This is a genomic window from Streptomyces tatrensis (genome assembly GCF_049310065.1).
Classification (GTDB): domain Bacteria; phylum Actinomycetota; class Actinomycetes; order Streptomycetales; family Streptomycetaceae; genus Streptomyces.
This window is the reverse complement of the sequence record NZ_JBMDLB010000011.1, coordinates 909,276-1,812,793: the sequence shown is the minus strand read 5'-3', so window position 1 is coordinate 1,812,793 and position 903,518 is coordinate 909,276. Positions and strand designations below refer to the sequence as shown.

Annotated in this window: 787 protein-coding genes, 2 tRNA genes, 3 rRNA genes, 32 pseudogenes and 2 riboswitches (2 of these 826 cut by a window edge); of the genes and pseudogenes, 428 read left to right on the top strand and 396 right to left on the bottom strand. The window is 71.7% G+C overall.

The window, feature by feature from the left end:
• The 3 genes from ACODT5_RS23885 to ACODT5_RS23875 form a co-directional block, all read left to right on the top strand.
• On the top strand, positions 1 to 49 hold the 3' end of the coding sequence (locus ACODT5_RS23885) for a HEAT repeat domain-containing protein (RefSeq protein WP_422521330.1). Its footprint begins 1,349 nt before the window's first position; the window shows 49 of its 1,398 coding nt (coding positions 1,350–1,398); the start codon falls outside the window, past its left edge; the stop codon is at positions 47 to 49.
• Positions 50 to 407: 358 nt separating this feature from the next.
• Complete coding sequence (locus ACODT5_RS23880) at positions 408 to 1,163, top strand: hypothetical protein (RefSeq protein ID WP_422521329.1); 756 nt, start codon at positions 408 to 410, stop codon at positions 1,161 to 1,163.
• A complete protein-coding gene (locus ACODT5_RS23875; RefSeq protein ID WP_422521328.1) occupies positions 1,160 to 1,684 on the top strand; it encodes a hypothetical protein in 525 nt (174 codons plus the stop codon). The genes ACODT5_RS23880 and ACODT5_RS23875 overlap by 4 nt, the downstream gene beginning before the upstream one ends.
• A 79-nt stretch (positions 1,685 to 1,763) precedes the next feature.
• On the opposite strand, the gene ACODT5_RS23870 is transcribed toward ACODT5_RS23875, so the two are convergent.
• The 5 genes from ACODT5_RS23870 to ACODT5_RS23850 form a co-directional block, all read right to left on the bottom strand.
• The gene (locus tag ACODT5_RS23870) at positions 1,764 to 2,444 is read right to left on the bottom strand and encodes a hypothetical protein (RefSeq protein WP_422521327.1); all 681 of its coding nucleotides are present in this window, start codon (positions 2,442 to 2,444) and stop codon (positions 1,764 to 1,766) included.
• Positions 2,441 to 3,025 (bottom strand): RNA polymerase sigma factor, encoded by a 585-nt coding sequence (locus ACODT5_RS23865; protein WP_422521326.1) that lies wholly within the window; start codon positions 3,023 to 3,025, stop codon positions 2,441 to 2,443. The genes ACODT5_RS23870 and ACODT5_RS23865 overlap by 4 nt, the downstream gene beginning before the upstream one ends.
• Before the next feature lie 111 nt (positions 3,026 to 3,136).
• On the bottom strand, positions 3,137 to 4,006 hold the full coding sequence (locus ACODT5_RS23860) for a 5-oxoprolinase subunit C family protein (RefSeq protein ID WP_422521325.1): 870 nt from the start codon (positions 4,004 to 4,006) through the stop codon (positions 3,137 to 3,139).
• Positions 4,003 to 4,629: a 5-oxoprolinase subunit B family protein gene (locus ACODT5_RS23855; protein WP_422521324.1), complete on the bottom strand. Its 627-nt coding sequence runs from the start codon at positions 4,627 to 4,629 to the stop codon at positions 4,003 to 4,005. The genes ACODT5_RS23860 and ACODT5_RS23855 overlap by 4 nt, the downstream gene beginning before the upstream one ends.
• The gene (locus tag ACODT5_RS23850; RefSeq protein ID WP_422521323.1) at positions 4,626 to 5,426 is read right to left on the bottom strand and encodes a LamB/YcsF family protein; all 801 of its coding nucleotides are present in this window, start codon (positions 5,424 to 5,426) and stop codon (positions 4,626 to 4,628) included. The genes ACODT5_RS23855 and ACODT5_RS23850 overlap by 4 nt, the downstream gene beginning before the upstream one ends.
• Positions 5,427 to 5,564: 138 nt before the next feature.
• On the opposite strand from ACODT5_RS23850, the gene ACODT5_RS23845 reads away from it, so the two are divergent.
• The 3 genes from ACODT5_RS23845 to ACODT5_RS23835 all read left to right on the top strand — a co-directional run bounded on the left by ACODT5_RS23845 (position 5,565) and on the right by ACODT5_RS23835 (position 13,378).
• Positions 5,565 to 7,070, top strand: a complete 1,506-nt coding sequence (locus ACODT5_RS23845) for a hypothetical protein (protein WP_422521322.1) — start codon at positions 5,565 to 5,567, stop codon at positions 7,068 to 7,070.
• 532 nt (positions 7,071 to 7,602) lie between these two features.
• Positions 7,603 to 8,526, top strand: a complete 924-nt coding sequence (locus ACODT5_RS23840) for a hypothetical protein (protein ID WP_422521321.1) — start codon at positions 7,603 to 7,605, stop codon at positions 8,524 to 8,526.
• 73 nt (positions 8,527 to 8,599) lie between these two features.
• Entirely contained in the window at positions 8,600 to 13,378 is a 4,779-nt protein-coding gene (locus ACODT5_RS23835; RefSeq protein WP_422521320.1) for a hypothetical protein, read from the top strand.
• A 45-nt stretch (positions 13,379 to 13,423) separates the two neighbouring features.
• On the opposite strand, the gene ACODT5_RS23830 is transcribed toward ACODT5_RS23835, so the two are convergent.
• Positions 13,424 to 13,888 carry a hypothetical protein gene (locus tag ACODT5_RS23830; protein WP_422521319.1) on the bottom strand — a complete coding sequence of 155 codons (465 nt, stop codon included), beginning with the start codon at positions 13,886 to 13,888 and terminating at the stop codon, positions 13,424 to 13,426.
• Positions 13,889 to 14,246: 358 nt separating this feature from the next.
• Here ACODT5_RS23830 and ACODT5_RS23825 point away from each other — a divergent pair, with 358 nt between their 5' ends.
• Genes ACODT5_RS23825 through ACODT5_RS23810 form a run of 4 tightly spaced genes read left to right on the top strand, consistent with a single transcriptional unit; the run spans position 14,247 to position 18,891 of the window.
• Positions 14,247 to 17,360, top strand: a complete 3,114-nt coding sequence (locus ACODT5_RS23825; protein ID WP_422521318.1) for a sensor histidine kinase — start codon at positions 14,247 to 14,249, stop codon at positions 17,358 to 17,360.
• A complete protein-coding gene (locus ACODT5_RS23820) occupies positions 17,357 to 17,794 on the top strand; it encodes a roadblock/LC7 domain-containing protein (RefSeq protein ID WP_243341589.1) in 438 nt (145 codons plus the stop codon). Before ACODT5_RS23825 ends, ACODT5_RS23820 begins: the two co-directional genes overlap by 4 nt.
• 10 nt (positions 17,795 to 17,804) lie before the next feature.
• Positions 17,805 to 18,272 carry a DUF742 domain-containing protein gene (locus tag ACODT5_RS23815; protein WP_422521317.1) on the top strand — a complete coding sequence of 156 codons (468 nt, stop codon included), beginning with the start codon at positions 17,805 to 17,807 and terminating at the stop codon, positions 18,270 to 18,272.
• On the top strand, positions 18,253 to 18,891 hold the full coding sequence (locus ACODT5_RS23810; protein ID WP_385379556.1) for a GTP-binding protein: 639 nt from the start codon (positions 18,253 to 18,255) through the stop codon (positions 18,889 to 18,891). Before ACODT5_RS23815 ends, ACODT5_RS23810 begins: the two co-directional genes overlap by 20 nt.
• A gap of 207 nt (positions 18,892 to 19,098) precedes the next feature.
• Here ACODT5_RS23810 and ACODT5_RS23805 read toward each other — a convergent pair whose 3' ends face one another.
• The 4 genes from ACODT5_RS23805 to ACODT5_RS23790 are packed head-to-tail and all read right to left on the bottom strand — an operon-like array spanning position 19,099 to position 21,934.
• Positions 19,099 to 20,298, bottom strand: a complete 1,200-nt coding sequence (locus ACODT5_RS23805; protein ID WP_422521316.1) for a lipid-transfer protein — start codon at positions 20,296 to 20,298, stop codon at positions 19,099 to 19,101.
• A complete protein-coding gene (locus ACODT5_RS23800) occupies positions 20,295 to 20,756 on the bottom strand; it encodes a Zn-ribbon domain-containing OB-fold protein (RefSeq protein WP_422521315.1) in 462 nt (153 codons plus the stop codon). Before ACODT5_RS23800 ends, ACODT5_RS23805 begins: the two co-directional genes overlap by 4 nt.
• Before the next feature lie 52 nt (positions 20,757 to 20,808).
• The gene (locus ACODT5_RS23795; RefSeq protein WP_422521314.1) at positions 20,809 to 21,189 is read right to left on the bottom strand and encodes an Mpo1-like protein; all 381 of its coding nucleotides are present in this window, start codon (positions 21,187 to 21,189) and stop codon (positions 20,809 to 20,811) included.
• A 13-nt stretch (positions 21,190 to 21,202) separates the two neighbouring features.
• Positions 21,203 to 21,934, bottom strand: coding sequence for a M15 family metallopeptidase (locus ACODT5_RS23790; protein WP_422521313.1), 732 nt, complete (start codon positions 21,932 to 21,934; stop codon positions 21,203 to 21,205).
• 647 nt (positions 21,935 to 22,581) lie between these two features.
• Here ACODT5_RS23790 and ACODT5_RS23785 point away from each other — a divergent pair.
• The gene (locus tag ACODT5_RS23785; RefSeq protein ID WP_422521312.1) at positions 22,582 to 23,100 is read left to right on the top strand and encodes an NUDIX domain-containing protein; all 519 of its coding nucleotides are present in this window, start codon (positions 22,582 to 22,584) and stop codon (positions 23,098 to 23,100) included.
• A gap of 32 nt (positions 23,101 to 23,132) precedes the next feature.
• Here ACODT5_RS23785 and ACODT5_RS23780 read toward each other — a convergent pair whose 3' ends face one another.
• Complete coding sequence (locus tag ACODT5_RS23780) at positions 23,133 to 25,043, bottom strand: glycoside hydrolase family 31 protein (RefSeq protein ID WP_422525013.1); 1,911 nt, start codon at positions 25,041 to 25,043, stop codon at positions 23,133 to 23,135.
• Between the two features lie 237 nt (positions 25,044 to 25,280).
• Positions 25,281 to 25,856, bottom strand: a pseudogene (locus ACODT5_RS23775) (glycosyl hydrolase); the annotation flags it as partial.
• Positions 25,857 to 26,104: 248 nt separating this feature from the next.
• Here ACODT5_RS23775 and ACODT5_RS23770 point away from each other — a divergent pair.
• Positions 26,105 to 28,084 carry an acetoacetate--CoA ligase gene (locus tag ACODT5_RS23770; protein WP_422521311.1) on the top strand — a complete coding sequence of 660 codons (1,980 nt, stop codon included), beginning with the start codon at positions 26,105 to 26,107 and terminating at the stop codon, positions 28,082 to 28,084.
• A 70-nt stretch (positions 28,085 to 28,154) separates the two neighbouring features.
• Positions 28,155 to 29,072, top strand: a complete 918-nt coding sequence (locus tag ACODT5_RS23765) for a hypothetical protein (protein ID WP_422521310.1) — start codon at positions 28,155 to 28,157, stop codon at positions 29,070 to 29,072.
• A gap of 105 nt (positions 29,073 to 29,177) precedes the next feature.
• Here the strand turns inward: ACODT5_RS23765 and ptsP are convergent, their stop codons facing one another.
• Both ptsP and ACODT5_RS23755 read right to left on the bottom strand, forming a co-directional pair.
• Entirely contained in the window at positions 29,178 to 30,848 is a 1,671-nt protein-coding gene (ptsP, locus tag ACODT5_RS23760; protein ID WP_422521309.1) for a phosphoenolpyruvate--protein phosphotransferase, read from the bottom strand.
• Positions 30,849 to 30,922: 74 nt separating this feature from the next.
• Positions 30,923 to 31,372 (bottom strand): PTS sugar transporter subunit IIA, encoded by a 450-nt coding sequence (locus ACODT5_RS23755; RefSeq protein ID WP_422521308.1) that lies wholly within the window; start codon positions 31,370 to 31,372, stop codon positions 30,923 to 30,925.
• Between the two features lie 751 nt (positions 31,373 to 32,123).
• Here ACODT5_RS23755 and ACODT5_RS23750 point away from each other — a divergent pair.
• From ACODT5_RS23750 to ACODT5_RS23690, 13 genes are all read left to right on the top strand, one after another.
• Positions 32,124 to 33,648 (top strand): 16S ribosomal RNA (locus ACODT5_RS23750).
• A 283-nt stretch (positions 33,649 to 33,931) separates the two neighbouring features.
• Positions 33,932 to 37,055 (top strand): 23S ribosomal RNA (locus ACODT5_RS23745).
• Positions 37,056 to 37,129: 74 nt separating this feature from the next.
• Positions 37,130 to 37,247, top strand: a 5S ribosomal RNA gene (gene rrf / locus ACODT5_RS23740).
• Together the 16S, 23S and 5S rRNA genes form the textbook arrangement of a ribosomal RNA operon.
• Positions 37,248 to 37,377: 130 nt before the next feature.
• On the top strand, positions 37,378 to 37,968 hold the full coding sequence (clsA, locus tag ACODT5_RS23735) for a cardiolipin synthase ClsA (RefSeq protein ID WP_422521307.1): 591 nt from the start codon (positions 37,378 to 37,380) through the stop codon (positions 37,966 to 37,968).
• A gap of 99 nt (positions 37,969 to 38,067) precedes the next feature.
• On the top strand, positions 38,068 to 40,563 hold the full coding sequence (locus ACODT5_RS23730) for a sugar phosphate nucleotidyltransferase (RefSeq protein WP_422521306.1): 2,496 nt from the start codon (positions 38,068 to 38,070) through the stop codon (positions 40,561 to 40,563).
• Between the two features lie 133 nt (positions 40,564 to 40,696).
• Complete coding sequence (locus ACODT5_RS23725; protein WP_422521305.1) at positions 40,697 to 41,599, top strand: DUF881 domain-containing protein; 903 nt, start codon at positions 40,697 to 40,699, stop codon at positions 41,597 to 41,599.
• Positions 41,596 to 41,928 (top strand): small basic family protein, encoded by a 333-nt coding sequence (locus ACODT5_RS23720; protein WP_112452698.1) that lies wholly within the window; start codon positions 41,596 to 41,598, stop codon positions 41,926 to 41,928. Before ACODT5_RS23725 ends, ACODT5_RS23720 begins: the two co-directional genes overlap by 4 nt.
• A 5-nt stretch (positions 41,929 to 41,933) precedes the next feature.
• Entirely contained in the window at positions 41,934 to 42,827 is an 894-nt protein-coding gene (locus ACODT5_RS23715; RefSeq protein ID WP_422521304.1) for a DUF881 domain-containing protein, read from the top strand.
• A gap of 483 nt (positions 42,828 to 43,310) precedes the next feature.
• The gene (locus ACODT5_RS23710; RefSeq protein WP_274547808.1) at positions 43,311 to 43,850 is read left to right on the top strand and encodes an FHA domain-containing protein; all 540 of its coding nucleotides are present in this window, start codon (positions 43,311 to 43,313) and stop codon (positions 43,848 to 43,850) included.
• A gap of 19 nt (positions 43,851 to 43,869) precedes the next feature.
• Positions 43,870 to 44,643, top strand: coding sequence for a transcriptional regulator FtsR (ftsR, locus tag ACODT5_RS23705; RefSeq protein WP_422521303.1), 774 nt, complete (start codon positions 43,870 to 43,872; stop codon positions 44,641 to 44,643).
• Between the two features lie 119 nt (positions 44,644 to 44,762).
• Positions 44,763 to 45,236: a bifunctional nuclease family protein gene (locus ACODT5_RS23700; protein WP_030009777.1), complete on the top strand. Its 474-nt coding sequence runs from the start codon at positions 44,763 to 44,765 to the stop codon at positions 45,234 to 45,236.
• A 180-nt stretch (positions 45,237 to 45,416) separates the two neighbouring features.
• Complete coding sequence (locus tag ACODT5_RS23695) at positions 45,417 to 46,073, top strand: MerR family transcriptional regulator (protein WP_422521302.1); 657 nt, start codon at positions 45,417 to 45,419, stop codon at positions 46,071 to 46,073.
• A 114-nt stretch (positions 46,074 to 46,187) separates the two neighbouring features.
• Positions 46,188 to 47,939 carry a DNA polymerase IV gene (locus ACODT5_RS23690; protein WP_422521301.1) on the top strand — a complete coding sequence of 584 codons (1,752 nt, stop codon included), beginning with the start codon at positions 46,188 to 46,190 and terminating at the stop codon, positions 47,937 to 47,939.
• Between the two features lie 573 nt (positions 47,940 to 48,512).
• Here the strand turns inward: ACODT5_RS23690 and ACODT5_RS23685 are convergent.
• Positions 48,513 to 48,878 (bottom strand): PRC-barrel domain-containing protein, encoded by a 366-nt coding sequence (locus tag ACODT5_RS23685; protein WP_422521300.1) that lies wholly within the window; start codon positions 48,876 to 48,878, stop codon positions 48,513 to 48,515.
• Between the two features lie 119 nt (positions 48,879 to 48,997).
• A riboswitch (glycine riboswitch) is annotated at positions 48,998 to 49,096 on the top strand.
• A 198-nt stretch (positions 49,097 to 49,294) separates the two neighbouring features.
• On the opposite strand from ACODT5_RS23685, the gene gcvP reads away from it, so the two are divergent.
• Entirely contained in the window at positions 49,295 to 52,180 is a 2,886-nt protein-coding gene (gene gcvP, locus ACODT5_RS23680) for an aminomethyl-transferring glycine dehydrogenase (protein ID WP_422521299.1), read from the top strand.
• 97 nt (positions 52,181 to 52,277) lie between these two features.
• Here gcvP and ACODT5_RS23675 read toward each other — a convergent pair whose 3' ends face one another.
• Positions 52,278 to 52,484, bottom strand: coding sequence for a DUF5999 family protein (locus ACODT5_RS23675; RefSeq protein WP_422521298.1), 207 nt, complete (start codon positions 52,482 to 52,484; stop codon positions 52,278 to 52,280).
• A gap of 270 nt (positions 52,485 to 52,754) precedes the next feature.
• Positions 52,755 to 53,375: a hypothetical protein gene (locus tag ACODT5_RS23670; protein ID WP_422521297.1), complete on the bottom strand. Its 621-nt coding sequence runs from the start codon at positions 53,373 to 53,375 to the stop codon at positions 52,755 to 52,757.
• A gap of 513 nt (positions 53,376 to 53,888) precedes the next feature.
• Between ACODT5_RS23670 and ACODT5_RS23665 the strand changes: the two genes are divergently transcribed.
• Together ACODT5_RS23665 and ACODT5_RS23660 are read left to right on the top strand one after the other, a co-directional pair.
• A complete protein-coding gene (locus ACODT5_RS23665; RefSeq protein WP_422521296.1) occupies positions 53,889 to 55,424 on the top strand; it encodes a glutamate-cysteine ligase family protein in 1,536 nt (511 codons plus the stop codon).
• A 224-nt stretch (positions 55,425 to 55,648) separates the two neighbouring features.
• The gene (locus tag ACODT5_RS23660; RefSeq protein WP_385376136.1) at positions 55,649 to 56,392 is read left to right on the top strand and encodes a CPBP family intramembrane glutamic endopeptidase; all 744 of its coding nucleotides are present in this window, start codon (positions 55,649 to 55,651) and stop codon (positions 56,390 to 56,392) included.
• A gap of 61 nt (positions 56,393 to 56,453) precedes the next feature.
• On the opposite strand, the gene ACODT5_RS23655 is transcribed toward ACODT5_RS23660, so the two are convergent.
• The 8 genes from ACODT5_RS23655 to ACODT5_RS23620 form a co-directional block, all read right to left on the bottom strand.
• Complete coding sequence (locus tag ACODT5_RS23655) at positions 56,454 to 57,272, bottom strand: PhzF family phenazine biosynthesis protein (RefSeq protein WP_422521295.1); 819 nt, start codon at positions 57,270 to 57,272, stop codon at positions 56,454 to 56,456.
• Positions 57,273 to 57,350: 78 nt separating this feature from the next.
• A complete protein-coding gene (locus tag ACODT5_RS23650; RefSeq protein WP_422521294.1) occupies positions 57,351 to 57,860 on the bottom strand; it encodes a DUF2199 domain-containing protein in 510 nt (169 codons plus the stop codon).
• Between the two features lie 114 nt (positions 57,861 to 57,974).
• A complete protein-coding gene (locus tag ACODT5_RS23645) occupies positions 57,975 to 58,823 on the bottom strand; it encodes a hypothetical protein (RefSeq protein ID WP_422521293.1) in 849 nt (282 codons plus the stop codon).
• Positions 58,824 to 58,977: 154 nt separating this feature from the next.
• The gene (locus tag ACODT5_RS23640; protein WP_422517714.1) at positions 58,978 to 59,907 is read right to left on the bottom strand and encodes a hypothetical protein; all 930 of its coding nucleotides are present in this window, start codon (positions 59,905 to 59,907) and stop codon (positions 58,978 to 58,980) included.
• 308 nt (positions 59,908 to 60,215) lie between these two features.
• A complete protein-coding gene (locus ACODT5_RS23635) occupies positions 60,216 to 61,262 on the bottom strand; it encodes an ATP-binding protein (RefSeq protein WP_422517715.1) in 1,047 nt (348 codons plus the stop codon).
• Positions 61,259 to 62,788, bottom strand: coding sequence for a Mu transposase C-terminal domain-containing protein (locus tag ACODT5_RS23630; RefSeq protein ID WP_422517743.1), 1,530 nt, complete (start codon positions 62,786 to 62,788; stop codon positions 61,259 to 61,261). Before ACODT5_RS23630 ends, ACODT5_RS23635 begins: the two co-directional genes overlap by 4 nt.
• 356 nt (positions 62,789 to 63,144) lie before the next feature.
• On the bottom strand, positions 63,145 to 63,897 hold the full coding sequence (locus ACODT5_RS23625) for a TnsA-like heteromeric transposase endonuclease subunit (protein ID WP_422517716.1): 753 nt from the start codon (positions 63,895 to 63,897) through the stop codon (positions 63,145 to 63,147).
• A gap of 271 nt (positions 63,898 to 64,168) precedes the next feature.
• Positions 64,169 to 65,269, bottom strand: coding sequence for a phage tail sheath family protein (locus ACODT5_RS23620; protein WP_422521292.1), 1,101 nt, complete (start codon positions 65,267 to 65,269; stop codon positions 64,169 to 64,171).
• Positions 65,270 to 65,599: 330 nt separating this feature from the next.
• Here ACODT5_RS23620 and ACODT5_RS23615 point away from each other — a divergent pair, with 330 nt between their 5' ends.
• Positions 65,600 to 66,220 carry a PadR family transcriptional regulator gene (locus ACODT5_RS23615; RefSeq protein WP_422521291.1) on the top strand — a complete coding sequence of 207 codons (621 nt, stop codon included), beginning with the start codon at positions 65,600 to 65,602 and terminating at the stop codon, positions 66,218 to 66,220.
• A gap of 143 nt (positions 66,221 to 66,363) precedes the next feature.
• On the opposite strand, the gene ACODT5_RS23610 is transcribed toward ACODT5_RS23615, so the two are convergent.
• Positions 66,364 to 66,792, bottom strand: a complete 429-nt coding sequence (locus tag ACODT5_RS23610; RefSeq protein WP_385375984.1) for a type II toxin-antitoxin system Rv0910 family toxin — start codon at positions 66,790 to 66,792, stop codon at positions 66,364 to 66,366.
• A 192-nt stretch (positions 66,793 to 66,984) separates the two neighbouring features.
• Here ACODT5_RS23610 and ACODT5_RS23605 point away from each other — a divergent pair, with 192 nt between their 5' ends.
• On the top strand, positions 66,985 to 67,944 hold the full coding sequence (locus ACODT5_RS23605) for an EamA family transporter (protein WP_422521290.1): 960 nt from the start codon (positions 66,985 to 66,987) through the stop codon (positions 67,942 to 67,944).
• A gap of 165 nt (positions 67,945 to 68,109) precedes the next feature.
• Positions 68,110 to 69,249, top strand: coding sequence for a DMT family transporter (locus tag ACODT5_RS23600; protein WP_422521289.1), 1,140 nt, complete (start codon positions 68,110 to 68,112; stop codon positions 69,247 to 69,249).
• Here ACODT5_RS23600 and ACODT5_RS23595 read toward each other — a convergent pair.
• Positions 69,236 to 69,967, bottom strand: a complete 732-nt coding sequence (locus tag ACODT5_RS23595) for a pyridoxamine 5'-phosphate oxidase family protein (RefSeq protein ID WP_422521288.1) — start codon at positions 69,965 to 69,967, stop codon at positions 69,236 to 69,238. The two genes, ACODT5_RS23600 and ACODT5_RS23595, sit on opposite strands and share 14 nt — an antisense overlap.
• A 35-nt stretch (positions 69,968 to 70,002) precedes the next feature.
• On the opposite strand from ACODT5_RS23595, the gene ACODT5_RS23590 reads away from it, so the two are divergent.
• Positions 70,003 to 71,334 carry an aminotransferase class I/II-fold pyridoxal phosphate-dependent enzyme gene (locus tag ACODT5_RS23590; protein WP_422521287.1) on the top strand — a complete coding sequence of 444 codons (1,332 nt, stop codon included), beginning with the start codon at positions 70,003 to 70,005 and terminating at the stop codon, positions 71,332 to 71,334.
• A 55-nt stretch (positions 71,335 to 71,389) separates the two neighbouring features.
• Here ACODT5_RS23590 and ACODT5_RS23585 read toward each other — a convergent pair whose 3' ends face one another.
• Positions 71,390 to 72,367, bottom strand: a complete 978-nt coding sequence (locus ACODT5_RS23585; RefSeq protein ID WP_422521286.1) for a DMT family transporter — start codon at positions 72,365 to 72,367, stop codon at positions 71,390 to 71,392.
• A 74-nt stretch (positions 72,368 to 72,441) separates the two neighbouring features.
• On the opposite strand from ACODT5_RS23585, the gene ACODT5_RS23580 reads away from it, so the two are divergent.
• On the top strand, positions 72,442 to 73,371 hold the full coding sequence (locus ACODT5_RS23580) for a LysR family transcriptional regulator (RefSeq protein WP_422521285.1): 930 nt from the start codon (positions 72,442 to 72,444) through the stop codon (positions 73,369 to 73,371).
• A 15-nt stretch (positions 73,372 to 73,386) separates the two neighbouring features.
• Here the strand turns inward: ACODT5_RS23580 and ACODT5_RS23575 are convergent, their stop codons facing one another.
• Positions 73,387 to 73,869, bottom strand: coding sequence for a pyridoxamine 5'-phosphate oxidase family protein (locus ACODT5_RS23575; protein WP_422525012.1), 483 nt, complete (start codon positions 73,867 to 73,869; stop codon positions 73,387 to 73,389).
• A gap of 109 nt (positions 73,870 to 73,978) precedes the next feature.
• Between ACODT5_RS23575 and ACODT5_RS23570 the strand changes: the two genes are divergently transcribed.
• The 10 genes from ACODT5_RS23570 to ACODT5_RS23525 all read left to right on the top strand — a co-directional run bounded on the left by ACODT5_RS23570 (position 73,979) and on the right by ACODT5_RS23525 (position 81,416).
• The gene (locus ACODT5_RS23570; RefSeq protein WP_422521284.1) at positions 73,979 to 74,593 is read left to right on the top strand and encodes a cysteine hydrolase family protein; all 615 of its coding nucleotides are present in this window, start codon (positions 73,979 to 73,981) and stop codon (positions 74,591 to 74,593) included.
• Positions 74,594 to 74,767: an MMPL family transporter gene (locus ACODT5_RS23565; RefSeq protein ID WP_422521283.1), complete on the top strand. Its 174-nt coding sequence runs from the start codon at positions 74,594 to 74,596 to the stop codon at positions 74,765 to 74,767.
• 125 nt (positions 74,768 to 74,892) lie between these two features.
• A complete protein-coding gene (locus ACODT5_RS23560; RefSeq protein WP_422521282.1) occupies positions 74,893 to 75,270 on the top strand; it encodes a hypothetical protein in 378 nt (125 codons plus the stop codon).
• Positions 75,271 to 75,297: 27 nt separating this feature from the next.
• The gene (locus ACODT5_RS23555; RefSeq protein ID WP_422521281.1) at positions 75,298 to 76,137 is read left to right on the top strand and encodes a HipA family kinase; all 840 of its coding nucleotides are present in this window, start codon (positions 75,298 to 75,300) and stop codon (positions 76,135 to 76,137) included.
• Positions 76,134 to 76,517, top strand: a complete 384-nt coding sequence (locus ACODT5_RS23550; protein WP_422521280.1) for a DUF3037 domain-containing protein — start codon at positions 76,134 to 76,136, stop codon at positions 76,515 to 76,517. Before ACODT5_RS23555 ends, ACODT5_RS23550 begins: the two co-directional genes overlap by 4 nt.
• Before the next feature lie 156 nt (positions 76,518 to 76,673).
• Positions 76,674 to 77,435 carry a 3-oxoacyl-ACP reductase FabG gene (fabG, locus tag ACODT5_RS23545; RefSeq protein WP_243339669.1) on the top strand — a complete coding sequence of 254 codons (762 nt, stop codon included), beginning with the start codon at positions 76,674 to 76,676 and terminating at the stop codon, positions 77,433 to 77,435.
• Between the two features lie 20 nt (positions 77,436 to 77,455).
• Positions 77,456 to 78,217 (top strand): SDR family oxidoreductase, encoded by a 762-nt coding sequence (locus tag ACODT5_RS23540; RefSeq protein WP_422521279.1) that lies wholly within the window; start codon positions 77,456 to 77,458, stop codon positions 78,215 to 78,217.
• Between the two features lie 152 nt (positions 78,218 to 78,369).
• The gene (locus ACODT5_RS23535) at positions 78,370 to 79,953 is read left to right on the top strand and encodes an ABC transporter substrate-binding protein (protein WP_422521278.1); all 1,584 of its coding nucleotides are present in this window, start codon (positions 78,370 to 78,372) and stop codon (positions 79,951 to 79,953) included.
• 197 nt (positions 79,954 to 80,150) lie between these two features.
• Positions 80,151 to 80,819 carry a uracil-DNA glycosylase gene (locus tag ACODT5_RS23530; RefSeq protein WP_422525011.1) on the top strand — a complete coding sequence of 223 codons (669 nt, stop codon included), beginning with the start codon at positions 80,151 to 80,153 and terminating at the stop codon, positions 80,817 to 80,819.
• A gap of 96 nt (positions 80,820 to 80,915) precedes the next feature.
• On the top strand, positions 80,916 to 81,416 hold the full coding sequence (locus tag ACODT5_RS23525) for a hypothetical protein (RefSeq protein WP_422521277.1): 501 nt from the start codon (positions 80,916 to 80,918) through the stop codon (positions 81,414 to 81,416).
• A gap of 68 nt (positions 81,417 to 81,484) precedes the next feature.
• On the opposite strand, the gene ACODT5_RS23520 is transcribed toward ACODT5_RS23525, so the two are convergent.
• Together ACODT5_RS23520 and ACODT5_RS23515 are read right to left on the bottom strand one after the other, a co-directional pair.
• Positions 81,485 to 82,063 carry a hypothetical protein gene (locus ACODT5_RS23520; RefSeq protein WP_422521276.1) on the bottom strand — a complete coding sequence of 193 codons (579 nt, stop codon included), beginning with the start codon at positions 82,061 to 82,063 and terminating at the stop codon, positions 81,485 to 81,487.
• Positions 82,064 to 82,135: 72 nt separating this feature from the next.
• Entirely contained in the window at positions 82,136 to 82,660 is a 525-nt protein-coding gene (locus ACODT5_RS23515) for a DinB family protein (RefSeq protein ID WP_422521275.1), read from the bottom strand.
• Positions 82,661 to 82,742: 82 nt separating this feature from the next.
• Here ACODT5_RS23515 and ACODT5_RS23510 point away from each other — a divergent pair, with 82 nt between their 5' ends.
• Positions 82,743 to 83,648: a Gfo/Idh/MocA family protein gene (locus tag ACODT5_RS23510; protein ID WP_422521274.1), complete on the top strand. Its 906-nt coding sequence runs from the start codon at positions 82,743 to 82,745 to the stop codon at positions 83,646 to 83,648.
• A gap of 184 nt (positions 83,649 to 83,832) precedes the next feature.
• On the opposite strand, the gene lnt (ACODT5_RS23505) is transcribed toward ACODT5_RS23510, so the two are convergent.
• The 5 genes from lnt (ACODT5_RS23505) to ACODT5_RS23485 all read right to left on the bottom strand — a co-directional run bounded on the left by lnt (ACODT5_RS23505) (position 83,833) and on the right by ACODT5_RS23485 (position 87,958).
• Positions 83,833 to 85,398: an apolipoprotein N-acyltransferase gene (lnt, locus tag ACODT5_RS23505; protein WP_422521273.1), complete on the bottom strand. Its 1,566-nt coding sequence runs from the start codon at positions 85,396 to 85,398 to the stop codon at positions 83,833 to 83,835.
• Positions 85,399 to 85,453: 55 nt separating this feature from the next.
• Positions 85,454 to 85,933 carry a nuclear transport factor 2 family protein gene (locus tag ACODT5_RS23500; protein ID WP_385376034.1) on the bottom strand — a complete coding sequence of 160 codons (480 nt, stop codon included), beginning with the start codon at positions 85,931 to 85,933 and terminating at the stop codon, positions 85,454 to 85,456.
• Between the two features lie 69 nt (positions 85,934 to 86,002).
• The gene (locus tag ACODT5_RS23495) at positions 86,003 to 86,179 is read right to left on the bottom strand and encodes a hypothetical protein (protein ID WP_243339660.1); all 177 of its coding nucleotides are present in this window, start codon (positions 86,177 to 86,179) and stop codon (positions 86,003 to 86,005) included.
• Positions 86,180 to 86,293: 114 nt separating this feature from the next.
• Positions 86,294 to 87,172: an undecaprenyl-diphosphate phosphatase gene (locus ACODT5_RS23490; RefSeq protein WP_422521272.1), complete on the bottom strand. Its 879-nt coding sequence runs from the start codon at positions 87,170 to 87,172 to the stop codon at positions 86,294 to 86,296.
• 48 nt (positions 87,173 to 87,220) lie between these two features.
• The gene (locus tag ACODT5_RS23485) at positions 87,221 to 87,958 is read right to left on the bottom strand and encodes a TVP38/TMEM64 family protein (protein WP_422521271.1); all 738 of its coding nucleotides are present in this window, start codon (positions 87,956 to 87,958) and stop codon (positions 87,221 to 87,223) included.
• Between the two features lie 49 nt (positions 87,959 to 88,007).
• Here ACODT5_RS23485 and ACODT5_RS23480 point away from each other — a divergent pair, with 49 nt between their 5' ends.
• The 4 genes from ACODT5_RS23480 to ACODT5_RS23465 all read left to right on the top strand — a co-directional run bounded on the left by ACODT5_RS23480 (position 88,008) and on the right by ACODT5_RS23465 (position 92,002).
• Positions 88,008 to 88,748 carry a DNA alkylation repair protein gene (locus ACODT5_RS23480; protein WP_422521270.1) on the top strand — a complete coding sequence of 247 codons (741 nt, stop codon included), beginning with the start codon at positions 88,008 to 88,010 and terminating at the stop codon, positions 88,746 to 88,748.
• Between the two features lie 250 nt (positions 88,749 to 88,998).
• The gene (tuf, locus tag ACODT5_RS23475; RefSeq protein WP_422521269.1) at positions 88,999 to 90,177 is read left to right on the top strand and encodes an elongation factor Tu; all 1,179 of its coding nucleotides are present in this window, start codon (positions 88,999 to 89,001) and stop codon (positions 90,175 to 90,177) included.
• Between the two features lie 84 nt (positions 90,178 to 90,261).
• Positions 90,262 to 91,143 (top strand): patatin-like phospholipase family protein, encoded by an 882-nt coding sequence (locus tag ACODT5_RS23470; RefSeq protein ID WP_422521268.1) that lies wholly within the window; start codon positions 90,262 to 90,264, stop codon positions 91,141 to 91,143.
• 67 nt (positions 91,144 to 91,210) lie between these two features.
• Positions 91,211 to 92,002 carry a spermidine synthase gene (locus ACODT5_RS23465; RefSeq protein WP_422525010.1) on the top strand — a complete coding sequence of 264 codons (792 nt, stop codon included), beginning with the start codon at positions 91,211 to 91,213 and terminating at the stop codon, positions 92,000 to 92,002.
• A gap of 111 nt (positions 92,003 to 92,113) precedes the next feature.
• Here ACODT5_RS23465 and ACODT5_RS23460 read toward each other — a convergent pair whose 3' ends face one another.
• The gene (locus ACODT5_RS23460; RefSeq protein WP_422521267.1) at positions 92,114 to 93,427 is read right to left on the bottom strand and encodes an MFS transporter; all 1,314 of its coding nucleotides are present in this window, start codon (positions 93,425 to 93,427) and stop codon (positions 92,114 to 92,116) included.
• 70 nt (positions 93,428 to 93,497) lie between these two features.
• Positions 93,498 to 94,559, bottom strand: a complete 1,062-nt coding sequence (locus ACODT5_RS23455) for a DUF8017 domain-containing protein (protein ID WP_422521266.1) — start codon at positions 94,557 to 94,559, stop codon at positions 93,498 to 93,500.
• A gap of 95 nt (positions 94,560 to 94,654) precedes the next feature.
• Between ACODT5_RS23455 and ACODT5_RS23450 the strand changes: the two genes are divergently transcribed.
• The 4 genes from ACODT5_RS23450 to ACODT5_RS23435 all read left to right on the top strand — a co-directional run bounded on the left by ACODT5_RS23450 (position 94,655) and on the right by ACODT5_RS23435 (position 99,140).
• On the top strand, positions 94,655 to 95,107 hold the full coding sequence (locus ACODT5_RS23450; protein ID WP_422521265.1) for a DUF4442 domain-containing protein: 453 nt from the start codon (positions 94,655 to 94,657) through the stop codon (positions 95,105 to 95,107).
• Positions 95,108 to 95,367: 260 nt separating this feature from the next.
• Positions 95,368 to 95,520 carry a DUF2191 domain-containing protein gene (locus ACODT5_RS23445; RefSeq protein ID WP_422525009.1) on the top strand — a complete coding sequence of 51 codons (153 nt, stop codon included), beginning with the start codon at positions 95,368 to 95,370 and terminating at the stop codon, positions 95,518 to 95,520.
• 331 nt (positions 95,521 to 95,851) lie between these two features.
• Positions 95,852 to 98,386 carry a glycoside hydrolase family 3 protein gene (locus tag ACODT5_RS23440; protein WP_422521264.1) on the top strand — a complete coding sequence of 845 codons (2,535 nt, stop codon included), beginning with the start codon at positions 95,852 to 95,854 and terminating at the stop codon, positions 98,384 to 98,386.
• Between the two features lie 61 nt (positions 98,387 to 98,447).
• Positions 98,448 to 99,140, top strand: coding sequence for a DedA family protein (locus tag ACODT5_RS23435; RefSeq protein ID WP_422521263.1), 693 nt, complete (start codon positions 98,448 to 98,450; stop codon positions 99,138 to 99,140).
• 57 nt (positions 99,141 to 99,197) lie between these two features.
• Here the strand turns inward: ACODT5_RS23435 and ACODT5_RS23430 are convergent, their stop codons facing one another.
• The gene (locus ACODT5_RS23430; RefSeq protein WP_422521262.1) at positions 99,198 to 99,743 is read right to left on the bottom strand and encodes a gamma carbonic anhydrase family protein; all 546 of its coding nucleotides are present in this window, start codon (positions 99,741 to 99,743) and stop codon (positions 99,198 to 99,200) included.
• A 126-nt stretch (positions 99,744 to 99,869) separates the two neighbouring features.
• On the opposite strand from ACODT5_RS23430, the gene ACODT5_RS23425 reads away from it, so the two are divergent.
• On the top strand, positions 99,870 to 100,637 hold the full coding sequence (locus ACODT5_RS23425; RefSeq protein ID WP_422521261.1) for an acyltransferase: 768 nt from the start codon (positions 99,870 to 99,872) through the stop codon (positions 100,635 to 100,637).
• A gap of 9 nt (positions 100,638 to 100,646) precedes the next feature.
• Here ACODT5_RS23425 and ACODT5_RS23420 read toward each other — a convergent pair whose 3' ends face one another.
• Positions 100,647 to 101,102 (bottom strand): hypothetical protein, encoded by a 456-nt coding sequence (locus tag ACODT5_RS23420; protein ID WP_422521260.1) that lies wholly within the window; start codon positions 101,100 to 101,102, stop codon positions 100,647 to 100,649.
• Between the two features lie 194 nt (positions 101,103 to 101,296).
• On the opposite strand from ACODT5_RS23420, the gene ACODT5_RS23415 reads away from it, so the two are divergent.
• Positions 101,297 to 102,280, top strand: a complete 984-nt coding sequence (locus ACODT5_RS23415; protein WP_422518729.1) for an IS481 family transposase — start codon at positions 101,297 to 101,299, stop codon at positions 102,278 to 102,280.
• Here ACODT5_RS23415 and ACODT5_RS23410 read toward each other — a convergent pair.
• Positions 102,277 to 103,146 carry an EamA family transporter gene (locus ACODT5_RS23410; RefSeq protein ID WP_422521259.1) on the bottom strand — a complete coding sequence of 290 codons (870 nt, stop codon included), beginning with the start codon at positions 103,144 to 103,146 and terminating at the stop codon, positions 102,277 to 102,279. The genes ACODT5_RS23415 and ACODT5_RS23410 overlap by 4 nt on opposite strands.
• 115 nt (positions 103,147 to 103,261) lie before the next feature.
• Between ACODT5_RS23410 and ACODT5_RS23405 the strand changes: the two genes are divergently transcribed.
• Positions 103,262 to 103,855: a helix-turn-helix domain-containing protein gene (locus tag ACODT5_RS23405; RefSeq protein ID WP_422521258.1), complete on the top strand. Its 594-nt coding sequence runs from the start codon at positions 103,262 to 103,264 to the stop codon at positions 103,853 to 103,855.
• A 37-nt stretch (positions 103,856 to 103,892) separates the two neighbouring features.
• Here the strand turns inward: ACODT5_RS23405 and ACODT5_RS23400 are convergent, their stop codons facing one another.
• Together ACODT5_RS23400 and ACODT5_RS23395 are read right to left on the bottom strand one after the other, a co-directional pair.
• Positions 103,893 to 104,732, bottom strand: coding sequence for an HAD family hydrolase (locus ACODT5_RS23400; RefSeq protein ID WP_422521257.1), 840 nt, complete (start codon positions 104,730 to 104,732; stop codon positions 103,893 to 103,895).
• Between the two features lie 144 nt (positions 104,733 to 104,876).
• Positions 104,877 to 105,281 (bottom strand): CoA-binding protein, encoded by a 405-nt coding sequence (locus ACODT5_RS23395; protein ID WP_422521256.1) that lies wholly within the window; start codon positions 105,279 to 105,281, stop codon positions 104,877 to 104,879.
• Positions 105,282 to 105,397: 116 nt separating this feature from the next.
• Between ACODT5_RS23395 and ACODT5_RS23390 the strand changes: the two genes are divergently transcribed.
• Entirely contained in the window at positions 105,398 to 106,024 is a 627-nt protein-coding gene (locus ACODT5_RS23390; protein WP_422521255.1) for a YigZ family protein, read from the top strand.
• A 27-nt stretch (positions 106,025 to 106,051) separates the two neighbouring features.
• Here ACODT5_RS23390 and ACODT5_RS23385 read toward each other — a convergent pair whose 3' ends face one another.
• The gene (locus tag ACODT5_RS23385; protein WP_422521254.1) at positions 106,052 to 107,260 is read right to left on the bottom strand and encodes an NAD(P)/FAD-dependent oxidoreductase; all 1,209 of its coding nucleotides are present in this window, start codon (positions 107,258 to 107,260) and stop codon (positions 106,052 to 106,054) included.
• Between the two features lie 610 nt (positions 107,261 to 107,870).
• On the bottom strand, positions 107,871 to 108,455 hold the full coding sequence (locus tag ACODT5_RS23380; protein ID WP_422521253.1) for a TetR/AcrR family transcriptional regulator: 585 nt from the start codon (positions 108,453 to 108,455) through the stop codon (positions 107,871 to 107,873).
• Positions 108,456 to 108,532: 77 nt separating this feature from the next.
• Between ACODT5_RS23380 and ACODT5_RS23375 the strand changes: the two genes are divergently transcribed.
• From ACODT5_RS23375 to ACODT5_RS23355, 5 genes are all read left to right on the top strand, one after another.
• The gene (locus ACODT5_RS23375) at positions 108,533 to 108,949 is read left to right on the top strand and encodes a VOC family protein (RefSeq protein WP_422517274.1); all 417 of its coding nucleotides are present in this window, start codon (positions 108,533 to 108,535) and stop codon (positions 108,947 to 108,949) included.
• Positions 108,950 to 109,082: 133 nt separating this feature from the next.
• Positions 109,083 to 110,246: an IS630 family transposase gene (locus tag ACODT5_RS23370; protein ID WP_422517275.1), complete on the top strand. Its 1,164-nt coding sequence runs from the start codon at positions 109,083 to 109,085 to the stop codon at positions 110,244 to 110,246.
• A 427-nt stretch (positions 110,247 to 110,673) separates the two neighbouring features.
• The gene (locus tag ACODT5_RS23365; protein WP_422521252.1) at positions 110,674 to 111,015 is read left to right on the top strand and encodes a hypothetical protein; all 342 of its coding nucleotides are present in this window, start codon (positions 110,674 to 110,676) and stop codon (positions 111,013 to 111,015) included.
• A gap of 30 nt (positions 111,016 to 111,045) precedes the next feature.
• On the top strand, positions 111,046 to 112,029 hold the full coding sequence (locus tag ACODT5_RS23360; protein WP_422521251.1) for an Rv1681 family radical SAM protein: 984 nt from the start codon (positions 111,046 to 111,048) through the stop codon (positions 112,027 to 112,029).
• A gap of 146 nt (positions 112,030 to 112,175) precedes the next feature.
• Positions 112,176 to 112,721 (top strand): MFS transporter, encoded by a 546-nt coding sequence (locus ACODT5_RS23355; protein WP_422521250.1) that lies wholly within the window; start codon positions 112,176 to 112,178, stop codon positions 112,719 to 112,721.
• Positions 112,722 to 113,539: 818 nt separating this feature from the next.
• Here ACODT5_RS23355 and ACODT5_RS23350 read toward each other — a convergent pair.
• On the bottom strand, positions 113,540 to 115,804 hold the full coding sequence (locus ACODT5_RS23350; RefSeq protein WP_422521249.1) for a Dyp-type peroxidase: 2,265 nt from the start codon (positions 115,802 to 115,804) through the stop codon (positions 113,540 to 113,542).
• A 331-nt stretch (positions 115,805 to 116,135) separates the two neighbouring features.
• Between ACODT5_RS23350 and ACODT5_RS23345 the strand changes: the two genes are divergently transcribed.
• The 4 genes from ACODT5_RS23345 (at position 116,136) to ACODT5_RS23330 (ending at position 122,930) form a co-directional block, all read left to right on the top strand.
• On the top strand, positions 116,136 to 118,112 hold the full coding sequence (locus ACODT5_RS23345) for a galactose oxidase early set domain-containing protein (protein ID WP_422521248.1): 1,977 nt from the start codon (positions 116,136 to 116,138) through the stop codon (positions 118,110 to 118,112).
• Between the two features lie 146 nt (positions 118,113 to 118,258).
• On the top strand, positions 118,259 to 118,399 hold the full coding sequence (locus ACODT5_RS23340) for a hypothetical protein (protein ID WP_422525275.1): 141 nt from the start codon (positions 118,259 to 118,261) through the stop codon (positions 118,397 to 118,399).
• A gap of 350 nt (positions 118,400 to 118,749) precedes the next feature.
• Positions 118,750 to 119,922, top strand: coding sequence for an exonuclease SbcCD subunit D (locus ACODT5_RS23335; RefSeq protein ID WP_422521247.1), 1,173 nt, complete (start codon positions 118,750 to 118,752; stop codon positions 119,920 to 119,922).
• The gene (locus tag ACODT5_RS23330) at positions 119,919 to 122,930 is read left to right on the top strand and encodes an AAA family ATPase (protein WP_422521246.1); all 3,012 of its coding nucleotides are present in this window, start codon (positions 119,919 to 119,921) and stop codon (positions 122,928 to 122,930) included. The genes ACODT5_RS23335 and ACODT5_RS23330 overlap by 4 nt, the downstream gene beginning before the upstream one ends.
• Positions 122,931 to 123,035: 105 nt before the next feature.
• Here the strand turns inward: ACODT5_RS23330 and ACODT5_RS23325 are convergent, their stop codons facing one another.
• Positions 123,036 to 124,754, bottom strand: a complete 1,719-nt coding sequence (locus ACODT5_RS23325; RefSeq protein WP_422521245.1) for a DUF885 domain-containing protein — start codon at positions 124,752 to 124,754, stop codon at positions 123,036 to 123,038.
• A gap of 147 nt (positions 124,755 to 124,901) precedes the next feature.
• On the opposite strand from ACODT5_RS23325, the pseudogene ACODT5_RS23320 reads away from it, so the two are divergent.
• A pseudogene (locus tag ACODT5_RS23320) lies at positions 124,902 to 125,030 on the top strand (PLP-dependent transferase); the annotation flags it as partial.
• Between the two features lie 35 nt (positions 125,031 to 125,065).
• Here ACODT5_RS23320 and ACODT5_RS23315 read toward each other — a convergent pair.
• From ACODT5_RS23315 to ACODT5_RS23305, 3 genes are all read right to left on the bottom strand, one after another.
• Positions 125,066 to 126,520, bottom strand: a complete 1,455-nt coding sequence (locus ACODT5_RS23315; RefSeq protein ID WP_422521244.1) for a GNAT family N-acetyltransferase — start codon at positions 126,518 to 126,520, stop codon at positions 125,066 to 125,068.
• 228 nt (positions 126,521 to 126,748) lie between these two features.
• Positions 126,749 to 128,347 carry an alkaline phosphatase D family protein gene (locus ACODT5_RS23310; RefSeq protein ID WP_422521243.1) on the bottom strand — a complete coding sequence of 533 codons (1,599 nt, stop codon included), beginning with the start codon at positions 128,345 to 128,347 and terminating at the stop codon, positions 126,749 to 126,751.
• Positions 128,348 to 128,484: 137 nt separating this feature from the next.
• Positions 128,485 to 129,324 (bottom strand): alpha/beta fold hydrolase, encoded by an 840-nt coding sequence (locus ACODT5_RS23305; protein WP_422521242.1) that lies wholly within the window; start codon positions 129,322 to 129,324, stop codon positions 128,485 to 128,487.
• Between the two features lie 485 nt (positions 129,325 to 129,809).
• Here ACODT5_RS23305 and ACODT5_RS23300 point away from each other — a divergent pair, with 485 nt between their 5' ends.
• Positions 129,810 to 130,568 (top strand): GntR family transcriptional regulator, encoded by a 759-nt coding sequence (locus ACODT5_RS23300; protein ID WP_422521241.1) that lies wholly within the window; start codon positions 129,810 to 129,812, stop codon positions 130,566 to 130,568.
• A 341-nt stretch (positions 130,569 to 130,909) separates the two neighbouring features.
• Here the strand turns inward: ACODT5_RS23300 and ACODT5_RS23295 are convergent, their stop codons facing one another.
• The 3 genes from ACODT5_RS23295 to ACODT5_RS23285 form a co-directional block, all read right to left on the bottom strand.
• Positions 130,910 to 132,064, bottom strand: a complete 1,155-nt coding sequence (locus ACODT5_RS23295) for an ROK family transcriptional regulator (protein WP_422521240.1) — start codon at positions 132,062 to 132,064, stop codon at positions 130,910 to 130,912.
• 120 nt (positions 132,065 to 132,184) lie between these two features.
• Positions 132,185 to 132,835, bottom strand: coding sequence for a response regulator (locus ACODT5_RS23290; RefSeq protein WP_243339633.1), 651 nt, complete (start codon positions 132,833 to 132,835; stop codon positions 132,185 to 132,187).
• Between the two features lie 4 nt (positions 132,836 to 132,839).
• A complete protein-coding gene (locus ACODT5_RS23285; protein ID WP_422521239.1) occupies positions 132,840 to 134,036 on the bottom strand; it encodes a sensor histidine kinase in 1,197 nt (398 codons plus the stop codon).
• Positions 134,037 to 134,144: 108 nt separating this feature from the next.
• Between ACODT5_RS23285 and ACODT5_RS23280 the strand changes: the two genes are divergently transcribed.
• Both ACODT5_RS23280 and ACODT5_RS23275 read left to right on the top strand, forming a co-directional pair.
• The gene (locus ACODT5_RS23280; protein WP_422521238.1) at positions 134,145 to 135,056 is read left to right on the top strand and encodes an ABC transporter ATP-binding protein; all 912 of its coding nucleotides are present in this window, start codon (positions 134,145 to 134,147) and stop codon (positions 135,054 to 135,056) included.
• A 26-nt stretch (positions 135,057 to 135,082) separates the two neighbouring features.
• Positions 135,083 to 135,832 carry an ABC transporter permease gene (locus ACODT5_RS23275; protein ID WP_422521237.1) on the top strand — a complete coding sequence of 250 codons (750 nt, stop codon included), beginning with the start codon at positions 135,083 to 135,085 and terminating at the stop codon, positions 135,830 to 135,832.
• Between the two features lie 37 nt (positions 135,833 to 135,869).
• Here ACODT5_RS23275 and ACODT5_RS23270 read toward each other — a convergent pair whose 3' ends face one another.
• On the bottom strand, positions 135,870 to 136,520 hold the full coding sequence (locus tag ACODT5_RS23270; RefSeq protein WP_422525008.1) for an HAD family hydrolase: 651 nt from the start codon (positions 136,518 to 136,520) through the stop codon (positions 135,870 to 135,872).
• Between the two features lie 46 nt (positions 136,521 to 136,566).
• Positions 136,567 to 136,755 (bottom strand): annotated as a pseudogene (locus tag ACODT5_RS23265) (mismatch-specific DNA-glycosylase); the annotation flags it as partial.
• A gap of 20 nt (positions 136,756 to 136,775) precedes the next feature.
• Here ACODT5_RS23265 and ACODT5_RS23260 point away from each other — a divergent pair.
• The 4 genes from ACODT5_RS23260 (at position 136,776) to ACODT5_RS23245 (ending at position 141,101) form a co-directional block, all read left to right on the top strand.
• The gene (locus ACODT5_RS23260; RefSeq protein WP_422521236.1) at positions 136,776 to 138,359 is read left to right on the top strand and encodes a recombinase family protein; all 1,584 of its coding nucleotides are present in this window, start codon (positions 136,776 to 136,778) and stop codon (positions 138,357 to 138,359) included.
• 1,158 nt (positions 138,360 to 139,517) lie between these two features.
• Positions 139,518 to 139,589, top strand: a tRNA-Pro gene (locus ACODT5_RS23255).
• A 55-nt stretch (positions 139,590 to 139,644) separates the two neighbouring features.
• Entirely contained in the window at positions 139,645 to 140,931 is a 1,287-nt protein-coding gene (locus ACODT5_RS23250) for a hypothetical protein (protein WP_422521235.1), read from the top strand.
• The gene (locus tag ACODT5_RS23245) at positions 140,928 to 141,101 is read left to right on the top strand and encodes a hypothetical protein (protein ID WP_422521234.1); all 174 of its coding nucleotides are present in this window, start codon (positions 140,928 to 140,930) and stop codon (positions 141,099 to 141,101) included. Before ACODT5_RS23250 ends, ACODT5_RS23245 begins: the two co-directional genes overlap by 4 nt.
• A gap of 6 nt (positions 141,102 to 141,107) precedes the next feature.
• On the opposite strand, the gene ACODT5_RS23240 is transcribed toward ACODT5_RS23245, so the two are convergent.
• Positions 141,108 to 141,368, bottom strand: coding sequence for a hypothetical protein (locus ACODT5_RS23240; RefSeq protein ID WP_422521233.1), 261 nt, complete (start codon positions 141,366 to 141,368; stop codon positions 141,108 to 141,110).
• A 330-nt stretch (positions 141,369 to 141,698) separates the two neighbouring features.
• Between ACODT5_RS23240 and ACODT5_RS23235 the strand changes: the two genes are divergently transcribed.
• The 3 genes from ACODT5_RS23235 to ACODT5_RS23225 all read left to right on the top strand — a co-directional run bounded on the left by ACODT5_RS23235 (position 141,699) and on the right by ACODT5_RS23225 (position 143,823).
• Positions 141,699 to 141,956 carry a hypothetical protein gene (locus ACODT5_RS23235; protein WP_422521232.1) on the top strand — a complete coding sequence of 86 codons (258 nt, stop codon included), beginning with the start codon at positions 141,699 to 141,701 and terminating at the stop codon, positions 141,954 to 141,956.
• A 476-nt stretch (positions 141,957 to 142,432) separates the two neighbouring features.
• A complete protein-coding gene (locus ACODT5_RS23230; RefSeq protein WP_422521231.1) occupies positions 142,433 to 142,840 on the top strand; it encodes a hypothetical protein in 408 nt (135 codons plus the stop codon).
• 518 nt (positions 142,841 to 143,358) lie between these two features.
• Positions 143,359 to 143,823, top strand: coding sequence for a phage terminase small subunit (locus ACODT5_RS23225; protein ID WP_479685666.1), 465 nt, complete (start codon positions 143,359 to 143,361; stop codon positions 143,821 to 143,823).
• Positions 143,824 to 143,842: 19 nt separating this feature from the next.
• Here the strand turns inward: ACODT5_RS23225 and ACODT5_RS23220 are convergent, their stop codons facing one another.
• From ACODT5_RS23220 to ACODT5_RS23205, 4 genes are all read right to left on the bottom strand, one after another.
• Positions 143,843 to 144,070 (bottom strand): hypothetical protein, encoded by a 228-nt coding sequence (locus ACODT5_RS23220; RefSeq protein WP_422521229.1) that lies wholly within the window; start codon positions 144,068 to 144,070, stop codon positions 143,843 to 143,845.
• Positions 144,067 to 144,306 carry a hypothetical protein gene (locus tag ACODT5_RS23215; protein ID WP_422521228.1) on the bottom strand — a complete coding sequence of 80 codons (240 nt, stop codon included), beginning with the start codon at positions 144,304 to 144,306 and terminating at the stop codon, positions 144,067 to 144,069. Before ACODT5_RS23215 ends, ACODT5_RS23220 begins: the two co-directional genes overlap by 4 nt.
• Before the next feature lie 111 nt (positions 144,307 to 144,417).
• Positions 144,418 to 144,630, bottom strand: coding sequence for a DUF397 domain-containing protein (locus ACODT5_RS23210; RefSeq protein ID WP_422521227.1), 213 nt, complete (start codon positions 144,628 to 144,630; stop codon positions 144,418 to 144,420).
• Complete coding sequence (locus ACODT5_RS23205; RefSeq protein WP_422521226.1) at positions 144,627 to 145,481, bottom strand: helix-turn-helix domain-containing protein; 855 nt, start codon at positions 145,479 to 145,481, stop codon at positions 144,627 to 144,629. The genes ACODT5_RS23210 and ACODT5_RS23205 overlap by 4 nt, the downstream gene beginning before the upstream one ends.
• A 190-nt stretch (positions 145,482 to 145,671) precedes the next feature.
• Between ACODT5_RS23205 and ACODT5_RS23200 the strand changes: the two genes are divergently transcribed.
• The 6 genes from ACODT5_RS23200 to ACODT5_RS23175 all read left to right on the top strand — a co-directional run bounded on the left by ACODT5_RS23200 (position 145,672) and on the right by ACODT5_RS23175 (position 149,636).
• Positions 145,672 to 145,872, top strand: coding sequence for a hypothetical protein (locus tag ACODT5_RS23200; RefSeq protein WP_422521225.1), 201 nt, complete (start codon positions 145,672 to 145,674; stop codon positions 145,870 to 145,872).
• 331 nt (positions 145,873 to 146,203) lie between these two features.
• Entirely contained in the window at positions 146,204 to 146,503 is a 300-nt protein-coding gene (gene tgmA / locus ACODT5_RS23195; RefSeq protein WP_422521224.1) for a putative ATP-grasp-modified RiPP, read from the top strand.
• Positions 146,500 to 147,453, top strand: coding sequence for an ATP-grasp ribosomal peptide maturase (tgmB, locus tag ACODT5_RS23190; protein WP_422521223.1), 954 nt, complete (start codon positions 146,500 to 146,502; stop codon positions 147,451 to 147,453). The genes tgmA and tgmB overlap by 4 nt, the downstream gene beginning before the upstream one ends.
• Entirely contained in the window at positions 147,450 to 148,580 is a 1,131-nt protein-coding gene (gene tgmC / locus ACODT5_RS23185) for an ATP-grasp peptide maturase system methyltransferase (RefSeq protein ID WP_422521222.1), read from the top strand. Before tgmB ends, tgmC begins: the two co-directional genes overlap by 4 nt.
• Positions 148,581 to 148,893: 313 nt before the next feature.
• Positions 148,894 to 149,046 (top strand): hypothetical protein, encoded by a 153-nt coding sequence (locus tag ACODT5_RS23180; protein WP_422521221.1) that lies wholly within the window; start codon positions 148,894 to 148,896, stop codon positions 149,044 to 149,046.
• A gap of 344 nt (positions 149,047 to 149,390) precedes the next feature.
• Positions 149,391 to 149,636 (top strand): hypothetical protein, encoded by a 246-nt coding sequence (locus tag ACODT5_RS23175; RefSeq protein ID WP_422521220.1) that lies wholly within the window; start codon positions 149,391 to 149,393, stop codon positions 149,634 to 149,636.
• Positions 149,637 to 149,653: 17 nt separating this feature from the next.
• On the opposite strand, the gene ACODT5_RS23170 is transcribed toward ACODT5_RS23175, so the two are convergent.
• The 6 genes and pseudogenes from ACODT5_RS23170 to ACODT5_RS23145 all read right to left on the bottom strand — a co-directional run bounded on the left by ACODT5_RS23170 (position 149,654) and on the right by ACODT5_RS23145 (position 154,996).
• Positions 149,654 to 149,800, bottom strand: coding sequence for an HNH endonuclease (locus ACODT5_RS23170; protein WP_422525007.1), 147 nt, complete (start codon positions 149,798 to 149,800; stop codon positions 149,654 to 149,656).
• Between the two features lie 31 nt (positions 149,801 to 149,831).
• Positions 149,832 to 150,224: pseudogene (locus ACODT5_RS23165) on the bottom strand (mismatch-specific DNA-glycosylase); the annotation flags it as partial.
• Positions 150,221 to 151,654 (bottom strand): adenylosuccinate lyase, encoded by a 1,434-nt coding sequence (purB, locus tag ACODT5_RS23160; protein ID WP_422521219.1) that lies wholly within the window; start codon positions 151,652 to 151,654, stop codon positions 150,221 to 150,223. The pseudogene ACODT5_RS23165 and the gene purB, both read right to left, overlap by 4 nt.
• 120 nt (positions 151,655 to 151,774) lie before the next feature.
• The gene (locus tag ACODT5_RS23155) at positions 151,775 to 152,566 is read right to left on the bottom strand and encodes an SGNH/GDSL hydrolase family protein (protein WP_422521218.1); all 792 of its coding nucleotides are present in this window, start codon (positions 152,564 to 152,566) and stop codon (positions 151,775 to 151,777) included.
• A 73-nt stretch (positions 152,567 to 152,639) separates the two neighbouring features.
• A complete protein-coding gene (locus ACODT5_RS23150) occupies positions 152,640 to 153,659 on the bottom strand; it encodes a hemolysin family protein (protein ID WP_422521217.1) in 1,020 nt (339 codons plus the stop codon).
• Positions 153,656 to 154,996, bottom strand: a complete 1,341-nt coding sequence (locus tag ACODT5_RS23145; protein WP_422521216.1) for a hemolysin family protein — start codon at positions 154,994 to 154,996, stop codon at positions 153,656 to 153,658. Before ACODT5_RS23145 ends, ACODT5_RS23150 begins: the two co-directional genes overlap by 4 nt.
• Before the next feature lie 373 nt (positions 154,997 to 155,369).
• On the opposite strand from ACODT5_RS23145, the gene ACODT5_RS23140 reads away from it, so the two are divergent.
• Together ACODT5_RS23140 and ACODT5_RS23135 are read left to right on the top strand one after the other, a co-directional pair.
• Entirely contained in the window at positions 155,370 to 155,801 is a 432-nt protein-coding gene (locus tag ACODT5_RS23140; protein ID WP_422521215.1) for a GNAT family N-acetyltransferase, read from the top strand.
• Positions 155,798 to 156,430 carry a hypothetical protein gene (locus tag ACODT5_RS23135; RefSeq protein ID WP_422521214.1) on the top strand — a complete coding sequence of 211 codons (633 nt, stop codon included), beginning with the start codon at positions 155,798 to 155,800 and terminating at the stop codon, positions 156,428 to 156,430. The genes ACODT5_RS23140 and ACODT5_RS23135 overlap by 4 nt, the downstream gene beginning before the upstream one ends.
• A 91-nt stretch (positions 156,431 to 156,521) precedes the next feature.
• On the opposite strand, the gene ACODT5_RS23130 is transcribed toward ACODT5_RS23135, so the two are convergent.
• From ACODT5_RS23130 to bioB, 4 genes are all read right to left on the bottom strand, one after another.
• A complete protein-coding gene (locus tag ACODT5_RS23130; RefSeq protein ID WP_422521213.1) occupies positions 156,522 to 157,388 on the bottom strand; it encodes a DMT family transporter in 867 nt (288 codons plus the stop codon).
• A 135-nt stretch (positions 157,389 to 157,523) separates the two neighbouring features.
• Positions 157,524 to 158,225, bottom strand: coding sequence for a dethiobiotin synthase (gene bioD, locus ACODT5_RS23125; RefSeq protein WP_422521212.1), 702 nt, complete (start codon positions 158,223 to 158,225; stop codon positions 157,524 to 157,526).
• Position 158,226: 1 nt separating this feature from the next.
• Positions 158,227 to 159,558, bottom strand: coding sequence for an adenosylmethionine--8-amino-7-oxononanoate transaminase (locus tag ACODT5_RS23120; RefSeq protein WP_422521211.1), 1,332 nt, complete (start codon positions 159,556 to 159,558; stop codon positions 158,227 to 158,229).
• A complete protein-coding gene (gene bioB / locus ACODT5_RS23115; protein ID WP_422521210.1) occupies positions 159,551 to 160,852 on the bottom strand; it encodes a biotin synthase BioB in 1,302 nt (433 codons plus the stop codon). Before bioB ends, ACODT5_RS23120 begins: the two co-directional genes overlap by 8 nt.
• A 157-nt stretch (positions 160,853 to 161,009) precedes the next feature.
• Here bioB and ACODT5_RS23110 point away from each other — a divergent pair, with 157 nt between their 5' ends.
• A complete protein-coding gene (locus ACODT5_RS23110) occupies positions 161,010 to 162,185 on the top strand; it encodes an 8-amino-7-oxononanoate synthase (RefSeq protein WP_422521209.1) in 1,176 nt (391 codons plus the stop codon).
• An 82-nt stretch (positions 162,186 to 162,267) separates the two neighbouring features.
• Here ACODT5_RS23110 and ACODT5_RS23105 read toward each other — a convergent pair whose 3' ends face one another.
• On the bottom strand, positions 162,268 to 162,489 hold the full coding sequence (locus ACODT5_RS23105; RefSeq protein ID WP_422521208.1) for a DUF397 domain-containing protein: 222 nt from the start codon (positions 162,487 to 162,489) through the stop codon (positions 162,268 to 162,270).
• Between the two features lie 12 nt (positions 162,490 to 162,501).
• Positions 162,502 to 163,389 carry a helix-turn-helix domain-containing protein gene (locus ACODT5_RS23100; RefSeq protein ID WP_422521207.1) on the bottom strand — a complete coding sequence of 296 codons (888 nt, stop codon included), beginning with the start codon at positions 163,387 to 163,389 and terminating at the stop codon, positions 162,502 to 162,504.
• 197 nt (positions 163,390 to 163,586) lie between these two features.
• Between ACODT5_RS23100 and ACODT5_RS23095 the strand changes: the two genes are divergently transcribed.
• Positions 163,587 to 164,039: an ATP-binding protein gene (locus ACODT5_RS23095; RefSeq protein ID WP_422521206.1), complete on the top strand. Its 453-nt coding sequence runs from the start codon at positions 163,587 to 163,589 to the stop codon at positions 164,037 to 164,039.
• Positions 164,040 to 164,059: 20 nt separating this feature from the next.
• Here ACODT5_RS23095 and ACODT5_RS23090 read toward each other — a convergent pair whose 3' ends face one another.
• The gene (locus ACODT5_RS23090; protein WP_422521205.1) at positions 164,060 to 164,449 is read right to left on the bottom strand and encodes a VOC family protein; all 390 of its coding nucleotides are present in this window, start codon (positions 164,447 to 164,449) and stop codon (positions 164,060 to 164,062) included.
• Between the two features lie 304 nt (positions 164,450 to 164,753).
• Here ACODT5_RS23090 and ACODT5_RS23085 point away from each other — a divergent pair, with 304 nt between their 5' ends.
• The 7 genes from ACODT5_RS23085 (at position 164,754) to ACODT5_RS23055 (ending at position 171,356) form a co-directional block, all read left to right on the top strand.
• Positions 164,754 to 165,074 (top strand): urease subunit gamma, encoded by a 321-nt coding sequence (locus tag ACODT5_RS23085; protein ID WP_385371993.1) that lies wholly within the window; start codon positions 164,754 to 164,756, stop codon positions 165,072 to 165,074.
• Positions 165,071 to 165,382: an urease subunit beta gene (locus ACODT5_RS23080; protein WP_422521204.1), complete on the top strand. Its 312-nt coding sequence runs from the start codon at positions 165,071 to 165,073 to the stop codon at positions 165,380 to 165,382. Before ACODT5_RS23085 ends, ACODT5_RS23080 begins: the two co-directional genes overlap by 4 nt.
• Positions 165,375 to 167,096, top strand: coding sequence for an urease subunit alpha (locus ACODT5_RS23075; protein ID WP_422521203.1), 1,722 nt, complete (start codon positions 165,375 to 165,377; stop codon positions 167,094 to 167,096). The genes ACODT5_RS23080 and ACODT5_RS23075 overlap by 8 nt, the downstream gene beginning before the upstream one ends.
• Before the next feature lie 43 nt (positions 167,097 to 167,139).
• A complete protein-coding gene (locus ACODT5_RS23070; protein WP_422521202.1) occupies positions 167,140 to 167,814 on the top strand; it encodes an urease accessory protein UreF in 675 nt (224 codons plus the stop codon).
• A gap of 101 nt (positions 167,815 to 167,915) precedes the next feature.
• Entirely contained in the window at positions 167,916 to 168,620 is a 705-nt protein-coding gene (gene ureG / locus ACODT5_RS23065) for an urease accessory protein UreG (protein WP_422521201.1), read from the top strand.
• 11 nt (positions 168,621 to 168,631) lie between these two features.
• On the top strand, positions 168,632 to 169,432 hold the full coding sequence (locus ACODT5_RS23060; protein ID WP_422525006.1) for an urease accessory protein UreD: 801 nt from the start codon (positions 168,632 to 168,634) through the stop codon (positions 169,430 to 169,432).
• Positions 169,433 to 169,667: 235 nt separating this feature from the next.
• On the top strand, positions 169,668 to 171,356 hold the full coding sequence (locus ACODT5_RS23055) for an alpha/beta hydrolase (protein ID WP_422521200.1): 1,689 nt from the start codon (positions 169,668 to 169,670) through the stop codon (positions 171,354 to 171,356).
• Positions 171,357 to 171,398: 42 nt separating this feature from the next.
• On the opposite strand, the gene ACODT5_RS23050 is transcribed toward ACODT5_RS23055, so the two are convergent.
• From ACODT5_RS23050 to ACODT5_RS23025, 6 genes are all read right to left on the bottom strand, one after another.
• Positions 171,399 to 172,109, bottom strand: coding sequence for a lysophospholipid acyltransferase family protein (locus ACODT5_RS23050; protein ID WP_422521199.1), 711 nt, complete (start codon positions 172,107 to 172,109; stop codon positions 171,399 to 171,401).
• 100 nt (positions 172,110 to 172,209) lie between these two features.
• The gene (locus ACODT5_RS23045; RefSeq protein ID WP_422525274.1) at positions 172,210 to 172,338 is read right to left on the bottom strand and encodes a hypothetical protein; all 129 of its coding nucleotides are present in this window, start codon (positions 172,336 to 172,338) and stop codon (positions 172,210 to 172,212) included.
• 62 nt (positions 172,339 to 172,400) lie between these two features.
• Complete coding sequence (locus ACODT5_RS23040; RefSeq protein WP_422525005.1) at positions 172,401 to 173,339, bottom strand: cytochrome c oxidase assembly protein; 939 nt, start codon at positions 173,337 to 173,339, stop codon at positions 172,401 to 172,403.
• Positions 173,340 to 173,472: 133 nt separating this feature from the next.
• Positions 173,473 to 174,501 carry a 6-phosphofructokinase gene (locus ACODT5_RS23035; protein ID WP_385371798.1) on the bottom strand — a complete coding sequence of 343 codons (1,029 nt, stop codon included), beginning with the start codon at positions 174,499 to 174,501 and terminating at the stop codon, positions 173,473 to 173,475.
• A gap of 191 nt (positions 174,502 to 174,692) precedes the next feature.
• On the bottom strand, positions 174,693 to 175,421 hold the full coding sequence (locus ACODT5_RS23030; RefSeq protein ID WP_422521198.1) for a type 1 glutamine amidotransferase: 729 nt from the start codon (positions 175,419 to 175,421) through the stop codon (positions 174,693 to 174,695).
• A 19-nt stretch (positions 175,422 to 175,440) separates the two neighbouring features.
• Entirely contained in the window at positions 175,441 to 176,679 is a 1,239-nt protein-coding gene (locus ACODT5_RS23025; RefSeq protein WP_422521197.1) for a Mur ligase family protein, read from the bottom strand.
• Positions 176,680 to 176,802: 123 nt separating this feature from the next.
• Here ACODT5_RS23025 and def point away from each other — a divergent pair, with 123 nt between their 5' ends.
• Entirely contained in the window at positions 176,803 to 177,357 is a 555-nt protein-coding gene (def, locus tag ACODT5_RS23020) for a peptide deformylase (RefSeq protein ID WP_422521196.1), read from the top strand.
• Positions 177,358 to 177,592: 235 nt separating this feature from the next.
• On the opposite strand, the gene ACODT5_RS23015 is transcribed toward def, so the two are convergent.
• On the bottom strand, positions 177,593 to 178,237 hold the full coding sequence (locus ACODT5_RS23015) for a TetR/AcrR family transcriptional regulator (protein ID WP_422521195.1): 645 nt from the start codon (positions 178,235 to 178,237) through the stop codon (positions 177,593 to 177,595).
• A 199-nt stretch (positions 178,238 to 178,436) separates the two neighbouring features.
• Between ACODT5_RS23015 and ACODT5_RS23010 the strand changes: the two genes are divergently transcribed.
• Positions 178,437 to 179,666, top strand: coding sequence for an acyl-CoA dehydrogenase family protein (locus tag ACODT5_RS23010; protein WP_422521194.1), 1,230 nt, complete (start codon positions 178,437 to 178,439; stop codon positions 179,664 to 179,666).
• A 76-nt stretch (positions 179,667 to 179,742) separates the two neighbouring features.
• Here the strand turns inward: ACODT5_RS23010 and ACODT5_RS23005 are convergent, their stop codons facing one another.
• Complete coding sequence (locus ACODT5_RS23005; protein ID WP_422521193.1) at positions 179,743 to 180,180, bottom strand: SRPBCC family protein; 438 nt, start codon at positions 180,178 to 180,180, stop codon at positions 179,743 to 179,745.
• Positions 180,181 to 180,335: 155 nt separating this feature from the next.
• Here ACODT5_RS23005 and ACODT5_RS23000 point away from each other — a divergent pair, with 155 nt between their 5' ends.
• A complete protein-coding gene (locus ACODT5_RS23000; protein WP_243341733.1) occupies positions 180,336 to 180,521 on the top strand; it encodes a DUF5999 family protein in 186 nt (61 codons plus the stop codon).
• Positions 180,522 to 180,697: 176 nt separating this feature from the next.
• On the opposite strand, the gene ACODT5_RS22995 is transcribed toward ACODT5_RS23000, so the two are convergent.
• Together ACODT5_RS22995 and ACODT5_RS22990 are read right to left on the bottom strand one after the other, a co-directional pair.
• The gene (locus ACODT5_RS22995; RefSeq protein WP_422521192.1) at positions 180,698 to 182,719 is read right to left on the bottom strand and encodes an ATP-binding protein; all 2,022 of its coding nucleotides are present in this window, start codon (positions 182,717 to 182,719) and stop codon (positions 180,698 to 180,700) included.
• 201 nt (positions 182,720 to 182,920) lie between these two features.
• Entirely contained in the window at positions 182,921 to 183,928 is a 1,008-nt protein-coding gene (locus ACODT5_RS22990; RefSeq protein WP_422521191.1) for a fibronectin type III domain-containing protein, read from the bottom strand.
• Between the two features lie 251 nt (positions 183,929 to 184,179).
• Here ACODT5_RS22990 and ACODT5_RS22985 point away from each other — a divergent pair, with 251 nt between their 5' ends.
• Positions 184,180 to 185,781, top strand: coding sequence for an ABC transporter substrate-binding protein (locus ACODT5_RS22985; RefSeq protein ID WP_422521190.1), 1,602 nt, complete (start codon positions 184,180 to 184,182; stop codon positions 185,779 to 185,781).
• Positions 185,782 to 185,793: 12 nt separating this feature from the next.
• Here the strand turns inward: ACODT5_RS22985 and ACODT5_RS22980 are convergent, their stop codons facing one another.
• On the bottom strand, positions 185,794 to 187,017 hold the full coding sequence (locus ACODT5_RS22980; protein ID WP_422521189.1) for an RNA-guided endonuclease InsQ/TnpB family protein: 1,224 nt from the start codon (positions 187,015 to 187,017) through the stop codon (positions 185,794 to 185,796).
• A gap of 179 nt (positions 187,018 to 187,196) precedes the next feature.
• Here ACODT5_RS22980 and ACODT5_RS22975 point away from each other — a divergent pair, with 179 nt between their 5' ends.
• The 6 genes from ACODT5_RS22975 to ACODT5_RS22950 all read left to right on the top strand — a co-directional run bounded on the left by ACODT5_RS22975 (position 187,197) and on the right by ACODT5_RS22950 (position 192,952).
• On the top strand, positions 187,197 to 188,162 hold the full coding sequence (locus ACODT5_RS22975; protein WP_422521188.1) for an ABC transporter permease: 966 nt from the start codon (positions 187,197 to 187,199) through the stop codon (positions 188,160 to 188,162).
• Positions 188,155 to 189,084 (top strand): ABC transporter permease, encoded by a 930-nt coding sequence (locus ACODT5_RS22970; RefSeq protein WP_422521187.1) that lies wholly within the window; start codon positions 188,155 to 188,157, stop codon positions 189,082 to 189,084. The genes ACODT5_RS22975 and ACODT5_RS22970 overlap by 8 nt, the downstream gene beginning before the upstream one ends.
• A 286-nt stretch (positions 189,085 to 189,370) precedes the next feature.
• On the top strand, positions 189,371 to 190,261 hold the full coding sequence (locus tag ACODT5_RS22965) for an ABC transporter ATP-binding protein (RefSeq protein ID WP_422525004.1): 891 nt from the start codon (positions 189,371 to 189,373) through the stop codon (positions 190,259 to 190,261).
• Entirely contained in the window at positions 190,254 to 190,913 is a 660-nt protein-coding gene (locus ACODT5_RS22960; protein WP_422521186.1) for an ABC transporter ATP-binding protein, read from the top strand. The genes ACODT5_RS22965 and ACODT5_RS22960 overlap by 8 nt, the downstream gene beginning before the upstream one ends.
• Positions 190,914 to 191,013: 100 nt before the next feature.
• The gene (locus ACODT5_RS22955) at positions 191,014 to 191,208 is read left to right on the top strand and encodes a hypothetical protein (RefSeq protein ID WP_385371760.1); all 195 of its coding nucleotides are present in this window, start codon (positions 191,014 to 191,016) and stop codon (positions 191,206 to 191,208) included.
• Between the two features lie 175 nt (positions 191,209 to 191,383).
• Positions 191,384 to 192,952 carry a hypothetical protein gene (locus ACODT5_RS22950; protein ID WP_422521185.1) on the top strand — a complete coding sequence of 523 codons (1,569 nt, stop codon included), beginning with the start codon at positions 191,384 to 191,386 and terminating at the stop codon, positions 192,950 to 192,952.
• A gap of 63 nt (positions 192,953 to 193,015) precedes the next feature.
• Here ACODT5_RS22950 and ACODT5_RS22945 read toward each other — a convergent pair whose 3' ends face one another.
• Positions 193,016 to 194,143 (bottom strand): PP2C family protein-serine/threonine phosphatase, encoded by a 1,128-nt coding sequence (locus tag ACODT5_RS22945; RefSeq protein WP_422521184.1) that lies wholly within the window; start codon positions 194,141 to 194,143, stop codon positions 193,016 to 193,018.
• 96 nt (positions 194,144 to 194,239) lie between these two features.
• Entirely contained in the window at positions 194,240 to 197,725 is a 3,486-nt protein-coding gene (locus ACODT5_RS22940; RefSeq protein WP_422525003.1) for a M28 family peptidase, read from the bottom strand.
• 203 nt (positions 197,726 to 197,928) lie between these two features.
• Here ACODT5_RS22940 and ACODT5_RS22935 point away from each other — a divergent pair, with 203 nt between their 5' ends.
• The 3 genes from ACODT5_RS22935 to ACODT5_RS22925 all read left to right on the top strand — a co-directional run bounded on the left by ACODT5_RS22935 (position 197,929) and on the right by ACODT5_RS22925 (position 201,382).
• Positions 197,929 to 198,888, top strand: a complete 960-nt coding sequence (locus ACODT5_RS22935; RefSeq protein WP_422521183.1) for a LysR family transcriptional regulator — start codon at positions 197,929 to 197,931, stop codon at positions 198,886 to 198,888.
• A 128-nt stretch (positions 198,889 to 199,016) separates the two neighbouring features.
• Positions 199,017 to 200,417: a sulfatase family protein gene (locus ACODT5_RS22930; protein ID WP_422521182.1), complete on the top strand. Its 1,401-nt coding sequence runs from the start codon at positions 199,017 to 199,019 to the stop codon at positions 200,415 to 200,417.
• Between the two features lie 80 nt (positions 200,418 to 200,497).
• Positions 200,498 to 201,382, top strand: a complete 885-nt coding sequence (locus ACODT5_RS22925; protein ID WP_422521181.1) for a formylglycine-generating enzyme family protein — start codon at positions 200,498 to 200,500, stop codon at positions 201,380 to 201,382.
• Between the two features lie 7 nt (positions 201,383 to 201,389).
• Here ACODT5_RS22925 and ACODT5_RS22920 read toward each other — a convergent pair whose 3' ends face one another.
• The 3 genes from ACODT5_RS22920 to ACODT5_RS22910 all read right to left on the bottom strand — a co-directional run bounded on the left by ACODT5_RS22920 (position 201,390) and on the right by ACODT5_RS22910 (position 205,190).
• The gene (locus ACODT5_RS22920; RefSeq protein WP_422521180.1) at positions 201,390 to 201,986 is read right to left on the bottom strand and encodes a TetR/AcrR family transcriptional regulator; all 597 of its coding nucleotides are present in this window, start codon (positions 201,984 to 201,986) and stop codon (positions 201,390 to 201,392) included.
• An 81-nt stretch (positions 201,987 to 202,067) separates the two neighbouring features.
• Positions 202,068 to 204,056 carry a galactose-binding domain-containing protein gene (locus ACODT5_RS22915; protein WP_422525002.1) on the bottom strand — a complete coding sequence of 663 codons (1,989 nt, stop codon included), beginning with the start codon at positions 204,054 to 204,056 and terminating at the stop codon, positions 202,068 to 202,070.
• A 291-nt stretch (positions 204,057 to 204,347) separates the two neighbouring features.
• The gene (locus tag ACODT5_RS22910) at positions 204,348 to 205,190 is read right to left on the bottom strand and encodes a helix-turn-helix domain-containing protein (protein ID WP_422521179.1); all 843 of its coding nucleotides are present in this window, start codon (positions 205,188 to 205,190) and stop codon (positions 204,348 to 204,350) included.
• Between the two features lie 49 nt (positions 205,191 to 205,239).
• Here ACODT5_RS22910 and ACODT5_RS22905 point away from each other — a divergent pair, with 49 nt between their 5' ends.
• The 12 genes from ACODT5_RS22905 to ACODT5_RS22850 all read left to right on the top strand — a co-directional run bounded on the left by ACODT5_RS22905 (position 205,240) and on the right by ACODT5_RS22850 (position 221,100).
• Positions 205,240 to 205,710, top strand: coding sequence for a DUF2000 family protein (locus tag ACODT5_RS22905; protein ID WP_422521178.1), 471 nt, complete (start codon positions 205,240 to 205,242; stop codon positions 205,708 to 205,710).
• A 662-nt stretch (positions 205,711 to 206,372) separates the two neighbouring features.
• The gene (locus ACODT5_RS22900; RefSeq protein WP_422521177.1) at positions 206,373 to 206,891 is read left to right on the top strand and encodes a hypothetical protein; all 519 of its coding nucleotides are present in this window, start codon (positions 206,373 to 206,375) and stop codon (positions 206,889 to 206,891) included.
• Positions 206,888 to 207,910: a phosphate ABC transporter permease subunit PstC gene (pstC, locus tag ACODT5_RS22895; RefSeq protein WP_422521176.1), complete on the top strand. Its 1,023-nt coding sequence runs from the start codon at positions 206,888 to 206,890 to the stop codon at positions 207,908 to 207,910. The genes ACODT5_RS22900 and pstC overlap by 4 nt, the downstream gene beginning before the upstream one ends.
• Complete coding sequence (pstA, locus tag ACODT5_RS22890; protein ID WP_422521175.1) at positions 207,907 to 209,217, top strand: phosphate ABC transporter permease PstA; 1,311 nt, start codon at positions 207,907 to 207,909, stop codon at positions 209,215 to 209,217. The genes pstC and pstA overlap by 4 nt, the downstream gene beginning before the upstream one ends.
• Positions 209,218 to 209,284: 67 nt before the next feature.
• Entirely contained in the window at positions 209,285 to 211,081 is a 1,797-nt protein-coding gene (pstS, locus tag ACODT5_RS22885; protein ID WP_422521174.1) for a phosphate ABC transporter substrate-binding protein PstS, read from the top strand.
• The gene (locus ACODT5_RS22880) at positions 211,081 to 213,816 is read left to right on the top strand and encodes a hypothetical protein (protein ID WP_422521173.1); all 2,736 of its coding nucleotides are present in this window, start codon (positions 211,081 to 211,083) and stop codon (positions 213,814 to 213,816) included. Before pstS ends, ACODT5_RS22880 begins: the two co-directional genes overlap by 1 nt.
• Positions 213,817 to 213,963: 147 nt before the next feature.
• The gene (locus ACODT5_RS22875; RefSeq protein WP_422521172.1) at positions 213,964 to 214,959 is read left to right on the top strand and encodes a hypothetical protein; all 996 of its coding nucleotides are present in this window, start codon (positions 213,964 to 213,966) and stop codon (positions 214,957 to 214,959) included.
• 50 nt (positions 214,960 to 215,009) lie between these two features.
• On the top strand, positions 215,010 to 216,584 hold the full coding sequence (locus tag ACODT5_RS22870) for an Ig-like domain repeat protein (protein ID WP_422521171.1): 1,575 nt from the start codon (positions 215,010 to 215,012) through the stop codon (positions 216,582 to 216,584).
• A 111-nt stretch (positions 216,585 to 216,695) separates the two neighbouring features.
• A complete protein-coding gene (locus ACODT5_RS22865; RefSeq protein WP_422521170.1) occupies positions 216,696 to 218,699 on the top strand; it encodes a WxL protein peptidoglycan domain-containing protein in 2,004 nt (667 codons plus the stop codon).
• 85 nt (positions 218,700 to 218,784) lie between these two features.
• Positions 218,785 to 219,684 carry a sortase gene (locus tag ACODT5_RS22860; protein WP_422521169.1) on the top strand — a complete coding sequence of 300 codons (900 nt, stop codon included), beginning with the start codon at positions 218,785 to 218,787 and terminating at the stop codon, positions 219,682 to 219,684.
• 11 nt (positions 219,685 to 219,695) lie between these two features.
• Positions 219,696 to 220,514: a phosphate ABC transporter ATP-binding protein gene (locus ACODT5_RS22855; RefSeq protein WP_422521168.1), complete on the top strand. Its 819-nt coding sequence runs from the start codon at positions 219,696 to 219,698 to the stop codon at positions 220,512 to 220,514.
• 43 nt (positions 220,515 to 220,557) lie between these two features.
• The gene (locus tag ACODT5_RS22850; RefSeq protein ID WP_422521167.1) at positions 220,558 to 221,100 is read left to right on the top strand and encodes an NADPH-dependent FMN reductase; all 543 of its coding nucleotides are present in this window, start codon (positions 220,558 to 220,560) and stop codon (positions 221,098 to 221,100) included.
• Between the two features lie 229 nt (positions 221,101 to 221,329).
• On the opposite strand, the gene ACODT5_RS22845 is transcribed toward ACODT5_RS22850, so the two are convergent.
• From ACODT5_RS22845 to ACODT5_RS22835, 3 genes are all read right to left on the bottom strand, one after another.
• A complete protein-coding gene (locus ACODT5_RS22845; protein WP_422521166.1) occupies positions 221,330 to 222,283 on the bottom strand; it encodes a hypothetical protein in 954 nt (317 codons plus the stop codon).
• 88 nt (positions 222,284 to 222,371) lie between these two features.
• A complete protein-coding gene (locus ACODT5_RS22840; protein ID WP_422521165.1) occupies positions 222,372 to 224,357 on the bottom strand; it encodes a sigma-70 family RNA polymerase sigma factor in 1,986 nt (661 codons plus the stop codon).
• A gap of 3 nt (positions 224,358 to 224,360) precedes the next feature.
• A complete protein-coding gene (locus ACODT5_RS22835; RefSeq protein ID WP_422521164.1) occupies positions 224,361 to 224,684 on the bottom strand; it encodes a YciI family protein in 324 nt (107 codons plus the stop codon).
• A 165-nt stretch (positions 224,685 to 224,849) separates the two neighbouring features.
• On the opposite strand from ACODT5_RS22835, the gene ACODT5_RS22830 reads away from it, so the two are divergent.
• From ACODT5_RS22830 to ACODT5_RS22810, 5 genes are all read left to right on the top strand, one after another.
• Positions 224,850 to 225,536: a DUF998 domain-containing protein gene (locus ACODT5_RS22830; protein ID WP_422521163.1), complete on the top strand. Its 687-nt coding sequence runs from the start codon at positions 224,850 to 224,852 to the stop codon at positions 225,534 to 225,536.
• Positions 225,537 to 225,736: 200 nt separating this feature from the next.
• Complete coding sequence (locus ACODT5_RS22825; RefSeq protein ID WP_422521162.1) at positions 225,737 to 226,333, top strand: hypothetical protein; 597 nt, start codon at positions 225,737 to 225,739, stop codon at positions 226,331 to 226,333.
• A 128-nt stretch (positions 226,334 to 226,461) separates the two neighbouring features.
• Entirely contained in the window at positions 226,462 to 226,947 is a 486-nt protein-coding gene (locus tag ACODT5_RS22820; RefSeq protein WP_422521161.1) for a hypothetical protein, read from the top strand.
• Between the two features lie 89 nt (positions 226,948 to 227,036).
• Entirely contained in the window at positions 227,037 to 227,591 is a 555-nt protein-coding gene (locus tag ACODT5_RS22815) for a hypothetical protein (RefSeq protein WP_422521160.1), read from the top strand.
• 108 nt (positions 227,592 to 227,699) lie between these two features.
• Complete coding sequence (locus ACODT5_RS22810) at positions 227,700 to 228,704, top strand: serine/threonine-protein kinase (RefSeq protein ID WP_422521159.1); 1,005 nt, start codon at positions 227,700 to 227,702, stop codon at positions 228,702 to 228,704.
• On the opposite strand, the gene ACODT5_RS22805 is transcribed toward ACODT5_RS22810, so the two are convergent.
• The 6 genes from ACODT5_RS22805 to ACODT5_RS22780 form a co-directional block, all read right to left on the bottom strand.
• Positions 228,673 to 228,912, bottom strand: a complete 240-nt coding sequence (locus ACODT5_RS22805; protein WP_422521158.1) for a response regulator transcription factor — start codon at positions 228,910 to 228,912, stop codon at positions 228,673 to 228,675. The genes ACODT5_RS22810 and ACODT5_RS22805 overlap by 32 nt on opposite strands.
• 213 nt (positions 228,913 to 229,125) lie before the next feature.
• Positions 229,126 to 231,603 (bottom strand): SpoIIE family protein phosphatase, encoded by a 2,478-nt coding sequence (locus tag ACODT5_RS22800; protein ID WP_422521157.1) that lies wholly within the window; start codon positions 231,601 to 231,603, stop codon positions 229,126 to 229,128.
• 82 nt (positions 231,604 to 231,685) lie between these two features.
• Positions 231,686 to 232,339 (bottom strand): 4'-phosphopantetheinyl transferase family protein, encoded by a 654-nt coding sequence (locus ACODT5_RS22795; RefSeq protein ID WP_422521156.1) that lies wholly within the window; start codon positions 232,337 to 232,339, stop codon positions 231,686 to 231,688.
• Positions 232,340 to 232,363: 24 nt separating this feature from the next.
• Positions 232,364 to 235,378, bottom strand: coding sequence for a type I polyketide synthase (locus ACODT5_RS22790; protein ID WP_422521155.1), 3,015 nt, complete (start codon positions 235,376 to 235,378; stop codon positions 232,364 to 232,366).
• Between the two features lie 145 nt (positions 235,379 to 235,523).
• Positions 235,524 to 237,149: a D-alanyl-D-alanine carboxypeptidase/D-alanyl-D-alanine endopeptidase gene (gene dacB / locus ACODT5_RS22785; RefSeq protein WP_422521154.1), complete on the bottom strand. Its 1,626-nt coding sequence runs from the start codon at positions 237,147 to 237,149 to the stop codon at positions 235,524 to 235,526.
• A gap of 253 nt (positions 237,150 to 237,402) precedes the next feature.
• Positions 237,403 to 239,082 (bottom strand): carbohydrate binding domain-containing protein, encoded by a 1,680-nt coding sequence (locus ACODT5_RS22780; protein ID WP_422521153.1) that lies wholly within the window; start codon positions 239,080 to 239,082, stop codon positions 237,403 to 237,405.
• A 294-nt stretch (positions 239,083 to 239,376) separates the two neighbouring features.
• On the opposite strand from ACODT5_RS22780, the gene ACODT5_RS22775 reads away from it, so the two are divergent.
• The 4 genes from ACODT5_RS22775 (at position 239,377) to ACODT5_RS22760 (ending at position 247,082) form a co-directional block, all read left to right on the top strand.
• Positions 239,377 to 240,333 (top strand): GlxA family transcriptional regulator, encoded by a 957-nt coding sequence (locus ACODT5_RS22775; RefSeq protein WP_422521152.1) that lies wholly within the window; start codon positions 239,377 to 239,379, stop codon positions 240,331 to 240,333.
• Positions 240,334 to 240,484: 151 nt separating this feature from the next.
• A complete protein-coding gene (gap, locus tag ACODT5_RS22770) occupies positions 240,485 to 241,483 on the top strand; it encodes a type I glyceraldehyde-3-phosphate dehydrogenase (RefSeq protein ID WP_385384175.1) in 999 nt (332 codons plus the stop codon).
• Between the two features lie 218 nt (positions 241,484 to 241,701).
• Positions 241,702 to 245,670 (top strand): Pls/PosA family non-ribosomal peptide synthetase, encoded by a 3,969-nt coding sequence (locus tag ACODT5_RS22765; protein WP_422521151.1) that lies wholly within the window; start codon positions 241,702 to 241,704, stop codon positions 245,668 to 245,670.
• Between the two features lie 74 nt (positions 245,671 to 245,744).
• Positions 245,745 to 247,082, top strand: a complete 1,338-nt coding sequence (locus tag ACODT5_RS22760) for a M1 family metallopeptidase (protein WP_422521150.1) — start codon at positions 245,745 to 245,747, stop codon at positions 247,080 to 247,082.
• Positions 247,083 to 247,091: 9 nt separating this feature from the next.
• On the opposite strand, the gene ACODT5_RS22755 is transcribed toward ACODT5_RS22760, so the two are convergent.
• The 5 genes from ACODT5_RS22755 to ACODT5_RS22735 form a co-directional block, all read right to left on the bottom strand.
• Positions 247,092 to 247,448 (bottom strand): magnesium transporter CorA family protein, encoded by a 357-nt coding sequence (locus ACODT5_RS22755; RefSeq protein ID WP_422521149.1) that lies wholly within the window; start codon positions 247,446 to 247,448, stop codon positions 247,092 to 247,094.
• A gap of 578 nt (positions 247,449 to 248,026) precedes the next feature.
• Positions 248,027 to 248,530, bottom strand: coding sequence for a hypothetical protein (locus tag ACODT5_RS22750; protein ID WP_422521148.1), 504 nt, complete (start codon positions 248,528 to 248,530; stop codon positions 248,027 to 248,029).
• Positions 248,521 to 248,952 (bottom strand): hypothetical protein, encoded by a 432-nt coding sequence (locus ACODT5_RS22745; RefSeq protein ID WP_422521147.1) that lies wholly within the window; start codon positions 248,950 to 248,952, stop codon positions 248,521 to 248,523. Before ACODT5_RS22745 ends, ACODT5_RS22750 begins: the two co-directional genes overlap by 10 nt.
• A gap of 48 nt (positions 248,953 to 249,000) precedes the next feature.
• A complete protein-coding gene (locus ACODT5_RS22740; RefSeq protein WP_422521146.1) occupies positions 249,001 to 250,737 on the bottom strand; it encodes a SulP family inorganic anion transporter in 1,737 nt (578 codons plus the stop codon).
• A gap of 136 nt (positions 250,738 to 250,873) precedes the next feature.
• Positions 250,874 to 251,365, bottom strand: a complete 492-nt coding sequence (locus tag ACODT5_RS22735) for a DUF1269 domain-containing protein (RefSeq protein WP_422521145.1) — start codon at positions 251,363 to 251,365, stop codon at positions 250,874 to 250,876.
• Between the two features lie 216 nt (positions 251,366 to 251,581).
• Between ACODT5_RS22735 and ACODT5_RS22730 the strand changes: the two genes are divergently transcribed.
• The 3 genes from ACODT5_RS22730 (at position 251,582) to ACODT5_RS22720 (ending at position 254,202) form a co-directional block, all read left to right on the top strand.
• Positions 251,582 to 252,049: a DUF7144 family membrane protein gene (locus ACODT5_RS22730; protein WP_422521144.1), complete on the top strand. Its 468-nt coding sequence runs from the start codon at positions 251,582 to 251,584 to the stop codon at positions 252,047 to 252,049.
• Positions 252,050 to 252,135: 86 nt separating this feature from the next.
• Positions 252,136 to 253,449: a DUF1254 domain-containing protein gene (locus tag ACODT5_RS22725; RefSeq protein WP_422521143.1), complete on the top strand. Its 1,314-nt coding sequence runs from the start codon at positions 252,136 to 252,138 to the stop codon at positions 253,447 to 253,449.
• Between the two features lie 75 nt (positions 253,450 to 253,524).
• A complete protein-coding gene (locus ACODT5_RS22720) occupies positions 253,525 to 254,202 on the top strand; it encodes a GAP family protein (protein ID WP_422521142.1) in 678 nt (225 codons plus the stop codon).
• Positions 254,203 to 254,284: 82 nt separating this feature from the next.
• On the opposite strand, the gene ACODT5_RS22715 is transcribed toward ACODT5_RS22720, so the two are convergent.
• Positions 254,285 to 255,841 (bottom strand): aldehyde dehydrogenase family protein, encoded by a 1,557-nt coding sequence (locus tag ACODT5_RS22715; RefSeq protein WP_422521141.1) that lies wholly within the window; start codon positions 255,839 to 255,841, stop codon positions 254,285 to 254,287.
• A gap of 278 nt (positions 255,842 to 256,119) precedes the next feature.
• Between ACODT5_RS22715 and ACODT5_RS22710 the strand changes: the two genes are divergently transcribed.
• From ACODT5_RS22710 to ACODT5_RS22700, 3 genes are all read left to right on the top strand, one after another.
• The gene (locus ACODT5_RS22710; protein ID WP_422521140.1) at positions 256,120 to 257,463 is read left to right on the top strand and encodes an OFA family MFS transporter; all 1,344 of its coding nucleotides are present in this window, start codon (positions 256,120 to 256,122) and stop codon (positions 257,461 to 257,463) included.
• 119 nt (positions 257,464 to 257,582) lie between these two features.
• The gene (gene frc / locus ACODT5_RS22705) at positions 257,583 to 258,815 is read left to right on the top strand and encodes a formyl-CoA transferase (protein ID WP_422525001.1); all 1,233 of its coding nucleotides are present in this window, start codon (positions 257,583 to 257,585) and stop codon (positions 258,813 to 258,815) included.
• Positions 258,816 to 258,818: 3 nt separating this feature from the next.
• A complete protein-coding gene (locus ACODT5_RS22700; RefSeq protein ID WP_422521139.1) occupies positions 258,819 to 259,343 on the top strand; it encodes a beta-class carbonic anhydrase in 525 nt (174 codons plus the stop codon).
• Positions 259,344 to 259,385: 42 nt separating this feature from the next.
• On the opposite strand, the gene ACODT5_RS22695 is transcribed toward ACODT5_RS22700, so the two are convergent.
• On the bottom strand, positions 259,386 to 260,075 hold the full coding sequence (locus ACODT5_RS22695) for a GntR family transcriptional regulator (protein WP_422521138.1): 690 nt from the start codon (positions 260,073 to 260,075) through the stop codon (positions 259,386 to 259,388).
• A gap of 238 nt (positions 260,076 to 260,313) precedes the next feature.
• Between ACODT5_RS22695 and ACODT5_RS22690 the strand changes: the two genes are divergently transcribed.
• The 5 genes from ACODT5_RS22690 (at position 260,314) to ACODT5_RS22670 (ending at position 266,481) form a co-directional block, all read left to right on the top strand.
• Complete coding sequence (locus ACODT5_RS22690; RefSeq protein ID WP_422521137.1) at positions 260,314 to 260,772, top strand: NAD(P)H-dependent oxidoreductase subunit E; 459 nt, start codon at positions 260,314 to 260,316, stop codon at positions 260,770 to 260,772.
• Entirely contained in the window at positions 260,769 to 262,400 is a 1,632-nt protein-coding gene (locus tag ACODT5_RS22685; protein WP_422521136.1) for a formate dehydrogenase beta subunit, read from the top strand. The genes ACODT5_RS22690 and ACODT5_RS22685 overlap by 4 nt, the downstream gene beginning before the upstream one ends.
• Positions 262,397 to 265,228, top strand: a complete 2,832-nt coding sequence (fdhF, locus tag ACODT5_RS22680) for a formate dehydrogenase subunit alpha (protein WP_422521135.1) — start codon at positions 262,397 to 262,399, stop codon at positions 265,226 to 265,228. Before ACODT5_RS22685 ends, fdhF begins: the two co-directional genes overlap by 4 nt.
• A 31-nt stretch (positions 265,229 to 265,259) precedes the next feature.
• The gene (locus ACODT5_RS22675; protein WP_422521134.1) at positions 265,260 to 265,442 is read left to right on the top strand and encodes a formate dehydrogenase subunit delta; all 183 of its coding nucleotides are present in this window, start codon (positions 265,260 to 265,262) and stop codon (positions 265,440 to 265,442) included.
• A gap of 103 nt (positions 265,443 to 265,545) precedes the next feature.
• Positions 265,546 to 266,481: a LysR family transcriptional regulator gene (locus tag ACODT5_RS22670; protein ID WP_422525000.1), complete on the top strand. Its 936-nt coding sequence runs from the start codon at positions 265,546 to 265,548 to the stop codon at positions 266,479 to 266,481.
• A 50-nt stretch (positions 266,482 to 266,531) separates the two neighbouring features.
• Here the strand turns inward: ACODT5_RS22670 and ACODT5_RS22665 are convergent, their stop codons facing one another.
• Positions 266,532 to 268,136 (bottom strand): FadD7 family fatty acid--CoA ligase, encoded by a 1,605-nt coding sequence (locus tag ACODT5_RS22665; RefSeq protein ID WP_422521133.1) that lies wholly within the window; start codon positions 268,134 to 268,136, stop codon positions 266,532 to 266,534.
• Between the two features lie 265 nt (positions 268,137 to 268,401).
• Here ACODT5_RS22665 and oxc point away from each other — a divergent pair, with 265 nt between their 5' ends.
• Both oxc and frc (ACODT5_RS22655) read left to right on the top strand, forming a co-directional pair.
• On the top strand, positions 268,402 to 270,153 hold the full coding sequence (gene oxc, locus ACODT5_RS22660; RefSeq protein WP_422521132.1) for an oxalyl-CoA decarboxylase: 1,752 nt from the start codon (positions 268,402 to 268,404) through the stop codon (positions 270,151 to 270,153).
• 14 nt (positions 270,154 to 270,167) lie between these two features.
• Positions 270,168 to 271,445, top strand: coding sequence for a formyl-CoA transferase (gene frc / locus ACODT5_RS22655; RefSeq protein ID WP_422521131.1), 1,278 nt, complete (start codon positions 270,168 to 270,170; stop codon positions 271,443 to 271,445).
• Positions 271,446 to 271,519: 74 nt separating this feature from the next.
• Here the strand turns inward: frc (ACODT5_RS22655) and ACODT5_RS22650 are convergent, their stop codons facing one another.
• The 3 genes from ACODT5_RS22650 to ACODT5_RS22640 all read right to left on the bottom strand — a co-directional run bounded on the left by ACODT5_RS22650 (position 271,520) and on the right by ACODT5_RS22640 (position 273,899).
• A complete protein-coding gene (locus ACODT5_RS22650; RefSeq protein WP_422521130.1) occupies positions 271,520 to 271,972 on the bottom strand; it encodes a PAS domain-containing protein in 453 nt (150 codons plus the stop codon).
• Between the two features lie 104 nt (positions 271,973 to 272,076).
• Positions 272,077 to 272,925, bottom strand: coding sequence for a formate dehydrogenase accessory sulfurtransferase FdhD (fdhD, locus tag ACODT5_RS22645; RefSeq protein ID WP_422521129.1), 849 nt, complete (start codon positions 272,923 to 272,925; stop codon positions 272,077 to 272,079).
• A gap of 5 nt (positions 272,926 to 272,930) precedes the next feature.
• Positions 272,931 to 273,899, bottom strand: a complete 969-nt coding sequence (locus tag ACODT5_RS22640; protein WP_422521128.1) for a 2-dehydropantoate 2-reductase — start codon at positions 273,897 to 273,899, stop codon at positions 272,931 to 272,933.
• Positions 273,900 to 274,125: 226 nt separating this feature from the next.
• Here ACODT5_RS22640 and ACODT5_RS22635 point away from each other — a divergent pair, with 226 nt between their 5' ends.
• A complete protein-coding gene (locus tag ACODT5_RS22635; protein ID WP_422524999.1) occupies positions 274,126 to 274,800 on the top strand; it encodes a GntR family transcriptional regulator in 675 nt (224 codons plus the stop codon).
• A 21-nt stretch (positions 274,801 to 274,821) separates the two neighbouring features.
• Here ACODT5_RS22635 and ACODT5_RS22630 read toward each other — a convergent pair whose 3' ends face one another.
• Both ACODT5_RS22630 and rpmF read right to left on the bottom strand, forming a co-directional pair.
• Positions 274,822 to 275,934, bottom strand: a complete 1,113-nt coding sequence (locus ACODT5_RS22630) for a CobW family GTP-binding protein (protein ID WP_422524998.1) — start codon at positions 275,932 to 275,934, stop codon at positions 274,822 to 274,824.
• Between the two features lie 84 nt (positions 275,935 to 276,018).
• On the bottom strand, positions 276,019 to 276,189 hold the full coding sequence (rpmF, locus tag ACODT5_RS22625; RefSeq protein ID WP_422521127.1) for a 50S ribosomal protein L32: 171 nt from the start codon (positions 276,187 to 276,189) through the stop codon (positions 276,019 to 276,021).
• A gap of 185 nt (positions 276,190 to 276,374) precedes the next feature.
• Positions 276,375 to 276,600, top strand: a riboswitch (cobalamin riboswitch).
• A gap of 170 nt (positions 276,601 to 276,770) precedes the next feature.
• Here rpmF and metE point away from each other — a divergent pair.
• Positions 276,771 to 279,122, top strand: coding sequence for a 5-methyltetrahydropteroyltriglutamate--homocysteine S-methyltransferase (metE, locus tag ACODT5_RS22620; RefSeq protein ID WP_422521126.1), 2,352 nt, complete (start codon positions 276,771 to 276,773; stop codon positions 279,120 to 279,122).
• A 99-nt stretch (positions 279,123 to 279,221) separates the two neighbouring features.
• Here metE and ACODT5_RS22615 read toward each other — a convergent pair whose 3' ends face one another.
• The 3 genes from ACODT5_RS22615 to ACODT5_RS22605 all read right to left on the bottom strand — a co-directional run bounded on the left by ACODT5_RS22615 (position 279,222) and on the right by ACODT5_RS22605 (position 281,986).
• A complete protein-coding gene (locus ACODT5_RS22615) occupies positions 279,222 to 279,347 on the bottom strand; it encodes a hypothetical protein (protein ID WP_422521125.1) in 126 nt (41 codons plus the stop codon).
• Between the two features lie 89 nt (positions 279,348 to 279,436).
• Positions 279,437 to 280,573: a threonine/serine exporter family protein gene (locus ACODT5_RS22610; protein ID WP_422521124.1), complete on the bottom strand. Its 1,137-nt coding sequence runs from the start codon at positions 280,571 to 280,573 to the stop codon at positions 279,437 to 279,439.
• A 135-nt stretch (positions 280,574 to 280,708) separates the two neighbouring features.
• Complete coding sequence (locus ACODT5_RS22605) at positions 280,709 to 281,986, bottom strand: DUF2254 family protein (protein ID WP_422521123.1); 1,278 nt, start codon at positions 281,984 to 281,986, stop codon at positions 280,709 to 280,711.
• Between the two features lie 227 nt (positions 281,987 to 282,213).
• Here ACODT5_RS22605 and ACODT5_RS22600 point away from each other — a divergent pair, with 227 nt between their 5' ends.
• Entirely contained in the window at positions 282,214 to 282,744 is a 531-nt protein-coding gene (locus ACODT5_RS22600; protein WP_422521122.1) for a hypothetical protein, read from the top strand.
• Between the two features lie 112 nt (positions 282,745 to 282,856).
• Positions 282,857 to 283,588, top strand: coding sequence for a hypothetical protein (locus ACODT5_RS22595; protein ID WP_422521121.1), 732 nt, complete (start codon positions 282,857 to 282,859; stop codon positions 283,586 to 283,588).
• A 19-nt stretch (positions 283,589 to 283,607) separates the two neighbouring features.
• Here the strand turns inward: ACODT5_RS22595 and ACODT5_RS22590 are convergent, their stop codons facing one another.
• Entirely contained in the window at positions 283,608 to 286,259 is a 2,652-nt protein-coding gene (locus ACODT5_RS22590; protein WP_422521120.1) for an AMP-binding protein, read from the bottom strand.
• Positions 286,260 to 286,475: 216 nt separating this feature from the next.
• Between ACODT5_RS22590 and ACODT5_RS22585 the strand changes: the two genes are divergently transcribed.
• The 4 genes from ACODT5_RS22585 to ACODT5_RS22570 all read left to right on the top strand — a co-directional run bounded on the left by ACODT5_RS22585 (position 286,476) and on the right by ACODT5_RS22570 (position 290,512).
• Entirely contained in the window at positions 286,476 to 287,495 is a 1,020-nt protein-coding gene (locus ACODT5_RS22585; protein WP_422521119.1) for an iron ABC transporter substrate-binding protein, read from the top strand.
• A 6-nt stretch (positions 287,496 to 287,501) separates the two neighbouring features.
• Positions 287,502 to 289,097 carry an ABC transporter permease gene (locus ACODT5_RS22580; protein ID WP_422521118.1) on the top strand — a complete coding sequence of 532 codons (1,596 nt, stop codon included), beginning with the start codon at positions 287,502 to 287,504 and terminating at the stop codon, positions 289,095 to 289,097.
• Positions 289,094 to 290,197 (top strand): ABC transporter ATP-binding protein, encoded by a 1,104-nt coding sequence (locus ACODT5_RS22575; RefSeq protein WP_422521117.1) that lies wholly within the window; start codon positions 289,094 to 289,096, stop codon positions 290,195 to 290,197. Before ACODT5_RS22580 ends, ACODT5_RS22575 begins: the two co-directional genes overlap by 4 nt.
• 186 nt (positions 290,198 to 290,383) lie before the next feature.
• Positions 290,384 to 290,512: a hypothetical protein gene (locus tag ACODT5_RS22570; protein ID WP_422521116.1), complete on the top strand. Its 129-nt coding sequence runs from the start codon at positions 290,384 to 290,386 to the stop codon at positions 290,510 to 290,512.
• A gap of 15 nt (positions 290,513 to 290,527) precedes the next feature.
• Here the strand turns inward: ACODT5_RS22570 and ACODT5_RS22565 are convergent, their stop codons facing one another.
• On the bottom strand, positions 290,528 to 291,031 hold the full coding sequence (locus ACODT5_RS22565; RefSeq protein ID WP_422521115.1) for a COX15/CtaA family protein: 504 nt from the start codon (positions 291,029 to 291,031) through the stop codon (positions 290,528 to 290,530).
• A gap of 197 nt (positions 291,032 to 291,228) precedes the next feature.
• Here ACODT5_RS22565 and ACODT5_RS22560 point away from each other — a divergent pair, with 197 nt between their 5' ends.
• Positions 291,229 to 292,266 (top strand): PP2C family protein-serine/threonine phosphatase, encoded by a 1,038-nt coding sequence (locus ACODT5_RS22560; protein WP_422521114.1) that lies wholly within the window; start codon positions 291,229 to 291,231, stop codon positions 292,264 to 292,266.
• An 11-nt stretch (positions 292,267 to 292,277) separates the two neighbouring features.
• On the opposite strand, the gene ACODT5_RS22555 is transcribed toward ACODT5_RS22560, so the two are convergent.
• From ACODT5_RS22555 to ACODT5_RS22530, 6 genes are all read right to left on the bottom strand, one after another.
• Positions 292,278 to 293,033, bottom strand: coding sequence for an MBL fold metallo-hydrolase (locus tag ACODT5_RS22555; protein ID WP_422521113.1), 756 nt, complete (start codon positions 293,031 to 293,033; stop codon positions 292,278 to 292,280).
• Between the two features lie 131 nt (positions 293,034 to 293,164).
• Positions 293,165 to 294,142 carry a GlxA family transcriptional regulator gene (locus ACODT5_RS22550; RefSeq protein ID WP_422521112.1) on the bottom strand — a complete coding sequence of 326 codons (978 nt, stop codon included), beginning with the start codon at positions 294,140 to 294,142 and terminating at the stop codon, positions 293,165 to 293,167.
• A gap of 48 nt (positions 294,143 to 294,190) precedes the next feature.
• Positions 294,191 to 294,811: a TIGR03086 family metal-binding protein gene (locus tag ACODT5_RS22545; RefSeq protein WP_422521111.1), complete on the bottom strand. Its 621-nt coding sequence runs from the start codon at positions 294,809 to 294,811 to the stop codon at positions 294,191 to 294,193.
• A gap of 198 nt (positions 294,812 to 295,009) precedes the next feature.
• Complete coding sequence (locus ACODT5_RS22540; protein WP_422521110.1) at positions 295,010 to 297,097, bottom strand: calcium-binding protein; 2,088 nt, start codon at positions 297,095 to 297,097, stop codon at positions 295,010 to 295,012.
• Positions 297,098 to 297,292: 195 nt separating this feature from the next.
• Positions 297,293 to 297,670: an FKBP-type peptidyl-prolyl cis-trans isomerase gene (locus ACODT5_RS22535; RefSeq protein ID WP_422521109.1), complete on the bottom strand. Its 378-nt coding sequence runs from the start codon at positions 297,668 to 297,670 to the stop codon at positions 297,293 to 297,295.
• Positions 297,671 to 297,722: 52 nt separating this feature from the next.
• Positions 297,723 to 299,150 carry a short-chain fatty acyl-CoA regulator family protein gene (locus ACODT5_RS22530; protein WP_422521108.1) on the bottom strand — a complete coding sequence of 476 codons (1,428 nt, stop codon included), beginning with the start codon at positions 299,148 to 299,150 and terminating at the stop codon, positions 297,723 to 297,725.
• A gap of 380 nt (positions 299,151 to 299,530) precedes the next feature.
• Between ACODT5_RS22530 and aceA the strand changes: the two genes are divergently transcribed.
• From aceA to ACODT5_RS22515, 3 genes are all read left to right on the top strand, one after another.
• Positions 299,531 to 300,838: an isocitrate lyase gene (aceA, locus tag ACODT5_RS22525; RefSeq protein ID WP_422521107.1), complete on the top strand. Its 1,308-nt coding sequence runs from the start codon at positions 299,531 to 299,533 to the stop codon at positions 300,836 to 300,838.
• A gap of 148 nt (positions 300,839 to 300,986) precedes the next feature.
• Positions 300,987 to 302,591: a malate synthase A gene (gene aceB, locus ACODT5_RS22520; protein ID WP_422521106.1), complete on the top strand. Its 1,605-nt coding sequence runs from the start codon at positions 300,987 to 300,989 to the stop codon at positions 302,589 to 302,591.
• The gene (locus ACODT5_RS22515) at positions 302,588 to 303,508 is read left to right on the top strand and encodes a 3-hydroxybutyryl-CoA dehydrogenase (protein WP_422521105.1); all 921 of its coding nucleotides are present in this window, start codon (positions 302,588 to 302,590) and stop codon (positions 303,506 to 303,508) included. The genes aceB and ACODT5_RS22515 overlap by 4 nt, the downstream gene beginning before the upstream one ends.
• Before the next feature lie 111 nt (positions 303,509 to 303,619).
• Here ACODT5_RS22515 and ACODT5_RS22510 read toward each other — a convergent pair whose 3' ends face one another.
• Positions 303,620 to 304,156, bottom strand: a complete 537-nt coding sequence (locus ACODT5_RS22510; RefSeq protein ID WP_422521104.1) for a SixA phosphatase family protein — start codon at positions 304,154 to 304,156, stop codon at positions 303,620 to 303,622.
• A 199-nt stretch (positions 304,157 to 304,355) separates the two neighbouring features.
• Between ACODT5_RS22510 and ACODT5_RS22505 the strand changes: the two genes are divergently transcribed.
• The gene (locus ACODT5_RS22505; RefSeq protein WP_422521103.1) at positions 304,356 to 304,841 is read left to right on the top strand and encodes a VOC family protein; all 486 of its coding nucleotides are present in this window, start codon (positions 304,356 to 304,358) and stop codon (positions 304,839 to 304,841) included.
• A gap of 110 nt (positions 304,842 to 304,951) precedes the next feature.
• On the opposite strand, the gene ACODT5_RS22500 is transcribed toward ACODT5_RS22505, so the two are convergent.
• Positions 304,952 to 305,683, bottom strand: a complete 732-nt coding sequence (locus ACODT5_RS22500; RefSeq protein WP_422521102.1) for an SDR family NAD(P)-dependent oxidoreductase — start codon at positions 305,681 to 305,683, stop codon at positions 304,952 to 304,954.
• Positions 305,684 to 305,777: 94 nt separating this feature from the next.
• Here ACODT5_RS22500 and ACODT5_RS22495 point away from each other — a divergent pair, with 94 nt between their 5' ends.
• Positions 305,778 to 306,626 carry a LysR family transcriptional regulator gene (locus tag ACODT5_RS22495; RefSeq protein WP_422521101.1) on the top strand — a complete coding sequence of 283 codons (849 nt, stop codon included), beginning with the start codon at positions 305,778 to 305,780 and terminating at the stop codon, positions 306,624 to 306,626.
• Between the two features lie 74 nt (positions 306,627 to 306,700).
• Here ACODT5_RS22495 and ACODT5_RS22490 read toward each other — a convergent pair whose 3' ends face one another.
• Entirely contained in the window at positions 306,701 to 307,360 is a 660-nt protein-coding gene (locus tag ACODT5_RS22490; protein WP_422521100.1) for an NADPH-dependent F420 reductase, read from the bottom strand.
• Positions 307,361 to 307,436: 76 nt separating this feature from the next.
• Here ACODT5_RS22490 and ACODT5_RS22485 point away from each other — a divergent pair, with 76 nt between their 5' ends.
• Positions 307,437 to 307,832, top strand: coding sequence for a winged helix-turn-helix transcriptional regulator (locus ACODT5_RS22485; RefSeq protein ID WP_422521099.1), 396 nt, complete (start codon positions 307,437 to 307,439; stop codon positions 307,830 to 307,832).
• Between the two features lie 434 nt (positions 307,833 to 308,266).
• Positions 308,267 to 308,838 (top strand): annotated as a pseudogene (locus tag ACODT5_RS22480) (IS5 family transposase); the annotation flags it as partial.
• A gap of 409 nt (positions 308,839 to 309,247) precedes the next feature.
• On the opposite strand, the gene ACODT5_RS22475 reads toward ACODT5_RS22480, so the two are convergent.
• The 5 genes and pseudogenes from ACODT5_RS22475 to ACODT5_RS22455 all read right to left on the bottom strand — a co-directional run bounded on the left by ACODT5_RS22475 (position 309,248) and on the right by ACODT5_RS22455 (position 314,235).
• On the bottom strand, positions 309,248 to 312,076 hold the full coding sequence (locus tag ACODT5_RS22475) for a hypothetical protein (protein ID WP_422521098.1): 2,829 nt from the start codon (positions 312,074 to 312,076) through the stop codon (positions 309,248 to 309,250).
• Positions 312,069 to 312,443, bottom strand: a complete 375-nt coding sequence (locus ACODT5_RS22470) for an STAS domain-containing protein (RefSeq protein ID WP_422524997.1) — start codon at positions 312,441 to 312,443, stop codon at positions 312,069 to 312,071. Before ACODT5_RS22470 ends, ACODT5_RS22475 begins: the two co-directional genes overlap by 8 nt.
• A 90-nt stretch (positions 312,444 to 312,533) precedes the next feature.
• Positions 312,534 to 312,851 (bottom strand): annotated as a pseudogene (locus tag ACODT5_RS22465) (STAS domain-containing protein); the annotation flags it as partial.
• Between the two features lie 340 nt (positions 312,852 to 313,191).
• Positions 313,192 to 313,560: an STAS domain-containing protein gene (locus ACODT5_RS22460; protein ID WP_422524996.1), complete on the bottom strand. Its 369-nt coding sequence runs from the start codon at positions 313,558 to 313,560 to the stop codon at positions 313,192 to 313,194.
• Between the two features lie 93 nt (positions 313,561 to 313,653).
• Complete coding sequence (locus tag ACODT5_RS22455; protein WP_422521097.1) at positions 313,654 to 314,235, bottom strand: hypothetical protein; 582 nt, start codon at positions 314,233 to 314,235, stop codon at positions 313,654 to 313,656.
• 555 nt (positions 314,236 to 314,790) lie between these two features.
• Here ACODT5_RS22455 and ACODT5_RS22450 point away from each other — a divergent pair.
• The 3 genes from ACODT5_RS22450 (at position 314,791) to ACODT5_RS22440 (ending at position 317,162) form a co-directional block, all read left to right on the top strand.
• A complete protein-coding gene (locus ACODT5_RS22450) occupies positions 314,791 to 315,198 on the top strand; it encodes a hypothetical protein (protein ID WP_422521096.1) in 408 nt (135 codons plus the stop codon).
• The gene (locus tag ACODT5_RS22445; protein ID WP_422521095.1) at positions 315,165 to 316,904 is read left to right on the top strand and encodes an amino acid transporter; all 1,740 of its coding nucleotides are present in this window, start codon (positions 315,165 to 315,167) and stop codon (positions 316,902 to 316,904) included. The genes ACODT5_RS22450 and ACODT5_RS22445 overlap by 34 nt, the downstream gene beginning before the upstream one ends.
• A gap of 84 nt (positions 316,905 to 316,988) precedes the next feature.
• Entirely contained in the window at positions 316,989 to 317,162 is a 174-nt protein-coding gene (locus tag ACODT5_RS22440) for a hypothetical protein (protein ID WP_422521094.1), read from the top strand.
• Between the two features lie 494 nt (positions 317,163 to 317,656).
• Here ACODT5_RS22440 and ACODT5_RS22435 read toward each other — a convergent pair whose 3' ends face one another.
• Positions 317,657 to 318,442, bottom strand: coding sequence for an alpha/beta fold hydrolase (locus tag ACODT5_RS22435; protein ID WP_422524995.1), 786 nt, complete (start codon positions 318,440 to 318,442; stop codon positions 317,657 to 317,659).
• 140 nt (positions 318,443 to 318,582) lie between these two features.
• Between ACODT5_RS22435 and ACODT5_RS22430 the strand changes: the two genes are divergently transcribed.
• Complete coding sequence (locus ACODT5_RS22430) at positions 318,583 to 319,032, top strand: ABC transporter permease (RefSeq protein ID WP_422521093.1); 450 nt, start codon at positions 318,583 to 318,585, stop codon at positions 319,030 to 319,032.
• A 339-nt stretch (positions 319,033 to 319,371) separates the two neighbouring features.
• On the opposite strand, the gene ACODT5_RS22425 is transcribed toward ACODT5_RS22430, so the two are convergent.
• The 4 genes from ACODT5_RS22425 to ACODT5_RS22410 all read right to left on the bottom strand — a co-directional run bounded on the left by ACODT5_RS22425 (position 319,372) and on the right by ACODT5_RS22410 (position 320,832).
• A complete protein-coding gene (locus ACODT5_RS22425) occupies positions 319,372 to 319,644 on the bottom strand; it encodes a hypothetical protein (RefSeq protein ID WP_422521092.1) in 273 nt (90 codons plus the stop codon).
• A gap of 48 nt (positions 319,645 to 319,692) precedes the next feature.
• The gene (locus ACODT5_RS22420) at positions 319,693 to 319,959 is read right to left on the bottom strand and encodes a hypothetical protein (protein WP_422521091.1); all 267 of its coding nucleotides are present in this window, start codon (positions 319,957 to 319,959) and stop codon (positions 319,693 to 319,695) included.
• A 94-nt stretch (positions 319,960 to 320,053) separates the two neighbouring features.
• Entirely contained in the window at positions 320,054 to 320,242 is a 189-nt protein-coding gene (locus ACODT5_RS22415; RefSeq protein WP_422521090.1) for a hypothetical protein, read from the bottom strand.
• Between the two features lie 5 nt (positions 320,243 to 320,247).
• Positions 320,248 to 320,832 carry a DUF5994 family protein gene (locus ACODT5_RS22410; protein WP_422521089.1) on the bottom strand — a complete coding sequence of 195 codons (585 nt, stop codon included), beginning with the start codon at positions 320,830 to 320,832 and terminating at the stop codon, positions 320,248 to 320,250.
• 457 nt (positions 320,833 to 321,289) lie between these two features.
• Between ACODT5_RS22410 and ACODT5_RS22405 the strand changes: the two are divergent.
• A pseudogene (locus ACODT5_RS22405) lies at positions 321,290 to 323,368 on the top strand (SpoIIE family protein phosphatase).
• A gap of 121 nt (positions 323,369 to 323,489) precedes the next feature.
• Here ACODT5_RS22405 and ACODT5_RS22400 read toward each other — a convergent pair.
• Both ACODT5_RS22400 and ACODT5_RS22395 read right to left on the bottom strand, forming a co-directional pair.
• Entirely contained in the window at positions 323,490 to 323,627 is a 138-nt protein-coding gene (locus ACODT5_RS22400) for a hypothetical protein (RefSeq protein ID WP_422521088.1), read from the bottom strand.
• A gap of 445 nt (positions 323,628 to 324,072) precedes the next feature.
• Positions 324,073 to 324,723, bottom strand: coding sequence for a MerR family transcriptional regulator (locus ACODT5_RS22395; RefSeq protein ID WP_422521087.1), 651 nt, complete (start codon positions 324,721 to 324,723; stop codon positions 324,073 to 324,075).
• Positions 324,724 to 324,729: 6 nt separating this feature from the next.
• Here ACODT5_RS22395 and ACODT5_RS22390 point away from each other — a divergent pair, with 6 nt between their 5' ends.
• The 4 genes from ACODT5_RS22390 to ACODT5_RS22375 all read left to right on the top strand — a co-directional run bounded on the left by ACODT5_RS22390 (position 324,730) and on the right by ACODT5_RS22375 (position 327,812).
• Positions 324,730 to 325,011 carry a hypothetical protein gene (locus ACODT5_RS22390; RefSeq protein WP_422521086.1) on the top strand — a complete coding sequence of 94 codons (282 nt, stop codon included), beginning with the start codon at positions 324,730 to 324,732 and terminating at the stop codon, positions 325,009 to 325,011.
• Positions 325,012 to 325,751: 740 nt separating this feature from the next.
• Positions 325,752 to 326,507 carry a hypothetical protein gene (locus tag ACODT5_RS22385; protein ID WP_422521085.1) on the top strand — a complete coding sequence of 252 codons (756 nt, stop codon included), beginning with the start codon at positions 325,752 to 325,754 and terminating at the stop codon, positions 326,505 to 326,507.
• Between the two features lie 322 nt (positions 326,508 to 326,829).
• Positions 326,830 to 327,468 carry a TetR/AcrR family transcriptional regulator gene (locus ACODT5_RS22380; protein WP_422521084.1) on the top strand — a complete coding sequence of 213 codons (639 nt, stop codon included), beginning with the start codon at positions 326,830 to 326,832 and terminating at the stop codon, positions 327,466 to 327,468.
• Positions 327,465 to 327,812, top strand: coding sequence for a nuclear transport factor 2 family protein (locus tag ACODT5_RS22375; RefSeq protein ID WP_422521083.1), 348 nt, complete (start codon positions 327,465 to 327,467; stop codon positions 327,810 to 327,812). The genes ACODT5_RS22380 and ACODT5_RS22375 overlap by 4 nt, the downstream gene beginning before the upstream one ends.
• A gap of 214 nt (positions 327,813 to 328,026) precedes the next feature.
• On the opposite strand, the pseudogene ACODT5_RS22370 reads toward ACODT5_RS22375, so the two are convergent.
• The 4 genes and pseudogenes from ACODT5_RS22370 to ACODT5_RS22355 all read right to left on the bottom strand — a co-directional run.
• Positions 328,027 to 328,482, bottom strand: a pseudogene (locus ACODT5_RS22370) (siderophore-interacting protein); the annotation flags it as partial.
• A 329-nt stretch (positions 328,483 to 328,811) separates the two neighbouring features.
• A complete protein-coding gene (locus tag ACODT5_RS22365) occupies positions 328,812 to 329,198 on the bottom strand; it encodes a VOC family protein (RefSeq protein WP_422521082.1) in 387 nt (128 codons plus the stop codon).
• Positions 329,199 to 329,203: 5 nt separating this feature from the next.
• A complete protein-coding gene (locus ACODT5_RS22360) occupies positions 329,204 to 330,160 on the bottom strand; it encodes a nucleoside hydrolase (RefSeq protein ID WP_422521081.1) in 957 nt (318 codons plus the stop codon).
• A gap of 118 nt (positions 330,161 to 330,278) precedes the next feature.
• Positions 330,279 to 331,568: a phosphoribosyltransferase family protein gene (locus ACODT5_RS22355; protein ID WP_422521080.1), complete on the bottom strand. Its 1,290-nt coding sequence runs from the start codon at positions 331,566 to 331,568 to the stop codon at positions 330,279 to 330,281.
• Here ACODT5_RS22355 and ACODT5_RS22350 point away from each other — a divergent pair.
• Together ACODT5_RS22350 and qcrB are read left to right on the top strand one after the other, a co-directional pair.
• Positions 331,567 to 332,478 carry an HAD-IIA family hydrolase gene (locus ACODT5_RS22350; protein WP_422521079.1) on the top strand — a complete coding sequence of 304 codons (912 nt, stop codon included), beginning with the start codon at positions 331,567 to 331,569 and terminating at the stop codon, positions 332,476 to 332,478. The two genes, ACODT5_RS22355 and ACODT5_RS22350, sit on opposite strands and share 2 nt — an antisense overlap.
• 95 nt (positions 332,479 to 332,573) lie before the next feature.
• The gene (gene qcrB / locus ACODT5_RS22345) at positions 332,574 to 334,238 is read left to right on the top strand and encodes a cytochrome bc1 complex cytochrome b subunit (protein ID WP_422521078.1); all 1,665 of its coding nucleotides are present in this window, start codon (positions 332,574 to 332,576) and stop codon (positions 334,236 to 334,238) included.
• A gap of 14 nt (positions 334,239 to 334,252) precedes the next feature.
• On the opposite strand, the gene ctaF is transcribed toward qcrB, so the two are convergent.
• From ctaF to ACODT5_RS22330, 3 genes are all read right to left on the bottom strand, one after another.
• A complete protein-coding gene (gene ctaF / locus ACODT5_RS22340; protein WP_422521077.1) occupies positions 334,253 to 334,642 on the bottom strand; it encodes an aa3-type cytochrome oxidase subunit IV in 390 nt (129 codons plus the stop codon).
• Complete coding sequence (gene ctaD / locus ACODT5_RS22335; RefSeq protein ID WP_479685673.1) at positions 334,632 to 336,212, bottom strand: aa3-type cytochrome oxidase subunit I; 1,581 nt, start codon at positions 336,210 to 336,212, stop codon at positions 334,632 to 334,634. The genes ctaF and ctaD overlap by 11 nt, the downstream gene beginning before the upstream one ends.
• A gap of 263 nt (positions 336,213 to 336,475) precedes the next feature.
• Positions 336,476 to 336,820: a hypothetical protein gene (locus ACODT5_RS22330; RefSeq protein WP_422521075.1), complete on the bottom strand. Its 345-nt coding sequence runs from the start codon at positions 336,818 to 336,820 to the stop codon at positions 336,476 to 336,478.
• A gap of 175 nt (positions 336,821 to 336,995) precedes the next feature.
• Between ACODT5_RS22330 and ACODT5_RS22325 the strand changes: the two genes are divergently transcribed.
• From ACODT5_RS22325 to ACODT5_RS22315, 3 genes are all read left to right on the top strand, one after another.
• A complete protein-coding gene (locus tag ACODT5_RS22325) occupies positions 336,996 to 337,514 on the top strand; it encodes a COG4315 family predicted lipoprotein (RefSeq protein WP_422521074.1) in 519 nt (172 codons plus the stop codon).
• Positions 337,515 to 337,520: 6 nt separating this feature from the next.
• Positions 337,521 to 338,075 carry a DUF6529 family protein gene (locus ACODT5_RS22320; protein ID WP_422521073.1) on the top strand — a complete coding sequence of 185 codons (555 nt, stop codon included), beginning with the start codon at positions 337,521 to 337,523 and terminating at the stop codon, positions 338,073 to 338,075.
• A gap of 283 nt (positions 338,076 to 338,358) precedes the next feature.
• Positions 338,359 to 338,432, top strand: a tRNA-Met gene (locus ACODT5_RS22315).
• A gap of 222 nt (positions 338,433 to 338,654) precedes the next feature.
• Here ACODT5_RS22315 and ACODT5_RS22310 read toward each other — a convergent pair.
• Together ACODT5_RS22310 and ACODT5_RS22305 are read right to left on the bottom strand one after the other, a co-directional pair.
• A complete protein-coding gene (locus ACODT5_RS22310) occupies positions 338,655 to 339,785 on the bottom strand; it encodes a site-2 protease family protein (protein WP_422521072.1) in 1,131 nt (376 codons plus the stop codon).
• Between the two features lie 586 nt (positions 339,786 to 340,371).
• Positions 340,372 to 340,932, bottom strand: coding sequence for a hypothetical protein (locus ACODT5_RS22305; protein ID WP_422521071.1), 561 nt, complete (start codon positions 340,930 to 340,932; stop codon positions 340,372 to 340,374).
• A gap of 362 nt (positions 340,933 to 341,294) precedes the next feature.
• Between ACODT5_RS22305 and ACODT5_RS22300 the strand changes: the two genes are divergently transcribed.
• Positions 341,295 to 341,420, top strand: a complete 126-nt coding sequence (locus ACODT5_RS22300) for a hypothetical protein (protein ID WP_422521070.1) — start codon at positions 341,295 to 341,297, stop codon at positions 341,418 to 341,420.
• A gap of 258 nt (positions 341,421 to 341,678) precedes the next feature.
• On the opposite strand, the pseudogene ACODT5_RS22295 reads toward ACODT5_RS22300, so the two are convergent.
• Positions 341,679 to 341,828: pseudogene (locus ACODT5_RS22295) on the bottom strand (thioredoxin-disulfide reductase); the annotation flags it as partial.
• A gap of 7 nt (positions 341,829 to 341,835) precedes the next feature.
• Between ACODT5_RS22295 and ACODT5_RS22290 the strand changes: the two are divergent.
• The 15 genes and pseudogenes from ACODT5_RS22290 to ACODT5_RS22220 form a co-directional block, all read left to right on the top strand.
• A pseudogene (locus tag ACODT5_RS22290) lies at positions 341,836 to 342,350 on the top strand (cation efflux transmembrane domain-containing protein); the annotation flags it as partial.
• Positions 342,320 to 342,643 carry a hypothetical protein gene (locus ACODT5_RS22285; protein WP_422525273.1) on the top strand — a complete coding sequence of 108 codons (324 nt, stop codon included), beginning with the start codon at positions 342,320 to 342,322 and terminating at the stop codon, positions 342,641 to 342,643. The pseudogene ACODT5_RS22290 and the gene ACODT5_RS22285, both read left to right, overlap by 31 nt.
• 203 nt (positions 342,644 to 342,846) lie before the next feature.
• A complete protein-coding gene (locus ACODT5_RS22280) occupies positions 342,847 to 344,280 on the top strand; it encodes an MFS transporter (RefSeq protein WP_422521069.1) in 1,434 nt (477 codons plus the stop codon).
• Positions 344,281 to 344,409: 129 nt separating this feature from the next.
• A complete protein-coding gene (locus ACODT5_RS22275) occupies positions 344,410 to 345,600 on the top strand; it encodes a trans-sulfuration enzyme family protein (RefSeq protein ID WP_422521068.1) in 1,191 nt (396 codons plus the stop codon).
• Positions 345,601 to 345,671: 71 nt separating this feature from the next.
• Positions 345,672 to 346,187: a MaoC family dehydratase gene (locus tag ACODT5_RS22270; RefSeq protein ID WP_422521067.1), complete on the top strand. Its 516-nt coding sequence runs from the start codon at positions 345,672 to 345,674 to the stop codon at positions 346,185 to 346,187.
• 76 nt (positions 346,188 to 346,263) lie between these two features.
• Positions 346,264 to 347,103, top strand: coding sequence for a class I SAM-dependent methyltransferase (locus tag ACODT5_RS22265; protein ID WP_422521066.1), 840 nt, complete (start codon positions 346,264 to 346,266; stop codon positions 347,101 to 347,103).
• Positions 347,100 to 348,146: a class I SAM-dependent methyltransferase gene (locus ACODT5_RS22260; protein ID WP_422521065.1), complete on the top strand. Its 1,047-nt coding sequence runs from the start codon at positions 347,100 to 347,102 to the stop codon at positions 348,144 to 348,146. Before ACODT5_RS22265 ends, ACODT5_RS22260 begins: the two co-directional genes overlap by 4 nt.
• Positions 348,147 to 348,188: 42 nt before the next feature.
• Entirely contained in the window at positions 348,189 to 349,082 is an 894-nt protein-coding gene (locus tag ACODT5_RS22255) for a diiron oxygenase (protein ID WP_422521064.1), read from the top strand.
• A gap of 34 nt (positions 349,083 to 349,116) precedes the next feature.
• Positions 349,117 to 349,977, top strand: coding sequence for a class-II aminoacyl-tRNA synthetase family protein (locus ACODT5_RS22250; protein ID WP_422521063.1), 861 nt, complete (start codon positions 349,117 to 349,119; stop codon positions 349,975 to 349,977).
• Between the two features lie 58 nt (positions 349,978 to 350,035).
• The gene (gene acpS, locus ACODT5_RS22245; RefSeq protein WP_422521062.1) at positions 350,036 to 350,758 is read left to right on the top strand and encodes a holo-ACP synthase; all 723 of its coding nucleotides are present in this window, start codon (positions 350,036 to 350,038) and stop codon (positions 350,756 to 350,758) included.
• Complete coding sequence (metK, locus tag ACODT5_RS22240; protein WP_422521061.1) at positions 350,755 to 351,969, top strand: methionine adenosyltransferase; 1,215 nt, start codon at positions 350,755 to 350,757, stop codon at positions 351,967 to 351,969. Before acpS ends, metK begins: the two co-directional genes overlap by 4 nt.
• Position 351,970: 1 nt before the next feature.
• On the top strand, positions 351,971 to 352,954 hold the full coding sequence (locus ACODT5_RS22235; protein WP_422521060.1) for a carbohydrate kinase family protein: 984 nt from the start codon (positions 351,971 to 351,973) through the stop codon (positions 352,952 to 352,954).
• Positions 352,951 to 356,406, top strand: coding sequence for a methionine synthase (gene metH, locus ACODT5_RS22230; RefSeq protein ID WP_422521059.1), 3,456 nt, complete (start codon positions 352,951 to 352,953; stop codon positions 356,404 to 356,406). Before ACODT5_RS22235 ends, metH begins: the two co-directional genes overlap by 4 nt.
• Before the next feature lie 57 nt (positions 356,407 to 356,463).
• Positions 356,464 to 357,870, top strand: a complete 1,407-nt coding sequence (gene ahcY, locus ACODT5_RS22225) for an adenosylhomocysteinase (RefSeq protein ID WP_422521058.1) — start codon at positions 356,464 to 356,466, stop codon at positions 357,868 to 357,870.
• A 5-nt stretch (positions 357,871 to 357,875) separates the two neighbouring features.
• Complete coding sequence (locus ACODT5_RS22220) at positions 357,876 to 358,541, top strand: maleylpyruvate isomerase family mycothiol-dependent enzyme (RefSeq protein WP_422521057.1); 666 nt, start codon at positions 357,876 to 357,878, stop codon at positions 358,539 to 358,541.
• Between the two features lie 48 nt (positions 358,542 to 358,589).
• Here ACODT5_RS22220 and ACODT5_RS22215 read toward each other — a convergent pair whose 3' ends face one another.
• Complete coding sequence (locus tag ACODT5_RS22215; RefSeq protein WP_266903811.1) at positions 358,590 to 359,333, bottom strand: PIG-L deacetylase family protein; 744 nt, start codon at positions 359,331 to 359,333, stop codon at positions 358,590 to 358,592.
• Positions 359,334 to 359,450: 117 nt separating this feature from the next.
• Between ACODT5_RS22215 and asnB the strand changes: the two genes are divergently transcribed.
• From asnB to ACODT5_RS22185, 6 genes are all read left to right on the top strand, one after another.
• A complete protein-coding gene (asnB, locus tag ACODT5_RS22210) occupies positions 359,451 to 361,277 on the top strand; it encodes an asparagine synthase (glutamine-hydrolyzing) (RefSeq protein WP_422521056.1) in 1,827 nt (608 codons plus the stop codon).
• A gap of 16 nt (positions 361,278 to 361,293) precedes the next feature.
• Positions 361,294 to 362,202 carry a PrpF domain-containing protein gene (locus ACODT5_RS22205; protein WP_422521055.1) on the top strand — a complete coding sequence of 303 codons (909 nt, stop codon included), beginning with the start codon at positions 361,294 to 361,296 and terminating at the stop codon, positions 362,200 to 362,202.
• A 131-nt stretch (positions 362,203 to 362,333) separates the two neighbouring features.
• Positions 362,334 to 363,071: an SDR family oxidoreductase gene (locus tag ACODT5_RS22200; protein ID WP_422521054.1), complete on the top strand. Its 738-nt coding sequence runs from the start codon at positions 362,334 to 362,336 to the stop codon at positions 363,069 to 363,071.
• Entirely contained in the window at positions 363,031 to 364,680 is a 1,650-nt protein-coding gene (locus ACODT5_RS22195; RefSeq protein WP_422521053.1) for a class I tRNA ligase family protein, read from the top strand. Before ACODT5_RS22200 ends, ACODT5_RS22195 begins: the two co-directional genes overlap by 41 nt.
• A 146-nt stretch (positions 364,681 to 364,826) precedes the next feature.
• Entirely contained in the window at positions 364,827 to 366,125 is a 1,299-nt protein-coding gene (mshA, locus tag ACODT5_RS22190) for a D-inositol-3-phosphate glycosyltransferase (protein ID WP_422524994.1), read from the top strand.
• Between the two features lie 230 nt (positions 366,126 to 366,355).
• Positions 366,356 to 366,682: a hypothetical protein gene (locus ACODT5_RS22185; RefSeq protein ID WP_422521052.1), complete on the top strand. Its 327-nt coding sequence runs from the start codon at positions 366,356 to 366,358 to the stop codon at positions 366,680 to 366,682.
• A gap of 115 nt (positions 366,683 to 366,797) precedes the next feature.
• Here the strand turns inward: ACODT5_RS22185 and ACODT5_RS22180 are convergent, their stop codons facing one another.
• The 10 genes from ACODT5_RS22180 to ACODT5_RS22135 form a co-directional block, all read right to left on the bottom strand.
• Positions 366,798 to 367,850: a helix-turn-helix transcriptional regulator gene (locus tag ACODT5_RS22180; RefSeq protein ID WP_422521051.1), complete on the bottom strand. Its 1,053-nt coding sequence runs from the start codon at positions 367,848 to 367,850 to the stop codon at positions 366,798 to 366,800.
• Positions 367,851 to 367,943: 93 nt separating this feature from the next.
• Positions 367,944 to 368,945 carry a helix-turn-helix transcriptional regulator gene (locus ACODT5_RS22175; protein ID WP_422521050.1) on the bottom strand — a complete coding sequence of 334 codons (1,002 nt, stop codon included), beginning with the start codon at positions 368,943 to 368,945 and terminating at the stop codon, positions 367,944 to 367,946.
• Between the two features lie 54 nt (positions 368,946 to 368,999).
• The gene (locus ACODT5_RS22170) at positions 369,000 to 369,380 is read right to left on the bottom strand and encodes a Fur family transcriptional regulator (RefSeq protein ID WP_422524993.1); all 381 of its coding nucleotides are present in this window, start codon (positions 369,378 to 369,380) and stop codon (positions 369,000 to 369,002) included.
• Positions 369,381 to 369,555: 175 nt separating this feature from the next.
• Positions 369,556 to 370,413, bottom strand: a complete 858-nt coding sequence (locus ACODT5_RS22165; protein WP_422521049.1) for a class I SAM-dependent methyltransferase — start codon at positions 370,411 to 370,413, stop codon at positions 369,556 to 369,558.
• 221 nt (positions 370,414 to 370,634) lie between these two features.
• Positions 370,635 to 371,048: a GNAT family N-acetyltransferase gene (locus ACODT5_RS22160; RefSeq protein WP_422521048.1), complete on the bottom strand. Its 414-nt coding sequence runs from the start codon at positions 371,046 to 371,048 to the stop codon at positions 370,635 to 370,637.
• Positions 371,049 to 371,245: 197 nt separating this feature from the next.
• Positions 371,246 to 372,157 (bottom strand): M56 family metallopeptidase, encoded by a 912-nt coding sequence (locus ACODT5_RS22155; protein WP_422521047.1) that lies wholly within the window; start codon positions 372,155 to 372,157, stop codon positions 371,246 to 371,248.
• Positions 372,154 to 372,543 (bottom strand): BlaI/MecI/CopY family transcriptional regulator, encoded by a 390-nt coding sequence (locus tag ACODT5_RS22150; protein WP_422521046.1) that lies wholly within the window; start codon positions 372,541 to 372,543, stop codon positions 372,154 to 372,156. The genes ACODT5_RS22155 and ACODT5_RS22150 overlap by 4 nt, the downstream gene beginning before the upstream one ends.
• Before the next feature lie 169 nt (positions 372,544 to 372,712).
• Entirely contained in the window at positions 372,713 to 372,994 is a 282-nt protein-coding gene (locus ACODT5_RS22145; RefSeq protein WP_327304080.1) for a metal-sensitive transcriptional regulator, read from the bottom strand.
• Positions 372,995 to 373,004: 10 nt separating this feature from the next.
• Positions 373,005 to 375,263 (bottom strand): heavy metal translocating P-type ATPase, encoded by a 2,259-nt coding sequence (locus ACODT5_RS22140; RefSeq protein ID WP_422521045.1) that lies wholly within the window; start codon positions 375,261 to 375,263, stop codon positions 373,005 to 373,007.
• Between the two features lie 94 nt (positions 375,264 to 375,357).
• Positions 375,358 to 375,648 carry a heavy-metal-associated domain-containing protein gene (locus ACODT5_RS22135; protein ID WP_422521044.1) on the bottom strand — a complete coding sequence of 97 codons (291 nt, stop codon included), beginning with the start codon at positions 375,646 to 375,648 and terminating at the stop codon, positions 375,358 to 375,360.
• Between the two features lie 175 nt (positions 375,649 to 375,823).
• Here ACODT5_RS22135 and ACODT5_RS22130 point away from each other — a divergent pair, with 175 nt between their 5' ends.
• The gene (locus ACODT5_RS22130) at positions 375,824 to 376,771 is read left to right on the top strand and encodes a hypothetical protein (RefSeq protein WP_422521043.1); all 948 of its coding nucleotides are present in this window, start codon (positions 375,824 to 375,826) and stop codon (positions 376,769 to 376,771) included.
• Positions 376,772 to 377,033: 262 nt separating this feature from the next.
• A complete protein-coding gene (locus ACODT5_RS22125) occupies positions 377,034 to 377,315 on the top strand; it encodes a metal-sensitive transcriptional regulator (protein ID WP_266903795.1) in 282 nt (93 codons plus the stop codon).
• Positions 377,316 to 377,320: 5 nt separating this feature from the next.
• Here ACODT5_RS22125 and ACODT5_RS22120 read toward each other — a convergent pair whose 3' ends face one another.
• Positions 377,321 to 378,175, bottom strand: a complete 855-nt coding sequence (locus ACODT5_RS22120; protein WP_422521042.1) for a class I SAM-dependent methyltransferase — start codon at positions 378,173 to 378,175, stop codon at positions 377,321 to 377,323.
• A gap of 116 nt (positions 378,176 to 378,291) precedes the next feature.
• Here ACODT5_RS22120 and ACODT5_RS22115 point away from each other — a divergent pair, with 116 nt between their 5' ends.
• On the top strand, positions 378,292 to 378,900 hold the full coding sequence (locus ACODT5_RS22115; RefSeq protein WP_422524992.1) for a TetR family transcriptional regulator: 609 nt from the start codon (positions 378,292 to 378,294) through the stop codon (positions 378,898 to 378,900).
• Between the two features lie 9 nt (positions 378,901 to 378,909).
• Here the strand turns inward: ACODT5_RS22115 and ACODT5_RS22110 are convergent, their stop codons facing one another.
• Together ACODT5_RS22110 and ACODT5_RS22105 are read right to left on the bottom strand one after the other, a co-directional pair.
• A complete protein-coding gene (locus ACODT5_RS22110) occupies positions 378,910 to 379,206 on the bottom strand; it encodes a hypothetical protein (RefSeq protein WP_422521041.1) in 297 nt (98 codons plus the stop codon).
• 107 nt (positions 379,207 to 379,313) lie between these two features.
• Positions 379,314 to 379,571 (bottom strand): annotated as a pseudogene (locus ACODT5_RS22105) (transporter); the annotation flags it as partial.
• 437 nt (positions 379,572 to 380,008) lie between these two features.
• On the opposite strand from ACODT5_RS22105, the gene ACODT5_RS22100 reads away from it, so the two are divergent.
• Positions 380,009 to 381,259 (top strand): serine/threonine-protein kinase, encoded by a 1,251-nt coding sequence (locus ACODT5_RS22100; RefSeq protein WP_422521040.1) that lies wholly within the window; start codon positions 380,009 to 380,011, stop codon positions 381,257 to 381,259.
• Between the two features lie 474 nt (positions 381,260 to 381,733).
• On the opposite strand, the gene ACODT5_RS22095 is transcribed toward ACODT5_RS22100, so the two are convergent.
• Together ACODT5_RS22095 and ACODT5_RS22090 are read right to left on the bottom strand one after the other, a co-directional pair.
• Positions 381,734 to 382,393, bottom strand: coding sequence for a hypothetical protein (locus ACODT5_RS22095; protein ID WP_422521039.1), 660 nt, complete (start codon positions 382,391 to 382,393; stop codon positions 381,734 to 381,736).
• Positions 382,394 to 383,371: 978 nt separating this feature from the next.
• Positions 383,372 to 384,037, bottom strand: coding sequence for a TetR/AcrR family transcriptional regulator (locus ACODT5_RS22090; RefSeq protein WP_422521038.1), 666 nt, complete (start codon positions 384,035 to 384,037; stop codon positions 383,372 to 383,374).
• A 117-nt stretch (positions 384,038 to 384,154) separates the two neighbouring features.
• Here ACODT5_RS22090 and ACODT5_RS22085 point away from each other — a divergent pair, with 117 nt between their 5' ends.
• Positions 384,155 to 384,295, top strand: coding sequence for a hypothetical protein (locus ACODT5_RS22085; RefSeq protein WP_422521037.1), 141 nt, complete (start codon positions 384,155 to 384,157; stop codon positions 384,293 to 384,295).
• Entirely contained in the window at positions 384,295 to 384,849 is a 555-nt protein-coding gene (locus ACODT5_RS22080) for a hypothetical protein (protein ID WP_422521036.1), read from the top strand. The genes ACODT5_RS22085 and ACODT5_RS22080 overlap by 1 nt, the downstream gene beginning before the upstream one ends.
• A gap of 442 nt (positions 384,850 to 385,291) precedes the next feature.
• On the opposite strand, the gene ACODT5_RS22075 is transcribed toward ACODT5_RS22080, so the two are convergent.
• Complete coding sequence (locus ACODT5_RS22075) at positions 385,292 to 386,017, bottom strand: hypothetical protein (protein WP_422521035.1); 726 nt, start codon at positions 386,015 to 386,017, stop codon at positions 385,292 to 385,294.
• 963 nt (positions 386,018 to 386,980) lie between these two features.
• Between ACODT5_RS22075 and ACODT5_RS22070 the strand changes: the two genes are divergently transcribed.
• Positions 386,981 to 387,757 carry a tyrosinase family protein gene (locus tag ACODT5_RS22070; RefSeq protein ID WP_422524991.1) on the top strand — a complete coding sequence of 259 codons (777 nt, stop codon included), beginning with the start codon at positions 386,981 to 386,983 and terminating at the stop codon, positions 387,755 to 387,757.
• Between the two features lie 294 nt (positions 387,758 to 388,051).
• Here ACODT5_RS22070 and ACODT5_RS22065 read toward each other — a convergent pair whose 3' ends face one another.
• From ACODT5_RS22065 to ACODT5_RS22040, 6 genes are all read right to left on the bottom strand, one after another.
• Positions 388,052 to 388,210 (bottom strand): hypothetical protein, encoded by a 159-nt coding sequence (locus tag ACODT5_RS22065; protein ID WP_422521034.1) that lies wholly within the window; start codon positions 388,208 to 388,210, stop codon positions 388,052 to 388,054.
• A gap of 143 nt (positions 388,211 to 388,353) precedes the next feature.
• Positions 388,354 to 388,728 (bottom strand): SbtR family transcriptional regulator, encoded by a 375-nt coding sequence (locus ACODT5_RS22060; RefSeq protein ID WP_422521033.1) that lies wholly within the window; start codon positions 388,726 to 388,728, stop codon positions 388,354 to 388,356.
• 259 nt (positions 388,729 to 388,987) lie between these two features.
• Positions 388,988 to 389,650, bottom strand: a complete 663-nt coding sequence (locus tag ACODT5_RS22055) for a hypothetical protein (RefSeq protein WP_422521032.1) — start codon at positions 389,648 to 389,650, stop codon at positions 388,988 to 388,990.
• A gap of 87 nt (positions 389,651 to 389,737) precedes the next feature.
• Positions 389,738 to 390,166: a DUF6153 family protein gene (locus ACODT5_RS22050; RefSeq protein WP_422521031.1), complete on the bottom strand. Its 429-nt coding sequence runs from the start codon at positions 390,164 to 390,166 to the stop codon at positions 389,738 to 389,740.
• Positions 390,167 to 390,782: 616 nt separating this feature from the next.
• Complete coding sequence (locus ACODT5_RS22045) at positions 390,783 to 392,828, bottom strand: SpoIIE family protein phosphatase (protein ID WP_422521030.1); 2,046 nt, start codon at positions 392,826 to 392,828, stop codon at positions 390,783 to 390,785.
• A 101-nt stretch (positions 392,829 to 392,929) separates the two neighbouring features.
• A complete protein-coding gene (locus ACODT5_RS22040) occupies positions 392,930 to 393,139 on the bottom strand; it encodes a hypothetical protein (protein WP_422521029.1) in 210 nt (69 codons plus the stop codon).
• A 333-nt stretch (positions 393,140 to 393,472) separates the two neighbouring features.
• Here ACODT5_RS22040 and ACODT5_RS22035 point away from each other — a divergent pair, with 333 nt between their 5' ends.
• From ACODT5_RS22035 to ACODT5_RS22020, 4 genes and pseudogenes are all read left to right on the top strand, one after another.
• Positions 393,473 to 393,757, top strand: coding sequence for a hypothetical protein (locus ACODT5_RS22035; RefSeq protein WP_422521028.1), 285 nt, complete (start codon positions 393,473 to 393,475; stop codon positions 393,755 to 393,757).
• Positions 393,758 to 394,001: 244 nt separating this feature from the next.
• A complete protein-coding gene (locus tag ACODT5_RS22030) occupies positions 394,002 to 395,039 on the top strand; it encodes a C40 family peptidase (RefSeq protein ID WP_422521027.1) in 1,038 nt (345 codons plus the stop codon).
• A 133-nt stretch (positions 395,040 to 395,172) separates the two neighbouring features.
• Complete coding sequence (locus ACODT5_RS22025) at positions 395,173 to 395,841, top strand: TVP38/TMEM64 family protein (RefSeq protein WP_422521026.1); 669 nt, start codon at positions 395,173 to 395,175, stop codon at positions 395,839 to 395,841.
• A 242-nt stretch (positions 395,842 to 396,083) separates the two neighbouring features.
• Positions 396,084 to 397,680: pseudogene (locus ACODT5_RS22020) on the top strand (multicopper oxidase family protein).
• Between the two features lie 86 nt (positions 397,681 to 397,766).
• Here the strand turns inward: ACODT5_RS22020 and ACODT5_RS22015 are convergent.
• The 12 genes and pseudogenes from ACODT5_RS22015 to ACODT5_RS21960 form a co-directional block, all read right to left on the bottom strand.
• Positions 397,767 to 398,168, bottom strand: coding sequence for a cupredoxin domain-containing protein (locus ACODT5_RS22015; RefSeq protein ID WP_422521025.1), 402 nt, complete (start codon positions 398,166 to 398,168; stop codon positions 397,767 to 397,769).
• A gap of 228 nt (positions 398,169 to 398,396) precedes the next feature.
• Positions 398,397 to 399,815, bottom strand: a complete 1,419-nt coding sequence (locus tag ACODT5_RS22010; protein WP_422521024.1) for an NADH-quinone oxidoreductase subunit N — start codon at positions 399,813 to 399,815, stop codon at positions 398,397 to 398,399.
• Entirely contained in the window at positions 399,812 to 401,317 is a 1,506-nt protein-coding gene (locus tag ACODT5_RS22005; RefSeq protein ID WP_422521023.1) for a complex I subunit 4 family protein, read from the bottom strand. The genes ACODT5_RS22010 and ACODT5_RS22005 overlap by 4 nt, the downstream gene beginning before the upstream one ends.
• A gap of 4 nt (positions 401,318 to 401,321) precedes the next feature.
• A complete protein-coding gene (locus ACODT5_RS22000) occupies positions 401,322 to 403,169 on the bottom strand; it encodes an NADH-quinone oxidoreductase subunit 5 family protein (protein WP_422521022.1) in 1,848 nt (615 codons plus the stop codon).
• Entirely contained in the window at positions 403,166 to 403,471 is a 306-nt protein-coding gene (locus ACODT5_RS21995) for an NADH-quinone oxidoreductase subunit NuoK (RefSeq protein ID WP_422521021.1), read from the bottom strand. The genes ACODT5_RS22000 and ACODT5_RS21995 overlap by 4 nt, the downstream gene beginning before the upstream one ends.
• A complete protein-coding gene (locus ACODT5_RS21990; RefSeq protein WP_422521020.1) occupies positions 403,468 to 404,028 on the bottom strand; it encodes an NADH-quinone oxidoreductase subunit J in 561 nt (186 codons plus the stop codon). Before ACODT5_RS21990 ends, ACODT5_RS21995 begins: the two co-directional genes overlap by 4 nt.
• 13 nt (positions 404,029 to 404,041) lie before the next feature.
• Positions 404,042 to 404,947 (bottom strand): NADH-quinone oxidoreductase subunit H, encoded by a 906-nt coding sequence (locus tag ACODT5_RS21985; RefSeq protein ID WP_422521019.1) that lies wholly within the window; start codon positions 404,945 to 404,947, stop codon positions 404,042 to 404,044.
• Entirely contained in the window at positions 404,940 to 406,289 is a 1,350-nt protein-coding gene (locus ACODT5_RS21980) for a hypothetical protein (protein ID WP_422521018.1), read from the bottom strand. Before ACODT5_RS21980 ends, ACODT5_RS21985 begins: the two co-directional genes overlap by 8 nt.
• Positions 406,280 to 406,636, bottom strand: coding sequence for an NADH-quinone oxidoreductase subunit A (locus ACODT5_RS21975; RefSeq protein ID WP_422521017.1), 357 nt, complete (start codon positions 406,634 to 406,636; stop codon positions 406,280 to 406,282). The genes ACODT5_RS21980 and ACODT5_RS21975 overlap by 10 nt, the downstream gene beginning before the upstream one ends.
• A gap of 269 nt (positions 406,637 to 406,905) precedes the next feature.
• Positions 406,906 to 407,361: a hypothetical protein gene (locus ACODT5_RS21970; RefSeq protein WP_422521016.1), complete on the bottom strand. Its 456-nt coding sequence runs from the start codon at positions 407,359 to 407,361 to the stop codon at positions 406,906 to 406,908.
• A 159-nt stretch (positions 407,362 to 407,520) separates the two neighbouring features.
• Positions 407,521 to 407,874 (bottom strand): annotated as a pseudogene (locus tag ACODT5_RS21965) (hypothetical protein); the annotation flags it as partial.
• A 60-nt stretch (positions 407,875 to 407,934) separates the two neighbouring features.
• Positions 407,935 to 408,186: pseudogene (locus ACODT5_RS21960) on the bottom strand (serine hydrolase); the annotation flags it as partial.
• 253 nt (positions 408,187 to 408,439) lie between these two features.
• Here ACODT5_RS21960 and ACODT5_RS21955 point away from each other — a divergent pair.
• Positions 408,440 to 409,291 carry an MBL fold metallo-hydrolase gene (locus ACODT5_RS21955; protein ID WP_422521015.1) on the top strand — a complete coding sequence of 284 codons (852 nt, stop codon included), beginning with the start codon at positions 408,440 to 408,442 and terminating at the stop codon, positions 409,289 to 409,291.
• 248 nt (positions 409,292 to 409,539) lie between these two features.
• On the opposite strand, the gene ACODT5_RS21950 is transcribed toward ACODT5_RS21955, so the two are convergent.
• The 3 genes from ACODT5_RS21950 to ACODT5_RS21940 form a co-directional block, all read right to left on the bottom strand.
• Positions 409,540 to 410,400 (bottom strand): F510_1955 family glycosylhydrolase, encoded by an 861-nt coding sequence (locus ACODT5_RS21950; RefSeq protein ID WP_422521014.1) that lies wholly within the window; start codon positions 410,398 to 410,400, stop codon positions 409,540 to 409,542.
• Between the two features lie 145 nt (positions 410,401 to 410,545).
• A complete protein-coding gene (locus ACODT5_RS21945) occupies positions 410,546 to 411,454 on the bottom strand; it encodes a M56 family metallopeptidase (RefSeq protein WP_422521013.1) in 909 nt (302 codons plus the stop codon).
• Positions 411,451 to 411,822: a BlaI/MecI/CopY family transcriptional regulator gene (locus ACODT5_RS21940; RefSeq protein ID WP_422521012.1), complete on the bottom strand. Its 372-nt coding sequence runs from the start codon at positions 411,820 to 411,822 to the stop codon at positions 411,451 to 411,453. The genes ACODT5_RS21945 and ACODT5_RS21940 overlap by 4 nt, the downstream gene beginning before the upstream one ends.
• A gap of 132 nt (positions 411,823 to 411,954) precedes the next feature.
• Between ACODT5_RS21940 and ACODT5_RS21935 the strand changes: the two genes are divergently transcribed.
• On the top strand, positions 411,955 to 412,362 hold the full coding sequence (locus tag ACODT5_RS21935) for a DUF6153 family protein (RefSeq protein ID WP_422521011.1): 408 nt from the start codon (positions 411,955 to 411,957) through the stop codon (positions 412,360 to 412,362).
• Between the two features lie 87 nt (positions 412,363 to 412,449).
• Positions 412,450 to 413,079, top strand: a complete 630-nt coding sequence (locus ACODT5_RS21930) for a DUF305 domain-containing protein (protein WP_422521010.1) — start codon at positions 412,450 to 412,452, stop codon at positions 413,077 to 413,079.
• 63 nt (positions 413,080 to 413,142) lie between these two features.
• On the opposite strand, the gene ACODT5_RS21925 is transcribed toward ACODT5_RS21930, so the two are convergent.
• The 4 genes and pseudogenes from ACODT5_RS21925 to ACODT5_RS21910 all read right to left on the bottom strand — a co-directional run.
• Positions 413,143 to 414,369 carry a DUF1015 family protein gene (locus ACODT5_RS21925; protein ID WP_422521009.1) on the bottom strand — a complete coding sequence of 409 codons (1,227 nt, stop codon included), beginning with the start codon at positions 414,367 to 414,369 and terminating at the stop codon, positions 413,143 to 413,145.
• Between the two features lie 85 nt (positions 414,370 to 414,454).
• Complete coding sequence (locus ACODT5_RS21920; protein ID WP_422521008.1) at positions 414,455 to 415,759, bottom strand: MFS transporter; 1,305 nt, start codon at positions 415,757 to 415,759, stop codon at positions 414,455 to 414,457.
• Positions 415,756 to 416,886, bottom strand: a complete 1,131-nt coding sequence (locus ACODT5_RS21915) for a PLP-dependent cysteine synthase family protein (RefSeq protein WP_422521007.1) — start codon at positions 416,884 to 416,886, stop codon at positions 415,756 to 415,758. The genes ACODT5_RS21920 and ACODT5_RS21915 overlap by 4 nt, the downstream gene beginning before the upstream one ends.
• 1,428 nt (positions 416,887 to 418,314) lie before the next feature.
• Positions 418,315 to 418,956, bottom strand: a pseudogene (locus ACODT5_RS21910) (HAD-IC family P-type ATPase); the annotation flags it as partial.
• A 613-nt stretch (positions 418,957 to 419,569) separates the two neighbouring features.
• Between ACODT5_RS21910 and ACODT5_RS21905 the strand changes: the two are divergent.
• Entirely contained in the window at positions 419,570 to 420,730 is a 1,161-nt protein-coding gene (locus ACODT5_RS21905; protein WP_422521006.1) for a sulfite exporter TauE/SafE family protein, read from the top strand.
• Positions 420,730 to 421,011, top strand: a complete 282-nt coding sequence (locus ACODT5_RS21900) for a heavy-metal-associated domain-containing protein (RefSeq protein WP_422521005.1) — start codon at positions 420,730 to 420,732, stop codon at positions 421,009 to 421,011. The genes ACODT5_RS21905 and ACODT5_RS21900 overlap by 1 nt, the downstream gene beginning before the upstream one ends.
• A 77-nt stretch (positions 421,012 to 421,088) precedes the next feature.
• On the opposite strand, the gene ACODT5_RS21895 is transcribed toward ACODT5_RS21900, so the two are convergent.
• Together ACODT5_RS21895 and ACODT5_RS21890 are read right to left on the bottom strand one after the other, a co-directional pair.
• Complete coding sequence (locus tag ACODT5_RS21895) at positions 421,089 to 421,280, bottom strand: 2Fe-2S iron-sulfur cluster-binding protein (RefSeq protein ID WP_422521004.1); 192 nt, start codon at positions 421,278 to 421,280, stop codon at positions 421,089 to 421,091.
• 156 nt (positions 421,281 to 421,436) lie between these two features.
• Positions 421,437 to 421,971: pseudogene (locus tag ACODT5_RS21890) on the bottom strand (MFS transporter); the annotation flags it as partial.
• Here ACODT5_RS21890 and ACODT5_RS21885 point away from each other — a divergent pair.
• Both ACODT5_RS21885 and ACODT5_RS21880 read left to right on the top strand, forming a co-directional pair.
• Complete coding sequence (locus ACODT5_RS21885) at positions 421,972 to 422,346, top strand: ArsR/SmtB family transcription factor (RefSeq protein ID WP_422521003.1); 375 nt, start codon at positions 421,972 to 421,974, stop codon at positions 422,344 to 422,346.
• Positions 422,343 to 422,837: a GNAT family N-acetyltransferase gene (locus tag ACODT5_RS21880; protein ID WP_422521002.1), complete on the top strand. Its 495-nt coding sequence runs from the start codon at positions 422,343 to 422,345 to the stop codon at positions 422,835 to 422,837. Before ACODT5_RS21885 ends, ACODT5_RS21880 begins: the two co-directional genes overlap by 4 nt.
• Here the strand turns inward: ACODT5_RS21880 and ACODT5_RS21875 are convergent.
• Both ACODT5_RS21875 and ACODT5_RS21870 read right to left on the bottom strand, forming a co-directional pair.
• Positions 422,830 to 423,378, bottom strand: coding sequence for a DinB family protein (locus ACODT5_RS21875; RefSeq protein WP_422521001.1), 549 nt, complete (start codon positions 423,376 to 423,378; stop codon positions 422,830 to 422,832). The two genes, ACODT5_RS21880 and ACODT5_RS21875, sit on opposite strands and share 8 nt — an antisense overlap.
• Positions 423,379 to 423,468: 90 nt before the next feature.
• Positions 423,469 to 424,452, bottom strand: coding sequence for an alkylmercury lyase family protein (locus ACODT5_RS21870; RefSeq protein ID WP_422521000.1), 984 nt, complete (start codon positions 424,450 to 424,452; stop codon positions 423,469 to 423,471).
• Positions 424,453 to 424,535: 83 nt separating this feature from the next.
• Here ACODT5_RS21870 and ACODT5_RS21865 point away from each other — a divergent pair, with 83 nt between their 5' ends.
• Complete coding sequence (locus ACODT5_RS21865; RefSeq protein WP_422520999.1) at positions 424,536 to 424,934, top strand: heavy metal-responsive transcriptional regulator; 399 nt, start codon at positions 424,536 to 424,538, stop codon at positions 424,932 to 424,934.
• 24 nt (positions 424,935 to 424,958) lie between these two features.
• On the opposite strand, the gene ACODT5_RS21860 is transcribed toward ACODT5_RS21865, so the two are convergent.
• On the bottom strand, positions 424,959 to 425,312 hold the full coding sequence (locus tag ACODT5_RS21860; protein ID WP_422520998.1) for a TSUP family transporter: 354 nt from the start codon (positions 425,310 to 425,312) through the stop codon (positions 424,959 to 424,961).
• On the opposite strand from ACODT5_RS21860, the gene ACODT5_RS21855 reads away from it, so the two are divergent.
• Both ACODT5_RS21855 and ACODT5_RS21850 read left to right on the top strand, forming a co-directional pair.
• Entirely contained in the window at positions 425,293 to 425,487 is a 195-nt protein-coding gene (locus ACODT5_RS21855; RefSeq protein WP_422520997.1) for a class I SAM-dependent methyltransferase, read from the top strand. The genes ACODT5_RS21860 and ACODT5_RS21855 overlap by 20 nt on opposite strands.
• Before the next feature lie 42 nt (positions 425,488 to 425,529).
• Positions 425,530 to 425,715, top strand: coding sequence for a hypothetical protein (locus ACODT5_RS21850; protein WP_422520996.1), 186 nt, complete (start codon positions 425,530 to 425,532; stop codon positions 425,713 to 425,715).
• 61 nt (positions 425,716 to 425,776) lie between these two features.
• Here ACODT5_RS21850 and ACODT5_RS21845 read toward each other — a convergent pair whose 3' ends face one another.
• Both ACODT5_RS21845 and ACODT5_RS21840 read right to left on the bottom strand, forming a co-directional pair.
• On the bottom strand, positions 425,777 to 427,999 hold the full coding sequence (locus ACODT5_RS21845; RefSeq protein ID WP_422520995.1) for a heavy metal translocating P-type ATPase: 2,223 nt from the start codon (positions 427,997 to 427,999) through the stop codon (positions 425,777 to 425,779).
• 20 nt (positions 428,000 to 428,019) lie between these two features.
• Positions 428,020 to 428,730, bottom strand: coding sequence for a tRNA-dependent cyclodipeptide synthase (locus ACODT5_RS21840; protein ID WP_422520994.1), 711 nt, complete (start codon positions 428,728 to 428,730; stop codon positions 428,020 to 428,022).
• Between the two features lie 76 nt (positions 428,731 to 428,806).
• Here ACODT5_RS21840 and ACODT5_RS21835 point away from each other — a divergent pair, with 76 nt between their 5' ends.
• Positions 428,807 to 429,232, top strand: coding sequence for a heavy metal-responsive transcriptional regulator (locus ACODT5_RS21835; protein ID WP_422520993.1), 426 nt, complete (start codon positions 428,807 to 428,809; stop codon positions 429,230 to 429,232).
• 115 nt (positions 429,233 to 429,347) lie between these two features.
• Here the strand turns inward: ACODT5_RS21835 and ACODT5_RS21830 are convergent, their stop codons facing one another.
• Together ACODT5_RS21830 and ACODT5_RS21825 are read right to left on the bottom strand one after the other, a co-directional pair.
• On the bottom strand, positions 429,348 to 430,535 hold the full coding sequence (locus ACODT5_RS21830; protein WP_422520992.1) for a cysteine desulfurase family protein: 1,188 nt from the start codon (positions 430,533 to 430,535) through the stop codon (positions 429,348 to 429,350).
• Entirely contained in the window at positions 430,532 to 431,206 is a 675-nt protein-coding gene (locus ACODT5_RS21825; protein WP_422520991.1) for an ArsR/SmtB family transcription factor, read from the bottom strand. The genes ACODT5_RS21830 and ACODT5_RS21825 overlap by 4 nt, the downstream gene beginning before the upstream one ends.
• A 115-nt stretch (positions 431,207 to 431,321) precedes the next feature.
• Between ACODT5_RS21825 and ACODT5_RS21820 the strand changes: the two genes are divergently transcribed.
• The 4 genes and pseudogenes from ACODT5_RS21820 (at position 431,322) to ACODT5_RS21805 (ending at position 437,512) form a co-directional block, all read left to right on the top strand.
• Positions 431,322 to 432,686, top strand: a complete 1,365-nt coding sequence (locus ACODT5_RS21820) for an MBL fold metallo-hydrolase (RefSeq protein WP_422520990.1) — start codon at positions 431,322 to 431,324, stop codon at positions 432,684 to 432,686.
• The gene (locus ACODT5_RS21815; protein ID WP_422520989.1) at positions 432,683 to 433,987 is read left to right on the top strand and encodes an MFS transporter; all 1,305 of its coding nucleotides are present in this window, start codon (positions 432,683 to 432,685) and stop codon (positions 433,985 to 433,987) included. Before ACODT5_RS21820 ends, ACODT5_RS21815 begins: the two co-directional genes overlap by 4 nt.
• 232 nt (positions 433,988 to 434,219) lie before the next feature.
• A pseudogene (locus tag ACODT5_RS21810) lies at positions 434,220 to 435,077 on the top strand (HAD-IC family P-type ATPase); the annotation flags it as partial.
• 320 nt (positions 435,078 to 435,397) lie between these two features.
• The gene (locus ACODT5_RS21805) at positions 435,398 to 437,512 is read left to right on the top strand and encodes a SpoIIE family protein phosphatase (RefSeq protein ID WP_422520988.1); all 2,115 of its coding nucleotides are present in this window, start codon (positions 435,398 to 435,400) and stop codon (positions 437,510 to 437,512) included.
• Positions 437,513 to 437,894: 382 nt separating this feature from the next.
• On the opposite strand, the gene ACODT5_RS21800 is transcribed toward ACODT5_RS21805, so the two are convergent.
• Positions 437,895 to 438,929 (bottom strand): amidinotransferase, encoded by a 1,035-nt coding sequence (locus tag ACODT5_RS21800; RefSeq protein WP_422520987.1) that lies wholly within the window; start codon positions 438,927 to 438,929, stop codon positions 437,895 to 437,897.
• A gap of 380 nt (positions 438,930 to 439,309) precedes the next feature.
• Between ACODT5_RS21800 and ACODT5_RS21795 the strand changes: the two genes are divergently transcribed.
• Positions 439,310 to 439,678, top strand: coding sequence for a VOC family protein (locus ACODT5_RS21795; RefSeq protein WP_422520986.1), 369 nt, complete (start codon positions 439,310 to 439,312; stop codon positions 439,676 to 439,678).
• A gap of 120 nt (positions 439,679 to 439,798) precedes the next feature.
• Here ACODT5_RS21795 and ACODT5_RS21790 read toward each other — a convergent pair whose 3' ends face one another.
• Positions 439,799 to 440,236 (bottom strand): hypothetical protein, encoded by a 438-nt coding sequence (locus ACODT5_RS21790; RefSeq protein ID WP_422524990.1) that lies wholly within the window; start codon positions 440,234 to 440,236, stop codon positions 439,799 to 439,801.
• A gap of 36 nt (positions 440,237 to 440,272) precedes the next feature.
• Here ACODT5_RS21790 and ACODT5_RS21785 point away from each other — a divergent pair.
• Together ACODT5_RS21785 and ACODT5_RS21780 are read left to right on the top strand one after the other, a co-directional pair.
• Positions 440,273 to 440,689, top strand: a pseudogene (locus tag ACODT5_RS21785) (HAD-IC family P-type ATPase); the annotation flags it as partial.
• Between the two features lie 62 nt (positions 440,690 to 440,751).
• A complete protein-coding gene (locus ACODT5_RS21780; RefSeq protein WP_422518394.1) occupies positions 440,752 to 441,585 on the top strand; it encodes a DUF2182 domain-containing protein in 834 nt (277 codons plus the stop codon).
• Between the two features lie 94 nt (positions 441,586 to 441,679).
• On the opposite strand, the gene ACODT5_RS21775 is transcribed toward ACODT5_RS21780, so the two are convergent.
• The 4 genes and pseudogenes from ACODT5_RS21775 to ACODT5_RS21760 all read right to left on the bottom strand — a co-directional run bounded on the left by ACODT5_RS21775 (position 441,680) and on the right by ACODT5_RS21760 (position 444,530).
• Positions 441,680 to 442,300 (bottom strand): DUF1326 domain-containing protein, encoded by a 621-nt coding sequence (locus ACODT5_RS21775; RefSeq protein ID WP_422518395.1) that lies wholly within the window; start codon positions 442,298 to 442,300, stop codon positions 441,680 to 441,682.
• 259 nt (positions 442,301 to 442,559) lie between these two features.
• Positions 442,560 to 443,207 carry a DUF305 domain-containing protein gene (locus ACODT5_RS21770; protein ID WP_422520985.1) on the bottom strand — a complete coding sequence of 216 codons (648 nt, stop codon included), beginning with the start codon at positions 443,205 to 443,207 and terminating at the stop codon, positions 442,560 to 442,562.
• A gap of 78 nt (positions 443,208 to 443,285) precedes the next feature.
• Positions 443,286 to 443,444, bottom strand: a pseudogene (locus tag ACODT5_RS21765) (DUF6153 family protein); the annotation flags it as partial.
• A gap of 78 nt (positions 443,445 to 443,522) precedes the next feature.
• A complete protein-coding gene (locus ACODT5_RS21760) occupies positions 443,523 to 444,530 on the bottom strand; it encodes a phytase (protein ID WP_422520984.1) in 1,008 nt (335 codons plus the stop codon).
• An 871-nt stretch (positions 444,531 to 445,401) separates the two neighbouring features.
• Here ACODT5_RS21760 and ACODT5_RS21755 point away from each other — a divergent pair.
• The 4 genes from ACODT5_RS21755 to ACODT5_RS21740 all read left to right on the top strand — a co-directional run bounded on the left by ACODT5_RS21755 (position 445,402) and on the right by ACODT5_RS21740 (position 447,950).
• Entirely contained in the window at positions 445,402 to 446,103 is a 702-nt protein-coding gene (locus ACODT5_RS21755) for a hypothetical protein (RefSeq protein WP_422520983.1), read from the top strand.
• 265 nt (positions 446,104 to 446,368) lie between these two features.
• Positions 446,369 to 446,566 carry a helix-turn-helix transcriptional regulator gene (locus tag ACODT5_RS21750; protein ID WP_422524989.1) on the top strand — a complete coding sequence of 66 codons (198 nt, stop codon included), beginning with the start codon at positions 446,369 to 446,371 and terminating at the stop codon, positions 446,564 to 446,566.
• A complete protein-coding gene (locus tag ACODT5_RS21745) occupies positions 446,490 to 446,795 on the top strand; it encodes a hypothetical protein (RefSeq protein WP_422525272.1) in 306 nt (101 codons plus the stop codon). The genes ACODT5_RS21750 and ACODT5_RS21745 overlap by 77 nt, the downstream gene beginning before the upstream one ends.
• Positions 446,796 to 446,801: 6 nt before the next feature.
• Complete coding sequence (locus ACODT5_RS21740) at positions 446,802 to 447,950, top strand: tyrosine-type recombinase/integrase (protein WP_422520982.1); 1,149 nt, start codon at positions 446,802 to 446,804, stop codon at positions 447,948 to 447,950.
• 171 nt (positions 447,951 to 448,121) lie between these two features.
• On the opposite strand, the gene exaC is transcribed toward ACODT5_RS21740, so the two are convergent.
• From exaC to ACODT5_RS21720, 4 genes are all read right to left on the bottom strand, one after another.
• The gene (exaC, locus tag ACODT5_RS21735; RefSeq protein WP_422520981.1) at positions 448,122 to 449,645 is read right to left on the bottom strand and encodes an acetaldehyde dehydrogenase ExaC; all 1,524 of its coding nucleotides are present in this window, start codon (positions 449,643 to 449,645) and stop codon (positions 448,122 to 448,124) included.
• A 56-nt stretch (positions 449,646 to 449,701) separates the two neighbouring features.
• Positions 449,702 to 451,075 (bottom strand): GAF domain-containing protein, encoded by a 1,374-nt coding sequence (locus ACODT5_RS21730; protein WP_422520980.1) that lies wholly within the window; start codon positions 451,073 to 451,075, stop codon positions 449,702 to 449,704.
• Positions 451,076 to 451,380: 305 nt separating this feature from the next.
• Positions 451,381 to 452,733, bottom strand: coding sequence for an SWIM zinc finger family protein (locus ACODT5_RS21725; RefSeq protein ID WP_422520979.1), 1,353 nt, complete (start codon positions 452,731 to 452,733; stop codon positions 451,381 to 451,383).
• 5 nt (positions 452,734 to 452,738) lie between these two features.
• Positions 452,739 to 455,738, bottom strand: coding sequence for a DEAD/DEAH box helicase (locus tag ACODT5_RS21720; protein ID WP_422520978.1), 3,000 nt, complete (start codon positions 455,736 to 455,738; stop codon positions 452,739 to 452,741).
• A gap of 224 nt (positions 455,739 to 455,962) precedes the next feature.
• On the opposite strand from ACODT5_RS21720, the gene ACODT5_RS21715 reads away from it, so the two are divergent.
• Both ACODT5_RS21715 and ACODT5_RS21710 read left to right on the top strand, forming a co-directional pair.
• The gene (locus tag ACODT5_RS21715) at positions 455,963 to 456,145 is read left to right on the top strand and encodes a hypothetical protein (RefSeq protein ID WP_356511238.1); all 183 of its coding nucleotides are present in this window, start codon (positions 455,963 to 455,965) and stop codon (positions 456,143 to 456,145) included.
• A gap of 20 nt (positions 456,146 to 456,165) precedes the next feature.
• Positions 456,166 to 456,747 (top strand): MOSC domain-containing protein, encoded by a 582-nt coding sequence (locus ACODT5_RS21710; protein WP_422520977.1) that lies wholly within the window; start codon positions 456,166 to 456,168, stop codon positions 456,745 to 456,747.
• A 128-nt stretch (positions 456,748 to 456,875) separates the two neighbouring features.
• Here the strand turns inward: ACODT5_RS21710 and ACODT5_RS21705 are convergent, their stop codons facing one another.
• The 4 genes from ACODT5_RS21705 to ACODT5_RS21690 form a co-directional block, all read right to left on the bottom strand.
• Positions 456,876 to 457,262 carry a hypothetical protein gene (locus ACODT5_RS21705; protein ID WP_422520976.1) on the bottom strand — a complete coding sequence of 129 codons (387 nt, stop codon included), beginning with the start codon at positions 457,260 to 457,262 and terminating at the stop codon, positions 456,876 to 456,878.
• A 143-nt stretch (positions 457,263 to 457,405) separates the two neighbouring features.
• Positions 457,406 to 457,885, bottom strand: coding sequence for an SAM-dependent methyltransferase (locus tag ACODT5_RS21700; RefSeq protein WP_422520975.1), 480 nt, complete (start codon positions 457,883 to 457,885; stop codon positions 457,406 to 457,408).
• 145 nt (positions 457,886 to 458,030) lie between these two features.
• Positions 458,031 to 458,819 (bottom strand): hypothetical protein, encoded by a 789-nt coding sequence (locus ACODT5_RS21695; RefSeq protein WP_422520974.1) that lies wholly within the window; start codon positions 458,817 to 458,819, stop codon positions 458,031 to 458,033.
• Between the two features lie 503 nt (positions 458,820 to 459,322).
• The gene (locus ACODT5_RS21690) at positions 459,323 to 460,006 is read right to left on the bottom strand and encodes a methyltransferase domain-containing protein (protein WP_422520973.1); all 684 of its coding nucleotides are present in this window, start codon (positions 460,004 to 460,006) and stop codon (positions 459,323 to 459,325) included.
• Positions 460,007 to 460,173: 167 nt separating this feature from the next.
• Between ACODT5_RS21690 and ACODT5_RS21685 the strand changes: the two genes are divergently transcribed.
• From ACODT5_RS21685 to ACODT5_RS21665, 5 genes are all read left to right on the top strand, one after another.
• A complete protein-coding gene (locus ACODT5_RS21685) occupies positions 460,174 to 460,971 on the top strand; it encodes an MHYT domain-containing protein (RefSeq protein WP_422520972.1) in 798 nt (265 codons plus the stop codon).
• A gap of 79 nt (positions 460,972 to 461,050) precedes the next feature.
• A complete protein-coding gene (locus tag ACODT5_RS21680) occupies positions 461,051 to 463,738 on the top strand; it encodes a sensor histidine kinase (RefSeq protein ID WP_422520971.1) in 2,688 nt (895 codons plus the stop codon).
• Entirely contained in the window at positions 463,738 to 464,181 is a 444-nt protein-coding gene (locus ACODT5_RS21675) for a roadblock/LC7 domain-containing protein (protein WP_422524988.1), read from the top strand. The genes ACODT5_RS21680 and ACODT5_RS21675 overlap by 1 nt, the downstream gene beginning before the upstream one ends.
• A gap of 71 nt (positions 464,182 to 464,252) precedes the next feature.
• Positions 464,253 to 464,579, top strand: a complete 327-nt coding sequence (locus ACODT5_RS21670) for a DUF742 domain-containing protein (protein WP_254381858.1) — start codon at positions 464,253 to 464,255, stop codon at positions 464,577 to 464,579.
• Positions 464,579 to 465,217, top strand: a complete 639-nt coding sequence (locus tag ACODT5_RS21665; protein ID WP_422524987.1) for a GTP-binding protein — start codon at positions 464,579 to 464,581, stop codon at positions 465,215 to 465,217. Before ACODT5_RS21670 ends, ACODT5_RS21665 begins: the two co-directional genes overlap by 1 nt.
• A 76-nt stretch (positions 465,218 to 465,293) precedes the next feature.
• Here the strand turns inward: ACODT5_RS21665 and ACODT5_RS21660 are convergent, their stop codons facing one another.
• On the bottom strand, positions 465,294 to 465,722 hold the full coding sequence (locus ACODT5_RS21660; protein WP_422520970.1) for a PPOX class F420-dependent oxidoreductase: 429 nt from the start codon (positions 465,720 to 465,722) through the stop codon (positions 465,294 to 465,296).
• 105 nt (positions 465,723 to 465,827) lie between these two features.
• Between ACODT5_RS21660 and ACODT5_RS21655 the strand changes: the two genes are divergently transcribed.
• Both ACODT5_RS21655 and ACODT5_RS21650 read left to right on the top strand, forming a co-directional pair.
• Positions 465,828 to 466,226, top strand: a complete 399-nt coding sequence (locus ACODT5_RS21655) for a roadblock/LC7 domain-containing protein (RefSeq protein ID WP_243340556.1) — start codon at positions 465,828 to 465,830, stop codon at positions 466,224 to 466,226.
• A gap of 112 nt (positions 466,227 to 466,338) precedes the next feature.
• Positions 466,339 to 467,247, top strand: coding sequence for a DUF6397 family protein (locus ACODT5_RS21650; RefSeq protein WP_422520969.1), 909 nt, complete (start codon positions 466,339 to 466,341; stop codon positions 467,245 to 467,247).
• Here the strand turns inward: ACODT5_RS21650 and ACODT5_RS21645 are convergent.
• From ACODT5_RS21645 to ACODT5_RS21635, 3 genes are all read right to left on the bottom strand, one after another.
• Positions 467,211 to 467,621 (bottom strand): YchJ family protein, encoded by a 411-nt coding sequence (locus tag ACODT5_RS21645; RefSeq protein ID WP_422520968.1) that lies wholly within the window; start codon positions 467,619 to 467,621, stop codon positions 467,211 to 467,213. The two genes, ACODT5_RS21650 and ACODT5_RS21645, sit on opposite strands and share 37 nt — an antisense overlap.
• 33 nt (positions 467,622 to 467,654) lie before the next feature.
• Entirely contained in the window at positions 467,655 to 468,554 is a 900-nt protein-coding gene (locus ACODT5_RS21640; protein WP_422520967.1) for an acyl-CoA thioesterase, read from the bottom strand.
• Between the two features lie 106 nt (positions 468,555 to 468,660).
• Positions 468,661 to 471,183 carry a DEAD/DEAH box helicase gene (locus ACODT5_RS21635; RefSeq protein WP_422520966.1) on the bottom strand — a complete coding sequence of 841 codons (2,523 nt, stop codon included), beginning with the start codon at positions 471,181 to 471,183 and terminating at the stop codon, positions 468,661 to 468,663.
• A gap of 145 nt (positions 471,184 to 471,328) precedes the next feature.
• Here ACODT5_RS21635 and ACODT5_RS21630 point away from each other — a divergent pair, with 145 nt between their 5' ends.
• Positions 471,329 to 472,120, top strand: a complete 792-nt coding sequence (locus ACODT5_RS21630) for a metal-dependent hydrolase (protein ID WP_422520965.1) — start codon at positions 471,329 to 471,331, stop codon at positions 472,118 to 472,120.
• A 69-nt stretch (positions 472,121 to 472,189) separates the two neighbouring features.
• Positions 472,190 to 472,885: a hypothetical protein gene (locus ACODT5_RS21625; protein ID WP_422520964.1), complete on the top strand. Its 696-nt coding sequence runs from the start codon at positions 472,190 to 472,192 to the stop codon at positions 472,883 to 472,885.
• Between the two features lie 31 nt (positions 472,886 to 472,916).
• On the opposite strand, the gene ACODT5_RS21620 is transcribed toward ACODT5_RS21625, so the two are convergent.
• From ACODT5_RS21620 to ACODT5_RS21605, 4 genes are all read right to left on the bottom strand, one after another.
• Positions 472,917 to 474,698 (bottom strand): ABC transporter ATP-binding protein, encoded by a 1,782-nt coding sequence (locus tag ACODT5_RS21620; RefSeq protein WP_422520963.1) that lies wholly within the window; start codon positions 474,696 to 474,698, stop codon positions 472,917 to 472,919.
• Positions 474,695 to 476,566 carry an ABC transporter transmembrane domain-containing protein gene (locus tag ACODT5_RS21615; RefSeq protein ID WP_422520962.1) on the bottom strand — a complete coding sequence of 624 codons (1,872 nt, stop codon included), beginning with the start codon at positions 476,564 to 476,566 and terminating at the stop codon, positions 474,695 to 474,697. Before ACODT5_RS21615 ends, ACODT5_RS21620 begins: the two co-directional genes overlap by 4 nt.
• Before the next feature lie 136 nt (positions 476,567 to 476,702).
• Positions 476,703 to 479,639, bottom strand: coding sequence for an FAD-binding and (Fe-S)-binding domain-containing protein (locus tag ACODT5_RS21610; RefSeq protein ID WP_422520961.1), 2,937 nt, complete (start codon positions 479,637 to 479,639; stop codon positions 476,703 to 476,705).
• A gap of 84 nt (positions 479,640 to 479,723) precedes the next feature.
• A complete protein-coding gene (locus ACODT5_RS21605) occupies positions 479,724 to 480,239 on the bottom strand; it encodes a MarR family winged helix-turn-helix transcriptional regulator (RefSeq protein ID WP_422520960.1) in 516 nt (171 codons plus the stop codon).
• A 107-nt stretch (positions 480,240 to 480,346) separates the two neighbouring features.
• Here ACODT5_RS21605 and ACODT5_RS21600 point away from each other — a divergent pair, with 107 nt between their 5' ends.
• Both ACODT5_RS21600 and mltG read left to right on the top strand, forming a co-directional pair.
• Complete coding sequence (locus ACODT5_RS21600) at positions 480,347 to 482,299, top strand: ABC transporter ATP-binding protein (RefSeq protein ID WP_422520959.1); 1,953 nt, start codon at positions 480,347 to 480,349, stop codon at positions 482,297 to 482,299.
• Positions 482,300 to 482,363: 64 nt separating this feature from the next.
• Positions 482,364 to 483,203 carry an endolytic transglycosylase MltG gene (gene mltG, locus ACODT5_RS21595; RefSeq protein WP_422520958.1) on the top strand — a complete coding sequence of 280 codons (840 nt, stop codon included), beginning with the start codon at positions 482,364 to 482,366 and terminating at the stop codon, positions 483,201 to 483,203.
• Positions 483,204 to 483,218: 15 nt separating this feature from the next.
• On the opposite strand, the gene ACODT5_RS21590 is transcribed toward mltG, so the two are convergent.
• The 13 genes and pseudogenes from ACODT5_RS21590 to ACODT5_RS21530 form a co-directional block, all read right to left on the bottom strand.
• On the bottom strand, positions 483,219 to 484,301 hold the full coding sequence (locus ACODT5_RS21590; RefSeq protein ID WP_422520957.1) for an NAD(P)-binding domain-containing protein: 1,083 nt from the start codon (positions 484,299 to 484,301) through the stop codon (positions 483,219 to 483,221).
• 77 nt (positions 484,302 to 484,378) lie between these two features.
• A pseudogene (locus tag ACODT5_RS21585) lies at positions 484,379 to 485,466 on the bottom strand (LLM class flavin-dependent oxidoreductase); the annotation flags it as partial.
• Positions 485,466 to 486,506 carry an ABC transporter substrate-binding protein gene (locus tag ACODT5_RS21580; RefSeq protein WP_422520956.1) on the bottom strand — a complete coding sequence of 347 codons (1,041 nt, stop codon included), beginning with the start codon at positions 486,504 to 486,506 and terminating at the stop codon, positions 485,466 to 485,468. The gene ACODT5_RS21580 and the pseudogene ACODT5_RS21585, both read right to left, overlap by 1 nt.
• Positions 486,507 to 486,571: 65 nt before the next feature.
• Positions 486,572 to 487,351: an ABC transporter ATP-binding protein gene (locus ACODT5_RS21575; RefSeq protein WP_422520955.1), complete on the bottom strand. Its 780-nt coding sequence runs from the start codon at positions 487,349 to 487,351 to the stop codon at positions 486,572 to 486,574.
• Complete coding sequence (locus ACODT5_RS21570; RefSeq protein ID WP_422520954.1) at positions 487,324 to 488,199, bottom strand: ABC transporter permease; 876 nt, start codon at positions 488,197 to 488,199, stop codon at positions 487,324 to 487,326. The genes ACODT5_RS21575 and ACODT5_RS21570 overlap by 28 nt, the downstream gene beginning before the upstream one ends.
• A gap of 267 nt (positions 488,200 to 488,466) precedes the next feature.
• Positions 488,467 to 488,550, bottom strand: coding sequence for a putative leader peptide (locus ACODT5_RS21565; RefSeq protein ID WP_351303160.1), 84 nt, complete (start codon positions 488,548 to 488,550; stop codon positions 488,467 to 488,469).
• A 166-nt stretch (positions 488,551 to 488,716) separates the two neighbouring features.
• A complete protein-coding gene (locus tag ACODT5_RS21560) occupies positions 488,717 to 490,078 on the bottom strand; it encodes a cytochrome P450 (RefSeq protein WP_422520953.1) in 1,362 nt (453 codons plus the stop codon).
• Positions 490,079 to 490,140: 62 nt separating this feature from the next.
• Positions 490,141 to 490,818, bottom strand: coding sequence for an HAD family hydrolase (locus ACODT5_RS21555; RefSeq protein WP_422520952.1), 678 nt, complete (start codon positions 490,816 to 490,818; stop codon positions 490,141 to 490,143).
• Between the two features lie 68 nt (positions 490,819 to 490,886).
• The gene (locus tag ACODT5_RS21550) at positions 490,887 to 491,366 is read right to left on the bottom strand and encodes an Lrp/AsnC family transcriptional regulator (RefSeq protein ID WP_385373440.1); all 480 of its coding nucleotides are present in this window, start codon (positions 491,364 to 491,366) and stop codon (positions 490,887 to 490,889) included.
• Positions 491,367 to 491,392: 26 nt separating this feature from the next.
• Positions 491,393 to 492,140 (bottom strand): annotated as a pseudogene (locus tag ACODT5_RS21545) (DUF1295 domain-containing protein).
• 56 nt (positions 492,141 to 492,196) lie between these two features.
• Positions 492,197 to 493,450: a class I SAM-dependent methyltransferase gene (locus ACODT5_RS21540; protein WP_422520951.1), complete on the bottom strand. Its 1,254-nt coding sequence runs from the start codon at positions 493,448 to 493,450 to the stop codon at positions 492,197 to 492,199.
• Positions 493,447 to 494,280, bottom strand: a complete 834-nt coding sequence (locus ACODT5_RS21535) for a DUF1365 domain-containing protein (RefSeq protein WP_422524986.1) — start codon at positions 494,278 to 494,280, stop codon at positions 493,447 to 493,449. The genes ACODT5_RS21540 and ACODT5_RS21535 overlap by 4 nt, the downstream gene beginning before the upstream one ends.
• An 86-nt stretch (positions 494,281 to 494,366) precedes the next feature.
• Positions 494,367 to 495,686: an NAD(P)/FAD-dependent oxidoreductase gene (locus tag ACODT5_RS21530; RefSeq protein WP_422520950.1), complete on the bottom strand. Its 1,320-nt coding sequence runs from the start codon at positions 495,684 to 495,686 to the stop codon at positions 494,367 to 494,369.
• Between the two features lie 178 nt (positions 495,687 to 495,864).
• Here ACODT5_RS21530 and ACODT5_RS21525 point away from each other — a divergent pair, with 178 nt between their 5' ends.
• The 4 genes from ACODT5_RS21525 to ACODT5_RS21510 all read left to right on the top strand — a co-directional run bounded on the left by ACODT5_RS21525 (position 495,865) and on the right by ACODT5_RS21510 (position 500,599).
• Entirely contained in the window at positions 495,865 to 497,382 is a 1,518-nt protein-coding gene (locus tag ACODT5_RS21525; RefSeq protein ID WP_422520949.1) for an SDR family oxidoreductase, read from the top strand.
• Positions 497,379 to 497,942 carry a putative immunity protein gene (locus ACODT5_RS21520; RefSeq protein ID WP_422520948.1) on the top strand — a complete coding sequence of 188 codons (564 nt, stop codon included), beginning with the start codon at positions 497,379 to 497,381 and terminating at the stop codon, positions 497,940 to 497,942. The genes ACODT5_RS21525 and ACODT5_RS21520 overlap by 4 nt, the downstream gene beginning before the upstream one ends.
• A 147-nt stretch (positions 497,943 to 498,089) precedes the next feature.
• A complete protein-coding gene (locus tag ACODT5_RS21515; protein WP_422520947.1) occupies positions 498,090 to 499,472 on the top strand; it encodes a cryptochrome/photolyase family protein in 1,383 nt (460 codons plus the stop codon).
• A gap of 35 nt (positions 499,473 to 499,507) precedes the next feature.
• Positions 499,508 to 500,599: a MerR family transcriptional regulator gene (locus tag ACODT5_RS21510; RefSeq protein ID WP_422520946.1), complete on the top strand. Its 1,092-nt coding sequence runs from the start codon at positions 499,508 to 499,510 to the stop codon at positions 500,597 to 500,599.
• On the opposite strand, the gene ACODT5_RS21505 is transcribed toward ACODT5_RS21510, so the two are convergent.
• The gene (locus ACODT5_RS21505; RefSeq protein ID WP_422520945.1) at positions 500,529 to 501,116 is read right to left on the bottom strand and encodes an RNA polymerase sigma factor; all 588 of its coding nucleotides are present in this window, start codon (positions 501,114 to 501,116) and stop codon (positions 500,529 to 500,531) included. The genes ACODT5_RS21510 and ACODT5_RS21505 overlap by 71 nt on opposite strands.
• A 143-nt stretch (positions 501,117 to 501,259) precedes the next feature.
• Between ACODT5_RS21505 and ACODT5_RS21500 the strand changes: the two genes are divergently transcribed.
• The 4 genes from ACODT5_RS21500 to ACODT5_RS21485 all read left to right on the top strand — a co-directional run bounded on the left by ACODT5_RS21500 (position 501,260) and on the right by ACODT5_RS21485 (position 505,889).
• Positions 501,260 to 501,937, top strand: coding sequence for a histidine phosphatase family protein (locus ACODT5_RS21500; protein ID WP_422520944.1), 678 nt, complete (start codon positions 501,260 to 501,262; stop codon positions 501,935 to 501,937).
• Between the two features lie 82 nt (positions 501,938 to 502,019).
• Positions 502,020 to 503,603: an APC family permease gene (locus ACODT5_RS21495; RefSeq protein WP_422520943.1), complete on the top strand. Its 1,584-nt coding sequence runs from the start codon at positions 502,020 to 502,022 to the stop codon at positions 503,601 to 503,603.
• Between the two features lie 67 nt (positions 503,604 to 503,670).
• Entirely contained in the window at positions 503,671 to 504,099 is a 429-nt protein-coding gene (locus ACODT5_RS21490) for a universal stress protein (RefSeq protein WP_422520942.1), read from the top strand.
• Positions 504,100 to 504,377: 278 nt separating this feature from the next.
• Positions 504,378 to 505,889 carry an FUSC family protein gene (locus ACODT5_RS21485; RefSeq protein ID WP_422524985.1) on the top strand — a complete coding sequence of 504 codons (1,512 nt, stop codon included), beginning with the start codon at positions 504,378 to 504,380 and terminating at the stop codon, positions 505,887 to 505,889.
• Here the strand turns inward: ACODT5_RS21485 and ACODT5_RS21480 are convergent.
• Entirely contained in the window at positions 505,863 to 506,888 is a 1,026-nt protein-coding gene (locus ACODT5_RS21480) for a LuxR C-terminal-related transcriptional regulator (protein WP_422520941.1), read from the bottom strand. The two genes, ACODT5_RS21485 and ACODT5_RS21480, sit on opposite strands and share 27 nt — an antisense overlap.
• A 136-nt stretch (positions 506,889 to 507,024) precedes the next feature.
• On the opposite strand from ACODT5_RS21480, the gene ACODT5_RS21475 reads away from it, so the two are divergent.
• From ACODT5_RS21475 to ACODT5_RS21465, 3 genes are all read left to right on the top strand, one after another.
• Entirely contained in the window at positions 507,025 to 507,309 is a 285-nt protein-coding gene (locus tag ACODT5_RS21475) for a hypothetical protein (RefSeq protein ID WP_422520940.1), read from the top strand.
• Between the two features lie 292 nt (positions 507,310 to 507,601).
• Entirely contained in the window at positions 507,602 to 508,750 is a 1,149-nt protein-coding gene (locus ACODT5_RS21470; RefSeq protein WP_422520939.1) for a nitric oxide synthase oxygenase, read from the top strand.
• A 55-nt stretch (positions 508,751 to 508,805) separates the two neighbouring features.
• Complete coding sequence (locus ACODT5_RS21465) at positions 508,806 to 509,894, top strand: lactonase family protein (RefSeq protein ID WP_422520938.1); 1,089 nt, start codon at positions 508,806 to 508,808, stop codon at positions 509,892 to 509,894.
• A gap of 119 nt (positions 509,895 to 510,013) precedes the next feature.
• On the opposite strand, the gene ACODT5_RS21460 is transcribed toward ACODT5_RS21465, so the two are convergent.
• Positions 510,014 to 510,928: a sirohydrochlorin chelatase gene (locus tag ACODT5_RS21460; RefSeq protein WP_422520937.1), complete on the bottom strand. Its 915-nt coding sequence runs from the start codon at positions 510,926 to 510,928 to the stop codon at positions 510,014 to 510,016.
• Between the two features lie 239 nt (positions 510,929 to 511,167).
• On the opposite strand from ACODT5_RS21460, the gene ACODT5_RS21455 reads away from it, so the two are divergent.
• Both ACODT5_RS21455 and ACODT5_RS21450 read left to right on the top strand, forming a co-directional pair.
• Positions 511,168 to 511,845: a uracil-DNA glycosylase gene (locus ACODT5_RS21455; RefSeq protein ID WP_422520936.1), complete on the top strand. Its 678-nt coding sequence runs from the start codon at positions 511,168 to 511,170 to the stop codon at positions 511,843 to 511,845.
• A gap of 376 nt (positions 511,846 to 512,221) precedes the next feature.
• Complete coding sequence (locus ACODT5_RS21450) at positions 512,222 to 513,973, top strand: glycoside hydrolase family 35 protein (RefSeq protein ID WP_422520935.1); 1,752 nt, start codon at positions 512,222 to 512,224, stop codon at positions 513,971 to 513,973.
• Between the two features lie 62 nt (positions 513,974 to 514,035).
• Here ACODT5_RS21450 and ACODT5_RS21445 read toward each other — a convergent pair whose 3' ends face one another.
• Complete coding sequence (locus ACODT5_RS21445; protein WP_422520934.1) at positions 514,036 to 516,471, bottom strand: RICIN domain-containing protein; 2,436 nt, start codon at positions 516,469 to 516,471, stop codon at positions 514,036 to 514,038.
• 178 nt (positions 516,472 to 516,649) lie between these two features.
• Positions 516,650 to 518,086, bottom strand: coding sequence for an RICIN domain-containing protein (locus tag ACODT5_RS21440; protein WP_422520933.1), 1,437 nt, complete (start codon positions 518,084 to 518,086; stop codon positions 516,650 to 516,652).
• A gap of 370 nt (positions 518,087 to 518,456) precedes the next feature.
• On the opposite strand from ACODT5_RS21440, the gene ACODT5_RS21435 reads away from it, so the two are divergent.
• The 7 genes from ACODT5_RS21435 (at position 518,457) to ACODT5_RS21405 (ending at position 527,373) form a co-directional block, all read left to right on the top strand.
• Positions 518,457 to 519,440: a LacI family DNA-binding transcriptional regulator gene (locus tag ACODT5_RS21435; protein WP_422520932.1), complete on the top strand. Its 984-nt coding sequence runs from the start codon at positions 518,457 to 518,459 to the stop codon at positions 519,438 to 519,440.
• A gap of 457 nt (positions 519,441 to 519,897) precedes the next feature.
• Positions 519,898 to 520,824, top strand: a complete 927-nt coding sequence (locus ACODT5_RS21430) for a carbohydrate ABC transporter permease (RefSeq protein WP_422520931.1) — start codon at positions 519,898 to 519,900, stop codon at positions 520,822 to 520,824.
• A 4-nt stretch (positions 520,825 to 520,828) separates the two neighbouring features.
• Positions 520,829 to 521,782 (top strand): carbohydrate ABC transporter permease, encoded by a 954-nt coding sequence (locus ACODT5_RS21425; RefSeq protein WP_422520930.1) that lies wholly within the window; start codon positions 520,829 to 520,831, stop codon positions 521,780 to 521,782.
• An 83-nt stretch (positions 521,783 to 521,865) separates the two neighbouring features.
• Complete coding sequence (locus ACODT5_RS21420) at positions 521,866 to 523,200, top strand: ABC transporter substrate-binding protein (protein ID WP_422520929.1); 1,335 nt, start codon at positions 521,866 to 521,868, stop codon at positions 523,198 to 523,200.
• Between the two features lie 396 nt (positions 523,201 to 523,596).
• The gene (locus tag ACODT5_RS21415) at positions 523,597 to 524,640 is read left to right on the top strand and encodes a substrate-binding domain-containing protein (protein ID WP_422520928.1); all 1,044 of its coding nucleotides are present in this window, start codon (positions 523,597 to 523,599) and stop codon (positions 524,638 to 524,640) included.
• A 103-nt stretch (positions 524,641 to 524,743) separates the two neighbouring features.
• Positions 524,744 to 526,336 carry a sugar ABC transporter ATP-binding protein gene (locus ACODT5_RS21410; protein ID WP_422520927.1) on the top strand — a complete coding sequence of 531 codons (1,593 nt, stop codon included), beginning with the start codon at positions 524,744 to 524,746 and terminating at the stop codon, positions 526,334 to 526,336.
• A complete protein-coding gene (locus tag ACODT5_RS21405; RefSeq protein ID WP_422520926.1) occupies positions 526,333 to 527,373 on the top strand; it encodes an ABC transporter permease in 1,041 nt (346 codons plus the stop codon). The genes ACODT5_RS21410 and ACODT5_RS21405 overlap by 4 nt, the downstream gene beginning before the upstream one ends.
• A 96-nt stretch (positions 527,374 to 527,469) precedes the next feature.
• Here ACODT5_RS21405 and dgoD read toward each other — a convergent pair whose 3' ends face one another.
• The 5 genes from dgoD to ACODT5_RS21380 form a co-directional block, all read right to left on the bottom strand.
• A complete protein-coding gene (gene dgoD / locus ACODT5_RS21400; RefSeq protein WP_422520925.1) occupies positions 527,470 to 528,615 on the bottom strand; it encodes a galactonate dehydratase in 1,146 nt (381 codons plus the stop codon).
• Positions 528,612 to 529,364, bottom strand: a complete 753-nt coding sequence (locus ACODT5_RS21395) for an SDR family NAD(P)-dependent oxidoreductase (protein ID WP_422520924.1) — start codon at positions 529,362 to 529,364, stop codon at positions 528,612 to 528,614. Before ACODT5_RS21395 ends, dgoD begins: the two co-directional genes overlap by 4 nt.
• Positions 529,365 to 529,427: 63 nt before the next feature.
• Positions 529,428 to 530,369, bottom strand: coding sequence for a sugar kinase (locus tag ACODT5_RS21390; RefSeq protein ID WP_422520923.1), 942 nt, complete (start codon positions 530,367 to 530,369; stop codon positions 529,428 to 529,430).
• Positions 530,366 to 530,992 (bottom strand): bifunctional 4-hydroxy-2-oxoglutarate aldolase/2-dehydro-3-deoxy-phosphogluconate aldolase, encoded by a 627-nt coding sequence (locus tag ACODT5_RS21385; protein ID WP_422520922.1) that lies wholly within the window; start codon positions 530,990 to 530,992, stop codon positions 530,366 to 530,368. The genes ACODT5_RS21390 and ACODT5_RS21385 overlap by 4 nt, the downstream gene beginning before the upstream one ends.
• On the bottom strand, positions 530,989 to 531,945 hold the full coding sequence (locus ACODT5_RS21380; RefSeq protein WP_422520921.1) for an SMP-30/gluconolactonase/LRE family protein: 957 nt from the start codon (positions 531,943 to 531,945) through the stop codon (positions 530,989 to 530,991). Before ACODT5_RS21380 ends, ACODT5_RS21385 begins: the two co-directional genes overlap by 4 nt.
• Before the next feature lie 158 nt (positions 531,946 to 532,103).
• Here ACODT5_RS21380 and ACODT5_RS21375 point away from each other — a divergent pair, with 158 nt between their 5' ends.
• A complete protein-coding gene (locus tag ACODT5_RS21375) occupies positions 532,104 to 533,378 on the top strand; it encodes an ROK family protein (RefSeq protein WP_422520920.1) in 1,275 nt (424 codons plus the stop codon).
• Between the two features lie 252 nt (positions 533,379 to 533,630).
• Positions 533,631 to 535,247, top strand: coding sequence for a vWA domain-containing protein (locus tag ACODT5_RS21370; protein ID WP_422520919.1), 1,617 nt, complete (start codon positions 533,631 to 533,633; stop codon positions 535,245 to 535,247).
• A 39-nt stretch (positions 535,248 to 535,286) separates the two neighbouring features.
• On the opposite strand, the gene ACODT5_RS21365 is transcribed toward ACODT5_RS21370, so the two are convergent.
• Positions 535,287 to 536,378 (bottom strand): WD40/YVTN/BNR-like repeat-containing protein, encoded by a 1,092-nt coding sequence (locus ACODT5_RS21365; RefSeq protein ID WP_422520918.1) that lies wholly within the window; start codon positions 536,376 to 536,378, stop codon positions 535,287 to 535,289.
• A gap of 203 nt (positions 536,379 to 536,581) precedes the next feature.
• On the opposite strand from ACODT5_RS21365, the gene ACODT5_RS21360 reads away from it, so the two are divergent.
• Positions 536,582 to 537,682: an NADH:flavin oxidoreductase/NADH oxidase gene (locus ACODT5_RS21360; protein WP_422520917.1), complete on the top strand. Its 1,101-nt coding sequence runs from the start codon at positions 536,582 to 536,584 to the stop codon at positions 537,680 to 537,682.
• A 149-nt stretch (positions 537,683 to 537,831) separates the two neighbouring features.
• A complete protein-coding gene (locus tag ACODT5_RS21355; protein WP_327251373.1) occupies positions 537,832 to 538,179 on the top strand; it encodes an ArsR/SmtB family transcription factor in 348 nt (115 codons plus the stop codon).
• A 50-nt stretch (positions 538,180 to 538,229) separates the two neighbouring features.
• Here ACODT5_RS21355 and ACODT5_RS21350 read toward each other — a convergent pair whose 3' ends face one another.
• Positions 538,230 to 539,585 carry an FAD-dependent oxidoreductase gene (locus ACODT5_RS21350; protein WP_422520916.1) on the bottom strand — a complete coding sequence of 452 codons (1,356 nt, stop codon included), beginning with the start codon at positions 539,583 to 539,585 and terminating at the stop codon, positions 538,230 to 538,232.
• A 52-nt stretch (positions 539,586 to 539,637) separates the two neighbouring features.
• Positions 539,638 to 540,294 carry a DUF305 domain-containing protein gene (locus tag ACODT5_RS21345; protein WP_422520915.1) on the bottom strand — a complete coding sequence of 219 codons (657 nt, stop codon included), beginning with the start codon at positions 540,292 to 540,294 and terminating at the stop codon, positions 539,638 to 539,640.
• A gap of 76 nt (positions 540,295 to 540,370) precedes the next feature.
• Between ACODT5_RS21345 and ACODT5_RS21340 the strand changes: the two genes are divergently transcribed.
• Entirely contained in the window at positions 540,371 to 541,858 is a 1,488-nt protein-coding gene (locus ACODT5_RS21340) for an LVIVD repeat-containing protein (RefSeq protein ID WP_422520914.1), read from the top strand.
• On the opposite strand, the gene ACODT5_RS21335 is transcribed toward ACODT5_RS21340, so the two are convergent.
• The 4 genes from ACODT5_RS21335 to ACODT5_RS21320 all read right to left on the bottom strand — a co-directional run bounded on the left by ACODT5_RS21335 (position 541,855) and on the right by ACODT5_RS21320 (position 544,934).
• Positions 541,855 to 542,484, bottom strand: a complete 630-nt coding sequence (locus tag ACODT5_RS21335) for a TetR/AcrR family transcriptional regulator (protein ID WP_422520913.1) — start codon at positions 542,482 to 542,484, stop codon at positions 541,855 to 541,857. The two genes, ACODT5_RS21340 and ACODT5_RS21335, sit on opposite strands and share 4 nt — an antisense overlap.
• A gap of 37 nt (positions 542,485 to 542,521) precedes the next feature.
• A complete protein-coding gene (locus tag ACODT5_RS21330) occupies positions 542,522 to 543,244 on the bottom strand; it encodes a phosphatase PAP2 family protein (protein ID WP_422520912.1) in 723 nt (240 codons plus the stop codon).
• 72 nt (positions 543,245 to 543,316) lie between these two features.
• Positions 543,317 to 544,255, bottom strand: coding sequence for a M56 family metallopeptidase (locus ACODT5_RS21325; protein ID WP_422520911.1), 939 nt, complete (start codon positions 544,253 to 544,255; stop codon positions 543,317 to 543,319).
• Between the two features lie 88 nt (positions 544,256 to 544,343).
• Positions 544,344 to 544,934 (bottom strand): DUF5134 domain-containing protein, encoded by a 591-nt coding sequence (locus ACODT5_RS21320; protein WP_422520910.1) that lies wholly within the window; start codon positions 544,932 to 544,934, stop codon positions 544,344 to 544,346.
• A gap of 134 nt (positions 544,935 to 545,068) precedes the next feature.
• Here ACODT5_RS21320 and ACODT5_RS21315 point away from each other — a divergent pair, with 134 nt between their 5' ends.
• Positions 545,069 to 545,608 carry a GNAT family N-acetyltransferase gene (locus ACODT5_RS21315; protein ID WP_422520909.1) on the top strand — a complete coding sequence of 180 codons (540 nt, stop codon included), beginning with the start codon at positions 545,069 to 545,071 and terminating at the stop codon, positions 545,606 to 545,608.
• Positions 545,609 to 545,649: 41 nt separating this feature from the next.
• Here ACODT5_RS21315 and ACODT5_RS21310 read toward each other — a convergent pair whose 3' ends face one another.
• Together ACODT5_RS21310 and ACODT5_RS21305 are read right to left on the bottom strand one after the other, a co-directional pair.
• Positions 545,650 to 546,342 (bottom strand): glycerophosphodiester phosphodiesterase, encoded by a 693-nt coding sequence (locus ACODT5_RS21310; protein ID WP_422520908.1) that lies wholly within the window; start codon positions 546,340 to 546,342, stop codon positions 545,650 to 545,652.
• Positions 546,343 to 546,535: 193 nt separating this feature from the next.
• Positions 546,536 to 547,150, bottom strand: coding sequence for a PadR family transcriptional regulator (locus ACODT5_RS21305; protein ID WP_422520907.1), 615 nt, complete (start codon positions 547,148 to 547,150; stop codon positions 546,536 to 546,538).
• A gap of 49 nt (positions 547,151 to 547,199) precedes the next feature.
• Here ACODT5_RS21305 and ACODT5_RS21300 point away from each other — a divergent pair, with 49 nt between their 5' ends.
• The 7 genes from ACODT5_RS21300 (at position 547,200) to ACODT5_RS21270 (ending at position 553,377) form a co-directional block, all read left to right on the top strand.
• The gene (locus tag ACODT5_RS21300) at positions 547,200 to 548,327 is read left to right on the top strand and encodes an LLM class flavin-dependent oxidoreductase (RefSeq protein ID WP_422520906.1); all 1,128 of its coding nucleotides are present in this window, start codon (positions 547,200 to 547,202) and stop codon (positions 548,325 to 548,327) included.
• Between the two features lie 12 nt (positions 548,328 to 548,339).
• The gene (locus ACODT5_RS21295; RefSeq protein WP_422520905.1) at positions 548,340 to 548,726 is read left to right on the top strand and encodes a hypothetical protein; all 387 of its coding nucleotides are present in this window, start codon (positions 548,340 to 548,342) and stop codon (positions 548,724 to 548,726) included.
• A gap of 97 nt (positions 548,727 to 548,823) precedes the next feature.
• The gene (locus ACODT5_RS21290; RefSeq protein WP_422520904.1) at positions 548,824 to 549,306 is read left to right on the top strand and encodes an alpha/beta hydrolase fold domain-containing protein; all 483 of its coding nucleotides are present in this window, start codon (positions 548,824 to 548,826) and stop codon (positions 549,304 to 549,306) included.
• A gap of 81 nt (positions 549,307 to 549,387) precedes the next feature.
• Positions 549,388 to 550,803 carry a DUF6421 family protein gene (locus ACODT5_RS21285; protein WP_422520903.1) on the top strand — a complete coding sequence of 472 codons (1,416 nt, stop codon included), beginning with the start codon at positions 549,388 to 549,390 and terminating at the stop codon, positions 550,801 to 550,803.
• A 26-nt stretch (positions 550,804 to 550,829) separates the two neighbouring features.
• Positions 550,830 to 551,597: an SDR family NAD(P)-dependent oxidoreductase gene (locus tag ACODT5_RS21280; protein WP_422520902.1), complete on the top strand. Its 768-nt coding sequence runs from the start codon at positions 550,830 to 550,832 to the stop codon at positions 551,595 to 551,597.
• Entirely contained in the window at positions 551,594 to 552,697 is a 1,104-nt protein-coding gene (locus tag ACODT5_RS21275) for a threonine aldolase family protein (protein WP_422520901.1), read from the top strand. Before ACODT5_RS21280 ends, ACODT5_RS21275 begins: the two co-directional genes overlap by 4 nt.
• Before the next feature lie 80 nt (positions 552,698 to 552,777).
• Complete coding sequence (locus ACODT5_RS21270) at positions 552,778 to 553,377, top strand: transglutaminase-like domain-containing protein (protein ID WP_422520900.1); 600 nt, start codon at positions 552,778 to 552,780, stop codon at positions 553,375 to 553,377.
• Here ACODT5_RS21270 and ACODT5_RS21265 read toward each other — a convergent pair.
• Entirely contained in the window at positions 553,313 to 554,575 is a 1,263-nt protein-coding gene (locus ACODT5_RS21265; protein WP_422520899.1) for an MFS transporter, read from the bottom strand. The genes ACODT5_RS21270 and ACODT5_RS21265 overlap by 65 nt on opposite strands.
• A 235-nt stretch (positions 554,576 to 554,810) precedes the next feature.
• Here ACODT5_RS21265 and ACODT5_RS21260 point away from each other — a divergent pair, with 235 nt between their 5' ends.
• Positions 554,811 to 556,019 (top strand): alginate lyase family protein, encoded by a 1,209-nt coding sequence (locus tag ACODT5_RS21260; protein WP_422520898.1) that lies wholly within the window; start codon positions 554,811 to 554,813, stop codon positions 556,017 to 556,019.
• Positions 556,020 to 556,120: 101 nt separating this feature from the next.
• Here ACODT5_RS21260 and ACODT5_RS21255 read toward each other — a convergent pair whose 3' ends face one another.
• Positions 556,121 to 556,843, bottom strand: a complete 723-nt coding sequence (locus ACODT5_RS21255; RefSeq protein WP_422520897.1) for a lysophospholipid acyltransferase family protein — start codon at positions 556,841 to 556,843, stop codon at positions 556,121 to 556,123.
• A gap of 195 nt (positions 556,844 to 557,038) precedes the next feature.
• Between ACODT5_RS21255 and ACODT5_RS21250 the strand changes: the two genes are divergently transcribed.
• The 5 genes from ACODT5_RS21250 to ACODT5_RS21230 all read left to right on the top strand — a co-directional run bounded on the left by ACODT5_RS21250 (position 557,039) and on the right by ACODT5_RS21230 (position 561,708).
• Positions 557,039 to 557,455, top strand: a complete 417-nt coding sequence (locus ACODT5_RS21250) for a thioredoxin family protein (RefSeq protein WP_422520896.1) — start codon at positions 557,039 to 557,041, stop codon at positions 557,453 to 557,455.
• A 186-nt stretch (positions 557,456 to 557,641) separates the two neighbouring features.
• Positions 557,642 to 558,187: a flavin reductase family protein gene (locus ACODT5_RS21245; protein WP_422520895.1), complete on the top strand. Its 546-nt coding sequence runs from the start codon at positions 557,642 to 557,644 to the stop codon at positions 558,185 to 558,187.
• 200 nt (positions 558,188 to 558,387) lie between these two features.
• A complete protein-coding gene (locus tag ACODT5_RS21240) occupies positions 558,388 to 559,173 on the top strand; it encodes an electron transfer flavoprotein subunit beta/FixA family protein (protein WP_243342015.1) in 786 nt (261 codons plus the stop codon).
• 90 nt (positions 559,174 to 559,263) lie between these two features.
• Positions 559,264 to 560,226: an electron transfer flavoprotein subunit alpha/FixB family protein gene (locus ACODT5_RS21235; RefSeq protein WP_422520894.1), complete on the top strand. Its 963-nt coding sequence runs from the start codon at positions 559,264 to 559,266 to the stop codon at positions 560,224 to 560,226.
• A 183-nt stretch (positions 560,227 to 560,409) separates the two neighbouring features.
• A complete protein-coding gene (locus ACODT5_RS21230; RefSeq protein WP_422520893.1) occupies positions 560,410 to 561,708 on the top strand; it encodes a DUF6986 family protein in 1,299 nt (432 codons plus the stop codon).
• 70 nt (positions 561,709 to 561,778) lie between these two features.
• On the opposite strand, the gene ACODT5_RS21225 is transcribed toward ACODT5_RS21230, so the two are convergent.
• Complete coding sequence (locus tag ACODT5_RS21225; protein ID WP_422524984.1) at positions 561,779 to 562,765, bottom strand: LacI family DNA-binding transcriptional regulator; 987 nt, start codon at positions 562,763 to 562,765, stop codon at positions 561,779 to 561,781.
• A gap of 208 nt (positions 562,766 to 562,973) precedes the next feature.
• Here ACODT5_RS21225 and ACODT5_RS21220 point away from each other — a divergent pair, with 208 nt between their 5' ends.
• Positions 562,974 to 564,014: an NUDIX hydrolase gene (locus ACODT5_RS21220; RefSeq protein ID WP_422520892.1), complete on the top strand. Its 1,041-nt coding sequence runs from the start codon at positions 562,974 to 562,976 to the stop codon at positions 564,012 to 564,014.
• 48 nt (positions 564,015 to 564,062) lie between these two features.
• On the opposite strand, the gene ACODT5_RS21215 is transcribed toward ACODT5_RS21220, so the two are convergent.
• Together ACODT5_RS21215 and ACODT5_RS21210 are read right to left on the bottom strand one after the other, a co-directional pair.
• Positions 564,063 to 564,785 carry an MBL fold metallo-hydrolase gene (locus ACODT5_RS21215; protein ID WP_422520891.1) on the bottom strand — a complete coding sequence of 241 codons (723 nt, stop codon included), beginning with the start codon at positions 564,783 to 564,785 and terminating at the stop codon, positions 564,063 to 564,065.
• A 109-nt stretch (positions 564,786 to 564,894) separates the two neighbouring features.
• Complete coding sequence (locus ACODT5_RS21210) at positions 564,895 to 566,259, bottom strand: dipeptidase (protein ID WP_422520890.1); 1,365 nt, start codon at positions 566,257 to 566,259, stop codon at positions 564,895 to 564,897.
• Between the two features lie 203 nt (positions 566,260 to 566,462).
• Between ACODT5_RS21210 and ACODT5_RS21205 the strand changes: the two genes are divergently transcribed.
• Positions 566,463 to 567,938, top strand: coding sequence for a geranylgeranyl reductase family protein (locus tag ACODT5_RS21205; protein ID WP_422520889.1), 1,476 nt, complete (start codon positions 566,463 to 566,465; stop codon positions 567,936 to 567,938).
• A gap of 458 nt (positions 567,939 to 568,396) precedes the next feature.
• Here the strand turns inward: ACODT5_RS21205 and ACODT5_RS21200 are convergent, their stop codons facing one another.
• Positions 568,397 to 568,855 carry a nitroreductase/quinone reductase family protein gene (locus ACODT5_RS21200; protein WP_422520888.1) on the bottom strand — a complete coding sequence of 153 codons (459 nt, stop codon included), beginning with the start codon at positions 568,853 to 568,855 and terminating at the stop codon, positions 568,397 to 568,399.
• A gap of 147 nt (positions 568,856 to 569,002) precedes the next feature.
• Between ACODT5_RS21200 and ACODT5_RS21195 the strand changes: the two genes are divergently transcribed.
• Positions 569,003 to 569,701, top strand: coding sequence for a TetR/AcrR family transcriptional regulator (locus tag ACODT5_RS21195; protein ID WP_422520887.1), 699 nt, complete (start codon positions 569,003 to 569,005; stop codon positions 569,699 to 569,701).
• 274 nt (positions 569,702 to 569,975) lie between these two features.
• Positions 569,976 to 570,953, top strand: a complete 978-nt coding sequence (locus ACODT5_RS21190; protein ID WP_422520886.1) for a spherulation-specific family 4 protein — start codon at positions 569,976 to 569,978, stop codon at positions 570,951 to 570,953.
• Here ACODT5_RS21190 and ACODT5_RS21185 read toward each other — a convergent pair.
• The 3 genes from ACODT5_RS21185 to ACODT5_RS21175 all read right to left on the bottom strand — a co-directional run bounded on the left by ACODT5_RS21185 (position 570,939) and on the right by ACODT5_RS21175 (position 572,471).
• The gene (locus tag ACODT5_RS21185) at positions 570,939 to 571,367 is read right to left on the bottom strand and encodes a VOC family protein (RefSeq protein ID WP_422520885.1); all 429 of its coding nucleotides are present in this window, start codon (positions 571,365 to 571,367) and stop codon (positions 570,939 to 570,941) included. The genes ACODT5_RS21190 and ACODT5_RS21185 overlap by 15 nt on opposite strands.
• 10 nt (positions 571,368 to 571,377) lie before the next feature.
• Positions 571,378 to 571,647 (bottom strand): DUF6332 family protein, encoded by a 270-nt coding sequence (locus tag ACODT5_RS21180; protein WP_422520884.1) that lies wholly within the window; start codon positions 571,645 to 571,647, stop codon positions 571,378 to 571,380.
• Between the two features lie 77 nt (positions 571,648 to 571,724).
• Complete coding sequence (locus ACODT5_RS21175) at positions 571,725 to 572,471, bottom strand: maleylpyruvate isomerase family mycothiol-dependent enzyme (protein ID WP_422520883.1); 747 nt, start codon at positions 572,469 to 572,471, stop codon at positions 571,725 to 571,727.
• Between the two features lie 147 nt (positions 572,472 to 572,618).
• Here ACODT5_RS21175 and ACODT5_RS21170 point away from each other — a divergent pair, with 147 nt between their 5' ends.
• Entirely contained in the window at positions 572,619 to 573,302 is a 684-nt protein-coding gene (locus ACODT5_RS21170; protein WP_422520882.1) for an alpha-ketoglutarate-dependent dioxygenase AlkB family protein, read from the top strand.
• A 43-nt stretch (positions 573,303 to 573,345) separates the two neighbouring features.
• Complete coding sequence (locus ACODT5_RS21165; RefSeq protein ID WP_422520881.1) at positions 573,346 to 574,782, top strand: ROK family protein; 1,437 nt, start codon at positions 573,346 to 573,348, stop codon at positions 574,780 to 574,782.
• A 130-nt stretch (positions 574,783 to 574,912) separates the two neighbouring features.
• Here the strand turns inward: ACODT5_RS21165 and ACODT5_RS21160 are convergent, their stop codons facing one another.
• Positions 574,913 to 575,533: an ATP-binding protein gene (locus tag ACODT5_RS21160; protein WP_422520880.1), complete on the bottom strand. Its 621-nt coding sequence runs from the start codon at positions 575,531 to 575,533 to the stop codon at positions 574,913 to 574,915.
• A 238-nt stretch (positions 575,534 to 575,771) separates the two neighbouring features.
• On the opposite strand from ACODT5_RS21160, the gene cds1 reads away from it, so the two are divergent.
• From cds1 to ACODT5_RS21145, 3 genes are all read left to right on the top strand, one after another.
• Positions 575,772 to 576,899 (top strand): L-cysteine desulfhydrase Cds1, encoded by a 1,128-nt coding sequence (cds1, locus tag ACODT5_RS21155; RefSeq protein ID WP_422520879.1) that lies wholly within the window; start codon positions 575,772 to 575,774, stop codon positions 576,897 to 576,899.
• A gap of 236 nt (positions 576,900 to 577,135) precedes the next feature.
• On the top strand, positions 577,136 to 577,693 hold the full coding sequence (locus ACODT5_RS21150) for a hypothetical protein (RefSeq protein WP_422520878.1): 558 nt from the start codon (positions 577,136 to 577,138) through the stop codon (positions 577,691 to 577,693).
• A 96-nt stretch (positions 577,694 to 577,789) separates the two neighbouring features.
• Positions 577,790 to 578,566 carry a hypothetical protein gene (locus ACODT5_RS21145; RefSeq protein ID WP_422520877.1) on the top strand — a complete coding sequence of 259 codons (777 nt, stop codon included), beginning with the start codon at positions 577,790 to 577,792 and terminating at the stop codon, positions 578,564 to 578,566.
• Positions 578,567 to 578,658: 92 nt separating this feature from the next.
• Here ACODT5_RS21145 and ACODT5_RS21140 read toward each other — a convergent pair.
• Positions 578,659 to 579,123: pseudogene (locus ACODT5_RS21140) on the bottom strand (SRPBCC family protein); the annotation flags it as partial.
• Positions 579,124 to 579,271: 148 nt separating this feature from the next.
• On the opposite strand from ACODT5_RS21140, the gene ACODT5_RS21135 reads away from it, so the two are divergent.
• Complete coding sequence (locus ACODT5_RS21135) at positions 579,272 to 579,808, top strand: GNAT family N-acetyltransferase (protein ID WP_422520876.1); 537 nt, start codon at positions 579,272 to 579,274, stop codon at positions 579,806 to 579,808.
• A 31-nt stretch (positions 579,809 to 579,839) separates the two neighbouring features.
• Here the strand turns inward: ACODT5_RS21135 and ACODT5_RS21130 are convergent, their stop codons facing one another.
• From ACODT5_RS21130 to ACODT5_RS21110, 5 genes are all read right to left on the bottom strand, one after another.
• Positions 579,840 to 582,317, bottom strand: a complete 2,478-nt coding sequence (locus tag ACODT5_RS21130) for a right-handed parallel beta-helix repeat-containing protein (protein ID WP_422520875.1) — start codon at positions 582,315 to 582,317, stop codon at positions 579,840 to 579,842.
• Between the two features lie 129 nt (positions 582,318 to 582,446).
• Positions 582,447 to 583,058: an Rv1733c family protein gene (locus tag ACODT5_RS21125; RefSeq protein ID WP_422520874.1), complete on the bottom strand. Its 612-nt coding sequence runs from the start codon at positions 583,056 to 583,058 to the stop codon at positions 582,447 to 582,449.
• A gap of 235 nt (positions 583,059 to 583,293) precedes the next feature.
• The gene (locus ACODT5_RS21120) at positions 583,294 to 584,118 is read right to left on the bottom strand and encodes an MOSC domain-containing protein (RefSeq protein ID WP_422520873.1); all 825 of its coding nucleotides are present in this window, start codon (positions 584,116 to 584,118) and stop codon (positions 583,294 to 583,296) included.
• 72 nt (positions 584,119 to 584,190) lie between these two features.
• Positions 584,191 to 584,775: a DUF6643 family protein gene (locus ACODT5_RS21115; RefSeq protein ID WP_422520872.1), complete on the bottom strand. Its 585-nt coding sequence runs from the start codon at positions 584,773 to 584,775 to the stop codon at positions 584,191 to 584,193.
• A 257-nt stretch (positions 584,776 to 585,032) separates the two neighbouring features.
• Positions 585,033 to 586,337 (bottom strand): glycosyltransferase, encoded by a 1,305-nt coding sequence (locus tag ACODT5_RS21110; RefSeq protein ID WP_422520871.1) that lies wholly within the window; start codon positions 586,335 to 586,337, stop codon positions 585,033 to 585,035.
• Between the two features lie 540 nt (positions 586,338 to 586,877).
• Between ACODT5_RS21110 and ACODT5_RS21105 the strand changes: the two genes are divergently transcribed.
• Entirely contained in the window at positions 586,878 to 587,696 is an 819-nt protein-coding gene (locus ACODT5_RS21105) for a glutamate racemase (protein WP_422520870.1), read from the top strand.
• Positions 587,697 to 587,756: 60 nt separating this feature from the next.
• Here the strand turns inward: ACODT5_RS21105 and ACODT5_RS21100 are convergent, their stop codons facing one another.
• Together ACODT5_RS21100 and ACODT5_RS21095 are read right to left on the bottom strand one after the other, a co-directional pair.
• Positions 587,757 to 588,731: an ADP-ribosylglycohydrolase family protein gene (locus ACODT5_RS21100; RefSeq protein WP_422520869.1), complete on the bottom strand. Its 975-nt coding sequence runs from the start codon at positions 588,729 to 588,731 to the stop codon at positions 587,757 to 587,759.
• On the bottom strand, positions 588,728 to 589,207 hold the full coding sequence (locus tag ACODT5_RS21095; RefSeq protein WP_422520868.1) for a VOC family protein: 480 nt from the start codon (positions 589,205 to 589,207) through the stop codon (positions 588,728 to 588,730). Before ACODT5_RS21095 ends, ACODT5_RS21100 begins: the two co-directional genes overlap by 4 nt.
• Positions 589,208 to 589,288: 81 nt before the next feature.
• Here ACODT5_RS21095 and ACODT5_RS21090 point away from each other — a divergent pair, with 81 nt between their 5' ends.
• The 3 genes from ACODT5_RS21090 (at position 589,289) to ACODT5_RS21080 (ending at position 592,007) form a co-directional block, all read left to right on the top strand.
• On the top strand, positions 589,289 to 589,804 hold the full coding sequence (locus tag ACODT5_RS21090) for a hypothetical protein (RefSeq protein WP_422520867.1): 516 nt from the start codon (positions 589,289 to 589,291) through the stop codon (positions 589,802 to 589,804).
• A gap of 136 nt (positions 589,805 to 589,940) precedes the next feature.
• Positions 589,941 to 591,503, top strand: a complete 1,563-nt coding sequence (lnt, locus tag ACODT5_RS21085; protein WP_422520866.1) for an apolipoprotein N-acyltransferase — start codon at positions 589,941 to 589,943, stop codon at positions 591,501 to 591,503.
• A gap of 9 nt (positions 591,504 to 591,512) precedes the next feature.
• Positions 591,513 to 592,007 (top strand): NUDIX hydrolase, encoded by a 495-nt coding sequence (locus ACODT5_RS21080; RefSeq protein ID WP_422520865.1) that lies wholly within the window; start codon positions 591,513 to 591,515, stop codon positions 592,005 to 592,007.
• A 49-nt stretch (positions 592,008 to 592,056) separates the two neighbouring features.
• Here ACODT5_RS21080 and ACODT5_RS21075 read toward each other — a convergent pair whose 3' ends face one another.
• Complete coding sequence (locus ACODT5_RS21075) at positions 592,057 to 592,857, bottom strand: trypsin-like serine peptidase (protein WP_422520864.1); 801 nt, start codon at positions 592,855 to 592,857, stop codon at positions 592,057 to 592,059.
• A 244-nt stretch (positions 592,858 to 593,101) separates the two neighbouring features.
• On the opposite strand from ACODT5_RS21075, the gene ACODT5_RS21070 reads away from it, so the two are divergent.
• A complete protein-coding gene (locus ACODT5_RS21070; RefSeq protein WP_422520863.1) occupies positions 593,102 to 593,689 on the top strand; it encodes a hypothetical protein in 588 nt (195 codons plus the stop codon).
• Here the strand turns inward: ACODT5_RS21070 and ACODT5_RS21065 are convergent.
• On the bottom strand, positions 593,625 to 595,121 hold the full coding sequence (locus ACODT5_RS21065; protein WP_422520862.1) for a glycosyltransferase family 39 protein: 1,497 nt from the start codon (positions 595,119 to 595,121) through the stop codon (positions 593,625 to 593,627). The genes ACODT5_RS21070 and ACODT5_RS21065 overlap by 65 nt on opposite strands.
• Positions 595,122 to 595,316: 195 nt before the next feature.
• Between ACODT5_RS21065 and ACODT5_RS21060 the strand changes: the two genes are divergently transcribed.
• Together ACODT5_RS21060 and ACODT5_RS21055 are read left to right on the top strand one after the other, a co-directional pair.
• A complete protein-coding gene (locus ACODT5_RS21060) occupies positions 595,317 to 596,606 on the top strand; it encodes an ATP-binding protein (protein ID WP_422520861.1) in 1,290 nt (429 codons plus the stop codon).
• A 345-nt stretch (positions 596,607 to 596,951) separates the two neighbouring features.
• Positions 596,952 to 597,296, top strand: coding sequence for a DUF6191 domain-containing protein (locus ACODT5_RS21055; protein ID WP_422520860.1), 345 nt, complete (start codon positions 596,952 to 596,954; stop codon positions 597,294 to 597,296).
• Here ACODT5_RS21055 and ACODT5_RS21050 read toward each other — a convergent pair.
• The 5 genes from ACODT5_RS21050 to ACODT5_RS21030 all read right to left on the bottom strand — a co-directional run bounded on the left by ACODT5_RS21050 (position 597,274) and on the right by ACODT5_RS21030 (position 602,577).
• Positions 597,274 to 597,954: a hypothetical protein gene (locus ACODT5_RS21050; protein WP_422520859.1), complete on the bottom strand. Its 681-nt coding sequence runs from the start codon at positions 597,952 to 597,954 to the stop codon at positions 597,274 to 597,276. The genes ACODT5_RS21055 and ACODT5_RS21050 overlap by 23 nt on opposite strands.
• A complete protein-coding gene (locus ACODT5_RS21045; protein ID WP_422520858.1) occupies positions 597,951 to 599,582 on the bottom strand; it encodes a serine/threonine-protein kinase in 1,632 nt (543 codons plus the stop codon). Before ACODT5_RS21045 ends, ACODT5_RS21050 begins: the two co-directional genes overlap by 4 nt.
• Before the next feature lie 112 nt (positions 599,583 to 599,694).
• Complete coding sequence (locus tag ACODT5_RS21040; protein WP_422520857.1) at positions 599,695 to 600,951, bottom strand: Tm-1-like ATP-binding domain-containing protein; 1,257 nt, start codon at positions 600,949 to 600,951, stop codon at positions 599,695 to 599,697.
• 48 nt (positions 600,952 to 600,999) lie between these two features.
• Complete coding sequence (locus tag ACODT5_RS21035) at positions 601,000 to 601,494, bottom strand: NUDIX hydrolase (protein ID WP_422520856.1); 495 nt, start codon at positions 601,492 to 601,494, stop codon at positions 601,000 to 601,002.
• Between the two features lie 30 nt (positions 601,495 to 601,524).
• Positions 601,525 to 602,577: a cation diffusion facilitator family transporter gene (locus tag ACODT5_RS21030; RefSeq protein ID WP_422520855.1), complete on the bottom strand. Its 1,053-nt coding sequence runs from the start codon at positions 602,575 to 602,577 to the stop codon at positions 601,525 to 601,527.
• Between the two features lie 169 nt (positions 602,578 to 602,746).
• On the opposite strand from ACODT5_RS21030, the gene ACODT5_RS21025 reads away from it, so the two are divergent.
• The 3 genes from ACODT5_RS21025 to ACODT5_RS21015 are packed head-to-tail and all read left to right on the top strand — an operon-like array spanning position 602,747 to position 606,731.
• Positions 602,747 to 605,095, top strand: coding sequence for an ABC transporter ATP-binding protein/permease (locus ACODT5_RS21025; protein WP_422520854.1), 2,349 nt, complete (start codon positions 602,747 to 602,749; stop codon positions 605,093 to 605,095).
• 5 nt (positions 605,096 to 605,100) lie between these two features.
• Positions 605,101 to 605,745: a hypothetical protein gene (locus ACODT5_RS21020; RefSeq protein WP_422520853.1), complete on the top strand. Its 645-nt coding sequence runs from the start codon at positions 605,101 to 605,103 to the stop codon at positions 605,743 to 605,745.
• On the top strand, positions 605,745 to 606,731 hold the full coding sequence (locus ACODT5_RS21015) for a serine/threonine-protein kinase (RefSeq protein WP_422520852.1): 987 nt from the start codon (positions 605,745 to 605,747) through the stop codon (positions 606,729 to 606,731). The genes ACODT5_RS21020 and ACODT5_RS21015 overlap by 1 nt, the downstream gene beginning before the upstream one ends.
• Here ACODT5_RS21015 and ACODT5_RS21010 read toward each other — a convergent pair.
• From ACODT5_RS21010 to ACODT5_RS21000, 3 genes are read right to left on the bottom strand one after another with little or no spacing between them, the layout of a single operon-like run.
• The gene (locus ACODT5_RS21010; RefSeq protein ID WP_422520851.1) at positions 606,728 to 607,237 is read right to left on the bottom strand and encodes a GNAT family N-acetyltransferase; all 510 of its coding nucleotides are present in this window, start codon (positions 607,235 to 607,237) and stop codon (positions 606,728 to 606,730) included. The two genes, ACODT5_RS21015 and ACODT5_RS21010, sit on opposite strands and share 4 nt — an antisense overlap.
• A 58-nt stretch (positions 607,238 to 607,295) precedes the next feature.
• Positions 607,296 to 607,685, bottom strand: a complete 390-nt coding sequence (locus tag ACODT5_RS21005; RefSeq protein ID WP_422520850.1) for a hypothetical protein — start codon at positions 607,683 to 607,685, stop codon at positions 607,296 to 607,298.
• A gap of 54 nt (positions 607,686 to 607,739) precedes the next feature.
• Positions 607,740 to 609,014, bottom strand: coding sequence for a streptophobe family protein (locus tag ACODT5_RS21000; RefSeq protein WP_422520849.1), 1,275 nt, complete (start codon positions 609,012 to 609,014; stop codon positions 607,740 to 607,742).
• 375 nt (positions 609,015 to 609,389) lie between these two features.
• On the opposite strand from ACODT5_RS21000, the pseudogene ACODT5_RS20995 reads away from it, so the two are divergent.
• The 7 genes and pseudogenes from ACODT5_RS20995 to ACODT5_RS20965 all read left to right on the top strand — a co-directional run.
• Positions 609,390 to 610,643: pseudogene (locus ACODT5_RS20995) on the top strand (DUF6777 domain-containing protein); the annotation flags it as partial.
• Positions 610,644 to 611,146: 503 nt separating this feature from the next.
• A complete protein-coding gene (locus tag ACODT5_RS20990) occupies positions 611,147 to 611,983 on the top strand; it encodes an alpha/beta fold hydrolase (protein ID WP_422520848.1) in 837 nt (278 codons plus the stop codon).
• A gap of 4 nt (positions 611,984 to 611,987) precedes the next feature.
• Positions 611,988 to 612,833 (top strand): helix-turn-helix domain-containing protein, encoded by an 846-nt coding sequence (locus tag ACODT5_RS20985; protein WP_422520847.1) that lies wholly within the window; start codon positions 611,988 to 611,990, stop codon positions 612,831 to 612,833.
• Between the two features lie 52 nt (positions 612,834 to 612,885).
• Positions 612,886 to 613,119: pseudogene (locus tag ACODT5_RS20980) on the top strand (barstar family protein); the annotation flags it as partial.
• A 250-nt stretch (positions 613,120 to 613,369) separates the two neighbouring features.
• Positions 613,370 to 613,666 carry a hypothetical protein gene (locus ACODT5_RS20975; protein WP_422525271.1) on the top strand — a complete coding sequence of 99 codons (297 nt, stop codon included), beginning with the start codon at positions 613,370 to 613,372 and terminating at the stop codon, positions 613,664 to 613,666.
• 106 nt (positions 613,667 to 613,772) lie between these two features.
• Positions 613,773 to 614,390 carry a GNAT family N-acetyltransferase gene (locus tag ACODT5_RS20970; RefSeq protein WP_422520846.1) on the top strand — a complete coding sequence of 206 codons (618 nt, stop codon included), beginning with the start codon at positions 613,773 to 613,775 and terminating at the stop codon, positions 614,388 to 614,390.
• A gap of 108 nt (positions 614,391 to 614,498) precedes the next feature.
• Positions 614,499 to 614,864 (top strand): nuclear transport factor 2 family protein, encoded by a 366-nt coding sequence (locus ACODT5_RS20965; RefSeq protein ID WP_422520845.1) that lies wholly within the window; start codon positions 614,499 to 614,501, stop codon positions 614,862 to 614,864.
• Between the two features lie 365 nt (positions 614,865 to 615,229).
• On the opposite strand, the gene ACODT5_RS20960 is transcribed toward ACODT5_RS20965, so the two are convergent.
• Complete coding sequence (locus ACODT5_RS20960) at positions 615,230 to 616,183, bottom strand: C40 family peptidase (RefSeq protein WP_422520844.1); 954 nt, start codon at positions 616,181 to 616,183, stop codon at positions 615,230 to 615,232.
• A 29-nt stretch (positions 616,184 to 616,212) separates the two neighbouring features.
• Complete coding sequence (locus ACODT5_RS20955) at positions 616,213 to 617,097, bottom strand: SPFH domain-containing protein (RefSeq protein ID WP_422520843.1); 885 nt, start codon at positions 617,095 to 617,097, stop codon at positions 616,213 to 616,215.
• A 2,075-nt stretch (positions 617,098 to 619,172) separates the two neighbouring features.
• On the opposite strand from ACODT5_RS20955, the gene ACODT5_RS20950 reads away from it, so the two are divergent.
• From ACODT5_RS20950 to ACODT5_RS20935, 4 genes are all read left to right on the top strand, one after another.
• Positions 619,173 to 621,290 (top strand): SpoIIE family protein phosphatase, encoded by a 2,118-nt coding sequence (locus ACODT5_RS20950; RefSeq protein ID WP_422524983.1) that lies wholly within the window; start codon positions 619,173 to 619,175, stop codon positions 621,288 to 621,290.
• Positions 621,291 to 621,409: 119 nt separating this feature from the next.
• Positions 621,410 to 624,877 (top strand): phosphodiester glycosidase family protein, encoded by a 3,468-nt coding sequence (locus ACODT5_RS20945; RefSeq protein ID WP_422520842.1) that lies wholly within the window; start codon positions 621,410 to 621,412, stop codon positions 624,875 to 624,877.
• 55 nt (positions 624,878 to 624,932) lie between these two features.
• Positions 624,933 to 625,379, top strand: a complete 447-nt coding sequence (locus tag ACODT5_RS20940) for a VOC family protein (RefSeq protein ID WP_422520841.1) — start codon at positions 624,933 to 624,935, stop codon at positions 625,377 to 625,379.
• Between the two features lie 134 nt (positions 625,380 to 625,513).
• The gene (locus ACODT5_RS20935; protein WP_422520840.1) at positions 625,514 to 627,919 is read left to right on the top strand and encodes an ATP-binding cassette domain-containing protein; all 2,406 of its coding nucleotides are present in this window, start codon (positions 625,514 to 625,516) and stop codon (positions 627,917 to 627,919) included.
• Between the two features lie 15 nt (positions 627,920 to 627,934).
• On the opposite strand, the gene ACODT5_RS20930 is transcribed toward ACODT5_RS20935, so the two are convergent.
• The 3 genes from ACODT5_RS20930 to ACODT5_RS20920 all read right to left on the bottom strand — a co-directional run bounded on the left by ACODT5_RS20930 (position 627,935) and on the right by ACODT5_RS20920 (position 631,514).
• The gene (locus tag ACODT5_RS20930) at positions 627,935 to 629,935 is read right to left on the bottom strand and encodes an ABC transporter permease (protein WP_422520839.1); all 2,001 of its coding nucleotides are present in this window, start codon (positions 629,933 to 629,935) and stop codon (positions 627,935 to 627,937) included.
• Positions 629,936 to 630,088: 153 nt separating this feature from the next.
• Positions 630,089 to 630,907 carry a molybdate ABC transporter substrate-binding protein gene (gene modA, locus ACODT5_RS20925; protein WP_422520838.1) on the bottom strand — a complete coding sequence of 273 codons (819 nt, stop codon included), beginning with the start codon at positions 630,905 to 630,907 and terminating at the stop codon, positions 630,089 to 630,091.
• Positions 630,908 to 631,118: 211 nt separating this feature from the next.
• Positions 631,119 to 631,514 (bottom strand): TOBE domain-containing protein, encoded by a 396-nt coding sequence (locus tag ACODT5_RS20920; protein ID WP_422520837.1) that lies wholly within the window; start codon positions 631,512 to 631,514, stop codon positions 631,119 to 631,121.
• Positions 631,515 to 631,663: 149 nt separating this feature from the next.
• Here ACODT5_RS20920 and ACODT5_RS20915 point away from each other — a divergent pair, with 149 nt between their 5' ends.
• The 4 genes from ACODT5_RS20915 (at position 631,664) to ACODT5_RS20900 (ending at position 636,549) form a co-directional block, all read left to right on the top strand.
• Positions 631,664 to 632,065: an RNA-binding S4 domain-containing protein gene (locus ACODT5_RS20915; RefSeq protein WP_422520836.1), complete on the top strand. Its 402-nt coding sequence runs from the start codon at positions 631,664 to 631,666 to the stop codon at positions 632,063 to 632,065.
• Between the two features lie 84 nt (positions 632,066 to 632,149).
• Complete coding sequence (locus ACODT5_RS20910; RefSeq protein ID WP_422520835.1) at positions 632,150 to 632,485, top strand: VOC family protein; 336 nt, start codon at positions 632,150 to 632,152, stop codon at positions 632,483 to 632,485.
• Between the two features lie 256 nt (positions 632,486 to 632,741).
• The gene (locus tag ACODT5_RS20905; protein ID WP_422520834.1) at positions 632,742 to 635,813 is read left to right on the top strand and encodes a carbohydrate binding domain-containing protein; all 3,072 of its coding nucleotides are present in this window, start codon (positions 632,742 to 632,744) and stop codon (positions 635,811 to 635,813) included.
• A gap of 109 nt (positions 635,814 to 635,922) precedes the next feature.
• Entirely contained in the window at positions 635,923 to 636,549 is a 627-nt protein-coding gene (locus ACODT5_RS20900; RefSeq protein ID WP_422520833.1) for an alpha-ketoglutarate-dependent dioxygenase AlkB, read from the top strand.
• A gap of 54 nt (positions 636,550 to 636,603) precedes the next feature.
• Here the strand turns inward: ACODT5_RS20900 and ACODT5_RS20895 are convergent, their stop codons facing one another.
• On the bottom strand, positions 636,604 to 636,900 hold the full coding sequence (locus ACODT5_RS20895; RefSeq protein WP_422520832.1) for a YkvA family protein: 297 nt from the start codon (positions 636,898 to 636,900) through the stop codon (positions 636,604 to 636,606).
• Complete coding sequence (locus ACODT5_RS20890; RefSeq protein WP_422520831.1) at positions 636,900 to 637,364, bottom strand: MarR family winged helix-turn-helix transcriptional regulator; 465 nt, start codon at positions 637,362 to 637,364, stop codon at positions 636,900 to 636,902. Before ACODT5_RS20890 ends, ACODT5_RS20895 begins: the two co-directional genes overlap by 1 nt.
• 147 nt (positions 637,365 to 637,511) lie before the next feature.
• On the opposite strand from ACODT5_RS20890, the gene ACODT5_RS20885 reads away from it, so the two are divergent.
• Both ACODT5_RS20885 and ACODT5_RS20880 read left to right on the top strand, forming a co-directional pair.
• Positions 637,512 to 638,087 carry a DoxX family protein gene (locus ACODT5_RS20885; RefSeq protein WP_422524982.1) on the top strand — a complete coding sequence of 192 codons (576 nt, stop codon included), beginning with the start codon at positions 637,512 to 637,514 and terminating at the stop codon, positions 638,085 to 638,087.
• Positions 638,088 to 638,173: 86 nt separating this feature from the next.
• Positions 638,174 to 639,988: a glycoside hydrolase family 15 protein gene (locus ACODT5_RS20880; RefSeq protein WP_422520830.1), complete on the top strand. Its 1,815-nt coding sequence runs from the start codon at positions 638,174 to 638,176 to the stop codon at positions 639,986 to 639,988.
• 10 nt (positions 639,989 to 639,998) lie between these two features.
• Here ACODT5_RS20880 and ACODT5_RS20875 read toward each other — a convergent pair whose 3' ends face one another.
• The 3 genes from ACODT5_RS20875 to ACODT5_RS20865 are packed head-to-tail and all read right to left on the bottom strand — an operon-like array spanning position 639,999 to position 642,693.
• Entirely contained in the window at positions 639,999 to 640,817 is an 819-nt protein-coding gene (locus ACODT5_RS20875) for an ABC transporter ATP-binding protein (protein WP_422520829.1), read from the bottom strand.
• Positions 640,804 to 641,847 (bottom strand): taurine ABC transporter substrate-binding protein, encoded by a 1,044-nt coding sequence (locus tag ACODT5_RS20870; RefSeq protein ID WP_422520828.1) that lies wholly within the window; start codon positions 641,845 to 641,847, stop codon positions 640,804 to 640,806. The genes ACODT5_RS20875 and ACODT5_RS20870 overlap by 14 nt, the downstream gene beginning before the upstream one ends.
• A 57-nt stretch (positions 641,848 to 641,904) precedes the next feature.
• Entirely contained in the window at positions 641,905 to 642,693 is a 789-nt protein-coding gene (locus ACODT5_RS20865; protein ID WP_422524981.1) for an ABC transporter permease, read from the bottom strand.
• A 152-nt stretch (positions 642,694 to 642,845) separates the two neighbouring features.
• Between ACODT5_RS20865 and ACODT5_RS20860 the strand changes: the two genes are divergently transcribed.
• Positions 642,846 to 644,126, top strand: a complete 1,281-nt coding sequence (locus tag ACODT5_RS20860; protein ID WP_422520827.1) for an RNA-guided endonuclease InsQ/TnpB family protein — start codon at positions 642,846 to 642,848, stop codon at positions 644,124 to 644,126.
• A 167-nt stretch (positions 644,127 to 644,293) separates the two neighbouring features.
• Here the strand turns inward: ACODT5_RS20860 and ACODT5_RS20855 are convergent, their stop codons facing one another.
• The 10 genes and pseudogenes from ACODT5_RS20855 to dhaK form a co-directional block, all read right to left on the bottom strand.
• Positions 644,294 to 644,830, bottom strand: a complete 537-nt coding sequence (locus ACODT5_RS20855) for a rhodanese-like domain-containing protein (RefSeq protein WP_422520826.1) — start codon at positions 644,828 to 644,830, stop codon at positions 644,294 to 644,296.
• Positions 644,831 to 645,188: 358 nt separating this feature from the next.
• A complete protein-coding gene (locus ACODT5_RS20850) occupies positions 645,189 to 646,619 on the bottom strand; it encodes an APC family permease (protein ID WP_422520825.1) in 1,431 nt (476 codons plus the stop codon).
• 285 nt (positions 646,620 to 646,904) lie between these two features.
• Positions 646,905 to 647,750 carry an STM4011 family radical SAM protein gene (locus tag ACODT5_RS20845; protein ID WP_422520824.1) on the bottom strand — a complete coding sequence of 282 codons (846 nt, stop codon included), beginning with the start codon at positions 647,748 to 647,750 and terminating at the stop codon, positions 646,905 to 646,907.
• Between the two features lie 89 nt (positions 647,751 to 647,839).
• Complete coding sequence (locus ACODT5_RS20840; protein WP_422520823.1) at positions 647,840 to 649,168, bottom strand: STM4012 family radical SAM protein; 1,329 nt, start codon at positions 649,166 to 649,168, stop codon at positions 647,840 to 647,842.
• Between the two features lie 8 nt (positions 649,169 to 649,176).
• Positions 649,177 to 649,995 carry an STM4013/SEN3800 family hydrolase gene (locus tag ACODT5_RS20835; RefSeq protein WP_422524980.1) on the bottom strand — a complete coding sequence of 273 codons (819 nt, stop codon included), beginning with the start codon at positions 649,993 to 649,995 and terminating at the stop codon, positions 649,177 to 649,179.
• Between the two features lies 1 nt (position 649,996).
• Entirely contained in the window at positions 649,997 to 651,139 is a 1,143-nt protein-coding gene (locus tag ACODT5_RS20830; protein ID WP_422520822.1) for an STM4014 family protein, read from the bottom strand.
• Positions 651,136 to 652,086, bottom strand: coding sequence for an STM4015 family protein (locus ACODT5_RS20825; RefSeq protein WP_422520821.1), 951 nt, complete (start codon positions 652,084 to 652,086; stop codon positions 651,136 to 651,138). The genes ACODT5_RS20830 and ACODT5_RS20825 overlap by 4 nt, the downstream gene beginning before the upstream one ends.
• A gap of 232 nt (positions 652,087 to 652,318) precedes the next feature.
• A complete protein-coding gene (locus tag ACODT5_RS20820) occupies positions 652,319 to 652,705 on the bottom strand; it encodes a PTS-dependent dihydroxyacetone kinase phosphotransferase subunit DhaM (RefSeq protein WP_422524979.1) in 387 nt (128 codons plus the stop codon).
• 111 nt (positions 652,706 to 652,816) lie between these two features.
• Positions 652,817 to 653,440 (bottom strand): annotated as a pseudogene (dhaL, locus tag ACODT5_RS20815) (dihydroxyacetone kinase subunit DhaL); the annotation flags it as partial.
• 139 nt (positions 653,441 to 653,579) lie between these two features.
• Positions 653,580 to 654,587: a dihydroxyacetone kinase subunit DhaK gene (gene dhaK, locus ACODT5_RS20810; RefSeq protein ID WP_422520820.1), complete on the bottom strand. Its 1,008-nt coding sequence runs from the start codon at positions 654,585 to 654,587 to the stop codon at positions 653,580 to 653,582.
• A gap of 313 nt (positions 654,588 to 654,900) precedes the next feature.
• Between dhaK and ACODT5_RS20805 the strand changes: the two genes are divergently transcribed.
• Entirely contained in the window at positions 654,901 to 656,013 is a 1,113-nt protein-coding gene (locus ACODT5_RS20805) for a glycerol dehydrogenase (protein ID WP_422520819.1), read from the top strand.
• Positions 656,014 to 656,056: 43 nt separating this feature from the next.
• Here the strand turns inward: ACODT5_RS20805 and ACODT5_RS20800 are convergent, their stop codons facing one another.
• Positions 656,057 to 658,396 (bottom strand): SpoIIE family protein phosphatase, encoded by a 2,340-nt coding sequence (locus tag ACODT5_RS20800; RefSeq protein ID WP_422520818.1) that lies wholly within the window; start codon positions 658,394 to 658,396, stop codon positions 656,057 to 656,059.
• A gap of 150 nt (positions 658,397 to 658,546) precedes the next feature.
• On the opposite strand from ACODT5_RS20800, the gene ACODT5_RS20795 reads away from it, so the two are divergent.
• The 4 genes from ACODT5_RS20795 (at position 658,547) to ACODT5_RS20780 (ending at position 661,913) form a co-directional block, all read left to right on the top strand.
• On the top strand, positions 658,547 to 658,957 hold the full coding sequence (locus ACODT5_RS20795; RefSeq protein WP_422520817.1) for a methylglyoxal synthase: 411 nt from the start codon (positions 658,547 to 658,549) through the stop codon (positions 658,955 to 658,957).
• A 216-nt stretch (positions 658,958 to 659,173) separates the two neighbouring features.
• Positions 659,174 to 659,401 carry a FeoA family protein gene (locus ACODT5_RS20790; protein ID WP_250739058.1) on the top strand — a complete coding sequence of 76 codons (228 nt, stop codon included), beginning with the start codon at positions 659,174 to 659,176 and terminating at the stop codon, positions 659,399 to 659,401.
• A complete protein-coding gene (gene feoB / locus ACODT5_RS20785) occupies positions 659,398 to 661,572 on the top strand; it encodes a ferrous iron transport protein B (RefSeq protein WP_422520816.1) in 2,175 nt (724 codons plus the stop codon). The genes ACODT5_RS20790 and feoB overlap by 4 nt, the downstream gene beginning before the upstream one ends.
• Entirely contained in the window at positions 661,569 to 661,913 is a 345-nt protein-coding gene (locus tag ACODT5_RS20780) for a helix-turn-helix domain-containing protein (RefSeq protein WP_422520815.1), read from the top strand. The genes feoB and ACODT5_RS20780 overlap by 4 nt, the downstream gene beginning before the upstream one ends.
• Positions 661,914 to 661,953: 40 nt before the next feature.
• Here ACODT5_RS20780 and ACODT5_RS20775 read toward each other — a convergent pair whose 3' ends face one another.
• Entirely contained in the window at positions 661,954 to 662,715 is a 762-nt protein-coding gene (locus ACODT5_RS20775; protein WP_422520814.1) for a hypothetical protein, read from the bottom strand.
• A 505-nt stretch (positions 662,716 to 663,220) separates the two neighbouring features.
• On the opposite strand from ACODT5_RS20775, the gene ACODT5_RS20770 reads away from it, so the two are divergent.
• The gene (locus ACODT5_RS20770; RefSeq protein ID WP_422520813.1) at positions 663,221 to 663,757 is read left to right on the top strand and encodes a hypothetical protein; all 537 of its coding nucleotides are present in this window, start codon (positions 663,221 to 663,223) and stop codon (positions 663,755 to 663,757) included.
• Positions 663,758 to 663,813: 56 nt separating this feature from the next.
• Here the strand turns inward: ACODT5_RS20770 and ACODT5_RS20765 are convergent, their stop codons facing one another.
• Positions 663,814 to 665,298, bottom strand: a complete 1,485-nt coding sequence (locus tag ACODT5_RS20765; RefSeq protein ID WP_422520812.1) for a recombinase family protein — start codon at positions 665,296 to 665,298, stop codon at positions 663,814 to 663,816.
• 61 nt (positions 665,299 to 665,359) lie between these two features.
• Between ACODT5_RS20765 and ACODT5_RS20760 the strand changes: the two genes are divergently transcribed.
• The gene (locus tag ACODT5_RS20760) at positions 665,360 to 666,076 is read left to right on the top strand and encodes a class I SAM-dependent methyltransferase (protein WP_422520811.1); all 717 of its coding nucleotides are present in this window, start codon (positions 665,360 to 665,362) and stop codon (positions 666,074 to 666,076) included.
• Positions 666,077 to 666,176: 100 nt separating this feature from the next.
• Here ACODT5_RS20760 and ACODT5_RS20755 read toward each other — a convergent pair whose 3' ends face one another.
• Positions 666,177 to 667,088, bottom strand: a complete 912-nt coding sequence (locus ACODT5_RS20755; RefSeq protein WP_422520810.1) for an alpha/beta hydrolase fold domain-containing protein — start codon at positions 667,086 to 667,088, stop codon at positions 666,177 to 666,179.
• A gap of 205 nt (positions 667,089 to 667,293) precedes the next feature.
• On the opposite strand from ACODT5_RS20755, the gene tdh reads away from it, so the two are divergent.
• The 3 genes from tdh (at position 667,294) to ACODT5_RS20740 (ending at position 671,047) form a co-directional block, all read left to right on the top strand.
• Positions 667,294 to 668,325, top strand: coding sequence for an L-threonine 3-dehydrogenase (gene tdh / locus ACODT5_RS20750; protein WP_422520809.1), 1,032 nt, complete (start codon positions 667,294 to 667,296; stop codon positions 668,323 to 668,325).
• A gap of 167 nt (positions 668,326 to 668,492) precedes the next feature.
• Positions 668,493 to 669,701, top strand: coding sequence for a glycine C-acetyltransferase (locus tag ACODT5_RS20745; RefSeq protein WP_422520808.1), 1,209 nt, complete (start codon positions 668,493 to 668,495; stop codon positions 669,699 to 669,701).
• Between the two features lie 431 nt (positions 669,702 to 670,132).
• On the top strand, positions 670,133 to 671,047 hold the full coding sequence (locus ACODT5_RS20740; protein WP_422520807.1) for a LysR family transcriptional regulator: 915 nt from the start codon (positions 670,133 to 670,135) through the stop codon (positions 671,045 to 671,047).
• A gap of 38 nt (positions 671,048 to 671,085) precedes the next feature.
• Here the strand turns inward: ACODT5_RS20740 and ACODT5_RS20735 are convergent, their stop codons facing one another.
• Together ACODT5_RS20735 and ACODT5_RS20730 are read right to left on the bottom strand one after the other, a co-directional pair.
• Positions 671,086 to 671,856, bottom strand: coding sequence for an MBL fold metallo-hydrolase (locus ACODT5_RS20735; RefSeq protein ID WP_422520806.1), 771 nt, complete (start codon positions 671,854 to 671,856; stop codon positions 671,086 to 671,088).
• An 89-nt stretch (positions 671,857 to 671,945) separates the two neighbouring features.
• The gene (locus ACODT5_RS20730) at positions 671,946 to 672,725 is read right to left on the bottom strand and encodes a DeoR/GlpR family DNA-binding transcription regulator (RefSeq protein ID WP_385378764.1); all 780 of its coding nucleotides are present in this window, start codon (positions 672,723 to 672,725) and stop codon (positions 671,946 to 671,948) included.
• Between the two features lie 244 nt (positions 672,726 to 672,969).
• Here ACODT5_RS20730 and ACODT5_RS20725 point away from each other — a divergent pair, with 244 nt between their 5' ends.
• From ACODT5_RS20725 to ACODT5_RS20660, 14 genes are all read left to right on the top strand, one after another.
• On the top strand, positions 672,970 to 673,872 hold the full coding sequence (locus ACODT5_RS20725; protein WP_422520805.1) for an SIS domain-containing protein: 903 nt from the start codon (positions 672,970 to 672,972) through the stop codon (positions 673,870 to 673,872).
• Complete coding sequence (locus ACODT5_RS20720) at positions 673,869 to 674,705, top strand: class II fructose-bisphosphate aldolase (RefSeq protein WP_422520804.1); 837 nt, start codon at positions 673,869 to 673,871, stop codon at positions 674,703 to 674,705. Before ACODT5_RS20725 ends, ACODT5_RS20720 begins: the two co-directional genes overlap by 4 nt.
• Before the next feature lie 26 nt (positions 674,706 to 674,731).
• Positions 674,732 to 675,253 (top strand): hypothetical protein, encoded by a 522-nt coding sequence (locus ACODT5_RS20715; RefSeq protein ID WP_422520803.1) that lies wholly within the window; start codon positions 674,732 to 674,734, stop codon positions 675,251 to 675,253.
• Positions 675,254 to 675,518: 265 nt separating this feature from the next.
• Positions 675,519 to 676,709, top strand: a complete 1,191-nt coding sequence (locus tag ACODT5_RS20710; protein ID WP_422520802.1) for an acyl-CoA dehydrogenase family protein — start codon at positions 675,519 to 675,521, stop codon at positions 676,707 to 676,709.
• 198 nt (positions 676,710 to 676,907) lie between these two features.
• Positions 676,908 to 677,168: an acyl carrier protein gene (locus ACODT5_RS20705; protein WP_422520801.1), complete on the top strand. Its 261-nt coding sequence runs from the start codon at positions 676,908 to 676,910 to the stop codon at positions 677,166 to 677,168.
• Positions 677,169 to 677,187: 19 nt separating this feature from the next.
• The gene (locus ACODT5_RS20700; protein ID WP_422520800.1) at positions 677,188 to 678,324 is read left to right on the top strand and encodes a 3-oxoacyl-[acyl-carrier-protein] synthase III C-terminal domain-containing protein; all 1,137 of its coding nucleotides are present in this window, start codon (positions 677,188 to 677,190) and stop codon (positions 678,322 to 678,324) included.
• 4 nt (positions 678,325 to 678,328) lie between these two features.
• Positions 678,329 to 679,345 (top strand): flavodoxin family protein, encoded by a 1,017-nt coding sequence (locus tag ACODT5_RS20695; RefSeq protein WP_422520799.1) that lies wholly within the window; start codon positions 678,329 to 678,331, stop codon positions 679,343 to 679,345.
• A complete protein-coding gene (locus tag ACODT5_RS20690; RefSeq protein ID WP_422520798.1) occupies positions 679,342 to 681,051 on the top strand; it encodes an FAD-dependent monooxygenase in 1,710 nt (569 codons plus the stop codon). The genes ACODT5_RS20695 and ACODT5_RS20690 overlap by 4 nt, the downstream gene beginning before the upstream one ends.
• The gene (locus ACODT5_RS20685) at positions 681,048 to 681,527 is read left to right on the top strand and encodes an SCP2 sterol-binding domain-containing protein (RefSeq protein WP_422520797.1); all 480 of its coding nucleotides are present in this window, start codon (positions 681,048 to 681,050) and stop codon (positions 681,525 to 681,527) included. The genes ACODT5_RS20690 and ACODT5_RS20685 overlap by 4 nt, the downstream gene beginning before the upstream one ends.
• On the top strand, positions 681,524 to 682,774 hold the full coding sequence (gene fabF, locus ACODT5_RS20680; protein ID WP_422520796.1) for a beta-ketoacyl-ACP synthase II: 1,251 nt from the start codon (positions 681,524 to 681,526) through the stop codon (positions 682,772 to 682,774). The genes ACODT5_RS20685 and fabF overlap by 4 nt, the downstream gene beginning before the upstream one ends.
• Before the next feature lie 151 nt (positions 682,775 to 682,925).
• Positions 682,926 to 684,347: a cytochrome P450 gene (locus ACODT5_RS20675; protein ID WP_422520795.1), complete on the top strand. Its 1,422-nt coding sequence runs from the start codon at positions 682,926 to 682,928 to the stop codon at positions 684,345 to 684,347.
• Positions 684,348 to 684,403: 56 nt separating this feature from the next.
• Positions 684,404 to 684,673: an acyl carrier protein gene (locus ACODT5_RS20670; protein WP_422520794.1), complete on the top strand. Its 270-nt coding sequence runs from the start codon at positions 684,404 to 684,406 to the stop codon at positions 684,671 to 684,673.
• Positions 684,674 to 684,782: 109 nt separating this feature from the next.
• Positions 684,783 to 685,529: a 3-oxoacyl-ACP reductase FabG gene (gene fabG, locus ACODT5_RS20665; protein WP_422520793.1), complete on the top strand. Its 747-nt coding sequence runs from the start codon at positions 684,783 to 684,785 to the stop codon at positions 685,527 to 685,529.
• Positions 685,530 to 685,598: 69 nt separating this feature from the next.
• The gene (locus ACODT5_RS20660) at positions 685,599 to 686,660 is read left to right on the top strand and encodes an LLM class F420-dependent oxidoreductase (protein ID WP_422520792.1); all 1,062 of its coding nucleotides are present in this window, start codon (positions 685,599 to 685,601) and stop codon (positions 686,658 to 686,660) included.
• A 50-nt stretch (positions 686,661 to 686,710) separates the two neighbouring features.
• On the opposite strand, the gene ACODT5_RS20655 is transcribed toward ACODT5_RS20660, so the two are convergent.
• The gene (locus tag ACODT5_RS20655) at positions 686,711 to 687,451 is read right to left on the bottom strand and encodes an SDR family oxidoreductase (RefSeq protein WP_422520791.1); all 741 of its coding nucleotides are present in this window, start codon (positions 687,449 to 687,451) and stop codon (positions 686,711 to 686,713) included.
• A 194-nt stretch (positions 687,452 to 687,645) separates the two neighbouring features.
• On the opposite strand from ACODT5_RS20655, the gene ACODT5_RS20650 reads away from it, so the two are divergent.
• From ACODT5_RS20650 to ACODT5_RS20640, 3 genes are read left to right on the top strand one after another with little or no spacing between them, the layout of a single operon-like run.
• Positions 687,646 to 688,554 carry an oxygenase MpaB family protein gene (locus ACODT5_RS20650; RefSeq protein WP_422520790.1) on the top strand — a complete coding sequence of 303 codons (909 nt, stop codon included), beginning with the start codon at positions 687,646 to 687,648 and terminating at the stop codon, positions 688,552 to 688,554.
• 34 nt (positions 688,555 to 688,588) lie between these two features.
• A complete protein-coding gene (locus tag ACODT5_RS20645) occupies positions 688,589 to 690,727 on the top strand; it encodes a serine/threonine-protein kinase (RefSeq protein WP_422520789.1) in 2,139 nt (712 codons plus the stop codon).
• Positions 690,724 to 692,286, top strand: a complete 1,563-nt coding sequence (locus ACODT5_RS20640) for a phytoene desaturase family protein (RefSeq protein WP_422520788.1) — start codon at positions 690,724 to 690,726, stop codon at positions 692,284 to 692,286. Before ACODT5_RS20645 ends, ACODT5_RS20640 begins: the two co-directional genes overlap by 4 nt.
• Before the next feature lie 30 nt (positions 692,287 to 692,316).
• On the opposite strand, the gene ACODT5_RS20635 is transcribed toward ACODT5_RS20640, so the two are convergent.
• Together ACODT5_RS20635 and ACODT5_RS20630 are read right to left on the bottom strand one after the other, a co-directional pair.
• Positions 692,317 to 692,760 carry a nitroreductase family deazaflavin-dependent oxidoreductase gene (locus ACODT5_RS20635; RefSeq protein WP_422520787.1) on the bottom strand — a complete coding sequence of 148 codons (444 nt, stop codon included), beginning with the start codon at positions 692,758 to 692,760 and terminating at the stop codon, positions 692,317 to 692,319.
• Positions 692,761 to 692,841: 81 nt separating this feature from the next.
• Complete coding sequence (locus ACODT5_RS20630; protein ID WP_422520786.1) at positions 692,842 to 693,990, bottom strand: FAD-dependent monooxygenase; 1,149 nt, start codon at positions 693,988 to 693,990, stop codon at positions 692,842 to 692,844.
• A gap of 78 nt (positions 693,991 to 694,068) precedes the next feature.
• Between ACODT5_RS20630 and ACODT5_RS20625 the strand changes: the two genes are divergently transcribed.
• Positions 694,069 to 694,689 carry a TetR/AcrR family transcriptional regulator gene (locus tag ACODT5_RS20625; protein WP_422520785.1) on the top strand — a complete coding sequence of 207 codons (621 nt, stop codon included), beginning with the start codon at positions 694,069 to 694,071 and terminating at the stop codon, positions 694,687 to 694,689.
• A gap of 37 nt (positions 694,690 to 694,726) precedes the next feature.
• Here ACODT5_RS20625 and ACODT5_RS20620 read toward each other — a convergent pair whose 3' ends face one another.
• Positions 694,727 to 695,395, bottom strand: a complete 669-nt coding sequence (locus ACODT5_RS20620; protein ID WP_422520784.1) for a LysE family translocator — start codon at positions 695,393 to 695,395, stop codon at positions 694,727 to 694,729.
• A 25-nt stretch (positions 695,396 to 695,420) separates the two neighbouring features.
• Between ACODT5_RS20620 and ACODT5_RS20615 the strand changes: the two genes are divergently transcribed.
• Positions 695,421 to 695,945, top strand: a complete 525-nt coding sequence (locus ACODT5_RS20615) for a CGNR zinc finger domain-containing protein (protein ID WP_422520783.1) — start codon at positions 695,421 to 695,423, stop codon at positions 695,943 to 695,945.
• A gap of 56 nt (positions 695,946 to 696,001) precedes the next feature.
• Here ACODT5_RS20615 and ACODT5_RS20610 read toward each other — a convergent pair whose 3' ends face one another.
• Positions 696,002 to 697,984 carry a serine hydrolase domain-containing protein gene (locus ACODT5_RS20610; protein ID WP_422520782.1) on the bottom strand — a complete coding sequence of 661 codons (1,983 nt, stop codon included), beginning with the start codon at positions 697,982 to 697,984 and terminating at the stop codon, positions 696,002 to 696,004.
• Between the two features lie 168 nt (positions 697,985 to 698,152).
• Between ACODT5_RS20610 and ACODT5_RS20605 the strand changes: the two genes are divergently transcribed.
• The 3 genes from ACODT5_RS20605 to ACODT5_RS20595 all read left to right on the top strand — a co-directional run bounded on the left by ACODT5_RS20605 (position 698,153) and on the right by ACODT5_RS20595 (position 702,109).
• Positions 698,153 to 699,259 carry a nitronate monooxygenase gene (locus ACODT5_RS20605; RefSeq protein ID WP_266911426.1) on the top strand — a complete coding sequence of 369 codons (1,107 nt, stop codon included), beginning with the start codon at positions 698,153 to 698,155 and terminating at the stop codon, positions 699,257 to 699,259.
• A 20-nt stretch (positions 699,260 to 699,279) separates the two neighbouring features.
• Complete coding sequence (locus tag ACODT5_RS20600) at positions 699,280 to 700,833, top strand: acyl-CoA synthetase (protein WP_385378692.1); 1,554 nt, start codon at positions 699,280 to 699,282, stop codon at positions 700,831 to 700,833.
• A gap of 136 nt (positions 700,834 to 700,969) precedes the next feature.
• Positions 700,970 to 702,109, top strand: a complete 1,140-nt coding sequence (locus ACODT5_RS20595; protein ID WP_422520781.1) for a calcium:cation antiporter — start codon at positions 700,970 to 700,972, stop codon at positions 702,107 to 702,109.
• A 58-nt stretch (positions 702,110 to 702,167) separates the two neighbouring features.
• On the opposite strand, the gene ACODT5_RS20590 is transcribed toward ACODT5_RS20595, so the two are convergent.
• On the bottom strand, positions 702,168 to 704,627 hold the full coding sequence (locus ACODT5_RS20590; RefSeq protein ID WP_422520780.1) for a penicillin acylase family protein: 2,460 nt from the start codon (positions 704,625 to 704,627) through the stop codon (positions 702,168 to 702,170).
• A gap of 191 nt (positions 704,628 to 704,818) precedes the next feature.
• Between ACODT5_RS20590 and ACODT5_RS20585 the strand changes: the two genes are divergently transcribed.
• Positions 704,819 to 706,357: a fatty acyl-CoA synthetase gene (locus tag ACODT5_RS20585; RefSeq protein WP_422520779.1), complete on the top strand. Its 1,539-nt coding sequence runs from the start codon at positions 704,819 to 704,821 to the stop codon at positions 706,355 to 706,357.
• Between the two features lie 27 nt (positions 706,358 to 706,384).
• The gene (locus ACODT5_RS20580; protein WP_422520778.1) at positions 706,385 to 706,816 is read left to right on the top strand and encodes an ankyrin repeat domain-containing protein; all 432 of its coding nucleotides are present in this window, start codon (positions 706,385 to 706,387) and stop codon (positions 706,814 to 706,816) included.
• A 5-nt stretch (positions 706,817 to 706,821) separates the two neighbouring features.
• Here the strand turns inward: ACODT5_RS20580 and ACODT5_RS20575 are convergent, their stop codons facing one another.
• Both ACODT5_RS20575 and paaK read right to left on the bottom strand, forming a co-directional pair.
• Complete coding sequence (locus ACODT5_RS20575) at positions 706,822 to 707,652, bottom strand: YhjD/YihY/BrkB family envelope integrity protein (protein WP_422520777.1); 831 nt, start codon at positions 707,650 to 707,652, stop codon at positions 706,822 to 706,824.
• A 204-nt stretch (positions 707,653 to 707,856) separates the two neighbouring features.
• Entirely contained in the window at positions 707,857 to 709,167 is a 1,311-nt protein-coding gene (gene paaK / locus ACODT5_RS20570; protein WP_422520776.1) for a phenylacetate--CoA ligase PaaK, read from the bottom strand.
• A gap of 108 nt (positions 709,168 to 709,275) precedes the next feature.
• Here paaK and ACODT5_RS20565 point away from each other — a divergent pair, with 108 nt between their 5' ends.
• A complete protein-coding gene (locus ACODT5_RS20565) occupies positions 709,276 to 710,166 on the top strand; it encodes an alpha/beta fold hydrolase (protein WP_422520775.1) in 891 nt (296 codons plus the stop codon).
• 138 nt (positions 710,167 to 710,304) lie between these two features.
• Here the strand turns inward: ACODT5_RS20565 and ACODT5_RS20560 are convergent, their stop codons facing one another.
• Positions 710,305 to 711,966 carry an acyl-CoA synthetase gene (locus ACODT5_RS20560; RefSeq protein ID WP_422520774.1) on the bottom strand — a complete coding sequence of 554 codons (1,662 nt, stop codon included), beginning with the start codon at positions 711,964 to 711,966 and terminating at the stop codon, positions 710,305 to 710,307.
• A gap of 174 nt (positions 711,967 to 712,140) precedes the next feature.
• Here ACODT5_RS20560 and ACODT5_RS20555 point away from each other — a divergent pair, with 174 nt between their 5' ends.
• The 9 genes from ACODT5_RS20555 (at position 712,141) to ACODT5_RS20515 (ending at position 721,918) form a co-directional block, all read left to right on the top strand.
• Positions 712,141 to 712,941, top strand: coding sequence for a crotonase/enoyl-CoA hydratase family protein (locus ACODT5_RS20555; protein ID WP_422520773.1), 801 nt, complete (start codon positions 712,141 to 712,143; stop codon positions 712,939 to 712,941).
• A 523-nt stretch (positions 712,942 to 713,464) separates the two neighbouring features.
• The gene (locus ACODT5_RS20550; RefSeq protein ID WP_422520772.1) at positions 713,465 to 714,439 is read left to right on the top strand and encodes a Zn-ribbon domain-containing OB-fold protein; all 975 of its coding nucleotides are present in this window, start codon (positions 713,465 to 713,467) and stop codon (positions 714,437 to 714,439) included.
• Positions 714,439 to 715,497 (top strand): thiolase domain-containing protein, encoded by a 1,059-nt coding sequence (locus ACODT5_RS20545; protein WP_422520771.1) that lies wholly within the window; start codon positions 714,439 to 714,441, stop codon positions 715,495 to 715,497. Before ACODT5_RS20550 ends, ACODT5_RS20545 begins: the two co-directional genes overlap by 1 nt.
• Entirely contained in the window at positions 715,494 to 716,669 is a 1,176-nt protein-coding gene (locus ACODT5_RS20540; protein WP_266911458.1) for a thiolase domain-containing protein, read from the top strand. The genes ACODT5_RS20545 and ACODT5_RS20540 overlap by 4 nt, the downstream gene beginning before the upstream one ends.
• Positions 716,670 to 716,810: 141 nt before the next feature.
• Positions 716,811 to 717,038: a DUF397 domain-containing protein gene (locus ACODT5_RS20535; RefSeq protein ID WP_375949687.1), complete on the top strand. Its 228-nt coding sequence runs from the start codon at positions 716,811 to 716,813 to the stop codon at positions 717,036 to 717,038.
• A 131-nt stretch (positions 717,039 to 717,169) separates the two neighbouring features.
• On the top strand, positions 717,170 to 717,640 hold the full coding sequence (locus ACODT5_RS20530) for a hypothetical protein (RefSeq protein ID WP_422520770.1): 471 nt from the start codon (positions 717,170 to 717,172) through the stop codon (positions 717,638 to 717,640).
• A 71-nt stretch (positions 717,641 to 717,711) separates the two neighbouring features.
• Complete coding sequence (locus tag ACODT5_RS20525; protein ID WP_266911464.1) at positions 717,712 to 718,128, top strand: ACT domain-containing protein; 417 nt, start codon at positions 717,712 to 717,714, stop codon at positions 718,126 to 718,128.
• Positions 718,129 to 718,253: 125 nt separating this feature from the next.
• A complete protein-coding gene (locus ACODT5_RS20520; protein ID WP_422520769.1) occupies positions 718,254 to 720,968 on the top strand; it encodes an ATP-binding protein in 2,715 nt (904 codons plus the stop codon).
• 449 nt (positions 720,969 to 721,417) lie between these two features.
• The gene (locus ACODT5_RS20515) at positions 721,418 to 721,918 is read left to right on the top strand and encodes a hypothetical protein (protein ID WP_266911468.1); all 501 of its coding nucleotides are present in this window, start codon (positions 721,418 to 721,420) and stop codon (positions 721,916 to 721,918) included.
• A 35-nt stretch (positions 721,919 to 721,953) separates the two neighbouring features.
• On the opposite strand, the gene kstD is transcribed toward ACODT5_RS20515, so the two are convergent.
• Complete coding sequence (gene kstD / locus ACODT5_RS20510) at positions 721,954 to 723,750, bottom strand: 3-oxosteroid 1-dehydrogenase (protein ID WP_422520768.1); 1,797 nt, start codon at positions 723,748 to 723,750, stop codon at positions 721,954 to 721,956.
• A gap of 449 nt (positions 723,751 to 724,199) precedes the next feature.
• Between kstD and ACODT5_RS20505 the strand changes: the two genes are divergently transcribed.
• The gene (locus tag ACODT5_RS20505) at positions 724,200 to 725,372 is read left to right on the top strand and encodes an acyltransferase family protein (RefSeq protein ID WP_422520767.1); all 1,173 of its coding nucleotides are present in this window, start codon (positions 724,200 to 724,202) and stop codon (positions 725,370 to 725,372) included.
• Between the two features lie 19 nt (positions 725,373 to 725,391).
• Here the strand turns inward: ACODT5_RS20505 and ACODT5_RS20500 are convergent, their stop codons facing one another.
• Both ACODT5_RS20500 and ACODT5_RS20495 read right to left on the bottom strand, forming a co-directional pair.
• A complete protein-coding gene (locus ACODT5_RS20500) occupies positions 725,392 to 726,285 on the bottom strand; it encodes an IS982 family transposase (RefSeq protein WP_422520560.1) in 894 nt (297 codons plus the stop codon).
• Positions 726,286 to 726,415: 130 nt separating this feature from the next.
• Positions 726,416 to 727,540: an aminoglycoside phosphotransferase family protein gene (locus ACODT5_RS20495; protein ID WP_422520766.1), complete on the bottom strand. Its 1,125-nt coding sequence runs from the start codon at positions 727,538 to 727,540 to the stop codon at positions 726,416 to 726,418.
• Between the two features lie 230 nt (positions 727,541 to 727,770).
• Between ACODT5_RS20495 and ACODT5_RS20490 the strand changes: the two genes are divergently transcribed.
• On the top strand, positions 727,771 to 729,252 hold the full coding sequence (locus ACODT5_RS20490; protein ID WP_422520765.1) for a DNA-binding protein NsdB: 1,482 nt from the start codon (positions 727,771 to 727,773) through the stop codon (positions 729,250 to 729,252).
• Positions 729,253 to 729,341: 89 nt separating this feature from the next.
• On the opposite strand, the gene ACODT5_RS20485 is transcribed toward ACODT5_RS20490, so the two are convergent.
• Positions 729,342 to 730,769, bottom strand: coding sequence for a PP2C family protein-serine/threonine phosphatase (locus ACODT5_RS20485; RefSeq protein ID WP_422520764.1), 1,428 nt, complete (start codon positions 730,767 to 730,769; stop codon positions 729,342 to 729,344).
• A gap of 255 nt (positions 730,770 to 731,024) precedes the next feature.
• Positions 731,025 to 731,273 (bottom strand): SCO4226 family nickel-binding protein, encoded by a 249-nt coding sequence (locus tag ACODT5_RS20480; RefSeq protein ID WP_422520763.1) that lies wholly within the window; start codon positions 731,271 to 731,273, stop codon positions 731,025 to 731,027.
• A 349-nt stretch (positions 731,274 to 731,622) separates the two neighbouring features.
• Here ACODT5_RS20480 and ACODT5_RS20475 point away from each other — a divergent pair, with 349 nt between their 5' ends.
• From ACODT5_RS20475 to ACODT5_RS20465, 3 genes are all read left to right on the top strand, one after another.
• Positions 731,623 to 733,857: a xanthine dehydrogenase family protein molybdopterin-binding subunit gene (locus ACODT5_RS20475; protein ID WP_422520762.1), complete on the top strand. Its 2,235-nt coding sequence runs from the start codon at positions 731,623 to 731,625 to the stop codon at positions 733,855 to 733,857.
• Between the two features lie 24 nt (positions 733,858 to 733,881).
• Positions 733,882 to 734,337: a (2Fe-2S)-binding protein gene (locus ACODT5_RS20470; RefSeq protein WP_327251219.1), complete on the top strand. Its 456-nt coding sequence runs from the start codon at positions 733,882 to 733,884 to the stop codon at positions 734,335 to 734,337.
• A gap of 97 nt (positions 734,338 to 734,434) precedes the next feature.
• Positions 734,435 to 736,411 (top strand): APC family permease, encoded by a 1,977-nt coding sequence (locus tag ACODT5_RS20465; protein ID WP_422520761.1) that lies wholly within the window; start codon positions 734,435 to 734,437, stop codon positions 736,409 to 736,411.
• On the opposite strand, the gene ACODT5_RS20460 is transcribed toward ACODT5_RS20465, so the two are convergent.
• The gene (locus ACODT5_RS20460) at positions 736,293 to 737,552 is read right to left on the bottom strand and encodes a PucR family transcriptional regulator (RefSeq protein WP_422520760.1); all 1,260 of its coding nucleotides are present in this window, start codon (positions 737,550 to 737,552) and stop codon (positions 736,293 to 736,295) included. The two genes, ACODT5_RS20465 and ACODT5_RS20460, sit on opposite strands and share 119 nt — an antisense overlap.
• 156 nt (positions 737,553 to 737,708) lie before the next feature.
• Here ACODT5_RS20460 and ACODT5_RS20455 point away from each other — a divergent pair, with 156 nt between their 5' ends.
• A complete protein-coding gene (locus ACODT5_RS20455) occupies positions 737,709 to 738,272 on the top strand; it encodes a TetR/AcrR family transcriptional regulator (RefSeq protein ID WP_422520759.1) in 564 nt (187 codons plus the stop codon).
• A 101-nt stretch (positions 738,273 to 738,373) separates the two neighbouring features.
• On the top strand, positions 738,374 to 739,018 hold the full coding sequence (locus ACODT5_RS20450; RefSeq protein ID WP_422520758.1) for a DUF6461 domain-containing protein: 645 nt from the start codon (positions 738,374 to 738,376) through the stop codon (positions 739,016 to 739,018).
• Between the two features lie 13 nt (positions 739,019 to 739,031).
• Here ACODT5_RS20450 and ACODT5_RS20445 read toward each other — a convergent pair whose 3' ends face one another.
• Positions 739,032 to 740,384 (bottom strand): M48 family metallopeptidase, encoded by a 1,353-nt coding sequence (locus ACODT5_RS20445; protein WP_422520757.1) that lies wholly within the window; start codon positions 740,382 to 740,384, stop codon positions 739,032 to 739,034.
• A 132-nt stretch (positions 740,385 to 740,516) separates the two neighbouring features.
• Between ACODT5_RS20445 and ACODT5_RS20440 the strand changes: the two genes are divergently transcribed.
• Positions 740,517 to 741,470, top strand: coding sequence for a DUF4304 domain-containing protein (locus ACODT5_RS20440; protein WP_422520756.1), 954 nt, complete (start codon positions 740,517 to 740,519; stop codon positions 741,468 to 741,470).
• 46 nt (positions 741,471 to 741,516) lie between these two features.
• On the opposite strand, the gene ACODT5_RS20435 is transcribed toward ACODT5_RS20440, so the two are convergent.
• Positions 741,517 to 742,413 carry a LysR family transcriptional regulator gene (locus ACODT5_RS20435; RefSeq protein WP_422520755.1) on the bottom strand — a complete coding sequence of 299 codons (897 nt, stop codon included), beginning with the start codon at positions 742,411 to 742,413 and terminating at the stop codon, positions 741,517 to 741,519.
• Positions 742,414 to 742,516: 103 nt separating this feature from the next.
• Here ACODT5_RS20435 and ACODT5_RS20430 point away from each other — a divergent pair.
• The 7 genes and pseudogenes from ACODT5_RS20430 to ACODT5_RS20400 all read left to right on the top strand — a co-directional run.
• Positions 742,517 to 742,804, top strand: a pseudogene (locus ACODT5_RS20430) (helix-turn-helix domain-containing protein); the annotation flags it as partial.
• A 191-nt stretch (positions 742,805 to 742,995) separates the two neighbouring features.
• Positions 742,996 to 743,394: a roadblock/LC7 domain-containing protein gene (locus tag ACODT5_RS20425; protein WP_422520754.1), complete on the top strand. Its 399-nt coding sequence runs from the start codon at positions 742,996 to 742,998 to the stop codon at positions 743,392 to 743,394.
• Entirely contained in the window at positions 743,391 to 744,170 is a 780-nt protein-coding gene (locus ACODT5_RS20420) for a transcriptional regulator (protein WP_422520753.1), read from the top strand. Before ACODT5_RS20425 ends, ACODT5_RS20420 begins: the two co-directional genes overlap by 4 nt.
• 71 nt (positions 744,171 to 744,241) lie before the next feature.
• Positions 744,242 to 744,664: a roadblock/LC7 domain-containing protein gene (locus ACODT5_RS20415; protein WP_422520752.1), complete on the top strand. Its 423-nt coding sequence runs from the start codon at positions 744,242 to 744,244 to the stop codon at positions 744,662 to 744,664.
• Between the two features lie 93 nt (positions 744,665 to 744,757).
• The gene (locus tag ACODT5_RS20410; protein WP_422520751.1) at positions 744,758 to 745,132 is read left to right on the top strand and encodes a hypothetical protein; all 375 of its coding nucleotides are present in this window, start codon (positions 744,758 to 744,760) and stop codon (positions 745,130 to 745,132) included.
• 162 nt (positions 745,133 to 745,294) lie between these two features.
• Positions 745,295 to 748,858 carry a bifunctional glycosyltransferase/CDP-glycerol:glycerophosphate glycerophosphotransferase gene (locus ACODT5_RS20405; RefSeq protein WP_422520750.1) on the top strand — a complete coding sequence of 1,188 codons (3,564 nt, stop codon included), beginning with the start codon at positions 745,295 to 745,297 and terminating at the stop codon, positions 748,856 to 748,858.
• 134 nt (positions 748,859 to 748,992) lie between these two features.
• Positions 748,993 to 749,475, top strand: coding sequence for a VOC family protein (locus tag ACODT5_RS20400; RefSeq protein WP_422520749.1), 483 nt, complete (start codon positions 748,993 to 748,995; stop codon positions 749,473 to 749,475).
• 77 nt (positions 749,476 to 749,552) lie between these two features.
• Here the strand turns inward: ACODT5_RS20400 and ACODT5_RS20395 are convergent, their stop codons facing one another.
• Positions 749,553 to 750,293, bottom strand: a complete 741-nt coding sequence (locus ACODT5_RS20395) for an SIR2 family NAD-dependent protein deacylase (protein WP_422520748.1) — start codon at positions 750,291 to 750,293, stop codon at positions 749,553 to 749,555.
• A 162-nt stretch (positions 750,294 to 750,455) separates the two neighbouring features.
• Here ACODT5_RS20395 and ACODT5_RS20390 point away from each other — a divergent pair, with 162 nt between their 5' ends.
• Both ACODT5_RS20390 and ACODT5_RS20385 read left to right on the top strand, forming a co-directional pair.
• Positions 750,456 to 751,334 carry an ATP-grasp domain-containing protein gene (locus ACODT5_RS20390; protein WP_422520747.1) on the top strand — a complete coding sequence of 293 codons (879 nt, stop codon included), beginning with the start codon at positions 750,456 to 750,458 and terminating at the stop codon, positions 751,332 to 751,334.
• Between the two features lie 62 nt (positions 751,335 to 751,396).
• Entirely contained in the window at positions 751,397 to 752,257 is an 861-nt protein-coding gene (locus ACODT5_RS20385) for a GNAT family N-acetyltransferase (RefSeq protein ID WP_422524978.1), read from the top strand.
• 18 nt (positions 752,258 to 752,275) lie between these two features.
• Here the strand turns inward: ACODT5_RS20385 and ACODT5_RS20380 are convergent, their stop codons facing one another.
• The 4 genes from ACODT5_RS20380 to ACODT5_RS20365 all read right to left on the bottom strand — a co-directional run bounded on the left by ACODT5_RS20380 (position 752,276) and on the right by ACODT5_RS20365 (position 754,724).
• On the bottom strand, positions 752,276 to 752,725 hold the full coding sequence (locus tag ACODT5_RS20380; RefSeq protein WP_422520746.1) for a subtilase-type protease inhibitor: 450 nt from the start codon (positions 752,723 to 752,725) through the stop codon (positions 752,276 to 752,278).
• 186 nt (positions 752,726 to 752,911) lie between these two features.
• The gene (locus ACODT5_RS20375) at positions 752,912 to 753,370 is read right to left on the bottom strand and encodes a cyclic nucleotide-binding domain-containing protein (RefSeq protein ID WP_422520745.1); all 459 of its coding nucleotides are present in this window, start codon (positions 753,368 to 753,370) and stop codon (positions 752,912 to 752,914) included.
• A gap of 143 nt (positions 753,371 to 753,513) precedes the next feature.
• Positions 753,514 to 753,816, bottom strand: coding sequence for a hypothetical protein (locus tag ACODT5_RS20370; RefSeq protein WP_422520744.1), 303 nt, complete (start codon positions 753,814 to 753,816; stop codon positions 753,514 to 753,516).
• 206 nt (positions 753,817 to 754,022) lie between these two features.
• The gene (locus tag ACODT5_RS20365; RefSeq protein ID WP_422520743.1) at positions 754,023 to 754,724 is read right to left on the bottom strand and encodes a maleylpyruvate isomerase family mycothiol-dependent enzyme; all 702 of its coding nucleotides are present in this window, start codon (positions 754,722 to 754,724) and stop codon (positions 754,023 to 754,025) included.
• 82 nt (positions 754,725 to 754,806) lie between these two features.
• Here ACODT5_RS20365 and ACODT5_RS20360 point away from each other — a divergent pair, with 82 nt between their 5' ends.
• Complete coding sequence (locus tag ACODT5_RS20360; protein WP_422520742.1) at positions 754,807 to 755,250, top strand: MarR family winged helix-turn-helix transcriptional regulator; 444 nt, start codon at positions 754,807 to 754,809, stop codon at positions 755,248 to 755,250.
• Between the two features lie 207 nt (positions 755,251 to 755,457).
• Positions 755,458 to 758,190, top strand: a complete 2,733-nt coding sequence (locus ACODT5_RS20355; protein ID WP_422520741.1) for a DNRLRE domain-containing protein — start codon at positions 755,458 to 755,460, stop codon at positions 758,188 to 758,190.
• 128 nt (positions 758,191 to 758,318) lie between these two features.
• On the opposite strand, the gene ACODT5_RS20350 is transcribed toward ACODT5_RS20355, so the two are convergent.
• The gene (locus ACODT5_RS20350; protein WP_422520740.1) at positions 758,319 to 758,786 is read right to left on the bottom strand and encodes a DUF3224 domain-containing protein; all 468 of its coding nucleotides are present in this window, start codon (positions 758,784 to 758,786) and stop codon (positions 758,319 to 758,321) included.
• Positions 758,787 to 758,887: 101 nt separating this feature from the next.
• Here ACODT5_RS20350 and ACODT5_RS20345 point away from each other — a divergent pair, with 101 nt between their 5' ends.
• From ACODT5_RS20345 to ACODT5_RS20335, 3 genes are all read left to right on the top strand, one after another.
• A complete protein-coding gene (locus ACODT5_RS20345) occupies positions 758,888 to 759,871 on the top strand; it encodes a helix-turn-helix transcriptional regulator (protein WP_422524977.1) in 984 nt (327 codons plus the stop codon).
• Between the two features lie 219 nt (positions 759,872 to 760,090).
• Entirely contained in the window at positions 760,091 to 760,297 is a 207-nt protein-coding gene (locus ACODT5_RS20340) for a hypothetical protein (RefSeq protein WP_422520739.1), read from the top strand.
• A 58-nt stretch (positions 760,298 to 760,355) separates the two neighbouring features.
• Positions 760,356 to 761,069: an alpha/beta fold hydrolase gene (locus ACODT5_RS20335; protein WP_422520738.1), complete on the top strand. Its 714-nt coding sequence runs from the start codon at positions 760,356 to 760,358 to the stop codon at positions 761,067 to 761,069.
• Between the two features lie 191 nt (positions 761,070 to 761,260).
• On the opposite strand, the gene ACODT5_RS20330 is transcribed toward ACODT5_RS20335, so the two are convergent.
• Both ACODT5_RS20330 and ACODT5_RS20325 read right to left on the bottom strand, forming a co-directional pair.
• A complete protein-coding gene (locus ACODT5_RS20330; protein ID WP_422520737.1) occupies positions 761,261 to 761,629 on the bottom strand; it encodes a S26 family signal peptidase in 369 nt (122 codons plus the stop codon).
• A 54-nt stretch (positions 761,630 to 761,683) separates the two neighbouring features.
• Positions 761,684 to 762,154 (bottom strand): hypothetical protein, encoded by a 471-nt coding sequence (locus ACODT5_RS20325; protein WP_422520736.1) that lies wholly within the window; start codon positions 762,152 to 762,154, stop codon positions 761,684 to 761,686.
• Positions 762,155 to 762,280: 126 nt separating this feature from the next.
• On the opposite strand from ACODT5_RS20325, the gene ACODT5_RS20320 reads away from it, so the two are divergent.
• The gene (locus tag ACODT5_RS20320) at positions 762,281 to 762,634 is read left to right on the top strand and encodes a hypothetical protein (protein WP_422520735.1); all 354 of its coding nucleotides are present in this window, start codon (positions 762,281 to 762,283) and stop codon (positions 762,632 to 762,634) included.
• Here ACODT5_RS20320 and ACODT5_RS20315 read toward each other — a convergent pair.
• The 3 genes from ACODT5_RS20315 to ACODT5_RS20305 form a co-directional block, all read right to left on the bottom strand.
• Positions 762,601 to 763,146 carry a P-loop NTPase family protein gene (locus tag ACODT5_RS20315; RefSeq protein WP_422520734.1) on the bottom strand — a complete coding sequence of 182 codons (546 nt, stop codon included), beginning with the start codon at positions 763,144 to 763,146 and terminating at the stop codon, positions 762,601 to 762,603. The two genes, ACODT5_RS20320 and ACODT5_RS20315, sit on opposite strands and share 34 nt — an antisense overlap.
• 30 nt (positions 763,147 to 763,176) lie before the next feature.
• Positions 763,177 to 764,013, bottom strand: a complete 837-nt coding sequence (locus ACODT5_RS20310) for a MerR family transcriptional regulator (protein ID WP_422520733.1) — start codon at positions 764,011 to 764,013, stop codon at positions 763,177 to 763,179.
• A 159-nt stretch (positions 764,014 to 764,172) separates the two neighbouring features.
• Entirely contained in the window at positions 764,173 to 764,676 is a 504-nt protein-coding gene (locus tag ACODT5_RS20305) for a hypothetical protein (RefSeq protein ID WP_422520732.1), read from the bottom strand.
• 805 nt (positions 764,677 to 765,481) lie between these two features.
• Here ACODT5_RS20305 and ACODT5_RS20300 point away from each other — a divergent pair.
• The 3 genes from ACODT5_RS20300 (at position 765,482) to ACODT5_RS20290 (ending at position 768,492) form a co-directional block, all read left to right on the top strand.
• Positions 765,482 to 766,678 (top strand): MFS transporter, encoded by a 1,197-nt coding sequence (locus ACODT5_RS20300; RefSeq protein ID WP_422524976.1) that lies wholly within the window; start codon positions 765,482 to 765,484, stop codon positions 766,676 to 766,678.
• Between the two features lie 475 nt (positions 766,679 to 767,153).
• Positions 767,154 to 767,918: a peptidoglycan-binding domain-containing protein gene (locus ACODT5_RS20295; protein ID WP_422520731.1), complete on the top strand. Its 765-nt coding sequence runs from the start codon at positions 767,154 to 767,156 to the stop codon at positions 767,916 to 767,918.
• Positions 767,919 to 767,946: 28 nt separating this feature from the next.
• Entirely contained in the window at positions 767,947 to 768,492 is a 546-nt protein-coding gene (locus ACODT5_RS20290) for a DEAD/DEAH box helicase family protein (protein ID WP_422520730.1), read from the top strand.
• Between the two features lie 54 nt (positions 768,493 to 768,546).
• Here the strand turns inward: ACODT5_RS20290 and ACODT5_RS20285 are convergent, their stop codons facing one another.
• Positions 768,547 to 769,290: an SDR family NAD(P)-dependent oxidoreductase gene (locus ACODT5_RS20285; protein WP_422520729.1), complete on the bottom strand. Its 744-nt coding sequence runs from the start codon at positions 769,288 to 769,290 to the stop codon at positions 768,547 to 768,549.
• Between the two features lie 757 nt (positions 769,291 to 770,047).
• On the opposite strand from ACODT5_RS20285, the gene ACODT5_RS20280 reads away from it, so the two are divergent.
• The 6 genes from ACODT5_RS20280 to ACODT5_RS20255 all read left to right on the top strand — a co-directional run bounded on the left by ACODT5_RS20280 (position 770,048) and on the right by ACODT5_RS20255 (position 774,034).
• On the top strand, positions 770,048 to 770,248 hold the full coding sequence (locus tag ACODT5_RS20280) for a hypothetical protein (protein WP_422520728.1): 201 nt from the start codon (positions 770,048 to 770,050) through the stop codon (positions 770,246 to 770,248).
• A 667-nt stretch (positions 770,249 to 770,915) separates the two neighbouring features.
• Positions 770,916 to 771,140 carry a DUF6193 family natural product biosynthesis protein gene (locus ACODT5_RS20275; RefSeq protein ID WP_422520727.1) on the top strand — a complete coding sequence of 75 codons (225 nt, stop codon included), beginning with the start codon at positions 770,916 to 770,918 and terminating at the stop codon, positions 771,138 to 771,140.
• A 228-nt stretch (positions 771,141 to 771,368) separates the two neighbouring features.
• Positions 771,369 to 771,821, top strand: a complete 453-nt coding sequence (locus ACODT5_RS20270; RefSeq protein ID WP_422520726.1) for a glycoside hydrolase family 3 protein — start codon at positions 771,369 to 771,371, stop codon at positions 771,819 to 771,821.
• Between the two features lie 175 nt (positions 771,822 to 771,996).
• On the top strand, positions 771,997 to 772,281 hold the full coding sequence (locus ACODT5_RS20265) for a fibronectin type III-like domain-contianing protein (RefSeq protein WP_422520725.1): 285 nt from the start codon (positions 771,997 to 771,999) through the stop codon (positions 772,279 to 772,281).
• A gap of 34 nt (positions 772,282 to 772,315) precedes the next feature.
• Entirely contained in the window at positions 772,316 to 773,386 is a 1,071-nt protein-coding gene (locus ACODT5_RS20260; protein WP_422520724.1) for a LacI family DNA-binding transcriptional regulator, read from the top strand.
• A 129-nt stretch (positions 773,387 to 773,515) separates the two neighbouring features.
• Positions 773,516 to 774,034, top strand: a complete 519-nt coding sequence (locus ACODT5_RS20255; RefSeq protein ID WP_422520723.1) for a proline dehydrogenase — start codon at positions 773,516 to 773,518, stop codon at positions 774,032 to 774,034.
• Positions 774,035 to 774,109: 75 nt separating this feature from the next.
• On the opposite strand, the gene ACODT5_RS20250 is transcribed toward ACODT5_RS20255, so the two are convergent.
• Both ACODT5_RS20250 and ACODT5_RS20245 read right to left on the bottom strand, forming a co-directional pair.
• Positions 774,110 to 774,625, bottom strand: coding sequence for a putative immunity protein (locus ACODT5_RS20250; protein WP_422520722.1), 516 nt, complete (start codon positions 774,623 to 774,625; stop codon positions 774,110 to 774,112).
• Positions 774,626 to 774,698: 73 nt separating this feature from the next.
• Positions 774,699 to 776,012 (bottom strand): ROK family transcriptional regulator, encoded by a 1,314-nt coding sequence (locus ACODT5_RS20245; RefSeq protein ID WP_422520721.1) that lies wholly within the window; start codon positions 776,010 to 776,012, stop codon positions 774,699 to 774,701.
• A 382-nt stretch (positions 776,013 to 776,394) separates the two neighbouring features.
• Between ACODT5_RS20245 and ACODT5_RS20240 the strand changes: the two are divergent.
• Positions 776,395 to 776,839, top strand: a pseudogene (locus ACODT5_RS20240) (family 1 glycosylhydrolase); the annotation flags it as partial.
• A 122-nt stretch (positions 776,840 to 776,961) separates the two neighbouring features.
• Positions 776,962 to 777,903 carry an NADP-dependent oxidoreductase gene (locus ACODT5_RS20235; protein WP_422520720.1) on the top strand — a complete coding sequence of 314 codons (942 nt, stop codon included), beginning with the start codon at positions 776,962 to 776,964 and terminating at the stop codon, positions 777,901 to 777,903.
• A 110-nt stretch (positions 777,904 to 778,013) separates the two neighbouring features.
• Here the strand turns inward: ACODT5_RS20235 and ACODT5_RS20230 are convergent.
• The 6 genes and pseudogenes from ACODT5_RS20230 to ACODT5_RS20205 form a co-directional block, all read right to left on the bottom strand.
• Positions 778,014 to 779,412: pseudogene (locus ACODT5_RS20230) on the bottom strand (discoidin domain-containing protein); the annotation flags it as partial.
• A gap of 163 nt (positions 779,413 to 779,575) precedes the next feature.
• On the bottom strand, positions 779,576 to 780,649 hold the full coding sequence (locus tag ACODT5_RS20225; RefSeq protein WP_422520719.1) for a DUF1996 domain-containing protein: 1,074 nt from the start codon (positions 780,647 to 780,649) through the stop codon (positions 779,576 to 779,578).
• Positions 780,650 to 780,772: 123 nt separating this feature from the next.
• Positions 780,773 to 782,962: a discoidin domain-containing protein gene (locus ACODT5_RS20220; RefSeq protein ID WP_422520718.1), complete on the bottom strand. Its 2,190-nt coding sequence runs from the start codon at positions 782,960 to 782,962 to the stop codon at positions 780,773 to 780,775.
• Between the two features lie 325 nt (positions 782,963 to 783,287).
• Positions 783,288 to 786,236: a poly(A) polymerase gene (locus ACODT5_RS20215; RefSeq protein WP_422520717.1), complete on the bottom strand. Its 2,949-nt coding sequence runs from the start codon at positions 786,234 to 786,236 to the stop codon at positions 783,288 to 783,290.
• On the bottom strand, positions 786,236 to 788,185 hold the full coding sequence (locus ACODT5_RS20210; protein WP_422520716.1) for an RNA ligase family protein: 1,950 nt from the start codon (positions 788,183 to 788,185) through the stop codon (positions 786,236 to 786,238). The genes ACODT5_RS20215 and ACODT5_RS20210 overlap by 1 nt, the downstream gene beginning before the upstream one ends.
• A gap of 91 nt (positions 788,186 to 788,276) precedes the next feature.
• Positions 788,277 to 788,942: an NAD(P)-dependent oxidoreductase gene (locus tag ACODT5_RS20205; protein ID WP_422520715.1), complete on the bottom strand. Its 666-nt coding sequence runs from the start codon at positions 788,940 to 788,942 to the stop codon at positions 788,277 to 788,279.
• Positions 788,943 to 789,184: 242 nt separating this feature from the next.
• Here ACODT5_RS20205 and ACODT5_RS20200 point away from each other — a divergent pair, with 242 nt between their 5' ends.
• Positions 789,185 to 789,787, top strand: a complete 603-nt coding sequence (locus tag ACODT5_RS20200) for a hypothetical protein (RefSeq protein ID WP_422520714.1) — start codon at positions 789,185 to 789,187, stop codon at positions 789,785 to 789,787.
• Here the strand turns inward: ACODT5_RS20200 and ACODT5_RS20195 are convergent.
• Positions 789,754 to 791,517 carry a VanW family protein gene (locus tag ACODT5_RS20195; RefSeq protein ID WP_422520713.1) on the bottom strand — a complete coding sequence of 588 codons (1,764 nt, stop codon included), beginning with the start codon at positions 791,515 to 791,517 and terminating at the stop codon, positions 789,754 to 789,756. The genes ACODT5_RS20200 and ACODT5_RS20195 overlap by 34 nt on opposite strands.
• 287 nt (positions 791,518 to 791,804) lie before the next feature.
• Between ACODT5_RS20195 and ACODT5_RS20190 the strand changes: the two genes are divergently transcribed.
• Positions 791,805 to 792,890 carry an NUDIX domain-containing protein gene (locus tag ACODT5_RS20190; protein ID WP_422520712.1) on the top strand — a complete coding sequence of 362 codons (1,086 nt, stop codon included), beginning with the start codon at positions 791,805 to 791,807 and terminating at the stop codon, positions 792,888 to 792,890.
• 54 nt (positions 792,891 to 792,944) lie between these two features.
• On the top strand, positions 792,945 to 793,481 hold the full coding sequence (locus tag ACODT5_RS20185; RefSeq protein WP_422520711.1) for an SRPBCC family protein: 537 nt from the start codon (positions 792,945 to 792,947) through the stop codon (positions 793,479 to 793,481).
• Positions 793,482 to 793,507: 26 nt separating this feature from the next.
• Here ACODT5_RS20185 and ACODT5_RS20180 read toward each other — a convergent pair whose 3' ends face one another.
• Positions 793,508 to 794,497 carry a hypothetical protein gene (locus ACODT5_RS20180; RefSeq protein WP_422520710.1) on the bottom strand — a complete coding sequence of 330 codons (990 nt, stop codon included), beginning with the start codon at positions 794,495 to 794,497 and terminating at the stop codon, positions 793,508 to 793,510.
• A 206-nt stretch (positions 794,498 to 794,703) separates the two neighbouring features.
• On the opposite strand from ACODT5_RS20180, the gene ACODT5_RS20175 reads away from it, so the two are divergent.
• Positions 794,704 to 795,231 (top strand): hypothetical protein, encoded by a 528-nt coding sequence (locus ACODT5_RS20175; protein WP_422520709.1) that lies wholly within the window; start codon positions 794,704 to 794,706, stop codon positions 795,229 to 795,231.
• Between the two features lie 90 nt (positions 795,232 to 795,321).
• Here the strand turns inward: ACODT5_RS20175 and ACODT5_RS20170 are convergent, their stop codons facing one another.
• Together ACODT5_RS20170 and ACODT5_RS20165 are read right to left on the bottom strand one after the other, a co-directional pair.
• Complete coding sequence (locus ACODT5_RS20170; protein ID WP_422520708.1) at positions 795,322 to 796,824, bottom strand: DEAD/DEAH box helicase; 1,503 nt, start codon at positions 796,822 to 796,824, stop codon at positions 795,322 to 795,324.
• Between the two features lie 108 nt (positions 796,825 to 796,932).
• Positions 796,933 to 797,427 carry a MarR family transcriptional regulator gene (locus ACODT5_RS20165; protein WP_422520707.1) on the bottom strand — a complete coding sequence of 165 codons (495 nt, stop codon included), beginning with the start codon at positions 797,425 to 797,427 and terminating at the stop codon, positions 796,933 to 796,935.
• 123 nt (positions 797,428 to 797,550) lie between these two features.
• On the opposite strand from ACODT5_RS20165, the gene ACODT5_RS20160 reads away from it, so the two are divergent.
• Entirely contained in the window at positions 797,551 to 797,919 is a 369-nt protein-coding gene (locus ACODT5_RS20160) for an HGxxPAAW family protein (protein WP_422520706.1), read from the top strand.
• On the opposite strand, the gene ACODT5_RS20155 is transcribed toward ACODT5_RS20160, so the two are convergent.
• Positions 797,837 to 798,886, bottom strand: coding sequence for a 2-oxoglutarate and iron-dependent oxygenase domain-containing protein (locus ACODT5_RS20155; protein WP_422520705.1), 1,050 nt, complete (start codon positions 798,884 to 798,886; stop codon positions 797,837 to 797,839). The genes ACODT5_RS20160 and ACODT5_RS20155 overlap by 83 nt on opposite strands.
• 223 nt (positions 798,887 to 799,109) lie before the next feature.
• On the opposite strand from ACODT5_RS20155, the gene ACODT5_RS20150 reads away from it, so the two are divergent.
• From ACODT5_RS20150 to ACODT5_RS20140, 3 genes are all read left to right on the top strand, one after another.
• Entirely contained in the window at positions 799,110 to 799,313 is a 204-nt protein-coding gene (locus ACODT5_RS20150) for a cold-shock protein (RefSeq protein ID WP_422520704.1), read from the top strand.
• A gap of 96 nt (positions 799,314 to 799,409) precedes the next feature.
• Complete coding sequence (locus ACODT5_RS20145) at positions 799,410 to 799,931, top strand: AAA family ATPase (protein WP_422524975.1); 522 nt, start codon at positions 799,410 to 799,412, stop codon at positions 799,929 to 799,931.
• Complete coding sequence (locus ACODT5_RS20140) at positions 799,928 to 800,452, top strand: hypothetical protein (protein ID WP_422520703.1); 525 nt, start codon at positions 799,928 to 799,930, stop codon at positions 800,450 to 800,452. The genes ACODT5_RS20145 and ACODT5_RS20140 overlap by 4 nt, the downstream gene beginning before the upstream one ends.
• A gap of 40 nt (positions 800,453 to 800,492) precedes the next feature.
• On the opposite strand, the gene ACODT5_RS20135 is transcribed toward ACODT5_RS20140, so the two are convergent.
• Together ACODT5_RS20135 and ACODT5_RS20130 are read right to left on the bottom strand one after the other, a co-directional pair.
• Positions 800,493 to 801,104, bottom strand: coding sequence for a TetR family transcriptional regulator (locus ACODT5_RS20135; RefSeq protein WP_422520702.1), 612 nt, complete (start codon positions 801,102 to 801,104; stop codon positions 800,493 to 800,495).
• Positions 801,101 to 801,454: a DUF1304 domain-containing protein gene (locus ACODT5_RS20130; RefSeq protein WP_422520701.1), complete on the bottom strand. Its 354-nt coding sequence runs from the start codon at positions 801,452 to 801,454 to the stop codon at positions 801,101 to 801,103. Before ACODT5_RS20130 ends, ACODT5_RS20135 begins: the two co-directional genes overlap by 4 nt.
• Before the next feature lie 112 nt (positions 801,455 to 801,566).
• On the opposite strand from ACODT5_RS20130, the gene ACODT5_RS20125 reads away from it, so the two are divergent.
• Both ACODT5_RS20125 and ACODT5_RS20120 read left to right on the top strand, forming a co-directional pair.
• Complete coding sequence (locus tag ACODT5_RS20125) at positions 801,567 to 802,601, top strand: BtrH N-terminal domain-containing protein (protein ID WP_422520700.1); 1,035 nt, start codon at positions 801,567 to 801,569, stop codon at positions 802,599 to 802,601.
• Between the two features lie 119 nt (positions 802,602 to 802,720).
• Positions 802,721 to 804,460, top strand: coding sequence for a cation:proton antiporter (locus ACODT5_RS20120; RefSeq protein ID WP_422520699.1), 1,740 nt, complete (start codon positions 802,721 to 802,723; stop codon positions 804,458 to 804,460).
• A 240-nt stretch (positions 804,461 to 804,700) separates the two neighbouring features.
• Here the strand turns inward: ACODT5_RS20120 and ACODT5_RS20115 are convergent, their stop codons facing one another.
• On the bottom strand, positions 804,701 to 805,039 hold the full coding sequence (locus ACODT5_RS20115) for a thioredoxin family protein (protein WP_422520698.1): 339 nt from the start codon (positions 805,037 to 805,039) through the stop codon (positions 804,701 to 804,703).
• Positions 805,040 to 805,133: 94 nt separating this feature from the next.
• Here ACODT5_RS20115 and ACODT5_RS20110 point away from each other — a divergent pair, with 94 nt between their 5' ends.
• A complete protein-coding gene (locus tag ACODT5_RS20110) occupies positions 805,134 to 805,403 on the top strand; it encodes a hypothetical protein (protein WP_214951747.1) in 270 nt (89 codons plus the stop codon).
• An 83-nt stretch (positions 805,404 to 805,486) separates the two neighbouring features.
• Here the strand turns inward: ACODT5_RS20110 and ACODT5_RS20105 are convergent, their stop codons facing one another.
• A complete protein-coding gene (locus ACODT5_RS20105; RefSeq protein WP_422520697.1) occupies positions 805,487 to 805,861 on the bottom strand; it encodes a DoxX family protein in 375 nt (124 codons plus the stop codon).
• Positions 805,862 to 806,065: 204 nt separating this feature from the next.
• Between ACODT5_RS20105 and ACODT5_RS20100 the strand changes: the two genes are divergently transcribed.
• Positions 806,066 to 806,425: a YciI family protein gene (locus ACODT5_RS20100; protein ID WP_422520696.1), complete on the top strand. Its 360-nt coding sequence runs from the start codon at positions 806,066 to 806,068 to the stop codon at positions 806,423 to 806,425.
• 66 nt (positions 806,426 to 806,491) lie between these two features.
• The gene (locus ACODT5_RS20095) at positions 806,492 to 807,721 is read left to right on the top strand and encodes an RNA polymerase sigma factor (protein ID WP_422520695.1); all 1,230 of its coding nucleotides are present in this window, start codon (positions 806,492 to 806,494) and stop codon (positions 807,719 to 807,721) included.
• A 27-nt stretch (positions 807,722 to 807,748) separates the two neighbouring features.
• Here the strand turns inward: ACODT5_RS20095 and ACODT5_RS20090 are convergent, their stop codons facing one another.
• The gene (locus tag ACODT5_RS20090; RefSeq protein ID WP_422520694.1) at positions 807,749 to 809,233 is read right to left on the bottom strand and encodes a condensation domain-containing protein; all 1,485 of its coding nucleotides are present in this window, start codon (positions 809,231 to 809,233) and stop codon (positions 807,749 to 807,751) included.
• Between the two features lie 154 nt (positions 809,234 to 809,387).
• Positions 809,388 to 809,831: a hypothetical protein gene (locus ACODT5_RS20085; RefSeq protein ID WP_422520693.1), complete on the bottom strand. Its 444-nt coding sequence runs from the start codon at positions 809,829 to 809,831 to the stop codon at positions 809,388 to 809,390.
• Positions 809,832 to 809,879: 48 nt separating this feature from the next.
• Here ACODT5_RS20085 and ACODT5_RS20080 point away from each other — a divergent pair, with 48 nt between their 5' ends.
• Entirely contained in the window at positions 809,880 to 810,629 is a 750-nt protein-coding gene (locus tag ACODT5_RS20080) for a hypothetical protein (protein WP_422520692.1), read from the top strand.
• Positions 810,630 to 810,669: 40 nt separating this feature from the next.
• Here the strand turns inward: ACODT5_RS20080 and ACODT5_RS20075 are convergent, their stop codons facing one another.
• The 3 genes from ACODT5_RS20075 to ACODT5_RS20065 are packed head-to-tail and all read right to left on the bottom strand — an operon-like array spanning position 810,670 to position 817,834.
• A complete protein-coding gene (locus tag ACODT5_RS20075; RefSeq protein ID WP_422520691.1) occupies positions 810,670 to 811,683 on the bottom strand; it encodes an ABC transporter ATP-binding protein in 1,014 nt (337 codons plus the stop codon).
• Complete coding sequence (locus ACODT5_RS20070) at positions 811,680 to 814,484, bottom strand: hypothetical protein (RefSeq protein WP_422520690.1); 2,805 nt, start codon at positions 814,482 to 814,484, stop codon at positions 811,680 to 811,682. Before ACODT5_RS20070 ends, ACODT5_RS20075 begins: the two co-directional genes overlap by 4 nt.
• On the bottom strand, positions 814,481 to 817,834 hold the full coding sequence (locus ACODT5_RS20065) for an FtsX-like permease family protein (RefSeq protein WP_422520689.1): 3,354 nt from the start codon (positions 817,832 to 817,834) through the stop codon (positions 814,481 to 814,483). The genes ACODT5_RS20070 and ACODT5_RS20065 overlap by 4 nt, the downstream gene beginning before the upstream one ends.
• Before the next feature lie 247 nt (positions 817,835 to 818,081).
• Here ACODT5_RS20065 and ACODT5_RS20060 point away from each other — a divergent pair, with 247 nt between their 5' ends.
• Positions 818,082 to 818,795 carry an ABC transporter ATP-binding protein gene (locus tag ACODT5_RS20060; RefSeq protein ID WP_422524974.1) on the top strand — a complete coding sequence of 238 codons (714 nt, stop codon included), beginning with the start codon at positions 818,082 to 818,084 and terminating at the stop codon, positions 818,793 to 818,795.
• A gap of 68 nt (positions 818,796 to 818,863) precedes the next feature.
• Here the strand turns inward: ACODT5_RS20060 and ACODT5_RS20055 are convergent, their stop codons facing one another.
• Together ACODT5_RS20055 and ACODT5_RS20050 are read right to left on the bottom strand one after the other, a co-directional pair.
• Entirely contained in the window at positions 818,864 to 821,173 is a 2,310-nt protein-coding gene (locus ACODT5_RS20055; RefSeq protein WP_422520688.1) for an ABC transporter permease, read from the bottom strand.
• Positions 821,170 to 821,895, bottom strand: a complete 726-nt coding sequence (locus tag ACODT5_RS20050) for an ABC transporter ATP-binding protein (RefSeq protein ID WP_422520687.1) — start codon at positions 821,893 to 821,895, stop codon at positions 821,170 to 821,172. Before ACODT5_RS20050 ends, ACODT5_RS20055 begins: the two co-directional genes overlap by 4 nt.
• 209 nt (positions 821,896 to 822,104) lie before the next feature.
• On the opposite strand from ACODT5_RS20050, the gene ACODT5_RS20045 reads away from it, so the two are divergent.
• Both ACODT5_RS20045 and ACODT5_RS20040 read left to right on the top strand, forming a co-directional pair.
• Positions 822,105 to 823,040 (top strand): sensor histidine kinase, encoded by a 936-nt coding sequence (locus ACODT5_RS20045; RefSeq protein ID WP_422520686.1) that lies wholly within the window; start codon positions 822,105 to 822,107, stop codon positions 823,038 to 823,040.
• Positions 823,037 to 823,750 carry a response regulator gene (locus tag ACODT5_RS20040; protein ID WP_422520685.1) on the top strand — a complete coding sequence of 238 codons (714 nt, stop codon included), beginning with the start codon at positions 823,037 to 823,039 and terminating at the stop codon, positions 823,748 to 823,750. Before ACODT5_RS20045 ends, ACODT5_RS20040 begins: the two co-directional genes overlap by 4 nt.
• A 66-nt stretch (positions 823,751 to 823,816) precedes the next feature.
• Here the strand turns inward: ACODT5_RS20040 and ACODT5_RS20035 are convergent, their stop codons facing one another.
• From ACODT5_RS20035 to ACODT5_RS20025, 3 genes are all read right to left on the bottom strand, one after another.
• Positions 823,817 to 824,320, bottom strand: coding sequence for a GNAT family N-acetyltransferase (locus ACODT5_RS20035; RefSeq protein ID WP_422520684.1), 504 nt, complete (start codon positions 824,318 to 824,320; stop codon positions 823,817 to 823,819).
• A 69-nt stretch (positions 824,321 to 824,389) separates the two neighbouring features.
• Entirely contained in the window at positions 824,390 to 826,312 is a 1,923-nt protein-coding gene (locus ACODT5_RS20030; protein ID WP_422520683.1) for a helix-turn-helix domain-containing protein, read from the bottom strand.
• Between the two features lie 91 nt (positions 826,313 to 826,403).
• The gene (locus ACODT5_RS20025; protein ID WP_422524973.1) at positions 826,404 to 827,798 is read right to left on the bottom strand and encodes an MFS transporter; all 1,395 of its coding nucleotides are present in this window, start codon (positions 827,796 to 827,798) and stop codon (positions 826,404 to 826,406) included.
• Between the two features lie 816 nt (positions 827,799 to 828,614).
• Between ACODT5_RS20025 and ACODT5_RS20020 the strand changes: the two are divergent.
• Positions 828,615 to 828,779 (top strand): annotated as a pseudogene (locus tag ACODT5_RS20020) (pirin family protein); the annotation flags it as partial.
• A gap of 487 nt (positions 828,780 to 829,266) precedes the next feature.
• On the opposite strand, the gene ACODT5_RS20015 reads toward ACODT5_RS20020, so the two are convergent.
• Entirely contained in the window at positions 829,267 to 830,469 is a 1,203-nt protein-coding gene (locus ACODT5_RS20015) for an IS110 family RNA-guided transposase (protein ID WP_422520682.1), read from the bottom strand.
• A 707-nt stretch (positions 830,470 to 831,176) separates the two neighbouring features.
• Here ACODT5_RS20015 and ACODT5_RS20010 point away from each other — a divergent pair.
• Positions 831,177 to 831,618, top strand: a pseudogene (locus ACODT5_RS20010) (ATP-binding cassette domain-containing protein); the annotation flags it as partial.
• A 51-nt stretch (positions 831,619 to 831,669) separates the two neighbouring features.
• On the opposite strand, the gene ACODT5_RS20005 reads toward ACODT5_RS20010, so the two are convergent.
• Genes ACODT5_RS20005 through ACODT5_RS19985 form a run of 5 tightly spaced genes read right to left on the bottom strand, consistent with a single transcriptional unit; the run spans position 831,670 to position 851,434 of the window.
• On the bottom strand, positions 831,670 to 832,815 hold the full coding sequence (locus ACODT5_RS20005) for a Kelch repeat-containing protein (RefSeq protein WP_422520681.1): 1,146 nt from the start codon (positions 832,813 to 832,815) through the stop codon (positions 831,670 to 831,672).
• Positions 832,812 to 834,017 (bottom strand): Kelch repeat-containing protein, encoded by a 1,206-nt coding sequence (locus ACODT5_RS20000; protein ID WP_422520680.1) that lies wholly within the window; start codon positions 834,015 to 834,017, stop codon positions 832,812 to 832,814. Before ACODT5_RS20000 ends, ACODT5_RS20005 begins: the two co-directional genes overlap by 4 nt.
• Positions 834,018 to 834,037: 20 nt before the next feature.
• On the bottom strand, positions 834,038 to 835,264 hold the full coding sequence (locus ACODT5_RS19995; protein WP_422520679.1) for a Kelch repeat-containing protein: 1,227 nt from the start codon (positions 835,262 to 835,264) through the stop codon (positions 834,038 to 834,040).
• Complete coding sequence (locus ACODT5_RS19990) at positions 835,261 to 844,569, bottom strand: Tc toxin subunit A-related protein (RefSeq protein ID WP_422520678.1); 9,309 nt, start codon at positions 844,567 to 844,569, stop codon at positions 835,261 to 835,263. The genes ACODT5_RS19995 and ACODT5_RS19990 overlap by 4 nt, the downstream gene beginning before the upstream one ends.
• A 49-nt stretch (positions 844,570 to 844,618) precedes the next feature.
• Positions 844,619 to 851,434, bottom strand: coding sequence for a SpvB/TcaC N-terminal domain-containing protein (locus ACODT5_RS19985; protein ID WP_422520677.1), 6,816 nt, complete (start codon positions 851,432 to 851,434; stop codon positions 844,619 to 844,621).
• A 700-nt stretch (positions 851,435 to 852,134) separates the two neighbouring features.
• On the opposite strand from ACODT5_RS19985, the gene ACODT5_RS19980 reads away from it, so the two are divergent.
• Positions 852,135 to 852,347 carry a dienelactone hydrolase family protein gene (locus ACODT5_RS19980; RefSeq protein ID WP_422520676.1) on the top strand — a complete coding sequence of 71 codons (213 nt, stop codon included), beginning with the start codon at positions 852,135 to 852,137 and terminating at the stop codon, positions 852,345 to 852,347.
• Positions 852,348 to 852,471: 124 nt separating this feature from the next.
• On the opposite strand, the gene ACODT5_RS19975 is transcribed toward ACODT5_RS19980, so the two are convergent.
• From ACODT5_RS19975 to ACODT5_RS19960, 4 genes are all read right to left on the bottom strand, one after another.
• Positions 852,472 to 855,189 carry a TerD family protein gene (locus ACODT5_RS19975; protein ID WP_422520675.1) on the bottom strand — a complete coding sequence of 906 codons (2,718 nt, stop codon included), beginning with the start codon at positions 855,187 to 855,189 and terminating at the stop codon, positions 852,472 to 852,474.
• The gene (locus ACODT5_RS19970) at positions 855,179 to 857,251 is read right to left on the bottom strand and encodes a DEAD/DEAH box helicase family protein (RefSeq protein WP_422520674.1); all 2,073 of its coding nucleotides are present in this window, start codon (positions 857,249 to 857,251) and stop codon (positions 855,179 to 855,181) included. Before ACODT5_RS19970 ends, ACODT5_RS19975 begins: the two co-directional genes overlap by 11 nt.
• Positions 857,248 to 857,598 (bottom strand): hypothetical protein, encoded by a 351-nt coding sequence (locus ACODT5_RS19965; protein WP_422520673.1) that lies wholly within the window; start codon positions 857,596 to 857,598, stop codon positions 857,248 to 857,250. The genes ACODT5_RS19970 and ACODT5_RS19965 overlap by 4 nt, the downstream gene beginning before the upstream one ends.
• Before the next feature lie 380 nt (positions 857,599 to 857,978).
• Entirely contained in the window at positions 857,979 to 859,133 is a 1,155-nt protein-coding gene (locus ACODT5_RS19960; protein WP_422520672.1) for a tyrosine-type recombinase/integrase, read from the bottom strand.
• Positions 859,134 to 859,226: 93 nt separating this feature from the next.
• Here ACODT5_RS19960 and ACODT5_RS19955 point away from each other — a divergent pair.
• Positions 859,227 to 859,391 (top strand): annotated as a pseudogene (locus ACODT5_RS19955) (pirin); the annotation flags it as partial.
• 187 nt (positions 859,392 to 859,578) lie between these two features.
• Here the strand turns inward: ACODT5_RS19955 and ACODT5_RS19950 are convergent.
• From ACODT5_RS19950 to ACODT5_RS19935, 4 genes are all read right to left on the bottom strand, one after another.
• Positions 859,579 to 862,017: a glycoside hydrolase family 3 C-terminal domain-containing protein gene (locus tag ACODT5_RS19950; protein ID WP_422524972.1), complete on the bottom strand. Its 2,439-nt coding sequence runs from the start codon at positions 862,015 to 862,017 to the stop codon at positions 859,579 to 859,581.
• Positions 862,018 to 862,197: 180 nt separating this feature from the next.
• Positions 862,198 to 863,283, bottom strand: a complete 1,086-nt coding sequence (locus ACODT5_RS19945; RefSeq protein WP_422520671.1) for a DUF1996 domain-containing protein — start codon at positions 863,281 to 863,283, stop codon at positions 862,198 to 862,200.
• A 176-nt stretch (positions 863,284 to 863,459) separates the two neighbouring features.
• Complete coding sequence (locus ACODT5_RS19940) at positions 863,460 to 865,637, bottom strand: discoidin domain-containing protein (RefSeq protein WP_422520670.1); 2,178 nt, start codon at positions 865,635 to 865,637, stop codon at positions 863,460 to 863,462.
• Between the two features lie 343 nt (positions 865,638 to 865,980).
• A complete protein-coding gene (locus tag ACODT5_RS19935; RefSeq protein WP_422520669.1) occupies positions 865,981 to 868,188 on the bottom strand; it encodes a discoidin domain-containing protein in 2,208 nt (735 codons plus the stop codon).
• A gap of 252 nt (positions 868,189 to 868,440) precedes the next feature.
• On the opposite strand from ACODT5_RS19935, the gene ACODT5_RS19930 reads away from it, so the two are divergent.
• Entirely contained in the window at positions 868,441 to 869,460 is a 1,020-nt protein-coding gene (locus ACODT5_RS19930) for a LacI family DNA-binding transcriptional regulator (RefSeq protein ID WP_422520668.1), read from the top strand.
• Between the two features lie 96 nt (positions 869,461 to 869,556).
• On the opposite strand, the gene ACODT5_RS19925 is transcribed toward ACODT5_RS19930, so the two are convergent.
• The 5 genes from ACODT5_RS19925 to ACODT5_RS19905 all read right to left on the bottom strand — a co-directional run bounded on the left by ACODT5_RS19925 (position 869,557) and on the right by ACODT5_RS19905 (position 875,026).
• Positions 869,557 to 870,069: an MFS transporter gene (locus ACODT5_RS19925; RefSeq protein WP_422520667.1), complete on the bottom strand. Its 513-nt coding sequence runs from the start codon at positions 870,067 to 870,069 to the stop codon at positions 869,557 to 869,559.
• Between the two features lie 369 nt (positions 870,070 to 870,438).
• A complete protein-coding gene (locus tag ACODT5_RS19920) occupies positions 870,439 to 871,815 on the bottom strand; it encodes a GH1 family beta-glucosidase (protein ID WP_422520666.1) in 1,377 nt (458 codons plus the stop codon).
• 11 nt (positions 871,816 to 871,826) lie between these two features.
• A complete protein-coding gene (locus ACODT5_RS19915; RefSeq protein WP_422524971.1) occupies positions 871,827 to 872,666 on the bottom strand; it encodes a carbohydrate ABC transporter permease in 840 nt (279 codons plus the stop codon).
• Between the two features lie 31 nt (positions 872,667 to 872,697).
• Complete coding sequence (locus ACODT5_RS19910) at positions 872,698 to 873,693, bottom strand: carbohydrate ABC transporter permease (protein WP_422520665.1); 996 nt, start codon at positions 873,691 to 873,693, stop codon at positions 872,698 to 872,700.
• Positions 873,694 to 873,706: 13 nt separating this feature from the next.
• The gene (locus ACODT5_RS19905) at positions 873,707 to 875,026 is read right to left on the bottom strand and encodes an ABC transporter substrate-binding protein (protein ID WP_422520664.1); all 1,320 of its coding nucleotides are present in this window, start codon (positions 875,024 to 875,026) and stop codon (positions 873,707 to 873,709) included.
• Positions 875,027 to 875,210: 184 nt separating this feature from the next.
• Between ACODT5_RS19905 and ACODT5_RS19900 the strand changes: the two genes are divergently transcribed.
• Complete coding sequence (locus ACODT5_RS19900; protein WP_422520663.1) at positions 875,211 to 876,530, top strand: ROK family protein; 1,320 nt, start codon at positions 875,211 to 875,213, stop codon at positions 876,528 to 876,530.
• A 51-nt stretch (positions 876,531 to 876,581) separates the two neighbouring features.
• Here ACODT5_RS19900 and ACODT5_RS19895 read toward each other — a convergent pair whose 3' ends face one another.
• The gene (locus ACODT5_RS19895) at positions 876,582 to 877,946 is read right to left on the bottom strand and encodes an ABC transporter ATP-binding protein (RefSeq protein ID WP_422520662.1); all 1,365 of its coding nucleotides are present in this window, start codon (positions 877,944 to 877,946) and stop codon (positions 876,582 to 876,584) included.
• A 387-nt stretch (positions 877,947 to 878,333) separates the two neighbouring features.
• Here ACODT5_RS19895 and ACODT5_RS19890 point away from each other — a divergent pair, with 387 nt between their 5' ends.
• From ACODT5_RS19890 to ACODT5_RS19860, 7 genes are all read left to right on the top strand, one after another.
• Positions 878,334 to 879,524, top strand: a complete 1,191-nt coding sequence (locus ACODT5_RS19890; protein WP_422520661.1) for a radical SAM protein — start codon at positions 878,334 to 878,336, stop codon at positions 879,522 to 879,524.
• Positions 879,525 to 879,586: 62 nt separating this feature from the next.
• Positions 879,587 to 879,859, top strand: a complete 273-nt coding sequence (locus tag ACODT5_RS19885) for an acyl carrier protein (RefSeq protein WP_422520660.1) — start codon at positions 879,587 to 879,589, stop codon at positions 879,857 to 879,859.
• Positions 879,834 to 881,180: an ATP-grasp domain-containing protein gene (locus tag ACODT5_RS19880; RefSeq protein WP_422520659.1), complete on the top strand. Its 1,347-nt coding sequence runs from the start codon at positions 879,834 to 879,836 to the stop codon at positions 881,178 to 881,180. Before ACODT5_RS19885 ends, ACODT5_RS19880 begins: the two co-directional genes overlap by 26 nt.
• Entirely contained in the window at positions 881,180 to 881,974 is a 795-nt protein-coding gene (locus ACODT5_RS19875; protein ID WP_422524970.1) for a Gfo/Idh/MocA family protein, read from the top strand. The genes ACODT5_RS19880 and ACODT5_RS19875 overlap by 1 nt, the downstream gene beginning before the upstream one ends.
• 35 nt (positions 881,975 to 882,009) lie before the next feature.
• Entirely contained in the window at positions 882,010 to 882,252 is a 243-nt protein-coding gene (locus ACODT5_RS19870; RefSeq protein WP_422520658.1) for a hypothetical protein, read from the top strand.
• On the top strand, positions 882,249 to 883,424 hold the full coding sequence (locus tag ACODT5_RS19865) for a hypothetical protein (RefSeq protein WP_422520657.1): 1,176 nt from the start codon (positions 882,249 to 882,251) through the stop codon (positions 883,422 to 883,424). Before ACODT5_RS19870 ends, ACODT5_RS19865 begins: the two co-directional genes overlap by 4 nt.
• Positions 883,421 to 884,416: a condensation domain-containing protein gene (locus ACODT5_RS19860; protein ID WP_422520656.1), complete on the top strand. Its 996-nt coding sequence runs from the start codon at positions 883,421 to 883,423 to the stop codon at positions 884,414 to 884,416. The genes ACODT5_RS19865 and ACODT5_RS19860 overlap by 4 nt, the downstream gene beginning before the upstream one ends.
• 378 nt (positions 884,417 to 884,794) lie before the next feature.
• On the opposite strand, the gene ACODT5_RS19855 is transcribed toward ACODT5_RS19860, so the two are convergent.
• On the bottom strand, positions 884,795 to 885,595 hold the full coding sequence (locus tag ACODT5_RS19855) for an ATP-binding cassette domain-containing protein (protein WP_422520655.1): 801 nt from the start codon (positions 885,593 to 885,595) through the stop codon (positions 884,795 to 884,797).
• On the opposite strand from ACODT5_RS19855, the pseudogene ACODT5_RS19850 reads away from it, so the two are divergent.
• Positions 885,567 to 886,328, top strand: a pseudogene (locus ACODT5_RS19850) (aldo/keto reductase); the annotation flags it as partial. The gene ACODT5_RS19855 and the pseudogene ACODT5_RS19850 sit on opposite strands and share 29 nt — an antisense overlap.
• Before the next feature lie 60 nt (positions 886,329 to 886,388).
• Here ACODT5_RS19850 and ACODT5_RS19845 read toward each other — a convergent pair.
• Positions 886,389 to 887,057, bottom strand: coding sequence for a hypothetical protein (locus ACODT5_RS19845; RefSeq protein ID WP_422520654.1), 669 nt, complete (start codon positions 887,055 to 887,057; stop codon positions 886,389 to 886,391).
• 215 nt (positions 887,058 to 887,272) lie between these two features.
• Positions 887,273 to 888,406 (bottom strand): hypothetical protein, encoded by a 1,134-nt coding sequence (locus ACODT5_RS19840; protein ID WP_422520653.1) that lies wholly within the window; start codon positions 888,404 to 888,406, stop codon positions 887,273 to 887,275.
• A gap of 266 nt (positions 888,407 to 888,672) precedes the next feature.
• Between ACODT5_RS19840 and ACODT5_RS19835 the strand changes: the two genes are divergently transcribed.
• Both ACODT5_RS19835 and ACODT5_RS19830 read left to right on the top strand, forming a co-directional pair.
• Positions 888,673 to 888,816 (top strand): hypothetical protein, encoded by a 144-nt coding sequence (locus tag ACODT5_RS19835; RefSeq protein ID WP_422520652.1) that lies wholly within the window; start codon positions 888,673 to 888,675, stop codon positions 888,814 to 888,816.
• A gap of 270 nt (positions 888,817 to 889,086) precedes the next feature.
• The gene (locus ACODT5_RS19830) at positions 889,087 to 889,686 is read left to right on the top strand and encodes a thermonuclease family protein (RefSeq protein WP_422520651.1); all 600 of its coding nucleotides are present in this window, start codon (positions 889,087 to 889,089) and stop codon (positions 889,684 to 889,686) included.
• Between the two features lie 45 nt (positions 889,687 to 889,731).
• On the opposite strand, the gene lysA is transcribed toward ACODT5_RS19830, so the two are convergent.
• The 6 genes from lysA to ACODT5_RS19800 all read right to left on the bottom strand — a co-directional run bounded on the left by lysA (position 889,732) and on the right by ACODT5_RS19800 (position 895,700).
• Positions 889,732 to 891,066, bottom strand: coding sequence for a diaminopimelate decarboxylase (lysA, locus tag ACODT5_RS19825; RefSeq protein ID WP_422520650.1), 1,335 nt, complete (start codon positions 891,064 to 891,066; stop codon positions 889,732 to 889,734).
• A 13-nt stretch (positions 891,067 to 891,079) separates the two neighbouring features.
• Positions 891,080 to 891,463 carry an SAV_915 family protein gene (locus ACODT5_RS19820; protein ID WP_422520649.1) on the bottom strand — a complete coding sequence of 128 codons (384 nt, stop codon included), beginning with the start codon at positions 891,461 to 891,463 and terminating at the stop codon, positions 891,080 to 891,082.
• A 207-nt stretch (positions 891,464 to 891,670) separates the two neighbouring features.
• Positions 891,671 to 892,885 carry a cytochrome P450 family protein gene (locus ACODT5_RS19815; protein WP_422520648.1) on the bottom strand — a complete coding sequence of 405 codons (1,215 nt, stop codon included), beginning with the start codon at positions 892,883 to 892,885 and terminating at the stop codon, positions 891,671 to 891,673.
• 123 nt (positions 892,886 to 893,008) lie between these two features.
• Positions 893,009 to 893,191 (bottom strand): hypothetical protein, encoded by a 183-nt coding sequence (locus tag ACODT5_RS19810; RefSeq protein ID WP_422520647.1) that lies wholly within the window; start codon positions 893,189 to 893,191, stop codon positions 893,009 to 893,011.
• Between the two features lie 83 nt (positions 893,192 to 893,274).
• Complete coding sequence (locus ACODT5_RS19805; protein WP_422520646.1) at positions 893,275 to 893,490, bottom strand: hypothetical protein; 216 nt, start codon at positions 893,488 to 893,490, stop codon at positions 893,275 to 893,277.
• 158 nt (positions 893,491 to 893,648) lie between these two features.
• On the bottom strand, positions 893,649 to 895,700 hold the full coding sequence (locus tag ACODT5_RS19800; RefSeq protein WP_422520645.1) for a glycosyl hydrolase family 8: 2,052 nt from the start codon (positions 895,698 to 895,700) through the stop codon (positions 893,649 to 893,651).
• Between the two features lie 278 nt (positions 895,701 to 895,978).
• Between ACODT5_RS19800 and ACODT5_RS19795 the strand changes: the two genes are divergently transcribed.
• Complete coding sequence (locus ACODT5_RS19795) at positions 895,979 to 897,511, top strand: CehA/McbA family metallohydrolase (protein ID WP_422520644.1); 1,533 nt, start codon at positions 895,979 to 895,981, stop codon at positions 897,509 to 897,511.
• 61 nt (positions 897,512 to 897,572) lie between these two features.
• Here ACODT5_RS19795 and ACODT5_RS19790 read toward each other — a convergent pair whose 3' ends face one another.
• The 5 genes from ACODT5_RS19790 to ACODT5_RS19770 all read right to left on the bottom strand — a co-directional run.
• Positions 897,573 to 897,986: an ATP-binding protein gene (locus ACODT5_RS19790; protein ID WP_422520643.1), complete on the bottom strand. Its 414-nt coding sequence runs from the start codon at positions 897,984 to 897,986 to the stop codon at positions 897,573 to 897,575.
• A gap of 333 nt (positions 897,987 to 898,319) precedes the next feature.
• Positions 898,320 to 899,384, bottom strand: a complete 1,065-nt coding sequence (locus ACODT5_RS19785; protein ID WP_422520642.1) for a hypothetical protein — start codon at positions 899,382 to 899,384, stop codon at positions 898,320 to 898,322.
• 249 nt (positions 899,385 to 899,633) lie between these two features.
• Entirely contained in the window at positions 899,634 to 901,781 is a 2,148-nt protein-coding gene (locus ACODT5_RS19780; protein ID WP_422520641.1) for a hypothetical protein, read from the bottom strand.
• A 147-nt stretch (positions 901,782 to 901,928) separates the two neighbouring features.
• Positions 901,929 to 902,522, bottom strand: a complete 594-nt coding sequence (locus ACODT5_RS19775) for a hypothetical protein (protein ID WP_422520640.1) — start codon at positions 902,520 to 902,522, stop codon at positions 901,929 to 901,931.
• Positions 902,441 to 903,518 carry the 3' portion of a fibronectin type III domain-containing protein gene (locus ACODT5_RS19770; RefSeq protein ID WP_422520639.1) on the bottom strand. Its footprint extends 1,283 nt past the window's final position, so the window shows 1,078 of its 2,361 coding nt (coding positions 1,284–2,361); the start codon falls outside the window, past its right edge; the stop codon is at positions 902,441 to 902,443. Before ACODT5_RS19770 ends, ACODT5_RS19775 begins: the two co-directional genes overlap by 82 nt.

Below are 903,518 nucleotides of genomic sequence, written 5' to 3'. Positions count from 1 at the left end.
CGTCCAGTCGGCGGTCCGCAGCCGCATCACCCCGGAGTCGGCGGTGTAGCAGTGCGGGGAGCGGCCGGCCCGGGGCAACCCGGGCCGGCGCCCGCGGCGGGCACGCGCGCCGCAAACCTGTCGACCGGTGTACCGGTGTACCGGTGTACAACCCCCGAGGCGCACGAAGCGCCGTTCGTGCGTGCACGCGTGCACGTCTGCACGTCTGAGGACGCGAAGATCCCTTGAGCGACGTACAACCCTCGGGGTGTGTGCGGTGTCGTACAGGTGAACGCACGCGCGCTCTCTGATGCCGCATGCCGCATGCCTGAATTCTTGAGTTCCACGGGGGAATTGTGAATACCGCTCTACGCGCCTCTGGCCGTACCCGTCTCGCGTTCGTGGCCGGCCTTGCCGTCCTTGCGAGCGTGGCAGCTCCGATGGCCTCGGCCTCCGCCGTCACTCCGGTGGTGGCGGCTGCCGCGGAGGATGCCGCGCCGGTGACCGTGGTCCAGGAGACCAGCGACATCCGCATGGGTGACGTGCCGGTCTCGCAGATCCGGTTCACCGCCGAACTGCCGGCGGGGTACTCCGGGGATGTCAAGGCGCAGATGGTGATCGACCGCACCCCCGGAGCAGGGTGGGACACCCCCTCCAGGATGATCAGCGGCTTCAGCAACGTCGGCTGCCTGGTGAACGGGGTCCCCGGCTCGCCGTGCAAGTTCTTCGGCGGCACCACCGAAGACGACGACGGCACCCTCTACCTGAATCTGCCCACTGCCACCGTCGTGCCGAGCGCCGGCGGCCAGAAGGTCACCTGGGTGCTGCAGATGAACGTTGCCGACAACCTGTTCGGTGACATGGGGGGCCGGATCGACCTGACGAACGCCGCCGGAGCCGCGCTGGCCACGGCCCCCGTCCGGATCAACTTCGTCGAGGGGCGCGCGTCCCTGCGGCCGACCTTCTTCGGTCGTGACGCCGCCGGCGTGCTGTGGCAGTACGAGTCCGACGGCAAGACCAGCAGCGCGCTCTACGCGCCGCGCACGAGGGTCGGCGGCGGCTGGAACATCTACGCACTTCCTACGTGGGCAGCGAGGCCGCGCCCACGGGGTCGGGCACCGCGTTGGTGGCCCGCGACGCCGCCGGGCAGCTCTGGTACTACGAGCGGAGCGCCGACCCCGTGAACCCCTTCAAGCCGCGCAAGCTGGTGGGTGGCGGCTGGGGCCAGTACACGTCCATCGTCGGCATGGGCGACTCCCGCCGGGACGGGGTCAGTGATCTGCTGGCCCGGGACCGTGACGGGGTCCTGTGGTTCTACCGCGGTACGGGGAACCCGGAGCGGCCGTTCAAGCCGCGCGTGAAGGTCGGCGGCGGCTGGAACCAGTACACGAGCCTCACGGCGTTCCCCGACGGGCTCCTGGCCAGGGACGCGGCCGGGGTCCTCTGGCACTACGAGACGAACCCGAACGGTGACGTCGCCGCCCCGCTCCGGGCCAGGCACCAGATCGGCACCGGCTTCGGCCCCTTCACCGGCTTCGCCTTCGGCGGACAGAAGACCGGAAACCACAACCCCGAGCTGCTCGCCCGGGGCCGCGACGGGAACCTCTGGCTGTACGAGGGCGCCTGGAACACCAGGGGCTACCAGCTCAGCGGCAAGCGCAGCCTGGTCGGCGGCGGCTGGAACATCTACGACACGCTGATCTGACACCCGTGCGGACCCGGCCCCCGGGTGCCCGTCGCCGTTCGGCGGCGGGCACCCGGGCGGTCGGCCGGAGGCCGCCTTCCTACCCGACCGCGTCCCCGCCCCGCAGCTTGGCGTCGCGCGCGGCCTTCTCCTGAGGGCTGAGCTTGCGGACGGGCGCCTTCGACGGGTCGGAGTAGACGGGCACGCAAGTCGGCACCTTCGCCGTCTCCACGGCGCCGAACCCGATCCCGTGGATGTCGGCCGCGTCCACCGGCGTGCTCAGCACGAGGGTGTGCCCGGGGGGCACCGTCCCCGGCGTGATCAGCATGTGCGCGCTCGCGTCCATCTCACCGGCCGGCTGCCCGCCGCCCTCCCCGGGCGTCAGCCCGACCGGGAACGCCTCGGTCGCCGGGCACTGCTCGGAGGGCCGCCGCGGGACCGCCGTGGCCGGTACGCCCAGCGCCCGCAGTTCGTCCACGGTCCCCTGGACCCCCTCCGGGCGGTAGATCTGCACCCAGATGTCGCCGTTCGCCTCCCGGGACACCCCGTACGCCGGCGAGGCACCGCCGTCCTCGCCGAGCACCGGCAGGGACACCAGCCCCGCGACCGCCGCCGCCACCGCACCGAGGGCGATCGGGATCCGGTAGCGCCGGGCGGGAGACCGTACGGGCGCGGCGGCGGGCACCCGCTCCGCGGCGAGGGTCATGAGCTCGGCCTTGAGCCGCCCTTCGAACGCACGGGGCCTGCTCGACGTGCCGGACCCGCTGGACCTGCTGCTCATCGGACTACCTCCAGGTGCGGTTCCGGGGTGGAGAACGGGGTGGGGTCGGTGGCGCGCAGGGCGCGCCGGGCACGGTGCAGGCGTACGCGGACCGTCGTCGTGGTGACGCCCAGGGCCTGCGCCGCCTCCGCCGGCGTGAGGCCGTCGACGACGACCAGGTCGAGCGCCGCGCGCAGCGGCTCGGACAGGGCGGCGTGCCGCTCGGCGACGGCCCGGTAGGCCCGCTCCGCGTCGATCCGCTCCTCCAGCGCGGCCACGTCCTCGTCGTCGAGGAGCCTGCGGCCGCTGAGCCGGGCCAGGGCGCCGCTCTCGCGGGCCAGGCCGCGGGCGTGGCCCGACAGGACGTTGCGGGCGATGCCGAACAGCCAGGCGACCGGCACGCCCCGGTCGGGCCGGTAGCCGCCCGCCGACCCCATCGCCGCGAGGAAGACGTCCGCCGTCAGGTCCGCCGCCACGTGCGGATCGGCGACCCGGCGGGTGACGAAGCCGAGGACGGCGTCGACGTGCTCCTCGTAGAACCTGCCGAACCCCTCGGGCGTGGTGAGATCCGGTGGCCCGGCCTCCCGTGATGGGTTGCGCACCCGTTTCCTCCCCGGTGTGCGGGGCCCCTGCGGCCCCGTTCACCCGTACTTGGCATCTGCCGCGCGAAGCGTTTCACCGGCCGGGCACCGCGCGCTCGCACGTGCCCCGCCTCAGCGGCTCCGCACGAACCGCACGGGGACCCCCGGCCGGGCCTGGGCCGCCGCGTCGAGTGCGGGGCCCGGCGGGACGACGCCGACGACCGGATAGCCGCCGGTGACCGGGTGGTCGGCCAGGAAGACCACCGGCTGCCCGTCCGGCGGAACCTGGACGGCGCCGAGCACCATCCCCTCGCTCGGCAGCTCCCCGCCCCGGGCCCGGACCAGCGGCGGCCCCTCCGTGCGCAGCCCGATGCGGTTCGAAGCGGCCGAGACCCGGTACGCCGCCCGCAGCAGCAGCCCCGTCACCGACTCCGCCGTGAACCAGTCGGCCCGCGGCCCCAACCGCAGCGGAAGCACCAGTTCCGCAGGCGGGCCCGGCGCCGCCGGGGCGTCCGCCCCGGCCACCGGATCCGGACCGGGCGCGCCCACCGCCAGCAGCGCCCCCTCGATCAGGACCGGCGGGCCCAGGCCCGACAGCAGATCGGTCGAGCGACTGCCCAGCACCGGCTCCACCGCGAACCCGCCGCGCACCGCCACGTAGCCGCGCAGTCCCGACTCCGCCCGGCCCACCTCCAGCTCCGCCCCGGCGCGCAGCAGGACCGGGGCTCCCCAGGCCGCCGCGCGCCCGTCGACCCGTACCGCGCAGGGCGCCCCCGTGACCGCCACCACGACCGGACCGCCCACCGCCCGCAGACCCACGCCGTCCAGGGTCGTCTCCAGCGTCGCGGCCCCCGGCGGATTGCCCAGCAGCCGGTTCGCCAGCGCGTGCGCCCCCGTGTCGAGGGCCCCCGAACGGGGGACGCCGAGGTGGGCGTACCCGGGCCGGCCCAGGTCCTGGACGGTGGTCAGCGCGCCCGCCCGTACGACCTCCAGCCCCCTCACCGCGCGGCCCCCGCCCCGGCGAACCGCACCCGTACCCCCGGCGCGAACAGCGCGGCCGACTCGCGCGCCGGGTCCCACAGCACCGCGTCGGTGGACCCGATCAGCTGCCAGCCGCCGGGGGAGGAGCGCGGGTAGACCCCCGCGTACTCGCCCGCGAGGGCCAGCGAGCCCGCCGGCACCGCCGTACGGGGCGTCGCGCGCCGGGGCAGGTGGAGGCGGGCGGGCAGCCCCGTCAGGTAGCCGAAGCCGGGGGCGAACCCGCAGAAGGCCACCCGGAAGGTGATCGCGCCGACGATGCCGGGCACCTCCCCGGGGGACACCCCCCACAGCGCGGCCACCTCCGCGAGGTCCGGGCCGTCGTAGCGCACCGGGACCGTCACCGGGGGCGGCCCGTCGGCCGGCGCCAGCGGGGCGACCCGCCAGCGGGCGATCCGGGCCGCGAGGGCGCGCGGCTCCCGTACCCCGTCGAGCAGGACGGTCCGGGCCGCCGGCACGATCTCCCGTACGCCGCCCAGCTCGCCCGCGTCCCGCCGGCGCAGCAGCTCCGCGTGGAGCGCGGCCACCTCCTCGGCGGAGTCCACCTCCAGCAGCAGCGCCCCGGCGCCGGCCTCCAGCGCCCTCACGCGAAGGCCTCCACCCGTACCCCGGCGCCGCCGAGCGCCCCGCGGACGCGCAGGGCCAGCTCCGCCGCCCCGGGGGTGTCCCCGTGCACGCACAGGGAGCGGGCGGCCACCGGGATCCGGGAGCCGTCCGCGGCCGTTACCGCGTGCGAGGCGGCCATGTCCACCGCGCGGGCCACCACCGCGTCCGGGTCGTGGAGCACGGCGCCCGGCTCGCCGCGCGGTACGAGGGTGCCCGCGGGGGTGTAGGCGCGGTCGGCGAAGGCCTCCGGGACGGCCGCCAGCCCGGCCCGCCCGGCGGCGGCGAGCAGCAGGGAACCGGGCAGCCCGAGCACCGGGAGCCCGCCGGGACCGGCCGCGAGCAGCACGCCGGCCACCACGGCGCCGGCCTGGCCCGCGTCGTGCACGGTGCGGTTGTAGAGCGCGCCGTGCGGTTTCACGTACGACACCCGGGAACCGGCCGCCCGCGCGAAGACCTCCAGCGCCCCGATCTGGTAGGCCACCTCGTCGGCCAGCTCACCGGCCGGCACGTCCATGGAGCGGCGGCCGAAGCCCGCCAGGTCCCGGTACGAGACCTGCGCGCCGATCCGCACCCCGCGCGCGGCCGCCAGCTCGCAGACGCGGCGCATGATGGACGGGTCGCCGGCGTGGAAGCCGCAGGCGACGTTGGCGCTCGTGACGACGGACAGCAGGGCCTCGTCGTCGGTCAGCGTCCACCGCCCGAAGCCTTCGCCGAGGTCGGCGTTGAGATCGATCACGGGGCCGGCCGCCGGGGATTCCGGCGTGATCATGGAAGCCATGCGGTGAGCGTAGGCCGTCTCTTCCGGATCCAGAACACGCCGCGGGCCGGGTGCGGGCCGCGCTCCCGCCGACGGCGGGAGGATCGGGCGAACCATCCCGTTTGGGATGTTGTCAGGGTCAGCGCCTAGTCTTTGCCCGTGACTCTCCCTGCCCCGGCGAAGACCCTTCCCTCTCCGGCGTCGGGCCCGGCCGCCGACGAGGGCCTGGCCCGGCGGCTGCGCGCGCTCGCCTGCACCGCCCCGCTGCACGACCTCGACGTACGCAAGGCCAATCTGGCCGGCGAGTACGGGGTCTACGCGATGGCGGAGGTCGCGCTCGCCGCGATCGACCTGGTCACGCTCAACATGGACTTCGACACCGGCGCGGACCACGAGCAGATAGTGGCCCGCCTGCTGCCGCGCGTCGCCGCCCAGGCGCCGGCGCGCCCTGCGGCCGAGCACGAGCGGGTGGCCCGCTGGGTGCTGGAGAACCTGATCAACGTCGGCAGCGTCGACCGCGGATTCCGCGCGATCTACGGCACGTTCGGCCCGGACGGGGTGTACGTACGCCGCGACTACGACTTCAAGCTGATCGAGGAAGTCCCGGGCTACGGCGGCGCGGTGTACCTGCGGACCACCGACGAGGCCGTCAACGTCCTGGTCGGCGCCCTCGACACGGACGTCACCAGCGCGCAGATCGCCGCCGAGGTCAAGCTGGAGGTCCTGATCAGCCGGGGCCGGCTCGCCGACGCCCAGCTCGCCGCCGAACAGGCCCGCTACCGCACCGTCCAGTACGCCGAGACCCTGCGCCGCACGCTCGACGCGACCCGCCGCAACGTGCGGGCCGTCGACTGGCTGGTGACCGTCCCCGACATGATCGCGGAGGCCCTGGACCACGTCGCCGACCGCTACCGGCACGAGAACGCGATCCTCACCAACATCCGCAAGGCCCGCGACGAGGCGGAAGAGCCCGACAACAAGCGCCGCGCCGCCGAGCTCGTCGACATCGTCAAGGACTGCATCCGCCGCCACACCCAGCTCCAGTCCCGACTGCTCGACGCGGGCCCGCTCTTCCGCGCCGAACAGGACCGCCAGGCCTTCGCGGCCCCCGCGCCGCGCTCCGGGATCGACCTCTACGGGCAGCTGGTGGCCCCCACGCTGCCGCTCCCGGTCGCGCAGGCCATCCGGGTCACGGACGCCTTCTTCGCGTCGGGAGCCGGCCTGCGCACCCCCGTCTCCGTCCGCGTCGCGGACCTGGTGGAGATCCTGCTGACCCCACCGGTGGAGCGCGAACACCTCGGCGTGGAGATGCCGGAGCCGGACCTGATCGCCACCCCCGACGACAGCCGTTTCAGCGAGGAGCAGCTCGCCGCCGCGATGGCCCTCCTGGAACTCCCGCACGACGCCCCGCGCCGCCTGTCCGGCCTCCTCGCCGAAGCCCGCCGCTCCGACCCCGACCTCCCCTACCTGGTCGCCCTGCTGGCCGTCCACGCGGCGAGCCCGGCGGTGGGCACGGCGTACCGCCAGGGCGAGGAGCGGCTCCTCTTCGCGGTCGACGACGGCACGGAACTCGACGACCCGGAATTCGGCGGCGCGGACCTCATCGTCGGCACCGCCCTCCTGGACGCGGCAGCCATGACGGCGGACCGCACGGAGGCGGCGTGACCCCGCCCTCGCCGGGTCGTTGGACGGCTACACCAACAGTCGGCCGGGCCGCACCCACCCCCTCACCGGGCCGCGCCCCGCACCCCGGGCCGACCCCTGCGCCCTCGCGCGGCCGGGCTGTGCGCCGTGGGTCGGTCCCTGCGTCTGTGCCCGACTGGGCTGCACACCGCGGGGCGGTCAATGCGCTTTCGCCCGGCTGGGCCGCGCGCCCCGGGGCCGGCCCCGCGCACGTGCCCGGCGGTGCCGCCGGCCCGGGCGGGCCCGCAGGCTCCGACGCCGGGGCGGGGCCCCTGGTGGCCCGGTCCCACCTGGGGGTGTGGGGGCTTGCCCCCGCTTTCGGGAAGGGGCGGGGTGGGGGAAGAACCGTCCCCGCCGGCCCGGCTGCCGGTCCCGCCGGGCCTGCCACCGCACGGCCACCCGCGCACGCCCGTACGCGAGCCGCTGCCCCGCACCACGCCCGTGCCCAGCACACCCGCACCTGCACCCGCACCCGCACCCGTACCTGTACCGGCACCACCGAGGAGACCCACCCGTGAGCGACCACCACGCCGAGCAGCACCCCGCGTGGAGCGAGCCCGACGCGCACGAGACCCCGGCCCCGATCCCGGTCCAAGCCCCGCAGGGACCGCAGGGCCCCGTCACCCCGGCGGACGCCGCCGACGCGGCCCGCCTCGTCGCGTTCGGGCTCCAGCCCAAGCTGCTGCCCGCCCGCGACGCCGAGTACGCCGAACTGCTGCGCCGCTACCGCGAGGACCCCGCCTTCGCACGGCTCGCCGACGCCGTCGCCACCGGCCTCGGCCTGGTCGTCCTGGAGGTGTCCTCCCGCGCGGGCATGGCCGTGGCCGCCGGTGAGGACTCCGTCTTCGCCGTCCGGATGGGCGACTACGCCCGCCGCACCTCCGCCGACTCCGCGGACCGCTTCCTGCACGGCCTCGCCCACCTCGCCGTGGCGGCCCTGGCCTTCCCCCGCCCCGAGGACCTCGCCGACGACGGCTACATCGGCCGGATCACCGTCAACGGCGTCGACGCCTTCGTCCGGCAGACCTGCCGCCGCCTGGAGGAGCGCGCCGAGGAGCTCGGCGAGAACACCGACCCGGCCTCCGACGCCCCCGGCCTGGAGGCGGCCTGGCGGGTCTATGCCCGCCGCAGCGCGACCGGCGCCACCAAGGACGCCCGCCGGCTGGCCGGTTCCACGACCGGCATCGTCGGCAAGGCCGCCGCCTTCCTCACCGACTCCGGCTTCCTCCAGCGCACCGGTGACGACGTCGGAGGCACGTACCGCACCACCCCCCGCTACCAGCTCCAGGTCCGCGACATGGCGGGCAGCGCGGCCATGGCCGAGCTCCTCGACCTGGGCGTGGTCCCCGTCAGCGACGGCTCCGCCAGCCTGCTGCCGCCGCCCGAGGGCGACGACCTCGAACTCGCCGCCGACGCGGGCCTGCCCTTCCACCCCTGAGCCGCCCCGGCAGCCCTGCCCGCCCGCCACCCGTCCCCGTACGACCTACGAAAGACCACGAGAGTCCGCCGCCATGTACGAGCTGTCCCGGATCCGTCTCTACTCCATCGGGCCCGCCGGCGCGCGCTACGCCGACACCGTGCTCGACCTGCGCGGAGTCGGCGAGCCGGTGCCCCACCCGGCACCCACCCAGGCGGAGTTCTTCGAGGACGAGCCCACCGGCCCGCCGCGCCGCCCCGCGCCCGCCGGCGTGCTCTTCCTGGAGAACGGCGGCGGCAAGTCCGTCCTGCTCAAGCTGATCTTCTCGGTGATGCTGCCCGGCCACCGCAACACCCTGGGCGGCGCCAGCTCGGGCGTCCTGCGCAAGTTCCTGCTGGCCGACGACTGCGGCCACGTCGCGCTGGAATGGCAGCACACCCAGACCGGCGAGTGCGTGGTCGTCGGCAAGGTCAGCGAGTGGCGCGGCCGACAGGTCTCCAACGATCCGCGCAAGTTCGCCGAGGCCTGGTACTCCTTCCGCCCCGGCCCGGGCCTCAGCCTGGACAACCTCCCGGTGGCCGAGGCCACTTCGGTGCGCCCGCCCGTGGAAGGGGCCTCCGGCGCCCAGGGGCGGCGCCGCACCATGAAGGGCTTCCGTGACGCCCTGACCGAGGCCGGCAAGGCGTACCCGCACCTCGAGGTGTACTTCGAGGAGATCCACGACCGCTGGAACGAGCACCTCACCGAGGTCGGCCTCGACCCCGAACTCTTCCGCTACCAGCGCGAGATGAACGCCGACGAGGGCGAGGCCGCCGGCCTCTTCGCGGTCAAGAAGGACTCCGACTTCACCGACCTCCTACTGCGTGCCGTCACCGACACCCGGGACACCGACGGCCTCGCCGACCTCGTCCACGGTTTCGGCAACAAGCTCGGCCGCCGCGCCGAGCTGATGGCCGAACGGGAGTTCACCGCGGGCTCCGTGGACCTCCTCACCAAGATCGTCGAGGCCGCCGCGGCCCGCTCCCGGCTCCGCGACGTCCACGCCGGCGCCGAACGCCGTACGCGCACCCTCGCCCGGCGCCTGTCCGCCCGCGCCGGCGAGGAGCGCGGCCGCGCCGCCGACCTCGCGCAGCGGGTCACCGCCGCCGCCCACCAGGTCACCGCAGCCGAGTCCGCGCGCACCCGCAGCGCCGCCGTCTCGGCCGAACTGGCCTACCGGCACGCCTCACTGGCCCTGACCGTCGCCGACAAGGCCGCCGCCGCGCAGCGCCGCGAACTCCTCGAAGCCCGCACCCTGCACTCCGCCTGGCAGGCCGCCGAGCACGTCCTGCGCCACCGCTCCGCCGCCGACCGCTCCGCCCGGGTCGCCGCCGCGATCCTGGAGGCCGAGCGGGACGCCGCCCCGGCACTCGCCGCCCGGGCCACCGCCGCCACCGAGCTCGTACGGGCCCTGCACGCCGCCGCCGAGCTGGGCGAGCGGGCCGCCAACGAGGAGGAGGAGCGTTCCGCCGTCCTCCAGGAGACCGGCGAGTCCTCCCACCGCGCGGCCACCGCCGCCGCCACGGCCGCGCAGCGGGCCCGCAGCGAGGCCGAGCACCTGCGCGCCCGCCTCGCCGAGGTCCAGCAGGAGACCGCCGAGGCCGTCCGGGCCGGCTGGCTCGACGACTCCGCCCCCGACGCCGACCCGGCGCGCGCCGCCCTGGCCGCCGCCGACGCGGAGAAGACGGCCGTGGCCGCCTGGGACGAGTCCCGCGAGGCCTCCCGCGCAGCCGCCGAGGCCGCCCGCGAGGCCGCCGCGACGGAATCCCGCGCGGAACTCACCGCCGCCCGCGCGGCCGACGCCGCCGACGCGGCCGAGGCGGCCCACGACGCCGAGCACCGGGCCGCCGCCTCCCTGGCCTCCGCACCGCGCCTGGCGGCCCTCCTGGGCGCCCCGTCGGCCCCCGACCCAGCCCGTCCGTCCCTGCGCGCCCACGGCGGTACGCCGGCCGGCGGATCGGGGCCCGACGCCACGGGGCAGGGCTCCCGGGCCAACAGCTCCGCCGAGGGCCGGAGCTCCGGATCGGCAGGGCCCGCCGGAGGCGACGGCCACGCCGCCCCCGGTGCCCCCGGCGCCGCCGACGGCCGGAACACCGGCGCCGCGGCCGTCCCCGCCGGATGGCTCACCGTCGAGGACCTGGACCGGGGCGCCGACGACCTGCGCACCCTGCTCACCGACGGAGTCGCCGCCGCCGAACGCCAGCTCTTCGACCTGCGCACCGCCGCCGCCGACGACTCCCGCATCCTGGGCGCCCTCGGCAACGGCGGCCTGCTGCCGCCCGGCCCCGACGTCCTCGCCACCGTCGAGTTCCTCGGCGAACACGGCATCCCGGCCCTCCCCGGCTGGCGCTACCTCGCCCAGTCCGTGGACCCGGCCGACCACGCCGCCGTCCTCGCCGCCCGCCCCGAACTCGTCGACGGCGTGGTCATCACCGACCCCGACACCCACTCCCGGGCCCGCGAGGTCCTCTCCGGCGCCGCCCTGCTGCCCCGCTCCACCGTCGCCGTCGGCACCGCCGCCGCCCTGCTGGCGCCGGTTCCCCCGGCCGGCGACGCCACCGGCTCCGGCATCTTCATCGTCCCGCCGAACCCGGCCATGCACGACGAGCACGCCGCCGACGAGGAGCGCCAGGCGCTGCGCGCCCGCGCCACCGCCCGCGACACCGAGATCCGCGAACTCGCCGCCCGGCTGTCCGGCGACCGCGAGCTCGCCGCCCGGCTGCGGTCCTGGCGCACCGGCTGCCCGCCCGGCCGCCTCACCGAGCTCGCGGAGCAGGCCGCCGCAGCCCGCGGCTTCGCCGAGGAGACCGACGCCGAGCTCGCGGAGGCCCGTACCGTACGCGCCGAGGCAGACGAGGCCGCCGCCGACGCCGCCCGCGTCCGCGACGAGCGCCAGGACACCGCCCAGCGCGCCCGCCGCGTCGCGGACGCCCTCGCCGGCCTCGCGTACCGGCTGCGCGAGCGCGCCGGCTGGCAGACCAGGCTGCGCGAACTCGCCGACGACGCCGCCGAGTCCGAGGCCCGCGCCGAGGTCTGCCTCGACCGCGCCCGGGCCGCCGACGAGGACCGCCGCGCCGCCCAGCGCGCCGCCGACGACGCCCGCCGCACCGCCCGCGCCCTGCGCGCCGAGCGCGCCGAGATCGCCGGAGCCCCCGATCCGCTGCCCTCGGGCGACGGCACGGCCAAGGCCCCGCTCCCCGCGCTGCGCGAGGCCTACCGCGCCGCCTCCCAGCTCTACGAGAAGGTCGGCGTCGGCGCCGACCTGCGCTCCGAACAGGCCCGCGCCGAGAGCGACGAGTCCGTGGCCCTCGCTGAACTCGACCGTCTCACCAACAAGGTCCGCACCCGCGCCGCCCAGCTCCTCGAAGGCACCGACGGGGCCGACGGCCCCTCCCGGCAGGCCGCCGCCGCCCGCGCCGAAGCCCTCGTACAGATGCTGGAGACCCGCGCCTCCACCGCGAGCGAGCAGCTCGGCCGGCTGCGCGGCGAGGCCGAACGGCACGCCCCCGCCGAGGGCGAGGCGCACACCGAGCTGCCCGAGGAGCTGATCCCCGACAACGTCGAGGACGCCCAGACGAGGCTCCGCACCGCCACCGCCCAACTCGCCGCCCACACCGCCGCCGTGGAGTCCGCCCGCGCGGCCCACGCCGACCTGCTGCGCGCCCACCGCACCGCCGAGGAGGGCGCGGGCGGCTTCGACGAGACCGCGGCCATGCTCCGGGACCTCCTGCGCGACCACACCCACCAGGAGGACGAGCAGGAGCCGGTGACCCACCCCGGCAGCCTGGAGGAGGCCCGCCAGTCGGCCACCGAGGCCCGCCGCGCGCTACGGGCCTGCGCCGCCGACCTGTCGGCCGCCGAGGCCGCCGTCCGCGAGGCGAGCGACATCCTGGTCCGGCACGCCAACGCCAACCGCTACGAGCAGGTACGCACCCCCGCGCGCCAGCAGATCCGCGAACTGCCCGCCTCCGCCCTGCCCGAACACGCCGCGGCCTGGGCCGTGGCCTTCGCCCCCCGGCTGCGCGTCCTCACCGACGAGCTGGCGCAGCTGGAGCGCAACCGGGACAGCATCGTGGACCGGCTGCGCGGCCTCGTGGAATCGGCCCTGGCCACCCTGCGCTCCGCCCAGCGGCTCTCCCAGCTCCCCGAGGGGCTGGGGGAGTGGTCGGGCCAGGAGTTCCTGCGCATCCGCTTCGAGGAGCCCGACCAGGCCACCCTCACCGAGCGGCTCGGCGAGGTCATCGACGAGGCGACCCGCGGCGCCCTGAAGAAGAACAGCACCGCCACCTTCGGCGAAGGCCGCCGCGACGGCATGTCGCTGCTGCTGCACGGGGTCCAGGCGGCCCTGGAGCCCAAGGGCATCGCGGTGGAGATCCTCAAGCCCGACGCGGTGCTGCGCGCCGAGCGGGTCCCGGTCGGCCAGATGGGCGACGTGTTCTCCGGCGGCCAGCTGCTCACCGCCGCGATCGCGCTGTACTGCACGATGGCGGCGCTGCGCAGCAACGACCGGGGCCGCGACAAGCACCGGCACGCGGGCACGCTCTTCCTCGACAACCCGATCGGGCGCGCGAACGCCACGTACCTGCTGGAACTCCAGCGGGCCGTCTCGGACGCGCTCGGCGTCCAGCTCCTGTACACCACGGGCCTGTTCGACACCACGGCCCTCGCCGAGTTCCCGCTGGTGATCCGGCTGCGCAACGACGCCGACCTGCGCGCGGGCCTGAAGTACATCAGCGTCGAGGAACACCTGCGCCCGGGCCTGCCCCAGCAGTTCACGGACGGCGAGACGATCCACGGCGAGATCACGGCGACCCGCATGTACCGCCGCAGCTAGCGGGCTGGCCGGCTGGCCAGTTGGCCGGCTGCCCGCTCTCCCGCCTCAGCCCCGCCCCGCGCCCGTCGACGGCGGCCAGATGCCGGTCGCCTCGCCGCGCGCCGGTACGCGGGGCGGCAGGGGAGGCGCCGACCGGGCCTCCCGGCGCGCCCTGCGGCGCTCGCGGCGCCGGTCCCGCGCCGTACTGCTGGGCTCCGAGAGGACTCCGTAGCGCTGGTTCCACGTCTGCCGGGTGATCAGCACGTCGAGCACGCCCCAGGTGGCCACGACCACCCCCGCTATCGCGCACAGCGACAGCGGAAGCGCGAGCCAGGAGCCGGTGACCGTCAGGAAGAAGGCGATCGTCGCGTCCGTCAGCGTCACGGCGACGATCAGCACCGCCCGCACGGCGGACCTCCGCACCGGGTCCGGCATGCGCCTGCGCCCCGCAGGCTGGTCCACCCACAGGTCCCGCCCCTGCGGCGCCCCGGTCCCCGCGCCCTCGCGGTCGTCCTCGTGCCTCTTCGCCATGGTCGGTCCCTCCCCTCCACGCGGCCGCTCATGCCCGCCCCGAACAGGTAGACGCGCGAAGGGGCCGATAGATTCCCGGATCCCGGACGCACCGTGCGCCCCGAAGTGTCGCGGAACGAAGAATTCCAGCCATCCATTCGGCTAAGGGAACCGAGGCCCCACCAAGTGTCATCTGCCACATATCGGGCCGCACTTCACGGGAACTATCGGACAACTCGTGATCTTCGTCCGGGGGCCAGGCCGAAAACGTCCGGACAGGCCTTCGAAGGTTCGCTGTGGCAGTAGTAGGCTCACGCCGTTTAAATGACGGAACACCAACCCCCGGTAACGGGGTTGAGCTGGGGAGGCTGGGGAGGCCATGCGCTTTCGCGGGAAGTCCATCCGCCGGAAGATCGTGGCGTTGCTCCTTGTGCCGCTCATCTCCCTGACCGCCCTCTGGGGCTTCGCAACCGTGATCACCGGCCGGCAGGCCGTCCAACTGCTCGGTGTCGCCTACGTCATCGACAAGGTCGGCTACCCCGTGGAGGACGTCGTCCGCGTCATCCAGAAGGAGCGCCGCCAGACCCTCGTGGTCATCGGCGACCCGCGCGCCGCCGTCGCCAACACCGAGCTGCTCATCAACCGGGCGGCCACCGACGAAGCGGTCGAGAAGATCTCCGCCGACGCCCAGGACGCGGAGATCGCCGACGAACTCGACCCGGCCTCCGCCCGGCACCTGAGCTCCATCCTCGAGGCCTTCCGCAGCATCGGAGCGCTGCGCAGCGCGGTGGACGGGGGCTCCCTCGACACCAACCAGGCGCTGGAGCTCTACAACCGGCTCGTGGACCCCTGCTACGAGTTCCTCATGAACCTCCACGCGCTCGAGGACGTGGAGATGGACAAGCAGGGCCGCGCCCTCGTCGGCATCACCCGCGCCCGCGAGACGCTCTCGCGGGAGGACGCCCTCGTCGCCGGTGCCCTGGCCGCCCGCAACGTCAGCCAGGCGGACATCCGGCACGTCTCCGACTTCGTGGCCAACCGCAAGCTGCTCTACGAGTTCAACCTCGCGATCCTCCCGGCCGCCGACCGGGAGCAGTTCGAGCAGTACTGGAACAACCCGGAGAGCCGCTCCCTGCGCGAAGCAGAGGAACGATTCCTCGTCCAGGGTCCGACCCACAGCCCGCGCAACGTGACCGCCGGCCAGTGGGACGCCGCCGCGGGCAAGGTGCTCGAAGACCTCGCCGTCATGGGCACCGCCGCGGGCGACCGCTACCAGAAGCGCGTCGAGCCCGTCGCCATGGACGTCCTGGTCCAGGCCGCCCTCGCCGGGGTGCTCGGGTTCATCGCCCTCATCGTCTCCCTCGTCCTGTCGATGCGCATCGGCCGCGAGCTGATCCGCGACCTCTCCCGGCTCCGCAAGGAGGCCCACGAGGTCTCCGGCATCCGCCTCCCCGGCGTGATGCGCCGCCTCGCCGCGGGCGAGCTCGTGGACGTGGAGACCGAGGCCCCCCGCCTGGAGTACGAGAAGGACGAGGTCGGCCAGGTCGGCCAGGCCCTCAACTCCCTCCAGCGCGCGGCCATCGAGGCCGCCGTCAAGCAAGCGGAGCTCCGTCGCGGTGTTTCTGAAGTGTTCGTCAACCTGGCCCGCCGCAACCAGGTGCTGCTGCACCGCCAGCTCACCCTGCTCGACACCATGGAGCGGCGCACCGAGGACACCGAGGAGCTCGCGGACCTCTTCCGCCTCGACCACATGACCACCCGCATGCGCCGCCACGCCGAGGGCCTGGTGATCCTCTCCGGGGCCGCGCCCTCCCGCCAGTGGCGCAAGCCCATCCAGCTGATGGACGTCGTACGGGCCGCCGTCGCCGAGGTGGAGGACTACGAGCGCATCGAGGTGCGCCGCCTGCCGCGCCTGGGCATCGGCGGCCCGGCCGTGGCCGACGTCACCCACCTCATCGCCGAACTCCTGGAGAACGCCACCGTGTTCTCCCCGCCGCACACGGCGGTCCAGGTCCTCGGCGAGCGCGTGGCCAACGGCTTCACCCTGGAGATCCACGACCGCGGCCTCGGCATGACCCCCGAGGCGCTCTTCGACGCGAACCTGCGGCTCAGCGAGACCTCCGAGTTCGAGCTCTCCGACACCGACCGGCTCGGCCTGTTCGTCGTCAGCCGGCTCGCGCACCGGCACGGCGTCAAGGTCCGCCTCCAGATCAGCCCCTACGGAGGCACCACCGCGGTGGTCTTCCTCCCGGTGGCCCTGCTGACGGAGGCTCCCGAGACCAACGGCACCGGCATCCGGCTGGCCGGCGGCAAGGCGCTCGGCGGCCCCGTGGGCGCCTCGCGCCAGAGGGCCGTCGCCGAGAGCAACGCCGCCGGCCGCCGGCTCCCGGCCGGCGCCGAACTGCGCGGCCCCGTCGAGCTGGAGGCCCCGATCGGGATGCTGGGGCTGGACGAGCCCGTCCCGGCCCCGGAGGACGCCCCCAGCGGCATCACGGGCCCCGCCGCAGCCGCCGGGCTCACCGGGCTCTCCGGAGCCAAGGGCAGGCCCGCCATGGCCACCCTCGACGACGAGACCCCGCCCAACGGCATCTCGCGCAACTCCCTGCTCGGCCTGCGCCCGGCAGGCCGCCCGCACGCGGACCGGCACACCGATCGCGGCGGCCCCCGCAAGGGCGACCGGATCGCGGACCGCATGGGCGAGCGGACCCCGGACGGCCCCGGCGACCGCACGGGCCTCTGGAAGGGCGACCGGTCCGCCGACGCCGCCGCCGAACGGGGCGGCGCCCGGCTCACCGACCGCGACCCGGGCCGGGAGGGCCTGCGCGACCGCGACCGGAGCCACGACCGGGACCGCGACCGCAGCCGTGACCACCGCGATCACCGCGACCACGAGCGGGAGCCCCTGCCGCCCACCGGCCCGGTGCGCCTGGAGCCGGCGCGCGCGGACTCCGCCCGCCCCGACGGCGCCCGCTCGCCCGGCGCCGTCCCGCTCCCGCGCCGCCGCCCCACCCCGACCCTGGTGGCCGAGCACGGCCGCCGCGTGGAGCCCCGCCCCGTCTCGGCGGTCCCGGATCCCGCGCAGGACGCACCTGCCCCGAACGGCCCGGCGCACCCCGCGGCTGCGCCCTCCGGGGCGACCCTGCCCCGCCGGGTCCGCCAGGCCAGCCTCGCGCCCCAGCTCAAGGACGCGCCGGCCCCGGCCCCCGCCGAAGCCGCCGCGGACCCGGGGGCCGACCGCGACGCCGAGGACGTACGCCGGCGCATGTCCTCGCTCCAGCGCGGCTGGACCGCGGGCCGGGACCACCACGCCCGGCAGCAGGCGGACCAGGCGACCCAGTCACAGCAGGCACAGGAGACTCCGAAGGCCGCGCCCGCCCAGCAGCCCGACCAGGCGCAGCAGCCGCGGCGACCCGCACCACACCAGTCCGTGACCGAGGCCGGCAGCCCTGCCGCCACCGGTCCCGGCAGCGAGAACGAAGGGGACGGTCGATGACCGCACCGCAGTCCGGCAACGACACCAGGGGCCGCGGCTCCGGCCCGCTCAACTGGCTCCTCGACGAGCTCGTCGACCGGGTCGCCAGCATCCGCAAGGCCGTGGTCCTCTCCGGCGACGGCCTGCCCACCGGAAGCTCCAAGGACCTCACCCGGGAGGACAGCGAGCACCTGGCCGCCGTGGCCTCCGGTTTCCACAGCCTCGCCAAGGGGGTGGGCCGCCACTTCGACTCCGGCAGGGTCCGCCAGACCGTGGTCGAGCTGGACGAGGCGTTCCTCTTCGTCATGGCGGCCGGCGACGGAAGCTGCCTGGCGGTGCTCGCCGACGCCGACTCCGACGTCGGCCAGGTCGCGTACGAGATGACCCTCATGGTCAAGCGGGTCGGTGACCACCTGGCGACCGCCCCGCGCACCGGGCTGCCAGCCGGAGGGTGAGTCGGACGGCATGAGCGATCCAGGCCAGGACCACCCCGCCCACAGACCCGCCGCCTCCGACGCCGCCTCCGACGCCGACTCCGACGTCGCCTTCGACTCCGCTTCCGACCAGTGGTTCGACGACGACGCGGGTCCGGTGGTGCGTCCGTACGCGATGACCCGCGGGCGGACCAGCCACGCCGGACAGCACCGCCTCGACCTGATCGCGCTGGTGGTCGCGGAATCCGCGGCGGCCGACCCGGTCTGGGACACCACCCTGTCGCCGGAACACGCCGACATCCTCGGGCTCTGCCTGCTACGCCCGCAGTCCGTCGCGGAACTCGCGGCCGAACTCGACCTCGCGGTCGGGGTCGTACGCGTCCTGATCGGCGACCTCGTCGACGACGAACTGGTGCACGTGACCCGGCCGGTACCCCCGGCCGAACTGCCCGACGAATCCATTCTGCGTGAGGTGATCGATGGCCTTCGGGCGCTCTAGCCGCACCGGCGCCATGCATGCCGTGACGCCGGTCGAGCCGCTGACCCTGAAAATCCTGGTCGCGGGCGGTTTCGGGGTGGGCAAGACCACCCTGGTCAGTGCGGTGAGCGAGATCAGGCCGCTCCGGACGGAGGAACGCCTCTCCGAGCCGGGCCGCGGCATCGACGACACCGGGGGAGTGGAGGGCAAGAACACCACCACGGTGGCCATGGACTTCGGGCGCATCACCCTGCGCGAGGACCTGGTGCTGTACCTCTTCGGCACGCCCGGACAGAACCGCTTCTGGTTCCTGTGGGACGAGCTGGCGCAGGGCTCGCTCGGCGCCGTCGTCCTCGCGGACACCCGGCGGCTCTCCGACTGCTTCGCCGCCATCGACTACTTCGAACGGCGCGAGATCCCCTTCGTGGTCGCCGTGAACTGCTTCGACGGCGCCGAGCAGTACCCCGTGGTGGCCGTACGGGAAGCCCTGGACCTCACTCCCGAGGTGCCGGTGCTGCTGTGCGACGCACGGGACCGGGAATCGGTGAAGGACGTCCTGGTGGGGGTCGTGGAGCACGCGATGACCCTGGCCAGGGCCCGCCGCCGGAGCCTGACGGCGGGAGCCGAGGGCCCGGCCTGATCCGAGAGGCACGCCCCGGCCGGGCCGCGACATGGAGGCGGCCCGTACCCCCGCCGACTGGGGTACGGGCCGCAGCTCTCATGGGGGGATCCGGTGTCCCGGTGGCGGCGCGGGACCGTGGAGAGAGTGTGAACCCGCCACCGGGGGCCGTCAAGCATCAGGACAGCAGCCGCTGTTCAGCGGCCCACCGGGGGCGGAGCGGAACCGCTAGCGCACGGCGACGACCGCCGATCCGTGCCCGAACAGCCCCTGGTTCGCGGTGATTCCGGCCCGCGCCCCGGCCACCTGCCGCTCCCCGGCGGTGCCCCGCAGCTGCCAGGTCAGCTCGCACACCTGGGCGATGGCCTGCGCCGGCACGGCCTCCCCGAACGACGCCAGTCCACCACTGGTGTTGACGGGGATCCGCCCGCCGAGCGCGGTCGCGCCCTCCCGTACGAGCTTGGCCCCTTCGCCCTCCCCGCACAGGCCGATGTCCTCGTACCACTCGAGCTCCAGCGCGGTGGACAGGTCGTAGACCTCGGCGAGCGAGAGGTCGTCCGGTCCGAGCCCCGCCTCCTCGTACGCGGCGCGCGCGATCGAGGCCCGGAAGGAGCCGGGCACCGGTACGGCCGCGGTGGTCGAGTCGGTGGCGATGTCCGGCAGGTCCAGGACGGTACGGGGATACGTGGGCGTCACCGTGGACACGGCCCGGATCCGCACCGGGTCCGGGACCCCCCGCGAGCGGGCGAAGTCCATGCTGCTCAGCACCAGCGCCGCGCCCCCGTCGGAGGTGGCGCAGATGTCGAGCAGCCGCAGCGGATCGGCGACGATCGCCGAGGCCGCCACCTCCTCGGCCGTCACGGCCTTGCGGTAGCGGGCGTTCGGGTTCAGCAGCCCGGCCGCCGCGTTCTTCACCTTGACCTGCGCGAAGTCCTCACCGGTGTCCCCGTAGAGGGCCATGCGGCGCCGGGCGTACAGCGCGAAGTACGCAGGGTTCGTGGCCCCCAGGACCCTGAAGCGCAGCCAGTCCGGATCGTCCGGCCGGTCCCCACCCGCCGGGGCGAAGAACCCCTTCGGGGCGGCGTCCGCCCCGACCACCAGCACCACGTCGGCCAGCCCGGCCAGGATCTGCGCCCGGGCCGCGCCGATGGCCTGGGCGCCGGACGCGCAGGCCGCGTACACGCTGGTCACGCGTGCGCCCTGCCAGCCCAGTGCCTGCGCGAAGGTGGCCCCGGCCACGTAGCCGGGGTAGCCCGAGCGGACGGTGTCGGCCCCCACGATGGACTGCACGTCGGTCCAGTCCAGCCCGGCGTCGGCGAGCGCGGCCCGCGCGGCGGCCCGCCCGTACTCGACGAAGCTGCGGCCCCACTTGCCCCACGGGTGCATGCCGGCCCCGAGGACGGCGATGTCGGCGACGGAGCCGCTCATCCGGCCACCACCCCCACGGGCCGGAACTGCCAGGTGGTCCAAGCGGCGCCGTCGGCATCCTCGTTCAGCACGCCGCCGACCACCTCGACCTCCATTCCGACCGCCAGATCGCCGACGCCCACCCCGGGCACCGTCTGCCCGAGCACGACCATCCCCTCGGCCTCCAGCTCCACGGCGACCAGGGTGTACGGGGTCCAGGGCGCGTCCGGGTCGGACACGTACGGCGCGGGCGGCCGGTACCGCCCGTCCGTGTAGGACCAGACCCGGCCGCGCGGGGAGAGCGGGGTCTCGGCGAGCTCGCCGCCGCCCGGGCAGCGCGGATTGCGGCAGTACGCGTCCTCGCGCGGGAAGAACACGGCGGCGCAGGCGGAGCACCGGGTGCCGAGCAGGCGGAAGCCGCCGTCCGCGCCGTCCCCGGTGAACCACCCGCTGACCACGGGTGTGCGTGTGCGTTCCAAAACCCCTCCCGAAACCAACTCCTGACGGATCTGACGAACCGTCAGGAGTCTGTCAGGGAACGAGCGGGAGCGCACCCCCGGGAGCGCACTCCTCGCACGGGTTCTCGGCGAGCCACTTCCGCGCGATCTCGCCGAGCTCGGCGTCCCGCCCGGCCAGCATCATCCGGATCATCTGCGCGTCCCCGCGCAGCGACCACCCCGGATTGCCGAAGGTGGCGGGGTTGTTCCCCTCGATCAGGAAGTGCGCCGGCCAGGCGGTCCCGTAGCCGATCAGGGGGAGCGCGGCGAGATAGCGCTTCCGTCCGCGCGCCAGCCCGTAAACGGTCACGGCGAGACCGGAAAGGGTGCCGGCGAGATGGATCCAGCGGGTGGCGGCGCGGGAGTGCATGGCGACGTAGTAGGGCCAGAACTCCTCGTACGAACTGAATGTCATGCGGGCACGGTACTCAGCGGTGAACGGAGGCGACAGAGACGGGAAAATCGAAATACGTGTCCGGGAACGCCTCCGGTGCATGGGTGAAATGCCACCACTCCTGAGGCAGGTTCACGAAACCCTGCGCGCCGAGCAGCCGCCCGAGCAGCTCCCGGTGCTCGCGGGCGGCGCCCGTCACGTGCGGGCTGTCGGTGTGCGCGAGCGGATCGAAGAAGTCGAACGGGGTCCCCATGTCGAGCGGCCCCCGCCCGAGGCGCGTCAAGGTCACGTCGACGGTGCTGCCACGACTGTGCCCGGACCTCTCGGCGATGTACCCCTCCGGGATCAGCCGTTCCTTGGCCACCTCCGGATAGAACTCCGCCTTCGTCCGCTGATCCGCACCGTCCCGGGCCCACCGCACGAACCGGTCGACGGCCCGCTGCGGCCGATAGCAGTCGTACACCAGCAGCGAGTACCCACCGCGCAAGGCCTCCCGCTGCGCCCGCCGCAACGCCTCGGCGGCGGGCCGGGCGAGCAGACAGACGGGCTCGTCATAACCGTCCACGACCGCCCCGGTGAAATTCCGCGACGTGGCGTACCGCATCTCCTGCCCGATGCTCGCATCCACCTCCCCCACCACGACGAACCCACCCGCCGCCGCATACCGCCCCCCGCCGAAACCCGGCCCCCAAACCGCCCCACCGCCCACCACCGGCCCGTGCACGGCCCCCGCCCCCGGCCACCCCACTGCCGCCGGCACGGCCACCGCCCGGCGCCTACCCTCCGCGCCCTGAGCAGCCACTACGCCGGCCGTGCCCACAGCCCCTGGCCGACCCACCGCAGCCGCGGCCCCGTCCCTGTGCCTACCCACCGCGCCCCGCGCAGCGACTGCGCCGGGCGTGCCCACAGTCCCCGGCCGCCGCACAGCCGCCGGCCCGGCCACCGCCCCTGGCCAACCCACTGCCGCCAGCCGCCCCACTGCCGCCGCGGCCCCGTCCCTGTGCCTACCCACCGCGCCCTGCGCAGCCGCCGCCTCCGGCCTATGCACTGCCGCTGGCGCAGCCATCGCCTCCGGCCCATGCACGTCCGCTGGCGCAGCCGCCGCCCCCGGCCTACCCACCGCGCCCTGCGCAGCCACCACCTCCGGCCTACCCACGGCCTCCAGCTGACGCACTGCCGCCGTGGCCACGGCCCTGTGCCTGCCCACCCCGCCCTGCGCCGCCGCCTCCGGCCCACGCGCTACCGCTGGCGCAGCCACCGCCTCCAGCCCAGGCGCGGCCACCACCCCCGGCCGACCCACCGCCCCCGTCGCGGCCACCGCCCCCGGCGTGACCACCGCCGCCAGCACTCCGAGCGCGCCCGCCCACCCCGCAACGACAGTCATCCGCATGCCCCTTGGCATACCATCGCCGCATGCCGGCGCACCTGAAGGACTCGCACTGCTCCGCCTGCGGAGCCACGTTCGATACGGCCGACTGGCCCCGTACCTGCCCCTCGTGCGGCACGACCGCCTACCGCAACCCCCTCCCGGTCGCCATCGCCCTCCTTCCCGTCGAGGACGAACTCGGCACCGGCCTGGTGGTCATCACCCGCACCATCCAGCCCGCCCTCGGCGGCATCGCCCTGCCCGGCGGGTTCATGGACTTCGGCGAGGACTGGCGCGAGTCCGTGGTCCGCGAGCTCCGCGAGGAGACCGGCATCCACGCCCCGGCCTCCGAGGTCGCCCTCGCCGACACCCTCAGCTCACCGGCGGGCCACCTGCTCGTCTTCGGCCTCCTGCCCGTCCGCCCCGTCGCCTCGCTCCCGGCATCGGCCCCGACGGGTGAAACCACCGGCTGGCACGTCCTGCGCGGCCCGGAACAGTTGGCGTTCCCGCTCCACACGAAGGCCGCCGGAGCATGGTTCGAGGGCAGGTACACGCACCCGGCCTGAGGCAGCGGCCCCCGGCCACCCCACCCCGAATCTCAAAGCCCCCGCAGCACCACCCCGTCCACCCGCTCCCCGGCCTCGTCCTCCACCACCACCGCGTCCCCGGCCCACCGCACCACGTACCGCTCCACCTCGCCCGGCTCGAAGCCCGGCCCCGGGTCCCGGATCACCACCCCGCCGCCCGTGCGGCCCCGCGCCGGGGCCCACGCCTCCAGCGCCACCGACCCGTCGGCCGCCCGTACCGGAATCAGCGAGCCGGCCCGTGCCAGCACCGGGATCCGGTCCGCCGGGGCGTCCAGCAGGATCTGGCCCGGCCCCTCGTAGGCCCGGCCCGTCGCCGTGTCGTACCACCGCCCGCGCGGCAACCGCACGGCCCGCCGGTCCGACCCGCATTCCAGCACCGGAGCCACCAGCAGGGCGTCACCCAGCAGGAACGCGTCCTCGCAGTCCCGCAGCGCCCGGTCCTCAGGCGCCCCCCACCACAACGGCCGCACGTACGGGGCCCCGGTCCGCCGCGCCAGATGGGCCAGCGTCACGAAGTACGGTCGCAGCCGCTCCCGTTCCGCGAGGACGGCCCGCGCGGCCCGGGTGGCCTCCTCCCCGAACTCCCACGGCTCCCGCCGCCCCGCCCAGATCGCCGCATGGGTCCGGAACAGCGGCAGGTAGGAGCCCAGTTGCAGCCACCGCAGGTACAACTCCGGAGACGGAGAACCCCAGAAGCCGCCGATGTCCGGCCCCGAGTACGGCACCCCGCACAGCCCGAGACCCAGGACCAGCGCCAGCGAGGCCCGCAGCCCGTCCCAACTGCTCTCCACGTCACCGGACCACGTGCCCCCGTACCGCTGCATCCCCGCCCACCCGGACCGGGAGAAGAGGAACGGCCGCTCGGCCGGGCGCAGTCGTACGAGTCCCTCCCAGCCCGCGCGCGCCATCGCGAGGGCGTACACGTTGTGCGCCTCCCGGTGGTCCCCGCCGGCCCCGTCCAGCGCGTGCCGCGCCGAGCGGGGGAGCGTCCGGTCCCCGAACGGGGCGAAGGACACGGGCTCGTTCATGTCGTGCCAGACCCCGGCGAAGCCCTGCGCGAGCCGCTCCTCGTACAGCCCGCCCCACCACCGCCGCACCGCCGGATCGGTGAAGTCCGGGTACGCGCACTCGCCCGGCCACACCTCGCCCCGGACCTCGCGCCCCGCCGCGTCCCGTACGAAGGCCCCGTGCGCGCCGACCGCGAGCCCCGAGGCGTGCACCGGGTCGCCGGCCTTCACCGCGGGGTCGACGATGGAGACCAGCCGGACGCCACCGTCCGCCAACTCCCGTGCCAACCCGGGCAGATCGGGGAACCGCTCGCGGTCCACGGTGAAGACCCGGTGGCCGTCGTAGTGGTCGATGTCCAGATGGACGGCCGACAGCGGCAGCCCGTGCTCGGCGTACCCCGCCACGATCCGCCGCACCTCGGCGGCGCTCCCGAACCCCCACCGCGCGTGCTGGTACCCGAGCGCCCACTCCGGCGGCACGGCGGCCCCGCCGGTCAGCCCCGACCAGCCCTGCAGCACCCGCCCGGGCGGCCCCACCAGCACCCAGCACCGCAAGGGGCCGCCCTCCATGCGCAGTTCACAGGAGCCGGGCCGGTCCGCCCCCGATCCCGCGCCCTCCTCGCCCTCCCGCAGCACCACCCGCCCGTCCCAGGAGTTGTCGTGGAAGACCAGGTGCGTGCCCGCGTCCGCGACCACCAGCTGCACCGGCATCGTGATGTACAAGGGGTCCGCGCCGGAACCGGCCCCGGACCCGAACCCGCCTTTGGGGTCGGTGTTCCACAGCCGGTAGCTCCCGTCCCGCAACCGAGGCCCCACCGCCCGCCCGCCCAGCCCGAACACCCGCGCGTCCGCCGCCACCTCACTACGCAACAGCCACCGCGCACCACCACCGCCCAGGCCACCTCCCGCACCCAGACCGCTTTCCGCACGTCCCGCACCTAGGCCGCTTCCCGCACCCAGGCCGTCTTCCGCACGTCCCGCACCTAGGCCGCTTCCCGCACCAAGGCCGCTTTCCGCACGTCCCGCACCTAGGCCGCTTCCCGCACCCAGGCCGTCTTCCGCACGTCCCGCACCCAGGCCGCTTCCCGCGCCCACGCCGCTTCCCGCGCTGCCGGCGCCCACACCGTTCTCCGCGCCACCCGCACCCGCGCCCCCCACGGCACCGCTGCGCGCAGCAGGCACCTCCCCGCGGCCAGAGCCAGCCGGCCCCGCCGGACGACCCGCCGGCCCCGCCGGACCACCCCCCGCCCCAGCGGAGCGCCCCGGCGCCGGCTCCCACCACCGCGGCGGCAGGTCCCGCCTCAGCACCGTCCCGCCAGGGGTCCGCACCTCCACCGCCCCGTGCCGGGACACCGCCACCGTCACGCGCTCGGACACCACCCGCCACCCGCCGTCGGTGTCCGGTTCCAGAACGGCGCGCGGATCGGGCTCCGGCCCGCTGCCGACCACCGCGTACGAGGGCGTCGGCGAGGAACCGTCCCAGCCCCAGAACACCGCCCCGCCCACGGTGACCCGTACCAGCAGCTCCGAACGGGTGAACCGGAGCACCCCGCCACCCGGCCGGGGCTCCGTACCGGTCAGCAGACCCGGCACCCGCGCCCGCTCCGCGCCCCGGGGCGCAAGCCCCACCGCGTCCACGCGCCGGTTGCGCCACGCGGAGCGCCAAGCACGCCGCCCCCGTTCGCCGCCGAGGTCCTTCACCGCACGCACCAGCCCACGACCGTCCATGGCGCCCACCCTGCCACCGCCACCCGGCCCAGAAGGCGGCGTTCAACTGCCGTTCACCCGCAAAAGGATCACAGCCGACCGCCGATGACGGCTCTGGTGCGGATGTCGATCACATGGCATCGTCCCTGTGAGCCCCCGTGCGCACACCCCGCGCGCGATGGCACCGTACGAACACAGACGCCACACCACACCGCACACCACGACACGCCCACGAAGCGCGAACCGCAGACGTGACCGGGAGCCGACGCATGACCGCAGCAGCCACCCCCTCCGAGCCCCTCTGGTCCCCGGGCCCCGACCGGATCGCCGCGGCCCGGATCACGGCCTTCCAGGCCTGGGCCGCCGAACACCACGGCGCCCCCGCGGACGGCGGATACCCGGCCCTGCACAGCTGGTCCGTCGACGAGCTGGACACCTTCTGGCAGGCCGTCGCCGAATGGTTCGACGTACGCTTCACCACCCCGTACGAGGCCGTCCTCGCGGACCGCTCCATGCCGGGCGCGGTCTGGTTCCAGGGCGCCACCCTCAACTACGCCGAGCACGCCCTGCGCGCCGCCGAGGACCCGGCCCGCGCCGGAGACGCGGCCCTGCTCCACGTGGACGAGACCCACGAACCCACCCCCGTCACCTGGGCCGAGCTCCGCCGCCAGGTCGGCGCGCTCGCCGCCGAACTGCGCGCCCTGGGCGTGCGCCCCGGCGACCGGGTCAGCGGCTACCTCCCCAACATCCCCGAGGCCGTCACCGCGCTCCTCGCCACCGCCGCCGTCGGTGCCGTCTGGACCTCCTGCGCCCCCGATTTCGGCGCCCGCAGCGTCCTGGACCGCTTCCAGCAGGTGGAGCCGGTGGTCCTCTTCACCGTCGACGGCTACCGCTACGGCGGCAAGGAACACGACCGCCGCGACACCGTCGCCGAACTGCGCGCCGAGCTCCCCTCGCTGCGCGCCGTCGTCCACATCCCGCTCCTCGGCACGCCGGCTCCCGAGGGCGCCCTCGACTGGTCGGCCCTCACCTCGGGCGAGGCCGAGCCGGTCTTCGAGGCGGTCCCCTTCGACCACCCCCTCTGGGTCCTCTACTCCTCCGGCACCACGGGCCTGCCCAAGGCCATCGTCCAGTCGCAGGGCGGCATCCTCCTCGAACACCTCAAGCAGCTCGGCCTGCACTGCGACCTGGGCCCCGAGGACCGCTTCTTCTGGTACACCTCCACCGGCTGGATGATGTGGAACTTCCTCGTCTCCGGCCTCCTCACCGGAACCACCGTCGTGCTCTACGACGGCAGCCCGGGATTCCCCGACACCGGTGCCCAATGGCGCATCGCGGAGCGGACCAAGGCCACCCTCTACGGGACCTCCGCCGCCTACGTGATGGCCTGCAGCAAGGCGGAGGTCCACCCCTCCCGCGACTTCGACCTCTCCTCGGTCAAGTGCGTGGCCACCACCGGATCCCCGCTGCCGCCCGACGGCTTCCGCTGGCTCCACGACGAGGTCGCCGAGGACCTCTGGATCGCCTCCGTCAGCGGCGGCACCGACGTGTGCAGCTGCTTCGCCGGCGCCGTCCCCACCCTCCCGGTGCACATCGGCGAGCTCCAGGCCGCCTGCCTGGGCACGGACCTCCAGGCCTGGGACCCCTCCGGCAAGCCCGTCACCGGCGAGGTCGGCGAGCTCGTCGTCACCAACCCCATGCCGTCCATGCCGATCCGCTTCTGGAACGACCCCGACGGCAGCCGCTACCGCGACAGCTACTTCGAGATGTTCCCCGGCACCTGGCGCCACGGAGACTGGATCACGATCACCGACCACGGCTCCGTGGTCATCCACGGCCGCTCCGACTCCACCCTGAACCGCCAGGGCGTCCGGATGGGCTCCGCGGACATCTACGAGGCCGTCGAGCGACTCCCGGAGATCAAGGAATCCCTGGTCATCGGCCTGGAGGAGCCGAACGGCGGGTACTGGATGCCGCTCTTCGTCCACCTGGTGCCCGGCGCCGTCCTCGACGACGCCCTCCGCTCCCGGATCAAGGCGACGATCCGCGAGGAGCTCTCCCCGCGCCATGTCCCCGACGAGATCATCGAGGTCCCGGGCATCCCGCACACCCTCACCGGCAAGCGCATCGAGGTCCCGGTCAAGCGCCTCCTCCAGGGCGCCCCCATGGCCAAGGCGGTCAACCCCGGCTCGGTCGACAACCTCGACCTCCTGCACTTCTACGAGGAGCTCGCCCGCACCCGCGGCTGACGCGAACGGCCACTGTCAGTGGCGATGATTACTCTGAGTGAGCAAGTGATCGCGTCACTCAGGGGGAACCATGCCACGCTCGAACGACACCGCAGCCGCCTCCACCAGGGGCCGTCCGCCCCGCACCGGCAGGCGCCGCACCCTGCGCCGCGAAGTCCCCAGCACCGTCGGCCTCCTGGCCGACGCCGGGGACTTCGCGGCCATGCGCGGGTACCGCAGCTTCGCCTTCGACGACCACCGCGACTACCTGGACCACGTGGACCGGCTGCTCCGCTCCCTCGCGGCGCAGGGCATCCACACCACGGTGGCCCTCTTCGACCCGGTGGAGTACGCCGACTACTGCGCGGACCGCGGCCTCGATCCGGACACCCCCGGGTCCCGCACCCGCTTCACCGCCGAGCTGGGCGGAGCCACCGGCGGTCTCCCGTATGCCGGCCAGCCCATCGACGAACTGGTCCCGCTCCTCGTGGACGCGGCCGTCCGCCAGGCCACCTGGGAGTACGCGAGCTCGCTGCTGGCCGAGGTGGGCCGCTGCGCCGACTGCGGGGAGGACATCGGGACCGCTTCCTTCGAGCGCGCCACCGAGGCGCTCCGGCGCCTGGTCGACCGGGCCGCCCCCGGCCACCACCACCTGGTGTGCAGCGTCCCGGCCCGGGACGAACAGCTCGTGGCGGTCCTGCACGCCGACACCGGCCCCGGCGGCCGGCACCGGGTGGACGGCCGCGACGGCCTGGACTTCGTGACCGTCCTCGCCGCGGGCCTGGCCCTGGGCGGGCCCGGGGGACTGGTCCTGCGCACCACCGCCGAAGGAGACCGGGACCGGGTCCACGGCTGGCGCCTGGACCGAGGCCGCCTGGTACCCCTCTCGGCGGCGGCCGTCTTCAACGCCTACTGCACCGACGCCGACACCGGGGAGCCCGTGGGCCCCGAGCCCGGCGTCGAGTACTGCCCCGGCTACGAGGTGGACGAACCGGGCCCGCACCACTGAGCCGGGCGGCCGCTGCCCGCCCGGGGAACGGCCGAGGGGCCCCCGCCACCGGCGAAGGCCCCTCGAACGCCGACGCCACACCAACCGGTGCGGCGCCTTCCCGTACTACTCGCCGGACAGGACCGCCTGGGCGGCCACCCGGGCCTCCTCGGCGCTGTCCGCGGCACGCGCGGCGGCAGCCGCACGCTCGCACTGCGCGAGGGTGTACTTGGCCAGCGTCGCCCGCACGTAAGGAATCGAAGCGGCACCCATCGACAGAGAGGTGACACCCAGACCCGTCAGCACACAGGCCAGCAGCGGGTCGGAGGCGGCCTCGCCACAGACGCCACAGCTCTTGCCCTCGGCCTTGGCGGCGTCGGCCGACATGGCGATCAGGTCGAGCAGCGCGGGCTGCCACGGGTCCTGCAGCCGCGAAACGGCACCGACCTGACGGTCGGCGGCGAAGGCGTACTGGGCCAGGTCATTGGTGCCCAGCGAGAGGAACTCGACCTCCTGGAGGATCGAGCGCGCCCGCAGCGCGGCGGAGGGGATCTCCACCATCGCACCGAACTTCGCCTTCAGACCGGCCTCGCGGCAGGCGTCCGCGAACGCCTTGGCGTCGATGCGGTCGGCCACCATCGGGGCCATGACCTCGAGGTAGACCGGCAGCCCCTCGGAAGCCTTGGCCAGCGCGGTGAGCTGCGTGCGCAGCACGTCCGGGTGGTCGAGCAGCGAGCGCAGACCCCGGACACCCAGGGCCGGGTTCGGCTCGTCGGCCGGGGTCAGGAAGTCCAGCGGCTTGTCGGCGCCGGCATCCAGAACGCGTACGACGACACGACCCTCGGGGAAGGCTTCGAGGACCTTGCGGTACGACTCGACCTGCTTCTCCTCGGTCGGGGCGTGCTTGCTGTCGTCCAGGAAGAGGAACTCGGTGCGGAACAGGCCCACACCCTCAGCCCCGGCATCGACGGCGGCCGGTACGTCCGCCGGACCGCCGATGTTGGCCAGCAGCGGCACCTTGTGACCGTCGGACGTGGCACCCGGACCGGAGGAAGAGGAGAGGGCTGCCTTGCGCTCGGCGGCCGCGGCCTCCAGCTCGGCCCGCTTCGCCGCGCTCGGCTCCACGAACAGGTCGCCGGTGCTGCCGTCGACGGCGATGACCGTGCCTTCGGCGATCTCACCGGCACCCGGCAGCGCCACGATGGCCGGCACGCCCAGCGCCCGCGCGAGGATCGCGCTGTGGCTGGTCGGGCCGCCTTCCTCGGTCACGAAACCGAGGACCAGCGCCGGGTCGAGCAGAGCGGTGTCGGCGGGAGCCAGGTCCCGCGCGATCAGTACGTACGGCTCGTCGCTGTCGGGCACACCCGGCATCGGCACGCCCAGCAGGCGCGCCACGATGCGGTTGCGCACGTCGTCCAGGTCGGCGACGCGGCCGGCCATGTACTCACCGGCACCGGCGAGCAGGTCACGGTAGGCGGCGAACGCGTCGTACACACCGCGCTCGGCGGTGCTGCCGACGGCGATGCGCCGGTCGACGTCCGCCATGAGCTCGGGGTCCGTGGCGATCATCGCCTGGGCCTCGAGCACGTGCTGGGCCTCGCCACCGGCCAGCTGGCCCCGGGCGATCAGGTCGGCCGATACGGCTTCCACGGCCTGACGGGCGCGCCCCTGTTCGCGCTCCGCCTCGTCCGCGGTGATCTGCCTCGCCGGCGGTTCGAGAACCGCCGTGCCCATGTGCCGAACCTCGCCGATCGCCACACCGTGGCTCACGCCGACGCCTCGCAGCGTTGTCTCCATTTCACCTGTCTCCGATTGAGCGGCGGGTCCACCCGCCGCGTTGGATGTCCAGTTCGCCCGAGCAGGCGGATACGTCACTGCCAGCCGAAGAGAACGTCTCCGGCCTTCATGTCTCCGGCCTCGACGACGTCAGTGAGGGAGTCGGCAGTCGCTTCCAGTGCCACGACGGGGCAGATGGGGGACTTGCCGGCGGCCTCGACCGCAGCCGGGTTCCAGCGGATGACGGCCTGGCCGCGGGTCACGGTGTCGCCCTTGTTGACGAGCAGCTCGAAGCCCTCGCCGTTGAGCTGAACGGTGTCGATCCCCAGGTGCGTGAGCACACCGTGGCCTTCACTGTCGACGACGACGTACGCGTGCGGGTGCAGGGAGACGACTACACCGTCTACGGGGGACACCGCCTCCGAAGGCTCGCGCACAGGATCAATAGCGGTGCCCGGTCCCACCATCGCGCCGGAGAACACCGGATCGGGCACTGCCGCGAGTCCGATGGCGGTCCCGGCAAGTGGGGACGTCACGCTGGTCATGGGGGCCTCCCAGGGGTGGGGCTTCTTCGTGTCGCCGTCACTACCTGTCGCGAACGGCGTACTCTCCAGAAGGATAAGTCACAACATGTTCGGGTTCGCCCGATGTTGGTCCCGAACCGGACTGGTCCTTCGGCACGGAGACTAGTGGACTAGACCGGTGGACTAGACCATACGCCTGAATCGATTTGCTTGGGTCCCGGCGGACCTGTACTGTCGTGACTCCCGCCAGGACGCCCCGCGTGAACATGTCGCGAACGGCTGATGGACGGGACTCCTCCTCTCTCTTGTTCTGATCTTGATCTCACCTCCTTTCCGCATGCCCATTCGGCAAAACGGAGAGTGGTCAGAGGGAAAGAAAAGAACTGCTAGAGTCGGACTCGCCGGAAAGGGAAACGCGAAAGCGAAGAACTGGAAAGCGAAACCCGCTTCGACCGGGAATCGGACACGAAAGAGTCTGATAGAGTTGGAAACGCAAGAACAGAACGAAAGCCCGGAGGAAAGCCCGAGAGGGTGAGTACAAAGGAAGCGTCCGTTCCTTGAGAACTCAACAGCGTGCCAAAAATCAACGCCAAAAAGTTGATACCCCGTCCATTTCGGTGGATGAGGTTCCTTTGAAAAAGACCTGTGAGGTCACTGGCTTCGGCCACGACACTTGCAGGCAATTACACAGCGAGGACGCAGTGGACGGTCGGTCTTATTCCGACATGACTGTCCCGCTCTAAGTGCGTGTGCACCGGATTACCGGTAAACATTCATGGAGAGTTTGATCCTGGCTCAGGACGAACGCTGGCGGCGTGCTTAACACATGCAAGTCGAACGATGAAGCCCTTCGGGGTGGATTAGTGGCGAACGGGTGAGTAACACGTGGGCAATCTGCCCTTCACTCTGGGACAAGCCCTGGAAACGGGGTCTAATACCGGATAACACTCCTGCCTGCATGGGCGGGGGTTAAAAGCTCCGGCGGTGAAGGATGAGCCCGCGGCCTATCAGCTTGTTGGTGGGGTAATGGCCCACCAAGGCGACGACGGGTAGCCGGCCTGAGAGGGCGACCGGCCACACTGGGACTGAGACACGGCCCAGACTCCTACGGGAGGCAGCAGTGGGGAATATTGCACAATGGGCGAAAGCCTGATGCAGCGACGCCGCGTGAGGGATGACGGCCTTCGGGTTGTAAACCTCTTTCAGCAGGGAAGAAGCGAAAGTGACGGTACCTGCAGAAGAAGCGCCGGCTAACTACGTGCCAGCAGCCGCGGTAATACGTAGGGCGCAAGCGTTGTCCGGAATTATTGGGCGTAAAGAGCTCGTAGGCGGCTTGTCACGTCGGATGTGAAAGCCCGAGGCTTAACCTCGGGTCTGCATTCGATACGGGCTAGCTAGAGTGTGGTAGGGGAGATCGGAATTCCTGGTGTAGCGGTGAAATGCGCAGATATCAGGAGGAACACCGGTGGCGAAGGCGGATCTCTGGGCCATTACTGACGCTGAGGAGCGAAAGCGTGGGGAGCGAACAGGATTAGATACCCTGGTAGTCCACGCCGTAAACGTTGGGAACTAGGTGTTGGCGACATTCCACGTCGTCGGTGCCGCAGCTAACGCATTAAGTTCCCCGCCTGGGGAGTACGGCCGCAAGGCTAAAACTCAAAGGAATTGACGGGGGCCCGCACAAGCAGCGGAGCATGTGGCTTAATTCGACGCAACGCGAAGAACCTTACCAAGGCTTGACATATACCGGAAAGCATTAGAGATAGTGCCCCCCTTGTGGTCGGTATACAGGTGGTGCATGGCTGTCGTCAGCTCGTGTCGTGAGATGTTGGGTTAAGTCCCGCAACGAGCGCAACCCTTGTCCTGTGTTGCCAGCATGCCCTTCGGGGTGATGGGGACTCACAGGAGACCGCCGGGGTCAACTCGGAGGAAGGTGGGGACGACGTCAAGTCATCATGCCCCTTATGTCTTGGGCTGCACACGTGCTACAATGGCCGGTACAATGAGCTGCGATACCGTGAGGTGGAGCGAATCTCAAAAAGCCGGTCTCAGTTCGGATTGGGGTCTGCAACTCGACCCCATGAAGTCGGAGTTGCTAGTAATCGCAGATCAGCATTGCTGCGGTGAATACGTTCCCGGGCCTTGTACACACCGCCCGTCACGTCACGAAAGTCGGTAACACCCGAAGCCGGTGGCCCAACCCGTAAGGGAGGGAGCTGTCGAAGGTGGGACTGGCGATTGGGACGAAGTCGTAACAAGGTAGCCGTACCGGAAGGTGCGGCTGGATCACCTCCTTTCTAAGGAGCACAGTACCGATTGCAGACAAACGTTCTGCACGGTCAGCTCAGGGTGGAACGTTGATTAGTTGGCACGGTTTCCAAAACCTTCTGTAAGTACTGCTTCGGCGTGGAAAACAGGAAGAGTGGCGGGGATCGTGCTTGGCACGTTGTTGGGTATCTGAGGGTACGGCCGAAAGGCTTTATCTTCGTGATGCCGGCCCCAGTGAACTTCGTCTGCGGATGAGGGTGATGGGTGACTGGTCGTTGCTTGAGAACTACACAGTGGACGCGAGCATCTGTAGGCCAAGTTTTTAAGGGCGCACGGTGGATGCCTTGGCACCAGGAACCGATGAAGGACGTGAGAGGCCGCGATAGGCCCCGGGGAGCTGCCAACTGAGCTTTGATCCGGGGGTGTCCGAATGGGGAAACCCGGCAGTCGTCATGGGCTGTCACCCACTGCTGAACACATAGGCAGTGTGGAGGGAACGCGGGGAAGTGAAACATCTCAGTACCCGCAGGAAGAGAAAACAACCGTGATTCCGGGAGTAGTGGCGAGCGAAACCGGATGAGGCCAAACCGTATGCGTGTGATACCCGGCAGGGGTTGCGCATGCGGGGTTGTGGGAATTCTTTTGATCGGTCTGCCGGCCGGTCGGCGAGTCAGAAACCGTTGATGTAGTCGAAGGACATGCGAAAGGTCCGGCGTAGAGGGTAAGACCCCCGTAGACGAAACATCAGCGGCTTGCTTAAGAATCTCCCAAGTAGCACGGGGCCCGAGAAATCCCGTGTGAATCTGGCGGGACCACCCGCTAAGCCTAAATATTCCCTGGTGACCGATAGCGGATAGTACCGTGAGGGAATGGTGAAAAGTACCGCGGGAGCGGAGTGAAATAGTACCTGAAACCGTGTGCCTACAAGCCGTGGGAGCGTCGCTGTATGTGCTTGCACATACAGTCGTGACTGCGTGCCTTTTGAAGAATGAGCCTGCGAGTTAGCGGTGTGTAGCGAGGTTAACCCGTGTGGGGAAGCCGTAGCGAAAGCGAGTCCGAATAGGGCGATTGAGTTGCACGCTCTAGACCCGAAGCGGAGTGATCTAGCCATGGGCAGGTTGAAGCGGAGGTAAGACTTCGTGGAGGACCGAACCCACCAGGGTTGAAAACCTGGGGGATGACCTGTGGTTAGGGGTGAAAGGCCAATCAAACTCCGTGATAGCTGGTTCTCCCCGAAATGCATTTAGGTGCAGCGTCACGTGTTTCTTGCCGGAGGTAGAGCACTGGATAGGCGATGGGCCCTACCGGGTTACTGACCTTAGCCAAACTCCGAATGCCGGTAAGTGAGAGCGTGGCAGTGAGACTGTGGGGGATAAGCTCCATGGTCGAGAGGGAAACAGCCCAGAGCATCGACTAAGGCCCCTAAGCGTACGCTAAGTGGGAAAGGATGTGGAGTCGCAGAGACAACCAGGAGGTTGGCTTAGAAGCAGCCACCCTTGAAAGAGTGCGTAATAGCTCACTGGTCAAGTGATTCCGCGCCGACAATGTAGCGGGGCTCAAGCGTACCGCCGAAGTCGTGTCATTGCAGCAATAGGGCCAACGCCCGCTGTGATGGGTAGGGGAGCGTCGTGTGCCGGGTGAAGCAGCAGCGGAAGCTAGTTGTGGACGGTTCACGAGTGAGAATGCAGGCATGAGTAGCGATACACACGTGAGAAACGTGTGCGCCGATTGACTAAGGGTTCCTGGGTCAAGCTGATCTGCCCAGGGTAAGTCGGGACCTAAGGCGAGGCCGACAGGCGTAGTCGATGGACAACCGGTTGATATTCCGGTACCCGCTTTGAAACGCCCAATATCGAATCAGGCGATGCTAAGCCCGTGAAGCCGTTCCGGACCCTTCGGGGAAAGGAAAGTGGTGGAGCCGGTGACCCAGACTTGTAGTAGGTAAGCGATGGGGTGACGCAGGAAGGTAGTCCAGCCCGGGCGGTGGTAGTCCCGGGGTAAGGGTGTAGGCCGAGGGGTAGGCAAATCCGTCCCTCATATAAGGCTGAGACCTGATGCCGAGCCGATTGTGGTGAAGTGGATGATCCTATGCTGTCGAGAAAAGCCTCTAGCGAGTTTCATGGCGGCCCGTACCCTAAACCGACTCAGGTGGTCAGGTAGAGAATACCGAGGCGTTCGGGTGAACTATGGTTAAGGAACTCGGCAAAATGCCCCCGTAACTTCGGGAGAAGGGGGGCCATCACTGGTGATCGGATTTACTCCGTGAGCTGGGGGTGGCCGCAGAGACCAGCGAGAAGCGACTGTTTACTAAAAACACAGGTCCGTGCGAAGCCGTAAGGCGATGTATACGGACTGACGCCTGCCCGGTGCTGGAACGTTAAGGGGACCGGTTAGTCACATTTCGGTGTGGCGAAGCTGAGAACTTAAGCGCCAGTAAACGGCGGTGGTAACTATAACCATCCTAAGGTAGCGAAATTCCTTGTCGGGTAAGTTCCGACCTGCACGAATGGCGTAACGACTTCTCGACTGTCTCAACCATAGGCCCGGTGAAATTGCACTACGAGTAAAGATGCTCGTTTCGCGCAGCAGGACGGAAAGACCCCGGGACCTTTACTATAGTTTGATATTGGTGTTCGGTTCGGCTTGTGTAGGATAGGTGGGAGACTTTGAAGCGGCCACGCCAGTGGTTGTGGAGTCGTCGTTGAAATACCACTCTGGTCGTGCTGGATGTCTAACCTCGGTCCGTGATCCGGATCAGGGACAGTGTCTGATGGGTAGTTTAACTGGGGCGGTTGCCTCCCAAAAAGTAACGGAGGCGCCCAAAGGTTCCCTCAGCCTGGTTGGCAATCAGGTGTTGAGTGTAAGTGCACAAGGGAGCTTGACTGTGAGACCGACGGGTCGAGCAGGGACGAAAGTCGGGACTAGTGATCCGGCGGTGGCTTGTGGAAGCGCCGTCGCTCAACGGATAAAAGGTACCCCGGGGATAACAGGCTGATCTTCCCCAAGAGTCCATATCGACGGGATGGTTTGGCACCTCGATGTCGGCTCGTCGCATCCTGGGGCTGGAGTCGGTCCCAAGGGTTGGGCTGTTCGCCCATTAAAGCGGTACGCGAGCTGGGTTTAGAACGTCGTGAGACAGTTCGGTCCCTATCCGCTGTGCGCGTAGGAATATTGAGAAGGGCTGTCCCTAGTACGAGAGGACCGGGACGGACGAACCTCTGGTGTGCCAGTTGTCCTGCCAAGGGCATGGCTGGTTGGCTACGTTCGGGAGGGATAACCGCTGAAAGCATCTAAGCGGGAAGCCTGCTTCAAGATGAGTATTCCCACCTCCTTGAGAGGGTAAGGCTCCCAGTAGACGACTGGGTTGATAGGCCAGATGTGGAAGCCCGGTAACGGGTGGAGCTGACTGGTACTAATAGGCCGAGGGCTTGTCCTCAGTTGCTCGCGTCCACTGTGTTAGTTCTGAAGTAACGAACTGTGTCATATCCGGTTTGGTTAACTTCATAGTGTTTCGGTGGTCATAGCGTTAGGGAAACGCCCGGTTTACATTCCGAACCCGGAAGCTAAGCCTTTCAGCGCCGATGGTACTGCAGGGGGGACCCTGTGGGAGAGTAGGACGCCGCCGAACAATCATTGTAGAGAGCCCCGTACCGGGTAACCGGTACGGGGCTTTTCTGCGTTTACGGACCGGTCCACCGGCTCCTGTAGGGTCAGGGGGCATCGTTCGACATTTCTACAGTCACAGTGGAGGCCCCCGGGTGGAGGTCCAGGAGACTCGGGTTCAGACTGACCGAATTTTCACCATTCCGAACATCCTGAGCATGGCTCGCCTCGCAGGCGTACCGCTGTTCCTGTGGCTGATCCTGGCCGAGCACGATGGCTGGGCTCTTGCGGTCCTCATGCTCAGCGGGATCAGCGACTACCTCGACGGGAAGCTGGCCCGGCGCTGGAATCAGATCAGCAGCCTCGGCCGGCTGCTGGATCCCGCAGCGGACCGGCTCTACATCCTGTCCACCCTGTTCGGTCTCACGTACCGCGAGATTCTGCCTCTTTGGCTCACCGGGGCGCTGCTCGCCCGCGAGCTGATGCTCCTGGTCATGGTCTGGATCCTGCGCCGGCACGGCTATCCGCCGCCCCAGGTCAACTTCCTCGGCAAGGCCGCGACCTTCAACCTGATGTACGCGTTCCCCTTCCTCCTGGTGAGCACCTGGACGGGCTGGTTGGCCTGGATGGGGTCAGTTTTCGGATGGGCGTTCGCCGGATGGGGTACAACCCTCTATTGGTGGGCAGGAGTCCTTTACGTGGTACAAGTCCGCCGGCTCGTGAAGGCGGACACCACGGCCGATTGAGCTCGCTCGGCGCCTGACTGACGCGGGGGAGTGGTCCAGTCACCGTCCGGGACGGGTGAGGTCGGCTATACGCCGTCTCTCAAGGAGGACTCTTCCGACATGAAGGCCGTCGTGATGGCTGGTGGCGAAGGCACTCGGCTTCGCCCCATGACCTCAAGCATGCCCAAGCCGCTCCTGCCGGTGGCGAACCGGCCGATCATGGAGCACGTGCTCAGGCTGCTCAAGCGGCATGGGCTCAACGAAACCGTGGTCACCGTGCAGTTCCTGGCGTCGCTCGTCAGGAACTACTTCGGTGACGGCGAGGAGCTCGGCATGGAGCTCACCTATGCCAACGAGGAGAAGCCACTCGGGACCGCCGGCAGCGTGAAGAACGCCGAGGAGGCTCTGAAGGACGACACCTTCCTCGTCATTTCCGGTGACGCGCTCACCGACTTCGACCTGACCGACCTGATCCGGTTCCACAAGGAGAAGGGCGGGCTCGTCACGGTGTGCCTGACCCGGGTGCCGAACCCGCTGGAATTCGGCATCACCATCGTGGACGGGGAAGGCAAGGTCGAGCGCTTCCTGGAGAAGCCGACGTGGGGCCAGGTGTTCTCGGACACCATCAACACCGGCATCTACGTCATGGAGCCGGAGATTTTCGACTACGTGGACGCGGACGTCTCCGTGGACTGGTCCGGTGACGTCTTCCCCCAGCTGATGAAGGAAGGCCGGCCCATCTACGGCTACGTCGCCGAGGGCTACTGGGAGGACGTCGGCACCCACGAGAGCTACGTCAAGGCCCAGGCCGACGTACTCGAGGGCAAGGTCCAGGTCGACATGGACGGCTTCGAGATCTCCCCCGGCGTGTGGATCGCCGAAGGGGCAGAGGTGAGCCCCGACGCGGTGCTGCGCGGGCCGCTGTACATCGGGGACTACGCCAAGGTCGAGGCCGGCGTGGAGATCCGCGAGCACACCGTCATCGGATCGAACGTCGTCGTGAAGAGCGGTGCGTTCCTGCACAAGGCCGTCGTGCACGACAACGTGTACATCGGGCCGCACAGCAATCTCCGCGGCTGCGTCATCGGCAAGAACACCGACATCATGCGGGCCGCCCGGATCGAGGACGGGGCCGTCATCGGCGACGAGTGCCTCGTCGGCGAGGAATCGATCATCCAGGGGAACGTCCGGGTCTACCCCTTCAAGACGATCGAGGCGGGCGCCTTCGTCAACACCTCGGTCATCTGGGAGTCCCGGGGGCAGGCACATCTGTTCGGCGCGCGCGGGGTCACCGGGATCCTGAACGTGGAGATCACCCCGGAGCTGGTGGTCCGGCTGGCCGGTGCCTATGCGACGACCCTGAAGAAGGGGGCGACGGTCACCACGGCCCGTGACCACTCCCGAGGCGCGAGAGCGCTCAAGCGGGCCGTGATCTCGGCGCTCCAGGCCAGCGCCATCAACGTCCGGGACCTGGAGAACGTACCGCTGCCCGTGGCGCGGCAGCAGACCGCGCGTGGCAGCGCCGGCGGGATCGTGCTGCGGACCTCGCCGGGAGTGCCCGACTCGGTCGACATCATGTTCCTCGACGAGCGGGGGGCGGACCTCTCGCTCCAGCAGCAGCGCAAGCTCGACCGGGTCTACGCGCGCCAGGAGTACCGCCGGGCGTTCCCCGGCGAGATCGGCGACCTGCAGTTCCCGGGAAGCGTCTTCGACGCCTACACCGGTTCGCTGCTGCGGCGCGTGGACATCACCGGGGTCGCGGACTCCGGGCTCAAGGTGGTCGTGGACGCCTCCAACGGCAGCGCCGGCCTGGTGCTGCCCAGCCTGCTGGGCCGGCTCGGAGTGGACGCCCTCACGGTCAATCCGGGGCTCGACGAGTCCCGGCCCACGGAGACCGCGGAGTCCCGCCGGGCGGGACTGGTGCGGCTCGGGGAGATCGTGGCGTCCTCGCGGGCCGCCTTCGGAGTGCGCTTCGACCCGGTGGGCGAGCGGATCTCCCTGGTGGACGAGCGCGGCCGGATCATCGAGGACGACCGGGCGCTGCTGGTGCTGCTCGACCTGGTGGCCGCCGAGAAGCGCAGCGGCAAGGTGGCGCTGCCCGTGACCACGACCCGGATCGCCGAGCAGGTGGCGGCGTACCACGGGACCCAGGTGGAGTGGACGACGACCTCGCCGGACGATCTGACCCGGGTGGGCCGGGCGGAGAACACCATCTTCGGCGGCGACGGGCGGGGCGGGTTCATCGTCCCCGAGTTCAGCAGCGTCTTCGACGGGTCGGCCGCCTTCGTGCAGTTGATCGGGCTGGTGGCGCGGACGCAGCTCACGCTGAGCCAGATCGATGCCCGGATCCCGCGGGCGCACGTCCTCAAGCGGGACGTGCCGACCCCGTGGGCGGTGAAGGGGCTCGTCATGCGGCGGGTCGTGGAGGCGGCCGGGGACCGGCAGGTGGACACCACCGACGGGGTGCGGGTCGTGGAGGCCGACGGGCGGTGGGCCCTGGTGCTGCCGGACCCGGCGGAGGCGGTCACCCACCTGTGGGCCGAGGGACCCGACGACGCGTCCGCGCAGGCGCTGCTGGACGGCTGGGCAGCGGTGGTGGACGGTGCGGGGCACTGAGCACCCCGCACGGGACGGCGTAGGCCCGAACGCGGCGGCGTAGGGCCGGAGGTCCGGTGGAGCGGGCGGGGCGAAGGTCCCGTCCGGTCCACCGGGCGTCCGCATTCGGTGGGAGCGGCGCCGACATGCGACGATGTGCGGCATGTCGCAGCCGCCCCACAACCGCAGTTCGGCACCTCCGGCGCGGCCGGACGCTTCCATGTCGCTGCTGACGCACGTGATGGACCACTCCCTCGACGAGGGCTACGCGGAGGCTTCGGCCCGGCGCGAGGCCGAGGGCACGTCCGGCCTGCCGCGGACCCTCAAGGCCAAACTGGGTCTCGCCGCCGGGCTGGTGCTCGCCGCCATGGTCGTCACCCTGGGTGCCGCGCAGGCGCGGGCGACCGCGCCGGTGCTGGCCAAGGAGCGTCACGAACTCATCGACCGGGTCGAGCGGGCCGACGCGCACGCGGACGGTCTGGAGCGGGACATCGAGCGGCTGCGGGACACCGTCGCCGCCCGGCAGCGCGAGGCGCTCAAGCAGCACGGCGGCGAACAGGGCCAGCTCGTGGCGCTGCTGTCCGGGGCCACCGAGGTGCACGGGCCCGGGATCAAGCTCACGGTGGACGACGCGAAGGGCTCGACGACCGGAGACGGCTCGCAGCCGCGCGAGAGCGCCGGTTTCTCGGACACCGGGCGGCTCCGCGACCGCGATATGCAGAAGATCGTCAACGGGCTGTGGCAGTCGGGGGCGGAAGCGATCTCGATCAACGGGCAGCGGCTGACGTCCCTCTCGGCGATCCGGGCCGCGGGTGACGCGATACTGGTCGACAACAGGCCGCTGGTGCCCCCGTACGAAGTGCTGGCGATCGGCGACAAGAAGCGCCTCGGGACCGCGTTCCAGGACTCCGCGGACGGCCAGTACCTGCACGTGCTGCAGGAGAACTACGGCATCCGCTACTCCTTGTCGTCCGAGGCCGAGGTGCGCCTTCCGGCCGCGTCGAGCCTGACCGTACGTACGGCTACAGCAGCAGAGCAGCAGAAGGGTGCATCGTGATCGCGGTACTGGGCCTCGTGGTCGGAGTGGTGGTCGGACTTCTCGTCCGGCCCGAAGTGCCGGCCGTGGTGGAGCCTTATCTGCCGATCGCCGTGGTCGCGGCGCTGGACGCGGTGTTCGGAGGCTTGCGAGCGATGCTGGACGGCATCTTCGTGGACAAGGTCTTCGTGGTGTCGTTCCTGTCGAACGTGGTCGTGGCGGCGCTGATCGTCTTCCTCGGCGACAAGCTGGGGGTCGGCTCGCAGCTGTCCACGGGTGTGGTCGTCGTCCTCGGCATCCGCATCTTCTCCAACGCCGCGGCCATCCGCCGGCACGTGTTCCGGGCGTGAGGCCGATGAGTACGAACGACACCCCGCCCGAGGACCCCGGGGCCGCCGCACAGCGGCCGAAGGCACAGCCTCCGCTGGAACCGCCGGCCGGGCCCGTGGCGGAGGAGCGGGGCCGCGAGGGGACCGCGGACGCGCCGGCCGGATACGCGCCGACCGGGACCGGGGAGAGCGGGCCCGAGCAGACCGGCCGGCAGCGGCTGGCGGCCGGGCTGTGGCCGCCGCGGGTGAGCCGTGCCCAACTGATCGTCGCGGTGCTGCTGTTCGTCCTGGGGCTCGGTCTGGCCATCCAGGTACGGTCGAACAGCGACTCCAGCGCGCTGCGCGGAGCCCGTCAGGAGGACCTCGTACGGATCCTCGACGAGCTCGACGGGCGGACCAAGCGGCTGGAGGACGAGAAGCAGACGCTCGACGACCAGCGCCGGGAGCTCGAGAGCAGTTCCAACCAGGCCGAGGAGGCCCGGAAGCAGACTGTGGAGAAGGAACGCCAACTCGGGATCCTGGCCGGTACGGTGGCCGCGCAAGGGCCGGGGATCGTGCTGAAGATCACGGACCCCAAGGGCCAGGTGCAGTCGGACAAGCTGCTGGACACCTTGCAGGAGCTGCGGGCGGCCGGGGCCGAGGCGATCCAGATCAACGGGGTGCGGATCGTGGCGGACTCGTACTTCTCGGACGAGGAGGACGGGGTCGCGATCGACGGTAAGAAGATCACACAGCCCTATGAGTTCAAGGTGATCGGCAAACCGCAGGATCTGGAGCCGGCGCTCAACATTCCCGGTGGCGTCGTCCAGTCGCTGGAGAAGGAGCAGGCTGTCGTCACCGTCACACGTCCGGCGAAGATCGTTGTGGATGCCTTGCGGGCTGCGAAGCAGCCTGACTACGCTCGGTCGTCATCGTCGTGATGCGGGAGGTGCGGGAGACCGGCTCACGCGGGCGAATGCCTGCGGGGGGTCGAGGCACCGAAGTCGCGGTGCGTGGTGGAAACTGTCTGATGGTTACGGACGTTGTAAGTATGTCCGGGTCGGCAGGTGTTGCATTCGGAGTTCGTCCTGCCCCACGGGCGGGTCTGTTTCGGTCAAGGGGAATCGCCCGTGAAGTTGTTTGAGAAGTTGTTCGGCAAGAAGAACCGCGAGGAAAGCGGTGCGGCCAGGCACCGCGCGGGGCACGGAGACGTGGAAGGGCAGGGCGACCGGCCGCTCTTCCGCGACGAGGTCGCCGGGGCGGGTGATATTTCGGGCGCGCACGGCGCGTCGACTGTTGACCCTGCCGGTACCGGACGCATAGGTTTCGGTGAACCATCAACCTCAAGTACGGGTGGAGGGTTTGCCCCCGACCCGTATGCCACCAATGCCTCCGCGGGGCAGCCGCGGCGCGAGGAGCCGTCCATGTCGGCCGAGCAGATTTGCAGCAGGTGCGGGCACCGCAGCGATGCGGCGAGCCGGTTCTGCTCCAACTGCGGGGCGCCGCTGCGGGCGGGTCTGACGCCGGAGCGTGCCTCGGAGACCACGTCCACCATCTCGATCTCGGGCCTGGAGGCCTACGAGGCCGAGGTGTCGGGACAGACGCACGTGTCGTCCTCGCTGTCCCCCGAGGCCCAGGCCGCGGTGGAAGCGCTGCCCCCGGGTTCCGCCCTGCTGATCGTGCGGCGCGGCCCCAACTCCGGCAGCCGGTTCCTTCTGGACGGTGAGCTGACGACGGCCGGCCGGCACCCGCAGAGCGACATCTTCCTGGACGACGTCACCGTCTCCCGGCGCCATGTCGAGTTCCGCAGGAGCCACGACGGTTTCACCGTCTCCGACGTCGGCAGCCTCAACGGCACGTACGTGAACCGTGAACCGATCGACTCCGTCGCCCTGCACAACGGCGACGAGGTGCAGATCGGCAAGTACCGGCTGGTCTTCTACGCGAGCCTGCGGGGGCACTGACCCTTCAAGGGAAGGTCCCATGCTGCGTATCCCGGCAGGCGGTGCCGCCAAGGGCGGCACCGCCACCGCCGCCTCCTCGGGCGTGCGGCTGGTGAGCATCGGAACGGTGCTCACGATGCTGCGTGACGAGTTCCCCGAAGTCACGATCTCGAAGATCCGTTTCCTGGAGGCGGAAGGGCTCGTCGAGCCCCGGCGCACACCTTCCGGATATCGCAAGTTCAGCACCGACGACGTGGAGCGTCTCGCCCACGTCCTGCGGCTCCAGCGCGACCACTACCTTCCGTTGAAGGTCATCCGCGAGCAGCTCGACGCGCTCGCACGGGGTGAGCAGATCCGTATCCCGGCGCCTACGGCGCACGGGGAGTCCGTCGACCCCGCGAGCCCCGTCGCCCTCTACGGCGAGGTGGGCCGGGAGCGGCCGACCGTGGCCCGGGTGGGCCGGGCCGAGCTGATCGCCGCCGCGGACGTGGACGAGGTCCAGCTAGTGGAGTGGGAGTCCTATGGGCTCATCGCGGAGGCGCCCGGCGGTGGTTTCGACGCCGAGGCCGTCACCGTGGCCCGTCTGGTGGCCGATCTCGGCCGATTCGGTCTGGAGCCGCGCCACCTGCGGGCGATGAAGGCCGCCGCCGACCGGGAGGCCGGTCTGGTGGAGCAGGTCGTCTCGCCGCTGCGCAGGCACCGCAATCCGCAGACCAGGGCCCATGCCGAGGCCACCATGAAGGAGCTCGCGGGGCTCTCCGTACGGCTGCACGAGGCGCTCGTACAAACTGCTCTCGGCGTGCGGCTGCACTGACGGCTGCACCGATCCGGAGGGGTTTTCGGGCCGACTTCGGGTGACTTCGCCGGGGCTTCGGGGCAGGCTTGGGGGAGCCCGACTACCCAAACCTGCCGGGCAGGTCCTAGGGTTGCTGTGTGAACGAGCTCGACGTTGTGGGTGTCCGGGTGGAAATGCCCTCGAACCAACCGATCGTGCTCCTGCGTGAAGTGGGAGGCGACCGGTACCTCCCCATCTGGATCGGACCAGGGGAGGCGACCGCCATTGCCTTCGCGCAGCAGGGGATGGCCCCTGCCCGGCCGCTGACGCACGACCTTTTCAAGGACGTGCTGGAAGCGATCGGCGAGGAGCTCACCGAAGTCCGCATCACGGATCTGCGGGAGGGCGTTTTCTACGCGGAGCTGGTCTTCGCCAGCGGAGTCGAGGTGAGCGCGCGGCCCTCCGACGCCATAGCGCTCGCCCTGCGGACCGGGACGCCGATCTACGGCAGCGACGGCGTGCTCGACGACGCCGGAATCGCGATCCCGGACGAGCAGGAGGACGAGGTGGAGAAGTTCCGCGAGTTCCTCGACCAGATCTCGCCAGAGGACTTCGGCACCGGCCCGCAGTGAGGCGCGGGTCGCGCCGTCCTCCCGGATATTTCAGCCCATTCGAGTAGCCTTTCCCCGCAATGGGGTACGGGAAACCACTCTCAGGGTGATTATCACTCGGCGTGCCGAGTGTGGCGATCGTTGACGCACCCCTGGTGACTGCCTACCTTCAAGGTGGCAGGTCAAGGACGGAGGGTCGGCGTGAGAGTCACGGGCGACGGTATGACCGGGGGCATCCCCGCACGGAGTGACGGTGGGCCGTACCCGCTGCACGGTGGTGCGGTGAACTCCGCGCGCCGTCAGCCGGAGCCCGCGCCGGTCGGTTCGGTGGGGCCGGTGGGGCCCCAGGGCGGCGAGTCCGCACCCGAGCAGGTCGGATACCGAGGGCCGACGGCGTGTGCCGCGGCCGGCATCACGTACCGGCAGCTCGACTACTGGGCACGGACCGGGCTGGTGGAGCCCACGGTGCGTCCCGCCTACGGGTCGGGGACGCAGCGCCTCTACAGCTTCCGGGACGTGGTCGTCCTCAAGATCGTGAAGCGCTTCCTGGACACCGGGGTGGCGCTGCAGAACATCCGCACCGCCGTGCAGCACCTGCGCGACCGGGGTTTCTCGGACCTGGAGCGGATGACGCTGATGAGCGACGGCGCCACCGTGTACGAGTGCACCTCGCCGGATCAGGTCGTCAGCCTGCTCCAGGGCGGCCAGGGCATCTTCGGCATCGCCGTGGGCGTGGTCTGGCGCGATGTCGAGAACGCGCTGTCGCAGCTGCACGGGGAGCGCGTGGACACGGGCGAGACGGTGGTCGGGCACAACCCGGCCGATGAGCTGGCCGCCCGGAGGAACCGGGCCGTCTGAGGCGGAGCGCGGGGGCGAAGGCGCGGGGGCTGGGGGGACGGGCCGGGTGGTCCGTCCGGCTCGCCTGGCTCGGGTGCGGGCCGATTGTCAGTGGTGTAGGGCAGCATCGGAGCTGTGAGAGCCGCGCCGACCATCCTGCACCTGGACATGGACGCCTTCTACGCCTCCGTGGAGCAGGCGTCGAAGCCGAGCCTGCGCGGCAAGGCCGTCATCGTCGGCGGGCTCGGGCCGCGCGGGGTCGTGGCCACCGCCTCCTACGAGGCCAGGCGGTTCGGTGTGCATTCGGCCATGCCGATGGCCCAGGCGCGGCGGCTCTGCCCGAACGGCGCGTGCCTGATTCCGCGCTTCAGCCTGTACCGCGAGGTCAGCGACACGGTCATGGCGATGCTCCGGGAGCTGTCCCCCCTCGTGGAGCCGCTGAGCCTGGACGAGGCCTTCGTGGACCTCGAGGCGGGCGGCGTCGCCTTCGACGCCCAGGCCGCGCGGGCCGTCGGCGAGCGGCTGAGGGCCGACATCACCGCCGCGACCGGGCTGAGCGGGTCGGTGGGGCTCGCGGGGTCCAAGATGCTCGCCAAGGTCGCCTCCGAGGAAGCCAAGCCGGCCGGGCTGCTGCTGATCGAGGTCGGCACGGAGCGGGCGCACCTCGCACCCATGTCGGTACGGACCCTGCCCGGGGTGGGGCCGGCCACGGGGGAGCACCTGCGGCGGGCCGGGATCACCACGGTGGGGGAGTTGGCGGAGGCCGGCGAGGACGAACTGGTCCGGATGGTGGGGCGCTCGCACGGGGTCGGGCTGTACCGGATGGCGTTCGGAGTGGACGAGCGGCCGGTGGTCGCCGAGCGCGACGCGAAGTCCGTATCGGTGGAGGACACCTTCGACGTGGACCTGCACGACCGGGTGCGGATCCGCAACGAGGTGCACCGGCTCTCCGACCGGTGCGTGGAGCGGCTGCGCGCGTCGGGGCACTCGGGGCGGACCATCGTGCTCAAGGTTCGGCGGTACGACTTCTCCACGCTGACCCGCTCAGAGACCCTGCGGGGGCCCACGGACGACCCCGCGGTGGTGCGGGAGGCGGCGGCGCGGCTGCTGGAGGCCGTGGACACCACGGGCGGGGTGCGGCTGCTGGGGGTGGGGGTGACGGGGCTGGCGGACTACACGCAGGAGGACCTCTTCGCCTTCGCCGACGCGATGGCTGCGCGGGCGGGTGTGGGGGGTGGCGCGGTGGCCTCCGGGGGCGAGGCGGTTGCCGTTGCCGCTGGGGCGGGGAGGCCGCTTGCCGACGCCGGTGGGGGGCCGGAGGCGCAGGTTCCGGCCTTGGGTGACGGTGCCGGGCAGGGGCTCCGGTCCGGGCAGGAAGAGAGTGCCGGGCAGGGCCGGGGTGGGGCCGCTGCCGCCGGGGTGGGGCTTGGCGGGGGCGCCGGGCAAGGTCAGGCTGCGTGGCAGGACCAGGGGCAGAGCCAGGGACAGGCCCAGGGGGCTGGGGTAGGGCAGCCTGAGGTTGCTGCGCAGGATCAGGTCAGCCAGGAGGGGCGGGGGGCCGGGCACGGGCAGGGCGAGGTCGCCGGGTCGGCACAGGGTGACCAGCAGGGGCAGGGGGCCGTGCAGGGGCTCGGGGGTGCGGGCGGTGCCGACGGTGTGGTTGAGCGGCGGTGGGCGGCCGGGAGCGATGTGCGTCATGCGGAGTACGGACCCGGGTGGGTGCAGGGCAGTGGGGTCGGGCGGGTGACCGTACGGTTCGAGCAGCCCGGATCCGAGCCGGGGCGGGTGCGGACGTTCCTGGTGGACGACCCCGAGCTGGAACCGTCTGATCCGATGCCGCTGGTCGGGGACCCGGCCGTGGGGGTCGGGGGCTCGACGGCTCTGTAGTGAGGCCGGCTGCGGGGTCTCGCCGGGTCGGGGTGTCCGGGTGTCCCGGGGGCTGTTAGCCGCTGCCGCTGCCGCTGCCGCTGCCGCTGCCGCTGCCGCTGCCGCTGCCGCTGCCGCCGAGGGGTTGGGGGTGTCCCCGTGTCGTCCCCGGCGCACGCCTCCAGCCGCTGCGCCCCGCAGCGAGAGCTCTGGGGCCAGGGCCGTGGGGGTCGGCAGCAGCCGCTGCCTGGTACTGGTGCCTGACGCAGGTCCCCGCTGCTTGGTGCCTGCTACCGATCCCGCCGGGTATCACCGGGGGCCGCGTGCACGCACGCTGTTGGGGCCGCCTGGACCGTGGGAGGTGTTGAGTACCCGCTACCCGCTACCCGCTGCCCGCTACCTGCCGGGCCCCCCGGGGTGCCCGCTGCCCGGTGTGCGTCGTCGGGTGACGGTGGCCGTGGGGGCGGCTGGGGCGTGCTGTCTGCGGGCTGGGGGCCGTTGCCGGGGCCCCTGGATGGTGTGGGGGAGTTTTTCGATGGGCGGGGGAGGCGTGGCCCGCTGCCCCGGTTGGGTGGTGGGCAGCGGGTGTGGGGGTCAGGGGGAGTCGGGGGATTTGTGGCCGAAGTCGTGCTGGAAGTCGGACGGGAGGGCCAGGTCCAGGCCGTAGTGGTGGTAGAGCTGCAGCTCCTGTTCGGGGGAGAGGTGGCGGCCGACTCCGAAGTCGGGAGCGTCCTTGATGAGGGAGCGCTCGAAGGGCACGCGCAGGGTGTCGCCCACCATCTCGCTGGGCTCCAGCGGGACGAAGGCGTCCCGGCTGAAGAGTCCGGTGCGTACGGCGGCCCATTCCGGGACGCCCGTGGCGTCGTCGAGGTAGACCTCGTCGACGGTGCCGATCTTGGTGCCATTGCGGTCGAACGCCTTGCGGCCGATCAGGCTGCGGGGATCGATGTCGGTCTGCACGGTCCGGTCCCTCCATTTGGGCGCAACTCCTCCGTAAGCACTACAAAAGTGCATTTCTGGAGAGGGGGCCACTCGAGGGAGGTGCCCAGATCCTCGCTGGTAGGCTGGGTGACGGCTGTTGACCCTGTGCGGGAGAGTCCTCCGAGTGAGTGAGACGGAGGCGCCGAAGGAGCAAATCCTCCCCGGAATCTCTCAGGCATACGTACCGCACGTGGTGAGGCCACTCTGGAAAGCAGGTGTGGGTACCGGGCGCGCAGTGCCGGTCCCTCTCCTCACCGACGGTGAAAGCCGGATCTCGTGGGCGATCCCCGCGCGGCCCGGTGAAGCTCTCAGGTTGTGATGACAGAGGGGGAGGCCGTCCGGGTGCCCGCGCCGTGGTGCCCCTCGCAGGTCGTACGACCAGGAGGCCTCCGTACATGACCGCCAACCGCATTTCGCTCTCCCAGCTGGAGCGAGGCATCCCCTTCGAGCAGCGCCACATCGGCCCGGATGCCGAGGCGCAGGCGAAGATGCTCGCTCAGGTGGGCTACGGCTCCCTCGACGAGCTCACCGCCGCCGCGGTGCCGGATGTGATCAAGACCACTGCCGCGCTGAACCTGCCCGAGGCGCGGACCGAGGCCGAGGTGCTCGCCGAGCTGCGTCAGCTCGCCGACCGCAACCAGGTCCTCTCGTCCATGATCGGGCTGGGCTACTACGGCACCTTCACGCCGCCGGTGATCCTGCGCAACGTCATGGAGAACCCGTCCTGGTACACGGCGTACACGCCCTACCAGCCGGAGATCTCCCAGGGCCGCCTCGAGGCCCTGCTGAACTTCCAGACCGTCGTCGCCGAGCTGACCGGCCTGCCGACCTCCGGTGCCTCCCTGCTCGACGAGGGCACGGCGGCCGCCGAGGCCATGACCCTGGCCCGCCGGGTGGGCAAGGCCAAGGGCAACGTCTTCCTCATCGACGCCGACGCGCTGCCGCAGACCATCGCGGTGATCCAGACCCGTGCCGAGCCGATCGGCATCGAGGTCGTCGTCGCCGATCTGAGCGAGGGGATTCCGGCCGAGATCGCCGAGCGCGGCGTCTACGGCGTGCTGCTCCAGTACCCGGGTGCCTCCGGCGCCGTGCGGGAGATCAAGCCGGTCATCGAGCAGGCGCACGCGCTCGGCGCGATCGTCGCCGTCTCCGCGGACCTGCTCGCCCTGACCCTGCTGACCTCCCCGGGCGAGCTGGGCGCGGACATCGCGGTCGGCACCACTCAGCGCTTCGGCGTCCCGATGGGCTTCGGCGGACCGCACGCCGGCTACATGGCCGTCCAGGCCAAGCACGCCCGCTCGCTGCCCGGCCGCCTCGTCGGCGTGTCCGTGGACGCGGACGGCAACAAGGCCTACCGCCTGGCGCTGCAGACCCGCGAGCAGCACATCCGCCGCGAGAAGGCCACCAGCAACATCTGCACCGCGCAGGTGCTCCTCGCCGTCATGGCCGGCATGTACGCCGTCTACCACGGCCCGGACGGGCTGCGGACGATCGCCCGCCGCACCCACCGCTACGCCGCCCTGCTCGCCGCAGGTCTGACGGCCGGCGGGGTCGAGGTCGTGCACGGCGCCTACTTCGACACCATCACCGCGCGGGTCCCGGGCCGGGCCGCCGAGGTCGTCGCCGCGGCCCGCGAGGGTGGCGTCAACCTCTTCCAGGTCGATGCCGACCTCGTCTCGATGTCCTGTGACGAGACGACCCTGCGCGCCACCGTCGAAGCCGTCTGGACCGCCTTCGGTGTCACGGCGAGCGTCGAGGCGCTGGACGAGAGCACCGCCGACGCGCTGCCCGAGGGCCTGCTGCGCTCGGACGCGTACCTGACCCACCCGGTCTTCCACCAGCACCGGTCCGAGACGGCGATGCTGCGCTACCTGCGCAAGCTCTCGGACAAGGACTACGCGCTGGACCGCGGCATGATCCCGCTGGGCTCCTGCACCATGAAGCTCAACGCGACCACCGAAATGGAGTCGGTCACCTGGCCGGAATTCGGCCAGGTGCACCCGTTCGCCCCGGTCGAGCAGGCCGAGGGGTACCTCACGCTCATCACCGAGCTGGAGGAACGTCTCTGCGAGGTCACCGGCTACGACAAGGTCTCCATTCAGCCGAACGCCGGCTCCCAGGGTGAGCTCGCCGGCCTGCTGGCCGTCCGCGCGTACCACCGGGCGAACGGCAACGAGCAGCGCACCGTCTGTCTCATCCCGTCCTCCGCGCACGGCACCAACGCCGCGAGCGCCGTGATGGCCGGCATGAAGGTGGTCGTGGTCAAGACCGCCGACGACGGCGAGGTGGACGCGGACGACCTGCGCGCCAAGATCGAGCAGTACCGCGACGAGCTCGCCGTGCTGATGATCACGTACCCCTCCACGCACGGTGTGTTCGAGGAGCACGTCGCCGACATCTGCGCCCAGGTGCACGACGCCGGCGGCCAGGTCTACGTGGACGGCGCCAACCTCAACGCCCTGGTGGGCCTGGCCAAGCCGGGTCACTTCGGCGGCGACGTCTCGCACCTGAACCTGCACAAGACCTTCTGCATCCCGCACGGCGGCGGCGGCCCGGGCGTCGGCCCGGTCGGTGTCCGGGCGCACCTTGCCCCGTACCTGCCCAACCACCCGCTCCAGCCGACCGCCGGTCCGGAGACGGGCGTCGGCCCCATCTCGGCCGCTCCGTGGGGCTCGGCGGGCATCCTGCCGATCTCCTGGTCGTACGTGCGTCTGATGGGCGGCGAGGGCCTCAAGCGCGCCACCCAGGTGGCGGTGCTCGGCGCGAACTACATCGCCAAGCGCCTGGAGCCGCACTACCCGGTGCTCTACACCGGCCCGGGCAACCTGGTCGCGCACGAGTGCATCATCGACATGCGCCCCCTGTCGAAGGCGACGGGCGTGAGCATCGACGACATCGCCAAGCGCCTGATCGACTACGGGTTCCACGCGCCGACCATGTCCTTCCCGGTCGCCGGCACCCTCATGATCGAGCCGACGGAGTCCGAGGACCTCGCCGAGATCGACCGCTTCTGCGACGCGATGATCGCCATCCGCGCCGAGATCGAGCGGGTCGCGGGCGGCGAGTGGCCGGTGGACGACAACCCGCTGGCCAACTCCCCGCACACGGCGGCGGCGCTGGGCGGCGAGTGGAACCACCCGTACACCCGCGACGAGGCCGTCTTCCCGGGCGGGGTGTCGGCCGCGGAGAAGTACTGGCCGCCGGTGCGTCGCATCGACGGTGCCTTCGGCGACCGGAACCTGGTGTGCTCCTGCCCGCCGCTGGACGAGTACGACAACTGATCGACAACATGACGAAGTGACATGACGAAGTGACATGACGAAGGGGCCGGTCCGGGAGTTCGCTCCTGGGCCGGCCCCTTTCGTTCGCGTCGTTCGGCTAGGCCGCCTTCATCACCTGCGCCGCCGCGAGCACGCGGTGCGGGGCGATGATCTGGCCGTCCGGCAGCAGCTCACCGGTGTCCTCGAAGAGCAGGACGCCGTTGCACAGCAGGCTCCAGCCCTGTTCCGGGTGAACGGCCACGGGGTGCGCGGCCTCCCGGTCGGCGGAGTCGGCGGACGGGCATGCTGGCTTGTGCTGGCACATGGATGCGTTCTTTCGCTGCGGTGTGGTCTGTGTGCTGCGGCTCGATGCGTTGGTCATGGCCGCCCCCCGTATCAACGACTTGGCTCGGTCAGAGTCCCCAGTGTTCCCCCACGACCTAGTGTCCGGAGGGATTTCCCGGCAGCTGTCCTCATAGATTGATGACGCATCACCCGTGCGGGCGGTTCAGGCCAACTCCCCTGTCATTTCGGGTGGTTCGCTGGGGGCCCGAGTGGGCTAGGCCGAATGGGCAGAACCGGCCAGAGCCGAAGATCAGGCGGCCGGTGCGGCCATGGAGGGCGGTGCCGGGGGCGCCGTCGGCGTGAGCCGATGGGTCAGTACGGGCAGCAGTTCGGACACGGGATGCGGCCGGTAGGCGGCGATGCCGGGCGGGGCGGGCGCCAGCGGGACCAGGAGGTCGGCGGCGGCCGGTAGTCCGGCGGAGGCGTCGGCGCCCACCGATCCGTGCAGCCACAGGGTCAGCATGTACAGCTCCGGTACGGACAGCAGCCGCGGCTGGTAGTTCTTGCCGAGCGATTCGGCCTGGCGCAGCGCCCGTTCGGTGGCGGCGACGTAGGGGCCCTCGAAGAAGTGGGAGAAGGCCCACCCGTCGGGGGTCAGCCGGGTGTCGGCCGCCGCGACGTAGCGGTCCCCGCTGCGGATCAGGAACCGCCAGCCGGTCAGCCGGGTGCGCGGCGGCCTGCCGCCGGCGGTCAGGCCGGAGATGTGCAGCCGGTCCAGGACGTGGACGGGCAGAGGCAGTTCGGCGGTCACCGGCCCCTGGAGGGCGCGCAGGGCCGGGGTGTGTGCCTCGTGGACGGCGGTGGGGGAGCCGAGGGCCGCGAGGACGCTGCGCAGGGCGGGCGCGGGAGCCGGAGGGACGTGCAGCGGCATGGTGGGTCGCCTCTCACTTGGGAGACCTGTGGAACGGGGCGGGTGCGGGGTGCGGACGGCGCTGTCGCATTCTGGGGTCAGAGGGGGGCTGAGGGGCAATGGCCGCGCGCCAACTCTCTGCCTCGCATGCGGAGTTTATCTGACATGTGTTCACGCAGTGTTTCGGCTAGCTGTCCCGCCTATTGCCGACAAGGCGCTTACCGGTCCCTCTGACGTGGCATTCATGCCGGGCGCGCGCAAAAGTTCCGCGCTGACCTCGGAGGTTACCGGATGAGGGCTCGGCTGAAAAGCGTCGGTTATCGATAACCGGCAAGGTCTACACTGTATTTGCGCAGGAGCGCTTGCCAGGTGAATGTGCCAAAGCGCCTGTCGGCCAAACCGGCGCGCGCTCCCCGCCAGTCACGCCCCTTCCGCGTTATCGATCACCGCGCCGGGGCATCATCGACCGTAACGCGCGCCCGGACGGCGGATCCATTCCACGCCGGCCGGGCCCAGTCGAGGAGGGACGCTCCGATGGGGGAGAAGGTCGTGGCGGGCGGATTCGACCTGTCCGATCGGCAACGGTACCGGAGGAAGCTTCACGAGTGCCTGGAGGTACTGGAGCGACTTCTGGAGGAGAAGAGGTTCGATCGCCCCAAGAACATGATGGGGCTGGAGATCGAGTTGAATCTCGCAGGTGCCGACGGGTTGCCGAGAATGGTGAATGCGCAGGTCCTCGAGCGTATTGCGAGCAACGATTTCCAGACCGAACTGGGAATGTTCAACCTGGAGGTGAACGTCCTTCCGCACCGGCTCGGCGGCCGGGTATTCGACCAGCTCGCCGAGGAACTGAGCGCGGGTCTCGGCTATGCCCACCGGCAGGCTCAGGAGGTCGGCGCCGGGGTGGTCATGATCGGCATCCTGCCGACGATCTCCCGCACCGACCTGGTCACCGCCAACCTCTCGGCGGTGGACCGCTACTCCCTGCTCAACGAGCAGATCCTGATGATGCGGGGCGAGGACTTCGTGCTCGACATCGACGGGGTCGAGCGGCTGACCTGGACCTCCGGGTCGATCGTGCCCGAGGCCGCCTGCACCTCCGTACAACTGCACCTGCAGGTGACCCCGGCCCGGTTCGCGGACGTGTGGAACGCGGCCCAGGCGGTGGCGGCCGTGCAGATAGCCGTCGGCGCCAACTCGCCCTTCCTGTTCGGGCGGGAGCTGTGGCGGGAGTCGCGGCCGCCGCTCTTCCAGCAGGCCACCGACACCCGGCCGCCCGAGCTCCAGGCGCAGGGGGTGCGCCCGCGCACCTGGTTCGGCGAGCGGTGGGTGGACTCGGCGTACGAGCTCTTCGCCGAGAACGTCCGCTACTTCCCGGCGCTGCTGCCGATCTGCGACGAGGAGGAGCCGCTGCGGGTGCTCGCCGAGGGCGGGGTGCCGAGCCTGCAGGAGCTGGTGCTGCACAACGGCACCGTCTACCGCTGGAACCGGCCCGTCTACGGGGTCGCCGACGGGGTGCCGCACCTGCGCGTGGAGAACAGGGTCCTGCCCGCCGGGCCGACGGTGGCCGATGTCGTCGCCAACGCGGCCTTCTACTACGGGCTCGTACGGACCCTCGCGGACGAGCAGCGCCCGGTGTGGAGCCGGCTGCCCTTCGCGGAGGCGGAGGCCAACTTCGACGCGGCCTGCCGCTACGGCATCGACGCCCGGCTGCGCTGGCCGCGCCGGGGCCGGGGCGGGGGACTGGCGAGCGTGCCCGCGGTCCGGCTGGTGCTGGAGGAGCTGCTGCCCATGGCGGCCGCGGGGCTGGACGCGTGGGGCATCGAGCCCGCCGACCGGGACCACTACCTCGGCATCATCGAGGAGCGCTGCCGGCGCCGGGTGAACGGAGCCACCTGGCAGGTGGACACGTACCACCGGGCGCTCGCGGACGGCCTGGAGCGGGACGCGGCGCTGGCCGCGACCACGCGCCGCTACAGCGAGCTCAGTCACCACGGCGATCCCGTGCACACCTGGCCGGTGGGTCTGGGGGGTGGCACCGCGGCGGCCGGACCGGCGGGCGCGGGCTGATCCCGGGCTGATCCCGGGCTGATTCCCGGTCCCGGCCGGTCCCGCCCGGTGATCCCCTTGCCCCGTGGAGGAGGCAGTATGGGGTGATCGGGGCGGGACGCCCCGCGAGATGTCGCCGCCGTGATGTCGCAGGAGCGGTGGTGGGACGGGAGACGGGCGTGCGTACGGAGCCGGAACCGGTGGTCGGGGAGCTCGAACTCGGCGAGGGCTCGAAGGATCGCAGGATGCTGCGCTCCGAGACGCTGCTCGTGCTCGCGCTGTCCCTGGGTGCGAGCGGCGTCTCGGCGCTGATCAGCTTCATCGGCTCGCTGACCAAGCCGGGCGGGCTCAAGGACCAGGCCGCCACGCTCAACGGCTCGTACGCCCCCGGGCGGCCCTGGCTGGACCTGGCCTGGCAGCTGTTCGGCATCGCGAGCGCGCTCGTACCCGTCCTGCTCGTCGCGCACCTGCTGACCCGCGAGGGCGCGCCCGGGCTGAAGGTGCTGGGCTTCGACCGCACCCGGCCCTGGTGGGACCTGGGCCGGGGCGCGCTCGTCGCCGCCGGCATCGGCAGCGCGGGACTGGCCTTCTACCTGGGGGCGCGGGCGACCGGCTTCAACCTCACCGTGGTGCCGGAGGCACTGCCCGACGTGTGGTGGAAGTTCCCCGTGCTGATCCTCTCCGCGGTGCAGAACTCCGTGGTGGAGGAGGTCATCGTGCTGGCCTACCTGCTGCGCCGGCTCGACCAGCTCGGCTGGTCGCCGATGGCCGCGCTGATGGCCAGCTCCGTGCTGCGCGGCTCGTACCACCTCTACCAGGGCATCGGCGGATTCATCGGCAACGTGGTGATGGGCGTGGTCTTCGTCCTCGCCTACCGGCGCTGGGGCCGCGTGGGGCCGCTGGTCGTCGCGCACGCGCTGCTCGACATCGTGGCCTTCGGCGGGTACGCCCTGCTGGCGGGCAAGGTGGGCTGGCTGCCCACGCCGTAGGCCCCGGTCCGGTGGGCCTCACCCCGTAGGCCCCCACCCCGTAGGCCCGGCGCCCGGACGCCTACGGTGCGCTGAGCAGCTCGCCGTCGACGACCGTGACCGCGCGCCCGATCAGCAGCGTACGGTCGCCCTGCAGCCGGACCCGGACGAGGCCGGTGCGGGCTCCGCCCTGGAGGCCGACCAGCTCGGTGCGGCCCAGCCGCTCCGCCCAGAAGGGGGCCAGCGCGGTGTGCGCGCTGCCGGTGACCGGGTCCTCGTCGATGCCGACGGCGGGGAAGAAGCCGCGCGAGACGAAGTCGTAGCCGCGGGAGGGGTCCTCGGCCGCCGCGGTCACGATGATCCCGCGCCGGGAGTAGCCGCGCAGGGCGGCATGGTCCGGGGTGAGTTCCCGTACGGTCCGCTCGTCGGCCAGCTCCACCACGAGGTCCCCGATGTGCTCGGAGGTGTCGTGGACCGACTTGGCCGTGGCGCCCAGCGCACGCTCCACGGCGGCCTCGGGCTCGACCTCGGTCAGGGAGGAGGTCGGGAAGTCCATGACCAGGGTCCCGTCCCCGTCGGCCGTGACCTTCAGGATTCCGCAGCGCGCCGCGAAGCGGACCGTCCCGGCCGCGAGGCCGGTGGTGGCCAGGACGTGGGCGGTGGCCAGGGTCGCGTGGCCGCACATGTCGACCTCGGCGGTCGGGGTGAACCAGCGCAGCGCCCAGTCCGCCTCGCCGCCGGGCGGGAGCGGATGGGCGAAGGCGGTCTCGGAGAGGTTGACCTCGGCGGCGACCTGCTGGAGCCAGGCGTCCGGGGGGAACCCGCCGTCGAGGAGCAGGACCCCGGCGGGGTTGCCGCCGAAGGGGCGGTCGGTGAAGGCGTCGACGATTCGGATGCGCATGTCATCGACCGTAGGGACGTGGCGGAGCCGCCCGCAAAGGCCAATCCGGGATGACTGGACTGCTACCGGCGCCGGCCGTCACGCCGGGTGCAGTACGGCCATGGCGATCTCACGCACGCGGTCCATCGTGATTCCGGTGCGCTGCTCGACGGCGAGCGGGTGGTCGGTGGGCTCCAGCTCGATGAGCGGCCCCTTGCCGACCGGCCGCGTGTGGGCGTTGGTCTTCAGGTCGGTGGTGCCCTCGGAGCAGAGCGCGAGCTCGGTGCTGAGCCAGCCGAAGTACGGCTTCTCCGCCTCGCGGCCCTCCGTGTTCCAGACCTCGAGAGCACGGGCGAAGTTCTCCTTGCTCAGAGAGACCCAGACGCCCCACGAGAAGACGTCCTCGCTGCCGATCACAGGTATCTCGATCAGGCCCCTGATGAAGAAGTGCTGGCCCTTGATCACGCACTGGTCGGACGACAGCATGCTGGCCGGATCGCTCTCGAAGCTGGGGTCCCAGGCATCGGGGGCGATGGCCGAGTAGCTCATGGGGAGCTCTGCGTGGTGGTCGCCGCAGCATGAGCAGGTGAAACCGAGATCGTTAGACATGGCGTGAGCCTAGCGACCATCTGCGCCGGGGCTGCCCGGGTCACCGAACACCTGCTGATGTCCCGTCCCACCGAAAGTTGGCCGGTCTCACCGGTCAGGACCGGCCCGACCGGGTCAGGGGGAATCCGTTGCGTCGTCCTCGGCCGGGCCCGGGCCCGGGGCTGCCGTGCTGTCGGCGGCCTGGCCGGCGGCCTGGTCGGCGGCTCGTTCCGCGCGGAGTTCTTCGGCGACGTCGTAGGCCCGGCCCGGGTCGTAGACGGTGACCGAAGTGCCAGGGCTGTACATCGCGTTTGCCCGGGGCGTGTACCGATAGCTTTCGACGCCGCGTTGGGCGGCCATGCCGTCGACCTCGCCGACGGGTACCCGCCACAGCTCGGCGGTGTGGGACGGGGTCCACCACTCGTCCGGACGCAGGAAGTCTCGCTTTACCTCCGTCTGACGCTCCACCGCCACCTGGACCCGGCCGAGTTGCTCGGTCAACCAGCCGGTCAGCTCCTGTGCGTCGAGCCGAGAGAGCGGTGCGGACGTCGCCGGTGCGCATTCCACCGTCTCGCTGCGGGTGTGGAACACCATCTTGATCGACTGTCGCTGCCCCAGGCTGAGTCGCTCGATGACGACGACTCGCTGCAGATCAGCCATCGCCGTGGTCGACGAACGCAGAAAGCGGGCGATCACGACCTGGGCCGGAGTTCCCAGGGGGCGGAGCTCGACCCACCGCACGGTGAGGGAGGCCGTGACGTACAGCATGGCCACGGCGAGCACGATCACTGCGACCACCGTGAGCGCCAGTAGGACCCGGAAACAGCCCCAGAAGAATGAGCTCCCCGAGACCACGGCGGCCACCAGAGCGGCCAGCAGGAGTGGGGATGCGACCACCGGCGGGACCATGATGCTCCCGCCGAGCGCGGTAGCCAGCTCGCGGGCCCTGCTGGGTACGAACAGCAGCCGCCATCCGGCTGTCACGGGTACCACAACTTCCGCAAGCGAGCCGGGATGCCGAGTCTCCATGACTCAAAGGTAGGACCCTGCAAAGGAGTTCGTAAGGCCGCAGCAGCAGGGCGCACTCGCCCGAGGCCAAGGTTCGGTGGGACTGACCGACTGTCCGTTGACAATGAAGTTAGTCGGGTGCGGTGTCCTGACCTGGGGCGACTAGGTTGGATGGCAAACGATCAGACCCGTCTTGGGCTTGTGCGAGGTGGTACCAGTCCTGGGTGGTCGCCCAGGACTGGTAGTCCCGGAAGATTCGGGCGAGGCCGTCCGGCTGCTCTCGTGTGGTGAAGAATTCCCCGATGAGTCGGTGGAGTGTGGTCACCGCCGCGGTGTCGGCGGGTGCGGAGAGCGGGTGAACCCAGCCTCCGGGGGTGAGGTGTCGGACGAGAACGGGCCAGGTCAGGTCATGTCCCTTGCCGAGCCGGACGACGAGCCATTCCTGAAATCCGGTGAGCATGCTCCACGAGCTGCCGGCGTCGAGGCCGAGCAGGAAGGCTGTCGTAGTGGCGTAAGAGCCGTCGAGTCCGTGTCGTGCGGGGTCGCGGCGGATTGCGGTCAGCAGCGCCTGGTAGTGCTTGATCACGTTGCCGTAGAAGGGCAGTTGAGCGGCCGCAAGGAAGTCTCCTGAAGGCTGGCCGGGCTGCCGGGCCAGGGTGTCCGTGCTCCAATGGGGATGGCTGGCCAGGTAGCGGTGGACGGTGGCGTAGGCGGAAGTGACACCGTGTTCGTCCAGCAGCTTCTCCCAGATCACCCTCATGGTGGGGAAACAGCCGGCGTGGGCGGCGGCGTACTCGTCGAGGATGGCGTCGATTGTGGGGCCGATGCGTCCCTTGGCCGGGCCCATGGTGGGAGGCCGTTTCTTTCGGGGTGGAGGCGTGGGCGAGTTCAGGGCCTGGCGGACGGTGGCGGGGCTGACGCGGTGGCGTCTCGCCAGATGTGAGACGGGCAGCCGTTCGACTTCGGCGTCTCGGCGGATCGCCGCGAAGAGCGCGGGTTTGTCCGCGGCCTTCGTGAAGCTGCGCTTGGGCTTCTTGGGATTCGCGGGCTTCTGACGCACCAGATCGGACAGAGCTCGTTCCAGAACGTCTTGCTGTCGTCCGGTGAGAGCGGCGAGCCGGTCAGGTCGTGGACGCTTCCCGGGCCCGTAGTCAGGCGGTCCGGCAAGATAACTAAGCAGGTAGCTGGGCTTGAGATGGTTCGCGAGGGCCAGGCGGCGGACGTAGGAGTCAACGGACTCTTCAGACCGCGGGCGAACACGAACGGGAAGCGGAACCAGATGTTCGACGAGGTGAGGGCGAACGGATGGATCGGTGCCTTCACCGAGTCGCGGTGAGGCCTGGATGGGAAGCCGTGCGGGTGCGCCGGTCACCTGGGGGCCTTCCTGGCCGGCTTCTTCTGGGTCTCCGCCGCGTGGTCCAGCGGGATCGCGGCGAGTCCTTCCTTGGTGACGCACTCGGTGCCGCTCAGGATCGCGTCGATCGCGGCGCCCCGGATGGCGTGGGAGAGCGCTCCGATCATCCCGGCGGTCCGATCGTGGAGGTAGCGGTCCAGCTTGACCAAGGTTCCCGGCGGGTGGTCGTGCAGGAGCAAGGTCTCCTCCATGGTCGCCACCAGTCCCTTCCACTCGGCGCCGTAGGGGAAGGGGCGGGTGGGGACGAGGGTGAACCGGCCCGAGATCTGAGCGCCCCGGGTGCCGGCCAGGAGTTCACTGGTCTCCAGGCCGATGCCCGCGTAGACGAACGTGGCGGGGATGCGCTCGGAGAAGTACTTCAAGGTGTCGGAGACCTCGCCCCCTGCCCGGGTGACCTGCGAAACGTTGTGGATTTCATCGACCAGCACGAGGCCGGTGCGGGTATCGGTGCAGACGCCGACCACGGCCTCGATGATGTCCGTCATGTTCGACCGGGGCCGGACCGGCAGGCCCAGGAAGCGGGCGAACTCGGCTGCGACCATGCGGGCGGTCGCGGCGGGCGGGACCGTGATGTAGAGGACGGGAATGCGGTCGGCGACGTTCGGGTGGCGGGCCCGGTCGAGGAGTTCGTGGGCGCGTCCGAGCTGGGTGATGGCGCTGGTCTTGCCCGTTCCGGGAAGCCCGGAGACCATCAGGCCGCGGCGGGCGCTGATCGCGTGGCGGTTGAGCAGGACCAGGCGGCGGCCGCAGACCACGGTCTTCTCGACGAACGAGGTCGCGACCACGAGCATTCGGGCGTGGTGGTCGAGCCGGTCTTCGTCGTAGAGATCCCGTTCGCTCGTGGACAGCCGCTTCAGATCGCCTGGCGGCAAAAGAACCGGGGGCGCCGGCGGGCCTTCGATCGACTTCCGCCATCCGTCCAGGGTGGTCAGCTGCCGGTTGGCCTCGGCGTCCGCCTCGCCCAGCGCGGGGTGGCGGGCTGTCGGCTCGGAGATGGTCACGTGCGCCTCCAGGGGTTGGCGAGCGGGTTGAACAGGCCCAGAGGGATGACCTTGGCCACGTCGGTGTCCGCCTCCTCGTCGTGCGCGGGCTCGGAGGCGGGCAGGTCAGGGATCGGCCGGTCGGTGGCGGTGGCCCGGGTGCGGGCAGCGACCCGCCGGTCGCGCCGTGAGCGTCTGGCCGAGCGGCCCTTCTCCTCAAGTGGGCCGTTGTGGGCCCGCCGCAGCAAGGCGGCGGCAGCATCGGCGATCTGTTCCTCGGTCCCGTCCGGAACTTGCTCGCGGGCGTGGTCCCAAGCCATCTCACCGAACGGGACGCCGACGCGGTGCAAGTGCTTCCAGAACACCGTGATCCACTGATCTGCCTCTCCGCGGCGGTCGCGTACCCAGACCCGGGAGACGTCGTAAGGGTCGTAGTGGATCTCCCACAACCCCTTCTTCTCCACCACCCCGGAGTGCTGCCGGCGCAACGGGGCCAGTTCGCGACCGTCGTAGGTCCGGTGGTTGATCCGGATGCCGTAGGAGTTGACCGCCTGCCAGCGTTCGGGCAGCAACTCGACGTAGTCCTCGCCGCTGAGCGGGGCCGGAACGTAGCCGCACGATTCCAGCAGCGTCGCGTACTTCTCGTTCGGTGAGAACGCCCGCTTCGGCGAATCCGGGTCCCGCAGTGCATCGTGCGGCCGGTTCTGCCAGACGGCGACGATCCACTCGTCCAGCAAGCTCTGCAGCTCCGGCAGCGACCACAGAGGACCGTTCTCCAGGCCCCGGCCGCGGCGATCCACCGACCGGCCGGTGTAGCCCGCTACGAACTGTGCGAACAGCGTGGCCACTGAGCCCAGTGTTTTCTCGATCGTGCCCTTCTCGAAGGGAGACGCTTTGTGAGTCGGCTGAAGACTGATGCCCAAGTAGCGGCAGGACGCACGGAAGTTGTTCGAGATGAAGACCTTGCCGTGGTCGCAGACGATCGTGTCCGGCACGATCACCGGCCTCGCAGCCGCGTGCTCCAGCCGCTCGTCCAAGCCCAGCAGCCGCCGGTGCGGCAGAACCGACCTCGACATCCGAAGGGCTTCTGACCAGCCCGGACGCATCAGCTCAGGAGTGACACTCCGGGCCAGGAGAGCAGAAGCATCAGCCGCTTTCGTCGTCGGCCGCAGCACCGCAGCGGGAAGGGACCTGGTCGCCAGGTCGACCATTCCTGTCAGTTCGACCTTCTCGGCGATCCCCTCGTCCAACCGCACCAGGACATCCAGCGGCGTGGAGTCGATCTGCATCCACTCGCCCGGCGCGCAGGCCGGCACTTCCCCGAATGGCCCGGCCGGACGCGCATTCACAGAACGGCGGGTGGTCGCCGAGCCCGTCGCATGGGTGCCGATGGCCATCTTGTCGAACAGCCGGTAGAGCGTGCGCTGTGAGGGCACCTCGATGTCCGCCGCGTCCTCACGGGCCGCCAGGATCTGCGTCGCCCGCCAGACCACGAAGCCGATCGTCTTCGACGATGCCTCGGCCGTCTCGGCGATCGCCTGTTGCATTGCCTCGGTCACCGCCGGGGCAACCCTGCCGAAGGCCGGCATCCGTTTGGCCGACCGGCCGTCGGCCAGTCCGACCAGACCGTCGCGCTGGTAACGCTGGCGCCGCTGCTTGATGCCGCTGGCCGTCATCGCGTGTCCGGCCGCCGTCAGCTCGGCCGCCTTGGCCCGCTCGCGCTGGGCCAGCGAGTTCACCCTCGGGTCGAACTCCGGCCGTGGGGCAGTCCCTTCGGGAGCATCAGGAGGCAATCCGTCCAGGACCTCAAGAATGTGGTTCTCCCACCAGCGAGCCTGTCCGGCAGCCGTCTCAGGAAACTCCGCGATCCTGGCCGTCGGAGGAACCCGCCGCCCCTTCCCCGTCACCGGACACCTCCACTCACCAGGCGCACGATCGTGGACGGGCCAAGCAACTCCACCGTCATCTCCTCCGCGGTCAGCTCCTGGAGCCAAAGCAGATGGAACAGCGCGGGCAGCGTCGCGAGGCGGTCGCCGGCTGCATCCGCGCCAGCCATCAACGGGCACGGGGCCGCGAAGACCTCCCGGAGCCGGTCCGCAATCGGGCTGTTCAAGCACCTGGGATGCCTGTAGCGCGACAGCCACCGGACATTCGCCGACAGCACCTTCTCCGGCACTCCGACCCGCTCAAAGCCCCAGCCGGCCTGATCACAGGCCAGACGGGTCACCTCGAACGCCTCAGCGTCCTTCGGCTCGATCCGGTCGTCCGCGCGAACATCAACGACCACCGCCGAGCCGTCCACCCGACGCACGAAGTAGTCCGGAGCGTGCCGACGCTCCCGCTTGCCGTCGTACCAGTGCAGCCAGAACGGCTGCGAGGCGATCCCCGCCACCGTGGAATCGAAGTCCATCAGCAGGAGCCGGTCCCGTTCCAGCCACGACTCGAACCCCACATGCTGCCCGGTCGTAGCCGCCCAGTACCAGCCAGGGAAGTGACGCTCACCTCGCGACCAGCGAAAGCGCCGCACCGGAGCGATGTCCTCGAAGCGGGCCGTCACACAGTCCAGCAGCGGACGCCTCAACCGCTCGCGTACGGCGCCCACGTACGACAGCTCGACACGTGCTTCTGCAGACTCCACCCCAACCGGTTCAGCCACCCAGCACCCCCAGCCCGTCACCCGGTACGACTAGGTTCGCTGGCAAAGAAGCCGAAACGACTGGGTTCGCTGTCAAACGCCTCGATTGGATGACAACGGACACCGACCTTCGGTGAGACGGGACAGCTGATCGCTGTCCCGTCTCACCGAAGTTTGATCAGTCTCACCGAAGTTTGACCGGGCGCTCGCTGGGTGCGTGGGGTGGTCTTGATCGGGCCCAGGGCCGTCACCGTGCGCTTCCTGTGGCAGCCCCGGGCCCAGCGGTGGCGGGTCAGGCCTGGGCCACCTCCTGGGTGAACTGCAGGATGATGAATTCGGCGGGCCGCACGGTGGCGAGGCCGGCCTTGACGATGAGTCGGCCTGCCGCGACGTCCTCCTCCGTCATCGTGACGCCCTTGCCGACCTGGACGAAGTGCGCCTCCTGTGGGGTGTAGCCGAGGAGGCCACCCTGCTTCCACAGAGCGTAGAGGTAGGTGTCGATGGCGGAGCGGACCTGCTCCCAGGTGGACGTGGCATTCGGCTCGAACACCGCGGTGCGCAGCGCCCGCTGGATGTCGTGCTCGACCGTGTTGACGAGGCGGCGGGTGGGGATGTAGCGCCACTGGTCGGTGTCGGAGAGGGTCCGTGCGCCCCAGATCAGCGTGCCCGTCCCGGGGAAGGCGCGGATGAAGTTGAGGTTGCGGTGGGCGGCCTGGTCGGTGTCACCGGCCTGGTGGAGTGGGCCGTCGATACCGCGAAGGGCGATGTTGGCGGGGGCCTTCCACACGCCGCGCTCGCGGTCGACCGCAGTCCAGGCGCCCGCGATGGCGCCGCTGGGCGCGATCGGCTCGTCGTCGCCGCTCTGCCGCAGCCAGGGGAAGTACACCGCCGCGTAACCCTGCGCGTCCGCGTCCAGGTTCCAGGCGTCGATCGCCGTGCCGGCCTGGTCGGGGGTGTGGTCGCGGTCGGTGTGCAGGACCGTCATCGCCTTGTTCTGCGCGGCCCAGCCGGTGAGCGCGCGGGCCCACTCACCGGCTGCCTGTGCGCCCTGGTCCCACAGGCCGGGGGCGACCAGGATCGTCACGTCCCCCAGGGCGGTCACAGCTTCCAGGGCCTCGGCGAGGGAGGCCTCGGCGGTGCTGACCAGGTAGCAGGAACCGCCGCCGTTCTGGAAATAGCTCTTGAGGACCGGCCCCAGCGCCTTGCGGATGCCCCCGTTGCTGTCCTCGTCGGCCAGCTTGGTGAAGTCCAGCCAGTTGTTCACCCGCGTCCCGCTCACTGGCGCGCCGGTGAAGTCACCGACGAACGCCGTCACCGCGGTTTGCCCCGACTGGACGTACAGGGTGAAGCTGAACGTCTCCTCGACGTAGACGCCCGGAATGGAAACCGCCATGTGGCTCTCCTCCACTGTGGTGTGCACAACGCAGGCGATCATGCACCGGTACCGCAGGCGTCTGCCGCTGTTCGGGTGTTCTGCCCACCGCCACACCGCACGTCAGGTAATGCACCCCGAACCACCATGCGGACCTGCCCATCGCCGCACCCGCCGGCGGTCAAACTTCGATGAGACTCGTCAAAGTTCGTTGAGACAGGACATCGCGTCGGGCAAGGGTGTTCGCTGAGAGAGTTTCCGATATATCGTTGACGCATCGCGATGGGTTAGCGATAGTAGAGACATCGCAATAGCGACAACGAGACACCGGATGACGAAAGGAGCGCAGTCATGCGTTCACACGGACAGCACGGACACGACCACGGACATGAGCACGGACGGGGTCACGGCCACTGCGGGCCGGACCGTCGGGAGGAGTTCCAGGGGCGGCGCGCCGCCTTCGGGCCGTTCGGGCCGCCCTTCGGCGGCGGGCCCTTCGGTGGGCGCGGCGGGCGCGGTGGACCGCGCGGCCGGGCCCGGCGGGGTGATGTGCGCGCCTCCATCCTGGCGCTGCTCACCGACCGGCCGATGCACGGCTACGAGATGATCCAGGAGATCGGCGAGCGCAGCGGCGGGGCGTGGAAGCCCAGCCCGGGGTCGGTCTATCCGACCCTGCAGCTCCTGGAGGACGAGGGCCTCATCACCAGCGAGAGCGAGGGCGGCAAGAAGCTGTTCACGCTCACGGACGCCGGCCGCACCGAGGCCGGGTCCGGCCCGGACGCCCCCTGGGAAGAAGCCGGCCGAGGCTTCGACTTCGAGGCGATGAACGAGGTCCGGACGGCCGGATTCGGCCTGATGGAGGCCTACGCCCAGGTCTTCAAGACCGGTACTCCCGCGCAGCGGGAGAAGGCCCTCGCCGTCATCAACGACGCCCGCAAGAAGCTCTACCTGATCCTGGCCGACGAGCACTGAGTGCCGGCCGGCGGGACCTCCCGCACACGCACGTGACGGCGCGCCCCGCGAGGCTTCTCGCGGGGCGCGCCGTCATGCGGGGGAGTGTGCGCGTGCGCTCGTGTGCGCTCGCGTGCGTACGGACCTGCTCGATCGGAGCGTGCTCAGGCGACCAGGCCGGAGAGCTTGCGGAGCGACTCGTTCAGGGCGGCGGTGGCCGAGTCCTTGAGCTTGCCCGCCATGAGGGAGACCGCGGCGCCGGTGAACTCGCCGTCGATGCGGACCGTGGTGGCCCCGCCGTCCGGGATCAGGGTGTAGCGGGTCAGGACGGCCACACCCATCGGGCCCTTGCCGGTGATCGCGAAGACGCGCTCGTCCTCCAGCTCCGAGACGGTCCACAGGACCTCGGCGGGGAAGCCCATCATCTTCATGTTCTCGGCGAAGGTGGAGCCCACCGCGAGGGTCTCGGGGCCGCCCTTCGGGAAGTTGGTGTGGGTCATGCTCCACTGGCCGTAAGCGTCCCAGTCGGTCAGCTGGGACCAGAGCTTCGTGGCGGACGCCTCGATGCGTGATTCCGCGGTGACTTCAGCCATGCGACCACCCCTTCTCGTCAGGTACGTGCGGCGGAAGGTAGTCCCGGCGGACGCAACATTCAAGACTGACGACCTGTCAGATATCGGGGATCGGGGCGGGTGGGGGCCCGGCCGGTATCGGGTCGGTCTCGGGAGCGTCTCAACAGGCGTCACGGTCCCGTCACTCCTGACCGGTCCTGTCATGATGTCCGAATGCAAGCGTCAGGGAGACATGCCGGACTGGGCCTCGCCCTCGTTTCGGCGATCGCGTTCGGTGGTTCGGGTGTGGCGGCTAAGCCGCTGATCGAGGCGGGTCTGGACCCGCTCCACATGGTCTGGCTCAGGGTGGCCGGGGCGGCGCTCGTGCTGTCCCCGCTGGCCTGGCGCCATCGCGATCTCGTACGCCGCAAACCCCTGCTGCTCGCCGGTTTCGGACTCATCGCCGTGGCCGGCGTCCAGGCCTTCTACTTCGCCTCGCTGTCCCGTATCCCGGTCGGCGTGGCCCTGCTGCTGGAGTACCTCGGCCCGGCGCTGCTGCTCGGCTGGATCCGCTTCGTGCAGCGCAGGCCCGTGACCCGGGCCGCCGCGGCCGGCGCCGCCGTGGCCGTCGTGGGTCTCGCCTGCGTGGTGCAGATCTGGGCCGGGCTCAGCCTCGACCTGCTCGGCGTGCTGCTCGGCCTCGCGGCCGCCTGCTGCCAGGCCTTCTACTTCGTCTTCGCCGACCAGGGCAGCGACGGGGACGACGTTCCCGACCCGATGGGCATGATCGCGTACGGCATGATCGTCGGCACCCTCGTGATGACCGTGATCGCCCGGCCCTGGCAGATCGACTGGCAGGTCCTGGCGGGCGACGCGGCGCTCGGGGACCTGATGGTGCCCGCGCCGGTGCTGCTCGGCTGGGTGGTGCTGATCGCGACCGTCTTCGCGTACTTGACCGGCGTGGTCTCCGTGCGGAAGCTGTCGCCGCAGGTCGCGGGTGTGGTGGCCTGCCTGGAGGCGGTCGTGGCGACCGTACTGGCCTGGGTGCTCCTCGGCGAGCACCTCTCGACCTGGCAGATCATCGGCGGCGCGCTGGTGCTGGGCGGGGCCTTCATCGCGCAGACCTCCCGGCAGGTCGCGCCCGGGACCGCTGAGCCGGTGGCCGCCCTGGACCGCGATCCGAGCAAGGTCTAGGCTCTCGATCATGCCGACGACCGTGCTTCCGCCTCCCGCCGCCTAGCGCGGGCGGCTGCCACCACGTAGGAGAAACCGGCCCGGGCCGTGACCCGGGCGGATTCGCGCTGCCCGCGAAGCGATGACCTGCTCCTTTCATCCTTCACGCACGCGCGGAGACCTCTCGTGTCGATCCAGTCGGTCCAGTCGGACCACACGCCCGCCACCGGGCGCAGCCTGCTCTTCCTCGTCATCGCCGGAACCGCCTGGGGCACGGCGGGGGCGGCGGCCTCGCTGCTCTACCTCGCCAGTGACCTCGGCCCGCTCGCCCTGTCGTTCTGGCGGTGCGCGGGCGGGCTGGCGGTGCTGCTCGCGGTGCTCGCCGTACGCCGTCGCCCGCGGGCCGCCGGCGCCGTCAAGGCCGACGCCGTCAGGGACGGCGACGCCCAGGCGGGTGCCGTCCGGGCGGGCGCCGTCCGGGCGGGTGCCGTCCGGGCGGGTGCCGTCCGGGCGGGCGCCGTCCGGGCGGGCGCCGTCCGGGCGCGGGCCTCGGTGGGGTCGCTGATCGCGACCGGGCTGATGTTCACCCTCTTCCAGTCCGCCTACTTCGCCGCCGTGCGCGAGACCGGCTTGGCCGTGGCCACCGTGGTCACCCTCGGGTCCGGGCCCGTGCTCATCGCGCTCGGGGCCCGCTACTGGATGGGGGAGCGGCTCGGCCGGGGCGGGATCCTCGCCGTCGGCGGGGCGCTGGCCGGGCTGGCCGTACTCGTCCTCGGCAGCGGCGGCGGCGAGGTGCGGCCGCTCGGCGTCGGCTGGGCGCTGCTGTCGGCCGCCGGCTACGGGGCCATGACCCTGCGGGCCAGGCTGCTCGGGCGGCGCGGGACCGGCGGGAACCCGCTGGTCACCACCGTCTGGTCGGTCGGGGTGGGCACGGTGTGCCTGCTGCCCTTCGCCCTGGTGGAGGGGCTCGTGCCGCACACCGCGGAGCCCGTCCGGGTGCTCTGGCTGCTCGCCTACATGGCCACCGTGCCGACTGCGCTGGCCTACGCGCTCTACTTCAGCGGGGCCGCCGCGGTGCGGGCCGCGACGGTGTCCGTGATCATGCTGATCGAGCCCGTCGGCGCGGCGGCGATCGCCGTCCTGGTGCTCGGGGAGCGGCTGACCGGGCCGGTGGCGCTGGGCACCGTACTCCTGCTGACGGCGGTGGGGGCGCTGATCGCCGCCGAGTCGCGGCGGCCGGCGGACACCGGGAACGCGGACGCGCCGAAGGGCGGGCCGGAGGACCGGCCCGCCCTTGCCGGCGAGGTGGCCGTCAGAGCGCGGTGACGTAGTCCGGGACGGCGATGCCCGCGGCGAGGTCGGCGGCCGGGACCGGGATCCCGTACGCCGGCGCGACCGGGACCACGCCCGTCCAGAACGGCAGCCCCAGGTCCTCAGGGTCGTCGTTCGGCCCTCCCGTACGGAGCTTCGCGGACACCTCGTTCAGGTCGAGGCGGATCACGGCCGTGGCCGCGAGCTCCTTGGCGTTCGCCGGCCGCGAGTCGGCCGAGCGGCCCGGGACGACCTGGTCGACGATGGCGTCGAGGGCGATCCGGCGCTCCTCGGGATCGGTCACCTCGTAGGCGGTGCCGTGGACGACCACCGAGCGGTAGTTGAGCGAGTGGTGGAAGGCGGAGCGGGCCAGGACCAGGCCGTCGACGTGGGTCACGGTGAGGCAGACCGGCAGCCCCGGGTCGGCCTTGCCGGCCGCGAGGAGGGGGCGCGAGCCCGTGGAGCCGTGGATGTAGAGGGCCTCACCGACCCGGCCGAAGAGGGTCGGCAGGACCACCGGGGCGCCGTCGCGGACGAAGCCGAGGTGGCAGAGGTAGGCCTGGTCGAGTATCGAGTGCACGGTCTCGCGGTCGTAGCGAGCGCGGTCGCGGGACCGGGTCGGGACGGTACGTTCGGTGGGTGAGTACCCGGTGGCCGACGCTTCGGAGGGCGCGGTCGCGGCCGCTGCCGTCGACGTCTCCGTGGTGGTCTCGGGGGCAGGCGTGACGCTCATGGCGGACTCCGTTGCATTAGTGCATACTTGGCTTTGTGCTAGGAGAGTATCTGATCATCGGGCGGCGCGCATCGGAAATCGCCGCGAGTGTGGAAGCGGGCGTCGCCTCGGGCGCGCTCGAGCCGGGAGCGCTGTTGCCGCCGATGCGGGAGCTCGCGGGCGTGCTGGGGGTGAACCCCAACACCGTGGCCGCGGCGTACCGCACGCTGCGCGAGCGCGGGGTCATCGAGACCGACGGGCGGCGCGGCAGTCGGGTGCGGGCCCGCCCGGCGACCGCGCCGCGCGACCAGCTGCGCATGGTCGTCCCGGCGGGGGTGCGCGGCATCGCCTCCGGGAACCCGGACGTGCGGCTGCTGCCCGCGCTGGGCGACGCCCTGGCGGGCGCGGCGCGCCGGTACGCGGCGGAGCCGACGCTCTACGGCCACGACCCGGTCGTCCCGGAGCTGGCGCGGCTCGCCAGGGCCGCCTTCGACGAGGACGGGGTGCCGGCCGGGGAGGTGGCGGTGACCTCGGGCGCGCTGGACGGCATCGAACGGGTGCTGGCCGCTCACCTGCGCCCCGGAGACGCGGTGGCGGTGGAGGATCCGGGGTGGGGGAGCGTGCTCGACCTCGTCCCGGCGCTGGGGCTACGGGTGGTGCCGGTGGCCGTGGATGACGACGGCCCGCTGCCCGACGCGGTGGAACGGGCGCTGGCCCAGGGGGTGCGGGCGCTGCTCGTGACGGCCCGGGCGCAGAATCCGACCGGGGCGGCGGTGAGCGCGGAGCGGGCCGCGGAACTGCGGGCGGTGCTCGCCGGACACCCGGACGTGCTGGTCATCGACGACGACCACGGACACGGCATCGTGGACCTGCCGCTGAACGTGCTGGGCGGGGCGACCCGCCACTGGGTGCTGATCCGCTCCACCGCCAAGGCGTACGCACCGGACCTGCGGCTCGCCGTGCTGACCGGGGACGGGATCACGCTCGACCGGGTCCGCGGGCGGCAGCGGCTGGGCCCGGGGTGGGTGAGCAGGCTGCTGCAGTACACGGCGGTGGAGCTGTGGCAGGCCGGAGCGGTCGACCACGTGGCGGTCGCGCGGTCCTACGGGGAGCGCCGGGACGGACTGGTCGCGGAGCTGGCCCGGCGCGGGGTGCGCGCGCAGGGGCGGAGCGGGATGAACGTGTGGGTGCCCGTCGCCGAGGAGACGGCGGTGGTGACGCGCCTGCTGGGCTCGGGCTGGGCGGTCGCTCCGGGGGCCCGCTTCCGGGTGGAATCCGGGCCGGCGGTGCGGATGACGATGTCGACGCTGTCCCTGGCGGACGTACCGGGGCTGGCGGACGCGGTGGCCGCGGCCGTCCGCCCGGCGTCCGGGGGGCGGCTGGACTGACGGGCGCCCGCCCGGCGCCCGCCGCCCGGGGAGGGCGGGAGCGTGGCGGCGGGCCTCAGCGGCGTCTGGTCTGGGTGAGGGCCGCGCCGGCCAGGACGATGGCGGCGCCCACCGGGGTGTTCCAGTGGAGCTGCTCGTTCAGGAGGAGGACGCCCGCCGTCGTCGCGATGACCGGGATGAAGTACGTGACCATCTGTGCGGTGGTCGGGCCGATCTCCGTGACCAGGCCGTACTGCATCTGGAGGGCCATGCCCGTGCCCAGGGCGCCCAGGGCGATCACCGACAGGGTGGGCCAGAGCGGGAACGAGGTGGGGGCCGAGGTGAACAGGGCGCTGACCACTGCCAGTTGGAGGGTGGAGACCAGGAGCTGGGCGCCGGTCAGGGCGACCGGGGAACCGGGAGTGGCGGCCAGGGTGCGGCGTACGTAGATCCAGCCGATCGGGTAGCAGAGCGCGGCCAGCAGGGCGAGCGCGGTGCCCTTGGCGTCGAGGCCCGAGAAGCCCTGCCAGGCGCCGAGGACGGTCAGCACGCCGAGGAAGCCCAGACCCAGGCCGGCGAAGCGGCGGCGCGTCGGGCGGTCCTCGGAGAGCGCGACCAGCGAGAGGGCCATGCCCCACAGCGGCGAGGTGGCGTTGCAGATGCCCGCCAGGCTGGAGGGGATGGTCAGTTCCGCGTACGCGAAGAGGGAGAACGGGGCGGTGTTGAGCAGCAGGGCCGCCACCGACAGGTGGGCCCAGGTGCGCCTGCCCCGGGGGAGCGGTTCGCGGCGGATCAGGAGCACCGTGAGCAGGGCGAGCGCGCCGAAGAAGACCCGGCCGAGGGCCACCTGGAACGGGGCGTACGCCTCCGTGCCCACCTTGATCAGCAGGAAGCTGAAGCCCCAGATCACCGAGAGGATCGCGAAGCGCAGGCGCCAGTCCAGCCGGGCGGTGGTGGGAGCCTTCGCGGTGGCGGTGGCGGTGGTGGCGGCGGGGGCAGGGGCAGGGGTGGAGATCGGGGACAGCGGCGGGACCGGGGTGCTGGGGGCGCTCATGAGAGCAACTCTGGCCCTCGCGACCTCTTAGGACAAGCGAAAGTTGTTGGGGGCGACGTCGTAGGATTGCTTACATGTTGAACCTGGAGCGGCTGCGTACCCTCGATGCCCTCGCCCGCCACGGCTCCGTCAGCGGCGCCGCCGACGGGCTCCACGTCACCACCTCCGCCGTGTCCCAGCAGATGGCGAAGCTGGAACGGGAGGTCGGCCAGCCGCTCCTGGCCAAGAACGGGCGCGGGGTCCGGCTCACCGACGCCGGCCGGCTCCTCGCCGAGCACGCCGCCCGGATCATCTCCCAGGTCGAGCTCGCCCAGGCCGATGTCGAGGCCCGGCGCGGGTGCGCGGTCGGCGAGCTGCGGATCGGCGCCTTCCCCACCGCCATGCGCGGGCTACTGCCCCAGGTTCTCGCGCAGTTGCGCGCCGAGCACCCCGAACTTCGGCCCCGGGTACGGGAGCAGGAGCCGGAGGAGAGCATGACCGCCGTCGTGCGGGGCGACCTGGACATGGCCCTCGCCATCGACTGGCACAACAAGCGGATGCCCGTACCGGCCGAGCTCACGCGGACCCATCTCCTGGACGACTCCATGGACATCGCCGTGCCGGTGGGGCATCCGCTGGCCGGCCGCGACGGGATCTCCCTGGCCGAGTTCGGCGGTGACGACTGGATCTCCTGGACCGAGGGGCAGTTCTGCCACGAGTGGCTCGTCTCCACCCTGCGGGGTACCGGCATCGAGCCCCGGATCGCGCACATCGCGGAGGAGCACCACACCCAACTGGCCTTCGTGGAGGCCGGACTGGGCGTGTGCGTGGCCCCCCGGCTGGGACGCGGACCCGTGCCGCCGGGGGTCCGGCTGCTGCCGGTGCGCGACAGCGTCCGGCGCCACGTGTACGTCGTCTGGCGGGCGGACGCCGACCGCCGCCCGTCGATCCGGGCCGCCGTCGAGGCCTTGAGGAGGGCGGCCTCGGCTGCTGCCGGGGAGAAGAGCACCGTGAGCCCTGCCTGACCGGCCGGGCACCCCCTAGATCTTGCGGAAGTCCCAGGACACGATCGAATCCGGTGTCAGCCGGATCCAGGCGTGCCGTCCGTCGTGCGGCATCTCCGTGATGCCGAAGTTCTTGACGGGGAAGAGGCGCTCCGGCTCCGCCAGTTCCTCGCACGGCTCGCCCGTACGGGGGGCCTCGCCCACGAAGACGGCCGTGCCGGACAGTTCCACCCCGCGCAGTTCGTCGTAGGCCTCGCCGGCGTCCACGACCACCGAGACGCGGGGGTCCTTGCGGAGGTCGGACCAACGGCGGCTGCGGGTGATCGAGTACAGCCACAGGGAGGTGCCGTCCCAGACGAACCAGAGCGCGCCCACGTGCGGGCGCCCGTCGGGGGAGACGGTGGCCACCCGGCAGGTGCGCTGCTCGCGCAGGAAGGCGTTCGTCTCCTCCTCGGTCATCATGATGCGGCGGCCCCGCCGCTGCGCCCTGTCCGCGGGCGCCCCGTCCGCGGGTTCCATGGGTGGTGTGCCGTCCACGGGTGTGCTGTCCATATGGTCCGCGCCCCTTCACATCTGACTATGTGTCAGGAATCATGCGTGCTCTTCCGTCGCCACGCCAGGGGGAGCCATGGCCGATCTCGATCCCGCCACCACCGCACTGCTCACCGTCGAATGCCAGAACGGTGTCGTCGGCGAGGAGAGCGCCCTGCCGGAACTGGCGAAGGAGGCGCGGGACTCCGGCATGCTGGACCGGGTCGCCGCGCTGGTCGAGGCCGCGCGCGGGGCCGGGGTACAGGTGCTGCACGCCGTCGCCGAGCGGCGGCCGGACGGGCTCGGGGCCAACAGCAACGCCCGGCTGTTCCGGGCCGCCGACAGGCTGCCGGTGCGCCAGCTGACCGGAAGCCCGGCCGTGGAGGTCGCCGCGCCCATCACCGTCACCGAGCAGGACCTCGTGGTGCGCCGGCTGCACGGACTCTCCCCGATGGCGGGCACCGACCTGGACGCCCTGCTGCGCAACCTCGGCATCCGCACCCTCGTCGTCACCGGGGTCTCCTCCAACATCGCGATCCCGAACACCGTCTTCGACGCGGTGAACCTCGGCTACCAGGTCGTGGTCCCCTCCGACGCCATCGCCGGGGTGCCCGCAGCCTCCACCGCCGAGGTGATCCGCAACTCCCTCTCCCTCGTCGCGGCCATCACCACGGCCGAAGCCCTGCTGGCGCAGTGGGCCCCGGCGCGCTGATTGATCCCCTCCGTCGCGACGGGCATCGTCATCGACGCCACCGTCGTCCGTGGCCTCCTCACCCCGGCCCTGATCACCCTCCTCGGGCGGTCCACCTGGTGGTTCCCGGACGCCTTGTCGGGGACGGGCCCGCGCGGTCGCCGGCGTCAGGAATCCGCGACGCCGGGGATCTGACGCGGACCGATGCCTGGAAGTTGAAGCCTCCTCGCCCGATCATGACCGGACGGTCCTGCCCCGGGACGCGGCGGTCGGGGATCGCGCGTCACGCGAAGGCCCGGCCGGAGAGGAGCGTCAGGTCCATGGAAGACGAGGCGGCGGACGCGGTGGCCACGGCCACGGCGATCGTGCATGCGGCGGCGGTCAGGCGGGCACGGCAGGATCAGGCCGTACGGGCGGGGTCCTGGCTCTGGGCCGGGACCTTCCTGGCCGGCTGTCCGTCCGGTCTGTGGTGGCGGGGGGACCGGGCGAACATCCCCCTCGTCGGAGAGGTGCTCGCCGGCTGGGGCCCCGGCGCGATGCCCTATCCGACCGACCTGATCGGGCTGATGCTCCTGGCGTACGCGGCCCTCTTCGGGGCCGCCGGGGCGGGCGCCCTGTGGTGCGGCGCGGCGGACGTCGCCCGGCGCGTGAACCCGCTCGCGCGGTACGACCGGCCCCGGGAAAACCGTGGATCGTGAACCATGATCGCCGGATAGCCTGGGAAAATGCTCACAGAAGTGATCGCGACCCGCTATGTGACGCCCCTGCGTGAGGGCGGCTCGCTCCCGGGAATCGTGGAGGCCGACGATCTCGGCACGTACGTCATGAAGTTCACCGGAGCCGGTCAGGGGCGCAAGACCCTGGTCGCCGAGGTCGTCTGCGGGCGGCTGGCCCAGCGGCTGGGGCTGCGCGTCCCTCGGCTGGTGCAGATGCAGCTCGACCCGGTCATCGGGCTCGGCGAGCCCGACCAGGAGGTCCAGGAGCTGCTGAAGGCCAGCGGCGGTCTGAACCTCGGGATGGACTACCTCCCCGGCTCGATCGGCTTCGACCCGCTCGCGTACCAGGTGGACCCGGTGGAGGCGGGGCGCGTGGTCTGGTTCGACGCACTGATCAACAACGTCGACCGGTCCTGGCGCAACCCCAACATGCTGGTCTGGCACGGGGACCTCTGGCTCATCGACCACGGCGCCACCATGATCTGGCACCACAACTGGCCCACCGCCGCGAGCGCCGCCGCCAAGCCGTACAACGCCTCCGACCACGTACTGGCCCCGGTCGGCCCGGACATCGCCGCGGCGGCGGCCGCGCTCGCGCCGCTGGTCACCGAGGAACTGCTCACCGAGGTCGCCGCCGACGTGCCCGACGAGTGGCTGGTCGACGAGCCGGGCTTCGACTCCACCGACGCGCTGCGCCGCGCCTACGTGGAGGCCCTGCTGCCGCGCGCGGCCACGATCCACGAGAGGATCACGATGGAGGCCGAGGTGAAGGTCCGGTCGGGTCCGCCCGGCTGGCTCGCCGACCGCCTCGACCCCCGTCCCCGGAAGATGAAGAGCGACAGCGAGTGATCAAGCGGGACGTGTTCGAGTACGCGCTGGTGCGGGTGGTGCCCCGGATGGAGCGCGGGGAGTGTTTCAACGCCGGTGTGATCGTCTACTGCCGGGCGCATTCCTACGTCGCCGCGCGCACCCATCTGGACGAGGCGAAGCTCCTCGCGCTGGATCCGGGGGCCGACGTGGCCGGGGTACGGGCCGCGTTGCGCGGGGTCGAGGGAGTGTGCACGGGCGGCGAGTTCGCGGGCCAGGCGGCCGGCGACGACGCGGGGCGGCGGTTCCGGTGGCTGATCGCACCGCGGAGCACCGTCGTGCAGCCCGGCCCGGTGCACATCGGCCTGACGGCCGATCCCGCGCTGGAGGTGGAGCGGCTGCTGGACCTGCTGGTCCGGTAGCCGGGTGGTGGAGCCCCGGCCGGCCGTCCGGCGGCGGGGCCGGATCCGCTCCCCGTTGACACGGGGTGCCAGGGCTCCTAGCGTCTCCTCAGCTGAAGCTACTAAGCGGTTGCTCACCCCTGAGGGGCCGCTTCTTCGAGGGCGAGGAGATCCAGCATGTCCACCACCGAGCAGCGCGTCGCGATCGTGACCGGGGCGGCCCGGGGCATCGGCGCGGCCACCGCCGTACGCCTGGCCGCCGAAGGCCGGGCGGTCGCCGTCCTCGACCTGGACGAGGCGGCCTGCAAGGACACCGTGGAGACGATCACGGCGGCCGGCGGAACGGCCGTCGCGATCGGCTGCGACGTCTCCGACAGCGCGCAGGTCGAGGCGGCCGTCGAGCGGGTGGTGAGCCTGCTCGGCGCCCCGACCATCCTGGTCAACAATGCGGGTGTGCTGCGGGACAACCTGCTCTTCAAGATGAGCGACACCGACTGGGACACCGTCATGAACGTGCACCTGCGCGGGGCGTTCCTGATGTCGAAGGCCTGTCAGAAGCACATGGTGGCAGCCAAGTTCGGCCGGATCGTGAGCCTCTCCAGCAGCTCCGCGCTCGGCAACCGCGGCCAGGCCAACTACTCGGCGGCCAAGGCCGGTCTGCAGGGCTTCACCAAGACCCTGGCCATCGAGCTCGGCAAGTTCGGCATCACCGCGAACGCCGTCGCCCCCGGTTTCATCGTCACCGAGATGACCGCGCACACGGCCGCCCGGGTCGGCATGGACTTCGAGGACTTCCAGGCCGCGGCCGCCACCCAGATCCCGGTGCAGCGCGTCGGGCGCCCGGACGACGTGGCCAACGCGATCGCCTTCTTCACCGGCGAGGCCGCCGGCTTCGTCTCCGGCCAGGTCATGTACGTGGCCGGCGGCCCGCTCAGCTGAGAGAAGGCAGGGTTCACGTCATGACGTACGACGGAACGGACAGCGGCAGGGTCGCGCTGATCACCGGGGCGAGCCGGGGCATCGGCTACGGCATCGCCGAGGCCCTGGTGGCGCGCGGCGACCGGCTCTGCATCACCGGCCGCAACGAGGAGGCCCTCAAGGAGGCCGTCGAGCGGCTCGGTGCGGACCGGGTGATCTCGGTCGCGGGCAAGGCGCACGACGAGGCCCACCAGGCCGTCGCCGTGGAGCGCACGATGGAGGCCTTCGGCCGCGTCGACTTCCTGATCAACAACGCGGGGACCAATCCGGTCTTCGGGCCGATCGCCGACCTGGACCTCGGGGTGGCCCGCAAGGTCTTCGAGACCAACGTGATCTCGGCGCTCGGCTTCGCCCAGCGGACCTGGCACGCCTGGCAGAAGGAGAACGGCGGCGCGATCGTCAACATCGCCTCGATCGCCGGCGTCTCCGCCTCGCCCTTCATCGGGGCGTACGGGATGAGCAAGGCGGCCATGGTCAACCTGACCCTCCAGCTCGCCCACGAGATGGCTCCGGGGGTCAGGGTCAACGCGATCGCGCCCGCGGTGGTGAAGACCAGGTTCGCGCAGGCGCTCTACGAGGGCCGGGAGCAGGAGGCGGCCGCGGCCTATCCGCTGGGCCGGCTCGGGGTCCCGGAGGACATCGGAGGGGCCGCCGCTTTTCTTACATCTGCACAAGCGGAATGGATCACGGGACAAACTCTGGTCGTTGACGGGGGAATGTTCCTCAATGCCGGAGTGCACTGACCGATAATCGGACGCATTTGCCTCTCGAGAGGAGGCAAATGCGTACCGAATGGGCACGTAATCGGTCAAGTGCCGCACGAAACCTACCCATTGGTTTCGTGATGCTCTGCGGTAGGGTCTGCCGCACCCCTGGCTGATCGAGGAGCGTGCACGTGTTCAACCGGACCAGATGCCTGCAGATCACTGCGGCCGTTGCGTCCATATCCCTGCTCTCCGGATGCGGCCTGTTCTCGGACGACGGCGGCAATGGCGAACAGCGGATTGTCGTCGGAACGACGAGCGCACCCACGACCCTCGATCCGGCCGCGGCCTGGGATGGTTCCTGGGAGCTGTACCGGAACGTCTACCAGACCCTGCTGGCGTTCCCCACGGGTGCCACCAAGCCCCAGCCGGACGCCGCCCAGAGCTGCGAGTTCACCGACTCCGGGAACGAGTCGTACCGCTGCACCATACGCAAGGGCCTGAAGTTCTCCGACGGCGAGCCGCTGGACGCGAAGGCCGTCAAGCACTCCCTCGACCGGATCAAGACCATCGACGCCCCGTCCGGCCCCAAGGCCCTCTTCGGCAGCCTCGACAAGATCGAGGCACCGGACGCGCAGACGGTGGTCTTCCACCTGAACACCCCGGACGCCACCTTCCCCTTCGTGCTCGGCTCCCCGGCCGCCTCGCTGGTCTCGCCGAAGCAGTACCCGGCCGACAAGCTGCGCGAGGGCGACAAGGTCACCGGCTCCGGCCCGTACACCCTCGAGTCGTACAAAGAGGGCAGCGAGGCGGTCCTGAACCGCAACGACGGCTACAACGGCTTCGCCAAGCGCCGCAACGGCGGGGCGACCATCCGCTACTTCGCGGACTCCAAGAAGATGATCGCGGCCCTCAAGGGCAAGGAGATCGACGCGACGTACCGCGGCCTCTCCGCCGAGGAGGTCAAGGACCTCCAGGCCCCCGCCTCGCACGACGCGGGTGTCCAGGTCGTCGAGAACGTCGGCTCGGAGATCCGCTACCTGGTCTTCAACCCCAAGGACCAGCAGGTGGCCAAGGTCGAGGTGCGCCGGGCGATCGCGCAGATCGTCGACCGCGGGGCGCTCGTCTCGCAGGTCTACCAGGGCACCGCCGAGCCGCTCTACTCGATGGTCCCCAAGGGGGTCGTCGGCCACAAGACGCCGTTCTACGACACGTACGGCCAGCCGGACGTGGCCAAGGCCAAGAAGACCCTCAAGGAAGCCGGGATCCCCACGCCGGTGGACCTCACCTTCTGGTACACCACCGACCGCTACGGCGCCTCCACCGCGGACGAGTTCACCGAGCTCAAGCGCCAGCTCGACGAGAGCGGGCTCTTCAAGATCACCCTGCGCGGGCAGCCCTGGAAGGCCTTCCAGGAGGGCTACAAGAAGGGCGACTACCCGGTCTTCGGCCGCGGCTGGTTCCCCGACTTCCCGGACCCGGACAACTTCATCGCGCCGTTCGTCGGCAAGGAGAACGCGGTCGGCACCCCGTACGAGTCCAACGAGATCGTGAGCGTCCTCCTGCCCAAGTCCCGCCGCGAGAGCGACCGGTCGGCCGGTGTCCACGAGTTCGAGAAGGCCCAGCAGATCTTCGCCGACGACGTCCGGCTGCTGCCCCTGTGGCAGGGCAAGCTGTACGTCGCCGCCCGCGAGGACATCGCCGGCGCGGAGCGGGCGCTCGACCCGCAGACCGTCATGCAGCTGTGGGAGCTGTACCGCAAGACCAGCTGGTAGCAGGCCCGTACGCCGCCCCGCCCGTCCGCACCGCCCACCCGGGCGGGGTGGGCGGGCGCCGCGTTGTCAGTGGTCACCGGTAAGTTCTTGATCCGTCGCGCGAAGCAGTTGCGCGAGCGCGCATGCGTGCAGACCGCGCATGCGCGCGGACGTGAAGTCCCGAACAACGCGTACCGGAGGTTGTCGCCGTGACCCAGATGCTGCCCGAGTCCTGGCTCCCCGTCCTCGGCGGGGAGCTGGACCAGCCCTACTTCAAAGAACTCACCGAGTTCGTCGAGAAGGAGCGGGCGAACGGGCCGGTCTACCCGCCCCGCGAGCAGGTCTTCGCCGCCCTGGAGGCCACCGCGTTCGACGAGGTGAAGGTACTGGTCCTCGGCCAGGACCCGTACCACGGCGCCGGCCAGGGCCACGGCCTGTGCTTCTCCGTGCAGCCGGGCGTGAAGACCCCGCCCTCGCTGCGCAACATCTACAAGGAGATGCAGGCCGAGCTGGGCACCCCAGTCCCGGACAACGGCTATCTGATGCCGTGGGCCGAACAGGGCGTCCTGCTGCTCAACGCGGTGCTCACCGTCCGCGAGGCGGAGCCCAACTCGCACAAGGGCAAGGGCTGGGAGAAGTTCACCGACGCGGTGATCCGCGCGGTGGCCGCGCGCCCCGACCCGGTCGTCTTCGTCCTCTGGGGGGCGTACGCGCAGAAGAAGCTCCCGCTGATCGACGAGGAGCGGCACGCGGTCGTCAAGGGCGCCCACCCCTCCCCGCTGTCGGCCAAGAAGTTCTTCGGCTCCCGGCCGTTCACCCAGATCAACGAGGCCGTCGCCGCCCAGGGCCATGCGCCGATCGACTGGCGGATCCCCGACCTGGGCTGACGCCCGACCGCGCCTAGGCGGCATTGACCGTGCCTCCGGCTAGCGTCTTGATGATCAGACCGGAGCAGGTCTGACAGGAACAAGCCGGAGGCCGCGTTGACGGAGCAGCAGGAGGCGTCCGAGGACGCCGTCATGACCAGGATCGGCCAGGCGGCCATCCTGCTGCACGCCGGCGACCGCGAGGAGGCCCGCAACCGGCTCGGCGAGATCTGGTCCGAGATCGCCGCGGAGGGCGACTCCCTGCACCGCTGCACGCTCGCGCACTACCTCGCCGACGCGCAGGACGACCCCACCGAGGAGCTGGCCTGGGACCTGCGGGCCCTGGCCGCCGCGCACTCCGACGCCGACGGTCCCGGCCCGCCCTCGGCCGTCCGGGTCTTCTACCCGTCGCTGCACCTGAGCCTGGCCGCCGACTACGTGAAGCTACGGCGCCCGGAGGCGGCCCGCATCCACCTGGCGCGGGCCCGCGCCGCCACCGGGGTCCTGGCCGACGACGGGTACGGGAACGGCGTACGGGCCGCCATCGCCCGCCTGGAGCGGCGGCTGGCGGCGGAACCGGGGGAGGGGCCCCGACCGTTCCCGGAGCAGACCCAGTAGCGGGAGCAGGTCCCGGCCGGTGTAGGTCGGCCGGTCTCGGTCGGCCGGTGTCGGCCGGCAGGTGTGGGTCAGCCGCCCTGGACGCCCGCGCAGATGCGGGCCTCCGGGCTGTCCGGGTGCCAGCGCCCGTGCCGGCGGCCCAGCGCGCACACGTCGGCCGGCCGCACCGGCAACTCCCGCACCAGCTCGCGCGGCACCTCATCGCCCCCGGACCGGGGCCGGTCCGGGCGCTGCCCGCCCGGACGCCCGTCGGCGTGCTCGCGGTGCCCGCCGTGCTGCCGGGGCTCCGGGATGTCCGGGACCGGCGCAGTCGCCGCCGGTGCTGCCCGGGCTCCCGCCCGGCCGTCTCCGGCGGCCGGGGCTCCGGCCCGCGGGACGGCGGACCGGCCCGAGGCGGAGGGCGCCGGCCCGGCCGGCCGGCCCGGCACCGCCTCCACGGCCTCCAGCGCCTCCAGGGCGGGCGCCCGCACGACCACCGGCGCGGCCCCCGGCCCGCCGCGGGTCTCGTGCCTGGGCGGCGCCCCCGGGGTGCCGGGGGCGGCCGCCGGCTGCAGGGGGGCCGGGGTCACGTTCACGCAGCCGGAGACGGCCGAGACCGCACAGGCGACGCCGAGCAGCAGTTTTGTCGTGGTTCGGGTTGGATGCACTCACACAACTCTGCTGTGCGAGGCCCCTCTTGCGAAAACCCGGAGCCGATATTCACCCCGCACGGGTGACGGCTACTCGCCCGTGACGCCGTCGATGTGCTCCCGCAGCAGGTCCGCGTGGCCGTTGTGGCGCGCGTACTCCTCGATCATGTGGTTGTAGACCCAGCGCAGGCTGAACACCTCGCCCCGGCGGTGGCTCTCGGGCTTCGAGGCGAGGTCCAGGGACTGGCCGGCCGCGGCCTGCCGGGCCAGCTCGATCTCGGTCTGCCACACCTGCTCGGCCTCGGCCCAGGTGTCCCCGTCGGCGAACTGGAAGTCCCCGTCGGGGTTCTCGTGGCTGCTGTACAGCTCGGGAAGCTCCTCGTCCAGCATGATCTCCCGGAACCAGTACCGCTCCACCTCGCTCATGTGCCGCACCAGCCCCAGCAGGCTCAGTCCGGACGGCAGCAGCGGGGTGGTGCGCAACTGCGCGTCGGACAGCCCCTCGCACTTCCAGGCCAGGGTGGAGCGGTGGTAGTCGAGCCAGCCGTCGAGCATCTCGCGCTCGTCGGCCGTGGTGGAAGGTTCGGGACGGTGGGATCCATCACTGATCGTCATGGGTTCCATCCTGGTCGAACACGGGGGTGGTCACCAACGATTAGGCTGCGTACTCCCACAAGGAACAAACCTGGAGGTCCCGGTGAAGGTCGGCTGTATCGGACTCGGCGACATCGCGCAGAAGGCGTACCTGCCCGTCCTGACCACCCGCCCGGGGCTCGAACTGCACCTGCAGACCCGGACCCCGGCCACCCTCGAACGGGTCGGCTCCCAGCTCCGCGTCCCGGCCGAACGCCTGCACACCGACCTCGACTCGCTGCTCGCGCAGAAGCTCGACGCGGCCTTCGTGCACGCCCCGACCGCCGTCCACCCCGAGATCGTGGAACGGCTGCTGGAAGCGGGCGTGCCGACGTACGTCGACAAGCCGATCGCCTACGAGCTCGCGGAATCGCGCCGCCTGGTCGAACTGGCCGAAGAGCGCGGGGTCTCCCTCGCCGTCGGCTTCAACCGCCGCCACGCGCCCGGCTACGCACAGTGCGCCGACCACGCGCGCGACCTGATCGTCATGCAGAAGAACCGGGTCGGCCTGCCCGAGGACGTACGGACCTTCGTCCTGGACGATTTCATCCACGTCGTCGACACCCTGCGCTTCCTGCTGCCCGGCGAGGCCGACCAGGTCGACGTACGGGCCGTGGTGCGCGACGGCCTGATGAGCCAGGTGGTGCTCCAGCTGTCCGGTACGGGCTTCACCGCGCTCGGCATCATGAACCGCCTCTCCGGTTCCACGGAGGAGGTGCTGGAAGTGTCCGGACAGGACACCAAGCGGCAGGTCGTGAACCTCGCGGAGGTCATCGACCACAAGGGCCAGCCCACGGTCCGGCGGCGCGGGGACTGGGTGTCGGTGGCCCGCCAGCGCGGCATCGAGCAGGTTGTCGACGCCTTCCTGGAGGCCGTCGCCGCGGGCACGACCCTCAGCGCGCGCGACGCCCTGCTGACCCACGAGCTGTGCGAGCGGGTGGTGAGGTCCGCTCTGGAGCAGGCGTCCTGAGCGCCCGCGACGCAGGCGGCTAGGCCGTCTCTTTCGGATCTTGCCGGGCCCGCGCCGCCCGGCACCGCGCCTCGCCGCACTGCCGGGGCACCTGAGTACGTCCAGTACGCGGGAGCCCCGGCAGCGCGCCGAGGCACGGCCCCGGACGACGCGGGCCTGACCGACAAGATCCGAAAGAGACGACCTAGCCGGTCGGCGTCCGGGGTGTCCCGACGGGCGCCCCGGCCGGTTTCCCGAGCCGTACGGAGCGGGCGCCCGCAGCCGCGCCGTAGACGGCCAGGGCGGCCAGTGCGGCGCCCACCGGCCAGTCCCCGAAGCGGACGTACAGGGTCGTGCCCCGCGCCAGCGGGACCTCGTACACCCGCGCCGTACTCGCCGAAGCGGACAGCAGCGGCCCGATCCGCTCGCCGGACGGGCCGTGCACCGCGCTGATGCCGGTGAGGGTGGAGTGGACCTCGGGGCGGCCGGTCTCGGCGGCGCGCAGCGCGGACAGCGAGGCGTGCTGCGCCGGGGCCCAGCTGTCCTGGAAGGTGGACGTGGCCGACTGGTCGACCAGCAGGGTGGCGCCCTCACGGGCGAGGTGGCGGCTCATGTCCGGGAACGCCGACTCGAAGCAGACCAGCGGGCCGAGGCGGACGTCCGCCCGGCCGGGCAGGTCCATCAGGACCGGCGCCCGGCCCGGAACGCGGTTCTCCTCGGCCGCCTTGCCGACCGAGGTGGCCCAGCCCAGCAGCTCGCGGGCCGGCACGTACTCCCCGAAGGGGACCAGCCGCATCTTGTCGTACCGGTCACCGGTCGGGCCCCCGGGACCGACGAGCACCGCCGATTTGCGGATCCCCGGCCGGTCGGCGGCCCGCGCGTCCACGTTGACCAGCAGCGGAGCCCCCACCCGCGCCGACAGGGCGGCGAGCCGCCGGGCCAGGTCCGGGCGGGCCGTCAGGTCCGCGCCGACACTGCTCTCCCCCCACACCACCAGGTCCGGCCGCTGCCCGGCCAGGGTCCCGGTCAGCCGCTCCCCGACGGCGAACCGCCGCTCCGCACCGTCCGGGCCGTCCGGGAGCGGGCCCGGCTGTACGAGAGCCACGCGCAGCGAGCCCGCCGGCTCCGGGCGGGGTGCCCACAGCCACACCACCCCCGTCAGCACCGCGCAGCCCGTCACCCCGGCCACCGCCGCCATCCGCGCCCCCGGCGCGGTGATCAGCAGCACCAGCGCGCAGTTCACCGCCACGACCAGCAGGCCGACCAGCCAGACCCCGCCCACCGAAGCCAGCCGCAGCGCGGGCGCAACCTGCCACTGACTGGCACCGAGCAGCCCCCACGGCCCGCCCAGCCCCTGCCAGGACCGTGCCAGCTCCGACAGCAGCCAGCCCGCCGGTACGAGGACCAGCGCGGCCGCCGCCCGGCCCGGCCCCGGGGCCCCGCCGAGCAGCTTCCGGACCAGCAGTGCCCAGGGAATCCAGAGCAGACCCACGAGCGCCGCCACGGCGAAGAGGAACACGTGCAGGCTGGGCAGCAGCCAGTGGTGGACGGCGAAGACGAAGCCGGCGCCCCCGAGCCAGCCCTCCAGGGCCGCGCGCCGGCCGGTGGGGGCCGACCTCAGCAGCAGGATCCAGGGCACGAGGGCGACGTAGGCGAACCACCACAGCGCGGGGGCGGGGAAGGCGAGGCAGGGCAGGGCTCCCGCGGTGACCGCAGCCGGCGCGCGCCACCACGGGACCCGCTTCGAGCCAGTCCGGACCGTCGAGACCATCAGCATGTCGTAGGGCCTCCGCTTCCAGTGTGGAACAGCCCTGCCCGTCGAAGCATCAGAACGACATGTGCCGCCACTTCTCGTGGACGGTGACCCGCGAGAGCCGCCAGCCGGACCGGGCGGTACGGGTCACGGCGAAGGTGTAGCGGCCCGCGGCGACGAAGTTGGGCGCGGTGACGGCGGGGCCTCCCTCGTCGGGCTCCTCCCCGGCCAGCCGCATGGGATTGAGGAAGTCGGCCCGGACCTCGGCCGTGTCACCGGGGGAGCCGCCCTGGTCCGCGATCCGGATCAGCCGGTTGACGATGAGGTGCTGGCGCACCGGGAACAGCTTCATCGTCTCCGCGAGCCAGTCCGCGACCTCCCCGGCCGGGCCCTCGATCCCGCCGGCCGAGGCGTAGTCGGCCCGCCCGCCCGGGGCGAACAGGGCGCGGTAGGCATCCCAGTCGCCGTCGTCCACGGCGATGGCGTACCCCGTGACCAGCTCGTCGATCGCCAGTCGGTCCATCACGCCCGCAAGGTCCACACGCTGCGTCATCGGGTCAGTGTGCGGGCGCGGGCCGCGGAGGCCAAGGGGCGTGCGCGGCCCGGATCTTCCGGCCCCGGGTCAGTGACCGGAACGCGCCTCCCGGGGACGGACCACCACGAGGTACGCGTCGCTGGCCAGATCCATCACCACCTCCGCGGGCACGCCCTCGCGCATCCGCTGCGCCGCGTACTCCTCGGCCGGCCAACTCCCCCTCGGACTTCCGGCCGGAAACCGCTCCAGAACCACTCGACCCATGGGACACCCCCTGCTGTTCGTCTTCAGGTCTCTCCCTCCACAACGACGCGGAGGCCGCCCGGGAACGTTCCCGGGCGGCCTCCGATTCACGCGAAGCGGTGAGCGGGCGCCGTACTAGCCGGCCGACTCGCCGGCGTGGGGGCTGAGGACACCCATGCCGATCAGGATGAACAGCAGGATGCCGAGCAGGACCCGGTAGATCACGAACGGCATGAAGCTCTTGCTGGAGATGAACTTCATGAACCAGGCGATGACCGCGTAGCCGACGAGGAAGGCGACGACCGTGGCGAAGATCGTCTGGGGCCACTCGATGTGCCCCGGCTTCTCCATCACGTCCTTGATCTCGAACAGGCCCGAGGCCAGCACGGCCGGGATGGCGAGGAGGAAGGAGTAGCGGGCCGCCGCCTCACGGGTGAAGCCCAGCAGCAGACCGCCGGAGAGAGTGGCACCCGACCGGGACACACCCGGGATCAGGGCCATCGCCTGGCAGAGACCGAAGATCAGACCGTCCTTGACGCCCAGTTCCTTCAGGGTCTTGCGCTCGCGGACGACCCGGTGCCGGCCGCCCTCCTCGTCGCGCGCCGCCAGCCGGTCGGCGAAGCCGAGCACGAGGCCCATCACGATGAGGGTGGTGGCGATCAGTCGCAGATCGCGGAACGGGCCCTCGATCTGGTCCTTGAAGGCGAGGCCGAGGACACCGATCGGGATCGAGCCGACGATCACCAGCCAGCCCATCTTGGCTTCCTGCTCGGACCGCAGCGCCTTCGTGTACAGCGAGCGGAACCAGGTGGAGATGATCTTCGCGATGTCCTTGCGGAAGTAGATCAGTACGGCGGCTTCGGTGCCGATCTGCGTGATGGCGGTGAAGGCCGCTCCCGGATCGTGCCAGCCGGCGAACGCCGCGGTCAGCCGCAGGTGGGCGCTGGAGGAGATCGGGAGGAACTCCGTAAGTCCTTGGACGAGACCGAGGATGAGGGATTCGATCCAGTTCATGTCGGGGTGCGCTCGTCCTTGTGATCGTTGGGCAGTTCGGGTCCGATGCTAGGGCCCGTGGGGTGCCGCCGTGACCACAGGGGGGTGTACGGCCGTCAGTTCCCGCGCCGGCACGGGCCGCTCGGGCCTGCGTACGGGCGCCAGCCGGTGCCGCTTGCGCCAGGCGACGACCGACGCACCCACCGCGGAGAGGGCGATGAAGCCGAACGAGGCGAGGAACGCGGGGGAGGTCGGGGAGGAGGCGCTGGCCCCCGCGATCACGTACGCGGCGGTGTTCGGGACCACACCGATCGCGGTGGCGAGCAGGAAGGGGAGCCAGCCGCAGCGGGACAGCGCGGCGGCGTAGTTGGCCATCGCGAAGGGCAGACCGGGGAAGATCCGGACCGCCAGCATCGAGCGGAAACCGTGCCGGGCCAGCTGGTCGTCGGCCGCCTGCAGCCAGCGGCCGCGGATCAGCGGACGCAGGGCGTCGCGCCCCATCATCCGGCCGAGGCCGAAGGCGATCCCGGCACCGATGACCGAGCCGCCGACCGCCGCGACCAGGCCGAACTGGGAGCCGAAGAGGGCCCCGGAGGCCAGGTTCAGCAGGGGGCGCGGCACCAGGGCGGCCGTGCACACCCCGTACGCCGCGGCGAAGAGCAGGACCGCGGTGCCCACCGGGAGCCCCGGGGGCCAGCCCTCCGCGAGCAGCCGCTGGGGCTCGTACAGCACGACGCAGACGCCGGCCGCGAGGAGCAGCACGACGAGCAGCGAGAGCCGGGTCCACGGCGCGAGGAGGAGGGACATTCCGGGAGACTAACCGACCCCCCTGTACGAGCGCCGTAATCTGGGCCTCATGCAGCCGAACGACCGGAGGCCTCCGCGGGCCGCGCACAGCGACCTCGCCGAGCTGTTGGTGACACGGCTCACGCAGTCCTACGGCGCCGCCGCCGACGCCGGGCGGGCGGGGCCCATGGCCGCGTACATGAAGGACGTCGCGCCCTTCCTCGGGCTCCCCACCCCGCTGCGCCGCGAGCTGTCGCGGGGCGTGACCAAGGGCACCCCGAAACCGTCCGAAGCGGACTGCGCGGCCCTCGCACTGCGCTGCTGGGAGCTTCCGGAGCGTGAGTACCGGTACTTCGCAGTCGACTACCTGCGCCGGCACGTCTCCCGCTGCTCCTCCGGCTTCCTGCCCGTGGTCCGGCATCTGATCGTGACCGTCCCCTGGTGGGACACCGTCGACCTGCTCGCCGCGCACACTGTCGGCCCGCTCGTGGCGGCGGACCCGGCGCTCGCCGCCGTCATGGACGAGTGGATCGAGGACGAGGACCTGTGGGTGGCCCGCACCGCCCTGCTCCACCAGCTTCGGTACAAGTCCGCGACCGACACCGAGCGGCTCTTCGCGTACTGCCGCCGCCAGAGCGGCCACCCCGACTTCTTCGTCCGCAAGGCCATCGGCTGGTGCCTGCGCGAGTACGCCAAGACGGACCCCGGCGCCGTACGCGCCTTCGTCGCCGCCGAGCGGCAGTCGCTGTCCCCGCTCTCGGTGCGCGAGGCGCTCAAGAACATCGGCGAAGTCCGGCCCGCCGCCGAGTAATTCACTGGCCCCGCAGGCCACGGTCCGGCAGGATCGACCGCATGTCCAGGCACGCCTTCCCCGCAGCGCCGTCCGCAGTCGCGGACGCGCCGAAGGCTGCCGTCCCCGCGGAACTCACCGCAGGCGCACCCGCATTCGGCGGCGCACGAAGCTGACCCTTCCCGGAACGTCCGGCGGACCCCGCAGGGGGAGGGTCGGTTCGCTCAGGGGGTCCCGTATTTCCAGCTTCGGATCCACACGGGAAGACATCATGGCCAAGACGGCCTTCGTGCGCACCAAGCCGCACCTCAACATCGGCACCATGGGTCACGTCGACCACGGCAAGACGACGCTGACCGCCGCCATCACCAAGGTCCTCGCCGAGCGCGGCGGCGCCTCCTTCGTGCCGTTCGACCGGATCGACCGGGCCCCCGAGGAGGCCCGGCGCGGCATCACCATCAACCTCACGCACGTCGAGTACGAGACAGACACCCGCCACTACGCCCACGTGGACATGCCCGGTCACGCGGACTACGTCAAGAACATGGTCACGGGCGCGGCCCAGCTCGACGGGGCGATCCTCGTCGTCTCCGCCCTCGACGGGGTCATGCCGCAGACCGCCGAGCACGTGCTCCTCGCCCGGCAGGTCGGCGTGGACCACATCGTCGTCGCGCTGAACAAGGCCGACGCCGGGGACCCCGAGCTCACCGACCTCGTCGAGCTCGAGGTCCGCGAGCTGCTCACCGCGAACGGCTACGGCGGGGACGGTGCCCCGGTCGTACGGGTCTCCGGGCTCGGGGCGCTCGACGGCGACCCGCGCTGGACCGCGTCGATCGAGGCCCTGCTCGACGCCGTGGACACGTACGTGCCCATGCCCGTGCGGTACACCGACGCGCCCTTCCTGATGCCGGTCGAGAACGTCCTGACCATCACCGGGCGCGGCACCGTCGTCACCGGCGCCGTCGAGCGGGGCACCGTGACCATGGGCGACCGCGTCGCGCTGCTCGGCGGCGACGGCGCGGCCGTGGAGTCCGTGGTCACCGGGCTGGAGACCTTCGGGAAGCCGATGGACCGTGCCGAGGCCGGGGACAACGTCGCGCTGCTGCTGCGCGGGGTGCCGCGCGACGCGGTGCGCCGCGGCGACGTGGTGGCCGCGCCCGGCAGCGTCGTACCGAGGCGCCGCTTCACGGCGCGGGTGTACGTGCTGTCCGCCCGCGAGGGCGGCCGCACCACGCCCGTGGCGACCGGCTACCGGCCCCAGTTCTACATCCGCACCGCCGACGTGGTGGGCAACGTGGACCTGGGAGAGGCGGGCCTTGCCCGGCCGGGGGACACGGTCACCATGACCGTGGAGCTCGGGCGGGACGTCCCGCTGGAGAGCGGGCTCGGCTTCGCGATCCGCGAGGGCGGGCGCACCGTCGGGGCCGGGACGGTCACCGAGGTCGGGTAGCGGCCGGGCAGGACCCGCTGTGGTGGCGGTGGTCGGCTTGCGCCAGACTGCCGTCACCACTGGCATGCGGGGAGGGAGCGGTTCATGGGCGAGGGCAGCAGCGGCGGCGGGGAGAGCAAGGGCACGGCCCTGGTGCTCGGCGGCGGCGGGCTGACCGGCGTCGGCTGGGAGGCCGGGATGCTCTACGGGCTCGCCCGCGCGGGCGTCGACCTCACCGGAGCCGACCTCGTCGTCGGGACCTCGGCCGGCTCGGTCGTCGGCGCGCAGCTCACCTCCGGACTGCTCACCCCGCGGGAACTGTACGAGCGCCAGCTCGGCGGCGCCGGCGGGGAGCTGCCCGCGAAGCTGGGGGCCTCCCTGATCGGGCGGTACGCCGTCGCGATGGTGCGCTCCCGCGACGCGAAGTCCTACCGGCGCCGGATCGGCGCCTTCGCGCTCGCCGCCGACACGGGGCCGGAGGCGGTGCGCCGCAAGGTGCTGGAAGCCCGGCTGGTGTCGCACGACTGGCCCGAGCGGCGCCTCGTCGTCGCGGCGGTGGACGCGCTGACCGGCGAGCTCGCCGCCTTCGAGCGGGGGAGTGAGGCCGGTCTGGTCGACGCCGTCTCGGCGAGCTGCGCCGTACCCGGGGTGTGGCCGCCCGTGACGGTCGCGGGGCGGCGGTTCGTCGACGGCGGGATCCGCTCCGCGACCAACGCCGACCTGGCCTCCGGCTACGCGCGCGTGGTGATCCTCGCGCCGATGGCCACGGGCGCCGGGCTGATCCCCTCGCCCGCGGCGCAGGCCGCACGGCTGCGGGAGGCGGGGGCGAAGGTACTGCTGATCACCCCGTCGCCGCAGGCCCGCAAGGTCTTCGGGCGCAACGTACTGGACCCCGCGCGCCGCGATCCCGCCGCGCGGGCGGGGCTGGAGCAGGCCGCGGAGCACGTGGAGCAGGCGCGCGAGGTGTGGGCGGCTGCGGGGGCCTGACAATGGTCCGGTGAGTGACGAACAGATCCCGGTGATCCGGGACGTGGCCCAGGGCACCGCCAAACTGATGCCGGACATCGACCGGGAGCGGGCCTGGCTGCTCACCGTGGACGGGGCGCCGCAGTCGTACGTGGACCTCGACGACCCGGAGCACCTGGAGTTCGAGTACGTACGCCGCCTCGCGCACGTCCTGGACTGCGTGGGTGAGCCGGGGGCCGCGCTGGACCTGCTGCACCTGGGCGGCGGCGCGCTGACCCTGCCGCGGTACGCGGCGGCGGGCCGGCCGGGGTCGCGCCAGGACGTGGTCGAGTTCGACGCCGGGCTCGTCGCGCTGGTCGGGGAGTTCCTGCCGGTGGCGCCCGGGAGCGGGATCGCGGTGCACGTCGCCGACGCGCGGGCCTGGCTGGCCGGGGCGCCGGACGCGAGCGCGGACGTGGTGGTGGGAGACGTCTTCGGGGGATCCCGGGTGCCCGCTTCGCTGGCCTCGGTGGAGTACGCGCGCGAGGTGGCCCGGGTGCTGCGGCCCGGCGGGGTGTACGTGGCGAACCTCGCGGACGGGGCGCCGTTCGCGTTCCTGCGGGGGCAGCTCGCGAACTTCGGGGCGGTCTTCGGGGAGTTGGCGCTGATCGCGGAGCCGGGGGTGCTGCGCGGGCGGCGCTTCGGGAACGCGGTGCTGCTGGCTTCGGAGCGGGAGCTGCCGGTGGCGGAGCTTTCGCGGGTGTGCGCGGGGGACGCGTTTCCGGCGCGGGTGGAGGTGGGGGCGGCCCTCGCGCGGCTGATGCGGGGGGCTCTGCCGGTGGCCGATGCCGATGCGGTGGCTTCGCCCGAGCCGCCGGAGGGGGCGTTCAGCCTCGGCTGAGGGGGGCTTGCCGGTCGGTCCGTTGCGCGGGCCCCCTGTCCCCTACCCGCCCTTCCACCGTTCCCCGGGCTGCGCCCGGACCCCTCGGGGCTCCGCCCCGGGCGCCGCGCCTCACACGCCGGCGGGGCTGGATTTGGCGGCGCTCGGTTCGCCGTGGGCGTGGGCGGCGGGCGGTTTGCGGGTCATGCGGCGGACGTCCGGGACCAGGAGGACCGCTGCCGTCACCAGGACCACCAGGGCCGCGCAGCCCCAGAGGGCCGAGGTGCGGCCGACCGCGGTTTCGACCGGGCCGGCCACCGCCATGGCCAGCGGGAGCATCGAGAGCGAGCCGAACCAGTCGTAGGAGGAGACGCGCGAGAACATCTCCTCGGGGATCTCCTGGTGCATCGTCGTCATCCAGCTCACGCCGAACACCTCGATGGCGGCGCCGCTCACGAACATCACCGCGCACAGGCCCCACACGGGGAGCGGCACCGCCAGCCCCGCGGAGGGGAGCGCCAGCGGGAACACGCACAGGGTGCCGGCCAGGAGCAGGCGGCGAGGCTTCCAGACCATCATCAGGACGGCCCCGCCGATGGTGCCGAGGCCGAAGAAGGCCAGGGCCACGCCCCACGGAGCCGCCCCTCCCAGCTGCTCCATCGCGACCAGGGGCCCGTAGACCGCTTCGGCGGTGCCGACGACGGCCACGACGACGGAGAACTGGAGCACGATGCTCCACAGCCAGGGACGGCTCCTGAACTCCACCCAGCCCTCGCGCAGATCGGACAGCAGGCCGCCGCCGGGAGCGCGTTCGGCGGTGTGGCCGACGTCGAGGAAGGCGCGCAGGGCTCCGGCCGCGGCGAAAGCGGCCGCGTCCACGGCGAGCACCCAGCCGGGGCCCAGGAAGGCGACCATGGCCCCGCCGAGCGCGGCTCCGCCGACGGTGGCGCCGTTCATCGCCATCCGGAAGAGGGCGAAGGCGCGGTTGGCCTGCGGACCGGAGACGGTGGCCATGAGCATGCCCTCGGCGGCCGGGTTGAAGAAGGCCGTACCGGTGCCGCACAGCGCCGTGAGCAGCATCATCTGCCACAGCTTCGGTTCGCCGGTCAGGACGAGGAAGGCGAAGGCGGCCTGCGAGAGGCAGTTGAGGGTGTTGGCCGCGACCATGACGTGGTGGCGGGGGATCCGGTCGGCGACCGCTCCGCCGATGAGGAGGAAGAGGACGAGCGGCAGCGTACGGGCGGCGGCCACCAGGCCGAGGTCGCCGGCGGTGCCGCCTGACTGGCCGACCGCGAAGGCGGTCGCGATGAGCGCCCCGTGGCTCCCGAGGTTCGTGATGACCGCGGCACCCGTCAGCAGGGTGTAGTTGCGGCCGGCCCACTCGGGCCTCCGGCGCGCGGAGGACGGACGGCCGGTACCGGGGGAGGGGGAGGGGCGAGAGCTCACCCCCGGACTATCCCCGTCCCGGGCCGGGAATCCAAACGGATATCCGGCCCGGGAGGCGGGGAGCGGGAGATCAGCCCGCGTTGAGGCGGACGCTGCTCAGGATCTTCTCGTAGGTTTCCTTACTCACTTCGTCCTGGACGCCCGCGGCGCCGTAGAGGACCCAGGTGGAGAGGTCACCGTTGGCGGTCGTGAAGCTGAAGGCGACGGACTTGCCGTCCGAGGAGCACTTGTTCTCCTTGGGCAGGCCGCTGACGGTCGCGGTCGCCATGTGCCCCTTGAGCCCGGAGGTGGTCGTGTACTCCTTTGCCGGGGCGACCTTGGTGGTGCCCTTCGGCGCCTTCTGCGCGTACGCGGCGAAGACCCAGTTGCCGGCCTCGTTGTACGCGGCTTCGGCGGTGCTCTTCGCGCCCTGGCCGCCCTTGGTGCCGGTGGCGGCCAGCGAGGTCGAATCCTCCTTGCCGTCCTTGTCGGCGTCGACCATGCACCACTCCTCCTTGAGGATGGCGGGCGCCCCCATCATGACGATGGCCGTGCCATCACTCTTGGACTCGTCGCCGAAGCCGATGGACAGGCTCGAGGACTGGACGTCCCAGTCCGGCGGGACGTCGAAGGCGGTGCCGTACTTCGGGTTGACGACGACCTTCCAGCCGGGGATCACCGGCTGGACGTCGCCGCCGCCGCGCGGGTTGGCGCTCGGGCTCGCCGGGGGGGCCGCGGCGGAGGAGGCCGGGGCGGAGGGGGAGGCGCTCGGCTTGCCGTCCGCCTGGTTGGCCCCCTTGTCGTCCCGCGTCAGGACGAACGCACCGGTGGCGGCGGCCGCCACGATGACGGCCGAGGCCGCGACGATGGCCACGGTCCGGGTCGCGAACGGGCTCCCGCCGCGCGGGGGCTGGGGCGGCGGGGTGCCGCCCCACTGGGGTACGGGAACGGTCGGGGGCTGCTGGCCCCAGGCCTGGGGAGCGGGGGGCTGCTGCGGGTACCCGTAGCCGGGCTGCTGCTGCTCCCCGTACGCCGCCGTCGGCGGTTGCTGCTGGTACGGGTTCGGCGTTCCCGGCTGCTGCTGGTACGGGTTCTGATGCGCGTCCTGGGGGTTGGGTTCTCCCCCGGGCGGCTGCTGCTGTCCTGGCCACATGGCCGGTAACGATAGTGGGAGTGCGGGCGGGGAGCCACGGCCGCCCCCGGACGGGTATGGCCAAGGCCTACTACTCGCGGGTAACATCGCGTTCCATGAGCGCTGAAACGATGAACGTGGGCGAACTGCTCGCCGCGACCGTGCCGATGGCCAAGACCCTGAAGCTCCAGTTCCTGGAGACCACCCCCGAGCGTGCCGTCGTCCGGCTCCCGGACCAGCCCGAGTTCCACAACCACCTCGGAGGCCCGCACGCCGGCGCCATGTTCACCCTCGCCGAGTCCGCGAGCGGCGCGATCGTCCTGGCCGCCTTCGGCGACCAGCTCTCGCGCGCGGTCCCCCTCGCGGTGAGCGCGGAGATCGGCTACAAGAAGCTCGCCAAGGGCGTCGTGACGGCCACCGCCACCCTCGGCCGCCCGGCCGCCGAGGTCGTCGCCGAACTCGACGCGGGCGGCCGCCCCGAGTTCCCCGTCACCATCGCCATCCAGCGCGAGGACGAGGCCGTGACCGGCGAGATGACCGTCGTCTGGACGCTGCGCCCCAACGCCTGACCCCGCTGGTGCGGTGACCGGGAAGGTTCGCCGGGTCGCGACGCCCGGCGCGGCACGCCGCCGCGTTGTCGGACCACGGGAGTGCGCCGGTACGAGCCGTGGCCTTCCGCCTTGCGATGCACCGCACCGGACGCCGCGACCCGGCAGGCCTTCCCGGCCAAAGCACTAGAGTCCCTCCTCCGACGACGGATGGAGGGGGTCCCGTGCCGGGCCGAGCCAAGATCAGCATCAGCCTCGACGCCGAGCTCGTGGTGGAGGTGATGGTCCTCGCGGGGATCGGATCGCCCCAGGACGCGGTGGAGGCCGTCGTACGGGACTACGTCGAGCGCGGGCACCGCACCGAGGCGCGGGTCCAGCTCCAGGACGAGCCCCGGCGCGAGTCCCACCCCGGCGGGCAGCCGCCGCAGGGCTGAGCACGGGCGCCTGCCGGCCTCGTGCGGGAGTCTCCGCCGGGTTGAGCATGGGCGTCGGCCGGCCGCGTGGGGGAGTCTCCGCTGGGCTGAACACCGGCGCCTGTCGGCCTCGTGCGGGTGTCTCCGCTGGGCTGAGCACGGGCGTCCGCCGGGCTGAACACCGGCGCCTGCCGGCCTCGTGCGGGAGCCGCCGCAGGGCTGAACATCGGCCTCGTGGTGGCGCGCCTGAAGCGGGCCCGCGTGGCGGTCGGCGCACAGTGGGCGGCGGGAGCGGTCCGGCGCGGGCCGCTCCCGCCACCTGACGCCGATGCCCACGCCGCAGGGAGCGCCCATGAGCGAGGCCGTGTCCAGACGCCGTGCGATGCGCCTCCTCGGGGCGATGGGCGCCCTCGGTGCCGCCCTCGGCGCGGCCGGCTGCGTACCGGCGCCGCCGCCCGGCGCGCAGCCCCGTAAGGCCTCCGGCTCCGCGGCGTCCCCCACCGCCGCGCCCGTGGCCGGCCGCACCGCCCGGATCGACGCCCTGCTGGAGCGGCTCACCCTCGAGGAGAAGACCGTCCTGCTGCACGGCGGCCCGGACCCGGACCCGCTCGGCCAGGCCGGCTACGTGCCCGGCATCCCGCGCCTGGGCATCCCGGCGCTCCGCCTCGCCGACGGTCCGGCCGGGGTCCGCGTCGCCAGGCCCGCCACCGCGCTGCCCGCGCCCGTACTCCTCGCCTCCGCCTTCGATCCGGCGCTCGCCCGCGCCTACGGCCGGGTCCTCGGCCGCGAGGGCCGCGCGCTCGGCGTCGACGTACTCCTCTCGCCGATGGCCAACCTCATCCGCACCCCGTACGCCGGGCGGAACTTCGAGACGTTCTCCGAGGACCCGAAGCTGACGGCCGACCTCGTCGCCGAGGTCGTCCGGGGCATCCAGGACGAGGGCCTCATCGCCACCGTCAAGCACTTCGCGCTCAACAACCAGGAGAAGGGCCGCGACACCGTCGACGTGATCGCCGCCGAACAGACCCTCCACGAGACGGAGCTACGGGGCTTCGAAGCGGCCGTGGCCGCCGGGGCCGGCGCCGTGATGGGCGCCTACAACAAGGTCAACGGGGTCTACGCCTGCGAGAGCAAGCCCCTCCTCGACGAACTGCTCCGCGGGCGCTGGGGGTTCGACGGCTGGGTGATGTCGGACTGGAACGCCACCCACAGCACCGTCGCCTCGATCGGCGCCGGCCTCGACATGGAGATGCCCGGGGGGACGCACTACGGCGCCCCGCTCCGGGAGGCGGTGCGCGGCGGCTCCGTCCACGAGGGCGCCGTGGACCTCGCCGTACGCCGGATCCTGACCACCCTCGACCGCTTCGGACTGCTCGCCGGGCACCCCGCCGCCCGACCCGCCCGGGACGCCGCCGCCGGAGCCGCGACGGCACGGCAGATCGCCACCGCCGGCGCGGTCCTGCTGCACAACGAGCGGGCCACCCTGCCGCTGACGGGCCCCGCCGCCCGCTCCATCGCCGTGATCGGCCCCACCGGGCGGACCCCCTTCGTCGGCGGCGGAGGCAGTGCCCACGTGGTGCCGGACCGGGCCGCCGCCCCCCTCGACGAGATCCGGCGCCGGGCCGGGAGCGGCTCGACGGTGGCCTACGCGCTCGGCGAGGACCTCTACGGGCGCCCGCTGCCGGCGAAGCTCCTGACGCCCGACGCGGGCCTCGACGACCGGTCGGTGGCCGCCGGGCGCACCTGGGGCTTCGAAGGGACCTTCCGGCTCGCCGCCGACGACGAGTGGACCCTGCTCGTCCACTACACCGGGAAGCGGCCGTCCGTCCGCCTCGACGGGGAGGAGCTCTTCCCCGTACGGCAGGGCGTGGCCGAGCAGTTCGCCGGCGGACTGCTCGCGGCCGCGCCCGACGGCCGCACCGTGCGCCGCCGCGCCCTCGCGCTCAAGGCGGGCGAACACCGGCTCGCCGTCTTCGCCGAGGGCGGGCCCAAGGGGCAGCGGCTGCGGCTGCGGCACACCACGAAGGCGACCCGGGCCGCAGACCTCGCCGAAGCCGTCAAGGCGGCCAAGGCGGCCCACAGCGTGGTGCTGTTCGCCTACGAGGACGCCACCGAGGGCAGCGACCGCACCTCCCTGGGCCTCCCCGGCGGCCAGGCGGCCCTGATCGAGGCGGTCGCCGCCGTCAACCCGCGCACCACGGTGGTGCTCAACACCTCCTCCGGTACGACCATGCCGTGGCTCCCGCGTACCGGAGCGGTCCTCCAGATGTACTACCCGGGCCAGGAGGGCGCGGCCGCCACCGCCGACGTGCTCTTCGGCGACGCGGACCCGGGCGGCCGCCTCACCCAGACCTTCCCGGCCGACGAGCGGGCGACCCCGGTCGGCGCGGACCTGATGCGCTACCCGGGGGTGGGCGGGCGGCAGGAGTACACCGAGGGGGTGCACGTGGGCCACCGCTGGTACGACCAGCAGCGGGTGGCTCCGCTGTTCGCCTTCGGGCACGGGCTCTCGTACACGACCTGGGCGTACGAGAAGCTGGCCGTCCGGCCGGGCGGCGCGCACGGGAAGCGGAGCGGGCTGCGCGTGGAGTTCACCGTCCGCAACACCGGACGCCGCACGGGCACCGAGGTGGCCCAGGTCTACGTAGGGCCGTCCCCGGACCTGAAACTGGACCAGCCGGTCCGGGCGCTGGCCGGGTACCGGCGCCTGACCCTCGAGCCGGGAGAGGCCCGGCGGATCGTCCTGGACATCGACGCGCGCACGCTGTCGTCGTGGGATCCGCAGCGGGACGCGTGGGTCGTGGGGACGGGGCGGCGCGAGGTGTTCGCGGGGCGTTCCTCGCGCGAACTGCCGCTGCGGGCAAAGGCTGTGGTGGCGACCGGATAGGCTGCCCGTTCGGCCCGCCACAGGGGGCGGACCGGGGTGGAGAACTTAAGGGGACGTACCGGTGCACATCCAGGAATGGCTGGAGACGATTCCGGCGGTCAGCATCTACCTCCTGGTGGGGCTCGTCATCGGACTGGAAAGCCTCGGCATTCCGCTGCCGGGCGAGATCGTCCTGGTCAGCTCGGCGCTGCTGGCCTCGCAGCAGGGGCACATCGACCCCGTGGTGCTCGGCATCTGCGCGACCACCGGGGCGATCGTGGGCGACTCGATCGGCTACGCGATCGGACGCCGGGGCGGGAAGCCGATGCTGGAGCGGCTGGGCCGGCGCTTCCCCAAGCACTTCGGGCCGGACCAGGTGGCCATGGCGGAGCGCTCTTTCGACAAGTGGGGCATGTGGGCCGTCTTCTTCGGACGGTTCGTGGCCCTGCTGCGGATCTTCGCGGGGCCGCTGGCGGGGGTCCTGCACATGCCCTATTGGCGGTTCCTCGTCGCGAACGTCCTCGGCGGGATCCTGTGGGCGGGCGGCACGACGGCCGTCATCTACTCGATCGGCATCGTCGCCGAGCCGTGGCTGAAGGGGTTCTCGTGGGTGGCCCTCGCCCTGGCCCTCGTCTGCGGGCTCGCCATGACCGTGGTGGTGCGCGGACGGATGAAGAAGGCGGCCGCGACGGTGCGGGCCGAGGCCGGTACGGACACGGCCGCCGACGCGGTCCCGGCGCAGACCTCGGCCGCTCCGACCGTGCTCACCGACTGAGAGGGCCCGGCCCCCGCCCGGCCCGAGGGCGGGCGGGGGACTTCGGCGCCCGGCCCGTTACGCGCCCGGGGTCACCGAGGCGCGGTGCTGACCGGCCAGTTCGGTGTACATGAGGGCGTTGACCTTGAGGCCCTCGCGCTCCTCCGCGGTCAGTGGGCGCCGCACCTTCGCCGGGACGCCCGCGACCAGGGAACCGGGTGGGACGATCATGCCCTGCGGGACCAGCGCCTGGGCGGCCACCAGCGAGCCGGCGCCGATCACCGCGCCGTTGAGGACCGTCGCGCCCATCCCGATCAGGCAGTCGTCCTCGACCGTGCAGCCGTGCACGACGGCGTTGTGGCCGATGGACACGCGCTCGCCGATGGAGACCGGGAACCCGGGGTCCACGTGCACGGTGCAGTTGTCCTGCACGTTGCTGTCGGCGCCGAGCGTGATCGGACCGCAGTCCGCGCGGAGCACCGCCGAGTACCAGATGCTCGACCCCGCGCCGAGGGTCACGTCACCGACCACGACGGAGGTGGGAGCGGTGAACGCCGTCGGATCGATCACGGGGTTCTTCCCGCCGACACCCGCCACGAGTGCCTGGGCCGCCTGCTGCGTCATGTGTTCTCTTCCTCTTCCGGTACGTCGTGTCGCGCTACCGGCACCGTAGGCCACGCCGTCCGCGGCCCCGGGGATGGGGTGAAGATCACGGCGCGGCCCGGGCTCCCGGCGCGCTACGGTGACCCGGTGGCGAAGAACCAGAACACGTTCTCTTCTCTGACGGCGATCCCCTCCCTCACGGGCCTGCGCCGCCGGCTCGCCGGGCGCGCGGTCCACGCGGGCTGGCGCTGGATGCAGCGGGCCGGCGCGGTCACCGCCCAGACCCCCGGAGGGCTGCGCTTCGGCGCGATCGGGCACGCCACCCGGCTCGCCTTCCCGCAGGGCACGGTCTTCGGCGCGCCCTGGATCCGCCTCGGTGACCACTGCATCATCGGGGAACAGGTCACGCTCACCGCCGGGATGATGCCGGACCTCGACCTCGGCGCCGAACCGGTCCTGGTCCTCGGCAACGGCGTGGTCATCGGCCGGGACAGCCACGTCATCGCCGACACCCGGATCACCATCGGCGACGACACCTTCTGCGGTCCCGGGGTCTACATCACCTCCACCAACCACAGCTACGACGACCCGCACGAGCCCATCGGCAAGCAGTGGCCGCGCAGCGCCCCCGTGGAGATCGGACCGGGCTGCTGGCTGGGGACCGGCGCGGTGATCCTGCCCGGGGCCCGGCTGGGCCGCAACGTCGTGGTGGCGGCGGGGGCCGTCGTACGGGGTGACGTGCCGGACCACGCCGTGGTGGCGGGGGCGCCGGCGCGGATCGTCCGCCGCTGGGACCCCGAGACGGGCTGGCAGCCACCGCTGCGCACCCCGGCGCCGGTCCCGATCCCCGACGGGGTCACCCCGGAGCAGCTGCGCGCACTGGGCGCACTGGCGGACATGACGGAGCCGGAGTGAGGCCGTGGGTCAGGGGCAGGTCTCCTCGAGCTTGACCGTGTCGAACACGATCTTCGTGCTGGTGGCGGCCTTCGTGCCGGCGGCGGGTGCCTGCGAGCAGACCTTCCAGTTCCGGTCGAGGACCTGCATGCGGCTCTGGCCGAGGGCGTCCGTGGAGCCGAGGAAGAAGAACCCCGCTGCCTGCGCATTGTCCTGGGCGGTCTGCAGGACCTGACCGACGCCGTTGGGGACGGCTGCCTCGGCGGGCGCCGGTGCGGGGGCCGCCGGCGGAGTGGTGGCCGGCGCGGCGGGCTTGCTGCTCACGGGAGCGGGTGCGGGTGTGGCTGCGACGGTGGTGGCTGCGGCGGACGGCGGGGAGACGGGCTTGGCGTCGGGCGTGGGCTCGCTGGTGAGGGCATCGGAACAGCCGGTGAGGGCCAGAAGGCCTGCGGCGGCGAGGGCGACGGCGGTGCCGTGTGTGCGCATCGCGCCACTCTGTCCGGGGCGCGGGGGCTGTGTGGTGGCTGTGACCGGTCTGTGACGCACGGGGATGCGAGGGCGCCCGAGACGGCCTAGCTGTATTGATCACGAGCGTTGTTAACAGGGCCGGGTCTTGATCATGGCGAAGACCTCCGGTGTGGTGGAGGTGTCTAGGCTCCACACCACGTACGGAGGTCTTCGTGTCCCACCGTAATGCCCGGCTGACCGTTCACGGCAGGCGGATCCTGGTCGAACGTGTCCTGGCCGGGCGGCCGGTCGCGCATGTCGCCGCCGAGATGGGCATATCCAGGCCCACGGCCCACAAATGGGTCCGCCGCTGGCGAACTGAGGGCCAAGCTGGACTCCACGACCGTTCCAGCCGCCCGCACACGACACCGCACCGCACTCGCCCCGCGGTCGAAGCCCGGGTCTGTGACCTGCGCAGAACCCGCAAGCTCGGCCCTGCCCGGATCGGCCCGATCCTGGGCCTGCCCGCCTCGACCGTCCACCGGATCCTGACCCGTCACGGCCTGGGCCGCCTGGCCTGGCTGGACCGGCCCACCGGCCAGCCGATCCGCCGCTACGAACGCGACCGGCCCGGCGAACTCGTCCACGTCGACATCAAGAAGCTCGGCAACATCCCCGACGGCGGCGGCTGGCGCGTGGTGGGCCGAACCGCAGGCGACCGAAACCGGCAGGCCACCACCGACCAGCGCAGAAGCAGCACGCCAGTGATCGGCTACTCCTACATCCACTCCGCCGTCGACGACCACTCCCGTCTCGCCTACAGCGAAGTCCTGGCCAACGAACGACAGGAAACCGCAGCCGGTTTCTGGCAACGGGCAAACGCCTTCTTCGCCGCCCACGGCATCACCGTCGAACGCGTCCTGACCGACAACGGCTCCTGCTACAAGTCCAAGCTCTTCACCCAGACCCTCACCGAGGCCGGCATCACCCACAAACGGACCCGGCCCTACCGGCCACAGACCAACGGCAAGGTCGAGCGCTTCAACCGGACGCTCGTCGAGGAGTGGGCCTACCTGCGGCCCTACACCTCGAATCATGAACGGACCGAAGCCCTGGCAGACTTCCTCCACAACTACAACCACCACCGCTGCCACACCGCACTCGCCGGCAAACCACCCATCAACCGAGTGAACAACCCTGCGGGTCAATACACCTAGCCCGTCGCGAGGAGGACCGTGCCTGCCAGGGCCAGGCCCGCGCCCGCCGCCTGGACGGGGCGCAGGCGTTCTTTGAGGACGGCGAACGCGGCCAGGGCGGTGATCACCGGGTAGAGGGAGGAGAGCACGGCGGCGGTGGTGACCGGGCCGTGCTGGGCGGCGATCGAGTAGGTGCCGTTCGCCGCGACGTCCGCGAGTCCGACGAAGGCGAGCGCCGGCAGCAGCCCCCACAGGATCCGCAGGCCGCCCGTACCCGCCGGGAGGGCCGGGACGCCGCGCCGGGTCCGCACCCACAGGGCCGTGCCGCCGACGGCCACGTTCGTGACGCGCTGGACGAACAGGGCGAGGAACAGGCCGGGCACGGTGGAGGAGGCGGGGGCGATCAGGGCCATCACCGCGCCGAAGCCGAAGGCCGCGACGAGGGTGAGGATCACGGCCTGCCGCTGTACGGGAGCACCGCGCAGCTCGGGGCCGCCCGCGAGGACGATGCCCACGACGGCCACCGCGATCCCCGCGAGCTGGGCGGCGCCGGGCCGCTCGCCCAGGAGCAGCCCCGCGCCCATCGGCACCACCACGCCGAGGGAGCCGAGCGGGGAGACCACGCCCATCGGGCCGAGGGCGAGCGCCTTGTAGAAGCTGAGCATCGCGACCGGCCCCACCAGCCCCGCCCCCACCGCGAACCAGAGCTGCGGTCCGGCCTCCCGCCAGGCGCCGGTGCCCAGGACCACCGCGCCGAGCACGAGGACGGCGAGGACCTGGGAGGCCACGACCACCGTGAGGGCAGGTATCCGGCGGGTCAGCAGCCCGCCGCCGAAGTCGGCGAGGCCCCACAGGACGGCGGTGGCCAGGGCGAACAGGGCGGTCATGACGGGCCTCGCAGTACAGTGCGTTGAACGGTGGAGTACACGGTGGAGTACAACGCACGATAGTTCAGTCCAATGAACCCTGTCATCCAAAATATTGTACGAAGTGGATGGAACGGTGTCCGATCTCGAACAGCTCACCCAGGCACTCGGCCGCAACCTCAAGCGCTGGCGCGGGGAGCGCGGGTTCACCCTGGAGGCCCTCTCCGCCCGGTCGGGGGTGAGCCGCGGCATGATCATTCAGATCGAGCAGGCCCGTACGAACCCCAGCGTCGGCACGACGGTCAAACTGGCCGACGCGCTCGGCGTCAGCATCACCACCCTGCTCGACCACGACCGCGGACCGCGGGTGCAGGTGGTGCTGCCGGGGCAGGGGGTGCAGATGTGGTCCACCGAGAGCGGTAGCGGCGCGAGCATGCTGCTCGGCGACGACCGCAGAGGGCCGGTGGAGATGTGGACCTACCGGCTGGAGCCCGGTGAGGGGACCGCCTCGGACCCGCATCCGCCGGGCACCTTCGAGATGCTGCACGTCACGGTCGGGGAGCTGACGCTGGTGGTCGCCGACGAGGCGTACGCCGTACCGGCCGGCGGGGCCGTCTCCTTCGAGGCGGACGCCCCGCACGCCTACCGCAACGAGGGGCCGGGTCCGATGGAGATGACGCTGGCGGTCTCCATCCCGCCGGTGACCGTCCAGGCGCACGCCCGCGCCTGACCGGGGTGGGGCGGGGTAGGGCAGGTCCCGTGCGCGGTCAGCGCGGGCCGGCGACCCCCATACCGGCGCCGCGGGACGTCCCGCGTGCCGTCTCCGGGGTCGCGCCCAGCACCGGGTGCTTCGCGATCAGGTCCTGGCAGACGGCCAGTACGTCGCGCCGGTCGGCCGTGATCCAGTCCCGGTCCATCGCCCAGCCCCGCAGGACCGGGTCCGGTTCGAAGGCGACGGCCAGGCCGACCTGCTCGAACACCTCGGCATCGGAGGGGGAGTTCCCGATGGCGAAGGAGCTCCGGCGGTCCACCGGGCTGCCCTTGGTCGCCGTGCGCAGCGCCGCGCGCTTGCCGCCGGGCAGGGCCGGTGTGGTGGTGAGGGCTCCGGTGCAGCGGCCGCGCCGGAACTCGGCCCGCATGCCGTGGGCCTCGCCGATGCCCAGCTCCGCCGCCGCGCGCCGGACGATCTCGTACGGGCTCCCCGAGATCAGCACCGTCCGCAGCCCGGCCGCGTGCAGGAGCCGTACGAGCTCGTCGGCGAAGGGCAGGATCCGCTTCCGGGCCTCCGGCCAGGCGGCTTCGGCGGCCCGTTCCACGTCGGTCCGGTCCGCTCCTTCGAGGGCCCGCGCGAAGTGGGCGTAGAAAGCGGCGGCGGTGGGGGCGTGGGCCGCCGCGTCCTGCGGGTCGGCGTCCTCGTCGTGGTAGCCCGCTATCGCGGCGAGCGCCGCCCGCCCGGCCGCCGGTTCGCAGACGCCGCCGGCGATGAGCGACTCCACGAACGGTCCCGCCAGCGAGCCCTCGGCCAGGGTCCCGTCGAGGTCGAGCACGGCGATCCGGGCGTGGCTGTGGGCGTGACTGCGGGCCTGGCTCTGGGCATGACTGATCACGGTGGCACTCCCTGGTCGGGGTCGGTCCGAGGTGCGCGGCAGACCCCGACGGGGAGGCGCGGTCTCAAGTATTCGTACCGTTTGGGCGGTTTGGATACTTGAGCCGCGTTGAAAGGGTTGAAGGGCGGGAGGCTCCCGGACGTCCTACAGGGCCGGGATCTCGATCGCCGGGCAGCGGTCCATGACCATGTCCACACCGGCCGCGCGGGTACGGTCGAAGGCGGTCTCGTCGACCACGTTCAGCTGGAACCAGACGGCCTCCGCGCCCTTCGCGACGGCCTCGTCGGCGACCGTGCCCGCCAGTGCGCTGTTCACGAAGACGTCCACCACGTCCACCTTGAAGGGGATCGCCTCCAGCGAGGGGTAGCCCTGCTCGCCGTGGACCGTCTCCGCCTTGGGGTGCACGGGGACCACGCGCTTGCCGTACCGCTGGAGGACCTCCGCCACGCGGTACGCGGCCCGGTCCTGGTTGTTGGACAGGCCCACCACGGCCCAGGTGTCGCCGAGCTCGGTGAGGATCTTGCGGATGGTTGCCGGGTCGCCGTACACGTGTGCCGCCTCCTGCTGCTGCTGGTCCTGCTGCGTCCGAACCGCTGATGGCCGCTGATGGCCGTCGTCCCGATCAACAGAAAAGACGCATGTCGGATTCCCCGTAGGGTGGACGGGTGAAGGCAGACCAGTACGTGACGGTGGCCCGTGAGGGTGTGCACGAGTCCGAGATCAACCGCTCGCGGTTCCTGTGCGCGCTCGCGCCGGCGGCGACCAAGCGGGAGGCGCAGGAGTTCGTCGCACGGATCCGCAAGGAGCACCCCACCGCCTCGCACAACTGCTACGCCTACGTCATCGGCGCCGACGCCTCCGTGCAGAAGGCCAGCGACGACGGCGAGCCCGGTGGCACCGCCGGGGTGCCGATGCTCCAGATGCTCACGCGCCGGGACATCCGCTATGCGGTCGCCGTCGTCACCCGCTACTACGGAGGCGTGAAACTCGGCGCCGGCGGGCTCATCCGTGCCTACGGCGGTGTCGTCGGGGAGGCGCTCGACGTGCTCGGCACCGTCACCCGCCACCGCTACCGGCTGGTCACCGTCACCGTCGACCACCAGCGGGCCGGCAAGACCGAGAACGACCTGCGCTCCACCGGCAGGACCGTGGTCGACGTGCGCTACGGGGCCGCCGTGGAGATCGAGATCGCCCTCCCCGAGGCCGACCTGCCCGCCTTCGAGGCATGGCTCGCCGACAGCACCGCCGGGAGCGCCACTCTCACGCCGGGCGGGGAGACGTACGCACCCTGAGTGCCGGCGGGGGACGTGTCAGGGGGGTCAGCTCACCGGCTGGGCCGCCTCCACGAGCCGCGGGTCGGAGAAGAACTCGCCGGGCTCGGTGATGCCCGCGTTCACCCGGACGAAGCCGTCCATGGTGTCCTGGCTCTCGGCGACCTTGCCCAGGACCCGCTGCATCTCGGGCGGCGGCGGTTCGAGGGCCGCGAACCCGGCGGTGAACTCGTACATCTGCATGACCCGTTCGTCCCTCGCCCGCTGGTAGCCGCGCATGGCGTCCTCGAACGCACTGCGGCCCGCGAAGGCGTCGCCCAGGGCCTGCGCGCACAACTCGGCGTCCTGGAAGGCGTCCTGGATTCCCTGGGCCGTGATGAAGTCCTTCAGGTACCCGGCATCGCCGACCAGCGCCCACCCCGGCCCGTAGGGGACCCGGAAATGGTTCTCGACGGCGGTGCCGACCAGCCGTCCGGTACTGGTGGCTGCGGCGATCCGCTCGGCGAAGGCCGGCACCCGGTCCAGGGTCTCGTGATAGCCGCCCTCGATGTCGGCGCGGTTCGCCTCGAAGTCCCGCATCGGCAGTCCGCAGATCACCAGCGTCACGTCTTCGTTGGTGGGCCAGGCCGCGAAGGCGCGGTCACCGCGCACGTACGCCTCGAACCCGCCGTGCATCGGCATGTTCGCCCAGTACGTGTAGTAGCTGACCTGGAGCTTCGGCTTCTCCGCGTAGCGGGGGGCGTCCACGGCGCGGGCGACCGCCGAGTGGGCGCCGTCGGCGCCGATGACGACCCGGCCGTACTCGGCGGTCGCGGCCCCGTCCGGGCCGTGGCCGCGGATGCCGGTCACCGCGTCCCCCTCCGTGACCAGGCCCTCCACGGTGAACTTCTCGCGCACCTCGGCGCCGGCCTCCACCGCCGCGTCGACCAGGATCTTGTCGAGGACGGTCCGCCGGGGCGCGTACGAACCCTGGAGGCCCAGGCCGGCCGGCGACCCGGAGATGACGAGGGGGCCCAGGTCGAAGGTGTACGTGGTGATCTCCGGGCACCCGGTGGCGACGACCCGGTCCAGCAGGCCCCAGCGCCGCAGGGCCGCGAGCCCGGGCGGGTGGATGAGGTGGGTGGAGAGCGTGTCGCTGGGGAAGACCGCCCGGTCCACCACCAGGACCCGGCGGCCCTGGCGGGCCAGCAGCATCGCCGTGCTCGCGCCCGCGCAGCGGGCTCCCACGATCACGGCGTCGTAGGTCTTTCCGGTCATCCCGATCGCCTCCCCGAAGGGGTGGGTCTCCTCTGTGTTCCACGGTAGGCGGCGGCGCCGGCCACCGCCCAGGGAGGACCGCCCCGGGCGACGGCGAGCAGCAGGGCCCCGCCGCGCACCCGGCGAGCGCGGGGAAGCAGGTGCATCGTTTGGGCGGCGAGGGGAACGACTTCCCATTTCCGGGGTGATCCGAGGTGAGTGGTGGATCGGGGGGCGGCATGCGTTAGCGTGGCAGGAGTCGACTGCGAGCCCCGTGCTGGTTCGTGCTGGTTTTTGAGGCGCAGTAGGGGTAAACGTGCAGGTCAGGACGATTCTGTGAGATTCCTGCACACCTTTTTGACGCATCCATTAGCATGAACGCTCATTCGAGCGCAAATATGCAGGTCAAGCACCTGGGCCTCGCCTCTCGGCGGGGCCCTCCTGTATCCCCGTGCTGACCTGGTGCTGACCTCTCATCACCCGTCATCACCCCTGCGAACCTCAACCGTGCTGGGTCGGTGCTGACTTAGTGGTCGGCTTCGGAAGTCCTTCGGGGGTTGACTTGAGCACTGGTCGTGTGGGGTGCATGGTCGATCGCGGAGCGATTGCGCCCTGTTGTGTGGTCATCAAGTCAACCGGTTCGCAGGGCCTGCAGCAGTTGCGTCAGCGCGGCGTTGGTGTGGTCCAGGTCTTCGGGGTCGGAGGAGGATGCGAGCCACAGGGCGGCCTCGTTCATTGCCCCGGAGAGCAGGTGGACCAGTGGTGCGACTGGCTGCGGGGCGATGATCCTTGCGTCGATGAGGGAGGACAACGCGTCGGCGAGGTGGCGGGCCGAGGCGGCTTCGTCCATCGCCCGCCATTGGCTCCATCCCAGTACGGCAGGCCCGTCGACCAGCATGACGCGTTGGATGTCCGGATCGGTGGTCGCGGTGAGGAACTCCTGGCAGCCGACGGTCAGCTGGGTCCAGGGATCGTCGTAGGCGTCGGCGGCCGCCGCCACGCGCCGGCCCACTTCCTGCTGCATCTCCTCCAGGACGGCGCGGAAGAGGTCCGCCTTGCCGGTGAAGTGGTGGTAGAGCGCGCCCTTGGTCACCCCGGCTGCCTGGACGATTTCCGCCAGGCCCACCGCGCCGTAGCCGCTGCCTGAGAACAGGCGCCTGCCCTCCCGCAGCAGCGCCTGCCTGGTCTGCTCCCGCTGCTGTGCCCGGATGCCCATCCCACTCCTCGTTGACATACCGACGGTATGCGAATACCGTCATTCGCATACTAATGGTATGTGAAAGGGGTTCAGGTATGAAGCTGACCGGCTTCTATCCCGTGATCGGCACAGCGAAGCTGCGAGAGTCTCGCGACTTCTACACCCGGCTGCTGGGGTTCGAGACGACGTTCGAGGCCGACTGGTACGTCAGCCTGCGCCAGCCGGGAGACCCCGGGTACGAGCTCGCCCTCCTCGACCACAGCCACCCAACGGTTCCCAAGGGCCACCGGATCCCCGCACAGGGAATGCTGCTCAACTTCGAGGTGGAGGACGTGGACGCGGAATGGGAACGGCTCGTCACCAGCGAGGGGCTGCACCCCATCCTTGAACTGCGCAGCGAGGACTTCGGGCAAAGACACTTCATCGTGGCCGATCCCAACGGTGTCCTGATCGATGTGATCACGCCCATCGCCCCCACCGCGGAGTACCGCGAGCAGTACGTCACCAGCTGACCCCCGAGGGGCGTGTTCGTCAACGACCTATCGGGCACGCCCTGGCCACCGGGGACTTGAGGGCTGCGCCGGTGAGGGAAGCCGGAGCTGTCCCTCCCGTTCACCGCCCCGAGAGATGGGCCGCTCTCCTTCCATGCCCGTGTGCTCTGCCGTGCCCGTGGAGCTGACCGCTTCCGAGCGCCACCGACTCAAGAAGATGGCCTACGGCCACAAAACTCCGCACCAGGCACGCCAGCGGGCGGCGATCGTGCTCCTGGCGGCACGAGGTCGCGGCAACGCCCGGATCGCCGCCGAAACCCACCTGCACGTGGATACCGTGCGCCGCTGGCGCGGCCGATTCGCAGCCGGCAGGGTGCCTGCCCTGGCCGACCGCAAGCGATCGGGACGGCCGCCGACATTCACCGCGCTGCAAATCGCCGAAATCAAGGCGCTGGCCTGCCAGTTGCCCACCGAAACCGAAACTCCGCTCTCCCGCTGGTCATGCCCCGAGCTCGCGCGCGAGGCCGTCACCCGGGCCATCACCGAGACGATCTCCGCCTCCACGGTGCGCCGCTGGCTCAAGGACGACGCACTCAAGCCCTGGCAGCACCGCTCCTGGATCTTCATCCGCGACCCGAGCTTCCGCGCCACCGCTCAACGGGTCCTGGACCTCTACGCCCGCACCTTCGACAGCGTCCCGCTCGGCGAAGACGAGTTCGTCATCTCCGCGGATGAGAAGACCTCCATCCAGGCCCGCTGCCACCCCACCCTGGCCCCCGGCCAGGCCCGCGCAATGCGCGTCAACCACACCTACGGGCGCGGCGGAGCCCTGGCCTACCTGGCCGCCTACGACATCCACCGGGCCGAAGTCTTCGGCCGTTGTGAACAGACCACCGGCATCGTGCCGTTCATGAAACTGGTCGAGCAGGTGATGACCAGCGAGCCTTACGCCAGCGCGAGACGCGTGTACTGGATCGTCGACAACGGCTCCTCACATCGCGGCCAGTCGGCCATAGACCGCCTGGCCAACAGGTTTCCGAACGCCGTCATGGTCCATACACCCGTCCATGCCTCCTGGCTGAACCAGATAGAGATCTTCTTCTCCATCGTGCAGCGCAAGGTCGTCTCACCCAACGACTTCACCGACCTCGACCAGGTCAGGGACCGTCTCCGAAGATTCGAAGACCGCTACAACACCACGGCACAGCCGTTCCAGTGGAAGTTCACCACCTCCGACCTGGACGATCTGCTGGCCAGACTCGACCGGCACGCAGGCACCGACCTACTGGAGGAATCCTCCACGGCACTCGCAGCATGATCAACCCCCGAAGGACTTCCGGAGCCGACCACTTAGACAAGCCCAGCCTCGATGCCTTCGGTGGTCTATCGGCAACCTGGGCAACCAGGATCGGACGGGCGAACTTGGCGACATCGGTCTCGGCGGTGACGGTGTGTGGACGGTAGAAGCCAGGGGCCGGTAGGTGTAAGTCAGCCACCGCGGACCGGTGCGGTCCGATTCTTGCGGGAGAGGAATACCTGGGTGGCACGATTCCGCCCGGCTTCAGGCCGCACATCTTCTGGTGTGAACGTTCTCGTTATTCGGCTCTGTCGGGGATCTTGTGATGTCGCAGGGTCACGGGGCGAGGAGTACGCGTTGGCGTAGGACGTCGAGGTTTGGCTTCTAGGACGGCGTCCCGGAGGCCAGGCCGGCGAGGATGTCGGTCTGGGATGAGAACGTTTCCCACATGGCCGACACAGACGAAGTAGAAACCGACGTTGAGCATGCCGTCATCGCTCACTACCGACTGGCCGACGCCGGCCTCGGCGATCCAAGCCAACGGGAGGCCGTCCGCCAGGCTCAGTCCCTGCTGACCGAGGCGATCGAGCAAGCTGACGTCGGCGAGTTCGACGGAAACGAGTACGGAGGAGGCAAGGTGGTCCTCTACGCCTACGGACCGGACGCCGACGCACTCTTCGCTGTCATGAAACCCATCCTGAACGACCTGCCGTTCCGGCCAGCGCACGTCGTCCTGCGCTACGGCTCCGTCGATGACCCATCAGCTGCCGAGCATCGCGTCGACCTCTGACGAGACGAGTCAACAGGAGATCGCATCCCGATGGTGATCCTCGACCTCGTCGAGAAGCTCTCCGCCACGGCGGAAGGCGACACCATCACGCTCTCCATCACCACACCGGACCAGGCCGCACTCGCAGCCTCCTGGTGCGAACGCACCGGCAACACCCTCACCACCGTCGGCGACACCACGATCACCGTCCGCAGAGGCCGCCCACCCGACCCGATCGCCGCCCTGCCCCCGGCCCGCCGACCCGGAGCACGGCTGTGGCTCTACACCAACTTCGACTGCAACCTCGCCTGCGACTACTGCTGTGCCAGGTCTTCACCACAGACGGCCAGGCGGGCACTGGGTGTGGACAGGGTGAAGGAGATCGCGAAGGCCGCCCCGGACGCGGGCGTCAACGAAATCCTGCTCACCGGCGGCGAACCGTTCATGCTCCCCGACCTGGACGAGATCGTCACCGCGTGCACCGCCGTGCTGCCCACCACCCTCCTCACCAACGGAATGCTGTGGCGCGGGCGCCGGCTCCAGATGCTCCAGGCCATGCCCCGCGACCGGCTCACCCTGCAGATCAGCCTCGACTCCGCCACCTCCGACCTGCACGACTCCCACCGCGGCAAAGGCACCTGGGCCAAGGCCGTCGCAGGCATCCGCACCGCCCTCGGCGAGGGCTTCACCGTACGGGTGGCCGCCACCCTCACCACCGACGGCCGGCACGAGGAGAAGGAGCTTCGGTCCTTCCTCGATTCACTCGGCATCGCCCACGAGAACCAGGTGATCCGACCCCTCGCCCACGAGGGCGCCGCCGACGAGGGCTTGGAACTCACCGTGGAAACCCTGGTACCCGAGGTCACCATCACCGCCGACGGCGTCTACTGGCACCCCGTCGGAGCCGATGATGACGAACAGCTCGTCACCCGCGACATTTTCCCCCTGCACACCGCCATCGACCTCGTACGAGAACAGTTCCGCACCTACCGTCTGACGGCCGAGGCATCGCCCCGCACCTTCCCCTGCGCATGAGCCAACGCGCCCCAAGACGTCGGCAGCCCGAGCGGCGGTCAGCAGCCGGGCGAACCCTTCCCGACGCCGGCGGGAAAGCCGCCCATGATGCGCCTACGCGAGCCTGGAACGCACGCTTCAGGCCCGGGGGCTTCGACGGGCAGGTCGTGTCCTCAGCCAGCTGGACCGGCATGGTCAACAACCTCAACGACGCCCTCGCCTGGGGCGTCTTTCCCCTCCTCTTTGCTGCCCACGGCCTGTCCATCGCCCGGATCGGGCTGCTCGCCGCCCTCTATCCCGCTGTCTGGGGCCTCGGTCAGATCCTGACCGGCTGGTGGTCCGACCGTATCGGCCGCAAGCACCTCATCACCGCGGGAATGCTTGTGCAGGCCGCCGCCATCGGCCTGGTCGCCGCAGGCACCGCCTTCCCGGTCTGGGCCCTCGCCCAGATCCTGCTCGGGGCGGGCACCGCGATGGTCTACCCGACCCTGCTCGCCGTGATCGGCGACGTTGCCCATCCGGCCTGGCGGGCCCGTGCCGTCGGCGTCTACCGGCTGAGGCGCGACGGCGGCTTCGCCGTCGGCGCCCTCCTGGCGGGAGCTCTCGCCGACGCCTTCGGCTTCACCACCGCCATCTGGGCCGTCGCCGCCCTCACCGCCGTCTCCGGACTGGTCGTCGCCATCCGGATGTACGAGACACACCCGAGGCCATGAGGACGGCCGGCGCGGCAGGCGCCGCGTGGACGCGTCCAGGGATCCGGATCAGGTGGTCGTCGGGCGGGCGGGGGTTCATCGGGGGGCGCGATTTTGCGGTCGCTCGGCCTAGCCAGGGATCCCCGGCCCGCAGCAGTGCATGCAGGCCCTGGCCGGGGCACTGAGCGTCGATGTGAAGGTGATGCGCCCGTGCTACGGGCGGTGTGTCCCGCGACGGCGGCAGGAGCCGCCATCGCGGTGTGGGTGTCCTCGCCGCTGCCGATCAGGTTCGGCCGTCAGATCTTGCCGGGGATAGGCAGGCGCCCAGGCCGACGATGAGGACCTGGTGGTGAGCCCGCCACGGCCGTGGTCCAGGGCGTGGTCGGCTGGTACGTCGGTGCACCAACGGGGGAGCACCCATCGACCCGTTCCACTAGTACGTGGGCGGCGAGCTGCGGATCACCTTCGAATGGCCCACGGACAGGTACGGCACCACACTCGACGACCTGCTCCGCCGCCTCGGCACGCGCCCGGCCCGAAGCCGAGGCGCCGATCGTCACCCTCGGGCCTTCGTCACCCTTCCCTTGATTCTCGCGATGCCCAACGTTCCGGCGGGCGATACCGTTCGCCATCTGCTGCCGGTGCGGCGGCTCTGCGCGGCCGCCATGTGCTCGTGGGGAGGAACTGGTCGACAGCCACGGCCCGACTGCCTGGCCAGAACACGCCGCGACCGCACCCGCTTCTCCGTCCCGCCACGGCCGCCCGCGGTGGCGGCCGTGGCGGGGATGCGGTGGCCATGGTCCAGCGGCCGCTCCCGAGGGCCAAGGGCAGGGCACCCGTCAGCCCGTCAGGGACCTCCACATGGTCAGGGGTCGGTCCTCGACCGTGATCTGGTCCTCGTGGCCGTGGCCGTCGCGGATCACGATGATCCGGTACTGGTCCTGGTGGAACACCCAGAACAGACTCATTCCGTTGATCCGTTGCATGTCCGGGACCGCGAGGAATTCGTCGACCCGTGTGATCCCGGTCAGTGATCGCCACAGGTCGAGCCCTCGGTCGCCGCGCTCGAGGGCGTCCTGGTGCATCCTGCCGTCGGCGACCGAGATGAGCCGGTAGACCTGACGACCCATGAGGGTGTGGAAGACCCAGTAGTGGCTCTTGCCGTTCACCCGCTGCATGTCGGACACCGGCAGAAAGGCGTCCACCCTTTCGATGCCGCTGAACGAGGCCCAAGCGGAGAGCGAACGGTCCGGCAGGTCGGTCCCGGCCGCCTGCTCGGGAGGGAGCCCGGACTCGGCGCCGTCGGCGATCCAGATCCGCCGGTAGACCTGCCGGCCCTCGATGGTGTGGAACAGCCAGAACCGGCTGCGGCCATTGATCCGCTGTTCGTCCGGGACGGGCAGGACCGCGTCGACCTTCGTCACTCCGACGTAGCACGGCCACATGGTCAGCGGCCGGTCGGGGCGTTCGCGGACGTCCGTGTGCTCGTCCCCGTCGGCGATGGAGACGGTTCGACAGACGGCGCCGTCACTGGCCGCCCCGTACGCCCAATACCAGCTCTTGCCCTTGTCCCGTTGCATGTCGGGGATGGGCAGGAAGGCGTCGGTCGGCCGGACGACCGCGGGCGGCGTGTCGGTGAGCCGGCCGTCACCGAGCAGCCGCAGCAGGGTCAGCGAGGGAGCGAAGGCGTAGATGGACCCCTCGGTGAAGACGAACTGGCTCAGGCTCAGCTGTGTGGTCTTGCCGGGGGTCTCGTAGCTGAGCTTGCCGGCGGCGCCGACCATTCCGTCGGGGCCGGGCTTGTTGGTCCGGTTGGGTGGAAAGTCCGGGCTGTCGATCCACGCCTTCTGGATGAACTCGAACTGCTGCACAAGGTCCGACTGGTAGCAGACGAAGAGCAGACCACGCTTCTCGTCGGGCCCTCCGGGGCCCTCCGAGGCGGGGTCGAAGGGCGCGCCGTACGGGGCGCCGCGGCGGATGATCCGGCGGCGGTCCATCACCGGGTTCTCGTCGAACGGCCGGTCGCCGGGCTTCTCCTGCAGGCCGTCCCGGGGGTTGGTCTTGCGCAGGTGTGAGAAGAGCGGGGTGATGAAGCCCTCGGGGTCGTTGCGGTAGCCGAAGTCGTTGTCCTCGCCGGCCAGCGCGCTGGAGGGCCGGTCGGCATTCGGGCACGTGGCGACGGGGGTGCCGGACCGCCACCGGCCGACGAGGCGGGCCGCCAGCCACTCCGTGGTGGCCTCGGGCGGCACCACCTTGGCCTGCTTGAGCGCCTTCAGCTGCCCGGCGACCTGGAACCAGAAACCGGGGACGTCCTGGCCGAGCCGACGCACCACCTGGAAGCTGCCGTTGTCGGCCCAGTCGGGCGTCTCGTGCGGTACGCCACCGACCCGGTCGTGCCCGACGACGAACTCGCCGGGCGGGATCAGCCGGGTGCCGTGATGTCCCTTGACGTACTCGGGCTTGACGGGGTCCGGCTCGTCGAAGCCGATGACACCGGGCTCGCTGACGCCGTCCTTGAAGCCGAAGTGCTCCTTCCCCCTCCGGGTGCCGGTCAGGGTGGCGGCGTCCTGCTGGAACACGATCACGATCTTGGCCGCGGCGCATGCCTCGCGCTGCTGTCTGACCGTCGCCTGGAGGTCCTGGACGGTGTCCGAGGCGACGGTGAGCACGGCGTGGACGACCTGGCCCTTGCCGTTGCCGAAGAGCCACATCTCCGGCGAGCTGTCGCCGGTGTCCCCGAGCGCCCGCTTGTCCGAGCCCTGTTTGAAGGCCTCCAGGCCGCTGCCGGGCTTGACGGAGGGCAGCGGATCCTTGCCGGTCAGCTGCCGCAGGCCCTCGTGGGTGAGACTGACGTTGATCCAGGTGGCCTTCAGCGCCTTCGGGTCGTCGCCGGCCGAGGCTTTCCTGGCCTTGCTGAAGGCGGCGTTGAAGACGGCCACCTGCCGCGTCGTGGAGATCTGCGGTTCCAGCGCCTTGACCCAGGTGCGCGCCCGCGCCGCGTCCTCGAACTTGAGGAACAGCAGGGTCATCTGGTCCTTCTTGAAGCCGGCGATCACATCACCCTGGATGTCGTCGCTCTCACGCAGCTTGAGATCGTCCACCATTCGCTCTCCAGAAGATCGACACCTCCACGCCGATGCTGCGCAGAGTAATCAACAACCTATGCGGCACTCCCGCACCCTCCCGCCGACCGACTGGCCGATTACGCCGACCGCCGCCCCTTCACGCCCCGAATGTGCTGGTCGAAAGCGCGCGGAAGCCTTTGGGTGGTCCGAGTCACTCGCCTGCACGTCTCGGGGTGACAGCCGACCGGCGCGCCTCAACACTGAAGATCGTCACTGTGCGTGATCATGTGGCAGTCCTGGCGCAGCCCGTGTCAGCCGACGTGTCCCCCAGTCGGAGCGCTGTGCCTTCCTCTCGCCAGCAAGGAGTCCCATGTCCCGCAGTAATCCGCGCCTACCCGCCCGCCGGAGGCTCGCCACGGCGATCTCCGTCTGCGCCGCCACCGCGATGGCCGTGTCCATGGCCCTGGCATCGGCAAGCCCCGTACTCGCCCACACTGGTCACGGAGACGAGAGCGACGACGTCCCGTACGGCCCCGCCTCCCGGGCGGCGAGCGCACCGGTCACCGTCGACCCGGAGGAGGCCGCGACACTCGGCAAGGAACACGCCGAGGAGCACGCCCGCACCCGAATGGCCATGGCCGGGATCGGCGAGTACCCGCAGACCACCCGCACGGCGCGGCTCAAGGCGCTGACCGCCTCCCAGGAGAAGGCCAACGCGTCCTTCGACGCCGCCGAGTTCGGCCGGTTCCGGGAGTACTTCCAGTCCCCGGACTTCGCGGCCCACATCGCGCTGCTGCCCACCGGCAAGGTCCTCTTGTTCTCCTTCGAGCGGATCGAGACCAACCCGCAGAATGAGCCCGCCCCCACCCAAACCATCGGCAAGGAGAACGCCGGCCGCGCCTGGATCTGGGACCCTGCCAAGGGGACCGGCGCCGGCGCATTCACCGAGAAGAAGCCACCGGTCATCAACATGCCCGACGGCAAGAACGAACCCCGCCCGGCCCCGTTCTTCTGCGCCGGCCACTCCTACCTGCCCAACGGCATGCTCGGCGTCTTCGGCGGCAACCTCGGCGGCAACGGAGGCAGCGGCGCCAAGCTGTCCCTGGTCTTCGACCCCTGGGCGGAGGAGTGGTACCTGAACAAGGACATGTCCGTCGGCCGGTGGTACCCGAGCGTGGTCACCGGCGCCGACGGACGCCAGGTGATCATGTCCGGCCAGTCGGAGCTCGGCTGGGGCACCCCCACCCCGGTCGTCGAGCGCTTCCCCGCCGCGACCCAACAGGTGCCCTTCGAGAAGTCGGTCAAGCCGATCGGCTGGGGAGTGGACCAGCTCAAGACCGAAGCCCCCTTCAAGTGGGACTACCCGCAGTTGTTCTCGCTGCGCGACGGGAAGATCTACGGACTCGGCCGCTCCGTGGACCAGCAATGGCTCTTCGACACCGCCGCCGACACCAAGACCGACCTGCCGAACCGCCCGGACATCAACAAGGGCAAGCCGGGCCCGGACGGCGGGGAGTGGAGGCGCAACTACGGCTCCGCGGTCCCCCTGCCGGCCGGTTTCAGAGGCCCCGACTCGGTCCTGGTCCTCGGCGGCGACCGCAACGACCCGAACACCTACCGTCTGGCCGGCGGCAAGTGGAACACCGAGAAGCCCCGCGCCTTCGGCCGTACCCAGGACGACACTCTGCTCCTGCCGAACGGCAACCTGCTCACCGTCAACGGTGCCTTCGACATCCGCGACTACGGCAACGGGCCGTACAACCCCAACGCCGACCTCAAGTACCGCCAGGTCGAACTGCGCGATGAGAACGGCGACTGGAGGCTCGGCCCCGTCCAGCGGCTTCCGCGCGGCTACCACTCCAACGCCGTGGTCCTCCCGGACGGCCGAGTCATGGTCACGGGCGACGAGCTCCAGCAGCTCGCCAACGACCCCGACATCACCGACAACAACAACGGCAGCATCGAGATCTACGAGCCCGCCTATCTCCACCAGGGCAGCCGCCCCGCGCTCGGCCTGATCTTCAACCCCAGCGTCGCCTACAACGAGAAGATCACGGTCAGCACCAGCACGCCCAACGACGTCACCCGCGCCGTCCTGCTGGCCCCGACCACCGCCACCCACTCGATCAACACCAGCCAGCGTCACCTAGAACTACGCATCAAGAGCCGCAGCGGCAACTTCCTGGAGCTCCAGGCCCCACCGACCGCCGCCGCGGCCCCGCCCGGCCACTACATGCTCTTCCTCCTCAACGAGGAAGGCGCACCGAGCAAGGCGGGCTGGATCCAGCTCAAGCCCCCGACGGTCGCCGCGGGTGCCACCGCCACCAAGGTGAAGCCCGGCGGCTGACACCCGCCGGCACCTCCGGGACGAGCCCCCAGCCTGGTCACGGGACACGGCTGGGGGCTCAATGCGGACAGCCCGCGTGAGCCCCGCCGAGCCCTGCCGGCCCTTCCCGCAGATTTTGTCCTCGACCACGCCACACAGTGGACGTCGTGCGCCGGGACGCCGACGACGACGGCCGCGCCCCGAACGAGCGGCTGCGGGCCGGCGGTGGGGCGCCGCTGGAAGAGCGGCGGATGGTCCCCCGTACCCAGGTGATGGCCACGGGCGCGATCGACGGCACAAGAACCTGAACGTGCGGCCTCTACAGCTTCACCGCCTCCACCGCGGCCGGGGGTAGCCTGCGGCCGCTGCGCGACCCGGACGCCGTCGAACTCGACGACGACGAGGACGGTGCGGAGGACTGAACGGCGTCAGGGACTGGCAGGGCGGTGATCAGCTTCCGGGCCACCGTCTTGGTCAGCCGTTCCAGGGCCTGCGCGGCATGAGGAATTGACTTCCAATTTTCGGGGTGATCTGAGGTGAGTGGGGGATCAGGGGGCGCCATGGGTTAGCGTGGCAAGCGTTGATGGCGAGCCCCCGTGCTGGTTCGTGCTGGTTTTTGAGGCGCAGTAGGGGTAAACGTGCAGGTCAGGGCGATTTCATGAGATTCCTGCACACCTCCGACTGGCATCTGGGCCGGAGCTTCCACCGGGTGAACCTGCTCGGCGCTCAGGCCGCCTTCATCGACCACCTCGTCGAGTCCGTACGGGAGCACGAGGTCGACGCCGTCCTCGTCGCCGGCGACGTGTACGACCGCGCCGTGCCCCCGCTGCCCGCCGTCGAGCTGTACGACCGGGCCCTGCACCGGCTCGCCGACCTCGGCGTGCCCACCGTGATGATCTCCGGGAACCACGACTCCGCCCGCCGCCTCGGTGTCGGGGCGGGGCTGATCGGGCGGGCCGGGATCCACCTCAGGACCGACCCCGCCGGGTGCGCCGACCCCGTGGTGCTGGCCGACGTACACGGTGACGTGGCGCTGTACGGGCTGCCGTACCTGGAGCCGGCGCTCGTCAAGGACGAGTTCGGTGCCGCGAAGGTGAGCCACGAGGCCGTTCTGGGCGCGGCCATGGACCGGATCCGGGCGGACCTCGCCGGCCGTGCGCCCGGGACCCGCTCCATCGTCCTCGCCCATGCCTTCGTCACCGGCGGGCAGGCCAGCGACAGCGAGCGCGACATCACCGTCGGCGGGGTCGAGGCCGTGCCGGCCTCCGTCTTCGACGGGGTCGACTACGCCGCCCTCGGCCACCTCCACGGCTGCCAGACGATCAGCGAACGGGTCCGCTACTCCGGTTCCCCGCTCGCCTACTCCTTCTCCGAAGCCGATCAGCGCAAGAGCATGTGGCTCGTGGAGCTGGGTGGTGGCGGGGAGATCGTGAACGCCGAGCGCGTCGACACCCCCGTCCCGCGCGGCCTCGCCCGGGTCCGGGGACCGCTGGAGGAACTGCTCACCGAGGGCGCGTACGCCCGGCACGAGGACTCCTGGCTGGAAGCCACCCTCACCGACCCCGTCCGGCCCGAGGACCCCATGGCGAAGCTCGCCGTCCGCTTCCCGCACACCCTCAGCCTGGCCTTCGACCCCGAGGGCCGCACCGAGGACGCGGGCGGGTCCTACGCGCAGCGGCTCAAGGGCCGCAGCGACCGGGAGATCGCCGAGGACTTCGTCGCCCACGTGCGCGGGGGCGGCGGCTACTCCGACGAGGCCGAGCGGTCCGTGCTCCAGGGCGCCTTCGACGAGGTCCGGGCCGAGGACAGCCGGCAGGAGACCCACCGATGAGGCTGCACCGGCTCCGCATCACCGCCTTCGGGCCCTTCGCCGAACCGCAGGAGATCGACTTCGACGCCCTCTCCGGCGCCGGGATCTTCCTGCTGCACGGTCCCACCGGCGCGGGCAAGACCTCCGTCCTGGACGCCGTCTGCTACGCCCTCTACGGTTCCGTCCCCGGCTCCCGCCAGGCCCCCGGCACCAGCCTGCGCAGCGACCACGCGGCCTCGGACACCCCGACCGAGATCACCCTCGAACTCACCGCGGGCGGCCGGCGCCTGGAGATCACCCGGCGCCCCGAACAGGACCGGCCCAAGAAGCGCGGCACCGGGACGACGAAGGACAAGGCGCAGAGCTGGCTGCGCGAGTACGACGGGGAGAAGTGGGACGCCCTGAGCCGCTCCCACCAGGAGATCGGCGAGGAGATCGAGCAGCTGCTCGGCATGAGCCGCGAGCAGTTCTGCCAGGTCGTGCTGTTGCCGCAGGGCGAGTTCGCGCGCTTCCTGCGGGCCGACGAGGTGGCGCGCGGCCGGCTGCTGGGCCGGCTCTTCGACACCCGCCGCTTCGCCGCCGTGGAAACCCTGCTCGGCGAGCGGCGCCGCGCCGCCGAGGCCAAGGTCCGCGCCGGTGACGAGCAAGTGCTGCACACCGCCCAGCGCCTCGCCCAGGCCGCCGGAGACGCCGCAGACCTGCGCGCCTGGCCGCTGCCCCGGCACCAGCCGGGCGACCCCGGGCTGGCCGGGGCGATCCGGGCCTGGGCCGCCGTCGTGCGCTGCTCCGCCCGGGAGCGGCTCACCGTCGCCGAGTACGCCCTCGCCGCCGTCGAGGGGCGCTACCACGCCGCCCGGCGGGCCGCCGAGGAGGCGCGGGAGCTCGACCGGCTGCAGCGCCGGCACGCGGAGACCACCCGTCGGGCGGCCCTGCTCGCCGAGGCCGGTCCGGAGCGGGAGCGGGTGCGCGCCCTCCTCGACCGGGCCCGGCGCGGAGCCCTCGTCGCCCCCGCCCTGGAGCTGCGCGGAGCCGCCGCCGGCGCCCACATGGCCGCCGCGCACGCGGAGTCGGTGGCCCGGGCGGAGCTGCCGCCGCAGCTCGCCGAAGCGGGGACCGAGCAGCTGGCCGCGGTCGAGCAGAGGCTGCGGGGCGATCTGGGAGCACTCGGAGCCGCCCGCCGCGCCGAGCAGCGCAGCGCCGAGATCGGCCGCGAACGGGCCGACCTGGAACGGGAGTCCCGCGCAGCCGAGGAGCAGCAGCAGGAGACCGCCGAGTGGCTCGGCCGCTGGGAGGCCACCCGGACCGAGCTGGCCGGGCGCGCGGACGCCGCCCAGCAGGCCGCGACCCTGGCCGAGCAGCTCGCCGGCAAACTGGAGCCCGCCAGGCTGCACCTGCACGCCGCCCGGCGGCGCGACGCCCTCGACGAGGACGCGGAGCGGGCGTCCGGCGAACTGCTCACCGCGCGCGAGGAGTCGGCCGCCGCCCGGGAGCACTGGCTGGAACTCAAGGAGACCCGGCTGCGCGGGATCGCCGCGGAGCTCGCCGCCGCCCTGGTGGCGGGGGAGCCCTGCACCGTGTGCGGGGCCGCGGAGCACCCCGCTCCCGCCCGGCCCGCCCCCGGTCACGTCGACCGGGCCGCGGAGGAGTCGGCGCACGCCCGCTTCGAGGGGGCCGAGGAGCGCAGGGCCGGCGTCGAGCGCAGGCTCGCCGCCGTCCGGGAGGCCCGCGCCGAGGCCGCGGCCGCCGCGGGGGAGGCCACCACCGCCGAGCTCCTGGAACTCACCTCCGGGCTGAGCTCCCGGCACGCCGAGGCGCACGCCGCTGCCGCCGGACTGCACACCGCCCGCGAGCGGCTGGCCCGCGCGGAGCGGGAGCACGCGGTGCGCAGCGCCGAGCGGAGCGAAGCCGACGCCCGGGCCGCGGCGCGGGCTTCGCGCCGCGAGGCCCTGGACCGGGAGCAGGCCTCGCTGGAAGGGGAGCTCACCCTCGTACGGGACGGGGCGCCCAGCGTCGCGGCCCGCGCCGGAGTGCTGGAGGACAGGGTCCGCATGGTCACGGCGGCGGCCGTCTCGCTGCGCCGGGCCGAAACCACCGCCGCCCGGCTGAAGGAGGCCGACGACCAGCTCGCCGACGCCGCCTTCAAGGCCGGCTTCGACACCATCGAGGAGGCGGCCGACGCCGTGCTCCCCGAGTACGAACGCAGCGCGCTCCAACGCCGCACCGACGCCTGGCAGGCGGAGGAGGCCATGCTGGCCGACCGCCTCGGCGAGGCCGACACCGCCGCGGCGGCGGCCCTGCCCCCGGCCGCGCCGGAGGCGGCCGAGGCGTACGCGGCGCAGGCAGCCGCGAAGCTTCGTACGGCCGGGTCCGCCGTGGACGCGGCCCGGGTCCGGTGCCGGGACCTCGACGGGCTCTCCCTCCAGGCGGAGCGGGAGCTGCGCTCCCTGGGACCGCTGCGCGAGGCCTACGAACGGGTGGCCCGGCTCGCCGGACTCACCGCGGGCACCTCCGCGGACAACGAGCGCAAGATGCGGCTCGAGGCGTACGTGCTCGCGGCCCGGCTGGAGCAGGTCGCCGCCGCGGCCACGGTACGGCTGCTGCGCATGTCGGGCGGCCGCTACACCCTGCTGCACTCCGACGCCAGGGCGAGCGGGCGGGGGCGTTCCGGGCTCGGGCTGCACGTGGTCGACGCCTGGACCGGCAGCGAGCGGGACACCGCCACGCTGTCCGGCGGCGAGACCTTCTTCGCCTCGCTCGCGCTCGCACTGGGCCTGGCCGACGTGGTGACCGACGAGGCGGGCGGCATGCGGCTCGACACGCTCTTCATCGACGAGGGCTTCGGCAGCCTTGACGACCAGGCACTGGACGAGGTGCTCGACGTACTGGACTCGCTGCGCGAACGCGACCGCAGCGTCGGCATCGTGAGCCACGTCGCCGACCTGCGGACCCGGGTGCAGGCCCAGCTGGAGATCGTCAAGCAGCGCGGTGGCTCGGTGGTGCGGCACCGCACGTCGGGCGGAACGGGCTGAAACCCCTGGTCAACGGGGTGAAACCGGTCCTCGGGGACACTCGGGAACCCTCCCGGCCGCTCCGCGCCGTGTGTGCACGGCGCGGAGCGGCCGGGCTCCCGTCGGTCAGAGCTTCGACAGCTCGTCCACCAGGTCGTCCAGGCCCAGCGAACCCTGGGACAGCGCCGCCATGTGCCAGGCCTTCAGGTCGAAGGAATCACCGTGCGCGGCACGCGCGTTGTCACGGCCCTGGAGCCAGGCGCGCTCGCCCAGCTTGTAGCCGATCGCCTGGCCCGGCATCGAGAGGTAGCGGGTGAGCTCGCTCTCGACGAAGTCGCCCGGCCGGCCGCTGTGCAGGCCGAAGAACTCCTGCGCCAGGTCCACCGTCCAGCGCTCGCCCGGGTGGAACGGCGAATCCGCCGGGATCTCCAGACCCAGGTGCATGCCGATGTCCACGATGACGCGCGTGGCGCGCATCATCTGGGCGTCCAGGTACCCGAGGCGCTGCTCGGCGTCCTTGAGGTAGCCCAGTTCGTCCATCAGCCGCTCCGCGTACAGCGCCCAGCCCTCGCAGTTGGCGCTGACGAGACCGATGCTGGCCTGGTAGCGGGAGAGCTGGTCCGCCACGTGCGTCCACTGCGCCAGCTGGAGGTGGTGGCCCGGAACGCCCTCGTGGTACCAGGTGGAGACCAGGTCGTAGACGGGGAAGCGGGTCTGGCCCATCGTCGGCAGCCAGGTGCGCCCCGGACGGGAGAAGTCCTCCGAGGGGCTCGTGTAGTACGGAGCCGCGGCGCCGCCCGGAGGGGCGATCCGCGACTCCACGCGCTTGACCCGCTCGGCGAGTTCGAAGTGGGTGCCGTCGAGGTTCTCGATGGCCTCGTCCATCAGGCCCTGCAGCCAGGCCTGGACCTCGTCCACGCCCTCGATGTGGGTGCCGTGCTCGTCCAGGTGCCCCAGCACCTCCCAGGGACCGGCGTCCGGCAGGATCTTGGCGGCTTCCGTCTTCATCTCGGCCAGCAGCCGGTGGTACTCGGACCAGCCGTAGGCGTACGCCTCGTCCAGGTCAAGGTCGGCACCGTTGAAGTAGCGGGACCAGCGGGCGTAGCGCTCGCGGCCCACCGGGTCGGGCTTGCCCTCGACGGCGGGGGCGTACACGTCCCGCATCCAGTCGCGCAGTTCCACGACGGCGGCGGTCGCGCCGGCGGCGGCCGCGTCGAGCTCGGCGCGCAGCGCCTGGGGGCCGGTGGCGGCGAACTCCGCGAAGTAGCCGCCCTTGCCCGCGCTCTCGGGGCCCTCGCCCTCGCCCGCCCAGGCGGTGAGCTGCTCGATGAAGGTGGCGGTGGTGCGCGGGCTCCCGAACAGGCCGCGGTCCAGGCCGAGCGCGAGGCACTCGCGGTAGCCCGCGTACGCGACCGGTACGGCGCGCAGTCGCTCGGCGATCGCCGCCCAGTCCTCGTCGGTCTCGGCCGGGGTCAGGGAGAAGATCTCGCGGACCGAGTGCGCGGGGGAGTGGATGTTGCTGACCGCGCACAGGTCCTCGTCGGCCTCGTGGACGGCGAGTTCGGCGGTGAGCCGCTCGCGCAGCAGCCGGGCGCAGCGGCGCTCGACATCGCTGTCGGCGCCCGGCTGCCGCTCGGCGGCGTCGAGCCGCGCGAGCGTGGTGCGGGTGAGTTCGGCGGCCGCCGCGCGGCCCGCGGGGGAGAGGTCCGGGAGCTTGCCGGAGCTCGCGGCGACACCGAGATAGGTGCCCGTGATCGGGTCGATGGCGATGAGGTCGTCGACGTAGGCGTCGGCGACCTGGCGGGGCAGGCGCGCTGCGCTGTCACTGGTGATGATGTCTGACATGTGGACATCTTCGTACGCGGGACGGGTCCGCGTCATCACCAAAGATCGTCAGCCTGCTGACGCGGGGGGCAGCGGAAGGGGCAGCGGAGGCCGCACATCCCACTCCTGGAAGGTCAACCGGGTCTCCGCCCGTGGGACTTCGCGGCGGAGTTCGCTGGGCAGCTGCGCCAGGTGCGGTTCGCCACCGGCGGGGTCCTGCGCCCGCCGGCAGCGCACCTGCTGCTACGAGGGCTCTCGACGCTCCCCGTACGGGTCCGGGCGGCCTCCGCGAGCGCCGGCCGTCGAGGAGCGGGCCGGTGCGGCCGTGCAGGTCACTGCCGGCCGCGGGGCAGGCCGCGGGATTCGCCCGGGAGCTCGTACGGCAGTCGGGAGCTGACCGGGGTCGCGTCCAGCCGGGCCGTGATCACCAGGGTGCCCTCCTCGATCTGGTAGTCGAGGGGGAGGCCGAGACCGCGCATGGCGGCGACCATGCCGGTGTTCTGGGCCTGGGTGACGGCGTACACGCTGTCGCATCCGGCCTCGACGGCCATCCCGATCAGCCGGCCCAGCAGCTCGGAGCCGATGCCGCGGCGCTGCCAGTCGTCCTCGATGAGCAGCGCCACCTCGGTCTCGTCGCCGTCCCAGAGCAGGTGGCCGAGGGCGACGAGCTTGCCGGAGGCGGTGGTCGCGGCGAGGGTGCGGCCGAAGCGCGGGCTCAGCAGGTGGCCGAGGTAGCGGTCGGCGTCGGCGACGGGGCCGTGGTAGCGCAGGCCGAGGGTGCGCTCCGAGCAGCGGTCGTGCATGGCGCGGGCCGCGGGCAGGTCGGAGCCGTCGGCGCGGCGGACGGTGATCTCGTTGCCCTCGGGGAGGGTTAGTACGTCCCGGCTGCGCGGCACCCGCGGTCCGAGCCGGGCGTCCAGCTCGACGAGCGCGCGGGCGCGGGCGAACTCGGTCGGGGTGAAGGGCAGGTAGGGCCGCTCGATGGTGATCGCACCGCCGGACGGGTCGCGCAGCTTCATGACCGTGGCCTCCAGGACGCCTTCGACGGGCGCGTCGGCGCCGGCGTTGGGGCGCCCGGAGAGGGTGGTCGCCGGGATCGAGTGGATGGTGCAGCGGCCGAGCAGCTGGCGCAGGGCGAGCGGCAGCTCGGCGGCGTCCAGTGCGGTACGGGTGGCCAGCCCCAGGACGCGGGTCGGGGTGTCGACCAGGTCGTGCGCGTCGGCGCGCTCGATCCAGGTGCTGTGGCCGCCGGCGCCGGAGATGGCCCGGGTGAGGTCCGCGGAGGGCAGCTGCTGCGGGGCGCGCAGCAGGAACTCGTCCACCGTGCCGCCCTCGGGGAGCGGGTGCGTCTGCAGGGTCAGGATGTCGACCCCGCACCGGGCGAGCGCGGTGCAGAGCGCGGCGAGGCTGCCGGGCTCGTCGCGCACGGTCGTCCGCATCCGCCACAGGGCGGAGGCCGGCGCCGTGTCCGTACCGTCGTCGGCACCGTCCGCACCGTCCGCCGCCAGGGCCGACGCCGTTCCCGTGGCCGGGTCCGAGGGCGCGGTGTCCGTGGGCGGCGGCGCATGGCTGTGGCGGCGTTCCCACCAGGTGTGGAACGCCGCCGTGACCAGGAGCGCGACGGCCGAGGCCACCAGCAGGACCGGGCCGCGCGGACCGTGCACCACGAGATTGGCGATGGCGTCGGCGACCGCGACGGCGCAGAAGAGAGCGGCGAGCTCGACGACGTCGCGGCGCCAGTGGTGGCGGTGGGGACGCTGGGCAGGGGCAGAAATACGCTCAGTCATGCAGACCACTGTGACGCAGGGGTGTTGCGTGATCACGAACGATCTGTGACCGACTGGTTAAGGATCCATCTGGCCGATTTCGCCCTGTTTTCCGGCTGATTTCAGATCCGGCGTGTCGGCGGGCGGCCTTCGGCGGCTCCTGTCTGCTGATCCACTTGCTGACCCCGCTTGCCGGCCGCTCACTGACCCGCTCACTGACCCGCTTGCTGCCGCCGCCCGTTGAGCCGCCTACTGCCCCACCCGTCCGGGCTGCAGGGTCCGGGTGAAGAGTACGCCGCCTCCCTGGCGGCGCAGCCGGACGGTGAGCTCGCCGCCGTCACCGTCGATCTCGACCTCCCCGTAGTACGGGGGGTTCTCGGACGGGGACATGTTGGCGAAGGGCGCGGACTGGACGTACGCCATCTCCGGGCCGAAGGTGGCGTCCAGCCGGCCGGAGGGGAAGCCGCCCGCGCCGATGGGGCCGGAGACGAACTCCCAGAAGGGCGCGAAGTCGGTGAAGGCGGCCCGCTCGGGCGCGTAGTGGTTCGCGGCCGTGTAGTGCACGTCGGCGGTGAGCCAGAGGGTGCCGGTGATGCGCTGGTGCTTGATGTGGCGCAGCAGCTCCGCGATCTGCAGTTCGCGACCGAGCGGTGCGCCGGGGTCGCCCTGGGCGACGGCCTCGAAGTTCGCGGCCCCGTCGGCCACCACGATGCCCAGCGGCATGTCGGCGGCGATGACCTTCCAGGTGGCGCGGGAGCGCGACAGCTCGCGCTTGATCCAGGCCAGCTGCTCGGGGCCGAGGATGCCGATGGGGTCGTCGGTCTGGCGGCCGGGGGAGTTCGCGTCGCGGTAGGTGCGCATGTCGAGGACGAACACGTCGAGCAGCGGGCCGTAGCGCATCACCCGGTACATCCGGCCCTCGGTGCGGCCGCCCCGCAGGTCGGTGACGGGGAAGTACTCGCCGAAGGCCCGGCGGGCCCGGCCCGCGAGGGTGTCGACGTCCTTCACGGTGTAGCGGGGGTCGTCGAGGATCTGGCCGGGGTACCAGTTGTTGCGGACCTCGTGGTCGTCCCACTGGGCGAGGACCGGCACCTGGGCGTTGAAATCGCGCAGGTTGCCGTCGAGCAGGTTGTAGCGGAAGTTGCCCCGGAACTCGGCGAGGGTCTCGGCGACCTTCGCCTTTTCCTCGGTGGTCACGTTGTGCCACAGGGTTCCGTCGCGCAGCGGTACGGAAGCCTGGATCGGCCCGTCGGCGTAGATGGTGTCCCCGCTGAAGAGGAAGAAGTCGGGGTCCCGCAGGCGCATCTCGTCGAAGACGCGGTAGCCCCCGAGTTCCGGGTTGATGCCCCAGCCCTGGCCGGCGAGGTCTCCGGACCACAGGAAGCGCACGTCGCGGCGGCGGGAGGCGGGGGTGGTCCGGAAGGTGCCGTGGACCGGCTCGCCGGTGCGGCGCGGATCGTCGGGGTCGGCGAGGAGCACCCGGTAGTGGATCTGCTGCCCGGGAGGGAGCTCGCGCAGGGTGGTGGTGCCCGTGAAGTCGGTGTCCGGGCCGAGCAGCGGGCCGCGGTGGCGGCGGACGGCATAGCGGAACGACTCGCTGGGCGAGGTCTCGACGTACATCCACGCGGGACGGTCCGAACGCGTCCAGATGGTGGCCGAGTGGGCGGTGATCTCGCCGGACTGGACACCCCAGAAGGCGTTCGGGCGGCCCGAACGGGCGAAGGCGGGCGCCGCCGCGTGGGCGGGAGTGGTCAGGGCGCCCGTCAGGGCGCTGGACAGGGCGAGGCCCACCGGAACGGCGAGGGAACCGCCGAGCAGGGAGCGTCGGGTGTGCGGCAGAGGTGCCATCGGTGCGTCTCCAGAGGCCGGCGGGGACGGGCCGGACCAGTGTGCCGCCGTACACCGGCGGCACACCGGACCGCCCGCGTCGCGCACGCGAACCATGCGTGAACACTGATGCGGATGGCTGACGCCCCGTCAATCCCTCATCGGGCGAGCTTTGTTGTGTCCAGGATGACGCGGGCGACCAGGGCCGGGTCGTCGTTCATGGGGACGTGGCCGCAGCCGGGGAGCCGGACGAGGCGGGCACCGGGGATGGTGTGCTTCGCGCGGACGCCCTGGCGGCGCAGGAGCAGCCGGTCACGACTGCCCCAGGCGATGGTGACGGGCAGGCCCGGCAGATCCGCGGTGAACCGTACGGAGCCGCCCGCGGCCAGCGTCTGCTCGAAGCCGGAGGCGTCGCGCAGGGCGAGGGTCTCGGCGACCACGGCGCCGGGCGAACGCCGTCCCGGGCGTGCGTAGATGCTGCCGGTGAGCGCGGCGCGTCCGGCGGTGCTGCGGGCGAGCCGTTCCACGGCGGAGCGGGGCAGCGCCCCGGCGCCGACGCGCATCGCGCGCAGCGCGGTGAAGGCGTAGCGGCGCTCCCCCTCCGACCAGAACCCGGCGGGGGAGAGGGCGGTGACCGAGCGCGCCAGGCCGGCGCGCCCCATCTCCAGGGCGAGCAGACCGCCGAGGGAGTTGCCCGCGACGTGCGGCCGCTCTATGCCGAGCGCCGTGCAGAGCGCGCTCAGTGCCGACGCGACGGTGCCCAGATCGTACGGAACCCCGTGCGGCAGCGGCTCCGAGACGCCGAAGCCGGGCAGGTCGACGGCGATCACGTCGTACTCGGCGGCCAGGACGTCGGTCACCGGATGCCAGGCCTGAAGGTGGTGGCCGATGCCGTGCAGCAGCAGGAGCGGCTCGCCCGCACCCTTGCGCTCGTAGGCGACGGTGGTGGTGCGGGGGCCCAGCGGCGAATCGATCGTGAAGGAGACCGTGGCGGTCATGCTGCTCCTCGTCGGGGGTCGGGCGGCTTCGGCGGCCGTGTGAGACGGCTTGTCAGTAGTGTCTCCCGGCCGGTTACCGCCCGGTAGCCCCTGGGGGCGGGACTTCGGATTTCGCGGCGGTTCTCGCGGCGGCTCCCGCGGCGGCTCCCGCGGTGGATCCGGCGGCGGCTCCGGCGGCGCCCTTCGAGGCCCCTTCTGTGGCGCCTTCCGAGGTGCCTTCCGAGGTGGCTTCCGAGGTGGCTGTCGGGGGGTGCTTCGGGGTGGCTTCCGTGACGCCTTCCGCGCACTTTCCGCGGTGCTCGCGAACATCCCGTGAACAGCTTGATGCATATGCCCGATCTGCCCGACAAAGGGATGAGCATTGGTCTTGACCAAGGGGGTGCGCCGTCCTATCGTCGCAGGCATAGTGCAGGAACCTTTAATAAACAAAGGCGCGGAACTCCCGCTGGAACACGGCGAGTGCGGCGATAGCAGGAGGAGTCAGGGTGGGGACCACGCAGCTCGAAACGGTGCCGGAGCCGAAGTACTTGCACCTCAAGACCGTCCTCAGTGAGGCGCTCGACCAGGACTTCGCCGTGGGCGAGGTCCTGCCGAACGAGCGCGAGCTCGCCGCCCGCTTCGGTGTCGCCCGGGCGACCCTGCGCCAGGCCCTGGAGCAGCTCGAGCTCGAAGGCCGCCTCCAGCGCCGCCGCGGCGTCGGCACCACCGTCGCCCCGCCGCGCGTGGGCGTCGACGTCGGCAGTGCGCAGCACAGCTGGCCCGGCGAGAGCGTCGACGGGTGGGAGCCGGTGGACGCGGCGGAGGCCGCGCCGGGCCCCGCCGTCCTGAAGCTCCTCGGGACCGCCCCCGGCGAGCTGGTGCTCGCGGTGCGCCGGACCCGCGTCGAGCAGGGCCAGGTCCTCGCCGCCGAGCTGCTGTACGTGCCGGCCTCCTCGGTGCCGGGGCTCTCCGCGATCGACGCCCCGGCCGGTCCGGCGCGCGCCCGCGCCGTCATGCGCGAGCTGCAGAAGCTGGTCCTCGACGGCCAGGACCGCTCCGTGGAGCTCGGCTCCGCCCGCGCCGACGACGCGAAGGAACTGGACCGCCTGCCCGGCGCCCCGGTCCTGCTCGTCACCACCCGCTACTTCACGGTGGCGGGCACGGCGGCCGTCTCGGTGGCCACCTACCGGGCGGACACCTGCCGGCTGACCTTCGGCGACACGGGTGACGTGCAGATCACCCACGACACGCGGGTCGCGTCCTGACCACTTGCTGACCGCTTGATGACCGGGGCGGCCACGAGGTGGTGGCCCCGGCCGGTGGACGCAAGGCGCGCGAGCAGACTTGTGGCCGTTTTCAGCCTGTCCGGCGTTTGAGGACCGGGTCCGGGCGGAGCCCGGGGAACGGGGAAGGGCGGGTAGGGGATCTCGCCCCGCAGGGCCCCACCGACACCGAACCGCAGCCTTGACCGGCCCCGGCCCCGGCCCCGGCCGCTGAGCGGCGGCGTGTGCGCGGGTCGGCAGCCTGGAGGAACCGGGGCACGCGTTCGCAGCCCAGAGGAAACGGCGGCGGCGCGGACCCGCCCCCGTACCGGCCCCGGAGGGGGTCAGCGGCGGGCGGTGACCGTCTTCTCCACCGCGAACAGTTCCTCTTCCACGTGGTCCAGCGCCAGCCGCAGCGCACCCGTGGCCACCGCCGCCTCGCCCAGCAGGGACAGCGCCACGCGCGGCGGGCGCAGGCAGTACCGCTCCAGTTCCCGGCGCAGGGGATCCAGTACCCCGTCCAGCCCGGCCGCCCAGCCACCGACCACGACCAGCTCCGGATCCATCGCCAGGACCAGCGCGGCCACGTCGTGGACCAGGCGCTGGATGAACCGCTCCACCGCCGCCACCGACCCCACGTCCCCGCGCTTGGCCATCGCGAAGACCTCCGCCACCGCGCGCTCGTCCAGCGGGTGCAGCGGTTCGCCGTTGGTCGAGAGCAGCTTCTCGGGCGTGACCTCGCGCCCCAGCAGGTGCAGTGCGCCGATCTCCCCGGCCGCCCCGCCGAATCCGCGGTGCAGCCGGCCCCCGATCAGGGAGCCCGCCCCGGGGCTGAGGCCGGCCATCACGAAGACCATGTCGTCGGTGTCGGTCGCGGCGCCCTTCCAGTGCTCGGCGACCGCTGCGGCGTTGGCGTCGTTCTCCACCTGCACCGGGCAGCGGAACGAGCGCCGGAGCCGTTCCCCGAGCGGCAGCCCGGTCCAGCCGGGCAGGGCCGTGCCGAGACGGACGGTGCCGTCGGCCTCCACGATCCCGGGGCTGCCCACGCCGACCGCCCGCAGGGAATCCCGCGGTACCCCGGCACGGCGCAGCAGGTCGGCCACCGCACCGCGGACCCGCTCGAGCCGTTCGTCGGCGGAGGCCGTCTCGGCGACCTCCTTGGTGCCGGCGCCGATCACCCGGCCGTCCAGCCCGGACAGCAGCACTGCGATGCGGTGCGCGCCGATCTCCACGCCGAGCAGGTGCCCCGCCTCCGCGCGGAAGCGGAACCGTCTGGCCGGGCGTCCCTGGCGCCGTGCGCCCTCCTCCGCGCCCGCCTCGACGACGAGGCCCGTCCCGATGAGCCCTTCGACGACTCCCTCGACGGTGGGCCGCGAGAGTCCGGTGACCCGGGTGAGGTCAGTGAGCGTCGGCGCTTCGGCCGCGCGCAGGGCCCGCAGCACCACGGCGGAGTTGATCCGCCGCAGCAGTGAGGGGTCCCCGCCGGTCAGCTGCCCCAACGTGTGTCCTCCCAGCGAGCGAGCTTGTCAGGCGGATCGTACTGCGCACCGGGCGCGGCGGCGAGAAGCAGCCCCCCATCGGCCGGAATCAGCCCTTCCCCAGACCGCCCGGCCGGGCGGTCACGCGGGAGCGACGAACCCGGACTCGTACGCGGTGATCACGGCCTGGGTCCGGTCCCGTGCCCCCAGTTTCGCCAGGATCGCGCTGACGTGCGACTTCACCGTCTCCGTGCCGACGATCAGCTCGCGGGCGATCTCGATGTTGGTCAGCCCCTTCGCCATCAGCCGGAGCACGGCCTCCTCGCGCTCGGTCAGTGCCGCCCGCTCCAGTACCGTCCGCGCGGAGCGGTTCCCGTACTCGGCGGCCAGCGAGCGGACCGCCGCCGGGAAGAGCAGCGTCTCGCCCTCCGCCACCAGACGGACCGCGTGCACGATCTCCGACGGGCGTGCCCGCTTCAGCAGGAACCCGTCCGCGCCGGCCCGCAGCGCCTGGTAGACGTACTCGTCGTTCTCGAAGGTGGTGACCACGAGGATCTTCGGCGGCGAGTCCACGCTCCGCAAGACCGCCCGGGTCGCCTCGATCCCGTCGAGCAGCGGCATCCGCACGTCCATCGCCACGACGTCGGGGCGCAGTTGCCGCACCAGCGGGACCACCGCGGCGCCGTCGGCGGCCTCGCCGATCACCTCGATGTCGGGCTGGGCGTCCAGGACGGCGCGCAGACCCGCGCGCACCAGGGGTTCGTCGTCGACGAGCAGTACGGTAACCGGCATCCGGTCAGCGTATTCGCTCCAGCGGCAGCCGCGTGCGCACCCTCCAACCCCCCTTGTACAGCCCGGTCTCGGTCTCCCCGCCCAGCAGCGCGGCCCGCTCCCGCATCCCGCGCAGTCCGGTACCGCCGCCGGTCATGACGGAGGGCCGGTCCGGCAGCGGATTGGTCACCTCCAGGTCCAGCCGGTCGGCGACCATGCCGATCCGCACCCGCACCGGTACGGGACCGCAGTGCCGCAGCACGTTCGTCAGCGCCTCCTGCAGGATCCGGTACCCCTCCTGACTCACCGAGTCGGGCAACTGGTCGAGCGGGCCGACCAGCTGCGCGTCGACGGTGGCTCCGGAGGCACGCGCCGACTCGAAGAGCCGGTCGGCCTCCACCAGGGTGGGCCGCTGGGACGTCCGCTGGCCGGACTCCCGCAGGACGCGCAGCACCCGGTCCAGGTCCTCCAGCGCGGCCCGGCCCGTCTCCTCGATCGCGCTCAGCGCGCGGTCCGTGAACTCCGGATCGCCCGCCGCCCGTGCGGCCCCCGCCTGGACGACGGCCACGGTCAGCGCGTGGCCGATGGAGTCGTGGAGCTCCCGCGCGATGCGGGTGCGCTCCAGCAGCTGCTCGGTCCGCACCTCCAGCGCGGTGAGCCGCTCCGCCGCCGAAGGCCCCAGCAGCCGGCGGGCGATGGCCGTGATCATGTCGCCGAGCAGCACCACGACGACGATCAGGAGGACCGGCGGCAGCGGAGCCAGCGCCCAAGCCGCCCAGACCGGGAATCCGGCGGGTATCACGTTCTCGGAGGTGACCCTGCTGCCGAGTCCCGCCGTGACCAGCTGGACCGTCAGCATCGGCAGCCACACCGTGGCCATCATCGCGACCATGGAGACGACGAGCCGTATCTCCAGCCACAGCAAGGTCCGCCAGCGGTCGCTCCACGTCTGCGACCCGACCGTGCTGAAGCTGTGCTCCTCGGGCTCCGCCCGCGTGCCCCGGGCATTGCGCTCGGACGGAGCGAGGAGGAACTGCGCCTGGAGCCCCTCGGCCACCCGCATCCAGGGCAGCAGCCCCATCGGTATGACGAGGACGAGCGGCATCCACGGGGCCTCGGGCTCGATGAACATCCATACGGCCAGCATCAGTACGGGCACGCACAGATGCACCCAGCGCGAGTAGGTCACGGGGCGCAGCGCGGCGCGGAACAGTCGGTGCATCCCCTCATCGTTGCAGTTCGGGGCGGTGTGGCTCCTCCCCCACGTGGGGGAGAGGGAATCCCCGCATGGGGGAGGAAGAGGCGTGGGGCCGGCGGCGAACCTTGAGACATGAACAGCATCGAGATCCGAGAACTGACCAAGGAGTTCGGCCGTACCCGGGCCGTGGACCACCTCACCTTCGATGTCATGCCCGGTCGCGTCACCGGTTTCCTCGGACCCAACGGGGCCGGGAAGTCCACCACGATGAGGCTCCTGCTGGGCCTGGACCGGATCACCTCCGGGACGGCCACCATCGGGGGCCGGCGGTTCACCGAACTCCCCGATCCCCTCCACCGGGTGGGCGCCCTGCTGGACGCGCAGTCGGCGCACGGCGGCCGCACGGCCCGGGACCACCTGCGCTTCCTCGCCGCGGCCAACCGCATCCCGATGAGCCGGGTGGAGGCGGTCCTGGAGCAGTCGGGGATAGCCTCGGCGGCCAAGCGGCGGATCAAGACCTTCTCGCTGGGCATGCGTCAGCGTCTCGGCATAGCGGCCGCGCTGCTCGGCGACCCCGAAGTGCTGCTCCTGGACGAGCCCACCAACGGGCTCGACCCCGAGGGCATCATCTGGATCCGGGAGCTCATGCGCGGTCTGGCCGCCGAGGGGCGCACGGTCCTCGTCTCCAGCCACCTGATGACCGAGACCGCCGCCCTCGCCGATCACCTGATCGTCCTCGGGCGGGGAAGGCTGCTGGCCGACACCTCCATAGAGGAGTTCATCGACGCCCGCAGCACCCCGAGGGTGCGGCTGCGCACCACGGACCCCGTCCGGCTCCGCGCCACCCTGGCCAGGGACGACTTCGAACTGGTCACGGCCGAGGGCGGCCGGTGGACCGTGGACGGCATGCAGGCCGAGCAACTCGGCGTCATCGCCGCCCGCGAAGGCATTCCGATGCTGGAACTGATCGACGAGCGGGCCTCCCTGGAGCAGGCCTACCTCGACCTCACCGCGGGCAGCGCCCAGTTCGCCGCCACCAGCTGACCCACCCCTTTCAAGGAGGCTTCCCCATGAGCACCGCTCTGCCCACCATCCCCGTCCTGCACTCGGAATGGATCAAGATACGGTCCCTGCGCGGTCCCTTCGGGGCGCTGATGGCGATCTTCGCCGCCACGGTGGGCATACAGGTACTGACGGCCTCTCTGATCGGCACGGCAGAGGAAGGCAGCATGGGGGAGGACCCTCTCCTCGCGGCCTTCTACGGCCTCAACTTCGGCCAGATAGCCGCCTTCGCCTTCGGCGCGACCGCGCTCTCCTCGGAGTTCTACAACAGCGCCCTGCGGACGTCGTTGACCGCGGTGCCGAACCGTGCGCGGCTCTACCTGTCGAAGATGGCCATGGTGGGAGGGCTCGCCTTCCTGGTCGGCCAGCTCACCGCAGTGGCCACCTTCCTTGGCGGGCAGGCCTTCATGGGGCCGTACACCCTGGAACTGGGCAGCCCGGGCACCATCCGCGCCATCTTCGGCTGCGGTGTGTACCTCTCCCTGATGGCCCTGTTGGCGGCCGGACTGACGGCGGTGCTGCGCAGTGCCTCGGCCGTCCTGAGCCTGCTCATACCCTTCGTGCTGATCCTGTCGTTCGTCCTCGGCCAGGCTTCCGAGGGCGTCGCCGGGTACCTGCCGGACCGTGCCGGTCAGATGATGATGAGGCTGGACACCTCGGTGGGCCTCGCTCCCTGGGCCGGTCTCGGGGTACTTGCCCTGTGGACACTGGTCGCGGTGACCGGCGGATGGGTGTCGGTGCGGCGGCGGGACGCCTGACGCCGGACCGGCCGACCGGGCCCCGCCTCCGGCGGGGTCAGTGGCCGGTCAGGAGGCCGGGAAGATCGCGCATGTCGTCGAAGACGACGGTCCCGGGGCCTTCGAGCCGCTCGGCGGGGGTCAGCCCGCCGGCGTAGCCGAAGGCCCGCATCCCGGCGGCGCGGGCCGCCTGGACGCCGGGCCGGCTGTCCTCGACCACCGCGCAAGCGGCGGGATCCACACCCATCCGCTGTGCGGCGTACAGGAAGAGGTCCGGGGCGGGCTTGCCGCGGGCGACCTCGGTGGCGCTGTGGATGCGGCCCGCGAAGCGTTCGTAGAGGCTGGTGCGGCCGAGGGTGTGGCGCATCTTCTCGTGCGAGCCGCTGGAAGCGACACACGTCGGCAGGGCGATCGCGTCGAGCGCCTCCGGCAGCCCCTCGACGGGGGACAGCCCGTGGTCCACCGCCTCCCGGTGGCGCTCCTCGAACAGGTCCCACCAGAGGGCGGCCGTCCCCGGACCGAGCCGTTCGGTGACCTGCTCGCGGATGGAGACGGAGGAGCGCCCGATGAACCGCTCGACGACCTCGGCCTCGGTGAGGGGCCAGCCGAGCTCCGCTCCCAGGGCGACCTGTACGCGGGCGGCTATCCGTTCGCTGTCGACGAGAACCCCGTCACAGTCGAATATCACGAGCTCTACGGGCTTGATGATCATCCCCGGAGAATAGACGGCTCTCCGGACCGGCAGTGCGGGCGTTCTAGGCGCCGGTGTCGGCCGGCCCCGGGTGCTCGGCGGCCGCGCGGAGGCGGGCGTACTCCTGGGCCATGGAGGCGGCGGTCCAGCGGGCGTTGAGGCCGCTGGGGTTGGGAAGGGCCCAGACGCGGGTGGCGCCGATGGTGCGCTCCTGGGGGCCGATCTGGACCTTTCGTTCGCCGAACGGTTGACGTAGAAACTAGCATGTGATGCATGGACAACCCCAAAGCTGTGCCACCACAGCGAACGCGCGTTACCCTGCGCGCCGTTGGAGCCATTCGACTCAGCAAGTTCACCGACGCGTCGACGTCCCCTGAAGTTCAAGAGGAGATGATCACTAACATCTGCGACCGCATCGGCGGATCGTTTGTGGGGTGGGCACGTGACACGGACGTGTCAGCTCTGAAGACCACGCCGTGGGAGCGAGCCGAACTGGCGCCGTGGCTGAACTCGCCGGAACTTTGGGATGTCATGATCTGGCAGCGCCTCGACCGCGCAGTCCGATCGATGGCAGACATGGCGGACCTCGGTAGGTTTGCCAAGCAGCACAAGAAGCGGCTGATCTTCGCTGCCGGTCCCGGCGGGGACATGATGGAGCTGGACTTCAGCTCGTCCATGTCGGAGCTGATTCTCCTCATCTTGGCCTTCGCTGCACAGCTCGAAGGTCAGACGATCATGGAGCGCAACCAGGGTGCGGCTGCGCACCTCCGGTCTATCGGCCGATACTCGGGAGGAAGCATCCCGTACGGCTATCAGCTCGTCCGCAAGGTCTTCAGTGACGGGCGTGAGGGATGGTGGCTCGGACTGCACGAGGAGACGGCAGTTATTCGACGTGCAGCCATTGCGCGGACAATCGCGGGTCACGGCGCAACGAAAATTCTACGGTGGCTGGTTGAGTCGGAGGCCATCACTCCGAAGAACCATCAGGCGCGCTTGGTGGTGCCGCCCAGGGAGCTTGATCAGGAAGACACCTGGAAGCTCACGACGGTGTACGACATGCTGCGGTCACCTATCGTCCGAGGGCATCAAGTTCGACGCGACGGCAGCACCCCACGCAATCCTGACGGATCCCCGGTCATCCACGCCGAGCCGATGATCGACGACGAGACGTGGTACCGGCTCGAAGGCGCCCTGAAGGAGTTGGCGGTGCCAAGCGTGTACCCCCGGCGCAAGGACGGTCACGAACTGCTCTCTGTGCTCATCTGCGGCACGTGCGAACGGAACATGTACGCGGCGTGGAACTCCTTCAGCGGTGTGCGCAAAGGCACCTTCCGATGCCACGGGAGCGAGCACGAAGAGAACCAGCCTGCGAGCAGCATCCTGCGGTCGGCGGCCCTGGAGTATGTGGAGGAGCAATTCACCACGCACTTGGGTCCGTTCCGGCGGACGCAGGTAGTACGGACAGCCGGCGTCGACCACACGGCCGAGATTGCCGAGCTGGAGGAAGATCTTGAGGAGCTGTCTGGCCGACTCGTGCGCCTTCGCGGAGCTGCCGCCGACGTCGTAGAGAGGCAAGTTCAGGGCATCTCTGACCGTCTGGAGCCCTTGAAGGCGCGCCCGGTCATCCCGCCAAGGGAAGAGCTAGTAGAGCTCGACACCACGTGGGGTGAGGCGTGGAACCAGACGGAGGACTGGAGCGCACGCCGTCAGATGCTCATCGACCTAGGGGTGAAGGTGCGCGTCAATCCTGGCAACCGGTGGACGCCGAGGGACGACCGCTTGTCGTTCGCTGTGGGTACTCACGTGGACCCGGAGCAGGACGCGCTTGACGACGCCGCCTATCAGGCGTCGCTCTAGATAACGACTAGGTAACGGTATCGAGCGCGTCGGGAGTCCATCCGGCGCGCTTTATCGTGTCTCGGGGCGTCGATTTGCGCACCGCTCGTCGCCAGCATCCTCCCCCGCCAGGCTTCCCGAACGGACGGTCGGGTGCTGTGAGTTACGAACGGCACCCTGTCGTGGCGCAGCGTAACCAATAGTGCTGTTTCAGCGTCGAAAGTGTGCGACCAGGTGTCATTTCTACTTTTCCCTTAACGCGTTTAGAAGAAATGGAAAAAGGGGTTCAGTAGCGCACTTCACGCACCGCGGCCCGCTACGGGGCGGAGGAGGGGCCCGGCTCCAAACTGATGACGTCCCCCCATAACCAAAGTAGAGGGAAGAACTGGCGACCGTCGCGACTGGCGGACGGTCCGCTTTCCTCCGACAACCGGTGCCGCTCCTGTGCTCCCCGAACTCTCCTCCGGGTAGATGTGCGGTAGAGCGGCGTCGGTCTGTCCCAAGACTTCCCGCCCCGTGTGAGTCCTCGTATGCGTCGGAGCGGGAGGAGCGCGACGGCTCACCCGCCCTACGGGGCCACTGAGTCGCGAGGTAAGGCCGTATGGCTTCCCGGGGTATACCGGGCACCGTGCGGCAGGCTGCGAAGCACAAGGGATGTGCGCCCACCCAAACGTGGGAAGCGATCGGGTTCGAGTCCCGGCACAGCCGCTGTGTGCGTCAGGGGCCGGCGGCTCAGAATCCGGGCGAGGACGCTGTGAGCGAGCATCCAGCGAACCCACCGGATGCAATCAGTTCTCGCGCAGCCTCAAGCGTTCGCGGTCGACCACGGCCGTGGCAGGTTGTCGTCAGCCCACCGACGTCGGATTTGTAGTACTCGATCACACCGCCGTGGTGGCTGCACGCGCCTTGGCGGCCGATCCACATCGACGACGTGCCGTCCGCGCATCCAGAACCGGAGTAGCGCCACTCAATTGGCGTGGTGGATCTTGTGGGGGTGGGGGCGGGAGGCGCGTAGGACGGTGAGGAGTCGTCATCGTCTCTGTTGGCCTCCGCCCAGATGATGAGGACGATTCCCGCGATGCAGACGACAACATAGAACGCTGCGAAGGTCAGCCGCAGCACGGCTATGAATATTCGCCACACGCGAAGCCACATGACTTCCCCTTGACTGGTAGACCCCGGGACGTAGCTCAGAGGTAGAGCACCCGCTTTGGGGGCGGGTGGCCGCGCGTTCGATCCGCGCCGTCCCGACACAGGCACCACTTAACGGGGCGCCCGGTCGTCCCACGACGACGAGGACCCGAGTATGACCCACGAACTCAGACCCGAAGACTTCAGGGCCGTGCCAGGCAAGGACGCCACGGAGGCGTTTCGCGCTCTCTTCGCAGAGGTCAACCGCCGGCTGAAGCCCGATGCTGGCGGAGGCGTTCCCGTCTCGACGGTGAGCGTGCTCCTGACGTCGACCTACACCGTCTCCGGCACGATCATGGAGGCGGCTCCAGGGCGCGCGCAGGGGCTGACGATCCGCGGCATAGGCAAGCGAGCGAGCGAGATCGTGATGACCGGCCCCGAGCCGCTCCTGATCAACTCCGATCGCTGGATGGGTGTGCGCATCCGTGACGTAAGCTTCCGCTCGACGAATCCGCGGGCCTCGTTCCTCCGCAGTCTAAGCACAGGCGGGGCGCAGGATTGGTCGTTCAACAACGTCGAATGGCGCGGCGTCTGGCGCTACGGCATCGGCCTAGACGGTCCGGTCGCATCGAACTGCAATTCCGAGTGGGACTTCGACGGCTGCCACGTCAACGGCAGCTATGACGTTGCGTTCCTCTGGAGTGGGATGACGCCGGCCATCGCGAGTCAGGATCAGTTCCTGAACTTCTGGTTCCGGGCGTGCAAGATTGAATATGAGCACGGTGACTTCCTCCGCTTCGACAAGGGAGGCTTCGTCACCGTCGACGGCGGCTCGTTCATCATCAAGGGCAAGCGCCCTGACGGCGGGACGTCGCGGTTCTTCCACCTGCCGACGGCTGGCCACTACGACAGTGTTCAGCACCTGCACGTGCGAGGCGTTCGCTTCGAGTTGCGGAACGCGGCGTCGCAGGTGATCAAGAGCCTGTGGGGAGGCGGACACATCGTCTTCGACGGATGCTCGGACGCGGCCCTTGGCTTTCAGTCGCACAGCCCCGGACTCGTGGCTCACGAGTACACAAACCCCGCGGGCGTGAGCTACAGAAGCTGCGATCTCGTCGGCCGTCACGCGTACCACCTGACGGTGCCGAGCGCACGTCAGAGGGTCGTCTACGACGCTTGCACGCGCAAGAACAACCGGACGGAAGGAGGCATTCCTCCTCGTCGACGGAGCGAAGGCTCTAGCAGCCCCTGCGATCGTCCACGTGAACGACGGGGACGGAATCAAGTAACCCAACCCCTGGAGTCCTCATGGCCCGTGCTGTCCTTCCCATCGTCACGCCAACTCGTGCCAGCGTCGCCCTTGTTCCGACCGCTGGTGACACCGTCAACGGGCACTCAGTGGTCAACTCGGGCCGCCTGGTGCTCATCGTGGAGAACAGCGGCGTCACTACGCGCACGGTGACGTTCAACGTCGCACGCAAGGTGGACGGCCTTTCCGTCACGCCCCGAACGGAGACGCTGACCGCGAGCGCGAAGGAAGTCTTCGGCCCCTTCGACCCACAGGAGTACGGCGGGAAGCTCCTCGTCGAGGTGGATCACGCGGATCTGAAGCTCACGGCCATCGTGCTCTGACGCTGCTCAGATCCGGGCACGGAAGACGAGCAGCCACGACGTGTTGACGCCGACGGCGCTCTTGCCGACAAAAGAGTCCGGCTCCATGCGATCCAATACCCAACCGATCGCCTCGACCCGCTCAATGGCGTCCGCCACGTCAGACATGTCGTTAGACGGTGTTTGCGGGAGCTGAAGGCGGTAGGCGAAGACGCGATGTCCGCGCTTCATGCGGGCCTCTGCGGACAGGCCTATGTCCGCAGCTATGACGGCGTCTCGAAATCCCATGGCTGCACAGTAGAGGAGGTGGGCGCATGGCGTGGGACGGATCCACACGCAGGGCCCGCCTGCCAAAGGACTGGCCTCGCATCCGGCGCCGCATCATCCGGCGTGACGGAGGCGTGTGTGTGGCCCGCTATAGCGATGGCCGGCGCTGTGAACTGCCTGGTACAGACGTGGACCACATAGCCCCTGGCGATGACACAGGGACGCGAACCTACAGCTCCTGTGCCCTTGGCGCCACAGCCACAAGAGCGCCACTGAGGGCGGTACAGCAGCGGCCCTCACGAGGGTGAGCATGCAGCGCCCACGCTCCACACACCCAGCCCTGGAGGACGGATGAGCGGTGCTCATGTGGTGCTGACGGAGGAGCAAGACACGGGTGAAGACGGCGTTCTAGTCACGCACGTGAGCGTCAACGGCATCGACGTCGGACGGCTTGCGCGTGCTCCTGTGGTGCGTGTTGCGGGTAAGGGCGAAGGCAAGATCACCACGGTAACGCTGACCCTGATCCCGAGCCGCCTGGAGATCCGCGGCGAGCTTGCTGACGGTGACCGTCGTGCGCCTCGCGCTGGCTTCACCGCCGAGATTGACTAGCTCTGAGCTCTTTGATTTCAAGATCCTTCGACGTGATCCATGCCAGGAGGTAACCCCCAAGCCGATCATGTGGAGACCGTAAGGTGCTGGTCCTCGCTGTCTGTACGGGTCTGGAGGGTGCCGCCAAGGCGTCCGCAGGAGCCCGCTGGAGCGCCGACCAGCCGCCGACTGGAGTGCTTTGACCCCCGATTCGGGAGGCGAGCGTACAACGATCCAGCACGGTCAAGATTCGCATCTGTGCAGGTCAGCGCATTGAAAGTGTGACACGCCGCATGTATCCTGGAGCCGTGACCCGAACCTGTGAACACTGCGCCGGCCCGCTTGCCGTCATGGCTCGGGCTCACGCGCGCACGTGCTCGCCCCGGTGTCGGAAGGCGCTTTCGCGCGCGAAGCAGACCACTTTCCCGGTTGAGCTGACGACCTGCGACAGGTGGGTTCGGCGCTCCGCGGGCAAGGTCCCGCTGACGGTCGACGGCATGTCGGTTTCGTCGACGAACTCGCGCACCTGGAGCACGTACAAGGGCGCCGCCACTTCGGAGGCTGGCGTCGGTCTGGGGTTCGTCCTGAGCGACGAGGACGACATCGTGTGCATCGACCTGGACCACTGTTTGAACCCGCTTACGGGCCGCCTGGCGCCGTGGGCTGCTGCCATCGTTCGCGACGCGGGCGCCACCTACGTAGAGGTGTCCCCGTCCGGCGATGGACTGCACATCTGGGGCCGCGCGGACGTGCGACAGGGACGCCGTATCCGACGCCCCGACGGTACGGCCGTGGAGATCTACGGGACCGGCCGCTACATCGCGATGACGGGGCGCCGACATGGCAACGCCCCGTCGATCCTCGCGGACGTCTCAACCCTCGTCACATGCTTCGTGACGAGCTGAGTAGGAAGGGGGATTAACCTTCCTTCCCCTTGCGGAGCTCATCCCTAAGCGCACGCAGTGAGCGAACCGCCAGCGTGGCCTTCCTGCTGAGTGGGGGAATCTGCTCCAGCGCATGCCTGACGACGAGCTGAGTGCCTCCAATGGCACTGATACAGATTGCAACCCAACCGACGGTTTCCACCGAGTCCCTCACCCTTCTTGGGCGGCCGGACCGGGGGCGCGCGCACTCGGCCCGACCACACGCGTGTGTAGTCGAAACCGAGATGCGCTCCCAACGGCTCCGCATTGCGGGGCTCAGCGAATCTCGAAGGGGTACAGCCTTTTGATGCTTGTCTCTGCTGCTGCTACTGAGGGCCACTGACTGACCGGCGTTGGGTTGCCGATCCAGTGGTTACGGAAGGCAATCCAGCTTTCCGTGGCCGGTAGGCGCTCATTCGATTGCCCTTCGGTGACTCCATAGTACACCGGGCGGAAGGGTCCCCAACTGGCCCTGGATCTAGCTCTAGTGAGGAGGTTTCATGGCCGGACGAGGCCCAGCGCCGAAGGATCCCGCTCGACGCCGCCGGCGTAACGCGGGGGAGCCGGAGACGGTGGTCACCCCCGATGACGAGATGCGTGGCCCAGAGCTGCCCACGGGGGTTCTTGGCATGGACGAGGCGACGGGCGAAGCCCTTCCCTGGCATCCCATGACTCAGCTTTGGTGGGACTCCTGGCGGCAGTCGGCACAGGCGCAGACCTTCGTAGAAACTGACTGGCTCTTCCTGATCGACACCACCCTCATGCACCACACGATGTGGGCCAAGGGCCGTTGGGAGTTCGCCAGTGAAGTGCGCCTTCGGGCGGCCAAGTTCGGCGCTACGCCGGAGGACAGGGCGCGCCTGAAGATGAAGGTCGATGACCCCGCGAACGCCCCTCAGAGGCCCGCACAGAGCCCCGGGAATGTGAGTGACATCAACAGTCGTCGCGCCCGTCTTACCGGTTAGGAGACCGCGTGCCGCGCGTCTACAGCGCGGGAAGACGCATACCAAGCCTGGATTGCAGCTCTAGCGCATCCATCTGGAGATCCTCGCCCGTAACCTCCGCAAGGTCGCCGAGCAACGCCACAAGGGCCTCAGCCTCCCCGCGGGTGAGAAGCGGGAGGCGCTCGCCGGGCCGATCCATCGGGACGTCATCGTCATAGCTCGTGTTGGAGACCATGCCCATGCAACGGGAGCTCGTCCCGCTGGTCACGGTCCGTCGCCTTCAGCCTCATAGACATGTGGCTGTCCGCCCTGCCACGCGATAGCCGACGAGTCGCCGAAGACTGGGTCGTCCGGGTCGGGGAGATCGATTCGGCGTAGGAATTCGATCAAGTCCCGATCGCTGTGAGCCACGCCAAGCACAGTGTCGACGCCCCGGATTCGGATGACGACACGCTGGCCGCCCGTCGGGGAGATCCGGTGTACGAGGATCGGGGCGTGGTCCATGCCTCCAGCCTGACGCGTGCTGGCCCGTGGGGCATCCCGAAACCTAGACGTGCAGGGCATGGTGAAGCGCCCGCCTCCAGCAATGGAGACGGGCGCTGGTTGCTGCTGGTGTTAGAGCTGCCCGCCCTTGACGGCGTCGACGAAGACGTCCCACTGGGAGTCACCGAAGACCACGGCAGGACCGGCGGGGACCTTGGAGTCACGGACGGGCATGGCGCCTGCAACGCCGAGGGCCACCTCTACGCAGTTGGCCGCGCCTTCGCTAAAGCTGCTCTTCGTCCAGGTAAGGCCTGCGGTGGACGCATTGGGGATGATCGTCGTCATTTCAGATCCTTCATGATTCTTGCGGTGAGGTCGGCTGACTTGTCGAGAGGCAACGCATGCGCCCGGAGGTGCTCAAAGGCGCTGTTGCAGACCGACACGTCTGCGGCGTCTTCAACGTACAACGCGGAGACGAGGTGCTCGACAAGGACGACGTCAAGGTCCGCACTCTCAGGGAAGCGAAGCACGGTGAAGGGGCCGCTCATGCCGGGATGCGGCGACGCAGTGAGCGGCATGATCTGTATTGAAACGTTGGACAGCTCCATCTGTTCGAGCAGATGGCCGAGTTGTGCACGCATGACCCGGGGAGGCAGCTCCGGATGAAGCGCCGCTTCGTGGACAATCGCCCATACTTCCAGCGGTGTCGGACGAGTCAGTACTGACTGACGAGCGAGCCGCACCTGAGCCAGCGCGTCTACTTCCTCAGCGGTCAGCGTCGGATTGATCCCCGCGATGGTGGCCCGCGCGTACTCGACGCGTTGAAGGAGTCCGGGGATGAGCTGAGTCTGATAGGAGCGGAGCGACTGTGCGTCGGACTCCAGGCTGATCAGCTCCGCGTACGAAGGCGAGATGACGTCCTGATACGTCTGCCACCATCCGCGCTGCGAACCTGCCCGCGCCAGTGCCACCAAGACGTCCCGCTTGCCGGGCTCGGTCACGCTGTAGACATCGAGCAAGGCCGCGACGACTTCCGGCTTCACGCGCAGCTGTGCCCGCTCCACGCGGGAGAGCCGCGGGCCGTCGTATCCGTGACCAACTTGCCGAGCGACATCGTCCAGCTTCAGGCCGGCAGCCTCGCGCAGAGCGCGCAGCTCGGCGCCAAGACGTCGCTGGCGTACTGATGGTGCGCTCACGGCCTCCCCTATCTGATCGGTGCCTCTGTGGCTGCCCGTGGGCGCATGCTTCCACACCCTGGGGTCACCGCGCGGCGTGAATATACAATTTTGTAAATCATGGTCAGTCAGTTGCATTGCGTGCCTACAAGTGCCACGCTGAGTTTACAACCACTGAGCGTCACGGCTCGATTGCGGTGAGGGGTGCTTCATGTCCGTCGAACCCAGCACAACCGTTGAGGCGGAAGTCCTGCGCCTCTTCCCGAATCCTCAGCCGGTGTCTAAGTGCGACGTCTGCGCGGCGCTCTACAAGCAGCGGCTTGAATGCGTGAACCGCACCTCGCCGGAGTACAACCCCGCCCGTGCGGCGGAGCTCAATCACGAGATCCGCAATCACCCGCACCTGGGATGACGGATGTCCGGCGGGGGATACCGGTTCGACGAGGAGGCTAGTCAAGAGCTGGCCGATGTTGTGGCCTCCCGGATACGGGTGGCTCAGGATGTCGAGTGGCTGGAGGCCGCAACCGGCGCCGCGCTCGACGCCCTTGAATGGTGGACGGCGTCTACCAACTGCTCGCCACGCGAGCGCCCATAGACCCGCCGGCGGCCGTTCGCGGTCGACGTGCGGAGGGGCGGCAGGGCCCGGATTCCGGTTCGCCGGGGTGAGGTCGGGGCCCTGCCCGCTCCTTAGATCGGATGCACCAATCACACACGCTTCTCCACCACTGATCATGGAGGTAGAAATGTTCGTGCACTCGGACCGAATGCCGACCGGTACGCCGCTCCCGAACGGTCTCGCCACGGTGGCCCCCTGGGGGTTGCGGAGGATGACCCCGTACCCGGCCTTCGCGCCCTCGTACGGCAAGGTCGAGCTGGACCCGGTTACCCAGAAGGGCCGCTACTTTGGCGTCGACGGAAACGTCATGGAGATGCCGGGACACGGAACGAGCTCCGGCACCAACCCGGCTACGAACACCGGTAACCCGTCCGACGGGCAGGGTGGCGGCGGCGACACCGACACGGGCAACGACTCGGACCAGTGACTCGCACGGGTCCGGTTCTGGTCGTCACCAATCTGGACGACCCCACCGCTGACCTGGTGATTGACGAGCTGCACGGCCGGGATGTCCCGGTCGTGCGGTTCGACAGCGGGGACTTCCCCGCCACCTTGTCGCTCGTGGCCTACATGACGCCTCACGGCATTCAGGGGTCGCTGACGACCCCGACGCGGACCGCGGACTTATCCCGTGTGCGGTCGATGTACTACCGCCGGCCTTCCGGCTTCACCTTTCCGCATCTGCACGACCAAGACGCGCGCTTCGCCGTCACGCAGGCGCGATACGGCTTGGGAGGCGTCATGGCGTCCCTGCCGGGCTGCCTGTACGTCAACCACCCGCACCGCATCGGCGACGCGGAGTTCAAGCCATCCGGCCTGGCCGTGGCCGTTGAGTCAGGGTTCCGCGTTCCTGCCACGCTCTTCACATCGGATCCGGATGCGGCTCGACAGTTCATCAAGCAGTACCAATCGGTGATCTACAAGCCGCTGTCGACGCCGCTGTACCGGAACGAGACCGGCACCTCGTGCAGCGTGGCCGTTCTGGAGGTGGCGGCCGATGAGATCGACGAGGCTGTAGCCGGCACGGTTCACCTGTTTCAGCACCGGGTGGAGAAGACTGCCGACGTTCGCGTGACCGTGATCGGCGACGAGATCTTCTGTGTACGCATTGACTCCGACCTGTTGGACTGGAGGACGGATTACGACAAGCTCACGTACAGCGTCGTAGAACCTCCACCCGGCATCGCTGAGGCCCTGCGTGCCTACCTCTCCCACTTCGGGCTTGTCTTCGGGGCGTTCGACTTCGCCATCGACCGGACCGGGGCATGGTGGTTCCTCGAATGTAATCCGTCCGGTCAGTGGGCGTGGATGGAGCCTGAAACGGGCCTGCCTATGGTCGCCGCGATGGCCGACTTGCTCGAAAGGACAACGTCGTGAACGCCCATGAACAAGAGCTGCGTGCGCGTCTTGCCGCACAGCTCGTGGCCGGCGGGCAGCTTCGTACTGAGCCATGGCGGGAGGCCGTGGAGGCGGTACCTCGGCATGAGTTCCTTCGGGGCGGGTTTTTCGAGCGCGTTGACAACCCTGGACGTCCCACGGCCTGGACGCCGGTCATGCCCGATGCGCCGCTGTGGTTGGAGCGCTGCTACGAGGACGAATCCCTCGTCACCCAGATCGCGGGCACCATTGTGCCGGGGGATCTCCGGGGTGAGATCACGCGATCTCCGACGTCCTCAAGCACCATGCCGAGTCTCGTCGTGGGGATGCATGAAGACCTCCTAGCGGAGGACGGGCACCGAGTCATGGAGATCGGCTCAGGTACCGCGTACTCCACGGGTCTGATGTGCCATCGGCTGGGGGAGGAGCTTGTGACCTCGATCGAGGTCGACGCCGACGTGTCCGGCCGTGCCGGCGTATCCCTGGCTCGAACCGGGTTCCATCCGAATCTCGTCGTCGGGGACGGTCTCCTTGGCCACAACGACGGAATCCTGTACGACCGGATCAGCGCCACCTGCGGCATCGTCACGCTTCCGTACGCGTGGGTCGAGCAGACCTGCCCTGGCGGGATCATCCTGGCCACGATGTCCGGCTGGATGTACTCCTCCGAGTTGGCGCGGCTCACGGTCAACGAGGATGGCACCGCCTCCGGGCGGTTCCTCGGAGGTCAGATCTCGTTCATGCTCGCCCGGCCTCAGGCGCCGCCCCCGCTCGGCGTCCTCCCCGATATGAGTGAGGGGGTGGAGCGTTCCGCGCTTTTGGGTGCCGATGTACTGGACGATTGGGACGCCCGATTCGTCGCTCAGGTTGCGGCCCCTCGTGCCCAGAGGTTCAGCCTCGACCGTGATGGGCGCACGGAACACGTCTTGATCGACGTGGAGGTGGGATCGTGGGCTGTGCTCTACGAGGACGGTGGACGGTGGATCGTCAGGCAGGACGGACCCGCCTGCCTGTGGGATGACATCGAAGACCACGTCACGCGGTGGCGCAACGCTGGCTCTCCGACGTTGGACAAGTTCGAGATCACGGTGACGCCGACCGGTCAGACGATTGCCTGGCCGGCCTAGACAGCTGGCAACAAAGTCCCGGTCATCTTCGGATGGCCGGTACTTTTGTATACCCGCAGGTCAAGCCGCCAGCATCCCATGCAGGTTGCTACTGCTTGCGAACAGCCAGCAACTCGGCACTGACGCTGATCCGTTCCCACAGCGTCCGCCGGGCTCGGGTGAGCTCGGGACAGCCGGGTACCGAGCGCGGGGCGGGGCTTATGGGGCATGGGGACACCTCGCAATCAATCAAAGGGCAGTACGGGTTACTGACCATCAGTCATGAAATGGTTAGTGCGGTCCGGCATGGTGCCGAGCCAGCGAGGAGACGGGCATGACTGAGACCACACTCCCGCCGGATAAGGACGACACAGCGCCGAAGCCGACGAAGTCGGGATACAACCCGCACAGCGAGGAGTCGGAGTCAGCACAGCACACGCAGAGCGAGCAGCCGGCGCAGTCGGAGGTCGAGGACAGCCGCGACTAGAGCCAACGATCCGCCCACGCTGCCCCGGTCCGGACCTTTCAACTTCCGTGCTGGGGCGTCGTGCGGCCCGATCGTAATTCCGGAGCCCCAGAGCTGACACCGCGCCTGCCTGCCCCAGCACAGCACGCCGACGTGTACCGGGGCGGAGCCACGTTCGCGGGGTGTACGGACTCGAACCGTGTTCTTCCGCCACGTTCAGCCCCGGGACCCACCGGGCGCCTACTGCGGTCTGCGGGCGCACCTACACGCACGCCTTCCGCCCTGTACAGGCTTGGTCGGGACCGGTACGGGGCGGTGCTGTGAGCCGGGCGTGACTCCGGCGGGTTGAAGATCGTTGGTGGGGCATGAACAACACCAAGCGCGTACTTGCCGCCGTGGCCCTCGCGGGGGCAGCACTGTCGGTCGCCACGTCAGCGCACGCAGCCGATCCGGTGCCGGTTTCGGGCAGCAATTGGCTGGTCACCGACATCGGGTTTGGTCCCGAAATTGAGTCGGGGGATCACGACTTCTACCCGAACGGGGGCACGTACCAGCCCGGATGTTCACTTCCTGTGGCAGGCGAAATCGTTGCCTGCAATCACGAGCGGTAGACCCGCTCGGGACTGGTCTAGAACGGCGGACCAGCGGCCCCGAAGTCCTCGCGCGTTTTGAGCTTGTGGCACGGACGGCAGAGCGGCTGAACGTTCCCGTCCGTGTCCGTCCCGCCAAGCGCGACGCCCTCACCGACATGGTGGGGGCTTTCGCATGTCCGCAGGTCAGGCGGCAGTCGTCACATGCAGGTTGCTACGGCTTGCGAAGGCGGTGCGGTAGGCGGTGACGCCGACCACGGCCAGCCACTGGGGACGCAGGAGTTCCACCTTGGCCGTCAGGATGCGGCCGCCCTCGCGGAACTCCTCGGCGCTCAGCTCGTCGGCGCGGGCCGTGGCCCGGGCCACGACGTTCGTGATGCCGAGGCGGTACGTCGGCAACTCGTCCTGCTCGTCGGGGGACAGGAGGCGCGGGGTGAAGCCCGAGAGGTGGAGGACCGGCCAGAAGCGGTTGCCGGGGCGGGCGAAGTGGTGGCCCGTCGCGGCGGAGAGGAGGCCCGGGTTGATGCCGCAGAACAGCACACGAAGACCGCCCGTGACCACGTCCGGGAGGACGCGGTCACGGGCGGAGCCGAGCTCTTCGGGGGTCAGAGGATCGACCCCGGGGTGTAGGCCGCGGCCTCGGGGTGCTCCTTGGTGATCTCCTCGATGCGCGAGACCACCACGGCGACCTGATCGCCCGCCGCGCCGGTGAAGGACAGCTTGTCGGCCATCAGGGCGTCCAGCTGGGCCCGGTCCAGCGGCATCCGCTCGTCGGCGGCCAGCTTGTCCAGCAGCTCGTTGCGCTCGGCACCCTGCTCGCGCATGGCGAGGGCGGAGGCCACCGCGTGCTCCTTGATGACCTCGTGGGCGGACTCGCGGCCCACCCCGGCCCGCACGGCGCCCATCAGGACCTTGGTGGTGGCGAGGAAGGGGAGGTAGCGGTCCAGCTCGCGGGCCACGACGGCGGGGAAGGCGCCGAACTCGTCCAGGACCGTCAGGAAGGTCTCCATCAGGCCGTCGAGAGCGAAGAACGCGTCGGGCAGCGCGACCCGGCGGACCACGGAGCAGGAGACGTCGCCCTCGTTCCACTGGTCGCCGGCCAGCTCGCCGGTCATCGACGCGTAACCGCGCAGGATGACCATCAGGCCGTTCACGCGCTCGCAGGAACGGGTGTTCATCTTGTGCGGCATCGCGGAGGAGCCGACCTGGCCGGGCTTGAAGCCCTCGGTCACCAGCTCGTGACCGGCCATCAGGCGGATCGTCTTGGCGATGGAGGAGGGCGCCGCGGCCAGCTGGACCAGGGCGGTGACCACGTCGTAGTCGAGGGAGCGCGGGTAGACCTGGCCGACCGAGGTGAAGGCCTGGCCGAAGCCGAGGTGGGCCGCGATGCGCTGCTCCAGGTCGGCCAGCTTCGCGGCGTCGCCGCCCAGCAGGTCGAGCATGTCCTGCGAAGTGCCGACCGGGCCCTTGATGCCGCGCAGGGGGTAGCGGGTCAGCAGGTCGTCCAGGCGGCCGTACGCGACCAGCAGCTCGTCGGCGGCGGTGGCGAAGCGCTTGCCCAGGGTGGTCGCCTGAGCGGCGACGTTGTGGGAGCGGCCGGCCATGACCAGCTCGGCGTGCTCGCCGGCCAGCTTGCCCAGGCGGGCGAGGACGGCGACCGTGCGGTCCCGGGCCAGTTCCAGCGAGAGCCGGATCTGGAGCTGCTCGACGTTCTCGGTGAGGTCGCGGGAGGTCATGCCCTTGTGGACGTGCTCGTGGCCGGCGAGGGCGTTGAACTCCTCGATGCGGGCCTTCACGTCGTGCCGGGTGATCTTCTCGCGCTCGGCGATGGAGGCGAGGTCGACGGTCTCCAGGACGCGCTCGTAGTCGGCGAGGGCCTCGTCGGGGACCTCGATGCCGAGATCCTTCTGGGCGCGGAGCACGGCGAGCCACAGTCGCCGCTCCAGCGTCACCTTGTACTCGGGGGACCACAGGACGGCGAGCTCCGCGGAGGCGTAGCGGCCGGCCAGGACATTGGGGATGCGGGGCTTGGCAGTCACGTGGATGGATTCTACTTGGGCCTCGGCTGTGCGTTTACGCAGGTAGGGGACCCGGCCGGGATTGTGCCTTGCTACGAGAGGGAACAGGGGTGGACGAGGGGCGGGCGCAGGCCCCGCGGGCTAGACGAGCCGGTCGGCCGGCGGAGCTTCGTACGGCCGGAGTTCCGGGCGCTTGGCGGGCCGGCCGTCCCCGCTGGAGCGGCCCGTCAGACGGCGGCCGACCCAGGGCAGCAGGTGCTGCCGGGCGAAGCTGAGGTCCTGCGAGCGGCGCGCGGCCCAGCCGGGAGGGGCGGTGGGCGGCAGTGCGGCGCTCCAGTCCGCCTCGGGCGGCAGGCCCAGAGCCTGCCAGACCGCCTCCGCGACCCTGCGGTGGCCTTCGGCCGTCAGGTGCAGCCGGTCCACGTCCCACATCCGCTGATCGCCGAGCACGGAGGACCCGTACAGGTCGACCACGAGGGCGCCGTGCCGCGCGGCGAGCTCCTCGATGATGACGAAGAGCTCCTCCATGCGCGGGCGGAAGCGTTCCATCACGGGGCCGCTGCGGCCCGGCGAGCGCATCAGGACCAGCGTCCCGCAGGAGGGTGCCAGCAGGCCGACGGCCTCCTCCAGGTGCCCGCGCACCCGGCCCATGTCCACCTTGGGGCGCAGGGTGTCGTTCAGCCCGCCGACCAGGGTCACCACATCGGCGCCCATCCCGGCGGCCGCGGGCGCCTGCTCCCCGGCGATCTGCCCGATCAGCTTGCCGCGGACCGCGAGGTTCGCGTAGCGGAAGCCCGGCTCGCGGGCGGCGAGGCGGTCGGCGAGCAGATCGGCCCAGCCCCGGTAGGAGCCGTCGGGGAGCAGGTCCGACATGCCTTCGGTGAAGGAGTCGCCGACCGCGACGAAACTGGTGTACCGCACATTCATCTCCATGGCGGGAGCGATGCTACCGCCCGGTACCCCGGCCCCGCACGCGGGACCGGGGGAGCGGGCGCAACGCTCCGCGCTACGCCGAAGCGGGCCTGCCGAACAGCTCCCGCAGCACGTCCTCCATCGTGACCAGGCCCGTCATGACCCCGTCCGGCCCGAGCACCGCCGCCAGGTGCGTACGGCTGCGCCGCATCGCGGTCAGCACGTCGTCCAGCGGGGTCTCCGCGCGGACCTGCGCGATCGGCCGCAGCGCGCCGACGGGGAAGGGCTCGTCCCGCTCGGCCGCGTCCAGGGCGTCCTTGACGTGCAGGTACCCCAGGATCCGGCCCTGTGCGTCGATCATCGGGAACCGGGAGTACCCCGACTCGGCCGACAGCCGCTCCAGTCCGGCCGGTGTGATGCCCTCGCGGGCCGGAACCACCCGGTCCGCGGGCAGCACCACATCGGTCACCGGCCGCCGCCCCAGTTCCAGGGCGTCGTGCAGCCGCTCGCTCGCGCGGTCGTCGATGAGTCCCGCGTCGGTGGAGTCCTTGACGATCCGGGCCAGCTCGTCGTCCGAGAAGGTCGCCGCGACCTCGTCCTTGACCTCCACCCGCAGCAGGCGCAGCAGGGCGTTGGCGAAGGCGTTGATCGCGAAGATCGCCGGCCTCAGCCCCCGGGTCAGGGTCACCAGCGGCGGACCCAGCAGCAGGGCGGTCCGTACCGGCTCGGCCAGCGCCACGTTCTTCGGCAGCATCTCGCCGAAGAGCATGTGCAGGTACGTGGCCAGGGCCAGCGCCACCACGAAGGAGATCGCGTGGGTCAGCCCGGACGGCACCCCGAAGAAGTCGAACACCGGGGTCAGCAGGTGGGCGATGGCCGGCTCGGCCACCACGCCCAGCACCAGGGTGCACAGCGTGATGCCCAGCTGGGCGGCCGCCATGAGCGCCGACACGTGCTCCAGGCCCCACAGCACGGCGCGCGCCCTGCGGTCACCCTGCTCGGCGTACGGCTCGATCTGGCTGCGCCGTACGGAGATCATGGCGAACTCCGCGCCGACGAAGAAGGCGTTGACGACCAGGGTCGCCAGGCCGATCAGCAACTGGACGGCGGTCATCGGGCCTCCTCCACACCATCACCGGCGGTCGGGCCGGCCGGCACGTGCAACAGCACCCGCGCGGCCCGCCGCCCGCTCGCGTCCACCACGTCCAGCCGCCAGCCGTCGAGCTCCAGGCTGTCGCCGACCAGCGGGATGCGTCCCAGCTCGGTCGCTATCAGGCCGGCCAGCGTCTCGTACGGGCCGTCCGGCACGCGCAGCCCGATCCGCTCGAGCTGGTCGGTGCGCGCGGAGCCGTCCGCGGAGAACAGGGCGCGCCCGGAGGCGTCCTCCCCGGCCGGGGCCAGGTCGGGGGTCTCGTGCGGGTCGTGCTCGTCGCGGACCTCGCCGACGACCTCCTCGACGATGTCCTCCAGCGTGGCCACACCGGCCGTACCGCCGTACTCGTCGATGATCACGGCCATCGTCTGCCTTCCGGACAGCCGGTCCAGGAGCCGGTCCACGGTCAGCGACTCCGGTACGAGGAGGGGCTCGCGCAGCAGCGAGGACACGGGGTGGCTGTGGCGCTCCTCGGCGGGCAGCGCCAGTACGTCCTTGATGTGGACGGTGCCGACGACGCTGTCGAGATTGCCCCGGTAGACGGGGAAGCGCGACAGCCCGGTGGCCAGCGTCGCGTTCGCCACGTCCTCGGCGGTGGTCTGCAGCTCCAGGGCGGTGACCTGGACCCGCGGGGTCATGACGTTCTCGGCGGTCAGGTCGGCGAGGTTCAAGGTCCGCATGAACAGTTCGGCGGTGTCCTTCTCCAGGGCGCCCGCCCTCGCGGAGTGCCGGGCCAGGGCCGCCAGCTCCTGCGGGGTGCGCGCCGAGGCGAGCTCCTCCGCGGGCTCCATCCCGAACCGGCGGACCATGTGGTTCGCCGTGGTGTTCAGATGGCTGATGAGGGGCCTGAAGGCACGGCTGAAGACCCGCTGGAAGGTGGCGACCCGTTTGGCGACGGCCAGCGGGGAGGAGATCGCCCAGTTCTTGGGCACGAGCTCGCCCACGACCATCAGGACGACGGTCGACAGCACGGTGCCGAGGATCAGGGCGGTGGTGGACGCCGCTCCGGCGGACAGGCCCATGGCCTCGAAGGGGCCCTTGAGGAGGGCGGCGATCGAGGGCTTGGAGATCATGCCGATGACCAGGCCGGTCACGGTGATGCCGAGCTGGGCGCCGGAGAGCTGGAACGTCAGGCTGCGGACCGCGGCCAGGGCGCTGTCGGCGCCGCGCTCACCGCGCTCGACGGCCCGTTCCAGTTCGCTGCGCTCGATGGTGGTCAGCGAGAACTCGGCCGCGACGAAGACTCCGCAGGCAAGGCAGAGCAGCAGCGCCACGACGAGCAGGAGCACTTCGGTCATCGGTCCTTCACCTCCGTCCCATGATCAGCCAGGAGGAGGGGTGTCGCGCGCTGTCGCGGACGGGAAGGGAGGGGACTGGGAGGCTCGCCCATGGACGGACGCTCACACCTTTCGTTCGGGGGGAGGTGGGGAACAGCTGCCTACATGGTAAAGGAAGGGCAAAGTGGGCGGATCATTCTTTTGGGTGGGGCCGTACGGCGGGCCGTGGAGCGGAGCCGTGTGGCGGAGTCGTGCGGCCGGGCCGTATGTGAACGATCTTCGCATCGAACCCGCTCCGGCGTCCGGGAGATGGGCGCGGGTGCACCCACCCGGTCCGTCCCGGTGGGCGGAAGTCGGTGGCGGGCCACCGGCCGGTCGTGCTTGGCTCCCCGGCATGACCGATCTGCACATACGGGCCGCGGTGCCGGCCGATGCCGAGACCGTGCTCGCCTTCTGGAAGGAAGCGGCGGAGGGCACGTCGATCACGGACGACGCGGACGGAGTGACCCGGCTCGTCACCCGCGATCCCGAGGCGCTGATCCTCGCGGAGCGCGACGGGGTCCTGGTCGGGTCCGTGATCGCCGGCTGGGACGGCTGGCGGGCGTCCCTGTACCGGCTCGCCGTACTCCCGTCCCGCCGGCGTCAGGGGATCGCCACGGCGCTCCTGGAAGCGGCCGAACGGCGCTTCGTCGCCGTCGGGGGCCGCCGCGGTGACGCGATGGTCCTCGAAGCGAACGAGCGCGCGCAGCGGGCCTGGGCCGCGGCCGGCTACCACCGTGAGGACCACTGGCGGCGCTGGGTCAAGCCGCTGGTGGAGACGGCGTGACACCCCGCACGGGCGTCGGAACCCGTGTCGCAGCCCTGCTCCTCGCCGCCGGAGTGATCGCGCTGACCGGCTGCGGCACGAGGACCGCGGGGGCCGGGGACCCGGAGGAGCCTCCGGCGCCGACCGTGACCCCCTCCGTGGACTACGCGGCCCAGGCGGCGGCCGCGGTCGCGCGCCACGACAAGCTGTTCCCCGCGATCGCGGCGCGGTGCGCGGACGTGGGGGAGGCCGGAGCGAGCCCCGGGGCCACGGCGGGAGAACTGCCCGCGGATCCCGAGGCACGCAAGTACGCGGAGAACCACGCCTTCAAACAGCAGGCGCCGCTCACCCCCGGGGCCCGGTGCCGGGGGGACGCGCACGCCGCACGGATCAAGGCGGCGGTGACGGGCGGCTCCGGCGGGAAGGCCGCGCCGCGCACGGCGGAGGAGGTCCGCGCGGTCCTGACCGAGCTGGGGTACGGGTTCGACGGCGGGGGTGTCTACGGAACCGGGTCGGTGAACGTCTCCTTCGTCCTGTCGGTCCCCGAGAGCGGCCCGTGCGTGACGGGCCGACTGGGTCCGCCGGTGACCGTGGAGGCCCACGGCATGTACGTCGAGGGCGGCTGCCTGGAGCCCCGCGGAGGCCACTGACCCGGCGGGGCGACCGGCCCCGTGGATGTGACTGGCCCCGGGAGGCCGCTGCCGCCGCTGAGGGGGTTGTCCCTGGGTCGAAGGGGCCCTCTCATGTCGTGTTGGCGTCGGACCCCGCGCTGTGCCTGGCCAGGGCGAGTACTCCGGCGCAGATCAGGGACAGGCCCAGCAGCTGGGGCAGCAGCCACCAGTGGGTCCGCAGGTGTTCCTCGTACAGGAGCACCCCCAGCGCGACGCTGACGCCCGCGTCGCCGAGCGTCAGCGCGGGCTGGGAGGCGACGAGCGGGCCGCCCTGCATCGCGTGTTCGAGGAGCAGGAGGGCGCAGATGCCGGTCGCGGCGAAGCCGTAGGTCTCCCAGGTGTGCAGGAAGGCGCCGATGCCGCCTTCGTCGAGTACGTGCACGGCCGACTTCATCAGCGCGGCGGTCAGCGCGTAGCAGACGGCGGTGGCCGCGCCGAGGCATCCGGCCCGCATCCGGCCGGGCCGCTGCCGCAGGCCGGCCACGCCGAGCACCGCCACGGCCGCGGCGCACGCCGCCAGGGCCATCACCCACCGGTCGGCCGGGACGTCCGTACGGTTGCCCGTCGGCGAGGCGGCCACCAGCACGATCCCGAGTCCGGCCACCACCGCGCCCACGGCGAGCCACAACGGCCCCGGCATCCGGGTCCGCGTCACCAGCGAGGCGATCAGGAGGGCGAGCGGCAGCTCCAGGACGAACAGGGGCTGTACGAGGGCCAGCGGGCCCGTGGCCAGCGCCACCGCCTGCCCGGCGCCGGCTGCGATCACGGCCAGGATCCCGCCGATCCACAGCGGTTGCCGCAGCAGGTCGAGCACCAGCCCGAAGCGGAAGCCCTCGCTCTGCGGCACGATGAGCGCCGCCCGCCGCTGGAGCACGGTCGCGAGCGCGTTGCTGAGCGCCGCGAACAGCGCGAAGAGGACCGGCACGAGGAAGCCCACCCCCCGATCCTCATCCGCCCCGCCGCGCCTGCCCACCACGACACCGCCGGGTGACCGCGCGGCACCGGTCGTTCCCCCGTCCGGCCCCACGGGACGGGGCGGCGGGGCGCCGTACGGAGCCCCGCCGCCCGGGGGTCAGCCCGCGGGCGCCGACCAGGTGCCGTGGAGGGGGGCGCCGAGCCAGGCCGGCGCCGAGGTGCGGAACGCGGCCGGCGGGAGGGTGCCCGCGCCGGCTGGGACCGCGCCCAGGAGGGGGAGTGCGGAGACCGAGGGCAGGTCGGCCAGGTTGCAGCGGGACGCCAGGTCCGGTTCGGCCGGCCAGCTGCCGATCACCACGCCCGGGGAGGTGAGGCCGCGGGACCGCAGGGCTTCGGCCGTCAGGGCGGTGGAGTTGAGCGTGCCGAGGCCCGCCGGAGCCACGATCAGCACCGGAGCGCCGAGCAGGCGGGCCGCGTCCGCCAGGGTGTGGCCGGCCTCGTCGAAGCGGACCAGGAGGCCGCCCGCGCCCTCGACCAGGACCAGGTCGTGGGAGAGGGCGAGCTCGCGGGCCGCCTCCGCGATCCGCTCCGGGGACACCGTCGGGAGACCCGCGCGCCGGGCCGCCGTGTCCGGGGCCAACGGCTCCGGGTAGCGGGCCAGCTCCCTCGTGGTGACGGCGGAGCCCGCCAGCCGGCCGACCTCCGCCGCGTCTCCGGGCTCGTCCGGGCCGACGCCCGTCTGGGCCGGTTTCAGCACGGCCACCGAGAGGCCCGCCGCGAGGGCGGCAGCCGCGACGGCCGAGGTGACGACCGTCTTGCCGATCTCGGTGCCCGTCCCCGAGACCATCAGCACCGCCATGTCAGGCCTCCTTCGCGGCCGCGACCACGGCCCGGCAGATGCGGGCCACGTCGGCGTCGCCCGTGACGAACGGCGGCATCGTGTAGATCAGGTCCCGGAACGGGCGCAGCCAGACGCCCTCCCGGACCGCCGCCGCCGTGGCGCGGGCCATGTCGACGGGGTGGTCGAGCTGGATGACGCCGATCGCGCCCAGGACCCGTACCTCCCGTACGCCCGGCAGGTCCGCGGCCGGGGCCAGGCCCTCCAGCAGGCCCGCCTCGATGCGCTTGACCTCGCCCTGCCAGTCCTGGCCGAGCAGCAGGTCGATGGAGGCCAGGGCCACCGCGGTGGCCAGCGGGTTGCCCATGAAGGTCGGCCCGTGGGCCAGGACCGGCACCTCGCCCTGCGAGATCCCGTCCGCGACCCGCTCCGTGCAGAGCGTCGCGGCCAGGGTGAGGTAACCGCCGGTCAGCGCCTTGCCCAGGCACATCACGTCCGGGGTGATCCCGGCGTGGTCGGCCGCGAACAGTGCGCCCGTGCGGCCGAAGCCCGTGGCGATCTCGTCCAGGATCAGCAGCACGTCGAACTCGTCGCACAGCTCCCGCAGCACCCGGACGTAGCCCGGGTTGTGGAACTGCATGCCGCCCGCGCCCTGGACCACCGGCTCCACGATCACGGCCGCCAGTTCGTCCCGGTGCGCGGCGAACAGGGAGCGCAGGTGGGCGACGTAGGACTCGTCCACGGGAGCGGAGAAGCCGCTCGGCGGGGCCTCCGCGAAGAGCTGGCGCGGGAGGATGCCCGACCACAGCTCGTGCATGCCGCCCTCGGGATCGCAGACGGCCATCGGCTGCCAGGTGTCCCCGTGGTAGCCGCCGCGCCAGGTGAGCAGGCGGCTCTTCCCGGGGCGCCCCACCGAACGCCAGTACTGGAGGCACATCTTCACCGCGACCTCGACCGAGACCGAGCCCGAGTCGGCGAGGAAGACGTGCTCCAGGCCGGCCGGGGTGAGCTCGACGAGCTTGGCGGCCAGCCGGACGGCGGGCTCGTGGGTGAGCCCGCCGAACATCACGTGCGACATCCGGCCGAGCTGGCCGGTCACGGCCTCGTTCAGCGCCGGGTGGTTGTACCCGTGGATGGCCGACCACCAGGAGGACATGCCGTCGACCAGCTCGTCGTGCCCCTGCGAGGGCTCGGCCAGCCGCAGCCGGACCCCCGAGGCGGAGGCGATGACGAGCGGCTCCTGGCGTCCGGGCATGGGGCCGTACGGGTGCCAGACGTGCTGCCGGTCCAGCGCGAGCAGTTCGCGGGCCGGCAGCGCGTCGGGCGAGTGCTGCGCGTGGTGCTGGTCAGGCATTGGGCGCGAGGTCCGTTCCCGCACCGCGGCGGCGCACCGCCACCAGACCGGGCCGGACCTCGCCCGCTTCCGCCTGAGCCGGTACGGGTCCCTCGGCCGGAGCGGCGACGGAGGCCGCCACGGAGGCCGCTACGGGGGCCTCGTGCCCGGCGTGTCCCGAGCAGCCGCCGCACGCCGAACCGCAGCCGGGCCCGTCCGTGCCGGCGGAGGAGCCGCAGAGCGAGGCGCCGGAGGCCGAGGCACCGGAGGCCTTCGAACCACAGCCCCCGCCGGCCGCCGCCGCGACGTCGGAGCGGTGTGCGGGAAGGGTCGTCGTACCGGCGCCCTCCACCTCGAAACCGGCGTCCGCGATCATGTCGAGGTCGGCCTGTCCGGCCTGGCCCTCACTGGTGAGGTAGTCGCCCAGGAAGATCGAGTTCGCGATGTGCAGCGCCAGCGGCTGCAGGGTGCGCAGGTGCACCTCGCGGCCGCCCGCGATGCGGACCTCGACGTCGGGGCAGACGAAGCGGACCATCGCGAGGATGCGCAGGGCGCGCTGCGGGGTGAGGTTCCACTCCTTGGCGAGCGGGGTGCCCTCGAAGGGGATCAGGAAGTTGACCGGGACCGAGTCGCTGTCGAGCTCGCGCAGCGCGTAGACGACGTCGACGAGGTCCTCGTCGCTCTCGCCCATGCCCGCGATCAGGCCCGAGCAGGCCGACAGGCCGGCGGCGTGCGCCTTCTGTACCGTGTCGACCCGGTCCGCGTAGGTGTGGGTCTTGGTGATCTGGCCGTAGGTGGCCTCGGAGGTGTTCAGGTTGTGGTTGTAGGCATCCGCCCCCGCGTCCTTCAGGCGCTCGGCCTGGCCGTCCGACAGCAGACCGAGGCAGGCGCACACCTCGACGCCCTCGTTCTGCTCCTTGATGGCCGCGATCGTCTTGCCGACACGCTCCACGTCGCGGTCCGTCGGACCGCGCCCGCTCGCCACCAGACAGACCCGCTTGGCCCCGCCGGCGACGCCCGCGGCCGCGGCCTGGGAGGCCTCGTCGGGCTTCAGCCACGTGTACTTGAGGATCTCGGCCTTCGATCCCAGCCGCTGGGAACAGTACGAGCAGTCCTCGGGGCAGAGCCCCGACTTCAGGTTGACCAGGTAGTTCAGCTTGACCCGGCGTCCGAACCACTGTCGGCGCACCTTGCCGGCCGCGGCCACCACGTCGAGCAGTTCGTCGTCAGAGGTCGCCAGCACGGCGAGTGCCTCTTCGCGGGTCGGCAGCTCACGCCGCAGCCCCTTGTCCACGAGGGTGTTCAGCAGGTCCATGCTGTCGATCCTGTCCCACCCGGGCACTCCCGGCCAAGGAGAGATCGAACAACATGGCCGGAAGAGAGTGTGTGTATCGCCACACCTGACGCAGGGGTCACGTGCGGTTAGGGTCGGGCAGGTCTGTGGACTGCCGACAAAAACTCGAGGACCGTCGATGCCGCACCAGCACACCCCCGCCCCCGTGGACGTCTTCTCCTGGATCGACGAAGCGGAGCGGGCCAGGGAGCAGGCCGGACTCGTCCGGACGCTGCGTCCGCGCCCGGCGTCCTCCCCGCTCCTCGACCTCGCGAGCAACGACTACCTCGGGCTGTCCCGGCACCCGGAGACCGTACGGGGCGCGCGCGAGGCGGCCGAGCGCTGGGGCGCGGGGGCCACCGGATCGCGGCTGGTCACCGGCACCACCGAACTGCACGCCGAGCTGGAGCGGGAGCTCGCCGCCTTCTGCGGGTTCGAGGCGGCGCTGGTGCTCTCCTCCGGATACGCGGCCAACCTGGCCGCCGTCACCGCGCTCAGCGACCGGGGCACCCTGGTGGTCTCCGACGCGGGCAACCACGCCTCGATCGTGGACGGCTGCCGGCTGTCGCGCGCCGAGACCGCCGTCGTCCCGCACTCCGATCCGGAGGCCGCCCGCAAGACCCTTGCCGCCCACCGGGGGCGGGCGCTGCTGGTCACCGACTCGGTGTTCTCGGTCGACGGGGACGCCGCCCCGCTCGCGGCCCACGCCGAGGCCTGCCGGGCCGAGGGTGCGGCCCTGCTCGTGGACGACGCGCACGGCCTCGGGGTGCTGGGCGAGGGCGGCCGCGGGGCGCTGCACGCCGCCGGGCTCGCGGGGGCTCCCGGGGTGGTCGCGACGCTGACGCTCTCGAAGTCCCTGGGCAGCCAGGGCGGGGCGGTGCTCGGCCCGGCCAAGGTGATCCGGCACCTGGTCAACACGGCGCGGACCTTCATCTTCGACACCGGGCTGGCCCCGGCCGCGACGGGCGCCGCGCTGGCCGCCCTGCGCCTGCTGGAGCGGGAACCGGAGCGCGCGGACCGTGCCCGCGAGGTGGCCGCCGAACTGTACGGGCGGCTCACCGCGTCCGGCCTGACCGCGGCCCGGCCGGACGCGGCCGTGGTGTCGGTACGGGCCCCGTCGGCTTCGGCGGCACTGCGCTGGGCCGCCGACTGCCGCGAGGCAGGTCTGTCCGTGGGCTGCTTCCGGCCGCCGTCGGTGCCGGACGGCATCTCCCGGCTGCGACTGACCGCGCGGGCGGATCTCACGGGGGTGGAGATCGGCCGTGCGGTGGAGACGATCCTGGGGACCGCTCCGGCCGGAGCCACGGACCTCTAGACGGAGCCGTTACGGGTGCTCCCGCATGGCCACGCCCTGCCGTGCCCGGCAGGCCCGGCTTGTGGCCCGGCCCGCACCGTGCCTACGTCTCCAGATCCGCACGAACGGAGACGAGGAAGCCGTCCCAGGCCGGCCCGGTGAAGAGCACGGCCGGGCCGTCCGTCCGCTTGGAGTCGCGGACGGCGAGCAGACCGCCGCCGAGGGCGGCCGTTTCCACGCAGTTGTTCATTCCGGTGCTGCGGCTGCTTCGCCGCCACCGCGCGCTGTTCAGAAGTCCGCCTGTGGATAAGGGGGTTGCGGACACGGAGGTGCCTCCTTACGCGTCGTCAGCGAGGGCGCTGATGAGATCCGACGAATCGCGGGGCGGGAGGGCGTGCGCCTGGATGGTGCGGAACGCGGCGCTGTACGCCTCAAGGTCTTCCTTCCGCTCCAGATAGAGGCTACTCGTCAAATGGTCGAGTACCACCACATCCAGATCGGCGATGTTCGGAAATGAGAAGATGACGAACGGTCCGGTGAGGCCGAGATGTCCCCCCACGCTGAACGGCAGTACCTGAAGCCGCACTTGGGGCAAACGCGCCACCTCCACCAGGTGCCTCAACTGTTCCTCCATCACCCCCGCCCCGCCGATCGTGCGCCGCAGCACCGCCTCGTCCAGCACCGCGCTCAGCTCCAGCGGCGGATCGGCCCGCAGTACCGACTGACGTGTCAGCCGTACGTCGACCAGCGCGTCCACCTTCGGCTCCGGCAGCCCGCCCAGCGCGGCCCGGGTCACGGCCCGCGCGTACTCCGGGGTCTGCAGCAGCCCCGGCACCACGGACAGCTCGACGGTGCGGGCCGACCGGGCACCCGCCTCCAGGCTGATGAAGTCCCGGTACTCCTGCGGCAGCAGCCCCCGGTAGTCGTGCCACCACTGGCGGCCGCGCCCGGTGTCGGCGTCCGGGGCGGGGCCCGCCGCCGAGGCCGAGAGCGCCTCCAGCAGGGCGCGCTGCTGCGCGCTCACGACGTCTTCCCCGTACACGTCCAGCAGCAGCCGGATGTCCTCCACCTTGACGCCGCTGCGCCCCGTCTCGATACGACTGATCTTCGACTGGTGCCAACCCGCCAGCCGGGCCGCCTCACCGCTGGTGAGTCCGGTCCGGTCACGAAGGGCACGCAGTTCCTCGCCGAGCTTGCGTCGGCGCACCGCGGGACCATGCTGCACACCCGCCTCCTTCCACCGGCACAGCTCGCACCAGTCTGCCGTCCAAATACGCTCTTCCGTAGCAGAGTTCACCGCATTGAGCGACAGATATATGCATATCTTGAGGGATCGGCGGAAACGACGGGACGATGGGTGGCACTCTGGCGTCCAGCACAGATCCGGGACGGCTTCGCCCCGGTGGGAAAGGGACCGTCGCCATGGCAGATCATCAGGAAGCATCCGTCACTCTGCCGAGCGATCCCGCCTCGGTCGCGGCCGCCCGCCGCTACGTCGCGGACGTGCTGGGCGAGTGGGGACTGTCCGAGGGGACCGACGCCGCCGACAGCATCCGGCTCATCGTCTCGGAACTGGCCACCAACTCCGTGCAGCACACCTTCGGCCAGTCACCGACCTTCACCGTGGACATCCGCCTGGAGCGCGAGGAATGGCTGCGCATCGGGGTCACCGACAGCCACCCGCGCTGGCCCAAGCGGCTCCCGGCCGCCGTCCAGCAGGACAACGGCCGGGGGATGGTCATCATCCGCTGGCTCGCCGCGGAGGCGGGCGGGCGGCTCTCGGTCAGCCCGACCGAGGACGGCGGCAAGACCGTGTGGATCGCCCTGCCCTGGGTGTCGGCCGGCGCCACGGCGAGGACCGCCACCGGCTGCTGACGGGCCGGGGAGCCACGGCGTCAGGACCCGGCGCGCTCCGCGGCACTGCGCTCTATGCACAGCTCGTTGCCCTCCGGGTCCGCCAGCACGACCCAGCCGGTGCCGTCCTGCCGGCGCTGGTCGGACACCAGTTTCGCGCCGACCCCGAGCAGCCGCTCCACGTTCTCGTCGCGGGTGCCGGTGGTCGGCTGGATGTCCAAGTGGACCCGGTTCTTGCCGGAGTTGCCCTCCGGCACCTGGATGAACAGCAGTCCGGTCACTCCCGGCTGCCCCGGGACCAGCGAGATCTCGGGGTCGTCCGCCAGGTCGTCCGGGTGAATGGGCCAGCCGGTCACCTCGGACCAGAACTGCGCCAGCGCGTACGGCTCCTGCGCGTGGAAGGTGATGTGGTGGACGGGGTTCGCGAACATGCAGCTCCTCGTGGCTGGTTCCGTATACGGAACCGGGCTGTGCGATGCCCGGAGTTGAACCAGGTACCTGCCCGAAACGTGGGTTAACTCAGTGGAAAAGCGCGGCCCTTAGCGTAACGGCCACGTTCCTTCCGCCAATGGTCACCCATGGGCCGGTAAAGCGGCGGTGGGCGGGACGGAAAGCCTTGCCCTGTGTGGGGCAAGACACGCTTGGCTCGGATATGCGCAGGTCAACAGAGTGTTGACGGCCCATAGGGCCGGCTCGTCGCGATGTTGATCATGTCCCGGAAGCTTGGTGATTGCTGTGCAGCTGACCCCCCACGAGCAGGAGAGACTGCTCATCCACGTGGCCGCCGACGTGGCCGAGAGACGCAGGGCGCGGGGCGTGCTCCTCAACCATCCCGAGGCGATAGCCCTGATCACCGCACACATCCTCGAAGGAGCCCGCGACGGCCGGACGGTGGCCGAGCTCATGGCCTCCGGGCGGACCGTGCTCTCCCGCGAGGAGGTCATGGAGGGGATACCCGAGATGATCCACGACGTCCAGGTCGAGGCGACCTTCCCGGACGGCACCAAGCTCGTCACCGTCCACGACCCCATCGTCGACAGGCGGGTATCCGCATGATCCCCGGTGAAATCGCCTACGGGGACGGCCCGGTGCGCCTCAACGAAGGCCGGCCCGTCACCCGGATCACCGTGCTCAACGCCGCCGACCGGCCCGTCCAGGTCGGCTCGCACTACCACTTCGCCGAGGCCAACCCCGGCCTCGACTTCGACCGCCGCGCCGCCCGCGGGCTGCGCCTCGACATCGCCGCCGGCACCGCGGTCCGCTTCGAGCCGGGCATCCCGGTCGCCGTGAGCCTCGTACCGCTGGCCGGACTGCGGACCGTGCCGGGACTGCGCGGGGAGACAGGAGGGCCGCTCGATGGCTGAGATATCGCGCCAGGTCTACGCCGACCTCTTCGGGCCCACCACGGGCGACCGCATCCGCCTCGCCGACACCGACCTCTTCGTCGAGATCGAGCAGGACCTCGGCGGCGGCCCCGGCCGGGCCGGTGACGAGGCCGTCTTCGGCGGCGGCAAGGTCATCCGCGAATCCATGGGCCAGGCCCGCACCACCCGCGCGGAGGGGGCCGCCGACACCGTCATCACCGGGGTGGTGATCCTCGACCACTGGGGCATCGTCAAGGCCGACGTCGGCATCCGCGACGGCCGGATCTGCGGCATCGGCAAGGCCGGCAACCCCGACACCATGGACGGCGTCGACCGTGCGCTGGTGATCGGCCCCGAGACCGAGATCATCGCGGGCAACGGGAAGATCCTCACCGCGGGCGCCGTCGACGCCCACGTCCACTTCATCTCCCCGACCGTGATCGAGGAGGCCCTCGCCTCCGGCATCACCACCCTGGTCGGCGGTGGCACCGGCCCCGCGGAGGGCACCAAGGCCACCACCGTCACCCCCGGACCCTGGCACCTGGCCCGGATGTTCGCCGCACTGGAGGCCTACCCCGTCAACATCGGCCTCCTCGGCAAGGGGAACACCATGTCCCGCGAGGGCATGTACTCCCAACTGCGCGGCGGAGCGCTCGGCTTCAAGCTCCACGAGGACTGGGGATCCACCCCGGCCGTCATCGACGCCTGCCTCACCGTCTGCGAGGAGACCGGCGCCCAGGCCGCCATCCACACCGACACCCTCAACGAGGCCGGGTTCGTCGCCGACACCCTCGCCGCCATCGGCGGACGGACCATCCACTCATACCACACCGAAGGCGCGGGCGGCGGGCACGCACCCGACATCATCACCGTGGTCTCCGAGCCGAACATCCTGCCCAGCTCCACCAACCCGACCCGGCCGCACACCGTCAACACCGTCGAGGAACACCTCGACATGCTGATGGTCTGCCACCACCTCAACCCCGCCGTCCCCGAGGACCTGGCCTTCGCCGAGTCCCGGATCCGGCCCTCCACCATCGCCGCCGAGGACGTCCTGCACGACCTCGGAGCCATCTCGATCATCTCCTCCGACTCCCAGGCCATGGGCCGCGTCGGCGAGGTGATCCTGCGGACCTGGCAGACCGCCCACGTGATGAAGAAGCGGCGCGGCTCCCTGCCCGGCGACGGACCCGCCGACAACCACCGGGCCCGGCGCTACGTCGCCAAGTACACGATCAACCCCGCCGTCGCCCAGGGCCTGGCCCGCGACATCGGCTCCGTCGAGACCGGCAAACTCGCCGACCTGGTGCTGTGGAAACCCGCCTTCTTCGGGGTCAAGCCCGAACTGGTCATCAAGGGGGGCCAGATCGCCTACGCGCAGATGGGCGACGCCAACGCCTCCATCCCCACCCCGCAGCCGGTCCTGCCGCGCCCCATGTTCGGGGCCTACGGACGGGCCCCCGGGCTCAACTCCGTCAACTTCACCGCCCAGGCGGCCCTCGACGACGCACTGCCCGAACGGCTCCGACTCACAAAGGAGTTCGTCGCCATCGAGAGCACCCGCAAGGTGACCAAGGCGGACATGCGCAACAACGACGCCATGCCGAGGGTGGAAGTCGACGCCGACACCTTCACCGTCACCATCGACGGCGAGGTGGTGGAACCGGCCCCGGCGGCGGAACTCCCCATGGCCCAGCGCTACTTCCTCTTCTGATGGGAATCCCGAAGGAGATCCCGAGGGGAAGGGGCCTCGTCCGATGAGCCTCGCCACCCTGCTCGTCCTGGCCGACGGCCGCTTCCCCGCCGGAGGGCACGCCCACTCCGGCGGGGCCGAGGCAGCCTGCAAGGCGGGCCGGATCCACGACGCCGACACCCTGGCGGAGTTCTGCCGGGGCCGGCTGCACACCGCCGGGCTCGTCGCTGCCGGGCTCGCCGCGGCGGCCGCCCTCGGCATCGACCCGGCGGCCCTCGACGAAGCCGCCGACGCCCGGACCCCGTCGCCCGCGCTGCGCGCCGCCGCCCGGCGGCTCGGGCGCCAGCTGATGCGGGCCGCCCGCGCCACCTGGCCCGGCGCGGAACTGGACGCGCTGGCCGCCGCGTTCCCGCGCGGGGCGCACCAGCCCGTGGTCCTCGGCGTCACCGCCCGGTCGGCGGGGCTCGGGCCGCTGGACGCCGCGCACGTGGCGGCGTACGAGAGCGTGAGCGGGCCGGCCACCGCCACCGTGCGGCTGCTCGGCCTGGACCCCTTCGAGGCGAGCCGGGTCCTGGCCGGGCTCGCCCCCGAGCTGGACTCCGTGTCCCGGCGCGCGGAGCGGGCCGCGCTGCGGGCCCGCACCGACGGTACGCACACCCTGCCCGCGGCCTCCTCGCCGCTGCTGGACATCGCGGCGCAGGCCCATGCCGACTGGCCGGTACGCCTGTTCGCCTCCTGATTCACCCGGCTTCCTGATCCACCCCGCACCGTGCGCCGCAGGCCCCGCCCCGCCCCGCGCCGCACACCCCGCACCCCCTGCCTCAGCTCAAGGAGACCCCCATGCACCTCGACCCCTCCCTCGGCGGTGTGACCTTCCCGCACCGCCACACCCACAGCGCCGAGCCGCTGCGGGGGGACGGGACCCGCCGGGCCCTGCGCATCGGCCTCGGCGGGCCCGTCGGCTCCGGGAAGACCGCCACCGTCGCCGCCCTCTGCCGGGCCCTGCGCGCGGAGCTGTCCATGGCCGTGGTCACCAACGACATCTACACCCGCGAGGACGCCGAGTTCCTGCTCCGCGAAGCCGTCCTGCCGCCCGAGCGGATCAGCGCGGTGGAGACCGGCGCCTGCCCCCACACCGCCATCCGCGACGACATCTCCGCCAACCTGGAAGCCGTGGAGGAGCTGGAGGAGGCCTTCCACGGGCACGGACGGCTCGACCTGATCCTCGTCGAGTCCGGCGGCGACAACCTGACCGCCACCTTCTCCCGGGGCCTCGTCGACGCCCAGATCTTCGTCATCGACGTGGCCGGCGGCGACGACATCCCGCGCAAGGGCGGCCCCGGCGTCACCACCGCCGACCTGCTCGTCGTCAACAAGACCGACCTCGCCCCCCACGTCGGCTCGGACCTGGGCCGGATGGCCCGCGACGCCGCCGCACAGCGCGGCGAACTGCCCGTCGCCTTCCAGTCCCTGCGCGGCGAGGAGGGCGTGGCCCCGGTGGCCGCCTGGGTGCGCGAGCGGATCGCCGCCTGGACCGCCCGGTGAGCCCTACGGCGATCCCCGAAGCCCTCCCCACGGCGACGGGTGTGCCCGCCCGCCCTCCGGCCGGACTGCGCGCCACCGCCCGGATCGGCGCCGCCGCCGACGGGCGGGGCTCCACCGCCCTGCCGCTGCTGGCCGGAGAGGGGCCGCTCGCGCTGCGCCGCACCCGGGGCGGACCCGGCGAGGCGGGCGTCATGCTGGTCGGCGCCATGAGCGCCCCCCTGGGCGGCGACCACCTGACGATCGAGGCCACCGCCGGAGCGGGCGCCCGGCTGGTGCTCCGCTCGGCGGCGGCCACCCTGGCCCTGCCCGGCCGGCACGGGGAACCCGCGCGGTACGACGTACGGCTCCGGCTCGGGGGCGGGGCGGCGGTGCGCTGGCTGCCGGAGCCCCTCGTCTCGGTGCGCGGCAGCGACCTGCGGGTCCGAACCCGAGCCGAACTCGCCCCCACCGCCCGGCTCCTGCTGCGCGAGGAGCAGGTGCTCGGCCGCACCGGGGAGGCTCCGGGCCTGCTGCGCGCCCGGCTCACCGTGAACCGGGGCGGGCGCCCGCTGCTGGACCAGGAGCTGGCCTGCGGACCCGGCGCGCCCGGCGGCTGGGACGGCCCGGCGGGGCTCGCGGGTCACCGGGCGCTGGGGCAGCTGCTGGTCGTGGACCCGGAGTTCGCCAAGGCCCCGCCGCAGGCCGGGATGCTGGGGGAGTTCGCGGCGCTCACCCCGCTGGCGGGTCCGGCCGTCCTGGTCACGGCCCTGGCCCCGGACGCACTGCGGCTCCGCGAACTGCTCGACTCCGCCTGCGCCGCCTACGGTTGGTGAGCCCGGGCGGCCGCCGCGGCCGGCGGCCACGGGACCCGGGACCTGGGACCTGGGACGAACCGGGCACCGCTCAGCGGTACACCCATTTCCGGATATCGGGTTGGCAAAGAACCGCCCCGTGCTCTGTCGCCCGCTCCCGATCAGGCGGAAGTATCCCCTGCACATGCCGACGCACGTCCACTCCGGCACGAACTACGCCGCCCAAGGCGGCAGATGACGCAGGGGGAACAATCACGTGATACGCAACGCGGTGCTGGGGAGCGCCGCCACTCTGGTCACCGGCACACTGGCGGCGAGCCTGCTGCTCGCACCGTCGGCTTCGGCCACCTCGACGTTCTCGTCCGGCCCCTCCGGCCGCGACAACCCGATCGCCGAGGCGTTCGGCACCCAGATCGCGGCCGCCCGCGCGGCCCGCGCCGGGATCGACTGGAAGGACTGTCCGCCCGACTGGGGCTTCGCGGCGCCCATCCAGTGCGGCTTCGTGAAGGTCCCGCTCGACTACAGCAAGCCCTTCGGCAAGACGATCGAGCTCGCCGTCGACCGCGCCGTCAGCACCGGCACCAAGGAAGAGCGCCAGGGCGCGCTCGTCTACAACCCCGGCGGCCCCGGCGGCTCGGGCATGCGCTTCCCCCGCCGCATCACCACCAAGAGCCCGCTGTGGGTCAACACCGCCAAGGCGTACGACTTTGTGGGCTTCGACCCGCGCGGCGTCGGCCACTCCGCGCCGATCTCCTGCATCGACCCGCAGGAGTACGTCAAGGCCCCCAAGGCCGACCCGGTGCCGGACAGCAAGGCCGACAAGGACGCCCAGCGGGGGCTCGCCGAGGAGTACGCGGACGGCTGCAAGGAGCGCAGCGGCGAGATGCTGCCGTTCATGACCACGCCGAACGTGGCGCGCGACCTGGACGTCATCCGTGCCGCCCTCGGCGAGAAGAAGCTGAACTTCCTCGGCGTCTCCTACGGCACCTACATCGCCGGGGTCTACGCGACCCTGTTCCCGACGCACGTGCGCCGCATGATCGCGGACAGCGTGGTCGACCCGTCCCGCGACAACATCTGGTACGAGGCCAACCTCGGCCAGGACGTCGCCTTCCAGATGCGCTGGAACGACTGGGAGGACTGGGTCGCCAAGAACGACGCCTCCTTCCACCTCGGCACCACCCGCGCCGAGGTCGAGGCCAAGTGGCTGGAGCTGCGCGCCAAGGCCAAGGCGAATCCGCTCGGCGGGATCGTCGGCCCGGCCGAGCTCATCGGCTTCTTCCAGAGCGCCCCGTACTACGACTCCTCCTGGGTGCCCGTCGCCCAGACCTGGGCCGCGTACGCCGCCGGTGACGAGCAGGCGCTGATCGACGCCATCGCCCCCGACATGAGCGACATCCAGGGCAACGCCTCGGCGGAGAACGGCAACGCGGTCTACACCGCCGTCGAGTGCGCCGACGCCAAGTGGCCCACCAGCTGGTCCAAGTGGGACCGGGACAACACCAAGCTGCACGCCCAGTACCCCTTCATGACCTGGGCCAACGCGTGGATGAACCTGCCCTGCGCCACCTGGAAGTCCAAGCAGCACCACGCGATCGAGGTCGGCGTCGGCGCGCACCGCGGGCTGCCGCCCGTGCTGATCGTCCAGGCCGAACGGGACGCGGCCACGCCGTACAAGGGCGGGGTCTCGCTGAACCAGCGGCTCGCCGGCTCGCGGCTGATCACCGAGAAGGGCGCCGGCTCGCACGGTGTCACCAACCTGGTGAACCCCTGCATCAACACCCGGGTGGACACCTACCTGCTCACCGGCAAGGTGGACGACCGGAACGTGACGTGCGACCCGCACGCCACCCCGGTGGCCCCGGCCCCCGTCGCCGCCAAGCTGCTCGCCCCGGCCCCGGCCGCCGACCAGCGCGCGATCGACGAACTCCCGGCCGTCCGCTAGCCGGACCGGGCGGGAACGGTTCCGCATGACACGGGAGGGGGCTCAGCGCGTCCTGCGCCGGGCCTTCTTCCGTGCCTGCTCCTCCTCCGCCTTGACCTCGGCGGCGTACCGGTCCACGTACTCCTGGCCGGACAGGGCGAGGACCTCGTACATGATCTCGTCGGTGATGGCCCGCAGCACGGCCCGCTCGCCCTCCATGCCCGCGTACCGGGAGAAGTCCAGCGGCCGGCCGAAGCGGATCGTGACCCGGCGGATCTTGGGGAGCTTCTGTCCGGGCGGCTGGATCTCGAAGGTCCCGACCATCGCGCACGGGACGACGGGCACCGCGGCGCCCAGCGCCATCGCCGCCACCCCGACCTTGCCCTTGTACAGCCGTCCGTCGTGCGAGCGGGTGCCCTCCGGGTAGATGCCGAGCAGTTCGCCCTTGGACAGCACCCCGAGCCCCTCGCGGAGCGCGGCCTGACCGGCGTCCTTGCCGGAGCGGTCGACCGGGATCTGGCCGGCGCTGCGGAAGAAGGCGGCGGTGAGCCGTCCCTTCACGCCCGGTCCGGTGAAGTACTCGGCCTTGGCGAGGAAGGTGATGCGCCGCTTGAGGATCGCGGGCATCAGGAAGTGGTCGGAGAAGGACAGGTGGTTGCCCGCGACGATCGCGGCCCCGTCCTCAGGGATGTTCTCCAGTCCTTCGATGCGGGGCCGGAACAGGAGCCGCAGCAGCGGTCCCAGGATCACGTGCTTGAGCAAGTGGTAGAACACCAGGCGGCTCCCGTCGACGTCCCTTGGTCACGGACATCCTACGGACGGCTCACCAGAGGGTGGAGGGTGCGGCTACTCAGGTACCTACTCAGGTAGCTGCTCAGGCACCGCCCGAGGCAGCCATTCCCGCGGTCAGCAGCCCCAGCACGACCCAGCCGAACCACAGCCAGCCGTTGCTTCCGAGGGCCACGGAATACGTGGCGATCGCCACCAGAGAGGCGAAGGTCATCACTGCCATAGCCTTCACGGATCCGGTCATGCCCCATGGTGGCGCCTCAAGGCGGTCCGGCGCTACTGGCCACGCGCTTGGAGTGAGGCGAGATACGAGTTGTAGGCCGCCAGCTCCTGGTCCCCGTTGCGGTCCTCGGAGCGGTCGGAGCGCTTCGCGGCCCGCTGTTCCGAGTGGTACCACTGGTAGACCAGCGCGATCAGCACCAGCACCGAGGGGATCTCGCTGAAGGCCCAGGCGATGCCGCCGCCCCACTGCTGGTCGAGCAGCGGGTCGATGCCGAGGGAGGCGGGCGGGTTCGCGTACGTCTTGATCATCGGCTCGCTGCCCATCATCAGCGCGATGCCGAAGAAGGCGTGGAAGGGCATTCCGGCGAACAGCTCCAGCATCCGCATCACGTAGCCGGGGCGGTGCGGGCCCGGGTCCACACCCATGATCGGCCAGAAGAAGACGAGGCCGACGGCGAGGAAGTGCACCATCATCGCGATGTGGCCGGTCTTCGACCCCATCAGGAAGTCGAAGAGCGGGGTGAAGTACAGCCCGTAGAGGCTGGCGATGAACATCGGGATGGTGAACACCGGATGGGTGATCACCTTCATGTACCGGCTGTGCAGGAGCATCAGCAGCAGCTCGCGCGGCCCCTTGTGACCGCGGGCCGCCGGCGGCAGCGCGCGCAGCGCCAGCGTCACGGGCGCGCCCAGCAGCAGCAGGATCGGGCTGAGCATGCTGATCACCATGTGCTGGACCATGTGCACGCTGAACATGACCATGCCGTAGTCGTTCAGCTTGGTGCACATCACCAGGGCCACGCTCAGCACGCCGATGGTGAAGGCGACCGTCCGCCCGACCGGCCAGGAGTCCCCGCGCCGGCGCAGCCGCAGCACGCCCCACCCGTACAGCGCGAGGCCGAGGAGCGAGCCGATGAGGAAGAAGGCGTCGAAGGAGAACTCCAGCCCGCGCCCGAGGGTGAAGGGCGGCAGGTCCATGTCGTGCATGTCCATGCCGTCGTGCGCGAGGTAACTCAATCTCTTCACTCCCTTGACCCGTGGTGCCCCACCACAGTAATGCCGCCCCCGGACGGGAAATCGTCCGGGGGCGCCCATTACAGGAGTGACACGTAGAAGGGGGGAAAGATCACAGAACGTTCTGCGCCTCGGCGTAGCGCTCGGCCGGGACCGTCTTCAGGGTCTGGACGGCCTCGTCGAGCGGGACCATCACGATGTCCGTGCCGCGCAGCGCCGTGAGCATCCCGAACTCGCCCCGGTGGGCCGCCTCCACCGCGTGCCAGCCGAAGCGGGTCGCGAGGACGCGGTCGTAGGCGGTGGGGGTGCCGCCGCGCTGGACGTGGCCGAGGATGACCGGCCGGGCCTCCTTGCCGAGGCGGTCCTCCAGCTCGACGGCGAGGCGGTTGCCGATGCCGGCGAACCGCTCGTGGCCGTACATGTCGGTGCCGCCCTCCTCCAGGGCCATCGAGCTGCCCTCGGCGGGCTTGGCGCCCTCGGCGACCACGACGATCGCGAAGCGCTTGCCCTGCTCGAAGCGCTCGCCGACGATCGCCGTCAGCTCCTCGATGTCGAAGGGGCGCTCCGGCACGACGATCGCGTGCGCGCCGGCCGCCATGCCCGAGTGCAGGGCGATCCAGCCGGTGTGACGGCCCATGACCTCCACGACCATCACGCGCTGGTGGGACTCCGCGGTGGTCTTCAGCCGGTCCAGCGCCTCGGTGGCCACGCCGACGGCGGTGTCGAAGCCGAAGGTGACGTCGGTGGAGGCGATGTCGTTGTCGATCGTCTTGGGGACGCCCACGATCGGCAGGCCGCCCTGCGAGAGCAGGTTCGCGGCCTTCAGGGTGCCTTCGCCGCCTATCGGGATGATGGCGTCCAGGCCGAGGTCGGCGACGTGGCCGCGGGCCCGCTCCACGCCGTCGCGCAGATGGGCGGGCTGGACCCGGGAGGAGCCCAGAATCGTTCCGCCACGGGCCAGGATGCCGCTGACGGCGTCCAGATCGAGCTTGCGGTAGTCGCACTCCAGGAGGCCGCGCCAGCCGTCGTGGAAACCGATGACCTCGTCCCCGTGGTCGACGACGGCGCGGTGCACGACGGAGCGGATGACGGCGTTGAGCCCGGGGCAGTCGCCTCCGGAAGTGAGCACACCTATGCGCATGGCAGGGAGGACCTTTGCAACGTGGGCCGACGACCGGACCACGTCGTCCGGTTGGAACTACCCAGCACCCTACAAGCGGATCGAGGGTGGACTGAACCATCCTCCACATGCTGGTCAGATCAGTCGTACGAAAACACGTCGGCCCGGATCCCACCAGGGGAATCCGGGCCGGACAACGGGTGCCGAGAGGGCTACGCGGGCTGCGTGGCCGCCGCGATGCGCTCGGCGCGCAGCGCCTCGTACCAGCGGTCGTCGATGGGCGGCAGCGCGTTCACGTCGAGGGCCAGCTTCAGCAGCAGGTCCGCGATCTGCGGGTTGCGCGCCATCACGGGACCGTGCATGTACGTGCCGAACACCGTGTCGTTGTACGCGCCTTCGGTGCCGTCGCCGGTGCCGTTGCCCCGGCCCTTCGTGACCCGCGCGAAGGGCCTGGCCGTCGGGCCGAGGTGCGTGACGCCCTGGTGGTTCTCGAAGCCGGTCAGCTGCGGCAGCCCGAGCCGCGGGTCGATGTCGCCCAGCACGTCACCGACGCACCGCTCGCCCTCGCCGCGCACGGTCACCACGTCCAGCAGGCCGAGGCCCTGCTGGCGCTCGCCGACGTCGTTGACGAACTCCTGGCCCAGGATCTGGTACCCGGCGCAGACGGAGAAGACGATCGCCCCGTTCGAGACGGCGCGCTCCAGACCGCCGTCGCGCACCAGGCGCTCCGCGGCCAGCCGCTGCGGCCGGTCCTCGCCGCCGCCGATCAGGTAGATGTCGCCCGAGGTCGGGATCGGCTGGTCGCTGCGCACGTCCACGCGCTGTACGTCCAGGCCGCGCCGGCGGGCCCGGCGCTCGACGACCAGGGCGTTGCCCTGGTCTCCGTACGTGCTGAGCAGGTCGGGGTAGACCCACACCAGACGCAGGCTGTTGTCGCTCATGCTCTTGTCCTTATGGGTACTAGTTGCCGACGCGGCGGCGCACGTCCTGGAAGGCGGTGTAGTTGGCGATCAGCTCGATCTGCCCGGGCGGCGCCAGCTGCACGGCCTCGTCGAGGGTCTCGCACACGCGGAAGTCCAGGCCCGCGACTTCCAGACGGACCGCGAGGTCCAGCTTGCGGTCGCCGATCACGAAGATCGGGTGGCCGGCCAGGCGCGGGTAGTCCACGTCCCACAGCCAGGAGGTGTCGGTGCCGTCCGCGCCGCGCGCGTTCACCGACAGGATCACCGGGGTCGGCGGCGGGTCGATCAGGGAGAAGGTCTCCAGCCAGCCGGCCGGGTTCTTCGCGAGCAGCAGGCGCAGTTCGCGGCCCTGGAAGCTCACCACGTCGTAGCGTCCGGCGACGGCCTGCACCTGGTACATCCGCTCCAGCGCCACCTGCGGCGGGACGCCGAAGACGGCCGCGACCGCGGCCGAGATGGCGGCGTTCGCCTTGTTGGCGCGGCCCGGGAGCTGGAGGCTGATCGGCCAGGCGCTGCCGTGCGGGTCGAGCACGTGGTCGCCGGAGAGCACCCAGCTCGGGGTGGGACGCCGGAAACCGCACTCGCCGCAGAACCAGTCGTCGCCCGGACGCTGCATGACGCCACCGCAGGAGGGGCACGACCAGGCGTCGTCCTTCCACTCCTGGCCGGCGGCGACCCAGACCACGTTCGAGGAGGAGGAGGCGGCCCACACGATCAGCGGGTCGTCGCAGTTCGCGACGACGACCGCCTTGGAACCCGAGAGGCCCTCGCGCCACTTCTCCGCGAGCATGCGGGTCTCGGCGGCGCGGTCCAGCTGGTCGCGGGAGAGGTTCAGCAGGGCGATCACCTTGGGGGTGACGTCCCGGGCCACTCCGGCCAGGTACTTCTCGTCCACCTCGATGACGCCGTAGCGGGCGTCCGAGCCGCCCGCCAGGGCGGAGGTGATGCCCGCGGGCATGTTGGCGCCCAGTGCGTTCGAGACGACCGGGCCGCTGGCCCGCAGGGCCTCCGCGATGAGCCGGGTCGTCGTGGTCTTGCCGTTCGTCGCCGAGACGAGGACGACGTCGAGATGCTGCGCCAGCGCGCCGAGGAGATCGGGGTCGAGCTTGAGCGCGACCTTGCCTCCGATCACCGATCCGCTTCCGCGTCCCGCGGCCCGCGACACCGCCGCTGCGGCCTTGCCCGCCGTCACGGCCAGCTTGGCCCGCGGCGAAAGCGGCTCCGTGTTGCCTGCCATCGTCCCTTGTCCTCCTTGCGTCGGTCGCCCCCAGCCTATCCATGACCTGCCCGCGCCCCGACCGCGGCGCCCCCGGTCTGCCGAAGATCTCCTCATATAGTCGCCCGTCGTACCCTTACCGCCATGCGACAGCGCCCCCTCCCCGGTACCTCCGGCATCGTCCGCACCATGAGCCTGCTGGGCGACCCGGTGCTCCATTCCGCTTGTGCGGAGGTCACCGAGTTCGGACCGGCCCTCGACCGGCTCATCGAGGACATGTTCGCGACGATGTACGCCGCCCAGGGCGTCGGCCTCGCCGCGAACCAGATCGGCGTCGGGCAGCGGGTGTTCGTATACGACTGCCCCGACGACGAGGACGTCCGGCACGTCGGGCACATCGTCAACCCGCGCCTGGTGTCGGCCGACGGGGACGAGTACCTGGGGCCCGAGGGCTGCCTGTCCCTGCCGGGGCTGGAGGCGGGGACGCTCCGCTACGACAGCGCGGTGGTGGAGGGGGTCACGTCGGACGGCGCGGCCGTGCGGGTGGCCGGGACCGGGTTCTTCGCGCGGTGCCTGCAGCACGAGTGCGATCACCTGGCCGGTGTGGTGTACGCGGACCGGGTGACGGGGCTGCGGGCCCGGCGCCTGCGGCGGGCGATCCGCAAGACGGACTGGGGCGCGGCTGCGCTGCGCGACTAGCTTGCGGTGGGCCCGGGCTGTTTCAGCCCCGCCGGCGTTTGAGGCGCGGGTCCGGGGCGGCGCCCCGGGAACCCCGGCTCCGCCGGGCGCCGGGCTCTGCCCGGACCCGCGCCTCAAACGCCGGCGGGGCTGGATTTGGCCCGGCGGCGCCGGACGTGCCCGGGCGGGCCGGGTGGTCCCGGGGGCTGGACGCGCCCCCGGCGGGGTCGAGTGGGGTCCCGGCGGCCCGCTTCGGTCAGAAGCCCGGGCCGTCCGCTCGGTTGCCGGCTGTGGCCAGGCGGCCCCATAGGAGGTCGGTGAGGGCGCTGACGAGTTCCTTGCGGTCGCAGGGGCGTTCGCCGAGCCACCAGTCGCCCGCCGCGTGCATCATGCCGACGATGCCGTGGCCCCAGACCCGGGCCAGGCGTTCGCCGCCGGGGCCCAGGTCCACGCGTTCGCCGATCACCTGGGCCAGTTCCTCGCCGAGGCGGCGCAGCAGCGGGGCCGAGTGCAGGCCGACGTCGAAGCCGCGTTCGGGGGCCTGGGAGTCCTCGGCCGGGTGCATGAGGAAGCGGTAGACCTGGGGACGGGCCTCGATCGCGGCAAGATAGGTGTCGAGGGTGGCCTCGACCCGGCTGCGCCGTTCGGCGGGGGCGTCCAGTGCCGCGCGCAGCGAGTCGAGCAGGGCGTCGGTGTGCCGGACGGCCAGGGCCTGGTAGAGGCCCGCCTTGTCGCCGAAGTGGCGGTAGAGGATGGGCTTGGTGATCCCGGCCTCCGCCGCGATGGCGTTCATGGACGCTTTGGGGCCGTCCCTGAGGACGACCCGGTCGGCGGCCTCCAGCAGCTCCCGCCGCCGGCGCTCGCCCGCTCCCGGCTCGCCGGACTGCCGTGTGGTCTCCATGCCGTGTCACTCCCCGCCCTTGCGATGTCCTTCAGGCCCACGCAACGTAACACCCCGCACACCCTGGTGATCTCATCGGCGGTCCGTCATCGCCGCTGCTTGACAGTGCTTACCGGCCGGTAACAGACTGGAGTCGGAGTGAGGGTTACCGTTGGTAACTGCCGCTGGTAACTACTGTGCAGAGAAAGCTGGAGGGGACATGGCGGAGTTCACCATGGAGCTCAACGACGACCAGAAGCAGGTACGGGACTGGATCCACGGCTTCGCCGCCGACGTGATCCGCCCCGCCGCCGCGGAATGGGACGAGCGCGAAGAGACTCCGTGGCCCGTCATCCAGGAGGCCGCCAAGGTCGGCATCTACTCCCTCGACTTCTACGCCCAGCAGTTCTTCGACCCCACCGGCCTCGGCATCCCGATGGCCATGGAGGAGCTGTTCTGGGGCGACGCGGGCATCGCGCTGTCCATCGTCGGCACCGGGCTCGCCGCCATCGGCGTCGTCGCCAACGGCACCGAGGAGCAGATCGGCACCTGGATCCCCCAGATGTACGGCACCCCGGACGACGTGAAGGTCGCCGCCTTCTGCTCCTCCGAGCCCGACGCCGGCTCCGACGTGGGCGCGATGCGCACCCGCGCCGTCTACGACCAGGCCGCGGACGAGTGGGTGCTGAACGGCACCAAGACCTGGGCGACCAACGGCGGCATCGCCAACGTCCACATCGTGGTGGCCGTGGTCGACCCGGAGCTGGGGACCAAGGGGCACGCCTCCTTCATCGTGCCGCCGAACACCCCGGGCCTGTCCCAGGGGCAGAAGTTCAAGAAGCACGGCATCCGCGCCTCGCACACCGCCGAGGTGGTGCTGGAGGACGTACGGATCCCCGGTTCCTGCCTGCTCGGCGGCAAGGAGAAGCTGGACGAGCGGCTCGCGCGGGCCCGTGAGCGGGCCAGGGCGGGCGGCGGCGAGCGCGTGAAGAACGCGGCCATGGCCACCTTCGAGGCCTCCCGCCCCGCCGTCGGCGCCATGGCGGTCGGCACGGCGCGCGCCGCGTACGAGGTGGCGCTGGACTACGCGAAGACCCGTACGCAGTTCGGCCGGCCGATCATCGACAACCAGGGCATCGCCTTCCAGCTCGCGGACATGCGGACCTCCATCGACGCGGCCCGGCTGCTGGTGTGGCGGGCTTCCTGGATGGCGGTCGCGGGCAAGCCCTTCACCTCGGCCGAGGGCTCGATGTCCAAGCTGTTCGCGAGCGAGACCGCGAAGAAGGTCACCGCGCAGGCGATCCAGATCCTCGGCGGCAACGGTTTCACCCGCGAGTACCCGGTGGAGCGCATGCACCGCGACAGCGCGATCTACACCATCTTCGAGGGGACGAGCGAGATCCAGCGGCTGGTGATCGCGCGCACGCTCTCGGGCATGCCGATCCGCTAGCGCGGGGCTCGGGCGGGGAAGGGGCCGGGGGCCGCCTCAGGGCGGCCCCCGGCCCCTTCGCGTGCCGGTGGCGCCCTCAGGGGCGCAGGAGGGCCTTCAGGGCGCGGGTGAAGAGGAGGCGCGCCGCCGCCGCGACCAGGGGGTCGAACGGGCGGCCCAGGCCGCGTACGCGCAGTTCCTCGCGCCATTCGGCCTCGCAGCCGCCCGCGGGCGAGGGGCGGAGCTCGATCTCCGCCCGGCCCCGCACCACACGGCCGTGTTTGACGAGCCGGACCAGTCCCGCGGAGCCGCCCTGCGGGGGCTGCCAGAAGGTGACTTCCATCGGGTCGTCGAAGGTGACGCTCCCCACGCCCGTACGCATGGTGAAACGGCTTCCGGTGTGCGTGGGAGGCGGCGTTTCGATGATCGCCCGGGTGAGCGGGACGACGGCGGCGTGGTGTTCCCAGTCCGTCAGCCTCCTCCACGCCTCCCCGGTGTCGAGAAGTGTGCGGTGAATGATCCGGATAGCGGGCATGAGCGCATCGTAATCGGGCATACACACCCTGAACTGGGCGGCGAATATGGGTTCCGTCCGGGGGTGGCGATCAGCAATACTCACCGCCACCGTGGATCGCGGATTCGACCGGGTGACCACCGGCCTTCCCGCCCCACTCTGCGAGGAGGTGCGCCATGTGCTCCCACCAGCCCCCCTGCCCTACCGCCGACAGCGTCGACCACGACGCCGCACGCACCGTGGCCTTCCACCCCGAACAGGGCTGGAACCTGCTGTGCAACGGTGCCGTGGTCTTCGATGACACAGGTGAACTGCTCCCCGACGGCCGCACGGTGGAACCCCGCCGCCCGGCCCTGGTCTGAGCGAGGAGGCAGCATGCGCCAGCAGCTGATCCGAAAGCCCGTCCCGAAGCCCGCACCCCGAGACCTGGACCTGCGTACCCCGTCGGGCAGACCCCTCCCGTACTGACGGGAGCCCCGGAGTTACGCCGACGCGCCACTGGCCGCGTCGTCCACTGGTTGAACCCAAGGACAGGGATTCAGCCGGTGGACGCCGCCGCGCCGCCCAGGAAGGCGTGCTCGTACGCCTCGTCGCCGATCGCCGCCCTGGCCTGCCGTTCGCCCTGGTCGCGCACGGCCGTCAGCGAGGGGGAGCCCATCTGCGGCCGGCCCACCGTGCGCCACCAGGCGTGCCCCGTGCCCAGCAGCCGGGCCGCCAGCTCGCCGTCTCCCATGGCCGCCACCGCCGCCGCCAGCAGGTCGAGACCGAGCGCGATCCCGAAGCGGTCGCCCAGCAGCCGTTTGCCCGACAGCATCGCCCGCGCGTGCCGGGCCGCCTCCCCGTGGTGGCCGAGCCCCAGCGCCGCCACGGCCAGGATGTAGTCCGCGTACGCCCGCAGCCAGCGCTCGCCCAGCTCGGCGCAGGCCTCGCGCAGGCCCCGCGCCTCCTGCTCGGCCTCCTCGAAGCGCCCGAGGTCGCACAGGGCGTAGCCGGTGGCCAGCCGGCACAGCAGCCAGCCCACGCCGCTGGGTCTCCCGCCGTGCCCCCCGCGTGCCCGGGGGCCGGCGAGCGCCAGGGCCCGTACGGGATCGCCCGGCATCAGCACCGCCACCGCGTGCAGGTACGCGGCGCGCAGCTCCGGCTCCGGGTCGGCCAGCGTGGCCGCGGCCCCGGTGCACGCCTTGCCGAGCTCCTCGGCCGTGGCCAGGTCGCCCTGGAGCAGGGCGGTGAGCCCCAGGGCCCACAGGGCCTGGACGTAGGCGGCTCCCGAGCGCGGGCCCCGGCTCAGGGCCCGTTCCAGGAAGGCCCGGCCCTCGTGGACGTGGCCGCAGGAGAACCAGAAGAACCAGAGCGCGCCTGCCGTCTCCAGGGCCGCCGTGGGGTCCGAGCGGAGCAGGTGTTCCAGGGCGGTACGGAGCTGCGCGTGCTCGGCGGTCATCCTGCGGTACCAGTCCAGCTGGCCGGGGCCCATCCAGCCCGGGTCGGCGGCCTTGGAGAGGGCCGCGTACCAGTGGGCGTGCCGGTCGGCGACGCCCCGTTCCTCGCCGAGTTCCGCCAGCCAGTCCTGGCCGTACTCGCGGATGGTGTCCAGCAGCCGGTAGCGGGCGCCCGCGCCCCGTTCGCGGCTGCAGCGGACCACCGACTTCGCGACCAGGCCCGCCAGGACCCGCTCCACCCGGGCGGCGGGCAGCGGGCCGCCCGAGCACACCGCGCGGGCCGCGGCGACGTCGAAGTCCCCGGTGAACACCGACAGCCGGGCCCACAGCAGCCGTTCGACCGGCTCGCACAGCTCGTGGCTCCAGCCGATCGCGGTGCGCATCGTCTGGTGCCGGGGGAGCCGGGCGGTGGTGGTGCCGGCGAGCAGGTCGAAGCGGCCTTCGAGGCGCTGCGCCATCTGTTCCAGGGTCCAGAGCCGCATCCGGGCTCCGGCCAGTTCGAGGGCGAGGGGGATCCCGTCCAGGCGGCGGCAGACGTCCGCGGCGAGGGCCGCCCGGTCCGGGTCGGCGAAGGCGGCCGCCGCGTGCGGGGTGGCGGCGATCGCGCGGGCCCGGAACAGCGCGAGGGCGTCGCTGTCGGGCCCGTCGCTGGGCAGCGGGCTGACCTCGACCAGCTCCTCCCCGGGGCTGCGGAGCGGCTCGCGGGTGGTGATGAGCACCGTCAGGCCCGGCGCGGACTGCAGGAGTTCGCCCACCAGGTGGCGGCAGGCGGCCACCAGGTGTTCGCAGGTGTCGAGGACGAGCAGCAGCTCCTTGTCGGCCATCCACGCGCACAGTTCCTCGTCCAGCGGGCGCGGGGACTGGTGGGCGAGACCGAGGGCGTGCGCCACGGTGGCGGTGAGCAGTTCGGCGTCGCGCAGCGGGGAGAGCTCCACCCACCAGATCCCGTCGGGCCTGCGCTGGCGCGGGTCGGCGGCGGCCCGCAGGGCCAGCCTGGACTTGCCGACGCCGCCGACGCCCGTGAGCGTCACGAGCCGCCGCTCGCGCAGCAGGTCGGACAGGAGGCCGAGTTCACGCTCACGGCCCACGAAGCTCGCCGTTTCCGGCGGCAGGTTTCCCGGCACGGCGCCAGAGTCTGGCCCAGGATCGCCGTCCGCGGAATCTGCCTGATTGTTGTTGACCGAGCACTCACCGAACACGGGAACATTCTGCGCGATCTTCTTTCCCCGCAGTACCGTTCGGGGCAGATCGAACGAACAGGTTGTCAGGAAGTGCTCCGCCGACCGGAGTTCGGGAGGCGGTTCGGGAGGCGTGCGGGGCGCGTTTCAGGAGGCCAGTTCGATCCGTCGTTCCTCGGAGAAGGCGCCCCACGTACCGTCGGGCAGCCGCGCCCGGAGCTTCACCGTCCATGCGGTGCCGGGGGGTTCGGCGACCGTGAGGCGGTGCTCCGCCCGGCCGGCCGGGACCGCGCCCTTGCCGAACTGGATGACGGTGGTGGGGCGGCCGTTGACGTAGAGCTCGTACTCGGTGGTCTCCCGGCCGGTCGCCGGGGCGGTCCAGGCGAGGGCGACCGCGCCCGGCGAGGCGACCGCCGTGAACTCGGCCGGAGCGGTGCCGGCCCGCTGTCCGGGCCCGGGCGGGGTGGTCACGTCCGCGGCGGGACCGGCGGGGGAGGAGTTGTCGGCGCCGTCGCGGGCCCGGACGGTGAAGGTGTACACGCTGTCGGGCCGGAGGTCCTCCAGGACCGTCGTGGTGGTGCCGGGGCCGGCCGTGTGGATGCGGGCGTCGCCCTGGTAGACGTCGTACGCGGTGACGCCCGTGTCATCCGCGGCCGCGGCCCAGGTCAGCCGGGCGGAGGTGGGCCCGAGGGCCCGGCCTTCCGTACGGGGCGGGGCGGTCGGGGGCAGCCGGTCCTCGGCCGTGGCCGCGGGGGTGGTGGCCGAGGCGGCCGCGCCGGCCGGGGAGGTGTTCCCGGCGGCGTCCCGTGCCCGGACCGTGAACGCGTAGGCCGTCCGCGGAGCGAGGCCGGTGATGTCCGTCATCGTCTTGTCGGCGGGCAGTTCACGGACCAGCCGGTCCGCCTGGAAGACGAGGAAGGAGGTCACCCCGTCGGCGGGCGCGGGCGACTCCCACATGACGTGGACCGAAGTGGCGCTGCCCGCTTGGGCGGTGAGCCCCGCCGGGGCCGCCGGGGGCGTGGTGTCGGAGGCGCCGCACGCCGTCAGCGCGGCGGCCGCCAGGGCCAGCGCGAGGGCGGGCGCCGCTCCCCGTACGGACGGCCGCCGGGAGCGGCACGGGGGGTGCGGCGCGGTGCTGGGTGCGGGGTCGTGCACGGCGGGCGCCCTCTTCTTCCGTTCCTCGGGTCTTGCGGTGCGGCGGATCTTCCTGCGGGGTGGTTCTTCCCGCGGGGTGGATCTTCCGGTTCTTCCGGCTCCCCGGAAAGGTCTAGACATATATGGCATGCCCTGCGGCCGTCGGGCAAGACCCCTGCGCGCCCTTCCCGCCGGTACGGCCCGGTTCGTGTTCTTCCGTTTCCGTCTGGCATTATTGCGAACTATTTGCAATAACGGAGGAAGTGCATCAGATGAAGGCCCGGACCGTACGGGGAATGGCCGGGGCGACCGCGGCCGCGGTGATCGCCACAGGCGCGGCGGCCTGCTCGAACCCCGGGGGAGGTGCCGCGGCGGGCGCCGGGGCGGCCGACTCCGCCGTGGTCGGCATAGCCACCGAGCCGGAGAGCCTCAGCCCGCTCCTGGGCTACGGCAAGGACGGCAACTCGAAGATCTTCGACGGACTGCTGGCGCACGACGCCGACATGAAGCTGAAGCCCGCGCTGGCCGAGGCGCTCCCGGAGGTCTCCGCGGACGGCCTCACCTACACCTACCCGCTGCGCCGGGGCGTGAAGTTCAGCGACGGACGGCCCTTCGGCGCCAAGGACGTCGTCTTCACCTACCGGACGATCCTCGACGCGAAGACGAACAACGCGTCCAAGTCCGAGCTCGACGCGGTCGCGGACGTCACGGCGCGCGGTGAGGACGCCGTCGTCTTCACCCTGAAGTACCCCTACGCCCCCTTCGCCGAGCGGACCGTCCTGCCCATCGCCCCCGAGCACGTCGCGGGCGGACAGGACGTCAACAGCGGCGAGTTCACCACCAAGCCCATCGGCACGGGACCGTACGTGCTCACCGCCTGGTCCAAGGGCGAGAAGCTGAGTTTCAGGGCCAACCCGTCCTACTGGGGCGGCGAGCCCGCGGTGAAGAAGTTCACCATGGCGGTCATCAAGGACGACGACGTGCGCGCCACCCGGCTGCGCTCCGGCGAACTGGACGGGGCCGTCCTGCCGCCGAACCTGGCCAAGGGGTTCAAGGCCGACAAGTCGCTCAAGACGTACGCCGCCAAGACCTACGACTACCGCCAGGTGACCCTGCCGACCGAGAACCCCGTCACCGGCGACACGGCCGTCCGCCGGGCCCTGGACATCGCCGTGGACCGCGGCGCGCTGGTCGACAAGCTCCTCGAAGGCGCGGGCAAGGCCGCCTACGGCCCCGTCCCGACCGGCAGCCCGTGGTTCACCGCCGGCACCGAGCGCCCGTACGACCTCGCGAAGGCCGAGAAGATCCTCGACGACGCCGGCTGGATCCCCGGCGCCGACGGCATCCGCGCCAAGGACGGGGTCCGCGCCGCCTTCCCGCTCTGGTACCCCTCCGGCGACAAGCTCCGCCAGGACCACGCCCTCGCCTTCGCCTCCGACGCCAAGAAGGCCGGCATCCAGGTCACCACCGAGTCCGGCAGCTGGGAGGTCATCGAACCCAGGATGCGGACCGACGCCGTCCTCGCGGGCGGCGGCTCCCCGGCCGACCCCGACTTCGACCAGTACCTGACGCTGAACTCCGCCCTCGCGGGCGACGGCTTCAACAACATGGCCCGGTACGCCAATCCGGCCGTGGACAAGGCGCTGACCGACGGCCGCCGCAGCGCCGACCCGGCCGTGCGTAAGGCCGCGTACGACACGGTCCAGCGCGAGCTGGTCAAGAACCCGGGCTACGTCTACCTCACCCACATCGACCACCTCTACGTCGTGGGCGACCGCTGGGACGGGCCCTCCACCCAGACCGAGCCGCACGACCACGGCCTCGGAACCGGCCCCTGGTGGAACATCGAGAGCTGGAAGCCGAAGCAGAATTGAATCCTCTCCGCCCTAAGGGGCGGGGATTCCTGGCTCACGTTGGCCTTGGACCTGCGGTCCGTCAGCTCTTACACGATCAGCGCCAGCCGGGTTGAGACCAGCCCGGACGAGCATCACGTGTGCGGAGTTCTTGTCCCTGGGGGACACGGCTCCGCACGCGGTGCAGGTGTAGGTACGTTCTGAGAGAGGTAGTGCGTGCTTGGTTCTCGCTCCGCACTGCGCGCAGTCCATGGTGGTGTGCGCGGGGTGGACAAGGTGCACGATGCGCCCGTGCTTGCGCGCCATGGCGATCAGCGCCGTCTTGGTGGCAGAGATTGCTGCGTCTGCGGCTTTGCGGGCCATGGTGGACTTGGCGAGGAACTTCGGGCGGAAGTCCTCCACGGCCAGGGCATCGTGGTCGCGGACGACCGTCTGGGCCCATTTGCGGCCGGTGTCCTGCCGCTGCCGGGCCACCTTCTTGTGCAGCTTCGCCGTCAGCTTCTTCGCCGCCCGGTAGCCCCTCGATCCGGGTTTGCCCTTCACCGGTTTCCGGCGGGCCATCATCCGCTGATAGCGGGCGAGCCCCGCGGCGGCCTTCCGCCCGTGCTCGGCATGCGGGAGGTCATGTGCGTCACTGGTGGTGGTCGCCGTCTCCCTCACACCCCAGTCGATCCCGATCACCGCACCCGTTTCCGGCAGGGTCTGTGCTTCGGTGCGCACGACGAAGGAGGCGTACCAATGACCGAGGCCGTCGCGGAAGACCCGCACCGACGACGGGTCCGCCGGGAGATGGCGGGACCACACCACCCTCAGGCTGATGCCGCCCGCGAGGTGCAGACGGCCGTCCTTGATCCGGAAACCGCGCCGGGTGTAGTTGAGGCTCGGATCGGCGTGGGCCTTCTTCTTGTACTTCGGCATCCCCGCCCGCTGCCGCATCGGCAATCGGGACGTGACGTCCTTCAATGCTTTGGTACGGGACTTCCCGAAGTCCCGTACCAACTGTTGCTGCGGAACCGAGGAACCCTCCCGCAGCCACGTATTCGCGGTGCGGGCCGCGGTCAGCATCTTGTCCAGCCGGGCGGGGCCGCACTTCTCATCCTCGACGCGGGCTTTCCTCGACCGAGCGACGCACTCGTTCCAGACCCACCGACACCGATCCCACTCACCCAACAACCTGGTCCGGGCGGCAGAGGACACACGAAGCCGGTAGGTGAACCGGGCATGCCCGGCGCCCTCCGTCTCCTGAGATGCAGCCATGCGAGCAACCTAGACCAGACCACTGACAACGCCAGAAAGAGCAAGTCACCACAGATGCGAAGAGAACTCCGGCGCCCCACAACCACCTTGCCGGGATCCATTCCTCCCCGGGCTGAAGCCCTGGGCATCCCGGGAGAAATCCGGTGACTACCAGCTCTGTTCGTCTCCCGTGGGGGCCGATGGCGCGCATGGTGGGGCGGCGGACGCTGTTCGCCGGGCCGGTGCTGGTCGTCGTGACCTTCGGGGTGTTCGCGGTCGCCGCGCTCTCCCCCTTCGACCCCGTCAAGGCGTACGCCGGATCCGCCGGGCTCACCGCCTCCCAGGCCGGACTCGACCAGCTGCGGGTCAACCTCGGCGTGGACCAGCCCCTGCTCTCGCGCTGGTGGGGGTGGCTCACCTCGGCGCTGACCGGGGACCTCGGCACCTCCGCGGTCATGCGCCAGCCCGTCTCCGACGTCATCGCGCAGCGGCTCGGCTGGTCGGCGCTGCTCGCGCTGTGCGCCTTCGCCATCGCCGTGCTGCTGGGCACCGGACTCGGCGTCCTGGCCGCGCGGCGCCAGGGCGGGCGGCTGGACCGGGCCGTCTCCGGGCTCGCGTACACCCTCGAAGCGGCCCCGGCCTTCTGGTTGGGCCTGCTCGCCATCTGGTTCTTCTCGGTGCGCCTGGGCGCGCTGCCGTCCGGCGGCCTCACCGACGCGGGCAGTGACGTGGTCACCGCAGGGCAGGTGGCCCACCACCTGGTGCTGCCCGCGCTGGTCCTCGGCATCTCCCAACTGCCCTGGTTCTTCCTGTACGTCAGACAGGGCGTGGCCGACGCGCTGGAGGAGGATCCCGTACGGGGCGCCCGTGCGCGGGGCCTGGGGGAGCGGCGGGTGCTGCTCGGCCACGGACTGCGCGCCGGCATGCTCCCGATGCTGACGCTGATCGGGTCGCGGGTGCCGGAGCTGATCACCGGCGCGCTGCTGGTGGAGACCGTCTTCAGCTGGCCCGGCATCGCCGCCGCCACCGTCCAGGCCGCGACCTCGGTGGACTTCCCGCTGCTGGCCGCGCTGACCGTCCTGGCCACGGCCGCCGTGCTCGCCGGGAACCTGCTGTCCGACCTGCTCTACGGGCTGGCGGACCCGAGGGTGGGCTTCGATGGCTGACACGACGACGGCTGGCACTGTCGACAGGGCCGACGTGGCCGACACGGGCGACACGGGCGGAGCGCGGCTCTGGCGGTCCCACGGCCGCGACCGGAGCTCCACCCGGACCCTGCGGATGCGCACCTCGGCGGTGATCGTCGTCCTGATCGCGCTGGCGGTGCTGCTCGTGCCGCCGCTGGTCCAACTCGACCAGCAGGCGGTCGACTTGTCGGCAAAGCTCCTGCCGCCCTCCTGGGCCCACCCCTTCGGCACCGACGACGTGGGCCGCGACCTGCTGCTGCGCTGCGTGTACGGGCTGCGCGTCTCGCTGCTGGTCGGGCTGGTGGCCGCGCTGGTCGCCACCGTCCTCGGCACGGCCGTCGGCGCGCTCGCCGGGGCGCTCGGCGGGTGGCCGGACCGGTGCGTCATGCGGGTGGTGGACGCACTGTCCTCGATCCCGCACCTGCTGCTCGGCATCTTCATCGTGGCGATGTTCCGGCCGGGGGTGTGGCCGGTGATCGTCTCCGTGGCCCTGACCCACTGGCTGTCCACGGCCCGCATCGTCCGTGCGGAGGTCCTCTCGCTCCGCTCGCGGCCCTACGTGGACGCCGCCGTCTCGGGCGGCGCCTCGCGGTGGCGGGTGGCCGTACGCCACCTCGTGCCCGGAGTCCTGCCGCAGGCGGGGCTCGCCGCCGTGCTGATGATCCCGCACGCCATGTGGCACGAGTCGGCCCTGTCCTTCCTGGGCCTCGGCCTGCCGGCGCACCAGGCGAGCCTGGGCAACCTCGTCCAGACGGCCCGCGGTTCGCTGCTCGCCGGCGACTGGTGGCCCACGCTCTTCCCCGGGCTCCTCCTGATCGTCCCGACCCTGGCGATCGCCGGCCTCGCGGGAGCCTGGCGCGAGCGCCTCAACCCCCGCCGCCGATCGGAGCTCAGCCTTTGAATCCTCCCCCGCCGAAACCGGGGGATTCCTGGCTCACGCCGCTCGATCGCTCAGCGAGCGAGAGAGTCTTCCGCGATCAACACCAGCCGGGTTGAAACCAGCCCGGATCTATGAAGTTGTGGAGGTTGCCGTGCCGGCTTGGTTCTCGCTCGGCACGTTGTGCGTGCTTGGTTCTCGCAGCGCACGACATGCACGTTACCCGGTGTCGCTCGGCCCTGAGGGCGAAACTCCGGTTTCCGGCCCGGAGCCGGTACTCACATTGGACCGGCTCTCCGTCCGCTTCCGCATGCGCGGCGGCCGGTACGTCGAGGCCGTCACCGACGCCACCCTCGCCCTGGCCCCCGGCGAGTGCCTCGCGCTCGTCGGGGAGAGCGGCTGCGGCAAGTCCGTGCTCGCCTCCGCACTCCTCGGACTGCTCCCCGGCAACACCGAGACCGCCGGCTCGGCCCGGCTCGCCGACGGGACCGACCTGCTCGCCCTCGACGAGCGCACCCTCGCCCGGTCCGTCCGGGGCCGCCGCGTCGCCCTGGTGCCGCAGAGCCCGGCCGCGCACCTCACCCCGGTCCGCACCATCCGCTCCCACCTGGAGGAGACGGTCCGCGAACTGACCGGAACCGCCAAGGCGGAGCTGCGGGAGGCCGCCGAAGCCGCGGCCCACCGGGCGGCCTTCCCGGCCACCCACCTCGACCGCCATCCCCACGAGCTCTCCGGCGGGCTCGCCCAGCGCGCCGCCACCGCGCTCGCGCTGATCGGCGACGCGCCCCTGCTGCTCGCCGACGAGCCGACCACCGGCCTCGACCGGGACCTCGTCCACCGCACCGTCGACGAGCTGCGCGCCCACACCCGGGACGCCGGCCGGGCACTGCTGATGATCACGCACGACCTCGCGGCGGCCCACCGCATCGCCGACACCGTGGCCGTCATGTACGCGGGCCGCATCGTGGAAACCGCCCCCGCCGGAGCCTTCTTCGGCGCTCCGGGCCCCCGCCACCCCTACGCGCGCGGACTCCTCGACGCCCTCCCCGAGCGGGCCTTCACCCCCGTCCCGGGCGCCCCGCCCGAGCTCGGCGCCCTCCCGCCCGGCTGCGCCTTCGCCGCCCGCTGCCCCATCGCCGACGCCCGCTGCCGGGCCGAGCGGCCCCCGCTCACCGAAGGGGTGGCCTGCCACCATGCTTGAGCTCACCGGCATCACCGCCGGCTACGACCGCCGGGCCCCCGTCGTACGCGGCGCCCACCTGAGCCTGGCCCCCGGCGAATCCCTCGGGCTGCTCGGCCCCAGCGGCTGCGGCAAGTCCACCCTGGCCAGGGTCGCCGCACTGCTGCACCGGCCCGACCGGGGGACCGTGTCCCTCGGCGGCTCGGCGGTGACCGGCTTCCGGCACCGGGCGCCGCGCGCCCTGCGCATCTCCGTCGGCATGGTGTTCCAGCAGCCCCGGCTGGCGGCGGATCCCCGGCTCAGGCTGCGCGAGCTCGTCGCCGAACCGCTCCGGGCCACTGGCCGGCGTAGCGAAATCGAAACCACCGTCGGCGAGTTGGCGGACCGGGTCGGCCTGGGCGCCGACCTGCTCGACCGGCGGCCCCACGAGGTCAGCGACGGCCAGCTGCAACGGGCGTGTGTGGCCCGGGCCTTGGTGCTCCGGCCGCGCTGGCTGGTGTGCGACGAGATGACCGCCATGCTCGACGCGTCCACCACCGCCGCGCTGGTCGGCGTCGTCGAGGAGTACCGCTCGGAGTCCGGCGCGGGCCTGCTGGCGGTCGGGCACGACGCCGTACTGCTGGGCCGCTGGTGCGGGCGAACGGCCCACTGGGACGAGATCGTCAAGGACTGAACACCGGTCACGGACCGTCAACACCCGTTTGGCGGACACGAGTTTCGCCCGAAGGGCCCTCCCGCTGCGCCACCATGGCGCCGCGTAAGGAGGTGTTCCGATGGTGATCTCCCTCTCCGTCCTCGTTCTGCTCCTCGTCCTCGCATGGATCTTCATGCGCGGCGGCGGCCTCAAGCTGTCCCACGCGCTCGTCTGCGTCCTGCTCGGCTTCTACCTCGCGAGCAGCAGTCTCGCGCAGACCATCCACAACGGGGTCTCGGCCACGGCGAACGTGGTCGGCGGTCTCACCCCCTGACCCGCGGCCGGTCGGCGGCACCCGCCGCTCTCCGCCCGCGAGTTGATCAACTGTTGCGCCTTCGTGAATCATCCGGCTCTTCCATGGACTCCTCAGGCAGTGCGATCTAGCGTCTGGCCGCGGCGCGATGTCATACGCAATGTCAATAAGTCCGAGGACGAGAAAGGAAGTCCGGATGTTCCGAAGAGCGCTGAACTGCGCCGTGGCGCCGGCTCTCGCCGCGTGCGCGGTGTTGTACGGGACCTCGCCGGCCACCGCCGACGAGATACCCCTGGCCCCCGGCCACCGCCTGGTCAGCCATTACGAGGGCGCTCCGGCCACGGCCGCGCCGCTGCCCGGAGAAGCCCCGCCGCAGCACCCGTTCCTCGCGCCCAACGGCCGCAGCGGCATGCACTCCGACGCGGCGGGCAGCGCCACCTCGCCCTGGTCGGGACCGCTCGGCAAGAAACCGGAGGTGACCAGCGAGAAGATCGCCGCCCTCGGCGGCGAATGCGCCACGGCCACCTTCGACTCGGGCGGCCGGCTGGTCACGGTGTGCGGCACCTTCGGCGGCTTCAAGGTCAAACTGCTGGAGCCCCGTACGCTCGCCACGCTCGCGGAGTACCAGCTCCCGCAGCGTTCCTCGACGGTCCAGGCGATCACCTCGCTCGACTTCTCGAAGATCTTCAAGGACACCTCGGGCGGCGCCTACTTCTACCTGGACAACCAGGACCGGGCGGTGCTGGCCGACTCCCGCCAGCACATCCTGAGGCTCTCGCACGTACAGCAGCCGGACGGATCCTGGCAGTTCAAGGTGGACAACGACTGGGACCTCACCGGCCAGGTCCCGCACGACTGCGTCGACTGGACCAACCTGTGGCCCACCGGCACCTGTGACCCGGTCACCTCGGTGATGCCCGACTGGAACGGCCGCATCTGGTGGGTCACCCGCCAGGGCCGCGTCGGCACCGTGGACCCGGCGACCTCGGTGATCCGCTCGGTCCGGCTGGCGGGGGAGGAGATCCAGAACTCCTTCTCGGTCGGCGAGGACGGGGTCTCCATCGTCACCGACCACGCGCTCTACAGCTTCACCGCCTCCGCCGACGGCACCCCCGTCACGCAGTGGCGCCAGACCTACGACCGGGGTACGGGAACCAAGCCCGGCTCGGTCAACCAGGGCTCGGGCACCACCCCGGACCTCTTCGGCAACGGCTACGTCGCGATCACCGACAACGCCGACGACCGGATGAACGTGCTGGTCTTCAAGCGGGGCCTGGACGTGCCCGAGGGGCAGCGCCTGGTGTGCAAGGTCCCGGTCTTCGGATCGGGCGCCTCGACCACCGACAACTCCCTGATCACCTGGGGCAACAGCATCGTCGTCGAGAACAACTACGGCTACGAGAACGTCACCTCGCTGGTCCTCGGCAAGTCGGTCGTCGGCGGCGTCAGCCGCATCGACGTCCGCGCCGACGGCAGCGGCTGCGACACGGTCTGGCAGAGCGCGATCCGCTCGCCCTCCGTGGTCCCCAAGCTCTCCACCGCGAACGGGCTGCTCTACTTCTACGAGAAGGAGCCGAACTTCTGGGGGATCGACGCCTGGTACCTCACGGCCGTCGACTTCCGCACCGGTGAGCGCCGCTGGCGTCAGCTGACCGGCACCGGCCCGCTGTACGACAACAACTGGGCCCCGATCACCCTGGGCCCCGACGGGACGGCCTACGTGGGCGTCTTCAACGGCATCGTCTCGGTCCGCGACGGAGGCTGAGTCCCGGCGCCGGACCACCGCGCCGAGCCGCGGCGGGGGCCCGTCCACCCGACGGGTCCCCGCTCAGGGCAGCGGGCCGACGCGCTCGATGGCCACCATCGCCGCGTCGTCGCCCAGGAGGCCGTCCGGGGTGTGGGCGAGGAGGTCCGCGCAGAGGTGGCGCAGGAGGGCTTCCGGGCCGTCGCCGGGCCAGTCCGCGGCCCGCTCCGCAAGGGGGTAGAAGGCTCCCGACGCGTCACGGGCCTCGATGACGCCGTCCGTGTACAGCAGGACCACGTCCCCCGGCTCGAAGGGGAAGGACTGCGGGGTGAAACCGGTGTCCACGAACTCGGACAGACCCAGCGGCGGCGCCGGACGGTCCACCTGGAGGGGGATGACGCGGCCCCCGCGCAGCAGCAGCGGTGGCGGGTGCCCGCAGCTGACCACCCGCAGCGACGGCTCCCCGTCCGGGATGTCGAGGACCGCCGCCGTGGTGAACCCCTCGTCGGGCCGTCCGGGGCCCGCGGGGCCTTCCGCGCCCCGGTCCGGGTCGGCGGCCACCGCGGCCTCCAGATAGCCCACCAGGCCCGGCAGGTCGGCCTCCAGGTGGGCGGCGGCCCGGAAGGCTCCGAGGACGACCGAGGCCTCCCCGACCGCCTCCAGTCCCTTGCCGCGGACGTCGCCGATGATCAGACGGGTGCCGTCGGCGGTACGGGCGGCCGCGTACAGGTCGCCCCCGATCTGGGCCTCGGCCTCCGCCGACAGGTACACGGAGGCGATCCGCAGCGGGCCCATCCGGTCGCGCAGCGGTCGTAGGACCACCTGCTGGGCCGCGACCGCCACGGAGCGCAGCCGGGTGAGCTGCCGCTCGTGCACTTCGCGCAAGTGTGCGAAGAAGGTGACGAAGGCCGAGATCAGGACGAGGGCGATGATCTGGAAGGTGTGGTTGAGGTCCGTCAGGGAGGTCCGCGCGATGGCGACGCCCACCTGCGCGAGGACCGCGACGGCGCCCACGAACCCGGTCGTGCGCGGCCCGGCGAAGGAAGCGGTGAGGGCGGGGGCGGCCACCAGGAAGGGGCCCAGGTGGACCTCCGGCGGGGCCAGGACGTCCACCACGGTGACGATGGCGATCAGCAGGAACGGCACCGCGAGCAGCACCGCGCGCGATTCCCGGAACCGGCTGGTGCGTGGGTGCGGCGCTGAGGGGGCCATGCCTCCTGCATACACCGCGCACGGCCGGGCGGCACCCGCTCCGGCCGTGTGGCCGGGGCGGGTGCCGCCCGTGTGGTGTTCAGGGTGCCGGGGGCGTCAGCTCACCTGGAGGGTGACGTCGTCCACGACGAAGGAGGTCTGCAGGGAGGCGTCCTCCACGCCCTGGAACTTCAGCGTGACCGTCTGGCCCGCGAACTGGGAGACGTTGAACGTCTTGAGCTGGTAGCCGGAGGCCGCGTTCACGTTGGACAGGGTCGTCAGCGTCTGGCCGCCCACCGAGACCGTGAAGGTGTCGTAGACCGTGTTCTCGGTCTCGGCGGTGTCGATGTGCAGGTAGAAACCGAGCTGGTACGAGGAGCAGCCGGTCGGGATGGTCACGGACTGCGAGGCGCTGTCCGTGCGGGTCGTGCCGTAGCCGTTGAGCCAGGCCTTGTAGGTGCCGCCGTGCGGGGTCTGCCCCGCCTGGTTGGTGATGACGTTCGTGGTGGTGGTCCACGGGGTGGTGCCGCTCTCGAACCCGCCGTTGGCGACGAGCTGGCGCGGGGTGCAGGAGGGGCCGGTGCCCGTGACGGTCAGGGTGTAGGTGGTGGTGTGGCTGACCGAGCCCGTGCCGGTGACGGTCAGGGTGTAGGTGCCGGGTGCGGTGCTCGCGCCGACCTGGACGGTGAGCGTCGAGGAGCTGCCCGACTGGACCGAGGTCGGGCTCAGCGAGGCGGTGGTGCCGGCCGGGGCTCCGGTCACCGACAGGGCGACGCTCTGGGCGGCGCCGCTGGTGGTGGCGGTGTTGATCGTGGAGGTGGCGGTGCCGCCCTGGGCGGCACTGCCGGTGGCCGGGGAGGTGCTGATCGAGAAGTCCGGGCCGGGGGTGGTGCCGCCGACGGCCTGGTTCCAGACGGTGTAGGCCACGCCGTCGGCGCTGCGGTCCAGGACCGTGGCGCTGATGTTGTTCGTGGTGTCGCAGGAGGCGTGGTAGCAGGGGTCGTAGGCCGCGTTCGCGGTGCCGCCCCACTTCGTGGCCTGCGCCGAGGTCTTGCGGGCGCTGGCGCCGGCCGCGTAGCCGGAGGTGGGGATGCCGCCCTGCTGGAAGGAGTAGTCGTCACTGCGGCCCTGGCCCTCGGTGTTCTCCTCGGGGGCGAGGTTCAGGGAGGTCCAGTAGGCCTTGAGCGGGGCGGCCGCGGTGGAGTTGACGTTGTTGATGAAGTAGCCGCCGTTGGTCGAGCCGACCATGTCGAAGTTGTAGTAGGCCTTGATGGCGGTCTTCTGGGTGCTGGTGAGCTGGTTGACGTAGAACTTCGAGCCGTTGAGGCCCTGCTCCTCGTCGGTCCACCACGCGAAGCGCACGTGCTTGGTCATGGTGGGGTTCTTCTGGGCGAGGACGAGCGCGTTCTCCAGCAGGGTCGCGGAGCCCGAGCCGTTGTCGTTGATGCCCGGGCCCGCCGAGACGCTGTCGAGGTGCGCGCCGAACATGATCGTCTGGTCGGCGGGGCCGCCGGGCCAGTCGGCGATCAGGTTGTTCGACGGGTAGGTGCACGAGCTGCAGTACTGCTCGGTCACCGTGTAGCCGGCGGCCTGCAGCTTGCCCTTGATGTACGCCACCGACGCCGTGTAACCGGCGCTGCCCGCGCGGCGGTTGCCGCCGTTCTGGGAGGCGATCGTGTTGAACTGGGTCAGGTGCGCCTGGACGGCGGCCACGTCGATGTTCGGCGCGCCGGGGTTCGGCGTGGTGCCGCCGACGGTGAGCGCGTAGTCGACGGTGTGGGAGAGGCTGGTGCCCTGCCCCTTGACCACGACGGTCGAGGATCCGGGGGCCGCGCTGGAGGAGGCGGTCAGCGTCAGCGTCGAGGACTGGCCGGACTGCACGGTGGCCGGGCTGAAGGAGGCGGTGACCCCGGCCGGCAGGCCGGACGCGGTCAGGGTCACCTGCTGGGCCGTGCCCGTGGAGATCGCGGTGGCGACCGTGGTGGTGGCCGAGGCGCCCTGCTGGACGGTGCCCGAGGACGGGTTCAGCGCCAGCGAGAAGTCGCTGTTCTCGCCGCTCGGGGTGCAGGTCGGGTCGGCGGTCTGCGCCGGCACGCTGATGGCGTCCCAGGCACCCTTGGTCTTGTTGAACAGGTTGCAGGTGGTGTCCAGCGACTTGGCGGAACTGAGCGTCGCCGTGCGGTACTTCTTGTAGGACATGCTGGATGTCTTGAGCAGCATGCCGCCGTAGAAGATCTTGCCGGCGTTCTGGATGCCCACGCCGGTCAGCGTGGACTGGTTGCAGGTGCTGCTGTTCGGCTTGCCGCCGCCCGGGCTGGTGCCCTCGGCGAGCAGGTAGAACCAGTGGTTCAGCGGGCCGGCCGCCGCGTGCACCTCGGTGCCGGGTATGGAGGAGCTGTAGCAGGCCGGGTCGTTGTTGACGGCCGCCGGGTTGTACATGTTCCGGATCGGCCCGCTGCCCACGAGGTTGATCGTCTCGCCGACGAGGTAGTCCGGAGTGTCGTACGGGGAGGGCTGGTTGATGTAGGCCTCGGTCAGCGCGCCGAAGATGTCACCGGTGGCCTCGCCGAGCCCGGACTCCTGGCCGCTGGTGCCGCCGGGGGTGTTGGAGTCGATGGCGTGCCCGTACTCGTGGGCCACCACGTCCACGCTGGCGATCCACTCGTTCGCGTTGTTGTGGCCGATGGTGACCGAGCTGCCGTCCCAGTACGCGTTGACGTCGTTCAGGCCGACCTTGGCCGGGAAGCTGCGGCCGCTGCCGTTGACGCCGTTGCGGCCGAGCCACTGGCTCAGCATGTCCCACTGCTTCTGCGCCGCGAACATCAGGTCCGTACAGCCGGTCTCCTTGGAGGTGGGGTTGCCGGTGCCCCAGGAGTCGGTGGACTTCGAGAAGACCGTGCCGGAGCTGTAGTCGGCGCAGCTCAGGGCAGTCCGGTTCGGGTCGCGCAGGGAGTACGTGCTCCCGGAGGCCGTGGTGTCGATGGTCAGCGGGTTCGGGCCGTTCCACTTGCTGTTGCCGCTGCCCGCCACCACCTCGTCGAAGCTGTCGACGAACTTTCCGGTGCGGGCATCCACGAACACGTGGAGCTTGCTGGGCGCCTTGGCCGTACGGCCGAGCAGGACGGTCTCCCAGGCCAGCACCGGCTTGTCGTCCTTGATCTTGACGACGAGCCGGCTGCTCTCCACCTTGTCGGTCTTGACCTGCCGGCCGCGCGAGACGGCCTCGGCGGCCTTCGCCGAGAACGACGCGGTGGTCGACACGTCGATCACGGTCGCGGAGGCTGACTGGAGGGCGCGCACCCGGCCCTGGCCGTCGGCGAGGACGACCGCGTCGCCGCCGACGACCGGCAGACCGCGGTAGCTGCGCTCGTACGCGACGGAGTAGAGGTCCTTCACCCAGGGGGTGACCAGACGGCGGTCGTACTGCTGCTGGGGGGAGTTGACCAGGCTGTCGAGCCCGCTGCGCACGGCCGCGTCGGCCGCGGCGACCGCCCGTTCGGCAGAGGTGGGCGGGAGGGGAACCGCGTTCTGCGAGGCGGTGGCGGTGGTGGCCAGCGTGCCGGCGAGGCCCGTGGTCAGCACCATGGCCGTGAGGGCGGCCATCCATCTGGTGGGCTGCAAGAGTCCACTCCGATCGTGTGGGGGGGATGGGACGGGGAGGGGCGGGGAGGGGCGGGGAAATCCGGGGAAGGCGGTCCTGCTGTTCGCGGCCGAGTATGGGCGTGTCCATGACCAGATCGGGACATCCCTGCGGGCATAAGACCGGCGTTATGGCGGCGGCGGATGGCGCTGCGTAAGCTGCCCGGATGCAGCTGGAGTTGAGACATCTGCAAGCCGTCTGCCAGATAGCGGAGACCGGAAGCCTGGGGGGCGCGGCGCGGATCCTCGGGGTCTCCCAGCCGGCGCTCTCCGCCCAGCTGCGCCGGATCGAGCGGGTCACCGGCGGCGAACTCTTCGTCCGCGGCCGGCTCGGCGTCGAACCCACCCCGCTCGGCCAGTTCGTCCTGGCCAAGGCACGCCGGGTGCTCAGCGAAATGGACGCCCTCGGCTCGGAGGCGCGGGCCCGGACGGCCGACGCCCCGCTGCGCCTGGGCTGCATCCTGCTGGTGCTGATCGACGGGCTGATCGCCCGGCAGGACCTGGTCCTGGCCGGCCGGGAGATCACCGTGGACATCGAGGACTCGGTGACCGCCCTGGTGCGGATGCTCGGCGCGGGCCGCTACGACGTCATCGTGTACGGCGAGGTGAACGACCACGAGGTGCCGCTGCCCGCGGGAGTGACGGCCCGCACCCTGGTCCCCAAGGAGCCCTTCTGCATCCGGATGTCGGCGCGGCACCCGCTGGCCCGGCTGGAGGCCCTCGACCTCGCCGACCTCGCCGACGAGCAGTGGATGACCCTGGTGGAGGACGACGACGGCGGACCCGAGGCGCTGGTCGAGGCCTGCGCCAAGGCCGGCTTCGTCCCCGCGCTGCGCTACCGGATCACCGACCGCATGATGCAGTACGACCTGATCTCAGCGGGCCGCGCCATCTCCCTCAGCCAGCCCACCGCACCCGCCGTGGCGGGCACGGTGATGCGCCCGCTGATCGGGGCGCCGGTCACCGGACGCATCCGGCTCGCCTGGAACCGCTCGACGGTCTCGGCCCGCCAGGCGGAGCTCTTCTACCGGTCGGCCGTCTACGCGTACCTGGCCAATGTGGACAACAACCCCTTCCACCGGGCCTGGTGGGACGAGCATCCGGAAGCCCACCCGACCCTCGACTGACGCCGGTTCACGGACGCTGACCTCATTTCATACTCCGTACATGGAACAGGTATTCAGCTCCCTCTACGCTCTCCGCATGGCAGTGGCCGCCACGTCATTTCCCCTTCGGACAGCAGAGGAAATAACCCATGAGCAAGAGAATCCGCGCACAGGTCAGCCGCAGAGGATTCCTCGCGGGCACCGCGGCGGCCGCGGCGGCCGCCACCGTCCCCGCGGTCGGCCAGGCGGCGGCGGCCCCCGCGGCGGCCGCCGCGAATCGCCCCAACATCCTCCTGATCGTCACCGATGACCAGCCCAAACACACCGACTGGGCCCTCCAGAAGACCATCGGCTGGCTGGCCGGGGAGGGCGTGAAGTTCAACCACGGCCACGTCACCACCCCGCTGTGCGCCCCCTCCCGCTCCTCCGTGTTCTCGGGCCGCTACGCCCACAACCACGGGGTCCGCAACAATGCCGCGTCGGCGTCCCTGGACCAGAACACCACCGTCCAGCGCTATCTGAAGCAGGCCGGATATCGCACGGGCCTCTTCGGTAAATACCTCAATGCCTGGAACATCGCGGACGCGCCCCCGCATTTCGAGGATTTCGCGCTGCTCCAGCCCTCGTACGTGGACGGCAAGTGGAACGTCAACGGGACGGTCCAGACGATCAACGGCTACACCACGAACGTCATCAAGAACCGGACGCTGAGCTTCCTGGACAAGGCGGCCACCGACACCCGGCCGTGGTTCGCCTACGTCACCCCGTACGCCTCGCACGGACCCCGCACCCCCGAGGCCAAGTACGCGGGCGTGCCCGTACCCGAGTGGAACGGACGACCCTCCGTCACCGAGGCCGACCGCAGCGACAAGCCGACCTACATCAAGGAAGCCACCGGCACCCTCGAGGACGGCAAGCGCATCCGCGCCGAGCAGCTGCGCGTGCTGCTCTCCGTCGACGACGCCGTCCAGGCCTTCAAGGACAAGCTGGCGGCCACCGGCCAGCTCGACAACACCCTCGTCATCTACATCGGCGACAACGGCTTCGGGTGGGCCGACCACGGCTGGACCGCCAAGTCGGTGCCCTACAGCCCCGCCCACGAGGTGCCCTTCTACCTCTCCTGGCCCGCCGGAGGCCTCGGCGCCGGCACGGTGGACAACCGCATCGTCGCCAACATCGACATCGCGCCCACCATCCTCGACGCCGCCGGGATCACCCCGAACACCCCGCAGGACGGCACGTCGCTGCTGAGCTCCCACAGCCGCGACCACCTGCTCGTCGAATGGTGGCGCAAGGGCCAGGGCACCGACCACCGCACCTGGTCCTCCTACGTCTCCAAGGACAAGCAGTACGTCGAGTACTACACGCTGTACACCGATGCCAACGGCACCGTGGCCGGCACCGGAGAGGTCAAGTTCCGCGAGTACTACGACCTCGCAGCCGACCCGCACCAGCTGGTCAACAAGCTCTACCAGGCCACCCCGGCACAAGAACGGGACCTGGGCATCCCCGCCCTGGCCGCCCAGCTCGCGGCCGACCGGGTCGGCTAGCCGCCGGACCTCCGGCCGGGCGCGCCCCCGTGCGCCCGGCCGGACCGCACCCATCCGCACGTACGTCCACCGGAGCCCTCATGTCCTCCTCCTGCTGCACCCCGGGCCACGACTCCCCGGCCGGCACCCTGACCCTGCTCGCCGCACCGGTCGTCGCCGCGCCCCGGGCCGTCCGCGGCCTGCTCGACCTGCCCGGCGGGCGCTTCCTCATGGGCACCGACGACGCGGACGGGTTCCCGGCCGACGGGGAGGGCCCGGTCAGGGAGGTGACGGTGGACCCCTTCCGGATCGCGCCGACGACGGTCACGAACGCCCAGTACGCCACCTTCGTCAAGGCCACCGGCCATGTCACGGAGGCCGAGGACTTCGGCTTCTCCTTCGTCTTCGCCGGGCTCCTGGCGGACGAACTCGCCCTCTCCGCGCCGGCCGTGGACGGGGTCCCGTGGTGGCGCGCGGTGTCCGGCGCGAGCTGGAAGCACCCCGAGGGACCCGGGTCCTCGATCGCCTCCCGGCAGAACCACCCCGTCGTCCACGTCTCGTGGAACGACGCGGTGGCCTACTGCGCATGGTCCGGAACCAGGCTGCCCACCGAGGCCGAGTGGGAGTACGCGGCGCGCGGCGGGCTGGAGGGGCGCCGCTACCCCTGGGGGGACGAACTCGCACCGGGCGGCCGGGTGCTGCTGAACATCTGGCAGGGCGACTTCCCCACCACCCACACCGGAGGCCGCACCGGCACCGTCCCGGTGAAGTCGTACCGCCCCAACGGCCACGGGCTCTACAACACCGTCGGGAACGTGTGGGAGTGGTCCGCGGACCCCTTCGCCCCGGGCCACCCGTCCCGCGCGATGCGCGGCGGATCCTTCCTCTGCCACGACTCGTACTGCAACCGCTACCGGGTCGCGGCCCGCAGTTCCAACACCCCGGACAGCTCCACGTCCAACATCGGCTTCCGGGTCGCCGCCTGACTGACCATCACTCGGCGCGTACGAGGCCGGCCACGTGATCGGTGACCATGTCCAGGATCTCGGCTGCGGCCTTCTCGTCGCCGAGGACCAGGAAGTTCAGGGTCACCCCGTCCGTCATGGCCGCCAGATAGCGGGCCAGCACGTCCACCGGCACGCTCAGCTCGAACGGCGTGATCCGGCGCAGCTCTTCGAGCAGCTCGGCGTACGTATCGCAGTACGACTCGTACTGCTTGCGCGCCAGGTGCCCGAACTCCGGCTGCCGCAGCGCGTACTGGGTGAGTTCGTAGGTCAGCATGTGCGCGCCGGGGGCGGCCACCACGTGGTCCCAGTACGCCTGGAAGCCGGCCCGGATGGTCTCGCGCAGCGTCGGCCTCGGCACGATCGCGGCCTTCACGAGGGTGACGTAGTGCGCGGTGATGGTCTCGATGACCGACTCGAGCAGCGCCTGCTTGGAGTCGAAGCAGTAGTGGAAGACGCTCAGGGAGACGCCCGCCTCGGCGGCGATGGACCGGGTCGTGGTCCTGGACACCCCGTCGCGGGTCATCGCGCGGATCGCCGCCTCCGTCAGCTGCCTGCGCCGGTCGGTCAACGGCATCCGTGCCATGTACGGGTTCCCCTTCGCTCCGGTGCGCCCCGAGCGGGGTGTCCGCGGGCGCACCGGCCCCGGACACCCCGCAGGGCGCCGTCAGCTGCTGTATACGCCGACTTCGTACAGGGAGTAACCCCACTGGGTACCGCGTCCCGCTCCGTGGACGCGTACGTACCGGGCCGGGACCCCCGAGAACTGGGCCGTGTCCAGGCCGCCGTCACCGCTCGCCGTGGACCAGGCCGTCTGCCAGTTCGTGCCGTCCGGGGAGAGCTCGATGCGGTACGACCTCCCGTACGCGCGCTCCCATTCGAGCGTGACCCGCTTGACCAGGGACGGGGAGCCCAGGTCGAACTGCACCCACTGGTCGTCGTTCCAGTCGCTCGCCCAGCGGCTGCCCCGGTCGCCGTCCACGGCCCTGCCGGGCGCGTAGCTGGTGAACGGGTTCCACTCGGCGGAGCTCGCCGAGGCGGCCGCGCCCGACGCGAGGTTCACGCCGGCCTTGTGCTGCTCGGAGTTGCCCCAGGTGCGCAGGTAGGACTCGGCGCCCTTGAACAGGTCGTCCACTACGCCCTGTCCGCCGGTGAGCCGGATGTCCTCGATCCAGTCGGGCACCAGGCCGTAGTGCGAGGCGCCGTCGGTGTTGAGGTCCCACGTGCGCTGGCCGGTGGTCACCTTGTCGATGACGGAGCCGCCGTCGGTGCTGCGGAAGGGGTACGTGACCGGGTTCGGCGTGTTCGCGCCCCGCGGGCCGGGCCAGCCGCCGACGCCGTTCATGTCGGTTCCGTAGCCGTAGCCGACGTTGTACTTGTCCCGCAGCGCGTCGGTCCGCTTGGCCTCGGCGCTGAAGCCCTCGGAGCCGCCCATGTACGCGGCGGCGAAACCGCCGAGCTTGTAGAGCCGCTCGGTCCAGCCCAGGTCCATCCAGCTGTGCGAGGAGATGACGCCGGGGTAGGACTCGGTTTCGAGGATGTCGAAGGCCTGGCCGGCCGCCTTCACGCTCATGTGGTCGAGTTCGAGCATCATCTTGCGTTTCATCATGCCGCGCACCGCATAGTCACCGAGGTCGGTGAGGCCGCGGGTGTTGCACTGGGCGCCCGAGGCGTACGAGGGCACGCTCACGCCCGCCGGCAGCTGCTTCTCGGCGGCGGCCGCCGGGGCCAGGCCGATGGGGTTGTCGTGCTGCGGGCCGGCGCACGCCTCCGTCTTCCAGAAGGTGCCGGTCGACAGGAACTGCCCGACGTTGATGGCCGTTCCCAGCGCGCCCTCGTCGAAGCGGACCCCGCACAGGGCGTTGTCGAACTTGTGGCACAGGAACATGCTGCGCACGCCGAGGTTGTACAGCTCGTCGAGGCCGCGGTCGATGTCCTGCCTGCTGCACTGGGCGATGTCCAGGATCTGCTTGCAGCCGAAGGGCTCGGAGGTCTCGACGCCGAGGACCACGGCCAGCTTGCCCTGCTTGATCACCTCGCGGGCCTGCGCGGAGTCGGTGACGATGCGGAACCAGCCCTTGCCGGCGCCGCCGTACATCTTGTCGACGTAGGCCTGCATGTCGTAGGTCTTCTTCGCCTCCAGGCGGATGGCGGTCATCTCGTCGCAGCCGCGGTCCTTGAAGAAGTAGACCGAGCAGATCACCCCGTTGGTGACGAGGTCGTTGACGAGGACGCGCTGGCCGCCGCGCCAGGCGCGCTCGATCCAGGCGTAGTAGTTCTGCTGGTGGGTCAGCGAGTCGTGGGCGGGCCAGTCCTTGAAGGTGGGCCAGCCGTCGGGGTCGTGCTTGCCGTCGCCGCCCTTGGTGATGAAGTCGAAGATCGCCAGGCTGCCGTCCGGGTAGTGCTCGGGACAGTCCTTGAGCGCGTCGGCGATGCCGGCGTCGGAGAAGGGCTTTCCGCAGATCAGTCGGCCGCCGAAGCCCTCGTTGGACATGATGTGGTCGTGCGCGTCGACGAAGCCGCGGACGTTGCCCTGGGCGTCGGTGCCCTTGAAGGGCTCGCCGGTCACGTTGATCTGGGAGTCGGGCGCGGGCCGTGCGGTGGGGTTCCACCAGCCGTTGTCGGCCGCCGCTCCCGGTACGGGGCCCAGTGCCATGGCGAGCAGGCCGATCAGCAGGGACAGGATCGCGATCGGCTTGCGCCGGCGGTGGGGGCGGGGCCCCTCTTGTTGCCTTCGTGGTTCTCGGGTCAGGGCCACTACTCACGTCCTCGGTCGGCGGAGGGCGCGGTCGAGGACACGGTCCACCGGAGGCGTGGCCGCCCTGGCACCTGTTTGTCATGTCCCGCGCAAGCATTGGGTCGAGAATCGCTACTGCCGGGTACAGAGTCAAGGGTCCGGGTCACATGACCTGATGGATCGTCACCCTACTCGTCCGTAGGGTCGCCGTCAGCGGGATGCGGAGGATCGCGGCGCGGAGGGTCGGGGCGCGGTGGAGCGGGCGTAGCGCCCGGGGGTGGTGCCGACGGCGCGCTTGAAGTGCCGGGTGAAGTGCGCCTGGTCGTAGAAGCCCGCCTCGGCGGCCACCTCGGCGGCCGGGCGGCCGTCGAGGAGCAGCCGGCGGGCCAGGGAGACCCGGCGCGAAAGGAGGTACTGGTGCGGGGCGATCCCGAAGGCGGCGCTGAACGCACGGACCAGGTGGGCGGGATGGGCCTGGAGCAGACCGGCCGCCTCCTCCAGGGGCAGGCCGTCGGCCGCCCGCGCGTCGAGGAGCTCGCGCAGGCTCCGGGCGAGGCCCGGGCCGGGCAACGGGGCCCGGCCGTGCGGGAGTTCGAGGCGGGGCCGGAGCAGGGTGCGCAGCCGTTCGCCGATCAGGGCCAGCCGGCTCTCCGCCTCGAACTCGTCGCCGGGGGCGGCCAGGACCCGGTGGAGCTGCCCGACGCGCCGGCGCAGTACGGGGTCGGCGAGGTCGGGACCGTCGACCGCGGCGCCGATGAAGCGCGCGTCCAGCAGGGTGGTGTCGAGGTAGACGACGCGCTTGCGGAACCCGTCCGGGGTCGCGGCGGAGCCGTTGTGCGGCACCTGCGGCGGGAGCAGGCTCACGGTGTCGCCGGGGGTGCCGCGCCGGTGGCGGTCGAGGTCGTAGCGGACGGCGCCGTCGTCGACGATCAGCAGGGTCCACGCGTCGTGGACGTGCATGGGGTACGCGTGCGCGGTGAAGCGGGCGTGGAAGACCTCGACGACACCCGCGACCCGCGGACGCCAGGCCGAAACCTCCTGCTGGGGCTGCACGCAAAGAACGTACAAGACCGTGCGCGGGGACGCCCGGCAGTCTCGGGGCATGAGCGACGAGACGAAGAGCGGGGCGACCATGGAACCGGCGAGCGAGCGGGACGCGCCCGTGCGGTTCGACACCAAGATCGCGGTGCTGCTGCGCGACGACCTGGAGACGTGGCAGCGGCTGAACGTCACGGCGTTCCTCGTCAGCGGGCTCGGAACGGCGTCCCCCGAGGTGGTAGGCGAGCCGTACGAGGATGCCGACGGGACCCCCTACCTGCCGATGTTCCGCCAGCCCGTACTCGTCTTCGAGGGCGGGAAGGAGACCGTGACGGCGGCGCACGAGCGGGCGGTGCGGCGCGGGCTGTCGACAGCGGTGTTCACCTCGGACCTGTTCGGGACGGGCCACGACCGGGCCAACCGGGCGGCCGTGGCGGCGGTGGGCAAGGAGCGGCTCGACCTGGTCGGGATCGCCGTCCACGGGGCGCGCAACTCCGTGGACAAGGTGCTCAAGGGGGCCCGCATGCACGGCTGACGGGGCGGGGGCTCCGACGCCACTGACGCCACTGACGGACTGACGCCACTGGCGGGCCGGCGGGTCCGTCGGGGCGCGGCGGGCCCGGCGATCGGCAACCCCGGCGATCGGGTGGCCGGACAGCCGACGGGAGGGTGTCGGGAGGGCGTCGGGCGGCCCGCGAAGGGGTGGCGTTTCGGCCATGGGGCTCCCGTGCGTCGGGCCGGTGGCCCGGAGTCCGGGCGGCGCTCCATGCCCCGGGGTCGTGTGTGCGGGGCCTCCCGTCCGTGGTGGCGGTGCCGCGGGCGGGACGGGTGTGAAGACTCCCCGGGATCCGAGGGGAGGCTTCGCGCGCCCCGGCTCCGGCCCGCTCCCGGTCGCCGCAGGCGAAACGCGCCTCCGCCGCGCGTTCACGTGTTCTCCGTTTCTGCTTCACCGATCCGTGTGCCCCAGAGTCCTACGCCCCGTGGATTGTCATGCCCGCGGCCATGGGTGGGTGGCCGTTTTCCAGCCACGCACGGCTTGTGGGGAAGGGGGGCGGTCCGATGTCTCAGCCACGTTTTCTGTTCGTGTCCTGGGTGGACGTAGAAAGACGTCAGGCGCCTGCGCCGACGGCGGTGGGACCGTACGGAGTCCGGGGGGACGGCGGCCCCGGCGGGAGCCGCGGAGGCGGGCCCGACGCCGTGACCTGGCGCCTGGTCGGCTCCAACAATCACGAACTCGGGCGCAGTCCTTCCGTGTACCGCGCCCTCGGCGCCTGCGGCGCGGCCGTCGAACGGCTCCGGGAACGGATCGCCGAGGCCGTCCCGATCGTGGTGATGTCCACGGGCGCGGTGGCCGGTGCGGGTGCCTGCGGTGCGGGGGGTGCGGCCCCGGGCGGCCCCGGTGCCACCGCAAGCGCCATGTACGGCTCCGGAGCCGGCGCCGCGTCCGGTTCGGGCTCCGGTTCGGGCTCCGGTTCGGGCTCCGGCATCGGCGCCTGGACCTGGCAGCTCGTCCTCGACGAGCAGTGCGTGGCCGTGGCCGTCCGCACCTTCCGCCGCCAGCGCGAATGCCGCCACAGCCTCCAGCTGTTCCTGTCCGCCTCCGTCGAGGCGCAGGTGGCCTCCGGCGTCACCCACACCCGGCGGCTGCGCGGTCTGCGGCTGCCCGGCGGCGGGGACGCCCAGGGGCTGGCCCTGCGCGGGGGAGGTCTGCGGTGACCCTGACCACGGTGATCCCTCCGGCCGCCCCCGAGGACGCGCACGTCACCCCGCGCGCCCTCGCCAAGAGCGGCGATCCGGCCGACCGGATCTTCCGCGGCTCGGCCCGCACCGCCGGCGCCGCCGTCCTGCTCGTCATGACCCTGGTGGGCGTCTTCCTCGGCGCCCGCGCACTGCCGGCCCTGGACGATGCCGGCTGGGCCTTCCTCACGACCTCCGCCTGGGAGCCCGACTCCCACAACTTCGGTGTGGCGGCGGTCCTGGTCGGCACCCTGCTCATCGGCGGCGTCGCGATCCTCTTCGCGCTGCCGCTGGCGATGGGCACCGCCCTCTACATCACCGAGTACGCGCCGCGCCGCGTCAAGCAGACCCTGATCAGCCTGGTCGACCTGATGGCCGCGGTGCCCAGCGTGGTCTACGGCCTGTGGGGGCTGTTCCTGTTCCAGCCGCACGTGGTCGGCCTGTCCCGCTGGCTCACCACCTACCTGGGCTGGTTCCCGCTCTTCGCGGTGAACGGGGACGATCCGAGCGATCCGCTCAGCCCGAACACCTTCTACACCTCCTCCACCTTCATCGCCGGGATGGTCGTCGCCCTGATGGTCACGCCGATCGCCTGTTCGGTGATGCGCGAGGCCTTCGCCCAGGCGCCGCCCGGTGAGCGCGAGGGTGCCTTCGCGCTCGGCGCCACCCCGTGGGGCGTCATCCGCTCCGTCGTCCTGCCCTTCGGCCGGGGCGGGATCATCGGCGGCACCATGCTCGGGCTCGGCCGCGCGCTGGGGGAGACCATCGCCGTCTTCCTGATCATCTCCCCGGTCTTCGTCATCCAGCCGCACATCCTCGAGAACGGCGCCATCTCCGTGTCCGCCCTGATCGCCCTGCGCTACGGCTCGGCCAGCCCCCTCGGGATATCCGCACTGATGGCGGCCGGCCTCACCCTCTTCCTGATGACCCTGGTGGTCAACTTCATCGCCTCCTCGGTCGTGGCCCGCAGCCGCTCCGGAGCGGGGGCCGACGCATGACCGCCCTCACGCACAAGCCGCACGGGGGGCCGGGTGCCGCCGGCACCACGCACGCTCCCGCCGTCGCCACCGTCCGCCCGCCCGTGGTGCTCGACGGCGCCGGGGTGCCGCCCGAACGCCGGCGCAACACCGCGACCTTGCACCTGCGCGACGTCCTCGCCATGGTGGGCGCGGCCGTCGCCGCGCTCGCCGTGACCGCCCTGCTGTTCGGCCGTCTCCTGCCCTTCAACGCGCCCCTCGGCTTCGTGGTCGTCCTCTACCTGGCCTTCATGGCCCTCTACGCCGTCCTGGTGTCCCTGGACGAGTCCGCCGCCACCGTGCGGGCCCGCCTCGCGCAGGCCCTCGTGCACAGCGTCGCCGCCCTGCTGATGACGGCCCTGGTGTTCGTCGTCGGCTACGTGCTCATGCGCGGCTGGGCTGCCCTGGCCCACCTCAACTTCTTCACCGAGGACATGGCCGCCACCGGCCCCCTGGAGCCGCTGACCCAGGGCGGGGCGCTGCACGCGATCGTCGGCACCCTGGAGCAGATCGGCATCGCGCTGGCCATCTCCGTGCCGCTGGGGCTGGCCTGCGCGGTGTTCCTCAACGAGGTCCCGGGCCGCTACGCGCGGTTCGTCCGCACCATCGTCGAAGCCATGACCGCGCTGCCCTCGATCGTGGCCGGCCTGTTCGTCTACGCGACCTGGATCCTGCTGCTCCACTTCGAGAAGTCCGGCTTCGCCGCCGCCCTCGCGCTGTCCGTGATGATGCTGCCGATCGTCATCAGGGCCTCCGACGTGGTGATCCGGCTGGTGCCGGGCTCGCTGAAGGAGGCCTCGTACGCGCTGGGAGCCGGTCAGTGGCGCACCGTGTGGACGGTGGTCCTGCCCACCTCCCGGTCCGGACTGACCACCGCCGTCATCCTGGGCACCGCCCGCGGCATCGGGGAGACCTCCCCGGTCCTGCTCACCTCGGGCATCGCCACCGGACTCAACGCCAACCCCTTCGAGGGGCCGCAACTCTCGCTTCCGCTCGCCACCTTCAGCCTGGTCGGCTCCCCGGAGAAGTCCATGATCGCCCGCGGGTTCGGCTGCGCCGCCCTGCTGATGGCGCTGGTGCTGCTGCTCTTCGTGCTCGCCCGTCTCATCGGCGGCAAGGCCCCGGGCCAGCTCGGCCGCGGTGCCCAGCACCGCCGGGTGCTCGCCTCCGCCCGTGACGTGGAGCGGATGCGGGCCCGGGCCGCCGAGCGGGACCTCGCACTGACCGAAGAGGGAGCCGGGGGGCCGGAGCCACAGGGGTGGGAGGCGCTACCTCCGCCCCGGGTGTGACCCCCCGCTCCTCGCGGCCCGCGCCGCGTCCATTCGTACGATCTGTGACCGATCAGGAGAGTTACCCATGCCCGGACGACCCCCGGCATACCCCGTGCGTGCCCCTTCGGGCGACCGCGCACCCGCCCGGCGTGGACGCCTGCTCGTCCGCGGACTCGCGCTGGTCCTGGCCGCGCTGGCCGCCGTCCTGCCCGGCGCGGTGCCGGCCGCCGCCGAGAGCTACGTACCGGTCTCCGGCGCGGGTTCCACCTGGAGCCAGAACGCCCTCGACCAGTGGCGGGCCAACGTCAAGCAGTACGGCATGACGGTCAACTACAGCGGTACGGGATCGTCCGACGGCCGCAACCAGTTCCGCAACGGCACCGTCGACTTCGCGGTCTCCGAGATCCCCTACGGGATCAAGGACTCGGGGGTCGTCGACCCGCCGCCCGCGCGGAAGTTCGCTTACATGCCGATCGTCGCGGGCGGCACCGCCTTCATGTACAACCTCAAGATCGGCAACCGCCGGGTCACCAACCTCCGCCTCTCCGGCGAGGTCGTGGCCAAGATCTTCACCGGCGTGATCACCACGTGGAACGACCCGGCCATCAAGGCCGACAATCCGGGCCTCGCCGCCGCCCTCCCCGCCCGCCGGATCGTCCCCGTCGTCCGCTCCGACGGCTCGGGCACGACGGCCCAGCTGACCAAGTGGCTCAGCACCCAGCACGGGGGGCTGTGGGACGCCTACTGCGGCAAGGCCGGCCGCTCCACCCCCTGCGGGCAGACCTCCAACTTCCCCACCGTCGCGGGCCGCGGGTTCGTCGGCCAGTCCGGCTCCAACGGCGTCTCCGGCTACGTGGCCCAAGAAGGCAACATCGGCACCATCACGTACGTGGAGTACTCCTACGCGGTCTCCACGACGGGCTTCCCGGTCGTCAAGGTCCTCAACAAGTCGGGCTACTACACCGAGCCCACCGCCCAGAACGTCGCCGTGTCGCTCGGCAACGCGCAGATCGACCCCGTCGACCTCACGCAGAAGCTGGAGGGCGTCTACACGGGGGCCGACGAGCGGACCTACCCGCTCTCCAGCTACAGCTACATGATCATCCCGACGGCGCAGGAGTCGAACTTCAACCCGCAGAAGGGCAAGGCGCTCGGCGCCTTCGCCTACTACTTCCTCTGCGAGGGCCAGCGATCCGTCGACCGGCTCGGCTACTCGCCGCTCCCCATCAACCTCGTCCAGGCGGGTCTGGAGCAGGTGCGCCGCATCCCCGGCGTGGCCGTGGCCAACATCGACATCAAGAACTGCCGCAACCCCACCTTCTCGCCCGACGGCAGGAACATCCTGGCCGAGACCGCCCCGAAGCCCGCCGCCTGCGACAAGCAGGGCCCCACCCAGTGCGAGACGGGCACCGGCGGAAACAAGACCCCCACGCAGAACGGTAGTTCCGGTGGCGGCGGCGCCGCCGCTTCCTCCGGCGGAGCCACGGGCGCCGGCGGTGCGGCGGCCTCCGGCGGAGCCACGGGCGGTACGGCCGGCGCGGGCTCCGGCGGGGCCACGGGCGGCTCTGCGGGCACGGCCTCCGGCGGTACGGGGGGAGCCGACGGCGGGAGCGGCGCCGCGGCCGCCACCGGCGGTACGGGTGACGGCCCGGGCAGCGGCGGCGCGGACGGCGGGGCAGTGGACCCGGTGACCGGGCAGCCCCTCGCGGCGGGCACGGCCGACCTGTTCGGGATCCCCGTCACCACCTCGACCGGCATCGGCGGGCCCCTGCAGACCGTCCTGATGGTGCTCGGCGCCCTGCTCCTGCTGGCCGTCACGGTCGCCCCGCCGCTGCTCACCCGGCGCCTGACCCGGCGCGGCCGCACGGGGGGCGGGTCCTGATGCGCACCCCGCTTCGCACCCTGTTCCGCGCCCCGTTCCGCACCCCGTTCCGCGCCCCGACCCGCAAGCGCCGGATCCGGCTGCTCTTCGGCTCGCTCTGCCTGGCGCTGCTGCCCGTGGTCGCCACCTCCGGGCCCGCCGGCCTGGGCCCGCAGACCGCGTACGCGGCGGGCGGGGAGGGCTCCGAGGTCACCGTGTCCGGGGCCGGCGAGTTCGCCGACCTCAAGGTGACGGTCGGCCAGACCCGCAACCTCGTCGGCCAGGTCGTCAAGATCTCCTGGACCGGCGGCAAGCCCACGGTCTCCGACACCGCCTACAGCGCCAACTACCTGCAGATCATGCAGTGCTGGGGCGACGAGCCCACCGGGCCCGCCACCGACCAGTGCCAGTTCGGCGGTTCCTCCGCCCTCGGCGCGGGCGCGGGCAACCAGGCCGGTGCCTACACCAACACCCGCCAGCTCAACTACGGAGACAACCTCCAGGACGCGGAGAACGAGCCGCTGCCGCCCCCCACCCCGAGCGGGATCTCGTACGCCCCCTTCCGCACGGTGGGCGGGGACCCGGTCAGTCCGGGCAACTGGAACGAGTTCTACGACGTCAACAGCACCAACGAGGTTCCCTACGCCCGCACCAACGCCCGCGGCGCCGGCGAGGTCTGGTTCGAGACCCAGACCGCCGTCGAGGCCCCCGGCCTCGGCTGCGGCTCCGTCGTCGCCGCACCCGCCCGGGTCGCGGTGGCCGGACGCGGCTGCTGGCTGGTGATCGTGCCGCGCGGCGAGAAGGAGGTCGACGGCAGCCCGCACACCGCGCAGTCCAGCGGGCAGCTCCAGTCCTCCCCGCTCAGCCCGGCCAACTGGAAGCAGCGCATCGTCGTCCCGCTCGGCTTCGAACCCCTGGGCAGCTACTGCCCGATCGGCGCCGAGGAACGCGGCACCATCGGCAGCGAGATGGCCGCCGAGGCCGTCACCCGCTGGCAGCCCGCCCTCTGTCAGACCGGCGGCAAGGCCATCTACGGCTACGCCCAGGTCCCCGACGAGACGGCCCGCGTCAAACTGCTCTCCGGCACGCCCGGGCTGGTCTTCCTCGGCCGGCCGGCACCCGCCGACCCCGAGCGCAAGCCCGTCTACGCGCCCGTGGCCCTCTCCGGCATCACCATCGGCTTCTTCATCGAGAGCCAGGCCGGATTCTCGGCCCCCGACGAGGTCAAGGCCCGCAACGGAACCCGGCTCGACACCCTGCGGCTGACCCCGAGGCTGGTGGCGAAGCTGCTGACTGAGTCCTACCAGGACGGCAACTCCCGCTTCGCCGAGAGCACCGCCAAGAACCCGGCGAACCTGGGATGGGACCCGGAGTTCATGCGGCACAACCCCACCTACGCGGGGCTGGACTTCGGCGGCAAGCTCGGCGACGCCCTGGTCCCGCAGCCGCTCGCCGACACCACCCGGCAACTGTGGGAGTGGGTGGGCCGGGACCCGGCCGCGCGGGAGTTCCTCGACGGCACGCCCGACAACACGGGCGCGCACGGGGACGCCTCGTACGCCGGCATGGCCGTGAACCCGAACTACCGCGGCCTCGCCCTGCCGTTGGACACCTTCCCCAAGAGCGACCCGTACTGCCAGCCCTTCCCGGAGGAGCACCCGGAGTCCCCGCTCTGCATCCAGGACAAGCACCCCTACGCCACCGACATGCACGCCGCCGCGCGCGCCGCGAGCCGCGGCGACACCCTGGCCCGTACCTCCTGGGACGCCACGGCCACCCCGCCCACGTACAAGAAGGACCCGCCGCAGCTCGCCGGCTCGCGCGCCGTGCTCGCCGTCACCGACACCGCGACCGCCGACCGGTACGGCCTGGTGCGCGCCGAACTCCTCAACGCGGGCGGCACGTTCGTCGCCCCGGAGCCGGCCGCCCTGATCGCCGCCGCGAACGCCCGCAAGGCCGGGGCCGACGGGGTCAGTTCCCCCGACCCGGCGGCGGCGGACCCCGCGGCGTACCCGCTCACCGTCCTCACCTACGCCGCCACCGTGCCCGCCGACCTCACGGAGGCGGAGGGCAAGGACTACGGCGCCATGCTGGCCTACGCGGCCGGCCAGGGGCAGACCCCCGGCGTGTCCGCGGGCAGCCTGCCGCACGGCTACGCCCCGCTGCCGCAGGCCCTGCGCGCCCAGACCCGGGCGGCGGCGCAGCGGGTGAGCTCCGAGGCGGGCAAGAAGCCGACGCCGTCGCCGGAGCCCCCGGCGCCGAGCAGCCCGGCCCCGGGCACCGCGGGCGGCACGGGGTCCGGTTCGGGCGGCGCGCCGGCCCCGTCGGACTCCGGCGCGGGCGGTACGGGGAGCTCCGCCTCCGGGGCCTCGGGCGCAGGCTCCGCCGCGGGCGGCGCGGCCGTACCCGCGCCCACCACGGCCTCACCCAGCGCCGCCGCGGCGGTCACGGGCGGCGCGGCGGCCACCGGTACCTCGGGCGCCCCCGCGGCCCAGGCGGCCGGGAGCACGCCGGACTGGGTGGTCGGAGCCATCCGCAACGTCCTGCTGATCTGCCTCGTGGTCGGGGCGTTCGCGGCCTTCGCGGGACCGGTGCTCCCGCGCTTCCTGCCCCGGGCCGTGCCGTGGCTGCGGTCGCTGCGCGGTGCGGCGGGGGGAGCGGCCGTGACGTCCGGCGGGTCCGCGGACCTGCCGGCGGACTGGGCGACCCACAAGAAGGCTGGCCCGAGGGACTGGAGCCCGCCGGACCAGGACTGACCCGGAGCCCGCATCCCGTCCCGGCTCCGTACGACGAAAGGAGGTGGTGCCCGGCGACAACCGTCTGACCAATCCGCGCCAACGGAACTTCATCCCACGCGCGCCGGGCACCACCCCGGGCGCAGCCTAGCTGAGGGGTCATCCCAAGTGAACAAGAAGAAGATCGTCTTCGGCGTCTCGGCCTTCGCTCTCGCGGCCACCATCGCCGGAGCCGGCCTCGCCGCCGCCGACCCGTCGGGCCCGCCGCCGTACCGCCAGCTCTCCGGCGTCGGCTCCGACACCACGCAGGACGTCATGAACGGCCTGGCCGCGGCCATCACCGTGAACGGCCAGAAGGTCATCGGCTCCTACGACTCCACCGGCTCCGCGAACATCACCACCAAGGACCCGGCGGTCAACGCGAACTGCACCATCGCCCGCCCGAACGGCTCGGGCGCCGGCCGCTCCGCGCTGCTCACCTCCCTCCAGGCGAGCAACGGCTGTCTGGACTTCGCCCGTTCCTCCTCGCTGAACCTCGCGGCGGCGGCTCCGGGCCTGACCTACGTGCCCTTCGCGGTCGACGGCGTCAGCTACGCCATCACCCCCGGTTCGGCGATCCCGCGCAAGCTGTCGCTGGCCGACCTGAAGGCGATCTACCACTGCGACCCGAACTACGTGGGCACCGGCCCCAACTACGCGATGACGGTCTACCTGCCGCAGGCCGGCTCGGGCACCCGCAGCTTCTGGGAGTCCCAGATGGGGATCACGGACGCCGACGTGGTCGCCGGCATCTACCCCTGCATCAAGGACAAGAAGGGCACCACCCCGGTGCAGGAGCACGACGGCCGCCTCCTCGACGACAAGTCGATCGTGCCGTTCTCCATCGCCCAGTACCAGTCGCAGTCCTCGCAGACGATCGCCGACCTGCGCGGCCGCGCCATCCTCGGCACGGTCGACGGCACGGCGCCCACCGTCCTCAACAGCGGGTTCGGCGTGAAGCGCGACGTCTACAACGTGATCCCGACCAACAAGGTGGCCACGGCTCCGTGGAGCACCGTCTTCGTCGGCTCCAACTCCGAGATCTGCAAGCAGACCTCGGTGATCAACACCTACGGCTTCGCCACCAGCCCGAACTGTGGCGACACCACCAAGCAGACCCCGTGACCCTCCCCGTGACCCTGATCACCGCCCGAGCTTCACATTCTGGAGACGTTGTGCTGAAGAACAGAGTTCTGCGGACCATGGCCCTGGGGGTCGCCGCCGTGACCACCGCCTTCGCGGCGGGTCTGGCCGGGGCGAGCGCCGCGTACGCCGCCCCGATCGGCACCCTCGAGATCAACCCGGCGACCGGCGCGGACACGTCCGGCATCGCGTTCACCACCTCGGCCGCCTGCCCGGCGGGCGCCACCAACGTGCTGGTCACGGTGGCGGGCTCCGGCTTCCCGGCCGAGGGCCTGAACGTGGTCGGCAACTCGCCCATCGCGACCTACCCGACCGCCGCCAACGGCGGCATGGTCATCCCGCTGACCTCCACCATGCGGGACTACGCCAGCCAGGCGGGCTTCACCACCCTGCAGGGCAAGTACGACTTCACCGTGATCTGCCGGACCGCCTTCAACGGCACCAGCCTCGGCGACTACACCGGCGCGATCTGGTTCACCTCGAACACGACCTACCAGAACACCGACCCGGCGGTGAAGACCGACACCGTCACCTCCCTCGCGCTCTCCCCGGCCGGCCCCGCGCAGGCGGGCTCCCCGGTCACCCTGACCGCGGGCGTCACCCCGGCCGGCGCCGGCGGCACCGTCCAGTTCAAGGACGGCGCGGCCGACCTGGGCACCCCGGTCACCGTGAACAACGGCACCGCGGCGCTCACCACGTCCAACCTGACCGCCGGTACGCACAGCCTGACGGCCGTCTTCACGCCGGCGAGCGCCTCGTACAACGGCTCGGCCTCCTCGGCCGTCTCCTACGTGGTCACGGCCGTCCCGGCCACGGCCACCACGACCGCCCTGGCCGTCTCCCCGGCCGGCACCGCGCCGCAGTTCAGCCCGGTGACCCTGACCGGTACGGTCACCCCCGCGGGCGCGGCGGGCGCGGTGAAGTTCACCGACACCGTCGGCGGCTCCACCGTCACCCTGGGCACCGTCCCGGTGGCGAACGGCACCGCGGTGCTGAACACCAGCAGCCTCCCGGTGGGCGACCACTCCTTCACCGCCGTGTTCGTCCCGGCCAACGCGGGCGCCTTCCTGGGCTCCGACTCGGGCGCGATCCCGTACGTGGTCGGCGCCTTCGCCGGCGTCTCCGCCTCCGAGACGATCACCACCACCGTCAACTCGGGCGCGCTGGCCATCAGCGTCGCCAACCCGCAGGTCACGCTGCCCTCGCCGGTGCTCAACTCCGACGGGGACCTGCTGACCACGGCCGGCTCCATCAACCCGGTCACCCTCACCGACACCCGCGCCGGGAACCCGGGCTGGACCGTCAGCGGCCAGGTCACCGACTTCTCCGACGGTGCCACCCACGCCATCAACGGCCAGAACCTGGGCTGGACCCCGAAGCTCGTCGACAAGGCGCCCGCGCAGACGGTGACGGCCGGTTCCGCCGTCCCCGCCGCGGGCGGCGTGACCACCGGCGACTCGGGCACGGCGGGCCTCAAGTCCGCCCGCACGCTCGCCAACGGCACCGGTCTCGGTACCGCGCACGTCACCGCCGACCTGGCGCTGAACGTCCCGACCTCCACGGTCGCCGGCACGTACTCCGCCACCCTCACGCTCACCGCCATCTGATCCAGGCATGAGCTCCGGGCCGGAGCGGCCCGCGCCTTCCCGCGGCCCGCTCCGGCCCGCCCCTGACGCCTGGAACCGTCACAGCCCTTCTCCGGATCGGACGCCCGAGCCATGAACCCCACCGCCCCCGCCGCCTGTGCCGCCCGGCGCGGCCGCCGCCCCGGCCCACCCGTCCCGGCCGCCCCGCTCCTCGCCCTCCTGCTCGCGCTCCTCGCGCTGGTCCTCGTAGCGCCGGCCCAGGCCGCGGCCTCGGCTCCGGCCGCTCCCGGGGAGGACCGCAAGTCCACCTTCGGCGTGCAGCCCGCCGGGCCGAAGGGGCCCGACGCCCGGCCCCATTTCTCCTACGGGGTCACCGGCGGAGCCACGACGCGCGACCAGATCGCCATCTGGAACTACGGCGAGGAACCGCTCACCCTCGCCGTCTACGCGAGCGACGCGGTCAACACCGCCGACGGCGGCTTCGACCTGCTCCCGGCCGGCCAGGCCCCGAAGGACGCGGGCAGCTGGATCAAGCTGGAGAAGGACAAGGTGACCGTCCCGGCCAAGGGCAACGTCATCGTGCCCTTCACCGTCACCGTCCCCCGCGAGGTCACCCCCGGGGACCACACCGGCGGCATCGTCGCCTCGCTCGCCGCCGGAGCCACGGACGCCCAGGGCAACAAGGTCAGGCTCGACCAGCGGGTCGGCGCCCGCGTCTACGTACGCGCCGCCGGGACCCTGACCCCGCGCCTGGAAGTCCAGCAGGTCACCGCCTCGTACGAAGGTTCCGCGAACCCCTTCGCGGAGGGCTCGGCGACCGTCACGTACACCTTGAGCAACACCGGCAACGTCCGGCTCGGCGCCCGGCAGGCCGTACGCGTCAACGGCCTGTTCGGCACCTCCGTCACCGCGGACGGCGTGAAGGACCTCGGCGACCTGCTGCCCGGCACCTCGCTGACGATCACCACCAAGGCGGACGGGGTGGCCCAGGTGCTGCGGTCCTCCGCGGTGGTCTCCGTCCAGCCGGTCGCCGCCCGCGACGGCGTGGACCCCAAACTCCCCTCCCTGACCCGATCGGTGTCGCTGTGGACGGTCCCGTGGGCGCTGCTCGCGCTGGTCCTCGTGATCACCGGGGGCGGGCTGTGGGTCTGGCGCCGCAGGCGCCTGGCCCGGGCCGCGGCCGCCGTGTCGGCCCGCCGGCGCGCCACCACAGAGACGAACGAACGCCAGAACGCCAAGAAGGAGTCCATCGTGCAGTTCACCCGCCTCAGCCGGCGATCCGCGGCAGGCGTCGCGACCGCGGCCGCCGCCGCCCTCGTGGGTCTGGCCCTGACCGTACCGACGACGGCCCAAGCCGCCGCCGCGGCCGGCCCGGCGAAGATCAACCCGGCCACCGGCAACGACGGCAGCAGCGTCGACGTGACCACGTCGGCCGCCTGCCCGGAGCCCTCCACGCACATCCTGATGAAGGTGGCCGGCAAGGGCTTCCCGGCCGAGGGCCTCAACGTGGTCGGCAACTCGCCCATCACCACGTACCCGCCGGCGGAGTCGGGTGGCATCAGCATCCCGCTGACGATGACCATGCGGGACTACGCGAGCCAGGCCGGCTTCACCACCCTGGAGGGCCGCTACGACCTGACGGTCGTGTGCCGCAAGGCCTTCGGCACGGAGACCTACGGGGAGTTCGCGGCCTCCCTGTGGTTCACCTCCAACACCGAGTACCAGACGACGGACCCGGGGACGGGGAACCCGACGCCGACGCCGACGCCCACGCCGTCGCCCACCCCGACCCCCACCGCGACGCCCACGCAGACCCCCACCCCGACCGAGACGCCCACCCCGACGCCGACCCCCTCGGAGTCGGCGTCCCCGACCCCCGCTCCGTCGGAGACGGCGTCCCCGTCCCCGTCCGTGTCGGCCTCCACGGGTACGACCACGAGCGGCGGCAGCGTGGGCGTCTCCACCAACGTCTCGGGCGGATCCTCCGGCGGCGCCGGCGGTCCCGGCGGAGGCCTGGCCGACACCGGCGCCAACGCCACCACGCTCGGCCTGCTCAGCGCGGGCCTCGTCGTCACCGGCGGCGCGTTCGTCTGGTGGGCCCGCCGCCGCGGCCTGCTGACCTTCTCGGGCAACTGACCGACGCCGCCGCAGCCGCCGCATCCCCGCACCGGCCGCACACCGCACCCCCGCAGCATCCGCATCCGCATTCGGAGAAGACACGATGACAGCCACCTCCACCCCGCCGGTGGACGTGCGCCCCGACCCCGCCGGAGCCCCCGAGGCCCCGGCGGGGCGTACGGGCGCACCCGGCCTGTGGGCCACCGGCGCGGCCCTGGCCATCCTGGGCGCCCTGCTCCTCGGCTTCGTCGCGGAAGTGGGCCCGCTCGGACACCTCCGGCACGAGCGGGACCGCCGGGTGGGGTACGCACAGCTGCGGGAACAGCTCGCCAACGCCACCGCGCCACTGGGGCCCACCGCGCCCGGCACCCCCGTCGCCCTGCTGGAGATCCCGCAGATCGGGCTGCGCGAAGTGGTCCGTGAGGCGACCACCTCCGGGGTACTGGCCTCCGGACCCGGCCACCGGCGCGACACGGTCCTGCCCGGCCAGCCCGGCACGAGCATCCTCATGGGCCGCCAGGCGGGCTACGGCGGCCCCTTCGCCCACATCGCGGACCTGGCCCGCGGGGAGACCTTCCGGGTCGTCACCGGCCAGGGCGAGCACACGTACAAGGTGCTGGGCGTCCGCCGCGCGGGCGACCCGCAGCCGGCCCGGCCGACCGGCGACGCGGCCCTGCTCACGCTCATGACCGCGGACGGGACCCCGTACATGCCGGACGGCGTGGTCCACGTCGACGCCGAACTCACCTCGCCCGTACAGCAGTCCGGCGGACGCACCCCGGGGCGGCTGGCCGCGGACGAGGCCCCGCTCGGGAGCCAGACCTCGGCCTGGTTCCCGCTGGTCCTGTGGGCCCAGGCACTGCTGCTCGCCGCGGCGGCCCTGGCCTGGGCGCGGATCCGCTGGGGCCGCGCGCACACCTGGCTGGTCGGCTTCCCCGTACTGGCGGCCCTCGGTCTGGCGGTCGCCGACCAGGCCGCCCTCCTCCTGCCCAACCTCCTGTGAACGAGGCCGTGATGACCACCCAGACGATCCCCCTCCCCGCGCTCCCCGCCACGGGCGCGTCCACCCTCGACGCCCGCGACATCTCGGCGTGGTTCGGCGGCCGCAAGGTCCTCAACCGGGTCTCCCTGACGATGCCCGGCGGCCAGGTCACGGCCCTGATCGGCCCCTCGGGCTGCGGAAAGTCCACCTTCCTGCGGATCCTGAACCGGATGCACGAGCTGATCCCGGGCGCCGAACTGGCCGGCGAGGTCCTGCTCGACGGAGAGGACGTCTACGCCCGCGGCCGCCGCCTCACCGACGCCCGCCGCCGGATCGGCATGGTCTTCCAGAAGCCGAACCCCTTCCCGGCGATGTCGGTCTACGACAACGTCACCGCGGGCCTCAAGCTGACGGGCATCCGCGCCTCGGGGTCCGAGAAGGACGCGCTCGTGGAGGAGTGCCTGACCAAGGCCGGGCTGTGGAAGGAGGTCCAGGACCGGCTCCGCCAGCCCGGCGGCGCGCTCTCTGGCGGCCAGCAGCAGCGCCTGTGCATCGCCCGCTCCCTCGCGGTCCGGCCGCGGATCCTGCTGATGGACGAACCCTGCTCGGCCCTGGACCCCACCTCCACGCGCCGCATCGAGGAGACCGTCCGCGAGCTGGCCGACGAGGTCACCATCGTGATCGTGACGCACAACATGCAGCAGGCGGCCCGGGTTTCCGACCAGTGCGCCTTCTTCCTCGCGGAACAGGGCACGCCCGGCCAGATCGTGGAACACGGACCCACGGCGGCCATGTTCTCCACCCCCGCCGACCCGCGCACCTCGGACTACGTCCAGGGCCGCTTCGGCTGACCCCGGCGGCTCCGCCCCGCGCCGGATCAGTACATTGGGGCACATGCCCACGCCTGAACTGCCCGTGATCCTCATGCTGTCGGGAAGCCTGCGGGCCGGCTCCTCCAACGAGACCGTCCTGCGCACCGCGCGAGCGGCGGCCCCCTCCGGGCTCCGGACGGTCTTCTACGAAGGGCTGGCGGACCTCCCGCACTTCAACCCCGACGAGGACGTCGACCCGCTGCCGGGTCCCGTGGCCGGGCTGCGCGCGGCGATCGCGGAGGCGGCCGGGGTGCTGATCTGCACCCCGGAGTACGCCGGCACCCTGCCCGGTTCCTTCAAGAACCTGCTCGACTGGACGGTCGGCGGCACCGAGATCTGCGACAAGCCCGTCGCCTGGGTGAACGCGGCGGCCCCCGGCCGCGGCCAGGGCGCGGAGGCCACCCTGCGGACGGTCCTCGGCTACACCGGCGCCGACATCCGCGACGCGGCGTGCGTACGGATCCCCGTGGACCGCAGGACGGTCGGCGCGGACGGCACCATCGCCGACGAGGCCGTACGCGCCCAACTCGCCCGGACCCTGGCCCTGCTGGCGACCGAGGGCTAGGGCCTGTCGTCAAACTCCCGTCTGCCGCGCGACGTCTGGCACGCGCTCTCGCCGCACCGGGCGAAAGCCAAGTACGTCCAGTACGCGGGCTTCCGCCCGGCACGCCGAGAGCACGCACCAGACGCCGCGAGGCCGCCCTTCGGGCGACGACGGGAGTTTGACGACAGGCCCTAGGCCGTCCCTTCCGGATCTTGCCGGGCCCGCGCCGTCCGGCCGCGCACGCGGCACCTCATCCGTCGAGGAAGAAGCCGGTCCTCCGCACCGCGAGGGACCGGACGATCGCCTGCAGGTCGCTGTCGCCGACGGTGGCTCCGCCTCCGGTGAGGACCACGATGACGCCCTGGCGGCGCGCGATGTACCGGACGGAGGTGTAGCTGGTCGAACGCCAGGTCTCGGGGGCCACTTGTTCGCAGCGGCCCGTCCCTTCGTACGCGCTGCCGGTCAGGACCTGGCACGCGTCCGGAGGCGCGAAACCGGGCAGCTGCCGTCCGACGGTCACCTGGATGCCGCGCTGATACCGGTCGTCGGCGCCGATGGGGACCGATGACGGCAGGATCAGGTAGCCGAACGTCCCGCTGAACTCGTCGACGTGCGCGAAGTGCACCCGGTAGCCCTCCAGTTCGGGTGCCAGCAACGGGACGGCGGCGGAGACGAACAGCTGCTCGCGCTCCGCGGCCACCCGTCGGTCCCCGAGTGCACCCGTCAACGGCCACAGCAGTACGAGGACTCCGGCGAGGGCCGCCCAGCGCCGCCGCGAGCCGACACCGGGAAGCGCGACGGAGGCCGCGGCCGCGTAAGCCGCGGCCAGCAGGAGGGGAGCGGCGAACGAAATCTCCAGGCCCGAAGCACCCGCCCGGGCGGGCAGGACGACGGCCAGTGCGCCGAGCGGCGCGCCCACCGCGGCCACCCGCCAGGCCGGACGGACCCCCGCCAGCCGCAGCAGCAACCATCCGAGCAGAGTGGTGACGACGGGTGCGGTCGTCGTCACCATGAGCATGAACTCCAGGCACCCCCAGCCCTCGCCCCGGCAGAAGTCGTCGAAGTCCCAGGGCAGTACGGCCACCAGGAGCCACAGGCCTCCCAGCACCGCGCCCACGCCGGCGGGCCGGATCAGCGGCCGGAGCAGTTCACGGCCGCGCCACCCCGTCCTGCCGGCGCCCCGCGCCTCGGCCGTCACGTCCATGTCTGCCGCCCCCCCCGGTGAAGATTCGGCCAGGTGACCCCCGTCCATCGTGGTGCCGCTGTTGTGCTCACGCCATGAGTACGGATACTCATCCGGGCTTGAGGCGGCGCAGGGTGTAGCCCCCGTGCGCCGGGTCCAGGGGCCTGGTGGCCTCCTTGAAGAGGTGCTCGGCCCGCTCGTAGGACAGGCGGCGCCGGCCCGTGTCCGGGCAGAGGTCGGCAGGGGAGGGGGTCCGGGCCGGTCCGGGCCGCCGCTCGGAGAGGAACACCGGACCCCGGGTGCGGCCGGCCAGCAGCAGGGGCAGGAGCCGGGCCGTACCGGAGCGCCAGCTCACCCACCCGCGGCCCGCACGGGCCCGGCGGTCCTCCAGGTCCAGGTCTTCCACGTTCAGGGACAGCACGGCCTGCACCCCCGCCGCCGACTCGTGCAGGAGCCGCCACAGCGTCAGTTCCCGCAGGGGCACTTCGGGGTCGCTCCAGAGCGCGTCGAGCTGTACGGGGTCCAGGGCGGCGCCCCGGGGGAGGGGCTCGGTACGCCGCTCCAGCCCTGCCGCGAGCCCCTCCAGGCCGGCCCAGGCGCCGAAGGAGCGTACGGCCGAGCGGTGCCGGTTCCAGGTCCGGGCCGCCGCGGAGCCCCAGGCGGCCGTGCACACCCGTGCCACCTCCTCGGCCGTCAGCCCGGAGAGCGGCGTGCCGTCGCCGAGGCCCAGGCGCAGCCGCCGCAGGGTCTGCCCGTACGAGCGGACCGTCGCCGCGTCCAGATCCGCGCGGCCGAGGAAGCCCTCGGCGGCCCGCCCGAGGGCCGGACCCGGCGCCGGACCGGCCGGGCCGGCGGCGGCTTCCTCCGCGCGCCGGCGCAGGAAGGCGCGCTCGGCGGCGTTCTTGGCGAGGGCCGCCGCCCGGAGGAACTCCAGCCGCGCCTCCGGGCCGCGGTCCAGGCGCAGCAGCAGGTCTCCGCGGACGCTGGGGAGGAGGTGGTAGTCGCGGAGCACGGGATCGGCGACCAGGGAGTCCACCAGGTCGAGGCCGGCCTGCGGCCCGTGGGCCATCCCGAGCGCCACCGCCCGGTTGAGCTGGACCACCGCCGTCGGCAGCAGCCGCGCCAAGGCCCCGTACAGGGTCGCGATCTGCGCCCAGTCGGTCTCCTCGGCGGTGCGTGCCTGTGCGTGGCAGACGGCGATCGCCGCTTGCAGCATGTACGGGCCGGGACCCCCGCCGGCCTCCCGCGCGCGCAGCATCGCGGTGAAGCCGCGGCGTACGAGCAGCTGGTCCCAGCGCCCCCGGTTCTGCTCGTGGAGCTGGACGGGCTCGCCCGAGGGCCCGGTGCGCGCCGCCGAACGGGAGGCCTGGATCTCCATCAGCGCGACCAGGGCGTGCACCTCGGGCTCCCGGGGGGCCAGCTCGGCCAGCAGCCGGCCCAGCCGGAGCGCTTCCAGGCAGAGCCCGGGGCGCATCAGGTCGTCGCCGGAGGTGGCCGAGTAGCCCTCGTTGAAGATCAGGTAGATGACCTCCAGCACCGAGGACAGCCGCTCGGGCAGCTCCGTCTCCTCCGGCAGGTCGAAGGGCACGCGGTGCTCGGCCAGCGTGCGCTTGGCCGCGGCGATCCGCCGGGTGACGGCCGTCGCCGTGACGAGGAAGGCCCGTGCGATCTCCTCGGCCGTCAGGCCGCCCAGCAGCCGCAGGGTGAGCGCCGCACGGGCTCCGGCCGGGAGCACGGGGTGGCAGGAGAGGAACATCAGCCGCAGGACGTCGTCCTGTTCGGGCTCCTGGTGCTCCTGCCACTCGTGGCGCTCCTGGCGCTCCTCCAGCTCGTGGGCGAGCTGCTCCTGCTTGTCCGTGAGCAGCCGGGAGCGCCGGATGTGGTCGACGGCCCGGCGTTTGGCCGTGGTCGTCAGCCAGGCGCCGGGGTTGTCGGGTACCCCGGCGGCCGGCCACTGTTCGAGCGCGGCGACGAGCGCGTCCTGGGCCAGTTCCTCGGCGAGGCCGACATCGTGCACCAGGCGCGTGAGCGTGGCGATGATCCTGGCCGATTCGAGCTTCCAGACCGCGTCGATCGTCCGCGAGATGTCCGGCACGGGTCAGGGGGCGAAGACCTGCTGGATCACGCTCTCGCCGTCACCGACGATCCTGCGGAAGCGGCGGGCCAGCTCGATCGCCTCTTCCCTGGACCGGACCTCGATCAGCGCGAAACCGGCCACGGCCTCCTTGGCCTCGGCGAACGGCCCGTCCGTCACGGTGATCTCCTCGCCGGAGGAGGCCACCAGGATGCCGCCCGGCTCCAGGCCGCCCGTGGCCAGCAGTACGCCGGCCGCCGTCAGCTCCTCGATGAACCTGCCCATCTCGGCGTACAGCTGCTCGTCGGGGGCGGCGTCGGAAGGCTTCGTCGTCATCAGGTAGCGCATGGGGACTCCCTCGTCTCGTGGTGCCGGGATGCTGCCGGTACCTGCCTATACGTCGAACCGCCGATGTGACAGGGAACGCGCCCGTTCCCTGTCACATCGCCGCTTCGACGTATCGGCGAGAACCGAGATCGAGAGCCGCGCACGACGACCCGAGAGGCATCCATCATGACCACCCAGGCCCCCACCACTGCCACCGTCTCCTCCGCCACCCGCTCCTCCTCCTCCTCCTCCGCAGGCACCCGTTCCCTGCTGACCTGCGCGGTCGTGGCCTCCCCGCTGTGGGCGGTCGTCTCCCTGACCCAGGCCGCGACCCGCGAGGGCTTCGACATCACCCGCCACCCGCTGAGCGCGCTGAGCAACGGCAGCCTCGGCTGGCTCCAGATCACCGCCTTCCTGCTCGCCGGAACCCTGCTCGCCCTCGGGGCGACCGGCCTGCGCCGGGCCCTGCGCGGCACCCCGGGAGGCGCCTGGGGGCCACGGTTGGTCCGGATCGCGGGCATCGGCATGATCGCCGCGGGAGCCTTCGTGATGGACCCGATCGACGGCTTCCCCGTAGGCGCCCCCTCCGCGGAGGCCGCGACGCTCACCTGGCACAGCTACGCCCACTTCGCCGCCGGGTCGGTCACCTTCACTTCGCTGATCGCCGCCTGCTACGTCCTGGGCCGGCACTTCGGCCGCGCCGGGAACCGCCGGTACGCGATCGCCTCCCGGGCGGCCGGCACCGCCCTCCTGATCGGCAACGGCTGGGCGATGGGCGGCGGCCCGGCCGGCACCCTGACCCTGGCCGTCGGAGCCGTCACGGCGATGCTCTGGATTTCCGCGGTCGCGTACCGCAGCCGTCGCGGCATCTGACCCGCGGGGCCTCCCGGGCTTTTAAACGGTGGCGCGGTGGGTGTCAAGTCCCGAGTTTCCGGAACATGACCCGGATGTACCCGCCGGGGCTTACTTGAGGCACAAGGGAAGAGACGGAAAGCCTCCCCGAGGAACTCCCCCTCTCCCCTCATAACCACACCGCTCCGAATACCCGGGGCGTACACCATGAGGAGAAGGTCATGAACCGTAAGACTCGCACCAGCAGCATCGTCCGCACCAACCGTCGTGGATTCCGCCTGGCGACCCTGGTCGCATCGGCCGCCATGATCGGCGGAGGGGTCCTCCTTCCGGCCTCCATGGCGACGGCGGCCCCGATGCCGGCCCACGTGGCCACTGCCCTCCCGGCCGCCGGTGGCGCCGGAGGGGACGGCGGGGAAGGCGGCGGCGGCCTCGTCGGCGGCGGTGGCGGCTCCGGCGGCTCCGGCGGGGCCAGCGTCCTCGGTACCGGCGGAGCCGGCGGCAAGGGAGGCAAGGGCGGCGACGGCCTCCTCTCCGGTGGCGGCGGCGGCGGCGGTGGCGGCGGTGGCGAAGGCGTCGTCGGCGGCAAGGGCGGCGACGGCGGCGGTGGCGGCACCGGCCTCTTCGGTGGCAGCGGCGGCAACGCCGGCAGCGGCGGCGACGGCATCCTGGTCGGCGGTGGCGGCGGCAAGGGAGGCAAGGGCGGCGACGGCGTCTTCCAGGGCGGCAGCGGCGGCAAGGGCGGCAAGGGCGGCTTCGGTGGCCTGTTCGGCGGCGTCGGCGGCGGCGGTGGTGCCGGAGGCATCAGCATCTTCTGACCGCTGACCCCGCACCGTGCTCGACGGGGTGGAGGCTTTCAGGGCCTCCACCCCCACCCCCCCAGATCCACCCTCACCCCCCCTTCTTTGATCAGCGACATCCGTGCACACGGAAACGGAGAACCCCCATGTTCACGAGCCCCTGGCAGCGTCCGCTCATCTTGGCGGCGGCCTCCCTGGCTTTCGTCACCGGTACGGCGTGCGCCGCGCAAGCGTCGCAGTCCCACACCCCCACGAGCACCGTTTCCTCGCCCATGACCGGATCGCCCGCCCACTGCGGGTTCGGCGGCGAAGGTGGCGAAGGCGGCGAAGGCGGCAAGGGTGGCGAGGGCGGCAAGCCCGGCAAGCCCGGTGAGCCCGGCAAGCCCGGACGGGCCGGCTGCTTCCGGTTCGAGGACCTGCCGGACAAGTCCAAGTCGGAGCTGACGATGGTGGACAAGGTGCGCATCGTGGTGACCCTGCTGGCCGACGACTCCGACGAGACGAAGGAGAAGATCGCCAAGAAGTACGACATCTCGACCAAGCAGATCGACAGCTGGAAGAAGAGCTACGAGGACGGCGACTGGTTCGCCCTGATGGGAAGCAACAGCCCCTTCTCTCCCCTCTCCACCTGACATACGGGCCCGACCGGCCGGTGGCCGGCCGGGCCTTTTCCCATCCGAATTCCCGACACCGTTCAACCGCAATCGGCAAGGAGAATCCCATGCGCACGCGTTCCTGGAAGTTCCGTATAGGTCTTGTCATCTCGTCGACGTTGATCGGTGCCGGTGCGATGGCGCCCGCGGCCATGGCCGCCCCGACAGCCACGACCACGACGGTCGCGGCGCCCAGCGGCTGGCAGGACGGTGGTGACAGCAGACCCGGCACGAGCCGCCTCACCGGCAAGGTCAAAGTCGGCAACGGCAGCGTCCAGGTCGGGGACAAGGTCTGCGCCGGCAACTGCAACGGAACGGTCAACGGAACCAACGGCGGCAACGGCGGAATCTGCGCCGGACTCTGCAACGGCAGCGCCAACGGCGGGACCGGCACCCAGGGCCGGCCGTCCGGCGACGGTACGAAGGGCGGCAACGGCGGGATCTGCGCCGGAGTCTGCAACGGCAGCGTCAACGGTGGAACCGGAGGCAAGGGCGGCAACGCGGCCCCCGGCGGCGACGGCGGCACCGGAGGCAAGGGCGGCACCGGCGGCATCTGCATAGGCGTCGGCTGCGAAAGCAGTGGCCGCGGAGGCAACGGCGGAGCCGGCGGCGACGACGACTGACCGCCGGGCCGAGGGCCCGGACACGGCACATCCCCGTGGGGCGAGCACCGCTCGCCCCACGGGCGTGCGTGTGGATCACTCGATAGACTTGGCCGAGGGAGGCGCCTGATGGGCACGGCAGCGAACCGGGGCCTTTATACGGGCCGCGCCTCCGGCCTGATCGGGATGCAGATCGCCGGCTACCGGATCGAGCGCATCATCGGCCGGGGCGGCATGGCCGTCGTCTACCAGGCGAAGGACCTGCGCCTGGACCGTACGGTCGCGCTCAAACTGATCGCCCCGGAGCGCGTCCGGGACGAGGTCTTCCGACGCCGCTTCGCCCACGAATCCCGGGTCGCCGCGAGGATCGACCACCCGCACATCGTCCCCGTCTTCGAAGCGGGGGAGACCGACGGGGTCCTCTACATCGCCATGCGGTACGTCGCCGGGATGGACCTGCGGGCCCTGCTGGACCGGGACGGACCGCTGCCCGTGCCGACCGCGCTGCGCATCGCCGCCCAGGTGGCATCGGCGCTCGACGCCGCCCACGAGCACGATCTGGTGCACCGGGACGTCAAGCCCGCCAACATCCTGGTGGCCGAGGGCACCGACAGCGAGCACCCGGAACACATCTACCTCACGGACTTCGGCCTGACGAAGAAGTCGCTGGCGCTCACCGGGTTCACCACGGCGGGCGAGTTCGTCGGCACGGTCGACTACATGGCGCCCGAGCAGATCTCGGGGCGTCCGGTCGACGGCAGGTGCGATGTCTACAGCCTCGGCTGTGTCGTCTACGAGTCCCTCACCGGCGGGCCGCCCTTCGTCCGGGACGACGCCCCCGCGCTGCTGTGGGCGCACCAATACGACAAGCCGCCTCCCCTTGCGGAGAAGCGGCCGGATATCGCGCCGGAGGCCGGCGCCGTACTGGAGAAGGCTCTGGCGAAGGTCCCGGAGGACCGCTACGACTCGTGCCTGGAATTTGTGGCGGCGCTCCGTGCCGCGACCGCCACCGCGGTGACCCGACGGGCCGCTCCGCGGCCTCCCGGGGATCCGGGGAGCGGCGAGCCGCCGCGGGAGCCGCCGGACTGGGCGCGGCCGGTGTTCACAGACCCAGCGAGATGGCCAGGCGGGTGAGCTCGGCCGTGGTGTTGATGCCCAGCTTGGCCCGGATGCGGCGCAGGTAGGCGTCGACCGTGTGCTTGGAGAGTCCCATGGAGCGGGCCGTCTGCACGTAGGTGCACCCGGCGGCGATGTGGCGCAGGGCCTCCTGCTCGCGCGGGGCGAGGGTGGCTGCGGGGGCTTCGGTGGCTTCGGCGTGCGGCGCGACGAGTGTGAGGCTCATGGGACTTCCTCCGGCACTTCGGCTCGTTCATCACGGCTGCTCGCACCTTTGGAAGCAGAGGACATGTCCACGAATGTGAATGTATGTCCGTGTTAAAGAGCCTGTCGGTGGGAGTTCATCACCCTGTCCGTCGTCTGTCACGGGCGTGTCACAGGGAAGGGGAGAAGGTCCTCTTACGGGTCCCCGGAAGCCCCCGGAAGTCCCCGGAAGCTCTCAGAAGCCGGCGAGTGACTGCTCGGCCCAGATGGTCTTGCCGAAGAGGGTGTGCCGGGTGCCCCAGCGCTGGGTGAGCTGCGCGACCAGCAGCAGGCCGCGACCTCCCTCGTCGAAGATCCGGGCACGCCGCATGTGCGGGGCGGTACTGCTCGCGTCCGAAACCTCGCAGATCAGCGTCGTGCCCTCGTGGATCAGCCGTAGCTGCACGGGCTGCTCGCCGTAGCGGATGGCGTTGGTGACCAGTTCGCTGACCACGAGCTCGGTGACGAAGGCTGCCTCGTCGAGCCCCCAGACGGTCAGCTGATCGGTGGCGTTGCGGCGGGCCTGCGCGACGAAGGAGGGGTCGGAGGGCAGGTCCCAGACGGCGACCTTGTCGGTGTGCAGGGCCCGGGTCCGGGCGACGAGCAGGGCCACGTCGTCATCGGGCCGGTGGGTCAGCAGGGCCGTCAGCACCCGGTCGCAGACGGTGTCCAGAGTCGAGGAGGGCTGGACCAGGGCCGCGAGCATGCTGTCCAGGGCCTCGTCGATGTCGTGGTCGCGGGCCTGCAGCAGGCCGTCGGTGTACAGCGCGAGGAGGCTGCCCTCGGGAAGTTCGACCTCGACGGTCTCGAAGGGCAGGCCCCCCAGGCCCAGCGGCGGTCCCGCCGGGACGTCGAGGAGGTACGCGGAGCCCTCGGGGGAGACCACGGCGGGCGGCGGATGGCCGGCCCGGGCGGCGGTGCACCGGCGGGTCACCGGGTCGTACACCACGTACAGGCAGGTGGTTCCGATGCCGCCGGTCGATTCCCGGCCGGTCTCGTCGGCCGACAGATGGATGATCAGGTCGTCGAGGTGGGTGAGCAGCTCGTCGGGAGGCAGGTCGACGTCGGCCAGCGTGCGCACCGCGGTCCGCAGTCGGCCCATGGTGGCGGAGGCACGCATGCCGTGGCCCACGACATCGCCCACGACCAGGGCCACCCGGGCCCCGGACAGCGGGATCACGTCGAACCAGTCGCCGCCCACGCCCGCCTCGCCGCCGGCGGGCAGATAGCGGGAGGCGATCTCCAGCGCCGACTGCACGGGCAGCGTGTGGGGGAGCAGGCTCCGCTGCAGCGTCATGGTGGTGGTGTGTTCGCGGGCGGTCCGGCGGGCCCGGTGGATGGCCGTGGCCGCCCGGGCCGTGAGCTCCTCGGCCAGCCGCAGGTCCTCCGGGTCGAAGGGCTCCCGGTTCTGGTGGCGGCTGAAGACGGCCAGGCCGAGGGTGACCCCGCCGTCGCGCAGCGGCACCAGCATCATCGAACGGGTCCCCTGCTCGCTGATCCAGGCGGCCCCGGGATCCTGCGCCACCCACCGGGCGACGGCCGGGTCCGCGGTTCCGTACACGGCGCCCCGACCTGCGGCCAGACACTCCACGGGGGGTGACAGCGCCGGGTAGACGGCGCTCTCCCCGACCGCGAACCGGGACTCCTGGCTCCCGCCGAGGACCGACCGTACGGCGCTGCGGGACACCGTGAGCGCCCCCGTCCCGGGATTCCGGGACGAGGCCTCGCCGCGCGAGGAAGGTTCCAGCAGGTCGACGACCGCGAAGTCGGCGAGCCGGGGGACGGCCGCGTCGGCCAGCTCCTGCGCGGTACGGGCACTGTCCGGGGCGGAGGCGGTGGCCGTGCGGGCGCCCGCGAGGGTCGTCGGGAGCGGCCGCCGCGGGGCGGTGTCACCCGCGGCCCCGTCGTGCGCGGTCAGGTACACGGCCCGCACCCGGCCGTCCGGGCCCGGTACGGGGGCCAGCGAGGTCGCCCAGCCGTTCGCCGAGCCCGCGCGGGGCGGCCGGACGAAGCCGTCCACGGACTGCGGCTCGCCCGTCTCCAGCACCCGGCGCATCCCCCGCTCGGTCTCCTCGCTCACCGGGTCGGGGGCGATGTCCGACAGGCGCAGCCCGCGCATCTCGGCCTCCGTCAGGGAGAGCTCCCGGTGCATGCCGGCGTTCGCCCGCACCAGCCGCAGGTCCTCGTCGAAGACCGCCAGGACGCAGGGGGACCGGTCGAAGGCCCATTCGCCCAGGGGCCCGTCCCAGGACGCGTCCGGCGCTCCCGCCACGGCGGACACCACGAACCACTCGGCCGTCCCGCCCTCTCCCGTCCTGCGGTGCGCGAGGAGCCCCGTGTCCACCCGGCGTCCGTCCCGGTGGCGCAGCGGCACGGTGCCGCTCCACCGCTCCTGCCCGGGTGCGACCGGCCGCGCCGCAGTGTCCGTACCGCCGGATCCGCCGAGGCCGACGGGCTCGGCGGGCCGGTCCGCGAGCAGGTCCGCGGCGGGCAGGCCCACGACCTCCGAGGGCGCGTAGCCGAGCAGTCGGCGGGCTTCCTCGCTCCACCCGGTCACGATGCCCTGCTCGCTGACGGTGGCCGTGGCCGTGTAGGCCGCCCCTGCCCCCGCCCCCGGGGAGGCGTGCGTCGTCCGGGCCGGGCGCTCACCGGGAGGGGTGGGAAGTTGCTCCATCGCCGCTCATCTCGCCTTCGCTGGCCAGGGGCTCCACTGACAAGCATGAGACGGCGCGGCAAGGAGCACCAACGCAGTGCGGTCAGGTGCCCGGGTGCGCCAGTACGAGGGCCAGGACCGCGCCCGCCGCCCGCCACACCACCGCGCGCCGCCGCCCGCCGAGGAGGGGCGGCCGCAGGCCCAGGATCTCCACGCGGAGCGGAGCGGCGCCGAACATCCCGCTCCGGTCGGCTTTGACCGCCGCCTCCTTCAGAGCCCAGGCGGCGGCCAGAACCTCGGGCCGGCCGGCACCGACGAGGGAGAGCTCCCCGGGCGTCAGCACCCGGTCCGCGACCCGGCGCACCACGTCGGCCGAGGCGGTTTCGCACAGGTCCACGCCGACCGGTTGCGGTGCGAGGGCCGCGGCGACGTGCCCGGCGGTGTGGCTGACGGAGAGGTGCAGGTCCGCCCGCGGACTGCCGCCGACCAGGACGTACGGGCTGCCGTCCGCGCGGGGCAGGACCTCCACCTCCCGCTCCGGAGCGCCGACGGCCTCATGGACCAGCCGCTTGGCGAGCAGCCGGCCCGCCGTCCACTCGGCCTGCCGCCAGGCCGGCAGCGCGTGCAGCACGCGCCGCTCGGCGGGTGAGAGGAAGGGGTCGCGGGCGGGAGCGTCACGCCGGGCCACGAGGAGGACGGCGCCGCCCCAGCGGTGGACGTGACCCGGTGCGAGCGGCGGGAAGGAGTCGGTGCGCATGGCGGCGGCGGTCCGGGCGCGGGCTCAGGCGGCCCGGGCACGGACCCGCGCGACGAGGGCGTCGAGGCCTCCGGCGCCGACCAGGTGCACCCTCCATGCCGGCCACTGCCGCTCGAGGGAGGTGAGGAGGTCGGTCAGCGCCAGCGGGTCGAAGCCGAGCTCCTCGAACAGGAGTTGGCCGCCGCGCAGGTGGTCCACGGGGAACGCGCCGATCCGCGCCACGTGGGCCCGTACGGCCTCGGCGACCTCGTAGAGGTCCGCGACCGGCGGGGCGAGGCGCAGCGGGGAACGGCCCGGTACCGCAAGGCCCCGTACCGCGAGGCCCGGTACGGCGGGCGGGGTGGGCGCGGGCTCGTCGGCGGGGAGGCAGGCCGGGACCCGGAGGGAGCGGCAGTCAAGCTTGGCCACCGGCAGGTCCAGGAGCCGGCGGTCCTCCGCGGGGACCAGCGCGCGCGGGTCGACCGGGGCGCCCAGGACCGCGAGCCGGGCGAGGGCCAGTACGAAGGTGCGACCGTCGTCCGGCACCTCCCCGGCGACGGGAACGACGTGGACGTCGCCGTGGCCGGTGAGGTTGCGGCGGACCGAGGTGAGGAGCGAGGTCCCGCCGCCCACCTGGAGGAAGACGCGGGCCCCCTGGTCGTAGGCGGTGCGGACGGCGTCGTCGAAGAGGACCGGCGCCGATGCGTGCCGGGCCCACAGCTCGCGCAGCCGGCCGGGGTCCTCGCAGACCTCCGCGTTCACGGAGGAGACGAACGGCACGGCGGGCCTGCTGATGCGACGGGCGGCGAGGCCCGAGCGCACGGCCTCCTCGGCCCGGGCCAGCCGCGGGGAGTGGAAGGCGTTCGAGACGTCGAGCGTCGCCGTGACGACCCCGGCTTCCGCGCAGGCCTCCCGCAGGGCGGCGAGACCTTCCGCGGTGCCGCTGACCACGACCTGCCGCGGCTGGTTGAAGCAGGCGAGCCACACGTCGTCGATGCCGTCGACGAGCCGGCGGCAGGTCTCCTTGTCGGTCTGCACCGCGAGCATCCCGCCCCGGAGCCCGGCCGCGGCCCGCCGCAGGGCCGCGCCCCGGTGCACCAGCAGCCGGACGGCGTCCACCTGGGTCAGCGCTCCGGCCGCGGCGGCCGCCGCGAACTCCCCGGCGCTGTGACCGAGGGCGAGGTCGGGGGTGATCCCGCAGTCGGCCAGGACCCGGGTGGCGGCGATCTGGACGGTGCCGAGCAACGGCTGGCACACCTCGGTCGCGGCGAGCATGCGCCCGAGCTCCCCGTTGTCCGTGAGCGGGGCGCGGGGCACGGAGGCCTCGCCGTACAGCAGGTCGGCCAGGTCGAAGCCGAGGTCGGCCCGGGCCACGGCGCTGAGTACGCAGACGGCCGAGCGGTAGGCGGGGAACCTCTCGTAGAGGTCCCGCATCATGCCCGGACGCTGGCTGCCCTGACCGGGGAAGAGGAAGGCGGTACGGCGCTGCGCGGCCGGCAGCGGGGCGTCGGCGGCGAAGGCTCCGTCGCCGAGGTCGCCCCGGGCGCCGGCGAGGAGCTGCTCACGGGCGTGGCGCAGCCGCTGGACGAACGCGCCGGTGCCGGTGGCCACGATCGCGAGCCGGGCCGGCAGCGCAGCCCGCGCGCCTAGGGTGTGGGCCACGGCCGCCAGCGGCGTACGGTCCGCCGCGTCGAGTACGCCGAGTACCTCGCCGATGTGGTGGTCCAGGAGCCCGGGGTTTCCGGCCGAGAGGAAGACGAGCTGGGGCCGGGCGGCTTCGGTGTCGTGGGCGGCTCCGGCGCTCCCGCCGCCGAAGGCGCGGTGCGCGGGCCGTCCGGGGACCGGTGCGGAGAGCTGTCCGGGGACCGGCTCGGGGCGTTCCTCCAGCACCACGTGGACGTGGCCACCGCCGAAGCCGAAGGAGCTGACGGCGGCACGTCGCGGGGTGCCGCCGCCCGGAAAGGGCCGCGCGGTGTCGGCGAAGCGCAGGCCGGCGGCGGATACGCCGAGGTCCGGGCGGGGGGTGGTGGCCGGCTGCGGCACGATCGTGCGGTGGTGGACGACCAGGGCCGTCTTGATCAGTCCCGCGATGCCCGCCGCGGCCAGGGAGTGCCCGATCAGGGCCTTGCCCGAGGCGAGGTAGCACAGGGACGGGTCGTCGTCGGGGTACTCGGTGCGCAGCCGGCGCAGCGCCTCCACCTCGGCCCGGTCCTCGGCGGCGGTTCCCGTCCCGTGGGCCTCCAGGAAGGCCACGGAGGACGGGGCGACTCCCGCGTCCGCGTAGGCCCGCCGCATGGCGCGGAGCCGTCCTTCGACAGCGGGGGCCAGGGGGTCGGGGGAGGCGCCGTCGTCGGCCGAGCCGATGCCCTTGATCACCGCGTAGACCCGGTCTCCGGCGTCGAGGGCGTCGGCGAGCGGCCGTACGACGACGACACCGGCGCCCTCGCCGAGGACGAACCCGTCGGCCTCCGCGTCGAACGGGCGGCACACCCCGGCGGTGGACAGGGCGCGGAGTCCGGGGAATCCGGGCACGTCGTCGGGGGTGAGGTCGAGGCGGACGCCGCCGACGAGGGCGATCCGGCAGCTGCCCTGACGGAGGCGCGCCATCGCCTGGTGGAGGGCGACCAGCGAGCCGGAACGGGCGGCGTCGACGGCGAAGCCGGGACCGCCCAGGCCGAAGTGGCGGCTGACGGCGGCGGACGCCGGGGTGAGCGGGCTCCCGGGCAGGGTGAAGGCCTCGGATCCCGACAGCCCGAGGAAGACCCCGGTGTGCTCCCGGTCGAAGTCGCCGCGGCCCATCCCCGCGTCGTCGAGGGCCTCGCGGCTGACGTCGAGCAGCAGCCGGTGGTGCGGGTCCACGGCCCGCGCGCGGGCGGGCGGAACTCCGTGGTGCAGGGCGTCGAAGCGGTCCGCGGAGTCCAGGAAGGCCGCGTGGTTCCGGCGTTCCCCGGGCGCTGCGCCGAACTGGCGCGCCCCGCTCAGCAGGAGGTTCCAGTAGCCGAGGACGTCGGGGGCGCCGGGGAAGCGGCAGCCGAGTCCGATGATGGCGATGTCGGTCATGGCGGGTCTGCCTCCGGTCCGGTGGCGCATCGCTCCTGCCGTGCGCAGGACGGTCGCTTTCCACCGTGCCCGGAGGCGGCGCGGGGCCGTAGACCCGGCTTTTCGTTACTTGACAGGGCCGGGGACGGGTGCTGCCCGCCCGTCCTCAGCTGCCGCCCGCGCCCTCCTGGAGGTAGGCGGCGATCATGGCGACGTCGTTGGCGATGTCGAGGATGCCGCTCGGGTCGGTCGTCGGGGTCGAGGCGCCGGTGACGCCCGCGTAGAACACGTCGAAGCGGCCGTCGCCCTTGTCCAGGTAGCCGGCGATGGTGATGGCGCCGATGCCCAGGCGGTCGTTGAGGGCGTCCAGCCCGACGGCGGCCCCGGTCTTGGCGAACACCTTGCCGCGCGCCGGGCAGTCGCGGCAGTTCTCGGCCAGCAGGCCGTCGACCCCGAGGATCGGCAGGGCCTCGCGGAAGCGGCGCGCTTCGGGGGAGCGCAGCCAGTACGTCAGCATCTGGATCTCCGCCCGCGGCGTGGACCGGTCGACGGGGTTGCCGCCCCGCCCGTCCAGGAGCTGCACCTGGGCGCGGTCCACCTTGGCCTGGTCCAGGAAGGAGGCCAGGACCGGGAAGCCGTCCATGCAGGCGCGGCTGCCGGTGGTGACCGCCATCAGGCACATGCCGAGGTTGGCGCCCAGGTTGTGGCTGACCTTGAGGATGAGCTCGGCGTACTCGGCGAAGGGCGGCGAGGTGTACGCGGCCACCCGCGCCCGGCCCTCGTAGCCGGCGGGCAGCAGGTCCACCGGGTTCCCGCCCGCCGGGTCCGCGGTCACGTCCACTCCGGCCCGTTCCAGGGCCTCGATCAGGGCGGTCCGGCCGAAGGCGGCCGGGTCGGTGATGGGGGAGACCTTCAGCACCGGGGCGGCGCCCGCCGCGATCGTGCCGGACAGCCGGATCCGGGTGCCGTTGTCCGAGGTCGTGACCGTGATGGCCGTCGGCTTGCCCGCCGCCACGGTCTTCACCGTCGAGGTGACCCGGTACGGGGCGACCTTCGGCCGCCAGTCCAGCCGGGCGGGCGCGTCGGCGCGGTCCCCCGGGGTGGTCGTCAGGTCGATGAGGTTGTCGTTGACGATCAGCGGGGTCGGCATGGGGATCAGGACGGGCTCGGGCGCGAAGAGCCGGTCGTCGACGATCACGTTCCCGTCGACCCGGGTGATGCCGGAGTCGCGCACCTGGCGCGCGAGGAGGTCGATGCCGGCGAGCGGGTTCTGCGGGGTGAGCGTGGCGCCGGGGACGTCGTCGGCGTAGGTGTGGTCGAGGTCGGTGAAGGCGACCGTACCGTCGGGGCGGGTCCTGCCGCCCATGGTCAGATCGCCCTGGGCGACCAGGGCGAGATCGCCGGTCAGGGTGGCGCCGCGGCGCTCGCCGACCGCGTAGAGCGGCGTCACGAAGCGGTGGTCGCCGCCGAGGGCGTGCCAGGCGCCGGACACGCTGAAGAGCTTGGCCGTGGACCCGGGGATGAAGAGCTGGTCGGGGAACCGGCTGTGGACGGTCCGCCCGGTGTCCGGGTCGACCTGGAGGAGGCCCCACTGGGCGTTGCGGTAGCCAGGCTTCCGCATGATCTCGGTGATCCGGGGGTCGAGCGGGTCGGAGCCACCGGAGTCGGAGGGCGTGGGCGTCGGCGGTGTCGCCCCGGCGGCCGTGCCCGCGGTCAGGACCACGAGCAGGAGGGCCGCGCATCCGGCGGTCATGCGCCGCCGCAGGGACCGGGGGTGCGTTCCTCGTGCCACGGCGAGCCCCGTTCGTCTGGGCGGCGGGCTCCTGCGGAGGTGTCACCCGGTCGCCTGTACCAGTACCCAGGGTTCCGCCAGCGTGGCACGCCCGCATCCTGCACGCACCTCGCCGGGGCCGTCCCCCTGATCAACGCGGTCGTGGGGGCGTACGGCGACCTCGTGCTCCCCGACCGGTTCCCGATACCGCGCGAGACCGGGCGGGGGCCGCCGCGGAAATCCGCGACGGCCCCCGGTCGTACGAGCCGGACGGTCAGCCGGTGAAACCGGCCGTGATGGAGGTGAACTGCCAGTCGCTCTGAGCGATGCCGGAGCAGGTTTCCTGCAGGCCGCCGCCGGGGCAGCCGCGGTCGCGGTTCACCGACCAGAAGGCGAGGCGCGCGATGTGGTGGGAGTTGGCCCAGTTGCGGATGTCGGTCCAGTTCTGGACGGTGGTGGTCTCCTGGGTGTCGCTGATGCCGTTCATGCCCGAGATGCCGATGTGGGAGTACGCGGTCGCGTCGTCCCAGCCGTAGGTGGACTTGAGCTTGGCCTTGAGGCCCTCGGTGGCGCTGACGGTGCTGGCGTACATGTCCGTCGAGGCGTTGCCGAAGTCGAACGGCATGATCGTGAAGACGTCGATGCCGGCGTTCAGCGCCTTGGACTGCTCGATCAGGCGGTTGCCCCAGCTGGTCGGGCCCGTGGTGGAGGTGCCGAAGGTCAGGATGGTCTTCAGGCCGGGGTTGTTCTGCTTGACGATCTTGAGCGCGCCGAGGATGCGGTCCTGGACCACGGCGTTCTCGAACTCGTCGGTGTTCTCGATGTCCACGTCGATGGCCTTGAGCCCGTACGCGGAGATGACCTGCTGGTACGCACCGGCCAGGGCCTCGGCGCTGGAGCAGTTGGGGCCGAGCTTGTTGCCCTGCCAGCCGCCGATGGAGGGCACGATGTCGCCGCCCGCCGCGCGGATCGAGGCGATGGTGCTCTGGTCGATGCCGCCGGTCAGCGGGCGCTGCCCGTCCCAGGAGGGGTTGCAGCCGCCGGAGGAGAGGATGAACGCCATGGTGAACCACTTGGTGCCGGTCGCGTTCATCACCGTGGTCGCGCTCGGCGGGTTGCCCCAGCCGAGGTAGAGGTACGGAGCGGCCTGCTTGAAGCCGGTCGGCGGCGTGGTCCCCGTGTCGGTGGTGACGTTGACGGTGTTCGAGGCGGCCGAGGTGTTCCCGGCGGCGTCGCGGGCGCGCACGGTGAACGCGTAGGCGGTGCTGGGGGTCAGGCCGGTGACGGTCGCGCTGGTGGTGCCCGAGGTCGCGACCTTGGTCCCGCCCTGGTAGACGTCGTAGCCGTTCACGCCGACGTTGTCGGTGGAAGCGGTCCAGCTCAGGGAGGCCGTGGTGGAGGTCTTGCCGGTGGAGGCGAGGCTGCCGGGCACGGTGGGCGCCTGGGTGTCGACGCTGCCGCCGGGGCCGTCCAGGGTGATGTCGTCGGCGTAGTAAGTGCCCTGCCCGTACCAGCCGTTGAGGTAGATCTCGGCGCTGGTCTGGGATGCGCCGGTGGTGAAGGCGACGGTCAGCTTGGTGTAGGCCGCGGCCGAGGGGGTCCAGGTGGAGGCGCCGCCGGTGACCCCGAGGTAGACGTAGCTGCCGCGGACCCAGGCGGAGAGCGTGTAGCTGGTGTTGGGCTGTACGGCGACGGTCTGGACGCACTTGGCGTTGTCGCTCGCGCTGGCCGCGCCGGCCAGGGCCTTGCTCCCGCCGTGCACCGGTGAGCCGACCACGGAGCCCAGGGCGCCGGAACAGGACCAGCCGGCCGTGGTGCCGGACTCGAAGTCGCCGTTCGAGAGGATGTTGGCGCCGAAGGCGGCCCCGGGGGAGGTCAGCACCGCGGCCGCGCCGAGCAGGGTGGCGCCGAGGGCGCAGGCCAGCCGTGTGCGGGTTCGGTTTGGGGTACGCAAGGAAGTGCCTCCAGTGGGAATGGGGGGACGGCGTGGAGCGCGAAGCGTGGGCGTGCGGCCCGCCGGGGACGCGTGGGGACGCTTGGGGACGGGGCGGCGGGCCCGTGGGTGGGGGGCCTGCGACCGGGTGGGCGTGGGGAGTTGACGCCGTATCCGCTTCGTGGCCGGGAACCTAATCCTCCGGAAGGACCGCCGTCAACAGGTCTGGACCAACTGATAGGTGGTTGTCTCAATCGGAAGGTTTACTAACGGTGAAGCTTGACAAGCCTCCCGCCCCTTCGGAAGCATGACGCGGTGCCAGCCTCCCGCCCCCACCACGTCGCCGTCCTCGTCCTCGAAGGGGCGAAGCCCCTCGACGTCGGCATTCCCGCGCAGGTGTTCACGACCCGCGCGAGCATGCCGTACGAGGTCCGGGTGTGCGGCGCCGCCCCGGGGCTCGTGACCGGTGGTGACGGCCTGTCGTACGCCGTCGCCCACGGCCTCGAAGCCCTCGCCTGGGCCGACACCGTCTTCGTCCCCGGCTACCGGTTCCCCGACCGCGAGGACCCGCCGCGCGCCGTCGTCGACGCGCTGATCGCCGCCCACGAACGGGGCGCGCGGCTCGCGGCCATCTCCACGGGGGCCTTCGCGCTCGCCGCGACCGGCCTGCTCGACGGCAAACGGGCCACCACGCACTGGCACTACACCCGGGCGCTCGCGGCGAAGTGGCCGCTGGTCCGGGTCGACGAGAACGTCCTGTTCGTCGACGAGGGCTCCGTACTGACCTCGGCCGGAGCCGCCTCGGGCATCGACCTGTGCCTGCACGTCCTGCGCAGCGATCTCGGGGTGGCCGCCTCCAACCACACCGCCCGCAGGCTGGTCGCGGCCCCTTACCGCAGCGGCGGCCAGGCGCAGTACGTGCCGCGCAGCGTGCCCGAGCCGCTCGGCCCGCGGTTCGCCGCCACCCGCGAGTGGGCGCTGCACCGGCTCGGCGAACCCCTCACCCTGGAGGCGCTCGCCCGGCACGCGGCGGTGTCCCCGCGCACGTTCTCGCGGCGGTTCGCCGAGGACACCGGGTACACGCCGATGCAGTGGGTGATGCGCGCCCGCATCGACGTGGCCCGCGAACTGCTGGAGCTCTCCGAGCGGAGCGTGGAGCAGATCGCCGCCGACGTGGGCCTGGGCACCGGCGCGAACCTGCGGCTGCACTTCCAGCACATCCTGCGGACCACGCCGAGCGAGTACCGGCGCACGTTCGCCCGGGGCGAGTGACGGGAGGCGCGGAGCAGAGCCGCCGCCGGACGGAGCCCCCGCCGACGCATGGCGCGATCCTTGCGGACCGTGGCGATCGCGCCGCTGTCGCCGGCGCCCCGGACCCGCGAGTCTGGTGACGAACCCAAGGGACAGGGAACAGGGAGACACCATGACTCGCATCGCCATCAACGGATTCGGCCGCATCGGACGCAACGTGCTCCGCGCACTGCTCGAGCGCGACAGCAAGCTCGAGGTCGTCGCGGTCAACGACCTCACCGAGCCCGCCACCCTCGCGCGGCTGCTCGCCTACGACACCACCTCCGGCCGGCTCGGCCGGCCGGTGACCGTGGACGGGGACGTCCTCGTCGTCGACGGCCGCCGCATCAAGGTGCTCGCCGAGCGCGAGCCGGCGCAGCTGCCCTGGGCCGAGCTCGGCGTGGACATCGTGCTGGAGGCCACCGGCCGCTTCGCCACCGCCAAGGCCGCCCGCGCGCACATCGACGCGGGAGCCAAGCGGGTGCTCGTCAGCGCCCCGGCGGACGGTGCCGACATCACGCTCGCGTACGGCGTGAACAGCGACTCCTACGACCCGGCCCTGCACACGATCGTCTCCAACGCCTCGTGCACGACCAACGCGCTCGCGCCGCTGGCCGCCGTGCTCGACGAACTCGCGGGCATCGAGCACGGGTTCATGACCACGGTGCACGCCTACACGCAGGAGCAGAACCTGCAGGACGGTCCGCACCGCGACCCCCGGCGCGCCCGCGCCGCCGCCGTGAACATCGTGCCGACCACGACGGGCGCCGCCAAGGCCATCGGCCTGGTCCTGCCGAACCTGGACGGCAAGCTCTCCGGCGACTCGATCCGCGTCCCCGTTCCGGTGGGCTCCATCGTCGAGCTGAACACCACCGTCGCCCGCGACGTGACCCGCGAGGACGTCCTGGCCGCCTACCGCGCCGCCGCCGAAGGGCCGCTCGCCGGAGTGCTGGAGTACTCGGACGACCCGCTCGTGTCCTCCGACATCACGGGCAACCCCGCATCGTCGATCTTCGACTCGCAGCTCACCCGCGTCGAAGGCCGCCACATCAAGGTCGTCGCCTGGTACGACAACGAGTGGGGCTTCTCGAACCGGGTCATCGACACGCTCGAACTCCTCGCGAGCCGCTGAGTCCGGCTCACGCTCACCGTGCGCGCCGCGGACCGGGTTTCCGGTCCGCGGCGCGCCGCTTCTACCGTCCCTTCCCGGCCATGCGCAAGGCTTGAACCAGAAAATCCTTGATGTCGCACTAGACTGGCGGGTTGTTTGGCGCTGGACCGGAACAACCTGGGCAGACCCGGGCTCCGCCCGGCGACCCGGAGGGTTCCGGGAACACGACGCGAGGGCCGATGGCAGCCACACCAGAGCACGGTGAAGTCACTCTGCTCGACGACGGGACCGGACTCGACGAAGGGCACGGGCCCGACGCCGGGGAGGGGCCCGGGGAGTCCGGCAAATCGGCCCTGTTCTCCGCCGGACCCGCCGCCCCGACGCGCACCCTCGTCGACGTCTTCGAGGCCTCCGTACGGGCCCACCCCGACGAGCTCGCCCTGGACGACGGGGCCACCCGGCTGACCTACCGGGCGCTCGCCGTCGAGGTGGAGCGCCGCCGCCAGGCCCTCGCGGCCGCCGGGGTGGGGCTCGGCGACCGGGTGGGCGTACGCGTCCCGTCCGGGACCAACGAGCTGTACGCGGGCATCCTGGCCGTCCTCGCGGCGGGCGCCGCCTACGTGCCCGTGGACGCCGAGGACCCGGACGAGCGGGCCGACCTGGTCTTCGGCGAGGCCGGAGTACGAGCCGTACTGGGCGCCGGCCAGCGCATCGAGGTCGCCGCGCCGGGCAAGGGCGCCGGCCCGGGCACATCCGCCCCCGCCGCCCGCCCCGCCGCCCGCCCCGGCCCCGAACACGACGCGTGGATCATCTTCACCTCCGGCTCCACCGGCAAGCCCAAGGGCGTGGCCGTCAGCCACCGCAGCGCCGCCGCCTTCGTGGACGCCGAGGCCGCGCTGTTCCTCACCGAGGAGCCGATCGGCCCCGGCGACCGGGTCATGGCCGGACTGTCCGTCGCCTTCGACGCCTCCTGCGAGGAGATGTGGCTGGCCTGGCGCTACGGCGCCTGCCTCGTCCCCGTCCCCCGCTCCCAGGTCCGCAGCGGCGCCGACCTCGGCCCCTGGCTGGCCGAGCAGGAGATCACCGTGGTCTCCACGGTGCCGACCCTGGCCGCCCTGTGGGAGCCCGAGGACCTGGGCGAGGTCCGGCTGCTCATCTTCGGCGGCGAGGCCTGCCCGCCCGAGCTCACCCAGCGCCTGGTCACCGAGGGCCGCGAGGTCTGGAACACCTACGGCCCCACCGAGGCCACCGTCGTCGCCTGCGCCTCGCTCCTGACCGGTGAGGAACCGATCCGCATCGGCCTCCCGCTCAACGGCTGGGAACTGGCCGTCGTCGACGAATCCGGCGAACCGGTCCCCATGGGCGGCAGCGGCCAGCTCGTCATCGGCGGTGTCGGCCTGGCCCGCTACCTCGACCCCGAGAAGGACGCGGAGAAGTACGCCCCGCTGGAATCCCTCGGCTGGGAGCGCGCCTACCGCAGCGGCGACCTCGTCCGCGCGGAACCCGAAGGCCTGGTCTTCCTGGGCCGCGGCGACGAACAGATCAAGCTCGGCGGCCGCCGCATCGAGCTGGGCGAGGTGGACGCCGCACTCCAGGCCCTGCCCGGGGTCGCCGGCGCCGCCGCCGCCGTCCGCACGGCACGCAGCGGCAACCAGCTCCTCGTCGGCTACCTGGTCACCCAGGACGGCTGGGACCACGCGGCGGCCGTGACCCGGCTGCGCGCCGAGCTGCCCGCAGCGCTCGTACCGCTGCTCGCGCCCGTCGAGGAGCTGCCCACCCGGACCTCCGGCAAGGTGGACCGGAACGCCCTGCCCTGGCCGCTCCCGGAACTGGAGACCAGCGGCCCCACCGAACAGCTCTACGGGACCGAGGCCTGGCTCGCCGAGCAGTGGGGCGAGACCCTGGGCGTGGCCGTCACCGGCGCCGCCGACGACTTCTTCGCGATCGGCGGCAACAGCCTCGCCGCCGCCCAGCTCACCACCCGGCTGCGCACCCGCTACCCGAGCGCGGCCGTCGTCGACATCTACCAGCAGTCCACCCTGCGCAAGCTGGCCCGGCACCTGGAGAAGTCCGCACAGGACGACGGAGCGGTCCGGACCATCGCCCCCGTGCCGCCGCGGACCAAGGTGATCCAGTCCCTGCTGCTGCTCCCGCTCTTCACCCTGGTCGGCCTGCGCTGGACGGTGGCGCTGCTCGCCCTGGGCAACGTACTGCACTGGTTCGGGCCCTATCCGTGGGCTCCGGCCGCCTCCTGGTGGCTCGTCGCCGCCGGCGCCGCACTGCTCTTCAGCCCGCCCGGCCGCCTCGCGATCGCCGCCGGCGGCGCCCGGCTGCTGCTCCGCGGGGTCAAGGCGGGGCGCCACCCGCGCGGCGGAAACGTTCACCTGCGGCTGTGGACGGCCGAACGGCTGGCCGAGTACTCCGGCGCCACCTCGCTCACCGGCTCCTGGCTGGAGCGCTACGCGCGGGCGCTCGGCGCCAAGATCGGCCCCGAGGTGGACCTGCACTCCCTGCCGCCCGTCACCGGCATGCTCAAACTCGGCCGCGGCTGCGCCGTGGAGTCCGAGGTGGACCTCTCCGGCCACTGGCTGGACGGGGACCGGCTGGAGATCGGCGCCGTGAAGGTCGGCGCGGGCGCCGTGGTCGGCACCCGCAGCATCCTCTTCCCCGGCGCCCGCGTCGGAAAGCGGGCCGAGGTGGCCCCCGGCTCCGCCGTCGTCGGCCAGATCCCGACCGGCCAGCGCTGGGCCGGAGCCCCCGCCGGGAAACTCGGCAAGGCCAAGCGGAACTGGCCCAAGGAGCGCCCGCCGCGCGGCCTGCCCTGGCGCGCCGCCTACGGGGCGGCCGGCTTCTGCCTCACCTCCCTGCCCGTGCTCGCCGCCCTGCCCGCCCTCCTCGTGGCCGGCCGCTTCGTGCCCGCCGACGCCGGACTCGGCCGGGCCCTGGCCGGAGCGCTGCTCGCCGTCGTGCCGGGGGCGCTCGCCTTCGGGTTCGCGTACGCGGCCCTGCTCCTGGTCTCCGTACGCCTCCTCAGCCTCGGGCTGCGCACGGGAGTCCATCCCACGCACAGCAGGATCGGCTGGCAGGCCTGGACGGTCACCCAGCTGATGGACCTCTCCCGGGAAACCCTCTTCCCCCTGTACGCCGGACTGATCACACCGGTGTGGCTGCGGCTGCTCGGCATGAAGATCGGCCGGGGCGCCGAGGTGTCCACCGTGCTCGCGCTGCCCAGCCTCACCACCGTCGGCGAGGGCGCCTTCCTCGCCGACGACACCCTGACCGCCCCCTACGAGCTGGGCGGCGGCTGGCTGCGGATCGGCCACTCCGAGATCGGCCGGCGGGCCTTCCTCGGCAACTCCGGGATGACCGCGCCGGGCCGTTCCGTACCGGACGACGGGCTGGTCGGCGTCCTCTCCGCCACCCCGAAGAAGGCCAAGAAGGGCAGCTCCTACCTGGGCCTGCCGCCGGTCCGGCTGCCGAGGTCGGCGGCCGACGCCGACCAGAGCCGGACGTACGATCCGCCCGCGCGGCTGCTGTGGGCGCGCGGGCTGGTGGAGCTGTGCCGGCTCGTCCCGGTGTTCTGCTCGACCGCGCTGGCCGTGGTCACCGTGGCGGCGTTCTGCGCGCTGGCCGGAGCGGACGGGCCCGGCGCGTGGGTGACCGCGCTGCTGTCCGGAGCCGTCCTGCTCGCCGCCGGGGTGGCCGCGTGCGTGGTCGCGACGGCCGCGAAGTGGCTGCTGGTGGGCCGCCACCGGGTGGGCGAGCACCCGCTGTGGAGCGGCTTCGTGTGGCGCAACGAACTGGCCGACACCTTCGTCGAGGTGCTGGCCGTGCCCTGGCTGGTCGGCTCGGTGCCCGGCACGCCGGTGCTGTCCCTGTGGCTGCGCGGACTGGGCGCCCGGATCGGCCGCGGCGTGTGGTGCGAGAGCTACTGGCTGCCCGAGACCGACCTGGTCACCCTGGGTGACGCGGTCAGCGTGAACCGGGGCTGCGTGTTGCAGACGCACCTCTTCCACGACCGGATCTTGAGGACGGATACTGTGGTCCTCCGTGAGGGCGCCACCCTGGGCCCGGGTGGAATCGTCCTGCCCGGGAGCACGGTCGGGGCCCGCAGCACACTGGGTCCGGCCTCCCTCGTGATGGCCGGGGAATCCGTTCCCGCCGACACCCGCTGGCTGGGCAACCCGATCGAGGCGTGGCGGTCCTGAAGAGCGGGTCCCACCGGACCGGCCCGGCACCACCAGCACGTCGTACGAGCACAACGCAGGGAGCGGAAGCGTCAGTGAACGGCCAGAAGACAGCGGCATCGGACCCGTACTTTCCGGCCAACGGCGACCCCCGTTACCGCGTGCACCGGTACGAACTCGCTCTGGAGTACCGTCCCGGCCCCAACCGGCTCGCCGGGACGGCCCGGCTCAGCGCCATCGCCGGGCGGGCGCCGCTCACCGAGTTCCACCTCAACCTGGCCGAGTTCAAAATAGGCCGCGTCCTCGTCAACGGCCGGGCGCCGCACTACAGCCACCGGGGCGGCAAACTCCGCATCCGGCCGCCCAAGCCGCTGCCCGCCGGCGCCGCCTTCACCGTGGAGGTGCACTGGGCGGGCAACCCCACCCCGGTGCGCAGCCCCTGGGGCGGCCTCGGCTGGGAGGAACTGACCGACGGAGCGCTGGTGGCCAGCCAGCCGGTCGGCGCTCCCTCCTGGTACCCGTGCAACGACCGGCCCGCGGACAAGGCCTCGTACCAGATCTCGGTCAACACCCCTTCCGCCTACACCGTCGTGGCCGGCGGCCGGCTGCTCACCCGGACCACCCGGGCCTCCACCACCACCTGGGTGTACGAGCAGCCCGCGCCGACCTCCAGCTACCTGGTCGGCCTGTCCATCGGCATGTACCAGACGGTGCTGCTCGGCGACCCCGGGCTCGGCGGCGTCCCGCAGAGCGCCCACGTACCGGCGCACCTGCTGCCCCGCTTCTCCCGCGACTTCGCGCGGCAGCCCGCCATGATGACGCTGTTCGAGGAGCTGTTCGGCCCCTACCCCTTCGGCGAGTACGTGGTCGTCGTCGCCGACGAGGAACTGGACGTGCCGGTGGAGGCCCAGGGGCTCTCCCTGTTCGGCGCCAACCACGTGGACGGCGTACGCGGCTCCGAGCGGCTCATCGCCCACGAGCTCGCGCACCAGTGGTTCGGCAACAGCGTGACCATCGCCGACTGGCGGCACATCTGGCTCAACGAGGGCTTCGCGAAGTACGCGGAATGGCTCTGGTCGGAGCGCTCCGGCGGCCGCACCGCGCACGAACTGGCGGCCGCCGCACACCGCTTGCTGTCCGGGCAGCCGCAGGACCTCCTGCTGGCCGACCCGGGACGCAAGCTGATGTTCGACGACCGCCTCTACCAGCGCGGCGGCCTCGCCGTGCACGCGATCCGCTGCGCACTGGGCGACGGCCCGTTCTTCCGCATGCTGCGGGAGTGGGCCACCGTGCACCGCCACGGCGTGGTCACCACGGCCGGCTTCACCGCGCACGCGTCGCGCTACGCGCTCGAACCGCTCGACGACCTCTTCACGGCCTGGCTGTCCGAGCCGGCCCTCCCGCCCCTGCCGGCGACGGCCGCGGGAACCTAGGGCCGTCTCCTAGAGCCAGCCCTTCTTCTTGACGAAGACGAAGGTGCCCAGGGACGCGGCGAGGACGGTGCCGAGGAGGACCGGCAGGGCGAAGAAGTTGTCGAAGCCGTACTCGTTGAGGTGCTCGAAGTTGGCACCCGGGATCGCGGCGAAGGTGGACGGGATGACGAACATGAGGGTGAGCGCCGTCAGCTTCCGGTTCTCCACGGTGGACTTGACCTGATCTTCCGTCAGGGCGTTCAGGCGGTCCATGTCCCGGTTGAAATCGCGCAGTTCGTCGCGGATCTCGTGCAGGACGGCCAGGGCCCGGTCCTGCTCCTCGGTGGTCGCGGTCGTGGTGGCGATGGCGCTGGTGTTGATGGTCATGACAGTGCTTCCTTCTGTGGAAAGGGAAGAGGGCGTGGCGGTCCGCGAGACGTCGCGCGGACCGGACAGGGCGGCCTGTGGACGCCCTGGAAAAGGGTGGTGGAGGAGCCCGGAGCATGCCGGACGAGCCCGCCGGAAGGGCTGGGCGCGGGGTTGCCGGAACGGGCCGGAGAAGGGCGGGCGGCTGGGCGGCGAGCGCCGGCGGGCCGCCGGGGGTGGAGAGGGCTCTGGCTACGCGGAGATGCGGCTCAGAGCGCGGCGGAGGACGAGGCGACGCGGCGCGGGTGGTTCAGTGGACTCGGACTGTGATCCATGGGGCGATCGCCTCCTCTCGGCAGGGCGTACGGCATACGCGGTCGCGGCCATCGGCCATCGAACGGGCGAGCGCAGTGCACTCACGGGCGGCGACACCTCAACGCTAACAGCAGCTCAGGGGCCCAATCCGGGCCTTTGGTCCCACCGGGCGGGCCGAAGGTCCCTTCGGCGGGAACGCGGAACGCCCCGCCCGGCCCGCCGCGGCCGGGTCGGAATCCGGGGCGCGGGGGCCGGGCGGGGCGTGCGGCGTGCGGTCGGCGCGGTCAGTACCTGAGCGCGGTGCCGACGCCGGCACGCACTTCGCCCGAGAGCTTGTGGGTGCTGCGCGCGGTCCCGTCCTTGGACTGGCCGGCGGGCACGTCGGAGACGGTGACGACCACCGTGTCCAGCGGATTGCCGGAGGCGTCCTTGTAGTCGACCTGGACGGCGAAGGACTTCGTCGATCCGTCGGTGTTGCGGGCCGTGACGGTCACGGCGGACAGCCCGTCTCCGTCGGTGGCGACGCTGCCGAGCGTCACCGCGTCCTTGGCGTCGACCCCGTCCTTGACCTCGTCCAGCTGCTTTTTCGCCGCCGTGGTGGCCGAGTCGACCGCGTCGGCGGCCTGCGACTGGACGGAGGCGGCGGCCGAGGCCGCCTTGGACACCCCGGTCGACACGTCGCCGCCGGAGTCGGAGCAGCCGGCCGTCGTGGCGAGCACCGCCACCGCGAGCAGGGCGCCGCAGGCGCCGCGGATCGCCTTCCTGTGGTGCGCGGGGGTCAGGGGCATGTGACGCCGACCGAGGCCGCGACGAGGGTCTCGTCGAACTTCTGGATCTGGGGCTTCAGCTGGGTCACGGCCTGGGAACCGGTGGTGTCGCCCGGCAGGTCCCCGAAGCCGGACTTGAGGTCGCCCACGGCGGATCCCACTGCCGACCTCTTCGCGGATTCCAGGTCCTTGAGGGAAGAGGAGACGCTGTCCCAGTCCTTCTGGATCGCGTCGACGGCGTCCTTGACCTGGTCCTTCGTAGCGGAAGCCGGGTCCAGCGCCGCCAGTTCGGCCTGGTCCGCCTTCAGGGTGGAGAGGCCGGTGCAGAGCTCCGAGGCGGCCTGGGTCGCCTGCGCCTTGGGGCTCGGGTCGTCCGAGGAACAGGACGTGAGGAACAGGGCCGCGGCCGCGCCCAGGGCCGCGGTGATCGGGAGACGCTTCATGGAAATCCTTCCCATTTCGGAACTTCTGGATAAAACCTGACATACAAACTAATGGGCTGCATCCGGGGGCAGTTCGGTCCGCCGGGCCTGCGCCGCCGACCGTGCCGCCGATACCGCCTCGTCGACGGTCTGGTGGACCCCGGCGCCGCCCAGGTGATCGCCGAGCGGGTGGCGGGCCAGTTCCCCGGCGGCCGGTGAACGCATCCGGGCCAGGTGCAGGGCGACGCCCTGCCGGTCGAGTTCCTCGCGGAGCTCCTCGAGGGTGTCCAGGACGGGAACGCCGAGCTGGAAGCAGGCGGTCAGGTCCAGGACGACGGCCCGGGGGGCCGCCGGAGCGGCCCGCAGCCGCTCCAGCACTTCGAGCCGTACCCGGTTGACGTTGCCGAAGAAGAGGCTGCCGTCGGGGCGTACGACCAGGACGGCGGGGTCGGTGGCGGCGTTCTCGTGGCCGGCGGCGTCTCCGTACAGCCGGGTCCCGGGCAGTCGGCCGAGGACGGCCACGTTGCGCCGGCTGGCGGCGGAGACGAACAGTGCGAGGGAGAGCGCGACGGCGAGCAGCAGTCCGGGCAGCAGGTCGAAGAGGAGCACGCCGAACAGGGCGGTGAGCGCGACCCAGAGGCTGCGCCGGTCCAGGCGGAAGTAGCGGCGCAGTTCGCCGACCCGCAGGAAGCCGCGTACGGCGAAGATGACGATCGCGCCCAGGACCGGCTCGGGCAGGTCGGTGAAGAGCGGGGTGAGGAAGGCGCCGGTCAGCAGGATCAGCCCCGCCGCGATCAGCGAGACCATCGGGGTCCGGCCGCCCGCTCCGGCCGCGGCCGCGCTGCGCGAGGCGCTGCCGGAGACGACGAAGCCGCGGAAGAGCCCGACGGCGATGTTGCTGAAGCCGATGGCGGCCATCTCCCGGTTGGCGTCCACCTCCTGCCCGTGTTCCCGGGCGAAGCGGTTCGCGATGCTGAAGGCCTCGGCGAAGACCACCAGGGCCACGCCCAGGGCCCCGCCGAACAGTGCGATCCAGTCGGCGGCCGGGATCCCCGGCAGGTGGGGGACCGGCACGGCCGAGGGGATGTGGCCGACGGTCTCGACGCCGTGGCTTTCGAGGTCGAGGGCCGCCGACAGCACGAGGGCCGCCACCAGGACGATCAGGGAGGCGGGCAGGCGCGGGAGGAAGCGCTCCAGCAGGAACAGCAGGGCGAGCGCTCCCGCCCCGACGGCCAGGGTGACCAGGGACCAGTGGGGGGCTCCGGACAGGACGGTCCAGGCCCGCTCGAAGAAGTTGCCGTCACCGCCCGGCACTCCGACGAGCTTCGCGGCCTGCCGGACGACGATGGTCAGGGCCATGCCGAACAGGAAGCCCAGCAGGGCCGGTTCGGCGAGGAAGTTGGTCAGGAACCCGAGCCGGGCCAGCCCGGCCGCCAGCAGCACCGCGCCCACGATCACCGCGAGGGCGGCCGACAGCCCGACGGCGTCCTCGGGGGCGGGACTCACGGCCGAGACGGTGGCGGCCGACAGGACGGCCGCCGCCGAGGTGGCGCCGATGAGCAGGAAGTTGGACCGGCCCAGCAACGCGTACACGAGGAGGGCCACCGGGGCCGCGTAGAACGCGTTCTGCGGGGGGACCCCCGCGATCTGCGCGTAGGCGACGCACTCCGGCACGATCAGCGCCCACGCGGTGAGGGCGCCCAGCGTGTCCCCGCGGAGCCATCTGCCGCGGTAGTGGCGCAGCCAGGGGGCCACGGAGCTCGCCGCGGCCTTGTCGTGTGTTCCTGCCGTCCGCGGAACGCTCACCGCTCGGGCCCCTTCCTCAGCTCGGCGAAGACGCCGCACACGGCGGCGGTCGGCGGGACGTGCGCGCCGCCGCGGCCCGGAGCCGGGGGAGGAGACCCACCGGTCCGGGCCGCGGTGTCGTGTCGACGGGTGGTTCTCAGGCCGCGAAGACCTCGCGGAGCTGCTGCTCCTGCGCGCCGGAGAGGTTGGAGCGGACCAGCTGCGCCTGCCCGCCGGGGAAGGCGCCCCGGACCCGCTCGACCACGGCGTCGGAGGAGAGCAGGAACAGGGCGGAAGTTCCGGGCTTCACCTCGGACTTCACCTCGTCGATGAACTGGTCGTCGATGCCGACGTCGGACAGCGATCCACCGATGGCCCCGGCCGCGGCGCCCACGGCGGCGCCGAGCAGCGGCACGAAGAACAGGAGCCCGAAGAGCATCCCCCAGAAGGTGCCGGACAGTGCGCCGGCCCCCGTGAGGCTGTTCAGCTGCTGGGTCTTCGGCTTCTTCGCGTCTTCGTGCCAGGTGACGACCGCGGCGTCGTGCACCTGTATGAGCTGTTCCTTCTGCAGGGCGAGAAGGGCGGACTCCGCCTGCTGGGCCCCCTCGGGAGTGGGGAACTTCCAGACGGTGAGAGTGGTGGATGCCACGTAACGCTCCAGTTCCTGGACGGTGTTGCCGGCGTCCAGTACAACCCACAATCCGACAATTCACCACAATTAGCATAATCGTGACTCTATGTCATCTGCCGGTCCGTCAGCGTCATTCGCCCGTTCGGCCGTACTCGGCTGTTCGGCCGAGCGGATCCGCACCCAGGGTGGGGAGGGTGCGGCGCACCGAGGCCCCGCACGACGAAGGAGTTCCCCATGGCACAGACCACATCCCCGACGGGTACCCCGAAGCACGCCTCACCCGCAGGCACCGGAGCCCCGGTGGGCACCGGGAGCGCCTGGGCCGCGGGCGGTGCGATGTTCGCGGGAGTCGTCCTCCTGGTGGACGGAGTCATAGCCGTCCTCAAGGGCATCTCCGGCATCGCGAACGACGACGCCTACGCCCGGCTCGGCGACTACGTCTACAAGTTCGACACCGCGGCCTGGGGCTGGATCCACCTGCTTCTCGGCCTCGTTCTCGCCTTCGTCGGCTGGGGGATCCTCAAGAGCGCCCCGTGGGCCCGGGCCACGGGCGTGGTCCTGGCCGGCCTCAGCATCGTCGTCAACTTCATGTGGCTGCCCTACGCCCCGATGTGGGCCCTCGTCTCCATCGCCCTCGGGGTCTTCGTGATCTGGTCCCTGTGCACCGCCGCCCCATCCGGCACGCGGAGCTCCGCCTCCTGACCCCTCTGACCCCTCTGGTCCCTCGATCCCTCTGACCACGCAGATCCCCAGATCCCCAGATCCCCTTTCCGAAGGAGCCGGCCCGCATGGAGAACCCCTCGCCCGACACCGCACGCGACATCGCGACGGAGGCATGGATCTGGGGATACCCCCTCCTGGAGAACTACCGCACGATGTACCCGCAGGCCGTCGACCGTGCCGACCCCAGGTCCGTAGGAGGATTCGGCCGCTTCCGGCACTACTGCGAGCCCTTCACCCCGGCCAACACCGACGTGGTCACCCCCAACAACGACACCCCGTACTCCTGGGCCTGGCTCGACCTGCGCGCCGAGCCCTGGGTGGTGTCCGTACCGGCGGTCGACCGCTACTACGTCCTGCCCTTCCACGACCTCGACACCTCCTACGTCGGCTACATCGGCTCCCGCACCACCGGACAGGACGCCGGGGATCACCTCGTCGCGGGCCCGGGATACACGGGCGCGGTACCCGACGGCCTGGCCGGGGTCCTGCGTGCCGACACCGAGCTCGTCGGGGTCGTCGGCCGCACCTACTTGGCCGGGCCCGAAGACGTCGGGACCCTGCGGGCGATCCAGCGGCAGTACCGGCTGCGCCCGCTCTCCGCGTTCCTCGGCCGGCCCGCGCCGGCGCCCGCGCCGGAACCCGCCTGGCCGGTCTGGCGGGAAGAGGCCCTGGACAGCGCCGAGTTCTTCACCTTCCTCGACTTCCTCCTGCGCTTCTTCCCCGTCCTCGACGCCGAGCGCGCCCTGCGCGAGCGGTTGGCCTCGCTCGGGGTCGACGGCTCGGGGACCTTCGATCCGGCCGCGCTCGACCCGGTCGTACGGTCCGGCATCGAACAGGGCATCGCACGGGCGCGCGCCCTGCTGGAGGAGGCGAAGAAGGACGCGGCCGATTCCACGGGCTGGTTCGGCACCCGCGCCGAGCACGGAGCCGACTACCTGACGCGCGCCGTCGGCGTGGACAAGGGCCTCTACGGGCTGCCGTCCGCCGAAGCCTGGTACGCGGGCTGGCTCCAGGACGACCGGGGAAACCGGCCCCCGGACGCGTCCGTGCACGACTACACCATCCGCTTCCCCGCAGGCGGGCTGCCGCCCGCCCGCTTCTTCTGGTCGGCCACCATGTACGGGCTCCCCGGCCGGCTCCTGGTGGCCAACGGGGTCGGCCGCTACTCGATCGGCGACCGCACCCCCGGGCTGGTGTACGACGAGGACGGCGGCCTGACCCTGCACGTGCGGACCCGCGCACCGCGTGACCCGAAGGAGGCGGCGAACTGGCTCCCGGCTCCCGAGGGCCCTTTCAGCGTGGCCATCCGCGTATACGGTCCGGAACCCGCCATTCTGGACCGCACCTGGACCATGCCGAAGCTCTCCGTACGCGACTGAAGGCCGAGGGAACCCCCGTGACGGAACCCGACCGCACCACGATCCGGCGCCGGATCCCGCCCGTGGAGGTGGCCCGTGGGTGAAGCCATCAGCCAGATGCTCGGCTCCGCGGTCGGCATCGCCATCAGCCCGCTCCCGCTGATCGCGGTGATCCTCATGCTTGCCACCCCGCGGGGGCGGACCAACGGCACCGCCTTCGCCGTCGGCTGGGTCGTCTCCCTCGCCGCCCTGGTGACCGTGGTCGTCCTGGCCGGCTCGGGCGCGGGCGCGGCCGGAGAGGGAGAACCGGCGAAGTGGACGCTGTGGCTCAAGCTGGCACTCGGCGTGCTCTTCCTGTTGATGGGCTTCAAGCAGTTCAAGGGCCGTCCGCGCGAGGGGCGGGAGTCCCCGCCGCCGGCCTGGATGAAGGCCATCGACCACTTCACCCCGGGCAAGTCCGCCGGTCTCGCGGCCGCGCTCGCCGTCGCCAACCCGAAGAACCTCGTCCTCGCCCTGGGCGGCGCCGTGTCCATCGCGTCCAGCGGCGCCGGAACAGGGGGCAAGGCGGTCGCGGCGGCGCTGATGGTGCTGATCGCCTCGCTGTGCGTCCTGCTGCCGCTGGCCGTCTACCTCTTCGGCGGACAGCGGTCGGCGGACACCCTGGCGGGGTGGAAGGCGTGGATGAACCGCCACAACTCCGCGATCATGACCATCGTCCTGTGGGTCCTCGGAGCCAAGTACGTCGGCGACGCGATCGCCGGTCTCAGCACCTGAGGCGGACGCCAGGACGGGGCGAGGACCCCCGGCGGGCGGCGCCCCGGAATGCGGGGGCGCCGCCGGCTCGGTTCGGCTCAGGTCAGGGCATGAGGTGGTGGTCGGGGAAGTTGCCCGGCAGCCGCTCGCCCGCCGGTCCCTGGGTCACCGCGCGGACCAGGAGGTCCCCGCCCACGAACGCGCCGCGCCAGGAGGCGCCGAAGCCGCCGAAGAGTTCGTCGCGGTCCCCGCGGGAGCGGGGCGTGCCGTGGCCGACCTTGAACGCGCGGATCTGGGGCGCCAGCCGGTCGTACGTCGCCCTGTCGTCCGTCGACAGGGTGGCGACGAGCGCGCCGTTCGAGGCGTTCATGGCGGCGAGCAGCTCGGCCTCGGTGTCGACCAGGACGATGGTGTCCACCGGGCCGAAGGGCTCCGCGTGGTGCAGCGGTGAGGACGGGGGAGGGCCCAGGAGCGTGACCGGCTGGACGTACGCCGAGGTGTCCTGGCCGGGCAGGAACCGGGCGTCGGCGAGCCGGCCGCGGTGCAGCGGGACGGCGCCCCGGTCGATCGCCTCGGCCACCTGGTCGTGCAGGTCCTTGGCCTTGGCCGCGTTGATCACCGGGCCGAAGTCCAGCTCCGGGTACGGGTCGTCGGGGTGCTCGACCGCGAGCGGATGGCCGATGCGCAGCGTGCGGGCGGCGGGCAGGTAGGCCGTCAGGAACTCGTCGAACAGGGAGCGCTGGACGACGAAGCGAGGGTAGGCCGTGCAGCGCTGCTTGCCGTAGTCGAAGAGCTTGGGGACGACCTTGGCCAGGGCGTCCCAGTCGGTGTGGTTCCAGATGCCCCAGGTGTTCAGGCCCTCCTGTTCCAGGATGTGCCGCTTGCCGAGGTCGGCGACCGCGGTGGCCACCGCGGCGCCCGTGTCGCGGCCGCCGACGAAGGAGACGCAGCCGATCTCGGGCGCGCGGACGAGGGCCTCGGACAGCTCGCGTCCGCTGCCGCTGACGAGGGTGACGGGAATCCCCTCGCGGGCGGCGAGCGCGCAGGCCAGGGTGAGACAGGCGACGCCGCCGTCCGTCGGGGTCTTGGCGACGACCGCGTTGCCCGCCAGCGCCTGTACGAGCACGGCGTGCACGAGCACGCTCATCGGGTAGTTCCAGCTGGCGATGTTGGAGACGGGTCCGTCGAGCGGGGACCGGCCCGCCACCATGGGCTCGATGCCGTCTACGTACCAGCGCACCCCGTCGATGGCCCGGTCGACGTCGGCGAGCGCGAGCCGCCACGGTTTGCCGATCTCCCAGACCAGCAGGAGCGCCAGCAGCTCGCGGTGCTGGGCCAGTGCGTCGAGGGTGGCCGCGACGCGGGACCGGCGCTCCGCGAGCGGCACGTGGCGCCAGGCGCGGTGCTGGTCGAGCGAGGCGCGTACGGCGTGGCGCGCCGTGGCGCCGTCCAGGCGCGGCGGGCCCGCGATGGGGCCGCCGTCGACGGGGCTGGTGGCGGGCAGGGCCAGGCCGTCCGCCTGCCAGGCGGAGCCCCAGAGGTTCAGGACGCGGTCGTCCCGGAACGCCTCGGGCGCGACCCGGAGGCAGCGCTGCCAGGCCTCGGCCCAGGTCGTACCGGATTTCACGACGAGGTGGGCGGGATTGAGGGTGCTAGCCATTCGGTCTCTCCGCTCTCGGTGCACGGTCGGGGCGGGGCGCCGGCCTCAAGTCTCCTTTCGTTAAAAGTTGTTGCACGCCCCCTGGACATCACCCATGGGATACGGGATAACAATCCTTCATACAGTATTCGTCGACTGTATGCAATGTACAGATGCCGGGTGGCGGGAGCCGGGAGGCGGGTTCATGAGCTGAGTCCACGCAGGGCCGCGAGCGCACGAAAAGGCATGGGGCAGGGGGCGCTGTCCAGATCCTTCGAACGCAAGGGGTGCTTGAACACATGACAACCACCGACTACGCAACGCCCGCCGCCTACAGGGAGGTGACGGACGCCGGAGGCCGCCTGTACCGCATCGGGGAAACCGACCGCGACATCATGGGGCGTCCGCGCTGGACGATGGTGCTCTTCCCGTGGATGGGCATGCTGGGCATCAGTTCCTCGGAGTACGCGTTCACCGCCGCCGAGGACACGCTGAGCGAGGCCCATCTCTGGTCGAGCGGACACATCTTCTGGCTGATGGGCGTCTGGATCTTCTTCCAGGCCGCCGTCGCCTTCCCCGCCGGCCAACTGCGCGAGAGCGGAAGGCTGCCCGCGCGGTACGCCATGATGCTGGGCGCGCTCGGCACGGTGCTGGGCTACCTCTCCCTCGCGTTCGCGCCGCACGTGATCGTGGCCTACATCGGGTTCGGCATGTTCAGCGGCATCGGGGCCGGCCTGGTCTACGCGACCTGCGTGAACATGGTCGGCAAGTGGTACCCGGAACGAAAGGGCGGCAAGACCGGTCTGGTCAACGGCGGATTCGCCTACGGCTCGGTGCCGTTCGTCTTCCTGTTCACCTCGGTCCTGGACCTCGACAACTACCGGGTGCTCTTCACCTGCGTGGGCTTCGGCCTGTGCGCGCTGGTGGCGGCGGCGGGCTGGTTCTTCAAGGACCCGCCCAAGGGCTGGTGGCCCGCCGACGTGGACCCGCTGAAGGTGTCCGAGGACCCGCGGATCCGGCGCGCCCTGGCGGTCAACCCGCCGGCGGCGAAGCAGTACACGCCGAGGGAGGCGGCCCGCACGCCGCTGCTGTGGATGATGTGGTTCTGCCTGCTCTGCACGGCCGGCATCAACATCTTCGGCATCGCCTTCCAGGTGCCGTTCGGCAAGGACATGGGCTTCGCGGGAGGCATCGTCGCCACGGCGATGTCGCTGAAGGCCATCGTGAACGGCACGGGCCGCGGGGTGATCGGGTGGATATCCGACCGCTACGGCAGACGCAACACGCTGATCATCGTCTGCCTGGTGCTGGGGTCCGCCCAGTTCGGGGTGCTGGTGTCGGGGTCCATGGGCAGCATGCCGTTCTTCCTGTTCTGCTCGATGGTCTCCGGATTCGGCGGCGGGGCGATCTTCCCGCTCTTCGCCGCGATGACCGCCGACTACTTCGGCGAGAACAACAACGCCTCCAACTACGGGGTCGTCTACAGCTCGAAGCTGATCTCGGGCCTGGTGGGCTCCGGCATGGGCGCGGTGGTGGTCGGGGCCTGGGGCTACGAAGGAGCCTTCGTGATCGCCGGGTGCGTCGGGCTGATGTCGGCCGTACTGGCGGTGTTCCTCAAGTCCCCGCACCGGACCGGGGGATGACCTGAGGCCCGGTCCTGACGCCGAGGCCGGCGTCAGGACCGGGCCCGTACCGCCGATGACGTACAAGCGACGACGTACAGCCGACGACGTACAAGCGACGACGTACAACCGAGGTGGCGATCATGAAGAAGGCCCTTGAAGGCGTCCGCGTCCTGGACATGACGCACGTGCAGTCCGGCCCCTCCGCAACCCAGATCCTCGCGTGGCTCGGAGCCGACGTGGTCAAGGTCGAGCCGCCGGGCGGGGACATCACCCGGCGCCAGCTGCGCGATCTCCCGGACGTGGACAGCCTCTACTTCACGATGCTCAACAGCAACAAGCGCAGCGTCACCCTGAACGCCAAGACCCCGCGCGGGAAGGAGATCCTGACCGAGATGATCAGGCGCTCCGACGTCATGGTCGAGAACTTCGGGCCGGGCGCCGTCGACCGGATGGGCTTCACCTGGGACCGCATCCGCGCGATCAATCCGCGCATCGTGTACGCCTCCATCAAGGGCTTCGGCGAAGGCCCGTACACCGACTACAAGGCGTACGAGGTGGTCGCCCAGGCCATGGGCGGCTCGATGTCCACCACCGGGTTCGAGGACGGGCCACCGCTCGCCACCGGTGCGCAGATCGGCGACTCCGGCACCGGAATGCACGCCGTAGCCGGCATCCTCGCCGCCCTCCTCCAGCGCACGCACACCGGCCGCGGCCAGCGGGTCAACGTGGCCATGCAGCACGCCGTGCTCAACCTCTGCCGGGTGAAGCTGCGCGACCAGCAGCGGCTCGCGCACGGGCCGCTCGCGGAGTTCCCCAACGAGGACTTCGGCGACGCGGTGCCGCGCTCGGGCAACGCGAGCGGGGGAGGGCAGCCCGGGTGGGCGGTCCGGTGTGCGCCGGGAGGGCCGAACGACTACGTGTACGTGATCGTCCAGCCCGCCGGCTGGGAGCCGATCAGCGAGCTCATCGGCAGGCCGGAGCTGTCCGGGGACCCCGAATGGGCCACGCCCGAGGTCCGGCTGCCCAAGCTCGGCAAGATGTTCCAGCTCATCGAGGAGTGGACGAGCACGCTCCCCAAGATGCGGGTGCTGGAGGCGCTCAACGCCCACGGCATCCCCTGCGGGCCGGTCCTGTCCACCAAGGAGATCATCGAGGACGCCTCGCTCATCGCCAACGAGATCGTCGTCGAGGTCGCGCACCCCGAGCGCGGTTCGTACGTGACGGTCGGCAGTCCGCTGAAGCTGTCCGACTCCCCGGTGAAGGTGGAGCGGTCCCCGCTGCTGGGCGAGCACAACGAGGAGGTCTACCTCCGGGAGCTGGGCCTCTCTCCGGAGGAGCTGCCGCTGCTCAAGAGCCAGGGGGTGATCTGACCGATGGCCGCCGCCCCGCAGACCCCCGACACCGGGACGGTCACCGACCGGCTCGTGGAGTCCAACCGTGCGTACGCCGCCCGGTTCGCCGACCCCGGCATGGGCGCCCGACCGGTCCTGGGCGTCGCCGTGGTGTCCTGCATGGACGCCCGGATCGACCTGCACGCCGCGCTGGGCCTGGAGCTCGGCGACTGCCACACCATCCGCAACGCGGGCGGAGTGGTCACCGACGATACGATCCGCTCCCTGACGATCAGCCAACGCGCCCTCGGCACCCGCAGCATCGTCCTCATCCACCACACCGGCTGCGGTCTGCAGAGCCTGACCGAGGACTTCCGGCTCGACCTCGAGGCCGAGGTCGGCCAGCGGCCCGCGTGGGCCGTCGACGCCTTCCGGGACGTGGACCAGAACGTACGGCAGTCGATGCGGCGGGTGCGCAGCTCCCCGTTCCTGCCCCGCACCGACGATGTACGGGGCTTCGTCTTCGACGTGGAGACGGGCCTGCTGCGGGAGGTGGCCCCGGACTAGGCCGACGACCGACGACCTGGGGCGGCGCGGAATGCCGGTGCCTCAGCCCTGGGCGGCCCGGGCGGCGAGCTGCTTGCCGTAGAAGCCGGTGGTGCGCTCGGTGTGCTTGCGCATGACTTCGCTCGCCCGCTCCGCGTCCCCCGCGGCGATCGCCTTGATGAGCTGGGCGTGCTCGTTCCAGGCCTCCTTGCCGCGGGGCTGCGCGATGGGGGCGTAGTACCAGCGCACCTTCTGGCTGACCACCGAGATCAGCTCGGCGAGCACGGCGTTGCCGCCCATCGCGGTGATCGCGGCGTGCAGTGCCGTGTTGGCCGCGACCAGGCGGGCGACATCGCCCTGGGCGAGCGCCTCGACACCCTCGCGCTGCAACTCCCGGAGCCCTTCCACGTCTTCGGGCTTCGCGTTCTCGGCGGCGAGCCGGGCCGAGTAGGTCTCCAGTACGGCGCGGACGCTGAGGAGCTGGACGGCCTCCTCGTCGGTGGGGGAGTGGACGAAGGCTCCCTGGGCGGGGCGGAGGTCGACCCAGCCGTCGGTCTGCAGCCGTTGCAGGGCCTCGCGGACCGGCTGCCGGCTGACGCCCAGCACCTCGGCGAGTTCGGCCTCGACGAGGTGCTGGCCGGGCTTGAGGGAGCCGCTGACGATCAGCTCGGTCAGCGCCTCGTAGACGGCCTGGCGCAGGGGTGCCGGGCGGGTGACCCGCAGGGAGGCGGCGGCCGTGAGTGCCTCGCGCATGATTGCCCCGTTCCGCCACCGGGTCCGTGGGGCCGACGGCTCTGTCGAGTGGAGACCGTCGGGAGGGTTGCCGGCGGCCGCCCGAGCATACAGGTTTTGGTATGCAAAATGGTGGCGGAGGGGGAGGTGGGGGCGGTGGGGGGCGGCGTTCGATCCTTCGTGAAGACTGTATACAGAAGCCTGTATGGGGTATTGTCTCAGTCCCCTGCATGCATCGTCATCGACCAGCGGGAGTGACGTGACTGTCGAGAACGTGGTCCGAAGAGCGGCGGCCGCCCACCGGGCCGAGCGGGGTGCGCTGCTTCCCGTACTGCACGCCGTACAGGCCGAGTTGGGGCACGTGCCGCAAGAGGCGATCCCGGTGCTCGCCGACGAGTTCAACCTCTCCCGCGCCGACGTCCACGGAGTCGTGACCTTCTACCACGACTTCCGCCGCGAGCCCGCGGGGCGCACGATGGTGCGGATCTGTCGCGCCGAGGCCTGCCAGGCCCTGGGAGCCGAGGAGTTGGTGGCCTACGCCCGCGCGGCCGGACTGGCCCTGGGGGAGACGACCCCGGACGGCGCGGTGACGGTGGAGCAGGTCTTCTGCCTCGGCAACTGCGCCCTGGGCCCCGCCCTGGAGGTGAACGGGCGACTGCACGGACGGGTCGGCCCGGCCGAACTGGGCGCACTCATCGAAGGGGCGGTCTCCTCATGAGCGCGCACCCGGTGCGGGTCTACGTTCCCCGCGACTCGGCGGCCCGGTCCGTCGGGGCCGACGCGGTCGCCGACGCCCTCCAACGCGCCGCGGCCGAAGCCGGAACCGGCATCGAACTGGTCCGCAACGGCTCGCGCGGCATGCTCTGGCTGGAGCCCCTGGTCGAGGTGGAGACCCCGCGCGGCCGGGTCGGGTACGGACCGGTGTCCCCCTCGGACGTACCGGGGCTCCTCGACGCGGGGCTCCTGGACACCGGCCCCCTGGGTGGTGCCGAGCACCCGCTGCGCCTCGGCATCGTGGACGAACTGCCCTGGCTGGCACGCCAGACCCGGGTCACCTTCGCCCGGATCGGGGTCACCGACCCCCTGTCGGCGGCGGACTACCTGCGGCACGGCGGCCTGGTGGGGCTGCGTACGGCCCTGGAACGCGAGCCCGCCGACGTGGTGTCCGAGGTCACCGCGTCGGGACTGCGCGGCCGCGGCGGCGCCGGCTTCCCGGCCGGCATCAAGTGGAAGACCGTACTCGGCTGCGCCGACGAGCTGAAGTTCGTCTGCTGCAACGCGGACGAGGGCGACAGCGGCACCTTCGCCGACCGCATGGTCATGGAGGGCGACCCGTTCATGCTCATCGAGGGCATGACCATCGCGGCCCACGCGGTGGGCGCCGCCGAGGGCTACCTCTACATCCGCTCGGAGTACCCCGACGCGGTGGCCACGATGCGCGCGGCGATCGTCATCGCCCGCGAACAGGGCTGGCTCGGGAAGGGCGTCCTCGGCTCCGCGCTCGACTTCGACCTGCACGTACGCGTCGGCGCCGGCGCGTACATCTGCGGCGAGGAGACCTCCATGCTCGAAAGCCTGGAGGGCAAGCGCGGCACGGTCCGCCCGAAGCCGCCGATCCCCGCGATCGAGGGACTCTTCGGCAGGCCGACCGTGGTGAACAACGTCCTCACGCTGGCCACCGTCCCCGTCGTCCTCGCGGCCGGGGCCGCGGCGTACCAGGAGCTGGGCGTCGAACGCTCCCGCGGCACCCAGGTGTTCCAGCTCGGCGGCAACATCGCGCGCGGAGGCATCGTGGAGACCGCCTTCGGCGTCACCCTGCGCGAGCTGGTCGAGGACTACGGCGGCGGCACGCACTCCGGACGCCCGGTGCGCACGGTGCAGGTCGGCGGCCCGCTCGGCGCCTACCTGCCGACGTCGATGTTCGACCTGCCGATGGACTACGAGGCCTTCGCGGCGGCCGGAGCGATGGTCGGCCACGGGGGTCTCGTCGTCTTCGACGACCGCGTGGACATGGCCGCCCAGGCGCGCTTCGCGATGGAGTTCTGCGCCGAGGAGTCCTGCGGCAAGTGCACCCCCTGCCGGGTCGGTTCGGTACGCGGCGTGGAGGTGATCGACAAGATCATCGCCGGTGAGCACCGGGACGAGAACCTGGCGCTGCTCGAGGACCTGTGCGACCTGATGACCGAAGGCTCGCTGTGCGCGATGGGCGGGCTGACACCGCTGCCCGTGCGCAGCGCCCTCACGCACTTCCCCGACGACTTCCTCGGCGGCCGGCGGAGCCTGCCGCTCCGACCCGTACGCGCGACCGGCACGAGGGCCGCCACTTCGACGGAGGGACGGACATGACCCTGCTCAAGGAACCCGACTACGGAACCCCGGAGCGGCCCGGCGGGGCAACGGTCTCGGTGGAGGTCGACGGCACGGCGGTGAGCGTCCCGGAAGGCACCTCCGTGATGCGCGCCGCCGCGCAGGCCGGGATCGACATCCCCAGACTGTGCGCCACCGACAGCCTGGAGCCGTTCGGCTCGTGCCGGCTGTGCGTGGTGGAGATCGGCGGCCGCCGGGGCACACCGGCGTCCTGCACCACACCCGTGGCGGAGGGGATGCGGGTGAGCACGCAGACCCCGAAGGTGGAGAAGCTCCGCCAGGGCGTCATGGAGCTCTACATCTCCGACCATCCGCTGGACTGCCTGACCTGCCCGGCCAACGGCGACTGCGAACTGCAGGACATGGCGGGCGTGGTCGGCCTGCGGCAGGTGCGCTACGGCTACGAGGGGGAGAACCACCTCGACGCCGAGAAGGACACCTCGAACCCGTACTTCGACTTCGACCCGTCCAAATGCATCAGCTGCTCCCGCTGCGTGCGGGCCTGCGGCGAGGTGCAGGGCACGTTCGCGCTGACCATCGAGGGGCGCGGCTTCGCCTCCAAGGTCTCGGCGGGCGCCGGCGAGAGCTTCATGGACTCCGAGTGCGTCTCCTGCGGGGCCTGCGTCCAGGCCTGCCCGACGTCCACGCTCCAGGAGAAGTCCGTCGTCGAACTCGGCATGCCCACCAGGTCGGTGATCACCACCTGCGCCTACTGCGGCGTCGGCTGCTCCTTCAAGGCCGAACTGCGCGGGGACCAGGTGGTGCGGATGGTGCCCCACAAGGACGGGGGCGCGAACGAGGGACACTCCTGCGTGAAGGGCCGCTTCGCCTTCGGCTACGCCTCGCACCCCGACCGGATCCTGAAGCCCATGGTCCGCGAGCGGATCACCGATCCGTGGCGCGAGGTCGAGTGGGACGAGGCGATCGGCACGGTCGCGCGCACGATGCGCGAGCTCCAGGGGCGGTACGGGCCGAGCTCGATCGGCGCCATCTCCTCCTCGCGCTGCACCAACGAAGAGGTCTACGTCGTCCAGAAGATGGTGCGCGCGGCCTTCGGCAACAACAACATCGACACCTGCGCGCGGGTCTGCCACTCCCCGACGGGGTACGGGCTCAAGCAGACCTTCGGCGAGTCGGCCGGCACCCAGGACTTCCGGTCGGTGGCCGAGGCCGACGTGATCATGGTGATCGGGGCCAACCCCACGGACGGGCACCCGGTGTTCGCCTCCCGGATGAAGCGCAGGCTGCGCGAGGGCGCCGAGCTCATCGTGGTCGACCCCCGTCGCATCGACCTGGTCCGCTCGCCGCACATCCGGGCGGCGCACCACCTCCAGCTCAAGCCCAGCACGAACGTGGCCGTCGTCAACGCGATGGCCCACGTGGTGGTCACCGAGGGCCTGGCCGACCTGGCCTTCGTGGCGCAGCGCTGCGAAGGCTTCGCCGAATGGGCCGAGTTCGTCGCCCGCCCCGAGCACAGCCCCGAGGCCACCGAGGCGATCAGCGGCGTACCGTCCGGGGAACTGCGGGCCGCCGCGCGGCTGTACGCGGCCGCGCCCAACGGGGCCATCTACTACGGCCTCGGCGTCACCGAGCACAGCCAGGGCTCGACCATGGTGATGGGCATGGCCAACCTCGCCATGGCCTGCGGCAACATCGGCCGCGACGGGGTCGGCGTGAACCCGCTCCGCGGCCAGAACAACGTGCAGGGCTCCTGCGACATGGGATCCTTCCCGCACGAACTGCCCGGCTACCGGCACGTGTCCGACGACGCCGTGCGGGAGGTGTTCGAGAAGCTCTGGGGCGGCACGATCCTGTCCGAGCCGGGGCTGCGGATCCCCAACATGTTCGACGCCGCGATCGACGGGACCTTCCGGGGCCTGTTCGTGCACGGAGAGGACATCGCCCAGTCCGACCCGAACCTGGGGCACGTCACGGCCGCCCTGGAGGCCATGGAACTGGTCGTCGTGCAGGACCTGTTCCTCAACGAGACGGCCAAGTTCGCGCACGTCTTCCTGCCGGGGGCCTCGTTCCTGGAGAAGGACGGCACCTTCACCAACGCCGAGCGCCGGATCAACCGGGTGCGCGCCGTGATGAAGCCGAAGACCGGCAAGCACGAGTGGCAGATCATCAGCGAGATCGCCACCGCCATGGGCTATCCCATGTCCTACGATCACCCCTCCCGGATCATGGACGAGATCGCCGCCGTCACCCCGACCTTCACCGGTGTCTCCTTCGAGGTCCTCGACAAGCTGGGCAGCGTCCAGTGGCCGTGCAACGAGGCGGCGCCGCAGGGCACGCGGGTCATGCACGTCGACGAGTTCGTCCGCGGCAAGGGCAGGTTCGCCATCACCGCGTACGTGCCGACCAACGAGCGCAGCACCCGCCGTTTCCCGCTGGTCCTGACCACGGGCCGGATCCTCAGCCAGTACAACGTGGGGGCGCAGACCCGCCGGACCGGCAACGTCGCCTGGCACCCCGAGGACGTGCTCGAACTGCATCCGCACGACGCCGAGACCCGCGGCATCAGCGACGGGGACCTGGTGACGCTGGCCAGCCGGGTCGGGCGGACGACGCTGCACGCGGAGATCTCCGACCGGATGCCGGCCGGCGTCGTCTACACCACCTTCCACCACCCCGTGACCGGAGCCAACGTGGTGACCACGGAGAACTCCGACTGGGCCACCAACTGCCCGGAGTACAAGGTGACCGCCGTACAGGTCGGCCTCGTCCACCCGCTTCCGGCGGGCGGCGCCGCGCCGCCGCCGGACGGGGCCGGGGACGGCCGGCCGGTCGCGGTGGTGAACTGAGATGGCGGGCACCGTGCCACCGGAGTCCAGGATGGCCAACGACATCGCCGCCCACCACGGCCACCTGACGACCGGAGCGGCCGCCGAGGCGATCGCCGGACACCTGGGTCTGTTCTGGGACCCGCGCATGCGCACCCGGCTGCGGGAGTACGTCGACGCCGGCGGGGACGGGCTCGACCCGCTGGTGGTCGCCGCGGTGAAGCTGATGCGCTGACGTGCTGATGCGCTGACGTGCACCTCCGCCGACGAACCAGGCCCGCCGTCCGGCGGCCTTGGGTACCCTTGGCCGCCCCATGGCACCCAGCAAGGAGCCGCTCATGCTCTTCCGCCAGCTCGAGTACTTCGTGGCGGTGGCCAGGGAGCGGCACTTCGCCCGGGCGGCGGAGTCCTGCTACGTATCGCAGCCGGCGCTCTCGGCGGCGATAGCCAAGCTGGAACGCGAGCTGAACGTCACGCTCATCAACCGGGGCCACAACTACCAGGGCCTGACCCCGGAGGGCGAGCGGCTCGTCGTGTGGGCCAAGCGGATCCTCGCCGAGCAGGACGCCTTCAAGGCCGAGGTGGCCGCCGTCCAGTCGGGCATCACCGGGACGCTCCGGCTGGGTACGGATCCCACGGCGTCGACGACCCTGGCGCTGCCCGTGGCCGCGTTCTGCGCCGCGCACCCGCTGGCCAAGGTGCAGGTCCGCTCCCGTCTGTCGACGAAGGAACTGCACCGCCAGTTGCGGGAGTTCGAGCTGGACGTGGCGATCGCCCACTTCGACCCCGGTGACCAGGAGGGCCTCCAGGTCGTCCCCCTGTACCGGGAGCGGTACATGCTGCTGATCTCGGCCGACCAGCTCACTCCGCAGAGCGCCTCCACCATGACCTGGGCGGAGGCGGCGCAGTTGCCGCTCGCCCTGCTGACCCCCGACATGCGGATCCGGCAGAACATCGACCGGGTCTTCGCGGAGAAGGGCCTCTTGGTGAGCCCGCAGGTGGAAACGGACTCGATCGCCTCCCTCCACGCGCACGTGGGGGGAGGCGGCTGGGCCAGCATCGTGCCCCACGCGTGGCTGAGCGCGATGCCGGTGATCGGCCGGACGCGGGCGCTGCCCCTGGTCGATCCGGAGGCCGGCACGCAGATCTCGGTGGCCATCCACGCGGCCACCCCCGGGTCGGTCGCCGCCCGGGCGTTCGTCGACGCGGCGAAGGGGCTGGCGCTGGACGAGTTCTTCGACCAGCCCCTGCCCGCCGAGCCCCGCGTGAGGTGAACCGGGTCAGGTGAACCGGGCGGGCCGAACCGCGGCGGCGGCCGGCCGCGTCACCGCGCGTACCGGGCCTCCACCGCCTGCCGGTCGAGCGCACCCTTGGCGGTGTGCGGCAGCTCCGCCACGAGATCCAGCCGGTCGGGCACCTCGAAGGCCGCGAGCCGGTCGCGGGAGTACCGCAGGATCTGCTCGGACCCGATGTCCTCCCCCTCGCGCACGACCACGACGGCGCCGACCCGCTGCCCGTAGACCGGATCGGGGACGGCGAACACCGCCACCTCGCCGACCCCGGGACAGCCGGCGATGATGTCCTCGACGTGCTCGGGCGAGATCTTCTCCCCACCGCGGTTGATGAGGTTCTTGATGCGCCCCGTCAGGGACAGGTACCCGTCCTTGTCCAGCGACCCCAGGTCGCCGGTGCGCAGCCATCCCTCCACGAAGCTCCGGGCCGTCTCCGCGGGGTTGTCGAGGTAGCCCCGGGTGACCGTCGGACCGAGCACCCACACCTCCCCCTCGGTGCCGACCGGACACGTGCGCCCGTGCGCGTCGACGATCCGCAGTTCCACTCCGGAGGACCGGCCGACCGACCCGTGCTTCAGGGGCCCGCGCGCCGGCAGCGGCTCGCTGGCGGCCTGGTGCGTGGACTCGGTCATGCCGTACGCGGACAGCAGCGGTGCGCCGAAGGTGCGCTCCAGCGCCCGCTGCGTGGCCGTGTTCAGGGGCGCGCTGCAGCTGCGGATGAACTTCAGCCGCGGCGTCCGCGGGCCCGGGAACTCGCTCTCGGCCCGGCTGAGCAGGACCTCGTGGATGGTCGGGACCGCGGTGAACCAGGTGGCGTCCACCGCGCGCATCTCCTCCCAGAAAGTGCGCGCAGAGAACCGTCCCCGGGCCGGCAGCAGGACGCGCCCGCCGCCGGCCAGGGACGCCAGGAGCGCCGCGAACAGCCCGTGGCCGTGGAAGAGCGGCATCACCGCGACCGTCCCGTCGTCGGGCCCCAGCTCGTAGGTGGCGCAGATGTCCCGTACGGACGCGGCCACGTTGGCGTGGGTCAGCGGGACCATCTTGGCGCCGGCGGTGGTGCCCGCCGTGAACAGCACGAGGGCGTCCTGGTCCGAGAGCCCGCGGGCCGCGCCGTGCGCGCGGCGCAGGGGCGGCGCCGCGGTGTCCAGGGTGAGGGCCGCCGTCCCGGCGCGGGAGGCGGTCACCCGCAGCGGCCACGCCGGTACGGCGACCGGGGCGGCCGGCCGGGCGCCGGGCGCGGGCGGGCCGAGCAGGAGGGCCCGCGCACCGAGCGCTTCGAGCCGGGCGGCCAGCTGCGGGGCGGGCAGCGCCGGGTCGAGCGGAGCCACGACCAGACCGGCCCGCGCGGCCCCGAACAGGGCGACGACGAACTCGGCGCTGTTGGCGCAGAGCAGCCCGACCGCGTCGCCGCGCCGCAGACCGGCGGAGCCGAGCCGGGCGGCCACCTCGTCGGCCAGGGCCGCGAGCGCGCGGTAGGACAGGTCCACCCGGTCCGCCGTGATGACGAGGGCCCGCGCGTGCGGACGTTCCCGTACGTGCCGGTCGAGCAGGTCGGCCAGCCCCGTGACCGCGGGCGGCCGGTACTCGCCCCGGTGCTCGCCCCCGTCGCACACGGATGTCTTCGCCACAACGGCCATGACCCCACCTCCCACGCCACGTCTGATGAAGCAGTCCCCAGCGAGCCTGCGGCCGGGCGGGGTGCGCGTCCAATACGCAACGGCGAACGCGCGATAACGGCTGCCTATCAAGGGAGTTGGAGGGCCCGCCGCAGGCCCTGCGGCGCCCTTCGATAGACGCCGGTTATCAGCTGGTCGCCGATGCGTCTTGGACGCGGGGAGCACAGGTCAGGAAGGTGGAAGGAGCAGCCGCACCGCAGGACCCGCCCAAGGAGGACCTCGGATCATGACCGCCCCCTCGACTCCGGAGACAGCGGCGACCGCCGACGTCCCGACCGAGCTCACCGACGGCTACCACCTGGTCGTCGACGCGCTCAAGTTGAACGACGTGGACACCATCTACGGGGTGGTCGGCATCCCGATCACCGACCTGGCCCGCCTCGCCCAGGCACAGGGCATCCGCTACATCGGATTCCGCCACGAGAGCAACGCGGGACACGCGGCGGCGGCCGCCGGCTACCTCACCAAGAAGCCCGGCGTGGCACTGACGGTGTCCGCACCGGGCTTCCTCAACGGGCTCGTCGCGCTGGCGAACGCCACCACCAACTGCTTCCCGATGGTCCAGATATCCGGCTCCAGCGAGCGCCACCTCGTCGACCTCAAGCAGGGCGACTACGAGGAGATGGACCAACTCGCCGCGGCGCAGCCGTTCGTCAAGGCCGCCTACCGCGTGAGCCGGGTCGAGGACATCGGCCGCGGCATCGCCCGCGCGCTGCGCACCGCGGTCTCCGGGCGTCCCGGCGGCGTGTACCTCGACATCCCGGCCGCGGTCCTCGGCTCCATCATGGACGCCGGGGCCGGAGCCGCGACCCTGAGTCGCCTCGTCGACCCCGCGCCCCGCCAGCTTCCGGCCCCCGAGGCGGTGGACCGGGCGATCGAGCTGCTGGAGGGTGCGCGGCGGCCGCTGATCGTCCTGGGCAAGGGAGCCGCGTACGCCCAAGCGGACGCCAGGGTACGCGAGTTCGTCGAGTCCACGGGGATTCCGTACGTACCGATGTCGATGGCCAAGGGCCTGCTGCCGGACGACCACCCGCAGTCGGCGGCCGCCGCCCGCTCCCTGGCGCTGAAGAAGGCCGACGTGGTGGTCCTCGTCGGTGCCCGCCTGAACTGGCTGCTCAGCCACGGCGAGGCACCGCAGTGGAACTCCGACGCGCAGTTCATCCAAGTGGACATCGAGCCCCGGGAACTGGACAGCAACCAGCCCATCGCGGCCCCGCTCGTCGGAGACGTCGACTCCGTGCTCGAAGCGATCGCGGAGCGCACCAAGCCCGGCCGGATCAGCGCCCCCACCGCCTGGCGCGAGGAGCTGGCGGCCCGCTCGGGGCAGAACGCCGCCAAGATGGCCGAGCGCCTGGCGGCCGACCCGCACCCGATGCAGTTCATGGGCGCCCTCAGGGCGGTGCGCGACGTCCTGCGCGAGCGCCCGGAAACGTACCTGGTCAACGAGGGCGCCAACACCCTGGACATCGCGCGCAACGTGATCGACATGCACGTACCGCGCCACCGCCTCGACAGCGGCACCTGGGGCGTCATGGGCATCGGCATGGGGTACGCGATCGCCGCCGCCGTCGAGAGCGGCGCGCCCGTCGTGGCCGTGGAGGGCGACAGCGCCTTCGGATTCAGCGGCATGGAGCTGGAGACCATCTGCCGCTACCAACTGCCCGTCGTGACCGTGGTCATGAACAACGGCGGGGTCTACCGGGGCGACGACGTCAACCCCCTCGACGACGCCCCCTCCCCGACCACGCTGATGCTCTCGGCACGGCACGACCTGATGATCGAGGCCTTCGGCGGCAAGGGCTACCGCGCGACCACGCCCGCCGAGGTCACCGCCGCCCTCACCGAGGCGCTGGCCTCCGGCCGCCCGGCGCTCATCGACTGCGCGATCGACCCGTCGGCCGGCACCGAGAGCGGCCACATCGCCCACCTCAACCCCAAAGGCATCACCGTCGGCAACATCGCGCCCGCGAAGAAGTAGAGAAGGAATCCACCATGAGTGACACGAGCCGTGACGCGAACCACAAGCCGCTCGCCGGAATCAAAGTGATCGACTTCACCGGGGTCCAGGCCGGCCCCGCCTGCACCCAGATGCTCGCCTGGTTCGGCGCCGACGTCGTCAAGGTCGAGCGCATCGACGGCGGCGACGTGACCCGCCGTCAGCTCCGGGACATCCCCGACCTCGACGCCCTCTACTTCACCATGCTGAACAGCAACAAGCGTTCGCTGGCCATCAACACCAAGTCCCCCGAAGGCAAGGAGGTCATGGAGAAGATGATCCGCGAGGCGGACATCCTCGTCGAGAACTTCGCACCGGGCGCCATGGACCGCATGGGCCTGGGCTGGGACCGGATCCACGAGCTCAACCCGCGGCTCATCTTCGGCTCCGTCAAGGGCTTCAACGACGACTCGAAGTGGAACGACCTCAAGGTCTACGAGAACGTGGCCCAGGCCGCCGGCGGCGCCGCGTCCACCACCGGCTTCTGGGACGGCCCGCCCACCATCAGCGGCTCGGCCCTCGGCGACAGCAACAGCGGCATGCACCTGCTCATCGGCCTGCTGACCGCGATCATCCAGCGCAACGCCACGGGTCTGGGCCAGAAGGTGTCGGTGTCCATGCAGGACGCCGTGCTCAACCTGACCCGGGTCAAGCTCCGCGACCAGCAGCGCCTGGCGAAGACCGGCTACCTGGAGGAGTACCCGCAGTACCCGAACGGCGAGTTCGGCGACGCGGTGCCCCGCGGGGGCAACGCCGGCGGCGGCGGACAGCCGGGCTGGATCCTGAAGTGCAAGGGCTGGGAGAACGACCCCAACGCCTACATCTACTTCACGATCCAGGAGCAGAACTGGGCCCGCACCTGCGAGGCCATAGGCAAGCCCGAGTGGACCGAGGACCCGCACTACACCACCGCCTCCGCCCGCCAGCCGCACATCATGGAGATCTTCGGCGAGATCGAGAAGTGGCTGGCGGACAAGACCAAGTACCAGGCGGTCGACATCCTGCGCACCTTCGAGGTGCCCTGCGCGCCCGTGCTCAGCATGAAGGAGCTCGCCGCCGACCCCGACATGCGCAAGAGCGGCACGATCGTCGAGGTCGAGCAGAAGGAGCGCGGCACCTACCTGACGGTGGGCAGCCCGATCAAGTTCTCCGGCTTCACGCCCGAGATCGAGGGCGCGCCGCTGCTCGGCGAGCACACCGACGAGGTGCTCGCGGACCTCGGCTACGACGCCGACGCCATCCGGGGGCTCCACGAGAGTCGGGTCGTGGCCTGACCCGGCCGCCCCGAAAACCCAGGTGCCCTGCACGCGGTCCTCGCGTGCAGGGCACCTTCTCGTGTGCGGCGGACTCAGCCGGGCGGCGCGGCGTCTGCGGGCTCGTCGCCGGCTGTCTCACGCCGCATCCGGGCCTTCTCCCGGGCCCGCCGCGCGGTGACGTCGCGGATGACCGCGCCGCAGTGGGCGGCGGCGCCGTCGGGGCCGGGCAGCAGCACCACGCTGAACTCGATGGACAGCCTGCGGCCGTCGGCCCCCACGGCGGGCACCGACAGCAGGTCGGCCTCCCCGTACCTGCTCACCCCCTGCTGCATCGCGGTGGCGAAGCCGTCCCCGTGCCGCTCGCGGTGCTTCTCGGGAATGATCAGGTCCAGGCTGCGCCCGGCGACCTCCTCGGCGGAGTACCCGAAGATGCGTTCCGCGCCCCGGTTCCAGTAGCGGATCAGCCCTTCGCGGTCGACGATCACCAGGCCGTCGGGGGCCCGGGCGGCCATGGCCGGCACGACCGCGGGATCGAGCTCTGTCATGTCTCCTCTTTTCCTGGTGCCGGCACGGCTGAGGCGGGGCCCCTCCGGCGCAGGGGGCGCTCCCCGCCGGTAGGGACCCCGCCTCCGTGCCGCGGGGGAGCGGGTCAGCCCTGGGAGGCCGTGGCCCGCAGGGCGATGCGGTGCTCGCCCGCGTACACGTTCATGGAGGCGCCGCGGAGGAAGCCCACGAGGGTCAGGCCCGTCTCCGCCGCCAGGTCGACCGCGAGGGACGACGGGGCCGACACCGCGGCGAGCACCGGAATGCCCGCCATCACCGCCTTCTGCGCCAGTTCGAAGGAGGCCCGCCCCGAGACCAGCAGCACCGTCCGCGACAGCGGCAGCATGCCGCTGCGCAGGGCGCGCCCGACCAGTTTGTCGACCGCGTTGTGCCGGCCCACGTCCTCGCGGACGTCCACGAGTTCGCCCTCCTCGGTGAACAGTGCGGCGGCGTGGAGCCCCCCGGTCCGGTCGAAGACCTGCTGCGCCGCCCGTAGCCGGTCGGGGAGGCGGGCGAGCAGTCCGGGATCCAGCCGGACCGGGGGAGCGTCGTGGATCGGCCAGCGGGCCGTCGTGCGCACCGCGTCCAGGCTCGCCTTGCCGCACAGGCCGCAGGACGAGGTCGTGTACACGTTGCGTTCGAGCGTGATCTCGGGCAGCACGAGGCCGGGAGCCGTCCGCACGTCGACGACGTTGTACGTGTTCGCCCCGTCGGCCGCGGCTCCCGCGCAGTACACGATGTTCCGCAGCTCCTCGGCGCTGCCCAGCACCCCCTCGCTGACGAGGAAGCCCGCCGCCAGGGCGAAGTCGTCGCCCGGTGTGCGCATCGTGATGGCGAGGGGCCTGCCGTTGAGCCGGATCTCCATGGGTTCCTCGGCGACGAGCGTGTCCGGCCGGGTGGAGACCGAGCCTTCCCTGATGCGCAGCACCCTGCGCCGTTGCGTGACGCGTCCCACGGCGATCACGCGGTCCGCAGGGCGAGCAGGTCCGAGATGGCGTGGACGGTCCGGAGCGTCTGCACCGGGACCCCGGTGATCTCCGCCAGCTCCACCACGGCGGCGAGCAGCACGTCGAGTTCGAGCGGCTTGCCGCGCTCCAGGTCCTGGAGGGTGGAGGTCCGGTGGTCGCCGACGCGCTCCGCGCCGGCCAGCCGGCGTTCGATGGAGACCCCCACCTTGCAGCCGAGGGCCTCGGCGACCGCGAGGGTCTCCGTCATCATGATCTCGATGACCTTGCGCGTACCGCCGTGCAGGCACATCTCCCGCATCGTGGCCCTGGACAGGGCGCTGATCGGGTTGAAGGAGATGTTGCCGAGCAGCTTGAGCCAGATGTCGTTGCGCAGGTCCTGCTCGACCGGGCACTTGAGTCCGCCCTCCTGCATGGCCTCGCTGAACGCCAGGCACCGCTCGGAGAGGGACCGGTCGGGCTCGCCGATGGAGAAGCGGGTGCCTTCGAGGTGGCGCACGACTCCCGGGCCGGCCAGCTCCGTCGCCGCGTACACCACGCAGCCGATGGCCCGTTCGGGCGCGAGGACGGCGCTGACGGCGCCGCCCGGGTCCACGCTCTCGATGCGGTGGCCCTCGTACGGTCCGCCGTGCCGGTGGAAGTACCACCAGGGGATGCCGTTCTGGGCGGCGATCACAGCGGTGCCCTCGTGCAGCAGCGGCTCGATGAGCGGCCCGCACGCCGCGTACGAGTTGGCTTTGAGGCCCAGGAAGACGTAGTCGACCGGACCGATCCCGGCGGGGTCGTCGGTGGCGTGGGCGCGGGCGGTGAAGTCTCCGCGGGGGCTGAGCACCCTGACCCCGTGCTCCTTCATGGCCGCCAGATGCGGCCCGCGGGCGACGAGGTGCACGTCGGCGCCTGCTCGGTGCAGCGCGGCGCCGACGTAGGCGCCGATCGCACCGGCGCCCAGAACTGCGACTTTCACTGATTGGCACTCCGTTCGGTCGAGGGTACCGAGGAACTGCCGAACGTTGTCGACGAAATATTGTCTACAGGATGGAATCCTGCACGGCAAGGGCTGACGCGGGCCGGGCGAGGGGGAGTTGGCCGTCCGGGGACGGCGGAACGGTGCGCCGTAGACTGTAGGCGAAAGACAATCCATCATGGGGTTTCGCGACGCAGCCGCCGGCGCTGCCCGGGAGGGGACCGTGATGTTGTCGACAGGACTGCCGCAGGGGGCGGTGCCCAAACTGGAGCGGCCGGGCCCGCTGCGTGACCGCGTCTACGGGGCCCTGCTGGAGCTCATCACCACCCGCGCCCTCCAGCCGGGGCAGCACCTCGTCGAGAGCGAGCTCGCCGGACACCTCGGGGTGTCCCGGCAGCCCGTACGGGAGGCCCTGCAGCGGCTCAGCACCGAGGGATGGGTCGATCTGCGGCCCGCCCAGGGGGCGTTCGTGCACGAGCCGACCGAGGAGGAGGCGGACCAGCTCCTCACGGTCCGCACGCTCCTGGAGGCCGAAGCCGCCCGGCTGGCCGCCGACCGCGCCGGAGCCGGGGCCGTCGCCGCGCTCGAAGAGCTGTGCGCGGAGGGGGAGCGGGCCGTCGCCGCGGACGACGTGGACGCCGCGGTCAGGGCGAACGCCCGGCTCCACGCGAAGATCATGGAGCTCGCGGGCAACGCCGTCCTCGCCGAGCTGGCGGCGCAGGTGGACCGGCGCGTCCGCTGGTACTACACGCCCGTCGCCCGCCAGCGGGGCCGCCGGTCCTGGGTCGAGCACCGCGAGCTGATCGCGGCGATCGCGGACCGCGACGGGCAGGCCGCGACGGCGATCATGCGCGCGCACACGGAGCACACGCGGAAGATGTACCACGAGCGGGAGAAGTAGCCCGCCGGGCGGCCCGTGACCTCAGGAGGCGTGGTCGAGCAACGGCCCGAAGGCGGCGGGGAGTTGCTTCCAGCCCTCCCGCCCGGCGGCGTACTCGGCCTCGGTCAGGAGGCAGGAGTCCAGGAGCTGTTCGATGCCGTCGCGGTCCAGGCCCGGTGAGGTGAAGACCAGGTGCTGGCAGCAGTCGCCGTGCTCGGGATCCCAGTCGAGGGAGGCCGCGGCCCGGCGCATGGCGGGGACCAGGTCCCAGGCGGCGTCGGGGAGCGAGGCCAGCCAGGGGCCGGCGCTCTCCACGCACAGCGCGCCGCCGGCGGCGTCCCAGGCGAGGAGGGTGTCGGGCCGGTCGGCCAGCCAGAACCGGCCGCGGCTGCGGGTCGCGGCGCAGCACAGGTCCTCCAGGGCCTCGTAGAGCCGCTCGGGGTGGAACGGCCGGCGGCGCCGCCAGACGAGCGTGGCGACTCCGGCCTCGTCGGCCTCCTGGGGGAGCAGCGCGCAGGCGGGGTGCTGCGCCGCGGCGGCGCTCTCCACATCGAAGCCGGCGAACGCCAGGCGGGTGAGTTCGCTGGAGCCGGTGGGCACGCGGCGGGCCGTCGGGTGCAGCTGGGCGAGCAGGGCGCGGTCCTCGTCGTCGGCCTCGCCGCCGTCGGCGATGGCGAGGACCGGCGCGTATTCGAGCTGGCGGGCCCAGGTGTCCCCGACGGTCCGCCGGTCGGTGGCGGCCGCGGCGAGGCCGGCTTCGGCGAGGTCGTCCCCGTTGCCGAGGCAGGGCAGGACGAGCGCGGGGTCGACGGCGATGATCACGTTGGTGAGTTCCAGGGCGTCGCCTGAGTGCGCCGCGACGACCTCGGCCATCGCCCTGGGCTCGACCGAGTCCCAGAGCTCCACGACGGCCAGCCGGGTCAGCCCGCCGGCGGCCAGCCGCTTCAGCTCGGGAACCAGGTCCTCGCGCAGGGCGCAGCAGGCGCAGTCGTTGACCAGCGGGGTCTCCTCGGCGGAGATCGCGCCCCCGGAATCGCGCAGCGTGCGCAGGACGTTGCCCTCGGCGGCCGAGGACGGATCGTGGTGCAGGGCGATGCTTCCCGGCACGGTCCGCAGCAGGTGCTCGACCGTCTCCTTGCGTGCGTCGGCGTGCATCCCGCCGACGATCACGACGGGGAGGGTCACTCGGACCCTCCGTGGCGGGCGGGGCGGATCGGGGACTTCACGGGGTGGCTCTCCTCAGCTCTCGGGGCGCAGCAGGCCGCGTTCGTACGCCTTCACCAGCCGCTGCGGAACCAGGTACACGGCCCCGTCGACGGTGATCGGGGCGAGCTGCGGCGTCGTGGCCTTCCACTGGGCCCGGCGGTGGCGGGTGTTGCTGCGGGACATCTTCCGTTTGGGCACGGCCATCGGGACCTCCTGGTGTGGGTGTCGAAGCGTCCGGCGTGAGCCTATACGAAAACGACGACCATTTTCAATAAGGGGGTGGGGTGGGTGCGCGTCAACCGCCGTCGGGCCGGGGGAGGCGCGTCTCCGTGTCCCATTTCACGGTCCGGCATGGGGGAAGTCGTGTTCATTTCCCGGGCGTCCGCCCTACTGTGGGCCTCGCAGCTGGTTCGCCCCCGCCCGCCAGGCGGGAGGCGTCGTAAGAGGGAACCCGGTGGGAATCCGGGACTGCCCCGCAGCGGTGAGCGGGAACGACCGCCGTCATACGCACTGGGACCGGAACCGGTCCTGGGAAGCGACGGCCATTAGGTGCCCGTCGGGAGACCGGCAGGCGAGCCCGCGAGTCCGAAGACCTGCCCGTTGCCCGCGCGCGATCGACCGCGCACGGTTTCCCGGTGACCTCGTGGGCGGGTCGGCGTGCTTCAGGCGGGTCCTCCCGTCGCGTACCGAGCCGTACGCGACCCCGGCGCCCGCCCGTTCCCGCACCCTTCGCGTCCGCGGCCCGTCACCGGGTTCATGGAGACACGCTCGCGAAGGAGAGTTCCGTGACCACCGAGTCCGCAGCCGCGCCCGTAGGCGCACCCGCAACCGCGCCCGTGGGCGCCACCGTGTACGGCTACCCCCGCCAGGGACAGAACCGGGAACTGAAGAAGGCGGTCGAGGGCTACTGGAAGGGCCGCGTCACCGCCGAAGCCCTCCGCGCCACGGCCCGCGACCTGCGCCGCACCAACTGGGCCCGGCTCGCCGGGGCCGGCATCACCGAGCTGCCCACCGGCGACTTCTCGTACTACGACCACGTCCTGGACACCACGGTCATGCTCGGCGCGATCCCCGACCGCCACCGGTCCGCGGTCGAAGCGGACGCCCTGGACGGCTACTTCGCGATGGCGCGCGGCACCCAGGACGTGGCCCCGCTGGAGATGACCAAGTGGTTCGACACCAACTACCACTACCTGGTCCCCGAACTGGGCCCCGACACCGTCTTCACCGCCGAACCCGCCCGACAGGTCGCCGAGTTGAAGGAGGCCCTGGCCCTCGGCCACACGGCCCGACCGGTCCTCGTCGGACCGGTGACCTACCTCCTCCTCGCCAAGCCCGCACCCGGCACGGCCCCCGGATTCGAGCCGCTGGCCCTCCTCGACCGGCTGCTCCCCGTCTACGCACAGGTCCTCGCCGCACTGCGCGCGGCGGGCGCCGAATGGGTCCAGCTCGACGAACCGGCCCTGGTCCAGGACCGCACCCCGGCCGAACTCAACGCCGCGGCCCGCGCCTACCGCGAGCTCGGCGGCCCCGGCCTCACCGAGCGCCCCAAGCTGCTCGTCGCCTCCTACTTCGACCGGCTCGGCGAAGTACTGCCCGTACTGGCGAAGGCGCCCGTGGAGGGCCTCGCCCTCGACTTCACCGACCGGGCCGCCGCCAACCTCGACGACCTCGCCGCGGCCGGCGGCATCCCCGGCAAGCGCCTGGTCGCCGGCGTGGTCGACGGCCGCAACATCTGGATCAACGACCACCAGCGGTCGCTGACGACCCTGGGCACCCTGCTCGGCCTCGCCGGCCGGGTCGACGTCGCCGCGTCCTGCTCCCTGCTGCACGTCCCGCTCGACGCCGACGCCGAGCGGGACACCGATCCGCAGATCCGGCGCTGGCTCGCCTTCGCCCGGCAGAAGACCACCGAGATCAGCACGCTGGCCCGGGGACTCGCCCGGGGCACCGACGCGATCGCGGCCGAACTCGCCGCCAACCGGGCCGACCTGGCCTCCCGCGCCGCCTCCCGGATCACCCACGACCCCGCCGTCCGCGCCCGCACCGCCGCCATCACCGACACGGACGGCCGCCGCGTCCCGTCCTACGCCGAACGGGCCGCCGCCCAGCGCGCCCACCTCGGCCTGCCGCTCCTGCCCACCACCACCATCGGCTCCTTCCCGCAGACCACGGAACTGCGCGCCGCCCGCGCCGACCTGCGCGCGGGACGCATCGACACGGCGGCCTACGAGGACCGCATCCGGGCCGAGATCCGCGAAGTCGTCTCCTTCCAGGAGAAGGCGGGCCTCGACGTGCTCGTGCACGGAGAGCCCGAACGGGGCGACATGGTGCAGTACTTCGCCGAGCAGCTGACCGGCTACCTCGCCACCCAGCACGGCTGGGTCCAGTCCTACGGCACCCGCTACGTCCGCCCGCCGGTCCTCGCCGGTGACATCTCGCGCCCCGACCCGATGACCGTCCGCTGGACCGCGTACGCCCAGCAGCAGACGGCCAAGCCGGTCAAGGGCATGCTCACCGGCCCCGTCACCATGCTCGCCTGGTCCTTCGTCCGCGACGACCAGCCGCTCGCCGCCACCGCCCGCCAGGTGGCCCTCGCGCTCCGCGACGAGGTGACCGACCTGGAGGCGGCCGGCACCTCCGTCATCCAGGTCGACGAGCCCGCCCTGCGCGAAACCCTCCCGCTGCGCGCCGCCGACCATGCCGGCTACCTGGAGTGGGCCACGGAATCCTTCCGCCTCACCACCAGCGGGGTCCGGCCGGACACCCAGATCCACACCCACATGTGCTACGCGGAGTTCGGGGACGTCGTCGAGGCCATCGAGAACCTCGACGCCGACGTCATCAGCCTGGAGGCGGCCCGCTCCCACATGCAGGTAGCGACCGAACTCGCCGGCGCGGGCTACCCGCGCGAGGTCGGCCCCGGCGTCTGGGACATCCACTCTCCCCGCATCCCCTCGGCCGGCGAGGCGACGGCCCTGCTGCGCAAGGGACTCGGGGCGATCCCCGCCGAACGCCTCTGGGTCAACCCCGACTGCGGCCTGAAGACCCGCGGCTGGCCCGAGACGCGGGCCTCCCTGGAGAACCTCGTCGAGGCGGCCCGCCGGGTGCGCGCGGACGTCTCACCGAGCGCCTGATCCCGTCTGATCCCGCCTCATCCCCCGTAGGACGGCCGGCATCCGGAGGCTCCGGGTGCCGGCCGGGTGCGCGCTCCGGCGGCCGCCGTGGCCGGGGGATCAGGCCGCGGGCGGGTCGGGCGCCGGGCCGACCCGGACCCGGGGGCGGCCGCTCAGCTGGGCCCCGACCAGGATGCCCAGGCCGATGGCGACGAGGGTGACCATGGCGTTGAGGAGGAGCCCCATGCTGGCGGCGGTGTGCCGGGCCAGCAGTTCGGAGACGCCTTCGAGGCTGCTCGCACCGGGTACCAGGACCCAGTAGCAGGGGAGGAAGATCAGCAGGTCCGGGATGTTGCGGCGGCGCTGGATCCAGGCGGCCAGCGCGGCAGCAGCATGCCCGCCAGGAAGGCGCCGAGCGCGATCCCGGCCACGGCCTGACCCGCGGTCTGCACCAGTCGTGCCAGCAGCAGGGCGGCGATCATCCAGGGCATCGTCCGCGCGGGCGCGGAGAAGTAGAGCGTGAAGCCGACGAGGAACAGCACCGCCCCGACCCACCCCGCCCAGGGCCCGAACACCTCCGGGTACGGGGGTGCGGCGGGCCGTGCGTCCACGGCCTGGACGCCGGCCAGGATGCCCACGGCCAGCAGGAGCAGGACGTTGACCGCCCCGGCCAGCCGGGCCACGCCGGACAGGGTGTAGCCGAGCGACAGCTCGATGGGCGCCATCGTCAGGGCCGCGCCGGGCAGGAAGCCGACGAGCGGGGCGATGAACAGGAACTGGGGCGACTCGTGCAACAGGGGCCCGGCGAACGCCTGGGCGAGACCGGTGGCCAGGATGCCGGCGACCACCGGCAGGATCGGGCCGAGGACCGGCCAGTAGCGCGCGGTGAGCACCTGCAGCAGGCCGACCGCCAGCCCGAGCACCGCGTAGCCGATGATCGCGGGGACGGTGGCGTGGAAGACCATGCCCAGCCCGACGGTGGCCACGACGTATCCGAAGACCGAGGCGACCGTGCTCACGCTCTGCGGCATCGACCGCACCTCCTCCAGCGCGGCACGGACCTCGGGGAACGGCTGGACGCCGGTACGCAGCCGGGCCAGCAGTTCCTCCAGCGCCTGCGTCTGGTCCAGCCGGAGGTCGGGCCCGTGCACCAGGGCGAAGTCGAGTTCCCCGTCCACCGGCGAGGAGACCGGGTCGACCCGGACGAACAGGCCGGTGGGCACGACGAAACTGCGGGCCCGCATGCCGTAGCACGCCGCGATCTCGCCGAGCTCGTCCTCCACCGTCGAGGTGCGCTTCCCCGCCCGCAGGCTCTCCGCGCCCAGTTCGCTCAGCAGACCGGCCAGATCCCGCATCCAGGCCCGCTCGGGATCGAGCGCGCCGGGAACCGTGACCGGCTGGACGGGGTGGTGGGCCGGATGGAGCCGCGGCAGGCGCCGCCGGCCGGGAGAGGGGTCCGACTCGCCATCCACAACGGCCTCCACCTTCTGACCACGGACATGTGAGGTCGGAGAGGGCAACGTACCGGCCGTCGGCGCGCGGATACGGCCGAAGCGGACTCCCTTCCCGGGGTGTCGCCCTGACGGCCGCGCCCGAGGTGCTTCCCGTCAGGCAGGGTGGGGCTCGAAGCGGGCCCAGATGAGGGGGTAGCTCTCGCTCCCCGCCCGGTCGACCCACTGGAGCCGGTCCCGTACGACCCCGCGCCGGCTCTCCGGAATCCGCTCCGCCAGCCTGCTCAGCAGATCGCGCATCCTGCGCAGTGCCATCGGGGAGCCGGCGGCGGAGGAGAGCAGGTCGTCGACGGCCGTGCGCACGAAACGCTCCCAGTCGGGCACCGGGAGCGTCACCCGCACCCGGCCGCCCCCGTCGGCGAAGCGGCCGACGCCCAGGTCCAGGCCTGCCAGGCGGGTCAGCAGGTCTTCGAGGCGGTCCATGCTCTCCACCGCCGTGGCCGGGTCGTTGACGGCCGGGGAGAGTGCGCGCAGCGCGATGTCGGCGAGGAGCCTGAAGGGCAGGTCGGGGTCCTGGTCGAAGGTGCGCTCCACCCCGGTCTCCAGAGCGCCGCGCAGCACCGCCTCGGGCAGCGTGCCGCCGGTCACCTCGGCGAGCGTCATGCCCCGTGACACGGTCGATCCCGGGGAGACGAGGAAGGCGATCGAGCAGTCGTGCTCCTCGGCCAGGCCGACCAGGGCGCGTACGTCCATCTGCTGGACCACCACGGCCGGTCCGGACCAGAGCACGGCGGTGGCGCCGGCCCCCGGGGGCGGCGCGCCCGTGGGCGCGGCCGTAGTCCTGCCCGGGTCGTGCGGCCGTACGTACACGTCGTCGAACAGCCGGTGCGCGCGCGTGGCGATGGCGGTCAGGGAGTGGCCGAGCTGGATCGAGTGGAACGCCCGCGTCTGCAGGGTCCGCATGAGGGTGAGCGCGATCAGGGTGAGCACCATGGCGGTGCCGGGAACGAAGGTCGACACGGTCGTCCTGCGGGCACCGATGGCCAGCCCCGAGGTGATGCTGAAGACGAACACGCCGACGGTGAAGGCGAACGCGCGCCACACGATCGGGTCGTCGCGGAAGAGGCCGAGGCGCGGCGTGAAGGTGCTGGCGGAGAACTGGATGACCAGGAACAGCATCGAGTAGATGATGCTCACCAGGCTGATGACGCCGAACCCGAGGGTGAACAGGAGCGTCACCACGGGTCCGGGATCCACCTGGGGTCCCAGCGACAGTCTGGGGAGCAGCATCCCCAGAGCCAGCCCGGCGACCGCGCAGAAGAGCTGGGCGAGATCCCGGCGCACCGCCCGCGGGGGAGGGCGGAACGTCACGCCCCGCAGAGGTCGGCGTTGCCGGGTCCGCGGGCGCGTGGGGTCGTCAGCCGAGCCGGACATCCAGCCTCCTCCAGGTCCCGGTGAACGCGCCCTTCCGATGAGGATGCAACCACGGGAGCCGCGCGAGCTTGCGGTGAAATGCCGGATACGTTCTATTTTCGGGAAGAGGTGGGGAGACTTGGCGTCCGGGCGCGGGCAGCGCGTGGAGCCGAACCGACTGCGGCTGTACGCCTCGCGTCAACGGGGCTGCCATGCGGCGGATCCGGGCCGCGGGATAGGGTCCTGACATGATCACGGCCCGAGCTGCATCCAGCGCGAAGCGGGTCCGCCGTCCGGCGGGCGCGCTGCGGCTGCTGTGGCCGGCCGCCCTGCTGTTCGCCCTGCTGTTCGCCCTGCTCTACACGCATGCCGCCGGAGCCGAGAGTGCCTCGGCGCACGTCGCCCGCGGCGCCGTGCCCGTCGCTCACCTGGATGCCGTCGGTGGCGACCGCTCCACCGGCGACGGCCGCGCTGTCGGCGACGGCCCTGCCGTCACCGTCGACTGCGCCGTCACCGTCGACCGCACCGACGCCGCCGGCCCTCACGGCGCCGAGGCGCCCCGCGGGCACGGCGACGGCGGTGGGCACGGTCACCCCGCCGAGGCGTGCGTATCCGGCCATCCCCAGCAGGGCGGGGAGCTGCCCGCGCCGCCGCTCGTTCCACTCGGTGATCTGTCGCCCGCCGTCGCCGCGATGCGGCCGGGCCCGTGGGAGCCGACCGTTCCGTCCGGCCTTCCGCCGTTGCGAAGTGTTCTCGGCTCCGTGGTGCAGCAGGTATAGAACCGGGCGCTTTGCCCCGTTCTGACCCGACTCTCATCACAGGCCCCGACCCGCCCTCCCAGGGGGCGACGGGGTGATGAGCCGTGCACGCAGCATCAAAAGGAACCCGTACGTGACTTCGCCCCAGCTCCTCGGCACCCGGACCGCGGACATCTCGCCCGACTCTCCCGCCACGGGACGCGCCGCCCGGCGCAGACAGCACGCCGGCATGGCCCGGAAGCGGTCCCTGGCCGCCCGGTACCTCGGCTACGTCGGCTACTTCGTCGGCGCCGGCCTCATCAGCGGCGCCGTCGTCCACCACCCGCTCGACCCCGACCGCTACACCCGCATCGCCGTGTACGGCGCCCTCGTCTTCCTCGCCGCGACCGTCCTCAACGAGTTCGTGCTCACCAGGGAGCGTCCCGGGCTGCCCCGTCTGCTGCTGGTGATGGGCGCCTCGCTGCTGCTGTCCTTCGGCATCGGCATGCTCAGCGGCGGCCTCCAGCACTTCGACGACTTCCCCGCCCGCGGCGCCGTCCTGGTCCCCGCCGGACTCCTCGTCTCCTTCGTCGCCTACGTGCTCAAGGACGCCGACACCCCGACGCGGCGGATCTTCAGCCTCGTCGGCCTGGCCGTCCTCGTCACCGCCTCACTCGCCTTCCTCGGCCTGCGGGAAGTCGCGGCCTCCATGGAGAGCGCCCCCGGCGGTGGCGGCCACAGCCACGGCTCCGCCGAGGAACCCGCCGCGGACGACCACGCCCCTGCCGCCACCCCGAAGAGCCCGGCGGCTCCCGCTCCCGGCGTCTCGCCGACCGTGAAGCCGGCTGTTTCGGAGGCGCCGCACAACGACGGCCACGGTCACTGAGCCACGGGGAGGGGCGGGTTCACCTGCCCCTCCCCGTGAGGGCCTTCGTCCGCGCCGACACGCCTCTCATCAGCCGGGCCGCGCCGGCCGCGTAGGCGATGCCGAAGAGGAGCGAGGCCAGGAACGCCAGGTGCCGGGAGAACCCGTCGATGAGCGGGAAGATCTGCCAGTGCGTCAGGTAGACGTACAGGGAGCTGGTCGCGAGGAGGCCGGCCAGTTGGTTCAGGCGCTCCCGGCTGGGCAGGCTCGGCACCCACACCAGGAGCACGAATCCGGCGAGGATGATCGCCTCCCGCCCGGGGTCCCCGGGGAAGAAGCCCGGCACGGTGGCCAGGGCCACGAGAGTGACCAGGAGGCGCTGTCGCGCGCCGGCGGCCTTCGCCGCCGCCCAGCCGAGGGCGAACAGCCAGAACACGGTGATGGCGTCGGGAATGTGCTCGCGCTCCGGCAGGCCGACGAGGTCGTACCGGGTCAGGAGCCCCAGCCCGGCGAGGGCCAGGGGCAGGGCGTACGGGAACCGGCGCTCGGCGCGGTCCACCGCGGGCAGGCCCAGGAGGCCGACGGCGGCGACCAGGATGTAGACGAGGGCCTCGATGAACCAGAAGTGCATGCCGGTCTTGAGGCCGGCGGGGCCCATGACGCTGTCGAGCAGGAAGAGATTGGCGAGCGTGTAGTCGTCGTTGAGGAGCAGGATCAGGCCGATCCAGGCCATGCTCGGCAGCGCGACGCGGGCGAGGCTGGTCCAGCCCCGGCGCACGCGTACGCGCCGTTCGGCGGAAGTGAGGTGGAAGCGGGCGAAGTTGTATCCGGCGACCGCGAGCAGGATGTGCGCCCCGCCCTTGATGCCGAACACCTGGATGTGCGATCCGACGATGCAGAAGATCGCCAGGGCGCGGAGGGCGACGCTGGTCTCCAGGGTCCGTCTGCGGGAGGTGTCCGCGCGCTCCGGAGGCTTGAGGTCCCGGATCGGCGTCGTGTGCCAGCCGGCCGGCAGGTGGCCGAGCCGCTCTTCGAGCTGGATCGACATCTCCACGTACGAGAGCGAATCGCCGCCCAGGCCGACGAAGGAGCTGTCGTCCGTCACGTCCGAGCGGTCGAGGACCCGTGCGTAGAGCAGGTGCAGGGGTTCGGGGGCGCCGTCCGGCGTGGCAGCGGGGCCGGTGCTGGTGCCAGTGGTGCCAGTGGTGCCTGTGATGCCGTTGGTGCCGTCGGGCGTCTGACGGGTCAGTTCGCGCACGGCCCGGTAGTCGGGCTTGCCCGAGGGGAGGCGGGGGAGGGCGGTCAGCATCTGGACGTGCACGGCGCGGGCCGGGAGACCGCAGTCGCGGGCCACGAGCCTGGCTGTCCGGCGGGCGTCCCGGTCGTGGTCGCCGACGGCCACGATGCGCAGTGCCTCGTCGTCGCCGGTGCACAGGGCGCTGACGCCGTGCCGGGCGAGCATCGCCTCGACCTGCCCGGGGTCGATGCGCAGGCCGAGGATCTTCGCGAAGCGGCTGCTCCGGCCGGTGATCTCGTACAGCCCGTCGGGCGAGCGGCGCGCGATGTCGCCGGTGCGGAGCTCGTGCACGGTCCGGCCCAGCGCGAGGTCGCCGGGGGAACGGGCGTAGCCGAGCATGACGTTGGGGCCGGAGTAGACGAGCTCTCCGGTGCTCCCGTCGGTGCCGTCAGTGCCGTCCGTCGCGTCGATGCCGTCGGAGCCGTCAGGGCCGTCGGTGTCGTCGGGCAGCGGCCGAAGGCGGAAGGAGCCGCCCGGGATGGGGATTCCCGCCGCCTCGGGGCGGGATTCCGCGAGGTGCGGCGGCAGGTAGGCCATGCGGGCCGTCGCCTCGGTCTGGCCGTACATCACGAAGAGCTGCCAGCCGGCGGCGCGGCCGAGTGCGGCGTACCGCCGGACCCGGTCGGGCGCCAGGCGGCCGCCGGCCTGGGTGACGTAGCGCAGGTGGGGCAGTTCCATGGCGGCGAAGCCGACCCGGTCGAGCAGGTCGAAGGTGTACGGCACCCCGGCGAGCGACGTGCCCCGCGCGGCTTCGAAGAGCTCCCAGAAGCAGGTGTCGGCGACCGACAGGTCGGTCAGGATCAGTCCGGCGCCGCGCAGGAGGTGGCTGTGCACGACGGACAGGCCGTAGCAGTAGTGCAGGGGCAGGGTGGTGGCGGCGCGGTCGGTGTCCCGGATGTCCAGGTACTGGGCGATGGCCTCCGCGTTGGCCTGGAGGTTCTCGTGCGACAGCCGGACGAGCTTCGGCGATCCGGTCGACCCCGAGGTGCTGAGGAGCAGGGCGAGGTCCGGGTGCAGCTCGTGCGCCGAGCCCTCGCGCCGCTCGTCGAGCAGCACGTCCCCGCCCCCGGGGCGGGCCACGACGTCCGGGTCGTACGCGTCGATCAGCGACTGGACGGCTTCGGGGTGGTCGCCCGGCACCAGGAGGACGGGGTGCCCGGCCGCGAGGGCGGCCAGGTGGACGACGAGGGCGTCGACGGTGTTGGTACCGACCAGCAGGACCAGGCGGCGTTCCCGGCCGAGGCGGCGGGCCGTGCTGTCCACGCGTACGGCCAACTCGGCATAGCTGACCGGGCCGTCGGCCGTGATGACGGCGGTCCGGTCGCCGTGGGCGGCGAGGCCGAGGGCGAACGGGACGGACGCGGTGCCTGGGAGGAGGTCGGGAAGGACTGTCACGGGCGCATCTTAGGAAAGCCTTACCTCGGCCGATAGTCACAGGAAAGTCACAGATGGCTCATGGGAGATCCAAAGGAAAATAAACGGTAGGCTCGGCTCCGCCGATGCGTGGGTGCGGTCGAGTTGTTGCGTGCGTCACCCTTGACCTTTAGGTTAGCTTTACCTTACTTATGGGGCGTTACCCATTTCTCCGCCGCCCTTGTAGGAAGGCTTCCCATGCGACGCCCCCTGGTCCGACGCCTGACCGCGCTCTTCGCGGCGGCACTCCTTCTCCCCGCCGTCGCGGCCTGCGGCGTCGACGAGGACGACGCGGGCCTCGTCATCTACTCGGGCCGCAACGAGAAGCTGGTCAAGCCGCTCCTCGACGAGCTGGAGAAGGCCGTCGGCACCACGGTCGCCGTCCGCTACGGCGAGAGCGCCGAACTCGCCGCCCAGATCCAGGAAGAGGGGGGCAAGACCAAGGCCGGGCTGTTCTTCTCCCAGGACGCCGGCGCCCTCGGGGCCCTGTCCACCAAGGGCCTGCTGGAGAAGCTTCCGCAGGCCTCCCTCGACAAGGTGGACCCCGGCTTCCGCGGCGGGGCGGGCGACTGGGTGGGCACCTCCGGCCGCGTGCGCGTCCTCGCGTACAACCCCGGACAGGTCTCCAAGGTGCCGGACACCGTCCACGATCTGGTCAAGCCGGAGTGGAAGGGGAAGGTCGGCTACGTCCCGACGAACGCCTCCTTCCAGGCCTTCGTCACCGGCATGCGCGTCCTGGAGGGCGACGACGCCACCCGCACCTGGCTGAAGGGCCTGAAGGCCAACGAGCCGAAGGTGTACGACAACAACCTCAAGGTGCTGGAGGCGGTCGGCAAGGGCGAGGTCTCGCTCGGGCTGGTCAACCACTACTACTGGTACGAGCAGGTCGCCGAGAAGGGCGAGGCCAAGGTCAAGGCGAAGATCCACTTCCTCCCCGCCGGAGACCCGGGCGGCCTCGTCAACACCGCCGGTGTCGCCATCGTCAAGGGAACCGACCAGGCCCCGGTCGCCCAGAAGGCCGTCGACTTCCTGCTCTCGGAGAAGGCGCAGAAGTACTTCGCCGATGACACCAAGGAGTACCCGCTCGCCTCGGGCGTGACCAGCACGGTCAAGGGCCTCCCGCCGCTGGCCACCCTGGACGCCCCGAAGATCGACCTCGGGAAGCTCGAATCGCTTCAGGAGACCCTGAAGATGCTCCAGGAAGCCGGGATGGTCTGACCCCCCATGCCCTCCACGGATCCCGTCACGCCGACGGATCCCGCCACCGCCCACCGCCCGGACGGCGCCACCGCGCCGACCGGGCGGTGGCGTGCCGGGAGCCGGCCACCCTCCGTCCTGCTCGTCCCCGCGGCCGTCGCCGCCGTGTTCGCCCTGCTGCCCCTCGGCTACCTCGCCGTCCGCTCCCTGGAGCGCGGCCCGGCCTTCGCCTGGGACGTCGTCTCCGACGAGCGCACCGCCCAACTGCTCGGCCGCAGCCTCGGACTGGCCGCCGTGGTCGTCTCGGCCTGCCTGGTCCTGGGCGTCTCGCTCGCCTGGCTGACCGTACGGACCGACCTGCCCGGCGCCCGTGCCTGGTCGGTGCTGGTGACCCTGCCGCTGGCCGTGCCCAGCTACGTCGCCGCCTTCGCCTGGCTGTCCGCCTTCCCGGAACTGGCCGGCTTCACCGGGTCGGCCCTCGCACTGACCCTGGTGAGCTTCCCGTACGTCTACCTGCCCGTCACCGCCGCACTGCGCGGCACCGACCCGGCGCAGGAGGAGGTCGCCCGCTCACTGGGCCACGGGCCGCTGAAGACCTTCCTGCGGGTCACGCTGCCGCAGCTGCGGCCCGCGGCCGCCGGCGGAGCCGTACTCGTCGCGCTCTACGTGTTCTCCGACTTCGGCGCCGTGTCGCTGATGCGCTACGACACCTTCACCCGCGGCATCTACACCTCCTACCGGGCCAGCTTCGACCGCACCCCCGCCGCCGCCCTGAGCATCGTCCTCGTCGTGATGACCATCGCCCTGGTCGCCGCCGAAGCGCGGACCCGCGGCCGGGCCGGCCACGCGCGAACGGGCGGCGGCACCGCCCGCCCCGCCGTTCCCGCACTGCTCGGCCGCTGGCGGGCGCCCGCGCTGGCCTGGTGCGCGGCCGTCACCGGCGTCGCCGTCCTCACCCCGCTGGCGACCCTCGGGTACTGGCTGGCCGTCGGCAACTCCGCGACCTGGGACCCGGCCACGCTCCTCGACACCGCCGCCACCACCCTCGGCGTCGCCGCCGCGGGAGCCGCGCTCACCACCCTGCTCGCCCTGCCGGTCGGAGTGATCGCCGCACGCCACCGCGGCCGGACCGCCCGGCTGCTGGAGCAGTCGGCCTACGCCGGCCACGCGCTCCCGGGCATCACCGTCGCCCTGTCCCTGGTCTTCTTCGCGGTCCGCTACGCCGAACCGATCTACCAGGAACTCCCGCTGCTGGTCTGCGCGTACGCCGTGCTCTTCCTGCCCGTCGCCGTCGCCGGGACCCGCGCCGCCGTGCTCCAGTCCCCGCCTGTCCTCGAGGACGTGGCCCGCTCGCTGGGCCGCTCCCCGCTGCGCGTGCTGCGCGAAGTGACCGTGCCGCTGGCCGCCCCCGGGGTCGCCGCCGGAGCCGCGCTCACCTTCGTCGTGTGCATGAAGGAACTCCCCGCCACCCTGCTGCTGCGCCCCACGGGAATGGACACCCTGGCCACCCGCCTGTGGACGGAGACCGGCACCGGATCCTTCGCCGCCGCCGCGCCCTACGCCGCCGCGCTGATCCTGCTGGCCGCCATCCCGTCCTACCTCCTCGGAAGGCACCGCACATGACCGACCTGCAGATCGTCGGCCTGACCAAGGCGTACGGCCCCGGAGCGGCCCCGGTCCTCGACGGCCTCGACCTCACCGTCCCCGGCGGCGCGCTGACCGCCCTCCTCGGCCCCTCGGGCTGCGGCAAGACCACGCTGCTGCGCATCGTCGCGGGCTTCCTGCGCGCCGACGCGGGCACCGTCACCCTCGACGGACGCGAGCTCACCGGCCCCGGAGTCCACCTCCCGCCCGAACGCCGCCGCATCGGCATCGTGCCCCAGGAGGGCGCGCTCTTCCCGCACTTGAGCGTGGCCCGCAACGTCGCCTTCGGCCTGACCGGCCTCGACCGGGCCGCCCGGCGGGCGCGCACGCAGGAGATGCTCGAACTCGTCGGCCTCGCCGGCTACGGCGAGCGCATGCCCCACGAGCTGTCCGGCGGCCAGCAGCAGCGCATCGCCCTGGCCCGCGCCCTGGCACCGCAGCCCGCCCTGGTCCTGCTCGACGAGCCGTTCAACGCCCTCGACGCCGCGCTGCGCACCGGCGTACGGGCAGACGTGCGCGCTGCCCTGCGCGCCACCGGAGCCACCGCCCTCCTCGTCACCCACGACCAGCAGGAGGCCCTCTCCACGGCCGACCTCGTCGCGGTCGTCCGGGACGGGCGGGTGGCCCAGTGCGCCACGCCGGACGAGGTGTACAGCCGTCCCGCGGACCCCTGGGTGGCGGCCTTCGTCGGTGACGCGGTACTCGTCACCGCCACCGCGGACCGGGACACGGCGTCCACCGCGCTCGGCCGCATCCCCCTGGCGGACCCGCCCGGCGGGCTCCGCGAGGGCGTCGTCCTGCTGCGCCCGGAGCAGCTCCGGCTGACCGACCCGGAGACGGCCCGGGCCGGCGGCACCGTGACCGACGTCCGCTTCTACGGCCACGACGCCATGGTCACGGTGGCCGTCGACGGCATCGACGACCCCATCGACGTCCGGGTCCCCAGCCCGGCCGCCGCCCGCCCCGGGGAACGTACGGGGATCGAGGTGACGGGGAAGGCGACCCTGCACCCCGCGGCCGGCGGTCGGAGCGCAGGAGCGTTCCCCGGTGGGGCCGGAGTGACCGAGCCCGTCCCGTAGGACGCGATCACCGCCCGGGCGCGATCGGCCCCGCCTCAGGGGCGGTTGGGGAGCCGGCGCGGCCGGGGGCGGCTGCCCGGCCGCACCCGGCCCGGGGTCAGGACTTCGGAACGGTGTTGATGTGGCTGGTTCCGGCGCTGTAGAAGCCGTCAGTGGCTGCTGGCCAGCCAATGGTTCACCCTGCTGGTGGCGATCCCGCTGGTCGGCGGCCTGGTCCTGACCTTCGGCTGGGTCGAGGACGTGGCCGCCAAACGCTCGCCACGGCTCCTGCCGTACCCGCGCCGCCAGCGGGGCAGACGCCGCTCCAGCGACTGACGGGGGCCCGGCCGGTCAGACGTGTGCCGCGGCGCCCCGCGCGCGCGGCAGCGGGGTGCCGGCGGGCGGAGCCGCCCGGCCGGAACGGGCCTTCCCGACCGTGAGGTACACCTGCAGCGCTCCGATCCGCACGAGCGCCGAGCCCAGCAGGTGCAGCAGCACGAGGAGCGACGGCAGGGCCGTCACCGACTGCACCAGCCCCACGAGGCCCTGGCTCAGCAGGACGGCCAGGAAGACGACGGCCTTGCGGCGCGCGGCGCCGAAGCCGCCCTTGGGCAGCGCGTGGAACAGGGCTCCGGCCAGGACCAGCACCGCCCCGGCCAGCACGCCGTGGACGACGGTCACGGCCGTCCAGTCGAAGGGCATCCGCGGCACGTCGGAGGAGTCACCCGCGTGCGGGCCGGAGCCGGTGACGAGCGTGCCGACGAAGACCAGCAGGGCCGTCACCGCGCACAGCGCCCCGGTCAGCAGCCGGTTCCCGAACTCGATGGCGCCGTGCAACCCCATTTCCACGCCCATCTGCGGCATATCCGTAGGGCATATTCGTCGTACGGCTCGGCGGGGTCATCACCACCGAGACGGCGCGCTCGCGCCGGTGGGACGGCCGACCGCCTCCGTACGCCAGGGCGCTTTATCCTCATTTCGCAGATATTCTGATAAATGTGATCGAGTCTGGACGGCCGCGGGTCCGCAGACGCCCCGGCCAGGAATGGCTTGTGCGGCTGTCACCGGTCCTCCTGACCATCGTCATCGCCAGCCTCGCTTACACCACTCCGCCGGACATGGCCTTCAGCCGTCTGCTGCCCGCGGCGCCGGCCCTCGCCGCCGCCATGTGGCCGGTTCTCCCCACCGTCCTGCTCGGTACGGTCTGCCTCCTTCTGATGATCGGCCTCAGCCTCGTCTTCCCCGATCTGGGGACGTGGTGGACGGCCTCGGGGATCATCGCGGTCACCGTGGCCGCCGCGTACGGAAGCCATGTCCGCCTCCAGCGGGAGCGCACGCTCTTCCAGGTGCGGCTCGTCGCCGACGCGGCGCAGCAGGTGGTGCTGAGCCCCATGCCGCGCCGCATCGGCTGCATCGAGATCGAGTCGCTGTATCTCGCGGCCGCGGCGGAGGCCCGCATCGGCGGGGACTTCTACGAAGGCGTCGACACCCCGTACGGGGTCAGGCTGCTCATCGGCGACGTGCGGGGCAAGGGCCTGCCGGCCGTGGGGGCGGCCGCGGCGATCGTCAACGCCTTCCGCGAAGCGGCGTACGGCGAGCCCGACTTGGTGGACATCGCGCGCAGGCTGGACGCCAGCAGCATGCGGTACAACTCCGCCTTTCCCCCCGAGGGGCCGATGGAGCGCTTCGCCACCGCGCTCCTCGTCGAGATCCCGCACGAGGGCGCACGCATCAACATCCTCAACTGCGGACACCCGCCGCCGCTGATCCTGAACCGCGGGAAGCTCCGTGTCCTCGACCCGGCCAGCCCCTCCCCGCTGCTCAGCCTCGCGGAGCTGATCGGTGATCAGTACAGCGTCGACACCTACGACTTCGCCACCGGCGACGTGCTGCTCCTGTACACCGACGGGATCGCCGAAGCACGCGCCCGCGACGGCGAGTTCTTCCCGCTGACGGCCTGGATGCGCCGACAGCCGGTGGCCCCGCCCCGCGAACTGCTCACGGCTCTCCACCGTGATCTGCTCCGCTACAGCAGGGGGCGCCTCGACGACGACATCGCCGCCCTCGCCGTACGCCTGTGTGAGCCCTGAGGAGCGGAGGGTCAGCCCGTTTCCGCGGCGCGGGTGGCGATCCGGCCGGCCGCCTCGCGTCGGGACAGGCGCTCGCCCTCCCGGTCCGCCCAGCGCCGGACCCGGTCGGTGTCCAGCGGGGCGCCGTGGCCGACGTGGAGTCGGGTGGGGTCGAGGGCGAGCATGGCGCGCAGGCTGGTGAGGTTCTGCCGGGGGTCGTCGTGGAAGGGCGGATTGGCCGGTCTGCCCGGGATGAGCCCCATGAAGGAGTTCGCCACCAGGTCGCCGGCGACGAGGTCGCCGCCGTCGGTGAGGACGGAGACCGATCCGGCGGTGTGCCCGGGGGTGGGCATGATGCGGGCCGCGACCCCGAAGTCCTCGAGGGAGGTCTCGCCGCGGATCAGGACCCCGGGGTCGATGGGTTCGGCCTGGGCGTGCAGGTCCTTGCTCCGGTCCATGATGCGGCCCATCGGACCGGTGGGCAGGTACGGTTCGCGGACCCGGCCGGTGCGGTACGGCCCGAGGTCGGCGATGTGGCCGGCGACGGGCGCGCCGGTGAGCCGGTGCAGTTCGGCGGCGGAGCCGAAGTGGTCGACGTGCCCGTGGGTGATGACGATCAGCGAGACCTCGCAGGGGTCCACTCCGTGCTCGCTGATCCGGTCGTAGATCTTCCGGCCGCTGCCGGGCGTCCCGGCGTCGACGATCACGGGCCGTCGGCCCAGGAGCAGGTAGGCGTTGATGGCCGTTCGGCCCATGACGGGGATGGGGATGACCTTCGTACGGGACATGGCGTCCTCCATGACGTGTCTGACGGCTGCTGCCCGTGCGGGCATGCCGGGGATCCGCCGCGCTGCCGATGGACGGTGCGGGCGGAGGGGGCGGACGGATGGCGCCGCCGGATGGCGCGGGTGTGTCGGGGCTAGCGGAATCGGCGCCGGTATTCGGCGGGCGTGGTCCCCAGCCGGCGCCGGAAGGAGCGGTGCAGGGTCTCCACCGAGCCGAGGCCGGTGGTCGCGGCGATCTCCGGCAGGCTGCCGTCGCTCTCCTCCAGCAGCCTGCGGGCGGCTTCGAGGCGGGCGGATTCCACGTAGGCGGCCGGCGTGCCCCCGGTGCGCAGCCGGAACAGCCGGGAGAAGTGGCGCACGCTCAGGTGCAGCCGTGCGGCCAGGGCCTCTGCGCCGAGGTCCTCGGCGAGATGGTCCGCGATCCACACGCGCAGCTCGTCGATCCGGTCGCCCGAAGTGGCCGGGGCGGAGAGCGGAACGCTGAACTGGCTCTGCCCGCCGGACCGTTTGACGTACATGACCATCATCCGTGCCGTGGCCAGGGCAAGGGCCTGGCCGTGGTCCTCGGCGACCATCGCCAGCGCCATGTCCAGCCCCGAGGTGACGCCGGCGCAGGTCCACACGTTCCCCGACCGGATGAAGATCGGGTCCGACTCCACGGTGACCCGGGGATGGTCGGCGGCCAGCCGCGCGGCGGTGAGCCAGTGGGTCGTGGCGGACCGTCCGTCCAGCAGGCCCGCCGCGGCCAGCAGGTGCGCTCCCGCGCAGATCGACCCGGTCCTGCGCGCGGGCGGCGCCGCCTCCCGCAGCCAGCCGGTGACCTCACGGTCGATCACCGGCTCCACCGCGTCGCCCACCACGTCGACCCCGCCGGCCACGAGCAGGGTGTCGACCCGGCCGCGCACCTCGTCGAGGGCCAGGTCCGCCAGCAGCCGGACGCCGCTGGAGGTGGCCACCGGTCCGCCGTCGGCCGTGGCGATCTGGACGAGATAGCCGGGGCCGGTGGTGCCGGCCACCCGTGTGGCGACCGAGAACACCTCGGCCGGGCCGGTGACGTCCAGCAGTTCCGTACCGGCGAAGGCCACGATGACGACTCTGTGCGGTTCGGGCATGCGCTGATCATTTCGCCCCGCGGTGATGGCCGCAATGACGAGGTTCTGTCAGATCCGGCCACTCCGCGCGCCCGGCCCCGTAGGGCCCGTCCAGCCCGGATCGCGCCCGCTCAGCCCGACCGCCCGGTCCAGCAGCGGGGCGTCGTCCGCCACGGGCACCACGGGACCGAAGATGTCCCCGCCGCCCCCTTCCTTCGCAGACTCCAGGAGGAAGGCGTACGAGGTCTCCAGCGCGGCCTGATCGGGTGCGTACTCCTGGCCGGTGGCCCGGGCCAGGTCCCAGCCGTGGATCACCAGTTCGTCGACGGCGACCACCCCTGCGATCTCGCCCGGCAGGTCCACGCCGCCCGCGCGCGTCATGCCGGTCCAGGCGGCCGGATCGCTCCAGGCCTCGGCCAGTTCGCCGAGGACCCGGGGCAGTTCCTCGCGCCAGTCGGCGGGGAGGGAGGGCACGGCCGTGTCGGGGGCCGTGTCCGTCGTGGGGCCCAGATCCTTGCGGGCGGCGTCCCGGAAGGCGACGGCGAGGCCGGCGAGGTGGCCCAGCAAGGTGCCGACCGCGTACTCGGGGCAGGGCGTCGGCCCGGCGAGCAGGGCGTCCGGGACGCCCTCCGCGAGGCGGGCCACGATCCGGGCTTGCGGTCCGAGGTCGAGAATCGTCGTACCGGTCATGTTCCGCTCCTTCGGGGCATGGGTCTGGAGGGTAGACCGGCGGTGGAGCCCGAACTCATCGCGACGCGGGCGGAATGTTCGTGCGGAGCGACAGCTCGGCCCGGGTGGGGGACGAGCCGGGTGGGGGACGAGCCGGAAGGTGACGAGCCGGGAGGGGAACGAGGTGGGGATCGAACCCCTCCCGGGCGTCGAGCGGGCTCAGGGGCAGCTGATGCGGGTGTCGCCCGGGTCGGTGGTGCAGGTGTCGGAGCCCATGCCGCCGTTGGCGGTGTCGTTGGCGCCGACGCCGTCGGTGGTGGTCAGGCGGTCGTTGCCGTAGTAGCCCGTGAGGGTGTCGTTGCCCGGGCCGCCGTTCAGGGTGTCGTCGCCGAAGCCCCCGTCGATGTTGTCGTTGCCGGGTCCGCCGTGGACGGTGTCGTTGCCGTAGCTCGCGCGGACGGTGTCGTTGCCGCTGAGGGCGCAGATCACGTCGTTGGAGTAGCCGCCGTTCAGGGTGTCCGTACCGCTGGTGCCGATGAGGGTGCAGCCGCGGGAGTTGTTCACCGAGGTCGAGGCGCCCGCACTGTTGTCGGCCGGGTTCGGGTCCTGGGTGGAGGCGGTGGCGGAGGCGTTGTTCGTCAGGGTGCCGGTGGCACGCGGTTCGGCCGTCACCGTGACCGTGGCGCTCGCACCCGGTGCGAGGCTGCCGAGGGCGCAGTTCGCCCCGGTCGCCGTGGTCGTACAGGTGCCCTGGGAGGGGACGGCGGACAGGAGGGTGCCGCCGGCTCCCGAGAGGGTGTCGGTGAGCGTCACGCCCGTCGCGGTCACGGTGGACGTCGCGGCGCTGGAGACCCGTACCGTGTACGAGGCCTGGTCGCCGATGCTCACGGCCGTCGTGCCGGTCTTCGTCACCGACAGGTCGGCGGTCGGCGGGGGCGGGGTGCTGCCGCCGCCTTCGTAGCGGGCGATGCCGAAGGCACCCAGTCCGGCCAGGCCCGCGGCCACGATCTTCCCGTCGGGCTGCACGAGCAGTCCCCGGACCTCCTCACCGCCCAGCATGCCGGTGTACACCCGGCCGTCACCGCCGCCGAAGCCGGTGTCCAGGCTGCCGTTCGGCAGGTAGCGGGCGAGGGCGAAGTCGGTGGCCTCCTGGCTGTCGGGGTCGTCGGCCGTACCGCCGACGAGGATCTTCCCGTCCTGCTGGAGCGTCATGTCGTACGCCACCGCCGTGCTGAGGGGCCAGACGGTGGTGACCCGGCCGCCGGTGCCGAAGGCGGCGTCGGGACTGCCGCCCGCGGTGAACCGGGCCAGTGCGAAACCGGTGTTGGTCGATCCGGCGGCGACGACCGCGCCGTCGGACTGGACCGCCACGGCCCGGCCGAAGTCCGTGCCGCCGAAGTCGGCGGTGGCCATGCCGTCGCCGCTGAAGGACGTGTCGAGGCTGCCGTTCGACAGGTAGCGGGCCACCCCGAAGTCGAAGGCGGTACTGCCCACCTGGCCGACGGCGACGAACCTGCCGTCCGCCTGGAGCGCCAGGCCGGTGGCCTGCCCGCCCGCGTCACCGGGGAAGGCGGGGGCGAAGCCCGCCACCACCGTGCCGTCCCCGCCGAAGGACGGGTCGGGACTGCCGTCCGGGTTGAGTCGGGCGAGCGCGAAGCCGGCCCCGCCGCTGAGGCCCACCGCGAGGATCTTTCCGTCCGGCTGGACGACCAGGTCGGCGGCCCCCGAGGCACTGCCGAACGCGTCCACGCGCACCAGCCCGGCCGCGCCGAAGCCCTGGTCGAGGGAACCGTCGGTGTTGTAGCGGGCGACGGAGAAGAAGCAGCAGCCGCCGCCCTCGTCCGGAACCTCCGTACGGCCGGCGACCACGATCTTCCCGTCGGAGGGCTGTACCGCCACCGCCTCGGCCTGGTCGTCACCCCCGAAATCGCTGGTCACCCGGCCGTCGCCGCCGCCGAATCCGGTATCGACGCTGCCGTCGGCGTTATACCGGATCAGCGCCATGTCGAACGGGACGCCCGGCCCCGTGACGCGGCCGGCCACGACCAGCTTGCCGTCGCCCTGCCGGGCGACGTCCAGACCCTCGGCGTAGTCCCACGGACCGCCGTCGTCGGGGAAGTACGTCTGGACCCTGCCGGAGTCGGCGAAGGCGGGGTCCAGGTCCCCCGGAGCCGCCAGCGCGATGCCGGGCAGCGCGAGGACCAGTGCCAGGGCGGCAGTCGCGGCTGCCGCCCCCGTGGCCGCCCGTCGGCCGCGCCGGACGGAGCGGGGACACTCTGCGGGTGGGCTGGGGTGTGAGTGGGGCATGGGCCTACGGACCTCCGAGTCGCGCCGGGAAGTGGGCAGGCAGCAGCTTCGTGCCGGACGCGCGCCGGACGGCCGAGGCGGGGGCCGGGCTTGAGCCCTCCGGGGGAGGGGATCCACCCCGGTGGGCGAACCGGGAGGCGGGGGAGCAGCAGGCCTTCCTCCGGCCGCGGACTTCCCTTCGGCCGCGGGCCTCCCTCAGACCACGGAGATCAGGTCCACCACGAAGACGAGCGTGGAACCCGCCGGGATCAACGGCGAGGGGGACTGGTCGCGGTAGCCGAGGCGCGGGGGAACGATGATCTCGCGACGGCCGCCGACCTTCATCCCCCTGATTCCCCGGTCCCAGCCCTTGATGACCCTGCCTCCGCCCACGGCGAACTTGAACGGCTCGCCCCGGTCCCACGAGGCGTCGAACTCTTTTCCGGACGCGAAGGTGACCCCGACGTAGTGCACCCGGACGACCCTGCCCGGCTTCGCCTCGGGCCCGTCCCCGACGACGAGGTCCCGGACGGTCAGCTCCTCGGGAGCTTCACCCTCCGGGAGTTGGACCTCGGGCTTCGTCAGTTCACTCATCGCAGCCTCATCGCTCTCCGCCGGAATCCCTCGTACACACGGCTGAAGTACATCAAACTCCACGGCGGTCGCGGGCGGGGGCCGGAGCGCCCGCGACGGGGTACGGGACGAAGGTGCTGCTGTTCTCGTCGATGGCCAGGGCCCGGCCGAGGGGCGGGACGGCCCGCTGGGGGCAGTCGAGGCGTTCGCAGAGACGGCAGCCCATGCCGATGGGGGTCGCGGCCGACCTGTTGTCGAGGTCCAGTCCGTCCGCGTACACGAGCCGGGAGGCGTGCCGGATCTCGCAGCCGAGCCCGATCGCGAAGGTCTTGCCCGGCTCGCCCCAGCCGCCGCGGTGCCGGGTGACGGCGCGCGCGGTCCACAGGTAGCGCCCGCCGTCGGGCATGGCGGCGATCTGGACGTGGATCCGGCCGGGTGCGGCGAAGGCCTCGTACACGTTCCACAGCGGGCAGGTGCCGCCCGCTCGCGAGAAGTGGAATCCGGTGGCGGACTGCCGCTTGGACATGTTCCCGGCCCGGTCGACCCGGACGAAGGAGAACGGAACACCGCGCAGCCTGGGGCGTTGCAGAGTGCTGAGGCGGTGACAGACCGTCTCGTAACCGATCCCGAAGTGGTCCGTGAGCCGCTCGATGTCGTAGCGGAACTGCTCCGCGGCGGTGTGGAACGCCGCGTACGGGAGGATCAGGGCTGCCGCGAAGTAGTTCGCGATGCCGATCCGCGCCAGGGCGTGCGTCGGGGAACCGGGCGCGAAGTCCTCGGTGGCCGGCCGGTCGAGTTCGTCCCCGTACTCGATCAGGGCGAGTTGGGTGGCCATCCGGAAGGCCTGCTGTCCCGGGCGGAGCCGGTTGGACAGGTGGAGCACCCGGGCGCTGGCGTCGTAGTGGTGCAGCCGGTCGGAGTCCGCGCAGACGCGTATCCCGTGCCGGTCGGTGAGGCGACGGGTGAGTGCGCGGATGACGTCCCCGGGGCGGATGCCGATCTCGCCGGCCAGGTCCTCGGCGGCGAGGTCGGTGTCGTGGAGGTAGTTCTGCCGCCGGTAGAAGAACTCGCGGATCTCCTCGTGGGGCGAACGCGGAGCCTCCGCCGTCGAATCGCGGCCGTCGGCGGTGTCGGCGAGCCGCTCGGCCAGCAACTGGCTCCGCCGGCCCAGGTCGAGCAGGACCGAGGCGACGGCCGGCATCCGCGTGGCCAGCTCCGCCAGATCCGAGGGGGAGACCCGGGCCTCGGCCACCTGTTGGGCGAGGGCCTCGCGCAGGTCGGCCACCATGCGGCTGGTGTCACGCTCCGAGAAGAACCCGGGATCCACCCCGAACGCCTCGGTCAGCCGCAGCAGCACCGGGACGGTGAGCGGGCGGGAGTCGTGCTCCATCTGGTTGAGGTAGCTCGGTGAAATGCCGAGGAGCCGGGCGAGGTCCGCCTGGGTCATGCGGCGCTCCTCGCGCAGCCTGCGCAGGCGCGCCCCCGCGTACGTCTTGCTCACCGGACTCCTCCACCGTCGGACGGGCTCCGTCAGCATAGGGGGACTTCGCCCGCACCGAGGCTTCGCAAACTTGGCAAACGCGGCCTCGAAGATTCGCAAACCTTGGCAGCCGTACCGCCTTGTTGGCACCCAGTGCCAATGCCAGAGTCGGTCATGCGGCCAGCCGGAAGCGGTAGCCGGAACGGACCCCGGATCCCCGACTCATGCCCTGATTTCGGCGATCTGGTCAGCCCACCTCCGGCAGATCGGCAGCATTGCCCGGCTCCGCCCCCGCAGGCGGGTCCGGCGGCCGCATCTCCTACTCAGGCACGTAGTGCCAGCGCCCGGTCTTCTCCTCGGTGCGTTGGCAGAACAAGCGACGGATGGAAACGGTGACGGTCATGGCAGAGGCGAACGCGACGACGACGGCGGCGGCCGAGCAGCTGAAGCGGCGGTGGGCGGACGACCCGCGGTGGGCGGGCATCGAGCGGACGTACACCGCCGAGGACGTGGTCCGGCTGTCCGGCAGCGTCCGCGAGGAGCACACCCTGGCCCGGCGGGGCGCGGAGCGCCTGTGGCGACAGCTCCACGAGCAGGACTACATCCACGCGTTGGGCGCGCTGACCGGCGGCCAGGCCGTCCAGCAGGTCCGGGCCGGGCTGCAGGCGATCTACCTCTCCGGCTGGCAGGTCGCGGCCGACGCGAACCAGGCCGGGCACACCTACCCGGACCAGAGCCTGTATCCGGTCAACTCCGTTCCCCAGGTGGTCCGTCGGATCAACAACGCGCTGCTGCGCGCCGACCAGATCGCCACCGCCGAGGGCGGCACGACGGGCTCGCCCGACGGGGGGACGGACTGGCTGGCGCCGATCGTCGCGGACGCCGAGGCCGGCTTCGGAGGACCGCTGAACGCCTTCGAGCTGACGAAGGCGATGATCGCGGCCGGCGCCGCGGGCATCCACTACGAGGACCAGCTCGCCTCGGAGAAGAAGTGCGGCCACCTCGGCGGCAAGGTGCTCGTCCCCACCGCGCAGCACATCCGCACCCTGAACGCGGCCCGCCTCGCCGCCGACATCGCCGACACGCCCACCCTGATCATCGCCCGCACCGACGCCCTGGCGGCGAACCTGATCACCAGTGACGTGGACGAGCGCGACGCCCGGTTCGTGACGGGCGAGCGCACCGCGGAGGGTTTCTACCGGGTGCGGAACGGCATGGCCCCGGTGATCGCCCGCGGTCTCGCCTACGCCCCGTACGCCGACCTCATCTGGGTCGAGACCGGCACCCCGGACCTGGCCCAGGCCCGCGAGTTCGCCGAGGCGATCCACGCGCGGTACCCCGACCAGATGCTGGCCTACAACTGCTCGCCGTCCTTCAACTGGAAGGCGGCCCTGGACGACGACCAGATCGCCAAGTTCCAGCGCGAGCTGGGCGCGATGGGCTACCGCTTCCAGTTCATCACCCTGGCCGGCTTCCACTCCCTCAACCACGGCATGTTCGACCTCGCCCGCGGCTACGCCGAGCACGGCATGACCGCCTACGTGGACCTCCAGGAGCGGGAGTTCGCCGCCCAGGCCCAGGGCTTCACCGCGGTCAAGCACCAACGCGAGGTCGGCACGGGCTACTTCGACCTCGTCTCCACCGCCGTCAACCCGGCCTCCTCCACGACGGCGCTGGCCGGTTCCACGGAGGAAGAGCAGTTCCACTAGGAACCCCCGTGCTCCGGCCGGGCCTTGCTCCGGCCCGCCGGCCCCGCACCAGCCGGCCCGCGTCCTGCCACCTGCCGTCCGACGGCGCCCGGGGCCCGTTCCTCCCCGCCCCGGGCGCCGGCCGCCCCACGCCGAGGAGAAGATCCGCATGTCACTCAAGCCCCCGATCAGCAGCGTCCAGGTCCTCGGTGTGCCGGGTGAGCGCCACGAGGAGATCCTGACGGCCGAGGCACTGGAGTTCATCGGCCGGCTCGACGCGGCGTTCGCCGACCGCCGCCTGGGCATCCTCAAGGAACGGACCCGCCGCTCCGCCCACCTCGCCGACGGCAAGCGGCTCGCCTTCCCGCTCGCCACCCGAGCCGTCCGCGACGACCCCCACTGGCGGGTCGCGCCTCAGAGCCCCGGGCTCACCGACCGCCGTGTGGAGATCACCGGTCCGCCCGAACGCCGCATGACCGTCAATGCCCTCAACTCCGGCGCCCGGGTGTGGATGGCGGACTTCGAAGACGCCACCGCGCCCACCTGGGACAACGTCATAGGCGGCCAGCTGAACCTGCTCGACGCGATCGAGCGCCGCATCGACTTCACCACCGCCGCAGGCAAGGAGTACCGCCTCGGCGAGAACCTCGCCACGATCATGGTCCGCCCGCGCGGCTGGCACCTCACCGAGGAACATCTGGCGATCGACGGGCGCCCCGTGTCCGCCTCCCTCGTCGACTTCGGCCTGTACTTCTTCCACTGCGCACAGCGGCAGATCGACGCCGGGCACGGCCCGTACTTCTACCTCCCCAAGCTGGAGAACGCCTCCGAGGCGCGGCTGTGGAACGACGTCTTCGTCCTCGCACAGGACCTGCTCGGCATTGCGCGGGGCACCGTCCGGGCCACCGTTCTGATCGAGACGATCACGGCCGCCTTCGAGATGGAGGAGATCCTCTACGAACTGCGCGAGCACAGTGCGGGACTGAACGCGGGCCGCTGGGACTACCTCTTCAGCCTCATCAAGACCTTCGGCCACCGCACCGACTTCCAGCTCCCCGACCGGGCCGCCGTCACCATGTCGGCCCCCTTCATGCGCGCCTACACGGAACTGCTCGTCCGGACCTGCCACCGGCGCGGAGCCCACGCCATCGGCGGCATGGCCGCCCACGTCCCGAGCAAGGACACCGGTGCGAACGCCGCCGCGCTCGCGAAGGTGCGCCTCGACAAGGAGCGGGAGGCCGAGGACGGCTTCGACGGCTCCTGGGTCGCCCACCCCGGTCTCGTCCCCGTCTGCCACGAGGTCTTCGGCCATGTCCTGGGGGACCGGCCGAACCAGCTGGACCGGACGCGCGAGGACGTCGAAGTCGACGCCGCCGACCTCCTGTCCGTCCGCCGGATCGCCGCCCCGCCGACCCCGGAGGGCGTCCGCTCCAACGTGGCAGTGGCGCTGCGCTACTTCGACGCCTGGCTGCGCGGCAGCGGAGCCGTGGCCCTGTACGGCCTGATGGAGGACGCCGCGACCGCCGAGATCGCCCGCGTCCAGATCTGGCAGTGGCTCCGCCACGACCGGGTGGACCGCGGAACGGTCACCGACCTCCTCGACGCCGAATGCGCGGCCCTGGAGGCCGAGGATCCACAGGCACGCGCCCTCGAAGCCAGGGAGATCTTCGTGGATACCGCCCTGTCGATGCGGCTCCCCGCCTTCTTCACCCCCGAGGCCTACACCCGCCACCTCGTCCACCGCACCGCCGCCACCGCGCGGGTGACCGCATGAACGGCCCCGTGAATGCCTCCGCGAACGCCCCCGCGAACTCCCCCTTGCAGCCGGGCCGGATCCTGCGCGTCGGGGTCGTCGGCGGCGGCCTGATGGGCGCCGGCATCGCCGAGGTGTGCGCCCGCGCAGGACTGGACACCGTCGTCGCCGAGGCGGACGCGGCCGCTGCCCGCGCCGCCCGCGAGCGCGTCGCCGTCTCCCTGGAGCGCGCCGTCCAGCGCGGGAAGCTGGACCGGAGCTCCGCCGAGGACGCGCTCTCCCGTCTGCTCTTCACCGGGGATCTGGAGGACCTCGCCGACCGGCAGCTCGTCATCGAGGCCGTCACCGAGAACCCCGACGCGAAGACCGAGATCTTCGCCGCCCTCGACAAGACCGTCGAGGACCCGGAGGCCATCCTCGCCACGAACACCTCCGCCATCCCGATCATGCGGCTGGGCATGGCGACCGGCCGCGCCGACCGGGTGGTGGGTCTGCACTTCTTCAACCCCGTGCCCGTCCTGCCGCTCGTCGAGGTCGTGTCCTCCCTCCACACGTCGCCGGACACGCTCGCTTCCGTCGAGGCGTTCGCCCGCGACACGCTGGGCAAGACCACGGTCCGCTCCCAGGACCGGGCCGGCTTCGTCGTCAACGCCCTGCTCATCCCCTACCTCCTCTCGGCCGTCCGCATGGCCGAATCGGGCTTCGCCGACGCGCAGGACGTGGACGCGGCCATGGAAATGGGCTGCGCCCACCCGATGGGGCCGCTGAAGCTGGCGGACCTGATCGGCCTGGACACGGTCGCGGCCATCGCGGAATCGCTCTACGAGGAGTTCAAGGAACCGCTGTACGCCCCGCCCCCGCTGCTCCAGCGGATGGTGCAGGCGGGGCTGCTGGGCCGCAAGAGCGGCCGTGGGTTCCACACGTACGGCCGGGTCTGAGGGGCCCGGCACACCTCCGGCCATGAGGGTGCGCCGGAGGCGCCCGGACGCGGCGGGGGGCGCGGCGAGTGGTGTCGCCGCACCCCACCGCGTCCGGGCTCAGGGCGTGCGTCAGCGGGTGGCGCCCCGGGGGATGGCGAAGTCCGTCAGCCGGGCCGAGCCCGGCGCGAGCCCCTGCCAGGGGCCGGGGCAGGCCAGTACCGCGATGCCGGACGTCGGGAACTTCTCCGACAGCCGCCCGATCCTGTCGGCCTCCGCCGCGTCCACGGCCTCCCGGGCGAGGCTGACGACCAGATCCGCCATGCCCGGGTTGTGACCGACGAGCAGCAGCGTCCGTACCTCCTCCGGTACCTCGGACACCACCTCCAGCAGATCCTCCGGCTCGGCGGCGTACACCCGCTCGTCGAAGTGCACCGGCACCTCGGCGCCGAGCTGTCCGGCCGCCAGCGCCCAGGTCTCGCGGGCCCGCCGCGCGGTGGAGCAGATCACCAGGGCGGGCAGGCAGCCGGCATCGCGCAGCCAGCGCCCCGCCGCCGGCGCGTCCCGCAGCCCGCGCGGCCCCAGCGGCCGCTCGTGGTCCGCGACGTCGGGCCAGGCGGACTTGGCGTGGCGCAACAGCACCAGACGGGCGGCGGCTCCGGTACTCATGACGACCTCATGCCCTCAGCCTCGCATCCATCACCGTTCATGGGGAACGCCGTGAGTTCTTCCGTGCCCGCCCGCAGCCCTTCGGAGCATCCGATGCCCGACCGCCGCGCGCCGTCGGCACGTGTGCGTCACCTTCGGGATATCTCTGGTCGCAGGCGGCGGTCGGCGTGGCCGCCACGGTCCGAAAGGCAGGTGGCCGGTGAGTGTCCAGCCCATTCCCGAGGGATACCCGCGCGTCACTCCGTACCTCTGTATCGACGGCGCCGCGGCCGGGATCGACTTCTACGTCTCCGTGCTCGGCGCACGGGAACGGATGAGGATGGCCGCACCCGGAGGCAAGATCGGCCACGCCGAGCTGGAGCTCGGCAACTCGGTCATCATGCTCGCGGACGAGTACCCCGACATCGGATTCCGCTCGCCGAAGTCGGTGGGCGGCACGCCCGTCACCCTGCACGTGTACGTCGAAGACGTCGACGGGGTCTTCGCCAAGGCACTCGCCCGGGGCGCCACGGAGCTGCGGCCGGTCAAGGACGAGTTCTACGGCGACCGCACCGGCCAGTTCGAGGACCCGTTCGGGCATCGCTGGAACGTCGCCACGCACATCGAGGACGTCCCGCCGGACGAGTTGGAGAAGCGGTCCGAGGAAGCCGAGCGCGCCATTGAGTCCGATCAGGGCGGCGAGTGAAGGATCCTCGATCGGGGCCGAGCCGGCCACCGCCGTCTCGAAACTCCGGCCCGTCCCCCGGGCCCGTGCCCCGGCTCGGGGTTCGGGCCGGGGGATCGCCGCTGCGCATTTCACCAGGGCACGACACCGGCGTCGTCGAAGAACGCGCCGGTCGGGCCGTCGTCGGGCAGGGTCGCCAGCCTGATGGCGATCGCCGCGCCCTGTTCGGGGGTGCGCACGCCGCGGAAGCCGTTGAGGTCGGTCGCGACGTAGCCGGGGCAGCCCATGTTGATCAGGATGTTCGAGCCCTTCAGCTCCCGGGCGTACTGGAGGGTGACGGCATTCAGGAACGTCTTCGACGGCGCGTACGCCGCGGCCACCGGACCCGCCGTCAGCTCGGCGGCGGTACCTGACTGCCGGGCGAGGGAGCCGACACTGCTGGACATGTTCACGATCCGCGGCGCGGCGGAGCGGCGCAGCAGAGGCAGCATCGCGTTGGTGACGCGGACGACGCCGATCACGTTGGTCTCCATGACCGTCCGGATGGTGGCGGGGTCGACCCGGGTGGGTTCCTGTGGCATGCCGCCGGTGATGGCGGCGTTGTTGACGAGCACGTCGAGGCGCCCCGCCCGTTCCTCGATCAGCCGCGCGGCGGCGGTGGCGCTCGCGTCGTCGGTCACGTCCAGCGGTACGCCGAAGGCGTCGACGCCGGCCGCGCGCAGTTTCTCCACCGCTGCCTCACGGCGCCGATCGTCCCGGGCGCCGACGCCGATGCTCCAGCCGAGGGCGCCCAGGCCCGCGGCGATCTCGTAGCCGATCCCCTTGTTCGCGCCGCTGACCAGCGCAATCGTTCGTTCGCTCATAGGGCCATGCTGCTCCCGGAACCTGCCGGGGGTCCAAGACCGATCGAGTGGGCAGCGATACCGTCCGGGTATTGATCCGGGGTAACGTGGCCGCATGGAGACCCGGGAACTGCGGTACTTCGTCGCCGTCGCCGAAGAGCTGCACTTCGGGCGCGCGGCGCAGCGACTCGGGATCGCGCAGCCGCCCTTGTCACGGGCCATCCAACAGCTCGAACGCCGCCTTGGAGCGGCGCTGTTGGATCGGACCAGCCGTAGCGTCACGCTGACCGAGGCCGGCTCGGTGCTGTTGGTCGAGGGCCGGGCGGCCCTCGACGCGGTCGACGCCGCCGAGCGCCGGACCCGCCGCGCCGCTCTTTCCGTGACCGGCCGTCCCGGCCTGGTCCTGGTCACCAAAGCCAGCGCGTCCAGGGACCTGCTGGCGAAACTGCTCGAGGCGTACGCCGCCGAACCCGGCGCGGTCCCCGTCGAGGTCATCCTGTGCGGCCCGGCCGAGCAGGAACGATTCCTGCGCGAGGGCCGGGCCGATGTGGCGCTGCTGCACCGGCCGTTCGACTCGACGGCCGGGTTCCACACCGAAGAGCTCAGCACGGAGGGCCAGGTAGTGGTCCTGCCGGCCGGGCACCCGCTCACGGTCCGCACCCATGTGCACATGGCCGACATCGCCGACCTGCCGGGCCTGCCCCTGCCGCGCTGGCCCGACCGCGACGGTACCTACCCGCCCGGCCCCGGCCCGCAGGTCCGCGACCATGCGCAGCTGTTGCAGCTCGTCGCGCTCGGTCGGGCCTGCGCGGTCTCACCGGAGTCGTGCCGAGCCCAACTGCACAGCGACCTCGCCGCCGTGCCTGTGCTGGACGCGCAGACAGTCACCACCGTGATCGCCTGGCCACCGCACAGCCGGTCCAGAGCCGTCGCCGACCTCGTCCGCACTGCGACACGTCTCTAGCAGCTCCCGCCTGCCCGGTTCCCGTGCCTGAGAGGCGGGCCGAGAACTCCTCACGCAGTGGTGCCCGGTACACCTCACGCGCTCTCAGCGCTCGGGCCTGCCGCATACGCCAACGGTGGCGCGATCGCCCGCACGTCGACCTGCTCCGCGACCCACAGGCCGATGAACAGCGCGGCGGTCGCCTCCAGCAGTCCGGCGCGTTCCAGCCCGCCTGCGGCCACCGGCTCGCAGCCCACGGCCCGCACCAGCTCGTACGCCCGCGCGAGCGCCGCCTCGTCGTCCCCGCAGACCGGGACTGCGAGGGGCTGACCGTCGAAGACCGGCGGGGCCATCCGCCACACGTCCTCGTGACAGAGGTTGAACGCCTTGACGACCTGCGCACCCGGTGCCGCCGCGGCAAGGCGCGCCGCCGCCGAGGGGCCGCCTTCCGTCAGCAGCCGGAAGCCGGGCCCGACCGGATTGGCACAGTCGAGCAGGACCTTCCCGCTCAGCGCCGCCTGGAGCTCCGCGACGACGACCGCTCCCGCGCCGTACGGCAGCGCGGCCAGCACCACCTCACCGAAGCGCGCCGCCGCCCGCAGGCTCCCGTGCCCCGCACCGCCCCCGATGCGTGCCGCGAGCCGTTGGGCCTTCGGCTCGTCCCGGCCTCCGACGACCACCTCGTGCCCGGCCCGCGCCCAGTGCGTGGCCAGTGCATCTGCCATGTTTCCCGTCCCCAGCACACCGATCTTCATCGATCCGCCCCTCTCCGCGCCTGCTTCGACCGCTTCCGGGACGACACTAGGAAACCCGTCAGGCACCATTTGGTACGTGACGACCGACGCCCACCTCGCCGACTGCCGCGCCCGCCTAGCCTTCGACCTCCTCTCCAACACCTGGAACGCCGTCCTGCTCTGGGTCCTGCGCGACGGTCCCAGGCGTCCCGGCGAACTCCGCGAGCGCATCGGCGGCATCAGCCCCAAGGTCTTGACCGAGACGCTGCGGCGGCTGGAGTTCAACGGTCTGGTGGAACGACACGCCTTTGCCGAGGCTCCGCCCCGTGTCGAGTACGAACTCACCGCCCTGGGAAGGGCGTTGCTCGGCCCGATCGAGGCATTCGGCGCCTGGGCCTTCGAGCACGGCGACGAGGTCATGGCTGCCCAGGACCGAAACGGTGGCCGAGCTCCATACCACGGCCCACGCTCCGACCCGCCTTCACCGTTCTAGAAATCTAGAAGAAGCCGAGCTTCTTCGGCGAGTAGCTGACCAGAAGGTTCTTCGTGTGCTGGTGGTACACGTGCCACACCGCTCTGAACAGGCAAAATGAAGGTATCTACACTCGGTGGGTCGGTGTTGGCCCGCAGCTGGCCCGGATCTTGGTCGTGGGGGAGTGAGGGAGCACTGTCGCTCCGTGGCCAGGGCCCGAAGCGTTGCTCGTCGGTGGAGAGCGCCAGATGCGGCCGCGCCCCGAGGGGGCGACGCCGCTGGTTAGGGGCCCTATCCGGGCGGTGGTACCGACTACTCAACGTGGAGGAGGAGCTGGGGAAGGCCATTCTGCCGCCAGGGGGTTCGTTGCCGTCCGTAGGGCGTTGCGGACCTGGCCTGGCTGGTCGGACCCCAACACCTGAGCGACGTCGAAGCGCGCGCCGACGAATGCGTAGAGAGCTTTCCTGATCTGGTCACGGGCTGGAGTCTGGGGCCGGCTGCACGAGGAGATCCTGCACCGGCTCGACGACGCCGGCCTGCTCGACCTCTCCCGCGCCGTCCTCGACTCCGCCCACGGCAGGGCCAAAAAGAGGGCGAACTCACAGGTCCGAGCCCCGTGGACCGAGGCGAGCCAGGTTCCAAGATGCACGTCCTGTCGGACGCGGCAGGGCTGCCCCTCCTCGTCGGTCTCTCGGCTGCCAACACTCACGACAGTCAAGCGCTGAAGCCCATGGTGCTCGGTCACCAAATGAGACACGACCCCCACCGCGGTCGCCACTTCAAGCCCCAGCGCCTGTACGCCGACAAGGCCTACGACATAACTGAACTGTGGAAAAGGCTGTGAGGCAGGCGGATCGGTGTCCGTATCGCACGCAAAGGCATCGAGTCTTCCGAACGGCTCGCGCAACGCCGGTGGGTAATCGAGTGGACCGTGTCCTGGCTGACCGGCTACCGCCGGCTCAACCACCGCTACGAACGCCATCCCCGCAACTACCTGGCCTTTCTCGGCCTCGAGGCAGCCCTGTGCGATGGATTGTTCCGGATGGACTGTGCCGATCACCCACCGGCAGCGGCCCAATCCGTGTGCCTGGCGGGCCCTGCCGCCATTGTGTCGCAGCAACTGCGGGAGCGGTCTGGGCCGTTGCCTTCTTCGGCTCTGCCCTGGTGGTCTTACTAGTTGTGGTCCAGGCGCCCGCGCTCGTCCCCGCGCTGTACATCTTCGTGCGGTTGTGACCCCTCGGCCCCCAGCGCATAGCCGCACCGCCGTTGCCCCTGCGTGGTGCCCGGCGCCGCCCAGCAGAGCTGCGGCGACGGGCATCAGCTAGGTTCTCTGAATCTGCAACCCAGGAGTCTGTGGCTGGTGTCGGCAAGACGAAGTCCCACCCCATGACAGAGGTTTGACCTGACGCCGGCGCAGTTCCGACTGGGCTGGACGCTTACTTCTCCGTCGGCAGTCCCGTCGTGCGCAGCCGAGCCACCGTCTGCGCCGAAGTCGCGCGGGGCGCCTGGGCCGCCATCGCCGACAGCAGCCCTTCCCAAGCGTCGGGGAGTCCCGCGTCCACGGCCGACTGGTACGCGGCGCAGGCCTCGTGTGTCCGTCCTTGTTCCAGGTATAGGGCGCCGAGCGTGGCGTATGCCTCTGCGTCACCGGCCTTGCAGCCGCGGACGTAGGCGCGTTCGGCGGCAGGGATGTCACCCAGTTCCTCACGCACGCGGCCCAGCGCCGTCCAGGCGTCGGAGGCTCCCAGGGCGGCGGCCCGCAGTACCGCACGCCGGGATCCGTCCCGGTCCCCGGCGCGTTCCCGTATCCGGGACAGCGCGGACCAGGCATCGGTCGCACCCCGCTCGGCCGCCAGGTCGGCGGCGAGCTCTGCGCCTTGCCTGTCCTCGGCATTCTCCCGGGCCCGCGCCAGCATGATCCAGGCGTCCACATCACCCGCGCGTGCTGCCTCCGCTGCGGCGTGGGCGGCGCCCGCCTCGTCACCGTTTTCCTCGCGGGCTTCCGCCAGCGCGGTCCAGGCCTCCGGGTCGCCGGTGCGTGCCGCCTGAGCGGCGGCCTCATCGGCGGCCACGCTGTCACCGTCCGATTCGGCGAGCAGGGCCAGTTCGCGCCACGCGGCGCCGACGCCCAGGCCTGCCGCCTGGCGATGGGCCGCGGCGGCCCCTGCCCGGTCCCCAGCCGCGTTACGCAGCCGTGCCAGGAGGGACCACCCTTCGGGATGTCCTGCGTCCGCGCCGCTGGTGGCCGCTTCCAGGGCTGACGCGTGGTCACCGAGCGCCCAGTGCAGCCGTACCAGAGCCGCCCATGCAGCGCCGACTTCCTTGCTTGCCGCCCGGGTGGCGTGTGCCACCGCCGCGGCGAGGTCGCCGGACCGTTCGGCGACCTGTGCGAGCCCCATGTCGCCCCAGCCGTCGCCAGCGCGTGCCGCTTGCTCGAACGCCTTGGCCGCCACCGCACCTTGCGTCGCCCGCATCCGGCCGAGCGTCCGCCAGGCCAGCGGCTCGCCCACTGTCGCCGCCCGCGCCGCGACCGCGTCCGCCGCGACCTGGTCTCCCTCCGCCTCGCGGATCCGGGCCATGGCCGCCCAGGCCCACGAGTCGCCCGACTCTGCCGCGCGCCGGTACGCGTCGTAGGAAGCGGGCCCGTCGCCTTCCGCTTCCCTCATCACTGCGAGGGCGGCCCAGGCGGTGGGGTCCGTCGCGGCCGTCTCTTCGGCGGTGGCCTGCCCTTCGGTGGTTGCCCGTAGCACGGCGAGGGCGGCCCGCGCTTGGCTGTGGCCCTGCTCGATTGCCTGCTCGTACAATGGGACGGCGCTGCCGTAGCGACGCCGCTGCTCGGCGGCCCGGCCGAGAGCGTAGGCGTCGTCGGCCGTCCTGGCCCAGCGTGCCCCGGACCAGAACTCGGCGGGCGGCGCCCGGTGGGCGCGGACCCGGCGGATGTGCTGTTCGAGAAAGTCGTCAGGGCGATAGCTGTCCGGTTCGCCGACACCTGGTTCGTGTCGCTCCGCGATCAGCGGAGCGGGGCTGCCCTCCGTGGCCGTCAGTGCGCCGATAGCGGTCGGGAACCACTCCTGTCCCGCGGTCGCGCGCGCGGCGGAGTCCATAAAGCCGGCCGCCGCCTCCATCAGCATGCGCGCGGGCACGGCGCTAGCGTGGCCCAGCCTGCGTGCCTCCGTGGCCGCCGTAAGCACGGCGTGTTCGGGCGCGGTGAACCACTGATCCGGGCCCATCTCCCATTGGCGCACGAACTCCGGTCCCACGGTGAGGTGTTGCAGTACGCGTTGCCCGGATCCGGCCGCCCGTACGGCAACGGCGACACGCGGGTCGCGGGCGGCTGCCGAGGCGATGGCTGCGGGGTCACCAGCCAGCGTGTCCGGAACCGTGATCATCGCGTTGGGTCTGGTCAGCAGCGCGAGGGTGTGCGGGGCTCCCTCCAGGCCCTTCTGGCGATTCGTCAGGCGCCGCATGTGTTCTGGCCACATGGTGCCCACCACCGTTAGCGGTGTCACCTGGTCGAGCAGACGACCCAGCGCTCGAGCGGCCCGCTCCCCCGCGGCGCCGTCCAGGAAGCGCTGCGTCTCGTTGAGCCACAGTACGGTCCGTGGGTCAATGTCGGCTGCCTCGATCCACGCGGTCAGCTCCTCCGCGTCGGCGGGGAACAGTACGGGCCAGTCGGGCAGCACGGCGGCCACCGCCTCGTACAGCGCACGGGTCTTGCCGCTCGCGGAACGGCCCACCAGCAGCATGAGCGACGCCTGGTTGGTCGCCGCCGTATGGGCCAGCCGCTGGCGCAGGGTGGTGTCGTGCGGGCGGGTAAGGTACTCCGTCAGCGGAAGGTCCATGGTCCCGTCCGGGCCGGGCGCGGGGTGGACGCCCAGGCGTACGGGGTCCCATTCCGCTGCGGTGCGCAGCCGAACGCGCGGCGTCTGCCCCGCGGCCGCCCAGAGCGCCTGTACCTCTGTAGTCACCTGGTCGGGGTCCTCACCGGCCAGCCTCGCGAGCGCCGCGGCGACGGCCACAGTGTTCCGGAGCGAGGGCGGTGGCGCACAGGCCAGGGCCTGCTCCACGGTGTCCTGCGCGGGCCGCCCCTGGGTGCTGTCAGCGTCTACGGCGAGGGACTGGGGCGCCGGGCTGCCTGCGGCCAGGTACAGCGAGCGCAGCCGTTGCTGGAGGGCATGGCGGGGCCCTGGCGGCAGGCGAGGCGTGGTGACGGAGCGCGCGTCGTCCGACCAGTCGTCCGCAGCCTGCAGGGCGCCGTCAGTCATGGACGCCAGGTACTTCCCGGCCGAGGAATTCAACCGCGGGGTCCACCATGTCGAAAATGGGAAACGCTTTGGTCAGCCCAGTGATCCGGAACACTTTCGCAAGTCTGTCGTGAGGCACCACTAGCGCCATTCCGCCATCATGGGCGCGGACCCGCTTCAGACCACCGATCAACACACCGAATCCCGTCGAGTCCAAGAAGTCGACCGCCGACAGATCCAGGACCAGGAACACCCTGCCGTGGTAAATCAGATCGACCAGCAGTTTGCGCAAGGCCGGCGCGGTGTAGACGGTCAGCAAGCCCACGAGTGTCACCACGGTGATGTACTCGGAGACGTGCTCATACGAATGGCCGCCCTGTGGGACGATGCGGCTCCCCTTCTGCGCGATGGCGGCGCGCCGCTGCTCGACGCTCCTCTCCGCGTAGGAGGCGGCGAGCGCCGCGACCGCGCTCGCCACGGTCTCGTAGGTCCGGAAGACCTTGTCCCAACCGGTGTCAGCCAGAATTTCCCGCACCTGCTGGCTTGTCACGACCATGGCGAGGGCACCGCCTTGGGTGCGCACCCGCATCAGACCGTCTGCCAGCACGCTCAGGACCGCCCTGTCGATGCCGTCCGCCGGATTCAGGTCGACGACCAGAATGAGCCGCCCGCCCTCGATGGCCTCCAGTAATGCGGAGCGCAGGGCCGGAGCGGAGGCGGCGTCCAGCACACCACCCTGGCCATCGCCTTCGACCCGTACGACAGTAATGTCGTCGGGTCCGTCCTCGTACGACACCTTCAGGTGCACCCGGCTCCCGCTTCATGCCGACTGCCCGGCGCGTCAGCGTGCCCCACGCCTGGTCGCGCCAAGCGGAAAATTGCGTCATCTCAGACATGATGGATTCTATCCGGCGGGCGCGTGCTATGCAGGGCGCGAGAGCTTGCGCGGGCCACCGTCGGGAAGTCATCCTGCGCGACGGTGTGGGCACACGAACCGACTGGCGCCCCGGGCTACCCGCGGCCCGGTACAGCGATCGCAGCTGTTACTAAAGGGCGCGCACTGCCCTGGCGGCAGGTGAGACCGGGTGACGGAGTGCGCGTGGTCCGACCAGTCGTCCGCAGTCTGCTGCGCGCCGTCAGTCATGGACTCCAGGTACTGTTCGGCCGAGGTGCTCGACGGCGGGGTCCACGCTGTCGAAGATGGGAAACACTTTGGTCAGCCCCTGGATGCGGAACCCCTTCGCTATTCTCTCTTGAGTCACAACCAATGCCATTCCGCCTTTATGGGCGCGGACCCGCTTCAGGCCGCCGACCAACACACCGAATCCCGTTGAGTCCACGAAGTCGACCGCCGACAGATCCAGTACGAGGAACACCCTTCCATGGTTTACCAAGTCGACCAGCGGATTGCGCAGTTTCGGCGCTTCGTAGACGTCCAACTCGCCCTCGAGTGTCACCACAGTGACGAACTCGGAGATGTGTTCATACGACACCTTCAGGTCCACCTGACCCCGCTTCATGCCGATTGCCCGGCGCGCCAGCGCGCCCAAGCCTGGTGACGCCAAGCGGAAATTGCATCATTTCGGACATTGCTTATCTTAGTGGGCGACCGCTGACTGCGCAGGGCTGAGAGCCGCGCGGGCCACGGTCAAGAAGGCCTCCTGTGCGACGGCCTGCCCGGTTCCGGGAGCGTTGGCGACCAGTGCGTCGCGAAGGTTCTCCGCCGCCGTTGCCACTCCGTCGGGGCCTTCGAGGCGTACGACGTTCAGTACCTCCGCGACCTCGCCCACAGCGACGTCATACTCCCGGCGCCGCGGCGCCTCGTCCGCGGTGCCAATGGCGCTCTGCCAAGCCGCGAGTGCCTGGTGGGCGCTGTCGGTGCGGCTCAGGTACGTGACGTAGGCGGCCCGACGCACTGCCCGCTGGTTCGCCAGTGTCTGCTCGGTGAGGGTTCGGCGAGCGACGTCGAGTTGGGCCGCGGCCTGGAGTTGTCCGGAATCCCAGGCGGCGGCTGCCTGTCGCTGACCGGCTTCCCATGCGGCCGTGGCCTGGCGCTCGCCCGCCGCCCAGGCGGCAGCGGCCTGGCGTTTGGCGGCAGCGAGGGTGAACACCCCTGTAACCGCTCCGCCGCCGATTGCTGCCCCGGCGGCGATCAGCGCCGTCAACACGTTCTCGTCCACGTCAGGCGCCCAGGGCCGCGAGCGCCATGGGCCTGGCCTCCTTCTGGATCCGGCGCAGATAGTCCGGGCAACGGAAGGGTTCCGTGTAGACCTTGCAGACGACCTCGGTGCCCGAAGGACAGGACGCGAACAGGAGGGGGGTGACCTTGATCCCGCCAAGGGCGGCGGTATGCCGTTGCCGGAGGCCTGGGTGAGGCCCGTGGTACCCGGCTCGCCAGCGAAGGCGCCAGCAGTCCGGCGCGGGCTTTGGATCCCAGAGTTCCGAGCCCGGAGGGGCCATTTCGGCGGGATCACTCATCTGAGGCACCCATTCCCGCTGCGTGACCGGCTGACGCCCCGCGCGGCGTGACCGCTTCTTCTGATTGTTACTCGACACCTGAACTCCCGTCCTCCACACGTGTGCCCCATCAACTACTGGACCCACACACGGTCAGGCGGCACGACGCGCCGGCTTGTCAGCCGACCGATGTCGTCACCGTCGTCGTCCCCCGGTAGGCAGCAGGGGCAGGCAGCGCGTCACGCGACTCCGAAACCAGGTAGCAGATCCTCCTGCATGTGCTTGTTGCCGGGGAAGACACGGATGCGCTCGTACGGCACGCGCGCGCCCCGGTCGACCGCCTGCTCTCGTACACCCAGGGAGTATCGGGCAGCGTCACCGTCTGCGTGTACTCGTTGCACCCGTGGCTGCACGTGAAGGTGTCCGCCCACAGCGTGACGTCCTCGGTGCTGCCCGGCAGACGCATGGTGCTGGATCAGGAACGCGCCGTCCTCACAGCCGCATTCTTCGCCGTGGAGCCGTCCGAACTCCCGCACGGACAGGGCCTGCCGGGCTCATGCTTAGTGGCCAGGTCCGGAAGGCGGACCGGCGGTGGCAGTCGGCGCGGGTCCCGGTACGAGGAAGCCGCACTCGGGGTCGCACCGTCCAGCGCGTGCCCGGACGCCGCCGAGAAGGGGTGCTGCTGACGATGACCGCGGAGCGCTGGCGCACCGCGCCAGTGGCCTGCTCGCTGTCCGGGGAGGCCAGCCTGGATGGAGGTCTTCTCGCCGCTGGAGGGGACGTACTCGTCCGGGCTCAGCGCGGCACCCGCGAGCTGTCGCCGCTGGCGACCATCGTGCTCGTGCTCCTCACCCTCTTCGGTGCGCTGCCCGTCTACCGGCGGGTCGCCGAGGAGAGCCCGATCGGTGAGGGCTCGATCGCGATGCTGGAGCGGCTGCTGACGTTCTGGAAGGGGAAGCTGTTCGTCCTGACCCTGCTCGGGTTCGCGGCGACCGACTTCCTCATCACGATCACCCTCTCCGCCGCCGACGCCACGGCGCACTTGGTGGAGAACCCGCACCTCACCAGCACGCTCCACGGTCACGAAGTTCTGATCACCCTGATCATGATCGCGCTGCTCGGCGCCGTGTTCCTCAAGGGGTTCAGCGAGGCCATCGGCGTGGCCGTGGTCCTGGTGGCCACCTACCTCGGCCTGAACGTCGTGGTCGTGGCCGTCGGCCTGTGGAATGTCGCCACCGAGCCGCACGTCGTCACCGACTGGACGACCGCACTGACGACCGAGCATGGCAACCCGTTCATGATGATCGCCATCGCTCTCGTCGTGTTCCCGAAGCTCGCGCTCGGCCTCTCGGGCTTCGAGACAGGTGTGGCGGTCATGCCGCACGTCAAGGGCGACCCCTCGGACACCGTGGCCCATCCGGCCGGCCGGATCCGTGGTGCCAAGAAGCTGCTGACGACCGCGGCCGTCATCATGAACGTCTTCCTGATCTGCTCCAGCTTCATCACCACACTGCTGATCCCCGCAGACCAGTTCAAGCCAGGCGGCGAGGCTAACGGCCGGGCCCTGGCCTACCTCGCCCACGAGCACCTGGGCTCCGCCTTCGGCACGGTCTACGACATCTCCACGATCCTGATCCTCTGGTTCGCGGGCTCCTCGGCCATGGCCGGCCTTCTCAACCTGATGCCGCGCTACCTGCCCCGCTACGGCATGGCCCCGCTCTGGGCCCGCGCCCTGCGCCCGATGGTCATCGGCTTCGGCGTCATCTCGGCCGTCTTCATCTACACCACGGCCGTGAACGTCGTAGAGCGCCCGGACGGCGTGAAGATCGGCGCCTGCTTCATCGCCGGCATGATGGCCCTCTCCCTGCTCTCCCGCCTGGCCCGCGTCTTCGAGTTGCGCGTCACGGACGTGGAACTGGACGACATGGCGCAGCGCTTCATCCGCGACATGTCCAACCGCACGATTCGCTTCATCGCCAACGAGCCCGACAACCGGGACTTGGACGAGTACCGGCAGAAGAAGGAGCAGATCCGCGCGGACAACGACGTCCCGCCCGGTGACGACGTGATGTTCGTCGAGGTCACCGTCCTGGACGCCTCGGAGTTCGAATCCGGTATGCGGGTCCGCGGCGAAGTGCTCCACGGCCGCTACCGCGTCCTGACCCTGGAGAGCTCCAGCATCCCCAACGCCCTGGCGGCCTTCCTCCTCCACGTCCGCGACGAGACCGGCCAGCGCCCCCACATCTACTTCGAGTGGACGGAGGGCAACCCGATGGCCAACTTCCTCCGCTTCTTCCTCTTCGGCCAGGGCGAAGTCGCCCCCGTCACCCGCGAGGTCATCCGCGAGGCCGAACCGGACCGGACCCGCCGCCCCCACGTCCACGCAGGCTGACGTCAGGCGACGGGGCGTCAAGAACACGACAGGAATCCCGCCGGCTCCTCGACGCGAGGGGGATCCGGCGGGACTCTCACTGCTGTGACCATCGACTGGCGTCCCGACCGCGGCATCCACCGGACCGTACTCGCCCTCGGGACAGGCGGCCTGGTGGTCGTCACCACCGGCGCGGCCCTCGACGTCATGTGGCTCCTGGGAATCGGGGTCTGGGGGCTCATCGCGGCGATGGTGATCGAGCTCGTCTACCGACCTTAGGGCGTGTTGTGGGAGGCGGCCGGCACCGTCGGCCCGGCTATTTCGGGTCCCGGTTGAAATGTGCCGCCGACCAGCGGTGGCCAAGCGTGATCAGGCCGATGTACACCATGGCGCCGGGCGGCCCGAGTTCACGACGTACGAGGGACGACGGACGCGGTCAGGGCCGCCTGCACGCTTACTACTCAGACCTGCGGAGCCGCGAATCCGATTGGTCTCTGCGCCCAGAACGCCCGGAGGTGAGGACCGCTCCGACGACGCATGACAGGGCGACGAGGGAGAGAACAGGGATGACGAGGTCGACCGTGCGTCGATAGTGGGTCGGCTGGTTGCGAAGGTGGCCACGGTCTGCTGGTAGCCGAGGTGGTCCGTAGCGGGACCTGTGGCCCGGCGCCCCGCGGCATTACACAGCCGACCCGTCGGTAGGGACAGGGGGGTCGCTCCATGTCCAGGGCTTTGCAGCGCGACCATCGGTTTCGATTCCATAGGGAAACGGGTCATAGGGCTCCAACGCAGCGCGAGTCGGGTCCTGGAGGCGCTGGGAAACTGCGGCTGCGGCCCGATCTGCGCCGGCAGCCCGCAGTACATCCACCAATGCGGTCACGAACATGGGGTCGACGGTGAGGTCTGCCTCGGCGGCACATCGCCGCGCGGCGGCATAGAAGGCCTGGTCCGCGCCCACTCTCACTAGTGCCCTCAACAATAAGCTGGAGTAGAACGGGTCTGTGAGGTCGGCCTGGGCGACGGGGTCGCGGTCGAGTAGCGCTCTCACTGCCTGCTCCGCGCCCACCTCGTGAAGCGTTTTCAGCAATCCGGCAACGTTGGACGCGTTCGTGAGGTCCGTCTCGGTGGCGGTCCGCTGCGCGAGAGCGGCAACGGCTTGATTCGCGTCCGCCGCATGCAGGGCCCTCAGCAATGAGCTGGAGTGGAACGGGTCTGTGAGGTTGGCTTGGGTGCCCGCCCTGACTGTGGGACACCAGAGCCAGATCCGGAAAATCCTCGCCCTCTGTCTCAAGGAACCCCTTGAGGTCGTCGGCAATGGTCTCAAAGGTCGGGATGCGACGCAGAGGATTCAAGGACATGAGGGATGTGGCGTAGTCAAACGGCAACGGGGTGACGAACCCCAAGTCGGCGTCACTCTGTATGAGCTCCAGGAATGGGTCCCAGACGGAGCTGGAGGACCCGAAACCGTGGATGAAAACCGCCCCAAGTTGCCCATCGGTCGATTCCGTGCTGGCTCCCGCACTGGTAAGAGGCAGCCGTCCGTGTAAAGCCCAGAACATCCTGACAGCGCTTGCCTCGTGTACGAGCGGCACCTGCCTCATCGCGGCAAGTGGTGGGTCCCACCGCAGAGGTCCTATGTTCAAAATGCCGCGATGGGGAAGATCGGCCACTTTAGAGGTCGTAGCAGCATCTTGTTGAGATGCCTGGTCGGCGTGACCGATGTGACGACTTCGCAAGGTTGATGCGGGCCGAGAATCTGAGAGTGCGCCAAGCGGGCTTCGTCGAAGTCACCAGGTCAATGGAGTCCGGTGGCCGGCGGATAGTCCGTCGCCACGTCCTGCCCCACGCCCGGGGCCCGGTGACCTCGCTCGCGGCGCTGGAGTTCGGCGACGTGATCCTCGCGGTCTCCGGACTGAGCTTCCTCGGCTACGGCGCCGAACTACCCACCGCCGAATGGACGTTGCTGGTGGCAGATGGCCGCGACTACGTGACAACGTCTTGGTGGCTGTCGACGCTCCTGGGCCTGACCACCGCCACCACAGTGCTTCGGTCAATCACATGGCCCGGACCGTCGATGGAGAGCGGGGCGGAGTTGGATGACGGCATTGTGCTCGACAAGGAGGACGCCTCGGACCCGGTCCTGCAGTGAGCTGAATCGAGTTCGGGGAATGATCCGGCGGGGGGCTGGGCCAGCGGGTGGGGCCACTGTGTTGCAGTGTCGCTGCCTATCGACCAGCGGAGTCGTGCGCGCCCACGGGGCCGCTCACATGCAGGCGTGCATCGGCACTCGTCTACACGTCCTCGGGCGTGCGGCCGTGGAGGACGGTGGCGCCGCGCTCGGCCAGTTCGCGGGTGGTCTCGTAGCCGAGTGGTGAATGCTGTCTGCCGCTCCGAAGGGTACGGATGGGGCATTGCAGCCGCGGCTTGACGGAGGGAATTCGTCTGGCTGTGCCTGGCGGTGAGACGCCAGAACGTGTGCGTGGGAAGCTCAGCCGTGCTCTTCCTCTTCGGCCTCCATGCGCCGGATTCCTTCGTGGGTGAGGGTGGCCATCGCGGGGGTGTTGCCCGGTTCCCAGTCGACGGTGATCAGGCCTTCGCCCGCCAGGTAGGTGCAGGCGGCGGCCAGGTCCTGTTCCGGTACGTGGAGGTCGCGCCGTAGCTGTGCTCCGGTGATGCCGAGGAGGCGGTTGCCTTCGACGGCTTCGTACAGGACCCGGAGTACCTCGTCGCGGTAGGTCCTGCGTTCGCGCAGTGTGGCCATGACCGCGTCCTTTCGTGTGCGGGTGGGCTCCGGGGTCCGTGGCGGTTCTCAGGTCTCGTCGGAGTGGGTGCCGGCGCCGACGGGCGTCCGGCTGGCGGCCAGCCAGGTGCGGACGGGGCCGGCGGGTCTTGCCGTGTCCACGGTGAGGTGGAGGCGGGTGTTGCCGTCGAGGCCGGGATAGCTGCGCTGTTCCGCGCCTGCGAAGCAGCCGCGGAGTGCTTCTGCGACCGCGCGTGCGGCTTCGGGCGTGTGCGCGATGATCCGTACCTCGGCGTGTCCGAGCGACGGCAGTGTCTGGGTCCGGATGTACTTCACGTGGGCGTGTTCCCTTCGTGGTGGGCGAGGAGCCGGCGGGTGGGGGCGCCGTGGCGCCCCGCCCGCTGCCCCCGGTCGGAGGAAGGTCTGTTCCTCACCGGTCGGCATCCGTGTGGTGGGCTCGACGACTGATGTCGTCCGGCAGGCCGGGGGGCCTCGGCAGGGGGTCGCTGAAGTGGTAGGCCTCGATGCGGGCGTCGTGCTGGGCGTTGAGCAGGTGGATCAGGCGCATTCCGATGCCGGCCGTGAGGATGGTCACGGCGATGAGGACGAGGGTCTCCACGGAGCTCACCTCCAGCCGTTCCCGGGCAGTGGCAGGGTGCGTCGGTCCATGGAGTTCCCGAAGGGCGACATGCAGGCTCCGCCTTCGCTCTCCCAGCCGGCTTCCTGGCGCTGGGCGTCGCGGATGCCGCGCCCGATGGCGGCTTCGTTGGCCATCAGGACGCTCGCGGTGAGGTCGCTGCCGGGGATCGCGGCGGCGGCCATCAGCCGGGCCGCGGCGGCGGGCTCGGTCTCGGGCGGGATGACGAGGAGGTCCCAGCGGCCGACGGTGTACGAGAGCAGGATCAGTTTGTCGGGGTCCTGTCCGGTGAACCAGCCCACGTGCAGCGTGCGCCCGTCCGCGGGCACCGTGTGTGGTACGGCGAGCCAGCGGCTGGGGTTCACGGTGACGCGGGTGATGCGCCCCCAGGGTTCCTCCAGGGCGGCGGCGAGCGGTGGGAGCTCGGCTTCGAGGTCACGGGAGTGGGGCCACCAGGCCCCGTCCAGCTGGCCGGCGAGCATGGTCTTCGGGGTGAGGGACAAGCGGGCCGGGAGGGCCGGAAGCTCTGCGGCGAGATCGCGGGGCGCGGTCCGGTCGAAGGTGGTGATCATGATGCGGACCTGCCCCCGGACTGCCCGTCGGCAGCCCGGATCTTAGGCGATCGCCAGGAATGGCACCCGCGTGAAAGCCGGTGCGCGAAATACTCCCAGTGCTTCCACTGTACGCCCGTTCGGCGGACCACGACCGGCGTGACCAGGCATTTCCCGGCGGCGGTGGAGCAGGCGGCGGGCGTGCCGCGAATCGTTGCCGGGCTCGTGCACGTCGCCGACCAGGCACCGGCGTCGACCTGCGATGACGTACGGCCGCACCCCGTAGACGGGCGGACCCACAAGGCTGACTCCGACAGCCCCCCACGCCCCCCACACGCGTCCACCTCGACTGCGACCCGGTGGTGCAGAGGTGCGGGGTCGGCTGTTGGGGAGGGAGGATGGGAGTCGCGGGTGGCACAAGCGAGGACGTCGGCCCGGGACACCCAGGGCGCGGTCAGCGGGTGGAAGGAGCCCCGGGATGCGCGCAACCGAATCCTTCCCGGCCCACCCCGGCCGGCCTTCGGATGGTGTTTCCCCCGAGCCCGGAGGGCTACTCGATGTCCTGAAGGTCGCGGCCGTGGTGCTCGACGCGGACGGGCGGATCGCCTCGTGGAGCCCGCAGGCCGAGGAACTGTTCGGATACACCTCTGCTGAGGCTCTCGGCCGGTTCGCGGGCCGGCTGCTGGTCCACGAGCAGCACCTGGAGCTGGTGGTCGACCTGTTCGCGCGGGTCATGGCCGGCGGGGCGAGCTGGGCGGGCGTGTTTCCCGTGCGCCACAAGGATGGCGGCACGCGGCTGGTGGAGTTCCGCAACATGCGGCTGGAGGACGGCCGGAAAGGCGTCTATGCCCTGGGCCTGGCTACCGACCAGGCGACCTTGCGGCGGGTGGAGCGGGATCTGGCGCTGTCCACTCGGCTGATTTCGCAGTCCCCGATCGGGCTGGCGGTGGTAGACACCGCTCTGCGGTACGTGACCGTCAACCCGGCGCTGGAACGCATCAACGGCCTGCCGGCTGCCGATCATGTCGGCCGGAACGTCTGGGAGGCATTGCCCTTCTTGGATGCCGAGGCCATCGAGTCCGCCATGCGTGAGGTTCTGGCCGACGGAATCCCGATCCTCGACCGTGAGTCCGCGGGGCGCACCCCGGCCGACCCGGACCGTGAGCACGTGTGGTCGGTGTCCTTCTACCGGCTGGAAGCTTCCAACGGCAAGGTGCTCGGCGTCGCGACGTCCGTCGTCGACGTCAGTGAGCGGCATCGCGCCCAGGCCGAGGCTGCCCGGGCCCGGCAGCGCCTCGGACTCGTAGCCGATGCCTCCCTGCGCATCGGGACCACGCTCGACCTCGACCAGACCGCGCGCGAGCTCGCCGATGTCTCCGTGCCGGAGCTGGCCGACGTGGCCGCGGTGGACGTGCTCGACAGCATCCTGCACAGCCGTGCGGCCGTTCCCGTACACGAAGGGTCGGCCGTATTCCGGGCCCTGGCCGTGGCTGCCGCGTACCCCACGGACGCCGTGGATGCGGCCGATCCGCCGGGTGAGGTGGCACGCTACGACGCCGACCGGCTGGTCACCCAGTGCGTGAGAACCGGCCGCCCGGTCCGCGTGCCCCACGTGGACGCCGACGACCTGATCCGCATCGCCCACAGTCCTGAGGCCGTCGGCATGCTGGCCGCCGCAGGACTCCACTCCTACCTGGCCGTGCCGCTCATCGCCCGTGGCGAAGTCCTCGGCGCCCTCGACCTCAAGCGCCTGCGCAATCCGGAGCCGTTCACTGCCGCCGACGAGGTTCTGGCCGGCGAACTGGCTGCCCGCGCCGCCGTCTGCATCGACAATGCCCGCTGGTACCAGCACGCACGCAACACCGCCCTCACCCTCCAGCGCAGCCTCCTCCCTCAGCAGCCGCCGGACCCGCCCGGCCTGGAGATCGCCTACCGATATCAGCCCGCCCAAGCGGCGGACGAGGTCGGCGGCGACTGGTTCGACGTCATCCCCCTGACGGGGGACAAGACCGCCCTCGTCGCCGGCGACGTCATGGGCAGCGGCATCAGCGCCGCCGCAACGATGGGCCAGCTCCGCACCGCCACCCGCACGCTGGCCGAACTCGACCTCGCCCCGGCCCGGCCCGGGTACTGCGTCACCTCGACCGCCTGACCGACTCCATGGGGCAGACCATCACGACCTGCGTCTACGCCGCCTACGACCCCCACCACACCCGAGGCCTCATCTCCAACGCCGGGCACCTTCCACCCGTGTTGATGCGTCGGGGACGGCCGCCGAACTACTGGCACTACCCACCGCAGTCCCCCTCGGCGTCGGCGGCGTCCCCCTCCACACCACCACGTTCGATCTGCACTCGGGCGACCAACTGGTCCTCTACACCGATGGCCTGGTCGAAACCCGCGACCAGGCCATCGACGAACGCCTGAACGTTCTCCTGCCCTCCTCGCAGAGCCGCCGCGATCCCTGGAGGAGACCTGCGACATGCTCCTCCAGGCCCTGCGCCGCCCCGGCGACCACGACGACGTCGCGCTGCTCATCGCCCGGGTCCAGCCCTGACACTCCCGCGGCCGGGCTCGGGGTGGGTGGGTGAGTGGTGGTCCGGTCAGAGCGTCTCGTCGTGCAGGTCTTCCTCGCGCAACAGGTCATCCTCACGGCGGCGCGAGGTCTCCTTCTGGCCCTACTGCCGGCCTTGCTTCTGTTCCTGCTTGCGGGAAGCCTTGCCCGGCTGGGGGCGTGCGGGGTCCCCGGAGCGATGATGCTCCTGTGCCTCGCGGCCCTTGCCCTGCTCCTGGTGCTTGTCCTGTGCATCGCCCATGACGGCGACTCCTCTGGATCCGTGGGATGGGGATTCCTCGCGAATCACGCTGACAGGCATGGTGACAATCTGCATCATCTCGACCGCAAGGTGTGGCTTACGGGTGACGCCCGTCCTCGATGCGCGCGCCCCGAGCCCGGAGGCCCTCCAGGATTCCTTCGCCGAGTGCTTTCGACGGGCGTCGTTCGAGCTGGTGGACGCGGGGCGGCCAGGCGGGCGCTGCGGGCCGCGTTGGTCTAGCACCGAGACGAGGGTGGCAACCGAGTTCCTCATCGACACCGGACGGCGTCGCGCAGGTGGCTCCAGGCCGCTCACGTCATACGTTCAGGTGGGCGCGAATGAGTGAGTCGAGCCGTTCCCATGCCGGGGAAGAAGCGTTGACCGTGCCCTGGACGAGGGCGGGGATCTCGGAGTCCGCATCCAGGCCGGGCAGTTCGCCGGTCCCCTAGCGCTCCCGGTTCGCCTCGGCGATACGGAGGGCGAGGTCTTCGAGGCGCGGGTCGCCGGCGTCGAGGTCGTACGCGTGGTCGTAGCCGAGGAACAGCTGCCGTAGCTTCGGGTCGGCCAAGATGTCGGCCTGGTCGTGAAACAGCATGGTCGCGTGGTCCGGGTGTGTGGCGAACACGAGGATCCACAGGTCGCGTTGCAGGTCCACCCATCTGGACGTGAACCCCCATCGGGTCAGGTCTTCCAGATGGGAGGCGACTTCGTCGGGCAGCGGCACCAGCCGCCCCGCGGCGAGCCGGCGCAGACGGGCCTGTGTTTCCCGCAGGCTGCGGATGCGGGCGTCGAGTTCGTCGTCGATCTCGCCCAGCGACTGCCGGAGTTCTTCCTCGCCCGACGCCCTCAGGTCGCGAATGCGAGCCAGGGGGACACCGGCTTCGGCCAGTGTCCGGATCTTGATCAAGGCGACGGCGTCGCTCGCTCCGTAGCGCCGGTAGCCGGACGAGTCGCGGTCGGGCTCGGGGAGCAGTCCCTTGTCGTGGTAGACGCGGACGGTCTTGATCGACACGCCGATGTAGCCGGCCAGCTGCCCGATGGTGATCACCCGGCCATCGTCCCACTTGACCTTGCCCCTGGGGCAGGGCTGCAGCATGGCGTCATGGACAACACGAATGTGGATCGGGAGACCCTCCGCGAGCTGGCCGACGAGGGCAACGAGACCGCACTGGACCGGCTGGCCGATCTCGCGGACGAGGCAGGCGACCTCCGGGAGCTGAGCGAGCTGCTGGACGAGGGGTCCATGCAGGCCGGGCTCCTGCTCACTCGACGCGCGGTCGCCTCCCGCGACCTCCGCGAGCTGCGACGGATCTCCGACGCCGGCTACGACGGGGCCGGGAGCGAACTGAACCGGCTACTGAGGGCGCCGGCCGACGGACGCTAGTCGCCGATGTCACGGATCCGGATGCCGTCCAGCGTTTCGCTCCGTACGAGTGCCCGGTCCGTGCCTTCGTGGACGACGACAAACCGGTCTCACCCATGCGCTTGACGGCCGTTGCGCGGTAAAGGCCCCGCGGAGTCGCGAATCCGCGGGGCCTCTACGCACAGAATGCCCGGAGGTGAGGACCGCACCGACGCATGACAGGGTGGCGAGGGGGAAGCGCCGCCAGATGTCCGCCCACAGTTGAGAACAGGGACGAAGAGGTCGACAGTGCGTCGATGGTGGGCTGGCTGGTTGCGAAGGTGGCCACGGTCTGCTGGTAGCCGCGGTGGTCCAGATTCCTTTCTGGCCCATGTATGGCCCGGATCTTCTTTGTAGAGTGGGGATGATCGGAGAGATCTGACTCTGGAAGCAGCCAATTTGGGTTGCTTCCACTAGGGCGGACTGCGATGCCCAAAGGGTGTGTTTGTGCAGGTCAGGCGCCGTTCTCAACTTCTTAGAAGAAGCCGATCCTGTTTGGTGAGTAACTTACGAACAAGTTCTTCGAGTGCTGGTGGTACACCCACCACACCGCTCCTGACCAGGCAAAAAAAGGGTGTCTGTCCTCGGTGGTCCGGTGCTGGCCCGCCACTGGCCCGGATCTTGGTCGGTGGCGGTCTCTTTCGGATCTTGCCGGTCGAGCCCGGTATCCCCAGCTATCGATGGGGGAGCAGAGTCCGGAAGAGGCGGCCTAGGGTTGGCCCATGAGTACGGCAGACGACGACCGCATCGCCCTCGACCTCCTCGACGCCCACCTGGAAGACCTGTGGCGGGCAGCCGGCGAACTCCAGCGGGGAAACCGGGCGATCGTCCCTGAGGTGCCGCTCGACCTGGGTGGGGCGTCCGCGGACGGTGCGGCCACGGAACTGCTGCGGTGGGGGAATGGAGAGCTGGCCGGCATCCCGCGCTCACCGGCCGACGTGTTCGCCCGCAGCGCCGGCACGACCATCATGGAGCTGCGGCGCCGCCGCAGCCCCTGGAACGCGGCGGCCCTGCGCCTGCTCGAGGACCGGTACGTCTTCCTCGCCACCGGTCCGCGCCGGCACGAAGACTGGGCCGAGGACATGCTCGCCCTGATGCACCGCGAGGTCCCGGACCCGCGCGGCTGGCTGCGGATCGACGCCGACCGCACCAAGGATGCCCGCCACGCCGTGCCGGCTTACCCCTTCGCGCCGCCGCCCGCCGCCCGCCGCCCGCCGCCGGGTTCCGGGACCGTCTGCACGAGCTGGAGCCGGCGGGGCCCGTCACCGCGCTCGCCGTCATGGCGGAGGAGTGGGGAGACGGCCGTCCCGTCCGGAACCGGCCGGAGCGCGACGCTCTGCTGGCCGACGCACGGTTCCTGCTGGACCGCTACGGCCCGGATGCCCAATTCTGGACGAACGCCCGGGATGCAGCCTGGGACCCGGCCCGGGACTTCGTCCGGGCCGGCCTCAAAGGGGCGAGGGTCAACGGGTTCATGACGGGCGAGTACATCAACGGCCTCGACCTGCTCGAAGAACTGGGCCTCGTCGCCGTGTCCGGCGACGAGGTCGGGGTCTTCTGGTCCTTCGGCGCGTACTGACACCGGTCCTTCCGACACGCAGACCCCTCCAGCGCCCTCGTACGTCCCAACTCCTGGGCCGTTTCCTGCGAATCACCTCGCTGACCAGATGAAGATGGCGACGCACTGCAAGTTGAGCGAGCGCGGCAGGAGCATCATCTGCAGCGCGACAGCAGTGGTCGGCCTATAGGGGTCACGCGCGTGCTAGTTTGTGAGCGATCGTTCAACTACGGGGGGCGTTGATGGGCCGGAAACAGGTCTGGGACCAGGACGAGGTGCTGGCCTCCGCCATGCGCCTGTTCCGTCGTCGTGGATACCTCGGCGCCTCGCTGCGCGACCTCGAAGAGGCGACCGGAATGCACCCGGGCAGCCTGTATCGGGCGTTCCATAGCAAGGAAGGCCTGTTCAGTGCCGCGCTGGACGCCTACAACGAGCGTGTGGTGGAGGGCCGGGTCCGGGTCCACCTGCGGGACGCGGAGGACCCCGTGGCCGGCATCCGCTCGTTCTTCACCTCGGCGTTCGACACTGGCATCGGCCCCGAACCCGATCCGGGGTGCCTGCTCACCAACACGGCGGTGGAGTCGTTCACCGTTCCGCAGGCGACGCCGGGCGTGCGCCGGGGGCTGGAGACGATCGAGTCCGGCTTCGCCGACGCGCTGACGCGCGCCCGTGCCCAGCGGCTGCTGCCCGCGGAACTCGACGTCGAGCAGTCAGCCGCCCAGCTCCTGGCGCTCTACCAGGGACTGCTGGTACTCGTCCGGTCCGGTACGGCCGCCGCCAAACTGCACACCATCACCGCCGGAGCCCTGGTATCGATCGGCGCCAGGCAAGCCAAGACAGCCAAGCAAGCCGAGCAAGTCAACGAAGAGGAACAGCGATGAGTGACCAACAGCAGCTCTGGGACGACTACGCCGCGTGCTGGTCGGTCGACCCCTCGATACGGCTTACCGCGCTCGGCGCGGTCGCGGTCGACGACGTCACCTACCGGGACCCGGGGACCGAGGTCGGCGGCCTGGCCGAACTGGACGCGTACATGAACGGCTTCGCCGGGGCGTTTCCCGGACACCGCTTCCGCATCGACGAGGTCCTCGACCACCACGACCGGTCACTGGCCCGCTGGACCCAGGTCGGCCCGGACGGTGAGACCTTCATGACGGGCGTGAGCAGCGCGGTGCACCGCGACGGCCTGCTCGCCGACGTGACCGGATTCTTCCTCCCCGCCTGACGACTCGGGGACCGCATCACCAGCCGCACATGGCGGTGATCAGTCCTTGGGCTTGGCCGGCCGCGGCAGCTCGGCCGTGGTGGTCGCCTCGGCGAGCGCGGCGGCCGCCCTTCAGCTCGGGCACGTTGGGACATGATGGCGATGAGGTCTTGGATGGAGCGGCCGAGCCGGTCGAGCGACCCGAAAGTACGAGAGTGGCCGCGCTTGTCCCTGGCTACGCCTCTTGTTCCGTCTCGACCTGCGCGTGCCAGTCCCGTTTGACGGCGCTCCACGCCTCGTCGCTCTGACCTTGACGCCAGTACCCGGAGAGCGACAGGCGCTCGCGCGGGACCTGTCGCTCCTTGCGGAGGTGGCGGCGGAGCTCCTTGACGAAGCCGGCCTCTCCGTGGACGAAGACCTCAGGGGTGCCCTCGGGGAAGGCGAGCGAGGAGACCGCCTCCAGGAGCGGTGTGCCGATCGGGCGCTCGCCCCGGTGGAGCCAGACCGGGTCAACACCGTCCACCGTCGCGATCTTCTGTTCCTCCGCCGGGCCGGAGACCTCGATGCAGGCGTGCACGGTGGCCCCCTCCGGCATCCGCTCCATGGCCGCGGCGATGGCCGGCAGCGCGCTCTCGTCCCCGGCCGGCAGGTGCCAGTCGGCCGCAGGATCGGGTGCGTAGGAACCACCGGGCCGAGGAAGTACCGGATGGAAGTCTCCTCGGCCGGTTCGCGGCCCTCTTCGGGGCAGCCGGGGTCGGCGGCGCCCTGTGGTGTGGCGCCGCCGACGTGGCCTGGACGTCCCTCAGGGCTTGTGCCGGCTGGGCGCCACGCGGCTGCCGCGGTGTCCGACGGCTCGGCCACGCATAGTCGATCCGGCTCCGGTCCGCCGCGGTGGCCCAGCTCGGCGGGATGCATTCGGTAGCCGACTGTCGTGCCGGACACGAGTCGTCTCTCTGCGTGACGCTGGTCTCCAGATCGAGCACCACCGCAACGTCGCCGACGAGGCACAGCGTGATCCCGTCAGGGGCGAAGGCGCAGCGGGTGGTCCGCCGGCACTTCCACTACGGCGATGCGCACGCCGTCTGGGTCGGCGATCCACATCTCGATGAGGCCCCAGGCCTCGCGTCGTGGCGGTCGCAGGACTTCGATGCCCCGGCCGCGCAGTTCCTCGTACGCCGCGTGCACGTCCGCGACTTGGAGCCACAGTTGAAGGCCGGGCGTGGGCGGTGCCTCGGCGCGCCCCGATACCTCGAGGAACCCGCCGCCGAGGAAGTAGACCGTCCCCCGCTCGGGTCCGGTGCCGAACTCGCGGTAGACGGCGAGGCCCAGGGCGTCACCGTAGAAGGCGCGGGAGCGCTCGGGGTCCGTGGGACGCAGCAGAATCCTGCTGCCCAGTACGTGCACCATGACCCCTACCCCCGCTCACGCGGTGTACGGGCTCCGAGGACCGCGACGGCGCCGATCATCCGGTCCCAGAACCGGTCGGTCTCCAAACCCACCGCGACCCGGGCGTTGACCGGGCGGTCCACGTAACGCTCCAGGTCCACCACGGTGGCACCGCGCGTGTACCGGCCGTGCAAGTCCACGACGACGTTCGCGTCCACGCAGTGCACGAGCCCGGGGTCGATGACGCGGGCCACCGCGACGGGGTCGTGCAACGGCGGGTGCGGGAACCCCCACAGTGTGCGGTACGTGGACGCGAAGAAGGTCAGCAACTCGGCGCACAGGTGTCCGAGGGGCGTACCGAGCCCCTCGAAGCGGGCCACCACCTCGGGCGTGGCCAGCGCCTGGTGCGTGACGTTGAGACCGCACATGGTGACGGGCACGCCACTGCGGAAGACGATGTCCGCGGCCTCCGGATCCGTGAGGATGTTGAACTCGGCTGCCGGGGTCCGGTTGCCACGCTCCGTCGATCCGCCCATCAGGACGATCTCGCGGATACGGGCAGCGTCCTGCGGAAAGCGGGTCAGCAGGAGGGCGATATTGGTCAACGGCGCCGTCGGTACGAGGGTGACCGGCTCCGGATGCCCGGTCAGTATCCGGTGGATGAGGTCCACCGCGTGCTCCGGGACGATGTCCACGGTGGGCTCCGGGAACATCGGTCCGTCGAGGCCGGAGGCGCCGTGCACGTCGTCCGCGACGCTGAGTGCCTGGACGAGCGGCCGGGCGCAGCCCGCCGCGATGGGCACATCGGTGATCCCGGCCACTGTGCAGACGCGCCGCGCGTTCAGGGTGGTCTTGTCGAGCGTCTGATTGCCCGCGACGGTGGTGATGGCCAGCAGGTCGACCGCGGGGTCCCCGGCCGCCAGCATGATCGCGAGGGCGTCGTCGTGTCCGGGATCGCAGTCGATGATGATCGGGACGGGCACGTCGCTCCTGCCGGTGCGGGGCCGTGGACCCTTCAGTGTGCCGCCGTGCCGGTCCCGTGACCAGGAGGCGCCCGAGGAGCGGCTGGGAAACGCCGCGCCCCGGCTTCGGTCAGCAGCGCTACCCGGCCGCTGCCAGCAGGTGCTTCGTGAACCAGGCCAGGGCAAGGCCGGCCACCTCGTCCAGTGCTCCCGGTTCCTCGAAGAGGTGGGTGGCGCCGGGGATGATGTCGAGCCGGTTCTCGCAGCGCAGCTCCCGCTGGGCCCGCTGGTTGAGGTCGAGCACCCTCGTGTCGCGGCCGCCCACGATGAGGAGCGTGGGTGCCCGTACGTCGGCGAGCCGTGGCCCGGCGAGGTCGGGGCGGCCGCCGCGGGAGACCACGGCGCCGATGTCCGCGTCGGGAGACGCGGCGGCCCGCAAGGCCGCGGCGGCTCCGGTGCTCGCTCCGAAATAGCCGGTCGGGACGGCCTGGAGGTGCCGCAGCCAGCGGGTGGCGTCCGCCAGCCTCCGGCCGAGGGTTTCGGTGTCGAAGACGTTCGCGCGGTCGGCTTCCTCAGCCGGCGTGAGCAGGTCGAAGAGCAGGGTGCCCAGGCCGGCCCGGTTCAGGGCCGCCGCCACCGACCGGTTGCGCGGGCTGTGGCGGCTGCTGCCGGAGCCGTGGGCGAACACGACCACGGCCCCCGCACCCTTCGGCATGGTCAGCTCCCCGGTCAGTCTGACGTCGCCCGCCTCCACCACCACCTCGGCGGCCCGGGCGGGCCGGCGCGCCGCGAGCCCGTCCGGGGCCTGTGCCAGAAGGGCGACGACCTCGTCGTCGGGGGTCTGCGAGAAGTCCTGGTACCACTCGCCGACGGCGCGAAAGGCACGTGGTGTGGAGAGGCACACCACTTCGTCCGCTTCGGTGCGTAGCCAGGCGACGGCATCCGGCGGAGCCACAGGCACGGCCAGAACCACCCGCGCCGCACCCATCGTCCGTACGACCGCGCACGCGGCTGCGGCCGTGGCGCCGGTCGCGATCCCGTCGTCCACGACGATCACCGTCCGGCCGTCGAGCGGCACGCGCGGGCGGTCGTCGCGGAACCTTCGCGCTTGGCGTACGAGCTCCGCCTCCTCGGCGTGCTCGACCGCCGCGAGGTCCTCCTTCTCGGCCCGGCTCTGGCGGACGATGTCGTCTCTGATGACCCGAACGCCACCCTCGCCGATGGCGCCGAACCCCAGCTCCCGGTGGTACGGGACCCCGAGCTTGCGCACCACGATCACATCGAGCGGGGCGCCCAGCGCCCGCGCCACCTGGAAGGCCACCGGGACTCCGCCACGGGGCAGACCCAGGACGACGGGATCCGCCCCCTCCAGGTGCCGGAGGGCTTCGGCAAGACGCTGTCCCGCGTCCGCGCGATCAGTGAACATCATGGTGCTTCACCCCAATGAGGGGAGACGGAACCCTGTACACGCCTACTTCGAAGCAACCCCATTTGCGACTTCGGCGCAAGCCGTGGACGGTCGGCGTATGGAACGAATCCGAGCGGTCCTGATCGACATCGACGGTGTGCTCACGGTGTCGTGGAAGCCGCTGCCCGGCTCCGTAGAGGCCATGCGGCAGCTCCGAGCCGAAGGAATCCCGCTGGTGCTGGTCACCAACAACACCTCACGGACCCGCGCCTCGATCGCCGCGAAACTGGCCGCGGAGGGCTTCCCCGTAGGCGTCGACGACATCCTCACCGCACCCGCAGCCACCGCCGCATACCTGCGGGAACACTACCCGGGCGCCCGCTGTCTGCTGGTCAACACCGGCGACGTCCGTGACGATCTCGCGGGTCTGACGCTCGTCGACGAAGCGAAATCGGATGCGGACGGCGCCGCGCCGGACGTGGTCGTCTTCGGGGGAGCGGGCGAAGCTTTCGGCTATGGGGCCCTCAACCGAGTCTTCAGGCATCTGCAGCGTGGTGCGCGTCTCGTCGCCATGCACCGGAATCTGTACTGGCGTACCGCCACCGGCCTCGACCTCGATACGGGGGCCTTCCTCCTGGGACTGGAACGGGCCGCCCGGGTGGAGGCGGAGATCACCGGCAAACCCGCCGAAGCGTTCTTCGCCTCCGCCCTCAAGCACATGGGCGCCACCCCGTCCGAAGCTCTCATGGTGGGCGACGACATCGAATCCGACGTGCTGGCGGCCCAGCGCAGCGGAATCACCGGCGTGCTCGTCAGGACCGGCAAATACCTGCCCGAGACGCACCGGGCGGCCGACGGCACACCGGACCACGTCCTCGACTCCTTCGCTGACCTTCCCGCGCTGCTGGAACGGCTCGGGCGCCGTGTCTGAATTGATAGTGAATGGCAGTTATCGGTAGTTTTGTGCGCACGCTCCGGATGGCTTGCTCGACCCAGTAGCGACGTTCGGACAGGAGGTGCAGGCCGGTGCCGGGTTCGAGGCGGGAAGCGCGGCTGAGGAACAAGGCACAGCGGGCGGTGGTGCGGGGGGCCGACGGCTTGGACGCGCGGCTGCCGCTGTCGGAGCTGGCGCGGTCGGTCGTGCGGAAGATCTTTCCCGACCACTGGTCGTTTCTGCTGGGCGAGCTGGCGCTGTACAGCTTCATCGTGCTGTTGCTGACCGGGGTGTTCCTGACCTTCTTCTTCGATCCGTCGATGCGGGAGACGCCCTATCAGGGTTCCTACGAGCCGTTGCGCGGCGTGCTCATGTCGCAGGCCTACCTCTCCACCCTGAGGATCAGCTTCGACGTACGGGGCGGGCTGCTGATCCGTCAGATCCACCACTGGGCCGCGCTGGTCTTCCTCGCCGCCATCGGGGCGCACATGCTGCGGGTGTTCCTCACCGGCGCCTTCCGCCGCCCTCGCGAAGCCAACTGGCTGGTGGGAGTGACACTGTTCCTGCTGGCACTGCTGGAGGGCTTCGCGGGATACTCCCTGCCCGACGACCTGCTGTCGGGCACCGGCCTGCGGATCGCACAGGGGATCATGCTGTCGATCCCGGTCGCCGGCACCTATCTGAGCTTCTTCGCCTTCGGCGGCGAGTATCCCGGGGGCGACATCATGTCCCGCCTCTACCCCGTGCACATCCTGCTGGTCCCCGGCCTGCTGCTGGGCCTGATCACGGTGCACATCCTCCTCGTCTTCACCCTGAAGCACACGCAATGGCCGGGGCCCGGCCGGACCGGCCGCAACGTCGTCGGCCTGCCCTTCTTCCCCCAGTACGTGGCCAAGTCCGCCGGGCTGTTCTTCACCGTCTTCGGGCTGATGGCCGTCCTGGGAGCCGTCGCGCAGATCAACCCCATCTGGACCTACGGCCCCTACCGCGCCGACGTGGTCTCCATCGGCGCCCAGCCCGACTGGTACGTCGGGTTCCTGGAAGGGGCGCTGCGCCTGATGCCCGGTGTGGAAACACGCCTGTGGGGGCACACGATCATGTGGAACCCCCTGCTCACGGCGGTAGTCCTGCCCGGCATCCTCTTCGCGCTCCTCTACGCCTACCCCTTCTTCGAACGCTGGATCACCGGCGCGACGGGGGAGCGGCACCTGTGCGACCGTCCGCGTGACCGGCCTGTCCGTACGGCCCTGGGTGTGGCGGCCCTCTCCTGCTACGCCGTGCTGCTCCTCGCCGGGGCCCAGGACATCCTCGCCTTCGTCTTCGACGTGCCCGTGCACGCACTGACCTGGGTGCTGCGCATCGGGTTCTTCGCGGTACCGGTGACCGTCTTCTGGCTCACCCGGCGGCTGTGCCTGGCCCTCCAGTCGCGCGAGCGCCGACTGCTGGCCGAGGGGGAGGCGTCCGGCCTGGTGCACCAGAGCGCCGAGGGCGGCTTCCACCCTCAGCACCGGGCCCTCACGGCCGTCGAGCGGTACGCCGTGCTCGCCAGGGAGCGGCCGCGGCCGCTGCGCCCCGTCGACGACGATGCCGGCCCCGACCGCAGCGGCCTGCGCCGTCTGCTGGACAGAGTGCGGTCGGCGATCAGCGCCTGGTATTACGAGGACCAGGTCGCCTACCCCACGACCGCCGAACAGCGCCGGAAGATCGACGCGACCACTGCGGGACCGGATGCTCACAGGTCTGCCGAGGACGGCTGAACTGCTCCTCGCGACTACTCCTCGTGGCCGAGGTTCTGGAAGGCGAATCCCAGGATCCCCGGCAGCAGGACGCCGAACCCGATGAGGCACAGCCACAGGCCCTGGACCACCCCCAGGCCGATCAGCGCGCTGCCCGCGGCCGCCAGTACGGGAAAGTAGCTGCGGGCGGGGAAGAAGGCCTGTCGGCCGCCGGCCTCTTGTACCTCGGCCTCCTTACGGTCCTCCGGCCGCTCTCCGCCGCGCCGGTACTGGCGCCAGAGGTAGGCGGCGACGAGGCTCGCCATGACGAAGGAGACGCAGAGTGCGGCGCTGCCCGCCGGCTCCCGGGAGAACCAGCCGTAGACGATGGTGGTCGCCGCGAAGAACAGGGCCGTGCCGGTGAAGAGCCAGGCCTCACCTTTCACGGGGCACCTCCGGGTGGTGAAGGTCGAAGGCCGGGGATTCCGAGCGGATCCGGGGCAGGGCGTGGAAGTTGTGCCGTGGTGGCGGGCAGCTCGTCGCCCACTCCAGGGAGCGGCCCCATCCCCAGGGGTCGTCGACGGTGACCCGCTCGCCGTAGCGGTGGGTCTTCCAGACGTTGTAGAGGAAGGGCAGCGTCGAGAGGCCCAGCAGGAAGGACCCGAGGGTGGAGACCGTGTTGAGGAGCGTGAAGCCGTCGCTCGGGAGGTAGTTCGCGTAACGGCGCGGCATGCCGGCCTCACCCAGCCAGTGCTGGACCAGGAAGGTGGTCTGGAAGCCGATGAACAGCGTCCAGAAGTGGATTCTGCCGAGCCGCTCGTCCAGCATCCGCCCGGTCAGCTTGGGCCACCAGAAGTAGAAGCCGCCGAAGGTGGCGAAGACGATGGTGCCGAAGAGGACGTAATGGAGATGGGCGACGACGAAGTAGCTGTCCGTCAGGTGGAAGTCCAGCGGTGGTGACGCCACCAGAACACCCGTCAGGCCGCCCAGGAGGAAGGTGACGAGGAAGCCGATGGACCACAGCATCGGTGTCTCGAAGGAGAGCGATCCCTTCCACATCGTCCCGATCCAGTTGAAGAACTTCACGCCGGTCGGCACGGCGATCAGGAAGGACAGCAGGGAGAAGAAGGGCAGCAGAACGGCCCCCGTCGCGAACATGTGGTGAGCCCACACGGTCGCGGAGAGTCCGGTGATGGCGATCGTGGCACCGATCAGGGACACGTAGCCGAACATCGGCTTGCGGCTGAAGACGGGGAGGATCTCGCTCACCACCCCGAAGAACGGCAGGGCCACGATGTAGACCTCCGGATGCCCGAAGAACCAGAAGAGGTGCTGCCACAGCAGGGCGCCCCCATTGGCAGGGTCGAAAACATGCGAACCGAACTTCCTGTCCGCCTCCAGGACCAGTAGTGCCGCCGTGAGGACCGGAAAGGCCAGGAGCGCCAGAATAGAAGTGAACAGCACGTTCCAGGTGAAGATCGGCATGCGGAACAAGGTCATGCCGGGGGCGCGCAGGCAGATGATGGTGGTAATGAAGTTCACCGATCCAAGGATCGTGCTGAGCCCTGAGACGGCCAGCCCCATGGCCCACAGGTCGGGGCCTGTCCCCGGGGAGTACCGGGCGCCGTTCAGTGGTGCGTAGGCGAACCACCCGAAGGACGCCGCCCCGTCCGCGGTCAGGAAGCCGGAGATCACCAGGAGGCCCCCGAACAGGTACACCCAGTAGGTAAAGGCGTTGAGTCGGGGAAACGCGACATCCGGCGCGCCGATCTGCAACGGCATGATCGCGTTGGCGAATCCGGTGAATGTCGGGGTCGCGAACAGCAGCATCATGATCGTGGCGTGGATGGTGAATGCTTCGTTGTACTGCTGGTTCGAAATGATCTGCAGCCCGGGGCGGGCGAGTTCGGCGCGCATGAGCATGGCCAGCACGCCGGCGAAGAGGAAGAAGGCGAAGGCCGTCACCAGGTAGAGGTTGCCGATCACCTTGTGGTCGGTGGTCGACAGCCACCCCAGGACGGCGGAGCCCTGGCCGGCCCGCCGCGCGGTCCTCGGCCCGGTCCGGTCGTCGGGTAGTGCCTCTTCCGGTGAACGGTCCACCGACGTCATCCGTCCTCCAGAAAGCCTCGCCGCCGCGCCTGCACTCCTTCCCCTACAGGCTGTGGCGTCCTGCGAACCGGCGGCGCGCCGGGGACCCCGGTCGCGTACCCCCGGCTGCCGTGCTCAACGGCTCCGCAACCGGCTCCCTGTGTCAATCCCCTCGAACTGTGGAGTCCTTCCTATACAGCCAGTCCCGCGGTGAGGCCGGCCCGGTGCTCGTCCTCGTAGTCGATCGGGTTCTTGGACCCGCACACGCTGTGTAGTCGGCGGATGTTGTAGAAGTCGGTGATCCAAGTGGCGATCCTGATCCGGGCCTCGGTGAGGGTGCGGAGAGTGCGCCGGTGGACGTACTCGCGGCGGGCGTTCTCGCCCAGGCCGCCCGCGTCAGCCTCATGGCGGCCTCGCACCGGGCTCCCGCCGGCAGCTTCCTCACCGTCCGCGATGGGACGGCCGTAGTGGTGGCCGCCGTTGTCACCGCCCTTGCCGTCCTGGCCTCCGGGCGAGCCGCCTGCTAGGTCGTGCACATGGACGCGCGGTTGACGGTGCTGCGTGCCGAGGTCTGCTCCGACGGGGGCAACTAACGTGCTCGTTCGGCGGGTGCAGGGCACGTCGTGGTGGACGCGCCCGGTTGCCCGGGATCAACTGGCGCCGGGCGATCCGCGCATCCGGACGGGCCGCCCCGTACCCGATGGAGGCCTCGTGAAGCGAACCGGTGTGGCGATCAAGTGGATGACGGCCGCGGTGTTGCTCGCTGCTGTTGGCAGCGGCTGCTCCAGTTCCAGCAGCAAGTCGTCGTCAGCCGGCCCCTACTCGTCCACCAGTGTGCCTGCCTCCAGCACGCCGTCCTCAGGCACTACGGCCACCGTGTCGGTCGCCAACAGCAAATTCGGGGGCATCCTGGTCGGTGCTGACGGCCGTACGCTCTATCTCTTCGAGGCCGACGCGTCGGCCACATCCACGTGCAACGGTGCCTGCGCGGCAGCCTGGCCGCCGCTGACCGCCACCGGTGCCCCGCAGGCCGGGCAGGGCGCGACGGCCGGTCTGCTCAGTACCTCCAAGCGCGCCGACGACACCATGCAGGTGACCTACAAGGGCCATCCGCTGTATTACTACGCGGGCGACGCGAAGGCCGGAGACACCAGCGGCGAGGAGTTGAGCCAGTTCGGCGCCAAGTGGTACGTGCTGAACGCTGCCGGCGACAAGGTCGAAGGCGACTGACCCGCCGTGCGGCGCCCTGCCCGCAGCACCGTAGAGGTACTCGCGGCCGTCCTGCTGCCGGCGGCTGTGACCTTGGCCCTGTACTGGTACGGCCTCTCGCGCACCCCCGACTACCTCAGCAGCCTCTTCGGCCGCCGCGACGGCGACGCCAACGACCTCAAGGCCCTCCTGGGCACCGCCCTGCTCGGCATGGCGGTGCTCCAGCTCCTCCTCGCCCTGTGGCTCTACCGGCGTCTGCCGGGCGCGGGCCCCGCCCCGCGCCCGGTGCCCGTCCTACACCGGATCGGCGGTCTGCTCGCCTTCTTGCTCTCACTGCCCATCACCTACCACTGCGTCACCGCCTACGGAGTCCAGCTCACCGGCACCCGGGTGGCGGTGCACTCCGTGACCGGCTGCGTGCTCTACGGCGCCTTCGTTGCCAAGGTCGTGGTGGTACGCAGCCGGCGCCTCCCCGGATGGACCCTGCCGACGGTCGGCGGCCTGCTGGTCGCCGCGATCGCGCTGCTCTGGTACTCGGCCGCGCTATGGCAGTTGAACGGCCAGCACCTTCCCGGCCTCTGACACCGATCCAGGAGCAGTGATGGCCGATGGCGGGGGAGGGTGATGAAGATGCAATGGGCGATCGGGTGTGGGCCGTGCCCGTCCGCTACCGCCGTTCGCCGATAGCCATCGGCCGCGTTCCTCTCTCGCCGGTCACCAGCGCCTCTCGGCGACGGGTGAAAACTACGGTTCAGCCGCCGCCGACACCATTCAGCTCTACTGCCGCTGAAGCCGCCCGGTGCGGGGGAGTGGTCATCCCGGCGGTCCGAGGCTTCCACGGAGTGCCGTAGGGTGGTGCTACCGACGCGGGGTGGAGCAGCTCGGTAGCTCGCTGGGCTCATAACCCAGAGGTCGCAGGTTCAAATCCTGTCCCCGCTACTTTTGGAAGAGGCCCGGATCCCATGGATTCGGGCTTCTTCTGTGTCCGGCATCACCGCAACCAAAGACATCTACATCCAGTGATCGCGGAGCTGAAGCCGACAGCACGGGAGCCGAAGGATTTCTTCGCCGCTGCGTTCGACCACTGTTGTGGCGCCTCGAGCACGCGGATGCCCTCAAGGCTGCCCAGAACTCGCCGGCCGGGACCACGGCTACCGCGACTCAGCTGGACCCTTGGCCACCCAGAGCGTGTCGCTGCATCAGCCGGGATATGTCCTTGGCGGTGACGATCCCCACCAGATGGCCAGCGTCCACCACGAGGATGGGCATGCCGGTCCCTGGGCCGAGCCTGTCGAGAACCTCGCTCAGAAGCTCGTTCGGAGCGGCAGCTGCACACTGCGCGAGCGCCGTCGCCACCTCGCGTACGCGCAGCCCTTCCCGGTGTGCTCCCGGGATCGAGGCCAGCCGGCGCACATGCACGATTCCGCTGGGACGGCCTTCGAAGTCGAGCAGCGGCAGGGCGGAATGCCGGGATTTCACTGCCACCTCGTCGATGAAACGCTGGACGGTCAGCCAGTCGGGACCAGTGGTCACCGGGCTGGACATGGCATCGGCCACGCGCACACCCTGTACGGCCGTGTGGAGAACGGCGTTCTGCCGTTCCGCGCCGGCGACGACCGTGATGAAGAGGCCGACGAGGACGAGCCACAGCCCGCCCGGCACTCCGCGCAGGAAGGAGATCCATCCGACGGCCGCCAGCAGTACTCCCATGACCTGACCGCTGCGGGATGCCGCCCGGTCCGCACGCTGCCGGTCTCCGGTGCGCCACCACAGCAGCGCCTGCAGCACCCTTCCGCCGTCGAGCGGTGCGGCGGGCAGCAGGTTGAACGCGCCAAGGAACAGGTTCGCCCAGCCGAGCCACACCAGGACGGCCGCGGGCACCGCCCAGCCGAGTAGCGCATGCAGCCCTATTCCGGCTCCGAGCGCTACGCCTCCGATGGCCAGGCTGGCGAGCGGCCCGCTGACCGCCACCGCGAAGGCCGCCGCGGCGGTTTGCGGGCGCCCCATTCTGGTCATCCCGCCCAGCGCCCACAGCGTCACGTCCTGTACCGAGATCTTCCTCCTGCGGGCCGTCGCGGCGTGTGCCGTCTCGTGGAGCAGCAGGCTGCCCATGAGAAGTGCCGCTCCTACGACACTGGCGAAGGCGTACACGGCATCCGAGCGTCCCGGAGCCATCGCGGGGAGGGCCTGGCGGCCGAGACCGTAGGCGAGCAGCACCGCCAGCAGCGGAACGCTCCAGTGCATCCGCAGCGGTACCCCGACAACACGTCCGACACGGACGGAGCCGTTCATCGTCGTCTCCTGCCGGCTCGGCAACCGGTCCATCCGAGCAGGCCCTGCCACCTGCACTCCGTGAACCGACCGGCACGGCACTCACCCACAATTGTCACTCTCGGAATCTCCGACAGTCGGCCGGTGCGGCCTGGGGTGTGAACGCACCGGCCGGACGCTCTCATCACTCAAACGACTGCAGGATGCACAGGTGGTAACCGGCGCGCCCGCCCTGCTTCCTGCGCCCGGCGCTCGGACGGCCCGGTAGACCGGGGCCCTGGGCAACTCCTCGCCGTACTCCCCTTCCTGCTCTCGCCGCTGCGGACCGCACGTGAACGACGCCGATGCGCTGACCGGCGCGCAGATGCAGACCATCACCCGGGAACTTCGGCACTTCGAGCCCGTCTTCCTGATCCACGATGGCGATCGGAGCGCATCCGGCGGGCGCGTGTCTTCGACCTCGCTGAGGAACTGGACTTCGCCGGCCACCCCTCATCGGGGCCGCCACGGTCCTGCACGCCCTCCACGGCACCGCGGACCACGCCGGATCCGGGGGCTCACCCGCGGCGAGGCCATGGCTTGGGGATGGCCTTCGGACGGCCGGTTGTCACACGGGGCAGGGGCGGTATTCGAGGCTGAGCTCACGGTCGACGGCGTAGCTGGTCCGCATCGACGCGTCGGTGACCTTCTCCCAGGAGCCGTACTTGGCGTAGAGCTGGTCCGCGGTGGGTCCGAGAGGGTTGCCGTACTTGGCCGTGTTCCGTTCCTCCAGGATGCGGACCTCCTCCGGGGTCATGCCGGCGCGGGTGATCTCCTTGGCCTGGTTGCGCATGTCGACCAGTTCCCTCGCGATCTCTTCCTCGGAGGCTCCCGACTCGCGCATGTTCGCCTCGGTCCGGTGCATGTCCTCCAGGAGGCCGTGGTAGCGGATCCGGGTCCGCTGCGCCTCCACCTTTTCGTCCATCGGCAGGATGCGGATGCGGCACACGACCGGGTCGGTGCTGGGGCAGGGATCGTCGGCGGGAACCGACGGTGCGAGCGGAGCGGTGATGACCGAACCGCACGACTCCAGCGCGGCAGATGAAGCGGCGGCGGTCGTGGTCAGCAGTGCGACGGAAGCCACGAAGGGGACGAGGGCACGGCTCAGCAGGGAAGATGTAAGGCGCATGCGCGCATCCTTGGCGACGACGGCCCATGCCTCCACGTAAACACACCGATGATCACTCGTACGGGGCGCTCTGGTCCGCTCCGCCGTCTCCTGTCGGGGCCCGCGCATCCGTCCGCGCTTGGGCCGCGCGGATCTGCGGGCCGCCGCGATGCGCGGCGGAAGTGCGAGGGGTCGGTCGATGCCGCCTCGCCTCACCGAGACCCTGATGGCAGGACAGAGCCAGCTCGCTGGGGACCAGTTGGGGACCACACGGCATGCGCGATGGCACACGTTGGAGTCTCCTGCTCACAACTTGCGCGAAGCAGAGTGGGCCACACCCTCACAGACCGTGGCCGGCTGCAGGATGTACGGGAAGGACCTGCATGAAGAACACCAGGCCGACGCTGCGTTCCGGCAACCGGGAGCATGCAGTGGTGGTGGGCGCCGGAATCGCCGGACTGCTGGCAGCCACAGTCCTCGCCGACCACTTCGATCAGGTGACCCTCTGACCCCCGCCTCCACCACACCACGGCAGGAGCGCGACGGCGTCACCACACAACAATCAGTGTCTTTCCGGCTCAGCCATCCCCGAAAGGATCCACACCACATGAGATTGTCAATATCGGCTTTACGGTCCGGGGTGGTGGGATGCCCCGTGGAAGAGACGGGGCTGGACGTCGGTGGAAACGTTGAACGCTGGCCCCGCCCGGGGGTGGGGGTCCGTCAGTCAGGCGTTGACCTGCGCCAATGTCGACGTCCGCGCTGTTGTCGCCCAGAGCGGCGAGGTAGCGCTCGTCGTCGAGAGCCGCTGCGCAGCCGGAGCCGGCTGCGGTGATGGCTTGGTGGTAGGTGTGGTCGACGACGTCGCCGGCTGAGAAGACGCCCGGGATGTTCGTGCGGGTCGAGGGCGAGGCGACCTGGATGGTCTCCTCAGCCACTGCGGTCGCCTGGCAGTTCTCCGCACGCGAGCACTCCGTACGCGAAGCCCGGGAGAAGACGACAATGCGGATCATCGCCGTCTCCTTCCTCGCGCTCGCCGCCTACATCAGCGTCGACGCCGTACGGGCACCGGCGAAGCCACCCGCTCCATCCCCGGCATAGGCATCGCCTCACTCTCCCTGGCCGTCATGCCATTCCTGTCCGCAGCCCAGCGCAGCGCCGGCCGGGACCTGGGATCCGCCAGCGCGGTCGCCGACTCCAAGCGGACCTTGCTGTGCACCTACCTCTCCGCAGTCCTCCTCGTCGGCCTGGTCCTTAACGCCACCCTCGGCTGCTCCTGGGCCGACCCCATCGCCGCCCTCGTCATCGCCGTCATCGCCGTGAAGGAAGGCTGCGACGCCTGGCAGGGCAAGGGCTGCTGCGCCCTGGCAGCCGCCGCAGCCCCCATGCCGGAAGCGGATGCGTGCGGATGCAATCCCGGCTGCACCTGCTGCTCGTGAACGTCGCATTGCAGATCGGCCGCCCTGGGAATGAGCGGGCTGATACTGGCCTGACGATTTCAGTACGGGCAGCGGCGGATTGGTGGCTTGTGCTGGGAGGGCTTGCCGCCAGGCTGCTGACCGCGTTGGTCAGCGCGCCGGTCGGAGTTTCGGGTGCGGTGCTCCTCCTCCCGGTCCAGCTGAGCGTCCTCGGCAAGCACCACCGCGAGAAGCGGGCGTGCCGCTGGTCGGAGTCGTCGCTCAGGGGCGCGCTGGGGTTCATGGGGGCGCGCATCCAGCGTTCGTTGCCGTAGGCGTCCGTCAGCGTTCCGCCGGCGTGGCCCTCAACCGGACCGGCTAGGGGCCCGCCTGGCAGTGGAGGCGGCACAACCTGCCGGAGCTCGGTCCCCTCGCTCTACGATCGCCCTCACTCCGCTCTTACATACCCCCCATGGGTATGCTACGTTGCTTCGCGAAGGTACCCCCTAGGGGTATGATGCAGAGAAGGGTCAGGGCAATGTCAACCGTCAATCCCCGGCGCTGGTGGGCACTTGCCGTGCTTGCCACCGCGCAATTCATGGTCATCATGGACACTTCGATCATCGGAGTCGCGCTCCCCGAGATGCAGAAGGACCTCGGCTTCTCGCAGGGCGAGCTGCAGTGGGTCTTCAGCGCCTATGTCATCGTCTTCGGCGGATTACTCCTGCTCGGCGGCCGTCTCTCCGACCTTGTCGGGGCCCGCAAGATCTTCGCCGCCGGCTGGGTGACCATGATCGTCGGTTCGATCGTCGCCGCTGCCGCGCAGACAGCCGCGGTCGAGATTGTCGGCCGTGCCGTCCAGGGCATTGGTGGCGCGCTGATCGCACCCGCGGCCATGACCTTGCTGATGATGCTCTTCATGCATGACCCGAAGGAGCTCGGCAAGGCGATGGCGCTGTATGGCGCCGCTGCCCCCGCCGGCGGTACTGCGGGTGTGTTCCTCGGTGGTGTCTTCACCGAGTGGATGAGCTGGCAGTGGGTCTTCATCATCTACATCCCGATCGGACTCGCGAGTCTCGCTGCGACCAAGCTGCTGCCGGCCGTCGCGTCCCGCCGAGGTTCTGTCGACGTTCTGGGTGCGGTGGCCGTCACTGCCGGCCTCGCGCTCGCCGTGTTCGCTGTCGTCCGTGCCCCTGAGGTGGGCTGGGGTTCCACCGCCACCGTCCTGGAGCTGATCGGCGCGGCCGTTCTGCTCATCGTCTTCTTCGTGGTCCAGAAGTCCGTCCGCGAGCCGCTCATGCCGCTCAGCGTCTGGCGGGTGCCGCGCCTCGGCTCGGCCAACCTGGCCATGACGCTGCTCGGTGCCGCGTGGATCCCGATGTGGTACTTCCTCAACCTCTACCTCCAGCAGGTCCTCAACTACGGGGCCTTCGCCTCCGGCGCCGCGCTGCTCCCCATGACGATCCTGCTGATGATCTTCATGACGGCCATCACCGCTCGCCTCATGGGCAGGTTCGGTGCGAAGCCGTTGATCGTCGCCGGGCTTCTGGCCCTCGCCGCCGGGCTGGTCTGGCTGTCGGCCGTGGAGCCGACCGGCACCTTCCTGGTCGACGTTCTCCCCGCCTCGCTCGTCGCAGCCCTCGGCATGGCCCTCGCCTACATCCCCGCGATGATCGCCGCCATGTCGGGCGCGCCCCAGGAGCAGGCGGGTCTGGCCTCGGGCATCGTCAACACCACGTACAACGTGGGCTCGGCCCTCGGTCTTGCCGCTCTGACCGCTCTTGCCACCACGCAGGGCGCTGGTGAGCTCGGCAACCTGCCCGCCCTCACCGATGGCTTCAGTGCCGCCTTCCTCGCCGCCGCCGCCATCGCGGCCGCCGGCGCCGTGATCACTCTCCTCGTGATGAAGGGCGACAAGGCGGCGGCGCCCGCAGCTGCTCCCACGCCGCAAAGCGAGACCGCGGGGGTGTGACGTACGGGCTCGTCCCGCACTCGCCAAGGGGTCGCCCGATGTCCTCCCAGGACGTCGGGCGACCCCTTTTCTGCTCCCCGTATGTGACGCAGACGGCCGGACGGACCGGTCCATCAGACAGGAGACCCCATGGAAGACAAAGACATCCGAACCCGTGCCGTGCATGTGGTGAATCAGCCTTTACCGCAAGGGAGTTGGCCGCTCTCCGTGCCCCTGGTGCAATCCTCGGCCTTCGCCTTCGACTCCGCGAGCGAGCTGGCCGAAGCCATGGCCGGCCCCGACGGCCAGTACGTCTACAGCCGCCGCGGCAATCCCACCGTCCGAGCCCTGGAGCGCACCCTCGCCGGTCTGGAGGGCGGGGCTTCGGCCATAGCCTTCGCCTCGGGCATGGGGGCCATCAGCGGCGTCCTGCTGGCGCTGTTACGCCCTGGCGATCACGTGATCGCGCAGCGGTGTCTGTACGGAGGGACGTACGCCGCCCTGACCGACCTGGCGGACCGCTACGGCGTGGACGTCACGTACATCAGTGGTGACGAGGTGGCCGAGTTCGAGGCGGCCGCAGGTGGCCGGACCCGACTGCTTCTGCTGGAGACCATCGCGAACCCGACGGGCCAAGTCGCGGATCTACCGGGCCTGCTCGCCGAAGCCCGTCGCCGGAGCATCATCACCGTCGTGGACAACTCCCTCGCGTCGCCCGTCCTGTGCCGCCCCATCGGACTGGGAGCCGACATCGTGCTGCATTCCACGACCAAATACCTGGGCGGCCACTCCGACGTCCTCGGAGGCGTGGCCGTCTTCGCGGACGACGGCCTGCGGCAGGAGATATGGCCGCGCACGGTCGAACTCGGAGCCAGTGTCGACCCGTTCGCCGCGTGGCTGACCCTCCGAGGGATACCGACACTGCCCCTGAGGATGCGGGAGCACTGCGCCAACGCTGAACTGCTGGCCGCTCGGCTGGCTGCTCATCCCGCCGTCGGGGCCGTCCACTGGCCATGGCTCACCAGCCACCCGTCCTACGCCACCGCCCGCAAGGTGCTTTCCGGCGGGGGAGGACTGCTCTCCTTCGACCTGGCCGGCGGGCGGGAGGCGGGGCGGGTGTTCGTGGAGGGAGTGCGGGTGGCACGGCTCGCGCTGTCCCTGGGCGGTGTGGAGACGCTGGTGACGCATCCGGCCAGTACCTCCCATCGAGAGTTGGGCGAGGAGGCGTTGGCGGCGGCCGGTATCGGGGCGGGTCTGGTGCGGATGTCGGTCGGTATCGAGGACCCCGGAGACCTGTGGAGGGACACCGAACAGGCTCTATCCAAGCTTCTTTTGGCTTGACAAAATAAACGAACGATTCGTAGATTGGTTCGTGCCAAGGAACCACTGCTCTACGTCAAGGGGGGCGCGTGATGCGCTACTTCGAGGACTTCCGGACCGGTGATGTCCACGAGCTGGGCACGATCACCGTCACCACCGAGGAGGTGCTGGAGTTCGGAAAGCGCTTCGATCCGCAGCCCTTCCACACGGACCCGGAGCTCGCCGCCCGGTCGCCGTTCGGCGGTCTGATCGCCAGCGGCTGGCACACCGCCTCGATGTTCATGCGGCGCTACGTGGACGGGTTGCTGGTCCACAGCGCGTGCACCGGCTCCCCGGGGGTCGACGAGATCCGCTACGTGCGCCCCGTCCGCCCGGGAGACGTCCTCACCGCCCGAGTGGAGATCCTCGGGTCCCGCCCGTCACCGTTCAACCCGACCACCGGCATCGTGCAGCCCAAGTGCCTGCTGGTCGACGGCGACGGGGCGGTCGTCTTCAGCATGATCCTGCACAGCATCTTCCAGCGCCGGCCCGCCGGTCCCGACGCCCCGCGCTCCGGGACGAAGTCCGCGGCAGAGGACCCGGTCGCCTGCGTGCGATCCATGGCTTGACCGCGCCGGACCGGGGCCCATTGCGGATTCCATAACTGCTTGTACCCATCTCACCCGATGTGAAGGGAGACCTCCTGTGGAGGCCGTATCCCGCACCGCCCAGTGGACCGCCGCAGCGCGAGCCCTGGAGACCGACCGCGAGGACCGGCTGTTCGCCGATCCCTACGCGCGCACCGTCGCCGACACGATCGGCTTCGAACTTCTGGAGCGCTACGCCGGGGCGGGCACCGTGCCGTTCCTCGCCATCCGCACCACCTACCTGGACCGGGCGATCGTCCGGGCCGTCGAGGAACACGGCATCCGCCAGGTCGTGTTCCTCGCCGCGGGCATGGACACCCGCTTCTACCGGCTCCCGTGGCCCGACGACGTGACCGTCTACGAGCTGGATCGTCCCGCGCTCCTGGAGGCGAAGGCGCAGATGCTCGCCGATGAGCCCGCCCCCGCCGGACGCACCCGCGTCACCGTACCGGTGGACCTCACGCAGGACTGGACCGGTCCGCTCAAGGAGGCCGGCTGGCGCAGTGACGAGCCGGTTCTGTGGGTGGTCGAAGGGCTCCTCTTCTTTCTCCCGGAAGGCGCCGTGCGCAACCTGATCTCGACGCTGGCCGCCCACTCCGCGCCCGGCTCGGTGCTGCTCGGAGACGTCATCAGCCGGGCCGCGCTGGACAACCCGCTCTCCCGCCCCTTCCTCAAGTGTCTGAAGGAAGACGGCAACCCGTGGCTGTTCGGCACTGAGACCCCCGAGCAGCTCCTCGCCGACTGCGGCTGGGACGTGCGCGAGGTGCGGCAGCCGGGAGAACCGGGCGCCGACTTCGGCCGCTGGCCGTACCCGGTTCCGGCTCGCAGCGTGCCGGGCGTTCCCCGTTCCTTCCTGTTCACGTGTGACCTTCCGACCTCCGAGGCGGTGGCGGTATGAGCGGCACGCACGAGTTCCACCAACGGGTCATCAGCGATGCCGGAGCCGCCGTACGGGGGCTCACCGTCGCCCTCGGCGAACGGCTCGGCCTGTACCGCGAGCTGGCCGAGGCCGGCCCCCTCACCGCTGCCGGGCTCGCCGAGCGCACCGGCATCGCCAAGCGGTACGCGGAGGAGTGGCTGCACGCACAGCTGAGCGCCGGGTACGTCGAGCGCCACCCGAGCGCCGATACGTACACGCTCCCCGCCGACCACGTGGCCGTACTGGCCGACCCGAAGGCCGTCACGTTCGCCGCGGGCTTCTTCACCGCCCTCAAGGCGCTGTACGCCACCGAGGACCTGCTCGTCGACGCGTACCGTTCCGGCGACGGCGTCGGCTGGGCGGAACACGACCCGGCACTGGACACCGGGATGGGCAGCTTCTTCCAGCCCACCTACGAGCACCGGCTCGTCCCCGACTGGCTGCCCGCCCTGCACGGGGTCACCGGCAAGTTGGCAGCCGGCGGCACCGTCGCCGACGTCGGGTGCGGCGTCGGGCACACCACGCTGCTCATCGCGAAGGCGTTCCCCCAGGCGACCGTGCACGGCTTCGACTACTCCGAGGAAGCCATCTCCATCGCCCGGCAGCTCGCCGAGGAGGCCGGACTCTCCGACCGCGTCGTCTTCGACGTCGCCTCGGCCGACGACTACCCCGGCTCCGGCTACGACCTGGTCACCTTCTTCAACGCCCTGCACGACATGGGAGACCCGGTCGCCGCCGCGCAGCACGTACACAAGTCCCTGGACGGGGACGGGACATGGATGCTCGTCGAGTCGAACGTCTCGCCCGCGGACATCGACACGCAGACGCCCGCCGCCCGCATGTTCATGGCGCTGTCGGCCGTGATGTGCCTGCCCGTGGCCGTCGCCCAGCGCGGCCCTCACGCGCTCGGCAACCACTCCGGCGAGAAGGCGTTCCGCGCCATCGCGGAGGAGGCCGGCTTCACCCGCTGGAGGCGCGCGACCGAGACCCCGGTCAACGCCGTTTACGAAGTCCGGCCCTGAGCCTTCGCTCGCCGCAACCCACCACACACCGAGGGAGTCTCCATGGGCGTCGCTGCCCCCCTGCCCGTCACTGATCGCTTCCTGGAAGTCCTGGAACGGCTGAGCTCGCGCTCCATCGAGGAGTACTACAACCCCTACCAGCAGTTCGACTGGCCCGAGAAGCTCGAAGAGGGCCGGCTGTGGATGACCCCCGAGCTGCTCACCGTCTACGGCACGCCCTTCTACGAGGAGCTCGGCGAGGAGACCATCCGCCGCCTTTCCAAGTGGGAGAGCATCAACTTCTACAGCCTCAACGTGCACGGCATCCGTGAGCTTCTCATCGAGGTGGTCGGCCGGATCCACATGCCCGGCTTCGAAGTCCCCTCCGACTTCTTCCACCACTTCATCGGTGAAGAGAACGAACACATGTGGTTCTTCGCCGAGTTCTGCCGCCGGTACGGCGACAAGATCTACGGCTCGACCGCCATGCGCGCCGACTCCGCGTGGGAGCCGGAGGTGGAGAATTTCCTGGTCTTCGCCCGGATCCTGTTCTTCGAGGAGCTCGTCGACCACTACAACATGCGGATGGCGCAGGACGAGTCCCTGTGCCACACCATCCGCGAGGTCAACCGCATCCACCACCAGGACGAGTCCCGGCACATCGCCTTCGGGCGCGAGCTGGTCTCCCTGCTGTTCAAGCGGATGAAGGACACCGTCTCCGCCCAGCGGCTCGCCGAAGTGGAGGCGTACCTCAAGCGGTACGTCGTCTACAGCGTCAACTCCCTCTACAACCCGCACGTCTACCGCGACGCCGGCATCGCCGACCCGCTGGCCCTGCGCAACGCGCTGGTCGCCGACGAGGGCCGCCGTCCGTACGAACGCAAGGCAATCCGCAAGCCCCTCGGCTTCTTCCTGAAGACCGGGATCTTCACCGACGACGTCCTGCCCGTCGTCTGAACGAACCGTCCGTCGTCCGAGAGGTGACTCCACCATGACCGTGACAACCCCTGCGAGCGTCGGGGAGACGAGGGGCCTGCCGTCCCTCGGACCCGAGGGAACCGCCCTGCTGCGGCTCCTCGACGACACCTTCGAGGGCTGGGGCGTGAGCGCGGGCGCCCGCCCGATGACCATGCCTCCGCTGCTGCCGGCCGCCGACCTGGCCCGGCTCGACTACTACGACAACTTCCCTCACCAGGCCGTCGTCGCCGCCCCGCTCGACCTGTCCGCACGGGAGACCGACGAGTTCTGTACGGACAGCGGTTGCTTCCCCTGCACCGCCCTCCAGCCGGCAGCCCTCGGACTCCCCTCCGCGTCCTGCTACGCCGTCTACATCGACCACCAGGGCCGCCAGGTCGCGGACGACACTCTGATCACCGTCGTCGGCTGGTGCTTCCGCAAGGAGGAGCACTACGAGGGCCTGCGCCGACAACTCGGCTTCCGCATGCGGGAGGTGGTCGCGATCGGGACCCGCGAGCACGCAGAGTCCCACCTCGCCCGCTTCACCTCGCGCATCCAGGCCTTCGCCGAGGCGCTGGACCTGCCGCTGCGCAAGGAGGCCGCCTGCGACCCGTTCTTCGACAAGGGCAGCTCGAAGGCGGTGCTCCAGCGCCTCACCCCGGTCAAGCACGAGTTCCTGTACGAGGACCTGGCGATCGCCTCGGTCAACACCCACCGCAACTTCTTCGGTGACCGCTGCGAGATCACGCTGGCGTCGAGCGGCAGCCCGGCCTTCACCAGCTGCGCCGCGTTCGGCCTCGAGCGCTGGCTGTCCGCGCTGACCAGGCGCCACGGCAGCTGGGAGGCGGCGACCGAGGCCGTCCTGCGCGCGAATGCGGCCGGGCCGGCGATCTGACGTGCCGACCCGACCCGTCGCCCCGCCGGCGGGCGGCCTGGGCTGGGCGAATCTAGGCATGGACATCGTGTCCGTCACCCGTGTCCGCCGACTGCTCGCCGAGTACGGCGAGGACTTCTTCGAGCGGATGCTCACCCCAGGCGAACTCGCCGACTGCCGAACTGCCTCCGGGCTCGACCTACTGAGTCTGTGCGGCCGGATAGCGGCCAAGGAAGCAGCCTTCAAGACCCTCCGCGTGCGGGGCAAATTCCTTCCCTGGCTCGACATCGTCGTGCGGCGTTCCGAAGGGGGCTGGCCCCTCGTAGAGCTTCGCCGGGGCGCGGCCGAGATGGCCGCGGAGTCCGGCATCGCCGAGATCACCGTGTCCATCAGCCATGACGTGGATTACGCGGTAGCCGTGGCCGCCCCGGTGCTCCATGCCGACTCGGCGGGCTACCCCCTCGCGCCGGGTCTTCCGGATCCAGCCGGTGCTCTCGGCGTCGCCCCCGCAACCAACACCTCATCCATACAGAGCACTTCAAGGAGAACAACCATGTCCGACGGTCTGCAGCAGGTGAAGAACTGGCTCCTCGCCCGTCACACGGAGCGTGACGACATCGCCTCCGACCTGGACCTCATCGAGAACCGGCTCATCGACTCGCTGTCCTTCGTGGAGTTCGTCTTCCTGCTGGAGCAGCAGAGCGGTCGATCCATCCAGATGGAGGCCCTGGAAGTGGACGAGATCCGCACCCTCGCCGCCATCGAGTCGCACTTCTTCCCGGTCGAGGTGGGGCAGGCATGAGCAAGCGGCTGTTCACCTCAGAGTCGGTGACCGAGGGGCATCCCGACAAGATCGCCGACCGGATCAGTGACACGATCCTCGACGCGCTGCTCCGTGAGGACCCCACCTCGCGGGTGGCTGTGGAGACCCTGATCACCACCGGCCTGGTCCACATAGCCGGCGAGGTGACGACCAAGGCCTATGCGCCCATAGCCGCCCTCGTTCGTGAGGCCATTCTCGACATCGGCTACGACTCCTCGAAGAAGGGCTTCGACGGCGCCTCCTGCGGGGTGTCGGTGTCCATCGGGGCGCAGTCACCCGACATCGCCCAGGGCGTCGACACCGCATTCGAGAAGCGTGTCGGCGGCGCGGGGCCGAGTGACGAGCTCGACAAGCAGGGAGCGGGCGACCAAGGCCTGATGTTCGGCTACGCCTGTGACGAGACGCCCGAGCTGATGCCGCTGCCGATCCACATCGCGCACCGGCTCTCGCGCCGGCTGTCCGAGGTCCGCAAGGACGGGGTCATCCCTTACCTGCGTCCCGACGGCAAGACGCAGGTCACCATCGAGTACGACGGTGATCAGGCGGTGCGCCTGGACACGGTGGTGGTCTCCTCCCAGCACGCAGCCGACATCGACCTCGACGCACTGCTGGCCCCGGACATCCGTGAGTTCGTCGTGGAGTACGTGCTGAACCAGCTCGTCGAGGACGGCATCAAGCTGGAGACCGAGGGTTACCGACTGCTGGTGAACCCGACCGGGCGCTTCGAGATCGGCGGCCCGATGGGCGACGCCGGCCTGACCGGTCGCAAGATCATCATCGACACGTACGGCGGGATGGCCCGTCACGGTGGCGGCGCCTTCTCGGGCAAGGACCCGTCCAAGGTCGACCGTTCCGCCGCGTACGCGATGCGCTGGGTGGCGAAAAACGTGGTCGCTGCGGGCCTGGCCTCGCGATGCGAGGTCCAGGTCGCGTACGCGATCGGAAAGGCCGAGCCCGTCGGCCTCTTCGTCGAGACCTTCGGAACGGGGACGCTGCCGGACGAGCGCATCCAGGAAGCCGTGTCGAGCGTCTTCGACCTTCGGCCGGCCGCGATCATCCGCGATCTGGACCTGCTCCGCCCGATCTACGCCCAGACCGCCGCGTACGGCCACTTCGGCCGCGAGCTGCCGGACTTCACCTGGGAACGCACCGACCGCGTGGACGCCCTGCACCGGGCCGTTGGGGTCTGACATGCGCATCGTTGTGACGGGATCCATCGCGACCGACCATTTGATGACCTTCCCCGGCCGGTTCGCCGAGCAGCTGCTCGCGGACCGGCTGGACCGGGTATCCCTGTCGTTCCTCGCCGACAACCTGGAATTCCGACGCGGCGGAGTAGCGGCCAACATCGCCTTCGGTCTGGGAACGCTGGGACTGAGGCCTGTCCTGGTGGGCTCTGTGGGTCGAGACTTCGAGCCGTACCGGGTGTGGCTCAAGGAGCACGGCGTCGACACCGACTCCGTTCGGGTCAGCGAGACGTGCCACACCGCGCGTTTCGTCTGCACCACCGACCGGGACCAGAACCAGATCGCGACGTTTTACGAGGGCGCCATGGCGGAGGCCCGCGAGATCGACCTGCGGGACGTCGTCGCACGGGCCGGTCGCCCCGACTTGGTGCTGATCTCGCCCGACGACCCAGAGGCCATGCTCCGCCATACGCGGATCTGCCGTGAGCTGGCCATCCCCTTTGCCGCGGATCCGTCCCAGCAGCTGGCGCGACTGGAGCGGCCGCAGGTGCGGGAGCTGGTGGACGGTGCGAGCCGGCTGTTCACCAACGAGTACGAATCAGCCTTGCTGTGCGAGAAGTCCGGGCTCACCGAGGAGCAGGTCCTCCAACGCGTCGGCTCCTGGGTGACCACCCAGGGCGAGGGTGGCGTACGAATCCAAACTGCGGGCAGCACGCCGCTGACCGTGCACGCGGTCGAGGTCGAGGAAGTCGTCGACCCGACCGGTGTCGGCGACGCGTTCCGGGCCGGGTTCCTCGCCGCCACGGCGTGGGGTGTGTCCGAGCGGAGCGCGGCTCAGCTGGGCTGTGCGGTCGCTGCGACCGTCCTCGATTCCGTGGGTACGCAGGAGTACCGATTGTCCGGCGAATCGTTGCTTTCCCTGCTCGGCATGGCGTACGGCTGCCGGTACGAGACGGAGCTGACCGCACACCTGTGGGAGTTGGCATGAGACGGTCTCTGAGGGAGGAGCTGGCGCAGCGGGTCGTGGTGGCCGACGGGGCGATGGGAACGATGCTCCAGGCAGCCGATCCGACGCTCGACGACTTCATGGGTCTCGAAGGCTGCAACGAGATCCTCAATGTCACCCGGCCCGACATCGTCCGGTCGGTCCATGACGAGTACTACGCCGTGGGTGTGGACTGCGTCGAGACCAATACCTTCGGGGCCAATCTCTCCGCACTCGCCGAGTACGGCGTGGAGGGGCGGGTCTATGACCTGTCCGAGGCCGGAGCGCGCATCGCCCGCGAAGCCGCTGATGCGTTCACGGCGAAGGATGGACGGCCCCGCTGGGTCCTCGGCTCCATGGGCCCCGGCACCAAGCTGCCCACGCTCAAGCATGTGGCGTACGAGCCCTTGCGCCAGGCGTACCAGGAGAACGCCGAGGGTCTGATCCGAGGCGGCGCGGACGCGCTGTTGGTCGAAACCTCACAGGACCTCCTCCAGGCGAAGGCGGCCGTCATCGGCGCGCGCCGGGCGCTGGAATGGTGCGGAATGGGCGACCTGCCGCTCATCGTGCAGGTGACGGTTGAGGCGACCGGCACGATGTTGCTGGGTTCGGAGATCGGCGCGGCGCTGACGGCGTTGGAGCCGTTGGGTATCGACATGATCGGTCTGAACTGCGCGACCGGGCCGGCGGAGATGAGTGAGCACCTGCGTTATCTCGCGCGGAACTCCCGTATCCCGCTGTCCTGCATGCCCAACGCCGGCCTGCCCGTGCTGGGGAAGAACGGAGCGCACTACCCGCTGTCGGCGACCGAGCTGGCGGACGCGCAGGAGACCTTCGTCCGCGAGTACGGGCTTTCCCTTGTCGGCGGTTGCTGCGGCACCACCCCGGAGCACCTGCGCCAGGTCGTCCAGCGGGTGCGCGGGCTGAGCCCGGCTGCCCGTGACCCTCGTCCCGAGCCGGGCGCGTCCTCCCTCTACCAGACGGTCCCGTTCCGGCAGGACATCTCGTACATGGCGATCGGCGAGCGGACGAACGCGAACGGTTCGAAGAAGTTCCGCGAGGCCATGCTCGAAGCCCGCTGGGACGACTGCGTGGAGATGGTCCGCGACCAGATCCGCGAGGGCGCGCACATGCTCGACCTGTGCGTGGACTACGTGGGCCGCGACGGCGTCGCCGACATGAAGGAACTCGCCGGACGCTTCGCCACCGCCTCCACCCTGCCGATCGTCCTGGACTCCACCGAGGTCCCCGTCCTGCGGGCGGGCCTGGAGAAGCTCGGCGGGCGCGCCGTCATCAACTCCGTGAACTACGAGGACGGCGACGGCCCCGAGTCCCGCTTCGCGAAGGTCACCAGCCTCGCCCAGGAGCACGGCGCCGCGCTCATCGCGCTGACCATCGACGAGGAGGGCCAGGCCCGCACCGTCGAGCACAAGGTCGCCATCGCCGAGCGCCTCATCGACGACCTCACGGGCAACTGGGGGATCCTCGAGTCGGACATCCTCATCGACACCCTGACCTTCACCATCTGCACCGGCCAGGAAGAGTCCCGCAAGGACGGCATCGCCACGATCGAATCGATCCGCGAACTCAAGCGCCGCCACCCCGACGTCCAGACCACCCTCGGCCTCTCCAACATCTCCTTCGGCCTCAACCCGGCCGCCCGCGTCCTCCTGAACTCCGTCTTCCTCGACGAGTGCGTCAAGGCCGGCCTCGACTCCGCGATCGTCCACGCCTCCAAGATCCTGCCGATCGCACGGTTCGACGACGAGCAGGTGAACACCGCCCTCGACCTGATCTACGACCGCCGCGCCGAGGGCTACGACCCGCTGCAGAAGCTGATGGCCCTCTTCGAGGGCGTCAACACCAAGTCCATGAAGGCCGGCCGCGCCGAGGAACTCCTCGCCCTGCCCCTGGACGAACGCCTCCAGCGCCGCATCATCGACGGCGAGAAGAACGGCCTGGACGCCGACCTCGACGAGGCCCTCCAGACCCGCCCCGCCCTCGACATCGTCAACGACACCCTCCTGGAGGGCATGAAGGTCGTCGGCGAACTCTTCGGCTCCGGCCAGATGCAGCTCCCCTTCGTGCTCCAGTCCGCCGAGGTCATGAAGACCGCGGTGGCCCACCTGGAACCGCACATGGAGAAGAGCGACGACGAGGGCAAGGGCACCATCGTCCTGGCCACCGTCCGCGGCGACGTCCACGACATCGGCAAGAACCTCGTCGACATCATCCTCACCAACAACGGCTACAACGTCGTCAACATCGGCATCAAGCAGCCGGTCTCCGCGATCCTCGAAGCCGCCCAGGAACACAAGGCCGACGTCATCGGCATGTCAGGCCTCCTGGTCAAGTCCACGGTGATCATGAAGGAGAACCTGGAGGAGCTCAACCAGCGCAAGCTGGCAGCCGACTACCCGGTCATCCTCGGCGGTGCCGCCCTCACCCGCGCCTACGTCGAACAGGACCTCCACGAGATCTACGAGGGCGAGGTCCGCTACGCCCGCGACGCCTTCGAGGGCCTGCGCCTGATGGACGCCCTCATGGGAGTCAAACGCGCAGTCCCCGGAGCGAGCCTGCCCCCGCTCAAGCAACGTCGAGTACCACAACGGAAACCCCTGCTCGACGTACGTGAACCCGAGGTCGTCGGCCGCTCCGACGTTGCAGTCGATGCCCCCGTACCCGAGCCGCCATTCCTCGGCTCCCGCGTGGTCAAGGGCATCCCGCTCAAGGACTACGCCTCCTGGCTGGACGAGGGCGCCCTCTTCAAGGGTCAGTGGGGCCTCAAGGACGCCGACTTGATCGAGTCGGAGGGCCGGCCGCGTCTGCGTGGCTGGCTGGACCGGCTGCACACCGATCAGCTGCTTGAAGCGGCAGTCGTCTACGGGTACTTCCCCTGCGTGTCCAAGGGCGATGACTTGATCGTCCTGGACGAGGACGGAGGCGAGCGGACGCGGTTCACGTTCCCCCGCCAGAGCCGCGGCCGTCGCCTGTGCCTCGCAGACTTCGTCCGCCCCGAGGAATCGCGGGAGATCGACGTCGTCGGCTTCCAGGTTGTCACCGTCGGCAGCCGGATCGGCGAGGAGACCGCCCGCCTCTTCGAGGCGGACGCCTACCGCGACTACCTGGAACTGCACGGGCTTTCAGTGCAGCTGGCCGAGGCGCTCGCCGAGTACTGGCACGCCCGGGTGCGGGGCGAACTCGGTATCGAAGGGTCCGACCCCTTGTCCATGGAGGGAATGTTCCGCACCGAGTACCAGGGGTGTCGCTACTCACTCGGCTATCCCGCCTGCCCCGAGCTGGAGGACCGCGCGAAGATCGCCGAGCTGCTGCGGCCCGAGCGGATCGGCGTTCACCTCTCCGAGGAGTTCCAGCTCCACCCGGAGCAGTCCACCGACGCCATCGTTGTCCACCATCCCGAGGCCAGCTACTTCAATGCCGGGGGCCGCCGGTGAACCACGTACCGGCCCCCGCCGCCCATTGCACCGACCGGAGCACAAGGAGCGTTCTTCATGCCTGCTGAATTCACCGATTTCAAGGTCGCAGACCTTTCCCTCGCCGCCTTCGGGCGCAAGGAGATCACCCTCGCCGAGCACGAGATGCCCGGCCTGATGTCCATCCGCCGAGAGTACGCGGCGGCGCAGCCGCTGGCCGGGGCCCGGATCACCGGCTCCCTGCACATGACGGTGCAGACGGCCGTGCTCATCGAGACGCTCGTCGCCCTGGGCGCGGACGTCCGCTGGGTCTCGTGCAACATCTTCTCCACCCAGGACCACGCGGCGGCCGCCGTAGCCGCCGCCGGCATCCCGGTCTTCGCCTGGAAGGGCGAGACGCTGGAGGAGTACTGGTGGTGCACCGAGCAGGCGCTGACCTGGCCCGACGCCGCCGGTCCCAACATGATCCTGGACGACGGCGGTGACGCCACCCTGTTGGTTCACAAGGGTGTCGAGTACGAGAAGGCCGGAAGCATCCCCGCCCCCTCGACCGCCGAGAACGACGAGATGCGCGTCGTCCTGGAGCTGCTGCACCGCACGTCCCTGAAGTGGACCGAGCTGGCCTCGGAGATCCGTGGCGTCACGGAGGAGACCACGACGGGCGTCCACCGCCTGTACGAGATGCAGCAGGCCGGCGCGCTGCTCTTCCCGGCGATCAACGTGAACGATGCCGTGACGAAGTCGAAGTTCGACAACAAGTACGGCTGCCGCCACTCGCTGATCGACGGCATCAACCGCGCGACGGACGTCCTGATCGGCGGCAAGGTCGCGGTCGTCTGCGGCTACGGCGACGTCGGCAAGGGCTCCGCGGAGTCCCTGCGCGGCCAGGGTGCCCGCGTGATCGTCACCGAGATCGACCCGATCTGCGCCCTGCAGGCCGCGATGGACGGCTACCAGGTCGCGACGCTGGACGACGTCGTCGAGATCGCCGACATCTTCATCACGACCACGGGCAACAAGGACATCATCATGGCCGGCGACATGGCCAAGATGAAGCACCAGGCCATCGTGGGCAACATCGGCCACTTCGACAACGAGATCGACATGGCCGGTCTCGCGAAGATCGAGGGCATCGTCAAGGACGAGGTCAAGCCCCAGGTCCACACCTGGAAGTTCACCGACGGCAAGGTCCTCATCGTCCTGTCCGAAGGCCGCCTGCTGAACCTGGGCAACGCCACCGGTCACCCGTCCTTCGTGATGTCGAACTCCTTCGCGGACCAGACCCTGGCCCAGATCGAGCTCTTCACCAAGCCGGCCGAGTACCCCACCGACGTCTACGTGCTCCCCAAGCACCTCGACGAGAAGGTGGCCCGCCTCCACCTCGATGCGCTGGGCGTGAAGCTGACGACGCTGCGCCCCGAGCAGGCCGCGTACATCGGCGTGGACGTCAACGGCCCCTACAAGCCCGACCACTACCGCTACTGATCCGCATGACAGTTCTCGACGAGATACGTGACCCTTGGCTTCCGGACCGGTTATTGCGAACCGAACGCGACGCGTTGATGCCGCTGTTGCGTCGAACCCCCCCGGAGGCATACGAGCTACGCACGGCCTGCCCTGGCTGGACGGCCCGGCAGGTGCTCGCCCACTGCGCGGCGGCCCTGGTGCGGATTGTCGAAGGACGGTTGGAAGAGGGCGTGTTCCTCCCCGAGGCCAACGCGGCGGACGTCGCCGAACGCGAAGACTGGCCGTTGGCCCGGATCCTTGACGAGTTGGAGCGGGGCTTCACCGAGGCCGGCCCGGAGATCGCGGCGGGCGACGGCACGCTGGACGCGGTGGCGCTGGGGGAGTGGGTCCATGCCGGCGATGTCCGTGACGCGTTCGGGGAGCCGGGGGCTTACAGCGGGGACAGCCTGACACTTGCCCTGCCTCTTCTCCGCATCACGAGCCGCAAGCGGGAGACACCTCGGCTGGTCGCACAACTCAATGGTTTGGACGGCCACTTGGTTTTGGGCAACGAGAATCAGGGACGGCCCGCGGCGCGCTTCCACGGCGACGCGGCGACGCTGATTCGCCTCTACTCGGGCCGTCCGCTGGTCGCGACCCGCTACGAACTCACGGATGCGACAGAACAAGAACTGCTCATCTACCGCTGACGAGCCCGAGCCGGTCCGTCCGTCATGGCAGGCGGACGGACCGGGGCCTCATTCGATCTTCACGACCTGGAAGGCTTCTGCCATCCGCCCCGCCGGCAGTCCCGCTGCTCTTGCGTGTTCCCCCAACCAGTCCCGTAGTAGCCCCGCCAGGTCGTCGAAATGGGCCGTCTGTGAGGTGTGGATCCGCAGAGCCTCGACCTTGCGTTCGAAGACGGGGGTCACGTCGATGTACTGGTTCGGCGTGGGGCCGGTCATCAGCCACAGTTCCGGCACGATCCAGGGCTCCAGTCCTTCCTCCTTGAGGAGGGAGGGATGCGCGAAGGGGTTGCGGGCCTCGGGGTAGATCGCACGCAGGGCGGCATCGCCGACCGCGCGATGGTCCGGGTGAAGGTCGGCCACTCGGGCCCAGTTGATCTCCGGGCTGGGGATGACGGCGCGCTGCGGGCGAACCTGTCGGATCACCCGGCACAGGTCGCGGCGCAGCTCGACGCTCGGTTCGACGAAGCTGTCGGGGTAGCCGAGGAAGCGGACGTCCTCGACGCCGCTCCGCTTGGCCGAGTGCACCTGTTCGGCTCGCCGGAGGTCCCCCATCGCTTGGCGGGGGAGCTGCTCGTCGTATCCGCCGGCCCCGCCATCGGTGACGATGCAGTACGTGACCCGCGTCGTGCCCTGGGCGATCCACCGCATGACCGTGCCGCTGACACAGAACTCGATGTCGTCCGGGTGTGCGGCCACCACCAGCAGGGATTCCGGGGCGCTGCGGTCTGTTAGATCGGTCGCGAAGTGCTCCATGGACTCAGCCTGTTGTGCCTGGTGGCGGCTTGCAAGGCAACTCATCTGGCGTACTTGCGACATGGCACTTCTACGCCAGTCAAAAATTTGGTAGCTTCAAATAAATGATCCAATCGCATGTACGTGGAATCCGGAGGCACCGGCATGTGCAGGATTTTCGGCTCCTTCTCGGCCGGCGCGGCGCGCCCCGACCCGGGCGAGCTCGCCGCGGTCTCCGCCCGCCAGCGGCACGGTGGTCCCGACGAACATGACGTGCTCAGCGGGGCCGGCTGGTCGCTCGGGTGCGACCGGCTCGCCGTGACCGACCTCCGTGGCGGTCGACAGCCCTACCGGCTGCCCCACTTGCCCGGGATCATCGCCGTACTCAACGGCGAGATCTACAACCACCGCATCCTCCGTCGCGAGCTTGCGGCCCGCGGCCACCGCTTCCCCGACACGTGCGACGGCACCCTGCTGCCCGCGCTCTACGCCGAGTACGGGCCGGCCTTCGCCGAGCGGCTCGATGGGATGTTCGCCGTGGCCGTGCTCGACCTGAGGGCGAGCCCCCTACTCGTCTTGGCCGTCGACCCCATGGGGATGAAACCCATTCACTACCACCGGGGCGAGGACGGCTCCTTCCGCTTCGCCTCCGAGATCCCGGCACTCCTGGCCTTCGAAGGGGTGCGGATCACTCCTCGCGCTGACACCCTCGACACGGTCCTAGCCACACGGACACCCTTCTCCACGCAGACTGCCCTGGAAGGCATCAGTGTCATGCCCCCGGGCGCGACCGCTGTCGTCAGCCCTGGGCGGGAACCGGCCGTACGGCGGCGGCCCATGCAGCCGGCGGCGCCCTCAGAGGCCGGCTTCGGCACCGAGGACGTTTTGCGCCGCGAAGTGCGACGCCTCGCCCGAGCCGATGTGCCGGTCTGTGCCCTCACGAGCGGCGGTCTCGACTCCGGCCTGGTGACCGCGCTGGCAGCAGAGTACGCGCGTGAAACCGGCGCGCCGTCCCTGCACACCTTCCATCTCACCTACCAGGGCCGATGGCCGGGCTCGGAGCACATCCATGCCCGCGCCGTGGCCCGGCAGGCCCGGACCGTCCACCACGAAGTGGCGCTGGATCCCGGGGAGCTGGGATCACTGCTCACCCGCGCCACCCGGCATCTGGGGCAGCCGAACGCCGACCCCATCGCCCTGAGTACGTACGCCCTCTTCCGGGCCGTACGAGAGGCCGGCTTCACCGTCGCTCTCACCGGGGACGGCGCCGACGAGCTGTTCGGTGGATATGCCCGGATGCGGGAGGCCCTGGAGGCCCCTGCGGGTGGCGACTGGGCCGCCTCGTACGCCGACGCGCTGTCCGCGGCACCCAGGATGCTCCGCGAATACCTCTACACCCCCGCGTACCGGGCCTACATCGCCGAGGAAGGTTCGGCTGCCGACCGCATAGTGCGGGAGCTTCGCTCCGCGCGCACGGATCGGCTCACCGCGATCACTTCGTTCGAGACCCGCTGGCGGCTGCCCGCCTACCACCTTCGCCGAGTAGACCACCTGAGCATGGCGTGGGCGGTCGAGGCCCGGATGCCGTTCTGTCAGCCCGCTGTCGCCGCGCACGCCCGGGGACTCCCTCCGGCCGCTCGACGCGGGAAGCCGGCGCTGTACGAGGCCGGGCGCGACCTGCTGCCCGCCACCGTGCTGAACCGGCCCAAGCAGCCCTTCACCCTGCCCGTGACCGCGATGCTCAGCCCTGGTAGTCCCCTCCTCGAGCCCGTGCGGGAGCTCTTGTCTCCGGACCGGCTCTTGCGGGGCGGCCAGGTCCGGCCCGACCGGGTACAGCGCTTGCTCGCCCGGCAACTGGAACGGCCTTCGGACCAGGACGCGCTCACCCTATGGGCGCTGGCCACCCACGAACTGTGGACCGAAGTCGTCCGGGGGATGGGTATCCCGGTCGGATGCGCCGCGTGAACGGAGCGGTCGTCCCGTGATCGCGACAGTGGTGAGGGCCGCGGGGGCTCCCGGCCCCACCCTGGTCCTGGAGCTGTCCGAACTGCCCCTAGGCGCACTGGCGTTACATACGGAACTCCGCGGCCTTCGGGAGAGCTTGGAGGGGTCTAGCTACGACCGCCTCGCCAAGATCGCCCTCTACGGGCCCTCGGGCGCGCCCGGCACGGACCTGGACTATCGATTCGTCCAGGCCATGCCGGACGGCAGTTTCGACTTCCGGGCCGGATGCGGTCACTCCCTCCTTGCCTGTGTAGCCGCCGCCGGGTCGCCCGGTCCCCTCACCGTGCGGGCCGTAACGACCGGGGACGAGGTCGTGTGCGCGTCGGAACAGCCTCACGGAGGGGCTCCGGACGCATACACGCTGCACTTCTTGCGGGCGCCGGACGCACCGGGCGTGCTGCCCACGGGCCGGCCCATCGACAGGCTCGACGGCGTTCCCGTTTCCCTGGTGAGGTACGGGAACCCGTACGTCTTCGTGGACGCCCGCGACCTGGGGATCCGTAGCCGCGACCAGCTCTTCGCCGCCGGGGAGACGGTACTGCGCCGGCTCCTGGCCCTGCGAGCCCTCGCCGCTGAGGTGCTGGGACACCCGCCCCACTCCGCCCTGCCCAAGATCGCTGCTGTCGACTACTCCGCGGCCACCCCCGCTGTGCGCGCCGTCACCGTCGGGGGCTGGCATCCCTCGCTCGCACTCACCGGTGCCACTGCCCTCGCCGCGGCGGCCGCGCTGTGCGGTACGGTCGTGCGCCCGCTCGATGGAGTCGTCGACACTCCCGGCGGCCCGGTCACGGTCTCCTGCACGGCCAACCGGGTAAGCGTGCACCACAAGCGCGCGACCGTTCTCCGACGGATGGAGCTGCCGTGGCGTATCCACGCAACGGCGTGAATGCGCAACCCTTCTGGGGGACTCCCCGCTTCCCGTCTCTGGCACGCTGATGTGGAGCCCCCGTCCGGACTACCGGACGGGCGTCGTGAATTCGACCGCATTCGCATCCCAGCGGGGAGACCGAGCGAAGAATGAAATTCGAAAATCTGCGTGTTGTAGTCACGGGTGCCTCGCGCCATTTCGGCCGGGCGCTCGCCATTGGATTCGCCCACTTGGGAGCCGAGGTCTACGTCTCGGCTCGGACCGTGGAGTTGGCCGAGCGAACCCGTGCCGAGGTCATGGGGTCCGCACGCGACCGTATCCATGCCTTCGGCTGCGACCTCAGCCGACCGGCGGAGATCAGGGAGTTCGCCCGCCAGGTCGGCGAACACACCGACCGGGTGGACCTGCTGGTCAACAACGGTGCCCGATGGCTGGACGCCGTCGATCTGGAGGACGCGTCGGACGACGCGATCGTGGAGACCATCGAGTCCACGGCCGGCGGCACGGTCCTGATGGTCAAACACTTCCTGCCGCTTCTGAGGTCGTCCCAGCGCCCCGACATCGTCAACATGGTCGCCGTACGGGACGCCGGCGGATCCTCCGCGGCGGCGGCGCACGAGGCGTTCTGGACGGCCAAGAGCGCACAGGCCGGGTTCGCCGAAATTCTTTCACAGCGACTGAGGCCTTCCGGTGTCCGGGTGTTCTCCCTGTATCCCCCCGACTTCTCCACCTCCGACCCGCGATTCGCCGAGTGGGACGGAATCAAGGCGGACGACGCGATGCGCGACGAGAAACTCACCACCCAGGCCCTCTTCGAATGCATCGTCTACGCCGTCGAGCAGCCGCGTGACTGTTTCATCCGCTCCTTCCATTTCGAGCCTCGCTGAGCACTTCGCACCACAGCGTCAAGGAGGTCCCATGAGCACCCCTTTCTGGATCACCGCGACCCCGCCCGCCACGCACGGTGAACTCCACATCGGTCACCTTGCGGGACCGTACGTCGCAGCCGATGTTCTGTCCCGCTACCTGCGCGCCGAGGGCGAACCGGTCCTGTTCACCACCGGCACCGCTGACCACACCAGCTCCGTACACGTACGCGCACTGCGGGCGGGTCGCAAGCCGGAGGAGGTCTCCGAGGGCTACCGGGCCGCGATCACCGCGGACTGGCTGCGCTCGGGCATCGAGTTCGATCACGTCGTGCGCCCGCGTCAGGACCGGGGATACGGCCGCTGGGTGGCGGACCTCTTCCGGCGGCTGCACGCGGAAGGCGTCATCGCCGCGCGTACGAGGCTGCTGCCGTACTGCGAGCCGTGTGGCCGTTGGCTGTACGGCGCGCACGTCACGGGGGCCTGCCCGCACTGCGCAGCCGTCAGCGACGGCGGGATGTGCCACGAGTGCGCCCGCCCCAATGACGGTGGGGACCTAGTGGAGCCCCACTGCGCCGTGTGTGCCACCCCGGCAGTGCCCCGGCGCTGCCGCCGCCTCTACATCCCGCTGGAACCCTTCCGCGAAACGCTCGCCGACTACTGGGACGCCACCGGCCTGCCGCCCCGTCTCGCCGCACTGTGCGAGTCGCTGGTCGAGGACGGTCTGCCGGACATCGCGGTTTCGCATCCGGCGGAGTGGGGGCTGAGCGTCCCGGTGGACGGCTTCCCCGAGCACCGGATCGACGGCTGCTTCGAGGCAGCCGCGATGCATCTCTTCGGCTACGGCGACGACCGGCCGCTGCCTGAACGCACCATCCACTTCTGCGGGTTCGGCCATGCCTTCTGCCACGCCGTCTTGCTGCCGGTCATTCTCCTGTCCCAGGGCATCAAGCTTCCACAGGAATTCTGTGTGAACGAGTCGTTCGTCATCGAGGACAAGGCCATCGTCTCCGGCTCCGATCACAAGGTGTGGGCGCTGGACCTCCTTACCGAGTACGGGTCCGACACGCTCCGCCGCCACGTCCTGCAGGCTCGCCCGCTGGGTCGGCGAACGGTGTTCCATGCCGACCGGCTCGATGCTGCCCGAAAGGAGTTGGACGAGAACTGGAACAGCTGGCTGTCCCGGCTGTTCGCGGCGGTAAGGGCAGAGAGCGCGGGCTTGGCTCCCGCGGCGTTGCCCGGTGGCACAGGCTGGGAGGTCTTGGCGCAGCGACTGCTGAGGGCGGTGGAGGATCTGCGCGAGGCGTACGGTCCTGACACCTTCGATCCCCGCAGGGCGGTCGCCCTGCTCGACGAAATCGTCCGCTTGGTGTCCGACTTCGGCCACGTCAACGCCCACGAGACATGCCGCCCCACGGCGGACTGCCGTCACCTTCCGGCCCTGTCCGCCCAACTGGCGGTGGCTTCCGCACTAAGCGCCTGGGCCCGGCCGGTGATGCCGGAGGGCGCAGACCGTCTGTCGGCGGCGCTCAAGGCGGCGCCCGGGCGCCCCGTGTCCGATGCGGCACTCGCCCCGCTGCCGCCCGGCAGTCGGCTGGCCCCACCGTCGGGTCCGATCTTCGGCTTCTGACCGGGCCGCCCGGCAGGCCCCCTGACGCAAGACAGCAAAACGGCAAGATTCCCCCCTTCGCCGCGTGGCGCGCCGGCCGGCCACGCGGCGGGCGCAGGGCACGTGGCCCGTTCCCCTAGGAGCTCCACGTGTCCCTGCGCGTCGCCATGCTCAGTGTCCACACCTCACCGCTCCACCAGCCCGGCACCGGGGATGCGGGCGGCATGAACGTCTACATGGTTCAGCTCTCCCGCGCTCTCGCCGAACAAGGCATCGAAGTAGACCTCTTCACCCGCTGTCGCGGTGAGGGCCGGCCGTCCCAGGTCGACCTCGCCCCGGGGGTACGGGTCCGGCATCTGCACGCGGGGCCACGCGCCGCCCTCCCCAAGGAGGACATGCCGGGTCTGGTGGTGCCGTTCTCGCTGGCGCTGATGAAAGAGCGGCGGCGCTACGACCTGGTCCACTCCCACTACTGGCTCTCCGGCCAGGCCGGCCGCATCGCCGCCGCCGGCTGGGGGATACCGCTCGTACACACCGCACACACCCTCGCCCTGGTGAAGAACGCCGCCCTCGCCGCCGGCGACACCCCCGAGCCCGAGCTGCGGATCCGGGGTGAGCAGCAAGTCATGGCCTCTGCGGACAGGCTGATCGCCAATACGGCAGACGAAGCGGGGGCGTTGCGTGATCTTTACGGGGCGTCGGCACCTCGCGTCGACGTGGTCCGACCGGGCGTGGATCTGGACACCTTCCGCCCCGGTGAGGGTCGGGCAGCGGCGCGGGCGCGACTCGGGTTGCCCACCGGGGCCTTCATCCCCGTGTACGCGGGACGAATCCAGCCACTCAAGGGGCCGGACGTCCTCGTGAGAGCGGTCGCCGAGCTTCTGAAGACCGACCCTGCGCTGCGCAGCCGTCTTCTTGTCCCGGTGGTCGGCGGACACTCGGGCGCCGGGCCGGTCGGCGGACCCTGGGACCTGGCGCGTGAGCTGGGGGTGGCGGACGTACTCCGATGTTTCCCGCCCGTGGCGCAGGCAGAGCTGGCGGACTGGTTCCGGGCGGCGGACGTCCTTGTGGTGCCCTCGCGCAGCGAGTCCTTCGGGCTGGTCGCGCTGGAGGCGCAGGCCTGCGGAACCCCCGTACTGGCGGCGGCCGTCGGTGGACTGCCGACGGCCGTGTGGGACGGGGTGACCGGAGTGCTGGTGCCCGGCCATGATCCGGTGGACTATGCCCGCCGCCTGCGGTGGTTCGCGCAGCACCCCGAGGCCGTCGTGAGCATGGGAGGGGCCGCGGTGCGCCATGCGCGGGCGATGAGCTGGCAGGCCGCGGCCACGCGGACGCTGGAGGTGTACCGGCGCGCACTGTGTGCGCAGCGGCCTGCCGGAACGCAAATGAGGCAGGAGCGACGGCACGCTCCTGCCTCTCCGGCGCTTCCCTCCTGGAGGGTCGAGAAGGCCGGAATACCAGTCTAACATCTCTTTTGGTTGGACCAAATAACTGGAACTGTAACGTCTGCATGAACTCTCCTGGGATCGTGGCGTGTTGATGTCCCTTGTCTCATCCACGCCATGGCGTTTCCACGCATGGAGGAATGCTGGATTCAGCCTTGAGGGTGCGACAAGAATAGAGATGTCTTCAAGGGGAGCCCGGCGGCACGGGGCCTACGAAGGCGGAAATCACATTCCACATTCCTGGAGGAATCATGTCTGCTGGGCACACCACCGGAATTCGCAAAACGGCCGGCCAGTTCGCCCTCGCGCTCCTGCTCTGTACCGCGGTCGCCGGTGGAGCGGCGGTCGCCGTATCCCCGTCGGCGACTGCTTCGCAGCGCTCGGTGGCCGAGGGTTCCGACCCTAGCGCTCCGTCCCCGTCCCCGAGCCCGTCGAACGGAAACGGCTGGGACTCCGCCACACCGGCCGCGGCGTCGGCGGACGGTGCCGACACCCCGGTGCCGTCTCCGACTCCGTCGAACGGAAACGGCTGGGACTCCGCCAAGCCGGCCCCGGCCCCGGTGGCTCCGGCCAATTAACGCAGCCGAAGCGCCCCGTGATCGCCGCTCCAGGCGAACACGGGGCTTTTCGGTCTTGCGGTCCGAAGCGCTGCGTCAGTATTTCGCCACTGTGCAGGTCGGAATCGGGCAGGAATCAGTCGAGCCAGCCGAGCCGATAGGCGCGTACGCCGGCCTCGAAGCGGCTCGACGCACCGAGCTCCTGCATCACCTCGGACAGCATGCGGCTCACTGTCCTCAACGAGACTCCCAGACTTCGGGCGATCTTTTCGTCCTTCATGCCCGAAGCCAGCATTTTGAGAGCTGCCCGCTGCTGTTCGGACAGGCCGTCCCCGCCGCGTTCGGCAGCGACGTCGTCGCCGTACGGAGTCGCCGTGTGCCAACAGTGCTCGTACAGCGCCAGATACGAGCGGACGAGCGCCGGTCCGCGAGCCAGGATGGCGCCGGCGGCCCGGTCCTCGCGGTGGACGGGGAGAACGGCGAACTGCTGATCGGCGATGATCATGTTTATGGGGACCGCGGGGGACAGCCGGATCTCGACGCCCACCTCGACCCGGCGGCGCAGCATCTCGGCTGCCTCCGGGGATGCGGTGATGCGTTGGTGATAGACGGCGCGGATGCGCACGCCGTTCTCGATCTGCCTCAGATCCCGGCTGAGTACGCGGTCCGCGACCTCTCGCACAAGGGCGGTCACGTGCATGGACGCGAGATTGTGCTGGATGACATCGGTGATGTCCTCCAGCGCCTGCTGGATCCTCCGGTAGTCACTGAGGAGCTCTACCTCGACTGCGGAGCCGTTCAGCGAGCCGGGCCGAAGGAATCTCCCCACTAATGCTTCGAGCGTGCTGTAGGCGCGGTCGGACTCGTCCAGGTGCTCCCGGAGCCGCTCCCGCTCCTGCTGCAGCATGCGGAGTAGGGCGATCTCGGGGTCGACCACGGCAACCGCATCCGGTCCGGACTCCCAGGTACCCGCCTGGAGATCGGCACGTGTGGCATGGGTGGTGCTGGTTGGCACGATGAGGCCGAGGGTGATCAGTTCCGCGCGTCGCTGTTCGTACTCTTCCGGCGGTAACTTCAGCTCATCGAAGACCTCGTCGAGATTGGACACCCCGCGCTGGCGGAGTTCCTGGTAAAGCGCGAGAACCCTCTCGGCAGACTGGATACCGCTGCTGTCGTCACCCGTCGACATTGCGAAGTGACCCCCTGATCATAAGAATGCCCGCCACACTTTGTCACACGCCAGGACAAGAACTTCCGGCCCCGAAGTGGCTTGTGGGGCACGTCACGCAGGGCCCTCCGGCGTGCTGCTCCTCGCGTCCAGCCAGCCGAGACGGGCCGCCTTGACCCCCGCCTCGAAGCGGCTCGCGGCCCCCAACTCCTGCATGATTTCCGAGAGGAGGCGACTTGCGGTGCGCAGGGACACTCCCAGGTTGCGGGCTACCTCCTCGTCCTTTACGCCTGAGGCGAGCATGTGAAGTGCGGCTACCTGCTGTTCAGACAGCCCGTCGCCGCCGCGCTCGGTAGGGGAGTCCTCCCCGTGGGGCGTCGCGCAATGCCAGCAGTACTCGTACAGCGCCAGGTACGAGCCGACCAGTGCGGATCCCCGCGCGATGATTGCGCCCGCAGAGAGATCCTGCAGGTCGATGGGCAGGAGGGCGAAGTTCTCGTCCGCGAGGAACATGTTCATCGGGACTACGGGGGAAAGTCTTATTTCCACCCCCAGTTCGGCTCGATCTCGCAGGTGCCGCGCCATGTCCGGTACGGAGGCCGCGCGGCGGCCATACATGGCTCGCACCCTTACGCCGCGCGCCAGCTGTCGTCGATCTTCTTCGAGAGTCTGTTCGCTCTCCTCGCGGCCGACCGCTCCTGTATGCATGGTCTGACGGTCGCGTGCCACGGACTCGGAGATTCCGGCTCGCTCCAGACGGACTCGGCTCAGGTCGGTCACGATCTCGACCCCGACCTCACGCTTGGGTGCGGCGCCGGCACGCAAGACGGGCCCAGCCAGAATGTCCAGGGTGTCGTGGAAGCGGCCGGTCTCTATCAGCCGGTTCCGCAGGCGTTCCCGTTCGGCTCGGAGGAGCCCGAGTAGTGCGGTGCCCGGTTCGACGGCAGCGCGGCTGTCTCTGGCCCCATGGTGTTCAAGCAGGCCGAGCGCGGAAAGCTCGGCCAGGCAGCGCTCGCGCTCTTCGGTCGAGAATCCGAGGGAGGCTGCGATCTTCTCGACTCCGGACTCCGGGCGCTCACGAAGCTCGAGGTAGAGCGCGAGGGTCTGGTCACCCACTCGCGGACCGATCCCGTACCTGCTCAGAGTGCAGCACCCCCTCCGGACTCAGGCTCAATCCCCCGCCGCACGGAGGCAGTCGGGGCACAAGCCCTTGAACACTACATCCGCTTCGCCCATCCGCCACTCCTCGAGACCCTCGCCGATCGCTTTCGGCACCTCGGATTCCACGTTCTCCACCCGGCCGCAGCGCACGCAGAGCGCATGCTGGTGAGGTGTGCCTGAGATCTCGAAGACGGCCGGCAGTCCGGGGCGGTCGAACTTTGTAGCCAAGCCCGTATCGAGGAAGTGGCGAAGCATCTCGTAGACGGCCTGGCTGGTCAGGGTGCCGAGCCTCTCACGGGCGGTCGCGGTGATGGTCTCGACGTCCATGTGGCCACCCGCTGCCATGACCTGAAGCACCTCCAGGCGGGGCCCTGTGACCCGCAGTCCCACGTCACGGAGGCGCTGGATCACCGCCTCGCGGCCCGTTGACACCTGCACGCCAGCCACTCCTCCGCCACCCCTGTCAGCAGGTGTCCATCACCTGGTCAGCCCAAAGGTTTGAGGGCATCGTACCTCTTGTCCGCCCGGCTGGGAGAGAGGTGGGAGGAGTCGGTTGCTGAGGTCGTCAGTCGTGGGCCCGGCAAACGAGGAACACGCTCTCGGTCCGCTCGTCGATGCGGCGGCGTTGCCGGCCCTCGATGCGGAGTCCGGCCGCGTGCAGCTCGTCCGTGAGTCGTTGCGGGTCGATGACCCACTTGTCGGTGGTCAGGACCACCCGCTCGGAACTCGACTTGCCCGTCCGGACCGCGTAGTACGTGATGCGCTCGCTCATGTCCGCCAGGTCGAAGACCTGGCGAGCCACCACCCACTCCTCGATTCCGTCGAAGCGGGGAACTTGGAAAGCCCACGTGCGGTGGGGATCCTCGGACAGCCCCCGCAGTTGGTGCGCCGTGTAGTCGAGGGCGAGCGCGCCGCCGGGGTCCAGGTGTGATGCGATCTCGCGCAGCAGTTCTGGGCGCACCCGTGGCGATACGGCAGAGACCATCGTCCCGGCGAGCAACGCCAGACGGTACGTGCGCCGCAGGTGCAGCTCCGCGAGGTCGGCGCGAGTGGGGATCACCAGCTGCGACACCTGCGGCCCGATCCGCCGGCCCCACGTCTGGAGCCGTTCCAGGCTCGAAGTGTCCCGGTCGACAGCCTCGACGAGGAAGCCGTGCCGGGCGAAGGGAACGGCGAGTCGACCCGCCCCTGAGCCGAGGTCGAGGACCGGGCCGCCGGTGACCCGAGCCAGCCTCAAGTAGCGGACGATGTCGGCACTGTGGGGGCCGAGCAGTGCGTCGTGCAGCCACACCGAGTCATTGTCGACGGGAGCGGTCGACTCGAGGCCGGGCAGGTATTGCGCGGTGGCGCGGATGCTGGTGCCCAGCGCCTCACACCGTCCCGCGTATCCGGACGGCAGGACCGGCACAAGCGCAGCAGGCACGTCGGGCAGGGAAGTGCCGCTCGGTGTGTGCATCGCTCCTCCAGGGGCTCGTTCGGTCCAGCGGTCCCGGCGAGGTTCCGTGCCGCCGGGACCGCGCCGTTGAGGAAATCCTGTCCTGTGGTGCGGGGACGGACCAGCGGAAAGGGCTGCGTGAACACGCGATGGCGTGGATCTGCCACGGTCTGGAGTGATGCGGGTAGCGGCGATGGCCCAGCGGCAGGTCAGAGAGTGCGGCCGAGCCGGAGCGGCGTGACGAGGGCGAAGCCGTGGTGCGTGAAGAACGGCAGCGCAGGGTCCTTGTCGACGGGAAGACTGATTCGCTGGGAGGTGGCGCCGTACGCGACCATCCGTATGGTGACCGCCGCAAGCAATGCCGTCCCCACGCCTTTGCGGCGCCGGCCGGGAGCGGTGCACAGGGCGTATATCTCACCCTGGGTTGGAACGGCGACGCCGCCTGACGCAACACCGTGGATGTTGCCGTCCGGGTCCACGGCCACCAGCCAGCCCAGCCAGCCCGGCGCCCCGCCGGGCATTTCGATTTCAGCTCTTAGGCGGGGCAGGGCGCACTGGTCGGAAACCAGCCGCTCGGTGTCGGTCCGTCCGAGAATTTCGCCGTAGCTATCGCGAATCCCCACGGCGAGAAGTCGAGAAATTGATGTTGCGTCGTCAGATGCTGCCGTCCGGACGTGACCCAGCAGCATATGTCCATACCTCTCGCCGTTCCCGGTTCTGCGCTCGCACGCGCCCACAATAGCGGGGAATTCGAGTGAGGGAAGCTGATGCCAAACTTACGAATTCGCTTAGTAATTAGAGTGGTTGGGGGTAGGGGCTGCTAACCCGGCACCGAACAACAGGCGAGGATCAGCGGAGTGATGGCGCCCGCCGCTGCCGTGACCGCGAACAGCCCACGCAGGACGGGGTGTCCCGCACGATGCGGAGTGAGGATGCGGCGCATGCGCAGAGCTGCCGAGGGGCCGCTCGCCGCGAATGCCTCGCGCGGTGACCGTCCGACTGCCAGCGTGTAGAGCGCCGTGGCCAGTGCCTCTCGTGAAGCAGCACGCATCGCTTGATCGTCCGCCGCCATCTCCAGCAGGAGCGGTACGGCCCTTCCGCCGAGCCGGGCCAGCGGCAGTCGGGGGAAGGCGGTTGCGTAGGCTCTGGCCGCCGCGACGAGCAAATGATGGCGGCCTGCGATGTGAGCCCGCTCGTGACAGAGGGCGGCGGCCAGCTGAGGTTCCGTCAGGGTGGTGACCGCCCCTGACGAGACCACCACCTGGCGCGACCGTCCGGGAAGGCAGTAGACCGCGGGGCGTGGGTCGTCCAAGACGGTCGCTCCCAGCCTCGCGTCGTAGCGGCCGACCAGTTGCAGTAGTCCTGCGTGTCGGGACCGGGCCCGACACGCTCTCAGGACCTCACGCAGGAAGCCGGTGACGGGCAACGCCAGGACGGCGAGAGCGGTAGTCGCTGCGGCGTATTCGAGACCGGTCGCATGCCTCAGTTGGTGAAGGGAGGGGAGGGTCAGGGTCAGGGCCATGTCGACGAGCCGGTGGCTGATCCTGCGGGGGAGTAGCAGTTGTGCCGGGATCAGGGCCACCGCGAGCGCGAAGATCAGGCCGCATGCCGTCCACACGGTGAGCGCCAGCCGCGGAACCTGCTGGGCCCAGCGGGCGCGTGCCAGCGTCCAGGGCAACAATGCGCCTGTGGCGAGGGCGAGTCCGAGGGGAGGCAGGACGTGATGGTTCATTGCCTGCTCCAGGGGCCGCCGGCCGGGCGGTCGCGTCGGGCGGCGCGCAGTACGGCGTCCAGCGTTTCCACGTCCTCGTGGGACATGCGTTCCACGAAATGCAAGAGGGCGGCCTCGCGGTTCTGGCTGTCCCCGAGTGCGTCCTGCATGAGACCTGCCGTGTATTCCTCGCGACTGCGGACCGCCTCGTAGAGCCACGCGCGACCTGCTTTCTCGCGACGCAGCCATCCCTTGCGGTGAAGGATGTCGGCAACCGTCATGACGGTCGTGTAGGCGACCTGGCGCCCCCGGTTTATGTCGTCGACGATCTCGCGGACCGTAGTGGGGCGTTCCCACAGCCATACCCGGTCCATGATCTCGGCTTCCAGCTCTCCTAGCCGGCGCACACGCATCCCCCTCGCCCCTCGCCCCTCGCAAGCGGCTCATCGTACGGGCCGCCACCGCAGCACCGGCATACCCCCAGTGGGTATTTGGGTGTGATTCGTCGCCAACACCACGGACCGCCCCCGCAGCGTGGTCTTCCTCGCTCGGGGGCAGTGCGTACGGGCCGTGAGATCAGGCCCGGATGAGCCGGGCGATGGCTTTCGAAGCCTCGCCCACCTTCACCTTCGCCTGGTCCCCGCCCGCGGTGATGGCCTCGGTGACGCAGCAGCTGAGGTGTTCGTCCAGCAGGGCCACCGCGCACGACTGCAATGCGGCGTTGATCGCGGCAACCTGCGTGAGGACGTCGATGCAGTAGGAGTCCTCGTCAACCATCCGCTGGACCCCGCGGACCTGGCCCTCGATTCGGCGCAGGCGTCTGATGATGACTTCCTTGCTCTGTACGTAACCGGCCACGGGAGGCTCCTCAGTTGTCGGTGGCCTGGAAGCCGCGCAGTCGCAGGCTGTTGCCGACGACGAAGACGGAGGAGAAGGCCATGGCCGCTCCGGCGATCATCGGATTGAGCAAGCCGGCTGCGGCGAGCGGCAGAGCGGCCACGTTGTAGGCGAAGGCCCAGAACAGGTTCGAGCGGATGGTGCCGAGCGTCTTGCGAGCGAGGCGGATCGCATCCGCCGCAGCTCGCAGGTCTCCTCGTACGAGTGTCAGGTCACCCGCTTCGATGGCGGCGTCCGTGCCGGTTCCCATGGCCAGGCCGAGGTCGGCCTGGGCGAGTGCGGCCGCGTCGTTGACGCCGTCGCCGACCATCGCGACGCTGCGGCCCTCGGCCTGCAGCTTTTTGACGACATCGACCTTGTCCTGGGGCATGACCTCCGCGATGACCTCGTCGATCCCGACTTCGGCGGCGACGGACTCGGCGACGGCCTTGTTGTCACCGGTGAGGAGGATCGGCTTGAGGCCCAGGGCGCGCAGGCGCCGGATGGCTTCCGCGCTGGTCTCCTTGACCGCGTCGGCGACCTCCAGGACCGCGCGTGCCTCACCGTCCCAGGCCACCGCGATGGCGGTGCGGCCGGCGGCTTCGGCCTCCGCCTTGGCGCGCTCCAGTTCCGCGGGCAGTTCCATCGCCCATTCCGTGAGCAGTTTCTCGCGGCCGACGAGAACGGCGTGGCCTTCGACGACACCCTGCACGCCCAGTCCGGGGATGTTGGCGAAGTCCTCCGGGGCGGGCAGCGCGCCTACCTTGGCAGCGGCGCCGGCAGCGACGGCCTGCGCGATGGGGTGCTCGGAGGCATGCTCCAACGCTCCTGCCAGGCGCAGGACTTGGTTCTCGTCGGTGCCGGCCGCGGTGTGCACGGCGAGCAGAGTCATCTTGCCGGTGGTGACGGTTCCGGTCTTGTCCAGAACGATGGTGTCGACCTTGCGGGTGGTCTCCAGTACCTCGGGTCCCTTGATCAGGATCCCGAGCTGGGCGCCGCGGCCCGTGCCGACCATGAGGGCGGTGGGGGTGGCGAGGCCCAGGGCGCAGGGGCAGGCGATGATCAGTACGGCGACGGCGGCGGTGAAGGCGGCCGCGAGGCCGGATCCTGTGCCGAGCCAAAAGCCGAGGGTGGCCAGGGCCAGACCGATGACGACCGGCACGAACACGGCGGAGATCTTGTCGGCGAGCCGCTGGGCCGCGGCCTTGCCGTTCTGCGCGTCCTCGACCAGCTTGGCCATCCGGGCCAGCTGGGTGTCGGCACCGACGCGGGTGGCCTCGACCACGAGGCGCCCGCCGGCGTTGAGGGTGGCGCCGGTGACGGAGTCCCCGAGCGAAACCTCCACGGGGACGGACTCGCCGGTGAGCATGGAAGCGTCCACGGCGGAGGAACCCTCGACGACGGTGCCGTCGGTGGCGATCTTCTCTCCGGGGCGTACCAGGAAGCGGTCGCCGACCTGCAAGTCGGCTGTGGGTACGGTGACTTCGCGGCCGCTGCGCAGCACCGTCACTTCCTTGGCGCCGAGCTCCAGCAGCGCCTTGAGGGCGGCGCCGGCCTTGCGCTTGGACCTGGCCTCGAAGTAGCGGCCGGCGAGGATGAAGGCAGTGACCCCGGCCGCCGCCTCCAGGTAGATGTTTCCGGCGCCGTCGGTGCGGGCGATGGTGAACTCGAAGGCATGGGTCATCCCGGGCCTGCCGGCAGTTCCGAAGAACAGAGCCCACAGTGACCACAGGAACGCGGCGGTCGTACCCACCGAGATCAGTGTGTCCATGGTGGCCGCGCCGTGCTTGGCGTTGGTCCAGGCGGCGCGGTGGAAGGGCCAGGCAGCGTACGTGACGACGGGCGCGGCCAGGGTGAGCGAGAGCCACTGCCAGTAGTCGATCTGCAGGGCCGGGATCATGGCCATGGCGATGACCGGCAGGGCGAGCGAGACGGCGGTGACGAGCCGGTGGCGCAGAGGGCGCAGCTCGTCGTGCTCGGCCGGGTCCTCCCCGCTGCCGGACGGGCCGTTCGTACGGGGCGGCGCAGGCTCCTGCGCCGTGTATCCGGTGGCCTCGACGGTGGCGATCAGGTCCGCGACGGAGATGTCGGCGTCGAAGGTGACCTTGGCCTTCTCGGTGGCGTAGTTGACGGTCGCCTCGACGCCGTCCATGCGGTTGAGCTTTTTCTCGATGCGGGCCGCGCAAGAGGCGCAGGTCATGCCGCCGATGGCGAGCTCGACCTGGGCGGCGCCGGGAGTGATGGTGGTCATGAGGGCTGCTCCTCGTTCGAGCGCGGGGTGGAGGCCGGGGCCCGATGGATGGACGGGGCCCCGGCGGCCAGGTTGGTCGGGGTCGGGCTGGGTGTCAGACCCGACCGGTCAGCTCGTAGCCGGCGTCGTCCACCGCCACGGTGATCGCGGCGTCGTCGGGGTCGCCGGCCGTGGTTACGGTGATGAGGCCGCCGGCCACGTCCACGTCGACGGAGAGGACCCCGTCGAGCGCGCTGACGGACTTGGTGATGGCGGTCTTGCAGTGGCCGCAGGTCATGCCCGACACGCGGTAGACGGTGGCGGTGCTGTCGACGACGGCCGTGGCTGTCGTCGATTCGCCGGCGTTCGTGCTGCAGGTGCCATCAGGGGTACAGCAGGAAGACATGGACTTCTCCTTGATCGATTCAGATACCCGCAGGGGGTATCCGGACTGGCTTCAGATATACCCCCCTGTGGTATCTCCCCGCAAGTGTTTCCTCGGCTTGACTTGGTACCCCCCAGGGGTATGGTGGGCTCATGGAACCGCTGGACGCGGCACTACGTCGTACGGGAGAGCAGCCATGAACACCGGAGTGAAGACCGCCGTCTTTGCCGCCGCACTCGCAGCGACTTTCGGGGCCGCCTACGGGGTCGGGGCGGGCGTAGGACCCGTAGGTACACCGGGGAAAACGGAACATGCGGGCCACGCGGCACCGGTGTCGACCGATGCGGGCGCCGCCGGGCGCGGAGCTCATGAGGAGGCGGCCCAGGGGCCGGCGGCCGGGGGCCTGCAGGTGTCGGAGGGCGGCTACACGCTGGCCCTGGATACTCCGCAGATCGCCGTGGGTCCGGGTGAGCTGAAGTTTTCGATCAAGGATGCGGAAGGCCGCAAGGTCACCGCCTTCAAGACCGAGCACGGCAAGGAGCTGCATTTCATCGTTGCCTCACGCGACCTCACCGTCTATCGCCATCTGCACCCGGTGCGTGCGGACGACGGGACGTGGTCGGCGCCGGTGGACCTTCCTGCGGCAGGGGCGTACAAGGCCTTCGCCGACTTCGCGCCCGCTGCGGAAGGCGCGAAGGGCGTCACCCTGGGCGTTGACCTGTCGGTGCCTGGGGCGTACGCGCCGAACCCCGTGCCCCCGGCCGCGACGACTGCGGAGGTGGAGGGCTATCAGGTCACCCTTGGTGGGACCCTCGACCCCGGTAAAGCCGGCGAACTCAAGCTCGCGGTCAGCAAGGACGGCAAGCCGGTCACGAACCTCGAGCCCTACCTCGGGGCGTACGGCCACCTGGTCGCCCTTCGCGACGGAGACCTCGCCTACCTGCACGTCCACCCCAACGAGGGTGGCCCCGGGCCGGACGTCTCCTTCACTGCCACGGCCCCGAGCGCAGGAACCTACCGGCTCTTCCTGGACTTCCAGCACGAGGGCAAGGTTCGGACGGCAGCTTTCACGGCCCAGGCAGGCGGATCCGGCGCCCCGGCAGCGAACGCCACCACGGCCGAGCCGGGTGGTCACTCCCACTAGGGTGACGGGGGTGGCTCCTGGAGGAGGGCTCGCAGTACCTTGTGGGCCCGGTGGGCCCCTGCGGCACGCGGCCGGAGCCGGCCATGATTCCTGACTCGGTGGATGTCGCCTGACCCTTACCTGTAGAAGGTGCCCCCGCCCGTCGCTCGGGCGGGGGCACTTATGCATTCGCCCGACGTTCAGCGGAACAGATGGCTGCAACCCATCGTTATGGTTATACCCCCCGGGGGTAAAACGCCGATAGGAAGGAAGGGATCGCCCCGTGCACGGCTACACCGCCAACAAGGACGACATCCTCAAACGGCTGCGCCGCATCGAAGGCCAGGTGCGTGGTCTGCAGCGCCTGGTCGACGAGGACACCTACTGCATCGACGTCCTCACCCAGGTCAGCGCCACCACCAAGGCCCTGCAGTCCTTCGGGCTGACCATGCTGGAAGACCACCTCCATTCATGCGTCGCCGACGCCATCGCGGAAGGCGGCGACGGAGCCCGCGACAAGGTCCAGGAAGCCTCCCAGGCCATCGCCCGCATGGTTCGCACCTGACGGGATCAGCCGTGTACGGGCTCCCGTACGGCGGTGACCAGCCAGGAGCTGCTGCGAAGCCACACCGCTCCGTCCGCCTCGTGATCTCGCAGGGCGACCGTCAGCGCCTTGCGTGCCTGGGTCTGCTCCTGCGGCCCGACCTGGTCGAGGAGGTGGCGTCCAGGGCCGGAGTCGAGCAGGAACGCCGTGGCATCTGCCGCGTTGACACCCCACTTCCCCGGCACCTCGACCCGCTGCACATCGACTTCGGCGAACCCGCCCGCGGTGAGCAGCATCCGGGTGTGGTCGGGGTCGGTGAGCGCGAACATGCCGAGTGTGCCCGGCTTTCCGAAGCCGCCGAGCGGCAGGATGCCCTCGAGCGAGGCCATTGCCTGCAGCCACTCGTTGGCTTCGGCTTCGGCCGCGCAGATGAAGGCCAGCCGGCCGCCGGGGCGCAGCGCGCGGTGGAGATTGGTGAACGCGGCGACGGGGTCGGTGAAGAAGGTCATGCCGTAGCGGCTGATGACCGCGTCGAACCCCTCGGCGTCGAAGGGGTGGACTTGGGCGTCGCCCTGAATGAAGGAGACGTTCTGCACGCCTTCGCGCAGGGCGCTGTCGCGGGCCTTCTCCAGCATCGGGCCTGACAGATCCAGTCCGAGTGCCTGGCCTCGGCCGGCGCGCTGGGCTGCGAGCCGGGTGGTGCGGCCTGCCCCGCAGCCGATGTCCAGCACGCAATCGGTTTCCGAGATGGCCGCAGCCTCCAGGAGGGGCTGGTTGAAGCCGTCGTTGATGGCGTCCCAGCGTTCCTGACTGCGGGCCCATTGTTCGCCCTCGTAGCCGTTCCATGCCTCTGCCTGTGCGGTGTTGGCGAGTCGTTCCATGGGTGAACTCCCTCCCACCGGGGCGCGGTACGGCGCCCCGGCCCTAGTATGGGCAAGTGCCCAAACAGTATGGGCGCTCGCCCATACTTGCAATGGGCCTGAGGGAAGGGGCTGCTGTGTCACCTCGTGGAGTGGCGATTCCGGACTTGCGTGAGCGGCTGTTCGCGGCTGCGGAGCGGGTGGTGGCCCGCGACGGCGCAGGGGCTCTGACCAGCCGTGCGATCACCGTGGAGGCTGACTGCGGCAAGGGTGTTCTGCACACGCACTTCGCCAGCCTGGACGAGTTCGTTGCCGAGCTGGTCCTGGATCGGTTCGCGCGCAGCGCCCGCCAGGCCGAAGCGCTGAAGGCGAAGGTCGGCCAGGCGACGGTTGCGCACAATCTTCAGGAAGTCGTCCTCGTCCTGATGGACGCTCTGCCTCCTGCGGTGGTGGGACTGGCGATGACACGCCCCGCGGCTGCGCTGCACACCCGGGAAGGCCTCCAGGCCGGCGCACCGGCGTTCGCTGCGATCCAGCACGCCTTCACCTTCTACCTGCAGGCGGAGCAGCGCGGCGGTCGGCTGGCCGCGGGTGCCGACGCTGCCACCATCGCGCTCGCGCTCGTCGGGACGACCCACCATCTGCTGATGACACGCGATCCCGGACGGGGAGAGGACACGAAGCTCACCACTGGTCTGCTGCTGGCTGTGCTGCTCCGCAGCGCCGAGCAGCCTCCGGTGACGTAGTCCTTCGGGTCAGTGCCCGTGCCCATCGTCGTGGGGCTGCTCTGCGGCGGGCATGGCGGCACCGGTGCGGGCCGGTGCCGACGGCTTGGTCCGCGCGGGCTGCGTGCTGCTGGTCACGGCGGGTTCCTCGCGTTGGGTCTCGCTCCCGCCCGTACTGGTGGCGTGGCTGTAGCCGCCACCGGACTCGGGGGTCATGGTGGAGGCAACGTAGCGGAGGCCGACGGCGGCTGCGAGGGCTGTGATGAGGACAGCGGGGCCGGCCAGGCCCAAGAGGCGCCGCCAGGAGGCGTGCTCGTCCTTGATCACGTAGGCGACGAAGGAGGGCAGGGCGTCGGCGGGGAAGTCCTCGAAGTGCTGGAGTGCGGTCAGTGTGGGCGAGGAAGGGGCCTTCGGTCTGCAATTCGAGGGGGCTCGCGACTAGGCTTGGGCCGCTGGTGGGCTTCCAGGGCGTCCTCGACGGCGAGGGGGTGCAGGTCGAACTCCTCGGCGACGGACAGCAGCTCGGCCTCGGTCGGCCGGTGCAGGCCGATCCACGCCGTGCCCCCTTCCGTCTCGGGGAGCTTGCCGACGCCCGGATGTCCGCCGCCCGTACGCCTGCTGCCGTCAGCCGGGCGGCACCGCGGATACGGGTGCGGTCGGCTGTCCCCACGCCAGGGTTGTGTTCGACCCAGCCGTCTGCGGGAGTCGGGTCAGACGGACTGCCCGGCCCTGGTGAAGCTGAGCACCACCTGGGCGCGCACGCCAGTCCCGGGCCTCCAGGGCCGAGACCAGCAGCCTCTGCGCCCTGGTTACCGGCCTCCTCGACGAAGACCCCGCCGAGCTAGCCGGACGGGGAGAGTCCAGTGTCATCTGCCACGTCATCGAAGACGCCCAGTTGGCGTCCGAAGACGGATCACGCTTGCGCTCATCGCCGGGGGGTGCCGGGTATGAGAAGGGCGGACGCCGTCAGGCGGGAGGGCGGCCTCTGGGCGAACGGCGGTCTCCGCGCTTCCTCTTGGTGTCGGTAGGCTGAGGCCGCCGCAGAGTCCCGAGCACGAGCTGATACTGCCGAGTGCGGGCCGCGTTCGTCTGGATCGCTCACTAGAATCGGGGTTGTACGCACGTGCTGGTGGCAGAGCGGTACTGGTTGGACGCCTCTATCGGCTGCGGTGGCATGGGGGAGGTCTTTCGGGCCTCTGACCAAGTGCTGCGCAGGCCGGTTGCCGTCAAGCTGCTGCTGGGGGGAGCAGTCGACCCGTCGGCGGGCGACCGCTTCCGCCTCGAAGCGCAGACTGCCGCGCGCCTGAGCCATCCCCATGTGGTGGGAGTCTTTGACTTCGGCTCTTGGGAAGACCGCTTCTACCTCGTGATGGAACTGGTCGAGGGTGCCAGCCTGGCCCAGGAACTGGAACGGGGCGGCCGGCTGTCGGCCGAGCGCGTGGCCCGCATCGCCGCACAGGCTGCTGCCGGACTGGCGGCAGCCCACGGGCAGGGCATCGTGCATCGTGACATAAAGCCCGGCAATCTCCTGACAGATGCCACCGGGGCGGTCAAGATCGCCGATTTCGGCATTGCCAAGTTCGTTGACGATCCCTCCGCGGCGCTGACCTCCACCGGTCAGATTCTGGGAACCGGCCTGTATTTGGCCCCTGAGCGGGCCCTGGGCCGGCAGGCGGGTCCTGCGTCCGACGTGTACTCGCTCGGCTGCGTGCTGTATCAACTGCTCGTCGGGAGCCCGCCGTTCCAGTCCGACACCACGACGGGCGTGCTCTACCAGCACGTCGACGCAACTCCGGTGCCGCCACGACAGCTGGGCATGGATCTGCCTGTCGCGTTCGAGTCCTACCTGCTGCGGCTTCTCGCTAAGCAGCCGGAGGACCGTCCGACAGCACAGCACGTGGCCGAATGGTTCGCTACGGAATCGTGGCGGGGCCACACCGCTCCCCGTCCCTCGACGGCGCAGCCGACCGCGTACGGGAAGGTGCCCACACCGCCGGCCGCGGCCGAGACCGCTCACATGCCTGCCCTGACCGCACCACCGTCTACCGGCGGGCACCGGGCCGTGCCCGGACAGCCCCGCAGGATCACGGAATCGATCCGGTCCATGCCGCGGGCAACAGGGATGATCGCCGCAATGGTTGTCCTGTTCGCCGCATCCCTGATGGGGATGATGTGGCTCTCGCCCGAGGGCTCGGACAAGACTCCGCAAGCGGATCCGTCCGGCTCGGTAATCAGCCCGCCGCGCCCGTCGGCCTCCCTGCCCACGCCCGCGCCTACGCAGTCGTCCGGCGAGCCGGAGGACGAACGGGAAGAGGGCGATGACAAAGGCAGCGGCAAGGACCGGAAGAGGCAACACGGCAAGAAGGGCCAGGGAGACTAGTGCGGCGAAGGGCGCCTCGTTCGCGGTGAAGGCAGCGGGCGCTGGTTCACAGCTGCACGAAGAGGGTTTCGCCGCGGTGTTCGACGATCTTGACGAAGTTGATCAGGTCGGTAACATCGAGTGTGATGCCTTCTTGGGCACCGGCGGCGTGCGCGGCAGCGGTACCAGGGCGGTCCTTGGTTGACCGCTGTTCACTGTCCTGACTGGTGCGAAATGTAGGGCGCGGGCCTACGGCCGCAGCCGGGCGGCTGCCTCGCAGGCGGCGTCGATGACCCCGGCGCGGGCGGCTCGAATCGACAGCCAAGGGACTGGAATGTCCCGGCGAGATCGCGCCGGGACATTCCGCTGGGTGGCCGATGTCCGGAAGGGCATGGTCAAGCGGGTGCGCTCTGTCGCTTCATCTGCTCCAGACCGGCCCGTGTCGCACGTCCGCTCTCGCTCACGCATTCGGGCCACTGACCGTGGCGCCGGTCATCATCCCTCGCGTTCAGTGGAGTCTGCATGAGCGGTCGCTCCGTTGGGGGTCCGCGCGGTGGGACGGTCCGAGCGGCAGCGTCGCTTCTCGGCCGTGGCCATGGGGCCCGTGCGCTGGTAGACGCGGTCGGCGAGGGTGCCCGAGGGGCCGTCGACGGTGATGTGGAGGCGGTACTGCTGGTCGGGATTGTCGGTGGTGCTGGTGAACCAGCCGTCGGTGCGCTGGCGGGCGGCCTGGGCTTCGATCCAGGAGGCTTCGCCGGCTTGGATGACCTCGTTGATCTCGCGGTTGGAGGCGGGGGTCCAGCGCCAGGGGGCGGGTGAGGTCTTCTGGAAGCCCGTGTTGAACTGCTTGTGCAGGTTGTCCTGGGTGTTCTGGAGGCGCTCGTTGCCGGTGGTCTGGCGGAGGCTGTCGTAGGTCAGGTCTGTGTAGCCGACGGGCCGCTTGTGGGTGAGCGGGTTGCGGGTGCAGTCGATGTAGGTCTCCAGGACGGTGCGCGCCTTGTCGTAGTACGCGTACGAGTAGGCGTCGTCCACGGTGAAGGTGCATCTGTTCTGGATGTCGGCGCACGCCGTCGCCGCTTCGTCGACGTCGATGCGTTCGTTGCCCTTGAAGGCCACGGCGTCGGGCAGCCGGTTCTTGGGTACGGACTTGTCCACGGGAGGCGGACGTGGGTCGCGCGTTTACTTTCGCGGTCAGGGGGCCGCAGTTCCAGTCGTACTCGGTGGACCGGGACGTGAAGCTGAGCAGCGGTCCGTACTCGGTGGCCGTGAAGGTGTAGGTGCGCCCCTGTTTCCATTGGCGGTCGCCAGGCTCGCTGACGTACCCGGTCTTCGGGCCGCCTGCGCCCTGGACGGAGTAGGTCTGGCCCCTGGCCAGCTGGGCGGTCGTGCAGGCGTTGCCGGTACTGCCGGCGCTGTCGTCGAAGGTGACGGTGACCTCCGCGCCGGGATGGACGCCGCGCAGGCGCTGGGCGGCGGTGTGGTCGTTGGTGGAGCTGTTGCGGAGCAACAAGGCCGTCGCCCAGCTGGCGACGTGCAGCCGTCCAGGACTCGGCTGCCCTTGCGCAACGCGCCCCGCTGAGCGGGAGCGGTCGGCCGGAATGGGGCAGCGGGGCGTCAGGCTGGTGGCGGCGGGCGTGGGCGGTGGCCCGATGCGGACTTACGTATCGCGGGAGCGTACGAACTGCCGCTGGCGGACCCGCTTCAGTCGACGGCTATCGCGCGGACAAGGTCTTTCATGAACTGACGGAGCCCGTAAGGGTGTTGACGGAAGCGCAGCGGGTTCTCGTGTCGGGTGGGCGGATGGTGTTGATCGGGCAGGACGGGGACGCCTTCATCATCGACTCCGACGATCCGGCCTTCACTCGCACCATCGTGCATGCCCGTGCCGACCTGGCTGCCGGCCCACGGGCGCGCCCGTGCTGCCGCCGACCGGCTGTTGCTGGCGCTGCCGATGTTCGTGGCGGCGGCGACTGCGCCGCGCTGAGCTGGATGGTGACTGGAGGGTCCGGGGCCAGTCCGGGCAAGCCTGCGCCGGAGCCGCCGTATGCAGGAGAGCGGCCGCGTTGTAGGCGGTCTCGACAGGAGCGTCGCGCAGCCCCAGGCACGTGCCCTGAAGCCCTCGTGGCCGCCGGCTCAGTGGGCGCCGTGCCGGTGGTGGCGGTGGGGCGATGACTGTCGGCGGCCTGTCCCGTCCTCGTCGATGGGTGCCAGGACGACGGCTTCGGCCGGGGCGCGGAGCCCGGCGAGTGTGACGGCGACCAGCCTGTGGACCGCGGCCTTGCTGGGCAGACTGCCGGCTGCACCGAGGGCGTGGAGGCAGTAGGCGGCGAGTTCGTCGGGTGAGACGTCGTCCCGGAGGGTGCCGGCCTTGGCGCCGTCGGCCACCAGGTCCCGGATTAGGTCGTTGAGCTGTTCGTGCGCCCGGGTGATGTGCTCGCCCTGGTGCAGGAGCGCACTGAGCTCGGTGCCATGGTGCCCGTGCCGCCCGTGGGTGATGAGTGCGTACGCCTCCAGTACGGCCTTCAGACGGTCGGCGGTGTCGCCTGCCTGGTCCCGTACCGCGGTGAGGTGTTCGAGGTGGTGGGTGATCTGGCGCTCGTGCCAGGCGGTCAGGACCGACTCGACATCGGGGAAGTACTTGTAGAGCGTTGCCCGGCCGATGCCGGTCTCCTGGGCGATGCGCGACATCGTCACCGAGAGCAGGCCGTGCTCCGCCACCAGCGCGGCGGTGGCGTCCAGGGTCGCCTCGCGCACCGCGTGCCGGTGCGCCTCGATCGTCTCGGTCCACAGTTTCGGCATCCTCCAAATATACGCGACGCCGATTCCGTGACACGATGACTTGACGGAGACACTGTGTCTCGCAAAAGTGGCCGCCACTAGAACCGGTAGCCACGCGCGACAGCGGAGGACGTACTCATGGCCAACTCTCCCTCTTCTCCCGGTACGGACCCGGGCCGGCCGCGATGGGTGACCGCATTCCTGTACGTCGCCATCGCCCTCGTCCTGGTCTTCGTGATCGTCCACCTCGCCGGTGGGGGCATGGGGAGCCACGGCTGATGGCCGCCATGTCGCCGCGCGGGCGGAAGCTCGCGCTCACCGCGCACGTGACGGTCTCGGTGGGTTGGCTGGGCGCGGTCGCGGCCTTTCTGGCCCTCGCCGTGGCAGGCCTGGCCGGCAAAGACGCCCAGACTGCGCGGTCCGCCTACCTGGCCATGGATGTGACCGGCTGGTACGTGATCGTGCCGCTGGCCGCGGCCTCGCTGCTGACCGGGATGATCTCCGCACTCGGCACGACCTGGGGCCTGCTGCGCCACTACTGGGTCGTGGTCAAGCTCGTGATCACCGTCCTGGCCACGGTCGCCCTGCTCGTCCACATGGGTCCGGTCAGCTATGTCGCCGGCCTCGCGGCGGGGCCGGACTGGTCCGCCGGTGAGCACGCAGGGCTGGGGGCGCAGCTGGTGATCCAGTCCGGCGCCGCTGTGCTGGTGCTGCTCGTCGCGACGGCACTGTCGGTGTACAAGCCTCAGGGCCGCACGCGCTACGGACGACGTCGCCATGTCGCCGGCACAGCCACGTCCGGTCGGCCACGCGGGATCGCGACGATGCGCTGACCCCGCGGCCGAGAGTCGAGGAGGAAACCGCCATGAGTGAACGTGGTGCCGAACTGATGGCGAAGGCGAGTCGGCAGCTTTTGGAGCTGACGGAGCTCTTCGCCACCTTGAGGTAGGCCGACCTCCCCAGGCCCTGCCCGGGTGGGGAGGCCGGAGACACCGTAGGGGCCCTCGCCGCCCACATTGCCGAGGGGTATCACCGACTTGGTGGGCTTCTGGTCGGCGCGGCGCGGCCCGCTGGGCAGGCAGTTGCTGAGCGAGAGCCCCGGCACGGGCCAGGGCCGGAGGCAGAGTCCCAGGCAGAGCACATCGCCACGCTGCGGCAAGCCCTCTCCTAGCGCTGCCCCGCTCGGGCTCGCCAGGTCGCCTCGGTGTTCCAGCGCTGAACGCGACCGGCCCGCAGCCGTGCGCCCGCCCGCGGGCCGGATCGGAGCCTCGTCCTTCAGTGACCGTGGCCGGCGCTGTGACCGGCGCTCTTCTTCGGGCCCTCGCTTGCCTTCGGAGACGCGGCCGGGGCCGGAGAGTGTGACGCGGAGGGGGTAGCGGCGGGCTCGTCAACCTGCGGGGTCGACTCCTTCGAGGTGCCGTGGCCGTGTCCCCTACCCTCCGTAGTCATGGAGGCGGCCACCTGCCGCAGACCGAGGGAGGCCCCGACAGCGGTGACAAGTACCGCGAGCCCGACCAGGCTGAAGATGCGGCGCCAGGACGTGTCCGCGTCCTTGATGACGTACGCGATGAAGGACACCAGCAAACCCAACGGGATGAGGGCCGCGGCGCGGGCCGGGAAGTCCTGGAAGTGCTGGAGGCCGCCACTGAGCATGCCGATGCCGAACGACAGCATCAGAGAGGCGCCGATCACCGTGAGCACGCGCGGCAGGCCGGGTCGGCTGCGGGTGAGGACGAACTCGTTGAGGACGGTGGCTGCCAGGAAGACCACGACGCCGTAGCCCGCGATGCGCGTGTAGCGGGCGGGATCGAGCGGGTGGTGCACAACCGCTCCGCTGATGAGGCCGGCACCGACGAAATAGCCGATGTACCCGAGGTAGCGGGCAGGAAGAGACATCCATCGGCCGTGGCGGGCACGGGCTCTGCGCAGCGCGGCCCGGCCGCTCCCTCGGGTGGTCGGCTTGGCAGAGCCGGGTCGGTCGATGAGCTGGTGCGAGGACAAGAAGTCTGCTCCTTGACGGGGCGTGGCATGATTAATGGCCCCATGCCACGTACTGAATGGGGAAGCTGGTGTGAACCGTTCAACGGGCGGCGCGGTCACGTGCGTACGGGACGCGAGAACACCACCGGGAAGGGATCGGCCGAGTGGGTCCACATCCCGCGCAGTGCTTGAGCAGGCGCAACTCAGCCGAGAACCGATCTCGCGAAACCGGCCAAAATCTGCTGTGCCACTGTGCCCGTTGAGCTGATCGACGACGAAAGTGCCGATCAGTCTCTGGCCAGTTCAGACTTTCCCTGCTGTGAACACCTGGCAGGGCAACGGCCGTTTGCGAGAAGTCGGTACGGGATTGAGTGACCGGCCGTCTGGGTTGACCGGCCGCTCACGCCCAGACCGAGGACACAAGTGAACCTCTGGGGTGACCCGTTCGGCGACGGCGAGTTCGTCTATTCGGCCCCCCCTCGCCGTGAAGTACGTGCACGCCGCCCACCCGGACAGAGCCCCTGCCCCGCATCCGCTGAACCGGTCCCAGCCGGGCAACAGCTCCTCGGCTGTGAGCTTTGGCTGCTCGGATTCGAGGTAAAACGGCTCGTTGCCGTGCGCCCCACCGAGCGCCCCCCCATTCGGTCCGTCGGCGTTGCCGAGCTATGCCTGGGCCGTGACAGTGAGCTAAGGCGGCCTGCCGGGCGTCGCGGGCACCGGGCGTCGCGGGCACCGGGCATCGCGGGCACCGGGCATCGCAGACAGTGGAGGCGAGGATCAGCCGGCGGCCGCAGGGGGCAACACCTGTACGAGGAGCAGCCATGGCACTCGGAGACGGCATTCGCCGCAACCTCGCCACCATCGACCCCAAGGAGCGCACCCTGCTGCGCGACGCGATCCTGAAGATGAACAAGACCAAGTGGGACGGCAAGCGCGACGATGCCGTACCGGGCGGGGTGACGTGGGTGGTTCAAGCAAGACGAGATCCACAAGGCCACCCACGTCCATACCGGCCCGGAGTTCCTGCCGTGGCACCGGGAGATCGTCAACCGGTTCGAGGACCAGCTGCGCGTAATCGACTCACGCGTGTCGCTGCACTACTGGGACTGGACGCAGGACCCGAGGAGCATCGCGAACGCCAATCTCGGCAACGGCAACGCGGGATCGCTGAACCTCTTCACCCCGGAGTTCATGGGCTACGGGGGCCAGGCCCTCCAGCCCATCGGACAACCTTTCGAAGGTGTGGGGTTCTACGACCCGCAGGCGAACCCGTTCCGGTCGGACAACGCCTTCGACCCGAACAACAACCCCGCGGACAAGCCGAGGGCTGTGCGCAGGCAGGTCAACGGCCTGCCCATCGCCTCGTCCCGGGACCAGGACGTGCTGACCGCCGAGGACTACGCGGACATGATCTCGCTGCTGCAGGACAGCCACAACGAGATGCACGGCTTCGTCAACATGGGCAACCAGCACATCTCCTTCCGTGACCCGTTCGTGTTTCTGCTGCACTCGAACGTGGACCGGCTGTTCGCCCTGTGGCAGCTGCAGCCGGGCAACCCCGAACGCCTCGACCCTGACCACGTGTACGGGACGATGGGCGGGGACCCGGGGCTCGACGGCAACATCGAACCGTGGACGACGGGGGCCACGGACCAGGTCCGCCCTTGGGGTGGGCCCGAGAGCCTGGGCATCCCCAAGACCTACAAGGATCTGTCGGTCGTCATCCCTCGCCGCTACGACACGAACCCGGGTGTGGTCTGACAGCTGGCCGTCTGTCAGTTGTGGTGGGAGTGGCCGTCGACGGGGGCGGACTGCTGATGTACGGGCTGCTGGGGTGTCGGGGAGTGGCCCGGCGTCGGGGTCTTGGCGTGCGCGGTCGGCTCCGGTGTACCGGTGTCCGAGGCCAGGGTGGCTGTGATCAGTACGGCTAGGCCGAAGATCGGCCGGGTTGAGGTGTTGGGGTCCTTGACGACGTACGCGACGAAGGAGACGACGAGGCCGGCGGGGATGAGGACGGCGCCGCGGGCGGGGGAAGCCGTCGAAGTGCTGGAGGCCTTAGCAGAGCATGCCGATGCCGGAGGGCAGCGTCAGGGAGGAGCCGATCACCACAAGCGTGCGGGGAAGGCTCGGGCGTTCGCGGGTGAGGACGAACTCGTGGAGGACAGTCGCTGCGAGGAAGACGGTGGCGCCGTAGAGGGCAGGGTGGCCAGTCACAGCAGGCGCAGCCGGCCCGCCGATGTGCGGGTCCGCGGCATATCGGATGCGAGGCGGGCCGTGACCATGGCGCGACTCCAGCGGGGCACCCGCCTGACCGGGGGCCTGCCTGAGTGCCGCCCGAAGCGGTGATCTTGACGGTCTCAGGGAACCGGGCGCAGGCCGCCGATGGTGACGGCGACCAGCCGCTCGACCGCAGCCCGGGACCGAAGGGTCAAGGCGGCGGTCATTGCGTGCAGGCAGTAGGCGGCGAGCTCTCCGGCCGGTACGTCGTCACGCAGGTCGCCAGCCTGGGCGCCCTCGGCGATGAGGGTCTCCAGCAGGTGGGTCGGGTGCTGCTCGGCGTGGCTGACATGCTCGCCCTGGTGCAGGAGAGCGGCAAGCTCCCCGCCGTGCCGCTGCCGGGCCAGCCCGGCGTACGCGGTCGCGACGGCCGCCAGGCGCAGGGCGGCGGTGCCGGGGTGTTGGGCTTCTTCTTCTTCGGACTGCGCCAGGTTGCCTCGTCCACCGTCGCTCACAGATGAGGCCGCCACCCCGGCGGTTGCAAGGCAGCCGATGGCCCATGTAGTTGACCAGGGGCCGCACCCGCCGCGGTGAGCTCGGGAAGATCACCAGCGAGGAGAACCTGCTGGAGGAACGCCTCGCCGACTGCGCGCCCGCAGGAGCGCGCCGCATCCCGAGCCCGCCGACGGCAGGTGGAAGCGCCGTGAGCGGACTGCGGGCCCAGCGTGGTCCACGTGGACCCGCGAGAACGGCTACGAGGTTGCCGGACCGGGGTCAGTGGCTATGGGATGTATGTCCGTCCTTCGTCGGCTCGGCGGGTGCCTTGGCCGGAGGGCCTTGCTCAACGGGAGCCTGGTCCGGCTTGGCGGGGGTCCCAGTCGTGGAGCCCTGGTCGTGGCTGTGGCCATCGGAGCTGATGGTGCCGGCGAGGGCGGTCATGCCCAGCCAGGTGAGGGCCGAGATGACGACGACGGCGGCCGCGAACGGGCTGATGAGGTGTCGCCAGCGGCCCTTGGAGTCCTTGGCGACGAACGCGACGTACGACATGAGCAGGCCGAGGGGGGTCATCCAGGCGCTGCGCTCGGGGAACTGCTCGAAGTGCTGGATGCCGCCGCCGACCATGCCGACACCGAAGGACAGCAGCAGGGAGAACGCGACCAGCGAGACCGCCTGGCTCAGCGCCGGACGCTCGTCGGCCAGCACGAACTCGTTGACGATGGTGCCGAGGAGGAACACGAAGGCGCCGACGACGCAGATGATCGCGTACAGCGACGGATTGATCGGGTAGTGGACGACGGCGCCGGCGATGAGGGCGGCGCCCATGAAGTAGAGCATCTGGCCGCTGTAGCGAGCCGGGAGTGCCTTCTTGTCGAAGGTGGCGCGGCGCGGTTTCGGGGCGGGAGTCTGGTGGCGCTCGGGTTCGAGAACGGTGGTCACGTGGGTAAGGCCTTTCAGATCTTGGTGGGTGAGAGCAGGCAGAAGCCACGCCGACACCAGTGGTGCGGCGTCATGCTGGTGCAGCTCTCAGCAGCGCAGGATCGAAAGTTGGTGCAGGCACGGTGGGTCGCCGGTGCGGCTGATCCAGGGATGCGTGCGTGCTGCCCATCGGCGCAGGACGCGGTTGGAGCCCCCGCGGCTGAGGACGAAGGTGAACAGGGCTGCGACGATGCACAGCAGCGCCAGGCAGCTCTCTCCGACTCCGCCGTGGTCGCAGGGGGGTTCACCGTCCGGGCTGTCCGGTGTTGTGGTGGCGTCCCCGGGGGCGACGTCGGAGTGGGTGTGCTGAGCCTTGTCCCCTGCGTCGATGAGCGGGAACGCGGCGGCGTGCCCGCTGTGGTCTTGCTGGTGTGAGGCCAGTACGTGCATCGCGAATAGGGCAAGCACCACCGCGAGGAGCGTTGCCCGCAGCAACGCTCCCGTGTGATGGTCGCGACGGACCTTGCCTGAGATCACGCTTCCCGACCATAGGAGGGCTTGGTAGCGGGAATGCCAATAGGGGCGTCCCGACCTGGACTGGGAGGAAGATAACACCAGGTGTGGATGCGTCTGCGCGGCGTCTCACGGCGTGGGCTGCACCGTGCTCGCTTGTCCCGTGGCTCGGAGCCAAGGAACGAGCAGATGACCAAAGTGTCACCTGGAGTGACCACGGTGAACTTTGCGTTCGTATTCGCACCGTGGGCCACAGGACTAGCGTTCGCGCCTCCGTCACGGTGACCTTTTTGCGAACGGGGGGGCGCCCACCCTGGACTTCCACTTTGCCCGGTGACCTGGTATCCCGTCTCACGAGATCTTGGCTCCGTCTCACCTCCTTGTCCGGTTCGCACGTCAGGGACAAGGTCAGGTGAGACAGGCCAGGTCGGCGCACTGCCGCCCGTCGATCGGCGGCAAGATCGAATGAGGCGGGACGCCTGGGCACTGAGGGACCGTCCCGTCGGGACCCCATATCCGTAGCGAGGGTGTGGGCGGGGCTGTGGAGGGTGGCGCCCGCACGGGTTCAGCCGGGCGCCACCGCTCTGCACGCTGTCGGCGCCCATATCCCTGAGTAGGGATGGTGGGCGACCCTTGAGGCTCAGCCAACGGTTTTGATGCGGGCGATGAGGAGGGCGATGTCGTCGTCGGCCGAGGCGGGCACGAGGTGGGTGAGCAGGCTGTCGCACAGTGCGTCCAGGGACGGGGCGGGCTGAGCGAGCAGGTCGGTGAGTTCGGCGAGGCGCTCGTCGATGTCGCTGCCGCGGGCTTCGATGAGTCCGTCGGTGTAGAGGACGAGGAGGCTGCCCGGGGGCAGGGTGATGTCGGTGGTGGTGAAGCGGGTGCCGCCGACGCCCAGCGGGACGCCGGGTGGCACGTCGAGGAGGCGGGCGGTGCCGTCCGGGGTGACGGTCGCGGGCGGCGGGTGGCCGGCGCGGGTGATGCGGCAGTGGCCGGTCGCCGGGTCGACCACGATGGAGAGGAAGGTGGCGAGCATGGGCTCCGCAAGGTCGTCCAATGCCGCCTCGAGCTGGTACAGCAGTTCGTCGGGTGCGATATCAAGGCGGGCGAGTGCCCTGACGCTGGCGGAGAGCCGTCCCATCACCGCCGCGGCCGCGGTGCCGTGGCCCATCACGTCTCCGATGACGAGCGCGGCCCTGCCACCGTTCAGGGGGACGACGTCGTACCAGTCGCCTCCGACCTCGTTGACGTCACTGGCGGGCAGGTAGCGGTGGGCGATCTCGATCCCCGGCGGCGGGGTGATGTGCTGGGGGAGCATGCTGCGCTGCAGAACGGCGGCGGTGTCGTGCTCGCGGTGGTAGAGCCGGGCGTTGTCCACGCACACCGCGGCCCGGGCGGCCAGCTCACCGGCCAGCGTGACCTCGTCCTCGGTGAACGGGCCGATGGGCCGGGCGCGGTAGAAGGTGGCCAGCCCCAGCACCACACCGCGGGCGAGCAGCGGGGTCATCATGAGCGAGTGCACCCCCTGCTGGAGAAGCCGCGCGGGCACTTCGGAGTGGCGGGCCGCCGGGGCGATGGCCTGTTCGTCGAGCTCGGCGACGACGAACGGCCGGCGGGCGGCGAGGGCCTGCGTGTAGGGGGCGCCTGCCGGGAAGGCCAGCGTGCGTCCCAGCGGAGCGAGGGTGCCGGTGATGCGCGATCCGGTCAGTGGGGCTTTGCCCAGACGCCGCAGCGCGGCGCCGCCGACCAGGCCGGGGCCGAGGTCGCCTCCGGAGGCCAGGCTCTCCAGGACATCGACGGTTACAGCATCCGCGAGGTCGGGCACGGCGACGTCGGCGAGTTCCTGAGCGGTGCGCTCCAGGTCCAGGGTGGTGCCGATCTTGACGCTGGCCTCGTTGATGAGGGCCAGGTGACGGCGTCCGGCTTCGGCGGCGAGCTGGGCCTGCTGCTGCACGGTGATGTCGATCAGGGTCGCCGCCAGGCCGATGGGCCGGCCGTCCGGGTCCTCGATCCTCACATAGGAGCCCGACCACACGTGGTCGTGGTCCGGGTCGGCCGGGGTACGGCCGGTGCGGCGGGAGTCCAGGGCCGGCTCCCCGCTGTCCAGTACCTGCCGCATCGTGCTCTCCATGTACGCGGCGTTCACATCGGGCAGGATCTCCACCAGGCGGCGCCCGACGTGCGCGGCCTCCGACAGGCCGTTCATCACCTCCAGCGCCGGGTTGACGCGCAGGAACCGCAGTTGCGTGTCCAGTACCGCGATACCGACCGGGGAGCGGGAAAACAGCCCGTCCCACACTGCCGACGAGCCGCGGATCCGACGTGCGGCCTGGGCTTCGGCCGCGAACACCAGCACGGTGGTGCCGCCCCGGTGCCGGGCCGGCATCGGGCACGCCCAGATCTCCAGCTCCAGCGGACGTTCGTCCCGGTGCCAGGCGGTCACCGTCCCCATCACTCCGCGGCCGGTGGCCGCGCCCTCCCACAGCGACCGGCCGAGGCTGCGGTCCGCGCCGGGATGCAGCAGATCGGCGATGTGGCGGCCGAGCACCTCATGGGGGGTGTAGCCGAGCAGGTCCTGCGCGGCGTGGTCCCACCGGACGATCGTCCCGTCGCCGCTCGTGGCCAGCACTGCAACGGGCAGGGCGCCCAGCCACCCGCCCGCATCCCGGGCTGCGCTGGGGGTCACTTCATCGAAGGGCACCTGCTCCATCGCTGCCGCGCTCCCGTACGGATCCCTGCACGACCGTCGTCCTCTTCAGTATGGGCGCGCATCCCCTGCCTCGTCGCTCAGGCCGGCCTGAGCGGTATCAGCTGCCAGGGTGCACCCTGCGGCCCGCGGAGCTCGGCGGCGCCGGTGGTGGCGGACTGAATTGCGCAGCAGGCGTCGCCGGTGGTGGTGGCGCTCTTGCCGACAGTGTCGGCGTCGGGCTTGACGATGCAGGCCTCCCAGGGCTCCTGGCCGGGGGCGGTAACCCAGACCTTGTCGTGGATCGGCATTCAGGTCGTGCTCTGGCGGGATTTGGTTTGATCTACACCAGCCTGACCGGGCGGGTGTTGGTGCCGGAACGCGCCGTCACGTCGGCAACGGGCAACAGTGGCCAGGCCGCAGTGGCTGCCCAGTGACTCCGTACGGACACCGCGAAGGACCCGCTGAGTGCGCCCTCGGCGGATTCTTCGCGTATCCGCTCCGCCGCGGGTGAGAACTGCCGACGAGCCGTCCTTGCTTGAGCGATGGACTTTCGGCCACGCACCTATCTGGTGTACTCGTCCGCTGTGCGCGTAATCTGCCCTCCTGTCCTGCGAGGATGTGGAGGCGCTGTGGCTCGGTGGGTGGAGCGCGAGTGGCTGAATGAAGACGGCCGCCGGATACGCGTGATCGTGACGGCGGAGATGGCCGAGTTCACGGATGAGGAGCTTCGTCTGTGCTTCGAGGCCAGGCATGGTGTTCCTCGCCAAGGGCGCGGTTCTGCAAAGGAGTTGCCTGGGCGCCTACCCGAAGAAGGCCTCGGCTCAGGACTGGATGACATGACCCGCGGGTTGATCGCGGAAGTGACGTCGTGGCTGGCAGCGCAGGACGGCTCCGGGCCGGGTGCGGGACGCCGTCCGCTGGAGTAGCCGCGCATGGCTGCGGAGGGCCGTCCTCGCGGTGAACCTCGTAGTTCGACACGGGGCGCCGGCGATTGAGAAGAAAATCGACCGTTGCTACTAAGGAACTAAACTGCTTAGTATCTGTGGCTGAACCTCCGTACCGTCGGCCACCCGCCGGGGGTGGTGGCGGAGGTAGCTGCCGCATCCGGTTCCGGGCACGGGGATTGGGTGTTTCCTTCCCCGGCGGCTGAGTACGAAGGAGCCCGCCTCAGTGGCATCCCACCGCCGTCCGAAGCAGCGCAGCCAGAGCTACGTGGCCGTGCTGACCGCGACCGCAGCAGCCTCTGTTGCCCTGTCGGCGCAGTCCGCTTCCGCCGACCCCTTGCCGGACCCGAGCAAGAAGGGCGTTCAGGCGCAAGTCGACCGGCTGTACGAAGAAGCCACGAAGGCGACTGAGAAGTACAACGGCGCGAAGGAAAAGGCTGACGCGCTGCAGAACGAAGTGGACGGGCTTCAGGATGCGGCTGCTCGAAAGCAGGGCGAGTTCAACGAACTGCGCGAAAAATTGGGATCGGTAGCGGCAGCGCGGTACCGCAGTGGCGGGGTCGATCCCATGGTCCAGTTGTTGCTCTCGGATGATCCGGATGCGTACCTGGAAAAGGCATCAAGCCTCGACCGGTTGACCGCCAGCCAGGCCGGCATGCTCGAGCAGTTCTTGTCGCAGCAGCGCGCTCTCGCGCAGCAACGCACCGAGGCCATGCAGAAACTCAGGGACCTGGGAGAAACGCGCAAGGAACTGGGGAGCGGGAAGGATGAGATCCAGGGCAAACTGGCAGAGGCGCAGCGGCTGCTGAATACGCTGACGGCCGAGGAGCGAGCGAAGATCGCGACCGAGGAGGACCGCGCCAATCGCGCGAGCGGACGGGTCGATCTGGGTAACGAGTCCAGCGCCTCGCAGCGTGGCGCTGCCGCTCTCGGCGCAGCCAAGAGCCGGGTCGGTATGCCCTACGTGTGGGGCGCGACTGGACCGAGTTCGTTCGATTGCTCGGGACTGACGTCGTGGGCGTTCCGCCAGGCAGACGTGTCCATACCTCGTACCTCCCAAGCCCAGGCGAACGCTGGTACCCGAATCAACTCCCTCGGCGAGCTCAGGCCCGGAGACCTCATCATCATGCGGACCGACCTGAGCCACGTCGGTTTCTACGCCGGCAACGGGCAGATTCTCCACTCGCCCAAGCCTGGGGCGCAGGTCCGGTACGAATCGATTGCCCGCAGTGGAATGCCGTTCATGTGGGGTGTGCGACTTTAAGGTGACTCGGCCCCAGGTGCCCGTCGTCTTCAGTCGGTGGGCGTGCTCGATCATCAAGGTAATTCATTAGACCTGCGCATGAATAAAGTCACCTCGTCACGGTCGGGAATCATGCTGCCGGTACACTCGGCGAGTGTTCATACCACCGCTGGCTCGACTGGCTCTCCTCGTCACGCTTCTGGCGGCTGCGGCCGGTTCGCTGCTGTTGTGGAGTCCGCGAGAGCTCCTTGCACAGGAGGGCATCGCCGGAGCCTCGGAGTTCTGGGCAGCCCCCGCTTTCGTACTGGTTTTCGCGCTGGGGACGCTCGCGTTCTTCCCCAAGCCGGTGCTCAACGCCGCCGCTGGGGCGCTTTTCGGGATCACTGAGGGCCTGATGCTGGCAGTCGTAGGGACCACTCTGGGTGCATTGCTGGCCTTCAGTCTGGGCCGCACCCTTGGGCGGGACGCGCTACAGCCACTACTGAAGAAGAAGATCCTGGCAACCCTTGACCACCGGCTTACCGATCAGGGTTTTCGAAGCGTGTTTCTGCTGCGCATCGTGCCCGGTATCCCATTTCCTGCGGTCAATTTCGCAGCGGCCTTCTCCGGCGTGCGCACGTGGCCCTTCTCGGCCGCGACGGCCCTCGGCGTGCTGCCCGCTACCGCCGCCTACGTGATCGCCGGGTCGTCAGCCTCTTCCCCGACCTCGCCGGCCTTCCTGATCTCGACCGTGGTCTTGATCGCCATGACCGCGCTCACATTCATCTCCCTTCGAAGGGCCCACGGCGCACTCAAGGCGCCGAGCGCAGACTCTGCGCTCTGAGCTGTTTCGGGGGCGGGACGGCTGGTTCGGCCCGTTACGTGCCGATGGTCGCACCGGTTCTCCGGGCGTGGGCGGCACAACCGGCCCACAGCGGGGGCCGGACTCTGTGTGGCTGGCTGGCTGGCCGGCCGAGCCCGATCGGGCCGCCCTGGCGCGGTGGCGCATACAGATCGGTTCGGACCGTACGCGAAGTGTCGTCGCCCCGACCGCATCGGTAGCTTCGAAGCAGAGGACCCAAGGAAATGAACAGCATCGACCGACGCTCTGTCCTGCTCGCCGGGCTGGGAGCCGTAGGGGCTGGCGCTCTTGCCGCCTGCGCCGGTGAATCGGGGTCCGGCAGCAGCCCGGCCTTGATCAGCCCGTCCGGCTCGGAGGTCGCCGCAGCGGAGAACAAGCGCGTCGGTACCGGACGCGAGCAGAAGCTCACCCTGACCGCCGCGCCCGCCGTGATCGACCTGGGCGGCGGCCTCATGCCCAGGACCTGGGCCTTCGACGGCCGGATCCCAGGCAAGGAGGTTCGGCTTTCGGTGGGTGACACCCTGGTCGCCGAACTGTCGAACCAGCTCCCGAACAAGACCGCCACGTCGGTCCACTGGCACGGCATCGCGCTGCGTAACGACATGGACGGTGTCCCGCCAGCCACCCAGACCGCCGTCAGGGCGGGTTTCCACCTTCACGTACCGCTTCATCGCCGACGCCCCCGGCACGTACTTCTTCCACCCGCACGTCGGAGTGCAGCTCGACCGTGCCTTGTACGCCCCGCTGATCATCGAAGACCCCAAGGAGACCCTCGCCTACGACGATGACTGGGTCGTCCTGCTCGACGACTGGGTAGACGGTGTCACTGGCACGCCCGACGAGGTCTTCGCCGAACTGAAGCAGGGCATGGGCGGCATGGACATGGGCGGCCACACCAGCTCGAGCAGCATGGACGGCGGCGACATGGAAGACATGGGGCATGGCGTGCCCCCAACCGCTTCGGCCTCCGCCCCCGGCCCGATGAAGTTCATGCTGACGGGAGCCACCAGCAAGCTGCTCGGCGGCGACGCCGGCGACGTGAAGTATCCGCACCACCTGGTCAACGGCCGGGTGGCGACCGACCCCGACGTCTACACCGGCAAGCCGGGCAAGAAGGTACGCCTGCGGATCATCAACGCCGGCTCCGACACTGCCTACCGGGTCGCCCTGGGCAACCACAAGCTGACGATCACACACACTGACGGATTTCCGGTCCAGCACCAAGAAGTGGACGCCCTGCTGATCGGCATGGGCGAGCGCTACGACGTGCTCGTCACCCTCGGCGACGGCGTGTTCCCGCTCGTCGCGCTGGCCGAAGGCAAGAACGCGAACGGCCTTGCGCTGGTGCGCACCGGATCCGGCAGCGCGCCGTCCCCGAAGGTCCGCCCGAAGGAACTCGACGGCGTGATCACGACTGCTGCCGAGCTGCGTGCCGCCGATGAAGTGCGTTTCGGATCCGCCCCGACCGACGTCACTCACCAGATCAAGCTCACCGGGGGCATGGACAAGTACAACTGGGCCATCAACGGCAAGCCGTTCGATATGGACCAGCCTGCGGCGAACCCGATCCTGATCGAGGAGGGGCAGCGGGTACGACTCGACTTCGTCAACGACACCGATATGTGGCACCCGGTGCATCTGCACGGCCACACCTATCAACTCGGCGACTCCGGACCGCGCAAGGACACGGCGATCGTGCTGCCCAAGAAGAAGCTCTCGGTCTTCTTCGACGCCGACAACCCAGGCCAGTGGATGCTGCATTGCCACAACGCGTATCACGGCGAAGCCGGAATGATGGCGAACGTGGCCTACCACGCCTGAGCGTGCCGCCCCTCCCGGTCGACTTCGGGGACGGGCCCGGCATCCCGGTAGGCGTGCCGGGCCGGTCTCGGCGATGACGTGCGGAGTCAAGCGATGATGAGTGTCCCCTGCATCTGCGGGTGGATGGAGCAGAAGAAGGGGTAGCTGTCGGGCTTGGACGGTGCGGTGAAGGTGGCGGACGTGCCGCCGACGATCATGTCGGTGTCGAAGGCGTCGCCCTGCGCGGCGGTCAGAGTGTGCGGAGCCGAGTCCTGGTTCATCACGGTGACTGATGCACCAGGGCGCGCCTTGACCTCCGCAGGGATGAAGTTGAACCCTCGGATGCGAACGTTCGTACCCTCGGTTGCGACGGTCGACGTGCCGGCGCGGGACGTGGGTGCGGCACTGCCACTGCTTGTGGCGCCGACGATGGCGAGCAAGGCGCAGGCGGCGCCGACCGCTGCTCCCCGAGTACGGTTACGAATGCGGCGGGAACGGGTGATCGACATGGCCACCCCTCTGACGAACCTGTGATGGTTTTGACCAGCCCTGACGGGTCTCTCCTTCGACGCCTCGCCGGGCCGGTTCACGTCCGCCTGCCGTGGGCGATGCGGCTCATGCGCAGCTGGTAGTCGGCCGTATCGAGCCTGCCGTGGAGCAGCAGGCCGACGCACCATCGTGCGGATCTCGTCTCTTCCCCCATTGTCCCAGGCCGCCGCTACCGGGGCACTCCGTGGCTACGGGGCGGTCGGACCGTCGAGTACGGCCAGCACCGGACCGCCTGCCAGGCCGATCCCGAGCGAGAGCGCGGTGGCCGCGTAGGCGACGCCGCGCGCCGTGCGGTCGCCCTCGCGCAGCCTGTTTCCGGGGCCGCCGGACAGGGCGGGCACGATCCAGCGAAGGTAGTAGAAGAGCGAGGCGACGGTGTTCACGGCGGCAAGCACGGCGAGCCAGGCGTAGCCGCCGTCGATTGCCGCGCTGAAGGCTTCGAGCTTGCCGACGAAGACCGACGTGGGCGGGGTGCCGACGAGGCCCAGCAGGCATACGACAAGGCAGGCAGCCAGCAGCGGGCGTTGTCGGGCCAGGCCACGGTAGTCCTCGACGCTCCGGGCGCGGGGCACAGCGCACACCACCGCGAAGGCGCCGAGATTGGTGACGGCGTACGCGGCCGCGTAGTACAGCAGCGCCTCCTGGGCAATGGCGGAGCGCCCCGCCACGGCCACCGGCATCAGCAGGTAGCCGACCTGGCTGATCGTCGAGTAGGCGAGCAGGCGTTTGACGTCCTGCTGGAAGAAGGCCGCGAGATTTCCGAGGCTCATGGAGACCGCGGCGACAACGGCGATCAGCCAGGGCCACGGCAGGGTGCTGTCGGATAGGACGACGTCGCCGAGACGGAAGAGCGCCGCGACCGCGCCGATCTTCGGCAGCGTCGTGAGAAGTGCGGCGACGGGTGGACTGCTGCCCTGGACGGCGTCCGGTACCCAGAAGTGGGCGGGTACGGCCCCTGCTTTGAACAGGATCCCCGCGATGAGGCCGATGGTTCCGGTCGCGACCAGGGCCTCGGGCGCGTCCCTCAGGGCCGGGCCGAGCGCCGGGTACGAGGTGGCGCGCGCGGTCGCGTACAGCACGGTGATGCCGGAGAGCATGAGTACGCCGAGCAGGGCGCCGATCACGTAGTACTTGAGCGCGGCCTCGGTACCGGGGCCGTCCTTGCGGAACCCGGCGAGGGTGTAGGCGGGGATGCTCGCGAGCAGATACCCGGCGGCGATCAGCAGCAGATCCTGTGCGCCGGCCATGACCAGGGCGCCGAGGGCGGCGAGCTGGAGCAGAACGTAGAACTCGCTCTCGCGGGGATGGCCGCGGAACGGTCCCGTGCTCAGGGCGAGAACCAGCAGGGTGCCACCGAGGATGACGATGCGGGAGGTGCTGGTTACCGTATCGACGGCGAACGCCGCACCGAACGCGGTCAGCGGCGGGCCGGCCGCCGCTACGCCGGCGGCCGCGATACCGCCGACGCACGCTGTGGCTGCCACCCAGCCGACGATCCACTGGCGGCCCCGCGGCAGCCAGGCCCCGAGCAGCAGCCCGAGCACGGCCGAGGCCGCGAGCAGGACCTCGGGCAGGATGTCGAGAGGGTTCTCGTTCATCTCGGTCATCGGGCGAGCTGCTCCAGCACGGCCCGGGAGGCCGGCTCGATGACGTCGAGCAGGAAGCGGGGCGCCACTCCGAGGACCACGGCCAGCGCCAGCAGCGGGATGATGGCGGCGTTTTCGTGGAGGCGGATCTCGGGGAACGCGCGCGGCGTGCCCGGTGCGTCGGGCAGCTGGAGCGGCCCCATGAACATCTGGCGTAGCGCGCGCAGGAACAGCCCGGCCGTGAGCAGGATGCCGAGTACGGCGAGGGCGGTGGCCAGCGGGCGTGTGCCGAGACTCCCCGTGAAGATCTGGAACTCCGCGATGAAGCCGGAGAAGCCCGGCAGGCCCAGCGATGCGAACGCGGCCAGGCCGGTCATGGCGGCGAAGACAGGCGCGACGGCCGCGATCCCGGAATAGGAGCCCATCTCGTACGTGCGCCCGCGTTCGTAGAGCACACCGGCGAGCAGGAACAGCGCGCCCGTGATCAGCCCGTGGCTGACCATTTGGGTGACCGATCCGGTGACCGCGAGGGATCGCGCCTCGGCGGAGCTGTCCGCGGTCGCGGCGGCGGCGCCGACGGCGAGCACGATGTAGCCCATGTGGTTCACGGAGGTGTAGGCGACCATACGTTTGAAGTCGGTTTGCGCGAGGGCGACCAGTGCTCCGTGGAGGACCGAGAGGACGCCGATGACGACGAGCACCAGGGCGTAGCGGCGCCAGGCGTCGGGGAGCATGGGCATGGCAATGCGCAGGAACCCGTACGTGCCCATCTTCAGGAGTACGCCGGCGAGGATGGCGGATCCGGCGGCGGGTGCCTCGGTGTGGGCGGGCGGCAGCCAGGTGTGGAAGGGGACGGTGGGGGTTTTGACCGCCAGGCCGACGACGACGGCGAGGAGGACGAGGGCGGCGTAGCCGGATCGGCCCGCTAGCGGGTTCTGCCGGGTCAGCTCGACCATGTCGAAGGTGTGCGGCGTGGCGGCCAGGTACAGGCCGATGAAGCCGAGCAGCAGCGCGAGCGAGCCGATGAAGGTGTACAGGAAGAACTTCAGCCCTGCGGCTGCCGCGTCTCGGTGGCCCCATCCGACGATCACGAAGTACATCGCCACGATGGACAGGTCGAAGAACACGAAGAACAGGATCAGGTCGAGGGAGACGAACACCCCGAGACAGGTCGTCTGCAGGAAGAGGAAGAGCGCGGCGAACTCACGGATCCGTCGTGACTCCCGCAGCGAGTACACGGCGCAGGAGACGAAGAGCACGCAGCTCATGGCGAGCAGCGGCAGGGACAGCCCGTCGACTCCGATGTGGTAGCCGACGCCGGCGCTCGGGATCCAGCGTGCACGTACTTCGTATTGCACACCGCCGCCGCTGCGGTAGCCGGCCCATACGGCGATGACAAGCGCGAGCTCTGCCGTGGTCGCCGTCAGCCAAGCGGCGCGGAACACCGTCTGGGGGGTACGTGCGGGCAGACCGAGGAGCAGCAATGCCACAGCGGTCGGAGCGAAGACGAGAACGGTGAGCAACGGGTCACCTCACGAGGACGAGCGCGACAGCGAGGACGGAGAAGGCCGCGACGGCCTGGGCGAGGTACTGGTGCAGTTGTCCGGTCTGCGGGCGGCGGGCCCAACGGCTGCCAGCTCGAGCCGCCGCCGCGACCGCGTACACGCTGCCGTCGACAGTGCGCTCGACGATCTTGTTCGTCCAGCGCGCGAGGCGAAGTGCCCCTCTGGCCATGCCGTCGACGCCCCGGTCGAGTACCCGGTCGTCGAAGACGGCCGCGGTGCGGGCGGTCCACCACAAAGGGGACACGACCAGGGTGTGGGCGGCACGCTCCAGGCCGAGCCAGTCACGGCACATCGCCTTCGCCCCGGCCGGCAGCGGGAGCGGGCGCGGCCCCCAGACCCAGGCGGCGGCTGTGCCGGCGAGCGCCAGCGCGCCGGACACCGCCAGCTCCCAGGCGTGCGGCGCTGGTTGATCCGAGGCGCCGAGGGCGCGGCCGAGGGCGTCGCGGACCGGGGGGAAGGCCACAGGCGTCAGGGCGACGCAGGCCACGGCCAGGACACCGAGCGGCTGCACGGCACCGCGGGGAACAGGGCGGCCGCCGGCAGACGGCACGGCGGGGCGCCATACGAACCAGAGGATCTTGGCACTGTAGATGGCGGACAGTACGGCAGCGGCCAGCCCGGCGGCGTACAGCCACGGATCGCGGCCCAGTGCCCCGGCCAGCAGCACGTCCTTCGCGGCCCACAACGACAGCGGAGGCAGTCCCGCGAGTGAGAGCGCGCCCACGGTGCAGGTGACGCCCACGGTCCGGTGGTACCGGGCGGCTCCGCGCAAAGCGGCCAGCTGCTGGGTTCCCAGGGCCGTCAGCCAGGCGCCCGCCACGAGGAACAGCAGGCTCTTCGCGGCCGCGTGCGCCATCAGCTGCAGGGCTCCTCCGAGGGTGGCGCCGGCTCCCGCGGCGAGCACCATGAATCCGATCTGAGCACACGTGGACGCGGCAAGCAGCTGCTTGAAGTCGGTCTGCGCCACCGCCACCAGCCCGAGGCCGACGGCGGTGGCAGCACCGGCCCAGGCCACCACATCGCTGCCCCATCCCGAGGCATCCAGCAGTGCCCCGGTTCGGAGCAGCAGATACGCGCCGGCCACGACCATGGCCGCCGAGTGCAGCAGCGCCGAGACCGGGCTGGGCCCCTGCATCGCCCGCGACAGCCAGAAGCTGAAGGGCAGTTGGGCGGACTTGCCGAGCGCGGCGGCGATGATGCCCGCGGTGACGAGGGACAGCCACGGTTCCCCGAGGCGCGCGAGGCCGTCGAGCCGGAGCCCGTCGGCACCGCCGCCGGCGAGGGCGGCGCCCGCGGCCAGATACAGGCCGAGGTCGGCGGTACGTGTGGTCAGGAAGGCTGTGTCGGCAGCGGCCGTACGCTCCGGATCCCGCCACCAGAAGCCGATCAGCGCCCAGGAAGTCGCGCCCATCACCTCCCAGCCCATGAGCAGGATGGGAAGCGTGGCGGCGGTCACCGTGACCAGCATGCTCCCCGAGAAGAGCAACATCAGCCCGAAGAACCGGGCTCGTGCCTCGTCGGCGCCGAACTCCGCCGCGCTGAAGAGGAGTACGGCCAGAGTCACGGCGGTGACCGTGACGACCAGGACCCCGGACAGGCCGTCGACGGCGAGCCGTACCGGAAGCTGCGCCAGCAGGGGGGCTTCGACGCCCGGCTGAACCACCGCGGTCGCCACAGCAAGGCCGAAGGCCACGGCGGCGACACCGACAGCCGTGCCCGGCGCCACCCGGTCCGCTGCCCGACCGCTCAGCGCGAGCAGCGCACCCGAGGTCAGTGGTAGGGCGATGAGCGCCCAGAGCAGGACGCTCATTCCTTCAACTCCGCTGCCATGTCCGTCATGTCGACTTCGCGGGACCGGAACAACGCGGTGACCACGGCGAATCCCATCGCCATCTCCAGGGCCATCGCCGTAATGGCGACCACGACCAGTACCTGTCCATCGGCCGCCGCCGGGGCGATGTAGCGCCAGGCCGACGCGGCCGCGAGGATCACTCCGCCCAGCATCAGCTCCAGGCCCATCATCAGCATCACGATCGATTGCTGCGTCAAGGCACCGAACAGACCGACGCAGAACAGCGCCGCCGCGCAGAGCAGGAAGAGTTCCAGGCTCATCCGCCGACACCGCCCCGTACCGGATCGTCGGCGCGCCGCGCCCGCAGATCGTCGCCGAAGCGGTCGTAGCGGCCGCGCCGGGTCGCCAGCACCACGGTGGCGACGATGGTCGCGAAGAGTGCCATCCCCAGGGTCATCATCGTCAGCATCTGCGGGCCCATCAGGGACAGACCCAGGTCCATGGTCGGATCCTCGGGTGGCCTGCCCCGCCGGTCGGGCCACGGGGCCAGTAGAACTCCGGCAGCCAGCAGCAGGAAGGCGCTACCGCAGATGACGACCGCGCCCTTCTTGTTGTGCACCATCGTCATCGGCATGAAGCCGGCCGGATTCATCATGAACATGATCATGAAGACAGCCATGATGGCCATCTCGATGGTCATCATCAGCACGGTGACGATCCCCAGATAGTCCAGGCCGAGCAGCAGCAGCTCCCCGCCCACGCACAACAGAGAGGTGAGCAGTGAGAATGTCGCGCGCGCCATGGAGTCGAACCGAAACACCATGACGCCGCTGCCCACCGCTAGGAGGGCCAGCACCCAGAACGCCACGTTGCTCATCACGCACCGCACCTCACCGGTTCAGCACCACCACGGCGACGACCAACGCCTGTACCACCGCCAGCGGTGTCAGCACGACCCACGCAAGCTCCACGTACCGCTCCATCCGTACGGTCGGAATCCTCCGGCGGGCCCAGACGAGGAAGACCAGCACGGCGGCCGTCTTGAGCAACGTCCAGGCCCAGCCGGGCAGCAAGGGCCCGTGTCCGCCGCCCAGGAACAGCGGCACACTGAAGGCAGCCGCCACCACGAACAACAGCCAGCGACCGCCGAGGAACACGATCCGGTCCACGCCCGACAGCTCCGCGGCCGCTCCTCCTGCGGCGTCCCGTCCGACAGGCTGGTCGAACGGTCCCCAGAAGGCCATGGCCAGAGCGCTCAGCAGGTAGATCCCGAAGGCCGCCGGCATCCACACGGCGAACCACACGCCGGACTGGGCATCGACGACCTCACCCACCCGCAGAGACCCCGCTCCCAGTGCGGCCGTGGTGATCGCGAGCATGTGCGGCAGCTCGTACGCCAGCCCCTGGGCCAGAAAGCGGTAGCCCCCGATCAGCGAGAGCGTCGAGTTCGGTCCCCAGCCGGTCAGCCATACCGCGGCCCATGCCAGTGCCTCCATCGCGTTGAACCAGACGATCCCCTCCGGAAGATCGCTCACCGAGCGGAAGCCGAGGGGGAGGACGGCCGCTGCCAGGACTGCCGCGACCGGCAGGAGGATGGTCCCTGCCCGGATCAGAGGGAGATCGGCGACACGAGTACGACGCGGCTGCTGTACCAGCAGCCGCAGCAGCTCGCGGCCCGGTCCCGCCGGCCGCGTTCCCGCCGCGAGCGCGGCGTCGAACGAAGCCACCGCCCACGTCGCAGCTGCCAGGGCCGGCGGCAACACAAAGGCGGCCCACAACGGCGTGGCGTCAGGCATGAGGAGGCCCCTGCGGCCTGTTGCCCGCCCAGATGAGTTCGTCGAGGTCAGGGTCGAGGCTCGCGACGATCAGGCGGGCGCAGGCGAACTCGGTGCCTTCCAGTAGATCCGGCAGGGCGTCGAGCAATGCCTGGGACGGGGGTTGCGCGCCGTCGACTCGACCGCGAGGTCCGGTCAGGGCGGCTGTGCTCAGCCTTTCCGGCGCGTCGAGATCGACCGCGCTGCGTTCGATCTCGTCAAGCCAGACGAGAACTCTGCTGTGTACGTCTCCGCCGGCGACCAGAGCCGGTCCCGTCACACCCATGCGGTGCGCCTGCTCAGCGGACAGCACACCGAGCCCTGCGGTCAGCCAGCGCAGCGTCCACGAACGCCGGATGCGCCGGATCAAGGGACTCACCAGCGACCGGAGTTCGCGGCGCGGACCACCTGCCAGCGCAAGGTCTCTTCGATACCGGGCACCGACCGCCGCGTCACCCCACCCGGCCACGGCGAGGAACCGGCCAAGGCTGTCCAGATGTGCCGCGCAGAGCCGCCGTGCCGCCTCGCCGTGGGCGACATGCTCGCCAGCCCATGACCGCAGCCACGGTTCGTTCCAGAAGGGCGGAAGCGAGGAGGCTGGGGCAGCAGCTCGCTCGACGGCGGCTCGTTGTACGACGTCACCTTGGAGTTCCAGCCGCAGTACCAGCCCGATCGGCCAGTCGGGCAGTGCCGGCCCGAACGGCACATGCAGCCTGTCGAGCCGGAGGCCGTCGCGGTCATCTGCCCGGGCTGCCATGGGCAGCCCGGCGACGACTCCCATGTCATGGCCGCCGTGCATACCGTGCCCGTCGTGCTCCCCGTGCTCGCCATGCTGAGCGGCGCCTGCCGAGCCGCTGGTGCCTTGCCCGCCGTCGTGCGCGTCATGGCCCTCGTGCGCGGACGGGCCGGAATCCGGTTCCGCGTCCTGGCCTTCGTGGTGCTCGTGGTGTTCGCCGTCGTGGTTGCTCCCTCGCGCCTCCTCGGCCTTACCGGCGCTGTGTGCGGGTGGCCCGACGGCTTCGGTCACGGCAGCGTGTCCCTCGTCGAGGCCCGCAGCCACTTGGGCCGCCTCTGTGACGGTCACCCGCGCCCTCGGGGCAGGAACGCCGAGCCACAGGCGCTCGGCCCAGTCGTCCGGCTCCAGTCCGGGTTCGCCCACGACGACCAACAGGTTCGCGGCAGCCGGGGTCGCAACACACGGCCATCCACGGCGCGCCAGTTCCGCCTCGACGGCCAGCCGCTCCCGAGTCGCCCCGGGCCGCACGGCCAGCAAGACACCCGGTCGTGCTGTGGCCGCACGCAGGAGTCTGGCCTTCAACTCCACCTGAACGCTCCCTCGCGCCAGGCGTAACCCACTCCTGCGAGCAGCACGCCGAGGAAGAGGAACATCTCGACGACCGCGCTGGCTCCGACCTGGGCGACGACCTTCGCCCACGGATACATGAAGAGCATTTCCATGTCGAAGGCAAGAAAGACCATGGTGACGGGGTACCAGCGCACGTGAAACCGCGACAGGGGATGCTCTCGCGGCTCGAATCCTCCACTGAAGGGGCCCGTAAGGAGAGGCTCACGGACTGTCCGGACCGCGGCTGCGACGGCGTGGAGCAGAACAACGGCCGCGACGACCAGGACGAGCAGGATGAATACCGGTCGCCAGTCGGAGGTGTGCACGCGGTCCCTTCCTGGCGGCCGGTCTGAACGCGACCACCGGGACGCAGCATTGCAGTCGACTCGGCCGCACGGAGTGCGCGACACCATCGGGGCCGGGATATTCAGATAGAAGGGCGAGTGACCGCCGGGGATGATGGTCAGCTCGCTGAATTCCTTTATCGCGCGACTGCTTCTTTGGGAAGGCATCGGTACTCCCGCGGGACTCCGGCACGCCTTTCACTCCTGGGCGGCTAGCTCATCCCCGGGACTCCGCCCCCGGCTCGCGCGGTTCACGAAGGGACGGGGCAGCTGCCGGCCGTGCGCCGGCGGCGGACCAGTGCGAGGAGCAGGAGGCCGACCGAGGCCAGGGCCAGTACCGGCTGGAGTGGCGCCCAGAACGACAGAGCACCGCTCACGCCGATGGCCAGCACGACCAGCTTGTTGCAGATGGGGCAGCCGACCGCGAACGCCGACAGTAGCCCCGCGCCCAGGGCGCGAGCCGTCGCGGCCCGCTCCCGTGTTCGGGCCTGGGTCGTGGATCCCTCGCCTACGCGTACGTACGTGGCGACGAGCAGGCCCTCGAGGATGGAGCTCACCAGCCACACCGGGTAGTTCCACCACAACACCGGGGTCATCCGGGTGTAGAACGGCGAAGGGATCACACCGGTGGGAACCCCGATGACGAGCGCGGCAAGAACGGTGACCGCAGCCGCGACGGCCCATCTCTCGGCGGACCGGCTGCGCATGGTTACTCCTCTGAGCAGGACCCGTCGGCCGGGTGAGCTTGCGGGGGAGCCTGCTCATCGCTTCCGGCCGACGGTGAATGAATAGTAATTTACGAAGTTGATTAGTAGCAATGGTGGCGATTGCAATGGCGGCCGAGGGGGCCGGCAGAGCGGTGATTGTCAGCGCAGAGCGCGCTCACGAGTGCGGCCGGAGCGGGCGACTCCGTTCCGAGGGCTGCTGATGGCGGGCCGCATCCCAAGCAGCGGCCTCTTCGGGCAGGGCGTCCTTCTTTGACTTGGGCGGCGGGACCTGGACCTGGTCGGGGTACTGCTTGCCAGACCCCGGTAGCCTGAATCGACCTTGGCCTTGACCTTCGGATACCGCTCGAACAGGTCGCAGATTCCCGCGGTCACCACGGCCGTCTGGTCGTGCATCCGGCCGGGCCGGAACGCCCCTGTCCACAGTGTGCGGCCCCGCTCGTCGGTGACCACAGTGGCCTTCTTGGTGTTCTGCCACATCTTGCCCGGCACGAAAGCGCGCCGGCCGGGCCTGTTCGCCTTCGGGTGGCGCACCCGGACCTCGGTACCGTCCAGCCGCAGTTCTTCGTCTCCGGTGGTGTTGGTCCGCAGCCACTGCGTGAGCTGTTGGCGTTCGTCCTTGCCCAGGGCGTCTCCGAGAACGAATGCCCGCAGGTCTCCTTCCCTCGCGCGGGGTGTGGTGGTGTCACCTGTCTCTGCGAGAGCTGCGGCCAGGCCCTTCGGCCCGCCCAGTGCGTCGAACAGGAGGTTGGCCGCGGTGTTGTCGCTGTAGCGGACGGCTGCGTCACACAGGTCACGCAGGGTCAACCATGGCCGGCCCCCTGGAGTCCGACACACTTCGTCGGGTGGACCGGCCCCATCCGATCGGGTGACCGCGGCAAGCCCACGGCCTGGCGGTGCAGGGCCCTGCTTCGGCGGGGCCCCTCTTTCCTGCGGGTCTGGCGCGAACCATCATCGCGGCGTGGAGCCCGATCACCGCCTCCAGCAGCGGGCATGGCTCCGCTCCCGGTGCGAGAGTGGTTCGGGGGCCCTGTGTCGATCCATGAGGGAAGTGCCCAAAGTGACCGAACCCGTTGCCCTGTCCTACGAGGTCCTCGTCGCGGACGGAGTACCCAGGAAGATCGATCTGCGGCTGCCGAACGGGGACGAGATCGTCTCCTCGCCCATCTCGTCCACCCTGATCTATGGCGAGCGGGATGCCGTCCTGGTGGACCCACCGCTGACCCTCAGCCAGATCGCGCAGGTCGGGCAGGGTGTGGCGCGCTCCGGCAAGCGGCTCGCGTTCGTGTACATCACTCACGGCCACCCCGACCATTGGTTCGGCACCGCAACGCTCGTGGAGCGGTTCGGCGACACCGACACCGTCGTGTACGCCACCGAGGGCACCATCCGGCAGATGCACGAGCAGCTGAAGGGCAAGGAGGAGGGGTTCGCGAAGACCTTTCCCCAGGTCCCGGAGAACACCCCGGTCCTCGCCGTCCCCGTACCGGCCGAAGGTTTCCGGCTGGAGGGCCAGGTCCTGCGCGCGGTCGAGACCGGCCACACCGACACCGACGACTCCACCGTCCTGCACGTGCCCTCGATCGGCCTCGTCGTCGCCGGAGACGTCGTCTACAACGGCGTGCACCAGATGATGCTCGAAGGCGGCAACGGCGGCCTCCAGGCGTGGCTCGACGGTATCGACCGGATCGCCGAACTCAACCCCAGTCACGTGGTCGCCGGCCATAAGAACAAAGACCTGCCCGACGACCCCAAGATCCTCGACGAAACCCGCCAGTACCTGCGGGACGCGATCCGCCTTCTCGCCGACAAACCATCCCCGCTGGAGTTTTTCGACGCGATGCTGAAGCTCCACGGTGACCGGCTCAACCCCGGCCCGCTTTGGTACAGCGGGCTGGGCCTGCTCGCCTGAGCGCACACCGCCCGCCTCACGGGCATGTACCCGACACCGTTGTCAGCTCGGCCGGGCATGATCGCCTGTCCGGCCAATCACGCCCGCCCTGCGACTTCATCTGAGGGAACGGCTGAGAACCGGTCAGTGTCAAATAGTGTGACAGCAACACCGGTTCCCTGGGCCGTTCCTACTCGGACCCCGGAGGTGTCCGCGTCCGGGCCGGTCCAGCCGGTGGTGTCGGCGCCCCGATCGTGGGGCGGCTTCGGTCAGGAAGCGAGAGGTGCGAGCAGGACGAAGGTCTTGCCGCCGTCGCGCGACTCGTGGATCCCGGACTGGGTCGCTACGAGCACACGTTGGGCGTCCACCGCGGTGAGTGCCTGCGGTGCCCCGCCGGGCACGGCCGAGATCAGGCTCCACGTCGCGCCGCCGTCCTCGCTGCGGCTCAGCTTTCCGGACGGGTCGACACCGAAGAGGGCCTTCTCCGCTGGCCAGGACACGTGCGCCTGAACGGCGCCCGTTGCCTTGCCGAACGTGCGGCCCCCATCGCTGCTGGCGACAACTCCTTCGGCGGTCGTCGCGAGCAGCCGCTCGCCCTCGCCTGGGCCGGCTGCCAGGTCCAGCGCTTTGAGGGTTGCCCGGTCTTCCCACGTCTTCAGGTCGCGGGTGACCCGGATCCGGCCGCCCTTGTAGCCGTAGACGGTGCCGCCGGCGGCGTCGAGGGAGTGGAAGTCCGCCTCGCCGGACAGGGACGGCGACGTCCAGGTGAGTCCCGCGTCCTTGCTCTCGATCAGACCGAGATTGGCCGGCCGGCCGCTGCCCGGGGCGCCGTGTCCGCTGGCGATGAACGTGCCCTTGCCGGTCACGGTGAAGCCCATGAAGTCGTCCTTGCGGTCACCTGCGAGTTGCGGCTCCGCGCCCTTGCCGACGCTGTACAGCCCGTCGTGTGTCGCGACGTACACGCGGCCGTCCGCCGGGTCGACGCCCAGTCCGTGGACATGCGCGAGACTCGCGGGCTTGGTGGCACCCGCCGGTCCGTCCCCGCCGGTCCCGCAGGCCGCCAGCGTGACGGCCGTGAGCGTGGCGGCTGCCGCGGTGGCGAACGGGCGGAGTCGGAGACGTACGGTCACGACGGTCCTCACGGTGATCGCAGGAATAGCGGTGCGCGTAGGCGTACCGTGCTGGGCCTGGACCCAAACAAATGAAAACTTAGTAGCTTCGTAGATGGGGTCGCAAGCCCGGACCGGCCCGGCGTGTGTCACACCGGTCCGTCGGTCAGAGACTTGGAGTGCAGGCGACCAGCAGCGGCAGCAGAGGCACGGCGAGGGCCACGGCCGCCGTCGAACCCCACAGTGCCGGATGCGCCCCGCCGCGCCGGGCGAGAATGCGCTGCATGCGGATCAGGGCCGCGTGACCACCGGCGCCGAACGCACCCTTGGGCGCCCGGCCTGCGGCCATTTCGTACATCGCGGTGGCGAGCACGTCATGGTCAAAGCTTCGCAGCGCCCTGTCGTCGGCGACCATCTCCAGCAGGATCGCCGTCTGTTCCCTCATATGGCGGGCCAGCGGCACGCGCCGAAAGACCGTGGCGAAAGCCTCTGCGGCGGCGAGCACCAGGTGGTGGCGTCCCGCGACGTGTGCGCGCTCGTGCTCCAGTACGGCGTCGAGCTGCTCCTCGGAGAGCAGCCGCACGGCCGCCTCGCTCACGACGATCCGGGATCGCCGCCCGGGCAGGCAGTACGCGGCAGGCGTGTCGTGGGCCAGCACGGTGGCTCGCAGGTGAGGCGAGTGCACCCCGACCTTGTCAAGGATGCCGCGGTGCCGGGCCCGCGCACGGCCGGCCCGCGTCGTGTGGAAGACGAAACTCGCGACCAGGGCCAGGATCACCGCGCTCGGCAAGGCCACGGCCAAGCGGTCCGCGGTGTCCGGGTCGGGAGAGGCCGCGCCGGAGCCCAGGCCGCAGGCGTGCAGAAGGCCGGTGAGACCCGCGTGGATGTGCTCGGTAGGTGTGGCGAGGTGGTACGCCGCAAGGGCGACAGCGAGGGTGAACGAAACGGCGAGCGCGTGCCAGGCGGCCACCGCGACGGCGGGCGCCCGATGTGTCCAGCCGCCGCGCAGCATGAGTTGCGGGGCGGCGAATCCGACAGCCGCCGCGTAGCCGAGCAGCGCGGGCGCGGCGTTCATGCCTTTGTCCGGCGACCTACGGTACGGAGAGCCTGGCGCAGGGCCGCGACCTCGTCCTCGGACATGTTCTCGACGAACTGGACCAGCGCGGCCGGCCGGTCCTCGCTGGTCCCCAGCGCGTCCTCCATCAGCGCCGCGGAGTACGCCTCGCGGCTCTGGGCCGGCTTGTACAGCCAGGCACGGCCCTCCCCTTTGCCCCGCGTGAGGTAGCCCTTGTGGAACAGGATGTTGGTGACGGTCATCACGGTCGTGTACGCGATGTCTCGCTGTTCGTTGAGGTCGTCGACGACTTCGCGCACCGTGGAGGGGCGATTCCACCTCCAGAAGCGGGCCATGATCTCCGCCTCGAGCTCCCCCAGCCGACGCATGGGCCGAATCCTTTCGCCACTGTTGTACGCAACTACATAGTAGACCGCACAGATGAGCGGAGGATGGCCTGCATATTCATTCGGACCAGACCCGCGAGGCAGGAATCGCCGGCCTGTGCCTACGATTGCGCGATGCCACGCAACGAGAAGCCCGCTCAGCCGCAACCGGTGTTGCGGCTCGGCGGGCTGCTCGTATTCGCCCTGCTCCTCGGGCTGATCGGCATGCACGGTCTCGGTTCCGTGCCGATGGCGGAACACCGGGGCGAGCCGCCCCGTGGTGCCGAGGCCCGGTACGTGGCCCTCGTGGACGGGCCGGAGGACTGCGGCCATGACTGCCACGGGCCGGGCGGCCACGCGGACCATGCGGATCCGACGTGCGCTTCCAGCGGCGTGGCGGGCTCTCCGGCGCTCCCCGCCCTCGTACCCACAGGCATCGGCGTCGCAGAGCCTGTTGCTGGTCCGATCACGGCCGCCGGAAGCGGCCCCGACGGTGGCCGCGCGCCTCCCTCGCTCTCCGAACTGCAACTCCTGCGCATATAGGCAGGCCCCCGCGCCTCCGGGTACCCGCTCTGGGTGCGGCGTCGCGATTCGCCATGACCTGCCACAGCAAGATCCAGGAGTTTTCACATGAACGCGCACCGCAAGCTGATCCGTCGTACCTCCCTCGTCGCCGCCACAGGAGTGGCCGCGCTGGTACTGGCCGCCTGTGGAGGGGGCAGCAGCCACGACATGGGTTCGATGGAGTCGGGCTCCTCGCCGTCCGCCACGGCATCTGCGTCCGTCAAGGCCGGCGACCACAACGCAGCGGACGTCACCTTCGCCAAGGACATGATCCAGCACCACCGCCAGGCGGTGGACATGGCGGAGCTGGCCGCTACCCGGGCCTCGTCCAGCGAGATCAAGGACCTCGCCACGAAGATCAAGGGCGCCCAGGACCCGGAGATCAAGACCATGTCGGGCTGGCTCACCTCGTGGGGTGAGCAAGTCCCCCAGGCCATGGGCGGCCACGACATGCCGTCCGGCATGCCCGGAATGATGAGCATGGACGACATGACCAAGCTGGAGACGGCGAAGGGCGCCGAGTTCGACAAGATGTTCGCCGAGATGATGATCAAGCATCATGAGGGCGCCATCGAGATGGCCAAGACCGAGAAGGCGGAGGGCACGTACGACTCCGCGAAGAAGCTGGCTGACGCTGTGATCACGGCGCAGACGGCAGAGATCGAGCAGATGAACAAGATGCTCGGCAAGAGCTGAGTCGTTGGGGCGGGGCGGCCGACGGATCCTCCGTCGGCCGCCCCGCGGCTTGGATGCCAGCGGCTACAGGGTGTCGAAGACTCGCATTGCCAGCCCGGCCGCAGGCTTGGGGCCGAACGAGGTTGATTTGCGGGGGAGTAGGACCCCTCTCGCTGCGAGTTCTCGCACGGTGTCCTCACTCACGGAGGGCAATAGCACCGCGGTACCGCCCTCGCGGGCGGCGACGGCGGCCAGAGCCTGGTCGGCGTCGTGCACATGCCGGACCGCGCCGGGAAGATCCGGAACCGACCAGGCGCGAGCGAGGAGCAGATGGTCCGCCACGGCTGCGGGCTGGTCCCGCCATTCACGCGGCTTCCCCTCCAGGGCCTCACGCAGTGCTGCCGGTCCGGGGGCGGTGATGCTCCAGGCCCGGCCGGATCCCGTGATCACGAGCTCGTCCGGGCCGGGCAGTCGGGGTCCCGAGGGCAGCACACGCACCCGCGCCACGTCCGCTGCCGCTGCCGCGGCCTTCTCCGCTTCCAGCCCGGGTATGACCCGGTGGATGGCCGCCAGCCGCAGCGGCGTCGCCGCGGAATCGACCAGGAGGGCCAGACTGCGGCCCCAGGGGTTGTTGCCGCCCTGCTCCCGCATCAGCAGCAGGCAGGCCGCGTGGCGGTGGTGCCCGTCGGCGATGAGCGCCTGGCCGCCTGTCAGCCCCGTAGTGAGTGCCGACTGCTCGGCGGGATCGGTGCAGCTCCATATGGTGTGGGTGATCGCTCCCAGCAGTGCGAACGCGGTGGGAGGCCGGCGGGTGACCTCCTCGATGAGTCGGGTCGCCGCGGGATCAGTTGAGCGATGTGTCAAGAGCAGCGGCTCCAGTTGGGCCCGTAGCCCCGCCATGTGAGCCGCGCGCTGTGCGACCACGTGTGCACGGACGTCCTCGTGCGGGAGGACCGTCCTGTCGTTCTGGTCGGGCAAGGTCAGTTCGCCTATCAGCCCCTGCTGCAGGACCTGCTGCCCGAGCCGCTGCTGATAGACGTACAGAGCGGGATGGGAATCGCGACGCAGAATGCCTCGATTCAGCCATCGCTGCCATTGGTTCACGGCGGCATCCAGGTCACGGGCGTAGAGCAGCCGGGCGATGTGGTGCGGTCGTACACGATGCGACAGCGCGTGGGCGGGCGGGAGATCGTCGTATGGAGGGCTGAGCACGGTGGACAGGTCGCCGGCGCGCTCCGGGTCGTATCGGACGGCCCGAAACGGCCTGAGCTGCAAAGCCGTTGGGGCCTTCCGGCATGGGTTGGATATCACGGTTCACTCCTGATGCGAAGGCATGGCAGAGCGGAGGGACGGGCGGTGGCAGCCGCCCGCCCCTCTCTGGTGCCGGATAGTTCGGTCAGACGGTCACGGCTTCGGGCCGCGCCTGCGCCGCGGGTGGCGCGAGGCGACCGGTGCGGTGCAGCCCGTACAGGGCTGCGGCGCACAGCAGGCCGAGGGCGAAGAGCGCCAGCCACGGCAAGGCGGACATTCCCGCACTGCGGGCCGCGTCTAGCGCCGCGCCCGTAAGGAGATTGCCGAGTGTGATGCCGATGCCGCAGATGGTGTTGTACAGCCCGTAGTGGGTGGCCACCAGGCGGTCGTTGGCGAGCCGCACGATGGTATCCATCTCGAATGGGTAGGCGATCATCGTGCCGAGGGCCAGCAGCAGGGCGGACAGCGCCGGTGGCACCGAGGCCAGCAGCCGCAGCCCTATGCCGCCGTCCGGTACCGGCACGGTCGTGACTGCCAGAAGGGGGACGAAGGCCAGGCCCATCGTCAGGAGTCCCCAGGTGAGCGCGCGGCCGGGTTCCATGCGGGCCTTGCACCACGCGGTGATCTTCGTCTGGAAGAGGATCGTGCTCAGTCCGGAGACGGCGAACAGCACCGCCACCGCGGCTGTGCCGAACTGTCCTTCGCCGCCCAGGCGGCGCACTTCCAGCGGGAGTGCGAGATAGACCTGGAAGGACATGACGTACGAGCCGATCATGGCCACGGAGAAGAGCACGAAGGGCCGGTTGGCCAGCATGCCGCGCCACTGTGAGAGCACGCTCTCGGCCGGGCCGTCCTGGTCCGCCCTCGTTTCATTGCCCCGCCTGGCGGGCAGAGCGCGGATCTGGACGACGCTCAGCACGGCGAAGATCCCGGCCGCCGTCAGGCAGGTGACGCGGAAGCCGACTCCGGTGAGCACCATGCCGACCAGCGGGCCGAGGAGGATACCGGCCTGGTAGAAGACGTTGAACAGGGCGAACGCCTCCACCCGCCGCTCGCCCGCATCCGTAGCAAGGTAGGCGCGGGTGGCCGGGTTGAACAGTGCTCCGGCCAGGCCGGTGGCGGCTGACGCGGCCAACAGGGCGGGTACCGAGTCGACAAGTCCGAGGGTGGCGAAGCCGATGACGCGCAGCACCATCCCCGCGATGATCATCGGCTTGTAGCCGATGCGGTCGGCGAGGGTGCCGCCGATCAGGAACATGCCCTGCTGGCTGAAGTTGCGCACGCCGAGGATCAGCCCGACCAGCCAGCCGGCCAGCCCGAGGGGGCCGGCCAGGTGGGTGGCGAGGTAGGGCATCAGCATGTAGAAGCCGAGGTTGATGGTGAACTGGTTCACCATCAACAGCTGGACGCTGCGCTCGTAGGTGCGGACCTGTGCGATGGTGCCCTTCACGCGGTCTTTTCCTCCGAGTCGCCGTCCGTCTCATCGGCTTCCGGAGCCTGGCCGTCCAGCGTCAGCGGGTCGACCACAGTGGTGCACCGCGTCCAGCGGGTCACCTCCTTCTCGTCCAGGCGGCCGATCACCTCGGGCTCGGGCGCCGGCGGTGAGCTGAGGAGGCCGTGGGCCGCGCAGTAGTCGTCGTCGTAGACCGTGCCGAGGTAGCGCTGCGGGCCGTCGGGGAAGATCGCCGCGATCCGGGTGTCCTTCGGCATGGCTCGGGCCGCCCAGCCCGCCACCAGGGCCACGGCGCCGACGCTCCACCCGCCGGTGGCGTAGTGGGAGGAGGCCAGTTGGCGGCAGGTCCACACCGCCTCGGCCGGGGCCACCCAGTGCACTTCGTCGAAGTTCTCGTACGCGACGTTGCGGGGGTAGATGCTCGATCCGAGGCCGCGCATCAGCCGGGGCCGGGCGGGCTGGCCGAAGATGGTGGAGCCGACCGTGTCCACGCCCACCAGGGTCAGGTCCGGATAGAGCTGGCGCAGCACGCGCGAGACGCCCGCGGAGTGCCCGCCGGTGCCGACGCTGCACACCAGTACGTCGATGTGCCCCAGCTCGGTGGCCAGTTCGAGGGCGAGCGGGGTGTAGGCGGTGGTGTTGTCGGGGTTGTTGTACTGGTCGGGGCACCAGGAGTCCGGGTGCTGTGCCATGAGCTGCTGCACGCGGTCGCGGCGGGCCTGCTGCCAGCCGCCGGTCGGGTGCGGTTCGGAGACGACGTTGACCTGGGCTCCGTAGGCGGTCAGCAGCCGGGTCATGGACATCTCGAGCCCCGGGTCGGTGACCAGTGTGACCGGGTGTCCGTAGACCATGCCGGCGAGCGCCAGGCCGAGGCCCAGGGTGCCGCTGGTGGATTCGATGATGCGGGCCCCCGGCTTCAGGTCGCCGCGGGCGCGGGCCCGCTCGACCATGTGCAGACCCGGGCGGTCCTTGATGCCACCGGGGTTGAAGCCCTCCAGCTTCGCCCAGAAGCCACGCCCCGCGGGGGCGAGCGGGTCCGAGATACGAAGCAGCGGGGTGTTGCCGACCAGCCCGGAGAGGGCTGCGCGGGCGGGGGGAGTCACGTCGGTCGTCGAGGAATGCATTGGTTCGCTCTCGTTCGATGATGCGCGTCAGGTACTCGCTCATGTCGCATGCCGTTTCGGCACAGGGCTGAGCGCCCCGGCTGTGGAGATGGGCATGCGGCAGCCGGTGCGTACGGCTGCGTAGCGAGTTGTCTAGATGCGCCACCGACAGATGCTGGTCAGCGTGGAGCGGCCGCTCTCGGCTATGTGCGGTCTGGAAGCACCGGGCAGGGTGTCCGGTGGCTCAAGCGTTTCGGGTTGACCGGCCAAGGAGACGTGCACTATTCCTGGCGCCGCCGCGGGCTGGGATGCGTTCTGTGCCTGCGGCATGAGAACGGGAGTGGCGCATGAGCTGCCGTGGTCGTGCCGAGGGTGATGGTGCTCGTCTGTCCCTGTCGGGGCGTTGTGCTCAATGACCCCTGCGGTCGCCACCATCGGCGAGGCGTGCCCGTGGCCGTCACCGGCGAGATAGGAGGAGCAGTGGACAGCCGCGAGCAACAGGGCGCTCAGCATGCCTGCGAGTAAATGGCTGGGCCGCGGGGACGCCCAGTGGGCGAGGCGGACGAGGGGGTGGCGTGGCACAGTTCCTCCGTGCGGCTGTCGCTTCCCCAAGGGAACGGGGAGCGGCAAGAAGTCGGCGGGCGTCATCGGCAGTCCGCCCTGTGGGGTTCGCGTACGCGATCACAGGGCCTTAGGCCGCCAGGGAAACTGGACGATCCCGAACATAGCGCCATAGGGCGGCGCATACGCTTAGCCGGGTCGCCAGTCGGAAGCGCGCCGCTTCTAAACCTGTAGCACGCTCGAGGTTCTCGGGTGTTGCAGGGAGGGGCTGGAATCGCCTGCCGCGCGACGTGCTTCGAGGTGCGGACAGCCCTCCGCGGGGGTGTGCCGTACCTCGACCAGCGGGGCAGGGCTTGACGCAGCCAGGGGAACCGTTTGTCGCGGCGCGCCCGGAGCGCACTCGTGCGCGGAGTGGGTCGGATCCTGCTGTCCGGGGAGTAGCGCCTGCGCGGTGCTGATGCCGTGGACTGAGGCGGAAGCGGTCGCGTCGGTGGTTGCGTGGCCTGCGATGCCCTCGGCGTTCAGGCCGTGTGTGTAGAAGAAGCCCAGAAGGAGAAGGGCCAGCCCAAGCAGCCTCAGGAGACCCGCACTTGAGCGGGTTCGTGAAGCGGAAAAGTGCGACCGGGCTGTAATCACGTCGTGATCTTAGCGGTTCGTTCGTGGCATGGGAGACCGATATCTGGACAGTTCGTAAAAGAAACGGGGCTGATGTGTGACGGTTGGTTCTATCTACTATTCAACTTAGAACTTGAATGGTTGATTTTCTTGGCTCTCGCCATGGGAGTCGCTCCGTTCATGCCGTTGGCGCCAGGGGAGGGGAGGGGCTGCCGTGGCATGGGAAGGGGGGGCGGGCCCACCTGGCCCGCCCCCCTTGGGGATGCGGTGGATTCAGTCGGTGGCGGCGCGGAAGCCGCGCAGGCGGAGGCTGTTGGCGACGACGAAGACGGAGGAGAAGGCCATGGCCGCTCCGGCGATCATCGGGTTGAGCAGGCCGGCCGCCGCGAGCGGCAGGGCATCCACGTTGTAGGCGAAGGCCCAGAACAGGTTCGAGCGGATGGTACGGAGGGTCTTGCGGGAGAGGCGGATCGCGTCGGCCGCGGCCCGCAGGTCGCCCCGTACGAGCGTGAGGTCGCCGGCCTCGATCGCGGCGTCGGTGCCGGTGCCCATGGCCAGGCCCAGGTCGGCCTGAGCCAGGGCGGCGGCGTCGTTTACCCCGTCGCCGACCATGGCGACCGAACGGCCCTCTGCCTGCAGGCGCTTGACCAGGCTCACCTTGTCCTCGGGCATGACCTCGGCGATCACCTCGTCGATGCCCACTTCGCGTGCCACCGATTCCGCGACGGCCTTGTTGTCGCCGGTGAGCAGGATGGGGGTCAGGCCCAGGGCGCGCAGCCGTCGGATGGCCTCGGCGCTGGTGTCCTTGACGGCGTCCGCGACTTCGAGGACCGCGCGGGCCTCGCCGTCCCAGGCCACCGCGATCGCGGTACGACCAGCCGCCTCGGCCTCTGCCTTCGCCCGCTCCAGGCCGGCCCAGCAGCTACGACTGGCCGGAAGGCGAGTAGCGCGCCACGTCCAAGGTTCGTCGGGGCCGCCGTCGGGCATGGCCTAGCATGGCGCGCATGCCGCGACTCCTGCCCCCGTCGCTCCGGACATGGTCCGGAGCGCTGATGGTGTGCGCGCTGTTCGTGTGCCTGTCCGGACTGGCGCGTCCCGCGATGGCGATGCCGGGACCGATGGGCACGGCACACCAGGCCATGACCGCCGGGCACGCCGAGCAGGCGGAGGCTCCGGCTGTGGCTGGGATGCCGGATCAAGCTCCGGGCTGCCCGGTGGCCGAGGAGCAATGTGTGGCGCCGAAGGGCGTCCTACCGCAGGACGCTCAGGGGAGCCCGGCGCCCGCGGTCGCACTGGGCGTCATGGCCTGCGGCCCTGAGTTCGGGCCGGCGCAGCCGCATGCCCCGCCACCAGCGGTCGCCCCTCCTGATCTGCATCGGTTGTGCGTGTCACGGACGTGACGGTCGGCTGCTCGTGAGGCTCTCCCACTTGCCTCGCGGGACGCCGTGTTCCCTCATGTCCTCTTCGGCGCGCCCGGATTCCGTATCCGTGTGTGCGTGCCGTTGTCGCAGAACAGGAGTTACGACGCATGCCGTCGTCCGTCGCTTTGCTGATCACCGGTGCGAGCACCGGTCTGCTCGCCGGTGGTGCCTCGTGCGCCGCCGTTCAGGGGGGCCTGCTGGCCGGGGCTGTCACCCGCCGCCGCACCCCCGCCCACGTCCCCGCCGCCAAGAAGTCGTCCCCTAAGTCTTCCCGCCCCGCGCGCGCTTCGCGTCCCGTGAGCACGGCGAGTCCTGCGCGGGATGAGGCCAAGCCGCTGGCGCCGGTCGGGGCGTTCCTGGCCGGGAAGCTGGTCTCGCACACCCTGCTCGGCGTCCTGCTGGGCGTCTTCGGTGATGCGCTTCAGCCGAGCCCTCGTACCCAGGCGGTACTGCTGCTGGTGGCGGGGCTGCTCATGGTGCTGTTCGCGCTCGACCTCTTCGGGGTGAAGTGGGTGGGACGGTTGCTGCCGCACCCGCCGGCTTCGTTCGGCCGGCTGATGCGCCGAAGTGCGAAGACCGATTCGGTTGCCACGCCGGCACTGATCGGCTTCGCGACGGTGCTGGTGCCCTGCGGAGTGACCCTGTCGATGGAGCTGCTGGCCGTCACCTCCGGGTCTCCGGTGGCCGGCGCGGCGGTGATGGCGGGGTTCGTGGTCGGCACCGCCCCGCTGTTCGCCGTACTCGGCTACGTCTTCCGGCGCAGCACCCAGGCACTGTCGGGTCGGCTGGCTGTGCTGACGGGTGTGGTGGTGCTGAGCGTGGCTCTGTGGACGATGGGCTCCGCGCTGCAGGCGGGCGGCTGGGTGTCGTTCAACAGCCCCGGCAAGCAGTCGGTGGCGAGCGGGCCGTTCATCGTCGAGGGCGGTGACGGAAGCGGCGACGACAACGGCGGGACCGCGACCGCCGAGGACGCTCCGGTACGCATCGACGCTTCCGGGAAGCAGACCGTCATCCTGACCGTGACGGACTTCTACCTCCCCACGCAGTTCACCGCGAAGGCCGGCGTGCCCACCACACTTGTACTGCGGGGCAAGGACTCGGGCGGCTGCGCCCGTGCCTTCACCATCCCCGAGCTCGGCGTCCAGGAAATCGTCAAGCGGGACGGTGACACCGAGATCGACCTGGGCACCCGCAAGCCCGGAACCCTCCGCTTCTCCTGCGCCATGGGCATGCAGACCGGCGCCATCGAGTTCAAGAAGGACGCGTGATGAAGCTCTTCAGCCGTAAGAACAAGCCCGGGACCGAGGCCGAGGCCGTGGCAGCGAACGGCCAGCACGTGGTGCTCGTGGTCGAGGGCATGCACTGCGGCAGCTGCGGCCTGCTCATCGACGACGAGCTTGAGCAAGTCGCCGGAGTCCGCTCGGCGGCCACCGATGCGCGTACCGGACGGAGCGTCGTAGTCCTTGAGGACGGCGCCGAGGTCGACACCGCGGTGCTCATTGCGGCGGTGGAGGCGGCAGGCGACTACACGGCGCGCCTCGCAGACTGACGCGCGTACGCGAGCAGCCATGGCTGAAAGCCCGGCCGGGAGCAATACCCGGCCGGGCTTTCCGGCTTCGTGGCGTCTCAGAGGCCGAGCACGAGGGTGGGGGAGTGGGACCGGGAGACGCAAGGGTAGATGAGGTCGCGGCGGGTGCGGTCGGTGGTCGGTACGGTGTCGCGGTGATCGGGGGTGGCGTCCAGGACGCGCACCTCGCAGGCGCCGCAGAAGCCGGACTCGCAGCCGGCGGGGGTGTCGGGGACGGCCTGGCGGATCACATCGAGGAGGCTCCGGTCGGCAGGGACCGGCAGCACGCTTGCCGTGCGCCGGAGTTCGACCTGGAACTCTCGGGCAGCGGCGGGTGATTTCGCCGTCCGCGCGAAGCGTTCGACGCTGCATAAACGCCCTCTCGGGGGTTCGTCCGCCCATCCGCGCTATGAGTCGGGCGAAGTGTCCGACAGGTTGCGGCCCTCTCCGGAGGCCCCCAGGGCAAGGCAGGCGGCCGCGACGGATAGCGAGGCCAGAGCTGCGAAGAGGTGGGGGTAGCCGCCGAGTGGGCCCGCGAGGGCGGCGCCGGCCCAGGGAGCCAGTGCTGCGGCGATGTGGGCTGGTGCGCAGAGGAGGCCGGAAAGGCGGCCGTAGTGGGTGGTGCCCCAGCGGGTCGGTGACTGCGGTGGCCTGGAGGAGGGTGAGGTTGCCCCGTACGACTCCGGCCAGGACCGCGAGTACGACCAGCAGCGGAATAGGGCCCGGAATGAGAGCGAGCGTCGCCGTGCTCGCGCCGCCCAGGGCGATAAGGGTGGTCGTTCGGGCGGTGACCGAAGTGCGGACCGAGAGGCCGACGTAGAGGGTGCGGCCGAGGGTCTGCCCGGCACCGCCGAGTCCCAGGGCCCAGGCGGCCGTTGACGGGCTGGCGCCACGTTCCGTCAGGAGTGGGATCAGGCCCATGACGACCGCGTACATGGCGAAATGAAGGCATGTCCCCTTCGAAGGTGTTTGCCCTTGCTGGAGCCGGACGCCGTCGCGGCGTGCTGCCCGCCCCTGTCGGAGCGCCCGCTGACGGCCGAGGAGGCCGAGCGGACCGCGGTGATGTTCAAGGCTCTGGGCGATCCTGTGCGCCTGCGGCTGTTCTCCGCCGTCGCCTCGCGCGTGGGCGGAGAGGCGTGCGTGTACGACATCTCGGATGTGGGCGTCTCCCAGCAGACCGTGTCCCACCACCTGAAGAAGCTGAAGGACGCCGGCCTGCTCTCCTCCGAGCGGCGCGGCACCTGGGTCTACTACCGCGTGGAGCCCGCAGTGCTCACCGCCATGGGCGCCATCCTGACCCAGGCCGGCACCGGATGAGCCTGCGCATCGAGCCGCTGACCTGGGCACACGCGGACCAGGCCTTGGCGATCTACCAAGCCGGGATCGACGAGGGTAACGCCACCTTCGAGACCGAGGCCCCCACCTGGGCAGCTTTCGACACGGCAAAGCTGCCGGAGCACCGCTTCGCCGCGGTCGACCCCGACGGGAAGCTGCTCGGCTGGGTGGCCGCGTCGAGGGTATCCGACGGCTGCGCGTACGCGGGCGTGGTCGAGCCCTCCGTCTACGTCCACCCCGGCGCCCGGGGCCGCGGCGTCGCCCGCGCCCTGCTCGACGCGCTGACCGCCTCGACCGAGGCGGCGGGCATCTGGACGATCCAGTGCGGGATCTTCCCCGAGAACACTGCGAGCATGGCCCTGCACCAGCGGGCCGGCCTCCGCGTCATCGGCACCCGCGCCCGCATCGGCCGCCACCACGGCAGGTGGCGCGACGTCGTCCTGCTGGAGCGCCGCAGTCCGGAGATCAGCTGACCGTGCCCCCGCCGTCGAGGGTGAGCTGGCGGTGGTGGAAGTCGAAGTGCCGGGTCGGGTAGCGGTAGATGTCCGCGCGGGTCATGTAGTCCTTGAAGAAGGGGTCCCACCGGACGGGGTAGTGCATGCCGCGGGTGAGGTCAGCTTCTGACTCCGCCGCGAGATGGTGGAGCAGGGAGTCGGTGACCCGGTCGAATGCGTCGCCCATGCGACGCGACCCGTAAACCTTCACCGCGCCGCACGGACCCAGGTAGTTGACCAGGTCGAAGGGTGCGGTGCCCGCGTTCAGTGCCCGCGCGAACCCCTTGCCGACCTTCCGGGGGAGCGGCCCGAAGACCCGCACCAGGACGAGCAGCGCTCGGACGACCATGTAGCCGAAGAGCATGTGCCACAGCAGCTGTTCGTTGGTCCACTTGGTGTCGATGGAGGGCTTGGCGAGGTCGTCCCGCGATGCGGTGTCGAGGAGGCGGTGGAAGGTCTGGCGGGCGCGCTCGTAGTCGTCGTACACGGCCTGCCGGTCCATCGGGGTCGGATTCGCCATGGCCTGCCGGCTCTCGGTCGGGGTCCGGGGCTCCGCCCCGGGCTTTGATGATGCCCGCTCCAGGGCTGTCTCTCACCGGCGCCGGGCGCGTCAATCGTCCTGGAGGAGCGGGCCGAAGGTCTGCTCGGCGATCTGGACGGCCCGGTCTTGGCCGACGGCCTGGCCGTGCACCTCGGGGTGCTCTTGCCGCCACTGCTCGGCCGAGGCTCGTCCGGTGAAGAAGTTCAGCGTGTCGCAGCACACCGTGGCAGCAGGGCCCGCGCCCGTGCGGCGGCCGACGAACACGACGGCGTCCGCCGGCTCCCATCGTGCGGTGCCGCCGGTGAAGGTGATGGTGACCGGCTCGCCGTTGACCGGGTCCGAGGAGGAGATCCGTACGTCCTGGCCGCCGAGCATGGCGGAGATGCCCAGGGCGTCGACGGCGCACATCGACCACACCTCCACGCCTCCGGGCAGCCGCACGCGATGCCGGGTCCGGACTGCGGAGAACGGGTACGCTGCCCGGATCCGCCCCGCCTCGTCGAGGGCCAGGAAATCCTCCTGGTCCAGTTCGGCCAGTACGCCGGAGGCGGTGCGGCCGGCGAGGGCGGCGACGGCCTCCAGCACGGACGCCTCCGGTGCCGTGCCTGCGGTGGCGAAATGCCGCAGCACCGCCTGGTGGACGGCGCGCAGACCGTGCTCGTCCGGGGCTCGTCGGCCCCGGCCGGCCCGCCCGATCGGATCGAGCAAGTCCACCTCGCAGCACTCTTGGTCCCCAGCGGGTTCCCGGGCGAGAACCGCACCGGACAACACCTGGCGCAGGTCCTCCACGCTCGGCGCCCCGTCCACGCGGCCGCCCGCGTCCCGGTAGAGGCGGCAGGACAGGCTCGGCGCAGCACCGGCCACCGCGAACGGGTCGGCCCCGTCGAGGAGCACGGTCGGCGAGCCGGTCATGCCCCAGAGGGCGGCCTCGCCCTGCTCGCGTACTTCGACGACCTCCACCTCGGCGCTCCGGCCGCCGAGCGCGGTGGTGATCCGCCCCCGGACTACGGGCGCGTTCGGGCAGTCCGGCACCGTCAGGATGGTGATCCGCATTTCCGCTGTGCTCCCCGTTCGTGGCTTGTCGCCCGACGGTATACCTTCCAGTGCGCTGGAAGGTCAAGGCGTAGCGTGGAGGGATGCGCATCGGTGACCTCGCGGCGGCCGGCCACGTGACGGCCAAGACCATCCGCTTCTACGAGCAGGCCGGACTCCTGTCCGCCCCGCCCCGCACGGCGGCGGGGTACCGCGACTACGCGCCTGAGGCCGTGAACCGGCTGGCGTTCATCCGCGACGCACAGGGCGCCGGTCTCACCCTCGCCGAGATCCGCTCGGTCCTCGAACTGCGCGACAGCGGCAAGGCCCCGTGCGACCACGTCGCCCGGCTCATCAGCACGCACCTCGACCAGATCGAGCAGCGCATGGCGGAACTCCGCAAGACCCGCGCTCTGCTGACCGACCTGAGCCGCAGAGCAGCCGAGACGGATCCGGAGTCCTGCCCGGAAGGCGACATCTGCACCATCCTCCGGCAGCCCTGACCAGCGCGAGCGGTCAAACCGTGGTCAGTCGTGGCGGGCGACCTTGACCGCCGAGATCAGCAGGATGATCGCGAGTGCGGGGATGAGGATCAGGTCGGGGATCACGCCGAGCAGGGGTCCGCCGAGGAGCGCGCCGGCGATCGAGCCCGTGGCCATGAGTGCGGCGAAGTGCAGGTTGGCGCCGAGGACGGAGAAGCTGCCGTCGCGGCTGTACCGGGTGAACGCGACGAGCACGGTGGGGAGGGACACCAGCAGGGACAGGCTGCCCGCCAGCTTGATGTCGGCACCGTACAGCAGCACGATCGTGGGGATCAGCAGCTCTCCGCCCGCGACGCCCATGATCGCCGCGACCACGCCGATGCCGAATCCGGCGGCCACTGCGCCCACCACCTGGACCGAAGTCGGCAGCCGCGCCGACGCTCTCGGCCGGACCGCGGACCTGCGCGAAGGCGACGCCCAAGCCCTGCCGTTCCCCGACGTGTCCTTCGACACCGTGGTGTGCACCCTGTCGCTGTGCGCGATCCCGACGACCAGCGTGCCATCGCCGAGATGAGCGGAGTGCTCAAGCCCGGCTAGCTCCGCTCATGCCGTCCGTGTGCTCCAGCGGCTCGTCGAACTCGTCACCGTTCCGCTCGGCGGCGAGCCTCTGCTGCGCCGCCCTCTCCAGCATGTTCAGGCGGAAGAACTGGAGATCGAGCAGCTGGGCTGGTTCAAGCTCGGCATCGTGGAACGCCTCGCCGCCCGCAGGTCCATGGCTGGATCCACCGGAAGGACGAGCTGATGCGTACGCCGAAAGGGGCGGCCGGGACTTCTGTCCCGGCCGCCCCTCACCCGTATCCCGATCAGCGCAGCGGTGCGAAGCGGCGCAGCCGCAGGCTGTTGGAGACCACGAATACCGAGGAGAACGCCATCGCTCCGCCCGCGATCATCGGGTTGAGCAGGCCGAGCGCGGCCAGCGGCAGCGCGGCGACGTTGTAGGCGAAGGCCCAGAACAGGTTCGCCTTGATCGTACGCAGCGTGCGCCGGGCGAGCCGGATCGCGTCCGCCGCACCCCGCAGGTCGCCGCGTACCAGGGTGAGATCGGACGCCGCGATCGCCGCGTCTGTGCCCGTTCCCATGGCAAGGCCCAGGTCGGCCTGGGCGAGTGCGGCGGCGTCGTTGACGCCGTCGCCGACCATCGCCACCACCCGGCCCTGGCGCTGGAGGCGTTCGACCTCGGCGACCTTGTCCTCGGGGTGGACTTCGGCGATGACCGTCTCGATGCCGACCTCGGCCGCAACCGCGCGGGCCGCGGCGGTGTTGTCGCCGGTGAGGAGTATGGGGGTGAGCCCGAGCCGTTTGAGGTCGGCCACCGCTTCGGCGCTGGTGGGCTTGACGGTGTCGGCGACGACCAGGGCGCCGCGCACCGCGCCGTCCCAGGCGGCGAAGACGACCGTCCGTCCCTCGGCTTCGGCGGCATCCCGTGCGCGGCCGAGCTCTTGGCCCAGCACCTGGCCCTGCTCCTCCAGCCACGCCGCCCGCCCCGCGCGGACCGTACGGGCCTCGACCTGCCCGGCCACGCCCCGGCCCTGGGTGTTGGCGAAGCCGGTCACGGCGGGGAGCGGACCAAGCTGCTCGCGTGCGGCGTTCGCGATGGCGGCGGCGATCGGATGCTCGCTGGCGTCCTCCAGTCCACCGGCCAGCCGCAGCACCTCGTCCTTGTCCTCGCCCTCGGCCGGCACGACGGCGACGAGGCGCATCCTGCCCTCCGTGACGGTGCCGGTCTTGTCCAGGACGACGGTGTCGATCCGCCGGGTCGACTCCAGTACCTCGGGCCCGCGGATGAGCAGCCCGAGCTGGGCACCGCGCCCGGTGCCGACCATCAGGGCGGTGGGGGTGGCAAGACCGAGCGCGCAGGGGCAGGCGATGATCACCACGGCAATGGCCGCCGTGAGGGCGCTCGTCGCCGAGGAGCCGGTCAGTATCCACGCGCCGAACGTGCCTGCCGCGAGGGCGATGACGACCGGTACGAAGACCGCCGAGATCCGGTCCGCGAGCCGCTGCACCGCCGCCTTTCCGGTCTGCGCCCGCTCCACCAGCGCGGCGATCTGCGCCAGCTTGGTGTCCGCCCCGACCCGTGTCGCGCGTACGGTCAGGCGGCCGTGGCTGTTGACGGTGGCTCCCGTCACGGCCGAGCCGGGCTCGACCTCCACGGGCACGCTCTCCCCGGTGAGCAGGGACTCGTCCACCGCCGAGGCGCCTTGGACGACCTCCCCGTCCGTGGCGATCTTCTCCCCTGGCCGCACCAGGAACAGGTCCCCGGCCGCCAGCTCCTCGACGGGAATACGGACCTCGCGCCCGTCGCGCAGTACGGCCACATCCTTGGCGCCCAGGTCCATCAGCGCCCGGATCGCATCCCCGGCCCGCCGCTTGGCGCGGGCCTCGAAGAACCGTCCGGCCAGCAGGAACGCCGTCAGGACGACGGCGACCTCCAGATACAGGTGCTCCCCGCCCACGGCCAGAGTGGCAGCGCTCCACAGATACGCGGCTAGTACGCCCAGCGACACCAAGGTGTCCATGGTCGCCGAACCGTGCCGCAAATTGAGTGCCGCCACCCGGTGGAACGGCCACGCGCCCCATGCCACCACCGGCGTCGTCAGTACCAGCGCGACCCACTCCCAGCCCGCGAAGTGCAGTGCGGAGATCATCGATAGGACCACCACGGGCAGTCCGAGCAATGCCGAGCCGATCAGGCGGCGCCGCAGCCCGGCGACGTGGGCCTGCTCCGCGTCGCCGGCCCCGGTCTCATTCGTCTCCGCCCCGGCCCCCGTCCTCGCCGCCGCACCGGCTCCGGTCGGCTGGGCGCCGTACCCGATGGCCTGGACGGCGGCGACCAGCTCGGGCACCTCGACGGACGGGTCCTCGCAGGTGACGTGCGCGGTCGCGGTCGCCAGGTTCACGGTGGCGCTCACGCCGGGCAGTTTGGCCAGCTTGCGTTCGACCCGGGCCACGCACGAGGCGCAGGTCATTCCGGTGATGGCCAGCTCGATGGAGCGAGCCCTGTCGGTGGGTGTCGTGGTGGCCATGGTGTTGGTGCCTTCCTTGTTCATTCTCTGCCTGCCGGCGTGACGACGGCGAAACCCTGGCCGGGTGCGGGCCGCCAGCTCAGCTCGCCCGCGTACAGGCGGCGTACTACGTCGGGCGGCTGGTGGTAGCAGAAGACCGACGCCTCGGCGCCGACGACGGCCGGGGTGTCGATGAACAGCGGCAGCTCGGCCAGGAAGTAGCGCACCGCGCTCTCGATCTGCTCCTCGTCATGCCGCCGGCCCTCCGGCAGCTTCCCGTCCATCACCCACGTGGTGGCCTCGTGGCACGCGTCGCGAAAGCCCGCGTCCTCGGAGTACCGCTGCAGCCCTTCTTCGTGGAGCTGGACGAAGGCCGGGTTGTCCGCCAGCTCGGCCCAGCCCAGCACCCGCGCCCCGGGGTCGGCCACCCCGAGCGAATCCAGCGCTGTGGTGATCCTGTTACGGGTGTACCGGCCCTGCCTGCGCGCCTTCCACGCCGCCTTCTCCGGTTCGTAACCGAGCGCCTCGAAGGTGAAGGCGCTCGGTGCGTCCGGCACGAAGAAGTCCACCCGCTCGAACCGGGCGAGCCCCCACGCGGCCAGCTGACGGATCCGTGCCGTGGAGAAGTAGCTGTTGAACGGGCTGATGCCGATGCATGCGTGCTCCGCCCGCTCGACCACCGCGGCGCACCCACCGCTTAGCGGAGTCACCGCCAGGGGGCCCGTACAGCCGCCGCCTTGATCTGTGTCCATGCCCCGACGCTAAAACCTTGCCCTTAGGGCAAGGTCAAGCGCAGACTGGGACCCCTCACATGAACGGAGCCGCCCCATGCTCACCGTCGGCCGCATCGCAGCCCGGACCGGGCTGTCCCCCAAAGCCGTACGCCTCTACGAGGCAAACGGTCTCATCGACGCGCCCGAACGCACCGACGCCGGCTACCGCACCTACACCGACGACACCGTGCCCGTCCTCGGCTTCATCCGGCAGGCTCAGGCCCTCGGCCTCAGCCTGAAGGAGATCAAGGACGTCCTCGACCTCCAGCGTCGCGGAGAGCAGCCCTGCGCGCTCGTCACGGGCCTCCTCGACAAGCACCTCGCCGACATCGACCGGCGTATCTCTGACCTCGAATCCCTGCGTACGACGCTTCAGCACGCCCGCACGCAGGCAGACCAGGCTGTCGGCCGCGGAGACGAGGCCCTGGTATGCCACATCATCGAGGGCTCCGCCCCGGCGACGGAGCCCGGAGAGCGCTGAACCCGGCTAACGCGGCTGCCTCCACGCGCGCCGAGGTCCGCCCGAAGCCTGCCCAGGGAGGACTCCCTGGTCCCCCTGCGTGTCTCCTCGTGGGTCACGGGTGTCCTGCCTTCGTTCATTGGGGTGTGGGTTGCTCGTGCTGCGCGGTGGTGCAGGTGGCGGTCAGTGACTTGACCGCCTGATTGATGTCGGTGGTCGTGGTCCAGCGTCCCAGGGAGAGGCGCAGGGCGGACAGTCCTCGGTCGGCGTCGAGGCCCATGGCACCCAGGACAGGTGAGGGCCGGTAGTCGCCGCTGTGGCAGGCCGAGCCGGTGGAGGCCGCGATGTCCGGAGTGGCGGCGAGGAGTTCGTGGCCGCGGGTGCCGTCGATGCTGATGTTGAGGGTGTTGGGCAGGCGGTCGCGGGTGGGGCCGTTGAGGTGGACGCGGCCGGGCAGGGCTTGGTCGAGGCGGGTATGGAGGTCGTCGCGGAGTGCTGTGATGCGGTGGTGGGCGCCGTCGGCGAGGTCCTCGGCGGCGAGGTGGGCGGCGTATCCAAGTGCGGCGGCGAGCGCGACATTCTCGGTGCCGGCGCGCAGGCCGCCCTCTTGGCCGCCGCCGTACACGAGCGGCTCGAGCGAGATCCCCTCGCGGACGTACAGGGCGGCGATGCCCTTGGGCGCGTACATCTTGTGCCCGACGACGGTGAGAAGGTCCACGCACAGGGCCCCGACGTCCAGAGGGATCTTGCCAGCGGCCTGGGCGGCGTCGCAGTGGAAGAGCGCGCCGTGTTCGCGCGTGATGCGGGCCAGTTCGGCGATGGGCTGGAGGGCTCCGGTCTCGTTGTTCGCGGCCATGACCGAGACGAGCACGGTGTGCGGGGTGAGTGCGGCCGTCAGGTCCGCTGGATCGACGAGGCCGTGGTGGTCGACTGGCAGATAGGTCACCTGGGCGCCGTGCAGGCGTTGAAGGGCGCGGCAGGTTTCCAGTACGGCGGGGTGTTCGGTGACCTGAGTGATGACATGTGGATGGTCGGATTCGGCGGCGAGGACGGTGCCGCGGAGGGCGAGGTTGTCGGCCTCCGAGCCGGAGCCGGTGAACACGATCTCCACGGGGTGGGCGCCCAGGAGCGCGGCGACCTGCTCGCGGGCGTGGGCGAGGGCCTGCTTGGGCTCGGTCGCGTACGCGTGGCCGCTGGAGGGGTTGCCGAACCAGTGCGTCAGGTACGGCTGGATCGCCTCGGCGACCCGGGGGTCGACGGGCGTGGTGGCGTTGTAGTCCAGGTAGACCGGGCCGCCGTCGAGCCCGGCAGGAACGGGGATCATGCGGGGGCTCCGATGGCTACGGGCAGCTCTGCGAGGCGCCATTCCAGCATTCCGTCGGTGAGCCGGATCGCCTTGAGGCCGCGCTCCTGCAGCAGGCGGACCGCCTCGTAGGCCAGGACGCAGTAGGCGCCGCGACAGTACGCGACCACCTCCATGTCCTCGGGGAGCTCGGCGATGCGGTCGGCGAGCTGGTCGACCGGGATGGACAGGGCGCCGGGGACATGGCCCGCGGCGTACTCCTCGGCCGGGCGCACATCCAGGACGACGACCTCGCCCGCCTCGGCGCGTGCCATCAGTTCCGCCCGTCCGACCTCTTCGGCGGGGGCGTTGCCGCTGCCGAGGTAGGCGGTGCGGGCCGTCTCGACGCCGGCCTGGTGGCGCTGGGCGACCTGACGCAGCAGTGCGTAGAGGGCGGCGACATCGTCTCCGGCGAGACGGTAGTGGATACGTACCCCCTCGCGGCGGGTGGAGACGAGGCCGGACTGCTTGAGGGTCTGAAGGTGGGCCGAGGCGGTGGTCAGGTTCAGGCCGGCCGCCTTGGCCAGTGTGTCGACGGTGCGCTCGCCCTGGGCGAGCAGGTCGAGCAGTTCCAGACGCTTGCCGCTGGCCAGGGCCTTGCCGGTGGTGGCGAAGGCGTCGTACAGCTTCGCCTTGCCCGCGGGGTCTCCCATTCCATCCTCCAAAGTTCTACGGAATATTGTAAGAGTAAGGGGGGGGTGCTGTCATCCCGTCCCGTTCGGCACCGCTGTCGCGCGCTGCCGCTGCTGCTCCGATAGGAAGAAGACCATGGGCTTCGCCGACGACTACCTGATACCCCTGGTCGACGAGGGGCTGGGCAACAGCGCCTACCTCGTCGACCTCGGTGACGGCCGCGCTCTGGCCGTCGATGCCAGCCGTGATCTGCGTACCCTGCGGGCTGCGGCCGGTCGGCGCGGGCTGACGGTCGCGTTTGCCGCCGACACCCACCTGCACGCCGACTTCCTCTCCGGCGCCGTCCAACTCGCGGCGGACGATCACGCCACGGTGCTGGCCTCCGCCGCCGGGATGCGGGCCTTCGGCCACCGCGCCATGGGGGACGGCGACGAGATCGATCTCGGCGGGCTGACCCTGCGGGCACTGGCTACCCCCGGCCACACCGACGAGCACCTGTCCTTCCTGCTCCGGGATGGCGCGGCGGAGCTCGGGGTGTTCACCGGCGGATCGCTGATCGTCGGTTCCGCAGCCCGGACCGACCTCCTCGGCGCCGACCGCGCAGAGGAGCTGGCCCGCGCCCAGTACCGCTCCCTCAAGCGCCTGACCGAGCTGCCCGATGGGGTGGCGGTCTGGCCCACACACGGCGCCGGCTCCTTCTGCTCCGGCCCGCCCGGCGCCGAGCGCACCACCAGCATCGGCGCCCAGAAACGGGCCAACCCGCTGCTCGCGGCACCCGACGAAGACACCTTCGTGGCCCGGCTGCTGGGCAGTCTCGGCTCCTACCCGGCCTACTTCGAGCGGCTGGGCGAGGTCAACCGGCGTGGCCCCGCAGTGCTCGCCGAATCACCCGTACTCGCCGCTCTCGATGTGCCGCAGGTGCGCGCCCTGCTCGGCGAGGGCGGGCAGGTCGTCGACGTACGCCCGGTGGCCGACTTCGCCGCCGGCCACATCCCCGGCGCCGTCTCGATCCCGCTGCGGGACCAGTTCGCCACCTGGCTGGGCTGGCTCCTGCCCCAGGACGCCCAACTCGTCTTCGTCACCGCCCCGGGCCAGGACCACGCCGAACTCACCTGGCAGGCATTGAAGATCGGTTACGAGTGCCTCGCCGGCCGCCTCGGCGGCGGCATGGCCGCCTGGACCGCCGAAGGCGGCGACACGCAGACCATCGCCCTCGTCACCGCCGACAAGGTCGCCGACCGTCCGGTCCTGGACGTCCGCCAGAGCGCCGAACACGCGGCCGGCCACATCCCCGGCGCCCTCAGCATCGAACTCGGATACCTCGCCGCACAGGCCGACCAGGTCCCGGACGGCGCCGTGGTGGCGTGCGGACACGGTGAGCGCGCCATGACGGCCGCCAGCGTCCTGCAGCGCGCCGGCCACACCAACCTGTCCGTTCTCAACGGCGGCCCCGCCGACTGGGCGGCCGCCTACGACCGTCCGCTGGAGTCGGGCCGGTGAAGATCACCCCGCCCGCCCCCCACGTCGCCGGCGCCGCACCGGTACGGCTGGGACTGCGGGAGAACCGGCTCCAGTTCACGCTCCTGGTCGTCGTCACCGCGTGCGTCGGCGCCCTGGTCGGCCTGGAGCGGACCACGGTCCCGCTGATCGGCACCGAAGTCTTCGGCCTCACCAGCGACCTGGCCGTGTTCTCCTTCATCATCGCCTTCGGCGTCACCAAGGCTCTGACCAACCTCGCTGCCGGCGCACTGACGGCACGCTTCCGCCGCAAGCAGCTTCTGATCGCGGGCTGGCTGATCGGCATCCTGGTGCCCTTCGCTCTGGCCTGGGCACCGGGCTGGGGCTGGATCGTCGCCGCGAACGTCCTGCTCGGCGCCAACCAGGGCCTGACCTGGTCGATGACCGTCAACATGAAGATCGACCTGGTCGGCCCCGGCCGCCGGGGTCTTGCCACCGGCCTGAACGAGGCCGCCGGGTACGTCGCCGTCGGCGTCACCGCCCTGGCCACCGGATACCTCGCCACCGCCTACGGATTGCGCCCCGCTCCAGAGCTGATCGGCGTCGTCTTCGTCGCCGCCGGGCTCACCCTGTCCCTCCTCGCACGCGACACCGCCGGCCACGTGGCCCTCGAACTCGCCCAACACCCCGCCCCCGCACCCGCGGTCGGTACGCCCGGTCTGGCCGCCACCTTCGCCCGGACCTCCTGGACCGACCGCAGTATGCGCGGTGCCAGCCAGGCCGGACTCGTCAACAACCTCAACGACGGCCTGACCTGGGGCGTCTTCCCCCTGCTCTTCACCGACCACGGCCTCGGGATCGCCGCCGTCGGACTGATCAAGGGCCTCTACCCCCTGCTGTGGGGCATCGGCCAGATCCCCACCGGACACCTCGCCGACCGCATCGGCCGCAAACCCCTCATCGTCACCGGCATGTTCGTGCAGTCAGCCGGATTCGTCCTCTCCCTCGCACTCCTGGACCGGCCCCTGCTGGCCGGCATCCTCTCCGCGATCGCTCTCGGACTGGGCACCGCCATGGTCTACCCCGCCTTGATCGCCTGTGTGAGCGACCACGCCCACCCCACCTGGCGTGCCAACGCACTCGGCACCTACCGCTTCTGGCGTGACATCGGCTATGCAGTCGGAGCCCTCCTCGCCGGAATCCTCGCCGACCTCGCCGGACTCAACGCCACCGTCATCGCCGCCGCCGTCCTCACCGCGGGCTCCGGAATCCTCGCCGCCCACTGGATCACCGAACGCCGCCCGACCGAAGGCGCCCCGGCCCCGGCGGGCAGAGCCGGCTGAATGCCCGGGCGCGGGCAGGCCCGGCCCTTGCCTGGCGTGCCGGTCGCCACTGGCCGCCCCCTGACCGGCGGGTTCGTACGCGATCCGCACCCCGTTCGCGACCACCGGACTTCGTGCGGGCGCCCTTCGTGCACGGGCCTCTCGATCCATGGTCTCGTGAATCCATGTTTCTCTGGACTGTTGTACGGTGCTCACAGCCACCCCCGACATCGAGGTGCTGGCCCGCTTCGGCCGCGCACTCGCCGACCCCATCCGCTGCCGCGTCCTGCTCGCCCTGCGCCAGGCGCCGGCATACCCCTCCGACCTCGCCGACGCGATCGGGATCTCCCGCACCAGGCTGTCCAACCACCAGGATACGATCGCGGTCGGCGCCCCCGCCCGCCTGCTGGAGGGCGCTTCGGACACGGACACGGCCTCGGCCCGCGCCGCGCTGACGGTGGGCGAACTGGACGCCGGCGGCCGTACCGCGGTCCTGGTACGACGCGACGGCAACCCGGTCGGGATACTGGGCCCCGCCGACGGGCTGCGCCCCGAGGCGGCCGCCACGGTCGCCGCCCTCACCAGGCTGACCGGCCGTACGCCGATTCTCGTCACCGGGGACAACCCGCGCGCCGCCGCCCGCCTGGCCGCTGAGGTCGGCATCGCCCGGCACGACGTCCACGCCGGCCTGCTGCCGCAGGACAAGGTCGAGGCGGTGCGCCGCCTGGAGGCGCGAGGTCGCAAGGTGCTGGTCGTCGGAGACGGCGTCAACGACGCCCCCGCACTGGCCGCCGCCCACACCGGCATCGCCATGGGACGCGCCGGCTCCGACCTCGCTCTGGAAACCGCCGACGCCGTCATCGTCCGCGACGAACTGGCCACCGTCCCCACCGTCGTCGCCCTCTCTCGCGCCGCGCGCCGCCTGGTCGTGCAGAACCTGGTCATCGCCGCGGTCTTCATCTCCGGCCTGGTCGTCTGGGACCTGGCGGGCGACCTGCCCCTGCCGCTCGGCGTCCTCGGCCACGAGGGCTCCACGGTCATCGTCGGCCTCAACGGCCTGCGCTTGCTGCGCGACGCGGCCTGGAACCGCGCCGCCGGAGACGTGCGGTGAGCCGCCGCAAGAAAGCCATCCCCACGCCGGCGCCGGCCCGGCCCACCGTCACCGTCTGCCGCGGCTGCTGCGGCACCCTCGCCAAAGTCCCGCGCCTGGACCATGAAGGCCAGCTCACCTCGGAGCGGTGGGGGCCGGCCTTGACGGCCGCGTCTGCGGTGTGGGTCGCGCGCTGTTGCCTGTCGCTGGCTCCTCCCGGTGGCTGTCGCTGCCGCCCGGGTGGGGCGGGGGGAGGATGGGAGGGCGGCCGACACGGGTGAGGGAAAGGACTGGATTGTCGGCTCCAAGGCTCCGCGGGAGTGGGTGAAGGAGGTCCGGTCATGGTCGCGTCCGAGGTGTTCCGGGCCGGGTCCGGACCGGTGGGGGTGGTTCCGTCCGAGCCCGGCGGTCTGCTGGATGTGCTGAGTGTGGCCGCGGTGGTGCTGGACGCCGAGGGGCGGATCACCTTGTGGAGCCCTCAGGCCCAGGTTCTGTTCGGCTGGTCCGCCAAGGAGGCGCTGGGCAGGTACGCGGCCGAGCTGCTGGTCGCCGACGAGTACGTCGGCCTGGTCCTCGAGCTGTTCGCCAAGGTCATGGCCGGTGGCGGTGCCTGGGCCGGGGTGTTCCCCGTGCGGCACAAGGACGGCTCCACGAGGCTGGTGGAGTTCCGCAACATGCGGCTGCTGGACGAGTGCGGAGGCGTGTACGCTCTAGGGCTCGCCTGCGACGAGGCCGTACTGCGTGGCGTGGAGCGCGACCTGGCGCTATCGGTGCGGCTGGTGGCGCAGTCCCCGCTCGGGCTCGCTGTACTGGACACCGACCTGCGCTACGTCCTGGTCAACCCGACGCTGGAACGGATCAACGGCCTGCCCGCCGAGATGCATCTTGGCCGTACCGTCCGTGAGGCGCTGCCGTTCCTGGACACCGACGTGATCGAAGCCTCCATGCGTCAGGTCCTGGAGACCGGCGCACCGCTGCTGGACCAGTTTGCCATCGGGCGCACCCCCGCCGATCCGGACCACGACCACGCCTGGTCGGGCTCGTACTACCGGCTGGAAGACCCCGGCGGGCGGGTGATCGGTGTCGCCCTGTCGGTGGTGGACGTCACTGAAAGTCACCGCGCGGCCATAGAGGCAGCCGAGGCCCGCAGGCGCTTGGACCTCATTGCCCGGGCGTCGGTGACCGTCGGGACCACCCTGGACCTGGAGCGCACGGCCCGCGAACTCGCCGACCTCGTCGTGGCCGACCTGGCCGACGTCGCCTCCGTCGACGTCCTCGACTCGGTCCTGGAAGACGGAGTGACCACGGCGCCCGGCCCCGTGTCAGGCCAGGCTCTCTTCAGGGCCCTGGCGGTAGCGGCGGCCTACGAGACGGACGCCGTCCACGCTGCCGATCCGGTGGGGGAGCGCACCACCTATCCCGTCGAGCGCCTGGTCACGCGCTGTGTGAGCACCGGTCGTCCCGTCCTGGTGGCGCATGTGACCCGCCCCGATCTGGCGCACATCGCGCGCGACGAGGCGGCCGCGGACCTCCTCGCCCAGGAGGGTGTGCACTCCTACCTGGCCGTGCCGCTGACCGCCCGCGGGCAAGTCCTCGGGGTGCTCGGCCTCCTGCGCGCCCGCAACCCGCTCCCCTTCAGCCAGGACGACGTTGCTCTGGCCGGCGAGTTGGCCGTCCGCGCCGCGATCGCCATCGACAACGCCCGCTGGTACCAGCACGCGACCGACACCGCCCTCACTCTCCAGCGCCACCTTCTGCCGCACCCTCCGCCCCAGGTCGCCGGCCTGCAGATCGCCTACCGCTACCAGCCGGCTTCGGTGGCCAGCGGGATCGGCGGCGACTGGTTCGACGCGATTCCCCAGGCCCAGGACAAGACCACCCTGGTTGTCGGCGACGTCATGGGACACGGTGTCCAGGCCGCCGCCACCATGGGACAACTGCGCACGGCTACCCGCACGCTTGCCGATCTCGGCCTCGCCCCGGCCCGAGTCCTGCGCCACCTCGACCACATCACCGCTGGACTGGACCAGACCATCGCGACCTGCGTATATGCCGCCTGGGATCCGTACCGCTCCCACTGCCGCCTCGCCCTCGCCGGCCACCCGCCTCCCGTCCTCATACGGTCAGGACGGGTCCCCGAGTTGCTCGATCTTCCCGCCGGTGTGCCGCTCGGCGCAGGCGGCCTCGGAGGCTCCCCCTTCCAGACCACTGTCCTCGACCTGCTCCCCGGAGACCGGCTGATCCTGTACACGGATGGCCTCGTCGAAACCCGCGACGAGGCTCTGGACGACCGCCTGGACCTCCTCCTCAGCCTCCTCAGCGATCCGGGCCTCCCCCCAGAGGCGACCTGCGATCGGCTCCTGACCGCGCTGCGTCACCCTGAAGCCGCCGACGACGTCGCCCTCGTCATCGCCCACGTGCGACCCACCCGCCCGCAGATGGGGCGAGCGCATTGACGGGTTCGTCGCGGCGAGCCGTCCCCGGTCACGCCGGGCTGGGCTGGACTGATCAGGTGTGCAGACGGCTGTTGGGGCCGTCCTGGTCGCTGGCGTGCTCGTCGTTGAACCAGTAATCACCGGCGGCCAGGTACCGGAAGGAATGCGTGCTCTTGCTCGGCAGCTCGGCAGCTCGGCAGCTCGGCAGCTCGGCAGCTCGACCGTGACGGCCCGCTTCCCGTCCTTGCGGGGCCGCAGGTTGTGGGCACCGGGCTGCCAGTCGTTGAAGTCGCCCACCACGCTGACCGGGCCGGGGGCAGGACGAAGGTGACCTTCGTGTGGTCCTTGCGCAGCGTGCGCTCCAGCATGAGACGGGCTCCTGACAACAGGCGGGGGCTCTCGTCTATCCGGCCGGCATTGGTGCGTGGCGGATTCTGCGCAGGTCGAGCGTGGCACAGTGGAAGGATCCTCCCAATGCCTGGACATGACGGAAGGGAAGAGGCAGCGGCGTCAGACCCAGTGAGACGAGGAGCGCCCGGAGCTTTTCGTCGCCTGCTTCGACGACAACGTACTCGTGGCCAATGACCAGCAGGTTCATGGTCACCCAGGGGCTGGTCATGTAAAGCGGTGGGCTGTGACGTGGTTCGGGCGTGGGTGCGGGCAGGAGTTCCCAGCCTTCCAGTGGAGTGCCGACGAGGTGGACGGGATCGATCCGCTCGGGGTTGTACAGGGCCAGGCCTTCACCCAAAGGACACAGGGTGGCATCGATGTGCATGGCGTGCGGGTCATCGGGCTGCAGTAGATGGACACGGGTTCCGGAACCGAGCTGGTGGCGCAGGTGGTCAACGCCTGAGCGGTTGGTGACGTGGCTGAGCTGACCGACGATCGTCCCAGGGCCCAAGCGCAGGAAGTCGGCGGCGTCCCACGCGGGACGACCCTCGCCGATCACCCGGCGCCCGGAGTACGAGGGCCCGCTGGCGAGGGGGTCGACGCAGAGATCCACGGCCGACGGCAGCCAGTGGCCACCCGACTGGCGCAGCCGCTGCAGGAGCGGCCAGTAGGCGAGCAGCTCGTGACGGCGGGTGCGCCATGCCATCGGCGCTTCGATCACCCGGTTGCCCATGACGAGCAGGACATCCCGGGGCATGGCCGCGCAGTAACCGTCGAGTCCTGCCCACGGCACCCGACGGGGGCGGTGCACGACGCAGCCCACGCCTTCCAGCAGTTCCGCAAGGCCCTGAAGTTCCCGCTCGGCAGCCTCGACAATCCAGGGCGGGAAAGGGTGGCCCGGGCGGAACTCCCCCCAATGCTCCCGAGGCATCGTCGCCTCGATCATGCGCTGGTCCTCTGCCGGGAACATCGCCCCGTAGGCGGTGCCGACCACCACCTCGCGCAACGGACTCCACTCGTCGCAGGCATCCACCACGATCATCTTCATCGCTCTCCTGGCGGCCACGCCGGACCGTCCGGATGGCGTCGTCCGATCTCGCTGCCGCCCGGCCCGGCGAGCACCCCGACATCATCGACGAGTGGACGTCAACCGGGCGAGTGCCGCCACACCAGTCCACCCGAATCAGGGACGCTGTTTTCGGCCAGCCGCTCATTGCCCATCCGTGAGACAGCCGCGGGAATATCCACTGAAGCTCCGCCATCTTGAAGTGGCTGGTCAGCGGGGTGGCGTGACCTCGTTTCGGGGTACTCGTGCTGGTCGTGGGCGGCAGTCTGTGTTGTAGATCGTCCGGCGGGGTGGTTTTGCCGATGAGTTCACCGTCCTCGAACGGTCTACCCAGCGACACGACCGTTCTCGACAGGAGTGCCATGTCCACCATCCAGCCAGTGATCGTGACTGCCGACCAGGACGTTCTGCTCGGCTTCTATACGAAATTGTTCGGCGCTGAGGAGATCTTCCGGGTACCGGCGGAAGGCCCGGCCTTCTACCTCGGCTTGCGCATCGGCGACACCGACCTCGGGCTGGTGGCCAAGGAGAACCCGGGGAACGGGGCGGCACCGCGGATCCTGCTCAGCATCGGTGTCGACGACGTCGACGAGACGCTCGGCCGGGTGGAGGCGCTGGGCGGCTCGGTCCGCAGCGGCCCCAACGACATGCCGTGGGGACAGCGCGTCGCCCACATCTACGATCCCGACGGCAACCCGGTGAACCTCACTCAGCCGATCCCTGCCCGGTGACGCTGTTCCGGGGGCATGTGCTGATCGTGGGCCACCTGCGGTAAAGATCAATTGTCGGTAGTGGCCTCGATGTTCGTCAGGACGAGCAGCGCGCGAAACAGGTGGGTGGCGCGGGCGGGGTCAGTTCCCGTCGGGTCGTTTGTGCAGCCAGCCGCGGTTGGCCAGCTTCGTGAGCTTCCCGCGCAGTGGCTCCAGCTTGCCCCGTACCCCGGTGTCCAAGCCCAGCATCTCGCCGATCTGCCGGGTGGAGACCGGGCCGGAGGCCTGCCGCACCGCGGTCAGGATGCGCTGGTACTCCGCTGGCAGTGCGGACTCAGCCACCCCCGGCCCACGGTCCGGGACCAGCCGTACCGCCCGACCTGCCACCTGGACCACCGGCGACCCGGCCTCCGTGCGCTCGTCGGTGAGCTGCTCGCTCATCCGCTGCCACACCCGCTCGGCCACGGCCAGCTCATCGCGCTCAGCTCGTACCTCCGACAGCTGCTTGACCAGCTGCTCTTCGAGTCCGTCCAGCTCCGCACGCCGCGCGGCGATCCGCTCCAACACCTCGGGATCCATGATGGGCCGGAGCGTAGGAGCGGCACCCGCGACGGCCGGGTCATCGCGGAGGTCCACCCCGAGGACAAGGTCGCCGAGATCCGGCGGCTTCAGGAGCAGGGCCGCGTGGTGGCGATGGTCGGCGACGGCGTCAACGACGCGGCCGCGCTCGCCCAGGCCGACCTCGGTCTGGCCATGGGCACCGGCACCGATGCCGCGATCGCCGCATCCGACCTGACGCTCGTACGGGGTGACCTGCGGGCCGCCGGTGACGCCATCAGGCTCGCGCGCCGCACCCTCCGTACGATCAAGGCCAACCTGTTCTGGGCGTTCGCCTACAACGTGGCCGCCCTGCCGCTGGCCGCCCTGGGCATGCTCAACCCGATGATCGCCGGCGCAGCCATGGCCTCCTCGTCCGTCTTCGTCGTCACCAACAGCCTGCGGCTACGCCGCTTCCAGCCGCTGCATCGCTGACCCGCGGGTTCTGTGCTGAGCTGGAGATGTCCTCGGGCAACGGCGCCCCTGGGAGGCCCGCCATGCCGCACGTCCACCTCGACGCACCCGCGCCGACCCGGCCCGGAGTCCTTCTGCCCCGGCGGGATCTGGCGGTCGGCTGGACGCTGATGGTGCTGATCGCGGTACTCGCGTGGGTGCTCACGATCGGGCAAGCCCAACACATGGGAATGGAGCCCGGCACCATGGGACTGGCGCTGCCGCTCTTCCTGCTGCTGTGGGTGGTCATGATGGCGGCGATGATGCTGCCGTCGGTGGCCCCGGTCGCCATCACCTGGGTACGGGGCATCAGCCGCCGCTCGACAGGCCCGGCACGCGCACTGCACATCGCCGAATTCGTCAGCGGCTATCTGCTGGCCTGGACCGGGTTCGGGCTGCTCGCGTACGGAGCCCTGGCGTTGACCGGACACCTGGTGGACGGCAACCCGGACGCCGGCCGCTGGATCGGGGCGGGGGCCTTCCTCCTCGCCGGGCTGCATCAGTTCGGGCCGCTGAAGCGGGTCTGCCTGCGGCATTGCCGCAATCCGATGTTCCAGCTGCTGCGGTACTCGCGGTTCCGGCCGTGGGCGAAGGATCTGCGGGTCGGCGCGCACCACGGTCTGTACTGCGTCGGCTGCTGCTGGGGGCTGATGGCCGTCCTGATCCCGCTCGGCTTCATGAACGTGGCCGCGATGGCGGCCGTGGCCGCGGTGATCTTCCTGGAGAAGCTGTGGCGGCGGGGCCCCTGGCTCACCTGGGCCGTCGGGATCGCCTTCCTTGTCCTGGCGGCTCTCGCTCCCTTCCAGGGCTGGCTGCTGCCGGGCCTTCAGGACGCGCCGCCGATGGAGGAGATGAACCAGATGAGCGGCCCGCTCTGAGCGGAAGCCTCGTCGCCGCCCGCCAAGCTCCACCTGCGCGGGAGGAGACATGTACCGTCCTCCTCCCGTGTTCGACGTACGGGCCGACTGCGCGCTACCGCCCTACGGGCGCGCCCTCGGGCTGCTCGCTGGAGAACGTGTAGTCGGACTGCTCTCCGTACGCAGGCTCGAAGGTCAGGCCGAAGGCAGTCGAAGTGCCGGTCGTGCGCCCCAGGGTGAACTCGGGGGAGAACCCGAACATCGCGTTCTTCATCGTCGTAGGCCCACCATCGGGACCGCGAAGAGGCTCGAATGCCAGCTCGGTCCTCCCAGCGACGCTGAGCCGGGGCTTCTCCCCGTCCGTCAGGGAGACACTCGCCCTCTCCACACCGAGGTACTCGCCGTAGAACTGCGACAGTTCACCGAACGCACCGCCTTCGCGCCCGGACACAATGCGCTCGAGTGCATCGACTTGCTCGTCGCTGGCACCCTCGTCGACGACGACGCCGACCTTCCAGTTGCCGGCCGTCAGGTTGGAGGGGAAGTGGTTGTAGAAGGCGAAGGTCACCCCGGACAGGTCAACGTCGTCCAACCGCCCGTCCGCCACATGGAACGCGGCGCACCCGAGGCATTCCTCGCGTCCTTGCGGGTCGTGCGGCTTCGCGTCGACGGCGCATCCGCAGACCATCGCGCATGAGCAACCAGCCAGGTAGTTGCCCGAGATACTCCACGTCATGACTGCTCCCGATCGCTGGAGGGGTTCCGCCGTCCGACGGTGCGGACGACGCCGGCGTCGAGAGCGGCGGGCGGGGAACGCGCGGACCCCTCGGCGGGCACGCTGCAGGCCATGGAGCCGACGCTAACCCCGGCAGCGGCGGCATACCTCACCCCGCTGCCCAGGCCAGAGGTTCTGTCCAGCGCGATGGCAGCATGCATCTCCGACTCGCACCTGCGGACGCTGTTCCGGCCCGAGGAGCCAGCCCTTCCCTTCAAGGCTAGGCGTACCCGCCACGGGTGTACAGATCGTCCCAGCCTCGGCGTCCTCGACTTTGCCCATCGCAGGAGGAGGGGGAGAATTGAGGAGATGACCCGCGCCGCCGAGCGCCGGCTGTGATGTCCGGCGGGGGCTTGCCGACCACGTGTTCCCTGCCCGGCGCGGGCCGTGTGGAGGCGATGAGATGTCCGGTGTCGAACGCCTTGCCGGAGGAGGATTCCAGCTGCTTCATCTCCTCGGCCGTCATCATCCCGGACATGTCGTGCCCGCCGTGGCCCTCGCCCTCGGCCGGTACCTGCTCGCCCCAGGAGGCCAGCCAGCCGGAGAGGGTCTTGACCTCCGGGTCTTGGGCCTTCTTGATCTCGTCGGCGAGCTTCTTCACCTCGGGGGACCCGGCGCGGGTCGCGGCGAGATCGGCCATCTCGATGGCCTGACGGTGGTGGGGGATCATCCCCTGGGCGAACGTGACGTCGGCCGCGTTGTGGTCGCCCTGCTGTGCCGGGGCGGAGGCGGACGGTGAGGCGGTGTTGTGGCCGTTGCGGACCGCGCCGCTGTCGCCGTTGCCGCCGCAGGCGGCGAGGACGAGCGCGGCTGTGGCGGCCGCGGCCACGGCGGTGGCGCGGCGAATGAGGGAACACTTGGTGGTCATGGTGGAACTCCTGCGATGAGGGCACGCGCGCAGACGGGCGTGCCGGGGTAAGGGCTGGTCCGAGAGGTCAGAGCCGCCCTATATGCGCAGAAGTTGCAGTTCACTCAGTGACGGTGGGGCGCGTCCGCCGGCGGCACCCTTGAAGTCGATCCCGGAAGCGAGGGCCGGGACGGCCGAGGTGACACCAGGGCCGGTGGCCGGGGAGGGCAGTACCGGGGTGCTCGCGGTACCCGCGGCGGCGCAGGTCGGCGGTGACCCTGGTCTGGAAGATGATCGTGCTCAGCCTGCCGGGATCTCCCGGGTACTGCGACAGCTCTACCCGGATCTGACGCTGGTAGGAGTGTTCTGATTGCCGCTGGTGCCCGGGGCGCCGGTGGAGCCGTCCTGGCAGATGAAGACACCCTGCGGGAAGGCCGGGCCGAGGTTGGCGGCGCTGGCGTCGATGCCGTCGGTGTCCTCGCAGTCGTCGGCCGCGGTGCCGTTCGCGACGGAGAAGCGGCCCAGGTAGGCGTGGTTGGTGCGGTCGTAGACGGTGAAGTCGTTGCTGCCCTGGGAGGAGACGTAGATCCGGTTGCCGGCGGCGGTGATGCCCTCGGTGTCGGCGGTGATGTGGCCGGCGGAGCCGGTGGAGTCGAGCTTGGTGCGGGTGGTTCCGGCGGTGGGCTCGGCGCCGTAGATCCAGACGCCGACGTCCTCCTCGCCGAGGTAGAGCTTGCCGGTGGTGTCGTCGGCGTAGCAGCCCTCGACGGCGGAGCCCGCGTCCCACAGGCGGACGGAGGTCGCGGTAACCGAGTCGCCGCTGACGGCGAGCTCCCACTGCTCGACGCGGCCGGAGGTGGAGTTGGGGAAGGCGTACAGCTTCCCGGAGGCCGGGGAGGTGTACAGGCAGATGCCGTGGGCGGTGACCTCGGTGGGTACGTCCTTCAGGCGTTTGAGCTGCCGGGTCGCGGGGTCGATGCGGTAGATGTGCATCGCGCCGTTGCCGCCGGCGGCCTCGTCGTCGGCGGTGACGACGATGTTGCCGCGCAGGTCGACGTTGTTGCCGTAGTCGCCGCTGATCCGCTGGATCCGGGCACCGGTCATGTCGTAGACCTCCGGCGCGCCCTTCTTGTCGGTGCCCACGACGACGGACTTGGCGGGGTCCGTGGGGTGGACCCAGATCGCCGGGTCGTCGGCGGCGTCGCCGCTGTGCGAGACGGGGGCGGTCTCCACCGTCGCGGTGACGGAGAAGGAGGCCGCGTGCGCAGGCGCGGCCGGAATCGCCAGGGCGGCCAGGATGGCAGCGGGGAGCACAGCTCGACGGGCGGAGACGGTCAAGGACACCGGTTTCCCTTCCAGTTGGGGGACGGACAGAGGGAGGCTAGGCACGGGGAGCCCGGCGTGAACGGCACCTGAACCAGGGAAGGCGAAGCCCGGGCCGTGCAAGCGCGGCCCGGGCGGGTGGGTCAGTGGCGGCTCTCCTGCCAGACCGTGACGACCGACGGGCGGGCAGGCGCAACGCTTGCCGGGCCTCTTGGTGGTTACCCCCACCTGTTCGTGGTGCTCGCCGTTCTGGCGGGGGTGCCGTCTGTGTGGCCTTGATTGCAGACGCTCGGCGGGATTGGGGCCGGAATGAAGCGTTCAGCGAGTAGTTCCAGAAGCCCTGAGTGCTTGGCCGCGGTGGTTTGGCTCCCGGCGACCTCGTCGCCGGGAGCGGCGTTTTGGTCTGCTGGGGGAGGGGGTGGATCAGGGGCTTAGAAGGCACCTGCCCTATTGCGCGGCCAACAGTGTTGCAGCGCGACGCGTCTGGTGTACGTGACTTCCTCCGGTGACCAGCGCGCGACGACTTCGTGGCGCCCCTGGCCGCATCGCTGACGGCAGACGAAGGCGGGCCTGAACCGACTGGAATGACCGGCTGCCTGCATGGCAACCTTGATCATGTGCCCGGGGTTTCCGGTCGAGGGAGTGGGGGTCGCGGGGGTCGGTTTCGTTAAGTTCGGGGGCTGTCACCTTCCTCGGTTCCCCCTTCATGTCGTGCCAGAGTCCATGTGCCGAGGTGGTCTGATCCCTGAATATCACACCAAGCGTGATTTCCGAATTCACGGATTCTTCGGAGAATTAAGAGTGCTCCAACGGTGGCGAGATGACGGACCGACCGTCTGTGACGCCCTGCTGAGCCTTTTTGAATTGACCCATCTCTGTGAGGAGCCGCACCATGTCTGTCGAGGCGATCGATGAACCCATCCTGCTCTCTGTTGAGCAGAGTGAAGCGCTCATTCGGTGGGTGAGTGAGCAACCCGAGTACGGGTCTACGATGCGTGCGTTTCTGGCTGCCGTTGCTTGCGCGGCTCTGAGGCCGGCAGAGTCCGCAGGGCTCCGTGTCCGAGACGCGATCTTGCCGGAGTCGGGTCTTGGCGAATTGGCGATCCCTCGCCCGTGGCGCGAGCAGGCTGACAGGACAGAGGGCGCCGATGGACTGCGCAAGGGGGAGATGCGAAGGGTGCCAGCATCTTCGGAGCTCGTCGAGGTGCTGCGTGAGGAGGTTTCCCGGCGTGGGCTGACGGCAGACGATCTGCTGTTTGCCGGCACCTCGGGTGAACCGATGTCGAGTGCGTTGTACCGCCGGGCATGGGCGCGAGCCCGGGAAGCTGTTTTGGATCCGAACGAAGTTGGGTCCCCGCTCGGGAGGCAAGTCTCCGACCTTCGCGATGCCTGTGTGGCACGGTGGTTGGTTTCTGGTATCTCCGTATTCGCGGTCGCCGAGGTGGTCGGAACGAGTGCCTCGTATCTGGCGAAGCGCTTTCCTCACTGCTTCCCGGTGGGTGCAGTGATTCCGTGGGATCGCATCGAATTGGCTCAGGCCTTGGATCTTGCTCCCATCGCCGCGACACATTCTCCTCGCCGCAGTCGTGGGTAGTCGGTCGAACCGTGTTCTCCACCCACTCCGTTCCCACGCCGTCCGCGGTCGGCCAACGGGGCCTGTAGGTAGACGGATCATCCGGGGCCGGCCCAAGGCGGCGAGATTTTCCCGACTTGGCACTTGCGTTCGCCGGGCTGTCGCGAGCATGCAGCGCAGACATGACCCGATTCCCCGGATTCTCCCGATACCCGCCATGGCTGGGGACGCCCGATTTTACCCCTCGTTGCCTCGCACCAACACCGAGAAGAAGGCAGTCCCCGCATTGGCCCGTCCTCCCGCGCTCAAGCTCGCTGAGGTGCTCGCTGAGATCCGCATGAGCCCGTCTGCGTTCTACCGCCTGGGTGCCCGTAACCAGGCTCCTCGAATGATCAAGCTGCCGAACGGTGAACTCCGCTGCCGTCGCGCCGACCTGGATGCCTGGTGGCAGGCGTGTGAAAGGGATACGCCTGAATGGCGATGAGCTACAAGGTCCGCTTCTGGGACATCCGAGAGCGGCCGAAGCGGCGCAAGCCTTCGAGGTTCGATGGACAGTGAACGCGCGCGAGCGTTCGGAGTCTTTCATCACCAAGGGCCTGGCCGAGAGCCGGCGTGCGAAGCTCATGACGGCTGCCCGCGACGGCGAGGCGTTCGATGAGCAGACGGGGCTGCCTGCATCTGAGATGCGCGCTATCAGGCAGCGGACCACCTAGTATGACGTGGCCCACGCCTACATCGACGAGCGATGGGACCGGACGCCAGGCAATACCCGCCGCACCTTGGCCGATGCACTAGCCACCATCACGCCCGCGCTGGTGCGTCCCGGAGTGACGTATTCGGAGCCAAGGGTTCTCCGACGCGCGTTGTATTCATGGGCCTTCAACAAGAAGGCTTGGGGCGGTGAGCCGTCAGACGAGTGGCAGCATGCCTTGGACTGGATACAGAGGAATTCTCTGCCCGTCAGCGAGCTGCTGGAGCCGGACACCGTGCGCAGGGCGTTGGACGCCCTCAGTCGAAAGATCGATGGCAAGCCCTCGGCGGCGAAGACCGCAGTGCGGAAGCGGTCTGCCTTCAGCGAGGTCCTCGGAACCGCCGTTGACAAGGGGTACTTCACCGAGAATCCGCTCGCGAGGGTCAAGTGGAAGCCACCCGTTGTCAGCGAGGTGGTGGATCCGGCCTGCGTGCCCAACCCGACCCAAGTGGCTCGACAGCTTTCCTCCGTAGGCGGGCAAAGGGGGCGTGGCCCGCACCTGGAGGCGTTCTTCGGGTGCATGTATTACGCGGCGATGCGGCCGGCGGAGGTCATCCACCTTCAGTTGTCCCAGTGTTATCTGCCGAAGGTCGGCTGGGGGATGCTCAACCTGACGGGCGGCGTCGTCGCGGCGGGTAAGGGGTGGACGGATGACGGGTCGGTCTACGAGGTGCACTCCCTGAAGCGGCGAGCCCTGAAGGCCACGCGTCCTGTGCCGATACCGCCCTCGTTCGTGAGCATGCTGAGGGAGCACATCGAGCGTTTTGGTGTGACGTCAGACGGCCGTCTATTCCGTAACGCCGCGGACAACTACGTCGATGCGGCTGCCTACGGCATCACGTGGGCGCGAGCACGTACGGAGGCCCTCGCGGGCCATGAGCAGTCGTCACTGCTCGCCAAGAGGCCCTACGACCTCCGCCACGCAGGCATCTCGTTCTGGCTGCACTCCGGCGTGGACCCGGCCGAATGTGCTCGCCGGGCCGGGCAGAGCATCCAGGTCCTGTTCCAGTTCTACGCCAAGTTCCTGGACGGCCTGCAGGAGCATTCCAACCGGCTCATCGAGGAGTCGATCCAGGAGTGGAGCCGTCGGAGCGTAGACGCCGGAACCACGGACTGACCCCGGATCTGGCCCGTGTATGGCCCGGAACAGCTGGTCAGAGGTGGGAAACGGGCGGGAGGAACTGGGAGGAGCAGCACATTTCAAGCGCTGCCGTGAATGGAGCGCTTGAGTGATCAAAGAAGGCGCCTGCCGGGCAAAGGCCCAGGTCAGGCGCCTTCTTTTGTGGGCCTAGAAGAAGCCCAGCTTCTTCGGCGAGTAGGACACCAGCAGATTCTTCGTCTGCTGGTAGTGCTCCAGCATCATCTTGTGGGTCTCGCGGCCGATGCCCGACTGCTTGTAGCCGCCGAAAGCCGCGTGGGCGGGGTAGGCGTGGTAGCAGTTCGTCCAGACGCGGCCCGCCTGGATCGCGCGGCCCGCGCGGTAGGCTGTGTTGATGTCGCGGGTCCAGACGCCGGCGCCCAGGCCGTACGCCGTGTCGTTCGCGATGCGCACGGCGTCGTCGAAGTCCTGGAACGAGGTCACCGACACCACCGGGCCGAAGATCTCCTCCTGGAAGATCCGCATGCGGTTGTCGCCCTCGAAGATGGTCGGCTGGACGTAGAAGCCGCCCGCCAGTTCACCGCCGTGGTCGATGCGCCCGCCGCCGGTCAGGATCTTCGCGCCCTCCTGCTGCCCGATCTCCACGTACGACAGGACCTTCTTCAGCTGCTCCGCCGAAGCCTGCGCGCCGATCATGGTGTCCGTGTCCAACGGGTGCCCCGGCACGATCAGTTCGGTGCGGGCCACGGCCGCGTCGAGGAAGTCGCCGTAGCGGCCGCGCTCGATCAGGGCGCGGGACGGGCTGGTGCACACCTCGCCCTGGTTGAGGGCGAACATGGTGAAGCCTTCGAGGGCCTTGTCCCGCAGGTCGTCGTCGGCGGTCCAGATGTCGTCGAAGAAGAGGTTGGGGCTCTTGCCGCCCAACTCCAGCGTGACCGGCTTGAGGTGCTCCGCCGCGTACTGCATGATCAGCCGCCCGGTGGAGGTCTCGCCGGTGAAGGCCACCTTCGCCACGCGCGGGCTGGACGCGAGCGGCTTGCCCGCCTCCTCGCCGAAGCCGTTGACGATGTTCACCACGCCCGGCGGCAGCAGGTCGCCGATCAGGCTCATCAGGTAGTGCACCGACACGGGTGTCTGCTCGGCCGGCTTCAGCACCACCGTGTTGCCCGCGGCCAGGGCCGGGGCCAGCTTCCACACGGCCATCAGGATGGGGAAGTTCCACGGGATGATCTGGGCGACCACGCCCAGCGGCTCGTGGAAGTGATAGGCGACCGTGTCCTCGTCGATCTGGCTGAGGGCCCCCTCCTGGGCGCGCAACGCGCCCGCGAAGTAGCGGAACTGGTCGACGGCGAGCGGCATGTCGGCGGCCAGGGTCTCGCGGATCGGCTTGCCGTTCTCCCAGGTCTCGGCGACCGCGAGCGCCTCCAGGTTCTGCTCCATCCGGTCCGCGATGCGCAGCAGGATCGTGGAACGCTCGGTGATCGAGGTGCGTCCCCACGCGGGCGCCGCGGCGTGCGCCGCGTCCAGTGCGCGCTCGACGTCCTCGGCGCTGCCGCGCGCGACCTCGGTGAAGGTCTCGCCGGTCACGGGGGAGGGGTTGGCGAAGTACCGTCCGAGGGCGGGCTCGACGTGTTCGCCCCCGATGAAGTGGCCGTAGCGGGACGCGTACGACATGAGCGCGCCTTCGGTACCGGGCGCAGCGTAACGGGCCATGGATGGTCCTCCCCTTGCCGGGCACCGGCCGCCGTCGGCCGGTGCTCGCCGTGAGGCTAGGGGCGGGCAGGTTGCCGGTACGTTGCACGGCCGCGCGGTGAACGGGCCGCGGGCGGTGGCGTGGTGGGCCTCCCTGTTGTGGCGGTGTCCGCCGATGTGACAGTGCTCGGCGATGTGGCGGTGCCGAGTTCCGCGTCGAGGGCCCGTACGCGGGCCAGCGCGGCCGTCCGGCCGGCAGCCGGGAGTACGGCCGCCAGGGCCCGCCAGACCTCGGGGTCCTCCGCGCCCCACGGACTGCACACCCAGTCGGTCAGCAGCCCCGGGTCGGCCCGCGCGATCACGGCGGCCCGCGCCTGCTCCTCGATGCGGCGCCGGAGCCGGACGATCCCGGGCGCCGTGGAGGCGGGCAGCAGCGGGCCCGGGTAGCGGGCCAGCGCCGCCGAGACGGCGCCCGAGGCCAGGTGGCGGGTGACGGCGGTGAAATCGGACTCCAGCGGCGCGGCCGTGCGGTAGGGGCGGGAGAGCGGGGCCCGGGACCCCAACAGGCCGCGCAGTCGCGACATTTCGGCGCGCAGGGTCACCGGCGACACCGACTCGTCCTCGTACAGGGCGATCGCCAGTTCCTCCCCCGACAGGCCCTCCGGGTGGTGCGCGAGCAGCGCCATGATCTCGCTGTGCCGCCGCCCGAGCCGGACCTCACGGCCACCGCCCGTCAGCAGCGCCTCGTCCCGGCCGAGCGCGGTGAGGCAGTCCCCGGGGGCCTGTGGCGCCGGATCCAGCAACGCGAGCCGGGCCTCCGCCGCGTACGCCACCGCCCGCACGAAGGCCAGGGAGTGCGGATGGGCCAGCCAGTCGCCCCCGGTCACGTCGACGGCGCCGAGCAGCCTTCCGGTGCGCGGATCACGGACCGGAGCCGCCGCGCAGGTCCATGGGTGCACCCGACGGCTGAAGTGCTCGGCGCCGAAGACCTGGACCGGCTCCCCGACCGCCACCGCCGTGCCGGGGGCGTTGGTGCCCATCGCCGTCTCCGCCCAGTGGGCACCCGGCACGAAGCCGAGGCCCTCCGCGCGCCGCATCGTGGCGGGTTCGCCCTCCACCCAGAGCAGGCTGCCCCGCGCGTCGCACACCGCCAGCAGATGGGCCCCGTCCGAGGCGAAGGCCCCCACGAGGTCCCGGAACAGCGGGAGCACCCGGGCCAGCGGGTGCTGCTCCCGGTACGACAGCAGTTCCGCCCCGGCCAGCTCCACCCGGGGCGCGCACTCCGGGCTGACCCGGGCCCGGGCGCAGCGGCGCCAGGACCTCGCGATGACCGCCCGCACCGGGGCCTCGACCCGCCCGTCCTGGGTGAACGCGGCGTGGGCCCGCCGTAGTTCCCGCGTCCGCTCGGCGGGGTCGGCCCCGCCCGGCAGAGCCACCGAAGGATCGTCCATGTCGCCCTCTCGCGGTGCCTTGGTACCCGGAGCGCCCCATCGTCGTACCGACCCGCCGCCCCGGCAAGCGGTACGTCGGCCAGTGCGGGACGTACGCAGGCCGGTCCCCGTCGGTGCGGCGGCGGCAGGCTCTAGGGCCTGTCGTCAAACTCCCGTCGTCGCCCGAAGGGCGGCCTTGCGGCGTCTGGTGCGTGCTCTCGGCGTGCCGGGCGGAGGCCTGCGTACTGGACGTACTTGGCTTTCGCCCGGTGCGGCGAGAGCGCGTGCCAGGCGTCGCGAGGCAGACGGGAGTTTGGCGGCAGGCCCTAGGGCGCGCCCTCCAGGTCCTCCGCGAGCTCCGAGTCCTCCGCGTCCTCTGAGTCCTCCGGTTCCAGCGCGGCCAGCGCCGCCGCCGGGTCCGCGGACGAGGGGCCCGCCGGGAGCCAGTGGTCCCCCGTGCGGCGGTACGGCCACCAGCGGCCCTCGCGTCCCAGGCGGAGCTGGCGGTCACCGCCCGGCTCCGTCCAGCGGGCGCGGATCCGGCGCAGCACCGGGGCGGGGGCGTCGGAGCCGGTGTCGGCGTCCGCCCCGCCGGGCCGGGCCGACGCCAGCGCGACCCGGGCCCGGGCGAGCGACGCCCGGTCCGGAGCCCAGTCCTCCTCCAGTACCGCGACGGCCTGCGCCCCGCCGAAGCCCCACGCGAGTACGGCCCGGTCCATGGCGGCCCGGTCCCTGTCGGCAGCCGCCGACAGGCGGGAGCGGACCCGAAGGTCATGGGCCTGCGCCGTGAGCCGTACGGCGTCCTGCACGAGGGTGGGCCCGGGCTGCGGGGCGCGCTCCGCATGGGCCGGAGCGAGCGCTTCCGCGAGCAGCCCGTACGCCTGCACCGCGGCCGCCTGCGCCAGGAACTCCACCCCGTCCACGTCCAGACCCGGCGGCTCCGTCCCCGTCTCCGTGTCCAGCGTCGGAGGCTGGCCCGGCGCGTCCGGCAGCCGCGCGGGCGGGGGCAGCGGAGGCAGGGCCGCAGCCGCCGCGTAGACCTCGGAGGCGGCGACCCCGGCGTCACGGGGGCCTTCCGGAGCCTCCGCTTCCGCCGTGCTGCGCTCCTCCAGCTCGGCCACCAGACCGGCCTCCGCGCGCCCGCGCAGCAGCAACAGCACGAAGGGGTCCTGGTCCAGCAGCCGCGCCACCTGGTAGCAGAGCGCCGCCGTGTGCGGGCAGTGGTCCCATTCGTCGCAGTCGCAGCGCGGGTCGAGGTCGCCGATCCCGGGCAACAGCTCCACCCCGGCCGCCGCCGCGTCCTCCACGAGCTCCGGCGGGACCTCCCGGTCGAGCAGCGCCGCGATGTGGCCGGACTCCGCGGCGGCCAGCCCGAGCAGCCGGTCCCACTCCGCTTCCGTGAACTCCTGCACCAGCACGTCGGTCCGGTGGGCGGTCCCGTCCGGGTCGCGCACCACGGCCGTCAGCCCGCCCGGCCGTACGGACACGGCCCCGACCGCGCCGGAACGCGCGTACCGCCGACCCTGCTTGACCTGCTGCCCGTCCAGCGCGCTGTCCTCCAGGGCGCGCAGCCAGGCATGCCCCCACCAGGTGCTTGCGAAGCCGCGGCCGGGGGCGGGCGGGAGCGGCGGGAAGGTCTTCTCGTACGGGTCCTTCGCGTACGGGTCCTTGGTGTTCATCCGTGTCACTCCCCGGAGGCGGTCGGGCGGAGCGCGACGAGTTCGGCCAGCTCCGCGTCGCTCAGTTCGGTCAGTGCGGACTCGCCGCCCGCGAGCACGGCGTCGGCCAAAGCCCGTTTGCGCTGCAGGAGTTCGGCGATCCGGTCTTCGACGGTGCCTTCGGCGATGATGCGGTGGACCTGGACGGGCTGGGTCTGGCCGATCCGGTAGGCACGGTCGGTGGCCTGTTCCTCGACGGCCGGGTTCCACCAGCGGTCGTAGTGGATGACGTGGCCGGCGCGGGTGAGGTTGAGGCCGGTGCCGGCTGCCTTGAGGGAGAGCAGGAACACGGGCACCTCGCCCGCCTGGAACCGGTCCACGAGCTCCTCGCGGCGCGGAACCGGCGTGCCTCCGTGCAGCAGTTGGGACGCGACGCCGCGTGCGAGGAGATGGCGTTCGATGATGCGGGCCATCGCCACGTACTGGGTGAAGACCAGCACCGAGCCGCCCTCGGCCAGGATCGTGTCGAGCAGCTCGTCGAGGAGTTCCAGCTTGCCGGAGGCCGCCCCGGTGGTCGCCTCCTTCGAACCGGGCTGCTCCTTCGTGTACTGCGCGGGGTGGTTGCAGATCTGCTTGAGCGAGGTCAGCAGTTTCACGACGAGCCCGCGGCGCTCCATCCCGTCCGCCCCGGCGATCGCGGCGAGGGTCTCGCGCACGACTGCCTCGTACAGCCCGGCCTGTTCGCGGGTCAGGGACACGGCGTGGTCGGTCTCGGTCTTGGGCGGCAGCTCGGGGGCGATTCCGGGGTCGGACTTCTTGCGGCGGAGCAGGAACGGCCTGACGAGCGCCCCCAGCCGGGCCGCCGCCCGCGGGTCGCGGCCGCTTTCGACCGGATCGGCGTAGCGCGTGCGGAAGGTGCCGAGACGGCCGAGCAGGCCGGGCGTGGTCCAGTCGAGGACGGCCCACAGCTCGGAGAGGTTGTTCTCGACCGGAGTGCCGGTGAGGGCCACGCGGGCGGCCGAAGGAATGGTGCGCAGGGCCTTGGCGGTCGAGGAACGCGGGTTCTTGACGTGCTGGGCCTCGTCCGCGACGACCATGCCCCAGCGCACGGCGGCGAGTCGGGGTGCGTCCAGGCGCATCGTGCCGTAGGTGGTGAGGACGAATCCGCCGGGCGGCCCTTCGAGGTCGCGGCCCGAGCCGTGGAAGCGGCGCACCTGCGTGCCGGGGGCGAACTTCTCGATCTCCCGCTGCCAGTTGCCCAGCAGCGAGGCCGGGCAGACCACCAGGGTCGGGCCCTCGTGCCCGTGCTCCTGGCGGTGCAGGTGGAGCGCGATCAGCGTGACGGTCTTGCCCAGACCCATGTCGTCGGCGAGGCAGGCTCCGAACCCGAGCCCGGTCAGGCGGGCGAGCCAGCGCAGGCCGCGGAGCTGGTAGTCGCGCAGGGTGGCGCGGAGGGCGGCCGGGGCCTGTACGTCGGCGGGCGCGGCGGAGTGCTGCGGGGCGGTGTGCGCCGTGGCGGCGTGCCCGGGATCTGCGGGCACGGGATCTGCCGGTTCCGGCTCCGGGGCGGCACGCTCGGGATCGGCGGTGAGGAGCGTGCGGAGCCGTTCCAGCGCACCGGTGGCCTCTACGTCGTACCGCGTGCCGTCGAGCTCCGCCGAGCCGGTCAGTACGGCGGCCAGCGCATCGGCGGCCGTCACCTCGCGCTCCTGGCGGGCGAGGGCCCGGGCCCGGCGGGCCGCGGCCGGATCGATCAGGACCCACTGGTCGCGCAGCCGGACCAGGGGCCGCTTCGCCTCGGCGAGCCGGTCCAGTTCGTCGGCGGTCAGGTCGCCCTGGCCGCCCAGGGCATGGCGCCAGCCGACGGGGTGTGCGGAGGCGGCGGAGAGCGGACCGGCCAGGACGGACGGCCCGGAGCCGGTGGCGGGCCGGCCCACGACGGCCCGCGCCGTGAGCGTACGGGCGAGCCCGCGCGGCCAGTGCACCTGCACCCCGTCGGCCGCCAGGGCGTCGGCGGCCTCCCCGAGCAGCTCCGCGACCTCCTCGTCGGCGAGGTTCACCGCGTCGGGGACGGCCGCGCCGAGCAGCGGCTCGAGCGGCGGCCACAGGCGGGCGGCACGGCGCAGGGCGCGCAGCGCGTCCAGGCGGGCGCGCGGCGGGAAGGCGGCAGCGGCGGGCCCGGAGCCGGCCCAGACGTCGGCGGCGTCCGCGACGAGGGCGGCGTCCGCGAGGCCGTGCATCTGCAGGACGGCGCGGAAGGCCGGTGGTTCGGCGTCCGGGTCCACTTCGATGCGGAGCGAGACCCGCACCCCGGCGTCGTGCCCGGCCGCGACCTCCGCGGCCCAGTCGCGCAGCTCGGGGTGGAGCCGGGCCGGGCGGGCGGCGAAGGCGGAGCCGCCGGCGGCGGCGGGTGCGGCGGGGGAGCGGGGCAGGGTGTCGGCGACGGCGTCGAGGAAGGCGCGCAGCAGCGGCTCCGGGGCGGGCAGCCGAGGCGGGGCACCGGGGCCGGGTTCCCCGCCGGTGTCGCGGTCCCGGGCGGTGTCACGGTCCCGGCCGGTGTCGCGGTCCCCGCCGGGGCCGTCGGGGGCGACGGGCACGCAGTGGGCGTCGGGCGGCATGGCCGCCGCCAGCTCCCGTACCTCCTCCAGGTCGGCGGCGTCCAGCGGCCCGAGCCGCCAGGCGTCGTACCCGGCGGGGCTCAGTCCGGGCAGCAGCAGCCCGCGGGCGGCGAAGCGCAGGGCCAGCAGGGCGGCGGCGCCCCAGAAGGGCGCGGCGCCGGCCGATGAGGCGGCCCGGACCCGGGTGAGCATGGGCAGGGCGTCGGAGAGGGGCAGGACGAGGGCCGTCACCGTGGTGCGCCGCAGGTCGGGCGTGACGATGGTGAGCCGCTCGGTGGTGCCCCGGCCGTCCAGGCGGAGGCCCTCGGCCGGGTCCGCCCGCCAGAAGGCGATCCGGCCTTCGCGGGCCGGTTCGGCGGGGAGGAAGACGGCGGAGCAGGGGATGAGGCCGGAGATCGTCGGGAGCACGCATTCCTCAAACTTGACTACCGGATACAGGGTGGCCGAGAGTAACCCACCCTCGAGTGTGCCCGCCCGGGGCGACACCCGTGACCCGGATCACTTCCCGGGTCTCTCGCGCGGACGAAAAGGTGCGGACGCGGACGCGCGAGCGGAAATGCCGGGGCGGGAACGCGGGGGCGCGAACGCGCGTTGTGTGGGGTAGTGGCCGACGGAGAAAGAGGGTGCCGCAGATGTCCACGAGCGGAAAGATCGCGGTTGCCGGTGTGGTGGCAGCCATCGTGCTGTTCTGGGCGGTCGGGTTCTGGGCCGGACTGCTGGTCCTGATCGGTGTTCCCGTGGCCGCCTACCTGCTGTTGGACTCCTCCCAGCGTCGTAGGCTGCGGGGGATGTCCAGGAAGCAGATCGGCCGCTGACGGCGGCAGGGGGGTCCATCATGAGCACGGCGAGTACGGCAGGCGCGGCGAGCCCGGCGGGCGCGGCGCAGGTCGCGGCGGTCAGCAGCAACGGGGTCTATTCGTTCACCAAGCCCACGCGCGAGAGCATCACGCTCCTCGAAGGGCTCGGGGTCGAGGGAGACGTCCACGCGGGGGTCACGGTCAAGCACCGTTCCCGCGTGGCCCAGGACCCCACGCAGCCGAACCTCCGGCAGGTGCACCTGATTCACCGGGAGCTCTTCGAGGAGGTGGCCGAAGCCGGCCACCAGGTCGAGCCGGGCCAGCTCGGGGAGAACGTCACCACCGAGGGCATAGACCTGCTCGCCCTGCCGACCGGCACCCTGCTGCGCCTCGGCGCGGACGCGGTGGTCGAGGTGACCGGCCTGCGCAACCCGTGCCTGCAGATCGACAACTTCCAGCACGGGCTGCTCAAGCAGGTGGTGGGCCGGGACGAGGAGGGCAACCTGCTCCGCAAGGCCGGAATCATGGGCGTGGTCCACCGGGGCGGCACCATCCACCCCGGCGACACCATCGAGGTCACGCTCCCCCCGACTCCGCACACCCCCCTCGAACGGGTCTGACCGACTGAGCCCGAGGCCCGGCCGAGGCCGAACCCAAGGCCGGGCCGAGGCTGACCTCAAGGCCGGTCGAGGCCGACCTGAAGGTCCGGCCGGGGCCGGGCCCAAGGTCCGGCCGGGGCCGAGCCCTCTCAGCCGATCCATGCCCGAAGACGCTCGCTGAGCACCACGTCGTGGGGCAGCTGCTCCAGCTCGTGCGCAGGAACGTCCACTCCGTGCTGCCCGAGGACGCCGGCCAGGTGGCCCCAGTGTCCGGCTGCCATCTGCTCCTGCGTCATGCCGTCGAAGGGCTCGTCCGGCCCGACCACCGTCCGGGCCGTCTCCTCGATGTCCTCGATGGAGGTCAGCGCGGGGAGCCCCGACAAACCCGAGCTGCTCCAGCCGCGATCGTCGAGCAACACCACGCTGCGGCCGTCCGCGAGTACGGCCTCCAGCCGCGCCGACACCGACAACTGCCGAGCGTTCGTGGCGCCGACGTCCAGATCGGTGTAAGTGACCAAACGCGTCACCACGGTCATGCCACACCCCTGTCGGCTCGCCTCGACGCCCGGCCCTTTTCCCCGAGCTCACCGTGACGGCCCGTCACACGCGCTCGCGGAATCGCGGAGCCTCGAAGGCTACACTCGGCGCCCCGCTCCCGGCCCGCCCCACCCCGCGCGACTCAGTAGTAGTCGCGCATCAGCTCCGTAGCCCACTCCGGTTGGCGGTGCTCGCCGCGCGGGCCGAATTCCGTCATGTACGGCTTGAGGTCGAGCACGGGAGTTCCCGCGATCGCGTCCAGCCCCTCCACGTGCAACTCCGGTCCGTCCGCCGCCAGTACGTCCACCTTCAGGACTCGGCAGCGCGAGAGGCCCAGCCGGTTGGGGCGGTTCTTGCCGCGCTGGGCGAAGATACCGACGAGCGGCCAGTCCGCATTGCCCCGGGGGTGCCGAGCCCCCGTCTCGATCTTGTCCTCCGGCACCCGGTCGAAGTGGAAGACCACCTCGACGTGCGAAAAGTCCTCCAGCCCGTACAGGGCTTGCGGACCGAACCGCTCCGGGTCCAGGCGGATCACCGCCGTCTCCCGCCCCCAGTCGTCGTCGACGACCGCGGACCGGCCGCCCACCACCACGCCCACCGGAACCACTTCCACCGGATCCATCAGCGCATCCTCCCCCTCACGACCAACTCGTACAGCGCACGTGCCTCGCACGCGCACCCCGTTCCATCCGACGCCACCCGACCCCACCAGGCCCCACCAGGCCCCACCAGGCCCCGACCGTTCCGTGACCAGGCCGGCTCCGTGGCTAGGCCGGGCGTACGGCGATCCGGTCCAGCGCCGCCAGCAGCTCCGGCAGTTCGGGAAGCTCCCCGTGCGCCTCGTGCGGTACGGCCAGCACCTCGCTCGGCTGCTCGTCCAGCAGGACGAAGGCGGCCCCGCCGGTGCGGGCCACCAGTGACCAGCCCGGCCCGTCGACGCGCAGCGTCCGCGCCTCGTCGCCCGCGAAGGACGACCGCACCCTGCCGGGCGGCGGCGGGCTCTGCGTGTACCCCAGAGCCTCCTCCAGGGCCCGCGCCAGCCCCGGGTGCGCGGCTGCGGCGGCCCCGCCGTCCGTGGCCACGCGTTCGCTCCAGTCGGCCCACTCCCGGGCTATCTGGTCGGCGCCCATCCGCCGCTGCACCGAACCCCAGGCCTCGGCGGACGGCGGGGACAGCGGTACCCGCCCGGTGCCGTCCGCGCCCTGTTCGGGGTCGTGCGGATCGGGGATCCCGGCCGTGGCCACCGCGAGGTCGAGCGGCCAGCCCGCCAGCGAGACCACGATGGACCGTTCGTCGGGGGACAGGTCGTACTCCATCCCGCAGTCCCACGAGGCGATGGCCATGGCCACGAGCGCGACGTCGTCGACCACGACCGTCCAGCGCGCGCCCTCCTCGTCCTGCCCCAGCACCATGCCGTACCCGGCTGCCGCAGGCGGCACGCCCAGCAGCGAGCAGGCCTCGGGGTAGTCGTCGCCCAGGATGCTCGGGAACTGCGCGGGGGTCAGCAGCACGGCGGTCAGCACGTACAGCGAACCGCCGTCCTCCTCTTCGGACACGTGGCCTCCCGGTCGTTCTCTCGTCGGCGCACCCTAACCAGCGAGTAACCACCGCGTCGAGAGCTGGCGGGAGCCGATTTCCGAGGCCGCCACCTGCGCGGAGGGGTGGCCGCCCGTCACGGAACCGCTCCGGCGCCACCGGCGGCGTACCCGGGGATCGCTCGGCACGCGTCGGTGCGGCCGCGATCGGGATGCGCGGGCCCTCGGAGCTCCTGGGCTCCGCGACAATCGGGCCACGGTCGGCCTCCTGGCGGGACGGTGCTCTTCGGGGCGGCCCCGCCCGCGCACGCGGCCGCGACCGTCATCTCCAGCGAGCACATGTCCGTGGAGATGTCCCCCGTGCAGGCGGCGCCCGGCGATCAGGTCACGATCAAGGTCCCCACGGTCAACGACCGTGACTTCGATGACAGTTCGGGCGTGTACCTGGAGCAGCCCGACGGGCCTGCCTGGTCGTCCTCTGCTGACCGACCGCGGGCGAGTGGCCGACGTAGAAGGTTCGTTGGTCAGGGAGTGCGGACCGCCAGCGCGAGGAAGCGGGTGTCCTCGTCGGCGTACGAGGTCAGCTGCCAGCCCGCATCGGCCAGGAGCGGGCCGAGGTTGTGCTCGGCGCGCATGTCGTCCGGGGTCAACTCCCGGCCGTGGCGGGCCGCGAGGGCTGCCCTGCCGATCGGGTGGAAGAGCGCGAGCCGGCCGCCCGGGCGGACCACGCGGGCGAGCTCGCGCAAGTTGGCACCCGGGTCGGGCAGATGGGCGATGAGGCCCGCGGCGAACACGGCGTCCAGCGCCTCGTCGCGCAGCGGCAGCAGGGCCACGTCAGCCAGGAGCAGGGCGCCCTCCGCGTCCCGCCCGGCCTCCTGCGCGGCGGTCAGCATCTGCGGAGTGACATCGGCGCCGAGCACCGTTCCCGACGGGCCGACGGCCGCGCGGAGAGCGGTCAGCGCCCGCCCGGTGCCGCAGCCCGCGTCGAGCACCCGGTCCCCGGGACGCAGTCCGAACTCGCCCACGGCGGTCGCGAAGGCGGGCTCGTCCCCGGGGAACTTGAGGTCCCAGCCGGCCGCGCGCGCCCCGAAGAACTCCTGGACGTGGCCGCGGTCCCGCGTCTGGTCCTGAGGCCGGTCCCGAGCGGGGTTCCGGGGGCGGTCCCGAGCGGGGTCCTGTGACCGGTCCTGTGTGCGGTCTTCGCTCATGTGCCCATGATCCCTCACCGGGGCTCCGGCACATGCCTGCGGAACGTGTGCAAGGTGGTACGCGGCGTGATCGAAGATGAACGTATCTCTGTCATATTCCAGCAGTTCCAGTGGCTTTCGAAATGCGGCCCGTGTTCGCTCCCTCACCCGGACTAGCTTCCGTGGCCATGGGACACCTGGACCACGCCGCCTATGGCTGGCTTACCCCCGCGCTGTCATACGTGATGGCTTCGATCGGCGCCGCCCTCGGCCTGCGCTGCACCGTTCGCGCGCTCGCCGCGACGACCGGAGCCTCCCGCCGCAACTGGCTCCTCACGGCGGCCTCGGCCATCGGCACCGGGATCTGGACGATGCACTTCGTCGCCATGCTCGGTTTCCACGTCACCGGGACCGAGATCCGCTACAACGTGCCGCTGACCATCCTCAGCCTCCTCGTCGCGATGCTCGTCGTCGGCGCCGGAGTCTTCGCCGTCGGCTACGGGAAGGACCGCGGACGGGCCCTCGTCCTCGGCGGTCTCACCACCGGCCTCGGCGTCGCCAGCATGCACTACCTCGGCATGGCGGCCCTGCGCCTGCACGGCTCGGTCTCCTACGAGCCGCTCACGGTCGGGCTCTCCGTCGCCATCGCGGTCGTCGCCGCCACGGCCGCCCTCTGGGCGGCCCTCAACATCAAGTCCCCCGTGGCCGTCACCGTCGCCTCGCTCGTCATGGGCGCCGCCGTCAGCAGCATGCACTACACCGGCATGCTCGCGGTCGCCGTCGAGGTCACCCCCTCGGACACGGCCCTGCCGGGGGCCACCGCCATGCAGTTCATCTTCCCGCTCGCCGTGGGCCTCGGCTCCTACCTCTTCATCACCTCCGCGTTCGTCGCCCTCTCGCCGACCGCCGACGAGCGGGAGGCCTCCGCGATGGCCTCCGCCGACCTCCGCCTGGGAGAGCGGGCCGCCACCGCCCCCGCGGGCTGAGGCGGCGCCGCCCGCGCCCCACCCCGCCACCGCCCCCGCGACCGTCACGTACGCACGCACCGCCCGGAACGAGGAGCCCATGCGCAGACCCCGCAGAACACCGGAAGCAGCGGCGTCGCGGCCGCCCGCGCCCGCGCCGGCGGGCGGCCGCGGCAAGGGGCCGGGCCGCCGGGCGCACGCCGGACCGCCCGCCCGGGAACCGATGGAACACGAGGGCTCCGGCATGCTCGCGGCGATACCTGGCACGGCCGGCGGCGGTGGCCGGGGTCCGCGCCTGCGGCTGCGCCCCGCCACCGTCCGGGCGAAGATCGTCTCGCTGCTGATGGTGCCGGTGGTCTCGCTGCTCGCCCTCTGGGCCTTCGCCACCGTCGACGCGGCCCAGGACGTCGCCCGCCTCAGCCGCGCCCAGCGCGTCGACCAGGAACTGCGGGCACCGGTCGAGACCGCCGTCACCGCGTTGCAGGCCGAACGGCGCACGGCCGTGCGGCTGCTGGCCGACCCCACCGGCGGCCAGGCGGCCGCCGCCCAGACCCCCGGCCAGGCCGCCGCCCTGGACGAACAGGCGCGTCGCACCGACGGGGCCGTACGGGCCCTGCGGCTCGGCGACCGCAACACCGTGGCCGACTCCGGCGACTACCGCACCGACATCGTCATCCGGCTGCGCGCCTTCGTCGCCGCCGCCGAGGGGCTGGGGTCGGCGCGCGAGGACGTCGCCGGGCACCGGGCGACCCCGGAAGCGGCGTACGAGACGTACACCCGGGTGATCGACGCGGCGCTCGAGGTCGGCGGGGCCCTCTCCGGAGGCGGCCAGGACGCCGAACTGGGCGTCGACGCCCGGGTCCTGCTGGAGTTCGCGCGGGCCGGGGAGCAGCTGTCGCGGGAGGACGCCCTGCTGGCGGTGTCGGGGCCGCGCACCGCTGAAACGCTTCGCCGGCTGACCGGCGCCGTCGAGACCCGGCGGGCCCTGACCGCCTCCGCCGCCCGGGACCTGCCCGCGGCACAGCAGGACGCCTGGCAGTCCGTGGCCAAGAGCGCCGCCTACGCCGACCTCACCGGGGCCGAGGACCGGGCGCTGGCCGCCGCGGCCGGTGCCGCCGGCCAGCCCCCCGGCTGGGAGGCCGCGTACACCTCCGTCGCCGGCTCGATGCGGGAGATCACGGACGCCGCCCACGCGGCATCCGCCGACCGCACGGACCCCTTCGGCGCGGGCGCGCTGAGCCCCGCCGGAGCCGCCGTCGCCCTGGGCCTGGCCGCCGTGGCCGCCTCGCTCGTCATCTCGGTCCGCATCGGCCGGGCCCTCGTCGTCGAGCTGGTCTCGCTGCGCAACACCGCACTGGAGATCGCGCACCGCAAACTCCCGCGGGCCATGGACCGGTTGCGGGCCGGGCAGGACATCGACGTGTCCGCCGAAATCCCACGTGGACCGGTCGCCGACGACGAGATCGCCCAGGTCGGCGAGGCCCTGGCCACGGTCCACCGGGCCGCGCTCAGCGCCGCCGTCGAACGCGCCGAACTGGCCAGCGGCGTGAGCGGGGTCTTCGTGAACCTCGCCCGGCGCAGCCAGGTCCTGGTGCACAAACAGCTCACCCTGCTCGACTCGATGGAGCGGCGCGCCGACGACCCGAACGAGCTCGGCGACCTCTTCCGCCTCGACCACCTCACCACCCGGATGCGACGGCACGCGGAAAGCCTGATCATCCTCTCGGGCGCCGCCCCCGGTCGAGCCTGGCGGATGCCGATCCCGCTGACGAACGTCGTACGGGCCGCCGTCTCCGAGATCGAGGACTACCCGCGCGTCGAGGTCCGCCAGCTCGCCGAGGCCGCCGTCGTCGGCGGAGCCGTCGCCGACCTCACCCACCTGCTGGCCGAACTCATCGAGAACGCCACCCAGTTCTCCCCGCCCCACACCAAGGTCCGGGTCAGCGGAGAACCCGTCGGCGCCGGCTATGTCCTGGAGGTCGAGGACCGGGGGCTCGGCATGGGCCGCGAATCCCTCCAGGAGGCCAACCGGCGCATCGAGCAGTCCGAGGCGCTCGACCTCTTCGACAGCGACCGGCTCGGGCTCTTCGTGGTCAGCCGCCTCTCGGCCCGCCACGGCGTGAAGGTGCACCTGCGCATGTCACCGTACGGCGGCACCACCGCGGTGGTGCTGCTCCCGAACTCCCTGCTCCAGGGCGCCCTCACGGCCGCCGCCCCGCAGCCGGAGGAGCAGGCACCCGCGGCGCCGGCGCCGACTGCGGAGCCGGTCGCCGAACCGGTCCGGGAACGGCTGCGGGAGCCGTCCCAGGCCATCAGCGTCGTACGGGACGACGTGCGCGGGGTCCCGGTCCCGGACCGGAGCCCCGTACGGGAGGAGCCCCGGCCCTCCCCGGTGGCCCCGCTGCGGCCGCGCGGCTCCGCGGGCGCGGTTCCCCGTACGCCCGCCCCGGCGATCACGCCGGCTCCGGCTGCCCCCTCGGGCCCGGCCGCCTCGGTCACCGAACTGCCGCGCCGGGTCCGGCAGGCGAGCCTCGTCCCGCAGCTGCGCGAGGCCCCCGCCCCCAAGGCCCCGGCCGGCGTGCGGGGAGCCGAGGAACCGCGCGGCCGAAGCCCCGAGCAGGCGCGCGAGCGGATGGCGGCGTACCGGGCGGGCTGGGTGCGGGGCACACAGGCGAGCGGCGAAGCCGGCGCGGACGGTCAGGGGAGCCCGGGCGGCACGGGTGGGCCAGGCGGGACAGGCGGCACGGGCGGGACAGGCAGTACTGGCGAAGGCGAAGGAGCACGATGATGATCGAACATCAGAGGATCGACCTCGACGGCGTCCGCAGGTCGGGCGAGCTCGACTGGCTCCTGGACGACCTCGTGGTCCGGGTGCCCGAGGTGCGGCACGCCGTGGTCCTGTCCAACGACGGCCTGGCGGTGGGCGCTTCCAGCGCGCTCAGCCGGGAGGACGCCGAGCACCTGGCGGCCGTGGCCTCCGGCTTCCACAGCCTGGCCAAGGGCGCGGGCCGGCACTTCCACGCCGGGGGCGTGCGCCAGACGATGGTGGAGATGGACGAGGGCTTCCTCTTCGTGGCGGCCGCCGGAGACGGCTCCTGCCTGGCCGTGCTCAGCGGGGCCGGCGCCGACATGGGGCTGATCGCGTACGAGATGGCCCGGCTGGTCAAGCGGGTCGGCGAGCACCTGTACACCCCGGCCCGGTTCGCGGCGCGGCCGCCGGCCGCCGGTTGAGGGCGGCGGCCTTGAGCACGAACGGCCAGTGGTACGACGCCGAGGCGGGTCCGCTCGTCCGTCCGTACGCCATGACCGGCGGACGTACGAAGCCGGGACCCCACGGGGTCCGGTTCGACCTGATCGCGCTGGTCGTCGTGGACCCGGCGGGAACGGACGAGGCGGCCGAGTCCCTGCTGGGGCCGGAGCACCGTGCGCTGCTCGGCCTGTGCCGGGACGAGACCCAGTCGGTGGCCGAACTCGCGGCGGACGCGGACCTGCCCGTGGGCGTGGTGCGCGTACTGCTCGGGGACCTGCTGGAGGCCGGACACGTCAAGGTCAGCCGGCCGGTGCCGCCCGCACAGCTGCCGGACGAGCGGATTCTGCGTGAAGTCATCGAGGGATTGCGAGCGCTGTGATGGGACTGCAGGACAACGGGCCGGCGCCGGCCGCCGAGGGCGGCGAGGAACTGGCAGCGCTCGCGCTGAAGATACTCGTGGCGGGCGGCTTCGGAGTCGGGAAGACGACCCTGGTCGGTTCGGTCAGCGAGATCCGGCCGCTGCGGACGGAGGAGCTGCTCAGCGAGGCCGGGGAGCTGGTCGACGACACGGGCGGGGTCGACCAGAAGACGACGACCACCGTGGCCATGGACTTCGGGCGGATCACGATCAGGTCGGGGCTTTCGCTCTACCTGTTCGGGACCCCGGGGCAGGACCGGTTCTGGTTCCTGTGGGACGAGCTGTCGCAGGGCGCGCTGGGCGCGGTGGTGCTCGCCGACACGCGGCGGCTGGAGGACTGCTTCCCGGCGGTGGACTACTTCGAGCACCGCAAGATCCCGTTCGTGGTGGCCGTCAACTGCTTCGCGAACGCGCGGCGGTACGCCTCGAACGAGGTCGCGCGGGCGCTGGACCTGGATCAGGGGACGCCGGTGGTGCTGTGCGACGCGCGGGACAAGGACTCGGGGAAGGAAGTGCTGATCCGGCTGGTGGAGTACGCGGGGCGGGTGCACACGGCGCGGTTGCTGGAGTCGGTGGAGCCGCGGGCCGATTCGGTGTGAACCGGCCCGCGGCCGAGGGACGGTGCAGGGTGGGATGGTGCGGGGCGGGGCTGAGGTGTGGGCGCGGGGGCCGCGGTCAGTCGGCCACGCCGGCGGCCGAGATCACCTTCTCGATGCCGACCCGCACGAGGAGTTCGCCGGGGACGGCGTTGCGGCGGCCGAAGGCCTCCCCCTGCTCCTCGCCCATGTAGCGGGCGCCGATCCTGGTCGACCAGGGGAGCATCGCGTCCAGGTCCTCGCTGATCTGTGCCCGGCCCTGGAGGATCACGTAGGAGAAGGGCGGCCGGTCGTCGTCCACGCAGAGCGCGACGCGGCCGTCGCGGGCCAGATTGCGCCCCTTGACGCTGTCCTTCCCGGTGTTGAACACGAAGGAATCGCCGTCGAGAACGAACCAGATGGGAGCGATGTGAGGGCTTCCGTCCTCACGGACGGTGGACAGTTTCCCGGTGCGGGTGGAGTGGGAGACGAACTCCCGCCATTCCTCTTGAGTCATCTTCTTCACCATGGGTCCATCCTCCTTGCCGGAAAGCCGCTGGTGGGGAAGGCTGGCGGCACGACTATGCGGGGTGGGGCGCGGCCGGTCGGCCGCGTCGACGGGGAGGGACTGTATATGGCGCTGGACAAGCAGCTGGACTGGCTGCTGGACGACTTGACGCGGCGGGTGCAGCAGGTGCGGCACGCGGTGGTGCTCTCCAACGACGGCCTGGTGACGGGCGCGAGCGCGGGACTGGCACGGGAGGACGCGGAGCACCTGGCGGCCGTCGCAGCGGGGCTGCAGAGCCTGGCGAAGGGCTCGGGGCGGCACTTCAGGGCCGGTGAGGTCCGTCAGACGATGGTCGAGTACGACGACGGGGTCCTCTTCGTCATGGCGGCGGGTGCGGGCAGCTGCCTGTGCGTGCTGAGCGCCTCCGAGGCCGACATCGGGCACGTGGCGTACGAGATGACACTGCTGGTCAACCGGGTGGGAGAACACCTGGGTGTCGCGGAGCGGCGGATCACCGGAGGCTGAGGCCGGGGGCGGCGCGTTCCGCTCCTTGCGGGTTGTCCACAGGGCCTGCAGGGTGTCGTCGCTCTGCGTTACGTTCTTCACGCACAGTAATCACTCTGGTGGGGAGAGCATGATGACGCAGACGATTCAGGCACCGCGGTCACTGTCGGCACTGCAAGCACCGCAAGCACCGCAAGCACCGCAGGCGCCGCAGGAACGGCAGGCGCTGCGGGCGCCGCAGGCGGCGGACATGGCGGGCGCGGCGGACGTGGCGCAGGTCGCCGGGCTGCTGGGCGGCGGGCGGGCCGCGGGGGAACTGGGGCTGAGCCGCAGCGAGTTCGCGCGCGCCGTGCAGCTGGGCATCGTACGGGCCGGGCCCCAAGGGGCCGCCGGGGCCGCGCGGTACACCCGGACCGAACTCGACCGGGTCCGGTCGGCCGAAGGATTCCCGGACACGCTGCGCGAGCGCGTGGAGACGGTCGCGGGAGCGGAGGCCGCGGCCGCCGTCCTGGGGGTGGGCCCGAGCCGGTTCACCCGGCTCGCCCGCTGCGGACACCTCGCTCCGGTGGGATACCGGATCAACCGCTACCGGGCGGTGGTGTGGCTCTATCTGACCGCGGAGCTACGGGACTTCGCGGCACGCGAGCCCGGGATGCTCCGCGGCAGCGCGCCGCCGGGGGACCGGGAGCTGATCGAGACCAGGACCGACCTGCGACCCCGCAAGTGGCGGGAGCGGCACGTCGGGCTGTTGCTGAGACGGACCGCCGACCCCTGGGAGCGGGCTGCCGTCCTGGCCTCCGTCCTCCCCGAAGACGACGTGCGCAGGGCCGTGCCCGACCCGGCTGAGCGCATCCTGCTCGGCGCACTCGCCCCGCCCCCGCCCTACGGGCACCCGCAGGTGCCGGCCGCCGCGGAGGTGGCGGCCCGGCTGCTGCGGGCCGGGCCGCCGGACGAGATCGGCTGGTACCGCACCAGCCTCGACTTCGCCCTGACCGGAGCGAGGGGTCAGTCGAAGTCCACGGGGGAGAGGGGGCCGACGTAGACCCAGGCCCCGTTCTCGCGGGCGAAGGAGCTGTGCTCGTGCAGCGAGCCGGTGTGCCGGCCCTCGCGGTAGTGCGCCCGGAACTCCACCGAGCCCGCCGTCTCGAACATCCCGCCGCGCTCGGTGGCCAGGATCTCCAGCCGTTCCCAGCGCTGCCCGGGATCCAGGTCGAGCACGCCCGGCCGGGTCGTCGGGTGCCAGGAGCGCAGGAGGTACGCGGTGTCGCCGACGGCGAAGGCGCTGAAGCGGGAGCGCATCAGCAGTTCGGCGGTGGGCGCCTGCCGCTCACCGGAGTGGAAGCGGCCGCAGCACTCCGGATAGGCGGCGGGCAGCCCGCAGGGGCAGGGCAGGGCTGGAGTGGCCGGCGTGGGCATGGGAACTCGCTCAGTTCTTCGAGGACGGAGGGACTACTGGGGTGACACGGCAGGCTTGGAAGCCTTGGCGCCGTAGGGGCGGAAGAGCCCCTCCTGGACCACCGAGACCAGCAGCTTGCCTTCGAGGTCGTAGATGCGGCCGCGGGCCAGGCCCCGGCCGCCGTGCGCGATGGGCGATTCCTGGTCGTACAGGAACCACTCGTCCGCCCGGAACGGCCGGTGGAACCACATGGCGTGGTCGAGGGAGGCCATGTCGAAACCGCGCATGCCCCACAGGGGTTCCACGGGGATGCGCACGGCGTCGAGGAGGGTCATGTCACTGGCGTAGGTGAGGGCGCAGGTGTGCACGAGCGGGTCGTCGCCCAGCGGGCCTACGGCGCGCATCCACACCGCACTGCGCGGATCGGCGCCCTTGAGATCCTCGGGGGTCCAGCGGAGCCGGTCCACGTAGCGGATGTCGAAGGGCTGGCGGCGGGCCATCCGCTCCAGTGCCTCCGGCAGCGTGCCCAGGTGCTCGCGGATCTCGTCCACGACCTTCGGGAGCGTGTCCGGGTGCGGGAAATGGCGAGGACGCAGCTGGTGCTCGATGCTGCCCTCCTCCGGGTGATGGAAGGAGGCGGTCAGATTGAAGATGGTCTTGCCCTGCTGGACCGCGGTGACCCGGCGGGTGGTGAAGGAGCGCCCGTCGCGCACCCGCTCCACCTGGTACACGATCGGCACTCCGGGGATGCCGGGGCGCAGGAAGTACGAGTGGAGGGAATGGACGGGCCGGTCGCCCTCCGCGGTGCGGCCGGCCGCCACCAGCGCCTGGCCGGCGACCTGGCCGCCGAAGACGCGCTGGAGGGACTCCTGGGGGCTGGCGCCCCGGAAGATGTTGACCTCGATCTGCTCCAGGTCGAGCAGATCGACCAGCCTCTCGGCGGGGTTCGTCATCAGAGGATCTCCACTGTCGGGCCCGGCGGCCGTGACGGCGCCGGTCGGTTGCGGGTCGGGGGACGGTTGCGGGGCGGGTGCCCGCCCGGGCGGAGCCGGGAGGAGGTCAGAGCTGGCCGAGTTCGCCGACCGAGGTGACGCGCAGGACCGCGCGGCCCTCCTCGTCGGAAGCGGCGAGGTCCACCTCGGCGCTGATGCCCCAGCCGTGGTCCCCGTTGGGGTCGGCGAAGGTCTGCCGGACGCGCCACAGGCCGTGCGCCGCGTCCTCCTCGATCTGGAGCAGCTTGGGGCCGCGCGCGTCGGGGCCCGTACCCAGGTCGTCGTACTCGTCCCAGTAGCCGTCCATGGCCTCGCCCCAGGCGTCGGCGTCCCAGCCGGAGTCGCCGTCCAGCTCGCCCAGCACGTTGACGTGGTCCAGGGCCGCCAGCTCCACCCGGCGGAACATGGCGTTGCGGACCAGGACGCGGAAGGCGCGGGCGTTCGCGGTGACCGGCTTGACCTGGTCGGCCTTCTCCTGGGCCTGCTCCGCCGTCTCCACCTCCGGGTTCGCCAGCTGCTCCCACTCGTCGAGCAGGCTCGAGTCGACCTGGCGGACCAGCTCGCCGAGCCACTCGATCAGGTCCTGGAGGTCCTCGGACTTGAGGTCGTCGGGGATGGTGTGGTCCAGGGCCTTGAAGGCGCTCGCCAGGTAGCGCAGCACGATGCCCTCGGTGCGCGCCAGCTCGTAGTACGAGGTGAACTCGGTGAAGGTCATCGCGCGTTCGTACATGTCGCGGATGATGGACTTCGGGGAGACCGGGTGGTCGCGGACCCACGGGTGGCTCTTGCTGTACACGTCGTAGGCGTGCAGGAGCAGCTCTTCGAGCGGCTTGGGATAGGTGATCTCCTGGAGCCGCTCCATCCGCTCCTCGTACTCGACCCCGTCGGCCTTCATCGCGCCCACGGCCATGCCGCGTTCCTTGTTCTGCTGGGCGGCGAGGATCTGGCGCGGGTCGTCCAGCGTGGACTCCACCACCGAGACCATGTCCAGCGCGTAGGAAGGGGACTCCGGGTCCAGCAGGTCGAAGGAGGCCAGCGCGAAGGTGGACAGCGGCTGGTTCAGCGCGAAGTCCTGCTGGAGGTCGACGGTCAGCCGGATCGTGCGGCCCTCGGCGTCCGGGGTGTCGAGCTTCTCGACGACACCGCCGTCGAGCAGGGAGCGGTAGATGGCGATGGCCCGCCGGATGTGGCGCAGCTGGGCCTTGCGCGGCTCGTGGTTGTCCTCGAGCAGGTGGCGCATCGCCTTGAAGGCGTCGCCGGGCCGGGCGATGACCGACAGGAGCATGATGTTGGTGACCTTGAAGCGGGAGGTCAGCGCTTCCGGGTCGGCGCCGATGAGCTTCTCGAAGGTGGTGTCCGACCAGGCCACGAAGCCCTCGGGAGCCTTCTTGCGGACCACCTTGCGGCGCTTCTTCGGGTCGTCGCCCGCCTTGGCGAGGGCCTTCTCGTTCTCGATGACGTGCTCGGGCGCCTGGGCCACCACATAACCGGCGGTGTCGAAGCCGGCCCGGCCCGCGCGGCCGGCGATCTGGTGGAACTCGCGGGCGCGCAGCGTGCGGACCCGGGTGCCGTCGTACTTGGTCAGCGCGGTGAACAGCACGGTACGGATCGGGACGTTGACGCCGACGCCGAGGGTGTCGGTACCGCAGATGACCTTCAGCAGACCGGCCTGCGCCAGCTTCTCCACCAGGCGGCGGTACTTGGGCAGCATGCCCGCGTGGTGCACGCCGATGCCGTGGCGGACGTAGCGCGAGAGGTTCTGGCCGAACTTCGTGGTGAAGCGGAAATTGCCGATCAGCTCGGCGATCTTGTCCTTCTCCTCGCGGGTGCACATGTTGATGCTCATCAGCGACTGCGCCCGCTCGACCGCCTGGGCCTGGGTGAAGTGCACGATGTAGACCGGCGCCTGCCGGGTCTCCAGCAGCTCGGTGATCGTGTCGGTGATCGGCGTCGTGACGTACTCGTACGACAGCGGGACGGGCCGGGTCGCGGAGCGGACCATCGAGGTGGGCCGGCCGGTGCGCCGGGTCAGGTCCTCCTCGAACCGCTTCATGTCGCCGAGCGTCGCCGACATCAGGATGAACTGCGCCTGCGGCAGCTCCAGGATCGGGATCTGCCAGGCCCAGCCGCGGTCCGGCTCCGCGTAGAAGTGGAACTCGTCCATCACGACCTGGCCGATGTCGGCGTACTTGCCGTCGCGCAGGGCGATCGAGGCCAGCACCTCGGCGGTGCAGCAGATCACCGGGGCGTCCGAGTTCACCGAGGCGTCGCCGGTCAGCATGCCGACGTTCTCGGTGCCGAAGAGCTTGCACAGGTCGAAGAACTTCTCGGAGACCAGTGCCTTGATCGGCGCGGTGTAGAAGGTGACCTTGTCCTGGGCCAGGGCCGTGAAGTGCGCGCCCGCCGCCACCAGGCTCTTGCCGGAGCCGGTCGGGGTGGACAGGATCACGTTCGCGCCCGAGACGACCTCGATCAGCGCTTCCTCCTGAGCCGGGTACAGGGTGATGCCCTGGTCCTCCGCCCACGAGGAGAAAGCCTCGAAGAGGGCGTCGGGGTCGGCGTTCGGCGGGAGCTGATCAATGAGGGTCACACCCCCCATCTTGCCTGGCTTCCCCCCGGATCAGGGAACCGGCGGACAGAAGGAAGATCATCGGCGGTACGCTGTGCCGTCGATGAGGCCCGAACGACACCGTCAACAGGGCCCGACCAGCACACCACCGGGGCGGGGAACGACCATGATGGGTCCGGCGCACTCACTGTCCGGGGCAGCGGCATGGCTGGGGGTGGGTGCCGCGGCGGCCGCCTCCGGGCACCCGATGCCCTGGCCCGTCCTGGTCGTCGGCGCGCTCATCTGCGCCGGAGCCGCCCTCGCCCCCGACCTGGACCACAAGTCGGCGACGATCTCCCGCGCCTTCGGTCCGCTCTCCCGGGGCCTGTGCGAGGTGGTCGACAAGATCTCCTACGGGGTCTACAAGGCCACCCGGGCCCCGCGCGACGCCCGCCGCACCGGAGGCCACCGCACGCTGACCCACACCTGGGTCTGGGCCGTCCTGATCGGCGCCGGCTCCTCCGCGATCGCCGTCACCGCGGAACGGTGGGGCGTCCTCGCCCTCCTCTTCATCCACCTGGTCCTCGCCGTCGAAGGCCTGCTGTGGCGGGCCGCCCGCATGTCCAGCGACGTCCTGGTCTGGCTGCTCGGCGCGACCAGCGCCTGGATACTGGCCGGCGTGCTCGACCAGCCCGGCAACGGCTCCGACTGGCTCTTCACCGCCCCCGGCCAGGAATACCTGTGGCTCGGCATCCCGATCGTGCTCGGTGCCCTGGTCCACGACATCGGCGACGCCCTGACCGTCTCCGGCTGCCCGATCCTGTGGCCCCTGCCCATCGCGGGCAAGCGCTGGTACCCCATCGGCCCGCCGAAGATGATGCGCTTCCGTGCCGGCAGCTGGGTGGAGCTCAAGGTCCTGATGCCGGTGTTCATGCTCCTGGGCGGAGTGGGCGGAGCCTCGGCCCTCGGCTTCTTCTGACCGCCTGACCGCCTGACCGGCCCGTCGTCCGGCGGTGGGCCGTCGTCGGCGGCGACGTAGCCTGGCCGGATGCCCGACGACATCCTTGCCCTGTGGCCGCTCGCCTCCCCCGCTGAGACGGACTGGCTCGCCGAGCTGGCCCAGGACGACGGGCTCACCGGCTACGAGGCCCCCGGCCGGCCCGACGCCGCCTGGGTACTCGGTGGCATGTACGAGCGCGGAGAGAACGCCGGGGACTCCGTCAATCACATCCAGGACCGGGTCGAGCACCCCGGCCCGGGCTGGGAGCGGCTTCGCTGGGCGGACCTTGCCGTCCGCCTCGGAGATCCGGTCGTGCCGCAGGGGATCTACCCCTGCTATCACTGCTTCCCCTCCGCGAAAGAGGCGGGCATCCGGCCCGGTTCCGTGGAGTGGCCCGCCGAGGGCAGTCTCGACAGGCCCACGTGGGACCAGTTGATCCGGTTCCTCACCACCTGCAGCCCCCGGGGAGCGGACACCCCCTGCACGGCGTACTACAGCCCGCTGGCCAACGGGGACTTCGACGGGAAGCACGTCCGCTCCGGGCGGCTGGGCGACGCCCAGGGACTCTTCGACCACCCGGACGTCCTGTACACCCCCTCCAACCTGTGGCCCGAGGACCGCTCCTGGGTCGTGTACACCGACTACGACCTGTGGGCCACCAAGGTCTCCGGACCCGAGCGCCTGGTCGAAGCGCTGCTCGCCGACCCCGAGATCGAGGCCGTCCGCCTGCCCTGGACCACGTAGAGAAGGACCGGGGCAGGCGGGGCGGCGGCGGTCAGCCGTGCCAGGAGCGCCACAGGGCGGCGTACGCGCCGTCGGCCTCGACGAGGGCGTCGTGCGAGCCGAGCTCGGTGATGCGGCCGGCCTCGACCACCGCGATCACGTCCGCGTCGTGCGCGGTGTGCAGCCGGTGCGCGATCGCGATGACCGTGCGGCCGTCCAGCACCCGGGCCAGCGAGCGCTCCAAGTGCCGGGCCGCGCGCGGGTCCAGCAGCGAGGTGGCCTCGTCCAGGACGAGCGTGTGCGGATCGGCCAGCACCAGTCGGGCCAGCGCTATCTGCTGCGCCTGCGCCGGGGTCAGTGCCGCGGACCCCGAGCCGACCTCGGTGTCCAGACCGGCGTCCAGCGCCCGCGCCCAGTCCTCCGCGTCGACCGCGCCGAGCGCCGCCCACAGCTCGGCGTCACCCGCCTCCGTACGAGCCAGCCGCAGGTTGTCCCGCAGGGAGCCCACGAACACGTGGTGCTCCTGGTTGACCAGGGCCACGTGCTCGCGCACCCGTTCCGCCGGCATCTGCGACAGCCGCGCCCCGCCGAGGGTGATCTCACCGGTCCGCGGCGCGTAGATGCCCGCCAGGAGCCGGCCCAGCGTGGACTTGCCGGCGCCCGAGGGCCCGACCAGGGCCATCCGGGTGCCCGGCGGCACCGACATCGACACCTGGTGCAGTACGTCCACGCCCTCGCGGTACCCGAAGTGCACCTGGTCCGCACGGACGTCCCGGCCGTCCGGGGAGACGCCCGCGTCGCCCGCGTCCGGTTCGATCTCCCGCACGCCCACCAGCCGGGCCAGCGAGACCTGCGCGATCTGCAGTTCGTCGTACCAGCGCAGGATCAGGCCGATCGGGTCGACCATCATCTGCGCGAGCAGGGCGCCCGTGGTCAGCTGCCCCACCGACATCCAGCCCTGGATCACGCAGTACCCGCCGATCATCAGCACCGAGCCGAGGATCGTCACGTAGGTGACGTTGACGACGGGGAAGAGGACCGTCCGCAGGAACAGCGTGTACCGCTCCCAGGCCGTCCACTCCTTGATCCGCCGCTCCGAGAGCTCGATCCGCTGCCCGCCGAGGCGGTGCGCCTCGATGGTGCGGCCCGCGTCCACCGTCTCGGTGAGCACGGCGGCGACCGCCGCGTACCCGGCCGCCTCGGACCGGTAGGCCCGCGGCGCCCGCTTGAAGTACCAGCGGCAGCCGATCACCAGCACCGGCAGCGCCACCAGCGCGGCCAGCGCCAGCGGCGGCGCGGTCACGGCGAGCGCCCCGTAGAGCAGCCCCGCCCAGACGACGCCGATGGACAGCTGCGGCACGGCCTCGCGCATCGCGTTGGCCAGCCGGTCGATGTCGGTGGTGATCCGCGACAGCAGGTCACCGGTTCCCGCGCGCTCCAGTACGCCGGGCGGCAGGCCCACCGACCGCACGAGGAAGTCCTCGCGCAGATCGGCCAGCATCTCCTCGCCGAGCATCGCCCCGCGCAGTCGGACCAGCCGCACGAACACGGTCTGGACGCCGAGCGCGAGGGCGAACAGCAGTCCCACCCGGCCCAGATGGAGCTCGCGGGCCCCTTCCGAGAGCCGGTCCACGACCTGGCCCAGCAGGTACGGGCCGACCATGGAGGCGATCACCGCGACCGTGTTGACCCCCACCAGGACCAGGAAGGCCCGCCGGTGGCGGCGGAACAGGCCGCGCACGTAGCCCCGAACCGTCGCGGAGCTGCCCACGGGCAGGGTCGCGGCCGTTTCAGGGGCGGCCGGATCGTAGTCCGGCGGCGCCACGCCGATCATGCGGATTCCTCGATCTCTGTCAGTACGGATTCCAGCCGCGGGAGCCGCTGTTCGTCCCCGGCCCGCTGTTCTTCCTCGGTCTCGCGGGTGACGACCGCCCGGTAGCGCGGGTCGCCGTGCAGCAGCTCGCGGTGCGTGCCGCTCGCCACCGCCTTGCCCTCGTGGATCAGGACGACCCGGTCGGCGCGGTCCAGCAGCAGCGGCGAGGAAGCCAGTACCACCGTCGTGCGACCGGAGCGCAGGGCCGAGACCCCGTCCGCGATCCTGGCCTCGGTGTGCGAGTCGACCGCCGAGGTCGGCTCGTCCAGCACCAGCACCTCGGGATCGGTCACCAGGGACCGCGCCAGCGCCAGCCGCTGACGCTGGCCGCCGGACAGCGAGCGGCCGCGCTCGGTGATCCTGGCGTCCATCGGATCGTCCACCCCGTCCGGGGCTGACTGCAGCAGGGCGTCCAGTACGTCCGTGCACTGGGCCGCCGCGAGCGCCGCCGGCGCTTCGACGGCCCCGGACGCCGGTACGTCGAAGAGCGCGTGCAGCGTCCCGGACAGCAGGACCGGATCCTTGTCCTGTACGAGGACCAGCGTGCGCGCGGTGTCCAGCGCGAGCTCGTCCAGCGCGACCCCGCCCAGCAGGACGGACGGCCCCGCCGCGGCGTCCATCGGGTGCCCGCCCAGGCGCTCCGCGAGCCGGCCCGCCAGGTCGGGGTCCCCGCACACCACGGCGGTGAACCGGCCCGAGGGGACCAGCAGTCCGGTCTCCGGGTCGTACAGGTCCCCGCCGGGGGCCGGGGGTGCCGGGGTGCGGGCGACTGCGGTGGAGGCCACGGGCTCCGCGCCGGCCACGGCCTCCGCCCCCGCCTCCGCCTTCGCGTCGGTCCGCGTCAGCGACAGCACCCGCGCCGTCCGCTTGGCGGAGGGGCGGGAGAAGGAGTACGCCATCGCGATCTCCTCGAAGTGCCGCAGCGGGTAGAGCATGGTCGCCACCGCGCTGAAGGCGGCGACGAGTTCGCCTACGTCCAGCCGGCCGTCCAGCACGAGCGCTGCCCCGTACCAGACCACCGTGACCAGCAGCGCTCCCGGCAGCAGCACCTGGATCGCGGAGATCAGGGCCCACATCCGGGCACTGTGCACGGCCGCTTCGCGGACCTGCTGCGAGGCCTCGCGGTAGCGGCCGAGGAAGAGTTCCTCGCCGCCGATGCCGCGCAGGACCCGCAGGCCCGCCACGGTGTCCGAGGCCAGTTCGGTGGCCTTGCCCGCCTTCTCCCGCTGGAGGTCGGCGCGTTGGGTGGCGCGCGGCAGCAGCGGCAGGACGGCCAGGGCGAGCACCGGCATGCCGAGGGCCACGACCACGCCGATCGTGGGCGCGTAGAACAGCAGGACGACACAGCCGATGACCAGGGTCAGGGCGGCGGCCAGGAAGCGGGACACCGCCTCGACGAACCAGCCGATCTTCTCCACGTCGCCGGTGGAGACGGCCACCACCTCGCCCGCCGCGACCCGCTGGGTCAGGGCGGAGCCCAGGTCGGCGGTCTTGCGGGCGAGCAGCTGCTGGACCCGCGCGGCGGCGGTGATCCAGTTGGTGACGGCCGTGCGGTGCAGCATCGCGTCGCCGAGCGAGATCGCGACGCCGAGCAGCGCGATCAGACCGCCGACCCACAGCAGCCGGGCGCCGTCGCCGTCCACGACCGCGTCGATGCCCATGCCCACGGTGTACGGCAGGCCCGCGATGCCGCCGAAGTGGAGCAGCCCCCAGCACAGGCTTTTGGCCTGCCCGCCGAGTTGGCCCCGACCTAGCCACCAGAGGAACCGGGGGCCGGAGCGAGCGTCGGGTACCCCTGGGTCCGGATACGGAAGATCGCTGATCTGCATGACGCCCCATGACTGGTCGAGTGTTCCAAACCGTGCAAGGTTCGCGTTCCGGACCGGTCCGGGGCAATCGATTTTCCGTTGGCCAAAGCTCTGCGCGGGCAGGCTTGTGGCCCGGGTGACCAGAGGGGTGGCGCTCTCAGGGCCGGGTGGCGCGCTCCAGTTCCAGGAGCGCCGAGTAGTAGCTGCGGCCCGTGGCCCGGTCCATGCCCACCTCGCACATCCGGTTCGCCGACAGGTGTGCGTCGAACTCCCGCGCCGTCACCTCGGCGGCCTCGCGGGCCGTCGCCGATTCCGTCAGCTCCGGGTGCAGCATGCCGCGGTCGCCCGCGAAGGCGCAGCACCCCGCGTCGTACGGGACCACCACCTCGTCGGCGCAGGCCTCGGCCACCGCCCGCAGCTGCGCCTCGTCGTCCAGGTGCCGCATCGAACAGGTGGGGTGGAGCACCGCCGAGCCCACCGTGCGCCGGACCTCCAGGTGCGGCAGCAGCTCCTCGGCGGCCCAGACGATGGAGTCGACGATCCGCAGCTCCGAGTGGAGCGCCCGGTTGTCGTCCGTCAGGTACGGGACCACCTCGTGCGCGATGCCCAGGGTGCAGGAGGACGCGTCGACCACGAGGGGCAGCCGCCCGCCGGCCGTCCAGCCCCAGGCGGCCTCGACGATCCGGTTGGCCATCACGCGGTTGCCGGCGTCGTACCCCTTGGAGTGCCAGATCGTCGCGCAGCAGGTGCCCCTGACGTCCCCGGGGATCCACACCGGCCTTCCGGCCCGCTCCGACACCGCCACCACGGCCTCCGGAAGGGAGGGGCCGGGCCGGCCTTCGGGGCCGCCGAAGATCCGGTTGACGCAGGCCGGGTAGTACACGGCGGCGGCGCCCACGCGCCGGGTGGCGGGCAGCTTGCGGGCCGCGGCGCCGGGGACCTGCGGCAGCCACTCGGGAACCAGGTCGGGCCGTACGGCCTTGCGCGCGGCCCCCGTCACGGCCCGCAGGATCCCGTCCCCGACGGCGTCGGTGATCTTGTCGGCGGCGGCCACGGCCAGCCGCGCGGCCACTTCGACCGCGCCGAACCGCAGGGCGGCGAGCTCGGCCGCGCGCTCCTCGCGCGGGCTGTGCCGGCGGTGGCGGAAGTCCTTCATCAGGGCGCCGGTGTCGATGCCGACGGGGCAGGCGAGCTTGCAGGTGGAGTCGCCGGCGCAGGTGTCCACGGCGTCGTACCCGTACGCGTCGAGCAGGCCGTCGAGCACGGGGGAGCCGGGCTGCTGGCGCATCATCTCCCGGCGCAGCACGATCCGCTGGCGCGGGGTGGTCGTCAGGTCCTCGCTGGGGCAGGTCGGTTCGCAGAACCCGCACTCGATGCAGGGGTCGGCTACGGCTTCCACCTGCGGGATCGTCTTGAGGCCGCGCAGGTGCGCCTTCGGATCGCGGTCCAGGAGGATCCGCGGGGCGAGCACCAGGTCGGGGTCGATCACCCGCTTGGTGCGCCACATCATCTCGGTGGCCCGGGGCCCCCACTCCAGTTCCAGGAAGGGGGCCATGTTGCGGCCGGTGGAGTGCTCGGCCTTCAGGGAGCCGTCGAAGTGCTCGACGGTGAGCCGGCAGAAGGCCTCCATGAAGGCGGCGTACCGCTCCACGTCCGCGGGCCGGGCTGCGTCGAAGGCGAGCAGGAAGTGCAGGTTGCCGTGGGCGGCGTGGCCGGCGACGGCGGCGTCGAAGCCGTGCTCCGCCTGGAGTTCGAGGAGGGCCTCGCAGGCCTCGGCCAGCCGGGACGGGGGGACCGCGAAGTCCTCGGTGATCAGGGTGGTGCCGGAGGCGCGGGCGCCGCCGACGGCCGTGACGAAGGCCTTGCGGGCCTTCCAGTAGCCGGAGATGGTCCTGGCGTCACGGGTGAAGGCGTTGGTCACCGAGGCCACCGGGGTCACCAGGTCCAGCCCGGCCAGCACCTCGGCGGCCCGCCGCTCGTACTCCGCGCGGCCGGCCTCGTCGGGGGCCCGGAACTCCACGAGCAGCGCGGTGGTGTCCTTGGGCAGGCCGGCCCAGTCGGCGGGGACGCCGGCGACGCTCACCGAGGCGCGCAGGGTGTTGCCGTCCATCAGCTCGACGGCCAGCGCCCCCGCCTCGTTGAAGAGCGGTACGGCGGCGGCCGCGGCGGGCAGCGAGGGGAAGAAGAGCAGGGCGCTGGTGAGCTCGCGGTCCAGCGGCAGGGTGTCGAAGACGACCTCGGCGATGAAGCCGAGGGTGCCCTCGGAGCCGACCATCAGCCCGCGCAGGATCTCCACCGGGGTGGCGCCGTCGAGGTAGGCGTCGAGGCGGTAGCCGGTGGTGTTCTTGATCTCGTACTTGGCCCGGATGCGGGCGACGAGCTCCGGGTCGGCCTCGATCTCCTTCTTGATCTCCATCAGGCCGTGGCACAGGGATGGCTCGGCGTGCTCCAGCTCCTCGTCGGCGAGCGGGTCGGCGGTGTCCACGACGGTGCCGCTCGGCAGGACGAAGGTGAGGGAGGACAAGGTGCGGTACGAGTTCCTCGTGGTGCCCGCCGTCATGCCGGAGGCGTTGTTCGCGACGACTCCGCCGAGGGTGCAGGCGATGGCGCTGGCCGGGTCCGGGCCGAGGACCCGGCCGTGGCGGGCGAGCGCGGCGTTGGCGCGCACGACGGTGGTGCCGGGCTGGATCCGGGCGCGCAGCCCCTCCTCCAGCACCTCGACCCCCGCCCAGTGGCGGCGGACGTCGACGAGGATGTCCTCGCCCTGGGCCTGGCCGTTGAGCGAGGTCCCGGCGGCCCGGAAGACCACCTCGCGCTGCCTGCCGTGGGCGTAGGACAGGACGGCGGAGACGTCGTCGATGTCCTCGGCGATCACGACGACCTGGGGCAGGAACCGGTACGGGGAGGCGTCGGAGGCGTAGCGGACCAGGTCGGAGACGCCCGAGAGCACCTTGTCGGCGCCCAGCAGTTCGCAGAGCTCGCTCCGCAGCGGTTCGGGGGTGCCCTTCGAGGCCCGGTCGGGCACCCGGTCGGGGGAGGGGCCGCTGATGGTGCGCGGGCGCAGGGCCCCCGGCTTCGGTTCCAGCAGTGGCATCTGCAGCCCCTCAACTCGCGCCGTGTGGGTCGGTCTCACTCGTTCGGCGCAGCCCCGGCCCTGTCCCGGCCGGACCGTCGCCCGTCAGCAGCCGTGCTCCGCCGGAGCGTCCGCCAGAGCGTTCAGCAGGCCGCCGAGCACCTCGCGCTGATCGGCGGTCAATGGAGCCAGGATCTCCTCTGCGGCGCCGGTTCGCGCGTTGCGCAGGCGGCGCAGCGTGGCGCGGCCGGTGTCGGTGAGCTCGATCCTTATGACACGGCGGTTCTCGGGATCGGGCACGCGGCGGACGCAGTCGGCGCTCTCCAGGCCGTCGACCAGCGTGGTCACGGCACGGGGCACCACCTCCAGGCGGACGGCGAGGTCCGCCATCCGGGGCGGGCGCGCCGCGGAGAGGTGGGCGACGGTGCGCAGCAGCCGGGACTGGGCCGGGGTGATGCCGAGCGGCTCCAGATGGCGCTTCTGGATGCGGTGGAGCCGCCGGGTCAGGCGCAGGAGCTGCTCGGCGAGCACGCCGTCGGTCGTGTCGGTGGTGCCGGCCGTGTCGGAGCTCTCGGCGCCGCCGGTGCCCCGGGCGCTGTCGGTCTCGGAAGCGGTGCTCATGCTGCGGTCCTCATAATGGGAACGATATCAGGACCAGATTCATTGTGAGTATAGGTAACAATGAGCTATGCTCATTCGAGTCTCGTCACCTGTCATGAAGGAGGCCCATGCGCCCCAAGGAACCCGAGTGGGAGCCCTCGAAAGAATCCCTAGACCCCAGCGGTCCCGCCCCGGACGAGCGGCCGCGCGAGCTGCGCCGCATCGTCTCCCTCTTCCGGCCCTACCGGGGCAGGCTCGCCGTCGTCGGCGTGCTGGTCGCCGCCTCCTCGCTGGTCGGAGTCGCCACCCCCTTCCTGCTCAAGGAAGTCCTCGACGTAGCGATCCCGCAGGGCCGTACCGGGCTGCTCAGCCTGCTCGCCCTGGGCATGATCGCGACCGCGGTCGTCACCAGCATCTTCGGCGTGCTCCAGACCCTGATATCCACCACCGTCGGGCAGCGCGTCATGCACGATCTGCGCACCGCGGTCTACGCACAGCTCCAGCGGATGCCGCTGGCCTTCTTCACCCGTACGCGCACCGGCGAGGTGCAGTCCCGCATCGCCAATGACATCGGCGGCATGCAGGCCACGGTCACCTCCACGGCGACCTCGCTCGTCTCGAACGCGACGGCCGTCATCGCCTCCGTCGTCGCCATGCTCGCGCTCGACTGGCGGCTCACGCTCGTCTCGCTCGCCCTGCTGCCCGTCTTCGTGTGGATCAGCCGCCGCGTCGGCGGCGAGCGCAAGAAGATCACCGCGCAGCGCCAGAAGCAGATGGCCGCGATGGCTGCGACGGTCACCGAGTCGCTGTCGGTCAGCGGCATCCTGCTCGGCCGCACGATGGGCCGCGCGGATTCGCTCACCACCTCCTTCGCGGAGGAGTCCGAGAAGCTCGTCGACCTCGAAGTGCGCTCCAGCATGGCCGGGCGCTGGCGGATGTCCACCATCGGCATCGTCATGGCCGCCATGCCCGCGCTCATCTACTGGGCGGCCGGCATAGCCCTGCAGACCGGGGCCCCCTCGCTCTCGGTCGGCACCCTCGTCGCCTTCGTCACCCTCCAGCAGGGCCTGTTCCGGCCCGCCGTGAGCCTGCTGTCGACCGGCGTCCAGATCCAGACCTCCCTGGCGCTCTTCGCCCGCATCTTCGAGTACCTCGACCTGCCGGTGGACATCACCGAGCGCGAGGACCCCGTCCGCCTCGACCGCGCCAAGGGCGAGGTCCGCCTGGAGGACGTCCACTTCGCCTACGACGCCAAGAGCGGCCCCACCCTGACGGGCATCGACATCACGGTCCCGGCCGGCGGTTCCCTCGCGGTGGTCGGCCCGACCGGATCCGGCAAGAGCACGCTGAGCTACCTCGTGCCCCGGCTCTACGACGTCACCGGCGGCCGGGTCGCCCTCGACGGCGTCGACGTGCGCGACCTCGACTTCGACTCGCTGGCCCGCTCCATCGGCGTGGTCTCCCAGGAGACCTACCTCTTCCACGCCTCCGTCGCAGACAACCTGCGCTTCGCCAAGCCCGACGCCACCGACGAGGAGATAGCGGAGGCGGCCCGCGCGGCCCAGATCCACGATCACATCGAGTCCCTGCCCGACGGGTACGACACCCTGGTCGGCGAGCGCGGCTACCGGTTCTCCGGCGGAGAAAAGCAGCGCCTGGCCATCGCGCGCACCATCCTGCGCGACCCGCCGGTGCTCATCCTCGACGAGGCCACCAGCGCGCTGGACACCCGCACCGAGCATGCCGTGCAGCGCGCCATCGACAACCTCTCCCAGGGCCGCACCACCATCACCATCGCCCACCGCCTCTCCACCGTCCGCGATGCCGACCAGATCGTGGTGCTCGACGGAGGCCGGATCGCGGAGCGCGGCACCCACGAGGAACTGCTGAAGGCCGACGGCCGGTACGCCGCTCTCGTACGGCGCGACCGGGAGAGTGCGATCAAGCCGGAGGCCCCGGCGTCCGAAGGGCTCCTGTCCGGGGCGCTCGGTTCGGAGATGCGCAAGGCGGATCTGCTCAAGCCCGGGACGTTCAAGCCGGACACCCTGCGCGGCACCGAGCCGACCCCGGTGAACGTGTGATCGTATGACCGGCACACGGGTCGGGATGCCGGGAATCCGACGGTTCGCGGGTTAGCGTGCCCGCATGCCTCATGAGAACCGGCTGCCGTCACCGCGCCGTTCCCGGCTCACCCGCCGGGGCAGGCTGGCGCTCTTCCTCGGAACCGTCCTGGGACTCGGGGCAGCCCTCCTGATCCCCTTGTTTCCCGGCGAGGAACCGCCCGAGAAGCCGCGCCAGTTGCTGATCCCCGAGGGCTGGCGGGCCCCGCAGGTCTACGCGGCCATCGACCGCGAACTGAAGCTCCCGGCCGGCTCCGCCAAGGCCGCGGCTGCTACGGCCGTCCTGCCCCTGCCCGCTGAGGCGAAGGGCAATCCGGAGGGGTACCTCTTCCCGGCCACCTACCCGGTGACCTCGAAGTCCACCCCGGCCTCACTGCTCACGTACATGGTCGAGACGGCCAACAAGAGCCTCGCGACCAAGGCCGTCGCGGACGGCGGCAAGGCCCACGGCATGACCCCGTACCAGACGGCCACCCTCGCGAGCATCATCGAGGCGGAGGCCGAAACCCGCGGGGACATGGGCAAGGTCGCCCGGGTGGTCCACAACCGGCTGGCGAAATCGATGCCGCTCCAGATGGACTCCACCATCAACTACGCGCTGAACCGCTCCACGGTGGACACCAAACTGAGCGAGACGAAGATCGACAGCCCCTTCAACACGTACGAGCGCCAGGGACTGCCGCCCACCCCGATCGACAGCCCCGGCCTGCAGGCCATGGCGGCCGCCGTCGCCCCGACACCCGGAGACTGGCTCTTCTTCGTCACCGTGAAGCAGGGGGACACCCGCTTCTCCGCCACGTACGAGGAGCACAAACGGCACGTGGCCGAGTTCAACCGGCTCCGGGCCGCCTCGCGCGCCGCCTGATCCGAACGGCGCGCCTCAGACCGTCTCTTGGATGCCGGCCCGGGTGCGGGTGAGCAGACGGCCGATCTCGCGGGCCGCGGCGCCGCCGGCGCGGTTTGCGCCGATGGTCGACGCCGAAGGGCCGTAGCCGACCAAGTGGATCCGCTCGTCACGGACCGCGCGCGTGCCGTCGAGCCGGATGCCGCCGCCCGGCTCGCGCAGCCGCAGCGGAGCCAGGTGGTCGATGGCGGGGCGGAAGCCGGTGGCCCACACGATCACGTCCGCTTCGACGCGGGCGCCGTCCGACCAGGCGGCCCCCGACCCCGTGAGGTGGTCGAACATCGGCCGGCGGTCCAGGACGCCCGACTCCAGCCCGCCCCGGACGGCCTCGTTCAGCGGCAGCCCGGTGACGCTGACCACGCTGCGGGGCGGCAGGCCCTGCCGTACCCGGTCCTCCACCAGGGCCACCGCCGCACGGCCCTGCGCCTCACCGAAGCTCCCGTCGCGGAACACCGGGGGCCGGCGGGTGACCCAGGTGGTCTCCGCCGCCACCTCGGCGATCTCCAGCAGGTGCTGCACCGCCGAGGTGCCGCCGCCCACCACGATGACCCGGGCTCCGGCGAACTCAGCCGGCCCCGGGTAGTTCGCCGTGTGCAGCTGGCGGCCCCGGAAGAGTTCCTGCCCCGGGTAGCGCGGCCAGAACGGCCGGTCCCAGGTCCCGGTGGCGTTGATCAGGGCCCGCGCCGACCAGGTCCCGGTCCGGGATTCCACCAGCAGCCGGCGGTCGGCCCCGTCGCGTACGGCCGTGACGTCCACGGGGCGGCGTACGCGCAGGTCGAAGCGGTCCTCGTACGCGGCGAAGTACTCCGCGATCACCTCGGAGGACGGACGCAGCGGATCGGCGCCGGTGAGTTCCATCCCGGGCAGCGCGTGCATGCCGTGGACCTTGCCGTAGGTGAGCGAGGGCCAGCGGAACTGCCAGGCGCCCCCCGGGCGCGGCGCGTGGTCCAGGACCACGTGGCCGATGCCCGCCCGTGCCAGGTGGTAGGCGCCGGACAGGCCGGCCTGCCCCGCGCCCACGACCACCACGTCCACGTCCTGCACCGCGAATTCGTTCACGGTTCTACTAACTGGGAGCGGCGCCGAGATCTTCCCGGACCCCGCCGGTCCCGGACCCGCCGGTCCCGGCCTCAGCGCGCGAGCAGGCCGCGCGCCGCGAGCTCCGGAGTCACCCCCTCGCCGAACCAGTAGGCCTCCTCCAGGTGCGGGTAGCCCGACAGCACGAAGTTCTCGATCCCGAGCGCGTGGTACTCCTCGATCCGGTCCGCCACGTCCCCGTGGCTGCCGACCAGGGCGGTGCCGGCGCCGCCGCGCACCAGCCCGACCCCGGCCCACAGGTTCGGGGAGATCTCCAGCTTGTCGCGCGAGCCGCCGTGCAGGGCCAGCATCCGCTGCTGGCCGACCGACTCGCTCGCGCCCAGCGCCGCCTGCGCCGTGGCGATGGACGCGTCGTCCAGGTCCCCGAGCAGCCGGTCCGCCGCCGCCCAGGCCTCCTTCGCCGAATCCCGGGAGATGGTGTGCAGCCGGATGCCGAACTTCACCGTCCGGCCCCGCTCCTCGGCCAGCGAACGGATCCAGTCGATCTTCTCCTTCACCTCCTGCGGCCGCTCGCCCCACGTCAGGTACACGTCCGCGTGCTCGGCGGCCACCGGACCCGCCGCGGCCGAGGACCCGCCGAAGAAGATCTCCGGCAGCGGGTCGGGCGGCAGCGCCGTCAGTCCGCCGTCGATCCGGTAGTGCTCGCCGTGGAAGTCGAAGGGCTGCCCGCCCCAGACACCCCGTACGACCGAGAGGAACTCGGCCGTCCGTGCGTAGCGCAGATCGTGCCCGAGGTGGTCGCCGAAGCGCCGCTGCTCCGCCGAGTCGCCGCCCGTCACCACGTTGAGCAGCAGCCGGCCGCGCGTGATCCGCTGGTACGTGGCCGCCATCTGCGCGGCCAGGGTCGGCGAGATCGCCCCCGGCCGGAAGGCCACCAGGAACTTCAGCCGCTCGGTGTGCTGCGCGAGCGCCACCGTCGTCAGCCAGGCGTCCTCGCACCAGGTGCCGGTCGGGGTCAGCACCGCCTCGAAGCCGAGCCGCTCGGCCGCCTTCCGGATTGCCGCGACTACTCGATGTCGGGCTCGCGCACCCCGGCGGCGGCATGGTTGTTGGCGTAGGCGTGCCGGTCGACGAGGGTGCGGCCGTCGCCTCCGGTCGGCAGGAACCAGTGCAGTCGTACCGTCATCAGGAGTCCTTCCCGTACGTGCGCGCGGGGGTGGTGGAGGGCGGCAGGTTCCCGTTGAAACGGGTGTCCACGAAGTCCTTGAAGACGACCTTGCCCGGGATCAGCTTCAGCTCGGTGAAGGTGTCGGCGATCTTCTGCTCGGAGGCCACGGCCGCATCGTCCACGGCCACCGGCACCCGGGTGCCGGTGCTCCGCTTCACCGCGTCGAAGGCCACCTCGTACGGCAGCCCGGTCTCCTTCGACCAGACCTTGGCCCACTCCTCCGGGTGCTTGAACACCCAGTCCTGGGCCCGCTGGAGGCGCTGGAGGAAGTCCCCGATGGCCTTCCCCTTGCCCTCGTCCGCCAGCGCGCCGGGCGCCGCCACCTGGAAGGAGAGCCCGTTGACGACCCCCTCGCCGCTGGTCAGGATGCGGGCGCCGGAGCGCAGCACCTGGGAGGTGTACGGGTCCCAGACCGCCCAGGCGTCGACCTTGCCGCTGTTGAAGGCGGCCAGTGCGTCGGCGGGCTGGAGCAGGGTGATCTGTACGTCGGCCGGGGTCAGGCCGGCCTGCTGGAGGCTCGCGATCAGCTGGAAGTGGGCCGAACTGCCCTGCGCCACCGCGATCTTCTTGCCGCGCAGCTCGGCGGGGGTCTGGAGGGTGGAGCCCTTGGGTACGAGGATCGCCTCGCCGGCGGAGGAGCCGTGGGAGGCGCCCACCACCGTGATCTTCGACTTGGCCGCGGCGGCGAACACCGGCGGGGTGTTGCCGACGCCGCCGATGTCGACGGCCTTGGCGTTGACGGCCTCCAGCAGCGGGGGACCGGAGGTGAAGGTGGACCACTTGATCTCGTAGTCGATCTTCTCCAGTTCACCGGCGGCCCGCAGCAGCGACTCGTAACCGCCCTTCTGGTCACCCACGTTGAGGGTGACCTTGGCGCCGCTCTTGGCGCCGTCCTTCGCGCCGGTACCGGTGTCGGCGGCCGAGCTGCCGCCGCAGGCGGTCAGGACCAGCGACAGCGGAAGCAGCGTGGCGAGCAGGGGCAGGGTGTGACGTCTCATGTCGCTTCTCTTCGATCTCTCGTACGGGAATCAGGGCAGGGGAAGCAGAGGGGCCGATCGGCAGCTCAGCCGGCGCCGAGCTCGGCCAGCAGCCGGGCGCGCCATGCGGCGAAACCGGGGTCGCCGACCGGGCGCGGCCGCTCCAGCGGCACCTCGGTGTCGTAGGCGATGCGGCCCTCGTCCATCACGAGCACGCGGTCGGCCAGCAGCACCGCCTCGTCGACGTCGTGCGTGACCAGCAGCACCGCGCAGCCGCGCCGCTGCCACAACTCGGCCACCAGTCGCTGGGCGTTGATCCGGGTCAGCGCGTCGAGCGCGCCGAACGGCTCGTCCAGCAGCAGCAGATCGGGCTCGCGGACCAGGGCCCGGGCCAGGGAGGCCCGCTGCGCCTCGCCGCCGGACAGGGTCTTCGGCCAGGCGTCGGTGCGGTGTTCCAGCCCGACCTCCGCCAACGCGCGCTCCGCACGGTCGCGTTCGGGGCGCCCGGGCAGGCCGAGCAGCACGTTGCGCCAGACCTTCTTCCACGGCATCAGGCGGGGAGCCTGGAAGGCCACCGCCCGGCGCTCGGGCACCAGGACCTCGCCCTCGACCTCCCGGTCCAGGCCGGCGAGCACGCGCAGCAGCGTGGACTTCCCGCAGCCGCTGCGGCCGAGGAGCACGGTGAACTGCCCCGCCCGCAAGGTCAGATCGAGTCCGTCGATGACGGCCCGGCCGTCGAAGGACCGGGTCAACCCCCGGACCCGTACGGCGGCATCGGCCGGGTCCGCCGTGGCGGTGACGGTGGCGGCGGCCGTGGTGACGGTGGTGACGGCGGCGGTCACTGGCCGGTGAAGGTCGGTCGCCATTGCAGCAGCAGCCTTTCGAGAGCGCGGACGATGAGGTCGGCCGTGAGGCCGAGGAAGGCGTAGACCACGAGGCAGACGACGATGACGTCGGTGCGGAAGAACTCGCGGGCCTGGTTCATCAGGAACCCGATTCCGGCGTCGGCGTTGATGGACTCCCCGAACACCAGGGCCAGCCAGCCGGTGGCCAGCGAGTACCGCAGCCCGGTCATGAACCCGGGCAGCGCGCCCGGCAGCACCACGTGCCGTACCAGACCCCAACGGCCCAACCCCAAGGCCCCGCCCGCTTCGATGAGTTGCTCGTCCACCCCGCGGATCCCGGCGTACACGTTCAGGTACAGGTGGAAGGCCGTGCCGAGGGCGATGAGCGCCACCTTCGGGGCCTCCCCGATGCCCATCCAGATGATGAACAGCGGGATGAGACCCACCCAGGGCGCCGTGCGCAGCATCTGCACGCTCGCGTCGATCAGGTCCTCGCCCAGCCGGGAGAGCCCGGACAGCAGCGCCAGCACCGTCCCGACCGTCCCGCCCAGGACGAGACCGATCGCCACGCGCTGGAGCGACACCCCCATCGCGGCGGGCAGGGTGCCGTCCGCGATCAGGCCGGCCGCGGCGCTCGCGATGGTCGAGGGCGGAGCGAGCGCATCGGCCGGCAACCAGCCCAAGCTGCTCGCCAGTTGCCAGGCGGCGAGCAGCAGGAGCGGTCCGATGGTGCGCCGCGCCCAGCGGGGCGGGGAGCGCCGTTTCGCCGAGGCGGGCACGACCGGTACGAGCGCGGGGGCGACGCCGGCCGAAGACGCAGATGGTGCTTTAACCGATATGTCCGGCCGCGCATGGCTGGTGAGGGTCATGGGTGCTCCACGGAAGGGGAGGGGGCGGGGCGAGGCAGGGGGAAGCGCACACCCATCGGCCCCCACGCCCGTACGGAGGCGGAGTTCAGGGGCCGCGGAGCTCGGAGAACCGGGGCCGCGGAAGACCGGAGCAGCACGAGACCGGAGCCACGGAGGGTCCGGGACTCCGGGGGATCGGCGGCTCAGGAGATCAGAGGCTCGGGGGATCGGAGACTCAGGGCGTGCGAAAGGAGAGCGCGGAGCGCTCGTGCCACAGGTAAAAGGGCGTCAGCAGCCGCGACAACACGCGGCGGAGGCCACCCGCAGCAGGTCGATGTGACCGCGCGTGGTGAGCATGACGGGACGCAACATGCGGCGAAACTTAGCCATTCGCCCGAGCCGGGTCAATGGCGTCTCGCCCCCTGGGATGGCGATCTCTCCCGTCGGGACGCGGCTCTCGCCGGCGGGGCCCGGCCCGCTCCCGTCGGGACGCGGCTCTCTCCGTCAGAGCCCGGCTCTCTCCGCCAGGACGCGGCCGTCAGGGCCGGTGCGCGCGGAGCGTGGCCAGGACCTGGTCCCTGGGCTGGAGGGTGAGCCCCGGGAGGACCCCCGCGCGGGTCGGACCGCTGTCAAGGTGGAAGCGCTGGGCCACGACGGCCAGGACGAGGGCGGCCTCGACGAGGGCGAAGCGGGCCCCCAGACAGGCACGCGGGCCGCCGCCGAAGGGGAACCAGGCGTGTTCCGGGATCTGGTGAGCGGCGCCCGCATCCCACCGCTCGGGGCGGAAGGCCTCCGGCTCCGGAAACCAGCGCTCGTCCCGGTGCATCGACCAGGGGCTGGTCCACACCGACAGCCCGGCCGGTACCGGACGCCCGCCGAGGGTGGCACCCTCCCTCGCCACCGCGGAGATCAGCCAGATCGGCGGGTAGATCCGCAGCGCCTCCTTGACCACCTGCTGGGTCCAGGGCAGCCGCGCGTAGTCCTCGTACGTCGGCAGCCGCCCGCCGAGCACCCGGTCCAGCTCCTCCGTCAGCCGTGCGCGTGCCTCCGGTGCCCCCGAGAGCAGCTGCCAGGCCCAGGTCAGGGTGGTCGACGTGGTCTCGTGGCCGCCGATGTACAGGGTGATCGACTCGTCCCGCAGCTCCGTGCGCGACAGCGGCCCGCCGTCCTCGTCGCGGGCGGCCAGGAGCCTGCTGAGCAGGTCGTCCCGCTCCTCGCCGGCCGCCGAGGCCGCCTCGTGCTCCTGGATGACGTGCTCGATCTCGCGGTCGAGGACGTCCACCGCCGCCCGCATCCGGCGCCGGCCGGGCGTCTGCACCCAGGGCGGCAGGAACATGGTCACGCCCCGGAACTCGGCGCTGAGTTCGCGCTGAGCGGTGGCCATGGCGGCGCTGATCGGCGCCTCCCGGCCGGCCGCGTCGCTCCCGAACAGGGTCCGCACCGCGATGCGTTGGGTGAGCCCGGCCATCTCCCGGTGCACGTCGATCCGCGCGCCGTCGCTCCAGCCGGATACCAGTGCGTCGCTGCACTCCACCATCGTGCCCGCGTACGCGCGCACTTGGCGCGGGCGCACCGAGGGCTGGACCAGTGCGCGCTTGCGCCGCCAGTCCTCGCCGGTGGCCACGACCACCCCGTTCCCGAGCAACTGGCGGAAGGCCCAGCCCAGTTCGGTCGGACTGAAGGTGGACTCCACGGCGCCGAGCAGCTCGCCCGCGTGCTCCGGCCGCGAGACCAGGACGTTGCGCTGCGGGCCGAGCGCCCAGGGCACCCAGTCCCCGTACTCGTCGCGCAGCGACTCGAAGAAGGCCAGCGGATCGCGGGCGAAGGCGGGGAGGTTCCCCAGCAGGGGCCAGCGGCGCGGTCCGCGCTCGGAGCCCGGGGGCAGCAGGGTGGCGGTCACCCCGGCATGGTGACAGCGCCGCCCGCAGGACGCCAGAGCATCCGGTCAGGGCGTCCGGCGGCTCAGGCCGCCCGGGCCGCCGTGAGCCAGGTGTAGGCGCTCTCCGCGCTGAACTCCGTCTGCCCGGAGGGGAAGAGGAGCCCGGCCGCCGCGAAGGCCGGGTCGTCGGCGGTGGCCGCCACGTACGGGACGGCCACGCACCGCATGCCCGCGGCCTGCGCGGCCAGGGCGCCCGGGGCCGCGTCCTCGACGACCACGCAGTCGGCGGGGTCCGCGCCCAGCCGGCGCGCCGCCTCCAGGAACACGTCCGGGGCGGGCTTGCCCTGCGCGACCTCCTCGGCGGACACCACCGTGGTCAGCAGCGCGTCCAGCCCGGTGCCCGTCAGGACCGCGTCGATCGCCTCGCGCGAGGAGCCGGAGGCCACCGCCATCGGGACGCCCTCGGAGTGCAGCCGCCGTACGAAGGCGCGCATCTCGGGGTAGGCCTCGGTGTGGGTCCGGGCGAGCTCCAGGTAGGCGGCGTTCTGCTCGGCGAGCAGCTGCTCCACCGGGGCCGGGATCCCGTACTCGTCCCGGAGGATCTCCAGGGTTTCCAGGGTGCCGATGCCGATGTACCGGGAATGCTGCTCCCAGGTGAAATCGGGGACCCCGTGGCGCTCCAGCGTGCGCCGCCCGGACTCGTAGTAGTTCGGCTCGCTGTCCACGAGGGTGCCGTCGAGATCGAATATGACGGAGATCATCCGTAGTGCCCGTCCTGCCGGTGCCCGGTCCTGCCGGTGCCTGCCTCATACCTGTCCCGACCATCTTGTCAGGGTTTGCGCGCTGCTCGACCCACGGACTCGACCAGGGGGAGGAGCCGGTGCGGCACCCGCTCGCGCAGCGCGACCTCGGTCCGGGTGCGCACCACGCCGGGCAGCCGGATCAGCCGCTGGATGACGTCCTCGAGGTGCGCGTTGTCCCGCGCGGCCACCCGGGTCAGCAGGTCCCCGCCGCCGGTGATGGAGAAGGCCTCGATGATCTCCGGTACGGAGGCCAGCGCGTCGCCGACCTCGTCCAGGTGCCCCTGGGTGACCTCGATGTGCACGAACGCCAGGACGGGATGCCCGAGCGCGGCGGGGGAGAGGACCGGCCCGGTCCCGGTGATCACCCCGGTGCGCTCCAGCCGGTCCAGCCGGGCCTGGAGGGTGCCGCGCGCGACGCCGAGGATCCGGGCGTACTCCCGGACACTGGTGCGCGGCTGCTCGATCAGCAGGCGCAGGATCCGTGTGTCGAGCTCGTCCACCGCCATGCCGCGACTGTACCAATGCGTCCGGATCAAACCCGGTCTGACCTGCGGTGGTGCCGCGACCGGCGGGGCGGCCGGGGCAGGAAGCCGCTGGTGCGGGCGCGGTACGCGGCGTAGCCGGGGCGGTCCGCCATGTGCCGCTCCAGCAGCCGTTTCCCGCTGCCGCCGATCAGCAGGTACGACATCGCGAGCGGGGAGACCACCGACACCGCCACCGCTCCGCCCGAGGTCCAGGCGGTCAGCGACAGCCCCCACCACACGCAGAAGTCGCCGAAGTAGTTCGGGTGCCGGGTCCAGGACCACAGGCCCCGGTCCATGATCCGTCCCCGGTTCGCGGGATCGGCCTTGAACCGGGCCAGCTGGTGGTCGCCGACCGCCTCGAAGAGCAGCCCGCACAGCCACAGCGCGGTACCCGCCACCGCCAGGGCTCCGGGGCGCCCGGTCGCGTACGCCGCCGCCTGCACGGGCAGCGAGATCAGCCAGACCAGGGCCGCCTGGAGCAGGTGGACCATGCGCAGCGCGTACAGGTTCCGGTTGCCCGGGGCCTTGGCGAGCATCCGCTCGTAGCGCGGGTCCTCGCCGTGTCCCCGGCCCCGCCAGGCGATGTGCGCGGCCAGCCGCAGGCCCCACAGCACCGCCAGGACCGCCGGCAGCGGGTGCCCGGCCGCCCGACAGCGCGTACGTGGCCACCGAGACGGCGACGAAGCCCAGGCCCCAGGCCACGTCCACCACGCGGTGCATGCGCAGCCGGACCCCGACGGCGAAGGCGGCCAACATGACGGCGAGGGCCGCTCCCGCCGAGACGGCCAGGTTGAGCCCGAAGGCGCCCCAGTTCACCGGGGACCACCGCCCGCCGCGAGCCCCTCAGAGGTCGTGCGCGTCAGCAGGAACTGGTGCACGTCCAGGTAGCCCGAGGCGAAACCGGCTTCGCAGTACGCCAGGTAGAAGGTCCACATCCGCCGGAACGTCGCGTCGAAGCCCAGCTCCGCCACCCGGTCGGCCCGCTCCGCGAAGCGCTCCCGCCACAGGCGCAGCGTCTGCGCGTAGTGCGCCCCGTAGGCCTCGGAGCGGGTCACGCGCAGCCCGGTGTGCGCACGCGCCATCTCCTCCACCACCCGCACGGACGGCAGCATCCCGCCGGGGAAGATGTACTTGTGGATCCAGGTGTACGTGTCCCTGGTGGCGAGCATCCGCTCGTGCGGCATGGTGATCGCCTGGAGCGCGACCCGCCCGCCGGGCGCCAGCAGCCGGTCCAGCGTGGCGAAGTACACCGGCCAGTACTCGGCGCCGACCGCCTCGATCATCTCGACGCTCACGATCGCGTCGTAGCTCCCCTCGGCCTCCCGGTAGTCGCACAGCCGCACCTCGACCCGGTCGGACAGCCCCGCGGCCGCGATCCGGCGCAGGGCCAGCTCCCGCTGCTCCCGCGAGAGGGTGAGGGTGACCACGTGCGCACCGCGCCGGGCGGCCCGTACGGCCAGCTCGCCCCAGCCCGTACCGATCTCCAGCAGCCGGGTGCCGGGACCGGCCTCCACCAGGTCCAGCAGCATGTCGATCTTGCGGTGCTGGGCCTCGCCGAGCTGCTCCCGGCCCGCGGGCAGGGAGCGGAACACCGCCGAGGAGTAGGTCATCGTCGGATCGAGGAACTCCGCGAAGAGCTCGTTCGACAGGTCGTAGTGGCGCTGGATGTTCGTCCGGGAACCGTCCGGGGTGTTGCGTTCCGAAGCCGGGTGCCGGGAGGCCCACAGGCCGCGCAGCCGCTGGAGCGGAGCCGGGACCAGCCCCGTCACGTGCCCGGCCAGCACCGTCAGGACGGCGACCGGGTCGCGCGCGTCCCACTCCCCGGCCAGGTAGGACTCGCCGAAGCCGATCAGCCCCTCGGCCGCGATCCGGCGTTCGAAGGCGTCCGGGTCGTACACCGCCATCGCCGGGCCGCCCCGTCCCAGGGTCCCGTCGGGGCCCATCCGGACCTGGAGCGGCAACCGGTCCAGGGCCCGGCGGATCAGCAGCCGTCCGACGGCGGCCCTGGCCCGGGAGCAGGGCGGCACGGCCGGGGCGGTGGCGGTGGTGGTGGTCGACGTGCTCACTTCAGGCCCTCCTGGGGTACGTGGCGGGGACGCGGCCGGACCGGCAGGCCGCGCAGCCACAGCCGGACGCCGTGGAAACGGATGCCGACGCTGACGGCGGCGGTGGACCAGGGCCTGCGCAGCGCGGCGCGCAGCAGTCCGCGGGCGCCGGCGGGGCGGCGTTCGCCGCGGACGGTCGCGGTCAGGCGGGCGCCGTCCGTACCGCCGGCGAGCCGGACGGTCAGTGCGAGGTGGTCGCCCGGCTCGGGCAGCTGCATGCGGTAGGCGCCCTCCACCGCGAGGAAGGGGGAGACGTAGAACTCCTTGGGGACCGGGGACACGTCGAGGTCACCGCGGTCACCGCGGTCGCTCCGGTCGCTCCGGCCGCCCGGGTCGGCCAGGGCGGTCTCCGGAGGGAGCAGGTAGCAGTGCCGTTCGCCGTACGTGTTGTGCACCTCGGCCACCACCTGGCGCAGGGAGCCGTCCGGGCCGTGGCACCAGTACACGGTCAGCGGGTTGAAGACGTGGCCGAGCACCCGGGCGTGCGCCAGCATCAACACCCTTGACCCCGGGGGGAGTCCGGCGTCGCGCGCCGCGAGGAACGCGTCCAGTCCGGCCCGGATCGAGGGGACGCCGCCGCCGAAGTGGTCGCGCGCCTCGAAGCGGGCGAGCGGCCGCAACGGCCGGGGGAGGCGCGGGAGCCGGTCGAGGTCCACCAGCCACAGGTACGTGCGGTGCCGCAGCCGGTAGCGGCTCCCGCCCGACCGGACGTGCCGGATGTCGGCCAGATAGAGGCGGGGCTCCATCGGGCGGGGCTCGGCCGGGCCGGGCTCGATGGGGCCGGGCTCCATCGGGCGGGCCTTCGACGGGCCGGGCTCGGTCGGGCCGACCTTGATGGGGCCGGGCTCCATCGAGCCGGGCCCCGGCGGGCCGTGGTTCACCACGTCACCCCCAGTGCGGCGGCCGCCTCCACGCCCGAGCGGCAACCGTCCTCGTGGAACCCCCACCCGTGGTAGGCGCCGGCGAAGGCCGTGACCGGCCCCGACAGCGCGGGCAGGAGCCGCTGGGCGGCCACCGACTCCGTCGTGTAGACCGGGTGTTCGTACTCCATCTCGGCCAGGACCAGCTCCGGCCGCACCGCCCCGTCCGCGTTCAGCGTGACCACGTACGGCTCCGGCCCGTCCAGCCCCTGGAGCCGGTTCATGTCGTAGCTGACCCGTACGTGCGCGTCGGCCGGCCGGCATCCCGACAGCCGGTAGTTCCAGCAGCCCCGGGCGCCGGGCGTGCGCGGCAGCACCGAGGTGTCGGTGTGCAGCAGGGTCCGGTTGCGGGAGTAGCGGAAGGCGCCGAGCGCGGTGCGTTCCGCCTCCGTCGGATCGGCGAGCAGGCGCAGCGCCTGATCGGCGTGGACGGCGACGACCACCCCGTCGTAGAGGGCGGTGGCACCGCCGGCGGTGGTGACCGACACGCCCTGCGGGGTGCGCGCGAGGGCCCGCACCGGGGTCGCGAGGTACACGGCGTCCAGCCGTTCGCGGACCCGCTCCACGTAGCGCGCCGAGCCGCCCTCGACCGTGCGCCAGTTCGGCGAGCCGCCGACCGACAGCATGCCGTGGTGCTCCAGGAACCGGAACAGGTACCGGGCCGGGTAGCCGAGCGCCGTGTCCGGCGGGCACGACCACACCGACGCCACCAGGGGAATCGCGAAGTGCGCGGTGAAGTAGGGCCCGAAGCGGCCCCGTTCGAGGAACTCGGCGAGGGTGATCTCGGCGGCGGCCCCGCCGGTGTCGCCGGCCTCGCCGGTCCCGGAGCGGGCGTCGGCGGCGGCCAGCAGCCGCCTGGCCCCCCGGTGGAACGCCGGGATCCGTGCCAGCATCCGCAGGTACTCCGGGTTCACGGCGGACCGGCGGCGGGCGAAGAGGCCGCGCGGCCCGCGCGCACCCGCGTACTCCAGCCCGCACCCCTCGCAGCGGACCGACAGGCTCATCGTCGTCGGCCGGGTGGCCACCCCCAACTCGCCGAAGAGCCGCAGCAGGTGGGGGTAGGTGCGGTCGTTGTGGACGATGAACCCCGAATCCACCGCCCGGACCACCCCGTCCGGTCCCTTCAGCTCGTGCGTGTGCGCGTGCCCGCCCAGCCGGTCGTCCGCCTCGTACAGGGTCACCTCGTGCGAGCGCGCCAGCACGTATGCCGCCGTCAGCCCCGACACGCCCCCGCCGATCACGGCCGTCCGCGGGCGCGGCGCCCCTCGCTCGGTCATCGTGTTCCTCCCTCTCCACCCCGTCACCCGGGGCACCCCGTCACCCCCTCTTCGGAGCCGAGGGGGGTCTTGGATGTGCCGTACGGGGGAATCCCGCATCCGATCCGGCGCGCCGCGGAGAATCGGAGGGAGGGGGCGGAGGTACCGAAGGAACAGCGCGCGAGGAGCGGAGACAGCCATGACGGGCAAGAACTGCCTGGTCACCGGGGCCACCGGATACATCGGCGGACGCCTCGTACCGGAACTCCTGGACGCCGGGCACCGAGTCCGCTGCCTGGCCCGCGCCCCGGAGAAACTGCGCGACCATCCCTGGGCCGGCGAAGCCGAGATCGTCCGGGGAGACGTCACCGACCCCTCGTCCCTCGCCGGGGCGATGACCGGCATCGACGTCGCCTACTACCTCGTGCACTCCCTGGGCACCGGATCCGGCTTCGAGGAACGCGACCGGGACGCCGCCCGGGCGTTCGCGGACGAGGCCCGCGCCGCCGGTGTCCGCCGCATCGTCTACCTCGGCGGCCTCACCCCGGCGGACATCCCCGTCCGGTCCCTCTCACCGCACCTGCGCTCCCGCGCCGAAGTCGGGGAGATCTTCCTCGCCGGAGCCGTCCCGGCGACCGTGCTGCGCGCCGCCGTCGTCATCGGGTCCGGGTCCGCCTCCTTCGAGATGCTGCGCTACCTGACCGAACGGCTGCCCGTCATGGTCACCCCCAGCTGGGTCGGCACCCGCTGCCAGCCCATCGCCGTCCGCGACGTGCTGCGCTACCTCGTCGGCAGCGCCGGCATGCCGCCCGAGGTGAACCTGGCCTTCGACATCGGCGGGCCCGACGTGCTCACGTACGAGGAGATGATGCGCCGCTACGCCGCCGTCGCGCGGCTGCCCGCCCGCCTGATCCTGCGGGTCCCGATGCTCACCCCGAGGCTGTCCAGCCACTGGATCGGCCTGGTCACCCCCGTGCCGAGGGCGCTGGCCCGGCCGCTCGCCGAATCCCTGCGGCACGAGGTGGTGTGCACGGAGCGCGACATCGCCGTCCACGTCCCGGACCCGCCGGGCGCGCCCATCGGCTTCGACGAGGCCCTCGCGCTGGCCCTCCGGCGGATCCGCGAGGCCAAGGTCACCACCCGCTGGTCCTCCGCCTCCGTCCCGGGCGTGCCGAGCGACCCGCTGCCCACCGACCCCGACTGGGCTGGCGGCAGCCTCTACACCGACCACCGGGAGCTGGCCGTCGGGGCCCCGACGGCCGCACTGTGGCGGGTGGTGGAGGGCATCGGCGGGGAGAACGGCTGGTACTCCTTCCCGCCGGCCTGGGCCGTACGGGGCTGGCTGGACCGGCTCGTCGGCGGAGTCGGCATCCGGCGGGGCCGCCGGGACGCGGCACGGCTGCGGGTCGGGGACTCCCTGGACTTCTGGCGGGTCGAGGAGATCGAACCGGGCCGGCTGCTGCGGCTGCGCGCCGAAATGCGGCTGCCGGGGCTGGCCTGGCTGGAACTGCACGCCGACCCGCCGTCCCCGGGGGAGACCGGATCCCGCTACCACCAGCGGGCCCTGTTCCATCCGCACGGCCTGCTGGGCCACCTGTACTGGTGGAGCGTGTCACCGTTCCATGCCGTCGTCTTCGGCGGCATGGCCCGCAACATCGCCCGCGCGGCGGAGCGCGCGGACGCCTCCGACGGGGGTGCGGGAGAATCGGGTCCGTGACGATCGGATCCGGGGACTTCGAACTGACCATGGACGAGCTGCGCGTCGTCGCGCACTACGTTCTGGGGAGCGCTGAGGACGTTCTTCACGTGTTCGAGGAAGCCGTGCCCGGCGATCCTCGACCCCGTGCGGCCGTCAACGCCGCGCAGGACTTCGCGAGCGGCGCCAGGAGGACCAACCTTCAACGCACCACCTCCCTGGACGCCCACCGGGCGGCGAAGGAAGCGACCACGGAGGCCGCACGGCTCGCCGCGCGCGCCGCGGGAGACGCCGCCGCCGCGGCCTACCTCCATCCGATCGCGAAGGCCACCCAGGTGGGACACATCCTGAGAGCCGCCGCGAGCGCGGCACGCATCGGCGAACTGAACGCGGACGACGATGCCGCCGTCGGGCTCCGGCTGATCGAGGAGGCCCGCCAACGCGCCACACCCGTCCTGATCGACGTCCTGAACAGGTACCCGCTCGCACCGGCCGGCAAGAGCCGTACCGCACAGCTCATGACCCTCCTGGACGCGTCCCTGCGCGTGCCCGCCGGCCGGAGCCCGGAAGTGTCCTCGTAGACACCCCGGGCACCGCGCGGCGGCGCCACCGCATCCGGGAGGGGGCCCGGCGCATCCGGGAGGGGGCCACCGCATCCGGGAGGTGTTCCGGCAGCGAAGTACCTCACGACAGCCCGTACCCACCCCCCCCCACGCGGAGCGAACCCGATGAACGTCGCGGTGGTCCTCTACACCTCCGACCTCCGGCTGCACGACCATCCGCCGCTGCGGGCGGCCCTGTCCTCTTCCGAGCAGGTGGTCCCCCTCTTCGTGCGCGACCCGGCGGTCGCCGCCCCGCCCAACCGGCTCGCCTTCCTCGCCGACTGCCTCGCCGGCCTCGACGCCGGGCTGCGCTCCCGCGGCGGCCGCCTCGTCGTACGGTCCGGCGACCCGGTCGCCGCGACCATGGCCCTCGTACGGGAGGCCGACGCCGACGAAGTGCACATGGCGGCCGGGGTCAGCGCCTACGCCCACGCCCGTGAGCAGCGGCTGCGCGAAGCCCTCGAAGCCGAGGGGCGGAGGTTCCACGTCCACGACGCGGTGATCACCGCGGTGGCTCCCGGAGCCGTCACTCCCACCGGGTCCACCGGATCCGACCACTTCGCCGTCTTCACCCCGTACCACCGCCACTGGTCGGAGCACCCCCTGCGGGCCGCCGCCCCCGCGCCCCGCACCGTCCCGGTGCCCGACGCGATCCGCTCCGAGCCCCTGCCCGAGCGCGCCGCCGTCACCGGCACCTCCCCGGGCCTCGCCCCCGGCGGGGAGTCCGAGGCGCGCCGGCTGCTCGCCCGGTGGCTGCGCTCCGGCATCGACCGCTACGGCGAGACCCACGACGACCTGGCCGGCGACGCCACCTCCCGGCTCTCCCCGCACCTGCACTTCGGCACGCTCTCGCCCACCGAGGCCGTCCACCGGGCCCGCGCCGCCGGCGGCCCCGGAGCGGAGGCCTTCGTACGGCAGTTGTGCTGGCGCGACTTCCACCACCAGGTGCTCGCGGCCAGGCCCGGGGCCGCCGCCGCGGACTACCGGGACCGCGGAGACCACTGGCGCACCGGCCCCGCCGCCGAGGAGGAGACGCTGGCCTGGAAGGAGGGCCGCACCGGCTACCCGATCGTCGACGCGGCCATGCGCCAACTGGTCCACGAGGGCTGGATGCACAACCGCGGCCGACTGCTGGTCGCGAGCTTCCTCACCAAGACCCTGTACGTCGACTGGCGCGTCGGAGCCCGCCACTTCATGGAGCTCCTCGTCGACGGGGACCTCGCCAACAACCAGCTCAACTGGCAGTGGGCGGCGGGCACGGGCACCGACACCCGACCCAACCGGGTCCTCAACCCGGTCCGTCAGGGCCTGCGTTACGACCCCGACGGCGGCTACGTCCACCGCTGGGTCCCCGAACTGGCCGGACTCCCCGCACCGCGCGTGCACGAGCCCTGGCGGCTGCCCGGCCTGGAGCGGGCGCAATACGACTACCCCGACCCGGTGGTCGGCCTCGCCGACGGCCTCGACCGCTTCCGCGAGGGCCGCGGCACGGGACCGGGATCCGGGTGACCGTGCACCGGCCCGCCGCGCCGTACGGTGGAGAGGTGGAGCCCGAAACCCCGCAGCCCCAGCCCCAGCCCCAGCCCCAGGCCCAGGCCCAGGCCCAGGACCCCCACGGCCAGGCCGAGGCCCAGACCCCGCCCCAGACCCCGCCACCGCCCGTCGCCCTCGGCACCGGGGCCGTCGCCCGGCGCCTCGGGGTCTCCCCGACCACGCTGCGCTCCTGGGAGCGCCGCTACGCCATCGGGCCGGACCGCCGCGAAGAGGGCAGGCACCGGCGCTGGACCCCTGCGGACATCGCCCGGCTGGAGCTGATGTGCCGCCTCAGCGCCCAGGGCGCACCCCCGTCCGAAGCCGCCCGGGTGGCCCGGGGAGTCGCCCCGGACGGCCCGGCCGCAGCCGATCCCGCCGCCACGACCCCCGGAGGGCCCCGAGCGCTGCGCCTCGGGGACGTCCGCCCGGAGTGCAGGGGGCTCGCGCGGGCCGCCGTACGGCTGGACGCGCCGGCCGTGGAGGACCTGCTGGCCGCCGTGCTCGCCGAGCTGGGGCCGGTCACCGCCTGGGAGGAGGTGATCGCGCCGACCCTGCACGCGGTGGGCCGCAAGTGGGCCTCGTCCGGGGAGCGTTACGTGGAGGTGGAGCACCTCCTGTCCTGGTACGTTTCCGCGGCCCTGCACCGCATCCGGCGGGCCCCGGAGCCGTTCCCGGCGCCGCCCGTACTGCTGGCGTGCGCGCCTGGGGAGCAGCACAGCCTCCCGATGGAGGCGCTGGCCGCCGCCCTCGGTGAACGGGCCCTGCCCGTAAGGATGTTCGGAGCCGCCCTGCCCGCCGACGCCTTGTGCGAGGCCGTCCGGCGGACGGGTCCGCGGGCCGTCGTGCTGTGGGCGCAGTCCCGTACGACGGCCGACGCCGCGCTGGCCAGGTCGGTGGCGGGCATCGAGTGGGGCCCGCGCGGCGCCCGCGGTCACTCGGTGCTGCTGCTCGCCGGCCCCGGCTGGGGCGCCGGAGCCACAGCCCAACCAGCCCGTGCCGAGCGGCTGTTCGGGCTCCGATCGGGGCTGGCCGTCATCGAATCGGTTGTGGCACTCCGGACTCCAGGGACGGCTCCAGGGACGGCTCCAGGGACTGCCGCATGACGTGCAGGGCCCGCCGCATGTGGCTCTTGACGGTGCCCAGCGGGAGTCCGGTGCGGTCCGCGATCTGCGACTGCGTCAGGTCCGCGTAGAAGGCGAGCCGCAGCACCCGCTGCTGCGCCGACGGCAGCCGGGCCAACTCACCGAGCAGCAGCACCCGTTCCACGGCACGCTCCGGCCCGGGCTCCGGTTCGGGCCGGCCCTGTGCGCAGACGCGCGCGGCGGCCCGTACCACCCGGGCCCGCCTTGTGCGGGCCTCCAGGGCGTCGGCCACCTTGTGCCGGGTGATGCCGGTCAGCCAGGCCCCGAGGCCGCCCGGCCCGGGCCGGTACCCGCCGCGGCCCCGCCACGCGGCGAGGAAGACCTGCTGGGTCACGTCCTCGGCCTCCCGTTCGTCGCCGAGCGAGCGTGAGGCCAGCGCGTGCACCAGCGGCCGCCAGCGCCGGTAGACCGCCGCCACGCAGTCCTCGTCGCCCGCCGCGAAACCCGCCGCCAGCCGGGTGTCGTCCTGGTCGTCCATGCCCCGAGCCTCGCGAGCGCGGCCCCGCCGGCCAACTTGCACCGCTTGCGCATCGATTTCCGCAGCGGTTTCCCCACGTACGGCGGACACCGGCGGCACCTCAGGGACTGCGCCCCGATGCCGCAGGGACTAGGGTCCGAAGGGTGAGCGACCTGCTGCTGGTGAGGCACGGCGAGACCGCCTGGAGCGCGACCGGACGGCACACGGGGCGCACCGACGTCCCGCTGACCCCGCACGGGGTCGAAGAGGCCATCTCGCTCTTCCCGTACTTCCGGGACAAGCACCCGGCCCTGGTGCTGACCAGCCCGCTCCGCCGGGCCGCCGCCACGGCCGAGCTCGCCGGCCTGAGCGGGGGCGTCACGGACCCCGACCTGTACGAGTGGGACTACGGCGGCTACGAGGGCGTCACCACCGCGGAGATCCAGCGCGAGCGCCCCGCCTGGTCCCTGTGGACCGACGGCGTACCGCCCGGGGACGCGGAGCACCCCGGCGAGAACGCCGCCCAGGTCGGCGCCCGCGCGGACCGGGTGCTGGCCCGCGTGGCCGGGGTACTGGGCGAAGGCCGGGGCAATGTCGTCCTGGTCGCCCACGGGCACCTGCTGCGCGTGCTGACCGCCCGCTACCTCGGTCTGCCGCCCGAGGCCGGACGGCTCTTCATGCTCCGGACGGGCACCTTCAGCGCACTGTCCACGGAGCACGGCCTGCCGGTCATCGCGAGCTGGAACTCCCGCCCCTGGGGCACGCGGCCCGCGGGAACACCGACCCCGGGAACACCGACCCCGGGAACACCCGCCCCCGAACCGGAACGCCCGCCCCAGTAGCAGTCCCTCGCCCGGCCGCGTCTGCCGCGTCCGCCGAGCCCCCCGCCTCGCGCGCGGCCGCCGTCTGCGTGACGATGCGTACATGGCCCACGATGGCTCGGACGGCGTGCCCCCTGAGAGCCCGGAACCGCTTCCGGGAGCGAGGGCCGTCACGGACTCCGGCGGCGCGGACGCGGAACCCGGGCTCAAGGCCAATGCGATCGGCTTCCTCGACGCGCTCGTCATCGGCCTGAACTCGACCTCGCCCGCCTACTCCCTGGCCGCGGTCATCGGGCCGATCGTCGCGCTCGCCGGCATCTACGCGCCCGGCGTCATGCTGGCCTCCTTCGTCCCGATGCTGCTGATCGCCGCCGCCTTCTACTACCTCAACAAGGTCGACCAGGACTGCGGGACCACCTTCTCCTGGGTGACGCGCGCCATGGGCCCCTGGGCGGGCTGGCTCGGCGGCTGGGCCATCGCGATGACCGGCGTCCTCGTCATCGGCTCGCTGGCCGACGTGGCCGTGCACTTCGGACTGCTCGCCGCCGGACTCGACAGCTGGGCGGCGAACGAGGCCCTGCGCCAGAGCCTCACCGTCGTCGTGATCCTGGCCATGACGGCCGTCTGCGTCATCGGCACCGAGATGTCGGCCCGGCTCCAGGACGTCCTGATCCTCGCCCAGGTCTTCTTCCTGCTGGTCTTCGCCGTCGTCGCCCTCTACCGGGTCTACGCGGGCACCAGCAGCCTCGACGGCACCAGACCCGCGCTCGAGTGGCTCAACCCCTTCGGCGCGGGCGGCGCCGCCCTCACCGGCGGACTGCTGCTCGGCGTGTTCATCTACTGGGGCTGGGAGTCGGCGGTCAACCTCACCGAGGAGGTCGAGAACTCGGCCACCGCACCGGGCAAGGCCGGCATCTGGTCCACCGTCGTCCTGCTGGTGACGTACCTGTCCGTCGGCTTCGCGGTCGTCGGCTACGCCGGGACGAAGTTCCTCTCCGAGAACGCGGGCGAGGAGGAGGCCGTCTTCGCGGTCCTCGCGCACGAGGTCATGGGCGGCTGGGACTGGATCGTGTTGCTCGCCGTCTGCACCTCCGCCCTCGCCTCCACCCAGACCACGATCATCCCGGCCTCCCGTACGGCCCTGTCCATGGCCCGCCGGCACGCTCTGCCGCCGAACCTCTCGCACATCCACCCCCGGTTCCGGACCCCGGACGTGAGCACCTGGTGGGTGGCCGGCATCGCCATCGCCTGGTACCTCGCCGTCAACCAGATCAGCGAGAACGCGCTCCTGGACTCCCTGACCGCCCTCTCCCTGCTGATCTCCTTCTACTACGCCCTCACCGGCCTGGCCTGCGCCGTCTACTACCGGCGCCACCTGCTGGAGAGCGTGCACAACTTCCTGCTGATCGGCCTCGGCCCGGTGCTCGGCGCCGGTCTGCTGGCCTGGCTGCTCGTGCAGTCCGTCGCCGACATGTCCGACCCGGAGAACTCGGCGAGCGGCGTCTCCTGGTTCGGCCTCGGCCCGCCGCTGGTCATCGGGATCGGCATCGCCGTCGTCGGCGTGCTCGTCATGTGCTTCTGGCGGATCAGGGACGGCCGCTTCTGGCAGGAGCGGCGCGGCGTCGCCGACCCGGCCCTCGTCCACGCGGCCACGAAGCCCCGTAAGCCCGAAGTGCCGAAGCCCTGAAGCGCCGAACCCAGAACCCAGAACCCCCGAACGCAAGCCGAGCCGAGCCGAGACCAGAGGAGCCCCGATGTCCGTCGTCCTCGGGTACGACGAGTCCCCCGGAGCCGAGCGCGCCCTGCGCGTGGCCCTGGAGGTGGCCGCCGCCTTCGGCGAGCCGCTCGTCCTCGTCTACGGGGCCGCGGCCCCGGGTCCCACCGGCGAGGAGTACCGCGCGCACCAGGAGGCCGTCCGCGAGGCAGGCCGCAGCGCGCTCTCCCGGGCGGTGGAGGCCGCCGACGAGGCGGGAGTGCCGTCCACGGTCGAGGTGGCCGACGCGAAACCGGCCCAGGCGCTGCTCGACGCCGCCGAACGGCACGACGCCCGGGTGATCATCGTGGGGAGCTGGGGCGACAGCCCGATCCGCGGCGCCCTGCTCGGATCCACCCCGCACAAGCTCCTGCACCTCTCCCCGGTCCCGGTCCTGTGCGTTCCGACGGAACACGCTTCCGGGGGCTGACCCGCCGCCCCGGGTCCGTTGGCCTTCCCATGGGCGAAGATCACCGCTCCCGCCTGTGCCAATGGCCCACCCGGAGCGGCCCGAGTTGAGCCAATGCCCCTGTGGATGCTTATCTGTGTCCTATCCATGTATCTACGGCGCCACGCAGCGCCGGACGGCAACGAGGCCGCTCCGGACCGTGGCGCCTTCGCCGTGCCCGTGTACCGCCCACCACCCCCGGGCGGACGCGGGTCCGGCGTGCTCCATCGCAAGGGGGGCGGCACACCGCCGTGAAGAGGATGTTCGTGGCTCCGGATCCGGGGCGCGCAAGACTCAGGAACGCCGTGCGGGCCGTCATCGGCGTCGCTCTCGCCGTGGCCGTGGCCGAGCTCTGCGGGCTTTCGCTCGTCGCGTCGATCACCGGGGGACTGGCGGCCCTGCTCGCCCTCTTCACCGTCACCGACTCGACCGTGCGCGCCCAGCGGGTGACCACCGCCCTGCTGCCGGCCGTCGGATTCCCCGTGCTGGCCCTGGCCACCACCCTGCACGGCGTACCGCTGGCCCGCGACGCGGTGTTCGTCGCCGTGGTGTTCGCCGGGGTCTACGCCCGCAGGTGGGGGGTGCGCGGCCACGCCCTCGGCATCTTCGCGTTCATGAACTTCTTCGTCACGCAGTTCCTGCACGCCCGGCCCGGGCAGCTGCCCGAGCTCTACGCGGCCGTCGGCCTGGCCCTGCTGTCGGCCGGCGCCGTGCGGTTCGTCCTGTGGCCGATCGAGCGGCGCGTCCCGCCCGCGGCGGTCCCGCCCGCGCCGCCCGGGACCGGGCTGGCCCGGCCGACCACCCGCCAGGCCTTCCAGGCCACCGCCGCCTGCGCGGTCGCGCTGGGCATCGGCCAGACCCTGTCGCAGGACCGCTGGTACTGGGCGGTCGGCACCGCCTGGTGGATCTTCGTCAACACCGCCTCGCGCGGCGAGACCCTGGTCCGCGGCTTCCGCCGGGTCCTCGGCACGGTGTTCGGGATCGGCGCGGGCCTGCTGATAGCCATCCCGCTGAACGGTGCGCCGGCGCCCACGGCCGTCCTGGTGGCGCTCTGCGTCTTCGGGATCTTCTACACCGCCGCCGTGTCCTACAGCTGGATGATGCTCGCCGTGACGGTGATGGCCGGCCTGCTCTACGGACTGCTGGGCGTGCTCGACCCCGGCCTGCTCGTCCTGCGCCTGGAACAGACGGCCGTCGGCGCCGTGTGCGCCGGGCTGGCCGTGATCCTGGTGCTCCCGGTGACCACCCACGCGACCAACGACATGTGGATCCAGCGCGCGCTGCGCTGCGTGCGCACCTGCACGGCCGAGGCCGCGGCCCGGCTCGCCGGCTCCCCGGTCGCCGACCCCGCGCCGCACGCCGCCGAGCTGGAGCTGTTCCTGGGCCGGGTACGGCTCTCCCTGGCCCCGCTCGTCCACCCGCTGAGCCCCTACCGCGGCCGCAAGGCCAGGGCCCGCCGGGTGCTCGCGCTGCTCGACGAGTGCGCCGTGGAGGTCCGCGGGCTGGTCTCGGTGGCGGCGGACCCGGACGCGAGCCACGACGCCCGGCTCGCGGCCGCGTGCTGGCGCGTGGAGGCCGCCGTAGAGGCCCTGCTGACGCCGGAAGCGGAACGCGGCACGGAGGCGGAGCACCGGTCGGCCACCGCGGCCGTGAACCCCGCGCGGGTCGCCTCGGAGCCCGCGCTGGCGCACCTGCACGGCCTGGAGCGGCTCCTCGCCCAGCTCGACGGCCCCCTGCGCACCGCGTCACGCTCCCCGCTGGTGGGCGCCTGACCCGGGCGGCGCGGGCGCGTCCCGGCCGGCGTCGAGGACTCCGGCCTTCGCGAGGCTGAAACCGAGTTCGGCCCTGCTGCGGCTCGCGAAGCGGGTCGCGGCGCGTTTGATGTGCGCGCCGATGGTGCGGGTGCTCAGGCCGAGCCGCTGGGAAATGGCCTCGTCCGTATGCCCCCGCACCATGAGTTCCAAAATCGCCTGCTGGATTTCGCCGGTGAGCCGGGGAGGCTGTTGTCCCGTCATGTCGAACGCGACGGGGACCGCCCGTTCCCACACGGCCTCGAAGGTCTTCGTGAGGTATTGGATCAGGCCGGGTTCGCGGATTTCCAGGGCGTACGCGTCCTTTCCGCTCTCGGTGAGCACCGCGATGAACGCGGCCGACCGGTCGCACACGATCAGCCGCTCGAAGCGTTCGCCCACCGTCCGCACCTCGGCGCCCTCCCGGGTGACCCGTTCGATGTGGGCGAGCGTCGGGCCGTGCGCGCGGACCGTGTGTCCGTAGATCGTGCGCTGGCGGACTCCCCGGCCCGCCGGGGCGAGATCGCGGGGCAGCGCGTCGGTGAGCACGCCGGAGGGGCGGCCGCCCTCGGGGTGCGCGCTGAGCAGTTCCTCCGAGCAGGCCTCCAAGGCGCCCTGGACGGCGGTGTCGATTACATCGCGGCCGATCAGCGACTGTACGTGGTCCTGGTGGCGCCGGCGTTCGTGCCGGTAGACGGCGTCCATCGGGGTGAGGGCGGCGATCATGTCGTCGAGCGCGGCCCGCTGGTCCAGGATGGCCCGCTTGATCGGCCGCGCGAGGGTGATCGCGGCGACCGAGGGCGGTACCGGGAGGTGCTCGTCGGAGCCCTCGGACTTCCGCAGCAGCCCGAAGGCGATCAGGCATCCCGGAACGGCCCCCGATAAACCGCCCTCGCGCAATGCCCTGCGGTAACCGGCCGCGCAGTTCCCGCAGATCGACGTGCAGCCGTCAATGTCGGGATGTGCGGTGTTGGTGTTCATCTGGACCCCCTTCTTGTTCCGGCAATGCAAGATCAGGATGCCCCGGCCCGTTGGCCGCGGGGGAGGGGAACGGCAGGATCCTTCCTGCCTGGTGATCGCGAAATGGCCCACATGACCGGTGGCGGGAGTGGCGACGGTGAAGCGAGACATTCATTCCGAGCACGGGATCGCGCCGGCGGGGCCGATTGCGGCGCTGGACTTGCTGGCGCAGGCGCGCAAGGCGCTGGACGAGGCGTACGGATCCGACGAGCAACTGGCCCGGGTGGCCCTGCATTTGATCGACTGCGCGGCCGACGCCTCGGCGCTGCTCTCCCGCGAAGGCGGCCTGGAAGCGGCCCGCGAGGCGCTGGGCTCCGCCCGCTCCGCGGTCGTCGCCGCCACCGCCGCGGTGCGCGTGATCCACGACGAGACGCGCGTCTGAGCGGTCGGTCGGGGGCGCGGTTCGGGCGCCCTTCGGATGCCCTTCGGACGCCCTTCGGGCATCGCTCGGTCGAGCGCCCGGGGATGCCGCGGATGGTACGTCCCCCCATGTCCCGTCCGCAGGCCGATCGATGAAGATCACACGGAGGAGTGTTCCGGGCGCGCCTTCCACACGCCGCTGACCTGCGACGTGTACAACGGGTGATTGTTCATTGCACATTCATCCGGCATGGCGCCCGTTCACGGCGCGCGGGGTGGACCTGGTCGGATCGGACAGGGGGTAACCGCCCGGAATGGAAATACTTCAACAGCGCGCCGACACCGCTCAGGTGTGGGAAGCGGCCGAGGAGTTCATCCGGCTGTTCCACAGGGAGAACCCGGGCGCGGGTGATCCGCGCGAGCGGCTCGCCGCCGTACGGGCCGAGCTCGCCGAGACGGACACGTACCGGCACACTCCCGAGGAACTGGAGCACGGCGCCCGCGTCGCGTGGCGCAACAGCAACCGCTGCATAGGCAGGCTGTACTGGAACTCGCTGCGCGTCCGCGACCGCCGCGGGCTCACCGACGCCGACGGGATCGCGGAAGAGTGCTTCGAGCACCTGCGCGAGGCCACCAACGGCGGCCGGGTCCGGCCCACCATCACGGTCTTCGCCCCCGACACCCCGGACCGTCCCGGCCCGGTCATCTGGAGCGAGCAGCTGGTCCGGTACGCCGGATACGGCGACCACCCCTCGATAACCGTCGGCGACGCCCGCAACGCCGAGCTCACGAGCGCGTTGCTCGAACTGGGCTGGTCCCGCGGCCCCGGCACCCCCTTCGACCTCCTTCCGCTGGTCGTGCAGGGGGTCGACGACAAACCCCGCTGGTTCGACGTCCCCCCGGACGCGGTGCTGGAGGTGCCCATCGAGCACCCCGAGGGAGCGGCCGGCGGTGACGGCTGGTCGGACTGGGGCCTGCGCTGGCACGCCGTACCCGCGATCTCCAACATGTGCCTGGAGATCGGCGGCATCCACTATCCGGCGGCGCCCTTCAACGGCTGGTACATGGGCACCGAGATCGGCGCCAGGAACCTCGCCGACACCGACCGCTACAACCTCCTGCCCGCGGTCGCCCGCCGCATGGGCCTCGACACCGCCAGCGACCGCTCCCTCTGGAAGGACCGCGCGCTCGTCGAGCTCAACCGGGCGGTGCTGCACTCCTTCGACCGGGCCAAGGTCACCATCGCCGACCACCACACGGAGTCCCGGCGCTTCCTGACGCACCTGGAGAAGGAGGAGCGCAAGGGCCGCGACGTGGGCGCGGACTGGTCCTGGATCGTGCCGCCCATCTCCGGGTCGGCGACCCCGGTCTTCCACCGCACGTACGAGGACCGGCCCAGCTCGACCGCCTACGTCCACCACCCCGGCGCCCAGGAACGGGCCCAGGGGCGGGATTTGGTCTAGACCTTCTGTTACCGTCGCTCACGAACGGATCCGGAACGGCGGAGAGGGGCCTCTCGTGAGCGGCGCGGACAGTGGTGTGGGCGGTATTGACCGTACGGCCGACGGCGGCGGACACCTGGCCTGGATCGGCTCGTTCACCTCGGGGGGCGGCCGCGGTGTCACCACCGCGGCCGTGGATCCGGTCACCGGAGCGCTGACCCCGCTCTCGGCCACCGACGCCGTCGCGGACCCCTCCTACCTGGCCCACGACCCCGCCACCGGCGTGCTGTACGCCGTGAGCGAGGCCGAACAGGGCGCCGTGGGCGCCTTCCGGACCACCGCCGCGGGGCTCGTCCCCCTCGGTGCGGTCGTCCGCGTCGGCGGCTCCGGCCCCACCCATCTCAGCGTGGCCGGCCGGCGGCTGCTGACCGCCAACTACACCTCGGGCGGCGTCAGCAGCCTCCCGCTCGCCGCCGACGGCTCGATCGGGGGGCCCGCCGCCGTACTCGTCCACCAGGGCTCCGGCCCCGACGCCGGCCGGCAGCAGGGCCCGCACGCCCACCAGGTGCTGCCCGACCCGAGCGGACGCTGGGTGCTCAGCGTCGACCTCGGCACCGACTCCGTACGGGTCTGCGCGCTCGACCCGGCCACCGGAGCCCCGGTGCTCCACGCCGAGACCGCGCTGCGCGCCGGGACCGGCCCCCGGCACCTCGCCTTCCACCCCTCCGGCGAGGTGGTCTACGTACTGCACGAGCTGGAGCCGCAGCTGACCGTCTGCCGCTGGAACGGGGAGTCGGGCGAACTCCAACCGGTCGGCGAGGTTCCGGTCGCCTCCACGGGCGCTCCAGGGGCACCGGCGGCCTGCCCCTCGGCCGTCGTGGCCTCCGCCGACGGCCGTTTCGTCTGGGCGGCCGTCCGCGGAGCCGACACCATCGCCACCCTCTCCCTCGCCGGCGGCGCGGAGAAGCCGCTGCTCACGGGCACCGTGCCGTGCGGGGGCAGTTGGCCGCGCGACCTCGCCGCCGACCCGTCGGGGCGCCGGCTGTACGCGGCCAACGAGCGCTCCGGCGACGTCACCTGGTTCGACGTGGACCCCGTGACCGGCGAGCCGCGCCGGGCCGGCTCGGTGCCCGTGCCCGCCGCCACCTGCGTGGTCTTCGGCTGAGGCCACGTCCGGCAGCGGCCGGTACGGGACGGCCGTACGCACGAGGGCCCGCGCCCCGGCTCGTTCGATTCGGAACGGTCCGGGGCGCGGGCCCTCGTACGCACGGCATGAGCGGGGGGTCAGTGGGCGGCGGCGCCCAGGGTGATGCCGAGGGCGGCGGAGTACTGCGCGACGGCCAGCTTGCCGAGCGCCGGGTAGGCGCCGAGCACGTCGGCGGCGCTGCAGCCGGCCTCCTTGCAGGCGGTGTCGAGGAGTCCCTCGGCGGCCTCCGGGCCGATCAGGTACGGGGCCAGCGCGAGCTGCGTCGAACCCTCGCGGCGGAGCTGGTCGGCGATCGCGGCCACCGAACCCTCCTCGTCCAGCGCGGCGGCCATCACCGGCACGGCGAGACGGGCGGCCAGCAGCATGCCGGTGATCCCCGCGGCCTGCACGGCCTCCTCGCCACCGGTGGTGACCAGGACGATGCCGTCGGCGGCCGTGGTCACGCTGAAGAGCCTGGCCCGGTCGGCGCGGGCGAGACCGGCCTCGGACAGCCGCACGTGCAGCGCCTCGGCGAGCAGCGGGTGCGGGCCGAGCGGGTCGGCCAGCTCGGCGGCGGCCGAGGAGTCCATCAGGGCCTGGCGCACGCGGCGCAGCAGATCCCCGTCGGGGCCGGCCAGCAGGGGCACGACCACGGCGTCCGGGCCGGTCGGTGCGGGCACCTCCTGGCCGGCGGCGCGGGCGGCCTCCGCGCGCGCGGCGCGGTCGTGGGCGACGGCGTTCAGCACGCCGGACAGGGACGGGAACTCGGTGTCGTCGTCACCGTCGAGGAAGCCGACCCGGGCGTCGAGGCCCGGCAGCTCGGAGCGGCCGATGCTGATGATCTCTTCCGCCAGCCCCCGCGAGGCGGCTGAGGGGGCACCGGGCACGGCGAGCACCAGCGCGGGCGCGCCCTCTGGCGCCACCGCGGGCTCGGGCCGGCGGTGCCGTCCGGTCTGGCGGGGTCGCGGCATTCGTACGGGCAGGCCATTTGCGGGCCCAGTGGGGGAGCTCATGGCGCCGCATGCTACTGGTTTATCGAAACCGGGTGTTCGGGCAGGGTCTTCTTCGGCGGCATCTGTCCGTATTTATCCGAGGAATGTCAGATACCGTTCAGGCTTTCGGTCACCCCGGGTCGTTCGTCCTGCTGAACGGCCTGCAATGGTACCGGCGGTGGTCCGCGTGCGGGGGCTTGTCTGTGTGTGCTGTGCCTCGGCGTGAGCCTGTGGGACGTGGGCCAGTAGAGTGACGCCCTGTGGCACCTCGACCGTTGTGTGAACTCGTTGAAGCAGGCTGGGCGAAGGCGCTGGAGCCCGTGGCCGGACGCATCGCGGCCATGGGGGACTTCCTCCGGGCCGAGATCGCGGCCGGCCGGACCTACCTTCCGGCCGGGCCGAATGTTCTGCGGGCGTTCCAGCAGCCCTTCGACGACGTCCGCGTGTTGATCGTGGGGCAGGATCCCTACCCCACGCCGGGGATGGCGATCGGGCTGAGTTTCGCCGTCTCCCCGGAAGTGCGTCGACTGCCGGGCAGTCTGGAGAACATCTACCGGGAGATGAACTCGGACCTCGGGCTGCCCAGGCCGTCCAACGGAGACCTCTCGCCGTGGACGAAGCAGGGCGTGCTGCTGCTCAACAGGGCCTTGACGACGGCGCCCGGCAAGCCGGCCGCGCACCGTGACAAAGGGTGGGAGTCGGTGACCGAGCAGGCGATCCGGGCGCTCGCCGCGCGGGGCACGCCGCTGGTGTCCATCCTGTGGGGCCGCGACGCCCGCAATCTGCGGCCGCTGCTCGGGGACCTCCCGGCCATCGAGTCGGCGCATCCCTCCCCCATGTCGGCCGATCGCGGGTTCTTCGGGTCACGCCCGTTCAGCCGGGCCAACGACCTGCTCGTACGCCAGGGAACACAGCCGGTCGACTGGCGACTGCCGTAGAAACGCCCTGACCGGCAGCCGGAGATCGCCCTCCGGGGTCAGAGGCCGACGGCGGTCCATTCCTGACGGGCGGAACCGTTGGCCGACACCGACGGCCTGTTGCCGGTGACCGCGAACCGGGTGGCCCCCTTTGGCGTAGGCGTCGGTCGCGGTCGCGCCGGGCGGGTTCAGCGGCAGTTCGTACAAGGGCTGCGGCGTCGTGGTGTGAACGTAAACATGTCGGCCTGGTCAGTTCAGCACGCGTTGCGACGGCGCGTCAATGTCCGTGCGGGTCGGTGGAGGCTTGCCAGGCGCTGCGTGTTTACGCAAACATACTCACACCGGGATCTTCGCGTTCCGCGACAGCGCACCTCACCCAGCACAGGAGCATCCGTCCATGCCTCTTCTCCAGATCGACGAGGGCGGCTTCACCCTCGATGGCGAACCGTTTCGGCTCCTGTCGGGCGGTCTCCACTACTTCCGCGTGCACCCCGACCAGTGGGCGGACCGACTGCGCAAGGCCCGGCTCATGGGGCTCAACACCGTCGAGACGTACGTCCCCTGGAACCTCCATCAGCCACGGCCGGACCGCTTCACGCTGGACGGCGGCCTCGACCTGCCCCGGTTCCTCGACCTCGCCGCGGCGGAGGGCCTGTACGTCCTGCTGCGCCCCGGCCCGTACATCTGCGCGGAATGGGAGGGTGGCGGCATCCCCTCCTGGCTGCTCGTGGAGCCGGACATGCGCCTGCGCTCCCGCGACCCCCGGTTCCTCGCCGCGGTCGACGACTACTTCGACCGGCTCCTCACCCCGCTCCGGCCGCACCTGGCCTCCCGGGGAGGCCCCGTGCTCGCCGTACAGGTGGAGAACGAGTACGGGGCCTACGGCGACGACACCGCCTACCTGGAGCACCTCGCCGCAACCCTGCGCCGCAGTGGCATCGACGTGCCCCTCTTCACCTGTGACCAGCCCGCCGACCTGGAGCGCGGAGCCCTCCCCGGCGTCCTCGCCACGGCGAACTTCGGAAGCCGCTCCGCCGAGCACCTGGCCGATCTCCGCGCCCGGCGCCCCGAAGGCCCCCTGATGACAACGGAGTTCTGGATCGGCTGGTTCGACCGCTGGGGCGGGCACCACGTGGTCCGCGACCCCGATCAGGCGGCCCGCGAACTCGACGAACTCCTCGCCACCGGCGCCTCGGTGAACTTCTACATGTTCCACGGCGGCACCAACTTCGGCTTCACCAACGGCGCCAACGACAAGCACACCTACCGGCCCACCGTCACCTCCTACGACTACGACGCGCCCCTCGACGAGGCGGGCGACCCGACGCCGAAATACGCCGCCTTCCGCGACGTGATCGCCAAGTACGCTCCCGTACCGGACGGCCCCGTCCCGGCGCCCGGCCCCAAACTCGCCCCGCGAACCGTGACCTTGACGGAGACGGCGGGCCTGTTGGCGCACGCCGCGACCCTCGGGACCGCGGTCGAGGCGCGCCGGCCCCTCACCATGGAGGAGCTGGACCAGGACTTCGGCTTCGTCCTCTACGAGACCGCCCTGCCCCTCGCGGGCCCGGTGCTCCTGGAGGTCGAGCGGGTCCGCGACCGGGCCCAGGTGTTCGTCGACGGGCAGCCCGTGGGCGTCCTGGAGCGCGAGAACCACGAGCACGCCCTCGCCTTCACGGTTCCCAGGGCCGGCAGCACGCTCACCGTCCTCGTCGAGAACCAGGGCCGCGTGAACTACGGCCAGGGCATCCACGACCGCAAGGGCCTCCTCGGGCCGGTCCTTCTCGACGGCACGGAGCTCGCGGGCTGGACCAGCCGGCCGCTCCCGCTCACCGACCCGCAGGACCTCCCCTTCGCGCCCGCTGCCGCGACGCCCGTCGGACCGGCCTTCCACCGCGGCAGCTTCGAGGTGACCGACCCCGCCGACACCTTCCTGCACCTCGACGGCTGGACCAAGGGAAACGCCTGGGTCAACGGGTTCACGCTCGGCCGTTACTGGTCCCGCGGCCCGCAGCGCTCCCTTTACGTGCCGGCGCCGGTCCTGCGTTCCGGTACGAACCAGGTCGTCGTCCTGGAGCTGCACGCGGCACACCGGGCCCGTACGGTCCACTTCCGCGACGCGGCCGACCTCGGGCCCACCGAGGAGTAGCCGCGGCCGCACGGACAAGAGCCGGGCCCCGACCTCCCGGTCGGGGCCCGGCTCTTCGGGCTTCAGCTCAGCTGCTGCGCGGCGGTGCCGTCGCACGTCCGCTGGACCGCGGCCGCGCCGTCCGCCGTGGAGGCGCCGCTCACCGACAGGCACTTGGCGCTGTGCCGGGCCGTCAGGGTGAGGTGGCCGTCAGCGGTGGCCCGTACGGCCCACTCCTGGTTGCGGCCTCCGTTGCAGGAGTACTGGAAGACCTCGGCGCCGTCGGCCGTGGACTGACCGCTCACGTCGAGGCACTTGCCGCTGTGCCGGGCGACGACGTTCACGTAGCCGCCACCGGTGGAGCGGAGCGACCACTGCTGGTTGGACCCGGTGGTGCAGCCGTACTGGACGACGGCCGCCCCGTCGTTCGTGCCGCCGCCACTGACGTCGAGACACTTGGAGCTGTGCCGGAAGGACAGGCTCTTCCAGACGTCCGGTGCGGTGCTGATCAAGGCCCAGGACTGGTTGCCGCCGGTCGTCGGCTGGTGGACCCCGACGGGTGCCCCGTCGGCGGTCGACGCGCCCGTGACGTCCAGGAGCCGCCCACTGGCCGCGTTGATCAGGGTGCTGTGGCCGTCGCCCGTGGTCGAGCGGATCCACTGCTGTGCGGTGGACGATCCGGGCGACGCGAAGGTCAGGGCGCCGTTGGAGACGGAGAGTGCCTTGCCGGTCTTGGCGTTGGTGACCCGATAGGCGGCGGTGCTTCCCCAGTCGGCGGCGGACAGCTTGGTGAAGGTCCACTGCTGAGAGCTGTCCGCCGGGGCCGGGGTGCGCTGCACGACCGTGCTCTTGCCGCCCACCGTGGCGACGGCGAGGGCCTTGCCGCTGTTGTCGTTGAGCAGCCGGCGCGGCGCCGCGGTGGGCGCGGTGGTCGACGACGCGTTCACGCCGGTGACGGTGGGCAGGACGAACGTGGTGACGGAACCGGGGCCGACAGTGGCCTTGAGCGTCCGGCCGCTCACCGCCGCGTCGGCGCCACGCTGCAGGTTCCTGGTCGCGTCGGTGGTCCACCGCTCGACGGGGCCGGCCGCGGCCGTCTGGAAGCCGTCGAGGTTCAGTGTGACCTCGCGCTCGTCACCCGTCGGGTTGGTGTGGACGACGACCACACCGTTCCCGCCCGGCCGCACCGCCGCCAGCGTCTGCGGGTCGTCGGTGTTGACGATGCGCGCGCCGGGGCGGACGAAGCGGCTGTAGTTCGCCATCGCCCAGTACTTCTTGTTCTTGCGCAGGGGTTCGGTCGCCGCGTCGTCGGGGGTGAAGTCGGTCTGGATCAGACCCCAGTTGGAGTTCTCGCGGCCCGGCGTCATGTTCTCGTAGTCCTCGACGGCCTGCCACAGCACCCACGCGCTCGGCTCCAGCTCACGGATGTCGTCGTTGATGCGCTGGGCGAGGTCGAGCGCGGGGCTCATGGAGGTGAAGCTCTGGGGGACGCTGCCGCCGAGATCCACCTCGGACATCCACAGGGGTGTGGTCTCACCCTTGGCGATGTCCCGGACGCCGGTGCGGCCGTTCGTTCCGTACGTGTGCGTGTTGAGCCGGCCCACCGCGTCCCGGACGGCGGGGGCGTACGACTCCCAGTCGGAGCGAAACTTCCCCGGGTTCGTCTCGTCCATCCCGGCGATCGGGGTCGTCACGCCCTTCGCGTCGAGCGCGGCGCGCAGCGTCGTGATCATGCGGGCCTGGGAGGCCGGGTCCCAGTGCGAGCCCTCCTGGCGCCCGCCCGCGTGCCAGTAGTCGGTGTCCGGTTCGTTGACCGGCGAGACGGAGTCGAAGGTGACACCGGTGGCGGACTGGGCCCGCTGGAGCGCGCCGGTGAGGTAGGCGGCGAAGCGGTCGTACTGATCCGAGCGGAGGTTGTCCCGCCAACCGTCGACCGCGCCCGAGACCAGGCCGCTGTTGGTCATGAAGTACGGGGCCGAGTTGGAGAAGGCCTCGAAGGTGCTGGCTCCGCGCGCCTTGGCCGCCGTGAGCCACCAGCGCTGGTTCGCGTCGGCACCGGCGTTCCAGTGGTCGGCGCGGTTCGGGTCCCACCAGTCCGGGGCTTCCGGGCCGGGCCGGTTCCAGTAGCCGGGGACGGCCGCGCCGGGCCGCATGTAGGGGGCGGTCTCGGGGCTGTCGCCGCCGCCGATGTTGTAGCGGGCGATCGTGAAGCCCAGGCCGTCGGCGCCGTAGAGGGCGTCCGCGAGCGAGTCGCGCTGGGCGTCCGGCCATCCGCCGGTGACGTTGGCGAACCAGGCGAGCGCGGTGCCCCACCCCTGGAAGGCCGGGTGCTGGTAGCTGGGGTCGAGGCGTACGGTCAGTGCCGCGGCGGGGGTCTCCGCGGCGTTCGCCGGCGCTGTGCCGGGCCCCACCGTGCTGACGGCCGTGGCGGCGAGGGCCGTGGCGGCGCCGAGGGCGGCCAGGCGCGCGGTGAGCCGGGGCCGGCGGGGTGACGCCGTTCGGTGGCGGGTGGGGATCACGACCTGCTCCTTCGAGTGGAGTGGGGGATGGGGGACCGGGGAGGGGACGGGGTGGCGGGTGGGTCCGGTGCTCGCCGCCGCGCCTTCTCACGGGCGGTGGTCGGGAGGCGCGGGTGGGTGACGCGGGGCGGCCGGGGACGCCGACCGCCCCGCGCCGGTCTCGCGGCGGGCGCGGCGGTCAGACCGCCGAGCGCCGCCACTTCTGGTTGTCGCCCGTGTTGCAGGTCCACTGCGCGAGGGCGGCTCCGTCGGCGGTCGACCAGTTCGACACGTCGAGGCACTTGCCGCTGTGCCGGGCAACGAGTTCGACGTAGCCGGCGACGTCCGTCGTCCGGACCTTCCACTGCTGGGAGGCCGAGCCGTTGCAGGTGTTCTGTACGGCGAGCGCGCCATCCGCCGTCGAGGCCCCGGCGACGTCGAGGCACTTGCCGCTGTGCCGGGCCATGATCTGGACGTATCCGGTGCCCAGCTTCTTGATCCAGAAGTGCTGGTTCACACCGCTTCCACAGCCCCACTGAACGAGCGGGACCCCGTCCGCCGAGTCGAAGTTCGCCACGTCGGCACACTTGCCGCTGAGGCGGGCGGTCAGCGACTCCCACGGCACGCTCATCCCGCTCACGGTCCCCGCCGCGGTGTCGATGGTGACCTGAGGGGAGTAACTCATGGTCATGGTGGTGCTGGTGGGGAAGACGAGCGGCAGCCACACGTACTGGGAGTCGTTGACCGTCCCGCCCATGGAGTTGCCCCAGCGGTCTCCCATGTAGAGGTAGCCGGTGCCCCTCGTGCCCTGGACCGGAAGGACGTAGGCGGTCTGGCTGCGGAAGGTCGTTCCGTCCCCGACGTCCTTCAGGTCGCTCCACGAGCCGGTGATGCTGGTGGCGGTGGCGTACTTCTGCTGGTTGGGGGACCATCCGGTGGCGCCGGAGGTCAGGAGGAAGTACACGTCCCCGCGCTTGAACATGGCGGGCGCCTCACGCCAGTTGCCCTGCCACAGCCGCTGGACCTGCGATTCCACGGCCGTGTAGTCCGGGGTCAGCCGGTAGACGTGCAGGTCGGCGTTCTCGTTGGCGGCGGAGATCATGTAACCCGTGCCGTCGGTGTCGACGAAGGTCGTGATGTCCCGGGACATGTGGCCCAGGGGGCGGAAGCTGCCGCGCCAGGTGTAGTCGCCGTCCACCGTGGACGAGACGGCGACGGCGGCGCGCGCCTCACCGTAGTCCGAGCCGTTCTCCTTGTGCATCCACATGACGAACTGCTGGGTGGAGCTGTTGTATACGACCTTGGGGCGCTCGATGTTGGCCCAGTCGAGCTCCGGATCGGACGCCTCGGTCAGGACGTGGTTGCGGAACTCCCAGGTCTTCAGGTCGGTGGAGCGGTAGGCGGAGACGTAGCGGAAGGTGTTGTCGGTGTTCCGGTTCTCGCCGAACCAGTAGTAGTACTGGCCGACCTTGAGCACGCCGCCGCCATGGGCGTGCACGGGGTTGCCGGCCGGATCGGTGAACTGGGTTCCGTTGGCGATGGTCACCGGGGCGGCGTGGGCGGTGCCCGCGGCGGTGACCAGGGACAGGAGGAGGGCGCACAGGAGTGCAGCCGTCCTGGAGATCTTGAGTCGCATGGCGCGATACCTCGTGATGTTGCGTCGGACCGGGCGCTCCGCGCGGACAGCGCGGCGGACGACCGCGCCCGGTTGTCCGGAGAGGTGGGGCGCCTGGAGAGGACCGGTCGTTCAGACGGTGTGGAGCACCGTGATCTCCGTAATGTTTTCGTAAACACGGTGTAGCCGGAAGTTTCGGAGGAGCCTGGGAGCCTGTCAAGGATTCGGACGAAAGAGGCCAGGGTTTTGACCGGGGGACCCTGTTTGCGTCAACATGACTTGATGGGGCGCGTCAGCGTGCGTCCTCGAGGCCTCGCGGAGGGGACGGTCGAACGTGGCGGACAAGGCAACGCGAACGCCCCGCTCGCGCCCACCCCGCAAGTGGCCCTCCATGGCGGAGGTCGCGGCGCGAGCCGGAGTCTCCTCGCAGACGGTCTCGCGCGTGGCCAACAACCACGACAACGTCGACGAGGCCACGCGTGCGAAGGTGCTGGCCGCGATGCAGGAGCTCGGCTACCGCCCCAACGCGGCGGCGCGCGCGCTGGTCACCGGCAAGTTCGGTGCGATCGGCGTGGTCAGCTTCGACGTGGGCGCGCACGGCAACGCCCGCACGCTCGGTGCCATCGCGGACGCGGCGCGGGAGGCGGGCTTCTCGGTCAACTTCATGGGTATCCGGGCGCAGACCGAAGCCGCTGTGCGGCAGGCCTTCCGGCACCTCATGCTGCAGTCGGTCGACGGCATCGTGCTGGTCGAATCGCAGATGCTCGACACGCCGTCGCTGCACCTGCCTCCCACGATGCCGGTGGTGGTCGCGGACGGCGACACCGGGCACGAGTACCCGAACGTCGACTTCGACCAGGCCCGCGGCACCCAGAGCGTGGTCGGCCACCTGCTGGAGCTCGGGCACCGGACCGTTTACCACGTCAGCGGCCCACGCGACTCCTTCGCCGCCCGGCGGCGCGCCGAAGCCTGGGAGCGCACCCTCGTCGCGGCCGGCGCCCCGGTACGGCCGACGCTGTACGGGGACTGGACGGCCGAGTCCGGCTACCTGGCGGGGCGGACGCTCGCGCAGATCCCCGACGCCACGGCGGTGTTCGCGGCGAACGACCAGATGGCGCTGGGCGTCCTGCGCGCCATGCACGAAGCAGGGCGGTCCGTGCCGGGCGACATCAGCGTGGCGGGCTTCGACGACGTTCCCGAGGCCCCCTTCTTCGAGCCGCCGCTCACCACGGTGCACCAGGACTTCGACGTGGTGGGGCGGCACTGCGTGACCCTGCTGCTGGAACAGATCGAACGCCGCGGCAACGGCCCCCGGCGACTCGCGGTGGAACCCACCCTCGTGGTGCGGGCCAGCACGGCGCCTCCGCCCGCCTGACGGATTCCGTCGTTCACCTAGCCGCCGCGGCCGGATCGCGTGCGGCCGTCGGCGCGTGCCCTCGGGACGGGACGATGCGCTCTCCGTCGCGCCGGTAAGCCGAGCTCCTCTCCCCGCCACCTCCAGCTCCCGGGGTGGGGGCGCAGACATATCGGTCGAGTCCCACTGCCTCCGTTCCCACCTGCGGTTTTCTCTCACCACCCTCGCGAGGACGGCGAGTCCGTGCGGCCGCCGCGACCGGATGAGTCCGCGAACCGCCGGCATTCATCACCTGAATTCCGCCTCTTCGCTACCTCTTTGTGCTTGACGCCCATCTGGGGGTGGTGCAGCATCAAGCCATCGCGATGATTACGTAAACATCGACTCATCGGCCCGGACCTCTTCCAGCCTTCCGGCCCGGAGATCCTGCTTCCCCGCTCCGTTCCCGACCGGTCGGTCACCGACGCAAGGAACCACCATGACGCTCCTGTCGACGTCAGCGCAGGCGGCCCCGCCGCCCCGCCGCCGAGCGCGCTCCCGCCTCCGCAAGGAGGCCTTGACCGGATGGGGATTCGCCGGCCCGTTCGTCGCGGTCTTCGGCCTGGTGTTCCTCGCGCCGATCGGATACGCCCTGTACCTGAGCCTCTTCAAGGACCGGCTCATCGGCGGCACCTCCTTCGTCGGACTCGACAACTACGGCGAGGCGCTCACCGACCCGCGCTTCTGGGACGGACTGGCCCGGGTGGGCCTGTTCCTCCTGGTCCAGGTGCCGGTCATGCTCGGCATCGCCCTGCTCGTCGCCCTCGCGATCGACAGCGGCCGGCTCTACGGCAAGAGCTTCTTCCGCGTGGCGGTCTTCCTGCCGTACGCGGTTCCCGCTGTCGTCGCCAGCCTCATCTGGGGCTTCATGTACGGCACGCGCTTCGGCCTCGTCGGCAACATCAACGACGCGTTCGGGGTCACACTGCCCGACCCGCTGTCTCCCTCGCTGGTCCTCGCGTCCATCGGCAACATCGTGACCTGGGAGTTCGTCGGCTACAACATGCTGATCTTCTACTCGGCGCTCAAGGTCGTGCCCCGCTCGCTCTACGAGGCCGCGGCGATCGACGGGGCGGGGGAGTGGCGCGTCGTGACCTCGGTCAAACTGCCGGCGATCCGCAGCGCGCTCGTCATCGCCACGATCTTCTCGATCATCGGCAGCTTCCAGCTGTTCAACGAGCCGAGCATCCTCCAGAAGCTCGCCCCCAACGCGATCACCAGCGACTTCACCCCGAACCTCTACACCTACTCGCTGTCCTTCGCGGGCCAGCAGCACAACTACGCGGCGACCGTGGCCATCGTGATGGGTGTGATCACCGCGATCATCGCCTACGCGGTCCAGCTGCGCGGCATGCGGAAGGGCTGAGCCGATGACCACCTCCCTCGCGACGACGGCGTCCCCTACGAGCTCCGCCCCGGCGACAGCCTCGGCTGCCGCACCGGCGGCCGGGCGCCGCAAGCGCCGCCCGCACACCCCGCTCAACCCTCGGCCCAGCATCCCGCTGACCGTCGTCACCGGCCTGGTCCTCGTCTACACCCTGCTCCCTCTCGGGTGGCTCCTCATCAACGCCACCAAGGATCAGAACGGACTGCTCGACTCCTTCGGCCTCTGGTTCGCCGACGACACACACTTCTGGGACAACATCACCCGCACCCTCACGTACGACGACGGCGTCTTCGTCCGCTGGCTGCTCAACACCCTGCTGTACGTCGCCGCCGGCGCGGGCGGCGCCACGGTCCTGGCCGTCCTCGGCGGGTACGCCCTCGCCAAGTACGAGTTCCCGGGCCGCCGGGCGGTCTTCGCGGTGGTCCTCGGGGCCGTGGCCGTGCCCGGCACCGCGCTCGCGGTCCCCACCTTCCTGATGTTCAGCAACATGGGCTTGACCAACACTCCCTGGGCGGTGATCATCCCGTCCCTGATCTCGCCCTTCGGGCTCTACCTGATGTGGGTCTTCGCCGCCGAGGCGGTTCCCACCGAGCTCCTGGAGGCCGCGCGCATCGACGGCGCGGGCGAGCTGCGCACCTTCTTCACGATCGCGCTGCCGCTGCTCATGCCGGGCACCGTCACGGTGCTGCTGTTCTCGATGGTCGCGACCTGGAACAACTACTTCCTGCCGCTGATCATGATCAAGGACCCCGACTGGTACCCGCTGACGCTCGGCCTCAACGCCTGGAACGCGCAAGCCCAGACGGCCGGCGGCGAGGCCGTCTTCGACCTCATCATCACCGGCTCCCTGCTGACGATCGTCCCGATCGTCGCGGTCTTCCTGCTGCTCCAGCGGTTCTGGCAGTCCGGCCTGGCCGCCGGCAGCGTCAAGGAATGACTGCCCCACCCCCGGCCTCCCTCCCGTCACGGCTCTCCGCCCATCCGCACGCCCTCCCGCACCACCGACCAGGAGCACACCCCATGAGAACTCGCACCACCCGCAGACTCCTCGGCGCGCTCGCCGCCGTCTCCGTACTCGCCCTCACCGCCACGGCCTGCGGCTCCGACGCCTCGGACGGTGCCGGCGGCGGCCCGAAGGACATCAAGGCCGCACTGGAGAAGGGTGGCAAGGTGACGGTGTGGGCCTGGGAACCCACGCTCAAGAAGGTCGCGGAGGACTTCGAGGAGAAGTACCCCAAGGTCGATGTCGAGCTGGTCAACGCCGGCACCGGCGACAAGCAGTACACCGCCCTGCAGAACGCGATAGCGGCCGGCTCCGGCGCTCCCGACGTGGCGCAGGTCGAGTACTACGCCCTCGGCCAGTTCGCCATCGGCGAGTCGGTCGAGGACCTGTCCTCCTACGGAGCCCAGAAGTACGGCACGAGCTTCACCCTCGGCCCGTGGAACGCGGTCACCGACGGCAAGGCCATCCACGCCCTGCCCATGGACTCCGGTCCGATGGCGTTCTTCTACAACAAGCAGGTCTTTGACAAGCACGGCATCAACGTGCCGACCACCTGGGACGAGTACGTGGAGGCGGCCCGCGCTCTCCACAAGGCCGACCCCAAGATCTTCATCACGAACGACACGGGCGACGCCGGTGCCACCACCAGCCTCATCTGGCAGGCCGGTGGCCGCCCGTACAAGACGAACGGCACGGCCGTCACCGTGAACTTCGGCGACGAGGGAACCAAGACGTTCACCGCCACCTGGCAGAAGCTCCTCGACGAGAAGCTGGTCGCGCCGATCAGCTCCTGGAGCGACGCCTGGTACAAGGGTCTGGCCGACGGTTCCATCGCCACCCTCTCCATCGGTGCCTGGATGCCGGCCAACCTCGCGTCCGGCGTCGCCTCCGCCTCCGGCGACTGGCGGGTCGCCCCGCTGCCGCAGTGGACGAAGGGCGCCAAGGTGAGCGCGGAGAACGGCGGCAGCTCGCTCGCCGTTCCGAAGGCCTCCAAGAACAAGGAACTCGCCTACGCCTTCACGGAGTTCGTGACCACGGGCGCCGGGGCGAGCGCCCGCGTCGCCGAGGGGGCCTTCCCGGCCACCAGTGCCGACCTGGAGTCGCCGGCGTTCCTCGACGCCCCGTTCCCGTACTTCGGCGGCCAGAAGGCCAACCAGATCTTCGCCGAGTCCGCCCGTAATGTCGGCGTCGACTGGAACTACCTGCCCTACCAGGTGTACGCGAACTCGGTCTTCAACGACACCGCCGGAAAGGCCTACGTCTCCCCGACCAAGCTCTCCGACGGCCTGAAGGCCTGGCAGGACGCGAGCGTCAAGTACGGAAAGGACCAGGGCTTCACCGTCAACCAGTAGGCGCGTTCACGGCTCCGGTCTCCCCGCGAGGGGCGGCCGGAGCCGCACGGGTGCAGATGATGGTGGTTTCTGTTCGGTTCTCCGAGTCAAGCATTGTCATGGCCATGACCTACGGCGATGCGGTTCAACTCGGCTGCAATCTGGGCTATTTGAGATTCAGCGGTCGGATATTACGGACGCATCTCGGCCTTGCCGTAGTCCTTGACGGTGCGGGCGATGCGTTGTGTCATGGAGCTTAGCGTTTGAGTTTGTTTGATTTTGATGGATTGTGATGCTCAGGTGAGGCGCCCCGCGCCTCCCGGCCCGTCCCCCTCCTCCCTCCCTCTCTCCTCCCTCTCCGACCGGCCCCGCACGCCCCCGGGCGCGGCGGTTGCCGCATGCATCAAGGAGCCCCCTATGTTCCGATCCGCCCCCCGCCGCGCGGCTGCCGCCACCGGTCTTCTCGTCACGCTCGGACTGAGCGCGGCCTGCTCGTCCGGCCAGACGGCGCGCTCCACCGGAGACCAGGTCGCCAAGGTCGACGGCAAGATCTCGATCACGTATCTCCAGAAGCAGGGCGACCAGGAGTACTTCATCGGCGAGGCCGCCGGTGCGAAGGCGAAGGCCGCGGAGCTTGGCATCGACCTCAAGGTCGTCAACCTGGGCAACGACGCCAACAAGACCGTCAGCGAGGTACAGGCGGCGATCGCCCAGAAGACGAACGGCGTCATCATCGTCGTGCCGGACCCGGCAGTCGGTCCGCAGGTCATCGAGACCGCCAAGGACGGAAAGGTCGCACTCCTGACCTCCGATGACCAGATCTGCTCCACCGGCCCGGACCCGGCCGCCTGTGGCAAGAGCGACCTGGTCCCCCGGATCGGGTTCAGCGGCGCCCAGATGGGTGAGGAGGTCGGCAAGCGTGCCGCCGCCGAGTTCAAGAAGGCCGGCTGGACGGCCGCCGACACCCGGGTCGCCGCGGCCTGGAAGCAGGACGTGACCGTCTGCGGTGACCGGGTCGCGGCTGCGAAGAAGGCATTCGATGCGGCCGTTCCCGGCGTGAAGTCCATCGACGTCCCCACCGACAACACGCCCACCGGCGCCCAGGACAAGATGGCCGCCACGGTCACCGCCAACGCGGGCGTGAAGAACTGGGTGGTCTGGGGCTGCAACGACGAGAACGTGATGGGCGGTGTCACCGCGCTGGCCAACGCCGGAGTCGGCCCCGACCACGTCGTCGGAGTGGGCCTGGGCGCTTACCTGGCCTGCAAGGAGTGGCAGTCGGACAAGTCGTCCGGAATGAAGGCCGCGCTGTTCATCAACGGCAAGGACGTCGGCGCCCTGGCCGTCCAGACCATGTACGACAAGCTCAAGAACGGCAAGGACTTCCCCGCCGAGGCCTTCGCCCCGACCACCATGGTCGACCGGGACTCGTGGAAGAGCGCCGGACTCACCTGCGGCTGAGTGCTCCCGCTCCCCGACGCGTCGGACATCCCCCCGGAGGGGCCCGACGCGTCGGGGCCACTCCCCACCACGCCTGCACTCTGCCTTCGAGGTGAACCGAGACATGAGCCCATCGCATCACCCGGCCTCCGCCGCAGGATTCCCTGACGGCCCGCCACCCGCGGGATCCCCCTCCTCGTCCGTCGGGGTGCGCGGAATCGTCAAACGCTTCGGCGAGGTGCGGGCGCTCAGCGGCGTCACGCTCGACTTCCCCGCCGGACAGGTCACCGCTCTGATGGGCGAGAACGGTGCGGGAAAGTCCACGCTGCTGAAGATCCTCACCGGCGACCACCAGCCCACCGAGGGTCAGGTGGTCGTCGACGCGGAGCCCGTCGCGCTCGACTCCCCGGCCCGCGCACACGCCGCCGGCATCAGGATCATCCCCCAGGAACCCGAGATCGTCCCGCACGTCTCGGTCGCGGAGAACGTCTACGCCGGGGCCCTGCCCCGCAAGCGGGGGCGCCTCCTGGACCGGGCGGAGCTCAACCGGCGGATCAGGGCCGACCTCGACCGTCTGGGCTTCGCGCACGTGCTCGACCCGGACCTGATCGGATCCCAGCTCACCCCGGCCCAGCGGCAGTTGGTAGAGATCATGCGCGCGCTGACCGGTGACACCACCGCCCGGCTGATCGCGTTCGACGAGCCCACGTCCTCCCTGTCGGAGCACGAGGTCGACGCACTGTTCGCGCTCATCCGGCGACTGCGCGACGAGGGCATCGCGATCGTGTACGTATCGCACCGCATGCAGGAGATCTTCCAACTCGCCGACCGCATCGCGGTCCTTCGCGACGGCAGCCTCGTCGATGTCCAGGACGCCCGGACCACGGACGAGAGCGAGCTCGTCCGCCTGATGGTGGGACGCGATCTGTCCGCCATGTTCGTACGGCAGCGGGTCGCCACGGACCGGCTGGTCCTCGACGTCCAGAACCTGACGACCGACGACGTGTCCGACATCTCGCTGCGCGTGCACGCCGGTGAAGTCGTCGGCCTGGCGGGCCTGATCGGAGCCGGCCGCTCCGAACTCGCCCTGGCGCTCGCGGGCGACCGGCCCGTCCTCGCCGGCACCGCCACGCTGGACGGGGTGACGCTGCGCAGCGGCCGACCGGGGGACGTCATCCGCGCCGGACTCGGTCTCGCACCCGAGGAGCGCAAGGCGCAGGCCCTGTTCCTCCGGCAGTCCGTCAAGGACAACGCCTCCCTCGTCGTACTGGACCGGCTGCGGCGCTTCCGGTTCGTACGGCGGACGGCCGAACGCCGGCTCGCCCAGGAGTTCTCCGACCGGCTCAGGGTGCGCACCCCATCGATCGACCACGAGGTGCGCAAGCTGTCGGGCGGCAACCAGCAGAAGGTCGTGCTGGCCCGGTGGCTGGCCCGTAAACCGAAGGTGCTGATCCTCGACGAGCCGACCCGTGGCATCGACGTCGGCGCGAAGGCGGAGATCTACCAGATCATCGCCGACCTTGCCGCCGAGGGCGTCGCGGTGCTGGTCATCTCCTCCGAACTCCCCGAACTCCTCGGCCTCGCCGACCGGATCGTCGTCATGCAGGGCGGCCGGATCACCGGCGAACTCGACCGCAGCGAAGCCACCGAAGCAGCCATCCTCGAACTCGCCATGGCCGACGACATCGTCGGCTCCGGCGCCGGAGCCTCATCATGACCCTCACCAGCACTCCCGTACCGGCTGCGAAGAGCCCCCGGGGCCGCGACGGCCGCGCTTCGCGCAGGCCCAGGTTCCTGGCCGGCGTCGACGGCCAAAACATCAGCCTCATCGGCGCACTCGTCGTCGTCCTCGCCCTGTTCGGACTTCTCAACGACAACTACCTGAGCCTGTCCAACATGCAGGTGATCGCCGAAGCGGCGACCATCACCGGGCTGCTCGCCGTAGTGCAGACCGTGGTCATCATCTGCGGCGGACTCGACATCTCGGTCGGCTCGCAGGTCGGCGTCGCGTCCGTCGTCAGCGCCATGGTCTTCACCACGACGGGTTCGGGCGCCTTCCTCGGAATGGCCGCCGCTGTCGGCGTCGGCGTTCTCGTCGGTGCGCTGAACGGCCTGGTCATCGTCTACGGACGGGTCAACCCCACCATCGCCACGCTGGCCGGCCTCGCCGCCTACAAGGGCCTGGCCCAGCTGCTGTCCGACGGCCGCGCCCAGGGGTACGTACTCAACGACGCCGTCTTCGTCTTCCTGGGGCGCGGCAAGATCGCCGGAATTCCGGCCATGGTCTGGATCCTGATCGTCGTGGCCGCGACGGTGCACCTGCTGCTCAAGTACACCGACATCGGGCGCAACCTCTACGCGATCGGCGGCAACGACACCGCCGCACGACTGGCCGGCATCAGCATCAACAAGTACCTGATCTGCGTCTACACCCTGATCGGCGTGGTGGCCGCAGTGGCCGGCATCCTGCTGACGGCTCGTACGGGCTCCGGTCAGCCGGTCTCCGGCAGCGAAGGCCTCGAACTGAAGGCCATCACCGCCGCGGCGCTCGGCGGCGCCGCCCTCAAGGGCGGCAAGGGCGGCATCGGTGGCACCCTCCTCGCGGTGGCGCTGCTCGGCTGCCTGGAGAACGGTCTGACCGTCGAGGGCATCAACACCTTCTGGCAGAACGTCGCCCAGGGCGCGCTGCTGGTCATCGCAGTCGTCATCCAGCAGCGCCGCAGCGGCGAACGCGCGGTCGGCCTTCCCCACTGAAAGCCTTTTCCCCGAGTCCGGCGCCGCTCACCGCGGCGCCGGACTCGCGTGTTACCGGCGGGAGACGATGCGATCCGTCGGGTCAGCGCAGTTCGGTCACCACTCGGCCTGGGAGCCGTCGTCGCGGCGCCAGATCGGGTTGCGCCAGCGGTGACCTTGCTCGGCGGCGCGTTCGACTGCCTTCTCGTCGATCTCGATGCCCAGGCCGGGGGCTGTCGGGAGGCCGACGTGGCCGTCCTCGTAGCGGAAGACCGACGGGTCGACGAGGTAGTCGAGGAGGTCGGAGCCGTCGTTGTAGTGGATGCCGAGGCTCTGCTCCTGGATCAGGAGGTTGGGTGTCGCGAAGCCGACCTGGAGGCAGGCGGCCAGCGCGATCGGACCGAGCGGGCAGTGCGGGGCCAGCGAGACGTCGTACGCCTCCGCCATCGCCGCGATGCGCCGGACCTCGGAGATGCCGCCGGCGTGGGACAGGTCGGGCTGGGCGACGGCCACGCCCGCCGCGAGCACGCTCTTGAAGTCCCAGCGTGAGTAGAGGCGTTCACCCGTGGCGATCGGGATGCTGGTGGACCGTACGACCTCGCCGATGCGGTCGCTCAGTTCCGGCACCACCGGTTCCTCGACGAAGAGGGGGAGGAACTCCTCCAGCAGGGGCAGGACGCGACGCGCCATGGGGAGCGTGAGCCGGCCGTGGAAGTCGACGGCGATGTCGAAACCGTTGCCGACCTCCGCGCGGACGCTCGCCACCCGGTCGACGATGTCGTGCACGGCCTCGGGGGTATCGATCAGGCGCAGCTGCGCCGACGCGTTCATCTTGATCGCGGTGAAGCCCTCGTCCCGGCGGGCCGCCGCCTCCTCGGCGACGTCGGTCGGGCGATCGCCGCCGATCCAGCTGTAGACCCGGACGCGATCGCGGACGTTGCCCCCGAGCAGCTGCCACACCGGGACGCCCATCGCCTTGCCCGCGATGTCCCACAGGGCCTGGTCGATGCCCGCCACCGCGCTGGAGAGCACGGGACCGCCACGGTAGAAACCACCCTTGGTGAGGACCTGCCAGTGGTCCTCGATGCGCAGCGGGTCCCTGCCGATCAGGTAGTCGGAGAGTTCGTCGACGGCGGCGGCGACGGTGTGCGCCCGGCCTTCGACGACGGGTTCGCCCCAGCCGGTGATGCCCTCGTCGGTGTCGATGCGCAGGAAGCACCAGCGCGGGGCCACCAGGTACGTACGCAGGGAGGTGATCTTCACTTGGACTCCTTCTTGACGGCCCAGCCACCGTCCACGGTCAGGCTCGTTCCGGTGATGTACGAGGCCTCGTCGGAGGCCAGGAAGACGACTGCGGCGGCCACCTCTTCGGGGCGGCCGAGCCGGGAGAGGACGGTGGCCCGGGCGGACAGTTCGCGGCCGTCCTCCGCGACGCCGTCCCAGGTCTCGGTGAGGATCGGCCCCGGCAGTACGGAGTTGAAGCGCACGTCGGGGCCGTATTCGACGGCGAGCTGGCGTACGAGTGCGCACATGCCGCCCTTGGCCGCCGCGTACGCCGGATAGCCGGGCAGGCCGAACAGCGCGTGCACGCTGGACGTGGCGACGAAGGAGCCCCGGGTGGCGCGCAGGTCGCCGAGGAACGTGCGGACCGCGAAGTAGACCGCCGTGAGGTTGACGGACATCTCGCGGTTCCAGTCGGCGGGGGCGAGCTCGTGGACCGGGGCGTCGCGGTGCGCGAAGGCGTTGCTGTGGACGACGTCCGCGGGCCCGAACAGCTCGTGCGTCCGTTCGCGGAGGGCGGTCCACTGCTGTTCGTCGGAGACGTCGCAGGGGACGAACGCGGCACGGCCGCCGCGGTCGCGGATCGTCTCCGCGAGGGTCTCGCCCGCCTGCACGGCGATGTCGGCGAGGACGACGGCCGCGCCTTCGGAGGCGAGGCGGGAGGCGACGGCGGCGCCGATGCCGGAGGAAGCGCCGGTGACGACGGCGGTCCTCCCGTGGAAACGGTTCATGGTGTGGTTCCTGTGTGGTGGAGGGGAGAGGGGAGTCCGGACGGGCACGTCAGCACGGGGAGGTCAGCGGGTCACGTCGTCGCCGTGGACGAGGGCGAGTTCGGCCCGGCGGGGCAGGCCCTCCCAGTCGCCGTGCGCCGCGACGGTGAACGCGCCGCACGCCGCGCCGGTCCGCAGCCGGTCGGGGACCGTGCCGCCGTCGAGGAGTGCGGCGAGGTAGCCGGCGACGAAGGCGTCGCCGGCACCGATGGGGTCGACGGGCGTGACGGGGACGACGCCCTGGGGGGTCACCTCGTCGCCGACGGCGGCGAGGGCGCCCCGCGAGCCGAGTTTGAGCACGGCCTCGCGGGGACCGAGGCGCAGCAGCGCACGTGCCATCCCGCCGGGGTCCGCAGCGGGGACGACGAGCGAGGCTTCCTCCGGACCGGCGAAGACGACGTCCGACCGGGAGACGAGATGGGCCAGTTCGGCGGCCGCCTCCGTACGGGACCACAGCAGCGAGCGGTAGTTGAGGTCCAGGCTGACCGTGACGCCGGCCGCGCGGGCGAGGTCGACGGCCCTTCGGACCGCCGCCCGGGGGCCGTCGCCGAGCGCGGGCGTGATGCCCGTGACGTGCAGGACGCGTGCCCCGGCGACCAGTTCCTCGTCGATGTCCTGCGGCACCAGGCGGGAGCCGGCCATCCCGCGCCGGTAGTAGCCGACGCGCGTGTGGTCCGCGGTGCGGCGCTCCCTCAGCATCAGCCCGGTCGGTTCGGTGCCGTCGCGGACGACGCGGCTGATGTCGACCTCCTCGGCGCGCAGTCCGTCGAGGATCATCGTGCCGCCGGCGTCGTCGCCCACCCGGCCGGTCCAGGAGGTGCTGTGGCCGAGGCGGCGGACACCGATCGCGACCGTGGCCTCCGCGCCGGCGAAGGCGAGACGTGCGGGTGAGCCGCTGCGCAGCGGCCCGGGGTCGGTCGCGGCGACCACGAGCATCGCCTCGCCGAGGGTGACGAGCGCGGTCATCGGCCGATCGCCTCCAGCAGGCCGGCGGTCCGGTCGCGCAGGGCTTCCAGGCTGCCGCCTTCGCAGGCGTCACCGACCAGGGGACTGCCCATGCCGAGGGCGGTGGCGCCGGCGGCGAGGTAGCCGGCGGCCTGGTCGAGCGCGATGCCGCCGGTCGGGACGAGCGGTATCGCTCCGAGGGGTGCGCGTACGGCCTTCACGTACTCCGGTCCGCCGACCGAGGCCGGGAACAGCTTGACCATGGCGGCACCGGCTTGCCACACGGACAGGATCTCGCTCGCCGTGAACGCTCCGGCCAGTACCGGGACGCCGAGCAGTCGTCCCTCGGCGATGACGTCCAGGCAGGTCGCCGGGGTGATGAGGTAGGTGGCGCCCGCGTCCACCGCCTGCTGGGCGTCGGCCGGGGTGATGACCGTGCCGGCGCCGAGGGCCAGTCCGTCGGGCTTGGCCGCCGCGTACTCGCGCAGCGCCGCCAGGACGCCCGGGGTGGTGAGCGTGAACTCGATGGTGCGCACCCCGGTGGCGTGGAGGGTGTCGGCGACGTCGGCGAAGTGCCGGGCCGTGCCGGAGCGGAGGATGGCGATCACCGGGGTGGCGGTGACGGTGTCGAACAGGTCCGTCATGACGGGGCTCCCTGTTGATCGTGGGCGGTCGTGGGGCCGGACGCGGGCGCGTCGGCGAAGGGGGCGATCGGCAGCCCGGTGGCGCCCGGCCGGCAGACGAACAGCCGTCCGGCGTCCGGTTCGGCGCGCAGTTGCTCGGGCCCGCGCCCTTCGCGGGCGGTGGTGATGACCAGGACGTCGAGGTCGGGTCCGGCGAAGGCACAGCTGGAGACGTGTGCGGCGGGTACGTCGACGACGCCGTGCGGCGTTCCGTCCGGGGCAAAGGCCCTGACCTGGCCGGCGCCCCAGACCGCGACCCACACGCGGCCCTCGGTGTCCACCGCGAGCCCGTCCGGTTCTTCGCCCGCTCCGAAGCGGGCGAAGGGACGACGGTCGCCGAGTGCGCCGGACAGCGGCTCGTAGTCGAAGACGTCGACGCGGTGCGTCGCGCTGTCGGCGAAGTAGAGCCGGCGTCCGTCGGGGCTCCAGCCGAGGCCGTTGGAGATGGTCACCGAGTCGAGGAGGGTGGTGACGCTGCCGTCCGGGTCGAGGCGGTACAGGGAGCCCGCGCCGGGGGTGATGTCGTACGCCATGCTCCCGGCCAGCAGCCGGCCCCGCGGGTCGCATTTGGCGTCGTTCATCCGGCGCCGCACGCCGTCGGAGGGGAGGGAAGGGGCAGTGAGAGGGGCGGCGCGGCCCGTCGCGCCGATGGTGAGGAAGCCGGTACCCGCGGCGGCGACCAGGTCGCCGGACGCGCAGGGCGCCACGGCTCCGACCGGCCGGTCGAGGGTGAGGGTGCACAGGGGTGCCACGTCGGGCAGCCCGCTGCCGTCGGCGCGGGCGACGAGGCCGCCGCGGTGGATCAGGCCGGCGGTGATGTCGACCCAGAGGAGTTCTTGTCGGTGCGTGTCCCAGACCGGCCCTTCGGACAGGAGTCCGGGCTCGGGGGCGCAGGGCACCGCGGTCCATTGCATGTCGTTGCTCCTTGTCAGTTGGGGCCAAACTCTAGGACTTCGTCTAACCCATGTAAATACTCTTCCTCCACTACCTGGAATAAGCTCGTGCGACCACTCGCCACATCTCGATCACTCGCCACACCCGATCGCTCACCACCCATGGGGGGAAACGGCACATGGTCAGGCGCACTGCCCAGGACATCCGGCGCGGCAACCGGTTCGACGTGCTCCGGTGCGTCTACGCGGTCCCCGGGCAGGTGACCCGGCAGGACATCGCGGCGGCCACCGGGCTCTCCTTCGCGACCGTGGCTAACCTCGTGGCGGAACTCCTCGAAGCCGAGGTGCTCGCCGAGGCCGGGCACGAGGACTCCGGCGGCGGGCGCCCGCGGGCACGCCTGGAGATCAATGCCGGGCGCGGGTCGCTGATCGGCATCGACGTGGCCGAAACGACCCTCCAGGCCCAGCTGTTCGACATGAAGCTGAGAGTGCTGCACAGCGTCGAGATGCCCCTGCCCCTACCTCTGGAGGATGCCCGGGAGGTCTCCGAGGTCCGGCCGGCCGATGTCGTCGACACGATCGCGACCGCCGTGGAGGAGCTGATGACCGCCTCGGGCACCCGCCCGTCCCAGGTCCTGGGAGCCGGAGTCAGCGTCCCCGGCGTCGTCCAGCGGGAGGGCGGCGTGTCCGTCTTCTCGCCGTACTGGTCCTGGCGCGAGGTGCCGCTGGGAGCCCTGCTGGCCGAACGGCTCGGCATGCCCCTCTACCTGGACAACCCGCTCAAGGCGAGCACGGTCGCCGAGATGTGGTTCGGGGCCGGCCGGGACGTCGGCGACCTGGTGGTGGTGACCCTGCGCGGGGGCGTCGGCGCGGGCATCGCGATCGGCGGCGCCCTGTACCGGGGCGCGGCCAACCGTGCGGGCGAGTGGGGGCACACCCGCCTCGTCGACGGGGGGCGGGAGTGCCGGTGCGGCAAGCGCGGCTGCGTCGAGGCGTACGTGAGTACCGCCGGCGTCGCCAGGACGGTCCGGGAAACGGCCCCGGACAGCGCCATGACCGGCCATGGCGACGAGGCGGCGGTCGTGGACGCCCTCGCCCGCGCCGCCGCCGCGGGCGATCCGGCCGCCGTCGAAGCGGTCACCCGGACCGCCCTCCACCTGGGCACGGCCGTGGCGGACCTGCTCAACCTCTTCGACCCGCAGGTCCTGGTGATCGGTGGTCCGACGGCCGAGCGGCTGGGGGAGCGGCTGCTCCGCGAGACACGGGACGTCGTCGCGCGGCACGCCCTGCCCCACGCCCTGGACTCGGTGGAACTCCGGCTCAGTGCCGTCCGGAACAATCCCGTGAGCCTCGGCGCCGCGACGTTCGCCCTGGAGGGCTTCCTCGACGACCGGGAGACCTTCGGACCCGTGAAGGCCGGGCGCCGCGCGGCCCGCACCCGGCCGGTCGCCTGAGGTCCCAGCCGGGCCGCAGAGCCGACGGGCCCTAGGGGCGTCACTTCCGAGTGCCGGCCCGCCAACGGCGCATCCCCTTGCGGGCGGTGGCCCCCGATACGCGCATCCCGTCGTGCCGCCACGATCGACGGGCCTGCGGCACCTCCCCGGCCGGCCGTTGTCGCTTCGATACCTGTTCGCAACTGGTTCGATTGCTCCAACTCCCCGTCCCGGGCGTCACATTCAGCACCGATGACGTTCGAGGGAGACCGTATGGAGCCCCACGAGGACCGCATGCCCGCCGCGCCCCGCACGCCCAGTACCCCCGGCACGTCCCCCACGGGCCGCCCGGCCCGGCGGAGAACCTACGGCAGACTGACCGCCGCGCTCCTCGCCGGCGGCCTCCTGCTGACCGGCTGCGGAAGCGGCGGTTCCAACCGCAGCGCCGACGGGGAGTGGAAGGGCGGAGACTCCAGGCCGCGGCCGTCCGCCACCCGGCCCGGCGGAGAATCCACGGAGGGCGAGAGCGACGGACGGCGTCCCACCACACCGCCCGCCGACTACCTCTCCACCTTCGCGCTCGACGTGGACACCGCCAGCTACGGGTACGCCCGCCGCACCCTCGCGGACGGCAAGCTCCCCGACCCCGCCACCGTGCGCCCAGAGGAGTTCGTCAACAGTTTCCGGCAGGACTACCAGGAGCCCGACGGCGACGGCTTCTCCGTCACCGTCGACGGGGCCCGCACCACCGAGGCGAACTGGTCCCTGGTCCGGGTCGGCCTCGCCACCCGCGTCGGCAACGGCGGAGCGGACGGCGCCGAGGCCCGGCCGCCCGCGGCGCTCACCTTCGTCGTGGACGTCTCCGGATCCATGGCCGAGCCCGGCCGCCTCGACCTCGTCCGCAGCTCCATGAAGCTGATGACCGACCAGCTGCGCGAAGACGACTCGGTCGCCATCGTCACCTTCAGCGGCAAGGCCCAGACCCGGCTGCCGATGACCCGCGTCGAGGGCCACCGGGCCCAGATCCACGAGGTCGTCTCCGCACTGCGCACCGCCGACTCGACCAACGTGGAGGCCGGGGTGGTCCGCGGGTACGAGGTCGCGGTCGCCTCGCTGCGGCCCGGCGCCACCAACCGGGTCGTCCTGCTCTCCGACGCCCTGGCCAACACCGGCGCCACCTCCGCCGACACCATCCTGAACCGGATCGGCGAAGCCCGGACGAAGCACGGCATCACCCTGTTCGGCGTCGGCGTGGGCAGCCAGTACAACGACGCCTTCATGGAACAGCTCGCCGACCGGGGCGACGGGCACACCACCTACGTCTCCGACACGGAGGGCGCCCGCAAGGTGTTCTGCGAGGACCTCCCGGCGCACGTGCAGCTGCGGGCCCGCGACGCCAAGGCCCAGGTCGCCTTCGATCCGGGGACCGTCGAACGGTTCCGGCTGATCGGCTACGACGACCGCCGCGTCGCCGACGGCGACTTCAGGAACAACACCGTGGACGGGGGAGAGGTCGGCTCCGGCCACACCGTGACCGCCCTGTACGCGGTGCGGCTGCGCCCCGGTGCCACCGGGCACCTGGCGACGGCGACGGTGCGCTGGCTGGACCCGCGCACCCGGGCGCCGCACGAGGAGTCCGGCCGGATCGAGGCGGCGGCGCTGTCCGGCGACGTGTGGACCGGGGCGTCCGACCGGTTCCAGGTCACCGCGACGGCGGCCTACTTCGCCTCCGCCCTGCGTGAGCGCGACGGCGGCTGGGAGCGGGTGCCGGGCGCCGTCCCGCTGGGCATCCTGGCCGGGCACGCGGAACGGCTGGCCGGGAGCACCGAGGATCCGGCCGTACGCCAGCTGGCGCAGGCCCTGCTCGAGGCCCGGGCGCTCACCGGCTGAGCGCCCGGACGGGGGTGACGCGGGTACGGGCCGCCGTCGCTAGCCGTCCAGTACGGCGGCCCGTACGCACAGGACGTCGGGGAGGTGCTCGGCCAGCAACTGCCAGGTGTCCCCGTCGTCCTGGCTGGCGTACAGCTCGCCGTTGCGGTTGCCGAAGTAGATCCCGGCCGGGTCCGCGTCGTCCGTGCAGAGCGCGTCCCGCAGCACCGTGCCGTAGTGGTCCCCGGCCGGCAGGCCCTTCGTCAGGGGCTCCCAGTTGGCACCCGCGTCCGTGGTGCGGAAGACCCGGCAGCGGTGCTCCGCCGGGACGCGGTCGGAGTCGGCGTTGAGCGGGAAGACGTAGGCGGTGCCGGGCCGGTGCGGGTGGGCGGCCACCGCGAAGCCGAAGTCGGAGGGCAGGCCCCCTCCGATGTCCGTCCAGCGGGTCCCGGCGTCGTCGCTGCGGTAGACGCCCCAGTGGTTCTGCAGGTAGAGCCGGCCGGTGTCCCCGGCGTCCTGGGCGATCTTGTGCACGCACTGGCCGAACTCGGGATCCGGATCGGGCAGGAACACCGCCGAGACACCGTGGTTGGAGGGGGCCCAGCTCGCCCCGCCGTCCGTGGTCCGGAACACCCCGGCCGTGGAGACCGCCACCGTGACCAGGTCCGGGTCGCCCGGGTCGGTGATCACCGTGTGCAGGCCCTCGCCGCCGCCGCCCGGGACCCACTTGTCCCGGGTCGGGTGTTCCCACAGGGGGCGGACCAGCTCGAAGGACTCGCCGCGGTCGGCCGAGCGGAACAGCGCGGCCGGTTCGGTGCCCGCGTAGACCACGCCGGGGGCCTCGGGGCCGGCCGGATGGAGCTGCCAGACCCGCTCAAGGGAGGCTCCGGTGTCCTCGGGGAACTTCACGGCGGCCGCGGCGGGCTCCCGCCAGGTCGCGCCCAGGTCGTCGGAGCTGAAGACGGACGGTCCCCAGTGGGTGCTGTCCCCGGCGACCAGCAGCCGGGGCGCGCCGTCGCGCCGGTCGATGGCGACGGCGGAGACCGCCTGGGCGTTGAACTGCGGTTCGCCGAACTCCCAGGCGCCGCCGGATCCCCGGCGGCCGATGAACAGTCCCTTGCGGGTCCCCGCGAGCAGTACCACGTCGGTCATGGCCGACACCTCCGGACGTCTTTGTCCTGCACGGCAGCTTTTCCGCCAGTCTGCACCCGACCACTGACAGGGGCAGGTCGCGGCGCGCGAGCCCGCCCCGTCGTACGAGAGGCTTCGTACTACGAAGGATTTCGTAGTACGGTGACTCTCGTACTTGGCGGCCGGTTCCCCGGCGCGCTTCCAGTCGCCCCTGGAGACCCCTCATGAGTGCTGCCCCCGTTTCCTTCGCCGCCCTGTTCCAGCCGTGGACCATCCGCTCGGTCACCGTCCCGAACCGCGTGTGGATGGCCGCGATGTGCCAGTACAGCGCCGAGCCCTCCGGTCCGGACGCCGGGGTCGCCCACGACTGGCACTTCGCGCACTACGCGGCCCGCGCCACCGGCGGCGCCGGCCTGATCATCCAGGAGGCCACGGCCGTCGCCCCCGAGGGGCGGATCTCCCCGTACGACCTCGGCATCTGGAACGACACCCAGGTCGAGGCGCTGCGCCGGATCACCTCCTTCGTGAAGGGCGCGGGCGCGGTCCCCGGCATCCAGCTCGCCCATGCCGGCCGCAAGGCATCCACCGACCGCCCCTGGAAGGGCGGCCGGCCCGTCGGATCCGAGGCGCACGGCTGGCGGCCCAGCGCCCCGAGCCCCGTGCCGTTCTCCGCGGACCACCAGGTCCCGCACGAGCTGACGGTCCGGGAGATCCGTGACGTCGTAGGGCAGTTCGCGGCCGCCGCCCGGCGCGCCCTCGCCGCCGGCTACCAGGTCGTCGAGGTCCACGGCGCCCACGGCTACCTGATCGGCGAGTTCCTCTCCCCGCACAGCAACAAGCGCACCGACGAGTACGGCGGCTCCTTCGAGAACCGCACCCGCCTCGCCCTCGAAGTCGTCGACGCCGTACGGGCGGTGTGGCCCGAGGAGCTGCCGCTGTTCTTCCGGATCTCCGCCACCGACTGGCTGGAGGAGGACGGCTGGACCGCCGACGAGACGGTCCGGCTGGCCGGACTGCTCGTGGAGCACGGCGTGGACCTCCTCGACGTCTCCACCGGTGGCCTCGCGCCCGGCGTGACGATCCCCGTCGGCCCCGGCTACCAGGTGCCCTTCGCGGCCCGGGTCAAGGCCGAGACCACCCTGCCGGTCGCCGCCGTGGGGCTGATCACCGAACCGGAGCAGGCCGAGAAGATCCTGGCCAACGGCGAGGCCGACGCCGTCCTGCTGGGCCGCGAACTGCTCCGCGACCCGTTCTGGGCCCGCCGCGCCGCCGCCGAGCTGGGCGCGGAGATCCGTACGCCCGAGCAGTACCTGCGTTCGTGGTGAACCGGTGCGGCGCGGGGGCCGGGCTCCCGCGCCGCACCCGGCCGTTCGGCTCCGCTCCTACGATGGTTCTCGTACGATGGAGGGGCACCCGACACCCGGATACCCGGAATCGTGGAACCGCGGCAACGCCCAGCGAGTGGAGTACGGACATGACGGAACGTGACGCGGCCCGTGTCCTCGCCCACCCCGAGGCCGCCGAGATCAGGCTCGAAGGGGTCCTGCACGCACTCTCCGACCCCGTCCGGCTCTCCATCGTCCGCGACCTCGCGGCCACGGACGCCGAGTTGGTCTGCTCGCACTTCGAGCTCCCGGTCACCAAGTCCACGACCACGCACCACTTCCGGGTCCTGCGCGAGAGCGGTGTCGTGCGCCAGTCCTACCGCGGCACGGCCAAGCTGAACGGTCTGCGCCGGGCCGAGCTGGCGGAGCTGTTCCCCGGGCTGCTCGACGGCGTCCTCGCCGCGGCCGCCGCCGAGGAGACGCGCGACCGGGGCTGACCGCGACCGGGGCTGACGGCCAGGGCTGACGACCGGAGCTGACCCGGGGATCAGTCCGTGCCGCCCGCCGCGGCCAGCAGGCCCGCCCAGTCGGGGATCTTGACGGAGCGCCGGCCCAGGGACCGCCCGAGCTCCGCCTCGGCCGTCTCGATGGCGAGCCACCCCGGCCACCGGACCGGTCGCAGTCCGGCCCGGAGCAGGGCCTCCAGCGGGTCCCGCTCGCGGTCGCGCCGGGCCAGCGCCCCCGCATCCTGGAGCAGGGAGGAGGCCGTCTCCTTCGCGCAGGGCCGGTTGGTGCCGATGACCCCGGTCGGGCCGCGCTTGATCCAGCCCGCCACGTACTCTCCGACGGCGGCCCGGCCCTCCCTCAGCACCCGGCCCGCGGCGTGCGGGACCGTACCGCGCCGCTCGTCGAAGGGCAGTCCGTCCAGCGGGACGCCCTGGTACCCCACCGAGCGCAGGACCAGCTGCGCCGGGACGTCCTCGTAGACCCCCGTACCGGTGACCCCGCCCAGACCGTCGGGGGCCGTCCGCTCGAACCGCATCCCGGTGACCCGGCCGTCCGGGCCGCCGAGCACCTCCACCGGGCGCAGGAAGAACCGCAGCGCGATCCGCCGGTCCCCGCCGCCCGCCGGGGCGGCCGCCCAGCCGCGCAGCACCTCCACGTTGCGCCGGTTCACCGCGGGCAGGGCCGCGCCCGGGTCCGCGTACGCCGGGTCGAGGGCCAGCTCCGCGGGGTCGGCCAGTGCGTCCACGCCCGGCAGCGTGCCCAGTTCGCGCAGCTCCTTGGTGGTGAACTTGCCCTGCGAGGGCCCGCGCCGGGCCACCATGTGGACCGCGCGCACCGCACTGTCGCCGAGCGCGCCCAGGGCCGGCTGCGGCATGTCGGTGGGGGCCAGCTCCGGTACTCCCCGGGCCAGGATCCGCGTGACGTCGACCGCCACGTTCCCGGCGCCGACCACGATCGCCGCATCCACCCCGGGCAGCCCGAAGGCCTCGGCCGCGGCGTCCGGGTGGCCGCTGTACCAGGCCACGAAGGCCGTGGCGGAGTGCACCCCGGCGAGGTCCTCGCCGGGGATGCCGAGCATCCGGTCCCGGGCCGCGCCGACGCAGTACACCACCGCGTGGTACAGCTCCAGGAGCCGGGCGGTGGGCAGGGCGTCCCCGCCGACCTCGACGTTCCCGAGGAAGCGGATCCGCTCGTCCTCCAGCACGGTGCGCAGGCTGCCCTGCAGGGACTTGATCTTCTCGTGGTCGGGGGCCACCCCGTAGCGCACGAGCCCGTACGGAGCGGGCAGCCGGTCGAGCACGTCGACGCGGATCCCCGGCACCTCACGCTGCTGTACGAGTGTCTGTGCGGCGTAGACCCCACTGGGACCCGATCCGACGACGGCGATACGAAGCACGGCGGAGCTCCTCACGCAGGTGTTCCCAGCATGACACCGGGTGCCCGGGCCGTCAGCCCATCGCGCGCATCCGGTGTACCTCGGCGCTCTGGGTGGCCGCCACCTCGTTGGCCATCTCCTCCACGGCGGCGTTGTTGCCCGAGGCCAGGACCTCGCCCGCCATCTTCAGGGCGCCCTCGTGGTGGGCGGTCATCAGGGCGAGGAAGAGCCGGTCGAAGTCCGCCCCCCTGGCCGCGGCCAGCTCGCCCAGCTGCCGCTCGGTGGCCATGCCGGGCATCGCCGCGTGCTCGTGGCCCCCCGGGTCGGCGGTGGGCGCCGGGTGCCGGGCCGCCCAGCCCTCCATCGCGCCGATCTCGGGCTTCTGAGCGGCCGCGATCCGCTCGGCGAGCCGCTTGACCCCGTCGGCGGACGCCCGGTCCGGGGCGAGCGCGCTCATGGTCAGTGCCTGACCGTGGTGTTCGATCATGTTCCGCACGTACGCTCGGTCCGCCGCGTTGGGGGTGTCGTCGGGCAGCTCCTTCGCCGCCTGTTCGGGGGAGATGGTGCGCGCCTGCTCGCCGGGTTTGCCGGGGGCGATCACCATCGGCCTGCCGTCGGCCGCCGCGCCGTCCGTCCCCTCGCCGTCCGTGCAGCCGGCGAGGGGGAGCAGGAGCCCGACGGCCAGGGCCGATCCGACGATTCGCCCGAGTGAGACTTTCGCCATGTCCATGCAAAGGACCATACTGCCGGGGTCCGCGTTCCGTTCCCACCACGGGCGGAACCGATCGGACTCATGGGAGGGCACGGTGACCTTGATGCACACCAGCAGACGGCGCAGATCCCTTGGAGTGGCCGCAGCCGCGGCCGGGCTCCTCACCACGTTACTGGCGGCCGGCCCCGCGGCCGCCACCCCCGATCCGGGGGACCTGCTCCCGGGCGCGGGTGCGCCGCAGAGCGCCGCCACCGCGGCGGGCGCGGGCCGGGAGTTGGCACCCGGCGAGATACCCGGCCAGGACGAGATCGTCCACAGCCGGAACATCAAACCCCTGGCCAACATCCCCAGCAGCGACCCGAATCAGATCAACTCCGACATGGTGTTCCAGGGCAAGTACGCCTACGCGGGCAACTACAACGGCTTCGTGATCTACGACATCGGCAACCCCAAGGCGCCGAAGAAGGTCACCGAAGTGCTGTGCCCCGGCGGGCAGAACGACATCTCGGTCGACGGTGACCTGGTCTTCCTGTCCACCGACTCCTCGCGCAGCGACGACTCGTGCAACAGCGTCTCGCAGCCCGCCACGGAGAAGTCCTCGTGGGAGGGCATCAAGATCTTCGACGTCAAGGACAAGAAGAACCCCAAGTACATCAAGTCCGTCGAGACCCCGTGCGGTTCCCACACCCACACGCTGGTGCCGGGCGGCCGGGACGCCTACCTCTACGTCTCCTCCTACAACCCGAACGACGCGTTCCCCGACTGCAAGCCGCCGCACGACGGCATCTCGATCGTGAAGGTCCCCAAGAAGAGCCCGACGCAGGCCGCGGTCGTGGCCTTCCCGATCCTCTTCCCGGACGGCGGCAACCCGGGCGGTCCCACCAACCCGGGCGTCTCCAAGACCACGGGCTGCCACGACATCACCGTGCTGCCCTCCAAGAACCTCGCCGCGGGCGCCTGCATGGGCGACGGCATCCTCTTCGACATCAGCAAGCCCGAGGAACCGCGCGTCATCGACCGGGTCCAGGACAACGTGAACTTCTCGTTCTGGCACTCGGCCACCTTCAACGAGCGTGCCAACAAGGTGGTGTTCACCGACGAGCTGGGCGGCGGTGGCGGCGCCACCTGCAACGAGGCCACCGGTCCCACCCGGGGAGCCGACGGCATCTACGAGATCACCGGCCGCGGTGACCAGCGCAAGCTCGTCTTCAAGAGCTACTTCAAGATCCCGCGCATGCAGGCGGACACCGAGAACTGCGTGGCCCACAACGGCTCGCTGATCCCGGTCGGCGGCGGCCGCGACATCATGGTCCAGGCCTGGTACCAGGGCGGCATCTCCGTCTGGGAGTTCACCGATTCCACCAGCCCGAAGGAGATCGCCTACTTCGAGCGGGGCCCGCTGACCACCGACAAGCTCGGCCTCGGCGGCTCCTGGTCCGCGTACTACTACAACGGGCACATCTACTCGAACGACATAGTCAAGGGCCTCGACGTGCTGCGGCTCGACGACTGGCGCACCGACAGCGCCAAGTGGGTGTGGCTGGACCGGCTCAACGTGCAGACCCAGCCCGTGTACCACTAACGGGGCGAGGGAAACGTTCCGCCGGGCGGTCCACCGTCCGGCGGAACACCCGACTCCCAGTCCAGCCCGTACCGCTGGAACAACTCGGCCCGCAGCCGGGTCGCCGGCATCGGCGCGCCCGGCAGCAGCACCGCCACCACCGCGCCCATCAACAGCGCCCGCAGCAGCGGGTAGTCGGTGTCCACGTCCGCCGACCCGTACCGCACGACGGTGTCCCGCAGCAGCTCCGCGAGCCGCTGCTGCTCGGCGCACTGGACGAACCCCTCCGCCTGCAGGATCCCCGCCATGTGCGTCCGCATCAGCCGGGGCTGGTCCCGGGCCAGGCCGAGGATCGCGTCGACGGCCCGGGCCAGGCGCTCCCGGCCGTCCTGCGTACGGGGCTCGCGCTCCAGCGCCGCTTCCAGGGTGAGGTGCATCAGCCGGTGCACGGCCGACTGCAGGAGCTGGCGCTTGCCCGGGAAGTAGTAGGACACCAGACCGCGGGCGGCTCCGGCCCGGTCGGCGATGTCACCGAGGGTGGTGGCCTCGTAGCCGCGCTCCGCGACGAGCTCGACCGTGGCCTGCAGCAGCCGCTCCCGGGAACGCCGACGCAATTCTTCATTGACCGATGCGCTGCGCGGGGACATGCTTGCTCCTGCGTTGACTGGCTCGCAGCCAGTATACTCAGCGCACCGGACCGTCTGCTCGGGGCGACACGGGGGATCGCCCCGAGCAGACACCGTCAGAGGCCGAGGCCGCGACCGTGAGCGCCACGAGTACCGCGCCCAGCAGCCAGCCCGCCAGGACGTCCGAGAACCAGTGGACGCCGAGGTAGATCCGGGTGAAGCCGACCCCGAGGACCGAGACCGCGGCCAGGGACAGGGCCAGGACCGGGAGGGGGCGCGTGAAGGGGTGCGCGGCCGGTCCCGTTGCCGGTCCCGTGGGCCGGCGCGCGACCAGCCACACCAGCAGACCGCAGACGACCATCGCCGTCAGGGCGTGTCCCGACGGATAGGCTGCGTAGTCCGCGGTGACGACCGGATCCGGCCAAACAGGCCGCTCCCGCCCCACCAGCACCTTCAGTCCCTGACTGACCGCCGAGGCCGCGAGGGCGGCCAAGGCGACGAGCAGTGCGCACCGGCCCTCGCCCCGCCACCACAGCCACGCGCAGGCCGCGCCGGCCAGGGCCCGCATGGTCCACGGGTCCCAGACCCAGTCGGTGAGCACCCGCATCAGCCCGGTGACCCCGGGACGGGCGACCGCGTAGGAGTGCAGCCCGCGCGCGACCCGCTCGTCGAAGGACAGGAGCGGACCCCAGCGGACGGCCACCAGGACCGTCAGCACGGCCGCCGCGGCGAGCAGCGCGCACACCAGTGGGGTCCGCAACCGTACGTACTCGCTCCGCATCCGCCGATCCTTGCACCTGTCGGCGCCGATGCCACGCAAGGCAAAGGCCCCGCGATCCCCGGCGGCCGGCCCTCAGGCGAGCGCGCCCAGCCCGGGTCCGAACGCCACCAGCAGCGGAACCGCCGGAGCCAGCGTCGCCAGGGCCGTCAGCCGCAGCCGGCGTACGGCCGACAGGCGGGGCGCGGCCGCGAGCAGCCGCCGGACCCGCTCGGGGACGTGCGCGTCCGGTGCGGGGGACGGGCCGAAGACCCCGCGGTCCTCGTTCAGGCCGATCAGGGCCAGGGCGGTGGTCAGGCGCCCGTACCGCCGCGAGGCCACGTCGTCGGCGGCCAGCTCCACCAGCCGGTGCATCTGCGCCTCGAACGCGGCGAAGACCGGGACCTGCGGGAACCCTCCGGACAGGGCCCGCGAGCAGTGCAGCAGCCAGTCGTGCCGGGCCGTCGCGTGCCCCTGCTCGTGGGCCAGTACGGCGTCCAGCTGACTCCCCTTGAGCCGGCCCAGTGCCGCCGTCGTGACCACCAGCCGCGGGGCCGGACCCGGGAGCCACCAGCTGTCGGGCCGCTGCCCCTCCAGGACCACGAGCCGCGCCCCGGAGGCTTCCTCCCCGGGCAACAGGGGTGCCCGCAGCAGCAGTTCGGCGCCCCGCGCACGGCGCCCGGTGCGGGCCCGCAAGATCTCCCGGGCCAGCATCGCGCCGGTCCACAGCCCGCCGCCCGCCAGTGCGACGGCGGTGCCCGCGGCCCAGAGCCCGCCGGTGGCGTCCAGTGCGTAGGCGTCGACCACGCCGTGCGGAGCCGGGGCGAACAGCCCGCCCCGTACGGCCTGCCAGGCGGCGGCCGCGCTCAGCAGCATCGACAGCGCGAGGCACAGGAGTACGGCGCCCACCACGCACTGCCACGTCCACAGGGCCACCACGGGTTCGCGCTCGGGCCATCGGGCCCGGGCCAGCAGGCGGGGTGCGAGCACCGCGGTCAGGGCGCCGAGCAGCAGGAGAACGGCGGGGACCATCATGGCCCCAGCCTAGGAGCGTGCGGCTACCTGGGGGTACGGTCCGGGCCAAGGGTGACGCAGGACACGTTTGCCCGGCCCGATCGGGGCCTCACATCGTGAGCAGCATCGCCAACATCCCCATTCCCATGGCCAGTCGGCAGGCGCGGATCACTTCCGCCGGTCCGGCGGGGGCTCCGGGGCCGCCCGGGCCGCGCGCGCCGCCCGCGCTCGGCGCGCCCCCGGCCGTGACCAGCCGGGCGCCGCCCAGCACCACGTACCCGGCGTAGTAGACGAGCAGCAGGCCGGTGAGCAGCGGCAGCCCGGCGCCCTGCCCGTGGGCGTGGCCGGAGGAGCCCGCCCCCGCACCGGTACCCGCGGCCAGCGCCATGTAGACCATGGTCAGCGAGCCCACCAGGTGGTGCGCGTGGTGCGGTCCGCCGCGCAGCAGCCACAGCGCGTGCAGCGCCGCCCCGCAGAAGACCACGCCCAGCACGGGAGCCTGCCAGTCGCCGCCCAGCCGGAGCGGCACCGCCATCAGGGCCATGCCGAACCCCATCGCCGCCTCCCCGGCCGCCGGTCCGCCGCCGGCTCTTCCCGCTCTTCCCGCGCGCCGCAGACAGTACGCACCGCTCACCGCGCAGAGCAGGACGAGCAGCCAGGCGGAGACGGAGGTGGAGAGGGACGTGGCGGGACCGTGCACGGCGGAACCTCCCGGTTCGTCGGCTTCACCGGAAGAGATGCCCCCTTCACGCGGCCATCACGCCGGGCGAGGTTAGGCTCTGTGGGACCACCGAAGAAGCACGTCGAACGACCTCGCGCAGAACGGAGCCCTCGATGCCGAGCGCCGCCCCCCAGGCCTTGACCTACCGCAGTGCCGTGGAGGCGGACATCCCGGAGCTCGTGGAGCTCGTGGAATCGGCGTACCGGGGGGATTCGAGCCGCGGGGGCTGGACCACCGAGGCGGACTTCCTGGACGGGCAGCGGACCGACGCCGAGGGCGTGGCCCGGATCGTCGGACACCCGGAGGGCATGCTCCTCGTCGTGGAGCGCGCCGGCGAGATCGTCTCCTGCTGCCACCTCGAACACCGGGGCGACCACGTCTACTTCGGCATGTTCGCGGTCCGGCCCGGCCAGCAGGGCGGCGGACTGGGCAAGGCGGTCATGGCGGAGGCCGAGCGCCGCGCCCGCGAGCAGTGGGCGGCCAAGGAGATGCGGATGACCGTGATCAACGTACGGGAGGAGCTCATCGCCTTCTACGTGCGCCGTGGTTACGAGCGCACCGGCGAGATGAGCCCCTTCCCCTACGGGGACGAGCGGTTCGGCGTCCCGCTCCGCGACGACCTGGCCTTCGAACTGCTGGTCAAGCCGCTGTAGTCGCGGGGCGGGGCCCACGGGTCGTCCGTGGTGCGTGCTGCTCAGGCGGTGAAGCGGCCCGTGGAGCGGATCTCCGGGAAGTCGGTGAGCACGCCGTCGAGTTCGAGGGCCCGCGCGAGGCGCAGCCGCTCCAGCGTGTTGACCGTCCACCCCGTCACGCGCAGTCCGGCCTCGTGCGCCGACTCCACGGTGTGCAGGGTGAGGTGGCCGATGTTGAGGGCCACCGTCTCCGCGCCCGCCAGGGCTGCCCGGGCGACGGCCTCCCCGGCCTCGGCCGGGGTCTGGTTCGCGTAGAGCACGGTCCGTACGCCCGGCACCAGGCGGGCCGCCTCCACGAGCACCTCGTCGCGGAAGGAGGCCACTTCGACCCGGCCGGTCAGATCGCGGCGCAGCAGCAGCTCCGCGAAGGTCCCGACGGCGGCCAGGTCGTGGACCTGGATGCGCAGCGGGGCGCGGACCGCGTCGAGGACCTCGTCCAGGACCGGCACGTGCTCGCCGTCTCCGGCGTCCAGCTCGCGCAGCTCGGCGAGGGTCAGGTCGGCCACGGCGCCCGAACCGTCGGTGGTGCGGTCCACCTCGGCGTCGTGCAGGACGACGAGGGCGCCGTCCTTGCTGAGCCGCACGTCCAGCGCGACGACGTCCATGCCGGAACGTTCCGCGCGGACGAACGACCGCAAAGTGTTCTCCGGTTCGACACCCATGACCCCGCGGTGCCCGATGGTGAGGAAAGTCAAGGCTCTCTCGCTTCCGTCGACGGCGGCTCCCCGCGCGGTCGCGGTGTCCCGACCGGCCGCGCGCGATGGTGAGGCGCATGCTAGTGCGCCCCGCATGCGATGAAACCGCCTTTGCGGGGCCCCGGCAATGCCGTCCGGCCGCTCCCCGACGGGCCCGCCGGGGGCTGGAACGCCCCCGGTGCGGCCCGCGCGGTCACCCGGGGGTGGGCGCGTCCCCGCCGGCTTGACGTTCCTGCACGACCAGTCCCTCCAGGTCCGCGAGCAGCGCGCGTGTCAGCTCCAGTTCGGCCAGGTGCTGGCGCTCGCTCCAGCGCAGGGCGAGCACCGGGAAGGCCCAGTCGGGCTCTGTCGCCGCGTGCGCCATGGCCTCCCGTACGGCGGTCAACTCCTCGGTGGTGCGCTCCAGATGCTCCGTCACCATGCCGCGCAGCCGCTCCGGCTCGGCCAGGTGCCCGAGCCAGACCCGCAGCAGCAGCCCGTGCTTGAGGACCGGGGGGCCCACCTCGGCCACGTCGCCGGCCCAGCCGGCCAGCGCCTCGCGCCCCGCCGGGGTGATGCCGTAGCGGCGCTTGGCCCGCGCCTCTTCGGGGCCCGAGCGCACGGAGGCCGCGTAGCCCAGTTCCTCCAGGCGGCGCAGTTCGGCGTAGATCTGGCTGATGGCCGGTGACCAGTAGAAGAAGCGCAGCGAGGAGTCCGCCCACTTCTTCAACTCGTAGCCGGTCCGCTCCCCGGGGAAGGAGAGCAGGCCGAGAACCGCCCACGCGGTCGGTGGAAGCTCTTGCTTCTTCGACGTCTGACTACTAGTCATATTTCGAATAGAAGTGAGACCGGGTACGGGACGCAACCCTGGAGGCACCGTGAAATTCTCCGTGATCTTCGAAGCTCAGCTCGCCGACCCGACCGTGGAACGGGAGCACCAGGTCATCCGGGACTGCGTCGAGCAGGCCGTGCTCGCCGAGCAGATGGGGTTCGACCGGATCTGGGCCGTGGAGCACCACTCCTTGAAGTGGTACGCCCACATGAGTGCCCCCGAGATCTTCCTGACCTGGGTGGCGGCCCGGACCAACACCATACGCATCGGGCACGGAGTCGTGTGCATGCCCTTCGCCTTCAACCACCCCGTCCGGGTCGCCGAGCGGGCCGCGATGCTCGACCTGCTGTCCGGCGGACGGGTCGACCTGGGGGCCGGGCGGGGCGGGACCGTGCAGGAGACCTCGCTGTGCGGGGTGGACAGGGACCGCACCACGGCGGAGGTCGAGGAGGCGCTGCGGATCATCGGGAAGGCCTGGCAGGAGGAGGAGCTGGAGTACCACGGGGAGCTCATCGACATCGATCCGCACCCGATCCTGCCGCGGCCGAGCCAGCGGCCCCATCCGCCGCTGTTCCTCGCGTGCAGCCGGGCCGAGACCCTGGTGCAGGCCGCGGAACTGGGTGTCGGGGCGCTGGTGATGGGATTCGCCGGGCCGCAGTCCATCGCGGGCATGCGCTCCGTCTACGACGCCGCGATCGCCGGCCGGGACGGCGGCCGCTTCGTCTCCACGGCCGTCAACGACCACTTCTCGGTGCTCTGCCCGACGATCGTGCTCGACGACCCGGAGGAGGCGCGCCGGATCGGGATCCGGGGGCAGCGGTTCTTCGCGCAGTCCATCGGCCACTGGTACGGCGGTGCGGGAGTGCCGGACGAGGCGGTGGTCGCGGGCGCCGACGAGGGGGCGGAGATGCGCAGGGCGGCCGAGCAGGTGGTGGCCCGGCTGCACGAGCAGGACATCCCGGTGCGGCCCACGGCCACGGCCACCTTCAACGCGGACCACGCCTACGGGAGCGCGGACGAGGCGATCGCGTACGTGGAACGGCTGCGGGAGGCGGGGGCCGACGAGATCATGTGCCTGATCCAGATGGGGACCGTGCCGCAGGAGGCCTGTCTGGAGACCCTGCGGCAGTGGGGCGAGAAGGTCATCCCGCACTTCGCGAACCAGCGGGCGTAGGGGCCCGCCGCCGTGACGGACGTGACCGCTGGGGCCGACGGGGCCGACAGCCCCGCCCCGGTCGACCGGCTCGATCCCGCCGCCCGTCCCTACGCCGACGCGCTGGCCTCCTTCTTCCCCGACCTCGGGGGGCGCGTCACCGACGCCGGCGAAGCCCGCCGGATCCTCGCCGCCGTGCCCGCCACGGCCCGGCCGGCCGTCGTGGGCGCCGTGGAGGACCGGGAGGCCCCCGGGCCGGCCGGGGCGCCTCCGGCCCCCTTACGCGTCGACTACCCCGACTCGGAGCGGTGGCCCGGGTCCCGGCCGACCGTGGTGTTCTGCCACGGCGACGGGTGGGCCCTGGCGGTCATCCTTGAATCGACGGCGCGGAACCCAGGAGCTCGCTACAGTCATTGGTGACCTCAGCGATAACCAAGCTGGAGTCGCTGAGGTGCAGTATGACGTGAGCGAGTCTCGTACTTGCTCCGGCGGCCGGGAGGGTCGTCGCCGGACAGGCATGACCTGTCAAACCCGCCAGGGCGACCTAGGGGGGAATCTCCCGGCTTCAGCCGGGAGAGAGCTTCAACCGTGCCTGGACGCCGCCCAGGACACCGGGTCCTACCGGAGCAACGCCGAGGGCTGCTTCCTGACCGCTGCGCACTCGCGCTGGTTCTGGGAGCAGTACCTGGGCCCCGACGGCGACGGCGGCGATCCGCTGGCCTCCCCGCTCGCCGGGGACCCGAGGGGGCTGCCGCCCGCCTACGTGGTGGTCGCCGGCTGTGATCCGCTGCGGGACGAGGGGGAGGCGTACCACCACCGGCTGCTCGGCGCCGGGGTCCGGTCGGCCCTGGACTCCCACCCGGGAATGTTCCACGGGTTCCTCGCACTGGCCGGAGTACTTCCCGAGGCCCGTCAGGCCTTGGCACGACTGGGTGAAGTCATCGATTCCACGCATGAGAACGGGAAGACTTCCCGTGAAACCGGGGGTGACGCAGGATAATTTCCCGGACCTCCTCTTGAGTAAGAGAGCCTCACATGCCTACCCTGTCGCGACGTGAGGTTCTCCTGTGGAGGAAGTGACATGACGGAAACTCTTGTGCCGGGTACCGGCGGTGCCGTGATAACCGCTGGTGTTCGGGTGGTCGACCACCCGGCTTGGCCCGAGCTCAAGGCCGCCGTGGAAGAGATCCGGCCCTGGCAGTCGGCCGACGGCTCCATCGACTTCGAGGCCGAAGGCGAGCACGCCCGTGCCACCGTCCAGGCCGCGGTCGAGCGCGTGATCGAGGGCGTCGAGGCGCTGTCGCCGCTGCTCCCGCACGGCGCCGCGTACCACGCAGCCCTCATCGGCGACCTGCGCAAGTGGGCCGACGGCGGCTTCGGCGTGCCGGACTTCCTCGACTCCCTGCTGGCCTTCGCCCCGGCCGCCGAGCGCGCCGACGGGCTCCAGCACCTCGTGGTCTTCCCGATGTACACCCAGAACGGCAACCCGGACCGCAACCTCGAAGCCGTCGTGCTGAAGATGGTGTGGCCCGAGTGGCTCTCCGAGCTGGAGCGCACCCGGTACGACAACCCGCTCTTCCTCGGCATCACCTTCGAGGACTTCACCCCGGGCTACGACACGCACTCCGCCGTGCTCTTCCCGGAGACCATTGCGGTGCGCGAGGCCCCCGAGCGCTTCACCTGGGGCGGCATCTTCTGCGACCGCGAGGCCGCCCGCTACCGCAAGGTCACCGAGGCCGCCGTGGACATCCTGGGCATCGAGCTGCCCGAGGACATCGCCCGGATGGTCGAGGACCAGGAGCGCTGCGAGAAGGCCTTCGTCCTGTGGGACATGGTCCACGACCGCACCCACAGCCACGGCGACCTGCCGTTCGACCCCTTCATGATCAAGCAGCGCCAGCCGTTCTGGATGTACGGCCTGGAAGAGCTGCGCTGCGACCTCACCGCCTTCAAGGAGGCCGTGAAGCTGGAGTCCGAGGGCAACGAGCACGGCCGTGACGTGCAGTACGCCGTCCTCTTCGACCGGATGTTCCGCTTCCCGGTGTCCGGCGACCGCAACCGGAACTACGACGGCCTCGGCGGCCAGCTCCTCTTCGCGTACCTCCACAAGCACGACGTCGTACGCTGGACGGACAACAAGCTGAAGATCGACTGGATGCGCGCCCCGCAGGTCACCAACCAGCTGTGCGCCGAGATCGAGGACCTCTACCGGGCCGGCATCGACCGCCCGAAGCTCGTCCACTGGTTCAAGGCGTACGACCTGGTCGCCGAGTACCTCGCGCCCCACCCGGGCTCCAAGTGGGCCAAGGGTCCCGACGCCCTGGACCTGACGCAGCCGCCGCGCAAGCTCGTGGACGACGTGCTTCCGGACGAGTTTCCGCTGAGCATGTTCTATGAGGCCCTGGCCAAGAAGCTCAAGGGCGTGATCGCCTCGACCAAGGGCATCACGGCAGGGAACGCCGCGGACCGCGAGACCGCCGCGCGGGTCGCCGCGTGAGCGCTCGCCCACAGGAGGCTGCACAGATGAACGGCTCCGGTAACGGGAACGGGAACGGGAAGCTCCACGGGGCGGTAGTGGCAGTGGCGGGGGCCGGCGGGCCCGCGGGCCGCGCCACCCTGCTCCGCCTCGCAGAGGCGGGAGCCGTGGTCGTCGCCTCCGACGCCGACGCGGCCCGGCTCGCCGAAGCGGTGGACGCCGCACGCTACGCCCACGGCGGCGCCACCATCACCGGTGACACCGTCGACCTGCTCGACCTGGACGCCACCAAGGCCTGGGCCGAGCAGACCGAGAAGGAGTTCGGCCGCATCGACGGCCTGGTCCACCTCGTCGGCGGCTGGCGCGGCAGCAAGACCTTCACCGACGTCGACCTCGCGGACTGGGCCTTCCTGGAGAAGCTCCTCATCCGCACGGTCCAGCACACCTCGCTGGCCTTCCACGACGGGTTGCTGCGCAGTGACCGCGGCCGCTACGTCCTGGTCAGCCAGTCCGGTGCGCACAAGCCGGTCGCCAACAACGCCGCGTACAACGCGGGCAAGGCGGCGGCCGAGGCCTGGACGCTCGCGATGGCGGATTCCTTCCGCAAGGCGGGTGGCGAGGACGGTCCGGGCGCCGCGGCTGCGATCCTGGTGATCAAGGCATTGGTACACGACGCGATGCGCGCCGAGCGTCCCACTGCGAAGTTCGCGGGCTTCACCGACGTCAAGGAGCTGGCCGAGGCCATCGCCAACGTCTGGGAGCGGCCCGCCACCGATGTGAACGGACAGCGCCTGTGGCTCACCCCCCAACCGTGAAGACCGGTGCCGTGAAGACCGCGATACGCAAGTCCGCCGCGAAGACCGACGCCCGCCGGCACCACGACCCGGCGGTGCGCGGTTTCGCGAGCGACAACTACGCCGGGATCCACCCGGAGATCCTCGCGGCCATCGCGCTCGCCAACGGGGGCCACCAGGTCTCCTACGGCGACGACGAGTACACCGAGAACCTGCAGCAGGTCTTCCGCGGCCACTTCGGCCCGCACGCCGAGGCCTACCCGGTCTTCAACGGCACCGGCGCCAACGTGACCGCCCTGCAGGCACTCACCGACCGCTGGGGCGCGGTGATCTGCGCCGAGTCGGCGCACATCAACGTCGACGAGGGCGGTGCCCCCGAGCGGATGGCGGGCCTCAAGCTGCTCACCGTCCCCACGCCGGACGGCAAGCTCACCCCCGAGCTCATCGACCGGCAGGCATGGGGCTGGGAGGACGAGCACCGGGCGATGCCCCAGGTCGTCTCGATCACCCAGAACACCGAGCTCGGCACGGTCTACACCGTGGACGAGGTCCGCGCGATCTGCGAGCACGCGCACGCCAAGGGGATGAAGGTCCACCTCGACGGCGCCCGGATCGCCAACGCCGCGGCCTCGCTCGACGTGCCGATGCGCAGCTTCACGAACGCGGTCGGCGTGGACGTGCTGTCCTACGGCGGCACCAAGAACGGGATGATGGCAGGCGAGGCCGTCGTCGTGCTGAACCCGGACTCCGTCCGGCAGATGAAGCACATCCGCAAGATGTCGATGCAGCTCGCCTCCAAGATGCGCTTCGTGTCGGTGCAGCTCGAGGCGCTCCTCGCGAAGGACCTGTGGCTGCGCAACGCCCGCCACGCCAACGCGATGGCGCAGCGGCTGGCGGCCGGGGTGCGCGAGACCGACGGGGTGGAGATCCTCTACCCGGTGCAGGCGAACGCGGTGTTCGCGCGGCTCCCGCACGAGGTCACGCGGCGGCTCCAGGAGCGCTACCGCTTCTACTTCTGGGACGAGATCGCGGGCGACGTCCGGTGGATGTGCAGCTACGACACCCAGGAGGAGGACGTGGACGGCTTCCTCCAGGCCCTCAAGGAAGAGCTGGCCCGCTAGGCCGTCCTTGAAAGAGGCGTCGAATCCGACGCCATAAATCTATAGGCATGCAGAGTCATGCATGAGTATGCTCCTGGATCATGGAATTGATCCAGGAGCATACTGACCTTGCCGCCTATCTGGCCGCCGATGACGTGGTAGATCACGGACATCCGCTGGTCCAGGAGACCGCCGACGCCCTGTGGACTACCACGGGCGATGCATATTCATACGCCAAAGCGGCCTTCGAGTTCGTCCGTGACACCATCCCGCACTCCGCCGACTCCGGCGACGGCCGCGTCTCCTGGCGGGCCTCCGACGTCCTCGGCACGCGCAACGGGATCTGCTACGCCAAGGCCCACGCGCTGACCGCGCTGCTGCGCGCCCGGGACATCCCGGCCGGCCTCTGCTACCAGCTCCTGGGCGACGACGACGGGTCGAACCTCGTCATCCACGGCCTCGTCGCGCTGCGGCTGCCCGGCAGCGAGGACTGGTCCCGCGTCGACCCCCGGGGCAACAAGCCGGGTGTGGACGCCCAGTTCACCCTCGACCGCGAACAACTCGCCTTCCCCGTGCGCACGGAGCTCGGTGAGATCGACTACCCCGGGCTGTACGCGGCCGCGCATCCGGCCACGCTCAAGGTGCTCCAGGATTCCGCGGACCGGCCGCAGTTGTGGCGGAACCTGCCGACGGGCCTGTAGCCGCCGGGCCGGTGGCCGCGGCCGGGGTCGCGTCCCGTGCGGGGCCGCGTGCCGCCACCGCGGTGTGCAGCAGGGCCGCGGCCAGTTGCAGGACGGCGATCGCGAGCACCAGGATCCAGGGCGGCACGTCGGCCGCGAGCCCCACGAGCGCGGCGCCCGTCGAGGCGGCGGTCACCTTCAGCCCGGCGCCGAGGGTGAACACCTGGGTCCGCACCCGCGCGGGCGCGAACTCCGAGCGGATGCGCAAGGTGGCCGTCAGCAGCGGGCCGTCGCACACCCCGGCGGCCGCGAACGCCACTGCGGTGAGCGGGACGGACGGGGTGAACGCGGCCGCCGTCAGCGCCACCCCGGTCGCCGCCATGGCCCAGCGGGCCAGCCGGCCCGGCGGTACGGACGTGATCCGGCCCAGCGTCAGGGAGCCGGTCAGGGCGCCCAGGGCGAAGGCCGTCATGAGCACCCCGCCGCCGCCCGGACTGCCCAGCGCGGTGGCCAGCAGTACCGCGGTCGTGGTGAGCGCCCCGATGCCCACGAAGGCCAGCGTGGTGGCCGAGGTGACGGCCCGCAGCTCCCGGATCCGCCACAGGGCGGCCAGTCCGCCGCCCAGCCCGGCCCGGGGTGCGCCGTGGGCGGGTCCGGGGTCCGGGTCCGCGTAGGGAAGGGTCGCCGCCAGGGCGGCCGCCAGGGCGCCGGAAGCTGCGAGCAGGGCCATCGCCGGCCCGGCCGAGCCGAAGGCCGCGACCAGGCTGACGGCCGCCGGAGCGGTGACCGCGGCGCCGTTGTAGGTCGACGCGTCCCAGCCGTACGCCTTGTCGCGCGCCGGACCGGCCGGAACCAGCCCCGCCACCAGGCTCGACAGCCCGCCCGTCACCATCGGCCCGCAGGAGCCGCCGAGTACCGCCACCGCGAGCACCACCGGGGTCGGAGCCCGCCCGAGCAGGAGCGCCAGTGCCGCCACGGCCGTGGTGAATCCCGCCAGGGCGCCCACCTGGAAGAGGCGGGGCCGGCGCGACCCGGCCGCGGCGGCGCCCGCGAGCGGAGCCGCGAGCACGTGCGGGGCCAGCCAGGCGGTGAGCACGAACGCGCCGTGGGCGGCGCTCCCGGTGCGCTGGAGGGCGAGCAGCACGACGGCCATGCCCATTCCCTCGGAGGCGAAGCGCGCCGCCAGTGCGGCGGCCAAGTACCGTCCGAGCCCCGGCATCCCGGCCCCTTTCGCCAGGTGACGTGGCAGAGGGGTGCGAGGTTACGCCATACGGGTGTAGGGCGAAAGCATCGCTGTTTTCGGTCAATAGGAAACTTTCCTGTCTGACATCGTTGTCAGCTTGGCATGCGCATGAGTATCTTCGGCCGCAGGATTCCCCCCACGGACTCTCCGAAGTACCCCTGACGCACCTCGAAGGACCCCCCACCTCCGACCTCCGACCGGAAGGCGCTTCATGCGTTACGGAGTCCCCGCCAGGCTGCTCGCCTCGGCCCTCGGCCTGGTCGCGGCGCTGACCCTCGCCCCCACCTCCGCCGCCGTCACCCCCCACCCTCCCGTCACCCCCGCCGCATCCGCTGCCTTCGCCCATCCCGGAGTCCTGAACAGCCGCGCCCAGTTGGACTTCGTACGCGCCAAGGTGCAGGCCGGGCAGCAGCCTTGGAAGGCGGCGTTCGACGCCATGCTCGCGAGCCGGTACGGCTCGCTGTCGCGGACGCCCAAGCCCCGCGAGATCGTCGAATGCGGCTCCTACTCCAACCCCAACATCGGCTGCACCGACGAACGGGAGGACGCCATAGCCGCGTACACCGACGCGCTCGCCTGGTACGTCACCGGCGACGTGCGGTACGCGAAGAAGTCGATCGAGCTGATGGACGCGTGGTCGGCCCGCATCAAGGACCACACCAACAGCAACGCCCCGCTGCAGAGCGGCTGGGCGGGCTCCACCTGGCCGCGCGCCGCCGAGATCGTCAAACACGCCTACACCGGCGGCTGGCCGAACCAGGGACGCTTCGCCACGATGCTGCGCGAGGTCTACCTGCCCGAGGTGATCGGCGGGAAGCCGAACAGCAACGGCAACTGGGAACTGATCATGATGGACGCCGCCGTCGGCATCTCCGTCCACCTCGACGACCGCGCGAGCTACGACAAGGCGATGGCGATCTACCTCGGCCGGGTGCCCGCCTACTTCTACCTGGCCTCCGACGGGCCGCAGCCCACGTACCCGCCGCGCTCCACCATCGACACCAGGAGCGAACTGATCGGCTACTGGCACGGCCAGAGCACCTTCGTCGACGGTCTGGCGCAGGAGACCTGCCGGGACTTCGGCCACACCGGCATGGGCATCGCGGCGGCCATGCACGTGGCCGAGACCTCGCGCATCCAAGGGCGCGACCTGTACCCGGAGTTCAAGGACCGGTTCCGCCACGCGCTGGGCTTCCACGCCAAGTACGAACTCGGTGAGGCCGTGCCCTCCTGGCTGTGCGGCGGGAGCCTGACCAAGGGCCTGGGCCCGGCGACCGAGGTCGGCTACAACGCCCTGCACACCCGGCTCGGCGTCACCATGGAGAACACCCGCCGGCTCACCGAAGGCCGCCGCCCGGCGGGAACGGAGAACCACTTCGAGGCGTGGGAGACGCTGACCCACGCGGAGAACCCGAACTGACGCACCCCCGGCGCGAGACCGCGGCCCCGCCCGATGGGCGGGGCCGCGGTCTGCCGTAAGGCTCGGCAGGCCTCAGCAGGCCTCAGAGGCCCCAGCAGGCCTCAGCCGGCTTCCTTGACCTGCTCCGGGGTCGGCGCGGTGCCGCCGAGGTGGGCCGGCAGCCACCAGGAGTCCTCGATGCCCTTGGGCTTGGCCGGGTAGGCGGCCTGAGCCGCGTCCAGCAGCTCCTGCACGCGTCCGCGCAGCCGGCGGGTGATGGCGCCCGCGTACTGGTCGGCGGGCGCCTCCAGCGGCTCGCCCACCCGCATCGTCACGGGGATGTGGCTGCGCTTGAGGTCCTTGGGGCGGCCCTTGGTCCACATCCGCTGCGTTCCCCACAGCGCCACCGGGATCAGCGGGACACCGGCCTCCTGGGCCATGCGCGCCGCACCGGACTTGAAGCTCTTGAGCGTGAAGGACTGGGAGATCGTCGCTTCCGGGAACACGCCGATGATCTCGCCGGAACGCAGCGAGTCGAGCGCGTGCTGGTAGGCCGTCTCACCCTGGGCGCGGTCCACCGGGATGTGCTTCATCGCGCGCATCAGCGGGCCGGACACCTTGTGCCGGAACACCGACTCCTTCGCCATGAAGCGGACGAGCCGCTTCTGCGGGCGAGCGGTCAGCCCGGCGAAGATGAAGTCGAGGTAGCCGATGTGGTTCGACACCAGAACGGCTCCGCCCTTGAGCGGGATGTTCTCGGTGCCCTTCATGTCGATGCGGACGTCGAGGGCACGGAAGAGGGCGTGCGCTGCTCCGATGACCGGGGGGTAGACGAGCTCAGCCATGGTGGGGAGACCCCGCTTTCTGCCTGGAGGTGCTCCCGGCCGGAAGTTACGGCAGCGTAGGTACGCGGCCATGGGGATCGTGCCCCATACGGGAGCCGCAGGCCAGCCCAGACGCCCGTGCCCGGGGAGATTCTCGTCACGCCGGGAATGCGGCGCGACCGCGGGGCGCTCCGATCAGCGTACGAACGTACCGGGATGATGGGCGCGGGCCCGTACGGGCAGGTGGCGGCGGAGACGGGGGCGCGGGTGCGAGCGGGCGAGCGGGACGAGAGCGCGGGCGAAGGCGTGGTCGAAGATGTGGTCGAAGGCCGGCTGGGCATCGCCGAACTGGGTGCCGAGCCGGGGGAGCGGGCCACGCTCGTGCAGTTCTCCAGCGCCTTCTGCCAGCCCTGCCGGGCCACCCGGCGGATCCTGGAGGAGGTCGCGGCCATGGTCCCGGGCGTCCGGCACGTCGAGATCGACGCCGAGAAGAACCTGGACCTCGTACGGGCCCTCGGCATCGAGAAGACCCCGACGGTACTGGTCCTGGACGCGGCCGGCCGGATCGTGCGGCGGGCCGCCGGAATGCCGCGCAAGGCGGACGTGATCGCCGCCCTGGGCGCCGCCGTATGACACGGGCGCGGGCGCGGAAATCACCCGGTCGCGGGCGCCCGGGGCGTCCGGTGAGCCGGTACGCACGTCCGCACGCAGCGTGACGCGCCCTACATCTGGCCGTTGAGGCTTGACTGTGTACACGAGAGATCGCCAGGCTTGCGATATGCGGTATGAACTCCTGCTTTACGGACGGGGCACCTCCTGATGACGGCTCCGACGGCTCCGTCCCCACGGGTCGGCGCAGGCCTGCCCGGCTCGCCCGCGCTGTTGCGCTCGGTGTTCCGCCGGCATGCCGCGGGCGTCGCCGTGATCACCGCCGAGAGCGGCGGCCGGCCGGTGGGTTTCACCGCGACCTCCCTCAACTCCGTCTCGGCGGACCCCCCGCTCCTGTCGTTCACCATCGGCACCGGGTCCTCCAGCTGGCCCGGGGTACGGGACTCCGAGCACCTCGGGGTCCACATACTCGGCGAGCACCAGGGTGAGCTGGCGGGCCTGTTCGCCCGCAACGGGGCCGACCGCTTCGGGCCGGCCACCGACTGGGCGCCCGGCCCGCACGGGGTCCCGGTCCTGGGCGGCGTGCTGGCCTGGCTGGTGTGCCGGATCGTGGCGCGGGTTCCGGCCGGCGAGCACCGGGTGATCATCGCGGAGGCGGTCGCCGGGGACCCGGCGGGGGACCCCGTGGGAGATCCGGCCGGTGAGGCCCGCCCGCTGCTGTACCACCAGGGGCGCTTCAACGCGTTGAGGGACTGAATCGTCCCTGCTGGGGCCGGTCCGCCGGCGTTGGCCAGATCACAGCTCGCCGACCTTGCAACCTGGCGGAACCCGCTGTGTACTGACGAGTAACATTCCTGAACGGGGCGCGGGCCGCCCCGGCGGGAACGGCCCGAGATGGCGCCTATGCTGCCTGAACAAGGCGGTACCAGAAATGTCGATGCGGTAGGAGAGCCGGCGTGAGCCTGAGGATCGTTGTCTGTGTGAAGTACGTGCCCGACGCCACTGGCGACCGGCAGTTCACCGAAGACCTGACCGTCAACCGTGACGACGTCGACGGCCTGCTGTCGGAGCTCGACGAGTACGCCGTCGAGCAGGCGCTGCAGATCGCCGACGAGGCCGACGACGCGGAGATCACCGTCCTGACGGTGGGCCCCGAGGACGCGAAGGACGCGCTGCGCAAGGCGCTGTCGATGGGTGCCGACAAGGCCATCCACGTCGAGGACGACGACCTGCACGGCAGCGACGTCATGGCCACCTCGCTGGTGCTCGCCAAGGCGATCGAGAAGGCCGGTTACGACCTGGTCATCACCGGCATGGCCTCGACCGACGGCACCATGGGTGTCCTCCCGGCGATCCTGGCCGAGCGCCTGGGCGTCCCGCAGGTCACCCTGCTCTCCGAGGTCAAGGTCGAGGACGGCGTCGTCACCGGCCGCCGCGACGGCGACTCGGCGAGCGAGCAGCTGGAGGCCTCCCTCCCGGCGCTCGTCTCGGTGACGGACCAGTCGGGCGAGGCCCGCTACCCGTCCTTCAAGGGCATCATGGCCGCCAAGAAGAAGCCGGTGGAGTCCTGGGACCTGGAGGAGCTGGAGATCGAGTCCGACGAGGTCGGTCTCGAAGGCTCCTGGACCGCGGTCGACTCCGCGACCCAGCGTCCGGCCCGCACCGCCGGCACGATCGTCAAGGACGAGGGCGAGGGCGGCAAGTCGCTGGCCGCCTTCCTTGCGGAGCAGAAGTTCATTTAGGAACTGTCTGGCCGGCCAGAAGTTCATCCAAGAGCTTCGGCCCCTTCTCAAACGCCCCCTGACTACTTCGCATTCGCAGGAGCATCCCCAATGGCTGAAGTCCTCGTCTACGTCGACCACGTCGACGGCGCCGTCCGCAAGCCCACCCTCGAACTGCTGACGCTGGCCCGCCGCATCGGCGAGCCCGTCGCCGTCGCCCTCGGCAACGGCGCCGAGGCCACCGCCGCCGTGCTCGCCGAGCACGGTGCCGTCAAGGTCCTCACCGCCGACGCCCCGGAGTTCTCCGACTACCTCGTCGTACCGAAGGTGGACGCGCTCCAGGCCGCGTACGACGCCGTCTCCCCGGCCGCCGTGCTGGTCCCCTCTTCCGCCGAGGGCAAGGAGATCGCCGCCCGCCTGGCGGTCCGCATCGGCTCCGGCATCATCACCGACGCCACCGACCTGGAGGCCGGTGACGAGGGTCCGGTCGCGACGCAGGCCGCGTTCGCCGCGTCCTTCAGCGTCAAGTCCCGCGTCTCCAAGGGCACCCCGGTCATCACCGTGAAGCCGAACTCGGCCCCGGTCGAGGCCGCCCCGGCCGCCGGCACCGTCGAGGCGCTCGCCGTCACCTTCGGCGCCCTGGCCACCGGTACCAAGGTCACCTCCCGCACCCCGCGCGAGTCGACCGGCCGCCCCGAGCTGACCGAGGCCGCGATCGTCGTCTCCGGCGGCCGCGGCGTCAACGGCGCCGAGAACTTCCACATCATCGAGGCGCTCGCGGACTCCCTCGGTGCGGCCGTCGGCGCCTCGCGCGCCGCCGTCGACGCCGGCTGGTACCCGCACTCCAACCAGGTCGGCCAGACCGGCAAGTCGGTCTCCCCGCAGCTGTACATCGCCTCCGGCATCTCGGGTGCGATCCAGCACCGCGCCGGCATGCAGACGTCGAAGACGATCGTCGCGATCAACAAGGACGCCGAGGCCCCGATCTTCGACCTCGTCGACTACGGCGTGGTCGGCGACCTCTTCGCGGTCGTCCCCCAGCTGACCGACGAGATCAAGGCGCGCAAGGGCTAAAACCCTGCCGCAGGGGCTGACCTGCGGGTAAGTGGTCTCCGGGGCCGTGTGGTGTTTCTCACCGCACGGCCCCGAGTCGTTTGTCCAGGACGGCGGAGGGACCATTGACGGAGCGGAACCCCGTGACTAAATTCTGTAATGCGGATCTAAGATTCCGTGAAGCGGAAAAGAGGAGAGTGCACGATGGGTCAGCAGGAGAAGGTGGCGACGAGCCTCGCAGGCGCGGTCAGCGAGGGCATCAGCGCTTCCCTCAAGCCGGTGGACGCGGAACTCGCGCGCCACTACCCGGGTGACCCCGGCACCCGTCAGCCCATCCACACGGTCTACGTGCCCGGTGACGTCTTCGCCGCGGACACCATCCGTAGCTGGGGCGACCAGGCCCTCGCGGCCCTGGACGAGCACGCCCCGGACGCCGCCACCTTCGCCAAGGTACTGGGCATCTCCGACGAGCTGGCCGTACCGGTCTACGACCGCGTCCGCGCCAAGCTCGCCTCCGAGCCCATCGAGGACCTGCGCGTCGACTTCGAGGACGGCTTCGGCGTCCGCTCGGACGAGGAGGAGGACCAGGCCGCGGCCCGCGCCGCCCGCCTCGTCGCCGAAGCCTTCTCCAACGGCACGAACGCCCCGTACATGGGCATCCGGATGAAGTGCATGGAGTCCAACGTCCGCGACCGCGGCATCCGGACCACCGACATCTTCCTCTCCGGCCTGCTGGCCCACGGCGGCCTCCCCGAGGGCCTCGTCCTGACGCTGCCCAAGGTCACGTACCCCGAGCAGGTCACGGCCTTCGTGCAGCTCCTGGAGGCCTTCGAGACCGCCCGCGGCCTGCGCCCGGGCCGGATCGGCTTCGAGATCCAGATCGAGACCAGCCAGTCCATCCTGGCCTCCGACGGCACCGCCGCGGTCGCCCGGATGATCGAGGCCTCCAAGGGCCGCGCCACCGGCCTGCACTACGGCACCTTCGACTACAGCGCCTGCGTCGGCGTCTCCGCCGCGTACCAGTCGAGCGACCACCCCGCCGCCGACCACGCCAAGGCGATCATGCAGGTCGCGGCCGCCGGCACCGGCGTACGCGTCTCCGACGGCTCGACCAACGTCCTGCCGATCGGCACCACCGAGCACGTCCACGAGGCCTGGAAGCTGCACTACGGCCTCACCCGCCGCGCCCTGGCCCGTGCCTACTACCAGGGCTGGGACATGCACCCGGCGCACCTGCCGACCCGCTACGCGGCCGTCTTCGTCTTCTACCGCGAGGGCCTCGAGACGGCCGCCGCGCGCTTGAAGGCGTACGTCGCCAAGATCGAGGGTGACGTCATGGACGAGCCCGCCACCGCGAAGGCCCTGGCCGGCTACCTGGTCCGCGGCCTGGACTGCGGCGCCGTCGGCGCCGACGAGGTCACCGCCCTGACCGGCCTGACCCGCGCGGAACTCGACGCCTTCGCCATCCCGCGCCGCTCGGCGACGCTGACGGCGACCGCCTGAGGCGAGTAGCCCCGAACGAGGCCCGGCCGGACTGCCCCCGGCCGGGCCTTCGGCGTTCCCCGCGCCCCGGTCAGGAGGCGGGCGGGATCTCGCCCGAGCCGCGGGGGATCAGGCGGGTGGGGAGTTCGATGCGTGCCGGGGGGAGGTCGGCGCCCGCCAGGCGCTGGAAGAGGCGGTCGGTGGCCACGCGGCCCAGGGCCGCGGCGTCCTGGGCGATCACCGTGATGCCGGGGTTCAGCAGGTCGGCGAGTTCGAAGTCGTCGAAGCCGACCAGGGCCACCGGGCGGGACAGGGACGCGAGGACGCGTACGGCCGTGACCGTCACGCGGTTGTTTCCGGCGAAGAGGGCCGTCACCGGCTCCGGGCCGGACAGCATCGACCGGGCGGCGGCCGAGACGCGCTCCGGGGCCGTCGTGCCGAGGGAGATCCAGGAGTCGTCGACCGGCAGGCCGGCGTCCGCCATGGCCGCGCGGTAGCCGCGCAGTCGCTCGGTCGCGGTGTGGATGTGCGGGTGGTCGCCGATGAAGCCGATCCGGCGGTGGCCGCCCGCGATCAGGTGGGCCACCCCGTCCCGGGCGCCGCCGAAGCTGTCGGACAGGACGACGTCCGCGTCGATCCGCCCCGCCGGGCGGTCCACGAACACCGTGGCCACCCCGGCCCTGATCTCCGGCTCCAGATAGCGGTGGTCGTTCCCGGCCGGGATCACGATGAGGCCGTCCACCCGGCGGGCGCACAGCGCGAGCGCCAACTCGCGCTCGCGGTCCGGATCCTCGGCGCTGGAGCCGTTGATGAGCAGGGCGCCGTGGGCGCGGGCCACCTCTTCCACGGCCCGGTTGAGCGGTCCGTAGAAGGGGTCGGAGAGGTCCTCCAGGACCAGGCCCACGGTGGCGGTGCGGCCCTTGCGCAGGACGCGCGCGCTGTCGTTCCGCCGGAACCCGAGCGCGTCGATGGCCTCCTGGACCCGCTTCTCGGTGTCCGGGGTGACACCCGGCTCCCCGTTGACCACGCGTGACACCGTTTTGAGGCCCACGCCGGCCCGGGCCGCCACGTCCTTCATGGTCGGCCTGTTGCCGTAGCGGGGCTCGGGCGGGCGGCGGGTGTGGGGCACGGTATCGGACCTCCGGAAGGGGCGGGCGCTGTGGCGGTGCGGGCCCGGCGTTGCGGACAGGCCCCTGACCTTGAGGATAAGCACTCGCAGGAGCACCGGGGTTTCCGTGGCAGGGTGGTGCGGGCAAGCCACTGGGGGCATCGGGAGAGGGGTAGACGTGATTGTCTGGATCAACGGCACCTTCGGCGCCGGGAAGAGCAGCACAGCGCGCGAGCTGACCGGCCTCCTGCCGGAGAGCACCTTGTTCGACCCGGAGTTCATCGGTGACGCGCTGCGCGTGCTGCTGCCGCGCAAACGCCTCGCGGAGGTGTCCGACTACCAGGACCTGCCGAGTTGGCGCCGGCTCGTCGTGGATACGGCGGCGGCGATGCTGGCGGAGCTCGGCGGGGTGCTGGTGGTCCCGATGACGCTCTTGCGGCAGGAGTACCGCGACGAGATCTTCGGCGGGCTCGCGGCGCGCAGGATCGCGGTGCGCCACGTGCTGCTCGCCCCCGAGGAAACGATCCTCCGGGAGCGGATCGCGACCCGGGAAGAGCCCGGGGCGGCGGCGGACGTGGACCTGCGGGTGAGGCAGTGGGCCTACGACCACATCCCGGCCTACCAGCACGCGCTGGGCTGGCTCGCGGCCGACGCCCACGTCATCGACAACGGGACCCTGACCGTACGGGAGACGGCCGAGCGGATCGCCGAAGCCGTACGCACCGACACGGCCCGGGTCTGCGACATCGTGCAGACCCCGCAGCCGACGCGCGAGACGGTGGCCGCCGGGGTGCTGCTCTTCGACGACGCGGACCGGGTGCTCCTGGTCGACCCGACGTACAAGCCGGGGTGGGAGTTCCCGGGCGGGATCGTCGAGGCGGGCGAGGCCCCGGCGTGCGCGGGGGTGCGGGAGGTCGAGGAGGAACTCGGTCTCGTACTGGAGCGCCTCCCCGAGCTCCTCGTCGTGGACTGGGAGCCGCCGGGGCCCCCGGCGGGCTACGGCGGCCTGCGCCTGCTGTTCGACGGCGGCCGGCTGTCGGCGGCGCAGACCGGGCGGCTGCGGCTGCCCGGGCCGGAGCTGCGGGCCTGGCGGTTCGTGACGGAGGAGGAAGCGGCGGACCTGCTGCCGCAGGTGCGCTACGAGAGGCTCCGGTGCGCGCTGCGGGCCCGCGAACGGGGCCGGGCGGCGTACCTGGAGGCGGGGCGCGCGGTCCCGTAGCCGGGCGGCGGGGGCGGGGGCTTGCCCCCGCCCTTTGTCTTGTCCGGATCAGCCCATTGGGGTGGGCGAAGGCTGAGCTGCCGCTGCCGTTTCCGCCGCCGCGCGGAGGGTGGCCGCGGTGTCCGAGGTCAGGGGGTCGCCGTGGCCGAAGCAGGCCACCGAGGGGGCCAGGGCGGCCAGTCGGAGCATCGACTCGACGGCACGGGCGCGGTCCACGTTGAAGACGCCGAGGATCACCTGGCCGACGCCGGCGATGCAGTCACCGGTGAACAGCACGCCGTGCGCGGGGAGATGGATGCCGATGCTGCCCGGCGTGTGCCCCGGAGCGTGGACGACGGCCGCCCCGCCGCCGAAGGGGAGCACCTCCCCGTCCGTCAACTCCTGGTCCACCGGGGTCGCAGGGGCCTGAGGGACCGTCATGGCGTGCTCCCACAGCGGGAGTTCCCAGTCCAGCAACACCGGCTCCGGCACCGGCCGGTCGCCGCGGATCACCGGGGCGTCCAGCGTGTGCGCCAGTACGGGGGCGCCCCGGCGAGCGGAGAGCTCGCCCGCCGAGCCGAAGTGGTCGCCATGGCAGTGGGTCACGACGATCCGCTCCAGCCGCTCCGGCAGCAGCCCGAGGGAACGTATCGCCCCTTCGATCGCGTCCGCCGAACCGGCGTGGCCCGCGTCGATCAGGGTCAGGGCCTCACCGTCGCGCCAGAGGTAGGCCTGGCCGATGGGGAAGCGGAGCATGTGGAGGCGGTCGGGGATGACTTCTACGAGATCCATCACCCGAACGTACGGGGGCGAACCACGCCATCGGCGGAGATTGCGCCGGTAGCGTGGTTCGCTCCTGGCGGAGCGGCGGGGAACGGCGTGAGAGCCGCCTGTGACACCGTCAGGCGCGCTTGGACTCCGCGTAGTTGACGAGGAACAGCGCCTCCGTGACCGACAGGCGCTCCAGCTCCTCCGGGGAGACGCTCTCGTTCACCGCGTGGATCTGCGCCTCCGGCTCGCTCAGACCGATGAGCAGCATCTCCGCGTCCGGGTACAGCTCCGTCAGCGTGTTGCACAGGGGGATGGAGCCGCCCATGCCGCTGATCTGCATCTCCTGGCCCGGGTAGGCCACCTTCATGGCCTGCGCCATCGAGCTGTACGCGGGGCTGTCCGTGTCCGCCTGGAACGGCTGTCCCTGGCCGATGACTTCGAGCTCCAGATGCGCCTTCCACGGGGTGTGCGCCACCAGGTGCGCCTCCAGCAGCTTGATCGCCTCCGCCGTGTCCACGCCCGGCGGTACCCGCAGGCTCACCAGCGCGCCCGCGCTCGCGTGCACCGAGGGGGTGGCGCCGACCACCGGCGGGGAGTCGATGGCCAGCACGGTGACGGCCGGCCGGGACCACAGCCGGTCCGCGATCGTGCCGCCGCCGATCAGCTCGACCCCGTCGAGCACCTTCGCGTCGGAGCGGAAGTCGGCCTCCGGGTACTGGAGCCCCTCCCACACCGCGTCCGAGGCCAGCCCGTCCACCGTGGTCGAACCGTCCGGCGCGCGCAGCGAGGCCAGCAGCTGGATCAGGGCGGCCATCGCGTCGGGGGCGACCCCGCCGAACATGCCGGAGTGCAGGTTGCCGCCCAGGGTGTCGATCTTGACCTTCAGCAGGCACATGCCGCGCAGGGTCGCGGTGACCGTGGGCAGGCCCGTACGGAAGTTGCCCGCGTCGCCGATCACGACGGCGTCGGCGGCCAGCAGTTCGGGGTGGGCCGTCGCGTACTGCTGGAGACCGCCGGTGCCCTGCTCCTCCGAACCCTCGACGATCACCTTCACGTTCACCGGCACACCGCCGTTGGCCTTCAGGGCGCGCAGCGCGAGCAGGTGCAGGATGAAGCCGCCCTTGCAGTCGGCGGTGCCCCGGCCGTACCAGCGGCCGTTCCGCTCGGTCAGCTCGAAGGCGGGGGAGATCCAGGCCGCGTCGTCCAGCGGGGGCTGCACGTCGTAGTGCGCGTACAGCAGGACGGTCGGCGCGTCCGCCGGGCCGGGCAGGAACCCGTACACCGACTGGGTGCCGTCGGGGGTGTCGAGCAGCGCGACGTCCTGGAAGCCCTCGGCGCGCAGCGCGTCGGCCACCCAGTTCGCGGCGGCGTGGCTCTCGCTCTGCGGGAACTGTGCCCAGTCCGCCACCGACTGGAAAGCCACCAGCTCGGACAGCTCCTGCTTGGCGCGGGGCATCAGCGAGGCGACGGTCTCGGCGATCGGATGAGACGGCATGGGCACGCTCCTCTTGGGTGCGACGTTGGTGTACGTGTACGGGTTGCGTATACGCCTCCCGCATGCGCGTGGTGTGCGTATGCGGGCTACGGCAAAAAGACTCTTCCGATCCTCGCACAACGGGGCAGTCGATCTCGCGCCGTAGGATTTCCCCGGCATCGGAGCAAGGGCATGAACCGCATGATCAGGAGCAGCAGCACATCGTGAGCAGCGACGAGAGCGACAGCGGCGACGTACGCGACGCGCAGGCAGGACAGGCCGCTCAGGGGGCCGACGCGCAGACGGCCGGGGAAACCGGCGCCGGGGGGACCGGTGTCGGGGAGACCGGCGAGGTGTGGGACGTGGTCGTGGTCGGGGCCGGGCCGGCCGGATCCTCGGCCGCGCACGCGGCGGCCACCGCGGGACGGCGCGTTCTGCTGTTGGAGAAGGCGGAACTGCCCCGGTACAAGACCTGCGGCGGAGGCATCATCGGGCCCTCGCGCGATGCGCTCCCGCCGGGTTTCGTGCTGCCCTTCAAGGACCGCGTCCACGCGGTCACCTTCTCGCTGGACGGGAAGTTCGCCCGGACCCGGCGTTCCAAGCAGATGTTGTTCGGGCTGATCAACCGGCCCGAGTTCGACGCGGCGCTGGTCGCCGAGGCGGAGAAGGCGGGCGCCACGGTCCGTACGGGTACGGCCGTCGCGCGGGTGGAACAGCACGGGGCGTCCGTGCCCGACCGGCGGACCGTCGCCGTGGTCCTCGCCGACGGCGAGACCGTGCTGGCCCGGGCCGTGGTCGGCGCGGACGGCAGCGCGAGCCGGATCGGCGCCCACGTCGGCGTCGAGATGGACCAGGTCGACCTCGGCCTGGAAGCGGAGATCCCGGTCCCGGAGACGGTAGCCGCGGACTGGAAGGGCCGGGTCCTCATCGACTGGGGACCGCTGCCCGGCAGTTACGGCTGGGTCTTCCCCAAGGGTGACACCCTCACGGTCGGGGTCATCTCGGCCAAGGGCGAAGGCGCCGCGACCAAGCGGTACCTGGACGACTTCATCGCCCGGCTGGGCCTGTCGGGCTTCGAACCGGCGCTCTCCTCCGGACACTTGACCCGCTGCCGCAAGCCCGGATCGCCGCTTTCGCGCGGGCGGGTCCTCGTTGCGGGTGACGCGGCCGGACTTCTGGAGCCGTGGACCCGGGAGGGCATCTCCTTCGCGCTGCGCTCGGGGCGGCTCGCCGGGGAGTGGGCCGTGAAGATCTCCGAGGCCCAGGACGCGGTGGACGCGCGGCGCCAGGCCCTCAACTACGCCTTCGCCGTCAAGGCCGGGCTGGGCGTGGAGATGGGCGTTGGCAAGCGGATGCTGGAACTCTTCGAGGCCAAGCCGGGCCTGCTGCACGCGGCGATCACCGGCTTCCGGCCGGCCTGGCTGGCCTTCGCCCGGATCGCCCGGGGCTCGCTGACGCTGGCCGAGATGGTGCGTACGTACCCGCTGGCGCGCAAGGCGCTGCACGTGCTCGACGCGCGGCAGGCGCGGAGCCGGGGCGCGGCGGGGGGCGGGGCCGGGGGCGGGGCTGGGGCCGACGCGGGGTCCGACGCCGGGTCCGGGTCCGGGTCCGGGTCCGGATCGGGTGAGCGGGACGGAGACAAGGGCGGAGCCCAGGGCGGAGACAAGGGCGGAGCCCAGGGGCGTTCCCGGGGGCGTTGACCCGGGCCGAAGTCGCCGCTCCCGCTGGGGAGCGCTGAGCGCCGAGACGTGGAGTGTGGCGGTCTTGCCGGGGGTGCCGGCGAGGCCGCCGCCGCGTTCTCGGGGCAGGGGCAGGGGCAGGGGCTGGGGCAGGGGGCGGGTTCGGGCTCTGCTCCGGGCGGGGCGGGGAGCGTGGCGGGTCGTCCGGCCCGGCCCCGGATGGTGCTGACGGCGGGCTGCTGGTGTCGGACCGGGGTGCGGTGGAAACCGGGAGGGCAGCGGGCCCGCCGGGCCGCCGGAGTCGTCGGTGTCGGATCCGGGTGGGAAACGGGAGGCCGCCAGGGCCGCCGGTGTCGGCTCCGGACGGTGCCGGGAGGGCAGCGGGCCGCCTGGGCCGCCAGGGTCGCCGGTGTCGGATCCGGGTGGGGCCGGGAGGGCGGAGGTTTCCCGAGGCCGCCGGAGTCGCCGGGGCGGGCGGGTCAGGAGGACACCGTGATGCGGAAGACCGGGTGGTCGGGGGCGGCGGCGCGGAGCTCGGACTCGGAGGACTTCGCGGTGACCCCGTTGAAGAAACGGTTGACCTCCCAGCCCCACTTCTTCAGGTACCCGCGCAGGACGACGGCCTGCTCGGCGGGGTCGGTGAGCTCGGTGACGGTGAAGGTGTGCACGGTGCGGCCCAGACGGAGCTCGCCGCCGCCCGCGGCGCGCATGTTGCGGACCCACTGGGAGTGGCCACGGGCGGAGACCAGGTACCGGGTGCCGTCCTGGTGGTACGGGTTCACCGGGATCCGCTGCATCTTCCCGGAGGTACGGCCGCGCACCGACAGCTCGGCGGTTCCCGCCAGGCTCATGCCGAGGCGGGCCAGCTTGCCGACGAGGGCGTTGAAGAGGATGTCGAGCTGGCCGGCCTTGACGTAGTACGGCTTGGGCGCGTTCATGCTGGCCTCCGAGGAGTTGGGAGAGCACTGCTCTCGCTTGAGAACAGTGTGCACGGATCGGTGCTCCAAAACAAGAGCAGTGCTCTCTCAATGGATCGGTGATCTCGTTGGTGGGCAGTGCTCTGCCCGCGTGGCACACTGACCCCCATGAGCACCGTGCGAGGGGCGAGGGAACGAGCCCGCATCGAAGTCACCGCCGCCATCAAGGACGAGGCGCGCCGCGCGCTCGCGGCGGAGGGCGCCGCCAAGCTCTCGCTGCGTGCCGTCGCCCGCGAGCTGGGCATGGTCTCCTCCGCCCTCTACCGCTACTTCCCCAGCCGCGACGAACTCCTCACCGCCCTCATCGTCGACGCCTACAACAGCGTCGGCGCCGCCGCCGAGGCCGCCGACGCCCGCTCGCTCGCCGCCGCCGACACCCCCCGCACCCGCTGGGCCGCGGTCTGCGGGGCCGTCCGCGACTGGGCGCTGGAGCACCCGCACGAGTACGCCCTCATCTACGGTTCGCCCGTCCCCGGCTACACCGCCCCCCTCGACACCGTCGGGCCCGCCTCCCGCGTGGGCAACACCCTCATCGGCATCGTCCGTGCCGCCTATGAGGGCCGTGGCATCTCCCTCCCGCCGCTCCCCGCCGAGCTGCGCCCCGAAGCGGCCCGCATGGCCGCGGACTTCGCCGAAGGCCTGCCCCCCGAGGCCGCCGCGGCCCTCGTCGCCGCCTGGGCGCAGCTCGTCGGGCTGATCTCCTTCGAACTGTTCGGCCAGTTCGACCGGGTCGTCGAGGACCGTGCCGCCTTCTTCGCGCACGCCGCCGGACAGCTGGCCCACGGGGTCGGACTGCCCGCCGTATAGCGAGCGGAGCCGGGCCCTGCGGGGGTCGTCAGGAGGCCGCCCGGGGGCCGTCCGGGGGCCGTCCGGGGGCCGTCCGGAGGGCCGCTGCGCGGCCCAACCGGCCGGGACGGGGAAAGTTCGCTTGTCAGTTCCTCCTACCCGAAGCAGCGGAATCGGCCCTGGTGCGCCCGGCGGCCCGTCTAGTGTTCCTGGGGTCGGGCTCCCGTCCCGGCTGTCGTCCCCGGCGCCCGGCCATCGCCCCGGCGCCGCCCCGCCGCCGCCCCGAGGAGCAGTCATGACCCGCGCCGCGAAGGCCGTTTACGCCGTCCTGGCCACCCTCTTACTGGCCGCGCCGGCGCCGGCCGTCACCGCGTCGGCGAGCTCGGAGCCGGTCCGGGCCCAGGCCGGGGACCGTACCCCGGCCCTCGCCCCTGCCCCGACCCCCGAGGTGAGACCGACGCCCCGGGCCGCCGGGGTGCGGGGCCTGGAGATAGCCGTCCCCGCCTATGTCTGGGCCAACGACCCGATGCTCGTCGACCTCACCGCCACCAGCCCGGCCGCCTCGGTGGTGGTCCTCAACCCGGGCAACGGCGACTCCCCGTTCGACGCCCCCTGGCAGGCCCGCGCGGACGTCCTGCGCACCGGCACCACCGCCACCGGCGAGCAGACCAAGGTGCTCGGCTACGTCCACACCGACCACGGCAACCGCAGCATCGCCGAGGTCAAGGCCTCCGTGGACAACTACCTGAAGACTTCCGACGGCAGCCTCCACGTGGACGGCATCTTCTTCGACGTCGTCAGTCGCGACTGCGGTCCGGGCAACGCCACCCGCGACCACTACGCGGAACTCCGCACCTACGTGCAGGACACCGTGGAGGACATCGCCCCCGGCACGCCCGAGCTGGTCGTCAACAACCCCGGTACGGCCATCGCCGACTGCTTCCTGGAGCCCGGCCGCCGCACCGCCGACGTCTTCGTCACCTTCGAGGACACGTACGCGGCCTACACGGGCCCCGGCTGGCTCGGCGGCAACGTCTTCAACGCGCTCACCGGATACCGCTCCGGCGCCGAACTCGACCCGAGCGGCACCGCGTTCTGGCACCTCGTACACGACGTCCCCGACGCCTCGGCGATGCGCGCGACGCTCCGCACGGCCTTCGAACGCGGTGCGGGCTACGCCTACGCCACCAGCGCGAAGATGCCGAACCCCTGGGACGCCCAGCCCAGTTGGAAGTACCGCACCCAGACCTGGTACGCCTCAACCCTGGGCTGACCTGCACCCCGTCCGCCCGGCGGCGGTGATCTCGACGGTACGGCCGTCGGGATCGGTGAACCGGTGGCGCCCCGGGGCCAGCGGCGGACGCGTGACCTCCGCGTCAACGGCCAGGCCCAGCCGCAGGACGCCGGTGAGACGGTCGTCGCGGGCCGGGTAGAGCTCGAGGACCATGCCGTCCGGGAGGACGGCGGCGTAGTGCTCGGGTCCACGGCCGTGGCGTTCCGCGGTGAAGGCCAGGCCCAGGGCCGCGTAGAACCGGCGGCACTCCTCCAACCGCGGCGTGTACAGCACCAGGAGCGATACCCGGGCCGTGGAGACCCGCCCTTCGCCGGCGGGGACGCCGGGCTCCGCCGACGCCGCCTCCGTTGCCGTTGCCGTCGCCGTGTCGGGCCGTACGGCCGAGGAGTCCATGCAACGCAGTCTAGGAGCGCCCGGGTTCCTGGCGGCCGTCGGTCTCCGGGCGGCGGGTGAAGCGCCACAGGACGTGGGTGATCCGGAGGAGGAACACCGCCGCGGCCAGTGCGGCGCCGACCACCGCCAGGGTTCGGTCGGCGGTGCGGGAGAGGTCGAAGGCCAGGGTGGGGCCGTACAGCACCGCGAAGACGAGTGCGGCCGCGAAACCGCCGCTGACGAAGGCGTACACGATCTCGATGGTGACCGCGTCCCGGTCGGCCTGACTCCGTTGTTCCATGCGTGCAGTCTCTCCGCGCGGGCCGTACCGCCACAAGGGGGCTCTGTGCGCCGGCCGGCGGTTCGCGGGCCGAGGGGTCAGATTCCGGCCGCTTCCACCCAGAGCCGGGCCAGGTCGGCGTCGCCCGTCACGCCCGGTCCGGCGAGCGGCTGCCGGTTCCACAGCGCCGAGTAGAGCCAGGAGGCCTCGCCCTCGAGCGTGCAGTCGGCCTCCTCGCCGCCCGCGTCCCCGCGCACCGTGCGCGCCGGCTCCTGGGACAGGCGTACGGTCCACACCGCGCCCGTGTCGGAGGCCCGTACCCGCATCACCCGCGGCTCCGCCGTCCGCACCCGGCTCTGCGGCCGCGCGTGGAACCCGGTCAGCAGCTCGTCCACCCCGTCCTCCGCGAAGCCGGGGTCCACCGCCCCGAAGGGCGCGCCCAGCGCGGCTTCGGCGTCCATCCGGTGCACCGTGGTCTCGTGCGCCTGGCGCCGCGCCCAGAAGGCCAGCGGCGAAGGCGGCGCGGTGGGCAGGAAGGTCCAGCACTGCGCGTCGGCCGAGGTCCCGGTCAGCGTCCGCACCAGCGTGGCGTGCCCCTCGCGGAACCAGGCCAGCAGTTCAGCGCCCACCAGCTCCGGCGCCTCCGGGAACGGCACCCGCTCGGTCAGGCCCTGGGCCACGTACCCGGTGGCCCAGCGGTGCACGGAGCCGGTGTGGCGCAGCAGATCGGCCACCCGCCACTGCGGACAGGTGGGCACCAGGGCGTCCGTACCGGCCCGTTCGGCGGTGGCGGCGAGCTGTTCGCCCTCGCGGGCCACGGTCTTGACATAGCTGATGATCTCCATGCCGGGAGTCTCGCACGGCCCCCGGCGTCGGGTGCGTGGACTCTGGCTCTTCACGGGCCGCCGAGGTCGTCCCGCCGAAGGGCAGCCGTTCTCGCAGAAGGATGATGGAGGTCACGGAGCCGGCGCGGAGTCGGCACGGAGCAGGTCGTGGAGGAGGCGGTGGAGGTCGTGGAGCACCCGGGTGGCGAGCTCTTCCCTCGCGAGCGGACCGAGATCGTGCCCGGCGCCGTGCACGTGCCCGACTGGCTGGGGCCCGGGCTGCAGCGGGAGTTGGTGGAAGCCTGCCGGGGGTGGGCCCGGCCGCCCGCGGGGCTGCGGACGGTGCGCACGCCGGGCGGGGGGACGATGACCGCCCGGCAGGTCTGTCTGGGGCTGCACTGGTACCCGTACGGATACGCGCCCACGGCCGTCGACGGGGACGGCGCGCCGGTCAAGGCGATGCCCGGCCGGCTCGCGCGGCTGGGGCGGGACGCCGTGGCCGCCGCGTACGGGCAGGCTCCGGGGCCGGACGTCGCGTACGACATCGCCCTGGTGAACTTCTACGACGGCGACTCCCGCATGGGCATGCACCGGGACGCCGAGGAGCGCTCCGAAGCCCCCGTGGTCTCGCTGAGCCTGGGTGATTCCTGCCTCTTCCGCTTCGGCAACACCGCCTCGCGCGGGCGTCCGTATCGGGACCTTGAGCTGCGCAGCGGGGATCTGTTCGTCTTCGGCGGGCCGGTCCGACGGGCCTTTCACGGGGTGCCGAAAGTCCTGCCCGGCACCGCTCCGCCGGGCCTCGGGCTCACCGGGCGGCTGAACATCACGCTGCGGGTCGGCGGGCTCGGCTAGCGGGCGGCGCCCCCGGCCCTCCGATCATGCGAGGATCGCTGTCATGAACGGCAACGGGGCCCCGCGGCGGGTGGGGGATGTGACCACGGTGTCCGCTGGGACGGACGGGACCGCTGGGACCGACGGGACGGGCGGGACCGACGGGACCGGCGCGGCCGAGGGGTCCGACAGGGCGGCCGGAGCCTCTGTCGTGCAGACGGCGCCCGAGGCCTCCGCGACGTCTGCGGCTGCGACGGCAGCGTCCGCGGCGACCGCAGCCGCGACCGCGGCCGGCTCCGCGCGGACCAAGCTGGAGCGGGGCCGTGGTGCGCTCGGCCCGGCGCTGGAGCTCGTCCACACCGGCCGGGCCCCGACCCGCGCCGTCCTGACGGCCGAGCTCGGTGTCACCCGCGCCACCGCCGGCGCCGTCGCCGCCGAGCTGGAGGCGCTCGGCCTGATCCGCGTGGACTCCCGCCCCGGCGGGGCCGGCGGAACCCAGGGCCGCCCCTCGCACCGGCTCTCCGTGGACGAGAACGGCCCGGTGGCCCTGGCCGCGCAGGTGCACTCGGACGGGTTCCGGGCCGCCCTGGTGGGCCTCGGCGGCCGGATCGTGGCCACGGCCCCCGGACGGGTCCCGGTGTCGGCCGACCCCGCGCAGGTGCTCGGAGCGGTCGTCGAAGCCGGGGCCGCGCTGCTCGCGCAGACGGGCCGCCGCTGCATCGGCGCCGGCCTCGCGGTGCCCTCGGCGGTCGCGGAGCCGGAGGGTACGGCGCTGAACCCGCTGCACCTGGCCTGGCCGGCCGGTTCCCCCGTCCGGGCCATCTTCGCCGACTGCGTGAAGGAGGCCGGCATCGACGGCCCGGCGCTGACCGGCAACGACGTCAACCTCGCCGCGCTCGCCGAGCACCGCCACGGCGCCGGCCGCAGCGCGCAGCACCTGCTGTGCGTGGCCACCGGGCACCGCGGGGTCGGCGGGGCGCTGGTCCTGGACGGCCGTCTGCACAGCGGGAGTTCGGGCCTGGCCCTGGAGGTCGGCCACCTCACCGTGAACCCGGAGGGGCGCCCCTGCCACTGCGGCAGCCGCGGCTGCCTCGACGTCGAGGCCGACCCGCTGGCCTTCCTCACCGCAGCCGGGCGCACCCCGGGCCCCGAGGTGTCCCTGCTCCAGCAGGCCCGCGACCTGCTGCGCGAGGAGGCCGCGGACCCCGGGGTACGGGCGGCCACCGAGGAGCTCATCGACCGGCTCGGCCTGGGCCTCGCGGGCCTGGTCAACATCCTGAATCCGGACCGGATCATCCTCGGCGGACTCCACCGCGAGCTGCTGTACGCCGACCCCGAGCGGCTGCGCGCGGTGGTCGCGGACCGCAGCCTGTGGGGGCGCAGCGGCGGCGTGCCGATCCTGCCGTGCACGCTCGACCACAACAGCCTGGTCGGCGCCGCCGAGCTGGCGTGGCAGCCGGTGCTGGACGACCCCCTCGGGACCCTGGGCGCGGCGGCCTGACGACCGGGCCGTCCCGCGCGGGCCTGACCGGCAGGATCCGAAGGAGGCGGCCCGGCGCCGTGGCCGTCGGAAGGGCCGGCCGCGTCACGGCAGTCGGCGGCCCCTCCGGGCGGCTGTGTCGGGCCGGAGGCTACCCGGGCCGGACTCCGGCCGAGGCGCTCACCGACAGGCCGGCGGAGACCGGCTCGGGGGGTGCGGCGACGGGCGGGGCCGGCGCGGGGTCCCGTACGGCCTTCTTCTCGCGCAGGAGCACCGGCTTCTCGGCCAGGAGCACCGGGTGGCGTTCCGGTGCGGCGGGGCCGGGGGCGGCGCGCAGGGAGAACCACACCACCTTGCCCGCGCAGTCGTCCTGCTGCCGGGCTCCCCACGCCTCGCTGAGCGCCTCCACGAGCGCGAGCCCGCGTCCGGAGGTCTCCAGGGCGTCGAGCGGGGAGATGCCCGCGGGGCGGGCGGCCTCCGCAGCCTCGGCGGCCCCGGAATCCCGGAGCATCGGGAGGCGGGGGTCGCTGTCGTAGACGGAGACGGTCAGCCGGCCGAGGCGGAGCTCGATCTCGACCGTGCAGGTCTTGTCCGGCTGCGCATGGCGGTGGACGTTGCTGAGCAGCTCGGTCACGCCGAGCGCAGCCCGGTCTATGAGCGGATCGAGCTGCCAGTGGCGCAGTTGCGCCGAAACGATTCGGCGGATCTGTCCGATCCGCATGGGCAGGGCCTGCAGTTCGACGACGCAGTGCCTGCGGGAATGACTGATCACGGCTGCGACTCCCCGACATCAGTGTTACGGGTGCTGCACCCTCGGTGACGCCTCCCCAGGGTCACCCACTGTGGGCCTGTGTGCAACCGAACGCGATCGAAAGGGATCCGCATGGATACCCAAAGTGACTGTTTGTGCAGGTGAGGGGGGTACATTGCGAAAGCGGGCGGCGAAAGGCGAAGAGGCGCCGGGCCCGCCGAGCACTCGGGACATCGGGAAGTACGAAGGAGCACGGCGCATGAGCACCACCGGTACGACCGCCACGACCATCGACGTCGACCGCAGCGACGCGGACTACCGTGCGTGGCTGAAAGAGGCCGTCCGCAAGGTGCAGGCGGACGCGAACCGCTCCGCCGACACGCACCTGCTGCGCTTCCCGCTCCCGGAGGCCTGGGGCATCGACCTGTACCTCAAGGACGAGTCCACCCATCCGACGGGGTCCCTCAAGCACCGCCTCGCCCGCTCGCTGTTCCTCTACGCCCTCTGCAACGGCTGGATCCGCCCCGGCCGCCCCGTCATCGAGGCCTCGTCCGGTTCCACCGCCGTCTCGGAGGCCTACTTCGCCAAGCTGATCGGCGTCCCGTTCATCGCGGTCATGCCGCGGACGACGAGCCCCGAGAAGTGCCGCCTCATCGAGTTCCACGGCGGCGAATGCCACTTCGTCGACGACTCGATGAAGATGTACGAGGAGTCGGCCGAGCTCGCCGCCCGCACCGGCGGCCACTACATGGACCAGTTCACGTACGCGGAGCGGGCGACCGACTGGCGCGGCAACAACAACATCGCCGAATCGATGTACCAGCAGCTGCGGTTGGAGCGTTACCCCGAGCCCGCCTGGATCGTGGCCACGGCCGGCACCGGCGGCACCTCCGCGACGATCGCCCGCTACGTGCACTACATGCAGCACGACACCCGCATCTGCGTCCCGGACCCGGAGAACTCCTGTTTCTTCGACGGCTGGACCCACAACGACCCGCACGCGACCAGCGATTGCGGCTCGCGCATCGAGGGCATCGGCCGGCCCCGGATGGAGCCGAGCTTCGTCCCCGGGGCCATCGACCGGATGATGCGGGTCCCGGACGCCGCGAGCGTCGCCGCGTGCCGCGCGCTGGAGAAGGCGATCGGCCGCAAGGCGGGCGGTTCCACCGGGACCGGCGTGTGGAGCGCGCTGAAGATCATCTCGGAGATGGTGGCGGAGGGCCGCACGGGCAGCGTCGTGACCCTCCTGTGCGACGGGGGCGAGCGCTACCTGGACAAGTACTACTCCGACGCGTGGCTGGCGGGGCAGGGTCTCGACATCGCCCCGTACGCGCGCACGCTCGACACCATGCTGGCGACCGGCGTGTGGAGCGAGCCCGTCAGCTGAATCGTTTTCCCTGGCCGGGACCCGGCCCGCTGGCTACGCTGTGCTCACTTTGGGCACGGGGCGGGCGGGGCCGAGCGGGGCGGGGAATGATGGCGGAAACCACGGGCAGCGGGAGTGGCAGCGACACCGGAGCCGGAGCCGGAGCCGGAGCCGGAGCCGGAGCTGGAGCCGGAAGCGCGGGCGGGGGCGGGCAGTTGGCCTGTCCCCGGTGCGGCCGGGAGGACCAGGTGCTCGGCGTGTCCGCCGCGTACCTGCGGGCCAGTGCGAAACTGAGCGTGGAGACGAAGGGCGGCGAGGGCGACCACGTCACCAGCCGCGAGGAGAACTCGGCGCTCGCCAAGGCCCTCGCGATCGCCCCGGAGGAGCCGGACGGCGACACCATGGGCTGCTTCGGGTCGCTGTTCGTCCTGGTGGCGATCGGCGCGTTCATCTGGGGCGGGATCGCGGGGAAGTGGTTCGAGGGCGACGGGGCCCCACGGTTCTACGGGGGCGACGGCGACCTCCCCCTCGGAGTCGAGGACCCCTCGGCCTACCTGGGCTGGATCTCGGCGGCCTCGCTCGTCCTGGGCCCGCTCCTGCTGGCCCTGTCGGGCCGGGCCGTACGGGTCTGGCGCCGCCGGACCGGACCGGGCCGGGTGGCCGCCGACCGCCTCTGGGCGGAGGCCTGGTACTGCGGCCGCTGCGGGGTGGTCCACTTCACCGGCGAACGGGCCATGAGCTTGCAGGAGTTCCGTACCCGGGTCTGGTCGGCGGGCGGCTACGGGGACCTGGCCGTGCGGCACCCCGCGGTCTGAATCGTGACAGGCGTGTAGCTCCAGCCCCGTAGGCGCGGCAGCACTCACTGCTTACGCTGTGCGGACGTCGATCACGGCGCAGCCTCGGGGGGAACCATGGCGGGCATCGAGTACAACAGGCCGGAACGGGACGGGCGGACGCGGGACCAGGTCCCGTCGCCGTCGCCGTCGTCACCGCCCCCGGAGGCCGGTGTGGACCGGGGAGCGGGCTCGCTCCGCGCGTGTCCCTCCTGCAGCCGGACGGACGAACTGCGGGCCGTCCAGGCGGTGTTCCTGGAGGGGCACCGGCACGTCCGCGAGGAGAGCGGCGGCGCGGGTGTCCAACGGCAGGCCGTCACCCGGGAAGTGGTCTCGCGGCTGGCCCGGGCGCTGGCTCCCACCCCGCCCACGCCGCGGATCCAGGGGCGGGCGTGCCTGGGTGTGCTGCTGGTGATGGTCGCGATCGTCACGTTCCTGGTGGGCTCGCTGGCCGGGCACTGGTTCGACGGGGGCGCGGGGGAGTCGCAGCCCGAGTATCCGTCCACGGGGTGGGGCGATCCCGCGGACTCCGGAGCCGAGCCCGGTCTCTACTTCCTCGGGGTGATCTCGGCCATCGCGCTCCTGACCGCCGTCTACCTCTTCACCCGGGCCTCCCGGGACGGGCGCGTGCACCGCGAGCGGACGCGGCCGGGCCTCGCCGCCGCCGAGCGGCTCTGGAACCAGGCCTGGTACTGCGGGCGTTGTGCCAGGGTCCACTTCGAGGGCGAAGAGACTGCCCTGACCCTCCAGGAGTTCCGTGTACGGGTGTGGGCGGCCGGGGGCTACGGGGACCTGGCCGAAACGCATCCCGCGGTCGATCTGACCGTTGCCAGCCGGCCGGACGGCTCTTACTGACCTGTCTGACCTGTCGGCCCCGGCTGACCGGGCTGTTCGGGCAGTTCGGCCTGATCCTTCGGATCCCTCTGATCCGCCCGGCGCCCCCGCGCCGTCAGCCGCAGGTCCAGCGCGCGGACCGCCGAGCGGAACGAGTGCCCCAGCCCGGGCCGGGCGGCGGTGAGGGCGAAGCGGACGGCGGTCGGGCCGTCCGCCGCGAAGGTCCACTGGACGTGGGTGCCGGAGCCGGAGGGGGAGAGGCGCCACTCCTCCAACAGGGCCCGTATGCCGGGGGCGTTGGTCTCGTCGACCCGGTACGCGTAGCGCCGTTCCGGGTCCGCGGCCATGATCGTCTCCTGGAACCGGACCCCGCCCACCAGTTTGATCTCGCGCCCGGCGCCCCCGTGGGTGGGCCGGGCCAGGGTGACGGCCCGGAACCAGCGCGGCCAGCCCTCGACCTCCTCGGCCAGCGCCCGGTACACGTCCTCGGGAGCCGCCGTGGTCCGGCCGGCGAAGACCAGTCGGGTGGGGGCGACGTCGATGAAGTCCAGTCCTACGGGGCGGAGTCGGCGGGCCATGGCGGCACTCCCTCGGTTCGGCGGACGGCCGGGGCATCCGGCGGGGCTGTCACCCTAGCTGTCGGTCCGTCAGTTGTCCGCCGCGGATCGGCCGGCGCGGTGGCCAACCCGTTTCGCGGACCGGGTCCCGGCCGGGACAATGCCGTACATGCTTATCAGAGCAGCGCACATCGACGAGCTGCCCCTCCTGCAGGACATCGAGCGGGCCGCCGGGGAATGCTTCCGGACCATCGGCATGCCGGAGGTCGCCGACGACGAACCTCTTCCGCTGGAGGAACTCCTCGGCTACCGGCGGGCCGGGCTGGCCTGGGTCGCGGCCGAGGGCGCCGGTACGGGGACCCCGGTCGGGTACCTCCTCGCCGACCGCGTCGACGGGAACCTCCACGTCGAGCAGGTGTCGGTGCACCCGGACCGCGCCCACCGCCGCATCGGACGATCCCTCCTGGAACACCTCGCGGAGCGGGCCCGGGCGGAGGGAGCTCCCGCCACCGATCCCGCCCACGTCCCCGCCCTCACCCTCACGACCTTCACCGACGTGCCGTGGAACGCCCCGTACTACGCCCGGTGCGGCTTCCGGACCCTGGACGAGAGCGGCCTCGGCCCCGGCCTGCGGGACATCCGCGACCGCGAGGCCGCGCACGGGCTCGACCGGTGGCCCCGGGTGTGCATGCGCCGGGACCTGTGAGGGGCTCCGCCACGCCGGCCCGGGCCTGCGGTCAGAGCTCCGGAAGGTCCGCCGGGTAGAGCAGGGTGAGATCGTCCTTGCTCGGCTCCGACAGCTGCGCGACCCGCCCCGCGTGCCGCTCGACCATCGACTCGAAGGTCTGGCGCGCGGTGCGGCCGTTGCCGAAGGCGGGCCCCTTGGGCAGGTCGGTGAAGTACGTCAGCAGGGCGTCGGAAGTCTTCTCGCCGAGCAGGTACTCGTGCTCCTCGGCCTGCTGCTCCACGATCCGCAGCAGTTCCTCCGGCCCGTAGTCCCCGAAGGTGATGGTCCGGGAGAAGCGGGAGGCCACTCCCGGGTTCACGGTCAGGAAGCGGTCCATTTCCGCCGTGTACCCGGCGACGATCACCACGACCGCGTCCCGGTGGTCCTCCATCAGCTTCACCAGCGTGTCGATCGCCTCGCGCCCGAAGTCGCGGCCCGAGTCCTCGGGCGCCAGCGCGTAGGCCTCGTCGATGAACAGCACCCCGCCGCGCGCCCGGTCGAAGGCCTCCTGGGTGCGGATCGCGGTGGACCCGATGTGCTCGCCGACCAGGTCGACCCGGGACACCTCGACGAGGTGGCCGCGCTCCAGTACCCCGAGGGAGGCCAGGATCTCCCCGTACAGCCGGGCCACCGTGGTCTTGCCGGTGCCGGGGGAGCCGGTGAAGACCAGGTGGCGGCGGACCGAGGCGGCCTTGAGCCCCGCGAGTTGCCGGCGCCGGCCCACCTCGATCATGTCGGTCAGCGCGCGGACCTCGCGTTTGACGCTGTCGAGCCCGACGAGCGCGTCGAGGTGTCCCAGTACCTCGACCGAGCCGCGGGCCGAGGCCTGCCCGGTCGTTCCGGAGTCCGTCTCGTCGGCCGGCCGCTGGGCCGGCACCCGCTCGGCCGTGCCCGCCGCCACGGGGTTCGGCGCGGCCGACACCGTACGGATCCCCGTACGCTCCCCGGCCGCCGCCACCCCCGCACCCGCACCCGAGCCGGCGCCCGCGCCGGACGCGGACCGGGCGGCGAGGCGCGGCCCGGACTCGTCGCTCGTGCAGTCCTCGGCGACCGGGCCGTCCTCCGCGAACTCGTAGCCCCCGCGCGCGCAGCGCTCGGTGTGGCAGCGGTGCAGGGAGGTCCGGCAGCCGTCGATGACGTGGAAGCCGAAGCCCGCGCTTCCCGTGACCCGGCACGCCGTGAAGGTGCCGCGCCCGCCCGCCGACACGTAGAACCCGGCCTCGGCGGGGGAGCTGACCGTGCACCGCTCCAGCGTGGGATCCGCGCCCTTGGTGACGATCACGCCGGTCTGGACGGAGTCGATGGTGCAGTTGGCGAGCGTGCCGCCGCTGCCGTGGTCGCGGAACCAGGCTCCCGTGGCCGCCTCCCGGATCCGGCAGTCGTCCAGCTGGGCCGTCGCTCCGTCGCTCACCGAGACGGCGGTGTTGCGCACTTGGGAGATGTCGCTGTCCACGACGTCCACCCGGGAACCCCGGTCCAGTACGAACAGGGCGTCCGGTACGTCGTGCACCCGGCAGGAGTCCAGCGAGACCCCGGCCCCGTCGCTGATCCAGACGGCCGGATAGTCGCCGGTGCTGTCGTGGATCTCGCAGGAGTCGGCGACGACGCGGGTGCCCGGATCCCACACGGACAGGCCGTTGCGGCCGAAGCGGCGGACGGTGGTGCGGCTGAGCGTGAGGACGGAGCGAGAGCGCAGGTCGATCGCGTTCTCGGGGATGTCGTGGATGTCGCAGCCGGCGAGCGTGAGCACGGCGTCCGTGTCGAGGGTGACCCCGTCGGCCGAGGTGCGGTGGACCGCGCAGTCGGTGAGCACGGCCGTGGCCCGCGCGGCGATCTGCACGCCGGCACCCTTGATCTCGTAGACCTCGCAGCCCAGCGCCTCCAGGCCCGAGCCGTCGCCGGTCACGGCGATGCCGGCGCCCGTGGCGTGGTGGATCCGGCAGCGCTCCAGCCGGGGGCGGCCACCGCCGCGCACGGAGACCCCGGTCTGGCCGGCGGCCACGACCTCGCAGTCGGCGAACACCCCGCCGCCTCCGTCCAGTACGGCGATGCCGATCCCGGCGGAATTCTCCACCGTGCAGCGCCGGACCAGGGGCCGGGCGCCGCTCCCGCGGACCTCGATGCCGGCCGCCGAGCGGGTGCTCACCCGCACGTCGGTGAGCTCGGGGGAGCCGTCCTCGACGAGCAGCGCGGGCGCCGTGGGGTCCTGGCCCTCCAGGTGCAGGTCCTGGATGACGGCCGAGGCGCGGACGGTCAGCGCGACCCCGTCGAGCGGTGCGATCCGCACCGAACCCAGCGAGCCCTCCGGACCGCGCAGGGTCACGGCGTGGTGCAGCACCAGGTTCTCCCGGTAGGTGCCGGGCGCGATGGACAGGACGTCGCCGTCGCCCGCCGCTGCCAGTGCGGCGGTCAGCGTCGGATAATCACCGGAGCGGCGACGCCACCGCGAGGAACCACCGTGCGTCACCTGGACCGTGCCCTGAGCCATGGTGCTGTCGTGCCCCCACCCTCGTGTTCCGTGTGTCTGCCTGCGTGTCTGCCTGCTGATCGTCCGCGGGCCCGAACCGTGCGCTCCGGCGCTCCACCGTAGCGCGCGCGGGGCCGGTGAGTTGCCAGGTCAGCTGCCCGCGCCCGCCCGGCCCCAGTCCGGTCCCGCCGCGGCCCACGCGCGGTCCAGCCGGATGTACCGCCGATGCATGAGCCTTCGTACGACCAGGCGGCGGAGCGTCTCCACCAGTGCGGCAATGCCCAGGGCCGCCGCGAGCCCCGCCACGCCCGCGTGGAAGCTCGCGGAAGAGGGGTCGAGGGGCTGTCCGACCAGGCGGCCGTGCGCATCGGTCCATATCCGGAACCGGTCGCCGGCACGCGGCGGTTCCTCCGCGGCCGGCACCGTGCCCTGGTGGTTGCTGCCGTCGGGCGCCGTCCACGACGCGACGATCTGCGTGCGCTGCGGGGTCTGGCGCTGCGCCGCCGGATCGGCTGCCGCGCCGAGGACCGGATCCGGTGTCGGCCGGACCACCACCGCCGGTACGAGATGACGCTCGACCCGCTGTTCGCGAGCGGCCCGCTGCAGCGTGCCGTCCACCCGCAGGCCGGCCGCCCAGCCGACGGCCGGAGCCACCAACAGGACGCACAGCAGCGCCGCGAAGGCCACCCAGGCCTCGAATAGATCCGTCTGGCGGCGCAGCGGATTGCGCCGCCAGCGCCACACTCCCATTGCTGTCCGCACGGTCCGGCTCCCCCTACTTGTGCCAGTCTGCGCCTACCTGCCGTCCCAGCCTCGCGCATGCCCCGGCCACCCGCATTCCGTGACGTGCGAGACGTGTGTCACCCCATCCGGTGCGCACGTCCCGCATGTTCCAACGGGCAGGCGGTGGGGGTTGGTTCCAGAGTGACGCCAGAGCCCCTCGAAGGTGTCAATCCGGGTGGTCCCACCGGCCGCACCGGCTCCCCGCGGACACCCCCTACGCCAGGACGCGCACCTCGTCGCCGACCCGCAGCGTCCCCAGCCGCACCGGTACCAGCAGCCGCCCGAAGGCCAGGGACTTCCCGATGCGCCGGTGCCTGGCCAGGGTCTGGAGCGGCTCCTTGCCCCGTCGTGCCGTCGTCTGGTCGGTGGTCGTCACGACACAGCGTCCGCACTCGCGCGCCCCGCGGAAGACGGCGTCGCCGATCGCGACGCGCTCCCAGCCGTCCTCGGCCCACGCCCCGGCTCCGGACACCACCACGTTCGGGCGGAACCGGTCCATCGGAAGGGGGCCCTCGCCCGGATGGTTCCCCAGGGCGATCAGCGCGTTGAGTGCGTCCAGGGAGGCGAGGGTGGTGATCAGCAGCGGATAGCCGTCGGCGAGGCTCACGGTCTCGCCGGGCAGTGCGTACTGGGGATCCACCGGCCGCCGTACGGCCGGGTCGTCCAGGTGCACCAGGTACGCCGGTACGCCCAGGTACGCGGTGAACCAGTCGGCGGCGGCCTGCGCCGCCGCCACGGTTTCGATCTTCTTGCCGAAGAGCACCACCGGCTCCAGCGGACCCCGCCCCGGGACCTCCACCGTCAGATCCGCCATGCCCGGAGCCGAGACCTCGAACCCGCCGCCCTCCAGCGGACGGGCCCGCGCCAAGGCCAGCCTGGGCTGCTGGCGTTGGGTGATGACCGTGCCCTCCGCGTCCACCACCGCCCATCGGCGGTCACCGGACAGACCCCAGGGCTCCACGGCCACCTCGTCGGGTGCCGTCCCCGCCACCGATTTGACGGGATGGACGTGGAGCGCCTGGACACGCAGTTTCACCATGGGGAAATACTGCCAGCCGCCCTCACGGACTCCGCAGCTACCTCGTCGGAGGGGGCCGGCCGGGCGCGGCGGTCAGTAACCGCGTCCCTGCGGCTGGTACGGACGTCCGTACGGGTCCTCGAACGAGGGGGTCGGTACGGGCGCGGGCTGCGCCTGCATCGGACGCGGCGCGGCCGGGCGCATCGCCTCGTACCCGGTGCTCGTGGCGACCGGGCGGGGCTGCTGCGGCTGGGGCTGCGGAACGTAACCCGTGCGGGCCGCGAACTGCTGCGGCTGCTGCGGGACGTACGGCACCGGCGCCTGCTGGAGCGGCATCGGCATCGACATGGGCTGCGGCATCGGCGGCATCTGCTGCATGTGCGGCATCTGCTGGGGCGCGGCCTGCTGCTGGTACGGGTATCCGTACGCCGGGGCCTGCTGCTGTTGCGGGCGGGCGGGCGGCAGCGCTGCCGGCAGGGCGGGGAGCGCGGACGCGAGGGCCGGGAGGTACCCACCGCTCGAGTAGCCGGCGCTCGGCGAGTCGTAGGCGGCGGGCACCCGGATGGGGGCGATCTGCGGGGTCCCGCGTTCGGCGACGAGGGAGTCGTAGATAGGGGTGTCCGGGAAGGAGGGCGCGGAGTAGTAACCGCCGCCATAAGTGGAGCGGGGGGAGGTCATGGACCTAAGTTAAGCCCACGACTTCACCGGGTCCATAGCGAGGTGCCGTCAACACCGCCCTGACCTGCATATTCGCAGGTCAGGGCCACAGGTTTCACTTCACGTTCACGTGCACGATTTGGTCACTTCCGCCCCATCTTGCTCCTACTCGTACTCACCGGTTGGGTGTTGCACGGATCGTGCGCCCGTCTTGTGCTGACGAAGCGTCATAAGCCACTGACCTCGGATGACGTGAAGGAGAAGGGTGGAGTCCGGTTTCAGGCGTCGCTGGGGCGGGCATAGGTACGTCCCTTCCATGCCGCCCCGCGTCCGCGGTAGTGCTGCACGGCCGAGTCGACGGTCATCAGGAGGTACAGCAGCGCGGTGAGCGGGAGGAGCGGCGCGAGGACCGCCGGCTGACGGTAGTAGCGCAGCATCGGCAGGTAGGTGCCGGCCATCAGCAGCCAGGCCAGGCCGCCGGCCCAGGCGACGGCGGGCCGGCCGGCGGCGAGGCCGGCGAGGAGCGCGGCCGGCGGCACGAGGTAGACCAGGACCAGTCCGGCCACCGTCCCGGCCAGGAGCGCGGGACGGTGGCGCAGTTGTGCGTAGGCGCTGCGCGAGACCATCCGCCACAGGTCCGCGAGGGAGGCGTACGGGCGCACGCTGTCCACCCGCTCCGCGAGCCCGAGCCAGATCCGCCCGCCGGAGCGCTGGACCGCCCGGGCGAGCGAGACGTCGTCGATGACGGCCTGCCGGATCGACTCCGGGACCCCGGCCCGCACGGCCGCCTCGGTGCGCAGCAGGACGCATCCGCCGGCGGCGGCCGCGGTGCGGGCGGCGGGGCGGTTGATCCAGCGGAAGGGGTAGAGCTGGGCGAAGAAGTACACGAAGGCCGGGACGATCAGCCGCTCCCACACACTGACGGCGCGCAGCCGGGCCATCTGGGAGACCAGGTCGAGATCGGCCGCCGTCGCGGCGCAGACCAGCTCGCGCAGGCTGTCGGGTTCGTGGGCGATGTCGGCGTCGGTGAGCAGGAGGTAGTCGGGGGCGGGGCCCGGGCTGGATCCCGGGCTGGAACTGGCGGCGGAATCGGGGCCGGAGTCAGGGCTACGACCCTGGGCGGCATCCGGGCCGCCACCGGGGCCGGGATCCGGACTGGAGCCCAGGACGGAGCGGGCGCCGGAGCGGGCGCCGGAGCGGGCGTGCGTGATGCCGTGCCGCAGGGCCCAGAGCTTGCCGGTCCAGCCGGGACCGGGCTCGCCGGGGGAGAGGACGGTCAGGGGCAGCCCGGGGTGCGCGTCGGCGAGCCGGCGGGCGAGGGCGGCCGTGCCGTCCGTACTGCCGTCGTCGACCAGGATGACCTCGGCCTCGCCGGGATAGTCCTGCGCGAGCAGCGAGGGCAGGCTGCGCGGCAGCACCTCGGCCTCGTCCCTGGCCGGGACCACGATCGCGACGGACGGCCAGCGGGCCGGGGCGTGCCGGGGCGGCAGGCGCGTATCGGTCCGCCAGAACATGCCTTGGCCGAGGGTGAGCCAGAGCCAGACGGCGAGCGAGGCACACGCGGCGACGAGGAGGTAACCCATCCCGGCAGTGTGCCGGGACGGGCACCCCCGGAGGCGGCGGGACACCGGGGTTCCGCGCCCGGATCGGTCCGGAGGCGGGCCGGCCGGATCCGAGGCCGGGTGGCGAGTGCGGGGCCGCTGCCCGGCGGGCGCAGGACGGCAGGACGGGGCGCCGCCTGTGCGGCGGGCGCAGGACGGTAGGCGGGGGCGGCGCCTGTGCGGCGGGCGCGCGGCAGGAGGGGCGCCGGTACGGCGTGGGGTGCGGGGCCGGTGCGAGGTCCGGCGCCAGGCCGGGTCCCCCGGGGGCCCGGCGCGAGGCCGGTGAGTGGTGGCGGTGGGTCGTGGCGGTTCACCGTGGGGCGCGGAAGCGGGGGCCGACGGCCGGCGGCCTTCCGCGCTGCGGCGCGGAGCCGAGGGTGGAGGCGCGGTCCCGTCACCCCGGGCGCCCGTGGGGCGCGGCGGCGGGGCCGGTGGCCTTCCGCCGCTGCGGCGCGGAGCCGAGGGTGGAGGCGCGGTCCCGTCGCCCCGGGCGGGGCGGGGGGGATCGATTAAGGTGACCAAGTGAAGATCGCCCTGATGGACTCCGGTATTGGCCTCCTCGCGGCGGCCGCCGCGATGCGCCGGCTTCGGCCGGACGCCGAGCTGGTGCTGTCCTGCGACCCCGACGGGATGCCCTGGGGTCCGAGGACCCCGCAGGACCTCACCGGCCGGGCCCTCGCCGTCGCGCGGGCCGCCGCCGCGCACCGGCCGGACGCGCTGATCGTCGCCTGCAACACCGCTTCCGTACACGCACTGCCCGCGCTGCGCGCCGCGCTGGAGCCCGCGATCCCGGTCATCGGGACCGTGCCGGCGATCAAGCCCGCCGCGGCCGCCGGAGGTCGCGTGGCCATCTGGGCCACCCCCGCCACCACCGGCAGCCCCTACCAGCGCGGCCTGATCCGCGACTTCGCCGGCGGGGCGCGCGTCACCGAGGTGCCGTGCCCGGGGCTGGCCGACGCCGCCGATGCCGCCGACGAGACGGCCGTCGTACGGGCCGTCGCCGCGGCCGCCGCGCTGACCCCGGCCGACGTCACCGACGTGGTGCTCGGCTGCACCCACTACGAGCTGGTCGAGGACCTCATCCGGGCCGCGCTCGACCGCCGCACCGGCGGCGGCGCGTACGCCTTCCACGGCTCCGCCGAGGCCGTGGCCGTCCAGGCCCTGCGCCGGCTCGGCGCCCGCCCGGAGCCCGGCCTGCCGCCCACCGGCGGCCTGACCGTCCTGCTCAGCGGCCGCCCCGGCACGCTGCCCGAGGCCGCCCTCGGGTACGCCGAAGGGCGCCTGCTGGCCGGGCGGAGCACAGGCGTCGGGGAAGCCGTCGCGGGCACCGCCAAGGGCTGACCCCGAGGGCGCGGTCCACTCCGCGGGGCTGTTCCCCGGGAGGAGCCCCGCCCGGGCCGATCAGCGGCCGGGCTCCCGCTGACCCACAGCCGCCACGGCAGCCGTCGCCGCGTCCGCTCCGGCCTCCGCGAGGCGACGGGCCAGTTCCCGTAGGCCGGCCGCGTCGAGGACACGGTCCCCGAAGCCCGGCAGCGGTACGTGCAGCGGGGCCGTCCAGGACTTCGGGACCGCCGCCGCGCCGTACCGCGCCCCGGCCAGGGTGCCCGTGACCGCCGCCACCGTGTCGGTGTCGCCGCCCAGGTCCACGGCGGCCCGTACGGCGTCCGCGAAGCCCGCCGTGGTGCGCAGCGCCCACACCGCCGAGCCCAGGCAGGGCCACACCGCCCCGTTGAACTCGCCTGCCAGGTCCGGATGCCAGTCCGGGGCGAGGACCCGCGCGTACCGCTCCCGGTGGTCCGGGTGCACCCGCGCCAGCGTCGCGGGGAGCGCGGAGAGCGGGTCGCCGCCGTCCAGCGCCACGCGTACGAGTTCGTGCAGGACGGCCGTGCCCTCCCAGGCGGCCCGGTCCCCGTGGGTGAGCGCGGCGATCCGCCGGGCGGCGTCCATGGTCGGCTCCCGCCCGGAGGGAGCGAAGTACACCGCCGAGGTCGAGGCGCGCATCAGGGAACCGTTGCCCGCCGCCCGCGCGTTGACCTGGAAGTGCAGCGCGTCGGCCAGGTCCCAAGGGTCGCCGCTCGTCAGCACGCTCGCCGTCTGCAGCCCGATGTCCTTGGGATCCCCGGCCGCCCATCGCCGGAACCGGCCGAAGACGTCGGGGAGTTCGAGCCCGCCGCGGTCCAGCAGGGACTCCCCGACCAGCACCGCCATCTGCGTGTCGTCGGTGGCCTCGCCCGGATCCCACCCGCCGCCCCCGCACATCTCCTCGCCGCCGGCGCTCAACTGCCCGGCGGGGCCGAACTCGTAGGGCGCGCCGAGCGCGTCCCCGGCCGCGGAGCCGAGCACGGCTCCGACGGCACGGTCGATCCGCGTGGTCACGAAGCCTTCAGCCGGCGTTCCAGTTCCTCCCCCGACAGGTCCTCCAGGTGGGTCAGGAAGATCCACGTGTGTCCGTACGGGTCGCGCAGGTGGGCCGTCCGGTCGCCGTGGAACTGGTCCGCGGGCTCCTGCAGCACTTCCGCGCCCGCCGCCGCGGCCGTCCGGACGAGTTCGTCCACATCCGCGACGAACACGTGCAGTGCCACCGACGTCCCGCCGAGCGCGGTCGGCGCGGTGAACCCGCCGCCGGCCGTGTCGCCGAGCATCAGCACCGCACCGGCGATGCGCAGCTCCGCGTGCAGGACGCCGCCGCCCGGTGCGGCCAGCCGGTACTCCTCCACGGCCCCGAAGGCCCGTACGTAGAAATCCAGGGCGCCGACCGCGTCGGCCACCATGATGTGCGGCACCACCGCCCTGCGATACCGCTCCGGGATCGTCCGCCCCGACACCTCTGCCGCCGCCTCGTTCTTCGTCATGTCCGCGACCGTAGGACCTCAAGTGCGATTCAGGTCAAGAGGCCGGTGGCGTCCCTGCGGAACGTGAGTACGCTGCTACACATGACGGGTCACCCACCGGGTCCGCTCTGGACGGGCCGGGCCTCCAACCGCGTGCAGTGGATCCTCGCCGGAGCCGGTGCGGCCTGTCTCGCGCTGGGCATCGAGCTCGCCGTCGACCACGCCTGGGACGCCGGCATCGTGGCGCTGCTCATGGCCGTGATCGGCTGCCTCGCCGCGGGCCTGCTCATCCTCTTCGGCACCCTCGCCTTCGTGCACGTCGCCGTCACCGTCGACGCCGAGGCCATCGAGGTGCGCTGCGGGCACATCGGGCTGCCGCGCCGCACGATCCGGCTCACGGAGGTGGAGGCCGCCGAGTACGTGCCCCGGATCACCCCGCAGCAGTGGGGCGGCTGGGGCTACCGCTGGCGTCCCGAGCGCGGCACCGCCGTCATCGTCCGGCGCGGGGAAGGGCTGGAACTCCGGCTCGGCGACGGCAAGCTCTTCACCGTCACGGTCGACGACGCGGAGAACGCCGTCCGTGTGATCCGCACCCATCTGCGCGCCCTGGCCCACTGACTCCGTCACCGGCACAGCGAGGGGACGTACACTCCGCCAGATGAGCAGCAGTGCGACCCGCGCGGCCGGGAACGATGCCGGGAACGATGCGGGGAACGATGCGGGGAACGAACCGCGAGGGCAAGCGGGAGACGGCGTGTCCACGCGAGCGCCCGGTGCGGCGGCCGTGGCGGGTTCCCCCGCGCGGCGGTGGGCCGGCAGGCTGACGCGGCCCGGGGCCGCCGTCCTGTCCGGAGTGCAGCTCTACCTCAGCTTCCCGCCCCGCCCCCTGTGGTGGCTGGCCCCCCTCGCCCTCGCCCTGCTCGGCTGGTGCCTGTACGGGCGCCGCGCGCGGGCCGGCTTCGGCCTCGGTGTGCTGCACGGGCTCGGCTTCCTGCTGCCGCTGCTCGTCTGGACCGGCGAGGGCGTCGGCCCGGTGCCGTGGCTGGCGCTCGTCACCCTCGAATCCCTGCTGATCGGCCTCACCACCCTCGGTATCGCCCTCGTCAGCCGGCTCCCCGGCTGGCCGCTGTGGGGCGCCGCCGTCTGGATCGCCGGCGAGGCGCTGCGCGCCCGGGCCCCCTTCGGCGGCTTCCCCTGGGGCAAGCTCGCCTTCGGCCAGCCCGACGGAGTCTTCCTGCCGCTCGCCGCGCTCGGCGGCACCCCGCTGCTCTCCTTCGCCGTGGCCCTGTGCGGATTCGGGCTGTACGAGGTGCTGCGCGTCGGCGCCAGCACCCGCCGGGCCACCGCCGCGCTGCTCGCCGCCACCGCCGTGGCCGCCCCGCTCGCCGGGGCACTGGCGGCAAGGCCGCTGGTCTCCGACGCGGCCGAGGACGGCACCGTCGTGGCCGCCGTCATCCAGGGCAACGTCCCGCGCGCCGGGTTCGACTTCAACGCCCAGCGCCGCCAGGTCCTGGACAACCACGCCAACCGCACGATCCAGCTCGCCGAGGACATCAAGCTCGGCAAGGTCGCGAAGCCGGACTTCGTCGTCTGGCCGGAGAACTCCTCCGACATCGACCCGTACACCGAGCCCGACGCCTACGGAGTCATCGACAACGCGGTCAAGACCATCGGGGTGCCCGTCGCCATCGGCTCCGTGCTCGCCCCGGAGACCGGCCCGCTGCGCAACACGATGATCCTTTGGGACCCGGTCAAGGGCCCCGCCGACACCTACGACAAGCGCAAGATCCAGCCCTTCGGCGAGCGCATCCCGATGCGCTCCTTCGTCCGGCTCTTCAGCTCCGACGTGGACCGGGTGCGGCGCGACTTCGGCCCCGGCAAGGAGCCCGGGGTCTTCGACATGGCGGGCAGCGGAGTCGGCATGGTCACTTGCTACGAGGCCGCCTTCGACGACGCGGTCCGCTCCACCGTCCGGGCCGGCGCCCAGGTCATCGCGGTACCGAGCAACAACGCCACGTTCGGCCGCACCGAGATGACCTACCAGCAGCTGGCCATGGACCGGGTCCGGGCCGTGGAACACAGCCGGACCGTACTGGTTCCCGTCACCAGCGGGGTCAGCGCCGTCATCCGCCCCGACGGCGAGATCGTGCAGCAGACGAAGCTGTTCACGGCCGACGCCCTGGTCGCCGAGATCCCGCTGCGCTCCACGCAGACGCCGGCCACCCGCTTCGGCCCGCTCGCCGAATACCTCCTGCTGGCCGTGGCCGTGGCGGGAATTGGCTGGTCGTTCGCCCGCCGTTTCGCCCGGTCCTCGTAGGGTCTGGGAATGACCACACCTGACTTCATCCGTACCCTGCGCGCCACCGCGGGCCACCAGTTGCTGCTGCTGCCCGGGGTGACCGCCGTCGTCTTCGACGACCGGGGGCGGGTCCTGCTGGGCCGGCGCGCCGACACCGGACGGTGGTCGGTCGTCGGCGGGATCGCGGAGCCGGGGGAGCAGCCGGCCGACACGGCGGTGCGCGAGGTGTACGAGGAGACGGCGGTGCGGTGCGTACCGGACCGGGTGGTGCTGGTGCAGATGCTCCCGCCGATCACCTACGAGAACGGGGACGTCTGCCAGTACCAGGACATCACCTTCCGCTGCCGGGCCACGGGCGGGGAGGCGCGGGTCAACGACAACGAGTCGCTGGAAGTGGCCTGGTTCGAACCGGACGCGCTGCCGGAGCCGCTGGAGTCCTTCGCGGCGGACCGGATCCGCCAGGCCCTGAAGGACGAGCCGACCTGGTTCGCGGCCCCCTCCCCGGTCGGCCCCGGCAACTGACCGCCCGGCCGCGGGTGCGGATGGCCCCGGCCCCGGCCCCGGCCCCGGCTCAGCCGATGCCGATGCCGGACGCCTCGCGGTACAGCTCCACCGCCCTGTCACCCATGACCGCGCTGTACGAGACCTCCGGCACCGTCCCGCCGCCCTCGTAGCCGCCGAGCACGCCCGTCAGGGCGCCGTCGACGAGCCAGGGGCTGCCGCTGGTGCCGCCGCTCAGGTCCGGGCACTCGATGCGGCGCTGCGTAGCGGAGAACAGGGTCGTGGTGTTGGCGCAGTACAGCGGGGACTCGTCGCGGCTCGGGTAGCCCAGGACGGACACCCTGGCACCGGCCGGCTGCTCCGCCGCGACCGGGAAGCCGCCGACCACGTCCTCGATCTGCAGGCCGTCCGGCTGCATGCCGTCCGGCGGGGTGACCGTCGCGAAGGCGATGTCGTCGTCGGGGTCCTCGCCGTCCGTCCAGCCCGGGGCCACGTACGTGCCGGTCAGCTTCCACAGGCCGTACGGGGCCTCGCCGTCGCGGTAGCCCGGGGCGAAGAAGGTGGTGTCCGGGCTGCCCAGGCAGTGCGCGGCGGTGACGATCACATCGCGGTCCTGGCTGCGCACCACGGACGCGGTGCAGAAGTGGCCGCCGTCGAGCCCGCCCGCGAAGAGCGCGCCGACCCGCCCGGCCGTCTCGTCGGCGGCGGCCGTGAGGGTGACGCCCAGCGGCGGTCCGGCCGGGCCGCCGGGGGCGTCGACGCCGAGCAGGGCCGTCATGGTGGCCAGGGCGAGCAGGATCCGCGAAGTGCGCCGGCCACGGGCACGGGCGCGGGAGCGGCGGTCCGGTCGGGAGGGGAGGCGCTGGATCATGCTCCGAGCCTCACGGGGGAACCTGTGACCGGAACCGGGGGATCCATATGAATCCGCTGTGAATCATCAATCCGCTGCGAATCCGTGGGAGAGGCCGGCGAGCCCCTTCGCGGGCCGGGCCCCCTCCGCCGACCGGATGGGCGCCGCCCGTTGGCCGCGGGCGCGGCGATATGAGGTGGTCGGGGATACGAGGCGGCCGGCGCGGAAGCCGGGAAGCCGGTCACACCGAGGCGGAGGGCGCAGCGTGCGGGTACTCAGCTCGGTCGCCGGATTCGCCTACCGGGAAGCCGAGGTCAGCCTGCTGCGCATCCGCGGCGGCGTACCGTCCTGGGGCCCCCAGCTGCTGGCCCGGCACGCCCAGGTCGACCTGGTCGACACCCTCCCCGACCTGTTCCGGGACTGGGATCGCTGGTCCGCGGAAGTCAGCGAGAGCCACACCAACCATCCCGGGCTGATCCACTTCCGCTCACCGAGCTGGGAGCGCAACTGGCTGATCAGCCTCCTCGCCGTCCTGGACGCCGCCGCGCTCCACCTCGCCTTCAACCCCCACGGCCCCGCAGACCCAGATGCGCGTGACCCTGCGCGCGGGCTTCAACTGCCTGCGCGACCTGGCCCACGAGGAGGGCATCGCCTACGCCCTGGCCTACCGCATCGACGCGGTGCACGCGCCCTGGTCCGGACCCGCCGCCGCGGCGGTGGCCCCGTCGAGGTCCCCACCCCGGTGGACCGCAAGCCGCCGGACGGATGGCCGGACGGGCGTTCCACCGTCAGCCGCGCCGCTCGTACACCGTCACCCGGCGGCCGCGGACCTCCCGGTCCTCCACCACGGTGAACTCCGCCCGCAGGACGGCCGCCTTCGCCCGGTCCGCCGCGGAGCCCGGGGGCTTCGCCACCTTCCGCGCGTCCGTCACCAGGAGGACCCGCCGCTGCTCCCGCAGGGCCGCCGAGATCCGTGCCGGGTCGGCCTCCTCGCCCTTGAGGGTGCCCGACTCCGCGGGGCCGCGGGACAGGGCGATGTCCTTCAGGCCGGCGAACGCCCCCGGCGAGACCAGCGCGGTGTCCCGCCGGGCCGCCGGGACGAAGAGCACCGCGTCGCCGTCCCGCTTCAGCACCGACACCTCCCCGGCCACCGCCAGTACGTCGTCCACCCGGCTGGCCGGAGACCTGTCGGCCAGCGCCACCGGCAGCAGCGCCACCGCCGAGACCGCCACCACGACCGGCACGAGCGCGCCCGACGCCTTCGGGTACCGGGGCGCGAGTGCCCGTACGGCCGCGCCCAGCGCCGCACCGATCAGCAGGGCCAGACCCAGCATGGAGAACAGCACGTACCGGTCGAGGAACAGCGGCTGGATCAGGGAGGCGGCGGCCAGCCCCAGCAGGGGCACCGCCAGCAGTGGCAGTCCGACCGAGGCCGCCGTCAGCCGGGCCGGGAGACCGGCGCGCGGCCCGCCCCGGCCGTCCGCCCAGGCGCCCAGCGCCCCGACCGCCAGCAGGACGCCCGGGCCGATCATCATGTGCCAGGTCAGCGGCGGTATCCAGGAGACCTGACCGGACTGGGTCCGGCTGAACAGGATCAGCGGCAGCGCCCCCGCCACGGCCCCCGCCGAGGCGAGCAGCCAGGCGACCACGACACCGCGCCGGGCCCGCGCCCACCACAGGGTCACCGCGTGGGCGGGCAGGATCAGCAGGGAGAACCAGTTCAGCAGGGCGCAGACCAGCACCAGAGCCCCGTACGCCGTCCAGCGCGGCCAGGTCCGCCGCCCGGGGCGCGATCCGGCTCCGGTGCGCGCGATCAGCGAGACGAGGAGCAGCGTCGACAGTCCGGCCCCGCCCGCGATCAGCGCGTAGGACCGGCCCTCCTGGAGCTGGAACTGCATGGCCGGCAGCAGCCCGAGGGCCAGTCCGCCGCCCAGCCCGGCCCACGGGCCCGCCAGTCGGCGCCCGATCAGCGCCACACAGCCGGCGGCGACCGCCACCGCCAGCACCGAGGGGAGGCGCAGGGTGGTCGTGCTCGCCCCGAACACCTCGAAGAGCAGGTGCATCAGCAGGTAGTACAGGCCGTGGACCGCGTCCACGGTGCCGAGGAGGTGCCAGATCTCACCGGGCGAGCGCTCGGCCACCTGCCAGGTCGCCGCCTCGTCCCGCCACACGCTGTCCTGCCGGGAGAGCCCCCACAGCCCGAGCGCCAGAGTCCAGAGGACCGGAACCAGCCACACGAGGTACGGCCGCCGGGCACGGGCGGCGGTGGATATGTGGGAACTCATGAAAGCTTGACGATCCTCGGGCAGCGGTTCGGGCGGAAACCACCAGTCTATGGACGATACGGAGGGTTCCCGGACCGGGTGTTGTGCACGACGGAGCGTGATCACGGGGCCCGCCCGCCCCTAGCCTCACGGCAGCAAGGTGCGCCGACCGGCACGCGGCAGGCACGCAGGAGCACGAACGAGGGGCGGTACCCGGTGAACTGGCTGATCCACGACTACCGCGAGAGCGATCTCGCGGCCGTTGTCCATCTGATCGACACCACGGCCGAACTCGGCCAGGAGTCGGTCTTCTCACTCGCCGAATGCATCAGCGCCCTCACCGACCGGCAGCCCTGCGTGGTCGCCGTCCACCAGGGCGTCCCCATCGGCGCCGCCCTCGCCTGCGTCACCGGCGAACGCGCCTGGGTCATGCGCATCGCCATCGCCGCCGGCTGGCGCGGCCGGGGCCTGGCCAGCGCGCTCCTCGTGGAGCTGGAGCGGCGGCTCATCGCCGCCCGCGTCGGGCGCATCGCGTACGTCCTGCCCGAGGAGGACCTGCTCGGCGAGGGACTCCTCAACGCCGGCTACACCCGGCAGCCCGCCGTCGCCTACTTCGAGAAGACCGAGCCGCTGCACGGACCGGCCGCCGGTCTCCTGGACGACCTGGGCGGACGGTTCCTGCCGAGCGACCTGTGGGCCAAGGTGGCCGGCATGGAGACCGAGAAGGACCTCATCGAACGGCGCGTCGTGCTGCCGCTCGCCGAGCCCGAACGGGCCGCCGCGCACGGGGTGCAGCCGCCGCGCGCCATCACCCTCTTCGGCCCGCCCGGCACCGGCAAGACCACCTTCGCCCGGGCCATCGCCTCCCGCCTCGGCTGGCCCTTCGTGGAACTGCTGCCCTCCCGCCTCGCCGACGAGGGCAACCTCGCGGCGGCGCTGCGCGACGCGTTCGCCCGCATCGCCGAGCTGGAACGGGTGCTCGTCTTCATCGACGAGGTCGAGGAGATCGCGCCCGTGCGCACCGAACCCGCCCAGCCCGGCGGGATCCACGGGGTGACCAACGAGCTGCTCAAGCTGATACCCGGCTTCCGCGAGGGCGACGAGCGGCTCCTGGTCTGCGCGACCAACTCCATCCGCTCCCTCGACCCGGCCTTCCTGCGGCCCGGCCGCTTCGACTACCTGATCCCGATCGGCACCCCGGACGCGGGCGCCCGCGCCGCGATCTGGGGCCGGTACACGGCGGGCCGTCCCGATGTGGACGTGGCGGCGCTGGTCGAGGGGAGCGAGCTGTTCACCCCGGCCGACATCGAGCACGCGGCGCGGATCGCGGCGCAGGTGTCCTTCGAGCGGGACCTGGAGGCGGTGGGCGCGCGCGGCGCGGCGGCGGCCCAGCTGGGCGCGAGCACGGAGGACTACCTGGCGGCGGTGGCGCAGTGCCGGCCGACGGTGACCCCGGCGATGACGGGGGAGTTCGCGGCGGACATCACCGCGCACGCCCGCTTCTGAAGAAGGAGCGGCCCGAAGCTGCCCGCCACGGACGGGCAGGCAAGACGGCCCGCAGCCACTCCCCAAAGCGGCTGCGGGCCTCCCGCGCGGACTTGGCATCCGTGCGGGACAGCCACGTTCCGTTGGGGTGTATCGCCGGCTGGAACGTGGCGGCAAGGGTGCCGTGAGGGCCATCCCTGATGCCCTCGCCAACACATTCGAGTCAACCAGGGGCGGGGGTGGCGGCGCCTCGGCCGCACGGCCACGATCGCCCGCCGGAAGGACCGGTCCGCGGGCCCGGGCCGTTGGCCGAAAGGAGGACCGGGGCGGGGTACGGGGGCGCAGGACCGGGGTTAGGGTCGGGCCATGGCCTTCGTCGTCTTCATGACCCTCCCGGGGCTGGCTCTGCTGCTCACCGCCATCGCCTTCCTCGACCTCGCGCTGGAGCGCGCGGGCCGCGCCGGACTGCTGCCCTGGCGCTGGAACGGCCGCAAGGGGCAGATGTCGGCGACCGGCTTCGAGCAACTGCACGCGAGCTTCTCGCCGGGCAAGCAGAACGAGCTCAAAGAGCGGCAGAGCGCCCTCGTCATGCGCGACGACGAGGAGGACGGCGCCCCGCCCCGCTCCCGCGTCGACCTCGACGGCGGGCTCGCGGTGATCCGCATCCCCGCGCCCGCGGCCGCTCCCGCTACGGGCGGCAGCGGTACGTGAACTCCGCCGCGGCCGTCTGACGTACGGGCGAGACGAGCTCCAGCTCGGCCTTCGCGGCGTAGGCGCCCGCGCCCTGGAAGGTCCACAGCAGGTGCAGCCGGGCCTCCGTCCGGCCGCTCGGGACCCGTTCGGTGAGCTGCTCCGAGCGGGTGCCGTCACTGCGCAGCCAGCGGTACGTGAGGATCCCCGGCCGCCCGTTGGTCCGTACGACGGCCACCACGTCGGCGGTGCCGTCGCAGCCGGGACCCTTGGCGTCGGTGGCCACCGCCACGTCCCGGACCTCCAGGGCCGGGCCGTAGCGCTGCCAGCCCAGGTAACAGAGGACCCCGATCAGGACCACGGCGGCCAGCGTGTAGCGCCGCCATTCGCGGCGGCGCGGGCGGGGGGCCGGGCCGGGGGACAGCGGGAACGGCGCGGGCAGTGCGGCCGTCACCCCCGGTCCGAAGCGCAGTACGGATCCCTCGACCCGGTCCGGGACGGCACCCACGGGCATGTCGAACCGGGAGGTCGGTCCGGTGCCGTCGAGCCGTTCGGTCGCGCTGGTGCCGTCGAGCCGCTCGGTCCGCTCCGTGCCCTGGGGTGGCCCGGTGATCCAGTGGCTGCCGAGCACGGTGGCGCTGTAGTCGTCGTCGCCCTGCGGGGCGTGGGGCCCGGTCACTGGGGCACGACCGCGCAGCGCGGGATCTGGACGGTCGCGTACGCGTACCGCTTGGGGGCGGCCGGTTCGGTGGAGGCGCGCACCGTCAGGTAGCAGCCGCTGCGCCGCGTGAAGGCGTGCTGCTGCGACAGAGAGGCCGGAGAGCCGGCGGGCGCGATGACGCGGTCGGTGCCGTCCGCGACGGCGAGGTCGTTCGGCGCGTCGCCGAGGAACCACTCGAAGATCACGGTGACGGGCCCGCCTTTGGCGTTGAGGCTCACGGTCGCTTCACCGACCGTGGGCGAGGCTTTGAGGGTGACGGACACCGAGGACACGATCACGCTCGGGCTCGGGCTCGGTGTGGGCGTGGGTGTGGGTGTGGGCGTCGGGGATGTGGTGGGGGTCGGCGTCGGGGACGGCGGGTTGCTGTACGTGGGCGTGGCGGACGCGGAACCGGACACCGACGCGGACGGCGACGGCGTACCGGTCGGACTCGCCGACGGGCTCGGGCTCGGGCTGGTGCTCGGGCTCGGCGAGGCCGACGGTGCCGGGGACGGGCCGCTGCCCGGGGCGGGCGCCGACGCGCTCGACGTCGCGAAGGCGTTCAGTGCCCTCGCGCCGCCCGGCTCCGAGCCCACCGCCTGGTAGCCGAGCACGGCCACCAGCCCGAGCACGAGAGCCGCCCCCGCCGCGAGCAGACCGCGCCCGCCCGGGGCCCAGGGCGCGGGCGGCGGCAGGACCGTCGTGGCCAGGGCGGTGGTGCCCTGCGCCGGGGCTCCCGCGGAGGGGAACAGCAGCGGCAGCAGGGCCGCCAGCGCGGCCAGCTTGCGCTGTCCGCGCTCCTCCCACTGGGGCCCGTACGCCGCCAGGGCCACCGCCTCCAGCTCCGCGACGAACGCGTCGGCGTCCTCGGGCCGTTGTTCGGGAGCCTTGGCCAGTCCGCGCCGGATCAGCGGGCGCACCGGCTCGGGTGCCTCGGTCTCCGGGACCGGCGCCTCGATGTGCTGGACGGCGAGCTCCGCGAAGTTCTGCCCGTCGTAGGGCTTGCGGCCGGTCAGGCATTCGAAGAAGGTCGCCGTCGCCGCGTACACGTCGGCCTCGGGCGAGGCGGGCCGGCCCTGCCACTGCTCGGGGGCCATGTAGGCGGGGGTGCCGGCCGCCCCGGGCGTGGTGCCCAGGGGGGTGGCGATTCCGAAGTCCACCAGCTTGGAGGTCCCGTCGGCCGCGACCAGGACGTTCGCCGGCTTGTAGTCACGGTGGACCACACCGGCCCGGTGGGCGTCGGCGAGCCCCAGCAAGGAGCCCTTCAGCAGCACCAGCGCCGCCTCCGGCCCCGTCCGCCCGCACTGCTTGAGCAGGGCGTTCAGCGGGATGCCGTCCACCAGTTCCATGACGATCGCGGCGCCGCCGGGCGCCTCGACGTACTCGTACAGCCCGACCACGTAGGGGGAGCGCAGGGCGCCGAGCAGCTGGGCCTCGGCCCGGAACTCCCGGACGAAGACCGGGTTCTCGAGCATCCGGTCGTTCAGGTACTTCACCGCGACGGCCGTGCCGGTGCCCTCGTGGACCGCGAGGACCACGCGGCCGCTGGCGCCCGAACCGAGCTCGCGGACCTGCGAGTAACCGGGAACCGACCACACGCCGTTCATGCCTTCCCCCTTGCCGTGGCGTGACCGCGCCCCGGAGCCGCTCCTTCCAGGGGACCGGCCACCACCTGGGACACATTTCCGCCACGGCCGGTTCCCTGTCGGGGGCCTCGGCTCAGGCAGCCGCGGCCCGCGCTCCGATCATGGAGTGCAGCCGGTCGGCCGCCGCCCGCCCGAAGTCCGGATCGTTGATGTGGGTGTCGTAGTCGTGGATCCGGGCCGCGCTGCCCCGCAGGCCTTCGCGCAGCGCCGAGAACAGCGCTCCGTCGGCGTCGGGGTCATGGTAGGGCCCGCCCGGGGCGCCGAGCGTGGACAGTCCGCGCAGCGGTACGCAGACGGCCGTGGGGCCGGTGGCCGCACGGAGTTTGGCGGCGACCCGGCGGCCGAGCTCCGCGCACTCGGCCCCGGTCGTACGGATCACCGTGATCGAGGGGTTGTGGACGTGGATCAGGCGGTGGCGGACCCGTTCGGGCAGGCTCTCCGGCGGGCCGAACTTCACCATGTCCAGCGCCCCCAGGCTCACCACCTGCGGGATCCCGGCCCGCCCGGCGGCGCTGAGCCGGTCGGGCCCGGCGGTCAGGATGCCGCCGCACAGGTCGTCGGCGAGCTCGCTGAGGGTGAGGTCGAGGACCCCGGCGAAGATCCCCTGGCCGGCCAGGGTCTCCAGGGTCCGGCCGCCGGTGCCGCTGACGTGGAAGACCAGTACCTCGTAGCCCAGTTCCGTCAGCCGTTCCCGGGCGGCGTCCACGCCGGTCGTGGTCACGCCCGCCATGCTCGCCGCGATCAGCGGCCGGGGCCCCGAGCCCAGTCGGGGCGGCCGGCGCAGTTCCGCGGCGGAGCGAGCGTAGGCCTCGGCCATCCCGGTGACGGCCGCGACGGCATTGGCGAGGATCGGACCGGAGACGCTGTTGATCCCCGCGATGTCCACGACGCTGTACATCATGGTGATGTCCGCCGATCCGACGTACGGGGCCACGTCCCCGGACGCCATCGAGGAGACCATCACCTTCGGAACGCCCAGCGGCAGTGCGCGCATCGCCCAGGTGGCGATGGACGTCCCGCCGCTGCCGCCCATCGCGAGCACTCCGTGCAGCCGGCCTTCGGCGTGCAGGCGTAAGAGGGTCGCTTCCGCGCCCCGGGCCATCGTGGTGACGGCCGCGCCCCGGTCGGCGGCCGCGCGCAGCTCGGACAGTTCCGTTCCCGCGGCCCGCGCCACCGCTTCGCGCGGTACGTCGGCGGGCACCCGGGGCTCGTTCATGATTCCTGTGTCGACCGTGATCACTTCGACGCCGGCGCGCAGCAGCCTCTCGCGCAGCCAGCCGTACTCCACACCCTTGGTGTCCAGGGTTCCCACCAGCACGACGTTCGTCATATGTGCAATGTCCATGCAAGTGGGGTTTGTTGGCAAGTAAAGGCGAGGTCAATCCTTGCCCTTGCCCTCGCCCTCGTCCTTCAGGACGTCCAACAGCCTTTCCAGGAAAGGAATCTGAGACACCACCAGCTTGGTTCTGGCCACCTGGGGGGCGAACCACTCCACCCGGTCCAGCTCGGGGAACTCCTGCGTCCGCCCCGATTTCGGCGGCCACTCCATGGTGAAGGTGCCGGGCACCATGAGGGCCGGATCCAGGTCCGCGCGCACCGCCCAGATCGTCACCAGCTTCCCGCCGATCATCCGTACCTCGCCCAGCGGCAGGTACGGACCCTCCGGCGGCGGCAGCCCGATCTCCTCCTCGAACTCCCGGCGGGCCGCGTCGCGCGGGGTCTCCTCGGGGCCGTACTCGCCCTTCGGGATCGCCCAGGCACCCGCGTCACGGCGCTCCCAGAGCGGGCCGCCCATGTGGCCGAGCAGGATTTCCACCCCGGCTCCGGGGCGCTGGCGGAACAGGAGCAGTCCGGCACTGCGTTTGGCGGTCATGACCCCATCCCTACCCCGTCCGGGCAAGCCTCAGTGGTCGTGCGGGCCCTGGCGGTGGACCGGGCCGTGGGCGTCCGCGCAGTGCGCGTCGGCACGGTCGGCACGGTCCTCTCCGGGGCGGCCGACCGTGAGGAGGGAGTCCTGGGCGTGGTCCACCTGGAGGGTGGTGTGCGTGATCCCGTACTCCTTGGCCAGCAGGGCCTCCAGGTCCCGGCGCACGGCGTGGCAGTCGCCCTCCGGGGCCACCAGCACGTGCGCGGAGAGCGCGGCCTGCCCGGAGGTGATGGTCCAGATGTGCAGGTCGTGGACCTCGGTGACCGGGGGCTGCCCGACCAGGCGGTCGCCGACCGTGTCCGGGTCCACGTGAGCCGGGGCGGCCTCCAGCAGGATCCGGCCGGACTCGCGGACCAGTCCGTAGCCCGCCTTGACCATCAGGACGACCACGACGAGCGAGGCGATCGAGTCGGCCTGCCGGAAGCCGGTGGTGAGCACGATCAGACCGGCGACGGCGGTGCCGATGAAGGCGAACAGGTCGTTGAGGATGTGCTGGTAGGCGCCCTCCACCGCGAGCGAGGTGCGGTTCGCCTTCGAGATGCACCAGGCCGCCACGATGTTGACGACGATGCCGGCGAGCGCCGTCACCAGCACCAACCCGCCCTCCACGGGCGGCGGATCGAGCAGCCGCCGTACGGCTTCGTACGCCAGCCAGACCGCCAGCAGCAGCAGGGTGAGGCCGTTGGCCTGGGCGGAGAGTATCTCCGCGCGCTTGAGGCCGTACGTGAACCCACCGCGCGCCGGCCGGGCGGCCAGCCGCATCGCGATCAGCGCGAGGACGATCGAGACGGCGTCCGTCAGCATGTGCGCGGCGTCGGAGATCAGGGCCAGGGAGTGCGCCAGGACACCGATGACCACCTCGATGGCCATGAAGCCCGCGATCAGGCCGAGGGCGATGCCGAGCCAGCGCCGGTCCGCGTCGGCCGCGACACCGTGGCTGTGACCCGCGTGACCGTGACCTCCGGGGCCCTCGTGATCCTCGTGGCCGGCGGTGGCGTGGTCGTGCGGCGCGTGATCGTGCGCGCTCATGGTGTCCCCCGTGGGTCGTGGCGAATCGCTTGCGCGTTCCGCTTCGCCTGAAGTGAAGCGCACCTCGCCGCGATGGGCAAAGGCTGCAACGGGGACCGTTGTCATTACCCATAACGCCCGCCTGACCTGCGGTTATGCCGGGTGCGCCGGATCGTGGGAAAATCGCCCCATGGTCCAGCGCCCCGGTGTGCCGACCGCGCCAGAGCTCCTCCTGGAAACGGACAGGGGTTCCACCGCGATGAGCCCGCGACGGACGTACCACGTCGGCCGGGACCCCCTGTGCGAGATCTGCCTCGACGACGCACGCGTCTCCTGGCACCACGCGGTGCTGCGCCCGGACGGCGACCACTGGACGCTGGAGGACGAGGACAGCACCAACGGCACCTGGGTCGACGGCCACCGCGTCCGCGAGTGGGCGGTCGGCGTCGGCAGCGAACTGCGCTTCGGCAGCGCCGCCGACGGCCCGCGCGTCCGCTTCGCCGAACCGGCCGCCGTCTCCCGCCCCGCCTCGGTCTCCCGCCCGGACAAGACCAGCACCTTCCGGCAGCCGACCTCGGTCCGCCCGCTGGCCGACCGGGCCGCCGTCCGCATCGGCCGCGCCCCCGACAACGACCTCGTCATCAACGACCTCGTCGTCTCCCGCCACCACGCCGAACTGCGCGCCCGCCCCGACGGCAGGTACGAGATCGCCGACCTCGGCAGCCACAACGGCACCTACCTCAACGGTGCCCGCCTCGCCGGGGCCGCCGCCATCGGCGAGGGCGACATCGTCGGCATCGGCCACTCGGCCTTCTGCCTGGTCGGCGACCAGCTGCAGGAGTACGTGGACACCGGCGAGGTCTCCCTCGACGTCCAGGACCTCGGCGTGGCCGTCGACCACGGCCGCAAGACCCTCCTCGACCACGTCTCCTTCCCCGTCGGCGCCACCTCCCTGCTCGCGGTGGTGGGACCCAGCGGCGCCGGCAAGTCCACCCTGCTCGGCGCACTGACCGGCCTGCGCCCCGCCGACCACGGCACCGTCCTCTACGACGGCCGCGACCTCTACCGGGACTACGCCGAACTGCGCAGCCGCATCGGCCTCGTCCCGCAGGACGACATCCTGCACGCGCAGCTCACCGTGCGCCGCGCCCTCGTCTACGCCGCCGAGCTGCGCTTCCCGCAGGACACCGCGAAGGCCGAACGCGAGGCCCGGGTCGACGAGGTGATCGGCGAGCTCGGCCTCCAGCAGCGCGCCGACCAGCCCATCCACAGCCTCTCCGGCGGCCAGCGCAAACGGGTCTCCGTCGCCCTGGAACTGCTGACCAAGCCCTCCCTGCTCTTCCTGGACGAGCCCACCTCAGGGCTCGACCCGGGCATGGACCGCTCGGTGATGAACATGCTGCGCGGCCTCGCCGACGACGGCCGCACCGTCATCGTCGTCACCCACAGCGTGCTCAACCTGAGCGTCTGCGACCGCCTCCTGGTCCTCGCGCCCGGCGGCCGCATCGCCTACTACGGGCCCCCGGACGAGGCGCTCGGCTTCTTCGGCTTCGAGCAGTGGCCCGAGGCCTTCGAAGCCTTCGAGAACGAGCGCGAGCGGGACTGGGCCGGTGAGCACCGGGCCTCACCGCTGTACGGCCGCTACGTCGACGTCGCCGGCCGGGTCCCGACCGCCGGGGCCGGCGACCGGGCCGCCGGCGTCGCGCCGAAGCCGCCGCCCAAGGCACAGAGCTGGGGCTCGCAGCTCTCCACCCTGATCCGCCGCTACGCCGCCGTGCTCAGCGCCGACCGCACCTTCCTGATCATCATGGTCGCCCTGCCGTTCGTCATGGGCGCCATGGCCCGCGCCCTGGCCGGCAGCGAGCTCACCGCGGAGACGGCGCTCAACGCCCTGTTCATCCTGTGCGTCGGCGGGGTCCTGACCGGAGCCGCCAACGCCGTCCGCGAACTGGTCAAGGAACGCGTCATCTACCAGCGCGAACGCGCCGTGGGGCTCTCCCGGTCCGCCTACCTGATGTCCAAGGTGGTGGTCCTCGGCGCCATCACCGTCGCCCAGGCGGTGGTCCTCACCCTGGTCGGCCTCGCCGGGGTCAAGACCAACGCCCCCGGCGGCAAGGGCCTCTTCCTGCCCCCGCTCATCGAGATCACCTTCGTCGTCGCCCTGCTGTCCGTCACCGCCATGGTGCTCGGACTGCTGATCTCCGCCCTGGTGTCCAAGGAAGAGGTCACCATGCCGCTGCTGGTCCTGCTCACCATCGTGCAGGTCGTCTTCTGCGGCTCCCTGCTGAAACTCACCGGGGTCCCCGTCATCGAACAGTTCGCCTGGTTCGTGCCGGCCCGCTGGGCCATGGGCGCCATGTCGGCCACCATCGACCTCGGCGCCATCGTGCCCGGCAAGATCACCCAGGATCCGCTGTTCGACCACAAGCCCCGTCTGTGGCTCATGGAGGTGGGGGCGCTGGCCGCCCTGTCGGTGCTGTTCGGCGTGCTGGTGGGCCGGGTGCTGCGGCGCCACGAGCCGGCCATCATGCGGAAGTAGCCGCGATGACCAGCCCCGGCCAAGCCGCGGACTTCCGGCCCACCCACATCGTCCCGCAGGACGGCCTCCCCGCGTGGGAGACCCCGGACCTGTCCCGGCCGACCGTGCCGCTCGACGCCTTCCTCCCCGTACGGCTGCTGTCCCGGCGCGGGGAATGGGGGGAGATCCTGTGCGCCAACGGCTGGTCCGCCTGGGTGGACGGGCGCCTGCTCCTCGCCGTGCCGCAGCCCCCGCCGACGGGCGGGCGCCCGCTGACGCGCGTCGAGGACCCGCAGCCGCTGCTCACCCGCTGCGCGGAGGAGCTGGAACGCTACCGGCGGGCCGTCACCGACCTCGCCGCCGGGCGGACCGACCCCGAATCCTTCCGGCGGTCCCTGCGGGGACTGCGCGTCGGCGTCGTCGTCGACGGGGAGTCCGTGTGGCTCTACGACGAGACGGCGGGACGGTGGATGTACGCGGACGGGAGCCGCCTGGCCACCTACGCGGTCGTCGCGGGACCCGGTGCCCAGCCCACGCCCGGGACACCGCCGCAGGAAGCCGACACCGAGGGCGGCGGCGACGTACGAGGTGTTCCTGACGCCCCGCACGCCCCGCACGTTCCGCACGAACCGACGAAGATCGTGGAGCTGCCCGGACCGGAGGCGGGCTGATGGGCTCCGGCCCGGCCGCGGAGCCGTTCCGCGGACGCGAGTCCGACCTGCGGGGCCGGCGGATCGCCGGGTACGTGGTGGAGGCCGAGATCGGGCGCGGCGGGATGGCGGTCGTCTACCGCGCGCACGACGTACGGCTGGACCGGACGGTCGCGCTGAAACTGCTCGCGCCCGAACTCGCGCGCAACGACGTCTTCCGGCAGCGGTTCGCGCACGAGTCGAAGGTGGCGGCGGCCATCGACCACCCGCACATCGTGCCCGTCTTCGAGGCGGGGGAGACCGAAGGGTTGCTGTACATCGCCATGCGGTACGTGGCCGGCCAGGACCTGCGGGCCATGCTGGACCGGACGGGCCCGCTGCCCGTGGAGGCGGCGGCCCGGATCGCCGGCCAGGTCGCCTCGGCGCTGGACGCGGCGCACGCCCACGACCTGGTGCACCGGGACGTGAAGCCCGGCAACATCCTGGTCGCGGGCGGTACGGACAGCGAACACCCCGAGCACGTCTACCTGACGGACTTCGGGCTGACGAAGAAATCGCTGTCGCTGACCGGGTTCACGAGCGTCGGGCAGTTCGTCGGGACCCTGGACTACGTGGCGCCCGAACAGATCGCCGGGAAGCCGGTCGACGGCCGGTGCGACGTCTACAGCCTGGGGTGCGTGGTCTACGAGACCCTGGCAGGCGGCCCCCCGTTCCAGCGCGACGACGACATGGCGCTGCTCTGGGCCCACCAGTACGATCCGCCGCCCGCGGTGTCCTCCCGGCGGGAGGGCCTGCCGCCGGGGGTGGACGAGGTGCTGGCGCGGGCCCTCGCGAAATCGCCCGAGGACCGGTGGGGGAGCTGCCTGGAGTTCACGGGTGCGCTGCGGCGCGCGGGTACGGGGGAGGGCGTGAGCCCCGGCGCGGCGGCGTTCGTCCGCGCCCCCGCCCGGGCACCCTCCGACGGGCCACCGCCACCACCGCCCCGGTGGGCCCTGCCGGTGTTCTAGGTGGGTGAGGTCGCGGGCCAGGCGTATTCGAGCTCGGGCAGCTCGAAGCCCTGCTCGAATCGGCAGACGCGCTCATCGGTACGGAGGGCACCATGCCGCTCGTAGAAGGCGATGGCGCGCGTATTGGCGTGCAGGACTTCCAGGTAGACCGAGCTGCCCGGGTGTTCATCGGCAGCCCATCCCAAGGCGTGCGCCAGCAGCCGGCTGCCGATCCCGGACCCGGTGCGGCCCGGCCTGGCGTGCAGGTTGTCCAACAGGAGCCGACCGTCGGACTGAAGGACCACATACGCGAAGCCCTGTAGGTCGCCCGCTTCCTCCGCGACGAACAGCGTCGCCTCCGGGTGTGGCTCGTCCAGTCGGCCGAGCCACAGTTCCAGGCGGTCTTCGAGAAGAGGGCCGGTCAGGAAACTGCTGGGCATGATTCCCGCATAGGCCGTACGCCAACTCTCGGCATGCAGCGCCGCAACCTCGGCGGCGTCGCTCCTGCGGCCCGTTCTGATCTCCATGGGTGCCAGCCTGGTCCACGACTGGGAGTGAGGCCACACCGGGGTTCCGGCTCTGGTTCTAGCTCTTGTTGTCGGGAGCGGGCGTGCACACGACGTGGGCCGTGACCTCGGCGTGTGCGGCCGAGGCGTACCAGCCCTTGCGGCCGTCCGCGTCGACGACGGGGTGGGAGGCCAGGACGGTGTGCCGGAGCGTGCCGTCGAGGCCGTGGTCCCAGTGGGTGGTGGAGTACCCGCCGGACTGCACGGCCGTGCCGCGCGGACAGAACACCCTGCTGACGGACACCGCCTGGGCGGAGCCGTCCTTGCGGCCGGTGTCGCCCGAGAGGTGGCGGGCGCCGGGGCCGGTCGCCTGGGTGGGGAGGGCCGTGGAGAGGGTCAGGGCGAGCGCGGAGAGGGCGATCAGGCCAGCGGCGTGAAGCGGCCGGAACAGGCCTTTGGTCATGTTCACGGAGACGAGCGTGTCATGCGGAAACGATCCCCCGATGAGCCGATTTGCGACTGTTCACTCGAACGGCGCAATGGCGTTACGGCGGCGGCGGGGGAGCAGCGCGCCGAGGAAGCCGGCCACCGCGCCCGCGAAGAAGGCGAGGCTGACCGTGCGCCAGAGCAGCGGGCTCAGCTCCACCTCGCCACCGAGGTCGGAGGCGTCGCCGATGCCCAGCAGGGAGAGGCCGAACTGGGCCTGGATCCGGGCCAGCAGGCAGACCACCAGCGTGCCCAGGGCCAGGGCGACGGCCAGGTGGAGGGCGTGCTGCCAGGGGCGGACGTGCGCGGGCGAGCGGGCGGCGGCCAGCGCGCCGGCGCAGAGCAGGAGGACGACGGCCAGTACGACCAGCCACCAGGCCCGGGAGTCCCGCTCCGCGAGCGAGGCCACGTCGATCGTGGACAGGCCCGAGGCGGAGTCGGAGCCCTGGCCGGTGGCGCGCAGCACCTCGTCCAGGACCTGCGGTACGGGCAGCCCGAACGGGCCCTCGGCCTTCCCCTCCCAGGCCCCGCCGAAGCCGAGCGTGAGGGCGGGCCAGACCAGGTTGGGCAGACCCAGCAGGATCACCGCCAGGGTGCGGTCCGCGTGCCCCCGGGTCGCCGCCACCACCAGGCCGACGCCGATCCCGATGACCACGTACGCGAGCAGCAGCGCGACCACGGCGAACGCCGCCGGCCGCACCGCCGCGTGGAAGCGGACCAGCCCCGCCGGGAGCGGCGCGCGCCGGGAGACCAGCAGGGCGATCACCAACAGGCCCAGGATCCAGAGCAGTCCGAAGCCGAGGGTGGCGGGGATCGCGGGCTCGAAGCCCACCGTCGGGCCGGCGTCGAGGACTTCGCCGATCTCGCCGAGGATCGAATCCCCGGTGGAGATCGCGAAGTTCCGGCGGGCCAGCAGGGCGATGCCGGTCAGCGCCACCAGCCAGAGGATCACCAACGGCACGGCGCGGGCGAGCAGTTCGCGGGCCCCCGCCACGGCCCGGTTGTGCAGGGGGCGCAGGAAGAGCCAGCCGGTGGTCAGCGCGCCGGCCAGGCTGACGGAGAGGGGGAGCAGGGACAGGCTCGCGTCGGCCCCCGCCAGGAAACCGGCCCCGCCCGTCACCTCGACGGAGCCGCCGGCGGCCATCAGGACGACGGCGGCCACCACGTGCGGGAACGCGCCGTCGGGCAGACCGCCGGCGCCGGCGAGGGCGAGCCCCGCGGAGGCGACGACCGCCATGACCACGAAGCCCGCCAGGACCGAGACGAGGGCGTCGCGCCAGGCTCGCGCGGCCGGTGCCTTTGTAGGGCTCACCCTGCCACCGTAGGCAGCTCCGCTTGCGGCCACCACCCGGACGGCGCACACAATGGTCGCCAGGAGTGCACCAAATCCGGAGATTTCCGCTGATGACCCGCGGAAGTTCCATAACGGAACGTCCACGGAGCAAGCACCGTCCGAAGGGTCTGAAGGGGCCGAAAGGGCCGCAGATCCATAGATCCGCAGGTCCGCGGGCCACAGGTCCGCAGCGGAACGTCCACAGGGGACCGGAACCCCTCCGCCTGGGAAGAAGAGCCCGTGACCACTCAACCCTCCGGCCAGCAGCCGCCGTGGCCGACACAGCCGTCACAGCCGCCCTCGCAGCCGCCGTCGTCTTCGTCCGGGCGCCCCACGGGCCCGCCCTCCGGGCCCCTGTCCGGAGGCCGGGAAGGCCCGCCGCCACCTCCGCCCCCGGCCCCTCCCGGAGGATCCGGGAGCGGGGTGCCCCCCGGGCCGCCCGAGCCCCCGCACAAGCCCTGGTGGCGTTCCCTTCCCCGGCTCGCCACCACGATCGTCGCCCTCGCCGCCGCCGTGACCCTGGCCGTCGTACTGACCAGGCCCAGCGGCGGCGGGGGCACCACCACCTCCGCGGGAAACGAGGTCTTCCTGCAGCCCGCGGCGGCGTCCGGCCCCGACCCCTTCACCGAGTCCACCGCCGCGAAGGAGGCCACGGCCCCGCCCGAGAGCCCGCCGCCCCCGACGACGGGGACGAAGCCCGAGCCCAAGGCCCCGTCGGCCACGGGAACCACGGCCACCCGCAGCGTCAGCGGCGCCTCGCCCGAGCTGTACGCGGGCACGAACAACGTGGCCAGCTGCGACGTCGAGAAGCAGATCCGAGTGCTCTCTGCGCAGCCCGCCAAGAACGCCGCCTTCGCCTCCTCGCTCGGCATTCAGCCGACGGCCGTGCCGGCGTACCTGCGTTCCCTCACCCCGGTCCAGCTCCGGGTGGACACCCGGGTCACCAACCACGGCTACCGGGACGGAGCCCCCACCAGCTACCAGGCCGTGCTCCAGGCCGGGACCGCGGTGCTGGTGGACGACCGCGGGGTGCCGCGGGTGCGCTGCGCCTGCGGGAACCCGCTCGGGCCGCCGGTGGCGCTGAAGGCCAACCCGAAGCGGTTCGGGCAGCCCTGGACCTCGTACCAGCCCTCGCGGGTCGTGGTCATCGCGCCGTCCGTGACCATCGTGAACAACTTCGTGATCTACAACTACCAGGACCGCCGCTGGTTCGAGCGCGACCGGGGTGACCACCACGGCCGCCACGACAGGCCGATCCCGCCGCCGGTGATCCCGACGCCGATCTTCACCACGCCGCCGCCGTCGCCGACGTTCACCTCACCGTCCCCGACGGTCACTTCCCCGTCGCCGACCTCGCCGTCCCCGACGGTGTCGCCGTCCGACTCGCCGTCGCAGTCGCCGTCCGAGTCGCCTTCGCAGTCTCCGTCCGAGTCGCCTTCGCAGTCTCCGTCCGAGTCCCCGTCCGAGTCTGTCTCGCCTTCGGAGTCGGTCTCGGAGTCCCCGTCGGAGTCGCCTTCGGAGTCAGCCTCCGAGTCCCCGTCCGAGTCGCCTTCGGAGTCGGTGTCGGCGTCGGTGACCGGGTCGGAGTCCCCGTCGGAGTCACCGTCCGTGTCCCCGTCCGAGTCGGCGTCGGTGTCCGAGTCGGCCTCCACCTCACCGTCCGCGGACCGGCGGGCGACCTCGCCGACGCCGTCCGTGTCGCCCTCGAAGAGCGCGGTGGTGCCGTCGCCCTCCCGGAGCTCGTCGGAACCACGACCGCCGGCCCCGCCCAAGATCTCTTCGGCGGCGCCGGTAGTGCCCGAACCCCCGGTGACCCCGGTACGGCCTGAGCCGCCGAAGCCGCCGCCCCCGCCGCTGGTCTCGCCGCAGCCCGAGCTCCCGCCGGCGCCGGTCACCTCGCTGGTCCCGCCCCCGCCGCCGGTCTCCCCGGTCGGGCCCGGAGCGGGTACCGACGAGGGTTCGGATGGCGGTCCGGCCGCCGGTAACGGCAGCCGCTAGGGTCCCGCCCGGCACGCAGACCTCCCCGAGGGCCACCGGCCCTCGGGGAGGTCTGCGTGCCGGAGAAACATTCGTACAAGACCGAGGGCTCCCAGCCCGGGCATCCTCCGTGCATGGGTATCCACGACGGTAAGCAGATGCACGGGATGCACGCGATGCACGTGGTCCACGACGGCCCGCGGGAAGCGCCGCCGCTCGTCCTCATCCACGGTTCGGGGGCCTCGGGCAGCTCCTGGGGCCCGGTGGTGCCGGCTCTGGCCGGCCGGCACCACGTCATCCGGGTCGACCTCCCGGGCCACGGCCAGTCCCCGCCCGCGCCGTCGTACGGGGTGCCTGAGCAGGCGGCCTCCCTGGCCCGGGCGCTCGACGAACTCGGCCTGGGGCCGGTCACAGTGGCAGGGCACTCCAGCGGCGGATACATCGCCACCGCCCTCGCCGAACAGCGCCCGGACCTGGTGGGTTCGCTCGCCCTGATCAGCAGTGGCCCGAGTCCCGACGCGCTCCTCCCGCAGCCCGTCCTCCTCCGGGTCCTGATCGACCGGCCGCTCGGCCCGCTCCTGTGGAGGGTCCGTTCCGACGGGATGCTCCGCCGGGGGGTGACCGCGGTGTGCAACCGCCCGGTGGACGTCCCGGACGACCTGATCGCAGACGTACGGGGCATCGACTACCGGACGTTCAGGGAGGTGCTGCGCCACAACGGCGCGTACATCGCCGAGCGGACCCTGCCCGCACGCCTGACCGCACTCGGCGTTCCGGTTCTGGTGATCTTCGGCGCTGCCGACCCCCGCTGGGATCCGTCTTCCGCGCACCAGTACGACACGGTTCCGAACGCGCGGGTCGAGCAGCTGCCCGACGTCGGGCACTTCCCGATGCTCGAAGCACCGGAAGCGACCGGCGAGTTGCTCCTGCGCTTCGCAGCGACGGCCGCTGACGCCCAGCACCTACCCTGATGCTGTGAGGGCCACCGAATCACCACCTGACTGGGCGTCGGTGGACATCGCCGTGCCCCGGCAGCCGGACAGGCTGCCGCCCGGGGTCAGCATGGCCGGGTTCGGCCAACGGGCCCCGGCGTCCGTGGACATCGCCATGGTCGCGCACCCCTCGGTCACCCTGTTCGTGGACCTGAGCGACGGAGACGGCCTCGTCTACGACGTCTCCGGCCGGCGCGAACGCGGCAGCAAGGTCGTCGGCCTGGCACCGGGCGCCCTTCGCCTCGGTGGCCGGGCGGCCGGGGGGATCGCATGCCTCCAGATCCGGCTGTCACCGGTCCTGGCGGTGGAGGTGTTCGGAGCCTCGACCGCCCTCAGCGGGACGATGGTCTCCCTGGAGGACGTCTGGGGCCGCGACGCCGGGCGAGCCGAGGAAAGGCTGCGGGCCGCCGCGTCGTGGGACGAGCGGTTCACGATCGCAGCCGATGCCCTGGGCCGGCGGATGAGCGCCCGCGCCCGCCCGTCGCTCGATCCCGAGGTGACGGCCGCCTGGTGCCTGATGCTCACCAGCGGGGGACGGGTGCGGGTCGACAGCCTGGCGAAGGAGGTGGGCTGGAGCCGTAAGCGCCTGTGGTCCCGCTTCCGGTCCCAGATCGGCCTCACCCCCAAGCACGCCGCCAGGCTCGTGCGCTTCGACCACTCCGCCCGTCTCCTCGCGGCCGGCAACGCCGCCGCCCAGGTGGCGGCCGTCGGCGGCTATGCCGACCAGGCCCACCTCCACCGCGAGGTCAAGGCGTTCACCGGCGGCACACCCACCGCCCTGGCCGCCGCGCCGTGGCTCGCCATCGATGACATCGCGTGGCCGGCATGACGACCCGTAAATCACTCGGGCTCTGGGCAAGTGCCGTGCAAGGATCCCGCCCATGATGACCAAGCCCACTCTGACGGAACACTGCTCCCCATGGGTCGTGTTCACCTCCCCGGCCGACCCATGGCTGGCGTCGGAAACGGCCGCACTCGTGCAGCGAAACGGTCTGGTGCTACGGCTGGACGGCCGGGACATGCGGGATCCGGCTTCCGTCTTCCGCGCCTTCGCCCGGGAGCTGTCGTTCCTCGGCTACTTCGGCCACAACTGGGACGCGCTCGTGGACTGCCTCCACGACTGGCACGGCCCCGGCCACGGGAACACAGGACCTCGCGATTCTGATCGAGCACGCGGACGACCTGCTGAAGTCGGACTTCCTCGGGCTGTTCGTATCGGTTCTCGCCCAGGCAGCCTGGAACTCCAACCTGCGCCTGGACGGCGACGGCGAGCTGGACGAGTGGCGGAAGCGCATAGCCCAGCACTTCGTCTTCCTCCTGGACCACACTGCACCCGTTGCCTTCACGGAGAAGGCGGCCCGCGGCATGGACGTGGCGGTGGCGCTCTCGGACGGCCGCCTGCTCGTCACCCTGACCGACATCGACTGGCCCGGCGGGGATCCCGCGTCCGCCCCCTGGACGGCAGGCCCGCTCTCCTTCGCGGACAACGAGATTCGCAGCGGCATGACCATCAAGGCCATCAAGCTGATCCGAGACCACCTCGGCTGCTCGATCCACGAGGCCATGGACATCCTCCAATCCCGCTCCGAGCACCTGCGCCGCGACCAGTCGGACGGCTGCACGAGGGGCGGCGTCAGCCAAGCGACTGGGTGCGCTGAGTAGACGCCTCGCTCGGCCATGGGCGACATGGGGTGATGGCTCTGGAACCCTGCGGTCCAGGCCCGCGGTCTAGAGCCGACAATCTGTGCTGACACTGGAGTGGTGATCAATGGACTTCGTGCTTGAGGGACCGGTTCTGGAGGGCACGCTTGTGCGCCTGGAGCCGCTGGATCGCCGTCATGCGGAGGACTTGGCGGCGGCGGAGGAGAACCGCAGCTCGTACGGGTTCACCTGGGTGCCCACGGCGGCCGAGGTCGAGCGATACATCGACGTTCAGCTCGCCCGCGCCGCTGCCGGGAAGCTGGCTCCGTACGCGCAGGTGGAGCGTGTATCGGGTCGGGCGGTCGGAGCCACGGCCTACTGGGATCCGCGGCTGTGGCCGACCGGAGAGGGCCTGTGCGCGATCGAGGTCGGTTTCACCTGGCTTGCGGCGTCGGCTCAGGGCACGGGGACGAACACCGAGGCCAAGTACTTGTTGTTCAGGCACGCGTTCGAGAACTGGGGGGTAGCGCGTCTCGACTTGAAGACGGACGCGCGCAACAGCCGTTGCCGGGCTGCGATCGAAGGGGTGGGCGCCCGGTTCGAAGGCGTGCTGCGGAACTGGTCCCGGTCGTGGGCTCCGGGCGAGGACGGTCTCCTCCGTGACTCTGCGATCTTTTCGATCACGGCAGCGGAGTGGCCGGACTGCAGGGCCAGGCTTGAACAGCGAATAGCTCGAGTCCTCTAGCGAAGGTGACGGGGTGGCAGTTTCTGGGCGGTCAGGCCCGACGGCTGGTGACCAGTCCGGGCCAAATATTCGCTGTGCCTGGGTACCCGGCGTTCGTAGTGTCCGTGCATGACGGATGAGAGTGAGCGGGCAGTGCAAGCGGCCATTGAAGGAGAATTGCGGCTTCTCGATCCTGAGGTGCGTGCTTCGCCGGCCCTCGTTTCGGGGCTTTTGGATCCGGAGTTCACTGAGATCGGCGCGTCTGGTCGCTGGTGGGACGCGGAGTCGATGCTCACGGTGACGAGTGCTGGAACGGTGTCCTCGGAGTCGCCGGTGAAGGTCAGCAAGATGTCAGGAACTGTCCTGGCTCTGGGGATCGTTCACCTGACGTACTTCGCCGACAATCAGGGGCGCCGGGCATGGCGGAGTTCCTTGTGGCGTCTGACGGAGACGGGCTGGCGTATGTACTTTCACCAGGGCACTTCGGCCAGTTGAAGGAAGCCGGCCCCGCCGTCGGCGAGAGCGGGCACCCCGCACCCTCAGTATCACGATGGGAGTTGCCAGGGCGCGATGCCGAGCCGTTGATGAAGAGAACAGGCCGGTGAGAACGATGGCTTCGGGGATGGACGGCTACTTCGATCCGGACCTCGGAGGGACGGAGGGGATCACCGGGCGGGTCCTCGCCCAGCACGTCGTCGTAGGAATCGGCCGACTGCCACCTGAGACAGATGAGACAGCACCAGGTCCAGTGAGACCGGGACAGCGGACTTCTCACCACTCCGTCCCGCCGGACGAGCGGGGGACGGAGCGATGAGAAGGAGCCGCCTCACATGCGGAGCTGTGGTCGTGCGGGGCGGCTGCTAGCGGACGCGGCCGTACATGTTCGGGTTGTACGCGCTGAAGCTGGAGACGCGGACCTGCTTGCCCGGGCGGGGGGCCTCGATGTACTTGCCGCCGCCGAGGTAGATGGCTACGTGGTGGATGCCCGAGGCGCTGCCGTTCGAGGTCCAGAACACCAGGTCTCCGCGGCGCAGTTGGGAGCGGGAGATCGGGGTGGTGGCCCGGTACTGATCGGAGGCCACGCGGGGGAGGGCGATGCCCGCGGAGCCGTACGCGGCCCGGACCAGGCCCGAGCAGTCCCAGCCGCGGGGGCCGTTGCCGCCCCAGACGTACGGGTCGCCGAGGTGGCTGTTGGCGAAGGAGATGGCGCCCTCGGTGCCCTGGCGGATGGGGGCGCCGGAGGAGCCCGATGAGCCCGAGGAACCTGAGGAACCTGAGGAACTCGAGGAGCCGGACGAGCCTGAGGAAGAGCCGGAGCCGGAGCCGGAGCCGCCGGCGAAGCGGTCGTACTTGGCCTTGTGCTGGGTCCAGCGCCACCAGCCGGTGCCGTCCTTGTACCAGTACACGCGGTCCGTCGCGTCCCAGCCCGCGCGGCCGCGGAAGGTCGGCTCGGAGGTGCGTACGGAGGAGGACGAGGAAGAGGGCGAGGAGGAGGATGAGGAGGCGCCGGTGGAGGAACGGCCGGTGTTCGCGGCGTACTTGCTGTAGTGCTGGGTCCAGCGCCACCAGCCGGTCGCGTCCTTGTACCAGTACTTCGAGCCGTCCCAGCCCGTGTGCGCCGGGGCCGGTTCGGCGGACGCGGTGCCCACTCCGGTGCCCATCAGCAGCGTGGCGCCGACGGCCGCGACCACGGCGCCGCGCAGGGTGCAGCGACGGCGGCGGGCCGCGGCGGCCGTCATGGCCGTCGTGCCGCGCGCGCAGCCGGTGCAGTCACAGCTGTCGGGTATTTCTTCGGTGAACTCGGGCGTGCGCATGCATGGTTCCTTATCCATCGGGGGTGTTTTCAACGGGCGTCGGCGGCAGGGCCGCGCGCCGTGTAGAAGGCCACGGTCAAGTCCTTGACCAGGGCCTTGCGTTCGTAGTCGTCCATGCTCACGAGCCCGCGGTCGGACATCCGGTGAACGGTGTCGTCGACGGCGTCGAGCACGGAGGTGAGGACGGAGTCCCGGTGCCGGGCGTCGATCGAGGCGACCCGGCGGCGCTGCATCGCGGCGGCGACCTCGGGGGCGTACTCGACGTGCAGCGGCCGGGCGGAGAAGACTTCGACGCCGACGGCCTTGCACTCGGCGGCGAGCAGCCGGGTCAGTTCGTCGCCGACGGCCTCGGTGTCGCGCAGGGTCGCCGGTTCGGCCGGCTCCGGGCCGAAGGAGTCGGCGGGCATCCGGGAGAGCACCCGGGCGGTCGCGGACTCCACCTGTCCGCTCAGGTACGCGGTGTGGTCGTCGACCGCGAGCAGTGCGCGGGCGGTGTCCCTGACCCGCCACACGACGAGGACCGCGGCCCGCAGCGCGGTGCCCTCGGAGTCGACGACGCAGAGCGGCTCGCTGCGCCAGTGGCGCAGCCGTATGTCGACGCGGGTGTGCCGGGGCAGGGGGTTGGACCAGAGGAGGCCGGTGCGCCGGATCGTGCCGCGGTAGCGGCCGAAGAGGGTCAGCGACCAGGCCTGGCCGGCGCGGCCGCGCCGCAGCCCGCAGAGCGCGGCGAGCGTGAGGAGCGCGCAGCACACGACGACGGCCAGGGGCCAGGCCTCGGTGGGGGAGGTCGAGGGGCGGACCTCCTCGAACCGCGCGAGGACGGCGGCGCCGGCCGTGGCCAGAGCGGCGGCGAGCAGGGCCCACCAGCCGGAACAGGCCCGCGCGGGGCGTTCGATGAGCTCGGGGTCGAGCACGGCGGGGAGCGTCCGCGGGGTGGCCGGAGCCGCCGACGCCGGTCGGGCGGGCCGGGGTATCGCCGCATGTACGGCGTCCTGCCGGAGAGTGTCGGGCTCGGCGGGTCCGCGGCCTGCGCGGGGGCGGTCGGGGCTGCCGGGAGTCCCGTCTCCGCCGGGTGCGTGGACTCGGCCGGAGCCGCGGGGTCCGCCGGGACCGCCGGGTCCGGTTGTGCCGCCGGGTCCGCCGGGTCCGCCGGAACCGAGGGGTCCGCCGGGCCCGCCGGAGCCGCCGGGTCCGGTTGTGCCGCCGGGTCCGCCGGGTCCGCCGGAACCGAGGGGTCCGCCGGGCCCGCCGGAGCCGCCGGGACCGGTTGTGCCGTCGGGTCCGTGGGCTCGGCCAGAGCCCCTGGGTCCGAGGCGTCCGCCGGAGCCACCGGGTCCGCCGGGCCCGCCTGAGCCGCCGGAACGGAGGGAGCGGATGGTGGGCGTGGCGGGGGCGCCGGCCTCATCCTCGTCGCGGAAGAGCGGACCGAGGACGAGCGGATCCCGGTACGGCCGCACGACCAGACTCCCGCGCCCGGTGCGGAGTCCGAGGGAGCGGCCGACGCCCGAGTTGGAGGCGTAGGCCGAATCGTGGTCCGAGCCAGGGCCGGATCCAGGCGCAGGGATCGAGGCGGCGACCGAGGCCGAGTCGTGGTCCGAGGCGGGGCCGTAGCCGGATCCAATTCCAGGCACAGGCACAGGCGCAGGCGCAGGCACAGGCACAGGCACAGGCACCGAGGCGGAGGTCGAGCCGAAGCCGGACCCGGACCCGGGGCCGGAGTCGGAGTCGGATCCGGGGACAGGTGCTGACGCAGAGGCCCGGCCCGGGCTCGATTCGGTGCCGGATGCGGGGCTGGGTGCCGAGCCGTGGCCCGTGCCGGAGTCGGAGCCGGATCCAGTTCCAAGGCCAGGCACAGGCACCGAGGCAGCGGCCGAGGCGGAGGTCGAGCCGAAGCCGGACCCGGACCCGGGGCCGGAGTCGGATCCGGGGACAGGTGCTGACGCAGAGGCCCGGCCCGGGCTGGATTCGGTGCCGGATGCGGGGCTGGGTGCCGAGCTGCGGTCCGAGCCGGGGCTGGAGCCGGATCCAGTTCCGGGGATACGCGCAGGCGCTGGCGCAGAGGCCGAGGTAGGGGTCGGGTTGTGGTCCGAGCTGGGGCCGCAGGCAGATCCAGTTCCAGGCGCTGGTGCGGAGGCCGAGGTAGCGGCCGAGCCGTGGTCGGAGCCGGAGCCGGAGCCGGAGCCGGAGCCGGAGCCGGAGCCAGTTCCAGGGACACGCGCAGGCGCTGACGCCGAGGCCGATCCGGGGCCGGGCGCCGAGTCGGGGTCCGGGCTGGTGCTGGAGTGGGATCCAGCGGCAGGCGCAGGCGCAGGCGCAGCGGCCGGAGCGGGGCCCGACGCAGTGAGCGAGGCTGACGCCGATGCCCAGGCCGACCTACCGGTGGAGGTCGCGGCGGGGAGTGGGGTGTCGTTCAGCGGGGTGGGGTCGGTGAGTGGGGTGGATATTCGGTGCGGGGGCTGCGGCCCTTCCGTCGTCGCCCTCTCCCTCCCGCCTTCCAGCACTTCGTCCTCCCCTCCCTTCGGTGCTCCGGCCGGTTCTCCGGTCGTCTTCGGCGCTTGCGACAAGCCACACCCCACACAACCGTGGGCGTCAACGACCCCGTTCCGGGGGGTTCCTGACGCCAGCAAAGATGATCATGAACGGATCGATCTTCGCGAAATCGTACAAGTCGCCTATTCGGCGAAAGTCACGACAGGCCGGGACTTTGGCCCTTTTCGTCCCGGAATTCGGCGTCCTGGGCGGCCGCTAGCGCACAAGGGGTCCTGGGCCCCGCAGACACGCCGGACCTGCCCTTCGCGTACCGCGAACCCGCACCCTCCCCGTACCGCCGCGGCAGGCTCCCGCAGACCGGCCCCCGTACCGCCGCGGCAGGCTCCGCAGACCGGCGCGCACCGCTGAAGGGTGAGACCCTGAAGGTGTGGCCGAAAGGGGAGTGACCCCCCAGGTCGAGTGGCCTGCCCGGACGGACACGAGCCTCGCGCTCAACCACATGGGCACCTTCGACTGGGACCTCGACAGCGGGCAGATGTTTCTGGACACCACCGCCCTCGAGGTCCTCGACCTGCGCCCCGAGGAGTTCACGGGCACCCCCGCCGGACTGCGGATGCGCCTCGCGCCCGGCGAGGAGGCCCGGCTCGACGCGCGGGTCGCGCAGGCACTGAAGGCCGGCCGCAGCCACTACGGGGCCTACGTGCGCAGCCGCGACCGGGACGGGGCCCCGGGCTGGACCCATGTCCAGGGCCGCATCCTGCGGGACCCGCACGGGCGTCCGTACCGGGTCATCGGGATCGTCCGCGACGCCGTGCACGACCCCGGCGAGCCCGGCGCCGCCGGTGAGCGCGACGAGGGGCGGCGCCGCATGACGGGGGTCGTCGAGCGGACCACGGCGATCCTGGCGCACGCCCGCACCGTCAACGACGTCACCGACGTCCTCAAGGACCCCGAGGCCCTCGGCCATCTCGGCGCGGTCAGCGTCATGCTCGGCGTCGTCGACGGCGGCCGGATCCACCTGGTCGCGGAGGGGCAGCTCGGCGCGTACGTACCGGAGACCGAGTACACGCGGATCGACGCGCCGCTGCCGCTGAGCGAGGCCGTACGCACGATGCGGCCGGTGTTCATCGGCTCCCGCGAGGAGTTCCAGCAGCGCTACCCGGACCTGTGGCCGTACATCGAGCCGCTGTCCGTCCGCAGCGGCGTCTACCTGCCCCTGATCGCGCAGGGCCGTCCCGTCGGCGCGCTCGGGCTGCTCTACACGCGGGAGGGCGATTTCAACGCCGAGGAGCGCAACGTACTGATGGCGCTGGGCAGCGGCATCGCGCAGAGCCTGCAGCGCGCCATCCTCTTCGAGCAGGAGCACGACCTCGCCGAGGGCCTCCAGAAGGCCATGCTGCCGCGCCGGATCCCGGAGGTGGCGGGCGCGCTGATCGCGGTGCGGTACCGGGCCGCGCGGATGGGGCGGGACATCGGCGGCGACTGGTACGACGTGGTCCCGCTCGGCGAGGGCCGGGTCGGCGTGATGATCGGAGACGTGGAGGGCCACGACACGGACGCCGCCGCCGTCATGGGCCAGCTGCGCATCGCGCTGCGCGCGTACATCGCCGAGGGCCACGATCCCGGCACGGCCATGGCGCGGGCCTCGGCCTTCCTGCGGGACCTGGAGACGGAACGCTTCGCCACCTGCACGTACGCCGACATCGACCTCACCAGCGGCATGGCCCGGATGGTCCGCGCGGGCCACCTCGACCCCGTGGTACGGCGCGGCGACGGCCGCTGCCACCGGGTGCAGGTGGCCGGCGGGCTGCCGCTGGGCCTCCCGGCGCGCGAGCCGGGGGCGGCCGGCGCGGGTGCCTCCGACGGCCCGGGATCCCTCGGCGCCGCCGGTACGGGATACCCGGTCACCAGCCTCGAACTGCACCCCGGGGACACCCTGCTGCTGTGCACGGACGGTCTGACCGAACGGCCGGGCAGGGACTCCGACACCGGCCTGCGCGAGCTCATGGAAGCGGTCAGGGACGGGCCGGCGGAGGTGGAGGAACTCGCCGACGTGCTGTGTGACCTGGTCGGGGACTCGGGCGGCGGGGACGACATGGCCCTGCTCCTGCTGCGCCGCCGCGGCACCCCGCTCCCGCGCGGCAGCGGCCCGCTGCGCCACCGGCTGACCCCCGGCGACCCGGACGCCCCGGCGATGGCCCGCCATCTGATCCGGGCGGCAGCCGCTGCGTGGGGTGCGTGGGACCAGGCCGACGAGATCGAGCTGGCCGCGGACGAGCTGATGACCAACGCGCTCGTCCACACGGACGGCGTCAGCGGGGTCAGCATGCGGCTGACCCCGGAGGGCCGGATCCGGATCGAGGTGGAGGACACCAGCAGCGCCCTGCCGCGGCGCCGGGAGGCCGACGACTGGGCGGTGTCGGGACGCGGCCTGATGCTGGTGGACCGGCTCGCGGACGCCTGGGGCGTGGAGCCCCGGGGTGGCGGGAAGTGCGTGTGGTGCGAGTTCGCGGTCCCGGCGCCCTCCCGCCCGGATCCTTCCGGCTCGGATCCCGTCGACCCGGATCCCTCCGGCTCGGATCCCGCCCTTCCGTCCCTGGAACCCGGCGACGTGTAGGTGTCGGCCTGCGGGGGCGGGGGCGGGTTCGGGTGCGGGTGCGGGCGAATGGCTGACACTCACCGGACTCGCGCTGTGTTCATGTACTCATATGCCTGGAGCTGGATGATCCTGCCTGGATGTCCACCCTGCGCCCGCTGTTGCCCGTCGTGCTGCCGGCCCTGCTCAGCGTGCTGCTCGTGGCCCCGGCGCCCCCGCAGGCCCACGCCTCGGGGAGCGGCGAGCGCGAGGGGATCGAGACGGCCCGTACCGCCCGGCAGATCGCTCCCGGGGTACGGCTGGAGTCGTACGACCGGCTCGAAGCCGACCGGTGGCTCCGCATCGACGAACTCGACGTCCAGCTTGCGGTTACGGGTGCGGGTACGGGTGGCAGGAGCGGTACCGGTCTTCGGGTGGAGTACCTCGGCGGCCGGGGCGTCGCCACCGTCGCCGACTCCGCGGCCCGCCACCCCGCCGGGCCGGGCCGCCGGGTGGTCGCCGCCGTGAACGGGGACTTCTTCGACATCCGGGGTACGGGCGCCCCGCTCGGCCCCGGCATCGGCGCCGGCCGGCTGCTGCACGCGGCCTCGCCCGGCGCCGGTCAGGCCGTCGGCTTCGGCGCCGACGGGCCGGGCCGGGTGCTGGGCCTCGCCCTCGGCGGGAGCGTCACCCTGCCCGGCGGCCGGGTCCGCCCGCTCGCCGGTTTCAACACCGCGCGGCCGCCGGCCGAGGGCTTCGCCGCCTACACCGCCGACTGGCCGGCGGACGGACTCCCCGTGTCCGGACCGGCGGTGGAACTGCGCGACGGCCGGGTCGCGGCGGTGCGCGCGGCGGTACGCGGGTCCGTGCGCCGGGAGCGTCCCGTACCCGGCACCACCGTGCTGGTCGCGGCCGGCGCGGCGGCGCCTGAACTCGCCGCCCTGCGCCCCGGTGACGCGGTCGCCGTGGCGGCCCGGCCGGTGGCGGCCGGGGGCGGGCCGCTCCCGGCGAACGCGGTCGGCGGCCGGGAGGCGCTCGTGGTGGCCGGAGTCCCGCAGAACCACGACGGCGAGCCGAACAACGCGGCCGCGCCGCGCACCGCCGTCGGCTTCTCCCGCGACGGCCGCCGGGTCCGCCTGGTCACCGTCGACGGCCGTCAGCGCGACAGCGGAGGGATGACCCTGACGGCGCTCGGCCGGCTGATGCACCGGCTCGGCGCCCACGAGGCCCTCAACCTGGACGGCGGCGGCTCCTCGACCCTGCTCGCCGCGCAGATCGGGGAGACGGCCCTGACCGTGGAGAACTCCCCGCCCGACGGCCGCCAGCGCCCCGTCCCCAACGGCCTGGTCCTGACCGCCCCGGCCGGCTCCGGCCCCGCCACCGGCTACCGGATCGAGCCCGTCGGCGGAGCCGCGCGCGCATTCTCCGGCCTCACCCGGACCCTCGGGGCCACCCCCTACGACGCACACCTCGGCCCGGTGCCGGCGCAGCAGAAGGCGCCGGGGTGGTCCCTCCCGGAGGGCCGGGGCCGTATCGATCCCGGCGGGGTCCTGCGCGCGTCGGGCACCGGCCCGGTGGAGGTGCGGGCCCGCCTCGGAGCGGCGAGCGGGGCGCTCCGCCTCGACGTTCTCGGCGCCCTGACCCGGATCCGGGCCGTTCCGGAGCGGATCGGGCTCGCGGCGGAAGGCGAGACCGCGCGGTTCGTCCTGACCGGGTACGACGCGCAGGGCGCCGCCGCCGTGGTCGAACCCCGGGACGTGGAGCTCGACTTCGACCGTTCCCGGTGGAGGGTGGCCGACGACGGACGCGGCGGCTTCACGGTAACCGCCCGAGTCCCGAACGCGACGGGGCAACTGCGCGCCACGGTACGGGGGGTGGCCCCGGCCGCCTCGGCTTCCACGGCTTCCGCGGGTGCGGCGCCCGCCTCGCCCGCCCCGGGCAACTCCGGTGCCGCCGTGGCCCCGGCCCTGGTGGCTCTCGGGGTGGGCCTGTCCGACCTGCCGCTCGCGGACCTGGAGGACGCCACTCGCTGGACCGGCCCCGGCGCCGCGCCCGGAGCGGGCCGTCCGGGTCGGGGGCTCGCCCTCGCACCGCCCGCCGGTGGCGGGACCGCCGCAGCGACCCCGCCCCGGCCCCTCCGGATCCCCGAACTGGCCCGGTCGCTCACCCTCTGGGTGAACGGCGACGGCTCCGGGGCCCGGCCCGCGGTGGAACTCACCGACGGCGACGGGGCCCCCGCAGTCCTGCGCGGGCCGGCGGTGGACTGGACCGGCTGGCGCCAGATCAGCCTGCCACTCCCGCCGATGGCGGAGCGCCCACTCACCGTGACCCGCCTCTCGGCCACCACCCCCGCGGCCACCCGCACGCCGACCCTGGCTCCGATCTCGATCCTGACTCCGGCCAAGGCCAAGGCCAAGGCCCCGGCCCTGGCTCCGGTCTCGACCCCAGCCCCGGCCCCGACGCCGGCCCAGGCTCCGATCCTGGCTCCGGCCCAGGCCAAGGCCCAGGCCCAGGCCCCGGCCCAGGCCAAGCCTCCGGTCCCGACCCCTACCCCGGCCAAGGCTCCGGTCCCGGCCCCGGCCCCGGCCCCGGCTCCCGCTCCGGGTCCGACTCCGGCCTCGGCCAAGACCCCGGCTCCGGCCAAGGCCAAGGCCGTGACCCCGGCCCCGGCTCCGGCCCTGGCATCGGCCTCGGCCCCGGCCTCGGCCTTGGCCCCGATCCCCGCCCTGGCCCTGGTCCAGATCCCGGCCCCGGCCCCGGCCCCGGCGTTGGCATCGGCCAAGACTCCGGCCCGGGCAGAGGCCCTGGCCTCGGCCAAGACCCCGGCTCTGGTCCCAGGCCCGGCCCCGGCCCCGGCGTCGGCGTCGGCGTCGGCGTCGGCCAAGACTCCGGCTCGGGCCCCGGCCCCGGCCTCGGTCCCGTCCCCGGCTCCCGCTCCCGCTCCGGGTCCGACTCCGGCCTCGGCCTCGGCCAGGACATCGGCTCCGGCCAAGGCCCTGCCCCCGGCTCCGGCTCCGGCCCCGGCCAAGCCCGCCGCCCCGCGGCTGCTGCTCGACAGCCTGGTGGCGCGGACGCCGCCGACCGGGGTGGTTCGTACGGGCGGGGTTCCGGATCCGATCGTGGCCACCGTGGCACGGGTGGACGCCCGGCCCTGGCGGTTCGCGGTCGGCCCCGTCGGGGTGCGGCCGGCCGGGGTCTCCGCCGTCGACTTCGTGCTGACCGGTACCGGCCGGCCGGCCTTCGTGCACCGGGGGGTACGGTTCCTGCCGCTCGGCTCCGCGCGGCCCACCCTCGCCGGCGGCGGGCTGGACCGGGTCACGGCCCTGCGCGCGGCCCTGGCGACGGCCGCCCGGGAGCCGGGCACGGGTGCGCTGGCCGTCGTAGAGCCGTACGCGCCGCAGGCCGTCGACCGCAAGGAGGCCGCCCTGCGCCTGCGGCTCCTGGCGGAGTTCCGCCGGGCCACCGGCAAACGGGCCCTGGTCCTCACCGTCGGCGCTCCCCGCTTCGCGGCCGGCCGTACCGAGGGCGTGCTCACCGTCGCGGCCCCGCGCACCGGCCGCACCGTGATCGGCGCCGACGCCTTCGCGGCGGGCGACTGGCTCTCCGTACTGCCGGCCGGCAGCCGGTGAATCCGGTCAGGATCGGAGAAGCGCCGGCCGCCCACCCGCCCGTAGCGTGAAAGTCATGGACACCGACACCGACACCGACACCGACACCGACATCAGTCTTTCGCAGTGCTTCATCGCCGTCGACGACCACGACACGGCGGTCCCCTTCTACCGGGACGTCCTCGGCCTGGAGGTCCGGGGCGACGTCGGCTTCGGGGGGATGCGCTGGGTGACCCTCGGTTCGCCCGCGCAGCCCGATGTGGACATCGTCCTCGAACCGCCCGTCGCGAACCCGAACGCCTCGTCCGCCGACCGCGAGGCCATGGCGGAACTGCTGGCCAAGGGCCTGCTGCGCGGAGTCATCTTCCGCACCGACGACTGCGACGCCACCTTCGAACGCATCCGGGCCGCCGGCGGCGACGTGCTCCAGGAGCCGATCGACCAGCCGTACGGCGTCCGGGACTGCGCCTTCCGCGACCCGGCCGGCAACATGATCCGGTTCCACCAGCCCCGCACGCGCTGAGATCCACCGCCCCTCCTACCTGGTGCCGCTCCCGGACGACACCGCCGATCGGGTAGACAGGGGAGCGTTGCCGCGACCGCGAAAGGCGGCGCCGGCCCGACAGAGCGGCGTCAGCCCAACAGTATGGAGACACGATGAGCAAGGTCACGAGGACGGGCACGCAGTCCCCCGAGCCGCACGCCGCCGACGTCCACGACCTGATCCGCGTACACGGAGCGCGGGTGAACAACCTCAAGGACGTCAGCGTCGAGATCCCCAAGCGCCGGCTCACGGTCTTCACCGGCGTGTCCGGCTCGGGCAAGAGCTCCCTGGTGTTCGACACGATCGCCGCCGAGTCGCAGCGGCTGATCAACGAGACCTACAGCGCCTTCCTCCAGGGCTTCATGCCGACCCTGGCCCGGCCCGAGGTGGACGTCCTCGACGGGCTGACCACCGTCATCTCCGTCGACCAGCAGCGGATGGGCGCCGACCCCCGCTCGACGGTGGGCACGGCCACCGACGCGAACGCGATGCTGCGCATCCTCTTCAGCCGCCTCGGAAAGCCGCACATCGGCTCGCCCAAGGCCTTCTCCTTCAACGTGGCCTCCATCAGCGGGGCCGGCGCCGTCACCATGGAGCGCGGCGGGCAGACCGTGAAGGAGCGGCGCAGCTTCAGCATCACCGGCGGCATGTGCCCGCGCTGCGAGGGCCGGGGCGCTGTCAACGACATCGACCTCACCGCGCTGTACGACGACACCAAGTCGCTCAGCGAGGGCGCCCTGACCATCCCCGGCTACACGATGGACGGCTGGTACGGCCGCATCTTCAGCGGCTCCGGCTTCTTCGACATGGACAAGCCGATCCGCAAGTACACCAAGCGCGAGCTGGCCGACCTGCTCCACAAGGAGCCGACCAAGATCAAGGTCGAGGGGATCAACCTCACCTACGAGGGCATCATCCCCAAGCTCCAGAAGTCGATGCTGTCCAAGGACGTCGAGGCGCTGCAGCCGCACATCCGGGCCTTCGTGAAGCGCGCGGTGACCTTCAGCGTCTGTCCCGACTGCGAGGGCACCCGGCTCAGCGAGGGGGCCCGGTCCTCGAAGATCAAGAAGATCAGCATCGCCGACGCCTGCGCGATGCAGATCAGCGACCTGGCCAAGTGGGTCCGCGACCTCGACGAGCCCTCGGTGGCCCCGCTCCTCGCCACGCTCCGCCAGACCCTCGACTCGTTCGTGGAGATCGGGCTCGGCTACCTGTCGCTGGACCGGCCCTCGGGCACGCTGTCGGGCGGCGAGGCCCAGCGCGTCAAGATGATCCGCCACCTCGGCTCCTCGCTCACCGACATCACCTACGTCTTCGACGAGCCCACCGTCGGCCTGCACCCCCACGACATCCAGCAGATGAACCGCCTCCTGCTGCGGCTGCGCGACAAGGGCAACACGGTGCTCGTCGTGGAGCACAAGCCGGAGACGATCGCGATCGCCGACCACGTCGTCGACCTCGGCCCCGGCGCCGGCCAGGGGGGCGGCACCATCTGCTTCGAGGGCACCGTCGAGGGGCTGCGCGCGGGCGACACCATCACGGGCCGGCACTTCGGCGACCGCGCGAGCCTCAAGGAGACGGTGCGCGAGCCCAACGGAAAGCTGGAGATCCGCGGAGCCAAGACGCACAACCTGCGGGGCGTCGACGTCGACGTACCGCTCGGGGTGCTCGTCGTGGTCACCGGCGTCGCCGGCTCCGGCAAGAGCTCGCTCGTCCACGGCTCGCTGCCACATCGGGCGGGGGCGGCGAGCGAGGGCGTGGTCTCCGTCGACCAGGGCGCGATCCGCGGTTCCCGGCGCAGCAACCCGGCCACCTACACCGGCCTGCTCGACCCGATCCGCAAGGCCTTCGCCAAGGCCAACGGCGTGAAGCCGGCCCTGTTCAGCGCCAACTCCGAGGGCGCCTGCCCCGGCTGCAACGGCGCGGGGGTCGTCTACACCGACCTGGCGATGATGGCCGGGGTCTCCACCACCTGCGAGGAGTGCGACGGCAAGCGCTTCCACGCCTCGGTCCTGGAACACCACCTCGGCGGCCGCGACATCAGCGAGGTCCTCGCGATGTCCGTCACCGAGGCCGCCGAGTTCTTCGGTGAAGGCGAGGCGCGCACCCCGGCCGCGCACAAGATCCTGGAGCGGATGGCGGCCGTGGGCCTGGGCTACCTCAGCCTCGGCCAGCCGCTGACCACCCTCTCCGGCGGCGAGCGGCAGCGGCTCAAGCTGGCCACGCACATGGCCGACAAGGGCGGGGTCTACGTGCTCGACGAGCCGACCGCCGGCCTGCACCTCGCCGACGTCGAACAGCTCCTGGGCCTCCTCGACGGCCTCGTCGACTCCGGGAAGTCGGTGATCGTGGTCGAACACCACCAGGCGGTCATGGCACACGCCGACTGGATCATCGACCTCGGCCCCGGCGCCGGTCACGACGGCGGCCGGATCGTCTTCGAGGGCACCCCCGCCGACCTCGTCGCCACCCGCTCCACCCTCACGGGCGAGCACCTGGCGACCTACGTCGGCGCGTAGGCGCGTACCCGGCTCCTAGAGCCGTACGAGGGTGACCTCGGTCGCCTTCACGCTGGTCCACACCGCGGCGCCGTCGACGATTCCCAGTTCGGCGGCGGCCTCGGGGGTGATCTCCGCGACGAGGTCGGGTGCCTGGTCCGAGCCGACCAGCACGCGCAGCCGGCTGCCGACCGAGGTGATCTCCCGTACGGTGCCGGGCCATACGTTACGAGGGCTGCCGCCCGGGCGGTCCCGGTGCACGGACACCGCCTCGGGGGCGATGATCGCGAGCGCCTGCGCCCCCTCGGGCAGCGCCTCGGCCACCACCAGGCGGCCCCCGGCGGCGAGTTCCAGCCCGTGGGCCGAGGCCGTGCCGGGCCAGGCGTTGCGGCCCAGCATCCGGGCCACCCACGGGGAGCGCGGATGCCGGGTCACCTCGGCGGGCGGAGCGTCCTGCAGGGTCCGCCCGTCGGAGAGTACGAGGACCCGGTCGGCCAGGGACACCGCCTCGACGGGGTCGTGCGTGACGATGAGGCAGACCCCGCCGAAGCCGGCCAGGTGCGTGCGCAGGGTGTGCCGGACACGGGCTCGGGTCGTCTGGTCCAGGGCGGCGAGCGGCTCGTCGAGCAGCAGCAGCCGGGGCCGGGCGGCCAGCGCGCGGGCCAGCGCCACCCGCTGGGCCTGCCCGCCGGAGAGCTGGGCGGGCTTGCGGTGGGCGAGGTGCCCGACGCCGAGCCGGTCCAGCCAGGCCTGCGCCTCGGCCCGGGCGGCGGCCCGCGGCACCCGGCGGGCGCGCAGCCCGTAGGAGGTGTTGGCGAGCGCGCTCAGGTGCGGGAACAGCGCGCCGTCCTGGGGGACCCAGGCGACCTGGCGCCGGTGCGGGGGCAGGCCGGTCACATCGGCGTTGCCGAGCCGGAGCTCGGCGTGGGCGCGGGGGGTCAGGCCGAGCAGGGCGCGCAGCAGGGTGGTCTTGCCGGCGCCGTTCTCGCCGACGACGGCGATGGTGGTGCCGGGTTCGGCGTCGAGGGTGAGCTCGTTGAAACCGGTGACGGTGGCGTGCAGCGGCCAGCGCCCGCCGTCGGCCGAAGTCCCGGCCGAAGTCCCGGCCGAAGTCCCGGCCGCCGGCGAGGCTGCCGGGGACGCGGGAGGGGCCGGAGCCCCGGGCGGTACGGGCCCCACGGGATCAGGACCGGCGGCCTCCTCGGCGACCACCGGGGCACCGGTGTCCTTGCGGGCGACGGGGGTTCCCGTCCACCTCCCGCGCAGGGCGACGAGTACGGCCATGGCGATCGCGAGCAGCAGCAGGGACACGGAGGTGGCGGCTTCGGGCTGGTCCTGGAGCAGCAGGTAGACCTGGAGCGGCAGGGTCTGGGTGGTGCCCGGGAGGTTGCCCGCGAAGGTGATGGTGGCGCCGAACTCTCCGAGTGCCCGCGCCCAGGTCAGCGCGGCTCCGGCGACCAGGCCCGGGGCCACCATCGGCAGCGTCACGGTGAAGAACACGCGCAGCGGCGTGGAACCGAGGGAGGCGGCGGTCTCCTCGTAGCTCGGCCTGAGCCCGGCCAGCGCGCCCTCCAGGCTGATCACGAGGAAGGGCATCGCGACGAAGGTGGCCGCGACGACCGCGCCGGAGGTGTGGAAGGGCAGCGTGATCCCGAAGGTGCCCTCCAGCCAGGGTCCGAGCAGACCGCGCCGGCCGAAGCCGAGCAGCAGGGCCACACCGCCGACCGTGGGCGGCAGCACCATGGGGAGCAGGACCAGCGAGCGCACCAGCGCCTTGCCCTTGAACTCGACGCGGGCCAGCAGCCAGGCGAGCGGCACCCCGAGGAGGAGGGAGAAGCCGAGCGCCCACAGGGACACGACCAGCGAGAGCCGGAGCGCCTCGACCACACCGGGGCTGGTGAGGTGGGTGCCGAGCTCGCTCCAGTGGGTGCGGGTGAGGATGCCGACGAGCGGCATCAGCAGGAACGCCACGGCGAGCAGCGCGGGGAGCGCCAGAGCCACGGGGGGCCGGGCGCGGCGGGTACGGAGTCTGCTCATGTGTGTTCCTGGCCGGTGATGTCGGGACGCCACCGGGGACGTCGGGATGCCCGGGCGGCGTGTGAAGCGTAATGCGGCGAACGCCGAACGGAGAGGGACCGCCCGTCCCCCCGGACCGGGCGGTCCCTCTCCGTCAGCGGACCCGTCAGGCCGTTACGCCTTCTGGAAGCCCGCGTCCTGGAGGATCTTCTGGGCCTCCGGGGTGCTCAGCCAGGCCACGAACGCGGCCGCGGCCTCGGCGTTCTTGGAACCCTTGAGCGAGGCGGCCGGGTACGAGGCCACGGCGTTCTCGGCGTCCGGGATCTCCACGACGGCGACCTTGTCACCGGACTTGAGCGTGTCGGTCTTGTAGACGAGACCGGCGTCGGCCTCGCCCAGCTCGACCTTGCTCAGCACGGCGCGGACGTTGGGCTCCTGGGAGACCGGCTTCACCTCGACCTTCTGCGCGTCGAGGATCTGCTTGCTGTAGCGGCCCACCGGGACCTCGGGCGCGGCCAGCACGACCTTGAGCTTGGTGTCGGCGAGGTCCTTGAGGCCGGCGACCTTGAACGGGTTGCCCCTGCCGGTCGCGATGACCAGGCGGTTCTTGGCGATGATCGCCGGGTCGTTGGTCTCGGCCTTCAGGCTGTCCATCGTCTTGGTGTCGGCGGTGACCAGCGCGTCGGCCGGGGCGCCCTGCTTGACCTGGGCGGCGAGCTCCTGCGAACCGGCGAAGGAGAAGGTGACCTTGGTCCCCGGGTGGGCCTTCTCGTACGCGGCGCCCGCGGCCTTGAAGACGTCGGTGAGGGAGGAGGCGGCGAGCACCGTCAGGTTCGCGGCCTTGGGCGCGGCGGACCCGGAGGTGCTGGGGGAGGCGGCGGCCCCGTCCTTCTTGCCGTCGCTGCTGCCGCAGGCGGCGAGCGCCGGCACGAGCAGGGCGGCGGAGAGGGCGAGCGCGGCGGTACGGCGGTTCAGGGGCAGGATCGGGGACATGAGCTGGTGCTCCTCGGTCGGGTCGGCGGCCGGCCTGGTGCCGGGTCCGCGCGGTGGTGACCCGCGCCGGGGACGGGCGGAGCGGGTGGGGACGCGTCGTACTGAGTGGTGTGGAGCTGGGTGGTGCCGAGCGGTACTGAGCGGGGCTGGGCTGGACTCGGCAGGACTGAGCGGGACTGGACTGGGTCGTACCGAGCGGTGCCGGGCGGGGTCAGGCGCGGTCGATGTGCACGCTGGTGGACTTCACGCGGGCGGTGGCCCGCATGCCCACCTCCAGCCCGAGCTCGTCGACGGCCTCCCGGGTGAGCAGGGAGACCAGGCGGTGGGGACCGGCCTGGATCTCGACCTGGGCGGCCACGTCGCCGAGCTTGACGGCGGTGACGATGCCCGGGAAGGCGTTGCGCGCCGAGGTGTACGTCTCGCCGTCCTCGGCGTGGGCCCCTTGCGCCACCTCTACGGAGAAGGCGGCCAGGGCACGGCCGTCGACCACCCGGCGACCGCTCTCGTCGCGATGGGTCGCGACGCGGCCGGCGTCGGCCCAGCGGCGTGCGGTATCCGGGCTGACGCCCAGAAAGCGGGCCGCCTGACCGATGGTGTAGGACTGCATGTGCGACAAGGTAGGGGCACGTGTGCCGCATTTGCAATTCCATTGGGATGATATCCATGGCAAGTACTGCCACCTTGTCGTAACCACCAAAAACCATTCCGTTTGTACGGGCCCGGCCCTGCCCCGCGCGCCTCGCTAGAGTCGGGGGCATGGCTGAAGAGGGAACCGCGGGTGCGGGATCGGGTACGGGGTCGGCGCGGGTCGACGTGTGGATCTGGTCGGTCCGGCTGACCAAGACGCGGGCGATCGCCGCCACGGCGTGCCGGGCGGGACACGTGCGGGTCAACGGCGAGCGCGCGAAGCCTGCCCAGGCGGTGCGGGCTGGGGACGAGGTGCGCCTCTTCCATGCGGGGCGGGAGCGCATCGTGGTGGTCCGGCGCCCGGTGTCCAAGCGGGTCGGTGCCCCGGCCGCCGCGGAATGCCTGACGGACAACAGCCCGCCGCCGCCGACCCCGGTGGAGGCCGCGGTGGTCGGCATCCGCGACCGCGGCGCGGGCCGCCCGACGAAGCGCGAGCGCCGCGAGATCGAAACCCTGCGCGGCGGCCGGTAGGCCGTCTCCGACCACGTAGGTTCACCGGGTTGCCGGGCGGCGGGTGAAGGTGTCGGTCGGCCCTTCTGCTCTACGGTGAAGGCCATGGAGCTGACGGCGAAGATGATCACCATTGACTGCGCGGAACCCCGGGAGCTCGCCGACTGGTGGGCGGTGGCCCTCGGAGCTGAGGTCGCGCAGGACTTCGGCGAGTTCGTCATCCTCGCGGCCCGGCCCCTCGTCCTGGGGTTCCAGCGCGTGCCCGAGGGGAAGCCGGGCAAGAACCGCGTCCACGTCGACTTCTCCTCTGCGGACCGTGGGGGAGACGTGGACCGGCTGGTGAAGCTGGGGGCGAGGGTCGTCGGCGAGCACACTGCGCCGGGCCTTGCGTGGACCACCCTGCAGGACCCTGCGGGCAACGAGTTCTGCGTCTCCGACTGACTCTTCCTCGTACGGTTCGGCGGTGGGCCCGCCCCTCCTCGCCAAGCCCCTCCTCGCCAAGGCCCTGCTCCCGCCTGCTCCGCCCGCACGCGGCCGCGTTGAGCAAATTTCTGCAAGCCATTGCGGCAGTTCTCTCCGCAAAGGGCCCATTCGGGCTGCCCGGACGCGCCGGGTGGCGAGATTTCCGGTTCACAAGGGGTTCACGCGCTGGTGACAGGTGGATAACCTCCCCGCAAAACCTTGCGGCAAGTTTTCAATGCCGCGGAGCCGCAGGGCTGTTGGGCCCCGCTTCGAGGAGCAGACCTTGAGATCACGTACGCGATCACGTCCCAGAGGACGGTCCACGGCCCTGGCGCTGGCGGTCGCCGGATGTCTGGCGGCCGCACTGCCGGCCGCCGGAGCCTCTCTCGCCGAGGCGGCCGCCCCGGCCACGGCCGCCCCCGCGGCGGCCGGTGACGGCACGGCGACGGTCTTCTACTACACCAAGACCCGCAACTGGGCTGCCTACAACCTGCATTGGGCCCCCGACGGCGGTAGCTGGACGACCGTCCCCGGCACCGGGATGGAAGACGCCTGTACCGACTGGGTGAAGAAGACCGTCAGCCTCGGCTCGGCCGCCGGCCTCCAGGCGACCTTCAACAACGGCCAGGGAACCTGGGACAACAACGGGGGCAAGAACTACGCCCTGGGCACCGGGGTCATCACCGTCAAGGATGGGGTCGTGGCCCACAGCGACCCCTGCGCCGCGGACCCCGGCACCGGCACGGGAACCGGCGCGAGCGCCACCGTCTACTACGCGACGACCACGGTCGGCTGGTCGACCGTCAACCTGCACTGGGCCCCGACCGGCGGCTCCTGGACCACGGTCCCCGGCACCGGAATGGACCCGGCCTGCACGGGCTGGGTGAAGAAGACGGTCCCGCTCGGCTCGGCCTCCGGCCTGGCCGCCACCTTCAACAACGGCAACGGCACCTGGGACAACAACAACGGCAGGAACTACGCGCTCGGTACGGGCCTGTCCACGGTGAAGGACACCACGGTCACCGCGAACGCCGCCGACCCGTGCGCCGCCGTCGTCCCCGACACGACCGCGCCCACCGTGCCCGCGAACCTGCGGGCCGCTGCCACGGACGTGTCCACCGTCGTGACCTGGGACGCCGCCACGGACGACCGGGGAGTGACCGGCTACCAGGTCACCCGCTCCGGCGGCACCAAGGGCACCGTCGTCACGTCCGTCACCTCCACGGTCCTCACCGAATCCGGCCTGGAGGAGCGCACCGCCTACACGTACACGGTCAGGGCGGTGGACGCCGCCGGGAACCTCTCCGCCGCCTCCACCGCGGCCGTCGCCACCACGGGCACCCGGCCCCCGGCCCCGGCCGGATCCGCGCCGCTGGGCGGCGACCCGCGCAAGGACCCGATCTACTTCGTGCTCACCGCCCGCTTCAACGACGGTGACAGCGCCAACAACCGGGGTGGCAGCCAGCACGTGAAGTCCGGGAACGCCGCGAACGGCGACCCCATGTTCCGCGGGGACTTCAAGGGTCTGGTCGAGAAGCTGGACTACGTCAAGGCCCTCGGATTCTCCGCGATCTGGATCACCCCGGTGGTGCTGAACCGTTCCGACTACGACTTCCACGGCTATCACGGCTACGACTTCTACAAGGTCGACCCCCGCCTGGAATCGGCGGGCGCGTCCTACCAGGACCTCATCAACGCCGCCCACGCCAAGGGCGTCAAGATCTACCAGGACGTGGTCTACAACCACAGCGCCCGCTGGGGAGCCAAGGGCCTGTTCACCCCCACCGTCTTCGGCGTGCGCGATGCGCAGTGGTCCTGGTACTACGACGAGAAGCAGACCGGCTTCGAGTACGACGGCCTCACCGTGGACCCCAAGAGCGGAAAGTCGTACTACAACGGCGACTTGTGGTCGACGGCCGAGCCGGCCGGGAACACCTGCGTCAACTGGGGCACGGCCACGCCGTACAAGAGCGCCGAGGGCTACACGATCTACAACTGCCAGTGGCCGAACCCGACCTCGGGCATGTTCCCCAAGGACCTGTTCCACCAGTGCTGGATCGGCAACTGGGAGGGTGAGGACGCCCGTTCCTGCTGGATCCACGAGGACCTCGCGGACTTCAACACCGAGAACGCGACCGTCCAGAACTACCTCATCGGCGCCTACAACAAGTACATCGACATGGGCGTCGACGGCTTCCGGGTCGACACGGCCGTGCACATCCCCCGCGTCACCTGGAACCGGCGCTTCCTGCCCGCCATCCAGCAGCGCGTGGCCCAGCAGTTCGGCGCCCAGAAGGCCCAGGACTTCTACGTCTTCGGCGAGGTGGGTTCCTTCGTCAACGACAAGTGGAACCGCGGCTCGGCCAACCAGTCGGCCCAGTACTACACGTGGAAGGAGTCCGCGACGTACAGCGCGGACGACGCCACCGCCGCCGTCCAGCAGTACACGACCGACAACGACCCGGCCAAGCAGCCGACCAGCACCAACGCCTTCCTGAGCGGCAACCTCTACCACGCCCCCGACCACAGCAAGTTCTCCGGCATGAACGTCATCGACATGCGCATGCACATGAACTTCGGCGACGCGAACAACGCCTTCCAGAACGGCAAGGACTCCGACGACAGTTACAACGACGCCACCTACAACGTCGTCTACGTCGACAGCCACGACTTCGGCCCCGGCAAATCCTCCACCCGCTACGCGGGCGGCACCGAGGCCTGGGCCGAGAACATGGCCCTGATGTGGACCTTCCGCGGCATCCCGACCCTGTACTACGGCTCCGAGATCGAGTTCCAGGCCGGCAAGCAGATCGACTGCGGCCCGACCTGCCCGCTCGCCGGCACCGGCCGCGCCTACTACGGGGACAAGATCGCGGGATCGGTCACCGCGTCCGGCTTCTCGAAGGTCGCCGCCGCCACCGGGCCGGTCGCCACCACCCTCGAATCCCCGCTGGTCAAACACCTCCAGAGGCTGAACGAGATCCGCCGCGCCGTGCCCGCCCTCCAGATGGGCCAGTACTCCACCGAGGGGGTCTCGGGAGGCATGGCCTTCAAGCGCCGCTACACCGACACCGCCACCGGAGTGGACAGCTTCGCCCTGGTGACCGTCACCGGGGCCGCCACGTACACCGGCGTACCCAACGGCACGTACAAGGACGCGGTCACCGGCGACGTGAAGACCGTCACCGGCGGCGCCCTGTCCGTCCCCGCCCCCGGAAAGGGCAACCTGCGGGTCTACGTGCTCGACCTGGGCGGCAGCAACGCCGCCCCCGGGAAGGTGGGCGCGACGGGTCCCTACCTGAAGTAGACGGCCCCTACCTGAAGCAGAGGAGTGAGAGCGGGGCGGGGTGGGGCGGGGTCATCCACCCCACCCCGCCTCTCGCGCATATGTTCGAATCCCGCGCTATTCTGGATCCATGCACGCACTCCAGGGCTCGCTCTTCGACCAGAGCGACGAGATCCGCATCGGCCCGCTGACGGGCGCCCGGCGTACGGAACTGGGCGCCGGTGCCTGGGTGGACCACCTGCCGGGCTGGCTGACGGGCGCCGACGCGCTGTTCGAACGGCTCGCGGCCGACGTCCCGTGGCACGCCGAGCGCCGGCAGATGTGGGAGCGGGAGGTGGCGGTCCCTCGCCTGCTGGCCCACTACGGCGAGGCCGACCCGCTGCCGCACCCCGCCCTCGCCGAGGCCAGGGTCGTACTGAGCCGCCACTACGCCCCCGAGCTGGGCGAAGCCTTCGTCACGGCGGGCCTGTGCCTGTACCGCGACGGCCGCGACAGCGTCGCCTGGCACGGCGACCGCACCGGCCGCTCGGCCACCGAGGACACGATGGTCGCGATCGTCTCGGTGGGCGACCCCCGCGACCTGGTCCTGCGCCCCCGCGACGGCGGCCCCACCCTGCTCCGCCTGCCCCTGGGCCACGGAGACCTGGTGGTGATGGGCGGCTCCTGCCAGCGCACGATGGAACACGCCATCCCCAAAACGGCCCGCCCGGTGGGCCCCCGGATCAGCGTCCAGTTCCGCCCGCGCGGGGTCCGCTGAGCCGACGTGGCGTGGCGTGGCGTGACGCGATGCGCGCGGGAGGCCGGAGGCGGTTTACGCCGTGTCGAGTTCCTTGGGCGTGCGGCCTGCCGAGGCTGCCGCGTGGAGGGAGCGCAGGGCCAGCAGCAGGATGCCGATGTCGTCCAGGTAGACCGGGTCCGGGATCAGGTCCACCGGGGAGACCGTGTACGCCACGGCGGCCCAGAACAGGGCCTTGTCGCGCAGCGGGATGCCCGCGTCGCGCAGGAGCCTGCGGGCCGCGAAGACCCGTACGAGGAGTACGGCCGCGGTGACCGCCAGGCCGGCCGCCACCACCGCCGCCACGATGAGCCAGACCGTCGTCGTGTCCATCAGGCGCCCTGGGTCCGGAGCCGGCGGCTGACCTCGCCGAGCCCGTCCGCGAGCGCGTCGAGCTGTTCGGGGGTGAGGACGTCCACCAGTACCTCCCGGACCGTGGTCACGTGCCCCGGCGCGGCCTCCGTCAGCCGGGCGCGGCCCGCGTCGGTGAGGACGGCGTATATCCCCCGGACGTCGGAGGGGCAGGTGCGGCGGCGGACGAGGCCCGCCTTCTCCATCTGGGTGACCTGGTAGGTCAGGCCGCTCTTGGAGTTGACGAGCCCGTTGGCGAGCTCCGTCATGCGCAGTTCGCCCTCCGGCGCCCTGGCGAGCCGTACGAGGATCTCGTACTGCGGGTGGGAGAGTCCGGAGTCGTCCTTGAGCTGCTGATCGAGGCGGCGGTTGACCAGGGCGGAGGCGGCCAGGAATCCGTCCCAGGCCCGCATTTCGCGGTCGTCCAGCCATTTCGTCTCAGCCATGGGTCCAGGCTACACGTGACGTTCCAATTTGAATCAGCGGCGGATGCGGAGCTAGGGTCGGAGCAGTGATTCGAATTTGAACAACCCGGGTACGGGCAACCCGCCCCGGGCCGCCCGACCGGAAGGACCCCCACCATGAGCAGCCCCATGACCAGCCCCTCCGTCACCACGCCGAAGCCGCGGGCCGGCGAACCGGCCGCGTCCCCCGCGCGCCCCTCCGGCGCCCAGGCGCCGTCCGTCCCCGCCCACGACGCCGGCCTGCTCCTCCTGCGCGTGGTCCTCGGCCTGACCATGGCCGCCCACGGCACCCAGAAGCTCTTCGGCTGGTTCGGCGGTGGCGGCATCAGCGGCACCGGCCGGTTCTTCACCGCCAGCGGCTACCCGGCGGGCGACGCCATGGCCGTCCTCGCCGGGCTGACCGAGACCCTCGGCGGCCTCGGACTCGTCCTCGGGCTGCTCACCCCGCTGGCGGGCGCCGCCCTGGTCGGCACCATGATCAACGCGATCGCCGTGCACGGCGCCGGCTCCTTCTTCGCCCCGGAGGGCATCGAGTACGAGCTCCTGCTCACCGCCGGCGCCGCCGCCCTCGCGCTCACCGGCCCCGGCCGGTACGCCGCCGACCGCTTCCTGCCCGTCCTGCGCGGCCACCGCCTCGCCCACGGCGCCCTCGCGGTCGGCCTCGGCGTCGTCACCGCGGGCGTGCTGCTCCTCGTACGGAACTGAGCGCACACCGTGCTGCCTCGGGGGCGGCTCCGGGCGGGACCCGTACGGGCTGATTGAGTGCTGGCATTCGGGGGAAAGTGCCCTAAATGACACAACCCATCGAAGACTACGCACTCATCGGCGACCTGATGACCAGTGGGCTGGTCGGCCGCGACGGGTCCATCGACTGGCTGTGCCTGCCGCGCTTCGACTCGGCCGCCTGTTTCGCCGCCCTCCTCGGCGACGAGGAGAACGGCCACTGGCGCATCGCCCCGGCCGCCGCCCCCGATTCCGCGCGCTGCGCCCGCCGCGCCTACGTCGACGGCACGCTCGTCCTGGAATCCTTCTGGGAGACCGAGGACGGCGCCTCGTTCAAGGTCATCGACTTCATGCCGCAGCGCGACACCGCGCCCGACCTGATGCGGATCGTCGAAGGCCTCACCGGCGAATCGACCGTGAGCAGCACCCTGCGCCTGCGCTTCGACTACGGGCACGTCGTGCCCTGGGTCCGGCGCGGCGGCAACCGCGAGGGCGACCGGGTCGCCGTCGCCGGACCCGACGCCGTGTGGCTGCGCAGCGAACCTTCCGTGCACACGTGGGGCGAGGGCATGAGCACCCGCTCCGAGTTCACCGTCGCCGCCGGCGAGCGCGTCGCCTTCGTGCTCACCTGGCACCCCTCGCACGAACCGCGCCCCGAGCCCCTGAACCCGTACGCCGCGCTGGAGCAGAGCCTGGCCGACTGGGGGGAGTGGACCGGCCGGTGCACCTACGAGGGCCCCTACCGGGAAGCGGTGGTCCGCTCCCTGATCACCCTCAAGGCCCTCACCTACGCCCCGACCGGCGGAATCGCCGCCGCCGCGACCACCTCCCTGCCGGAGGAGCTCGGCGGCGTCCGCAACTGGGACTACCGCTACTGCTGGCTGCGCGATTCCACCCTCACCCTCGGCTCGCTCGTGGCCACCGGGTACCTCGAGGAGGCCCGCGCCTGGCGGGAGTGGCTGCTGCGGGCCGTCGCGGGCGACCCGGCCGACCTGCAGATCATGTACGGGATCGGTGGCGAGCGGCGCATCCCGGAGAGCGAGCTGCCCTGGCTGAAGGGGTACGCGGGCTCCGCGCCGGTCCGGGTCGGCAACGCGGCCGTCGGCCAGCTCCAGCTCGACGTGTACGGCGAGGTCCTCGACTCCCTCTACGTGGCCCGCTCCGCCGGACTCCCCGCCGAGTGGCACTCCTGGAAGATCCAGCTCGCGCTGCTCGACTTCCTGGAGCAGAACTGGCACCGCCCCGACGAGGGACTGTGGGAAGTGCGCGGCCCGCGCCGCCACTTCACCCACTCCAAGGTGATGGCGTGGGTCGCCGCGGACCGGGCCGTGCGCACCCTGGAGCTCAACCCCAAACTTCCCGGCGACGTGCACCGCTGGCGCGCCATGAGGGAGGCGGTGCACCAGGACGTGTGCGAGAACGCCTACGACGCGGAGCGGCGCACCTTCACCCAGTACTACGGCTCCCGCGAACTGGACGCCGCCACCCTGCTCATCCCGCGCGTCGGCTTCCTGCCGCCCGACGACCCCCGCGTTGTCGGCACGGTCGACGCGGTGCGCGAGGAGCTGGGCCGCAGCGGCCTGGTCCGCCGCTACAGCACCGAGGGGCTCTCGGTGGACGGCCTGCCCGGCGACGAAGGGGCCTTCCTCGCCTGCTCGTTCTGGCTGACCGACGCCCTGTACCTGACCGGCCGGGAGAAGGAGGCGCGGGAGCTCTTCGAGCGGCTGCTGGCCGTACGCAACGACGTGGGACTGCTCGCCGAGGAGTACGACCCCGTCTCGGGACGCCAACTCGGCAACTTCCCCCAGGCGTTCAGCCATGTCGGCCTGGTGAACACCGCGCTCGTCCTGGGCGGCGGGAGCCCGGCGGTCGTGACGGGGTGAGGTGCGCCGGTCAGTCCGGGCGCAGCGCCCGGGCCGGCCGGCCGCGCAGCCGCGCGAACTCGGGGGAGGCGCGCAGCCCCGCGACGTCCGTCTCCGGGTCACGGGGGAGCGGCACCGGCAGGTCCTCCACCACCCGGCCGCCACCGGGTCCCGCCGCCATCACCAGGACGCGGGAGCCCAGCAGCACCGCCTCCTCCACGGAGTGCGTCACGAACAGCACCGTCGTGCCGAGCCGCCCGGCCAGGGAGCGGACCTCCTCCTGGAGGCGCTCCCGGGTCAGCGCGTCCAGTGCGGCGAACGGCTCGTCCATCAGGAGCAGTTCGGGCTCCGCCGCCAGGGCGCGGGCCAGGGCCACCCGCTGCTGCTGGCCGCCGGACAGCTCCCAGGTGCGGCGGCCGGCCATGCCGGGCAGGCCCACCCGGTCCAGCAACTCGGCGATCCGGTCCGCACGCCGGGACCGCGGCACCCCGTGGCGGGCCAGCGCGAAACCGAGGTTCCCGCCGACCGTGCGCCACGGGAACAGCCTCGGCTGCTGGAACACCACCCCCGCACCCCGCCCGGGGCGCGGGGCACCGCCCCGGACCAGGGCGGTGCCCGAAGCCGGGCGGGCGAAGCCGGCGATCACCCGCAGCAGGGTGGTCTTGCCGCAGCCGGAGGGGCCGACGAGGACGACGAACTCGCCTGCGCGGACCCGTAGGTCCACCGCGTCCAGCACCGTCACGGGCTGCTTCGCCGGGCCGTAGCGGACCGACACCCCGGAGAGGTCCACGGCGAAGTCGTCATCGGAGGTACCCGTGGCGGCGCGGACGGCGGGTTCAGTTCGCGGCACGGCCGAGCTCCTCCACCGCGAGGGCCCGGCCGAAGGCGGCCTCGTCCGGAACGGCGTCGACCTTCTTCTGCTCCTTCAGGAAGACGGCCGCGTCGTGCAGGGTCGCGGCCAGCTTCCCGGGGGCGCCGGGCGTGCCGAGGTAGTCGGGGCCGGTCTGCTCCTTCGCGCTCAGCAGCACCAGCTCCGCGAGCTGACGCTTCGCCTCCTCCGGGGCCAGTCCCAGCTCCGCCCCGATGGACTTCGCAGCCTGGTCGCGGGCGGTACGGGCCTGCCCGACGGCCTGGTCCTGCGCCTTGATCCAGGCCGTGACCACCTCGGGGTGCCTGGCCGCGTACGCGTTCGTCACCACGCCCAGGTCGGCGGTGGGCTTGCCCTGCTCCGCCGGCTGCCGGCTCGTGATGAGCACCTTCCCGTCCTTGGTCAGCTCGCTCAGCGTCGGCGTCCACACGTAGGCCGCGTCGATGTCCCCGCGCTTCCAGGCGGCCAGCGTGTCCTGCGGCTGGAGGTCGATGGTCTGCACGGCCGACGCGTCCACCCCGGCGTCCTTCAGCGCGGCGAGCAGCGAATAGTGGGAGGTGGAGCCGAAGGGCGTGGCCACCTTCTTCCCGGCCAGGTCCTTGACCGAGCCGATCCCCGACTTGGCGACCAGCGCCTCGTTGTCGCCGATCAGGTCATGGATCCAGACCACCTTGTACGGGATGTTCAGCGGGGCCGACAGGCCCTTGGTGACGGGGCTCGACCCGGCCAGGCCCAGGTCCACCGCACCGGCGATCACGGCGGTGTTGACGTCACCGCCGGACTCGAACTTCACCCACTTCACGTCGGCTTCGGGCAGGGCCTTCTCCAGCAGCTTCTGGTTCTTCACGATGAGGTCGGCATTGGGTATCGCCTGGTAGGCGATCCGTACGGTGGTCCGCCCCGGCTTGGCCGCCGCCCCGTCCCCGTCCGCCCCGCACGCGACGGTGACGGAAGCGGTCAGGGCGACGGCGGCGGCCAGCAGCAGGGTGCGGCGGGAGACATTTCTGGGCATGACGGAACTCCATGGGTGAGAAAGGGTGTTGGGGAAGAAGGGTGGGAGGGGCGGGCGTCAGCCGTGGCCGCGCCAGGGGACGGCGAACCGTTCGATCCCCCGGAGCAGGGCGTCGAGCACGATCCCGGACAGTCCGATGGCGAGGATGCCGGCGATGACCAGCGCCGTCTGGTTGTAGCGCTGGGCGTCGCGGATCATGCCGCCGATGCCGGGCACGCCGTTGATGGTCTCCGCCGCCACGACGGAGGTGTACGCGACCCCGACGGCGATCCGGATGCCGGTGAGGATCTCCGGCAGTGCGGAGGGCAGCCGTACCGACAGCAGCAGGGATGCCGGACCGGAACCCAAAGCCCGTGCGGCTTCGACGAGTTCGTCCGGCACGGTCCGGACGGCCGCCGCCGTGGCCGCGGCGATCGGCGGCAGTGCGGCGATCACCAGCAGCCAGATCTTCGGGGCCTCGTCGATGCCGAACCAGATGACGAGCAGCGAGAGGTACGCGAGCGGCGGCAGGGTGCGCAGGAAGGTCACGGCCGGCTCCAGCACCACCGCGAGCGGCCGGACGGTGCCGATCAGCAGCCCCAGGGGCACCCCGGCCGGCACCGCGTAGGCGGAGCCGGTGCCGATGCGGCCCAGGCTCACCCCGAGGTGTTCGACCAGCAGGTGGCCGCCGTACCCGCGGACGCCGTCGTGCGTGGTGGAAGCGAGCAGGAACTGCCGCCACACCTCGCCGGGCGAGGGCACCAGCACCCTCGGCCACAGCTCGGCCGCCACCGCCGCCTGCCAGGCGGCGAGCAGTACGGCCAGGGCGAGGAGACGCAGCGCGCTCCAGCGCAGCGCCTCCCGGATCCGTGGTCAGCGTGACGTCGTTGAGCGCCTTCCGTCAGTTGGTGGTGACGGAAGCCAAGTGACTGTGGAGATGGTGGACAATTTGGTGTCCGATCCGTGCATGGGCGCGAGGTTCGAGCGGAGTGCTCTGAACCCCTGCCAAGTTCCCGATCGTGAGTCAAGACACCATGGTTAAAGGGCGGTTCGGGCACCGTGCCCGGCTCGCTCTGTCGCGCACCGAGGTGGTCAAGGCTGACGGCCAGGCGCATGCGGCCCGTACCATGTGGAACCTGCTGCACGCCTGGTGGCAGATGATGCCGAAGGAAGAGCGGACTCTTGGGCGAGCGGATGACGCCATTCGCCAGGCCCGCAGGGACATGCCCTTCCTTGCCGGCCTTCCCGCGCAGGCAGCGCAAGCGGTGTTGAAGGAGTACTTTCAGGCGTGGAAGAACTGTTGGGACGGCCGTGCCGAGGCCCCGAATTTCAAGGTCCGCATCCGCACTGTGATGTCCGTGGACGTCCCGCAGGGTCGCGATCTGAACGTCGTCCGTGTGCACCGCCGCTGGGGCATGGCCAGCATTCCCAAGCTGGGCCGGGTCCGATTCCGGTGGACCAAGGACCTGCCCGTCGGCAAGCACGCCGATGGGGAGAACCGGATCACTGGGGCCCGGCTGATCAAGGACACGCTGGGCTGGCACGTCGCCTTCCGCGTCCAGGCCCTGGAGGCCAAGCCCGTCGTCCACTTGGGGCCGGACGTCGGAATCGACCTCGGCGTCACGATCCCCATTGCCCTCTCCGACGGTGGTATCTACGAGCATGGCGAGTGGTTGACCAGCGAGGAACAGGCGAAGCTCTTGCGTCTGGAGCAGTGCGCCGCTCGACGCAGGGCGCACCGCAGGCCCGGCGAGGGTACCAGCGGCCGGCTACACCATACCTACGACCAGATCGCTGGACTCCGCGCGAAAGCCAAGCGCCGGGCCCGGGACTGGCAGCATCAGACGACCACCGGCATCGCCCGCAAGTACGGCACGGTCGTCGTCGAAGCACTTACGATCGTGAACATGGTCAAGTCGGCCAGGGGAAGCGTTGACGAGCCGGGCAGGAACGTCGCCCAGAAATCCGGACTGAGCCGGTCGATCAGCGGCGAGGCATGGGGCCGGACGGTCGCCATGCTGGCGTACAAGACCGCCAGGCACGGAGGTGCGCTGCACAAGGTCCCCGCCCCCGGCACCTCTCAACGCTGCTCCGAGTGTGACTTGACCACGCCCGGGAGCCGGGAGTCGCAGGCCGTGTTCGTGTGCAAGAACGCGGACTGCGGCTGGTCGGGCAACGCCGATCACAACGCGGCCCGGAACGTCTTGCATCTGTACTGGATGGGCCTCGCGCTCGTCCCGGCTGCCGGGAGGGCAGTCGTCAGGCGCGCCAAGCGCGTCAAGCCCGCTACCGCAAGGTAAGTAGGAATCTTCCGGCATCAGCCGGAAGAGCACTTCAAGTGACGACGCGATACGAGTACGGGGCCACGAGGTGCATGCTGTCGGGTGGCCGGGTGGGTATCGACAAGCGAGTCCGGATGGTGGACGAAATCGTCCCGGATGCCGGGCGGTTGAGGGGCTGGGGGAGGCTACCGGCCGCGGTTGAAGGGCAGCTTGCCGAGCACCACGGCCATGCCGCACGTGTTGGTGAGGGCGGAGAAGACCAGCCCGGCCGCGATCCCGGCACTGAGCAGTTCGAAGGCCGGGTGGACCAGCAGGCCGAGGAGCAGACCGAGCAGGACGAGCGAGCCCGCGCTGAACCGGACCTGGCGCTCCATGGCCCAGACCCGGCGGGGCCCCTGTGCCGGGTAGCTGAGCGGGTGCCCGTGCGCCGACCAGGAGGTGGTGCCGCCGGTCAGGCTGGTGGCCCGGATGCCGTGCCCGGCCAGGGTCCGGGCCGCGTTCTCCGAGCGGGTCCCCGAGGCGCACACCAGCAGCAGCTCCTGGTCCCCGGCGGCCTGGCGCAGCTCGGGCAGGGAGCGGCCGATCCGGTCGAGCGGGATGTTCAGCGCGCCGGGCAGGTGGCCGGAGGCGTACTCGCCCGGGGTACGGACATCGACGATCCGGAACTCGGTGTGACGGGCGTGGGCCTGGCTGACGTCGAGGAGGGCGGGGCTGCTGCTCATGGCGGACGGGCTCCTTCGGGAGGCGGGGACCGGCGGACCGGCTGCGGATGCGCGGCGTACCGGGGATGCGGCGGGACCGCGGGCGCGCGCCGGGGCGACGGGATCATCGGCGCGGCGCGGGGCGGGCGGTTCGGAGCGGGCAGGCGTCAGCGGGGACAATAGGAGCGCGACAGGAGGCGCTGGGTGACGGCCATGGCGCGGAGCATAGACGAAGGAGCGGAGCGGGCAAGACATCCGTTCCACCATTCGGGACGGCGGCCGGCCGCGCGGAGTCGGGAGACCCGCAGAAGAGCCCGGTCACATGGGTGCGGGGCCACGGGATACGACCCCGTGGCCCCGCACCGCTACCGTTCGACCGCTACACCGAGGCGGCCGGAGCCGCTGCCGACTCCGGGTCGTCCTCGTCCACCGGGATGCTGACCAGCCAGCGGGTGTCCTGGCGCGGGCGCAGGTACAGCGCCCAGTACAGCGTGGCGACGGCGGTGATCCCGCCGGTCCACAGCAGGTACTGGGTCTCCTGCTGGGTGAGGATGTACGCGAACACCAGGATCAGCACGACCGGGACGGCGGGCCACAGCGGCATCCGCCAGGCGGCGCTCTCGCGGTGCGCCCCGCGGCGGCTGGACAGCGCGGCCACGGCGACCAGCAGGTACATGCCCGTCACCGAGACGCCGGTGACCCCGTAGAGGGTGTCCAGGTTGACGAAGCACATCGCCGCGCCGGGGATGCCGACGAGCAGGGTGGCCACCCACGGGGAGCCGAACCGGCCGAGGCGCGAGAGCGCGGAGTTGACCGGCGCGGGCCAGGCCTTGTCCCGGGCGGAGGCGAACAGCACCCGGGAGTTCTGGATGACCATGACGATGCCCGCGTTGACGATGGCGAGGGCCACGCAGAGGCTGACGAAGGTGCCGACGGCCGAGTTGGACCAGGCGGTCACCATGGTGCCGAGGTCGCCGGAGGTCAGGGCCTCCAGGTCGGGGGCGCCCATGGTGATGGCGATGACCGGGACCAGGATGACGGCGGCGGAGATGGCGAGGGTGGCCAGCACGGTCCGCGGGACGTTGCGGCGCGGGTTCTCCAGCTCCTCCGACAGGTAGACGGCCGTCGAGAAGCCCTGGGTGACGAAGAGCGCGATGGCGAGCCCGGAGACGACCATCATCGCGGTGACGGTGGAGGTGCCGCCGCCTTCGGCCGCCACGGTGCCGTGCACGAGGGCGCCGACGCCCCGCTCGCTGTGGGCGAAGCCGAGTACGGCGACGAGCCCGGCCGCCACGACCTCCAGGACGAGGAATACGCCGGTGATCCAGGCGTTGGCCCGCAGGTCGAGGAGACCGGCGAGGGTGGCGAGCAGCATCACGGCGGCGCCCGCGGCCGGGGCCGGTACGTCGATGACGGGGGCGAGGTAGTCGGCGGTGCCCATGGCGATCACGGGCGGCACGATCATCACGACGAGCAGGGACAGGACGAAGACCAGCCAGCCGGCGAGCCGGCCGGACAGGGTGGACACCATCGCGTACTCGCCGCCGGCGCTGGGGATGAGGGTGCCCAGCTCCGAGTAGCAGAACGCGACCCCGATGCAGAGCAGGGAGCCGATGGCGATGGTGAGCGCGGTCCAGGTGCCGAGGCTGGAGAAGAGGTCCGGGACCACGACGAAGAGGGTCGAGGCCGGCGTCACGCACGAGAGCGTGAGCAGGGTTCCGCCGACTACGCCGATGGAACGCTTGAGCTTCTGGGGCACGGGACCGGTGGCGGGGGAGAGGGCCTGAGGGGCGCTGATCGTGTCAGACATCGGTGCGGTGTTCCGATCGGCAGATGCGGTGAGTGAGCGCGGGAGCGGTATCGCCTCCGGGGCGGTGGTGGGCACGTCTGGTTCGGTGGCTCCCGGGCCGAATGGAATATCCGCGAGATCCGCAGGTCAAGGCCTGTTTACCTGCGGATTTCGTCGTCCGGAGGCGGGCCGGCGGCCCTGCGCGTCATGAACGCCGTGTAAACGCTGCGCGATCACCGTGTGCGATAACCGCATGTGACCGCGGGTAAATTTCCCTCCGCTTTGCCCACCCGCCGCCCTCCCGTGTCACGGGAGGGCGGGGATCCGCTCCAGGACGCCGCCCGCGAAGACGTCGTAGAGCGGGAGCGTCTCCAGGTGGACGTAGCCGATGTGGCAGTCGCAGACCGCGAGCGGGCAGGCGCGCGGGCGCAGGGCGGCCCGGTAGGAGCCGTCGTAGAGGTTGCCCAGCTCCGCCTTGACGAAGTGGCAGCGGCGGACCGTGCCGGCGCCGTCCACCGAGATCACCGAGGCGCCCGTGCGGCAGGGCAGGCCCGCCGAGCGGTGCGGGTGGCGGCTGAACGGGAAGAGCGGGTCCAGGGCCGTCCAGTCGGCCGCCTCCGGGTCGGTGTAGGAGTGCCCCTCCGCCGCGTTGACCCACAGGTACACCCCGGGCGGCAGCGCGGCGCGCAGCCGGCGGGCCTCCGCGAGGTGTTCCGGCAGGCCGACCACGCCCACGCTGAACCGCACCCCGGCGTCGGCCAGTTCCCGGCACTTGCCCAGGAAGCGGTCGTACGGGGTCTGGCCCGGGTGGTACGTGCACCACAGCGCGAGCGTGTCCCGGTCGGCCTCGGCGGTCCACCCGGTGCGGCCGCTCAGGTTGGTCTGGATCGCGACCCGGCGCACCTGCGGCAGGTGCGACAGCTCCACCAGGGCGCGCCGGTACCAGGAGCGGACCAGGCCCTCGCCCCACGGGGTGAACAGGACGGACAGCCGGTCGCCGGTGTTCCCGGCGGCCCAGCCGGTGAACCGCTCCAGGGCGGCCCGGTCGGCGGTCAGCAGCTCGCGGCTGTCCCGCCGCTTGGCGAACGGGCAGTAGGGGCAGTCGTAGTCGCAGGAGGACAGCGGGCCCCGGTAGAGCACCGTCAGGTCCATCGGGGACTCCTCGGCCCGCGCCCGCGTCCCCGTCACCTGCGTCCCCGTCCTCGTCACCTGCGTCCCCGTCCCCGTCATCCGCGGCCCCGTCACTTGCCCTCGTACGCGGCCATCGCGGCCCGTACGTCCGCCGAGAACAGCGCCGGGCCCGCCGCGTCCGAGTGCGCCAGCCCCTCCGGGGTCAGCCGCAGCAGCTCCGGGTCGTCCACGAGCCAGCCGCGCTCCGCGAAGGCCGCCAGCTCCGCCGGGAAGTCCTCCCACGGACCGCTCCCGAAGCGCCCCCGGTACTCGCTCACCGGCATCCCGCGCGCCTGGAGCAGGGACTGCAGCAGGTGGCGGCGCCGGGCCTCCTCCGCGTCGATCCGGCGGCCGTGCCCGGCCCGCGCGAAGTCCTCCTCCGGGCGGCTCACGTAGTCGTCGATGATGCCGCGGATCTCGCTCATGCCGACCGCGTAGTCGAAGGAGTAGTGCAGCCCGGCCGTGTAGGAGCGGGCTCCGCAGCCGAGGCCGATCATGCCGTCGGTCTGGCACGCATGGTCCTCTGCGCCCTCCGCGGGCGCGTCCGCCCGGCGGAACATCCGCATCGACACCTGCTCGTACCCGGCGGCCAGCAGGTGGTCCCGACCGGCCCGGTACAGCCGCAGCCGCTGCTCGTCCCACCCGTGGGTCGTGGACTCGCCCGGCCTGCGCCCCAGGCCCGTCAGGGGGCGCACGTACAGCGGGTAGAGGTAGAGCTCCTCCGGGCGCCAGGCGAGGGCCGCGTCCAGCGAGTGGCGCCAGCTCTCCTCCGTCTGCCCGTCGATGCCGTAGATCAGGTCGATGTTCAGGACCGGAATCGCCGCGTCCCGGACCCGGGCCAGCGCCGCCTCCACGTCCGCCCGCTTCTGCGGACGCACGGCGGAACGCGCCTCGGCGGGCACGAAGCTCTGTACGCCCAGGCTCAGCCGGGTCGTACCCCGGTCGGCCAGCACGGTGAGCCGGTCCGCCGTCGCCGTGGACGGCGAGGCCTCCACGGACAGCGGCACCGCACGCAGATCGGCGCCCGCACTCTTCTCCGCGATGTCGCAGAGCCGCTCCAGCTCGGACGCCGTCAGGAAGGTCGGCGTCCCGCCGCCGAAGGCTGCCGCAGCGAACCGCACGGGCTCCTCGTCGCCCAACGCGCGGCGGACCGCCGTCGCCTGCCGCTCCAGCGCGTCGAGATAGGCCGTGGTCAGCCCCTCCGGCGCACCGATCCGGGTGAAGAGGTTGCAGAACCCGCAGCGCACCTCGCAGAAGGGAATGTGGAGGTAGAGGGAAAGGGCGTCCTTGGGCTGCCGTGCCCACTCCCGGCTCAGCTCGGCGGGCTCGGGCAGCGCGCGGTACGCCGTCTTGTGCGGGTAGGCGTAGACGTAACTCTCGTACGGAGTCGATGAGTTCATCAAAAGATTCATCGGGGGCCGGGCTCCTCGTGGTTCAGGTGGAACTGTGCGTACGGGACCGTCCAGACCGCCTCGTGGGCGAGCCGGTGCCCGGTGTACCCGTCGTCCCCGTACGTGGTCCCGTGGTCGGAGCAGACGATCGCGAAACAGCGGCGCCGCGACCGCATCGCGTCGAAGAGCCGCCCGATGTGCCGGTCGACGTACTCCAGCGCGGCCGCGTGCGTCTCCCAGGAGTCGCCGTCCGCCGCGGCCGCCCCGGGGGAGTGGAACCAGTTGGGCTGGTGCATCGCCGACACGTTCAGGAAGAGGAACAGCCGCCGGTCGTGCGGCAGTTGGGACACGACCCGCTCGGCGCGGGACACCTGGGCCTCGAAGGAGGTCGGCGACGCCACCCCGAACTCCGGTTCCCAGTGCGACTCCTGGAACATCCCGGGCAGTACGGAGCCCAGCGCGGCCGCCTTGTTGAAGAAGCCGACGCCACCCACGCACACGGTCCGGTAGCCCGCCCCGGCCAGCCCCGACACCAGGTCCGGAGTGTCGAACACCCAGGTGCGCCCGGCGGTGGTCTCACTGCCCGGGAACCGCGCGGCGAACAGCCGCGGGTGCGGGCCCGGCCCGTCGGGGGTGGGCAGGAAGCCCGCGAACATGGCCTGGTGGGAGGCGTAGGTGAAACTCCCCGGCGCGTGCCGCCGCTCCCACGCCCCGCCGGGCAGGTGCGCGGCCAGGTTCGGGATCCGCCCCTGGGCGGCCAGCCGCTCGGCCACATCGTGGCGCAGCGTGTCGAGGGTGACGAGCAGCAGGTCGTCACGGCCGACGACCTCGTTCATGTCAGGGGCGGACGGGGGCGTGTGCATGCTGTTCCTGTCGTACGGCGGCCACTTGGGCCGCATAGGTGTCCTGGCCCTCGGCGGGCGAGCCGGGCAGTCCCGTCAGCCGGGGCAGCAGGTCCCCGAAGGCGTTGACCTCGCCCACGGCGAAGCTCCGCCAGCCGAGGGCGGGCAGCAGATCGACCCCGACGCACAGGGTGCGCGGGAAGGAGGCCGCGGCCCGCTCGCACACGGCGAGCGCGTCCGTCTCCCAACGGCCGCCCGCCGCCGCCACGGCGGCCACGGCCGCGTCGAGATCGCCGCGGGCACCGCCGAGGTGCAGGTTCGTGAGCGGACCGGCGGCGGTGCGGACCACGGCGTGGGTGGCCCGGCCGGCGACGACGACCACCCGGAGATCGGCGGAGCGTCCCTGCTGGGAAGCCTTCGGCAGCCACCGCTCGATGTGCAGGCCGTCGGGGGCCAGGGCGTCGACGATGGCGCCGATCACCCGCTCGTCCTCGTACCGCCGCAGGCGCAGCGCGTTGTGCAGGGCCCCCGACGGGGCCCGCTCCACGGAGGTGGTGGCGCGGATCCGGCCGCCCGCGCCCGTCTCCACCGCGAGCACCCCGGAGGCCGAGGAGCCGTGCGCGAGCTTCACGAACGCCCGGCGGTGGCCGGGGAGCGCGAGCACCGCCCGGACCTCCTCCCAGCCCTGCACCGGGGTACGGACGGCGTCCGGGCCCGAGGTCGGGGAGGCCGGTACGGGAACCCCGGCGGCCGCCAGCACCCCGTGGCAGAGCCGCTTGTCGAACAGCACCCCGAGGTCGTCGGGGTCGCTCGTCAGCGTGCCGCCGGCCGACCGCACCCCCTGCGCCACCCCGTGCACCGCCTCGGTGAACCGCCGGTACCAGCGTCCGGTGCCCTCGACGCGCGTGGCGTCGGCGGTTCCGCGCAGCAGCCGATCCACCTCGGCGTCCTCGCCGGGGGAGTCGATGCGCACGCGCTCGCCCGCCCGGAAGACGGCCCGGCCGGTCAGCACGTCCCGCCACGGAACCACCCGGGCGTCGGGCAGTCCTGCGGCGCGCACCGCGTCCTGGAAGAGGGCGACCCGGCGGTTGCCCGGATTGCCCACCACGGCGAAGGCCGCGGGAGCAGTACGCGTCACTCCGCGACCGCGACGTAGCGGTACTTGGCGTTGTCATCGACGTCCGCGGTCTGGGGGTCGCTCAGATCCACCTCCACGCCGTGGGGGGCGAGCGCAGCGCTCAGCCGCTTCCGAAGCGGTTCGCCGACGTAGTGGTGGTGCAGGTCGAGCTTGGTGAGATGGGTGAGGGGGCGCCCCGCGAGCAGAGCCTCGGCGCCTTCGTCGGTCAGGACGCCCATGGAGAGGTCGAGCACCTCCAGCCGCTCCACGACCGGAGCGGTGGCGAGCGCCGCCGCCACCGCGTCCTGGATCTCGCTGTTGCGCAGCGCGAGCCGGCGCAGGGCGGGCAGCCGGGCTCCGCTCAGGAACGGCTCCAGGTCGCCGACTTCGGCATCCCCGCCGTAATTGGGGGTGCCCAGCCAGAGGTCGAGCTCGGTGAGGGCGGGGAACTCGCTCCGCGCGACCCCGGCCACCACCTCCTTCGGGAGCCCGCCGGCCTCCAGGCGCAGTACGCGCAGCGCCCCGTGCTTCACGGGCGGGAAGACCAGCCCGTCGCCGCCGCGCACTCCGAACTCCTCGAGCGCGGGGTACGCCGGCAGCAGCGGACCCACGTCCGATTGCTGGATCCAGGAGATCTCGCACTCCTCGAACGTGATGTCGCCGACGAACAGCGCCCGCAAAGCGGGGAACTTCGGAGCGGCTTCGACCAGCGCCTCGACGATCCCGGCGCTGGAGGCCTCGTACGCCTCGGACCAGCCGCCCACGATCAGGGCCCGCACCTGCCGGGTGTCCACGGACTCGGTGAACCGGCCGAAGGCCTGTGCCCACTCCTCCTCGGCGTCGTACGTCTCCACCGAGATCCGCCAGGCCACGTCCCCGGGCTCGGGCAGCGCGCGGGTGTCCTTGAGCCCCGGGAAGTCGAAGGCGGGCAGGCCGCCGAGCTCGCTCAGGTGGGTCCCGATGGTCATGCGCCCAGCTCCTGACGGTATGGCGGGTGGTGGTGCCCGGCCGTGCGTGTCCTGCGTGTGCTGCGTCTCGTTCGTGTCGTGCGACACCAGTTCTACCAAGCCCCACCGACACCGGCGGCCCCGGTGGGCGCCAGGGCCGCGGCCGGCCGTCCCCACGCGGTGAAAGCCGGTGGGCGGCGCTCCCGAGGGAGGGCCGCCCACCGGCTTCCGGTGTCCGGTGCCGGGCGTCCGGTCAGCGCTTGCGGTAGCCGCGCGCGTCCTCCGCCGCGGCCAGTACGGCGTCGAGGTCGCCGCCGATCGCCGAGGTCAGCGTGATGGCCACGGCGCCCTCCAGGAACGGCGCGTCCACGATCCGTGCCCCTTCGGGCAGTTGCGAGGGCTCCTCGCCGAGCAGGGCGTTCACCGTCAGCACCGCACTGCCCATGTCGCACAGCACGGCCACGCCCTGCCCCTCGTCCACCGACCGGGCGGCGGCCGTGATCAGCTCCGCGCTGGTGCCGATCCCGCCGTCGGGGGTGCCGCCCGCCACCGCCAGCGGAGCCGGCTCCACCGAGCCGATCAGCGCGCCGGCCAGCGCGGCCACGGACTCCGCGACCGCCTTGCTGTGCGAGACGAGCACGATGCCGACGCGGCCGGTACGGGTCTTCGGCGCCTGCGCCTGCGCCTGCTCCTGCTCCTGCACCGGAGCCTCGGCGGCGGCCGGCTCCTCGGGGGCGAGTTCCGCCTCGGGTGCGTCCACCGCGGTGCGCAGCGCCTCCATGAGCAGGGCCACGGAGTTGGCCCCGGCGTCCTGGTGGCCGACGCTGCGCTCGCCGAGGTAACTGGCCCGGCCCTTGCGGGCTTCGAGCGGCTCGGTGGCGTCGGCGCCCGCGCGGGCCGCCCGTACGGCCTCGTCCAGGGCCTCGCGCAGCGGCCGGTCGGCGTCGGCGGCTTCGGCCAGCGCCGTCACCGCGGGAGCCAGGGCGTCCACCAGCGTGGCGTCGCCGAGCTCGGCGCCGCCCAGCTTCTGCACGGACTTCAGCCCGGCCCCGAGCGCGGCCCCGAGCTCCGCCACGGTCGGTGCCCCGGTGTCGCCGAGCACCTTGCCCGTGCGGCGCAGCGCGGTGCCGAACAGCGGGCCGGAAGCGCCGCCGACCGTGTTCGTCAGCGTGGTGCCGGCCAGCGTCAGCAGCGCCCCCGGGGTGGCGGGCCGCTGCTGGGCCACGGCCGCGCCGACGGCGCCGAAGCCCCGTACGAGATTGGCCCCGTGGTCCCCGTCGCCGATGACCGCGTCCAGCTCGGTGAGGCGCGCGCTGTCCCGCCGTACGAGCCGGTTGGTCTCGGCGATCCAGCGGCGGAAGTAGGCGGTGTCCATCGGGGAGTCCGGCGCGGGAGCCTGGGCGGTCGGGGTCGTGGAGGTCGTGGCGGTCGTGGAGGTTGTCGGGCTGACGGGCGTGGCGGTCATGGAGGGGGCTCCTGGAGAGTGTCGGGCGAGAGGGGCACAGCGAGCGGGGTCAGCAGCCCCAGCGCAGGGACGGGGTGTCCACCGGCGCGTCCCACAGGCGCAGCAGTTCCTCGTCGGCGCGGCACAGGGTGAGGGTGCAGCCGGCCATGTCCAGGCTGGTGACGTAATTGCCGACCAGGGAGCGGGCCACGGTGATCCCGCGCTCGACGAGCACCCGCTCGACCTCCGCGCGCATGATGTACAGCTCCACGGGCGGGGTCCCGCCCAGGCCGTTGACGAGGAGGATGACGGGGGCGCCGGCCGCCTCCGGGAGGTCATCGAGGATGGCGTCGAGCATCGCCTCGGCGGTCTCGGCGGCCGTCATGATCTTCCGGCGCTCGCGGCCGGGCTCGCCGTGGATGCCGATGCCCAGCTCGATCTCGTCCTCGCCGAGCGTGAAATTGGGGCTGCCCTTGGCGGGGGTGGTGCAGGAGGTCAGGGCGACGCCGTAGCTGCGCGCGTTCGCGTTGACCTTGCGGGCGACCGCCGCGACCTCGGCGAGCGGGGCGCCCTCCTCGGCGAGCGCGCCCGCGATCTTCTCCACGAACAGGGTGGCGCCGGTGCCGCGGCGGCCCGGTCCGTGCTCCGTGCGGGCGACGGCCACGTCGTCGTCCACGACGACCTGCTCGACCTCGACGCCCTCGTCCTCGCAATCCTCCGCGGCCATCGTGAAGTTGAGGATGTCGCCCGTGTAGTTCTTGACGATGTGCAGGACGCCGGCGCCCGCGTCGACCGCGCAGGTGGCCGCGGCGATGTTGTCCGGAACTGGGGAGGTGAACACCGGTCCGGCCACGGCCGCCGCCAGCATGCCGCGCCCGACGAACCCGGCGTGCAGCGGCTCGTGCCCGCTGCCGCCGCCCGACAGCAGCGCGACCTTCCCGGCCGGCTCCCCGGCCGCACCGGCGGCCCGCGTGACGATGCCCTTCTCCGCCTCGACGCGGAGCCCCGGGTGAGCGGCGGCCATTCCGCGCAGTGCGTCGGAGACGACACTTTCGGGGGAATTGATGAGCTTCTTCACGGGGGCCTCTTCCTTGAAAGCGGAACGCGGAACACGGAACGGGGAACGGGGAACTCGTCACGCAGGTCCGGAGCGGAAAGAGGAATTGCGGGACGGCATTAAGTCGGCACCGTCGCCGATCCGCCACCGCTCCCGGGGCACTTGGCTGGAACTTTACTCTGGCGAACCTGTGGCACAGCTCGGGTCTTTGGTCCCGGATCCGGCCGCGGAAGGGCCCGTTCGCAAGGGGACCGTGCATATCCGGGGCGCGGCCGAAATTCGTGATAGGGATGAATAAGCAAGCGGAAATGAATTCGCAATGAGGAGGATTCGCGTGAAGACCGTCGGTACGCGCATGATGATCAGCCCGCCCAAGTACGTGCAGGGCGCCGGGGCGATGAACGACCTGGGCGAGCACACGGCCCGCCTCGGGACGAACGCCGTGGTCCTCGCGGACAAGGGCGTCTGGGGGTTCGTGGACACGGCCGTCACCGCTTCCCTTTCCGAGGCCGGGGTCAAGCTGACCAAGGAGGTCTTCGGCGGGCTCTGCACCCAGAAGGAGATCGACCGGGTCGCCGCGGCAGCCAAGGCCGCCGGCGCGGACGTCATCATCGGCATCGGCGGCGGCACGGCCATCGACACCGCGAAGGCCGTGGGCCACGCGCTCGGCGACATCGCCGTCGTGTCCGCGCCCACGGTGGCCTCCACCGACGCGCCGACCAGCGCGCTCGCCGTGATCTACACCGAGGGCGGAGCCTTCGAGCGCTACTCCTTCTTCCAGCGCAACCCCAACCTGGTCCTCGTCGACACCGCGCTCGTCGCGGGTGCGCCGAGCCGCTTCATCGTCTCCGGCATGGGCGACGCGCTCGCCACCTGGTACGAGGCCCGGGTCTGCGTCGCCGCCAACCGGGTCGCCATGGCCGGCGGACTCGCCACCGAGGCCTCCCTCGCGCTCGCCCGGCTTTGTTGGGAGACCCTCATGGAGTACGGCCCCCAGGCCCGGCTCGCCGCCGAGGCGCACGTGGTCACCCCGGCCCTGGAGAAGGTGACCGAGGCCAACACGCTGCTCTCCGGCCTCGGTTTCGAGTCCTGCGGCCTCGCCGCCGCGCACGGCATCCACAACGGGCTGACCGTCTCGCACAAGGTGCACGGCATGATGCACGGCGAGAAGGTCAACATCGGCACCCTGGCCCAGCTGGTCCTGGAAGGCGCCCCGACCGACGAGCTGGACACCTACCTGCGCTTCAGCCGCGCCGTCGGCCTGCCCACCACCCTCGCCGAGATCGGCCTCGGCGACCCGGACCGCGAGGAGCTCCTCGCCATCGGGCGCGCCGCCACCGCGGAGGGCGAGACCACGCACAACATGCCCTTCCCGGTGACCCCGGAGATGGTCGCCGATGCCCTGATCGCGGGCGACTCGTACGCCCGCGCCTACGCCAGGCGGTAGCGGCGGCAGACGGGGCGCGGGCGGCTCACGGGCCGCCCGCGCCCTACGGGGCCGTCCTACGGGGCTCCGCGCGCGGGCCGTCCCCCGCGCCGCGGGCCCCGTCGGGGGCGGCCCGGGCCGGGTCCGGGCAATCGGGGTCCGCGCGGTCCGCGTCCGCACGGTCCGGGGTGGACGCCTCCCGGGCGGCCACCTCCGGGGCGGACGTGCGGGACGCCAGCAGCAGGGCGATGTCGTCCGGCCGGTCGGTGGAGTGCCCCGCCTCGGCGACCAGCCGGTCCGCCGTCTCCGTCAGCGGAGCGGGACCGGCGGCCGCCAGCGCGGCCCGCAGCCGCTCCACCCCCACGTCGATGTCCGTGCCCGGGATCTCCACCAGCCCGTCCGTGTACAGGGCGAGCACCGCCCCCGGCTCGATCCGCAGCCGGGTCACCGGATATCCGGCCCCGGCGTCGACACCGAGCACCATCCCGCCCGCCAGGTCCAGCACCTCCGTCCGGCCGCCCGGATGCCGCAGCAGCGGCTGGGGGTGCCCTGCCCGGACCGCGAGGGCGAGTCCGGACCCCGGGTCGAGCAGGACGTAGCAACAGCTGGCGAACTGACCCGGGTCGAGGTCGATGAGCAGCTCGTTCGTACCGCGCATCACCTGCTCCGGCGTATTGCCGCCAAGCGTGAAAGCTCGTACGGCGCTGCGTAGTTGGCCCATCGTGGCCGCGGCCGCCACCCCGTGGCCCTGGACGTCGCCGATGACCAGCGCGAGCCGCCCGCCGCCCGTCTCGATGACGTCGTACCAGTCGCCGCCGACGTCCATCCCGGCGGTGCCGGGCAGGTACCGCGCCACCGTGGCCACATTCTCGCGGACCGGCAGCCGGTGCGGGAGCAGCGCCGCCTGGAGGCCGCGGGCCAGCGCCGACTCGCTGTCGTAGCGCCGGGCCCGCTCCAGCGCCTGCGCGATCAGCCCGGCCAGCGCCGTGAGCACCGTACGCTCCTCCGGACTGAACCCCCGCGGGGAGTCGAAGCCGAGGATGCACGAGCCGACCGGGCGGCCCGAGGCGATCAGGGGGAGGAACGCCCGGGCGCCGACATGGGCGTCCAGCTCGATCCCCGGGTAGGCGGCGGCCAGGTGCTGCATCGACTCGAAGAACAGCGGGCGGCCCGAGGTGAGGCATTCCACCCCGGGCAGCCGGACGTCCAGCGCGACCCCGTCGAACCGGTCGAGGAACCCCTGGGGGAAACCGGTCTCCCACGCCAGGTGCAGATGCCCCTCGCCGAGCAGGTAGATCGCCAACTGCCGTCCGCCGAAGGCCGGGAGCAGCTCGTCGGTGACCACCATGGACACCTGGCGGGCCGTCACCGCCTCGGTCAGCGCGATCGCCAGCGCCACGGGCCGGTACAGGGCCGAAGCCCGGTCGGCGGGCGAACCCAGGCCCGGGGACCCGAGCCCCGCGCCGGGCCGCGCCACCGACTCGGGTGCGTAGGCGGGGGGTTCGGCCCCGGCGATGGTGACGGTGATCCCGTCGACCCCGGGATGCAGGCCCACCGACAGCCAGTGCGGGGAGGGTTCGGGTCCGCGCCCGCGGGCGGCTTGGAAGTGCACCGGAGCGGGGGCGAGGAACACCGCCCGGAAGTGGTCCTCGTAGGCGGGGTTCCCGAGCCAGGGCAGGGCCTCCCACAGCATCCGCCCGGTGAGTTCCGCCCCGTCGGAGCCGAGCAGGGTCGTGGCGGCGGTGCGGGCGAGGGAGTTGGTGAAGCCGATCACGCCCTGCCGGTCCACGGCCAGGACGGCCAGGTCCAGCCGGTCCACGGCGGCGCGGGCGCCGGCGGCGGGGCTGTCCGCGGCGGGGTTGTCCGCGGCGCCCGGACCGGGCAGGCACACCGGGTCGCCCTCCCAGGTCACCGTGGCCCCGCCCGCGGCCAGCGCGGCCAGCTCCCCGGCCAGCCGGGCCGCCACCGCGCGCAGCCGCTTCCGGTCGCCGGGCCCGACCGGGATCCCGGGGGTCGCGGGGCGCAGCACGAAGAGGACGCCGTAGCGCTCGCGGCCGCGGGCCACGGGCTCGTAGAGCGAGCCGAAGGGGAACGGCAGCCCGGCCATCAGCTGGGGGAAGCGCCGCATCGCCGATTCCGCGTCGGGCAGGTGCACGGCCTGACCGGACCGGTGGGCCTCGGCGACGGGGTACGGGCGGTTCACGTGCATCCGCCACCAGGGGCGGAACAGCGGGCCCGGGAGCCCCGTCACGGCCGCCATCAGCATGAGCCCCTCGGTGCCGGAGCGCAGGTAGATCCCGCCCGCGTACCCGCCGGCGGCCCCCATGGCATCGAGAGCGGCCCGCGCGAGCGCCTGGGCCGTGGCGTCGTTGGCGGGGCCGCCGGTGTCCGGTCTCGCCGTCACCCCTCCAGAATGCGCTCGGGCCGGTGCTTCCGCATACCCCGCGGCCCCTCCCCGCCCACCACTGGTTTCGATTATCGGACGCGCGGCGGCGCCATTCGGAATTCCGTGCCCTGAATGGCGGAAGGAATCCTGCCGGGTTAGCGTCGGCTGATGATCGCTCTCGTGGCACATGACCAGAGGAAGAACGACCTATTGAATTGGGTGCGGCGCAATCACCGTGCCGTGACCCGGCACGGACTGGTGGGAACGAGCTCCACCGCACGCCTGCTCAGATCGGAACTGGGCGTGCAGATCAGGTCGGTTGAGTCCGGTCCGCACGGCGGGGACCAGCAGATCGGCTCGATGGTGATTTCCGGCGACGTCACTTCGCTCGTATTCTTCTGGGATCCCCTGTGGGCCGCCCCGCACGTTCACGACGTACTCGCCCTCGTGCGCATTGCAGTGCTCCGGAATATCCCCGTCGCCTTGAATCCGGCCAGTGCGGAGGCCATGTCCGAGGACGGATTCTCCTTCGACGGCCGGTCCGTCCACCCGGTCGCGGCGGGCGCCCGCTCCCGCTGATCGGCAGCGCCCGGGCAGCGGGGCCCCGACGCCCGGTCCGGGGCCCCGGCCGTCAGCGGCGCCGCCCCGGCCGGCCCGCCCCGGGCTCGGTCGATCGGCTGACGCCCGGGCGGGACCGGCGGGCTGAAAGTCCCTGCCGATCAGGGACTTTGCCCGGCCACCGGCCCTCCTCGAACTGCTTAGGTTTGCCTTAGTGGAGTCGAACAAGGAGGTCCGGTGCCGTCGCTCAACGACAGCCGTCCAGGGACGACCGTACGCATCACGGGGATCGACCCCGGTCAGGCCGGCGGGAGCCGGCGCCGGCTCCTGGAGTTCGGCTTCGTGCCGGGCGCGGACGTCACCGTGATCGCCCGGGGCGCCACCGGAGGGCTGCTCGTCGGGCTCGGGGACACCCGGGTCGCGCTGGACACCCGTACCGCCGGCCGGCTGAGGTGCGCCGGATGAGCTGTCACGCCACCGGGGCCGGTGCGACCGCCACGGCGGAGCGGCGGACCGGCACGCCGTTCGTCGCCCTCGTCGGCAATCCCAACGTGGGCAAGTCGACCCTCTTCAACGCCCTCACCGGCGCCCACCAGCGCGTCGGAAACTGGCCGGGCAAAACCGTCTCCGTGGCCCAGGGCGACTGGCGCACCGCGGGCGGCCGGCCGCTGCGCGTCGCCGACCTGCCCGGCTCCTACAGCCTGCTGCCCGACTCCCCGGACGAGGCGCTGGTGCGCGACGTGCTGACCGGGCCGGCGGGGGAGCGGCCCGACGCGGTGGTCTTCGCCCTCGACGCGGCCAACCCGGCCCGCAACCTGTACCTGCTCTCGCAGGTCCTCGACACCGACATCCCCGTCGTGATCGCGCTGACCATGACCGACGTCGCCGCCCGGCGCGGAGCGTCCCCCGCCCCGGACGCGCTGGCCCGCGAGCTCGCACTGCCCGTCGTACGGGTGGAAGGACGCTCCGGGACCGGGCTGGACCTGCTCGCGGAAGCGGTGGGCGAGGCCCTGGACGCCGTACCCCCACGCCAGGGGCCGACCTCTGCCTGGGCGGCCGGGTCTCCCGTGGCAGCCGAACTGGCGGAGCTGGCCGCGCAGGCCTCCGGGCTGACCCCGCACCCCGCGCGCTGGCTGGCCGTCAGCCTGCTCTGCGGGGAGGAGCCGCCCGGGGTCCCGGCGGCACTGGCCGAACGGGCCGGGGCGGCGGCGGCGCGCCTGGCCGCCGCGGCCGTGCGCGATGCCGCGGGGAACGATGCCGTGGCGCACGATGCGGCGGGGGACGATGCCGCGGGGGACGGTGATACCGACGCCGAACTCCTCGTCGCCGAGGCCCGCTACGCCTGGGCGCACGCCGTCATCGAGCGCGCGGCGCCCCGCCCGGCCGGGGCCCGGCCCACCCTCACCGACCGGGTGGACCGGCTGCTGCTCTCCCGCGGCTTCGGCATCCCGTTCTTCCTCGCCGTCATGTGGGGCGTCTTCCAGGCCACCACCGTGCTGGCCAAACCCCTCCAGGACGGCCTCGGCGATTTCGTCTCCGGGCCCGTCAGAGGCGGCGCCGACCTGCTGCTGGAAGCCGTCCACGCGCCCGGCTGGCTGACCGGACTGCTGGTCGACGGCCTGATCAGCGGGGTGGGGCAGCTGCTCACCTTCGTCCCGCTGATGATCATCATGTTCCTGCTGCTGGCCCTGCTGGAGGACTCCGGCTACTTCGCCCGCGCCGCGTTCGTCGCCGACCGCCTGATGCGGACCCTGAGGCTGCCCGGCCGGGCCTTCCTGCCGCTCGTCGTCGGCTTCGGCTGCAACGTCCCCGCCCTCGCCGGCACCCGGATCCTGAGCCGCCGCTCGCACCGGCTCCTGGTCGGCCTGCTCATCCCGTACATGAGCTGCACCGCCCGCCTCGCCGTCTACGTGATGATCGCGGGCGTCTTCTTCGGCTCGAACTCCGGCACCGTCGTCTTCTTCCTCTACGTCGCCTCCGTGCTGCTGGTCGTCGGCATGGGCCTGATCCTGCGGCCCCTGCTGTTCCGGGACATGAAGGAGGAACCGCTCGTCCTGGAACTGCCCCCGTACCGGCTGCCCACCCTGCGGGTCACCGGCGCCCAGGTCTGGCAGAAGCTCGCCGCGTTCCTGCGGACCGCCGGCGGCATCATCGTCGCGACCGCGGCCGCCGTCTGGCTCCTCATGGCGATCCCGGCCGCGGCCGGCCACGGAGGCTTCGGCAAGGTCGACGTCGAGCAGAGCATGTTCGGTACGGTCACCCGCGCCACGGCGCCCCTCGTGGCCCCGGCCGGCTTCGGCGACTGGCACGCCACGGCCGCGCTCGGCACCGGCCTGATCGCCAAGGAGGGCGTGATCTCCACCCTCGCCCAGACCTACTCGGCCGGGGAGGACGGCGACCCCGAGCTCACCGCGAGCCTGCACGCGACCTTCGAGGAATCCTCCGGCGGGCACCAGGGGGCGGCCGCGCTCGCCTTCCTGGTCTTCATCCTCGCCTACACCCCCTGCTTCGCCACCCTGGCCGCGCAGCGGGCCGAGATCGGCACCCGGCTGACCGTCATCGGCTTCGGCATCCAACTGGCGGCTGCCTGGCTGCTCGCCGTCGGCGTCTTCCAGATCGCGAGGCTGGTGTGGTGAGCGGGGCCGGCGGGGCCGGCGGGGTCACCGCAGGCACCGGGCCCGGCATGCTGCGCCGCCTGCTGCGCGCCTTCGAGGAGGCGGCCCCCGGCGAGGGGCTCGCGCAGATCGCCGACCGGCTGGGCATCGACCGGGCCGAGGCGGCGGACCTCGCCGCGTACTGGGTCCGCAAGGGCCGGCTGCGCCGCGAGGAGATCGGCGGCCGCGACTGCGGAGGCTGCGCGGCCGCCACCCGCGCCTGCACGGCATGCCCCGGCGGCATCGCGCCGCCCGCTTCCACTCGGCCGGTGCTCGTCGGGCTGACCCCCGTACGCCACCCAAGGCCCGAGGGCCCGGCATGACGAGGCGCCCCGCCCTGTCCGGGCTGTCGCTCCGCGGACCTCAGGAACAGACCTCCGTGTCGTTCTCTGGCGTCCAGGGATAGTCCATGATCGGCGCATCCGCTGTGCATTTCATCGCGGCGATGACCCCCAGCACGAACTGCAGCGCAACGATGCAGAAGACGCCGACCGACAGCACGAGCAGGACGTAGGCCCAACCCCTGAGCTCGCGGACAACAGGGGTATCGAGGTCGCTGGCGGCCACCACCTTGCCGTGGCGGGACCGCATGGCTTCCAAGGGAGGGCGGACGTGTGCGACGAAGAGTTCGTTCACCCGCACGCCAATCGATTTGGGCGCGGAAAAGGAGAGGGCAATGGCCTTGCCGGGACCCCAGAGGTAGGCGAGCACGCCACCCCCCAGCAGGAGCCCGAGCCAGTACCCGAAGTTGTAGGCACCCAGGAAGATGTTCCCGGCCAGGGCGGCGACTGTTCCCGCCCATGCCGGCCAGGCAACGAGCGCGCACACCGCACCGATCAGAATGAGCGTCTGCTTCCTGAGCCACTTCTTCGTCGATGCGAGATTGGCACCGACGACATCGTGCTTGCCGAGGGCCGAGACGAGTCCCTCCAGTTCCGCCGTCAGCCCACCACCGCCGGGAACGCGGGTTGCGAGCCAGTCGTACTGATCCGTGGCCGACTTCACCACGACGGCGACGAGGAGTTTCTGATCGAGCCAGTTCCCGCGGAAGGCGACGTCCCCTTCGTTCAGAGCCTCTCGATACGCATCGGCCAGAGCGCGAACGTGCTCAGACGTGACTGCCATGCCCTACACATACAGTGCGGCGAGACGGACCATCTCGTCACCACGCCGTCGCACGGAGCAGCCGGACCCCGCCCTGCGACGGCGAGGCGGCCCGATGCCCCGGCGCAGCTCGTACGCCTTACGGACTGATCCGAACGCCTCCCCCGTCCGGGGGAGGCGCGGGGCGGAAACCGACGGCCACGGCCCGGAGGCGGGCAGGCTTGCGGACATGCGACAGCACTCCATACCCGACTTACCACGATGGTAGTGCCTCGCCCAAGCGACTGCGTTGCAGTCACTGCGCTAGGCCCGGATCTCGTCCAGGAGCATGCGAAGCGTGAGGCTGTGCTTTTCGCTATCCCCGGCAGTAGCCAGGGCCTTAAGGCCCTCCATGTTTCCCGTTCAACTCGCCCTCGACGAAGGCCAGTCCTCCAATGCCGGCCAGCTACTACCCCCGCTAGTGGTGGGACCTAAGGCCCTACTTTGGACTCGCGGCAAGAGTTCGGAACGGGGTACCGTCGCAGGTATGGCGACATACAAGGAGCGAGACGGCGTACTCACGTGGGAGGAGAGTCAAGGCCCCTGGGAGGTACTGGTCACCTGCGATCTGAACGCCCCGTTCGACGGGCCGTCCGAAGTGCGGGTCTGGTTCTCGCCCGACCTTGACAACCCGGGGCCGGACGTGGACGCGGCCACGGCAACGGACGGCATCCCAACCACCCTGCTCCGGGCGATCCCCCTGACAGAGATCCGGGCGCGCGCCCGGAGCCTGCGAAGGCAAGAGGCCCCCGCAAGGGAGCCTGCCCCTGTACCGGCGCGCATGACCTCGGAGAGGGACTACGTCCTACTCGTCGCGGAGCTAGCCCGGGTGCGGGCGTCCGGCGTAAAGAGCCCACAAGCGGCCCTAGCGGCCCGCCTAGGAATCGGTAAGGCCACCCTGTCGGAACGGATTAAGAGGGCTAAGCAGCTCGGCCTATGGGACGGCAAGGAGCTGACGGCCAAGGCAATCCAAATGGCCTTGGTGGACCTCGCAAGTCAGGTCGCGGACGAAGCGAATCACTAACAGGCGCATACACGAAAAGGCCCCCGCTCGGTAGCGGGGGCCTTCGTTTGTTTCTGCTATGCGCTGCGGGCTTCGGGTGTCCCCAACACCTTCCATCGCATCCACTGAGACGGAGCCTCGATACGGAACCGCCCCGATGTCAGGCGCCCGAACTCTGTAGCCGGGACCCTAGGGTCTACATACAGCTTCAATCCGATACGACGTAGCTCGTCGCCCTTTTCCAGGTTCGTAGCCTTAGCCCAAAACTCGGAGTACATCTCCCCGGTAGGCGTCCACACCTCGCGGTCCGGGACCACGGGCTCCGCTTCAAGCTCTGCTACGCGGTCCCTAAGCGTGTCCCTACGTGCCTTGTATGCGTCTAGGTCGTCGTCCCAGTCGCCGTCTTCCCGAGACGCCCTGAGGCGCTTCAAGCGGTCCTTAAGTTCCTGGATGTCTGCCCTACGGTCAACGCCATGCAACACGGTGAGGTTATGCCGCATGACACCGGAACTCATCAGGCGCATGAAGGCGTTAAGGACATCCCACAACTCGGCTTCCGGCACCCCGCCGATCGGGCAATGCGGCGTGTTGCAGCGGTAGCGGTACGGGGTTGTCTTGTAGCCCCTAGCCCGGTTGAAGTTCTTCCCGCACTCCGGACACACGATCACCCGGATAAGCTCGGTCCGGTCCTTACGTTCAGCCCTGTCGTACTGACCAAACTTGGACGCCTTAGCGTCGATCACCGAACGTAGCGTGTGGTACGTCTTCATTGCGATAAGAGGCTCTGCCTTTTGGATGGGCAGCCCGTCGGGTCCTATGAGTTCCTTGCCCCTATGTACGGCCCGGCCGATAATGGACGGGCTACCCACAATGAGTTTTATAGTCTGCGGTACCCACTTCGTCCCCTTCTTGGGGACGGGTACCCCTTCATCGTTCAGCCTGTCCGCAATAGCAAGATAGGCAACGCCTGCAATAGCGTCGGCCACGATGCTGCGGACAATCTCCGCCTGATCAGGGTCAGGCTCTAGATACCAGTTGCCTTTAGATCCCGTGGACCGGTAGCCGTACGGAATCCAACCGCCGTGATAGCGCCCGGCAAGCCTCGCGCGCTCGTGCGAGTCCTGGTTGCGCTCCTGGATCGCCTCCCACTCCCACGAGCCGACCATGGCCATGAGCTCAACGCGTTGACGGCCCGACTTCGTACGCGTGTCGTCGCCCTGCGCGGAGATCAGAAACTTGCCGTGCTTGGTGAGCCACTCAAGGAAGAGGTACATGTCCACGGGGCGGCGAGTAAGCCGGTCGATCTTCTGGACAGCGATCCCGTCGTACCGGTCTGGCTTCTTGAGCCACGGCCCCAGCTCCGGCCGCTGAAACAAGCGAACCTCACGGCCGGACACATCACGGTCCCGCGTCATGTCCACGAGGGCCGCGCCCGCATGGGCTACCGCCCCCGCTACGTCCTTCTCCTGCCCTGCGAAGCTGTCCGAGTGCTCGCGGAGCTTGGACTCACGCAACGCCCCCAAGAGGCGCAACGTCCGCGTTGCGGGTGCCTGCACTGCCATGCTGTGACCTTCTCTCCCAACCTGTCCCGACGCATCTCGGGCGTGGCAAGTTAGGTAGGCAGTGCGACAGCAGTACGACACGTCAACGCCCCCGCCGGCCTTCTCGGTCGCCGATGCCTTCACCCTGAGTACGGCCCTCGACGCCCTCGGCGGCGTCCGCGGCCTCGACACCCTCGACATGGCCTGCGGACACGGAAGCACCACCCGGCTGCTGGCGAGCGGCGGGGCCCGCAGGACGGTGGGCGTCGACAGCTGTCCCGAGCGGATCCGCCGGGCCCGGGAGACCGGCGCGGACCTCGCGCACCGCGTCGAGTACGTCGTCGCGGACGCGGCGGCGGGCCTGCCGGCCCTGGGGCCGTTCGACCTGGCCACCGCCGTGTACCTGTTCAACCAGGCCCACGACCGGGCGGCGCTGCACGCCATGTTCCGCGCCGTCCGCGCCAACCTGCGCCCCGGCGGGCGGCTCCTCGCCATCGTGCCGAACCCGGGGGCCTTCCCCTACGCCGACTGGGAGCCGTACGGGATCAGCGTCGTCGAGCGTGCTCCCGGCGGGGACGCGCCGCTGCTGCGGGCGCGGCTCGAGACCGATCCGCCGGTCCCGTTCGAATGCCGCGAATGGGCCCACGCCGACTTCGCGGAAGCCGCCGCCGACGCGGGCTTCGCCACCGTGGCCTGGCAGCCGACCCGGACCCCGCCCGCGTGCGCGACCCGGGACGAGACCTACTGGGCCCGCTACCGCACGGCGCCCGTCGGCTCCCTGATGAACTGCGTGGCCTGAGGGGCGGGCCGACCCTCGGCCCAGCCCTTCGGGCCCAGCCCGAAACGTAGGACGTCGCCGGCACGCAGCTTGCCCGACGCCCCGCCCTGCGCGCCGCGGCTCAGGACTCCGCCGCGGCCGCGCGGACCAGCTCCACGATCCGGTCGCGGGCCGCCCTGCCCTCCGGGAGCGGCATCAGCGGATAGTCGTGCGGCAGCCCCGGCTCCTCGATGTACTCCACATCGACACCGGCCCTCCGCGCCCGGTCCAGCAGTCCGCGGCTGTCGGTCGTCAGGACGTCCCGGGTGCCCGTGAACACCGTCATCGGGGCCAGCCCCGCGAACGACCCGTGCAGCGGGCTCACCCGGGGATCGTCGGCCGCCAGGTTGCCCGCGTACAGCCGTCCGGCCTCCCGCAGGCCGGGACGGGCCAGCATCGGGTCGCCCGCCTCGATGGCCGCCTGGTCGGGATGGCTCATGGACACGTCCAGCCAGGGCGAGATCAGCACGATCCGGGACGGCTGCGCCCCGTTGCGGTCGCGCAGCCGCTGCGCGGCGGCCAGCGCCAGCCCGGCCCCCGCGGAATCCCCGAGGAGCACCGTGCCGCCCGCGCCCCCGCTCGCGATCAGGCCGCTGAGCAGATCGGCGGCGACCGGGACGGTCCGGTCGGCGGTACCGCGCGGGGCCAGTATGTACGCCGGTACGACCACCCGGGCCTGCGCCTGGGTGACCAGGGTCCGGATCAGCGACCAGTGCGCCCGGACCAGTTCGTTGATGTACCCGCCGCCGTGCACGTACAGCACCCGGGCGGCCGGTTCCGCGCCGAGCGGCGAGACCTCGTACACCGGCCAGGCCCCGACGAAGGTCCGCGAGACCTCCGCCACCCGGCCCAGCGAACGCGGGGGAAGGTGCGACGCCGGGCGCCGCATCGATTCCGCCACCCGGGTACGGACCGCCTCGGCGCTCCCGAACCGTCTTCGCCGCCCCGCCGCGATCAGCGCGACCGAAAGCGCCCTGCTGCGCAGACTCGGCACGCCCCTCACCTCCCCATTCCCGGCCCGGACCACTCCCCGGCCCCTGCCCGACACCTGAGGAGCATAGGCGTGAAGCTGGGCTGTGGACCCGCTTAAGAAATCCTCGATGGACTGATCACCCGCAGGTCGGCAGATTGGTGTCGTCCGAACGCTGCCCGGCCCGCACGCCCCGTAGCGCTTCCTTCCGCATGCCTGGAGCCACCCCATGAAGGCACTCGTCAAGCACAAGGCCGAGCCCGGGCTGTGGCTGATGGACGTTCCCGAGCCCGAGTACGGCCCCGGCGACGTGCTGATCAAGGTGCTGCGCACCGGCATCTGCGGGACGGACCTGCACATCCGTTCTTGGGACGGCTGGGCGCAGGGCGCCGTCAAGACCCCCCTCGTGCTCGGCCACGAGTTCGTCGGCGAGGTGGCCGCGCTCGGCGCGGGCGTCACCGCCATCGAGGTCGGCGCGCTGGTCAGCGGCGAGGGCCACCTGGTGTGCGGGACGTGCCGCAACTGCCTGGCCGGGCGCCGCCACCTGTGCCGCAGCACGGTCGGGCTCGGAGTGGGACGCGACGGCGCCTTCGCCGAGTACGTGGTGCTGCCCGCGCAGAACGTGTGGGTGCACCGGACGAAGGTGGACCTCGACGTCGCCGCGATCTTCGACCCGTTCGGCAACGCCGTGCACACCGCGCTCTCCTTCCCGCTGGTCGGCGAGGACGTACTGATCACCGGCGCGGGCCCGATCGGGATCATGGCGGCGGCCGTGGCCCGGCACGCGGGAGCGCGCAACGTGGTCATCACCGACGTCAGCCCGGAGCGTCTGGAGATCGCCCGCAAGGCCGGCGCCACCCTCGCGCTCGACGTCTCGAAGGCGACCATCGCCGACGCGCAGGCCCAGCTCGGCCTGCGCGAGGGCTTCGACATCGGCCTGGAGATGTCCGGCCGCGGCGAGGCCATGCGCGACATGATCGACAACATGACGCACGGCGGCCGGATCGCCATGCTGGGCCTGCCGGCGCAGGAGTTCGCCGTCGACTGGGCCAAGGTCGTCACCTCGATGATCACGATCAAGGGCATCTACGGCCGCGAGATGTTCGAGACCTGGTACGCGATGACCGTGCTGCTGGAGGGCGGGCTCGACCTCAGCCCCGTCATCACCGGCCGGTACGCCTTCGGGGACTTCGAGGCCGCGTTCGACGAGGCGGCGACCGCGCGCAGCGGCAAGATCATCCTGGACTGGACGCAGGCGTAGCACGGGCTGAGCGCGGGCGTTCGGCCTTTCAGCGCTCCAGCGCTCCAGCGCTCCAGCCCTCCAGACCCACAGACCATTTCCCTCCGGCCGGGCCCCGCAGCACCCTCCCCCCTCCGCGGGGCCCGGCCCCCTCCCTCCGCCGCACCAGGAGAAAGAGAGCACCGCACATGTTCGAGACCGTCCGCGCGGACCTCCGTACGACCCTCGACGAGATCCGCGCCGCGGGTCTGCACAAGCCCGAGCGCGTCATCGGCACCCCGCAGAACGCCGCCGTCGCCGTGACCTCGGGCGGCGCCCCCGGTGAGGTCCTCAACTTCTGCGCCAACAACTACCTCGGCCTCGCCGACCACCCCGAGGTGGTCACCGCGGCGAAGGAGGCCCTGGACCGCTGGGGCTACGGAATGGCCTCCGTGCGCTTCATCTGCGGTACGCAGGAGGTGCACAAGGAGCTGGAGGCGCGGCTCTCCGCCTTCCTCGGCCAGGAGGACACGATCCTCTACTCCTCCTGCTTCGACGCCAACGGCGGAGTCTTCGAGACCATCCTCGGCCCCGAGGACGCGGTGATCTCCGACGCCCTCAACCACGCCTCGATCATCGACGGCATCCGCCTCTCCAAGGCCCGCCGCTTCCGCTACGCCAACCGCGACATGGCGGAGCTGGAGACCCGGCTCAAGGAGGCCACCGAGGGCGGTGCCCGCCGCAAGCTGATCGTCACCGACGGCGTGTTCTCCATGGACGGCTACGTGGCCCCGCTCGCCGAGATCTGTGACCTCGCGGAGCGCTACGACGCCATGGTCATGGTCGACGACTCGCACGCCGTCGGCTTCGTCGGCCCCGGCGGCCGCGGCACCCCCGAACTGCACGGGGTCATGGACCGCGTGGACATCATCACCGGCACCCTCGGCAAGGCGCTCGGCGGAGCCTCCGGCGGCTACGTCGCGGCGCGCGCCGAGATCGTCGAGCTGCTGCGCCAGCGCTCGCGCCCGTACCTCTTCTCCAACTCCCTCGCCCCGGTCATCGCGGCGGCCTCCCTCAAGGTCCTCGACCTGCTGGAGTCGGCCGACGACCTGCGCGAGCGGCTCGCCGCCAACACCGCGCTCTTCCGTACGAAGATGACCGAGGCCGGCTTCGAGATCCTGCCCGGCGACCACGCCATCGCCCCCGTGATGATCGGCGACGCGGCGGAGGCGGCCAAGATGGCGGAACTCCTGCTGGAGCGCGGGGTCTACGTGATCGGCTTCTCCTACCCGGTGGTGCCGATGGGCGCCGCACGGATCCGCGTCCAGCTCTCGGCCGCGCACTCGACGGCCGACGTGGAACGCGCGATCGCGGCGTTCATCGACGCGCGGGCGGCCCTGGCGGGCGCCGAGAACTGAGCTAGGGCCCCGCTCACAGGGCGCGGCGCCGTTGCCGGGGGGCCAGCCCCCGGACCCCCGCTCCTCAAATGCCGGAGGGGCTGATTTTGGCCGACGTCCGGCTCGATTCTGACCGCGCGCACGTGCCCGCACATGCAGGCTGCGCCAGGCCAAATCCAGCCCCGCCGGCGTTTGAGGCGCGGGGTCTGGGGCGGAGCCCCAGGGGGGTCTGGGCGCAGCCCGGGGAACGGGCGAAGGGCGGGTAGGGGACAGCACCCCCGCGCCTCCGGGACCGGCCGGGACCGGCCGGATCTCCGCCCGGTCCCGGCCGGACCGGGTACCAGGGTGGGGGCGGGGCCCCCGACTCGGTTCACGCCGGCCCCGGCCGGCCCCGGCCCCGCCCGCCCGATCGGTCGGCCCGGCAGGGCCCCGCGGGCTGCGAGAATGGCACTGTGATCGACCCCCGGAGGCTGCGCATCCTGCGGGCCGTCGCGGACCACCGTACGGTGACCGCCGCGGCCGCAGCGCTGTACCTCACCCCCTCCGCCGTGTCCCAGCAGCTCGCGGCGCTGGAGCAGGAGACGGGGCACGCCCTGCTGACCCGCAGCGGCCGGGGCGTACGCCTCACCGCGGCCGGCGAGATCCTGCTCGGGCACGCCCACGAGGTCCTGGCGCAGCTCGAGCGGGCCGAGGCCGAACTCGCCGCCTACGCGGGCGGTTCGGCGGGCGCCGTCACCGTGGCGGCCTTCGCCACCGGCATCGCCGAGGTGCTGGCCCCGGCCATCGCCCGGCTCGCCGTCGACCACCCCGGGATCCGGCTGCGCGTACGCGACGCGGAGGGCGACCAGAGCCTGCCGCTGCTGCTCGACGGCGAGGCGGACGTGGCCCTGGCCGTGGAGTACCGGGGCGCCCCCGGCGCCGACGACGGCCGGCTGTCGGTGCTCCCGCTGTACGCGGAACCCTTCGACGCGGTGCTGCCCGCCGGCCACCCCCTCGGCGATCTGCCCGAGGTGCCGCTGGCCGGCCTCTCGGACGCCGACTGGGTGGGCCAGTACCCCGGCAACCCCTGCCACGACGTCATGCAGCTCGCCTGCGAACTCGCGGGCTTCCAGCCCCGGCTGGTGCACTCCTCCGACGACTTCCGCGCCGTGGTCGCCCTGGTCGGCGCGGGCGCCGGGGTGGCCCTGGTGCCCCGTTCGGCGCTGCGCGGCATGGAACTCAAAGAGGTCCAGGTCCGCCCGGTGGCCGGCCCGGCGGCCACCCGGAGGGTCTTCGCGGCCACCCGGCGCGGCGCCGAGACGCATCCGCTGATCGCCCCGGTCCTGGCCGCCCTCGCCCGGGAGGCGGGCCGGCTCCCGGCGCACTGAAGGGCCGGGCCTGACCGGCAAGATCCGAAGGAGACGGCCTACCCGACCAGGAACACCGCGCCCGGCGCGGCGTGGTCGACCGGTCCGGGGTAGCGGGCGGCGGCGCGGGCCACGGCCTCGGCGGGCTCCATGTCCCGGCCGACGTGCGTGAGGACCAGCCGCCCGGCGCGGGCCGCGCGGGCGGTGTCGCCGGCCTCCTCGGGGGTGTGGTGCACCGGCTCGGCACCGGCCGCGTGCGCCGTGCTGTCGGCCTCGCACAGCAGGAGCGAGCAGTCCTCGGCGAACCGGGTCAGGGCCGAACAGGGCGCCGTGTCCCCGGAGTACACGAGGGACCGGCCTCCCGACCCGGCGCGCAGCGCGAAGGCGGGCATGCCGTGGGACACCGCCCGGCTGGTGAGGTCGAGCGCCCCGGCCCGCGCGCGGTGGCCGTCGTACAGCTCGTGGACCTCGAAGGCGGCCTCGACCGGGCTGCGGTCCGGGCCGTTGGTGAGGAACCCCGCCAGCCGGTCGGCGATGCCGGGAGGCCCGTAGAGGGGGAGCGGCGCGGGCCGCCGTACGTCGGCGTACAGCAGGCCGTAGTGCGCGGTCAGCAGGTCGGCCGTGTGATCGGCGTGCAGGTGCGAGATCCATATCGCGTCGAGCTCGCCGAGTCCCACGTGCCGTTGCAGCGGTCCCAGCGTGCCGCTGCCCGCGTCGACCCAGACCCGGGCGCCACCGCCTTCGAGGAGGTAGCCGGAGCAGGGGTTGTCGCGGGTGGGGTAGGGCGTCGCGCTGCCCAGGACGGTGAGCCGGAGAAGATCGTCTGCCATCCGGGGAGTCTAGGACGCGCGCGCCGCGGCCCCGGGCCGGGCCGACCGCCCCCCGGCCGTGTGCTCGGGCGCGGACTGCCCTCGTGTGCTCAGGCCCGGATGACCTCCACGCCCGCCGCCTCGAAGGCCTCGGCCACCGACGGGGCGAGGCCGGTGTCGGTCACCAGGACGTCCACGGCGTCCGTCGAGACGATGCGGGCGAAGGCGCGGACGCCCAGCTTGCTGGAGTCGGCCGCGATCACCACGCGGCGGGCGCGCTCGCAGAGCAGGCGGTTCATGGCGGCCTCGTCCTCGTGCCGGGTAGCGGCGCCGTCGGCCGGGTCGAAGGCGTCCACGCCGACGACGGCGGTGTCCACGGAGAGCTGCCCGAGCACCTCCATGGCGAGGGGACCCGTGAGCTCGTACGACTGGGGCCGGGCCACGCCGCCGGTGAGCACGATCTTGAACTGCGGTCTGATGACCAGCTCGCCCGCGATGTTCAGCGCGTTGGTGACCACGGTGAGGGCGGGGGAGCCGGTGGCGAGGTCGGGGCGGGCGGCCAGCGCCCGCGCGACCTCGGTGGTCGTGGTGCCGCCGGTCAGGCCGATCACCTCGCCCGGGACGATCAGCGCCGCGACGGTTTCGCTGATGCGGCTCTTCTCGGCGGCCCGGCGCGAGGTGCGGTAGCGCAGCGGGAGTTCGTACGAGACCCCGTGCAGGACCGCTCCGCCGCGCGTGCGGACGAGCAGCTGCTGCTCGGCGAGCTGGTCGAGGTCGCGCCGGATGGTGGCGGCGGACACGCCGAGGGCCTCGGCGGCGGGCTCCACTTCCAGCTCGCCCCGCTCCACCAGCAGGTCCAGCAGTGTCTGCCAGCGTTCCTTGCGGGTCATCGGCCGCCCTCTCGGTCTCGTCTTCGGACCCGTCCGCGATCGCTGCGTCGGTCGCTGCTTCGGGTCGCGTCTTCGATCGCGCCTTCGGTGGTCGCTTCGCCGTTCGCTTCGGCGCCCACTCTTGGCCTACGCGTCGAGATTAACGCAGGAGATCATCACTGGGATGCTTGAAGTTGCGTGAAAGAGCCCACTATCTTGCAGGAACACGCAATCAGGGATGCACGCACCGCGCTAGGGAGCCGCCATGAGCCATGTCGCGTACGAGTTGGGCACGCAGCCCGCATGCTGGGAGCGGGCCGCCGAACTGGCCCCGGAACACCGGGCGGTGCTGCCGCGGCCGGGGGAGCGTACCGCGATCGTCGGATGCGGGACCTCGTACTACATGGCCCAGGCCGCCGCCGTGTTGCGCGAGGAGGCCGGGCAGGGCGAAACCGATGCCTTCCCCGCCTCGGAGTTCCCCCGCCACCGGCGCTACGACCGGGTCGTCGCGCTGACCCGGTCCGGGACCACCACCGAGGTCCTCGACCTGCTGGCCGGACTGCGGGACGCGGGCGTGCCCACCACCGCCGTCATCGGGGACCCCGCCACCCCCGTCATGACCCTCGCCGACGAGCTCGTCGTACTGGACTTCGCCGACGAGCAGTCCGTCGTCCAGACCCGCTTCGCCACCACCGCGCTCACCCTGCTGCGCGCCCACGTCGGCCTGCACAGCCCGTCCGTGGTCGCCGACGCGCGCGCCGCACTCGCCGACCCGCTCCCCGCGGAGCTGGAGACCCGGGGCCAGTTCACCTTCCTCGGGCGCGGCTGGAGCGTCGGACTCGCCAACGAGGCCGCGCTGAAGATGCGCGAAGCCGCCCTGGCCTGGGCCGAGTCCTACCCGGCCATGGAGTACCGGCACGGCCCCATCAGCGTCTCGGCGCCCGGCACCGCCACCTGGTCGCTCGGCGACGCTCCCGAAGGGCTCGCGGAACAGGTCCGGGGGACCGGAGCCCAGTGGGTGGCCGGGCACCTCGACCCGCTCGCCGAGCTGGTCCGCGTACACCGCCTGGCCATCGCCGTCGCCGCCCACCAGGGGCTGGACCCGGACGCGCCGCGCAATCTGACCCGGTCCGTCATCCTCACCACGGGCGAGGAGGCCGTCCGATGAGCCTGGTCCCCGCCGGCAGGCTCGTCCTGGAGGCCGCCGCCCAGGGCCGCGCCGTCGCCGCCTTCAACATCATCACGCTGGAGCACGCCGAAGCGGTCGTCGCGGGCGCCGAATCGGCCGGACTGCCCGTGGTCCTCCAGCTCAGCGAGAACGCCGTCAAGTTCCGGGGCGGAGCGCTGCTGCCGATCAGCCGCGCGGCCGTGGCCGTCGCCGAGGCCGCCGGGGTCCCGGTCGGGCTGCACCTGGACCACGTCAAGAGCTCCGAACTGCTGCGGCAGGCCGTGGACGCCGGCTTCAGCTCGGTCATGTACGACGCCGCGCACCTCTCCTACGCCGAGAACCTGGAGGCCACCCGCTCCGCCGCCGACTGGGCCCACGTCAACGGCCTGTGGATCGAAGCCGAACTGGGCGAGGTCGGCGGGAAGAACGGGGCCGCGCCGCTGGACCCGCACGCACCCGGCGCCCGTACCGACCCGGACGAAGCGCGGCGGTTCGTCGCCGACTCCGGGGTGGACGCGCTCGCCGTCGCCATCGGCAGCAGCCACGCCATGACCAGCCGGACCGCGGCCCTGGACCACGTGCTGCTCGGCCGCCTCGCCAAGACGGTCGACGTGCCCCTGGTGCTGCACGGATCCTCCGGCCTGCCGGACGCGGAACTCGCCGCGGCCGTCGCCGGCGGCATCCGGAAGGTCAACATCGGCACCGCGCTCAACGTGGCGATGACCGAAGCCATCCGCACCCATCTGACCACCGCGGATCCCCGTCCGTATCTGACCGCCGCACGGGAGGCGATGGCGGCCACGGCCGCCGCTATGATCAGCGCCCTGAACTGACGGGAACGGGTACTGGGGGGATTTTGATGAGCACACAGCGGGGCCTCAGCAGCAGACGGCGGCTCCTTCTGGGACTGGGGGCCCCGCTGCTGCTCGGCGCGGCGGGGCTCGGCTACGCGATGTGGCCCGAGGAGGAGACCGCGGAGAAGGTCCGCACAGATCTGGCCCCGCTCAACCGGCGCTTCTGGACCGCGCTGGGCGACGTTTCCGACGCGCACTGGATCGGCTACGACATCGACGAGTCCAACAACGACCGGTCGGTCCCGAGCCCGGAGACCCGGATGCGGCTGGTCGGGGTCGCCCACCTCAAGCAGGGCACGGCGAACCGCATCATGGGCGATCCCGCCCACCACTTCGAGGTCGGGCCGCTGGTCTCGCCGCCCGCCGCGCTGAAGCCGTACATCCCCTCCAGCGCGGGCTGGAAGCAGAGCGTGACGTACGACAAGGTCGCCCTCGAGGAAGGCCTCGACGTGGTCCCGTCGGGCACCTTCCGCTTCGACGGCATCCGCGACCTCGTGTACTTCGACTACGTCTTCCTCTACAGCTGAGCGGTGACCCGCGGGAGTCCTCCCACTCGGTGGGAGGACTCCCGCGGCGCATTGAAGCTGCGGCCCGGGCGGTGTTCCGCCGGATGCGCGGCCGACCTCGACGGGCTCGGCCACGAGGAGCTGTGGCCCGGCGAACACCACTCCGCCGGGTACATCCGCAGACTTCCCGCTGACCCTTCCGGATTCTTGGAACAGGTTCTAGTCTGCCCCCGCGGCGGTGGCGGACGGCCGCGCGACCTTGAGCCACGAGAGACCCGGAGGGGCCGTGCACCTCGAATACACGCCTGAGCAGCAGCGGTTGCGCACCGAGCTGCGCGCCTACTTCGCCGAACTGATCCCGGACGACGTCTACGCCCGGTACGAGGACCCGGCCGAGCAGAAGCGCTTCTACCGGGAGACCATTCGCAAGCTCGGCGCCGACGGCTGGCTCGGCGTCGGCTGGCCCAAGGAGTACGGCGGGCGCGGGATGTCGCCCATGGACCAGTTCATCTTCTTCGACGAGGCCGCGCAGGCCGTCGTGCCGCTGCCGCTGATGGCCCTCAACACGGTCGGGCCGACCATCATGCAGTTCGGCACCGACGAGCAGAAGGCGTACTTCCTGCCCAAGATCCTCGCGGGCGAGATCGACTTCGCCATCGGCTACAGCGAGCCCGACGCCGGCACCGACCTCGCCGCCCTCAAGTGCAAGGCCGTCCGCGAGGGCGACGAGGAGACCGGCACCTACGTGGTCGACGGGCAGAAGATCTGGACCACCAACGGCGACACCGCCGACTGGGTCTGGCTCGCCGTCCGCACCGACCCGGACGCCCCCGCGCACAAGGGCATCACCATGCTCCTGGTGCCTACCTCCGACCCCGGATACTCCTGCACCCTCATCAACACCCTGGCCTCGCACGACACCACCGCGAGCTACTACGAGAACATCCGCGTCCCCGCGAGCCGCCGCGTCGGCCAGGAGAACAAGGGCTGGCGCCTGATCACCAACCAGCTCAACCACGAGCGCGTCACCCTCGCCGCCCACGGCACCATGGCCATCCGCGCCCTGCACGACGTCCAGCGCTGGGCCGCCGAGACCAAGCTCGCCGACGGCCGCCGCATCATCGACCTCTCCTGGGTCCGAGGCCGCCTCGCCCGCACCCACGCCCGCCTCGACGCGATGAAGCTGCTGAACTGGCAGATGGTCAACGCCGTCCAGGACGGCAACCTCACCCCGCAGGACGCCTCCGCCGTCAAGGTCTACGGCTCCGAGGCGCGCAGGGACGCGTACGCCTGGCTGATGGAGGTGGTCGGCGCGGCCGGCTCCCTGAAGGACGGCTCCGCGGGCGCGGTCCTGCACGGCGAACTGGAACGCGGCTACCGCAGCGCCGTCATCTTCACCTTCGGAGGCGGCAACAACGAGATCCAGCGCGAGATCATCTCGTGGATCGGCCTCGGCATGCCGAGGGTGCGCCGCTGACCCGTGTCATTTTGATCGTCCGTGCCTTTCGGGCCGGTGTGGAGTCGTTCGCGACCTTCACACCGGCCCTTTCTCGTCTCCGGGTCCCGCGGCGGGAAAATCTCAGGGCGGCCGCGTGATCCTCTGCGATGCCCCGCCGCGCCGCTTGGACCAGAGTGAATCCCGTGCCGCACAGGGGGTGTGGCGCAGGAGGTGAACATGTCTTTGAGGAACGATCTCTACGGAGATATCACGGCATTCCTTCTGGCTCAATGCGATGCCGACCCGGACGCGCTCTCTGCCGAATCCGATCTGTACCAGGACGTCGGCATCGACTCGCTCGACCTCGTCGCCATGGCGCAGAACCTTCAGAACGCCTACGGGATCCCGATGGACGACGAGCGCATCGGTTCGCTCCGCACCGTCGGTGACGTCCTGGACTTCGCCGTCTCCAAGATCGAAACCAAAGCAGCCGTCTAGACCACGGGGGGACCAAGAAATGCCTGCCTACATCACCGCCATGGGACGCTTCCTGCCAGGCGAACCGGTGCCCAACGAGGAGATCGAGGACTACATAGGCAGCGTGGGCCAGGCGAGTTCGGGGTTGCGCGAGCAGATCCTCGAGAACTGCGGGATCAAGTCACGGCACTACGCCATCGACAAGCAGCAGAAGACCCTGTTCTCCAGCACCAACATGGCGGTCGCCGCGATTCGCCAGGCGGTGGACCGCTCGGACATCACCCTCGACGACATCGACCTCATCGCAGCGGCCACCGCCGTACCGGACCTCATCGCGCCCGGCATCGCCAGCGGCATCCACGGCGAACTGGGCAGCCCGCCCTGTGAGATCGTCACCACGCACGGCATCTGCAGCTCCGGGATGATGGCGCTCAAGAACGCCTACCTCCAGGTGGCGGCCGGGGAGAAGAAGAACGCGATCGCCTCCGCGTCCGAACTGGCCTCGCGCTTCATCAAGAGCGGACGGTTCGCCGACGTCCTGCCGGTCTCGGGCGACGGTGCCATCGCCATGGAGATGGCCTTCCTGCGCTACATGCTCTCGGACGGCGCCGGCGCCGCGCTGGTACAGGACCGCCCCGCCGCCGACGGGGTGAGCCTGCGGATCGACTGGATCTCGCTCACCTCCTACGCCAACACCGAGCAGACCTGCATGTACATGGGCTCGGCCGACAGCTCGGCGGAGCAGACCTGGTGGGACTACCCCTCCGCGGCCGAGGCCGCCGCCGCCGGCACGCTGGCGCTGCGCCAGAACCTGGGCCTGCTGCCGCAGCTCGTACGGGTCGGCGTCAAGGAGTACCAGCGGCTGCTCGACGAGGGCCGCTTCGACCCGGACGAGCTCACCTGGTTCCCCGCGCACTACTCCAGCGAGCGCATGAAGTCCATGGTGCTCAAGGAGATCGAGCGGAAGAAGGTCAGGGGCCCCTCCATCGAGAAGTGGTACAGCAATCTGCCCCGGGTCGGGAACATGGGCTCCGCCAGCATCTACGTGATCCTGGAGGAGATGCTGACCGAGGGCCTGGTGTCCCCCGGCGACAAGCTCCTGGTGATGGTCCCCGAGTCCGGCCGGTTCGCGGTGTCCTTCGCGCACCTGACGGCCGTCTCCGCCGGGGAGGTCTGAGACCGTGAGTGCGCAGCCCCGAGTGACGGTCTACTGGTACTCGCAGACCGGTCAGCTCCTGGAATCCGTCTCCGCCGTCACCGACCCGCTGGAAAAGGCGGGTTGGGACGTACACAAGGTCGAGATCACCCCGCGTGAGCCCTTCCCCTTCCCCTGGCCCGTGCGCCGCTTCTTCGGCGTCTTCGCCGCCTCCGTCGACCCCGACGGGGCACCCGGGATCACCGCCCGGCCGCCGGTGGCCGCGGACGACGACGCGGACCTGGTCGTCTTCGCCTTCCCCGTCTGGTACTTGGCCCCGGCGCTGCCCATGCGGGCGCTCATCGGCGCCGAGCCGAAGGCGTTCGACGGGCGCCCCGTCATCGGCCTCATCGCCTGCCGGAACATGTGGTACTCGGCCGCCATCGAGGTGCAGCGGCTGCTCCAGGCCGCCGGCGGCCGCTACCTGGGCACCATCGCCTCAGTGGACACCGCCTCCGCCGGGATCACCTTCGTCACCACGATGCGCTGGCTGATCGCCGGCAAGCGGGAGGCGTCCTGGGGGTTCCCGCGGGCCGGTGTCGGCACGGACGAACTGGACCGGCTCGCGCTCCTAGGCGAGCGCATCGCCGAACTCGCCCCGGCAGATACCGAATTCGCCACCGTGCAACCCGAACCCGAACCCGCCCCGGAACAGGACGAACCCACGTCCCGCGCCGCCTCCGAGGAGGCCTTGGCCGACCGGGTCCGTGACGTTCTGGCCGCCCATGGCGCGGCCCCCGTGAACGCACCGCTGGCCGCGGCCGACCTCCTCGCCGGGAAGGTCTTCCGGGTCTGGGGCCGGGCCATCCGTGCCGCCGGCCGGCGTGGTGAGGTCCAGCGCACCGCACTCACCGGGGTGTTCGTGCTCTGGCTGACCGGCGCCATCCTGGCCGGTCTGCCCGCGGTCGTCATCGCCCGCGTCCTGTTCAAAGCCGGCTTCGACGCCGCGGTGGCCCGGCGCCTGGCGCCGGTCATCGCCAGTCTTTCGGAGGTTCGACGATGACCGCACCCGTACCGGACGCGCCGCAGGCCGCCGAGCAGCTGGAGGCCGACGTCGTGGTGGTCGGTGGCGGGCCCACCGGCCTCGCCGCGGCCCACTTCCTCGCCGGACTCGGCGTGCGCACGGTCGTTCTGGAGCAGCGCACCTCACCGTCCGGCCATCCACGCGCCACGGTGATCAACACGCGCACCATGGAGTTGCTCCGACACCTCGGCATCGATGCCGAGGTGCGCAGGGCCGGCGTGCCCCTGGAGAACACGGCGCGCATCACGTGGTGCACCGAGCTCGCCGGCACCGAACTCGCCGGCACCGAACTCGCCGGCCTCGACATCATCGCTTCGGCGGGCGCCCTCATGCAGCGAGCCGCCATCAGCCCGGTCCTCCCCGTCATCTGCTCGCAGAACCGGGTGGAAGCGCTGCTCGTCGAGCGGCTTCCCGAGAACGCGCGCATGGTCCGCGGCGTCAGGGCCGAGGAGCTGACCCGTACTCCGACCGGTGTCCGGGTGACGGCCGGGGGCGAGAGCCCCGTCGTCGTCGACGCCCGCTACGCCATCCTGGCAGAGGGGCTGCACGGCCCGCTGCGCGAGACGGTGGGCCTGCGGCAGACCGCGGCCACGCCGCTCGGCAGGCTCCTCGACATCCACTTCAGCGCCGATCTCTCGCCCTGGACGACCGGCCGGGAGAGCGCCCTGTACTGGGTGCTCAACAACACGGTGCGGGGTGTGCTCATCACCGTCGATCCCAAGCGCGGCGAATGGCTCCTGGAGATCCCCGCCCTCACCCCCGACGAGGAACACACCTACTTCGAGCAGGAAGTCGATCACCACAAGCTGATCGAGGCCGCCATCGGCGAGTCGGGAGACGCGATCAAGGGGCTGCGCATCCACTCCGTGCGGAACTGGGTGATGGGCTCCACCGGGCTCGAATCCTGGCGCAGCGCCGACGGCCGGGTGCTCGCCGCGGGGGACGCCGCCCACACCTTCCCGCCCACCGGGGGCTTCGGCATGAACACCGGCATCCAGGACGCCCACAACCTCGCCTGGAAGCTGGCCGCGGTTCTGCGCGGCGGCGCCCCCGACACGCTGCTCGACTCGTACGAACGCGAGCGGCGCCCGGTCGCGGAGTTCAACGCCCGGCACAGCGAGCGCAACGCCCTCCAGAAGCGGGCACTGCTCCAGTCCGACGCCGATCCGGTGGAGTTCGCCCGGAACATCGAAGAGCACCGGCCGCACTTCGACTTCGAGGGGCAGGTACTGGGTTTCAACTACGCACCGGGCCCCGGCGAGCCGGTGGTCCAGGACGTGGTGTCCTACCTGCCGACCGCCCGGGCCGGCCACCGCGCCCCGCACGCCTGGCTCGACCGGGCCGGGGACCGGATCTCCACGACCGACCTGTCCCGCACCGGCTTCGCCCTGCTCACCGGGGCCGAGGGAGCCGAGTGGGAGCACGTGGCGCAGGAGACCGCGACCGTCGTGGGCCTGCCGCTCACGGCAGCCGTGATCACCGCGGACGGGCCCCAACTGCGCGATGCCAAGGGAGCCTTCGCCGACAGCTATGCCCTGGTGGGGCCGGAAGCGGTTCTCGTACGACCCGACGGTCATGTCGTCGCCCGGCTGCCCGGCGTCGCACCGCGGGAGGAACTCCGGCAGGCCGTCGACCGAATAGTCAACAGCGGGCCCGTGCCCGCACGAGCGGGAGAGCCCTCATGACCGTCGGACCCACCTTCTCCTCGGAGCGACTCGCGGGTCTGCGCTCCGGCACGCTCGAAGAAGTCCGCGCCGCCCTCGCCGGGCTGCCGCGCGGGGAGCTGGCGGCCTGGCTGGCCACCTCCGACGGCGAGGACGTGCTGCGCACGGTCTTCGAGCAGATGCCCGGGCGCTACACCGGAGGCCCCATGGACGGTCCGCAGACCGCCCGTTGGGTGGTCGAAAGGTTCCCGGGCGGCACCGTCGCCTACGACCTCGTACTGACCGAGGACACCTGCGAGGTGCGCGAGACGGGGATCTCGGGCGCCCCCGCGGTCACCCTCGTGCTCGACGCGGTCGGCTTCGTGGAGATGGCCTCCGCCGCGGCCCAGGGCATGGATCTGCTGCTGGGCGGCCGGCTGGACATCCAGGGTGACGTGCACCTCGCGATGCGGATGGAGTCGCTCTTCGGGCTGGCCGAGCCGGGTGAGTCCGGATGAGCACCGCCACCGGGCGCCACCGGGTGGTGGTGACGGGCATCGGCATGGTCAACCCGCTCGGCATCGGCACCGAGACGGTCTGGACGCGGCTGCTCGCCGGAGCCTCCGGCGTGGGGCCGATCCGGAGCTTCGACGCCGACCGGCTGCCGGTGCGCATCGCTGCCGAGGTGACGGACTTCGACCCGACCGACTGGCTGACCCGCAAGGAGGCCAGACGCCTCGACCGGTTCTGCCACTTCGCGATCGCCGCGGCCGAACTCGCCGTGGAACGCGCGGGCCTCGACGGCATCGACCGGGACGGCGCCGCCACCGTGATCGGCAGCGCCATCGGCGGCGCCGGCACCATGATGGCGGGGGTGCTGAAGGACGTGGCGGCGCCCCAGGCGGTCTCCCCGTTCTTCGTGCCCAGCTCCATCATCAACATGGGGGCGGGCACGGTCTCCCAGCGCTTCGGCTTCCGCGGCCCCAGCTCCGCACCGGTCACCGCCTGCGCCTCCTCGGCCGACGCGGTCGGGCAGGCCTACCGCATGGTCCGCGACGGCTATGCCGGGGCCGCGCTGGCCGGCGGCTCCGAAGCATGCCTCATCTCGCCGCTGATCGCGGGCTTCGCCAACATGCGCGCACTGTCGCGCCGCAACGACGAACCCAGCCGGGCCTCCCGCCCGTTCACCGCGGACCGGGACGGTTTCGTGATGGGGGAGGGCGCCACCATGCTGCTCCTGGAGACCGCGGAGTCGGCCGAGGCGCGGGGCGCGCACGTCTACGCCGAGATCTGCGGCTACGGCCAGACCAGCGACTCGTACCACGTCACCGCCCCCGATCCCACCGGGCAGGGCGCCGCCCGAGCGATGCTCGCCGCGCTGCGCGAGGCCGGCCTGAAGCCCGACGAGATCGACCACGTCAACGCCCACGGCACCTCGACCGTGTTCTCCGACGCCGCCGAGACGAAGGCGATCAAGTCCGCCTTCGGCACGCACAGCGGGAACCTGGCCGTCAGCGCCACCAAGTCGATGACCGGCCATCTGCTGGGCGCGGCCGGCGCGACCGAGACGGCGTTCTGCGCCCTGGCCATAGACCGCGGGGTGATCCCGCCCACCATCAACCAGGACGCGGCGGACCCCGAGTGCGACCTCGACCACGTGCCGAACACGGCCCGTCCGTACGAGGTCCAGGCGGCCCTCTCCAATTCCTTCGCCTTTGGCGGGCAGAACGTCGCGCTCGCCCTCCAACGCTTCGTCAGGGAGTGAGCCGGGCGCCCCACACCGCGCCGCCATCCGTCACCAGGACGCCGCGGCAGGCATGTCCGGCCCTCGACCAACCACCAAGGCACCCAGACCCGTCGGACCGCCGGCCGAGGCCGCGGCGCCACTCGTGACCACACCTCAGGAAGGCACGTCGATGACACTGGTCTCCACCGCCCCATTGGCCACCGCCGCCCCCGGTCCCACCGGCCGCCTGCGCGCCCTGCTCGCGATGTCCGGCAATCCGATGGACTACTTCACCGGGCTGCGCGACCAGTACGGCCCCGTCGTGCGCGTCCCGCTCGGCTTCCGCGATCTGTACCTGATCAGCGATCCGGAGGCGGTCCACGAGGTCCTGGTCACGTCGCACCGCGAGTTCACGAAGGCCACCATGAGCGTCGGAGGCGGCAAGTGGGAAGCCCCGCTCTCGGTGATCTTCGGCAACAGCCTGACCAACAGCGACGGCGCGTACCACCGCAAACAGCGCAGGCTGATACAGCCGATGTTCCATCACGAGCGCATCGCCGGCTACGGCCGTGCCTTTGCCGAGCTCTCCGACGACATCCAGTCCGGCTGGCGGGACGGCGACCGGCTCGACATGTCGGTCGAGATGACCGAGCTGACCCTCGCCGTCGTGGCCCGCACGATCTTCGACGTCTCGCTCGACAGCGATGTGGCCCGCACCGTCCGCACCGCCATCCCGCGCGACGAGGGTCCGCTGCGCTGGGATTCCCTGCCCTTCGCCCGCTATCTGGCGAAGCTGCCGCTCCCCGGCAACAAGCGCTTCTTCGAGGGCCGGGACAAGCTCGATGCCATCGTCTACCGGCTCATGGCCGAGCGCAGGCAGGGCGACGGCGAGGGCGCCGACCTGCTCTCCATGCTGCTCGCGGCGCGCGACGCCGACACCGGGGAGCCGATGACGGACCAGGAGGTGCGGGACGAGGCGATCACCATGCTCATGGTCGGCCACGAGACCACGGCCAACGCCCTCACCTGGTCCTACCATCTGCTCGGCAGTCACCCCGAGGCACGGGACCGGATGCACCAGGAGATCGACGAGGTGCTCGGAGACCGGCTGCCCACGGTCAAGGACCTGCCCCACCTCCCATGGACCGACGCGGTCCTCTCCGAGGCGATGCGCCTCTACCCGCCGATCATGGGCATGGGCCGCCGCCCCCTGGTCGACTTCGAGCTCTGTGGCCACCGCATCCCCAAGGACAGCTTCGTCGGGATCGTCCCGTGGGTGAACCACCGCGACCCCAAGTGGTGGCCGCAGCCGGAGCGCTTCGCCCCGCAGCGCTGGCTCAAGAACCCCGACCCCGTCGACGCGGCGGACGAGCTCACCGGTCACGCGGTACAGCCGGGACGCCCGCGTCTCGCCTATCTGCCCTTCGGCGGCGGTCCGCGCCAGTGCATCGGCAACACCTTCTCGTGGATGGAGAGCGTCATGGCGCTGGCCACCGTGGGGCGGAACTGGGAGTTCGAGCCCGTTCCCGGGTACGCGGTCGACCCGCTGGCAAGGATCACCGTCCGTCCGAAGCACGGTGTGCCGATGACCGCCAGGCGCCGCCGAGCGTGACGCACCTCGACCACCAGTCGGCATCACCGACACACATCCGAAGGGAACAGCCCCACATGTCCAACAAGACCCGGATCGCACTCGACAAAGAAGAGCTGCGCTTCCTCATCGCCGACATCCTCGCGCTCGACGTGGAGGAGGTCACGGACGACGCCGATTTCGTGCAGGACCTGGAGGTCGACTCCCTGATGGCGCTGTCCATCGTCTTCCGGCTGGAGAGGCAGTACGGCGTCAAGCTGGAGGAGAGCGACCTCAAGCAGGTCTCCTCGCTCGTCCAGGTCCTTCAGCTGATCACGGACAAGCGCACCGTGCCGGCCGCGTCCTGACCTGCCCGCGGCTCATGCGGCCGGCCGGCCGTGCGCCTGCGAGAGCGGAGGCGCACGGCCGGCCGCACCCTCACAGACCCTGCTCGACACGGCTCTTCAGGAGAAGGACATGCCAGACACCCAGCGACCGGTGGCGCTCGTCTCGGGCGGCTCCCGCGGCATCGGCCGCGCCGTCGTGTCCCGGCTGGCCCACGACGGATTCGACGTCGCGTTCTGCTACCGCTCGGACGCGGACGCGGCCGCCGAGGTCGTCCGTTCGGCCGCCGGCACCGGAGCCCGCGTCGTCGCCCACCGCGCGGACGTCGCGTCCGCGGAGCAGGTCCGTGCCTTCACCGACGCCGCGGAGCGTGAGCTCGGCCCGATCGACGCCGTGGTGACCTGCGCGGGAGTGGTGCGCGACAACCACCTGGTCAGGATGACCGGCGAGGACTGGCGCGATGTCATGTCGACCAACCTCGACGGCACCTACAACATGTGCCGCTCGGCGATCTTCTCGTTCATGAAGCGCCGCGCCGGCTGTGTGGTGACGCTGTCGTCCATAGCCGGGATCCACGGCAACGCCACGCAGACCAACTACGCGGCTTCCAAGGCCGGGATCATCGGCTTCACCAAGTCCCTGGCCAAGGAGTGCGGAAAGTACGGCGTACGCGCCAACGTCGTGGCGCCCGGCCTCATCGAGACCGACATGACCGCCGGCCTGACCGAGGCGGTCAGGAAGGACATCCTCGACGGCGTGCCGCTCGGCCGCCTCGGCACCCCCGACGACGTCGCCGACCTGGTCTCCTTCCTCGTCTCCGACCGCGCCCGCTACATCTCCGGCCAGGTCCTGGGCGTGGACGGCGGCCTGGTGATCTGAGCACGCCCGCGACGCCGTCCCGGAACGGCCCGACCACTCGATGACCACGCAGGAAGGACACCCGGACCGATGAGGCTCGGACTCAATCTCCGCTACCTCGGCAGCCTGGGCGCCGGAGCCAGGCCGCGGGAATCCGCCCAGTACGTGCGCGAGGCCGAGAGCCTGGGCTTCTCGGTCGCCTGGACCGCCGAAGCCTTCAGCTCGGACGCGGTCTCGCTGCTCGGCTGGCTCGCCGCGCAGACCTCGCGCATCGACCTGGGCACGGCGGCGATGCAGATCCCCGCCCGCACCCCCGCGATGACGGCGATGACCGCCGCCACCCTCGACCTGCTCTCCGAAGGCCGCTTCCGCCTCGGACTCGGAGTGTCCGGGCCGCAGGTCGCCGAGGGCTGGCACGGCGCCCGGTTCGAGAAGCCGCTGGCACGCACCCGCGAGTACGTCGACGTCGTCAGGCTGGCCCTGCAGCGCAAGACCGTCGCCTACGACGGGGAGCACTACCGCCTGCCGCTCCCGGACGGCCCCGGCAAGGCCGTCCAGCTGGGCATGCGCCCCCGGCGGGGGCACGTACCGATCTACCTCGCGGCCGTCGGCCCGGCCAACACGCGGCTGGCGGGCGAGATCGCGGACGGCTGGCTCTCCGTCTTCTTCCAGCCCGAGTTCGGGCAGGAAGCCCTGGCGGAACTGCGCACCGGACGGGAGAGCAAGGGGGCGGACCTGCGGGGATTCGACGTGGTGGCGGCGGTGCCGGTCGTGACCGGCGGCGACCTCGCCGACTGCGCCGACCGGGTGCGCGCGTTCACCACCCACTACGTGGGCGGGATGGGCTCGCGCCGGCACAACTTCTACAACCGGCTCATGGCCCGCACCGGCTTCCCCGGCGAGGCGGAAGAGGTCCAAAAGCTCTACCTCGAAGGGGAGTTGCGTGCGGCCGCCGAGGCCGTGCCGCAGGACTTCCTCGACCGCACCGCCCTGCTGGGTCCCCCCGACCGCATCGCGGACCGGCTGCAGGCGTACGCCGAAGCCGGAGTCACCACCCTCTCGGCCATGATCTTCCCGGAACACGTCGAAGAGGGCATCGCGACCCTGCGCACCCTGGCCGAGGCCCTGGACAGGGCCGGAGTGGGAGACTGAGCGATCCCCGGGCATCTCGTACCCGTACGCGTACCCGTTACCCGTACCCGTCAGACCTGGCCCGCTCCGCCGTCCACGAACAGCTCGATGCCCGTGATGAAGCTGCTCTCCCGCGAGGCCAGGAACAGGGCCGCCGCGGCCACCTCCTCGGGGCGTCCGGCCCGGCCGAGCGGGACTCCGGCGGTCGCCCGTTCGCGTACGTGCGCCGGGGCGCCGGCCAGGGCCGGGGTGTCGATCGGGCCCGGGCTGAGGGTGTTGACCCGGATGGAGCGCCCCGCCAGCTCCAGTGCCAGGCTGCGCGCGAGGGACCGTACGGCCGCCTTCGTGGCGGCGTACACCCCGTACCGCGTGGACGCCGAGGAGCCGGCGGCCGAGCCCAGCAGGACGACCGAGGCCCCGTCGCGAAGCATGGGCAGGGCCCGCTGGACGGTGAAGAAGGCGCCCCGGAAGTTGAGGTCCGAGGTGGCGTCGAACTGCTCCTCGGTGACATCGGCGAAGCCGCCGGCCGGGCCGCCGCCCGCGTTCACGACCAGCACGTCGATCGCCTCGCAGCCCGCGGCCGCGACCGCCGCGTAGAGCCGGTCCAGGTCCGCGACGCGGGACGCGTCACCGGGGACGGCCACCGCGTCCGGGCCCAGGCCGCGGACCGCCGCGGCCAGTTCCTCCGGCCGCCTGCCGGTGACGAAGACCCGGGCGCCCTCCTCCACGAACCGCCGGGCCGTCGCCAGGCCGATGCCGGACGAGCCGCCCGTCACGACGGCGACCTGCCCTTCGAGCCGTCCCGTACGCATGACCGTGCCTCCGCGTCGCGAGGGGAGGCGGGTGCGGTCCGCCGCCGGGAAAGCCTAGTGGCGCGCACGGGCGAGCGTGCGGCCGTTCGGCGGAATACCGGAAGGGCCCCGGCGGGTCACAGGAGCCCACCGGTCCGCAAGGCCCGCACGTCCCGCGCGGTGTACCGGGGCGGGCGACGGGGGAGGAGCCGGACATGGACGAGAACGCGGGCCCCGATCCGGGGCTCTACGGCCCCGCCTCCGTGACCTGGCAGTGCCACGGCGACCCGGTCATGTGGATCGCCGGGGTCCGCGCGCTCTACCTCCAGGCCCTGCACCCGCGCGCGGTCCGCGGGGTCATGGAGAACAGCTCCGCCTTCAGCGGGGAGAACGGCGGGGGCGACGCCTGGGGACGCCTGCTGCGCACCGCCGACTTCGTCGGCACCGTCACCTACGGCACCACCGAGGCCGCCGAGCGGGCCGGCGCCCGCGTCCGCAAGATCCACACCCTGCTGTCGGCGACGGATCCGGCCACCGGCGCACGATTCCGGGTGGACGAGCCCGAGCTGCTGCTCTGGATCCACTGCGCGCAGATCGACAGCTTCCTGCACGTCCTGCGCCGCTCCGGGGTCCCGCTCACCCCCGCGCAGGCGGACCGCTACGTCGCGGAGAACCGGGTCAACGCCCGGCTCGTCGGCCTCGACCCGTCCGGGGTACCGGGGGACACCGCCGCCCTGGCCGCCTACTTCGAGCGGATCCGCCCCGAGCTCGCCGCCGGACCCGACGCCCGCGCCGTCGACGCCTTCCTGTGCGCCCCGCCCATCCACCCCCTCCTCGTCCCTGGCCGGAATCTGCTGTGGCGCCCGCTCGCCGCCCTCGCCTACGGATCCCTCCCCGGCTGGGCGCACCAGCTGTACGGCCGCCCCGCACCGGCCCCGCGCAGCGTCACCCGCCGCCTGCGCCTCACCGGTAGCCTGCTGCGCAGCATTCCCGCAGGTCTGCGCTGGCAGCTGCCTCCAGGTCACATCTTGAAGGCGATGCGCCGCATGGGCCCCGGGAGCCGCCCCGCGCCGTACACACTGCGTACATCAGCGGCCATACTGGACCGGCCGGGGAGGGCGTAGGACGCAGGGCGACACACGGGGGCGACTTCAAAACATGGCGGAGTCCAGACTGATCCACGGCCGGTACCGGTCGCTCGACCTGATCGGTCGCGGCGGCATGGGCGAGGTGTGGCGGGCCCGCGACGAGTCGCTGGGCCGGCAGGTCGCCGTCAAATGCCTCAAGCCCATCGGACCCGAGCAGGACACCCACTTCACCCAGGTGCTGCGCGAGCGCTTCCGCCGCGAGGCGCGCGTCGCCGCCTCCCTCCAGCACCGCGGCGTCACCGTCGTCCACGACTTCGGCGACGACAGCGCGGCCGGCGGTCCCCTCTACCTCGTCATGGAACTCCTCGAGGGCCGCAACCTCAGCCAGCTCCTGGAGGACAACGACGCGCGCCCGCTCCCCGTGGACGTGGTCGTCGACATCGCCGAGCAGATGGCCGCCGCCCTCGGCTACACCCACGAGCAGGGCGTCGTCCACCGCGACCTGAAGCCCGCCAACATCATGCGGCTCACCGACGGAACGGTGAAGATCTGCGACTTCGGCATCGCCCGGCTGGCCGCCGACATCGGCTTCACCGCGAAACTGACCGGCGGCGGCATGGCCATGGGCACCCCGCACTACATGTCGCCCGAGCAGATCGCGGGCGGCGAGGTGGACCACCGCAGCGACCTCTACTCCCTCGGCTGCGTCCTGTACGAGATCGCCACCGGAGCCCCGCCCTTCGACCTCGGCGACTCCTGGTCCGTGCTGGTCGGCCACCGCGACACCGCGCCCGTGCCGCCGCGCGAGCACCGCCCCGAACTGCCGGCCTCCTTCGAGCGGCTGGTGCTCGACCTGCTCGCCAAAAATCCCGAGGACCGGCCGGGCGACGCCCGCCACCTGCACCGCCGGCTCGTCGAGGCCCGGCTCGGCCCCGGCGCGGTGACCGGAGCGCACCCGCCGCTGCCCGGGTGGGCCGACGGGATGACCGCCGGACGCAAGGCGGGCCTCGAGGCCCGCCCCGCGAGCGGGGAGTGGGCCGTCCTCACCGGCTCCTGGACCGCCGCGCGCCCGAGCGGGCAGCACCCGGCGGCCGCCGGAGCCGCCCCCGCCATCTCAGGCCCCGTCCCCGCCATCTCCGGCCCCGTCCCCCCGCTCGCGCCGACCGTCGTACGCCCGCGTCCGGCCGAGGACCCCCGGCTCACCGCCGCCTACGGGTCCCCGCACGGCCCCGGCACCGCCCCCTCCGGCCAGGCCGCGCTCGACGCCGGCCACACGCGGGCCTTCGCCCTCAGCCGGGCCGGCCGCACCGAGGAGGCCCTCGCCGGGTACGCGGCCGTCGCCGAAGGACGCGCCCGGGTGCTCGGAGCCGACCACCCGGACACCCTCGCCGCGCGGCAGGAGGCGGCGTACGAGACGGGCCTGCTCGGCCGCCACCAGGAGGCGTACGAGGGCTACCGCGCGGTGCTCGCCGCCCGGGAGCGCACCGTGGGCCGGATCCACCCCGACACCCTGCGCTGCCGGCACAACCTGGCCTGCGCATTGGGCGCCCTCGGCCGCCTCTCCGAGGCCCACACCGCCGCCGCTGAGGTGGCCGCCGACCGGGCGGCCGTCCTGGGGGCGGAGCACGCGGACACACTGCTCACCCGGTACGAGGTGGCGTACGCACTGGGCCGCCTGCAACGCTGGGAGGAGGCCCTGGAGGCCTTCCGGCACATCGCCGCCGTACGGGAGCGGGTGCTCGGCCGCGACCACCCCGACACGCTCGCCGCGCGCTACGAGGCCGGGATCGCGCTGGGCCGGACCGGGCGCTCGGCCGAGGCCCTGGAGCTGTTCCGGGACCTGGTCCGCGACCGCACCCGCGCCTACGGGGCCGCCGATCCGGAGACGCTGCGGGCCCGGCACGTCCTCGGGGTGAACCTCGGGCGCCTGGAGCGCTGGGAGGAAGCGGTGGCCGAAGCCCGGGAGGTGGGCGAGGCACGGGCCCGCACGCTCGGCGCCGAGCACCCGGACACCCTGGTCAGCCGGCGCGAACTCGCCGTGGGACTGGGCCGGCTGGGGCGCTGGGACCAGGCGCTGCCGGTCTACCGGGAACTCTCCGGCATCCGCGAGCGCTCGCTCGGCGACGGCCATCCGGACACGGTCGCCGCCCACGCCGACGAAGCGCACTGTCTGGAGCGGCTGGGCCAGGTGTGTTACCAAGAGCCATGACGACCTCGCGGGGCTTCGGGCACGACGTGTACGACGCGGTGATCCACAACGGCCTCGTCGCCGCCGCCTATCTGGCCAGGGCCGGCCGCTCGGTCCTCGTCCTGGAGCGGCTCGGCCGCACCGGCGGGGCCGCCGTGTCCACCCGGCCCTTCCCGGGCGTCGACGCCCGGCTGTCCCGCTACTCCTACCTGGTCTCCCTGCTCCCCGCGAAGATCGTGCGCGAGCTGGGGCTCGACTTCGAGGTGCGCAGACGGACGGTCTCCTCGTACACCCCCGTCGAGCGCGCCGGACGCCCCGGCGGACTGCTGGTCGGCGGCGGCGAGGCGCGCACCCGGGAGTCCTTCGCCCGGCTGACCGGCTCGGAGCGGGAGTACGAGAACTGGCGCGCCTTCTACGGGACCACCGGGCGGGCCGCCGAGCGCCTCTTCCCGACGCTGACCGAGCCGCTGCCCACGCGCGGCGAGCTGCGCGCGCGGCTCGACGACGAGGCGGCCTGGCGGATGCTGTTCGAGGAGCCGATCGGACGGGCCGTCGAGCGGGAGTTCGCCGACGACCTGGTGCGCGGGGTCGTCCTCACCGACGCGCTGATCGGCACCTTCGCCGACGCCCACGACCCGGGCCTCGCCCAGAACCGCTGCTTCCTTTACCACGTCATCGGCGGCGGCACCGGCGACTGGGACGTCCCCGTCGGCGGCATGGGCGCGCTCACCGACGCGCTCGCGTCGTCTGCGCTGGCGGCCGGGGCGGAGATCGTCACCGGGCACGAGGCGCTGCGCATCGACACCGACGGCACGACCGCCCCGGCCGAGGTGACGTTCCGCACGGCGGCGGGCGAAGGGCGGGTCGCCGGCCGGGTGGTGCTCGTCAACGCCTCGCCGCAGGCGCTCGCCGAACTCCTCGGGGAGGAACCGGCGCAGCCGGCCCCCGAGGGGGCCCAGCTCAAGGTCAACATGCTGCTGCGCCGGCTCCCCCGGCTGCGGGACACCTCCGTGGACCCGCGCGAGGCCTTCGGCGGCACCTTCCACATCGCGGAGGGCTACGAACAGCTCGCCCGGGCCCACGCGGAGGCCGCCGCCGGCGAACTGCCCTCCGTACCGCCCTCGGAGATCTACTGCCACTCGCTGACGGACCCGACGATCCTGGGGCCCGAGCTGGCGGAGCAGGGCTACCAGACCCTGACCCTCTTCGGACTGCACACGCCGGCACGGCTGTTCGGGCACGACAATCAGGGGGCGCGGGAGGTGCTGCTCGCCGCCACCCTCGCCCAGCTCGACGCCCACCTGGCGGAGCCGATCACCGACTGCCTGGCCTTCGACGCCGACGGCCGCCCCTGCATCGAGGCCAAGACCCCGCTCGACCTGGAGCGGGATCTGCGCCTGCCCGGCGGGCACATCTTCCACCGGGACCTGTCCTGGCCCTACGCCGAGGAGGGCGGCGGCCGTTGGGGCGTGGAGACCGCCCACCGCAACGTACTGCTGTGCGGCGCGGGGGCGGTCCGCGGCGGCGGCGTCAGCGGGGTCCCCGGCCACAACGCGGCGATGGCGGTCCTGGGGCACTGACGCGCCTCGGCACAGCGCCCCGGCGCCCTGTCAGCCGACGGGGTCGATCACGACGATCGGGATCTCCCGGCTGGTCTTGGTCTGGTACTCGTCGTACGAGGGCCAGTGCTTCACCATCAGCGGCCAGAACCCGGCACGCTCCTCGGAGGTCGCGGTCCGCGCGACGCCCTGGGCCACCTTCGGGCCGACCTGCACCCGGACCTCGGGGTGCTCGCTGAGGTTCCGGTACCAGAGCGGGTCCGCGGGGTCGCCGCCCTTGGAGGCGACGATGAGGTAACGGCCGCCGTCCTCGCCGTAGATGAGCGGGGTCCGCACGGGCTTTCCGGACTTGCGGCCGATGGTGGTGAGCAGCAGGGTCTGGGTGTTGTTCCAGTACTGCCCCTCGGCCCCGCCGGACCCCACGTACAGCTTGACGTGATCCAGGGTCCAGCCCGGCTTGGGGTCGATCGGGTTGTCCCAGTCGATGTCGGTCATATGGGTTCGCCTGCCTTCGTGTTGAACGGTCAACGAACCACAACAACGAGTGCCGGCGCCACAGGGCACGGCCCATGTGGCTCAATCCGGAAGTGCGAATCCGTAGAAGAGGTCGTCCAAGGCGCGCCGCGCGACAGGGGCCGGGGTGGCGCGGACGGCGAGGTCGCGGGCGGCCACCGCGAGGGGGTGCGTGAGGGCGGCGATCCGGCCCGCGTGGCGGGAGCGGATGCGCAGGGCGTCGGTGCGGGCACAGCGGGCCGCGCTGTAGGCGGCCAGGGCGGCCGGTACGTCCGCCCCGTCCAGCAGGTGCGCGAGGACGGCGGCGTCCTCGACGGCCTGGCACCCGCCCTGGCCGAGGTTGGGGGTCATGGCGTGCGCCGCGTCACCGAGCCACGCCAGCCGGCCGCGGTGGAAGCGGGGGAGCGGGGCGGCGAGGTCGTACAGGTCGTGCTGGAGCACGGCCGCCGGGTCGATCCGTTCCAGCAGGGCGGGGATCGGGTCGTGCCAGGTGCCGTAGCGGCCCAGGAGTTCGGTGCGGACGTCGGCGGGCCGGTAGCCCTCGGGCACGACCGCGGTGGCGTAGACGTACACGCGGCCGTCGGCGAGCGGGACGACGCCGAAGCGCTCCCCGCGGCCCCAGGTCTCGGCGGCGGCGCGCACGGGCGGGCCGCCGGCGGGAAGGACGGTCCGCCAGGCGGTCTCCCCGCTGTAGTGCAGGCCGGGGTGGGCCGGGAAGTACTGGCGGCGGATCGGGCTGTGGATGCCGTCGGCGGCGATGACCACGTCGGCGGTGAGGGCTCCGGCCGGGGTGTGGACGACGGGCCGGCCGTCCGCGCCGTCGACGGCGGTCACCGCCGTGCCGTACAGGAGGGCGGACTCGGGGAGCTCGGCGGCCAGGGCGGCGGCGAGGGCCGCGCGGTGCACGGCGAGCGGGGGCCGGCCGTACCTGGCGGTCAGCGCGGCACCGTCGGCGCGGCTCAGCCGGCGGCCGCCGGGGCGGCGCAGGTCCATCGCGGCGGGGGTGGCGTGACCCGTCGCGCGGGCGGCGTCGAAGCCGATGGCGTCGAAGGCGCGCAGGGCGTTGGGGGCCAGGACGATTCCCGCGCCGATCGCGGACGGCCCGGGCGCGCGTTCGCAGACGGTGACGTCCCAGCCGCGGTGGTGCAGGGCCACCGCCGCGGCGAGTCCGCCGATCCCCGCGCCCGCCACCACCGCTTGACGTCGCGTCATGGCCGTCCCCTCCCGTTCTCCATGCCCTCTACAGCTGTAGAGGGCATGGCCGTCACTCTACACTTGTAGAGTGACGGTATGCACACCCCCGAGCGCGGAAGCGACCGCCGCACACTCATCGCCGACAGCGCGATCGACCTCGTGGCCACCGCCGGGCTGCGGGGCCTGACCCACCGGGCGGTCGACGGAGCGGCCGGGCTTCCGGCGGGCAGCACCTCGTACTACTTCCGTACGAGGACGGCGCTGATCGGCGCCTGCTACGCACGGCTGGCCGAGCTGGACCTCGGTGACTTCGACGGGGGCGCCACGGCCGCACCTCCCTCTGCACCTTCGGCTCCGCCTTCGCCGATGGACCGGGACGCCGTCGCCGCGGCGCTCGCCGCGCTGCTGTACCGGTGGCTGACCACGGGACGCTCGCGCCAGCTGGCGCGCTTCGAGCTGAGCCTGGAGGCTGCCCGGAACCCGGAGCTCGCGACGGAACTCCACCGGGCCGGCCAGGGATCGCGGGACCGGGCCGCCGGGATCCTCGCGGCGCTCGGCGCCGCCCGGCCGGGCGAGTCCGCCGAACTCATGGTCGCGTGGGCCGACGGACTCCTCTACGACCGCCTCGCGGGCGCGCTCGCCCGCTCCCGCCCGGCACCCGACCTGGCCGAACTCACCTCCGTGACCCGCAGGATGATCGACGCGGCCCTCGCCTAGGCCGTGACCGGGTGTGCTCGCGGCCAGGGACTTCTGGTCAGGCTCGGGCTCGGGCGGGCACCTCGCGGACGAGGAGAAGTGCCACGGCGCCCAAGAGGGTGCCCGTGATGCGGCGTTGCACGGCGGCCCAGCTCGGGCGCCGGCCGAGGAAGGTGGCGATGGCCCCGGCGGCGACGACGATCAGGGCGTTGACGGTCAGGCTCACCGCGATCTGAACCGACCCGAGGGTCAGGCCCTGCGCGGCCGGATTCCCGCGCTGCGGGTCGATGAACTGCGGGATCAAGGTCAGGTACATGATCGCGGCCTTGGGGTTGAGCAGGTTCGTCACCAGCCCCATGCGGAAGAGCCGCGCCGGGCTGTCACGGGGTATGTCGCGGACCTCGAACATGCCCCGCCCGCCGGGGCGTAGGGCCTGCCAGGCGAGATGGGCCAGATAGAGGACGCCCGCGGCTTTGAAGCCGATGAACAGCCAGGGCACGGCGACGAACACGACCGCGAGGCCGAGGTTGCCCATCAGCATGTAGACGACGAAGCCGACACCGGTACCGGCCAGGGAGACGAGCCCCGCCGCGCGCCCCTGGCCGATGCTGCGCGACACGAGGTAGATCATGTTCGGCCCGGGGGTCAGCACCATGACCAGCGCGGTGAGGGTCATGCCGAGGACGGACGCACCGGACACGGGCGAGGACAACGAGGTGAGGGACATGCCTCCACCTTGATGTAATGTCCTTATGCATCTCAACCCTTACGGCGAGTACGCGATACTCCTCGCCCGCTCCCTGGCCGACGACTGGCCCGACACCCGGGCGGGGATCGTCGAGCGGACCCGCGAGTTCGGCATGACGATGCCCTTCCCCGAGCGGCCCGACGACCACGTCCGCTGCCGGGCGGTGCTCGACGACTGGATCCGGGTCGTCGATGCCCGCGACCCGGGCGAGCGGGCGGCGATCCTCAACGAGCAGATGGCCGCCGCGGCCGCCTATCCGCGCATGACCGACCACAACGGCGAGGGCTGGCACCTGCACTACCGCGACGTCGACGACGACCTGGCGCGGGTCCTGCACGCCGTGTTCAGCGTCGGCACCGCACTGCACCTGACGACGCGTGGCATGAGCCGCCTCGGCCGGTGCGCGGCTCACCCCTGCACGAACGTCGTCGTCGACACCTCGCGGAACGGCACCCAGCGGTACTGCTCACCGCGCTGCGGCGGCCGGGACGCCGTCCGCCGGCACCGGGCTCGTCGGCGCGAGCGGTGACGAGCCCGCACGGCGAGCGGTGACGCCCCGCGCCACGACCGGTCGCCGTGCGGCCTTCAGTCCGCCGAGCGGGACCAGCCCGTCGCCTCGATGCGGGAGGCGTCCGCGGGGCGGTCTTCGGCGAAGAGGAGCTGGGCGGGTTCCGAGACGCGCAGGATGTCCACGTAGGCTCCGCGGCCCACGTAGCGCCCCTGGGCGCTGTGGCGGAAGCGGATGCGGACCTCGCGGCCGGCCCAGGCGGTGAGCGGGGCTTCGAGCCGGTGCCAGATGCGGCCCGACCAGCCGGAGACGGAGCCCCGCGCCCAGTGTTCGGCGGCTCCGCCGGTGGTGCGGACGGTGGTGAAGGGGAGCGGCTCCCACATCTGCCCGTCGGCGGAGGCCTCCACGTGCAGCGCTCCCGCGCCGGGCACGGTGTCCCACCACACCGCGCAGCGCAGCCGGGCGGAGCCGGTGGCCGGGGTGAGGGGCGGGAGGGTCAGGGTGCCCGAGCCGCCGGTCTCCATCCCGGAGTACCAGGCCGGGCCGCCGTGCTTCGTGCGGACGGGGACGGCGCGGGCGAAGCGGTTGCCGGTCGCGACGCGGGGGGCGCTGCCCGCGCGCCAGGTGCGCACGGGGTGGACGGAGTTGCCCAGGAGGATCAGGAAGGAGTCCGTGGAGGGGTCCAGGACCAGGGAGGTGCCGGTGAAACCGGTGTGGCCGGCGGAGTGCGGGGTGGCCATGGCGCCCATGTGCCAGTGCTGGTAGAGCTCGAAGCCCAGGCCGTGGTCGTCGCCGGGGAAGGCGGTGTTGTAGTCGGTGAAGAGCAGCTCGACGGAAGCGGGGCGCAGGATGCGCTTGCCGGCGTAGACCCCGCCGTCGAGGAGGGTGCGGGCGAGGATCGCCAGGTCCCAGGCGGTGCCGAAGACGCCGGCGTGGCCGGCGACGCCGCCCAGCGCGTGCGCGTTCTCGTCGTGGACCTCGCCCCAGACGAGCCCGCGGTCCAGCCCGGACCAGGGCGGGCGCTGCACCTCGGTGGCGGCCGTGACCCGGCGCCAGGAGAGCGGCGGGTTGTAACGGGTGCGGTGCATCCCGAGCGGAGTGGTGATCTCGTCCTGGAGCAGGAGGTCCAGCGTGTGACCGGTGATCCGTTCCAAGAGCAGCTGGAGGGCGATGAGGTTGAGGTCGGAGTAGCGGTAGACCGTCCCCGGGGTCTCCTGCGGCCTCACCGACCACAGCAGCCTCAACTGACCCGCCCGGGTGGGCTCCTGGTAGAAGGGGGCCCAGGACCGCAGCCCCGAGGTGTGCGTGAGGAGCTGGCGTACGGTGATCGACTCCTTGCCCCCGCCCGTGAACTCGGGCAGGTACCGGTGCACCGGCGCCTCCAGCTCGAGGCGCCCGCGTTCCATCTGCTGCACGGCCAGCAGCGAGGTGAACAGCTTCGAGAGGGAGGCCAGGTCGAAGACCGTGTCCTCGGCCATCGCGATCCGCTGGGCGGCCGGGAACTCCCGGACCCGGTCGGTGCGGCCGTCGTAGTCGGCGTACCGGACGGCGTCGCCCATCGCCCGGTGCAGCGCCACGGTGCGGCCCCGCCCGGCGAGGACCACGGCCCCGGCGTAGTAAGGGTGTTCGGGGGAGGGGCCGAGGAAGCGCCGCGCCTCGTCCGCCACCCCTTCGAGATGCTTCTCCAACAGCCCCGCCTGGCGGGCGGACCCGTACCGCAGCCGCAGCCCTTGCAGCGCGCGCCGCTCGGCCGGCCCCCCGGCGGCCCCCGCGGACCCGGGCAGCGCGGCCTGGAGCACGAGCACACCGCCCAGCGCCAGCAGCCGCGCCCCGAGCCGCCGCCGGCTGAGCCCGCGCACGCTTGCGGCGGCGGCGGCGGCGGCGCCGCCGCCGCCGTCCGGCCCGGGTGCGGTGCCGTGCGCCGCGGACCGGCCGGCGTCCACGGCGTGCCCGTCGTCGTCCGCCGCGGGCGCGCTGCCGCCGTCGTCGGGTGCCGTCGGGCCGGTCGTGCCGGAGCCCTTCGTCCCACCGTCGTTCCCGGCTGCCCCTGTTGCCTTCATGACCGGTCCTCCCGTCCGCCGCCGCGTGCTCCGCCGTGTGCTCGCCGTGTCCTCCCGAGTATCTGCCCGCTCACGAGGCGGGCCCCGCCGTGACCGGCGGGCAAAGAATCTGACGCTGCATCAGAAAACCTCTTCCCTCGGCGGCCGGGCTGCGGCATCCTGCCGCCCATGGAGACGGAGCTGAGCAGGAAACTGGGAATAGAGCACGCCATCTTCGGCTTCACGCCCTTCCCGGCGGTGGCCGCTGCCATCACGCGCGCGGGCGGGTTCGGGGTGCTCGGGGCGGTCCGCTACACCGCCCCCGACGACCTGAAGCGCGACCTCGACTGGATGCAGGAGCACACCGACGGCAAGCCCTACGGGCTCGACGTGGTCATGCCCGCGAAGAAGGCCGTCGACGGCGTCAGCGAGGCCGACATCGAGGCGATGATCCCGGCCGCGCACCGGGAGTACGTCCGCGACACCCTCGCCAAACACCACGTGCCCGAGCTCGCCGAGGGCGAGGCCTCCGGCTGGCGCATCACCGGCTGGATGGAACAGGTCGCCCGCAACCAGCTCGACGTGGCCTTCGACTACCCCATCAAACTCCTGGCGAACGCGCTGGGTTCCCCGCCCGCCGACGTCATCGCGCGCGCCCACGAGCACGGAGTCCTCGTCGCCGCCCTCGCCGGCAGCGCCAAGCACGCCCGCCGGCACGCCGAGGCCGGCATCGACATCGTCGTCGCCCAGGGCTACGAGGCCGGCGGACACACGGGCGACATCGCCACCATGGTCCTGGTACCCGAAGTGGTCGAGGCCGTCGCCCCGCTCCCGGTCCTCGCCGCCGGCGGCATCGGCAGCGGCGAACAGATCGCCGCCGGACTGGCCCTCGGCGCCCAGGGCGCATGGCTCGGCTCCCTCTGGCTGACCACCACCGAGGCGGACATGCACTCCCGCGCCCTCACCGAGAAGCTGCTCGCCGCCGGCTCGGGGGACACCGTCCGCTCCCGCGCGCTGACCGGCAAGCCCGCCCGCCAGCTGCGCACCGAGTGGACCGACGCGTGGGACGACCCGGAGGGCCCCGGCGCCCTCCCGATGCCCCTGCAGGGACTCCTGGTCGCGGAGGCCGTGTCCCGCATCCAGAAGTACGAGATCCAGCCGCTGCTCGGCACCCCCGTCGGGCAGATCGTCGGCCGGATGAACAGCGAACGCAGCGTCCAGGCCGTCTTCGACGACCTCACCAGCGGCTTCGAGCGCGCCATCGACCGCATCACCCGCATCGCCGGCCGGGCCTGAAGAACCGAGGAGTGGACAAGATGACCGACACGCCCCCCAACGGCTTCTGGGCCCAGGCCGCCGCCGACCCCGAGCGCACCGTCCTCGTCACCCCGGAGGGCGAGACCTGGTCCGCCGCCCGGCTGCACGCCGACGTCAACCGCCTCGTGCACGGCCTGCGGGCCGCCGGGCTGGAGCGGGGCGACGTCTTCGCCGTCGTCCTCCCCAACAGCGTCGAGTTCCTCACCGCCTACCTGGCCGCCTCCCAGGCCGGGTTCTACCTCGTCCCGGTCAACCACCACCTCGTCGGCCCCGAGATCGCCTGGATCGTCTCCGACTCCGGAGCCAAGGTCCTGATCGCCCACGAACGGTTCGCCGACGCGGCCACCGCCGCCGCCGACGAGGCGGGCCTGCCCGCGAGCCACCGGTACGCGGTCGGAGCGGTCGCGGGCTTCCGCTCGTACGGCGAACTGCTCGACGGGCAGCCGGACACCGCCCCCGCCGACCGCACGCTCGGCTGGGTCATGAACTACACCTCCGGCACCACCGGCCGACCGCGCGGAATCCGCCGCCCGCTGCCCGGCAAGCTCCCGGAGGAGACCTACCTCGGCGGCTTCCTCGGCATCTTCGGCATCCGCGCCTTCGACGACAACGTCCACCTCGTGTGCTCGCCGCTCTACCACACGGCCGTCCTGCAGTTCGCCGCCGCGGCCCTGCACATCGGGCACCCGCTGGTCCTGATGGACAAGTGGACCGCCGAGGAGATGCTGCGCCTGATCGACGCGCACGCCTGCACGCACACCCACATGGTGCCGACCCAGTTCCACCGGCTCCTCGCGCTCCCGCAGGAGACCAAGGACGCGTACGACGTCTCCTCCATGCGCCACGCCATCCACGGCGCCGCGCCCTGCCCCGACCACGTCAAGCGGGCGATGATCGACTGGTGGGGCGGGTGCGTGGAGGAGTACTACGCCGCAAGTGAGGGCGGCGGCGCCTTCGCGACGGCCGAGGACTGGCTGAAGAAGCCGGGGACCGTCGGCAAGGCCTGGCCGATCAGCGAGCTCGCCATCTTCGACGACGACGGCGAACGGCTGCCCGCCGGGGAACTCGGCACCGTCTACATCAAGATGAACACCGGCGGCTTCAGCTACCACAAGGACGAGGGCAAGACGAAGAAGAACCGCATCGGGGACTTCTTCACCGTCGGAGACCTCGGCCTGATGGACGAGGAGGGCTACCTCTTCCTCCGCGACCGGAAGATCGACATGATCATCTCGGGCGGGGTGAACATCTACCCGGCCGAGATCGAATCGGCCCTGCTCACTCATCCGGCGGTCGCGGACGCCGCCGCCTTCGGCATCCCGCACCCCTCCTGGGGCGAGGAGGTCAAGGCGGTCATCGAACCGGCCGAGGGCTTCGCGGCGAGCGACGCGCTGGCCGCGGAGATCCTGAACCACTGCGAGCGGCAACTGGCCGGGTACAAGCGGCCCAAGACCGTGGACTTCATCGAGACGATGCCGCGCGACCCCAACGGCAAGCTGTACAAGCGCCGCCTGCGCGAGCCGTACTGGGAGGGCCACGAGCGCGCGATGTGAGGACCGGGCCGGCCCTGCGGGGCCGGCCCGGTCCATCCGTCCGCCACGCCCGGAGTTTCGTGAGAAGTGCCACGTCAGGGGCGTGAAGGGGGTTGTTCGACCGCACAGGGCTGACAGTTCTGGCAAGTTGGGTGATATGAGTACGGCAACCCACAGATCCCCCCTGACCGACTGGACCGTCGTGGTCCCCGTGGTGGCGCTCGTCGCGCTCGTCTTCAGCTGGGGACGCGACCTGCCCTCGCTCGCCGTGGCGCTGGTGGCCCTCTGCCTGGCCGGCGCGGTGCTGGCGGCGGTCCACCACGCCGAGGTCGTCGCGCACCGGGTCGGCGAACCCTTCGGCTCGCTGGTGCTCGCCGTCGCGGTCACCGTCATCGAAGTGGCCCTCATCGTCACCCTGCTGGCCGACGGCGGGGACAAGACCTCCTCCCTCGCCCGGGACACCGTCTTCGCCGCCGTCATGATCACGTGCAACGGCATCGTCGGCCTGTCCCTGCTCGTCGGGGCCCTGCGCAACCGCGTCGCCGTCTTCAACGCCGAGGGCTCGGGCGCGGCCCTGGCCACCGTCGCCACGCTCGCCGTGCTCAGCCTCGTCCTGCCCACCTTCACCACCACCAAGCCGGGCCCCGAGTTCTCCACGGCCCAGCTCGCCTTCGCCGCCACCGCCTCGCTCGCCCTCTACGGGCTGTTCGTCGCCGTCCAGACGGTCCGCCACCGCGACTACTTCCTGCCCGTCGCCACCAAGCGGATCCGCAAGGAGGCCGCGCAGGCCGCTGCCGCCGCGGCCGCCGGCGAAGAGGACGAGCACGCCGAACCGCCCACCGCCCGCGCCGCCCTGATCAGCCTCGGACTGCTGCTCGTCGCGCTCGTCGCCGTCGTCGGAAACGCCAAGGCCGTCTCCCCGACCATCGAACGCGGAGTCGCGGACCTCGGCCTGCCCTACGCCGTGGTCGGTGTGATCATCGCCCTGCTCGTGCTGGCGCCCGAGACGCTGGCCGCCGTCCGCGCGGCCCGCCGCGACCGGGTGCAGACCAGCCTCAACCTCGCCTACGGCTCCGCCATCGCGAGCATCGGCCTGACCATCCCGGCGATCGCCCTCGCCACGATCTGGCTCTCCGGGCCGCTGGTGCTCGGGCTCGAACCCGTCCACATGGTGCTGCTCGCGCTGACCGTCGTCGTCAGCGCCCTCACCATCGTCCCGGGCCGCGCCACCCTGCTCCAGGGCGGCGTGCACATCGTCCTGCTGGCCGCGTACCTCTTCCTCGCCGTCAGCCCCTGAGCGCGCCACGACCCGTACGACAAGCCGCTAGGGCCTGTCGTACGGGTCGCGCAGGTGTTCAGTGCCGCTCGCGCGGCCAGACCACCTTCAGCCGGGGCGAGGTGAGGATGTCCCGCTCGCAGAACCGTGCCTTGACCCAGCGCTCCTGGGAGAAGAGCCGGGTCTGGTCGGCCGCGTGCGGGGAATTCGGGTTCGAGGACTGGCTGTACGTCAGCAGCGTGCGCGCGACCGGACAGCGGCTGCCGTCCCAGCCGACGGCCTGGATGTGGCTGGAGCCGTGCAGGACCTCCGGGTAGCCGCCGCCCGCCGCGTTCCACGGAGCCTCGATCTTGTTCCAGACGCCCAGGGCCTCCGTTCCGCCGCCCACCGGCAGCTTCTGCCCGCCGCGCACCACGAACTGGTGCTCCCCGAGCGGGGCGTCCGCGGCGATGCCCGCCTTCCCCAGCTCCGCCACCGTGTCGGCGAGGGCCCGACCGATCCCGGGCGCCGCCTGGTTGAGCGTGCGGGGCGTCCGTACCGGATCGGCCGCGTCGAAGGGCACCAGCCACAGGTCCCTGGCCGCCGTGCCCGCGGTCAGCTTCCGCCAGAACCGGTCGAAGAGCAGCGCGCCCTTGCTCGAGGCGTCGGCCGTGCGGTCCCAGGCGGCCAGCACCCCGCAGGCCGCCGACACGTCCACGGCCGCGCCGTCGCTGCCCGTGGCCGTCCCGCCCGGCAGGGCCGCGCAGGCCTTCGCCGCGTCGGCCGCCGCCAGATCACCGGCCGGGACCCGGTTCGCGAACTGCTGCTCCTGCAGGTCCGCCACCGTCAGCCCGCCCCGGCCGGCCATCGCGGAGACGTCCTCCAGGGCGCCCCGGGTCCGCAGCGAGCGCGGGGTCCCGGCATTGCCCCAGATCCGCTCGTAACCGGTGATCGGCCGGTCCGCGTTGGCCAGCCAGGCGCTGTCGTTGGAGTTCTCGGCGTAGGCGGCATCGCGCAGCGTCGGCGCCCTCCCGGGGCCGAAGACCCCCGGCTGGACCGCGTCCGGGTCGGAGCCGGGCGCGCAGTCACCGCGCGAACCGTCCAGCACCGCCAGCCCCGAGGAGGGGTACGTGGCCCTGCCCAGCGGGGTCGAGCAGCGCGCGGCGAGCTCGTCCGTGATCCGGGGGAGCACCTGGGACTGGGTGAAGAGGGTGCCGCCCGCCGAGTCGGCGGCCACCGTGTTGACCCAGGGCAGCCCCTGGGTGCGCCGGAGGGCTTCCTGGACGCCGGCGACCGTGCGGGCCTTGCCCATGGCCAGGGCCGTGGCGGAGCCGCGCATGTTCGCGGCGTTGGGGTCGGACAGCGCGTAGGCGGTCGTGGTGGTCCAGGGCAGCGGAAGGCCGGCGCCGAGGCCGGACAGGACCGGGCCGTAGCGGGTCCACCACTGGGTCTGGGTCACCGGGGCGCCGCCCGGGACCGGGACGCTGACGGTGCGTGCGGTCATCTTCTCCGGCTTGCCGTCCACCAGATAGGCGGTCGGGTCGGCCGGGTCGAGGGCCAGCTGGTGGAGGTTGACGGGGGTGCCGGTGGCCACCGTGTGGCTCCAGGCCACCTTGTCGTTGAAGCCGATGTTCACCACGGTGGTGCCGAGCAGAGAGCCGCCCGAGACGTTCAGCTCGCCGGGGATGGTCTGCTGCGACTGCCAGAACCGGCGGCCGCCCTGCCACGGATAGTGCGGGTTGCCGAGGAGCAGGCCGGAGCCGCTCGCGGTGGTGGAGCCGGCGAAGGCCACCGCGTTGGACCCCATGTCGTAGCGGGTGGTGTCGAAGAACTCCCGGGCCGCCTCCGCGGCGGCAGCCGGATCGACGCCGGCCGCATCCGGGGCGGGCGTGGCGCCCGGGGCCACCGCGGCCGGGCCCGGGGGCCGCGCCGAGGTGATGCCGTCGACGGCGCGGCCCTGGCCGCCGAGGACCGAGACGGCGAAGCCGCGGGCGGCGACGTCGGTGGCGGTGACCGGGCGCACCCAGCCGGCGCCCTTGCAGGCCGGGTCGGTTATCTGGTTCTGGGCCAGCCAGGCGTTGTAGCCGGCGGCCCAGCCCCGCATCAGCTCCTTGACCTCCTTGCCCGGCCCGGCCGGCGCGGGCACGGCCAGCAGCTTCTCCACGGTGCCGGAGTCGCGCACGCCCTTGAAGAACAGGTCGCTGGAGAGGTTCCCGGCGGCGGAGGAGAGCGAACCGTCGGGCGCGGCGTCCGGGCCGAACCACCGCGACCGCTCCCCGGAGACGGTCAGGAACCCGTCGGCGAGCACGCACACCTGGTCGGCGGCCTGAGCCCAGCCGGTGCCGAAGCCGAGGTGGGCGTAGTCACGGGCCAGGATGTGCGGGATCCCGTTCTCGGTGTAGCGGATGACGGCGGACAGGCCGCCGCCGGACGGGCCGGAGCCCTGGTCCAGGGCGGCGGCCTCGGGTATCGCCGAGGCGGCGAGCAGCAGGGCGGTGCCGGCGAGGGCGACGCGACGGAGGAGCGGGCGGGCGCGACGGCGTCCGTGGAGTAGGCGCAACGTACCTCCCAAGTAGCCTGCGGACGGGCGCGATCGCCCGAGCGGGTGGGTGGTGCTGGTGTGCCCCCACACTCATGCAGGCCACCTGACGTCATGTCAACATGCCGTTTGGTATCTCCTGGTGTTCCGGCCGGGCATCCGCGCCGCCCGGGTCATTGACCCCGGCCGTACGCGCAGACGAAGATCCCGCCATGACCCCGGTGCGGAAGAACACGGTCGACGGACTGCTCCACGACAGCGCGCGACGCGTCCCCGACCGGATCGCGGTCCGCTACCACGAGCGGACCTGGACCTACGCGGAACTCGACGCGGCCGTCTCCACGGGCGCGGCCGTGCTGCGCGGGAGCTACGGGCTGGCCGAGGGGGACCGGGTCGCGACCTTCGGGCACAACTCCGACGCCTACCTCCTCGCCTTCCTCGCCTGCGCCCGCGCCGGGCTCACGCACGTCCCCGTCAACCAGAACCTCACCGGGGAGGACCTCGCGTACATCCTGGAGAACTCCGGGAGCGCGCTCGTCCTCGCGGACCCGGAACTGGCCGGACGGGTCCCCGAGGGGTTCGCCGTACGCCCGCTGCGCGACGCGCCGGGCTCCTTCCTCGCCCTCCTCGCCGAACCGCCGGAGCCCGCCGGGCCCGGGGCCTTCGCCCGCTCCGGGGACCCGTCCCGGCTGGCGCAGTTGCTGTACACCTCCGGGACCACCGCCCTGCCGAAGGGGGCGATGATGACGCACGAGGCGCTCTGCCACGAGTACGAGAGCGCGATCGCGGCCCTGGACCTGGCGGAGGGCGATCTGCCGGTGCACTCCCTGCCGCTGTACCACTCGGCGCAGATGCACGTGTTCCTGCTCCCGTACCTGGCGGTGGGCGCGCGGAACACGATCGTGGACGCGCCGGTCGCGGAGGAGATCTTCGACCTGGTGGAGGCGGGGGAGGCGGACAGCCTGTTCGCGCCGCCGACGGTGTGGATCGGGCTGGCCAACCATCCGGAGTTCGCGACCTCCGGGGACTTCGCCGTCCGTGACCTGTCCGCCCTGCGCAAGGCGTACTACGGGGCCTCGATCATGCCGGTGCCGGTTCTGGAACGGCTGCGCGCACGGCTGCCCGGACTCGGCTTCTACAACTGCTTCGGGCAGAGCGAGATCGGCCCGCTGGCCACGGTGCTGCGGCCGGAGGAGCACGAGGGGCGGATGGACTCGTGCGGGCGGCCGGTCCACCACGTGGAGGCGCGGGTCGTCGACGAGGACGGGGCCGAGGTGCCGGACGGCACGGCGGGCGAGGTGGTCTACCGCTCCCCGCAGCTGTGCCTGGGCTACTGGAACGACGCGGAGGCGACGAAGAAGGCCTTCCGGGACGGCTGGTTCCGCTCCGGCGACCTGGCGGTCCGGGACCCGGAGGGGTACTTCACGGTCGTGGACCGGGTGAAGGACGTCATCAACTCGGGCGGGGTCCTGGTCGCCTCACGGCAGGTCGAGGACGTGCTCTACACCCACCCGGGCGTGGCCGAGGCGGCGGTGGTCGGTCTCCCGGACGAACGGTGGATCGAGGCCGTCACGGCGGTGGTGGTCCCGCGCGAGGGGGTGACGGAGGCGGAACTCCTGGCCTTCGCACGCGAGAAGCTGGCCCACTTCAAGGCCCCGAAGCGGATCGTCTTCGTGGACGCCCTGCCCCGCAACGCGAGCGGCAAGATCCTCAAGCGCACCCTGCGCGACCGCTTCTCGAACCCGACCTGACCGTCCGGCCGACTAGTCTCGGCCGTCATGAACCGGAGACGGCAGAAGAAGCTCGCGCGGCAGCTCGTCGACGCCTCGATGTTCGGGCGCACCGCCCGGGTCCGCGCGCTCCTGGCCGCCGGTGCCCACCCCGAGACGGCCGACTCCGAGGGCACCACGCCCCTGTACGCGGCATGCGTTCAGGGCGCTCTCGACACGGTCCGCTGCCTCCTGGAGGCCGGGGCCTCCCCGAACACCGAGAGCGGACGCGGTACGGAGGGCACGCCCCTGTGCGCGGCTGCCTGCTGGGGCCACGCCGACACGGTGCGCGAGCTCCTGGCCCACGGCGCGGACCCGAACCTGCGCGAGGACCGGGGCGCGGGCCGCACGCCCCTCGACTGGGCGCTGGCGGGACCGCACGCGGCCACGGTCGCCGTACTCCGCGCGGCGGGAGCCCGCCCTCGGGCCGGAGGAAGCTGACGAAGCTACAGCTCCGGGTCCTCCGGGAGGACGGTGTCCCGGAGGCGGCGCAGGACGAGGTGTTCGTGGAAGAGCCGGCCGACCAGCGCGCCGCCGTAGACCACGAAGCCGACGCCGACCAGCCAGGACTGGACGACCAGGAGGGTGCCGAAGGGGCCGTAGGTCACGGCGTTGGAGGCGATCAGCGGGGAGAACACCAGCTGGGAGAAGAGCCGCAGGCCGAGGAGGCCCAGGCTGGTGCACGCGGCACCCGGGAGCAGGGCGCGCCAGCGGACCCGCCCGCCGAGGAGGATCCACTGGGAGGTCCAGAAGAACAGGCAGGTGCCGATGAGATCGCCCGTGGTGCCCAGGATCGTGCCGGGCGCATCGTTTGAGGGGGCGGGGATGAGGACCAGCAGCCCGAGGTAGCAGACCAGCAGGGCGAGCCAGACGACGTGCCGCCACATGGTGTGCCAGCGGGCCGTCGGAAGGTCCCAGACCTTCTCGTACCCGGTCTGTACGGCGGAGCCGAAGGTCAGGCCGAAGACCGCGAGGGCGGCGAGACCGAAGGCCGTGGTCCGCTCGAGCGCGAGGTCCGCGGCGCCGAACAGCATCTCCACCCGCTCCCGGGAGAACTCCGTCACCCCGAGGGCCTGCCCGAGCCAGCGGCCGAAGCCCGAGCCGCTGCCCGGCGCGGCGGCCGCGACGACGACGAGCAGCGGCACCAGGGTGAGGAAGCCGAGGGCGGCGAAGCCCATGGCCCGGTGCATCAGCTCCATCTCCCGCCCACGGCTCCATGCCAGCCCGGCATGGGAAGCCTGGAGCCGGTCGTGGAGCCGCCGGTAGGTCGAGGTCACGCCTCTGTCCCTACCCGGATGGGCCCTCGGCTTCCCGGGAGGCCCCCCGAGTGGGCCCGAAGGGGTGGATCCGGAGGCGGTCCGGCCCCCCCGTCGGGGGCGCCCTCCCGTCCCGTGTGAGGCCGGCAGCGCTCGGGCCCGGGCCCGGGCCCGGGCCCGAGCCCGAGCCAGGGCCAGGGCCATGGACAGGGCTCGGGCTCGGGCTCAGGCCTCCCGGAGGTCCACCAGGCGCTTGATCTTGCCGACCGACCGCTCCAGGGTCTCCGGATCCACCACCTCCACCGCGACCGAGACTCCGACCCCCTCCTTGACGGCCCGCACCACCGAGGCCGCCGCGGCCTCCCGCTGGCCGGCATCGCTCTCGCGGCGCGCCTCCACCCGTACGGTCAGGGCGTCCAGCCGCCCCTGCCGGGTCAGCCGGAGCTGGAAGTGTGGAGCCAGGGCCGGGGTCCGCAGGAGGATCTCCTCGATCTGGGTGGGGTAGAGGTTCACCCCGCGCAGGATGATCATGTCGTCGCTGCGGCCGGTGATCTTCTCCATCCGGCGGAAGGCCGGTCGGACGGTGCCGGGAAGCAGCCGTGTCAGGTCCCGGGTGCGGTAGCGGACGATGGGCATCGCCTCCTTGGTGAGCGAGGTGAAGACCAGCTCCCCGGGCTCGCCCTCGGGCAGTACGGCGCCCGTCAGCGGGTCGACCACCTCCGGATAGAAGTGGTCCTCCCATATGTGAAGGCCGTCCTTGGTCTCGGCGAATTCCGAGGCGACACCCGGGCCCATCACCTCCGAGAGCCCGTATATGTCCACCGCGTCGATGTTCAGCCGTTCCTCGATCTCGCGGCGCATCTCCTCGGTCCACGGCTCGGCCCCGAAGATCCCCGTACGGAGGGAGGTGGCGCGGGGGTCGATGCCCTGGCGCTCCATCTCGTCCAGCAGGGTCAGCATGTAGGAGGGGGTCACCATGATGACCTCCGGCCGGAAGTCCTCGATCAGCCGGACCTGCCGGTCCGTCATCCCGCCCGAGGCGGGCACGACCGTACAGCCCAGGCGCTCCGCGCCGTAGTGCGCGCCCAGGCCTCCAGTGAACAGGCCGTACCCGTAGGCGATGTGGACGATCTGGCCGGGCCTCCCGCCCGCGGCGCGGATCGAGCGGGCGACGACGTCCGCCCAGGTGGACAGGTCCCCGTCCGTGTAACCGACGACGGTCGGGCGGCCCGTCGTCCCGCTGGAGGCGTGGATGCGGCGGACCTCGGCGCGCGGTACGGCGAACATGCCGAAGGGGTACTGGTCGCGCAGATCGGATTTGGTGGTGAAGGGGAACAGGGCCAGATCGGAGAGGGAGCGGCAGTCGTCGGGATGCAGGCCGGCCTTGTCGAAGGCCTGCCGGTAGAAGGGCACCCGGTCGTAGGCCCGGCGCAAGCTCGCCCGCAGGCGGGTCAGTTGGAGCGCCGCCAGCTCGTCCCGGCCCATCCGCTCGCCCTCGTCGGCGCCGCCGTCGTGGCCCTGTGTGTACGTACCCATGCCGCCCACCCCTTGTCCGATTCAACCGACCGATCATTCGGTAGATTGCCGGACGGCAGCGGCCAAATCAATTACTCGAACGAGTGATCGTCTGCTGAGATTGCGTCCATGTCGACCTCCACCCCTTCCACCTGCAGCTTTACTTTCACCACCTACGACGGAACCGAACTCGCGTACCACGTCCAGGGCGAAGGCGAGCCGCTCCTGTGCCTCCCCGGCGGCGCCATGCGGGCCTCCGCCTACCTGGGCGACCTCGGCGGACTGGCCGCGGGCCGCCGGCTGGTCATGTTCGACCTGCGGGGCACCGGGGGCTCCGCGCTTCCGGTCGATCCGGCGACGTACCGGGTCGACCACCAGGTCGCCGACGTCGAGGCGCTGCGTCGCCACCTCGGCCTGGAGAGCGCCGACCTGCTCGCCCACTCCGCGTCCGGCAACCTGGCCCTGCTCTACGCGGCTGCGCACCCGCGACGGGTGCGCCGACTGGCCCTGATCACGCCGACCAGCTGGGCGGTGGACCTCGCGGAGTCCCCGGAAACCCGCCTCGCGGACGTCCGCCGGAGGGCCGGCGGCGAGCCCTACGACACGGCCATCGCGGCCTACGGCCGGGCCCTCGCCGCCCTCGCCGCCGGAGGGGTCGCCGACGAGGCCGACTGGGCGGCGGCGATGCCGCTCGCCTACGGGCGCTGGGACGAGACGGCGCGCGCCCACGCCGCACTGAGTCCGGTCCAGAAGAACGCCGAGGCCTCCGCCGGCTTCGCCGCCCCGGGCGCCTTCGACCCGCCCGCCACCCGGTCCGCGCTGGGCCGCTTCACCGGAGCGGCGCTGGTCCTCGCCGGGGAGCTGGACTCGAACCCCTCCCCGGCCCTCGCCGCCAGGCTCGCGCAGCTCTTCGTGCGGGGCGTCGTCGACGTACAGCCGGGCGGTGGGCACTTCCCGTGGCTGGACGATGCGCCGTGGTTCGCGGCCCGGGTCGAGAGGTTCCTGGCCACCGGGGCCTGAGCGTGGGCTGCCGAGCTGCCGAGCTGCCGAGCTGCCGAGCTGCCGGGCCGCACGCCCGCGACCGGGAGGTGTGTGCGAACACGCCCGCGGGCCGGGACCCTGATGGGTCCCGGCCCGCAGGGCGTGCTCAGCGCCGGGTCAGTTCGCGGTGTCCGCACCAGTGCCGGCGTCGGTGTCCGCGTCCGCCTCCGTGGCCACCGACTTCGCCCACCGGTAGTCCGCCTTGCCGCTCGGGGAGCGCTGGATGGCGGGGGCGATGACGAGCTGGCGCGGGATCTTGTAGCCCGCCAGCTTGGTGCGGCAGTGGGCCTGTATCTCGTCCAGCGTCGGCTCGGCCGCGCCCGACCGGACCTCGACCACCGCGGCCACGTGGCTGCCCCACTTCGGGTCCGGGACCCCGGCGACCAGGGCGTCGTAGACGTCCGGGTGGGACTTCAGCGCCTGCTCGACCTCCTCCGGATACACCTTCTCGCCGCCCGTGTTGATGCACTGGGAGCCGCGGCCGAGGACGGTGACGATGCCCTGCTCGTCCACGGTCGCCATGTCACCGAGCAACACCCACCGCTCGGACCCCTTCTGGAAGAAGGTCTCGGCGGTCTTGACGGGGTCGTTGTAGTAGCCGAGCGGTACGTACCCGCGCTGCGCGAGCCGTCCCGGTTCGCCGACCGGCACCGGCTCGTGGGTCACCGGGTCGACCACCTGCGTCCGCTCGTTGACCTCCAGCCGGAAGCCCTTCTCCGGGCTGGAGTCGTTCGTCGCGCGGCCGTTCGACCCGGATTCGGAGGAACCGAAGTTGTTCAGGAGCATCACGTTCGGCACGAGCGCCTGGAACTCGGCGCGCACCGTCTCCGACATGATCGCGCCGGAGGAGGAGACGCTGAAGAGGGAGGACAGGTCGGTGCCCTTCAGCGGTCCGTTGAGGGCGTCGATGAGCGGGCGCAGCATGGCGTCGCCCACCAGCGAGACGCTGGAGACCTTCTCCTTCTCGATCGTCCGCAGTACCTCCTCGGGCGCGTACTTGCGGTGGATGACCACCCGCTGCCCGTAGTTGAAGGCGATGAAGGACGTCAGCGTGGACGTGCCGTGCATCAGCGGCGGCGCGGGGAAGAAGGTCAGCCCGGCCCCCTTCGACGCGACCCGCTCGGCCAGTTCCTCCGGCCGCTTCACCGGTTCGCCGGTCGGCTCGCCGCCGAAGAGGCCGGCGAAGAAGAGGTCCTCCGCCCGCCACATGACGCCCTTGGGCATACCGGTCGTGCCGCCGGTGTAGATGATGAACAGGTCGTCGGGGGAGCGGGGCGGGAATCCGCGCTCCGGCGAGCCGGCCGCCTCCGCGTCGGCGTACGCGACCGGTGCGATCGAGGGCTCCGGGGCGCCCTCGGGGGTCGGCCCGACGCGGATCAGGTGACGGAGCTTCGTCGTCTGCGGGAGGGCCGCCGCGACCCGTTCGGTGAACTCGCCCTCGAAGACGAGCGCGGCGAGGTCGGCGTCGTTGTAGAGGTAGACGAGCTCTTCCTCCACGTACCGGTAGTTCACGTTCACCGGTACCAGGCGGGCCTTCAGGCAGGCGAGGACGGTCTGGAGGTACTCGATGCCGTTGTAGAGGTGCAGGCCCAGGTGCTCACCGGCCTTCAGGCCGCTGTCCAGCAGATGGTGCGCGATGCGGTTCGCCGCCGCGTCCAGCTCCGCGTACGTGAGGCGGCGCTCGGCGCCGGTCCCGGGGTGGTCCACGTACACGAGGGCCTCGCGGTCCGGGACCACGTCCACGACCGACTCGAACAGGTCGGCAATGTTGTACTCCACCGGTCCTCCTGACCCAGAAAATCCCATGGCTGGTCTGCTCGGCGGTCATTAGAGCGTCGCCAACCCCAACAGGGAAGGGGACCGCCCAAGAAATCTGACTGGGTGTCAGAAAACTATTGAACTGCACCGGCCCCTCCTGCAACCTGTTCTAGGTCTTGAGACGGGAGGACGGCAATGGGTGGGACAGAACACCTGACCGTGGAACGCCACGGAGCCACGCTGGTGCTCACCATGAACAGGCCCGAGGCGAAGAACGCGCTCTCGCTGCCGCTGCTGGTGGGGCTGTACGACGGCTGGCTGGAAGCCGACGCGGACGACACGATCCGCTCGGTGGTGCTGACGGGGGCCGGCGGGGACTTCTGCGCCGGCATGGACCTGAAGGCGCTGGCCGGCAAGGGCATGGCGGGCGACCAGTACCGGGACCGGCTGAAGGCCGACCCGGACCTGCACTGGAAGGCGATGCTGCGCCACCACCGGCCGCGGAAGCCCATCATCGCGGCGGTCGAGGGCTACTGCGTGGCCGGCGGTACGGAGATCCTCCAGGGGACCGACATCCGGGTCGCGGGGGAGGGCGCCACCTTCGGCCTGTTCGAGGTCAAGCGGGGGCTCTTCCCGATCGGCGGCTCGACGGTACGGCTCCCGCGGCAGATCGCGCGGACGCACGCGCTGGAGATGCTGCTGACCGGGCGGCCGTACGCGGCCGAGGAGGCGGCGCGGATCGGGCTCGTCGGGCGGGTGGTGCCGGACGGGACGGCGCTGGCCGCTGCGCTGGAGATCGCGGAGAAGATCAACGCGTGCGGGCCGCTGGCGGTGGAGGCGGTGAAGGCCTCCGTCTACGAGACGGCCGAGATGACGGAGTCGGAGGGGCTCGCCTCCGAACTCCTGCGGGGGTGGCCGATCTTCGACACGGCCGACGCCAAGGAGGGGGCGCGGGCCTTCGCGGAGAAGCGGCCCGCGGTGTATCGGCGGGAGTAGTTTGCGCGTGCCCGCGCCGGGGCCACCCGTTCCGGTGGGGCCGGTTCGGGAGCCGGGTGCGGCGCCGTCGTCGGGGGCCGGCCCCCGGTCCCCTGCTCCTCAAGCGCCGGAGGGGCTGGATTTCGGGGCTCGGCCCCGGACCCCGCTCCTCAAGCGCCGGAGGGGCTGGATCGGCCCTGGCGGTTCCGGTGTGCTGGGTGGGCGGGTGCGGCGCCGTTGCCGGGGGCCAGCCCCCGGACCCCCGCGCCTCAAACGCCGGCGGGGCTGGATTTTCGCCCGGCGGCACCAGATGTGCCCGGCGGCACTGGATGTGCCTGGCAGTGCCGGATGTGTCTGGCGGCACCGGATATGCCCGGCGGCACTGGGCGTGCCCGGCGGGACCGGATACGTCCGGCAGCGCCGGATATGCCCGCCGGCACCGGATACGCCCGCCGGCACCGGATACGCCCGGCAGTACCGGAAACGCCCGGCGGCACCATCCGTCCCACCCGTTCTCGTAACCCCTCACATCGGAGACCCACCCATGACAGCCGCGTCGCCACCCGAGATACTCCGCGCACCCCTCGTCGTCGAGTTCCCCTTCACCCGCTCCCTCGGCCCCGTGCAGAGCGCCTTCCTCACCGGGCTGCGCGAAGGGGTCGTCCTCGGGGTCACGACCGCCGACGGCAAGGTGATGGTGCCGCCCGTCGAGTACGACCCCGTCACCGCCGAGGAGATCCGCGACCTGGTCGAGGTCGGCGCCACCGGGACCGTCACCACCTGGGCCTGGAACGGTTCGCCGCGCCCCAACCAGCCCCTGTCCACCCCCTTCGCCTGGGTGCTCGTCCGCCTCGACGGAGCCGACACGGCGATCCTGCACGCCCTCGACGCCCCCGGGCCCGAGGCGGTCGCCACCGGCATGCGGGTCCGCGTGCGGTGGGCGGCGGAGCGGACCGGCGCGATCACCGACATCGCCTGCTTCGAGCCCGAGGCAGGGACCGCCGGGGACGGGGAGCAGAGCGTGCCAACGACCCCGCACAGCGGGGAGTTCGCCGATGCCGTCACCGGGATCGTCGCCGCGGCCCGCCTGGACTACTCGTACAGCCCCGGCCGCGCGCAGACCGCGTACATCGCCGGGCTCTCCGAGCAGAAGACCATCGGCGAGCGCTGCCCCTCCTGTCACAAGGTGTACGTGCCTCCGCGCGGCGCCTGCCCCACCTGTGGGGTGGCGACGACCGACCGGGTCGAGGTCGGGCCGGCCGGCACCGTCACCACCTACTGCATCGTCAACATCAAGGCCAAGAACCTCGACATCGAAGTGCCTTACGTCTACGCCCACATCGCCCTGGACGGCGCCGGCCTCGCCCTCCACGGCCGGATCGGCGGCATCCCGTACGACCAGGTGCGGATGGGCCTGCGCGTCGAACCCGTCTGGACCGAGGGCGGGCGCTACCCCGACCACTACCGCCCCACCGGAGAGCCGGACGCGGACTACGACGTGTACAAGGAGCTCATCTGATGGCCCGATACGCCCGTGAGGTCGCGGTGGTCGCCTTCGCACAGAGCGACCACCTGCGCCGGACCGACGAGGTCAGCGAAGTCGAGATGGTCATGCCCGTCCTGCACCAAGTGCTGGCCGCCACCGGGCTGAAGGCGGGCGAGATCGGCTTCACCTGCTCCGGCTCCAGCGACTACCTCGCCGGCCGGGCCTTCTCCTTCACCATGACCCTCGACGGGGTCGGCGCCTGGCCGCCCATCTCCGAATCGCACGTGGAGATGGACGGCGCCTGGGCCCTCTACGAGGCCTGGGTCAAGATCCAGACCGGCGAGGCCGACACCGCGCTCGTCTACTCGTACGGGAAGTCCTCGCCGGGGTCGGTGCGCGACGTGCTGACCCGCCAGCTCGACCCGTACTACGTGGCTCCGCTCTGGCCCGACTCGGTGGCCCTGGCCGCCCTCCAGGCCCGGGCGCTCATCGACGCGGGCGAGACCGACGAAGCCGGGCTCGCCGCGATCGGCGCCCGCAGCCGGGCCTCGGCGGAAGCCAATCCGCACGCCCAGCTCAGCGGAGCGGTCCCGCAGGGCGAGTACCAGGTCGCCCCGCTGCGCACCGGTGACTGCCCGCCCATCGGCGACGGCGTGGCCGCCGTCATCCTGGCCGCCGGGGACGTGGCACGCCGGCTGTGCGAGCGGCCCGCGTGGATCACCGGCATCGACCACCGCATCGAGGCCCACAGCCTGGGGCTGCGCGACCTCACCGACTCCCCGTCGACGCGGATCGCCGCCGAGCACGCGGGCGTGTTCGAGGCCCCGGTGGACACCGCGGAACTGCACGCGCCCTTCTCCTCCCAGGAGGTCGTGCTCCGCAAGGCCCTCGGACTCGGCGGGGACGTCGCCGTCAACCCCTCCGGCGGAGCGCTCGCCGCCAACCCGATCATGGCCGCCGGCCTGATCCGGATCGGCGAGGCGGCCGCCCGCATCCACCGCGGCGAGTCCGACCGGGCCGTCGCGCACGCCACCTCCGGCCCCTGCCTCCAGCAGAACCTGGTCGCCGTCCTGGAAGGGGACCGAGCATGAGCACGACGGGCAAGGAGCCGGTGGCCATCGTCGGCATCGGCCAGACCAAGCACGTGGCCGCCCGCCACGACGTCTCCATCGCGGGACTGGTACGCGAAGCCGCCGCACGGGCGCTCGCGGACGCCGAGCTGACCTGGGCGGACATCGACGCGGTCGTCATCGGCAAGGCCCCCGACTTCTTCGAGGGCGTCATGATGCCGGAGCTGTACCTCGCGGACGCCCTCGGCGCCGTCGGCAAGCCCATGCTCCGCGTGCACACGGCCGGTTCGGTGGGCGGCTCCACGGCGCTGGTCGCCTCCAACCTGGTCGCCGCCCGGGTCCACCGCACCGTGCTGACCCTCGCCTTCGAGAAGCAGTCCGAGTCCAACGCCATGTGGGGGCTCTCCCTCCCCGTCCCCTTCCAGCAGCCGCTGCTGGCGGGGGCCGGCGGGTTCTTCGCCCCGCACGTGCGCGCGTACATGCGGCGCACCGGCGCCCCCGACACGGTCGGCTCGCTCGTCGCGTACAAGGACCGCCGCAACGCGCTGAAGAACCCGTACGCGCACCTGCACGAGCACGACATCACCCTGGAGAAGGTGCAGGCGTCCCCGATGCTGTGGGACCCGATCCGGTACTCCGAGACCTGCCCCTCCTCCGACGGCGCGTGCGCGATGATCCTCACCGACCGCGCGGGCGCGGCCCGTTCGCCGAAACCGCCGGCCTGGGTGCACGGCGGGGCGATGCGCAGCGAGCCGACCCTCTTCGCGGGGAAGGACTTCGTGTCCCCGCAGGCGGGCAAGGACTGCGCGGCCGACGTCTACCGGCAGGCGGGCATCACCGATCCGCGCCGGGAGATCGACGCCGTGGAGATGTACGTGCCGTTCTCCTGGTACGAGCCGATGTGGCTGGAGAACCTCGGCTTCGCCGACGAGGGCGAGGGCTGGAAGCTCACCGAGGCCGGAGTCACGGAGCTCGACGGGGACCTGCCCGTCAACCCGTCGGGCGGCGTGCTGTCCACCAACCCCATCGGCGCCTCCGGGATGATCCGCTTCGCGGAAGCGGCCCTCCAGGTGCGCGGTCAGGCGGGGGAGCACCAAGTCCCGGACGCCCGGCGGGCGATGGGCCACGCCTACGGCGGCGGGGCGCAGTTCTTCGCGATGTGGCTGGTGGGAGCGGAGCAGCCGGGCTCCTGAGCGGAAACCGGATTCCGGGCGGGGTGCCGCACCGGCCACGAGTGACGCACCGTGGCCTGTGCGGCACGGCGTGCGATGGCTAACCTGGCCCCGGGACGACGAACCGGGAGTACCGGGAGGAGCACGCACGTGGCAGAGAGCATGACTTCGAAGGCGCCGGCCGGCTGGGGAAAGCCGGACCTCGACCTGACCGAGGCGGACTGGCAGTCGAGCAGCCGGGGGGCCGGTGACGTCCAGATCGCCTTCGTGGAGGGGTTCATCGCGATGCGCAACGGCGACCGCCCTGAAAGCCCCTCGCTGATCTTCGCGCCGGACGAGTGGCGCAAGTTCGTCCTGAACGCGCGGGGCGGGGAGTTCGACCTCACCTAGGCTGCTTGTGCGGGGTCGCGGCGCACCACCGGGCGCGGAGCCGCCGCCCCCGGTGGGCCCCGTAAATCCCTTGCCGGACCCGGAGGGTCACGGCACCATGGCCGCCATGACGATCACCCGCCGAAAGGGCGATGCCGCGTAGACGGCCCGGCGCCCTGCGCGCCGAACGAGGAACGTACGAGGACCGCCGACCGCCCGCCTGGGCATGGGAACTCCCGCCCGTGGACCGGCTGCCGCCCGCCGCGGCCGCTGCCGCGCACTGGGTCCGGCCCGGACGGGGCTACGAGATCGTGGACCTGCTGAGCCGGTACCGGACCTTCCTGAGCGGTCCCGGCAGCCCCCTGCTCCTGGTCCCCTCCGAGTGCCCGGCCTGCCCCGGCTGCGCACGCGACGACGTCGCCGTCGTCCGGGACGACCTGGGCGACCTGTACCGGGCCCTGCCGCCCGCCGCCCGCACCGCACTGGGCCGCGTGCTCCGGGGCCTGGACGAGGAGTTCCGCCGCCGGACGCTCCCGCACCCGGTCCCGTCCGCCGGGGGGTGGGTGGACTGGAGCGGCCGTCCGCGCGCCTGGTGGCACCGCAGGCTCTACGAGGGCGACTGACCCGGGGGCGCCGTACGGGTTCCCCAGCAGTGTCGTACCGGCCATAACGGGATGACCGGTACGGTAGGGGCATGAGCGGAGAAAACGACCTGCGGAAGCTGCTGAGCGGAATGCGGCCCGAACTGAACGACGGGCTGTACGTGTTCTGCACCATCCCCGGCGACACCGACCCGGAGGCCCTGGCCGGGCTCACCCCCGTCGCCTCCGTCCTGGAACCCGAGGGGCTCACCCTCGTGCTGAGCCAGGAGGACGCGGACGGGGCCGGGCTCCCGTACACGTACACCGCGGGCTGGATCACCCTGCGCGTCCACTCCTCCCTCGACGCCGTCGGCCTCACTGCGGCCTTCGCCACCGAACTCGGCGCACACGGCTTGAGCTGCAACGTCATCGCCGGCTACCACCACGACCACCTCTTCGTGGACGCCGCCCGGGCCGACGAGGCCGTGGCCGTCCTGGAAGCGCTCGCGGAACGCTCCGCGCAGGACTGACCGGCCGGGAATAGCACAGGGCGGCTCCCCCCGAAAGAAGATCAGCTCTATTTGCCGCACAGGGCTTCCCGGGCGCGTACGCGGGCGTACGCTGAACCCCCGAACAGGCCTGGGGGGTACCAGCCATGACGGAACGCCGGACCCGCAAGCGGCGCACGATGTTCGAGCGCGACACCGAGCTCACCGCCGTCGACGAAGCCCTGGACCAGCTCACGGACCCGGGCCCCGACGCCGGCGGAGCCCTGCTGGCCTTCTCCGGACCCGCCGGCCTCGGCAAGACCGCGCTCCTCGGCGAAGTCCGCCGCCGCGCCCACACCAAGGCCTGCACCGTCCTCGCCGCCCGCGGCGGCGAACAGGAGCAGAGCCAGCCCTTCCACGTCGCCCGCCAGCTCATCCAGCCCCAACTGGCCGGCACCTCCGACGCCGAACTGCGCGAAGCCCTCGGCAGCTGGTACTCCATCGTCGGCCCCGCCCTCGGCCTCTGCGCGGCCGAACAGGGCGCCCCGCCCGACCCCCAGGGCCTGCGCGACGGACTCGACTGGGTCCTCACCCACCTCGTCGTGCAGCGCGCCCCCGTCGCCCTCGTCCTGGACGACGCCCACTGGGCCGACCCCGAATCCCTCTCCTGGCTCGCCGCCTTCGCCCCGCGCGCCGAACACCTCCCCCTCCTCCTCGTCGTCGCCTACCGCCCCGACGAACTGCCCGCGCACGCCGAGGCCTTCCGTACGCTGCCCGGCCGCGCGGGACACCGCCCGCTGAGCCTCGCACCGCTCACCGCCGAGGCCGTCTCCGGCCTGGTCCGCGAAGCCGTCGGCGAACACGCCGACGAGGCGTTCTGCCGCGAGGCCTGGGCCGTCACCACCGGCAACCCCTTCGAAGCCGTCGAGCTCACCGCGAAGGTCCGCGACAAGGGCCTCGCCCCCGTCGAAGCCAGCGCCCCGCTGCTGCGCGACCTCGCCGCCGCCCAGCGCGGCAGCGGCCTCGTCGCCCGCCTGCACAGCCTCGGCCCCTCCACCGTCCGCTTCGCCTGGGCCTGTGCCGTCCTCGGCACCGACATCCCCCGGGAACTCGCCGCCCGCGTCGCCGGACTCGGCACCGAGGAAACCGTCGACGCCACCGGGCGGCTGCGCGACGCCCGCATCCTGTCGGCCGCCCCCGAGGAAGCGGGCGCCGGCGAAGCGGGCGCGGCCGGGCTGGAGTTCGTGCACCCCCTCATCGCCACCGCCATATACCGCGCGATCCCCGACGCCCTGCGCGTCGCCCTGCACGGAAAGGCCGCCGCGGCCGTGGTCGACGCGGGACTCGGGCCCTCCGCCGCGGCCCGGCACCTGCTCGAGACCCACCCCGAGAACGACCCCTGGGTGGTGCGCACCCTGCGCGAGGCAGCCGGCGAGAACCTCCGGGCCGGCGCCCCCGAAGCCGCCCGCCGCCAGCTGGCACGGGCCCTGCGCGAACCCCCGGACTTCGACGAGCGGGCGGCCGTCCTATACGAACTGGGCTGCGCCTCCCTGCTCACCGAGCCCGCCAACACCGTCAACCACCTGCGCGCCGCCCTCGCGGAGCCCTTCGAGGACCCGGCGCTGCGCCAGGGCATCGTCATCCGGCTGGCCCAGGTCCTCTCGCACAGCGACCGGCTCGCCGACGCCTCGGAATGCCTCGCGCGGGAGATCCCCCACACCCAGGACGTACGCGGCCGCCTGCGCCTGCAGTCCGAACAGTTCATGTGGGACGCCTTCAACGCCGCCGAGCGGGACTCCCCGGCGCGCTCCCGGCGGCTCGCGAAGCTCGCGGACCGGCTGAGCGGGCGGGACCTCACCGAGCGGTACGTCATCGGGCTGCGCGCCTGGGACGCCTGCCTGCGCGGGGAGCCGGTCGACGTGGTCCTCCACCATGCCGGGCGGGTCCTGGAAACCGAGTTCAGCTGGGCGTACGCCGACCGGGGCTTCGAGGTCCCGGTGCTCGTCGCGATGGTGCACATGTACGCCGACCGGCCGGAGCGGGCCGAGGAACTGTTCGAGGCCGGCACCGCCGAGTTCGAGCGGCAGGGCTGGCGCGGAGCGCACCTGTCCTTCGCCTACAGCCTGCGCGCCTACATCCGCTACCGCAGGGGGCGGCTGGCCGAGGCGGAGGAGCTGGCGCGGGCCGGGCTCCGTCTCGCCGAGCGCGTCGGGCGGCGTACGCCCGTGCACTGGTACTCCATCGCGATCCTCATCACCACCCTGCTCGCGCGGGGGCGGGTGGACGAGGCCTGGGAACTGGTCCGCGAGCACGAGTACGGGGAGCCCTTCCCCGCGGCCGTCGTCTTCCCCGACTCCCAGACCGTCTACGCGGAACTGCTGCTGGCCCGCGGCCAGGCGAAGGCCGCCGCGGCGGAGCTGGAGGCGGTGGACCGGCGGCTGACCCCCCGGGGCATCCAGAACCCGTCCTGGTGCCCCTGGCGGCTCCACCTGGCCCGCGCGGTGGCCGCGGAGGACCCGGCGCGTGCGCGGGAGCTGGCAGAGGAGGCCGTACGCCGGGCCCGCGCCTTCGGGGCCGCGTCCGGCATCGGCCAGGCCCTGCGGGTGGCCGCGGAGGTGGCTTCGCCCCAGGATCGGGCCGCCCTCCTGGAGGAGGCCGTGTCCGTCCTGTCGGCTTCGCCGGCGGCCTACGAGCTGGCGCTCGCGCTGGCCGCGCTGGGGGAGGCGCGGGGGGACACCGAGATCCTGCTGCGTGCGGTGGTGGCGGCCCGGGCCTGCGGGGCGGACGGCCTGGTGGCCACCACCACGGACGGGCTGCTCGCCCGCGGTGGCACGCTGCCGGGTGGCTCCGTGCCCGACGCCGCCCCGGCCCCGGTGCGCTGACCGGAGCCCCGGTGCGTTGACGGGCCCGCCGGGACTGGGGGTGGCCCTGCGGGGCGAGGTCCCCTACCCGCCCTTCGCCCGTTCCCCGGGGCTCCGCCCCGGACCCCGCGCCTCAAACGCCGGCGGGGCTGGATGTGGCCGGTGCGTGCTGGATGGCGCGGAGCGCCGTTTCAGCCTCGCCGGCGTTTGAGGCGCGGGGCCTGGGGCGGAGCCCCAGGGGGTCCGGGCGCAGCCCGGTACCCCTTCCAGCCCGTCCGGCGCTTGAGGACCGGGGTCCGGGCAGAGCCCGGGGAACGGGCGAAGGGCGGGGAGGGGACTTCGTCCCGCGCAGCGGCGAGAGGTTGCCGCGCGGACTTCGCTCCGCGCAGCGGCGCATCCGGGGCCGGGGCCGGGCCCCGGGTAAGGGGGTGGAGGGCCGATAAACGTGGCGGGGCACGTACCATGGCGGCATGTCCTTCCTCCGCCGCCACCGCGCCGCCACACCCGCCGGCCCGGACTTCGACGTCCTGGCCATGGACCCGGGGGACTGGCCGGGCAATCTCGGGGCCGGGCTGCTGCCCGCACCCGACGGCAGCTGCCAGGGTGTCTTCCTCCGCTACGACCTGTTCGGCGGACGCGGTCCCGCAATGATCATCGGAAACCTCCCCGAGGGTTCCCCCGCGCGCGACCTCTCCGAGGGCCAGGTCCCCTTCGAGGTGGCCCAGCTCCTCGACGCCCTCGAGAACGACGAGGACGTCGAGGTCACCGGTGCCGAGGACTGCCCCGTCATGCAGGGCGACAACCTCCTCATCGTCCGGAAGGTCAAGCTCTCCGAGAGCCGGATCAGCTGCGTGCAGTTCGACCGCAGCGACAACGTGCTGGTCACCATCGCGAGCTGGGACCGCCCGATCACGGACGACCTCTACGCGCTGCTGAAGCCGCTCCCGGCCGAGCTCTTCCAGCAGGGCTAACCGGCAGGGCTAGCCGGCAGGGCCGGCCGCAGCCGTCACGCGTCCGCGATGTCGTTCGCGGCCACGTAGCCGAACGTCATCGCGGGACCGATCGTCGACCCGGCCCCCGCGTAGCTGTGGCCCATCACGGCCGCACTCGCGTTGCCCGCCGCCCACAGGCCCCGGATCACGGACCCGTCCGCGCGCAGTGCGCGGGCCCGCGCGTCCGTGACGATGCCGCCCTTCGTGCCCAGGTCGCCCGGCACGATCTTGAAGGCGTAGAACGGCGGCGCCCAGATCGGGGCCAGACAGGAGTTCGGCGTCACGCCCGGGTCCGTGTAGTAGTGGTCGTACGCGGTGTCGCCCCGGTGGAAGTCGGGGTCGGTGCCGTTCCACGCCTGGCCGTTGAACCGGTTGAGCGTCGAGCGCAGGGCGGCGGCCGGCACCCCGATTTGGTTGGCCAGGGCGTCCCAGGTCCACGCCTTCTTCGCGGCGCCCACCTGGTACCAGGAGTCGGGGAAGACGAGCGTCGGCAGGATGTCCTTGAACAGGTACTTGTTGCGGTAGTTCTGATCGACGATCAGCCACGCCGGAATGTGCGAGCCGGTGGCGCTCCGGTCCTTCTCGTACATCACGTGCACCACATCGCTGTACGGGGCGGCCTCGTTGACGAAGCGGGCGCCCTTCGCGTTGACCATCAGGCCCCCGGGCAGGGTCCGTTCGGCCAGGCAGAAGTACGGTTCGTTCGGAAGCGGGATCGACGGACCCCACCAGGCGTCGTCCATCAACGCCAGTGCCGCGCCCGCCCGTTGGCCGGCCCGGATCCCGTCGCCCGTGTTCTCCTTGGCGCCGACCGACCACTGGGTGCCGACCGGCTGCTGCTGGTACTGGGCCCGCATCTCCGCGTTGTGCTCGAAGCCGCCCGAGCCGATGACCACGCCCTTGCGGGCCCGCACCACGCCCCGTACGCCCTCCTTCTCCACCACCACGCCGGTGACGGCGCCGCCCTCCTGGACCAGGTCGACGAGCGGGCTGTTCAGCCACACCGGGACCCCGGCCTGCAGCAGCCCGGCCCGCAGGCCGGTCGCCAGGGCCTGGCCCATGGTCAGCGGCTTCTGCCCGCACAGCGCGGCCGCCGTACCGCGCGCCAGGCATTCGGTGGACACCGCGAGCCCCTTGGCGCTCACGGCGGCGAGGTTGAGCCACTTGTAGTCCTGGCTGAACACCACCATTCCGGCCGGCACGGGCATGTACGCCGGGTTCAGGTGGGCCAGTTCGGCGCCGAGTATGTTCCCGTCGATCTGGTCCGGCTCGATGGAGCGGCCGTTCGGGAGTCCGCCGGGGAGGTTCGGGTAGTAGTCGCTGTAGCCGTCCATGAAGCGGAAGCGCAGCGGGCTGTTGGCCATCACGAAGTCCAGCATCCGCGGCCCGTTGGACAGGAAGGCCGCCTGCCGGTCCGCGGAGGAGCCGCTGCCGACGACGGCCGACAGGTACTGCGCCGCCTTCGCCGGGGTGTCCGGGACGCCCGCGCCCAGGATCACCGAGTTGTTGGGCAGCCAGATCCCGGCGCCGGACCGGGCGGCCGAACCGCCGAAGGTCGGGGCCTTCTCGACCACCAGCACGCTCAGGCCCCGCTTGGCCGCGGTGAGCGCGGCGGTCATCCCGGCAGCCCCGGAGCCGACCACGACGACGTCGTACTCGCCGAGCGCGGGCCCGTCCGCGGCATGCGCGACGGCGGCCGGCAGCACGGTGGCGGCGAGCACCCCGGCGCCGGTCCCGGCGAGGACCGTCCGGCGGGAGGGGAGGGCACCGTGTGGTTCGGGACTCGCTGAGGAGGCGGTTCTCGCGGTCATGGGCAGGCTCCAGCGGAGAGGGGAGTGAGGGGACGGCTCCAGCATTCTGATGCTGAGTCAGAAAAGGTCTTCGGGGGATCATGTGAAGTCAAGGCATACGCGCCAGTCGCACGCCCGGAGCGGACACGGGAAATCCCGTGGTGCACGCACCGGATGTGCGCACCACGGGACTTCTGGGGCCGGGCCGCCGGGCCCGGGTCACGTCACCGGCCGGGCGTGGAGTCCGCCGTGCGGGCGGCTCCGTCAGAGGGGCTACGGGCCCTTTCGGTAAGGGGCCCTCTCCCTGTCCGTTGTCATGTCCGTCGTCACATTCGAATTCTTTAGATTCCGTGAGAATATGTCCCGCACACAAGTTTCCCACAGGTAACACATGGGTTTGCGTCCATGTACCCGTCGGGGGCTTCTCTCTCACTTCAGGGTGTCGCCGGTGGCGGCACGGAGGATCCACCATGCCCCAGCCTGGGCTCAAGACCAGACTTGCGGCCCTCGACGGGCTCCGCCTCGTCGCCGCCCTGATGGTGGTCCTGTACCACTACGCAGCTCTGAGTCGCCCCTGGGGGCACGACCCGACCACGATATTTCCGACCCTCCACCATTTCGCCCAGTTCGGGTGGCTCGGGGTTGAAATCTTCTTCCTGGTCAGCGGCTTCGTCATTTGCATGAGCGTCTGGGGGCGCACGGTCGGCGACTTCGCCATATCGCGGGTCTCCCGGCTCTTCCCGGCCTACTGGGTCGCCGTGCCTTTCACCGCGCTGGTCGTGAAGGCGTGGCCGGAGATCCACTCCATACGCGGCTGGGACGACGTCATCGTCAACCTGACGATGCTGCAGGCCGGCAACAACACCCGGAACGTCGACGACGTCTACTGGACGCTCTTCGTCGAGCTCAAGTTCTACGTGCTGATGGCGATCGTCGTCCTCTGCGGAGTCACCTACCGCAACATGGTCATCTTCTGCGGGGTCTGGACCGTGGCCGCGGCGTTGGCGCCCTCGCTCGGCTCTCCCCTGCTGGCGGCTTTCGCGATGCCCGTGTACGCGCCGTTCTTCATCGCCGGCATCGCCTTCTACCTCATGCGCCGCTACGGCTCGAACCCCATGCTGTGGGGGATCGTCGTGATGCAGCTGCTGCTGTCCCAGCGCTACTTGCACTACCGAATGGAGAGCAGCCTGGGCAAGGTCGCGGCCAACCTGCTGCCCACCTGGCCCGTCCGGCTGATCGTGATCGCCGGCTTCGCGGTGATCGCCGCGATCGCACTGGGCGCCTTCGACAAGGTGCAGTGGAAGTGGCTGTCGACCGCCGGGGCGCTCACGTACCCGCTGTACCTCATCCACATGTACGTCGGGATGACGCTGATCCACCACTTCCGCAACGACGTGCCCGCGGCGGTCCTCCTGGTCTCGGTGACCGTCCTGATGATGGTCGTCGCCTGGCTGATCCACCGGCTCGTGGAACGCCCCGCCAGCAAGTGGCTCCGCGACGCGATGCGGCGCGGGGTGGACGACGTGCGCCGCAACACTCCCGCCCGCAAGCGCCCCCGCGCCAGCCTCGACGTCGAACGCCACTCCCCGGCCGCCAGGCGGTCGGAGGAGCAGGACGTTCCCGTCGGCAGTCCCGTCGGCTAGACGAGTCATTCCGATGTGATCAGTGGTCGTAGGCGATGAGTGAGCGCGTGATCGGCTGGTCGGTCTTGTGGTTGTGCCAGATCGCGGCGGCCATCGCGAGGATGCGCTGGGCGACGCGGACGGCGACACCCTCGAAGGTTCGCCCGCCGTGTTGTTCCAGGTCGAGCTGGCCCTTGAGGGTGTCGTTGACCGACTCGATCAGCTGCCGCACCGACTTCAGCAGACCCTCGCCCTTGCGCTTCTTCTCCCGCTTGAACGACGGCCGCAGCAACTCGGCTCCCCGCAGTGCCAGATCGGACTCGAACTCCTTGGAGGCGAAGCCCTTGTCGGAGATCATCAGCAGCCCCGGCCGGTCGGTGACCGCTTCCGGTTCGCGGTCCAGCATCGCCGTCAGTACCTCGCGTTCATCGATCTTCGGGTTCGCCAGGGCCCACAGGATCGGCATGCCGGTCGGGGTGCAGACCAGGAACAGGCGCAGGCCCCAGAAGAACCGGCTGTGGCTGGCGCAGTACCCGTATCCAGCCCAGCCGGCCATGTCCGACCGTTTCACGGTTGGACGCGAGCGGCCGCATTCCACCGGGGTGGAGTCGACGATCCAGTGGTTGTCGAACCAGAAGTCCGTATCGGCGGCCAGCAGCCGTATCGCCTTCTTGACCAGCGGCAACGCAGCCCGCAGCCGCTTGTTCCAGCCCGGTTGCCTGGGCACGTACGGGAACATCGCACCCAGGCGGGAGTCCACGAACCGCAGCCACCGCGACTCCGAGGTGAAGCCCAGCAGTGCCTGCGCGACGGCGAGGCAGACGAGCTCGGAGTCCGTCAACCGTGGAGGCCGGCCCAGCCATCGGGTGCCTCCGATCTCGTCGTCGATCTTCACGTACAGTGCGGTCAGCAGGGCGTCTAGGTTGTTCGTCACACAACGATCTTGGACGCCCTGTCTGCGTTCCCGAACACACCGTCAGCATTCGGAATGACTCGTCTAGGTCGGAAGGGACGACCTGGGGGCCCGGCGGAGCAGGGCCGACGGGACCGCCGGGCGGCGGGGGTCAGCGCGTGCCCACCGCCGCCCGGACCGCCCTGCGGGCCATGCCCGCGTCGTCGTGCAGGCGGCGCAGCAGCAGGCGCTGCTCCTCGCCCGAGGACAGGGAGCCCGCCGGCAGCGCCTGGGTCGGGGCGGTCGCCAGCATCGAGCGCTGCACGGCCGTCTCCGACATCCGGATCTCCCGGGTCAGCACCAGCATCAGGTTGACCAGGAACGCGTCCCGCGCGGCCGGTCCGGCCGCCTGCGCCAGGCGGCTGATCTGGGAGCGTGCCGAGGGGGCGTCGCCCAGTACCGTCCACAGGGTGGCCAGGTCGTAGCCCGGCCGGTACCAGCCCGCGTGCTCCCAGTCGAGGAGCACGGGACCCGTCGGGGAGAGCAGCAAGTTCGACAGCAGCGCGTCGCCGTGGTTGAACTGCCAGGGGTTGCCCGACATCTTCACGCCGTGCAGCAGCTTCTGCAGGTCGCCGAAGTCACGGTCGGTCAGCAGGCCCAGCTGGTAGTCCCGGGCGATCCGCCGGTCGTAGTCCAGCGGCCGCCCGAACAGCTCGTCGGCGGGCCGCCAGCCGTTCACCTGGCGCACCGCTCCCAGTGCCGCCCTCAGGTCGGCCCGCGGCGGGGCCTCCACCGGATGCCGCTGGAGCGCGGCGACCCGGCCGGCCATCCGCTCGACGATCAGTACGCAGTTCTCCGGATCGGCGGCGATCAGCCGCGGCACCCGTACCTGCGGGCGGTGCCGGACGAACGTCCGGTACGTCGCTATTTCGTGCCGGTACCGCTCGCGCCACTCGGGCGAGTGATCCAGTAAAACCTTCGCGACGGCCGTCATCCGTCCGGTGGTTCCCACCAGCAGGACCGAACGGCCGCTGCGGCGCAGGACCTGGACCGGCGCGAACTCCGGACAGATGCGCTGCACGGAGGCCAGTGCGGTGCGCAACTGCGCCCCCTGGGGGCCCGACAGGTCGATTCTCCCGCTGAGCGGCTGCGATCCGGTACCCGGCATCCGCCGAGCCCGAACGGCGCCCTGCGCCGGGGCCGCGGAGCGGCCGGGTTCGAGGTAGGGGCCGCCGCCCGCGGGGAGCGTGCGGTGCGGCCGGACCGGGGCGGACACGGAGGACGTGGCTGCGTACATGGCGTTACGGATCCCTTCGTGCGCCGACGAGTTGCATACGCCGCCCCGCCGGATCCCGTGCATCACCCTGGGGAGTTCCGCCGGTGACCGGGTCGGGGAGGCGCATTCCTACCTGACACCCCGGCGTGGGTGGCGGACCACATTGCGTGCCCTGGCGAACCCTGGCGAATAGTCGCTCGGCATCTGACGGGGGGTTACTGTCAACTCAGCCGAGAACCTGGGGGCTTGACGTGAGCAAAGGTCCAAACACCCGTCTGAACGACCTGTTCGGCCTGGCCGGCTGGTCGAAGGGCGAACTGGCGAGGATGGTCAACCGGCAGGCGGCCTCGATGGGCCACCACCAGCTGGCCACCGACACCTCGCGGGTGCGGCGCTGGATCGACATGGGGGAGACCCCGCGCGAACCGGTGCCCACGGTACTGGCAGCACTGTTCACCGAGCGGCTCGGTCGTGTCGTGACCATCGAGGACCTCGGGTTCGTACGACAACGGCGCACCGCCAAAAGGCAACCGGACGGGGAGCAGGAGAATCCCGACGGAATGCCCTGGGCGCCCGAACGCACAGCCGCGGTCCTCACCGAATTCACGGGAATGGACCTCATGCTCAACCGTCGCGGTCTGATGAGCGCGGGTGCCGTGCTCACCGCCGGCTCCGCCATCGGCAACGCCATGCACGACTGGCTCCACACCGACCCCGCCCGCGCGAAGGACGCGCACCGCCACACCGATGCCTTCCAGGCCGACTCGGCGGGCTACGACCGCTACGAGGCCGCGCCCATCGGCTCCCAGGAGATCGAGGCGCTGGAGCGCTCGGTGGACGTCTTCCGCGCCTGGGACGCCTCCAGAGGCGGCGGCCTCCAGCGCAAGGCGGTGGTCGGACAGCTCAACGAGGTGGGCGGCATGCTCGCGTACCACCACCCCGACCACCTCCAGCGCAGGCTCTGGGGGGTGGCGGCCAACCTGGCGGTCCTGGCGGGCTGGATGTCCCACGACGTGGGCCTGGAGCCCACCGCGCAGAAGTACTTCGTCATCGCCGCGCACGCGGCCCGCGAGGGCGGCGACCGGCCGCGCGCGGGCGAGGCGCTCTCCCGCGCGGCCCGTCAGATGGTCCACCTCGGGAAGCCGAACGAGGCCCTCGACCTGATGAAGCTGGCACAGTCCGGCTCCGGCGAGCAGACGCTGCCCCGCACCCGCGCCATGCTCCACACCATCGAGGCCTGGGCGCAGGCCGCGCTCGGCAAGGGGCAGGCCATGCGCCGCACCCTGGGCGAGGCCGAGGACCTGTTCGTGTCCACCTCGGGAGACGTGCCGCCGCCGTCATGGATGCAGCACTTCGACGAGGCCGATCTGCACGGCATGCAGGCGCTGGCCTTCCGTACCCTCGCCGACCACGACCCCTCGGCGGCGACCGTCGCGCAGCAGCACGCGCAGGAGGCCCTGCGGCTGCGGGCCGACGGCCACCAGCGCTCGAAGATCTTCGACTACATCTCGATGGCCTCCGCCTGCTTCATCGCCGACGACCCGGAACAGGCGGACCGCTACGCCCGCCTGGCGCTGGTCTCGATGAACGAGACCTCCTCGCACCGGACATGGGACCGGCTGCGCGAGATGTACCGGCTGACCGGCCAGTACTCGGGATTCGCCGGCATCGAGGAGCTCCGCGAGGAGATCAAGCTGGCCCTCCCGAACAGCCCCGTGGCGCGGTCGGTTTGAGACGGGTGACCGCCCGGAGCCGAGGACGGATAAGGCCGCGCCTTCCGGCGCGGCCCTGAGTCCCGCGGATCGCCCTGGCCCGTAGCTCGCTACGAGCCGATCCGGGCCACCAGCACGCAGGCGTCGTCCTCGCGCTCGCCTTCGCCGAACTCCCCGATCACCAGGCGCACGCAGTCCTGTGAGGACCGGGCGGCGGAGAAGTGCGGTGCCAGCGCCAGCAGTCGCTCGGTCCCGTCGGCCTTGCTGAACTCGATGCTGCGCGGAGTCAGTCCGTCGGTGTGCAGGACGAGTACGTCGCCGATCTCGAGCCGCTCCTCGGCCTGGCCGTACGTGGCTCCGGAGGTCGCTCCCAGCAGGACGCCCTCGGGCGGCAGCAGCGAACGGCCCTGGCCGCGCCGGAACAGCAGCGGGGCGGGGTGTCCGGCCTGGGCCCAGGACAGCACCCGGCGCGCGGGGTCGTAGCGGCAGCACACCGCGGATCCCAGCGCGGGCTGGACGGAGGTCTCCAGGAGCTGGTTGAGCCAGCCCATCAGCGGGCCCGGCTCGATGCCGGCCATGGCCATCCCGCGCAGGGCGCCGAGCATCATCGCCATGCCGGAGGTCGCGGTCACCCCGTGTCCGGTGAGGTCACCCACCGTCAGCATCGAGTGCCCGCCGGGGAGTTCGAGCGCGTCGTACCAGTCCCCGCCGATGAGCGCGCTGGTCGCGGAGGGCAGATAGTGCGCCGCGACGTCCAGCGCCCTGGTGTTGTCGTGCGGGAACCGCAGGGAGCCGCGCCACGGGGGGAGCACGGCTTCCTGCAGCTCGACCGCCAGCCGGCGCTCGGTCTGCGCGATCTCCTGCCGGCGCTGCAGCGAGTCCCGGGACTCGCGCACCGCCCGCTGGCTCCGGCGCAGTTCACTCACGTCCCGCAGCACGGCCCACATGGAGGCCGTGCAACCGTCGGAGTCGAGTACCGGCTCGCCCCTCATGTGCAGCGTCCGGACCCGGCCGTCGGTCCGGACGATGCGGAACTCGCCGTCTATGGGCTTGCCGTCCACCAGACAGGCGGTCACCATCGCGGTCAGCAGCGGCTGGTCCTCGGAGAACAGGGCGGAACCCAGTTCGTCGAGGGGCAGCGCGCCGGCCTCGGGGGAGCGGCCGAAGATCTGGAAGAGTTCGTCGGACCAACTGACCTCATCGGTCAGCAGGTTCCACTCGGCACTGCCGACCCTGGTCTGCTGCGCCTCGGCCCCCGTCTCGGGGGCGGCCTGCGGCAGGGCGGCCGATTCGGGCGAGGCGGGCGGCAGCCCCTCCTTGAGCTGGCCGAGGTGCTCGCGGAGGTCGTCGAGGTGGTGGACGGCGAGATCGCAGAGCGCGCGCTGCCAGCGGCCCTGCGCGTCGTCGTCGTCGACGACGGTGTCACGGCGGACGGCGTCGACTTCTCCCCGGAGCTGTCGGGTCTGCGAGATCAGCGCGTCCACCGACCCTGGCTCGGGAGGTTGCGCGGGGCGGTCCGCGTACAGGTGGGACGGCATCTGAACTCCGATACAGGCGCGGCACGGCCAAGTCTGAGGAGGGACCGGTTCTGAAGGAAGGGCCGGTGACGACTGTGGCACAGCGAGCGACGGGCTGTAAGGCGTTTGGCAACATCTGTGGAGGACTTGCACCAGGCATATGCCCGAGGCCTTCCGGTGCTCCTGGAGTGTGCGAACGAATCCGGTCAGCCCATACCGACGGGCCGGCGCGGAAACCCCGCCGGCCCTTGCCGTTCCCGGGCTGTTCCGGGGCGGTCAGACCATCAGCGGTACCGGGTGGATCTCGCTGGCGGGGTGCCCCGTGCGCTCGTGGATGCGCTGGACCGCCTCCGCCGAGGGCGCCTCGGAGAGGCAGTAGACCGTGCCGGACGCGGGGTCGGCCCAGGCGCGCTCGAAGTGCACGCGCTCTTCCTTCTCGATGGCCAGGTCGGCGTTGTGGGCGGCCTTCAACTGCTCAGCGGTGATGCCGGTCATGCCGTGGTGGACGTCCATGTACTTCGTCACTGCCGCACACCTCTTTCCCTCTGCTCGGTGTGGCACTGCATGTCCTCCTTCCATCGTCCTCCCGCGGCCGGAAACCGGCCTTCCGGACGAGGGCGATCGATCGTACGGCCGAGGTGTACGAGGCCCGCCCGGTGCCGCACCGGCGAAAGACGGCGCAGCACCCGGATCAACACGACCGGCCCGGCATCCCCCGAACGAATGACTCCGCCCTGCCGGCGGTATGTCCGATATTCCGCCCGGCAGTTGATCCGGACTTCCCACCACCCTCCCGGATCGCTACTCTACGTGCCGGTAATGAGCTGGGGAGGCTCGCTGAGGCGGGCCGTGCGCAGGGTGGGGACACGACGAGATGACCGGGCAGAGCCATGCGCCGAACGACGGGCAGAGCCGGCGGTCCTTCCTCACCTATCTGGTCGCCGCCCCGACCCTCGCCCTGGTCACGCGCGCCGGCGCCGACCTCCTCGCGCCGCAGTCCGCGCACGCCGTGATCCCGACCCTGCCCGCCATCGCGGACCTGGTGGACCTCGGCGACCTGTTCATCCTGGCCGGCGCCCCCACCTCCGCCCTGCTCGCGCTCGCCGTGGAGGCCGATGGGACGATCCGCTTCCGGCTGCCGCGCGAGGAGGTCGGCCAGGGCCTGACCACCGCCGTGGCGATGCTCGTCGCCGAGGAACTGGACGCCCCGCTGGACGCCGTACGGGTCGAACTGGACGACGCGCGCCCCGAGCTGCTCTTCAACCAGCTCACCGGATCCTCCAACTCCATCCGCTCCCTCTACGGCCCCGTCCGCCAGTGCGCCGCCACCGCCCGGGCCCGGCTGGTCGCGGCCGCCGCCGTGCGCTGGAGCCTCCCGGCGTCCACCCTGACCACGGCGAACGGCGCCGTCCGCGCCCCCGACGGCCGCACCGCCGCCTACGGCTCCCTCGCCGCGGCCGCCGCCGACCCGGCCCTGATCGTCCTCGGCGCCACCCCCAAGCCCGCGGCGAAGCACGCCCTGGTCGGCAAGCCCACCAGCCGGATCGACGCCCGCGCCATGGTCACCGGGGCCCAGCGCTACACCCTCGACCTGGACGTGCCCGGGGCCAAACCCTGCGTGGTCCGCCGCCCGCCCACCCTCGGCGGCAGCGTCCGCTCCGTCGCCAACCTCGACGCCGTCCGGGCCATGCCCGGCGTACTGCACGTGGTCACCGTCGCCACCGGGGTCGCCGTCGTCGCCGAGACCTTCGGCCAGGCCCTCGACGCCAAGACCGCCCTCCAGGTCACCTGGGGCCCGGGCCCGGCCGACCAGCTCTCGGACGCGGCCGTCCGGACGAAGCTGCGCGCCGCCACCCCGCCGCTGCTCGTGCCGCCGCTGCTCACCGCACACGTGGACGCCGAGTTCGACTTCGCCTTCGTCAGCCACGCGCCGATGGAGACCAACTCGGCCGTCGCCGACGTCCGCGAGGACCGCGCCGAGATCTGGTCCGGGCTCAAATCCCCGATCGTGGCCCGCGAGACGATCGCCGCCGACCTCGGCCTGCCCCTCGACAAGGTCACCGTCCACGTGGTGCAGGCCGGCGGCTCCTTCGGCCGGCGGCTGTTCTTCGACGCGGCCCTGGAAGCGGCCCGGATCTCCAAGGCCTGCCGCCGTCCGGTCCGGCTGATGTGGACCCGGGTGGACGACACCCGGCACGGCCGGATGCGCCCGGCCACCCACCACAAGATCCGGGCGACGCACCTGCTGGGCGAGGTGCTCAGCTTCGAGCACCGGGTCGCCGCCGCGGAGACCGACTTCCGGCACGGACTCGGCGAGATCATCACCGCGACCGCCGCCAGCCTCCCGCTCGGCATCGGCAACGCCACCCTCGCCCAGACCCTGTTCCTCACCACGGTCAAGTCCCCGTACCACTTCGGGCTCACCACCCAGGCGCTCACCGAGGTCCCGACCGGGGTTCCCACCGGTTCCTGGCGCTCGGTGTACTCGGCGAACACCCGGGGGGCCGAGGAGATCGTGGTCGACGAGCTGGCCGCCGCGACGGGCCGCGACCCGTACCAGTTCCGCCGTACCTTCCTGAAGACGGCCGCCCAGCGCGCCGTGCTCGACAAGGCGGCCACCGAGGGGGGCTGGGGCCGGGCCATGCCGGCCGGCTGCGCCCAGGGCATCGCCTTCCACGAGGAGTACAAGTCCCGGACCGCCTGCCTGGTCGAGATCGACACCAGGAACCCGGAGCACATCCGCGTCACGAAGGCGGTCATCGCCGTCGACGTGGGCCTGCCCGTCAACCCGCGCGGTCTGGAGGCCCAGATGATCGGCGGCCTGACCGACGCGATCTCCACCACGCTCAAGGCCGGCCTGCACCTGGACAAGGGACTCCCGCTGGAAGGCAGTTACAGCCAGTTCCACTGGGCGCAGCAGCGCGACACCCCGAAGGACGTACGCGTCTTCGTGCTCCCGGCGACCGGAACCGAGCCGGGCGGGGCCGGCGAGCTGGGCCTGCCCGCCGCCGTGGGCGCGATCGCCAACGCCTACGCCCGGGCCACCGGCACCAAGCCGCGCAGCTTCCCCCTCGACTTCGACGTCGACTTCACCCCGTACCCCCGCTAGTCGATCGACTCCAGGAGCCGAGCCGTGCCCTCGCACACCTTCACCGTCAACGGGCAGAGCGTCACAGTGGACGCCCCCGACGATCTGCCCCTGCTGTGGGTGCTCCGCGACATGCTGGGCGTGCGCGGCCCGAAGTACGGCTGCGGAGTGGACGTCTGCAAGGCCTGCACCAGCCACCTCGACGGGGTGGACGTCCGCCCGTGCGTGGTGCCGGTCTCCGCGTGCGCGGGGAAGACGGTGACCACGATCGAGGGACTGGCCGACGGCGAGGACCTGCACCCGGTGCAGGAGGCCTGGCTCGAACAGGACGTCGCCCAGTGCGGCTTCTGCCAGCCCGGCCAGATCATGGCGGCCGTCGCCCTGCTGAAGCGGACGAGCACGCCCACGGACGAGGACATCGACGCGATCGCCAACATCTGCCGCTGCGGCACGTACTTCCGCATCCGGGAGGCGATCCGCAGCGCGGCGGCGAAGATGTAGGCGGTTCACCCCATGACGCCTCACCCCATGACACTTCACCCCATGACACAGGGTTTATATGGGACGAAACGACACAGTTTTGGCTGATCATGCCTGAATGAGGCGTATCAATGCGAAACGTGTGCTGGTCGGCGAACCGCTCGACACCGCGCGCCTGGGCGAGACCCTGCTGCCCAAGCGGCTCGCGCTCCCGATCTTCTGCAGCGACCCGCTCTCCTCCGTGGCCTACGCCACCGAGGAGATCCTGCTGATCCTCGCCCTCGGCGGGGTCGCGCTGCTCCACCTCGCCTGGTACGCGGCCGCCGCCATCGTGTTCCTGCTCGTGGTCGTCGTCGCCTCCTACCGCCAGACCTGCTACGCCTATCCGGGCGGCGGCGGCGCCTACATCGTCAGCTCCAAGAACCTCGGCCAGACCGCCGCCCTCACCGCCGCGAGCGCCCTGCTCGTCGACTACGTCATGACGGTCGCCGTCTCCGTGGTCTCCGGCGTCGCCGCCATCACCTCCGCCATCCCCTCCCTCTCCGATCACGAAGTCCCCCTGTCGGTGGGTTTCGTGGTGCTGCTGACCCTCATGAACCTGCGCGGGGTACGGGAATCGGGCCGGGTCTTCGCCGTCCCCACCTACGGCTTCGTCCTCGTCATCTACCTGATGTTCGCGGTGGCCGCCTACCGGCTCGCGACCGGCGACACGATCCGCGCAGAATCCGCCGCCCTGCCGATCAGCGCCGAGGGCAATTACGCCGGCCTCGCGGTGGTGCTCCTCGCGCTGCGGGCCTTCGCCTCCGGCTGTACCGCGCTCACGGGCGTCGAGGCCATCAGCAACGGCGTCCCCGCCTTCCAGAAGCCGAAGAGCAAGAACGCGGCGACCACCCTCGCCGCGATGGGCGCGCTGGCCGTCACCATGTTCGCCGGGATCACCGTCCTCGCCATGAACTACGAGGTGCACGTGGCCGCGGACCCGACCGAGCTGGGCCTGGCCCCCGGAACCCCGATGTCCACCGCGCTCGCCCAGATCGGCCGGGCCACCTTCGGAGACTGGCACTTCCTCTTCTACCTGCTCCAGGCCGTCACGGCCGGCGTCCTGGTCCTCGCCGCCAACACCGCCTTCAACGGGTTCCCGATGCTCGCCTCGATCCTCGCCAAGGACCGGTACGTGCCCCGCCAGCTCTTCAACCGCGGCGACCGGCTCGTCTACTCCAACGGCGTCGTCCTGCTGGCGCTCGCCGCCATCGGCCTCATCGTCGCCTTCGACGCCCAGCTGACCCGTCTCATCCAGCTCTACATCATCGGCGTCTTCGTCTCCTTCACCCTCTCCCAAGCGGGCATGGTCAAGCACTGGAAGACGGAGCTGGCCTCCCCGGAGACCCGCAAGGAGGAGCGGATCCACATCCACCGCCGGCTCGCCATCAACGCGGTCGGCGCCACCATGACCTTCGTGGTCCTGGTCATCGTCCTGATCACCAAGTTCACCCACGGCGCCTGGCTCGTCGTCATCGCCATGCCGCTGCTCTTCATCGGCATGAAGGGCGTACGCCGCCACTACGACACGGTGGCCCGCGAACTCGCCGTAGCCCCCGGGGTCAAACCCCGCAAGCCCGCCCGCCACCACGTCGTCGTCCTCGTCGCTTCCGTGCACGCCCCCACGCTCAAGGCCCTCGGCTTCGCCATGGGGCTGCGCCCCGACACCCTGACGGCCGTCTCCGTGGCGGCCGACGAGGAGAGCGCGAACCGGCTGCGCGCGGACTGGGCGGACCACGACCCGGGCATCCCGCTCAAGGTGCTGCACTCCCCGTACCGCGAGGTGGTCGGGCCCGTACTGGCCTACGTACAGGAGCAGGCGGCCGCCGAGGGCACGGACATGCTCTCCGTGGTCATCCCCGAGTACGTGGTCGGACACTGGTGGGAACAGCCCCTGCACAACCAGAACGCGCTGCGGCTCAAGGCGCGCTTGCTGTTCACGCCCGGGGTCGCGGTGATCGACGTGCCGTACCTGCTGGAGTCCGCACGGCCGGCGGAGATGGGGGAACCGGGGGAGCGGCAGGAGGGGGCGGGGGCCCGGCCGGGCGCTGGGTGACCGCCGTGTGGGCCAGCGCCAGCTCCACGACGTGCGCGGGATCGGCCAGCGAGCGGCCGGTGAGCTGCTCCAGGCGGCGCAGCCGGTTCGAGACGGTGTTGCGGTGGCAGTACAGCCGCTGCGCGGCGTACGTGGTCGAGCCCCGGCAGGTCAGCCAGGTACCCAGGGTGGTCAGCAGCACCCTGCGGTCCTCCGCGGCCAGCGCCAGGACCGGCCCCAGCACCACCTGACGCAGCCGGCCCGCGAGTTCCGGTTCGGCCGCGACCAGCGCAGCCGGGAGCCGTTCGTCCAGCAGGGCGGTGTGCGGACCGTCGGCTCCCGGCGCCGCGCGCAGCGCGAGTACGGCGAGGCGGCGGGCGCCCGCCAGCTCGCCCGGGGTCTCCACCACCGGGCTCACCCCGGCGCGTAAGCCGAGGGGCGCGAGCAGGTCGGTCACGGAGGCGAGCGGAAGCGGTCCCAGGTCCACGAGGCCGGTCTCCCCGTCGGCCCGGATCCGCCACAGCACGCGCGGGGCGGCGCCCTCCGGGGGCGCCCACCCGCCGTCCCCGGCGTCGAGGACCACCACGGCGAAGCGCCCGCGCTCCGGCAGCCCGAGCCGCCGCGCCGAGTCGGCGGACCGGCCCGCCGGACCCGAGCCGTCGAACAGGGCGTCGAGCAGGGCTCCGCGCAGCTCCCGCTCGCGGTCGCCGCGCACGGCCTCGGCCCGGCGGTAGGACTCGGCCGCCGCGTCCGCCATCCGGTCGACCACGTCCCACAGGGCGGGCGCACCCGGCAGCAGCCGGGGCAGCGCCGCCCGGTCCCGGGCGGCGACGGCCTCGGTGAGGACCTGCCACAGCAGCCGGCCGCAGAGCCGGTAGACCCGCAGCAGGGAGTCGAGCGGCAGGCCCTGCCGGGCGCGGAGTTCGCCGTCGGCCCGGGCCTCGGCGAGCTCGGGCGGCAGCCCGCGGGCCTCGCGGAGCAGGCCCTCGACGGCCTGGCGGAGCAGGTGGTGGACCCGCTCGCGCAGGGCGGCCCGGCCGAGCAGGGCCACGTAGACGGCGCAGGCCGGATCCCCGTCCGGTGACCGGTCGGCGAGCCGCTCGGCGGCCACGGCGATCCGGCGGTCCAGGTCCTCGCGTATCTCCCCGATGATCCGCTCCATGACGGGCAGGGTGGCACGTCGGAGGGGCCGCTGGGGAGGGCCTCGACGAGGCGGTGTCCGCTAGCGTGTCCGAAGCACTGCACGTGCAGTGCATATGCGGCGGTCATACCGGCAGCCACGTCCGCAGCCACGTCCACACGGTCAGGGACTTAACCCATGCGCCAGAACCCCGAGCGCCGCGCCGCGCTGCTCGACGCCGCCATCGAAGTCCTCGCCCGCGAGGGCTCGCGGGGGCTGACCCTGCGCGCCGTGGACACGGAGGCCGGGGTGCCGACCGGCACCTCCTCCAACTACTTCGCCCACCGCGCCCAGCTCCTCGTGCAGATCCTGCACCGCACCCGCGAGCGGCTGACCCCCGACCCGGCGGACCTGACGGGCCCGTTCGACACGAAGGTGCTGCTGCGACGGCTCCTGGAGCGCATGCGCCGCGAGCGCAGCGTCCACACCGCGATGCTGGAACTGCGCCTGGAGGCCACCCGGCGGCCCGAACTCCAGGAGGCGCTGGCCGGGTTCCAGGGCGCCGAACTGGAGGCGAACATCGCCTGGCACCTGGACGCGGGGCTGCCCGGGGACCGGCAGGGCGTGGTCCTGATCTACCTGGCCATGCTCGGGCTGATCGTGGACGACCTCACGGTGCCCGGACTGCTGGACCCCCACTCCGTGGAGGGGCTCATCGACACGATGGTCGAGCGCCTCCTCCCGGAGCGCCCCGCCGACTGACTATCGTGCCGGTAGGGCCGGTTCCGGACAGGACCCGGCCACACCGTAAGGACCGGCTCGCATCGCGGGAAACGCGGAGATGGCGGGAGGGGACCGTGGCAATGGCGGACATCACGGGTCAGGATGCGGGCGAGGGCGCCCACGCCCGCGACGGCGGCATCCAGTGGCTGGCGGACTGGAGCGCCTGGTACGTCAGCCTCACCTTCGCCCGGGGCATCGGCCCCGAGGAACTGGCCGCCCGGCTCGGCGCCCTGCCGGACCTGCGTCCCGGGCCGCTCGGCGCCATCGACGCGTGGAGCATGGTCACCGAGACCGTGGACGGCGACGGGGTGGCCCGGGTCGGGAGCTGGGGCGGCTGGTCCTTCGCCGTGGAACACGGAGTGCCCGCCGGGGCGCAGCGCCTCGCGGAGGTCTCCCGCTCCGGGATCGAGGCCGTGCACCTCGACCCGCAGCCCGACCACCCGCCCAAGCAATTCGCGTACGCCCGGGACGGCGAGCTCGTCTGCTGCTTCGGCATCGGCGAGGAGCACTGGCGCGGCGGCCACCGGCCCGACTTCCTCCTGCCGGAGCTGGTCGAGGCCAAGATCCTCACCCCGGACGGCTGCTACGCCCGCCCCGAGGACGAACCGTACGAGGAACGCGACCGCCTCACCCTGGCCGTACTGGAACACCGCTTCGGGCTGTCCCTGCCCCGCCGCCTCGTCGAGGAGACCCCGCTCCCGGCCTTCGTGACCTGCACGCAGTAGGCGCCGCCGCGGTTCAGCCGGCGTGGTCCCGGATCACCCGGCGGGCCAGCACGGCGCGGGCCGGAGCCAGTTCGCCCGCGACCGCCTGGGCCCGGGGGCCGTCGCACACCACCAGCGCGGGCTGCGGATCGGCCGAGGCCAGGCAGCGCCGGCGCAGGTGGGTCGGCGGGTGCGTGTCGTCGACGCTGTGCCCGCGCCGGGCCGAGACCCGGCGCAGCCGCTCGTACTCGCTCTCGGGGACGGAGTCGATCCGCGCGGCCAGCCGCTCCCACAGCCCCTGCTCGGCACCCTCGCCCGTCCTGCGGCCGCGAGGCCCACCGCCGGCCCGGGCCGCCTCCATCGATTCGCGCCGCAGGTGTGCCTCGACGCCGTCGCCGACGAGCAGCCGGTCCAGCAGGGTGACGGCAGCCCCGGTGGAACCGGCACGGGCCGCGCCCGCGTCGGCCAGGTACTCCGCACGCTGCGAAGCCCGCAGGGTCAGGCCGTCGAGCAGGTGGATCAGCCCGTAGACCGCCCAGCGCGGCAGGAACGTCAGGGCGTTCAGGAACCAGTCCACGATGCTGCCGTGGTTCACCGAGCGCAGGACGGCGTGCCACTCGACGAGAGACCGCAGGGCCCCGTGCATCAGGAACGAGGAGCGGATGTCGCCGTTCGCGAAGTGCCCGAGCTCGTGTCCCAGCAGGGCCACGCGTTCCTGAGGCGTGAGGATCTCCCACAGCCCGAGGCCCAGGAACATCACGCGCCGGCCGCGGTACCCGTAGGTGCGGACCCCGGCGTTGACGGAGGCGTCCACCACCACCGCGTGCACCCCCGTCGTCCCGACGGCCGCGCCCACCTCGTCGATCAGCCCGAAGAGTCCGGGGGCGTCCGCCCGGTACAGCACCGCGGGCCCGCTCGGGCTCCGGCCCGGCCGCGGCAGCAGCACCGCCACGGCCACCAGGAGCAGGACGCCGAGCACCGGCTGGATTCCGGTGTGCCACCCGCCGATGATCAGCACGGCCGCGGCCAGGAACAGGCCCGCGGTGACTCCGTGCACCAGCAGGGCGAGCCCGAAGGCCAGCACGGTCGAGGTGTCCCGCGCGGGCGGCCCGGCCCCGTCGCCGGCCCGCCCGATCTCCTGCGCGAGCTGCTCCCCGTGGCGCCGGGCCAGGCTCCGCCGGAACGTCGCGAGGCGCCCCCGGTCCGGATCCGGGGCGCCCGGGTCCACGTTCCAGTCGCAGGCCGCGCACCAGGTCACGTACCGGGCGTCCCCGGTGACCGCGGTCCCGCACTCCGGGCACGGCCGCACCAGCGGTTCACCCGGTTCACCTGGTGTCCTCGGTGTACCCGGTTCCGCGACGTTCTCCTCGACGGTTTCCACGTCCACTGATCCCCTCCCCGCCGCCGACCTGCTGTGATCCGCGGTCCGCGCAGGATAGACGGGCCCGGGCCGGTCTCCGAGGCCGCCCGGGCATGGACGGTTTTGGTCGGGGAGGGTGCGTCTTGTGACACTACGGGGGTGAACGCGACCGAGTTGTTCCACCAGACGCTGCGCGAGCGGATCGCCCCGGCACTGCGCGACGCGGGTTTCACCGGATCGGGGCTGGAGTACCGGCTCCGCGCCGCCGAACCGGACCACGCGCTGCTCGGCTTCCAGCGGAGCGCTTCGTCCGGGGCCGCCGAGTGCAGGTTCACGGTGAACCTGCGCGCGGTCCCGTACGAGGAACACGAGGCGCTGCGACGCCTGCGGCCGGCCCTCGGGACCCGGCTCAGCGCCAACCGCATCGGCCCCGTCGGCTGGCACGCCCGGATCGGACGCCTCCTCGGCCATCCGCACGACCACTGGTGGACCATCACCGACGAGCGCTCCGCCGCCCGCGCCGCGGACGAGGTCACGGACGTGGTCCTGCGCCACGCCGTCCCCGCGCTGTGGGCCGAGGTCACCGACCGGCCCCCGCTGCCGGGTCCCGTGGTGGATGCGGTGCCCGACTGCCTGGACCCGGTGTGCCTGCGGGTGGACAGCGGCCCGTTCCCCGTCGGGACAGGGGAGACCCTCCTGCCGGTGGACGTCGAAGGCACCCTCGTCCTGGAGACGGGCGAACGCCGCAGGGCCTCGCCCTTCCTCACCGTCCACGACGAGCTGACCGACGCGGAGGCCCGCATCGTCATCGACGCACCCTGGAAGCTCGAGCAGCCGCTCTTCGGCTCCGTCCGGGTCGGCATCGCCGCCGACGGGGACGTCCGGGTCTCCGCCAGCCCGGGCAGCATGCTCCCGGGCCATCCGCTGGCGCTCCTCGGTGAACTGGCCCTGTGCCGGATCAACACGGCCGAGGTCACCGGCAACGGCTCCCTGCGGCTCACCTTCGAACAGGGCACCCCGCGCGAGGCCTGCCTCACCGTCTCCGGCGCACCGCACGCGCTGACCGTCGGCGCGCCCTGGCACATCGAGGGCTGGACACCGGGCCGCATCTGACGGCCCGCGCCCGACGGCCCGTGTCCCACGGCCCGGGGCGGGCGGATCAGCCGCCGAGTTGCCGTGCCAGGTGCCGGATCATCGATTCGGTCGCAGGGCTGCGGTCCCCGGTGCGGACGGTCGCGTAGATGTCCCGTACGAGGTGGGCCGGTTCGGCGATGTCGTGGAAGGAGATCTCCGCGCGCCGGTCCGCCGCGCTCTGCGGCACCAGCGCGACCGCGAAGTCGGCGGCGACCAGGGAGAGCAGCATCGGATAGCTGTCGGCGCGGAAGGCGATGTCCGGTTCGAAGCCGGCGGCCCGGCAGATTCCCTCGGTGACCGCCTGGAAGCCGGTGCTGGGCGTGGTCGAGGCCCAGGCGGTACGGGCGAACTCGCCGAGCCTGACCGGCCCGTCGAGCGGCGGCCTGGCGTGCGGGGGCACGGCGAGCATCAGCTTCTCCCGGCGCAGCAGCACCTGCCGCAGACCGCGCAGGTCGGGCTCCGGGAGGTGCGGGTACTGGTGGGTGACCGCCAGGTCCAGGCTGCCCGCCGCCAGCGACGGCAGTGCCAGCTCCGGCTCCAGCTCGGTCAGACTCACGTCGAGCCCCGGATGGGTCCGCCGGAACGCGGCCAGCGCCGGCACCGTGAAGGGCTCCGCGGCGGAGGCGAAGGTGGCGACCCGCAACTGGCCGTCGCGCAGCCCCGCGATATCGCGCAGGGCCTCCTCCGCTGCCTCGATCTCGGCGAGCACGCGGGTGGCGTGGGATACCAGCGTGTGCCCGGCGGCGGTCAGGCGTACGCTCCGACCGGAACGCTCCAGCAGCGCACATGCGGTCTGGCGTTCGAGCGCGGACAGCTGCTGGGAGGCGGCGGAAGCGGTGACGTCGGCGCGCAGGGCGGCACCCGCGATGGTGCCCGTGCGCGCGACGTCCACGAGGAGCTTCAGTTTCCGGGGGTCGAGCATTAGTTGATCTTATGCTCAGGTTTACGCGAGTCCGCTGGTTTTGCGGCCGGTGAGCGACTTTGATGGGTTTGCCAGGCCTCGTACCGGAGCAGGGGGACTACTCATGGGCACCGAACACAGTCCGAAGCGCAGCGCCGACAGCGCCCAAGGCGCCCACAGCGCCGACACCGCAGACCGCGCGGACAGCGGGAGCACCGCCACCACCGCACCCACCCTCATCGGTTCCGTGCAGCGGGCGTGCCGGCTCATGGAAGCGATGTACACGGAGGGCGGGGCGACCGCCAAGCGCCTCGCCCGGCTCACCGGGATCCCGTTGCCGACCGTGTACCACCTGCTGCGCACCCTCAGCCACGAGGGCTACGTACAGCGCGAGGGCGGGGCCTTCCGGCTCTCGGACGATCTGCCGCTCGCATCGTAATGATCAAAATGAGTGGGGTTCCGGCCAAGCTGTCACGTGCCATCGCGCATGTTCCAGCGGAAAATGCCAGAACGCCCTTCCACAGTGTGGAAGTTGAGTAAGTTCCCTTCTGTCGCGCCGTACGACCGTGCACCACGCACGGTCCGGCCGGGAGGGGAGCCCGCGTGCCCGGGATCGACGAATGCCTGCTCGAAGCCATGGCCCTGCCTGGTGCCAGGGGGGCCGCGCTGGTCGACTGGAGCAGCGGACTGGCCCTCGGCACCGCCGGGGAATCACCGGTGGGGGACCACGAGACCACCGCGGCCGAGACCGCCGAACTGGCCCGGGCGGCCGCCGAATACGAGTCCTTCGCCCCGGGCGGTGACGGGGCCGAGGACGCCGCCGGGCCGCCCGTGGAGGACCTGATCGTCACCACCCGGACCGGGTATCACGTGCTCCGCTTCGTCGAGACCAGCTTCGACAGCAGCGTGTTCCTGCACCTGTGGCTCGACCGGACCGACGGCAACCTCGCCCTCGCCCGGCACAGACTCCGGGCCCTGGCCGAGGAGTTGGTGCTCAAGTGACCGCCACGGCTGTGGCCGCCGTCTCCCCGCTGCTCACCCGGCTCGCCGCCGAACGGGCGACCGGCGCCCTGTTCCGCGAGCGCGGCACCCTCTTCCTGGAGGACGGCCGCGTGGTGCACGCGGAGAGTCCGGCCACCCCGGGACTCGACGTCCTGCTCACCACCGGCGGGGGCCTCACCCCCGAGCGCTGGACCGACGCCGTGAACCAGGCCGGAGCCCGCCGCCAGGTCGCCCGCTTCCTCGTCGACAGCGGCGGGCTCGCGGGCGGCGAACTGGAGATATGCCACCTCGCCGCCATCTTCGACGCCGCCTTCTTCGCGCTCTCCCCGGGCAGCGGGCCCTCCCGCTTCCGGCGCGGGGCCACCCACTGGATCGGCTCCGTCCGCTCCGTTCCGGCCGCCGCCGTCGAGCGGGAGACCTGCCGCCGCCGGGAACTGCTCGACGCGGTCTGGCCCTATCCGCTGCTGGACACCTCCCCGGTGGTGCCCCGCCCCGCCGCCCCCGGCCAGACCATCACCGCACGCCAGCGGATCCTGCTGGACCGGGCCGACGGGGTGCGGACCCCGGCGGACCTCGCCTGGGTGCTGGGCCGGCCGGCCTTCCACACCCTGCTCGACGTACGACGCCTCGCGGCGGCCGGGCTGGTCGAGACCCCGCACGCGCCGGCACCCGCCGCCGCCGCGGAGGCACCGCTGCCCGACTGGATGACGCAGGCGCAGTCCCCGGACGTGGCGTTGCTGCGCCGGTTACGCGACGCACTGGAGGCAAGCCTGTGAGGCTCCCGCTGCGAGCCGCCCAGCGCGGCGACCGTTCCGAGCGGCGGCAGTCCGAAAGGAGAAGGTCCGACATGAGTACGGTGCCCGCCGAAGCCGAGGCCGAGATACTCGCGGAGCTCCGACGGCTGCGGGCGCGCGTCCCGCAGCTGGGCGGGGCACTCGCCGCGAGCGTCGACGGCCTGGTCCTGGCCCACGACAGCGCCGCCACCGAGGCGGAATCCGTGGCCGCCCTGACCGCCGCGGCCCTCGGAGTGGCCCAGCGGCTCAGCGACTGTACGGGGCAGGGTGGCTTCCGCGAGCTGCTCGTGCGCGGTGAGGACGGCTACGTCGCCACCTACGCGGCGGGCGACGCGGCCGTACTGACCCTGATCGCCGAGCCGCGCGTCAACGTCGGGCGGCTCCACCTGGAGGCCCGCCGGTCCAGCCTGCGCATAGCGGAGCTGATCGACCACAGCCTCGGCCGCCGCGGCCCGGCCGCCGACCAGGGCTCCTGATCCCCCCGAACTCCCCTCGACCACGTACATCCGTACCGACGGAACCGTACTGACCGAAAGCGCATAAGAAACCGAAGAGAAAGAGGAATTGTCATGGCCAACGTGGAAACATCGCTCAAGGAAGCCACCACCAGTATCGACGGCGTGATCGGCGTCGCCCTGGTCGACTGCAGCAGCGGTATGGCTCTCGGAACCATCGGCGGCGGAAAGGATCTTGACCTCACGGTCGCCGCCGCGGGCAATACCGACGTGGTGCGGGCCAAACTCCGCACGATGGAGATGCTCGGCCTGAAGGACGAGATCGAGGACGTCCTCATCACCCTCGGAAGCCAGTACCACCTGATCCGGCTCCTCAAGGGCCGGGGCTCCGCGGGGCTCTTCCTCTACCTCGCGCTGGACAAGACGCGGGCCAACCTCGCCATGGCCCGCCACCAGCTGAAGAAGATCGAGGCGGAGCTGGAAGTCTGATCCGGTGACGGCGAGGTGGCGGGCGGCTGAATTCATTGCCGCCCGCCCCGGCCGCCTATTGTATATGCCCGAGACGACCGGTTTTCGCCGGTTCGTTACGGAGTAAGGTGCAGTAATCGGCTGATCGTCGCTCATGTCATTAAGCTGGAGAATTCGCCCCCCATGCCTTCGCGCCTGAGTATCGTCGTCCCCGTTTACAACGTCGAGCTCTATCTCGACGAGTGTCTGGAATCCATAGCGGCACAGACATTCGGTGACTTCGAAGTGGTTCTCGTCGACGATGGATCCACCGACGGCAGCGCGGCGATCGCCCAGGCATTCGCCGACCGTGACGACCGCTTCCGGCTGGTCCTCCAGAAGAACGCGGGACTCGGCGCGGCCCGCAACGCGGGCGCCCGCCGGATCAGTCCGGGCACCGAGTACCTGGCCTTCGTCGACAGTGACGACACCATGCCGCCGGACGCCTACCAGCGCATGATCGAAGCCCTGGACGAGACCGGCTCCGACTTCGCGGCCGGCAACGTCAAGCGCTTCCGCTCCGTCGGTATGCAGCAGTCCTGGGGGCACCGCGCCGCCTTCCGCACGACCCGGCTGAAGACCCACATCTCCACGTTCCCGGCGCTGGTCACCGACCGCACCGCGTGGAACAAGGTCTACCGGCGCAGCTTCTGGGACGAGCACGCCTTCCAGTACCCGGAAGGCATCCTCTACGAGGACGCCCCCGTCTCCATTCCGGCGCACTACTTCGCCAAGAGCGTCGACGTCATCGCCGCGTGCGTCTACCACTGGCGCGTCCGGGAAACCGGCGAGCGCTCCATCACCCAGCGCTCCACCGACCCGGTCTCGGTCATCGACCGGGTCGCCTCCGTCCGCCTGGTCCGCGAGGCCCTCCGGAGCAAGCAGGGCGACCACTACGCCCGTTACCTGCGCGACTACGACCGCAACGTGCTGATCGAGGAACTCCCGCTCATCTACAAGCACGTTGCCGAGGCGGGCGCCGAATTCCGTGCCGCCTTCGCCGAGGAGGCCGGCGGCCTCGTCCGGGAGATCGGCACCGGGCCGTGGCCCGACCTGGCGGTCGCGGACCGGCTCAAGGCCTACCTCGCAGGGGAGGGCCGGATCGAGGAGTTCGCCGCCCTCCTCCACCACCAGCGCGACTTCACCTTCAGCGTGCCGGTCAGGGGACTGGCCCGCCCGAAGGCCGCCTACCCCTTCCTCGAGGCACCGGTCCCCGCCGAGGTCCTCACCCTCGGCCCGCACGAACGCCGCGTCGTCAGCCGCGTGGAGGAGGCCCGCTGGGCCGACGGCAAACTGCTGCTGAGCGGCTACGCCCTGCCCGGACACCTGGGCGCCGAGAGCCGCCTGGGCTCGCGCAAGATGCTGGTCCTGCGCGAGAAGGGCAAGGGCCGCCGGACCGTCGTCACCACCCGCACCGTCGCCTCGCCGACGGCCACGGTGAACTCCGCACACCTCGCCCTGCGCCACGCCGACTGGGCCGGCTTCACCGCCGTCATCGATCCCACCGCCTTCCGGACGGGCGGCAAGTGGCGCGAAGGCGTATGGGGCGCCTCCGTCTTCGTCACCGGAGCCGGAGGCCTGTACCGAGACCGCCTCAAAGGCGGCGAGCACGACAGCGGACAGAACCCGCCCGCGCACTGGGTCGCCCCGGACGTGCGGATCGTCCCGAGCACCACCGGGTCCTTCGGCGTCCGGGTCGAGATCGTCCGCGCCCGCGCCCTGGACGTCCGCGCTGCCGGCGACGGAGCCGTCGAGGTGTCGGGCGAGCTCGCCGCCGAGGTCGGGGCCGGCGCCGCCCTGCGGGCGCAGTACGCCTCCACCGGAACCGTGCTCAGCTTCCCGCTGCAGACCGCCCCCGCCGTCACGGGCGGCCGGATCCCCTTCACCGTCCGCCTGCCACTGGCCGATCTGGCCGCCGTCCCGGGGGTTCCGGGCGCCCTGGGCGAGCGGACCGCGAAGCCGTGGAAGCTGTCCGTGACCGGCGCCGACGGCTCCGAGCACCGGCTGGCGCACGACGAGCGCGCCGGGTTCGCCGGACTCGTCGTCGCGCTGCCCGGAGACGAGCCCGGCCGGTCCCTGTTCGCCAAGCGCGATGCCACCGGACACCTCGCCCTCTCGGTCCAGTTCTCCCCGCCGCTGATCGACACCGTCGAAGCCGAGGACGGCTCCCTGACGCTCCGGGGCCGGTTCGCCGCACCCCAGGACGAGCCCTACGAACTGGTCCTGCACACCTCGTCCGGGCTGGAGTTCAGCTACCCGGTCACCCGTGACGGCGACACCTTCACCGCCTCCTTCGAGCCGGTCCTCCCCGAGAGCCGCGCCGGCCGCACCCCGCTGCCGCAGGGCCGCTGGTGGCCCACACTGCGCCCGGCATCCCAGGGCGGGGTCACCGCGGGCCTGGTGGGCGTGGACCGGGGCGCCCCGCTGCAGTTCGCTCCGACCGCGCTGCACTCGGGGCCCCACGCCGTCACGGCCAGGGGCCGCCTGATGCGCGTCGAATGCCGCCTCCACGACCGCGTCGTGCTGGTCGCGGACCCGATCGCCGACCCGCACGACCGCTCGCGCTACGCGCAGCGGATCGCGCGCGACGTGACGTACCCGGCGCAGCGGGCCCTCCCGGTCAAGGACATCGTGGTCTACGACGCCTTCCAGGGGTACGGCGCCGGCGACTCGCCCCGCGCCATCCACGAGGAACTGCTGCGGCGCGACGAGGAGCTCGAACACGTCTGGCTGGTGCGCGACGGCCGCGCCGAGGTCCCGGAGACCGCCCGCGCGGTCCCGTACGACAGCCTCGAATCCTGGGACCTGCTGGCACGGGCCCGGTACTACGTGGTCAACGACAGCGTGCCGCGCACCTTCCGCCGCCGCCCCGGCCAGACCGTCGTACAGACGTGGCACGGTACGCCGCTGAAGCAGATCGGCCACGACTTCATGCACGACTACTACACCAGCCCCGAGGTGCTGGACGCGCTGGCGCACGACAGCGCCCAGTGGTCGCTCCTCGCCTCCCCGGGCTCGTACGCCACGCCGGTCCTGAAGCGGGCGCTCGGCTACGACGGCGAGGTGATCGAGTCCGGCAGCCCGCGCACGGACGCGCTGGTGCGGCCCGATGCGGAGCGGATCGCCGAGGTCCGCCGGAGGCTGGGCCTGCCGGAGGGCAAGAAGGTGGTCCTGTACATGCCCACGTGGCGGGAGAACCGCCTGGGCTGGACGCTCACCTCCGGCTACAAGCTCGACCTGCGGATCGACCTGGACGCGGCCCGCCGCGAGCTCGGCGAGGACCACGTCCTGCTGGTCCGCGGCCACCACAAGGTCACCGAGCAGGTGCGCGACGGCGTCCGCGACGGGTTCGTCGTCGACGTGTCGCGCTGGCCCGACCCCACCGACCTGCTGCTCGTCGCCGACGTGCTGATCTCGGACTACTCCTCCGCGATCTTCGACTTCATGCACACCGACCGGCCGGTCCTGCTCTTCGCGTACGACCTGGAGCACTACCGGGACACGCTCCGCGGCTTCACCTTCGACCTGGAGAAGAAGGCCCCGGGCCCGCTGCTCAAGGACTCGGCGAGCCTGATCGAGGCCGTGCGGAACGCGGACGCGGTGGGCGCGGAGTACGCGCGGGCGCGGGCGGCGTTCCGGGAGGAGTTCTGCGACCTCGACGACGGTCGGGCGGCTCGGCGGATCGTCGATCGCATGCTCGAGATGTAGCCCGCGGGAGTGCATTCGCGACCGGACACGGACCGGCCCCGGCCCCACCGATGAGTTTCGGGGCCGGGGTCGGTCTGTATGTGCGGGACGGGATTTCCCCCCACCCCCCACCCCTGCACACTCCGGAGGCAGTCATGGCGAGCAACCCCTTTACCACGTGTCTGTGGTTCGACGGCGCGGCGGAGGCCGCCGCCGACTACTACCTGTCGGTCTTCAAGGACGGCAAGCGCGGCCGCGTGGGCCGCCGCCCCGAGCACAGTGGCGGTGTGGCGGGCGAGGTCATGGTCGTCGAGTTCGAGATCAACGGCCAGAGGTTCGTCGGGCTCAACGGCGGCCCGCAGTTCCCCTTCACCGAGGCCGTCTCCTTCCAGATCCACTGCGCCGACGAGGCCGAGGCGGACTACTACTACGAGGCCCTGACCGGCGACGGCGGTGCGGAATCCGCCTGCGGCTGGGTCAAGGACAAGTTCGGGCTGTCCTGGCAGGTCATCCCGGCCGGGGCCATCGAGCTGATCTCCGACCCCGACCCGGGGCGGGCCGGCAGGGCGGCGGCCGCGATGATGAAGATGAAGAAGCTCGACGTGGCGGAGATGCGGCGGGCGGCCGACGCGGGCTGAGACGGGCGAGACGGGCTGAGACGGGCGAGACGGGCTGAGACGGGCCGGCGCCGCTCGGCCCGCGTCGGCCCGGCCGGCTAGAGGAACGCCCCGTCCGCGGCGATCCGCGTCAACAGGGCGGGCAGCGCCGTCCCGATGGGCTCGCGGATCACCTCGTCGGCGAGGGAGTCGTACGGGGTCTCCTGCGCGTTCACGACGATCAGGCGGGCCCCGGCCTCCGCGGCCATCCCGGCCAGCGAGGCCGCGGGCTGCACCTGGAGCGTCGAGCCCACGGCCACGAAGACGTGGCAGCCCTTGGCGACCGCGACGGCCTGCGCGAGCACCTCGGGATCCAGCCGCTCCCCGAACATCACGGTCGCCGCCTTCAGGATCCCGCCGCACCCGAGGCAGGCCGGATCCGGTTCCCCGGCGGCGACCCGGGCCAGCGCCTCGTCCATCCCGGTACGGGCATGACACGCCGTGCACACCACGGCCCGCGCCGTGCCGTGCAGTTCGAACACCTTGCGCGCGGAGGTCCCGGCGAGCTGGTGCAGACCGTCCACGTTCTGGGTGATCACCCGCAGCGGGATCCCGGCGCGCTCGAGCTCGGCGACGGCGAGGTGCGCGGCGTTCGGCCGCGGCTCCGGGGCCCCGATCTCGGCGCGCATCAGCCAGGACCGGCGCCGGATCTCCGGATCGGCCATGTAGTACGCGTAGGTCACGAGCTTCTCGGCGTCGGCCTCCCGGCGCCACAGCCCCTGCGGCCCCCGATAGTCGGGAATCCCCGAATCGGTGGACATCCCGGCCCCACTGAACACTGCGACGAGCGGCTTTCCCATGCGCCGACTCTAGGCAGCCCGGACGGCGTTCTCCACGGGGTTTCGGAGGGGCCGCCTAGCGCGCGGACGCCGGGTCCGCGTCCGGGTCCGCGTCCAGCAGTTCCGGGGAGAGGCCGGTGCCTCCGGGGCGCGGCCGTGCGCGGGCATCCGTAGGGTGACGGCATGCCGACCACAGTCCTGTACTGCTCCGATCCGCTGAACGAGCGCCGGGCCGACGCCCACTTCGCCGAGGAGGCGCGTGCGGTGCGCGCCGCCGGAGGCGGCACCGGGCTCGTCGACCACGACGCGCTGCTCGCCGGGGACGCCGGCCGGGCCGTTGCGCGGGTGCCCGCCGGGGCGGGCGCGCTCTGGTACCGGGGCTGGATGATCCCGGCAGCCCGGTACGCCGACCTCGACGCGGCCCTGCGCGAGCGCGGATGCGCCCTCCGCGTCACCCCGGACGCGTACCGTCGCGCCCATGAACTCCCCGGCTGGTACGAGGCGTTCGCCGGGCTGACCCCGCCCAGCCGGTGGCTGGCCACACTCCCGGGGCAGACCCCGGAACCGGACCGGCTCGCGGACGCCGCCGCGGCCCTCCCCTCCCGCGCCGGCATCGTCAAGGACTACGTGAAATCCCGTAAGCACCAGTGGGCCGAGGCCTGTCACCTCCCCGACCTCGCGGACCGGGCCGCCGTCCACCGCGTGGTGAACCGCTTCGTGGAACTCCAGGGCGAGGACCTGGCCGGAGGGGTGGTGCTGCGCGCCTTCGAACGGTTCACGGCGGCCGAGGGCGTGGCCACCGAGGTACGGGTCTGGTGGCGGGACGCCGAGCCCCGGCTGGTCACCGCCCACCCCGACAGTCCGTACGCCGAGGCCGCGGCGCCGGACCTCGGACCGGTACGGGCCGCCGTCGCGGAACTCGGCTGCCCCTTCGTCACCACGGACCTCGCGCTGCGCGAGGACGGGGCCTGGCGCGTCGTGGAGGTGGGCGACGGGCAGGTGAGCGATCTGCACCGGGAGGCCGATCGCGAGGCGTTCGTCCGCCTCCTGACGGACGGTTGAGGCCTGGTGCCGGGCGCACGGGCCGCAGGGGCGGATCTGGTACAACATCGGACATGACGGGATTGACTGGATTCGAGATCAACGGCGCGAGCGCAGCCGACATGGCGCTGCTCCGCGACTGGGCCGACGAAGAGGGCTGGAACCCCGGGGACTCCGACCGGTTCGCGTTCGCCGTCGCCGATCCGGGCGGATTCCTCGTCGGGCGGCTCCGCGGGGAGCCCGTCGCCTGCATCTCGGCCGTCCGGTACGGCGACGGCTTCGGTTTCATCGGCTTCTACATCGCCCGCCCCGACGTCCGCGGTCAGGGCTACGGGATCCGGCTCTGGAAGGCCGGCATGGAGCGGCTCCACGGGCGGCTCGTCGGGCTGGACGGGGTGGTCGAGCAGCAGGACAACTACCGCAAGTCCGGCTTCCGGTCGGCCTGGAACAACGTCCGCCACGAGGGGGTGCCGCGTCCGGCCGGGGAACCCCCGCAGGAGGCGGCGGCCGGGGTGCGGATCGTGGACGCGGCCACCCTGCCCTTCGGGCAACTCGCCTCCTACGACCGGAGGTTCTTCCCCGCGCCGCGCGACGCCTTCCTCGCCGCCTGGGTCGGCCTGCCCGGCCGCACCGCCCTCGCGGCGGTCCGGGACGGCCGGGTCGAGGGGCTCGGCGTCGTCCGGCCGGGCAGCGGCGCCTCGCGGATCGGCCCGCTCTACGCCGCCGACCCGGCCGTCGCCGCCGCCCTGCTGCTCCGGCTCGCGGAGCGGACCCCCGACGGCAAGGTCGCCGTGGACGTACCGGACGCCCATCCGAGGGCCGCCGCCCTGCTGGGCGGACTGGGCCTGACCGCGACCTTCGAGACCGCCCGGATGTACACCGGCCAGGAGCCGGACCTCGATCTGACCGGGATGTACGGGGTCACGAGCCTGGAGCTGGGCTGATCCCGGGTCCTGCCCGGCTCAGATGCTGAAGACCGTGCCGGTGCTGTTCCACAGGGCGCACGGGTTCGCGTAGGTGTACGAGTAGCTCATCCGGCGGCCCTGCCACACGCCTTCGGCGGTGACGGTCAGCGGGCTCCACTCCCGGGTACACGCCGCGTCGGGGCGCGGCTCGGCGAGTGCGTCCAGGTCGGGGGCGTGGGCCTGTAACTCGGCGCACGCGGCGTCCGGGTCCGGGTGGGTTCCGCCGGGCCGGGGTGCGCAGACCAGCGTGACCGCGCGCAGCACCGTACCGCCGGCCGCCTCGTCGCCGTCGCCGTCGGTGACGCTCAGCACCAGCGCGGACGGGGCGTAGAGGCTTTCACCGCCGGTGGGCGCGGCTCCGGCGATGCCCGAGCCCGTCAGGGCGGTGAGGGCGGTGAGCCCCATGGCGGCGGACGACAGTCCCAGGGTCCTGGTGACGGATCGCATGTCGAACACTCCTCGCGTCGTTGCGTCGGATAACGGACGCGAGTCTTGCCCATGCGGAACCGGAACGCCCGTTCGCACCTCTACTTCTCGTCACGCAACGCGCACGCATGACCGCAGACCGCAGCGGTCCCGGGGTGGCTGACCTGTGGGGGAGCGGTCGGCGGAATCGGCCCGAACCCGTCCGGATCAGCTCGCGGCGAGGCGGGGGGCGTACGTGTCGAGGAGGCGGGTCCGGGTCTGGTGCAGCCGCAGCGCGAGCACCCGCCCGACCCAGTGGCCGAGGGCGGATCCGAAGGCCGGATCGGCGTCCATGAGCATCCGTACGGTCGTGGCGTCGAACTCGTACGCGCGGACCGGGGTCATGGCCTCGGCGCCCAGCTGCCACACGTACGGCGGGAACAGCCACGACCAGCCGACCAGCTCTCCGGGGCCCAGGCTCTCGATGGGTGTGGGCCGGCGGCCCGGAACCGGAATCTCCAGGGTCACCGTGCCGGAGCGCACGATCCAGAAGGAGTCCGCCCGGGTGCCCTCGTCGAAGATCCGCGCGCCGTCGCGGAAATTGACCTCGTGGGCGTGCGACATCAGCCGCCCACGGTGTTCGGTCGACAGGACGGCAGCGATCCGGATGGGGGAAGGTGTGCTCACGACGGCCTCCGATCGGGACCCCCCGCTCCCCCCAGTGTCGCCGACGCCGGGCCGAATCCGGGGCGTCCGTCTCCGGAGAATTGTCCGATTTTCGGCGGCGCAAACCCCGCGGACCGGAAGCACGGCCCGGAAGCGCGGCCCGGCTACTCCTCGGCGCCGGCCTCCAGGCAGGCCAGCTCCATGGCGTCGAGGACGGCCTCGTGGCTGCGTCCGCTCAGTTCGGAGACGTTCTCGATCTGTGCCGTCGCCCAGGCCGCCAGGGTCATCACCAGAACGCGGAGCCCGTCGGTCCCGTACTCCGCGAGGATCTCGTCGGCGGCGTCCATCGCCTTCTCGGGTACCTGCTCCGGGGGTTCGAGCCCGGCCAGACCGCGGAGCAGGGTCAAGGTGCGGCGGGAGATCTCGGGGGTCATCCTCGCCAGCCGCGTGTCTTCTTCTTCGCTCATCCCGCTCCGCCCCTCCGGTCCCGCGCTCGCGCCCGCGTACTTTCCCGGGCGTGCGCTCCTGCCCGTGCCTGTGCCGTCCCCCAGGGCACCGTAGAGGGACGCGGGGCCGGGTGGGGCGGCAATCGGGAGAACGGGCCCGGCGTCCCACGTTCCGGACGGACGGACGGACGGTCGGGCGTGCGGACGGACGGTCGGGCGGACGCCTCTCAGGCCCGGCGCGCGCCCGGGCCGGCGAGCCGCTCGGTGAGGGCGGGCAGGCCCGGGCCCGACAGGAGGGGCAGGGCCGCCGTGTCCCGGCCGGTGACCAGGAGGAGGAGCGCCGAGACCGGGCCCTCGACCGTGCTGGCGGCGGTGGCGGTGGCGGTGGTGGTGTCACCGGTGCCGGCCGTCCAGTCGCAGTCCGTGGCCTTGAGCCGGAAGCCGGCCAGCCGGCGCCGGGCGTGGAACGGGAACCCCATCGACCAGGCCCGCTGGGCCGCGGTCGCGGCCGCCCCGGCCGGCATCGTCCGGGGCCGGCCCAGCGGGACGGCGATGTCCTGCCCGTGCACCAGGATGTCGATCAGCGGCTCCAGGTGGGTCACCCCGGGCGCCTTGCGGCGGGATCCGGCCATGGCGCGCAGCCTGGGGGCGAACTCGGCGGCCGGGTGCGCGGCCTCCCGTACGGCCGTGTCGTGGATCATGCGGTCGAAACCGCCCCGGGCGCGGACCACGGCGACGAGGGCCGGGAAGACTCCCAGGTGGGCGAGGGTGAGGTGGGCGGCGACCTCGCGCACCCGCCATCCCGCGCACAGGGACGGGGTCTCCCACTCCGAGGGGCTGAGGTCGTCGAGCAGGTCGGCCAGGGAGAGCCGCTCGCTGTCGATGGTCCGCCAAACGTCGTCGGGGTTCATCCGGGCTGTTCCGGTCATGTCGATCGACCTCACCTGGTATCAGTCAGTCTCTCTGACTAATATTGGTCAGAGAGACTGACCGAGTCAAGGGTGGTGCGAGATGGCCGGGGCCGAAGAGGAACTCAACCTGGGGCTGCTGTGCTTCATCGCGTACCGGGCGATGGAGACGGGCGTCTTCGAGGCCCTGGCGCAGGCCGGATACGCGGACTTCACCGTGGCCCAGGGCCGGGTCTTCGCCCGCATCGGACCGGACGGCACCCGGCTCACGGACCTCGCCGACCAGGCCCGGATCACCAAGCAGACCGCCGGTTTCCTCGTCGACCAGCTGGAGCGGGCCGGCTACGTCCACCGCACCCCCGACCCGACCGACGCCCGTGCCCGGCTCGTCCGCATCGCGCCCCGGGGCGCGGCCGCCGTGGCCGTCGCGCGGGAGGCGGAGGCCCGGGTCGAGGGGGAGTGGTCCCGCCATCTCGGCGCCGAGGACACCCGACTGCTCCGCAGCGCCCTCACCCGGCTCCGGGAGGTCGCCGACCCCTATCGGTGACCGGGTCCGGACCCGCAGGTGGGGGCGGGTGCCGCGTTTTTGGCATCCGATGGGTCAAGTGCGGTGAACGGAACCGGGATTCCCCCTAGGGTGCCCGTGGTCATGGCTGTGGACATCCGTACGATGGTTTCCGGCCATTCCGTGTGCCGCATTCCGTACCCTGCATTCCGATTTCGTTCTCGTTTCAGTTTCCGAACTGGGGGGTTCATGCGTAGATCCAGAGGGCTGGCCACAGCTCTCGCCCTGGCGCTGGCCGGCAGTTGCACGGCCATGGGCCTCGGCCTCGTCGAAGAGGCCGCGGCCATCACCCCGCCGGTGGCCTTCACCGCCGACGAGCTGCCCACCTGGCAGGCCAACGGCGTCGTCTGGGCCCTGGCCGAGGCGGGCGACCAGGTCTTTGTCGGCGGCACCTTCTCCGAGGTGCGCCCGCCGGACGGCGCCGCAGGGACCGAGCAAGAGGCGGTGAACTTCGCGACGCTCGACGCCGCGACGGGCGCCCCGACCTCCTGCAAGCTGTCCTTCACCGTGGGCTCCGGCACCGCCACCGTCCGCGCGCTCACCCTCTCGCCGGACAAGGCGACCCTGTACGCGGGCGGCTACTTCGGCGCCGTCAACGGCACCGCGGTCTCCAGCCTCGCCGCCATCGACGTGGCGACCTGCACCGTGAAGACCGGCTTCCGGCCCGCCTTCGCGGCCACCGTCCGGGCCCTCGCCGTCTCCGGCGACACCGTGTACGCGGGCGGCGACTTCCTCACCGTCGCGGGCCAGGCGCGCGAGCGGTTCGCCGCCGTCGACGCGGCCGACGGCACGCTGAAGCCCTTCACCGCGAACGCCGACGAGCCGGGCCGGGCCGTGGAGCTCACCCCCGACGGCGAACACGTGGTCCTCGGCGGCGACTTCTTCACCGTGGGCGGTACGAACAGCCACGCCCTCGCCGTCGTCGACGCGACGACCGGCGCCGTCACCAAGGCCTACCCGGGCTTCGTCGAGACCAACTCGGTGGTCAAGGACATCGCCACCGACGCGACCGGCTTCTACACCGCCAACGAGGGAACGGGCGGTGGCGTCTTCGACGGCCGGATCGCCCTGAACCTGAGCGACTTCGGCCAGCGCTGGCGCGACACCTGCCTCGGGGCGACCCAGGCCGTGCTCCCGTACCAGGACGTGCTCTACAGCGCCTCGCACGCGCACGACTGCTCCAGCATCGGCGAGTTCCCGGACGGCCAGCGCCACCACCTGCTCGCCCAGCCGACCACCGCGACCGGCAAGCTGGGCTGGGCTCCCGACACCAACGACGGCATCGGCGAGGGCATCGGCCCGCGCGTGATGGCGGTCGGCTCCAAGGGCGGCGTCCAGTACCTCTGGGTGGGCGGCGAGTTCACCACCGTCAACGGCTCGGCGCAGCAGAGCCTGACGCGCTTCGCCTCGACCGGGGACACGGGTGCGCCGAGCGTCCCGGTGGCGAGCGCCGTGAGCTTCAAGCCCGGTGAGGTCCAGGTGCGCTGGCGCACCAGCCTCGACCTGGACGACGGCACGCTCACGTACAAGGTCTACCGCAACGGCGCGGCCACGCCGATCGCCACGGTCGAGGCGGACTCGCTGTTCTTCCGCCGCCCGCAGACCTCCTGGATCGACACCACCGTCACCGCCGGGCAGTCCTACACCTACCGGGTGACCGCCACCGACGCGGCCGGCAACGCCGGCGCCCTGTCGGCCACGGCGAGCGTGACGGCGGCGAACTCGCCCGACGCGTACCCGAGCGCGGTCCGCACGGACGGCGCCCAGCTGTTCTGGCGCTACGACGAGTCGGCCCTGCCCTTCGTCGCGGACTCCTCGGACGGCGGCAACCAGAGCGGTGTGCACCTGAACGCCCCCGCCCTGCGCCAGACGCCCGGTGCGGTCACGGGCGCGAGCACGGCCATCGGCTTCGACGGCACGGACACCCAGGTGTACGGCGACCGCCGCCAGAACGTCGGCTCCACATACAGCATCGAGACCTGGTTCAAGACGAACACCACCAGGGGCGGCAAGCTCGTCGGGTTCGGCAACAACCAGGCCCGCGGCAGCAGTCAGTACGACAAGCACGTCTACATGACCAATGACGGCCGGCTCGTCTACGGCGTCTACAGCGGCGGGACCCACACCGTCACGACCGCGGCCGCGTACAACGACAACCAGTGGCACCACGTCGTCGCGACCCAGGGCCCGGGCGGCATGGTCCTGTACGTGGACGGAGTCCAGAAGGGCACGCTGGGCTTCACCGCGCACGAGAACTTCGCGGGCTACTGGCACGTCGGCGGCGACAGCCTCGGCGGCTGGCCGAACCGTCCGACCAGCGAGTACTGGGCGGGCCGGCTGGACGAGACCGCCGTCTACCCGACGGTCCTGAGCGCGGCCCAGGTGCAGAACCACCACACCCTGGCCTCCGCCCCGGCCGACTCGGTCGTCGAGGTCCAGGCCGCGGAGGACACGTACGCCAACGCGGGCGCCCCGAGCACCAATTACGGGACGTCCGGCTCGCTCGCGGTGCGCGGAACCTCGTTCTACGCGAGCTACCTGCGGTTCAACCTGCCCGCCGCTCCCGCCGGCACGGTGCTCAAGGCGGCAACGCTGAGCGTCAAGACCAGCACCATGGCTGGCGCCGGCACGACGGACACGGTGTCCGTGCTCCCGATCACCGGCTCCTGGACGGAGGCCGGGACCACGTACGCCAACCGCCCGGCACTCGGCGGCCCGGCGCTCGGCAGCTTCGCGGGCGTCCCGGAGGGCTCGGCCGTCCAGACGACCGGCCTGGACAAGACGGCTGTCGCGGGGGCGCTCGGCAGCGCGTACGGCCTGGCGCTGAGCAGCGCCGGAACGGACGCGCTGTGGCTTTGGTCCTCGGAGGCCGCGGCCAACGAGGGCTCGCCGAAGCTGACGCTCACCTTCGGCGCGCCGTAGCGGAAGCGGGTCCTGCGTGCGGCGGCCGGGTGGTTCCCACGCCCGGCCGCCGTGGTGGACGTGCTCCAGGATCTGCTGGAGCAGGGCGGTGACGTGCGCGTCGTGGCGAACGCGCTGCGCCTGCTGCGCTACGCCGACTGATCGGCGGCCGTGGCCGCATCCGCGGAGGCGTGGTCGAAGGCGTACTCCACCGAGGTGTCGCCGTAGCGGTGGGCGAAGGAGCCGGAGCCGGCGAGGCCGGTCAGGCCGCCGGTGCCCGAGCCGGGGAGCACGGTGAAGCGGCAGTGGGTGCCGGTGGCGTCGAAGGTGCCGTGCTCCTCCAGGACGAAGCTGCCTTCGCGGCCGGCGACGGCGCCGGTGACCAGCTCCATGCCGGTGAAGGTGCCGGTGCTCTCCCCCGTGTAGGCCACGGTGTAGGCGCAGGCCGTCGCGGGGGCGGTGAGGGCGCCGGTGAAGGCGTTGGTGACCGTGGCGCGGGCCAGGCGGGGGAAGACGCCTTCCGGGCCGACCGGGTGCTCCTCCCAGTCCTTGAAGGTGAAGGCGTTGGCGGTGGGTGCGTGAGCGGGGGCGGGCGTTGTGGTGGGCGTCGTGGGCACCGGGGCCTCCTGGTGTGGGTTCTGCGGGCCGTCGGCCCGTCCGTGCACAGCCTGGGCGGTGTACCTGACATCTCCTGTCAGGTATGCCGGACAATGAGCGCATGCGCGCCGACCGGCTCCTCTCCCTCCTGCTGCTGCTCCAGAACCGCGGCCGGATGACCGCCCCCGAGCTCGCCGCCGAGCTGGAGGTCTCCGTCCGTACCGTGTACCGGGACGTCGAGGCGCTCGGAGCCTCCGGGATCCCCGTCCACGCGGACCGGGGGCCGGCCGGCGGATTCCGCCTCGTCGACGGCTACCGGACCCGCCTCACCGGCCTGACGGACGTCCAGGCCGGCTCCCTGTTCCTCGCCGGCGCCCCCGGCCCCGCCCGGGACCTCGGCCTCGGCGCGGACCTCACCGCCGCGCAGCTGAAGCTCCAGGCCGCCCTCCCCGCCGAACTCGCCGACCGGGCCCGCCGGATCCAGCAGCGCTTCCACCTCGACGCACCCGCCTGGTTCCGCGACGCCGACCCCGTACCGCACCTCGCGCAGATCGCCGAGGCGGTGTGGGAGCAGCGGATCCTGAGCACCCACTACCGCCGCTGGAGCGGCGCCGTCCACCGTGCGCTGCGGCCGCTCGGGCTCGTGCTCAAGGGCGGCATCTGGTACTTGGCCGCCGCCCGGGCCGCGGAGGGGGCTGAGGCCGCAGGTGCCGTGCGGACCTACCGGGTGGGGCGGTTCCTCGCCGTGGAGACCTCCGGGGAGCACTTCGAGCGCCCCGAAGGCTTCGAACTCGCCGCGTACTGGGAGGAGTCCGCCCGCCGCCTGGAGGCGGCCACGCGCCGCCAGACCGCCGTCGTACGGCTCTCCCCGCGCGCCCGGCGCCTGCTGCCGATGTGGTTCGGGGCGGCGGGCGTCCGCGCCCTCGCCACCGCGGGTCCGCCCGACGCGGAGGGCTGGGCGGTCGTGGAACTCGCCGTCGAGTCGGGCTCCGTGGCCGTCGGCGACCTGCTCCGCATCGGCGCGGACGCCGAGGTGCTCGGCCCGCCGGAGCTGCGCCGGGACCTCGCTGCCGCGGTGGCCGAACTGGCCGGGCGCTACCGGTGAGAACCCGTTTGCGCCCGGCCCGGCGGCCCGGCGAGGATCCACGCGTGACGATGCGGAAGGGCGTCCTGCGCCCGGGGCCGTGAGCCCCCGACCGCCGGGCCCCGAGGGTCCGGCCGACTGTGTGGACGCCGGCGCGCCCCGCGACTCCTCGCCACCCTGTGGCTGCACGCGGGCGACGAGCCGACGGGACCGTCGCTCGACGCCTTCCTGGACCATGTGGTGCGCGACGGGTTCGGCCCGTACGTCTGCCGGGTCCTGGGAGTACTGGGCCCCGCGGCGGCTCCGGCCCTGCCCACCCTGCGGGCGGCGGCGGAGCAGAGCGTCCGGGTCCCCGTCTACGACGGCGACCGGGACCGGGAGATGCGCGAGGACGAACGGCTGGCCGAAGCGCTACGGGACACCCTGCGGCGGATCGACGGGCACTAGGGCGTGCACCGAAAATATCTCCTAGGAGATCGTCAGGCTGCCCGGCTACGGTGCGGGCATGGTGAATTTCGTCCTGGTTGCAGGTGCACGGCTCGGGGCGTGGGCGTGGGGCGAGGTGGTTCCGTATCTGCGCGCGGCCGGCCACGGCGTCTATCCGTTGACGCTGTCCGGTCTTGCTGACAAGCAGGGTGTACCGGCGGGGCAAGCCACTCACGTCCAGGACATCGTTGCCGAGGTGGAACGCCAGGGGCTGCGTGACGTAGTCCTGGTGGGTCACAGCTACTCGGGCATCCCGGTAGGTCAGGCCGCGGAGCGGATCGGTGACCGACTGGCCCGCGTAGTGTTCGTCGACTCAAGTGTTCCAACTGACGACGAGTCGTTTGTCTCCGCCTGGCCGGACGGCGGGGCGGCAGTGGAGGCATCGATCGCCGAGAGCGGAGGGTTCTGGCCGCTCGCGCCAGCTGCTCACTACGACGGCGAGGGTCTCACCGATGAGCAGATCGCACGCCTCGTGCGCGGCTCGACGCCTCACCCGGGTGCCACGCTGACCGAGCCCGCTGTGCTGTCGGGGCCGCTCGGTGAACTTCCGGCGACATACATCCTGTGCGTGATGCCAGGGGCGGAGCCTGACGACGCCGAGCCCGACGAAGACGTGGCTGAGCTGCTGAACAGCAAGCGCTGGCGGCTGGTCAAGATGGACACCGGCCATTGGCCGATGTTCTCCCAGCCGCGCGAGCTGGCGCAGATTCTCCTCAATGCTGCCGTGGAGTGAGAGCGCCTCCATGCCTGCGGGCTGGTTTTGGACGCGCTTGGTGTGTGCTGGTCACAGTCATTCGCCGATGGCCGCTACGGGGCGGACGCGCGGCCGGCCCGGCCCGATGCGGAGATCACCCCGCCCCATGAATGAAGATCATTCATGGGGCAAGATCCACTCTCGATACAGGCCCTAGGCGGCCTTTCGGATCAGGCCGGGCCCGGGGTGTCCGCTGCCGCGCGGACCTTGGTTGCCGCCCCGGGGCGGGGGACGTCGTCGACCGTGAGGCAGATGCCGAAGACCCGGTCGTGGCCGGTCCAGCCGTTGACGCGGCCGCGGTTGTTGGAGATCTGGACCCGGCGCCGCGGGGTGTCCACGGCCGTGACGAGGTGCAGGTACACCGTGCCGGACACCCGTGCCAGCACGATGTCGCCGGGTTCGAGGAGAGCGGGCTCGGCCGGAGCGACACGGACGTGTTGCCGGCTGTGGACGAGCGGGACCATGGACGTGCCGGTGGGCCGGAACTCCACCGTCGCGCCCGCGCGGACGCGGTCTGCCTGGACGTCGAGCATTCCCATCGGGCGAGTGTGCCCCGGTGCCGGGCCGCGCGGCCATCGGATTTCGGCGAGGCCTCAGGGCGCGGGCGGCGGTTCGACCTCCAGGAAACGCCGGCGGCGGGGACCGCGGTACAGCAGGCAGACCCAGCCGAGGCGTTCGAGCGCGGCCGCGCAGGCCGTGAGGCGTTCCTGCTCCTCCTCGGCCGCGCCGCCGCCCGGCGGGCCGAGCCAGGTCACCTCGACGCGGCCCGCCCCGGACGGGGCGGGGCCCACCCGGTACCCGGTCCGGGTGCGCGGCCCGTCCGGCTCCTGCGGATCCCGCGCCGACGGCGGGAAGCCCGCCGCCTCCAGTACGAGGGCCACCGCACGCGGCATCAGCCGCAGCTCCCACGGGGCGGGAACTCCGGCGCCCGACGGGCCGTTGACGAGCCGGCGGATCTGCAGCAGGCCTTCGTAGGCGGTGCGCAGCTCCGCCTCCCGTCCCGCTGCGGAGGGCGCGGGGCCGTCGCCGTTTGCCGGTTCGAAGCCCTGCCCGGGTGTGTTCACGTACGGCTGCCCCTCGTCCCGTCCGGTCCGTCTGGTGCGATCCGGTCCGCTTCTGAGTACCTCACACCCAACGGCCTGAGTATCCGGCCCGATTCCCTCGACGGCCTCCGCTGATCGAATGGGGGCATGACCTCGGAGACCGCCACCGCCACCGTGACCGCCATCGCGCCCACCGCGAGCCGCCCGCGCATGCAGCAGCACGTGACCACCGCCGGCTCGGCCCTGGCCGTGGCCCTGGTCCCGCTCGTGGTCGGGGTCCTGGTGGCCAAGGGACTCGCCGCGGACCCGCACGCGCCGGTCAACGCCCTGATCACCGGCGGCGGCCAGCGCGCCGGTCTGCCGCGGGCGGAGTGGCGCCGCCGCGGGCACGCCACGATGCGCCGACTGCGCACCGCCCGGCGCGGAACGGTTCGGGGCGCCGTACGGGGCGCCGTACGGGGCCGTGCCTACGTGATGGGCGGCCGTCCGGCGGGTCGTTGAGCCCGCAGCCATGCTTCCGCGGCCTTCGAGGAGCGCAGCCGCACCACCCGCAGCGGGGCGAACCGTGCGTCGCCGGCCAGAGCGCCGATCTCCGCACGCCGGGCCCCGTACTGGGACCAGGCCCACCGGGCGGGGTGGTCGGCGAGCAGCCATTCCCGCCACCGCTCGCGGTTGCCGCCGAACAGCCGCTCCCGGAGCAGGCTCCGGCGCAGCGAGCGCACCAGCACCCGGCGCATGACGGTACGGCGCGGCTGGTCCAGCCACACCACGGTGTCGGCCCGCCGCCACAGCACCTCGCGCGCGGCCTCCGGCCCGTGGGAGTCGAGGATCCACCGGTCGCCTTCCGCGATCCGCGCGAGGTCCGTGACGTAGGAGGGGCTGACGGCCCACCCGGGCCCGGAGAAGTGCAGCTCGTCCATCTCGTGGGACGGCAGCGCGAGCAGCCGTCCCAACTCCCGGGCCAGGGTGGACTTGCCGGCTCCGCTGATGCCGACCACGAGGACGCGTTGCATCAGCGGAGCCTAACCGGTGGTGGTCCGGCCTCAGGCGCCGAGCGGCTCCTGGAGTTCGGTGACCCACTGGTTCCGGTCCTCCGGGCAGGCCAGGGACACCTCGCGGGCGTAGCCGGCGGAGCGCTCCCCGTTCGCGTCGATCCACTGGGCCAGGGCCTGCGCGGTCGGCAGGACGGAGTCCATCGAACCCCGGTGCACGACCGTCGCCGCCCGCTCGACGGCTGGCAGCACGACGATGCGTACGTCGCCTCCGAGGTCCTCGGCGCGGACGTTCGCCGCCACCGCGACCCCGGCGTGGACCAGGACGGCACCGGGCCGCGACGCGTCGCCGGCGTCCTCGTAGTAGGCCACGCCCGGGGCCGTCAGCGTGACGCCGGCGGCCTCGACACGGCTGAGCAGCTCGTCGTAGAGCGGGCCGATGACCGGGCTGATGTCCTGCCCCTCGTAGCTGGCCGCGATCCCGCTCAACTCGGCCAGGCGGACGGGCGGAAGGCTCTTCACGACGATGTCGATGGAAGACATGGTTCCCTCGTTCTCGATGATCCGGAGCCTCGTCTCGACCTGGGTCAGCCGGGCCGCCGCGGCGGCCATGGCCGATTCCAGTTCCGCCTGCCGCAGGCGCAGCATGCCGCGCAGCTCCTCCGCGCTCACCAGCTCGCCGAGTATCGACCCCACCTGTTCCAGGCTGAAGCCGAGCTCCTTGAGCGCGATGACACGGTTGAGGCGGGCGAGCTGCCCGGCCTCGTAGTAGCGGTAGCCGCTGGCGGGGTCGACACGGGCCGGGTGCAGCAGTCCGAGGGCGTCGTAGTGACGCAGCATGCGGACCGACACCCGGCCGTGCTTGGCGAAGTCTCCGATGGTGAACATGACGCCTTCCAGTGCAGGCCCTGACACGGTGTGAGAGTCAAGCCCGCCCAGGATATGTGGCCATCGGGCCAGGTCAGCGGCATGGGTGGGCGCCTCGGCTCCCTGGTGCGGCTCAACCGCTCACCGGCACAGCTCACGGGCTCGGCTCACCGGCTCAGCTCAGCGGCCGGCCTGGCGGATGCAGAGGTCCACGATGGAAGGCGGCAGGGAACCTTCCGCGGCCGCGCACAACTCGTCCGTGCGGGGCAGCGGCGGTACGGCCTTGCGCGCGGGGCGGTCCGGCCGTGCGGCGACCGTCTTGGGCGGGTGCGCGCGGCGCGGCGCGGCGGGCTTCGCGCGCCGTTCGGCCACCGGGTGGGGGGCCTTGGCGGCAGGCCGGGAGTGTTCGTGTCCGCGGCCCCGGTCGGCGTCGGTCCGGTCGGCGCCGTCCCGGTCGGCGTCGGCCCTCGCCGGTAGTTCGCCGAGGGGCAGGGGTTCGGCGGGGAGCCCGGCCGGGCCGGCCGAGGTGGACGCGTCGGGCGGCCCGCCGAGATCCGGAGCGTCGGCGGGCGGTACGGCGCCACGCGCGGGCACGTCGGAGACCTGCGGGCCGCCGACGGACACACAGCCGGCGCTCGCGAGGAGGGCGACGAGGGAGAGGGGCAGGGCCCGGCGCAACTGCATCGGACCACCATGCAGCACGGTCGGGCGGGCCGGTTCCCGCGCGGCTCCCGCGCTCGGGCGGGGAGGGCGCGGACAACGGGGCGGGGAAGGCGCCGCGGGCGCTGCCGGAACGGTCCTGCGGGCCCACTGTGATCGTTTCTGCCGCGGCGGGAGGTTCACCGGTCCGGGAGAACGCGCACGTGGACGGGGGTGGACCTGGCGCGGAAATCCGGACAAGGTTCGGATGGGAACGGCAGTACGGATGCCGGGGGAGGCGCGACCCCCGGTGCTCCGCGTTGCCGTGCCGGTTCTCCGGACCGGCCCCGCCCGACCGGCGGGAACGCTCCGGTGGGCCGCCCGTCTGCCTGCACGTCTGCCCGCCCGCCTGCCTGCCCGTACGGAGTCCCGCCCCATGACCGAAGCCCCCGCGCCCGGCAACGAACCCCAACCCCGCTCCCCGGATCCGCAGCACCCGCCGAGCCACGCATCCGTCCCCGTAACGGGTTCCGGGCCGGCCCCGGACTCCGTGTCGCACGCGGACGCCGTGTCGCCTGCTGACCCCGGTCCGGCCCCGGACGCCGTGTCGCACCCGGACCCCGGGTCGGCCCCGGACCTCGTGTCGACCCCGGCCCCCGAGCCGGCCCCGGGCTCCGGCGCTGACTCCGTCCCCGGACCGTCCGCCGGGCCCGCCACCGCGAGGGGTGAGGCGACCGAGCCGGGCAAGGCCGTTGCGCCGGGCCAGGCCGTCCCTCCGAACACGGCCGTCCCGCCGAACAAGGAAGCCCCGCCGGGCCAGGCCGTCGGCGGGTGGCGGGGATGGGGGGCCGTGGGGGCGGTGGCGCTCGGGATCTTCTGTCTCATCACCTCCGAGCTGCTGCCCGTAGGCCTGCTCACCGCCGTGGGCGCCGATCTCGGTGTGTCCGACGGCACCGCCGGGCTCATGGTCACCGTGCCGGGGCTGGTCGCGGGATTCTGCGCGCCCCTGGTCACCGTCGGCGCCGGCCGGCTCGACCGGCGGTGGGTGCTGGTCGTGCTGATCGCCCTGATGGCCGTCGCCAACCTCGTCGCCGCCGTGGCGCAGGACTTCGGGGTGCTGCTGGCCGCCCGGGTGCTCGTGGGCGTCAGCGTAGGCGGCTTCTGGGCCATAGCCGGCGGCCTCGCCGTCCGCCTCGTCCCCGCGCATCACGTCGGCCGGGCCACCGCGCTCGTCTTCGGCGGAGTCCCCACCGCCTCGGTGCTCGGCGTCCCCGCCGGCACCCTGCTCGGCGAAGTCGGCGGCTGGCGCTTCGCCTTCGCGGCCGTGGGCGGGCTCGGGGTCCTCACCCTGGCCGCGCTGCTCCTGCTGCTCCCGCCGCTGCCGCCGACCCGGACCATCACCTTCGCCCAACTCCCCGCCCTGCTGCGGGGCAACCGCGCGGTTCGGGCGGGGGTGGCCGTCACCTTCCTGGTGGTGACGGGGCAGTTCGCGGCGTACACGTTCGTCCGGCCGATCCTGCAGGACGTGTCCGGGGTGGACGCCGCCTACGTGAGCACCCTCCTCCTCGGGTACGGAGTCGCGGGCGTGGCGGGCAACTTCCTGGCGGGCGCGCGCGACCCGTACCGCACGCTGTTCACCGTCGGCGCCGCCCTCACGGTGATCCTGGCAGCGATCGCCCTGGTGCCGGGGGCGGTCGCCGGGACGGTGCTGCTGCTGGCCTGGGGGCTCGTGTACGGCGGAGTCTCGGTCAGCCTCCAGAGCTGGATGATCAAGGCGGCCCCGGACGACGCGGAGGCCGCCTCCTCGCTGATGGTGGCGATGTTCAACCTGGCCATCGCCGCGGGCGCGTTGTCCGGCGGTCTCGCGGTCGACGGCATCTCGGTGCCCGCGGCCCCGCTGGCCGGAGCCGCCTTGATGGCCCTGGCGGCCGTCACCGTCCGGGTCACCTCGACCTCCCGGTCGGCCACGCGAGCCGTCATGGGCGCGAGCGCGCCGCCCACCACCGCCGTCAGCGCCCGCGACGCTTCACCGGCCGATCGGCGATAGACGGCGGGACAGACCAGCGGCGGATCGGCGATCGATCGGCGATCGGTCAGGGACTGGTCAGCGATTGGTCAGCGGTGCTCTCCGGGCCCGGAGTTGGCCGTCCGCAATCCGGACGGCCGACCTCCCAGCCTGCCAGAGGGGCCGTTCCGGACGGGGCGACTCCGGGGAAGAGGTCATGCCCAGACGTGGCGGATGGGGTGGATCGGACATCCGGCTTGACCTGGGGCATCTCCTGGAGAAAGAGTGCGCCGGTCGAACACCACCATCCGGACCGACCCCGCCCGTTACGTCCGGACGTCCAGCACCGCCGCAAGAGCCGCACCCGGGAGACACCTCACATGCCCGTACCCACCCGGTCCGCCCGGCGGCGCAGGATCTGACCGGCCGGGTACGGAGGCCGACACCGCACCGCCGCGCCGGCCCCCGTACCCGCCGGGAGACAACCGTGTCCCTTCACCCCGATGAGAGTGGGCTCGTGCCCGACGACGAACGCTTGCTCGTACGCCCCTACGTGGCCCCCTCGGGCCCGCTGCCCGGCTCCTCCGGGCCCGCATGGCCCGAGGAGTCCGGGCGGATCACCGTACCGACCCGCTTCGGGCAGCCCGCCGAGGTGCCCGGGCCCTCGCGCGTACCGGTGTGGGAATCCGGTCCCGCGCAGCAGGCCGAGCCGCCGGCGGCGGCCCCTGCCGGCGACCGGCGGGGCAGCCGTCTCCCGCTCCTCGGACTCGTCCTGCTCGCACTCGGGGCGGCGGGGGCCCTCGCGTTCCTCCTGCGCGGCCCCGACCGGGAGCCGCCGCGCGCGGTGACCCCGCCGGACCTGTCCGTACCGGTCCTCCCGGCGCGCAGCCCGGGTGCGGGCGAGGAACCCACCCCGGCCGTGGAGTCCGTACGCCCGCCCGCGTCCGGATCCCCGTCCCCGACGGCTCCGACCGGCGCCGGTCGGCCCACGGCCGGCCCGTCGGCGGGTACGAGCCCGGACCCGAAGCCGTCGGGCCCGACGGGCAAGCGCCCGACGCCGGGCGGGGGCCGGACCCTGAGCCCGGGGGACCGCGGGGCCGCAGTGCGCGCCCTGCAGGAACAGCTCTACGCGCAGGGGTTCACGTACGTCTCCGTCACCGGGGTGTACGACGAGCAGACCCGGCGCGGTGTCATGCAGCTCCAGCAGAACAGGAGCATCGAGGGCGACCCCCTGGGCATCTACGGGCCGGCCACCCGGGCCGCCCTCGCGGGCGAAGACTGACCGACGCCTCATGGATCGAACGGATCGAATGGATCAAGCGGAGGCATTGCTCATCGGAGGGCGCGCGGGCGTCGGCAAGACGACCGTGGGATGGGAGGTCTCGGCGCGTCTGCGGGCCGCGTCGGTCGCGCACTGTGTCACCGAAGGCGACTCCATGGGGCAGGCGCACCCCGCTCCGGAGGGGGACCCGGGCCGCAGGAAGATCGCCGAGCACAACCTCGCGGCGCTCTGGTCGAACTACGCCGAGCTCGGGTACCGCCGCTTGATCCACACGCACACGGTGAGCGTTCTCGCCGAGAACGAGGGCATGTTCCGGCGGGCCATGGGCGCGAACCTCAGGATCGTGCGGGTGGTGCTCACCGCCTCCGACGCCACCACGCGCGAGCGGCTGACCGGCCGCGAACGGGGCTCGGAGTTGGAATCCGAGCTGGGGAGCAGTGCCCGTAAGGCCCGGATCCTGGACGACCGGACACCTCCGGGCACGGTGCGGGTGGCGACCGACGGGCGCTCCGTCATCGACATGGCGCGCGAGGTGCTGGACGCCATCAACTGGCCGCCCAGCACCTCCGGTTAGACACCCTGGGGCATCGGCTGATGCCGGGACCCCGGTACGCGGGGTGGCGTCCGGTCAGCGCCCGCCGGCGACGCGCAGGACCGTACCGGTCGTGTACGCGGCGTCCGCGGACAGCAGCCAGGCGATGGCCGCGGCCACCTCCGCCGGCTGCCCGGCCCGGCCGAGCGGGATCTCGGCGGCCGCGAGCGCCGGGCGGTCGGGGTCCCCCATGGCGGCGTGCATGTCGGTGTCGATGATGCCGGGGGCCACGGCGTTGACCCGGATCCCGTCGGGGCCCAGCTCCTTGGCGAGCCCCAGGGTCAGGGTGTCGGTGGCGGCCTTCGTCGCGGCGTAGTGGACGTAGCGGCCGGGACTGCCGAGGGTGGCTGCCGCGGAGGAGACGTTGACGATCGCCCCGCCGCCCGACTCGGCCATGTCCCGTGCGGCCCGGCGGCAACACAGCAGGTACCCGAGGAGGTTCACGTCGAGCACGCGGCGCAGGTCCTCGACCCGGATGTCGGCGAGTCGGCCCGGAGTGCCGGTCACTCCGGCGTTGTTGACCAGCCCGGTCACCGCACCGAGCTCGGCCCCGGCGATGTCGAAGAGCCGCTCCACGCCACACTCCTCGGAGGTGTCACCGCGCACGGTCACACACCGCGCGCCGGCCTCCCGTACCCGCTCGGCGGTGGCCTTGGCGGCCGCGTCGTCGTGGAGGTAGCCGAGGGCGAGATCGTGCCCGTCCGCGGCGAGCCGGACGCACGTGGCGGCGCCGATACCGCGACTGCCTCCGGTGACGATGGTGACCGGACGACGTGACATATGAGCCTCCTGCATGACGCATTACCCCGTGTCGTGCCCACACCTGGGATCGCCGCAGGCTAACACCGCGACATCCCGCGGACCAGCGGAAACGAACTCCGGAGCGTGCTGCGGGGGTGCCTGCCGGAGTCGCTTCCCGATGACGCCCATGCCGAGGATCGGTACCACCGTGTCGGCCTTGCGAGGGTTCCACTACTCGGCTCGAGGCCACGCCCGAAGGCGCTCACCGAACAGGTGACCGCGGCCGGCTCGCCGTACGCGCCCGGTGGTGGTGCGGGCGGGTGCGTGCAGGCCTGCGGCAGGCCTCGGACTTGCAGCACCCCGGGCTAGTCTGGCCGGATGCCCCGACCCGACCTCCTCGCCCGGGCGCTCGAAGCCCCCGCCGAGCCGCCGTTGCGTCCTCTCCCGGAGACCGTGGCCGCGCTGCTGCGCGAGTTGGCCGCGCCGCCCCGGCTCGCGGCGCATCTGCGGCTCGTACACGACGTGGCGCACGAACTCACCGACTGGTTCGCCGAGTTCCGCCCGGAGTTGGCATTCGACCGAGAGGCCGTGCTCTTCGGCGCGGCCACCCATGACATAGGCAAGGTGGTGCACACCGTCGAACTGGACGGTCCCGGCTCCGCGCACGAGCCGGCCGGTCGCGAGTTGCTCCTCGCGTACGGGTTCGCCCCGGAACGGGCCCGCTTCGCCGCCACCCACGGTTCCTGGGCGGAGACCGGAGCGAGCGTCGAGGAGGCTGGTCACCACCGCGGACAAGGTGTGGAAGGGCAAGCGGGTCAGTGGCCTGGAGGACCTGCTCATCGACCACCTGGTACGGGTGTCAGGGCCCGGCGCCGAGCGCTGGGAGGTCTACCTCGAACTCGACTCACTACTCGCCCGGATCGCGGAAGGCGCGGACACCCGCCTGGCTTTCCAGGCCGCATATCCGGTCCATGTCCACCCTGCCCGCAATCCATGAGTCGCCGTGCCGGTCGGAGACGTCCCACCGTGGGGATGCCGCCGGGCTTCATCCGGGCGGAAGGCCGAGACCGTCCAGCTCGATGAGGAAGGTCTGGCAACAACGGCTATCCGCGCCCACCGCGCATCGGTCAACGGGACGACCAGGCCATCGATTCGATGATCGGAAACAGGTGGCCGCGAGGTGGGGTGTGATTCGGGGCAGGCTGGGGTGATGAGCTTCGGGGCGGGGCATGGCGAGGGTGGCCGGGACGATGATGGGGCCCTTCGGGCTGCGTTGAGACGTACGGCCGATGGGCTCGGGCTCGCCCTGCCCGAGTCGGACGGGGAGTGGCGTCGCCTTGCGGCGTACGCCGACGCGGGGAGCGGTCGGCGCGTAATGGTGTTCCCGCCCGACGAGGGGCGGCGGACCTTCCAGGTGAACCTTCAGGACAACGGCACGCGCCTGGCCTGTGGGTGGACCGCGGACCTGACCGAGGTTGTCAGGGCGACGGCGGCGTGGACGGCCGGTGCGGGGCTCGAGGAGAGCCGGGCGCGCGCCCCGTTCATCCGGTTCAGGCCCTGGGCGCTCGACCACGAGCGGGAGCCGTTCGGTGTCGTCGAGTTGACGTGGTGGGCCAAGCTCGACCGTATCCACATGCCGCCGTACGACCGGCACCGCCGAGCCGGTGCTGCGCCGGCTGATGCCGGTCAACAGCCACTTCAACCTCTGGTTCTCCACCAGTGTCGAGGAGTTCTGGAAGTCTCGGGTCGGGTACGCCATCCGCCCCTACGACGAGGGGCTTTACGGGGTGCGGGACGAGGGTGAGCTGGTCGCACGGACCGAGACGCCGGAGGAAGCCGTAGCCCTCTTGGTGGCCGCCCTGCCGGAGGGGCTCGGGCCGGCGAGGTGAGGCGACGCAGAGGAGCTCTTGCCCAGGCTCCGGTCCTGGCCCTGGCTCCGGCCAGGCCCAGGGCGCGGCCCCGGACCTGGCCCCGGCCGATACGCATGACCACGGCCTGGCCCAGGACCTGGCCCCGCCGATACGCATGACCACGGCCTGGCCCCGGACCGTGCCTCAACCTCGGTGTCGGCCCCAACTCCGGCCCCAACTCCGTCCTCGGCTCTGGCCCCGGCCTCGGTGTCGGCAGCCCAGGGCCGCTCCGGGGCCCAGGCTCCACCGCCGCCCCGCCCCGCCCCGCCCCTGCCCGGCCCCGCCGAGGCGCTCGCCGCCGTCGTGGCCGCCGCCCGGGCGGCGGACGTGGCCGTCGTGGTCGTCGGCGCCACCGAAGGCGCCGAGTCCGAGGGCTTCTACCGCATGTCGCTCCGACTGCCCGCTCCCCAGGATGAGTTGGTCGCGGCGATCGCCCGCGCGAATCGCCGTACCGTCGCCGTCGTCAACTCCGGCGGCCCCGTCGAACTGCCCTGGCGCGACGCCGTTGGAGCCGTCCTCCTCACCTGGTTCCCCGGCCAGGAGGGCGGGCACGCACTCGCCGACGTCCTCCTCGGCCGCGCCGAGCCCGGGCGGGCGGCTCCCCACCACCTGGCCGGCCACCTTCGCCGACGCCCCCGTACGCTCCACGCGGCCCGTTGAAGGTCAACTCCCTTACCGGGAAGGCCTGTACATCGGGCACTGCACCTGGCTGCGGAGGGGATCCAGCGGCCCGGCTCCCGCGTGCTGGTTCCGGCGCGGACTCGGCTACACCAGCTGGGAGTTCGAGCGTCTCGTCACCCCGGAACCGACCCCGGGCGGGGGCTACGAGGTCCCCGTGATCCTCCACGACACCGGCACCCGGCGCGGCCGCGAGGTCGTCCAACTCCGCCTGTCCCGGCCGGACTCGGCGCTCGAACGCCCGGTGCGCCGGCTCGCGGGCTGGGCGGCGGTGGAGGCGGAGCCGGGGGAGCGGGTGCCGGCGTACGTACGGATCCCCGCGCGGGCCCTGCAGCACTGGTCCCCGCAGGCCGGGGGCTGGACGGCCGAGCCGGGGCGGTTCGCCGTCCTGGCCGGCCGCGGCGCGGGCGACCTGCCGCTCCGGGGAGCGATCGAGGTCTGAGTGGGCCGTGAGCGCGGGCGGCTACAGTGCCGCCATGGACGCAGCGAGCACGGCCACCGGTACGGCCACCGGCACTGGCACGGGTACGGCCGCCGGCACCGGTACGGCCCCGACCCTGGAGGACGTGGCCCGCGCCGCCGGGGTGTCCCGTGCCACGGTGTCCCGCGTGGTGAACGGGGTCCGCAATGTGGACCCCGCCATCCAGCAGGCGGTCCAGCGGGCCGTCGCCGCGACCGGGTACGTGCCGAACCGCGCGGCCCGCTCGCTGGTGACCCGGCGCTCGGGCGCGGTGGCGCTGGTGGTCTCGGGCGCGGGGGCGGACACCGGCCGGGTCTTCCAGGACCCCTTCTTCGGGCGGGTGGTGAGCGGGGTCGTACGGGCCCTGCGCCCGTGCGGTGTGCATCCGGTGCTGCTGTTCGCCGACGGGGAGGCGGATCGCGCGCAGGTGCTCGCGTACCTCACTCAGGGCGGTGGTGACGGAGCCCTGCTCGTCACGACGGACGGCCGTGACCCGCTGCCCGGCCTGCTCGCGGGCGCCGGACTGCCCGCGGTGCTCTTCGCCCGCCCCGCGCCCGGGATCCCGCTGGACTGGGTCGACCTGCGCCACCGCGAGGGCGGGGCGCTGGCCGCGCGGCACCTCCTGGCCCGGGGCTGCAGGCGGCTCGTCGCGATCGGCGGCCCGGCGGAGGTCCCGGCGAGCCGGGACCGGGTGGCGGGCTTCCGGGAGGCGCTGGCCGGAACGGCGGTACGGGTGGCCGAGGCCGACTTCACGCTGGACGGCGGCGAGCAGGCGATGCGAGCGCTCCTGGCCGAACGTCCAGACCTGGACGGGGTGTTCGCGGCGAACGACCTGATGGCCCAAGGGGCCTGCCTGGTGCTGCGCGAACACGGCCGCCGGATCCCGGAAGACGTGGCGGTGGTCGGCTTCGACGACTCCGGCGCGGCGGTGGCGGCCAGGCCCCGCCTGACGACGGTCCGCCAGCCCGTGGAGGACATGGCGGCCGAGATGGTCCGCCTCCTCCTCGACCGGGTGTCCGGCACTGCGGCGCCCGACCCGGTGGAAGTGCTCTTCGACCCGGAGCTGGTGGTCCGCGACTCGGCGTGAGCGCGGTCGTTGCCGGAGACAGGGGGGCGGGGCATCGGGATGCGGCGCAGTCCGGGCCGCACTCTCGGCTGATCCCGTGGCCCGCCACTGGGGCGCGGGATGTACGAAGAGTTCGGCAGACTGGGGCTCATGGACTCAGGACTTGCCGCACTGCTGGGCGCCGCCGTCGGTTCCGCCACCACCCTCGGGGCCGCAATCGTCAACGGCCGCGCCCAGGCGCGGTCACAGCACGCCCAATGGAGCCGAGAGCACCGTCGCGAGGCATACGCCGGCTACCTCAGCGCTCTCCACGACCGTGACATCGCCATGGACGCCGTCCTCGACGCGTTGCGCCCCGTTCAGCCCGACCTCCCCGATGTCGACGAGAAGATAGGCCGCTTCGTCGCCCTGGCCCGCGAGGTCCACCGCGCCGGCGAAGTCGTCATCCTCGAAGGGCCGTCACCCCTCGCGGAGATCGCGGATCGCGTCGCCAAGGCCTCCAGCGATCTCTCAGGCGTCATGCGACGGATGGCGGAGAACGCCCGCGCGGGAGACACCACCCGCAAGGTCGAGGACACCGCCCTCGCCGCCGAACGGGAGCGAACCCTCTACCAGGCAGTCAAGGACTTCCGCCTCGCGGCCCGCGGCGTCATCGACAAGACCGGCTGACCCGGGGATTCCCGGCCCCGGCCATCCGATCCGTTGGCCGAGGCGCGGTTCGGCTCGAGACCGTGAGCGGCGAGGTCAGCAGTCGAAGGCCTGCCAGCAGATGTCGTTGCGCAACCGCTGGTCGTCGAGCACGAGTTCGCGGATCGCCTCCGGGAGCTGCTCGCGCTGCCACTGGCATTCCCGCCGCCCCGCGGCCTCGGCATCGGCCGGCGGCGCAGCAGCGCGTGCCGCCTTGATCGCGTAGGCGGCCGCACCGAGTTCGTGCGCGGCGACGTGGGCGACGGCCCCGGCCTGGCCGGCGGCGTACGCGGCGTGCCGTGCTGCCCCGCGCAGGTCCCTGGCCGCGCCCATGGCGTGGCCGCCCGCCGCGCGTGATGCGGTCATCGTGACCTCGCCGCGCACCCACGCGCGGGCGTGCTCGATCGCCTGGCGCGGTCGCGGGTCCTCGGGCCGGGCAGCCTCGAACAGGCCGAGGACGTGCTCCGCGCAGGTTGCCGCCCACAGGGCGAGGAGGTGATGGTCCGGATCGGTGAGGGTCCCGCCCCGGCGGATCGTCACGAAGCGGGGGTCCCGGATCTTGGGGAGGATCATGGACGGCACTCCTTCGATGGCACCTGCACCTGCACCTGCACCCTGCACTCGCATCCGGACCTGCACCCGCACCCTACCCGCGCCGCGCGGCCGAGCCCCCGCGCGTCTGCAGGGACGTCTGCCAGCCCGGTGCCTCCGTCGTGGGCTCCGGCGGGGTGCGGCGGCCGCCCGTGGCGAAGAAGGCCGCCAGAGGGAGGGTGGCAGCGCCCACCGTGACCGCGTCCGGGCCCAGGGAGCCCATGTCGATGGTGACCCGCGCCGCCGGGTGGCGCAGCGAGTAGCGCGTCGCGTGTTCCCGTACCGCCGGGAGGATGTGCGGGCCCAGCATCAGGCCGGCCCAGCCGCCGATCAGGATCCGCTCCGGCTGGAAGAGGTTGATGACGTCCGACAGGCCCGCGCCCAGGTACTCCGCGGTCTCGTCGAGCACGTCGAGTGCGATCGGGTCCCCGCCGCCGGCCGCCGCCAGCAGCGCGGCCAGTGCGTCCTCCTCGTCCCCGGCGAGCGCGTCCCCGCCGCCGCCCCGCTCCGCCCAGCGGGCCAGGAGGGATTCCGCTCCCGTGTAGGCCTCCAGGCAGCCCAGCGCCCCGCAGCGGCAGCGCCGCCCGCGGACCTGCACCGTCAGGTGGCCGCACTCCAGGGGTGCGCCCCCGGTGGTGGCGCCGTCCGGGGAGCCGTCGGTGATCAGGCTCGCCCCGACGCCGGAGCCGAAGAGCACGACCACCGCGTCCCGGGCCCCGCGCCCCGCGCCGAACCACATCTCGGCCTGGCCGAGCGTGCGCGCCCCGTTGTCGATGATGTACGGGACCTCGGGCGGTACGGCTCCCGTGGCGCGCAGCAGCGCCTCCAGGGGGACCGCGTCCCAGCCGATGGTCTGCCCGTGGACCACGGTTCCGCCGGGCGCGTCGCGGTCGACGATGCCGGGTACGCCGATGCCGACGCCCAGGAGCCGGTCCGTCCCCACCCCCGCCCGCTCCAGGACGGTGGCGATCCCGGTCCGTACGTGGTCGACGATCGGGCCGACGTCGTAGCAGCCGCGCGGCTGCAAGGGGAGTTCGGTGCGGGCGAGTTCGGTGAGGGTGAGGTCGAACAGCTCGACCCTGACCCGGGTTTCGCCCACGTCGATGCCGATCATGTGCGCGCTGCCGGGCGCGACGCGCAGCAGCGTACGCGGGCGGCCGCCGTCGGAGTCGACGATGCCGGCCTCCTCCAGCAGTCCGTCCGCGACGAGTTCACCGACCACGTTGCTGACGGATCCCGAGCTCAGCCCGGTCGCGGGGCCCAGTTCCTGCCGGCTCATGGGCCCGCCGAAGTACAACTGCTGCAGCACGGTGCTGCGGTTGCCCCTTCGCAGGTCCCGCACCGTACGTCCACTGCGCCCCGTGGTCATGTGGCTCCTTTCGTCCTGACATCGATCGCAACATACCCTTGCGCGACCCCTTGACGCGACCCTTTCGCGCGGCTTAATTCACGTCCTAAATTAAAGCCCGGAGGCACCGGAGCCGCCGAGTACCCGGTTGGGGCCTGGTACTCGCACCGCCGACCCGGCCTTGAGTCCTAACCCTGTCGAAAGGGACCGAGCCGTCATGCGCAGAACCCGAGCCGCCGCCGTCACCGTCTCCATGCTCGCAGCCGCCACCGCCTGTGGGGGCGGATCCGCGGACGCGGAGGGCTCCAACAACTTCGAGGCGATCGGCGGCAAGGACCGGTTCGTGGAGTCCGCCACAGGATCGGCGGGCGCCAAGGGCAAGGACCCGGCCGTCGTCCCGCTGTACCTCGCAGGCAAGATGGCCCCGGGCGCGACCGACCTCACCGCCACCGACTCCGACCGCCCGGCCACCCGCCGGATGGACGGCCACGCCAACCACTGGTGGCTCGACCCGGTGCACGGCCGGGGCTTCCCCGCCGACATGCGGGAGGTCTACCCGCGCACCGGGATGGACCGGGAGGTCGACGCGGACGGCCTGGAAGCGCTCATCATGCGGCTGACCGAGGAGTACCGGGCCCGGCGCATCCTCATCGCCGAGAACGGCTCCTCCTACCCCGACACCGTCGCCCCCGACGGCAGAGTCCACGACCCCGAGCGCGCCGCGTACCTGACGGGCCTACGGCTACGACAAGCGGTTCGGACTGGTCCACGTGGACTACGAGACCCAGCAGCGCACCGCGAAGACCAGCGGACACCGCTACTCGGACGTGATCGCCGCCCACCGCGCCCTCCTTCCCCCCGGAACCGCTCCGCCGCGCCGCGCCCGCCCCTCCTCCCGGGGCGGGCGCGGCTCTTCGTGGTGGGATGGGGGCCGGGGGGCACGCGACCGGCTCACGGAGAGGCGAGAGGTATGTCCGAGGACCAAGAGGGCACGATGCGGGCGATGACGTACGACACGTACGGCGGAGTGGAGGTGCTCTCCGAGACCCGGATCCAGGTGCCCAAAGTCGGCCCGGGCGAGGTCCTCGTGCGGGTCAGGTGCGCCTCCGTCAACCCCGTCGACTGGAAGATCATGGCGGGCGGGCTCGACGGCCTGATGGACGTCGTGTACCCCGTCGTCCCCGGCTGGGACGTGGCCGGGACGGTCGAGTACGTGGGCATCGACACCCCCGAGTTCACGGTGGGCGACGAGGTCATCGCCTACGCCCGCAAGGACTACGTCCACGGCGGCACCTTCGCCGAGTTCGTGACCGTGCCCGTACGGGCCCTCGCGCCCAAGCCCGCCTCCCTGACCTGGCAGCAGGCCGCGGGGCTGCCACTGGCCGGCCTCACCGCGTACCAGCTGCTCACGCGCCTGGACACCGGCAAGGAGGACACCGTCCTCGTGCACGGAGCCGCGGGCGGCGTCGGCTCCCTCGGCGTGCAGATCGCCCGGGCGCTCGGGGCCCGCGTCATCGGCACCGCCTCCGCGCGCAACCACGACCGGTTGCGCGAGCTGGGCTGCGAACCCGTCGAGTACGGCGACGGCCTCGCCGACCGGGTCCGCGCGCTGGCGCCCGACGGGGTCACCGTCGTCGCCGACTTCGTCGGGGGAGTCCTCGACACCACCCTGGCCGTACTGGCCGAGGGAGGCCGGCACGCCTCCATCGCCGACCACACCGTGCTCGGCTCGGGCGGCCAGTGGATGTGGGTACGGCCCGTCGGCGCCGACCTCGCCGAGCTGGGCCGGCTGGCCGACGCCGGACAGCTCACCGTCACCGTCGCCGAGACCTTCCCGCTCGCGGAACTGTCCGCCGCCTTCGAGCTCAGCCGCGAAGGACACACCGCCGGGAAGATCGTCCTGGAGGTCTGAGCCCGGCGGAGGCTCGCGAAGAACGCAGAACCGCGCGCCGCCCGGGTCAGGTTCGGGCGGCGCGCGGAGTGTGCGGACCGTGCGGACCGTGCGGGGCGTCGGGCCAGGGATCAGGCGTAGACGCCGAAGTGGAACAGCGAGTAGCCGTAGCCCGTGCCCCGTTGGGTCAGTTCGAGCCGTACGTACCGGCCCGACGCGGAGATGTCGAAGTCGTCGATTCCGCCGTCACCGTTGGAAGTGGCGTAAGCCGTCCGCCAGTTCTGGCCGTCGTCCGACACCTTGATGGTGTACGCCTTGCCGTAAGCGGTCTCCCACACCAGCTGGGCCTGCCCCAGCTGCTTCACCGACCCCAAGTCCACCTGGAGCCACTGGGCGTCGAACCAAGTCGTCGCCCAGCGCGTGGTGTTGTTGCCGTCCGTGGCCAGTTGAGGACCGCAGGGGCAACCGCCGTAGCCGTCGCTCTGGAAGGTCGAGGCGGTCGTGGGCCGGTTCAGCGCCACGTTCGTGCCCGACACCGGCGGCGGGACCACCTTCACCGAGCGCTGCTCGACGCCCACGTTGCCGCGGCCGTCCTTGGCCTTGACGTAGAGCTTCCACGCACCGGTCTTCGGGGGGGGCCGTGGCCTTGAGCGTGCCGTTGCCCAGGTGGGTCGACGGCACCGAGATCAGGCCGCCGCCCCCGTCCACGTACTTGCTGCCCCAGAGCACCTCGTACGCGAGCTGGTCGCCCTCGGCGTCGGTCGCCGGGGCCTGGATGGTGATCTCCTTGCCGGCCGGGACGGCGCCCGGGTCGGGGACGGAGGGGACGGACACGGTCGGCGGGAGGTTGTCGCCCGCCGTGTTGCCCCCGTAGGCGCGCTTGACCGCGTAGTACATCTTGCGGCGCTCCCCGGCCGGGGTCAGGTTGAACCAGTGCCCGCCGAAGTCGTACTCGGTGCCGTAGTGGAACACCGTGGCGCCCAGGGCCACGCCCCCGTGACCGGTGACGCAGTTCCAGGCGTTGGTGTAGCCGTCGGCCTTGGCCTGGTCGCCGGGCTCCAGCGGGACGCCGTTCGCGTCGTTCGGCACCTCCCACTCGCCCGCCGGACCGGTCTCCGTGATGATGTAGGGCTTGGTGTAACCACCCTGCTGCCAGGCCTGCTTGACCCCGCAGGCCTCCTTGTAGGCGTTGACGGCGTAGAGGTCCAGGTCCGGAGAGTTGCGCTTGTAGTACGTCCAGGCGCCCACCCATGCGTCGGTGGAGGTGACCGGGTGGTTGGCGTCGATGCGGTGGATGGCCTTCGCCACGTCGTTCAGATACGTCGTGTACGCGTTGCGCTGGTTCTCCAGCTCGGTGCCGGAGTAGCAGTTCTGCAGGCCGAGCACGGACTCGTTGCCGACGTTCCACATCAGGACGGCCGGGTTGTCGCGGTAGGTCTGCACCCACTTGGTGAACTCGGCCGGCATGTTGTTCTTGTACGTCGTGTCCGTGACGTAGTTCGTGCAGCCGCCGCTGCCCGGTCCGCCGCCAGTTGCCCTGGGAGCCGGTCACCTTGACCACGCTGCCGGCGGCCTGGGCCGGGCCGGCGGGGACGAGGGTGACGGCGCCCGCGAGCAGGGCGGCGGTCGCCATGGTGCTGCGCATGCGGGTGAGCATGCGGGAACCTCCTTGGGAGGGGGGGAGGGGGAGCGGTTACGGGAGGCGGCCGTCGGGGCCGAGCACGGTGCCGGCCTCCGGGTGGTACTGGTCGAAGCCGCGGTTGTTGCACTGCAGGCCGCCCTTGATGCACTGGTCGAGCATGGCCTTCAGCGTGCGCTCGTCCCACGCGTTGAAGAAGTCGTAGTGGAAGGAGTGGCCGGACCCGCTGGACAGCCTGACCTGCGACATGTCCCCGCTGACCGGGAAGGCCATCTTGAACTCGACCAGCGGGACCGCGACCGGGTGGGAGGCCGGGCAGACGTTGTCGTTGTTGCCGGGCTTGGTGACCGGGTAGGCCATGTGCGCCTTGTGGTCCGGGACGTCGAGGTTCTTGCCGTCCCAGCAACTGGGCGACTGCATGCGGATGTTGAGCTGAGTGCCGGCGGGGCAGTTGGCCGGGAACTCGGTGTTCTTGAAGCTGTCGCCGCACTCCCAGCCCTCGACCCAGCCCTTGTGTCCGCGGAACTCCGCCGCGGTCTGGGTCGGGCTGCCGACGAGGAACCGCAGACCCTTGGGGAAGGGACGCACGCTCGTGTAGTCGGTGACCCCGGTCTTGTAGTAGATGACCTGGGGGCCGGTGGGCAGGACCTTCTGGCTGCCGTTGAAGAGCGTCGGCATCCAGTAGCCGGAGAGGTCGCCGACCGCCGTGCAGGCCGTGCTTCCGGCGCTGAGCGAGGCGGTGGTGCTGTTGGCGTTCGTGCCGGTGTTGCCCATGAAGGTGTGGTCGTGGGAGGCACCGGGGCGGCCCGCGTAGACGATCGGGTCGTCCGGTGCGGTCTTGGTGACCGAGCAGTTGGCCTGGAACTCGTGGAAGTAGCGGTCCGGCGGGTTGTTCCACGACGGGGTCACGCCCGTGACCTGCGGAACGGCCGGGATGTAGCCGTCACCGTCGGGGTCGTCGCCGCCGGCGAGCGGGGCCACGGCGGCGTGGTTCATGTTCGTGTGGACGGTGCCGGCGTCGGGCGTCGCCTGTGCGGTGAGCGCCGTGGCGCCGAGACCGGCGGCCGCGGTCACGGCGATGGCCGCCGAGACCAGGAATGCGGACAGGGTCCGCGGTCGGAGATTCATCGTTCAGCTCCTTCTGAGGGAGGGGGCGGGAGAGGGGCCCGGGTTGGGAGAGCGCTCTCTCGAGTGGCCTGGAAAACGCGGGGCGGCCGGCAGCCGCCCCGCGAACCGAGGATCAGGGGGTGATCAGGGGAAGGAGACCACGGTGGAGGGAATGGTCGAGGTGCCCGAGGTGGGCGCGCCCGTGTTGTTGATGACGTGCTCGTACTGGCCGTTGCCGCCGAGCGAGACCACGAGGATGTCGTGGAACTTCACGCCCGGCTTCACCGGGACCTGGAAGCCGTGGTCCTGACGGAGCGTCGGGTCGACGTTGTAGTAGCAGTAGCTGCCCAGGCCCCAGCCCTCGTGCGTGTTGACCGAGTCGGCGACCTTGTAGGCGGCGTACCCCTTGATCGAACCGTTCTGGATCGCGGCCTGGTTGGGGGCGTCGTACGCCTTCTCGTTCTGGAAGAAGATCGTGCGGCCGCGCTCGCCGTTCCACTCCACGTCGTACTTGTTGAAGTGCTCGACGAACAGGCCGGTGGCCAGCACGTCGTCACCGTTGACGCGGAACCCGTAGTCGGACCGGTTGGTCTCCCAGCCCACCCCGTCGCCGTGGTCGGCGCGCCAGATCCAGGTGTGGTCGACGATCGTGTCGTGGTTGTTGACCACCATGCCGACCGTGGCCTTGCCGGCCCCGGCGCCGCCGACGCGGATGAAGACGTCCTGGACCGTGGTCGGGTTCGCCGCGTGGTCCGTGGTGGTGCCGGCCGGGCCGACCTCCAGCAGGATGGGGGAGTTGACCTGGCCCGCGTCGATCAGGAATCCGGCGAGCTTCACGCCGTCGACGTCGGCGACCTTCATCGCCGTCACCCCGTTGTCCGGGATGACGGTGGCGAGGCCGAGGCCGAGCACGACGGTGTCCGCACGGTTGACCTGGATGGTCTGGTCGACGTGGTAGACGCCCGGGGTGAAGAGCAGGTGCAGGCCCTGGGTCAGCGCCTGGTTCATCGTCGCGGCGCTCGTGCCGGGCTTGACCACGTAGAACTGGCTCAGCGGGATCGAGGAGCCCTGCGGAGTCCCGTTGCCCCAGGAAGTGCCGCGCGCGTTCACGCGCTTGGCCGGGACGAACACCTTGTACTCGGAGCCGTCCAGGTACAGGAACGGCTTCTCGCGGGAGACCGGGGTGGTGTCGAGTGTGGTGTAGCGGGGCTCCGGGAAGCTCTGCGCGGGAGCGCCCTGGGTGCCGGAGAAGACCTGGTTCCAGACGCCGTTGGACCAGCCGCCGATGGAGCTGTCACGGGTGTACCACTGCTGCTGCGAGTAGTTGCCGACCTGGCCGTCGATCTTCGAGTCGGCGATGTAGCCGCCCGAGGCCCAGCCGTAGCCGTTCGGGGCGAGGTTGAGACCGCCCTTGATGTGCATCCGGCGGAACGGGGCGGCCTGCGAGACGGCCCAGCGGTTGGTTCCGCTGACCGGGTTGATGGCCAGGTTCTCGGCCGAACGCCAGAAGTTCTGGGTGGCGTTGCCGCCGAACCAGCCCGCGTCCACGGTCACGTCGCCGTTGATGGTGGTGTCGTCCGGGTTCAGCCCGAGGCCGGAGATCGAGGTGTAGAAGCCGATCTGGGCGTTGAGGCCGTTGTAGGTACCCGGCTTGAAGAGGAACTGGTAGCGCCCGGAGCCGAACTGCGCCGACTCCTGCTGGGCGAAGACCTCGTCCAGCTTGGCCTGGATGTTCGGCGTGGACGGGTCGAAGACGATCACGTTGGGGCCGAGGTCACCGCCACCGGGGAGGGTCGGGCCGGTGCCACCGGTGGTTCCGTAGACCTGGAACTCCCAGAGCGAGTAGCCGTATCCGGTGGTGCGCTGCGTGCCGTACACGCGGACGTAGCGGGCGTTTCCGGTGATGTCGTGGGTCTGGACGCCGCCGGTGGAGTTGGCCGTGGAGTAGGCCGTGGACCAGTTCGTGCCGTCCGTGGACAGCTCGACGCGGTACGCCTTCGCGGCGGCGGTCTCCCAGCGCAGGACGACCTGGCTCAGCTGGGCGCTGGCGCCGAGGTCGACCTGTATCCACTGCGGATCGGCGAACTGGCTCGACCAGCGGGTGCCGTTGTTGCCGTCGACGGCCGCCGAGGCGGGGGTGCCGGCGCCCTCGACGGAGGAGGCCGTGGCGGCCTTGCCCTGGGAGAGGAGCGTGGGCGCGGCGGTCGCCGCGGTGCCCGGCAGGAGCACGAGGAGGGCCGCGACCAGGGCGGCCGCCAGGGAGGCGACGGTCAGCCGGGACGGTCGCGAGGGGCGACGCGATGGGTGGGGCGGGTGAGCGGAGAGGAGGGGCATGCGGGGCTACTCCTGACGTTGTGGATCCGGGGGGATCGAAGCGTGAGTGAACTGCCCGGCGCCGGGGCCGTCAAGGGTTTGAACGTTCATGAACTGAAGATCCAACGACGTGTCAAACACGCATCAGGCCTGTGAACTTGGGGTTTCTTCAATCCTTGTGAAAAGTATTGACGAAAAACCTTCACAGGACTCTACTGAGGCTCTGACCGCTCCGTCTCGCCGTGCCCGCTACGGGGAGGCGGAGCTCAGGCCGAGAGGCTTCGTCGCATTCGGAGAGTGGGGCCCGATGGGCGGCCCGGTGCTGCCGTGCGTTCGTTACTTGTCGTCAGGAGAGGTCGGGAACGCTGCCGCCGTCGGCCCAGGTCACCTCGGTGCCGGGCAGCGTCGCCGACCAGGGTGCGGCCAGGGCCGCCAAGTCGCTCGCGTCCGGCGGGGTGTGGCCCAGACCGATCGCGTAGCGGGCCAGCACCGGGGTCCGCTCGAAGGGCCGGGGCCAGGCGTGGGCGTCCATGAGACCCGCCTCCGCCAGGCCGCCGAGCAGGGCCCGCAGCCGGCCGCGCGTGCGGCCCAGGTTGCCCTCGAAGCCGCGGGGCCGGTCGCCCGTCACGGTGACCACGGCCCAGGCGGCGTGCCGACGGTGCGGGGCCGCCGCGGCGGCGAGCTGCGCCGAGGGGTTCCCCTCCAGCGACTCCCACGCGGCGAACAGCTCCCGAGTCAGCAAGTCGGCCATTCCGGAGGTGACTTGGGTGGTGCAGCTACGCACCGGGGCGGAGGGGGTCAGTACGGTGACGGCGTCCCCGCCGCCCGGGCCGGCGGTCGGCTCCGTGGCCGGGGCCAGGCTCACCGGGGTACGCCAGTCCCAGGCGGCCCAGGCGGCGAAGAAGGTGCGCAGCAGGGGGCCGGGGGAGAGGCCGGGGGCGGAGCGGACCGTATGGGCGGCCAGTACGGACCAGGCGAGTCCCGGGAGGCCGCCGAAGGGCGCCGAGTCCAGACCGCGGGACCGGGCCCAGGCCTTGACCTCCCGCGCCAGCCGGGCGAACGCCGCGTGCTCCGGGCCCACGAAGGCCCGTACCGCATCGGCATCGCTCACCGCACTCAGCGCCACCGCCGCGGCCTCGCCGAGCTCCGCCCGCCTGGCGACCGCCCGGTCCGGCGGCACCGCACCGGTGGCGACCACCACCAGGTCCACGTCCAGCCCGCCGGCGCGCAGCCGCAGGCCCGGCGCCCGCGCACCCGTCACCTCACGGAGCCGCTCCGCCTCGGGGAGGGCCGAGGCCACCCGCGCCCGTACCTCCGCCAGGGCGACGTCGCCGGGCAGGGCGACGGCCAGGTCCAGATCCGCGTCCGGCAGCGCACACCCCATCCGACGCGAGCCGACCACGTGCACGACCCCCTCCGGGAGAGCCGCCGAGATCCGCCCGGCGAGGGCCTCGGCGCGGGCCGTGGGGTCGGCGTCGGCGCCGGTACCGGCCGTGGGGTCGGTGTCGGCCCAGGCATCGGCGCAGCTCGCGCCCCCGGCCCCCGCCGGCTCCGCTTCGCCCGGTCGGGCCGGCCGGGGGTGTGTGGGCTCAGGTGCCCAGTCGACCCTGCCGGTGCCGAGTTCCACCGTTGCCCGGACCTCCATCGGGCCGTCGCCGCGGCGGGAGAGGACGGCGAGCGAGCCCACGCGCGCCGACCGGCCACCGCCGAGGCGTGCCGCGAACTCCCGTTCCGCACGCCGGGGATCGGGGCTGCGGCCCAGCGTCAGGTGGGGTGTAAACCCTTCGGCCCGGCCCCGGCATCCCGGGAACCGGGCCGCCAGCGTCCGCCGGAGCTCCTGCCACGGCGCGTCGCCGGCTGCCGCCGGGTCCAGCCACAGGGTCGGGCCGAAGGTGTACACGCCCTCCAGCCGGGCCGTGAACGCGGCCGATTGCGCGGCCGCCCCGGCCAGCAGGGGCAGCGCCTCCTCGAAGGAGGACTCCGGCACGAAGCCGAAGAGCAGGTTCACGTGTGCGGGCCAGCGCTCCGCCTGCGGGTCGTGCGCCCGGCGGACGGCCTCCACCGCCTCGTCCCGCGGAGCCAGCCACGCCACCGCCGTCCGCGCGGTGGCAGGGACGTCGAGCACCGCGTACCCGGCTCGTTCGCCCGCCGCGCCTCCGCCGGAGGACGGGTCGAGGTCCAGGGTGGCCTCGACCCCGTAGTGGTCCGAGATGAACAGCCCGTCGGCTGCTGCCGGGGAGTCCCCGCGCAGGGCGGCATCCGCCACGCGAACTCCCGCCGACCGCAACAGGATCCGGTCCAGGCGACCGGCCCGGCCCGACAAGGACCCCACCGCAGCGAGCGGGTTGGCGACCGGATCGAAGGTGGGGGTCCCGTCCCCGGCCCCGTGCACCTCGGTCCACGCGTCCCGCAGACGCAGCGCCGCCGCCGGGCCGTCGGCTCCCGACCGGTCGTCGTTGAAATCGCCGAGCAGGGCGACATCGGCCGACTCGATGCCCGACAACCCCTCAGAAAGCCTTGCCAGTTCGGCCGCGCGGCGGTCCTCGCCCCGCTCCGTGTGATCACTCGTCAGATGTGTGGCCGCGACCACCAGCGGCCCGCCCGCCGTGTCCACGGTCACGGCGACGACCGCCTTGTGCGGACCCAGTACGTGAACGCCCGCCTCCCGCACCGGAAGACGGCTCAGCACCAGCAGCCCGCTCTCCGCCACGTCCCGGCCGCGCGGATCCGCGGCGACCGCGTACCCGGCGCGGACCCACGGCTCGGCGAGCAGCATGCCGAGCAGTTCGCGCTCCACCTCCTGGAGGGCGATCACATCGGCGTCGGCCGCCGCGAGGTCGGCGAGCAGCAACGGCCTGCGCCGTGCGGTGGCGATGCGCGGGGCGTCGTACCGGTCCCAGAGCGTGTTCCAGGTCAACAGGCGTACGCGCGAGGGCTTGGAGGTGCCAGTGCCGCCCCCGGGCGAAGCCGCCCGCCACGCGCCGTCTCCGGACGCGTCCCAGGCGTAGGGGGTGCGTGCGGTGAAGAACGGCGCCCGCAGCAGCCTCGGGTCACGGACCCGCCCGGCCGCGGTGCCGTCGATGGTGTCGACGCCCGTCGCCCGGTCCCACACCAGCTCGCCGTCGGCTTCCACGAACAGCACCCGGTGCCAGGGAATGTCGCCCCCGGGTACGAAGGAGGGCAGCGGGATCCGCTTCGGCTCGGCTCCGCGCTGCAGCAGTCCCAGCGTGAACCGGGCGGGATCGAAGCGGGGGTCCCAGCGGACCTGGTGGTAGAGCTCCTCGCTGGTACGCATCAGCCCTCCCCGCGGGTCGCCGTACGAGACGTCCTGAGGGTCGCCGTGCGAGACGTCCTGAGGGTCGCCGTACGAGACGTCGTGAGGGCCGCCGTACCGGCCGGCGCGCCGATCGTCCCCGCCGTGTCCTCGACGGTGCCGCCCGCCCCGATGTACCACGTGCGGTGTGCCTCACGCGGATACGGCGGAGCGAACCGGCGCAGCTGCGCTGCCAGTACCTGCTCCGGAACCGCGTGCGCACGCGTGGAGTTGCGGCGCATCAGCTCCGCCTCCTCGACCAGCAGCACGGCGTGGGTGACGAGCGCGTCGCGCCGACGGGCGACCGAGCCGGCCAGTCCGCGCTGCTGGGCCGTGAGGGAGGTGGCGTCCCACACCACCGTGCCCCCTCGGCGCGCGGCCGCGGCGAGTGCGGAGTCCAGCCGGTCGAGGCCCTCGCGGAGCACGTCCGCGTTGTCCCGCTGGTCCGCCCGGGAACCCCTGGCGCCGCGCAGGTCGTCGAGGCTGATGTAGCTCTCCACCCCGGGCAGGTTCCGGGCGTACGTGCTCTTCCCGCTGCCCGAAGGGCCGCAGAGCTGCACCAGCCGGGGGAAGGAGGCGCCGTCGCGCCACCGCCAGGTCGCCGCGACCGCCTCCTCGGCGCCGGTCAGTTTGCCCTGGCCGTAGGCGAGGCGCGCTTCGGCCCAGCACCGGTCGGCGGCGTCGCCGCCCCCGCTACCGCCGTCGCCTATGCCGGCTGCGGCAAGGGCGTCTCGAAGCCCGGCCCGCAGCGGCTCCAGCGGCGCGGGCCCGAGCAGCCCCGCCTCCTCGGCGTGCAGTGCGGACCACTCCACGCACTCGCCGTCCCCGTCACCTGCTCCGCCCTGACCGGACCCGGGCGAACCGACAGGACCGCCGCGGCCGGAGACCGCCCCCGCCAGCGCGTGCAGCACTCCCAGATCGGCCGCCTCCGCCATTCGTACGAGCCCCGCCCGCCGTTCCGTGTCCGGGTAGGGGAAGGGCCTGCGCAGAGCCGGGTAGAGGCCGACCAGGTCCGCGACCCGCCGTGCGGTGGCCGTCCCGAGCGGCCCCGCCGCCAGCCGGGCCGCGAGAGCGGCTCGCGGGACGCCGTGCAGGGCCGCCGCCAGGACTCCGGCCAGCCGGTCCTCGCCGGACCTGCGCACGCTCAACCCGTCGATCCGGTCCGCCACTTCGGCGACCAGTTCTTCGACGCCCTCGACGCCCTCCACCCCTGCCGCTCCGACGGCCGGGTCCGCCGCCCCCACCGCGCGGAGCAGCCCGGCCGTGTCCGGATCCGCGCCCGACCGGACGTCCCAGAGGGCGGCCGCCGGACCGAGCCCGTTCGCCACCACCTGGGCGTACATCCAGTGCGTGTCCGTCTGCACGTGCCCGCCCCGCACCCATTTGGCCACGTGGCGACCGAAGTCGGCGCGCTCGAAGCCGGCCGTCGTGCGGACGACGTACCCCTCCTGCCGCGTCGTGTCGAGCCGCAGGCGGCGCAGCGCCCGCTCGTCGAAGACGCCGCGCCACAGGACTCGGGGTCCGGGGACCCCGAGTCCGCGCAGGAAGAGCGCGGTCCGGTCCCAGTCCAGGCAGTGGTCGCCGTCCCATACCGAGAACCCGTAGAACCACGCGTCGAGCTCCTCGTACGCGAGGGAGTGCCGGGCGTAGACGTTCTCCCCGCACACCCGCCAACCGGCGGGAATTCCGGGGCCGATACGGCTCTGGAGGCCCTTCACCCAGGCCCGCGACGGATGGTGGCCCGAGTCGAGCGACCGCGCGTGCAGGCCGTCGGTGTACAGGGTGGTGTTCTCGCCGTCGAGCTTCTCGGTGACCACGACCTCGCGCCCGGCGAAGCCGGCCAGCATGCCGGGCCCGGTGGTCCGCACGTCGTCGGACGTCGCACCCGGAGACCAGGGCAGGTGCGAGGTCCGGGGGTAGTGCGTGCGCATGATCCGCTCCCTGCGGGCCGAGGCTGGTGCACGGTCACTCTAGGGAGGCGGAACGGGCCCGGAACAGCGAATATCCCAGTACCCGACCATCTCAGTACCCGACGGTGAAGCGCCTGCCCGCGTGCGCGTCGCGCTCGATCTCGTCCAGCAGCGCGACGGCGAAGTCCTCCGTGGAGATCAGACTGTTTCCGTCGTCGTCCACGACCAGGTCGTCGAGCCCCAGTCGGTACGCGCCCGTCCGGGTGCCCGGCTCGATCGTGGCGGCGGGGCTGAGGTTGGTCCAGTGGACCTCCTCCACCGGAACGGTCCGCAGGAAGTCGAGGGCGTCCCCGTGGGCGTGCATGACGGCGACGATCGGCGCCGGAATCCCGGCCTGGTCCCAGACCATCGGTCCGCCGGGAGTGCGCAGGGAGCCCGCGCCGCCGACGGTGACCACGCGCGGCCGGGGCCCGTCCGCACCGAGGGCCTGCACACCGCCGATCAGCGCCTTCGCCGCGCCGACGAGCGTGCCGGGATCCCCGGAGCCGGGACCGTACGCGCTGACCACCACGTCCTGGCCGGCCGCGGCCTGGGTCACGGACGCCGGGTCGAGGACGTTGCCGCGGACGACGGCGACGTCCGCGGAGCTGGCTTCGGACTCGGCGAAGTGCGCGGGGTCGCGCACGACGGCCGTGACCTCGTGCCCGCGACCGAGTGCTTCGTGCAGCACCCGGGATCCGACGGTGCCGGTCGCGCCGAACAGGGCGATCTTCGCCATGGCCACTCCTGGAGGTGGAGGCTGGAGGGGCCCCGGTCGGGGTCCGCCGGGCCCATCCAAGCGAATCCCGCCTCCCGGACCCGGCAGCGCCACGCGGTCGGTGACGGCGAGGTCGGCGGCACGGCGCGCTACAGGGCGGTCAACGGCACGGCGCGCGCAACAGGGCGCTCAACGGCACGGCGCGCACCAGGGCGCTCAGCGGTACGGCGCGGCACCGGGGCGCTCAGCGGCACAGCGCCACGATGGCCGGGTCCACCCTCCCCCGGGCCGCCGCGCACAGCGGCGCCATGTCGTACGTACGGTTCGGCGCGGGCCGGGGGCCGCGGGGCTTCGCGGCGGGAGCCGCGGGCTTCTTCGCAGCGGTACGCCGCGGCCGCTCCGACCGGTGCCGCGGCGCGGCGGGCTTCACCCGGCTGCGCGCCCGGGCGGCCGGCGCCGGGGGCGCGGCCGGCCGCGGAGCAACGGCGGCCCCGGGCAAGGCGCTCGGAGGTTCCTCCGGCACCGGATCCGGATCCTGCACGACCTCCGGCAGCGTCCCCAGCGGCAACGCCTCGGCCGCCGGCCCCGGCAGGCCCGTCCGTACCCCGGTCGGCGCGGGCGGTGCTCCGGCCCCGGGAACGGCCCCCGGCCCGGAGGCCGGTGCCACGGTCACACATCCGGTCACACACCCGGCCGCCACGGCCAGCGCGACGATGATCAGGGGCACCCTCGGTCCCCGGCGCGACTCCATCCGCCCACCCTGCCCGACGAACGCCCGCTCACCCGCACCCGCTCACCCGCACGGGTGGTCCGGACTTCCCGGCAGGAGGACTCAGCCGCAGGTCACGCTGTCCCTCGGCGTGTAACGGGTCTTCATCGTCTCCCGCTTGACCTCTTCGCCGCCCTTCACGAACACCCGGTCGACGGCGACGTCGAAGCCCTCCAGAGGGGACTGCGGTTCGCACTTCGGGCCGGTGTCCGTACGGGTGGCGGGCGGCTTGACGTTCGTCCGCGGACCCTTGGCCGCGCGGATCTCGTCGTACCGCTTCGTTCCCAGGAAGGTGATGGTGATCGAGGTGTCGGTCGCCTCGGCCTGGATGTAGAGGGCCTTGCCGGAGTCGTTGGCGAAGCGCAGGTCCAGGCTGCCCCAGGCCACGGTGGCCTCGCGGCCCTCCGGGTAGCGCTCGATGTAGAAGGAATGCGCCCCGTACTCGACGGGCTTGACCCCCGAGAAGAACATCGCGTTGAAGACGGTGGTGGCCACCGCGGAAACACCGCCGCCCGCGGCCTTCTCGTACTGGCCGTTGTTGATGATCAGGCCGTCGACGAAGCCGTTCTCCTTGGTGCGCTCGCCGACGCGCCGGTTGAAGCTCCAGGTCTCGTCGGGCAGCACGAGCGAACCGTTGATCAGCTCCGCGGCCCGCCCGATGTTCGTCGTACGGTACGGGGCCTTCTCGAAGTCGACGGTGAAGGAGGACACCTCCTCCTTGATGCCCAGCTGCCCGACGGTGTTCGCGGTCAGCTTCGGCCGGACCTCCTCCGTGGCGACCTCGCCCGTGCGCTCCGCCGCGCCCGCCCGGGTCAGCAACGGCAGCACGACGGCGGACAGGCCCTCCTCGGCGACCCGGCGTCCGGCCCGGCCCTCCTCGGCGACGGAGACAGCGCCGGCGGAGTCGGTACGCAGCTTCGCCTCCACGGGTCCGGGCGTGGCCAGGCGCAGCGGACCGGCCAGCTGCGGGTCGGCGAGCAGCGCCTTGGCGTCGAGGGCGGGCGCGAGGCGGCCCTTGCCGTCGTCCTTGAGGGTGAGGTGCTTGGCGAGGACGGCCGGGCCGACGGGTATGCGCTTGCCCTCCACGGTCAGCGTGACCGGCGCGGACACCGCCGGCTGGGCGAACTCCTTCAGCGCCCGATCCGTCTCCGACTTCCCTATGCGGGGCTCCGTGCTCCGGACGGGGAGCACGACGGGCCCGGCGGTCTTCGCCTCCGGGGTACGGGCGTACGAGGAGCGCAGGACGCCGAGGGAGCCGTCGACGTCGAGGTCGGTGCCGGTGACCGGGGCCACCGCCTTGGCCTTGCCCTTCTCGAAGGAGACCGAGCCCTCCCGGGCCTCCTGCCGGGTCTTCGCGGCGAGTCCGTCCAGAGCGGCGCGGGCCGCCTTCTCGTCGAGCCGGACCACGGGCTCCACGTCGGGATCACCGGAGGAGAACAGCCGGCCGATCACGCTGACGGGGTCGGAACCGGAGCGGGCCGCCCGGTCGACGGTGGCGCCGGTGTCCAGGGACAGACCGAGCGTCGCCGGCTGCGCCTGCTCGGTCCGCTCTCCTATCCGCAGTGCCAGCGGGGCCGCGGCGGACGGGCCGAGCGCACGGTTCAGGGTCTGCCGGGCCTCGGCACGGCTCATCCCGCCTATGTCGATGCCGCGCACCTTCGTGCCGGAGGCCATGTCGTCGCCCGCCAGCAGCAGGCCCGCGGCGTACAGCCCACCGAAGCCGAGGACCGCGACGCCGCCGGCCACGCCGGCCACGCCGGCCACGCCCGGGACGGTCCACCGTTTGCCGGTGGCCGCCGGGGTGCCCGTACGGGGTGCGCGTCGCATGTCTGGTTCTCTCCTCGCTCCGGTGACGTGGTCGGACCGGCGGTTTTCATGCCGCCAGTCCGCCCGGGGAACGTAGCAAGATCCGTGTAACCAGGTAATAAGGAGGTATAGGGGTGGCAAAGGGGAATGTGTGGATCTCCGTAACCCGGGGGCCGTCCGCGCTGTTGCACAGCCCGCGGGTCCGCCCGTGCGCAACGCCCCCACCAGGCCCGCACGATGCCCCTGCGACGCCCGCGCGACGGGGCCGGACGACGCCCCCGCGAGGCCCCTACGGTGAATGGAGTCCGATGCCGCAGCTGACCGACGAGGACGTGACGCAGGACACGGGCGGATCCCGGGCCGCACCCGAAGCCCGGTCGCACGCCCACTCCGAGACCACCGCCCCGGCCGCGCGTCCGGGCACGTGGATGACCCCGGAGGAGTACGGGGCCTCCCGCGCCACGCTCTGGACCGGCGCGGTCGTGCTCGTCACCGATGCCGACGGGCGCGTCCTCGTCCAGAGCGTCGACTACCGCCCCGACCGGCTGCTGCCCGGCGGCGCGGTCGACGCCGGCGAGGCACCGGCCGCCGCGGCCGCCCGCGAGATGTACGAGGAGCTCGGCGTCGAAGGCCGCTACCCGCGCGGCCTCGCCGTCGACTGGATCCCGGCCGACGCGCCCGGCATGCCGCCCGGGATGGGCTTCCCCGGCGAGATCCTGCACGTCTTCGACGGCGGCACCTGGACCCGGGACCGCATCGACTCCGTCCGCCTCCCCGCACAGGAGATCACCGGCATCCACTTCGCCGAGCCGGCCGAGCTGCCCGCCCTGATGGACGCGGGGGACGCCCGCCGCGCCCTGTCCGCGCTGCGGGCCCGGATCAACGGAGGCGGCGCCGCCCTGCTGGAGGACGGCCGCCCCACCGCCCCCACCGCGCTCGACCGGCTCGGCGTCCTGCGCAGCCGCCGCGTCCCGCTGCACGGCACCTGGCACCCGGGCGCCGTCCCCGCGCACCTGACGCCACGGGACCCGGCCGGCTGGCTCTTCGCCCCCGACGGGCGCGTCCTGCTGCTCGTCGCCCGCGCCACCGGCGCCGTCCACCTCCCGCCCCCGACGGCGGGCCGCACCGCGGCCGCCCTCCCGCTCGGGTACCGGTACGCCGACCAGGGCGCCCACCCGCGCACCGCGGCCCGGCTCACCGCGCTGCCCCCGGGCCCGGACCCGGCGTACGCCCGGCTGCTGGCCACCCCCGACCAGGTCCGCGAACTCAGCGACTGGGGTCCGGCGGGCCACGAGGAACTCGCCGCCGCGCACGGCGCCCGCGCCCACCTGTCCCTCCCGTCGCCGCCCCGCACCCCGCCGACGGAACTTCCCGCGGAGGGCTGCCACTGGTGAGCGCAGAGCGGCTCAATCCCCGGTCCGCGGGCCCCGGTCCCGCAGCATGAGGGGATGAGCGAGACTGCGATCACCTACACCGTGTACGTCCAGGCCGACCCCGCGCGGGTGTGGCAGGCCCTGACCGAGCCCGCGTTCACCCGCCGCTACTGGGGACTCGACTTCGAGACCGACTGGCGGGTGGGCTCGACGATGGACTGGGTGGAGCGCGGGGCGCGGACGAGCGATCCGGAGCAGGTGGTGCTGGAATGCCTACCGGAGCGGCTGCTCTCCTACACCTGGCACACCTTCACCCCGCAGTGGGCCGCCTCCGTGGGCATCGGGGAGGAACTGCGCGCCGAGCTGGCCCGCGAGCGGCGCACGAAGGTGACGTACGAGATCGAGCCGGTCGGTGACACGCTCGCCCGGCTCACCATCCTCCACGAGGGCTTCGAACCGGGCGGCACCCTCATCGGCATGTGCGGGCGCGCCTGGCCGATGCTCGCGTCCAGCCTCAAGACCCTCCTGGAGACCGGCGCCCCGCTCCCGGAGCAGGGGCACACGAACGACCAGGGCGCCGGAGGCTACGAGAGCCACGACCCCCGGGCCTGAGCGGGAGGCGGTCCCGCCGGATCCGGTCAGGTGCGTGAGGGGACGATGCACCGCTGCGGGCCGGCGGGGATCTGCGTGCTCTCGTCGTACGGGTCGACCACCGGCCACGGCCGGTCGGCGGTCTTCGCCTCCTTCGAGAAGTAGGGGTGGACGAAGCCGTCGACCGTGCCGCAGTCGTGATTGCCGAGCTGCCGGCGGTAGTCGGCCGCGACCAGCTTCCCGGCCGTCACCCCGGGGGCCCCGTCCGGGGCGTAGAGCAGGACCAGTTGTCTGCGGACGACGACCCGTGCCACTTCCTCCGATTCGAGCGTCGGCCCCGGCTCCCGGAGCGGTTCCGCGCGCCGCAGGGCGTAGACGAAGGTGTAGTCGGCGCGGATCCGCAGCTGTCCGGGGACGCTGCCCGCCGCGAAGGACATCCGGCCGCGCACGCGGACGCCCCGGTCGGCGACGGTGAGCTCGGAGGGGTCGAAGCGCGTGAACATCTCGGTGGGATCGCGGTCCGGGAGGCCGGGGGAGCGCAGGTGCTCCAACAGCCGGGCGCGTGCGGGCTGCTGCGGATCGAGCAGCTCCAGGGCCGCGGTGGGCTGCCCGCCCCCCAGCACCTCCTGATCCAGGTTGGCGGCGACCACGAACTCCCGTGCCCGCCGCAGCCCTTCCTCGACCTGCTGCGGGGACAGGGAACCGACCGCCGCGGCAGTGGGCAGCGGGAGCTCCTCCGCGCCGGTCGCCCAGGAGCGGGCCGGCGAGCCGCGCAGCGGCAGGTTGGTCGTCACCGGCCAGGCGTCGGGCCACAGCTCCTCGTCGAGCGCGCCCTCGGCGTAGGGCTCGTCGGCGGGCCGCGCCCCCGTGTTGGTCACCAGCCAGGTGACGAGGCCGGCCAGCGCGAGGGCGGCGCCGGCTCCGACGGACACCCGCCGCCGGCGCAGCCGGCGCCGGTCAGCGAGGAAGGCCTCCTCGCGGTTCGGGTCCTGGGCCTCCGCCCGTAGTCGCGTGATGTAGTCCACCGGATCCGACATGTTCGGCCCCCGCCCTCGTCCTTGGTTCGGGCCATCCCACAGGTCGCCGCGCACGTGACACAAGACGCGCCGTGATCACGTAATGCTCCTGTGACCTGCGCGGATGTGGGTCTCGGCGGTGCGGGCCGCTCCCTGCGGCAGATCGTCCGGCGGCTTGATGACACCCTGACAACGTGGCGTTCACCGGTGTCGTGTGGAATGTCGGCATGGGGAGAAGCGAGTACCAGATACGCCAAGGCGGCGCGGAGCGCCGGACCGAGGGGACGAGGGGCACGGTGGCGGTGAACGCGCCGTCCGAGCACTGGCGCTACGCCCGGCACTTGGAGTCCCTGGCAGCCGTGTCCGGTCAGCCCGCGGAAGCCGAGGCCGTGGCCGCCGTCCTGCGAGACCCGGACCTGGTGATGGCCGAGAGCGCGGTGGTCACGCACCTCGACCGGCGGGCGGCCGGGCTGCTGGCCGACGAGGCCTTTCCGGCCTGGGCGCAGGCCGTCGGAGCCGCCCTCGCAGGCCGCACCTTCGCTGCCCGCCGGCTGCGCGAGTGGACCCTGCTGAAGGCCGTCACGCGGGGCGAGCCCTGGTCCGCGGCGGAACTCCTCGCCGCCTCCGACTGGTGTCAGCGCACGGCGGCCCAGTCCCTGCACGACGACGGGGCCCTGCGCCTGCTCGCCGCGGGCGCCCGCACCCGCCGGGTCCGCAACGCGGCGGCGCAGCGGCTGCTGCGGCGGGCCGCCTGAGCGCGTGACCCCGGGATGCGACGGAGGGCCGGCACCGCACCCGCGGTCCCGGCTCTCCCTCGTACTGCTGCGTGCCCGTCGTCCTACGGCCTACTTCGTGCCGCGGCGCACCCGCGCCGCCGCACGGGCCTCGGCGGCCTGCCGGGCCTCGATGGTCTTGCGGGACTCCTTGCCCTTGCCGGGCCGCCCGGGCCGGGTGCCGATCCCGCGGAAGCCGAGGTCCGAGCCCGAGGGGCGGCCCTTGGCGTCGGTGGCGGCGGCGCCGGCCAGCGGAACGCCGGAGGGGGCCTTCGCGCCGGTGATCCGGCTCAGCGCGGCCTCGCCGGAGCGGACCTGGGTGATGGTCGGCCGGATCTTGGCGTCGGCCATCAGCCGGACGATGTCGCGCCGCTGGTTCGGGGTGACCAGGGTGACGACCTTGCCGGACTCGCCGGCCCGCGCGGTGCGGCCGCCCCGGTGCAGGTAGTCCTTGCTGTCGGCCGGCGGGTCCACGTTGACCACGAGGTCGAGGTCCTCGATGTGGATGCCGCGCGCGGCGACGTTGGTGGCGACCAGGACGTTCAGCAGGCCGTCCTTGAACTGCCCGAGCGTCCGGGTGCGCTGCGGCTGCGACTTCCCGCTGTGCAGTCCCTCCGCGCGCACGCCCATCGCCCGCAGGTGCTTCACGAACTGGTCGACGCCGTGCTTGGTGTCCAGGAACATCAGCACCCGGCCCTCGCGCGCCGCGATCTCGGTCGCGGCCGAGACCTTGTCCGCCGCGTGGATGTGCAGCACGTGGTGGTCCATCGTGGACACCGAGGCCGACTGCGGGTCCACGGAGTGGCCGACCGGGTCCTTCAGGTACCGCTGGACCAGCTGGTCCACGTTGCGGTCCAGGGTGGCCGAGAACAGCATCCGCTGGCCGGCGTGGTGGCACTGGTCGAGGATCTCGGTGACCTGCGGCATGAAGCCCATGTCGCACATCTGGTCGGCCTCGTCGAGGACCACAGTCTTCACGCGCTCCAGGTGCACGTCGCGCCGGCCGATGAGGTCGCTGAGCCGCCCCGGGGTGGCCACCACGATCTCGGCGCCGGTGCGCAGCGTGCCCGTCTGCTTGCCGATCGACAGTCCGCCGACGACCGTGACCATGCGCAGCTTCAGGGCCTGCGCGTACGGGGCCAGGGCCTCGGTCACCTGCTGCGCCAGCTCGCGGGTCGGTACGAGGACCAGCGCGAGCGGCCGCTTCGGATCGGCCTGCTGACCGGCCGTACGGGCCAGCAGGGCCAGGCCGAAGGCCAGCGTCTTGCCCGAGCCGGTCCGCCCGCGGCCGAGGATGTCGCGGCCCGCCAGCGAGTTGGGGAGGGTCGCCGCCTGGATCGGGAACGGCTCCGCCACCCCCTGGTCGGCCATCGTCGTCACCAGCTCAGGGGGCAGGCCGAGCTCCGAGAAGGACTCCACCGGCGGCAGCGCCGGCGTGGTCGTCCGCGGCATCGAGTACTCGCCCTGGGGGCCGAGGGTCCGGGGGGTCTTCCCGCCGCCCTTCGCACCGCCCTTCGGGCCTGCCTTCGCTCCGGGCTTGATGCCGAAGCGCCCATGAGGTGACGGGTTCTTCATGCAGAACCTTCCGTGAGACGCGTGTCAAAAATGGTGGGGCAAATGTTTGGGCAAGATGATCGGGAGTGCGACGCGAACGTCGCCAAAAGGCAAATTTTACCATCGGGGTCACGGGGCCACCGGCCCCAGTTCACCGGCCCGCACCCGGTCCAGATGGGCGGTGACCTCGGCCGTCGCCCGCCCGAACCAGTCGGCGATGACGGCGATCTCGTCCGGGGTGTATTCGGCGAACACCGCGCCGAGCCGGGCGTAGAAGGGCTCGTAGACGGCGAAGATCCGCGCGGCGGCGGCCGGCTCCGCGACCACCCGTACCCGGCGCCGGTCCGCGGGATCGGGCTGCCGGCTCGCGTACCCGGCGCGCTCCAGCCGGTTGAGCACCCCGGTCACCGCGCCGGTGGTGAGGTTGGTGAGCTCGGCGAGGTCGCCCGCGCCGAGCGGGTCCTGTCCGGCGCCCAGGATGTGGCCGAGGCAGGTCAGGTCGGTGACGTTCAGCCCCAGGAGCTGCGCCACCTCCTGCTGGCCGACGATGCCGAGAGCGACGTACCGGTCCATGCGCGACAGCGCCTCCTGGACCGTGGCCGCGGGGCGGGGCTTGCCCTGCACGCGGTTACTCCTTAGCATCTAAGTTACTTAGCTCGTGAGATAAATGGCTTTCCCCGTAAGAGAACGCCTTTCGAGCCTACTGAATCCACCGAACCCACTGAACCTACGAAGCAGGGGAGAACGATGAGCGCTCACGGCCACGTGGACCTCGGCCACACCGTGGCGGGCTGGACCGGCACCGCGATCGCCCTGGTGGGAAGCACGGCCGCGGGCGCGGCCCTGTGCGCCTCCTGGACCCCCGGCATCTGGATCGGCCTGGGGGTCGTCGTCGCGGCGGGGATCACCACCTGGGTCCTGCACCTCGCAGGCTGGGGCAAGCCGAGCGGTCCCCGCCCGGAGAGCCAATGGGACTGGCGGGTCCGCGACACCGCCGCGCACACCGGCCACGCCGACTGCCTCGGCTGCCGGGTCAGCGGACCGCGGCGAGGTGCCGCAGCAGCCCCTCGGCCTCGATCCGCCGTGTCGTTGCCCGCTGCGGATAGCAGCGCATGAACATCCGGGTGAAGTGCTCCCCGTAGTGGATCACCGCGGCCTGCGCCCCGCCGTACCCGCCCTGCTGCACCCGCGCCGGGTCGAGGGGGCGGATCCGGGCGCCGAAGCGCGGCTCGTGGAAGTAGGCGAGGGCGTACCGCTCCCGGTCCGCGAGCCGCACCCGGTGCGGGGTGGACAGCAGTGCGCCGCCGGTCGTGAACTGGAGGATGTCCCCGGGGAACACCGTCAAGACCCGCGCCACGGGCCGTACCGGGGTCCAGCCCGGCCGGTCCTCGGCGAAGCCCGCCGTGCTCTCGCCCGGCAGCCAGTTGCGCGGGCGCTCCTCGCCGGGCACCGGAGGCCGTACGAAGAGCCCGCCCACCTCGTCCTGGGCGGCGATCACGAGGAGCCCGTAGTCGGTGTGGGCGCCGATCCCGCGCTCGGCGGTCCGCTCCGCGGCGGGGAAGCGCAGCACCCGCATGTGGTGCCAGCCGCCGCGGGTCAGTCCCGCGAGCCGGTCGATGCCGGCCGGCCCGAGGCCGAGCCCGAGGGCCACGAGCCGCAGCAGCCGCTCGCCGAGCCCGCCGACGCCCGCCAAGTAGGCCTCCATGGCAGCGCGGTAGCCGGGAGAGGGCCAGGGGACCGGACCGTGGCACGGCAGGCCGGCAGCCGCCGACGAAGGGATGTCGGGGGTGATCGTGAAGATCTCCGAGGCGTCCGGCCGGCCGTCCGTCACCTCCTCGCCCGAGGCGATGTACCCGCTGTACGAGGTGTCGTTGACGTACGAGGCCTTCTCCGCCGCGGGCCGGGCGAAGAAGCGCCGACTCGCCGCCAGCGCGGCCCGCGTACGCGCCTCCTGCCGTCCATCGACGGCCACTTGGAAGATTCCGTCGCGCTGCCACGCACGGACCATCGCCCCGCCGAGCATGGTGTCCGCCGTCGTTCCCGTGATCCGAGCCGGTACCCGGAACGTCGCGAGCTCGCCCATGGCCGTCCCCTCTCGAAGAGTCCTTCGGAGCGCTCCGCCGAGAGCCCTTCCAAGGGCCCGTGCGAAGGCCTGCTACCCCGATTCACGGATGGGACGGAGAAAAGTTCGAATATCCGGAAGCACCCCGGTTGGCCGCGCTTGGCGTGTGCTCGAGCCGATCAATGGGCAGGATCGGGTCCGGCCGCGTGTGCGGCCGGTGGAACGTTGTGAAGGATCAGTACAGATGGCAACTGGCATCGTGAAGTGGTTCAACGCGGAGAAGGGGTTCGGCTTCATCCAGCAGGACGACGGCGGTCCCGACGTGTTCGTGCACTTCTCCGCCATCCAGTCCAGCGGCTTCAAGGCGCTGGACGAGGGGCAGAAGGTCGAGTACGACGTCACGCAGGGGCCCAAGGGCCCCCAGGCGGAGCAGGTGATCGCTCTCTAGCGCCGCTTCACGAGCCCGGCCCGTGAGGTGGGCCCCGCCGGATCTTCCGGCGGGGCTCACGCACGTCCGGGGCCGACGGGTAGCGTGGGCCGGATGATGACCGGCACGCCGGACACCCGGCTGATCGTGCTGCGCGGCAACTCCGCCGCGGGCAAGTCCTCCGTGGCGGAGGGGATCCGCGACCGCCACGGGCGGGGCCTCGCGCTCGTGGGCCAGGACAATTTGCGCCGCGTCGTCCTGCGCGAGCGGGACACCCCCGGTGCGGCGAACATCGGACTCATCGGCAGCGTGGCGCGCTACGCGCTGGACCACGGCTTCCACGTGATCGTCGAGGGAATCCTCTACGCGGACCGCTACGGCCCCATGCTCGACGCCCTGCGCCGGGCCCACCGCGGGCCCACGCACTTCTACTACCTCGACGTGCCCTTCGAGGAGACCCTGCGACGGCACGCGGGAAAGCCGCAGGCGGGGGAGTACGGCGAGGCGGAGATGCGCGAGTGGTACCGGCCCCTCGACCTGCTGCCCGGCGACTGGGAGAGCGTCATCGAGGCGGAGCACTCGCTGGAGGACACCGTCACCCGGGTCATGGCCGAGACCGGGCTGGGCGTGGCCGGATGAACCCTTCGATCACGGCGCGTTCTCCGTGGCGCGCGCGGTTGTGGGGCCTGGCCGCCGTCATCGGCTCCGCGGCCGTTCTCGCCTGGCTCGCGGGGTCGGCGTACCAGCTCTTCTACGGGGCGGAGGGCTCGTGCGAGGAGAGCGGGGCCGTCGCGCGCATGGCGCAGGTCTCGGCAGCGGTGCCCGCCGTCGCGGCCGGGACCACGCCCGTGGCGGAGCGGACCGGTGTCGAGTGCATGGACGACAGCGGCGATCCCTGGGTGTCCACGTACAACGCCTACACGTACGCCACGGACACCGGGCCGTTCGCCGCCCACTACTGGGACATCGCGACCGAAGAGGGGTGGAAGGCGGACGGTACCCGGGCGGAAGCCCCGGACGGGTTCCGGAGCGGCTTCGGCATGTGCTTCCAGAAGGAGGTGGCCGGCGCGCCGGCCTCTCTCCACGTGGGGGCCGACGGGCCGGGGCGGTTCGTCGTGACCGTGGAATCCGCGCTGGACGGATCCGCGATCTCCTGTTGAACCGTGCTTCCGCACGTCCCTGTCGGCCGACCTGCGGGGATCACCCCGCCCGGTGCAGGGCTACGAGGAGCAGCCAGATCCGGTCCGCCAGCCCGGCCGGGTCCGCCAGGTCGGCGGGGAGATCGCCGTGCAGCCAGTCCGCCAGCACGGCGGTGAAGGTGGCCGCCACGGACGAAGCGACCAGTTCGGGGCGCGGGGCGCCCACCGCGGCGCGCTCGGCCCGGCTGCGCTCGCGCAGCTCCCGGTACAGGCGTTCGCCGAGCGGGCCGCCACCGCCGGGCAGGAGCAGGGTGCGGTAGAGCGGGGCCCGGTCGGCCGCGTCGCCCAGGAACGCGGCCAGCGCGGCCGGGGGCCGGGCCGGGGGAGGTGCTGACGGGTCCGTCTGCCAGGCGTGCAGTGCGTCGACCGCGGCGTGCACGACGTCGGCGCACGCGTCCACCGCGAGCGCGGTGAGGTCCTCGTAGTGCAGGTAGAACGTGGCCCGGCCGACGCCCGCCCTGCGGACCACGGCCGAGACGCTGACCTCGGCGAGCGGCCGGTCCGCGCACTCGGCGAGGAGGCTCTCGCGCAGCCGGGCCCTGGTGCGGGCGGTGCGGGGGTCGGTGCGGGGGGCGGCACCGGCATCCGCGGGGCCCTGCTCGCCGGAGGTCATCGGGCGAGCAGCGCCGCGCCCAGGGCGAGGGCGCCGGGCAGGGCCTGGGCGAAGAGGATGCGGCGGTTGGCGGTCGCGGCCCCGTACACCCCGGCGACGATCACGCAGAGGAGGAAGAAGATCTGCGTGGCGAGCGAGTCGATGACGAGGGACCAGACCAGGCCGGCGGCGAGGAACCCGTTGTAGAGGCCCTGGTTGGCGGCGAGCGGGGCGGTCAGCCGGGCCGTGTCGGCGTCGAAGCCGGACAGGGCCCGGCCGGGCGGCCGCTGCCACAGGAACATCTCCAGGACCAGGAAGTACGCGTGCAGTGCGGCGACGAGGCCGATGAGGATCGTTGCGACCGTGTGCACGGCCACCTCCCTGGGGGCTGGGCGAGCGGAGAGCGGCCTCTCCGACTTCCTGGACAACTGTACAGGAAGTCCGCTCGCAGCCGGCGGTCCGCGGCGCGGCTACGCTGACCGCATGACTGCGCACGTATATGAAGACTTCGCCCCCGGAAGCCACCGCGAGGCCACGCTGATCCGGCACGCGCTCGGCAGCGTGCACGAAGAGGCCCTGGTCGCGGGCCTGGCGGGCGGTATCGGCTTCATGTACTTCGTGTTCGAGTACGCCGGCCGGCCGCCGATGCCGACGATCGTCGCCCAGGCCCATCCCGACCCCTGGGTCCAGGTCGCCCTCGGCCGCCTGCGCATCCCCTACGAGGCCACGCGCAGCGCCAAGCCCCGCTGGCACCGGGTCGAGGCCGCGCTCGACGCCGGGGCCCCGGTGTTCTGCACCGTCGACCGGTCCGCACTGCCCTGGCACGGCCCCGCCCCGATGGCGGAGCTCGCCGCTGCCGATCCGTACGTGGTGACCGTGGTCGGTTACGACGGGGACACCTACTACGTCGACGACCCGGCGACCGGCCTGGACGGCGCCGGGAGCGCGTACGCGATCGGCCGGGAGGAGTTCGGTGCGGCCTGGTCCGGGCACAAGAAGGGCCGTCACCAGATGGTGGTGACCACCGGGAAGCCCGCCGGTGAACCCGACCTGGACGCGGCGATCGCCGCCACGGTCTCCCGCCTCACCGGGCCGGTGCTCGGCAACCACTTCGACGTCAACTTCGGCTTCTCCGGCATGGAGAAGTTCGCCGCTCAGCTGCGCGACACCAGCACCAAGACCGGCTGGGAGCGCCGCTTCGCCACGTCCGAGGCCTTCGCGCTGGGCACGCAGCGGCTGCACTCCTGCCTGGAGGAGGAGTGGACCGCCCCGGGCGCCACCCGGCCGCTGTACGCGGAGTTCCTCGACCTCGCCGGGCACGCGGACGCGGCCGGGCTCTTCCGCGACTCCGGGCGGCAGTGGTCGCGGCTCGCGGAGCTGGCCCGTACGGCGGATGCCGGGGCGGACGCCGCGGGACGCCGGGAGTTCTTCGACGCCTGCGCCGAGCTGGTGGACGGCGCCCTGGCGCTGGAGCGGCAGGCGGTCGCACTGCTGCCGCAGGCGGCGTCCGCCGAGTGAGGGCGGCAGGGAGCCGCGTCAAAAGTTGAGTCGCTCAATTTTTGACGCGGTAAAACCCCTGGGCGTACGGTGGACAAATCGTCCCCGAGCACCCCTAAGGCCCTGTACCGCGCATGGAAATGACCCTCGTCTCGATCGTCGGCGTCAGCAGCATCGTTGCCGTCGCCGCCTTCTCGAAGCGGCTCGGCCTCGCCGCCCCACTGAGCCTGGTGGTCGTCGGCATCGCCCTCAGCTTCGTACCGGGCGTGCCGGCCCTCGCCATCGAGCCGGAGTGGGTCCTCGCGGGCGTGCTGCCACCCCTGCTCTATTCGACGGCCGTGAACATGCCCGCGTCGGACTTCCGCCGCAACATCAAGGCCATCAGCGGTCTCGCGGTCCTGCTCGTGGCCGTCACCACCCTCGGCGCGGGCTGGCTCTTCCACTGGCTCATGCCCGGCCTCGGCTGGCCCGCCGCCTTCGCCCTCGGCACCGTGGTCAGCCCCACCGACGCGGTCGCCGCGACCTCCATGGGCAAACAGCTCGGCCTCCCGTCGAGGCTGCTGACCATGCTGGAGGGCGAGGGACTCGTCAACGACGCCTCCGCCCTGGTGCTGCTGCGCTCCGCCATCGCCGCCATGGCCGGAGCCGTCTCCCTGGCCGGGGTCGCCGGGAACTTCCTCTTCTCCGTCGCCCTGGCCACCGCCGTCGGCCTCGTCGTGGGCCTCGTCAACGTCCGGGTCCGGGCACTGCTCAAGGACAGCCTGCTGAACACGGCGATCTCCTTCGTCGTCCCCTTCGTCGCCTTCCTGCCGGCCGAGGAGTTCCACGCCTCCGGAGTCCTCGCGGTGGTCGTCGCGGGCCTGGTCACCGGCCATCAGGCCCCGCGCTTCCTCAGCGCCCAGGACCGGCTGGCCGAGGCCATGAACTGGCGCACCCTCGCCTTCCTGCTCGAGAGCGCGATCTTCCTCCTGATGGGGCTCGGTCTGAAGGGCCTCCTCGACCAGGTCGCCGCGGACGGGCTCAGCGCCTGGCGCGCCCTGCTCATCGGCCTCGCGGCCTCCGCCCTGGTGATCGTGGCGCGCATGGTGTTCGTCGCCCCGCTCATCGCCTCACTGCGCAAGGACGCGCAGCGGGCCGCCGAGAAGAAGCCCCGGCTCGACTGGCTGATGGACCGGCTCGGCGCCCCGGAGTCCGAGCAGCAGGCCAACCCGCTGCGGCCCCGCAGGGAGCTGACGCCCCGCCGCAGGGAGCAGATGAAGGAGCGCGTCACCCGGGCCTCCGCCGACGTCGACTTCAAGGTCAACGAGAGCCTCGGCTGGCGCAGCGGCGTGGCCCTGGCCTGGGCCGGGATGCGCGGGGCGATCACCGTCGCCGCGGCCCAGACCCTGCCCGAGGACACTCCGTACCGCCCCCAGTTGCTGCTCATCGCCTTCGTGGTCGCCACCACCACCCTGCTGCTGCAGGGCCTGACCCTGCCCGCCGTCATCCGGAAGATGAAGATCTCCGGCGACGACCCGGTCCGCTTCCAGGAGGAGTGCCGGAGGCTGCTCGACGAGGTCGCCGCCGCGGGCCGGGCCGCGCTGGAGGAGCCGGGCCTCGTCCAGGGCGACGGCAGCCCGTACGCGCCCGAGTTCCTCGCCAAGGTCCGCGAGGACGCTCGGCTGGACCGCAAGGACGCGGACGGGAAGGTCCCCGCGTTCGACGGAGCGCGCGAACAGTACGTGGACCTGCGGCTCGGCGTGATCGCGGCCTCGCGGGAGGCCGTACTGGCCGCCCGCTCGACCGGGATCTACAGCTCGCAGGCCATCAACCAGGCCCAGCAGGGGCTGGACCTGGACGAGGCCCTGTTCCAGCGCCTGGGCGCGGCCACCCGGCACTGAACCGGCGGGCCCGCGCCCGTTGCCCTCGGGCCTCCTCGACCCTGACCGCCGATACCGGGCAGGCGCGTACGACCTCCCGCAGCAGCGGGCTGCCGCCGCCGAACTCGCGGCCCGGCAGCACCGCGCCGAAGCCGTCCTCGTCCTGAGTGAACACGCCCGGCGCTGCGTGTTGTGGACGGGGTGGTCGACGCCGAGCAGGGCGGCCGTCGAAGAGGGTGACCCGGGAGAGCGGCGGACGGCTCAGAGGTGGGCGTCGAGGAACACCCGGAACTCCTCGGCCGTCATCGGACCGGCCTGGGTGGCCACCGGCTGGCCGCCCGTGAGGAGCACGGCCGTCGGGGCCCCCGTCACCTCGTAGCGCTTGGTCTGGGCGGGGCAGCGGGTGATGTCCACGCGCACCGCCGTCAGCCGGGTCCCGTACTCCTGCGCCAGTGCGGCGACGACCGTGTCCATCGCGCGGCAGGGCTCCAGGGCCTTCGGCCAGCTCCCGCAGAAGTAGGCGAGCACCGGCCCGTCCGTCATGCCGAGGATGAAGTCGAACTCCTGGTCCTCCAGTGGCTGGTGTACCCGACGTGCCATGGATGGTGCTCCGCTTCGTGTGCCGTGCGATCCGAACGGCTCCCATCATCGCTGCTGGGAGCCGTTGTCAGTGCTGTCTGTGAAGCTGACCGGTATGGACGACAGGATGCTCCGGCGCCGGGTCTACGGCGCCGACCACGACGACCCCGACCCGGGTCCGCTCCCGGGGCACGCCTACGGAGAGCTCGTGGGCGGTCCCCTCGACGGACTGCTGCTCGACATCACGGGCTGGAGCGGTCCGCAGCTCGCCGAAGAGGCCCGGCTCCCCACGGAGATAGGGCGTTACGGGCCCGGCGGCCGGGCCCACTACCGCCGTCGCGCCGCCGATCCGGGCCACTGGGACTGGACGGGCGACAGCCGCTGACTCCGGGGCGGAGGGGCGCAGGGCGCTGGGGTGGCGGTCCCGGCCGGGTGCCGGGCTGCCCCGCCTCGCCCCGCCCGGCGGCCTCAGTGCGCCGCGTTCCGGCTGACCTTGCTGGCCCACAGCACCAGCGGGACCTGGAGCGGTAGCCGGCCCAGGGCCACGGCCCGCACGGCGGGGGAGCGGCGCCGGGCGTCGGCCGCCATCTTCACGTTCGCGGGGAACACGCCGACGAAGAACGCCGCCGTCGCCAGCGCCGCGACCCGGCGGGTGCGCGGGTGCGCGACCCCGGCCGCGAGCGCGAGCTCCGCGACGCCGCTCGCGTACGTCCATTGGCGCGGGGTGCCGGGCAGCGAGCGCGGCACGATCGCGTCGAACTGCTTGGGGGCCACGGCGTGCGCCACCGCCGCACCCGCCAGGAGACCGGCGAGGAGGAGCGGTGAGGAGGGTGTGCGCGGCATCGGGGATCCTCTCGGAGGGGCCTGGGCCCGGCGATCCTACTCGCCGGTAGCTCCGGGTGGGGCGGTCACCGGAATCCCCTTCGCCGCGCGCGTCCCCAAAATCTCCGAAGATTTTTCCGGGAAGCTGTCGATCCCGGCGTCTCCCGTTCGACGCAGGGGTGAGAGGCGGGGAAGGCCCCCGTCCTCCACCACCGAGGAGTCACCATGCCGCGCTTCCTTTCGATGATCCGCATCGACGAGCAGAACCTCACCCCCGACACCCCCTTCCCGGCCGACTTCAACGACCGTATGGGCGCGCTGATGGAGGAGATCACCAAGGCCGGGGTCATGCTCGACACCGCCGGCCTGCTCCCCACCTCCGAGGGCACCAGGGTCACCTGGTCCGGCGGGAAGCTCAGCTACACCGACGGGCCCTTCACCGAGACCAAGGAGGTCGTCGGCGGGTACGCGCTCATGCAGTGCAAGGACAGGGACGAAGCGCTGGAGTGGACCAAGCGCTTCCTGGAGATCCACCCCGAGAACTGGACGGTCGGCGCCGAGCTCCGTCAGCTCGACGGAAGCTGACGGCCGGCACCGCGCGCCGTTTGCCCTGCCTCGTCACGGCTGCTCTGATGGGTAGCCGTGACGGCAGTGAGTACGACCCGAGCGGTCGAAGCGGTGTTCAGGATCGAGTCCGCGCGGATCATCGCGGGCGTCGCCCGGATCGTGCGCGACGTCGGCATCGCCGAGGAGATCACCCAGGACGCGCTGGTCGCGGCGCTGGAACAGTGGCCCGCCTCCGGAGTGCCCGACAAGCCGGGGGCCTGGCTGATGGCCACCGCCAAGCACCGGGCCATCGACCTCGTCCGCCGCAAGGAGACCTACGCGCGCAAGCTCGCCGAGGTGGGCCGCACCCTGGAGGACGTCCCGCCGCCGGAGGAGGAGGGCGCCCTCGCGGACCCCGAGTCCATCGACGACGACCTGCTGCGGCTGATCTTCACCGCCTGCCACCCGGTCCTCGCCACCGATGCCCGCATCGCACTGACCCTGCGGCTGATGGGCGGCCTGACGACCCAGGAGATCGCCCGCGCCTTCCTCTGCCCCGAACCGACGGTCGCCCAGCGGATCGTCCGGGCGAAGCGGGCGCTCGCCAAGGCGGGGGTGCCCTTCGAGGTCCCGTACGGAGCCGACCGCGAAGAGCGCCTCGCCTCCGTCCTGGAGGTCATCTACCTCGTCTTCAACGAGGGCTACTCGGCCACGGCCGGCGACGACCTCGTCCGGCCCGCCCTGTGCGAGGACGCCCTGCGCCTGGCCCGGGTCCTGGCCGGCCTGATGCCCAAGGAGCCCGAGGTGCACGGCCTGGCGGCGCTGCTGGAGTTCCAGGCCTCGCGGATCGCCACCCGCACCGGACCGGACGGGGAGCCGGTGCTGCTCGCCGACCAGAACCGGTCCAAGTGGAACCGCCTGCTGATCCGTCGCGGCGTCGAAGCCCTGCACCGGGCGGGCAGCGGCCCCTACTCCCTCCAGGCCGCCATCGCCGGCTGTCACGCCGCCGCCGTCGGCTACGAGGACACCGACTGGCCCACGATCGCCGCCCTCTACGGACGGCTCGTCCTGCTGATCCCGTCACCGGTGATCGAGCTCAACCGGGCCGTCGCCGTCTCGATGGCCGAGGGCCCCGCGGCGGCGCTCCCCCTGGTCGACGCACTGGCGGCGGAACCGGCCCTGCGCTCCTACCATTTGCTGCCGAGCGTACGGGGTGACCTGCTGGAGCGGCTCGGCCGCCCGATGGAGGCCCGGGCGGAGTTCGAACGCGCCGCCTCGCTCACGCGCAACGCCCGGGAGCAGACCCTGCTGCGCGCCCGCGCGGCCCGCCTCTGAGCCCCGTAGCGGGAGGCGGGACCCGGATCAGCCGCGGCGGGCGAACGCCGCCACGTCGAGCGGGGTCCGCGCGGGCCGGCGCGGCGGGGTCAGTGCGATGGGGCGGCGCAGCGAGCCGTGGCGGGCGATCTCCCGGACGGTCGCGCGCAGGGCCTGAAGGAAACCGTCCATGGTGCGGCGGGCGGCGGGGGTGTCCGAGTAGATCGAGTTCATGTGCAGCCCGTCCGCGTCCCGCTGGAACCAGGAGCAGGCGCCGTTGGCCTGGGCCGACCACACGTGGGAGGTGGGCCGCCAGTCCTCGTGCCGCTCGGCGCCCGGGCACTTGCGCATGTCGATGTACGAGAAGAAGTTCACCGGATACGGCCAGGAGCGGGCGGCGAACTCGCGGGGAGCGAGCAGCTCCCAGGCCCGCACGAACGGTACGTCGATGTGGTCGATCATCTCGTTGAACCCGGCCCGTACCGAGGACATGACCTGCTCGAAGTCCCGGCCCGGCGAGGCGTCGAACTCGATGGGCATGGTGTTGACGAACCAGCCCACCGAGTTGCCCCACCCGGCCCGGCCGCGCTCGCTCACCGGCATGAACCCCCGGTAGACCCCCGGCCCGCCCGCCTCGCGCAGACAGACCGCGACGGCGGCGAGCACGCCCATGAACGGCTTGCCGTCCACCGCCAGGCACGCCTTCTCGAAGACCTCCGCCTCGGCGGCGTCCAGCAGCGGGGAGGCCTCGTTCACGATGGAGTACATCCGGCCGGGCTCCACACCCAGTTCGAGCGGGAAGCGCGGGAAGAACTCGCCGCCGCCACTCGCCATGAACTCCTTCCAGTAGCCGAGCCTTTCGTCGTCCGCGTCGATGGACAGATAGCGGGCGCGCTGCTCCTCGGCGAAGTCGAGATAGCTCGGCGCGGGCGCCTGGTCGGGCAACTCGCCGCGACGCAGGGCCTCGTAGCCGTTCTCGACCTCCTGGACCACGATCGGCATCGACATGCCGTCGCAGACGATGTGGTCGAAGGCCAGGTAGACGGTCGCCGAATCCCCGCGCAGTACGGCGCCCATGGTGAACAGCGGCCAGGACAGCGTGTCGATGCTCCGCTTGAACCGCTCCACCAGGAAGCCGGTCAGTTCCTCGGTGCGGTCGAAGTCGGCCACCTGGACGGTGTCCAGGGCCAGCTCGGCGGCGGGGATCGGAGCGCACGCCAACTCCCCTGCCAGGCGCCGGAATTCGGAGCGCAGTACTTCGTGGCGGCGTACGAACGCCAGCAGCGAGCCGGTCAGCGCGTCCTCGTCCAGCGGGCCCGCGACCTCGAAGGTGACGGCGATCCACGACGCGGTCGGGTCGTCGGCCGCGCGGCTCTCCTCGGCGACGGTGAAGTGCTTGTCCTGGTTGAAGGAGGCCCTCCTGTCCGCCACGCCGTCCGGGCCCGGGGACTGCACCCCGGCCGTGGACCGCAACCGCCACTCGACGACCCGGCCGGGTGCCATGTGGTGCATCTCCAGAGGAAACTGCCGCATTCCGTCATCCCTTCGACCCCCGAGTCAACCCCGAGCGCCTAACGACACCCGGGCCACGGAAGTGACGCGCGCCAGGGGTTTCGCCGGGGGGCGCACCGCGCGGACCGGTCGCACGAGCCCGGCGCCCGGCTCCGGCGGCCGGTCCCCGCCCGCTTCACCGCAGGCGGCGCAGGAGCGCGCGCAGCCCCCTCGGGCGCGGGGCTTCCTGCTCGTCGGGGAGGCCGGGCGGATACGGGAGAGCGGGCGCATCGGGGAGACCGGAGGCACCGGGGCGATCGGCTTCGTCCGGGCCGGTGCGCTCTTCGTTCTCGTCCACGGCATCTGCGAGGCGGGTCAGGAACGCGCGGAACTCGGCCTCGTCGTAATGGCGCCACCCCGGATACGGCTCGAACGTCGAGGCGAGCACCTCGTCGGAGGCGACCGCCGCACGCAGGCCCGCCGCCTGCCGGCGCAGCGGTTCGCTGCTGATGGGGCTCTCCCGCAGGGCGAAGGCGTAGCGCCGCACCAGATCGTCGTCGAGCGCCGAACCGTCGCTGTGGAACATCGCGTTGTACAGAATGCCGTTGACCAGACAGGTCACCCACGGCTCTACCGCCATCACAAAACCCTTCTCTCTCCCGGCCCGCACTCTGGCAGACTCGGGCTCATGACCACCGATTCCGTCGTCGTCTGCGAGGTCCCCGACGGCCTCGGTCTCATAGAAGTCACCGGGGTCGTCGACGCCAGCCTGCTCTTCCTCGGGGGCCGGCCCGTCGTGCTGGAGGGCAGCGACTTCTGCGGCAGCGTCGGCTGGCTGGCCTCGCGCGCCACCGGCCCGGGCGCTCCCACCACCGCGGAGACCAAGGCGCTCACCGCATGGCTGGCCGCCCCGGAGCTCGCCGTCGACCCGCTCACCGGGAGCTTCCTGCCACCGGACCCGGAGCGGCTGCGGCCCCTGCTCTCCCTCCTCGCCCCCGGCCGGTACACGATGACCGCCGCCACGGCCCCGCAGCCGCTGCGCGTGGTCCACCCGCGCGCCGAGCACGTCGAGCGCTGGTACGCCGACGAGGAGCTCGCCCTGCTCACCACCGACCACTGGCCGCCGCCCGACCGGGACGCCGTACGCACCTACGTGCAACGGATCAGGGCAGGAGAGCGGCCCGCGCTGGTGGCCCTGAGCCCCGCCGAGGACTCCATCGCCGCCTACCTCCTGGACGGTCACCACAAGCTGGAGGCCTACCACCAGGCTCGGATCCAGCCCCTGGTCATCAGGCTGACCCCGATCGATCCCGCGCCCTTCCGGCTCCAGGACTGCGAGCCCTTCCCGGAGGTTTTTCCCGGAGAGCCGTTGATCCGGATGTTCCGCTACATCCGCGAGGACGCGGACGAGGCGGCCCGGAAACGACGCACGGGCTGAAACCGGCTCCGGGGAGGCCGAACCGGGATCCTCGCGCGTCTCAATCCGAGGCCGACTCCTGCACGCCGCCGCTGCTGCTGCCGCCGCCGTCCGCCGTCGTGGCGGTCGCGTCGTCCGGGCGCAGTTCGATGTGGTCGGAGGCCAGGTCCACCGCCACCCGGTGTTCCATGCCCAGGGCCTCCAGGAACTTCTGCGGGAGCTGTACGCGCCCCGTGCGGTCGAGCATCACGTACTCGCGCTCGCTCACCGACTCGGCGCCGTGCTCGTCGGTGACCGTACGGCGCAGCACCTCGCTGCTGGTGCGGCCGTCGCGCATCGCCACCGTGCGCCGGACCTCGCCCGCGACGAGCGGGTCGTGGGTCACGATGACCACGGTCGCGCCCAGTTCGCGGTTGACGGTGCGGAAGGCCTCGAAGATCGCCCCGCCCGTCTCGGAGTCCAGCTCGCCCGTCGGCTCGTCCGCGAGCAGCACCGACGGATCGTTGGCCATCGCCACCGCGATGGCCACGCGCTGCTGCTGGCCGCCGGAGAGCTCGGCGGGACGGCGGTTCGCCAGATCGCCGATCTCCAGGGCTTCGAGCAGCTCGCCGGTCCGCACCGCGTGGCGCTTGGCGGCGGCGCGCCGGCTGCCCTTCAACTGCATCGGCAGGGCGATGTTCTGCGCCGCCGTCAGGAAGGGCAGCAGGTTGCGGGCCGTCTGCTGCCAGACGAAGCCGACCGCCTCGCGCCGGTAGCGCAGCCGGTCGCGCGCCGACATCTCCAGCAGGTCGTAGCCGCCGACGCTGGCGGTGCCGGCCGTGGGCACGTCCAGTCCCGCAAGGATGTTCAGCAGGGTGGACTTCCCGCTGCCGGACGCGCCGACCAGGGCCATCAGATCGCCCTGTGCCACGGTCAGTTCCAGTCCCTGCAGGGCCTGCACCTCGACCCCGTCCGTACTGAAGATCCGCACCAGGCGGTCGCAGGCGATGGCCGTGTCCGCGCCGTGCCGGCGGGGTTCGGCGGCGGCCAGGGCCTGCTGCCGCAGCTCCTCGTAGGTGGGCTGATCGCTGTTCACCGCTGGTCTCCCGCTCTCAACTCGGTCGTGATCTGTCGCCTGCCGGAGATCGCCGCCTCCGCGAGCACGGCCCCCGCGACGAGGACGGCCAGGCCCAGGGCCTGGGTCAGTACGGGCGTGACGAGGACCTGAAGGCCGGCCGGCACCCGGGTGCCGACCAGCGTGGACAGGTCCACGGCCGGGCCCAGCAGCGCGACGGCGCCCGCCGCGAGCATTGCGCCGCCGAGTGCGGCGGCCAGGGCCAGCGGCACCGACTCCACCAGGATCAGCAGGACCCCCTGCCGGGGCCGCAGCCCCATGGTGCGCAGGCGCGCGAGCAGCGCCGCGCGGTCGGGAGCGGCCCGGACCAGGGTCAGCAGCACCGCCAGGAGCGCGAAGCCCGCGGCTCCGGCCAGCGAGGCCCAGAACAGCCGCTCGGCGGAGCGCTGGAGCGGGTCGGAGCCCAGTTCGGCGGCCGCGGCGGAGCTGGTACGGATGCGGTAGCGCTCCGCGGCGGCCACCGGGTCCGCGGTGCGGACCACCTGCTCCAGCCGGCGCTGGTCGACCGTGCCGAGCGCGAGCCAGGTGTTGGGCAGCCCCATCTGCGGTATCGCGGCCAGCACTTGGGCGGCGGGCAGCACCACCGTGGTGGACTTCGCGCCGGGCCGGGCGGGGGTGCCATCGACCACTCCGACGGTCGTGAGCTTCAGCTCCCCGCCGTTTTCGAGCCGCAGCCGGAAGTCGGAGGTGTCGTCGTCGGCGAGGTCCCGGCTGATCAGCGCGGGCACCGTCGCGCCCGAGGTGCCCGCGGCGCCGGTCGCCAGGAGCGCGGGATCGAACCCGCCGCTGCCGACCGCCGCGGACAGCTTCGCGTACTCCACCGGGTCGGCGACGACCACGGAGATCTGCGTACTGCCCGTCTTGGTGCCGTAGAGGAACACGTTGTCGTCGCTCCACACCTTCACCGAGGACCGTACGCCGGGCAGCGCGGCGGCCGCCGTCGTCAGGGATTCCGGGAGCGTGCCGCCCAGTGCCGAGACCTGTGCGTCGCCGCCGACGGCCGTACGGGCGGCCTCGAAGCGGGCCTCGGCCATGGCGGTCAGCACCGTGGCACCGAAGCCCCCGGTGGTGACCGCCAGCAGCAGCGCGATCAGCGGCAGTACGGACGGACGCGTCCGGCCCCCGGTGCCCCGCGCGGCGCGCGCCAGCCCGAGGAAGCCGATCAGCCCCGGGCCCCGCCCGGCCGCCCGGGCCAGCGCCCCGACCAGGGCGGGCTGGACCCGGGCCAGCAGCAGACCGCCGCAGAGCGCGAGCAGCAGCGGGGCGGCGACCAGCAGCGGATCCACCCCGGCGCCGGCGGGCGCGACCCCGCGCGAGCGGACCTCGAACACGGCGGCCGCGGTGGCCGCCAGGGCGAGCAGCTCGGCGACCAGCCGCCGCCGGGGGCCCGGCCGGCGCTTCGGCGACAGCAGCACGAAGGCCCGTACGGGAACGGCCAGCAGCGCCAGGAGCGTTGCGGCCGAAGCGGCCAGCAGGGTGCCCGCCGAGCGCGGGGTCGGCAGCAGGGCCACGGCGAGCCCCGTCGCCAGCGCGGCGGCGGGCAGCACGGTGACGGCGTTCTCCGCGAGCAGCCGGCGCACGATGCCCGCGCGGGAACCGCCGCGGGCCAGCAGGAGCCGCAGTTCGGTCTCCCGCCGGTCACCGGTCAGTCCGGCCGCCAGGCAGAACACCACGAACGCCACTCCGGCCACCCCGGCCGGTCCCATCGCGGCGAGCGGCGCGGCGGCCTGGCGCCGGGCCTCGGCCTGGGTGAACAGCTCCGGGAGGCGGGAGGTGACGCGCAGATCGCTGCGGCCGGTCTCCCGGCTCAGGCGCGCCGCCGTCGGGCCGGTCACGTAGGAGGCGACGGCCTTCGCGGTGGCGGGGAGCTGGTCGGCCCGAAGGGCTCCGGTGTCCACCGGGATCCGCCAGAAGTCCTGGGTGTCTCCCTCGCCCCATGGGGGGAGCCGGTCGAGCACCTCCGGGCCGACGAGGGCCCCGGCGAGCCAGAACGCCTGCGGCGGACGGGTCGGGGTCTGGGTGAGGCAGGCACGGACGAGGCAGGCGAGATCGTCGATCCAGTAGTCCTCGGCTTCGTCGTTCGCGGCGTACAGGCCGACGACCTCCGCCTTCACCGTGGTCAGGGCCTGGCCGGTGGTGGTCTCCAGCACCATGCCGAGCCGGACGCCGAGCGTCTTCGCCGCGCTCTGCGAGAGCGCGACGGGCACGGGACTCCCGGGCCCGGTGGCCGCGGCGCCCGGCCAGCGTCCTTCCACCAGCCGGACGTGCCCGGCGGCCTCGCGCAGGTGGTACAGGGCCAGTTGGGGCGGGACCCCGTCGGGCGCGGCCAGGCGGGGGGTGGCCAGGGAACGGCCACCCGCGACGACCCCGTGGACGGGACCGGTGGGGGCGACCCCGAAGCCCGGGGCGGTACGGGAGACCAGGGTGGCCAGTACCTCGTCCAGGTCCTGCTGGCTCTGCTCCCCGTAGCGGGGGCGCGCGGTGACGTACAGGCTGGTCTGACTCGGCCCGCGCGACTCCAGGAAGGAGTGCAGCGCCTGGTCGGTGCCCCGGTCCATGGCGCGCGGCAGGGCCGCGGAGAGCAGGACGGCGACGAAGGCCAGGGCCGCGCCGAGCAGGGCGCTCAGCGGGGTGGCGCGCAGCCGCGTCCGCACCCAGGGCGCGGGCGGGGGCACGGCGCGCGGGGCGGATCCCTGCGGTGCCTGCGCGCCGGTCCCGTCCGGGGCGCGCCGGTCGGCGTCGGTCGCGGCCGGCCCGGTCATATGTCCTCCACGTGCCGCAGCCGGTCGGCCGGCTTCGAGCGGTTCTGGTTGCGCCGGCCGCCGAAGACCGCGGACAGCAGCGGTACGGCGGCGATGGCGGCGGCGAGCAGCAGGGTCCGTACCGCGGGCAGGTCCACCAGCACCTCGGGCACCGGGCGGCCGGCGGCCGGGGTGAGCACGGTCAGCGGTACGACGAGGTGGACGATGACCACGCCCAGCCCCACCCCGACCGCCGTGCCGAGACCCACCAGCAGGCAGCTCTCGGCGGTGGCCGAGCGGGCCAGGTCCCGGCGCCGGGCACCCAGCGCCATCAGCACCGAGAACTCGCGGGCCCGCTCCCGGGCGGCGGCCGCGGCGGAGGCGGCGAAGCCGATCGCCGCCAGCACCGCGCAGGCCACCGCGAGAGCGGCCAGCGCCCCCTGCGGGCCCGCGCTGAGCGGATCGTCCAGCAGGGTCCGCGCCACTTCCTCGCGCAGCCGCACCTGCTGGGAGCCGGCGCCGGAGCGCAGTTCCGCGGCGGCGCGGGCCGGTGCCGGGTCGTCGGCGGAGGCGGCCGGCAGCCACCATTCGCCCGGCGTCGGCAGCTCCCGGCCGCCCGCCGCGAGCAGCCCGCTCGCAGTGCCCAGGTCGACGGCGATCGCGGTGTCGCCGGCCACGGGCAGCGAGTCGATCGCGGCGGTGACCCGGACCGGGAGGGTGACGTCGTCCAGCTTGACCGGCACCAGATCGCCCACGACCGCGCCGATCGCGGACAGGTACGCCCGGGTGGCGATCCCGGGAATCTCGGCGGCCGGAGCGGGCCCCGTCGTCAGGCCGGCCTGGACGCCTCCGCGTTCACCGGAACCGTCCCGGTAGCGCAGCTTGACCAGGGTCGGGACGCCCGGCGCGGGCTCGGAGCCGGTGAGCAGCTCGGCGGCCGGGGAGCCGTCGGCGAGCTTCGGGACCGACAGCTTCCAGTCGGGCGCGGGCCCGGTGACCGGCGCCGCCGCGCCGTCCCGGGTCTGCGCGACCGCGAGGCCGCGTACGGTCAGTTCGTCGAAGATCTTGACCGCGGCACCGGCCTCGCCGGAACCGGGACCGGCGCCCGGATCGGCGTTCGGATCGACACCGGGGAGCGGTCCCTCACGGTCGTACGAGAACACGAGCCCGGCCAGGCTGAGCGGGGTGGCGGCCGACCCGATGGGGGCGCCGAGCATCGTGCCGACGTGCACGGACACGGTGGCGTCACCGCTCTCCGGGAGCTGCACCATCGCGGCCCGGTAGGTGATGCCGAACCGGTCGCGCAGCAGCAGCCCGAGCCCGGGGCGGCCGCCCGCGCTGGCGGAGCGCACGGAGACCGAGAGGTCGATGCGCTGCGGCCGGCCCGGGAGCGGGATGCCGGTGGCCACCGGGGAAGCGGAGGCATCGGGGGAGGCGGCGGGGACCAGCGGGGCGAACAGGTCCCGCATGCCGCGCCCGTCGCGCAGGTCGGCCCGCAGCGAGAGCCGGTCCGCGGCGGCCGCCGCGTCCAGAGCCATCAGCTGGCCGGTGCGCCCGCCCGGCAGGACCTGCCGGGCACGGAGCACCGGCAGGACGCGCTCCCCGCCGGGCAGCGCCGCGTACCGGCCGCCCCGGCCCAGCGAGGGCAGGTCGCTCTCGGATATCAGCAGGCCCCCGGCGGTGGTGAAATCGGCCTGGTCGCGCTGGGACGCGGACCACGCGGTGTGCTGGCCCAGCGCCAGGACCCCGCTGGAGACGGCCAGTACGAGCAGCAGCACCGGCCCCGTGGCCCGACCGGGCCGGCGGGCCAGCTGCCAGCCGACGAGCGCCGGACCCAGACCCCGGCCCCGGGCGGCGACCCGGGCGCCGAGCCGCGCCGCGAAGGGCAGCAGGCGCAGCACCAGCAGGGTGCCCGCGCACAGCGCCAGCGTCGGAGCGGCGACCAGGACCGGGTCCACGCCGAACAGCCCGTCGGAGCGCGTGGCCGGGCCGGAGCCGCCCGCGCCGTAGCGGGAGAGCTGCTCGTAGGCGAGTACGGCCAGGGCCACCAGCGCCAGGTCCGCGCCGTAGCGGGCGGCGCCGGCGACGAGCGCCTGGCGGCGGCCGGCCCGGTGCAGGGCGGCCGCCGCCGCGCCCCGCAGGACCACCGGGAGGGTGGTCAGCACGACGCACCCGAGGGCGCATCCCGCGGCGACGGGCCAGAGCAGCCAGCTCCGGTCGACCGTGAACGGGACGTGCGCCAGGGAGCCGTAGCCGCCGAGCAGGCGCAGCAGCGGCGGGGTCAGCAGGGGCGCGAGCAGGGCTGCGGGCAGTGCCAGCAGCAGCGACTGCGCCGCGGTGAGGACACCGAGCCGGCCGCGGGAGGCGCCGCGCGCGGCGAGCAGGGCGCGCTCGCCCTCCTGGCGCTCCGTCAGCAGATGCGAGACGAGCAGCAGCGCCGCCCCGGCGAGCACCGCCAGTTGCAGCGCGCCGACCAGCAAGGTGGAGCGGGCGACGGTCAGGCCCGACCGCAACTCCCCGAGCAGCGCGGGAAGCTCGGTCGACGGGGCGAGCCCGGAACCCCCCTGGAGGTCCTTCAGGGCCTTGCCGGCCCGACCCCGGACCGCCTCGGCCCCGGCCGCGTCCACGGTGGAGAAATCGGCGGTGAGGAGCACGGCGCGGCTGTCCTGGACCAGCCCGCCCGCGGTGAAGGCGGAATCGTCCACCAGCAGCGGCCCGTAGGTGGCGAACCCGGCGACCTGGAGACCGCGCGCACCGAGCGGATCGAGCCGCCAGTACGGGGAGTCCGGTTCGGCCGCCCGGTAGACGCCGGTCACCAGCACGGTCAGCGGGGAGCCGCCGTACCGGTCGTCGAGCCGCACCTGCGCGGGCAGCGCTCCCTCGGCCAGCCCGAGCCGGTCCAGGGCCGCCTTCGGCACGGCCACGGGAACCGGGCCGCCCCGGTCGGACACCGGGCCCGCGACGGGCTGCGGCCAGGTGCCCGCGAGGAGCCGTACGCGCTCCTTGGCGAAGGCGGCCAGCAGCGTCAGATCGGCGTCCTTGCCGGGCGTGTGCGGGCCGGGCAGCCCGTACGAACGGCTGCGCGCCACGTTCTCGGCACCGACCGGGAGGGGGCCGAACAGCCCGCGCGCGAAGCTCCGTACCGCCTCGTCGTCCTTGGGGCGGTCGGCCGCCTGGTGGGAACCGGTGACCAGCACGGTGCCGCGCGCGAGGCCGGGGCCCTGAAGGGTCTGGCGCAGTCCGGCGTCGCCCACTCCGCGGGTGAAGGCGAAGAGCGCGGTGAGCACGGTCGTGGTGATCAAAACGGTCAGCAGTACGGCGGCTGCGAGCGGCAATCGCCCGCGCAGCCGGCGCACGACGAAGCCGAGCATGTGCCTGTTCCTCCCCCGCACCGGACTGGTGGCCCCGGATACCGGACGATGCTGCCAGATTCGAACAGTGAGCGGAAGGGACTTGCGTGAGTAGTGCAACGGATGAACAAATCGTGGTGGCGGGACCGCAAGAACGCCGATTTCAGCTTGGAGGGGGAGCCGCAGCATGACGCAGGAGCAGGAACGGCGACAGGAACCAGGACCTGGACCGGGACCCGGGCCGGGGCAGGATGCCGGGGCGCCGCCGATGGTGGTCGTGGACGACGTGCGGCGGAGCTTCGGGACGGGCCGACAGGCCGTGCACGCCCTGCGCGGCGTGTCCTTCGAGGTCCGCCGCGGCGAACTCACCGCGCTCAAGGGGAGGTCCGGCTCCGGCAAGACCACCCTGCTGAACCTGGTCGGCGGCCTCGACACCCCGACCGGCGGCAGCGTCGCCCTCGACGGCACCGATCTGGCCGGTCTCGACGAGGACGGCCGCCTCGCACTGCGCCGCGACCGGATCGGCTTCGTGTTCCAGTCCTTCGGCCTGATCCCCGCCCTGACCGCCGCCGAGAACGTCGGGGTTCCGATGCGGCTGCGCAAAATACCGGCGAAGCAGCGCGAGGAACGGGCCCGCACCCTGCTCGCCCTCGTCGGCCTCTCCGAACACACCGAGCAGCGCCCCGGCGAACTCTCCGGCGGCCAGCAGCAGCGGGTCGCCGTCGCCCGGGCCCTCGCGAACGAGCCCGATCTGATCATCGCCGACGAGCCGACGGGCCAGCTCGACTCCGACACCGGCCGGCAGATCATGCGGCTGCTGCGCGCGGTGGTGCGCAGCGAGGGGGTCACGGCGCTGGTCGCCACGCACGACCCGGCGCTGATGGAGCTGGCGGACCGGGTGGTGGAGCTGCGGGACGGGCGCATCGTGGAGGCTTCGGCGCAGGAGGCCCCGGCTTCCGGGGAGCTGCCCGGGTCCCCGTAAGCCCCGCCGGGCCCGAGCCCTGCGGGGCGGACGGCGGGGCCTGAGGCCTGCGGGGCGGACGGCGGGGTCTACTCGGTGTGCAGGGCCGAGGCGATGGTCATCCGGGCCGCCGAGCGGGCCGGGACCAGTGCGCCCAGGACGGCGATCGCGACCCCCGCGCACAGCATTCCGGCGAGCTGGGGCGCGTGCCAGACGTCCTTCATCGACTCCGGGAAGGCGACGATGCCCACGTTGTCCACGACGAGCCGGTGCCCGACGATCCCGAGGGGGATCCCGAGAAGTCCGCCGACCAGGCCGAGTCCGGTCACCGAGGTCACCGTCATCGCGACCACCTGGCGCGGGGTCATGCCGATCGACTTGAGCATGCCCAGGTCGCGGCGGCGGTCGCGGGTGTTCAGCAGCACGGTGTTGAACACGCCGAGCGAGGCGACGAGGGCCAGCATGACCGAGAACACCGAGGAGAAGCCGACGACCGTGGTGGTGGCGGCGTTGACCTTGGCGGAGTCCACCACCTCGGCGTGCAGTCCGGGGTCGGCAGCGTCGACGGCGTCCGCGTAGGCCCGGGCGTCCGCGCCCGGGGCGAGCCGGACGGTGTACTCGATCGCGCTGCTGTCCGGGGCGAGTCGGCCGAGGGTCTCCCACGTGGATTCCAGGGAGCGCGCGTCGCTGTCGATCAGCTGGCCGACGATGGTCACCGCCGTCCGCCTCCCGTTGGCCTCCAGGGTGACCCGGTCGCCCACCGCCAGCCCGTGTTCGGTGAGGAAGGAGGGGCCCGCCGCCATCTCGCCGGGTCCGCTGGGCGGCCGGCCTTCGACGAAGGCTCCGGCCGGGGACGGGTCCCCCCGGTAGAAGTTCCCGAACGCGGGCTGTGCGTACCCGACCAGCCCGACCTGGGTCAGCGCGCGGGCCTGCACCTCCCGCGCCCCCAGCGACCGCAACCGCTCCTCGATCTGCGCGTCGCTCAGCAGCGGCTCACGGGTGTTGTTGCCGTGGCCGCCGACCAGGACGTAGACCACCGTTCCGCCGGGGCCGCGGGCGGTTTGCGCGTACGAGACCATCGTGCTGGTCAGACCCGTCGCCAGGGTCACCGTGGCGACCCCGAGGAGGATGGCGGCCGCGGTCATGAAGGCGCGGCCGGGGCGGGCGAACGGGTGGCCGAGGCCCAGGCTGACGGAGCGCGGCAGTCGCGAGGAGGCGAGTGCGCGCTGGACGCGCAGCCCGCGCCCGGTGCGGGGCGCGCCGCCCGCGCTGATGGCCTGCGCGGCCGGCAACCGGTGCGCGCGCAGGGCCGGTACGAGCGCGGTCAGCAGGACCAGGGCGGGCATCCCGGCCAGGCACGCGACGCTGGCCCAGGGCGGGACGGTGCCCACACCAGCCATCCCCGTCTCGATGCCGGAGAACGCGATCTGCAGGATGGGCACGGCCAGCGCGTTGCCGAGCAGGGTGCCCAGGACGCAGCCGGCGACGGCGGGGACCGAGACCATCGTCAAGTAGACGGCGACGACCTGGTTCGGCGTGAAGCCGATGGCTTTGAGCACGCCGATGTGCCGGTTGCCGGAGACGACGGCGCCGCTGACCACGTTCGCGACGATCAGGGCGGAGACGAGCAGGCCGAGGACGCCGAAGAGGGAGATGAAGGGCAGATAGGCGTCCGCGCGGGCGGAGAAGGCCTTCTTCAGGGTGAGGTAGGTCTGCGCGGCCGTCAGCGAGTCCGCGGGAAGTCCGTCCGTGGCCCGGGCGAGCGAGTCGCGCAGGTGCGCGCTGGTGGACGGGTCGGTGAAGCGGTAGAGCATCTGCGTGGACGTGGGGTGGAGGGCCGAGGCCTGCTCGGGCGTCACCCAGGCGGCGGCCGATTGGCTCATGCTCGTTGCGAAACCGACGACGGTGAGGGTCGGGCGCCCGGGTACTTCCAGCTTGGTGCCGAGGAGATCGGCGTCCGGCGTGCCGGTGGTGGTCCAGTTGACGACGATCTCGCCGGGCGCTGCGGCCCAACGCCCCCGCCGCATCTCGACGCGGTCCACCGGCCCGGCCGGATCGGCGCGGCCCACCACGGTGAGGGGGCCCGGCGGACTGCCGATCCAGTCCGTTGGTACGTCGATGACGGCCTGGCGGAACGGGCCCGCGGCGGCGGCCACACCAGGACGGTGCGCCGTCTGCGCGAGCTGGGCGTCGGAGACCTTCGCCGGGTCGTACGTGGCCACGGTGTGCGCGCCGCGCTGCGCGGTGTACGCCTTGTCGAAGGGGCCCGAGGCCGCGGCGAGCAGGCCGAGGGCGAGCAGGACGGTCGTGGTGGAGCAGAGGACGACGAGGCCGATGACGAAGGTCTGGACCCTGCGGCGCTTCACGGCGGCCCGGGAGGCGCGCCACACGGCGCTCATGCGGAGCGCTCCAAGGTCTCGTTGTCCAGGGCGCGTTCGCGGGCGACGCGGCCGTCGGCCATCTCGACGAGCCGGCCGGCGCAGCGGGTCGCCAGGTGCGGGTCGTGGGTGACGATGAGGAGGGTCTGGCCGATCTGGTTGAGGTCGATCAGCAGGTCCATCACCTGCTCGCCGGAGCGGCTGTCGAGGGCGCCGGTCGGCTCGTCGGCCAGGAGCAGTGCCGGACGGTTCATCAGGGCACGTGCCACACCGACGCGTTGGCGTTCTCCGCCGCTGAGCGTCGCCGGGTAGTTGTTGCGGCGGTCGGCGACCCCGAGCTCGTCGAGGAGTTCCAGGGCGCGGCGGCGGGCATGGCGTGCGGAGGTACCGGTGAGCTGGGCGGCCAGCGCGACGTTGTCGAGCGCCGGCAGATCGTCGATGAGGTTGAAGAACTGGAAGATCATGCCGACGTCGCGGCGGCGGTAGAGGGCGAGGCCGGTCTCCGTCAGGCTGCCGAGGTCCTGGCCGTGCACGCTGATCGTTCCGGCGGTCGGCCGGTCCAGGCCGGCCACCATGTTGAGCAGCGTGGACTTCCCGCAGCCGGAGGGGCCCATCACGGCGACGGCTTCGCCCCGGCGGATCTCCAGGGACAGGGCGTCGAGCGCCAGGGTGTCGCCGTATTCCTTCGATACGCGGTCCAGTCGGACGACGACCTGGCCGGCGCTGTCGTGATGAGGTGTCATGGCACGAACCTAGAAGGCCGGTCGGACGGGCCGCGTCACCCCCCGGATGTAAACGGGGGGCGGGGTCATCCTGGGGATGTACGCGGGACGGAACCGCGAGAGGGATGTGGACTACACGGGGTGCCTGCGAGGGTCGGGGTGGAAGAATCTTGGAACGAGGCCCGTGGGGACAGAAGGCCAGGGGTCGCGGGTGGGGGAGGGGAGTTGCTGTGACGGCGGGGTGGGTGGTCGCTGCCGTGGTGGCCGCGGCGTGCGCGGTGTCGGCCGGGTTCGGGCTGACCGTGGCGCTCCTGCGGGCCCGCGCGGCGCACCGGGTGGCGATCGAGGAGCGCGGCTGGCTGCTGGAGCGGGAGCGGGAGACCGCGGCCCGCGCCGCGGTGGACGCGGAGCGGGCCCGGATAGCGGGGGAGCTCCACGACATAGTCAGCCACAACGTCAGCCTGATGATCGTCCAAGCGAGCGCCGCCCGCGAGGTGTTGGCGACGATGCCGGTGGAGGCGGCGTCCGCGATGGCCGCCGTGGAGAAGGCCGGGCGTACGACCATGACCGAACTGCGCCACCTGCTGGGCCTGCTCGCTCCCGCTCAGGACGGTAACGACGAACCGTACGGGGGCGTAGACGCCGAAAGACGGGATCCCGCGGCGGAGTTGGCGCCGCAGCCGAGTCTGAGCCGGCTCAGTCCGCTCATCGACCGGATCGCCTTCGCCGGGCTGCCGGTGGAGGTCCGGATATCCGGCGAACCGCGGCCGCTGCCGGCCGGGATCGACGTCACCGCCTATCGGATCATCCAGGAGGCGCTGACCAACGCGCTCAAACACGGGGACGGGGTGAAGGCCGAGGTGACGGTGAGATACGCGGACCAGGCACTGAGGGTCGAGGTGCTCAACAGCGGACCGAGCGTGCTGTCCGGCGGAGACCGGATACCCGGGCACGCGGGGAAGCTGGCCCCTGGCACCTCGACCGTGCCCACCACGTCCACAGCGTCTACCACGTCCACGGCGTCGCGCCCGAAGGCGGACGGCGCGGGGCACGGGCTGGTCGGGCTGCGCGAGCGGGTCGCCGTGTACGGAGGGGACTTCGACGCGCGCCGGCGCCTCGGAGGCGGCTACCGGGTCCGCGCCCGCCTCCCGCTGGAGCGGCCGTGACCAGGTACGCACCGGCCGCCGAGCCGGACCCGAGGGTCACTTCGCCCCGGGTGGTCATCGCCGACGACCAGGAACTCGTCCGCACCGGATTCCGCATGATCCTCACCGCCCGGGGGATCGACGTGGTCGGGGTGGCCGCCGACGGGGTGGAGGCCGTGTCGGAAGTGCGCCGTCTGCGCCCGGACGTCGTCCTGCTCGACATACGCATGCCCCGGTTGGACGGGCTGGAGGCCGCGCGGCAGATCCTCGCCGAAGCTCCGGAATGCCGGGTGATCATGCTGACCACGTTCGACCTCGACCAGTACGTCTACGCCGCCCTCGCCGCCGGAGCCAGCGGGTTCCTGCTCAAGGACGTCACCCCCGAGTACCTCGCCAACGCCGTACGGCTCGTCGACACCGGCGACGCGCTGCTCTCCCCGTCGATCACCCGCCGACTGGTGGAGCGCTGCGCCTCGGCATCGGCCGCGCGCGGCGGCGGGGTCCCGGCGTCCCACCCCGACCTGGACGTCCTCACCCCGCGCGAACGGGAGGTGCTGACCCTCATGGGCCACGGGCTCTCCAATGCCGAACTGGCCCAGGAGTTCACCCTCAGCGAGGCCACGGTGAAGACCCATGTGGCGCGGATCTTCGCCAAGCTGAGCCTGCGCGACCGCGCCCAGGCGGTCGTCCTGGCCTACGAGACGGGCCTGGTCACTCCGGGGACGGCCTAGTGCTGTGACCGGCAGCACGAGACGGCCCCGGGAAGCTCCGCGCGGAGCTTCCCGGCCGGCTTCGCGTCACGGCAACTCGCGTGTGAGCCAGACGTGCTCACCGCGGTCGTCCGTGGCGACGTGGTGCCGCTCGAAGCCGATCTTCTCCAGGACACGGAAGGACGGCGTGTTCCATGTGCCGACGGTCGACCAGAGCCGCTTCCGCCCGGTCGCGATGGCGGCATCGACCACCGCCCGGGCCGCCTCGGTGGCGTAGCCGTGGCCGTGCGCGCTCCGGAACAGCTCGTACGCGATCTCCGGCTCTTCCAGGGTGGAGCGGCCGATGATCAGCCCGCAGTAGCCGATGAAGTCGCCCTCCTCACGGCGCTGGACGGGCAACAGGGCGATCCCCGTGGCCGCCGTCGCGGTGAGCAGCTCCGCGATGGCCGTGCGGATGTGTTCAACCGTGCCCACCCCTTTGCCGCGTTCAGCCACCAGGTCACGCAACGCGGCGGCGTCCGAGTCGGCCCACGGCCGCAGTATCAGCCGCTCGGTCTCGAGGTGGTACGCCATCGTCTCGTAAGCAGTCATGGTCCTCACTCTGCCCCACGGATCACCGCGCACCGCGGGCGGAGTACAGGGGGGGACACGTCTTTCGGGTCAGGCAGCGGGTGGGACGGAGTTCGCCAGGAGGTGCAGGCGCAGCGCGAGTTGGAGCTCCAGTGCGCGGGCGGGGCTGTTCCAGTCCTCGCCCAGGAGCCGGCGGATCCGGTCGAGGCGCTGCACGACGGTGTTCACGTGGATGTGCAGCGCGTCCTTGGCCCTGGAGAGGCTCGCCCCGTGGACGTAGTAGGCCTGGAGGGTGCGGACCAGCTCGGTGCCCCGCTGGGCGTCGTAGTCGATGACGGGGCCGAGCACGTGGTCGACGTACCCGCCGACGTCACCGTGGTCCCCGAGCAGCAGGCCGACGAAGCCCAGGTCCGGCAGGGCGGCCCCGTGGCCGGTGTGGCCCAGCGCGTGCAGGGCCCGCAGGCAGCGCACGGCCTCGGCGTACACGCCCGGCAGCCCGCCCGGGTCGCCGGCCGGCCCGGCGGAGCCCACGGTGACGGGCGTGCCCACCACCTGCCCCAGCTCCGCCGCCAGGGACCGCGCGAGGTCCCCGGGCCGCTCGGCCGGGGCCAGCAGGACGACATGGCCCTCGTGCAGCCCGGCCAGGCCGTCCAGGGCGCGGGCACGGCGCGCCGCCTCCGCCGACAGCCGTGGCCGCAGCGCGGCTTCGCAGTGGAGCACCAGGAGGGAGTGCGGGCGTGCGAGGTCGACGCCGAGCTTGCGGGCCCGGATCGTCCGGCTGCCGGTGTCGGGGGCGTGCCCCGGACTCCGCGGGGTCAGCAGGTCGCTGAGGAGCTCACCGCGCACCCGGTCCTCGGCGTGGGCCACCGAGCGGCGCAGCAGCAGGAGGAGCGCGGTGACCAGGCCGGTGCGTTCGAACAGCCGCCGGTCGCTGTCCGACAGGTCCGCCCGGCCCGTCAGGGCGATGCTGCCGAGGAGTTCGGGCCCCGCCAGGACCGCGCAGACCCACACGCCGTCGACCGGTACGGCCCGGCCGCCGGAACGGGAGGCCGCCACTCCCTGGGCGGGCGCGGCGATCGGCTCGGCGGCGACCCGGGCCAGCTCGGCGCCGTCGGCATCGTGCACCACCAGCCCGCCCCGCAGCAGCGCGGCCACCTCCCGGGCCACATCGGTGACGTCCCCGCCGCGCAGGACCAGATCGGTGAGCCGGTCGTGCGTCTCGGTGGCCAGCCGTGCCGCCTCGCTGTGGGCCCGGGCGGTCTCGGTGGCGGCGTTCAGCTCGACCAGCGCCGACCGGGTCTCCTCCAGCAGCCGCGCCCCGTCGATGGCGACGGCCGCGTGGTCGGCCAGCGAGGAGAGCAGTGCGACCGCGTCCGGGGTGAAATCGCGCACCGACCGGTCGGCTGCGTAGAGCACCCCGATGACCCGGGAGGCGACCCGCAGCGGCACGCCGAGGATGCCCCGCAGCCCCTCCTCGCGCACCCCGGCGTCGATGGTGCTGGTGTGCCGGAAGCGGTCGTCGGCGCGGTAGTCGGCGCTGGCGTACGGCCGGGCCGTCTGCGCGACCAGCCCGCCGAGACCCTCGCCCATGCCGAGGCGCAGCTGCTGGAAGGCGGCGGAGACGGACCCGTCGGTGACCCGCATGAACGTATCGCCCACGACGGGGTCGTTGAGCGTGAGGTAGGCGCAGTCCGTGCCGAGCAGGGTCCGGGCCCGCCGCACGATGGCCCGTAGCACCGCGTCGAGGTCGCGCAGCGCCGCGAGGTCACCGGCCGTGTCGAACAGGGCGGTGAGCTCCGCCTCGCGCCTGCGGTGCTGGTCGAGCGTGCGCCGGATGTCGAGGGCGACCCGGGTCGCCTCCTCCACGAGGGCCTGCTCGGCCGAGCCGGCACCGGCGGTACGGGCCTGCGCGCCGGGCCGCGCGAAGTGTTCGACGGGCGCACCCTGGGCGAGCAGGTCCAGGAGCTGCCGCAGCGCGGCCGCGGGCGCGATGGGATCGGTCACGGGGGCCATGCTGGCAGCCCTTCGGTACGGGGTGTCGAGCGGGTCCGCCCGCCGGACCGGAGGTAGCGGTCACGGCGGGCGGCCCGGGGCGGGGGCGGGCTCAGGCGGGGTCGGAAACCTTGGCGGCGTACCCGCTTCCCGCGGAGACCCCTGCCGGCGTCGCTGTCCCGGCCTTCGGGACGGACAGGTCGCGGCCCCGGGTCTCACGGGCGAACAGGACGGTGAGGGTGGTGACGAGGGCGGCCGCGGACAGGTAGACCGACACCGGCACGGAGGATCCGTAGTCCTTCAGGAGCTCGACGGCGATGATCGGGGCCAGGGCCCCCGCGACGATCGAGGCGAGCTGGGAGCCCATCGAGGCGCCCGAATAGCGGACCTTGGTGTCGAACATCTCCGAGATGAAAGCGGCCTGCGGCCCGTACATGGCCCCGTGCAGCAGCAGCCCGGCGGTGACGGCGAGGGTGATGACGGCGAAGGACTCGGAGTCCACCAGCGCGAAGAACGCGAACGCCCACAGCGCCATGCCGACCGAACCGATCAGCGTCACCGGCCGGCGCCCGATCCGGTCCGAGAGCGCGCCCCAGGCCGGGATGGTCAGGAAGTGCACGGCCGAGCCGATGAGGAGCGCGTTGAGCGCGGTGGTCTTGGGGAGCCCGAGGTGCGTGGTGACGTAGACGAGGAGGAAGGAGGTCAGGACGTAGTACGAGATGTTCTCGCCGAACCGGGTGCCGATGGCGACCAGCACCTGCCGCCAGTCCTTGCGGAACACCTGGACGACGGGCGCCTTCTCCTCCTCGCCCCGGCCGCCCGAGGCCGCTGCCTCGGCCTGCGCGGCGAGGAAGACCGGAGACTCGGACACGGAGATGCGGATCCACAGCCCGACCATCACGAGGATCCCGGAGAGCAGGAACGGGATCCGCCAGCCCCATGCGAGGAACGTCGCGTCCGACTGCACGCCGGCGAGCAGCGCCAGCACCCCGGTGGCCAGCAGGTTCCCCCCGGGCGCCCCGGACTGCGGCCACGAGGCCCAGAACCCGCGGTGCTCGGCCCCACCGTGCTCGGACACGATCAGCACGGCCCCGCCCCACTCACCGCCGAGCGCGAATCCCTGCACCAGACGCAGCACGGTCAGCAGGATCGGCGCCCAGACCCCGATGCTCGCGTGGGTGGGCAGCAGCCCCATCGCGAAGGTCGCCCCGCCCATCATCAGCAGACTCAGCACCAGCAGCTTCTTGCGTCCGACCTTGTCCCCGAAATGCCCGAAGACCACCCCGCCCAGCGGCCGGGCGAGGAACCCGATGGCGTAGGTGAGGAAGGCGATCAGGGTGCCCGTGAGCGGATCCGCGGTGGGGAAGAACAGCTTGTTGAAGACCAGGGCAGCGGCGGTCCCGTAGAGGAAGAAGTCGTACCACTCGATGGTGGTCCCGATCAGGCTGGCGGCAACGATCCGCCGGATTCCGGATGGAGCCTTCGGGACAGCTGCGGGGGAGACCATGTGCACCACTTCCAGGGTGTCTGCGGGGACGTCGGGTGTGGCCACAACGTAGAAGTCCGCAGGTCACCCGCATATGTGGCCCGCCATCACAATCGGGCCACGACTGGTGTGTCCCGGCACCATGTGACCTGAACGACTGCCCCGCAACCCCTCCGGAACGGGGTCGTGAGGCCCTGTCGGAATTGCAGAGTTAGAGCTCTTTTGGGTAGGCGGTGCTGACTCCCGTGCTGGTTTGGTGCTGACCTGAAAGCCCACGTCAGCACCCCTCGCGACCCGTCCCGTGCTGGTTCGGTGCTGGTTACGCTGCGTTGAGCGAGCCCTGTTTGTGGTCGAGGCGGGGCAAAGCGGCAGTGCAGAGAATCTGGCTGAGTTCCGCCTCTCGTGCCCCCTTCGCGCTGGGCGTTGGTTGGTGCGCCTCGATACCCAAATTCGAGCGCACGACCCACTCCGGCATGTCGCAGTTGGCCGGCGCACAACGAAGTCCGACTCCCGCTGGAGTCGGACTTTGAGTACCAGCAGATTCATCGTGTGCTGGTGGTATACACGTCACACCTATCCTGACCAGGAAAAACGAACAGATTTGTCCGTCGATCGATCGGTGCTGGCCCGCAACTGGCCCGGATCTTGGTCCTGGGCGAGCGAGGGTGGTCTGATCGCTTCGTGGCCATAGCCGTCACTGGAGGCGCGCGAACCCGCGACAACACCAATCGCCTGCTCCCTGAGGGGACCTGCATGATGATGGCGATCCGCAGGCCGAGGGGTGACCACCGCGGCTCCGTATCTTCCGATCGTGCGGTCCAGGTCGCGGCGACTGGATTGTTCTGGAACTGGGTCTCAAGAAGTCATGAAGAGGTCGTTCAGGCCCGTGAGGACTGGATGAACGGAACTCGATTCGGCGAGGTCAAAGGCTACGACGGGCCCCCGATTCCGGCCCCCGAGATTCCCCCAACTCACTTGAAGCCACGGGGTCGTGTGCGATGACTATGTGAGCGTTCGGGATATGGGCTCGGGTCTCGCCGAGAGGAGGCGAGGCCCGGACCTCTGCGCGTTCTCAATGCCTTTGAATGAAGCCAGAAGCTGGCCGGCGCCTCCAGCACGATTCTCAGGTGTGGCCGTTCGTGACAGCGTGTGCCAGGACGGATGCTGACCCTGGTTAGCCTTTTGGTGACCTCGATGGACCGACTCAGCCGCGTCTGAAACTCTGCGTGATCCGCAGCCCGTGGGTGCTGTCGGGTCCTGCAGTCGACCAGGCCGCGGTGGCGTCTGGGGGGGTGCCCCTATCTCTTTGGTCAAGGTGGTGGGTGCCGGGCGGGAGGCCGTCTGGCACTCTGCCTGCCATGAGCGATGAAGCGCGTGTGCAGGCATCAGCTGATGAGGGCATGCGTCCGTGCGTCTTTTGTAATCACCCTGTCGTGATCGACTGCCTCGATGAATGGGACTGTCCTGTCTGCGGCGTGCCCGATGAGGATCAGCCTGAGGTGGCAGGCCGGGGTTCGTAGAAGGTTCCGTCGCGGAGCATGGCGAAGAGGACGTCGGCCCGGCGCCTGGCGAGGCAGAGCAGGGCTTGGGTGTGGTGTTTGCCTTGGGCGATCTTCTTGTCGTAGTAGATCCGCGATGCCGGGTCGCCCAAGGCGGCGAACGCGGCGAGGAAGAAAGCCCGTTTGAGCTGCTTGTTTCCTCTCCGGGAAGGCTGTTCGCCGCGGATCGAGGATCCGGAACTGCGGGTCGCGGGGGCGAGTCCGGCGTAGGCGGCGAGGTGGCCGGCGGTCGGGAAGGTGCTGCCGTCGCCGACCTCGATCAGGATCCGGGCTCCGGTCCTGACGCCGACTCCCGGCATCGACCTCAGGACCTTCGAAAGAGGGTGTGCCTCCAGGAGTTCCTCGATCCGCCCGGCCAGCAGTTTGCGCTGGTCAAGGACAGCGGCCAGGGATCCGGCAAGGCTTGGGACGATCAGCGCGGCCGCCTCGGTCCCCGGAACCGTGACCGTCTGCTCGTCCAGAGCGGTGAAGATCTCCTCGACCAGCCGCTCGGCCATCCTCGGCGCCTTCGGCCGTAACAGGGCGACCAGCCGTCGGCGGCCGGCCTTGCGGATTTGGGCCGGTGATCCGAACCGCTCCAGCAAGGCCAGGACGGCCAGGTGTTGCAACCGCGGCCCCAGTACTCGCTCCAGCGACGGGTGGATCTGGGTCAGCAGGCCGTGCAGCCGGTTCGCGACCCTGGTTGCTTCGCCTGCCAGGTCGTCGTCGAAGCCGACGATCATCTCCAGCTCGGCGATCTTCTCGTCCTCGCCGTCGATCGCCCGCAGCGTGTGCGGCATTGCGCGGGCAGCGTCCGCGATGATGAACGCGTCCTTCGCGTCCGTCTTGGCCTCGCCCGGGTAGAGGTCGGCGATCCGCCGCATCGTCAGCCCCGGAAGGTAGGCGACTGGGCAGCCCATGTCCCGGGCGACTGTAAGCGGCAGGGCACCGATCGAGGCCGGCTGGTCGACCACAACCAGCACTGTTCCGTGCTTGGCCTTCAGTTTGGCGAACAGCTCGCGGAGCTTGGGTTCGGTGTTGGGTAACCGCTTGTCGAAGGCCTTTTTGCCGGCCGGGGTGACGGCGGTGGCGTGGTGTTCGCCCTTGCCGACGTCCAGGCCGAGGAAGACGTCGATGTCGCTGGTGTCGATCACGTGCAGGCCCCTCCGCTCACGCTTTCGTCCGGCCTTGCCTCGGCACCGAGCTGCCACATCCACGTTACGGAGAGCTCTTCCGGCCTGGGTGAAGCCGGTGCTCAAGCCCCTCATCAGCGGTCCGTCGATGCCTCCGGGCCCGGTGACACCACCCCCCGGATCATCAACAACAAGGGGGGGAAGTCATGCCGGACCCGAAGACCGGAGGCCCCATTGCGGAGCCACGAAAACGGTAACGGGGGGGGTGACGAGTCCTTCGACCGGGTGCGCTAGGCGCCTGTCGGTCCGCGTCGGCCGCTTTGTGGGGATGAGACAAAGATCGACTTGCGCCCGGGTTACCCGGAGCGCAACGGGTGAGCCACCGGCCGTGAAAAGGCTTGGACTCCGCGGGCGCCGTCTCGGGACACTGTGATTCCGGACCTCCTGGTACCCCACATCGGTGTCGCCGCGAACCACGCGGGGGGCGGCGTCGTGACCCGCTCGTCGCTGGCCGGCCTGAGCGAGGGCACTCAGTCGAACGAGGAGCCCCGCACGCCCCTTGAGGTGACGGCGTCTCCTCGCAGAAGTACGTGGCGCGCTGCCACACGACACCACAGGGTTGAGATGGGATCGCCTGAACCGCGCGAAGGTCTGCCGAGCAGAGACTCCGTGCGCGATGTAGTGGATGCCGATGTTGCCCAGCGCCGGAAGCAGCATGGCCGGCGCCCGAGATCCGTCGCGCGGCCGAGGCGGCGCACGTCACGGAGTTCGCCGATGTGCCCCCGGACGGTTTCAACACCATGGTGGGTGAGCGCGGGGTGAAGCTGTCCGGCGGCCAGCGCCAGCGGGTCGCCCTCGCCAGGGCGATCCTGCGCGACTCGCCGATCCTGCTGCTCGACGAGGCGACCAGCGCCCTCGACTCCGAGAGCGAGATCCTCGTCCAGGACGCGCTGTTGCGCCTGATGGACGGGCGGACGGCGCTCGTGGTGGCGCACCGGCTGAGCACGGTCGTGAGCATGGACCAGCTCGTCGTACTCGACCGCGGACGGACCGTCGTGCAGGGCACGCACCGGCAGCTGCTCGCCTCCTCCGGCGCCTACGCGAAGCTGTGGCAGCACCAGTCGGGGCGGCTTCCTCGACGGCGCCCCCGGTCGATCCGACGTGAATTGACCCGGTGAGATGGCGTCGGTGTCGGCGACGGGTGGCACCGACCGTGACGGGCTACGGGGAGTACAGCTCGCTGGTGCGCGTCAGGAGGTGGTAGCCGCCCGACGGAGTGGCCGGGCCGGTGCGGACCGACCCTCCCGCCACCAAGACCCGGCCGTCGGTCAGGGCCGTCGCCGCGAACTCGGTGCGGCCGACGGCCATTCCCGGGACCGCGGTCCAGGAGCGGGCCAGCGGGTCGTAGCGCACCGCGCTGCGGAAACCCGCGTCACCGAGCACATCGGTGGTCCCGCCCATGACCAGGACCTCACCCGTCGGCAGCGGCACCGCCCGATGCCGCGCCCGCCCGCAGGGCATGTCCGCCTCTGCGGCCCACACGCCCGACCCCGGGTCGTAGCGCTCCGCGGTCGCACGGCTGTACGGGTCGAGGCGCCCGTCGGCGCCGCCCTCGTAGTCCCCGCCTCCAGTGGCCAGCACGGACCCGTCGGCCAGCAAGGTCAGCTGGTGGCTGCTGAGCGGCGCGGCGAAACTCCCCGTCGGCGTCCACGTCCCGGCGGCCGGGTCGTAACGTTCGCAGTACGCCAGCGCCGCCCCGCCCCACCAGTTGCGGCGGGTGGCGACCCAGCCGCCCGCCACCAGGACCCGACCGTCGGACAGTGCCACCGCGGGGTGGAAGGAACGGGCATCGGTCATCTCCCGGGTGGCGGTCCACTCGCGGGTCACCGGATCGAAGAGCTCCGCCGACGTCAGCGACCGCTCGGACGCCGGTGAGCGCAGGCTCGTACCCCCGGCGACCAGCACCCGCCCGTCCGCCAGGAGCGTCGCCGAGTGGGCGTACCGCGCCTCGCGCAGTTCGCCGGCCGGAGTCCAGGCATCGGCGACCGGGTCGTACAGCTCGGCACCGGCCAGCGGCCGGATCAGGGGGGAGCTGGCCCCGCCGTAGCCTCCGGCGACCAGCACCCGCCCGTCGGCGAGCAGCGTGGTCGAATGCATCCGACGGGCCGTCGGAACAGGCTTGCCCTCGACCCAGGTGCCGGCGCGTGGATCGAAGAGGGCGGTGCCGGCCTGGGCCGTCAGCCGGCCGTCCGAGCCGCCCGTGATCAGCACCCTGCCGTCCGCCAGTTGTACGGCGCCGCTCGTGGCCCCGAACAGGTTCCGCTCCCAGGGCAGTTGCCCGGCACTCGACCACACGCCCCCGCTCACGGCGTGAACACCTCCGCCACCACTGCCGGTACATCGGCGCCGAGCGCCGGAGCCGCGACTCCGCTGCGGGTGACCCCGGCGACGGCGAGCACCCGGCCGTCGCCCAGCAGGGCCGCCCCGAAGGACCACCGGCCGGTACGCATAGGCCCGGCCGGGGACCAGACGCGGGCGAGCGGGTCGTAGCGGAGCGCACTTGCGAAGCCGACGTCGAGGCAGGCGCTGTCGGCGCCACCGCAGACCAGCACCTCGCCCGAGTCGAGCAGCAGCGCCCGGTGGTAGCCGCGCCCCCAGGGCAGCGGCGGCTCCGGGTACCACGCGCCGCCGACCGGGTCGTAGCGCTCCACACTGCTCAGGCTGTAAGGGTCGAACCGCGCGTCGTCGGCCGACCACGGGTCGCAGCCGCCGACCGCCAGGACCGTGCCGTCGGGCAGCAGCACGGTCTGGTGCGCGAACCGGGCCCTGCGCAGCGTGCCGGCCGGGGTCCAGGTCCCGGACTGCGGGTCGTACGTTTCGCACACTCCGACGGACCCCGCGCGGACCGGGCCCGTGGTGGTGATCCCGCCCACGGCCAGTACTCGGCCGTCCGGCAGCGCCACTGCCCCGTGGTGCCAGCGGGCATCGGACATCTCCCCCGTCCGCGTCCAGGCAGCGGTGACCGGGTCGTACACCTCCGCCGAGGCGAGCGTGCCCGGCGTCCCGGGGGAGCGGGGCCGCTCCCCGCCCGCGACCAGCACCCGGCCGTCCGAGAGCAGTGTCGCGGAGTGGCCGTAGCGGGCTTCGTTCAGCCCGCCCGTGGGAGTCCAGGTCCGGGTCGCCGGATCGTAGAGCTCGACGGTCGTGAGGGCGGGCGGCGGATACGCCTGGGGCCCGGGGATGCCGCCCACGGCGAGCACCCGCCCGTCCGCCAGCACGGTGAGGGAGTGCAGTCGCCGTGCTTGGCGCAGCGGGCCGGTCGGCGCCCAGCTGCCGTCCGCCGGGTCGTACAGGGCGGAGCCGTCCAGCGCCGTCAGGAGGGCGCTGGCGCCGCCCGCGGCGAGCACCCGCCCGTCCGGCAGCCGCACCGGCACCTCCTGCTGGCCAGCCCACTTGACCAGCGGGAACGGGAACGTGCCGGCAGCCTTCCAGGCGCCCGCGGCGGCCCGGGCGTCCGGTCCGAAGGCGCCCGGTACGGCCGGTTCGCCGCCGGCCAGGAAAGTGCGCATCCGCGTCCTCTCTGCAGTCTCTACGGTGAGTAGATCTCGGTCGTGGCGGTGACCTGGTCCTCGCCCGGCGTCGGCGAGGCCGCTCCGGATTCGGTGATCCCGCCCATGGCCAGCACCCGGCCGTCGGCGAGGCCGATCGCCGCCGGCGCCCAGCGGCCCTGCACCATGCCGAATTCGGCGGTCCACGTACGAGCGGCCGGGTCGTACAGGGTGGCGTTCTGGTAGCCCACGGCCAAGGACGAGTCGTCCGTGCCGCCGAGCACCAGTACGGAGCCCGAGGTCAGCCGCACGGCCCGATGGTGGCTGCGCCCCCACGGCATGTGGGAGTCGGCGGTCCAGATGCCAGAGCCCGGGTCGTAGCGTTCCGTTGTCCACTGGCTGTACGGGTCGTACGTCCAGTCCTCGTACTTGAAACCCTGCATGTCGCCTCCGGTGACCAGCACCGCCCCGTCCGACAGGAGCGTCGCCTGGTGGCTCTTTCGGACCGTGGCCAGGCTCCCCGTGGGCGTCCAGGTGCCGGAGGCCGGGTCGTACACCTCGCAGTAGCCGAGCGCGGTGTAGCTGCCGCGGCCCACGGTGAGCACCCCGCCCGCCACCAGCACCCGGCCGTCGTCCAGCCGCACCGCGGGATGCCCGAAGCGGGCATCCGTCATGGGCCGCGCCGCGGTCCACTGCCGGGTGGCCGGGTCGTACAACTCGGCCGACCGCAAGGTGCGGTGGGACTGCGGGGAGCGGACGCCGGCGCCGCCCGCGATCAGCACCCGGCCGTCGGGAAGGAGAGTGGCCGAGTGCGAGAAGCGCGCCTCCCTCAGCTCGCCCGTGGGTGACCAGAGCCCGCTGGCCGGGTCGTACACCTCGCACGACACCAGGCCCGCGGCGGTGGCCGCCGGCCCCTGGCCGAGCCCGCCGGTGACCAGAACCCGCCCGTCGGCCAGCCGGGTCGCGGTGTGCAGCCGTCGTCCCGTCCACAGGGGGCCCGTCCGGAGCCACGTACCGCCCGAAGGATCGAACAGCGCCGCCCCGTCGGTCGGCACCCGACGCCCGTCCTCCCCGCCCGCTAGCAGCACCTTGCCGTCGTCGAGCAGCACGGCAGCGTCGCACGGCTGCGCCCAGAAGGCTGCGAAGGGCAGTTCCCCGGACGCGGTCCAGCGGCCGGGTACGGCGCGCGCGCCCCCGCCATCGGCGGTCGCAGCGGCCGGACGCACGGGAAGTCGTCCGGCCGGACCGTGCAGCGGAGTGGGGGTCATCGGCCGCCCGCCCGCTCGACCGAGTGCTGCCAGACCAGCAGCAGGTCCACGATGCCGTCCGGGTTGAGCCGCCCCTCGCGGAGCAGTTCGGGAGCCAGTCCGGCGATCTTGTCCGCCGGTACGGTGACCACCCAGTCCTCCTCGGTTTCGGCCACTTGCCCGTGTACTCCGTCCACCACGGACCGCGGCTGGCCCCCGAGCGAGGGGTCTGCCACCAGGGTCGGCTCGCCGTGCGCACCGCCCGGCCCGGACAGCGCCACGGTCAGCGGACCACGCTGCGGAAAGCAGTCCAGATAGCGCTTCGAGCCGTCGGGGACGAGGTCCGTGGAGAGGATCAGCACCAGCTCGGGCCGGTTCAGCTTGATGGTGTCGTCGCGGAAGAGGTACGGGAAGCGGCGCTTGGACAGCGAGAACGCCAGGACGGCCGGGGAGCCGGGAGTCGTGGCGAGGAACCGGTTCCAGCGGTCGGGGAACTCGCGGCGCGCGCTGAAGTGCCGGTACAACCCCTTGCCACCGCCCGCGTGCAGCCAGCCGTTCAACGCCTGGCGCAGTTCGTCGACGGCGGCGCCGGCCAGTGGCCCGCCGCCGTCCCGGGCGGTGTAGCGCAGTTGCATCACCACGTCGCTGATCGTCTCGTAGTCGAACTGGCGGAACTCGTCGGGCAGCGACAGCTGCCACTCGCCGATCGCACCCGCCCCCTCGAAGGGCAGGAACCGCTCGTCGTGCAGGTTGCTCTCGAACAGGCCCGAGTCTTCCTGCCCGGTGCTGGTGACCACCGACTGGACGGGCCCGATGTGGTCACGGAACCGGATGTCCCCGGGCAGGCGGGCGTGCTTCCCGCCGTTGAGCCGCGGCTCGACCCGGATGCTGCTCTTGAGCAGGGTCGCCGTCAGGTTCACCGCGGTGTACGGGCCGGCCACACAAGGCACCGTGAAGCTCACCTGCTTCAGCCGGCGCATCCAGTGACCCGGCGTGTCCAGGTCGAACAGGGCCTCCGGCAGGGAGAAGTAGGCCTTGCCGGTCTCCTTCAGGCTCCGCAGGGCGCCGGGATCCAGTTGGGCGAGCGACACCCGCTTGGTCAGTTCCAGTTCCCGGGCGTTCGCCTCCAGATAGGCGGCCTCCATCCGGTGCAGATCGGCGGACAGCCGCTCCCCGGAGAGCAGCCCCTTGTGGAGGCTGTCCCAGTAGCCGAAGCGGATGAAGTCCGACTTCTCCGTGCCCAGTTCGTGCCGGAAGGCCCGCTCGGTGCGCTTCGCCACGTCGTAGGCGAGCTGGTAGACCTGGAAATAGGTGGTGCTCAGCTGCGCGACCGTCCAGTCGTAGAGCTCGCGGTTGGTGTACTTGCCCCGCAGGAAGGTGTCGGCCTCCCTGGCGTTGGCCATCAGCTTCTGCTGGTTGAAGATCTCGATCTGCGCGGCGTCCCTGCGGATCTCGGCGCCGGCGATTTGGCTGGAGTACTGCGTGATCTCCTTGCCGGCCTGGCCCTTGAGGAAGGTCCATTCCTCGAAGCGGTGGTCGTATCCGCCGACGGTGGAGGACTGTTGGGCCTGCCCGCTCTCCACGCCGAAGTACGAGATGGCTCCCTGCGCCGCGCCGGCCATGGAATCGGCGATGTTGTGACCGCCGAACGTCGCCCCGACCGAGGTCGGCGAGCCGATCTTGAAGTTGGGGATCATGGAGAGGGCGCTGACGATGCCGCTGATCGCGGCGGACGTCTTCTGCTGGTCCTTGCCCCTCTCCGCCAGCTTGGCGGCCTCCTCCTCCTTCTCGTTCATGCGCTTCTTGCACTTCTCGGTGTAATAGTTCTCCTTGTCCTTGGCGACGGCCTTGGCGTCCTCCAGCGCGGTGACGGCCCGGGACGCCTCGTCGAACTGCTTCCCCTTGATGCTGAGGGCCATCTCCAAGGCGGCGTACTCGTGCGTGGAACGCAGCCGCGCCAGCGCCTCGGCGTCCCGCTTCTCCAGCGCCGCCAGCAGCGCGCCGCCGAGCGACTGCACCTGCTGCGCCAGTTCCTTGGCCTTCGCGAGCATCGGGCCGAACCGGTAGTGCGGCACGGGGGCGTTCATGTCTGCCAGAACGGTACCGAGGTCGATACCGGCCGACGTGGCGCGCGCCAGCAGCGCCGGATCGATCGTCGCGCCGAACAGGGGGGTCGGGCGCGAGACCCCTTCGATGTTCTGGCCGTGACGGATCTTGAACAGGCGGTCCTCCACCGTGTCCCAGTACCCCATGAGCTTCTCGTTGCGGGGGATGCCGAAGTAGTCGAGCCAGCGGGTGCCGACACCCGGTGAGATGGCCTCAGGCGCCGAGCGCGGCGGAGGCAGCAGGTTCTCGGTCGCCGTTAGGGCTCCGCCCGCGGCGGGCGACTGCTCGGTGAGCTCGCGGAAGCTGAGGACCTGGACCGGACCCTGGCGGGGCACCTCCTCGGGACGCCGGCCGAGCAACTCGGCGGCGAGGAGGTAGAGCTGGGTGGCCTCGTTGACGGACTCCAGGGTGTCCTGGCGGAAGAGCTGGTCGCCCCAGGCGATGAGGTTGTCCAGGTACTTCATGACCACGGCCTTCTGATAGGCCGTGGTGCGCAGCCGGGCCACGACATCGGGCTGGAAGGGGTGGTGCAGCCAGGCGTCCACCTTGGCGGCCTCGGTGGTGTTGCCGGTCGCCAGGCGGCGCAAGATCTCCTCGATGCGCTGCTTCTGGTAGTTGTCGGATGCGGTGGGGTCGGTGGCCATCAGGTAGAACGGCTTGGTGCGCCAGTACCGCTGCGGTCCCGACTCCGAGGTCCGGTCGGTGGGGTCGAAGATCCGGTGGAACCACTTCTGGGCCTCGGCGAAGCGCTGGTTGGTGGACAGCCGCCCGGCCATGAGCAGGGGCGCGTGGAAGAACAGCTCCCAGTTGTACTGGGAGTACGGGGACGATTCGCCGAATTCGACGTCCTCGGTCGGGTACGGTCCGATGGTATAGATCGAGTCGGGCGAGTAGCGCTGTTCGAAGGATTCGAGGGGCGCGAAGCTCTCCGGGCGGACCTGGAGGTTCCGGTCGAAGAGGGCATCCGTGCCACCAAGGCTCAATCGGGACTTGAAGAGCTCGGTGTGAGGATGGTAAAAGCCGGAGAATTCCTGCTGCGAATAATAGTCCCGACTGCGCCGGGACAAGTTCGCGATGTAGGACCGCTCGCTGTCGGTGAAGAACCACAGCTTACGCGTATATTCGAGGTTTTCCTGAAGTGATGTCACTACGCGGAACGGCGCGGACAGCGGAGTCCGGTCCAGCACGGTCGTGGATTCGGGCAGGCAGAGTTTACCGCCGTAGTAGTCGGCGGTAATATCCTCCATCCAGGAGTTGTTCACGACCTTCTGACCGGCCGGAGCGAGGAAGCTCAGGAACATCCGGTCCCCTTGTGTTGCCGTCTCGAACAGGGGGTCCGTCGGCACCCGCTCTTTGAGTCGAAAGCATGAGAAGCCGAACGGCTCCGTGTACATCGAGCCGCGACGCCTGCTGAGTCGGAACCTCCCCCACGCGGTGGTATAGCTGTCGTCACTTCCATCGGTACGGCGCACGTAGAATCGATTCCCGTAGCTGCACCAGATCACCGGGTCCTTGGTGTAGTAGTCCTCTCTGGCAGTGAAAATGTACGGTTCCCTGGCGTCGGCCTTGAAGGCTTTGTATTCGGTGGAAGACTGTTGCCATCCTTCCGGGGGTTTGATGTTCGTGCTGAGCGAGTCTGTGGAGACCCGCTTCGTCGTCCAGTTACCGTTGCGGTACTCACTCCAGTTGAGCTGGATCTGCCAATAACGGGGGCTATGAGAGAGCTTTCCCGCCTCGGTCCCGTCGGGCAGCTGCTTGATCTCCTGCGCCTCACCTGCGGGAATGAAGGTCGGCCAGAATACGTACAGCTGGCCGTTCCACATCCCCAGCGTCAGCGATTCCCCGTCGACGTCGAGGTTCACCTTCTGCCAAGGAGTCCAGTACAGCCGGTTCACCCAGGTGCGGTAATAGTGGGAGCGCGGAACCGACTCGCTGCGGGCGAACACGTGGACCGTCTCGCCGCTGAAATTCGGCGGCTCCGTGTTCGGGTCGTAGTCGACGTAGAGCCCGCTCGGTTGGAGCCGTGCGACGTTCGAGAGCTCCTCGAGGTATCCCAGCAGCGCCCCCTCCACTGTCTCGTCCGTCAGCTCCTTCTGCGTCAGATCGGTCTCCAGCTGGCCGAAGAACGGCGACTTGTCCGCCCGCAGCTCCGGCTCGAAGTAGTTCTCCGGATACAGGAAGATCTTCTGGTTCGCCTCCCACAGCCGGTACCGCTTCATCCATTCCCACTGCTCCCACAGCTCGGAGTCGGACGTGCTGACCTGCGGCTCCAGGTTCAGCAAGCAGCGCTGTACGAACAGTTGGATGCCGTACGCAGCCTGCGCGATCCGTGTGGTCAGCTGGGCCGTGCTCATCTCCACGTCCAGCAGGAAGTGGTCGTGCAGGCCGTTGGCGTCCCGCCACAGCGGGGTCTGTCCGTCCAGCAGGGGATGGGCCACCAGGTACGCCACCAGGGCGGCCCGCTGCCGGTCGCGCAGCGTGTCCTGCATGGGACCGGCGACCGAGGGCCAGTCGGCTGCCGAGTGGAGGGCCCTGGCCGCGCCCCAGGCGGCCTGGGCGGCCTCCGGGGTGAACTCGGCGCGCAGCCAAAGGTTGGCGCGCTCGGCCGATACGCCCAGGCGCCGGTACGTCGCCACGGCCCGCCGCAGCTTGTCGAGGTTCGCGGGCTCGGTGAACCGCTCCCGGGTGTTGATCTGGTAGTTCCGGGCCGCCATGTTGACGTCGAGGAACGGCCATCCGGTCCGCCGGCTCAGCTCCCGGATGACGGCGCTGTCGGTGGTGCCGGGAGTGGTGGCGAGGGCGAACGCCGCTTCCAGGGTGGCGATCCCGCCCGGCACCGAGTCCCGCAGCCGGGCCACGTCGACCAGGGCGCACAGCCGCAGGAAGGGCACCTGGCTCTGCTGCGCGGGCGGGCTCGCGGGCAGCGTGCTGAGATCCAGCCACCGGTCGGGGCCGGCGAAGCGGAAGAGGAACGGCAGCTCTTCGGCGGTGAACCGGAGCTTCGTCAGTACCAGCGCGGCCCGGTGGACCAGTTCGAGCGCCGTGAACTGGGCGCCGAAGCCGACGCGGGTGAGTACCACCGCCGGGTCGCTGCCGGTGAAGGCGGGTGCCAGGAACTCCTCGAACACCGGCTTCCCGGAAGCCCCTCGCAGCCAGGTGCCCAGCAGGGCTCCGGCGAGGCCCGGCTCCAGCCCGGCGGCCTGGCCGAGCTGCTGGACGACCGTGGCCTCGCTCAGGGCGCGGCGCAGCGGCGGCGTCAGCCGCTCCAGGACGAGGCGGAAGCGGTCGGCCTCAGTGACGTCCGGACCGTCGAAGAGCGGGCCGGTGTCGGCGGCGGTGAGGAACTCGTTGCCCGCCTCCGGCCCTGCCTCCTGCGCGGTCCGCAGGGAGGTCAGCGCGGAGAGCAGGGCGGAGTCGGCACCCGGCGCATGCTCCAGCGCATCCAGCTCTGATTCGCCGAGGTAGCCGCGCGAGCGCAGGGCGCGTCCGGTGATGTCGTGGAACACCTTCCCGGCGAGCGCCGAGGGAACGGCGTAGCCCGCGGGAAGGGCGTCCAAGGGGGCCGAGAACACCGGGATGCGCAGCAGCCCCATCCGCCTGCCGACGAACAGCCTCGGCGCATCGTGGAGCTCCTGAACCGCGGAGCGGAACGCGGCGGCATCCGCCGGGGCCAAGGAGAGGAGCCGCTCCCGCTCCCCGACCCTCATCGGGCCGGTGAACAGCAGCCGGCCGTCCTGCGGCCGCTCCCCGGGGACGAACCGCACCGGCAGGTCCGGGGGCAGGTTCACCCCGCCGGGCAGGGCCGCCAGTACGGCCGTGTACTCGGTCGTACCGGCGAGGGTGGCCACGGCGTCCTGGACGAGGTTGCCCTCCCAGCCCAGCAGCGCGAGGTTCTTGCGGGTCACCTCACCCTTCTCGTCGCCGGTCACCGCGGTCTGCGCGTAGACGGCCTGGAGTGCGGTGCGCAGCGCGGTGAGGGTGGCCCTCAGCTCGGGGTCGTCGGGCACAGGGCTGTTGCGGTCCGGATAGCGGGCGTAGAGTACGGCTTCGACCTCGGGCAGGCCGAATCCGTCCGCGGTCAGCGGTTCCACGAGACCGAGGAAGCGCTCCAGCACCGCCATCACCGTGGCGGCCGGCAGCAGGGGCAGCCCGGCGGCGGTCGGTTCCGGGCCGGGTGGGTGTACCGGGGCCCCGCCGGCGAGCTCGGACTCGGCCGCCTGGTAGAGGGGAGCCGGTCGGAGCCCCATGACGGCGCCGCCGGCCAGCTCCGACTGGGCGGCGGCGAGCGCGGCCGAGGTCGCCAGGTGGGACCAGGGGTTGGAGCCGCTGGTGCGGGCGAGGCGCAGCAGGTCGGGGAGGGCCATGTCCAGGGTGCGGGCCAGTGTGACCGCGCACACCAGGACCGACAGGTTGACCAGGTTCAGCACCTTGTTCCGGAGCGGGGAGTCCGGGCCGCCGACCAGCTCGGCCAGCTCCGCGTCCGTGACCTGGAGCGCGGCGAGCAGCGCGGCCGACACCGCGGGAGTCTCCAGACTGCCGACCGCCGCCAGCTCGCTGCGGTCCGCATTGAGCGCGAACGGATGCGGGGTTCCGGGCTGCGGTGGGACCACGGCCGGGTCGAGGAACAGCCGGTCGTACAGCGGAGGTTCTGCGTCCGACGCGTACCGGTGGGTGTCCACGGTCCGGCAGAACGCCAGTACGCGCTCCACCGGCAGGTCCAGCCTCCGGGCCACATTGCGCACGGATGCGATGGAGCGCAGGGTGAGGGCGTCCAAGCGGCCCTCGTTGTTGGCCCCCTGGATCAGCCGGTCGAGCTCCTGCGCCGTGACGTCCAGGGCCCTTTGGAGACGCACGAAGCGGTGCAGCCGGTCCAGGGCCGCGCCGTCGAGCCCCTCCAGCTTCATCTTGTCGGTGGCGGCGGGGAGCAGGGGGTCGGGCAGCACGCGCAGTACGCCGCCCGGGTTGACGAAGCTGGTCTCCAGCACCGCTGCCAGCTCGGTGAAGCGCAGCCCGGCCGTGTCGAGGAGGGTGCGGACCCGGGTCATCGTGGTCGCGAGGGCCGCCTCGGCGGTACCGGCGGGCTGCCCGTAGAACTCCGCGAGGGTGCGCGGGGGAGTCAGGGCCTCTCCGGCGATGATCTTCCGGGATGCCGAGGACAGTCCGAGCCGGGCCGCTGTCAGCAGCGTGTGGAAGTCGCCCGGCCGGGTGGTGTCGAGGCAGAGGTCGAGGAGGAGGCCCTCCCGCGTCACCCCCAGATGCTCCAGATGGTTTGCCGTCTGCTCGCCCCACAGGTCGAAGGGGAGGTGCCAGGGATAGACGGCCGCCCTCAGCCTGTCGTAAGCGCCGGTGTTGACGTGCTGTGGCTGGACGCGCAACTCCTGCGAACTGCCGCTGCTCTGGCGGGTGGTGGCCGAAATCGCGGTCTCCGGTGAGACGGCGGACTCCAGCAGCTCGTTGACCAGGTCGATGTACGGGATGCTCAGCTCGGTGTTGTCCTTGCTGAGGTCCACGTCCCACAGGTCGGGGCGGCGGGCGTAGAGCACGTCGGCCACCGGGCCGTTCTTCGACGGGCCGGTCTGGGCGCCCCCGCCCAGGCGCCGCAGGTAGTACAGCAGGTCCACGAGGTAGGCCGACTGGCTGTACACCGAGCGGCTCTCGTCGACCGGCGCGTAGTCCTGCGGGCCGAACAGCTCCTCCCAGTCGGGGATCTGCGCGGTCTGTGGCAGCACCGGGGCCAGCCAGGGCACCCCGATCTGGCCCGCCGTGCGCAGATCGGCCACCAGGTTGACGGCCTCGGCGTGCACCTGTGTGGCGCGGGCGTGGACGGACCGGGCCTCGGCCTCGTCCAGGCTCCCCGCCAGTTGCCGGGCGAAGTCGGAGGGTCCGATGCCGGCGATGGCGTACGAGGAGTGGAAACCGTTGTCCCGCAGTGCCTGCATCGCTTCGAAGCGCGGGGCGACCTTGAAGGTGCGCTGGATCGCCGCCAGTTCGGGCCGGGCCTCGTCATCGGGCACGGTCTCGGCGTTCACCGGCGCGGCGAGGAGGTCGAATTCCGGGTTCTCGGTCAGGAACCGGGTCCCGGGTGCCTGGGCGTGCTCCGGGTGGCCCGCCAGCCGGAAGGCGAGGTGCGGCGTCGGATACGCCTCGGCGACCCGGGCCCGGATGGACTCCGCGTAGGTCCGTACGGAGTCCCTGCCCGCCGCGTCGGGTACGGCGGACGCCGCCATCGGCCCGGGCACACCGCCCGCCTCCGCGACCAGCTCGGCCCAGTCGGCGTCCAGCCGCACCAGCTCCCGGCGGTGGGTGAACTCCCCGGTGTCGAAGCGGGCCAACAGGGTACGGACCAGCGCCGGGTTGTCGCCGGTGAGCCGCCCCAGTTCCAGCGCCAGTTCCAGCCGCTCGGCATGCCCGTCGGCGGCAGCGGCGAGGGCTGCAGGAGCGGGCGTACGGTCCAGGTGGGCGGAGTAGAGCCGGGCGCGGACATCGGGATCGGGCACCGCGGCGGCGAAGATCTGGGCCAGCGCCGAGGGAGCCGACCCGTTCAGGGGCGCCCGGGCGGCCGCGGCCTCCAGCTCCAGGGCGCGCAGCGCGGCCGTGAACTCCTCGGCGCCCGCGGCCGAACCGATCATCCCGCTCTCGGCCGCGGTGGCGAGGGAGGCCCGCACCTCCTCGGTGGACCGCTGCGCCAACGCCGAGGCATCCGAGGGCAGTTCACGTGATAGCAGCCCGAAGAACGACTCCGCTGAAAGCCCGGTGCTCTGTTCGAGGCGGGCCGCCTGCGCCAGCCGGCCGATGTCCCGCCCGGCATGGCCGGTGGCGCGGGAGAGGTAGCCGAGGTCGTGGCTGTCGGAGTCCGTGCCGACCTCGTCGAGCCGGAGGCCGTCGAGATGACTGCCGACCGCGGTGGACAGGCGCGCGTAAAGGCTCGGCGCCGCGCCCGCCAACCGCAGTTCGAGGTGCTCCTCGACATCGGCGAGCGCCCGGACCGCCTGCGTCGAGCAGCCGTTCCAGCTGGCGCGTACGAGGAGTTCGGCCGGGCCGTCCGGCACCGGACACTCCAGCCGGTACCCGCCGTCCGCCGCGGTGTTCGTCTCGCCGAGCGGTTCGTGCGAGCGCAGTGTTCTGACCGACACGGTGACGGTGACGCCGGGTACGGGCGTACCGTCCGCGTGGAGCACGCGCCCGTGCAGGCCGGCGGTGCGGGGGGCGGCGCTGGTCATGTCCTCACCTGATTCTGTACTCCTGCTGTCGGACTCGGCGGTACGCGTTTCACTGCAGGTGCAGGGCCTTGTTGACCCAGATGACGTGGCTTCTGAAGGCGTCGGACTTGCCCAGCATCGGGATGCCCACCTGCTCGACGAGCTCGTCCACAATGGTGTCGACGGCCGTGATGATCAGACCGGTGCCCGGCAGCGCCTTGAGGGCGGAGACCGGGACGTGCAGGTAGTCCTTGTTCGCCAGGTCCACCGCCATGGAGACGGTGGCCAGTGCCCCGCCGACCGCTCCGGGCAGCGGGACGGCGCCCGTGGTGTTCTTCACCAGGCTGGTGGACGCGGAGCCGACGCCCTTCGCGCCGCCGACGAAGGACTTCACCTGGGTCCCGAGGGTCTTGGCCGCGGGCCCCGCCTTGGTGACCCCTTGTTTGACGACGTTGGCCACCTTGTCGGCCTCGTTGACCACTCCCTTGTAGACGTGGCCGAGTTCCGGGAACACCTCGCGGATGGACGTGTCCGCGGCCGCCACCACCTGCTGTCGGGTCAGCTTGGTGGCACCGGTCCGGTTCGCCTTCGCCCACGCGTCGAGAAAGTTCCGCTTGACGAGCTCGGCCGCCTCGGCACGGGTGAGCTGGCCGGCCTTGAAGGCCCTGCTGATCCGGTTGTCGCCGACCGTTTTGAGGCGCGCCAGGGCCCGTTCGACCTGGATGGTCAGCGCCTTGCCCTCGTCGTAGCCCTGCTGGGCGGCCGCGCCGAGGGTCCGGGGGACCGGATGCTCCTTCTCCAGGAGCCGGGCACCCCCGCCGACCCAGCTGCGGGCTGTGGTGGACCACTTGGACAACAGCTGCTTTCCCCAAGAGGCCACGTCTCCGGCTTCGCCCTGGTGCTTGATGTTCTTGAACTTCTCGTAGCCGGCCCGGGCCTGGTCGAGCACCTTGCTGACCGCGTCCCGATCATTGCGCCCGTCCGGGTCGGTGAACCGCACCGGGTTGTCCGCCCCGTAGGCGTAGGAGTTGCCGCTGTTGCTCGGCTGCACCGGGTCGGGGGCCGTCCAACGGGACAGCCAGGGTGCGTAGTAGCGGGCGCCGTGGTACGAGAACCCGGTCTCCGCGTCCTGCTCCTTGCCGTTGAACCGGTACCGCTTGAGGCTCACCTGGGCCGCGCCCGCCGCCGACCGGAAGGAGGTCGCGCCGTACGGGTGGTACTCCTCGTACGACAACAGCCGGCCGTCGCCGTCGACTTCCACCACCGCGCTCTCGAGGAGGTCGCCGAGCTGGAACCGGACCAGCGTCCGTCCGCCGGTGCGTTCCACCAGCGCCAGCCGGGTCTCCTCGTCGGTCACGTGCAGGCTGTCGCGCTCCAGCCGCACCTGCCCGCCGACCGTCTTGGTGTACCGCTCCCAAGGCCCGTCGTACACCCGCGTCTCCACCGTGCCGCCCCGGTCCACGGTGGCGCGCACCCGCCGCCCGGCAGCGTCGTACTGGTAGTACGCGCGGCCGCCGCCCCCGAGGTCGACGCCGGCAAGCCGGTTGTCCACATCCCAGTCCAGGCCAGGGAGATGGGGCATCGAAAGGAGGTTGCCGCTCGCGTCGTAGGTGTACCGGGCCGAGCAGACTCCGTCCGGGTCCCCCGGCAGGCTGGACCCGTACAGCCGGTTGTCCGCCGCGCCCACCTCGTGTCGCCGGGTCCAGCTTCCGCTGCCCGCCGCATGCACGAGCCGCAGCAGATTGCCGGCCGCGTCGTACGTGTAGGCCTCGGAGTACCGTCGCATCGCCCCGGCGTCGTTGATGTGCGGCAGCTCGTACACCGGCGAGCCCTGGGGCCCGGGTTGGCTCGTGGCGGTCTGCCCGATGTGTTCGCGTCCGGTGGCACCGGTGAGCCGGTAGGCCGGGTCGTAGACGTACTCGCGTCTGGCCGGCACGACGGCGTTGGCGAAGTACAGCGTCTCCTGGGCCAGATCGGAAGTGGCCACCACGTTGCCGGCCGGGTCGTAGGTGTACCGGAGGGCTTGGAGCAGCTCGCCGTCCGGCCCGCGGCTGTCCACCGTGGATAGCCGGAAGGTGTCGCGTTCGTACTGGCAGGCCGTGCGGACGGCCCCGTCGCCGAGCTCCAACAGCACCCGCTGCCCACGGGCGTTGTGATCGGCGTTGGCGACGACGGGCTGCCAGGTCGCCCGGTCGTCGGTGGACAGGTCCACGCCTTCCAGCAGGCCGGCCTCGTTGTAACGCCGTCGCAGCAGGCTCCCATCGGGACCGGCGGACAGCGTCGGCCGGTTCAGTGCGTCGTACGCGGCGCGGCTGCGGTACACCTGCTCCTCGAGCAGGGCTGCGGCGGCCTCCCCGGCCCGGCCGGGATCGTCCTCGGCGCCGGCCGCCGCCGACCAGTCCGGCTCGCTCCTCGGATCGAGGGTGAAGCACCTTTCGGTCGCGGTGGTGTTGCCCTTGAAGTCGACTGCCGTGGTCTGCACCAGTCCGGCGCCGTCGAACACCAGGCAGGCCCGACCGCGCAGATTACGGTCGGCGCCATCCGGCAGAGCCTCGCCGAAGTAGGTACGGCTTCGCAGCCGTTCGAGGCCGCCCGGTTCGGTGGCATACGCGTGGGTGGTCCGTCGCAGCGCGTCGTGCCGCAGCCTCGACGCGGTCCCGTCGGCTTGCCAGGCGTGGACCGGCAGTCCTCCGGCGTCCTGGAGGGACCAGCGTTCGCCCGCGTCGGGGCTCCGCGCGTAGGTGGGCCGGCCGAGCATGTCGTAGTGCTTCTCCAGGACGCGCACGCCGCGAGGGTCGATCACGGCCAGCTCGTTGCCCTGGACGTCCCGCTCGACCGTGCCTTCGAGCAGCTCGCCCGAGCCGTTGTCGGTGATCGTGCGGTGCGCGCGGCCCAGCGCGTCGTAGACCGTGGTGCGCGGGGTGTCGGCGTGCGCGAGCGTCAGCTCGGCGGCCCGTCGCCGCGGGTCGGAGGCGGGCAGCTCGCTGCGATCGGCGTACCAACGGCTGGTCCGTACCGTGTCGTTGCCATCCCAGTCGCGCTGCTCCCAGGCGGTGAAGGAGACCCGGGACTCGCTGCCGTCGGGATGCTCGGTGCGCACCAGACGGTGCAGCGGATCGTAGTGGAGCCGCGGGGTGACCCCGCTGCGGGACAGCTCCTCCTCCGCCTCGTAGCCGGGACCCGCGCTGAAATACGGCTCGTACTGGCGGACGGGGCGGCCGTGGTCGTCGTACACCACCCGCCCGGTCCCGACCCAGCGTGGAGCTCCGTCCACGGGTTCCGCCTGCACCTTGGTCAGGGCGACCCGGCCGGATCCGTCGATGTAGGTCCACTTCTCCTGTGTCTGGGGGAGATCCGAGCCGTGCTGTTCCCGAGACCGGGCACGGAAGCGGACCGGCACCTCGCCCAGTTCGTAGACCAGGGTCGTCGTGGGCGAATCCTCGGGGGAAGCCTCCGCGGTGCTCAGGTCCAGGTGGTCGCCTTCGCCGGCCCCGGACTTGCCCAGGACGGCCGTCGCCGTGACGAACCCGAGCGCGTCGAAGCGCACCCCGGAGCGGTTACCGTTGGGATCGGTGACCAACCACGGCTGCAGTACACGGAAGTTGAGCTCGCCCCGGGTGAGGTTGCGCAGCGGATCGCAGACCTCGGTCATGCGCAGCGCGTACGGGTCGTAGCCGATGTCCCAGCGCGCGCCGAAGGCGTCCAGATGGGCCACGGGCAGGAAGAACCGGTCCGGATCGAAGACCTGCCGGCCAGAAGGGAGCCACCACAGGCCTTCCTCAAACAGGAAGCCGGCGTCGCGCAGCATGCCTTGGGAGACGCGGCCGCCGAAGAGATCGGCCGGCTGCCCCGGCGCGTATACCTGTTGGTAGCTCTGCCAAGGCAGGGCGCGGATACCCGTGCGTCCGGCCGGCAGCTCCGCGGAGAGGTCGTCCGAGGTGTAGGTGTGCCGCGTACGGGAGAGCAGCCGGCGCTGCGGGCTCTGGTCCGACAGCCTTCTTTCGTACGGGAGTTCGTCGGCAGGGGCGTCGGAGAGGCCGGAGCGCAGCTCCTCTTCGGTGAAGAGTTCCCCGGCCCGGCGGATCCCGGCGGCCTCGAACTCCCGCTGCTCGACGGGTACGCCGATCCGCCAACTGCCCGTGGGGCCGACCTCGTTGGCGAAATCCTGCTCGGCCACGGTCATCCACAGCCGCTGCTGCTCGATATCGGTCCGTGCGGAGGGGCGTCGCGGATAGGCGACGTGCGCCACTCGGACCGGGTTCCCCCAGTCGTCCACGTCGAGGGTCAACTGGTGGCCGATCCTGGGATCGTCCGCGGCCTGCTCGCTGTGCACGCTCAGGGTCTCGCCGTCTCGGGCGTGGACCACGCAGTGCGCCGCGCTCCCGAGCGGCTGGAGCACGCGGATGCGGTAGTTGGACTCGGTGACCGCGTACGGTGCGCCCGGCTCGCCGTGCTCGTCCTCGGCGTACACCTCCTCGCGCAGCACCCGGCCGCGCAGGGCCCGTACGGCCTCCCGGCGCTCGGCGGTGGTCAGGCCGGGCGGCACCACGGTGTCGGGCAGCCGCAGAGCGGGGTCGCCCGGCCCGTACTCGTCCTCGTAGCAGGCCGAGAGCCGGTCCCCGTCCGCGCCGGTGTGCTGCCAGCGACGGGTTACCGTGGCGGGCTCGTACTCCCGGCTGCCCGGTCCGGCGTACGACCGGCCTTCGCGGCGCTCGACGAATCCGAAGCCGCGGAACTCGCGCTCCATGCCGTCGTAGTGACCGTGCCGGTAGCGGTAGGACGTCACCAGCGTGGTGTCCGCGACAGAGTCCCGGACGGTGACCTCGGCCACCACTTGCACCGGGAAGGGAAGGCTGGTCGTCCAGGGCCGCCCCGACGCGGCATCGGCGAGCGCGAACTCCACCGAGGAGGCGTAGCGGGTGGTGGTCGTGAGCCCCACCCCGTTGTCCGTCTCGTACAGCAGATGTGGTTTGCCCGCCGCCATGAGGTCTACGTACCGCACCTCGGGCTCACCGTCGGGCCGGGACTCGGCCAGCACCAGGCAGGCCGTGCCGTGGCCGAGCAGGTCGGTCACCGACACGGCCGCTGCGGTCGGTACCGACACCTGGACTGACTGCGGAACGCTCCACCCGTTGCCCGCTTGGTTGAACCAGACCCGGACGCCGTCACGGCCCGCGTAGACGAGGTCCGCGGGGGCGGAGCCGTCCACGTCCGAGAGGTGGATCCGGCGCGGGTCGAACAGGTCCGGCCGGTCGAACACAGGGGCGCCGGTCATGGTGACCTTGGGACCGAACCGGCCGTGTCCGAGGCTGGGCCAGTACACCGTCTCGCCGTTGCCGATCCGGACCAGGTCGGTGAGTCCGTCGCCGGTCATGTCGGCCAGGTATACGCTCTGTTCGGGATCGGAGAGCATCAGCCGGGGCCCGCGCTCCTCGGTCTGTCGGGTGGGGACGAACGTGCTGTCCCCGAACCCGTCGGGGCCCAGCGAGGGATACCAGGTGAACCCGTCGTCGCCGGACGTCAGTACATCGGTCAGTCCGTCGCCGGTGAGATCGACGAAGCGGAGGTTGCGGTCGCTCCACGGCAGGGAGGGCAGTGACCGGAAGGCGGTCAGGGGCTCCCAGCCGCCGTCCTCGGCGCGGCCGTGGTACCCGGGTACCGGACCGGAGAGGTCCGCGAGAGCGGGGCGCCCCCCGCCGGTGAGGTCCAGCAGTTGGCGGCGTCCGTGCGAGAACCCTCCGGCGGGCAGGGGATCGACGGGCCGCGGGCCGCCGAGCAGACCGTTGCCGCAGTTGGGCCGGTAGTACCAGGCCCCGGCCAGCTCGGTGAGTACGCCGGCGATCCCGTCGCCGTCCAGGTCCGCCCACCGATGGGGACCGTCGAGCCGCGGGGGCGGCTCTCCCGGCGGTGCCACGAGGGCGTGCGTCTCGGCGGAGACGGTCCGCGGCGTGTAGCGGCACCGGAGGGTGGGGAGCGTGGAGGTGGCGTACCCGGACCCGGACCCGGTGAGGACATGGCCTTGGTGGGTGATCGAGACCAGCTTGGTCGAAGCGGGGTCCGGAAGGTACTCCAGTCGGGTCGAATTCACCAATACCGGATCGGGGCCGAGTTCGGGAATGCGGTGGAACATGAGGATGCGCCGGCAGAGCCGCTGGGTCCGCACTTCGAACCCGCTGCGGCGGTTCGAGAACGGGTCGGCCCGATCCGTCCACTCCTGTTCCTCCTCGGGAGTGGGGGCCTCCTGCGCGTGCTCCCCGTAGTCCAGTACGAGTTCGAGGCAGAAGTCGTCGGCACGGTCCGGGTTACTGTTTCCGTACCGAATCCGCTTCGGATAGCGCTGGGGGCCTCCATCTTCCTTTTTGTGGGAATATCGGACGACGTTTCCGCGATCGTCGGAGCTTTCCTCCAGCAGCCAGCGGAAGACGTTCCCCGGCTGGTCGGGATCGCTGATGCGGGCCGCCGGATCCCGGCCGAAGACGCTGGTGACGTTGTCCGGAGAGGTGACCCGCCAGTGGGTGTCGCCGGTGCTGCGCTCGCGCCGGCGCTCGATCCGGGAGAACAGTCCTTCGGTGCGCGGCCGATAGGTCGTGACCTCGTACGGGCCGTCGGACCGCGGGGCGGGGAACAGGGTGGGGACCAGGTCCTCGGCGCCCGAGAGCTGGAAGGTGTCGGTGTCGTCGAGGTAGCGGGGCAGCCCCTTGTCGGTGCTGCGGGAGATCGACGGCAGCTCCATGGCCCAGCCGAGTCCGAACGGTCCGTTGCCGGCGCCGGAGTCATAGGTGAGAGTCGGCTTGGGTTCTGCATCGCCGCGGGCTTGCGTCATGGAAACCGGCACGGAGAGGGAAGCCGTACCCGTCAACGGGAGCGCCGAGAACTTTTCGCCCATCCCGCGGATTGCGCCGCCTGGCTTGGGGAGGGACAGGGACGGGGTGTTCCGGTCCGAGTTCCGGTTCCCCGAATCGGATGGTGCTTGTGATGTGTGATGTGCTTTGTCGGTCGGTGAAGGCTGGTCGGCGAAATTGCCGAAGAGCATGCTTCTCCCTCACGGCGCTTCTCAACGCTTATAGGATTTCCACGCGGTGGGTTCCTTGTTTCGCTGCGCAGCATAGCGGTGATCTATTCCACTCCTCCTTGATCCACTCGCAAACCCCTCTTTCAGGCGAACGTGCCGGCGTCGGGCTTCCGGATGTGGGCCTGGGTGTGGTCCGCGGCGCCGAGGTTGAGCCGGGCGGGGTGTATCGCGAAGTTCTACCTGTCGGTAACTTGTTTTGATCTAGGAGAGTAGACGTAGGGGAGCAGGCGCGTGCCAGACCACGACTTGATCGGCTCCACACAGAGCACGTTCACCTATGACGGTGCCACCCGCCGGGTGCTGCGCCAGGACACGCGCCCGGTGGTGATCATCATGGCGGAGATCCCCGGTATCACCCCCAAGGCCATCGAGTTCGCCGACCGCGTGGCCGGGACCGGCCGCACGGCGGTACTCCCGGTGCTCTTCGGTACACCCGGCCGGGACGCGGATCCCGGAGCCGTCGGCTGGCCGAGGGCCCGGCCGCGCCTTGGCGTCGACACTGCGGGAGGTGTGCGTGAGCCGGGAGTTCACGCTGCTGGCCACGGGGCGGAGTTCGGGCGTCGTACGGTGGCTGCGCGCCCTGGCCGCCGCCGAACACGAGCGCTGCGGCGGCCCCGGAGTCGGCGCCGTCGGCATGTGCCTGACCGGCGGCTTCGCCCTGGCCATGGCCGTGGACGAGCGCATCGTCGCCTCGGTGCTGTCCCAGCCGTCCTGCATGCCCCGATAGCCCTGGGCGAGTCCGCCGGGCGCGGGGAGCGCCCATGCCCGGGATCGGCGTGTGGCGGCACCGGACTCTTCGACTGACCGGAGCGCGCCGACGGCGGTCGCTGAACACGATGCTGGCGGGCAGCTCAGGACTCGACGTCGATGCCGTAGTCGGCGGCCAGGCCGGCCAGTCCGGTGTCGTAGCCCTGCCCGACGGCGCGGGCCTTCCATCCGTCGGAGTACCGATAGAGCTCCATCGCGACGGTGACCGTCTCGCCCGATGTGAAGGGATCCGGCTCGAACGACAGGAGGTCCTGTGACGGCTGGGTGGCCTCTGCCCGCCAGCTGGTGTGCTGGTCGAAGACCGCGGCGGGTCGGGCCTCGAGGTCGATACTGACGACGACGGCGATGCTTCTGACGACATCGGGGACACTGCCCAGGACGGCCGTGACCGTATCGCCGTCGGTTCGGACGCCGTCCTGATGAGGATGGTTGTAGAAGACCAGGTCGTTGTCGTTGCGTACCTTGCCGTTGGCGGTGAGGAGCACCGCAGATACGTCGACGGGCGCTCCGCTGGCAATGATGCGCACGGTGACGGGCGCTGTCTGCAGTGGGGCGTTGCCTCCCTTGGTCAGTTGTTCCGCTGGGACTGCGGGGAGATCGCATGCGGTCTGGTCTGCTGCCACCGGAGGGGTTGAGCCGGTGAGTGCGCTGATCGCGCTCTGGAAGACCGGCCAGCCTTCGGATTCCTCTCCGGGCCAGGGCCAGGTCATGCGCTGTGCGCCGAACTGCTTGGCGGTGGGCGGTTCACCGAGTGCTTCATGGAGCTGGAGATAGCGCAGGCTCTCCGTGGCCAATCGGCTCAGCTGCCACTGCCGACGAGACTCGTCCGGGTCGTTCATCCAGGTGTCGTGGTCGAGAGCCTTGCCGCCCAACGCCTCATAGGCCCTGCGGGCGAAGTCATAGCCGTCGCAGGTCAACAGACGTGTGGGTCGTTGCTGCTCGGCCGCGGCCGGCTCCCCGATGGCGGTGTACACGGAACCCAGATCACCGCCGGTCCAGCGGTTCGCGGCAGTGGTGGCGAACTGGGCGAACTGGATCAGAGTGGGCGGACGGCCCTTGGCGGCGACGAACCTGTGATGGGCACGGGCCACGCCTTCCAACTCGACGCGCCAGCGCTGCTGGAGGTAGTTGGCGAGGTGCTTCCCAGCCCAGGTGCGGCGGTGCCGGGTCACGATGTCACGGACACGCTCGAAGCCCCCACGACGAGTGGAGTAGCCGATGCCCGAAGATACGGTGACGTCACCGAGGGGTGTGCCGACCGAGAACCCCTCGTCCCTTGTGATCGTTTCCTCCGGCCCCAGGTGCTGTTCTGCGGTACGCAACTCCTCGAACAGGGAGGCGTCGACCGGACAGCCGACTGTCTTGAGTGCGGCGAGGGAATGCCTGTAGTAGTCGGTTACACCTGACAACGAGGTGCGAGAAGCGGGGCCCTCGCAGACGAACCAAGCGGTGAGAGCAACCCCGTGCCAGAACTCCACTGCAGGGCCGAAGGCGTCTGTCATGAGGTGGTGAGGTCGCGGATTGCCCACGATGCTGCGGGAATAGCGCTGCAGCGTCATGGTGTCCCACAACCGGCCCACACGTTCGTTCACCGCAGCGGGCAGGATGTCCCGGTACAACTGAGGAGTGAATCCCCGGTCGTTCCCGGACAGTGTCATGAGTTCCTCGTCGACCAAACCCCACAAGGACCGCATGCCAGGGGCTTGAACGGAGTGTGCCTGGTCGAAGGCCGCCCACCACTCGCGCAGGGCGTCACTGCGTTCCTCGACCGGGGAGAGGGAGGACGACCCCCCGAGGAAGGCAGCGAGTACCGCGTGCATCTCTTCCTCTGCCAGCCCGGACTCGGCTGCCATGGTCGCCGCCTGGGAGGACATTCCGACGTACAGGCGGGGCTCGGGAAGCGTGGTGATGACTTCCTCGTCAGGATGCGGGGGCGCCTGGAGGTAGTCCAGTACGGCGAGCCAGTCGCCTGAGAAATAGCCGGAGACGACGGGTTGCAGGGTCCGGGTCAGGACACGACGGGCGAGGGCCGTCCCGATCTTGGCGGACTTGGCCTTCTTGGCGAAGCCTTCCATGAGGGACTGCACCTGCGTCATGCGATGGCGGGCGACGAGCTGCGACAGGTCGTCGGCGGCGAGAGAGTCCAACAGATCGAGGCGTGCTCGATGCTGCGCACCCCGATCCAGTCGGTGCCAGCCGGCACCGAAACGGAAGCGCTCCAGAACATCGGGAGACAGACCCAGCCGAGCGAAGCGGCTCTCGATCCCGTCCCATAGCTGCCGCTGTTCCTCGATCGAACCGATGGGGCCTGCCGCCCGGACCCGGACCGGCTCCATCACAGTCTCGAACAACGGGTTCAACAACGCCCACAGCAGCACCTGATCGGCGCTGTCCACGGCGCTGATCCGGGCGGTGTCGTCCGCTGCCACCGTCATCGCGTGCGCCGCGCCCCGGCGCATCAGATGCGGCAGATTCACCACACCCGCCTTCATCGACAACTTCTGCGGTAGGTACCAAGCACCCCGACGCTGCTGTTCCTGGACACCGAACGCATCCGTGCACAAGAGACGCTCCTGCGGCGCGAGCCCCACCAGCTCGACCGTGTCCGATGCCTGAGGGCCCTTGCCCTGGGTGACTCTGACCACCGGCTGCCCGCTGAGTGCGGCTTCCAGGAGTCTTGCGGCCATCCGGTCGAGTTCGGCGAACCGCTGGTCCTGGCCCGCAGCGGCCTCGAGTATGAGGGCCTCGGCCAGACTCATGCCGGTGGCGTCCCGCCACCATCGCAGTTGATCACTGGCCACCGGTCAGCCTCCTCACGTACCCGACGAACTGCTCGAACGGCATGGGGGTCGCGGAGCTCTGTGCATAAACGGCGTAGCGTTGCGCCATCAGCTGCATCTCCCGCTCGGCTCGTCTTGCCTCCACCCGGTCCAGGTTGTGCACCACACGCTGCTCGACGCGGCCCCGTTCGTACAGCACGAACGCATCCACCCCGGCCGGGCTGGCGCCCGTGAACTCATCACCCCCGTCGCCTGCACTGCTTTCGGTCTTCTCCGACAGTGATGCTGCATCGATGAGCGGGGCGTCGAGCAGCACTTCGGGATCCATGTCGTTGTCCACGCACATGGCTTCCAGATGTTCCTCGAGGCCCAATTCCGCGTGGCAGACCACGTCCATGTACTGCTCGCCAATGGGCACGCCCGCATGTCGCAGGACGCGTACGCCACGCCCCACGAACTGGTAGAACTCGCCGAAGCTGCCGTAAGGGCGTACCGGCACCACCACGGTGATCGGCGGGAAGTCGTAGCCCTGGCCGAGCATCCGAAGCTGCACGATGCCTTGGAGGTCACCCGAATCGGACTCGAACCGACGCCGGGTCGCGGCAATCGCCGACGCAGACATGCTGTGATGCAGCGTCCCGCAGGGTATGTCGTGCGCCTCGGCGATCCGAGCGATCTGGTGGGCGTGAGCCTCACCCATCGCTGAAAACAGCACCCGGGGCTTGACCGGAGAGAGCAGCTTGGCCTGCTCGTCCAGACAGGCTCGCGTCACCGCCATCACCTGGTGGATCGATGCGTCGGACCGCGCGGTGATCCGCGCGATCTTCCGCTCGTCCCCGAGGGCAGCGAGCAGCGCCTCACGGCCCACGATCTCCTCACGCTGGCCGTCCGGCCACACGGCCTCGTACACCGTCGCCGCTGCATCAGGGGCGAACCTGTGTACCCGCAAGTTCTTCGCGGATCCGTCCGCGACGGAGTCCACTAGCCTGTACCGGTAGACGACGTCGGCGTCGATGGATTTGCCGTCCAGGCGCTTGAAGCAGGCCGACATGAGCAACGTCCGCGCATGACGGAAGTGAGCGAACAGCCGCTGGTAGGAATCACTGGCCGCGATGTGCGCCTCGTCCACCACGATGAAGTCGATTTCGTTCGGCTCCAGCTTCGCCAGGAGGTCCCCGGGCTTGTCCCCGGTGCCCAGGGCATGGAAGTTCGTCACCAGAACGTCCGACGCCAGCAGTCTTTCTCGGGTCACCTGGCTGATCTGTGTGTCGTCCGCGTCCAGAACCAAGGCGTGCGGTGGGCGGGTCCCGGGCAGCAGGGGGCCACCCGCCAGCCCGTACAGGACGTTGCCCGGAGCGCCGGGGTCGAGGGCCTTGGCGAAAGTGCCGCGGATCACCGAGCCGGGCGTCACTACGAGAGCCCGGCGTTTGGTGAACGAGAGCGCGGCAGCCACGCCCAGCGCGGTCTTGCCGGCTCCAACGGCCATTACGGTCGCAGCGTGGCGGCCACCAGAGGCGTAGTAATTGGCCAGCGCGCCCAGCGCTTCGTCCTGGCACGCTCTCAGCGGCCCTCGATCCACCAGGGGCCGGACCCCGTCGAAGTAGGCGGTGTCGGAAACCGCCGGGCCGAATCGCGGTGGATCGGCGCACCGCATAGGGTCGCCCGCCATGTCCGGAACCTCGACGTGGGGCGCTGCAGCGACAAAGGGCGAAAGCCCTGCGTCGCGGTGGAGCATGGCCTGCAGCTGTTCGACGCAGCGATGGGTGTCCAGGCGCACGGCATCGTAGGAGAACCGCAGCACGGTCAAACCGGTGGCCGCCAGGTCGTTCTGGCGGAGCCTGTCGTACGTGAAGGCGGCGCGGTCACTGTGGAACGCGAAACCATCCAACTCGATGGCAAGTTGGAGCGATTCGCCCGCGATGAGGTAGTCCAGCCGGTAAGAGCGCTCGTTGACCGTCACCGGATGCTGGCTGTGCACCCGCGGAACGATGCCCGGTTCGACAGCAGGAGTAAGCACCCACCGGAGGAAGGCCTCCTCCAGATAGGAGGCAGAGGGGATCAGCTGGTCAAGGCGAGTGCTCATACCAGTCCGCCCGCGGCATTCTCGGCAGACAGCGCCTCGGTCTTCTCCAACAGACGCTCCAGCACATCCTCGCCTTGCCTGAAGCAGGCGAGTCTGCGAGCCAGCGCCAACGCTTCGGCGAACGCCCCTTCGCGCTCGAGAAGCGAGATCAGGCGTGGCACAGATGAGACCCTCACGAACGTCTCCGGACGGACGTCCTCGTCGAACGACACCGCCTGCGGTGCGGCCTCCATCAACTCCAGGTCCAGCTCGGCGAAAACCTCGAGCATCTCGAGCCCGGCAGGGTACGAACGTCGATCGCTCCACAGCCGGTCGACCGCACTCTGAAGGACGAAGTGGTAGTCCATGGCCGAGCCCGGAAGCTCCAGGGCCTCCCAGACACTCGTGAGGTGTTCCGCGCCCCTTGCATCGAACGGTACGTGTTGGCTCGCCGGGGTCGCCGAGGTACTCCCCTCAGCGGTAGGCCACATCGGCCTGCCGTACGACTCATCCGGTCGGACGGAGGCGCCGGGAAGCCGATCCCTCACGACACCAGGGCTGCCGGTGAAGGCCAAACCTGGGATCGACGCCATTCGCTCGAACCACGTCCTCAACGGCTCCCACCCCTGTTCTTCCGTGTACGGCTCAGCGCACCCGTCCATGCCGCACACGGAACCCATTGTCACAGCCCTCGGCGCGCCGCCGCACCCCAACTGGCAACCTCCATCCGCTCGCTTTGGTGCCTTATTCACGCGGTGAGGGTGGTGTTCAGGATGATGGCGGCTTGGCCGATGGTGCCGGGCATGAGGTGTCGGTAGGTCTTGAAGGTGATCTCGAGGTTCGTGTGGCCCATCCATTCGGCGACGTCGGTGATGGGGATGCGGTGGGCGAGGCAGTTGGATGCGAAGAAGTGGCGGAAGCCGTAGAGGACCATGCCGTCCGGCATGTCGAGGTTCTGGGTTTGTTTGATGCGGCGCCACCGGTTGTTGAGTAGGTAGCTGGCGTAGGGGCGGGACTGGTCCTGCGGGTGGCGGAGGAGGTAGCCGTCCACTGTCCCGTGCGTCTGCGCGTATCGCTCGATGGTCTCCTTCACCTGCGGGGGCAGGGGGACGTCCCGGTGCTCGCCCTTCTTGCGGTGCTTGAGGCGGTCGTACTGCTTGGTGGTGCGGTTGACTTGCTCGGTGACGCGGTAGGTGTCGGCGGCGACGATGTTGTTGAGGTTGACGGCTGCTGCCTCACCGTTGCGCAGGCCGCACCCGCTCATGAGGTCGACGAGCAGCTGGAAGGCGTCGTCGCCGACCGTGCGCAAGACGCGGAGCTGTGCGGGGGAGGGGATGACGGCGCGTTTGGGGTCGTAGACGGGGGCTTGGACGCCGAGGAGGGGGCTGTCGAGGTAGATGCCGAGGCGGTGGGCATCTAGGAGGATGGCCTTGAGCTTGTCGAAGGCGTTGGCCTGGGTGGCCAGGCCAGTGCCGGCCCGTTCCATGGCGCGGATGAAGTGCTCGACGACCTTGTGATCGAAGGAATCCATGCGCCGGGTGCCCAGGGCCGGGAAGAGGTGGTGCTCTAGGAGCGAGTCGAGGTGGAGGAGGGAGGCCGGCGCCAGGTGGCGTTGGCCCTGCTTCCACTCCCGGGTGTACTCGCGGAAGGTCATGGGGCCGTACTTCGCGAGGCGCTCGGTGCGGGTCTGGTTGGCCGGGGCAGACTTGCGCTCGTTGTAGACAGCCACCAGGCGGGTGATGGCCGCTTCCCGGCTGGTGAACCCTGATTCCTGCTGCTGGCGACCCATGGTGTTGCGGTAGCGGATCTTGTAGGGGTGCGGGCAGCGGGGCCAGTAGGCCTGGTCGTGCCCGCATTCCTTGAACACGGCGCCCATGCCGTGTGCCAGACTCGTTGGTGCCATCTGTGTGCCGCTCCTCGGACCGATGCTGACGATTTGCTGACCGCCAGTGATCCGATACCCCTCTGACCTGCGAAAACTTGTCTGAGCGAATACTTGTTCTGGAACTGGATCGGACGCACCAACGAGGAGATCGTCCAGTTCCGCAAGGACTGGATGGAAGGCACCCGCTACGGCGAAGTGAAGGGCTACGACGGCCCTCCGATCCCCGCGCCCGGGCTCCCGCCGGTGCCGCTGAAGGCACGTGGGCGGGTCCGCTGAGCTGTGTCTTTGTGGAGAAGGTCGATCCGTCGAGGTCAGCCGAAGCGCGGCTGACCTTCACGTGAACCACCAGGATCAAAGCTGACCCCATGCTGACTTACGTGATGGGACGTCAGGTCGACTGGTGACTTCCGAGGGACGCGAAGGAGTCCTCGATGGGGTCCTCGGGCTGGGCGCGACCAGGCTTTCATCTCACCCGGCTGTTCAGGTGCAGCGTTCCTTGCCACGCCAGGTCGCCGGCCGAGCGGCCCACCATGACGTGGAAGGTGCCGGGCTCCGTGCGCCAGGCCCCTTCGGCTTCGGACCAGTGCCGCAGCGCGTCGGACGGGACCTGCACGACGGCGGTCGCGGACCTGCCTGGTTCCGCGTGGACCGTGGCGTAGCCCGCGAACCAGCGGACGGGCCGGTCCACGGTGGAGTGCGGACGGGCGAGGTACACCTGCACGACCTCGCGGCCGGGCCGGGCGCCCGTGTTGCGCACCTGGACGCGGACCGTGAACGGGGACCCTTCCGTGACCTCGGCCGGAGCGTGGACCGTCCCGTACTCCCAGGTGGTGTAGCCCAGGCCGTGACCGAACCAGTAGGCGGGCTCCCGGCCGGCGAGCAGCCAGGCCCGGTGGCCGATGTGTACGCCTTCGTCGTAGGCGAGTCGGCCGTCGACGGGGTGGGCGCGGGTGACGGGTGCGTCGGCCAGGGCGGCTGCCCAGGTGGTGGGGAGGCGGCCGCCCGGCTCGGCGTCCCCGAAGAGGACGTCGGCGAGCCCGGTTCCGGCCTCTTGCCCAGGGAACCACGAGAGCAGTACGGCGCCCACCTCGTCGCGCCAGGGCAGTTCGACGGGGCCGCCGCTGTTGACCACGGCGATCGTGCGCCGGTTGGCGGTGGCCACGGCGCTGACCAGGGCGTCCTGGTGGCCGCCCAGGGCGAGGTCGTCGCGGTCGTGGCCCTCGGTCTCGGTGTGTTCGGTGGTGCCGACGACCACGATGACGGCGTCCGCGTCGCGGGCCGTCCGGACCGCTTCGGCGAGCGCGTCCGCCGCCTCGGGCTCCGGCGGCGCGGCCGCGACGATCGTGGCGCGCCCGGCTCCGGGGACCAGTTCGCGCCGGGCGGTCAGGAGGACGGGTTCCGTCGTCTCCAGGGTCGCGCGCACCGTGTGGCGGGGCGGGTTCACATGGACGATGGCCGGGTCGTCGGTGGTGCACGGGAACTCGCCGTCCAGGAGGGTCCGGCCGCCGAGGGTGAGGCTCATGCGGCCGAAGCCGGCGATGGAGAAGTTCCATTCCCCCGTCGTCCGCGGCCGGACGAGCGCGCTGATCTCCACGGTCCGCGCGCCGGGTTCCACGGGCGGCTCCAACTGCGTCCCGGACAGCCGGTGTTCCGCGTGGAGCTCACGGCCCGCCTCGTCCAGGATGCGCAGCAGGACGCCCGGCTCTCCCGAGCGCGGGTCGGCGCACCAGTCGGCGGCGAGGGGAGCGGGGGGAACGCCCAGTCCCGGACCCGGTACGTACGCCACCCGGGCCAGGCCGTCCAGCCGGTCGCGGATCCCGTCGAGGGGAGTGACCACGCGTGAGGGGAAGACCCCCGCGCTGCCTCCGCCCTGCACCCGCGGGGAGGCGGCGTGCACGCCGATGACGGCGACCTTCGCCAGGGACGACGGGGCGAGCGGGAGCACCTCGTGGTTGGTCAGCAGTACGCATCCGGCGGCCACCGTGCGGCGCAGCAGCGCCCGCGCTTCGTCCGGTCCGAACGCCGCGGTGCGCGGGCGCCGATCCGGTTCGAGCGCCCCCACGCGTCCGGCCAGCCGCAGCAGGCGCCGTACCTTCTCGTCGACGGCCTCCTCGGGGACGTGGCCGTCCCGCACGGCCTGGACGAGGGAGGCCTCCCAGGGGCCCTGCGGTCCCGGCATGGCCAGGTCGAGTGCGGCGAGGGCCGGTTCCGTGGTCGAGCGCAGGGCGCCCCAGTCGGAGATCACCACCCCGTCGAAGCCCCAGTCGCCCTTGAGGGGTTCGGTGAGCAGCGGACTGGCCGTCATGGTCGCGCCGTTCACGCCGTTGTAGCCGGCCATCACCAGCCAGACGCCCGCCTCTACGGCGGCCTCGAACGGCGCCAGGTACACCTCGCGCAGCGCCCGCTCGGAAGCCCGTACGTCCACGTGCATCCGCCCGGTCTCGGAGTCGTTGGCCACGTAGTGCTTGGCCGTGGCCGCGACCCCTGCCGTCTGGATGCCCCGTACCAGCGCCGCGCCCGTACGGCCCGTCAGTACGGGATCCTCCGAGAAGCACTCGAAGTGCCGGCCGCCCAGCGGGGTGCGGTGCAGGTTGAGCGTCGGCGCCAGGACGATGTCCACGCCCTTGCGGACCGCTTCGGAAGCGAGCAGACCCCCCAGCTCCTCGATCAGGTCCTCGTCCCACAGCGCGCCGATCGCGGAGGCGGAGGGAAGCAGTGCCGACGTGCGCCGCTCGTCCCAGGCCTCTCCCCGTACCCCGGCGGGCCCGTCGGAGGTCACCATCTCGCGCAGGCCGATGGCCGGTTCGCCGGCCGTCCGCCACGTCGTGGCCCCGGACAGCAGCCTCACCTTCTGTACGAGATCGAGCTTCTCCAGCAGTCGGTCGAGCATGTCCTCGCCCATCCCCACCCCATCCACGTCATCCGCTCCTCACCTATGGGAGAGCGCTCTCCCAAGCTTTGATGTGTGCTGTATCCCGAGTCAAGCCCCCTTTGAGGGCGAATCTTCGACCAAGAGAGAAGGCCCGGCCCGCCCCGTCGTGCAGACGGGGCGGGCCGGGCCGGTACGGAGGATCCGACTGGGTCAGGGCAGCCGGTACTCCGAGTTCAGCGCGGCACCGCGTTCGGGGCGGTACAGGTCGAAGCCGCGCGGGTCGCACTGCAGGCCGCCGACGATGCAGTGGTCGACGAGGGCCTTGAGGGTGCGTTCCTCCCAGGCGTTGAAGAAGTCGTAGTGGAAGGAGTAGCCGCGGCCGCTGGCGAGGCGGACCTGTGACATGTCGCCGTTGACCGGCCAGGCCATCTTGAACTCGATCATCGGCAGGGCGACGGGATGAGAGGCCGGGCACATGTTGTCGTTGGTGCCGGGCTTGACGACCGTGTACGACATGTGGCTCTGGTGGTCGGGGGTGTCGAGGTACTTGCCGTCCCAGCAACTGGGCGCCTGGAAACGGAGGTTGAGCTGGACGTCGGGCCGGTTCGGGCAGCTCGCCGGGATGTCGGTGTTGAAGAAGCTGTCACCGCACTCCCAGCCCTCGACGAAGCCCTTGTGGTCGCGGAACTGCTGGGCGGTCTGCATCGGGTTGCCGACGACGAACCGCAGGCCCTTGGGGAAGGGACGCACGCTGGTGTAGTCGGTGACGCCGGCCTTGTAGTAGATGACCTGCGGTCCGGTGGGCAGGATCTTCTGGTCACCCTTGAACAGCGAGGGCATCCAGTAGGCCGAGGCATCGGCGGGCGCCTTGCACGTGGTCGCACCTCCGTACAGCGAGGCGGTGGTGCTGTTCGCGTGGGTGGAGGTGTTGCCCATGAACGTGTGGTCGTGGGACCTGCCGGGCTGGCCCGGGTAGACGATCGGGTCGTCCGGCGCGGTGTGCGTGACCGAGCAGCCGGCCTGGAACTCGTGGTGGTAGGCAGGCGGCGGTGTCCTGTCGGACGGCGTGACGCCGGTGACCTGCGGGACCGCCGGGATGTAGCCGTCCCCGTCGGCGTCGTCGCCCGACGCCTGGAGGGAGGCGGCCATGATGTGTCCGCTGTGTGACGCCGCGGACGAAGAGGGGGTCGAGCTGCCGGGATCCGCTGCGTTGGCGATCGCGCCGATGCCCAGGAGGCTGGCGACGAGGGCGGTGCCGAGGAGGAGCGCGGAGAGCCGTTTGGGACGTGCTGTCATGGAAGTCTCCTGCCGTTCTTGTGGCGGTGGTGTGGGGCTGCCGTTCGTGGGCGGGTGGCGGGAAGCGGCTCGTTTCCCGCCACCCGGTCTCCGGCCACCGCCGGGTAGCCGGAGGGTCATGGGGGGGGCAGCCCCTCAAGGGCAGGCGGACCCGTCAGGGTCGCGCCGTCAGCGGGTCAGCTGTAGACGCCGAACTCGTGCAGGGAGTAGCCCCAGCCGGTGCCGCGTGCGGTCAGGTTCAGTCGCACGTGGCGGGCGTTCGCGGACACGTTGATCGTGTCGATGTCACCGTTGCCGGTCGTCGTGGAGTGGACCGTGCGCCAGTTGGTGCCGTCGTCGGAGAGCTGCACCTCGTAGGACTTGGCGTAGGCGGGGTCCCACACCAGCTGCAGGGTGCGGATCGCCTTGACGGCTCCGAGGTCCACGCTGATCCACTGGGGGTCGCTCCAGTCGCTGGCCCAGCGGGTGCCGGTGTTGCCGTCGGTGGCATTGCCGGCGGGGCAGGGGCAGTCGCCGTAGGAGGCCTGCGCGGAGGAGGCGTTGGCGGGCCTGTTCAGCGCGATGTTGGTGCCGCTGACGGGCGGGGCGACGACCTTGACGGACTTGGTCTCGATGCCCGCGTTGCCGCGGCCGTCCTCGGCCTGGATGTAGACCTTCCAGACGCCGAGCTTCTCGGGCGCGGTGACCGCGAAGGTCCCGTTGCCCGTCGCACGCCACTGCGCCTCGACCAGGCGCTTGTCACCGTTGGCGTAGTTGCCGCTGAGGAAGACCTTGTACGTGAGCGGGTCGTTCTGCGGGTCACTGATGTTGGCGCGGACGGTGAACTCACCGCCGGCCGGCGCGTTGGAGGCCTGGTCGACGACCATGTTGCTGATGACCGGCGGCGTGTTGTCGCCCGCGGTCGACCCGGTGTACGCCTTCTTCACCGCGTAGTACGAGAGCCTCTTGAGCCCGTCGGGCAGCAGGTTGAACCAGATGCTACCGAAGTCGTGCTCGATGCCGTAGTGGAACATCGTGGCCCCCAGCGCCACGCCCTGGTGACCGGTGATGCAGTTCCAGGCGGTGGTGTAACCCTCCGCGGTCTGGACGTCGGTCTTCTGGTCCGGGATGCCGTTCGCGTCGTTCGGCACCTCCCACTCACCGGCCGGGCCCGTCTCGGTGATGATGTAGGGCTTGTTGTAGCCGCCGTCCACCCAGTCCTGCTTGACCCCGCAGATGTCGCCGTAGGAGTTCATCGAGTACAGGTCGAGGTCCGGGGCGTTGCGCTTGTAGTACGGCCACGCGCCCGTCCAGGCGTCGGTCGAGGTGACCGGGTGGTTCGGGTCGATGGAGTGGATCTTCTTGGCGACGTCGTTCACGAACGTGGTGTAGGCGTTGCGCTGCGCCTCCAGTTCGGTGCCGCTGTAACAGTTCTGCAGGCCGAGGACGGACTCGTTGCCGACGTTCCACATCAGCGTGGCCGGGTGCGACTTGTAGGTGTCCACCCACTTCGCGAACTCGGTCAGCATGGTGCTCTTGTACGCCGCGTCGGTCACGTAGTTGACGCAGCCGCCCGAGCCGGGGCCGCCGCCGGGCTGCAGCCAGAAGCCGTTGACGACGCGGATGCCGTTCGCCGCGGCCGTGTCGAGCAGGGGCTTGCTCGACGCGTCGGTGCCCCAGGTGCGGATGGTGTTGACGCCCATGGACTTCACGTCGGGCATGTACTTCGGGGCGTCGGCGAAGGACGGGCCCCAGGTGAGGCCCTTCACCGTGTACGGCTGTCCGCCGACGGTCAGCTGCCAGTTGCCCTGGGAGCCGGTCACGCGCACCGCGCCGGCGACCGGGGGTTCCACCGAGGTGGTGCCGTAGACCTGGAACTCCCAGAGGGAGTAGCCGTAGCCGCTGGAGCGGGCCAGGCCGTTCATCCGTACGTAGCGGCCGCTGCCGGTGATGACGATCTCGTCGGTGCCGCCGTCGCTTCCGGTGACGGATTTGGCGGTGCGCCAGTTCGTTCCGTCGTCCGAGACCTGGATGTCGTAGTTCTTGCCGAACGCGCCCTCCCACGTGAGGACGACCCGGCTGAGGTTGCGGCCGGCGCCGAGGTCGACCTGGATCCACTCGGCGTCGCGCCACTGGCTCGCCCAGCGGGTGCCGGTGAGGTTCCCGTCGAACGCGGCGGCCGCGGAATAGCCCTCGCCCTCCTGGGAGGAGGCGGTGGCCGCCTTGCCCTGGGAGAGCAGGGTTTCCGCCGCGACCGCGGTGGGGGCGCCGGCCAGGGTGAGCGAGGACGCGAAGAGCGCGCCCAGGGTGACGAGGGCGGCCGCGCCGCGCGTGCGGCGGGGTGGGGTGCCGGTGGAGGGGGGATGGGTGAACATTGCGGCTCCTGGTGTCAATGGCGGTGGGAACTGACCAGCTCTCCCGTGGGGGGCGCCTCGCCCGTGAGACAGCGCTCTCTGTGTCGACGGGCACGGCCCTGCCAGGTGCTCGGGCCTCGCTCCGGCCGGGGACGCCGGGCTGGTCGATGTGCTCAGGGCCCCCTGGTCCGGGGCGGGGAGGCCGGTTCACCCGGCCCAGGGGAGTCGAGCTCGGCTCCGTCGGGTCTGCGGAGGCCGGTCGAGCGGTGGTGCCCCCGGGCCGCGGCGGCAGGGCGGAAACCGGGCCCGGGGAGTTCGGCCCGGCTCCGGTGGGTCACCGGAGCCGGCGGGGAGGGACGGCGGCTCAGGGGAAGGAGACCACCGTGGAGGGAACCGTCGAGGTGCCGGCCGGGACCGTGGACGCCCCGGTGTCGTTGATGACGTGCGCGTAGTGGCCGTTGCCGCCGAGCGACACCGTCAGGAGGCTGTGGAACTTGACCCCCGGCTTGACGGGGGCCTTGAACCCGTGGTCCTGGATGATCGTCGGATCGACGTTGTAGTTGCTGTAGGAGCCCAGGCCCCAGGCTTCGTGGGTGTTGACGGAGTCGTCGACCCGGTAGGCGGCGTAGCCGCGGGTGCTGCCGTTCTGGATGGCGGCCTGGTTGGGGGCGTCGTACGCCTTCTCGTTCTGGTAGAAGACCGTCTTTCCGCGCTCGCCGTACCACTCCACGTCGTACTTGTTGAAGTGCTCGACGAACAGGCCCGTGGCCAGGACGTCGTCACCGTTCACCCGCACCCCGTAGTCGGCGCGGTTGGTCTCCCAGCCCACGCCCTCACCGTGGTCGGCGCGCCACACCCAGGTGTGGTCGACGATGGCGTCGTCGCTGTTGACGACCACGCTGGTGGTCGCCTTGCCGGCGCCCGCTCCGCCCACGCGGATGTAGACGTCCTGCACGGTGGTGGGGTTGGCGGCGTGGTCGGCGGAGGAGTTCTGCGGTCCGAGCTCCAGCAGGGTCGGCGAGTTGACCGGTCCGGCATCGATCAGGAAGCCGGCGAGCCGGACGCCGTCCACGTCGGCGACCTTCATCGCGGTCACCCCGTTGTCCGGGATGATCGTGGCGAGGCCGAGGCCGAGCACGATGGTGTTCGCGCGGTTCACGTTGATGGTCTGGTCGACGTGGTAGACGCCGGGCGTGAACAGCAGGTTCAGGCCCTGGGTCAGCGCCTGGTTGATCGTGGCGGCGGTGGTGCCGGGCTTGACCACGTAGAACTGGCTGAGCGGGACGGACTCGCCCTGGGGGGTGCCGTTGGCCCAGGTGGTGCCGCGGGCGTTGGTGCGCTTGGCCGGCGCGAACACCTTGTACTCGCTGCCGTCGAGGTAGAGGTAGGGCTTCTCGCGGGAGACGGGCGTGGTGTCGAGCGTGGTGTAACGGGGCTCGGGGAATCCGTTGGCCGGAGCGCCCTCGACGCCGGAGAAGGTCTGGTTCCACACGCTGTTGGACCAGCCGCCGATGGTGCTGTCCCGGGTGTACCACTGCTGCTGCGAGTAGTTGCCGACCTGGCCGTCGACCTTGGAGTCGGCGATGTAGCCACCGCTGGCCCAGCCGTAGCCGTTCGGCGCCAGGTTGAGCGCGCCCTTGACGTGCATGCGGCGGAAGGAGGACGCCTGCGATACCGCCCACCGGTCGGTGCCGCTGACCGGGTTCACGGTCAGACCCTCCGCACCGCGCCAGAAGTTCTGGGTCGCGTTGCCGTTGAACCAGCCCGCATCGACCGTGACGTCACCGTTGATGGTGGTGTCGCCCGGGCGCAGCCCAAGACCGGCGATCTGGGTGTAGAAGCCGATCTGGGCGTTGATGTTGTTGTACGTGCCCGGCTTGAGGAGGAAGGCGTGCCGGCCGCTGCCGAACTGCGCCGACTCCTGCTCCTGGAAGACCTGGTCCAGCTTGTCCTGGATGCCGGGCGTGGAGGGGTCGATGATGTGCACGTTCGGGCCCAGGTCGCCGCCGCCCGGCAGGGTCGGGCCGCCGCCGGCGCCCCCGGTGCCGCCGAACACCTTGAACTCCCAGAGCGAGTAGCCGTAGCCGGTGGCCCGGGTGACGCCCTGCATGCGGACGTAGCGGGCGGTCCCGGTGATGTTCACGGTTTCGGTGCCGCCGGCGCCGGTGGTCGTGGAGTAGGCGGTGGTCCAGTCGGTGCCGTTGGTGGACAGCTCGATCCGGTAGGCCTTGGCGTGGGCGGCCTCCCACTGCAGGACGACCTTGCTCAGCTCGATCGCGGCGCCGAGGTCCACCTGCAGCCACTGGGCGTCGGAGGCGGCGCTGGACCAGCGCGAGCCGTTGTCGCCGTCGACGGCGCCGGTCGCCGGGGTGCCGTAGTGCTCCTGACTGGAAGCCGTGACCGCCTTGCCCTGGGACACGAGCACCGGCTCGGCCGAGGCGGCCGGGGAGGACGGCGCCAGCGCGAGCAGGCTGCCGAAGAGGGCGGTCGTGACCGCCCCAGCGATCCCCCTCCGGGTGGAAAGAGGACGTCGTCTGCGTGGCGACGAATCGACAGATATGCCAGTTGGCATGGGTGCTCCTTAACGAACCTGAAACGGGAGAGCGCTCTCCAGACCTTGCCCGTAACGCAATCGACCGGTCAAGGGTCCTGTCGCTCTTTTCTTTCGTCTTTCATTAAGTTCCGAGGTGGGGAGGGGTGGACTCGTGGGACGCAAGCGGAGGATCGGAGAGGGGGTTTGGGGTGAAGGTTGGTCATGCATGCAGTCGGCGGGCTTAGCGGCGGTGGCCAGACCCCGCGGAGGCGGCGCGTTAGGGTTCCGGGTATGAGCAGACGGGGCCCGACGCTGGAGGATGTGGCACGCAAGGCGGGGGTGTCCCGGGCGACGGTGTCCCGCGTCGTCAACGGGACTCGCAACGTGGATCCCGACATTCAGGAACTCGTCCGTCACGCGGTCGAACAGACGGGGTACAGGCCGAACCGGGCAGCCCGGTCCTTGGTGACCCAGCGGACGGAAACAGTTGCGCTGATCATCTCCGGCGCCGGGGACACCTTCGCCTCGCGCGTCTTCGCCGACCCGTTCTTCGGGCGGGTGGTCAGCGGGGCCGTGGGGTACCTGCGGGCGCACGCGATGCACCCGGTCATCCTGGTCGCCGAGTCCGAGGTCGCCAGGGAACAGGCCGTGGACTACCTGGGCCAGGGCGCCGCAGACGGCGCGCTGGTGGTTTCGATCCAGGCCGGCGACCCCCTGCCCGCGATGCTGATCGCCGCACGGATCCCCGTGGTGCTCTTCGCCCGGCCTGAGCCCGAGCAGGCAGTCAGCTACGTCGATGTCGCCCACGCCGACGGAAGCCGGCTGGCCGCCGAACACCTCCTGGCCCGCGGCTGCCGGCGGATCGCGACGATCTCCGCTCCCCAGTCGATCCCGGCGGCCAAGGACCGGCTCGACGGGTTCCGTGCGGCTCTGGCTTCGGCAGGGATTTCCGAGGTACCCGTGGTCGAGGGAACCTTCACGGTGGACAGCGGCGCGGCGGCCATGACCCGGCTGCTTGCCGAGCATCCGGACGTGGACGGAGTGTTCGCCGCGAACGACTTGATGGCCCAGGGCGCTTGCCAGGTTCTGCGCGAACTGGGCAAGCGGGTACCTCAGGACGTTGCCGTCATCGGCTTCGACGACTCGAGCGTCGCTGCGACGTGCCGCCCCGCCTTGACCACGGTTCGACAGCCCGTCGAGAAGATGGCCGCGGAGATGGCACGCCTCTTGGCGGAACACATCCAGGGCACACGTACGGAACCCGCCTCGATCGTCTTCGAGGCCGAACTGGTGATACGGGACTCGGCCTGAGCCGTTTCGCCTGGTGAAGCAAGGAGCCTGCCCGGTACGGCACGCCCGGCGTGCGCAACGGGCAGGCCCCGGCGTCGACCGAAGCGAATCGTCACGTCAGCTCTCTCCCGTGTTCGTCGAGTGCTGAGCCGCCGTCTCGTGCGAGCCGGTCCGCTCGGCGTCCCCGGCGCCGCGCGAAGCCCTCCGCACGAGCAGGAGTACGGCGGCGAGTGCGCAGAGACCGGCGCAGATCCAGAAGACGCCGCGGTGGCCGGCCTGTGCGGCGACCGCTCCGGTGATGGCGCCGGCCAGCAGCTGGGCGATCGGAAAGGTGGAGGAGTAGAGCGCGGACACCGTGCCGGCCCCGCCGGGGACCTCTTGCTGCACCACCACCATCGGGATGCTCGTGATCACCGCGATCCACAGGGCGTTCGGCAGCTGGAGGGCGATCAGCGCGGGCGCCGAGCCCGCCATCGGCAACAGGCTGAAGAAGAAGACGGCGAGGATCACGGCGGCGGCCACGACCCGCGTCCTTCCGATGCGATCGGCCAGCCGTCCCACCGTGATCATCAGGGGAATTTCCGGCGCCGCGCAGACTCCGGCCATCAACCCGACCAAGGAGGGCGACAAGTGCGGATCCGTACATGCGCCCGAACCCCGCGTGCATCAGCAGGAAAAGGCCGACCGGCGGACCGATCACCCATCCGGCGGAGAAGACCGACCGCACTGTGGAGCTGAACGGGGTCACCTCTCTGCCGGTGTGATCGGCGAACTCCTTCACGTAGGCGAACATCTGGGAGATGTAGGCCTCGTTGAGGCCGAGGAGGACGGCTCCGGTGGCGAACACCACGGCGTAGTCACGGGCGCCGGCGAAGACCAGCGCGCCCCGGGAACGGCCAGACGCTCGGCTGGGTGTCCCAGCCGAGCGTTCTGCGTGGGTGGGGCCGCACGCCCTGCCTGCGGGGACGAAAGCCGCTCGGCACCGGGCGAGCCGCCGACTTACGTGTGGAGCTGGCTGTGGCTGCGGACGATGTCCGCGTAGCGGCGACCGCTGGTCTTCACGGTGCGCTTCTGCGTCTGGTAGTCGACGTGCACGAGGCCGAACCGCTTGTCGTAGCCGTAGGCCCACTCGAAGTTGTCGAGGAGGGACCAGGCGTAGTAGCCGGCCAGGGGAGCGCCCTGGCGGACGGCGCGGGCACAGGCTGCCAGGTGCTGTTCGAGGTAGGCGGCGCGCTCGGGGTCGTCGATCGCGCCGTCGGGGCCGACGGTGTCGGGGAACGCGGAGCCGTTCTCGGTGACGTAGAGCTTGCGCACGCCGTAGTCGTTGGTGAGGCGCAGCAGCAGGGATTCGAGGCCGTTGGCGTCGATCTGCCAGTCCAGGCCGGTGCGCGGTACGTTCGGGAGGCGGACTTCGCGGGCGAAGGGGACCGGGCCGTCGGCGTCGTTGGTGACGGTGGCGGGGAAGTAGTAGTTGAGGCCGTGCCAGTCGAGGGGCGCGGCGATGGTCTCCAGGTCGCCGGGGAGCTCGGGCAGCTCCACGCCGTACAGCTCGCGCATGTCGGTGGGGAAGCCGCGTCCGTAGACCGGGTCGAGCCACCAGCGGTTGGTGTGTCCGTCCATGCGGACGGCGGCGGCGATGTCCTCGGGGCCGTTCGTGGCGGGGACCACGGTGGAGTGGTTGGTGACGATGCCGATCTGCGCGCCGGGTGCTGCGGCACGGAGGGCCTGGGTGGCCAGGCCATGGCCCAGCAGCAGGTGGTAGGAGGCCTGGACGGCGGCGGTCAGGTCGGTGAGGCCGGGGGCCATGCGGCCTTCGAGGTGCCCGATCCAGCCCGAGCAGAGCGGTTCGTTGAGGGTGGCCCACTGGGTGACGCGGTCGCCGAGGCGTTCCGCGACGGCGGTGGTGTAGGTGGCCAGGTGTTCGGCGGTCTCGCGGACGGTCCAGCCGCCGCGGTCCTGCAGGGCCTGGGGGAGATCCCAGTGGTAGAGGGTCACCGAGGGGGTGATGCCGGCTTCCAGGAGCCCGTCGATCACCTTGTCGTAGAAGTCGAGGCCCCGGGCGTTGACCGGTCCGGAGCCGTCGGGGACGATGCGCGGCCAGGCGATCGACATGCGGTAGGTGTTGGCGCCCAGCTGTTTCATGAGGGAGATATCCTCGGGCCACCGGTGGTAGTGGTCGCAGGCCTCGTCGCCGGTGTCGCCGTTGTCGATCTTTCCGGGAGTGTGGGAGAAGGTGTCCCAGATGGACGGCCCGCGGCCGTCCTCCTTGACTGCTCCTTCTATCTGGTAGGCGGACGTGGCCGTGCCCCAGGCGAAGTCCTGAGGGAAGGCGCCGAGGTCAATGGAATCCGACACAGCAGACCTTTCGAAGATCATGGGAGGAGCGGCTACTTGACGGCGCCGGCGGTCAGTCCGGTGACGAGGTAGCGCTGGAGGAGGAGGAAGCCGCCGACGACGGGCAGGCTCACGACGAGCGAGGCGGCCATGACCTGGTTCCAGTACACGTCATTCTGGGTCGAGTAGCCCTGGAGGCCCACCGCGAGGGTGCGGGTCGCGTCGTTGGTCATGACCGAGGCGAACAGCACTTCGCCCCAGGCGGTCATGAAGGCGTAGACGGCGACGGCGACGATGCCGGGGATCGCGGCGGGGACGATGACGCGGAAGAGGGCGCCGAGCGGACCGCAGCCGTCGACCTTCGCGGCCTCGTCGAGGTCCCGGGGGACCGAGTCGAAGTATCCGATCAGCATCCAGATCGAGAACGGCAGCGAGAACGTCAGGTAGGTGAGGATCAGCCCGGCGCGCGAGCCGAAGAGCGCGATCCCGGTGGCGTTGCCGATGTTGACGTAGATGAGGAACAGCGGCAGCAGGAAGAGGATGCCGGGGAACATCTGCGTCGACAGCACCGTGACGGTGAAGAGGCGCTTGCCGCGGAAGGAGTAGCGGCTGACGGCGTAGGCCGCGAAGATCGCGATGACGACGGAGAAGACGGTCGCCGCCCCGGCCACGATCAGCGAGTTCATGAAGTAGTCGCCGAGAGGGACGGTCTTCCAGATGTCGAAGTACGGCTGGACGGTGAGGCCCGAGGGGATCCACTGGAACTTCCCCGACACGTCCTGCAGCGGCTTCAGCGAGCTGGAGATCATGACGTACACCGGCAGCAGGACGAACCCGGTGAGGAGCGTCAGGAACACCAGCCGGCTCACGAGGAACGACTTGGGGGGCGCCATGGGCGACCGGGACAGCACCGCCTGAGTGTGCTTAGGCATCGGTGGCGCTCCTTCCTCGGGAGGTGAACAGGAGGTAGAGGCCGGTCACCACGAGCAGGAACAGCAGCAGCAGGACGGACATCGCGGATCCGGTGCCGAAGTTCCAGGTCTGGAACGAGGACTGGTAGATGTGGATGGAGATGAGGTCGGCCGAGGCCGGCGCCGATTTCCCGAACAGGACGAACGGCGTGTTGAAGTCGTTGAACGTCCACAGGAACAGCACCAGGATCAGGACCTGGTTGACGGGGCGCAGGGAGGGGAGCGTGATGCGGCGGATCTGCTGCCAGACACCCGCTCCGTCCAGGGCCGCGGCCTCGTAGATCTCGCGGGGGATGTTCTGCAGGCCGGCCATCATGATGAGGAAGGCGAAGGGCCAGCCCTTCCAGACCGAGACGACCAGCAGGGTGATGAAGGCGTTGTCGCCGATGAGCCAGAACGGCGGGCTGTCGGTGAGTCCGAGCTGGTCGTGGATGACGTGGTTCACCAGGCCGTTGTCGCGCTGGAACATGAAGGCCCAGGTGATGACGGCGGCGTAGACGGGCAGGGCGTACGGCACCAGGAAGATGGTGCGCAGGATGCCCCGGCCCTTGAACGTCTCCTGCATGAAGATCGCGGCCGCCGTGCCGATCAGCCAGCACAGGCCCACCGAGAAGAAGGTGAACAGGCACGTGGTGAAGAAGGAGCTCAGCAGCGCCTCGCCGACCGGTGCGTCGAAGTCGACGGTCAGGGAGTAGTTGTCCAGGCCGGCCCAGGGCGCGTTGCCCCAGTCGCGCAGGTAGAACTGGGTGAGCTCCTTGAAGCTGACCACGATGCCGATGACCATCGGGATCAGGTGGACCAGGAGTTCGAGGACCAGTGCGGGGAGCAGGAGCAGGTACGGCAGGGAGATCCGGCGGAGCCGCCCGGAGCGGCGCGTGCGCGGCGCCGCTCCGGGGGGGTTCTTCCGTACCGTCCGCTTGCCCGTACGAGGGGGTGCGGTGGTGGTCATGAGATATCCGTGCCTACTTCTTGGGCATCTGCTGCTGGGCCTTCTCGAGCTTGGCCTTCACCGACTCCAGCGTCACCGGCCGGCCGGCCGCCGCGTCGGCGAAGAGCTCCTTGACCGCGGTGCCCACCACCGTCTCGAACTGCGACTCCTCGGGGACCTGCGGGAGGGCGGAGGCGCTCTTGGCGAGCGTGTCGCGCAGGACGGCGAGACCGGGGGTGTTGAACGCGGGGTCGCTCTGCGCGGACTTCACCGGCGGGATGGAGCCGTAGGCCTTGTTGAGGACCTTCTGCTCCTCGTCACTGGTCATGAAGTTCACGAACTTCGTGGCACCGTCGATGTTCTTGGTGTTCTTGAACACGGCCATGTTGATGCCGGCGACCATGGAGTTGGTGGCCGTACCCGTGCCCGGAGCGCCGGACTGCACGGGCGCGGGGACCACGCCCCACTCGTCCTCCTTCATGCCCTGCGCGGCGAAGGTGGCCGACGCGGTCTGCCACAGCACCATCGCGGTCTTGCCCTTGGCGAAGTCGCTCAGTGACTGGTTCTGGGAGTACTCGGCGTTGCCCTTGGCGACGATCTGCGCGTCGGCCATCAGGTCGACGTACTGCTTCACGGCCTTGACCGCGCCGTCGGAGGTGAAGTCGGCCTTGCCGTCCGCGGTGAAGAAGTCCGCGCCGTGCTGCTTGCCCAGGACGAAGACCTGGTGGATGTTGTTCGACAGGTTGGAGCCCTCGACGCCGAGCCCGGCCTTGCCGTCCTTGGTCAGCTGCTTGCCTGTGGCGATCAGCTCGTCCCAGGTGGTCGGCGGCTTGGCAACGCCCGCGTCGGCGAACGCCTTCTTGTTGTAGTAGAGCGCGTAGGCCATGGAGTACAGCGGCACGGCCGCCGGGTCCTGGCCCTGGACGCCGGTGGAGCCGAGCGCCGACTCCACGAAGCGGTCCTTGCCGCCGATCTTCTCGAAGTTCTTGGCGTCCCACGGGAGCAGCGCGCCGCTGGCCTGCAGCGAGGCGCTCCAGGTGTTGCCGATGTTCAGGACGTCGGGGCCCTGGCCGGAGGTGGTCGCGGTCAGGATGCGGTTGAGCAGGTCGCCCCACGGCACGACCTCGAGCTTGACCTTGATGCCCGTCTGCTTCTCGAACTTGTCGAGCTCGGGCTGGAGGACCTGCTTGTCGACCTCCAGGCTCGCTCCCTGGTTGGAGGCCCAGTAGGTCAGCGTCTTCGGCTGCTCGTTGGACCCGCTCCCGTCGGTGGAGCCGCCACCACCACAGGCGGCCGCCCCGAGGACGAGGGAGAGGGTGACGGCGCCTACCGCTGCGACTCTGATTCTGCGCATGGCTCCATGGGCCTTTCAGGAAGGAACGGGATGCCGACTGCGGGCTGGGGGGCGGACGTTCCGCGGTTCGCCCCCAAAACCACATGGCTTAATTTAGGATGTGAGTTAAACCTCAAGCGAAGGACTCGTCAAGAGCGTTCACGCAGGTATCTTGCAGTTATGGGCATCGATGACAGGGGACAGAGTGCGAGTACGTAGCGGTAGAACAGTGCGTGACCTGCGGCGGGAGAACCGAACCGCTGTTTTGCAACGGTTGTATTTCGACGGTCCCCTGAGCCGCTTCTCGCTGGGCCCCGCCACGGGACTGAGCTCCGGATCCATCAGCAACGTGGTCGCGGAGCTGGTCGCCGACGGCCTGGTGGAGGAAGCCGGGAGCGTGGAGTCGGCCGGCGGGCGCCCCCGCACCCTGCTCCGCGTCCGCCCTACCAGCGGCTACATGATCGGCGTGGATGTGGGCGAGACCCGCATCCGCATCGAGCTCTTCGACCTGACCCTGACCGAGCTCGCACGCGTGGAGCGCCCCCTGGAGGCGGCGGGGCCGCGGCGCATCGACCGCTACGACGTCGCCGTCGTCGTACGGCACCTGCGCGAGGGCATCGCCGAGGTACTGCGGGCGGCCGGCATCCCACCCGAGCGGCTCCTCGGCGTCGGCATCGGTGTTCCCGGCATCGTGGCCAGGACCTCGGACGGCGCCGTCGTCCACGGCCAGACCATCGGCTGGGACGCGGTTCCCCTGGAGCGGATGCTGCGCGACTCCCAGCTCCTGCCCGAAGCCGTCCCGTACTACATCGACAACGGGGCCAAGACCCTCGGCCAGGCCGAAATGTGGTTCGGCGCGGGCCGCGGGGCGCGCAACGCGGTCGTCGTGCTCTTCGGCTCGGGTGTCGGCGCCTGCGTGGTCAGCGAGGACACGCGCACGGGCCGCGCCATCGAGTGGGGCCACCTGACCGTGCGAGTCCGCGGACGTCGCTGCCGCTGCGGCGCCCAGGGCTGCCTGGAGGCGTACGCGGGGGCCGAGGCCCTCCTGGAACGCTGGGTCGAGGCCGGTGGACGCCCGCCGGCCCCGGCCGACGAGGAGACCGCCCTGACCGCGATGCTGGCCGCCGCTTACCCGGCCGCGGGCCCCGACGGCACCAGCGCTCGGGCCGACACGACGGCCCTGGCCGTCCTGGAGGAGACCGCCGAGTACCTCGGGGCGGGATTCTCCGACCTGATCAACCTGTTCCAGCCCGAACGCATCCTCGTCGGCGGCTGGGCCGGCCTGCAGCTCGGCACCCGCTTCCTGGACTCCGTACGGTCCTACGCCACCTCCTACGCCCTGTCGTACCCGGCGGCCAACGTCCACATCGACCTGGGAACCTTCGGCCCCGACGCCGTCACCGTCGGCGCGGGCATCCTGCCACTCGCCGACTTCTTCGCCCACGGAGGCCACCGCACGGAACCCGAACGCGAGGAGCCGCTCCCCGCCTGGCGCACCACGCTGCAGGAGCGGGCGGCGCACTGAATCCCCGGCCCACCCCGCAGCCCGCGAGGTGGGCCGGCCTTCGCGAAGGTGCTACCTCTCCAGAGGTGCGTGCCCGTCTCCGGCCGGAGACACGCGGCGCCCCGCGTGGTCGAAGACGTACAGCTGCGCGAGATCGACCAGCAGCGGGATCTGGGCCCCGACCCGCACCCGGACGTGCGGTCCCGTGCGCACGACGAGGTCGCTGCGCACCGCCCCCAGCCGCTGCGGAGCGGCACCCGCGTCCGGCCCCTGAGCGGATTCCGGCGCGTCCAGGACCGCCACCGACCCGGACCCCGGGCCCGACAGCCGTCCCACGGCACGGTCCCTGAGCCGGCCGAGGCCGCTCCGCTGCCGCCTGAGGCTGCCGCGCCCGGGAGCAGCCGGGTGCCGCGCCGACTCCAGATCCGCCACCACGGCGGGTCGCGAGCCCGTGTCCACGTGCACCAGTGCCTCGTGACCCTGGTACTCGACGTGCTCGACGATGCCGGTCATCGCCACCTCGCCCGGCCGCGCCTGGCTAGGAGGGGCGATCCTGACCGCCTCCGAGCGCAGGCCGACTATGACCGGACGCCCCTGCTGGATCCGCAGCAGCTGGTGATCGGCGCTGAGGGGCTGGGGAAGGGTGAGCCTGTGCCGTCCCAGGTCGACCCACATCCCCGCGCCCAGCGGCGCGTGGACCACGGCCTGGAGCAGGCTGATGCGGGGCGTTCCTATGAACGCCGCGACGAACACGTTCGCCGGCAGGGCGTAGGTGTCCCGCGGTGAGCTGACCTGCTGGAGCACGCCGCCGCGCATGACCGCCACCCGGTGTCCCAGGGACATGGCCTCGGACTGGTCGTGCGTGACGTAGACGGTGGTGACACCCAGCTCGGACGTCAGGCGGGCGATCTCGGCCCGCAGGTGGCCGCGCAGCTTCGAGTCCAGGCTGGAGAGCGGCTCGTCCATGAGGAACACCGACGGCCGGCGTGAGATGGCCCGGCCCATCGCGACCCGCTGGCGCTCGCCGCCGGAGAGCTGTCCGGGGAAGCGGTCGAGGAGGTCTTCGATGCCCAGCATCCGGGCCGTGGCCTCCACCTGCGGCTCGTGGTCCCCGCGGGGGTCGCGCAGCTTCAGCGGGAAGCCGATGTTGGCGCGACCCGTCATGTTCGGGTACAGCGCGAAGCTCTGGAACACCATCGCGATGTCCCGTTCGCTCGGTGGCATGTGGTTGGCGTACTCGCCGTCGAGGTACAGCGCGCCCTCGGTGATGTCCTCCAGCCCCGCGATCATCCGCAGGACGGTGGACTTGCCGCAGCCCGAAGGCCCCAGCAGCACCAGGAACTCGCCCGGCTCGACGGTGAGGGAGACGCGCTCGACGGCGAGGGAGCCCCGCCCGTATCTCTTGCTGACATCGCGCAACACGATGGAACGACTCATAGCGATCCGCCCGAGGCTGGGAATGGTGGAGGGAGGGGAGCGTGGGGGAGGTGAGGTCAGAAGCTAGCCCACCCCACTGGCGTGGGGGAACGCCTTGGCGCAACATCGGGAAATCGAGCCGCGGGTGACCTCCACGGGCGGGCTTCTTGGCGTCGGACAACCCTCCGGGGGCAGGGATCGTCCGCCCCCGGCAGGCGGTTGGGTCCAGAACGCGCCACCTTTTTGGATTGACTGCCCGACCAGAAGCAGCCCAGGTGGCACGAGCAAACTCGGCCTCCCGGTAGGTGAGTTCACCACCCCTGTTCCTTGACCCCGGTCGGGACCCGCGTTAGGTTCCCGCCCTGGGAGAGCGCTCTCCCAGGGCGGGACCATCAATCAGGGGGAAGCATGACCACGCATGGATCCCGGCCCGCCAGCTCGAAGCAGCTCTCGGTCAAGGAGTTCGAAGACCTGCGCCACACCGTGCAGATCCGGTCACTGGCCCACCGGGGCGTCAGGGAGGATCCCGCCTACGCGACTCCCGTACCCCGGGAGATGAGCATCCAGCTCACCTACAAGTGCAACCTCCGCTGCCTGCACTGCTACCAGTGGAGCGAGGACGGATTCTTCCGGGACTTCTCCCACCGGAAGGCCCAGACGGAGATCCACCCCGACCTCTTCGCCTCGCTGCTCGACTACACCGACGAGACCCGCGCCAAGATCTTCCTGTGGGGCGGCGAGCCCCTCATGCACTCGAAGTTCGACGAGATCGCCCGGCTGCTCGAAGCCCACCCCCGGACCGTCAACATGTGCACCAACGGGCTCCTGCTGAAGCGGAACATCGACGCACTCATGCGGATCGGCGACGGCCTGAACCTCCTCGTCAGCCTCGACGGCATCGGCGACGCCCACGACGCCCTGCGCGGGCGCGGAACCTTCGAGCGCACCCTGGAGAACCTGGAGTTCATGCTCGACCTGCAGCGCAAGGGCGAGTTCCGCGGCGAGATCTCCCTGTCCTGCATGGTCAGCGACGACACGGCACCGGCCATGTACGAGTTCATGGAGTGGGCGGAGGAACGCGGTGTCAACACCGTCTACTTCCAGTTCCCCTGGTACATCAGCCCGTCCGTGGCCGAGGAGATGGACACGCTGTACGCCGAGCAGTTCGAGTGGCTGGGGCTCCTTGAGGAGGGGGGCCGGGGAACCTGGCACTCGTACAGCTACCGGCTCTCGGACGAGATGATCGAAGTGGCCCAGGACTCGATGCGCAGGCTGTCCGAGCGGGTCTGGACCTCCCGGGTGCGCTACCAGCCGCAGGTGACCACGGACGAGGCACCCGAGTTCCTGCGCGGTGCGACCGGAACGGCGCAGAAGCGACACCGCTGTCTGGCCGTCTCCAACCGTATGGAAGTGCACGCCGACGGCAAGGTGAGCTCGTGCAAGTTCTTCCCCGAGTTCGTCATCGGGGACCTCACCGCCCAGCGGCCCGAAGAGGTCTGGCAGGGCGAAGCCTTCCGCCGGGTGCGCTCCACACTGCAGCAGACGAGTCTGATGCCGGTCTGCTCCAAGTGCATCCTCCTCTACCTCAACGGCGTCTGAGCGCACACGCTGCGCGCGCCGTACCTCACACCTCGAACCCAGAACTCGAAAGGCTCAGTATCATGAGCACCCTCCAGGAGCAGCTACTCGACGTACTGCGGCAGGCTTTGCGGGACGAGGGCCTGCCCGACGGGCACGTGACCGCCGACACCCACCTCTTCGAGCAGGCGGGAATCGACTCGCTGCTCTTGATCTCCTTCCTCCTCATGGTGGAGGTCGAGTTGCAGCGGCCGATCGACTTCGAGTCCCTCGACTTCAGAGACCTCACGACCGTTCGCAGCCTCACCTCCGTTCTCGAGGAGGCGCCCGGTGTCGGCACGCGATCCGTCGCCTGAGCCCCTTCGGGTCCTGTTCGGCGGTCAGGACGCGGAACGGGCGTGGGACCCCGCCGCCCGGCACGTGTTCCCCGAGCTCCCGGGGGGAAACTCGGGGACCGTGCTGGCCTCGGCGGACGAACTGCTCCTGCTGTCGGCCCGGTCCGCGGACGAGGTGCTCTGCTCCCGGCGCCCGCCGGACGCGCTGCTGCGGCGCTTGCGCGATCTGGGATGCGCCGCCCGCGCCACCGCGGTTCCCGGAGACCCCGGGATACCGGTGGAACGCCGGATCGCGGACGGCGCACTCACACCGGGCCACGCACGGGGCCGTACGGCTGTCCCGTACGCCGTGGTCACGGACACCGCGGAGGCCGTACGGTCCCTGGGCGCGGCGGATGCCACGGTGCCCCTCGCGGTGGCCGCGCACGTCAACTCCAAGATGTGGTCGAACGGCTTCTGCCGGTCGCGAGGGCTCGCCGGCGCGGCCGCCGTCGCGCGCACCGAGGCGGAGCTCCATGCCGCCGCGGCCGCGGTGGAAGGACCGCTCGTACTCAAGAGTCCGTACGGGGTGGCCGGGCGGGGAGCCGCGGTCGTGCGGGACCGCCGCCAGCTGGTGGTCTTCGCTCGCAGGCTCGCGGCCCTCGCTGCCCTCGCGGAATCCGGGACACCGGGAGAGGCGGAAGGCGGCGGGCTTCTCGTGCAGCCCCTCTACCGTCGCGCCCTGGACTTCTCCGCCCATCTCGACGTGCGCCACGACGGAACCGTGGTGCTCGCCGGGTTTCGCGGGATGACCAACCGGGGGCTCACGTTCTCCTCCTCGGACGGCCTCGCACCGGAGGGCCGGCGACGCCTGGAGGACGACGAGGCATACGGCTCGGTTCTGTGGGACCTCGGCAGGGAGCTCTTCCGGGCCGGGTACCACGGGCCGGTCAGCGTGGACGGGCTGATCACCGAGGACGGCGTGATGGTTCCGGTGCTGGACGTCAACGCCCGGCTCTCCCTAGGGCGGTTCGGGCTGGACCTGCAGGAGCGGTGTGCGGGCCGGTGCGCGCTGGTGGGCCTGCACGCGGTTCCGGTGCGAGTCGGCGTGCCCTACGAGGAGGCGGACGCCCTGATCGACCGGGCGCTCGCAGCTGCGGGTCTGCACTGGGACGGCACCACTCGTCCGGGCATCACCGCGCTCACCGGTGGCACCCTGCAAGGGCCGGTCGGACGCCTGTACTTCGCCGTCCACTCCGCCACCGCCGAGGAGGGCCGGGACATGGCCCGGGCAGCGCGCGAGACGCTCGCGGCGAGCCCGCCCGCCGCCCCCCTGGTATCCGTCCGAGGGGTCGCCCCGTGATGCGCCTCGGCCTGGTGGGAGCCACGAAGATCGCCGTCCGTGCCGTGATGGGCCCGGCCGGCGCCCGTGAGGACACGGCGATCCACGCGATCGCCGCCGGCGACCCGGGCCGGGCCGCGGCCATGGCTGAGGCCCACCGGATCCCGCGCGTGCACCGCGACTACGCGGCCCTCTTCGCGGATCCGCTGGTGGACGCCGTCTACATCTCGACGCACCCGGCGGCGCACGCCGCACTTGGCCTGGCCGCGCTGCGGGCGGGCAAGCACGTCCTGGTCGAGAAGCCGCTCTGCCTCGGTGCCCGGGAGGCCCAGCTGCTCGCCCTGGAGCAGCGGCGTACCGGGCTGGTCCTCACCGAGGCGGTCATGACGGCGTGGCATCCGTGGCCCGCTTCGCTGGCGGCGGTCGCCGCGGAGGAAGACCTCGGGCCTCTGCGCGGAGTGCGTACCGAAGTACGGTTCCCGCGTTCGGACCGGCTCGGCTATCGGGCCTGGCCCGAACTCGGCGGCGGGGTCTTCCACGACGTGGCGCCCTACTGGCTGCAGATGCTCCAGGCCGTCCGGCCGTCCGGCCGTCCGCGGGACTGCGCGCGGCGGGCTCGGGCCGTTCCTCCTTCGACGGGCCGGCCAGGACGGACCGGAATTTCACCGCCCTGCTGGAGTACCCCGACGGGGTGCGGGCCACACTCCGCTGCGAGCTGGACGGCCCCTACCGGGCCTCCCACACCTTCGACCACGCCCGCGGCACCGTCCGCGTACGCGACTTCCTCCTTCCGGCGGCCGGTCGACTGCGCCTGAACCTGCTCGTCGAGCGCGACGGCTCCGCACCCCGCGTGCTCACCCACGCACCGCTCGACCTCTACGCGGAGCAGCTGGAGGCCGTCACTGCGGCCGTCACTGCGGCCGTCGCCGGGGCCGGATCCGGTTCCGGCCCGGTGGACGGCGACCGGCAGGAGGCTACGGCGGCCGCCATCGAACGGGCCCGCTGCACCGAGGCCGTCTACGTCCAAGCCCTGGGCGTCGCAGAGCAGTGGGCCGCCAGTCGGCATTGCGGCGAACTCTTGGAGGCAAGATGATCACCGTTCTCACCTCGGGCGTCGCCCTGGGCGTTCACGTACCGGGCCTGCTGCTGAGCCGGCGGCTGGCCGAACGGGACGTTCCCGTCCGGGTGCAGGTCCTGGAAGCATGGTGGGACCAGTCGGACCGCGACCGGCTGATGCGCTCGCGCGACGCGTTCCAAAGGGACTTCAGACTCGCACTCGCCACGCAGCGGCTGCGCCGCAGGCACGACGAACTGGTGCCGCAAGAGGCCCGGCGGCGGATCCACACCGAGTGGGACCGCGACGGTGTCCGCCACTTCGTGGTGCTCTCGGGCTTCTGGCTGCCGATCGTCGACGCGTACGTGCGCGAGCGGGGCGGCAGGGTGAAGGTCGACACCCTGCACCTCGATGCCGTGGACTCCCCGTCCTTCACCCCGTACGCGGACGAGGCCGGCACGCACCGCGCCGTCCGGCTGATGGACCACCTCTCGCAGACCCTGCCCTGGACGGTCCCGGTGCTCGACGGGCCCCCCGTTCCGTGGGAGGAGCGCGAGGAACGGGTGCTGGTGCACGGCGGCGGCTGGAGCCTGGGCACCTACCGCGAAGCGGCCGGCCGGCTGACGGCGGCCGGGCTGGCGATCGACCTCGTCCTGGGCAGCGCGGACGCCGATCCCGTGACCGCCCCGGGAGAGCGCACCCGCTGCTTCCGAATCGATCCGGGCTGGAACGCCTGGGACGACCCGATGTTGTTCCCTCCACTGCGACGGGTGGCAGGCCTCCCGGCAGATGGCACGGCCGGGCATGCGGACGCCCCGTCCCCTCCTTGGGCGCGCGGGGACGGCCCGGCCCACCCCTCCTTCGAACTCACCCGGCATGCACGGGCCACGGTCAGCAAACCAGGCGGCGGCTCGCTGCTGGACGGCCTGTGGGCGGCGACCCCGGCCGTGCTCCTGGAGTCCTTCGGCGCACACGAGGAGCGGAACGCGGAGCTGTGGATCCGACTGGGACTGGGCGTACGAATGGACGCCTGGCAGGAGTCGGGCTACTCCGGCGACCTCCTGCTCGTCCTGCACCAGCGCGCTCTCGAACTGCGCTCCCGGGTACCCGACTACGCAACTCACCTGGCCGGGCAACTCGCCCCTCACCGGCACGGTCCGTCCGAGGCCCGCTTCCCCCGTCCTTCCCGGCAGCGAGAGACGATCGTATGAACACGGAAACCCGTACATCCGCAGAGGCCGGCGCGAATCCTGAGATCCGGGAGGTCCCGTACGCCGCACCGGGCGGCGGCCCCGCCCCCCTGACCTGGTCCCAGCAGGACATGTTCCGCATCATGCAGGCACTGCCCGGCCGCCACGTCCACTTCAACATGACCTTCTCCGTCAGACTGCCGACAGGGCTGTCCACCGAGCGGATACTCGACGCGGTTCGTGACGCGACCGAGTCCCACGAGGCACTGCGCACGACGGTGGCGGGGGCCGCCGACGGACGCCCGAAGCAGCAGGTGCACGCCACCGGCCGCATACGGTTGCGCATTCACGACTTCCCCCGTGCCACCGACGGCGACGCCCTGGCCCCGGACACCTTGGAAGCGGTGGCGGACCGGGGCCGGAGCACACCGGTCGGCTACCCGGACGAGGAGTCGTACCGGCCGGACCTGATCTTGGTGGACGGGGCGCCCCACACCCTCGTCCTCACCTGCAACCACCTCACCATGGACGGATTCAGTGTGCCCGTACTGTGCGAGGACCTCCTGGGCCGGCTGTCCGAATCGCCCGTCGAGATCACCGAGTCGGTCCCTTGGGCAACAGGAGTCGCCATGATGTCTCCCGCTCTGCCCGTGCGGCCCACGTCACCCGTTCCGCAATCACCGCGCCAGCGGGCGGAATTCGAGCAGAGCTCCGACGGCTCGGCGCAGAGCGAACGCAGCCTGCGGGCCCTGGAGCGGGCGATCCGCGCGGCGCCACCGACCCTCCTCCGTCCACCGGAGGACCCCGCCGCCACGGGCCGCGCCGGGTTCTGGTGGGGCAGGATGCGATCCCCCGCCCTGGCGGCCGCCGCCGCCGACCACGAGCGGAGTCCGCCGAAGAGCAGCAAGGCGCCGAGGAAGGCGCCGGAGGTGACCAGCAGCCGGAAGGTGATGAACAGCAGCTGGCCGTGGAAGACGTCGACCGGGCGTAGGAGTGTGTTGACGACCGCGTAGTAGTGCCGGTGCCAGGTTGCCCCTCCGTACACCGGGTAGGTCGCCTCGATGACGCCCACCTGCATGGCGGTCGCGGCGAGCAGGCCGGGGCCCACGAAGCCCAGGTATCCGCCGGGGCCGGCGTTCGGGAGGGCTGACCGGCCGTCGAGCAGGGGCGCCATCCCGTACGCCATGGCGGCGAGGGTGACGATCGGGACGGCGATCGTCGAGACGAGCGAACCGCGCCAGGTGCTGCGGTAGTTGAGGAGGAGATGGGAGAGCTCGCGCAGGGCCAGGGTCACGGCACCGGGGGCAGGACCCGGGGCGGGGCCGGATGCGCAGGAGCCGGACGCGGAAGGGGTGGTGCGGCGGGGTGCGGAAAGGTTCATGGTGAGGTCCTCAGTCGACCAGGGTGCGGCCGGTGAGGGTGAGGAACACGTCCTCCAGCGTCGCCCGCCGCACGAGGGAGGTCGTCGGGGCCAGCCCTTCGGCGTGCACCTTGGCCAGGGTCGCCTCGCAGTCCTCGGTGTAGAGGAGTACTCGGTCCGGCAGTTGCTCCACCCGCCGGGCGAGGCCGTCGAGCCGGTCGGGTGGGATGCGCCGGTCGGTGGCGAAGCTCACTTCCAGTACTTCTCGCGTGACATGCCGGGTGATCAGTTCGCCGGGTGAGCCCTCGGCGACGATGCGCCCGTGGTCCATCACCACCAGCCGGTCGCACAACTGCTCCGCTTCGTCCATGTAGTGGGTCGTCAGGATCAAGGTGACTCCCTGCCGTTTGAGCTGGTAGAGCCGCTCCCACAGGACGTGGCGGGCCTGGGGGTCCAGTCCGGTCGTGGGTTCGTCGAGGATGAGGATCTCCGGCGAGTTGATCATGGAGCGGGCGATGGTGAGCCGCCGCTTCATTCCCCCGGACAGCGACTGGACCTGGGCGTCCGCCTTCTCCGTGAGTTGCGCGAACTCCAGCAGTTCCGCCGCCCGTTCGCGTGTGGTGCGGCGGGAGAGGCCGAAGTACCGGCCGAAGAGCAGCAGGTTCTCCCGTACGGTCACCTCGTCGTCGAGGTTGTCGTCCTGCGGTACGACACCGAGCCGGGCCCGGATGCGGGAGCCGTCGCGCTCCGGATCGCCCCCCAGAACCCGCAGGGTGCCGGCGGTCACCGGCGAGACGCAGCACGAGCAGGGGAACAGCCGTCGTTGGATCATCCGTGAAGTGGAGAACAGTCTGCGCCGGCTCGGCACCGACTGGATCGACCTCTACCAGGTGCACCGGCCCGAGCCCGGGACCGACTTCGACGAGACCCTGGGCGCGCTGAGCGACCTCGTCCACCAGGGCAAGATCCGCTACATCGGCACCTCCACCTTCGAGCCCTCCGCGATCGTCGAGGGCGAGTGGCTCGCCGAACGCCGCGGCCGCGAACGGGTGGTGACCGAGCAGCCTCCGTACTCGCTGCTCGCGCGGGGCATCGAGCGCGAGGTCCTGCCGGTCGCCCAGCAGTACGGGCTGGGCGTGCTCAGCTGGAGCCCGCTCGCCGGCGGCTGGCTGTCCGGCCGCTACCGCAAGGGCGCCGACCAGCCCACCTCCAGCCGGATCGACCGGCAGGCCGAGCGCTTCGACATCGCCGACACCGGGAACGCGGCCAAGCTGGACGCCGCCGAGGCGCTGGCCCAGCTGGCGCAGGAGGCGGGGCTGACCCTGGTCCAGCTCGCGCTGGCCTTCGTCCTGGAGCACCCCGCCGTCACCTCGGCCATCATCGGACCGCGCACCTTCGAGCAGCTGGAGAGCCAGCTGGGTGCCGACCGGGTACGGCTGAGCGCGGACGTGCTCGACCGCATCGACAAGATCGTGCCGCCGGGCACCAACCTGTCCACCCGGGACGCCGGATACGTGCCGCCCGCACTGTCCGACCCCGGGCTGCGCCGCCGCCCGCGCCCCTGACGGGCCGGGCCGCCGTTCCCTCCCCCCGGATGGGGGCGGCGGCCCGCCGCGGCGGCACCGTCAGCCCACGAACTCCTGGTCCCCGTAGTGCACTTCCGCGGTGTTCCAGTCGACACCGAGGTCGGCCGTGAGCTTCCGGGCGAGGGGGAGGTCCGCCAGCGGAGCGATGAGGATCAGGCGGCCGTCGAGGGTGACGGAGCCCCCACCGAGGCGTTCGCGGGCCTCGGGGTCGGCGAGGAGGGCGTCGTGGAGACGGGTCGCGCTCACTCCCGGGGCCTGGATCTCCACGGCGTCGGTGTCCGGCGAGCTCCGCGGCAGGCAGCGGAACGTCAGCACCGACTCCTGGTGGTACTGCTTGCGGATGACGTCGGCGATGTGGCGCAGCCCCTCGGGGCCGACCCGGTCGACGTCGAACTCGCGCGAGCGCTCGTACGTGGTCTGCTTCAGCTCGTCGGACCAGAAGACTCCGTCCAGCAGGGTCGAGGGGCCGGGCTTCGCGCCGTGGGACCGGATGATGCCGCGCACCTCGTGGTCGAAGCGGTGCAGGCGGGTCCGCAGCCGGGGGTCCGCCGGGTCCGTGATGACCGCCGTGTTGTTGGTGGCGAAGATCTCCGCCGTCGCCGGGCAGTCCTGGGGCGGGGCCGGGCTCGCGTGTGCGGTCCCCGTGCCGGCGGATCCCAGCGCGAGGACCCCGACCGCGACCAGGACGCGCATGTACCGCTGCCTCATGTTCCAACTCCCTTTCCGGAAAACGGTGGTGGTGTACCGGTGATGTACCGGTGGTCTACCGGTGGCGGACAGATGCCCACGCCACCCCGGGCAAGGAGAACCCGATCGGCCCCGCACGCGTCAGGAAGATCGCGAACGTTCACGTGATCGTCAAGAAATGCCCGCCGGGCCCGGGCCGGGACCGGCCCTGGCCCGCCGCGGCTACCGCCAGACGGCTACCGCCAGACGGCGGCGCGCCAGCGGACCGGCCAGCTCCGCGAACTACCCACGTCGCCCGCGACGCTCCCGGCCGCGTTGATGGCGAGCGGCCGGGTCGTGTCGATGCCGGCGGGAAGGGGAAGGGCGGTGACCCGCCCCAGCGGGTCCCATGTCACGGCCCGCTCGTCGGAGGTGCCGACGCCGGTCCCCGCGTCGTTGATGTCGTTGACGAAGACCCGGCCCGTGCCGGGCAGCACCGAGAGTTCGGTGGTGGCGTTTCCGTCCCACCTCACGGCGTGGTCCTTGACGTTCCCGACGACGACGTCGGCGTTGTTGACGCTCACGGACCGTGCGCCGATCCCCTGCGACGGCAGTGCCTTGAACTTCTCCCCGCGCGGGGCACGGACGGCCTTCCACTCCCCGGCCCCGTCGGTCGCCCGGCCGATCACCGTGCCGCGGCCGTTGATCGCGACCGGCTCGCTGTACGAGCCCCCGAGCGAGCCGAGATCGTGGACACGGCCCGCGGTGTCCCAGCGCACGGCCCGGGTCTTCTCGCCCGGCACGAACACGTGGCCGGCGATCTCCCCGCGCTCGTTGATCCCGGTGGCCACGCCCCCCTCCGCCTTCGGGGGCAGGCGCAGCAGGGTCGCCCGGCCGTCCGGGCTCCAGCGCACCGGGCGCGTGCGAACGGCCGTCGACAGACGGCCCACGGCGACGTGGGAGCCGTTGATGTCCTGGGCTTCGCCGTCGACGTAGCCCGGTGGTTCCTCGAGCCGGGTGAGGGCGCCTGACGCGTCCCATCGGGCGGCATGCCGCACGCCGTTTGGTGCGGCGGTGAAGCCCGCCACGGTGCCGTCCTCGACGACCTCGACCGCCTGCCCGCCCGAACCTCCGGAGACGGCCTGCAGACGGGTGAGGGAGCCGTCGGCGCCCCACCGCACGAGGTAACCGTCCTCGTTCTCGTCCAGCGAGAGCCCCACGACGTCCCCGGCGTCGTTTATCGCCTGGGCCGAACTACTGGAATGGCCTGCCAGGAGCGGCAGTTCGTACATCGAGACGGCGACGCCGGAGGGCGCGGAAGGCGCGGAAGGCGCGGAAGGCGCGGAAGGCGCGGAGGGCGCGGAGGGCGCCACCACCATCACGGATAACATCGCGGAAACCACCACGGGTAACAAGAAGATCTCCCCTGTCTTCTCGGACTGATACGGCGCCGGACGCACCCGCCCACCCTGTTGATCCCCCGGGCGGCGAGAACGGCACGACGCCCGAGCCCTCCCCCGACCGTGCGGCGCAGAAACGTGCACCTACTCGTTTCGGGCCACCGCGCGGGGCGAGGCCCGGACGCCGGGCGATTCCCGCCCATCCGGCCGTAGAGCTGCCGCGAACTACCTGTAGGGGGTTTTGCGAGGCGAGCAAGATGACCGACGAAGAGTTCGAAGAGCTCATGGAACAGGCGCGGGCAGAAGTACGCCGGACCGCTTTCTCGGACCCGGTGTCGGTCGACGACGGGGAATACGCCTTCCGCACACAGCATGCAGAATTCGGAGCACCCGCTCACTGAGTCACGCCCCGGCCCTGGGCCCCTTTCCGTAGGTTCCTCCAGCAATCGATCTGCGGTACGGCCACGAATGGGCAGTAGAGGGTGAACAGCTCCATTCTTGGGAGAAGACAGGGCGGCCGGCGCCTTCCCTCTCGCCCCGTCGCCTCGGACGCGACGGGGTCCTGCGGCGGAGCAGCAGCCTCCAGCCCTTCCGCGCCGGCACCCGTGCAGCCGGAGGGGCGGGCGGAAGAACGTAGCGTGGGTCTTCCTGCCGTCGAGCGGAGTGCACCGGTGGCCCCACGCCCCACCGTCGTCGGCATCATCGATGGCGACACGATCGATGTCCGGGGCGTCGGCGGACTCCTGCCCGACGGTGTCACCTCAAGGGTGCGGCTCTTGGCCATTGACGCGCCCGAGAAGGGGGCTTGCTTCAGCCGCGAAGCCACGGCCCGTATCAAGGCGCTGCTACCGCAGGGCTCCGGCCTGAGGATCGAACGGGACACCGAGCTCAAGGACCCGTACGACCGTCATCTGCTGTACGTGTGGAACGAGCAGGGTGTGCTCGTCAACGAGTCACTGGTCCGGAGCGGTCACGCCGAGGGCGTGCTCCACCCGCCCAACGACGCGCACTGGCCGAAGATCTCACAGGCCGGCGAAGCCGCCCGGAGAGCCGGCGCCGGGCTGTGGTCGGCCTGTTCTGGATCTACGCCCGAACCAGCCGCGACTCCCGGGACAGTGGATACGGGCAATCCCGCGGGACTGCCGCCGGGCCCGCCCGCGGGCGTCCCCGATGTCGACTGCTCCCAGCTCTCCGGCGCGGTGTGGGTCGGACCCGCCGACCCACACCGGCTGGACCGTGACGGCGACGGCATCGGCTGTGACAGTGGATGACCCCGGCGGTGCGGAACGGCGGGCTCCCGGGCCTCCGCCGTGGCCTCAGGCGCCGATGTCCCGGCTTCGGTAGTCCTCCAGGGTCTCGCGCCGGACGAGGAGCCGGGCCGTGCCTTCGTGGACCGCGACGACGGCGGGGCGGCCGACCAGGTTGTAGCCGGAGGCCATGGACAGCTGGTACGCGCCGGCCACCGGTACGGCGAGCAGGTCGCCGGGGTGGACGTCGCCCGGCAGCGTGGCGTCGGAGGCGAGGACGTCGCCCGCCTCGCAGTGCCGGCCGACGACCGTGGCCGTACGGGGCTCCGCCGTCGAGCGGCGGCCGACGAGCCGGGGCGCGTACCGCACTCCGTACAGGGCGGGTCGCGGGTTGTCGCTCATGCCGCCGTCCACGGCGACGAACACCTTCCCGCCGGTGTCCTTGACGGCGAGCACCCGGTAGAGCGCCACTCCCGCGGGGCCCACGACGGCCCGCCCGGGCTCGACGGCGAGGCGGGGTACGGGCAGTCCCGCGGCGGCGCAACCGTCGATGAGTTCCGTACGCATCCGCCGGGCGAGCGCGGTGAGTTCGAGGGCGGGTTCGCCGGGCCGGTAGGCGATGCCGTGGCCGCCGCCCATGTCGAGCTCGGGCAGGACCAGGCCGTGCGTGTCACGGATGCGGGCCATCAGCCCGATCATGCGGCGCAGGGCGACCAGGTAGGGCTTCACCTCGGTGATCTGCGAGCCGATGTGGCAGTGCAGTCCCGTGAGTTCGAGCTGCGGCTGACCGAGGATGCGGGCGACGGCGTGCTGAGCGCCGCCGTCGGTCAGGGAGAGCCCGAACTTCTGGTCCTCCGTACCGGTGCGGATCTTGTCGTGCCCGCCGGCCGAGACGCCCGGGACCACCCGCACCATGACCTTCTGGCGGCCGGACGTCCCGACGGCGGCAGCGATGCGCGCGATCTCCGACGGGCTGTCGATGACGATCCGTCCCACACCGAGGCGCAGGGCCGCCTCCAGGTCGTGGGGAGACTTCGCGTTGCCGTGCAGCACGATCCGTTCCGGTGGGAAGCCGGCCGTGACGGCGAGCTCCAGCTCCCCGGCCGAGCACACGTCCAGGCCCAGCCCCTCCTCCCGCACCCAGCGGACCACGGCGCGGGAGAGGAACGCCTTGGCCGCGTACAGCACGTCCGCGTCGGGGAAGGCCGCGCGGTACGTCCGGCAGCGCCCGCGCACCTCGCCCTCGTCCAGCACGTACGTCGGCGTGTCGAACCGGTCGGCAATCTCGCCGAGCGGAACTCCGCCGACGGCCAGGTCGCCGTGCGGGAGCGGTGTTGCGGATGCGGGCCATACGGACAGCTCGCCTGCGTCGGCGGGCACAGACGGGAGAACGGCGATGGTCATGATCTGTTCCCCTTCAGGCGGTGCGGGCCGTGGACTCGGGCGCCCGCGTGAACGGGCCTGCGGCGGGTCCGGCCGCACCCGCCGCGGGAACAGCACCCGCCACGGGTACCGCGGGCGCGGTGAGAGCCGGGTCGATCGTCAGCAGGGATGCGCCGAGCGGCCGGGCCATCGCGCGGAGTGCGGCCTCGGAGAGCCGGATCCAGGGCTGGGCCGTGCCGAGCGTGGCGGCCAGCCGCTCCGGACTGGTGAAACCGACGGCGGTACGGGCCCCCAGCGGGGTACGGAACAGCCGCACGACGACGTGCGCTCCTCCCGGCCGGGCGGGCACGTACAGAGGCCCGGCCGGGCGCCGTTCCTCAGGCTCGGAGTCGGATTCGTCGTACTGGAACAAGCACATGGGGCCCTCCTCGGGAACCACGAGCGGCAGGTGCCGTCCCCGGTGCGGGGATGCGGTCGGGACGTGCAACCGAAGCTATCCCCGCACCCGTGCCCCGGGTCCCGTCCCATGACGGGACCCATACGGCCACCGGCCCACTCCATACGGATCCCTGACGGCGGCCCCGGGGGCCATCGCCTGCCCCGCCGGCAGCTTGCCTCGGCTTCGTCAGCCGGCCGTCTGCGCCGGCCCGTACACCACGGGCAGTTCGACGAGGCCGCGGGCTCGCAGGGACGGCCGCCAGCGGGCTTCGGCTTCTGGTGCCGCCGGGTCCAGGTCCAGGTCCAGGTCCAGGTCGGCGAAGCGTTCGAGGAGAGTCGCCAGCGCGATCTCGGTCTCGATCCGCGCCAAGGGCGCGCCCACGCAGTAGTGGATGCCGTGGCCGAGAGCCAGGTGGCCGGAGGCGTCACGGTCGAGGTCGAGACGGTCGGGCTCGCCGAAGCGGGCGGGGTCACGGTTGGCGGACGCCAGGGAGAGCAGGATCGTCTCGCCCGCGGGAACCGTGACGCCCCCGATCGTCACGTCCTCGGTCGGGAAGCGGCGGATGGCGAGAAGTGCCGGCCCTTCGTAGCGTGAGAGCTCCTCGACCGCGGCGGGAATGCGCGACGGATCCCGGCGCAGCAGCGCCAGTTGGGCCGGATGCCGCAGCAGGGCGTGGATCGCGTTGCCGATGAGCTGCACCGTGTTCTCGTAGCCCGCGACCAGGATGAGGAAGGCCAGGGACGTCAGCTCGTCCTCGCTCAGGCGGTCCCCGTCGGTGTCGCGTACGGCGATCAGGTCGCAGAGCAGGTCGTCGGCGGGGTGGCGGCGCTTGTGCGCGATGAGCTGGACGAAGAAGGCGACCATCGCCCCCACCGCCTCTTTGGCAGCCGCCGGCCGGGTGGGATCAGGGGCGACGAGCGCGTTGGTCCAGGCGCGGAAGTCCGTGCGCCGGTCCTCGGGGACGCCCAGCAGGTCGCAGATGACGGCGATCGGCAGTGGCGCGGCGTACGCGGCGATCAGGTCGGCACGGCCGTGCGGGCCCAGACGGTCGAGGAGTTGATCCGCCGTGCGGCGGATGGGATCCCGAAGTCCCTCCATCCGCCGTGAGGTGAAGGCGCCGCTGACGAGCTTGCGGATGCGGGTGTGGTCGGGGGGATCCATGTTCAGGAGGTTGGCGTCGAGGACCGGCGGCAGGGAAAGACCTCGGTAACTGCCTTCCGCAGCCTTGCTCTTGTCCAGGGAGAGCCGCGGATCCACGAGGGCCGCGCGCACGTCCTCGTACCGCGTGACGAGCCACGCCCGCTCGCCTCCCGGACCAGGGATGCGCTCAACCGGCGCGCTGGAACGGAGGTGTTGGTACGCGTCGTACGGGTGGTTCATCAGCTCGGCCTGGAGATCCATGGCGCCACCCTAGCCAGGCTGCGGGGACGGGCCGCAGACGGGTCCGGGAGCGTCCCGCGAACGCCGCGGGGCCACCCTCGAACCACTCCGCCCCGGCGGTCCACCGGTGGTGGGACCACGGGGTCAGAGGTTCTCCCAGAAGCGGCGCCAGAAGTTGGCGCGCACGTCGCTGATCCAGTGCCCGGTGTCGCAGTGGAGCCCCCGCACCACGGGGAAGCGCTGAGGTACGGGGCGTCCGCACCACTGGCACGGCTTCGTGCGCTGCGCCGAAGGGCCCTGTGCACCTGCGGAGTTGGTCTCGGTCATGGCCCCAGTGAACAGGCGCCCGGCGCGCGCTGCCACGGTGCCACTACTCAGTCCGCTTGCGCGTGGTACTCACTCCGCGCCCGTCACCCGTGTGCGTAGGCCGCGGGGTCGTCCAGGACCGCTCGTGCCACGGAGTGCGCGGCGCCGAGCAGGGCCCGCCGGACGATCGGATCGCCGCGTTCCGCGTGCTCCGCGAGGAGGGAGACCGGGCGCCGGCCGCCTCCGGCGGTCAGCCCGGGTACACCGGCGGCGCTGTTCGCGCCGTCGACGTCCAGGCACTTGGCGTTGACGCCTTTCACCTCATCCGTGCGGGGGCCGGACTGTTGCCCGCCGCCCTGCGCGCGCGGTGCGGCGCTCCACGAGCCGGCGGCGGGCGGGGAGGCGCCGTACCCCCCGCCCGCCGTCTCAGGTCCGACGTGTTGCTTGACGTCGATACCGGCGCGCCTCCCTTCTAGGGCTACGGGACCCAGTGGTTGCCGGAGGCGGTGATCATGACCTGGAGCTGGATGCTCGCCGAGAAGTAGCTGCTGGTGTCGATCGGGGCGGCCAGCATCTTGTTCCACAGCGCGTCCAGCCAGGCCTGACTGCCCGGGTCGGTCATGGCCGCCAGCGCGAACGGGGCGAAGTACGCCGCTTCGCTCCCGGCGGAGATCTGCGTGCCGTCGAGCTTGTAGCCGATGGCGATCTTGTTCGGGTCGCCGCCCGTCTTGGCCTTGATCCAGCTGTTGATCTTGCGGGCCGAAGCCAGGGACTTGGCGTCTGCGCTGGTCACCGCGTCGTCCGCGATGCGCCACGGGGTCCGGCAGGCGTTCCACCAGTAGGCGCCGTCGTTCGGGTCCTCGAGAACCTGCCCGGGGGCGGGCTTGGGGGTGGTGTTGGTGTTGACGACGAAGTCGGGCAGCAGCCCGGTGTTCGGAGCGTAGGAGGCCTGCAGGCCGGTGATCTGGTTCTGGTGCGCCGTGCGGACGGTGTCCCAGGCCGTGTCGCCGGTCGCGGTCCGGAAGGCCCGGAAGTGGTCGACCATCCAGTCCGAGGTGCGGGATATGTAGTAGTACTGGTCGCCGGAGCTGCTCCAGTCGCCCAGCTTCAGCAGGTTGGTGGACGGGTTGAGCTCGTCCTTCTTGATCGCGTTGATGTGCTTGATCGCGAGCGCCTTGTAGTTGTACGTGCCGGCGCTGCCCCACTGCTTGTCGGCGAGCAGCAGCCCGTACGCGACGTCCATGTCGCCGTCGGTCGCGCCGTCACCGCCGTTGACGCTTCGGCAGGCGGTGTCCTGCTCCGCGGCGAGCAGGTCCGGGTTGATCGCCGAAGGGTGGTCGATCATCCACTTGGTCAGACCGTCGAAGATCTTCTTCGCGTCCGGGTCGGCGCCGGCCATCGTCGCTGCGATCACCATGCCGTACCCCTGCGCCTCGGCCACGTAGGGGTGGTCGGCGTCGGGGGAGATGACCTGGTACCAGCCGTTGCCGCAGTTCTGGCGGACGAAGGCGGACTTCCAGTTGGTGTAGTAGTCGATGGTCTTCTGGTCGAGGGTGCCCTGGGCGCCGGTCGGCTTCAGCGTGCCGGCGGCGTACGGGCGGGTGTGGCTGCCGAACGGAACCGCCGGACCGGAGCCGCTCGCGGGCTGGGTGGTGACGCTGAGCGTGTTGCTCGCCGCGGAGGCGTTGCCCGCCGCGTCCCGCGCCCTGACCGTGTAGCCGTAGCCGGTGGAGGCCGTGAGGCCGGTGTCCGTGTACGAGGTCCCGGTCGCCGCTGCGACGCGCGTGGTGCCCCGGTACACGTCGTAGCCGGTGACGCCCACGTTGTCGGTGGCGGCGTTCCAGGCGAGCGAGACGCTGCTCGCCGTGGTGGCCGTCGAGCGCAGGCTGCCCGGGGCGCTGGGCGGCGTGGTGTCGGAGCCGCCGGAGACGGGGGAGCCGTAGACCTCGAACTCCCACAGGGAGTAGCCGTAGGCGGTGCCGCGCGCGGTGCCGTGCATGCGGACGTGGCGTCCGGTTCCGGTGACGGTCAGGTCGTCGGTCGCGCCGTTGCCGGTGCTGGTGGAGTAGACGTCGGTCCAGGTCGTCCCGTCGTTCGACGTCTGGATCTTGTACGTCTTCCCGTACGCGGCCTCCCAGTTGAGCTTCACCCGGCTGATGGTGTGGGCCGCTCCGAGGTCGATGCGGATCCACTGCGGGTCCACGCCCTCGGCGCTGGCCCAGCGGGTCGAGGCATTGGCATCCACGGCCTTGCCGGCCTCGAAGCCGCTCGCCTCGACCGAGGACGCGGTCGCGGGCTTGCCGGTCGACACCAGCACCGGGGCGGCCTCGGCCGCACCGGGCAGGGCGGCGCCGACGGCGGCCGTGGCCGTGGCCGCGGCGACGGTGTCGGTGGCCGTCGCGGTCGGGGTGCTGAGGCCGGTGAGGCCCGCCATGGTGGCGGCGACGGCTGCGAAGCCCGCCAGCGGGCGGTGCCAGCGGGGGCGGCGGCGGTCTCTGTGCGCGGAACGTTGCTGATGCGCTCGTGACATCGGGCGTCCTCGGGGGTGAGTGCTGCGCGAGTGGGGGGAGCGGTCGATGCGGGGCATCGGCCAATGGTTAGGAATAGTTCCTAACCATTGGCCGGGAGACTAGAAACGGAACAGGGTTTCGCGCAAGACCCCGAGCTCCATCCATCCATGCGACGTGCATCCACGGGTGCAGCCGAAGGCCCTTGTGGGGGTGGCCCGTTCGGGGCGGGGGCGACGCCCGGCCCCCGGACCCGGTGCCGTTCACGCCGGATTCACCTTGACCGGCGATGCTCGGCGCCATGGCCCTCAGTAGACGAGCACTGCTGGCACAGGCGACCGTGGCGGCCACCATCGCCGCCACCCCCTCCGTCGCGACCGCGGACACGACGGCGGGGGTGGCGGCGGACACGACCGCGGACGCGGCCCCGGAGCCGACCACCACCACCCAGACCGCCCCCGTCACCACGACGTTGCGCGGCACGATCCCGCCCGGCGCCCCGGACTTCGTGTACGTCCCCCTGGACATCCCTCCGGGCATACGCGAGTTGCGCGTCGCCTATCGCTACGGCAAACCGCCCACCCCGCCCGGCACCCCGGGCAACGCCCTCGACATAGGGCTGTTCGACCAGCGCGGCACCGCGCTCGGCGGCCGCGGCTTCCGCGGCTGGTCCGGCGGCGCCCGCAGCGAGTTCTTCCTCCGCGCCGACGAGGCCACCCCCGGCTACCTGCCCGGCCCGCTGGAGCCCGGCCGCTGGCACATCGCGCTCGGCCCCTACACCGTGGCCCCGCAGGGCATGCCGTACGAGATCGACGTAGCCCTCACCTACGGCGAACCGGCGGCCCCCGCCCCCGTGGCCTACCCGCCCGAGCGGATACCCGGCCGGGGCCGCGCCTGGTACCGCGGGGACTGCCACGTGCACTCCGTGCACTCCGACGGCCGCCGCACCCCGGCCGAGATCACCGGCCTGGCCCGGGCCGCGGGCCTGGACTTCGTCAACACCTCCGAACACAACACCCACAGCTCCCACACCGCCTGGGCGGGCGCCGCCGGCCAGGGCCTGCTCGTCCTCACCGGGGAAGAGGTCACCACCCGCACCGGCCACGTCCTTGCCGTCGGCACCGATCCGGGTACCTTCGTCGACTGGCGCTACCGCTCCCGCGACGGCCGCTTCGAGCGCTTCGCCCGCGCCGTCCGGCAGGCCGGCGGCCTCGTCGTACCCGCCCACCCGCACGCCACCTGCATCGGTTGCGCCTGGAAATTCGGCTTCGGCGAGGCCGACGCCGTCGAAGTGTGGAACGGCGTCTGGACCCCCGACGACGAGGTCTCCCTGGCCTCCTGGGACGCCACCCTGCGCGGCGCCCACGGCGACCGCTGGCTGCCGGCGCTGGCGCACAGCGACTACCACCGCGACCCGGACCGCTTGGGCGGACCGCAGACGGTGGTCCTGGCCGACGATCTTTCGCGTACGGCGATCCTGGCGGGCCTGCGCGCCGGCCGCGCCTACGCCGCGGAATCCTCCGCCGTCTCCGTCGACTTCACCGCTGTCGGCCCGCGCGGAGCCCACGCGGGCATAGGGGAGCGGTTGCGGTCCGCCGACCCGCTCGCGGAGGTCCTCGTACGGCTGTCGGTGACCGGGGCCGAGGGCTGTGACCTGCGGCTGGTCACGGACCAGGGGCCGGCCTTCACCGCCCCGGGGGCGACCTCCCTGGAGTGGCGCACGACGCCCGCGCGGGCCGCGTACGTCCGCGCGGAGGTCCGCCACCCGGCGCAGGCGCCACCGCTGCCCGGGGCGCCCGCCGCCTTCACCAATCCGATCTGGCTGGACGCCTGATCAGGACTCGGTGTCCGTCGCCGACGGCTGCGCCGTGCCGTCGGCCGCCGGGCGGCCGGGCTCAGGCGGCGTGGACCTGGAACCAGACCCACTTGCCCCGGTCGCCGACGGTGGCCACGCCCCAAGTACCGGCCACCGCATCAAGAAGATCCAGCCCACGTCCCGTCTCCATCCTCGTCTCCGCAGGGTCGGTGTCCGCCTCGTCGCGGCTCGACCGTTCCCCCGAGCCCATGCGGGGATTCGTGTCGAAGACCGCGCCGGTGAGCACACCCGCGCAGCGGTCGTAACCGACGGCGACCTCGATGGCCGGTCCGCCGGCGTGCCGGACCGCGTTCGAGACGACCTCGCTCAGGAGCAGGGCCGCCATGTCGGCCCCGTCGTTCCCGGCGGGCGCGATGCGGTGCAGGACGTGCCGGGCGTCGGCCGCGGCCCGGGGATGGCGGGGCAGGACGGCGAGGCCGCTGTACGCGTACATGATGAGCTCCGAATCCCGGTGCGCCCGAACGGGCGAATCGTCTGCGTCCCTCATGCCCCCGGCTGCTCATTCCATGGTCCCGGTGTTCCGGGGCCCGTGACAGTGCCCATGGTCGGCGGTCGGGGTGACGAAAGTGTGGGGTCCGGCAGGGCCGGCCTTGCCCCTGTGACTTAGCGCGCTAAATCTTGGATGCCTCTCACCTGCGGAAACGCGGGCACATGATGCGTTCCTCCCGTTTGGCGACATCGATCGCCTCACCTACGTGTTCTGCCAGGACGTTCCGACTCGGCGGCCCTTCTGTCACGGGTCAGGGGGTAAGTCAGCTGGGACAGCTCATTGGATCAGGTCGGTGTGCGGATGCTCGGGGGAGGTCGGGCAGACGTAGATCTGCATGTTGTCCGTACTGCCTACTTCTACCCTCGTCGGCTGCGAGGGGTTCTGGCCCGCGTAGTGAGAGCCTGCGGCGTTGGCCTGGTCTTCCTGCGGCACCCAAGCTTCGTCGCCGTCCCACTCCCAGGAAGCGATCGTCAGCAGCGGAACCATCTGTGCCTCGCACACGGCGCAGTACCGGGGGATCGGGTCGGTGCGGCCCCACGGGGGCCAGCCGCCGACCTTCCAGCCAGGTGCGTTGCCCAGATGAATGGAATAGAAGTCGCGCGGATACGCCGCGTAGGAGCTGGCCACGTCGGCGCCGCCTGCCTGCCACCTGTTCCAGTCCTCCAGCATCTCCTGCAGCTCCGGGCTCAGGTCCAGGCTGTTGGGGTACTCGGTGATCACTTCTGGTGCGAGCACGCACGGCTCCGGCACGTAACCCGGATAGTCCGCCTCGTACGGTTCGGGTGGTGCGACGAGGATGTCGCGGACTTCCGCGGCCGACCGCCAGAACAGTGCGGTCGACGGCTTGTAGTCCGGATCGTGCTCATACGGGCACCAGAGAATCTGAAGCAGGTCGGCCTGCCCTGGGGGCCGCAACAGGGGTATGTCACGCAGGAACAGCTGAGCCACGGGCAGCATCGGGACCGGGCATTCGGCGGGCCCGGGAGGACCGGCGTCGCGCCGTTTGGCGAGCCACGCAGCATTGCGCTCCTTGAGCGCCTCCTCCTCGGGCGTGAGCGTGGACTCGAGGTCCGGGCGCCGCCGGTACTGCAAGAGTCTCTCGAGCCGCACTTCGGTCGGTGATCGGCGGAATCCACTGTCCACGTGCAGGTGCGCGTCTTCGCAGTGCGGCCACGGCTCTCCTGCCGGCCACAGCAACGGCCCGCCGACCGAGCTGTCCCTGACCGAAGGCGCCCCCGGACGCGGATGCAGCCGCATCGCAGGACGCGCCAACGGCGCCAGCTCGGGAAATACCGCTGCCACCTCAACAGGCCGCGGCGGAGTAGTGCGTACGAAACTCATGCTGGTGATCTTGTCACCAGCTACCGACAGCGGAGGCTGGCCCACCCGGCACCACAGGGCAGCCCGCCATACGAAGGGCTCGGCCATCCCGTCCCAGGAACGTAAGGCCAACTAGAGCGCTAAGTCTCAATCGGTGTGAGCTAGTGCTCCAGTTGGCCCTTCCGGCCAACTGCGACGCTCACAGTCCTGGGACGAATGGTGCGGGGCAGAACCTGGTTTGGAATCGAGCAGCCGCCAGTGTCCGGCAGATCAAGGAGCTGCGGCGTCCGTGAACGCGGTGAGGAGTGCCCGGGCGCGCTTGCGGAGGGCTTCGTCCTGGTCGATGATCCGGTCTTCGACTCCGGAGCAGATGATCCGGGCGTCGCCGTCGGCGAGGGCGGCAAGTCGACTCAGGTGGTCGTCGGTCAATGCGTCGGGGCCGAGTGCTTCCAGGGCGTCGCAGGCACCCGTCGGATCGGCGTCCTGTTCGGCGGACCGCAGGGCGGCCTCGGCGAGTGCGGTGCGGTCCAGCAAGGTGGGTTCGGCCACGGCCGCCAGGGCCCGCACTGCGGCCGGCGCCTGCATCGTGTCGGCGAGGGCCGCTTCCAGACGGGCAGTGAGCGGCCGTCCTGCGGGGCCGAGGAGGACGGCCGTTCGGGCAGCACGCACCACCGACCACCGGGACCAGGGGTTTCGTTCGGCGCGGGCGAACACCGATTCCAGAACAGCGACCACACCGTCCGCGTCCCCCGCGACGCGCCACAGAGCCTCAGCGAGGGCCGTATCCGTATCCAGCGTCGGCGTGGTGTCGCCGTCCTGGCCCCTGAGTGCCGCGCGCAGGGCCGGCGCGAGCGCCGCTCCCCGGGTACCGAGTGAACCAGCCATCATGGCGGCCTCCCGGAGCTGGCCGGCGCCTTGCCCGAGGTCCTGGTCGAGACAGCGCAGCAGGGGCGCGAGCTCGCCGTCGAGATCGTGCAGGGCCTTCGCCGCGGGCAGTACTCCCTGCTCGGCCGCCGCCCGCAACGAGGTGACAGCCCGTGCGCGGTCGGCCGGCGCGCAGTCGGCAGCGACGGAAGCAATGACCTGGGCGGCCTGGCCGGGAAGGTGTAGGAGTCCCGCGCACAGCTCGGGCAACGCCGGCGCGGCTTTGGCGCCCCACCCCGCCAGCAGGTTCGTCAGCTGCCACGGTTCGTTACCGCTCAGGGCCTCAGGCCGGGATAGGCGGTCCCGGACCGCATCAAGGAGCTCGCCGCTGTACGAGAAGGCGGAGTCCGCGGCGCTCCGGAACCCGGCGGCCGCGTCGAGGGCGCGCGGGCGCTGCCCCAGGCCGGCGGCGAGGAGCGGGGCCGCCTGTGAGGGTGCCACACGTACGAGCGCGGCCAAAGCGCGGTCCGCGTGGTCGTCGTCTTGGTCCAGGTTCCGTCCGGCGAGCGGGGCGAGGATGTCGGCAGCCGGTGCGGCGACGCTGCCCAGTCGGCCGAGAAGAGACGCCATGTCGACCACTGCCTCATCGTCGACGGCCGCCGCGCACAGGTTCGACACCAGGTGCCGTGGGGCACTGCGGGAGAGCATGCAGGCCCGGTCGGCCGCCCAGAGGCCTTCGCCCCGCACTTCGGCCCGGCTGTCGTGCAGGGCGGCCTCGACCAGTGCGAACGCCACCTTGCGCTCCGCGCTCAGATCCCGAGCCAGGAGCGCCTCGACGACGGCAGCCAGCGGCTCGCCTCGTTCGAGGTCGAGATCAGAGCGCAGGGAATCGGCGGGTAGCAGAGACAGCATCGTCGTGTGCATGGCCTCAGTCCACGGAACGCCCGCGTCGAGGGAGGCGAAGACGGCGGCCATACGCACCTCGGCCGGCTGGGACGGGTCCAAAGCAGCGGCGGCCGCCGCCGCTCCGCCCTGCGGATCGAGCCGTGCGATCCCCGCCAGGACCTCCGCGCGAGCGGAGGGTTCGGGTTCCTCGTCCCAGCGCGCGCAGAGTGAAGGGAGGACGATCTCGGTCGCGCGGGTGTGGGACACAGCCCAGGCCGCGGTACGGCGGACCCCCTGCTCCGGTGAGGACAGCAGGGGCAGTAGCAACGGGAGCCAGTCCGCCACAGCCGCCCGGACCGTGCCCGGTGCCACGCCGTACTCATCCTCGCTCTCGGCCATGCCACCGAGCAGCGTCAGGATGTCTGCCGTGCGATGGCCAGCAGCCGCGATCCCGGCCAGGAACGGCACCGCCTCCCGACTGGCGGCGTAGACCGTCCCCTGGTGCAGAACGCTTCCGTAGAGCTCCGACAACGCCTCATCCGCCGCTTCCGCGTCGGCGTCGGTGAGAGCCCGCAGCAGATCGGGAACATCCTCCGCGGTGCCGTACGCGTGGGAGAGGGAAGGCCAAGGGCGAGTATCCAGGCCGTGGAGCGGGTGTACGAGATCCATGCGGAGCATCGTGCCAGCCATCTCTGGCATGCCCTGGACACCAGTGATGCTCACTCGGGCCGACTGGAACGCGCATCGAGGCCAACTACAACGCTGAAGGGCCAACTAGGGCACTAAGTCTCATTGGCGTGACGGCGTGCAGCACGGTCACCCCGCCGTTTCGAGGTGGCCCCTCAGGTCGGCCAGGTCGTAGGCCGTGCTGCCGAGCATGAGCGTGCTGCCCTCGGTGGCGGCCGTGGGCGCCGAGGCGCCCTTGCCGACTGCGAGAACGATGCGGAAGTCCGCCTCCGTGCCGGTCCGGGTCACCTTGAACGCGCCCTTCTCGATGGAGAGTTCCGCGCCTCCGGGGTTCAGGATCCACCCCTTGAGCCAGCCGTCGCCCTTCCTGAACAGGAAGGTCCGGGCGCCGGACTCGGTCGCTCCGAGGGTGATCGCCGTGCCCGCCTCGGGCGACAGCTGCCAGGCGTAGGTGTGCGCGACCGGGTCGGCGAAGGCGTCGTGGACCGCGACGACGGAGTCCGCCCCCGCGGCCGGCCGCAGGTCGACGGCGATGTCGCGCCGGGCCGCGGCGAGCCGGTAGTTGCCGCTGCCGTCCAGGGACACGAAGCCGCCGCCCTGACCCGTGTACGCCCGCGACTCCAGCGTCCGGCCGCGGCCCGTCAGGGGCTCGGGCTTTCCGTCGACGAGCGGCTTGGAGAACAGCTCGGCCGGGCGGTGTTCTTCGCCGGCTGCTGCGCCCACGTCACGTCCTGGCCGACCAGCGACAGCGCGAAGGTGTCCGAGCCGCCCCAGCCGATGTGGTTCTCGTTGCGGTTCTGGACTCCGACCAGGACGTCGTCCCTGTCCTGGTACCGGCTCCGGAACAGGTACGAGCCGACGTGGTCGTCGAGCAGCGCCGCGCGCACGCTCTCCGGCGCCTCGTCGGGGTCCTGTGGGGCGAGCCCGTAGGGGTAGTGGAGCAGCCCGTAGGTCCCGCCGCCGCTGCTGCCGACGGTCCTCTCGTACTGCCACAGCCATGCCGCGCGCTGGTCGGCGGGCACCTGCGTGAAGATCAGGCCAGGGACCGGCACCGCGCCGGTCGCCGTGGAGACGCCCCACTGCAGGCGCGCCTTGTCCGCCTGCGCCGAGACACCGTGCAGCAGGAGGTTGGCGAACGCGGGGCGTTCCCACTTCGCGCGCAGCGCGCCGATGCCGGCGTCGAGGGAGCCGGTGACGCCCGGCGCGCCGACGCCCAGTCCGTAGCCGAAGTAGTCGAGTCCCTCCTGGTCCCACCGGGACTCCGAGTAGGCCGTGTCCAGGTGCCGCCCGACCTCGTCGACGAGCTGCGGAATCCGGCCTTCCTGCAGGTCGAACGGCCCGTCGCCGCGCACCGCGAGCGGCAGGGCCAGCTCGGCGCCGCGCACCACCGCCGTCCAGTTGCTCTGCTTGGCCGGGAGGGCGAAGTTCGGGTGGTAGGAGACCTCCAGGTAGGCGGTGACCCGCTGCAGCACCTGCTGGGCCCCGGTCCGCTGCTCCTGCGTCCATGCCGGGTACGCCCAGTCGTAGGCGGTGGCCAGGGGAGTGGCGGCATTGGCCGTCTCCAGGGCGGCGGCTCCGGCATGTGCGGTGCCGTTGACGAAGGGCATGGTCCGGCCGGACTCGACCGTCGCCTCGTAGGCGATCCGGGCGTAGGCCGGGTCCTGCGTGACCTGGTAGAGCAGGGCGGCGTCGTGCGCCAGGGCCGCCTGCGCCTCGCCG

Excerpts from the sequence above, each read along its gene's own strand:
- ACODT5_RS21755 (WP_422520983.1), top strand. The coding sequence starts at position 445,402 with ATGTCTGTCGAGGCGATCGATGAACCCATCCTGCTCTCTGTTGAGCAG.
- exaC (WP_422520981.1), bottom strand. The coding sequence starts at position 449,645 with ATGGCCCGTTACGCTGCGCCCGGTACCGAAGGCGCGCTCATGTCGTAC.
- ACODT5_RS20580 (WP_422520778.1), top strand. The coding sequence starts at position 706,385 with ATGAACCGGAGACGGCAGAAGAAGCTCGCGCGGCAGCTCGTCGACGCC.
- ACODT5_RS20495 (WP_422520766.1), bottom strand. The coding sequence starts at position 727,540 with ATGTACGCAGCCACGTCCTCCGTGTCCGCCCCGGTCCGGCCGCACCGC.
- ACODT5_RS19845 (WP_422520654.1), bottom strand. The coding sequence starts at position 887,057 with ATGAGGCAGCGGTACATGCGCGTCCTGGTCGCGGTCGGGGTCCTCGCG.
- ACODT5_RS21430 (WP_422520931.1), top strand. The coding sequence starts at position 519,898 with ATGACGCTCCTGTCGACGTCAGCGCAGGCGGCCCCGCCGCCCCGCCGC.
- ACODT5_RS21830 (WP_422520992.1), bottom strand. The coding sequence starts at position 430,535 with ATGATCCCCGTTCCTGCCGGGCTCGACGGCGGCCCGGTCTACCTGGAC.
- ACODT5_RS22685 (WP_422521136.1), top strand. The coding sequence starts at position 260,769 with ATGAGCGCGCACCCGGTGCGGGTCTACGTTCCCCGCGACTCGGCGGCC.
- ACODT5_RS20090 (WP_422520694.1), bottom strand. The coding sequence starts at position 809,233 with ATGCGGCAGTTTCCTCTGGAGATGCACCACATGGCACCCGGCCGGGTC.
- ACODT5_RS21200 (WP_422520888.1), bottom strand. The coding sequence starts at position 568,855 with ATGAACGCGCCCAAGCCGTACTACGTCAAGGCCGGCCAGCTCGACATC.
- ACODT5_RS20245 (WP_422520721.1), bottom strand. The coding sequence starts at position 776,012 with ATGACCACGGGGCGCAGTGGACGTACGGTGCGGGACCTGCGAAGGGGC.
- ACODT5_RS22950 (WP_422521185.1), top strand. The coding sequence starts at position 191,384 with ATGTTCCGAAGAGCGCTGAACTGCGCCGTGGCGCCGGCTCTCGCCGCG.
- ACODT5_RS23015 (WP_422521195.1), bottom strand. The coding sequence starts at position 178,237 with ATGGAGACCACACGGCAGTCCGGCGAGCCGGGAGCGGGCGAGCGCCGG.
- ACODT5_RS22235 (WP_422521060.1), top strand. The coding sequence starts at position 351,971 with ATGCGCATCGTTGTGACGGGATCCATCGCGACCGACCATTTGATGACC.
- ACODT5_RS21525 (WP_422520949.1), top strand. The coding sequence starts at position 495,865 with ATGACGGGCAAGAACTGCCTGGTCACCGGGGCCACCGGATACATCGGC.
- ACODT5_RS22535 (WP_422521109.1), bottom strand. The coding sequence starts at position 297,670 with ATGAGTGAACTGACGAAGCCCGAGGTCCAACTCCCGGAGGGTGAAGCT.
- ACODT5_RS23665 (WP_422521296.1), top strand. The coding sequence starts at position 53,889 with ATGGGGGAGAAGGTCGTGGCGGGCGGATTCGACCTGTCCGATCGGCAA.
- metH (WP_422521059.1), top strand. The coding sequence starts at position 352,951 with ATGAGACGGTCTCTGAGGGAGGAGCTGGCGCAGCGGGTCGTGGTGGCC.
- ACODT5_RS20715 (WP_422520803.1), top strand. The coding sequence starts at position 674,732 with ATGAGCACACAGCGGGGCCTCAGCAGCAGACGGCGGCTCCTTCTGGGA.
- ACODT5_RS21325 (WP_422520911.1), bottom strand. The coding sequence starts at position 544,255 with ATGATGGTCCCCGCCGTTCTCCTGCTGCTCGGCGCCCTGACCGCGGTG.
- ACODT5_RS21460 (WP_422520937.1), bottom strand. The coding sequence starts at position 510,928 with ATGAGCTCCCCCACTGGGCCCGCAAATGGCCTGCCCGTACGAATGCCG.
- ACODT5_RS21115 (WP_422520872.1), bottom strand. The coding sequence starts at position 584,775 with ATGACCTCCCCCCGCTCCACTTATGGCGGCGGTTACTACTCCGCGCCC.
- ACODT5_RS22220 (WP_422521057.1), top strand. The coding sequence starts at position 357,876 with ATGACAGTTCTCGACGAGATACGTGACCCTTGGCTTCCGGACCGGTTA.
- ACODT5_RS19795 (WP_422520644.1), top strand. The coding sequence starts at position 895,979 with ATGGCCCTCAGTAGACGAGCACTGCTGGCACAGGCGACCGTGGCGGCC.
- ACODT5_RS23430 (WP_422521262.1), bottom strand. The coding sequence starts at position 99,743 with ATGACGCAGCAGGCGGCCCAGGCACTCGTGGCGGGTGTCGGCGGGAAG.
- ACODT5_RS20635 (WP_422520787.1), bottom strand. The coding sequence starts at position 692,760 with ATGACCGACATCGACTGGGACAACCCGATCGACCCCAAGCCGGGCTGG.
- ACODT5_RS20690 (WP_422520798.1), top strand. The coding sequence starts at position 679,342 with ATGACCGCACCCGTACCGGACGCGCCGCAGGCCGCCGAGCAGCTGGAG.
- ACODT5_RS19835 (WP_422520652.1), top strand. The coding sequence starts at position 888,673 with ATGACCGACGAAGAGTTCGAAGAGCTCATGGAACAGGCGCGGGCAGAA.
- ACODT5_RS20080 (WP_422520692.1), top strand. The coding sequence starts at position 809,880 with ATGACCACCGATTCCGTCGTCGTCTGCGAGGTCCCCGACGGCCTCGGT.
- ACODT5_RS22615 (WP_422521125.1), bottom strand. The coding sequence starts at position 279,347 with ATGGGGCTCCTCCTCAACGCCATGGTCACCCTCGTCGCCATCGGCCTG.
- ACODT5_RS22185 (WP_422521052.1), top strand. The coding sequence starts at position 366,356 with ATGTCTGCTGGGCACACCACCGGAATTCGCAAAACGGCCGGCCAGTTC.
- ACODT5_RS21885 (WP_422521003.1), top strand. The coding sequence starts at position 421,972 with ATGAAGGCATGTCCCCTTCGAAGGTGTTTGCCCTTGCTGGAGCCGGAC.
- ACODT5_RS19790 (WP_422520643.1), bottom strand. The coding sequence starts at position 897,986 with ATGTACGCGTACAGCGGCCTCGCCGTCCTGCCCCGCCATCCCCGGGCC.
- oxc (WP_422521132.1), top strand. The coding sequence starts at position 268,402 with ATGACCGCCCCCTCGACTCCGGAGACAGCGGCGACCGCCGACGTCCCG.
- ACODT5_RS20515 (WP_266911468.1), top strand. The coding sequence starts at position 721,418 with ATGTCCTTCCTCCGCCGCCACCGCGCCGCCACACCCGCCGGCCCGGAC.
- ACODT5_RS23035 (WP_385371798.1), bottom strand. The coding sequence starts at position 174,501 with ATGCGCATAGGTGTGCTCACTTCCGGAGGCGACTGCCCCGGGCTCAAC.
- ACODT5_RS23810 (WP_385379556.1), top strand. The coding sequence starts at position 18,253 with ATGGCCTTCGGGCGCTCTAGCCGCACCGGCGCCATGCATGCCGTGACG.
- ACODT5_RS23825 (WP_422521318.1), top strand. The coding sequence starts at position 14,247 with ATGCGCTTTCGCGGGAAGTCCATCCGCCGGAAGATCGTGGCGTTGCTC.
- ACODT5_RS20905 (WP_422520834.1), top strand. The coding sequence starts at position 632,742 with ATGCCGCGGAGCCGCAGGGCTGTTGGGCCCCGCTTCGAGGAGCAGACC.
- ACODT5_RS22430 (WP_422521093.1), top strand. The coding sequence starts at position 318,583 with ATGCCTGGTCGGCGTGACCGATGTGACGACTTCGCAAGGTTGATGCGG.
- ACODT5_RS19810 (WP_422520647.1), bottom strand. The coding sequence starts at position 893,191 with ATGACCGAGACCAACTCCGCAGGTGCACAGGGCCCTTCGGCGCAGCGC.
- ACODT5_RS21845 (WP_422520995.1), bottom strand. The coding sequence starts at position 427,999 with ATGGCCACCACGACACCCACCGACAGGGCTCGCTCCATCGAGCTGGCC.
- ACODT5_RS22965 (WP_422525004.1), top strand. The coding sequence starts at position 189,371 with ATGCGCGGCGGCCGGTACGTCGAGGCCGTCACCGACGCCACCCTCGCC.
- ACODT5_RS23045 (WP_422525274.1), bottom strand. The coding sequence starts at position 172,338 with ATGACCTTCGCCTCTCTGGTGGCGATCGCCACGTATTCCGTGGCCCTC.
- ACODT5_RS21995 (WP_422521021.1), bottom strand. The coding sequence starts at position 403,471 with ATGAGCCTGGAACTCTTCCTGCTCTGCGCGGCGGCGCTGTTCTGCGTC.
- ACODT5_RS20210 (WP_422520716.1), bottom strand. The coding sequence starts at position 788,185 with ATGCGCACGCACTACCCCCGGACCTCGCACCTGCCCTGGTCTCCGGGT.
- ACODT5_RS20645 (WP_422520789.1), top strand. The coding sequence starts at position 688,589 with ATGGCGGAGTCCAGACTGATCCACGGCCGGTACCGGTCGCTCGACCTG.
- ACODT5_RS23755 (WP_422521308.1), bottom strand. The coding sequence starts at position 31,372 with ATGACCAGCGTGACGTCCCCACTTGCCGGGACCGCCATCGGACTCGCG.
- ACODT5_RS20545 (WP_422520771.1), top strand. The coding sequence starts at position 714,439 with ATGGCCCGATACGCCCGTGAGGTCGCGGTGGTCGCCTTCGCACAGAGC.
- tuf (WP_422521269.1), top strand. The coding sequence starts at position 88,999 with ATGGCCAAGACGGCCTTCGTGCGCACCAAGCCGCACCTCAACATCGGC.
- ACODT5_RS20930 (WP_422520839.1), bottom strand. The coding sequence starts at position 629,935 with ATGAGCAGACTCCGTACCCGCCGCGCCCGGCCCCCCGTGGCTCTGGCG.
- ACODT5_RS23215 (WP_422521228.1), bottom strand. The coding sequence starts at position 144,306 with ATGGACCACGCCCCGATCCTCGTACACCGGATCTCCCCGACGGGCGGC.
- ACODT5_RS23315 (WP_422521244.1), bottom strand. The coding sequence starts at position 126,520 with ATGACTGAGCGTATTTCTGCCCCTGCCCAGCGTCCCCACCGCCACCAC.
- ACODT5_RS21970 (WP_422521016.1), bottom strand. The coding sequence starts at position 407,361 with ATGCGCAGCCGGTCCGCCGAGAGATGGGCCGTCGCGGCTGCGGTCACC.
- ACODT5_RS23180 (WP_422521221.1), top strand. The coding sequence starts at position 148,894 with ATGACTGAGACCACACTCCCGCCGGATAAGGACGACACAGCGCCGAAG.
- ACODT5_RS21165 (WP_422520881.1), top strand. The coding sequence starts at position 573,346 with ATGAACGGCAACGGGGCCCCGCGGCGGGTGGGGGATGTGACCACGGTG.
- ACODT5_RS20255 (WP_422520723.1), top strand. The coding sequence starts at position 773,516 with ATGGACTCAGGACTTGCCGCACTGCTGGGCGCCGCCGTCGGTTCCGCC.
- ACODT5_RS22725 (WP_422521143.1), top strand. The coding sequence starts at position 252,136 with ATGGAGAACCCCTCGCCCGACACCGCACGCGACATCGCGACGGAGGCA.
- ACODT5_RS20630 (WP_422520786.1), bottom strand. The coding sequence starts at position 693,990 with ATGACGCGACGTCAAGCGGTGGTGGCGGGCGCGGGGATCGGCGGACTC.
- lnt (WP_422521273.1), bottom strand. The coding sequence starts at position 85,398 with ATGGTCTCGACGGTCCGGACTGGCTCGAAGCGGGTCCCGTGGTGGCGC.
- ACODT5_RS19890 (WP_422520661.1), top strand. The coding sequence starts at position 878,334 with ATGACCACGCATGGATCCCGGCCCGCCAGCTCGAAGCAGCTCTCGGTC.
- ACODT5_RS20065 (WP_422520689.1), bottom strand. The coding sequence starts at position 817,834 with ATGCTCGGCTTCGTCGTGCGCCGGCTGCGCGGGCGATTGCCGCTCGCA.
- ACODT5_RS23030 (WP_422521198.1), bottom strand. The coding sequence starts at position 175,421 with ATGAGCGACAACAGCCTGCGTCTGGTGTGGGTCTACCCCGACCTGCTC.
- ACODT5_RS21985 (WP_422521019.1), bottom strand. The coding sequence starts at position 404,947 with ATGCCTGACGCCACGCCGTTGTGGGCCGCCTTTGTGTTGCCGCCGGCC.
- ACODT5_RS21790 (WP_422524990.1), bottom strand. The coding sequence starts at position 440,236 with ATGGATCCCGAGGTGTTGGAGCGGATCGCCGCGCGGCGTGCGGAGCTG.
- ACODT5_RS20085 (WP_422520693.1), bottom strand. The coding sequence starts at position 809,831 with ATGGCGGTAGAGCCGTGGGTGACCTGTCTGGTCAACGGCATTCTGTAC.
- ACODT5_RS21185 (WP_422520885.1), bottom strand. The coding sequence starts at position 571,367 with ATGGACTCCTCGGCCGTACGGCCCGACACGGCGACGGCAACGGCAACG.
- ACODT5_RS20215 (WP_422520717.1), bottom strand. The coding sequence starts at position 786,236 with ATGCGTACCAGCGAGGAGCTCTACCACCAGGTCCGCTGGGACCCCCGC.
- ACODT5_RS21945 (WP_422521013.1), bottom strand. The coding sequence starts at position 411,454 with ATGAACGCCGCGCCCGCGCTGCTCGGCTACGCGGCGGCTGTCGGATTC.
- ACODT5_RS22665 (WP_422521133.1), bottom strand. The coding sequence starts at position 268,136 with ATGGCCGTTGTGGCGAAGACATCCGTGTGCGACGGGGGCGAGCACCGG.
- ACODT5_RS20840 (WP_422520823.1), bottom strand. The coding sequence starts at position 649,168 with ATGAACTCATCGACTCCGTACGAGAGTTACGTCTACGCCTACCCGCAC.
- fabF (WP_422520796.1), top strand. The coding sequence starts at position 681,524 with ATGAGCACCGCCACCGGGCGCCACCGGGTGGTGGTGACGGGCATCGGC.
- ACODT5_RS21075 (WP_422520864.1), bottom strand. The coding sequence starts at position 592,857 with ATGATCCAGCGCCTCCCCTCCCGACCGGACCGCCGCTCCCGCGCCCGT.
- ACODT5_RS20115 (WP_422520698.1), bottom strand. The coding sequence starts at position 805,039 with ATGGCACGTCGGGTACACCAGCCACTGGAGGACCAGGAGTTCGACTTC.
- ACODT5_RS22635 (WP_422524999.1), top strand. The coding sequence starts at position 274,126 with ATGTTGTCGACAGGACTGCCGCAGGGGGCGGTGCCCAAACTGGAGCGG.
- ACODT5_RS21700 (WP_422520975.1), bottom strand. The coding sequence starts at position 457,885 with ATGGATCCGGTGGAAGTGGTTCCGGTGGGCGTGGTGGTGGGCGGCCGG.
- ACODT5_RS23560 (WP_422521282.1), top strand. The coding sequence starts at position 74,893 with ATGGAAGACGAGGCGGCGGACGCGGTGGCCACGGCCACGGCGATCGTG.
- ACODT5_RS21030 (WP_422520855.1), bottom strand. The coding sequence starts at position 602,577 with ATGAGCGCGCACGATCACGCGCCGCACGACCACGCCACCGCCGGCCAC.
- ACODT5_RS20670 (WP_422520794.1), top strand. The coding sequence starts at position 684,404 with ATGTCCAACAAGACCCGGATCGCACTCGACAAAGAAGAGCTGCGCTTC.
- ACODT5_RS22630 (WP_422524998.1), bottom strand. The coding sequence starts at position 275,934 with ATGCACGCCGACGCACGCAAGGAGACGGTCGAGCACCTGCTGCGGACC.
- ACODT5_RS21395 (WP_422520924.1), bottom strand. The coding sequence starts at position 529,364 with ATGAACCGTTTCCACGGGAGGACCGCCGTCGTCACCGGCGCTTCCTCC.
- ACODT5_RS20105 (WP_422520697.1), bottom strand. The coding sequence starts at position 805,861 with ATGCCGCGCACACCCTCCTCACCGCTCCTCCTCGCCGGTCTCCTGGCG.
- ACODT5_RS20675 (WP_422520795.1), top strand. The coding sequence starts at position 682,926 with ATGACACTGGTCTCCACCGCCCCATTGGCCACCGCCGCCCCCGGTCCC.
- ACODT5_RS21655 (WP_243340556.1), top strand. The coding sequence starts at position 465,828 with ATGGCGCTGGACAAGCAGCTGGACTGGCTGCTGGACGACTTGACGCGG.
- ACODT5_RS22135 (WP_422521044.1), bottom strand. The coding sequence starts at position 375,648 with ATGTCTTCCTGCTGTACCCCTGATGGCACCTGCAGCACGAACGCCGGC.
- ACODT5_RS22835 (WP_422521164.1), bottom strand. The coding sequence starts at position 224,684 with ATGCGCTACCTGATGACGACGAAGCCTTCCGACGCCGCCCCCGACGAG.
- ACODT5_RS20250 (WP_422520722.1), bottom strand. The coding sequence starts at position 774,625 with ATGATCCTCCCCAAGATCCGGGACCCCCGCTTCGTGACGATCCGCCGG.
- aceA (WP_422521107.1), top strand. The coding sequence starts at position 299,531 with ATGGCAGAGGCGAACGCGACGACGACGGCGGCGGCCGAGCAGCTGAAG.
- ACODT5_RS23575 (WP_422525012.1), bottom strand. The coding sequence starts at position 73,869 with ATGGAACCCGCGGACGGGGCGCCCGCGGACAGGGCGCAGCGGCGGGGC.
- ACODT5_RS19985 (WP_422520677.1), bottom strand. The coding sequence starts at position 851,434 with ATGGGCGAAAAGTTCTCGGCGCTCCCGTTGACGGGTACGGCTTCCCTC.
- ACODT5_RS22915 (WP_422525002.1), bottom strand. The coding sequence starts at position 204,056 with ATGGCACTGGGCCCCGTACCGGGAGCGGCGGCCGACAACGGCTGGTGG.
- ACODT5_RS23445 (WP_422525009.1), top strand. The coding sequence starts at position 95,368 with ATGGTCCTCGCGGGGATCGGATCGCCCCAGGACGCGGTGGAGGCCGTC.
- ACODT5_RS21555 (WP_422520952.1), bottom strand. The coding sequence starts at position 490,818 with ATGATCTCCGTCATATTCGATCTCGACGGCACCCTCGTGGACAGCGAG.
- ACODT5_RS20610 (WP_422520782.1), bottom strand. The coding sequence starts at position 697,984 with ATGAAGGCAACAGGGGCAGCCGGGAACGACGGTGGGACGAAGGGCTCC.
- ACODT5_RS21990 (WP_422521020.1), bottom strand. The coding sequence starts at position 404,028 with ATGAGCAACGTGGCGTTCTGGGTGCTGGCCCTCCTAGCGGTGGGCAGC.
- ACODT5_RS20180 (WP_422520710.1), bottom strand. The coding sequence starts at position 794,497 with ATGTCGGATCCGGTGGACTACATCACGCGACTACGGGCGGAGGCCCAG.
- ACODT5_RS23325 (WP_422521245.1), bottom strand. The coding sequence starts at position 124,754 with ATGTCAGACATCATCACCAGTGACAGCGCAGCGCGCCTGCCCCGCCAG.
- mshA (WP_422524994.1), top strand. The coding sequence starts at position 364,827 with ATGCTCAGTGTCCACACCTCACCGCTCCACCAGCCCGGCACCGGGGAT.
- ACODT5_RS19895 (WP_422520662.1), bottom strand. The coding sequence starts at position 877,946 with ATGAGTCGTTCCATCGTGTTGCGCGATGTCAGCAAGAGATACGGGCGG.
- ACODT5_RS20565 (WP_422520775.1), top strand. The coding sequence starts at position 709,276 with ATGTCGACCTCCACCCCTTCCACCTGCAGCTTTACTTTCACCACCTAC.
- ACODT5_RS20335 (WP_422520738.1), top strand. The coding sequence starts at position 760,356 with ATGGTGAATTTCGTCCTGGTTGCAGGTGCACGGCTCGGGGCGTGGGCG.
- ACODT5_RS22090 (WP_422521038.1), bottom strand. The coding sequence starts at position 384,037 with ATGCCGAAACTGTGGACCGAGACGATCGAGGCGCACCGGCACGCGGTG.
- ACODT5_RS21535 (WP_422524986.1), bottom strand. The coding sequence starts at position 494,280 with ATGGAGCCCGGCCCCATCGAGCCCGGCCCGGCCGAGCCCCGCCCGATG.
- ACODT5_RS20110 (WP_214951747.1), top strand. The coding sequence starts at position 805,134 with ATGGACGACAGGATGCTCCGGCGCCGGGTCTACGGCGCCGACCACGAC.
- ACODT5_RS20310 (WP_422520733.1), bottom strand. The coding sequence starts at position 764,013 with ATGTTCACCATCGGAGACTTCGCCAAGCACGGCCGGGTGTCGGTCCGC.
- ACODT5_RS23710 (WP_274547808.1), top strand. The coding sequence starts at position 43,311 with ATGTCGGCCGAGCAGATTTGCAGCAGGTGCGGGCACCGCAGCGATGCG.
- ACODT5_RS23605 (WP_422521290.1), top strand. The coding sequence starts at position 66,985 with ATGCAAGCGTCAGGGAGACATGCCGGACTGGGCCTCGCCCTCGTTTCG.
- ACODT5_RS21855 (WP_422520997.1), top strand. The coding sequence starts at position 425,293 with ATGCCGAATCCGGCGGCCACTGCGCCCACCACCTGGACCGAAGTCGGC.
- ACODT5_RS23655 (WP_422521295.1), bottom strand. The coding sequence starts at position 57,272 with ATGCGCATCCGAATCGTCGACGCCTTCACCGACCGCCCCTTCGGCGGC.
- ACODT5_RS20030 (WP_422520683.1), bottom strand. The coding sequence starts at position 826,312 with ATGGCCCCCGTGACCGATCCCATCGCGCCCGCGGCCGCGCTGCGGCAG.
- ACODT5_RS19800 (WP_422520645.1), bottom strand. The coding sequence starts at position 895,700 with ATGTCACGAGCGCATCAGCAACGTTCCGCGCACAGAGACCGCCGCCGC.
- ACODT5_RS20555 (WP_422520773.1), top strand. The coding sequence starts at position 712,141 with ATGGGTGGGACAGAACACCTGACCGTGGAACGCCACGGAGCCACGCTG.
- ACODT5_RS22540 (WP_422521110.1), bottom strand. The coding sequence starts at position 297,097 with ATGCCCCACTCACACCCCAGCCCACCCGCAGAGTGTCCCCGCTCCGTC.
- ACODT5_RS21035 (WP_422520856.1), bottom strand. The coding sequence starts at position 601,494 with ATGACCGCCAAACGCAGTGCCGGACTGCTCCTGTTCCGCCAGCGCCCC.
- ACODT5_RS20735 (WP_422520806.1), bottom strand. The coding sequence starts at position 671,856 with ATGGCAGACGATCTTCTCCGGCTCACCGTCCTGGGCAGCGCGACGCCC.
- lysA (WP_422520650.1), bottom strand. The coding sequence starts at position 891,066 with ATGACCATCGCCGTTCTCCCGTCTGTGCCCGCCGACGCAGGCGAGCTG.
- ACODT5_RS19990 (WP_422520678.1), bottom strand. The coding sequence starts at position 844,569 with ATGACCAGCGCCGCCCCCCGCACCGCCGGCCTGCACGGGCGCGTGCTC.
- acpS (WP_422521062.1), top strand. The coding sequence starts at position 350,036 with ATGGACATCGTGTCCGTCACCCGTGTCCGCCGACTGCTCGCCGAGTAC.
- ACODT5_RS21425 (WP_422520930.1), top strand. The coding sequence starts at position 520,829 with ATGACCACCTCCCTCGCGACGACGGCGTCCCCTACGAGCTCCGCCCCG.
- ACODT5_RS21210 (WP_422520890.1), bottom strand. The coding sequence starts at position 566,259 with ATGCCGTCTCATCCGATCGCCGAGACCGTCGCCTCGCTGATGCCCCGC.
- ACODT5_RS22675 (WP_422521134.1), top strand. The coding sequence starts at position 265,260 with ATGGCCAACGACATCGCCGCCCACCACGGCCACCTGACGACCGGAGCG.
- ACODT5_RS22830 (WP_422521163.1), top strand. The coding sequence starts at position 224,850 with ATGACCACCCAGGCCCCCACCACTGCCACCGTCTCCTCCGCCACCCGC.
- ACODT5_RS21800 (WP_422520987.1), bottom strand. The coding sequence starts at position 438,929 with ATGAAGATGATCGTGGTGGATGCCTGCGACGAGTGGAGTCCGTTGCGC.
- ACODT5_RS21875 (WP_422521001.1), bottom strand. The coding sequence starts at position 423,378 with ATGGCGAATCCGACCCCGATGGACCGGCAGGCCGTGTACGACGACTAC.
- ACODT5_RS23770 (WP_422521311.1), top strand. The coding sequence starts at position 26,105 with ATGACCGCAGCAGCCACCCCCTCCGAGCCCCTCTGGTCCCCGGGCCCC.
- ACODT5_RS21650 (WP_422520969.1), top strand. The coding sequence starts at position 466,339 with ATGACGCAGACGATTCAGGCACCGCGGTCACTGTCGGCACTGCAAGCA.
- ACODT5_RS22545 (WP_422521111.1), bottom strand. The coding sequence starts at position 294,811 with ATGACCGGTACGACGATTCTCGACCTCGGACCGCAAGCCCGGATCGTG.
- ACODT5_RS21530 (WP_422520950.1), bottom strand. The coding sequence starts at position 495,686 with ATGACCGAGCGAGGGGCGCCGCGCCCGCGGACGGCCGTGATCGGCGGG.
- ACODT5_RS20400 (WP_422520749.1), top strand. The coding sequence starts at position 748,993 with ATGGCGAGCAACCCCTTTACCACGTGTCTGTGGTTCGACGGCGCGGCG.
- ACODT5_RS23225 (WP_479685666.1), top strand. The coding sequence starts at position 143,359 with ATGGCCGGACGAGGCCCAGCGCCGAAGGATCCCGCTCGACGCCGCCGG.
- ACODT5_RS22000 (WP_422521022.1), bottom strand. The coding sequence starts at position 403,169 with ATGAGCGTCCTGCTCTGGGCGCTCATCGCCCTACCACTGACCTCGGGT.
- ACODT5_RS21110 (WP_422520871.1), bottom strand. The coding sequence starts at position 586,337 with ATGGGTTACCTCCTCGTCGCCGCGTGTGCCTCGCTCGCCGTCTGGCTC.
- ACODT5_RS21335 (WP_422520913.1), bottom strand. The coding sequence starts at position 542,484 with ATGTCCCCGCGCAGCGCATCGGTCAATGAAGAATTGCGTCGGCGTTCC.
- ACODT5_RS23765 (WP_422521310.1), top strand. The coding sequence starts at position 28,155 with ATGCCACGCTCGAACGACACCGCAGCCGCCTCCACCAGGGGCCGTCCG.
- ACODT5_RS21055 (WP_422520860.1), top strand. The coding sequence starts at position 596,952 with ATGGCCTTCGTCGTCTTCATGACCCTCCCGGGGCTGGCTCTGCTGCTC.
- ACODT5_RS21415 (WP_422520928.1), top strand. The coding sequence starts at position 523,597 with ATGTTCCGATCCGCCCCCCGCCGCGCGGCTGCCGCCACCGGTCTTCTC.
- ACODT5_RS21780 (WP_422518394.1), top strand. The coding sequence starts at position 440,752 with ATGCCGCACGTCCACCTCGACGCACCCGCGCCGACCCGGCCCGGAGTC.
- ACODT5_RS20320 (WP_422520735.1), top strand. The coding sequence starts at position 762,281 with ATGACCTCGGAGACCGCCACCGCCACCGTGACCGCCATCGCGCCCACC.
- ACODT5_RS23515 (WP_422521275.1), bottom strand. The coding sequence starts at position 82,660 with ATGACGATCAGTGATGGATCCCACCGTCCCGAACCTTCCACCACGGCC.
- ACODT5_RS20595 (WP_422520781.1), top strand. The coding sequence starts at position 700,970 with ATGAGTACGGCAACCCACAGATCCCCCCTGACCGACTGGACCGTCGTG.
- ACODT5_RS19915 (WP_422524971.1), bottom strand. The coding sequence starts at position 872,666 with ATGGCGCCCCCCAAGTCGTTCCTCGTGAGCCGGCTGGTGTTCCTGACG.
- ACODT5_RS22695 (WP_422521138.1), bottom strand. The coding sequence starts at position 260,075 with ATGCGCGAGGCACTCACGGCCGCCGCCTCCCTGCGGGTCACCCGCCCG.
- ACODT5_RS23490 (WP_422521272.1), bottom strand. The coding sequence starts at position 87,172 with ATGAACTGGATCGAATCCCTCATCCTCGGTCTCGTCCAAGGACTTACG.
- ACODT5_RS21330 (WP_422520912.1), bottom strand. The coding sequence starts at position 543,244 with ATGCGGAGCGAGTACGTACGGTTGCGGACCCCACTGGTGTGCGCGCTG.
- ACODT5_RS20450 (WP_422520758.1), top strand. The coding sequence starts at position 738,374 with ATGGCGGACATCACGGGTCAGGATGCGGGCGAGGGCGCCCACGCCCGC.
- ACODT5_RS21365 (WP_422520918.1), bottom strand. The coding sequence starts at position 536,378 with ATGACCGACGTGGTACTGCTCGCGGGGACCCGCAAGGGACTGTTCATC.
- ACODT5_RS21435 (WP_422520932.1), top strand. The coding sequence starts at position 518,457 with ATGGCGGAGGTCGCGGCGCGAGCCGGAGTCTCCTCGCAGACGGTCTCG.
- ACODT5_RS20465 (WP_422520761.1), top strand. The coding sequence starts at position 734,435 with ATGAGGCGTATCAATGCGAAACGTGTGCTGGTCGGCGAACCGCTCGAC.
- ACODT5_RS21495 (WP_422520943.1), top strand. The coding sequence starts at position 502,020 with ATGGCCCACGATGGCTCGGACGGCGTGCCCCCTGAGAGCCCGGAACCG.
- ACODT5_RS21825 (WP_422520991.1), bottom strand. The coding sequence starts at position 431,206 with ATGGGAGACCCCGCGGGCAAGGCGAAGCTGTACGACGCCTTCGCCACC.
- ACODT5_RS21480 (WP_422520941.1), bottom strand. The coding sequence starts at position 506,888 with ATGAACACCAACACCGCACATCCCGACATTGACGGCTGCACGTCGATC.
- ACODT5_RS23615 (WP_422521291.1), top strand. The coding sequence starts at position 65,600 with ATGCGTTCACACGGACAGCACGGACACGACCACGGACATGAGCACGGA.
- ACODT5_RS23675 (WP_422521298.1), bottom strand. The coding sequence starts at position 52,484 with ATGTGCCAGCACAAGCCAGCATGCCCGTCCGCCGACTCCGCCGACCGG.
- ACODT5_RS21145 (WP_422520877.1), top strand. The coding sequence starts at position 577,790 with ATGGCGGGCATCGAGTACAACAGGCCGGAACGGGACGGGCGGACGCGG.
- ACODT5_RS20795 (WP_422520817.1), top strand. The coding sequence starts at position 658,547 with ATGATCGCTCTCGTGGCACATGACCAGAGGAAGAACGACCTATTGAAT.
- rpmF (WP_422521127.1), bottom strand. The coding sequence starts at position 276,189 with ATGGCCGTGCCCAAACGGAAGATGTCCCGCAGCAACACCCGCCACCGC.
- ACODT5_RS20200 (WP_422520714.1), top strand. The coding sequence starts at position 789,185 with ATGGCCGGGTCCACCCTCCCCCGGGCCGCCGCGCACAGCGGCGCCATG.
- ACODT5_RS23725 (WP_422521305.1), top strand. The coding sequence starts at position 40,697 with ATGTGCGGCATGTCGCAGCCGCCCCACAACCGCAGTTCGGCACCTCCG.
- ACODT5_RS20050 (WP_422520687.1), bottom strand. The coding sequence starts at position 821,895 with ATGACACCTCATCACGACAGCGCCGGCCAGGTCGTCGTCCGACTGGAC.
- fabG (WP_243339669.1), top strand. The coding sequence starts at position 76,674 with ATGTCCACCACCGAGCAGCGCGTCGCGATCGTGACCGGGGCGGCCCGG.
- ACODT5_RS20380 (WP_422520746.1), bottom strand. The coding sequence starts at position 752,725 with ATGCGATCCGTCACCAGGACCCTGGGACTGTCGTCCGCCGCCATGGGG.
- ACODT5_RS21195 (WP_422520887.1), top strand. The coding sequence starts at position 569,003 with ATGAGCACCGTGCGAGGGGCGAGGGAACGAGCCCGCATCGAAGTCACC.
- ACODT5_RS20070 (WP_422520690.1), bottom strand. The coding sequence starts at position 814,484 with ATGACCGGGCCGGCCGCGACCGACGCCGACCGGCGCGCCCCGGACGGG.
- ACODT5_RS22745 (WP_422521147.1), bottom strand. The coding sequence starts at position 248,952 with ATGAAGCGTCTCCCGATCACCGCGGCCCTGGGCGCGGCCGCGGCCCTG.
- ACODT5_RS23835 (WP_422521320.1), top strand. The coding sequence starts at position 8,600 with ATGTACGAGCTGTCCCGGATCCGTCTCTACTCCATCGGGCCCGCCGGC.
- ACODT5_RS22130 (WP_422521043.1), top strand. The coding sequence starts at position 375,824 with ATGAACACCGGAGTGAAGACCGCCGTCTTTGCCGCCGCACTCGCAGCG.
- ACODT5_RS22825 (WP_422521162.1), top strand. The coding sequence starts at position 225,737 with ATGAACCGTAAGACTCGCACCAGCAGCATCGTCCGCACCAACCGTCGT.
- ACODT5_RS20365 (WP_422520743.1), bottom strand. The coding sequence starts at position 754,724 with ATGACCGGAACAGCCCGGATGAACCCCGACGACGTTTGGCGGACCATC.
- ACODT5_RS19910 (WP_422520665.1), bottom strand. The coding sequence starts at position 873,693 with ATGACCACCACCGCACCCCCTCGTACGGGCAAGCGGACGGTACGGAAG.
- ACODT5_RS20585 (WP_422520779.1), top strand. The coding sequence starts at position 704,819 with ATGACCCCGGTGCGGAAGAACACGGTCGACGGACTGCTCCACGACAGC.
- ACODT5_RS22800 (WP_422521157.1), bottom strand. The coding sequence starts at position 231,603 with ATGGAGCAACTTCCCACCCCTCCCGGTGAGCGCCCGGCCCGGACGACG.
- ACODT5_RS22275 (WP_422521068.1), top strand. The coding sequence starts at position 344,410 with ATGGAAGACAAAGACATCCGAACCCGTGCCGTGCATGTGGTGAATCAG.
- ACODT5_RS20520 (WP_422520769.1), top strand. The coding sequence starts at position 718,254 with ATGACGGAACGCCGGACCCGCAAGCGGCGCACGATGTTCGAGCGCGAC.
- ACODT5_RS20855 (WP_422520826.1), bottom strand. The coding sequence starts at position 644,830 with ATGAGCAGCAGCCCCGCCCTCCTCGACGTCAGCCAGGCCCACGCCCGT.
- ACODT5_RS21690 (WP_422520973.1), bottom strand. The coding sequence starts at position 460,006 with ATGAGCGAAGACCGCACACAGGACCGGTCACAGGACCCCGCTCGGGAC.
- ACODT5_RS20550 (WP_422520772.1), top strand. The coding sequence starts at position 713,465 with ATGACAGCCGCGTCGCCACCCGAGATACTCCGCGCACCCCTCGTCGTC.
- ACODT5_RS21580 (WP_422520956.1), bottom strand. The coding sequence starts at position 486,506 with ATGAGACGTCACACCCTGCCCCTGCTCGCCACGCTGCTTCCGCTGTCG.
- ACODT5_RS23620 (WP_422521292.1), bottom strand. The coding sequence starts at position 65,269 with ATGGCGGTTTCCATTCCGGGCGTCTACGTCGAGGAGACGTTCAGCTTC.
- ACODT5_RS23585 (WP_422521286.1), bottom strand. The coding sequence starts at position 72,367 with ATGAGCGCCCCCAGCACCCCGGTCCCGCCGCTGTCCCCGATCTCCACC.
- ACODT5_RS20960 (WP_422520844.1), bottom strand. The coding sequence starts at position 616,183 with ATGCGCACGCCCGAGTTCACCGAAGAAATACCCGACAGCTGTGACTGC.
- ACODT5_RS22970 (WP_422521187.1), top strand. The coding sequence starts at position 188,155 with ATGGCTGACACGACGACGGCTGGCACTGTCGACAGGGCCGACGTGGCC.
- ACODT5_RS22820 (WP_422521161.1), top strand. The coding sequence starts at position 226,462 with ATGTTCACGAGCCCCTGGCAGCGTCCGCTCATCTTGGCGGCGGCCTCC.
- ACODT5_RS20370 (WP_422520744.1), bottom strand. The coding sequence starts at position 753,816 with ATGAGCGAAGAAGAAGACACGCGGCTGGCGAGGATGACCCCCGAGATC.
- ACODT5_RS20120 (WP_422520699.1), top strand. The coding sequence starts at position 802,721 with ATGACCCTCGTCTCGATCGTCGGCGTCAGCAGCATCGTTGCCGTCGCC.
- ureG (WP_422521201.1), top strand. The coding sequence starts at position 167,916 with ATGCACCTCGACCCCTCCCTCGGCGGTGTGACCTTCCCGCACCGCCAC.
- ACODT5_RS20730 (WP_385378764.1), bottom strand. The coding sequence starts at position 672,725 with ATGACCCGCAAGGAACGCTGGCAGACACTGCTGGACCTGCTGGTGGAG.
- ACODT5_RS23260 (WP_422521236.1), top strand. The coding sequence starts at position 136,776 with ATGGACAACCCCAAAGCTGTGCCACCACAGCGAACGCGCGTTACCCTG.
- ACODT5_RS23465 (WP_422525010.1), top strand. The coding sequence starts at position 91,211 with ATGCCGGACATCGACCGGGAGCGGGCCTGGCTGCTCACCGTGGACGGG.
- ACODT5_RS23470 (WP_422521268.1), top strand. The coding sequence starts at position 90,262 with ATGGGCGAGGGCAGCAGCGGCGGCGGGGAGAGCAAGGGCACGGCCCTG.
- ACODT5_RS20220 (WP_422520718.1), bottom strand. The coding sequence starts at position 782,962 with ATGCCCCTCCTCTCCGCTCACCCGCCCCACCCATCGCGTCGCCCCTCG.
- ACODT5_RS23080 (WP_422521204.1), top strand. The coding sequence starts at position 165,071 with ATGATCCCCGGTGAAATCGCCTACGGGGACGGCCCGGTGCGCCTCAAC.
- ACODT5_RS20505 (WP_422520767.1), top strand. The coding sequence starts at position 724,200 with ATGCCCCAGCCTGGGCTCAAGACCAGACTTGCGGCCCTCGACGGGCTC.
- ACODT5_RS22375 (WP_422521083.1), top strand. The coding sequence starts at position 327,465 with ATGAGTGACCAACAGCAGCTCTGGGACGACTACGCCGCGTGCTGGTCG.
- ACODT5_RS21915 (WP_422521007.1), bottom strand. The coding sequence starts at position 416,886 with ATGCATTCCTCGACGACCGACGTGACTCCCCCCGCCCGCGCAGCCCTC.
- ACODT5_RS22305 (WP_422521071.1), bottom strand. The coding sequence starts at position 340,932 with ATGCGCCTTACATCTTCCCTGCTGAGCCGTGCCCTCGTCCCCTTCGTG.
- ACODT5_RS23280 (WP_422521238.1), top strand. The coding sequence starts at position 134,145 with ATGAACAGCATCGAGATCCGAGAACTGACCAAGGAGTTCGGCCGTACC.
- ACODT5_RS23150 (WP_422521217.1), bottom strand. The coding sequence starts at position 153,659 with ATGACCGCCGTCCAGTTGCTGATCGGCCTGGCGACCCTGGTCGTCAAC.
- ACODT5_RS22425 (WP_422521092.1), bottom strand. The coding sequence starts at position 319,644 with ATGGCCACACTGCGCGAACGCAGGACCTACCGCGACGAGGTACTCCGG.
- ACODT5_RS23815 (WP_422521317.1), top strand. The coding sequence starts at position 17,805 with ATGAGCGATCCAGGCCAGGACCACCCCGCCCACAGACCCGCCGCCTCC.
- ACODT5_RS20035 (WP_422520684.1), bottom strand. The coding sequence starts at position 824,320 with ATGACTGCTTACGAGACGATGGCGTACCACCTCGAGACCGAGCGGCTG.
- ACODT5_RS20155 (WP_422520705.1), bottom strand. The coding sequence starts at position 798,886 with ATGGGCGAGCTCGCGACGTTCCGGGTACCGGCTCGGATCACGGGAACG.
- ACODT5_RS23610 (WP_385375984.1), bottom strand. The coding sequence starts at position 66,792 with ATGGCTGAAGTCACCGCGGAATCACGCATCGAGGCGTCCGCCACGAAG.
- ACODT5_RS22985 (WP_422521190.1), top strand. The coding sequence starts at position 184,180 with ATGAAGGCCCGGACCGTACGGGGAATGGCCGGGGCGACCGCGGCCGCG.
- ACODT5_RS19875 (WP_422524970.1), top strand. The coding sequence starts at position 881,180 with ATGCGCCTCGGCCTGGTGGGAGCCACGAAGATCGCCGTCCGTGCCGTG.
- ACODT5_RS21485 (WP_422524985.1), top strand. The coding sequence starts at position 504,378 with ATGTTCGTGGCTCCGGATCCGGGGCGCGCAAGACTCAGGAACGCCGTG.
- aceB (WP_422521106.1), top strand. The coding sequence starts at position 300,987 with ATGTCACTCAAGCCCCCGATCAGCAGCGTCCAGGTCCTCGGTGTGCCG.
- ACODT5_RS23350 (WP_422521249.1), bottom strand. The coding sequence starts at position 115,804 with ATGGTGGACGATCTCAAGCTGCGTGAGAGCGACGACATCCAGGGTGAT.
- ACODT5_RS21620 (WP_422520963.1), bottom strand. The coding sequence starts at position 474,698 with ATGATCGGCGTGGCGCCGCCGGACTACGATCCGGCCGCCCCTGAAACG.
- ACODT5_RS21615 (WP_422520962.1), bottom strand. The coding sequence starts at position 476,566 with ATGCAGATCAGCGATCTTCCGTATCCGGACCCAGGGGTACCCGACGCT.
- ACODT5_RS21280 (WP_422520902.1), top strand. The coding sequence starts at position 550,830 with ATGAACGGCTCCGGTAACGGGAACGGGAACGGGAAGCTCCACGGGGCG.
- ACODT5_RS22765 (WP_422521151.1), top strand. The coding sequence starts at position 241,702 with ATGGCAGCCACACCAGAGCACGGTGAAGTCACTCTGCTCGACGACGGG.
- ACODT5_RS22750 (WP_422521148.1), bottom strand. The coding sequence starts at position 248,530 with ATGCCCCTGACCCCCGCGCACCACAGGAAGGCGATCCGCGGCGCCTGC.
- ACODT5_RS20885 (WP_422524982.1), top strand. The coding sequence starts at position 637,512 with ATGACCAGCCCCTCCGTCACCACGCCGAAGCCGCGGGCCGGCGAACCG.
- ACODT5_RS23570 (WP_422521284.1), top strand. The coding sequence starts at position 73,979 with ATGGCCGATCTCGATCCCGCCACCACCGCACTGCTCACCGTCGAATGC.
- ACODT5_RS23210 (WP_422521227.1), bottom strand. The coding sequence starts at position 144,630 with ATGACGACGATCATCCCCAATGCGTCCACCGCAGGCCTTACCTGGACG.
- tdh (WP_422520809.1), top strand. The coding sequence starts at position 667,294 with ATGAAGGCACTCGTCAAGCACAAGGCCGAGCCCGGGCTGTGGCTGATG.
- ACODT5_RS20845 (WP_422520824.1), bottom strand. The coding sequence starts at position 647,750 with ATGGACCTGACGGTGCTCTACCGGGGCCCGCTGTCCTCCTGCGACTAC.
- bioD (WP_422521212.1), bottom strand. The coding sequence starts at position 158,225 with ATGGCGGTGCTGATGGTCTCGGGGACGGGCACCGAGATCGGCAAGACG.
- ACODT5_RS20150 (WP_422520704.1), top strand. The coding sequence starts at position 799,110 with ATGGCAACTGGCATCGTGAAGTGGTTCAACGCGGAGAAGGGGTTCGGC.
- asnB (WP_422521056.1), top strand. The coding sequence starts at position 359,451 with ATGTACGTGGAATCCGGAGGCACCGGCATGTGCAGGATTTTCGGCTCC.
- ACODT5_RS20935 (WP_422520840.1), top strand. The coding sequence starts at position 625,514 with ATGAGCAAGGTCACGAGGACGGGCACGCAGTCCCCCGAGCCGCACGCC.
- ACODT5_RS23375 (WP_422517274.1), top strand. The coding sequence starts at position 108,533 with ATGAAGCTGACCGGCTTCTATCCCGTGATCGGCACAGCGAAGCTGCGA.
- ACODT5_RS23730 (WP_422521306.1), top strand. The coding sequence starts at position 38,068 with ATGAAGGCCGTCGTGATGGCTGGTGGCGAAGGCACTCGGCTTCGCCCC.
- ACODT5_RS20720 (WP_422520804.1), top strand. The coding sequence starts at position 673,869 with ATGAGCCTGGTCCCCGCCGGCAGGCTCGTCCTGGAGGCCGCCGCCCAG.
- ACODT5_RS20410 (WP_422520751.1), top strand. The coding sequence starts at position 744,758 with ATGGCCAACGTGGAAACATCGCTCAAGGAAGCCACCACCAGTATCGAC.
- ACODT5_RS21605 (WP_422520960.1), bottom strand. The coding sequence starts at position 480,239 with ATGAGCACCGCTTCCGAGACCGACAGCGCCCGGGGCACCGGCGGCGCC.
- ACODT5_RS20835 (WP_422524980.1), bottom strand. The coding sequence starts at position 649,995 with ATGAACGAGGTCGTCGGCCGTGACGACCTGCTGCTCGTCACCCTCGAC.
- ACODT5_RS20725 (WP_422520805.1), top strand. The coding sequence starts at position 672,970 with ATGAGCCATGTCGCGTACGAGTTGGGCACGCAGCCCGCATGCTGGGAG.
- ACODT5_RS22040 (WP_422521029.1), bottom strand. The coding sequence starts at position 393,139 with ATGCCGATCCACGACAAGGTCTGGGTTACCGCCCCCGGCCAGGAGCCC.
- ACODT5_RS20000 (WP_422520680.1), bottom strand. The coding sequence starts at position 834,017 with ATGCGCACTTTCCTGGCCGGCGGCGAACCGGCCGTACCGGGCGCCTTC.
- ACODT5_RS20535 (WP_375949687.1), top strand. The coding sequence starts at position 716,811 with ATGACTTCGAAGGCGCCGGCCGGCTGGGGAAAGCCGGACCTCGACCTG.
- ACODT5_RS20205 (WP_422520715.1), bottom strand. The coding sequence starts at position 788,942 with ATGGCGAAGATCGCCCTGTTCGGCGCGACCGGCACCGTCGGATCCCGG.
- ACODT5_RS22730 (WP_422521144.1), top strand. The coding sequence starts at position 251,582 with ATGGCACAGACCACATCCCCGACGGGTACCCCGAAGCACGCCTCACCC.
- ACODT5_RS21190 (WP_422520886.1), top strand. The coding sequence starts at position 569,976 with ATGACCCGCGCCGCGAAGGCCGTTTACGCCGTCCTGGCCACCCTCTTA.
- ACODT5_RS22575 (WP_422521117.1), top strand. The coding sequence starts at position 289,094 with ATGACCGACCTGCAGATCGTCGGCCTGACCAAGGCGTACGGCCCCGGA.
- ACODT5_RS22400 (WP_422521088.1), bottom strand. The coding sequence starts at position 323,627 with ATGGGCGATGCACAGGACAAGCACCAGGAGCAGGGCAAGGGCCGCGAG.
- ACODT5_RS20190 (WP_422520712.1), top strand. The coding sequence starts at position 791,805 with ATGCCGCAGCTGACCGACGAGGACGTGACGCAGGACACGGGCGGATCC.
- frc (WP_422521131.1), top strand. The coding sequence starts at position 270,168 with ATGAGTGACACGAGCCGTGACGCGAACCACAAGCCGCTCGCCGGAATC.
- ACODT5_RS22805 (WP_422521158.1), bottom strand. The coding sequence starts at position 228,912 with ATGAGCCTCACACTCGTCGCGCCGCACGCCGAAGCCACCGAAGCCCCC.
- ACODT5_RS22815 (WP_422521160.1), top strand. The coding sequence starts at position 227,037 with ATGCGCACGCGTTCCTGGAAGTTCCGTATAGGTCTTGTCATCTCGTCG.
- ACODT5_RS22650 (WP_422521130.1), bottom strand. The coding sequence starts at position 271,972 with ATGACAGAGCTCGATCCCGCGGTCGTGCCGGCCATGGCCGCCCGGGCC.
- ACODT5_RS19885 (WP_422520660.1), top strand. The coding sequence starts at position 879,587 with ATGAGCACCCTCCAGGAGCAGCTACTCGACGTACTGCGGCAGGCTTTG.
- ACODT5_RS22960 (WP_422521186.1), top strand. The coding sequence starts at position 190,254 with ATGCTTGAGCTCACCGGCATCACCGCCGGCTACGACCGCCGGGCCCCC.
- ACODT5_RS23285 (WP_422521239.1), bottom strand. The coding sequence starts at position 134,036 with ATGCACCGACTGTTCCGCGCCGCGCTGCGCCCCGTGACCTACTCGCGC.
- ACODT5_RS22140 (WP_422521045.1), bottom strand. The coding sequence starts at position 375,263 with ATGACCACCATCACTCCCGGCGCCGCCCAGGTCGAGCTCGCCATCGGC.
- ACODT5_RS21420 (WP_422520929.1), top strand. The coding sequence starts at position 521,866 with ATGAGAACTCGCACCACCCGCAGACTCCTCGGCGCGCTCGCCGCCGTC.
- ACODT5_RS21385 (WP_422520922.1), bottom strand. The coding sequence starts at position 530,992 with ATGACGGACCTGTTCGACACCGTCACCGCCACCCCGGTGATCGCCATC.
- ACODT5_RS21725 (WP_422520979.1), bottom strand. The coding sequence starts at position 452,733 with ATGAACACCAAGGACCCGTACGCGAAGGACCCGTACGAGAAGACCTTC.
- ACODT5_RS22865 (WP_422521170.1), top strand. The coding sequence starts at position 216,696 with ATGAACCCCACCGCCCCCGCCGCCTGTGCCGCCCGGCGCGGCCGCCGC.
- ACODT5_RS20390 (WP_422520747.1), top strand. The coding sequence starts at position 750,456 with ATGCCGACCACAGTCCTGTACTGCTCCGATCCGCTGAACGAGCGCCGG.
- ACODT5_RS21840 (WP_422520994.1), bottom strand. The coding sequence starts at position 428,730 with ATGGACACAGATCAAGGCGGCGGCTGTACGGGCCCCCTGGCGGTGACT.
- ACODT5_RS22010 (WP_422521024.1), bottom strand. The coding sequence starts at position 399,815 with ATGACCGAGATGAACGAGAACCCTCTCGACATCCTGCCCGAGGTCCTG.
- ACODT5_RS21235 (WP_422520894.1), top strand. The coding sequence starts at position 559,264 with ATGGCTGAAGTCCTCGTCTACGTCGACCACGTCGACGGCGCCGTCCGC.
- ACODT5_RS22260 (WP_422521065.1), top strand. The coding sequence starts at position 347,100 with ATGAGCGGCACGCACGAGTTCCACCAACGGGTCATCAGCGATGCCGGA.
- ACODT5_RS20625 (WP_422520785.1), top strand. The coding sequence starts at position 694,069 with ATGCACACCCCCGAGCGCGGAAGCGACCGCCGCACACTCATCGCCGAC.
- ACODT5_RS19785 (WP_422520642.1), bottom strand. The coding sequence starts at position 899,384 with ATGAGTTTCGTACGCACTACTCCGCCGCGGCCTGTTGAGGTGGCAGCG.
- ACODT5_RS20025 (WP_422524973.1), bottom strand. The coding sequence starts at position 827,798 with ATGGTCTCCCCCGCAGCTGTCCCGAAGGCTCCATCCGGAATCCGGCGG.
- ACODT5_RS21120 (WP_422520873.1), bottom strand. The coding sequence starts at position 584,118 with ATGGTGAAACTGCGTGTCCAGGCGCTCCACGTCCATCCCGTCAAATCG.
- ACODT5_RS21245 (WP_422520895.1), top strand. The coding sequence starts at position 557,642 with ATGACGGCTCCGACGGCTCCGTCCCCACGGGTCGGCGCAGGCCTGCCC.
- ACODT5_RS21010 (WP_422520851.1), bottom strand. The coding sequence starts at position 607,237 with ATGGAGATCAGAACGGGCCGCAGGAGCGACGCCGCCGAGGTTGCGGCG.
- ACODT5_RS22555 (WP_422521113.1), bottom strand. The coding sequence starts at position 293,033 with ATGTCCCGTACGAAGGTCATCCCCATCCCCGTCATGGGCCGAACGGCC.
- ACODT5_RS21805 (WP_422520988.1), top strand. The coding sequence starts at position 435,398 with ATGGTCGCGTCCGAGGTGTTCCGGGCCGGGTCCGGACCGGTGGGGGTG.
- ACODT5_RS20895 (WP_422520832.1), bottom strand. The coding sequence starts at position 636,900 with ATGGACACGACGACGGTCTGGCTCATCGTGGCGGCGGTGGTGGCGGCC.
- ACODT5_RS22355 (WP_422521080.1), bottom strand. The coding sequence starts at position 331,568 with ATGATGTTCACTGATCGCGCGGACGCGGGACAGCGTCTTGCCGAAGCC.
- ACODT5_RS20620 (WP_422520784.1), bottom strand. The coding sequence starts at position 695,395 with ATGTCCCTCACCTCGTTGTCCTCGCCCGTGTCCGGTGCGTCCGTCCTC.
- ACODT5_RS23380 (WP_422521253.1), bottom strand. The coding sequence starts at position 108,455 with ATGGGCATCCGGGCACAGCAGCGGGAGCAGACCAGGCAGGCGCTGCTG.
- ACODT5_RS23250 (WP_422521235.1), top strand. The coding sequence starts at position 139,645 with ATGACCCACGAACTCAGACCCGAAGACTTCAGGGCCGTGCCAGGCAAG.
- ACODT5_RS21315 (WP_422520909.1), top strand. The coding sequence starts at position 545,069 with ATGCCGAGCGCCGCCCCCCAGGCCTTGACCTACCGCAGTGCCGTGGAG.
- ACODT5_RS20225 (WP_422520719.1), bottom strand. The coding sequence starts at position 780,649 with ATGAATCTCCGACCGCGGACCCTGTCCGCATTCCTGGTCTCGGCGGCC.
- ACODT5_RS19840 (WP_422520653.1), bottom strand. The coding sequence starts at position 888,406 with ATGTTATCCGTGATGGTGGTGGCGCCCTCCGCGCCCTCCGCGCCTTCC.
- ACODT5_RS21710 (WP_422520977.1), top strand. The coding sequence starts at position 456,166 with ATGAGCACGGCGAGTACGGCAGGCGCGGCGAGCCCGGCGGGCGCGGCG.
- ACODT5_RS23455 (WP_422521266.1), bottom strand. The coding sequence starts at position 94,559 with ATGTGGCCAGGACAGCAGCAGCCGCCCGGGGGAGAACCCAACCCCCAG.
- ACODT5_RS23090 (WP_422521205.1), bottom strand. The coding sequence starts at position 164,449 with ATGTTCGCGAACCCCGTCCACCACATCACCTTCCACGCGCAGGAGCCG.
- ACODT5_RS23805 (WP_422521316.1), bottom strand. The coding sequence starts at position 20,298 with ATGAGCGGCTCCGTCGCCGACATCGCCGTCCTCGGGGCCGGCATGCAC.
- ACODT5_RS22550 (WP_422521112.1), bottom strand. The coding sequence starts at position 294,142 with ATGCCCGAACCGCACAGAGTCGTCATCGTGGCCTTCGCCGGTACGGAA.
- ACODT5_RS22120 (WP_422521042.1), bottom strand. The coding sequence starts at position 378,175 with ATGGAACGACTCGCCAACACCGCACAGGCAGAGGCATGGAACGGCTAC.
- ACODT5_RS23795 (WP_422521314.1), bottom strand. The coding sequence starts at position 21,189 with ATGACATTCAGTTCGTACGAGGAGTTCTGGCCCTACTACGTCGCCATG.
- ACODT5_RS21600 (WP_422520959.1), top strand. The coding sequence starts at position 480,347 with ATGCGCCCCAAGGAACCCGAGTGGGAGCCCTCGAAAGAATCCCTAGAC.
- ACODT5_RS22490 (WP_422521100.1), bottom strand. The coding sequence starts at position 307,360 with ATGAAGATCGGTGTGCTGGGGACGGGAAACATGGCAGATGCACTGGCC.
- ACODT5_RS20135 (WP_422520702.1), bottom strand. The coding sequence starts at position 801,104 with ATGACCTCCGGCGAGCAGGGCCCCGCGGATGCCGGTGCCGCCCCCCGC.
- ACODT5_RS23820 (WP_243341589.1), top strand. The coding sequence starts at position 17,357 with ATGACCGCACCGCAGTCCGGCAACGACACCAGGGGCCGCGGCTCCGGC.
- ACODT5_RS20330 (WP_422520737.1), bottom strand. The coding sequence starts at position 761,629 with ATGGGAATGCTCGACGTCCAGGCAGACCGCGTCCGCGCGGGCGCGACG.
- ACODT5_RS21080 (WP_422520865.1), top strand. The coding sequence starts at position 591,513 with ATGACCACACCTGACTTCATCCGTACCCTGCGCGCCACCGCGGGCCAC.
- ACODT5_RS19995 (WP_422520679.1), bottom strand. The coding sequence starts at position 835,264 with ATGACCCCCACTCCGCTGCACGGTCCGGCCGGACGACTTCCCGTGCGT.
- ACODT5_RS21250 (WP_422520896.1), top strand. The coding sequence starts at position 557,039 with ATGATGGGCGCGGGCCCGTACGGGCAGGTGGCGGCGGAGACGGGGGCG.
- ACODT5_RS20125 (WP_422520700.1), top strand. The coding sequence starts at position 801,567 with ATGACTGCGCACGTATATGAAGACTTCGCCCCCGGAAGCCACCGCGAG.
- ACODT5_RS21870 (WP_422521000.1), bottom strand. The coding sequence starts at position 424,452 with ATGCGGATCACCATCCTGACGGTGCCGGACTGCCCGAACGCGCCCGTA.
- ACODT5_RS19965 (WP_422520673.1), bottom strand. The coding sequence starts at position 857,598 with ATGGACTACCACTTCGTCCTTCAGAGTGCGGTCGACCGGCTGTGGAGC.
- ACODT5_RS22955 (WP_385371760.1), top strand. The coding sequence starts at position 191,014 with ATGGTGATCTCCCTCTCCGTCCTCGTTCTGCTCCTCGTCCTCGCATGG.
- ACODT5_RS21025 (WP_422520854.1), top strand. The coding sequence starts at position 602,747 with ATGGTCCAGCGCCCCGGTGTGCCGACCGCGCCAGAGCTCCTCCTGGAA.
- ACODT5_RS21775 (WP_422518395.1), bottom strand. The coding sequence starts at position 442,300 with ATGACGTGGAGTATCTCGGGCAACTACCTGGCTGGTTGCTCATGCGCG.
- ACODT5_RS22310 (WP_422521072.1), bottom strand. The coding sequence starts at position 339,785 with ATGAACGGCTCCGTCCGTGTCGGACGTGTTGTCGGGGTACCGCTGCGG.
- ACODT5_RS20145 (WP_422524975.1), top strand. The coding sequence starts at position 799,410 with ATGACCGGCACGCCGGACACCCGGCTGATCGTGCTGCGCGGCAACTCC.
- ACODT5_RS23540 (WP_422521279.1), top strand. The coding sequence starts at position 77,456 with ATGACGTACGACGGAACGGACAGCGGCAGGGTCGCGCTGATCACCGGG.
- ACODT5_RS21640 (WP_422520967.1), bottom strand. The coding sequence starts at position 468,554 with ATGACGAACCCCGCCGAGAGGCTGGTCGATCTGCTCGACCTGGAGCAG.
- ACODT5_RS20060 (WP_422524974.1), top strand. The coding sequence starts at position 818,082 with ATGGTGGTCGTGGACGACGTGCGGCGGAGCTTCGGGACGGGCCGACAG.
- ACODT5_RS22215 (WP_266903811.1), bottom strand. The coding sequence starts at position 359,333 with ATGGAGCACTTCGCGACCGATCTAACAGACCGCAGCGCCCCGGAATCC.
- ACODT5_RS23330 (WP_422521246.1), top strand. The coding sequence starts at position 119,919 with ATGAGGCTGCACCGGCTCCGCATCACCGCCTTCGGGCCCTTCGCCGAA.
- ACODT5_RS20360 (WP_422520742.1), top strand. The coding sequence starts at position 754,807 with ATGGCCGGGGCCGAAGAGGAACTCAACCTGGGGCTGCTGTGCTTCATC.
- ACODT5_RS22085 (WP_422521037.1), top strand. The coding sequence starts at position 384,155 with ATGGCCAACTCTCCCTCTTCTCCCGGTACGGACCCGGGCCGGCCGCGA.
- gap (WP_385384175.1), top strand. The coding sequence starts at position 240,485 with ATGACTCGCATCGCCATCAACGGATTCGGCCGCATCGGACGCAACGTG.
- ACODT5_RS23005 (WP_422521193.1), bottom strand. The coding sequence starts at position 180,180 with ATGCCCGCTATCCGGATCATTCACCGCACACTTCTCGACACCGGGGAG.
- ACODT5_RS22180 (WP_422521051.1), bottom strand. The coding sequence starts at position 367,850 with ATGTCGACGGGTGACGACAGCAGCGGTATCCAGTCTGCCGAGAGGGTT.
- ACODT5_RS23305 (WP_422521242.1), bottom strand. The coding sequence starts at position 129,324 with ATGACCGCCACGGTCTCCTTCACGATCGATTCGCCGCTGGGCCCCCGC.
- ACODT5_RS20345 (WP_422524977.1), top strand. The coding sequence starts at position 758,888 with ATGCGCGCCGACCGGCTCCTCTCCCTCCTGCTGCTGCTCCAGAACCGC.
- ACODT5_RS23140 (WP_422521215.1), top strand. The coding sequence starts at position 155,370 with ATGACCGATCTGCACATACGGGCCGCGGTGCCGGCCGATGCCGAGACC.
- ACODT5_RS21470 (WP_422520939.1), top strand. The coding sequence starts at position 507,602 with ATGGAAATACTTCAACAGCGCGCCGACACCGCTCAGGTGTGGGAAGCG.
- ACODT5_RS22395 (WP_422521087.1), bottom strand. The coding sequence starts at position 324,723 with ATGCTGCAGCCCTGCCCCAGGGGCAAGGTCAAGTGGGACGATGGCCGG.
- ACODT5_RS23450 (WP_422521265.1), top strand. The coding sequence starts at position 94,655 with ATGAGCGCTGAAACGATGAACGTGGGCGAACTGCTCGCCGCGACCGTG.
- ACODT5_RS23595 (WP_422521288.1), bottom strand. The coding sequence starts at position 69,967 with ATGAGCGTCACGCCTGCCCCCGAGACCACCACGGAGACGTCGACGGCA.
- ACODT5_RS22390 (WP_422521086.1), top strand. The coding sequence starts at position 324,730 with ATGGACAACACGAATGTGGATCGGGAGACCCTCCGCGAGCTGGCCGAC.
- ACODT5_RS23850 (WP_422521323.1), bottom strand. The coding sequence starts at position 5,426 with ATGGCTTCCATGATCACGCCGGAATCCCCGGCGGCCGGCCCCGTGATC.
- ACODT5_RS23075 (WP_422521203.1), top strand. The coding sequence starts at position 165,375 with ATGGCTGAGATATCGCGCCAGGTCTACGCCGACCTCTTCGGGCCCACC.
- ACODT5_RS22080 (WP_422521036.1), top strand. The coding sequence starts at position 384,295 with ATGGCCGCCATGTCGCCGCGCGGGCGGAAGCTCGCGCTCACCGCGCAC.
- ACODT5_RS19940 (WP_422520670.1), bottom strand. The coding sequence starts at position 865,637 with ATGTTCACCCATCCCCCCTCCACCGGCACCCCACCCCGCCGCACGCGC.
- ACODT5_RS20175 (WP_422520709.1), top strand. The coding sequence starts at position 794,704 with ATGGGGAGAAGCGAGTACCAGATACGCCAAGGCGGCGCGGAGCGCCGG.
- ACODT5_RS21045 (WP_422520858.1), bottom strand. The coding sequence starts at position 599,582 with ATGAACGGCGTGTGGTCGGTTCCCGGTTACTCGCAGGTCCGCGAGCTC.
- ACODT5_RS21930 (WP_422521010.1), top strand. The coding sequence starts at position 412,450 with ATGAACGCGCACCGCAAGCTGATCCGTCGTACCTCCCTCGTCGCCGCC.
- ACODT5_RS22495 (WP_422521101.1), top strand. The coding sequence starts at position 305,778 with ATGGAGACCCGGGAACTGCGGTACTTCGTCGCCGTCGCCGAAGAGCTG.
- ACODT5_RS22300 (WP_422521070.1), top strand. The coding sequence starts at position 341,295 with ATGAAGAACACCAGGCCGACGCTGCGTTCCGGCAACCGGGAGCATGCA.
- ACODT5_RS20910 (WP_422520835.1), top strand. The coding sequence starts at position 632,150 with ATGGAGCTGACGGCGAAGATGATCACCATTGACTGCGCGGAACCCCGG.
- ACODT5_RS20745 (WP_422520808.1), top strand. The coding sequence starts at position 668,493 with ATGTTCGAGACCGTCCGCGCGGACCTCCGTACGACCCTCGACGAGATC.
- ACODT5_RS23785 (WP_422521312.1), top strand. The coding sequence starts at position 22,582 with ATGCCGGCGCACCTGAAGGACTCGCACTGCTCCGCCTGCGGAGCCACG.
- ACODT5_RS22700 (WP_422521139.1), top strand. The coding sequence starts at position 258,819 with ATGGCCGCCGCCCCGCAGACCCCCGACACCGGGACGGTCACCGACCGG.
- def (WP_422521196.1), top strand. The coding sequence starts at position 176,803 with ATGCGACAGCGCCCCCTCCCCGGTACCTCCGGCATCGTCCGCACCATG.
- ACODT5_RS22600 (WP_422521122.1), top strand. The coding sequence starts at position 282,214 with ATGATCACGGCCCGAGCTGCATCCAGCGCGAAGCGGGTCCGCCGTCCG.
- modA (WP_422520838.1), bottom strand. The coding sequence starts at position 630,907 with ATGTCCCCGATCCTGCCCCTGAACCGCCGTACCGCCGCGCTCGCCCTC.
- ACODT5_RS21575 (WP_422520955.1), bottom strand. The coding sequence starts at position 487,351 with ATGGCGACCGACCTTCACCGGCCAGTGACCGCCGCCGTCACCACCGTC.
- ACODT5_RS21675 (WP_422524988.1), top strand. The coding sequence starts at position 463,738 with ATGATCGAACATCAGAGGATCGACCTCGACGGCGTCCGCAGGTCGGGC.
- ACODT5_RS23440 (WP_422521264.1), top strand. The coding sequence starts at position 95,852 with ATGAGCGAGGCCGTGTCCAGACGCCGTGCGATGCGCCTCCTCGGGGCG.
- ACODT5_RS21380 (WP_422520921.1), bottom strand. The coding sequence starts at position 531,945 with ATGCAATGGACCGCGGTGCCCTGCGCCCCCGAGCCCGGACTCCTGTCC.
- ACODT5_RS22930 (WP_422521182.1), top strand. The coding sequence starts at position 199,017 with ATGAGCAAGAGAATCCGCGCACAGGTCAGCCGCAGAGGATTCCTCGCG.
- ACODT5_RS21370 (WP_422520919.1), top strand. The coding sequence starts at position 533,631 with ATGGAGCCCCACGAGGACCGCATGCCCGCCGCGCCCCGCACGCCCAGT.
- ACODT5_RS21345 (WP_422520915.1), bottom strand. The coding sequence starts at position 540,294 with ATGGACATGGCGAAAGTCTCACTCGGGCGAATCGTCGGATCGGCCCTG.
- ACODT5_RS20915 (WP_422520836.1), top strand. The coding sequence starts at position 631,664 with ATGGCTGAAGAGGGAACCGCGGGTGCGGGATCGGGTACGGGGTCGGCG.
- ACODT5_RS23500 (WP_385376034.1), bottom strand. The coding sequence starts at position 85,933 with ATGACGCAGCGTGTGGACCTTGCGGGCGTGATGGACCGACTGGCGATC.
- ACODT5_RS23200 (WP_422521225.1), top strand. The coding sequence starts at position 145,672 with ATGTCCGTCGAACCCAGCACAACCGTTGAGGCGGAAGTCCTGCGCCTC.
- ACODT5_RS21260 (WP_422520898.1), top strand. The coding sequence starts at position 554,811 with ATGCGTTACGGAGTCCCCGCCAGGCTGCTCGCCTCGGCCCTCGGCCTG.
- ACODT5_RS23290 (WP_243339633.1), bottom strand. The coding sequence starts at position 132,835 with ATGCCGGTTACCGTACTGCTCGTCGACGACGAACCCCTGGTGCGCGCG.
- ACODT5_RS21630 (WP_422520965.1), top strand. The coding sequence starts at position 471,329 with ATGATGGGTCCGGCGCACTCACTGTCCGGGGCAGCGGCATGGCTGGGG.
- ACODT5_RS20700 (WP_422520800.1), top strand. The coding sequence starts at position 677,188 with ATGCCTGCCTACATCACCGCCATGGGACGCTTCCTGCCAGGCGAACCG.
- ACODT5_RS20315 (WP_422520734.1), bottom strand. The coding sequence starts at position 763,146 with ATGCAACGCGTCCTCGTGGTCGGCATCAGCGGAGCCGGCAAGTCCACC.
- ACODT5_RS20185 (WP_422520711.1), top strand. The coding sequence starts at position 792,945 with ATGAGCGAGACTGCGATCACCTACACCGTGTACGTCCAGGCCGACCCC.
- ACODT5_RS20525 (WP_266911464.1), top strand. The coding sequence starts at position 717,712 with ATGAGCGGAGAAAACGACCTGCGGAAGCTGCTGAGCGGAATGCGGCCC.
- fdhF (WP_422521135.1), top strand. The coding sequence starts at position 262,397 with ATGACCCTGCTCAAGGAACCCGACTACGGAACCCCGGAGCGGCCCGGC.
- ACODT5_RS20825 (WP_422520821.1), bottom strand. The coding sequence starts at position 652,086 with ATGACCATCGGGACCCACCTGAGCGAGCTCGGCGGCCTGCCCGCCTTC.
- ACODT5_RS19945 (WP_422520671.1), bottom strand. The coding sequence starts at position 863,283 with ATGACAGCACGTCCCAAACGGCTCTCCGCGCTCCTCCTCGGCACCGCC.
- ACODT5_RS22015 (WP_422521025.1), bottom strand. The coding sequence starts at position 398,168 with ATGTCGATCACCCGTTCCCGCCGCATTCGTAACCGTACTCGGGGAGCA.
- ACODT5_RS23145 (WP_422521216.1), bottom strand. The coding sequence starts at position 154,996 with ATGACCGAAGTGCTCCTGCTCGTCGTGGCGCTGCTGCTCTGCCTTGCC.
- ACODT5_RS20160 (WP_422520706.1), top strand. The coding sequence starts at position 797,551 with ATGAGCGCTCACGGCCACGTGGACCTCGGCCACACCGTGGCGGGCTGG.
- ACODT5_RS22365 (WP_422521082.1), bottom strand. The coding sequence starts at position 329,198 with ATGGTGCACGTACTGGGCAGCAGGATTCTGCTGCGTCCCACGGACCCC.
- ACODT5_RS22285 (WP_422525273.1), top strand. The coding sequence starts at position 342,320 with ATGCAATCCCGGCTGCACCTGCTGCTCGTGAACGTCGCATTGCAGATC.
- ACODT5_RS21865 (WP_422520999.1), top strand. The coding sequence starts at position 424,536 with ATGCGCATCGGTGACCTCGCGGCGGCCGGCCACGTGACGGCCAAGACC.
- ACODT5_RS20140 (WP_422520703.1), top strand. The coding sequence starts at position 799,928 with ATGAACCCTTCGATCACGGCGCGTTCTCCGTGGCGCGCGCGGTTGTGG.
- ptsP (WP_422521309.1), bottom strand. The coding sequence starts at position 30,848 with ATGGAGACAACGCTGCGAGGCGTCGGCGTGAGCCACGGTGTGGCGATC.
- ACODT5_RS22920 (WP_422521180.1), bottom strand. The coding sequence starts at position 201,986 with ATGGCACGGATGCCGTTGACCGACCGGCGCAGGCAGCTGACGGAGGCG.
- ACODT5_RS21515 (WP_422520947.1), top strand. The coding sequence starts at position 498,090 with ATGAACGTCGCGGTGGTCCTCTACACCTCCGACCTCCGGCTGCACGAC.
- ACODT5_RS20990 (WP_422520848.1), top strand. The coding sequence starts at position 611,147 with ATGGGTATCCACGACGGTAAGCAGATGCACGGGATGCACGCGATGCAC.
- ACODT5_RS22605 (WP_422521123.1), bottom strand. The coding sequence starts at position 281,986 with ATGTCCGGCTCGGCTGACGACCCCACGCGCCCGCGGACCCGGCAACGC.
- ACODT5_RS21905 (WP_422521006.1), top strand. The coding sequence starts at position 419,570 with ATGCCGTCGTCCGTCGCTTTGCTGATCACCGGTGCGAGCACCGGTCTG.
- ACODT5_RS19860 (WP_422520656.1), top strand. The coding sequence starts at position 883,421 with ATGAACACGGAAACCCGTACATCCGCAGAGGCCGGCGCGAATCCTGAG.
- ACODT5_RS20355 (WP_422520741.1), top strand. The coding sequence starts at position 755,458 with ATGCGTAGATCCAGAGGGCTGGCCACAGCTCTCGCCCTGGCGCTGGCC.
- pstS (WP_422521174.1), top strand. The coding sequence starts at position 209,285 with ATGCCCGGACGACCCCCGGCATACCCCGTGCGTGCCCCTTCGGGCGAC.
- ACODT5_RS21230 (WP_422520893.1), top strand. The coding sequence starts at position 560,410 with ATGGGTCAGCAGGAGAAGGTGGCGACGAGCCTCGCAGGCGCGGTCAGC.
- ACODT5_RS19930 (WP_422520668.1), top strand. The coding sequence starts at position 868,441 with ATGAGCAGACGGGGCCCGACGCTGGAGGATGTGGCACGCAAGGCGGGG.
- ACODT5_RS22200 (WP_422521054.1), top strand. The coding sequence starts at position 362,334 with ATGAAATTCGAAAATCTGCGTGTTGTAGTCACGGGTGCCTCGCGCCAT.
- ACODT5_RS21255 (WP_422520897.1), bottom strand. The coding sequence starts at position 556,843 with ATGGCTGAGCTCGTCTACCCCCCGGTCATCGGAGCAGCGCACGCCCTC.
- fabG (WP_422520793.1), top strand. The coding sequence starts at position 684,783 with ATGCCAGACACCCAGCGACCGGTGGCGCTCGTCTCGGGCGGCTCCCGC.
- ACODT5_RS21505 (WP_422520945.1), bottom strand. The coding sequence starts at position 501,116 with ATGGACGACCAGGACGACACCCGGCTGGCGGCGGGTTTCGCGGCGGGC.
- ACODT5_RS21020 (WP_422520853.1), top strand. The coding sequence starts at position 605,101 with ATGACCAGCCCCGGCCAAGCCGCGGACTTCCGGCCCACCCACATCGTC.
- ACODT5_RS23175 (WP_422521220.1), top strand. The coding sequence starts at position 149,391 with ATGAACAACACCAAGCGCGTACTTGCCGCCGTGGCCCTCGCGGGGGCA.
- ACODT5_RS21770 (WP_422520985.1), bottom strand. The coding sequence starts at position 443,207 with ATGACCACCAAGTGTTCCCTCATTCGCCGCGCCACCGCCGTGGCCGCG.
- ACODT5_RS21450 (WP_422520935.1), top strand. The coding sequence starts at position 512,222 with ATGCCTCTTCTCCAGATCGACGAGGGCGGCTTCACCCTCGATGGCGAA.
- ACODT5_RS21095 (WP_422520868.1), bottom strand. The coding sequence starts at position 589,207 with ATGACGAAGAACGAGGCGGCGGCAGAGGTGTCGGGGCGGACGATCCCG.
- ACODT5_RS21880 (WP_422521002.1), top strand. The coding sequence starts at position 422,343 with ATGAGCCTGCGCATCGAGCCGCTGACCTGGGCACACGCGGACCAGGCC.
- ACODT5_RS20890 (WP_422520831.1), bottom strand. The coding sequence starts at position 637,364 with ATGGCTGAGACGAAATGGCTGGACGACCGCGAAATGCGGGCCTGGGAC.
- ACODT5_RS21715 (WP_356511238.1), top strand. The coding sequence starts at position 455,963 with ATGTCCACGAGCGGAAAGATCGCGGTTGCCGGTGTGGTGGCAGCCATC.
- ACODT5_RS23230 (WP_422521231.1), top strand. The coding sequence starts at position 142,433 with ATGTCGGTTTCGTCGACGAACTCGCGCACCTGGAGCACGTACAAGGGC.
- ahcY (WP_422521058.1), top strand. The coding sequence starts at position 356,464 with ATGCCTGCTGAATTCACCGATTTCAAGGTCGCAGACCTTTCCCTCGCC.
- ACODT5_RS23385 (WP_422521254.1), bottom strand. The coding sequence starts at position 107,260 with ATGACCGGAAAGACCTACGACGCCGTGATCGTGGGAGCCCGCTGCGCG.
- ACODT5_RS21405 (WP_422520926.1), top strand. The coding sequence starts at position 526,333 with ATGACCCTCACCAGCACTCCCGTACCGGCTGCGAAGAGCCCCCGGGGC.
- ACODT5_RS20195 (WP_422520713.1), bottom strand. The coding sequence starts at position 791,517 with ATGCGACGCGCACCCCGTACGGGCACCCCGGCGGCCACCGGCAAACGG.
- ACODT5_RS22790 (WP_422521155.1), bottom strand. The coding sequence starts at position 235,378 with ATGACCGACATCGCCATCATCGGACTCGGCTGCCGCTTCCCCGGCGCC.
- ACODT5_RS23830 (WP_422521319.1), bottom strand. The coding sequence starts at position 13,888 with ATGGCGAAGAGGCACGAGGACGACCGCGAGGGCGCGGGGACCGGGGCG.
- ACODT5_RS23025 (WP_422521197.1), bottom strand. The coding sequence starts at position 176,679 with ATGGCAGGCAACACGGAGCCGCTTTCGCCGCGGGCCAAGCTGGCCGTG.
- ACODT5_RS21680 (WP_422520971.1), top strand. The coding sequence starts at position 461,051 with ATGCGCAGACCCCGCAGAACACCGGAAGCAGCGGCGTCGCGGCCGCCC.
- ACODT5_RS21225 (WP_422524984.1), bottom strand. The coding sequence starts at position 562,765 with ATGAAGGACGTGGCGGCCCGGGCCGGCGTGGGCCTCAAAACGGTGTCA.
- ACODT5_RS20640 (WP_422520788.1), top strand. The coding sequence starts at position 690,724 with ATGACGACCTCGCGGGGCTTCGGGCACGACGTGTACGACGCGGTGATC.
- ACODT5_RS20685 (WP_422520797.1), top strand. The coding sequence starts at position 681,048 with ATGACCGTCGGACCCACCTTCTCCTCGGAGCGACTCGCGGGTCTGCGC.
- ACODT5_RS21015 (WP_422520852.1), top strand. The coding sequence starts at position 605,745 with ATGGGCTCCGGCCCGGCCGCGGAGCCGTTCCGCGGACGCGAGTCCGAC.
- ACODT5_RS19920 (WP_422520666.1), bottom strand. The coding sequence starts at position 871,815 with ATGATCTTCGAAAGGTCTGCTGTGTCGGATTCCATTGACCTCGGCGCC.
- ACODT5_RS21285 (WP_422520903.1), top strand. The coding sequence starts at position 549,388 with ATGACGGAAACTCTTGTGCCGGGTACCGGCGGTGCCGTGATAACCGCT.
- ACODT5_RS22975 (WP_422521188.1), top strand. The coding sequence starts at position 187,197 with ATGGCGCGCATGGTGGGGCGGCGGACGCTGTTCGCCGGGCCGGTGCTG.
- ACODT5_RS23365 (WP_422521252.1), top strand. The coding sequence starts at position 110,674 with ATGGCCGACACAGACGAAGTAGAAACCGACGTTGAGCATGCCGTCATC.
- ACODT5_RS20775 (WP_422520814.1), bottom strand. The coding sequence starts at position 662,715 with ATGGCAGTCACGTCTGAGCACGTTCGCGCTCTGGCCGATGCGTATCGA.
- ACODT5_RS23240 (WP_422521233.1), bottom strand. The coding sequence starts at position 141,368 with ATGGGATTTCGAGACGCCGTCATAGCTGCGGACATAGGCCTGTCCGCA.
- ACODT5_RS20900 (WP_422520833.1), top strand. The coding sequence starts at position 635,923 with ATGCACGCACTCCAGGGCTCGCTCTTCGACCAGAGCGACGAGATCCGC.
- ACODT5_RS22410 (WP_422521089.1), bottom strand. The coding sequence starts at position 320,832 with ATGATCACCACCTTCGACCGGACCGCGCCCCGCGATCTCGCCGCAGAG.
- ACODT5_RS20650 (WP_422520790.1), top strand. The coding sequence starts at position 687,646 with ATGGACGAGAACGCGGGCCCCGATCCGGGGCTCTACGGCCCCGCCTCC.
- ACODT5_RS19970 (WP_422520674.1), bottom strand. The coding sequence starts at position 857,251 with ATGAGCACTCGCCTTGACCAGCTGATCCCCTCTGCCTCCTATCTGGAG.
- ACODT5_RS23120 (WP_422521211.1), bottom strand. The coding sequence starts at position 159,558 with ATGCCTGACCAGCACCACGCGCAGCACTCGCCCGACGCGCTGCCGGCC.
- ACODT5_RS20975 (WP_422525271.1), top strand. The coding sequence starts at position 613,370 with ATGGACGTGGCGGTGGCGCTCTCGGACGGCCGCCTGCTCGTCACCCTG.
- ACODT5_RS23410 (WP_422521259.1), bottom strand. The coding sequence starts at position 103,146 with ATGACCGCCCTGTTCGCCCTGGCCACCGCCGTCCTGTGGGGCCTCGCC.
- ACODT5_RS21360 (WP_422520917.1), top strand. The coding sequence starts at position 536,582 with ATGAGTGCTGCCCCCGTTTCCTTCGCCGCCCTGTTCCAGCCGTGGACC.
- ACODT5_RS22980 (WP_422521189.1), bottom strand. The coding sequence starts at position 187,017 with ATGGCTGCATCTCAGGAGACGGAGGGCGCCGGGCATGCCCGGTTCACC.
- ACODT5_RS20920 (WP_422520837.1), bottom strand. The coding sequence starts at position 631,514 with ATGCAGTCCTACACCATCGGTCAGGCGGCCCGCTTTCTGGGCGTCAGC.
- ACODT5_RS21490 (WP_422520942.1), top strand. The coding sequence starts at position 503,671 with ATGTCCGTCGTCCTCGGGTACGACGAGTCCCCCGGAGCCGAGCGCGCC.
- ACODT5_RS23715 (WP_422521304.1), top strand. The coding sequence starts at position 41,934 with ATGAGTACGAACGACACCCCGCCCGAGGACCCCGGGGCCGCCGCACAG.
- ACODT5_RS23480 (WP_422521270.1), top strand. The coding sequence starts at position 88,008 with ATGCAGCCGAACGACCGGAGGCCTCCGCGGGCCGCGCACAGCGACCTC.
- ACODT5_RS23110 (WP_422521209.1), top strand. The coding sequence starts at position 161,010 with ATGCCGCACCAGCACACCCCCGCCCCCGTGGACGTCTTCTCCTGGATC.
- ACODT5_RS21270 (WP_422520900.1), top strand. The coding sequence starts at position 552,778 with ATGGAATTGATCCAGGAGCATACTGACCTTGCCGCCTATCTGGCCGCC.
- ACODT5_RS20850 (WP_422520825.1), bottom strand. The coding sequence starts at position 646,619 with ATGTCTGACACGATCAGCGCCCCTCAGGCCCTCTCCCCCGCCACCGGT.
- ACODT5_RS20950 (WP_422524983.1), top strand. The coding sequence starts at position 619,173 with ATGGGCACCTTCGACTGGGACCTCGACAGCGGGCAGATGTTTCTGGAC.
- ACODT5_RS22155 (WP_422521047.1), bottom strand. The coding sequence starts at position 372,157 with ATGAACCATCACGTCCTGCCTCCCCTCGGACTCGCCCTCGCCACAGGC.
- ACODT5_RS22925 (WP_422521181.1), top strand. The coding sequence starts at position 200,498 with ATGTCCTCCTCCTGCTGCACCCCGGGCCACGACTCCCCGGCCGGCACC.
- ACODT5_RS22515 (WP_422521105.1), top strand. The coding sequence starts at position 302,588 with ATGAACGGCCCCGTGAATGCCTCCGCGAACGCCCCCGCGAACTCCCCC.
- ACODT5_RS20940 (WP_422520841.1), top strand. The coding sequence starts at position 624,933 with ATGGACACCGACACCGACACCGACACCGACACCGACATCAGTCTTTCG.
- ACODT5_RS20615 (WP_422520783.1), top strand. The coding sequence starts at position 695,421 with ATGCATCTCAACCCTTACGGCGAGTACGCGATACTCCTCGCCCGCTCC.
- ACODT5_RS23360 (WP_422521251.1), top strand. The coding sequence starts at position 111,046 with ATGGTGATCCTCGACCTCGTCGAGAAGCTCTCCGCCACGGCGGAAGGC.
- ACODT5_RS23485 (WP_422521271.1), bottom strand. The coding sequence starts at position 87,958 with ATGTCCCTCCTCCTCGCGCCGTGGACCCGGCTCTCGCTGCTCGTCGTG.
- ACODT5_RS20770 (WP_422520813.1), top strand. The coding sequence starts at position 663,221 with ATGGCGACATACAAGGAGCGAGACGGCGTACTCACGTGGGAGGAGAGT.
- ACODT5_RS20290 (WP_422520730.1), top strand. The coding sequence starts at position 767,947 with ATGGATCAAGCGGAGGCATTGCTCATCGGAGGGCGCGCGGGCGTCGGC.
- ACODT5_RS20530 (WP_422520770.1), top strand. The coding sequence starts at position 717,170 with ATGCCGCGTAGACGGCCCGGCGCCCTGCGCGCCGAACGAGGAACGTAC.
- ACODT5_RS21090 (WP_422520867.1), top strand. The coding sequence starts at position 589,289 with ATGACGGGTCACCCACCGGGTCCGCTCTGGACGGGCCGGGCCTCCAAC.
- ACODT5_RS23420 (WP_422521260.1), bottom strand. The coding sequence starts at position 101,102 with ATGCGCACACACGGCACCGCCGTCGCCCTCGCCGCCGCAGGCCTTCTG.
- ACODT5_RS21795 (WP_422520986.1), top strand. The coding sequence starts at position 439,310 with ATGTCCACCATCCAGCCAGTGATCGTGACTGCCGACCAGGACGTTCTG.
- ACODT5_RS20660 (WP_422520792.1), top strand. The coding sequence starts at position 685,599 with ATGAGGCTCGGACTCAATCTCCGCTACCTCGGCAGCCTGGGCGCCGGA.
- ACODT5_RS19960 (WP_422520672.1), bottom strand. The coding sequence starts at position 859,133 with ATGGCACCAACGAGTCTGGCACACGGCATGGGCGCCGTGTTCAAGGAA.
- ACODT5_RS23235 (WP_422521232.1), top strand. The coding sequence starts at position 141,699 with ATGAGCGGTGCTCATGTGGTGCTGACGGAGGAGCAAGACACGGGTGAA.
- ACODT5_RS21390 (WP_422520923.1), bottom strand. The coding sequence starts at position 530,369 with ATGACCGCGCTCGTCACCCTCGGCGAGGCGATGCTCGTGGTCGCCGCG.
- ACODT5_RS23345 (WP_422521248.1), top strand. The coding sequence starts at position 116,136 with ATGTCCCGCAGTAATCCGCGCCTACCCGCCCGCCGGAGGCTCGCCACG.
- ACODT5_RS19780 (WP_422520641.1), bottom strand. The coding sequence starts at position 901,781 with ATGGATCTCGTACACCCGCTCCACGGCCTGGATACTCGCCCTTGGCCT.
- ACODT5_RS22510 (WP_422521104.1), bottom strand. The coding sequence starts at position 304,156 with ATGAGTACCGGAGCCGCCGCCCGTCTGGTGCTGTTGCGCCACGCCAAG.
- mltG (WP_422520958.1), top strand. The coding sequence starts at position 482,364 with ATGCCTCATGAGAACCGGCTGCCGTCACCGCGCCGTTCCCGGCTCACC.
- ACODT5_RS22880 (WP_422521173.1), top strand. The coding sequence starts at position 211,081 with ATGCGCACCCCGCTTCGCACCCTGTTCCGCGCCCCGTTCCGCACCCCG.
- ACODT5_RS19855 (WP_422520655.1), bottom strand. The coding sequence starts at position 885,595 with ATGATCCAACGACGGCTGTTCCCCTGCTCGTGCTGCGTCTCGCCGGTG.
- ACODT5_RS21135 (WP_422520876.1), top strand. The coding sequence starts at position 579,272 with ATGCTTATCAGAGCAGCGCACATCGACGAGCTGCCCCTCCTGCAGGAC.
- ACODT5_RS23530 (WP_422525011.1), top strand. The coding sequence starts at position 80,151 with ATGCTGCCCGAGTCCTGGCTCCCCGTCCTCGGCGGGGAGCTGGACCAG.
- ACODT5_RS21660 (WP_422520970.1), bottom strand. The coding sequence starts at position 465,722 with ATGGTGAAGAAGATGACTCAAGAGGAATGGCGGGAGTTCGTCTCCCAC.
- ACODT5_RS22795 (WP_422521156.1), bottom strand. The coding sequence starts at position 232,339 with ATGCGCACCGACTCCTTCCCGCCGCTCGCACCGGGTCACGTCCACCGC.
- ACODT5_RS21730 (WP_422520980.1), bottom strand. The coding sequence starts at position 451,075 with ATGGACGATCCTTCGGTGGCTCTGCCGGGCGGGGCCGACCCCGCCGAG.
- ACODT5_RS21040 (WP_422520857.1), bottom strand. The coding sequence starts at position 600,951 with ATGACGAACGTCGTGCTGGTGGGAACCCTGGACACCAAGGGTGTGGAG.
- ACODT5_RS23370 (WP_422517275.1), top strand. The coding sequence starts at position 109,083 with ATGCCCGTGTGCTCTGCCGTGCCCGTGGAGCTGACCGCTTCCGAGCGC.
- ACODT5_RS23580 (WP_422521285.1), top strand. The coding sequence starts at position 72,442 with ATGTTGAACCTGGAGCGGCTGCGTACCCTCGATGCCCTCGCCCGCCAC.
- ACODT5_RS23630 (WP_422517743.1), bottom strand. The coding sequence starts at position 62,788 with ATGCAACAGGCGATCGCCGAGACGGCCGAGGCATCGTCGAAGACGATC.
- ACODT5_RS23000 (WP_243341733.1), top strand. The coding sequence starts at position 180,336 with ATGTGCTCCCACCAGCCCCCCTGCCCTACCGCCGACAGCGTCGACCAC.
- tgmA (WP_422521224.1), top strand. The coding sequence starts at position 146,204 with ATGTTCGTGCACTCGGACCGAATGCCGACCGGTACGCCGCTCCCGAAC.
- ACODT5_RS21130 (WP_422520875.1), bottom strand. The coding sequence starts at position 582,317 with ATGGCTCAGGGCACGGTCCAGGTGACGCACGGTGGTTCCTCGCGGTGG.
- ACODT5_RS22845 (WP_422521166.1), bottom strand. The coding sequence starts at position 222,283 with ATGGACGTGACGGCCGAGGCGCGGGGCGCCGGCAGGACGGGGTGGCGC.
- ACODT5_RS23310 (WP_422521243.1), bottom strand. The coding sequence starts at position 128,347 with ATGGCACCTCTGCCGCACACCCGACGCTCCCTGCTCGGCGGTTCCCTC.
- ACODT5_RS21440 (WP_422520933.1), bottom strand. The coding sequence starts at position 518,086 with ATGCGACTCAAGATCTCCAGGACGGCTGCACTCCTGTGCGCCCTCCTC.
- ACODT5_RS22580 (WP_422521118.1), top strand. The coding sequence starts at position 287,502 with ATGCCCTCCACGGATCCCGTCACGCCGACGGATCCCGCCACCGCCCAC.
- ACODT5_RS21180 (WP_422520884.1), bottom strand. The coding sequence starts at position 571,647 with ATGGAACAACGGAGTCAGGCCGACCGGGACGCGGTCACCATCGAGATC.
- ACODT5_RS21625 (WP_422520964.1), top strand. The coding sequence starts at position 472,190 with ATGCCCGACGACATCCTTGCCCTGTGGCCGCTCGCCTCCCCCGCTGAG.
- ACODT5_RS21215 (WP_422520891.1), bottom strand. The coding sequence starts at position 564,785 with ATGGATCTCGTAGAAGTCATCCCCGACCGCCTCCACATGCTCCGCTTC.
- ACODT5_RS23650 (WP_422521294.1), bottom strand. The coding sequence starts at position 57,860 with ATGTCTAACGATCTCGGTTTCACCTGCTCATGCTGCGGCGACCACCAC.
- ACODT5_RS19935 (WP_422520669.1), bottom strand. The coding sequence starts at position 868,188 with ATGCCAACTGGCATATCTGTCGATTCGTCGCCACGCAGACGACGTCCT.
- ACODT5_RS21645 (WP_422520968.1), bottom strand. The coding sequence starts at position 467,621 with ATGCCCACGCCGGCCACTCCAGCCCTGCCCTGCCCCTGCGGGCTGCCC.
- ACODT5_RS20765 (WP_422520812.1), bottom strand. The coding sequence starts at position 665,298 with ATGGCAGTGCAGGCACCCGCAACGCGGACGTTGCGCCTCTTGGGGGCG.
- ACODT5_RS21175 (WP_422520883.1), bottom strand. The coding sequence starts at position 572,471 with ATGGAGATCATCAGCTATGTCAAGACCGTGGCCCGCGAGGGCGAACAG.
- ACODT5_RS21375 (WP_422520920.1), top strand. The coding sequence starts at position 532,104 with ATGGTCAGGCGCACTGCCCAGGACATCCGGCGCGGCAACCGGTTCGAC.
- ACODT5_RS22935 (WP_422521183.1), top strand. The coding sequence starts at position 197,929 with ATGCAGCTGGAGTTGAGACATCTGCAAGCCGTCTGCCAGATAGCGGAG.
- ACODT5_RS22850 (WP_422521167.1), top strand. The coding sequence starts at position 220,558 with ATGCCCACGCCTGAACTGCCCGTGATCCTCATGCTGTCGGGAAGCCTG.
- ftsR (WP_422521303.1), top strand. The coding sequence starts at position 43,870 with ATGCTGCGTATCCCGGCAGGCGGTGCCGCCAAGGGCGGCACCGCCACC.
- ACODT5_RS20100 (WP_422520696.1), top strand. The coding sequence starts at position 806,066 with ATGCCGCGCTTCCTTTCGATGATCCGCATCGACGAGCAGAACCTCACC.
- ACODT5_RS21935 (WP_422521011.1), top strand. The coding sequence starts at position 411,955 with ATGCCACGCAACGAGAAGCCCGCTCAGCCGCAACCGGTGTTGCGGCTC.
- ACODT5_RS21940 (WP_422521012.1), bottom strand. The coding sequence starts at position 411,822 with ATGCGTCGGCTGGGGGAGCTCGAGGCGGAGATCATGGCCCGCTTCTGG.
- ACODT5_RS21685 (WP_422520972.1), top strand. The coding sequence starts at position 460,174 with ATGGGACACCTGGACCACGCCGCCTATGGCTGGCTTACCCCCGCGCTG.
- ACODT5_RS22855 (WP_422521168.1), top strand. The coding sequence starts at position 219,696 with ATGACCACCCAGACGATCCCCCTCCCCGCGCTCCCCGCCACGGGCGCG.
- ACODT5_RS21610 (WP_422520961.1), bottom strand. The coding sequence starts at position 479,639 with ATGCCACTGCTGGAACCGAAGCCGGGGGCCCTGCGCCCGCGCACCATC.
- ACODT5_RS22585 (WP_422521119.1), top strand. The coding sequence starts at position 286,476 with ATGCGACGCCCCCTGGTCCGACGCCTGACCGCGCTCTTCGCGGCGGCA.
- ACODT5_RS22905 (WP_422521178.1), top strand. The coding sequence starts at position 205,240 with ATGAGCGACGAGACGAAGAGCGGGGCGACCATGGAACCGGCGAGCGAG.
- ACODT5_RS21305 (WP_422520907.1), bottom strand. The coding sequence starts at position 547,150 with ATGACTAGTAGTCAGACGTCGAAGAAGCAAGAGCTTCCACCGACCGCG.
- ACODT5_RS20965 (WP_422520845.1), top strand. The coding sequence starts at position 614,499 with ATGACGGATGAGAGTGAGCGGGCAGTGCAAGCGGCCATTGAAGGAGAA.
- ACODT5_RS23040 (WP_422525005.1), bottom strand. The coding sequence starts at position 173,339 with ATGGACATGCACGACATGGACCTGCCGCCCTTCACCCTCGGGCGCGGG.
- ACODT5_RS23010 (WP_422521194.1), top strand. The coding sequence starts at position 178,437 with ATGGCGGAGTTCACCATGGAGCTCAACGACGACCAGAAGCAGGTACGG.
- ACODT5_RS20170 (WP_422520708.1), bottom strand. The coding sequence starts at position 796,824 with ATGAAGAACCCGTCACCTCATGGGCGCTTCGGCATCAAGCCCGGAGCG.
- ACODT5_RS21570 (WP_422520954.1), bottom strand. The coding sequence starts at position 488,199 with ATGACCCTCACCAGCCATGCGCGGCCGGACATATCGGTTAAAGCACCA.
- ACODT5_RS20455 (WP_422520759.1), top strand. The coding sequence starts at position 737,709 with ATGCGCCAGAACCCCGAGCGCCGCGCCGCGCTGCTCGACGCCGCCATC.
- ACODT5_RS23275 (WP_422521237.1), top strand. The coding sequence starts at position 135,083 with ATGAGCACCGCTCTGCCCACCATCCCCGTCCTGCACTCGGAATGGATC.
- ACODT5_RS20460 (WP_422520760.1), bottom strand. The coding sequence starts at position 737,552 with ATGGAGCGGATCATCGGGGAGATACGCGAGGACCTGGACCGCCGGATC.
- ACODT5_RS23070 (WP_422521202.1), top strand. The coding sequence starts at position 167,140 with ATGAGCCTCGCCACCCTGCTCGTCCTGGCCGACGGCCGCTTCCCCGCC.
- ACODT5_RS23870 (WP_422521327.1), bottom strand. The coding sequence starts at position 2,444 with ATGAGCAGCAGGTCCAGCGGGTCCGGCACGTCGAGCAGGCCCCGTGCG.
- ACODT5_RS22945 (WP_422521184.1), bottom strand. The coding sequence starts at position 194,143 with ATGGCCCCCTCAGCGCCGCACCCACGCACCAGCCGGTTCCGGGAATCG.
- ACODT5_RS21565 (WP_351303160.1), bottom strand. The coding sequence starts at position 488,550 with ATGTTGCGTCCCGTCATGCTCACCACGCGCGGTCACATCGACCTGCTG.
- ACODT5_RS20395 (WP_422520748.1), bottom strand. The coding sequence starts at position 750,293 with ATGGGAAAGCCGCTCGTCGCAGTGTTCAGTGGGGCCGGGATGTCCACC.
- ACODT5_RS22250 (WP_422521063.1), top strand. The coding sequence starts at position 349,117 with ATGACCGTGACAACCCCTGCGAGCGTCGGGGAGACGAGGGGCCTGCCG.
- ACODT5_RS19815 (WP_422520648.1), bottom strand. The coding sequence starts at position 892,885 with ATGGATCTCCAGGCCGAGCTGATGAACCACCCGTACGACGCGTACCAA.
- paaK (WP_422520776.1), bottom strand. The coding sequence starts at position 709,167 with ATGGGTACGTACACACAGGGCCACGACGGCGGCGCCGACGAGGGCGAG.
- ACODT5_RS19820 (WP_422520649.1), bottom strand. The coding sequence starts at position 891,463 with ATGTGCTTGTTCCAGTACGACGAATCCGACTCCGAGCCTGAGGAACGG.
- ACODT5_RS21265 (WP_422520899.1), bottom strand. The coding sequence starts at position 554,575 with ATGCCGGGGCTCGGACGGTACTTGGCCGCCGCACTGGCGGCGCGCTTC.
- ACODT5_RS20600 (WP_385378692.1), top strand. The coding sequence starts at position 699,280 with ATGACCGACACGCCCCCCAACGGCTTCTGGGCCCAGGCCGCCGCCGAC.
- ACODT5_RS21065 (WP_422520862.1), bottom strand. The coding sequence starts at position 595,121 with ATGAGTTCCCACATATCCACCGCCGCCCGTGCCCGGCGGCCGTACCTC.
- ACODT5_RS21355 (WP_327251373.1), top strand. The coding sequence starts at position 537,832 with ATGACGGAACGTGACGCGGCCCGTGTCCTCGCCCACCCCGAGGCCGCC.
- ACODT5_RS21665 (WP_422524987.1), top strand. The coding sequence starts at position 464,579 with ATGGGACTGCAGGACAACGGGCCGGCGCCGGCCGCCGAGGGCGGCGAG.
- ACODT5_RS23660 (WP_385376136.1), top strand. The coding sequence starts at position 55,649 with ATGCTGCGCTCCGAGACGCTGCTCGTGCTCGCGCTGTCCCTGGGTGCG.
- ACODT5_RS22670 (WP_422525000.1), top strand. The coding sequence starts at position 265,546 with ATGCTCTTCCGCCAGCTCGAGTACTTCGTGGCGGTGGCCAGGGAGCGG.
- ACODT5_RS19905 (WP_422520664.1), bottom strand. The coding sequence starts at position 875,026 with ATGCGCAGAATCAGAGTCGCAGCGGTAGGCGCCGTCACCCTCTCCCTC.
- pstA (WP_422521175.1), top strand. The coding sequence starts at position 207,907 with ATGACCGCCCTCACGCACAAGCCGCACGGGGGGCCGGGTGCCGCCGGC.
- ACODT5_RS23095 (WP_422521206.1), top strand. The coding sequence starts at position 163,587 with ATGGCAGATCATCAGGAAGCATCCGTCACTCTGCCGAGCGATCCCGCC.
- ACODT5_RS20655 (WP_422520791.1), bottom strand. The coding sequence starts at position 687,451 with ATGCGTACGGGACGGCTCGAAGGGCAGGTCGCCGTCGTGACGGGCGGC.
- ACODT5_RS21410 (WP_422520927.1), top strand. The coding sequence starts at position 524,744 with ATGAGCCCATCGCATCACCCGGCCTCCGCCGCAGGATTCCCTGACGGC.
- ACODT5_RS20285 (WP_422520729.1), bottom strand. The coding sequence starts at position 769,290 with ATGTCACGTCGTCCGGTCACCATCGTCACCGGAGGCAGTCGCGGTATC.
- ACODT5_RS19865 (WP_422520657.1), top strand. The coding sequence starts at position 882,249 with ATGATCACCGTTCTCACCTCGGGCGTCGCCCTGGGCGTTCACGTACCG.
- ACODT5_RS20705 (WP_422520801.1), top strand. The coding sequence starts at position 676,908 with ATGTCTTTGAGGAACGATCTCTACGGAGATATCACGGCATTCCTTCTG.
- ACODT5_RS23155 (WP_422521218.1), bottom strand. The coding sequence starts at position 152,566 with ATGGAGATGAATGTGCGGTACACCAGTTTCGTCGCGGTCGGCGACTCC.
- ACODT5_RS20235 (WP_422520720.1), top strand. The coding sequence starts at position 776,962 with ATGTCCGAGGACCAAGAGGGCACGATGCGGGCGATGACGTACGACACG.
- ACODT5_RS22385 (WP_422521085.1), top strand. The coding sequence starts at position 325,752 with ATGAGTACGGCAGACGACGACCGCATCGCCCTCGACCTCCTCGACGCC.
- ACODT5_RS22255 (WP_422521064.1), top strand. The coding sequence starts at position 348,189 with ATGGGCGTCGCTGCCCCCCTGCCCGTCACTGATCGCTTCCTGGAAGTC.
- metK (WP_422521061.1), top strand. The coding sequence starts at position 350,755 with ATGAGCAAGCGGCTGTTCACCTCAGAGTCGGTGACCGAGGGGCATCCC.
- ACODT5_RS21670 (WP_254381858.1), top strand. The coding sequence starts at position 464,253 with ATGACCGGCGGACGTACGAAGCCGGGACCCCACGGGGTCCGGTTCGAC.
- ACODT5_RS20880 (WP_422520830.1), top strand. The coding sequence starts at position 638,174 with ATGACACAACCCATCGAAGACTACGCACTCATCGGCGACCTGATGACC.
- ACODT5_RS22380 (WP_422521084.1), top strand. The coding sequence starts at position 326,830 with ATGGGCCGGAAACAGGTCTGGGACCAGGACGAGGTGCTGGCCTCCGCC.
- ACODT5_RS19950 (WP_422524972.1), bottom strand. The coding sequence starts at position 862,017 with ATGGGCGAGGACATGCTCGACCGACTGCTGGAGAAGCTCGATCTCGTA.
- ACODT5_RS20485 (WP_422520764.1), bottom strand. The coding sequence starts at position 730,769 with ATGCCGTCCCACCTGTACGCGGACCGCCCCGCGCAACCTCCCGAGCCA.
- ACODT5_RS21835 (WP_422520993.1), top strand. The coding sequence starts at position 428,807 with ATGCTCACCGTCGGCCGCATCGCAGCCCGGACCGGGCTGTCCCCCAAA.
- bioB (WP_422521210.1), bottom strand. The coding sequence starts at position 160,852 with ATGGACCTGCTGAACACCCTCGTGGACAAGGGGCTGCGGCGTGAGCTG.
- ACODT5_RS21705 (WP_422520976.1), bottom strand. The coding sequence starts at position 457,262 with ATGACCGTGGTGACGCGTTTGGTCACTTACACCGATCTGGACGTCGGC.
- ACODT5_RS22475 (WP_422521098.1), bottom strand. The coding sequence starts at position 312,076 with ATGACTGACGGCGCCCTGCAGGCTGCGGACGACTGGTCGGACGACGCG.
- ACODT5_RS22435 (WP_422524995.1), bottom strand. The coding sequence starts at position 318,442 with ATGTTCTGGGCTTTACACGGACGGCTGCCTCTTACCAGTGCGGGAGCC.
- ACODT5_RS20870 (WP_422520828.1), bottom strand. The coding sequence starts at position 641,847 with ATGCCCAGAAATGTCTCCCGCCGCACCCTGCTGCTGGCCGCCGCCGTC.
- ACODT5_RS21290 (WP_422520904.1), top strand. The coding sequence starts at position 548,824 with ATGACCTGTCAAACCCGCCAGGGCGACCTAGGGGGGAATCTCCCGGCT.
- ACODT5_RS22500 (WP_422521102.1), bottom strand. The coding sequence starts at position 305,683 with ATGAGCGAACGAACGATTGCGCTGGTCAGCGGCGCGAACAAGGGGATC.
- ACODT5_RS20055 (WP_422520688.1), bottom strand. The coding sequence starts at position 821,173 with ATGAGCGCCGTGTGGCGCGCCTCCCGGGCCGCCGTGAAGCGCCGCAGG.
- ACODT5_RS22940 (WP_422525003.1), bottom strand. The coding sequence starts at position 197,725 with ATGGCCGCCCTCACGGCCATGGTGCTGACCACGGGCCTCGCCGGCACG.
- ACODT5_RS21900 (WP_422521005.1), top strand. The coding sequence starts at position 420,730 with ATGAAGCTCTTCAGCCGTAAGAACAAGCCCGGGACCGAGGCCGAGGCC.
- ACODT5_RS22270 (WP_422521067.1), top strand. The coding sequence starts at position 345,672 with ATGCGCTACTTCGAGGACTTCCGGACCGGTGATGTCCACGAGCTGGGC.
- ACODT5_RS22710 (WP_422521140.1), top strand. The coding sequence starts at position 256,120 with ATGACAACCACCGACTACGCAACGCCCGCCGCCTACAGGGAGGTGACG.
- ACODT5_RS22565 (WP_422521115.1), bottom strand. The coding sequence starts at position 291,031 with ATGGGCGTGGAAATGGGGTTGCACGGCGCCATCGAGTTCGGGAACCGG.
- ACODT5_RS22810 (WP_422521159.1), top strand. The coding sequence starts at position 227,700 with ATGGGCACGGCAGCGAACCGGGGCCTTTATACGGGCCGCGCCTCCGGC.
- ACODT5_RS22860 (WP_422521169.1), top strand. The coding sequence starts at position 218,785 with ATGACAGCCACCTCCACCCCGCCGGTGGACGTGCGCCCCGACCCCGCC.
- cds1 (WP_422520879.1), top strand. The coding sequence starts at position 575,772 with ATGAGCACCACCGGTACGACCGCCACGACCATCGACGTCGACCGCAGC.
- feoB (WP_422520816.1), top strand. The coding sequence starts at position 659,398 with ATGAGCTGTCACGCCACCGGGGCCGGTGCGACCGCCACGGCGGAGCGG.
- ACODT5_RS22350 (WP_422521079.1), top strand. The coding sequence starts at position 331,567 with ATGGTGCTTCACCCCAATGAGGGGAGACGGAACCCTGTACACGCCTAC.
- ACODT5_RS20540 (WP_266911458.1), top strand. The coding sequence starts at position 715,494 with ATGAGCACGACGGGCAAGGAGCCGGTGGCCATCGTCGGCATCGGCCAG.
- ACODT5_RS23495 (WP_243339660.1), bottom strand. The coding sequence starts at position 86,179 with ATGGGTCGAGTGGTTCTGGAGCGGTTTCCGGCCGGAAGTCCGAGGGGG.
- kstD (WP_422520768.1), bottom strand. The coding sequence starts at position 723,750 with ATGACCGCGAGAACCGCCTCCTCAGCGAGTCCCGAACCACACGGTGCC.
- ACODT5_RS20605 (WP_266911426.1), top strand. The coding sequence starts at position 698,153 with ATGGAGACGGAGCTGAGCAGGAAACTGGGAATAGAGCACGCCATCTTC.
- ACODT5_RS20305 (WP_422520732.1), bottom strand. The coding sequence starts at position 764,676 with ATGCAGTTGCGCCGGGCCCTGCCCCTCTCCCTCGTCGCCCTCCTCGCG.
- gcvP (WP_422521299.1), top strand. The coding sequence starts at position 49,295 with ATGACCGCCAACCGCATTTCGCTCTCCCAGCTGGAGCGAGGCATCCCC.
- ACODT5_RS23335 (WP_422521247.1), top strand. The coding sequence starts at position 118,750 with ATGAGATTCCTGCACACCTCCGACTGGCATCTGGGCCGGAGCTTCCAC.
- ACODT5_RS23670 (WP_422521297.1), bottom strand. The coding sequence starts at position 53,375 with ATGCCGCTGCACGTCCCTCCGGCTCCCGCGCCCGCCCTGCGCAGCGTC.
- ACODT5_RS22715 (WP_422521141.1), bottom strand. The coding sequence starts at position 255,841 with ATGGCTAGCACCCTCAATCCCGCCCACCTCGTCGTGAAATCCGGTACG.
- ACODT5_RS21550 (WP_385373440.1), bottom strand. The coding sequence starts at position 491,366 with ATGGCGGTGGACGAGCTCGACACACGGATCCTGCGCCTGCTGATCGAG.
- ACODT5_RS22755 (WP_422521149.1), bottom strand. The coding sequence starts at position 247,448 with ATGACCATCAACACCAGCGCCATCGCCACCACGACCGCGACCACCGAG.
- ACODT5_RS20260 (WP_422520724.1), top strand. The coding sequence starts at position 772,316 with ATGGACGCAGCGAGCACGGCCACCGGTACGGCCACCGGCACTGGCACG.
- ACODT5_RS20945 (WP_422520842.1), top strand. The coding sequence starts at position 621,410 with ATGTCCACCCTGCGCCCGCTGTTGCCCGTCGTGCTGCCGGCCCTGCTC.
- ACODT5_RS20435 (WP_422520755.1), bottom strand. The coding sequence starts at position 742,413 with ATGCTCGACCCCCGGAAACTGAAGCTCCTCGTGGACGTCGCGCGCACG.
- ACODT5_RS21820 (WP_422520990.1), top strand. The coding sequence starts at position 431,322 with ATGGGCTTCGCCGACGACTACCTGATACCCCTGGTCGACGAGGGGCTG.
- ACODT5_RS23555 (WP_422521281.1), top strand. The coding sequence starts at position 75,298 with ATGCTCACAGAAGTGATCGCGACCCGCTATGTGACGCCCCTGCGTGAG.
- ACODT5_RS22280 (WP_422521069.1), top strand. The coding sequence starts at position 342,847 with ATGTCAACCGTCAATCCCCGGCGCTGGTGGGCACTTGCCGTGCTTGCC.
- ACODT5_RS20415 (WP_422520752.1), top strand. The coding sequence starts at position 744,242 with ATGAGTACGGTGCCCGCCGAAGCCGAGGCCGAGATACTCGCGGAGCTC.
- ACODT5_RS20405 (WP_422520750.1), top strand. The coding sequence starts at position 745,295 with ATGCCTTCGCGCCTGAGTATCGTCGTCCCCGTTTACAACGTCGAGCTC.
- ACODT5_RS20970 (WP_422520846.1), top strand. The coding sequence starts at position 613,773 with ATGGACTTCGTGCTTGAGGGACCGGTTCTGGAGGGCACGCTTGTGCGC.
- ACODT5_RS20475 (WP_422520762.1), top strand. The coding sequence starts at position 731,623 with ATGACCGGGCAGAGCCATGCGCCGAACGACGGGCAGAGCCGGCGGTCC.